Origin of the sequence: Brenneria uluponensis, assembly GCF_032395385.1 — a bacterium.
Lineage (GTDB): Bacteria > Pseudomonadota > Gammaproteobacteria > Enterobacterales > Enterobacteriaceae > Prodigiosinella > Prodigiosinella aquatilis.
Genome location: NZ_CP135917.1, coordinates 228,175 through 1,150,920 on the forward strand (window position 1 = coordinate 228,175; position 922,746 = coordinate 1,150,920).

The following is a 922,746-nucleotide window of genomic DNA, read 5'->3' on the forward strand; positions in this document are numbered from 1 at the left end:
CCTAAACGTTTCTTTGGCGCTGCACGTAACGTTGAAGAAGGTGGCAGTCTGACGATTATTGCCACGGCGTTAATCGACACCGGCTCCAAAATGGATGAAGTGATCTACGAAGAGTTTAAAGGTACTGGCAACATGGAACTGCATCTCTCTCGTAAGATCGCAGAAAAACGTGTGTTCCCCGCGATTGACTACAACCGTTCCGGTACACGTAAGGAAGAGTTGTTAACCACATCTGAAGAGCTACAGAAAATGTGGATTCTGCGCAAAATCATTCATCCTATGGGTGAAACTGATGCGATGGAGTTCCTGATTAATAAGCTGGCAATGACGAAAACCAATGATGAGTTCTTCGACATGATGAAGCGTTCGTAAAAATGCTCTGGTATGAGAAAACGCCACGCGGGTCGTGGCGTTTTTTATTTCTATTCACCTATAATGGTAGAGAATAGATAAATTCTATAAACTACGTATCTTTATACTACGAGCGCCTACCCGGATGAGTAATGGTGGCAATCCATTGTTGACCCAGTATTATTCATCGAGATGGTAACAAGTTAGGCATAACAAGGCATACAATAGAACAGCCGTAGTCTCATTAACTGCTGTGAACGGTGAATTTACTCATTATGAGTACCGAATTAGTATTTATCTTTTTGTTTTCTTTTGCCTTTCTGTTTTTTTCTCGCAAGGTGGCAAAAAAAATAGGGCTGGTTGATCGTCCGGATTTTCGTAAACGCCATCAGGGGCTGATCCCATTAGTAGGCGGAATCTCAGTTTATGCGGGTATCTGTTTTACATCGGTAGTCACTAATTATCACATCCCGAATTTCCAGTTGTACCTGATTTGTTCAGGTGCGTTGGTGTTTGTTGGCGCACTGGATGATCGCTTTGATATCAGTGCCTGGATTCGTGCCGCTATGCAAGCTGTTGTCGCCATGTTGATGATGGTGCATGCCAATCTATACTTACAGCACTTTGGGCGTATCCTGGGGTCTTGGGATCTTGGCGCCGGGCCATTCGGTCATGTACTGACACTACTTGCGGTTTGGGCCGCTATCAATGCGTTTAATATGGTTGACGGTATTGATGGGTTGCTTGGCGGCCTTTCTTGTGTGTCATTTGGTGCCTTGGGGTTCTTGCTGTACGAAAGTGGCAATACCAGCCTGGCATTGTGGTGTTTTGCCATGATTGCAGCCACCCTTCCTTATATCTTGTTGAACCTCGGTGTACTCGGGAAACGGTATAAAGTTTTTATGGGTGATGCGGGAAGTACCATGATTGGGTTCACTGCAATATGGCTATTGTTGCAGAGTACTCAGGGACCCAATCATGTTATACATCCGGTAACTGCGTTGTGGATTATCGCCATACCGCTGATGGATATGGTTGCCACCATGTACCGTCGGTTACGTAAAGGAATGAGTCCATTTTCACCGGATCGGCAGCATATCCATCATTTGATCATGCGGGCAGGATTTACTTCACGCCAGGCGTTTGTACTGATTACATTGGTGGCGCTAGTGCTAGCCGCCGTGGGTATTTTGGGTGAATATCTGTTGTTCATTCCCGAATGGTTCATGCTGGTATTATTTTTGCTCGCATTCTTCTTGTATGGTTACTGTCTCAAACGAGCCTGGCGTGTTGCACGGTTGATTAAACGTGTAAAACGGCGTATGCGTCGGCCAAGTAGGCAGTCATATTAACCAGAACAGTTTGGGGAAGTAATGAGAACGGATAACATTTCTGTCTTGGATGAGCAGTTAGAGAATACGCTGGATCTCCGTGGTGTATTTTGTGCGCTTTGGTGTGGAAAAGTATGGGTGCTGGGTATCACTGCGCTGTTTGTGCTCTTTGCTGTGATTTATTCTTACCTTGCCCCACAGAAATGGGGTGCCATAGCAGTAACCGATAAACCGACAGTGAATATGCTGAACGGATTCTACTCCCAACAGCAGTTTCTGCGTAATCTTGGCACTAAGGCATTTCCGGTCTCTGGACCTGAGTCACCATCTGTCGCTGCGGATGTTTACGCTGAATTTATCATGCAACTGGCCGCTTACGATACCCAGCGTGATTTTTGGTTACAGTCTGAATACTACCTATCGCGCAAGGAAGGTAATAGGAAAGCAGATGCTATTTTGTTGGATAAGTTGATAAATAATATTCAGCTTACTTCGCATAACGATGTCAAAAAGACTAATGATAGTGTGAAGTTGACGGCAGAGACGGCCACCGATGCGGATATGTTATTACGCCAGTACATCAACTTTTCAAATCAACGGGCTATCACTCACCTCAATGATGAACTGAAGGGGCTTTGGATTGCCAAAACAACCTTTATTCGTTCACAAATCAAGCAGCAGGAAGCTGTCTCCCTGGCCATTTATAACCGTGAATTGCACAATGTCGAACAGGGATTGACGATTGCCAGACAGCAAGGAATCAACCATAACCAAACCAGTAAGCTTCCTGATGCGTTGCCCGTATCGGAAATGTTTTTATTGGGAACACCAGTGCTGATGGCTCGATTGGCTTCACTGAAAGCCAATGGCCCACAATATGACATAGATTATGATCAAAACCGGGCGATATTGACCATCCTTGATGCTGGCCCGGCACTGAATAAAAACATTCAGACTTACCGATATCTGCGTACACCCGAAGAGCCTGTTAAGCGAGATAGTCCCCGTCGCCTTTTTCTGCTGGCAATGTGGGGCGCTATCGGTCTGTTAATCGGGGCAGGCGTTGCATTGGTACGCCATCCCCGTTAACCGGTAATATCCAGGCACATCATTCCTGATGGGCAGAAGGCTACATCTAACCTGATTAAAGAGAGTCATTGTGAAAGTGTTGACTGTTTTTGGTACTCGTCCCGAGGCCATAAAAATGGCTCCGCTGGTTCATGCTCTAGCTCAGGATGAATTCTTTGAATCAAGAATTTGTGTGACCGCGCAGCATCGAGAGATGTTGGATCAGGTGCTGCGTCTGTTTGATATCACGCCAGATCATGACTTGAATGTCATGCAGCCGGGGCAGAACCTTAGTGACATATCCTGCCGGATTCTGGAAGGCTTACAGCCGGTCATGGAAAGCTTCAAACCTGATTTGGTACTGGTTCATGGTGATACCACCACTACGTTGATCACCAGTTTGGCGGCATTCTACCAGCGTATTCCTGTTGGACATGTAGAAGCGGGATTGCGCACGGGTAATCTTTATTCCCCCTGGCCGGAAGAAGCAAACCGTAAGCTAACCGGGCATCTGGCAATGTTCCATTTTGCACCAACACAAAGCGCTCGCCAGAATCTGTTAAAAGAGAATCTTCCTGACTCGCATATTTTCGTTACGGGAAATACGGTCATTGATTCGTTGCTCTGGGTAAAAAAACATATTATCAGCAACGCGGCGTTGTGCCGCAGTCTGGATAAACAGTATCGTTTTCTTGATGAGCACAAAAGAATGTTGCTGGTGACCGGGCATCGGCGTGAAAGCTTCGGTGATGGATTTGAGCGCATATGTAGCGCGCTGGCAGATATCGCCCGTCATCATCCTGATGTCCAGATTGTTTATCCGGTACATCTCAACCCGAATGTCAGCGAGCCGGTTAACCGAATTCTCAACGGTATTGATAATATTTTCTTGATTGGTCCGCAGGATTATTTGCCGTTTGTCTACCTGATGAACCGTGCTTATCTGATCTTGACGGACTCCGGTGGCATCCAGGAAGAAGCGCCTTCACTGGGTAAACCGGTACTGGTGATGCGGGAAGCCACGGAAAGGCCAGAGGCGCTGGTTGCTGGCACGGTCAGGCTGGTTGGCACTGATGCTGCTAAAATTCTGGCTAATGTCTCTGAATTGCTTACGGATGACGACGCTTATCAGACCATGAGTCATGCGCATAATCCCTATGGTGACGGACATGCCAGTCAACGCATTATCGACGTTTTAAAACAACATCAGGTAACGGTATGAGTTTCGAAATAATTTCAGTCATTGGCTTGGGGTATATCGGCCTGCCGACGGCAGCGGCTTTCGCTTCTCGCAGAAAAAAAGTTATTGGCATTGATGTCAATAAGCATGTGGTGGAAACCATCAATCGAGGTGAGATTCATGTCGTTGAACCGGAGTTGGCGGTGCAGGTGAAAGTCATCGTGGAGAATGGTTTCCTGCGGGCGTTCAGCCAGCCGGTTCCGGCCGATGCTTTCCTGATTGCGGTGCCGACACCATTTAAACATGCCCATGAGCCAGATCTTTCAGCTGTGCAGGCTGCGGCTGAATCTATCGCGCCGGTTCTGAAACGGGGTGATTTGGTTATTCTGGAATCGACGTCTCCGGTGGGGACAACCGAATGGCTGGCTGAACACCTGGCGACAATGCGGCCTGATTTAACTTTTCCTCAGCAGGTCGGAGATGCGGCGGATATTAACATCGCCTATTGTCCTGAGCGGGTATTACCCGGGCAGATAATGACGGAACTGATAAAGAATGATCGAGTTATTGGTGGCATGACATCCCGTTGTTCTGAACGTGCCTGCGAGTTATATAACATCTTTCTGGAAGGTGATTGTGTAGTTACGCATTCCCGCACGGCAGAAATGTGCAAGTTGACAGAGAATAGTTTCCGAGACGTTAACATCGCCTTCGCCAATGAATTATCACTGATTTGCGCTGAGCAGAATATCAACGTATGGGAACTTATCCGATTGGCAAACCGTCACCCCCGGGTCAATATTCTTCAGCCGGGACCTGGCGTCGGTGGCCATTGTATCGCGGTGGATCCCTGGTTTATCGTGTCACAGAACCCACAACTGGCCCGGTTGATTCATACGGCCCGGTTGGTAAATGACGATAAGCCACTCTGGGTAGTGGACCGTGTTAAGCGCGCATTGGCAGACTGTGTAACACAAAGTGATAAGCGTGCCAGTGAAGTGAAGATTGCCTGCTTTGGCCTGGCGTTTAAACCCGATATCGATGATCTGCGGGAAAGTCCGGCCATGATGATTACCGAAATGATCGCCCGCTGGCATGCTGGCGAAACATGGGTTGTAGAGCCACATATCGACCAACTTCCGGTGGATTTGAGTGGGCAGGCTACATTAGTAGATATGACCCGTGCATTGCGTGACGCCGATATTATCGTGATGTTAGTCGATCACCGTCAGTTTCGCGCTATCAGCCCGGACCATGTAACCCAATCCTGGGTTATTGATGCGAAAGGCATCTGGCGTTGAAGCCGATTTTCATTAACCGATGACACAGGCTTTACTGGTGCTTAACGAAGTAACAGGAATCATGTATGCCCGTTTATGCCAACATTGAGCCATTACGCTGGGAGAGTGATTTTTTTCAACTTCTCAGTGGTCGGTTGATGTTCGATGCGGTAGCTCCGAAACTGACGGCTACACAACTGGATCATTATGCGGTGACGCATGCGAAGGTAGCCGCTGATCAGTTGGTATTGGCCGATGCGCTGGCGAATCTGGGATTCCGGCTGGTGGAAGGAGAAATCGACTTCAGTCTGAATGTTGCGTCGAATATTCTTATCAAGGCAAGTGGCCTGCGTGTGGCTAATGAGCGTGATATTCCTCTGTTGCGTGAGGTCGCTGCCCATACTTTTGGGTTGAGCCGTTTTCGTCCTCCCTGGTATCAGCCAAATGACAGTGGCCGTTTTTATGCCTGCTGGGTGGAAAATGCGGTGCGCGGTACGTTTGATGATGTTTGTCTGCTGCTTGAAGATAACGCCAGACAACCTCTGGGATGGGTGACACTGCGCAGGTTGCCCGATCATGAGGCCCGTATTGGGTTGTTATCGGTCTGGCCGGGGCGATCTGGCCAAGGAATTGGGTTACAGCTGATTCAGTCGGCTGAAAGATGGTGCCAACAAGCTGGTATCGAGCGTCTATGGATCGCGACACAAATCAGTAATGTGGCGGCGATACGTCTTTATCTGCGCAGCGGTGCCAGCGTAGAAAGCACGGCTTACTGGTTATATAGGTGATGAGATGATTCCTTTTAACGCGCCAGCCATTGTGGGTTCTGAACTGGAGTATATGCAGGCGGCGATGCGCAGTGGAAAACTCTGTGGCGATGGTGGTTTTACCCGCCGTTGTCAGCAATGGCTGGAGCAGTATTCCGGCAGTCAGAAAGCACTGCTGACGCCTTCCTGTACTGCATCGCTGGAGATGGCTGCCATTATGCTAAATATTCAGCCCGGTGATGAAGTGATCATGCCAAGCTACACATTTGTTTCTACTGCCAACGCGTTTGTTCTGCGCGGTGCCAGCATTGTGTTTGTGGATATTCGCCCGGATACGATGAACATCGACGAAAGCAAAATCGAAGCGGCTATCACTGAAAAGACCAGAGTTATTGTTCCGGTGCATTATGCCGGCGTGGGTTGCAACATGGATGTCATTATGGCGCTGGCGGAGAAATATCACCTGCATGTAGTTGAGGATGCGGCGCAGGGGATGATGTCGCGTTATAAAGGTCGTCCGCTGGGATCCATCGGACATGTGGGTTGTTTCAGCTTTCATGAAACCAAGAATTATACTGCGGGTGGTGAAGGCGGGGCGACGCTGATTAATGAGCCGACGCTGATTGAACGGGCGGAAATCATCCGTGAAAAAGGTACCAATCGCAGCCAGTTTTTCCGGGGACAAGTCGATAAATATACCTGGCGGGATATCGGCTCCAGCTATTTGATGGCGGATATACAGGCAGCCTATCTGTGGGGACAACTGGAGGCCGTGAAGCGCATTAATGATCGCCGTCTGCAACTATGGCAAAACTATGAGCAAGCGTTTAAGCCGCTGGCGGCAGCGGGCCGGCTCGAACTGCCTTATATCCCCGCCGACTGTGATCACAATGCGCATATGTTTTATATCAAGCTACGGGATGCGGCAGAACGCACGGCGTTTATCAATCATATGAAGGAAGCGGAAATTCTGACCGTGTTCCACTACATCCCACTGCACAATTGCCCTGCGGGTCAGCGATTCGGACGCTTTGCAGGGGAAGATCGCTATACGACTCGTGAGAGCGATCGTCTGGTGCGGCTACCCCTGTTTTACAATCTGAAAAATATAAATCAGCGTACTGTGATCAACACTGTTTTGAGTTTCTTTTCCTGATATGTCATTAGCCAGAGCATCAATGTGGACGGCGGTTTCGACACTGATAAAAATTGGTGTGGGGCTGGTGGTGATCAAACTGTTGGCAGTGACATTCGGCCCGGAAGGTGTTGGTCAGGCAGGAAATTTCCGTCAGTTGATTACTGTTTTAGGCGTATTGGCGGGTGCCGGTATTTTTAACGGTGTGACCAAATACGTTGCCGAGTATCAGCAACGACCAGAACAGCTAAACGCCTTGCTGGGGACATCAGTGGTAGTGGTCCTGGGTTGTTCTGCGCTGCTGGCGGTGCTGTTTTTGTTGGCTGCGGCCCCTATTTCCCAACTGTTGTTCGGGAGTGAGCATTACCAGTCCGTCATTCGTGCATTGGCATTCATCCAATTGGGGATTGCCTGTGCCAACCTGTTTCTGTCCATCCTGAAGGGGTATCGGGATGTCCGGGGAACGGCACTGACCATTATTGCCGGCAGTCTGATTGGATTGATCGCTTATTACCTCTGTTTTCAATCTGATGGTTATACCGGAGCGCTGGTAGGGTTGGCGCTAGTCCCGGCATTGGTCGTGTTACCTGCTGGCTGGTGGTTGAGGCGCCGAGCGCATATCGGGCTGAGGGCGTTAATGCCGTGCTGGGATAATGTGCAGGCTGGCAATCTCGCCAAGTTTACACTGATGGCCTTGATGACAGCGGTGACCATGCCGGTGGTCTACATTATGATGCGTAACCAACTGGCTGCGCATTACAACTGGGAAGCAGTGGGAGTCTGGCAAGGTGTCAGCACCATTTCGGATGCCTATCTGCAATTTATTACCGCCTCTTTTAGTGTTTACTTGCTGCCAACGTTATCTCGCCTGGTTGATAGACGCGCTATTGCCCAAGAGGTTGTGAAATCTCTCAAATTTGTACTGCCTGCGGTGATGGCGGCCAGCTTTTGCATATGGCTGCTGCGGGATGTGGTCATCTGGCTGCTTTTTTCCCGGCAGTTTATCGCCATGCGGGATCTATTTCCGTGGCAGCTCACTGGAGATGTGTTGAAAGTGGGATCCTATCTCTTCGGTTATGTTGTCATTGCCAGGGCGGCACTGCGTTTTTATTTGCTGACGGAAGTGAGCCAGTTTTTGCTGTTGGCCGGGTTCTCACACTGGCTGATTCCCCTTCATGGGGCCCTGGGCGCGGTTCAAGCGTATATGGTGACGTATCTGATCTATTTTTTGCTGTGTTGCAGTGTATTCATTATCTATTGTAGGCGTGCATGACAACTCTCATTCATGTTTTAGGGGCGGATATTCCACACCATAATCACACTGTGCTGCGTTTTTTTAACGACACGCTGTCGCCGCAATTACCGGCCCGGCAAGTACAGCGTTTTATGGTGGTTGCCCGTGATACGGTGCCGTTGAATGATTTTCCGGCGTTAACCATTGCATTTTATCCTGATAAAAACACGCTGGCAAAGGCCGTTGTTGCGTTGGCTAAAGCCGACAGGGATACGCGTTTCTTTTTCCACGGTCAGTTTAACCCATTGATTTGGCTTGCGTTGATATCTGGGGGAATTAAGCCATCACAGGCTTACTGGCACATATGGGGGGCGGACTTGTATGAAGAGGCTACCAGTTGGAAGTATCGCTTGTTCTATCTGATGCGCCGTATTGCCCAACGACGTGTTGGTCATGTTTTTGCCACTCGTGGTGATTTATTTCATTACCAACAGCGAACAGCCCAGGTTGGTGCCTCACTACTTTATTTCCCGACCCGCATGACTCCGGAATTTGACAATGCGGAGCATGAAAAAGACCCAACCGCACCACTGACTATACTGGTCGGGAATTCTGGCGATCGTACCAATCGACATATCGAAGCCTTACACGCCATTCATGAACAGTTTGGCTGTCGGGTCCGGGTGCTTGTCCCCATGGGCTATCCGGCCAATAATGATGTCTATATTTCACAGGTTCAGCAGGTGGGTAACTCGTTGTTTGGCGTAAAGTATTTCCAACTGCTCCGCCTGCCAATGTCTTTTGATGATTATCTGGCGATGCTGCGTACTTGTGATTTGGGTTATTTTATTTTTAACCGCCAGCAGGGAATCGGGACACTGTGTCTGCTCATTCAGTGTGGCATACCGTTTGTTATCAGCCGAAAAAACCCTTTCTGGCAGGATTTGACGGCACAAAATCTGCCGGTATTGTTTTATGGTGATGTGCTTGATGAGACTGTAGTGCGCAGAGCCCAGCGTGAATTGGCATTGGTGAATAAGCAGCAGATAGCGTTCTTTTACCCTAATTATCTGTATGGCTGGCGACAAGCGCTGGCGCAGGCAGCAGGAGAATCGTCATGACGCAAGCGCAGTTCAGTGGCCTGCTGGCGGTTTATCTGATCTCCGTGGTGTTCATCCTATTCCTGACCTGGCAGGAGTTCCGACGGGTGCGTTTTAATTTTAACGTGCTGTTTTCCCTACTTTACCTCTTAACGTTTTATTTTGGTTTTCCGCTCACCTGTATCCTGGTTTTCAGGTTTGATGTTGAAGTCGCTCCAGCGGAATATTTGCTGCAGGCCATGCTTTCTGCCACGGCTTTTTATGCTATCTACTTCGTCGTCTATAAAACCCGGCTGCGACCCAAAAACCGCGTAACCCGCCCCCCTGTATTTACCATGACCCGGGTGGAAGCTCATATTACCTGGCTACTGCTGGCGTTGGTTGCCGTGTGTACCGCCGGCGTGTTTTTTCTGAATAATGGTTTTCTGTTGTTCAAGCTAGATTCTTATAGCCAGATTTTTTCCAGTGCAGTCTCTGATGTGGCGCTAAAACGCTTCTTCTATTTTTTTATCCCCGCCATGTTGGTGATCTATTTCCTGCATCAGACCCGGGTTGCCTGGTGCTTGTTCCTGCTCGCTACCGTCTCTTTTGGCATCCTGACTTATCTCATCATCGGGGGAACCCGCGCCAACATTATTATTGCATTTGCCCTGTTCCTGTTTATCGGTATCCGACGCGGCTGGATTACATTATGGATGCTGGCGGTAGCCGGTACAGTGGGGGTGGTTGGTATGTTCGGGTTGGCGTTGGCTCGCTATAACCTGGATGTCAGTGGCGCAGAAGCGTTCTATACCTTTCTCTACCTGACGCGCGATACGTTTTCTCCCTGGGAGAATCTGGCATTGTTGTGGCAGCATTACGACCGTATCACGTTTCAGGGGTTGGCTCCGGTGGTGAGGGATTTCTACGTATTTATACCTGGCTGGCTGTGGCCGTCCCGCCCCACGTTGATACTGAACAGTGCCAACTACTTTACCTGGGATGTACTGAATTACCACGCTGGGCTGGCCATTTCCCCAACATTACTAGGGTCATTATTGATCATGGGCGGAGTAGCCTTTATTCCTCTGGGTGCGGTGGTCGTTGGGCTGATCATTAAATGGTTTGACTGGTTGTATGATGCCGGATTACGTGACAGTAATCGTTATAAGGCGGCAATTCTGCAAAGTTTCTGCTTTGGTGCGGTATTCAATATTATCGTTCTGGCGCGTGAAGGTGTAGATGCCTTTGTTTCCCGGATCGTCTTTTTCTGTTTTATTTTCGGCAGTTGCCTATTAATGGCCAAATTATTGTATTGGTTGTTGGACAGTGCAGGGGTTATCCGACAACGACGCTGTTCTCTAGCCTTGACTCATTCAACGTCAACCACACCAACAGACACTATGCGATGAAAAGAGAGATAGAAGAACATGACGTGATTCCCCGCTACACCATCCGGGGGATAACGCTATATGGATTTTGTCATATGGCGCAGTGTGTGGATTATCTTTTCGAGGGGGTGAGGGTAAAAACCGGGGCATTGATTGCCATGAATGCGGAAAAGTTGCTGGCGACAGAGAACGACCCAGTGTTACGTACCCTGATAGACGAGGCAGAGTATAAATACGCCGACGGTATCAGCATCGTGCGGTCTATCAGGCGAAAATATCCACAGGCAGAGGTCGCACGGATTGCTGGCGCTGACTTATGGGAGGCGATAATGCAGCGTGCCGGTCGAGAAGGGACCCCGGTTTTTCTGATTGGGGGTAAACCGGATGTGCTGGCGCAAACGGTAGATAAGCTTCGTGCACAGTGGAAGGTCAATATCGTTGGCAGCCATACAGGTTACTTTGTGCCGGAACAGCGCCAGGCACTCTTTCAGCAGGTGAGCGACAGCGGCGCGCAGATTGTCACGGTAGCGATGGGTACGCCGAGACAGGAAATACTGATGCGAGACTGTCAGCAGTCTTACCCGCATGCACTTTATATGGGTGTGGGTGGAACATATGATGTTTTTACCGGACGGGTAAAACGTGCACCGCTGGCCTGGCAAAATCTGGGACTGGAATGGTTTTATCGGTTACTCACCGAACCCAGCCGAATCAGGCGACAAATTAAGTTGCTGCGTTACCTGGCCTATCATTTCAGCGGTCGTTTGTAACGGTTAACCCTGCGTGGAGATGTGTATAAAAAACAGACCAGTGAGTTGATGTGGAGGGCAATGTGCCAGTAAATGAACAAAGCATAAGCAAACGCATCGTTTCTGAAAAAAAGCACTAGACAGCTACTCATTAAATCCGTACTATCCCCACCCGCAACGGCGCTATGCGCCCGTAGCTCAGCTGGATAGAGCGCTGCCCTCCGGAGGCAGAGGTCTCAGGTTCGAATCCTGTCGGGCGCACCATTATTATGAGTGCGAGAGCTGCGGAGGTATTTTACCCCGTAACAGAAGTACCGAATGCAGGTAGTAATGTAGTGGTATATGGTGGCTATAGCTCAGTTGGTAGAGCCCTGGATTGTGATTCCAGTTGTCGTGGGTTCGAGTCCCATTAGCCACCCCAGATTTTAAAGTTTGTGAATATGCGAAGGTGGCGGAATTGGTAGACGCGCTAGCTTCAGGTGTTAGTGTCTTAACGGACGTGAGGGTTCAAGTCCCTCTCTTCGCACCACACAAATGATGATGTCAGTGGCATCAAAGCAGTAAATTTATCGGCGAGTAGCGCAGCTTGGTAGCGCAACTGGTTTGGGACCAGTGGGTCGGAGGTTCGAATCCTCTCTCGCCGACCATTTTCTCTAAAGGTTTTGTCCATTAATGTTCGGACGAGGCCAGTAAGAAATAAAAAAAACAGTAAGTTATCATGACTTACTGTTTTTTTATTTGTTATGTTTCCCCTCGATATAGTGAAATCCCCCTTTTTTATGCATGCGTTTGGGCAAGAAATAGCGGCACATGTGATGCACTATGCTTAACAGGTATGCGCTCCTTTGAATAAATATATTGATCCGCAAGCACATCAACAGACTAAACCGTTACGGCAGAAATGGACCGGGGAATGACTACAGATGCACGGTTTGTTAAAACTTTTTTTCTGTCTATAGTCATATAGTGAAAATGTCGTGCTATCTGTTTTGGTAACTTTCTATTTACGCTATATTTTGTTCGTTTTTTATCAGTGGGATTGTCTGCGATACCGATACAGTCTTCTCTTCTGTGACACAGATCCAAATTATTTTTATATGGGAAACGTGGAGGAATGATGGGGCGAATCATTATCAAAAACGGCATGGTACTCACGTTGGATGAGGCGGGTACTTATTACGAAAGTGGTACTGTTATTGTCAATGGAGATCGACTCGCCGCTATTCTGCCTGCAAGCCAGTCTTTCGAATGTTTCCCGACAGACGAAGTAATTGATGCCTCGAATAAAATCGTGATGCCGGGATTAATCGATCTGCATTATCACACCGCTATAGGTAAAGGTTTCAATGACCATATGCCTTTGTGGGAATATCTGGATGAGTGTTGGTATCCATTGGTGAGAGCATTGGATCCAGAAGCGGCTTACTGGGCTGCGCTCGCCAGCTATACGGAGTCCATTAAAGCAGGTACAACGACGGTTAACGACATGTACCGTCAGCTCGATTCTCTGGCCATGGCTGCTGAAGAAATTGGCATACGAGCGGTGCTGTGCAACGATGTTGCACTCAAGGAACATCATTTAGACTGTCTCCAGGATAACTACGATGCTTATCAGCGTAATCACGGCAAGGCCAATGGTCGTATCGAGGTACGCGTAGGTATTGAGTGGCTTCCCTTGGCTTCACCTGATTTATTACGCGAGGCGCGAGCCATGGCGGATACATTGGGAAGTGGCATTCATGTGCACCTAAATGAATCGCAAACTGAAGTCGATTTCTGTCTGGAAAAGTTTGGACGCCGGCCAACGGAGCTGGCATATGATATGGGGCTGCTCGGCCCTGACACTATCGCTGCCCACTGTGTTTGGCTCAGTGATGGTGAAATCGCCATGATGGCCGAAACCGGAACCCACATCTCTCATAACCCAAACTCCAATGCAAAACTGGGTAACGGTATTGCGCGTGTCCCCGAGATATTGGCTGCAGGTATTAATGTTGGGCTCGGACATGATGCAGTAGAATGCAATAATAGTGCAGACATGTTTGAAGTTATGAAATACGCTTCTTTATTGCAACGTGCAAGCCGTGTCGATGCCAGCTTGATGCCAGCCAGAGAAGTCCTGCATATGGCTACTCATCATGGAGCAAAAGCATTGGGGCATGAAACTGGTCAACTGGCTGTGGGCAAAAAAGCAGACATCATTCTCGTTGAAACGAATAACGCAATCTTTACACCACTTTTGCGCGATACACCGGTTCATCTAACCAGCCATCTTGTTTTTGCTGCTAATGGCAGTACCGTTGATACGGTAATTATTAATGGTGAAATTGTGATGCGCGGCAGGGTTCTTACGCACGTTGATGAGCAACTGATCATCAGTGAGGCTAATGCGGCTTTCCGTCGCCTTAAGGACAATATAGTGGTGATGAAAGGTAATGATTGAGTTTATCTGTGGTAATTAACCACCAGATGATGAAGGCTCTACATTATGAACCAGCATGTTGCTATGCAAGCTTGCTAATGGCATTGAATTAAGTTAGCCATCATTACAAACAATTAGCTCAATTATTTAAGATATTTCCTTGCCATATGACAAAAGATTGACTCTTGGCGGATAAGGCGGCTCCTCTGTGATGAAATGACTACCCTTATTATATGAACTTTTTAAAAAGGTAGCGTGTAATGGGAAAAACGTCTGGCCCCCATCAGTCCGTATCCTCAGCAGCGGGAAATAGTGGGATTCCGGGAATCCGCGTAGATAACCTTACCTTACGTTTTGGTAACCATACTGTTTTCAATAAGCTGACTTTCGAGATTAAAGGCGGCGAGTTTGCGGTATTACTCGGTGAGAGTGGTGTTGGTAAAAGTAGTTTACTAAAGATTATTGCCGGGCTTTCCAACGCGACATCCGGAAATGTATGCGGTACGGATGGACAACCACTCAATAATCGCATTGCTTATATGGGCCAGCAGGATCTGCTATATCCGTGGCTTAACCTTTTTGAAAATGTAACGCTTGGTGCAAGATTAAGACGAGAAAAGGTTGATAAACGCTGGGCGGAACATCTACTTGAACGCGTAGGGCTGGCAAACCGACGCACTGCATTGCCCGCTGAATTATCAGGAGGAATGCGGCAACGAGCGGCTATTGCCAGAACGCTCTACGAACGGCGTCCCATTGTCCTGATGGATGAACCTTTCTCGGCATTAGATGCTATTACCCGAGTTAAAGTACAAGATCTGGCTGCTGAGTTACTAGAAGGGTGTACCGCGTTGTTCATTACGCATGATCCGATGGAAGCATGTCGACTCGGTCATTGCTTGATGGTGTTATCAGGACTTCCCGCCGGAATTGGGAAGCCTATTACTATCGCGGGTAATCCTCCTCGCTCCCTGGATGATCCTGAATTGCAAAGAAGCCAAGGTGAACTATTGCGTCTTTTTGTGGAGCAAGCGCAATGAATAACAATTTTTTGGCTCGTTATGCCCTTATTAGCCGGGGGATAGTGATTTTTCTCGGCCTAATCGCACTCTGGTGGGGAGGGACTTGGTTATTTAGCTTACCAAGCTACATGTTACCAACGCCGCCTAAAGTTGTAGAGGCGCTGTGGAACGGCAGAAGCTATCTTTGGAAACATACATTGATCACGACGGTTGAAATTTGTCTCGGTCTTTTCTTTGGTCTGTTGTTCGGTGTGCTTTTTGCGTTGGCGATGATGTTTTCACCGATATTACAGCGCTGGTTGATGCCAGTGCTCGTTATTAGTCAAGCTATACCGGTATTTGCACTAGCTCCATTGCTCGTGCTTTGGTTAGGTTTTGGTCTTTGGTCCAAGGTTGTTGCTACCACTTTGGTCATTTTTTTCCCGATAACGGCTTCTTTTTTTGATGGATTACGGCGAACTGAAACAGGCTGGTTAGAACTGGCCCAAACCATGGGGGCCTCTCCTTACTCACAATTACGTCATGTCCGGCTGATAGCGGCGTTACCCGCCTTCGGTTCCGGGTTGAGGGTAGCTGCAGTTATTGCACCGATTGGGGCAATTATCGGTGAATGGGTAGGCGCTGCGGGTGGACTTGGCTATGTTATGTTGAACGCAAATGCCCGAACGCAGACAGCAGTCTGTTTTGCCGCGCTTTTTATTTTGTCGATCATGGCTGTCGTGTTATGGCAACTGGTCGATGTATTTCTAAAGCATGTTCTCTACTGGGTTCCTGATTCAGAACGAAAAAATCAGCTCCCGGAGAGTAACCGTTCATGATGTCAAATAGGGGATAGGAATGCTCAAGAAAACGGTTATCAGCTCGTTATTTGGTCTACTAATGGCAACGTCGGTACATGCGCAGGAAAAAGTTACTGTTCTGTTAGATTGGTTTATTAACGCTGACCATGCTTCTCTCTTTGTCGCTGACCAGATAGGTGCTTTTAAGGCGGAAGGGTTGGACGTCGAATTCGTGCCGCCAGCAGATCCCAGCACGCCTTCCCGTTTGGTGGCGGCAAAACAGGGAGACATAGCCATTAGCTATCAACCACAACTTTATATGTATGCAGATCAAGGACTACCATTGGTTCGGGTCGGTACTATCATCAACACGCCATTGAATACATTGGCCGTTTTATCATCGTCAGGTATTCACTCTATGGCTGACCTGAAGGGAAAAAAGATCGGCTATTCCGTTAGTGGCATTGAGGAAGCCACGTTGAACAGCATGCTTAAACAGGGAAAACTTACATTAAAAGATGTCACCCTGATCAACGTCAACTTCCAATTGGTGAGTGCTTTGATGTCAAAAAATGTCGACGCCGTGCTGGGTGGTTTTCGTAATATTGAGGCACCCGAAATCCGGGAACTTGGCGTCGAACCAATCCTATTCAATGTCGAGGATTATGGTGTGCCTGCATATGATGAATTGATTGTGCTGGTTAACAAAGATAGTGTCGGTGACCCGAAGATCAAAAAGTTTATGATAGCTTTGAAGAAAGGCACAGAATATCTAAGGATGCATCCGCAGGAAACATGGGCAGTCTTTGCTAAGCGTCATCCTGATCTGAACAACAAACTCAATAAGATTGCCTGGATGGCGACTGTACCTTATTTCGCTAAAGATCCCATGAAGTTGGATGTTGAACGCTACCGTAGTTATGGGCATTTCCTGTTCGAAAATAAGCTAATCAATAAGGAACTTCCTGTCGGTGATTATGCTGTTGAATTAAAGTAATAAGATTTGATAGCACAGCATTATGATAGGTTTGTTTTTCCCGGTTAACTGGTAGCAAGTGGATGATTGAGCAACCGAAAATTAATCACATGATGTCTTCAACAAACTCGATCATTTGCAAATTAGACACTTGTTCTCGTGACGGGGCACACATTATGTCATTTGGCTATTCAGCACAAAGTAAATAAAACCAAGATAACGTTAACTTAAGCTGAAGATGAATTACTTGGGGCCTTGTTGGTTAAGGCTAATACCAGCAAGGCTCCGGTCATAGCTAACGCGCCAATTACATTTATAGCAGTAAGTGGCATTGGGAAAAAAGGTAACGCTATCAGTGCGACAATATATGGATTTATAGCACGCAACGTATTGGATTCAAAGAAAGATAAATGGCAAACACTTTTTATATAGAAAAAGAGAGACAGGCTGGCAGAAACTGCACTTGTAAAAGCAAATATAAATGAAAAAGGGATTGTAATGAGTGAGTCCAATAAATCAATTTTTACCTGTACAGCAAGGAATGGTATTAATACTACATTGTAGCAAAATATAATCGTGGCGGGGCTTACTGATATAGATACAAGTTTCAAAATGGCAAAGTTAAGGGCGAAAAGAAAAGCTGAGAATGAGGTAATTAATACCGCATCCCAAGGCCAGGGCGTGTTTGGCGCTGGCCAAGTTGAAATCAGTGAACTAAATATACAAACAATCGCAATTTCTATTCTCGTTGGATTAAATTTTTCATTGAAAATCCAATGCGAGAGTAAAAAACCAAATGCTATTTGGGTTCGAGATAAAAATGCATGGCTCCCAGGATCAAGTCCTTTTAAGCCTTGATAGAACATAAACATTGCCACTAGATTAGTTGCAATGGCAAGTATTCCGTACCAGGAAGTAAAAAAACGATAGAAAGATTTGAATGTGATATAAGGAAAACTAATTAGAGCAGATATAATCGCAAATACCAGTAAAAAGGCAGATGTTGATATTTGTTGTAATGCAACTTTCGCTAGCACAGCGGAGACCGCACTGGCTATAATTGAAATACACTGATAAGCGAGTGGGCGTGCTCTCTGCAAGTGAGTCATGGTAACGTTTCCTTTCTGTGAGCCTGTAAATAATTCTGTGGTGCGACACGAGGCTGTTCCTGCGATTGTTTCAGCCAGTATGTAGTAATCAGTGCGAAGAAACCTGCTGTCTCACCAGCAGTTCCCTACCCGGCTGTGCGTTGAGAGTAATTTCAATGTGCAAAGCGCCGGGGACAACGTAGCCACGGATTATCTGTAAGAGCGGACCGTGAGGTTCAATCTGAAACTGCCAGCCGCAGGCGGTGAAGGCGCCAGGGATAAGGGTATGGTCAGCATAAGCAAACCCCGATAAGCACCGTAATACTTAAGAAGCCAAAGCGGCTGTCAGGCTTCAGCCAAAAAGGCACGCGATCAGGTATGTTCTCTCACAGATGGGACATCGTGAGTGGTGTATCGCCGGTGTTAACGGGGGACCTAACCTCTTGAGTCACAGGAACGGAACGTGGTAATCCCGTACAACTCCGTAAGGTAGCGAACTCGTGAGAGCAAGCCATGGTTGTGCGGGAACGGGACGCTGGAAGAAGCGAATGATCGGTTGTAATGACCGATATACGGTTTTTTTTTTTTAACCGACCCGAAAGGGGGCTGACGTCCAGTGGGTCTTCTCTGGCGAGAAAATCGGGAATATCGACGTTATGAGGGAACGCAAATGACGCAGGCCACAAGCCAATGCGGTGCACCTTCAGCATCGTCCATGTGGTCATCGATCGACTGGCAACAGGTGGAGGATGATGTATTTCGATCACAGATGCGTATCGCCAAGGCAACCAAAGCACAGCGCTGGAATAAAGTGTGTGTGCTCCAACGACTTCTTACCCGGTCTCATCAGGCGAAGTTGTTGGCAGTGAAACGCGTCACATCGAACCGGGGGCGTAATACTCCAGGTATTGATGGCGCATTATGGGTAAATCCGCAGCAAAAATGGCAAGCGGCTCAAGCGCTGACCTGCCGGGGTTATCAGGCTCAGCCTCTAAGACGTATCCATATTCCCAAAAAGAATGGCAAAACAAGGCCGTTAGGGATCCCAACGATGCATGATCGTGCCATGCAGGCACTTTTTCTATTGGCAACAGAACCCGTGGCAGAGACTACAGCTGATCATCACTCGTATGGTTTTCGGCCAAAACGCTCAGCCGCAGATGCAATAGAACGGTGTTTTGTGGTGCTGGCTCAGAGGTCATCAGCGCAATGGATCCTCGAAGGGGATATTAAAGGCTGTTTTGATAACATCAGCCATGACTGGATGATACAACATCTCCGCGTCGAGCGCAGAGTACTCGCGCAGTGGCTGAAGGCAGGGTTTGTGGAGAAAGGGCAGCTTTTCTCAACCGCTGCAGGGACGCCGCAGGGTGGAATAATTTCCCCTTGTCTGGCTAATGGCGTTCTGGACGGCATGGAATCAATGCTGAAAAGCATCACGAGACCCGCTGATAAAGTTCATATGGTCAGGTACGCCGATGATTTTGTGATAACCGGAAGTTCAAAAGAACAGCTGGAAAACATGATCAAACCGGCAGTAACGGTATTCCTGCAGGAAAGAGGGTTAACGTTATCTGAAGAAAAGACTTCGATCGTTTCAATCTCGCAGGGATTTGATTTTCTGGGGTTTAATGTTCGCAAGTATGGAAACAAATTGCTGATTAAACCTGCAAAAAGCAGCATCAAATCTTTCCTTGATATTATTCGAAAAGAGATCAAAGCAGGCATAGCTTTACCCACTGCAACGTTACTAGGCCTTCTCAACCGCAAACTGATGGGTTGGGTAAACTATTATCGACACGTGGTGGCAAAAGCCGTCTTCAGTAAAATTGACGCCGTCATTTTTCGGGCGCTCTATCGGATGATAAGGCGAAAACATAGCAGGAAATCGGCCGGCTGGCTCTGCCGAAAGTATTATGGCAGCAGAGGATTGCGACGCTGGATATTTCACGCGGTCTATCGGGTGAAAAGTGGCGAAATCAGGACCATCAGCCTGAAACAAGCTTCGGCAACGCCAATACGACGTCACAGACAAATCCGTTCAGCCGCCAATCCTTACGATGTGGAATACCTTGATTACTTTAAAGAGCGAATGCGGAAATATCCTTCACAACAGTGGGTTGCTGGGTCAGGTATCTCTGGCCTTATGGAGGGCTTGAGCCGTGTGCAGGAAAACTTGCACGCACGGTTCTGAGGAGAGGGAGTCGCAGAAATGCGGCTCTCTTATCCGACTAACTGCTTACCTATTAACGGTGATCGTTCAGTCACACATGGCTCTCCCTGGTCGTTATCGCTAACAATAGTGACTATCTATATCCCCTTCGCCTTTCAAGATGCAGGTGTGTTGGCTGCATTCCTCCACTCGAGTCACTTATCTGGATTCACTCATTTACCGCTGTCCTGCATCTTGAAGTTTATCGGGTATATGCATTTAACATAAATAGTCTGTCTTTTGTTTTTCCCGTAAATAATGCTGATTTTTAATAAAAAGTTTATGGTTTTATGAAATAAACTATCAACACGATGCCTTAACCGTCTTAAACATAATGAAAGGTTTGGTATCTTGAAGTTCATTGAAATTTTGGCGATCAGGATTGTCAAAATTATTAACGTATTTCAATTCCTTTTCTTCAATAAGTGTCAGTCCAGCCTGAGAGAACGTTTGATGGTATGTTTGTACATCCCAGCTTTTATCAACAAGTTTTAGTGATTGTTGTCCTGGAATATTGAGATAAACGGGGCGATCTTCTCCGTCGTGATAGGTCACACCATATTCACCATTACGGTAAGTGGGATATTGTATCCCTGTAGTCCGCGGATTAGTGTCTAATACATAGTATATACCCCCGGGCTTAAGTAGACGTGCGACTTCTGAGGTTACGCGCGATAGTTCAAGTCGTTCCGGTATGTTGATAAACAGAAAACAACTAATGGCCGCGTCAAAACTACCATCAGAAAAGGGCAGCATTGGGCCGGAAATATGTACATACTGCAATTTATCGCCACCTGCCGCTTTTGCCTTGTCTATCATTGTGGGCGCAATATCCACTCCGGTAACATGATCGATACCCGCGCTTTTTAAGCGTCTCGATACTTTTCCACCACCACATCCATAATCAAGTACATTTATTTCTTTACCACATGAGTTGGTTAAGTCAGCGATCATCGGTTGATAGCCAAAGTGATCTTCAACCCAATCATCATATGCGTCGAAAAGTTCAGATGTCTGTTTTTCAGTCCAGTTTGTATTCATTGAGATTCCTACCTTTATGTTAATAGTCAGTAGTGCTGTCCCAGCGGTTGATAATAAAAGGACGATAGTATTGATTTATTGACTCCATTGCTTTCCTGGGCAGTTGTTCACCCATCTTGATGTGGCGATAGATCCAGAATAGCAACAGTATATCCCGCCAGTATGGGGACAGATGAATATTTAATAAATCATCAAGCGATACTTGACCTTTTCGAATTTGTGCCTCGAAGCTCAGTACAGAACTTATTGTCTCACTCGATGTTCCCAATGGCATCGTTGGAATAGATATGTTTTGTCTAAGGGTTTCTTGATTATTGAGCACTGTCAAGGCGCGTTTCAACGTATCATCGTAGACATGAAGCGATCCAACTTGATGAGTATAATGACCAATTTCACACCCGATTCTTGATGCAATATATTCTTGTAAGAATGTAAATGAAAAAATATCATTTAACAGACCAGTATAGGCATCATTTGCTCGCATGAAACCAACCATATTGAGTTTCCCGTCACGTAATAATAATTGCAAACCTAACGTACACGATACATCTATATTTCGCCTAAAAAGATCTTCTTCGGCGCTAAAAATCTGGAGAACCACGCGCTTGCTGTCTGCATCATCATTCTTCAGAATATCGATTGCTCGTTCAATCTGATCCAAAGCATTCGCACCATAATATCTTAATCTGGCACCATAGCCTGTTCCGGGCAGGGACTTTCCATCAGGGCTATAACGCTTCATTGAGGGTGCATAATAAGCAATGAAGTCTACGTCATTTTTACCAGATAAATACCACAATGCCTCTGCGTAGTTGAAAACAATATTTTGTCTTCGTTCTGTATTAAGACAGAAGCGGGCAGTTGGATTATTTAACCGCACATTATAACCAATTATTTCATATTCTGAATGCCCGCGAGGGGAGTTGTAGTATTCATATTTAAAACAGACTTGACGAAGAGTTGCCTTATACAATTGGGTCAAATCATTAAAACTTTCTGGCATACTTATCCCCTCTTTTCAAGACGTTTGATGGCTTGTTCAATAATCTCTGGATTTATTGAGTTATTTTCATATTCTATATATTCGACTTGGGTGATTTGATTTAATCCTTGTACAAGGTATGCATATGTCTTTTGTGTTTCCAGCAACATGATTATGGGCTTACCTAAGGCGGAAGCCCAGCCAAGTTCTATATGAGTACCGGGTGATACCGGTGAACCCGGAAAAGCGACGAAGCAGTCACAACGAGAAATTTCCTCATAATCCTTTTTTGTACAAGCATCAGGTGTCATGAAATCTTTTCCCCAATTCTCTCTCCGATGAGCGGAGTGAACATTCCACCCAATATTTTCAAAAAAAATAATTATTCTGCTAAATAATGTAATGCTTTCATCTGACATGATACCGCTACGGCTATTAACAAGTGATTTAAAAGGTCCGGCCAGAAACATTCGTCTCATTTTTTTCTCCTTCTTTAACTGAGCAATGTAAATTATAGGCTTTAAAAGCAACCTCTCTCACTTGATCTGCCAATAACCCATCAAAATTAAAAATTCCATCCGATATATGCACCCATTGGCAGTCAGTCGCGTCATCGCCAGGCCTTAGTTCACCATCAATATATTTGCACCGCATCGCAATTAATACATAATGATGATGTTTTCCCGTTAAGTCATAGCCGATAACTTCCACAATATCTACCAGCGCTTCAATTTCAGCAGTGATTCCAGTTTCTTCCATGAGTTCGCGTAAAACCGCGGTATGCAAGCTTTCTCCAGGTTCAACTGAACCTCCCGGATAACCCCAGGTGTCTTTCTGTGGTTCTTTACTGCGCTTAACAAGGATCAATTCATCGTTACGGAAAGTTACAGCAATGACCGCAAGGCGAGGTGCGGATAGTGAAGACGGATGGGGGTATTTTTCTGGCTTATTGGACAACGTTGTTAAGGTTTCTGACTCTCTTGGTGACATAGAACCTCCAGTAATTAATTACAGGAGACCCGAGTACGGAGTGAAAGGGTAAGAGTGAAAAGACACTTGCCTTACTGATGTTTTATGAAGTGACTGATACTTGTCCTATCCCTACGCCGGTATTACCCAGATCAGGTTCAAAGAGTTTGGATGACTCCATCTCAGCCTTTATATAAGGCACCCCTTGGATAATTAATCTTTACATCCTCAACGGCATTAAGTCAACTTGCTCTGTGTATATTCATATAGCGACATAGGGTTAAGTATATATACCGGTTACTCTTCTCATTACAGGTGTGTTGGCTTTCTTCGCTTATCACAATCACTACTTGAGTGAGCTATCAGGGATTTGCTGCATTGCCGTCTTCCTGTAACTCGAATTGTTTAAAGTACATTTAATATTTAATCAGTTACGAATCATATTAATCTTTTTATAACCGCGGAGTTACTCCCAATTGGCGTGCTTACTGAGATTGGTGAAACTTATCATGAATCTACTGTCTCAATAGGTTTAATTGTTACTAGATATGCTTGGGTAGTAGCGATATACCTATTAAATCTCCCACCGGAGTCTCTTTTTCCGAGCTGGATAACGATTTTCTTTACTATATTCATAAATTATTTCGGACCCCTCATATTCTGCGGAAGCGATTTTATTATTTTCCGAGAATGACTATCGGCAGGCAGGTAATGTAGTTATTCAGAACGATATTTCCTGGTTAAAAGAACATTTACAATTGATAAAGGTATAACAATATGGGAAATGTTTTTTCTGGCTTTTTATTTGACATGGATGGCATGCTCGTGGATTCCACCGCTGTGGTTGAGCAAACTTGGAAGACGTTTTCATTGGAGCATGCGCTGAATTATGGCGATGTCATTGCCTTTGCTCATGGCAGACGTACCGAGGAAACAGTAACTCATTTTTTGGGCGCCTCAAGGCTGTCGCAGAAAATCACCCATGAGATCGAATACAGAGAGACGATAATGACGGCAGGCATTACCGCTGTGCCCGGTGCTGTTGATGTTCTACAGTCCATTCAGCCGGCACATTGGGCGGTAGTTACCTCGGCCAGCCGTCAACTGGCTATTAACCGCTTATTGGCCGCGGGCTTGCCGCTACCTCCGCTGCTGATATCAAAATAGGAAAACCGGATCCACAAGGCTATCTTCTGGGCGCGATGAGAATGAAATTGGATATAAAAGATGTTCTTGTTTTTGAGGATGCGCAAGCCGGTATGAAAGCGGCGATAGCCAGTGGCGCTTCATTAGCTATTATTGGCGATGTCGACTGTAAATCGAAACGTGTCTGGGGAACCTTACCTGATTTTAGACAGTTCAGGGGTGAGCTTTGCGGTGAACGTTATCAGGTCGATATACTCAATCATTGATCGTCACGGAGGAAATGTAACGTGAAAAATATTCCTGCTATTGAAGCATGGGGAGAGGCGCGAACTGTTCATTCGAATCCGTGGTTTTCCGTACAGAAGACCAGTCTTACGCAAGAATTGATGACGAAAACTTTTTTTTCTGTACATCATGAGCGGCCAGCTGTTGGTATTCTGGCGGTGAAGAATGAACGGATTTTGCTTATCCATCAATATCGTTATCTGACGGGCAAAGTGGTCTGGGGAATTCCCTCCGGTGGCGTGGATAAAGGGGAAACTGATGTCGACGCCGCCAGACGAGAATTGTTGGAAGAAACGGGTTATTCAGCCTCTTCAGCTGTTCAGTTGATACGTTACTACCCGACATATGGTTGTAGTGATCAGCAATTTGTTATTTTTTTGTGTCGTGACGTGACATTTGTTGGGCTGGATGATGAACAGGATGAAGTGATCGAGGCCCGGTGGTTTTCTGCGGGAGAAATTATGGCGTTAATTACATCAGGTGAGATGATTGATGGGCTGTCGCTGACGCCATTACTGTTCTATTTTGCCACTGAAACGGTATTACTGAAATAAAAAACCCGCAAAGATACCTCCAATGCGGGTTCTTATTTTCGCGCACTTGCTATCAGGCTTGTCGCGGTAAAGTGGCAATATCCTGTGTCAGGTTATACCGTTCGTGACAACGATCTGTGGCCTGTAGGTCGGCAATAAATGATGTGCGCCAGTGCTGAATATCGTTTTGCTCCAGGACAGACATCATCTCGCTGTGACGTGATATTCGCTCCGCCAGCGACATGGTTAATGCCCGGTTCAATGCATCGGCGACCTCATTCTTATCGTAAGGATTAACGATCAATGCTGACGTCAGTTCATTGGCTGCGCCGGCAAATTTCGACAACACCAGTACGCCGGGATTCGCAGGATCCTGGGCGGCTACATACTCTTTCGCTACCAGATTCATCCCATCCCGCAATGGTGTTACCAATCCGACGTCAGTTTGACGGAATGTTTTTATCAGTAGCCGACGGTCAAAATGCTGATTGAGGTAATAAAGTGGTGTCCAGCCCATCGTCCCGTATCGGCCATTAATCCTGCCAGCTTCAGTTTCCAACAGGTGACGAATATCTTGATAAGCCTGCACTTCTCCCCGGGACGTCGGGGCTATCTGGGTGTAGCGGATGTTGCCGTGATGCTGTGGATAATTTTCCAGTAGCGCCTCAAAAGCCAGAAAACGTTCCGGTAGGCCTTTGGAGTAATCTAGTCGTTCTACCGCGATAATGTTTTTCATATGGCGCAGGTCGCGTTTGGCCTCCTCCAATCTGGCAGGAAGTGGACCTTCAGCCATTTTGCGGATACTATCCGTTTCAATACCGATAGGATAAACCCCGGTAGTGAATACTTTGCCAAATGCAGTGTAGGTGTTTGCGCTGAGCGCTTGCACGCGGGTCAGCATCGATAGACATTCAATAAATGCCTGACGGTCATTTTCCGTCTGGAATCCCAGCAGATCGAAATCACAGAGTTTTTCCAACAATTCCTCATGCGGTGGCAACGCGTTAAAAATTTCTGGCGTTGGGAAAGGGATATGCAGGAAAAAACCGATCTGGTTCTTCATACCCAAATCACGGCAAGCTGCACCAAACGGCAACAGGTGATAGTCGTGAATCCACAACATATCATCGTCTTTCACCCAGGTATTCAAATGCTTGGCCATCATATCGTTGACACGGCGATAACCTTCCCATGCGTTACGGTCATAAGAAACCAGATCGAGACGATAGTGAAAAGCGGGCCACAGCACTGCATTTGAGAACTGACAATAATACTGATCATAGTCCTGCTGACTCAGACTAAATGAAGCAAATGTGATGCCTTCTTTTTTCTGCACTTGCGGCGGTTTTTCTTCATCACTGATCTCGCCATTCCATCCGAACCATATACCACCACTACTGCTCAGTGCGTCCAGAATACCGACGGCAAGGCCGCCAGCGCTTTTTTTCTTGCCATCAGGGATAGCAATCCGATTAGATACGATGACTAAACGGCTCATAATCCTTTCTCCTTACCGATATTGCTTGTGCATCGGTGTTGTTGTTGTTTGAGCCACTGGTGTACTGCTGCAACATTATTGAGCCGAAAATGCGCTGCAGTTTCTCCCGGTCCTACTTTGATGGATAGACCGTTCAGCGTGTTGACCTGGTGAAAACCGGCTTCATCTGTCAGATCATCGCCAATAAATACCGGGATACGGCCAGAAAAAGGGTGTTCCTGCATGAAGGCACCAATGGCCGTACCTTTATCTACCCCATGTGGCTTGAGTTCCACCACGCATTTCCCAGGTTGCAACATCAGTTGCGGATAGGCGCGGCAGAGAGATTCCGCCAGTATCAGAATGTCCTGTTGGTATTCAGGAACCTGGCGATAGTGCAATGCAAACGCGATACCTTTGCTTTCCAGCTTACTGCCAGGGAAAACGGACATCGCTATAGTGAGTCGCTCCTTTAGGGCCTGTAGCATTCCTGTTGGTAGGGTAATCCGATGTACCTGGCCCAGACTGTCACGTCGCTCTGCACCGTGCACTCCTGCCAGCGGTAACGTCAGAGGTGCAAGCAGATTATCCAGTTCTGACACAGCGCGGCCTGATACCAGGGCCAGAGCACCATTACTGTATTCAGCGAGGGCATGTAGCGTGTGGAGAACCGAAGAGGGAATGACAACCTGCTCTGGTGTGGGCTTTATCTCCGCCAGGGTACCATCCAAATCAAAGAAAAAAGCGTAATTATCTTGATGTAGTGGGCTAACTGGCATGTCGTCAGTCATGTTCCCGTTCCTCCTTTATAATATTTTTCAATGCGTTAAAACTGGGTGCGCCGAATTGCCGTCAGCCCCATATATTCTTATTTCTCCTGGTGACTAATCATTACTGTGTTAAGTATAGACCTTGAGCCAGGTTATGCGATACGAAGCCGGCCACTGTAACGTCAGGCCAGGGCGCGTGTTGGTGGAGATTCTGACCGTCAGAATAGTAGAAAAATGATACCACAAGCGGTGCGTAAGAACCGCTGGGTGTAGTTTTCTGGCGACAACTTACTGTTCATGCGTCTCAAAAAGGAGACGGATAATTCATTGAAATATAATAAATAATTTATTTTTGAATTAAAGTGTCTTTTATCTGCGACATATCGGGTGATCTCCCGTTCATTCCTAAGGTGGGTAGGTTGAACAGTAAATAGTGAAGTAATAAAAAATTCTTTACTTATCAACCGATAATTCAAGGTTACTCCTTTCGTTCGACTCTTGTTTGATATTTTGGCATAATATGTGCTTAAATTAACGCGTAGATGCTCATTCCACCTTCTATGTTTGCTCCGGCTTCATAAACCTGGGAATGACGCAGAGCCGTTTACGGTGCTTATCGTCCAACACCATATGAAGGATATCTTCATTGGACTTTTCGGACATGACGTTGAGTGAGGCACCACAAATTGTCTTATAGACCTGATTTTATTTAACGCTTGTCGTTTATCGGCAAGCGTTTTTTTTCGTGTCAGGGAAAGCCATTAACCGCGTAGCAGTATTTTGCCCTGGCAGCTCAGCCGCTGTTCACTGGCCGTCGCTTGAACCGTATCAGAAAGATCGAATAGCGTAATATCAGATCAACACTGATGAAGCTTGTACCACGTTATGCGACTTACCGTAGTAAAACGGTAGAACGGGCATTTCACCAAGTTAAATCAGAGGCAATTTATCCCCTTTCGTATTTGTGAACCTCATGTTAAAATACGTTATATATTCTAATATATAACGATAGGAGAAAGGTACGTGTGAGAACTTATATCTTTGATTTAGATGGGACTATAGTTACAAATGGCAAAGTTATACATGATGTTATTGCTAACAAAATTTCATCATTAGCTGATAAGTATACTGTGATATTCGCTTCTGCAAGGCCAATCAGGGATATGTTGCCGCTGATACCAGAAAATCTCCGAAATTGCCTGATGGTTGGATGTAATGGAGGTATGGCATGGGAGAAAAACGCGTTTGTCTTTTCACATACTTTTGCCGATGAAAAAGCAAAGAGAATAGTTAGTTTCCTCAAGGCAAATAAGATCCCTTATGTCTTGGATGGTAACTGGAAATTTTCAGTATCAGACATAAGCCATGACTTCCATTCATATATAAGATCACTATCAGAGAATGAAACGAGTGAGGAATATATTTTTGATAGTGGTATCACTAAAATATTAGTTTTGGATGGATGTTCAAGAGATAAAATAAACACATTCTTCCATAACGAAAATTTTAATTTTAATATTCATCATCATAGGAATGAAAACATTTTTGATATTACACCTCAAGTGGAGAATAAGTACTTATCTTTGTCTAAACTGGGTGTGAGTTTTGAAGAGGCGATTGTTTTTGGGAATGATGAAAATGATTTTGCTATGTTGGATAATGCTCGGCTTTCTGTTTTCGTCGGTGCTATGTCTGACTACCCGAAAGCGACATTTTACTGTCGGACTGAATATATCCCAACAATTTTAAATGAAGTCTCTGATACATTTGAACGAGGAATTAATAAACATTATGTAAATAAGCAACAAATAGCAATTGAAAGTATTGATGATTTAATCCGTTTACAGAAAACCATCAGTAGTTGGGTACCTTGTGAACCTGATATTCTGTTGAAACTACAAATTGCAAAAATATCATCCTGGATTGGATATTCATTGTATGAATTGTATAGTATTGCTTTGGAAAGAAGTGTTTTTCATAAAAAAAGAGGCATTACCTCTCCAAAGGAAGATGGTGGAGGAAAGAAGAGTTCTTCATTATATAAGATGAAGGAATCAATGATTGTTGCACTCAATAAAGAATTGTTGAGAATTAAAAACAATCTTGAGTTTTCTGCTTCCTTACACAATGAGGTTAGATATAAAAGAATCAATGAGCGATTAAATAATTCAGCCTTGATTATAGAAAAAATACTCACCATGACAAACACGCTTCTTTCTGAAATAAATATCCAAAACGATGATTCAACTGAAGTTGTTAATATTTATCATGAATGTTTCATTTCTCCATCTTTACCGGTTCGAGAATATGAAGGTGAGATTTCGCATTCCGTAACGAAAAAAATGCGAATGATGTATTCTAATTATATTAATCTGGAAGTTCCAACCGTAGAGTGTTGTTGTGCGATTCTTAATGACTTTGAATTTGACTGGTCTAATACTCCATTTATTCATGATCTCAGTCGGCAAATAGAAGACGAAGTTTATCATGCAATTATATTACGAGAGGAGTATGAAAAACACGGAGGAGGTGGGCCCGCATTAAATCCTCATTTTAGATTTTGGCAGATGGCGAGAGGGGAAGATCTCCCTACACGTCTTTATATCCACCAGAAAATGGGTGAATGGATAGGTATCGATGCCGCTATTATGCAAGTATTGACTTGCAATGATAGTGATGTAACAGAAATTTATACGTCTATTGTCAGTGATGAAATAAATCATACTCGTTTAGGAACATATTGGATCGATCAATATTGTAATGATTATGAAAAGGTTAAAGAAAAGGCATTAAATAAAAGAAAACAGTTCGATGAAACTGACGAAGGGCCAGTAAAATTTCCGGTTAATGAGTATGTATGCGAGCTATGTGAATTCAAACGTGATGAAATTATTCAGCTTTTAGAACGTGAGTCTACATTCGGACGGTTAAATGGATAAGAATATGCGTATTATATTGGCAACTCAGAATAGTGGGAAGTTGAAGGAGTTCTCATCTATTGCAAAACTCGCTTGTGCAAGTGTTAATTTTGAGATCAAACCTATCGCTAATGATATTGGTGATATTCATGAGACTGGCGATAATTATCTAGACAACGCATTGATAAAAGCTGAAACCGTTTATGCTTTCTACCATAGCCCCGTGCTTTCTGATGATTCGGGTCTTGAACTCATTGATTTTAACAATATCCCGGGTGTTTATTCTGCACGATTCGCTGGTATTTCTGCTAACGATGGGGAAAACAGGAGTAAACTTTGTGAATTTATGACATCTAATTCTGTTTCTTCTACCCCGGCGCGATACCGTTGCTTACTTATTTATAAACCAGATGTAGCATCTTATTTCAAATTTGAAGCAATTTGGGATGGGGTGATCACAACCGATTTAAGAGGACATTCCGGCTTTGGCTATGACCCTATGTTCATCCCAAATGGTTTCAGATGCACAGCAGCAGAATTAGATAATGAAGTTAAAAATAAAGTTTCTCATAGAGCAAAAGCTTTATTTGGGCTTTTCAAATTTTTGGGAGCGTAGATAATGTCGTTTCTTGATGTGTTTGGTTACATAGGGACGGTAGTCGTTGCGCTATCATTTATCTGTAAGAGTATTTTACGGTTAAGGCTACTAAATATGATAGGCGCCACAATAATAACACTATATGCATTAACAATACGAGCATATCCAGTTGCCGTTCTCGATGGCCTTATAGTAATAATTAATGGATATCAACTATATCTGATTTATAAAAGTAAAAAAGGTATCAGGATAAATGCTTTGTAATTAAGTGCTTTTATATCGCGGTAAAATAGATGGCTTTCCAAAATATGGTAAATAATCATGTAATTAAAATTAATTGCATGCCTGTTATATTTCACGTTACATGTGTGTAATCCAGCACGTAGACTCCCATTCCATATTTTCTCTGGTTTTATAAATCTGATTTTATTTAACGCTTGTCGCTTATCGGCAAGTGTTTTTTCGTGTCAGGGAAAGCGATTAACCGCGTAGCAGTATTTTCCCCTGGCGCCCAGGTCGTTCGCTGGCCGTCACCGCCTGAACCGCGTCGGAAAGATCGAATAGCGAGTCTACCGGCAGTATCAGATCACCGCTGGCAGCCAGATGTATCAATTCGCCGATCATCCGCTGCTTATCTTGGGCTGGCACCGTGCTGGCTACTTTACTGGCCCAAAATCCCTTAATGGTCACCTGTTTGAAAATCATGTCACCGGAACTGATTTGCATAGGTTGACCGCTCATGGCACCAAACGAAACCAGCACTCCTCCTTCACTCAGCAGATGTAACAAATCGCCACTGCTTTTACCGCCTACAGAGTCAACTGCACGTACCAGTGGTTTTCCGTCCAACAGGGCAGCAATCTGTTCTTGCCAGTCGGGATGGTCGGTCGAAATCGTATTTCTCAATCCTAGTGCGGCCATCTCTTTGATGGTCCCATGGCGACGAACCAGATTAATGACATGAATTCCCCGTGATTTTGCCAGCATGGCTACGGTTTTCCCAACTGTACCGTTGGCGGCGTTCTGAATCATCCATTGTCCGGGTTTGATATCAAGGTATTCCAGCAGCATCAATGCGCTTACCGGCATAGCAATCAGTTGGCAACCAACCTTGTCATTAATCTCATCCGGTAATGGTACCGCCGCTGTAGCCGTTGCCAGAAAATATTCCGCCCAGGTGCCATGTATGCCAGCGGTTACCACGCGCTGACCGATTTTCAGGTGCTGCACGTTACTACCGAGAGCATCGATTACGCCGGCGGCTTCACTACCACCGATTCCGGGTAACACCGGTTTATGGCCGTACATTCCCCTGATTGTCCAAAGATCGTGGTTATGAATGGGAGAATAGGTCATGCGAACAAGGATTTGTTCAGGACCTGGTTGGGGTTGAGGTACTTCGGTCAGAGTAAGGACTTCGGCCGGATTGCCAAATGAAGCGTGGGTGACACTGCGCATTCTGGTTTCCTTATAGTATTTTCGCCGGAAAAACCGTGCTGCCTTTGTCAGCGTGCACAAGGTTAAGCCATCAGTTTCAGCATTTCAGAGGCAACTGGCGCAGAGCTGGCCGGATTTTGCCCGGTGACCAGCAGTCCATCAGTGACTACATGTGGATGCCAGTCGGCGGTTTTTTCGTAAATACCACCTTGCCGTTTCAGTTCATCTTCTACCAGAAAAGGTACGACATTGGTGAGTTGTACGGCTTCTTCTTCACTATTGGTGAAACCCGTGACTTTGCGGCCTTTAACCAGTGGTGCGCCATCACTGTTTTTCACATGGCGTAATACGCCAGGGGCATGACAAACCGCGCCAACCGGTTTTCCAGCACTGGCAAATGCTTCAATTAAGGCGATGGAATGCGGATCTTGTGCCAGATCCCATAGCGGACCGTGGCCACCGGGATAAAATACCGCGTCGAAATCGGCTTCATGTACGTCCGACAAGCGTTGTGTCGAGGCCAGCATCTGTTGGGCTTCCGGGTCTTGTCTGAAACGTTCCGTATATTCGGTTTGTGCATCGAGCGCATCACTTTTCGGATCAAGCGGTGGGTGCCCCCCTTTTGGTGAAGCTAGTGTCAGTGAAGCTCCGGCATCTTTGAAAACATAATAGGGGGCGGCGAATTCCTCCAGCCAGAACCCGGTTTTTTTCCCAGTGTTACCCAACTGATCGTGTGATGTCAGTATCATCAAAATCTTCATGATTATCAGTCCTATGGTGTAAAAACGTTAAGTGCATAAGTCCATGGGTCGGGTTATCAAAACATAGCGTGTATTTCCGTTTGTCACCCTGACTAATGAGCTTGGCGTAATAGCGTTCGATATGCAGAGAAGGATAGCAGATGCGGAGAGATAAAAGGGTCGAAGCGGAATCGGTAAGTGTCAGGATTGATGTACTCCTGTTATATTCCTGACCATCAGGGCCAGCATTAAACTGATCGTTGCTGAGGGCGCGGCAGTGATGTGATCAACTCCGATAGCGTTTCTCACTGCTTTTTCATAAGCGCGCTTAATACGGCCTTTGATGAGCATACCTGCTGTAATTATTGATCGAATATTTTTTTCATCTCCTTATTTCTTATAAATTTAATTTCATTAAACTTTAATATTAATACTTTCCTGGTATCAGGTGCTTAAGAAATTATCGGTATTTCAAAAATATATGGGTTTTCCTCAATACTGATTAACCTGTCGTGTCTTTTATTTACGCCATAAGAGCGTTTATGTTTTCTCAGTCACGTTATTTGTAACATGGATTTTGTAACAACAGGGTGATGACTTCACGTTATGCGTAACATACGTTACGTAACATGAATTATAGTGACGCACTTCAAATTTTTAAGGGGAATGTTCCTGTTTTATAGCGACATCTCTTAATGAGTAACGAGGTGTAGAATGATCGATGAAACAAAATCCTGCGTTGTGTCAGGAAAAAATAAAGTCAGTGTTATTCAGCAGGAAGTCAATTATCAGGGAATAGGGACATTGGTAAGAATTACTCGTGGTGGGATCTGTGGTTCTGATCTGCATTATTATCATGAGGGTAAGGTCGGGACCTATCAGGTTAAACAACCGATGATACTGGGTCATGAAGTTATCGGGGTTGTCGTTGAGAGTGATAGCGATAAGATTATTAAAAACCAGAAAGTCGCTATTAATCCAAGTAAGCCTTGTGGTCACTGTGAATATTGTAAGTCGCATGAAGAAAATCAATGTGTCAATATGCGATTTTTTGGCAGTGCTATGTATTTCCCCCATGTAGATGGTGGGTTTACGCAATATAAAATAGTAGATACAAGTCAGTGTATTCCTTTTGATGATCAAGCCAGTGAACAGGTTATGGCATTTGCCGAGCCATTGGCTGTCGCAATTCACGCTGTTAATCAGTCTGGTGATATTAAAGGGAAGAAAGTTTTCATATCAGGTGTCGGCCCTATCGGCTGTCTGGTGGTTGCCGCAGCAAAAGCGATGGGGGCAAAAGAGATTGTTTGCACCGATGTAAGTGAGCAGTCACTAACTATGGCGAGTGCCATGGGGGCGACAACCGTACTTAATGCCGTATCGGCTGATTTCTCTTCCTATCTGAAAGACAAGGGTTACTTTGATGTTTCGTTCGAGGTGTCTGGTCATCCGCAATCGATCTCGCGTTGTTTAGCGGTCACCCGGGCGAAAGGAACGATGGTTCAGGTGGGTATGGGTGGCGCGGTGCCCGATTTCCCGATCATGATGCTTATTGCCAAAGAAATAACGTTGACCGGAACATTCAGGTTTAAAGAGGAATTTAATACATCAGTGGAGTGGTTAAATAATAATACTATTAATCCATTGCCATTGTTAAGCGCTGAGTTTTGTTACGACGAATTGGAAAAGGCGCTTTTATTCGCATCAGATAAAACAAAAGCAGCAAAAGTACAGTTAACGTTTTAATTTTAATTGAGGTTGTTATGAAAAATCTGTTTTCATTAGAGAATAAAAAAATACTTATTACTGGCGCGGCACAGGGCATCGGTTTTTTACTCGCCAAAGGGTTGGCTGAGTATGGCGCGGAAATTATTGTAAACGATGTGACCGCCGAGCGTTCAGAGAATGCTGTCTCGGAATTAAAAAAAATGGGTTATACGGCTTATTCGATGCCATTTGATGTGACAAATCATCATAGTGTGAATGAGTCCGTTGATTACATAGAAGACAATATCGGTGAAATTGATGTTTTGATCAATAATGCTGGTATTCAACGGCGTCACCCTTTTACTGAATTCCCTGAGAATGAGTGGAACGATGTTATTGCTGTTAATCAGACAGCCGTATTTTTTGTTTCTCAAGCCGTGGCCCGTAAAATGATGGTTCGCAGGAGCGGGAAGATTATTAATATCTGTTCAATGCAAAGTGAACTGGGTAGAGATACGATTACACCGTATGCCGCATCAAAAGGCGCTGTGAAAATGTTAACACGTGGCATGTGTGTAGAGCTCGCTCGTTATAATATTCAGATAAATGGTATTGCCCCTGGGTATTTTAAAACTGAAATGACGAAAGCGCTGGTTGAAAACGAAGAGTTTACTTCATGGTTGACGAAGCGTACTCCTGCCGCGCGTTGGGGTGATCCGAAAGAGCTTATTGGTTCTGCTGTCTTTTTATCATCACAAGCATCAGATTTTGTTAATGGACACTTATTATTCGTTGATGGTGGAATGTTGGTCGCCGTATAAATCTGATATTGAGACTAAATATATATTGTTTCCATTGGCGGCGGATTATCGCTGCCTTTATTCCAGGAGTATTGTATGCCGTTAATAATAATAGCGATTGGTGTCGTTCTCTTACTTATTCTTATGATTGGCTTCAAAATAAATGGATTTATCGCACTAGTGCTGGTTGCTGCGCTTGTCGGAATTGCCGAAGGAATGGCACCACTTAAAACGATTGCCTCTATTCAGTCTGGTATAGGTAATACCCTTGGCGGGTTAGCACTTATTCTTGGGTTCGGTGCGATGCTTGGCCGATTGATTTCTGATACCGGGGCGGCACAACGCATTGCGTCTACCCTGATTCATCGATTTGGCAGAAATAATATTCAATGGGCCTTGTTAATTACCGGATTGATTGTTGGCTTGGCCATGTTCTATGAAGTGGGTTTTGTATTATTGCTGCCGCTGGTTTTTACTATTGTTGCCTCTGCCGGATTACCGTTGCTTTACGTTGGGGTTCCCATGGTGGCCGCGCTTTCTGTGACCCACTGTTTTCTGCCGCCTCATCCTGGTCCGACAGCGATTGCCACCATTTTTAATGCAAACCTGGGCACAACATTGCTCTATGGCCTTATTATTGCGATTCCTACGGTTATCATCGCTGGTCCTTTATTTTCAAAGTTGCTTAAAAAATACGAAAAAGAACCCCCTAAGGGACTGTTTAATCCCCATGTATTTGCTGAAGAAGAGATGCCGGGTTTTGGCGTCAGCCTGTTATCCGCTATTATCCCGGTTATTTTAATGGCGTCTGCTGCAATTTGTGAAATGTTGTTGCCAAAAGGTAATACGGTACGATTACTTTTTGAATTTATCGGACACCCTGCCGTTGCTCTTTTTATTGCTATCGTATTGGCTATATTTACGTTGGGTCTGCGTAATGGGCGAAATATAGAGTCGGTCATGGCGATTGCGAGTGACTCTATCGGTGCCATAGCCATGATCATGTTTATTATTGCTGGTGGCGGTGCATTTAAACAGGTCCTGGTTGATAGTGGGGTGGGCAATTATATTGCGATGCTCATGAAAGGCTCATCTCTATCTCCATTGCTGATGTGCTGGACAGTAGCCGCCTTGCTGAGAGTTGCCCTGGGATCGGCGACGGTCGCGGCGATTACTACCGCGGGTATTGTATTACCTTTGATTGCGATTACACATGTTGATCCCGCGTTAATGGTGTTGGCCGTGGGGGCTGGCAGTGTGATTGCGTCACATGTGAATGATCCAGGATTCTGGTTGTTTAAAGGGTATTTCAATCTTAGTGTGGTAGAAACATTAAAGGTGTGGACGGTGATGGAAACACTGATATCCATATTGGGACTTATTGGTGTCCTCATGCTTAATAGTGTTATCCACGTGTAGGCGTTCAACCATCAGGGCAGGAAGTGGTTATTGATCTTCCTGCCCTGAAGTAATGGCAGAGAGAGCATGAAAAACCATAGAGTAACGTTGCAGGATATAGCGAATCTAGCGAATGTGACCAAGATGACGGTGAGTCGGTATCTGAGGACACCTAACCAGGTTGCGCCTGAAACAGGGAAAAAAATTGCTCAGATTATGGAGGAGGTTAATTATATCCCCAACCGGGCACCAGAAATGTTGCTTAATACAAAGAGTTACACGATTGGTGTTTTGATCCCTTCGTTCAAAAACCAAATCTTTGCCGATATGCTCGCAGGTATTGAATCGGTTACTTCCGGGAAGCAATATCAAATATTGATTGCTAATTACAATTACAAACAGAAATCGGAAGAAGAACAAATCATAAATTTGCTCGCTTATAATATTGATGGAATTATTTTGTCTGAAAAATCGCACACGGTGCGAGCCGTGAAATATTTACGCTCAGCTAAAATCCCTATTGTGGAAGTTATGGATATTGAAGGACCATGCCTGGATATGGAAGTTGGTTACTCTAACAGTAAAGCCGCATTCGACATGGTTTCAACGATGCTGGAAAACCGTAATAAGAAAAAGATTATTTATCTTGGTTCTCAGGATGATCTGCGTGATGAATTACGGTTTCAAGGGTATTGTGAGGCCATGAGAAAAAAAGGATTACCTACTCACCATATTAACCCTAAATCCATTTCATCCATTCAGCTTGGCACACAATTATTGGCATTGGCATTAAAGGAACATCCGGATCTTGATGGTATTTTCTGTACTAATGATGATATCGCTGTTGGTGCGTTGATTAGCTGTTTTAAAAAAGGGATCAACGTTCCTGATGATATATCGATTGCAGGATTCCACGGGCTTGAAATCGGGAAGGAAATGGTTCCCAGTCTCGCCAGTGTTATCACTCCCCGGTTTATGGTCGGTCAAAAAGCAGCAAGTATTCTGTTAAATAAAATCAACGATACTCATTATTCGACGCATTCAATGGATTTGGGATATCAAATTTATCTCGGAGAAACACTGTGATTTTTTGTATCAAATGGGTGTGCTGACTTGTCTGTGTGAAATTATTTTTAGATAAGGTTTATAAATGAAACGGGAAAAAGGCGGGAAAAGTTTTGTTCTGATGGGCGTGGCAAGTACAGGGAAGTCAACAATAGGTGCAGCATTGGCAAGAGCACTTGGCGCCAAGTTTATTGATGGAGATGATCTGCATCCTCGCCATAATATTTTAAAGATGGCGAGTGGGCATCCCTTAAACGACGATGACCGATTACCCTGGCTTGAACGTATTCGTGATGCAGCATTCAGTATGGAAAAGAAAAATGAAACCGGCATTATTGTTTGCTCGGCGCTGAAAAAGAAGTACCGCGATATGATTCGAGATGGTAATGAGCATGTTGCCTTTATTCATTTATACGGTTCCTTTGAACTGGTATTAGCACGCATGCAGGCCCGTACCGGTCATTTCATGCCGGTTGAACTACTGAAGAGTCAGTTTGAGACGCTGGAAATGCCAGGTGATGATGAACCTGATGTTCTCCATGTGGATATCGACGGTGATTTTGATGATGTCGTGACGCGTTGTGTTAACGCGGTCCGCTGTTACTGTCTTTAAAATATCGTGGAGGTGGGTGTATGAATAACATCATTGAACAGATCAGCCGTAACATCGCCGGGCGGAGCCAGGAAACACGCCGTCGTTATCTGGACAAAATTGATGCACAGGCTGTGAAGTGGAAACGCCGTGCACACTTATCCTGCGGTAATCTGGCCCATACGGTCGCTGCCTGTTCCGCCATGCAGAAAAAATCCATTCTGGATTTTACCCGGGTCAACGTGGGGATTATTACCGCATACAGCGATATGTTAAGTGCTCATCAGCCTTACGCGTTCTACCCTGACCTGATTAAACGGGCACTGGCGCAACTGGGGCACAGCGCCCAGGTTGCCGGCGGCGTACCTGCCATGTGTGACGGTATAACACAGGGACAGGACGGTATGTCATTGTCTCTGTTTTCCCGGGATTTGATTGCGCAGGCGACGGCCGTATCACTGAGCCACAATACATTTGATGCCTCACTGCTGCTGGGCGTGTGCGATAAAATTGCTCCTGGTCAGTTGATTGGTGCGCTTTCTTTCGGTCACTTACCAACCGCGTTTGTACCATCAGGGCCGATGCCAACCGGGATCAGCAATAATTATAAAGTGAAAATACGTCAGCAATATGCGGCGGGTGAGGTTGGTAAAGATGCGTTGCTGCATATGGAATGCGATGCCTACCATGCCCCGGGAACCTGCACTTTTTTCGGCACTGCCAATACTAATCAACTGGTATTTGAAGCAATGGGGCTGATGCTGCCCGGCTCGGCATTTGTTCCCCCTGCCGATCCGCTGCGTGAGGCTCTGACGATAAAAATAGCAGAGCATATTGCTGCTATCAGCCATAACAATGCGCAATACCGCCCTTTGTCCAGCGTGCTGGATGAAAAGTCGTTGGTGAATGGATTGGTTGCGTTACTGGCATCGGGAGGAAGCACTAACCATTCCATTCATATGGTTGCAGTGGCTGCTGCGGCCGGTTATATCCTGAACTGGGATGACATCGATGCCCTGTCGCAAGTCGTCCCCTTACTGGTGAAGATGTATCCGAACGGGCCGGCTGATATCAATGAATTTCAGCGGGCTGGCGGGGTGCCTACTTTGATGAAGGCGTTGGCAGAACGTGATTTGCTGCATCTGGATGCCACTCCGGTCTTTGGCAGCCTGTCCGACTATATGAAAGTGCCCCGGCTGGATGACGGACAGATAACGTATCATCCGGCCACCGACTCTATGAATTCTGATGTCATTGCGCTTCCTGGTGAGCATTTCAGTGCCCACGGCGGACTCAAGGTGGTGGGAGGTAATCTGGGCCGTGGGATCATTAAAGTCAGTGCGGTTGCCCCGGAGTGCCGTTTCATCGAAGCGCCGGCCCGGGTGTTTGAATCACAACATGATGTCGAGAGCGCTTATCATGCCAATGAGTTCACGCAAGATGTCGTGATTGTGGTCCGGCACAATGGTCCCGCGGCCAATGGAATGCCGGAGCTGCATAAATTAATGCCAATACTGGGTAATCTGATGAAGGATGGGTTGAAGGTTTTTCTTGTCACGGACGGACGGTTATCCGGTGCGTCGGGTAAGGTTCCGGCGGTACTTCATCTCTGCCCGGAAGCGAAAAAAGACGGGCCATTATGCCGTCTCATCGATGGCGATATCATTCGGATTGATGCAGACAGCGGGCAAATTGATGTCTTGGCCGATCTATCTGACCGTGCAGCATATCATCCAGATTGGACGGCGGAGCAGGTAGGCTCGGGCCAGGAATTGTTCTCGGTGTTTCGTCAAGCCGTTTCCAATGCGGAACAGGGCGCGACAATTTTCCGTTTTTAGTAAAAGCCGATAGTGATTCACTGGTCGGGTGAATACGGCTATACGGGGAAAGAGAAGCGCGTGTCAGGAATTGTGGCAGAGGCTATCTGAGGACGAGGATACTCAATGGTTGCACTGTTGCGTGTCCTGAAATCTTTATACGTTCAGGCTATTTCCCCTGAACGTATAAAAGGATGGTGGGATTAATGCCGGTTAACCTATTACTGCGGGTTTGATTGCAGTGTCAACAGCAACCCTTCTCGTCGCATACGGGTCGCTTCATCCGGCAAATGCAGGCGATCCAGCGCATCCGCGCACCAGGCGTAATCATAGGCATCCGGTCGTATTTCCAATGCGGCGCGGAAGGCATCTACAGCCTGTTGCCATTCACCGTGCTTCATCAACAACTGCCCCAGCGTACTGTGTAGTAACGGTGTGGAACCGTGTTGTTTAAGCAATTGACGCAGTATTTTTTCCAGTTGATCAGGGTTTCCGGCTTTGATGCGCGGCATGAGTAGTATCAGACGCTCGTCATACTGGCGTTTTAGACCATCCACAATAATCTGTTGGGCGGTATCGGGGTCGTCACATTGGATTAAATGTTCCGCCATCGCTATTTGTAACGTCAGTTCCTGACGCGTTTTCCGACTCTGGTTTTTCCACCACTGCCTGAGTCCCTCGCTACCCCCTTCGGACATGGCCTGATTCATCAGCCCAATGGTTGAGCGTTGCTGGAGATCCTGTAGTTGTTGTTCATCGTGCAACTGAATTTTGCGCATGGCGGGCAGAATATCCAGCAACGCGCTGTAAGCGCCGGTACGCAGGAACGCCTGTTCCGCTAGCCGCAGCACTTCCGGGTGCCGTGGGGCGACTTCCAGCAGATGATCAATACCGTGACGGGCAGCATGATCTTCGTTGCGAGCCAACTGGATACGTACGCGGGTGATATCCACCGGAAGCTGATTGGTATCCGCAATTTCTGCTGCACGCTCCAGATATTGTTTGGTACGAAAGTCATCGCCACGTTGCTGAGCCGCTTCTGCCGCCAACAGGTAATTTACCACCGGTTGATCGGCATGATCGGCATTACGCATCAGTAGTTTTTCTACCTGTAGATAATCGCCTTCGGCCAGTTTAAGTAACGCCGCCTTGGTTTGCTTACGGGCCCGACTGCTTTTGCGTCCGATAAACCAGCCATGAGTACGTGAACCGGTACGAAAAATCCGGCGTAGCAACCATTCGATGATCAGAAAAGCCAGCAAAAACAGAACCAGCATAATCACCAGGCCGGTAACGCTGGTCTCAACGTTATAGTTGTCGGTCTGAATCAATACATAACCCTGATGCCCCGCCATCATTGGGCCAACGACGATACCGGCGATAAGCACGATAAACAGCAACAAGACCTTTAGCATAATCAGCCCTCCTGCGGCGTGGCTGACGGCTGCGCCAGCAGGTTACGGACTCGGGTCTGCATGACTTTTTCCAGCAGCGCCTGGCTTTCCAGTTCGGTGGGGACATCCATCGAAATGGATTGCTTGCTCAGTGCATCCAACTGTTCCAGGAACGCTTTAGTACTGGGATCATTGTCATCAAAATAGGCCCGGACCCAAACAGCAGCGGTTTCCAGCGACTGTTTGTAGATTTCGTTCTGGTGACGGGGAATGGCCTGGGCAGCGATTAACAGGCGCGAGCGAATATTTTCACGCAGGTAAACATCCTGATTCGGCGCCAGCAATGGCTCGGCGGTACTGTCACGACGACGGATAGTAATGAAATCCGAGAGGAAGTTATGCCAGCTTTTGATCAGGTTTTGTCGCCATTCGCTCAAGGAAGCCGATACCGCAGTGTCGTTGTCGTCCATGGGCGCTTCATTGGTATCGTTATCCGCCAGACGCAGATTGTCTACCTGATCGGCCAACTGATTAACTTTAAGAATGATGCCGTCAAAATCAATCTGGTTGACAGCAGCCAGCGTACTGATGTCATGCGTTAACGCGCGGCGCACATCAATCAGGCTTGGATCGTGCATGTCGGCCAGACTAACATCGGCACTTTTCAGCAAAGCGACAGCGGTCGTCACATCTTTATCACTCCAGAGCTTGCGGCCTGCCATTTTCACCAGAAAATCGGCCTGCGCCAATAACCAGGTTTGAGAGTCGCCATTGGAGATTGTCGCCAGTTTTTCCCGCATTTCATCCGACTGGCGAGTTAATGTCGCAATCTGCTGTTCTGCCGCGCTCTGCGCTTTGCCTTGTTGCGCCTGCGTCTGCTGCCATTGCTGCTGTTCCTGCTGATATTGTTTTTGCATGGCGGCGATCTGGGTTTGCAGGAGATCAATATTGGCGGACTGACGTTGTGCCTGTTGATGCATGTAGTAGTAAAGACCGCCGCTTAACCCTAATGCGATAACGATTGCTGTTATACCCAGAAACACACCGTGGCGTTTGGGGGCGGGGGTCAGCGGTTTTTTCTGTTCTTTCTGCGGATGTACGGGTTCAACCCGTCCGACAACCTCTTCCGGAGGGGGCGGGGGGGTAATGTGTTCCGTCATAATGATACCTATGATCAGGGTTATTGTAGTGCGCGCATCAGCGCATCGTTATCCGCATTATCGGCGATCCGGATATCACTCCAGCCAAGCTCTCGGGCCAGATCGGCCAGACGCTCGCTTACGACAATCACTCGGCAACACAGCAGCCAGGATGTCCGATAATAATCAGGTACTAAAGTATATAGCTGTTGCAGCATTTCTCCGCTGGTTATTACCAACGTATTAATGTTTAACGACTGCCAGTGCTGGCTCTGCTCCATACCGTTATAAACGACCGGATTACGCTGGTAGCATTCACAGTAACTGACGTCGGCGCCGCGTTCTTGCAGTGTGTTGCCAAGCAGCTCCCTACCACCGTTACCGCGCAACAGTAACGCCCGTTTACCTGCTACGTGCTGTAATGAAGGCAGTTGCAACAGGGTTTCACTGGTTCCCCGTTCCGATGGATATTGCACGGGCAAGCTGCTAACGGTATGCAGGGATAATCCGGTCGTGCGCCCCACGGCATAGTAGGTTAACGCTTTAGGCCATCCGGTTCCGGTACGGACTAACACCGGATTAGCATGATCCACTACCTGCTGGGAAAGGACAATAACCAGATCACCAGGATGTAATGCAGCAAGCATGATCGGCAACTGGGATAACTCCCGGCCAGGCGAAAAATCAATCAATGGACTGTGATAAGCTGGCAGACCGGCCAGACAGAGGCGGGCTACCAGTTGCTCACCCGCAGGAGAGGGACGGGTAACCAGAATCGTCATGATGGCGTGTCCCCATAAACGGCTTGTAAAATGGTTTTGGCGCCTCGGGCTAACAACTCTTCCGCCAGATTGATGCCAATCTGTTCTGCATACTGCAAGTTGCCTCGGCGTTCACTCCGGATAATGCAACTGCCATCCGGTGCGCCGACCAGCGCCCGTAGCCACAGCGTCTCACCTTCCAGTTCGGCGTAACTGCCAATAGGAACCTGACAGCCTCCTTCCAGTCGCGTATTCATGGCGCGCTCAGCCTGTACCCTTATCGCCGTTTCTGTGTGATTGAGTGGTGCCAGTAGCATGCGGGTATGCTCATCATCCAACCGACATTCAATACCAACGGCACCTTGCCCAACCGCGGGTAACGACTCTTCCGGGCTTAATGCACAACGAATGCGACTTTCCAGCCCCAGACGTTTCAGACCAGCGACGGCCAGAATAATGGCGTCATATTCGCCACTATCAAGCTTCGCCAGCCGTGTGCCGACGTTGCCACGTAAATCACGGATGGTCAGATCGGGGCGCTGCGCCCGCAACTGACATTGCCGGCGCAGGCTAGACGTCCCGACGCAGCTTCCAGCGGGTAAATCCGTCAGACCAGAATAGTGATTGGAAACAAAGGCGTCACGGGGATCTTCGCGTTCACAGATCGTGACCAGACCCAGGCCTTGAGGAAATTCAATAGGAACATCTTTCATGGAGTGTACGGCGATATCTGCGCGTTTTTCCATCAGAGCCAATTCTAACTCTTTGACGAACAAACCTTTACCACCAACTTTTGCCAGCGGTGTATCCAGCAGAACATCACCGCGGGTGATCATTGGCACCAGATCTACGCGTAAACCGGGATGGTATGCCTGTAGCCGATGTTGGACATACTGAGCTTGCCATAGGGCGAGTGGGCTCTGTCGGGTGGCGATTCTGAGAATATTGTCTAACATGCTTGATACCGTTTTTAGCATTTTTAGCCATCGTACCATTGATGGCGCGCTGGTGTCAGTTGCCTGGCATCTGCAATTAAGGATGAAAAGACGGAAATGGGAGGATGCCCCTGCTGGTGATAAGGTAACAAGAAAAGGCGAGAATGTAGTCACAGGCGAAGCAGCAATAAGCGCGTCTAACTTTCTTTACTTTCTTTACGCCCTTTCAGCAAGGTGTTAGATTGATCACGTTTCCAGCAATAATCTGTCAGACATTCTTCCAATACACCTTCAGTGGCAGAAGCGGAATAACGGTATTTTTTGTAGGCACTGGGATAAGCAGGCGAAACGTCTTGTACTTCTACATCGAGACACTGAAGCAGAGACTGGATGCGATTAACCAACTACGTGTTGATCGTGCTCTTGGAGCGATGAAACCCGTTTTTCAGCAGGTTTACAGTCTTCTGCCAGTTTTATTACATCATCATCATCCTCTGATGCCGGGTTATCTTGAAGGTAAGGTTCCGCACGGTATCTGCATGTTCACGCCTGATGAAAAACAACAACACTATCTCGACAGTGTAGAACTGAAATGGGGCGAGTTGTCTTGTCCTGATACTCGGGGCGAGTTGCCTATTACCGGTGTTTATTCCATGGGCAGTACCTCCTCTATTGGCCAAAGCTGTCGTTCGGATCTGGACATTTGGGTATGCCATCAGTCCTGGCTCGACAATGAAGAACGTCAACACTTACAGCAAAAATGTTCACTGCTTGAAAAATGGGCCGCTGCCCAGGGTGTGGATGTCAGCTTTTTTGTGATGGATGAAAACCGTTTCCGCCACAATGAAAGCGGCAATCTCGGTGGTGAAGATTGCGGTTCGACCCAGCATATTCTGTTGTTGGATGAGTTTTATCGTACTGCTGTACGCATGGCTGGCAAACGTATCCTGTGGAATATGGTGCCGGTGGACGAGGAAGCCAATTATGATGAATTCGTGCTCTCCCTTTATGCGCAAGGCGCACTGACACCCAACGAATGGCTGGATTTGGGTGGACTGAGTACGTTATCTGCCGAAGAGTATTTCGGCGCCAGCCTGTGGCAACTATATAAAAGCATCGATTCGCCTTACAAGGCGGTGCTGAAAACCCTGCTACTGGAAGCGTATTCCTGGGAATACCCTAATACCCGGTTGTTATCCTCCGAGATTAAAACTCGTCTGCACAACGGTGAGATTGTCTCTTTCGGGCTTGACCCTTATTGCATGATGCTGGAGCGCGTCACCCAGTATCTGATAGCCATTGATGACCCGGCCCGCCTGGATCTGGTTCGCCGCTGTTTCTATCTCAAAGTGTGTGAAAAACTCTCCATTGAACGCGCCTGCACGGCATGGCGTCGCCAAATCCTGTTGCAATTGGTGCAGGCGTGGGGATGGGGCGAAGAACGCATTCTGATGCTGGACAACCGCGCCAACTGGAAAATCGAACGGGTGCGTGAAGCCCATAATGAACTGCTTGATGCGATGATGCAGAGTTATCGTAACTTGATCCGTTTTGCCCGTCGCAATAACCTGAGTGTGAGTGCCAGCCCGCAGGATATTGGCGTATTAACCCGTAAACTGTATGCCGCTTTTGAGGCATTACCGGGTAAAGTGACATTGGTTAATCCACAAATCTCGCCGGATCTGTCAGAAGTTAATCTGACCTTCATTTTTGTGCCGCCAGGACGTGCCAATCGTTCTGGTTGGTATCTGTACAATCAGGCTCCTTCCATGGATGCCATCGTCAGCCATCAGCCGCTGGAATATAACCGTTACCTGAATAAACTGGTGGCCTGGGCTTACTTTAATGGTCTGCTGACGCCAGCAACGCGCCTGCATATCAAGGGTAGTGAGCTGTGCGGGATTGATAGATTGCAAGAGCTGGTTGCCGATGTCTCCAGCCATTTCCCACTGCGTGTACCCGCACCGACACCTAAAGCGCTATATAGTCCATGTGAAATCCGGCATTTGGCGATTATCGTTAATCTGGAACATGATCCGACGGCGGCGTTCCGTAATCAGGTGGTTCATTTTGATTTCCGCCAGTTGGATGTTTTCAGCTTTGGCCAGCAGCAGCAGTGTCTGGTGGGGAGTATCGACTTATTGTATCGCAACTCCTGGAACGAAGTGCGTACCTTGCATTTCAGCGGTGAGCAATCAGTATTGGATTCACTGAAAACCATTCTCGGCAAGATGCATCAGGATGCGGCGCTGCCGGAATCGCTGGAAGTGTTCTGTTACAGTCAACATCTGCGTGGACTGATTCGGACCCGGGTACAACAATTGGTTTCCGAGTGTATTGAGCTGCGTTTGTCCAGCACCCGTCATGAACCGGGTCGCTTCAAGGCGCTGAAGGTTGCCGGACAAACCTGGGGGCTGTTCTTCGAACGTTTAAGTGTCTCGGTGCAGAAACTGGAGAACGCCGTGGAATTCTATGGCGCCATTTCCAATAATAAATTGCAGGGATTGCCAATCCAGGTGGAAACCAACCATGTCCATCTGCCACCAGTGGTTGATGGCGTCGCCAGTGAAGGTATTATCCAGTTTTTTTTCGAAGATCAGTTAGATAATCAAGGGTTTAATATCTATATTCTCGATGAATCCAATCGGGTGGAAGTCTACCACCACTGTGAAGGCAGTAAGGAAGAACTGGTGCGCGATGTCAGCCGTTTCTACTCGTCGTCGCACGATCGTTTCACCTATGGTTCCAGTTTTATCAATTTTAACCTGCCTCAGTTCTATCAAATTGTTCAATTGGATAACCGTACACAAGTCATTCCGTTTCGTAGCAGTGCATTGACACATCTATGTGTGACACCTTCGTCGGAAGATAACGCGTTGATCATGAATCAGCGATTACAAATGCTCTGAGTTTTTTGTCTGTTATTCAGCTCGAAAAAGGTATCACGATGGATAGTGCGTAGCGGAAAACGCTGACCTTTACCCGTGCTCGGACATATATGCATCAGCGCACGATCAGTTGAAACGAATGGTTTCACCAGCCTGAGTCGAGCAGGCGCTGCTCAGCAGTGACAAAAATTCATCACCATTGCGATTACAAATCCATTTTTGATCGAGATAATCAAAATGGTAGCCGCCGCCTTTGGTGGCCAGCCAGATTTGATGCAGTGGTTCCTGCCGGTTGATCACAATTTTGCTGCCGTTTTCAAAACTCAGTGTCATCACCCCGCCGTTAGTTTCATAATCGATATCGGCATCGCCATCAAATTGGTCCAGTGTTTCCTCCAATTGACGCATCAGTGTGTCGGCTAATTGATGAAACTCGCTATCGTTCATATTCGATTCCTATTGATTTTCATGATCCACCTGCGATTATAGAGAGCATACATCGATGAGTGACAGGTTTTAACGTTATGATAAATCTATTTCGCCATGTGTGCCTGGCATTAACTGTACTGGCACTGGCTGGTTGTGGCCTGAAGGGGCCGCTTTATTTTCCGCCGGAGAAATCGAAAGCTCCTGCGCCTGCGAAGACCACGCAGCAGCAACATATAACAAAAACACCGCAACAATCACCTGTCCAGCAATAATGGTGATATTGCGATTGGTCTACCATCATTTTATAACAGGTCACGATAGTGTGTTTACCGCGTCCGGTTAAGTCAGCGGAGTCAGGATAATGCAGTTCGCCAAAATGCACGGTTTGGGCAATGACTTTATGGTTGTTGATGCCGTTACGCAGAATGTCTATTTTTCACCTGAGTTGATTCGACGTTTGTCGGATCGGCATTGTGGTGTTGGCTTTGATCAACTGCTGGTGGTTGAGCCACCTTACGATCCTGAACTGGATTTTCATTACCGTATTTTCAATGCAGATGGTAGTGAAGTGACTCAGTGTGGTAATGGTGCCCGTTGTTTTGCCCGATTTGTGCGTCTTAAGGGATTAACCAACAAACGAGATATCAGTGTCAGCACCCAGACTGGGCGTATGATTCTGAGCGTTACGGATGATGAACTGGTGCGAGTCAATATGGGTGAACCCAATTTTGAGCCGCAGCAGGTCCCTTTCCGCGCAGTTAAAGCGGAAAAAACGTATATTATGCGAGCAGAAGAACATACCGTACTGTGTGGTGTAGTTTCGATGGGGAATCCCCATTGTGTGATACAGGTGGATGATGTGGATACTGCGAAGGTCGATGTGTTGGGACCGCTGCTGGAGAGCCATGAGCGTTTTCCGGAACGCGCCAACATTGGGTTTATGCAGGTTGTGGATGACCACACTATCCGATTGCGTGTCTATGAACGCGGGGTGGGAGAAACTCAAGCTTGCGGTAGTGGAGCCTGTGGGGCTGTTGCGGTAGGTATTCAGCAAGGGCTGCTGGCCGACAATGTTAAGGTTAAATTGACTGGCGGTGAGCTTGATATTAACTGGGCAGGTCCAGGTAAGCCGTTATTTATGACCGGGCCAGCTACGCACGTTTACGATGGATCCATTCATTTATGAAAAGCGTTGAGGAGCAGGTGGAACACCGGATTTCACTCACTGACGAGATGGTTCTGCAGTTTTTGCACCAAAATCCTGACTTTTTTATCCGTAATTCACGTCAGATCGAACAGATGAGAATTCCTCATCCGGTGCGGGGCAGCGTGTCGCTGGTTGAGTGGCAGTTGGCACGCCAGCGTAACCATATAGATAAACTGGAAGAAGAAATCACCCTTCTGATGGAGCAGGCTACTTCGAATGAGGCGTTGTTTAACCAGTTGCTTCAAGTAAATATGGAACTGTCCGCGGCGGACAGTCTACAGGACTTTCTGGAGCGTTTACGTCGCTGGGCGCGAACGCTGGGTTTGCTGGGAGCATCGGTACGGCTGTTCAGTGATAAATGGCACGTTGGTGCTCCTTCTGATTTTACTCATCTGGCGCTTAATCGCACATTGTTCGAGTCACTGCGTATTCAACGCTTTGGCAACGGGAATCATTATTTAGGTACGTTGAACGGACCAGAACTGCTGCTTCTGTTGCCTGAAGCCAAACAGGTTGGTTCGGTTGCCTTGTCATTAATGGGCCCTAATGGTGATTTGGGCCTGCTGCTTTTCAGTAGTCGTGACAGTCATCATTATCAGAAAGGGATGGGAACCGTGCTGTTACAGCATCTGTCATCAACGCTCCCCGTGCTGCTGCAACGCTGGGTTGAACGTTTATGAATCAAGCCGTATCGCCGTTACTGATACAAACAAATGCTTTTTTGCGTTACCTCAAGGTTGAACGGCAATTGAGTCCGTTGACGCAGAGTAGTTATGCGCATCAGTTACAGGTGATAACGGAGATATTGTCTGCTGTTGGGATAACGGCATGGCAGAACCTCGATGCCGCAGGCGTACGCTCGGTGGTGACGCGCAGTAAACGTGACGGATTACAGTCTTCCAGTCTGGCATTACGCCTTTCCGCGCTGCGCAGTTTTCTTGACTGGCTGGTGAGCCGGGGGGAGCTGGGCGCAAACCCGGCCAAAGGGGTTTCCACCCCAAGGGCCGGGCACCACCTTCCCAAAAATATGGATGTAGACGAAGTGAACCGTCTGCTGGACATTAACCTGAATGATCCACTGGCTGTGCGTGATCGGACAATGCTGGAAGTGATGTATGGCGCCGGGTTGCGTCTGGCCGAATTGGTCGGCATGGATTGCCAGCACGTGGAGCTGGACAGCGGCGAAGTGTGGGTGATGGGTAAGGGCAGTAAAGAGCGTAGATTGCCCATTGGCGCGACGGCCGTCGCCTGGCTGCGTCGCTGGCTGGAACTGCGTGAGATTTATGATCCGCAGGATGATGCGGTGTTTGTTTCCAGCCTTGGGAAACGCATTTCCATGCGTAATGTACAGAAACGTTTTGCGGAGTGGGGGGTGAAGCAGGGAGTCAACAGCCACGTTAATCCACATAAACTGCGCCACTCTTTTGCCACCCATATGCTGGAGTCCAGCGGTGACCTGCGTGCGGTGCAGGAGCTATTGGGGCATGCCAACCTCTCTACCACCCAGATTTATACCCACCTGGATTTCCAGCATTTGGCATCAGTGTATGATGCCGCGCACCCACGCGCCAAACGAGGAAAGGGTTGATGCATTTCTACCGCCCGCTGACTGCAATTTCAGCCATCACCTTTGATCTGGATGACACACTGTATGATAACCATGATGTGATACGACGTACCGAGCAGGAATCCATCCGTTTCCTGCAAGGACACTATCCCGTGTTGAAGTATATGCAGGCTGTTGATTTTCAGCGTTTACGCGCAGAGCTTCGCGCCCAGGAGCCGGAAATTTACCACGATGTCACTCTATGGCGCTGGCGTGCGGTGCAGTTGGCGCTCATCCGTCACGGCGTCAGTGAAGCGGAAGCCTCGGCAGGTGCGAATGTCGCGATGGAGAACTTTGCTTATTGGCGTAGTCGTATTACCGTTCCGCAGTCAACCCATGACACACTTGGCGCACTGGCCGAACACTGTCCATTAGTTGCCATTACCAACGGTAACGCCGATCCGTATGCCTGCGGGCTGGGTGATTACTTTCAGTTTATTTTGCGAGCCGGCCCGAACGGTCGTGCAAAACCTTTCAGCGACATGTACCACCTGGCAGCGGAAAAACTGAACCTCCCTGTAAAACAACTGCTGCATGTCGGCGATGATCTGACGACTGACGTAGCGGGCGCTGTGCGCTGTGGGATGCAAGCTTGCTGGGTTAACTTGCGTGAAGGAAATCTGATGCATATCGATGACACCCGGTTATTGCCACATATTGAAATTTCCCGGTTGGAATCGCTGACAGCATTGCTATAATTCTTTTTATTGTGCTGTATAAATAACCAGTAAAATGTGTATCCTTTGTGATTATACGTTTTTCCGCCAATGGATAACGGTGCTATGGACGTCTCTGACCTGCTTGATAGTTTGAATAATAAACAACGCGATGCGGTAGCTGCTCCGCGCCATAATGTGCTGGTGCTGGCTGGCGCGGGCAGTGGTAAAACACGAGTCCTGGTACACCGTATCGCCTGGCTCCTGACGGTAGAAAACAGCTCACCATACTCCATTCTGGCCGTCACCTTTACCAACAAAGCGGCGGCCGAGATGCGCCACCGTATTGATCAGCTTATCGGCACCAGTCAAGGTGGGATGTGGATCGGCACTTTTCATGGTTTGGCGCATCGCTTGTTACGGGCTCATCATCTGGATGCCAATTTGCCGCAGGACTTTCAGATCCTCGATAGTGAAGATCAACTGCGTTTGCTCAAGCGTTTGATCAAAGCGCTGAACCTGGATGAGAAACAGTGGCCGCCACGGCAGGCCATGTGGTACATCAACGGGAAAAAGGATGAGGGGCTGCGTCCTCAGCACATCGAAAGCTATGGCAACCCGGTAGAGCAAACCTGGCAGCGAATTTACCAGGCTTATCAGGAAGCGTGCGATCGCGCCGGTCTGGTAGATTTCGCCGAACTGTTGTTACGGGCCCACGAACTATGGCTGAACAAGCCACATATTTTGCAGCATTATCGCGAGCGTTTTCACAATATTCTGGTGGATGAGTTTCAGGATACCAATAGTATTCAGTACGCTTGGATCCGTCTGCTGGCGGGCGATAGCGCCAATGTGATGATTGTTGGTGATGATGATCAGTCCATTTATGGCTGGCGAGGCGCTCAGGTCGAAAACATCCAGCATTTCCTGCGCGACTTTCCCAATGTTGAAACTATTCGTCTGGAGCAGAATTACCGCTCTACCAGCAACATCCTCAATGCAGCGAACGCGTTAATCGCCCATAACGGTGATCGTCTGGGGAAAAACTTGTGGACTGACGGTGTCGAGGGGGAACTGATCTCCCTCTATTGCGCGTTTAACGAACTAGATGAAGCCCGGTTTGTGGTTAATCGCATCAAAGTGTGGCAGGAAGCCGGCGGTTCGTTAACCGAGAATGCCATTCTTTACCGTAGTAATGCCCAGTCACGTGTACTGGAAGAGGCGTTGATTCAACAGAATCTGCCTTACCGTATTTATGGTGGTATGCGCTTTTTTGAACGACAGGAAATCAAGGACGCGTTGTCTTATCTGCGTTTGATTGCCAACCGTAATGATGACTCCGCCTTTGAGCGTGTAGTGAATACGCCGACACGTGGCATTGGCGACCGTACGCTGGATGTGGTGCGTCATACGGCGCGTGACCGTCAGATCACAATGTGGCAGGCTAGTCGTGTTCTGTTGCAAGAGAAAGCCTTGGCGGGCCGCGCGGCTTCTGCATTACAGCGTTTTCTGGAGTTGGTGGATGCGCTGGCCTATGAAACAGCCGAATTACCATTGCATGTTCAGACAGACCGGGCCATCAAGGATTCCGGATTGTGGAATATGTATGAGCAGGAAAAAGGTGAGAAGGGTCAGGCGCGGGTAGAAAACCTGGAAGAGCTGGTGACAGCAACGCGCCAATTCAGCTATCAGGAAGAAGATCAGGATTTGATGCCGTTACAGGCATTTCTTTCACATGCGGCACTGGAAGCGGGTGATGGACAAGCTGATGCGCACCAGGATGCAGTGCAGCTTATGACGTTGCATTCCGCCAAAGGTCTGGAGTTTCCGCAGGTATTCATTGTTGGCATGGAAGAGGGTATGTTCCCCAGCCAGATGTCGCTGGATGAAGGTGGACGTCTTGAGGAAGAACGACGCCTGGCATATGTCGGTGTGACTCGTGCCATGCAGAAGTTGACCCTCACTTATGCGGAAACCCGGCGTTTATACGGGAAAGAAGTGTATCACCGCCCATCGCGTTTTGTTGGTGAACTGCCAGCGGAGTGTGTGGAGGAGGTGCGGTTACGAGCCAGTGTGTCGCGCCCGGTCAACCATCAGCGACTGGGAACCCCGGTCAGTCAGAGTGACAGCGGCTTCACATTGGGGCAGCGTGTGCGTCATGCCAAATTCGGTGAAGGGACTATCGTCAATCTGGAAGGAAGCGGCGAACATTGCCGGATTCAGGTGGCGTTTCCAGGGCAAGGCATCAAATGGCTGGTCGCCGCTTATGCTCGTTTGGACGCGATGTAACAGGCCTGTACCCGACATGGAATAGTGTCAGTCAGTTCGGGTAGTGAGAGAGCGGGTAACGGTGGAAGTAAGATCTTCCCGGGGTTTTATCTCTCTCCCTCCGGGCCTGAGTATGGCCGGCAATGGACATTGTGTAGCAACGGTTTTCCCCGGCATTTACTGATCCGCCCAGATGAGTTGGTTCGTGTCTTTCAGCCGTGTGAAATGGTTGCCAACGGTGTTCATGACCGGAGGTGGAGCACCGGCCAAGATATTGTTGCGTTAATAACCTTTCTGCGTGTTGACAGCCTTTTTCATCTCGGCGTAACATGCGCCCATCATTATTTCCGGAGGACCCACGCCTTGGACACACCCAGTCGATGCTGGCTCAATAACCTACTGATTAGGTACAACCACTAAGGCTATCCTCCGCTGTATGCTGATAGCCTTAGTGGTTGTCAGCGATATCATCTGTGTCGCGTCGAGTCAGAACCGTCGAACGGTCTGAAACCTGATGGTGACCTTTCACCCCTGTTTCTGTGTTTCAATCGCGTTTTGTCCATCTCTGTTACGTTTAGGGAGCTGGCCTATGCTGAGCGCATTTAAACTGGAAAACTGCCATTTATCTCGTCTGGAACTGGATGACGCCGACGATCTCACCTTATCACTCTGGGTTGATTTGGTTGAGCCTGAGGATGACGAGCGAGAACAAGTACAAAACCAATTGGGGCAAAGTCTGGCAACCCGGCCAGAACTGGAAGACATCGAGGCATCGGCCCGTTTTTTTGAAGATGAAGATGGCTTGCATATTCACTCCTTCTTCTTCTATGAAGATGCTGACGATCATGCGGGAAACTCTACGGTCGCTTTTACTATTCGTGATGGTCGCTTATTCACGCTGCGTGAGCGCGAGTTGCCTGCGTTTCGTCTCTATCGTATGCGAGCCCGCAGTCAGATATTGGTCGATGGGAATGCTTATGAACTGCTGCTTGATCTGTTTGAAACCAAAATTGAACAGTTGGCGGACGAAATTGAGAACATCTACAGTGATCTGGAGGCACTAAGCCGGGTCATCATGGATGGCCACCAGGGCGACGAGTATGATGATGCGCTTTCTACACTGGCGGAATTGGAAGATATCGGTTGGAAAGTTCGCCTATGTCTGATGGATACTCAACGGGCGCTGAACTTTCTGGTGCGCAAGGCCCGGTTACCTAGTGGTCAGTTGGAACAGGCACGTGAAATCTTGAGGGACATCGAATCACTTTTGCCGCATAACGAATCCCTGTTCCAGAAGGTGAACTTCCTGATGCAGGCGGCGATGGGCTTCATCAATATTGAGCAGAACCGTATTATTAAAATTTTCTCCGTGGTGTCTGTGGTCTTCTTGCCACCGACGTTAGTGGCATCCAGCTATGGGATGAACTTTAAATTTATGCCGGAACTGGAGTGGTCATTTGGTTATCCAGGAGCGCTGGCGCTGATGTTACTGGCGGGTCTGGCTCCCTACCTCTATTTTAAACGTCGCAACTGGTTGTGACTGTGGCGTATACCTTCAGCAGCGTACGTCATTCCTGACTCGTCTGCTTGACTACGGGAATGGCGTTTCTGTCGAAATACTTCATTCCCGTGCCTACCCTGGCGATTTCATTTTTTATCCGTTTTGTACTGCGTTTAAGCTGGATTTTCATGTCCTGGAACAGGCTATCCGTTTAGAATGAAATCACTGTCTTATTTTTGTCATGGGTAATGCGCATGGAGAAAACCCCCGTGCCACTGCAATGGGGCATACTGCTATCGGTATCGCTGATTCTGGGATTCGGTTTACAAATTTATCATGTGCCGGCAGCGTTGTTGCTGGGGCCGATGCTGGTGGGCGTTGTGATGGGATTAAATGGCTCCACCATTCGGATTCCCCGCCCTTTTTTTTACGCCAGTAACGCCGTACTTGGGTGTCTGGTAGCGCAAAGCCTCTCTTTGTCCATTCTGCGTCCATTATTGAATGAGTGGCCGCTGGTACTGTTTACTCTATTGGCGACATTGGTCATCAGCGGCTTGTCCGGATGGTGTCTGATGCGTTATAGCGAACTGCCCGGTACGACGGGAACCTGGGGCGCGTCACCGGGCGGTGCTTCCGCCATGGTTGCCATGGCCGGTGAATTCGGGGCAGATGTACGTCTGGTGGCGTTTATGCAGTATTTGCGCGTACTGATGGTGACGGCGTCGGCGGCATTTGTCGCCCGTTTTAGCCTGGGGGATAGTTCGGCAGGTAACCATGCCATGACGCTCTGGTTCCCGGCCCTTGACTGGCGTTTCCCTGCCACACTGTGTATGGCCTTCAGTTGCGCCTGGGTCGCCCGCCGGCTGCGGATCCCTTCTGGTCAGTTGTTGGGCCCGATGATTGTCGGTTCAATATTGCATTCGACCGGTACGCTGACATTGCAGACACCCGAGTGGCTGTTGGCATTAGCGTATTCGTTTATTGGCTGGAGTGTCGGCCTCTGTTTTACCCGCCCAATCTTCCGGCTGGCATTACGCACTCTGCCGCAAATGATGATCTCGATAGTGATGTTAATGCTGCTGTGTGGGGGGATGGCGTTTATGCTGACTCGTCTATTACCAGTGGATATGCTGACAGCTTATCTGGCAACCAGTCCCGGTGGGCTGGATTCTATCGCGATTATTGCCGCGGGAAGCCGGGTGGATATGGCTTTCGTGATCGCCATGCAAACGCTGCGTCTGTTTTCCACCCTGATTTTCAGTCCGATAATGTCGCGTTATATCTCACGCCACGCGGTCCCGCACGCGACGTAACTTACGCTGGGTATAGAGTGCGTCGAGGATGAAAATGGCCAACGCTGTCCAGATAAAGGCGAAGGTGAGCAACTTGTCGCGAGTCATGGTTTCACCGTAAACCATGACGGCAAGAAGCAGTGTCATGGTCGGGCCGATATATTGGAAAAAACCTAGTGTAGACAGACGCAGACGCATCGCCGCTGCGGTGAAAAATAACAAGGGAACGGTGGTGATGATCCCGGAGAGGGCTAACAACAAATTCAGTGATAGTGGATTTTGCATCAGGTGGCTGCTCGGTGAATCCGCGATCATAAACAGGTAAATGAAGGCAGCGGGCAATAGCCACAGCGTTTCAATCAACATCCCCGTTTGTCCATCAATACCGATCTTCTTACGCAGCAGACCATAAAACCCAAAACTGAAAGCCAGAGCCAGGGCAATTACTGGCAATGATCCGAATTGCCAGAGTTGCACCAGTATTCCACACACCGCCAGTGCGACTGCCAGCCATTGCATGGGGCGGAAACGTTCCCGCAAAAACAGCATTCCCAGCATGATATTCACCAATGGATTGATAAAATAACCCAGACTGGCTTCCAGCATATGATTGTGATTGACCGACCAGATATAAACCAGCCAGTTACTCCCTACCAGCATGGCAGTGACCGCCAGTAACAACAGTTGCCTGGGTTTTTGGCAGGCATGCCGCACCTGACGCCATTTAAGGCTGATACTCAGCAGGATGATCATAAAGAAAAAAGACCAGATGATACGGTGCGCTAGTATCTCCGTTGCCGGAACCTGTATAAGTAATTTGAAGTAGACTGGAGCAATGCCCCAGATAAGATAGGCGCCAAGCGCGAAGAGGATCCCCTGACGGGTTTGTTGTACTTCCATGAATGATGGCTCGGTATAAAAGCGAGTAAACCGTGATTTTACGCAAAAAACGGTCTTTTTCCATCGCAACATACCCAGCGGTATCTTATCCGATGCCATCGCATGTAACGGCGGGATCGCTACTAGCCAACAATATACGTCGCAGTGGCGCTAGCGATATGTAACTGTTGCTCATTGTGGAGTTCAGCGCGTGCAACCGCAATTTTATTGCCTCCACGCAGTAAGTGACTGGTAATGATGAAGCGCTCACCACGACCAGGACGCAGATAATCCACACGCATGTCAATCGTGCCCATGCGCGACAAGCGGTGATGAAATTCCGCTTCATTGATGGTTTCATGGCGCAGCAGGGTATTCCCCACGCATACCAGCCCGGCCGCAACATCCAGCCCGGCAGCAATCACGCCGCCATGCAAGATTTGCTGCAAAACGTTGCCTATCATTTTGTCCTGACGGGCGAAAGTGAGTGTGGCGTGATCCTGGGCAAACTCAAGCAACTCTAGTCCCAGTGCCTGATTGAAAGGCATTTGATAAATAAAGATATCACTGACACGCTGGCGAACAATATCCTGACTTAACAACACATCTGGCATGATGTTTTTCCTGTGGTTTTGTTGGCATGAATAAATAATAGGTTGAGGTCAGAGAATAATGATAACAAAAAGTTAATTATTTGTTTGTTTTGTGGTGCATTTTGTCGCTTTCCGGAAAAAGCTAATAACTGGCAGGATAGTGATTCACCGACGGTTTATCTGTGTACAATATCGCTCTGAATTTACGGGATATCATCATTATCAGTCGGGGGAAAACACCCATGCGTAAACGAATGGGGATTGTGATGGGGCTACTGCTGGCAGCAAATGCCCAGGCGGAGGAAGCAAAAGTACAGAAGATTCATGATGATCCCGCGGTCCGCGGTAGTATTATTGCTGGCCTGCTACAGGAACATGATAGTCCTTTCGTTCTTTATCCTTATGAAAGTAATTACGCGCTTTATACATACACCAGCGATATCAATAAACAGTCTATTCAAAGCTATAAGTGGGCCAATCATGCTCGCAAAGACGAAGTGAACTTCCAGATTAGTCTTGGTTTTCCGTTGTGGCGCGGTATTGCGGGGGATAATTCTCTGCTGGGTGCTTCCTATACACAGCGCTCCTGGTGGCAGATGTCCAATAAAAGCGAGTCGACGCCGTTTCGGGAAACCAATTATGAGCCGCAACTGTTTTTAGGCTGGGCAGTGGATGACACTTTTGCCGGCTGGACACTACGGGATGTGGAATTTGGGGTAAATCATCAGTCTAATGGTCGCGCAGATCCCACCTCACGCAGTTGGAATCGGGTATATGCCCGACTGATGGCTCAACATAATAACTGGCAGGTGGAGGTGAAACCCTGGATCCGTCTTACTGACAGCGATGATGACAACCCGAATATCATTCACTATATGGGACATTATCGTTTGCGAATTGGTTATGTCTGGGGTGATAGCATTTTCAGTGCGGAAGGTCGCTATAACTGGAACAGTGGCTATGGGGGGGGTGACGTGAGTTGGAGTTATCCGCTTACCAAACATGTCCGCTTCTATACCAAGGTATTTAGTGGGTATGGCGAGTCGTTAATTGACTACAATTATCGTCAGACACGTTTCGGTATCGGGATCATACTCAACGACATGCTCTGAGTTATTACCGTTTCCTTTCGCTGAGAGAGAAGAGCCGCGAGCGGCGAGATCAGTACATGCAGACAATCATTGCAGTTTTATCAAACGGCGCTGAAAATAACGCCTGTTTGTCTTTATTAAAGTCGGGGAAGGCGTGTCTACGGCAGAAGTATTGAATAAAGAAGCGCTGGCAGTACAGGTACTGCGCGAGACCTTCGGCTACCAGCAATTCCGTCCGGGTCAACAAGGGATCATCAACGCTGTTATCGGCGGACAGGATTGTCTGGTTATCATGCCCACTGGCGGTGGTAAATCCCTGTGCTATCAAATTCCCGCATTGGTGATGGATGGCTTGACGCTGGTGGTGTCGCCGTTGATTTCTCTGATGAAAGATCAGGTGGATCAACTGCAGGCTTACGGTGTAGCTGCCGCCTGCCTCAATTCTACCCAGACCAGGGAGCAGCAACTGGAGGTGATGACAGGTTGCCGTAATGGTCAGATTAAACTGCTGTACATTGCCCCTGAGCGCCTAACTACCGACAGTTTTCTCGAACATCTCACTTACTGGAATCTCTCATTGATTGCGGTTGATGAAGCACACTGTATTTCTCAGTGGGGACATGATTTCCGGCCGGAATATCGGGCACTGGGCCAGATTAAGCAACGTTTCCCTTCATTACCGATTGTGGCTCTGACCGCTACCGCCGACGAAACCACGCGGCGGGATATCATCCGGCTGCTGGATTTACCGGATCCGCTTATCCATGTTAGTAGTTTTGACCGGCCCAATATCCGCTATACACTGGTTGAGAAATTTAAGCCGCTCGACCAACTATGGCTGTTTGTACAAGGTCAGCGTGGCAAAAGCGGCATTATTTACTGTAACAGCCGTGCCAAAGTGGAAGATATCAGCGCCCGGTTGCAGAATCGGGGTCTGAGTGTCGCGGCGTATCATGCTGGTCTGGATAATAATTGTCGGGCGCAGGTACAGGACGCGTTTCTGCGTGACGACTTGCAGGTGGTAGTGGCGACGGTGGCATTTGGTATGGGCATCAACAAACCTAACGTGCGGTTTGTGGTGCACTTCGATATTCCACGCAATATCGAATCCTATTATCAGGAAACCGGACGGGCTGGGCGGGATGGTCTGCCAGCCGAAGCCGCGTTGTTTTATGATCCGGCTGATATGGCCTGGTTGCGCCGTTGTCTGGAAGAGAAACCGGCGGGGGCGCAACTGGATATTGAGCGGCACAAGCTAAACGCCATGGGCGCATTCGCCGAATCGCAGACTTGTCGCCGTCTGGTATTGCTTAACTACTTTGGTGAAGGTCGCCAGCAGCCTTGTGGCAACTGCGATATTTGCCTCGATCCTCCCAAACGTTATGATGGGTTGGTGGATGCACAAAAGGCGTTATCCTGTGTCTATCGTGTCGGGCAACGCTTCGGGATGGGGTATATCGCAGAAGTTCTGCGTGGTGCTAATAATCAGCGTATCCGTGAGTTTGGGCATGACAAACTGCCGGTGTATGGCATTGGCCGTGATAAGACGCAAGAGCAATGGGTTAGCATTCTGCGACAGCTTATTCATTTGGGATTGCTCAACCAAAATATTACTCAGCATTCGGCATTGCAGTTAACTGAACCGGCGAGGCCTGTCTTGCGGGGCGAAGTATCGTTGCAACTGGCGGTGCCTCGCATGATTAACCTGAAGCCGCGCGCCAGTCAAAAATCTTACGGCGGCAACTATGATCGCAAACTGTTTGCCAAGCTGCGGAAATTGCGAAAATCCATCGCAGATGATGCCAATATTCCGCCGTATGTGGTGTTCAGTGACGCCACGTTGTTGGAAATGGCAGAAATCATGCCAGTAACGGCCAATGAACTGCTGACCATTAATGGCGTTGGGCATCGTAAACTGGAGCGTTTTGGCATGCCATTCATGACATTAATTGGCGATCATCTTGACGACGAGGATAACTAGTCGCAATGAGACACGGATGATCGCTCTCCTTTCAAGGTGTTGGGGTTGAGTCAATAGAGAAGCGTATTATGTGCTCACGACTTGTGAGCGGAAGCAAGCAGCGTTCCTACCAGCATAAACATTGAGCCAAAAATCCGATTCAGACGCTGCATCTGGCGCGGTCCTTTCAGCCATACGGCAATCCGTGTCGCCAGCGAGGCATAGCCAATCATTACCACAATGTCCACAACGACGGTGGTTACACCCAGTACCAGGTATTGCGCCGCCTGAGGTTGATGCGGAATGATAAATTGTGGGAACAGCGCGGCGAGAAACACAATGCTTTTCGGGTTGGTGAGGTTAACCAGTATGGCACGCTTGAACAGTTTACGGCGTGGCATTGTGTTAGCCAGCGTATTCAGGTCAAGCGCTCCGGCACTGCGCCATTGCTGGATGCCGAGCCAAATCAGATAGGCGGCACCTACCCATTTTAAAACATCAAACGCCATCACCGATTGGGACAGCAGCGCGCCGAGGCCAATGCCCACGAGCATAATATGAATAATCAGTCCAACCTGTAGCCCGGCAATGGAAGCTGACGCGCCACGGTAGCCGTGGCTGATGCCGGTACTCATGGTATTGATAGCGCCGGAACCGGGTGAAAGGCTTAGAACCAGTGTCGTGATAAAGTAAGTTAACCACCAGTCGAAGGTCATTGGCGAAGGCTCCCTGATTGCCGCTTTTTGTGCCACAATACGCCAATGCCGATTATTGTGCTATAGCTCCCAAAGTTGCCTTATGACCACGATGGTTAATTGTGAGGGGAATGATGAGCCAGTATCTGGATCGTCTACTGAAAAGGGAAGCGCAGTTTGCCGCATTTGCCACCGGGCCGTTGCTGGACTTCTGGCGGCAGCGTGAAGAGGGTGAATTTATTGGTGTCGACAATGTACCGATCCGCTTTGTGCGTTTTACCTCAGCAGCGCACCAGCATCTGGTCGTGATCTTCTCTGGCCGGACAGAGAGCTACATTAAATATAATGAAGTGGCCTACGACCTGTTTCAGTGCGGTTATGATGTCATGATGATGGATCATCGCGGGCAGGGCCGCTCTGGCCGGTTATTGAAAGACCGTCATCGTGGCCATGTGTTGCGGTTCGGTGATTATGTCGATGACGTGGCGACGTTCTGGCAGCAACAGGTTGCCTCTGGACGCTATGTCCGCCGTTTTGCGCTATCTCATTCCATGGGCGGCACCATTCTGTCACAGTTTCTGGCGCGTCAGCCACAGGCATTTGATGCGGCAGTGCTTTGTGCGCCGATGTGCGGTATTCACCTGCCCGTGCCTCATTGGCTGGCCTGGCGTTTTCTGAACTGGGGGGAACGTCATCCGGCGGTGCGGGACTACTATGCCATCGGCACCCGGCAGTGGCAGGCGCTTCCATTTCTGGTGAATATTTTGACGCACAGCTATGAACGTTATCAGCGTAGTGTACGGTTTTACGCCGATGATCCCGATTTACGGGTCGGAGGGCCAACGTATCACTGGGTGCGAGAGGCGCTAATGGCGGGGGAACAGTTATTGTCACAGGCAGTGGACATCACCACACCATTGCTGTTGTTGCAGGCAGAAGAAGATCGAGTGGTGGATAATCACAGTCAGGATGTTTTCTGCCAGGCGTTAGCTGAGGCCGGACATCCCAGCGCGGGTAGTGTACCTCGGGTAATTAACGGCGCTCGCCATGAAATCCTGTTTGAAAAAGATACGATGCGGGCTGAGGCCTTCAGGTTGATTTTTGAATATTTTGAATATTATCGTTAAATGCTGTTGAGCGGCGGAGCCGCCCTGCACCAGCGGAGGTTAGATTTACCCTTATGTACCCTATTGTCGCTTCCGACCTGGATGGCACTCTGCTATCCCCCGATCACACCCTATCGCCCTATGCCAAAGAAACACTCCAATTATTGACAGAACGGGGCACTTATTTTGTTTTTGCCACTGGGCGTCACCATATGGATGTGGCGCAAATCCGCGATAATCTGGCGATCACTGCGTTTATGATTACGTCAAACGGCGCCCGTGTACATAATTCGGACGGTGAGTTGATCTTCAGTCACAATCTGGACAGTGACATTGCACAGGAGCTGTACGGCATGATATTTCACCGCCCGGATATCATGACCCATATTTATCGTCATGATGACTGGTTTATTAGCCGTCCGCGTCCGGAAGAGGAGCGTTTTTTCCGGGAGTCGGTGTTCAAATACAAAATTTTTGATCCTGATGTGTTGGGAACTGATGGCGTGGGTAAAGTCTTTTTTACCTGCGAGGATCACAATAAGTTACTGCCGCTGGAAGATGCGCTCAACGCGCGCTGGGGTGATCGGGTCAATGTCAGTTTTTCCACATTGAGCTGTCTGGAAGTGATGGCCGGTGGTGTTTCCAAAGGTCATGCGCTGGAACAGGTGGCGAAAACCATCGGTTTTACTATCAAGGATTGCATCGCGTTCGGCGACGGTATGAATGATTATGAAATGCTGTCGATGGCGGGCAAGGGGTGCATAATGGCAAACGCCCATCAGCGGCTGAAAGATTTACTGCCTGATCGAGAAGTGATCGGCACTAATATTGATGATGCAGTGCCCAAATATCTGCGTCGTATGTTCCTGAAGTAAGTGTTGAACGGGCGAATAAGTGCAGGGATGGCAATACTAAGGGCGTTCCCGGTAGGGAACACCCTGAATGACAGAGTTAAGCGAATTTTTCTATTTTTTCTTTATGCTTTCTTTCTTGGATCATGGTCAGTGAAAGCAATAGTATCGCCAGCACACTGCCGCCGATCATCACCATGAATCCTCCGTTCCAGCCGAAGAAATCAACGGTATAACCGACAATAGCGCTGGCCGCGACCGAACCACCCAGATAGCCAAACAGTCCGGTAAACCCGGCAGCGGTACCGGCGGCTTTTTTCGGTGCCAGTTCCAGTGCATGTAGACCTATCAGCATGACCGGTCCATAAATCAGGAAGCCGATGATGATCATGCAAGCCATGTCAATCCCCGGATTGCCGGCTGGGTTCAGCCAATATACAACGGTGGCGATAGTGACCAGCATCATGAAGAACACGCCGGTTGCGCCGCGGTTGCCCTTGAACACGTTGTCCGACATCCAGCCACACAGCAATGTACCGGGAATCCCTGCATATTCGTACATGAAGTAGGCCCAGGACGATTTATCCAGTGCGAAGTGCTTCACTTCTTTCAAATAGGTCGGTGACCAGTCGAGAATGCCGTAGCGCAGCAGATAAACAAATACGTTCGCTATTGCGATGCACCACAACAGCTTGTTGGGGAAAATATACTTCATGAAGATTTCTTTGGCCGTCAGTTCCTGTTCGGTTTTTTCGTCATAATCTGGCGGGTAATCGTCTTTATACTCTTCAATCGGTGGCAGACCACAGGACTGCGGTGTATCCCGCATCATAAAGAAGGCAAACAGCGCTAACAAAATAGCCGCCAGTGCCGGCATATACAGCGCCGCTTTCCAGTCATTGAACCAGAACATCCCCAGCAGAAACAGCAGCGGCGGAAGTCCGCCACCCACGTTATGGGCGCAGTTCCAGACAGAAACCACGCTACCGCGTTCTTTCTGCGACCACCAGTGCACCATGGTCCGTCCGCACGGTGGCCATCCCATGCCCTGGAACCAACCGCACAGAAACAGCAAGACAAACATACTCATAATGCTGGAGGTCGCCCAAGGGACGAAACCCATGAACAGCATTACCGAAGCGGCCAGAATTAACCCGGCTGGCAGGAATACGCGTGGGTTGGAGCGGTCAGATACCGAGCCCATGATGAATTTGGAAAAACCGTAGGCGATGGAAATACCGGATAATGCAAAACCCAGATCGCCACGGGAAAAACCCTGTTCAATCAGATAGGGCATTGCCAGCGTAAAGTTTTTTCTTACCAGATAGTAAGCCGCATAACCAAAAAAGATTCCCAGAAAAATTTGCCAGCGCAGACGACGGTAGTGTGGATCTATCTGATCCTCTGTGACGCGTGGACGGTGCATTGCTGGTTTAAAGATACTCAGCATAAAATCCCCCTGATGAGGTAAAGTGTTAATGTTTGTTCTATAACGCTCATAAAGGGTATCGAATACGCTTGCGTTCCGGTGTGAGTTATCGCGCAATTGTTACACTTTTATGAATATTAGTGATATTTTGTGCTGTATTTAACAAAAGTAAGATGATATTTATTCGTCAATAAGTGACATAAGTCATAAAATTAACCACGTTGGGATTTTTATTTTTCGTTTATTGCTCGATTTTGTTCTTTATCAAACATTATGGGTTGTTTTTATGCCCAAATGAATAATGGAATGATCAAGATGAAGTGAGGCGGTTATGGGAAACAACGGGTCCTATCGTGAAACGGATGTCATTATCATCGGTGGTGGCGCAACGGGGGCAGGAACCGCACGCGACTGTGCTTTACGCGGATTACGTTGTCTTCTGCTGGAGCGTTATGACATTGCGACTGGCGCGACAGGTCGTAACCATGGCCTGCTGCACAGTGGTTCACGCTATGCGGTGACGGACGGAGAATCCTCCCGCGAGTGTATTGAAGAAAATCGTATCCTGCGCCGTATTGCCCGTCATTGTGTCGAGCCTACTGACGGCCTGTTTCTGACGCTACCGGAGGACGATCTGGCGTATCAGTCGCAGTTTATCGCGTGTTGCCAGCAGGCCGGGATCAATGCCCAGGCTATCGACCCGAAAGAGGCTCTGAGACTGGAACCCGCTGCCAATCCATCATTGACGGGCGCGGTACGGGTGCCGGACGGTACTATCGATCCTTTTCGCCTGACGACGGCAAATATGATTGATGCGTGTGAACATGGTGCGGAAGTCCTGACCTACCATGAAGTCATCGGCTTGATTCGGCAGGGGGATCGGATCACCGGTGTGCGCGTTTTCGACCATAAAAAAGGGATTCAGTCAGAAATCCATGCCCGGATGGTGGTAAACGCTGCTGGTATTTGGGGACAGCACATTGCGGAATATGCTGACTTACGGGTACGTATGTTCCCGGCGAAAGGGGCGCTGTTAATCCTTGGTCATCGCATCAACAATATGGTGATCAACCGCTGCCGCAAACCAGCGGATGCCGACATCCTGGTACCCGGTGACACCATTTCCTTGATTGGTACGACATCTACACATATCGATTACGATCAGATAGACAACATGATCGTGACGCCCGCTGAAGTGGAAACGCTGATGCGTGAAGGTAGCAAACTGGCGCCGCAACTGGCGAAAACCCGAATTCTGCGTGCTTATGCTGGCGTTCGTCCGCTGGTGGCCAATGACAACGACCCTACCGGTCGCAGTGTGAGTCGCGGCATCGTTCTGCTCGATCACGCCAGTCGCGACGGGCTGGAAGGTTTTATCACCATCACTGGCGGCAAGCTGATGACGTACCGGCTGATGGCCGAGCGGGTCACGGATAAAGTCTGTGAAAAGTTGAATCACTCCGTGGCCTGTACTACCGCCTCCCGCCCATTGCCGGGTTCCGAAGCGGTGGTATCCGATAAACCGATGGCCGCCTCATCGCTCTCCGCTCCTTTGCGTGGTTCGGCGATTTATCGTCACGGACGGCGCGCTGAACAAGTGGTCAGCGGCGATCGTGTTGATAGCAGTCTGGTCTGTGAGTGCGAAGCGGTAACGGCGGGAGAAGTGCGCTATGCAGTGGAGTCGCTACAGGTCAATAACCTGATCGACTTGCGTCGCCGCACACGGGTGGGGATGGGAACCTGTCAGGGTGAATTGTGTGCCTGCCGCGCCGCGGAGCTGTTGTGCAAACTGGGACAATCCACACCACAGCAATCGGTAGCCCAACTCAGTCAGTTTTTAAATGAGCGTTGGAAAGGCGTTCGTCCGGTTGCCTGGGGTAATACCCTGCGGGAAAGCGAATTTACCAGTTGGGTTTATCAAGGATTATGCGGCTTGACCGCCAGTGATTGTCAGGAGAACAGTGATGCGCTATGACGTGGTAATTATCGGTGGTGGCCTGGCGGGATTAACCTGCGGTATCCGTTTACAGGAGCAGGGGAAACGATGTGCCATCGTCAGTGCCGGACAGAGTGCATTGCATTTCTCCTCTGGTTCTCTGGATCTACTGTCAGCTTTGCCGGACGGTACTGCTGTCATGCAACCCGTCGATGCGTTGGCCGCGTTAGCTGAACAGGCGCCACAGCATCCTTACACGTTGATGGGAAAGTCCTGCGTAACGCAATTGATTCCCGAGGCAGAAGCATTGCTGTCACGCAGCGGTTTATGGTTGCGAGGTGAAGGTTCGGACAACCATCAGCGCATGACACCATTGGGAAAATGGCGCCCATGCTGGTTAAGCCCGGCAGATAGCGTTACGCGTGGTTTGGCGGGGACACCAGAATGGCGTAATCCACTAGTGGCGGGAATTGACGGGTTTCTTGATTTTCAGTCTCGCATGGTTGCTGGCGAGCTACAGGCACAAGGCATCGCCGCTCACAGCGGCGATCTGAAATTACCGGTTCTGGATCGGCTGCGACAAAACCCCAGTGAGTTTCGAGCGGTAAACCTTGCTCGTGTGCTGGACCAGCCAGCAAGTCTGGTGGGGCTAACAGAAGAGTTGATGCGGCTCTCGCATGACAATGATGCCGTTATCCTGCCTGCTTGCGTCGGCCTGGAATCCTCTGCACCGCTGGAGCAACTGCGTAGAGCGTTGGGTAAACCGGTCGGGCTACTGCCAACATTACCTCCATCACTGTTAGGACTGCGTTTATATCATGCGCTGCTGAGCCGTTTTCGCCTGTTGGGGGGGATGTTCATGCCCGGTGACCGAGTATTGGGTTCGGTACAACTGCCGCAGGATGTGGCGATTTATACCCATAATCACGGTGATATTCCACTGCATGCCCGACGGGTCGTACTGGCCAGCGGTAGCTTTTTCAGTAACGGGCTGGTGGCGGAATTTGACCAGGTTTCCGAGCCGGTGTTCGGGCTGGATGTTTATTTCCATGCCCAACGCGAAGACTGGAGCCAGTCGAATGTCTTTGCGGTTCAGCCGTATCTGCAATTTGGTGTCATTACTGACAACCAACTTCATCCCTACATCAAGGGACAGACTCAACCTAACCTGTATGCCATCGGCGCGGTTCTACAGGGATTTGATCCATTACAGCAAGGGTGCGGTGCGGGAGTATCAATACTTAGCGCCTTATATGTCGCCGATGCCGTGCTGATGGAGGATAAGCAATGAGCCTGACGGATAACAGTTTTGAGAATTGCATCAAATGCACCGTTTGCACCACGTATTGTCCGGTCTCACGGGTTAATCCACTTTATCCGGGACCAAAGCAGGCTGGGCCGGATGGCGAACGTTTGCGTCGCAAGGATCCGGCGCTATATGACGAAGCGCTGAAATACTGCACCAACTGTAAGCGTTGCGAAGTTGCTTGCCCGTCGGAAGTGAAAATCGGCGACATTATTCAGCGCGCCAAAGCCAGTTACAGCGAGCATAAGCCAACGCTGCGTGATGCCATCCTGAGCCATACCGACGTGATGGGTAGTCTTGCTACTCCCTTTGCCCCACTGGTAAATACCGCTACTGCGCTGAAACCGGTGCGTCAGTTGCTGGATAAAGTGCTGAAGATCGACCATCGCCGCCAGTTACCGAAGTACTCTTTTGGCACGTTCCGTCGGTGGTATCGTCAACAGGCAGAGACGCAGCGTCAGTACAGTGAGCAGGTCGCCTATTTCCACGGTTGTTACGTTAATTACAACCATCCTCAGTTAGGTAAGGATCTCATCCGCATTTTCAACGCCATGGGGATTGGCGTACAACTGCTGACGAAAGAAAAATGCTGCGGTGTGGCGTTGATTGCCAATGGTTTTCTCGATCAGGCGCGCAAACAAGCCAACATTAATCTGACATCTCTGGATGAAGCCATTAATACCCGCTCAATTCCAGTAGTGGCAACCTCCTCAAGCTGTACTTTTACGCTGCGGGATGAATATCCACATCTGTTAGGTATCGATAATCATCAAGTGCGTGATGGTATTGAACTGGCAACCCGCTATGTTTACCGGTTGCTGGACCAGGGGCGTGAACTACCATTGCGTAGTTTACCGTTGCGAGTGGTCTATCATACGCCATGTCATCTGGAGCGAATGGGCTGGACCGCCTATACGCTGGAGCTGTTACGGCGCATCCCTGATCTTGAACTGATCGTGCTTGATTCCCAGTGCTGCGGCATCGCCGGCACCTATGGTTTCAAGAAGGAAAATTACACCACGGCGCAGGGCATTGGCGCGTCGTTATTTCGCCAGATAGAAGAGAGTGGGGCCGATTTGGTGATTACCGACTGTGAAACCTGTAAATGGCAGATAGAGATGTCGACCAGTAAAGCCTGTGAACATCCGTTTAGTTTGCTGGCGAGGGCGTTGGCACCGGAGTCCGTCGTGTAAATTCAGAGTGAGTAAAAAAAATGCTTTACAGATGCGAATGATAATGATTATTATTAGTGCGCGTTCCGGGAAAGCCTGATGATAATGTCCTTGCGACACATCGCGGTTTTACTGTGAAGGCACGACATTGCTCACATTGCTTCCAGTCTTTTTTAGCCAGCCAAGTGCTGGCTTTTTTTTTTGCTTCTTTATTTTTTGGAATTTACGTTTCCTAAAATTTCCTGTTCGTATTTTTTGAACAGAGCGTTGAGTTTTTTACGCTTTCTTATTCTCTTCCTGCCGCTAGACTAAAACAAACATCGGGAGGAACGGATCATGATTTATTTACGCAAAGCCCATCAACGTGGACATGCCAATCACGGCTGGTTGGATAGCTGGCACACCTTTTCGTTTGCGGATTATTACGACCCTGACTTTATGGGATTTTCCGCACTGAGAGTGATCAATGAAGATCGGATTGATGCCGGACAGGGTTTTGGCACCCATCCTCACCGGGATATGGAAATTCTGACCTATGTGCTGGAAGGAACGGTTGAGCATCAGGATAGCATGGGTAACAAAGAACAGATTCACACTGGCGAATTCCAGATTATGAGCGCCGGTACCGGCATCCGTCATTCGGAATATAACGCCAGTCAGGATACGTTGCTGCATCTGTACCAGATCTGGATTATTCCGGAAAAAACCGGTCTGACACCGCGCTATGAACAGCGGCGTTTTGATGCTCCACAGGGGCGACAGTTAGTGCTGTCGCCAGATGCTCGTGATGGTTCCCTTAAAATTTTCCAGGATATGACGCTGTGGCGTTGGCCACTAAAATCACAGGAACAGTCTGTCTATCAGATTCAGGCGGGACGCCAGATCTGGATTCAGGTGGTACGCGGTACGATTGAAATTAACGGTCATCAGGCGACCACCAGTGATGCGTTGGCCATCAAGGATGAAACCGCACTCTCTATCCACGCTGGCGAAGACAGTGAAATTCTACTGTTTGATCTGCCGCCGGTATAATGCCCATTATCAGGGTAATCTCACATTACCCTGATTTTTTCTGCTTACTTTCTTGTCTAATCGTGAAAATATTCACTGTTTCCTATCATTATTAATGGTCCAATTCATTGCCTGTACCTGCCGGATGTCGGATATATATTCCACTAATTACTTTTTTGTTAGACTCCGGAAAATTTTTCTCTTAATGGATATCAACGGATGATAAAGAAGAAAAGACCGGTACTTCAGGATGTCGCCGACCAAGTTGGTGTCACCAAAATGACGGTTAGCCGTTATCTGCGCCATCCTTCTCAGGTTTCCCCAGCGTTGCAGAAAAAGATCGCCATAGTGCTTGATGAACTGGGCTACATTCCCAATCGTGCGCCACACATTCTGGCCAGTGCCACCAGCCGGGCGATTGGCGTGTTGCTGCCCTCGCTGACCAATCAGGTATTTGCCGAGGTGTTGCGTGGTATTGAGCGGGTAGCGGATGCTCATGGGTATCAAACGATGCTGGCGCATTACGGTTACGATCTTGAGAAGGAGGAACAGCGGCTGATGTCGTTACTGTCTTATAATATTGACGGACTGATTTTGGCCGAGCGTACACATACTGTCCGTACCCGTCAGATGATTGAAGTGGCGGGGATTCCGGTAGTGGAACTGATGGATTCGGTTTCACCTTGTCTCGATTTGGCCGTCGGGTTTGATAATGTGGAGGCCGCCCGGCAGATGACGCACTATATGATTGACCGGGGCTATCGTCATGCTGTGTATCTGGGCGCACGGTTGGATGAACGCACTCTCATGAAACGTGAAGGTTATGAGCAAGCCATGCAGGCGGCTGGTCTGGTCAGCCACTGTGTCATGAGTGAAATTGCGTCGTCATATTCGCTGGGAGGCGAGCTGCTGCGCCAGGCGCAGGCGGAATATCCCCAGGTGGATAGCGTATTCTGCACCAATGATGATCTGGCGGTCGGCGCGATGTTTGAATGTGTACGGCAGGGATTACGTATCCCGCAGGATATGGGCATTGCCGGTTTTCACGGTCACGATATTGGCCAGGCAATGGTGCCCCGGTTGTCCAGCATTCTGACACCGCGTGAGCGCATGGGGGAAATCGGTGCTGAACGTTTGCTGGCGCGTTTGCGTGGAGAGCAGATTACGCCAGCGGTGGAAGATGTTGGTTTTACGCTGTTGGCAGGGGAAAGTTTGTAGCATCAGTCAGACGTGCGCGCAATGCTGTCGCGCAACGTTTCACTACTTGTTCCAGTGTGCCGTCAATATCCACGGTGATGACGTCATGTTCGTCTTGCCCTGGTTCTTCCAGCGCGTCAAACTGGCTTTTCAGCAGTTTGGTTGGCATAAAATGTCCGGCTCTGGCTTGATGCCGTTGCAAAATCATCTCGATGCTCCCTTTCAGATAGAGAAAAATCATTCCCTCCTCATTACCGTTGCGAAGTCGGTCACGATAGCGTTTTTTCAACGCCGAACACACGATGATACCGGTCTCGTTTTTGTGAAACAGGCTGTATGCCGCGTCGTTCAATCGTTCCAGCCATGGTGCCCGGTCGTCGTCGTTGAGAGGATGACCACTGGCCATTTTCTGGATGTTGGCACGGGGATGCAGATCGTCCCCATCAATAAATTTAGCGTTAATTACCTTGGCCAGTGCCGCACCGACAGAAGATTTCCCGCTACCAGACACGCCCATCAAAATAATACATAGACCTGACATAATTTGATCTCCATCCCAAAATGTAAATTAAATGCATCATAGTGGTTTCGGATTTTAACATGTTACCGGTATCATGGCATGGGTAACAAATGGCGTTGTGATAGGTTTCACAAACAATTAGTCATACTAAAATAATGGCTGGAAGGGATAACAAATAATGACAGATATTACCTCTACCTACAGTGCCGGCCCGTTGTTGTTGATTGCCGTTGGTGCCGTTGCTTTACTGCTGCTATTGATCATGCGCTTTAAAGTTCATGCTTTTCTGGCGTTGACGTTGGTCAGTATCATCACTGCGTTGGTCACTAAAGTCCCCTATGATAAAATTGTTTCCACCATGTTAAGCGGCTTTGGCAGTACGCTCGCCTCCGTTGCTTTGTTGGTCGGCTTGGGGGCAATGATTGGTCGTTTGCTGGAGGTCACCGGCGGCGCCAATGTCCTCGCTGATACGTTAATCAGTAAATTTGGCGAAAAGCGCGCCCCGTTTGCGCTGGGTATTGCCTCATTGCTGTTTGGTTTCCCCATTTTTTTCGACGCTGGGCTGGTCGTCATGCTGCCGATTATCTTTAGTGTCGCGAAGCGGTTTGGCGGCTCGACATTAAAGTATGCTTTACCGTCAGCCGGGGCCTTTGCCGTGATGCATGCCTTGCTGCCACCTCACCCCGGCCCGGTTGCCGCCAGCGAACTTCTCGGGGCCAACATTGGACTGATGGTACTGGTCGGGGCCGTTATTGCCCTTCCTACCTGGTATTTCGGCAGTTATCTGTTTGGTCTGGTGGCCGGTAGCAAGTTTGTGTTGCCATTGCCGTCACTCTTTACCGATGATGTCGACGTTGATGAAACCCATACGCCACCCCGGTTTGGTATCGTGCTTAGCGTATTGCTGTTGCCGTTGTTATTGATCTCGCTCGATACTCTGTTAAATACTTTGACGGTAGCCAAAGTGATTAACGGTGGTGACGTATGGGTACAAAGCCTGCGTATGTTGGGTAAAACGCCGGTGGCGTTGTTGATTACGGTCTTTTTTGCTCTGTGGATTTTCAGCCGGGAACGTAGCATGAAGCACCTGCAAAAAGTGTGTGATGGTGCATTAGGCCCGGTTTGTTCAATCATTCTGGTGACCGGCGCTGGCGGGATGTTCGGCGGCGTGTTGCGTGCCAGCGGTATTGGCAACGCTCTGGCGGAGATGCTTTCCGATACCGGACTGCCAGTGATTGTGGCGGCGTTTATTGTTTCGGCGGCATTGCGAGTCGCTCAGGGATCGGCGACCGTCGCGTTGACGACCACCGCCGCATTGATGGCTCCGACGGTAGCGGCGACGGCCGGTCTGAGCCAGTTTGATCTGTGCTTCATTGTGGTTGCGATTGCCGGTGGCGCCACCGTCTTGTCACATGTGAACGATTCCGGTTTCTGGCTGGTTGGCCGTTTTCTGGAAATGGATGAGAAAACCACGCTGAAAACCTGGACCGTGATGGAAACATTGTTGGGTACCATCGCCTTCCTGCTGGCGGGGCTTGGCAGTTTATTTCTGTAAGGCGGAATAGGCGGATAGTTGTGTCGTTGAACGGTGGATTCCCGTGAGGGCAGGATCCACCGTTCAAGTTACAGTTGCATATAGGCGCGCACACCATCCAGGAACATCTGGGTGGATAGCATGACCAGTACCAGTCCCATCAACCTTTCCAACGCGCCGACACCTTTATCCCCCAACAGACGCAGGAATACGTTCGACATCAGCAAAATCACAAAAGAGATACCCCAGGCGATAAACAGCGCCAGCGCCAGGTGCAACAGTTGATACGGGTACTGGTGTGACAGCAGCATCAACGTCGCCAGTATAGACGGGCCGGCAACCAGAGGAATGGCCATCGGTACCAGAAAAGGTTCATCCCCGGCCGGCAACCCGGTGGAATCCCCTTCCTGTGACGGGAAAATCATACGAATAGCGATCAAAAACAGCACAATGCCACCGGATATCGACACGGTTTCAGTGCGCAGATTCAGCACTGCCAGAATTTTTTCTCCGGCAAACAGGAAAACCAGCATAACGCCCAGTGCAATAATCATTTCCCGCATCAACACGATGCGTCGCCGTTTGGGATCCAGATGTTTTAACACCGACATAAAAATCGGCAGATTACCGAGTGGGTCCATAATTAATAGCAACAGCACGGTTGCCGAGATCATTTCGGTCATGTTAGTGGTGGACTCCTTTAATCCCTGAACATCGGGCAGTGACCGTAATATTAGGTCTACTGCTGAAAAACCTTGTGTTATCGAATAAATTCACTTGCGACTTTGTGTACATTTTGTAAGGCTGAATGTCATCACTTTAAACTATGTTTACTGCCGTAACTGGCAGCCAGACTTCTTTTGTCATCCCAAGCAGGACAGTTACCATGAAAAATGTTGGTTTTATTGGCTGGCGCGGCATGGTCGGTTCGGTACTCATGCAGCGCATGGTGGAAGAACGCGATTTTGATGCGATTCGCCCGGTATTTTTTTCCACTTCTCAGCACGGTCAGCCAGCACCGACATTGGGTGGTCAGCAAGGTGTATTGCAGGACGCTTACGATCTGGACACGCTGCGGGCGCTGGATATCGTCATTACCTGTCAAGGCGGCGATTATACCAATGAAGTTTATCCAAAGCTGCGTGAAAGTGGCTGGCAAGGATACTGGATCGACGCCGCATCTTCTCTACGTATGAGTGATGACGCAATTATTATTCTGGATCCCGTTAACCATGGCGTAATTAAGCAAGGTCTGGATAACGGTGTTAAAACCTTTATTGGTGGTAACTGTACTGTCAGTCTGATGTTGATGTCGCTGGGTGGTCTGTTTGCCAACGATTTGGTGGAATGGGTGTCGGTTGCGACTTATCAGGCCGCATCCGGCGGTGGTGCACGTCATATGCGCGAACTGCTGGTGCAGATGGGGCAATTGAACGCTGAAGTGGCTAACGAGCTAAACGATCCGGCGTCCGCGATTCTGGATATCGAACGGAAGGTCACGGCGTTGACGCGTAGTGGATCTCTGCCAGTGGACAATTTCGGTGTACCGCTGGCGGGCAGTCTGATTCCGTGGATTGACAAACAACTGGATAACGGTCAAAGCCGTGAAGAGTGGAAAGGTCAGGCAGAAACCAACAAGATTCTGGGTACTCAGCGTGTGATTCCAGTTGATGGTCTGTGCGTGCGCGTTGGGGCACTGCGTTGCCACAGTCAAGCATTCACCATCAAGCTGAAGAAAGATGTGGCGCTGCCGGAAATCGAACAGATGCTGGCAACGCATAACGACTGGGTGAAAGTGATACCGAATGACCGTGACATCTCCATGCGTGAACTGACACCAGCCGCAGTGACTGGCACGTTGTCTACGCCGGTTGGGCGTCTGCGTAAGCTAAACATGGGGCCACAGTACTTGTCCGCGTTCACCGTGGGTGACCAATTGTTGTGGGGCGCGGCTGAACCACTGCGCCGCATGCTACGTATCCTGCTGTAGTTTCTGTAAAACAGGCGCATTCCCTAGCGAATGCGCCTGTTGCGGCACCCACCCTTACCAATAGGCCGGATTCAGCACTACATTTACCATTTAGCGTTCTGCTTCCGGTTTAAAATTCACACTCTTTTTCCCAGGTAATACGGCCAGACAACCTTTCTTCGATCTGTGAGGCATTATAGGGTGCCACAAATGCGGGTAGAATCTGACTGGCGTTGGTGGTTTTTGCCAGCATCAGTTGATCTTGCAATCGGGGGTGAACGTTCCAGGGTAGCCAGCGCGCTTTTTCCGCTTGCAGCATTGCTAACGCCGGTGTACCACGTGCGATATAACTGCCGAAGATAAAACGGAATGTCTCGGTCTGTTGACTCAGTTCGGCAGAAAGCCCGCTTTTTGCTGTGGCATCACAGCAGATAATCACATCATCCGGCTGGTAAGGCTGTGTGGTTTGCTGGGTCAGCAGTGTGGATAGTCTGTCCTTCACATATCCGGATAATTTCGGCAACTGTAAGGTGATTTCCCGTATGATCTGCGGGCAAAACCGCGGCATGATGCCGGACTCCATTAGATACAGCGCTATTTCTGGCGCACGACCCCAGGCCGGGACTGCAATGACGGCACCTTCCCGTGCCTGTTGTAGCAGAACGGACTTCTGTTCCGGCAACGACTGAGTGCGATCACCATAGGTGGCATCAGTGATCAGTAGCGCTGCCTGCGGAGGCAGATCGAAGGGGAAGACGTTGGATTCGGTACTCCAGTCGCCAGTGTAGGTCATGCCTGTACTTTCATTCAGATGCAGCCAGATACCACCGGGTGAGTGACCACTGCGCCCGGTGATGACGTTCAACGGGCCGATATGTCCGTGCCCGTGTTCCGGCAGGGTATGGCGATCGGTTTCGGCCACTACGGTGGTGGGGATCTGCTGCCAGACCATGGCGGTGGTGTAAACTGGCGGGTTGCCCCACTGGGAACGTAGCACTAGCCCACCACAATGATCTTCATGGGCATGGCTTAGGTAGATGGCATCCGGTGGCGATACATTCTGGATATCGGGCAATATCCCCGATTCTGGACCCATTCCCAGGTCCAGCAGTAAACGAAATCCGTTTACTTCAACCATAAATGCGGCAGGGTGCTTCCCTCCTACGCCACTGATTGCGGTGAGTTTCGGCATTGTGTGTCTCCTTTCACAACAGCATTATACCGGCCAGTACAAATCGCTGGCGGGTAATGTCGGACCCTCAGGGGATTCATCAACACAGTATCTGTGTGGTCAAGAAACGTCAGGTAACCCACCATCACGACAATGCAGACGTTTCCCCCTTAATCTTGAAAGATAATTATCGGCCTGGGGGTTTGAACCTGTGAAGAGACCAACAGAATGGCGATCTGCATCCCGTAGAGTAAACTGAAAAAAGCGATAGTTACACCGGCAATGCATACCGTTGCCAGCAACGAAAGTAAGGTATATCAGGCCTAAATTAGCGGTGTAATATTACAGGATGTTGACATATCGCACCGTATCACTGACGCTGCAACCGAATGGAACATAGAGTATATAATGCGGGCTGGCGGTATTTTTCTTTTCCCTATGAGGATGACAATGCAAAGACTGACGATTTCAATGGACGACCAACTGGCGGAAGACTTTGACGAGCTGATGACACGCAAAGGTTATGCCAATCGTTCGGAAGCGTTTCGGGATATGCTGCGCCGTGAACTGGGGGAAATGACGGTGGCAGCGGATAAAGAAGTACACTGCGTTGCGGTGTTGAGCTACGTTTATGATCATCATGAGCGCCAGCTTTCCAGCCGTCTGGCGGGTATGCAGCATGACCATCATGACCTGACCGTCTCCACCATGCACATCCATCTGAGTCATGATGAATGCGTGGAAACAGTGGTCCTGCGTGGTATGACCTCGCTGGTGGAACAGTTTGCCGAATCGGTGATTGCCCAGACCGGTGTGCGCCATGGCCGTCTTAATCTGATTCCGCTGTAATGCCAGGGCCTGCGATTCCGTTTTTTGCTCTCTGCTGAATATTATCTCTCCGGCTGCATCGTTTTGCGGCCCAAAACACGGTGGTAACGTGCTGCAATATTAAGCCAGATCAAGAAAGTATGATTTTTTATGAAAACTTCATACACTGTAATTAACCCACACCAGACAATCTGTTATAAATCGGCACAGTAGTTTCCCTCTCCCTTTTTGGTATCCCGTCAAGCAGACCGTCATGGGCAGAGGCATTTCCGACCAACATATTACCGATTAAAGGATGATCCGTGTGAGTCAACTTCTCCTTGATAAGGATAACCAGCCGTTGCTGGAGGACGTCCAGCGTTATTGGAGCCATCGTGCTGCCGATTACAGCCAGATTAATGTTGCCGAGCTCGCTAATGCCAAACGAGTCGCCTGGCTGAGTAAAATTACTGAATATGCGCCGAATAAACCGGTGTTGCGGGTGCTGGATATTGGCACCGGGCCGGGTTTTTTCGCGGTTACGCTAGCGCTGGCGGGGCATCAGGTTACGGCGGTGGATATTACGGAAGCGATGCTCGATCAAGCCAGGGACAATGCAGAACATCATGGCGTATCGATCAATTTTGTCCACTCGGATGTGCATAACCTGCCGTTTGACGATGACAGCTTTGATCTGGTGGTTTCTCGTAACGTGACCTGGAATCTGGATGCGCCGCAGTGTGCCTATCAGGAATGGCGGCGGGTGTTGATGCCCGGCGGACGGATGGTGAACTTTGATGCCAACTGGTATCTGCAACTGTTTGATGAGGCCAGCCGTCTGGGGTATCTGGAGGATCGCGCCAATGCCCGTTATCTGGGGCTGGACGATCACTACGTCAACACGGATACCACTGCGATGGAAAACATCGCCCGCCAACTTCCGCTCAGCCGTGAGCGTCGCCCGCAATGGGATACTGCCGCACTGCTGCACTGCGGTTATCACAAAGTGATGCTGGATACCCGCGTTGGCGAAACGCTGTGGGATGAAACGGAGAAAGTGAACTACGCCTCAACGCCACTATTTTTAGTGTGCGCGGAAAAATAAGCCGAAGTGATCACAATGAAACCTGTTCAAAATCTGATCCTGCTGCTGTTTACCGGCTTGATGACGGCGTTTGGTTTGCCTGCGGCGGAATCCCGGCCGGAGAGTACAACCACGCTGCAATACGCCAGTACCAAAGATATTCGTGATATTAACCCGCATCTTTACCGCGGGGAAATGGCTGCGCAGAACATGGTGTTTGAGTCGCTGGTCATTAACACCAACGATGGTGTAAAACCCTGGCTGGCGCAGCGCTGGGACATTTCACCGGATGGTAAGGTTTACACCTTCCATCTGCGCCCGCATGTTATGTTCAGCGACGGTATGCCATTTAATGCGCAAGCGGTGAAACTGAACATTGATGCTGTGCTGGCCAACTACCAGCGGCACGCCTGGCTGGAACTGGTGCAACAGATTGACCATGTGGCGGTTGTGGATGACCTCACGGTGGCGTTATATCTGAAAAATCCCTACTACCCGACGCTGATTGAACTGGGGCTGACACGGCCTTTCCGTTTTATTTCCCCCCGCAGCTTCATCGATGGCCAGACTAAAAAGGGGGTCAGCGGCTATAGTGGTACCGGGCCGTGGCTGTTAACCCAGCATGTGAAAAACCAGTACGCGGTGTTTGCCGTTAACCCGAATTATTGGGGGAGCCGGCCACGCATTTCGCGTGTGGTATGGCGAGTCATTCCCGAACGACAGAGTATGTTGATGGCCCTGAAAAAGGGCGATATTCAGCTTATTTACGGTGCGGATGGCGACATGTTGAACAGTGATAGCTTTATCGCGTTGCAAGCCGCCGGAAAGTTTCATACCGACATCAGTGAACCGGTAGCGTCACGGGCATTAGTGCTCAACAGCAGTCGCCCGATCACGTCGGATCGTCAGGTTCGGATGGCGCTGGAATATGCGGTGAATAAAGAAGCGCTAGCGCAGGGCGTCATGTCGGGCAGTGAAAGCGTAGCGGATACCCTACTGGCGCGTAGTGTGCCATATGCCAATATCCCTGACCTGCCGATCTACCGCTACAATACGGCAAAAGCCAATGCGTTACTGGATACTGCTGGCTGGACATTGCCCCGTGGCGGCAAGGTGCGCCAGAAACAGGGTAAAACGCTGCAACTGCTTTTTTCCTATAACAGCAACAATGCTGGCGAACGGGATATCGCCGAGATGGTGCAGAGTGATTTTCGGCAGGTTGGCGTGGATCTGGTGTTATTGGGTGAGGAAAAACAGGCCTATCTGGACCGCCAGAAATCCGGTGATTTTGATATTCAATACTCGTTATCTTGGGGAAAACCTTACGATCCGCAATCTTACGTCTCTTCTTTTCGCATTCCGGCTCACGCCGATTATCAGGGGCAAAAAGGCTTGCCAGACAAGGCCGACATCGACCGTATGATCGGCGAGGTGCTGATTGCGCATAATGAAGTGACTCGCAAATCACTGTACCGACAGATTTTGACGACACTGGCGAATGAATGTGTGTATATCCCGCTGACCTACTCGCGGACCAAAGCGGTGTTCAGCCCACGTCTGCAAGGGGTTTCATTCAATCCCTCTCAGTACGAAATCCCGTTTGAAAAGATGTTTTTCCGCTGATTACGGGTGGTGGATGACGCGTTATCTGTTAACCCGGTTTTGCATGATGGTGCCACTGATATTGGTGATCTCCCTGATCGCTTTTACACTGATCCGTCTTTCGCCTTCTGACCCCGCCGAGGTTGCTTTGCGGGTGAATGCCATTGTCCCTACCGATGCCGCCATCGCTGCCATGCACCATGAGTTGGGTCTGGACAAACCGTTCTGGCAACAATATCTGTCCTGGCTAAAACAGAGTCTGCATCTCAATTTTGGCACTTCGTTTGTAACCCGCGATGGCGTCTGGCAGGAGCTGATGTTGGCGTTGCCTGCAACATTGCGGCTGGCTGGCGCGGCACTGGGCATGATTCTGGTTGGATCACTGTCGTTGGCGATGTTATGTGTTGTCCGTGTCGGACGCTGGCCGGATAAGGTGTTGCGCACCTTGTTATTCCTGCTGACTGCCATGCCGAATTACTGGACAGGGTTGCTGCTGCTCTGGCTGGTGGCGTTAAAATTGGACTGGCTGCCTGTGGGCGGGATGACTGAGTTCGGCGCGGTGATTCTGCCAGCGTTGACGCTGGCGCTGGGTTATCTCGGCACCTATGTGCGATTACTGCGCAATAACATGCTGAGTCATCTCAACCAACCTTATGTGACATATGCCAAAGCGCGCGGTTTGTCTCAGCGTCGTATCCTGTGGCGGCATGTGTTGGTGAATGCGCTGTATTCGCCGTTGGTGGCGTTGGGAATGAGTATTCCCAAACTGATTGCCGGTACACTGGTGATAGAAAATATTTTTTCCTGGCCCGGACTGGGGCGATTGTGTGTCACCGCCATTTTCAATCGCGACTATCCAGTGATTCAGGCTTACATCCTGTTGATGGCATTGTTGTTTGTGGTCGGTAATTTCCTGATCGATGTGCTGCAATTGTGGCTGGACCCACGGTTACGTCAGGGGGTGACGCGATGATCAGACGGTTGTGGCAGATATTAAAAGCGGATTGTCTGGTGCAATTAAGTCTGTCTCTTCTGCTGTTGGTCTTGCTGACCGGCGTGCTGGCACCCTGGATCGCGCCACATGATCCACTGTTAGTGTCGTGGCGTGATAAATACCAGGGCATCAGCATGAACCATCTGTTGGGGGCCGATCATCTGGGCCGTGATGTGTTGTCGCGTCTGTTGTTCGGTATCCGCAGTACGGTATTTGTGTCGCTGCTGGCAATGAGTGTCACGCTGTTGGTCGGCATGGTCATTGGCGTATTGGCAGGATATTGTCGGGGCCGCGTGGATGCGCTGTTGATGCGTTTGTGTGATGTGATACTGGCTTTCCCAGCGGAAGTGATGATTTTTGCATTGGTAGGGATGATGGGGCCGGGGTTAGGCAATATCCTGCTGGCGGTATTGCTGGTGAAATGGGCGTGGTATGCCCGCATGATTCGCGGCATCGTGCTGCAATACAGCAGCGGCCATTATATTCATTACGCCCGGCTGATTGGTGGCTCACCGCGCTATATCGTACTGCGGCATCTATTGCCAGTAACGGCGGCAGAAATGGCTCTGCTGGCGACCACCGACAGTGGTGCGGTCATTCTGATGCTTTCCGCACTTTCATTTCTTGGCCTGGGTGTTCAGCCCCCGACACCAGAGTGGGGCGCGATGCTGGGTGAGGCCAAAAACGTGATGATGACGCACCCGGAGCAGATGTTGCCCGCCGGGATTGCCATCGTGTTGGTTGTGGCCGCGTTTAACTATCTGGGTGATTTTTTGCGCGATGTACTGGATGTCACCCATGATTCAGGCAAGAGGGAATAACTGAGGGAAAGGCACTCACCCTGAGTATCCGATGTTAAACGTAAGAGATGTCTTCAGCCCTGTTATTTGTCTGACGACGCTTGCCATAGATTCAGTTGTCCGTCTGCTACATGCTTATCGATAATGGCGAGTTCTTCCGCGCTAAAACACAGATTTTCCAGTGTGTTCACGTTTTCTTCCAGTTGCTCTGGGTGGCTCGCGCCAATTAATACCGACGTCACGCGGTTGTCCTTAAGCAGCCAACTCAACGCCATTTGCGCCATACTTTGGCCGCGCTGCTGCGCCATATCGTTAAGCAGACGCAAACTGTTAAGGTTGGCCTCTGAAAGCATCTTTTCCGTCAGGCCACGCGCTTTTTTTCCTTCGACCTGCATACGTGAACCATCGGGAATGCCGTTGAGGTATTTCCCGGTTAATAGACCCTGCGCCAGTGGAGTAAAGGCGATGCAGCCCACACCGTTATCTTCAAGCGTGTCCAGCAAGCCACTCTTATCCACCCAACGGTTAAGCAGATTGTAGGAAGGCTGGTGGATAAGCAGTGGGATTTTCCACTCACGTAGTAACTCCGCCATCTTTTGAGTACGCTCCGGCGAGTAGGAAGAGATGCCAACGTACAGTGCCTTGCCGCATTGCACGGCCTGAGCGAGTGCAGCGGCGGTTTCTTCCAGCGGTGTGTTTTCATCCACGCGATGGGAATAGAAAATATCGACGTACTCAAGTCCCATACGTTTCAGACTTTGATCAAGGCTTGAGAGCAGGTATTTCCGTGAGCCGCCCGAACCATACGGCCCTGGCCACATATCGTATCCCGCTTTGGTGGAAATCAGTAGTTCGTCGCGATAGCCCGCGAAATCCGCTTTTAGCAGACGCCCAAAATTTTCTTCGGCGGACCCTGATGGCGGACCGTAGTTATTAGCGAGATCAAAATGGGTGATGCCCAGATCGAAGGCTTTACGTAGCAGTGCGCGCTGTGACTCAAGGGCGTTGACGTGGCCAAAACTGTGCCATAGGCCTAGGGATAGCGCGGGAATTTTAAGGCCGCTACGCCCACAGTAGCGATATTGCATGGATTCATAGCGTGACGGGTTGGCCTGATACGGCATGTTGCCTCCTTATCCTTATTAGCTAAGTAATTTGAAACGCTGTTTTTATTGCCATGTTGACATTATTAGCTACGGGTGGGGAGCCTGAAAGGTTAATGTGGATCACAGAATGAAAAGAAAGGATGGGGGACGGAAAAACAGGTTTCCCCGCTCTGACAGAAAACTAGTGGTTTGTTTTGCGTAGTTCGATGACCGGGACATCACCGCTCCCCGGTTATCGGTCTCAACGTTATCGATAACCACGATGGCGATTTCAATATTTACATAGGGCATATGAACCATATGGTCAAACAGCAAGGGAATCGTGCTTAGATAAACGAGCGCGAAAAATTGAAGATAACGACATAACCAGCGAGGTGGTGCCCATGAACGTTGCGCCCAAACAGTCATGCCAGAGATGGCGTTCGACGCCGAGCGCAGGTTCGTCAGTAGCCTGATACATAGCTTATGACAGTTATTCCCGGTGCGCTAGGCATAGGCTTTTCTTACCATAATATCAATGACTTGAGTGTCTATTCGCTGCATTGAACCACAGGCTAACGCACACAGGTTGGCAATTGATTTATCCACATCACCAGCCACAATCCCTTCGTTGCCACTCACGCCACTGCGATCCAGCGCCATCAATACCGCCTTATAAGCCGCCGTCGCACTGGTAGACACTTTCATGGCGCAACTGTTGGCGGCACCGTCGCATATGATCCCACTAATATCGCCAATCATGCTGCTAATTGCCATAGCGACCAGCTCGTAGCGTGGCTCCAATAGCCAAGACATCCCGGCTGCCGCACCCATTGATGCTGTAGTAGCAGCACATAATGCTGACAAGGTTGGTAACTGACTATGAATATAAATCGCCATCAAATGTGACAAGGTTAACGCTCTGGCTAATTTTTCTTCGCTTACGCCCAGATATTCCGCCACCACCACCACTGGCATTGTCGCTGCGATACCCTGATTGCCGGAACCTGAATTGCTCATTGCTGGCAATAGCGCGCCGCCCATCCGTGCGTCAGAGGCAGAAGCGGTGCGGATCATGATATCGGACAGCAGGTCTTTAACCAGTAAGCCGCGTTCACGCTGCCGGGATAAAGTGGTGCCAATATGCAAGCCATAATTACGGCTCAGTCCCTCGCTGGACAAGTTCTCGTTCAGTTTGGCCGCTTGTAAAATAAACGCGATCTGCTCAAAGGGGACCTCAGTCGCAAACTGGTAAATCTGTTGCGCTGTGGCCTGTTTCAGACAATAACCCTGTTGGTATGTCTCGGCATTGATAGATGACGCCGTTTCTGTCGTCGCATCAAAAAGCACGTCGTCATTCTTCACGATTCTTATCACACGGGTATGATTCCCGGTAATGGTGACAGCAACCCATTCATCGCCGTGATGAACCCGCGATTCTACAAACAGGATTTCATCCCCGGCCTGCATCCCAATATTTACTCTCCCTTGTGATAGCATCGCTTTGGCTGCCACCACCTGTTCCTGCGTAACCTGTTTAAGCACTTCCAACCCGGCTGTCGGGTTCCCTCCCAATGCACCAACTGCAGCCGCTATTGGTAATCCGACCATTCCAGTACCTGGAACCATTACCCCCATCCCATTCTTCATCAGGTTTGGCGAGACCCGTGCTTCGATGCGTTCTACCGTGCCGGATAAATAGGAGGTAGCTATGGCGGATGCCAGCGCTAATGAGATGGGCTCAGTACAGCCTATCGCAGGTTTAACTTCCTGGATTAGCGCCCGGATAAATTCGTCCCACACTGCTGAATGACTAACATGACTCATAATTAATACCTTTAAACCGTGACAGCAGGTAGTAGCCGATGCCGTTAATTTATGAAAATGTCGGGAATGGAAAAATACAAAGTAATAAGCCGGTAATAAAGATTATCATCAGCGAAGTACCTGGGTATTTATGCTGCGCCAGTACTTTGTAAACCAAACCAGTGAAAATTGAACAATCTATCAAACCAACTATCGGGTCACAGATTGAGGTAAAACATAGAACCGGAGCATTTAGAATAATGGTGCTCCACGTTAAAGCACCACGCAGACCATAATACTGTTTTTAACCCACTTATACCCAATAAACCTCAAGATGCAGATTTCAGTACCTGAAAACGGTCATTAATTCGGGACGTCAGAGAACCCGCCATGTCCGGTAGCGTATCGCTGAAAAATTCAGATATTGCATCCCTGAACTCCCTGCTACTGCTGAAGTAGCGATTATTCCGGGCATGTTCGTTCATTAATTTCCACATTCGTTCTATCGGATTCAGGTTCGGACTGTACGGCGGGAGATAATGAAGTTTTATATTTACCACCTCCGCCCACTCTTTCACTAACTGTGAACGGTGATAACCTGCACCATCCAGAATAACATGAACTTTCTGGCCATAATCAGGATAAACCTTACGTATCTCATTGAAAAAACGAGATACATTGTATTCATTAATCGTTTTATATTCGCAGATTAGCGGGTGTTCCGGGGCCTTCAGATTCAGCGCCCCCATGATGTTCAGCCGTGTACGACTTCCCGTTGTTTTTACCGCTTTTCTCTGGCCTTTGCGTATCCAGCCATAACTGATTTTAGTGGCCTGAGTAGGATGGACAGCATCAATAAAAAGAACCGGTTCATCACCCGCAGTTGCTTTCAGTTCCTCATAATATTCAATGAATTGTTTTTGTTTCTCTTCACTAAATTTATGGGGAACACCTGACGGTTTTTTGTAGGTAAAGCCGTTACGGTGCAGCCACTTATTCATTCCCGGAACGCTGAAAACGATGTTCCATGTCCGGGCGACAAACGCGACAATATCACGGGTCTGATGAAATACGTTATCAGATAACTGGCTGATTAAAGAGGCTGTTTTTTCAGCACTGAGTTTACTGTCTGAACCGCCATTCTCTGGTTTCAGTTTCCCTTTATTCAGAAACTCGCTGATATGATGGTCAACGGTTGTCTGATGCAGCCGCAAAGCCTGAGCGATCATGGCCGAACTCCAGCCTTCGGAAGCCAGAAGAATGGCTTTAATACGATCGCAAACACGTTTATCACGACTGGAATCGTGAAGGCGCTCAAGTTCAGCTTTTTGTTGGTCAGTGATGAATATTTTCATGGTGAACAGCATGATCTTCTGTTGCCTGAAAATCAAGCATCTTCAATGATCAGGGGTATATAACTATGTGCATCATACGACGCGGAATGCGCATTATAATGCCTTGGCCGGCTTTGCTACGCCGGAATAAACCCCAAACATCTGATTAGTCGGTTTCATTGTTATTGACATGTACAGAGTTTGTTATTTGATATTTATGTCTAATAAGACAATCAATTTATTTATTCTTGCTTCTATCAACCGTCCGGTAATTTTATCTTCCCTATAATATTACGCCGTGGCGTAGAGAATATTTTTTTAATATTACCGGCTATTTAGGGGGGGCGTAGAAAATTATTCTATATAAAGCGGTTTATCCTGTATCCGTTTCTAACGATAATTCTAAAACAGGGGATGTTATTCCCACCACGGAGGGTTAGGCGGATTTTTTCTCGCCGTCAAAACTGCACGTTTCGGCTTTATGCGGTAACGTCAATGGCACGTGTACTTCCAGGCAGGGGAATTTCTTCGGCTTACTGACCACGGTGTGCTTAACGTTTTATTCAAAAAAGAGTCCCGTTGCTTTGCATGCATCAGTCGCTAACTCTTGAGCCTCACCATCTCGCCTGTTTGTTGCTGTCAAATAGGCTTGTATGTGCGCTTCAACTTCCTGCCCAAGGGGCAGCATTGAATAAAAATACTTAAAGGGCCTGATATGGCAGCCCTTCTCTGGCTAACACATGACAACCTTAGTAAGATTATTATGAATGACCACTACAAGCTTGAGCCGAAAGATTTTTCCAAAGTATGAATTGGGGACTACATGGGAAACGCTTTACGCGCGAAGGCCTATGTGTGTAACAAGAGCGAGATGGACTACGATCGGAAAAAACGACAACGTATTCTGGGTTACATGAGCAAGATGGTTCCGCATCTGGCTTAATGGTGGGCCCATTTACCTCGGTCTCAGTACCAGAAAATTATTGGTTTTCTGCAATGTGCCCAAAGTACATGAGGGAATGAGATGGTTGAACTATCTACCGGGAAAGATTGGGTTTACAGGGCTCCAGAGTCGGGTAAGCTGGAAAGAATTGAAGCCTATTTTTCAAATCATGGCTACGATCCGCATCGCCATGATACCTTTGCTATCGGCAGAACCTTATCCGGTGTTCAAAGTTTTCATTACCGCGGCGCCATGCAACATAGTCTGCCAGGTAATACAATCGTCCTCTATCCTGATGAGGAGCACGACGGCCAAGCTGGAACGCAGGAAGGCTTCCGCTATCGTATGATTTATGTTGAACCAGCCCTGATACAACAGATCCTCAAAGGTAAGCCACTTCCTTTCATCAAGAATGGGATTACCACCGACCCTCGACTTTTTCAGGCAACCAATACGCTACTGCAACAGATGGATTGCCAAATCAACCCAATGGAAGAGGATGATGCCCTTTACGATCTTGCCATTGCATTAAGCGAGACGGTAGGGCAGTCGATAACAAACAATAAATCATTTGATTATCTCGCGGCAGAACGTGCCAGAGAATATATTAACGTCTCACTGGATAGAAACATCACATTAGATGAACTTGCGGAGCAAGCAGGACGCGACCGCTGGAGTTTATCTCGTGATTTCCGATTGCTTTTTGGGACCAGCCCCCACCGTTATATAACGATGCGCAGACTGGATATTGTGAAGTCCTGTTTAATGCAAGGGGAACCGATTATCGACGCGGCTATGATCGCGGGGTTCTTTGATCAGAGCCATATGTCACGACACTTTACCAAAACATTCGGTTTGACACCGTTTCGCTGGAAATCTATTCATAGCAAAAACACCAAGCGAAGCGGCACAAAAATTTAGCGCCTTTCAGATATTCTGACTGGGTACCAGTATCTAAATTATTATCTGACGTTCAATATCATTTGAAATGTGTGCCACAGGCATAATTTCCCAACCTGAGTACCCAAGAGAATTAGCGGATAACATAATGATCTTCCTTACATTAAATTGACACCAATTAAGAAATCGTATGCCATAAATACACCAGCAGATATCAACATCAGCCCCATCAATCTATTCAGTCTATTAAACCATTTTTCATTAGTGATTCTTTCTCCGAGCACGGATCCGATAAAAGAATAAATACCTGGTGCGCCCGCGCCGCCTACAGAAATTAAAGCCGAAACCGTTAGGATCATACTTCCGGTGATATGAGAAGAAGGATACATCACTGTAGTTATTGGTAACACAACAAGCATTCCCTTGGGATTTAATGCCTGAATAAAAAAACCATTCCAGAAAGTAAGATTATTTCTTCTCGTAGCCTCTTTCGAACCATTTATCCCTACATAAGAGGTCATCATTTTTAACGCCAAATAAAATGTATAGATTGCACCGGCTAAAGCAATATAGGGTAAATAACGATGAGAAATCACTGCTTCTCCAGTGTAACCAAACAGCAGGAAAAGAGTAAACATTGCGAAACCTACGCCAATAAAAAAACCGACTGTTTTTTTGAAATTGCCGGTTAGTCCAGCATTCAAACCCATAAAATTAACGGGACCGGGGCTGTACATTACACTGACAGCATAGAGAAAGATCTCCATCATAACTCCTGTTTGCTCTGTAACACTGATGCCAACAGTGTTTAACACGTTGAGATATTCAACTTCATGAATATTATCTGTAGATTGAATAATGCCTTTTGCCATAAATAAAAATATTTAAATACCGTGACAATGCCTTTTCGCTCCAAGACGCGGAACATTGACTCAGGGGGATACAACGCCGTTCATTCTCTAAGAATAAGCGCAGCTAAAATCCCCAATTTTTCTGTTACAAAACCAAAAGTTGAATAAACTGAGGGCGATATGCAACAACATTAACTGTGGTTTCAACGTATTCAGCTATACCAAATACCACAGAACATTCCCCATCTTAATCAGGGGAATCGATCACCGTCATCAGGTTGAAGAAACGATAATTCAGATGCTATTCATTTTTATTGTACGTTTGTGCAATATCTGGGGGCAGGTTAAGTCTGGGCCTTTTATTTAAACAAAAATAGTTATTTATCATATGATTGGCTATTTCATACGGACGCATTTAATGTTACTTATCACCCAAGTGCTGATAAATAAATATTATTTATATAAAACCAGTAAAAACGACGCTTTAACCTACACTTTTATAACAATTTGATTTATCTGTTGTTACTACGCTGCTGTGCTTTGATAGATTAGTGCATGTGGTTTACAAATCACCATGTAGTGATACCCAGGGTGAATGTATAGATTAAATGATAAACTACTCTATCCACTCGGCAAGAACTGTCTCAAGCTTCGCCAACGCCTGAATATGTTTATCTTTTGGTATCCGACCAATATTTCGTAACTTCCACCTAACCGCTGGTAGATGCTGAATCTGGTCTTCAGGAGCGAGATTCCAGTCCGGCTCACCACGTTTGAAAGACATCAGAAAATCATAATCCCGCTGCGTGAATTGTGCTTTGAGAGCAGTAACCATTAATTTGGGTATCGCATTGAGTTCTTCCAGAGAGATCGCATCGAATGTCATCCCATTAAATTCATTTGCATATGGTAGAGAAATATCTTTCCAGCGGGGATTTAGTACCTCTGATAATGGGCGCGGGTGTCCCAGTAGATAGGTGATGAAACCATTAATAAGGTGAATGCTTATCCATGCGAGATCCCTTTGCTAACAAAACTCTTTGGAACAGTGATCTGATATTTTGGGTCCAGCTTGCCACCAGATACGATCTACCGTTTCCCAGCCCCCAAGTTAATGTTGGCTTTATCTATTCGCTTAACCCATGCATGAGCATAGTGATCGGCCAGAAACAGGTAAAGCCGGTTAGTTTGCACTGCTCGACTGGACTGTAACAACAATTCGACTTTACGCGGACTCAGGTTTACCAGCCCCTGAAACAGCTCCGCAGCGTGCTCAAATGAAAGTGAACCAGGGACTGCATTAGCAATCTCGTAAGCGGCTAATTCCGACACACTCGCTTTCAAACGCCCTCCTTTAATTTCAACCTCTGTCAGATATTTTTCGTCATGCATATTGAGCTTCTGGTTAGAAAGTAAAAACCACTCGACATTGGGAAATTCTTTGAACCACTTTGGCAATGAGGCTTTATCTTCTACGCAAAGCCAAATCGCCTGGCGTGTTAAGTGAAGATAATGAGAGCGTCCCTGATAGGTCAGGCTAGTAAGCCCCGCCAGATGAACAGAAATCCCAAGCTGATTTTGGAGGCATAGGACGGCATCACTCCACTGAGGGTCGCGCCCACTCCGCACGTATACCCCGGCACGTAGCTTTTGTAACCAGTCGCTGTGCATATACTTATTAGCTAAAGAAGGGCTGATGCCATTTTTTGTCAGCCAGGACTGTAATATCAAGGAACCTGGCGCAGTTTTCTGCAAAAGCCAGTTTAACTTTGATGACATAGATTCACCCATGGTTTAACAATATAATAAATAATAAACTACTGAGTTGATAATATGTCAATAGTGGGAGAAGTCAGTCCAACTTGATCTCTTTTTTATGGAGAAGAAGGGCCGAAAACTTTACTTTACGTCGGTACTGAACAACGGGAAGAGATCAATTCATTATCTACCGATGGCCCCAAAACAGGGAGATGTTATTTCCACCACCGATGATTAGGCGGATTTTTTTTCGTTGTCAAAACCACACGTTTCGACTTTATCCGGTAACGTCAATGGCACGCGTACTTCCACACGGGTGAATTGCTCCGGCTCACTGACCACGGTGATGCCATAGTGATGGCCGTAACGCGCTTTGATACGGCGGTCCACCAGATTCATGCCCAATCCATCGCCGCCGCTGCGTGGCTGATAGGTACCGGCATTGTCTTCTACTGTCAATTCCAGCGTGTTGGCGTGTAATCGTCCCCGGATGCAGATATGGCCGCTTTCCAGCATCTGGGAGGTCCCATGTTTGATGGCATTTTCTACGATGGGTTGCAGTGAGAATGCGGGTAGCCGTGCTTCCAGCAGTGATTCCGGCAACGAAATATCTACTGTCAGATGATCGGCGAAGCGCGCTTTTTCAATATCCAGATAGGCGTTGACGTGCTCCATCTCATCACTTAGCGATACCTCATCATTGCTGCGCTTGAGGTTTTTGCGAAAGAAGGTCGACAGCGATAGCACCAGATGGCGGGCATAGTCTGGATTGCGGCGAATGACCGCTGAAAGCGTATTCAGCGCATTGAACAGAAAATGAGGGTTGACCTGTGCATGGAGCAATTTTATTTCGGATTGCACCAGTAACTGTTTTTGTTGTTCAAAGCGGCCAGCCAGAATCTGTGCGGACAGCAGATGTGCAATCCCTTCGCCCAGTGTGCGGTTAATGCTGGAAAACAGCTTGTTCTTCGGCTCGTACAGTTTGATAGTGCCAATCACCCGTTGCTCCTCTCCACGCAACGGGATGACCAGCGTTGAACCCAGCTTACAGTGGGGGGAAATGGAGCAGGTATAGGGCACCGCATTGCCATCGGCGTAGACCACCTGGTTATTATCAATCGCCCGGTGAGTGTGAGGTGAAGTAATGCGCGAACCAACTTTATGGTGATCATCCCCCAGCCCGATAAATGCCAACAGTTTTTCCCGGTCGGTGATAGCCACGGCACCGACGCCCAGCTCTTCATACAGAATGCGGGCCACACGCATACTGTTTTGTTGATTGAATCCCTGTCTCAACGCTCCTTCGGCCCGTGCCGCGATTTGCAAAGCTTTGGCGGAGAATGCGGAGGTATACTTCTCGAAGATCGCTCGTCGATCGAGCAGAATGCGCATAAACATAGCGGCACCGATGCTGTTGGTGATCATCATTGGCAACGCAATGTCCTTGACCAGTTCCAGTGCCTGGTCAAACGGACGAGCCACCAGCAGGATGATGAGCATCTGTAATATTTCGGCGACCAGTGTAGTGAGCGCCACGACCAATGGCTGGAACAGTTGATCGATACGGTTACGCCGGGCCAGGCTGCGATGGAGCAGGCCACCGACCAGACCTTCCACAATAGTAGAAAGCATACAGGCCAATGCAGTCATGCCGCCCATGGAATAGCGGTGCAGCCCACCGGTTAGGCCCACCAGAAACCCTACTGATGGGCCGCCCAGGACGCCACCCAGTACGGCACCGATAGCCCGGGTATTGGCAATGGAGTCATCAATATGCAGACCAAAGTACGTACCCATGATGCAGAACATCGAAAAAGTCAGGTAGCACACCAGCTTGTGTGGCAGACGAATAGTGATCTGCATGAGTGGAATGAACAACGGGGTCTTGCTGAGCAGATAGGCAATAACCAGATAAACACACATTTGCTGTAAGAGGGAAAGAATAAGATCGATTTGGCTAACCATGATGGAACGTACCTCACTAATCGGTGCCTGTCGATTTTACGCTTTTAATGTGGCGCGTGACATTTGCATGATCAATGTTCAGTAAAATGATGATTCATAATTTATTCCTATAATATTTCGATGCAAAAGTTTAGCTATTTCTTAAATATTTTTTGGTTTCTTGACTAAGCTAATTTAAGGCTAACTTGATAAACGTACTTTTTTGTATCAGGTATTGCCGCGATCAGTAATAACCCATCAGGTTAGCCATATTTTTTATAGGGTTAGGTTAATTCTTTTTTGTTACAGGGTTAAGAAATCATTATTCGGACAATAACACCAATATTATCATTTATCCCTTTAACATATTTAATGAATTCAGATGGTTAATTAGAGGATGGATACCATGTCAGGGTTTTCTGATCATCATGTAATTGATCTCCTTTTTTCCGGCCACTATGCCGATCCTTTTGCTGTGTTGGGTATGCACGAAACTGCTAATGGTCTGGAGGTACGGGCTTTGCTTCCTGATGCTAGCGACGTGCATGTCGTGGATGCCCGCAATGGGCACAATGTGGGACATCTGATCTGTCAGGATGAGCGTGGTTTTTTTTCCGCCGTAATCCCTCGCCGGAAAAAACGTTTTAGTTACCGTCTGTCAGTCATCTGGCGGAAGGAAACGTATCTGATTGACGATCCTTACCGTTTTGGTCCGTTGTTGCAGGATTTGGACATCTGGCTGCTGGCGGAAGGCCGTCATCTGCGCCCGTTTGAACGAATGGGCGTACATCCTGAAACACTGGATGGCGTGGAGGGTATGCGTTTTGCCGTGTGGGCACCCAATGCGCAACGGGTTTCGGTAGTAGGGAATTTCAATTTCTGGGATGGACGTCGTCATCCAATGCGCCTGCGTAGTGAGAATGGCATATGGGAACTGTTTCTCCCCGCAGTTCCTTTCGGCGAGCTTTACAAATACGAAATCATCGACTGTTACGGCAATGTATTGCTGAAGTCGGATCCTTATGCCTTTGAAGCGCAAATGCGCCCAGACACCGCTTCTCTGATCAGTCCTCTGCCGGAGAAGGTGGCATCCTCTGTGCAGCGTCAGCAGGCTAACGATCTGCAGGCACCCATCTCCATTTATGAGGTGCATCTGGGATCGTGGCGACGTCATACCGACAATAATTTCTGGCTCAGCTATCAGGAACTGGCCGAGCAACTGGTGCCTTATGTCAAAGAGATGGGGTTTACTCACGTTGAACTGATGCCGATCAATGAGCATCCGTTTGATGGTAGCTGGGGTTATCAGCCGCTGGGGTTATATGCACCAACCCGCCGTTTTGGTACGCCAGAAGCGTTTCAGATGCTGGTAAACACGTTTCATCAGGCGGGTATCAATGTGTTACTGGATTGGGTGCCGGGTCATTTCCCCTCGGATAGTTATGGGTTGTCCTGTTTCGATGGTACTTCACTGTATGAATATGCCGACCCACGGGAAGGTTACCATCAGGACTGGAATACACTGATTTATAACTATGGCCGCTATGAAGTGCGCAATTATCTGGCAGGTAACGCGCTTTACTGGACGGAACGCTACGGTATTGATGGCTTGCGCGTGGACGCGGTGGCATCGATGATTTACCGCGATTATAGCCGTCAGGAGGGCGAATGGGTGCCCAACTATTATGGCGGCAAGGAAAACCTGGAGGCGATTGCTTTTCTGCAATACACCAACCAGGTACTGGGTCAGAACTGTCCCGGAGTGATCACCGCTGCTGAGGAGTCGACGGATTATCCCGGCGTCACGTTACCGCCGGAGAATAACGGGTTGGGTTTCCACTACAAATGGAACATGGGCTGGATGCACGACACGCTGTCCTATATGCAGCTTGATCCGGTGCATCGTAAGTACCATCACGATCTACTGACTTTCGGCATGCTTTACGCTTACAGCGAAAATTTTATCCTACCGCTTTCTCACGATGAAGTGGTGCACGGCAAACATTCGTTGTTGGATCGTATGCCAGGTGACGCCTGGCAAAAGTTTGCCAATTTGCGTGCCTATTACGGTTTTATGTGGGCGTATCCCGGCAAGAAATTATTGTTCATGGGGGGGGAATTCGCCCAGGGCAATGAATGGAACTACGACACCAGTCTGGACTGGCATTTGCTGGACGAGCCGGAGGGCTGGCATAGCGGTGTGCAGCATCTGGTGCGAGATCTCAACCACTGTTATCGCCAGCATACGCCACTTTACCAGTGCGACTACCAGCCGCAGGGATTTGAGTGGGTGGTGGTGGATGACTGCGAAAATTCCGTTTTTGCTTTTATCCGGCGCGATGGAGAAGGTAAGGAGATGCTGATTGTCAGCAACTTTACGCCGGTGCCGCGCTATGGCTATCGTATTGGCATCAATCAGCCGGGCCCCTGGCGGGAAGTGCTGAATACGGATTCATGGTATTACCACGGCAGTAATCAGGGTAATGAAGGCGTTGTGCGCAGCGAATCGGTTGGAAGCCACACCCGTGCGCAATCACTGGTACTGACATTGCCGCCATTGGCCACCTTATATCTGGTCAGGGAGGGCGAGTGACGGTACTGCGAGAAGGTCATTCGACGCCGTTAGGATCGCACTTTGATGGTAACGGCGTCAATTTTGCCCTGTTTTCTGCCGGAGCGGAGCGGGTTGAACTGTGTGTGTTTGATGAACACCAGCGAGAACAACGGCTGCCGTTGACAGGGCGTACCGGGGATATCTGGCACGGTTATCTGCCGGGCGCCCTCCCGGGGTTGCGTTATGGTTTCCGGGTTGACGGCCCGTTTGATCCGCTGAATGGATTGCGTTTTAACCCGCACAAGCTGTTGCTCGATCCTCGAGCCAGACTGATGGATGGTCAGGTCGTGGATGATGAGATTCTGCATGGCGGCCATGAACGACGTGATGAACGTGACAGCGCCTGCGTTATGCCCAAATGCGTGGTGATTGACGACGATTATGACTGGCAGGATGACCGTTTTCCGCAAGTTCCCTGGGGGAAAACCGTGATTTACGAGGCCCATGTGCGCGGGTTGACCAAGCGGTATACGCAGATCCCTTCGGCAATTCGTGGCACCTATGCGGCACTGGCGCATCCGCTGATATTGGATTATCTGACCCACCTCGGCATTACCACACTAGAGCTGATGCCCATTCAGCAGCATGCCGATGAACCACGCCTGCAAGAGTTGGGACTACGTAATTACTGGGGTTATAACATGCTGCTGCCGTTCGCGGTGGATAACAGTCTGTCAGCCAGTGATGATCCGCTTAATGAGTTCCGTGAGGCGGTGCGGCTACTACATAACGCGGGTATCGAAGTGATTCTGGATGTGGTTTTCAATCACAGCGCAGAACTGGATATCTACGGCCCGACACTCTCGTTGCGCGGTATCGATAACGCCAGCTATTACTGGCTGAATCAGGACGGGACCTATAAAAACTGGACCGGTTGCGGCAATGTGATGCGCCTGGATCATCCGGCGGTTGTCGATTGGGTGATGGACTGTTTGATTTTCTGGCATGAAGAGTGCCATGTGGATGGTTTTCGTTTTGATCTGGCAACGGTTATGGGACGTATACCGGATTTCAGCACTTCCGCGCCATTATTTACTGTCCTGCAACAACATCATCGACTGCGAGGTTGCAAGTTGATTGCCGAACCGTGGGATATCGGTTGCGGCGGTTATCAGTTAGGAAAATTTCCACTGCTGTTTGCAGAATGGAATGATCGTTACCGCGATGATATGCGCCGTTTTTGGTTACACGGCACTCTGTCTCTGGGTGAGTTTGCCCGTCGTTTTGCCGCCTCCAGCGATGTATTTGAACATCATGGTCGAGAGCCTTGGGCCTCGATCAATATGCTTACCGCCCACGATGGTTTTACTTTGTGCGACCTGGTGAGCTTCAACCATAAACATAACGGAGCCAACGGCGAGCATAACCGGGACGGGGCCAACAGCAATTTCAGTTATAACCACGGGATCGAAGGGCTGGATGCGGATACAGAAACACAGCTCCGGCGGCGAGTCAGTCAGCAGGCATTGCTGACCACACTCTTGTTATCTCAGGGAACGCCGATGCTGTTGGCGGGCGACGAGTTTGGGCACAGCCAGCAAGGCAATAACAATGCCTACTGCCAGGATAATTTGATGACCTGGCTAGAGTGGCTGGATGCAGATAAAACATTGATTGCGTTCACTGCCGGGCTGATCAGTTTACGAAAATCGATCCCGGCATTGCAAAAGGAGTCGTGGTGGCGTGCTGACGAGAATGTCGTGCAGTGGCTGAATACACAGGGAGAGCCATTGACGCCGCACGAATGGGAACAAGGGGAGCACCGGATACAAATACAACTTTCCGAACGTTGGCTATTACTGATTAACGCTTGCCCGCAAGCATGCGACATGATCCTGCCGGAAGGCGAATGGCAGGTGTCCTCGCCGTTTGATGCAACAGAAAATCCGATTGATAACCGGATATGGCACGGAAAAGCGCATGCAGTGTGTGTTCTTGTGAAGAAGTGAAAAGGAGTCCGATATGGTTAGTGCTGAAAAAAATGATCCTATGATGCTTGCCCGACAGCTTCCACTAAAATCTGTAGCACTAATTCTGGCTGGTGGCCGGGGAACGAGACTGAAAGATTTAACTGCTCTGCGTGCCAAACCCGCGGTTCATTTCGGAGGGAAATACCGGATTATTGATTTCGCTCTGTCAAACTGCCTGAATTCTGGTATTCGGCGCATTGGGGTGATTACGCAGTACCAATCTCATACTCTGGTACAGCATATCCAACGTGGCTGGTCGTTCCTCAATGCGGAGATGAACGAGTTTGTCGATTTATTGCCCGCACAGCAACGGCATGATGGGAATGATCAATGGTATCGCGGTACTGCCGATGCCGTCTGCCATAACCTGGATATTATCCGGCGCTATCGGGCCGAATATGTGGTGATTTTGGCCGGCGATCATATCTACAAAATGGATTATTCACGCATGCTGCTTGACCACGTAGAGAAAGGCGCGGAATGCTCGGTGGCCTGCCTGCCAGTGCCGCTGAACGAAGCCAGCGCATTCGGCATTGTGAGTGTGGATAAAGATGACCGTATTGTCAGTTTTGCCGAAAAGCCGAAACAACCGACGCCTATGCCGGGTCATCCAGACAAGGTGCTGGCGAGCATGGGCATTTATGTTTTTAATGCGGAGTTTCTCTATCGGCGCCTTGAAGAGGACGTGTGTCAGTCGGATTCCAGTCATGACTTTGGCAAAGACCTGATCCCGAAAATTGTCGAACAGGGCCTGGCTTGGGCACATCCTTTTTCCCTTTCCTGTGTTACTTCCAATGAGAATGCACCGCCGTACTGGCGGGATGTTGGCACGCTGGAAGCCTATTGGCGTGCGAATCTTGATCTGGCTTCGGTAATGCCGGAGTTGGATATGTATGACCACAACTGGCCGATGCGCTCGGCGATGGATGCCATGCCTCCCGCCAAGTTTGTGCAGGATCGTTCAGGCAGTCACGGATTGACCATGAATTCTCTGGTGTCAGGTGGTTGTATTGTCTCTGGCTCGGTGGTGACGCACTCCGTTTTGTTCCCGCGAGTGCGAGTGAATTCATTTTGTAGCATCGACTCTTCGGTGTTACTGCCAGACGTCACGATAGGACGTTCCTGCCGCTTGCATCGCTGTATTATTGACCGGGCCTGTGAAATTCCGGAAGGCATGATCATTGGTGAAAACGCAGAGGAGGACATCCGGCGTTTTTATCGATCTGATGAGGGCATCGTGCTGGTAACACGAGCGATGTTGGCAAAACTGAAATAGTTTACCGTTAGCGTGGCGGATAAACCCGGATGGTGTGGATAGGTCTGTGATGTGATCCAATACGAACAATAAAGCGGATGCTCAAACGGGAGTAATAATGCGGGTATTACATGTATGTTCTGAATTGTTCCCGTTGTTGAAAACGGGGGGGCTGGCAGATGTCGTTGGCGCGTTGCCTACGGCACAGATTGAGGCTGGTATGGATGTACGGGTACTGTTGCCCGCATTTCCCGATCTGAAAAAAGGCATACCTGACACTCAGGTGGTCCGTGAACTGGATACATTTGCCGGGCATGTGACGGTGCGCTATGGGCATTTTAATGGTGTAGGCATTTATCTTATTGATGTACCACATCTTTATGCCCGTGCCGGCAGCCCTTATCATGATACGTCGCTGTATGCTTATACTGATAACTATCTGCGTTTTGCCTTGCTGGGCTGGATAGGCGCGGAAATGGCTTGTGGCATTGATCCATTCTGGCGACCAGATATTGTTCATGCTCATGATTGGCATGCAGGATTGACCTGCGCTTATCTGGCGGCGCGTGGGCACCCGGCAAAATCGGTGTTTACCGTCCATAACCTGGCGTATCAGGGATTGTTTGAGGCCCGGCATATGTCGGAGCTGAATTTGCCGATGGAGTACTTTCATGTTTATGGTCTGGAGTTTTACGGACAGATTTCGTACCTGAAGGCGGGGCTGTACTATGCCGATCATGTCACTACCGTCAGCCCGACTTACGCCCATGAAATTACCCAGGCAGAATATGGCTACGGGATGGAAGGATTACTGAAAGCCCGGGAAGAGGAAGGCCGCCTTTCCGGTATTCTCAACGGTGTGGACGATATGATATGGAATCCGGCCCACGACCCGTTACTGATCAGTACGTATGACCGCGATGTACTGTCGCGAAAAGCGGAAAACAAGCAACATCTGCAAACGGCTATGGGATTGACGGTCGATGACAAAATACCGGTTTTTGCCATTGTCAGTCGTCTTACCAACCAGAAAGGTCTGGATATTGCATTGGAAACCGTGCCCGAATTGCTGGATCAGGGCGGGCAACTGGTGGTTCTGGGGGCGGGAGATGCCATCTTGCAGGAAAGCTTTCTGGCGGCGGCGGCGGAATATCATGGCCGGGTCGGTGTCCAGATTGGTTATCACGAAGCATTTTCGCACCGCATTATTGGCGGCGCGGATGTCATTATGGTTCCTAGTCGGTTTGAACCCTGTGGTTTAACCCAGCTCTACGGCCTGAAATACGGTACGTTACCGCTGGTGCGCCGCACGGGAGGACTGGCAGATACGGTAGCGGACTGCTCGCTGGAAAATCTGGCCGATGGCCTGGCGAGTGGATTTGTCTTCAGCGATTGCAATGCAGCATCGCTGGCGCGGGCGATTCGTCGGGTTTTTGTATTATGGTCGCGTCCATCGCTGTGGCGATATGTACAACGTCAGGCGATGGCGATGGATTTTAGCTGGCAGGTCTCTGCTCAGGCCTATCGTGCGCTTTATCAACGTCTGTGGTAGTCACGCATCAGTGGGAAAGGAATATTATGAACTCTCCGTTTATTTATAATTCACCAACACTCAGTGTTGAAGCGCTGAAACACTCTATCGCTTACAAACTCATGTTTACCGTCGGTAAAGACCCCAGCATTGCTAATAAGCACGACTGGTTGAATGCGACATTGTTGGCGGTGCGCGATCGGATGGTAGAACGCTGGTTACGTTCCAATCGGGCTCAACTGTCCCAGGATGTCCGGCAGGTTTATTATCTGTCGATGGAGTTTTTGTTAGGGAGAACCCTATCTAACGCACTGCTGGCGATGGGGCAATATGACGACTTGAAAGCCGCCCTGGATGCCATGGGATTGGACCTGGATGAGCTGCTGGAGGAGGAGTATGACCCAGGACTGGGGAACGGTGGTCTCGGGCGTCTGGCTGCCTGTTTTCTGGATTCGATGGCGACCATGGCACTGCCGGGGCGCGGCTATGGTATTCGCTATGAATACGGTATGTTCAAGCAGAATATTGTTAATGGTCGTCAGGCCGAGTCGCCGGATTACTGGCTGGAATACGGTAACGCCTGGGAGTTTGTGCGCCATAGCACGCGTTATAAAGTGCGTTTTGGCGGACGTCTTCAGCAGGAAGGCAGCAAAGTCCGCTGGCTGGAAACGGAAGAAATTGTTGCCTGTGCCTATGACCAGATTATCCCCGGTTATGATACCGATGCCACTAACACCTTGCGGTTGTGGGCCGCGCAGGCCAGTAACGAAATCAACCTGGGTAAATTCAATCAGGGCGACTACTTCGCGGCGGTGGAAGATAAAAATCACTCGGAAAATGTGTCTCGTGTACTTTATCCGGATGATTCCACCTATTCTGGCCGTGAGCTACGTTTACGCCAGGAGTATTTTCTGGTTTCGGCGACAGTGCAGGATATTCTCATCCGTCACTGGATGATGCACAAAACCTATGACAATCTGGCTGAAAAATTTGCCATCCATCTGAATGATACGCACCCGGTGCTGGCTATTCCGGAGTTGATGCGCCTGTTGCTTGATGAGCATAAATTCAAATGGGATGCCGCATGGGAGATAGTGACCAAAGTCTTCTCCTACACCAACCACACCCTGATGAGCGAAGCGCTGGAAACCTGGCCGGTGGATATGCTAGGTAAAATCCTGCCGCGTCATCTGCAACTGATTTTCGAAATTAATGAACAGTTTCTGGATGATGTACAGGCACGTTATCCTGATGATAATGAATTATTGGCTCGCGTCTCCGTCATTGATGAAACGCATGGGCGGCAAGTGCGCATGGCCTGGCTGGCAGTCATCTGTTGTCACAAGGTCAATGGCGTCTCCCAGTTACATTCTGATCTGATGGTGCACTCGCTGTTTGCGGATTTTGCCCGGCTTTTTCCGGACCGTTTCTGCAACAAAACCAATGGTGTCACGCCACGTCGCTGGCTGGCGCTTTCCAATCCGGCTCTGTCCAAAGTGTTGGATGACTCTATTGGACAAACCTGGCGTACTGACCTTAGTCAATTGGACGATTTGAAACAGCATATTGACTATCCGGCTTTTATTCAGAAAGTGCGCAAGGCCAAGCTGGATAACAAGAAGCGGTTGGCGATTTATGTGGCAGAGCATATGAATGTTGTGATTGATCCGAATGCGCTGTTTGATGTGCAGATCAAACGCATTCACGAATACAAACGGCAATTGCTAAATGTATTACACCTGATCACGCTATATAACCGTATCAAAGATGACATGGACACGGAGCGTGTTCCGCGTGTGGCTATTTTTGCCGGTAAAGCGGCGTCGGCATACTACAGTGCTAAACACATTATCAATCTGATCAATGATGTAGCGAAAGTGGTCAATAATGACCCATTGGTGCAGGATAAACTGAAGATCATTTTTATCCCTAACTACGGTGTCAGTCTGGCACAGATTATCATTCCAGCAGCGGATCTTTCGGAGCAGATTTCGCTGGCGGGTACGGAAGCATCCGGTACCAGCAATATGAAATTTGCACTTAACGGCGCACTGACAATTGGTACGTTGGATGGTGCCAACGTGGAGATGCTGGAGCATGTGGGCGAAGATAATATTTTTATTTTCGGTAACACGGCTGAGCAGGTGGAGGAGTTGCGCCGCAATGGCTACAACCCACGGATTTACTATGATCGTGATGCAGAGTTACATCGGACACTGACCCAAATTGCCACCGGCGTTTTCAGCCCTGATGAACCGCATCGCTATGCTGACCTGTTCGATTCACTGGTGAACTTCGGTGATCACTACCAGTTACTGGCGGATTACCGCAGCTATGTGGACACACAGGACAAGGTGGATGAGTTGTATGGCGATGAGGAGGAATGGACGCGTCGTACACTGCATAATATTGCCAATATGGGGTATTTCTCTTCGGATCGCACCATCCAGGAATATGCTGACGAAATCTGGCATATCAAGCCGATTAAGCTGTAGTTTCTTATCATGGAAATTATCCCCCGCGAAAGCGGGGGATAATTTATATTGGTGATCCATTTGTCATATTCCTGATTTTTACGGTTTACCACATCGATAAGTAGCCACTTTCTCTATAGCCTGGTTCTCGATACTTCGTAAAAAAAGGTAAATGGGTAGCGCTGGAGTATAGGGCTATTTACAATCATTACGCTTTCAGTGCTTGGCTCTCAAAAAGGAATTCTTCATGTCAAAACGTATACTGGCAGCGGTCGCAACGGTTCTTTCTTTAACCGCATTCTCGCCCGCGTTTGCTGCAACCCCTACCTCTACTTATGTGCTGCTTACTACGTCAGCCGGGAACATTGAATTGGCGCTGGACGATCAAAAAGCCCCAGTTTCGGTGAAAAACTTCGTGGATTATGTGAATAGCGGATTCTATAACGGCACAACGTTCCACCGTGTTATCCCTGGTTTTATGATTCAAGGCGGGGGATTTGACAGCAATATGAAACCGAAGGCGGTTAATCCGGCGATTAAAAACGAAGCGGATAACGGTTTGCGCAACCTGCGGGGTACGATCGCTATGGCGCGCACTGCTGAGAAAGACAGTGCTACCAGTCAGTTCTTTATCAATGTTGCAGATAACGCTTTTCTGGATCATGGTCAGCGCGATTTCGGTTATGCAGTATTTGGCAAGGTAGTAAAAGGGATGGATGTGGCGGATAAGATTTCTCAGATGCAAACCGAAAATGTCGGTCCTTATCAGAATGTTCCCACCAAGCCGATTGTCATTCAGTCGGCAAAAGTTTTAAAAAATAAGTAACTAGTGACTCTGGCAGGAAGTTCGCTTCCTGCCTGGTCAGGGCGGTGTGGCAATATTTAATTTTTGATCTTCAATCAGCATATGCTGGGCGATGACCTCGTAAACGATATAGTGGAATAGTTCTATGCTACCGATCTGCCCTTGTTGACAGCACGCTATCATCTCGTCAACTTGTGCTAGCAGCTTATTGTGTATAACGGCGTGTGATGCTGCCATCGGATGCTGTTTGTCCCACAGAAACGACTCCTCATCCTGCATGTGTCGTCTAATGTCATCAGCCAGTCTGCTGGCATACTCAACCAATACCTCCGGCGAGGATTTTTGCAAAATCAGTTGCAGGAAATTATTAGCCTTATCAAAAAGTAAACGGTGCTGCATGTCTATTTCCGCGTAACCCGTTTCGTAGGTGCTGCGCCAGGTCAGTGTAACCAGATGAGCGTCTTGCCTGTTTATATCGTTCTCTTCTGCCGTTTCAAGAGTTTCCAGCTCCACTCGGTTACGTCCATTGGCTTTTGCCCGGTAAAGTGCGGCATCAGCCCGCCCAAGCCAATCTGACCAGCTGTCTGTCGATTGACCGATGGCGATGCCAATGCTGGCTGTTATCTGAATCGAGTTGGGGAAGATCTGTGTTTCCAGCGAGGAAAGAATGCGTTCCGCTGTTTCTATGGCGCCAGCCAGTCCGGTGGATGGCAATATTGCCACGAACTCTTCACCTCCCCAGCGCCCCAGTACATCTGTTGTCCGCAACGATTGCCAGGCCGTATTCACAAAGCCGCATAGTATGGTATCTCCAGCCGCATGCCCGAATTTGTCATTGATCTTTTTAAAATTATCCAGGTCGATCATCAACAGGGATACCGGGTGCCCGTAACGCTCCAACCGAGCCATTTCCTGCTGGGCGATTTCCTGAATGCGGATGCGGTTCCAGCATCCGGTCAGATTATCTTGTCTCACCATCAGACTATTCAGATGATCTGACCGATCTTTTGCCATCATCATCATCCCGTTGACCACAAACATCAGCGTAAGGATATTGGAAAAATTAAAAATGAACTGATGAAACGAGTTGTTGAGCAAGCCATATTGTTGATTATTCTGAATGATGGTGGCTACCAACCGCCCGACCAGCGCCAGTAGATTGATACCTAAACCTAACACCATCAGATTTCTTCCCCTTGAAGGCTGCGAGGCGTCCTGAGATAGGAGGTAGTAGATAATAGTTGCGCTTTGTATAAAAGAAACCGCGGCATTAATTAGCAGCCGTAAATATATACTTTCTATAACCAGACTGAATGCTATCAGAATGAAAAGAATAGGTCCCCAGAGCACCCAGGGTGAGACTTTTCGTTTTTGAAAGCGAATGACGGAGAGTAAAAGCAGAGAATAACCCGCTGTTACGATGGTATTGGCGAGCACAATAGAAATAACATCAGGAACGTGGTGTCGAAGCAGCAACAAAGATAAGCCGCAGGCAAAAAAAATCATAGACCAGAAACAAATCTCGAGCCCTTGATCATTCTGGCTGTGAACAAACCAGCGCACGCAGATGGCGAGAATAAGACAGATGGCAATGAGCATCATAAACATAGTTGGGATATCAACTTTCATCCGTCACCTCAAAGTGAAAATCAAAAAATACTGTTATTAACCTGCGCACGTTATGAAATATTGAGATGGTGTGCTCATCGGTAATTATGCTGAATGTCCCGTCACATCAAGGGATGCTGGTTATGCTCTGAAATTCATCGTGATGCTGTTATCGACTGAAGGATCTGGCACCAGAACAGAGACAGCAGATCGTGTCGCCTTTGATCAAACTCGGCAACATAAGTGTGTGGTTGGTATTAGACCCGTTGTTTGTGTCTGTTAAACCATATGATGTGATTCAGGCTAACGTTTTTATCGGCATATATTGGCATGTCTGTACTGTTTGCCAATAGTTTAATGTCAATATCTGGTGTAAAAGATGTAATCTTGCTGAAAATGTATGGCTTTTACAGTAAAAATGCATATCTGGTGCTGGCGTGATATTGGTGGAAAGCTGGCATGATACATCTGATTGATAATATTTTTTAAGCTCCAGATATCTGAGCATAGCGCACCGAAGGGCACTTTCCCTGATAGCTGAACATTGCCAGCCTCAGGGGAAACCATGAATGGTTCCCCTGGTTGTACTCAGGTATGGTGAATAGGCATTATTCCAGTGCTTTTGCCATGGTTTGCAGCCATTCGTCTACATTACTGGATGGTACTGTCAGTGTGCGTTTAGTGGCGGAGGCAGTGGGATAGCCGCCGACATCATCCTGGCTGTCGATAAAAGAACCCGTGCGCTTCTGGAAGTTACTGATAATGCGTTTATCTACCGCATCGCGATCCAGCGGACGAGCCCCCACCTTTTGCGTGACCTGATTGACTACGGAACCGGAACGGATGGCGGTCAGCCCGGTAGGCCAGACCGGCGCGGATTTCAGCAGGCTGATGCCAGTGCCAGAGGTCTGGGCCACAGCGTTCCCCGCAGTATCATAAGCCAGGTTATCGCTCATCCAGACATTACCCCCTGTGGTATTGCTGCCGACCAATGACAGACCGGATTGGGTGTTTTTACCGTGATACATCACGTTACCTACGATGGCGACTTTTGGCTTATCGGGCAGAGTACGTCCTTCCCACTCACTTTGTATCGCCCCCATCCGAATGGCCCATTTGCCGGGATTATAGATCAGGTTATTGACGATAACGCCAGTGGCGTTGCCCTTAAACCAGGGATTGCGTTCGTTATTCTGGGCATAGAGGTTGCCGATAATGGCGGCATTGGTCACGTTATCATGAACCAGTGTTCCCATGGAGTGGATGCCCTTGGAATGGCTGGAGTCATAAAGGCCTTCGGCGATGATATTGTTTGAAAAGGTAACATTATGGGCCGTACCTGACTGACCATCGTAACGGGGGCCGGAAACCGACAGGTTTTCGTCAGTTCCCCAGGCGAAACTGCAATGATCGACCACGACGTTATAGGCGTTGGGGCCATAAAGAGAGACGTCTTTTTCAAAACCGCTCTTCTTGGCGTGACCTGCGTCACCAATGCGGAAGCGGATGTGTTGCATCAGTACATCGTGCGTTGAAATGGACATACCGCCGCGGATCAGCGTGATGCCTGGTGATGGCGCGGTTTGACCAGCAATCGTCACAAAGGGTTCTGTTAGTTTCAGGTCATATTCATCCAGATCAATGATTCCACCGACTTCGAAAACAATAATACGCGCGCCTTTTGTGGCCAGTGCTGTACGCAGTGAGCCCGTACCGGTGGAGGCGAGAGTGGTGACACGGATAATCTTGCCGCCGCTGCCAGCCACAGTATCGGTACCAAATCCTTTTAAGTCAGGCGCTGCGGTTGTTGCAGCGTTAGCCGCCAACACGCAAGTGCCAAATAATACAGCAAATAAAAGATTACATTTCATCGCTGTTTACTCCAATGTAGTGTTTTTTCATAAAAAATGAGCGAGCCGACATCGCTCGCTCAGGTCACATCTGTTCGTTGTCTGCCCAGATAAAAGCATCGTATTCACAGCGTCAGTTGTGTAATGTTCTCTGCCGCCATGAGATCAATTCCGGGCGGGGAACGGTTTAGTTACAGGCTGAGCTGGTCAAGGTTTCCAGGTTCTTACTGACACCGGCATAGTTAGCCAGTTTGTTTTTTACGCACTGGGCGCTGACCGGGCTATAGCTGTAAGGAATGCTGGATGGGTAGGCCTCCGTGGTAGTCCAGTCGTCCGCATTTACATAAGCTTTGGTATCGGCAGTCCAGGTAATGTTGTAGGTAGTGAAGTCGGCAGGTTTGGTAATGTTGTTGTTACGTAGATCCCACTTACCGAAATTGGAGCCATCATAACGGGACGTTACCGGGTTCACTGCATTTTCAAACCAGTTGCTTTCGATTAGCGCATGGCCGTTTTGACGCACGTTCAGACCTGAACTGGTAATACCTGTATACAGGTTGTTGTAGGCATGCACCAGACCGCCACGTTGCAGTGGTAAACGTGCATTCACATCGCTGTAAATATTGTGGTGATAGGTGATGTTACGACCGGTATCGCTGGAACTGGAGCCATCAAGACCGACTTTCTTGATGCCATGAATGTAGTTATAGGAAACGGTGACATAAGTAGACGCTTTCTTGATATCTACCGCGGATTCAAACGTGGTGTCTCCATCAGGCGTGCCGTCACATTCATGGTTTTGAGCGAAAATTTCATTGTGATCAATCCAGACATTGGGTGAGGCATCCACGCGGATCGCATCACCATCACTGGCTCCGCCCGGCATATAGCCCATACGCATGTTCTGTACTACGACATCAGAGGATTTGACGATCCAAATCCCGAAGTTGGCAGAAGAACCATTGGCACCAATGATGGTCAGACCCTTGGTGAAATTCTTGACTTCTACACCGCGGGCATCTTTGCTCCACTGACCGCAGATATTGGCGGCAGCAGCATTGATCAGCGAGTCTTCGTTACCGGTGTAGGTGATGATTAGCGGATAGGCACCGGTTGAGACTTTCTTGCCAGCGGCGTCGTATCGGGCGGCCGCAATGATATCGATAATATCTTGCATGGATGATGCCGTTTTACTGACGGCACCGGTAACGTTACCGCCAGCGGTGGTGGCATAACCACCGGTTGCTGTACTTGCGGCAAAGACGGGTTGGCATAATGCTAACAACAGCCCTGCAGTTATAGGTTTCAGTAATGCTCTCATGAATAGTGTTCCTATTTTTTCCAAAGGTATTTTCGGGCATTTATCGTTCCACATGCCCTTGAGGTAGGTTGTTTCGGCACGAAATAGGTAAGTAGAACCGAAGCATGCTGACCAACCACACTCAGTTTTAGCCTAAAAAAGGAACAATTCAATAATTAAAACGATGTTTTACTATGTGTTTTGATGTTAATTTTCAGAGATTTGATGGGCGTCACTTTTATTGGACGGATGTCTTAAATACCCAAGACGCTAATTGTAAAAATTAAGTTTAATTTAATAGTTACATTTTTGTCTTATCTGTACAGATGGTCATGATTCTGGGTTGGTGTCAGGATGTTTTTACTGAAAAATCTGCGCTGATTCCTTTTTCTTTGGCAAATGAGCGAGCTGACATCGCCCGCTCAGGTCACATCTATTCGTTATCTGCCCGGATAAAAGCGTCGTACTCACAGCATCAGTTGTGTAATGTTCTCTGCCGCCATGAGATCAATTCCGGGCTGGGGACGATTTAGTTACAGGCTGAACTGGTCAAGGTTGCCAGGTTCTTACTGACACCGGCATAGTTAGCCAGTTTGTTTTTCACGCACTGGGCACTGACCGGGCTGTAGCTGTAAGGAATACTGGACGGGTAGGCCTCAGTGGTAGTCCAGTCGTCCGCATTTACATAAGCTTTGGTATCGGCAGTCCAGGTAATGTTGTAGGTAGTGAAGTCGGCAGGTTTGGTAATGTTGTTGTTACGCAATTCCCACTTGCCGAAATTAGAACCATCATAACGGGACGTTACCGGGTTTACCGTGTTTTCAAACCAGTTGCTTTCGATCAGCGCATTACCATTTTGACGCACGTTCAGACCTGAACTGGTGACATCGGTATACAGGTTGTTGTAGGCATGCACCAGACCACCACGTTGTAGTGGCAGTCGGGAGTTGACGTCGTTGTAGATATTGTGGTGATAAGTGATGTTGCGCTCTGCCGTATCTGACGAGCTGAATCCTGACAGACCCACTTTCTTCACACCATGGATGTAGTTGTAAGACACCGTAACGTAGGTTGAGTCTTTTTTGATATCCACTGCCGATTCAAAGGTCGTATCACCATCTTTACTGCCATCACATTCATGGTTGGCCGCAAACAGTTCGTTGTGGTCAATCCACACATTAGGGGATCTATCAATGCGGATCATATCGCCGTCACTGGCCCCGCCTGGCAGATAACCGATACGCATGTTCTGTACCACTACGTCGGAGGATTTTGTAATCCAGATCCCGAAGTTGGCGGAAGAACCATTGGCACCGATGATAGTGATGCCTTTGGTGAACTCCTTGATTTCCACTCCGCGGGCATCTTTTGCTGACTGGGCGCAAATGTTGGCGGCAGCGGCATTGATCAGCGAGTCTTCATTGCCGGTGTAAGTGATGATCAGCGGATAGGCACCAGTTTTGACTTTCTTGCCAGCGGCGTCGTATCGGGCGTCGGCAATGATATCGATAATATCTTGCATGGATGATGCCGTTTTACTGACTGCACCGGTAACGTTACCGCCCGCGGTGGTGGCATAACCACCGGTTGCTGTACTTGCGGCAAAGACAGGTTGGCATAATGCCAACAATAGCCCCGCAGCTATAGGTTTCAGTAATGCTTTCATGAATAGTGTTCCTGTTTTTTCCAAAGGTATTTTCGGGCATTTATCGTTCCACATGCCCTTGAGGTAGGTTGTTTCGACACGAAATAGGTAAGTAGAACCGAAGCATGCTGACCAACCACACTCAGTTTTAGCTTAAAAAAGGAACAATTCAATAATTAAAACAATGTTTCATTATGTGTTTTGGTATTAATTTTCAGAGATTTGATGGGCGTCACTTTTCTTGGTCGGATGTCTACGTACTGAAGCATATTATTTCAATAATTAATTATTTTTTAATAATATGTAGTGACTATTTCATCTGTTGCATATTGTGATGCCGATTGGCTTGCCTGGATGGTTTTACCGGCGAGTGCATGATGATTTCCTCTCTTATCATTTTAAAAATAAACAGTGTGAACGCCCGTGTTTGAAACAGTTGCATGAGCGTGGATCGCTAAAAAGCGCCAGACTGATCGCCATATTATTTACGGCAGATTGAACGTTTTTTCGTTGCCAGCGTCTTTCCCACTATTGGCAGATTATTGATTTTATATGTGAAAGCAGCACATTTGTTTGGCATTATCAGGCGTATTGAAGAATGCGGCGCGGTTTCAGTGGCTTTACTTGTCAGGCAGTTGCTCTGCGAGAGCTACAGACATACACATGCGGGCGAGTTTGGTTATCGAAACCTTCAGATTCGCATGACGGCAACCGCGTTAAATCGTGCGCGAACGTATGGGCTTTAATGGCAAGGACAATATTGGTTTTTCTGCGTATGGCTCCCAGGCCACGGTATCGACGATCTTAAATGAAATGGGTTATCGCCCTGATGTGATTGAACGCCAGCTCGCTGATTCGGAACGTAATAAGGTACGAGCAAGTTATAACTGTGCTGAATAAGGCCTCACCGGGTAATTCGGCGCTTACATTGATTAAGCTGACGGATATTAACTGAAGCTGTTTTCGGCGTAGGGTAATAGCGCGTTGAGCCTGTTGTTGGGCCAGGTCGGCAAGCGGGCCAGTACATCTCGCAACCAGATATACGGGTCGTGGCCGTTGAGTTTGGCGGTTTCCAGCAGACTCAGGATAGCCGCCATCCGTTGCCCAGCACGCAACGAACCGGCAAACATCCAATTCTTGCGCCCAAGAGCCACCGGACGTATCACATTTTCACAGCGGTTGTTATCTATGGGTACTCGCCCGTCATCCAGATAGTGCAGTAAGGCCGGCCAGCGTTTCAGGATGTAGTCCAACGCTTTGCGCAGCGCGGAGTTGGGCGCGGCCTGCGGCTGTTGCAACACCAGCCACTGATGGAAGACCTCCAGTCTAGGTTTCGCATAGCGCTGTCGCCATTGGCGTTTTTTATCCGCCGGACGCTGTTTGATTTTACGCTCAAGTTGGTACAACTCACGGATGCTGTCGAGGGCCAGTTTGGCCACCGGGCTTTTATTGATGGTAAACAGTTCGAAGAACTTGCGCCGGGCGTGCGCCCAACAGCCCGCGTCCAGGGCCTGGCCGCTGTCGAACAGTGCCTGGTAACCAGCATAACCGTCCACCACTAGGGTACCGGACCAGCCCGCCAGCGTACTGCGCGGGATATCAACACCGCTGCGTTGATAGATAACCTGTTGGCGATAGAGCGGCAGATGATCGAGGCATTTGGCGCTGACCACTTGCGCCAGCAACCCTGGGCCGGGCTGGCCTTTTTCTATCAGCTGTGCCGGCAGCGGCGCACTGACCACAGTATCGCAGTGTTCACAGCTGAACTGCGGGCGGATATGGCGATGCACGATAAAACGCGCCGGCACATACTCCAACCTTTCGCTGATTTCATCACGGATAAAGCGCAGGGCATGGCCACAGTCCGGGCAGCTATCGGATGCCGGTGCAAGGTGAATATCCTGGCGTGGTAGTTCCGGCGGCAGCGGTCGACGTTTGGGCACGGCGGGTTTGTCGGCTTCAGGTTCGGGTAATAACGTGGCCAACTGTTGTTCAATATCGGCGGCATCAGCCTCGATATCTTCATCGAACAGTCCGCGCTGTTCACCCTGGAAGGCTTCGCTTTTACGCCCGAAGCGCCACTGGCGGGCATTTTTTAGCGCCTCTTCCAGTTGCTGGATATAGCACGTTTGTGTCTGGTTTCGCTGCGTCTGCTGCTCGAGGTCCGCGAGTAATTTCAACGCCAGAGCGCGCAGTTCATCGGGGTCTTTTGAGGTCAGCAAGGCATCGATATTCATGCGCCCATTTTATCAGCGTGGCACTAGATTGTCATTGATAATCAATGTATTAAATACTATTTTTTGTTATTTCCAGCCGGTTAAATCCAGGCCATCCACCCGCTGCCAGTCAATGCCTTTCATCAACCAGTCTGCCTGCTCTGGTGACAGCAGCCAGGCGACATCACCTTGCCTGGGCCAGATAAAGTGGCCCTGATGAAGACGACGAAGACACAGCCAGACACCGTGCTTGTCCCAGCGCAGGACTTTGATACGCGAGCGTGCCTTGTTGCAGAAGACAAAAGCGGCTTCCCCTTGCCAGGGTTGGTGCAGGTGGTCGGTAATATATTGCGTCAGGGTATCAATCCCCCGACGCATATCGACGGGCTCGCGCGCCAGCCAGATATGCTGCGGCGTTAGCATAGGGACAAGGCCTGCATCACGGCCCGCAACTGAGCGGGAAGGCACCTGACCGAACAGTCGTTGGGGAGGTTGAGCGTCACGGTGTCGGCGTCATTATTCTCAGGCAGAACCCGGCGAGCTGGAATAAAGGCGGAGGGAACGGTCACGGTAGCGTCATTGCGATGATGTTTGAGCCAATAATAAAAGGTGGCAGGGTTCAAATCGTGTTGCTGGCAATAGTGCTGTTTGGTTAATCCACTCTGTTGCCAGGCATCGAGATGCTGTTGCCGCTCACTGTGAGAATACCGTTTTGCCATATTTCACCTCCGATTCGTTGTATTGAATGAGAGAAGCATGTGGCAGCAGAGTTTTGTTAACAATACGAGTTCGCCGGACGCTTACAGCTTATTTATATATATCAATGTTATTTGAAAGATATTTTCCGGAAGATAATTCGTTACTTATGAAATCGGAAAAAGCTCTAACTTTAGGAGATAAGTGCCTATTTGATGGCCAAATTAATGACATCGATCCTAAAGGTGACATGAATTGAGTTAATAGAGGAATAAGTAATTTCTTTTTAAATGCTTCCTCGGCTACATAAACTGGGAGGTGTGCAATCCCTAATCCTTCTATTGCTGCACGTAAACCTGCATGCGTATTGTTGAAGATTAGATCTCTTGGAAGATCTAAGTCTTCGTATGGTTTTATGAAAGACCATGACGCTATACGACCACTTGTCGGATACTTAAAATGAATACAATGATGATTCATTAGTTCCGTGGGCGTGGATGGAGTGCCATTTGATTCAATGTATTTTTTACTTGCACAGACCACAAAGTATTGTTCACCTAACTTTCTACCAACAAGTCGGTTGTCAGCAAGTTCTCCACTTCTAACTGCAATATCAACCCCTTCAGCAATGAGATCTACAACACGATCTTCGAAATCTATATCAAGTTGAACATCTGGGTACTTTCCTAAAAATTTAGGTAGTAATGGCATAAGTAATGTATGGCCAAAAATTTGCGGGACACTCACATGAAGTTTCCCTTTAGGAAAGGTGCGAGTCTCTGCGATCAACGCTTTTGTGTCTCTAATCTCACCTAAGATAAATTTGCATCTTTCGTAAAAAATATTTCCTTCTTCAGTCAATCCTATACTGCGCGTTGTTCTATGAAAAAGTCTAACCCCAAGATCGTCCTCAAGTCTCGCTACGCTCTTGGCGATCGCTGATGGAGAGATACCTAAGACCCTTGCGGCAGCCGCATAACTGCTGAGTTCAGCAGCATGGACGAAAGCATTGATACTTTTGAAGCTATCCATTTCATCACCTTATTGATGAATTTTTTTCCTTAGTGTAAGTACATTCACTTATATTTACAATGGAAAGTACACGTTTTAGTCTTACCGAAAATGTTAATTCGAACAGTTAGCGAAAGCATTTAAGAAAATTGATATCAGATTAGGAGACTAATTAAAAAATCATATCAATATACCTCATGATGTATATTTTATTTCATCATGAAATATCAACAAAGAGGGAAGTTAATCATAGCTCTAATTTCATTTATTGGAATGGGGATGAAGTTTATTATATGGGAAATAACAATGAGTGAAATATTACATACGATCACCAGTTACATCGCTGCAGACAAAACCTTAGTCATTTATTTTGCTGGCTCTATTAGGGCAGGTAGAGACGATGTCTCGACTTACTCAAAGTTAATCAACAAATTGAAAGAATACGGTAAGGTAACTACTGAACATGTAGGTGATTACAATTTATCAATCGGTGGCCAATCATTTCTTACTGATAAGTTTATTCATGATAGAGATCTATACTGGCTGCGAAACTCTCAAGTTGTTGTTGCAGAGGTAACCACTCCAAGTCTTGGTGTTGGCTATGAAATTGCAACTGCAATAAGTTGGCGAATTCCCGTAATTACGCTGTTCAGGAAGGGAGATAAAGTTGTCTCTGCCATGATTTCAGGAAGTGAAGGTTGTCGTCATTACGAATATAACAATGTAGAAGACGCAAATCACATCATCGAAAGTGAAATGGCAAAATTAGGCTATGAGGCAAACTATGAATCGTAATATCACAAATGCTTTAGTCAACACTCTCGACACAATATTAAAAAATGGTGCGAGAGTAGGTTCTCGCGACCAAGAACAAATTGAAATCTTATCTACCTTAACGAAAATAAACTTCCCCACTGAAAGGTTTCTTGTGTTGCCATATCGTAATAACAATGTGTTTGCACAAGTTACCGAAACATTGTGGGTTCTGGCGGGAAGAAATGACTTAGAGTTCCTATCTAATTATCTTCCTCGTGCTGAAGATTTCTCTGATGATAAGATGACTTGGAGAGCGGCTTATGGACCAAGGCTGAGGAATTGGAAGGGAAAAATTGACCAATTAGAAGGGGTTGTTAATCGATTCAAGGAAGACCCATTAACTAAACGCGCAGTTATGAACATTTTTGATCCAGAGAGTGATTACCAGGATACAAAGGATGTACCCTGCAACAATTGGCTGCACTTTATCCAACGAAATGGTTATCTTGACTTACATGTAACAGTGCGTGCTAATGACGCCATTTGGGGTTTTAGTGGCATAAATTTCTTTGAATGGAGCGTATTACACGAGGTTATTGCCAACTCACTGGGATGGAAAGTTGGAAAATTATCATGGTACGTCGGGACATTCCATATTTACAACCGTCATTATTCTACAGCTGAGAAAATCAGTAAAATTTCACATCCCAAAAGTATGTATGAATTTAATGTCAAGCCGACTCCAGTTACTAGTGGGATCGATGAGCTCGACAAAATTTTATCTCTAGTCTTTAAGGCTGAAAATTTTTCTAGAATGGGAGAGTTCAATAAATCCAGCGAAATTGAAAACAAAATCAGTGACCATTTCTTTAGAAATGCGGCAATTCTCTTAAAAATTCATAATGCATTAAATTTGAATGTTGATAGGGATATTATAATTAATTACCTTTGTGATCTGGGCAAAACTGATTTTCACATAGCTGCTATTGAATATTTGAGTCGTAAGTGGAAATCACAAGAAACCCTAAATTTAATTAATGAGATATCTCCTGATTTTCTTAAAGCCTTTAATTTTATGAGAAATACTACAATCAGTAATTTAACTACATAGCTCTATAAGGTCTCCGCGTGAAAAATATATTAAAAGTATCAGTGCCCAACATAAATCATTCCAAACTTTTTGTAGCTTCAACAGTTCTAAATGCCACAGGAAGTGGATTGATAATGGCGTTTATGATGATTTACTTCAACAGGACAACGACGTTAAGTCTATCCGTAATTGGATTAGCTATAGCCGTTGGTCGTGCACTTGCATCATTGGTTCCGATTTTAATTGGTCAATTACTAGATAAACTTGGTCCCAAGAAGTTATCCATTTACGGTGATTTCATAAGCGGCATTGGTTTTATAATGTGTCTTTTTGCCAGAGACCCTTTAACAATAATACTTACCCAGTTTTTGACACAGGCCGGCTCTCATGTTTTTTGGACTAGCAATCGTGGACTTGTAGCATTAGCTTCAGATTGTAAAGGAACCCAAACATGGTTCGGTCTAATCGCTTCTATCAGGAATATTGGGCTTGGATTAGGAACAATTTTTACATCTTTAGCTTTATCAATAAATTCTGATACAAGTTTGCACTATGTAATTATATCTTCATCTTTGTTTTATTTTTTGTCTTGTTTGGCACTCGGAATTTGGCAACCAAGAGTAAGTTTTGATGAGACAAATGATTTAAACGATCAAGAAAAACAAAGTTTGAAATCTGTGTTTTCAGACACTAGCTATTGTCGATTACTTATAGTTAATTTTGGTTTAGTTTTGGCTGCAATGGTCATTCCGTTGGTAATAGTAATTTATGCTACCGAACAACTTGGACTATCACCTTTTTTTTCTGGGGGGTTAGTAATCCTAAACACTATTATCGTGGCCTTATTAAGCACTCATGTAGCATCTTGGACTAAAGGGCACGACCCTGTGCATAATATAAAACTATCATATTTCCTAAATACTTTATCATTCATTCTTTTTTGGTGTGCAAGCATTACAATCGAAAACAAAATAACTACTTGCTTCATATTGTTAATTGCAATGCTCATCTATAGTTTTGCAGAGATGCTGTCAACACCTTCCGTAAATGTACTTAGTATTAACTTAGCACCCAGAAAAAAAAATGGGAGTTATATGGCAGCTTTTCAAATGACTTGGTCTATAGGCATGACGGTATCTCCCGCCATATTTGGGTGGCTTCTTGATATGAATAAAAACTCAACTTGGGCTGTTCTTCTAATACTAACTATTTTGATTTTTGGTATTGGTTTCAGAAACTTAAAAGGAGAAGTTAATGAGCATTTCAACTATTGACAGTAATAAAGTTATTTTAGTGATTGAACCAATTGGAATGGGGGGGGAGTTGCTCCTCAAAGCGACTCGTTCACTCGGATTTCATACAGTCATAGCCACGACAGAAGATGTATATCATTCTATGCTACAGGGCTTCAATGATATGATTGATGATCTAATCTTTGTAGACTTTTCAGCAAGAGAGGCTGCTATTGAAACTTTGATTGAAGAATCAAAAAACAAAGGGGTTTCAGGAGTAGTTGTAGCTTGGGAGTTTTTAACAGACATTGCTGCAGAGGTTGCTCATGGTCTAAATTTCTGTGGACCTGACGCTACTTTGTCAAGAGCAAGAAGAAATAAATATTTCATGTATCGTACCTTAGCAGAAGCAAAATGTCCGCTTCCATCTTTACAGGCAGTGATAACAAATAAAGATGATATCAACCAACTCCCTCTTGAAGAGTTAGCGTTCCCCTTAGTAGTTAAGCCGGCAGAGAACGCAGCGTCTTTCGGTGTTTCAGTAATTAATGAGATAAAAGATCTACCTCAAGCATTTATTGATGCTTCTCAGTGGACTCATGAATACCCACATGGCATCCCATTTAGTAATGAGATCCTTATTCAAGAATATATTCCAGGGCAGGAATTTAGCGTGGAAGGTATTTCATTGTCAGGTAAATATATGCCTTGGGGAGTTACAATGAAATTTACCACCCCGGGCAAAGCACGAGCCGAAACAGGGCACATATTCCCGGCGCCAATACCTGATTTTTTACGAGATGATGTTCTAGATGTGGCGGCCAAAGCAGTAATTGCTTTAGGTATTACCAATGGGATTAGCCATACTGAAATAAAGTTAGATTATGAAGGAAAACCTCGCGTAATTGAGAGCTGCTCAAGACCAGCAGGAGATTATATTCCCCGTCTGGTCGAGCTTTCGACCGATGAAAACCCATTGGCCATTTATGCTAAGCAAGCTGTGGGTATTCTTCCTGCTAACTTTACACCCGCACACCCTAAACGATATTCTGCCATACAATTTATACGTCCAGAATCAGAAGGCACATTCAATTCTATTGAGATGCCATCTTCTCTTGCGCATGCTGAAATTATTGAATCAAGGGTCACAGCACCATTTGGCTCAAATGTGAAACCTGGCTCAACGAACATTGAACGTTTGGGTTGGGCAATATTCATCTCTAATAGTAAAGATTACGTCCTTCAAGCTATGGATGAATTATCACAAAGAGTAAAGGTTGATATTTTATGAAATTATCATCTTCACTTTTCATACGGTCCCTAGATGTAAATCAAGCATCTCCATTTTTAGAGATGGCGTGGGAAAAAATTAAAGCTTTAAGTCCTAATTCGCTTCTTCTTTTGAAGGATCAGCCTAAAAATATTACTCCTTTGATTACGGGTGCTCTGTATGAAAACATAGATCATGAATCAATTTCAAAAAAAGTGATTGAAAGAGTAATATCTTGGTCAGTACCAAATGAAAGAACCATTGAGGATGTTACCTTACTGGAGGATGTGGATGCTGTCCCTGGCCCCATTACTGCAATTTATAAATTATCAGATAAAAGAGCCACTAAATCACTTTTTGAAAAATTTTTTCTTCCAACTCCAAATTGGGTAGTTTTAGATAGAGAATTTACCCATGGAAATTTACTAAAAGAGTCATTTGGGAATAAATTAGAGCTTGAATTAGCAAGCCGTCTAAATTTCCCTATCATATCAAAACCTCTGTGGGATTGCATGGGCCATGGAATAGAAATAATCAGGGATGAAAATGATTTATTTAAAAATTTAAGTTCAAATGCTCAACGGAATGTTTTAATTGAATCTTTTATCGATGGTTATCTAGGCTGTGTTGAAATTATAGGCACACCAAACAATTACTTCTTTCAACCTCCATGCTTTACTGGCAACAGTAGTAGCGGTGTGCGTTCTGATTTTGATACGGTTCGAGTGTCTAGCCCTTACTTTTTCAAAGAACAACTTAATAAAGATATAAAGACTCGTCTATGTAATCTATTAACTTATCTAGATTATTCTGGAGTCTGTTGTGTAGATTTCATTGTGAAAGGCGATGATATCTATTTCCTTGAAATCAATCCTCGCATAAGTGGGATAAGTTGTTTAGGCTCTGCAGCAAGTGGGTTAAATTCTTTTGAGGCTCTTTATCACATTTCGTTAACTCAGTGGAATATAGATTCATTTCGAGAGGAATTTAAAAATAACACAGCGATTCAAATCGGAGGCGGGCTGGCTGATAAATTATCACTATTACTTAATGATGAGGTTGGGAACATAACTGTTTATCGTGACAATGTTATAAATGTCGATGGAAAAGCATCGAGAAATATCATTGCAGGGGGAAATAATGACGCTATTGAAAGGATGTTTAAATCTCTTGATATATCTATAATCGAATTGCTTAACTTCGGTAGCTGTCAACGAAGTTGACACCCTTATTCGTTTTTACGCTGTAGATTTTAGCCCGGTTTCTGGCTTGTCTGGATTCAACATTACTACATCTACCCGCTGCCACTGACGGCATGAGGCTGACCACCGTTCCGGTCGGGCTTTTTTAGCCATGTCATACAAGGCTTTTCGTTTTGCCAGCAGGCTTATATCTTCTCCCTGATGCCGTTGTTCTGGTGTGACATAACCGATCGCGCTATGCCGATGCTCCTTGTTATACCACTGGCTAAAGCCCTCCACCCAACTCCGGGCTTCCGCCAGATCCAGGAAGCCTGATGACGGCCACGACGGAACATATTTTAGCGTTCTGAACAGCGACTCCACATACGGATTATCGTTGCTGACTCGTGGTCGGCTGTGCGAACCCGTGATGCTCAGTTCTTCCAGTTTCGCTTTCAGCGTCTGGGATTTCATCGGCGCACCATTGTCGGCATGTAACACTAACGGATGGCGGTAACACCGTTCACGTAACACGGTGCGGTGCAGCAGCGCGGCCGCTCGCTCGCCGCTTTCCTCTTCGTGGACCTCGTAACCGACGATTTTACGGCTAAAAATATCTTCTATCAGATACAGATAAAAATAGCGGCCGCGAACCCTGGAGGCCAGCCAGGTGACGTCCCACGTCCACACTTGGCATGGCCCAACAGCCTGATAGCTGGTCGGTTTATTCACCTTCAGCGGTGCGCGGCTACGGCCACGGTGATGTACTTGACCCTGCCGCCGCAGTACCCGGTAAAACGTCGATTCACTGGCCAGATAGAGGCCCTTGTCCGCCAGCCGTGGCACGATCTGCGCCGGTGGCAGGCTGGCATATTCCGGCTCATTACATACCGTGACTATCTGATGTTCTTCTTCAACGGTCAGTTTATTGGCCGGTACCGGACGCTCTGCCGTGGGACGACGGTCTTCAGCCTGGTTATTCCAGCGCCGCCAGGTGCTCAGGCTTAACCCTACTTCCCGACAAGCGGGGAGCAGACGTGCGCCGGCTCTCATGGCTTCACGTATCCATCGGATCAGTTGCACGCGTTCGTGAGCGGGGGTCAGTCGTCCTCGTCCTCCTCGCCGTAATACTGATTCAGCTTTTTTCTCAGGACCAGCAGGGCTGCCGCCTCCGCCAGGGCCTTTTCTTTGCGCGCCAATTCACGCTCCAGCCCTTTGATTTTCTTTTCGGCCTGTTTTTGCGACTGCCGGGTATCGACTTGTGGCGTCTGGAGAAAATCCTGTTTCCACTGCGCTATTTGTTCAGGATAAAGCCCTTTGCGACGGCAGTATTCGCTCAGTTCGGTTTCACTGAGTGTGGCGGTTTCAACGATGGCGGCAAAACGGGCTTCTGTCGACCAAAGGTCTGTGGTTTTGTTGGCTCCGGGCACCGGTTTTCCCTCCAATTTGGCTTGGACCCGCCAATTATAAAGGGTAGCTTCCGATATCCCTTCCTGTTGTGCAAGTGCGGTGACGGTCATGTTGTAAGGAGGAAGTAATTTAGCCAATACAGCGGCCTTACGCTCTGGTGAATAACGTTTCATAACAGGCTCCGTTGCCCCCATAGAGATTTTCAGTTTGGGGTGTCAACTATCCTGCCAGAGGGGGACTTCCCCCTTGCATATTCTGGCCGCTCGTGAACACTCATTCTGGCGGAACGTGAACGCTGTTTCTGGTTTTGCGTGAACGCGTATTCCGGCGGAAAATACCACGATTTTGCACCATGACCAGAATCACTGTTCATTTTGCCAGAATCGGTGTTCACCTGACCGGAATTGCTGTTCACGTCGCCAGAATCATTCTTAACGCATTGATTTTTCCTGTTATACCTCTCCCTTTCATTCCTGGGAGAGATGTATGCCAAACAAGAGGATCGCAATGCGTAAAATCCATGAAATTTTAAGGCTGCGTTTTGAGGTCGGCCTGTCCTTCCGTCAGATAAGCCAGTGCGCCGATGTCAGCACGGGTGCCATCCAGAAAATGCTCAAACGCCTTGAGGCCTCTGGGATCACCTGGCCGCTACCAGAGGGGATGTCAGAGCCCCAGCTTGCCAGCATGCTGTATCCGGAGTCTGACAGTCGTCCCGGCGCGCTGGAAGATCCTGACTGGGCTGAAATCCATATGGAGCTGCGTAAGAAAGGCGTCACTCGCCACCTTCTGTGGGAAGAATACTGCCAGCGGATACCCGTCCGGGCGTACAGTTACTCGCAGTTCTGCTGCCGCTACCAGACCTGGTGCCAGTCGCAGAAACGGTAAGCGCCGTTAAATCGACGTACTCCCCCTATCCATACTGCGACACATTTTTTAAAAAGGGGACCAGGTCCGCACATTCCAGGGCAATAACGCGTCGAGTTTTTCTTGCGTATCCGCCTCGCCGATGTGATCCAGCACATACTGGATATACGCCGTCGGCTCTAACTGATTGGCCTTCGCCGTTTCGATCAAGGAATAACACCCGGCACTGGCGCTGGCGCCCTGCGAACTGTCGGCAAATAGCCATGCCTTGCGACCGACCGCAAACGGGCGGATGGCATTTTCCGCCAACGCATTGCTGATGTTCACCTGCCCATGATCGCAATAACCTATCAATTCTGCCCAGTGGTTGAGCGTGTAGTCCATGGCCTGACGGGTCAGCGAGCCCTTCATTATCTTGCCGACATTCTGCTCCAGCCATAGTTTGAATGCATTGAGCAACGGCAGGCTATATTGCTGACGGGCCAGGTATTTGTCCGTTTCACTGCGCCCCTGCAGGCTCCGTTCGATCCCATACAGTTTACTGATGTAGCCCAGCGCCACATCCGCTTTAGTGGGTTTGCCTTTGGCAGATTTGGCATTCCTGGGAACCGCTTTGCCCGCTTCAATATATTTGCGCCGGGCATGATCCCAGCAGCCGATACGCACGAGATTGTTTTCACGGCACACCGCGTCATAACCGGCATAACCATCGGTTTGCAAAATACCCGTGAATCCCGCCAACAGGCGCACGGGAACACTACCGGCGTGGCTCGGATCATACTCAAACAGCACTGAGGGTTTATCGGGGGGGCCACCGCGTATCACCCACATCCATTTGTCCGATTGGGCGGTTTTGCCTGCTTCTTTCAGTACCTGGATGCGGGTTTCATCCATTTGCAGGTAACGGCTGCTGTTTTGTACGTCACGCAGCCGGGCCAGCAGCGGGGTAAATACCTTGTCCAGCCGGATGATCCAGTGGGCCATATTGGTGCGGCTTACCGGGTGGCCACTGCGGGCAAGCATGTTTTCCAAACGGTACAGCGGCAGCCCATCGGCATATTTGGCGACGATGATATACGCCAGCAAGGCGGTGGTGGCAAAACATTTGCCCAGCGGATGGACCGGGCGGCGGGCAGCCACGATAAACTCCTCGCCATCGCGGTCAAACACCGCTTTTTCCTGCCAGTATTCGATGACTTTTAACTGGGCGGGAATAAACGCCAGCTCTTCTTTAACCTTGCTGAAGAAGGTGGTGCGGGCACCGGCTTTTTCTTCGTCGGACAGGCACAACTCCACACGCTCACGCAGCAGACTATCGGAGAAACCGCGTTGGCGTTTTTGGGTGCCTGACGGCGGTGGGGGCGGCGATACGTCATCCGGCAGTTGAGCCAACAAGGACTCCATTGCCACGTCCAGTTCGGCTTCATCGAACAAGGCAATCTGGTCAGTATGCCGCTCACTGCTGGCGGCAAACTGTTGGGCTTTTTTGAGGCGGAGCAGTTCTTCGAGTAGGGCGATATAACATTCGCGATGTTGAAGCTGTTGCTGAAGTTCCTCGACCTGCGCCAGCAATTCAACCGCAGATAAACTGCGGTTGTCTGGGTTTTCGGCTGGCGGGAAAGTGGGCGTTTTCATGGTTAAATTATAACAAAAACAGCCACCTGATGCTTCCTGTTTCGACTAATTAACGCCATCATAATGCAGTTTTTTATGCCCATTGAGTAGACTGATATCGTAACCATCAAGCAGCCAGTTAATCTGCTCCCCGGTCAGGGGTAACAGGTCATCGGCCAGACTGGGCCATTTGAACTTCTCCTCTGCCAGCGCCTTGTAATAAAGGACAAAACCATTGTCTTCCCACATCAGACATTTGATTTTATTGCGCTGGCGGTTAGTAAAAGCATACAGCGCCCCGGTAAAAGGATCGTGTCCCAATTCCTGTTCTATCAGCGCCGCCAGCCCGTTGACCTGCTTGCGGAAATCGATGGGTGCGCGATAAAGAAAAATCTGTGGCATCGCCAGCGCCGGGCGTAAGTCACGGTTACGCATCAGAGTTGCCTGAGAATAGCGCCCAGCAGGGAAACATTGCGGTCATTAAGACCGGTGATCACCAGGCCATTGGGCAATGAGAGTGTCAGCTCGGTTGGGGTGTCGACGTGGGTGATGTCGGCGGTGACTTTGGCAAACCCTGGGGCCCGCGCTTGAGTCGGGTTATCGGTACAATATTTTTGCCGCCAGTAAACAAACTGGTGGTATGTCAGCTGCTGTTGCTGGCAGAAAACCTGGCCAGAAAGACCGGATGCTTGCCAGGTGGTGATCTGTTCGCGCCAATGCTCGGCCCGCTGTTGAGATGTCATGATTGCGCCTCGGTGTTTAGGGTAGACAGCGGCAGTGTGGCGCAGTTAATCACTGAAAAAAAGATGCCGATTTAAGGGCGCTTACAAAAGGAGTTGGTGATGACTGCGACTAATCAATTTGCTGCACATGTTGGTCTGGACTGGGCAGATAAAAAACACAATGTCTGTGCCCATGAGGCGATAAGTCGCGGTATTCTTGCACGCGTACTGGGTGAATCCGCAGTGTGGATGAGTGGTCGCTGAGTTTTTGTTTCCAGTAATAATAGGTGCCGATATTAATCTGGTGGGCTTTACAAAAATTGGTAATGGAGAGGTCACTTTGAGCTTGTTGTACAAAGAGTTGAGACCAGTATTGCTGTTTTTCGTGAGATGTCATGATGTGCTCCTTGTGGTTAGGAGCACTATGCCGCGAGGGTGGTATTATTGGTAGGTGGGGTTAAATTGGCGCTTACATATGTCAGCTGCTGTTGTTGACAGAAAACCTGGCCATCACTCAGCTATCCGGGTTCTGGCGTTTAAATGGATAAGAATCATTTACCGCTGCTGGAAGACTAGAACCCGCTACGACGAAGCGAAATATTTGCTGGCATTGGAAGAGCGACACTCGCACTCGCCTTTACTTAGGCCATAAAAAGCTTGTCGAATGTCTCAGGGCGTGAAGCGGACGTTTACGCTTAGTTCTGTGCTGATAAAAACACCATTAAATAGTATAATTAATCAAAAGATCATGTGATATCTTTCATAAAGATTAATTCTTAACTTGTAGGATTATTATGTCAGATTTAGAAAAATTCCTGCCAACCTTGAAACGCTTATCTAAATTAGATAAGCTCTCTGAGAATGAAATTTCAAATCAATTCAGGAGGAATCATGTCGTAGAACCAGTGATTTCAAAAAGTGAACTTTGTTATGCTTCTTTCGCAGTTAAAATTGATGATTTAAACTTCTTGCTTACCGAAAGGCCAATATCGTACTTAAATAGACACTGGGGACGATGTTCGAATATTCAGTCGCATGCAAATTCACTTGGCATAGCATTACCCCTATATATTGGAGAAGGTACTCTTTCGTCTGCAATCCATGAAATTAAAAGATGTGAAAATCCATTTGAGAATTCAAATAAATGGTTGTTCGAAAATTTCTCATTAGAAATTGCAATTGCTTATTTCAACAAATATTTTATAAAGAGCGAATCACTAAAAAACTATAAAACAATTATTTTTGAAGCTATAGAGGCTTTTTATTTGGGATATGATCATATATCTATAATGTCGCTCTTCCCTGTCTTTGAAGGTGGGTTGAGGAACTTACTTGTAAAATTTTGTGATGGTGACAACACAAATACAAGTGCAGACAGATTTGAAAAGGAAATTAGAAAACTCATTATTACATGGGGAAGACGGCAGCTCCCAAATTTTGACTGGCATCCCGGCAAAGGTTATGACATTGAAACTGAGGTAGATTTTTTCACACATTTAAATCCCCAGTGTGATGTGATTAATTCAACCAGATCTTTTTTTAAAAATGTCATATACAAACCAACTGGAGGTGTTAATGAAGGTAGTTTCAATAGACATTTGACACTACATTTGCTGAATCAGGATTTCAATGAGCCATCTAATTTCGTTAGGATTTTCTTGGCGTTAACACATTTAACCTTTGCGGAAAGTCTGATGAACAATAATGTCCCTTTCTTTTGGGAAGGTGTAGATGACAATGACCGACGCATTGCTTCATTCATTTCTAGAAGTGGTGATGTTATTTTTGGAATGCGTAGAAAAGAAATTAGTAATCTTGGGTTAAATTTATACTGATTCAAGCGTAATCTAAAATACAAATCAAGTATAGGTCGTATCCCTTTTTTCGATTGCCCTAAAGGAAATTTATAACGTCCGCTTTTGGCACGACGCGGATGCATTAACTGAGCGAAGGGGCCACTGTGAGTTAGAAGCGGATGTTAGGAATGGGTATCTGTCCTATAAGCGTAAGAAGTGGTGGGAGACTGTATTGAAATCCTCCCTCTTATGCATTCAATAAAATGGATCTAGTATTATAAAATCGTTACCCCGCTTCATTACATTTTTGGGGCCAACCAAATCGATATGTAGATTGTTATTTCGGGCATATACAAACAGTATGTCTATGTCATTAACTAAACCAAAAGGATCAGTTGCAGGTTTTTTCCCTTGTCTTATTTCATTTAAAGCTGTTAAAGCCCATGTTTGATAATTTCTACTTTCTTGTTGAGACATTGCAGTTAGTAGTTCTGTTTCTGTGATTGAATACTCTCCGTTAATGTTTAAATTATTAACCATTCCTAATGGCTCACTATGAAGAAATATTTTAACTACATTTTTTAGGCCAGAGCTAGCAGATACAATAAGCCTGGCGAAGTGCGGATAACCAGGATCATCTCCAATACGAACAACGGTCGAACCTTTAACTAAAACATCTGTGTATATTCCCGATAAATTATTAGAAATTGCTGTATAACCTTTAGCTTTGTAAGAGTTAATAGATTGTTGTTTTGTCATTTACTTTACCTTACGCCAGAAAGATATCTGCTCAGTACTCTATATTATCCGATATTTGGCTGAGTGGCTTTGACTTTATAAGTAGGTTATCCTGTAAGTATTCCTGCAAAACGAACCATCAATTTTTAGAGAGTCTCTGGCCCCCCAACTTCCGCTCCTGGCACATAGCAGACCGTCAATCTATATTCCAAAATAACCAGTCCAATGAATCAAACCAGCACCTTCAACCCATGCTTCTGCACCACGGTAAGCAGTTTCAGCGATAACCCGCTGGGGCGTTTTACACCACTTTCCCATTTTTGCACCGTTGAAACACTGGTATTCAGGTAACGGGCAAAAACCGGTTGGCTGACGTTCAGCTTCTCACGTAGTGCTTTTATTTCTAGCGGTTGAAGATCATCCACACTATTGATGCAGGCTTTGTCAAAGTTTCGCATCGTTTCCTGTGGGATAGCGTCGACGCTGAATAAGCCAGACGCAGCGCTGTGAATGGCCTCAAATGCCGGGCTTTTGAATTTACTTTTTGCGGTCATGGCAAATCTCCACCAGTTCTTTATGCTTAATCAGTGCCGTAATCTTTTCATCGGCAAGGTTGGCATACTGCTTCGCCAGTTCGCGGAACCCGGCCAGTTCACGATCATCAATGTTCGCCATATCCTGCTTGGCATACAGGAACGTGTAAAACCAATGTTCCTCGCCTTTCGCCAGTATGATGGCGCGATCTCGGTTTTGGTTAAGACGTTTCTTGTAAACGCCGCCGCCGAGATCATCAGCTTTCCCCTGAGTTACCGCCTCAATGGCCTGACATAACTCACTATCCTTGATAGCGTGGGATTTAGCCGCCTTAGTAAACCATTTGGTTTTGAATACACGCATCAGGCCAGCATTCCATACCTTTAACTATAGCACTTAGTGCTATATTACTCCTTTTTGATGAATATTCAAACTACTTGAAGTCTGCAAAATTCCGTCGTATTTTTATCCGAGTAATCCGTTGTCTTAGACAACTGCCAATGTTTCCAGTGTCAGGATGATACGAGTGACCTGAGAGAAACGCCTTCGGGTGGTCACACTGCTAAAGTCATAAGGAATGAAGCGTGGTCTGAGACTGACGCCTTCGGGCGACCACACCGGTACTCTTCCGTAGCCTGAAAGGAAGAGAGCGTGATGAAGAAGCGCGGTAAATCTGCTTACCTTCTGCAAGCAGATGTCGTCAGGGCCGCTATGAGCGTGACGATGAAGGCTACTACTATACCTCAAGCCCAACTATTGCTGTGGGCCTCGCTATACCCAGCCAGAGAGCGGCTTCCATACCGTAGGGGACTGGCCTGTAGCTGCAACGTTATCGTTGTGGTGATTTCACTTCATAGGCGGCTTAAACAGCGCTTACTTCTGTAAGTTCACGCTACCGTGCAACTTTAGCTTTATTTGTCTCAATGATTTGCGTCTGTGCGTGTGAACGTGCTGGCTGCGCGCTGCTATGCCGTAAGGCATCGGCTACGCGCCTGCCTGCATCGTCTGCACCGGCGTCACTTTTTCCGTGCCAACGGATGAAAGTGACGCCGCAGCCTATGAGCACGTCAGCCCCTGAGACAAGCAACTTCAACCACTGCGTCATGAATCTGACACACCTGTTTGTGCCGAACTGATCGCTTTTTTTTTACAGGAGATTGAACCGATACCGAGGCAGGCCCAACGGCCTGAGGGGAAAACCTGCAACCGCAGGCGGTCGCACAGAGTGCATAAACGACACCCCGCAATACCTCAACCGCTGCCCGCTCTGGCGCACAGGTATCGTTCAAGGCAGGTCAATTCCCATTGTGTCTGCCATTTCCCCAAGCGCCAGAGAAAAGCAGCAGGTTGAAATTGTAGGGAGAAGTTGCATGAGTAAATTAAGTCGTGAAATGACCACACTGGCTAAACAGGCCGGTGGGAGCTACAAAACAGTTCATGATCGCATCCGTATTATGGACAGGCTCTGCCGTCACTTGCTGGCGCTGAATATTCAGGTGCGTGACATCAAGTACCTCAAAGCCAGACATATCGAAAGTTATGTCGCTGAGCGCTTGTCAGAATGCATTGCCGTTCGCACGCTTCACAACGAAATGGCAGCGCTGCGCATAGTGCTCAGGCAGGGAGGACGGGAAAAGCTCGTCGCTTCTGAGCGCCTGACGAATAAAACACTGGGACTGGGTGGCGCAAGCCGTGCTGGTACAAAGTTTGCCATCCCGGATGCGCTCTATCAGTCTGTGCTGAACACTGCCCGTCAGGACGATGCCGGTCTGGCCTGTGCACTTCAGCTTGCCCGGTTGCTGGGGTTGCGCTCTCAGGAGACGGTGCAGTGCGCCAGTTCGTTGAAAACATGGGAAAAGCAGCTTGAACTCCATCAACAAACGCTCACCGTGGTATTTGGCACCAAAGGCGGCAGGCCACGTGAAACCCGGATTATCGATCGCGAAGCCATTCAACGAGCAGTGAAAGCGGCGCTAAAGGTGGCTGAGGCGCGTAACGGCAGGTTGATCGATAAACCCGACCTGAAAACCGCCATGAACTTCTGGCGCACACAGACCACCCGATTGGGGCTGACCGGTCACTATTCTCCGCATAGTCTGCGCTACGCATGGGCGCAGGATGCAATCTGTTATTACCTGTCACAAGGATTTTCCCGTAGTGAAGCCAGAGCGTTAACGTCAATGGATCTCGGCCATGGTGATGGCCGGGGCCGCTACGTTGAACGCGTTTACACCCGGAAGGAGGATTGATCATGGCAGATATCACGTTAATTCGCTTATCGGGTGTGATGAAAAAAACCAGCCTTAAAAAATCATGGATTTACCTGCTGATGAAGCAGGGGGAATTTCCTCAGGCGGTCAAAATCGGTTCCCGCTCCGTGGCATGGGTGGAAAGCGAAGTGAATGACTGGATCGCTGCACGCGTCAGCCAGCGCGGGGAGGTTCAGCAATGATGCATTGTTATTTTTTTCTGGCGGGCGATTTACGATATACTGCTGATGCTGCGGCAAAATCCGTAGCCGGAATTGGCGTTCCGACACTTACCACGTTGCCTAAAAGACACGGATTTATTACGTGTCTTTTATTAGGCGATGCCTGCGCATACCTGTCAATGGTGGCTCAGGCGGGGGCTCCGCAAGGAGCGCCGGGCTACGTGGTAACCGGTTACGCCAACCCCGTCTGGGCTACCACCATAGAGGTTGGCGTCTCAGGTGGTAGTGATACCCTGCTTACCACGGAGGCTGCCTTATGGCTACGACCCTTCCCTTTCTATACCCGCAATCTTTCTTTTTTTCTGCGGGGGTACATCATGTATGACCCCATACCGCTTACGCTGGAAGAACTCGTCGATCACTGTCGGGCGCTGGCCTATGCCATCATCGAACTGGAAAACGCCCTCGCTAAAGAACTGTTGATGTTTATCTTGTGGGAGCGTCTGAATCAGTTAAATGACACACTGGAAGCGGAGGTATCTGACGATGAGTAAATTCGTTTCGGATATTACCGCTCAGTCCCGCTACTGCTGGTCGTCCATTCTTGCAGCGCTGGATATTTCGGTGCCTTCCGGTGGGAAACATGGCTCCTGTCCTGCCTGCGGTGGGAAAGATCGTTTTCGTTTTGATGATAAAGAAGGACGGGGGACGTGGTTTTGTAATCAGTGTGGTCATGGTGATGGCCTCGACCTGATAGCACAAGTCAGACACTGCGACCTGCAAGCCGCCGCAAAACAGGTGGCCAGTCTGACATTACCCAGGTCAACAGCGCCAGCCAGGAAAAAGGCCACTGACCGCCCGCCTCTTGTGGATAAAATCAAGACCATGCTGAACCATTCAAGTAATGGTGAAAACGTGTATTTGAAAACGAAAGGGCTCTCCACCACTCTCCCATGCCTGACCGCGCAGCAAAAAACGCGCATTAGCGGTATCACGTTTGATGGGGGAAGCCTTCTGTTAGCGCTGCACCGCGTTTCCGGCGAGCTTACCGGCGCACAGTTGATCAACGACAACGGAGAAAAACGCCTGCTGCCTGGTTCACAGTTGAAAGGCGCCTTCATCGCGGTACATTATCCGAAAGAGCCGGACACTATCGTGATCACCGAAGGGTACGCCACCGGCCTGACCATCAGTCTGATAACCACGGCGGCCGTTGTCGCGGCGGTTTCTGCAACCAACCTGATAAATGTCGCTAAAGCCTTACGCAACGAGTATCCCAAAGCCACCCTTATTTTGGCGGGCGATCATGATGTCCATGCCGACGGCGCGACCAATATCGGCAAAGAACAGGCAGAAAAAGCCGCGCTGGCTGTGGATGGCTGGGTTTCGTTACCACCCACCACAAGGCTCTGTGACTGGGATGATTACCGTCAGCAATATGGGCTTGAGGCCACCAAATCCGCCTTCAACAAGCAACGTTATCAGCCCGATACCATGCATACCCCTTTAGTCCGCATCGGTACTGCTACATCCGCGTTCAACACCTCATTACCCCTACGCAAAGGCTCTGACGGTTTTGATACGCGGCAGGATTATCTGATTAAAGGCTATCTGCCGAGTTCGTCGGTGGCCAGTGCTTACGGTGCCAGCGGCTCGTATAAGTCTTTTCTGGCGGTATCGTGGGGATGTCATATCGCCACCGGCAAACCGTGGGCGGGCAAGCCAGTGACGCAGGGGGCGGTGATTTATGTCGTCGGTGAAGGCGGGATTGGTGTTCCCCGCCGTATCCGGTCATGGGAGCAGACACTTAACAGCGGCAGCCCGATTGACGCACTTTATCGAGTGGATTGCCCGATCTTTCCGGCCAGCCCGGAGAGCGTGCAGCAAGTGATACAAGCCGCACGCGATGTGAAAGTCGCCTCCGGTATGCCGGTTCGTCTGATTATTCTGGATACGCTTGCCCGCTGTTTTGGCGGTTCGGATGAGAATGCGGCTAAAGATATGGGCGCATTCATTCAGGGATGCGATGCTATCAAAGCGGCAACACAGGCCACGGTGCTAATTATTCATCATTCCGGTAAAGATCAGGACAAAGGCGCACGAGGCTCCAGTGCCTTCCGTGCCGCGCTGGACGTGGAATTTAACGTCAGACGTGAAGGTGACGGCGGTGCGTTGATCCTCAGTTGCACCAAGATGAAAGATGCGGAAGAGCCGCCGCGCCGGGCCTATGACCTAAATTCTGTCAATCTGTACGTAGACGATGATGGCGATCAGATCACCTCGCTGGTACTGAACGATGAAGGCCGTGAAGTCAGAGAGGATGATGTTGGCAACGATCCTGATTTAGCCGGTATTTCTAGGCTGACGGAAAACCATGTCGCCTTATGGCAGGCCATTCGTTCACGTACGGGCAACGGCGAAGGCTGCACCCGTTCATTAGTACGAGACGATATGCGGGCAATGGGCTTTGATGTGAACAAGAAGTTCACCCGATGGTTGGACAAGCTGGAAAAAGATGGCCTGATCGCCTTTGACGGGGAACGGATCACGCCGTTATCGCAACGGAATAAGATGGGGGATTAAACGGGGGAAAGTGGGAGCGAACGGATAATGCGTCATCCTATCCGGCATTTTCCCCCACTTCCCACGCATATATAGACGCGAAGTGGGGGAATAACTTAACTCACTAATAAATAATCACTTTTAATCTAGCCATGAAAATCAGGTGGGGGAAGCCGTGCTCCTTGAGCAAGTGGGGGAAAGGTGGGGGATGGTTTTCTGTTCCCGATCTGGTGAGTTATGGAAAAATCACCCACATAAGAAAGATGAGCGCCAGCCCCTCCCAAAAAAGGGGCTGGCGCGATGTGATGGGTTCCGCCGTATGGTCATAGGTATCTTTAGCGTTTTGTTAAAGTAAATTTCTTGTCATCCCTTTCATGCTGGAGACAGGTACAATGGCTTTTACCGCTTTAGCCCACAAGCATGTATCGAAAAAAATTGCGGGTATTCTTGCGGGTATAAAAAGAAAGATCAAATAACATTTTTATTATTTATCAATAAGTTAGGTTTGATATGCTGCTATTAATTGATAACTATGATTCCTTTACCTATAACCTGTATCAGTATTTCTGTGAGTTGGGTGAGAATGTGTTGGTAAAGCGCAATGATGAACTGCAACTAGCAGATATTGAACGGTTAGCACCGCAGAGACTGGTGATATCACCTGGTCCTTGCACACCGGATGATGCTGGCATCTCGCTGGCGGCTATCCGCCATTTTGCCGGTAGACTGCCGATTCTGGGGGTTTGTCTTGGGCATCAGGCGCTGGGGCAGGTGTTTGGCGCACGAGTGATCCGTGCCCGGCAGGTAATGCATGGCAAAACATCATTAATTCAGCATACCAATGTGGGGGTGTTTACCGGGTTGGCTCAGCCGTTGAACGTCACGCGTTATCATTCTCTGGTGATCGACAAGGCTTCTCTGCCTGACTGTTTCGAGATTACCGCCTGGAGTGAGCATCAGCAGGGAATAGATGAAATCATGGGCATTCGTCACCGTTCTCTGCCTCTGGAAGGGGTGCAGTTTCACCCGGAAAGTATCCTGAGCCAGCAGGGGCATCAGTTATTGAAGAATTTTCTTGGTTTATAGTCATATAGTGGATAATTTTCTTTTCCAGCAGATTAATGATTGCCTCGTTATGACTTTTTATGCATATTTATTGACTATATTTTCATTCAAGGTAGTGAGATATTGAGGCGGGGAAGCAGATGGCAACAGATAAAATGGCGGTAACAAGAGACACTCACAATAAAGTAATACTTCCGGTTTATGCACCAGCGCAGTTTGTGCCGGTTAAAGGCAAGGGAAGCCGGGTTTGGGACCAGCAAGGTAAGGAATATATCGATTTTTCCGGCGGGATTGCAGTGACAGCGTTAGGGCATTGCCATCCGGCGTTGGTTGAAGCACTCAAACAGCAGGGGGAAACCCTGTGGCATACCAGCAATGTTTTTACCAATGAACCGGCTTTGCGGTTGGCAAGCAAGCTTATCAATGCGACGTTCGCGGATCGGGTCTTTTTCGTTAATTCCGGTGCGGAAGCTAATGAAGCGGCTTTCAAGCTGGCTCGTCACTATGCCATCAAGCGTTACAGTCCGTACAAAACCAAAATCATCGCGTTCTATCATGCATTCCATGGCCGAACACTATTTACTGTGTCGGTGGGGGGGCAGGCGAAATATGCGGATGGTTTCGGCCCTAAGCCGGCAGATATTATCCATGTACCGTTTAATGATCTGGCCGCTGTCAAAGCCGTTATGGATGACCACACCTGCGCGGTGGTGTTAGAGCCGGTGCAGGGCGAGGGTGGTGTTATTCCTGCAACGCCGGAATTTATAAACGGTGTGCGGGCGTTGTGCGATCAATATCAGGCGCTGATGGTGTTTGATGAAGTTCAGTGTGGGATGGGACGCACCGGTAAACTGTTCTCTTATATGCATTACGATGTTCAGCCGGATATTTTGACTACGGCCAAAGCGTTGGGCGGTGGTTTTCCCATTAGTGCAATGCTGACCACCGAGGAAATTGCTTCGGTGATGACGGTGGGGGTTCACGGTACGACGTATGGCGGTAATCCGTTGGCCTGCGCGGTGGCGGAAGCGGCGTTGGATACGATTAATACGCCGGAGGTGCTGTCAGGTGTGGCCGAGCGTCACGATCGTTTTGTGGCGGCGTTGAATACTATTAATGCGGAGTTCGGCATTTTCGACGAAATTCGTGGTCAAGGACTGTTGCTGGGCGTGGCGCTAAAACCTGAATGGCAGGGTCGGGCACGGGATTTCCTGACTGCTTCTGCTGAGCATGGCCTGATGATTTTGGTGGCAGGGCCGGATGTGATCCGTTTTGTACCTTCATTAGTCATTGAACTGGCCGATATCGATCAAGGCATGGCGCTTTTCGCCAAAGCGGTGGCACAGGTCGTCAACGGTCAGTAAGCCGTCTTTAGACAAAACGAAAAGAGCGTGCTGTGGCACGCTCTTTTGTTATCTGATATGGGTTAGCGGGTGCCATAAACCACGATGGTTTTCCCATGGGCAGATATAAGATTTTGATCTTCCAACATTTTCAGTATACGGCCTACTGTTTCGCGGGAGCACCCCACGATTTGGCCGATTTCCTGGCGGGTGATCTTAATCTGCATGCCATCTGGGTGGGTCATGGCATCAGGTTGTTTGGCCAGATTAAGCAACGTCTGAGCAATACGACCTGTTACGTCCAGGAAGGCAAGATTGCCCACTTTCTCTGACGTTACCTGTAGACGGTTCGCCATCTGAGCAGATAATCGCATCAGAATGTCAGGGTTAACCTGAATCAGTTGACGGAATTTTTTATATGAAATTTCAGCAACTTCGCAGGCAGTTTTGGCTCTCACCCAGGCACTTCGCTCCTGGCCTTCTTCAAACAATCCGAGTTCACCAATAAAATCCCCCTGATTGAGATAGGAGAGAATCATTTCTTTGCCTTCTTCATCTTTGATCAGCACTGCGACAGCACCTTTCACGATGTAGTAAAGCGTTTCTGCTTTTTCACCTTGGTGAATAAGCGTGCTCTTTGATGGATACTTGTGAATATGGCAATGAGAAAGGAACCATTCAAGAGTCGGGTCTGTTTGCGGTTTGCCGAGAACCATTCGCTGTCATCCTCTGTTGTAATTCACTGCGCAAATCACAGGGTTCAGAGTTCCCTGTACGGCGTGATAACATAGTTATAATTCAAATTCCGTGTAGGCGGAATGACGTCAGGGAATATATTAGGTCTCTATCGAGTGACGTCATGATCTGCTTGTTTTTTTGCTTTGGCTCGAAATAAGCAGATTCAGGATTCGTTTGTAACACAGGTTGCACGTAGTGTCTTGTGTTGTCTCGCTTCAGCATGACTAAGCTCTGATTATCAGGCTTTTTTGTACATAAGCGATGTAATATTTCAAAAATAGTTGATTGAGGGTGAATTTATGCAGGCGCGAGTGAAGTGGGTTGAAGGCTTAACGTTTATCGGTGAATCTGCCTCCGGACATCAGGTATTAATGGATGGCAATGCCGGTGATAAAGCGCCAAGCCCGATGGAAATGGTGCTGATGTCTGTCGGTGGGTGTAGTGCTATTGATGTGGTTTCCATTCTGCAAAAAGGCCGTAATGATGTGGTGGACTGTGAAGTCCGGCTGACTTCGGATCGTAAAACCGATGCCCCTCGTTTGTTCACTGCCATCAATCTGCATTTTATCGTTACTGGTAAGGGACTGGCCGATAAGGTCGTGGAGCGAGCGGTTTCCCTTTCAGCTGAAAAATATTGCTCTGTCGCGTTGATGCTGGGTCAGGCGGTGGATATTACCCACAGTCATGAAGTGCGTGACGTGGCGTAGAGCTTTAATGACCGTGAGGTGGGTATATCTCACGGTTGTCAGTGGCACGCGCTGCTGTTCGAGGTGGCGCCGTAGTAAGTGCTGATGCTGATGTAGTGAACACGTAGTATCGAAAATGAGTGGTAGGCACCAAAATAGTGCATGTGATTATGATTCACTCTGGATGCCCAACGCGTCCATAAATAATTTTATGATCGTATTTATTCTTTTCCCTTTTTTGATAATAAAACAGAATCGGGTGAAAATGGTTAATGATTCTGAAGTAATAGGCCGTAGTAAATTTTGTTCAACATATCTTTCTGCATAATGGCAAGGGAGATAGCCAATAAAATGCCCAGTCAGAATGAGCATGGCGACAGATTCAATTTGCACCGCCTGAATATTGCTATTCTTGAAATTAAATACCTTATTTTTATGATGCATGCTGGCGTAACTATGATTAATGACTTTAGCATTTTTCAACATATCAATAGTGATATCCGAGTCATTTAAATGGAAGAATTCATGCTCGTTACTACAATATATTTGTGACTCTTCCTGATAGAGAAAATAATATTCAAACTCGCTTTTTTCTTCATAAACCGGAGCAATAGCGCAGGTTAATCGGCCTTCGTTTAATCCTCTCTCAAGATTGTCGAGCTGTTCCGTTTGAAGCCTGATGTTCAGTTTTGGTGCGACGTAAGCGAGTTGACGCACCGCTTTGGTGATGGGCGACTGACGGTCGGTGATGGTGTTATCAATCACACTGATATTGATTTCACCGAGGATTTCATTACGGCTACTTTGCAGACGATCGCGAAATTGATTGATGGAAGAAAATAGCTCCAACGTGGCCTGATAGACGATGCTGCCATATTCGGTAAGAAAGAAACCATCACGGCCACGGCTGCATAGTGTCATCCCAAGGCGAATTTCCAGATCAGAAACCTGTTTGCTTATTGCTGCCAATCCAATGTTTAATTCATGGCTTGCAGAAGTAAAACCTCCGGCTTCAACAACGCTTTTGAATACGCGTAATAGTTTTAAGTCCACATTATTGATGCTTATCTGTGAGCTTTCATTTTTTTCTGTCAGTAGGTTTCTGAAATCGGAAAGTTTACTTTCCATAATTGGTATTTACCTCCCGATGTTTTTTCAACAAATATGATGTTCGACGGATTTAATATTATTTGTTGAGATTCATCACTATCGGGCAATAAGCTTTTATTATTATAGAGCGATTCCCCAAATATAAAATTTCTTTCTTCATTTCATTCTCAGAAAAGAATAACGCATTCAATATGCCAGCATGAGGGTTGTTATGTCCAACAGTTCTGAGCTTCTTTGGGGAGCCCGTTTTAAAAGTGCGCCTGCGGCAGCACTGACCGCGTTATCCCGTTGTCCCGATAACTATTTTTCACTCACGCCTTACGATATTGCCGGGTGTCGTGCCCATGCTCATGAGTTGCAGCGTGCCGGATTACTTACGGATGATGAAACGATCAGAATGATCGCCGCCCTGGATACGTTGGACGACGAGTTCCGCCAGGGGACGCTCCAGCCTAGTCAGAATGATGAAGATGTTCATACGTTTATCGAACGGGAACTGGTGGTTCGTCTGGGCGAATTGGGTGGAAAACTGCGTGCCGGGCGGTCCCGGAATGATCAGACCGCGAATGATTTACGCCTGTATCTCCGTGATCATGGCCGTAAAATCGTTGCCGACCTGCTGCAATTGCAGTCGGCATTAATCAAACAGTCTGAGGCACATATACAGACTCTGGCGCCTGGGTTTACCCATTTGCAGCAGGCGCAGCCCATCGTTTTTGCTCATCAGTTGATGGCGCATGCCCAGGCTTTCTCCCGTGATATTCAGCGCATGCAGGATTGGGACACGCGTTGTGCATTATCTCCGCTGGGCGCGGCAGCCATGGCAGGCTCGGCTATTGCCATGCACCCTGAACTGTCGGCCCGAGAATTGGGGTATCTGGCACCCTGCGAAAACTCCATTGATGCGGTGGCCAGTCGTGACCATGTGGCCGAGTTTCTGTTTGTCACCGGCATGCTGGGCGTCAATCTTTCCCGTTTAAGTGAGGAAGTGTGTTTATGGGCCTCGCGGCAGTTCCGCTGGGTGGAGATTAATGACAGCTATGCCACTGGTAGCTCAATTATGCCGCAGAAGAAAAATCCCGATATTGCCGAATTGTCGCGAGGCCGCAGCGGTCGCTTGATTGGCAACCTGATGGCCATGCTGGCGACAATGAAAGCCATGCCGCTTTCCTATAACCGGGATTTGGGTGAAGACAAACGCAGCGTCCTTGACTCGGTGGATACGCTGCGTCTGGTCCTGCCCGCCATGTCCGGCATGATTGAAACCATGAGCGTGAATGTCGATCAACTTCTGCATCAGGCTCCAGACGGCTTTACGCTCGCAACCGAAGTGGCCGACTGGCTGGCGAATCGCGGTGTTCCTTTCAAGGAAGCCCATGAAATTACAGGGAAACTCGTTCGCTTATGTGAAATACACGCTTGCCAGTTATGGGAGGTCAGTGATGAACAGCTGGCTGACGTGGATACCCGTTTGACCGCTGATGTCCGTACCTGTCTAACCCTTGATGCCGCGATTGCTGCTCGTGATGGCTATGGCGGTACCGCACCTCTGCGGGTCAATGAGCAGATCGAGCGCCTGAAGTCTGTAATGCAATCACAGTCGGCGTGGGTCAGTGCCTATTGTGGCCTGGTTATTTGATGTTTATCTCTTTTACTTACCCATGACTGGAGCCAGGTATGAGCACCTCGCAACGCTCGCAAGAGCACTCTGAGTATTCGCACCGCGAGAAATATGTCGACCTCAGCCATTATGAGTATGTTCCGCGCCGCTATTACGGCCGGATCATCGCCACGGTCATTATCGTCTTACTGCTGATAGCGTTGGGTCACTCGTTTTCACAGGGAAATATTGAGTGGTCCTATGTTGGGAAGTTCTTTACCGCCAAAGCCATCCTTGATGGGGTGGTTAACACGCTGATCATGTCAGTACTGGCGATGGCGCTGGGTATCGTGTTCGGGGTGATGGCGGCGATTATGCATATGTCGCGCAATCCGGTGCTGCACTATGTCTCTGTCGGCTATACCTGGATTTTTCGCGGTACGCCGCTGATCCTGCAACTGTTGCTATGGTTTAACCTGGCGCTGGTTTTTCCAACCATCGCTATTCCGGGTCTATTCAGTGTTGAGACGGTGAGTGTGATGACGCCGTTCATGGCCGCGTTGCTGGGGTTGAGCATCAATCAGGGCGCTTATACCTCGGAAGTGGTGCGTGCCGGGTTGCTCTCCGTGGACATTGGGCAATACGAAGCAGCCAAATCTATCGGTATGCCACATCTACAGGCATTACGTCGGGTGATTTTACCGCAGGCGATGCGAGTGATTATCCCGCCGGTGGGTAACGAATTCATCAGCATGATCAAGACCACCAGTCTGGCCAGCATGATTCAGTATTCAGAACTGCTCTATAACACTCAAAACATCTATTACGCCAATGCCCGGGTGATGGAACTGCTGTTTGTGGCCGGTATTTGGTATCTGATTATCGTCACCATCCTGTCGTTTGGTCAGAGCTTGCTGGAGCGGTACTACTCCCGCGGCAGTAGCCGTCGTCACTGAATTACGCGATGAAAGAGGATAGCGGAATGAGAAACATTGTAAGAGCTGTCAACGTTAATAAATATTTTGACCACTTTCACGCGCTGAAAGACATCAATCTTGAAGTGAACTACGGCGAAGTGATGTGCATTCTGGGGCCGTCTGGTTCAGGGAAAAGCACATTCCTGCGTTGTATCAATCAGTTGGAAAAAATTGATAACGGCGCTATTTGGGTCGATGAGGAACTGGTGGGGTACCGGGTTGCCGGTAAAAAACTCTACCCCCTTAATGACCGGCAAATTGCTCGTCAGCGATTGCATACTGGCATGGTGTTCCAGCGTTTTAATCTGTTTCCCCATAAGACGGCGTTGGAAAATATTATCGAAGGGCCTTGCCAGGTACTGCTGCGCCCGCGACGGGAAGCTACCGAAGAGGCAATGGCGTTGCTTGACCGTGTCGGACTGGCACATAAAGCGAATGATTACCCGCAAACGCTCTCCGGTGGGCAGCAGCAGCGTGTTGCCATTGCCCGGGCGTTGGCGATGAAACCGAAGTTGATGCTGTTTGACGAGCCAACATCGGCACTGGATCCTGAAATGGTCGGTGAGGTGTTGGCTGTCATGCGCTTGCTGGCCAAGGAAGGCACAACCATGGTTGTGGTCACGCATGAGATGGGATTTGCCCGTGAAGTGGCGAACCAGATCGTGTTTATGGACGAAGGCTGCATTATTGAACGTGGTGCCCCGGAAGATGTGCTGCTTAATCCGCAGAATCCACGTATGCAGAATTTTATTTCTGCCATTCTCCTTTAACTTTCACCAAGGGTAATACTCATGAAAAAGCTCGTGCTCTCTGCTGTTGCCGTGTCGGTTTTATTCAGCTCTGTCACCTGGGCTGCGCCATCGCTGCCCGCTGATATCAAAGCCAAAGGGGAATTGACGGTGGCAATTATGCCGAATTATCCGCCGATGGAGTTCAAGAATCCCGCTGATAACCAGTTAACTGGGGCGGATTACGATCTGGGCAATGCGATTGGTAAAAAGCTCGGGATTAAGATCAATTGGCAGGAAATTGGCTTTGAGCAAATGATCAATGCGGTGGCGACCAAGCGTATCGATATGATCATGTCCGGAATGACCGATACCAAAAAGCGCCAGGATGTCGTGAGTTTTGTCGATTATTTCACCACCGGGCCACAGTTTTATACCCAGGCTTCTCGCAGTGATATCAATACTGCACTTGATTTGTGTGGAAAAAAGGTTGGTTCCAGCCGGCGCACCACCTTCCCGGCGGAGATCGCCGCCTGGAGTAAGGCACATTGTGAAGCCGCGGGTAAACCCGCGATTGTGGTGGTTGGCGCGGAAGGTACCGCCGATGCCCGTTCCCAACTGCGGCAGCATCGTCTGGATGGCGTGGTGCAGGGCAGTGAAACCATTCCCTATATCATGAATCTGGAAAAAAACACCTATAAGCCATTGGATAAGGCATTTTCCTTCCAATACACCGGTATTGGTATCGATAAAGCCAATACCCAGTTGGTCAGTGCCGTTCAGGGTGCGCTTGACGAGATGATTGCCGATGGCAGCTATCTGACGATCCTGAAAAAATGGGGCCTGCAAGACGGCGCCGTCAAGAACGCGACGGTGAATCAGGGTCGCTAATGCACGGGTATTGTCGGAGTCAGTCATGATAAATATACGGGATAACTGCCCACGCTGGCCGGAAGGTAAAAAAGGCTGTATGGCGCTGGCGTTTGATCTTGATGGTCCAACCGGCGATGCCATGCTTGACGGCTCCATCTGGCAAAAACCGGAATACTTTACCTTCGGTGGCTATGGTCCGTTTCGGGCGTTGGGACGCATTCTTGATCTGTTGGAGCAATTCACCATCCCGGCCACATTTTTTGTGCCTGCCTGGGTGGTGGAAAACTGGCCTTCACAGTGTGTCGCCATTGTCGAACGAGGGCATGAAGTCGCCTATCACGGTTATCGACATGAGTCGTTTTATGCCTTGTCAGCCGAAGAACAGCGGCAAGTGATGCAGGTTTCCCGTGATATTTTCTGGCGTTACCTCGGCATTCGTGCCGAGGGTTTTCGCACCCCGTCTGGGGACTGGCATGCGCAAACCACGGCGGTTTTGCTGGATGCGGATGTCATTTATTCCAGCAGTATGCGCGGCGATGATCGCCCCTATCTGATTCCGGTGCCGGGCAAAACGCGGCCACTGGTGGAAATCCCTGGTCGCTGGGAGATGGATGATTACTCCTCGCTGGCTTATACCCGTGCGCCGGATTTCCCCGCTGGACTTGACCGAACCGCCAGTTATGCCCTGACACGGGATAACTGGCAGCGTGAATATGATGGCGCCATGAATGAAGGGCTGTGCCTGACGACGCTGTTCCACCCTAAAATCAGCGGGAAACCAGGACGTATCTTGTTGCTGGAGCAGTTTATCGCTCACATGCGTCAGCGTGATGATGTCTGGTTTGCGCGTTGCCGCGATGTCGCGCACTGGTTTTTACAGGAGCCATGTCATGGTTAATCAATCCTGCTGGCCGGAAGGCCGGAAGTGCGCGGTGGTGATCACCATCGACTATCACGATGTTCATGGCATTCTCACTCAGACACCGGCGGTCGCCGGGCGGGAAAAAACCCTGTCGGTATGGCGTTATGGCACCACCCGAGGTGTCGATCGTTTACTGGCGTTGCTGGCGGCCAAACAGGTGCCGGCAACCTGGTGTCTGCCCGCCATTGTGGCGCAGGAGAATCCCGAAACCTTTAGCCGTATCGTGCAGTCTGGTCATGAAATCGCCTGTTCGGGACTCCGCCATCAGAATTTCGACAATCTGACGTTGGCTGAGCAGGTTGATAGCTTGCGTCAGGGATGCGACGCGCTGGAAACGCTGAGCGGTGTACGCCCGGTCGGCTTTCGACTGCCTGCCGGACAATGGACCGGTGGTTTTACTCAGGCGATGCAGCGGGAAGGCATACGCTGGTCCTCTTCCCTGCGCGGTGATGACTTGCCTTATTTCCACGCCGATGCCCCCGTGGTGGAGCTTCCGCTGCACTACGAACTGGAAGATGAACCCTACTTTGCCTTTAATCTCAGTCCTGCCGTTCCACCGGGTCAATCCCGGATTGCGTCTTACTCCCATACGCTGGAAAACATGAAGATGGATTTCAGCGGGTTCTACCGTTTTGGGTTGTGTTATGTGCTGCGTTTGCATCCGGAAATCATGGGCACTGCCGGTCGCATTGGTGTGCTGGCCGAGTTACTTGATTTCATCACCGGGCATGATGGCGTTTGGCTGGCGACTGCCGGTGAGGTTGCCAATGAATGGCGGCAACAGCCAGCGAATGTTCCCGAGCATCCGGTGATGGTTTATCACCGCCATACGCATGGGGAAGCATGATGAATTCTGCTCAAATGCAGTTAGCGCGGTTTATTCATGATACTTGCTTTAGTGATATTCCCCCCGCATTGGTAGAGCGCTGTAAACGCCATATCCTTGATACCCTGGGTGCCGCACTGGCCGGGGTGGACAGCGATGTCTGGCAAACGACTTTTCATATTGTCGAGGCCGATAGTGCCGCGCCTCGCGCGCAAGTATGGGGCAGTATATGCAGAACCAGTGCGCGTAACGCGGCGCTGCTTAATGGTATCGCGGCGCATATGTATGAGCTGGATGATACTGGCGGCTGTGACCACTCCGGTGCGGTGGTGGTGCCGGCGGCACTGGCGGTATTGCCGTTGTGCCCCCAACCGGTATCCGGTCAGCAACTCATCACGGCGGTGATGCTGGGTTATGACGTCGGTCGTCGAGTGCTGGAAGCCTGCGGCGGGTACTCCGCCCACAATGGCAAAGGGTGGCATTCTACCGCGACCTGTGGGGTATTTGGTGCCGCCGCCGCCGTCGCTTATCTGTTACAACTGACGCCAGCGCAAACCAGTGCGGCACTGGGGATTGCCGGAAGTTTCAGCGGTGGGTTGTGGGCATTTATTCACGATGGTTCTCAAAGCAAGAAGTTACACGCCGGGCGCGCGGCGGAAAGCGGCGTGCTGGCGGCTCAGTTAGCCGCCGGCCAGGTGAGTGGGCCACAGAAACTGTTTGATGATGTCTGGGGCGGTTTTCTCGCTACGTTGGCGGGACAGGATGCGCAGCCGGAAGCGCTGACGGACGGGTTGGGTGATGTCTGGAAATTGGCGCGTTGCTCTATCAAGCCTTACGCTTCTTGTCGTGGAGTCCATTCCGCGATTGACGCCGTTGGGATACTAATGACCAGCATGGACATCAGCATGAACGATGTGGCCAGTATTAATGTCAGCCTCAGCCGGTTCCTGCATGGCATGTGTGGCGGTTGTGACCTGGACAGTTTGGCGGCAGCGCAGATGAGCCTGCCTTATGCGCTGGCGGCGCGGTTGGTTCATGGTCATGCCGGGTTGTCGGCTTACAGCGTGGATAAACGGCACGATCCGGATATTCAACGCTTGTTGTCGCGCATCACCCTGCATATTGACGATCAACAGGATGACGACAGCGAGCCATTATTAACCCTGACGACATACCGCGGCGCACGTCAGCAACACCGGGTCGGGATTCCGCTTGGCGCGCCAACCAACCCGCTGAGTGATGCGGATTTGCTGGCGAAATTCGCCACGCTGGCTACACGGGTGGTATCGGAACAGCAAGCGCAGTCAGTGATTAGCTTCTGTCTGGCGCTGGAACAGGAAACCGATTGCCGTATGTTGACATCATTACTGTCGTGCTGAGTCATCTGGAATGGTTTACCCGACGGGTACATAAATCTGCTTTCACTTAACTGCGGCAGCGCCGCTACTGGCCACCTGTCGTTCGTATAATGAGGTTACTATGGAACACGCTCTTCCCGTTAGCCGTCACGATTTTGATGAAAGAATGATCCCGTTGTATGCGCCTGCCGATTTCATTCCGGTACGCGGAGAAGGCTCACACCTGTGGGATCAACAGGGCAAAGAGTATATCGATTTCGCTGGTGGTATTGCGGTGAATGCGTTGGGCCACGCCCATCCGGCAGTGGTTGCTGCACTGACTGAACAGGCTGGCATGTTGTGGCATGTTGGCAACGGTTATACCAATGAACCGGTATTGCGTCTGGCGAAGCAGTTAATTGACGCCACATTTGCCGAAAAGGTCTTTTTCTGTAATTCAGGTGCGGAAGCCAATGAAGCGGCGCTGAAACTGGCGCGTAAATATGCTCTGGATACCGTCGGTCATGAAAAGAATCAGATCGTGGCGTTTAACAATGCTTTCCACGGTCGCACGTTGTTCACCGTCTCTGCTGGCGGACAGCCGAAATACTCGCAGGATTTTGCGCCATTGCCCGCCGGTATTGTCCATACTGATTTCAATGATCTGGCTGCGGCGGCAAGTGTTATCAACGATAAGACCTGTGCCGTGATTGTCGAGCCGATTCAAGGAGAAGGGGGCGTGGTGCCCGCCGACACGGTGTTCCTGCAAGGGTTGCGTGAATTGTGCGATCGTCATCAGGCGCTGTTGATTTTTGATGAAGTGCAGACCGGCGTCGGCAGAACCGGGGATCTGTATGCCTATATGCAATACGGCGTTATTCCCGATGTGTTGACCACGGCGAAAGCGTTGGGCTGTGGTTTCCCGATTGGCGCCATGATCACGACTAACCGGCTGGCCGCCGCATTTTCCGTCGGTACGCATGGTACTACCTATGGTGGTAATCCGCTGGCTACCGCCGTCGCGGGGACGGTATTCGAACTGATACGATCGCCGGTGCTATTGGCGGGGGTGAAGCAGCGTCATCAATGGTTTATGGATGAGCTGGCGAGTATTAATACACAATATCCGGTGTTCGCCGACATACGGGGCCGTGGATTGCTGATCGGTTGTGAGTTGTTACCGGCATTCGCTGGAAAAGCCAAAGCGATCACTCAACTGGCCAATGAGGAGGGGGTGATTGCCCTGATTGCCGGTCCGGATGTGGTACGCTTCACCCCGTCACTGATTATTCCAGAAGCGGATGTGCGTGAAGGATTAGCGCGCTTTACACGGGCTATCGCGAAGATTTACGGCTGAAACTGAGCCTGAGAGGTGGGTAATTATGATGATAATCCGTCCGGTTGAGCAGAGCGATCTTCCTGATTTACTGGTATTGGCGGGTAAATCCGGCGTCGGTCTGACATCGTTGCCGAAAAATGAACTGACGCTGGCAACACGAATAGCGCGGACAATCTGTACTCGTCAGGGGGAGGTTCCCCCAGGCGAGCAGGGATACTGGTTTGTGCTGGAAGATACCGTTACGGGACGGGTCGTTGGCGTCAGTGCGCTGGAGGTGGCCGTTGGTTTATCTGAACCCTGGTACAGTTTCCGACTGGGAACGCTGGTGCACGCATCCAAAGCGCTCGGGGTGTATAAGTCAATGCAGACTCTCACGCTGGTGCATGACTATACCGGGAGCAGTGAGCTGTGTACCCTGTTTCTCGATCCTGATTATCGTCATGGATCGAATGGTAAGTTACTGTCTAAAGTGCGCTTTTTGTTTATTGCCGCGTTTCGCGAGCATTTCTCACGGAAACTCTTCGCCGAAATGCGAGGCTACTCGGATGAAAACGGCAACTCACCCTTTTGGGACAGTGTTGGTAATCATTTTTTCTCTATTGATTTTGCCAAAGCCGATTACCTGAGCGGAACCGGACAAAAAGCCTTTATTGCCGAACTGATGCCTAAGCATCCACTGTATGTCGATTTGCTGGCACCCGGTGCTCGTGAAGCCATCGGCAGCGTTCACCCACACACCATGCCAGCGCGCACGGTACTGGAGTCAGAAGGGCTGCGCTATAACGGATATGTGGATATTTTTGACGGTGGCCCTACGTTGGATGCCGAGATTGACGATTTGCGTGCAGTACGACACAGCAGATTACTGCCGATTGTGATAATGGATCATCCTTGTGCGGTGCCTCATCTACCGCAGTGTCTGGTGGCTAATGATAATTATCACCACTACCGTGCTCTCCTGGTCCATGCAGATCCTATGAGTGACCAGCTACCGCTTTCTTTAGATGCTGCCCGTGCTTTGGGTGTCGTATCAGGTGATCGGATACGGCTACTTCCTCTCATACCTCAGGAGAAGTTCTAGTGTCTCATCCCGCGCTGTTTATCAAGGGTATCTGGCGGCATGGCCGCGGCCCGGAATTTACCAAAACGGATCCTGTCGATAATCAATTGTTGTGGAAAGCGGCCGCCGCTGACCATGATGATGTCGAAGAGGCCTGTGACGCAGCCCGCGCCGCGTTTCCCGCCTGGGCCCGTACAACACTGAATGAACGTATCGCCGTGATTCGTGGTTTTGCCCAATTGCTGGAACAGCATAAACCGGTATTGGCTTCCATCATCAGCCGTGAAACCAGTAAGCCTCGCTGGGAAACGCTGACTGAAGTGCAGGCGATGATCGGCAAAATCGAGATCTCTATTCAGGCTTATCAGCAACGAACCGGTGAGCACTATACGCCGATGCCGGTAGGAACCTCTTCTTTACGTCATCGGCCCCACGGTGTGCTGGCGGTTTTCGGACCTTATAATTTCCCAGGACATTTGCCGAACGGCCATATCGTTCCGGCACTGTTGGCGGGTAACTGTGTGGTGTTCAAACCGAGTGAATTAACGCCCGCCACGGCGGAAGAGACAGTCAGACTGTGGCAACAGGCTGGATTACCGGACGGTGTTTTGAACCTGGTGACTGGCGGTCGTTCAACGGGGGAAGCGCTGAGCGCACATCCCGGTATTGATGGTCTGCTGTTTACCGGCAGTGCCAATACGGGGTATCACCTGCACCGTCAATTGGCCGGACAGCCGGAGAAAATTCTGGCGCTGGAAATGGGGGGAAATAATGCGCTGATTGTCGATGATGTGACAGAGATTGATGCAGCCGTCAATCTGGTTATTCAGTCGGCGTTTATTTCCGCCGGACAGCGCTGTACCTGTGCCCGTCGTCTGTTGGTGAAGCGCGGCGATGCTGGCGATGTGTTGTTACGGCGTTTGGCGACAGTGGCGCAGGGGTTACGTGTGGGACGCTGGGATGCGGAACCCCAACCCTTTATGGGTGGTGTGATTTCCGCGGCGGCGGCGACAAACCTGCTGGATGCACAGCAGCGTTTGCTGGCATTGGGGGCGACACCGTTGCTGATGATGACACAGCTTGAACCGGGCAGTGCATTGCTCAGCCCCGGCATTCTTGAAATCACCAATGTACAGGCGGCGCCGGATGAAGAGTATTTCGGACCCTTGCTGAGTGTCATCCGTTATGACGATTTTGATGAAGCGCTGCATATCGCCAATCAGACCCGCTATGGTCTGGCGGTGGGATTGATATCATCCCGGCGCGAGCTGTTTGATCGTCTGCTATTGGAGGCCCGTGCGGGTATTGTCAACTGGAATAAACCGCTGACCGGCGCATCCAGCGCGGCGCCGTTTGGCGGTATCGGTGCTTCCGGCAACCATCGAGCCAGCGCATTCTATGCGGCCGATTACTGTGCCTGGCCAATGGCATCGCTGGAAGTCGATACCCTGACGTTACCGGCCGAGTTGTCTCCTGGGGTGTCATTTGATCTGTGATGAATACCGTGCCTGGTGTGGGGAAACATAATGTCTTATGAAGTGAATTTTGACGGTCTGGTGGGGTTGACTCATCACTATGCCGGTTTGTCGTTTGGGAATGAAGCCTCGGCGTTACATCAGAACAGCGTATCCAATCCCCGATTGGCGGCCAAACAAGGGTTGCTGAAAATGAAAGCGCTGGCGGATCTCGGCTTCCGGCAAGCGGTGCTGCCCCCGCAGGAGCGGCCTCATATACCGATGTTGCGTCGGCTGGGATTCAGCGGCAGTGATGCGACGATACTGGCGCAGGCGATGCGCCAGGTTCCTCGTTTATTGTCGGCGTTAAGCTCGGCCTCATCAATGTGGACCGCCAATGCGGCGACGGTGTCACCGTCGTCAGACAGTGCTGATGGCCGGGTTCATTTCACGGCAGCCAATCTGAACAATAAGTTTCATCGGGCGATCGAAGCCGAAACGACATCAGCGGTGTTGCGGGCCATTTTCAGTAATGAGCGCCATTTTGTACATCATGATGCCCTGCCGCAGGTTGCACTGTTTGGTGATGAAGGCGCCGCCAACCATAACCGTCTGGGCGGTGCATATGGGCGACGTAGTGTGCAGGTGTTTGTCTATGGTCAGCATGTCTATGGCAATGTGGCCGGGCCGCAGCGTTACCCGGCGCGGCAGACACGGGAAGCCAGTGAGGCGATAGCCCGTCTACATCAGCTTGATGAAAACCACACGGTATTTATACAACAGAATCCGGCGGTGATTGATAAAGGCGTCTTTCATAACGATGTGATTGCGGTCAGTAACCAACAGGTATTGTTTCACCATCAGCAGGCGTTTTTGAATCAGCCCCAGGCGCTGGACGACATTCGCCGCAAAATGGCCACGCTTGACGAAGAGCTGATCGCCATTGAAGTACCGGAAGCCAGTGTTTCAGTTGAAGATGCGGTGGCAACTTACCTGTTTAACAGCCAGATCCTGACCCGGCAAGATGGCAAGATGACGCTGGTGGTACCGGAAGAGTCCCGCCAGCATGTTGGGGTATGGCGTTATTTGTCTGAACTGGTAAGCCGTGGTGGCCCGATTGATGAAATCAAGGTTTTCGATTTACGCGAGAGCATGCGTAATGGTGGCGGACCGGCCTGTCTTCGCTTGCGGGTGGTATTGAATGAACAGGAACTGCAAGCTGTCAATTCGCAGGTCATCATGAACGATAACCTGTTTAACCGCTTAAATGACTGGGTGGAGCGTTACTACCGTGACCAGTTGACGCAGAATGATCTGGCGGATCCTCTGCTGCTGAGCGAAGGACGTGAAGCGCTGGACGCTTTGACGGTGATCCTGGGGCTGGGATCTATTTATCCTTTTCAGCGTTAGGAGTGATGCACGTGAATTTTCTGTCGTTGACTTTGCAGGGAGAGTCGCCAGTCATCAAACAGGGGGAAACCTCGACACTATGCTGGCAATGGCTGGCGGAAGGCATCCTGGCGCTGTGGCCGAAAGCCGTCTATCGACAGGCGGTGGTATTGTCGGCAGGATTACATGGCAATGAAACGGCACCGGTTGAGATGCTCAATCAATTGGTTACTGAACTGTTGAGCGGGCAACGTCCGCTGGCCGTCCGTCTGCTGGTGATTTTCGGCAATATTCCGGCGTTGCAGGCCGGGAAGCGTTATCTGCACACCGATATCAACCGTATGTTTGGCGGTCGTTATCGCCAGTTTGCCGCCAGCGGCGAAACCGCACGTGCCCGGCAACTGGAGCAACTGGTCACGGCGTTCTTTGCCGCTGATGCGCCTGATTCCGGCGTGGTTCGCTATCATTATGATTTGCATACGGCTATCCGGGACTCGGTTCTGCCGCGCTTTGGTTTATTGCCGTTTCAGTCACACCCTTATGATGCGACGCTGCTTGCCTGGCTGGATGCGGCGGATTTAGACGCGCTGGTGTTCCACCGTGCACCGGGCGGGACGTTCAGTCACTTCAGTAGCGAGTGCTGTCAGGCGGCCAGTTGTACGCTTGAGCTGGGAAAAGCCCGTCCGTTCGGCACCAATGATCTGCGGCATTTTGCCGACATTAACCGTATGTTGCAGGCGTTTATCTCGGGAGATACGCGACCGGTGCGCCGCCAGACCGCCATGCATCTGTTCTGTGTGGTGCATACCATTATCAAACACAACGAGATATTCCGGCTGCACTTGTCTGACGATACGCCCAATTTTACCTGCTTGACCCAAGGGATGTTGTTGGCAGAGCAACCCGGTGAAACCTACCGGGTTCAGCATGAGCAAGAGTGGATTTTATTTCCCAATCCTCAGGTGGCGACGGGCATGCGTGCCGGGTTACTGCTGACAGAAACCACCCCGGAAGCGTTATCGATGGTGTGAGTAACCGCGGCGGCATGTGTGCCGCCCGGTATTATTTGATGGTTTTGCCTTCCAGCAATCGTTGTACCAATGGCCCCATGATCAGTTCCATCGCCAGTCCCATCTTGCCGCCGGGTACCACCAGTGTATTGATGTGGGAAATAAACGACCCTTGCAGCATGGCCAGCAGATAAGGGTAATCAATGTCGTCCATACACTGAAAGTGAATGACCACAAAGCTTTCATCCAGCGACGGGATGGCTTTTGCCGCAAAAGGGTTGGACGTATCCACCGTCGGTACTCGCTGGAAGTTGATATGGGTGCGGGAAAATTGTGGCGTAATGTAGGTGATGTAGTCTTCCATTGAACGCACCACAGAGTCCATCACCGCCTCGCGGGAATGACCACGTTCATTCACATCGCGAACCAGTTTCTGAATCCATTCCAGATTGACAATCGGCACTACACCCACCAGTAAATCGACATGACGGGCCACATTATGCTGTTGCGTGACTATGCCACCATGCAGCCCCTCATAGAACAGCACATCGGTAGGTTCCGGCATCGGTTCCCAGGGGGTAAATGTTCCCGGCACCTGATTGTAAGGAATGGCTTCATCGTAAGTATGTAGATATTTACGGGTTTTTCCGGTGCCGTGCTGCCCATATTCAGCGAACGATTTCTCAAGCAGACAGAAATCGTTGGCCTCCGGGCCAAAGTAGCTGATATGCCGTCCCAAATCTCGCGTTTTACGGATTTCCATGTCCATTTCCGGACGGGTGTAACGGTGGAAGCTGTCCCCTTCAACCTGAGCGGCGCGGATTTTCAACTGCTGGAAAATCTTGCGAAAAGCCAGACTGGTGGTGGTGGTTCCGGCTCCACTGGAGCCGGTTACGGCGATAATCGGGTGTTGGTGCGACATGATGCTGAAACTCCGTTATGGGGGTATGCATCGGTACGGTTACTGAAAACCGTCACTGCGGTTAGATAACCCCATTGTTACCATGTTTATCCGGGGGGTACATCCCTTTTCACGTTTTTTGCTATTGATTCAATATTCGTGAAGATCACTCGCGGTAAGCTGACTGCGGGGCATGACATTGATGGTTTCATGCAGTTCGGACCACACCAGTACCGCTTCGCCATGTTCCAGTTGCCGACGTACATCGGCCACTTTTTGCTCCAGTGTACGCTCATGCTCTCCATAATCAGTACCTTCACGCAGCACAAAAGATTCGATCAGATTTTCCAGTGTTTCCGGGTCCAGTTGTTGCCAGGGAATAATCACATTATTGGTCCAAAAACGGAGTGAGCCAGTCCGGAATGCGCTGTTCCAGCCACATTTCGGGGTTAAGTAACGAGCCACCAACAAAGCCGACATGGCCGCCATGATCTGTTAGCTGATACTCAATATTCGGCGGTAATAATGCCAGGTCGGGGATCACGTCCTGTGTCATGAACGGATCATCTTTGGCCTGAATGATCAGTAACGGTTTACAAATCTGTGGTAACAGCGGCATTGCACTGCACCGTTGATAATAGTCTGCCGCATTCAGAAAGCCATGAATACGGGCGGTGATCAGATCGTCGAACTCGCGTAGCCGTCGTATTTTTTTCAATTGTGGCAGAAGAATGGGCAATGTATCAGGATAAGCGGCGATTTTACGGCTGGCATTCTGTTTTAGCAGGTGTACCAGGTAGTGTTGATAAATTCGTGAAAATCCCTGATCGATACGCTGGCTGCAAGGCGCCAGCATCAGCGGTGCCGAGACAATAACTGCCGCGGCCAGACTGCATTGCGCCCCCTGTTGACCCAGCAGGTAAGCCAGCATGTTTCCCCCTAGCGATACGCCGACGGCGGCCGTTGGCGCCTCGCCCAGAGTTTCTCGCATCCAGCGCAGTAAATAGCTGGCGTCTTCGGTTTCACCTGAATGATAAATGCGCTTCATGCGGTTGGGCTTGCCGCTGCAACCGCGAAAGTGCATCACCATCGCCAACCAGCCGCGCCGTTGACAGGCGGCCAGTAATCCATGAGCATAAGGACTGTGGAAACTGCCTTCCAGACCATGAAACAGTACCACCCGGGGTTTATGTTTTGCTGATAGTGGATCTTCGCTCCAGGCCAGATCGACAAAATCGCCATCCGGCATATCCAGCGTCTGCCAGACGGGTTTTAACCGGAGGTGACGACGGAACAGTTGTGGCAGCAGCGTTTGCAGATGCGGATTGTGCATCCCTGACATGGGATGAAAAGTCTGGCTGGTCAATGGTTCAATATTCATAGTAAAAGACTTGTCTGGGCCATATCACGCTGCTAGGTTGATTATCTTGTCAATTCGTCTGGTATAAGGCATCCCGATTTCATGGCGCATTTTAGCCTTTTCCTTTCCATGCTTGGTTTTCTGTGGGTCGCAGCCATTACCCCAGGCCCTAATAATATGCTACTGACGGCGTCTGCCGCCAATTTTGGTTTTATACGTTCGCTACCACTGATGCTCGGGATCATGATCGGCATGCAGAGCGTATTGTTATTGGCCGCGCTGGGTCTGGGGAGCTTGCTGTTGATTTATCCTCCGTTGCATCTGGCGTTGAAAGTCCTCGGCAGCGCCTATCTGCTGTGGTTGTCATGGAAGATTGCCACCGCAGCCTATGAACAACTGGATACGGATACCGCACCACCTCATCCTATGCCGATGTATCAGGGGGGACTGCTGCAATTTCTGAACCCCAAGGCCTGGCTGATGTCACTGGGGGCGGTGGCCGGATTCAGTCTGGCAGGGGAAGGGTATATCGGCTCTGTGGTCGGCATCAGTATTGCGTTGGTCACGGTTAATGCGGTGGCGGGGGCCATCTGGTTGGTGTTTGGCTCGGTAATCGGCCAGATGTTGCGCAGTCCGCTCGCCTGGAAGATATTCAATCTTGGTATGGGGTTGCTGACCGCCGCCTGTGTGCTGATGATTTGGCATTAAACCGGGATATCTGCCAAGCAGATATCCCGAAATCCCAGCGGATTAACGTTAACTATCAAAAGATGGGGGACTATTAAAAGATTGGGTTAATTGCTCTAATTGTTCCTGCGCGTCCAGCCAGGCCATCTCGGTTGTTTCAAGCTCGTTTTTCACCGCCGTTTGCTTTTGCAGACACTCGGTAAGTTCAGCTTTACGGCTGTTGTCATAAAGCTCGCTGTCGGCAAGACGGGACTCCACTACCGCGAGCGCGCTGTTCAATTTTTCCATCTGCTGTTCAAGCTGAGTGATCTGTTTGCGCAATGGCTGGGTCTGTGTACGCAGTTCGGCCTCCCGCCGTTTTTGCTCTTTACGCGCCTGAGCATTATTGGTGGCGTTCTCTTTCAGACCGTCGTCAGCCGAAGTGTCCTGCTTTTGCATACCCAGCAACCACTGTTGATAATCCTCCAGATCGCCATCAAATGGTTCAACTTTGCGGTCATGTACCAGATAGAGATCGTCAGTAGTGGATCGGATCAGATGGCGATCATGAGAAACCACCACCAGGGCACCTTCAAAATCGATCAAGGCTTCGGTTAATGCTTGACGCATATCCAGGTCCAGGTGGTTGGTCGGTTCGTCGAGCAGCAGCAGATTAGGCCGTTGCCAGACGATTAACGCCAGCACCAGACGCGCTTTTTCTCCACCGGAAAAACGTTCCGTCACTTCCGTCACTTTATCGCCACGGAAGTCAAATCCACCAAGATAATCGCGTAATTGCTGTTCCGTTTCACGCCCGGCCAGACGAGTGAGATGCTGTAGCGGGGATTCATCTGCCCGCAGAAATTCCAATTGATGCTGAGCGAAGTAACCCAGCTTCACACCTTTTGCCAGTCCGATATCTCCGTGAAGCGGTTGCAGTTCGCCTGCCAGCAACTTAATCAGCGTTGATTTACCGGCACCGTTGTGGCCTAGCAGGCCAATACGCGAACCGGGCACCAGATTCAGTTTGATCGATTCAAGAATCAGTTTGTCACCGTAACCCGCACTGACTTTTTCCATGCGCAGCAATGGGTTGGGCAAAGCTTCCGGTGGGCGGAAACTGAAGCGGAAAGGATTATCCACATGAGCCGGGGCAATCAACTCCATACGCTCCAGCATTTTGATACGGCTTTGTGCCTGTTTGGCTTTGGTGGCCTGAGCGCGAAAACGATCAATATAGTGTTGCAGATGAGAGACCTGTTCCTGCTGATGTTCATACATCGACTGCTGTTGTGCCAGTCTTGTCGCCCGCTGCCGCTCGAAAGAGGAGTAGTTGCCGGTGTATTCATACAGAGTTTCCTGCTCAATATGCAGGATTTTGTTAACAACGGGATCGAGAAAGTCCCGATCATGTGAGATCAGCATCAACGTGCCGGGATAATTTTTTAACCACTTTTCCAGCCAGATAACCGCATCCAGATCCAGGTGGTTGGTGGGTTCATCCAGCAGCAGCAGATCGGAGCGACAAATCAGCGCCTGCGCCAGATTCAACCGCATCCGCCAGCCCCCGGAAAACGCACTTACCGGTTGTTGCAACTGATCCTGGGTAAATCCCAGACCGTTTAACAGACTGGCGGTACGGGACTGAATCGACCAGGCTTGGATGGCATCCAGCTTGCCGTGCAAAGTAGCGATGGCGTTGCCGTCGTTCTTTTCATTGGCTTCATTCAGCGCCGCTTCCAACTGGCGGAATTCCCGATCACCGTCCATCACGTACTCAATGGAGGGACGCTCCAATGCTGGTGTTTCCTGATTCACCCAGGCCAGTGCCCAGTTTTGCGGAAAGGTCGCATTACCACCATCGGCGCTGATTTCGCTTTTCAGCAGCGCGAGTAATGTTGATTTACCACAACCATTTTTGCCCACCAGACCCACTTTCTGGCCCGGATTCACGGTAGCGGTTGCATTATCCAGCAGTACCCGCGTACCACGTCTAATTTGTAAGGAGGAGAAAACAATCATAACGCGCCAAATAGTTAGAATATGTTAAATTATGGATCTGGTTCAGGACTGTTGTGTCCTGCTTGTCACCGCTGCGCTGCATGGTAGCGGAAAATACCCACTATGACGACGTTTTGGAGGGGAATGATGTCGCAGCCACCGAAGATTTTGCTGCTGTTTGCCCATCCGGAATCACAGGACTCAGTAGCGAATAAGCTACTATTGGAGTCGGCCCAGTATCTGGGGCATGTCACCGTGCATGATCTTTACGCACACTATCCTGACTTTTTCATTGATATTCACTATGAACAACAGCTGTTACGCGAACATCAGATCATTGTGTTTCAGCATCCACTCTACACTTATAGTTGTCCGGCGTTATTGAAAGAGTGGCAGGATCGCGTGTTGTGCCGCGGTTTTGCCAATGGTATTGGCGGTAATGCGCTGGCCGGAAAATATTGGCGCTCGGTGGTGACCACCGGTGAACCGCTGGAGGCATACCAACCCGGTGGGATCAATCGTTTTTATATGTCTGACGTATTACGGCCGTTCGAAATGACAGCGGCAATGTGTCATATGCGTTGGATGGAACCGATGGTTATTTACTGGGCGCGGCGTTTGCCGCGCCACGTATTGCTCAGTCATGCCCGGTTGTATGAAAAATGGCTGAGTTCACCGCTGACTACCGGAGAGCAGTAGCATGGAAAGTTCCTCCGTATTAAGTGCTAGCGTATTGTTTCTGTTTGTTGCGGTATTGATGGTGCCTATCGCCGCCCGGATGGGGATTGGCGCGGTGCTGGGTTATCTTATCGCCGGTATCGCCATCGGCCCGTGGGGATTGGGTTTTATCCGTGGTGTGGATGCCATTCTGCATTTTTCCGAGCTTGGCGTGGTATTTCTGATGTTTATCATTGGACTGGAACTAAATCCGGCCAAACTCTGGAAGCTGCGTCGTTCTATTTTTGGTATCGGTGCCGCACAAGTGTTGTTCAGCGCGGCCATTCTCGGCGGCGCACTGTATTTAAGCGCATTTCCCTGGAAGTCCGCGCTGATTGGCGGTATTGGTCTGGCGATGTCATCCACGGCAATCGCGTTGCAACTGATGCGAGAAAAAGCCATGAATCGCAATGAAGCCGGGCAACTCGGATTTTCTGTGTTGTTGTTTCAGGATCTGGCGGTGATCCCGGTGTTGGCATTGATTCCGCTCCTGGCGGGAGTGCAGGGCGAGATCGGGAATTGGCATCAGGTCGGGATGAAAGTCGTGGCGTTTGCGGGCATGTTGATCGGTGGCCGCTATTTGATCAGGCCGTTATTCCGCTTTATTGCGGCTTCCGGTGTCAGAGAAGTGTTTACCGCGGCAGCACTGTTGCTGGTGCTAGGCTCTGCGCTGTTTATGGAGGCGCTCGGGCTATCGATGGCGTTGGGGACATTTATCGCCGGCGTGCTACTGGCTGAAAGCGAATACCGACATGAGCTGGAAAGCGCTATTGAACCATTTAAAGGGTTGTTGCTCGGTCTGTTTTTTATTTCAGTGGGGATGTCACTCAATTTGGGGGTGCTCTACGACCATATCATCGACGTATTAATCGGTGTGGTGGTTCTGGTGGCAGTAAAAACGCTGGTGCTCTATCTTCTGGCCCGGATTTATGGGCTGCGATCCTCGGAACGGTTGCAGTTTGCCGGTGTTCTCAGCCAAGGCGGCGAGTTCGCTTTTGTGCTGTTTTCTGCCGCGGCGGCTCACCAGATGTTTAAAGGCAATCAGTTACCGCTGCTATTGGTGACGGTAACACTGTCGATGATGCTGACGCCTTTATTGATGCAGTTGATAGACCGTATTCTGGTGCGTCGTTTTAATGTGCGTGACGAGCCGGATGAAAAACCCTATGTGGACGATGACGAGCCGCAAGTGATTGTCGTGGGATTCGGGCGTTTCGGGCAGGTGATCGGCCGTTTGCTGATGGCCAACAAAATGCGAATTACTGTGCTGGAGCGTGATATCAGTGCAGTGAGTCTGATGAGATCGTTTGGCTATAAAGTGTACTATGGCGATGCTGCCGATCTGGAGCTGCTGCGTGCCGCCGGTGCAGGGAGGGCGCAATCCATCGTGATTACCTGTAACGGGCCGGAAGATACGATGGCAATTGTGAACCTATGTCAGCAGCATTTTCCTGACCTGGAAATACTGGCCCGTGCCCGTGGCCGAGTGGAAGCACATGAATTAATGCAGGCGGGCGTGACACACTTCTCCCGTGAAACATTTTCCAGCGCGCTGGAACTGGGTAGGAAAACGCTTATTACGTTGGGTATGCATCCACATCAGGCTCTTCGGGCGCAGCAGCATTTCCGGCGGCTGGATATGCGAATGTTGCGGGAATTGATGCCACAGCGCCAGGGGGATGTAGCTCAGGCATCTCGTATTAAGGAAGCACGTCGTGAACTGGAGGATATCTTCTACCGTGAAATGCAACGTGAGCGTCGACGCCCCGATGACTGGAACGAGTTTTAATCAAGGTTGGAAATAATCATGGCAACTATGCGTAAACGTTTTATTGCTGGGGCGGTTTGCCCACAATGTCATTCGCAGGATACGCTGGCCGTTGGTCGGGAAGATGAGACCGATGTCGTAAGCTGTGTAAAATGTGGTTATCATCAGCGTCAGTCTGAGGAGCCGTTAAAGGCGATAACGCGCCCCGACGAGAAACAGATCATTGGCATTTTCCACCCTGAATAAAATAGGTTCTCGGCACGTTAATACTGCCCGGTCAGGTGAGCAAATAGTGAAAATACGCGAGCTTGATCGAAAGCGTCGTATATCGGTAGTCGGCCCTGTTTTGGTGCAGAATAACGTGAGAAGTAGCCCTTGAGCGGTAGATTCCACGCTGGTTGCTGTGATTTTTTATCTCAGGCAGTACATGGAGATTTTTTTCAGCTACAATTTGCGCAAAATTGATTTCCAACGGTAGGAGATATCATGAAAGTAGCAAAAGACGTGGTGGTCAGCCTGGCCTATCAGGTACGTACAGAAGACGGTGTATTAGTTGATGAGTCTCCGGTGAGTGCACCGCTGGACTACCTGCATGGCCACGGTTCGCTGATTTCCGGTCTGGAAAAAGCGTTGGAAGGCCGTGATGTGGGTGAGCGATTTGACGTTAACGTAGGGGCTAACGATGCCTACGGTAACTATGACGAAAATCTGATACAGCGCGTTCCTAAAGATGTATTTATGGGTGTGGATGAACTTGAAGTCGGCATGCGTTTTCTGGCAGAAACCGATCAGGGTCCGGTACCGGTAGAAATTACTGAAGTTCAAGATGAGCACGTTGTGGTTGACGGCAATCATATGCTGGCAGGTCAGAACCTGAACTTTAACGTGGAAGTGGTTGCCATCCGCGAAGCTACGGAAGAAGAACTGGCGCACGGCCATGTGCACGGTGAGCATGATCACGAGCACGAAGGCTGCTGTGGCGGTCACGATCATGATCATGAAGGTTGCTGCGGTGGTCACGACCATGAACATGGTAAAGGCGATTGTGGCGGTCATGGTCATGGTCATGAACATGGTAAAGGTGATTGTGGCGGTCATGGCGGTTGCGGTTGCCACTAATCCTGCGATAAAAAAGGCTACTGGATTTGCTATCCCGGCGAGAACGGGGAACTAATCTGATAACCCATTGATAGAAAAGGCCGCATATGCGGCCTTTTCTATTTGACGCTCGGTAACCGGTTATTCTTCTCCCATCAGCAGTACATCTTGCGGTGCGTTGTTTCGCTGGGTTTTGGTCACCAGGAAATAGCTGTAACCCGCCAACATGAAGACAATGAAGATCCCGCCAATCAGCGGATTGAACCACAGCATGGCGATCAGGCAGACCAGCGCCAGCACCAGTGCAATAGCTGGCACGATGGGGTAGCCAGGCGCACGGAAGGTGCGTTCCAGCTCTGGTGCGCTGCGGCGCAGCCGGAACAGACTTAGCATACTCATGATGTACATCACGATGGCACCGAATACTGCCATAGTGATCATCGCCGCCGTCAGGCTCATGCCTTGCAGGTTAATCCAGCCATCGCTGAAGATGGCGGCAATACCGATGATCCCGCCAGTGATGATCGCTCGGTGCGGCGTCTGGAAGCGAGAGAGTTTTGCCAACCCAGTGGGCAGATAACCGGCTCGTGCCAGTGCAAAGAACTGACGGGAATAACCCAGAATGATACCGTGGAAGCTGGCGATCAGTCCGAACAGCCCGATCCAGACTAGCATATGCATCCAGCCTGAGTGCTCACCCACGACAATTTTCATCGCCTGCGGCAGCGGATCGTTGATATTGGACAACGTTCTCCAGTCACCTACGCCACCGGCAAGGAACATCACGCCCAGTGCCAGCACGACCAGCGTTATAATGCCGGTGATATAGGCTTTAGGAATGGTTCTTTTGGGATCTTTGGCTTCTTCGGCGGCCATGGCCGCTCCTTCAATCGCCAGAAAGAACCAGATGGCGAAAGGAATGGCAGCGAAGATTCCGGAAACAGACGACATGCTGAAGTGATCACTACCTGCCCAACCGTTGGCGACGAAGTGACTGACACTAAACCCTGGTGCGACGACCCCCATAAATACCAGTAATTCCGCTACGGCCAGCAATGTCACTAACAACTCGAACATGGCGGCAAGTTTCACCCCCAGAATATTCAGTGTCATAAAGATAAGGTAGGCCCCGGTAGCCGCATAACGCGGATCAAGTTCGGGGTATTGGACATTGAGATAAGCGCCGATCGCCATAGCGATGGCTGGCGGTGCAAACACAAATTCGATCAGTGTGGCCATACCAGCAATCAGTCCACCAGTTTCACCAAATGCCCGACGGCTGTAGGCAAATGGTCCACCAGCATGGGGAATGGCGGTGGTCAGTTCGGTGAAACTAAAAATAAAACAGGTATACATAGCGGCAATAAGCAGTGAGGTGATCAAAAATCCCATCGTGCCTGCCACTCCCCAGCCATAGCTCCAGCCGAAATATTCGCCGGAAATGACCAGTCCGACTGCGATCCCCCATAAATGGAGGGCTCCCAGGGTGGGTTTTAGCTGCGTTGTCATGACTCTCTCCCATCTAACAAATTCAGGATGAAAACAGACGGCGTTTTCACAACGAGTGACTCGATAAAGCGTTGTATTTTTTTCTGCGACGGAACATGCCCGATGAGTCCGCATGTTGTCGATAATGCCGCTGTCAGATGAAGGGATACTTGACACCAAGGCAGTGATTTTTGCGCTTTACAGTCAAGTGGCACAGAGAAATGCCTGCTGTTGTCATGTGTAGTCAACTAATGCCGTTTTTACGTCAAGCATCGAAAAGAGAGTGATTACATCCTGAATACTACTCAGGACACTATCTTTGCGAGAGAAAAATATGGCAAAACAATATGATACGCTTGATGACGTGGCGATGAGCCATTTAGCCGAGGTGGCAATGAAACGCTATGCCCCATCGCTACAGGGGAAGTTGACGTTATTGTGCCGTTCGGAAAATGCGACCTACCGGCTTGATGCTGGAGGAAAACGCTATGCCATGCGCATTCATCGAGAGAATTATCACCAGCGTGATGAAATTGCTTGCGAACTCGCCTGGCTGTCGGCGTTGAGTGCTGAGGGTATCGCCGTGCCGCAGGCACTGGGCGGAGTGGATGGCGATGTGGTACAAACCGTGATACTGGCAGATGGGACACCGCGGCATGTGGTGCTGTTTCACTGGATTGAGGGCGAAATGCCGACCACGGAAGTGGATGCTCGGGCTTTTGAGCAGTTGGGGATGATTACCGCTCGTTTGCATCAACACAGCAGAAACTGGCAACAACCCGCACAATTCAGGCGCATCATCTGGGATCACCAGACGATGGTCGGCTCAGATGGTCATTGGGGACGTTGGCAGGATGCTCCCCGTTTACAGGCTACAGATCATACGGTTATCGAGGAAACGCTGCATCAGGTAGGAGAAGCGTTGGATGCTTATGGCAAAGACAGCCAGCGTTATGGGCTGATTCATGCCGATCTGCGATTAACCAACCTGTTGATGTTTAAAGGGGAAACTCGGGTCATTGATTTTGATGACTGTGGTTTCGGCTGGTATCTGCATGACCTGGCCGCAGCAATCAGTTTTGTCGAGCATCATCCCCGTGCTGACGCCTGGGTAGCAGGCTGGTTGCGTGGCTATCAACGGATCTGCCCTCTCACTGACGCTGATATGGCAGTCATTCCGGCGTTATTGATCCAGCGGCGTATACAACTGATGGCCTGGGCTGGCTCTCATGCACAGACTGAGCAGGCGAAAAGTTTGGGTGATAACTGGAGTGACCACAGTGTGCGGTTGTGCCGACGTTATCTGGAAAAAGTATCACTGCCGGTCGGGTGTGATTAGTTCATCGTCACACCTGTGGACGTTTTGCACCAGTGACGCGCACTCTTTGTATCGTGGTGGTGCTTTTTTCTACAAAAACCTGTCTGATTGTGCGTTTTCTATCTGGTATGAAAATTGCTGGCTTACCTCTGCTTTAACGGATTACTTACGGGGTAAGGATAATGGAAATGCCACTTTTTCGACTTCCGCCGATCACCGAAACGCAGGTAGGGCACCGGGGGGTATTAGCTGCGGCAGCATCCGGGTTGGGCCAGTTCATCTGTGATAAAGGGGGGGACGCTGATCGTATCCTGGGAATCAGCGGTATCAATCCCGAACATCTGTCTTGCCCGACACTGAGCGTCGGGTTGGTCAATTATTGCCGGGTGCTTGAAGAAGCGGCCCGTTATTCTGACTGTGACAATTTCGGTCTGCATTATGGTCGACAGTTCAAGCCTCAGTCTTTAGGGCTAGTGGGATATGTCGGATTGTGCAGTGCAACACTTGAGCAAGCGTTGCACAATGTAGTGAATGCTTTCCCTTTTCACCAACATGACACGCTGGTGCGGTTGGTTGATAAAGGAGATTGCTGGCGTTTTGACTATCAGGTTCGCCATGGCGCCATCCTGCACTGCCGGCAGGATGCGGAACTGACCCTGGGGATGATCCTGAACCTGATTCGTCATGCTGCGGGTAGAAACTGGGCACCGCGTGAAGTTCATTTTGAGCATCCCCGTCCGGAGCAATGGCATGAACACTGTAAGGTTTTTGATGCACCGGTCTATTTTGACCAGCCGTTCAATTCACTGCTTATACCCAAACGGGATGTGGTTCGTTCGATGCCGGATAGCGATCCGCTACTGTTGCTGGTTGTTCAGGATGCCATCCGTCGTTTAAACAGTGATATACATCCGCAAAGCGTGGTGGATTTGGCTCGTACCCAGGTTCGGCATATGTTGCCACAGGGAGAACCTGTTCTGGATGAGGTGGCGGACAAGATAGGTCTGTCTAGTTGGTCATTGCAGCGGCGTTTAAAAGATGAAGGTATTAATTATACGACGCTGGTTGAAAAAGTCCGTTGTGAGATGGCAACCCACTATTTGCAGCAACGTCAGCTCTCAATTTCTGAGATGGCATTTTTGCTGGGGTATTCGGAAGTCAGTGCATTTTCCCGGGCTTTCCGGCGCTGGTTCGGGATCAGCCCCCGACAATGGCGTAAAGCGTGAGACACCTTACTGCCAATGACACAATAGAATTAAGTGCGGTTAATAATGTGGTGGTGGTGTTTCTTCAGACACGGGAGCAAGCAGCGATGTCTGCTGTGTCCGTAACCGTTCAGTTAATAAGCGCAGTTGCTCACGCAGTTTTACCATCTCTAACTCATGCTGCACTACCGTCTGGTTCAGTTCCTCAATTGTGACTTCCTGAAACGAGATCCGGCTTTCCAATTGTTCAAGTCGTTGTTCAAGCCATTGCGGTGACATTTTCTCTCCTCTCCAAGCGATGTCCGTAGAGTTTGTCAGAAAGCGGAAACTTCTGGTAGTAAAAACAGTCTGATTAAGGCGCAATTACCGGGTAAGTTATTTTTCTTAATGTATTGTTGCGCACATCGTTGTGTTGCCTTCGTGCGCACGGTTATAGTAGTGACCGACTTTTTAACGATCGCTGGGGCATGTCGCTCCAGATTCTGGAGAGATGGATGAAATCACTGTTTAAAGTAACGCTGTTAGCAACCACAATGGCACTGGCTTTGAATGCAGGTGTCATGGCTGCGGATACTGCGAAAGCGACGGATAATAATGCAACAGCAAAATTCAATAATGATGATCAGGCTGCGGCGTATGCATTAGGTGCATCCTTAGGGCGTTACATGGACAACTCCCTGAAAGAACAAGAAAAATTGGGTATAAAGCTGGATAAGGAACAGCTGATTCAAGGTGTTCAGGATGCATTTGCTGATAAGAGCAAACTGTCTGACGAAGAGATCGAAAAAACATTGCAATCGTTTGAAGGCCGGGTAAAAGCAGCTTCTCAGGCGAAAATGAAGCAGGATGCTAAAGAAAACGCTGATAAAGGGACGAAATACCGTGATGCTTTCGCCAAAGAAAAAGGCGTGAAGAAGACCAAGTCTGGTCTGCTTTATAAAGTAGATAAAGAAGGCACCGGTGCTGTACCGAAAGACAGTGATACGGTGGTAGTGAATTATAAAGGTACGTTGGTAGATGGTACTGAGTTCGATAATTCTTACAAGCGCGGCGAACCGCTTTCTTTCCGTCTGGATGGTGTTATCCCCGGTTGGACTGAAGGTCTGAAGCACGTGAAGAAAGGTGGCAAAATCGAGCTGGTTATTCCGCCGGCATTAGCCTACGGTGAAACCGGTGTTCCAGGGATCCCACCCAACTCTACACTGGTGTTTGATGTTGAATTACTGGATGTCAAATCAGACGCGCAAACCAAAGCGGCAGATAGCGCCAAGGCGGGAAAACCGGCCGGTGACGAGGCCAAGAAAAGCGCGAAGTAACAATGTAATTCCACAACAGTATCCAAATATAAACCGCTGGGAAACCAGCGGTTTTTTTATGTCAAAGACAGGCTTGATGCTCACCTGGCTCCATACCACAGGCGAGAATTAACGCATCGGCGATGCTCTCTACCTGCTCCTTTTTCATCATTGATGTGCTGACCCGGATAAACTGCGCACTGCCGCTGCGGCAACGCTCGCCTGGAAGGGCTGCAATGCCGCGGGCTGCTAGTGTTATCATGGCAAATTGCTCAGACACTACAGGAATACAGATACTCAGACCGTCACGATCCGGCAGTATCAGGCCTCGGCGTGCCAGCGCTTCCAGTAACATTCGGCGTCGGCTTGCATAAAGGACGCGTGCTTGTTGCAGGCACGTTTGGGTCGCGTGGTCATTCAGCATCCAGGCAACGGCTTCCTGTAATATTCGACTGGTCCAACTGGCACCGAAGTTACGAAATGATTGGATACGTCGGACCAATACTTCAGGGCCGGAGAGTACGGCAAGACGCAAATCCGGACCATATGCTTTTGAAAAGGACTGAACGTATAAGGTTCTTTCAGGATAGTAACGACTCAGACTCCACACCGGCCAAGCGGATAACTCACCGATGCCATCATCTTCCACCACCAACATTTTGGAATCCGCCAGTACGTGGGCCAGTGCTTTACTGCGGCTTTGGCTGACGGTATGGCCCGTAGCGGAGTGAGTCCGGGGCTGATAGATAAACAGGGTCGGTGATTTTTGCATCAACATGGCCAGCGCCCCAGGAAGTGGCCCGTTTTCATCACAGGACAGTGGCATGATCTCGGCACCAACATTGTCCAGCATATCTAGAAGACGTGTGGCGGTGGGATCTTCTATTACCACTTTATCGCCGGGCGACACCAGCGTTTGCACAATCAGATTCATAGCGTCAAAACCACCATCCGTTGCCAGAAAAGCCTCTGCAGAGGCTGGCCAGTGTGGCTTGAGCGCCAGTAACAAAGGTAGCGCGATAGGTTCGCGCTGATAGCTGTTTAGCTGGGAAGACCGAATGCCTTGCAGCATGGCGTCGCGCAGGTCAGGAAGCAACATCGGATCCGGCACGGCCATGGAAAGATCGGCCTGGATTGCGCTACCATAATTGCCGATTTTCTCAAAACGAACGGGTCTGGGCGTCACTCTGTCTCCGCATACCCAAACACCGCTACGCCCCTTGCCGGCAATCACTTTCTGCCTTTTTAGTTGCCCCCAGGCCGCTGATACCGTCGCCGGGCTGACGCCTAGCTTTTCAGCCAGATTACGTACCGCTGGCAATTGCGTTCCAATCGGGATTTGCCCCTCACGAATCAGGGTGGCTATCGCCTGCATAATGCCTTTTATCGAAACATCGGCAATATGCTCTGCCAGCCAGTTCACATCCAACGTTGAAGTCATAAGAAAATAGTTTGTTCAGTAACAAATAAATTATTGTACACATATTATTATCATTCTAGTATCAAATTCAAGCAATGATTGGTTAATTAATGACCTTATTGCGCATTGGTCGGGGAAAACGAGAGAAATATTATGGTTACCATCAGACTCGCGGTCAGGGATTGGGATTATTTCACGCCGCTGGCGCTTGGCGATATTCAGCCAGAAGGCTTCCGCGTTGAGATCCATCGGGTTGGTACGTTGGTGGATGATCTGGCCACCAGTGCAAACTACGACGCAGGCGAAGTGTCATTCAGCCGCTATGCACAAGGAAGGGCGCAAGGGGATATGTCACTGCTAGCATTACCGCATTTCTTGATGCGAGGTTTTCGCCAGCGCTGCATCATCACGACCACTGATAGCCCCATCACCATGTTGCAACAGCTGAAAGGCAAGAGGATCGGTGTTACTGGTTGGCAGGACTCTGGCAATACCTGGACGAGAACGCTATTGCGTGAAGTTGGGGTCGATATCGGTGATGTCTATTGGTTCGCGGGACGTCTGACGGAAAATCATCCCATTGTTGATCGTCTGGGGCGTTTTGGGTCTCCAGGACGCATTGAGGCGGCACCCGGCGAGCGCCCGTTGATCACATTATTAAAAGCGGGTGAGCTTGATGCGGTATTCACTCCTTTTATGCCGGAAGGTTTCTTCCTGCCGGATTCCGGTTTGCGCCAGGTACAAACTGACTTTCGTCAGGCGGAGCTGGATTATTTTAACCGTGTTGGTTACGTGCCGGGTATTCATCTTCTGGCGCTGAAACCTGCATTGGCGCAGGTTTATCCATGGCTGCCAGAAGCATTGAGTCAGGTGATCAATCACTCCGCTAAGGTGTGGAATCAAAAACGTGAAAAATACGCCGACACCACACCCTGGTTGCTGGACGATCTGCGGCACACCGCACGAGATTTACCTCATAACTGGAATGACAGCGGTTTTGCCGTCAACAGGAAGATGATCGCTGATTTTGCCCGTGAGTTATACCAACAAGGGATCACGACCCTGTTATTAACGCCGGAGGATTTATTTCCGGCCTCAGTCAGCGGGGAGTAATGAATGAAAGTAGCAATGGGGCAGTTCGCGGTCAGCCGAGAATGGCAGGATAACGCTAATACCGGTATCGCGTTGATGACGAAAGCGTATCAGTCCGGGGCCGATCTTTTGGTCATGCCGGAAGGCATTCTGGCACGAGATATCGCTGATCCTGATCTGGTGCTGAAAGCGGCGCAATCGCTTGAAGGACCATTTCTCTGTCAGCTGCTGGCAGCCAGCCGGGACAATGAGATGACGACCATGATGAGCGTCCATGTCCCAACAGGGCATCAGCGGGTACTAAACGTGTTAATCGCCATTCGGCGTGGGGAAATAATCGCGCAGTACGAAAAACTACACCTCTACGATGCTTTCGCTATGCAGGAATCACAACGCGTGACACCCGGTAATGTTGTGCCACCACTGGTGAGTGTCGCTGGGATGAAGGTCGGCCTGATGACCTGCTATGACGTGCGTTTCCCTGAACTGGCTCGCCGGTTGGTACTGGATGGTGCTGATGTGTTGGTACTGCCGGCTGCCTGGGTAAAAGGCCCGCTGAAAGAGATGCATTGGGAGGTACTGGTGACTGCCCGCGCATTGGAAAACACCTGCTATATGGTGGCAGTGGGCGAGTGTGGCCCGCGCAACATCGGTAACAGTCTGGTGGTGGATCCGCTGGGTGTTGCGATAGCCAAAGCGGCCGAGGGCCCGGCATTGGTACTGGTTGATCTCGATCCTGAGCGTATCGCTTATGCACGCAATGTCTTACCGGTTTTGGAAAATCGTCGTTTTGTTCGGCCTGAGTTAAAAACGCATTAACAACACTGGGGAAAACATAAATGAGAAAGAAAATCTATGCACTGGTTCTGGGGATGATGGCGGTATGTTGCGCCCATGCCGCTGATATGATTCCTGTTCAGAAGATGCAGCCAGCGCTACACGATCGTCTGCCGGATGAGGTGAAAAAAACCGGCAAGCTCTTTTCGGTGAACAATGGTTCGTTTCCACCTTATGAAATCGTCCGTGGCCCGAATGCGTTGGAAGGCGCCAGTGCGGATCTGGGAACCGCGCTGGGGCAACTATTGGGCGTAAAAATAGAACACGCAACGGTGAGTGGCTTATCCGGCCTGCTATCCGGCATCAAATCCGGGCGTTATCAGCTGGCAATCGGTCCGATAGGGGACTATCCAGGTCGTCAGAAAGAGAATGATTTTATCGATTTCGTACAGGAATTTGTGGTGTTTGCGGTACAGAAAGGTAACCCACAAAAAATCAATGGACTTGGGGATACCTGTGGTAAACGCATTGCCGTCATGGCTGGCGGTTCCGCTGAGCAAGTGATCAGAAAACAATCACAGGCCTGTACTGACGCCGGTAAACCTGCAGTTACGGTTCAGTCATTCACCGATCAACCTTCTTCGATTCTGGCTGTGCGTTCCAAGCGTTCTGACGCCTTTTTCTCTTCGCAGGCACCGTTGGTGTATTTCGTGGAACAGTCTCATGGGCAATTGGAGCTGGCGGGGATCGGTAAGAAAAATGGTTTCGGCGATATTTTTCAGGGCACGGTGGTACCTAAAGGTTCCAAATTGGGTAATGTCGTCCTGGACGGCTACCGCGAGTTGTTCCACAACGGTACTTATGCTGCCATCATGAAAAAATGGAAACTGGGTGGAAACATGATTGCCGAACCGGGCCGTAATCTGGCAAAAGGGACGGTAAAATGAAACCAGACACCACGGATTCTCGGACCAGTGAGTGGGCCGACGTACAGCAGCGTGATGTGGCTTTTGCTCACAACACGCCAGCATACGGGCGTCTGGTCTCCTGGATTGTGGTACTGGTGATTGCCGCTGACTTTTTCTGGTTAGTCGCGACCAACCCCAATTTTGAATGGCACGTGGTTTTGCAATGGTTTACCGAAAGTTCGGTGATGGACGGGCTGGAGGTGACGCTGGGATTGACGCTGGTCTCAATGGTTATCGGTGTCGTTCTGGGGCTGCTATTGGCCATTGCTCGTCTGTCTGACAATAGGCTGTTAAACGGCCTGTCTGCATTATATATCTGGTTTTTTCGTGGGACGCCGCTGCTGGTCCAGTTGATCTTTTGGTATAACCTGTCCACCTTGTTTCCCACCATTTCGCTGACAATCCCGCTAACGGGTCCAACATTTGTCAGCTGGAATACCAATGATCTGATTACGCCACTGACAGCGGCGATTGCTGGTCTGGCCCTGAATGAAGCCGCCTATATGGCCGAGATTATTCGTGCTGGTCTGCTTTCGGTAGAGGGCGGTCAGGTCGAAACCGCACAAGCGTTTGGTATGAGCCACGCACGAGCGTTGCGTCGCATCATTATTCCACAGGCCATGCGTTCTATTATCCCACCGACAGCTAACCAATTGATCAGCATGATTAAAGCAACATCACTGGTGAGTGTTATCGCTATGGGTGACCTGCTGTACTCGGTACAGTCAATCTATAATCGAACCTTTGAAATCATTCCGATGCTGATGGTGGCGGTAATCTGGTACCTGCTTATTACGTCCATTCTGAGTGTGGGGCAGTCCGCAATTGAGCGCTACTACGCGCGCGGTACGCGTCGCACTGTTGTCGTTGGTAAACGCCGAGCTGTCAGCGAACGCCCGACAACCATGCTGAACCATCCTTTAACGAAGGAGGAAAAGGTATGAATGACAGAAAACCTCTGGTGCGAGCCCGTAATGTCCAGAAGAAATACGGAGATAATGAGGTTCTGAAAGGTATTGATCTGGATGTGTTCCCCGGCGAGGTTGTAGTGATCCTGGGACCTTCAGGTTCAGGTAAATCCACTTTCCTGCGTTGTATCAATCATCTGGAGGACATGAACGCCGGCTCTATCATGGTGGGTGAACAGCAAATTGGTTTTGCGCTGAAAAATGGCAAATTGTGCCGCTTGTCGCCGCGTAAGATTGCGCGTCAACGTCAGGAAATCGGTATGGTATTTCAGCAATTCAATCTCTATCCGCATATGACGGTGTTACAAAATATCATTGAAGCACCTATCGGGGTTCACAAATATCCTCGAGAGGAAGCCATTCGTTTTGCAACTGAGCTGCTGGCAACCGTAGGATTGAATGACAAGGCTGATGCCTGGCCACGCCATCTATCCGGTGGCCAGCAACAACGGGTGGCAATCGCTCGGGCACTGGCGATTAAACCGAGGCTGATGCTGTTTGATGAGCCAACGTCTGCACTCGACCCTGAACTGGTGGGAGAAGTGCTGGCGACGATGCGCACGTTGGCAGAGAAAGGGTTGACTATGATCGTGGTAACCCATGAAATTGGGTTTGCCCGCGAGGCGGCTGACCGGGTGGTATTCATGGATGGCGGTGTGGTCGTGGAGCAGGGGACGCCTGAAGAGGTGTTAACGTACCCACAACACCCACGAACTCAGGCATTTCTCAGCCGTTTTATCTGAGTATGCGTCGCTTCCTGTTCGTGGGTTAGATGATATTTTCCTGATGGTTGAATACCACCCGGGCCTGCACGCCAGAGTGTTGCGAGCAATTCTCCAAAAAGAATTGTCCCTGATGCAATTGGGCAATGCGGGTGACAATACTTAACCCCAGGCCGATACCACCGTAACGAGTATCCATGCGGACGAAGGCTTTGCTCAACTCGCCAGCCTTACTTTCATCAATGCCCAGCCCCTGGTCCTGTACCAGCAATTCCGTTACATCATTCTCCAACGGGTTCAAGACAATCGTGATCGTACTGTTTTCCGGGCTATAACGATGGGCATTTTCCACTAGATTACGCAGCATCAGCTGCAACAGCGTAGGATCCCCTTTAATCACTATATCTTCTTTTGGCAATTGCCATTCCAGAGTTTGGTGGCGTTGTTCGACCATTTCTGTCAGCTCTTCCAGCGTAGGAGAAATGACATCGTCAATCAGCGATACCATCTGGTAATGCCCAGAAGCAAACTCATGTCCGGTACGGGCTAACAGCAGTAAATGCTCAACCGTTTTGGTTAGTTTATCAATGCGGTTAATCAGCGGCTGGCAATTTATCTGATAATGTTGTTCCTGCAACTCAAGATGTAGACGGATGCCGGCCAGTGGCGTTCGTAATTCGTGCGCTACATCGGCAGTGAATTGCCTGTCGCGACGTAGTGTTTCGTTGAGTCGCAAAAAGAGTTGATTCAAGCTATTGGTAACGGCTCTTATTTCGGTGATGTTACTGTCATATTCTAGTGGCTCAAGGTTTTCAGCAGTGCGATTTTGCAAATTCTGCTGCAAGCGTGAGAGTGGGCGGGTAATCCAGTTTACCGCCTGAACACACATCAGCAGTGAAGCGATTACCATAACCAGGCTTGGCACGCTGAGCGAGGCGATGGCTTCGCGAATTTCCTGATCGATATCACGATGGCGTGTTTTGGCGGTTAATGTCTGTTCAACCAGCAGTTCAATCTGCTCTTTGCTTTCGTGCCATAACCATGCCACGCTGATGAACTGACAAATTAATAGAATGCTGCCTAGAGCCAGAATCAGGCGCCATCGCATGCTGGAGGTTTTTTCATCAGCATCATGAATGCTCTGATTCATGGTTGGTTGCTCTTGGTTAATAAATAGCCAAATCCTCGCAGTGTGCGAATACGATTTTTCCCGATTTTTTGTCGGAGATTATGGATATGCACTTCCAGAGAATTAGAGGAAGGATCATCGTTCCAATTATATATATCCTGATGAAGCACTTCTCGATGTACTTGAGAGCCCGCTTTTAAAATCAGACGTGAGAGAATGGCGAACTCTTTGGGGGTGAGCACCACGGGTTTGTCATCCACCGTGACCTGCTGATTATTAAGATCCAGAGTAATATTATCGACCTGTATCTGGCTATCACTGGAACCTTGATGGCGGCGGATTAGCGCCCGGACCCGCGCCTGCAATTCTGTCAATGCAAAGGGCTTGACCAGATAGTCATCAGCCCCGACATCCAAACCACTGACGCGGTCAGATACCGTATCTCTGGCAGTCAATATCAAAACAGGTTGCTGGTAATTAGTTTTACGCCAGCGCGCGAGCAGGGTTAATCCGTCTTCATCCGGTAAGCCTAGATCCAGAATTACCAGGCTGTAGTGAGCGCTGCTGATCAGCGCATGGGCTTCTTTTGCTGTACCGGCACAATCACAGACATAACCTTCACTGCTTAATGCTTGTAATAATCCTTCCTGTAGTAATGTATCATCTTCAACAATCAATAATTTCATGAATTGCCCCGACACGGTTGAAGTATATCTAGTTGAGATTGGTACTCTTTTGTGTCGATGTCAAACATTCCCAATAGGGTATGAAAGAGATTATCCTGCGAGAAAGTACGCTGTTTGGCGTTAGTGCGCAGACAACTGTCTTTAATCGCAAATTGCTGCTGATATCCCTTGGATAACCACATTAGCATCGGTATATGCGTTTGCTGCTCAGGGGCAATAGAATAAGGCATACTGTGTAAATAGATGCCGTTTTCACCTAATGACTCTCCGTGATCGGAAAGATAAACCAATGCGGTATTAAATTTATCCTGGTGCCTTTTTAATTCGTTAATCGCTCTATCAACAATATAATCCACATGCAGAATCGTATTGTCATAGGTATTGGTAAGTTCTTCGCGCGAGCAATTCTGTATTTGGTTGGTATCACAGGCTGGCGTGAATTTGTTGAAGGTCTGAGGGTAACGTTTATAATATGTCGGACCATGACTGCCCATCGTATGTAATACGATAATGCCATCACCTTTCAGGTTATTGATGTAATCTTCAAGACCATTAAACAGTGCTTCGTCATAGCATACACCTCCCGTGCATAGGCCGGGGAGATCCAATGCAGTAATGTCCCTGCTGGGAATTCGGTCACAGACACCTTTGCAGCCACCGTCATTTTCATTCCACAGTACATTGATTTTCGCATGCTGCAAAATATCCAGCACACCTTCCTGATGGCTGGCTAACTGTTCATTATAGCTGGTTCGCGGCATATTGGAGAACATGCATGGCACAGAAACCCCGGTGGACGTGCCACAAGAACTGGTATGATCGAAATAGACAACATTATCATGTGCCAGTAACGGGTTGGTTTCTTTAGCGTACCCACCCAATGAGAAATTCTCAGCTCGTGACGTTTCCCCCACGATCAGAATAACCAGATCCTTTTTCGTCGCAGTTTCTGTCGATGGCTTTTTGTGAGCATCCAGGCCGATTTGGATTAATGGCAGATTGTCCATTGCCTTATGTTTATAATAAGAGTGTATCGCGACAATAATGTTGCTGGGTGTTAGTGATTTCACTAGTTCTTTATTATTCCGCATTAAAGACGCGTAGTCTTTATAAAAGAATGTGGCTATTAGTAAAATAGCAAATAGAGAAAGCACAATACTAAAGAAACGCGTGCCGATGTTAAACCATGTCAGCTTGGTGGGTTTTATTTTAATCCATAATGCTAAAAAAGCGGGTAAAACACCCAGCGACATAAGCCATATTATGTATTGTGGTGTAATTAAAGAAAATGACTCTGCCGCTGTAGTCTCAAAAACATTCTGTATCATCGTGCGATCAATAATGATGCCATAACTCAACATAAAGTATTGAACGGCGGCACCACTCAATAGAAAGAAGGCGATGACGAGTGGGCGCAAGTAAGGTATTGCCAACAATGTGAACAGAATGTTCAGTACGGAAAAAATGACTATCGGCATCGTGAGAACAAACAGAATATCAACCCAGGATGACATCGCGACAAGATGACTAATCTGTCGATAGTAGGCGATGTTTTGTACAGTGGAGATAAAGGCGGCAAACACTATATTGTAAGTGATACTGTTCCATTTTGGTCTCTTGAGTTTAAGCATATTATTAATCACTTACGGTATATCCAAATTATGTATAGGTATATCAGGGTAACAGTAAAGAGGTTGAATTAATTCAACCTTAAGAAAAGCGAAATCGTACAAGAAAAAATAGTTCCCGTCGGTTAAATACGAGGACGACAGAAGGGTTGTTTGCTAGACTGTGTATCCTATGAATAGGATGAATAAATGACGTTGAGGGTGGTGTCTGCCATGTCTAGTTCGCTCGTTACTGGCGAATCCAATGACCTTGATTTGCTGGATGAACGTCCGTTTATGACGACGGATTATGAGATCCTGAAGTCGTATGAAGCTGTGGTTGATGGTCTGGCGATGCTGATCGGTGGACACTGTGAGATCGTGCTGCATTCGTTGGAAGATTTGAAGTGCTCCGCTGTACGTATTGCTAATGGCGAGCATACCGGCAGGAAAATTGGCTCACCGATCACCGACTTGGCATTGCGGATGCTCCACGATATGGCGGGTGAAGATAGTAGCGTATCAAAAGCTTATTTCACCCGTGCTAAAAGCGGAGTACTGATGAAGTCAGTAACTATCGCGATCCGTAACCGCGAACAGCGTGTCATTGGTTTACTGTGCATCAATATGAATCTGGATGTGCCTTTTTCCCAGATTATGCAGACATTTATGCCACCGGAAATCAAAGAAGTGGCTTCTTCTGTTAATTTCGCTTCGTCGGTAGATGACCTGGTGGCACAAACGCTGGAGTTTACCATCGAAGAAGTTAATGCCGACCGTAATGTTTCCAACAACGCCAAAAATCGGCAGATTGTTCTTAACCTTTATGAGAAAGGCATTTTTGATATTAAAGATGCCATTAATCAGGTTGCCGATCGGCTGAATATTTCCAAGCATACTGTTTATCTTTATATCCGCCAGTTTAAGAGCGGTGATTTTACTGGGCACGATCGTTGATGTTGACCTACTGCCTATTGGTCACCGGGCCGGCTTACGGCACACAACAAGCCAGCAGTGCATTGCAGTTTGCGCAGACATTGCTGACGGTTGGGCATCAGTTGGACAGCGTTTTTTTTTATCGTGAAGGTGTATTGAATGCCAATCAGTTCACGTCACCCGCCAGTGATGAATTCGATCTCGTGCGTGCGTGGCAGAGTTTCGGACAGAAACATCAGGTCGCATTAAACGTCTGTGTGGCGGCGGCGCTGCGGCGTGGTGTTACTGATAATCAACAGGCAGAACAACTCAATCTGGCAGGGGCAAATCTGCAACCTGGTTTTAATTTAAGTGGGCTTGGCGAATTAGCTCAGTCGGTTCTGATATGCGATCGGGTTATCCAGTTTTAATAGTTGTTAGGGGCGGGTTATGAAGCGTGTTGCCTTCGTCTTTACTCATGCGCCTCACGGCAATGCATCCGGCAGAGAAGGACTGGACGCGCTACTCGCAATGTCAGCGCTGACTGAAAATATCGGTGTGTTCTTTATCGGTGATGGTGTATTTCAATTGTTGCCTCATCAGCAGCCCGAAAAAGTGCTGATGCGTGATTATATTGCCACCTTTGGTGTGCTCCCTCTATATGATGTCGAGCATTGTTATGTGTGCGAGACATCGTTGCAGCAACGAGGTATTTCGCCAGACATGGGCTGGATTCTGGATGTGGAAATCCTGCCAGCGGACGTACTTCGCACAACCTTATCAACCTATCATTCCGTTCTCACTTTCTAACGGAGATATTGTCATGCTGCACACACTTTCTCATTCGCCTTATCAAACGGATTTTGATTCGTTGCTACGTAACGTTGGTGCAGAAGACGAAATCCTGCTGTTTCAGGATGGTGTTATTGCATCACTGGAAGAAGCTGCTGCATTAGTGCGCTTGTTGGTATTAGCCGTACCAATTTATGTGTTGAAAGAGGATGTAGAGGCCCGAGGATTGACTAACCAAGTTTCAGGCAAAATCACACTCATTAGCTATACTCAATTTGTGCAATTAACAGCTCGGCATTCCCAGCAGCTGGCTTGGTAATACTGTATTTTTGTATATTTCTTGACTCCTTACCCAGCCAGCCCTAAAATTCTGCGTCCTCATATTTTGCCTCTGGCTGGTATGAGGCGATTTATCACGTGTTTACGAAGCAAAAACCAGGAGCTTTTAATGGCAACGATTAACCAGCTGGTTCGCAAACCGCGCGCCTTGAAGGTTGCTAAAAGCAACGTTCCGGCGCTGGAAGCGTGCCCGCAGAAACGTGGTGTATGTACCCGTGTATATACCACCACTCCGAAAAAACCGAACTCTGCACTGCGTAAAGTGTGTCGTGTTCGTTTAACTAATGGTTTTGAAGTCACTTCCTATATTGGTGGTGAAGGTCATAACCTGCAGGAACACTCCGTGATCCTGATTCGTGGCGGTCGTGTAAAAGACCTGCCAGGTGTGCGTTACCACACCGTTCGTGGCGCGCTTGACTGCTCCGGTGTTAAAGACCGTAAGCAAAGTCGCTCCAAATACGGTGTGAAGAAGCCGAAGGCTTAATGGTTCTCCGTTAAGTAAGGCCAAACGTTTTAACTTAAATGTCAAACTAAACTCGTAGAGTTTTGGACAATCCTGAATTAACAACGGAGTATTTCCATGCCACGTCGTCGCGTTATTGGTCAACGTAAAATTTTGCCGGATCCGAAATTCGGATCTGAGTTACTGGCCAAATTTGTAAATATCCTGATGGTAGACGGTAAAAAATCTACCGCAGAATCAATCGTCTATACCGCGCTGGAAACCCTGGCTCAGCGTTCTGGTAAAGATCATCTGGAGTCTTTTGAATCTGCACTGGACAACGTACGTCCGACTGTCGAAGTTAAGTCTCGTCGCGTTGGTGGTTCTACCTATCAGGTTCCAGTTGAAGTCCGTCCGGTTCGTCGTAATGCTCTGGCAATGCGTTGGATCGTTGAAGCTGCTCGTAAACGCGGTGATAAATCCATGGCTCTTCGCCTGGCGAACGAACTTTCTGATGCAGCAGAAAATAAAGGTACTGCTGTGAAGAAACGTGAAGACGTTCACCGTATGGCTGAAGCCAACAAGGCGTTCGCTCACTACCGCTGGTAATTCCTGCGTAGACGTTAATAACCCAGCGGGCGCTTCAAATGCTAACCCGTCTGGGTTTACTAATTCGAACGTCCTAGGATATAGAGGAAACAAATGGCTCGTATAACACCTATTGCACGTTATCGTAATATCGGTATCAGTGCACACATCGACGCCGGTAAGACCACTACAACTGAACGTATCCTGTTCTACACCGGTGTGAATCATAAAATCGGTGAAGTTCATGACGGCGCAGCCACCATGGATTGGATGGCGCAGGAACAGGAGCGTGGTATTACCATTACTTCTGCCGCTACTACCGCTTTCTGGTCTGGTATGGCTAAGCAGTTTGAACCGCACCGTATCAACATCATTGATACCCCAGGACATGTCGACTTCACTATTGAAGTAGAACGTTCTATGCGTGTACTGGATGGCGCAGTAATGGTTTACTGTGCTGTCGGTGGTGTTCAGCCACAGTCTGAAACCGTATGGCGTCAGGCAAACAAATACAAAGTTCCGCGTATTGCGTTCGTTAACAAAATGGACCGTATGGGCGCGAATTTTCTGCGCGTTGTAGAGCAGATCAGAACTCGTCTGGCTGCTACCCCGGTTCCGTTGCAACTGGCGATCGGTGCAGAAGAGAAATTCACGGGTGTTGTTGACCTGGTGAAAATGAAAGCTATCAACTGGAATGACACCGATCAGGGTGTAACCTTCACTTATGAAGAGATTCCGGCTGATATGGTTGAATTGGCCAACGAATGGCACCAGAACCTGGTTGAGTCTGCAGCAGAAGCATCTGAAGAGCTGATGGACAAATATCTGGGTGGTGAAGAGCTGTCCGAAGAAGAAATCAAGAAAGCACTGCGTCAACGCGTGCTGAATAACGAAATCATTCTGGTTACCTGTGGTTCCGCGTTCAAGAACAAGGGCGTACAGGCAATGCTGGATGCAGTTATCGAATACCTGCCATCTCCGACTGATGTGCCTGCGATCAATGGCATCCTGGATGACGGTAAAGATACTCCGGCTGAGCGTCATTCTAATGATGAAGAGCCGTTTTCAGCACTGGCGTTCAAAATCGCCACTGACCCGTTTGTGGGTAACCTGACGTTCTTCCGCGTGTACTCTGGTGTGGTTAAGTCCGGTGATGCTGTACTGAACTCTGTTAAAGCCCAACGTGAACGTTTGGGTCGTATCGTTCAGATGCATGCCAACAAACGTGAAGAGATTAAAGAAGTTCGCGCGGGTGATATCGCGGCTGCTATCGGTCTGAAAGACGTTACCACTGGTGACACACTGTGTGATCCGGATGCACCGATTATTCTGGAACGTATGGAGTTCCCAGAACCAGTTATTTCTGTTGCGGTTGAGCCGAAAACCAAAGCTGACCAGGAAAAAATGGGTATTGCTCTGGGCCGTCTGGCAAAAGAGGATCCCTCTTTCCGTGTGTGGACTGATGAAGAATCTGGTCAGACTATCATTGCCGGTATGGGTGAATTACACCTGGAAATCCTGGTTGATCGCATGCGTCGTGAGTTCAACGTAGACGCAAACGTTGGTAAACCCCAGGTTGCTTACCGTGAAACTATCCGTGAAACTGTTACGGATGTTGAAGGTAAACACGCGAAACAGTCCGGCGGTCGTGGTCAATATGGTCATGTTGTTATTGACATGTCTCCGCTAGAACCAGGTGGTGTGGGTTATGAATTCGTCAACGATATTGTTGGTGGTTCTATCCCTAAAGAGTTCATTCCTGCTGTTGATAAAGGTATCCAGGAACAGCTTAAAGCGGGTCCTTTGGCTGGTTATCCAGTCGTCGATATCAAGGTTCGACTGCATTTCGGTTCTTACCATGACGTCGACTCTTCCGAACTGGCGTTTAAACTGGCTGCTTCCCTGGCGTTTAAATCAGCATTCGGTAAGGCGAAACCAGTTCTGCTGGAGCCGGTCATGAAAGTTGAAGTTGAAACGCCTGAAGACTACATGGGTGATGTTATCGGGGACCTGAACCGTCGTCGTGGTATCATTGAAGGTATGGAAGATATCGCAACTGGCAAGACTGTTCGGGCTCAGGTACCGTTGTCAGAAATGTTTGGTTATGCTACTGATCTGCGTTCGCAGACTCAAGGTCGTGCTTCTTACTCCATGGAGTTCTTGAAGTATAGCGAAGCGCCGAACAACGTTGCTCAAGCCGTTATTGAAGCCCGTGGTAAATAATCCGGGTTTAAATCATTGATCCCGTGCTCTTTCCAGAAGGGGAGAGCATTTGAGTAAGGAATATAGCCGTGTCTAAAGAAAAATTTGAACGTACAAAACCGCACCTTAACGTCGGTACTATCGGCCACGTTGACCATGGTAAAACAACGCTGACCGCTGCTATCACAAGTGTTCTGGCTAAAACCTACGGTGGCCAGGCTCGTGCATTCGACCAAATCGATAACGCGCCGGAAGAAAAAGCACGTGGTATCACCATCAACACTTCTCATGTTGAATATGATACCCCGACTCGTCACTACGCACATGTTGACTGCCCAGGGCATGCTGACTATGTGAAAAACATGATCACCGGTGCTGCCCAGATGGATGGCGCGATCCTGGTGGTTGCCGCGACTGACGGCCCGATGCCTCAGACCCGTGAGCACATCCTGCTGGCTCGTCAGGTTGGTGTTCCGTACATCATCGTGTTCCTGAACAAATGTGACATGGTTGATGACGAAGAACTGCTGGAACTGGTAGAGATGGAAGTGCGTGAGCTGCTGTCTCAGTACGATTTCCCGGGTGATGACACTCCGGTAATTCGCGGTTCTGCGCTGAAAGCGTTGGAAGGCGACGCTGAGTGGGAAGCCAAAATCATTGAGCTGGCGGAAGCCCTGGATACCTATATTCCAGAACCTGAACGTGCGATTGACAGGCCGTTCCTGCTGCCGATTGAAGATGTATTCTCCATCTCTGGTCGCGGTACGGTAGTGACGGGTCGTGTAGAACGCGGCGTCATCAAAGTGGGTGAAGAAGTTGAAATCGTGGGTATCAAAGACACCACGAAAACCACGTGTACCGGTGTTGAAATGTTCCGTAAATTGCTGGACGAAGGCCGTGCGGGTGAGAACGTTGGTGTTCTGCTGCGCGGTACCAAGCGTGATGAAGTGGAACGTGGTCAGGTACTGGCTAAACCGGGTTCAATCAAGCCGCATACGCAGTTTGAATCAGAAGTTTATATTCTGAGCAAGGATGAAGGCGGCCGTCATACGCCGTTCTTCAAAGGCTATCGTCCGCAGTTCTATTTCCGTACGACTGATGTCACGGGGACGATCGAACTGCCGGAAGGCGTAGAGATGGTAATGCCGGGCGACAACATCAAGATGGTAGTAAACCTGATTGCGCCAATCGCAATGGACGACGGTTTGCGTTTTGCTATCCGTGAAGGCGGCCGTACAGTAGGTGCTGGCGTTGTTGCTAAAGTTATCGCTTAATGCTTAATCGCATTTAATGTGGTAATAAGAATGAGGGCACTTCGGTGCCCTTTTTTATTGGCGCTCATCAGAAGATAAATTTGAATAGGAATGATTCCCACCTGTACTTGGGGTCAGTGATCTTTGAACGGTTATCAATTCTTCTGGCTCTGTACGCGACTATGTCAGTCGGGTTAATGATTGACGTTTTGGTAGACGAAGAAGGGTACAGCGATTGGCGTGAAACTGAGTTAGAATCTATTACCTATATGAGAATGCAAAATTATCTACAAACTCAGCTCAAGTGAGAATAATATCTCGTATCACCCGACTAAATTTATATGTTGTCCTTATTCACATAAAGCAGGGTGATATATAGCAAATCATTTTTACCTATGGGTTGCTTCCTGAACAGATTTACGTATAATGCGCGGGCTACCTGAGATGGTGAGCCTGGTTTGATCTGAATCAGATGACTAGTGTTGTTAGTACTAGTCAAACAATATCCCCGATATGGGGGTTATATGAAGAACGATTACACTCCCCCATCAATCGAAATGGGTGTGGGTAGTAATTATTTATGTTTAAAATAATTGGAGCTCTGGTCTCATGCAGAACCAAAGAATCCGTATCCGCCTGAAAGCGTTTGATCATCGTCTGATTGATCAATCAACTGCGGAAATCGTCGAGACTGCTAAGCGCACTGGCGCTCAAGTTCGCGGTCCGATCCCGCTGCCGACCCGCAAAGAGCGCTTTACCATTCTGATTTCTCCGCACGTTAACAAAGATGCGCGCGATCAGTATGAAATTCGCACTCACAAGCGTCTGGTTGACATCGTTGAGCCAACCGAGAAAACCGTTGATGCTCTGATGCGTCTGGATCTGGCTGCCGGTGTAGACGTGCAGATCAGCCTGGGTTAATCAGGTCATTGAGCGATTGAGAGGTTGAAACAATGATTGGTTTAGTCGGTAAAAAAGTGGGTATGACGCGCATCTTCACTGAAGAAGGTGTTTCTATCCCCGTAACCGTAATCGAAATTGAAGCAAACCGCGTGAGCCAGGTTAAGAGCCTGGAAAACGATGGTTACCGTGCTGTCCAGGTCACTACCGGCGCTAAAAAAGCTAACCGTGTAACTAAGCCGGAAGCTGGTCATTTTGCTAAAGCTGGTGTTGAAGCTGGCCGTACGCTGCGTGAATTCCGCCTGTCTGAAGGCGAAGAGTTCACTGCAGGTCAGAGCATTAGCGTTGAAATTTTCGCTGACGTTAAGAAAGTTGATGTTACCGGTACTTCTAAAGGTAAAGGTTTTGCTGGCACGGTTAAGCGCTGGAATTTCCGTACCCAAGACGCTACCCATGGTAACTCCTTGTCTCACCGTGGTCATGGTTCTATTGGTCAGAATCAGACTCCGGGCAAAGTGTTCAAAGGCAAGAAAATGGCAGGCCAACTGGGTAATGAGCGTGTAACCGTTCAGAGCCTGGATGTAGTGCGTGTTGACGCTGAGCGCAACCTGCTGCTGGTCAAGGGCGCCGTTCCGGGAGCAACCGGCAGCGACCTGATCGTTAAACCGGCTGTCAAGGCTTAACGTCGAGGAGATAGGAATGGAATTGGTATTGAAAGACGCGCAAAGCGCGCTGACTGTTTCCGAAACTACCTTCGGGCGTGATTTCAATGAAGCGCTAGTTCACCAGGTTGTTGTTGCTTATGCAGCAGGTGCCCGTCAAGGTACTCGCGCTCAGAAGACCCGCGCTGAAGTAGTTGGTTCCGGTAAGAAACCGTGGCGTCAGAAAGGTACTGGCCGTGCTCGTGCAGGTTCTATCAAGAGCCCAATCTGGCGTTCCGGTGGTGTAACCTTTGCTGCCAAGCCTCAGGACCATAGTCAGAAAGTTAATAAGAAGATGTACCGCGGCGCGCTGAAAAGCATTTTGTCTGAATTGGTACGTCAGGATCGTCTGATCGTTGTCGAACAGTTCTCTGTAGAAGCACCGAAAACCAAACTATTGGCTCAGAAACTGAAAGACATGGCGCTGGAAGATGTGCTGATCATCACTGGTGAACTGGATGAAAATCTGTTCCTGGCCGCACGTAACCTGTACAAGGTTGACGTACGCGATGTAGCAGGTATCGACCCGGTTAGCCTGATCGCCTTCGACAAAGTAGTCATGACTGCTGATGCTGTTAAGCAAGTTGAGGAGATGCTGGCATGATTCGTGAAGAACGTCTGCTGAAAGTATTGCGCGCGCCGCACGTTTCTGAAAAAGCGTCTACTGCGATGGAAAAAAATAACACCATCGTGCTCAAAGTTGCTAAAGACGCGACTAAAGCAGAGATCAAAGCTGCCGTACAGAAACTGTTCGAAGTCGAAGTCAATGATGTCCGTACCTTGATTGTTAAAGGCAAGGTTAAACGTCATGGACAACGTATCGGTCGTCGTAGCGACTGGAAAAAAGCTTACGTCACCCTGAAAGAAGGCCAGAATCTGGACTTCATTGGCGGCGCAGAGTAAGTCGGAGGAGTAAAGAACAATGGCAATTGTTAAGTGTAAACCGACATCTCCGGGTCGTCGCCACGTTGTTAAAGTGGTTAACCCTGAGCTGCACAAGGGCAAACCATATGCCCCATTGCTGGAAAAAAACAGCAAAACCGGTGGCCGTAACAACAATGGCCGCATCACCACCCGTCATATCGGTGGTGGTCACAAGCAGCTGTATCGTATTGTTGACTTTAAACGTAACAAAGACGGTATCCCGGCTGTTGTCGAGCGTCTGGAGTATGATCCGAACCGTTCTGCCAATATCGCGTTGGTTCTGTACAAAGATGGCGAACGTCGTTACATCCTAGCGCCGAAAGGCCTGAAAACGGGTGATCAGATTCAGTCTGGTGTTGATGCTGCAATCAAAACGGGCAACACACTGCCGATGCGTAACATCCCAGTGGGTTCAACGGTTCACAACGTAGAAATGAAACCAGGTAAAGGCGGCCAATTGGCTCGTTCTGCTGGTGCTTACGTTCAGATCGTTGCTCGTGAAGGTGCTTACGTTACCTTGCGTCTGCGCTCTGGTGAAATGCGTAAAATTGAGTCTGACTGTCGCGCTACGTTAGGTGAAGTTGGTAACGCTGAGCACATGTTGCGGGTTCTGGGTAAAGCAGGTGCTGCTCGCTGGCGTGGTATTCGTCCTACTGTTCGTGGTACGGCGATGAACCCGGTAGATCACCCACATGGTGGTGGTGAAGGTCGTAACTTTGGTAAGCACCCGGTTACCCCGTGGGGCATTCAGACCAAAGGTAAGAAGACCCGCAGCAATAAGCGTACTGATAAATTCATCGTACGTCGCCGTACTAAATAATTTTAGAGGATAAGCCATGCCACGTTCTCTCAAGAAAGGTCCATTTATTGACCTGCACTTGCTGAAGAAGGTAGAGAAAGCGGTGGAAAGCGGTGACAAGAAGCCTTTGCGCACTTGGTCCCGTCGTTCAACGATCTTTCCAAACATGATCGGTTTGACCATCGCTGTCCATAATGGTCGTCAGCACGTTCCGGTATTCATTTCTGATGAAATGGTCGGTCACAAGCTGGGTGAGTTCGCACCGACCCGTACTTATCGCGGCCATGCGGCCGATAAAAAGGCTAAAAAGCGCTAAGGTAGGAGGAAGAGATGGAAACTATCGCTAAACATCGCCACGCTCGTTCTTCTGCTCAAAAGGTACGCCTGGTGGCTGACCTGATTCGCGGTAAGAAAGTGTCGCAAGCTCTGGATATTCTGGCCTACACCAACAAGAAAGCTGCTGGTTTGGTTAAAAAAATACTGGAGTCTGCCATTGCTAACGCAGAACACAACGATGGCGCTGACATTGATGATCTGAAAGTTGCGAAAATCTTCGTTGACGAAGGCCCTAGCATGAAGCGCATTATGCCGCGTGCCAAAGGTCGTGCGGATCGCATCCTGAAGCGTACCAGCCACATTACTGTGGTTGTGTCCGATCGCTGAGACTCTGGAGACTAGCAATGGGTCAGAAAGTACATCCTAATGGTATTCGCCTGGGTATTGTCAAACCTTGGAACTCTACCTGGTATGCGAATACCAAAGAATTCGCTGACAACCTGGACGGCGACTTTAAAGTTCGTAAATACCTGACGAAGGAACTGGAGAAGGCTTCCGTTTCTCGTATCGTTATCGAACGTCCGGCAAAAAGCATACGTGTAACCATTCATACTGCTCGCCCGGGAATCGTTATCGGTAAAAAAGGTGAAGATGTTGAAAAATTGCGCAAAGTCGTAGCGGATATCGCTGGCGTACCTGCACAAATCAACATCGCTGAAGTTCGTAAACCTGAACTGGACGCAAAACTGGTTGCTGACAGCATCACTTCTCAGCTGGAACGCCGTGTTATGTTCCGTCGAGCTATGAAGCGTGCAGTACAGAACGCTATGCGTCTGGGCGCTAAAGGTATCAAGGTTGAAGTAAGTGGCCGTTTGGGCGGCGCTGAAATTGCGCGTACCGAATGGTACCGCGAAGGTCGTGTTCCGTTGCATACACTGCGTGCGGATATCGATTACAACACTTCCGAAGCGCACACCACTTATGGTGTTATCGGTGTGAAGGTATGGATCTTCAAAGGTGAGATCCTGGGTGGTATGGCTGCCGTTGAACAACCGGAAAAACCGGCTGCTCAACCTAAAAAGCAGCAGCGTAAAGGCCGCAAGTAAGGAGAGTCGCTGATGTTACAACCAAAGCGTACAAAATTCCGTAAGATGCACAAAGGCCGCAACCGCGGTCTGGCTGCTGGTACGGATGTTAGCTTCGGCACTTTCGGTCTGAAAGCTGTTGGCCGCGGTCGCCTGACTGCTCGTCAAATCGAAGCTGCACGTCGTGCTATGACTCGTGCTGTAAAGCGTCAAGGTAAGATCTGGATCCGTGTATTCCCGGACAAACCGATCACCGAAAAGCCGCTGGAAGTGCGTATGGGTAAAGGTAAAGGTAACGTAGAATACTGGGTTGCCTTGATTCAGCCAGGTAAAGTCCTGTACGAGATGGACGGTGTGCCGGAAGAGTTAGCCCGTGAGGCATTCCAACTGGCAGCAGCGAAACTGCCGATCAAAACCACCTTTGTAACTAAGACGGTGATGTAATGAAAGCACAAGAGCTGCGTGAAAAGAGCGTTGAAGAGCTGAACACTGAGTTGCTTGAACTGCTGCGCGAACAATTTAATCTGCGCATGCAGACAGCAAGTGGTCAACTACAACAAACTCACCTGTTGAAACAAGTGCGTCGTAATGTTGCACGTGTTAAGACTTTACTGACTGAGAAGGCGGGTGCGTAATGACCGATAAAATCCGTACTCTGCAAGGTCGTGTTGTTAGCGACAAAATGGAGAAATCCATGGTTGTTGCGATCGAACGTTTCGTGAAACACCCGCTTTACGGTAAATTCATTAGACGTACGACTAAGCTGCACGTACATGACGAGAACAACGAATGTGGTATTGGCGACGTGGTTGAAATCCGCGAATGCCGCCCACTGTCCAAAACAAAATCTTGGACGTTGGTCCGCGTTGTAGAGAAAGCGATTCTGTAATACAGTGAGCGCTCTCAAATAGGATAAACGGCTCAAGTATCTGGGCCGTTTATTTTTTCTACCCATAGTAAGGAAGCAGTGTTATAATGCTGCGCCTTCAATTATGGGGGCTTTTTTAACGACCCATTCTGGGTCCTATAAAGTAGTAGTTGACATTAGCGGAGCACTAACATGATCCAAGAACAGACTATGCTGAATGTGGCCGACAACTCCGGTGCACGTCGCGTAATGTGTATCAAGGTTCTAGGTGGCTCGCACCGTCGCTACGCAGGCGTCGGCGATATCATCAAAATTACCATCAAGGAAGCAATTCCTCGCGGTAAGGTGAAAAAAGGCGATGTGCTGAAGGCGGTTGTGGTGCGCACCAAGAAGGGTGTTCGTCGCCCGGACGGTTCTGTCATTCGCTTCGATGGAAATGCTTGCGTTATTTTAAATAATAACAGTGAACAGCCTATCGGTACGCGTATTTTTGGGCCGGTAACTCGTGAACTCCGTAATGAGAAGTTCATGAAAATTATCTCTCTGGCACCAGAAGTACTTTAAGGAGCGAATCATGGCAGCGAAGATCCGTCGTGATGACGAAGTTATTGTGCTAACCGGTAAAGATAAAGGTAAGCGCGGTAAGGTAAAAAATGTTCTGTCTTCTAGTAAGGTCATTATTGAAGGTATCAATCTGGTTAAGAAACATCAGAAGCCGGTTCCGGCTCTGAATCAACCAGGTGGCATCGTTGAAAAAGAAGCTGCAATTCAGGTTTCTAACGTTGCAATCTTCAATGCGGCTACTGGCAAGGCTGACCGTGTAGGCTTTAGATTCGAAGAGGGCAAAAAAGTCCGTTTCTTTAAATCTAATAGCGAAACTATCAAGTAATTTGGAGTAGTACGATGGCGAAACTGCATGATTACTACAAAGACGAAGTAGTTAAAAAACTGATGACTCAGTTTAGCTACAATTCTGTCATGCAAGTCCCTCGGGTCGAGAAGATCACCCTGAACATGGGTGTGGGTGAAGCGATTGCTGACAAAAAACTGCTGGATAATGCAGCAGCTGACCTGACAGCAATCTCCGGTCAAAAACCGTTTATCACCAAAGCACGCAAATCTGTTGCAGGCTTCAAAATCCGCCAGGGCTATCCGATCGGCTGTAAAGTAACTCTGCGTGGTGAACGCATGTGGGAGTTCCTTGAGCGCCTGATTTCTATTGCTGTACCGCGCATTCGTGACTTCCGTGGCTTGTCTGCCAAGTCATTCGATGGTCGTGGTAACTACAGCATGGGCGTGCGTGAGCAGATCATCTTCCCGGAAATCGATTATGACAAAGTCGATCGCGTTCGTGGTTTGGATATAACCATTACCACCACTGCGAAATCCGATGATGAAGGCCGTGCTCTGCTGGCTGCCTTTAACTTCCCGTTCCGCAAGTAAGGTAGGGTTACTAATGGCTAAGCAATCCATGAAAGCACGCGAAGTCAAACGCGTGAAGTTGGCTGACAAATTCTTCGCAAAGCGCGTTGAACTGAAAGCTATTATCTCTGACGTGAATGCTTCTGACGAAGATCGTTGGGATGCTGTTCTGAAGCTGCAGACTCTGCCGCGTGATTCCAGCCCGTCCCGTCAGCGTAACCGCTGCCGCCAGACTGGTCGTCCGCACGCTTTCCTGCGGAAGTTCGGGTTGAGCCGTATTAAGGTCCGTGAAGCCGCCATGCGCGGTGAAATCCCGGGTCTGAGAAAGGCTAGCTGGTAATTGTCACCAATTGAATCACGGGAGTAAAGACAGATGAGCATGCAAGATCCGATCGCGGATATGCTGACCCGTATCCGTAACGGTCAGGCCGCGAACAAAGTTGCGGTCACCATGCCTTCCTCCAAGCTGAAAGTGGCAATTGCCAACGTGCTGAAGGAAGAAGGCTTTATCGAAAATTTCAAAATTGAAGGCGACACCAAGCCTGTTCTGGAATTGGTACTTAAGTATTTCCAGGGCAAAGCTGTGGTAGAAAGCATTCAGCGTATTAGCCGCCCAGGTCTGCGCATCTACAAACGTAAAGATGAGCTGCCAAAAGTTATGGCTGGCTTGGGTATTGCAGTTGTTTCTACCTCTAAAGGTGTTATGACTGATCGTGCAGCTCGCCAAGCAGGTCTTGGTGGCGAGATTATCTGCTACGTAGCTTAATCGGGAGGAAAGAATGTCTCGTGTTGCAAAAGCACCCGTCGTCATTCCTGTCGGCGTAGAGGTAAAACTCAACGGTCAGGTTATTTCGATCAAGGGTAAAAACGGCGAGCTGACTCGTAAGATCCATGATGCCGTAGATGTTAAACAGGCTGATAACGTACTGACTTTCGCTCCGCGCGAAGGCTTCGTTGACGGTTGGGCCCAGGCTGGGACCACTCGTGCACTGTTAAACGGAATGGTTGTCGGTGTTACCGAAGGCTTCACCAAGAAGCTGCAATTGGTAGGTGTTGGTTACCGTGCTGCTGTTAAAGGCAATGTGGTAAATCTGGCTCTTGGGTTTTCTCATCCAGTTGACCATGCCCTACCAGCAGGTGTGAGTGCCGAATGTCCGTCTCAGACTGAAATTGTGCTGAAAGGCGCAGATAAACAGCTGGTCGGTCAAGTGGCGGCAGACCTGCGTGCTTACCGTCGTCCTGAGCCTTATAAAGGCAAGGGTGTTCGTTACGCCGACGAAGTCGTGCGTACCAAAGAGGCTAAGAAGAAGTAAGGTAACACTATGGATAAGAAATCAGCCCGTATCCGTCGTGCGACCCGCGCACGTCGCAAATTCCAGGAACTGGGTGCGACTCGTCTGGTGGTACATCGTACCCCTCGCCATATTTATGCGCAGGTTATCGCACCGAACGGTTCTGAAGTCCTGGTAGCCGCTTCGACTGTAGAAAAGGCTATCGCTGAACAACTGAAGTCCACTGGTAACAAAGATGCCGCTGCAACTGTAGGTAAAACTATTGCTCAGCGTGCTCTGGAAAAAGGCATCAAAGATGTTGCTTTTGACCGTTCCGGTTTCCAATATCATGGTCGAGTCCAGGCACTGGCAGATGCTGCCCGTGAAGCTGGCCTTCAGTTCTAAGGTAGAGGTGTAAGATGTCTCACATCGAGAAACAAGCTGGCGAACTGCAGGAAAAGCTGATCGCGGTAAATCGCGTATCTAAAACCGTTAAGGGTGGTCGTATTTTTAGCTTCACCGCACTAACTGTAGTCGGGGATGGTAATGGCCGCGTTGGTTTTGGTTACGGTAAAGCACGCGAAGTTCCGGCAGCGATCCAGAAAGCGATGGAAAAAGCTCGTCGCAATATGATGAATGTCGCGCTGAACAACGGCACTCTGCAGCACCCAGTTAAAGGTGCTCATACAGGGTCTCGCGTGTTCATGCAGCCAGCTTCCGAAGGTACCGGTATTATTGCCGGTGGCGCAATGCGCGCCGTACTAGAAGTTGCAGGGGTTCACAACGTATTGGCCAAAGCCTATGGTTCTACTAACCCGATTAACGTGGTTCGTGCAACTATTGCTGCCTTGGAAGATATGAAGTCCCCGGAAATGGTCGCTGCCAAGCGTGGTAAATCCGTTGAAGAAATTCTGGGGTAATTAACCATGGCAAAGACTATTAAAATTACTCAAACCCGTAGTGCAATCGGTCGTCTGCCGAAACATAAGGCGACACTGCTTGGCCTGGGTCTACGTCGTATTGGCCACACCGTTGAGCGTGAAGATACTCCCGCTGTTCGTGGTATGGTCAACGCGGTTTCCTACATGGTTAAAGTGGAGGAGTAACAGATGCGTTTAAATACTCTGTCTCCGGCCGAAGGTGCTAAACATGCACCAAAGCGTTTAGGTCGTGGTATTGGCTCTGGAACGGGCAAAACCGGCGGTCGTGGTCACAAAGGTCAGAAATCTCGTTCTGGCGGTGGTGTACGTCGTGGTTTTGAAGGTGGTCAGATGCCTTTATATCGTCGTTTGCCGAAATTTGGCTTCACTTCTCGCAAAGCAATGATTACGGCAGAAATTCGTTTGTCTGATCTGGCTCGTGTAGAAGGAGATGTTGTTGACCTGAATACGCTAAAAGCCGCTAACGTCATTGGCGTCCAGATTGAATTTGCGAAAGTAATTCTGTCAGGCGAAGTTGCTCGCCCGGTAACGATCCGTGGTCTACGTGTCACTAAAGGTGCTCGTGCTGCTATCGAAACTGCTGGCGGTAAAATTGAGGAATAAGTAGCAGATGGCTAAGCAACCAGGATTAGATTTTCAAAGTGCTAAAGGCGGAGTTGGCGAACTGAAGCGCAGACTATTGTTTGTTATCGGTGCGTTGATTGTTTTCCGCATTGGCTCTTTTATTCCCATTCCTGGTATTGATGCCACTGTGCTTGCCAAATTGCTCGAGCAACAGCGAGGCACCATCATTGAAATGTTTAATATGTTCTCTGGTGGTGCTCTCAGTCGTGCTTCTATCTTTGCTCTGGGGATCATGCCGTATATTTCGGCATCCATTATTATCCAGTTGCTGACAGTTGTGCACCCAGCTCTGGCGGAGATAAAGAAAGAAGGGGAAGCTGGACGTCGTAAGATAAGCCAGTATACCCGTTACGGTACGCTAGTATTGGGTATATTCCAGTCAATCGGTATAGCTACCGGTTTGCCGAATATGCCAGGGATGCAAGGTTTGGTGATTAATCCAGGCCTTGCGTTCTACTTTACCGCTGTTGTGAGTCTGGTTACAGGAACTATGTTCCTTATGTGGCTAGGTGAACAGATTACTGAACGAGGTATCGGAAACGGTATTTCTATCATAATCTTTGCTGGTATTGTTGCGGGTTTACCGCCAGCTATTGGCCATACTATCGAGCAAGCGCGGCAAGGCGATCTGCACTTCCTCCTGTTGCTGTTGGTTGCAGTTTTAGTGTTTGCAGTGACCTTCTTTGTTGTATTTATTGAGCGTGGTCAACGTCGTATTGTCGTTAATTATGCTAAACGTCAACAAGGGCGTCGCGTTTACGCAGCACAGAGTACGCATTTACCTCTGAAAGTGAATATGGCAGGCGTAATACCAGCTATTTTTGCTTCTAGTATTATTCTGTTCCCAGCAACGATTGCATCTTGGTTTGGGGGCGGTACCGGTTGGAACTGGCTGACAACAATTTCTATGTATTTGCAGCCTGGACAACCGCTTTATGTGCTACTCTATGCGTCTGCAATCATCTTCTTCTGTTTCTTTTACACGGCGTTGGTTTTCAACCCACGTGAAACAGCAGATAACCTGAAGAAGTCCGGTGCATTCGTGCCAGGAATTCGTCCGGGAGAGCAAACGGCGAAGTATATCGATAAGGTAATGACTCGTCTGACATTAATCGGTGCGATGTATATTACGTTTATCTGCCTCATCCCGGAGTTCATGCGTGACGCAATGAAGGTACCTTTCTATTTTGGCGGTACTTCATTACTTATTGTTGTTGTTGTCATCATGGACTTTATGGCTCAAGTGCAAACTCTGTTGATGTCAAGTCAGTATGAGTCTGCATTGAAGAAAGCAAACCTGAAAGGCTATAACCGCTAATCAGGGTAAGCTTGAGAAGTTACGGAGAGTAAAAATGAAAGTTCGTGCTTCCGTCAAGAAATTATGTCGTAACTGTAAGATCGTTAAGCGTAACGGTGTCGTTCGTGTCATCTGCAGTGCCGAGCCGAAGCATAAGCAGCGTCAAGGCTGATTATCTCACATATTTTTCTTGCAAAGTTGGGTTGAGCTGGCTAGATTAGCCAGCCGATCTTTTGTATGTAACTGCAATATCATTTGAGTATCCTGAAACGGGCTTTTCAGAGTGGTATTGCTGTATAAAATTGTAGGAGTGCATAGTGGCCCGTATAGCAGGCATTAACATTCCTGATCATAAACATACCGTTATTGCGTTAACCGCTATTTACGGTGTCGGTAGAATCCGTTCTAAGTCTATTTGTGCAGCAACGGGTATTGCCGAAGATGTTAAGATCAGTGAGCTGTCTGAAGAGCAAATCGATAAGCTGCGTGACGAAGTTGCCAAGTTTGTTGTCGAAGGTGATCTGCGTCGTGAAGTTACCCTGAGCATCAAGCGTCTTATGGATCTTGGTACTTATCGTGGTTTGCGTCATCGTCGTGGTCTACCGGTGCGCGGTCAGCGTACCAAGACTAACGCCCGTACCCGTAAGGGTCCGCGCAAACCGATCAAGAAATAATCGGGGTGATTGAATAATGGCAAAGGCACCTATTCGTGCACGTAAGCGTGTAAGAAAGCAAGTCTCTGACGGTGTGGCTCATATCCATGCTTCTTTCAACAACACCATCGTTACCATTACTGATCGTCAGGGTAATGCATTGGGTTGGGCAACTGCCGGTGGTTCCGGTTTCCGTGGTTCTCGAAAATCCACTCCGTTCGCCGCTCAGGTAGCAGCAGAGCGCTGTGCTGAAGCAGTGAAAGAGTACGGTATCAAGAATCTGGAAGTTATGGTTAAAGGACCTGGTCCGGGCCGTGAGTCTACTATCCGCGCGTTGAACGCGGCTGGTTTTCGCATCACTAATATTACTGATGTGACTCCGATCCCTCATAACGGTTGTCGTCCGCCGAAAAAGCGTCGCGTATAACGCTGCTTTTAGGATTGTTGGAGAAAGAAAATGGCAAGATATTTGGGTCCTAAGCTCAAGCTGAGCCGTCGTGAAGGCACCGACCTGTTTCTAAAGTCTGGTGTTCGTGCGATCGATTCCAAGTGTAAAATTGAACAAGCTCCTGGCCAGCATGGCGCACGCAAGCCGCGTCTGTCTGACTATGGTGTGCAGTTGCGTGAAAAGCAAAAAGTCCGTCGTATCTACGGTGTGCTTGAACGCCAGTTCCGTAACTATTACAAAGAAGCAGCTCGTCTGAAAGGCAACACAGGTGCAAACCTGTTGCAATTGCTTGAAGGCCGTCTGGATAACGTCGTTTATCGTATGGGTTTTGGTGCTACTCGTGCGGAAGCACGTCAGTTGGTCAGCCACAAAGCTATCATGGTAAATGGTCGCGTTGTTAACATTGCTTCTTATCAGGTATCTCCGAATGACGTAGTCAGCATCCGTGAGAAAGCTAAAAAGCAGTCTCGTGTTAAGGCTGCTCTGGAGCTGGCTGAGCAGCGTGAAAAGCCAACTTGGCTGGAAGTTGATGCTGCCAAGATGGAAGGTATGTTCAAGCGTAATCCTGAACGTACTGATCTGTCTGCTGACATTAATGAACACCTGATCGTCGAGCTTTACTCTAAGTAAGGCTTAGTACCAAAGAGAGGACACAATGCAGGGTTCTGTGACAGAGTTTCTAAAACCGCGCCTGGTAGATATCGAGCAAGTCAGTTCGACGCACGCCAAGGTGACCCTTGAGCCGTTAGAGCGGGGCTTTGGCCATACTCTTGGCAACGCACTGCGCCGTATTCTGCTTTCATCCATGCCAGGTTGCGCGGTGACCGAGGTTGAGATTGATGGTGTACTACATGAGTACAGCACCAAAGAAGGCGTACAGGAAGATATCCTGGAAATCCTGCTCAACCTGAAAGGGCTGGCGGTGAAAGTTCAAGGAAAAGATGAAGTTATTCTTACCTTGAATAAATCTGGCATTGGCCCTGTGACTGCCGCCGACATTACACATGATGGTGATGTCGAAATCGTCAAGCCACAGCATGTAATTTGCCATCTGACCGATGAAAACGCGAATATTAATATGCGTATTAAAGTTCAGCGTGGTCGTGGTTACGTGCCGGCATCTGCCCGTATTCATACGGAAGAAGATGAGCGCCCAATTGGTCGTTTGTTAGTCGATGCTTGCTACAGCCCTGTTGAGCGTATCGCTTACAATGTTGAAGCAGCTCGAGTAGAACAACGTACCGACTTGGATAAGCTGGTCATCGAAATGGAAACCAACGGTACGATCGATCCTGAAGAATCGATCCGCCGTGCGGCAACCATTCTGGCTGAACAATTGGAAGCTTTTGTTGACTTACGTGATGTACGTCAACCAGAAGTGAAAGAAGAAAAACCAGAATTCGATCCGATCCTGCTGCGCCCTGTTGACGATCTGGAATTGACTGTCCGCTCTGCTAACTGCCTCAAGGCAGAAGCTATCCACTACATCGGTGATCTGGTGCAACGTACCGAGGTTGAGTTGCTGAAAACGCCGAACCTGGGTAAGAAATCTCTTACTGAGATTAAAGACGTGCTGGCTTCCCGTGGCTTATCACTAGGCATGCGCCTGGAGAATTGGCCGCCTGCAAGCATTGCCGATGAGTAACCAGATCACAGGTTAAGGTTTTACTGAGAAGGATAAGGTCATGCGCCATCGTAAGAGTGGTCGTCAACTGAACCGTAACAGCAGCCATCGTCAGGCTATGTTCCGTAACATGGCTGGTTCTTTGGTTCGTCATGAGATTATCAAGACGACCTTGCCGAAAGCAAAAGAGCTGCGTCGTGTTGTTGAACCGCTGATTACTCTTGCCAAGACCGACAGCGTTGCTAATCGTCGTCTGGCATTTGCACGTACTCGTGATAACGAGATCGTGGCTAAACTGTTTAATGAATTGGGCCCGCGTTTTGCGAGCCGTGCTGGTGGTTACACTCGTATTCTTAAGTGTGGCTTCCGTGCAGGCGACAATGCGCCGATGGCATACATCGAGCTCGTTGATCGCGCCGCTTCTCAAACAGAAGAAGTCGCTACTGCAGAGTAAAATCTGTGCTAGCGTAAAAAAGCCGGGGAAACCCGGTTTTTTTACGCCTAAATGTCATGTCTTTTCTTATCTTTGCGAAATTTCTGCGTTATCCTTCTATTACTGTCTTTTGATAATGTCTCGTAGGAGAAGGCCATGTTTCTTATTGATGAATGGGCTGAGAGGCACATTGTCGAAGCCCAATTGAAAGGAGAGTTTGATAATTTATCTGGTTGTGGAAGACCGCTCCAGCTTGATGATAATAGTGCCGTTCCTGAAGAGTTACGATCAGCATTTCATTTACTTAAAAATGCCGGGTACCTTCCGCAGGAACTGTTGGACCGTAAAGAGGCCTTAACACTCATTCAACTGTTGCAGGAAATTAATCCTGAGCATCCTGAACATGACAAACTCAACAAACAGATTCGGCTTTTGGAGTTACGTTTACAACAGGCAGGAATGAGTACTGACTTTTTAAGAACCCGGTATCAATCAGCAATAAGTGATAAGTTGCTTAGCTCTTCTCAAAAGTCTTAGAGCAGATTAAATATACTGTGAGTGTTTAGTTTACGAACAGCAGCGTTCGTAATCTGTATTTACTAATAATGTGTCAGGAGTAATCATGTCTAATTATCGGCATACAAAAGGGCAAATCAATAATAATGCAATTGAAGCACTGCTTCACGATCCTTTATTCCGCCAAAGGGTTGAGAAAAATATGAAGGGGAAAGGAAGTTATCAACGCAAAGGAAAACATAAAAATTTTAATGGCAATAACTGGGAGGCCAGTGGTAAAAATCAGAAAATTTTTACCACTGGCCTTCTGATTGTGTAAATCAGTACGTAGGTGTTTTACTCGGCCTCTGATACTCCATTTTTTATTTCCTTTATTGTCTTCTGAATAATTCTCTTGATATGGGCATTAGAATTTCAAACACGCTAATGTCGTTACGATTAAGACTATTGCTTGGCCTGTTGCTTAAGTAAATCGCGAATTTCTATGAGTAATTTCTCTTCTGCACTGGGTTCAGCGGGCATTTTTGGTTTCTCTTCCTGTTTATGATGCATGCTATTTATCAGTTTGACCAAAGCAAAAATAGCAAAGGCAACAATAATAAAATCAAAGACATTCTGAATAAAAGTACCGTAGTTTATGACAACCTCAGGGGTATTGTTCTGTGCTTGACGCAATATAAAGTGAAAGTGCTTAACGTCGATGCCAGCAATAAGCAATCCCAAAGGGGGCATAATAATGTCAGAGACTAGTGATGAGATGATTTTACCAAACGCTGAGCCAACAATGACCCCTACCGCCAAGTCAATAACATTGCCACGCATGGCAAATTCACGGAATTCTTTAATAAAATTCATTTGGGCTCTCCCGACAATATCTATGTCAATTCTAACAAGGGGTGGTCGATTTGCCAGCAAGATAGATGTATGGCGTTGAGGTAGTCGACAACGGCCTGATCGTGATTACAAGAAGAAAGGGCTGGGTTGGAATAAGCGTTCTACTTCTGGAACATACTTTTTGTCGGTCAAGAACATAATGACATGGTCACCTTGCTCAATGTGTGTATTGTGGTTAGCGATGATGACATCATCACCTCTTACAATTGCACCGATGGTTGTTCCTGGTGGGAGTTTGATATCTTCAATCATGCGTCCAACTACTTTTGATGTTCCTTCATCACCATGAGCGATGGCCTCGATGGCTTCAGCCACACCTCGGCGTAATGATGAGACGCTGATAATATCCGCTTTACGAACATGTCCCAGTAAGGCTGAAATAGTCGCTTGTTGTGGAGATATAGCGACATCAATAACACTTCCTTGTACCAGATCGATATAAGCTCTGCGCTGGATCAAAACCATTACCTTTTTGGCACCCATCCGTTTAGCGAGCATGGCAGACATAATATTCGCTTCATCATCGTTAGTGATAGCGATGAAAACGTCAATTTGTTCAACATGCTCTTGGGTCAGAAGTTCCTGATCGGAAGCATCACCATGAAAGACGATGGTATTTTGTAGCCGTTCTGCGAGCTCTGCCGCCCGTTGTGTATCTTTCTCTATCAGTTTTACACTGTAGTCTCGTTCCAGCTTCATAGCCAAACCAAGACCCACGTTACCACCACCTACGATCATGATTCGTTTGTAGGGTTTTTCCAGCCGCTGTAACTCGCTCATTACTGCGCGAATATGTTGTGATGCGGCAACAAAAAATACTTCATCACCTGCTTCAATGATAGTCGATCCCTGAGGGCGGATAGGACGATCCTGTCGGAAAATAGCTGCAACGCGTGTTTCAATATGTGGCATATGTTCGCGCATAGAGGAAATGGCATTGCCCACTAACGGCCCGCCGTAATAAGCATTAACGGCAGCAATACTTACTTTCCCTTCTGCAAAAGTCACTACCTGCAGCGCACCAGGATATTCGATTAGTTTATAGATATTATCGATCACCAACTGCTCAGGAGAAATCAGATGATCAATGGGAACGGCCTCGGGCGTGAACAGTTGATCCGCCTCGCGTATATAGTCAGCTGAGCGAATGCGGGCGATACGATTAGGGGTATTAAATAGTGAGTAAGCAATTTGGCAGGCTATCATGTTTGTTTCGTCAGAATTGGTGACGGCAACCAGCATGTCTGCATCTTCTGCGCCTGCTTCACGTAATACCCGTGGATGAGATGCATAGCCAGTGACAACACGGAGATCGAATTTATCCTGAAGCTGACGTAAGCGGGCCGTATTGGTATCAACAACAGTAATATCGTTGTTTTCTCCCGATAAATTTTCTGCCAGTGTTCCACCGACCTGACCAGCACCAAGAATAATAATCTTCATAGTTATTTTTGCCGTGTATTTTGAGACTTAGATAATACTGGAACCGATGTCAGCGTTTTACCAGCTTCGCATAAAAGAAACCATCCCCGCCCTCTAAAGAGGGCAGCTTCTGAATTCCTGGATGATCATGATCACCCGTATCTACCAAATCCGCATCGGGGTGACGGCCAAGGAATGCTGAAATTTGCATGTGGTTTTCTTCTGGCAAGATGGAGCAGGTCGCGTAAACAAGCGTGCCGCCAGGTTTTAGTCGTGGCCAGATAGCTTCCAGAATTTCCTGTTGTAAGATGGTCAGCTCGGCAATATCACTATCTCGTCGTAACCACTTAATATCAGGATGACGTCTAATCACACCCGTTGCTGAACAGGGAGCATCTAACAGAATACGATCGAATGTTCTGTCGCCACACCAGACAGCCGGTGTTCTGCCATCTCCTTGTTTCAGTTCTGCATTCAACTGTAAGCGTTGCAGATTTTCTTTGACTCGTGCCAGACGTTGTTCGTCAATATCAACGGCAAGTACATGTGATTTAGGAGCAGCTTCAAGAATATGGGTGGTTTTCCCTCCGGGCGCAGCGCATAAATCAAGGATTGACTCACCATCTTCAGGGGCTAGCCAGTGTATACAACCTTGCGCTGATGCATCTTGTATTGTTACCCACCCTTGATTGAAGCCTGGCAGATTCGTTACCGCACAGGGAACCATTAGCCTTATAGCATCTGGATAATCAGCGCTCTGACTTGCCTCAATGCCGTTTTGCTGTAGCAAAGACAGATATTCATTACGTTGGTGATGTAGACGGTTGACCCTTAGCCACATTGGAGGGTGTTGATTATTCGCTTCAACAATGTTTTTCCAATCAGCCGGATAGACGGTCTTAATGCGGTTCAGCAGCCACTTAGGATGTAAATACCGAGCATCATTGTTTTCCAGCCTTTGCAGTAATTCCTCCTGTTGACGCTGAAATTGCCGTAACACTCCATTAATCAAACCTTTTAACTGTGGACGCTTTAATGCTGTCGCACCGTTGACCGTCTCGGCGAGTGCAGCATGGGGGGGTATACGAGTGTAAAGTAATTGGTAGATACCAATCATAAGTAAATAGTGTAATACCCTTTGTTTGCCGGTAAGTGGTTTTGCCATTAACTGCTGGATACACCACTCTAGTTGTGGCAGGGCTCTCAGCACACCGAAACAAAGTTCCTGCAATAAACTACGGTCCTTTTCTGAGATATCGCGTTGATAAATAGGTAATACATTACTAAGCGATTGCCCCTGGTCCAGAACCTGAGCGATAACTTTTGCTGCGATACTGCGGAGGTTATATGTACTTTTCATTGTTTCAGCGACGGTATGTGAAGTGAGATGTACCGGTGTGTGTACACCGGTACCAATGGGAATCAGGCAAGTACACGGCCTGGAGTAAACCACTCTCGGCGTGAATTCAGCAGATCCTGAACCGGCATGGTTTTTTTGCCAGCGGGTTGTAATACCAGGATATTTAACAGACCATTGGCAGTGGCGATCTGAATGCCTGCTTTATCCGCCTTTATTACAGTGCCAGGTTGTGCATGATGATCCATTTTGAGGGCTTCGGCTTTCCACACTTTTACCGGTTGGCCATCAATCATAAAATAGCTGACTGGCCATGGATTAAAGGCCCTGATGCAGCGTGCCAGTTGCTCTGCTGAAAGTTGCCAATCTAACAACGCTTCTTCTTTATTGAGCTTGTCGGCATAGGTCGCCAGCACATCATTTTGCATTTCGGGTTCGGCCTGAGATGCAGCTAATTGACTCAATGTCGTCAGTAGCCCCTGTGGTCCTAGCTCAGCCAGCTTGTCGTAGAGTGTGGCGCTGGTATCTTCCGGAAGAATGGCACATTCAATTTTGTGCAACATGGCTCCAGTATCTAATCCAGCGTCCATTTGCATAATGGTTACGCCCGTCAGTTTATCCCCTGCCCATAATGCACGTTGTATGGGCGCGGCACCACGCCAGCGCGGTAATAATGAGCCGTGAACATTGATACAACCTAAACGAGGCATATCCAGCACTGCCTGTGGCAAGAGCAGCCCATAAGCAACAACAACCATTATGTCGGCATTGAGCGCTGCGACCAGTTGCTGATTCTCGACAGGGCGCAAGGATTTCGGTTGAAAAACCGGGATGCCATGTTGTTCAGCCAGCAATTTTACCGGACTGGCTGTGAGTTTATTTCCACGTCCGGCAGGTCTGTCTGGCTGAGTAAATACGCCAATAACTTCATGCTCAGACAAAAGCAGCGCGTTGAGGTGACGTGCTGCAAAATCGGGAGTACCTGCAAAAATAATACGTAATGACACGTGATTTCCTGCCTGGAAAAGAGTGATTAGGCCCGGCTGTTTTGCTTCGCCAGTTTTTCCAGCTTTTGACGAATCCGCTGGCGTTTTAACGGCGACAGATAATCAACAAACAGCTTTCCAACCAGATGGTCCATTTCATGCTGGATACAGATAGCTAACAAACCGTCGGTTTCCAGTTCAAATGAGTTGCCTTCGCGATCTAACGCCCGGACCTTAACGTGCTCGGCTCGAGGAATGAGTGCTCGGGTCTCGGGAATAGACAAGCAGCCTTCTTCTATACCAGTTTCACCGTTTTTCTCAAGTAGCTCTGGGTTGATGAATACCAGACGTTGATTACGTTCTTCTGAAATATCCATCACGATGATTCGTTGATGAATATCAACCTGAGTAGCCGCTAAGCCAATGCCTTCTTCTTCGTACATGGTATCGAACATATCGTCCACAATACGTTGAATCTCTGCATTCACTTCTTTGACGGGCTCAGCCGTAATGCGGAGCCGCTCATCTTCCGGATAATGTAATACCTGCAAAACTGACATATATATTTAGATCTGTATCCAAGTGGTAAGAAAGTTCCAATCTGTATTCTAGACATTTCTTGTGCTGATTGACAGCATCAACACCCGATAGCAAAGCAGGAAGTGGGAGAGAGTATGACTGATACGGAAGTTTGGTTACGTCTGGCATCGGTGCGTGGTTTGGGGGCGAAACAGACGGCAAAGTTGGCCCGGCAGTTACTGGACACGAAAGATTACTCGCCGGACTTTATGCTCTCCTTTGGATTGAATACGACACAGATCGAACAATTTTTGACGTTTGATCGTGCATGTTTGGAAAACACGTTGTGCTGGTTGGATCAACCCGGACACGATCTTCTCACCTATAGCGATACTAATTATCCCCCTTTGCTGAACAATATCAGCTCTCCGCCTGTACTACTTTTTGTTGCTGGCGATTCCCATTTGCTGGCATTGCCTCAGATCGCGATCGTGGGTAGTCGTGATAACAGTGCTTATGGTGAACAGTGGGGACGGTACTTTGCTCAGGAACTTAGCCTGAATGACTTGATTGTTACCAGCGGACTGGCAATAGGAATTGATGGTATTGCACATCGATCAGCGTTGGAGATGGGAGGGAAAACGATTGCAGTGCTAGGCAGTGGTCTGAAGAGTATTTATCCCCATCGCCATCGGCCTTTGGCAGAACGCATTCTCGAACAAGGTGGTGCGTTGGTGTCTGAATTTGCATTAACCGCTCCTCCAGTGCCTGCCAATTTTCCACGCCGGAATCGAATTATCAGTGGGCTTAGCCTCGGTGTTTTAGTGGTTGAAGCCTCTAGGCGCAGCGGTTCACTAGTAACGGCACGTTATGCGCTGGAACAAAACAGGGAGATTTTTGCCTTACCGGGCCCGATTGGCAACCCTATGATGGAAGGAACCCATTGGCTGATTCAGCAAGGTGCGTATTTGGTAACACATCCGAAAGATATTCTGGAACAATTGAACAGTAGTCTACAGTGGTTTTCTGGTCTGCCCAATGAAAGCACGGGTGAAACTATTTCTATCCGGTATGATGAACTGGAATTGCCATTTGCTGACGTGTTGGCTAACGTAGGAGATGAGGTTACACCTGTTGACGTTGTCGCTGAACGTGCCGGCCAACCTGTGCCAGAAGTAGTCAGTAAACTATTGGATCTGGAGTTAGCAGGATGGATCGCAGCTGTACCCGGCGGCTATGTCCGATTAAGGAGGGCAGGCCATGTTCGACGTACTCATGTACTTGTTTGAAACATATATACACAATGAAACTGAAATGCGTGTCGATCAGGATACGTTAACTGATGACCTCACTCGCGCGGGATTTGATCGTAATGATATTTATAGTGCGCTGGACTGGCTGGAAAAATTAGCTGATCTTCAAGAAGGACAGGCTACTCCGCTGGCGTTAGCCAGTGATCCTTTGGCGTTACGGATCTATACGGCTGAAGAAGAGCAGCGCCTGGAGACGGAATGTCGGGGGTTTTTGCTGTTTCTTGAACAGATTCAGGTATTGAATCTGGAAACACGGGAAATGGTTATTGATCGAGTTATGGCGCTGGAAACTCAGGACTTTGACCTGGAAGATCTGAAATGGGTCATTCTGATGGTGTTGTTTAATGTACCTGGTTGTGAAAATGCCTATCAACAAATGGAAGAGTTACTCTTTGATGAAAACGACGGTTATTTGCAGTAGTAGTAAGGACGGGTAAGTAGATACGCAATGGTTAAAACCACTCTTTTTGATGAGAAAAAGCAACAGACTTGTCCTGAATGTGGGGCTGCGCTGGTTATTCGATCTGGACGGCATGGCCCTTTTCTTGGTTGTTCTTGCTACCCAGCATGTGAATATATCCGGCCGTTAAAAGCGCAGGCTGACGGTCATGTGGTCAAAGTCTTGGAGGGGCAAAGCTGCCCTCTCTGCCAGTCGACATTAATACTGCGGCAAGGCCGTTATGGCATGTTTATCGGTTGTAGTCGCTATCCTGATTGCGACCATATCGAAACGATGGATCGTCCAGATACAACATCGCTGACCTGTCCTCAATGCCATAAAGGTAAGTTACTCCAGCGTAAATCCCGTTATGGGAAGGTTTTCCATGCTTGTGAACGCTATCCAGACTGTCAATTTACACTGAACCATAAACCAATAGCGGGGGAGTGTGAGTATTGCCATTATCCGTTATTGCTTGAGAAAAAAACGGCACATGGACTGAAACGTTTTTGTGCCAGTAAATTGTGCGGAAAACCAGTAATAACAGAAAAGATGGATAGCAATGAATAATTTCCCACAAGATCAATTGGTTCCTCTGTTACAGAAATTGAAGGAAGGAAAAGTCATCGCCTACCCAACCGAGGCTGTATTTGGTTTAGGATGCGATCCTGACAGCGAGACTGCAGTTAAACAGCTGCTAAAGTTGAAGCAACGTCCGTGGGAAAAAGGATTGATTCTGATTGCCGCTGAATTTTCGCAACTGGAACCTTACCTGGATCTTGCCGCATTAAGCGCAGAACAGAAGGCGGCTATTTTCGCTTCCTGGCCAGGACCTGTGACATGGGTGATCCCGGCCAAACCAGCTACACCAAGATGGTTAACGGGAAAGTTCACCTCTCTGGCTGTCCGTGTCAGCGCTCATCCTTTGGTGAAACAGTTGTGTCTGAGTTATGGTAAGCCATTGGTATCAACCAGCGCTAACTTGAGTGGTCAGCTACCATGTCGTTCTGCTGTTGAGGTAGCTCAACAGTTTGGGGATGATTTCCCAGTATTACATGGCAATGTTGGTGGCCGGTTAAATCCGTCTGAAATTCGTGATGCCTTGACGGGAGAGATGTTGCGACAAGGGTAAATGCAATGGGAGATACGATGTCTAATATAAAATTTTTTGCGGTTTTTGGTAATCCCATCGCGCATAGTAAGTCCCCTCGCATTCACGCTCTCTTTTCCGAGCAGACTGGGATTGAGCTTGCATACGAACGTATTCTGGCGCCGGTTGCCGATTTCGAGAAAAGCTTGAGAGATTATTTTGAGGCGGGGGCTTATGGTGCCAACATTACTGCACCTTTTAAAGAGCGGGCTTGCGCCGAAGTTGATGTTCTCAGTGAACGAGCTTCCTTTGCGAAAGCCGTAAATACCATCAAAAAAATGGATAATGGTGAACTGTATGGTGATAACACGGATGGTATTGGTTTACTGAGTGACCTTAAGCATCGTGATTTGATACAACCACAGTCTCGCATTTTGCTGATTGGGGCTGGTGGAGCAACCAGGGGAGTGATTCAACCCTTGCTGAGTCATGGGTGTTCGTTGGTGTTAACAAATCGAACCTTGTCCAAGGCAACGGTGCTGGCTGAACATTTCAGTTCATTGGGCAATATTGCCGCTGTATCAATGCATGAGCTAAATGATTGTGCCTTTGATCTTATTATTAATGCCACATCATCGGGCATTACGGGTGATATACCAGCATTACCCGCATCGCTAATTTCTCAAGATATATGCTGTTATGACATGTTTTATCTGCCGGAGCCAACGCCATTCCTGAAGTGGTGTTTGCAACATGGCGCTCAGCATTGTTCGGATGGATTGGGAATGCTTATCTGGCAAGCAGCACACGCTTTCCAGTTGTGGCACGGTGTCATGCCTAATGTTGTCCCGGTCATTCAGCAAATGAAACAGGAACTTGCCAGTTGAACCAATCAATACAACTTCCTGATCGTGAATTATGAGATGAACAATCAAAAGTAATAAGATTCCTCGTACTGGTTAACGAATTTCAGAGCTAATGTTCTATTAGCTTTGTCACTATCCAGCAGCGATATGGTGGGGAAAATGCGGAACAGTGGCTGCCTTTGTTCCGCGTTTATCGTTGAGATTTAGAAGACGAATTTGAGCGTATGATCAAGGGTGTTTTACTTTCTACTGATTCAGATATTCATCTTTCCACAAAACGTAATTATTTGCCGAGTAAAGTAAGCCTTCAATTTCCTGTGGGCTTAGAGGGCGAATTTTTTTAGCAGGACTACCGAGGTAAAGGTAGCCTTTTTCCAGCACCTTGCCTGGAGATACCAGGCTGCCTGCACCGATCATTACATCATCTTCAATGATGGCACCATCCAGAATGATCGAGCCCATACCAACTAGAACCCTATTTCCTATAGTACAGCCGTGCAGCATGGCCTTATGTCCGACGGTGACATTTTCGCCAATGATCAAAGGATTGCCTTGCAGATTTTTTTCCGAGCAGTGTGTGACATGCAGTACGCTGCCATCCTGAATATTCGTACGGGCTGCAATATGGATTCGATTAACGTCTCCGCGAATGGTGACTAATGGCCAGATGCTGACATCATCTGCAAGAGTGACCTCGCCTATAACCACACTTGATGGGTCGATCATAACCCTTTCGCCAGTTATTGGCATAATTCCTTTAAACGGACGAAGCACGTTAGTCATTCTCAATCACCTCTTTTGGGTAAAATATTCACAACAACTACCTATTTTAGCTTTAGTGTTCTGATTGGATCTCCTTATTTGCCTTTGAAAATAGCGTTGTATGTACAAGATCTCAACGAAAGGGTGGAAAAATGTGCGAACAGAAAGAAAGATCTAAAAAGAGGTTGTGTAACTTTGGCGGATCCCTATAATGCGCCTCCACTGACCCGGTGCTGGTGAACAACACAACACAGAGTCAGGCCGGGAAAAACGAATTATTCGTTGACTCTGCAAGAGGATAGCGTAGTATACGCGACCTCACGGCAGCGCCGCGACGAACGCTCTTTAACAATATAATCAGACAATCTGTGTGGGCACTCACAGGACCCTATCGTAATCAATACGAAAAGACTTGAAGAGTGACTGACAGTAAATTCATTACGAATAAACAGTTATAAATTCTTTGAGCATCGCTTCTTCGGAAGCATATCAAACAAATCTTAAATTGAAGAGTTTGATCATGGCTCAGATTGAACGCTGGCGGCAGGCCTAACACATGCAAGTCGAGCGGCAGCGGGGGGAAGCTTGCTTCCCCGCCGGCGAGCGGCGGACGGGTGAGTAATGTCTGGGGATCTGCCTGATGGAGGGGGATAACTACTGGAAACGGTAGCTAATACCGCATGACGTCGCAAGACCAAAGTGGGGGACCTTCGGGCCTCACGCCATTGGATGAACCCAGATGGGATTAGCTGGTAGGTGAGGTAATGGCTCACCTAGGCGACGATCTCTAGCTGGTCTGAGAGGATGACCAGCCACACTGGAACTGAGACACGGTCCAGACTCCTACGGGAGGCAGCAGTGGGGAATATTGCACAATGGGGGAAACCCTGATGCAGCCATGCCGCGTGTATGAAGAAGGCCTTCGGGTTGTAAAGTACTTTCAGCGGGGAGGAAGGGGAGCGCTTTAATAGAGTGTTTCATTGACGTTACCCGCAGAAGAAGCACCGGCTAACTCCGTGCCAGCAGCCGCGGTAATACGGAGGGTGCAAGCGTTAATCGGAATGACTGGGCGTAAAGCGCACGCAGGCGGTCTGTTAAGTTGGATGTGAAATCCCCGGGCTTAACCTGGGAACTGCATTCAAAACTGACAGACTAGAGTCTCGTAGAGGGGGGTAGAATTCCAGGTGTAGCGGTGAAATGCGTAGAGATCTGGAGGAATACCGGTGGCGAAGGCGGCCCCCTGGACGAAGACTGACGCTCAGGTGCGAAAGCGTGGGGAGCAAACAGGATTAGATACCCTGGTAGTCCACGCTGTAAACGATGTCGACTTGAAGGTTGTGGCCTTGAGCCGTGGCTTTCGGAGCTAACGCGTTAAGTCGACCGCCTGGGGAGTACGGCCGCAAGGTTAAAACTCAAATGAATTGACGGGGGCCCGCACAAGCGGTGGAGCATGTGGTTTAATTCGATGCAACGCGAAGAACCTTACCTACTCTTGACATCCTCAGAAGAGACTGGAGACAGACTTGTGCCTTCGGGAACTGAGAGACAGGTGCTGCATGGCTGTCGTCAGCTCGTGTTGTGAAATGTTGGGTTAAGTCCCGCAACGAGCGCAACCCTTATCCTTTGTTGCCAGCGCGTAATGGCGGGAACTCAAGGGAGACTGCCGGTGATAAACCGGAGGAAGGTGGGGATGACGTCAAGTCATCATGGCCCTTACGAGTAGGGCTACACACGTGCTACAATGGCGCATACAAAGAGAAGCGAACTCGCGAGGGCAAGCGGACCTCATAAAGTGCGTCGTAGTCCGGATTGGAGTCTGCAACTCGACTCCATGAAGTCGGAATCGCTAGTAATCGTAGATCAGAATGCTACGGTGAATACGTTCCCGGGCCTTGTACACACCGCCCGTCACACCATGGGAGTGGGTTGCAAAAGAAGTAGGTAGCTTAACCTTCGGGAGGGCGCTTACCACTTTGTGATTCATGACTGGGGTGAAGTCGTAACAAGGTAACCGTAGGGGAACCTGCGGTTGGATCACCTCCTTACCAAAGATAGCCGTTGTGTGAAGTGCTCACACAGATTGTCTGATGAAGTACGAGCAGAAATACCTTTATAGGCTTGTAGCTCAGGTGGTTAGAGCGCACCCCTGATAAGGGTGAGGTCGGTGGTTCAAGTCCACTCAGGCCTACCAATTTCTTTCCATGCTGTGTTGTGTTTTTGCCACGGGCGAGAGTCTGTGTCGAGAATGACGCCTTGCCTGACGGAAATTTGTGTAAAGGTTTTCATGCGATGGGGCTATAGCTCAGCTGGGAGAGCGCCTGCTTTGCACGCAGGAGGTCTGCGGTTCGATCCCGCATAGCTCCACCATACAAAAAAAGACTTCAGAGTATATTGGCAACAGTATGCTGTGAAGTATTTTGCTCTTTAACAATCTGGAACAAGCTGAAAATTGAAACGATACAGCGAAACCTGCCTTGATGGCGGGAGTTGGCTGTATCAGAGTCTCTCAAATAATCGCATCCCGGATATTCCGAATCGATGAATGAGCGAGCCCGATGAAGACAAGGCGTACCGCACGGAGGAAGCGCAGTGGACGTGATGTCCATGAGCATACCGAGTACGGCACAACGCAGTATTCATGAGGCGCAGCCATTCAGAAAAGAAGAAACACCTTCGGGTTGTGAGGTTAAGCGACTAAGCGTACACGGTGGATGCCTAGGCAGTCAGAGGCGATGAAGGGCGTGCTAATCTGCGAAAAGCGTCGGCAAGGTGATATGAACCGTTATACCCGACGATACCCGAATGGGGAAACCCAGTGTGTTTCGACACACTATCATGTCATGAATCCATAGTGACATGAGGCGAACCGGGGGAACTGAAACATCTCAGTACCCCGAGGAAAAGAAATCAACCGAGATTCCCCCAGTAGCGGCGAGCGAACGGGGAAGAGCCCAGAACCAGAATCAGTTTGTGCATCAGTGGAAGCGTCTGGAAAGTCGCACGGTACAGGGTGATAGTCCCGTACACAAAGATGCGCTTGCTGTGAGTTCGACGAGTAGGGCGGGACACGAGATATCCTGTCTGAAGATGGGGGGACCATCCTCCAAGGCTAAATACTCCTGACTGACCGATAGTGAACCAGTACCGTGAGGGAAAGGCGAAAAGAACCCCGGCGAGGGGAGTGAAACAGAACCTGAAACCGTGTACGTACAAGCAGTGGGAGCCCCACCACCAAAGCATTCTCTGGTGATGAAGGCACCGCAACAGCAGCATCGCGGTGGCGGCGCGTCTTTTGCGACGCCCAACACACAAGACAAGCGGTGAGTGCTTTGGGGTGGGGTGACTGCGTACCTTTTGTATAATGGGTCAGCGACTTATATTTTGTAGCAAGGTTAACCGAATAGGGGAGCCGCAGGGAAACCGAGTCTTAACTGGGCGTCAAGTTGCAAGGTATAGACCCGAAACCCGGTGATCTAGCCATGGGCAGGTTGAAGGTTGGGTAACACTAACTGGAGGACCGAACCGACTAATGTTGAAAAATTAGCGGATGACTTGTGGCTGGGGGTGAAAGGCCAATCAAACCGGGAGATAGCTGGTTCTCCCCGAAAGCTATTTAGGTAGCGCCTCGTGAAGTCATCTTCGGGGGTAGAGCACTGTTTCGACTAGGGGGCCATCCCGGCTTACCAACTCGATGCAAACTACGAATACCGAAGAATGTTATCACGGGAGACACACGGCGGGTGCTAACGTCCGTCGTGAAGAGGGAAACAACCCAGACCGCCAGCTAAGGTCCCAAAGTCATGGTTAAGTGGGAAACGATGTGGGAAGGCCCAGACAGCCAGGATGTTGGCTTAGAAGCAGCCATCATTTAAAGAAAGCGTAATAGCTCACTGGTCGAGTCGGCCTGCGCGGAAGATGTAACGGGGCTAAACCATGCACCGAAGCTGCGGCAGCGGACATATCACTTAAGACAATTATGCGAAAACCGATTGACGGAGCGCCGCGACGTCAAAGCGTTCATTACGTCGAGTTGACTTAAGGATATGTCCGTTGGGTAGGGGAGCGTTCTGTAAGCCGTTGAAGGTGGTCTGTGAGGATTGCTGGAGGTATCAGAAGTGCGAATGCTGACATAAGTAACGATAATGCGGGTGAAAAACCCGCACGCCGGAAGACCAAGGGTTCCTGTCCAACGTTAATCGGGGCAGGGTGAGTCGACCCCTAAGGCGAGGCCGAAAGGCGTAGTCGATGGGAAACAGGTTAATATTCCTGTACTGGGTGTTACTGCGAAGGGGGGACGGAGAAGGCTATGTTGGCCGGGCGACGGTTGTCCCGGTTTAAGCGTGTAGGTGGGTGCTCCAGGCAAATCCGGAGCGCTGTCAACGCCGAGGCGTGATGACGAGGCACTACGGTGTCGAAGTGACAAATGCCACGCTTCCAGGAAAAGCCCCTAAGCTCCAGGTAACATCGAATCGTACCCCAAACCGACACAGGTGGTCAGGTAGAGAATACTCAGGCGCTTGAGAGAACTCGGGTGAAGGAACTAGGCAAAATGGTGCCGTAACTTCGGGAGAAGGCACGCTGTGCGAGGTGAAGTCCCTTGCGGATGGAGCGTTGCGCAGTCGCAGATACCAGCTGGCTGCAACTGTTTACTAAAAACACAGCACTGTGCAAACACGAAAGTGGACGTATACGGTGTGACGCCTGCCCGGTGCCGGAAGGTTAATTGATGGGGTAAGCCGCAAGGCGAAGCTCTTGATCGAAGCCCCGGTAAACGGCGGCCGTAACTATAACGGTCCTAAGGTAGCGAAATTCCTTGTCGGGTAAGTTCCGACCTGCACGAATGGCGTAATGATGGCCAGGCTGTCTCCACCCGAGACTCAGTGAAATTGAACTCGCTGTGAAGATGCAGTGTACCCGCGGCAAGACGGAAAGACCCCGTGAACCTTTACTATAGCTTGACACTGAACCTTGAGCCTTGATGTGTAGGATAGGTGGGAGGCTTTGAAGCGTGGACGCCAGTCTGCGTGGAGCCAACCTTGAAATACCACCCTTTAATGTTTGATGTTCTAACGTGGGCCCGTGAACCGGGTTGCGGACAGTGTCTGGTGGGTAGTTTGACTGGGGCGGTCTCCTCCCAAAGAGTAACGGAGGAGTACGAAGGTTAGCTAATCCTGGTCGGACATCAGGAGGTTAGTGCAAAGGCATAAGCTAGCTTGACTGCGAGAGTGACGGCTCGAGCAGGTGCGAAAGCAGGTCTTAGTGATCCGGTGGTTCTGAATGGAAGGGCCATCGCTCAACGGATAAAAGGTACTCCGGGGATAACAGGCTGATACCGCCCAAGAGTTCATATCGACGGCGGTGTTTGGCACCTCGATGTCGGCTCATCACATCCTGGGGCTGAAGTAGGTCCCAAGGGTATGGCTGTTCGCCATTTAAAGTGGTACGCGAGCTGGGTTTAGAACGTCGTGAGACAGTTCGGTCCCTATCTGCCGTGGGCGTTGGAAGATTGAGGGGGGTTGCTCCTAGTACGAGAGGACCGGAGTGAACGCACCACTGGTGTACGGGTTGTGATGCCAATTGCATTGCCCGGTAGCTACGTGCGGAAGAGATAACCGCTGAAAGCATCTAAGCGGGAAACTTGCCCCGAGATGAGTCTTCCCTGGGCCTTAAAGGCCCCTGAAGGGACGTTTAAGACGAAGACGTTGATAGGCTGGGTGTGTAAGCGCAGTGATGCGTTGAGCTGACCAGTACTAATGACCCGAGAGGCTTAACCTTACAACACCGAAGGTGTTTTGGAAGAGAGACGATATATTTTCAGTGATGTTCCGAGATTGGTTCTGATGGTTACACGGAAGTGTGACGGTCGGGATGAAACAGAATTTGCCTGGCGGCGATAGCGCGGTGGTCCCACCTGACCCCATGCCGAACTCAGCAGTGAAACGCCGTAGCGCCGATGGTAGTGTGGGGTCTCCCCATGTGAGAGTAGGGAACTGCCAGGCATTCAACAAGACGAAGCCCTCTGTGAAAGCAGAGGGCTTTTTCACGTCGGTAGTGTTGATGCCGCCGGCATGCGCGGTGGGATATCTGCCCAGCATGCTGTCGCCGGGTCAGTATCAAATAACGGCAAACCCTCTTTAGAATATTGAAATTATAAATTTAGTTCTATTGATTTTTTAAACAGCTATAAAAGATAACCCATAATGAATTACCCAATGCTTTTTATAAACGGGCATGGGAGTAGATCATCATTCGACCCAAAGATTCGAAGCAGTGTTTTATCTTGAACGATTCGACGTTTTTCTACATGGTCTAACCGTCGTTCATTTTGTGGTCAACGCCGCGTAAAGCTTTTGCCCGCTATGTTCGATTAACTCCAGCACCCGATCCCGCTGACGATAAAATTGTGTTGTCATCATCAGAAAAGCTTCCGGTGTTGTCTGGTCAACGCAACCACGTAGAATCTACAGGCCGGTGTCAACGCCACGATCTTTGACCGTTATTTGCCATTTTCATGCCCGCTAGATGCTTTCTTTACTGATGCTGTCCGCTTTCCGCCATTTCATCGTCACTGATTGGCGTGGCGTTTTTGGCCAACACTCCAGCTTTGCGTTTCTCCTTTAACCGGTAGCTTTCTCCTTTGATATTCAGCGTGGTTGAGTGATGCAGCAGCCGATCCAGGATCGCCGTAGCCAGCACGTTATCTCCGAACATCTCTCCCCAGTCTGCGAAGCCTTTATTTGACGTCAGGATGATGCTCGCTTTTTCATATCGTCTGTTCAGCAACCGGAAGAACAGGCTGGCTTCCTCTCTGGTCATTGGCAGATAGCCTATTTCGTCCAGGATCAGCACCCGGGCATAACTCAGTTGCTGTAACTGACGCTCCAGACGGTTTTCCAGTTTCGCTTTCATCAGCGTCGCGATCAGTCTGTCCAGTGGCATGAACAGTACCCGATGCCCTGCATCCGCCGCTTTCACGCCGAGAGCAACGGCCAAATGGGTTTTCCCGACACCTGGAGGACCCAGCAGGATCACATTCTCGCAGCGCTCCACGAACGCCAGACCGGCCAGCTCCCGGACAACCTTACGATCGATGCCCGGCTGGAAGGTGAAGTCGAACTGCTCCAGCGTTTTGACCCATGGCAGACGCGCCTGCTTCAGTCGGGACTCCATGCCGCGCTGATGTCTGCCGTTCCACTCCTGCTGCAGCGCCATGCACAGGAACTCCCGGTAGTTCAGCTCTTTTTTAGCCGCCTGCTCCAGCAGGCTTTCAACGTGATAGCTCAGGTGCTCCATTTTCAGGCGACTCAGCAGCGCTTCAAGTTCATGCATCACAGCAACTCCTCATAAGCACTCAGTGGGCGATGTTCTACCATGCTGACCTGCTGCCAGAGCGGGGCGTGGTGTTCCGGCACAGTCTGCCAGCCAGACGATGCTGAACAGAGTCGGTGTGACGCCACCTGTTGCTCATTGCTGTAGATCCGCAACTCATCATCCAGTGAGATCCGTATTGAGACCGGCTGTCCACACAAGGTTTCAGGAACACTGTAACGATTGCCGCCAACCTCGATATAACTGTCCCAGGACACATGGCGGATGTCGAAGTAGCTGGTATCGAAGTCTGTATCCGGCAACGGCTGCAGATGCTCCTGTTCCAGCGCGAAGCGCTGTTCCGGTGTTTCTTTGAACTGGCGAAGCTCCCGTTTATCAGCAACATCCGCCATCCACTGCTCCAGTTGCTGGTTAACATGAGCGAAGCTGTCGAACGTGCGGTACCGGACGAAGAAGTTCTCCTTGAGATACTTCACCATCCGCTCTACTTTTCCTTTGGTTCTGGCCCTGCGTGGGCGGCAGGCCCGTGGCAGGAAGTCATAGTGATCGGCCAGCAAGAGGAACCCGGAGTTGAACACCACTTTTCCGTTGTTATTTTTCAGCACCGCTGCCTTCTGGTTATCAACCAGCACAGTTTTCACACTGCCATCGAAGTAGCGGAAGGCGCGAACCAGCGACTCATAGGTGTGTTCAGCATCCTGCTTTGGCGCGGCGAAGACATGGAAGCGTCGGGAGAACCCCAGCGTATTAACCGCGAAGTTAACTTTACACCGTAGCCCGGCAACCTCCAGCTCGACTTCGCCCCAGTCGTGCTGGAGCTGATATCCCGGCTGGGTTTCGAAGCGAACCGTTCTTTTTGATGGGCGCATTTTACGTTTGGGCTGGATGTAGTAACGCAGCATGGAACGCCCGCCGGTATAGCCCATTGCCTTAATTTCCGCGAGGATGACCTCGCTATTCCAGACATTCTCGGCCAGGCGCATGTCGATGTAGTCCATAAACGGTTTCAGCTTAACCATTTTGTGGCGAGTCTTTCTGGCTGGCGGTTCAGGGTATTTGAGGTAGCGTCTGACAGTTCGTTCAGAGCAACCCACCTGAGTCGCAATATCGACAATGTACGCACCCTGCTGGCGCATTTGCTTTATCATGTAAAAGTCCTCTCTGCTCAGCATGTTGATGTCCTTTCTGGTGTGAGAACCTAAAGGAAACAACATGTAGGGTGGAGCGGACAATACTAATGGTGAATTACCGTCTTATATCACTGGCGCTAACACCGGGAAAGGCACCGCCATGATAGCTAAGATCATAATGGAAATCGTCGGTAGATCTGTAGCGCAGGCGGTGCCAAAGCGCTAACACTTCCTTTAGCACCGGTTGCCAGCGAGATGCATCGGCCTGCCATAAGACTGACACGAGAGTATCGACGTTAGGAAAATATCATCTCTTAAGATGAAACATTTTCAACTAACAGTTGAATACTCGACATCATTAGGCAAAGACGATATTGTAGGCATCTGGATGTCTAAACGTTTATACGTATGCTTTGAGGTTCTATCGTTATGCCAATTCGGGTTCCTGATGAGTTACCAGCTGTAAATTTCCTGCGTAATGAAAATGTTTTTGTTATGACGTCTTCACGCGCCCGTACCCAGGAAATCCGTCCGCTCAAGGTGCTGATCCTCAATCTGATGCCGAAAAAAATTGAGACGGAGAATCAGTTCCTGCGGCTGTTATCCAATTCGCCGTTGCAGATTGATATCCAATTGTTACGTATTGACAGTCATGAATCTAAAAACACGCCGGCGGAGCATCTCAATACTTTCTATTGCGATTTTGAAGATATTCAGGACGAAAATTTTGATGGTCTGGTGGTCACCGGCGCACCGCTGGGACTAGTGGACTTCCATGATGTGATGTTCTGGCCACAAATAGATCGAGTTCTGCAATGGGCGAAAGGGCACGTCACCTCGACACTGTTCGTCTGTTGGGCGGTACAGGCGGCGTTGAATATTTTATATGATATTCCCAAGATGACCCGTAAGGAAAAACTGGCTGGTGTGTATCAACACCGCACCTTGGAGCCCCATGCTTTGCTGACCCGTGGGTTCGACGAAACTTTCCTGGCACCACATTCCCGTTATGCCGATTTTCCGACCGAGGCTATTCGTCAGTACACCGACCTGGAAATACTGGCGGAGTCGGAGCAAACCGGTGCCTATTTGTTCGCCAGCCCTGATAAACGACTGGCCTTTGTGACCGGACATCCGGAATATGATGCGTTGACGCTGGCCAGCGAATATCATCGCGATCTGGCGGCCGGCCTTAATCCCGCCATCCCGTTTAACTATTTCCCGGATAACAATCCGGACTTGCCGCCCAGCGCCAGCTGGCGCAGCCATGGTCATCTGTTATTCACCAACTGGTTGAATTATTACGTTTATCAGATTACACCTTATGATTTGCGGCATATGAATCCTACCCTGGAGTAGTATTCTGTATAACGATACAAGGCGTCTAAGAAGACGCCTTGTATTTTATGGCAAAGTGCATATAGCGGCGATAGTGAGGAGATCGTAAGACGCTACAAGTATCTGTATCTCCTTAATCTCAAACCATGCCATCCCTGGCGCGGATGCTTTACTCTTCTTCCTATTATCACTGTCCTGACGCCGTACATAGGTTTGTCAACGGTTAGCAAAGCACCTTCCTTTTTTCTTCTTTATCACTTCACTTTTCCCATCTTCTCTTCTGGTGAAATTCGTTTCCTCATTGGAGCTAACTTTAATTTTTTATATTTCAATATGTTGCTGTGTTTTTTATTTTAAAATGGAAATAGTTTTTGATTTTTAAATTCGATGAGTTAGGCTTAACCCCGTTGACTGAAAAATAGTCGTATGAAATTCACTGGTTTTGCAGCCGACAAGACGAAGAGAATCTAACAAGGAACTATGATAATGACGCAACAGACGATAAGTAAGGAATTGGCGTTCAGTCAGCATTTTGGCGAAGCTGAGCGTCATATACTGACTGATGATGCGGTTGATTTCTTCACTGACCTGGTCAGCCGTTTCACACCACAGCGCAATGAATTACTGGCCGTCCGACAGACCGAGCAACAATTGATTGATGAAGGTCAATTACCGGATTTTATTTCGGAATCAAGTTCCATTACTGATGATGGCTGGAAAATCCGTGGTATTCCTGGAGATTTGCTGGATCGCCGAGTAGAAATTACCGGACCAGTAGAGCGCAAGATGGTAATCAATGCGCTTAATGCCAATGTGAAGGTCTTCATGGCGGATTTTGAAGATTCACTGTCCCCCAGTTGGGAAAAAGTGATTGATGGACAAATCAATTTGCGTGATGCGGTACGGGGAACCATCTCCTACATCAATGAAACTGGGAAAATTTACCAGTTGAAGCCTGATCCGGCCGTGTTGATCTGCCGTGTCCGCGGTTTGCACCTGCCTGAAAAGCATGTCACCTGGCGAGGGGAGGCGATTCCCGGTAGCCTGTTCGATTTTGCACTTTATTTTTTCCACAATTATCAGCAACTACTGGCGAAAGGCAGTGGTCCTTATTTTTATCTTCCTAAAACACAATCCTGGCAAGAAGCCACCTGGTGGAATGATGTATTCAGCTATAGCGAAGATCGTTTTGGTTTACCGCGTGGCACCATTAAGGCTACGGTGCTGATTGAGACTCTGCCAGCGGTTTTCCAGATGGATGAAATTCTTTATGTTATGCGCGATCACATTGTTGGGCTGAACTGTGGCCGCTGGGACTATATTTTCAGCTACATCAAAACGCTGAAAAACCATCCTGACCGAGTGCTGCCGGATCGCCAGTCGGTAACGATGGATAAACCCTTTCTGAATGCCTATTCGCGCTTATTGATTAAAACCTGTCACCGGCGTGGCGCATTTGCTATGGGCGGTATGGCGGCGTTTATTCCCAGTAAAGATGCTAAGCACAACCAATGGGTGCAGGAGAAAGTTCGCCAGGATAAGGAGATGGAGGCGAGAAATGGTCACGATGGCACCTGGATCGCGCATCCGGGCCTGGCAGACACGGTAATGCCGATTTTTGACCGGATTCTGGGGGGACGCAAAAATCAGTTGGACGTGTTGCGCGAGGGGGATGCCCCCATTACGGCCGCCGAGTTGCTGGAACCGTGTCCGGGAGAACGCACGGAAACAGGGATGCGAGCCAATATCCGTGTAGCAGTGCAGTACATTGAAGCCTGGATTTCCGGCAACGGTTGCGTGCCGATTTATGGCTTGATGGAAGATGCCGCTACAGCGGAAATCTCCCGCACCTCCATCTGGCAATGGATTCATCACGGTAAAACTCTGAATGATGGCAGAGCCATTACCAAATCACTGTTCCGGCAGATGCTGTCGGAAGAAATGCAGGTGATCAGAGAAGAAGTAGGTGAAGAACGTTTCGGCAATGGGCGTTTCGATGAAGCTGCCCGTTTGATGGAGCGTATTACGACCCAAGATGAGTTGATTGATTTCCTCACCTTGCCCGGCTACGCATTACTTGATTAATCCAGTTGATAAAAGGAAGAGTCGTTATGAGTACCTCTCGTACCCAACAAATACAGCAAATTGAAGAAGAGTGGAAAAATGAGCGTTGGGAAGGCATCACCCGTCCTTATCGCGCTGAAGATGTCGTTAATCTTCGCGGTTCGGTCAACCCGGAAAGTACGTTGGCTCAATTGGGTGCGGCCAAACTGTGGAAACTCCTGCACGATGGTAAGTCACGCAAAGGCTATGTGAACTGCCTGGGAGCATTGACAGGAGGGCAGGCGTTGCAACAGGCCAAAGCCGGGTTAGAGGCGGTATATCTTTCCGGCTGGCAAGTGGCCGCCGATGCCAATCTGGCATCCAGTATGTATCCCGACCAGTCACTGTATCCGGCCAACTCGGTACCGTCTGTGGTGCAGCGCATTAACAATACGTTCCGGCGCGCTGACCAGATTCAGTGGGCTAACGGTATTGGGCCAGATGATCCGCGTTATACCGATTATTTTCTGCCGATTGTCGCCGATGCTGAAGCGGGTTTTGGCGGTGTGCTGAATGCGTTTGAATTGATGAAATCCATGATTGAGGCCGGGGCGGCGGCAGTCCATTTTGAAGACCAATTGGCCTCGGTGAAGAAGTGTGGTCACATGGGGGGCAAAGTATTGGTGCCGACGCAGGAAGCTATCCAAAAATTGGTGGCAGCCCGTCTGGCGGCGGATGTGTTGGGTGTGCCAACGCTGTTGGTTGCGCGTACCGATGCAGATGCGGCCGATCTGCTGACCTCTGACTGTGATGACTACGATAAGGACTTTGTTACCGGTGAGCGCACGGTGGAAGGTTTCTACCGTACCCGGGCCGGTGTCGAACAGGCCATCAGTCGTGGGCTGGCGTATGCGCCTTATGCCGATTTGGTATGGTGTGAAACCTCGACACCCGATCTGGGGTTGGCACGTCGCTTTGCCGAGGCCATTCATGCAAAATTCCCTGGCAAATTGCTGGCCTATAACTGTTCACCGTCATTCAACTGGAAAAAGAATCTGGATGACCGGACTATTGCCTGCTTCCAGGATGAGTTGTCGGAGATGGGCTATAAGTACCAGTTCATTACGTTGGCAGGGATTCACAGTATGTGGTTCAACATGTTTGATCTGGCCCATGCCTATGCCCAGGGCGAAGGTATGAAGCACTATGTGGAAAAAGTGCAGCAACCTGAGTTTGCCGCGAGTCAGGAGGGTTATACCTTTGTCTCACACCAGCAGGAAGTGGGTACTGGCTACTTTGATAAGGTGACGACGATTATTCAGGGCGGGGCTTCTTCGGTCACCGCGCTGACGGGATCAACGGAAGAGCAGCAGTTTTGATCTTGAACGGCCAGCCTTGCGCTGGCCGTATTCGTATGGAGATCACGATGATTCATGATCGGGAACATTTGGTAGCCCAGACGATATTACAAGGTTTTGATGCGCAGTATGGCCGTTTTCTGGAAGTCACTGCCGGTGCTCAGCAGCGTTTTGAACGTGCCGACTGGTTAGCCGTTCAGCAATCTATGAAGCAGCGGATCCACCTTTACGATCATCATGTTGGACTGGTGGTGGCACAGTTGGGGTGTATCACCGGTTCACAGTGTTATGACGCGGGTTTTGTCGAGCAGGTAAAGCAGATTTACACCTCGTTGCTGCCGGATTATCCACGTTTTGAAATTGCGGAAAGCTTCTTTAATTCCGTTTATTGCCGCCTGTTTAATCATCGCGAGCTGACGCCGGATAAATTGTTCGTGTTCAGTTCGCAACCAGAACAACGTTTCCATGAAATTCCTCGTCCCCTGGCAAAAACCTTTACACCAACCGACGGTTGGCCGGTCATGTTGAAAAAGCTTCTGACGGATTTGCCGTTGCGTTTACCGTGGGAAAATCTGGACCGCGACATTGATTATATTGTGGACGCGCTACAGCAGGATTTTGCGGATGACTCATTATCGCAGGCGTCATTACAGGTAGCCAACGAGTTGTTTTATCGTAATAAAGCTGCCTGGCTGGTGGGAAAACTGTATTTGCCTGATGGTGTATTCCCTTTTTTGTTGCCGATTCACCATAGTGAGCATGGAGCCCTGTTTATTGATACTTGCCTGACGACGCAGGCGGAAGCCAGCATTGTGTTTGGTTTCGCGCGTTCCTACTTCATGGTGTATGCGCCACTGCCGTCTGCGCTGGTGGCTTGGTTGCGCGATATTCTGCCCGGCAAAACTACGGCGGAACTGTATCTGGCGATAGGATGCCAGAAGCACAGCAAAACCGAATATTACCGCGAGTATCTGAATTATATGGCGGATTCGGAGGAGCAATTCATTATTGCGCCGGGTGTGAAAGGTATGGTCATGTTGGTATTCACCTTACCGGCCTTTGACCGCGTGTTCAAAGTGATAAAAGATCATTTCGCCCCGCAGAAAGAGGTAAATGAGGAACGGGTTCGGGCCTGTTATCGCTTGGTGAAGGAGCACGATCGGGTTGGGCGTATGGCGGATACGCAGGAGTACGAAAATTTCGTGATCGAAAAGCGCCGTATCAGCCCGGAACTGCTGGCGGAATTGCAAAGAGAAGTACCGGAGAAACTGGAATATTCAGGCGACAAACTGATCATTCGCCATTTGTATATGGAACGCCGCATGACGCCACTGAATATCTATCTGGAGCAGGCGAACGAACAGCAACTGCGGGATGTGATTGAAGAGTACGGTAATGCTATCAAGCAGTTGGCTGCGGCAAATATCTTCCCTGGTGATATGTTGTTCAAAAACTTTGGTATTACCCGACACGGGCGGGTCGTATTCTACGATTACGACGAGATCTGCTACATGACGGAAGTGAATTTCCGTGATATTCCCCCCCCACGCTATCCTGAAGATGAACTGGCGGCTGAGCCCTGGTACAGCGTGGCGTCAAATGATGTGTTCCCGGAGGAGTTTCGCCTGTTTCTGTGTGGCGATCGCCGCTTGTCGTTGCTATTTGAAGAGATTCATGGCGATCTGTTTCAGGCGGATTACTGGCGGGCGTTACAGCAGCGCATCCGTGAGGGGCATATTGAAGATGTTTATGCCTATCGGCGCAGAAAACGTTTTAGTCAGCGTAATGCTGTACCGATAGGGCCACGAGTCAGTGCTGCCTGATACTGAGTGATATGCCGTTAGCGTATGCCACCATATTCATAAGTGATGTCTTTAGCCGCCTTGATGACCAGCGCACCCAATTCAGTAGTGCGGTCATTTGTGATTCGGGATATCGGGCCGGAGATCGAAATGGCGGCAAAGGCTTCGTGATGTTCATCCAGAATACAGGCGGCCACACAACGTAGCCCCAGCGCGTGTTCTTCATCGTCAAACGAATAACCCTGCTTGCGTATTTGCGCCAGATTTTCCTTTAAATTCTGCGAATTGCAGGTGTGTGGCGTGTAACTGTGTAATCCTTTTTTATGCAGTAGCTGTGAGATCTTGTCATCCGGCAGGCTGGCCAAAAAGGCTTTGCCAGCGCCAGAGGCGTGCATGGGCAACTTACCGCCGATGGGGGCAGACATCCGCATCAGCGCGGTACATTGTACCTGATCGATAATGATGGCCTGATAATCTGAATGGTCGAGCACCGCGAGATTGACGGTTTCCCCTGAGCTTTCCATCAGTTTGCGTAGCGTTGGATGCACCATGGTCAGTAAGTTGCGGCTTTGCAGGAAGCTACTGCCGACCACAAACGCCTGAGCGCCAATGGTCCATAATCCCAGTTCACCCACCTGACGGACAAAGCCTTGTTGCTGCATAGTGCTCAGTAACCGATGAGTAGTGGAATTGGGTAAACCGGCCTGCTGAGCCAAATCAGTCAAGGCGATACTGCCATTTGCCTTGGCAATGTATTCCAACAGGGTCAGACCACGTGTCAGTGATTGTACCTGTCCTGCGGGTTGAGCTGTCACGGTAGTGGCTCTGGGTTTCTTTCCTCGTTTGACTGGCTCTGGTGGCGTCATGATCTCGGTTCCTTTTTCATATAATGGAATTGATTTTCGTTTTTTTTTCAGAGATTGCAACCTTCTTCTGCAACACCTGATAAGTTGGTGTCAATAACTGAGAAACTCTCATCTGGCATGGGGCTGGCAGGTGGTGAACTTGTGCTAGGATAGACCTTCGCAGTGGCGATGGGGATTGACGACTGGAAAAGATGATGGCGACGAATCGGTTAAACGAATTACAACAGCAGTTGGCACAACGTATTATGATTTTGGATGGTGGCATGGGAACCATGATCCAGAGTTATCATTTGCAGGAAGAGGATTATCGCGGCACCCGCTTTGCTGACTGGCCTAGCGATCTGAAAGGCAACAATGACCTGCTGGTGCTGACTAAGCCGGATGTGATTACCGCTATTCATGATGGTTACCTGGAAGCGGGTGCCGATATTCTGGAAACCAATACTTTTAACTCGACCCGCATTGCCATGGCCGATTACGACATGGCGGCGTTGTCGGCTGAGATTAACACCGCTGCCGCCCGATTGGCACGCGCCTGTGCCGATGAATGGAGTACACGGACACCAAATAAACCGCGTTATGTCGCGGGTGTTCTTGGGCCAACCAACCGCACTGCCTCAATATCACCAGATGTGAACGACCCGGCATTCCGCAATGTCAGCTTTGATCAACTCGTTGATGCTTACCGGGAATCCACCCGCGCATTGATCGAGGGTGGTGTCGATTTGATTATGCTCGAAACCATTTTTGACACGCTAAATGCCAAAGCAGCGGTATTTGCGGTAGAAAGCGAATTTGAGGCGTTGGGTATCACGCTGCCGGTGATGATTTCTGGCACGATTACCGACGCCTCCGGCCGTACGCTGTCTGGCCAGACGACGGAAGGATTCTACAATGCACTGCGTCATGCCAGGCCGTTGTCGTTTGGTCTTAACTGTGCGCTGGGGCCGGATGAGTTACGACAGTATGTGGCGGAATTGGCGCGTATTGCCGAATGTTATGTCACCGCGCATCCTAACGCGGGTCTGCCCAATGCGTTTGGCGAGTACGACCTGGATGCACAGGCGATGGCGCAGCAGATTGGTGAATGGGCGCGCGCCGGGTTTTTAAATATTGTGGGTGGGTGCTGTGGTACTACGCCGCAGCATATTGCCGCTATCGCCCGAGTCGTGGAAGGTGTGGCACCGCGGCCGCTGCCAACCATTCCGGTAGCCTGTCGTCTGGCAGGGCTGGAGCCCTTGAACATCGCTGATGACACGCTGTTCGTCAATGTTGGTGAGCGTACCAATGTAACCGGTTCGGCTCGTTTTAAACAATTGATAAAAGAAGAAAAATATAACGAAGCGCTGGCAGTGGCCCGCCAACAGGTGGAAAGCGGTGCACAGATTATCGACATCAACATGGATGAGGGAATGCTGGATGCCAAAGCGGCGATGATGCGTTTTCTCAATTTGATTGCCGGTGAGCCGGATATCGCCCGCGTCCCCATCATGATTGACTCTTCCAAATGGGAGGTGATCGAAGCCGGGCTGAAATGTATTCAGGGCAAAGGTATCGTCAACTCGATTTCCATGAAGGAAGGGGAAGATATTTTTCTCCATCACGCCAAATTGGTACGACGCTATGGCGCGGCCGTTGTCGTGATGGCGTTTGATGAAGTAGGGCAGGCGGATACCCGGGCCCGCAAGATTGATATTTGTCGCCGGGCCTATCGCCTCCTGACAGAAGAGATTGGCTTCCCTCCGGAAGATATTATTTTCGACCCCAATATTTTTGCCGTGGCGACCGGCATTGACGAACATAACAACTATGCCGTTGATTTCATTGAAGCCTGTGCCGACATTAAAGCGCAATTGCCGCACGCGTTGATTTCCGGTGGTGTGTCTAACGTGTCGTTCTCATTCCGTGGCAATAATCCGGTTCGTGAAGCCATACACGCTGTATTCCTGTATTACGCTATCCGTAATGGTATGGATATGGGGATTGTGAATGCAGGTCAGTTGGCGATCTATGATGATTTACCCGCCGAGCTGCGTGATGCGGTGGAGGATGTGATTCTTAACCGTCGCAACGATGCAACGGAACAGATGCTGGGTCTGGCGGAAAAATACCGTGGTAGCAAATCCGAGGGTGACAGCAATAAACCGCAACACGAGTGGCGTAGCTGGCCGGTGAAAAAACGGCTGGAGTATTCTCTGATCAAAGGGATTACCGAATTTATTGAGCAGGATACCGAGGAGGCACGCCAACAGTCAGAACGCCCGATTGAGGTGATTGAAGGGCCGCTGATGGATGGTATGAATGTGGTGGGCGATCTGTTCGGCGCCGGGAAAATGTTTCTGCCTCAAGTCGTGAAGTCCGCTCGAGTGATGAAGCAGGCGGTAGCCTATCTGGAACCTTTTATTGAAGCCAGCAAGGCGAAAGGTTCCACCGCCGGGAAAATCCTGTTGGCAACGGTTAAAGGCGATGTACATGATATCGGCAAGAACATTGTGGGTGTCGTGTTGCAGTGTAATAACTACGAGATTATCGATCTGGGTGTGATGGTTCCCACCGATAAGATTTTGAAAACCGCACGGGAAGAGAACGTCGATATTATCGGGTTGTCGGGGTTGATCACGCCATCCCTGGATGAAATGGTGAATGTGGCAAAAGAAATGGAACGGCAGGGCTTTACGCTGCCGTTGCTGATCGGTGGTGCCACCACATCCAAAGCGCATACCGCGGTGAAGATAGAACAAAACTACAGTGGTCCAACCGTCTACGTACAAAATGCTTCACGTTCCGTCGGGGTCGTATCGGCGTTGCTGTCAGACACGCAACACGACGAATTTGTCGCCCGTATCCGCAAAGAGTATGAAACGGTGCGCATTCAGCATGGTCGTAAAAAACCACGTACACCGCCGGTGTCATTGGAAGCGGCACGGGATAATGCCCAGGCCATCGACTGGAAAAATTACACGCCGCCAGTGGCGCATCGACTTGGTGTACAGCAGGTTTCCGCCGGCATTGAAACCCTGCGTAACTATATTGACTGGACACCGTTCTTCATGACCTGGTCGCTGGCTGGCAAATATCCGCGCATTCTGGAAGATGATGTGGTGGGTGAAGAAGCCAAACGGTTGTTTGCCGACGCGAATGCCATGCTGGATTCATTGGCCGCAGAGGGAGCGCTCAATCCTCGTGGTGTGGTCGGGATATTTCCGGCCAATCGTGTCGGTGATGATATTGAGATTTACACTGATGAGCATCGCAATGAGGTACGTGCGGTAGGCCATCATTTGCGCCAGCAAACCGAAAAAATCGACTTCCCTAACTATTGTCTGGCCGATTTTGTCGCCCCGAAATCCAGTGGAAAGCCAGACTATATCGGAGCATTTGCCGTTACCGGTGGGTTGGAAGAAGATCTGCTGGCGGAACAGTGGGAAGCGCAACACGATGATTACAACAAGATCATGCTCAAAGCGCTGGCGGATCGTTTGGCGGAAGCCTTTGCCGAATATTTGCACGAACGAGTACGTAAGGTTTACTGGGGATACGCGCCGAATGAAAATCTTGGTAGCGATGAGCTGATTCGTGAAAATTATCAGGGTATCCGCCCGGCTCCGGGGTATGCAGCGTGCCCGGAACATACCGAGAAAGCTACCATCTGGCAGCTACTGGATGTGGACAATCAAGCAGGAATGAAGTTGACGGAATCCTATGCCATGTGGCCGGGTGCCTCAGTATCCGGCTGGTATTTCAGCCACCCTGAAAGTAAGTATTTTGCCGTAGCACAGATTCAGCGCGATCAGGTGGAAGACTACGCCCTGCGCAAGCAGATGACGGTAAGTGAAGTTGAACGCTGGTTAGCCCCGAATCTGGGGTATGACGCGGATTAATATTTTACCAGGACGTCGGATGGCAGGCAGATATCAGAGAGAATGCGCTGGCGGTATATGGCATAGAACGGGCACCCTACGGTGCCCGTCTACGTTTTATTTGTCGGGTATTAATACAGGCCGATCACTTTCCACCACAGCAGGCCAGCGGACATGAAAATTGCCTGGTTAACCAGACTGATAGCAAACCCGGTTCTCCACCAGACGACGGTAGGCACATAGCCAGACCCGAACAGAATCGGACCGCGAGCGTGGGTATATTGTGTCAGTGAGCAGTACAGGCTACTGGTGAAAGCCAGCATCATCGCCATCGGTGCTGCCGGGATATGCAGACTGATACCGACACCCAGGAATACTGCGTACAGAGCGGCAATCTGTGCATTACCACTGGCAAAGAAATAATGAGTATAGAAATAGGCGGCATTGAGTAACAACAGTACCAGTACCCAACTGGTGTTCCCCATCATATGGCTGATGTTGCTACCGATGAGATCACCAAACCAGGTTGTAAAACCGAGTCTTTTCAGCTGATTGGCCATCATTAATAGTGCGGCGAACCAAATCAGCGTGTCCCAGGCACCTTTTTCACTCTTGACGTCTTCCCAGTTTAATACCCCGGTTAACAGCAAGATGGACAAGCCGACAAAGGACGCGGTGGTGGCATTCACGCCCAGTACGCTACCAAAAATCCACAATACCAGCAGGATCAATACTGTGGCGGCCATCAGCCATTCTCCCCGGCTCATTCTGCCCATTTTATCCAGTTCGGAAATGGCCAGCTTCGGTGCCTCCGGCGTATGGCGGATTTCCGGTTTGACCAGGATATAAACGCACCATGGGACCAGCAGCAGGGAAATCATGCAAGGCACTACCGCTGCCACGAACCAACTACCCCAGGTGATGGTAATACCGGCGTTAGCCGCCAGTTTTACCGCTAGCAGATTACCGGTGTAACCGGTCATAAACATCGCGGCGGTGACGTCGTTAACGTTACCGATACACGTAATTAAAAAGGTACCAATCTTACTGCGGGATGCATCTTCCGGTTTGGAATCAAAGCTACGGGCCAGTGAGTCAGCAATCGGATAGATTACCCCGCCGCAACGGGCGGTGTTACTCGGCATGGCCGGCGACAACACCAGATCCGCAAATGCCAGACCATAGGCCAGGCCCAGCGTCCGTTTACCGAGCATACGAATCATTTGTAGTGCGATACGGCGTCCCAGACCGGTTTTAATAAATCCTCGGGCAATCATGAATGCGACGACAATCAGCCAGATGAGTGAGCTGTTCAAATCACTCAGCGCCGTTTGGATGGAGGCACTCGCGGTGGTATCGCCTGCGGCATAGGTGAGAGCAAACAAAGTGATACTGATAATACCGATGGCCCCGATGGGTAATACGTTGGCCACAATACAGATAATGGTAGAGACAAAAATGACAGCCGAATGCCAGGCCGCTGGTTTTAGTCCTGTCGGTGGGGTGATATGCCAAAAGATAACGGCAATTATCAGGATAATCACTAAAGGCAGCCAGTTCAGGCCATATGATGTTTTGGTCTTCATCCATTTTCCTTGCTGAGGTCGGAAACGTTTGCTAATACGCTAACGCTTTAAAGTTAGGTATGTGCGCAGAATAGCGCTAACTTAAATCCTAAAAAGCGAAAAATAGCCACTTGTTGATTTGGGCGGGCATTTCGAAAATTTTACCGTTATTTGTGCAAATGAATTTTCACAATAAAGGGTGGTCTGTCAGACTGAGGTGGAATCTCTGGGGCGGATGGTATAGCCAACACGCATCATAATGCCAGTATCTGCGAGGAGATCATTCCTGGTGGTACAGGCTGTTTTTATTGTTATGTTTTTATATTGGATGGGATTATTGCTCTGTGTTAACTCTGTTGCACTTACTTTCTGCTATCGCTTTGTTGGTATGGGGAACGCATATTGTGCGGACCGGCATTATGCGGGTGTATGGTTCCCGTTTGCGCCGGGTAATCAGCGATAGCGTTGATAAAAAACCGCTGGCCTTTATGGCGGGCATGGGCGTCACGGCATTGGTTCAAAGCAGTAATGCCACTGCATTATTGACCACGTCTTTTGTGTCACAAGGGTTGATCGCACTGGCCCCGGCACTGGTGATTATCTTGGGTGCCGATGTTGGGACCGCGCTGATGGTGCGGGTCCTGACGTTTGATTTGTCCTGGCTTTCTCCGCTGTTGATTTTTCTGGGGGTTATTTTTTTCCTGAGCCGTAAACAAACCCATGCGGGTCAGCTTGGGCGAGTTGCTATCGGATTAGGTTTGATTCTGCTGGCGCTTGAGCTCATTGTGCAAGCCGCTACCCCGATTACCCAGACCGCAGGTGTGAAGGTGTTGTTCTCCTCGTTGACCGGGGATGTGATGCTGGATGCATTGGTCGGTGCTGTGTTTGCCGTAATCAGCTACTCCAGTCTGGCTGCGGTGTTGTTAACCGCCACACTTACCGCCAGCCATGTTATTTCGCTGGAAGTCGCGTTGTGTCTGGTGATAGGCGCGAACCTGGGAAGTGGTGTGCTAACGCTGATGAATGCCAGTACACAAAGCCCGGCGGCGCGCCAGGTTGCGTTGGGCAGTATGTTATTTAAGCTGATTGGTTGTCTGCCCGCATTGCCTGCCATCGGTTATCTGGCTGATGGTCTGGCCCGTATTCCACTTGCGAGTGAAGAGCTGGTTATCTATTTTCACCTGTTCTATAACCTGATCCGCTGTGTGTTGTTACTGCCTTTTGCCGGACGAATGGCGCAACTGTGCAGCAATCTGATTACCACTGAACAGGAAATTGATCCCCGTCTTCATCCCCGACATCTGGATATCAGCGCGTTGGACACACCCGTACTGGCGCTGACAAACGCTGCCCGCGAAACGTTGCGGATTGGCGATGTGCTCGAGCAGATGCTCAATATGTATCATGACGTGTTGCAGGGGAACCGTCAGCAGGTACGTGAAATCCGCAAATTGGACGACGACGTGGATGTGCTGTACAACGCCATTAAGCTCTATCTGGCCCAGATTGAGAAAACCGGGTTACATGAGCGGGATTCTCAACGCTGGGCAGAAGTCATTGAAATGGCACTAAATCTGGAGCAGGCTGGCGATATTATCGAACGCATTGTCGGTGATGTCGTCCAAGGGGCAATGGGACGCCAGCGTGCGTTTTCCGCACAAGGGTTGACCGAGTTGAATCATTTGCATGAGCAGTTGGTGACCAACTTGCGTCTTGGACTGTCGGTATTTTTGTCTGGGGATGTGGCTAGCGCCAGACGGTTACGCCGTGCCAAACACCGTTTTCGTATTCTCAACCGCCGTTATGCCCATGCGCATGTGGATCGACTGCACCAGCAAAATGTACAAAGTCTGGAAACCAGTTCATTGCATCTTGGGTTGTTGGGGGATATGAACCGTCTGAACTCGTTGTTTTGTGCGGTCGCTTATAATGTGCTGACGCTGTCACAGGAAGACGATGAAGAGCGTGAAGTGTAAGCCGCGGGGGATGATCCCCCGCGCTTTCCGTTATATGAGATTGGGTTACTCTGCTTTGGGTGCCCAGTGAGTGGGCAAATTAACGGGCAGCTTCATAGACGCGTTGACTGTCTGACAGCGTAATATCATGGTGTTCGCCCAATGCGGTCATGTTGTGTTCTTTCAGTTTTGCGACCAGTGCCGGAATGGAACTGCCGTCGAGCTGATAGGCAGAGAGATGGGTAGGAACCCCCATTTTCTCGAAGAAATCACGGGTGGCGGCGATAGCGCTGTCGATGCGTTGCTCTTCGCTACCGTCGCGCAGATTCCAGACACGTTCGGCATATTGCAGCAGTTTTTGTCGTTTTTGCGCTTTACGCTCGTTCAACATGGCTGGCAGAACGATAGCCAGCGTTTGGGCGTGATCCAATCCATGCATAGCTGTGATTTCATGACCCAGCATATGTGTTGACCAGTCTTGCGGTACGCCCGCGCCGATCAAACCATTCAGTGCCATGGTAGCGCTCCACATCACGTTGGCGCGAATCGCATAGTTTTTGGGATCTTTCAGTGCGCGCGGGCCTTCTTCGATCAGTGTCAACAGCAGCCCTTCAGCAAAGCGATCCTGCACTTTGGCATCAACCGGATAGGTCAGATATTGCTCAACAGTATGCACAAAAGCATCTACCACACCGTTGGCTATTTGCCGTTCTGGCAGCGTATATGTCGTCACTGGATCGAGGATGGCAAATCGCGGGCAAACCAGCGGATTCATGAAAGCCTGTTTGTCGCCGCTGGATTTTCGGGTGATAACTCCGCCACTATTGGATTCGGAGCCGGTCGCCGGTAAGGTCAGCACGACACCGAGTGGAATGGCGCTTTTAATATGAGCGCCACGGGTTTGCAGAATGTGCCACGGATCTTCTGCCGCGGTATAGTTGGCTGCCGCCGCAATAAACTTGGTGCCATCCGCAACGGAGCCACCGCCAACCGCTAACAGGAAACCGATTTTTTCCTTTTTCACCAGTTCAACGGCTTTCATCAACGTTTCATAGGTTGGATTAGGTTCAATGCCGGAAAATTCCAGCACGTTACGACCATGTAACGCAGTATGTACCTGATCCAACACGCCGTTATGTTTAATACTGCCGCCGCCATAGGTAATCAGGATTCGGGCATCAGCGGGAATTTCATTAGCCAGTCCGGCGATTTGGCCTTCACCGAACAGAATTTTTGTTGGGGTATGAAGCGTAAAATTTTGCATAGGTTATTTATCCAGTTTAAAGCCTTGTTGCAGAATGGCAGGCAGCACATTGATCTTATTTATACATACCTGCTGGTGATGGATATCCGACAATAGCGTTTGGGTATCAATGGTGATGTTGTCAGGTGTCCTATTCTCGGTAACCTGTCATTTTCATACAATGCTCATTCCTGTTCTCTTTTTGCCTATTTCTACAAAAAAAGAGAGAAAATGATGATTCCATGACGGTGATATGTCATTTTACTCCCTTCTGCGGGAAGAGATGAGCATATGAGAAACGATAGTACATATAATCGACTGGTCAAACAGGCCATGCAGTTTGTGGGTAAGGGTGGCGCTTGGGTTACGCCATCTCCGGTTCCGCAGGTAAATATTATCTATTCTGATAGCCATCACGGACGTACGCCTGTGATGTATGACCCTAGCATTGTGGTTATTTTTCAGGGACACAAAGTGGGATATCTGGGGAGTAAAGTTTTTCGTTACGATCCGGAAAACTACCTGTTGATGACGGTTCCGTTGCCTTTTGAGTGTGAAACGTTCGCCAGTTTGGAGCAACCGCTGGTGGGGGTGTCTGTCCGGGTGGATATCCAGATTCTGCAGGATTTACTGATCGACATTGGTGATGATGCTTGTGCGGATAAAACCCGGGCTGAGACTTCGGGCGTCAACAGTGTTCGGTTGACGGATGCCATGCTGTGTGCAACAGAACGGTTACTGGATGTGATGACAAATCCACGGGATGCCAGAGTGTTGGGACCCGGTATTGTCAGGGAAATTATTTATCACGCCCTGTGCGGTGCTTGTGGTGATGTATTACAGGCGCTGGTTAATCGTCACACGCATTTCAGCCAGATTGCTAAAGCGCTGCGGCGGATAGAAAATCACTACGCTGATAACCTGAAGGTAGAACAATTGGCCATGGAAGTTAACATGAGTGTGTCGGCATTTCACCATAACTTCAAAGCAGTAACCAACACGTCGCCGTTGCAATATCTGAAATCGTACCGGCTGCATAAGGCGCGCCTTATGATGTTGCATGATGGGCTGAAAGCGGGAACGGCCGCCATTCGTGTGGGGTATGAAAGTCCCTCGCAATTCAGCCGTGAATTTAAACGTTACTTTGGAACCACGCCCGGCAATGAAGTATCACGTCTGCGGGCTGGCAACTGGGTGGGAGAAGGTAGCTAGGGAACCACTCGCTATTGTAGATCAGGCAACCGTGCGTTTTTTTCGCCACAGTACGATCAACATCCCCACCAGACCGCTCATCAGCAAAATTAGCGGCATGATGAACAACGCTGACATAACCAGCGCTTCATGGCGTTGTACCAGGGGAATATGGCTCATGGAATAGCCCAGAGAGACGATACCAAATACCCAGAGAAAACCACTGAGCCAGTTGAAGAACTGAAAACGCATCGTGTCTAATCCGGAAAGGCCAGCGATGGTGGGCAGTAATGTGCGGATAAAGGCCAGAAAACGGCCGATCAGCAATGCCATCAAACCATGACGGTCAAAAAGATGGTAGGCACGCTGGTGGTAATGCGCGGGTAACTGCCGTAGCCATTTTTGCATCAGCCGTGTATGACCCAACCAGCGGCCTTGCAGATAACTGAACCAGCAACCCAGGCTCGCGGCTATCGTCAGCAGGATCATTGTCGGGATAAAGTGCATTACACCTTTTGCAATCATGGCACCAGTGAGCAATAACAGACTGTCGCCTGGCAGGAAAGCGGCGGGAAGCAAACCATTTTCCAAAAACAGTGTAGTAAAAAGAATACTGTAAATCACCCAGATAACGTGAGGATTGGCCAACGCGTCGAAATCCTGCTGCCACAGAGCCTGAATAATCTCATGAACTACATTCATATTGCTTCCTGTCTGGTTTGCTGTAACCCCTTAAACAGCGACTGAGCGCTTCTGATTACTGGTGAATCGATACCAGGCCAGAATAGGGGAAAAAGATAAGTTTATAATCATCATTATTGCTTCCATGATACACGCATTACCCCCCGTGCCGCAGCTGAATCAAGGCTGAAGGGATAGAGGCGTCACATTTCCTTAATTCTTATGAAACCTGCGGTCAGATCGTCTATCAGATCGTCACAATCCTCCAATCCAATATGTAAGCGGATGAGTGTACCGCTGAAGTCCACTCCACCGGCTGGCCGAATAGCGGCTAGTTCTTCCGGCTGATTAGCCAGAATCAGTGATTCAAACCCGCCCCAGGAATAAGCCATGCTGAAATGGCTGAAATGGTCAAGGTAGTTCGATAGTTGATCCTGGTTGAGTTTTGATTTTAAAACGAATGAAAACAGTCCATTACAGCCACTGAAATCACGCACGAAGTTATCGTGACCTTTACAGCCGGGCAGGGCCGGATGATTGACCTGCGCGACTTCTGGACGTTCAGCGAGCCAGTGGGCGATACGAAGGCTGCTTTCCTGATGCTGTTTCAAGCGCAGGGCCAGTGTCCGCAACCCACGGCTGGCCATATAAGCGGTATCGGCGTCTGCCATTTGTCCCAGCAGGTAAGACTGTTCGCGCAGTTGATCCCAGCAGCGGGCATTGGCTACTGCCGTGCCGAGCATCGCGTCAGAATGGCCCACAATGTATTTCGTGCCGGACTGAATGGAAATATCAATACCAAAATCCAGTGCTTTAAACAGTATGCCCGCCGCCCAGGTGTTATCAATCATGATGATAATTTCCGGGTTTATGCGACGAACCGCCGCGACAATGGCGGGAACATCCTGTACTTCCATCGTGATGGACCCAGGCGATTCCAGAAACACTACTTTGGTGTTGGGTTGAATCAATGATGCGATGTCATCACCGATCATGGGATCAAAAAAGGTAGTGCTGATGTTCATTCTGTTCAGCACCTTATTACAAAAATCTTGCGTTGGTTCATAGGCTGATCCGGTAACCAGCAGATGATCCCCGGCAGAAACAAAAGCCAGTATGGCGTTGGCAATCGCCGCAGCGCCACAGGGATAGAGCGCACAACCGGCGCCGCCTTCCAGCTCTGTCATGGCGTCCTGTAAAGCAAAGTGAGTCAGCGTGCCGCGACGACCATAAAACAGTGCGCCTTTGGTGCGGTTGATGGCGGCGTGTTTTTTCTCCTCGACCGTATCAAAGACTAAAGAAGACGCCCGCTGAATGACGGGGTTGACGGAACCATGCGTAAATTTTTTGCTTCGTCCGGCGGCTATCAACGCCGTAGCGGTTTTTTTGCTTTTCATACCTGTTTTCGCCTGTTGCTGAGTAATCTTTGCCGTCCCTGAATTCAGGAGAACCGTGGCATATCATTATTGACAAGTCCTTACGTTATCACGGCTGGCACAGCCTGTGGGGACGCTTTTCCGTTCACTCGTAAAAACGGACACTCTTGCTGTCAGTGTGGTTTGTTGTAGGGACTTCATGCTGTCTGTCCCGCGCGATAAAAACAAAAAAGCCCGTTTTTATCGAAAACGGGCAAGTTAATGCATGCAGTGAGAAGAGGGTTAACCGGTATGGACACCAAACAGGCGAGGCAACCAGAGTGAAATCTCTGGGATATAGGTTACCAACAGCAGTACCGTGAACAGGCCGATATAGAAAGGCATCATGGCTTTGACGACGTTTTCGATCTTCTGTTTGCTGACGGCGCTGGCAACGAATAACACGGATCCTACTGGTGGCGTAATCAGTCCAATGCCGAGGTTTATCATCATGATCATCCCGAAGTGTACCGGATCGATACCGAGTGAAACGGCAACCGGCAGTAACACTGGCGTGAGTATCAGGATCAACGGCGCCATGTCCATCAGTGTCCCCAATACCAACAACATCAGGTTGATACACATCAGGATGACATATTTATTATCGGAAATGGATGTGAAGAAGTGGGTGATGCGGCTTGGTAACTGCATATAGGTCATAACCGCGCCAAAAGAAGCCGCAAAACCAATCAGAATCATGACGATAGTGACTGTTTTAACGGTTCGATACATCAGTTTGGGCAATTCGAACCATTTATAGTCTTTATAGATAAACATGGTGACGAAGAATGACCATAGACAGGCAATGGCAGCGGACTCGGTGGCGGTAAAAATACCGGAGAGGATACCGCCCATGATGATCACGACGGTCATCAACCCCCATAATGTATCGAGGAAGATTTTCACCGCTTTACGGAACGGAACTACTTCGCCTTTGGGATAGCCACGTTTGTGGGCGAAGCCGATACAGATCAGCATCATGGTTAAACCGAGCAGGATGCCTGGTAATATCCCGGCGATAAACAGCGAGGCAATGGATACCGTACCGCCTGCGGCAAGCGAATAAATAACCGAGTTATGACTGGGGGGAATCAAAATAGCCTGTACCGAACCGCCCGCCGTCACGGCAGCGGCAAAGTCACGGGGATAACCTTTTCTTTCCATTTCCGGGATCATTACCGAACCGATAGAGGCCGTATCGGCGACAGAAGAACCTGAAATGGCACCAAAGAACGTTGAGGCGACAATATTGACCAGAGACAGGCCACCGCGGATAAAACCGACAAATATATAGGCAAAGTTCACCAACCGACGGGCGATACCGCCTTCCGCCATGATGGCGCCTGCCAGAATAAAAAATGGAATTGCCAGCAGGGAAAACTTATTCACACCACTGGCGATTTGAATCATGATCGCTTCCAGCGGCAAGTCGATCCAATACGCGCCAACCAGTGCGCTCAAGCCAACGGCATAGGCCACTGGTACCCCAACTGCCAGCAATACCGCCAGCGTCGCAAGCAAGATAAATGCATCCATGGTGACAGGCTCCGTTAGGCGTTGCCAAGCATGACCACAGGACGCTTATCCTGTGAGCCAAATAAAATACGTTCAATGACGAACAGCATCGTTATAAATGAACCAATGGGCAGCGGTAGATAGGTTTGTCCGGCAGAGATGATGGGGAACTCGGCAATCTGTTGATCCCATAATTCCAGGCAGAGTAGTGAACCGTAATAGATAATGAACAGGCAAATTAGCAGCATCAGTATATCTGACAGGAATTTACAGGCTTTTTTGGCGACATCCGGTAACCGATCAACCAGCATGGAGACAGCAATATGCGAGCAGGCACGATAACTCACTGCTGCACCAACAAAGGTGAACGTTACCATGCAAAGAATAGAAATGGGTTCTGGCCAGGAAATACCGTCATTCATGATATAACGGAAAAAGATACCTACTGGAATAATTAACGTCATAATGAATAATGCTAACCCAGATACCCACATAGCAATCAGGTACAGTACATCCATGGCTGAAATATATATACGGGCCATATTATATTCTCACCTACAGACAGCAAATAATGGGTGGGTAAATTAAAATAACTTACCCACTCGATAGATTATTTCACGTCGGCAACGGCTTTTATCAAACCTTGATATTTGGCACCGAATTGATCGCGTACCGGTTGTGTCGCTTTATAGAATGCGGCAGTATCAATATCGTGGAACTTCACACCACCAGCTTTCATCTTTTCCAGTGATTTTGTATTATAATCTGCCCACAATACCCGTTGTTCTTGCTGTGCTTCTCTGGCCAGTTTCAGAATAAGTTGCTGATCTTCTTTAGACAATTTATCCCATTTTATTTTTGAGTAGAGGAATACTTCTGGAATAATGAAATGACGACTCCAGGTATAATTCTTGGTGACCGGCATATAATTATGGGCAACAAATGTCGGCGGGTTGTTTTCTGTGCCGTCGATAACACCGGTTTGCAGATCACTGAACACTTCGCTGACACCCATCGCAATCGAGTTGGCTCCCATATCCTTCAGGGTCGCCAGTGATACAGGACTGGCCTGGACGCGGATTTTCATCCCTTTCAGATCTTCCGGTTTGGTTACCGGGTCTTTGGTTATCAGGTTACGAGTACCCGCATCCATCCAGCCCAGAAAGACCAGTTTTGATTTAGGACTATTGGTAATTTTATCTCCTACTTCCTGACCTATTTTTCCGTCTAATACCTTATGCATATGATCTTCATCGCGGAAAATATAGGGCAAGGTAAATACTTCAACGTCCGGTAGAATAGCCGCTACTGGCGTCATGGAAACGCGGATAATATCAATGGCACCCAATTGTGCTTGTTCTATCATCTGCCTTTCATCACCCAACACACCACTTGGAAAGGTTTTTATTTCTAATCTTCCGTTAGTTGCTGCTTTAAGTTTTTCTCCCATGTGTTGTACCGCAACCACATTTGGATAACCTTCAGGATGAACATCAGCAGCTTTAATTTGTTGCGCAATAACCGAATGACTCATTAACACCACGGTAGAACTTAAACACAAACTGATTAACGTCTTGGATAACTTCATCAGATTACCTCCAGAGGTGATGGGTAATAGGTATTACTGTAAATAGAATGAGTACGTTTTTATTTTTTATGTCATACAAAGGTCATAAAATACTGACATGAAAAATGAGGCATGCGATGAGATTTGCCAGGTAAGGCTTAATTTATTGCGCTGCATCCTCATTTGTAGATAAGCAAGCTAACCTATTATACAACTTTGAAGAATGACAGGTATCACAAAAGCAAAACATGATAAGAAATGCTGTTTAAAGTGGTGTTAATCTTGATGCTCTATGATGATTTATTAATAATTAATTGATTATTAATGATTTTATTTGTGTGCCATTAATTGTTGCTAATGGATAACTTGTCGAATTTTTATCATAAATGGTGTAATAACTTAATAACGATCACAGAATAAAAATCGTTAGATATACGACGTTGCAGAATACACAAAATCCGCTAACGCATGCTTTCATCAAGCGCTACAGTAAGCCAGCGACTCTGTTCAGGATGTTGAGCCAGGCGTTATGGTGATAGCGGGTTGTCAGAAAAATGCGTAGATAATAATGAGAACTACTATCAATTAATTCAGGCTTTGGTATTATTTTACGCTGATTTATTACATGACTGGCATTGGATGATAGGTGGAGGTACAGCGTGTATACGGCTGGCAACAACATGACTCAACCGTTCGCATCAGCCTGGAAAGGCACAGGTCACGCGTTGAGCGCATTTTCTCGTGGTGTAGTGGTTATCCTGCTGATGGCGGGATTGGGTGGCAGTGCGTTTGCCGCCACTCCTTCCATACCGGTAATCAACAAAGATGCCGTGGTGTCTGCGTTGGAACTGCCATCGGGAGCGGATGCTTCAGGCAATCTGATGCAGATGGATCTCTCGGTCTGGGGTATGTATCAGCACGCCGACCTCGTGGTAAAAGTGGTAATGATTGGTCTGATGCTGGCATCGGTCATTACCTGGGCAATCTTTTTTGGTAAAAGTATCGAGCTGATGAAAGCCAAACGTCGTATTCACGATGAACATCTGGCGTTGAAAGAGGCTAGAACAGTGGATGATGCTGCGGATACCGCCCGTACTTTCGCACCGGACAGTGTCGCTCTGCGATTGCTGTCGGATGCGCAAAACGAATTGGTCTTGTCAGACCTATCTGATGATAACCACGGGATCAAAGAGCGTACGGCATTCCGTCTGGAGCGTTGTGTGGCTGCAACAGGTCGGTATATGGGGCGCGGTACCGGATATCTGGCTACGGTTGGGGCGATTGCGCCATTCATCGGCTTATTTGGTACGGTATGGGGGATCATGAACAGCTTTATTGGCATCGCGCATACCCAGACCACCAATCTGGCAGTTGTGGCACCTGGCATTGCAGAAGCACTGCTGGCAACGGCGCTTGGTCTGGTTGCGGCGATCCCGGCAGTGGTGATCTACAACATATTTGCTCGCTGGATAGCCAGTTATAAGGCGATTGTCGGAGATGTGGCGGCACAAATTCTGCTGTTACAGAGCCGTGACCTGGATATTGCCGATAGCATCGAGAGTAAGATGACGTCATCAGCGCAGAAACGGCGGGCGGGTTAAGCGATGGCCATGCATTTGAACGACGATCAGAATGAAAATGGTGAAATGCATGATATCAACGTGACGCCATTTATTGATGTCATGCTGGTGCTGCTGATCATTTTCATGGTAGCGGCACCGCTGGCTACCGTGGATATTCGTGTCAATTTACCGGCGTCTTCGGCAGCACCACAACCCAGGCCGGCAAAACCAGTTTATTTGACCGTAAAAGCAGATAATCAGCTTTATCTGGGGGATGACCCGGTACCTGAGCAGGCGCTTGCGCAGGTGCTTGATGTTAAAACCCGAGCTGACAAAGACACCACGATTTTTTTCCGGGCGGATAAAAGTGTGGATTATGAAACCATAATGCGAGTTATGAACTCACTGCGCAGCGCGGGTTATCTCAAGATTGGTCTGGTTGGCGTGGAAAAAGCCACCCACTAATGAGGCGTGTTGTCTGAAAGATTTTTGCGCTTGTTATTTAGGCGCTTATCCACGTGAATCAGGATGGCGCCAATGGATATGGGTCGGCACATAAATCCGGCTCTGCTCCAGCGGGCGTTCATCAATCAGTGTGGTAATCATGTCAAAACTGTTGCGGGCCAGCGTTTCACAATCCTGCGCCACGGTATCAATCTTCAACGGCAGGCAATCAAACAGATAGTGGTCGTCAAAGCTGCATAACCGCAGGTCGCTATCCATCAGATTATGTTGGTTCAGATAACGCAAAACCCCTTCCAGTAGACCGCAGGCAGCCGTAAATAGCGCTTTGGGTGGGCGACCCAGACTAGCGCATAGTTGGGCGAACATTTCATAGCCGGAACTGGGATGATAGCTACCGTGAATAATCCACTCAGGCTGGCACGCTATACCGGCGCGTTCCAGACCCAGCTTAAAACCCGCCAGACGATCGTGTGTCGGGGATATCCGTGACGGACCACCGATGAAATAGAATTCATCCTGATGCTGTCTGGCCACTTTCTCCACCAGTTCCGCCGTTGATTCGACAGATTCGGTAACCACCAGGGGCAGATCAGAATCACCAATGACACGGTCAAACTGCACCACCGGCAATTGTTGGTTAATTTTGCGATATTCCACGTCGCTGAACATACTGGATGCGACAATCAAACCATCCACCTGACGTTGGAGCAGGTTGTTGACCGCCATCATTTCCTGACCAGCGTTCTCGTCGGTACAGGCAATCAGCAGTTGTAGCCCAGCTTCACGACATAACATTTCCAGCTCGCGTGAAATGACCGCAAAACCATAGTTGGTCATTTCTGGCACGACCAATCCCAGTGTGTTGCTGCGGTTTGAACGTAGCGAACGAGCATGAATACTTGGTTGATAACGTTGTTGGTGCGCCAGGGCAATAATGCGATCGCGGGTTTCATCCGACACGCGAAATTCTTTACTGCGGCCATTAAGTACCAGACTGGCTGTCGATTTTGAGACGCCCGCCAGTTTGGCAATATCACTGATTGTTACGCGCTTAGTTTGTTTCACCGCAATATCTGTGTTGGAAAAGAAGAAGGCATCATTCTATCACGCATGGCGCTAACAACCAGTGCTGGAGCGTCAACCTACCGGGACCGCTAAATGTAACGGTGGCGTCGCGGGTGGGAAAATAGCGAGCGGACATCACGGCTTCACCGTGGTTGATAAAGATCTCTATGCTGGAGCGATCACAGAGGATCTGTAAATGACTCAGGTTGCCGTGCCAATAACGGTGCTCTGGTTCGCCGCTGCGCAGATTACGGCGGTTGAGGGTCAGTCGTTCTCCGTCCCAACACAGCACCATCAAGTCAGTAAAGTTGAGCTGAAACTCTCCCTGCGAGTCTAGCACCAGCTCGGCACTACTGGCGGGTAGTACCGGTGCGTAATTTGCTACACCTTGCCAGATGTGTTGCTGGTTACGCAGAATTTGCAACTCCCGGGCGGGATGCTGAAACAGCCGCCCTTCATGCAATGTCAGTTCCCGTGGGCAGGTCATGGTATGGATCCAGCCGTGGGAAAGTGTGGGCTGATGGAACTCATTCTGATCGGGGATACCCATCCAACCAAACAGCAGACGACGCCCATCGTGACTGAGCGTGGTCTGGGGCGCGTAAAACTCAAAGCCGTTATCTAGCTCGTGGAACTCTTGATGCGGGAAATCACCGGTTTCATAATCCAGTTTGCCGATGAAATATCCCGACTGAAAGGTATTCAGGTAGCGTTCTTCTTCCGCGACAAGCCCTTGTGGACAGCAAACCAGTACATCGTGTTGATCGATAGCGAAAAGGTCCGGGCATTCCCACATATAACCAAAGTTATCCAGGCCGCCCAGACCGGAACCGGCAATTTCACCCAGAGAGTGCCAGGTATGCAGATCGTCAGAGCGATAAAGCAGCACTTTTCCCTGTAAGTCTTTACTTTGCGCCCCAAGCACCATGTACCAACCGTTATTGTGGCGCCAGACTTTTGGGTCACGGACATGCCCGGTATAGCCTTCCGGCAGTGTTAACACCGGGCCAAGTTTATCAAACTCGCCATCGGTATTTTCCCGCGCCAGACACTGGTAGGCAGTACGTGATCCATCCTCGTATTTGACATTACCGGTGTAGATCAGCACCAGAGCATCGTTCTCCACCACGGCGGAACCGGAGTAACAACCGTGGCTTTCATAGCTTTCCCCTGGCACCAACGCCACGGGTTCGTGACGCCAATGAACCAGGTCAGTAGAACTCCAGTGTCCCCAGCACTTGGCACCATGAGCACAGGCGAAAGGATTCCACTGATAAAATAGATGATAACGCCCTTTGTGCTGTACAAATCCATTTGGATCATTGAGCAATCCGACGCTTGGTGACAAGTGCCAGTGTGGACGGTATGGGTCGTATGTCTGGCGGGATTGGCCTGACATCAGAGCGTGAACCATCTGTTTTAATAAGTGGATTTCCTTCATTATATTATTCGCTATCTGTTTTATATTTCAGCAGTAATGAAACGGTAAACGCTACCCCGAATGCTATCAGCATGCCAATCAGATAGTTCAGAATTGATCCCGCCTGAACTATAGCCAATCCGGGGATGCCGGTTAAGCCGACGGCGGTCATGTTCACATGATTGGCAACCACCCAGGCACCGCCAAGCGCTCCGCCTACCAGGGCCGCCAAAAATGGTTTTACAAAACGCAAGTTGATACCAAAGATTGCTGCTTCTGTAATCCCTAGTATGGCAGAGAAGGCTGACGGTAGTGCAATAGCCTTGATTTTGACATTGCGGGTTTTGAAATAAACGGCCAGGCAGGCACCGCCTTGCGCCACGTTGGACATCGCCCAGATGGGCAGCAAAAAGTTCACGCCGATATTGGGGTTTCCCAGTAATCCCGCCTCAATGGCATGGAAGCTGTGATGAACACCCGTGATGACAATAACGGAGTAAAGGCCACCAAACAACAGACCGGCCAGCCATCCTGCATGGGTGATTAGCGTGCTTAACACCATTGAAATACCGTCGCCCAACATACGGCCCGCCGGACCGATTAGCAGCATGGCGACAAAGCCGGAGATAATCACGGTCAGGAAGGGGGTGACAATGATATCCAGCGTATTGGGAACGACCTTTCGCAGCCGTTTTTCAACCAGACTCATAAACCAGACTGCCAGCAGTACCGGGAACACCGTGCCTTGATAGCCGATCATGGCGATATCCATGCCAAACAGTGACATGGTTTTGAAACCGCCAGCGACACCCCAGGCGTTGGTCAATGCCGGATGGGTCAAAATACCGCCCAGTGTGGCACCGAGGTAGGGATTGCCACCAAATTCCCGCGCAGCGGTAAAGCCGATTAAAATAGGCAGAATGATGAACGCAGCGGAGCTAAACATATCCAACATAATGAAGATAGCACTGTTGGCATCTGCCCAGCCGTAGGTTTTGATCATGCCCAGCAGTCCCATCAGCAGGCCAGAAGCAACAATAGCCGGGATGATCGGTACAAAAATATTGGAAAGCAGACGAGCGAGGCGTTGAAACGGATTAAGTTTCTGTGCCGCCAGTGTTGCCGCTTCTGTAGTAGTGGACTCGTTGACATCCGCCACCTTGATGAATTCGGCATAGACTTTATTCACCAGCCCGGAGCCGAAAATAATCTGTATTTGTCCGGCATTTTGGAAACAGCCTTTAACCCCTTCGACTTTCTCAATGGCGGCTTTGTCTGCCAGATTGTCATCCTTAAGAACCAGACGCAGACGTGTGGCACAGTGTGCGGCGCTGGCAATGTTTTCCTTTCCACCCAGCAGGGGGATAAGGGAAGCCGCAATGGCTTTAATATCCATGGTATTCCTCTTTATCAATCAGGGACGTATTAGTAACGATATTGGTGAGCTGCTGAGCGCCGACCAGCATCCGGTTAATCATCAGAACCAGGTTTCCATCTGGACACCGAAGTTCCATTCACCGCCTGCCGTAAAGCCCGTCGAACCGAAGGCGTCACTGGTGGAGTAATTATCCAGACGTTTATCCCAGTTCATATAGGTTGCGAACAAACGCAATTCCGGCCGACTGAAGAAATTGGCAATATCGCCGACTTTGAACGTTGGTGCGAATGTCAGCTTATAAAATCCACCACTTACATGATTGCGCGATAAATATCCCTGAGGATTAAGATCCATATACTGATAGCTGCCTTCATAAGCCAGCGCGAAGTTTTCTGTGATTCCCTGAATGAAGCGCGCGTTGAAGGTGGCCCATTGATAGTTATCGCCTTTGACATAACGGTCTTTACTGGTTTGCGCCAGAATTGAGGGTGCGAAGCTCCAGGTTTTGTTCAGTGCTGTGGTGCCATAGGTCGCTAGTCGCCAGGTATCTGCATCCTGTGTCAGGTTACCGTCCGAACCGACATTTTTCACTTCTGCCCCCAGCCCGTGTCCATATAGCACGGCAGTTTTGGATGTTCCGTCACGCATCCCATAGAAACTGTCGCCATGCCAGGCCAGCATCGTGTGATAACCCTTGTCACCCGCGTTAACGTTTGTCACCGATGTGCTCAGGTCCACGTCGCTGGTTTCGCGACGGTTATTGTTTTTGGCGCTCAAGCCGCTCAGCATAAACTGGAATGGCCCGATCCTGTTGTTACTGGTTAACACATAGTTATGAATTTCGTTATCCAGTGAGGTGATGTCCCCCAGACTGCGTCCATAAATTGAAACGCTGGTTTTCCAGCCGTCCACGGGCTGTATGTCATAGATACCGCCTCCCGTCCCTGCCAGGAAAACGATATCGGAATCGAGCCAATGGATATCAAAGTTATCACGGTCGAAACGTTTACCGGCCCATAACGTGGTGCCCTTGAACGCGCCAGTAAAGGTCGGCAGGGAACCCAGTTCCACAAACGCTTCGCGTACGTTCAGATCGCTGGAAGACGCGGTCCAGTCGTTATAGCTGCGCTGGCCATCAGCCATCATCACCTTGAAGCGAGTGGTGGCGCCATTGTCCAGCTTGGTTTTGTGCTCCAGCTTCATCTCAAGATAAGTGTCATCTTCATTACCCAAACGGCCGACATAACCACCGGTACTTCCGGCGGGGGTCATGCTGGGTCCTATATCGGCATTGGAGCTGGTGGTTGAGTCGTTAATGGACAACCCGGAACGGGCATAACCATGAAATTCGAATCCGTCGGCAAAATTGCTTTTGCTGGCCAGCGTTTCGGTACGCTGGGTTATCTGTTTGGCGGTCTGCTCTACCTGTTCAGTGCGGGCAGTCAGCGTCTGGGCCTCTTTTTCCGCGGCATCGGCTCTGGCTTCAGCCTGTTGTGCGCGTTGCTCCGCTTGTTGCAGACGTTGTTCCAGTGCGTTCAGTCGGGCTTCAATACTGTCAGCACTGGCGGCTGATACATAAGGGGCAGAGAAGATTAGCCCTAGTGTTATGGCGAGATAGCGTGGCTTCATCATTATGGTGTTCTCTTTTTAATTGGAACTATATTGTTTTGCTAAATTGCTAAACCGGTTATGCAAAACGAAAATAAAGGTTGAGCCAGTGAATTAGCAAGCGAATTTACCAGCCATATCTGTTAACTGTGATCCTGACTGCAAAACAGGTGATAGCCGTTGCTAGTGCTGCAACGGCTGAGTTGATCAGTGAATTAGGGGAGAAGGTTTGGTTAACTGATGAGCAAAGGGTAACGCCGTCATGGCGCCTTTGGCGGTGGTTGCCAATGCACCGCAGTTTTGTGCCTGATCGATAATATTTTGCCAGGATGGCAGGCGGTCGGGTGTTTCATATTCCGCCAAACCGTGCAGTAGACCGGCGACAAAAGCGTCCCCGGCACCCGTCGTGTCGACAGGTATCACTATCGGGGCGTGATAGTGTTGCAAGTGCTGTCTATCCCGCAGCCATACTCCGTATCCGCCTAATGTTACCAGTAGTAATTTCAGCGGATAGCGCGCCATTAATTGCTCGGTTCCTCTGCTGATATCCGTGGTACCGCTGAGTAACTGAAACTCCTCTTGTGACAGTTTCACTACATCCGCTAATGCCAGGGCCTGGTCGAGGCAATCCAGCAGTTCCTGACGGCTGCTCCACATATCTTCTCGGATGTTGGGATCAAAGCTGACCCAGCCGGCTGCGGCTTTGATGCATTTCATCGCCTGAAACGCCGTACTGCGGGACGGCTCCTGAGAGAGCGCGATGGAACATAGGTGTAACCATTCTCCGCGCTGAAAGTCCGGTAAATCTTCCGGCTGTAGGAACAAATCCGCGCTGGGACGCACCATAAAGGTAAATGATCGTTCTCCCTGTTTGTCCAGGCTGACCACTACCGTTGATGTGCGATGCTGGCTGTCCAATATCATGTTTTTGACATCAACTTTCTCTTTAATCAATGTATTACGTAAGAAGTGACCAAAAACATCTTTACCGACTCGGCCGATAAACCCACTTTGTCCACCTAGTCTGGCAACCCCTACGGCTACATTGGCGGGGGCGCCACCCGGACATCTCAGATAGCGGTCTTTATCTTCTGGAATGAGATCAACAACAGCGTCTCCCATTACCCATATTTTATGTGACATAAGAACACTCTTTACAGGAGTAATTAGACTGTTTGCTAACATAGAAGAATCGGTTTAGCTAATCAACACATTCATATCCGGAGTGAGGGTACCTGCCACTACATACCTGCCAGGAATCTGTCAGCAGGTGGTGTGACCGATTCAATAAAAATTGTTTTTGTCCGATAACCTGAAATCAATGCCTGATAAAGTAAGGGCGATGACTTTATTATCTAATAACCGCAGTTAAAGGAGAAAAAGACATGGATGGTTGCCTGCCGCAGTTTACTTTGCCGTTGTCTCCCATTTTGGTCCTGATATCGCGACTACCGCAGGAATGTTGCCGTGCGTAAATATCATTTTTTGTGGGTTATCTGGGTGATGTGGGCCGGTGGCGTTGTTTTCTGGCTGACGGATGCACGTCTTGCGTTATCGGCCATGGCACTGCGCTATGGAACCCTGATCGGTCTGAGTCTGATTTTAATCACCCTGATCGCTGTTTTATTTGGAAGTAAAAGGAGTAACCATATGTTTTCATTTGATAAAAGTAAAAAATCCGCTGAAACGCTGCAAGACACTCAAGCGGTAAATGATGCTGAGAAGTCCGTGCCAGTGCTACCGGAAACGGCGCTGGTCGTCAGCCCGGTACGGGTGAAAAAAGACACCTTTATTTCTCAGGGTATACAGCTTGTCGGTCGGGTTGAAGGGAACTGCAACATCACTATTGAAGGCAATATTGAAGGTGACGTGCAGTGTGAACACGTGATTAAAGTTGAGCTCGGCGGCAGTGTAAAAGGTGAACTGAGAGCGGAGCAGATTATTGTCAATGGTCTGGTCGAAGGTCGGTTGTATGCCAGCGTCATTAATGTTTTGTCTGCCGGTAATGTACGGGGCGAAGTTTATGTTGATGAATTTACTATTGAGAAAGGGGGAGTATTTATTGGTCAGTCTAATTTGTTGACGCAGGATAAGGAAAAATCAGATTTAAAGAAAAAAGTTGTAAACAACGCGCTAAATGATAATGATGAAAATAATGTCACCGTGCTGGCTAAACCAGTGAAATAAATTATTCATATAACGAATAACCTGGATGATCATCAGGAATATAATTAACCTGATAATAAATGTCTGGGCTTTTTTGTTGGCCTTATTAAATATCAATATCGGCTATACCTATGAATAATGCGAGTGGCAGGAAGGCAGTAACGGAGCGGGTCCTCAGGCGCTTACTCAGGTAAGTGCCTGGGCAAGGAGAGCCAACGCATCTGCCACTTAACGGATGGCGATATATATCCGTAAATTATGGCGGTATTCTCTGCTGTTGTAGTTCTATTCTAAAAATAAGCGCTGATGACGGAAAATAATAAAAATGGGTCCGTTCCCCTCTACTACCTTTATTGGGGGAAAGCGAACCGCTCTTCTGGCCATAATACCGATGATGAATATCATCTGCTGCCTTATCACTGCCTGGATGTGGCAGCTTGTGGGTATTGGCTGGTGAAGCAGAATCGCTTTCAGGCGCAGGATATTATGCAGTCACTTGGGTTAACCGGGGACGCGGCCGCGTTGTGGCTGGCCTGGTTTCTGGCTTGGCATGATATCGGTAAATTTGCCAGAGGCTTCCAGCAACTCTATTCCTGTCCTGATTCACCGCTAGTCAAACCTGCCGGTAAGGCTTATCTGGAACGCCATGATTCGCTGGGTTTCTGGTTGTGGAATGAGGTGCTTTATGATCGCTGGCAGACTGATCCCACCTGGTTGCCACATGCCACGGTGCCTGAAAAAATGGAGAGATCAATTGAGATATGGATGCGATTGGTGTGCGGACATCATGGTAAACCGCCGCTGCATAAGGACAGTCTGAGTCCGGCGTTTCATGCTGATGATTATCAAGCCGCGCAGGATTATCTGACTGAGCTGCACAGTGTTTTTCCCTCCTTAACCGAGTTCCCCCCACAGTTTGCCGATAAAAACTGGCGACAACAGTTGATTCAACACAGTTGGTCGCTGGCGGGTATCGTGGTGCTGGCGGACTGGCTGGGTTCTCATCAGGACGATTTCCCCTATCGGGCACAACCGATATCGTTGGTGGAGTATTGGCATCAGCACGCGTTACCTCAGGCCAAAATCGCGGTGGGCCGCTTGCCATCAGCACCAGTTGTGAAACCGTTTCAAGGCATTAGCGGGCTGTTCCCGTTTATCCAGCAGCCCACGCCATTACAACAACAGGCGCTGGCGGTGGATATCACCGCACCTGGCCCGCAGTTGTTTATTCTGGAAGATGTGACCGGCGCGGGCAAAACTGAAGCGGCGATGATTCTGGCTCACCGCCTGATGAGCCAGCAAAAAGGGCAGGGGATTTATGTCGGGTTGCCGACGATGGCCACTGCCAATGCGATGTACCAGCGTTTGTCGCGGGCTTACCGGGCACTGTACGTGGAGGAACATCAACCTTCACTGATGCTGGCACACGGCGCACGTGAGATGGTAACCGCGTTCCGTCAGTCATTATGGTCCGAAGATAACCGCGGACAGGCACAGTATGACCAGGATGAATCCAGCGCCAGTGCAGCCTGCAACAATTGGTTCGCTGACTCGCGTAAAAAGGCGCTGTTGGCGGATGTCGGAGTTGGAACGCTTGATCAGGCGTTGATGGCGGTGATGCCTTACCGGCATCAATCACTCCGCTTGCTGGGGTTGTGCAACAAAATTCTGCTTCTGGATGAAGTTCACGCCTATGACGCCTATATGAGCAAGATTCTGGAAAACCTGCTGGCGTTTCACGCCCGACAGGGCGGCAGTGCGGTTATTCTCACCGCCACGTTATCTTCCTCCCAACGTGAACGGTTGTTGCAGGCTTTTCATCAAGGGATGAACGCGCCAGCGATACCACTTCATCCTGCGGAGGACGCCGGATACCCGTGGTTTACCCACCTGACACAACAACATTTGACCGAGTTGCCGCTGGCGACCCGTCCGGAAGTACAACGCTCGGTACAGGTCCACTGGCTAACACAACGGGAGCAAGGGATCGACATTATTCGTCAGGCGCTGGACGCCGGACAGTGTGTCTGCTGGATCCGCAATACCGTGGATGATGCGATAGCGGTGTATCAGCAATTACGTCAAAGCACGTGGCTGCCGCAAGAAAATTTACTGTTGTTTCATAGTCGTTTCGCATTTTGTGATCGCATGGAGATTGAGCAACAGGCGTTGGCGTGGTTTGGCAAATCCGACCAGTTGCCGCAACGGCGCGGCAAGGTACTGATCGCCACGCAGGTAGTAGAACAGTCGTTGGATATCGACGTGGACGTGATGATAAGCGATCTGGCGCCGGTGGATTTACTGATTCAACGTGCCGGACGGTTACAGCGCCATATCCGTGCGCTAGATGGCCGTTGTAAAACCAACCTGGACGCTGAACCGCTGCACGATGAACGTCCGGCTGCCACCCTGCATATCCTGGCACCGGAATGGCAACCCGAGGCGGAGGCTTCCTGGCTGGGCAGCGAGTTACGCCACAGTGGTTTTGTCTATCCCGACCAGGCGGTGCTGTGGCGGACACAGGCGATGTTACGTGATAGCGGCGCTATTCGTATGCCGGAAGATGCCCGCATGCTGATCGAAAGCGTCTATGAAGAGCAGATCCCTGCGCCTGCTGCATTGCAGGATATCGCCAATCAGGTGCTGGGTAACACCTACAGCCAGCGTTCTGTGGCGAAACAGTCGTCACTCACTATGGCGCAAGGGTATTCCATTACCTCCAGTGATCGCGGGTGGGGAGAAGAGGTCGATATCTTTACCCGGCTGGGTGCGGCTTCCATCGATGTTTATCTGGCCTGGCAGCCAGCCACTGACAATGAACTTCCGCAACCTTATGCCGGAGCCGGTGAATTCGGCTGGGATAAAAGTCGTTTATCGGTGCGGGAAAGCTGGTGGCAGAAGCATGAAAAAGTACTGCCGGTATTGCGGGACGAACGGTTGGAACGGTTTCGCCAATGTTTGCACCGCCCGACGGCGCAGGTATTGCTGCTGACGCCGGGCGAGACACCTGCGTTTTACCGTCAGGAAACGGGGCTGACCGCCCCGGAATAGTGATGAGAAAACGATAAATCAAATGAAGTGTCCTCACGGACGAGGTGTAACTGAGGAGATAGATCCATGTTTTCATTGATTGAAGCGCCGTGGTTACCGGTTATCCGTGCCGATGGGCGTCAGGACCAGATTTCTCCCCGACAGTTAACTGACGATCAGGTGATTGATCTTGACTGTCCGCGTGCGGATTTCCAGGGCGCGGCCTATCAGTTGCTGATTGGCCTGCTGCAAACTGCCTATTCACCGCAAGATGAAGAGGCGTGGCAGGAGGTATGGGATAACGGGCTGGGAGAGGGCTGGCAGGCGGCGTTAACTTCATTGGCGCCCGCCATGCAGTTTGGGCCGCAAAAGCCGGCATTTTTACAGGATTTCTCCTCGCTTGACAGCGATCCAATGCCGATCTCCGGCCTGCTGATTGAGGCTCCCGGTGGTAATACCCTTAAGCTGAATAAAGACCATTTCATCAAGCGTGGCACGGTCAAAGCCATTTGCCCGCATTGCGCCGCGATGGCGCTCTATACCCTACAAACCAATTCTCCTTCCGGCGGCGTGGGGCATCGTACCGGGATGCGTGGTGGTGGGCCGATCACCACGCTGCTGATGCCGACGGATAATCGTCAGCCTCTGTGGCGCAAACTGTGGATGAATGTGATGACACAAACGGTGATCCCCCATTCCGGTTGCTCGTCAGCGGTATTCCCGTGGTTGGCGGCTACCCACACCAGTGAAGGGGATAAAGACAAAGTGACGCCGGAAAACGCCCATGAGCTACAGGCGTACTGGGGAATGCCTCGGCGCATTGAAATCGATTTCAGCCAGTCGCAGGCTGGGAAGTGCGATCTGTGCGGCACGGTGTCAGAGTCGTTACTGACCCACTACCGCACAAAAAATTACGGTGTCCAGTACGACAGTTGGCAGCACCCGTTAACGCCGTATCGCCAATCGCTGAAAGACGGATTGCTGCTGTCCGTGAAGGGTCAGCCGGGAGGATTGGTGTACCGCGACTGGATGGGTGTGGTGCTGGGCGCTGAAGATCGTAATAACGTCACGATCCCGGCCAGAGTGGTGCAGAAAAATCACGGTTACAAATGTTTGCGCAGAAAAGTCGGGCTGTGGTGTTTTGGCTACGATATGGACAACATGAAAGCCCGTTGCTGGTATGAGCACTATGTTCCATTGCTGGAGGGCGCCAGTATGGAAGTTCATGATTATCTGCCATGGGCCATTGAACTGGCGACCGGTACACAGATGCTACTGCGTCAGTCGGTAAAAGAGGCCTGGTTTGATCGCCCGAAAGATGTGGGCGGGGATTTCAGCTTTATTGATGTGGCCTTCTGGCAGGAAACCGAGCAGTTTTTTGTCCGGCTGTATCAGAATCTGGTTAACGGTCAACCGGCAGCGGAAGTTCTCAGGCAGTGGCAGCACGCGCTGTATCTCTATCTGCTCGGCACCTATGACCGTCTTACCTTTGGCAACCCGGATCAACAGGGCGATTTACTGCGGGCAGTAGGCGCACGCAACAAAATGGTGAAATTCTTTTACAGTCAAAAAGTTGCCAAACTGATTAAGCAAATGCAGCCAGAGAACATGGAGGCTCAGAATGGGTAATACCGCAACACTGCTGATGGTGAAAAACCTGATGGCGACCCGTATAAATACGTGGTTCGATAATCTGCAAAACCGCCATAATGAAAGCCACAATGGTCGCGCCGAGCGGGCAGAATTGCGGCGCACACTGCCGCCTTACGGCGCGCTGACCTGTGCTGGTTTCCGCCGTCTGGCCAATATGCTGCCGGACTTACTGGGTGGCAGTGAAACCCGTCTGCTGGCGCTGGCGGTGTTTACTGCCGTGGCCGCCCATGCGGAGGGTAATAACCGTGAGAAAAGTTTTGCCGCTCAGTTAGGGGAAAAAATTAAAGGGACGGATCGTACTTACTTATCAACGCTGCGTTTTGAACGTTTACAGCGTGCCACCTCACCAGAAGAGTTCTGTCGCTTGCTGATCCGTGCAGTGAAAATCCGTGGTGAGAAAGGTGTGAATCTGCCGTCATTGGCGGATGGCATTTTCCTGTGGATGGCAGAGTGGCAGGCGCGACAGCATAACGAAGCCCCCGGCATCGATCCTTTTAAACGCAATGCAGTGCGCTGGGCCTGCGAATACGGCCAGGCAACACAAACTTCCGTAATAGACGAAACGACAGCCGCGATTTCAGATAAGGAATAATCATGACCACTTTTATCCAGCTCCATTTCTTGACCGCTTATGCGCCCGCCAACCTGAACCGTGACGATGCCGGACGCCCCAAGACAGCTATCGTGGGGGGAGTAGAACGCTTACGCGTCTCTTCCCAAAGCCTGAAACGCGCCTGGCGAACGTCTGAAGTGTTTGAATCCGCATTGACCGGACATATTGGCCAACGTACTCGTCGTTTGGGGCAGGAAGTGTATAAAGCGTTGATTGCGGGTGGGATGGCGGAAAAACTGGCCGATAAAGCGGCACTTGGTATGGCAGCCCAGTTTGGTAAAGCTAAAAAAGAGGAGAAAGAGAGTAAAAACCCACTGGAGAAGTATGACATTGAACAGTTGGCCCATGTCAGTGTGCGGGAACGGGCGCTGGTGGATGCGCTGGTGAACACGTTGGTTGCAGAGAACCGCGAGCCTGCCGCTGAAGAACTTAAATTGTTGCGTAAAGATATCGCCAGTGCGGATATCGCTTTATTTGGGCGGATGCTGGCCTCCAGCCCGGCATTCAATATTGAGGCCGCATGTCAGGTGGCGCATGCGCTCGGCGTCAGTGCCGTTACGGTGGAGGATGATTTCTTCACTGCCGTGGATGACCTCAATAATGATGAAGATGCCGGTTCGGGTCATATGGGCGAACAGGGTTTTGCCTCATCGCTGTTCTATCAATACATCTGCATCAATCGTGATCTACTGCTGGCAAATCTCGGCAATGACGACGCGCTGCTACAGCGGACTTTGCGGGCATTGACGGAAACGGCATTGACGGTTTCTCCCACAGGTAAGCAGAACAGCTTTGCCTCCCGTGCCTATGCCTCTTATGCGCTAGCGGAACGAGGTACACAGCAGCCACGGGCGCTATCAGTGGCGTACTTCACGCCGATCCGTAGCCAGAACCAACTGGTCGATGCCATTACGGTACTGGAAAATCAGAAGGCGAAGTTTGATCGCGCCTATGGGGCCGGTAGTCTGGAACAGACGGTGATGAACGTAGAATCCGGCACCGGCAGCCTGGCTGAACTGATGGACTTTATCGCGCAGTAAGGGAGAAACAGATGACTCACTATCTGGTATTTCAACTCTATGCACCACTGGTGTCATGGGGTGAACCGGCGGTGGGGGAAGTGCGACATACTTCACCCATCCCCAGCCGTTCCGCACTGTTGGGGTTGCTGGCCGCCGCATTGGGCATTCGACGTGATGAAGAGGAGCGTCTGGTGCAGTTTAATCAGCATTACCGTTTTGCTGTTCGACCCTTATCCGGTTGTGAAGGTTGGTTACGTGATTATCATACGGTGCAGATGCCGAAGGAAGATCGTAAACGTATCCGCCGAACCCGGCGGGACGAGTTGTTGCCGGACGCCGGGCAATCACTGGAAACGATGCTGACCACCCGCGAGTATCGTTGCGATGCGTATTACCATATCGCGGTCAGTGAAACGCCCGACGCACCCTATTCGCTGCATCAACTGGCTGATGCCCTGCGTGAACCGGTATTTACACTCTATCTGGGGCGTAAAAGTTGCCCTCTGGCATTGCCGCTGGCACCCCATCTCTTTAGCGGAACACTGGCGGATATCTGGCAGCAGGCCAGTAATACCACGTTGCTCAACGATGAAGACCTGCAACGGCTCAATCACCCTACCGGCCTTTGCTATTGGGAACAGGATGATGACAGCGGTATGCCGGTGCTATCTCGTGTTCTGCGTGGCGACCAGCCGCTTAGTCGCAGGCGTTGGCAGTTTACAACTCGCAGGCAGTATAGCGGCACCTGGAAGGGGGAAAAGTGATGTTTTTTTCCCGAGTAACCTTACAACTGGCGGCGTTGCCCGCGGTGATGGCGCAAAAGCGTCAGTATGCGGGTGGTTATGCCAGTCACCAGTGGTTGTGGCAATTGTTCCCGCAGGATGAAACGCGTCATTTCCTGTTTCGGGAAGAAACGCTGGGGTCAGGCAATCAATTTTATCTGCTTTCCCAACAGGCGCCTCGTCAGGATCACAATCTGTTCCGTGTAGAAACCAAACCCTACCAGCCGCAACTACGGGATGAAATGGCGCTGCAATTTTCACTGCGCGCCAACCCGGTGGTGATGCGCCAGCGTCAGCGCAGCGATGTGCTGATGGATGCCAAACAGCGTGCCAGACAGCAGGGTGTCAGTGGTGATGCGCTGTGGCGGCATCAGCAGGATGCGGCGACCCAGTGGCTGCAACAGCAGGGTGAGCAGAGGGGATTTACGGTGGATGTTTGCCGGGTGGATGGTTACCAGCGACATCGGTTGTATAAGCCGGGACAGGAAAATGCTATTCAGTTCAGCAGTGTAGATTTTGACGGCCTGTTGCGCATTACCGATGTCAGCCGCTTTATGGCGGCGGTGCAGTAGGGATTGGGGAAAAGTAAAGCATTGGGTTGTGGTCTGCTATTACTCCGGCGGGCCTGACAAAACAATCACCGGAGGCAGAGATGGTTTACGTTCCGCTAAATCCGATTCCGTTGAAAGATCGGACCTCCATGATCTTTCTGCAATATGGCCAGATAGATGTGATTGATGGTGCCTTTGTGCTGGTGGATAAAACCGGCATCCGTACTCATATTCCAGTGGGGTCGGTGGCCTGCATTATGTTGGAACCCGGCACACGGGTTTCTCATGCCGCGATACGGTTGGCGGCGACAGTGGGGACGCTGTTGGTGTGGGTGGGGGAAGCTGGAGTACGTTTGTATGCTGCCGGGCAACCCGGCGGTGCTCGATCCGACCGATTGCTGTATCAGGCGCGCTTGGCGCTGGATGACGAGTTGCGTCTCAAAGTGGTTCGAAAAATGTTTGAGCTCCGCTTTGGTGAACCGGCACCCAGTCGCCGCTCGGTAGAACAATTACGCGGTATTGAAGGTGCGCGGGTGCGCCAGACCTACACGCTGTTGGCGCAACAGTATGGTGTGAAGTGGAATGGCCGACGTTACGACCCTAAAGACTGGGAACGGGGCGACAAGGTGAACCAATGCATCAGCGCCGCTACGTCCTGCCTGTACGGTATTACGGAAGCGGCGGTGTTGGCGGCGGGTTATGCCCCGGCCATTGGTTTTGTTCACAGTGGCAAACCGCTGTCGTTTGTCTATGACATTGCCGACATCATCAAGTTTGACGGTGTGGTGCCCAAGGCTTTTGAAATTGCGGCGCGTAATCCGCAGGAACCGGATCGGGAGGTGCGCCTTGCCTGCCGGGATATTTTCCGCAGCCAGAATACGCTGGGTAAGCTTATTCCGTTGATTGAAGCGGTGTTGGCGGCCGGAGAAATTGAGCCGCCGCAACCGCCTGCTGACGCACAACCTCCGGCTATTCCCGAGCCTACGCCATTCGGTGATGTCGGTCACCGGGGGAGCGGCGGATGAGTATGCTGGTGGTCGTGACGGAAAATGTGCCGCCGCGTCTGCGTGGTCGGCTGGCGATATGGTTGCTGGAGGTTCGTGCTGGCGTCTATGTGGGAGAAACTTCGCGGCGTATACGGGAAATGATCTGGCAACAGATTGTGGAACTGGCCGAACAAGGGAATGTGGTGATGGCATGGGCAACTAATACGGAATCCGGTTTCGAGTTCCAGACCTGGGGCGAAAACCGCCGTATGCCGGTGGATCTGGATGGACTGCGGTTAGTCTCTTTTCACCCCATTGAAAATCAATAAGTTAGTGTTCTTTAACAAGCAGAAAAAATTGGTGGATTTTTTAAGACTGGAAAATTCCTTATAAAACAGGTATATATTTTTAGAGTGTTCCCCGCACCCGCGGGGATAAACCGCGTCGGCATGTTATTGTCCTTTGCGTGGGCGTGTGTTCCCCGCACCCGCGGGGATAAACCGTTCTCATGGCGCAATGCTCCCTCCTGTAAACGGTGTTCCCCGCACCCGCGGGGATAAACCGCTCATCACCGTTCATTTCCAAAACGTCTTTTAGTGTTCCCCGCACCCGCGGGGATAAACCGCGCAGACCATGCGGCATTCATTATAGCTGGGGGTGTTCCCCGCACCCGCGGGGATAAACCGATTTCACACCTTCTTTTTGTGTTATGGCCGATGTGTTCCCCGCACCCGCGGGGATAAACCGCCAGATGATGCATATAGCGAGACTGTTCGCGGGTGTTCCCCGCACCCGCGGGGATAAACCGGTACTGAAGATGCTAAAAAAGTGGCACGTTACGTGTTCCCCGCACCCGCGGGGATAAACCGTTTATCGAGTTGACTACCCTCTTCACCAGATTGTGTTCCCCGCACCCGCGGGGATAAACCGGCTATTTATCTCTGCGCTGATTGGGCTGATTCGTGTTCCCCGCACCCGCGGGGATAAACCGCATTACTGACGAAGAAAAGAAAAAAATGTTCGGTGTTCCCCGCACCCGCGGGGATAAACCGGTATGGATGTATGAATCCAATCTCAGGCTTCTGTGTTCCCCGCACCCGCGGGGATAAACCGATTTTGGCGGCTATTCAAGAGATTCCGCAGATGTGTTCCCCGCACCCGCGGGGATAAACCGATGATAAGGGGCTTGACAGGGAGGCAAAGAAGGTGTTCCCCGCACCCGCGGGGATAAACCGGTCATACATATCTGATTCGTCAATGTAGCCAAGTGTTCCCCGCACCCGCGGGGATAAACCGGTGAAATCCCGATTGACGTTGCCGCTCAGGTGGTGTTCCCCGCACCCGCGGGGATAAACCGGCTTCCCATTTTTTTTATTTGTCTTTATCCAGGTGTTCCCCGCACCCGCGGGGATAAACCGAACAGGATATAGCGCAATTGTTTCAGAAATAGGTGTTCCCCGCACCCGCGGGGATAAACCGAAAGAGAATTGTTGAGTTCGCCGGTGATGTTCGTGTTCCCCGCACCCGCGGGGATAAACCGAAAAACTTCGGTGACACAATTGATAGTCGTATGTGTTCCCCGCACCCGCGGGGATAAAAGCGTTGAAAGGGTTCTCTGATGGCACCATTAACGTGTGTTCCCCGCACCCGCGGGGATAAACCGGCTGAAACTCTGGATTTAAATTCATATCAGGGGTGTTCCCCGCACCCGCGGGGATAAACCGGTGGGATTGTGATGGAATTTGAAATGCCAAACGTGTTCCCCGCACCCGCGGGGATAAACCGATGGGACGATAGCTGCAATCTGTGGAATCTCTGTGTTCCCCGCACCCGCGGGGATAAACCGGCCTTTATTAATCGTTTCAGTTAGTTTTGACAGTGTTCCCCGCACCCGCGGGGATAAACCGTACAATTAGATGGTTGGTGTGGAACCACGGATGTGTTCCCCGCACCCGCGGGGATAAACCGTTGCGCTGGATGAGGTGATGGTCACTCTGACCGTGTTCCCCGCACCCGCGGGGATAAACCGCGGCAAGGTTATGATATATATGGGTGCAGCAAGTGTTCCCCGCACCCGCGGGGATAAACCGCCCTGTGCTGAAAGGGTGCGCCCCGCTTTTTCGTGTTCCCCGCACCCGCGGGGATAAACCGTACAGCATCACGCAGCACCATGAGATGCCCCAGTGTTCCCCGCACCCGCGGGGATAAACCGATCCCGGGCCATACGATAGATAACGGAAGGCTGTGTTCCCCGCACCAGTGGGGATAAACTGGATCCTCTGTCAGTGTGATGTCGTCTCCTGTACCCCGCAGGGACAATAGCTTTATTTTTGTAATAAATAGTTACCGTATTTTCCATTCTTTATCGGTTATGGAGCACGTTAATTTGCTTTGACGGTCTTTATTTCGTTCAGAAAGTGGCATGATGTGCAGTTCCGATCGCAATACTGATTACCGTAGCACTAACAGTGGACTGATGTTGTTGAGCCGGGGAGGGACCGTGGAAGCAGACAATATTCTGGGAGTGATTTCTCGTTATCTTAAAAAACTGCATGTGTTGACGTTGTGTGTCGGCAGTGGTGATGATTTGTGGTGCGCCAACTGTTTTTATACGTTTGATGAACGTCAGGTGGCGTTTTATCTGATGACGGAAGCGAATACCAGACACGGTGAAATGATGCTGAGGCATCCTCGGGTGGCGGGTACGGTTAATGGCCAACCCAAGAGTGTACTGCTGATTAAAGGTGTGCAATTTTTAGGGGAAATAGCCTTGTTAGAAGGTCAGGAAGGCGCTGATGCACGTAGTCGCTACAATACGCGGTTCCCTATTTCTCGTGGAAGTAATGCACCTGTTTGGAAATTGTCGCTAAACGAAATGAAAATGACTGACAACGCACTGGGCTTTGGGAAAAAGCATCTCTGGCAACGGCGCGAAATGGCCCTGCCACATTAGTTTCTGGTTAATGGAGCTGTATGAGTCGGATTCTGCTGCTTGGCGCAACAGGGCTGGTCGGTGGTGAACTGCTGCGCTTATTGATGATGGATGCGCGTGTCGAGGTGATTTATGCACCGACTCGTCATCCTTTATCGCCTGCCGTAAAGGTGGTGAATCCATGTGCGGTTAATTTGCCGATGGCGCTTTCCCAACTGACGGAGCCGGTGGATATCGCCTTTTGTTGTCTGGGCACTACCCGTAAACAGGCTGGCAGTCGGCAGGCGTTTCGCGCAGTGGATTATTCATTGGTAGTGGAATGCGCCGGTGTTGCGCGGCGATTGGGCGCCAGCCATCTGCTGGCAGTCAGCGCGATGAGTGCTGACCTGTCGTCGCCATTTTTCTATTCGCGGGTAAAAGGTGAAACTGAACAGGCATTGATACAGCAAGATTGGCCGCGTTTAACGTTGGCGCGTCCTTCGATGTTGCTGGGACTACGGCCACAACGGCGCTGGCTGGAGTCACTCTCAGCCCCGCTGTTCAAGTACCTGCCTGGCTGGCGGGCAATTGAAGGAAAAACCGTGGCTCAGGCATTGCTGAATCAGGCCTTTTCGCCGCCAGAGCCCGAAAACGTATCGGTATTGACGTCACAACAGTTGCAGCGATTGGCCCAACCATAATGGCTTAACGCAGATGATGGATCACCTGATTGCTGCTGCCGTGCCAGATAAGTGATGGGTCTTTTAAATCCTGTACAAATTTGCCATCCACCAGCACGTTGATTAAATCGACTACCTGACGCTGTTCCGGCGTCAGTTCTGCCAGTACATAACCGGTCCACACCCAGATATCTTTACCCGGACATTCGGCCCGGATACGCTGTACCAGTTGCAGAATGGCTGGCACGTTCTGTGGATGCAGCGGGTCGCCACCTGAAAGGGAAATGCCTTGACGGGGGATGACGGTATCCTGTAGGTCGGCGATAATGCGGTCTTGTATTTCCTGGGTGAACGGATTCCCGGAGTTCAGCCGCCAGGTGCTTTTATTGTAGCAGCCGGGGCATTGGTGCTCACATCCGGCAACAAACAGCGTACAGCGTGTACCGGGACCATTGACTACATCAACGGGGTAATACTGGTGATAGTTCACGACGTTGTACCGTATAAAGGGCCGCTATATCACGGCCATGAGTGGATGTGTTGTGTCTGTTTTCATGCCAGTGCGAACAGGGATCCATCGGCGTCGGATATGGGGACTTGGCATGGATCCCCGCTTGCGCGGGGATGATATCCGGGGTGTGGTCAGTCGACGGCGCGCCCGACCACTGAGATAATGAATCCCCCGTTAACCCAACTGCCCATTGTTCAGATGTTTCACCCGGCGTTTAACTTCTTCTTGCTTGCCGGCGTTAAACGGCCGGGCATCCGGGCTGCCCAGATAGCCGCATACCCGGCGGATTACCGATACGCGCGCAGGGTCGTGGTTACCACATTTCGGGCAGGTGAAACCCTTGCTGGTACAATCAAACTCGCCGGTGTAACCACACTCGTAGCATTCATCAATTGGCGTGTTGGTGCCGTAATAAGGCACGTGGGTATAACTGTAATCCCACACATCCTCCAGCGCTTTCAGATTGTGTTGCAGGTTAGGATATTCACCGTAACAGATGAAGCCACCATTCGTCAGCGGCGGATAAGGCGCTTCAAAGTCGATTTTTTCATAGGGGTTAACCTTCTTTTCCACATCCAGATGGAAGCTATTGGTGTAGTAGCCTTTGTCGGTAACGCCGGGCACAACGCCAAATTCAGCGGTATCCAGACGGCAGAAGCGGTCGCACAGGTTTTCGCTTGGCGTACTGTACAGACTAAAACCGTAGCCGGTTTCTTCTTTCCAGCTGTCGGTGGCAGCTTTCAGACGGGCAACGATAGCCACGGCTTTTTCTCGCAGCATATCGTTGTCGAACACATGAACTTCATTGCCGAACAGGGCATTGATGGTTTCATGCACCCCGATGTAACCCAGCGAGATGGAGGCTCGGCCATTTTTGAAGATATCGGCGATGTTGTCGTCCGCTTTCAGGCGTACGCCGCAAGCACCTTCCATATACAGGATCGGTGCAACCCGTGCCTTGACATTTTCCAGTCGGGCGATTCGGGTCATCAGGGCTTTTTTCGCCAGCAGCAAACGTTGGTCAAGCAACTGCCAGAAACGGGCTTCATCCCGGTGGGCTTCCAGTGCGATACGCGGCAGATTAAGGCTGATAACACCGAGGTTGTTACGGCCGTCGTGGATTTGCTGGCCATTTTCTTCATACACGCCGAGGAAGCTGCGACAGCCCATCGGGGTTTTGAACGAGCCGGTGACTTCCACAACCTGATCGTAATTCAGAATATCCGGGTACATACGTTTGCTGGCACACTCCAGCGCCAGTTGTTTGACATCATAATTTGGGTCGCCCGGCTTATGATTGAGCCCTTTACGGATGGCAAACACCAGTTTCGGGAACACGGCGGTTTTGCGGTTTTTACCCAGACCGGCGATACGGTTGCGCAGAATGGATTGCTGAATCAACCGGGATTGCCAACTGGTGCCCAGCCCGAAACCGAAGGTAACAAACGGTGTCTGGCCATTGGCGGTATGTAAGGTATTGACCTCGTATTCCAGTGACTGGAATGCGTCGTAGCACTCTTTTTCCGTCCGGTTGCGGGCATACTCTTCGGCGTTGGGAATATTCCACGCTTTGGCAACGTCCTGATGTTTTTTATGGCTGGACGTGACAAATGGCGCCAGTATTTCATCAATACGGTTAATAGTCGTGCCGCCATAGATGTGGCTGGCGACCTGGGCGATGATTTGCGCCGTGACGGCAGTAGCGGTAGAAATCGATTTAGGCGGCTCGATTTCCGCGTTCCCCATTTTGAAGCCTTTGGTCAGCATACCGTTCAGGTCGATCAGCATGCAGTTGAACATTGGGAAGAACGGCGAATAATCCAGATCGTGATAGTGAATTTCACCGCGTTCGTGCGCCAGCACGACGTCACGCGGCAGAATGTGCTGTTTGGCGTAGTGTTTAGCGACAATTCCGGCCAGTAGATCGCGTTGGGTCGGGATCACCTTACTGTCTTTATTGGCGTTTTCGTTGAGCAGTGCGACGTTGCTTTGCTCGACCAAACCACGGATTTCCTGATTTAGTCGCCCCTGTCGTTCACGTGCGACATCACGGTCATGACGGTACTCGATATAGGTACGGGCCAGTTGTTTGTAGTTACCTGACATCAACAGGTTTTCCACTACGTTCTGGATTTCACCAATCTCAACCTTGGCTTTTCCCTGCATTTGTTGAGCGACTGCACAGGCGACGGTTGCACAGTAATCCGCATCATTCACACCGGCGGCGTGGGCTGCACGTTCCACCGCTTCTCTGATACGGTTTTCATCAAAGGGAACCTGGCAACCATCCCGTTTAATCACTACTGGTTTCACGTTTTTTTCCTCTGTTCATGTTATCCACAGGCGAGAACTGCCGCTAGCAAAAGGTATTAAGGGTCTGTGGATGCTTTTGTGGATAAACACTACATATGGGCTCTGTTAATAGGATAGACACTATATATTGAATATGCGTAGTAATGTTCACGCTTTTATTGCTGCTTAATTGATGTAGAGCAAAGAAAAGCAGATGTAGTAGATAATGCAGCCTTGTACAAATAGTAGGCAAAGTGGCGTTTGGCGCTGGATATCCCTGATGGATAAGGGATTACAGCATGTCACATTTTTGGCTATCAAGGCATCTAGACATCCAGATGTATTTTTTGTAAGGTGGCAGGATATCTTTTTCAGGTTCATTTACTAAGGAAAATGACGATGGCAGAAAATGTACTGATTCTGGATGGTGGAATGGGGCGTGAACTGGCCCGTATCGGTGCGCCGTTTCGTCAACCGGAGTGGTCGGCGCTGGCACTGATGGAATCACCACAGCATGTGCGTCAGGTACATGACAGCTTTATCGCCGCCGGAGCACAGGTCATCACTACTAATAGCTATGCCGTCGTGCCTTTTCATATCGGTGACGCGGTTTTTCAGGCCCGCGGTCACGAACTGGCCGCGCTGGCGGGACAACTGGCTCGTCAGGCCGCCGATGCCGCCCCACATCCGGTACGGGTTGCCGGTTCACTGCCGCCGGTACTGGGGTCTTATCGTCCGGATTTGTTTGATGCTGAAGCGGCGACGCCAATTCTGCGGGTATTGATCGACGCACTGACCCCTTATATTGACGTATGGCTGGCTGAAACCCAGAGTTCGCTGGCGGAAGTGGCGCTGGTGCGTGAACTGTTGGGCGATGATCAGCGTGAATTGTGGATTTCTTTCACCTTGCAGGATGACCTTGACGAGCAAGGCCATGCCCGATTGCGTTCTGGTGAAACCGTTACCGCCGCGGCAGAAACCGCCATTAAACTGGGTGCCGCCAATTTACTGTTCAATTGCAGCCGTCCGGAAGTGATGGCTCCGGCAGTCGCTCAGGCCAGTACGGCGTTACGCCAACAGCAATCCACTATCGGTATTGGTGTGTATGCTAATGCGTTTGAACCGGAAGATAATCACCGTGGCGCCAATGAAGGATTAAGCCGCCTGCGTGTCGATACGCACCCGGAAGGCTACCTGCAATGGGCGACCGAGTGGGTTGCCCAGGGTGCGACGTTGGTCGGGGGCTGCTGTGGCATCGGGCCAGAACACATCGCTCGTCTGGCGCAGTCGCTGCCGCGCTGAATGTCATCACCTGACGTATAAATATAATAAACAGACATCCCACCAGGATGAGATAATAAAGGAAACACAACACCATGAATCGTCGTCATTTTATCAAAGGCGCCTGCGCCGTTTCCGTTACTGCTGCGATGGCGGGCTGGCCACTGGGCCATGCGGTTGCTGCACCATCCAATGATAAGCCGAAGAAAGGCGGCCATCTGATCGTCGGCGTAGATAATGCCTCCAGTACTGACCGTCTCGATCCGGCTTTCTGGTTTGAAACCTATATGTATTTTGTCGGTTCCCAGTTGTTTAATAACCTGGTGGAGCTGAATGAGAAAGGCGAACTCACGCCATCGCTGGCCGAGTCCTGGTCCAATGCTGATGGGGGCCGTCGCTGGATCCTCACATTGCGCAAAGGTGTACAGTTCCATGATGGCCGGACACTGACGGCAAAAGACGTTATTTATTCCCTTAACCATCATCGTGGTGAAAAATCCAGTTCGTCCGTGAAAGGCTATCTGACACCGGTAACATCGATGGAAGCCACTGACAGCCACGAAGTCACCATCCTCTTGAATGAACCCAACGTGGAATTTGTCTCTCTGCTGAGTGATGTCCATTTTGCCATTACACCGGAAAACGAATCTTTTGATAAAGGGATCGGGACGGGTGCCTTTATTCTGGAAAGCTTCCAGCCGGGTGTACGCACCCTGGTGAAACGTAACCCGAATTACTGGAACAGCGAACGCGGCCATGTTGATTCGGTGGAAACGCTGGCGATGAACGACTCTACCGCCCGCGTCGCCGCGTTGGTGAGTGGTTCGGCGCATATAGTCAACCGCGTGAATCCACGCATCGTAAGCCGTATTGAGCACATGCCGAACCTGAAACTGTTGCGTTCCCGTGACAGTCAGATTTTCACTTTCCCCGGTTTGGGCAATGTGGCGCCGTTCACTTCGCTGGATGGTCGTCTGGCGCTGAAATATGCCATCGATCGGCAACAGATGATTGATACCGTATTAGGCGGTTATGCCAGCGTCGCCAACGATAACCCGATTTTTCCATCCAACCGTTATTTCGCCAAAGATATTCCGCAGCGCCCATATGACCCGGAAAAAGCCAAATGGCATTGGCAGAAAGCCGGTTTCAGCGGCCCGTTGGTGTTGTCGGTGGCAGATGCCGGTTTCCCCGGCGCGGTGGATGCCGGGCAGTTGTACCAGGCTTCCGCACAGCGCGCGGGTATTCCATTACAGGTGGAACGTGTGCCGGATGATGCGTTCTGGGACAATGTCTGGATGAAGAAACCTTTCGTGTCTTCCAACTGGTCGATGCGCCCGACGGCGGATGCTTTGCTGTCGCTGGTGTTCACTAGCCAGGCACCGTGGAATGAATCGGCCTGGAAGAACGCGGCGTTTGACCAGCTGGTAGCATCCGCGCGTGGTGAACTGAATGAAGATAAGCGTCGCCAGATGTATCACGATATCCAGGTGATGCTGGTGGAAAAAGGCAGCGAAATCATCCCGCTGTATGCGGATGCGCTTGATGCCTGTAGCAATAAAGTGCAAGGACTGACGGCTATTCCGGGCTTCCCGCTGAGCGGCAATCGCGCAGCAGAAAAAGTGTGGCTGGCCTGAGTATAGGTAAGAGCAACGTGACAGTATGTAATCGATTAGGAACCCGTTTCCCGCTGCTGACGATGATTGGCCGTCGTCTGCTGGCGGGGATGGTGATGCTTGTGGTGGTATCGATGCTGATTTTTGCTGGTATTCAACTGTTGCCGGGCAACGCCGCCACCGCCATTTTGGGGCAGACCGCCACGCCGCAAGCCGTGAAAGCGCTGAATCTGCAACTGGGATTGGATCAACCTGCGATCTCGCGTTATCTCTCCTGGTTGGGCGGAGTCGTCAGTGGTGACTTTGGTCACAGTTTTACCAGCCGCCAAAGTATTGCGCCAGTGCTGGCCTATCGTCTGGGGAATACACTGTTTTTGGCCGGTTGTACTGCCGCCATTGCTGTGCCGCTGGCATTGCTGATTGGCTTTCTTTCCGTGCGTTATCAGGACAGTTGGCTGGATCAACTCCTGAGTATGTTCACCCGTACGGCGGTGGCGTTGCCGGAGTTTTTCTCCGGTTATCTGCTGATACTGATTTTTTCCATCATGCTGTCCTGGTTACCGAGCAATAGCAGTATTAGCGACGATATGTCCTTGTCGTCACGGCTGACGGCCATTGCCTTGCCCTGTTTTACGCTGGTACTGGCGGTGCTGGGGCATATGAGTAACATGACCCGTGCGGCGCTGATCAATGCACAAAATGCGGCGTATGTTGATACCGCATTGCTGAAAGGGATCTCGCCTTCCGGTATTCTACTGCGTCACGTGCTGCCCAATGCCTGGGGGCCAATCATTAACGTTATCGTGCTGAACCTGGCTTACCTGATGGTCGGCGTAGTGATTGTCGAAAATGTGTTTGTGTATCCAGGGCTGGGGCAGTATATGGTGGACAGCATCAGTAAGCGCGATGTGCCGGTCATTCAAAGCTGTGCGCTGGTGCTGGCCGCGATTTATATCTTGCTTAATCTGTTGGCGGATGTGGTGGCGTTGATAGCGAACCCGCGTTTACGTCATGCTCGACAGTAAATCTCACCTTGTATCGTGAGCCGTAACACTGCAAACAAGAGTTATATCGACCGTAATGGATAATACCGAATGCCTCCTCTGAAACCTTCCGTGGTGCTCGGCCTCCTGGCGCTGGGCATCTTTATTTGTGTCGCGCTACTGGCCCCCTGGATTGCCCCGTATCCGGCCGATAAGATCATTGGCGGCGCCTGGCTGGGGCCGATGGGGAATGCCTGGATGGGCACGGATAATCTGGGGCGCGATCTGTTCTCCCGCCTTATCTGGGGTACCCGCACCTCGCTGTCCGTGACGGCGCTGGCGGCGGCGCTGGCGTTTCTGCTCGGGACATCGCTGGGTTTTCTGGCCGGCGTTTGTGGCGGCTGGGTTGATCAGTTGATTTCCCGCGTGAATGATGTGCTGATGGCGATTCCCACCTTGATTTTTGCGTTGGTGGTGTTGGCGATGTTACCGAAAAATACCGCTATCATCATTCTGGTACTGGGTGTGCTGGAAGCGACTCGCGTGTTACGGGTGTCGCGTTCTCTGGCGGTGGATATTGCCACGCAGGAGTTTATCGAGGTCGCGCGGATGCGTGGCGAATCAATGCGCTGGATTCTGTGGCGCGAAATTCTGCCTAACGCCTTGACTACGCTGGTGGCGGAGTTTGCTCTGCGTTTTATCTTCATTTTGCTGTTTCTGTCGGCGCTATCGTTTCTGGGCATGGGCATTCAGCCACCGACGGCAGACTGGGGCGGTCTGGCGCGGGATAATAAAGATGGCATCCTGTTTGGCGTGTGGGCGGCACTGGTGCCCGGCGCGGCGATTGCCCTGCTGGCGGTATCACTGAACGTGGTGGCGGACTGGCTATTAAGCCGTGATGGCCGTAATTGGCATGGAGGCAAAAATGGCTGAGTTATTGCGCGTGGAACAGCTTCAAGTGATCGCCGGGGATTGTACGCTGGTGGAAGATATCTCGTTCACGCTGAAGAAGGGTGAAGTGCTGGGATTGATTGGGGAATCGGGTGCGGGCAAGTCCACTATCGGACAGGCGATCCTCGGTCATTGCCGTTATGGAATGCGTATCCGACAGGGGAAAATCTGGTTTCAGGATACCGATCTGGCGACACTTTCCGAACGCCAACTGCGTAAGGTGCGTGGTCAGCGCATCGCCTATGTCGCGCAGTCGGCCAGTGCTGCGTTTAACCCGGCGCGTAAAATTGGCGAACAGGTGATTGAGGCGGCGGTACGTCATGGCGTGATGTCGCGCCAACAGGCGACGGTACAGGCGTTAACACTGTTTAGTCAGTTGTCGCTGCCTGAGCCGGCGGTGTTTTTTCAACGTTATCCGCATCAGGTTTCCGGTGGTCAGCTACAGCGGGCGATGATCGCGATGGCGATGTGTGCCGGACCGGATCTGATTATTTTCGATGAACCGACCACTGCGCTGGATGTTACCACCCAGCTTGGCGTGCTGAAAGCGATTGACGACATCATTCGCCTGACCGGTGTCGCGGCGCTTTATATCAGCCATGATCTGGCTGTTGTGGCGCAGATCAGTCATCGGATTATGGTGCTGCGGCATGGTCGTCAAGTGGAAACCGCGACAACCGCGCAGTTATTGGCACATCCCACCGAAGACTATACCCGCCAATTATTACAAGCTAAAAGTGAGCAGAAAATCCCACTGCCACCGCTGAATGATGTGTTGTTGGATATCCGTGGTATCAGTGCTCATTATCAGCAGCAACCGGTGTTGGAAGCTGTTTCTCTGCAACTGACGCGTGGCCGTACGCTGGCGGTCATTGGTGAGTCCGGGTCGGGTAAATCAACCCTTGGGCGCACGGTATGTGGTTTATTGCCACCGAGTGCCGGGGAGATCCACCTGAAAGAGGAACGCTTGTCACCGAAGTTGGCGCAGCGTACCCGTCAGCAGTTGCGGTCGATACAGATGATTCATCAGCATCCAGACACTGCTTTAAACCCGCGTCTGCCGGTGGGAACACAAATTGAACGGGCGATGGTATGTCTGAGCGACTTTTCCGCGGCACAGCGGGGTGAACGCGTACGGGATTTATTACATCAGGTCGGGCTAACAGCTGAACTGGCGGCACGCTACCCGACGTCGCTGTCCGGTGGACAGAAGCAGCGGGTGTGCATTGCTCGGGCGCTGGCCGCCCAGCCGGAATTGATTATCTGCGATGAGCCAACGTCGGCGCTGGATCCGCTGGTGGCGCGTGACGTGCTGGCACTGTTGCGCCAGATTCAGCAAGAAACCGGCGTATCCTACCTGTTTATCACCCACGATCTGCATGTGGTACGGGAAGTGGCGGACAGCGTGGCGGTGTTGCGTCACGGACGCATTATCCGCCAGGGGCCGGTTGTCGAAACCCTGGCACCACCGTTGGATGACTACACCCGGCAATTGCTGGTGGCGGTGCCGGAAATGCGCTGTGGTTGGCTACAGGACGTGATGACCGCCAGTCAGTAAGACTACGTTGGGCGCGATATCAATTGCGCTGATGCGGAAACGGTGGCAACTGGCGGAAGGTGTCCTGTAATCCTTCCGACCAGGCTTTGCGGATGGAGGCAAAGTAAGGATCATTTTCCGTAATGCGTTGTTGTTCGCCAATGTTAAAGCTGCCGTTCCGGTAAATCATCACGTCTAGCGGCATACCCACCGACAAATTGCTGCGCAGGGTGGAATCAATGGAAATCAGTGCGCAGCACATCGCTTGCTCTAGTGGCGTGTCGACACGCAGCACCCGGTCGATAATCGGTTTGCCATATTTGCTTTCGCCAATCTGAAAATAGGGTGTGTCGTGGGTGGACTCAATAAAGTTGCCTTCCGGATAGATATGGAACAGGCGCGGTTGCTCATCGCCAATCTGCCCGCCCAGTAACAGGTTACAACCGAAATTGGTGGTGCTGCCACTTTGCTGGGACTGGCTATCACGGTGGATTACTTCACGTATGGTTTCCCCCACCAGCATGGCGGCATCATAGAGGGAAGCGACCTGCATCAGGTTCGGCGTATGTTGTGTCTGGATACGAACATGAAGCAAACTGAGGATACTCTGTGTCGTGGCCAGATTGCCTGCGCATTGAATCACCAGCACACGTTCATTTTCATTATGAAAAACATGAAGTTTCTTGAATGTCGCGATGTGATCAACGCCCGCATTAGTGCGAGAATCTGATGCAAATACCAAACCGTCCGACAGATGCATGGCCACACAGTAGGTCATAGAGTACCTTTTCGTTAACGATGACTATTGCTGCTGTACCTGTTGCTGTCGCTCAAACAGCCGGACCTCAGCTTCGGAAAACATCTCTTCATAACCGCCGCCGAGTCGCGTACCGCGTACCGGGCAGGCATCCAGATAATCCATACCAATGGCCAGCCGCAGATGTTGATGGAGCTGGCAGGTGTTATTGGTGATATCAAAGCTGTGCCAGCGTTCATTCAACCACACTTCTGCCCAGGCGTGCATCGCCACGTGCTGAGTATCCTGACTGTATACATAACCGCTCACATAGCGGGCGGGAATATGCAGGCTGCGACAGCAGGCCAGAAAAACATGGGTATGATCCTGACAAACCCCTTTTTGCATGGCAAAGGCGCTTGCCGCGGTGTCATGCACCTGCGTGGCGCCAGGAGTATACGGCATTTTCAACTGTAATTCCGCCATCAGTTGATGCAGGCTTTCTTCCGCTGCCTGTGGGCGATAGTAACGCTGCGCAAACGCACGGATAGTGCCGTTGGCCTCCGTCAGTGGCGTGGTGCGCAGGAATACCAATGGCGAGAGCGAATCCGTTTCTCCGCCAGCGTAGGCATCTTCTCTGCTATCGGCGATTTCCACTACACCTTGAGCATGAATCGTGATGTCATGGTGTGGATGATCGAGTGTCAGTACATGTAGCACGTTGCCATAGGCATCGGTGGTAGCGACAGCGGAGACGGGGAGTGTCAGTTTCCACTCCTTTATCTGCTGATAGGCGGTGTTCTGCGGTGTCAGACGTAGGTACTGGGTGCTGAACTTCACTTCTTCATCATAGCGATAGTGGGTCAGGTGATTGATGGTAAGCTTCATAACGCCTCCAGATAGGTATGACGAATACTGTCCGCCATCTCGTTGATATTACTGAGAAAATTATTCAGATAAGTTTGCAGATCTTCCGCCATGATGTCGTCCAGCGTGCTGAAACGCAGCGCTACGTTCAACTGGTGGGCAAGGCGTTGGGGAACCCGGGCGCGTTCACTGCCGATGGCTTCCAACTGCTGAACCAGATCGCTGACGCAGGCTCGCAATGATCGCGGCACGTCGTTACGCAGTACCAGTAGTTCGGTCACGGTTTCTCGGCTGACCGGCTGGCGATAGATGCTGTTGTAGGCTTCACGAGCGCTCACGGCCCTCAGCAGCGTATCTAACCGGTAATATTCCCGTACCGGATCGGGATCGTTATTCAATTGCTGATCTTTGATGCTGAGCAGTTGCGCGGTGGCATAAGCACGTTCAATCAGTGTACCGAGGCGGATAAAGCACTGCGCGTCGTTACGCAGTAATGTGCCGAACATGGCGCCGCGGAATAGGTGGGCACGCTCTTTCACCCAGTCAAAGAAGGCGTCTATGCCGATTTTATCTACGCCCTGATGACGCAGATGGCGAATATCAATGCGGGTGGTGTTAATGCATTCCCACACTTCAGACGACAGGCTACCGCGCACCGCGTGGGCGTTGTTCCAGGCCATTTCGATGCAACTGTAAATGCTGCTGGGGTTATGGCTGTCGAGAGCAAAAAAGTTCAGCAGATTATCCATGGAAAACCGGGTGTAATGCTGCTGAAACAGCTCATGGGTATGGGTCAGATTCAGCGGTAACGCCAGATCGCGTTGCTGCTGGCTGTGGCGCGGCATCATGGATAGCTTGTAAGTCACATCCAGTACGCGGGCGAAACTCTCGGCTCGTTCCAGATAACGGGCCATCCAATACAGTTCACTGGCTGTACGGCTTAGCATGATTCGTCCTCCTCCATGACCCAGGTATCTTTGGTACCACCACCTTGTGAGGAGTTCACCACCAGCGAGCCTTCCGTCAGTGCGACACGAGTCAACCCTCCGGGGATCAACCGGATCTCCTCGCCGGAGAGCGCGAATGGCCGCAGGTCGATATGGCGTGGAGCCAGTCCTTCATCTACAAAAGTGGGGCAGGTGGAAAGCGCCAACGTTTCCTGGGCAATGTAGTGGTGCGGGTTGGCCAGCAACCGTAGCCGGAAGTCTTCTATTTGCTGATGCGTGGCGCAGGGACCAACCAGCATGCCGTAACCGCCAGCGCCATGGACTTCCTTCACCACCATGCTGGCCAGATTATCGAGGACATAGCGTAAATCTTCAGCGTTGCGGCACTGCCAGGTAGGAATATTGCCCAGAATTGGTTCTTCAGATAGGTAAAAACGGATCATCTCCGGTACATACGGATAGATGGATTTGTCATCAGCCACGCCGGTGCCGATGGCATTGGCCAGCACCACGCCACCGGTGCGATACACCGACAGCAAACCCGGCACGCCGAGCATTGAATCGGTGCGGAATGCCAGCGGGTCGAGGAAGTCATCGTCGATGCGGCGATAGATGACATCCACCTGACAAGGGCCTTCGGTGGTGCGCATATAGACTGCGCCTTCTTTCACGAACAGATCGGCGCTCTCCACCAGCTCAACGCCCATCTGCTGGGCCAGAAAACTGTGCTCAAAATAGGCGCTGTTAAAACGCCCCGGAGTCATCACCACGACGGTTGGATCGTCCACCGGCGTGCTTTCACGCAAGGTTTGCAGCAGATAGCTGGGATAACGCTCTACCGGTGCAATATGTTGCCTGGCAAACAGATCCGGATACAACCGCATCATCATCTTGCGGTTTTCCAGCATGTAAGACACCCCGGACGGCGTGCGTAAATTATCTTCCAGCACGTAATAATGACCGTCGCTGTTGCGCACCATGTCGATACCGGTGATATGGGCATAGATGTTGTTGTGCAAATCCACGCCCTGCATGCAGGGTTGGTACTGATCGTTAGCCAACACTTGCTCGGCAGGAATAATACCCGCCCTGAGAATATGCTGCTGGTGATAGATATCGTACAGAAAGGCATTGAGCGCTTTGACCCGCTGGCGGATGCCACGATCGAGCATGCGCCATTCATGGGCGGGAATAATGCGCGGGACGCTGTCGAAAGGAATCAGGCGCTCGGTCCCGCCCTCTTCGCCATAGACATTGAACGTAATGCCGACCCGATGAAACAGCAGTTCTGCTTGCTCCTTTTTCTGCTTGATGGCCTGTTGGTCGGTTTGTTGCAGCCATTGCCAGTACGCGTCGTATTGCTGGCGTTGTGTGCCTTCTGCGGTGAGCATCTCATCGTAGTAAGGCGTGGTTGGAAGCGTTATTTTTATCATTGTCATCCTCTGGCATCACGCTTGATGAAGATACAACTGAAATGCAGAAAGCATGCCAGCGTGGCAAATGACGTACTTATCGCTGAGGACAGGGTATTTTTGCACCTGATTGGTGCCGGTACGGCGATCACTGCGCCATAGTGGTGTTGTCCGGTGGGAATAGACGGCGCTGATAGTGCGAAGAGGGCAATGAGTGCACCGAATGAGGATGAGCTGATGAGCCTACCCGAATTTAGTGTTATTCGACTGCCGACTTGACTGGGGAACGCGTGACATCGGCATGTAATCGGGGGGGCTGCTGCCTTCCCCTTGTGAAGGGGAAGGGTTGGCCGGGGTCGGAACGCACGAGGCGTGCCGCTGCCCCTGTGATGCGAGACAAATTAGCCACGCACAGCGATGGCTTCTATTTCTATTTTCACGTCTTTTGGCAGACGAGCGACTTCTACACAGGAACGGGCCGGGAACGGCGCATTATGTTCGGTAAAGAAGGCCTCATAGGTGGCGTTAACCGTGGCGAAATCGTTAAGATCTTTTACAAATACGGTAGTTTTAACGATATCAGACACTTTCAGACCGGCAGCTTCCACAATCGCCTTGACGTTTTCCAGTGATTGACGCGCTTGCGCGGATATGTCGTCGGATACCAGACCGGTTTTCGGGTCTACCGGAATCTGACCGGACGTGAATATCATGCTGCCGAGGTCAACACCCTGAACGTAAGGGCCAATCGCTGCTGGAGCCTGTTCCGTACTGATAATGCGTGACATATTTTCTCCTGATTAAGTCTGAATGAACGCGAACGCTTTTTTTCCAAAAAGCCGGGTACCACGCCATTCTACCTCGTGAGCCGTCAGGCAAAGCAATACCTTTCTGATATTTCTGGTATTGCTTGCTCGCTAACTTAATGGCTGTTCAGTACCGCCTGACGTTCGAATTCCTTCTCACAGTATTTGCATTTCAACTGTACATCACCACCGTCACTGTGCTGTTTCACACTGAATGAAGAACTGACCGGTTCGCTGCGACTGATACAGTTGCTGTTGGGGCAGGTCAGTACGCCATCAATATGATCCGGAAGTTGTGGATGTAACTTACGCACCACATCGTAATTATCGATCTGGTTGACGGTCGCTTGCGGCGCATATATTGCCAACTGGTCGGCCTGCTCTTCAGTAAGGAAAATATTCTCGATCTTGATCAGATCTTTGCGTCCCAGCTCGTTGGACGGCAGGTTGAGGCCGATGGTAATACGCTGATCGGTGGCGGTCAGTTTAAACAGTGTCAGCAGTTTGAAGCCGACCTGAGCCGGAATGTGGTCGATCACCGTACCGCGTTTGATGGCTTCTACCTGTAATTTATTATCATGAGTCATTCTTGTGCTCCTCCTTTACAGAACCAGTTCGCTGTTTAAAACCAATGCCAACAGGGCTTGGCGCGCATAGATACCGTTACCGGTCTGCTGGAAATAATGGGCGTAAGGTGTACTGTCAACATCGGTGGTGATTTCGTCAATACGCGGCAGCGGATGCAGTACTTTCAGATTATCGCGGGCATTGGCGAGGTCGGCCGCGCGCAGAATGAACTGTGATTTGATGTTGATATATTCAGACGGATCCAGCCGTTCTTTCTGCACTCGGGTCATGTAAAGAATATCCACCTGTGGCACGACTTCTTCAATGCTGTCATGCAAGCTGTAGGCGATATTTTTTTCTTCCAGCATCTGTAGGATGTAGTCCGGCATCGCCAGTGCTCCAGGGGCGATGAAGTAGAAACGGTTGCCATCAAATTTGGCCAGCGCCTGAGTCAGCGAATGCACGGTGCGCCCGTATTTCAGGTCACCGACCATGGCGATATTGATACTGTTCAGACGGCCCTGGGTTTCCTGAATGGTGAACAGGTCGAGCAGGGTCTGAGACGGGTGCTGATTGGCACCGTCGCCCGCGTTGAGTACCGGTATGCCGTTGGAAAACTGACTTGCCAGTCGCGCGGCGCCTTCTTGTGGATGACGCATCACAATGGCATCCACGTAGTTACTGATGACCGAAATGGTATCCGCCAGCGTTTCCCCTTTTTTGCCTAACGAGGTATTGCTGCTGTCGGCGAAGCCGACCACGGACGCGCCCAAACGGTGCATGGCAGTTTCAAATGACAGGCGGGTGCGGGTTGATGCTTCAAAGAAGCAACTGGCAATCACTTTATGTTTTAACAGCTCCGGTTGCGGGTTGGCTTTCAGGCTGGCGGCCACTTTCAGCGTCAGTTCCAGATCGTCCCGGCTGAGATCATTAATCGAGATGATGTGTCTTTTATAAAGCGGATTGACCATTTGGTTATTCTCCCCACAGTTAGGCATGGTAAACAGAAATTTTTGCCGCCTGCGACAGGCAAAAAAAAAACCCCTTCAACGAGGGGTTTTTTTCAACAATCGGTAAGGCAACGGAAGGAAAAACGCCGGCTGGCTGCCGGATGGCAGTTGCGGTTGATGACCCACAAAAACAGCAGCGTTAAACATGTCCCCTCCCGGCAAATTGTCCGAAATTATACGCGCAGGGAACGCTAATTCAAGCGGAAAACGCGATTTTTCGTGCATGGCAATCGATTGCGATAGGTACGCTCGCCAATGCTGGGCGGCGTGGTTTGTGTCTGAAATTAAAATGGCAGTCTCGTCACTTTTTGGCCGTGGCCGGCTGGCGGCTGAAACGGAGGAGGAGTATAAATGCCGTAAAGTATCGTTTCATTTTATCGAGGAATGACCATGATTACCGGCAATATTCATCATCTTGAACTGGTTCCTTATCTGCCATTGGAATTGCGTGAGGCTATTGAGTATGTGAAACAGCATATCAATGCTGATACGCCGCTTGGCAAACACGACATTGATGGCAACAAGGTGTTTGTCCTGGTTTCGAATGACAGTACCGATGTGCTGGAAAATCGCCGGGCGGAATATCATGGTAAATATCTTGATATCCAGATCATTCTGAATGGTACCGAAGGAATGACCTTCAGCAACCTGCCTGCGGGTAAGCCAGATGTGGACTGGCTAGCGGATAAAGACATCGCGTTTTTGCCAGCCGGTGAACAGGAAAAGCAGTTTGTTATGCAATCCGGTGATTTTGTGGTGTTCTTCCCGGGCGAAGTGCATAAGCCGCTGTGTGCCGTCGGCGTACCCGCCCATGTACGTAAAGCGGTGGTGAAAATCGACGCATCGCTGGTGATGTAATCTTCCTCTAGGGCGCTGCGGCGCCTTTCTTTTTTGTCATTTCCCCGTCTCTGATCTTCTTGTGTTGCAGCGTTTCCTTCAGATATAGCTGGCTATTGACCCGACACCGATCGGTTAAAAACCGGATACCTGACCGGTGTGAATGCTGTGATGCTTTAATACTTTTTCTCTCCGGAAGTCTTTGGATGTGATCTGCGCCAAAGATCGCGTAGCGGATCAATTAAAACCGGTTGCGGAATAGTGATGCTTCAGGCAGCCTGAAACCGGTTTCATTATCATGGCGACAGATCATCAGTAATCAAAAAGGTGACACTATGGCTGGGATTAGAGATTACGCAACATTAGCGAAAAACATCCTCAATGAAGTAGGTGGACAGCAGAACATCGTCAATTTTTCTCGCTGTGCTACTCGCTTGCGTCTGGTACTGGGAGAAACGCCCGCCGGTGCCAAGGCGAGGATCCAGCGTCTGCCGGGTGTGATCGCCGTAGTGGAAAACGGTGGACAGTTTCAGGTGGTGATCGGTACGCATGTGGATGAGGTTTATCGCCATATGGCTGATCTGGTTGGCGATAATCACAGGGCTGCCAGTGAGCCGAAACGTCGTGTACTGGATACCGTGATCGCCACGATGTCGGCTGTGTTTGCTCCCATTGTCTACATTCTTGCCGCCGCCGGGATCCTGCAAGGGATGCTGATTGTGGCGACGCAGTTTTCCGATACTTTCACTACCACCGGTACTTACCGCGTACTGAATTTTATGTCGTGGACGCCGTTCGCGTTTTTGCCGGTATTTATTGCCATTACTGCGTCCCGCCATTTCCGTTGTAATACCTATATCGCCGTGCTGTGCTGTTGTGCGCTGATCAACCCTGAATGGACCACGTTGGCTGGGAAAATCGCCGCCGGTGAACACATAACGCTACTGGGATTGCCGCTGGCGAAAACCGTCTATACCGCCTCGGTGCTGCCACCGTTATTTCTGGTTTGGGTATTGGCATGGGTGGAGCATCGGGTAGTGAAATGGCTACCTGAAGTGGTGAGAGCTCTGTTTACCCCATTGATCTGTTTTGTGATTGTGGTTCCGCTGACGTTGCTGGCCATCGGTCCGGTGACCAGCTGGGCGGCGAGTGGTATTGCGCTTGGTTATAATGCGTTGTTTCACGCTTTTCCGGCGTTGGCAGCCGGCATTATCGGCGGTGTGTGGCAGATCATCGTGATCTTCGGTGTGCACTGGGGGATCACGCCCGTCGTCCTGGCTGATTTCGATATAAATGGTCACGACTCATTTCAAGCATTTCAGACGGTTGCCGTAGTAGGACAGATGGCTGCTGCTTTTGGGTGTTTCCTGAAAACACGTAACCGGGAATTGAAAACCCGCGCCATGTCAGCGGGAGTGACTGCTATCTTCGGCATTACCGAACCGGCTATCTACGGCGTGACGCTACGTTACAAAAAACCATTTATCTGTGGCTGTATCGGCGGGGCGGTAGGCGCGGTGGTCACCAGCCTGTTTGGCTCGCTGTACTACGCCTATGCCGGATTGCCCGGCATCCTGACCATCATTAATGCCATTAGCCCGTCATCCCCCATGTCATTTATCGGGGAACTGGTGGGATGTGGTGTGGCAATTGTGCTGACTATTGGAATGGTGATGGTTGTTGGGTTTGATGATCCGGTGGATGAAATACCGGTGACACTGGTGGCTGAGATGACCACATCTGAAACGACGTTGTCGGCATCGGGTAATCAACCCACTGAGTAAAATAACGCTTTGTTGTGTGTGGTGTATTGCCGTCATTTCCGTATGGCGGCGATTTGGACGAAAAGGTGGAGAAAATGAGCCAATTACCGGAAGGTTTTTTATGGGGTGGCGCAGTGGCGGCTCACCAGTTGGAAGGTGGCTGGGATGAAGGGGGCAAGGGCGTCAGTGTGGCGGATGTGTTGACGGCAGGGGCGCATGGCAAGCTCCGTCGTATCACGGATGGCGTGGTGCCAGGGGAAAATTATCCAAACCATGAAGCGATCGATTTTTATCATCGTTACAAAGATGATATCCGGTTGTTCGCCGAGATGGGATTTAAATGCTTTCGCACCAGCATTGCCTGGACGCGTATTTTCCCTAATGGTGACGACAGCGAGCCTTGCGAAGCCGGGCTGCAGTTTTATGACGATCTGATCGATGAACTGCTGAAATATCAGATTGAGCCAGTGATGACCCTCAGCCATTTCGAGATGCCGTTGCACCTGGTGAACGCGTATGACGGCTGGATGAGTCGCAAAACGCTGGATTGTTTTGTGCGTTTTGCCACCACGGTGATTGAACGTTACAAGCACAAAGTGAAGTACTGGATGACGTTCAATGAGATCAACAACCAGAAGAACGTATCGGCGGAGATCTTTGGCTGGATGTGTTCCGGGGTAACATTCCCGGTGAAGGAAAAGCCTGAGGAAGCCATGTATCAGGCGGTACATCACCAATTTGTCGCCAGCGCGCTAGTGGTGAAAAAAGCCCATGAAATCAATCCTGAGTTGAAAGTAGGCTGCATGTGTTCCTTCGTGCCGTACTACCCATACTCCTGTCATCCCGAAGACGTGATGCTGGCGATGGAATCCATGCATGACCGCTTCTATTTCTCGGATGTACATGCGCGTGGGCACTATCCTGGCTATGCCAAACGAGAATGGGCGCTCAAGGGCTATCATATCCATATGGAACCGGAGGATGAGCAGATCCTGCGTGAGGGTAAGGTGGATTACATCGGCTTCAGCTATTACATGTCCAACGTGGTGAAACATGATGTGCAAAGTGACATCGTCGCCAGCATGGACGGTAGTTCTGAACACTCGGTACCGAATCCCTACCTGCAAGCTAGTGACTGGGGATGGCAAATTGACCCGGTCGGTTTGCGTTATGCGCTGGTGACACTTTATGAACGTTATGAAGTGCCGCTTTTCATTGTGGAAAACGGGCTGGGTGCCGTAGATAAGCCAGACGAGAAAGGTTATTGCCATGATGATTACCGAATTGATTATTTACGGGCCCATATTGAGGAAATGAAAAAAGCGGTCTCCATTGATGGCGTGGAACTGATGGGATATACCCTGTGGGGATGTATCGATCTGGTGTCATTTACAACGGGAGAGATGGCGAAACGCTACGGGTTTATCTATGTTGATAAACATGACGATGGTACCGGGCAGCTAAATCGGGTACCGAAGAAGTCGTTCTATTGGTATCAAAAAGTTATCGCTTCTAATGGTGATACCATGTAAATGGCAAGGCAAAAACAGCAGTGTTAATGCTGTTTTTGCCAATGCACCATCTAAAACTGCTGGCTTAATGTCGCGACCATCACTGCTTTGATGGTATGCATGCGATTTTCCGCCTGATCAAACACAATACTGTGCGCAGATTCAAATACTTCCTCCGTGACTTCCATCCCACCATGCAAGCCATACTGCGCGGCCATCTGTTTGCCGATGGTGGTCTGATCGTCGTGGAACGCCGGTAAACAGTGCAGAAATTTCACCTGCGGATTACCGGTGGCGGCGATCATTGCCATATTGACCTGATAGGGCTTCAACAGGTTGATGCGCTGTTGCCAGACCTCCTTCGGTTCACCCATGGAAACCCATACGTCGGTATAAATAAAATCGACATCCTTCACCCCGGCCGCAACATCTTCTGTCAACGTGATGGATCCACCTGTCTTGGCCGCCGCCGCCTGGCATTCGGCTACTAGTCCAGCTTCTGGCCAGTAGGTTTTTGGCGCAATAAGACGCAGATCCAACCCGGTGAGTGCTGCCGCTTCCAGCATGGTATTCCCCATATTGTTACGGGTATCCCCAACGTAGGCCAGCTTCATGCCAGACAAAGATTTGCCCGGCAAATGTTCCTGCATGGTCAGCAGATCTGCCAGTAACTGGGTCGGATGGAATTCATCAGTCAACCCGTTCCATACCGGTACGCCGGAAAATTCCGCCAATGTTTCCACCAGATGCTGGCCATAGCCACGATACTGAATACCGTCATACATCCGGCCCAGAACCCGTGCAGTATCTTTCATTGACTCTTTATGACCGATTTGGCTGCCGCTTGACCCCAGATAGGTGACCTGTGCTCCCTGGTCGTATGCAGCAACTTCGAAAGAGCAGCGAGTGCGGGTCGAATCTTTTTCGAAGATGAGTGCGATATTTTTACCTTGCAGGTGGCGGACCTCGGTGCCGCTTTTTTTATCGGCTTTGAGTTTCATTGACAAGTTCAGCAGGCTTTCTATTTCTGTCGGTGTGAAATCCATTAATCTCAAAAAATGACGTAAGTAAAACGGGTTCATGATGTTCTTCTCCATGTGGCTCAACATGTGTAGTTGAATTAAAATTCACTTTATATGTGTAATTATTCAATTTCAAGTGGTGGGGTCAAACTTTCTGGTGGAGGCGGGTGCGGGCCTGTGGGACAATAACCCGACATTTTCTCCGATTTAACGAGGACTGAGGCATGGCAAACCGCGAATTGCTGGAAGAACAACGTGAAGAGACGCGCCTGATCATTGAGGAGTTGCTGGAAGATGGCAGCGATCCTGATGCGCTCTACACCATCGAACACCATTTCTCAGCCGAGAAATTTGAAGACCTGGAAAAAGTAGCGGTAGATGTATTCAAATTAGGTTATGAAGTTACCGATGCCGAAGAGCTGGAAGTCGAAGACGGTGTCATGCTGATGTGTTGTGATGCGATCAGTGAACTGGCGTTAAAAGCCGAACTGATCGACGAACAAGTGGAACAGTTACTGGATTTGGCTGAACGTTACCATATTAATTACGATGGCTGGGGCACTTACTTCGAAGGTGAGGATGACGAAGACGAAAGTGATGAAGATGAGGATTTTTACGACGAGGATGATGATGGTAAACGCCATTAATCTTGCTGGTTAGCGTTTTGTCTGGCGCTGCACCATTTTTATTGGTGCAGCGCTGGTCTGCTGGCTGAGTATTATCAGCGAAAATTATATATCAATCATAATTGCTTCAGCATTCTCACTTCACAATCAGTATGCCCGGTGTTCCCCATGGCACAGGGAATATGCCGGAATCCCAGTTTTTCATACAGAGAAATCGCGTTGGTCAGGTGTGAGGTCGTTTCCAGATAACAACGTTGAAAGCCTTGGCGGCGAGCAAAATCCAGCGCCTTCAATGCCAGCTGTTTCGCCATTCCCTTTCCGCGCGCTACCGGCAAAAAATACATTTTCTGCAGTTCGCAGATATCCTTGTCCCCACCGGATAATGGTGCGATACCGCCGCCGCCAACGATTTCATCATCATATACCACCAGCCAGTAAGCACTTTTCGAACGACTGTATACCTGGAACAGAACATCCAGATCAGGATCCGAAATGGTATAGCCCTTATCGGCTGTTAGCCCAAACTCGGCAGAAACGCGACGTATCACACTGGCAATGGCAGCGTTATCGCTTACGGTGATGGGACGCAGTTGAAAAGGGGCGGAAGCTACAGTTGTCATGGTGTTCACTCTTGTTATGTCTATCACTTCTCGTGCCGATATTAAGCGAACTGCAACACCATTACTACCTTGCGCGACGACTGGGGAAAAACGGTTAATATTTGACCGTATCACATCAGAACTGTTTTGATACAAATAGACATGAATACGACATGTTATCTGATGGTGTTCTCTCTGGCGAAACGTAATAATGAGCATTATCTTTTGCAAAGGGAATATGTCAATGTCCCCATTGATTATCACTGTATTCATGTTAACGCTCAGTAATGTGTTTATGACCTTCGCCTGGTACGGGCATTTGCGTTACTTTAGCGGGCGAGCCTGGATCATCGCCGCATTGGTCAGTTGGGGCATTGCACTGTTTGAATATTTGTTACAGGTACCCGCCAATCGTATTGGCTATCAAGTGGCCTCGGCCGGACAGCTTAAAATAGTGCAGGAAGTCATTAGCCTGGCGGTATTTATTCCTTTCTCGATGATTATTTTGAAAGAGCCATTTCGCACTGATTATATTTGGGCAGGATTTTGCTTGCTTGGCGCGGTGTTTTTTATGTTCCGCCATAAAATAATGGGATAATGATCACCCAGCCTATTATTTTATATGCCGAGATTCGGTTTCAGTTAAATAGTGATTAAAATGAAACCATTTTCAATAAAAAATAAGCAGTTCAGAATGATGCTATAGCTATTCTTTTACTAAGTCTCATTAAAATATCACTTACTGCATCGCCTGAATGATTAATCCAGATTAGTTTTTTAACGGTAAAATCGTAGCGTTTCGATTCCATAGAGACTTAATAGATTTCAAAATGCAGGAAGGCGGCAAGAGAGCGTTTCGATGAACTTATTCAGGTAAGCGATTCGGGTGAACGAACACAGGCCAACACCATTGCGACTTGAAAATGACGAGTATGGATTGCCAGCAATTTAAACGGTCTGCGAATGCAGACCGTTGCAGAGAAAAATCACTTACAGCGTTACAAGACCAATTACTGTCACAACCGTCAAAATGGCGGCCAGACCGTAAAATACCCATTTCCCGGCCGGGATGTGGATTTTCAGGTCATGCGTGGCGTGATGGATACGGTGCAGACCACACCACAATGGCAGAACAATCATCAGCAGCAGAAAAATACGGCCGATAATGCTCTGACTGAACATAGCGATGCGTTCATAGCCCAGTGCATCCGGGAATATGCTCAACGGCAACAGGATACCGACCAGCAGGATGATCACCGGTGCGAAGAAGGCGCTCCACATGCCACCGGCACCGAACAAGCCCCAGAAAGGTGGTTCATCGGAGCGTTTTGGTGTTTGGTTAATCACGTTATTCCTCCTGATCAGAACAGTAATGCGATAGCCAGTATGGCCAGCGTTACCACCACAGTGACTGCCCATAGCCCTTTAATGATTGGCTCAGGCCCCATTTTTTCATCTTTAATCACGATAATGCTGGCTTTGGGTGCCAGTTCAAACCAGGTTTTGGTATGGAGAACCGCTGCCAGCAGGGCAATAATATTGATGAGCAAGACCAGTGGGTGTTGCAAAAATCCAACAAAATGCGCCCAGCCTTCCGGACCCGCTTTCAATGAAAATACGCCATACAGCAGTACAATGCTGAACCAGGCAGCGGGAACAGCGGTACCTTCGCGCAACATATAGAAGCGATAAAATCCCAGCTTTTTCCACCAGGTCGGCGTCATGTCACGGACATACGCTTTACGTTTGGTTGTCATTATTTGCCTCCCTCCCTTATTGTGGTTTCAGCATGGCAATCATGAAGTCTTTAGCACTTTCGACCTTGCCTTGTTGGATGGCAGCGGCAGGATCGACATGCTTCGGACACACTTCCGAGCAGTAACCAACAAAGGTACAGGTCCACACCCCGTTATCACCGTTCAACTGCGGCATGCGTTCTTTTTTGCCGTGATCACGGTTATCCAGGTTGTAGCGATGTGCCAGTGTAATAGCGGCCGGACCGATAAATTCGGGATTCAGACCGAACTGCGGGCAGGCGGCATAGCACAATCCACAGTTGATACAGCCGGAGAACTGATGGTATTTGGCCATCTGTGCCGGGGTCTGCTTGTTAGGCCCCTGTTCCGGTTTACGGTCATTACCGATGATGTACGGTTTGATAGCTTCCAGACTCTCAATAAAATGAGTCATATCCACCACCAGGTCGCGTTCAATCGGGAAGTTACCCAGTGCTTCCACTTTCACGCCGTTGGGGTAGTCACGCAGAAAGGTTTTACAGGCCAGTTTTGGCACGTTGTTGACCATCATGCCGCAGGAGCCGCAAATCGCCATCCGGCAGGACCAACGATAAGACAGATCCGGTGCCAGGTTGTCTTTAATGTAGCCCAGCGCATCCAGCAAAGAGGTCTGTTTGTTATAGGGCACTTCATAGATTTCAGCGTGCGGCGCGTTGTCCTGCTCCGGGTTATAGCGCATGACTTCCATTTTTAGCGTTTGCATCTCAGCCATTCGCTTGCTCCTTATCACTTTTTTCCTGAGCGTCAGCCTCGCCCCCGTACACACGTTTTGCCGGCGGTAGTTTGGTGATCTTCACATCACTGTACTCCAGACGAGGCGCGCCTTCCGGGTTGTAGAACGCCAGTGTGTGTTTCAGGAAATTCACATCATCACGTTCGGTGCAGCCTTCATCCAGACGCTGGTGCGCACCACGGGATTCTTTACGGTTGATGGCGGAGTGCGCCATACATTGCGCGACGTCCAGGCTGTGTCCCAGTTCGATGGTGTAAAGCAGGTCGGTATTGAATACGCTGGAATGGTCGGTAATCTTCACGCGTTTGAAGCGTTCTTTCAGCTCAGCCAGCTTATCCAGCGTTTTTTGCATTAACTCGGTAGTACGGTAGATACCGCAACCTTCTTCCATCGATATACCCATTTCGTCGCGGATCTTCGCCCAGCTCTCTGTGCCTTCCTGTTTCATCAGGGTATGCAGACGCTGTTCTACATCGCGAGCCTGTGCATCCAACGCACTGGCGTTGGCCGGGGCCGATTCCAGAGAGCGCTGGGTGGCATGTTCGCCAGCGATACGACCAAATACGACGAGTTCTGCCAGGGAGTTGGAGCCCAGACGGTTGGCGCCATGCAGACCGACAGAGGAGCATTCACCGGCGGCAAACAACCCCTTGATTCGGGTTTCACAATGCTGGTCTGTTTCGATGCCGCCCATGGTGTAGTGTGCGGTCGGACGAATTGGAATGGGCTCTTTCACCGGGTCGACACCGACATAAGCCTGAGCCAATTCACAGATGAACGGCAGACGCTCTTTCAGTTTCTTTTCACCCAGATGACGCAGGTCAAGGTAAACCACATCACCCAGCGGGGTGGAAATGGTGCGACCGGCACGCCATTCATGCCAGAAGGCCTGCGATACTTTGTCACGCGGTCCCAGTTCCATGTATTTATTTTTCGGCTGACCCAGCGGCGTTTCCGGCCCCATACCGTAATCCTGTAGGTAACGGTAGCCATCTTTGTTGACCATGATACCGCCTTCACCACGGCAGCCTTCCGTCATCAGGATGCCGGAGCCTGGCAGACCTGTTGGATGGTACTGGACGAACTCCATATCACGCAGTGGAACGCCGTGACGGAATGCCATGCCCATACCGTCACCGGTGACGATACCGCCGTTGGTGTTATAACGGTAAACACGGCCAGCGCCACCGGTGGCCATAATCACGGCGTTGGCGCGGATCTGAACCAGTGTGCCTTCCATCATATTGATGGCGACAAGCCCGCGAGCCTGTCCGTCATCTACCAGAATATCCAGCACGAAATGTTCGTCAAAGCGCTGAATCTGCGGGTATTTCAGGGACGTCTGGAACAACGTATGTAGCATATGGAAGCCGGTTTTGTCAGCGGCGAACCAGGTACGCTCAATCTTCATTCCCCCAAAACGGCGCACGTTGACAGAACCATCCGGTTTGCGGCTCCAGGGACAGCCCCATTGCTCCAGTTGGGTCATTTCACGTGGACAACTTTGTACGAACTGGTCGACAACATCCTGTTCGCACAACCAGTCACCACCTGCGACGGTATCGTGAAAATGGAAGTCAAAGCTATCGTGATCCTGAGTGACTGCTGCTGATCCCCCTTCGGCAGCCACAGTATGGCTACGCATGGGATAAACTTTAGAGATCAGAGCAATCTTCAGTTGGGGATTAGCTTCGGCGGCAGCAATTGCCGCTCGTAAACCAGCGCCCCCGGCCCCGATAATGGCCAAGTCGGCATTAAAGGTTTGCAATGCACTCCTCCAGTTACTTAAGTTAATTAAATTAAATTAAGAAAATAATATCTATTCAGCATATATCGTTTATTTCTTTTTAATTATTAACACGTTAAAAAAGAAGGAAAAAACATTTATTCGCCTATTAAGAATAGATAACTATCTCTTTTTTGTGTGGAAATGATTATACCGACTTAAAAGTAAATGGAATTTGATGTGATCCAGTATTTTGCTGTTTTTTAACACGCTTTCGGACATAGTTTATAAAACGTGATCGATACGCTTATTTCGGTGGAAATAATATTTTTATACCCAATAAACGTCGAGTAGCAGGAAGGCGGTAACCGTGTGAGTCCCCAGGAGTTTACATCAGTGAGCGGCTGGGGTGAGCAAGAGCAGCGAACATATCTATACCCGTCATACTTCAAGTTGCAGGTGTGTTGGCTGCGTTCGTTCACCCGAATCACTTACCTGAGTAAGCTCCTCGGGATTCACTCTCTTTCCGCCTTCCTGCAACTCGAATTATTTGGGGTATAAAATTTGAAAGATGAAAAGTGTATTTCTTTAATGGTGTCTTTACTGACAATATAAGAAAATCTTTCACGGGATATAATTTGTCTGGTTGACATGATGCGGGTAGACTGCACCACCTGTTTGACCTTTGGAGTAATCACCTTGAGCGAAACGGCAAGTTGGCAACCCAGCGCTTCTATCGCCACACTGTTGAAACGGGCATCGATCATGATGGATATCCGACGTTTCTTCGCTGATCGCGGCGTACTGGAAGTTGAAACGCCAGCCATGAGTCAGGCGACGGTAACAGATGTTCACCTTTCCCCGTTCCAGACCCACTTTGTCGGCCCTGGTGCGGCTGAAGGATTAACACTATATCTAATGACCAGCCCGGAATATCACATGAAGCGTCTGCTAGCCGCAGGTAGTGGACCGATATTTCAGTTGTGCCGCAGTTTTCGTAATGAAGAATCTGGTCGCCATCACAATCCCGAGTTTACCATGCTGGAGTGGTATCGCCTGCACTATGATATGTATCGCCTGATGAACGAGGTGGACGATCTGTTGCAGCAGGTGCTGGAATGCGACAATGCCGAAAGGCTTACTTATCAGCAGGCTTTTCAACGTCACCTTGAGATTGACCCGTTGTCCGCAGACAAAGCGCAATTACGTGACGTGGCGGAAAAACTGGGTGTTGGGGATGTCGCAGCTAATGAAAACGACCGCGATACCTTACTGCAACTGCTGTTTACGGTGGGTGTGGAAACCAATATCGGACGTGACAAACCGGCTTTTGTTTACCATTTTCCGGCTACCCAGGCATCACTGGCGGAAATCAGTACCGAAGATCATCGTGTGGCCGAGCGGTTTGAAGTCTATTTTAAAGGCATCGAACTGGCGAATGGTTTTCGTGAATTAACCGACAGTCATGAACAACGCCAACGCTTTGAACAGGATAACCGCAAACGTACCGCCCGCGGTCTGCCAGTACAGCCGATCGATGAAAATCTGCTGGCCGCGCTGGAAGCCGGTATGCCGGAGTGTGCCGGTGTGGCGCTGGGTGTGGATCGTCTGATTATGTTGGCATTGAACGCTGAAACATTGAGCGATGTGATCGCATTTTCTGTTGATAGAGCGTAATAGCAAGGGTTCTTGCGAGTGGGGCCACCGCCCGGATGGCACCAGCGATTAAACGCCACCGGTAGTGGATGTGCGTCCAGACATCTGCACCGAATCCATCTGTACCTGAAAGGGTGGGAACGGTATGACCAGATTGTGTTGGCGGTAACTTTCCAGAATCAATTGATGTAGCTGATGACGTAACGGCATCCGGTGTCCCATTTCAGCGGCAAAAATGCGTAGCTCGAAAATCTGGATACCCTGTGTCAGATCCACCAGAAACACTTCCGGCGGCGGATTATCCAGAACCAGATCACTCTGTTTTGCCACCTCCAGCAATAGTTCCGTCACTTCCTGGCTATTGGCCTGCGCCGGGGCCGGAACACTTACCACCACGCGGGTCACGGAATCGGACAGCGACCAGTTGATAAACTGTTCGGTAATAAACGCTTTGTTGGGAACAATGATCTCTTTACGGTCCCAGTCTGAAATGGTCGTGGCCCGGGTGTTAATCCGCATGACACAGCCAGTGAGATCGTGGATCGTGACGGTATCGCCAATACGAATCGGCTTTTCGAACAGAATAATCAGGCCAGAAATAAAGTTGGCGAAAATCTCCTGCAAGCCAAAGCCCAATCCCACGCCCAACGCAGCGACCAACCACTGTAGTTTCGCCCACTCAATGCCAATCATCGAGAACCCGATCAAACCACCTATTAGCATCAGCAGGTATTTACTGACTGTGGTGATGGCATAACCGGTGCCGGGTGCGAGCTCGATATGCTGTAACAGCGCCAGTTCCAGCAAGGCGGGTAAGTTTCGCATCAACTGTACGGTGATGAAAAAAATCAGCATGGCAATCAGCACTGCACCAAGGGTAATTGGTTGCACGCTTTCCACCCCTTTCACGGTACTGGTGACATCCCATAGACTGATATTTCCCAGAAACGCAAAGGCGGAATGGATTTCTGACCACAACGCAATCACCGAAACCAGCGCGATAAGTGTCAGGATTGAACGCACCAGTTTTAGTGATTTGGCGCTGATGGCATCCAAATCTACTACCGGTTCTTCCAATGTGTCGCCACCGTCATAGCCGCTGGACGATAGCGATTCTTCTTCCCCCCGCGCTCGCTGGGCCAGGATTTCGGCACGACGTTGTCTGGCACGATCAAAGGCAATGCGACGGCGCTGAATCAGCATCCAGCGACGAATGATGTGGTAAACCACGAGCAGGAAAAACCAGATGGCCACGGACGTTTCCAGCCGAGCCAACAGCGCCTGGGATGTCGTCAGATAACCCAGACTGGCGGCCAGCGCAGCCACCAGCGGCATGAAAATCAGGATGTTCCACATGCCACGGTTGGCTGGATTTTCCCCGGAACCGGCTTTATCCAGATAGAGTGGAATGCCGGCCCGCTTGAGGCTGGTGGTCACCAGGGTGAGGGCCATACACAACAAGATAAAACACAGGCGCCCCAGCGTACTGGAAAATTCACGGTCATTAAGATTGTCAAACGTGATAAGCGCCATGATCAAGGGGACGATAAAACCGATAGATAGCTGGTAATAACGCATAGCCCGAGCTACCCGTATCGGGGACCAGCCAAAGTGCACGATGAACAGCCCCTGCCGATGGGCAAACGCTGCGCTGATCATCACTACCCACATCAGTGGTACGGTAGCAGTAACACTGTCGCCGATAGCCACGGCCACCGGATAAGGCCAGGCATTCTGCAAGCCATATCCCAGCGCGGCCCACAATACCGGGAGTGGAATAGCCACCATAACCGACCAGAATACCGTGCGTAGAGTCAGCATAAAATGGTCTAGGGTGACTTTACCCACCCGATCGCTGGCGCGCTGCATAAAGGCATGGTAATGACGACGAGAGCCAACACTGAACCCTACCAGCAGCAATGCGCCCAGCAGCGGTAACAGCGTATCGCGGCTGGTGACCATCATGATCATGGCCCTGCCGAGTTGGGTCAGCGTGTCCAGCGACAGCAGCAATGATAAATCTTTCAGCAGTGTGATTGGGTAGGCGAAGGTTATCGGTTCGACGTCCGCCACCCAGAACAGGTAACGGTGTGCGGCCTCACGAATTTCTAACAACGCGTCTTCCAACTGATTATTGGCGACTTTCAGCTTGGTCAATTCAAGGACCAGTGTGTCGCAACCAGATATCAGAGAGGTCAGTAATTCACGTTGCGTGCGTAGCTGATCGTCAAGGATTTTTTGCTGCGCGGTGGTCAGTGGTGAGCCATTATCCTGTCTGGCCAGCTCGGTTTTTGGTAGTTGACTGAGCAAATCGTCATAATGCAGCCGCTGCACACGCAATTGGGCCATGTCTCTGTCCAGTAACTGGGGCTTTGGCATGTCGGGCAGGCGGGCGACCTGGGCGCGCAGCGTCTCCCCCAATGCGGTGGAAGAGCCCAGCCATTGCGCCTGTTCGCGCAATGTACTCAATGCCTGATGTACCTGAAGCGTCTGTGCCGCAGCCTGACGTTGCTGTGAGGAAATCAGGTCCATACGCTGTGCCTGCTGATTCAGTGCTAACGACAATTCGCGATTAATCTGTAACGGTTTGGCAATGATGGTGGGTAAATCACCACTCTGCTCTGCCAGTAGCTCTGTGCGCTCCAGTGCTTGTTCCGCTTCCTGCTGTCGCAAGGTGTTTATTGTGTTGCGCTGGGTTTGCAGCTGATTATCCAGTCGATCACGCTGTTTCTGGTAAAGCTCGCCACGCAGGCGCGACAGTTCCTGTCGGTTGTTGGCGGAAAGCTGAGCCAGCGCCAACTCATCGACACGACTTTTACGCAGCGCCGATTCCGCCTGCAGGGCGGCGAGTTGGGCTTGTCCGAGCGGGGTATTCGGCACACCCAGCGCCTGAATTCGTCGCTCAATATCGCTTAGTGCACGGTTGGCTTCGGTTTGTTGCTGTGGCAGTTGGGACAGTGAATCGATGATTTCCCGTAGCCAATCCTGCTCTTGCTGTAGTAGGCGGCTCCGCTCCAGCAACTGGCTGCTGGTTTGTACAATCTGCTGTTCAAGATCGTTAATCGAAAGGTTATGCGTGGCAGGAGGCGATTTGTTGTCCTCGGCAGTCAGTTGCTGACTTAGTTGCCGGGTCAGTTTCGGGAAATCATCAATCACGTTCTGGTACTGCGCGGCCCGTTGTTGTGCTTCCTTGCTTTCATTGAGCATACGCAGGGCGGATTGTAGTTCTTTAATTATGTCTGCCTGATTAGGCAGGCTTTTATTACTTTCCGCCTGTTGCAAATCCTGACGCAGTTGCGCGTCGGTGGGGATTTTGGCGGCTAGCGATGCGGTTGATAACAGGCATCCCAGTAAGAAAATCAGTATCAGACGCACGGCTAGCCTCCCTTAATCATTGTAGTGTGGTGTTTATGGGGTGCAGTCTGCTCCATCCGGCGTGTCAGCGTCGGTTTCTACCGTGTGCGGTTCTTCGGCGAAAGGTTCACCCACACGGGTGACACTGTGGCTGGCAAGAGTAGACATCAGTTGTACACTGCCGGCGGCAAACAGGTTGATCACTGTCGAGCCCAGCTTGAAGCGCCCCATTTCCTGACCTTTTTCCAGCACAATTGCGCCTTCACCTTCGGCGGGATAGGTCCAGCGTTTGATGATGCCTTCACGTGGCGGCGTTACTGTGCCTGCCCATACGGTTTCGATACTGCCAACAATGGTCGCTCCCACCAGGATCTGCGCCATCGGGCCGAACGGTGTGTCAAACAGGCAGATAACCCGTTCGTTACGGGCAAACAGATTGGGGACATTTTGGGCAGTCAACGGGTTAACGGAAAACAGATCACCCGGGACATAAATCATCTCGCGCAGCACACCATCACAAGGCATATGTACGCGATGATAATCTTTCGGTGACAGATAGATGGTGGCAAACAGACCATCACGGAACAGGTCGGCCATGATGTAGTTGCCTGCCAGCAGCGCTTCCAGCGTGTAGTCGTGGTTCTTGGCCTGGAGGATTTTGCCGTCAGTAATGCTTCCCAATTGAGAAATAGCACCATCAGCAGGCTGTACCAGCCGGTGGGCGTGCGGATCAATCGGACGGATACCCAGACGCAGAGGACGGACAAAGAATTCGTTGAAAGTGCGGTACGCAGCGGTATCTGATTGCTGCGCTTCCTGCATGTTAACCCGGTAGCAGCGCACGAACAGGTCGATAACCAGTTTGGTCAGGATACCTGCCTGTCGCTCCGCGCCCCAGCCAGCCAGACGTGTCAGCCATATTTTCGGCAACAAATATTGTAGAGCTATCTTGATACTATCCAACACAGTGAACCTCTTGGATTAATGATGCGCCAGGGTGGAAAAGGGCGCATTGTAGCGATGGATGCGACAAATGTCAGTTATCTGAATCGGAAAAGGATTTACGCGTTTTTACCTGTGCCATGCTGTCCAGGATACTGTGGTAATTTTCAAACCGCTCCGCCGCAATCTCACCCCGTTCCAGTGCCGCACGGATGGCACAGCCTGGGTCGTTATTATGTTTGCAGTCGCGGAATTTACAATTGCCGAGGTAATTCCTGAATTCGATAAAACCCTGAGTCACCTGTTCCGGATTCAGATGCCAGAGACCGAATTCCCGCACGCCGGGAGAATCGATAACATCACCGCCACTCGGAAAATGGTACAGACGGGACGCTGTTGTGGTGTGTTGACCTAATCCAGAATTGCCGGACACATCGTTGACCACGATGCGTGCAGCCCCTGAATAGAGCAGCGAGTTGAGCAGACTGGATTTTCCTACCCCGGACTGACCGGCAAAGATACTGATCCGTCCGGTCAACGCGGCTTCCAGTTCCGGAATACCCTGCTGGGTGTGGCTGGAAACCATCAACACCCGATAGTGCAGTGCACGGTAAATATCCATCAGTTTTTCCACGAATTTCAGGGACTCGTCGTCCAGCAGATCGATCTTGTTCAGCACCAGCATCGGCTCGACTTCCAGTGTTTCGCAAGCCACCAGATAGCGGTCGATCATATTTAAAGACAGTTCGGGGAGGATAGAGGACACGATCACGATCTGATCAATATTGGCGGCAATCGGTTTAATGCCGTCATAATAATCGGGACGAGTCAGTACCGACTGGCGTGGGTGTACGGCTTCCACGATACCGCTGATGCCGGACAGCGCCTCATTGCCGGCACGCCAGACTACGCGGTCTCCGGTGACCAATGACGAAATGGTGCGGCGAAGATTACAGCGATGTAGCGTGCCGTCGACGGCTTCCACGTCGGCATGCATGCCAAAACGACTGATGATGATGCCTTCCTGAGCTTCACTCAGTTGGTTATCATCCCATTCTATCTTGTTATCCGCGTGCTTCAGGCGGCGCTGATGATTGGCGCTGACCCTACGCTGCTGACCTTTCGACAGTTTCTTTTTGCTCACTAAGCCTCACTTGATACTGCAATTATCGCCCGTGGCGATTGAAGCGACTATAATACACGCTATTTTGTTTTAATTAACCGATGCCGGATGTTTGTCCACACCTTATGGCCTTCATGGCAGAAACCGGCACACAAAATCACAATAGGACCTTCCCAATGGTAGATGAAAACAGACTGATCTGGATCGATCTTGAAATGACGGGACTGGATCCCGAGCGTGACCACATCATTGAAATCGCCACGCTGGTGACCGATGCCAATCTGAATGTGCTGGCGGAAGGGCCAACACTGGCGGTACATCAACCAGATAGCCAACTGGCGTTGATGGATGACTGGAACGTTCGTACTCATACTGGCAGCGGACTGGTTGAGCGAGTGAAGGCCAGCCAGTTTAGTGAACGCGCCGCTGAGCTGGAAACGTTGAAATTTCTGCAACAGTGGGTGCCGGCAGGAAAATCACCAATTTGTGGCAACAGCGTCGGACAGGATCGTCGTTTTTTATTCCGCTATATGCCTGAGCTGGAAGCCTATTTTCACTATCGGTATCTGGATGTCAGCACGCTGAAAGAGTTGGCGATCCGCTGGAAGCCGGAAATTTTAACCGGATTCACGAAGCGTAATACGCATCAGGCGCTGGATGATATTCGTGAGTCGGTGGCTGAGCTGGCCTACTATCGTGAGCACTTTATCCAGCTCTGATCTCTGTTCGACCACAGCGGAAACGTGCTGGAAATAGTGCCAGGAAAAAAAGTGTTTCCGGGACAAGGTGTTACCTGGCGAGTTGTTGCTTTTATCTGCAATCAGGCACAAATTCTGCTCCAAGGACTTGCAGAGCAACGCTTTTCTCGTATAATTCGCACCCCGTACCGGCAATGAAATGCAGGTACGGCGCAACACTCCCGAGCGGGAATAGCTCAGTTGGTAGAGCACGACCTTGCCAAGGTCGGGGTCGCGAGTTCGAGTCTCGTTTCCCGCTCCAATTCTTCTTCATTTCTTCCTAATAGACATCCATTCAAATCTGTCATTGGTCCATTCAGAAAGTGCGTGTTTTTTGACTCGTCCGACGCTATCCGACCATATTCACTGTTAAACCCCCACATTATCTGTAGCGCCTCCATCAGAAGATGACCAGTTTGAGCTCACAAGGAGGTGCTTGCAGCGCCTGTATGATCTGCCCATTATCACCGTTATGTACACCTTGCCATCAAACTCAGCCCACTGCGCGGTTTCTGGTTATTGCTGGTGCAGGTTCCAGCCATTATCCGTGAAGATTTCATCATTATTCTTGTGTGCTGGGATCGCTGATCGGTTGATGTACCAGGACGACGTAAGCCAGCGCGCCCAGTACCGTAATACCGGCACAGATCGTCAGTGCCAGATGAAATGAATGAGTGGTGTCTACAACCCAGCCGGTAACGATGGGCGCGAACGACGCAAAGATAAAGCTGGCGAAGTTCTGGATGCTGCCTACCGAAGCGGTCATCCGTGAGGCGACCGCGACGTGGATGAGTCCCCAGCAGGAGGTTCCAGCGAAGTGAATGCAAAACAGCGCCATACCGATCAGCAAAACGGCGCTTATGGTGGTCGTCGCCTGGGGAACGACAAAGGTAAATGCAGCAGACAATAGCATACCAATGACGATGCTGAGTTTGCGGCTCTTGATGGGGGCCATACCCCGCTTAACCAGGAAATCAGTCACATAGCCATTGGAGAGCATTCCTGCTGCGCCAAACAGGAAAGGGATAGCCGCCATTATCCCGGTACTTTTCAAGTCCAGGTTATAAGTACTTTGCAGATAGCCCGGCAACCATGCCAGATATAGCCAGGCAGTGTAGTTAATGCCGCTGAAGCCCAGCATCATGCCCCACATTGTGCGGTGACGGAATAAACCACGCCATTCGCGAAAACTCATGGGGTCACGGCGGTTATTCACACTGCCAGCATTAAGATAGGTCTGCTCTGCATCGGTCAACGCAATCTGCTCGCGATTGCGATAGAGCATATACCAGCCAATAGAGAGAAAAACCCCCATAATCCCGATAGTGACAAACATCCCCCGCCAGCCGATAGTGATTAGCATCGCCGCCAGAATGGGCGGACTTATTGCCAGACCGATGGTGGATGCCGCATTAAAGAACCCCATCGGGCGTCCGCGTTCTTTGATGTTAAACCAATCATTAATGACCTTTACACCGCAAGGATTCATCGGCGCCTCACCAATCCCCAGACCGATGCGGATCAGTACAAACTGAGTGAAATTGTGTACCAACCCGGACAACGCCTGGAACAGTGACCAGAAGAACATTCCCAGTCCCAGCATAATGCGTGGTCCTTTACGATCCAACAACGGACCACAGGGCAGTTGGGCGATGCCATATGCCAGTGAGAACACCGATAACAACACGCCAATTTCCGTGGCGCTTAAGCCCAGTTCCGTACGAATCGTCATATTGGCTACTGACAGAGAACTACGGTCGAGATAATTAATGACTGCGGCAAAAAATAACAAAATTATTGCCGTAGTCTGAATGCGTTTAATACGAGTGCTGGGTTGAAGAATTCCATTTTGTGGCATGGAATTACCAGCACTGCCTGTTTTATTAAAATCATTCTGCCCATCAATTGTAATATGTGTATTATCCACACTTTACTCCTGGATATTTATTATTTCTTTTTCGCTAAAATTCTGGCGTCAAAGAGAGGGAAATGCGGTTTTTAATTTATGCGCATGAGACTATTAAATTTAACCGCTAACTCACTAACAACCGGGTAATTAAGTCGACTTTGGATGAGCGTAGAATGCATTGAATTTATTTTCGCTGGTATTTTTACAATTTCGTGCTGTTGATAATAATTTCCTGTTTTTAATCGGTACTTAATGATTGAGCGGTTCAATATTGATTGATGGAACGAATCATCGATTGTTTCGCGGTTTCCAGATGATTACGCAATGCCAGCGTGGCATCCAGGTCGTTACGGCAGATCAAGGCGCTGAGGATGGTCATGTGTTCATCAACAGCAATAATGTTGCGTTGTTTTAAATCACTCTCATCCCACTGATAATGAAAATGGAAAATAACAGATATGATCTCAAGGGATTGATTGAAAAACGTATTTTTAGCAGCGGAAAGGATCAGAGCGTGAAAATCACGGTCAAGCTGGGAGAACATGCGGTAATTGTCGCCAATGCTGTCACGTAACAATCGGTGGCGTTCAAGCAGGGCTTTGGCCTCCAGCCATAATGGATCATGTTCTGGCCGGTTCAGAAAGTGTTGTAATGAATGGATTTCCAGCATTTCACGTAATTCAAAGAGTTGTTCAGCATACGACTGATCAAACTGTTTCATGCTCCACTGACCGCGACGTTCACTGACGATCAGATTGTAGCGGCAAAATTTCAGCAGATATTCGCGTACCACGACCGGGCTAACGCCAGCGGCTCTGGCCAGTTGCAGTTCAGAGAATGTTTCACCACTTTTTAGCTGGCGCTGATTGATCATATTGAAAAAAGCCTGCTCAAAAATCCGGTTTTGTTCGTCCAGCGGCGCGGAAATGCACTCAAAACCGTCATGGTGTCCAGGTGTTCGTATGATGCTGTAGTCCCTGCCTACTTGCGCCAAGACGCCTTGTTCCGTGAGGTGGTTTAAAATATGGCGGACGGTGGTGCGGCTGATATTGTACATTTCGGCCAATGCCGACTGGGAAGGTAGCGGTGAAGGGATATGGCCGCGGATCATCCCGTCAATAATCTGGTTAATCACGTTGTGGCGGAGATTTTGTGAGCGGCTCATTTTCAGGTTCCTGTTTTTTTTGTTATTAAAACCATATTTAAAACATTTTTTTTCGTGATGAATCACAAATTATGTTTGTGGTTTAAACCTATTTAATTTTTTCATTAATAACTGTCGTAATACAGAAAGGGAGATTTAAAAAATGGTTATGATGAAATCATTGGTGTGTTTAGAACCAGAAAATATGCTTTTTCAGCAGCGTAATAAGCCCATTCCGGCAGATAATGAGGTGTTGATAAAAATAAAGACAGTGGGAATTTGTGGTACGGATATTCATGCCTGGGCGGGGAAACAACCTTTTTTCAGTTATCCACGGGTGTTAGGCCATGAAATATGTGGGGAGGTGGTCGGTCTTGGCAATAATATTCATGATATACGAACCGGAAAACAGGTCGTAGTTATCCCCTATGTGGCCTGTAAAAAATGCCCGGCTTGCTTGAGTGGGCGTACTAATTGCTGCGAAAATATTTCAGTGATTGGTGTACATCAGGATGGTGGATTTAGTGAATATCTGAGTGTACCGGTGACTAATATTTTATTGGCGGAGGGGATTGATCCTGAATCTGCGGCATTGATTGAGCCATTTGCTATCAGTGCTCATGCTGTTCGTCGGGCGGAGATCAAACCCGAAGAGCCGGTGCTGGTGGTGGGGGCCGGGCCTATCGGGTTGGGTGTGGCGGCGATAGCCAAGGCGGACGGCGCTCATGTGTTGGTTGCAGATACCAGTGCGGAACGACGTACTCATGTACAACGGTATCTACAGCTTGAAGCATTGGATCCTGCGCAGGCAGATTTTGATGCGCAGTTGCGTGAGAAATTCAGTGGCTCGCTGGCGCAGAAGGTGATCGACGCCACCGGCAATCCGCTGGCGATGAATAACACCGTTAATTTGATTCGTCACGGCGGCAGCATCATTTTCGTCGGACTGTTTAAAGGGGAATTGCAGTTTTCTGATCCTGAATTCCATAAGAAAGAGACCACCATAATGGGAAGCCGTAATGCAACCCTGGACGACTTTGCCAAAGTGGGGCGCTTAATGGTTGAGGGCAAGCTCAGGGCCGAGATGATGTTGACCCACCGTTACCGTTTTGATGTGCTGGCCGATGTTTATGAAAAGGATGTGATTAATAACCGCGATCTGATCAAAGGCGTCATTCATTTCTGAATCTGTTCAATCGGTGTCCCGCTGTGATGTTGAACGTTCTGTGGATAGTGATGTTAACCGTGAAATGTTGCTGTCGCGCCTTATCGCGCGACGCACGCTTACCGATTTTAGCGCGGTGACGGTTCCCCGGTTGCCAGGAAGGGCACTCTTGCATGTCGTTTTACATGTATAGATACAAAAAGACATCATTTTATATAAAAAAGTCTTTTTAGACTCACTCAGTTTCAAATGCTCATACACTGCGCCTTCTCTATTGATAAGACAAATGATATCAATAATCATTACTATTTAATCGAGAATCCTATTTCCAGGGGCGAGTTCATTGTTAGCTACATTCGTTATCGGGCTGCGTGAGGGGTTGGAAGCGGCGCTTATCGTTGGCATTATTGCGGCTTTTTTACGTAAAAATGGCAAAAGTCTCACGGCCATGTGGGCGGGGGTTTTTCTGGCCGTTCTCCTTTCTGTGATTGTCGGTGTCGTGCTTGAAATGACTGAACACGCGTTACCTCAGGCAAGCCAGGAAGGGATGGAGGCGATTATCGGTGCTGTCGCCGTCTTCTTTGTCACCGGCATGATTATGTGGATGAATACGCATGCCCATAATATGAAGAAAGCGCTGGAAAACGAAGCCGCACAGGCCATCAGCCAATCCAGTGCCTGGGCGCTGGCCAGTATGGCGTTTCTGGCCGTTCTCAAAGAGGGCTTCGAGACGAGCGTTTTTTTGCTGGCTACTTTCTCAGTGGCACAATCTGCCGCGTGGGCTGCCGTCGGCGCTGTTATCGGTCTGATCATGGCAGTCATTATTGGCTGCGGTATCTATTTCGGCGGCGTTCGTATCAATCTGTCTCGATTTTTCCGTTTTACCGGTCTTTTCCTGATCCTGGTCGCGGGGGGGTTGATTATTACCTCTCTGCGCAGTGCCCATGAAGCCGGTTGGCTTAATATCGGCCAGGAGCGGATTGCCAACCTCTCCTGGTTGGTGCCACCGGGTTCGATACAGTCTGCATTGATCACCGGTGTGCTTGGTATTCCGGCAGACCCGTGTTTGATAGAAGTGCTAGGGTGGTTTTTCTATATTGCTATCGTTGTCCTGTTTATCTACTGGCCCTCAGACCGTCGTCCTTCGACAAAAGTAGCCGTACGTTGGCTGTTGAGTAGTGCTCTGGTACTGGCTTTGTCTGCCTTGTCATTGTTCCTGTATTACCCCAAGCCCACGTTGCAAATACCGAATACTGCACCCTTGGTCAGTAACGAGACACAAAACCCAGCCGGTCAACTGACACTCCTGAAAAAAGCGGACAATGGTTATCAGCTAAACGTCATATCAACCGGCAGTAAACCCAGAATATTGAATTTATCCACTGATGCGCAGGTGAAGGGTAACCATGATGGGGTTGTGGTCGAGATGTGGTCGATCAGACGGTCACTGACACCCGAGGACGCGCCTAAGGTACTGACCCTGGATCAAGTCGTTGAGCTCTATGGTAACCGTATTCCTATTGGCCTGAATCCCTCACAGCATCCTGGCCCCTATCAGGCGGAATGGACAGTTCACTGCGCCATTGATGTCTCTATTGCTCAAGGGGTGTTACTGAACGCCAGCGGGCATTCCGATGATGTTGTCACGCTCTCGGGAAGCGGTCTTCAATCACCAAGAACTGTCACCGCCCGTAATGATAAGCCTATGTCTGCATGTAACTGGCAGGTGGCCCGCGCCTATCGACAAAACGTTGAGGCGGCGTTGCAACGGATGCAGACGCTTCAGGATTCTTCCCGTTTCTGGGCCGTAATACTGCCCCTCTTTTTAACTGTACTCGCGCTTATTTTTGTCTTTTGTGCATTACGGATGTCATGGACACACCATAAGCAACGACAGCCGATATCTGCCAAAAACAGTCTGTTATTTAGCCCCGCAAAACCGACGACATTACCTGAAAATAAACAAAGGAAATAAACTCATGTCTAAAAAAATATTTAAGCGAAAAGAACCGCTGATGACCGTTGCTGGCCTGACGACACTGTTAATGTTTTCGATGGGGGCTTCGGCAAATAATGCCATGTCTGCTCCGGTAAAAAACGGTGTTTCACAAGTGAATATCACTATGACGGGGGCAGACGGCGGCACCTGTATGATTGACAACAATTCAGCGAAAGCAGGTCCGATTACGTTTAATGTAATCAATAAGACCGCAACCGCCATTACCGAAGTCGAGTTGCAGAGCAATAATCGCATACTTGGTGAGAAAGAAAACCTTGCCCCTGGTCTGCCGGCCGTGAAATTTACGCTGACCCTTGATGGTGGCAAATATCAAATTTATTGCCCGGGCGCCAAACAGGAAATGATCAATTTTACCGTTACCGGTAAAAGCGCAATTCGGCCTGGTGGCAGTACCGCGACGCTGCTGGCGCAAGGTACGAAAGACTACGCTATCTATGTAAATGGTGTGGTTGATGCCATGGTCGTTGCTGTTAATCGCCTAGCCGCAGATATTAATGCCGGCGATTTAAGCAAAGCGAAAGCTGATTATGCTAAAGCGCGCCCTTTCTATGAACGTATTGAATCCAATGTGGATGGCTTTGTGCTGCCTGGCTTCAAAGCCACCAATAATGCCGGTAATCTTGACTATCTCATTGATATGCGAGCGTCTAATCTCGACCCTAAAGTCGGCTGGCACGGATTTCATGCGATTGAACGTGACTTGTTTGGTCGTGGTGAAATTACTCCGGATACCAAAAAATTGTCCAGTGAACTACAACAGAATGTCGCCAAGCTGGACACGCTGGTTAAAGGGCTAACCTACAAACCAGAAGATTTGGCTAATGGTGCAGCGGACCTGTTGGAAGAGGTTCAGAACACCAAAATTAACGGGGAAGAAGAAGCATTCAGTCACATTGACCTGGTTGACTTCGCTGGCAATGTGGAAGGTGCCGAACAAGCCTTTTTTGACCTGCGGCCTGGCCTTGAAAAGATTGACCCGGATTTGACCAAGCAGATTTCTGCGCAATTTGCAGTCGTACATAATCAGTTGGAAACGTATCGCGATCCTAAGGTTGCCGGTGGCTATAAATATTACACTGCCGAGCTGAAAGCTGCCGATGCCGCGAAACTGAGCCGCACTATTCAGGCGTTACAAGAGCCGTTGTCGAAAATCGGCGAGAAAGTAGCGGCTAATAAAGGAGCTTGATCCATGAGCCATAAACACTATTCGGACAAGACCGGCACGTTTTCACGCCGTGATTTACTGAAAGGTGCAGTTGCCAGCGCTCTGGTCATTCCGGTAGCCAGTTCTGCGCACAGCCAGGCGGTTGCGGCGAGCGATCCCGACGACATGATTGATTTGTCACACCAGCATGCTTTTTATGGTGTGGGTGGTCAGCCGGGGATAAGTACACCACCTCAGCGCTATATCATGTTCATGACGTTTGATTTGACGACCTCGAGTCGGCGGGATTTGCAGGTATTACTGGCACGTTGGTCATCGGCTATTGCGCAGTTGATGAAGGGGGGAACTATCGGACAGGTAGAACCCCTCAGAGAGAGTGGCGTAGGAATGGATACGGGTGAAGCACTGGATTTGGGCCCTGCCTCGTTGACCGTGACGGTCGGTCTCGGTCCACGCGTGTTTATGGATACTTTCGGTCTTGCCCAACAGAAACCCGCCCTGATGCGTGAATTGATTTCATTGCCTAGTGATAACCTGCAAGCGGAATTGAGCGGGGGAGACCTTTCACTGCAAGCCTGCGCCGATGATCCGCAAGTTGCTTATCACGCCATTCGCGATCTGGCGCGTATTGCTAAAAGCACCGGTGCGGCAGCGACGCGCTGGACACTGATGGGATTTGGTCGTGCTTCTGCGGGAAAAGGGCAGTCGACGCCACGTAATCTTTTTGGTTTTAAGGACGGCACCCGTAATATCACCGAGAAAGCCGATTTCGATAAATACGTCTGGATCAAAGACGGTGGTCCAGCGTGGCAACAGCAGGGCTGTTATCAGGTGGTGCGTAAAATCAAAATGCACATTGAGAACTGGGATACCGATCGCGTAAGCGATCAGAACAACATTTTTGGACGACACAAAGTGTCTGGCGCACCGCTCAGCGGGAAAAAAGAGTTTGATACCCCTGACTTTGATAAGACAGATTCCGAAGGAAACTTGATTATTCCCGCCACATCTCACATTAGTCTGGCCGCGCATGAGAATAATCAAGGCACAAAAATTCTGCGTCGTTCCTATAACTATACTGACGGACTGAATAATATGGCCCAGCTGGATGCTGGCCTGTTATTTATCAGTTATCAGAAAGACCCTGCGCAATTTGAAAAACTTCAAACTAAATTAGGGGCATCTGACGCGATGAATGAATATATTTCGCATATTGGTTCGGGGATTTTTTTTGTTCCTCCCGCGCCAAAGGAAGGTTCTTATATTGGTGCCGAAATGTTTGATGTTTAAATAAGTTTTATCTCTTTTTGCCTGGCGAGTTTGCAATCAGACCGATTCTATTGGTAATGAGAGGGGAATATTGGCAGTTTGCCTGATATTCCCCTCTCAGCACGCTTGCCGATTTTAGCGCAGTGACGGCTTTTTAATTGGAAATGAGACAAACGGTTTGATCTCTTTGAGTACAAACATGCTTTGCATCTCTTTGATGCCGGGTAAACGCCTAATCACCGACATGGCGAACTCGGCATAGGAGTCCAGATCCGGCGAGACGACCTGCAATAAAAAGTCGGCATCGCCGCCAATACTGTAGCAGGACACCACGTTTTCCAAATCAGTCACTTCTTGTTCAAACTTGCGCGCTTCCGCTTGACTGTGGCTATCGATACTGACCCGGACAAAAACCATCACCCCGAGGCCAATTTTGCGCCTGTCCAGCACTGCCCGATAACCCTGAATAATGTGGTCTTCTTCCAGCTTACGCACCTTGCGCCAGCAAGGTGAAGATGACATTCCTATTTTGTCGGCCAATGTCTGGTTGGTAATGCGGGCATCTTTTTGCAGTAAGGTCAGAATCTTAATATCTGTCAGGTTTAATGTTGATTCGGTCATATTATTTCTTAAATGGCGACTGAATAGGTAAATATTACCTTTATTAGCGGAAGGTTCAACAGTTAAAGGCAACCCTTTTCTTTTTTCAGCAGGCATAATATCGGCATTCAATGATGTTATTTATGTGCTGGTAATAATTATTATATAAATCAATGCATTGAAATTAAAATGGAGCCTGTTTCCACAAGAATGGCAGCAATAAAAGAGAAGGATAAATGATGTTGGAACCTACACAAATTCTGGCTTATATCTCGGCATTGGGGTTGGCTGCGGCCATTCCGGGGCCAGGGATGACCGCGTTGGTTGCCCGTAGTGTGAGCGGCGGGGCGATAGCCGGTTTTTCCATGCTGTTTGGTTTAATCATTGGTGACCTGACTTACCTCTCTTTTGCGGTATTCGGTCTGGCGGTGGTGGCACACAGTTACAGCGCGTTGTTTACGTTAATCCGTTGGGGCGCGGCGGCTTATCTCGCCTGGCTGGCCTGGCAATTCTGGGCGCATAACCCACAAACCATCAATATCGATCAGAAAACCCGTCGCGGGGAGCTGACTTCAGCCTGGCTATCGGGGTTGACCATTACGTTGGGCAATCCGAAGACCATCGCTTTTTATCTCGCGTTATTGCCGCTGGTTATCTCGCTGAATACGGTTTCGCTACGAAGTTGGGGATTGGTGCTGGTGCCGTTGACTATTAGCGTGTTGCTGGCGGTCGGTGCGATGTTTATCCTTGGCGCGCTCAAAATCAGACATTTTCTGGCCAGCACTCATGCCCAACGGCTGTTATTCAGGACGGCCGCGTTTATTATGGCCGCCGCTGCGTTGGGGATGATGCTGAAAACCCACTAGTCGGACCGGTGGCTAATACGCTTCCCCTTCACCAAATGCGCCTTCGGCCAGGCAGATTTTTGCGGCAAATTCGGCACCAGCAGAAAGCGCTTGCGTCGGGTCACGGTGAGCGTGGAGCGACAATAGAAACGCGGTAATAAAGGCGTCACCAGCACCCAGCGTATCGACAGGCGTAACCCGTAGCGGGGATTGATGCAGCCACCGTGTGCCATCGTATAACATCGCGCCTTCAGCGCCTCGGGTGGCGACCGCGTATCGACTGCCGGCGAGGTTTGCCGCCTGTAACAACGATGTCGTCTCCTCCAGTGAATATTGCGCGCAGGAGAAAAAGGCAAAGTCGAGATAAGGGCACAATGCCAGTGCGGCGTCGCACTCAAAGTCGTCGGAAAAGTCGTAAGACAGCCATCCTGACAGGTGGGCCAATGCCGGCAGGAACGGATCAATATAACTGTAACTGCTGGTGTGGATAATATCGAAATCGGCAAGCCAGTCCCGGTGTTCCAGAATAAACGACAGGGATTCGGTTTGCCTCACGCCTCCTCGATTAGAGCCGAGAAAAATGCGCTCTCCTTCCTGCAAGGTCAGGCTGGCGTAACCATTTTCGCCCGCTACCTGACGACAGTGCGTAATATCAATCTCTCGGCTGGCGAGTACGCGAAGCAGGTGATCGGCGGCGGCGTCGTTGCCAAAAATCCCCAGATAGGCTGATGTGACGCCCAGCATATCGGCATACACGCTAAAATTGAGCGCATTTCCGCCGGGATAACGTATTCGTCGGTGTTCATACTGGTCGACAACATTATCGCCAATGCCGATCACTTTCATGTGCAGACCTCTTTGATTAATAGTCAACTTTACCCATATAACGGCGGGTTTCTAACGGATGTTGCCGGACAGCGGCCAGTGCGGCGCGGTAGTCGCACATAATGCTGTAGAACAACACCGGATTAAAGTAATCCACTATCGAGGTCGGAAGGGTATTCAATCCTAATTCGTTGGCGTCAATCACTTCCGTTTTTTCAGCATAACGATTAAGAAAGGACAGGGCTCGCTCATCCAGCGGGCGGGTTCGTCCCGCGTTCATCATCAGAATAAACGGTACATTACGATCGGTGACTTCAAAAGGACCGTGAAAGAACTCGCCACTATGAATGGCGGCGGCGTTAAGGCGCTGCATTTCCATCAGCGAACAGATGGCGAATCCATAGGCGTGTCCGTATGACGCCCCGCTGGAAAGAATATAGAACAATGATTCATGTTGATAACGTTCGGCGAAGTGGCGGCAACGCTCCGCCACCTGCGGACGGGCCTGTTGAATAATCGCGTCAATCTGGTCAAATCCCTGCTGAAAGTCATGCCAGCCAGCATAGTTCTCAGTTTGCCGCAAAACATCAACGCACAGGCTTAATATCAACGCCATCGGATTATCAATCACCGGGCTCTGTTCACCCCAGGTATAGAGCTGGCTATGGTCGGCCCAGTGAATTAACTGTGCGTCGGGATTATGGGTGAGGGTAATGGTGGTGGCGCCGCGGGCTTTCGCCAGCTCTGCCGCCGCAACGGATTCCGGCGTGTTACCACCGTGCGAGCAGATAATCACCAATGATGTCTCGCCAAGTACCCGGGGCGTTGCATACACGAACTCATTTGCGGTCATCATCCCGTTACGTAACCGCAGGCTTTCCTCATTCAGGAAATAGTGAGCGGGATACATATCAACCAGCGACCCACCGCAGGCGACCAGAAAAATATGTTGCAGCTCGCGATGCTGAAAATGTTGGGCGATAAGTGACTTAATCACTGGCATGGTATGCATGGTGTCTCCGTGGTGTTATTCGCCATAGACGTTGAAATTAAAGTATTTTTTTGCTAACTGGTCATAGGTGCCGTTAGCACGTATTGCCGCAATGGCGCTATTTAGCCGGGCTTGTAATTGGGTGTCCGCTTTTCTCAGACCAATGCCGGTGCCGGGGCCGAAGATCGCCGGATCTTTCACCTGCGGTTCAGCTAACATGAAATTTTTCCCCTGGGGTTTGTTCAACAACGCCGCGGTGACTACGGTCGCGTCATCCAGCGTTGCGTCCAGGCGTCCGAGTGTAAGATCGGCATAAACAGATTCCGCATCCGGATAGGTGACTATCTCAACACCCGCATTGCGCCAGTGTTTATTGGCGTAGGCTTCAAACACGGAACCCTGCTGTACGCCAAGCCGTTTGCCTTTTAGCGACTCGATTGTGGGTTTCAGCCCGCTGTTTTTACCGATGACCAGATAAGCCGGAGTGTTAAACAACTTGTCACTGAAGGCGATGGCCTTTTGGCGTTCTGCAGTAATGGAAAGTGAGGAGAGGATGGCGTCAAATTTCTTGGCTTGTAGCGCAGGAATCAACCCGTCAAAACTGTTTTCTACCCAGACACATTTCACTTTCAGCTCGCTACACAGCGCATTACCCAAATCAATATCGAAACCGGCCAGTTCGCCCTGGGGCGTTTTATATTCGAAAGGAGGAAATGTCGGGTCGGTACCAAAACGGATTTGTTGTGGTATGGCGGCACCAATGGCACTGGCGGATTGTATTAATGCCAATGATGTCAGCAACCCGGTGAAAACAGTTCTTATCGTCATATTGGATCCCCTGGTGTTTAAACTGTACCAAAAAACATACCATAGGAGTGGATATACGATGAATCAGATTGACTGCGCAACCTTTTTTGTTGATAAATAGACCAAAAATAAGTGATGGTCTGTTATTTGAATATGTTATATTCATCACGGTTGTGTAATTTACTATTGTATATCAGTTAAATATGTATTTATTTCCATTGAAATATCATTATGTCTCACGGTACAAAATAGACCATGAATTTATCTGAAAAGCAGACCAGACGTCCCAGAAAAGCCTATCTTGATGCAAAGAAACGGCTGCTGGAGATGCTTCATTCACCGGAGTTTAATAGCGGTGATCAGATCCCTGCCGAACGGGAATTGAGCCATCAATTTTCCATCAGCCGTATGACGGTGCGGAAAATCATCGCTGAACTGGTGGAAGACGGCGTGCTTGAACGACGCGGCAATCAGGGAACCTGGCTGATGAAAACCGCTATTGAACGGCCATTGTTGCCGGTGCCGGAATTGGGGATCAGTAAAATCATTGAGCTTAATGGCGCCGTTCCCAGTAGCCAGCTCATCTATTTCCGTTATTCTCAGGCCAGCGCCCGTATCGCGCAAAGATTGCACATTCAGGAAAACGACCCGTTACTGATGATAAAACGCCTGCGGCTGGCTGACGGGCAACCTTTCTGTATTGAAACCAGTTATTTACCGCAAGAGCGGGTACCCGGCCTCACTGAGGAGATGCTGGAAACCACCGGATCGTTGTACAAGATTTTGGCGGATCAATACCAGATTTATGGCGTGATTGATGAAGGCACTATCCGGGCCGACACCATGAATGAGGAGGAGCAGTTATTATTATGCGCTAAACCTGAATGCCCGGCGCTGGTTTATCGCGGTGTGATTTATGATGGCGCCCGGCAGCCAGTGGAGTATCTGGTCTCGGTTAACCATCCGCAACGGGTGGCGTTTAAAATCAGTGGCAGCCTGGCGGGGGAACCGTAATCCCGCTGTCGTGCCATGGGCCGAATCCAGACATGACATGGTTTATCTTCGGTGTGAATCTGTGAGTGAATGAGTCAGTTTCCCTCGCGCAGGAAGTGACGTCCCTGTCATGCTTCCCTTATTTCACATCACGGCAACTTAACCGTCCGCCAGCCGCTGATAGCGAGCCAGTCGTTCTTTGGCATCCTGCTCGGTTTTGTTAAATAACTGGTCGGCGATGTCAGGATATTGCCGTTTTAGCGAGGAGTAGCGCACTTCCCCTTGCAGGAATTCCTGAAAGTCCTCTTCTGGTTCTTCCGAGTCCAGCATAAAGGGATTTTTGCCCGCGGACTGACGCAGCGGATTAAAGCGGTACAAATTCCAGTAGCCAGCGTCAACCGCGCGTTTGGTTTCTCTCTGGCTGCATCCCATACCCGCCCGCAAGCCGTGATTGATACAGGCCGCGTAAGCAATGATCAACGATGGGCCGGGATAGGCTTCGGCTTCGGCGATGGCTCGCAGTGTTTGGTCTTTGTCTGCGCCCATCGCAATTTGCGCCACGTAAACGTAGTCGTAGCTCATGGCCATCATGCCCAGATCTTTCTTACGGGTTCTTTTCCCCTCCGCCGCGAATTTTGCCATGGCGGCGGCGGGCGTGGATTTGGACGATTGACCGCCGGTATTGGAATAGACTTCGGTATCAAACACCAGCACATTGATATCTTCACCGGAAGCCAGCACATGGTCCAGTCCGCCGTAGCCGATGTCATAAGCCCAACCGTCGCCGCCAAAAATCCATTGTGAGCGTTTGGTCAGGTAATCGCGGTTCTGATAGATTTTATTGAGCAGCGGATCGTCGCCTTTCTCTTTTTCCAGCAGTGTGGACAGCTGTTCAGTACGCTCCTGCGTGCCTTCACTACGGTCTTTCAGTTCCAACCACAAATGAAGGGACTGTCTGAGCGCTTCGCTGAGTGGCAGGTTTAGGGCGGCGGTGACATCACTGGCAACCTGTTGTCGGATAGCGTTACTGCCGAGCAGCATGCCTAACCCGAATTCCGCGTTATCTTCAAACAGCGAGTTTGCCCAGGCTGGGCCTTGTCCCTTGTGGTTGGTGGTATAGGGAATGGACGGGGCGCTCGCTCCCCAGATAGACGAACATCCGGTGGCGTTGGCAATCAGCATTCTGTCGCCGAATAATTGGGTGATCAGGCGGGCATAGGGTGTTTCGCCACATCCGGCACAGGCACCGGAAAACTCCAGCAGGGGTTGTTCAAACTGACTGCCTTTTACCGTCGTCTTTTTGAATGGGTTGGCTTTGGGTGACAATGTGAGCGCGTGTTCCCACAGTGCAATCTGATGCTGTTGCGACGCCAGCGGTTGCATAGTCAACGCTTTACCTTTCGACGGGCAGATATCCACACAGTTGCCACAGCCAGAGCAGTCCAGTGGTGAAATGGCGAGATGATAATGCAGGGTTTTGGCACCAGTCGCTGGTTTCGTGGTGAGTCCGACGGGGGCCGTTTGCCACTCCTCCTCACTCAATAATGCCGGGCGGATAGCAGCATGCGGGCAGATAAACGCACATTGGTTACACTGGGTACAACCATCGGACTGCCATTGCGGTACATTGATGGCAATGCCTCGTTTCTCAAATGCGGATGTCCCGACCGGGAAGGTGCCGTCTTCCATATTGCTAAAAGCACTGACCGGCAGCAGATCGCCCTCCTGACGGTTCATTGGTTCCAGAATCTGTTGAATAAAATCAGGTACGGCGCGTTTTGCCACGGTTTCTTCGCCCAGGGTTTTCCAGTGATCGGGAACATTGAACTGTACGGGTGCCAGCATTCCCTGGTCGATGGCGGCGTTATTCATTTCCACCACTTTCTGACCTTTATTGCCGTAGGATTTGGCCACTGCGCCTTTCAGGTAATCTGCCGCCGTCGCCGCCGGAATAATACCAGCCAGTTTAAAGAAAGCGGCTTGCATGATCATATTAAAGCGGCCTCCCAACCCCAGCTGTCGGGCAATCTGTACCGCGTTGACCAGGTAAAATCGAATGGCGTTATTGGCGAGGTAACGTTTCATGGCCACCGGCAATTTTTCTTCCAGCTCCGCCGGTTCCAGCGTGCAGTTCAGCAAAAAGGTGCCACCCGGTTTTAATCCCGCCAACAGATCATATTTGTTGACGTAGGATTGCTGCGAACAGGAAATAAAATCTGCTTTCTGAATCAGATAGGGTGAGGTGATCGGCTGCTGACCGAAACGCAGATGTGAAACGGTAATGCCGCCTGATTTCTTGGAATCGTAGGAGAAATAGGCTTGCGCATACATGGTGGTTTGATCGCCGATGATTTTTATCGCGCTTTTATTGGCCCCGACCGTACCGTCGGATCCCAGTCCCCAGAATTTACAGGCGGTGGTACCCGGCAGCGCGGTATCAATATCCTCGGCAGGATAAGGCAGGGACGTATAGGTAACGTCGTCTATGATACCGACAGTGAAACCATCTTTGGGCTCGACCCGTTTGAGGTTGTCGAAAACCGAAACGATCTGTGATGGGAAAATATCTTTCCCGCCCAGTGCGTAGCGTCCACCAACGATCAATGGCCGTTGCTCACGGTTATAGAACGCGTTCTTCACATCCAGATACAACGGCTCGGCCAGGGCGCCGGGCTCTTTGGTGCGATCCAGCACGGCGATGCGGGTGACGGTAGCGGGAATGTATTTAAAAAAATGCACGAGGGAAAAGGGGCGGTAGAGATGGACTGTCAGCAAGCCGACTTTTTCACCGCGCTGATTGAGGTAATCGACGGTTTCCTGAATGGTTTCACACACCGATCCCATCGCGACAATTAAACGGTCGGCATCGGGTGCGCCGTAATAATTGAACAGATGATACTCTCTGCCGGTCAGCCGGGTGATTTCGGCCATATAGTGTTCCACCACTTCTGGTAGGGCGTCGTAAAACCGGTTGCTAGATTCCCGTTCCTGAAAATAGATATCCGGGTTTTGTGCCGTTCCTCTGACCACCGGATGATCCGGATGTAGAGCGTTTCTTCTGAACTGATCAACCGCCTGCCAATCAAGCAATTTCCCCAGCTCGTCATACTCCAGTAGCTCAATCTTCTGGATTTCATGGGACGTTCTGAAACCATCGAAGAAATTGATAAACGGGATGCGCCCTTTGATGGCGGCCAGATGCGCTACCGCTGCCAGATCCATCACCTGCTGTACGCTACTTTCCGCCAGCATGGCGCAGCCGGTTTGTCGTACCGCCATCACATCCTGCTGGTCGCCAAAAATATTCAGCGAGTTGGTAGCCAGCGCGCGGGCGCTGACGTGAAATACCGCCGGCAGTAATTCCCCGGCGATTTTGTAGATGTTGGGTATCATCAACAACAACCCTTGTGACGCGGTATAGGTAGTGGTGAGCGCGCCGGCTTGTAAAGCACCGTGTACTGCCCCAGCAGCACCGGCTTCCGACTGCATTTCCACCATTTTTACCGGTTGGCCGAACAGATTTTGTTTCCCTTGCGCGGCCCATTCATCCACATTTTCAGCCATTGGGGTGGACGGCGTGATGGGATAGATGGCGGCGACCTCGGTAAAGGCATAGGACACATAGGCTGCCGCGGCGTTGCCATCCATCGTTTTCATTTTTCTTGCCATTAACAGTTCCTCTTTACGGTGTACTGAACCCGCTATTGGTGTCGTCACCTTACGGATACACAGCCCTGAGTTCTGATTAAGCACACCCTGTGCCATTTATAAGGCGAGAGAATAATGTCTTGTTTTCTATCTGATTATTCTGACTATCTCGGCAGGGATAGCGGTATGGCTGTGGTCGCGATTGGATGATTCAAGACACTGGGCGCGACATCCTGTCGGGCAGTTAACAATCGTGTCGGGGTTTAACATGACCATTATTCCGATGCTCCTGTCGTTATTTCTTCGTTCTCTCCACCACTCTTGTGTTCTTACCGTCATTCCCGTGTCAACGGGAATTCATGCCGGGGGGACTTCGGCCGATGGATTCCCCCATTTTTGCCAGTTTGAGACGGTGGCGTGTTGTCTCGCGGATTGTTCCCTTTCCAACAATTGGTCTGTCGATTGTCTTGTGTCCGTCTTGTTCATGGTGATGGTTTTTTAATTAATTTCTTATAAATCAACAAACTATTATTTTTGGCCCGTCTGGTACGTTCCCTGCACTTCTTTAGGGTGCAACAAGCATTCAACCCGAACAGGAGAAACAATTATGGCAATGCGTCAATGTGCCATTTATGGCAAAGGTGGTATCGGTAAATCCACCACTACTCAGAATCTGGTCGCCGCTCTGGCGGAAATGGAGAAGAAAGTCATGATTGTCGGCTGTGACCCCAAAGCTGACTCCACCCGATTGATCCTCCACGCCAAGGCTCAGAACACCATTATGGAAATGGCGGCGGAAGTCGGTTCGGTAGAAGATCTGGAACTGGAAGATGTACTACAGATCGGCTACGGCGGTGTTCGTTGTGCTGAATCCGGTGGTCCGGAGCCTGGTGTCGGTTGCGCTGGTCGCGGCGTTATCACCGCGATCAACTTTCTGGAAGAGGAAGGCGCCTACGGCGGGGAACTCGATTTTGTGTTCTACGACGTACTGGGCGACGTGGTATGTGGTGGGTTCGCCATGCCGATTCGTGAAAACAAGGCGCAGGAAATCTATATCGTCTGCTCTGGTGAAATGATGGCGATGTACGCCGCCAATAACATTTCCAAAGGTATCGTGAAATATGCCAAATCCGGCAAGGTACGGTTGGGTGGGCTGATCTGTAATTCTCGTCAGACTGACCGGGAAGATGAATTGATCATCGCGCTGGCGGAAAAACTGGGTACGCAGATGATCCATTTTGTGCCCCGCGACAACATCGTACAGCGTGCTGAAATTCGCCGGATGACGGTTATCGAGTATGACCCGACCTGTAGCCAGGCCAATGAATACCGCACGCTGGCGAACAAAATCGTCAATAACACCAACATGGTGGTGCCGACGCCAGTAACGATGGATGAGCTGGAAGCGCTGTTAATGGAGTTCGGCATTATGGAAGAAGAAGATACCGAGATCATTGGCAAAACTGCCGCGGAAGAAAAAGCCGCCTGATTAAGCACGACGACGTACCGGCACATCGGCGTGTGTGCTGGTGTGTGCTTTTCTGACGAGGAAGGAATGTGTAATGACAAACGCAACGAGTGAACAAAATCAGGCGATTATTCAGGAAGTGTTAGAAATCTTCCCTGAAAAGGCGCGTAAAGATCGTAAAAAGCACACGATGGTCACTGAACCGGGTATGGAAAGCGTGGGGAACTGTATCGTTTCCAACCGCAAATCCCAACCGGGGGTGATGACGGTTCGCGGTTGCGCTTATGCCGGCTCCAAAGGCGTGGTGTTCGGCCCGATCAAAGACATCGCGCATATTTCCCACGGGCCGGTTGGCTGTGGTCAATATTCACGTGCCGGACGGCGTAATTACTATACCGGCACCAGTGGAGTTGACACGTTCGGAACCATCAATTTTACCTCTGATTTTCAGGAGCGCGACATCGTGTTTGGTGGCGACAAGAAGCTCGCCAAACTGATTGAGGAACTGGAACTGTTGTTCCCGCTGACCAAAGGCATTTCTATTCAGTCGGAATGTCCGGTCGGCCTGATTGGTGATGATATTGAAGCGGTCGCCAAGGCCAGTCGACAGGCACTGGGAAAACCGGTTATCCCGGTGCGTTGTGAAGGCTTTCGCGGGGTATCGCAGTCACTGGGGCACCATATTGCCAATGATGCGATTCGAGATTGGGTGTTGGATAACCGTGAAGGTAAACCCTTTGAATCCACACCGTATGACGTGGCCATTATTGGTGACTACAACATTGGCGGTGACGCCTGGGCATCGCGCATTTTGATCGAGGAAATGGGGCTGCGGGTGGTTGCGCAGTGGGCGGGTGACGGTACGTTGGTGGAAATGGAAAACACGCCGAAGGTGAAGATGAACCTGGTGCACTGCTACCGCTCGATGAATTACATCTCCCGTCATATGGAAGAGAAGCACGGTATTCCGTGGATGGAATACAACTTCTTCGGGCCGACTAAAATCGCCGAATCGTTGCGTAAGATCGCCGCGCATTTCGATGACACCATTCGTCAGAATGCCGAGGCGGTGATTGCCCGCCATCAGGCTCGGGCGGATGCGATCATTCAGAAATATCGTCCGCGGCTGGAAGGTCGCAAAGTGTTGTTGTATCTCGGCGGTCTGCGTCCCAGACATGTCATTGGCGCCTATGAAGATCTCGGCATGGAAATCATCGGCACCGGCTACGAGTTCGGCCATAGCGATGATTACGACCGTACCCTGCCGGAACTGAAGGAAGGCACGTTGCTGTTTGATGACGCCAGCAGTTATGAGCTGGAAGCGTTTGTCAAAGCATTGAAGCCTGACCTGGTTGGCTCCGGCATCAAAGAGAAATATATCTTTCAGAAAATGGGGGTGCCGTTCCGCCAGATGCACTCCTGGGATTACTCCGGCCCGTATCACGGCTATGACGGTTTTGCCGTTTTCGCTCGTGATATGGATATGACGCTCAACAATCCGAGTTGGAGTGAGCTGACTGCGCCGTGGCTGAAATCTGCCTGATTAACATCCTGATACCCCGTTAGTTCACCGATTAGTGGCGCGGGAGGAGAAGAACATGAGTCAAACCGTTGAGAATCCCCAACCCTGCTATCCGTTATTTGAGCAGGAAGAGTACCAGGCGCTGTTTCGTAATAAACGCCATCTGGAAGAGGGCCATGATGAGCAGCGTGTCCGCGAGGTATTTGAGTGGACCACCACTGAAGAGTACAAGGAACTGAATTTCAAGCGCGAAGCGCTAACCATCGACCCGGCCAAGGCGTGTCAGCCGTTAGGTGCGGTGCTGTGTTCGCTGGGGTTTGCCAATACGTTACCGTATGTGCATGGTTCGCAAGGCTGTGTGGCGTACTTTCGTACTTACTTTAACCGGCATTTTAAAGAACCGGTGGCCTGCGTTTCCGATTCCATGACTGAAGATGCGGCAGTATTTGGTGGCAACAAGAACATGAATACCGGGCTGGAAAACGCCAGTGCGTTATACAAACCGGAAGTGATCGCCGTTTCCACCACCTGCATGGCGGAGGTCATTGGTGATGATTTACAGGCGTTTATCGCCAATGCGAAAAAGGATGGTTTTGTTGATGCCGACATGCCGATTCCCTATGCACACACACCGAGTTTCATTGGTAGTCACGTTACCGGTTGGGACAACATGTTTGAAGGTTTTGCCCGTACCTTCACCGGTGGTGAAGGAAAACAATATCAGCCGGGCAGTCAGCAACGGCTGAATGTGGTCACCGGGTTTGAAACCTACCTCGGCAATTATCGGGTGATTAAACGCATGATGGCGCAAATGGAGGTGCCGTGCAGCCTATTGTCAGATCCGTCTGACGTACTGGATACCCCGGCGGATGGACACTATCGCATGTATGCCGGCGGCACGACTCAACAGGAGATGCGCGAGGCCCCCAACGCTATCGATACTCTGTTGTTACAACCGTGGCAACTGGCCAAAACCAAGAAAGTGGTGCAGGAAAACTGGCAGCAGCCGGCGACTGAGGTAGCGGTGCCGATCGGTCTGGCGGCGACGGATAAGCTGTTGATGACGATCAGCGAACTGACCGGCAAGCCGATTGCAGACGAACTGACGCTGGAACGCGGACGGCTGGTGGACATGATGCTGGATTCCCACACCTGGCTGCATGGCAAGCGCTTCGGATTGTATGGCGATCCAGATTTTGTCATGGGACTGACGCGGTTTTTGCTGGAATTAGGGTGTGAACCAACCGTTATCCTGTGCCATAACGGCAACAAACGCTGGCAGAAGGCGATGAAGAAAATGCTGGCGGACTCCCCTTACGGCCAGGGCAGTGAAGTGTATGTCGGCTGCGATCTATGGCATTTCCGCTCGCTGATGTTTACCAATAAACCGGATTTCATGATCGGCAATTCCTACGGTAAGTTTATCCAGCGCGATACGTTGGCGAAGGGCGAGCAGTTTGAAGTGCCGTTGATCCGTCTCGGTTTCCCGCTGTTTGATCGTCACCATCTGCACCGTCAGACTACCTGGGGCTATGAAGGTGCAATGTCGATCCTGACGACATTGGTGAACGCGGTACTGGAGAAGCTGGATCGGGAAACCATGAAATTGGGTAAAACTGATTACAACTTTGACCTTATCCGTTGATAACCCCTTCACAACTCCCCTGGAGAGGAGAAGAGCCTTCATAGAGCGCTGGAGGTTTTTTCCCTCCCCTGGTGAAGAGGAGCGTCAGGGAGAAGCGTCAGGCACTACTGCTTGATAATTATCTGAAATCCAAAACCCGGCGGCGCCCGGGTCATTGTCTGCTGCAAAGGAGGACCCAATGCCAATAGTGATTTTGCGTGAGTGTAATGAGCACCTCTATTGCTACATCGCCAAGCTGGATCTGGAAGCCAAAGTGACAGGTATGGAGTTTGATCGGCACGATTATTGGGGGGGCCGTGTCGAGCTGGAAGGTGGAAAGGCCTATTACATCAGCCCGCAAGCGGGTAAACCGGCATTTCCGGTCAGCCTGCGGGCGACCCGATCCGAACCCTGACAGGAGAAGAGGATGATATCTAAAGACGATATACTGTTCTGGCGGTTGTTTGCGTTAATCCAGTACATGCCGGAGTTGACCCCAGCGCAGTTGTTGAACTGGCTTTGTCAGGAAAGCGATGCCGGGTTGGATCTGGAGCAATTACAGTCGCTGTCTCTGGGAGAGCTTGAAGCGCGTTTCCCCGGCGATGTATCCATCATGACCCTTAATCGCTGGCAACAGGTGATGAATTGTCTGAACGGTGAATTACCGGAACACTTGTCGGTAGAACCCCGTCATCTGATGTCGAACCATTTGCTGGTGGCTTTTGCCTCGCAGGATGGCCTGACCATTAATGGTCATTTCGGCCAGTGCCGGTTATTTTTTATTTACGCGTTTGAGGGGGAATATTCCTGGCTGTACGCGTTGCGCCGTTATCCTGGCGAGTCACCGGATCAGGAAGGCAACGACGTTCGCGCTGACTTGCTGAAGGATTGCCATCTGCTGTTCTGCGAAGCGATTGGTGGCCCGGCCGCCGCCCGGATCATCCGCCACAATATTCACCCGGTGAAGGTCACGCCCGGCACCAGCATCTCGTCTCAGCGCGAGATGTTGCAAACCATGCTGGCTGGCGATTTACCACCCTGGTTGGCCAAACGGTTGGGGAAAGACAACCCGTTGGACAATCGGGTGTTTTGATCGCGACCTGACGCTTTGTCATGCCCGTGCCGGCGGGCATTCATCGGCTTATGCCAATGATAAGGCATCGATCTCAGCATGTTCTGTATTCTGTCCCTTTCCCCGCGTTCGATTTTCTCCCGATGTTTCCCCGTTGCCTGATGGCGTGAATAGGCGTCGTTACGCCAATTGTCCGCTTTGTCAGAAAACCGACATCCTTATTCTCTTAAAAATCAACCAATAACATCTGGCCTGCGATTTGCAGTGTCCTGGTAGTGGCAACTTACAGGATGAGGCTGAGATGAAGGGGAATGAAATACTGGCGTTACTCGACGAACCGGCTTGTGAACATAACCATAAGCAAAAGTCGGGATGCAGTGCGCCAAAACCTGGAGCGACGGCGGGAGGCTGCGCCTTTGACGGTGCGCAAATTACGCTGTTGCCATTGTCGGATGTCGCCCATCTGGTGCATGGCCCTATCGGCTGTACCGGCAGTTCCTGGGATAACCGTGGTAGTCGGAGTTCCGGCCCGACGCTTAATCGGCTGGGATTCACCACCGATCTTAACGAGCAGGATGTGATCATGGGGCGCGGTGAGCGGCGGTTGTTTCATGCTGTGCGACATATTGTCAGCCACTATAAGCCAGCGGCGGTGTTTATCTATAACACCTGTGTACCGGCGATGGAAGGGGATGATATTGAAGCGGTATGTCGTGCGGCCGAGGTCGCGGTGGGGGTGCCGGTCATCGCTATTGACGCGGCGGGTTTTTATGGCAGTAAAAACCTCGGCAACCGTATTGCCGGGGAAGTGATGGTCAAGAAGGTCATTGGGCAGCGCGACCCGGCGCCCTGGCCGGAAGATTATCCGCTGGCGGTGGAGCATCGACACAATATCGGTTTAATTGGTGAATTCAATATTGCCGGTGAGTTCTGGAACGTATTACCGCTGCTGGATGAATTGGGTATCCGCGTGCTGGGCAATTTGTCTGGCGATGGGCGTTTTGCCGAGATCCAGACCATGCATCATGCCGAGGTGAATATGGTGGTGTGTTCGCGGGCGTTGATTAATGTCGCCAGAATGCTGGAACAGCGTTACCACATCCCGTGGTTCGAAGGCAGTTTTTATGGGGTGCGGGCCATGTCAGAGGCGCTGCGTGCGCTGGTGACGCTGATCGGGGACGAGGATTTGATACAGCGCACGGAGGCGATGATCGCCCGCGAGGAAGCGGTCGCCGAACAGGCGCTGGCACCGTACCGTGAGCGTTTGCGCGGTCGGAAAGTGCTGTTGTATACCGGCGGTGTGAAATCCTGGTCGGTGGTTTCCGCATTGCAGGATTTAGGCATGACCGTGGTGGCAACCGGAACGCGTAAATCTACTGAAGAAGACAAGCAGCGCATTCGCGAATTGATGGGGGAGGATGCACTGATGCTGGACGAGGGCAATGCCCGAACCTTGTTGGATGTGGTGTATCGCTATGGTGCCGACATCATGATTGCCGGTGGCCGTAACATGTACACCGCGTACAAGGCACGGCTGCCGTTCCTCGATATCAATCAGGAGCGTGAGCATGCGTTTGCGGGTTACCGGGGCATCGTTACGTTGGCAGAGCAACTCTGTCTGACGCTGGAAAGTCCGGTTTGGCAGCAGTCTCATCAGAGTGCCCCCTGGCATTAAGGAGAACAGTATGGCGCAGATTATTCGCAATAAAAAACCCTTAGCCACCAGCCCGATCAAAAGCGGACAGCCGCTGGGGGCGATCCTGGCCAGCCTGGGGATTGAACAGAGTATCCCCCTGGTTCATGGCGCACAGGGTTGTAGTGCGTTCGCCAAAGTGTTTTTTATTCAGCATTTTCACGAACCGGTTCCGTTGCAATCCACAGCGATGGACCCGACTACCACCATCATGGGTGCCGATGGCAACATTTTCACCGCGCTTTCCACGTTGTGCCAGCGTAATGCACCGAAGGCGATTGTGATTGTGAGCACGGGTCTGTCTGAAGCGCAGGGCAGCGATCTGTCCCGGGCGGTGCGTCAGTTTCGTGATGATTTTCCCCGTTTTAAGGCGGTGGCGATCCTGACGGTCAACACGCCGGATTTCTATGGTTCGCTGGAAAATGGCTTCAGTGCGGTGGTGGAAAGCGTGATCCAACAATGGGTGCCGGAAAAGCCGCCGGTGGGGATGCGTAACAAGCGGGTCAATCTGCTGCTCAGCCATTTGATCACGCCTGGTGATGTGGAGCTGATTCGTAGCTATGTGGAAGCCTTTGGTCTACAGCCGGTGATACTGCCGGATTTGTCGTTATCATTAGATGGTCATCTGGCGGGTGGTGACTTTCATGCTGTGACTCAAGGGGGAACATCGCTGCGCAACATCGAACAGATGGGACAAAGCCAGAGCACCATTACCCTCGGTGGGTCGCTGCATCGTGCGTCTAATCTGATGGCGATGCGCAGTCGTGGATTGTCGCTGAATCTGCCGCACCTGATGACGATGGAGAATGTGGATCGGTTTATTCATCATCTGCAACAGCTGTCCGGGCGTGATGTGCCAGGCTGGATTGAACGTCAGCGCGGGCAATTGCAGGATGCGATGATTGACTGCCACATGTGGTTACAGGGACGACGGCTGGCACTGGCGACGGAAGGCGATTTACTGATGTCGTGGTGTGACTTTGCTATCAGTCAGGGAATGATACCGACACATCTGCTGGCACCGGTTAATCAGCAGAGCCTGGCGACGCTACCGGTGGAGCAGGTGGTGATTGGCGATCTGGAGGATTTGCAGGCCATGTTGCGCCTGACGCCGACGGATATGCTGGTGGCGAACTCTCACGCGGTAGATGTAGCGGAGCAGTTTGGTATTCCACTGATTCGTGCCGGCTTTCCGATTTTTGATCGCCTGGGAGAATTTCGCCGTCAGCGTCAAGGGTATGCCGGTATGCGCGATACCCTGTTCGAGCTGGCGAATTCGATGCAGGAACGTCATCACCATCAGCCGGTTTATCACTCGCCGCTGAAGCAGCATTTTCCTCCGATGCAGATGCGGGAGGCGCATCATGCATCATGTTAATCGTCATCTCAGTACCATCAGCGCCGCCGTGTGGTCGATGAAGGTCGCTTTCGCCAGTTCTGATTATCACCATGTGGATCAGCATTTTGGCGCCACGCCACGGCTGGTGATTTATGGCGTCAAGGAAGATCAGGTCACACTGCTGAAAGTGGTGGATTTCAACGTGCAGTACGGTCATCAGGAAGACAAGTTGACCTGTCGAATTGATGCGCTGGAAGATTGTGTGACGCTGTACTGTGTGGCGATTGGCGATACGGTGTTCCGCCAGTTATTGCAGGTTGGTGTGCGTGCGGTACGGGTGCCGGCGGATACGTCGATTGCGATGCTGTTGCAGCAAATTCAGCAATGCTGGAAGCCGATGGAGCAAATGACAACACGACGACAGCGCGATCCCGATCGTTTCGAGCAATTGATGGCGGAAAGGGAATGGCACGAGGAGGATGATGCGGGTTAATCCTGGCTTGTATGGGATAACACACTCTGCTTGCGTCGATGTGGCCTGACAGAATGTCATTTCTGTGACAAAGCTTACATAAACCACGACATTTTCGTGGTTTTTTTTCGGGCTGCATTTCCCTATCTCATTGATATACCTTCTTTTGTGTGACTGGCATCACATTTGCTCTGTTTTTACTATCCAGACCATAAGACAAGCGCCGTTGAGAATGAGCGATAGCAACCCTCTTTCGCGTCTCAACCAATTCAGTAGGGAGCAGAGAATGTGGAACTATTCTGAGAAAGTGAAAGATCATTTTTTTAATCCACGCAACGCCAAAGTGGTACCGGAAGCCAATGCCGTGGGTGATGTGGGTTCCCTGAGCTGTGGGGATGCGCTGCGCTTGATGCTGCGAGTGGATCCTGACAGTGAAACCATTCTGGATGCCGGTTTTCAAACCTTCGGTTGTGGCAGCGCCATCGCCTCCTCTTCCGCGCTGACTGAACTGATTATCGGTCGTACGCTGCATCAGGCCGAGCAAGTGACCAATCAGCAAATTGCCGACTACCTCGATGGATTACCGCCGGAAAAAATGCACTGCTCGGTCATGGGGCAGGAGGCGTTACGTGCGGCCATTGCCAGCTATCGCGGTGAATCCCTGGAGGATGACCACGAAGAGGGGGCGCTGATCTGCAAATGCTTTGCCGTCGATGAAGGGCAGATTCGGCGTGCAGTGGTGACCAACGGCCTGACCACGTTGGAAGAGATTATCAATTACACCAAGGCGGGCGGCGGTTGTACGTCCTGTCATGAAAAAATTGAGCTGGCGCTGGCGCAGATTCTGCGTGAACAGCCGGTGGCGGCGGTAACGGCACCTTGTCCCGAAAATGAAAACTGGCAATCCGTGGCTGAGGTAGTGGCTGAACTGCGTCCTCACATTCAGGCGGATGGCGGTGATATGTCGCTGGTCAATGTCAGTGAGCAACAGGTAACGGTGGCGCTTTCCGGTAGTTGCAGTGGCTGCATGATGACCGACATGACGCTGGCCTGGTTACAGCAAAAACTGGTTGAACGCGTTGGGCGCTACATGGAAGTGGTGGTGGCGTAACTTTTTCTGTGATGAGGAGCAGGTAATGAAAAACGTGTATCTGGATAACAATGCCACCACCCGTATCGACCCGATGGTGCTGGAGGCGATGCTACCGTTCCTGAGTGATTACTATGGCAATCCCTCGTCCATTCATGATTTTGGTGTGCCCAGTCGCGGAGGAATGGAGCGGGCACGTCAGCAAGTTGCCAGCCTGTTGGGTGCGCAACATGACAGCGAAATCATTTTTACGTCCGGTGCGACCGAAGCCACATCGACTGCTATTTATTCCGCGGTCACGCTGGCGCCGGAAAAACGCGAAATCATCGTTACCGCCGTGGAACATCCGGCCACTCTGGAGGTATGTGAAAACCTGGAGCGACAGGGTTATACCATTCATCGGTTAGCGGTTTCTCCTGAAGGCGCGTTGGATCTGGCGGCATATCGCCAGTTGCTCAGTGAGCGCGTCGCGCTGGTCAGCGTGATGTGGGCCAACAATGAAACCGGGGTGGTCTTCCCGGTGAGAGAGATGGCCGCGTTGGCCCATGAGCACGGTGTGCTGTTTCACTGCGATGCAGTGCAGGCGGTGGGCAAAATCCCCATTGCGCTGTCAGCGACGGAAATAGACATGCTCTCCTGTTCCGCCCATAAAATTCATGGCCCGAAAGGGGTTGGTTGTCTTTATTTGCGTCGTAATACCCGCTTTCGTCCATTGCTGCGCGGCGGTCATCAGGAGCGGGGACGCCGGGCCGGGACAGAAAATATTGCCGGTATCGTCGGTATGGGCAGCGCCTGTGAACTGGCGGAAGTGCATCAACCCATGATGGATGCCTCCATTGCTCAACTGCGGGATAAGCTGCAACACGGGCTGGAACAGGCCGTTTCCCATGTCATGGTGATGGGCGGCGATCAACCCAGAACGCCTAATACGCTGAATATTGCGTTTGAATTTATCGAAGGGGAAGCAATTTTATTGCTGCTGAATCATTGCGGTATTGCCGCGTCCAGTGGCAGCGCCTGTACGTCTGGGTCGCTGGAACCGTCGCATGTGATGCGGGCGATGAGCATTCCGTATACCGCCGCGCATGGCAGTATCCGTTTTTCGCTTTCACGTTATACCCGTGAAAAAGAGATCGATTATGTGATTGAGCAGGTACCACCGATTGTGGCTCGACTGCGAACGTTATCACCCTACTGGCAACAAGGTAAGCCAGCTGCATCTCACAGCACCGACTTTGCACCGACTTATGGCTGAACAGGAGAAAAGCATGGCCCAGGTGATCATCAACGACACCACCCTGCGGGACGGTGAGCAAAGTCCCGGTGTGGCATTCCGGGCCAGTGAAAAACTGGCTATCGCTCAGGCGCTGGTGGATGCAGGTGTGCCGGAGCTGGAGGTGGGAACGCCGGCAATGGGGGCGGAAGAGCGTGCGTCGATGGCGGCAGTACGGCGACAGTTGCCGGATACTGTCATGATGGCCTGGTGCCGGATGAATGCAGAGGAAATCCGCCAGGCTGTCGATCTCGGTATGGACTGGGTGGATATTTCTGTTCCTGCCTCGGATTTACTGCGGGAACAAAAGCTGCATCAGCCGTGGTCGTGGGTGGAAACGCAACTGGCTTCGTTGAGCGACCTGGCCCGGCGTCAGGGATGTCGGGTGAGCATCGGTTGTGAAGATGCTTCTCGTGCCAGCGATGCCGTACTGTATATGTTAGCTGGTCTCGGCAGTGTCGTGGGGGCGGAGCGGCTACGTTTTGCTGATACGCTGGGGATCCTCGATCCCTTTACCACTTTTGCGCGCATTACCGGGTTGCGTCAGCATTGGGATGGCGAGATAGAAATGCATGCGCATAACGATTTAGGGTTGGCCACCGCCAATACGCTGGCTGCAGTCAAGGCCGGTGCGACGCACGTGAATACCACCGTACTGGGGCTGGGAGAACGAGCGGGCAATGCGGCGCTGGAAACGGTCGCGTTGTCGTTGCAAACCTGTCTGGGGCGGGATTGCGGGATTGATTTCGCACGGCTTCCGGCGTTATGCCGTCAGGTTGCAGATGCAGCGCAACGCCGCATTGATGTACAGCAACCGCTGGTAGGCGAACAGGTATTTACTCATGAGTCGGGTGTACATGTGGCGGCACTGTTACGCCATAAGGATAGTTATCAGGGTATCAATCCTGCATTGATGGGGCGCGAATATCGGCTGGTGCTGGGAAAACACTCGGGACGCCAGGCGGTGGACGGTATTTTTGCCCGTCTGGGTTACCGGCTCGACAGCCGGCAAATCCAGGATATTTTGCAAGTAGTCCGTACCTTTGCGGAAAACTGGAAGCGCAATCCTCGTGAGAGTGAACTGGTGCAAATCTATCAGGATCTGTACGGGGTAGATAACGAACGGCACTGTCAGGAAGGATAAAATGATGGAGTGGTTTAATCGATTACCGGGGGTTGCAGAGCTGGAGTCGGCAGAGTCGTTTTTTGCGTTCTTTGACCTACCTTATGATGCGTCCTGGTTAAGTAAATGTCATTTACCGGTTCTGCGTGAATTTCACCGCCGTTTGGCGGCGGCGGTGCCGTTGCGTAATAACCTGGAAGATAGCACAACCGCCGACTGGCAACTGGCGCGACGCTTGCTGGCAGAAAGTTATCAGCAGATACAGCCGGGAGAATCGCAATGACATCCGTATTTGCATTTGGTGAGCAGGTGAGGGTGATTCGCCCGCTGCGCAATGATGGCACCTTTGCCGGAAAAGCCCGCGGTGAGTTGTTGATACGCCGTGGCAGTCTGGGATATGTGCGTGAATGGGGGCATTTTTTACAGGATCAGATCATCTACCAGGTGCATTTTATTAGTGAAGATTGCATCGTCGGCTGTCGTCAGCAGGAACTGATTTCGGCTACGCTCCCCTGGGATAGCGACAGCTTTCAGTATGGTGATCGGGTTAGTGCTGCGCAGCCCCTATCAATACAGGGTGAAATTGTTATCGCTCAGGGCGTGGTGGGGCACATTATCGGGACAGATGAAGGGTCACAACGTGACTGTTATGCGGTGATATTTGGTGAACGGTTGTTTCAGGTGCCGTCGTCCGCGCTGATTAATCTGGAGATTGACGGCTGATGCAGGTTCCCTGGCAACGTTACAGCCGTATTAAGCTGGCGCAGCAGCGTTGGCACTGTGAACCGGAACAGCTTCCCGCTGACGCACTACCCCAGTTTATTCAATATGTTGAGCGACAGATAGCGCTGGAAACTGCTGTTGTGGCCGCCGCGCAGCAACGTCTGTCAGCGGTGGATGAGCAAATATTACACCGCGTACAGCAATCATTGGTGCAAGAGTTGACGATCGCCGGTTTTCCCGATGCGGAGCAACAGTCGATTATCCGACATCACGCATTAATGGATCAGCAACTGGCATGGGTTGCGGCGCAGACGCCGCTACCGGATGCTGAAGCGGTGGTGCAGTGGTATCGACGGCATGTCGAACGTTTTTATCGTCCCGAACAGCGTAAGGCGCGTCATCTGCTATTGACCATCGATGAAAATCGTCCGCAAATCTGCCAGCAAATGGCGATGCTGCATCGGCGTTTGTGTGAAGATCCTGACCAGTTCGACACACTAGCGCGCCGTTATTCTCATTGTCCGACCGCGATGGAAGGTGGACAAATGGGATGGGTGAGTAAAGGGTTACTGTATCCACAACTGGAAAAAGCGTTGTTTGCCTTATCGGCGGAGGCATTGAGCGCACCGGTGGAAACGGAACTGGGTCTGCATTTACTGCTGTGCGAGGCGATTCGCCCGGCAGGATTACTTTCAGAAGCAGAAGCTCTGCCCGGCGCGGCAAAACAGTTATTCCTGCTGCGGCAAAAGCAGTTTCAGCGACAGTGGCTCCAGCAGTTGCTGACATAGTCATTGCTGCCGTCGTGCCCGTGCAGGAGTGTATTGATGAATAACCATCGAAGGTGTCAGAGGGATAGATCCCCGCATTGGCGGGGATGATTGGAATAGCGATTGGACGCACCGGTATTACATAATGGCGGGTTTGATCTGCGCCAGCCAGTTGTCAACTCGCTCTTCGGTCAGGTCGTATTGATTATCCTGATCGATGACCAGCCCGACAAATTTATCCTCAACCAATGCGGCAGATGCGTTGAACTCATAACCGTCATTGGGCCACTCTCCCACCACACTGGCTCCACAGCCGGTAACGATGTCGTACAGCGCTTTCAGACCACTGGCAAAGTTATCCGGGTATCCTTGTTGATCCCCCAACCCGAATAGCGCTATGGTTTTGCCCTGAAGATTGGCGCTTGCCAGCATATCGGCGAATTCCAGCCAGGATTCACTTTCGCAACCGGCATCGCAGCCTGGTAGTTGCCCGTCACCCAGTGTCGGGGTTCCCAGCAACAGCACTGGATAGGAGAGAAAATCCTCCAGTGTGGCGCGATTGATATTGACCGGTGCATCCGCCATGTCGCTCAGTTTCTTGTGGATCATTTTGGCAATTTTACGGGTTTTCCCGGTATCGGTGCCAAAGAATATGCCAATGTTAGCCATGAATACGCTCCTGACAGAAAGGTGAATAAAGGAAAGCAACCATCCCCTTGATGGCCGTCTCACTCCCTCATAATGCGAATGCTATGCCAGCTTTATCATGCACATCTGTGGAGCAAATCTGCACAATCATTGCTCTATTTATGAGCAATTGAATAATAAGAAAGAGATGACCAATCCTTGTGTTACAAGGCTTCTTATCCTTTGTTACGTAAAACCCGAATCAAGATCAATGTTTAGTTGTGTTAATCAATAAAAGGCATGAGGTTTGCAGGGTTATTGCCTACTGACAATCAACTGACTGTGATGTCGGGTGAGGTCACAAATTGTCGTAAACAAGACATCACAAACGGTACCGTATGGGAGTGTTCTATGACGATCAACCTGACGGCTGAATCATTTCCTTTAGGAGAGATAGCCAGTCATTTATCCCGACAGCATCCATCGCTATTTTCAACAGTCGTGGAGCAATCGTCGGTGGCTATCTCCCTTACCAATCCCGATGCGCACATCGTGTATACCAACCCGGCGTTTTGTCACTTGACCGGGTATAACCTTCAGCAGTTAGTGGGGCAGAATCACCGTATTTTGGCCAGCCAGCAGACACCGCGCGAGGTCTATCACGACATGTGGCAGTGTTTGTTGCAGGGGTGTGCCTGGCGCGGGCAACTGATCAACCGTCGCCGGGATGGCACTCTTTATCTGGCGGAAATTGATATTACGCCGATTTTCAATATCGCCGGTGAAGTGGAACATTATCTGGCGATGCACAAAGACATCAGCGAACGCTACGCGCTGGAACAGCGGCTGCGTAACCATATGACGATGATCACCGCCGTTCTGAATAATATTCCTGCTGCTGTGGTAGTGGTGGATGAGCATGATCAGGTGGTGATGGATAATCTGGCGTATAAAACGCTGCGTGCTGATTGCGGTGGGCGGGAGTTGCTCACGGTGCTGGGTTATCCGTTAAATAAACACGCATTGCAGGAAGGCGAGCGGGTGTCGGTAACCATTCGTGGCACGGTACGCTGGTTGTCTCTGGGGTACTGGGCATTGCCCGGCGTCAACGAAGAAGCCAGTCGTTATTTTACCGATACCGCCTTGCCCCGCACCCTGATTGTGATTACCGATTGTACTGAACAGCAGCAACAGCAACAGCAGGGCCAACTGGATCGTTTGAAACAACAGTTAACCAATGGCAAGTTGCTGGCGGCAATTCGTGAATCGTTGGATGCGGCGCTGATTCAGCTTAACTGCCCGATTAATATGCTGGCCGCCGCCCGGCAATTGAACGGTGAGAACGGCAGTAATGTCGCGCTGGAATCTGCCTGGCGAGAAGGTGAAGACGCAGTGGTGCGCCTGCAAGCTTGCCGTCCATCACTGGACTTTGAACCGGCGGAAATGTGGTCACTCAAGGCACTGCTGGATGATTTGTCCGCGCTTTACCATACCCGTTTTAGCAATGGCGATTGTCTGCGCTATGCGCTGGAAGTGCCAGAGTTGTGTGCTTTCGTTCAACGAACCCAGCTCCTCGCCATGCTCAGCCTGTGGCTGGACCGAACACTGTCACTGGCCGCGGAAATCCAGCCTTTTACGTTGGATCTGCATATTTTTGCCCGTCAGGATAACCACTGGCTGGTGCTGTATATCGACGACAATGTCCCACTGGAACAGGTGCGTTACTCCCGTTCACAAGCGGCGTTATCCACGCCGGGTAAAGGGATGGAGTTGCGGCTGATACAAACGTTGGTGGCGCATCATCAGGGCGCGATCGATCTCACGCTCCGCCCTGCCGGAGGAACCTGCTTAACCCTGCGTTTACCCCAAACCTCGTCACTGACAGGAGGTACAAAATGACACATCTCCCTGATACGGGCAAAGTGGTATGGCGTTTTGACTTGTCTCAGCAGTTTACTGCTGTGCAACGTATCAGTGTGGCATTGAGCCGCACCACGGAAGTTGGTAAAGCACTACAGGCGGTACTGCGGATACTGCATGATGATGCATTTATGCAACATGGCATGATTTGTCTGTTTGACAAACAGCGTGGTGCGCTGGTGATCGAAGCATTACATCGCGCGGATGAGCATGTGGTCGCCAGCAGCAGCCAGATACGCTATCGCCCGGGAGAAGGGCTGGTGGGAACCGTGATGAGTCAGCGGCAGCCACTGGTACTAAAGCGCGTGGCAGACGATCAGCGTTTTCTCGATCGTTTGAGTATCTATGATTATGACTTGCCTTTTATCTGTGTCCCGATCCCTGGACTGGATCAGGAACCTATCGGCGTACTGGCGGCGCAGCCGATGGCACTGTATGAGGATCGCTTACCAGCCAGTACCCGTTTTCTGGAAACGGTGGCGAATCTGACGTCTCAGACGGTACGGTTGATGCAGCCGGTGCGTCGGGATAATGACGGCCCGGTGGTATCATCGCCGTCGCCCGCCTGTAAAGTGTCTCGGCCGTTTGGCTTTGAAAATATGGTGGGGAAAAGCCCGGCCATGCGCCAGACGATAGACATTATTCGCCAGGTGTCCAAATGGGATACCACGGTGTTGGTGCGGGGAGAGAGTGGTACCGGTAAAGAACTGATCGCCAATGCTATTCACTATAATTCCCCGCGTGCCTCCGCACCGTTTGTAAAATTCAATTGTGCGGCACTGCCGGATAACTTGCTGGAAAGCGAGCTGTTCGGCCATGAAAAAGGGGCGTTTACCGGCGCAGTGCGTCAGCGTAAAGGGCGTTTTGAACTGGCGGATGGTGGCACGCTGTTTCTGGATGAAATTGGCGAAAGCAGTGCGTCATTTCAGGCCAAACTGCTGCGTATTTTGCAGGAAGGTGAAATGGAGCGGGTCGGGGGCGATGAAACCATCAAGGTGGATGTGCGGATCATCGCCGCTACCAACCGCAAACTGGAAGAGGAAGTCCGGGCCGGTAATTTTCGTGAAGACCTCTATTACCGGTTGAATGTCATGCCGGTGTCGCTACCGCCGCTGCGTGAACGCCAGGAGGATATCATTGAGCTGGCCCATTTCCTGGTGCGGAAAATCGCCACTCATCAGGGGCGGCAATTGCGTATCAGCGACGGCGCTATCCGTCTGCTGATGAGCTACAGTTGGCCGGGCAACGTGCGGGAACTGGAAAATTGTCTGGAAAGGGCGGCGGTGATGACGGAGACCGGGCTGATTGACCGGGATGTGATTCTGTTCAATCACCATGACTCTGCGCCGTTACTCCCAAAATCCTCGGCCCCCATCCCGACGGATGAAAGCTGGCTGGATCAAAGTCTGGATGAACGTCAGCGATTGATTGCCGCGCTGGAAAAAACTGGTTGGGTACAGGCTAAAGCCGCTCGTTTACTGGGGATGACGCCGCGTCAGGTGGCCTACCGCATTCAGATCATGGATATCAACATGCATCGTCTGTAAGCATTTGCGGCGTTGTGGCATTTGTCACAATGTCAGCCTCAATGCCGCAATGATGACAAATCTATCAGTGTGTTTTTTTATTTTATCTCATTGTTTATTATTGTATTTTTTTAAGATAGTCGAACGGTATGGGTTTTGCACCAGCAAAAGTATGATTCCGTAACCGCAGACGATAACCATGACATCTTGTTCTTCTTCATCAGGGTCGCTCCGTTGTCATACCGACAATGCCGAGACATTCACGCCACTCCAGGCCAGTAAGGTTGCTCATCACCCTTGTTATTCGGTCAGTGGTCATCATCAGTATGCCCGTATGCATCTGGCGGTTGCGCCAGCCTGCAATCTGCAATGCAACTACTGTAATCGTAAATATGATTGCAGCAATGAGTCGCGCCCGGGGGTTGTGTCTGAATTGCTAACGCCGCAACAGGCGGTTGCCAAAGCCCAACAGGTTGCAGCCGCCATTCCTCAGCTTTCGGTTGTCGGTATCGCCGGGCCAGGCGATCCGCTGGCCAATATCGGACACACGTTTAAAACACTTGAACTGCTGCGTACCCGATTGCCTGACCTTAAATTGTGCTTGTCCACCAATGGGTTAATGTTGCCAGGCGCGGTAGACCGGCTGGTGGATGTAGGTGTTGATCACGTTACAGTGACAGTGAATACCCTGGATGCGGATATCGCCGCGCAAATCTATGCCTGGTTATGGTTGGATGGGGAGCGCTATAACGGACGTGAAGCCGGTGAAATTCTGCTGGCGCGGCAGGAGGAGGGGATCCGTCGGCTGACGGAAAAAGGTGTACTGGTGAAGGTGAATTCGGTCCTGATTCCCGGCATTAACGATGTGCATATGTTCGAAGTCAGTCAGCAGGTGCGGGCGTGGGGGGCTTTTTTGCATAACATCATGCCGCTGATTGCCAAACCGGAACATGGCACGGTATTTGGTCTTAATGGACAGCCGGAGCCGGATGCTGCCTGCCTGGCGGACGTGCGGGCGCGTTGTGGCACGGTGATGTCGCAAATGGCGCACTGCCAGCAGTGCCGGGCTGATGCCATCGGTATGCTGGGTGAAGATCGTAGTCAGATGTTTCCGTTGTCGGCGTTACCCGCACAGCCGCCGTCTTATTTGCCACTGCTGCATCAGCGTGCGCAGCTTCATGCCAGCATCGCTTCTCGCGGTGAATCGGAAGAGCCGGATGCTTGCCTGGTGGCGGTGGCGTCTTCTCAGGGAGAGATTATCGATTGTCATTTCGGGCATGCGGAACGCTTCCAGATCTACAGCTTGTCAGCGGCGGGCGTGATTCTGGTGAATGAGCGTTTTACGCCGAAATATTGTTATGGCGCGGCTGACTGTGACCCCGCCGATAGCGATGACAAAATGGACGCGGTGTTGGCGCTGCTGGCGGATGTTCAAGCCGTGTTCTGCGCCAGAATTGGTTATGCCCCGTGGCAGAAACTGGAAAACAGCGGCATTGAACCCTGTGTCGAGGGCGCATGGCAGAATGTGACGGACGTACTAACGACCTGGTGGCGGCAGCGGCAGCTCACCGTGTGTGCCTCAGGCGATGAAAAAGGAGTGGCCTGATGCAACCGCAGGAAAAATGGTTACGGCGATTGCTGTCACTGCATGATGCCGGCACCGCCTGTTTTCCCAGCCAGATGGGGTTGAACAGTGAAGCGTGGCGCGGGTTACTGTGGCGTTTGGCCTGGCGTGTGCCAGCGCCTGATCCTCAGCGGGACCAACGCCAGGCGTTGATGACCGAGCTGCAACACGCCCGTCTTGAGGAAAGTGCGCAACTGGCCGCGTGGTTGGGGTTACATATGGCGGAGGACGCGTCTCCCATGCATCAGTTGATCGCCTGCGCGTCTATGGGATTTAATCACCTCTGGCAGGATTTGGGGCTGGATTCCCGCGCCGAATTGCGTGAACTGATGATTGACTGTTTCCCTACGTTGGTTGTCATGAATCACCAGAATATGCGCTGGAAAAAATTCTTTTATCGTCAACGCTGTCTGCAAATGGACGGGGATCTGGTGTGCCGCTCGCCCAGTTGCGATGACTGTTGCGAATGGGCGTTGTGTTTTGCTCCGGAAACCTGACGTTGTCGTGAATATCATCGGAGACAGAAAAAACCACCTGGATGCTCAGCGGCAATATTGGCGAAAGAGCCGGGCTAACTGCACACTCATCGGCGATAGCATGGTGTCTTTGCGCTGTATCAGATAAAACGTGGCTTTCGGCAAGGGTTGTTCCAGCTCCAGTACCACCAGCCGTTCACCCAGTATTGGGGCTTGCGCCACATCCCGCGACAGAACACTGAGAAAATCACTTTTGGTGACCATACTGACACTGGACATCAGGGTTTCGCAGATCATGCTGATGTGCGGCGGCGTTTCCAGACTGTTGAACATATCGAACAATTGCTTGTAATAGCTTCCTCTGGGGGTTGGCATGGTCCATTCGCAGTCTCGCAATGCATCCAATGTGCGGGCGTGCTGCATCGGATGCCCGCGACGGGCCACCACGCAATATTCCTTTTCCATCAGTTTTTCGTATAACAATTCGTTATCAAAAGGGGCTTCGGAATAGGTGTTGATCGTGAAATCAATTTCACCCTGACGAAGCTCATGCAGCATAGACACCAGATGTCCTTCCATCACACGAATCTTTACCAGCGGATAAAGCCGGTGAAAACGGGTGATAATCTCTGGCATTACGGTATGAGCAATACTGGCACCCACCCCAATACTTACCCGGCCACTGGCTTGCCCCAACCGTTGTTGAATATCCTCATGAGCGACCCGCAACTCTTCCATAATCAGGCTGGCGTGGCGGAAATAGGCTTCCCCGCAGTCAGTTAGCGACATACCCTGACGGTGGCGCAGGAACAATCTTGCCCTGAGACACTCTTCCAATTCCTGAATCGACTTGGTCAGCGCCGGTTGTGAAATACCCAGTAACCGCGATGCCGCCCGAATACTGCCGTGTCGAGCCACCTCAACAAAGGTACGTAGCTGATTCAGTTTGACCTGCGACGCCATGATATTTCCTGATAACTAAAATCTATCACTAAAAAGATATTCGTATCTTATATGTACCGGTTGGTTTGTGTACATTGAAAAAAACACAGGAGCCGGATAGTGATTTATCCCGATCGTCAGCAGACGGCAGGCTCCCGGACAGGACAATCCTGATCCCTTTTTGAAACGGCAACGATCGACGCGTCATGAACGTTATTTCCTCCTGCTGCTGGTGTAAGACACCTGCACATGGAATGTAATAATTTTCTGCCAGCCAAGGCTTTATTCCGCTGGTGGCCGGGTTTGTTTCTGTTTCAAAGAGAGAATTTATGTTTTTTATCTATCGTCAGTTTCTGCATTTATTTTCTTTCTCCTTGACCGGATATCCAGGATTTCAGTATCCACGCCTCATGCCGCCATTTTTTAACGTTCGGCCATTCCCAATACTTATTTCCTGCTACTTCACATGGGTAGCCAGATGAAAACTGAGAGAACCGCTATGTATTCAGAGTTATCACAACGCGTTAATGAATTAGTCCCTTATTTAACACGGCAACGTCGTGATCTGCATAAATATGCAGAATCTGGTTGGCTGGAGTTTCGAACCGCCACGTTGGTGGCGGAAGAACTGCATCGACTCGGTTATACCCTGAAACTTGGCCGCGACGTGATTAAGGCTGAAGCCCGTATGGGGCTGCCTTCAGAGCAAGTATTGAAGGAGCAGGAACAACGAGCGATAGAACAAGGCGCATTACCACAATGGATAGCGCATTTCTCCGGTGGCTTCACCGGCATCATGGCCGTGTTGGAAACTGGTCGGCCAGGGCCAGTGATGGGGTTCCGCGTAGATATGGATGCGCTGGATCTGAATGAGCAACTGGATGGCGAGCACCGTCCGTTCCGTGAGGGGTTCGCCTCTTGCAACATCGGTATGATGCACGCCTGCGGCCATGATGGACATACCACCATCGGGCTAGGGCTGGCACAGGTGTTGATGGCCATGCGTGACCAGCTATGTGGCACCATCAAACTGTTATTTCAGCCAGCGGAAGAGGGAACTCGCGGCGGCAAATCAATGGCCGAGTCGGGCATTGTGGATGATGTCGACTATTTTACGGCTATCCATATCGGCATCGGCGTGCCCGTCGGACACCTTGTGTGTGGCAATGACACATTCATGGCCACTACCAAAATGGATGTCACCTACCGTGGTGTGGCTTCTCATGCTGGCGGTAAGCCTGAAGAGGGGCGTAATGCCTTGCTGGCGGCGGCGCAGGCCACCTTGGGACTACACGCTATTCCCCGTCACAGTGGCGGCATCTCCCGCGTTAACGTTGGGGTGTTGCAGGCGGGAACCGGGCGTAATGTCATCGCTTCCCACGCCATAATGAAAGTGGAAACCCGCGGTGCCACCAATCAGGTGAATGAATTTATCTATCAGCAGGCGTTGCAGGTTATTCATGGCGCGGCTGCCATGCATGGCGTGGAAGTCGATGTGGCACTGATGGGGGCGGCACAATCCAGTAAACCCAGTCAGGAATGGGTGACCTATATCCACCGTCAGGCCGAGGGGATTGCGGAACTTACACATATTGTCGATCGCCAGGATGGTGCTGCCGGTTCCGAGGATGCCACTTATCTGATGGAGCGGGTGAAGGCGCACGGCGGTTTGGCGTCCTACGCTATTTTCGGCACCGAACTGAGCGCGGGTCATCACAATGAAAAATTCGATTTTGACGAAAGCGTTATTCCGGTCGCGGTGAAAACCCTGGCAGCATTAGCGCTGAATATCAAAACGTTCAAGGCATAGCATGAAACAAACACTGGTTGATTTTATCAATGACACGATAGGTCTGCGACAATCACAGTTGGTCGCTATCGCCGATGATATTTGGGATCACCCTGAGACCCGGTTTGTAGAGAATTATTCAGCGGGGTTGTTGGCGGGGGTGCTCGAAGCTGAAGGTTTTCAGGTTGAACGCGGTATTGCAGGGATTGACACGGCATTTGTCGCCAGCGTTGGCAATGGAAAACCGGTAGTAGCCTTGCTGGGGGAGTTTGACGCACTGGCGGGGTTAAGCCAGCAGGCGGGTTGCACGTTCCAGTCGGCGGTGGAAGACGGCGCCAATGGTCATGGCTGCGGCCACAATCTGCTGGGAACCGCGGCGTTAGGCGGCGTGTTGGCGATAAAAGCCTGGCTGGAACAGCATCCGCAATCTGGCACGATACGCTTTTACGGCTGTCCCGGAGAGGAGGGCGGTTCAGGTAAGACCTTCATGGCCCGTGATGGTGTTTTTGATGATGTGGATGCGGCGCTGACATGGCATCCCGAAACGTTCAGCGGCATGTTCTGCAATCAGACGCTGGCCAATATTCAGGTCGCATTCAGTTTCAAAGGTATTGCCGCCCATGCCGCCAGCGCGCCACATCTGGGACGCAGTGCACTGGATGCGGTAACGCTGATGAATACCGGTGCCAATTTTCTGCGCGAACATATCATTCCAGAAGCCCGTTTACATTATGCGGTGACCAACGCGGGGGGCTCATCGCCCAACGTTGTGCAGGCCGATGCCGAGGTGTTGTATCTGATTCGCGCTCCGCAGATGGATGACGCGCAAGCCATTTACGAACGGGTGGTGAAAATTGCTCAGGGCGCGGCGCTGATGACGGAAACCACATTGACGGTCCGTTTCGGCAAAGCCTGTTCCAACTATGTGCCTAATCGCACTCTGGAGCAGGCGATGTACGGTTTTGTGCAGGCGTTTGGTGTGCCGGAATATGACGCTCAGGAGCGTATTTTCGCACAGGAAATGTATCGCACGTTCAGTCGTGAAGATATCGCCAGCAATATGGCGAATATGGCACGTACCGGCGGGGAAGCAGGCACGGCATTCTGTCGATCACTGTCCGGGAAAGTGCTGACCGACTGCGTAGCGCCCTATGCACCCAGTCGTGAATTGCTTTCCGGTTCTACCGATGTGGGCGACGTGAGCTGGCTGGTGCCGACGGCGCAATGTTTCAGCCCCTGTTTTGTGGTGGGAACACCGCTGCATACCTGGCAGACAGTGTCACAAGGGCGGACCTCTATTGCCCATAAAGGCATGTTTCTGGCCGCCAAAATAATGTCCGCCACCGCGCTGACATTATTTACCGACAGTGAGTTATTACGGCAATGCCAGCAGGAATTGCAGCAACAGCGGCAGGATATTCCTTATCGTTGCCCTATCCCGGCAGAAATAACGCCGTCTGCGTTAAAAGGTTGAAAATATTATTTATTGGTAAGGATTAAAGAATAAGAAATATACCCGCTATTTTTCATGTTGCAGGTACGTCGGCTGCCCTCGTTCACCCCAGCCATTTATGGGCGTGAGCGCCAGAGGATTTACCCGGTTGCCGCTTTCCCGCACCTCGAAATCTATCGGGTATAAGCGAGTTCGCTCTCTGATGCTGTTCACTTAAGCCTGTTTTCAGGGGAGTACCACGGCTGGTTCCAGGAAGGACGCCGAACGTGGTGGTTTCTCGTGTAGCTCGGTTTATTAATTGGCAAGCATTACGCTCGTTCTCGCGTTTATTTCTCTCAGGGAAAACATAATAAAAATAGGTGCCGACACTAACAAGACACTTTATTCCATAAATATAACTTATCGCATTTCGAGGTAAATACTGAATGAGCATTGAAGCAGAAAACAATCAGTCTCAGCCGGGGGGATTTCTTCAGTGGGTTGAGCGGGTGGGAAATAAAATTCCCAATCCGTTCCTGCTGTTTGTTTATTTAATCGTGATATTAATGTTCGCCAGCGCCATTTTTTCCTGGCTGGGAATTACCGCTACCAATCCGGCCAATGGGGAAACCGTTCAGGTAAAAAATCTGCTTAGTGTGCAAGGACTGCAATGGATTTTACCGAACGTTATTAAAAACTTCAGTGGTTTTACCCCGCTGGGTGCGATTCTGGCATTGGTGTTAGGGGCGGGGCTGGCGGAGCGAGTCGGTCTGCTGCAAGCGCTGATGTATAAAATGGCATCACGAGTGAGTGCCCGCTATGCCAGCTATATGGTGTTGTTTATCGCTTTTTTCAGCCATATATCCTCTGATGCGGCGTTAGTGGTCATGCCACCGTTAGGTGCGTTGATTTTTCTGGCGGTGGGACGAAACCCGATTGCCGGATTACTGGCGGCCATTGCTGGCGTCGGTTCCGGCTTTACAGCCAATCTGCTGATTGTGACAACCGATGTCCTGCTCTCCGGGCTTAGTACCGAGGCGGCTAAAGCCATTAATCCAGCAGTCCATGTCAGTGTTATCGATAACTGGTTTTTTATGGCTGCTTCGGTTGTGGTGCTGACCGTGGTGGGTGCATTGATAACGGATAAGTTTGTCGAGCCTCGTTTGCCGCCGTATCAGGGAGAACGTAACGAAAGTCTGCACCAACTGACGCCAGAACAGCACCGGGGATTAAAAGCCAGTGGTATTGCCGCACTGATTTTTCTGATTATTGTCGCCTTGTTGGTGGTGCCGCAATGGGGGCCGTTGCGTGACCCGGTGCACCATACGGTGATGCCATCCCCTTTTATCAAAGGTATTGTGCCACTGATTATTCTGTTCTTCTTTGCGGTTTCCATTCCGTATGGTGTTGTTACCGGGCAGATCAAATCCCAGAATGACTTGCCGCAACTAATGATTGATCCAATGAAAGGCATGGCTGGATTTATTGTGATGGTGTTCCCGCTGTCACAGTTTGTCGCCTTCTTCAACTGGAGCAATATGGGCAAATTTATGGCGATTGGCCTGACGGATTTGCTGGAAGCATTGGGGATGACCGGAATCCCGGCGTTTGTCGGCCTGATTTTCCTATCGGCACTATTGTGTATGTTTATCGCCAGCGGTTCGGCTATCTGGTCGATTTTGGCACCGATATTCGTGCCAATGTTTATGTTGCTAGGTTTTCACCCGGCATTTGCCCAGATTGTGTTTCGTGTCGCCGATTCCTCAGTCATTCCGTTAGCACCGGTATCACCGTTTGTGCCACTATTTTTGGGTTTCTTGCAACGTTACAACAAGAATGCCAAACTGGGGACCTACTATGCCTTGATACTTCCCTTTCCGATTGTATTTTTCCTGGTCTGGCTGTTACTGTTGGTGGTGTGGTATCTGCTGGGACTACCGATTGGTCCGGGTATTTATCCGCATTTGCAATAAGTTGCGTTACCTTTTTCTGATGGCGGGGGCCTCGTGTTCCCGCTGTGGTGTTTCGGAATAAAAAAAATCATATTAAATCGTTTGCTATTTAATTTTAAGCGATGTAAATTTGCGACATGAACAGAAAAGATAGCGATACCTTACAACACCCCATGAACGACAGTACTTACCGACTGGATGGTCAACTGTGTTTTGCGTTGTATTCAGCTAACTTGGCGATGAACAAAATCTATCGCCGTCTGTTGTCCGCGCTGAATCTGACCTATCCACAATATCTGGTGATGCTAGTGCTGTGGGAACGTGATGGTATAACGGTCTCTGAGCTGGGCGAACGTCTGTATTTGGATTCAGCCACATTGACGCCGTTACTTAAACGCCTGCAAAGCGCCGGGCTAGTCGTTCGTAATCGTGGTACTGAGGATGAGCGCCAGGTGCTGATTAACCTGACAGTGGCGGGGCGGGAATTACAACAAAAAGCCTACGCTGTGCCTGAAGGGGTATTTTGTGCCGCAGAGTGTGATATTGAGCAGTTACAGTCCATCAAAAAAGATTTGGAAGTGTTACGTACCAACCTGATCAAGCATATCTGACAGGAGGGCAAGAAGGTTTTTTTTCGTTAATTGCATAGTACACGATTTAATATTTCACTATTTAAAAAGCAGCGCATGGTTTAACCTAAATATCTGGAGTCTATTATGTCTATTGAAAAAGTATTGTACGTTGCTCATGCCCAGGCGACTGGTGGTCGTGATGGTCGCGCAGTTTCTTCTGATAACCAGCTTGATGTGAAGCTGACCACCCCGCGTGAGCTGGGCGGAGCCGGCGGTGAAGGGACAAACCCTGAACAGCTGTTTGCGGCAGGTTATTCCGCTTGCTTCCTGGGGGCATTGAAGTTTGTATCCGCTCGTGAAAAAGTCGCGTTGCCAGCGGAAACCGCTATCAGTGGGAATGTCGGTATTGGCGCCATTCCCACCGGGTTTGGTATTGAAGTGGAACTGAAGATTTCACTGCCGGGGCTGGATCGGGCTGTAGCGGAAGATCTGGTGCAGAAGGCACATATTGTCTGCCCATACTCCAACGCGACCCGTGGCAACATCGATGTGGCGCTTAGTATCATTTAATGTGATGTGTACCAGTGCGGGTAAATGACATTATTACCCGCTATAACGCTGGTAGCATTAGTCTGGTCCCTGTCCGGTTATCGACTGGGTGACAAAAGGTATTTCTTACTCAACAAGGTCAACGTCGTTGGCGAGTTTGCCTTCCATGGTTGCAATCATCATTTCAAGCAGGCTGGGGAAATTAAACAGGCTTTCTCTGGAGAAGTCAGAAGAGCCCTGGTTAATTCTGGTTTGTAGCTCCGCTTCATAACCTACCGGATATTGCACCTGTTCAATGGTCGGAAGTGAATGGTAGTTATCAAGCAGGGCTTGCAAAAAATGGGTCTGTTTGCCGGTGTTGTTATATTCTTGACGGGCTTGGGTTACTATCGTTTTCCGCCATGCCTGCTCTTGATCATAAGCTTCACTCCAGGCGGCACGGCGTTCATTCATGGTAAAGGTGCCACTGTTATCATAAGTGATTAAAGAAAGTTGGGTGTAAGAGAGTCCTTTAAACGGATTACTGTCTTTCCCATTAATGAAATCAGTCGCCTGTTTAGCGCGGCTCAGTAAGTCTGGGTCTGTCGTATTGGGTGTTTCCGCATCATATTTTTTCTGATTGTAGTAGTACAACATACCGGTTATCTGATTGAGCGATTTATTGGCTTCTTGCTTCAATCCGTTGTGGCTCAGGCCAGCATCTCTGGCATCCGCACGCACTGATGCCTCATTTAACTGATGGATTAATATGGGTGAGAGATGAAAGCCATTAATAGAGATACTCGCCCCAGAAGATATTGATGGTTCGGTAGTCGATATCGAAGGTGTCTGACCTACATTTTTTATTTCATTGATAGAGGCTGTGTCTATAATAAGTAGATTGACATTTTTTGTACTGAACATAATGGCCCTTATATACCCGTCATCTTTCAAGTTGCAAGTACGTTGTCTACCTTCAATTCCTTAGGCCGCTTACTAAAGTAAGCTCCTGGACGGCACTCAATTGCCGCTTCTCTACAGCTCGAGACCTATTGGGTATAAATTTGGTTAACTTTTATTTTTCCAATATACAGATAACATTTATAGAAAATAATAAGACAGATGAATAAATAAACCGGGCGATTTAAATAGAATAGCCTCAGGAATGACAGTGGCTTATAAAATACTTTATGTATGATTATTCTTGCTTTCAGGATCTTTCATTAATTTCACCATAAAATTAATATAATTACTATGAGTCACTAATAGTAATAAAACATGCGTCCAAGACGCTATAACGACGAAGTATACCAGCTATTTAATGCTTATTAACGAAATTATGGTGTTTGTTACAATTTTTTTTGAACTAGAGCAAATATAAGCAAAAGTGATTATGTTGCTTGGTAATACTAAGCATGAAAATTAATATGATGGGTATCCCATTAAATTGATTTTTATATTCAGCGGGATAGCCTGGCCAATAACATTGATGCCATGAAAGCTGAACATGCCAGATGAAGGTTCATCGAGTAAGCCGAAGATATTGAACAAGGTACTTTTACCTGAGTCTGGCGTTCCTACTATGGCGTGGCGCAACTTTCGCCTTGAAGAATGGTTAGGGCCTGTTGATCTTTGCTGATTAAATTTCATGCATTTCACATCGGCAACCACATCATGTAACAGGCCAGTGCCAATGTGCTGGCATAGTTTCGTGCTAATTTGTCATATCGCGTTGCGATGGCGCGATACTGTTTCAGTCAAGCAAACGCATTCTCGACTCAATGCCGATATTGATATATACACCAATCGATATCGGCATTACCGATCTTTGAATTCGATTTTCTGGGGATCACCGGTTTACCGTTCTTTTTCCTGACCAACTCCCGGATGGGTTCACTGTCGTAACCTTTATCCGCCACAACAACATCGGCATCAGGTAAACGCGCTATCAATTCTGGTGCCGCTCTGCTGTCGTGAACCTCACCGCCGGTGAGCAGAAAATCAATAGGTAAATCATAACTGTCCACGACTAAATGGATTTTTGTTGTATTTCCACCACGGCTTTTACCAATCGATTCACTCTCATCTGTGAATGCCCCAGTGGCGTGCTGATGAGCGCTGACAATGCTGCCGTCAATAAATGCCCGTTCAAAATCAGGTGATTGCTTCAATGCCGTGAATAATTGAAGAAGAACACCTTTTTTCGACCAAAGATTAAAACGACGGTAAATCGTGTTCCAGTCGCCAAAAGCGCGGGGGATATCGCGCCACGGACAACCGACACGCATTCTGTACAAAATGCCTTCAAGTTGTCATACGGTGTTCCGGTTTGTTATAGACACGTCCGGTTTCAAGCAGGAGTCTGGATAGCTTTAACCCGTATTCATCTGTTAGCATTATTCGAGGCATGGTGATTTGGTGTGGATTGTTTTTTGGCGAAAGTGATTATATCAATTCGCCATGCCGCTCAATAATTCGCCTCGAAAGATCAACAGGCCCTAGATAAAGCATTATTACTTTAATGAGTGCTCTTCTTTTGAGCAATCGTAGGTTTCGCAGGACGATGGTAAAAAATGGCTTGCCATATATATTAAATCAGTCCATAATTGCGCCCATTCCAAACGCCTTAAAGTGTTAAAGCCTTTTTAATCAAAGAGTTAAATGCTTGTAAGTCGTTTGAGAACACAATTAGTCATGCGGGAATAGCTCAGTTGGTAGAGCACGACCTTGCCAAGGTCGGGGTCGCGAGTTCGAGTCTCGTTTCCCGCTCCAATTCAGGTTTCGCAGAGTTCCACTGAAGTCTGCAACCTATTGAAAAAAGGGCCGAAAGGCCCTTTTCCGTTCCGACGACTTCCCCTGAAAACCGCCAACATCCGGGACTTTTAAGTCCATTTTTAAGTCCATGAATACGGGTAAGGCGCTTTCCGGATTGTTGCTGACAACGAGGCAGCATCTGGTCCTGACTCATGGTTCAGACGCTGGATTATGGCACTCTCAGATATGGCCGCCTGGAATGCCAAGGTAACCAGCAAGGCTTACACCATCGGCGACATTGACGGCCTTTTCCTTGAGGTCTCCCCGACCGAGGGTAAAACATAGCACTATCGTTATTACTGGGCTGGTAAACAAAAGCGTATGTCGCTGGGAACTTACCCGGAGGCTGGTCTTCGCGATGCGGCCCGGGCATTGCTGGCCAAAGGCATCAACCCCCCGAGCATACAGATCCCGATAAGGCTTGCGCTACCCGTTCATCACACTGCTGGTGGAACCGTTGTCGAGATGAAATTTTTTGTCGGTGTTTCAGCTACGCATACCCGCCGCTACAGCACCCGGGCCAGGCTTTTCACCGGAAAATTCGCCTGATACTATTGCATAAACCCGTACTTCATTTCAGGCGTTTCGCGAAGCAGGTAGCCGCCTTCTAGAGGATAGCCAGATTCTCATCCCGTTCCGCGAGCTGGTGTTTGAGGCGGGGAATTTCCGTGGCCTATTGTTGTTCACGTTTGGAAACCGTACTTTTCTGGCATTGTTTACCGCGCCAGGCGCAGAGCTGATAGTCGTGCTGGCCGAGATCACGGGCGGCTTTGCCACGCCGATACTGTCGGCGAGTATCAGAGCCTGCTGGCGAAACTCCGGGTATATTGATTACGGGATGTCTTCTTCACAGATTTTGCTTGCGTCATGGTTCACCTTGATAACAATTTTACTCGCTTAACAGTGTGTCCACTATTCGTAGGTAGGATCATTACTGGCGAAGCCGTGCCTCATAAAATGATTTATTCAACAACGTCTCACGGTAGCGAAATCTGCCATGGTCTTTAGGGTCCTGACTATGGCGATAGATCTGAGCAGACTGATAATGGGGACAATGAACGTTAACGCCGACTATGTGAGGATCTCAAAAGAAGGCATTATACATTAAATTTATCTATTTAATTTAGGATATACGGTCAAAGGAAATAGTGCTGGGCAATTCATCTTTTATTCTACACTAATTACTATTAAACTAATTAATATCAAGGTAATTAAAATATAAAACTCAATAAAATAAATATCATATGAATATCTTATGTTACATTTAATTACATTTGTAACTTTGACTTACTTTTTATGTGGGTGTATTCATAATGAAAATTTACAAATAAAATGAATTTTAAAATGAAATATAATTTCTTTTGACCGCCATATTTTTCTTTCGTTAATTTCCCAAAACTTCCTAACAGGAAGTGTGTCTTCTGTTGTTTATTACAAAGAAATACATCAAATATTACTTGTTGGGGTAAACAGAACATGCCTTTATTTTCAAATGATATACAAAATTATTGTGTGACTGTCAGTTCTGGTGAAAAAGTAAAATATATTAATCTTGATAATGCAGCGACAACGCCTCCATTTCGTTCAGTTCAGGAAAAAGTAAATCGTTATTTAAATATTTATGGTTCGGTACATCGAGGTGCTGGAGAAAAGTCAAAAATATCTACAGATCAATACGAAATAAGCCGTGATGTCATCAAGAAATTTGTTAATGCCAGTTCAGATTATTATGTGCTTTATACGGGTAACACTACCGGTGCAATGAATGCCGCCGCTTACTTTTTTTCCTTTTTGCAGGGTAAGGTTGCAGTTTCCGGCATTGAACATAGCTCTTCATGGTTGCCGTGGGTCAAGGCTGAGGGAATTAAAAAGCTCGGTGCCAGACAGGTTGTTTTAAGTGAACTTAAATCGTGCAATGATGAGATCCAAAAACTGGGAAGAGAGCAAGTACTCCAATACGAAGTGAATGATTTTTTCGAATTTGATTTAAGTTCAGTAAAAAAAGTTTTTGCTAATAATAATATAAAAGTTTTTATTCTTACCGCCTCTTCCAATGCCACTGGGTATTGTCCGGACATCAAGGCTATCGGTGAAATTGTTCATCAGCATGGCGCATTCTTTGTCGTTGACGCGTGTCAATTTATTCAACACCATAAAATTGACATGCAGGATATGGGTATTGATTTTCTGGCTGCGAGTGGTCATAAATTTTACGCCCCTTACGGCGGTGGTTTTCTGGTCGGGCCAAAATCCTTTTTCGATCAGTTTATTTCCTATGAAATCGGCGGAGGAAATTTACCCTATATCACCGCTGATGGCGAGTTTTTGCGTTACCAGAATCAAATGGCCCATGATCCAGGAACGCCGAATGCCGTTGGTGCGATAGCAATGGCAAGTGCCATTGAGAAAATACAAGAGTTAGGTCTTGATTATATTGAACAATACGAGAAAAAACTGGCGCTAATGGCATTCAATGCATTGAAGGAAATGGCTAATGTCGAAGTGTATGTGAGTGAAAAACACCTCAGTACGGTAATTCCATTCAACATTAAAGGTATAAAAGAATTAGATGTTGCAAACCGGCTTAACGATGAATTCGGTATTGGCGTTCGGGCTGGCAGTTTTTGTGTTTATAACGTCGTAAGAAAATTGTTATGCATCCATGATGAGTCGGAAATTATTTCTAATGTCAAGGCAGGTATTGAAAATTCAGTACCTGGATTTATCAGGGCGTCAATTTCTTTGTGTAATGATCAGCGAGATATCGAGCGGTTTATTGAAGCGATTGAAAAAATATCCAATTCTGTTAATTCGAGTAATCCAGGATTTTTAGCTGAACTGTATGAAGTTTAAAAATATCAGTGCTTGACTGAGGTGTACAGAGATATTATGACTAATTAGGATTTCTTCTATGTTGCAAAAAACAATAGATTTTATTAATAACGTCAGGGATGTTTATATTAATTATAATGTTAATTTATCACCCTGGATAAAAATGAATGAGCTCAGAGGTGAATATATCGATATCGATACTATTTTGCCCATGGCAGAAATGGCTTTGTATATAAAATATACGTGTGACTTAGAAAAAAACAGGCAACAGCAATCTGTTGAACAAACTTTGGATTTTACTGCTCATCATGACTTCTCCGTATCCAATGATCAAAAGAGATACGGAAAGCATCGTGTGGTTGAGGAAATTCAGCAAGAAATCGCACGGCGAAAAGTCAACCAGAGTTCGGTATCTATTGCTTCGATTGGCATTGGTGATGGACAAACGGCTGCGCGATATTGCGCTAGTTTAAACCTCACGGGAAGCGATGTGTTGATTGGCTTGGATTTGCATGAAAGTTATATGGCATCAGCCAAAGAAAGATTACCTGGTATTAAAACACGCGTGGTTGATTTGAATCTGCTATCGTCAACGACAACATTACCTATTGATGATAATGTTATCGATATTGTCGAGTGTACGATGGTTGGACACCATGTCGAGAATATCGAGCTTTTATTTAAAGAAATTTCGCGGATTTTAAAACCTCAGGGCATGTTTTATTACGCAGATCTAATTGATAAAACTCAGACAGTGCCAATGATGGTTTTCGAAGAGGATCACTGCTATCCACCTTTTCATGGAATTGAATTCTATCGCCAACATAATGAACTGTTTGAGACTCTGAAAAAATATCTGAATGTAACCTTATCACGAAGGTTAGGGCCGGGATACATAATCTTAGCTAGCGAAAAGTAGGGAGGGGATATCTCATGGATTTAAGTGTTGGTAACGAAATAAAGAAATCGAATGCTAACTGGAATTTCGGTGGAGATGTTCCGAAACACTTCGTTGAACATATCAGAAGTTCAGTCCCGTTGTATGATGATGGACATGAGTTGATATGTTTACTCAGTGATTTCTTTTGTAAGAATGATAGTACATGTTATGAAATAGGGTCATCTACCGGGCAATTGATCAAAAAACTCGCTCAATATAACAATGCGAAACCTAATATCAAATGGGTTGGTATTGATATGGAAGAGTCGATGATTAAAGAAGCCAGACAGTATTGCCAGGATGTGAATAATATTGAATTGCATCTTGCCGATGTCGCTAACTATGAGTTCGAAAAATCTGACTTCATTATATCATATTATACCATTCAGTTTTTACCTGAAAAATTGCGCCAGCAACTAATTACTAAGCTGTACGACAGCCTGAACTGGGGCGGCGCTTTGTTGATGTTTGAGAAAGTTCGCGCGCCAGATGCCCGATTCCAAGATATCTGCGCGACTCTTTATACTGACTTTAAGATAAAAAATGGATTTTCCAGTGCCGAAATTATTGGAAAAATGCAAAGCCTGAAAGGTGTTTTAAATCCATTTTCTACGGAGGGTAATCTAGGGTTACTGAAGAGAGCCGGGTTTACCGATATCATTTCAATAATGAAATATATCTGTTTTGAAGGTTTTATGGCTATCAAATAGATAAACCGCAGTCGGGTTTACTGATACCATTGTTATAAAGTTAATCTATACGTATGTTATTAAAATTAATTATCCAATTATTGAAATCAGGAAGGGTGGTATGCAAGTTTTTCCATTTTCACTTTTATTGTCTCTTTTCATATTTTCATTTTCTACGTCAATGACGCCAGGCCCAAATAATATCATGCTGATGTCATCAGGCCTTACATTCGGTTATAGAAAAACGCTTCCGCATATTTTGGGTGTGGTATTAGGTTTCCCCCTTATGACTGTTTTTGTCGGTTTAGGACTCGGAGAGCTCTTTCAGAATATCCCGCATCTTTTCAAGATATTAAAAGTCGCCGGAACGTTTTATTTGCTGTGGTTGGCGTGGCATATCGCTAAATCAAAACCAAAATTGAAAGAAAACGATCCGAATTCCAAACCATTAGGCTTTTATAAGATCGTTTTTTTTCAATGGGTTAATGTTAAGAATTGGATCAAGATAATAACGGCAACATCCGTTTATGTCACCTCATCTTCGAATTCTTCTATGCAAGTTATTATTATTTCGTTGATCTTTTTCTCAACGGTAGTGATTTCTGCAAACTCATGGGCAATAGCCGGTTCGGTGCTACAGAAGTTAGTCAAAAGTGATAAAGGCATTACACGTTTTAATACCACTATGGCGGTGCTACTCGTGGCCTCAATCGTCCCTACATTCATTAAATGACGGTGTTTAATCTCAATAACACATTAATAAAGATTGCAGACAGAATGAAAGCTCCGCCTAAAATCATCTTTTGAGTGTCATTGAAATAGCAACGGTGTAGATGAAATTATATTTTTAAACTAAATGGGGCCGAGCATGATACCGATAAAAAAAACATATTCTTATTATCCATCCGAGGTGTTGAAAACTATCATTCAGCCGCTGATAGTCGAGGGTAAAGAAGCCGTTTCATCTACGGGTGACCCCTTACCCGTGACCGCTTTTTCCCGTTATTACTATTTTTTTACCGATTATTTTAAGCAAAGAATCCCACAAGTTACTGCTAACCCTATTGATCATTTGCGTGAAGGCATATTGCTGGATATGACGACGAATTTGCGTTACATAGCATCCGCTTTCCCGGTTATGTCCACCCCGGTGTTGACACGATCGGTGTTTTCACATTTTGAAAAAGTAACCGATAAGGACAGCGCCGCTTTATTGACTAAGCACTACTTATGCGCTTTTAACCATAGTCTACGCGATGATTTGTTATCACTGGTTGCAGTCATCCTCGCTGATGTCCTCGATAGACATACCCGCGTAATTATACTGGATGAAGCCGACGATATTTCCCGCACCATCCCGATGATCATGCTGGTCGGTTGTCTGACAAACCAGTTAATGCAACATAACGTATATGACAAAGTTTGCATTATCTGCGCAACCCGTGAAGTTTTTGATGCGCATTCGGCAGCATGCCTGATTGGTTTTGGCGCGACATTAATTTATCCTCATGGTTTGTATGAGCTTATTGAACAACGATTTACTGGCCCGGACTTCGATCCGGCTAAGATAGAAAGTAATGCAATAAAATCACTCAACAGTGGTCTGCTGAAAATCATTGCCAAATCGGCCATGACCTCATTGTCTGATTATCGAAATTCACGGTTTTTCGATTTGCTTGGCCCTGATGATGAGCTCTTTGCTGACTGTTTTACCGGGGCCATCCAGCTACTGCAATATGTGGGATATCGCGATGTCGAATTGGCTTTAAGCACCAGAGAAGCATTTATCAGTGATGAGGTTTTTTCACGTGATCAAAATTATCCGCGCAAAGTCATACAGGCTATACATCGGTTATCTAAATCTGCCGCGCTCAGTGATTATGACGATTTTAGCCAGGGTATAGCTGGAAATAGTAAACTCTATCTACGTGATTTTTTCACCTTTATCAATGGCGCACATGCCTTGCCGCTTGAAGAGGTGGAGTCGCAAGCGGCGATTCTGAGCCGCTTCTCTAGCGCAGGGATGTCATTAGGCGCAATTTCTCTGGAGGCGCATCAGTGCCTAGCTATTGCAATGAATGAATTGGGTTGTAAAAGTAATTCAGGCGAAGGTGGCGAGGATAAGAGAAGATACTACCGCAATGATAACTCCAAAATTAAGCAAGTCGCCGCTGGCCGATTTGGTGTGACCCCGGAGTATTTAGTTTCCGCTCAGGAGCTACAGATAAAAATATCTCAGGGCGCAAAACCTGGTGAAGGCGCGCAATTGCCAGGTGTCAAAGTTACCGACATTATTGCCCAATTACGTTATACCAAGACGGGCGTAACATTAATCTCTCCTCCCTCTCACCATGACATTGCCACTCATCAGGATCTAAAGGACTTTATTGCCAATTTACGGTGCATTAATCCTGGTGCGCTGATCTCGGTAAAAATCGCATCAACATCTGGGATCGGCAAAATCGCTCTTGCCATCGTGCAGGCAGGGGCTGATAAAATAGTCCTCTCAGGAGGAGATGGCGGAACAGGCGCCGCGCCCGCTGGGTCGATACGTTTTGCCGGTCTGCCTTTTGAGTTTAGTCTTGCAGAAGTGCACCGCGAACTGGTGTTAGCCGGAGTAAGAAATAAAACCATCCTTGAGGTTGATGGCGGTTTGAAAAATGGCACCGATGTTGTTAAAGCCGCAATGATGGGAGCGGATGCGTTTTCTTTTGGCACTATGGCGCTCATTGCGATGGGATGTAAGATGTGCCGGACATGCAATAAAAATTCCTGTAGCGTGGGAATTGCGACCCAGAACGAAAAATCCCGTCTGAATTTTTCCGGCACCCCTGAGGGTGTTAAAAATTATTTTTTAGCGTTAGCTCAGGATGTCCGCAAAATACTTTCGCAACTTGGTCACCATGCCATCTCTGATGTTATTGGGAAAACCGAATTGCTCCTTCCGGCAGATAAAAAGGTCACACACCAGTTTGTATCGTGTCATGAGCCTGGGGTTGCCGGGCCACAAATCACTGAGCCAGCACTGGTTGATTTTTCTACGGAAATTGAGGCTCATCCAGAGGTGTTCCGGGCAATAGCAGGGGAAATAACCACGGCGAACGTTGTATTGTCTGCTGATGAAGTTAATTCCGGATTTATCACCTTCCTGTGCGGAGATATCGCCCGACGCTATGGCGATCGGGGGCTTACGAATTCGTCCATTACCTTTAATATTTCTATGGCAAATAATAAGTATCTTGCATCGTTTCTTCTGCCTGGGCTGACCGTGATGAATCGCGGCGGCTTAGGTCATTATGTCGGCGTAGGGATGAGTGGAGGAAAAATTATCGTTTCGGCGCAGGGGTCTCAATCCAGTAACGCCAGAGAAACAGAGGGCAACTCTTGTCTTTATGGCGCAACGGGTGGCATGTTGTTTACCAACAGCCCGGTTGGCAACCGTTTTTCAGTGCGTAATTCCGGCGCTGATGCCGTCGTGGAAAATGTTGGCGATCACGCGTGTGAATATATGACGGGCGGAAATGTTGTTATTTTGGGGGGAACTGGCGTTAATTTTGGGGCGGGTATGACCGGTGGCGTTGCTTTTGTTTACGATAAGACCTCCGTTTTCCCGGAGAAGATTAACACCGATTTCGTCACTGCATTCCGGTTGACCGAAGGTAATGAGTACACGGAAAAGCTGCAATTGCTTATCGCAGCCTTTGCGCAACACATCTCGTCTGCGTTAGCCGCATCGATACTGGCCGATTTTGATGCTCACCGAGCTGATTTCTGGGTGGTAGTTCCTCATCTTCGTCACTGACCGACCGTAAGCGCCTTGAGAAGGGTGTAGGGTAAAATTTAGTTTACGGACAGGGTGACATTCCAGAGAAGTAGCCCTTTCACTCGGTTTACTGGTCAGGATGGCTGAAGCCCAACCGTAAGGAAACGTACTATAAGGGCTTCCCCGGCATGTCAACGCTGTAAAATATTTCTTCACTGCTGTGGCTAAAGTTAAAGGGTAAGACGGCGGTATTATAAACGGTTATTGTGGCATCGTTTTTTCCAGCCATGTGATAGGGTGAAACAAATTTCGGTGCCATCAGCTGGACATCATGACCATACTGCCTGAATAATCTTGCCCAGTAGTGGGGACCCGAGCATGTTTCCATCCCGATTACACAGGGAGGTAAACTGGCGATAAGCTCGGGAAGTGCTGCGCACGATACCCTGGTTTTACCAGAACAGTTTTACTATTCTGGTCAACGCCGTGAACAGCAAATACATTAGACATCGTTTTTGAGAAGCTACTGTGAGAATGAGGGCTGCGCCAGAACTAGCTTTGTTCGCCTCATTCTCGAAAACCGCCCTCGTAACGAGCCGTCGAGACTGCCGAGTTTCGAGAACAGTCAGAACGCCGCTTCCATCAGCAAACACCTCTCATAAAGCCGCGTTGTTGTTTGATCGCATTCCTTAGTGCACTTATTTTTCCGAATTCTGAATCAACCCCAAATTGAACGTATAACTGCCTTGGACGGCTCATGGTTCGTTAGCGCCTTTGAGGCGTTTCCCCTAAAACCTCCGCCTCTGCCGTAGGATACTTACTTTTCTTTAAGAAAAGAAATCGCTACTTTCAATAAGATAATCAAGCAGTAGTGTAAGTTTTTTGAGATTCTCAGCCTCAGCCGGCCGTCCGGAGCATGTAGCAACAGCGTGTTCAGTTGATGATGCTGGTCGTTGGACAGAATGATGCCAAGGTGCTCGATCGCTGTGCAAGAGGCCAATTGAGAGATGTCGCGCTCGTTGAACGCCAGCAGCTCATAGATTCCGCCAGGCGCGCGGTTCGCCAGATCGTAGTACGACGAGAGAATCGGCTGCATGTCGAGATCGAGCAGCAGCACCCGCAATCCGGCGTCGGCGATTGTCGTTTTCCACACACCGCCTTTCGTCGAAATGATGGAGATCACCTGCATGACTTGCCCCTCTTGGTAAAAGCTATGGGAGCAGGTCAGATGCGCTCTTTAAGGCGGTCGGTGATCCATTGGTCGATCTCGGCCGAATCCCAGCTCACGGCGCGAACGCCAAGTTTCATGGTTTTGGCTTCTTTCATAAGGCTGTAGATGTGGGCGCGCTTGAAGCCCATTTTTGCCGATTTGCTGTGTTCCGCTTGGTTTTGTAAAGGGCCGGCTCTGCTTATATTAGCGTAGCGTGAGCCGTCCGTTTTAGGTAATCTCACAGTGTCTAGCTTGAGGGGGGCGAGCGAGACACCAGATGTTGATAGACGTCAGCAGCCTAGTGTGGAAAAAATTGGCACAATGCTTGCCATCTCGAAAAAATAAGTCCATAGCCATGTCTGTCCCTGTTGCGGCGAAAAATAAAACTCTTTTATGACCAAATGGTTATGGGCAAGGTTCGAGTCTCGTTTCCCGCTCCAAATCTTCTTTTATAGATGTCTAATGGTTCCTATAATTCGTTGATTCAACAGCGTTATGGATTTGTTGAGCATCCACCAACTCTGTTGAAAACCACCATCGACCACGACTTTTAATCCTGTTAATCCCCAACGTTTTTCGAACACTTGGTATCGGCACGTTAGTGTCGTCGGTGATGAAAACATCACCAACAACCTGGTCAAAACGGCAAGACCCAAGAGCAAATCCGGCAGACTACCAACTTGATACTGTAGGGTCTGCGTTATCGCGGAATCTCTGGTTGGCCGGCGACACCTTTACCGACTACCGACAAGTGTGAAACCGTTCTAACGGGGAAACTTATCCTACATTTTGGAACCACTGTAGCTGGATGAATGAATCATTGTAGTCATAATCCGTGGCGTCCTCGCTGGCGAAGATATATTTGCCAAAGTAGACCGAGGAACCGCTGGTAATCACATCCTGCGACCACAAGATCTGAGAATAGGACTTTCCTCCGTTCGTCCCGATCCAAATCGAATAACTCCCCGATGTATCAGCCTGAAAAAAACCTGAACCAATTTGTGTTGGTATACCGCCGCTTGAACTCGCACCCTGGACCGTAAAGACGATGTTCGCGTTGCTGTCCTTTAATTGAATGAACTGGTTAGCTGAACTTTGTACCAACGCAGACCAGAACACTATTTTGTTGGCTGGGATACTGATGGCAATACCATTGCCACTTACAGGCCCTATCGTCATTATCTGTTCCTCAACCGATGCTGTTAAACCACGTTAACGTTAGACAAGAGTCATTAAAGTCCTGATCTGCGCCGTCTTCGGTAATGAAGTTAAAGCAACTAGAAAATATTTGGCTACCGATAATTAGCGTCATTTCATCCCACATAACTTGTGACCAGGATTGCCCGTTGTTATAGCCGAGGAAAATGGTATAAACGCCAGTCCCCGCCGTAACAAATGAACCTTGACCGATCTGTGTGGGTGAATGCCCTCCGGTAGAAGCGCCGCTCGACTGTATCACCACCGTGTTTGTGGAATCCCACACCTGGATAAATTGCGAATAAGAGGCCTGAACATCCGCTGTCCAGAATACGGTTTTCCCTACTGGTAAGGTGATGGGTATTCCATTTCCTGAAACGGGTCCGACACTCATAATCCTCTCCTGCTTTGAGCTGGTTTTTGGGGTGATGATAGCCTTGAATGTGATGGTGCCAGCAAGGTGGTATCGGTGCCGCTGTCACAGACGAACATAGGTTGTTGTTGTTTTAAAGCAGTGCAGATTTGAGTGGCCATTTCAGTTTGTACCTGCTCTGTAAAGTTGTTGGGAAATGCCTGTGCAGTTGCAAATATGGGTTGAAGCTGCTGGTAATAAGCATTATCGGCAATCAGAGGTTGTTGCCAGAATTGTTGATTGGCAACCAATAGTGTGCGCCACGGGCTACCAGCCGGCAGATCTTTGGATTGTACAATGTAGTTTTTCATCGCTACGCTGGTCATCAGTGTGGTAAACGCCTGAGCATCGGCGGCGCAATTGCTGCCTGGTGAGCAAGTTGCTGCACTGGAAACGAAACTATCTTGAAACAGGAGCGGCTGAGGCTTTTCTCCCCAAGGCGTGGGAGTAACATAAAGCGGATCATGTGTTGACTGATAGAGCCGTATAAAGAAGGACTGTTCTGAGAATCCCATATCGGTACTGGCTTGCCCGGTAGCGAAAACCTGCTCGGTAGTCCCATTTGGGGCATGGTGATAAGTATTATTCGTGCATTTGTTGATACCGTTATGTTCACAGGTATCAGACAGGGTGACTAATTGCTTTACAACGGCCTCATCTGGGGGCATTTGCATCGATTGCTGTAGCGCCTCGAAGCCATAGGTTTGCACATAGGCGTTAATGTAGTCTGAGGGAATACTCCAACTGCCATTATAGCTGCCTACAAGTTCTGGGATGTCAGGTGAACGAGTGCCCAGATAGGTTATCAACTGCGTCAGGCTTTTCTGTGTTGTGATCTCATGATTGTAATCGTAGATAAAATCCATGCATAACCAGCTTGGTATCCCCCACAACTGATCTTTATAGGTTGAACCGGCGAGAGCAACTGGCCATGGTGCATCACCGGTAATCTGTACGGGGTTAATCAGATGGTTGTCAGCCAGAAACCCAAGGTACAAAACATCAAGTTCTATAACATCAAAACCCTCGTGACCCAGCAATGTAGGCAGTGCGTCAAAGCTATAGATGTCCACCGCCTGGTTGAGTACGGCATTGAGTAAGACTTGTGGATGCTGTGCCTGGTACGTCTGTACAATATAGGCGACCAGATTTTCAAAATCATCGGTCGGCAAGGTTGGCAAGTAGGGGTAAAGCGATACATTGAGAACCCGTGTTTGCTGCCCGTTAAGCACCAGTGTCTGATTAGGACCCGATGGCGTCACAGTCATTGAGCGTGTTTGCAGGTTATTGCAGTTTGCCCAGTTGATAATAGGGGAATTGGGTCGGCTGGTATTCTGACCTACGTAAAAGGACTGGCCCGGTTGTACTTTAATATACCAATCGAAGCTGCTACCTGATGAGATAGTCCAGCCGTCAACAGTGTCAACGCCACGATCTTTGACCGTTATTTGCCATTTTCATGCCCGCTAGATGCTTTCTTTACTGATGCTGTCCGCTTTCCGCCATTTCATCGTCACTGATTGGCGTGGCGTTTTTGGTCAGCACTCCAGCTTTACGTTTTTCCTTCAACCTATAGCTTTCTCCTTTGATATTCAGCGTGGTTGAGTGATGCAGCAGCCGATCCAGGATCGCCGTAGCCAGCACGTTATCTCCAAACATCTCTCCCCAGTCTGCGAAGCCTTTATTTGACGTCAGGATGATGCTCGCTTTTTCATATCGACGGTTCAGTAGCCGGAAGAACAGGCCGGCTTCCTCTCTGGTCATTGGCAGATAGCCTATTTCATCCAGGATCAGCACCCGGACATAACTCAGTTGCTGTAACTGGCGCTCCAGCCGGTTTTCCAGTTTCGCTTTCATCAGCGTCGCGATCAGTCTGTCCAGTGGCATGAACAGTACCCGATGCCCTGCATCCGCCGCTTTCACGCCGAGAGCAACGGCCAGATGGGTTTTCCCGACACCTGGAGGACCCAGCAGGATTACATTCTCGCAGCGCTCCACGAACGCCAGACCGGCCAGCTCCCGGACAACCTTACGATCGATGCCCGGCTGGAAGGTGAAGTCGAACTGCTCCAGCGTTTTGACCCATGGCAGACGCGCCTGCTTCAGTCGGGACTCCATGCCGCGCTGATGTCTGCCGTTCCACTCCTGCTGCAGCGCCATGCACAGGAACTCCCGGTAGTTCAGCTCTTTTTTAGCCGCCTGCTCCAGCAGGCTTTCAACGTGATAGCTCAGGTGCTCCATTTTCAGGCGACTCAGCAGCGCTTCAGTTCATGCATCACAGCAACTCCTCATAAGCACTCAGTGGGCGATGTTCTACCATGCTGACCTGCTGCCAGAGCGGGGCGTGGTGTTCCGGCACAGTCTGCCAGCCAGACGATGCTGAACAGAGTCGGTGTGACGCCACCTGTTGCTCATTGCTGTAGATCCGCAACTCATCATCCAGTGAGATCCGTATTGAGACCGGCTGTCCACACAAGGTTTCAGGAACACTGTAACGATTGCCGCCAACCTCGATATAACTGTCCCAGGACACATGGCGGATGTCGAAGTAGCTGGTATCGAAGTCTGTATCCGGCAACGGCTGCAGATGCTCTGTTCCAGCGCGCGCGCTGTTCCGGTGTTTCTTTGAACTGGCGAAGCTCCCGTTTATCAGCAACATCCGCCATCCACTGCTCCAGTTGCTGGTTAACATGAGCGAAGCTGTCGAACGTGCGGTACCGGACGAAGAAGTTCTCCTTGAGATACTTCACCATCCGCTCTACTTTTCCTTTGGTTCTGGCCCTGCGTGGGCGGCAGGCCCGTGGCAGGAAGTCATAGTGATCGGCCAGCAAGAGGAACCCGGAGTTGAACACCACTTTTCCGTTGTTATTTTTCAGCACCGCTGCCTTCTGGTTATCAACCAGCACAGTTTTCACACTGCCATCGAAGTAGCGGAAGGCGCGAACCAGCGACTCATAGGTGTGTTCAGCATCCTGCTTTGGCGCGGCGAAGACATGGAAGCGTCGGGAGAACCCCAGCGTATTAACCGCGAAGTTAACTTTACACCGTAGCCCGGCAACCTCCAGCTCGACTTCGCCCCAGTCGTGCTGGAGCTGATATCCCGGCTGGGTTTCGAAGCGAACCGTTCTTTTGATGGGCGCATTTTACGTTTGGGCTGGATGTAGTAACGCAGCATGGAACGCCCGCCGGTATAGCCCATTGCCTTAATTTCCGCGAGGATGACCTCGCTATTCCAGACATTCTCGGCCAGGCGCATGTCAATGTAGTCCATAAACGGTTTCAGCTTAACCATTTTGTGGCGAGTCTTTCTGGCTGGCGGTTCAGGGTATTTGAGGTAGCGTCTGACAGTTCGTTCAGAGCAACCCACCTGAGTCGCAATATCGACAATGTACGCACCCTGCTGGCGCATTTGCTTTATCATGTAAAAGTCCTCTCTGCTCAGCATGTTGATGTCCTTTCTGGTGTGAGAACCTAAAGGAAACAACATGTAGGGTGGAGCGGACAATACTAATGGTGAATTACCGTCTTATATCACTGGCGCTAACAACAGTGCAAGTAATAGGGTTTGAGGACATATTTTTTAGTATTAACTGTCCGGCAAAAGCGACTGCATTACCGAATGCTAGTATGCCAATGACGACGGTGTGCACCACTATCCGAGATAGAAAACCCATAGAAATCTCCTCTATGACTGTGGGAAAAAAACGCTATCCAGGCTATCTACCCGAATAAGGATTTTGCATGTTATTATCGTGTTTTATACCTGCCGCCTTTTAAGTCGAAGGCGTGTTAGCATCGTTCACTCACTCGAATCACTTACTGATGTAATCTCATCGGAATTCATTTTCTCGCCCGCCTTCCTGCGTCCTGGAATCTATCGGTGGCAATTAATTACCGCATTTTTCTTGTTACACATTGTGGATACATTATTGAAGTCTGGCGGGTATAGACAGGTAACCCTGACTTCAGCAACTTATCTACTGAAAATGTCTTATGGGTTCAATTAATCCGAGGTGGTTTTTGTGGGGCTGAGTCAATTACACAGTTAGTTGTTATGATTTTATTTTTGGGTGTCATCATATTCTACGTTCGAATGAATTCACTGTTTTATTCAAGATAGCATTATCCGTGCATTCTGCAATCGCATCTGTCTCAGATGATATCAGAATGCTGACATTCCAGTTTTTAACTGATGATAAATTAGGCTTTATTTTTTACTAAATGAAAAGTTAATTTCTGTTTATTGTTGAATTATTTTATTTTGAATAATTTCATTTTAATGATAATTAGTGCCTGATGTTATCGGGTGACTATCTGAATTTATTAAAAATAATAAAACAGTATATTTTTACTCATATTTGAATATCACCTCTGTGGTGGTGGTCAGCAAGATGCTGGCTAAGCCAGTAATGTTGTTTATGGTTTCAGAAAACATCGCATGGGCTTTGGCGTTGTCAATATCATAGTGTATAGACACCCGAGCAGTGATTTTGTCTTCAGAAAATCCATGCGGGCAGGGAGTGGCTGGTTGAGGATAACCAGTATCTTTGAGTGGTATGTGAAATAAACGCTCTTCGAGTCTGAACTTAGCATCCTTTCTATAAGAGATCTTTTATTTCAGCAAGTTGCTATTCCTGTATCGGATCTTATTTTTACCTGTCCGTTATTTCCATTATTATCATCGTTTTGTTTTTGACTGATTGGTAGCTGATATGACTGCGATTCTCCTGCTTGATTCCCGCGCTGATGAAATTTGTTCTGTACTGCATGCTGCTGATCCTCATCTGGCTCTGGTGGAAAGTACTGGCGATCCGCAGCAAGCCGCTCAGTGCCCTATCTGGGTGGGAGAGCCGGACAAAGCTGCTCATATGCTGAGACTAGGAGTGAAGCCTCAGTGGTTGCAATCGACCTGGGCAGGATATAAACCGTTGTTGGAGGCCAGATTACCGCAGGATTATCGTCTGAGTCGTGCAGTAGGGGTGTTTGGTCAGCCGATCGCCGAATACATCATCGCCTATCTGTTGCAGCATGAGTTGCGAATGAATATGCGTCAACAAAGTCAGCAACGATGTGAGTGGGATAAGTCACTACCGGGTTCATTGTATGGTCGTCAGGTATTAATTGTGGGCGCTGGCGATATTGGCCGGGAAGTCGCGGCCTTTTTACAGCCATTCGGTGTCACTTTACACGGTATTGTTAACGTGCCACGCCCTCTGCCGGGATTTGAACGGGTGGCTGGCATAACTGAATTGCCTCAGGCGGTACAGCACGCTGATTATGTTATCAATATTCTGCCTGATACCCCGGCAACAACAGGTATCTACAATGCGGCGTTGTTTGCTGCGATGAAACATTCTTCACTGTTTATCAACGTAGGGCGGGGTAGCGCTGTGGTGGATGACGATTTGCTGGCGGCACTGGCACATCAGCACATTGCGGGAGCGGTGCTGGATGTGTTCAGGCAAGAACCTCTGCCACAAGGGCATCCATTCTGGCGGGTGCCTAATCTTACAGTAACCGCACATATCGCCGGGCCATTGATCCCGCAACGGTTAGGACATCTGTTTTTGGAGAACTTACCCCGATTTATGCATGGATTACCGTTGATAGGAGAAGTCGATTTTTCTGGCGTTTATTAAGAAGAACCCGAGGATTCATCCGTTGATGAAAATTGCTTGCCAACATTATGTGATTGGTTCATAATTCCGCCCTCTTGAGATTTCATAGAAAATAACCAAATATTTCAGTATGTTATTTCTTGTTTTCTTCTGAGGGTCATCCAAGTCAATGTGTTATTTTGTCACAGGGTAGAGGGTGATCAGGCAGTATCCGTGCGGGAATAGCTCAGTTGGTAGAGCACGACCTTGCCAAGGTCGGGGTCGCGAGTTCGAGTCTCGTTTCCCGCTCCAATTCTTCATCTATAGACATCCGCCAAGGTCTATAGTTTCTTGATTCAAAAGGGTTCTATCCCTGGAGAATGTCTGGCAGAAACTGCTCAATGCCACTGTCAATCTGCCCGAACGGTACATGAAATCCGGGTAGTCGCTGGTTTGCTGAGTCACTGCCCCTGAGTGCAATACACCTCTTATCAACTCGAAGTCGGTGTACCTATGGTATTAACTGATGCCGTAGTCCGGCAAGCCAAGGCCACCGGCAAAGACTACACCATCATGATGCAGATGGACTTCGTCACGAAAAACGGATAAAGGGGAGCTGCTATAACCGCAGGGAATGTGAATTTTTTAAGCATTCCGTGGCTGTTTTTTCTGTATTTTTCGTTCGCAAGTTGATCAGTTGGCAGGTACCAGAACATAGCCGGATTGCAGCCCTTGCACCTCAATGCCTTGAGCGATAGCCCGGCCCGGCGTGACTCGTATTTTTGACGGTGCTGCGTCAAGCGTAGCGCGATACCGTACATAGGTAGAGCCATCATCGTCCGTGCCCAGTGCCTGTGGCGGCACCGCAATACCCTGCTCGTTGCGGTAGATGATGATGGCCAGTCGGGCGCTCATGCCCAGTCTGACCTGCTGCGCGGCCTCGGCATGAGGTCTATCGACTGAAATCACGATGTCATAATGGGCGGTTGCACCAGGCGCGTCTGCTGCGTTGCCTTGTACCGCGATGGTGGCAATACGGCCCGTTAGTGTTTGTCCGGCAAAACCATCCCCAGTGATTTGTACCGGCATACCTTCGCGCAGTTGGTGCAGATCAGCTTCTTCCACTCGAGTGAGTACCTGAATGCGATCCAGCCCTATTACGAGCAGCAGAGGCGCTCCTTGCATGACCTGTACCCCGGCTTGAGCGATGACGGCTTTGCCGCCCTCAGGCATCGACGGACGTAAAATCACTCCTGAAAACGGCGCTTTGAGAACCTGGCGTTCGCTTTGTGCTGCTACAGCCTGATGACGCGCTTGTGCGTTGACTAGTTCCATTTCAGCAATCTTGCGCTCTTCACCCTGGCCGCGCGCTTCGACGGTGAGCAGCTCATCCTGCGCGGAGAGTAAGTCTTGCTGCTGCATGCGCACTTGTTGCGCAAGCGTATCAACTTCCATGCGGGCGACGATACCGCGCTCAAACAGAGCCCGTGTATCGCGCAGGTTTGCTTGCGTGACTCCCAGGATCGAGCGGGCTGTCTGCACGGCGCGTCGGGCACGGGAAACTTCGGGGCTACTGTCCCAGTTGCGTAGTTGATGGACTTCACGCTGTGCTTTGAGTAGTTCCGCCTGCGCCTGGCGTAGCTGAATTTCAATTTGCCCTGGGTCAAGTCGCAGGAGTGTCTGGCCCGCTTCAACAGTCTGCCCTTCCTGTACCAACACTTCACGGATAACGGCTTCAAACGGCGCTGACAGGGTTTCTTGCCGGGCAGCCTGAATGCGGCCCATCAGCCCTAACTGCTGTTCGATCAATTGGGGTTGCACCCGCAACCACTGTACTTGCGTGTTCTGCGCCAGGCTGGCGTCGTCGGGTTCCCAGGGTTTCCAGAAAATGGCGACAGTCACTACCATCAGCAACGCCAATAGCACCGACAAGATCGGGCGGCGACGGATGAGCGTGATCAGTTGGTTCGCCAGGCGGTATCTAGTCATTAAGCGCTATATCCCAGCTTTGTAGTGTGGTGCCCAGCGTCTGATCCAGTTCGGCCTGGGCGTTCAGGTAGCTGATCAACGCGTTGAGGCGTGCATTCTCGGCATTACGCAGGTCGTTCTCGAAACTCAGCACCTGGAAGTTGCTGGATCGGCCCACTGTGAGTTTTTCCCGCTCAATTTCGAGCTTGCGGCGGGTGAGGTCACGCGCGCGCTGAGCGATTTCGTACTGCCGCCAGCGGGTGCCAATATTGCGTACTGCATTCGTTACATCGCGCTTCAGTTGTTGGCGGGCTTCCGCCAACTGAATCTCCTGGTTGCGCGCATTGACCTGGGCCTGTACTTCGGCCTGGCGTGTGCTGAGGTCGCCAATGGGAATTTCGACCTGTATCCCGACATAGTTTTCCCAGGTGCGTGCGGCGTCGCCCAGAGTATTGCGGTCACGTATCTGGCTGGCACCGCCCACAATCGAAACATCCCAAAGGCGGTCGTTACGCGCCACCGCGAGATTGATGGCCTCCTGCTCGCTATATATGACCTGGGAGAGCCAGGCTGGCTGTGACGCTTCGGCTTGGTGTAGTGCCTGGGCTGCATTGACATCCACACGTCGGGCCTGTAGCGCCTCGGTTGCAACAATAGGTGTGTTCAGATTCAGGGCTAGTAGCTGCAACAGGGCAAGCCGTGCCGTGTCCACCTGATTGCGGGCCTCTTCGTAGGCCAGTTCTTGTGAGGCGACCTCGGCTTCCGTCTGCACAATCTCGAACTCTGCCATGCGCCCGGCTGCGATCATGGCTCGGTTGACCTCGAGCAGCTGGCGAGCGCGCCCCAGCGAGTCCCGAGAAATCTTCAATTGTTCCTGTACCTGCAATAGCGTGCGATAGGACTCGATCACCTGTGTGATGGTCTGCGAGACAGTGGATTTCAGGTTGAGTCGGTTGGTCTGCTCGGTTAGCCGTGCAAGGCGTACCGGCGCTGTCGCAATCTCCTTGCCCGCACCGCGTAACAACGGTTGGATCAGCGATATATTGGCACCGTCATTGAGTGATAGTCCGGCCTGGTCAGCCTGTGTATGACGATACGTCCATCCCAGGCTCACGCGGGTGCCATACGGCGTCAGCAAGGTGGTTGTAGGCGTTACGGAACCCTGCCGATAACGGTCATCCTGATTCCGATTGGAAAGGTAGCTGCCACTGAGCATCAGCTTCGGTGTGAAGCGGTCTTCGGCCACGCGCAGATCGAACTTCTGGGCTATGCGATCCAGATAGGCGCTACGGATAGAACGGTTGTCGCGCAGCCCTAGATAGATCGCATCGCTCAGTGTCAGCTCGATGGTCTGGGCATTGAGTGAAATACTGGCAGCCGAGGGTGACGGCTGGCCTTGGCGGGTTGCCTGGGACGGGCGCAATGACCTATCAGTTCCCGCTTGGGCAACAACAGGGGCCATCAGGGTGAGAGCAATGAGGATAGGCACATTACGCATCGCGCAACGCCTGTTCGGGAGTAAGCCGTGCTGCCGCCATGGCTGGCGACAAGCCAAAAAACAGGCCGGTTACAATGGCACTGCCGATACCGAGGGGCAACGCTGCCGCCGATAATGAGAAGGACGACCAGCCGGAGTAGTGAACGAAGGCCCAAGCCATGACTAAGCCGACTGCCGCACCGGCCAGCGCGCCCGTAGCGGCCAGTATGATCGCTTCCAACAGAAAGAGCCTGGCAATGTCTTGGGGCCGAGCGCCGAGCGCCATTCGCACACCGATCTCGCGGCGTCGCTCAGCGACATTCATCACCATGACGTTCATGACGCCGATGCCACCGACCAGTAGGGCGATACCCCCCAAGCCAGCCAGCAGCCAGGAGAACAGGCGTGATTGCTGGGCCATGCCGTCAAGCAGCAGCCGGGGAATTTGCACGTTGACCTCATACCCAGGCATTTTATCTCCCAGCCACTGCTGCAAACGGGGAGACGTCTGTGCCAACGTAGTGCCGTTAGGGTTGCGGGCCAGTACGCTGGTTATCTGTGGGTTAGGAATGATGCGCCGCATACCCTCTAGAGGCAGCAGAATAGCGTCATCCAAGGAGACGGGAAGCAGAGTGTTCTGACCTTTGGGCTGTAGGATGCCGATGATCTGAAACAGGTAGCCGCCAATTTGTACATGGTCGCCGGGCAGGGTATGGATACCCGCGCTTTTCCATTCGGCCGCTACATTTGCACCTAACACTGCATAGGTGCTGTGCGCATCGAACCTGCTCAAGAAGCGCCCTTGCGTCAGTCGGAGATCCAGCACTTTGGGGAAATCTGCATTACTACCCAGCGTGGTTGTACTCAGCGTGTGGCCTTTAAGCCGGGCATCCGTACTCGTAAGGATTAAGGGGGCTGCCGCTGTAATGTCGGGGACGGCCTTACGAAGCGCGTCGGTATCCAGTGTGGCAATGTTGGGGAGCGCCTCGCTGCGACCGCCGGTGGGAATTTGCACGTTCGCCACGAGCAGGTCACTGCCCATCCCTTTGAAAACGCTCATGGCTTCCCGTTCGGCGTTGTGCCCGATGTTCAGTAGCGCTACTACGGCCATGCAGCCCACTGCGATCCCCAAGAGTGCCAAGACGGCTCGGCGGCCAAGCTGGCGCAGATTCTCTACCGGTTCGCGCAACTGTTGCAGCCATGAGGGGCCGTAGCCATGCGATAAGCCTGAAGCGCTTGCGGTATGACGGGGTTGTCTAGGCATGTCCAGCTTCCTCTAATCGGCCATCGTGGACTTGAATACAGCGCGCCATGCAATCAGCAATCCCGGTATCGTGAGTCACCACTACCAATGTCGTGCCATATTCGCGGTTCAGGGACAGCAGCCGTTCGATGATGTCCTGCGCGGTCTGGCTATCGAGATTGCCAGTAGGTTCATCGGCCAGCAGTAGCGATGGTTCGCCGACAAGGGCGCGAGCTATTGCAACGCGCTGGCGCTGCCCGCCTGACATATCGGCTGGGCGATGGTGACGGTGATTGGTCAGGCCAACTCGCTCCAGTTGCATCAGAGCGGCTTGTCGGGCTTGTGGCTGGGGGATGCCGCGATACAGCAGAGGTAGTGTTACGTTGTCCAGCGCATCGAGCCGTGGTAGCAGGTTGAAACTCTGGAATACGAAGCCGATAATCCGGTTACGCGCTATAGCGCGTGATTCAGCATCGGCGCTGGTCATGTCTTTACCTGCGAGCAGTACACGGCCCGAAGTGGGTTCGTCCAGTAACCCGATGAGGTTGAGCAGCGTGCTTTTGCCAGATCCAGATGCTCCGACAATGGCGCAGCTTTGGCCCGCAGGGACGGAGAACGACACATCATGCAGAACCGCCTGATTGGATGCGCCCGTAGTGTAAGCGTGCGTAATATTTTCCAGGCGAATCAAATCGGTATCGTGAGCTCTCTGCATCCTTTCTCCAGAATGTTTGTCGTCCTCTTGACAGTGTTGTTGCCGCAGGCTGCTTTTAACTACTCGCCTTATGCTTGCTTGTTATCGCCCAATCGTTGGGTCAGCAGCTCCAGCAAAGATTCCAGTTCATTTTTGTGTTGGGCTGATTCAGCGCCATTTGCCTGTTGCATCCTGGCCTGCAATTGGGTGTCGTAACCCTTTGGCAGTTGGGCTTCCTCGATGGCTGGGAGTGACTGATAGTAGTCCAATATTTCTTGATAGGTTTTTGAGGAAACCTCGCCGTTTCGGTTGTATTCGTCCATTATTTTTTGAGAAACGGTTCGGCTCCATGCCTCATGTTGGTCATAGGCTTCCAGCCATGCGGCCCGGCGTTCATTGATGGTAAATGCGCCACTGTCATCGTAAGTAATCAATGCTAGTTGATCGCGTGACATCCCTTTGAAGGGATTTACTCCCTTGCCATTGGTAAAGTCGGTTGCTTGTCGGGCTTGGGCAAGACGCTGTGGGTCGTCAGAGGCTGGCACTTCCGCATCATGAACAGCCTTGTTGCTCCGATAGCTCTCTCCCAGCAGCTTATTGACGGTAGACTGTGCAATAGCGGCCAACTCGTCGCGGCTGGTGTTGGCATCGCGTGCGGTCGCACGGTTCGCCGCATCACTAAGCAGGTGGGAAAGCGGCGAAACCTGCGTTTTGGCACTGGCCTGTATGTCGATTGTGCCGTTAGTCTTCTCAGATGTTGTAGCGCTGGTCTTGTTGATAGTGCCTTGTGCGCTAACCTGTGTTTGTTGCGCCATAGAGGTGCCAAACTGATTGATACCGTTCATACTGGGATTCCGCAATTTCCATATCTACAGAAGAAGTGCGGCCAAACTATTGGCCTGAGCCGCACTTTGCCAATTACTTCATCGTGAATTCAACGGTCCATGAATAGTTCGACAGATTCTGCGACTTAATGGTGGCGTTGCAGACTGCGCCATTACTGGCGGTTGCGGTTTTGTTCCATTTCGGAACTTTGGTGGGACCACCAGGAAGCAGAACGCCGCCAATGATCTGGTTCACGAAGGTCGTGCCGAAGACACAGGTCTTTCTACCCATGGTGTAGCGCACAATTGCTGCGTTGGCATCAGGGCTGATCGGGTTCTGTACTGTGTAAGTATTGGTTCCTTGAGGCGCAACAGTCGTTGCAGGCTTGGGACTGGCATTTACGTTGGTACTGACCTCGTTATTGGTCACAATCTTGTAGGTCGCCTCTTGGGTACCCAGATTCTTGAATGTGATCTATACTGGTGGGCCCGCAAATGCCGCGCCAGCAGCGCACATCGTAGCAGCGGCAAGAGTAGCCAACAGCATGGTTTGTTTGATTTTCATACATGATCTCCTTCAATGGTATTGAACAATGTAACCGTGCAGGGCTTGTTTTTGCCCGTCCGGTATTGCAGCACTTCGCTGTGCGATCTCATGCGGCAATTCTGCTTTGTCCAACCGACATTGAAGCAAGTCCATGTGGATTATTCTGTTCAATGCAAGTCGGCAAAATTTGCGTATAAATTCCTCTATGGGATAACGACTCGAAACAAGAAAACTTTAGTGGTGTTTGACATATGTTTTGTGCCGTCCTGGTTCTTGCTGAATAAGCGGTGCAGAAGGATGTCCCGCGTGGCAAGCGTCATCGTTCATGGCCGTGCTAGCGAAGGTTCATACGCCGCACAAGGCTGACAGTCGCATCGTTTAGCGCCGTCCCTCTGCGACTTTGCCTGGTTCACGTTTCAGAATGTTGTCGTTGCCCAAAGAGGTGCGCTGGTTGCGGTCATGGTCGCGTCATGCTGATGCAGAGTGCATAACGTTCGTGACGTGACAGAACTACCCCATGGCAGCACCTTGTCCAGGAGCAACAGACCGAGGAAGGAGCGCGTTTCGGAGGATTGAGTCCTATTGATCAAAAAAACACTTGAAGGGGTGTCGTGGAAAATTGCTTGCTAAGATCTTCCGGGTAAGACAGAATACGGTCCCTCAAACAGAAGGGTGTACCAAAAACTTTTGTTGAATCAATGAAACAGGTGGGAATCCGTTGTCTCGTTTCCCGTTCCAAATTTTCAGCATTTTCTCCATTTCTTTCAGAAATTTCCCCCTCTTTTTTTGAAAAAAATAATTCTTTTGAACAGACTTATCCACAGATGATGTGCTTTAGTTTATATCTGTCAGTTTGTCATCTAAAAAATTTTTTTTATTTATATATCTGAAATAAAAAGATAAATTTATAATAAAAAACGTTATCAAGATCACTTGTACTTTTTGTTACGATTGATTGACAACGATTTTTTATAATTATCCACAGATGATATAAAGCTTCAATGACAAATTTTTTTCACCAAATATCATGTCAGCCGTCTCTGGGTAATCCTTTCTCAATAGCTCGAATAAGCCGTTTTTTCTGGGCTGGCAAGATGTCAAGTGCTGACTGTTCCCGGCGGGACAGTTGCTGAGCAATGGCCCATTGGATATGTTCATCCAGCACGTTGTTTTCCCCAAGTCGGGATCGCAAGGCCAGTACGATATGATCTTCATAAGGTGCATTACCCAGGGCGACTGCAATATTGCGTAACCAGCGTAAATGGCCAATGCGGCGAATAGATGAACCTTCGGTGATCCGTAGAAATTTGTCTTCATCCCAGCCAAATAGATCTAACAGCTCTGGCGCGTGTAAAGCGGCACGTGGACTGAAATCCACTTCATCCGTCAGTTGCGAGAAACGGTTCCACGGGCAAATTAACTGACAGTCATCACATCCATAGATACGGTTACCTATCAAGGGCCGTAGGGCTTCCGGGATAACGCCTTCCAGTTCGATAGTCAGGTAGGATATGCAGCGTCGCGCATCAACGGTATAAGGCTCGACAATCGCCCCTGTTGGGCAGATTGTCATGCAGGCGACGCACTTTCCACACGCTTCCTTAACCGGATTATCCAATGGAAGGGGTAAATCAATGAGCAGCTCCCCCAGAAAAAACCAAGATCCCGCAGAACGATTAAGTATCAGTGAGTGTTTGCCAACCCAGCCTAGTCCGGCTTTGGCGGCTAACGGCCTTTCCATAATCGGCGCAGAATCAACGAAGGGGCGGAACTGCAACTTTCCACAGTAGGCCTGAATCATGTCTCCCAGCTTTTTCAAACGCTGGCGCAGCAATTTGTGATAATCGCGGCCCAATGCGTAACGACTGACATAACCCAGGTGAGGATTTTTTAGGGTATTAGCAAAAGCAGCCTTAGCAGGAAGATAATTCATGCGTACACTTATAACGCGCAATGTCCCGGGCAACAGTTCGTGTGGGCGGGTTCGCAACATACCATGTCGGGCCATCCATGCCATTTCGCCGTGATATTGCTTATCCAGCCATGCCTGCAACCGGGGTTCTTCGTGAGAAAGGTCGGTATCACAAATTCCCACCTGCTGGAAACCCAGCGATTGACCCCATTGCTTGATAAGTTGTGCTAATTCATTGAGATCGTAGGGGTATGTCATGATGGGCCATAGAAAGAATCAAGTCTCTTCCACTTTACCATATTCTGTATTCAGGGCCGACTGGATCCGTGATGAGGAAGCTGAAGCAGCAGAGATGTCGGGGGTTTCGTTGTATACCCTGATGCAACGTGCCGGTGATGCGGCCTTCAATCTCATCCGACGGTATTACCCAAACGCTCGCCACTGGCTGGTGCTGGCAGGACATGGCAATAATGGTGGTGATGGTTATATTGTCGCCAGTCTGGCTCGACAGGCTGGAATGCAGGTCTCGGTTATTGCCATCCCAGGAACCCGGCCTTTACCCGCAGAAGCGACACAAGCCCGGCAGGCCTGGCTGGAACAGGGGGGTACGGAGCTGGATACTGAAGCACTGTGGCCGGAGCATATTGATATTATTGTTGATGGTTTGTTAGGTACGGGGCTTTTATCGGCACCCAAAATGCCTTATGACGAGCTGATTGAGCGAGTAAACCATTGCCCGGCGCCTGTAATGGCATTAGATATTCCTTCAGGATTAAACGCTGAAACCGGTCATCATGAAGGAGCAGTGATTCAGGCTGACCACACGGTGACTTTTATTGTCCTGAAACCGGGATTACTTACCGGGGCAGCCCGTGACTGCGTTGGTCATCTTCATCTTGATGATCTAGGGCTTTCCGAATGGGTAACGCGGCAAGTGGCCCCAATTCAGCGTCTTACTGCGGCATCGCTGATGCGCTGGTTAAAACCACGTCGACCTGTAGCCCATAAGGGCGAGCACGGTAGGTTGCTGATTGTTGGCGGTGACGAGGGAACTGGCGGCGCTGTTTTTATGGCTGGCGAGGCCGCATTACGCAGTGGTGCCGGATTGGTGCGAGTGCTTACTAACAAGCAGTATGTTGCAGCGTTGGTGGCCTTTCGTCCCGAGTTGATGGTACAAGAGCTTACTGCGGTAACTCTGCGTCAGGGAATGGAGTGGGCGGATGTTGTTGTGATCGGCCCGGGGTTGGGGCAGCGGGATTGGGGAAAAAATGCACTGCGAATAGCGGAAAATTGTAACAAATCCATGTTATGGGATGCTGATGCTCTCAACCTGCTGGCAATCAATCCGCATAAACGTCAGAATCGCATTCTGACCCCTCATCCTGGTGAGGCGGCCCGGTTATTAAACTGTCGCGTATCAGATATTGAGAGTGACCGCTTACTAGCTGCCCGGAAACTGGTGAAACGTTATGGCGGTGTTGTCGTGCTGAAAGGTGCCGGGACAGTGATCGCTAATGAGCAAGAGGGGTTGGCGATAGCCGATGTCGGTAATCCTGGTATGGCAAGTGGCGGTATGGGTGATGTGCTTTCCGGTATTATCGGGGCGTTTCTGGCACAAAAACTGGCATTGTATGATGCTGCCTGCGCGGGATGTGTTGTTCATGGTGCAGCAGCAGATAAGTTGGCGAAGCAACGGGGCACGCGGGGGATGTTGGCAACCGATTTGATGCCAGTGTTGTCGCAATATGTAAATCCTGAGTGGATATCCTTAGAAAAGACAGAATGAAGAAACTCTTGTTACCTCTGCCGAACGAGGCAGCAACCATCGCACTAGGTGCCGCACTGGCCAAGGCGTTTGACTGTGCTGGTATTATTTATCTTTTGGGTGACCTGGGGGCGGGGAAAACCACGTTGAGTCGTGGTTTCCTACAGGCGCTTGGTCATAAGGGAAACGTAAAAAGTCCAACTTATACGTTGGTTGAGCCTTATGAATTGTCACCTCGTCCGGTTTATCACTTTGATCTTTATCGGTTAGCCGACCCTGAAGAACTGGAGTTTATGGGAATCCGTGATTATCTGTCACAAGATGCTATCTGTCTGATTGAATGGCCGCAGCAGGGCGTCGGGATATTACCGCCGGCCGATATTGAACTGCATTTGCATTATCAGGGTACGGGACGGCAGGCAGAGGTTATCGCGCTGTCGTCAGTGGGAGAAAAATTACTGGTATGTCTGGCCGGATTATTGAGGTTGAAAACGTCATGATAAACCGGTTGATTAAAGTCTTATTCTGCGTGTCATTGATGTTTGCCAACCCGTTATGGGCGGCTAACCTTTCGGATATCAAGGTCAATAATGCCTCTGGGCAGGCAACGGTGAGCCTCAGGTTCAGTGGGCAGCCTATTTATGCTTTTTTCTCGTTGCACAATCCGGACCGGGTAGTGATTGATGTACGCCAGTCTGGCCTTATTCAAGGGTTGCCGCTGAAATTCAGTGGCCAGAACATGATTTCCCGTATTCGTAGTAGCAAGGCGAAGGATGCGCAAAGTCTCCGGCTGGTGCTTGAATTGACTGGTCGGGCTAAAACGCGAGCGGTTACGCAAAAAAACGGTTCAGACTATACCGTGGTTTTCACCGTGACTGGAGAGAGAAAAGCGGTTGTCAATAATCCAATAACCTCGATATCGCGTAGTGAACCCCAAACTGATCGCAGACGTGTTCCATTCAATGCTAAACCGACGACGACGGCGGACAGGAACACGACGTCGGCCCGGGTTCCTGCCCGTCGTGTGGGCGATGAAAAAATTGTGGTTGCGATTGATGCCGGGCATGGTGGTCAGGATCCAGGTGCGACGGGGCCCGACGGCTTGCATGAAAAAAACGTCACCATAGCGATTGCCCGAAAACTAAAGGCTATCATGGAGAAGGACCCGATGTTTAAACCGGTACTGACTCGTGATGGCGACTACTTTATTTCTGTGATGGGGCGTTCCGAAGTAGCCCGTAAGCAAGGGGCCAACTTGTTGGTGTCTATCCATGCGGATGCGGCGCCAAACCATAATGCTACCGGTGCCTCGGTCTGGGTATTGTCAAACCGACGAGCTAACAGCGAGATGGCCAACTGGCTCGAACAGCATGAAAAACAGTCTGAGCTATTGGGCGGTGCCGGCGATCTATTGGCAAACAGTAGAGCCGATCCCTATCTGAGTCAGGCAGTACTGGATTTGCAGTTTGGTCATTCACAGCGTGTTGGTTATGACGTTGCCGTCAAGGTATTGCGTGAATTGCACCGCATTGGCCGTTTGCATAAACAACGTCCGGAATACGCGAGTCTCGGTGTATTACGATCGCCGGATATCCCTTCACTTCTGGTGGAAACCGGTTTTATTTCCAATGCGGCTGAAGAACGATTATTGGGTAGCGATGCCTATCAGGAAAAAATCGCTAATGCCATCTACCGGGGGCTGCGCAGTTATTTCCTGGCACATCCATTACAATCGGCTCCAAAGCCGGAAAAACGACCATCCATACTGCCGACAGTGAAGTCTTCCGTTTCTGCGACGTCCGGCAGATACCCCAGCCGTAATACAGTGCGTCATACGGTGTCACGGGGGGAAACGTTATCCGGAATTGCTGTTCGTTATGGTGTCAGTATGGCGGCGATACGTGATACCAATCACCTGAAGAAAGATGTGGTCTGGGTTGGGCAGCGATTAACAATCCCGGTGGCTGACAACCGTGTCGCCAATGTGAAGTCTGCCACCAAAAAAGTGGCAACTGTGGTAAAACACAAAGTAGAAAGAGGGGATAGCCTGAGTTCTATCGCCACCCGTTATGGTGTCAGCATGAAAGAAATTCAGCAGGCTAATGATATGGCATCAAACCGGGTATTACTGGGCCAGACGCTAATTATTCCTTCCGTCTGACGTAAACGAAAAGAGGTAAGTTCATGCCGATTCAGGTTCTACCACCACAACTGGCCAATCAGATCGCTGCCGGAGAGGTAGTGGAGCGACCTGCGTCTGTGGTGAAAGAACTGGTCGAGAATAGTCTGGATGCGGGTGCCACACGCATTGATATTGACATTGAACGGGGAGGATCCAAGTTGATCCGTATCCGAGATAACGGTTCGGGTATCAGCAAAGAGGACCTGACATTGGCACTGGCTCGCCATGCGACCAGTAAAATTGCGACTCTTGACGATCTGGAAGCGATTATCAGTTTGGGATTTCGCGGCGAGGCTTTGGCCAGTATCAGCTCAGTGTCGCGTTTGACGCTGACCTCACGCACCGTGCAGCAGAGTGAAGCATGGCAGGCCTATGCGGAAGGCCGCGATATGGATGTTACGGTAAAACCGGCTGCCCATCCGGTAGGGACGACACTGGAAGTCCTGGATCTGTTTTATAATACACCTGCCCGTCGTAAGTTTATGCGCGCAGAAAAAACCGAATTTACTCATATTGATGAGGTAGTTCGGCGTATTGCGTTAGCCCGGTTCGATATTGCGATCAATCTGAATCATAATGGTAAACTGATCCGCCAATATCGGGCTGTCAGTGATGCCTCGCAGTATGAGCGTCGACTAGGTAATATCTGTGGTGCGGCTTTTCTGCAACATGCACTGGCGGTTTCCTGGCAACATGGCGACCTGAAAATTCATGGTTGGGTGGCGGATCCTGCCGGCGCGCGACAACTGCCGGAAATGCAATACTGCTATGTCAATCAGCGTATGATGCGCGATCGTCTGATTAATCATGCAATCCGTCAGGCATATCAGGATCAGCTCAAAGATGAGCAGCAACCCGCTTATGTTCTTTATCTGGAAGTGGATCCCCATCAGGTGGATGTCAATGTGCATCCTGCCAAACATGAAGTCCGTTTTCATCAGGCTCGGCTGGTACATGATTTTATTTATCAGGCGGTGATGACGGTATTGCAGCAGTCGGCGGCACCGATATTGCCCATCACTGAGCCAGGCGTTGAACCTACGCCGGTATGGCAGCAGGAAAACCGTACTGCATCGGGAGGAAATCATTTTGCCCGGACGATTTCTTCAGCGGTGGAAAAAGCGGTTTCCGAACCTGCCAACACAACGGCTCGTGAACGTCAGCCTGCGCCTTATCTTAGCGGCTCGGGTTATCAGAAAAAACAAGGAGAGCTGTACCAGAAATTGCTACAGCCGAAACAGCCATTATCAGGTACGCCCGGCTCTTCACCAGTAGAAACGGTGCTGAAGCCTCCGTCACCGGCGGTATCTCAGGTGATGAGTACGGCTCCATTGGCAAGCAACGACCAGGGATTAGGACGGGTATTAACCGTTTATCCGCCATGCTATGCGTTGGTGGAGTACCAGCAAGGGCTAGCGATATTGTCACTCACTGTTGCAGAGCGCCATCTGAAACAGGCTCAGCTTACTCCCACAACAGAAGGGTTGCGTCCGCAGCCACTGCTGATCCCACAGCGCTTGACGCTGGATAAAAAGGAGTTGAGTGTGCTGTCGCAGCATCAGGCACTACTGACGCAATTTGGTATTGATGTCGCGATTGAACAACAGCGAGCTACACTGCGAGCAGTACCTTTACCATTGAGACAACAAAATTTACAAAACTTGATTTCTTACCTGTTAGGTTATCTGGCCGATTATCCCATGGCAGAGTCTGAACAGATCGCTGTGTGGATGGCACATCAGTTGATCAGTGAGCATGAAAACTGGACACATGCCCAGGCAATACAGTTGTTAACGGAAGTGGAGCGTCTGTGCCCACAGTGGGTGAGAAATCCGCCACCTGAATTTTTATGTGTGATGGATATTGACGCTGCCATCAAGGCCTTGAAGCATGACTGAATTTGAAAAGGAACCGTATCCGCCGGCCATTTTTATCATGGGGCCGACAGCGTCCGGAAAAACAGCGCTGGCGATGGCGTTATATCAGCATCTTCCGGTTGAGTTGATCAGCGTCGATTCTGCTCTGGTGTATCGTGGCATGGATATCGGTACAGCAAAGCCCGGTGCGGACGAGCTATCCCAAGTACCGCATCGCCTGATCGATATCCGTGACCCGGCTGAATCCTATTCTGCCGCTGATTTTCGCCGTGATGCGCTACAGGCGATGGCAGAAATCAGTGCCGCTGGTCGTATTCCTCTGCTGGTGGGAGGAACTATGCTGTATTTTAAGGCGTTGCTCGAAGGACTCTCTCCTTTACCATCGGCCGATCCACTGGTGCGTCGGCAAATAGAAGAAAGGGCACAAAAAGAGGGATGGGAAGCGCTGCATCGCCAGTTATGTGAGATAGATCCAGTTGCGGCAGCTCGGATTCATCCAAATGATCCACAGAGACTGTCTCGGGCACTGGAAGTTTTTTTCGTTTCAGGTAACACTTTAACCGAGCTGACAAAAATATCTGGTGAAGCGTTGCCTTATCGTGTGTATCAGTTTGCTATTGCTCCTGCTACGCGCGAATTGCTTCATCAGCGGATTGCGCTACGTTTTCAGCAGATGTTACAGATGGGTTTTGAAACGGAGGCCAGGGCATTATTTGACCGAACTGATCTGCACACCGATTTGCCTTCTATCCGCTGTGTCGGTTATCGCCAGATGTGGTCATATTTATCCGGCGAAATTGGTTACGATGAAATGGTTTATCGCGGTATTTGTGCTACCCGGCAATTGGCCAAGCGCCAGATGACCTGGTTACGTGGTTGGGACGACGTTTGCTGGTTAGACAGCGACAAGCCTCGGGAAGCGATAGATAAGGTAATACAGGTTGTTAGTGCATAGGTTGGGTGATTGTGTACAATTGGCTGATTCTCAGCACAAAAATTTTATACCGTTATTTTAGGGCCATAGGGTTCTTTGTTACAAACAACAAGCAAATAAGGAAAATATAGAATGGCTAAGGGGCAATCTTTACAAGATCCGTTCTTGAACGCATTGCGTCGCGAACGTGTTCCGGTTTCGATCTATTTGGTGAATGGTATCAAGTTGCAAGGTCAGATTGAGTCTTTTGACCAGTTTGTCATTTTGTTGAAAAATACGGTTAGCCAGATGGTGTATAAGCACGCCATTTCCACGGTGGTCCCATCCCGTCCGGTGTCGCACCATAGTAATACCCCAGGTACTAGTAGTAATCCTGGTACTAACAACTATCATGGTAGTAATCCTGCTGGTCAGCAACAGCCGCAACAGGATAGCGATGACGCTGAATAAGGCTCATTACCGGTTTACCATGGCAGAGGAATGGATGATGTTATCCGTTTTCCCTGCCATGACCGTGTTCGTTTGTTTGAGAGGTTGCTCGGTTGTTTGACCGTTATGAAGCCGGTGAACAGGCGATATTAGTTCATATTTACTTTTCACAAGAGAAAGATACGGAAGATTTACTGGAGTTCGAATCTCTGGTTTCTTCTGCTGGTATTGAGTCGTTGCAGGTTATTACCGGCAGTCGTAAAGCACCGCATCCCAAATATTTTGTGGGTGAGGGTAAAGCGGAAGAAATTGCCCAGGCTGTTAAAGCTACTAATGCTTTTGTTGTGTTGTTTGATCACGCCTTAACACCAGCTCAAGAACGCAACCTGGAACGTTTATGTGAATGTCGGGTGGTTGACCGAATCGGGTTGATTCTTGATATTTTTGCTCAACGAGCGCGCACCCATGAGGGGAAATTGCAGGTTGAGTTGGCGCAGTTACGCCATCTTGCCACCCGTCTGGTACGTGGTTGGACTCATCTTGAGCGTCAGAAAGGCGGTATTGGGCTGCGAGGCCCCGGTGAGACTCAACTTGAGACTGACCGACGTTTACTTCGTAATCGTATCAGTCTGATTTTATCCCGTTTGACTCGGGTAGAGAAACAGCGTGAACAGGGACGTCGGGCGCGCGTCCGTGCAGATGTCCCCACGGTTTCTCTGGTGGGCTATACCAATGCCGGAAAATCGACCTTATTTAACCAGATGACATCGGCTGGGGTATACGCGGCCGATCAGTTGTTTGCCACACTGGATCCTACACTGCGCCGCATAGAGGTGGAGGACGTAGGTGATACTGTGCTGGCAGATACCGTGGGTTTTATCCGGCAGTTACCGCATGATCTGGTTGCTGCATTTAAAGCAACATTGCAGGAAACACGTCAGGCTTCGTTATTGTTACACGTAGTGGACGCCGCTGATCCTCGCATGGACGAGAATATTGAAGCGGTAGAAATCGTGCTGGCAGAGATTGAAGCGGATGACATTCCTATGCTACAGGTTATGAACAAAATCGATATGCTGGAAGGCTTTGAGCCGCGTATTGATCGTAATGAAGATAACGTGCCAGTCAGAGTTTGGCTTTCTGCCCAGACTGGCGTTGGCATCTCATTATTGTTTCGGGCATTAACTGAGCGGCTTTCTGGGGAGATTGTCCATTACTCATTACATCTTCCCCCTCAGGCTGGACGCTTGAGAAGCCGTTTTTATCAGCTTCAGGCAATAGAAAAAGAATGGATTGAAGAGGACGGAAGCGTGGGCTTGACAGTTCGTATGCCTATCGTTGACTGGCGGCGCCTCTGTAAGCAAGAGCAGGAATTGAAAGATTATATTGTCTGAATTGTGAATATAATCTGATGGACTTCTGGGACAATTAACCCCTAAGAATACCTATCATAATTAATGGAGCTAAAACATGGCGTGGAATCAGCCCGGTAATAACGGACAGGACCGCGACCCGTGGGGGAGCAGCAATAATAATAGCGGCAACTCTGGCGGAGATAATAAAGGTGGTCGAGATCAGGGACCACCCGATCTTGATGATATCTTCCGTAAATTAAGCAAAAAGCTTAGTGAATTGGGAGGCAAAAAAAACTCGGGTTCAGGAAACACTGGGAATAGTGGCGGTTCATCATTATTGGGCGGACGTGTTGTCGGTCTGATTGTGGTCGCTGCGGTGGTGGTCTGGGCTGTCAGTGGTTTTTACACCATCAAAGAGGCGGAGCGTGGTGTTGTTACCCGATTCGGTAAATTCAGCCATATAGTCGGTCCGGGGTTGAATTGGAAGCCGACGTTCATTGACGCCGTACGGGCGGTTAACGTGGAGTCTGTCCGTGAACTGGCTACTTCTGGCATCATGCTGACCTCGGATGAAAACGTTGTCCGTGTGGAAATGAACGTACAGTACCGGGTTACTCAGCCTGAACGGTATCTTTTTAGTGTGACGAATGCTGATGATAGCCTGCGTCAGGCAACTGACAGCGCACTGCGTGGTGTTATCGGTAAATACACCATGGACAAGATCCTCACTGAAGGACGTACCATTGTGCGTACGGATACCCAGCGAGTGATAGAAGAAACTATTCGTCCTTATGATATGGGGATTACGTTGCTCGACGTTAACTTCCAGACGGCGCGTCCGCCAGAAGAGGTTAAGGCGGCTTTTGACGATGCTATCGCTGCCCGTGAGAACGAACAGCAATATATTCGTGAAGCAGAGGCTTATGCCAACGAAGTGCAACCGCGGGCTAATGGTCAGGCTCAGCGTATTCTGGAAGAGTCTCGTGCTTATAAAACCCGAGTAGTACTGGAAGCTCAAGGGGAAGTCTCCCGCTTTGCAAGCCTGTTACCGGAATATAAAGCCGCCCCGAAGATTACTCGTGAACGCCTTTATATTGAAACTATGGAGCGAGTGTTGAGCCATAATCGCAAGGTACTGATTGATGATAAAGGCAATAACCTGATGGTACTGCCGCTGGATCGTCTATTGGGTGATCAGAACAGTGGTAATACGACCTCTGATAGTATTACTGGCAGTAAGGTTGCTCCACTGAAGGTATCCAGTTCAGGAGTGAATCACAGTACATCGGATTCCAGTGGTAGCAGTAGCAGCATCATGGATCAACGCAAAGCGGATGCTCAGCGTAATGATATCACTCGTGTAGGGAGAGAATAATATGCGTAAGCCTGTACTATTTATTCTGCTCCTTGTGCTGGTGGTGGTCTATTCTTCGCTGTTTATCGTCCAGGAAGGTCAGCGCGGTATAGTGATGCGCTTTGGCAAGGTTCTTCGTGATGATGAAAATAAACCGCTTGTTTATATGCCAGGCCTGCACGTAAAGATCCCATTCCTTGAATCAGTGAAAATGCTGGATGCCCGTATTCAGACGATGGAAAACCAGGCTGATCGCTTTATTACCAAGGAACAAAAGGATTTGATTATTGATTCCTACATCAAATGGCGAATCAGCGACTTCAGCCGGTATTACCTGGCAACGGGTGGCGGTGATACATCCCAGGCAGAAGTGCTGTTGAAACGTAAATTCAGCGACCGTCTGCGTTCTGAAATCGGTCGTCTTGATGTTAGCGGGATCGTAACGGATTCCCGTGGTCAACTGATGTCCGATGTGCGTAACGCATTGAATACCGGTACCGGAGAAACCACTGAAGCGGATAATGCCATTGCTTCCGCCGCGGCACGTGTCGCCCGTGAAACGACGGGTGTGCCGCACGTCAACCCGAACAGTATGGCAGCGCTGGGTATTAAAGTTATTGATGTGCGGATTAAGCAGATCAATCTGCCGACAGAAGTTTCTGATGCCATTTATAAACGTATGCGTGCAGAGCGTGAAGCCGTCGCCCGTCGATATCGTTCACAAGGGAAAGAACAGGCAGAGAAACTAAAAGCAGCTGCGGATTATCAAGTTACCCGCACATTGGCAGAAGCGGAACGCCAAGGACGCATCCTTCGCGGTGAAGGGGATGCTGAAACAGCCAGGTTATTCGCTGCGGCATTCAGTAAAGATCCTGATTTTTATGCGTTCATTCGTAGCCTGAGAGCTTATGAACATAGTTTTGACAATAATAGTCAGAATGTGTTGGTGTTGAGTCCAGACAGTGATTTCTTCCGCTACATGAAATCACCAGAGAAAACGGTCTCTGCCCATTAATACTGTTTTTTAGTTCAAAAAAGCCCGTATTTACGGGCTTTTTTCTGTCTGGAGTTTTTTTATGAATGCCACTATCTGGTTGGCGCTGAGCCTGGTCCTGGTTGTTGAAGGGCTTGGACCGTTGTTGTTTCCGCGTATTTGGCGTCGGATGATTCTGTCTATGGTGCAGTTGCCGGACAATATTTTACGCCGTTTTGGTGGAGGTATAGTGGTTGCCGGTTGTGTGATCTACTATATGTTGAGTAGCCGTTTGGGTGGCTAAAACTGTTGCTAAAAAATGTGCGCAAACGTGTGCTAAAAGTACTGAAAGCAGAAAGATGAGATGTTAGAATCCTTTTTTAAGCAACCTGGTGATTTTTGAGATGGGTAAGAACGTCGTCGTACTGGGCACCCAATGGGGTGACGAAGGTAAAGGCAAGGTCGTGGACCTGCTGACTGAACGGGCTAAATATGTTGTGCGCTATCAAGGTGGTCACAATGCTGGCCATACTCTGGTTCTCAACGGTGAAAAAACCGTTCTTCATTTAATTCCCTCGGGTATTCTTCGTGAAAATGTCATCAGCATCATCGGTAACGGTGTGGTGTTGGCGCCTGATGCATTCATGAAGGAAATGACGGAACTTGAAGCGCGTGGCATACCGGTACGAGAACGTCTGCTGCTTTCTGAAGCCTGTCCGTTAATTCTCCCGTATCATGTCGCGCTGGATAACGCACGCGAAAAAGCACGTGGGGACAAAGCCATTGGCACCACCGGGCGTGGTATTGGGCCTGCCTATGAAGATAAAGTTGCCCGTCGCGGTCTGCGCGTAGGTGATTTGTTTAATAAGCAGAGCTTTGCAGCCAAGCTGAAAGAAATCATTGAATATCATAACTTCCAGTTGGTTAACTACTATAAAGTTGAGCCGGTGGATTATCAGAAAACACTGGATGAAGTATTGGCGATCGCCGATATCCTGACTTCTCTGGTGGTCGATGTTTCTGACTTATTGGATAAAGCCCGTCGACGTGGCGATTTGATTATGTTCGAAGGGGCGCAAGGAACATTGCTGGATATCGATCACGGTACCTATCCATATGTAACCTCCTCTAATACCACCGCGGGTGGCGTGGCCACTGGTTCTGGCTTGGGGCCGCGTTATGTGGACTACGTACTGGGAATTGTTAAAGCATACTCCACACGTGTTGGGGCGGGCCCTTTCCCGACGGAACTGTTTGACGATGTTGGTGAATATCTTTCTCAGAAAGGTAACGAATTCGGTGCCACAACAGGACGCCGTCGTCGTACCGGTTGGCTGGATGCGGTAGCAGTTCGCCGTGCTGTACAGATTAACTCATTGTCCGGTTTCTGCATGACCAAGTTGGATGTACTTGATGGCCTTAAAGAAGTGAAGATCTGTGTAGGCTATCGGATGCCTGATGGCCGTGAAGTGGATGTAACTCCGCTGGCTGCTGAAGGCTGGGATGGTATTGAGCCAATCTATGAGACTATGCCGGGCTGGTCTGAAAGTACTTTTGGTATGACAGATCATAGCAAACTGCCACAGGCGGCACTGAACTACATCAAGCGGGTCGAAGAAGTCACCGGTGTTCCGGTAGATATTATCTCTACGGGACCTGAACGTGAAGAAACCATGATCCTGCGCGATCCGTTTGACGCGTAATGGTTGTCAAATGTTAAAAAAGGACGGACTATCCGTCCTTTTTTATTGCCGATAGAAGACCCCCAGCTAGGCTGGGGGTTCCGTGCGATATACATGCCGGAAGCAATTTGATCTCAGGCATCAGTGGATGAGGTTTGTTTTTTCTCTTTAAGGGCATTCAGCAGTTTATTGTGAATATTACTGAAACCGCCATTACTCATCACCAGAATATGATCACCCGGTTGAGCCGTTTTAACAATCATCTCTACCAGTGTGTCAATATCCGCACTCCAGTGCGCCGGTTGCACACATGCTTCAGCTACTTCAGCAACCTGCCATGGAATATGCTGTGGCTGAAATATAAAAACTTCATCTGCGCGGCCGAGAGAAGGAGCTAACTCGTTTTTGCACAACCCCATTTTCATGGTGTTGGAACGCGGTTCGAGCACTGCCAGAATACGAGCAGTACCGCCAACTTTGCCACGCAACGCTGCCAGTGTCGCCAGAATAGCCGTTGGGTGATGGGCAAAATCATCGTAAACCGAGACATTATGCTCAGTGCCACGTAACTCCAGACGACGTCGAGCATTAATAAACCCATTTAATGCCCGACAGGCCTCTGCGGGAGGAACACCAACATGACGAGCGGCAGCAATGGCCATTAGGCCATTATGCATATTATGTTCACCCACCAGATTCCAATGCACTTCTCCGACCACTTCTCCGTTCAGGTATACCTGAAATATGCTGGCGTCAACGGCCACTTTTTTAGCGTTCCAAGTACCATCTTCACCCACCAGTTCTTGTTCGCTCCAACATCCCATCGTCATAACCTGTTTGAGATGTAAATCGCCGGAAGGCAGGATAATACGACCTTTGCCCGGAACCAGACGTACCAGATGATGGAATTGTTTCTGGATAGCTTTCAGATCGTCGAAAATGTCTGCGTGATCGAATTCCAGATTATTCAAAACCAGTGTGCGGGGACTGTAGTGAACAAATTTGGAACGTTTATCGAAAAAGGCGCAGTCATATTCGTCGGCTTCCACGACGATGAATGGGCTATCTCCCAGTCGGGCAGAGACAGTGAAGTTACCTGGTACACCGCCGATGACAAAACCTGGTTTATAACCGCAATTTTCCAGAATCCAGGTCACCATCCCTGCGGTGGTGGTTTTACCATGTGTTCCTGCGACTGCAATAACCCAGCGGTTACGTAGTACATGGTCGTGCAGCCACTGTGGGCCGGACACATAAGGGATACTTTGTTCCAGTACGGCCTCAACACAAGGATTGCCGCGTGTCATGGCGTTACCAATGATCACCAGATCCGGAGCAGGATCGAGTTGTGCCGGATCATATCCTTGAATGACGTTAATCCCTTGATCTGAAAGCAAGGTACTCATTGGTGGATAGACGTTAGCATCTGAACCCGTCACCTGATGTCCCAACGAGCGAGCCAACAGCGCCAACCCACCCATAAAGGTGCCACAGATACCTAAAATATGAATACGCATACATTTTCCATCTATATACAGTGAGTCTGCTGTTCTATTCTAACGCCATGAATCCATCATAAGAAATGGATTTGACTAGGTAGTCACTTTCTCTTTGGGCTACACTTGCAAACGCAAACGTTGGCGGTACAAAATTAGAACCGCTTTTCATCCGTAGATTCTGGAATAGTGTTATGAAAACGTTAGGCGAATTCATCGTCGAAAAACAGCACGATTTCTCTCATGCCACCGGTGAACTCACCGCGCTGCTGTCAGCCATCAAACTGGGTGCGAAAATCATCCACCGTGATATCAATAAAGCCGGCTTGGTCGATATTCTCGGTACCAGTGGGGTTTCCAATGTTCAGGGCGAAGTACAGATGAAACTTGATCTGTTTGCCAATGAAAAGTTGAAAGCCGCGTTGAAAGCACGTGGTGAAGTGGCAGGTATTGCTTCTGAGGAAGAGGATGAAATTGTAATCTTCGAAGGAGAGCGGGCTGAAAAAGCTAAATATGTGGTATTGATGGATCCACTGGATGGGTCATCCAACATCGATGTTAACGTCTCCGTAGGAACTATTTTTTCTATCTACCGTCGTATCACGCCGTTGGGTCAGTCGGTCACGGAAGATGACTTTCTGCAACCCGGTCATAAGCAGGTTGCAGCAGGCTATATCGTTTATGGATCGTCTACCATGCTGGTGTATACCACTGGCCATGGTGTCCATGCCTTTACCTATGATCCTTCGCTCGGAGTATTTTGCCTCTCTCATGAAAAAGTGCGTTTCCCTGAGAAAGGAAATATGTACTCTATCAACGAAGGGAACTACATCAAATTCCCACAGGGTGTTAAGAAATACATCAAGTACTGTCAGGAGCAGGATGAATCGACACAACGTCCCTATACCTCGCGTTATATCGGTTCTCTGGTGGCGGATTTTCACCGTAACCTTCTGAAAGGGGGGATTTATCTTTATCCCAGTACGGCCAGTTATCCTCAAGGCAAACTGCGTTTGCTATATGAATGTAATCCGATGGCTTTCCTGGCTGAACAAGCGGGTGGTAAGGCGAGCGATGGCAAGAACCGTATTTTGGATATCATTCCGAATAAATTGCACCAGCGTGCCCCTTTCTTTGTGGGTACAGAGTCCATGGTGAATGATGTTGAACGCTTCCTGCTAGATTTTCCGGATGAGTAAGCCGTCGTGATATCGGCGGGTAATTCTTAACGAATTATCATGTAGCAAGGCCGCTCGTTTTCTCAACCGAGCGGCCTTGGCGCTTAATCTGGTTCCCCGCAGGAACTGCCACTGGCAACATCTTTCAAAAAAGATTTGATGAAGAGGTCATGCCAGACGACAACGTCCTGTGCCATGAACCGCCAGAAGCAACTGACGGCAGTGAAAAATCGGGCTTACTTCACGCGGGAGACATACTCACCAGAACGGGTATCAACCCTGATGACTTCGCCGATCTGCACGAACAGTGGAACTTTAACTACCGCACCAGTAGTTAAGGTGGCTGGTTTGCCTCCTGTACCCGCAGTATCGCCTTTCAGGCCTGGATCTGTTTCCGTGATTTCCAGTTCAACAAAATTTGGTGGTGTTACTGCGATCGGCTGGCCGTTCCACAGTGTCAGCACACACTCAGCCTGTTCAACCAGCCACTTGTAGCTATCACCTACGGCTTTGGCATCCGCAGCCAACTGCTCGAATGTTTCATTGTTCATGAAGTGCCAGAACTCACCGTCGTTATACAGGTAAGTCAGATTCATATCCATAACGTCTGCCGCTTCCACGGAATCGCCGGATTTGAAGGTTTTTTCCAGCACTTTGCCGGAAATAAGCTTACGGATTTTTACGCGGTTGAATGCCTGGCCTTTGCCCGGTTTAACAAATTCGTTCTCAATGATCGCACACGGCTCACCGTCCTGCATGATTTTAAGACCGGAACGGAATTCATTGGTACTATAAGACGCCATGTTGGTCCTCTTAATACTGGTAATTTAGCCAAAAAATGGCACACATTATAACCCGAAATACCTTATCTGGAGAAGATTGGTTGCAACAACTCGCCGACGTTATCACCGATCCGGACGAATTATTGCACCTTCTGGCGCTCAGTCATCACTCAGAACTGCTCAAAGGGCGTGATGCACGCAAACTTTTTCCATTACGGGTGCCGAGGTCGTTCGTTGCCCGGATGCAACCGGGCGATCCACTGGATCCATTGTTATTGCAGGTGATGACCGCGCAGGAAGAGTTTGCTGCCGCGCCCGGTTTCAGTCTCGATCCGCTCGATGAACAGCATAGCGTTGTCCCTGGGGTGTTGCACAAATATCGCAACCGCGCTTTGTTGTTGGTCAAAGGCGGTTGTGCGGTAAATTGTCGCTACTGTTTCCGTCGCCATTTCCCGTATCAGGATAACCAAGGCAACAAAGCCAACTGGCGACAAGCGATCAGCTATATCCAACAACATCCGGAGCTGGATGAAATCATCTTTTCCGGCGGTGATCCGCTAATGGCCAAAGACCATGAGCTGGACTGGCTGATGACCGAGCTGGAAACCATTCCGCACCTGAAACGCTTGCGTATCCACAGTCGCCTGCCTGTGGTGATTCCGTCCCGCATTACGGAAACGTTATGTCAGCGTTTCTCTTTGTCACCTTTGCAGATTGTGCTAGTGACGCATATTAACCATGCCAATGAGATCAATACTGATTTAGCACAAAGTATGGCTCGGTTGCGCCAGGCTGGCGTCACGTTGCTGAACCAAAGCGTATTGCTGCGTGGCGTCAATGATTCGGTTGCAACGCTGACGATGTTAAGTAATGCGCTGTTTGATGTTGGTATCCTGCCTTACTACCTGCATGTCCTGGACAAAGTGCAAGGGGCGGCACATTTTCTGGTGCCTGATGATGAAGCGCGAACGTTGGTTCGAGGTTTGATGAAACAGGTTTCTGGTTATCTGGTACCGCGTCTGGCACGGGAAATCGGCGGAGAGGCGAGCAAAACGCCACTGGATTTGGGGATGCGGCAATGTCAGGGTGACATTGTTGCAGAATAAGACAAACCGGCGAGCATTTGCCGGTTTGTCTTCAGCATGTTAACGGCACTTGTAAACCTGTCCCTGCATTTTGCTGTCCAACGGGGCAAAACTGGACAGGAAGTTCTGGCTTGGTGTGGAAATGCCATAAATCACGTTCCCCCCCATTGCCGCCGCTTTGTTACGCAAATCGTTGGCTGCTCCACGCATGGAACTGCCTTCATTACCGCCGGAAAACCAGTTTGACTGTGTACCGGTCACGCTGCCCAGCAACTGACACTCATTACCCGGTTTGGTCTGAGTAAACTGCACTGCCTGGCCTGCTGCACTGAGCTCATTGGTGGTGCTACAGCCTGCTAGCAGAGTAGCGGCAGCCAAACCAATCAGTATACGAGTCCGCATGCTTCCCTCCATGATGAACAATAAATCGGTCATTCGCGGGATAAGAATACTCCCATGAACGTTGATAATAGCCTGTTTCAGCGACAAAAAAAGGTAGGTTGCGCTAATTTATGCCAGATAAGAAACACGGGATGTCCGTGGCAACCATGAAGATGAGGCGCCCATTGAGGACGCCCCTCACTTTGTTTATTTTGACTACGGGTTCACTCGATCCACATTATGGAGTGCTTCATCTTGTGGTCTGATTTATTTTCCACGCCACTGTTTGAAGCGGTTAATCAATCCATTGGTGGAGCTGTCGTGGCTACCGACGCTGCTGCCATCCTGTAATTCCGGCAAAATGCGATTGGCGAGTTGCTTCCCTAACTCCACACCCCACTGGTCGAAAGTGAAGATATTCAGGATCACACCCTGTGTGAAGATCTTGTGTTCATACAGCGCAATCAGCGCACCCAGGCTATACGGTGTCATTTCCCGTAATAGAATGGAGTTGGTCGGGCGGTTTCCTTCAAACACTTTGAATGGTGCCACATGTTCAACCTCCTTCGGCGATTTCCCAGCTGCGGCGAATTCTGCTTCCACCACGTCACGGGATTTACCAAACGCCAGTGCCTCGGTTTGGGCAAAGAAGTTCGACAACAGTTTGTTGTGGTGATCACTTAACGGATTGTGGCTGATGGCTGGCGCGATAAAGTCACAGGGAACCAGTTTAGTGCCTTGATGAATCAGCTGATAGAACGCATGCTGACCGTTGGTGCCGGGCTCGCCCCAGATTATTGGGCCAGTCTGGTAAGTTACCGGGTTGCCATTGCGGTCAACATATTTACCGTTGGATTCCATGTTGCCCTGCTGGAAGTAGGCAGCAAAGCGATGCATGTACTGATCGTACGGTAGAATTGCTTCAGTTTCCGCACCAAAAAAATTGTTGTACCAGATGCCGATCAACGCTAGCAGTACCGGCAGGTTTTTCTCTGCGGGCGTGGTGGAAAAATGCTTATCCATGGCATGGGCGCCACTGAGCAATTTTTCGAAGTTGTCAAAACCCAATGACAGTACGATGGATAAACCAATCGCCGACCACAGAGAGTAGCGGCCACCTACCCAGTCCCAGAATTCGAACATATTGTCGGTATCAATACCGAACTCACCTACTGCTTTGGCGTTGGTGGACAGTGCCACAAAATGCTTCGCCACATGTTTTTCATCTGATGCTGTTTTCAGGAACCAGTCACGGGCGCTATGGGCGTTGGTCATGGTTTCCTGTGTGGTGAAGGTTTTAGATGCGACCAGGAACAGTGTTGTTTCCGGGTTTAGTGGTTTCAGCGCTTCAGCAATATGTGTTCCGTCCACGTTGGAAACAAAATGCATATTCAGGTGGTTTTTATAGGGTCTTAGCGCTTCTGTCACCATGTAAGGCCCGAGATCGGAGCCGCCGATACCAATATTCACCACGTCGGTAATGGTCTTGCCGGTGTAGCCTTTCCAGTCACCGCCAATTACTCGCTCGCTGAACAACTTCATTTTTTGCAGTACAGCATTTACCTCCGGCATCACATCTTTACCATCCACCACAATTGGCGTGTTGCTACGATTGCGCAATGCGACATGCAGTACAGCACGGTCTTCAGTTCGGTTAATCTTTTCACCGGAAAACATGGAGTTAATGGCGCCAGCCAGATCGGTTTCACGCGCCAGGGCCTGAAGTTTTTCCAGCGTTTCTTCCGTAATGCGATTTTTGGCGTAATCCACCAACATCAGGTCGTCAAATGTAGCGGAAAAGCGGGAGAAGCGGGTATCATCCTGGGCAAAAAGATCACTGATCTTGACATCCTTCATCACGGTGAAATGCTGCTGTAATGCTTGCCAGGCGGCGGTTTGAGTGGGATTGATATTTTTCATAACAACGCTCTTATCTCTGAGAATGAATCGATAATAATTTCTCGATTGTATCCCGTAAAGCCGCACTTTAGATCCCTTTTCTTGCTAAATGAAATTCCCTCACTCATTGTTGATTGACAGTGGCCGTATTACCCGTTATTTCTAAAAGCCTACTTGTGCATTGTTGTGCAAGCCAGAAGAGGAGCATCGCCCAGGTAAGGTATCGGAGGAGCCGTAATCCGCTGAAGATACTTAAGGGGGAGCGATGCCGAGACGAAATACAGTGCGGCTGTATTTTGCCGACCGCAGGGGCTGAATCCTCTGGGTTGTCACCAGCATCGTTCTGCAAGGGCAGAGCGTTTAGCAAGGTGGAGCGCTTCTGGGTGTATCGTAGCTTTTTCCTCTACGTCTGCTCCCTGTTTATCGCTCTTTCCCTGTGCCAAGGCTGATTTATGAACTGTTATTGTCAATGATGACCATAACGCCCCTGACACGAGGTTTTTTGAATGCCCTCAACAATTGATAGTTCTCTTGTTATTGCCAAATTTGGTGGTACCAGCGTCGCAGATTTCAATGCCATGAATCGCAGTGCGGATATCGTGATTTCCAACCCACAGGTGAGAGTGGTGGTCTTGTCGGCGTCAGCTGGCATCACCAATCTGCTCGTGGCGCTGGCGGAAGGCCAATCCCAGGAAGAGCGCGAGTCTTATATCGAGAAGATTCGTCAAATACAGTATGCCATTATTGACCGACTGAATAATCCGGCAGTGATTCGTGAAGAAATCGATCGCATGCTGGATAATATCACTAGACTGTCTGAAGCTGCGGCATTGGCTACATCCAATGCGCTGACGGATGAATTGGTCAGCCATGGCGAGTTGATGTCTACCTTACTGTTCGTCGAAGTTCTGCGTGAACGTAATGTGGTTTCTGAATGGTTTGATGTGCGTAAAATCATGCGTACTGATGATCATTTTGGTCGTGCCGAACCTGATTGCACGGCACTGGTGACGTTGACCCGTAGTCAGTTGATGCCGCGTCTGTCAAATGGGTTGATCATTACTCAAGGCTTTATTGGCAGTGAGGCCAAAGGACGTACCACGACGCTAGGCCGTGGTGGCAGTGACTATACCGCTGCGCTGCTGGGTGAAGCACTGAATGCCAACCGTATTGATATCTGGACCGATGTTCCCGGTATTTATACCACCGACCCACGGGTAGTTCCGGCTGCGCGTCGTATTGATAAAATTACTTTTGAGGAAGCGGCGGAAATGGCAACCTTCGGCGCCAAAGTGCTGCACCCTGCTACTCTGTTGCCGGCGGTACGCAGTGACATTCCGGTTTTTGTCGGTTCTAGCAAGGATCCGATCGCCGGGGGTACGCTGGTCTGTAATCGAACCGACGCGCCACCATTATTTCGCGCACTGGCCTTGCGCCGCAAACAAACTCTGCTGACATTGCACAGTTTGAATATGCTACATGCACACGGCTTTCTGGCAGAAGTATTCAGTATTCTAGCCCGTCACAGCATCTCCGTGGATCTGATCACTACCTCGGAAGTCAATGTCGCTCTGACACTAGATACCACTGGCTCAACGTCAACCGGTGATAGTTTGCTGTCCAGTGCGTTACTGACTGAACTATCTTCACTGTGTCGGGTTGAAGTGGAAGAGAATCTGTCATTGGTGGCGCTGATCGGTAACAAGCTTTCACAAGCCTGTGGTGTGGGCAAAGAGGTGTTCGGTGTGTTGGAACCATTTAATATCCGGCTGATTTGCTATGGCGCCAGTACACATAATCTATGCTTCCTGGTGCCTACCGGGGATGCGGAGCAAGTGGTACAAACGCTGCATCACAATTTGTTTGAATAACAGAGGTATTCACTATCGGCTAGCTGGCAGAAATCACCTTGCCTGTGGGTGGACAAGTGGTTTCTGTCATCAGGCATGCGGAGAGACATCCGGCCTGGGCGAAAAAATAGGGTGTAGGATAGTGATCCTGGCGTCCAGGTGCTTGTTACGCTTGCTGTCCAAACCAGCTTTCGAGAATGATGACAGCAGAAGCCGCATCTACACTGCCTTTATCCAGCGCTCGGAATCCACCTTGTTCAAACAGGCTGGATCGGGCTTCTACCGTACTCAAACGTTCATCTTGTAAGGCGATTTGCACGCCAAAGCGGCCATGCAGGCGTTGAGCAAATTTGCGTGCCCTGGCGGTCAGTGGTTGCTCGGTGCCATCCATATTCAATGGCAGGCCCACTACCAGCAGGTCAGGTTGCCATTCTTGCAGAAGCTTTTCCACTTGCTGCCAGTCAGGCGTGCCATCCTGTGCCTTGAAGGCAGTAAGAGGGCGAGCTGTACGGGTAATATCCTGACCAATAGCAACACCAATGCTGCGAGTGCCAAAATCAAACGCCATGATAGTGCGGTTGACCATCAGGAATGCCCTGCTTCAGCGACGATATTATGAATATCCACCCCAAGTTTTTTGGCTGCTGCTCGCCAGCGTTCTGCTATTGGTGTATGGAACAGAATTTCTTTATCCGCCGGCGTGGTCAGCCAGGCATTATCCAGTAATTCGTTTTCCAACTGCCCGCCTTCCCATGCGGTATATCCGAGGGCAACCAGTGTTTCTTCTGGCTGAACGGGTGTCCCCAGTGTTTCCAGCACATCTTTTGACGTCGTGATCATCGTGTCTTCGGAAATGCCAATACTGGAAGAGAAGCCAGGACGTGGTGTATGGAGAATAAAACCGCGATCGTCAGCCAGTGGCCCGCCAGAGAACACGGGTTTGTCCAGACGAATGGACGGATCACGTGGCGTTGGTTCAATGCTCAGCTTTTTCAGCACGCTTTCCACTGTAAATTGTTCCATAGGTTTATTAATGATTAACCCCATGGCTCCATCTTCATTGTGCTCGCAAATATAAACCACCGAACGTCTAAACGTCGGGTCTTGCAGCGCAGGCATGGCAATAAGAAAATGATGCTGTAAATTCATCGTATGTACTTATCGTTTTTTGTCAGGGTTGATGTGGGTTCGCCAGCATAAAAACGGGCGAACCGAGCGGTTATGCATCATCGACTGAGAACCGGATTAGCCATGACGTTGGCTTAGCCGGCGCGCAATGGCATCCATCAGCATGCCAGTAATGGAGACATCTGGATAGGCTGTTTCGATCTCACGGGCACACGTCGGGCTGGTAACGTTAATTTCAGTCAGACGATCGCCAATAATATCCAGACCGACAAATATCAATCCTTTCTGTTTCAGTACCGGGGCGACCTTTCGTGCTATCTGCCAATCACTTTCGCTCAACGGACGTGCTTCACCACGGCCACCGGCAGCCAGATTACCGCGAGTTTCACCGCTTTTCGGAATACGGGCCAGGCAGTAAGGCACTGGCTCGCCATCCACGACCAGCACACGCTTGTCGCCATCTTTAATGGCAGGTAGATAGGTTTGAGCCATGCAATAACGGCTACCATATTCAGTCAGGGTTTCAATGATGACCGAAATGTTAGCATCGTCTGGTTTTAAACGAAAAATAGATGTTCCACCCATCCCGTCTAGCGGTTTAAGAATGATATCGCTGTGATGTTGATGAAATTGGCGCAACTTGTCTGCACTACGGGTTACCAGTGTATCCGGTGTCAGTTCCGGGAACCAGGCGGTGAACAGCTTTTCATTACAATCACGCAGGCTCTTGGGTTTGTTGACAATCAGCGTGCCTTTCTCTTCCGCACGTTCAAGAATATAGGTAGCGTAGATAAATTCGGTATCAAACGGTGGGTCTTTACGCATTAATACCACATCCAGTTCATGCAGGGCGATATCCTGCGTGGCACCGAAATCATACCAACCATTATAGTCGTACTGGACGCTCAGAATTCGGGTGGTTGCCCGTGCTTCGCCGACGTGCAGATAGAGATCGCCCATCTCCATGTAATGCAGTTCCCAGCCACGGCGCTGCGCTTCCAGCAGCATGGCAAAGCTGGTGTCTTTCTTGATATTGATGGCTGCAATCGGATCCATCACGATTCCGAGTTTGATCATTATTTTCTCCTTTACCCCAGATCGCCGAATCGTACCTGTAAGGCTGTGATTGCGGTGAGAGCTGTAGTTTCTGTACGCAGAATGCGTGGCCCCAGTAGGATATCGGTAAATCCATATTCTGCGGTCATCGCAATTTCATCGGAAGAGAGCCCACCTTCCGGACCAATCAGCAACCGAACACGTTTCACGGGCAGTGGTAGTGTATTAATACTTTGCGTCGCGCGCGGATGAAGATTCAGTTTTAACGTATTGTCCTGTTCCGCGCACCAGCTTTCCAGTGGCATGGCAGGGCGAATTTCCGGAATGCGGTTTCGACCGCACTGCTCGCAGGCAGCAATAATAATTTTTTTCCACTGGGCGATCTTTTTATCCAGGCGGTCACTATCCAGTTTGACGCCACAGCGTTCGGAAAACAGTGGAGTAATAACATTGACGCCCAGCTCAATGGATTTCTGGATGGTGAACTCCATTTTCTCACCCCGGGACATCACCTGACCTAAATGCAGGTACAGTGGTGATTCACAGTCTTCCAGCCGACCTTCGGTATAGCGCACACGCACATTTTTTTTACCAGCCAGCACAATCTCAGCATCGAAAATAAAATTACTGCCATCCAGCAGTTGTAGTGACTGACCAGGCAGCATGCGCAGAACGCGGCCAATATGGTTGGCGGCATCGTCGCTCAGTTCGGTTTCACCCCCGGTTGGTGAGAGTGTCTCCGGGTGAAAAATGCGCGGTATTCGCATTGATATCTGACCTTAATAGCGTTATTTATCTGAATGGGCAGCCGCCCCATACGCAACAAACCACCGCCAGAGTAACGGTGGTTCAGAGGACTGATAGCTATAGTAGGTAGACGGGCTATTACTGGCAAGCTTGTTGCACGTATGGGTTATGATTCCCTTGCACCTGCGCGATGCGTTTATCACGGGTACATTCCCACCGGGTTACCGGATGAAGCGTGTTCCAGGCTTCAAACAACTGGGTTTGCTGGCGGGCCAGATTCAGATTATAGCGATCGCGCATATAGAAATAGGTACGGGCAATCGCTCCACGTGCACGTTCTGGTGGTTCGGCCAGATGATTTTTAAAATCCGCCTTCATTTCGCACTGACCATACTGTTTTTCCCCTCCGTTCCACTGACCGTACATAAAGTTACCACGGTCGCCATTCACTTCACCAATCGCCGGTTGCAGGTTGTGCAAATCGGTTTCTATCTGCCGGTAGACTGGGTCTTTATTGCAATTTTTGCGGCCGCCATTTTGCCAGCATTGGCGTAGATGGCCAAACTGCCAGGCGGGGACGACGTGTTCCCATTCAATGCGGTTGGCGCGATTGGCATTTTTTCGGACCTGATAACCGCAGGACGCCAAATCTGGAATTCCTTTTTTACCCTGCCAGGTAATTTTACAACCACAATAAAAGGTGCCGGGCGCATCCTGATTTATTTTCACTGCGGCAGCTTTTGCCTGAGTAAAGCTATTGATTCCCCGGCTTAGGGTGGCTGTGGAGATCAAACTTAAACCTAACAATGCGATAACAAGAATTTTGCGAAGCATGTTCCAACATAACCTTCAGACGTGAAAGTTGGCAGCGTACCGGAAGTGTTCCATGCAAGCAAATGCTAAAAAAATAGCATTAAAACCCGTAAATTTTATTTTAAAAAGAATTTGTTACGAGAGGACGTAATGTTTCACCACAATAGCGGCAGCGGTATTCAGTCTCTCCTCGTACGACCCGATTATGGCGGCGCAGCGTTAAATCGTGTTGACGGCAGGCACACTGATAAGGGAAGGTTTTCCCTTGTACGGAGGTGATCTCAAAGCGATGGGTGCGTCGGGCCGGGACGTTTAGCACCTCTTCCATCATCCAGCGCCACTCTTTACCGTGTGGCGATGTTCTGCCAAAACGGGAAAACACCAGTAAATGCGCTAGTTCGTGTGGTATTACCTCGTCAATAAAGGTTTGTTGGTTCTCCTTGAGCAGGATTGGGTTTAAGCGGATTTCCCAGGTTTTCAGCCAGGCACTACCTGCGGTTAACCCCCGTTGGTAATAATTGACGGTGGGTTCAGGATAGTGACTACCAAGTACGGCGTTGGCGTGTCGCAGTTTCTCTCGCAGACAGCGTATTACCGCTTGCTGTAAGGCAATGGGAATTCGTGGTGTGTGCATGCGGGTAGCTTAACGTTGGCAATGACAATGCTCAAGTGTATGCCGCCCTGAATAAGGGGGAAATAAAAAACGGCGAAGGTTATTCGCCGTTTGAAAATCATGGCAATCGCAAGGTTTTTATTGCAGCCCAGCGGAATAGCGCAGTTTTTCTGCCAGATCGGTTTTTTCCCACGGGAAGTGCTCGCGACCGAAGTGACCGTAGGCTGCTGTTTCCTGATAGATCGGGTGCAGCAGATCCAGCATCTGAATCAGACCATATGGACGCAGATCGAAGAACTGGCGTACCAATTGAGCCAGGCGGTCGGCCGAGATTTTCTCAGTACCAAAGGTTTCAATCATGATAGAGGTCGGTTCGGCTATGCCGATAGCATAGGAAATCTGGATTTCGCAACGATCAGCCAGACCGGCTGCAACGATATTCTTCGCCACATAACGGGCCGCATAGGCTGCTGAACGGTCAACCTTTGACGGATCTTTACCAGAGAACGCGCCACCACCGTGGCGAGCCGCGCCACCGTAAGTATCCACGATGATCTTACGGCCTGTCAGACCACAGTCACCCATTGGACCACCAATCACGAAACGTCCCGTCGGGTTAATGAAATATTTGGTATCGGCGGACAGCCATTCGGCTGGCAGAACGGGTTTGATGATCTCTTCCATCACTGCTTCATGCAGGTCTCTTTGGTGGATATCTTCAGAGTGTTGGGTGGAAAGTACCACTGCATCAATACCGGCGATTTTTCCGTCGTCATACAGGAAGGTTACCTGGCTTTTTGCATCCGGACGTAACCACGGCAGTGTGCCGTTTTTACGTACTTCAGACTGACGTTGAACCAGACGGTGAGCATAGGTAATTGGGGCGGGCATTAGTACGTCGGTTTCATTGGTGGCATAACCGAACATCAGCCCCTGATCACCCGCACCTTGTTCCAGTGGATTACTGCGGTCAACACCCTGATTAATATCCGGAGACTGTTTGCCAATGGCGCTCAACACCGCGCAAGAATTGGCATCAAAGCCCATTTCAGAATTAACGTAGCCGATTTCGCGTATTGTCCGACGGGTGATCTCTTCGATATCGACCCAGGCGCTGGTCGTGATTTCACCCCCGACTAGTACCATACCGGTTTTTACGTAAGTCTCACAGGCAACGCGCGCTTTCGGATCCTGCTCCAAAATAGCGTCAAGGACGGCGTCAGAAATCTGGTCGGCGATTTTATCAGGATGCCCTTCAGAGACAGACTCGGACGTAAAAAGGTGTTTAGCCATGAATTCTTTACCTTTCAAGCAAAGCCGTTAAGCAATTTATCGGTTAATCAGTATAGATGGATTAACATCTGGATGGCTATTCTAGGCCAGCTTTTGGCCCCATTACCAGCAATTTTTTGGTACGACCAGACCATTGGATTACGTCATCGACGTTTTTACGGGGAAAAGAAGAAGATATTTACCATTTTCATTTTGCTTTTCCGGTATCAGATCGGTATAAACGCGCGTGCGGTTTGTTGTCCGTGGTATGATACTTTTAACGATTTCCGTGATGGCCTGACCGCATACCTGTGCGGCGCGCGTGGAGGTGATAGGATTAATGATCCGTTGTTTGCTGAGTGAGTTGCGTTCGCAGCGCTTTCCTTTTGACGCCATGGCGTCACTGACTCAACCCTTTCTGTTATTTTCCCGAAGTTGCCTTTCCCGAAGCGCGACGCAGGACTCCCGAGCGGGCTAACCTGCATTTTCCCCGAGCAGATGAACGATAAACGTTCTTCTGGTGATAGTTTCCCTTTGGTTTTCACCGATCCGTATCTCGGAGTTCGACATCGTGTTTTACACTCATAAAGGTCATAAAACGACGGCATACTACAGCCTGTCAGGTTTCCCACTGTTAACGCAGTATGCAGTGGATGTATTGCCACTTATTTTTGCGGGCACAGAGGCGATGGTTGATAAAAAAGTAAACGAAGGTGGGTGCCATGTCTGACGATATGATTCATCCGCACTTATCGACGACGGCTAAACATGAAACTTTACGCTCTATGCAGGAGGTGGCCATGAACGATCGCGATGCCAGCGAAATGCTCCGTACCTATAATATTGCCTGGTGGGGTAATAATTACTACGACGTTAATGAGCTGGGGCATATCAGTGTTTGCCCGGATCCTGATGTTCCTGAAGCTCGCGTTGATTTGGCCGAATTGGTCAAGGAACGACAAAAAGATAACCAGCGTCTGCCAGCCTTGTTCTGTTTTCCACAGATTTTACAGCACCGGCTGCGTTCGATTAACGCAGCGTTTAAACGCGCTCGTGAATCTTTTGGTTACGAAGGTGGCTATTTTCTGGTGTATCCCATCAAGGTTAATCAGCATCGCCGAGTGATCGAGTCACTGGTGAATTCTGGCGAGCCACTGGGACTGGAGGCGGGTTCCAAAGCGGAATTAATGGCTGTATTGGGCCATGCCGGTATGACCCGCACCGTTATCGTCTGTAATGGTTACAAAGATCGCGAATATATTCGTTTGGCGCTGATCGGTGAAAAACTGGGTCATAAGATCTACCTGGTTATCGAAAAGATGTCGGAAATCAAGCTGGTGCTGGAAGAAGCCGAGCGTCTGAATGTCGTGCCACGTCTTGGTGTGCGTGCCCGTCTGGCTTCCCAGGGCTCTGGCAAATGGCAGTCCAGTGGTGGCGAGAAATCCAAGTTCGGCCTGGCGGCGATGCAGGTATTGCAACTGGTTGAAATGCTCCGGGAAGCGAACCGCCTGGATAGCCTACAACTGTTGCATTTCCATCTTGGTTCTCAGTTGTCCAACATTCGTGATATTGCCACTGGTGTCCGTGAGTCAGCGCGTTTTTATGTTGAATTGCATAAACTGGGTGTGAATATCCAGTGTTTTGATGTTGGTGGTGGTCTGGGGGTGGACTATGAAGGTACCCGTTCCCAGTCTGATTGTTCGGTGAATTATGGCTTGAATGAGTATGCCAACAATGTCATCTGGGGTATCGGCGATGCCTGTAACGAATATGGTTTGCCACACCCGATGGTGATTACCGAATCCGGACGAGCGGTAACTGCACACCATACCGTCTTGGTTTCCAACATCATTGGGGTTGAACGCAACGAATTCAGTGAGCCGGAAGCGCCAGATGAAGATGCACCACGTGCGCTGGAAAGTCTGTGGTCAACCTGGAAAGAAATTACCCAGCCAGGTAATCGGCGCTCCCTGCGTGAATGGCTGCACGACAGCCAGATGGATTTGCATGACGTGCACACACAATACACGCATGGCATGTTGGATCTGACGCAGCGTGCCAAGGCAGAACAGCTTTATCTCGGTATCTGCCAACAGATCCAGCAACGGTTGGATCCAAGTAACCGCGCACACCGTCCGGTAATCGATGAACTGCAAGAACGCATGGCCGATAAGTTGTATGTGAACTTTTCGCTGTTCCAGTCTATGCCTGATGCCTGGGGGATCGACCAGTTGTTCCCTGTCATGCCATTGGAGGGGTTGGACAAGCCGCCACAGCGTCGTGCGGTCCTGTTGGATATCACCTGTGATTCTGACGGTACCATTGATCATTATGTGGACGGTGATGGGATCGCAACCACCATGCCGATGCCACCTTATGATCCGGAAAACCCACCGCTTCTGGGCTTTTTTATGGTCGGTGCTTATCAGGAAATTTTGGGCAATATGCACAACTTGTTCGGTGATACTTCAACCGTTGACGTGTATGTATTCCCGGATGGTTCGGTTGAAGTGGAAGAGTCTGATGAAGGCAATACCGTGGCGGATATGCTGGAGTATGTGCAGCTCGACCCGAAAGTGCTGATGTCTCGCTTCCGTGATCAGGTGAAGGAAACCGATCTGGACCCGGATCTTCAGGCGCAGTTCCTTGCCGAGTTTGAATCCGGATTGTACGGCTATACGTATCTGGAAGATGAGTAAATTTTCGGGCAGATAAAAAAGGATGCTATTTGCATCCTTTTTTTTGTTCTCCAAAGGGTTATTGGTTCACGACTATTTATTCCCGATGTTTTGTGTCGAAAGAGTCCAGGTACAGTATCCATCTTGATCATATTTCAGTTATTAATGCGTAAGGGACTAAGGATAAGTAGTGCCTGCCCGGCGTTGAAAGATGCCACTTGCCACAAAACTGAAATGTCAGCAGGCGAATCCTTCTTTTCTGCTCACTGTTCCATGTGCAATCAATTATGTTTTCATGTACATTTGTAGCTATCTTTTCTTTGTCTTTCCTGGCTAACACGTTGATTAATCTATCGTATGTCTGGCAAGACATTCGTTCAATCCGATCTGGAGTAAAGCATGTCCTCTCGTAAAGAACTTGCCAATGCTATCCGTGCACTGAGCATGGATGGCGTGCAAAAGGCCAAATCCGGTCATCCTGGCGCCCCAATGGGCATGGCGGATATCGCCGAAGTCCTGTGGCGTGATTACCTGAGCCACAACCCTTCCAATCCGCATTGGGCTAACCGCGACCGCTTTGTGCTGTCTAACGGTCATGCTTCCATGCTGATTTACAGCCTGTTGCACCTCACTGGCTATGACCTGCCAATTGAAGAGTTGAAAAATTTCCGTCAGCTGCACTCCAAAACACCGGGTCACCCGGAAGTGGGCCACACCGTAGGCGTGGAAACCACTACCGGCCCGTTGGGGCAGGGGATTGCCAACGCGGTAGGGATGGCGATCGCCGAGCGCACCATGGCGGCGCAGTTCAACCGCCCTGGTCATGAGATTGTCGACCACCACACCTATGTGTTCATGGGTGATGGCTGCATGATGGAAGGGATCTCCCACGAAGTCTGTTCGCTGGCGGGTACGCTGAAGCTGGGTAAGCTGGTGGCATTCTATGATGACAATGGCATTTCTATTGACGGCCACGTTGATGGCTGGTTCACCGACGATACGGCAGCCCGTTTTGAAGCCTACGACTGGCACGTGATCCGTGGTATTGATGGTCACGATGCCGATGCCATCAAGCGCGCTATCGTTGAAGCACAACAGGTTTCTGATAAACCGTCGCTGCTGATGTGTAAAACCGTGATTGGTTTCGGTTCGCCAAACAAGGCCGGTACGCATGATTCACACGGTGCGCCGCTGGGTGATGCTGAAGTGGCCGCGACCCGCGAACAACTGGGCTGGAAATACGGGCCGTTTGAAATTCCGGCAGAAATGTATGCCGAGTGGGATGCGCGTGAAGCGGGTCAGCGTAAAGAGTCTGCCTGGAATAAGGCGTTTGACGCTTATGCCCGTGCTTATCCTGATCTGGCAGTCGAATTTACCCGCCGAATGAACGGTGAACTGCCGGCAAACTGGCAGGAAGAATCAGCGAAAGTGGTTGAACAGTGGCAGGCGAATCCTGCCAAGATTGCCAGCCGTAAAGCCTCACAGAATGCACTGGAAGCGTATGGAAAACTGTTGCCGGAATTCCTGGGCGGCTCTGCCGATCTGGCCCCGAGCAACCTGACCATCTGGTCTGGTTCGAAAGCGTTGAATGAAGATGCGGCCGGTAACTACATCCACTATGGCGTGCGCGAATTTGGTATGACCGCGATTGCTAACGGTATCTCATTGCACGGTGGTTTTGTGCCGTATACCGCGACGTTCCTGATGTTTGTGGAATACGCCCGTAATGCGGTGCGTATGGCGGCGCTGATGAAAATACGCAGCATCTATGTGTATACCCATGATTCGATTGGTCTGGGTGAAGACGGACCGACGCATCAGCCGGTAGAGCAACTGGCCAGCTTGCGGGTGACGCCGAACATGAGTACCTGGCGGCCGGCAGACCAGGTAGAAACTGCGGTAGCCTGGAAATACGCGATTGAACGTAAAGATGGCCCTACAGCCTTGATTCTGTCACGTCAGAATCTTGCACAGCAGGAACGCTCGGCACAGCAGTTGGCCGATGTGGCGAAAGGGGCTTACGTGCTGAAAGACAGTAATGGTCAGCCGGACGTCATCCTGATAGCCACCGGTTCAGAAGTCGACCTGGCGGTCAGCGCGTATAGGAAACTGACGGAAGAGGGCATCAAGGCCCGCGTGGTATCGATGCCCTCGACAGATGCGTTTGACAAGCAGGATGCGGCCTACCGTGAAGCGGTGCTGCCGAAAGGGGTGCCGGCGCGAGTGGCGATTGAAGCGGGGATTGCGGATTACTGGTACAAGTATGTGGGTCTGAACGGCGCGATAGTGGGAATGACGAGCTTCGGTGAATCAGCCCCGGCCGAACTGCTGTTTGAAGAGTTTGGTTTCACCACTGAGAACGTGGTTGCCAAAGCGAAGGCGCTGTTGAAGTAATTCCGATGTGTTGTTCCTGCCATGCTTGCTTATGCGGGCATGACAGGTGAGTGTTTGCAGTATGTTTATCTGTTATCTGAGACCGGAGTGCTCCGGTCTTTTTTCATTCTGTCTGATCGCATTATTTTTCAGTTTGCAGCGCTCTGTGGCAAAGTGTGCGATTATTTTTTGACATGTGTCACTCTTCTGGAACAGTTAGGTTGGGAATATTCCCTTTGCCTATTAATTCGTTTATGCTAGCTGAAGCGTTTCAGTTATCGATTTTACGGCCATCACAGTAAGATTGATCCCTAGGATCAAATGACGGTCAGTGGAGATCAACGCATAACGTAATCAACGGTTTATTCCTGATGGCGTACTGATTATTCTATAAGAATGGCAGGTTTATCATTATTCAGGAAATTCCATGACAATCCGTATTGCGATAAACGGTTTTGGCCGGATTGGCCGCAGTGTATTACGGGCGTTGTATGAATCAGGACGCCGGGCCGAAATCACCGTAGTGGCGATAAATGAACTGGCGGATGCGGCGGGGATTGCCCATTTACTCAAATATGATACCAGTCATGGTCGTTTTGCGTGGGATGTCCGTCAGGAGTGTGACCAGTTGTATGTCGGGGACGATACTATCCGATTACTGCATCAGCCCGATATTCAAGACTTGCCCTGGAAAGAATTAGGAGTAGACATCGTTTTGGATTGCAGCGGTGTGTATGGTAGTCGGGCGGATGGCGAAGCCCATCTGGCCGCCGGTGCCAGGAAAGTCCTGTTTTCACATCCGGGCGCTGCGGATTTGGATGCGACGATTGTGTTTGGCGTCAATCATCGGGAACTAAAGACAGAACACCGTCTGGTTTCCAATGCGTCCTGTACCACTAACTGCATCATCCCCATAATTAAACTGCTGGATGATGCTTTTGGCATTGAAAGCGGCACTGTGACAACGATCCACTCTTCGATGAATGACCAGCCAGTGATTGATGCTTATCATCGTGATTTGCGTCGTACACGGGCTGCCAGTCAGTCAATCATCCCAGTGGATACTAAACTGGCGATAGGCATTACGCGTTTTTTTCCGAAATTTATGGATCGCTTTGAAGCGATTTCAGTGCGAGTGCCGACGATCAACGTTACCGCGATCGATTTAAGTGTTAGCGTGAAACGTGTAGTAAAAGTTAATGAAATCAATGCTATTTTGCAAAAATCAGCGCGTAGTACATTTCGTGGTATAGTTGACTATACAGAATTGCCGCTGGTTTCTGCTGATTTTAACCACGATCCGCACAGCGCAATTGTTGACGGTACACAGACCCGGGTTAGTGGGCAGCATCTGATTAAAACACTGGTCTGGTGCGATAACGAATGGGGTTTTGCCAACCGAATGTTGGATACAACACGGGCGATGGCAACCTGCGGTTTCTAGTACGTGATATCGGGAAATCTGGTATCTCGCTCAAGCAACTTTAAAGAGAATCAACAAGAGGATTCACCATGGCTGTAATTAAGATGACCGATCTGGATCTGGCCGGTAAGCGTGTATTTATCCGTTCGGATCTGAATGTGCCGGTAAAAGATGGCAAAGTGACGTCTGATGCGCGTATCCGCGCTTCTCTGCCGACCATAGAAATTGCCCTGAAACAGGGTGCGCGCGTAATGGTAACCTCTCACCTGGGACGTCCCACTGAAGGCGAATACACCGAAGAGTTTTCCCTGCTGCCCGTAGTTAACTACCTGAAGGATAATCTGTCCTTCCCGGTACGTCTGGCAAAAGAGTACCTGGACGGCGTCGATGTAGCTGAAGGCGAGTTGGTTGTGCTGGAAAACGTCCGTTTTAACAAAGGTGAAAAGAAAGACGATGAAGTGTTGTCCAAAAAATATGCCGCACTGTGCGACGTATTTGTTATGGACGCATTCGGCACTGCACATCGTGCTCAGGCATCTACTCACGGTGTTGGCAGGTTTGCGCCAATCGCTTGTGCTGGCCCGTTACTGTCCAACGAACTGGAAGCACTGGGTAAAGCATTAGGTAACCCGGCTCGCCCGATGGTGGCTATCGTTGGCGGCTCCAAGGTATCTACCAAACTGACTGTACTGGGGGCCTTGTCAAAAATCGCTGATCAGCTGATTGTTGGTGGCGGTATTGCCAACACCTTCATTGCTGCTCAGGGTCATAACGTAGGTAAATCCCTGTACGAAGCGGATCTGATTCCTGAAGCGAAGAAATTGCTGGAAACCTGCGATATTCCGGTACCGAGTGATGTACGCGTAGCCACTGAGTTTTCTGAAACTGCCACCGCTACCTTGAAGTCAGTCGCGGCCATTAAAGACGATGAGCAGATTCTGGATCTGGGTGACGTTTCGGCTGAGCGCCTGGCTGAAATTCTGAAAAATGCCAAAACTATTCTGTGGAATGGTCCGGTTGGTGTTTTTGAATTCCCTAACTTCCGTAAAGGAACTGAAGTGGTCGCCCGTGCTATCGCTGACAGTGATGCATTTTCCATCGCTGGCGGCGGCGATACGCTGGCTGCCATTGATCTGTTCGGCATTGCGGACAAAATTTCCTATATTTCTACTGGTGGTGGCGCCTTCCTGGAGTTCGTTGAAGGTAAAAAACTGCCAGCAGTAGTGATGCTGGAAGAACGCGGCAAACAGTAATTTTTGAACAGGAGAAACTCTCCTGTCTGCGGTTGCCCCGGTGTGATGCCGGGGTGACTATCGATGTAACAGTCGATATCTCTAACCCTCCACGGCCAACGAAACAGGACACGTAATATGTCTAAAATTTTTGACTTCGTAAAACCGGGTGTCATCACGGGTGATGACGTTCAGAAAGTTTTCGCAGTAGCAAAAGAAAACAAATTTGCTCTACCAGCGGTTAACTGTGTTGGTACTGACTCGGTTAATGCTGTGCTGGAAGCCGCCGCTAAAGTGCGCTCTCCAGTAATCGTTCAGTTTTCTAATGGCGGTGCGGCATTTATTGCTGGCAAAGGCCTGAAAGCTGAAGGTCAACAAGCGGCGATTTTGGGCGCGATTTCTGGTGCGCATCATGTTCATCAGATGGCTGAGCACTACGGTGTTCCGGTTATCCTGCACACTGACCACTGTGCCAAGAAATTGCTACCGTGGCTGGACGGACTGCTGGATGCAGGCGAGAAATACTTCGCTGCTACTGGTAAGCCGCTGTTCTCTTCCCATATGATCGACTTGTCTGAAGAGTCCCTGGAAGAAAATATCGAGATTTGCAGCAAATACCTGACTCGTATGGCGAAGATGGACATGACGCTGGAGATCGAACTGGGTTGCACTGGCGGTGAAGAAGATGGTGTAGATAACAGCCATCTGGATAATTCTGCGCTGTACACCCAGCCGGAAGACGTGGCATATGCGTATGAAAAACTAAATGCAATTAGCCCACGGATTACCATCGCGGCTTCTTTTGGTAACGTACACGGTGTTTACAAACCGGGTAATGTACAGTTGACGCCGAAAATCCTGCGCAATTCTCAGGATTATGTGTCCAAGAAATTCAATTTGCCACACAACAGCCTGGACTTTGTATTCCACGGTGGTTCTGGTTCTTCTGCCGAAGAGATCAAAGAAGCGGTTAGCTACGGTGTGATTAAAATGAACATCGATACAGATACCCAATGGGCAACCTGGGAAGGTATTCTGGGCTATTACAAGAAGAATGAAGGCTATCTGCAAAGTCAGTTGGGTAACCCGGAAGGGGCTGACAAGCCAAACAAGAAACACTATGATCCGCGTGCCTGGCTACGTGCGGCTCAGGTCACAATGGTAACTCGTCTGGAAAAAGCGTTTAAAGAGCTGAATGCAATCGACGTATTGTAATTTGGTTTTCGTTTATTCACGTTACTATTAATATCAAGGCTCCTGCGGGAGCCTTAATTATGTTGATCATTTGCCGAAGTGGGTTGCGGTATCAGTCAACGGCAGTGTTCGGAATAAGTGAAATGGGAGTGAGCGATGGAAAATCTTGATGTTTCTGACACTATGGGTCACTTGGAGTCCTGGTTGGTGAATAATCAGCATATTTTACTGGAATATGCGGTAAATATTGCGGCAGCGTTGGTCATATTATTTGTCGGACTGCTCATCGCCCGTTTGGTATCAAAAGCCTTAAACCGACTGATGATCATCCGCATGGTTGACACTACAGTTGCTGACTTCCTATCGGCATTAGTGCGCTATGGTATTATTGCGTTTACGTTGACTGCGGCACTGAGTCGGATTGGCGTACAAACCGCCTCCATTATCGCTGTGATGGGTGCTGCTGGTTTGGCAGTCGGTTTGGCATTACAGGGTTCGCTATCAAACCTTGCCGCCGGTGTTCTGCTGGTGATGTTTCGTCCCTTTCGTAGTGGCGAGTGGGTTGACCTGGGGGGAGTCGCTGGGACGGTGGTACAGGTACAGATATTCTCCACGACACTGCGTACTGCGGATGGCAAGATCATCGTCATACCTAACGGTAAAATCATTTCGGGAAACATTATCAATAGTACCCGTGAACCCAACCGTCGCACCGAGATTATTGTGGGTGTGGCGTATGACGCCGATATTGATGTGGTCAAGAATTTACTGGGGGAGATTGTCAGTGCAGATGACCGTATTCAGCATGGCAGCGGTGTTACTATCCGCCTGAATGAAATGGGTGCATCATCACTGAATTTTGTGGTTCGGGTATGGACCAGTAACGGCGATGCTTTCGAGGTTTACTGGGATTTACTGGAAAACTTTAAGCGCGCACTGGATAAACACCAGATTGGCATACCGTATCCACAAATGGATGTTCATCTGTATCAGCAAACGCCTGCGTCGTCGCCTGTTTCAAAGGGTATTCCGACCATTTGATGGCTTACCCCCCGTTATTCAGGGGGATAAGTCTGACGCACTACGATAGACGGTAACGGTAGAGAGACGTGGTGGCGGTAATGTACAATTCGTTGCCGTCCACCCCACCTATCATACAATTTGAAACCAACTCCGGGACCGGAATTTTTCCCACGGTTTCGCCTTGTGGTGAAAACACCAGCACACCATCTTTACAACTACAGAAAATAGCCCCTTCGGCGTTGACACAGAAGCCATCCGGGAAGCCGGGAGTAACGTCCGTTAATCGCTGTCCACCTAGTAGCTCCTTGCCTGAAACTTGGTAAACACGCAATTGATGCCGCCCCTGTACTGGAAAATCGACGATGGACATATCGGCTACATACATCAGGCTTTCATCTGGGGAAAACGCCAGCCCATTTGGCCGTTGTAAGTCACTGCTGGCAAGTGTCACAGAATCATCTTCAGGGTCAAAACAGTAGACATAGCAGCCAACAATCTGACTTTCTGACTTATAGCCTTCGTTATCGTTGATGATGCCGTATGGCGGATCGGTAAACCAGATAGTACCGTCTGAACGGATAGCCAGATCATTGGGAGAGTTAAACCGTTTCCCCTCAAACTTATCTACCAGCAGTGTAACTTCACCATTGTGTTCAGTACGACTGATACCACGTCTGCCATGCTCACAGCTGACGATGCGTCCTTGTTTATCCAGCGCGTTACCGTTGGCATAGTGTGAACTGTGGCGAAACAGACTCACGCCATCCTGTTCCGACCAGCGGAACAGGCGATTTCCTTTCACATCGCTGAATACCACTGCATTCTGTTCTGGTAGCCAGACTGGTCCTTCGGCCCAGACCGCTGGTGAGCATAACCGCTCCAGCGTGCCGTTCCATAGTGATGAATCTAGAACGGATGTGTTATTAACGGAGAATATAGAACTCATCATGATAGGCCCCTCTTATTTCACGCCCCACAGAGTCTTATAATGTTGCTGATAACCATTTTGTGGATCGAACTGGTTTTCTGGCCCGCCATCATGATCGATGTTGTCTTTGGTCACCAGATGTACCGGTGTGACGTAGCCTGATGGTGGCTGCTTGGCGAAGGCGCGGTTAAATTCATCCACCAGTTGCCAACCATGCAGTTTCAAAGGCTCAGGTACCGTCGCGTCCTGACTGTTACCGGTGCGGATACGTTGATAGGCGGAAATAGATCCATCGCCAGCGGAGATGTTATGGGGTGGGTTGCTGCCACCTTTACCGGCAGTTTTCAGTGCTGGGGCCATAAAGTCGAAATAGAGATCGTTAATTGCCAACGCATACTGGAATTTGTCACCATATTTTTGTAGCAGACTGAAAGTCATTGGCGGCATGCGACTGGATGTATCCGACAATGGGGTATCAATCATCTCCAGTACCTGGCAACCGCTGCATTTTTCTATGGTTTTTTTGATCACATTGGCTTTATCCAGCGCGATCTGATACAGCGAATCGGTAAAAATCACTACCTTCGCCGTACCTTCTGATTTTGCCACCGCATACAGCGCGGCTACGCGTGCCACTTCATTGGAATCTGAGGTGATATTGTCGTAGATGTTGTATTTTGGAACTGGACCCGGTTCTGGCACAGCATGCCAGCCCAGCAGTACAATGCCTTGCTTAACGGCTTTTTTCAGCGGGATACGAGCCACATTTGGATTCCAGCCACCAATCACAATCCCATCCGGTTTCTGGGCGATAGCCTGGTTTAGTGCGGATAACTGATCTTTTACCGAGCCCGCGCCGTCCAGTGTTTCCAGCTTCCAGCCTACGGTTTTGGTCGCTTCAACCATGCCTTGCTGTACCCCTTGAACGCCACCGTTCTTCATGTCAGAAGCGATAAAAATGATGTGCTTGTTAGTCTGTAGTTTGGGTCCGCTGGTAGGGCCGTCCCATTTGGTGACTGGTGCCGTGGCCTTGGCAATGACCGCCTTGGCCTGGTCCAGATAGCTGTCAGCCTGTGCAGATAAGGTAAAGAGTAGGGTACTGCTTAGCATCAGGCTCGGTAACAATGAATACTTTTTCATCGTGTTCTCCTTGGTGTGATTAAGGGTTAACAGCCTTTTTTTCTTTGTCCGGGGTGGATTGATGGCGTTGAACCGCTTTTTGATTCAATAGCCGGCGGCGCTGTGCGTAGCCCGCCAGCGTAATGGATAGTAATAAGGTGGCACCGTTAAACAGGGGTTCTACCCAGAATGCGCCACCAAATTGCTGGATCCCGGCGATACCGATTGCCAGGATAGAGATACCGACCACGGTTCCCCATACGTTGACTCGTCCAGGGCGAATGGTGGTACTGCCAAGAAAAGCGCCCACCAGTGCCGGCAGCAGGTAATCCATGCCGACGCTGGCTTGACCTACACCTTGATCAGCGGCAATTAGTATCCCAGTAAATCCGGTCAGCACACTGGACGTGATGAAAGCGCCGATGGTAAATCGGGTTACTGAGATACCGTTCAGTTTGGCAGCGGCAGGGTTGCCGCCGACAGCGTACATGCAACGGCCCAATGGAGTATGTTCGGTAATGAGCCATAAAATCACGGCGATGATCAATACGTAGAAAGCCGCGATCGGAATGCCCATGATCTCTGTGTGGTACAGCGCGATAAAGCTATCTGGTAGATCGCCAACGATCTGTCGACCACCAGAATGCCAGAGTGCGATGGCATACAGCACCGTCCCTGATCCGAGCGTAGCAACGAAGCTGTCAATATCGGCTAGCGCGACCAGAATGCCATTCAGTAATCCGTATATTGCTGAGATAATCAGTACGATGAACACAGCAGCCTGCCACGAAAAGCCGTATCGCACCTGTAGCGTAATGGCCAGGATATGCCATAGCACGATACCAAAACCAACATTCAGGTCGATTTTCCCGACAATCATTGGAATGGTTGCAGCCAGGGCCAGTAGAGCAATTTTGGATTTACTGGAAAGAATTGCCTGTAGTGTCAGCAATGAAGCAAAAGAAGGGGTGATGGCAGAAAATATCAATACCAGCGCGATACAGAGCAGTAGCAAACCATAGCGGGTAAAAACCTGCATCGACCAGGCTCCCATACCGTGCTGTTTCAGGCTAATACGTTGTTCTAGAGCTGTCGATTTGACCGATGTTTTAGACATAGCATTCTCCGAATACGAGAAAGACAAAAATTGTCCGCTGTTGGCGTTAAACCGCGTAATTGTTATCAGGCACGTAAAGGTGTGTGCCGGGGTTTTTCATGATCGATACTTTGATTTTCACTACCTGATGCCAATGCCAACAGATTGGCAAATGTCACCTGCCGGTCACGAAGCTCTCCCACCACCTGTCCGCGATTAAAGACCAATGCTCGGTTGCAGATATGCGCGATCTCCTCGAAATCGGCGGAGATCACCAAGATTGCCGCGCCTTCACTTAGTGATTTATTTAATAAATGATAAATTTCGGCCCTGGCTCCCACATCCACGCCAGCCGTGGGATCTTCCAGAATCAGCAACGGTGTATTCAAATGCATCCAGCGCGCCATCACTACTTTTTGCTGATTGCCGCCGGACAAGGCGCTGATGTCGATGTTGACGTCTTTCGGACGGATATCGAATAGTTGTACTTTCCACCAACTGTTGCCGATTTCTTCGCGTGTGGAGTACCGGGAAAACAATTTGTGACCACTGGCGCAAGGATTGATGAACAGGTTTTCACGCACCGACATCGACATCACCAGGCTTTCCCCGGTACGGTCACCGGTGACCAGCGATACACCAGCCTGCATAGCCTGTTGCGGGGTGGTTGCGTGCCAGCGTTGATTGCAAAGCGTGATGGTGCCCTTATTACATTGACGCAGACCGAACAGCAGACGACTGATTTCTTCCTGACCCGCACCACGCAGGCCAGCCAGTGCCATCATTTCTCCCGGTTGTAGTGTGAAAGAAACCGGTCCGGTATCGCCGACCACGACGTTGTCGAGTGTCAGTACGGGAGGCTGGTCTTGGGGTAATGGCATACGCTGATGCTCTTTTATCGCTTCACCAACAATCATCTGTACCAGATCTCGTACCGAATAGCCTTCGGTAGCGCCGCCAGCGACATAGCGGCCATCGCGCATGACACAGATGCGGTCGGCGATTTCTATCACTTCATCCAACCGGTGGGTGACGTAAATCATGCCGACTTTTTTGCTACGCAGATGATTCAATACCGTGAACAAATGGCGGACATCGCTGGCAGGTAGCGACGCTGTCGGTTCATCCAGCACCAACACTTCCGCATTAACAGCGACAGCTCTGGCTATCGCCAGCAGGGATTTTTCGGTGCGGGACAAATCAAATACGCGGGTTTGCGGATCGAGATCGATACCCACATCCTGCAATGCCTGGCGGGCGCGGGTATACATAGCCGTCCAGTTGATCATGCCCCACCGCCGAGGGAATCCCATAACCAACGCCATATTTTCCGCAACGGTCATCCATTCGATCAACCCCAGATCCTGATGGATAAAAGCGATGGGTTGGCGGATGTCGCTACGTAGCTCAGATGCTGATCGAATACTGTTACCGTGAAAAAGGATGTCACCGCCATCACGGTCATACACGCCAGCCAGGATTTTTATCAGAGTCGATTTTCCAGCGCCGTTTTCTCCCAGCAAAGCCAGAATCTCTCCCGGCATAACATCAAGACTGACCTTATTTACCGCAATATTACCGCCAAATTTTTTGACGATATGTTGCATGGATAAGAGTGGCTGACTATGTTGATTTCTGTCCATCACTGTTTGCCTTTTCAGTGGAGGTCTGGGAGAGACGCAACTCGTGACGTCTTTCTTGCTATTATCTGTTTATTAATTAATCCATGTATTCCGTAATGCGAAATTGAATTTCAAAAATAATAAGCTGAACCCAATGGTAAAGCAAAGAAAGTGTGCTTTTAAATTTATATATTAATCAACTAATTAATAATGATTTGCTGAAATTGTGACTCGCCACGCACTTCTGGTAGGACGTCACAGCGTGGTGTGTTAATACAGTGGATAGAGTGAAACATCGTTCCATGACTTCACGCCTGGGTTGTGCTTGCAGTACCATCTGGATGTAGCAATAGGGAGAATGGGGTTTATGCGCGAAAAAGCCATTGATGAAGATGATAAAACAGAAAAACCGTTGGGTAGCCAGAGTTTATTCAGAGGATTGCAGTTGATTGAAATCTTAAGCGACTACCCGAATGGCTGTCCGCTGGCGCAGATTGCGGCGCAATCGGGCATGAATAAAAGCACCGTGCATCGTTTGTTACAGGGTTTGGCTGGCTGTGGTTATGTGGTGCCGGCACGGTTGCCAGGCTGCTATCGTTTAACGACCAAGTTTATTTCTATCGGGCAGAAAGCATTGTCATCATTGAATGTTCTGCACATCGCGGCTCCGCATCTGGAGAAACTGAATCTGGATGTGGGAGAAACCATCAACTTTTCCAGCCGCGAAGATGATCATGTCATCCTGATTTATAAACTGGAACCTACCACCGGAATGATGCGTACCCGGGCCTATATTGGTCAGCACATGCCGTTGTATTGTTCGGCCATGGGAAAGGTTTTTATGGCCTATGGTCGGACGGACTATCCGGTGGAATATTGGCGCAGCCATAAGAATGAGATACGGCAGTTGACGCCGAATACCATCACTAGTCTGACGCAGATGCGAAAAGAACTGACAGATATTCGTCAGCAAGGGTTGGCTATGGATCGGGAAGAGAATGAGCTGGGCGTTTCCTGTATTTCCGCACCGGTTTTTGATATTCATCGCCGGGTACCCTATGCCGTGTCTATTTCATTATCAACGGCCAGGTTACAACAAATGAGCATTGCCGCGCTGGCCAAACCGATACTGTGTACCGCCCAGTGCATTTCACAGGAGTTGGGTTATTTGTCACCAGACGCCTAATGCTTTATGTCATTAGTTATATTAATGATGGATTAGAATTTTCCATTTCAATTAATGATGGTGAGTTCTTACACTGCCAGGCATAGCGATAGACCAAATACTGAGGACGTTATGCTGGCTATTTATTTTCAAGGCTTTTTGCTGGGTGCCGCTATGATTTTGCCGCTAGGACCCCAGAATGCATTTGTCATGAATCAAGGTGTACATCGTCAATATCACCTGATGATTGCGTCGCTGTGTTCATTGAGTGATATGGTATTGATTTGTGCTGGTGTTTTCGGTGGCAGTGCCTTCTTAAGCCAATCATCATGGTTGATGGCGCTGGTGACCTGGGGCGGGGTCGCATTCTTGTTGTGGTATGGTTGGGGCGCATTTAAAACGGCACTTAGCCAGGATATTGTTATTACGCAGGCGGATGCGATGAAACAAAGTCGCTGGCGTATTATGGCAACCTTGCTGGCAGTAACCTGGCTGAACCCGCATGTGTATCTTGACACCTTCGTGGTTCTGGGGAGTCTCGGTGGACAATTTGCGGTTAATGAGCGTGGCTGGTTCGCCTTTGGCTCAATTACGGCTTCTTTTTTGTGGTTCTTTTCACTGGCACTCCTGGCAGCCTGGTTGTCACCATGGCTGAGTAGCACCCGGAGTCAGCGCATCATTAACCTGTTAGTCGGTGGTGTCATGTGGATGATTGCTCTGCAACTGGCGAATCATGGTTGGCAGTTGCTGTAAAAAACCGGGCATGACAGCCTGCAATATTCAGAGATTCCCTTATATTGGATTAAGGTCACTTCGCGTTATGGTGTACAGGTCATCATTACAATGAACGAATCTGTACGTAAATAGCATGGATGAAGAAGAGAAGGGGATGTCGTGAAACAGACTATATGGCTACTTGCTGCTGTGCTTGGTTTGGGGAGTGTCGCCGTTAGCGTACCCGCTGCTGAATTACCGAGTGGACCTCACCTTGTAACGTCTGGCAGAGCAACTGTGGATGCAACACCGGACCTTGCCCGGTTATCGATTGAGGTGAGTGTTTCATCGAAAGAAGCAGCCAGTGCGAAAAAACAGGTTGATCGCCGTGTGGCGCAGTATTTCGATTTTCTGGCTAAAAATGGCATTGAAAAGAAAGATATCAACGCCGCCAATCTGCGTACTCAGCCTGAGTATGACTATCTAAAAACAGGTGGCTCAGTACTGAAGGGATATCGTGCAGTACGGCAGGTTGACGTGACGTTGCGCCAACTGGATAAGTTGAATGAGTTGCTTGAAGGCGCATTGAAATCCGGGCTGAACGAGATTCAAACTGTCGAACTGGGCGTATCTAACCCAGACACCTACCGTAAATTGGCCCGCAAGAAAGCGATTGAACAAGCCATCAGCCAGGCACAATCGCTGGCCTCGGGTTTCCATACGACATTGGGGCCAGTTTACAGTATTCGCTACCATGTGGCGAATTATCAGCCAGTACCGATGACCCGCTTGTTTAAAACCGCTGATGTCGCGGTGCAATCGACAGCTTCTCAGACTTATGAGCAGCAGACCATCCACTTTGATGATCAGGTGGATGTGGTATTCGAACTGCAACGTAATCCTTGACACGTCACCACGGACGTCAGCATTGCCGCAGTACCTGCCGTCCGTGCTCTAACAGCGCATCGGTGACTTTTCTCATCATCCGGCTTTCTGGCGCAAACCGATGCCAGTAAAGCATCCGGCGTTGAAACAGGCCAGGCGTGAGGTCAAGCAATTCTTCGTTGGCCAGTTCCCTTTCAATCTGCAAGTGTGGAATCATGCAGCAGGTTGTGCCCTGACGGGCGAGCTGCACAAACGCTTCTGAGGAATTCACAATATGGCAGGGAACGCTGCCGGGTGATAAATCAAAATTCTGTTGCAGGAATGCCTGATGCATGTCGTCCAGATGATCGAATGCTACAGCGGGAGCGCGTAACAGGGCTGAACGAGTAACCCCGTTTGGGAAATAGCGCTCGGCAAAACCGGGAGAAGCGACAAACAGATAATCAAGCGCACCGAGTTGATCCACCAGACAACTGGGCAACGGTTGTGGCTGGATACTGACTGCCCCCACAACTTCTCCCCGCCGGAGTCTCTCCTGGGTGCGTGTTTCATCTTCGACCTGTAAATTGAGGCGTATCGGTGAGTCCGTCAGTACGGGTTTCAGCGCCGGCAGTAGCCAGGTTGCCAGACTATCGGCGTTTACCGCCAGCGATAGTAATAGTGGTGTTTCGTTCGAATTTTCATTGCCCAGCCACTCTTCTTCGAGTAGTTCTACCTGATGCAGTAACGCCAGCAGTTTCTGCCCTTGTTCTGTGGGACGGGGAGGGATCGTTCTGACCAGCAACGGTTGGCCAAACAGGTTTTCCAATTGCTTGATGCGCTGCGAAACGGCCGATTGCGTGATGCAGAGTTTTTGCGCGGCGCGTTCAAAACCACGTTCACGGATCACGGCGTCCAGCGCCTGAAGGGTGCGATAGTCTGGGCGTTTCATGAAAGTGATAATTCCTCTGAATGGAAACAATTTCGGCACTATGCCACACTTTGTCGCGTTATCGCCCTCAAAATCTGCGACTTTCTGACACCAGAGGTTAAATCGGCCACAGCGTGAAATGGCAAAGCGTGTTGAATTACTCGAGTCCAGAGAGACGACGACTCCGCGCCTATTGCGGGACATCGCCTGATGTCATGCTCTATAATGTATATTACGTCTCCGTAGTAACTAACAGGCATAAGCAGACCATGACACAGGATGAACTGAAAAAGGCCGTTGGCTGGGCCGCGCTTGATTATGTCCGCCCCGGCACCATCGTTGGTGTTGGAACGGGCTCGACCGCCGCACACTTTATTGATGCGCTTGGCTCCATCAAAAATCAGATAGAAGGGGCGGTATCCAGTTCGGATGCTTCTACCGCCAAGTTAAAAAGTTTGGGAATTCAGGTTTTTGACTGTAATGATGTCGATTTGCTGGATGTTTACGTTGATGGCGCGGATGAAATCAACCCGTACATGCAGATGATCAAAGGCGGTGGAGCGGCGTTAACCCGCGAAAAAATCATTGCGGCTATTGCTCGTCAGTTTGTGTGTATTGTCGATGCCTCCAAACAGGTCGACATTCTAGGGAAGTTTCCTCTGCCGGTAGAAGTAATCCCGATGGCGCGTGCTTATGTGGCCCGTGAGTTGGCTAAGATGGGGGCGCAGCCTGAGTATCGCCAGGGCGTATTGACCGATAACGGCAATATCATTCTGGATGTGCATAATCTGGATATTTCCAACGCCATTGCGGTAGAAAATCACATTAATGGTATCGCTGGCGTAGTGACTGTTGGTCTGTTTGCTAACCGTTGTGCCGATGTGGCGCTGGTTGGTTCACCGGAAGGGGTTAAAACGGTCAAACTGAAATAGACTCAGTTAGTCTGCGTTATTTTGTAAAGCAGTCCGGACATGCGTCGCCATGCCCGGATTTTTTTATACAAAAAAAATCGCTTCGCGTTAAAGGCTCATTTTTGGTACTTAATATCATCTTTTCTTATTTTGTATCACGTCAATCTGGTTTGCTCTATATTTTGCAGCATTTTTTGCCACAAATTCATTGTCAAGCTGCTGGACGGGTAGGTGATTGGGCAATCGTTTGTATTGCCGCCTGCGTAATTTTTGTTATGTTTGCAAAACGTCACATCTGAAGTCTGAAAATAAGGTCGGGAAATGGCAAAGGTATCACTGGAAAAAGACAAGATTAAATTTCTGTTAGTGGAAGGCGTACACCAGAGTGCCCTGGAAAACCTGCGTGCGGCTGGCTACACCAATATTGAATACCACAAAGGGGCGCTTGACCCTGAAGCACTGAAGGCGTCTATCCGCGATGCGCATTTTGTGGGTATTCGTTCGCGCACCCATCTGACAGAAGAAATATTTGCCGCAGCTGAAAAGCTGGTGGCTGTGGGATGTTTCTGCATCGGTACCAACCAGGTTGAGTTATCGTCAGCGACCAAACGTGGTATTCCGGTATTCAATGCACCTTTTTCCAACACGCGATCGGTCGCCGAAATGGTGATCGGTGAATTGCTGCTGTTAATGCGTAATATTCCGTTTGCCAATGCGAAGGCTCATCATGGTATATGGCATAAACAGGCCGTAGGGTCGTATGAGGCCCGAGGTAAGAAGATAGGTATCATTGGTTACGGTCATATCGGTATGCAGTTGGGCATCCTGGCGGAAAGCCTGGGGATGCATGTCTACTTCTATGATATCGAAAGCAAGCTGCCGTTGGGTAATGCGCAGCAGGTACGTCATCTTTCTGAATTGCTGAATATGAGCGATGTGGTCAGCCTGCATGTCCCGGAAAACAATAGTACGCAAAATATGATCAGCGATAATGAGCTGGCGTTGATGAAACCCGGTTCAATCCTGATCAATGCTTCACGTGGTACAGTCGTAGATATTCCTGCGTTGTGTAATGCTTTGAGCAACAAGCACCTGTCTGGTGCCGCTATTGATGTATTCCCGAAAGAACCTGCAACCAACAGCGATCCTTTCCTGTCACCGTTGTGTGAATTTGATAACGTATTGCTGACACCGCATATTGGTGGATCTACTCAGGAAGCACAGGAAAACATCGGCGATGAAGTCGCCGGGAAATTGGCGAAATACTCTGATAACGGTTCCACGTTGTCAGCGGTGAATTTTCCGGAAGTCTCTCTGCCGGTTCATGGTGAGCGTGCCAGTCGTCTACTGCATATCCATGAAAACCGTCCGGGCGTGTTGACTCAACTCAACCATATCTTCGCCGAACAGGGTATCAATATTGCTGCACAGTATCTGCAAACTACCGCTGAGATTGGTTATGTGGTTATTGATGTGGAAACCGACGGCGCTGATACGGCATTGCAACTGATGAAGTCCATTCCCGGTACTATCCGCGCCAGACTGCTGTACTAATTACCCATACCCTTACATCACCAGCCTTGCCCGAGGCTGGTGTTATTTTTTTGGGGGGGGGGGGTTGGTTGCGATTACTCGAAGCGCATTATGTTATTTAATGTTAAATCGGGAACCGAATTATTTCCCGCGACCACTTATCATTAGAGAGTAATGTTGGCATAATAAGTTTTTCTTATTTTTAGAAACGGGGTATTGAATTAATTAAAATGTGATTCCTGTCACAAGAAAACAGTAAATGCTTTACTGTGATTGCCGATAAGTAATTTTGGTTTGTAGTAATTACTCTCGTAATAAAACCTTCTAATGGTCGTTGTACCATACGTGCTTCCTGTCTGCGCTACGCGCAAAGTGAAGTAGTCAGCAGATCTGTTGTGAAATTGAGAGCTCGGAATGCCAGAACAAAAAGGGAAACCTTCCTCCATCAGTAATATTCGCCTTGTTACTCTGTTTATTACGTTGCTTACTATTATTTTGATTCTGTTTGCACTTTCTATTGGTACTGCCAGTTATTTTCTGAAACAGAGTAATGATTCGCTAGCTACCGCTAACCGTATGTCTGATATTCGTGCAGGTATCAGTAGCAGTATGGATCAGCTTCGTGTCGCTCGTCAGTTGTTTATACAGGCGGCAGCTGCGACTCGAATTGGTGATAAAGACACATATAATAAGACCTTTAGTGAAGGTAGTGCGAGTGTCAAGAGTTCCCAGAAACGGTTTGATGAGTATATGGCCCGCACGGATAAGTCCGAGCAGGAAAAAGCGCTGGACAAAACGCTTAACGAAACCTACGCCGCGTATCGGGATAGAGGCGTATTACCGATGCAGGAATCTGCACGTAATGGGGAATTCGAAGGTTTGATTGAATTGGAAACGACCGCAGTGCGCCAACTGGATGATAATTATACCGTGCCTGTGCGCAAGGAAATCAGTTATCTGACAAGTTATGCCGCGCAAATTAATGATATTGCTTCTAGAAACGCCCGACTGGGTTATATCTTTATGGCGTCTGCTTTTGCGGCGGCGATCTTGTTGGCAATACTTATCTATTTTGTTATCCGCCGGGTTATTCTGGCACCGATCAATACGCTGGTCACTCGCATTCAGAAAATTGCAGAAGGTGATCTGACGCTACCGCCAGTCACATTTGGTCGTAATGAGATTGGTACGTTGGGTGTGAGCTTACAAGATATGCAGAGCTCCTTGACCAATACTGTCACCGTGGTGCGTGAAGGCGCAGATTCAATTTATCAGGGTGCATCGGAAATCAGTGCCGGTAACGTTGATCTTTCTTCTCGTACTGAACAGCAGGCTGCGGCGCTGGAAGAAACGGCCTCCAGTATGGAGCAGTTGACTGCTACGGTGAAACAGAACTCTGAAAATGCCAATCATGCCAGTCAGTTGGCAAGAAACGCTTCCACCAAGGCAGAACAAGGGGGGCATATCGTGCAGAATGTGGTTGATACCATGAATGAGATTTCCTCCAGTTCGAAGAAAATTTCTGAAATTACCACAGTGATTAACAGTATTGCTTTTCAGACTAATATTTTGGCGTTGAATGCCGCAGTGGAGGCGGCCAGAGCGGGTGAACAAGGTCGTGGTTTCGCGGTGGTTGCTGGTGAGGTTCGCAATCTTGCACAACGTAGTGCGCAGGCGGCAAAAGAGATTGAATCGCTGATTGGAGAGTCAGGTCGATTGGTCGGCACTGGTTCAGAACTGGTCGCTAAAGCAGGTAATACCATGGATGAAATCGTGAAGGCTGTGATCAGCGTGACAGATATCATGGGCGAAATTGCTTCAGCATCTGATGAGCAAAGTCGCGGTATCGGGCAAGTAAATCAGGCAGTATCTGAAATGGAAGGCACCACTCAACAGAACGCCTCATTGGTACAAGAGGCTTCAGCAGCAGCCTCCTCGCTGGAGTCGCAGGCCGAGCATTTGACGCAGGCAGTAGCGGTATTCAAGCTTAGCCATCATCTGACAGACAATACTCAGTCCCGGAGGTCATTACCACCTCGCGTGACACCATCGACGTCTGCCACAATAGCTATTGGTAACAGTAGAAAGAGTAGCAGCGATCAGAATTGGGAAACCTTTTAATTCCATTCCCATATAAATAAAAGCCCGCTTTTTAGCGGGCTTCGGTGAAATGGCGTAACGTTACGCCATTTTTTTATACTTGATGCGATGGGGTTCCAGGGCTTCTGCGCCTAGTGTCCGCTTCTTGTATTCTTCGTATTCTGTGAAGTTACCTTCAAAGAAATCCACCTTGCCTTCATCCTGGTAGTCGATGATATGGGTAGCAATACGATCCAGAAACCACCGGTCATGGGAGATCACCATGGCACAACCGGGGAACTCCAACAGCGCGTTCTCCAGTGCCCGCAAAGTTTCGATATCCAGGTCATTGGTCGGTTCGTCGAGTAACAGCATATTGCCGCCAACCTGTAATAACTTCGCCAAATGCACGCGTCCGCGTTCTCCTCCAGAGAGTTCGCCGATACGTTTGCCTTGATCCACGCCTTTGAAATTGAATCGACCAACATAGGCACGGCTTGGAATTTCAAAGTTGCCAATACGCATGATGTCCTGACCGCCAGAGACTTCTTCCCATACGGTTTTGCTATTATCCATACTGTCGCGGAACTGATCCACGGAAGCCAGTTGCACTGTATCACCCAGTGTAACGGTACCGGAATCTTGAGGCTCCTTGCCGGAGAGTATGCGGAACAGCGTGGATTTACCTGCACCATTAGGACCAATGATCCCGACAATCGCCCCTTTCGGCAGAGAAAAAGAAAGGTTATCAATTAATACGCGGTCACCATAGGATTTAGTAAGGTTCTGTACTTCCAGTACTTTATCGCCCAGACGAGGACCCGGTGGAATAAACAGTTCGCTGGTTTCGTTACGTTTCTGATATTCCGTATTATTGAGTTCTTCAAACCGGGCCAGACGAGCCTTGCCTTTAGCCTGACGGCCTTTCGGATTCTGTCGTACCCACTCTAGTTCTTTCTCAATAGATTTACGACGGGCAGCTTCAGATGAGGCTTCCTGTGCCAGCCGTTGATCTTTCTGCTCCAGCCAGGAGGAATAATTACCTTCCCACGGAATTCCCTCGCCACGGTCCAGCTCTAAAATCCAGCCGGCGACGTTATCCAGGAAGTAACGGTCGTGAGTGATGGCGACAACAGTACCTTCATAGTCGTGCAGGAAGCGTTCCAACCAGGCAACTGATTCTGCATCCAGGTGGTTGGTTGGTTCATCCAACAGCAGCATATCCGGTTTTTCCAGCAACAAACGGCAGATGGCAACCCGGCGGCGTTCCCCCCCGGAGAGCTGTTTGATTCGAGCATCCCATGGTGGCAGGCGCAGCGCATCTGCCGCACGTTCTAGTTGATTGTCCAGATGGTGCCCGTCATGCGCCTGAATAATGGCCTCCAGTTCACCCTGTTCTTTGGCCAGCTTGTCAAAGTCGGCATCCGGGTCGGCATAAGCCGCATACACTTCATCCAGACGGGTCAGCGCATGTTTTACGTCACTGACGGCCCCCTCTATAACTTCACGCACGGTTTGTTCAGGATTGAGCTGCGGTTCCTGGGGAAGGTAGCCTATTTTAATTCCCTGCTGTGGATGAGCTTCGCCTTCGATATCTTTGTCTATTCCAGCCATGATACGCAGCAGGGTCGATTTACCCGCTCCGTTCAAACCCAGAACGCCAATCTTGGCACCTGGGAAAAAGCTGAGGGAGATGTTTTTCAGAATATGGCGTTTCGGCGGAACCACTTTGCCGACGCGGTGCATGGTGTAAACATATTGAGCCACGTTGCTCTGAGCCTCTCTCTGTCAGTTTTAGCGATGCGCTACGGGATTCGGAGCACATATTTGGTGGTAGCACTGGATGGGATGTATCACATCCGGCAAATGAGTCAGAACTTATCTCAATAAGCCTTTGGTCTGTTGACGGAGTTTAGCTGGTTTCATCGTTCGATCCCAGCTATCCGGCGATTTGCTGCTTCAGTATGCGATGTCTATTCCCACCATTTTGTCCCGTACTTGTAAAGCGGGAGGGAAAGGTTTCCTCCAATTGGTTTGTTACAACATGTTGTAGAATTTCACACTGCTCTGATATCAGTATGACGTATCGTACTTGGATAGGATGTGCCACACTTAACCAGCATAAATAGGGTGTTGTGGTTACGAGTGTGGATGTCGTGAGCGTTTATGCTGATGTTCAGCCGTTATATCGATTACGGAAGTGATAACGAATGAGGTCAAGGTAAGCATGTTTAATGCAGTTTTTTGGCGATATGTCCTGGCGGTATTGTGGTTGGCGGGTATTTCATATTATGTGCAGGCCGACACGCTTGATGCGCAGCGTCAGCGGTATCAACAGGTGAAGCTAGCATTGGATAATAACCGACTGGATACCGTGGCGCAATTAATGCCAACCCTGCAAACCTACCCACTTTATCCTTATCTGGAATACCGGTTGTTAACGCAGGATATGTCGCAACTGAGTGCAGACCAGGTCAGGCAGTTTATCGCCAAATATCCAACGTTACCTATGGTCCGTAATCTGAAAACCAGTTTTGTTAATGAGCTGGCGCGCCGCCAGGATTGGTCTGGGTTGCTGGCCTTCAGCCCGGAATCGCCAAAACCGGTTACTGCACGTTGCAATTACCTGTATGCACAGTGGGTGACCGGTCAGGGAAAGACGGTATGGGAACAAACCCGGGATATCTGGCTGACAGGACATTCACTGCCATCCGCTTGTGACAAACTATTTACTGCCTGGCAGCAATCTGGTGGTATGACGCCATTGACGATTCTGGAACGGATACGGCTGTCGATATCGACGGGCAACACTGGATTGGTGAGCCATCTATTGCAGCAACTCCCGGCAGATTATAAGACCATGAGTGATGCGCTGATGAAACTTCTGAACAATCCGACTACGGTTGAGCAGTTTGCCCGTTCGGTTGGGCCGACGGATTTTACCCGTAAAGTGACATTGTCAGCATTCCATCGTATGGCCCGACAAGACCCAGATAAGGCACGATCGGTGTTGTCGTCCATCGTTCGTCTGCAAAAGATGAGCGATGAAGAGCGGCAGGGAATGGAAGAGGATATTGCCTGGAACCTGATGGGCAGTGATGTGACGCCTGAACAGGCGAGTTGGCGTGATGCGGTGATTCAGCGCAGTACTTCCATTTCGTTATTGGAACGTCGGGTCCGTCTGGCGCTAGGGGAGGGAGACAGAAAAGGATTAGCGCTCTGGCTATCTTATCTGCCAAATTCGGTCCTGCAGAAAGATGAGTGGCGTTACTGGCAGGCAGTACTGTTATTGGATCAGGGACACCGTTCGGAAGGTGAAGCACAACTACGCGAATTGATGAAAAAGCGTGGATTCTACCCTATGGTGGCCGCGCAGAAGCTGAATGTGAATTATCCTCTAACGGTTATGGTAGCGGCCAAACCTGACCCATCGATTAGCCAACAGCCTGAAATTGCCCGTATCCGTGAATTGATGTTTTGGCAGATGGATAATCTGGCCCGCGCTGAATGGACTTCGCTGGTTGCCAGTAGCGATCGTCTGCAGCAGGAAGAATTGGCCCGTTTTGCATTTGAACAGCACTGGCCTGATTTGAGCGTTCAGGCGACGATCGTTGCGAAGTTGTGGAATTATCTTGAAGAGCGTTTCCCGTTAGCCTGGAATGATGAATTCCGTCAGGCCACACAAGGTAAAGGCATCACGCAGAGTTATGCGATGGCGATTGCCCGCCAGGAAAGTGCCTGGAATCCACAGGCCCGCTCCGCAGCCGGGGCTTCAGGTTTGATGCAACTGATGCCGGCGACTGCTCAACACACGGCTAAAATGTATAACATCATCAGCTACAACAATAGCAGTCAGTTATTGGATCCAAAAATCAATATTCTGTTAGGAACCAATTATCTGGAATATGTTTATCAATCCTTTGGTCAGAACCGCATCCTGGCTTCGGCTGCTTATAATGCGGGTCCGTCACGGGTGAAAAACTGGCTGAAAAATAGCGATGGACGGATTGATGCGGTGGCGTTTGTCGAGAGTATTCCGTTTTCAGAAACGCGTGGTTATGTGAAAAATGTGCTGGCCTATGATGCCTTCTACCGTAATTTTCTTCACCGTCCGACTCAGTTGCTGGTAAACAGCGAGTGGCAGCGTCGTTACTAATCATGCTATCCATTAACAGAGAAAGCAGCCGTTAGCGCTGCTTTCTCTCCGGTGTTGTGCATTATGCGGTCTTCTGTTGTTTTTTGATTAGTGTGGTATGCTGATGTACTAGTCAAATAGTATGGCAGGTTGTTATGACACCGTTATTTCCCAACGATCCTGCTCTTTCTGAGCAAGATAGCAAAAATTGGTTACGTTTCATTGCATTATTGCAGCAGTCCGTGGCTGAAAATCTTGAACAGCCCTTGTTGCAGTTGCTTTTGACTCCGGATGAGCGGGCTGCTCTGGGGACACGAGTACGTATTGTACAGGAGCTGATGCACGGCAAAATGAGCCAACGGGAGTTGAAAAACGAGTTGGGGGCGGGCATCGCTACCATTACCCGTGGTTCAAACAGTCTGAAAGCGGCACCTCCAGAGTTGAAAAACTGGCTGGAAGTGCAGTTATTGTCTGAGGATGAAGCATAAAGACAAACGCCGTCAGATTGATGATGTCGCAGCGGGTTGTTGATAGAGTTCGTTATGGAAAGGTACCAGTGCCAGCAGCAGTGCCTGATGGTAAACACTGGCGCGAGACAGTTTCCCTGCGGTAAAAAAGCCAATGGCGCCGCCTTGATGTTTGATATCCTGTATGCCGGTCAGCCGTGCCATTTCATCACCCAGTTCACGGCCTTCCCGGATGCCTTGCAGAATACTTTCTGGTAATACCAGGCTGGCTGACCGGGATTCACCGCGAATATGAGCGTTTTCTATCACCATCCAGGCGAAGGTCATACTTTCTTCAATACCAGCTTCTACGCCGATCCAAAAATCAGCTTCTGGGCGGACTTGGCGAGCCATCATTACCCGATTTCTGGCTCCAGTACGAGTTTCTACTGAGCCAAGTGGTTGATAGGGAACACCACTGTCGACATCAACACCTTCAATGCGGCAATTATCTGCGCCAAAAACATCAGCAAATGCTAAAGTTATGGCGTTGATTTTTGACGGATTAGTCGTAGCCGCTACAACGTAATACATAATGATTCCCTACACTTGTAGTTAATTTTATGCAGTATAACGGAAAACAATCATGTTACAGGTATATCTTGTTCGCCACGGAGAAACAGAATGGAACGTGGCACGACGTATTCAGGGGCAGTCTGACAGTATCTTGACATCAGCAGGCGAGCATCAGGCTTGTCTGGTCGCGGATCGTGTAAAAAGTTTGGGGATTACCCATATTTTTACCAGTGACTTGGGGCGCACTCGTCGCACCACTGACATTATCGCTCAAGCCTGTGGATGCAGTCAGATCCTGATGGAGCCGGGTTTACGTGAGTTGGACATGGGGATCCTGGAGGGGCGCTTGATCGACTCGCTGAGCAGTGAAGAGGAAAGCTGGCGTAAACAACTGGTGAATGGTACACCGGATGGCCGCATTCCGCAGGGTGAGTCAATGGCTGAGCTGGCACTTCGTGTACATCGGGTACTGGATAAATGTCTGTCATTGCCGGATGGAAGCCGTCCATTGTTTGTGAGTCACGGTATTGCGCTAGGATGCCTGATCAGTACTTTGCTGGGGCTTCCCGCCTGGGCAGAGCGCCGCCTGCGTCTGCGTAACTGTTCGTTGTCCCGTATTGACTACCAGCGGAGTCTGTGGCTGGCATCAGGTTGGGTTGTGGAAACTGCCGGAGACGTTTCTCATCTTGACGCCCCGGCTCTGGATGAATTGCAACGTTAACTCCGTATTGGAATTAAATATTCACAACGAATGGTTTTAGTGATTTCAGGTGAATGTTCATCCTGATTTTCCTGAGGATGGAATCGCTCAACGTCAAATCCCTGGCGACGTATCAGCTTATAGGTCGGCAAGCAGGTGTCATACAGGGTAACAATAAAGTCCTGCAAATCGTCTTTCGGCCCTTCATAGACGAACAGTGAATAGTCTCCGCCTGGCAGTAGAATTGGAGTTCCAGGATGAATCCCTTCAGGCACGTGCTGTGGCTCCAGTGCCGTAGTATAAAGCACTTCATGTTCATCATCTTTATCTTTACTTGGTTGAGAGTGATGTAATCCATACAGTATTGGTGGAATGGGTTTTATATCACCAAGATACTGACGCCAGAAATGAACGCGGGTTTCAGTACGGAAGTTACACATCTGTTCCAAACTACAGTTACAATTTTGCGTTACCCCTACCAAGTGGGTTTCAGGCATAGTGATAAACTGTGGCTGCGGCATGGTAAACGGACCTAACCGAAGCGGTGGGTGGATACCAAAAGTATCCCAGTCATCAGCGTGCCGATAAGATGCTGGCGTTTGTGCAAACTGTTTTTTGAAGGCTCGGGTAAAAGTCTGTTGCGAATCGAAACGATATTGCAGTGCGATATCCAAAATTGGGCGACTGGTCAGACACAGAGCAACTGCTGCTTTGGTGAGCCGACGAGCACGGATATATGAACCTATAGCATGGCCCGTTACATCCTTGAACATCCTCTGCAAATGCCATTTTGAGTAGCCTGCTTTTGCCGCTACATTATCCAGTGATAAAGGCTGGTCCAAATGACCTTCCAGCCAGTTAAGCAGGTCACGTATGATACTGGCTTGATCCATAGATCATCCTCATAGAACACTGAGTGCTAAACATATAAGACTTTGCATGATAGCAATTTTTTTCTTCAGGCACTGCCACAAGTTTTTTGTGGGTATCGAGTAGATTATTTGACTAACGCGCAATATTACAGAAATTTATCTAACATGATGCTTTTTAACCAGTAAAGGCAAATAATTTTTTGTTACTAAATAGAGAAACAGGATGATGAATAAAACACAGTTTTTTAGTCTCGGGTTGCTGATGATAAGCGCTACATCAGTTTATGCTGAACAAATTGGTTCGGTAGATACGGCTTTTAAGCTGTTGGGCCCAGATCATAAGATCATCGTCGAGGCGTTTGATGATCCTGGCGTCGATAACGTAACCTGCTATCTCAGCCGGGCCAAAACCGGCGGTATTAAAGGCGGGTTAGGGTTGGCGGAAGATACTTCTGACGCAGCTATTTCCTGCCAACAGGTGGGACCGATTACGTTGAGCGATAAGATTATTAACAGTAAAGGTAGTGTGGTATTTCAGCAACGTACTTCGCTAATTTTTAAAAAACTGCAAGTGGTACGGTTTTACGATCAGAAGCGTAACGCATTAGTCTATTTGACCTACTCTGATCGTCTGGTAGACGGTTCGCCGAAAAACGCGTTGAGTGCAGTGCCGATTGTGGCGTGGGGTAAAACACAATAGTGGGCAGCGTAAGATAATACGGGCCGGAGATAAGACTCCGGCCCATAGTATTAATCTTCCAGATCACCGCAGAAACGGTAACCCTCACCATGAATAGTCGCGATGATTTCTGGTGTATCGGCGGTAGATTCAAAGTGTTTGCGGATACGCCGGATGGTGACATCGACTGTACGGTCATGTGGTTTTAACTCACGTCCCGTCATCTTTTTCAGCAGTTCGGCTCGAGACTGAATTTTGCCCGGATTTTCACAAAAGTGAAGCATGGCTCGAAATTCACTGCGTGGCAGTTTGTACTGTTCACCCGCCGGGCTGACCAGAGAACGACTGTTGATATCCAGTTCCCAGCCATTGAAGCGGTAGCTTTCCACCAAACGACGTTCTTCTGCTCCTCCACCCAAATTCATGGTGCGAGATAACAGATTGCGTGCGCGGATAGTCAATTCACGTGGGTTGAATGGTTTGGTGATGTAATCGTCAGCGCCGATTTCCAAGCCCAGGATCTTGTCAACTTCATTGTCCCGGCCTGTGAGGAACATCAAGGCCACACTGGCCTGTTCACGCAATTCACGCGCCAGCAATAAGCCATTCTTACCCGGCAGATTGATATCCATGATCACCAGGTTTATGTCGTTTTCAGACAGAATATGGTGCATTTCAGCGCCGTCAGTGGCTTCGTGAACAATGTATCCTTCGGCCTCAAAAATACTTTTGAGGGTATTACGAGTTACCAACTCGTCTTCGACAATAAGAATGTGCGGGGTCTGCATGTTTGCTACCTAAAATTGCCAACTAAATATAGAGATTCGGGAGTACAGAAGTCTTTGTTTTATCGAGTGATTCAGGAACAATATTCACTGCATCACTTGCCATTTGACTCAAGTACGTAAATACGTTTCGATGTACTTTTTCATCTGCAAGGTTATCGGCATGACAGATGAAGATGAGACTGTGCAACAGAACCTAAGGCGGCGCTCAGTTTAACCTTATTAACAGCAACATAACAGTGAGCGCTTATTTCGTCTGCTGGCAAATCTACGGTTCTGTTGACATATATCAAATTTGATTGTAGCACGTTAACTATTTTGTGAAAAATACTTACAAGATTGTCAGCCTAAGTCACAATTTAGCGTTTTTCTACACGATTCAGCATAGTAAATACTAATAGTAGTATTAGTGGTATGAGAAAATAACAGTTTGAGTTTACTGTTTTGATAAAAAAGGATTTATTCTTGTTTCTTGAAATATTTGCCTCCTTTGGCATTTTTACGATGAAAGTCAATTTCATTTTTGTCCGTTGTTTTATTTGAACTTGTTGTTTCCTTGTTAATTATTACCCGGTTTATGCTTGCAGTTTTATCGAATAATCGGTATGACGGCGATCTTGGCATTGGAGATGGGAGGTTGTGTGCGGTTTTATATCATTTTGGTAGCGCCAGCCCGGGCAGAAAACGTGGGAGCGGCTGCAAGAGCGATGAAAACAATGGGATTCAGTCGTTTGCGTATAGTCGATAGTACCGTTCATCTGGAACCTGCAGCCCGTTGGGTAGCTCATGGGTCAGGCGATATTCTGGATGGTGTCGAAACGTTTACTACCTTGTCTGAGGCGTTGACCGATATTGATTTCAGCATAGCGACCACAGCCCGTAGCCGAGCGCGTTTCCATTATTACTGCACACCGACGGAATTGCTGGACATTGTGGATGAAAAGCAGCACTGGGTTCATTCTGCCGCATTGGTTTTTGGACGTGAAGATTCGGGATTGACCAATGATGAACTGGCGTTGGTAGATCTGTTAACTGGTGTACCTATGCAGGCGGATTACCCATCATTAAATCTTGGTCAGGCGGTCATGGTCTACTGTTATCAACTTGCTTCATTGATGCAGGTTTGCTCTGAAAGCGCTGCTCCTGCTCAGCCGGGGCAATTACTGGCGTTGCGGCAACGTATTGACGGATTACTGATGGTCGTTGACGCAGTGCAGGATGAGAAGCTGCGTGACTGGCTATATCAGCGTCTGGGGTTACTGGCACAGCGTGACACAGCAATGCTCCATACCTTGTTGCATGATGTAGAAAAAGCATTATCAAAATAAGATAAAGCTAACTGAATATTTGATAAGTTAATATTCTTTTATATTCTGGTTTTAACAGTTTTAATTTTATTTTTTTTATTTTATTGGGGTATTATTCCGCTCGTGTCTGTATGGGTTTGGGATGGAACAGAAGAAATCCATTGACTTAGTAGTGTGATTGCCCTAACTAATAGGGCAGACAGAGTTTTTAACTGACGAGAAATTTACGCAATGCGTTATATCAGCCTGAGCACGATTATTATTACCACCACCGGTACGATTAGTAACGGTGCGGGCTGACGCGTAGAAAAGAATCAAAAAAAGCCCGCACCTTACAGTGCGGGCTTTTTTTTAGGCTGAAATTCAGGAGAACTGATAAAAATGCGAGTGTTGAAATTTGGCGGGACATCGGTGGCAAATGCGGAGCGTTTCATGCGTGTTGCCGACATTATTGAAAGCAATGCACGTCAAGGACAGGTTGCTACCGTACTGTCAGCACCGGCCAAAATAACCAATCATTTGGTTGCCATGATTGATAAAACCGTTGCCAGACAGGATATATTGCCGAATATCAGCGATGCAGAGTCTATTTTTTCCTCATTACTGCAAGGGCTGTCCCAGGCTCAACCGGGATTTCCGCATGACCGCCTGAAAGCCGCGGTGAATCAGGAGTTTGCTCAGCTCAAACAGATATTGCACGGTATCTCATTGCTGGGGCAGTGTCCGGATAGCGTGAATGCCTCGATTATCTGCCGCGGTGAGAAATTGTCGATTGCTATCATGGAGGGGGTGTTTCAGGCGCGCGGGTATCCGGTGTCAGTGATTAATCCTGTTGAGCAACTGCTGGCGCAAGGACACTATCTGGAATCCACCGTAGATATTGTTGAGTCCACCCGTCGTATCCAGGAGCAGGCGATCCCCCAGGATCATATTATTCTGATGGCAGGCTTCACGGCTGGTAATGACAAAGGTGAGCTGGTGGTGCTGGGTCGCAATGGCTCCGACTACTCAGCCGCAGTGTTGGCAGCTTGTTTGCGTGCCGATTGCTGTGAGATCTGGACGGATGTGGACGGCGTATATACCTGTGACCCGCGTCAGGTGCCAGATGCGCGGTTGCTGAAGTCAATGTCCTACCAGGAAGCGATGGAGCTCTCCTATTTCGGTGCCAAAGTCCTTCATCCCCGAACTATCATTCCTATTGCCCAGTTCCAGATTCCTTGTCTTATTAAAAATACAGAGAATCCTCAGGCACCAGGTACGTTGATTGGGATGGAAAGCACTGACACACAGTACCCAGTTAAAGGCATCACCAATCTGAATAATATGGCCATGATCAACGTTTCCGGCCCGGGTATGAAAGGAATGGTGGGAATGGCAGCCCGTGTTTTTGCTGCAATGTCTCGGGCGGGTATCTCCGTCGTGCTGATTACCCAGTCTTCATCAGAATACAGTATCAGCTTCTGTGTTTCGCAAAACGAGCTATCTCGGGCGTGTAAAACGCTGGAAGATGAATTCTATCTGGAATTAAAAGAGGGCGTGCTGGAGCCGTTAGGTGTGGTACAGCGGCTGGCGATCATTTCTGTAGTGGGTGATGGTATGCGTACACTGCGGGGGTTGTCTGCTCGTCTGTTCACTGCACTGGCTAGCGCCAATATCAATATTATTGCCATCGCTCAGGGCTCTTCAGAACGTTCCATTTCTGTGGTGGTGAATAATGATGTCGCAACCACAGGTGTGCGTGTGGCGCATCAGATGTTGTTCAATACTGATCAAATGATCGACGTATTTGTCATCGGGGTAGGCGGTGTAGGCGGCGCGCTGTTGGAGCAGATCCACCGTCAGCAGTCGTGGCTGAAACAGAAACACATCGATCTGCGTGTTTGTGGTATTGCCAATTCCAAAGCGTTGCTGACTGATGTCAATGGTATTTCCATGGATTCCTGGCGTGATGATTTGGACAAAGCCCGTGAGCCTTTCAATCTGGGGACGTTGATTCGACTGGTGAAGGAGTACCATCTGTTGAATCCGGTGATTGTTGACTGCACATCCAGTCAGGCAGTTGCTGACCAGTATGCTGACTTCCTTGCCGATGGTTTTCACGTCGTGACGCCAAACAAGAAAGCCAACACCGGTTCTTTGCATTATTACCATAAACTGCGTAGTGCGGCCGCCCAGTCTCGCCGTAAATTCCTTTATGATACTAATGTCGGTGCGGGTTTACCGGTCATTGAAAACCTACAAAATCTGTTAAATGCGGGGGATGAACTGACCCGGTTTAACGGCATTCTTTCTGGGTCCCTGTCCTTTATTTTCGGTAAGCTGGATGAAGGCATGTCATTATCTGCAGCAACACGGCAAGCGAAAGAGAAAGGGTATACCGAACCGGATCCTCGTGATGATCTCTCCGGTATGGATGTCGCTCGTAAACTGCTGATTCTGGCTCGTGAAGCTGGTTATGAACTGGAACTGAGCGATATTGAGGTTGAATCGGTGCTGCCTGACAGTTTTGACGCTTCAGGCGATGTGGCAAGTTTTCTGGCTCGTCTGCCTGAAGTGGATAGCGCGTTTGCCCACCGTGTTGAACAGGCTCGCGCAGAAGAAAAAGTGTTACGTTATGTCGGTATGATTGAAGACGGGAAATGTAAGGTAAAAATCAGTGCTGTTGGTGGCAATGATCCGTTGTTCAAGGTGAAAGACGGTGAGAATGCGCTGGCATTCTACAGTCGTTATTATCAGCCGCTGCCTTTGGTTTTGCGCGGATACGGAGCAGGAAATGATGTGACTGCGGCCGGGGTCTTTGCTGACCTGTTGCGTACGCTGTCATGGAAGGTGGGAGTTTAATTATGGTTAGGGTTTATGCCCCGGCATCCATTGGTAATGTGAGTGTTGGATTTGATGTGCTCGGTGCGGCGGTTTCTCCAGTTGACGGCGCGCTACTGGGTGATTGTGTATCGGTAAAGGCGGCTGACCAGTTCAGCCTGCAGAATGAGGGCCGATTTGTCAGTAAATTGCCTGACGACCCGAAACAGAACATTGTCTATCAGTGTTGGGAACGTTTCTGCCAGGAGATTGGTGAGACGATCCCGGTAGCCATGCGGTTGGAGAAAAACATGCCGATTGGCTCCGGGCTTGGCTCCAGCGCTTGTTCTGTCGTGGCTGGTTTGATGGCAATGAATGAATTCTGTGATAAGCCGTTGGATGATACCCGGCTGCTGACGTTGATGGGGGAGCTGGAAGGTCGTATTTCCGGTAGCGTCCATTATGACAATGTCGCTCCCTGTTTTTTGGGAGGCATCCAACTGATGATTGGAGAAAACGACATCATCAGCCAGCCGGTACCGGGATTTGACGATTGGTTATGGGTGATGGCCTATCCGGGGATTAAAGTTTCTACCGCAGAGGCGCGAGCCATTCTACCGGCACAATACCGTCGCCAGGACTGCATCAGCCACGGCCGTTATCTGGCAGGATTTATCCATGCCTGCCATACCGGTCAGGCTGCATTGGCGGCTAAACTGATGAAAGATGTCATTGCGGAACCTTATCGCACGCAGCTGTTGCCCGGCTTTGCCGAGGCTCGTCATGCCGCACAGGATATCGGTGCACTGGCTTGTGGTATTTCAGGTTCGGGGCCGACGCTGTTCTCGGTGTGCAATGATATGAGCGTGGCCCAGCGTCTGGCTGATTGGCTGCGGATTAATTATCTGCAAAATGAAGAAGGTTTTGTTCATATTTGCCGTCTGGATACGACAGGCGCGCGACAATTGGGATAACGCATGAAACTGTACAATCTGAAAGATCACAATGAACAGGTAGATTTTGCTCAGGCGATCAAGCAAGGGCTGGGTAGTCAGCAAGGGCTATTTTTTCCACTGGAACTACCGGAATTTAACCTGACAGAGATTGATAATCTGCTGTCTCAGGACTTTGTTACTCGCAGCAGTCGTATCCTGTCCGCTTTCATTGGCGATGAAATGCCTGATGAAACCATTTACCAACGGGTTAAAGCCGCATTCTGTTTTCCTGCGCCCGTGGTTTCGGTGAGTGAAGATATTGCGGCGTTGGAGCTGTTCCATGGTCCGACGCTGGCGTTTAAGGATTTTGGTGGTCGCTTTATGGCGCAAATGCTGACAGAAGTCGCAGGTGATCAGCAAATTACCATTCTGACAGCCACATCCGGCGATACCGGCGCGGCGGTAGCCCATGCGTTTTACGGACTGAAAAATGTGCGTGTGGTGATCCTCTATCCGCGCGGCAAAATCAGCCCGTTGCAGGAAAAACTATTCTGCACGTTAGGGGGAAACATTCACACCATCGCCGTCGATAGTGATTTTGATGCCTGTCAGGCATTGGTGAAGCAAGCATTTGATGATGAAGAGCTGAAACAAACTGTCGGGCTGAATTCTGCAAATTCTATCAATATCAGTCGATTGTTAGCACAAATCTGTTACTACTTTGAGGCGGTGGCACAACTGCCACAGGCATTACGTAATCAACTGGTTATCTCAGTCCCCAGTGGAAACTTTGGTGATTTGACGGCAGGATTGCTGGCGAAATCTCTTGGGTTACCAGTGAAGCGCTTTATTGCTGCTACCAATGTCAACGATACCGTGCCGCGTTTCCTGGAAAACGGCGCATGGCAACCGAATCAGACGGTAGCGACCTTATCCAATGCCATGGATGTCAGTCAGCCTAACAACTGGTCGCGTGTGGAAGAATTGTTCCGCCGTAAAGCCTGGAAACTCAACGAACTGGGTTTCGGTGCCGTGAGTGACGAAACCACCAAAGCGACCATGCTTGAGCTGGAAGCATTGGGTTATACCTCTGAGCCACATGCGGCGATTGCTTACCGTTTGCTGCGCGATCAGCTTCAGCCCGGCGAGTTTGGTCTGTTCCTGGGAACGGCGCATCCGGCGAAATTCAAGGAAAGCGTAGAAGCGATTCTGGGGAAAACGCTGGAATTGCCGCAGGCACTGGCCGAAAGAGCCGAACTGCCGCTGCTCTCTCATCATTTTGCGCCTGAGTTTGCTGCGTTGCGTAAATTCTTGATGGAACTGCCACGTTAAGTAAAGGATGAGTTCAAAAAGGGTGACGTCATGTCACCTTTTTTGTCCGATGTTATTGGTTGTTATCCGTTGTCACTCAGTGTTCGTGCCGTTTAAAAACCAACTCATCGGCAGAGGATGCACTGGCTTCAAAGTAATAACCCTCCAGGTTGAAATCTTTCAACTGTTCTGGTTGAGACAGCTGATTCTGGATAATAAAACGGCTCATCAGGCCACGGGCTTTCTTGGCATAGAAACTGATGACTTTAAATTTGCCATTCTTTTCATCCAGAAAGACAGGTTTGATTAAGCGCGCGTTTAGTTTGTGCGGTTTTACCGACTTGAAATACTCATCAGAAGCCAGATTGATCAGGATATTGTCTCCCTGTTCGCTCAGCGCCTGATTCAGCTTTTCGGTGATGATATCCCCCCAAAACTGATAGAGATTGTTTCCAGCGCGGTTAGTGAGTTTTATTCCCATCTCCAGCCGGTAAGGCTGCATTAAATCCAGTGGGCGCAAAACACCATACAGCCCGGACAATATCCGTAAATGTTGTTGGGCAAAATCGAAATCCGTATCGCTAAAACTTTCCGCATTCATCCCGGTATATACATCGCCTTTAAATGCCAACAGTGCCTGTCGGGCATTTTCCGGCGTAAAGTCTGGATGCCAGTCATTAAAGCGCCCGGCATTTAGTCCGGCCAGTTTATCGCTAATCCCCATCAAGGAAGCAATGTCCGCTGGGGTAAGCTGTCTGCAATATTCAATTAGTTGCCGCGAATAATCGAGCAATGCTGGCTGGGTATAACGCTCGGTTGGCAGAGCGCTGGTGTAGTCCAGTGTTTTTGCAGGGGAAATAGTAATTAGCATTGGCGTATCCCATTCAGTTCTAATGGCTCTACTGTAGCAAAAACCCGGAAAGAAAGGGGCAATGGTTCTGAGAGGGTAAGGTAATCAGCGATAACACTGCCGATATTCAGCGCACCAGTCCCTGTACAGCCTGACTCGATTATTGCAATATCTGTTATAGTGTAATTATCTTTATGATTTATAAGTATAAATAACCAGTTAAAATGCAGGTATGATTTTAAAGGGGCAACTTGCACCGGTTTTCGCGCGTGTTATTATCAGGCTCTGGCAGTAGCACTTTGCCACCAGTTCATGCACTAACAATGAGAAAGGCCAACATGACGGATAAACTGACTTCCCTACGCCAACTAACAACGGTCGTGGCTGATACTGGCGATATCGCGGCAATGAAGCTGTACCAGCCGCAGGATGCCACTACCAACCCTTCCCTGATTCTGAATGCCGCACAAATCCCTGAATATCGCAAATTGATTGATAATGCTATTGACTGGGCGCGAGTACAAAGTAGCAAACGCGAGCAGCAACTTACTGATGCCACTGACAAGCTGGCGGTTAATATCGGTCTGGAAATTTTGAAGCTGATTCCAGGACGAATTTCCACCGAGGTGGATGCTCGTCTGTCTTATGACACCGAAGCCAGCGTCGCCAAGGCGAAGCATCTGATCAAACTGTATAACGATGCAGGTATCAGCAATGATCGCATCCTGATCAAGCTGGCCGCTACCTGGCAGGGCATTCGTGCTGCCGAACAACTAGAGAAGGAAGGAATCAACTGTAACCTGACTCTACTGTTCTCTTTCGCTCAGGCTCGTGCTTGTGCCGAAGCCGGCGTATTCCTGATTTCCCCGTTTGTTGGACGTATTCTGGATTGGTACAAGGCCAATGGTGATAAAAAAGAATTTGCGCCACATGAAGATCCCGGTGTGGTTTCCGTCAGCGAAATTTATCAGTATTACAAATCACATGGTTATGAGACCGTGGTGATGGGCGCTAGCTTCCGTAATATTGGTGAAATTACCGAGCTGGCTGGTTGTGATCGTCTGACCATCGCGCCTGCGTTACTGAAGGAACTGGCGGAAAGCCAGGGCGAAGTTGCTCGTAAACTATCCTATACAGGGGAAGTGAAAGCCCGCCCCGCCAGAATGAGCGAGTCTGCGTTTTACTGGCAGCATAATCAGGATCCTATGGCCGTTGATAAATTGGCCGAAGGTATTCGCAAATTTGCGATAGACCAGGAAAAACTGGAAAAAATGATCACAGATCTATTGTAAAAATAGGCGTGTCAACAAACAGCCGGCCCGGCCTGGGTCGGTTGTATTTTCAATACCATTCTGCATCATCAAGTATCTTAATAACCTTTCCAACAACAGTTCGACTTAACTGATATCTGCCGCCATGACAATTGATGACCAGCCTTTCCGTCCTGAAAGTGGTTATTTCTTGCAGTTAACGCATAATCCTGCTGATAAAATGAGGTTTTTGCTCAAGAGGAGATGTTTATGGATATGCTGCGTGTTGGTTTGGTGTCGGTTTCTGACAGAGCATCCACTGGTGTCTATCAAGATAAAGGGATACCTGCTTTACAGGAATGGCTGACGGACGCCCTGACAACCGCGTTTGAAGTGGAAACCCGTTTGGTTCCGGACGAGCAATCGCTGATTGAACAAGTCTTATGTGAATTGGTGGATGAGTGTGGGTGCCATCTGGTGCTGACCACCGGAGGAACCGGGCCTGCCCGACGTGATGTGACTCCCGATGCCACATTGGCTGTTGCCGATCGTGAAATGCCTGGGTTTGGTGAGCAAATGCGTCAAATAAGCTTGCGGTTTGTACCGACAGCCATCTTGTCCCGTCAGGTGGGGGTAATCCGTAAACAGGCATTAATACTGAATTTGCCGGGACAGCCGAAATCGATTCGTGAAACCCTGACCGGCCTGAAAGATGAAACCGGTCGCGTGGTTGTCGCAGGAATTTTTGCCAGTATTCCCTACTGCATACAATTATTGGAAGGTCCATATATCGACACTGATCCCAATGTCGTAGCAGCTTTCCGTCCTAAAAATGCTATTCGTGAAATAAAAAACTGAAGTTAGAGAATTTCAAACATAAGATTCAGCTTTGCTGGTGTATCAAATTTTTGCCGGTATAGTAATTTCTTGTTTACACTTGTGTCTGTTTTTTATCTCTGACTCTCTGGTATCGCGCGGTAATTTATGCACTACGAACAGCATCGTCGGTTAAACCGGCAGGACTACAAAACCCTTTCTCTGGCTGCATTAGGCGGAGCCCTGGAGTTTTACGATTTCATCATTTTCGTCTTTTTTGCTGCCGTGATTGGTGACCTCTTTTTCCCGGCAGATATACCTGACTGGCTGCGTCAGGTTCAAACCTTTGGTATTTTTGCAGCAGGTTATCTGGCCAGACCGTTGGGTGGGATCATCATGGCGCACTTTGGCGATTTGGTCGGTCGTAAGAAGATGTTCAGTCTAAGTATCCTCCTGATGGCTCTGCCAACTCTGGGTATGGGGATGTTGCCGACTTATGTGTCAGCGGGGATTGCCGCGCCATTGCTATTGCTGCTAATGCGAGTATTGCAAGGGGCGGCGATTGGCGGCGAAGTGCCAGGGGCATGGGTATTTGTTTCCGAGCATGTTCCCCGTTCGCGTATCGGTATTGCCTGCGGCATACTGACTGCGGGACTGACGCTTGGCATCTTGCTAGGGTCGTTGATTGCGACAGTACTGAACACCGTGATGTCACCGACACAAATCATCATGGGGGGTTGGCGCATTCCTTTCTTCATTGGTGGGATCTTTGGTCTGGTGGCAATGTATTTACGCCGTTGGCTACAAGAAACGCCCATTTTCATGGAAATGCAGGCACACAAACAGCTAGCTGACGAATTGCCGTTAAAATCCGTAGTGGTCAATCACAGGAAGGCAGTCGTAGTTTCCATGCTGTTAACTTGGATGTTATCTGCGGGAATCGTTGTGGTGATTCTGATGTCCCCTACCTATCTGCAGAAGTTGCATGGCATAGCTCCCGCGCTGGCGTTGCAGGCAAATAGCCTAGCAACCATCGCTCTGGCATTAGGGTGTATTACGGCCGGATTGACTATTGATCGTCTCGGTGCCAGTAGGACATTTATTATCGGTAGCCTGTTACTGGCGGTCTGTAGCTGGTTTTTTTACACGAGTGCGGCCAAAGACCATACCCTGTTATTTGTCAGTTATGCGCTGGCTGGATTCAGCGTTGGTATTGTTGGTGCGGTTCCCTATGTGATGGTCAAAGCATTCCCGGCGGAGGTGCGTTTCTCCGGGATTTCGTTCTCCTATAACGTGGCTTACGCTATTTTTGGTGGATTAACCCCTATTTTCGTAACCTTGATTATGAAATTGACGCCGCTGGCTCCTGCATTCTATGTACTGGCATTGTCGGGCGTAGGAGTATTGCTGGGCATTTATTTGCGACATGATATCCGCAGTGAGGATGAGAGTATTGTCGAGAGCCTGGATAACGTAAGTTCGCCTGCCAGTATTTGACCTGTATATGTAAAAAAACAGGCCCGGTAACCGGACCTGTTTTTTTCTTTGTCAGAATATCTGTCAGTGTGTACCGGAAGCGGGGGCACCAATAGGCAGAATAGTCCGTCCCATTTGTTCGTTCACCACTTCAGCCATTGCGAGATAAATTGCACTGGCCCCACAGATAATCCCTTCGTAACCAGCAAAAATTATCAATCCATGGTTACCAGTAAAATTACCGATAGCCAACAGTGCGAATAGTAATGTCAGGCTGGCAAATACAAATTGTAATGCGCGATTGGCACACAGCGTGCCAAAAAACATAAACAGTGTGAAAACACCCCATAGACCAAGGAATACACCCAGGAATTTGGCATCACTGGTTTCTGCCAGACCCATTTTTGGCAGCATGATGATGGCAACCAGTGTTAGCCAAAATGCACCATAAGAAGTAAATGCAGTTACACCGAAAGTATTGCCTTTTTTATACTCCAACATACCAGCCAGGATCTGGGCGATACCGCCATAGAAGATTCCTGTGCTTAAAATAATGGCAGATAGCGAGAAAAAGCCTGCGTTATGCAGGTTTAATAAAACCGTGGTCATCCCAAAACCCATCAGTCCTAACGGACCAGGATTTGCCAGTGTATTTGTATGCATAAATCCTCTTCAATAACAGATTGTCAAAGATGTTTTAACAGATTGTCAAAGGTGTTTTCCGAGGCGTTACCTTTCATTAACATATCTGGTTTGTTCTCTTTTTTTTGTGAGCGCGGCATCATAACGGGAGGGGTGAAGTCGTACAACATCACGAATTGAGAATAATTTGATAGAAAGAAGGAAAAGACCACTTTTTTTTCATCGTTGACCCTTGATGCGTGATTTGTTGTCCCCATCTTAACTTCATCCAAAACGGTTTGACCGATTAAGAAGACTATACCGGGTGGTTGAAAAACAGAATTTCGCCCGCATAGTTAGGTTGAACTACCACACCGAATATGACTTTTTAGTGGAGATGTTTAGATGGGTAAGATAATTGGTATCGACTTGGGTACAACCAACTCTTGTGTAGCGATTATGGATGGTACGCAGGTTAAAGTACTGGAAAACAGCGAAGGTGATCGTACTACCCCTTCAATCATTGCTTATACGCAAGACGGTGAAACTCTGGTTGGCCAACCGGCTAAACGTCAGGCGGTGACTAACCCGAAAAATACGCTGTTTGCGATTAAGCGTCTGATTGGTCGTCGTTTTAAAGATGAAGAAGTTCAGCGTGACACCAATATCATGCCGTACAAAATTATTGCGTCAGATAACGGTGACGCCTGGCTGGAAGTGAAAGACCAGAAAATGGCTCCGCCGCAGATTTCAGCTGAAGTGCTGAAGAAAATGAAAAAAACGGCAGAAGACTACCTGGGGGAAGCTGTCACCGAAGCGGTAATTACCGTTCCGGCATACTTTAACGATGCTCAGCGTCAGGCAACCAAAGATGCTGGTCGTATCGCTGGTCTGGAAGTAAAACGTATCATCAATGAACCAACGGCGGCAGCACTGGCTTATGGCCTGGATAAAGAGGTTGGTAACCGTACTATCGCGGTTTACGATCTAGGCGGTGGTACCTTCGATATTTCCATCATTGAAATCGATGATGTCGACGGTGAAAAAACGTTTGAAGTGTTGGCGACCAATGGTGATACCCATCTGGGTGGTGAAGACTTCGATAGCCTTATGATTAATTATCTGGTCGATGAGTTCAAAAAAGATCAGGGCTTTGACCTGCGTAATGATCCACTGGCCATGCAGCGTCTGAAAGAAGCAGCAGAAAAAGCGAAAATTGAGCTGTCTTCTGCTCAGCAGACCGATGTTAATCTGCCGTACATTACGGCGGATGCCTCTGGTCCTAAACATCTGAATATTAAAGTAACCCGCGCCAAGTTGGAATCACTGGTCGAGAATTTGGTTACCCGAACCCTGGAACCATTGAAAGTGGCATTGCAGGATGCTGGATTGTCAGTTTCTGACATTCAGGATGTGATCCTGGTTGGTGGCCAAACCCGTATGCCGATGGTTCAGAAGAAAGTGGCTGATTTCTTCGGTAAAGAACCGCGTAAAGATGTTAACCCTGACGAAGCGGTAGCGATTGGTGCTGCGGTTCAGGGCGGCGTTCTGGCTGGTGATGTGAAAGACGTGTTGCTGCTGGATGTTTCGCCATTGTCTCTGGGGATCGAAACAATGGGTGGTGTGATGACGGCGCTGATTGCGAAGAACACGACTATCCCGACCAAACACAGTCAAGTGTTCTCAACGGCAGAAGACAATCAGTCCGCAGTGACTATCCATGTGCTGCAAGGGGAACGTAAGCGCGCTCAGGATAACAAGTCGCTGGGCCAATTTAATCTGGATGGTATTCAGCCATCTCCGCGTGGTATACCGCAGATTGAAGTCACTTTTGACATTGATGCTGATGGTATCCTGCACGTTTCGGCAAAAGACAAGAACAGCGGTCGTGAGCAGAAGATCACGATTAAAGCCTCTTCTGGCTTGAACGAAGAAGAGATCCAGAGCATGGTACGCGATGCAGAAGCCAATGCTGAATCAGATCGCAAGTTCGAAGAATTGGTACAGGCGCGCAATCAGGGTGACCATCTGCTGCACAGTACCCGTAAACAGCTGGAAGAGTCTGGTGATAAACTGGCTGATAGTGATAAGACGGCGATTGATGACGCTCTGAAGGCATTGGAAGGTGCCTTGAAATCTGAAGACAAGGCTGATATTGAAGCGAAGATTCAATCACTGGCTGAGGCGTCCACCAAACTGTTGGAAGCGGCGCAGCAACAGCAGGCACAAGCTGGTGCTGACGCAAGTGCAAGTGCTGGTGACAATGCGGCTCATCAGGATGACGATGTTGTCGACGCTGAATTCGAAGAAGTAAAAGACAAGAAATAATCGCCCTTAAGCGGGCACGGTAGCGGTAACTCATACTGTTGCTGGCAACCAAGCACGGGCGTCGGGGAAACTCTACGCCCGTGCACGCATGTTGAGGGCAGGGCAAAAGAATGGCGAAGCAAGATTACTACGAGACGTTAGGTGTTTCCAACAGTGCCGATGAGCGTGAAATCAAGAAGGCTTATAAGCGTTTAGCGATGAAATATCATCCAGATCGCAATCCTGGTGATAAAGGCTCTGAAGCCAAGTTTAAAGAAGTCAAAGAAGCTTATGAAATTTTAACCGATGCGCAGAAACGCGCAGCTTATGACCAGTATGGCCATGCCGCGTTTGAGCAAGGTGGTATGGGCGGTGGCGGTTTCGGTGGTGGTAATGGCGCCGATTTCGGTGATATTTTTGGCGACGTTTTTGGCGATATCTTTGGTGGCAATCGTCGTCAGCGTGCAAGTCGTGGTGCCGATTTACGTTATAACATGGAATTGACGCTAGAAGAGGCTGTTCGTGGCGTCACCAAAGAAATCCGTATCCCCGCGTTGGAAGAGTGTGATGTTTGCCATGGCAGCGGTGCCAAACCCGGCAGTTCGCCAGTAACCTGTCCTACTTGTCATGGCAATGGTCAGGTTCAGATGCGTCAGGGCTTTTTCACGGTTCAGCAGACTTGTCCGCATTGTCATGGTCGTGGAAAAATCATTAAAGATCCCTGCGTGAAATGTCATGGTCACGGGCGTGTAGAGAAAAGCAAAACACTATCGGTTAAAATTCCGGCTGGGGTGGATACTGGTGACCGGATCCGACTTTCTGGTGAGGGTGAAGCAGGGGAGTTCGGCGCTCCAGCCGGAGATTTGTATGTTCAGGTACAGGTCCGGCAACACCCCATCTTCCAGCGTGAAGATAATAACCTATACTGTGAAGTGCCAATAAATTTTGCCATGGCGGCGTTGGGGGGCGAGATTGAAGTCCCTACACTGGATGGGCGTGTAAAACTAAAAGTGCCAGAAGAAACACAGACTGGCAAATTGTTCAGAATGCGTGGTAAAGGCGTTAAATCAGTACGTGGCGGAGCTCAGGGTGATTTATTGTGCCGTGTTGTGGTAGAAACCCCGGTTAAGCTGAATGAGCGTCAGAGACAACTGTTACAGGAATTGGACGAAAGTTTTGGTGGTCCATCTGGTGAACGGAACAGTCCGCGCTCCAAAAACTTTTTTGAGGGTGTGAAAAAGTTCTTTGATGATTTGACCCGTTAAATCGGTGTTGAATGAAACATAAAACCGGTTGGTGTAAGCCAGCCGGTTTTTTTATCTCTTCGTAAACGTTTTCCGGCATTCTATTTTCTGGAAAGAAGCATTGGTTTTCCCGAGTAATAGTTCAATTTAAAACTGCTTTTATCGATAGATGAAGTTACGTAACCTTGTACCTTCATACCAGACGCGATTATCCCTGTTTCTGCCGACCAAGAGAGAAGAATGACATGATTAATATACTTCGGCGTTTTACCAGCCTGGATGCCGCAGCAGGAGTGACTTTAATTGCGGCGACTTTACTGGCGTTGGTAATGGCCAATACGTCTTTCACTGTCGCCGCATATCAATATTTCCTTGAACTGCCGGTGGTTTTCAAACTGGGGGCGTTGGAGATTAATAAGTCACTATTGCTGTGGATCAATGATGGTCTGATGGCCATCTTTTTTCTGATGATAGGACTTGAGGTAAAGCGTGAATTGATCAGCGGGACACTGGCAAGTCGTAGTCAGGCGTTATTACCTGTAGCAGCGGCTATCGGTGGTATGGTGTTCCCTGCATTGATATTTCTACTGTTTAACGCCTATGACGACCAGACTCGCGCCGGATGGGCAATCCCAGCCGCGACAGACATTGCGTTTGCCGTGGGTATTCTGGTGCTATTGGGAAAGCGCGTACCACCTGGTTTAAAGGTATTTTTGCTGGCGCTGGCGATTATTGATGATCTGGGGGCAATCATCGTTATTGCTATTTTCTATACTCACCAGATCTATTGGCCCGCATTGGCGGGGGCGTTGCTAGCCGTGTTGGTATTGACATATATGAACCAGCAGAACGTACTGAAAACCTCGGCTTATCTGTTGGTCGGTATTGTACTTTGGGTCTGCATTCTGAAATCTGGCATACATGCTACGTTGGCTGGCGTTATTGTGGGTTTTTTCATTCCATTGCAGGCGTCTGATGGCAAACCATCACCAGCGACCTCCCTGGAGCATGGATTGGAGGTTTGGGTTTCTTTTCTGATTATTCCGTTGTTTGCTTTTGCCAATGCTGGTATCGGGCTGAAGGGTATTGAACTGGAGAATCTTTTTTCGCCACTGGTTGTAGGTATCTGTGCGGGATTATTACTTGGGAAACCGATTGGCATTTCCCTATGTAGCTGGCTAGTGATAAAGCTGGGATTCGCAAAGTTACCCGTAGGCGTCAATTTCCGCCAGGTCATGGCCGTTTCCATGCTGTGTGGTATCGGATTCACAATGTCGATTTTTATTACGTTGTTGGCATTTAGTGGCGGTGACTCAGCATTTATTCTGTACGCTAAGCTAGGTATTTTGCTGGCTTCATTAGTGGCCGCTGTACTGGGGTACATGACCTTGAGAAGCGCATTGTCGTCAGTTGATGATTGCAAAACAGAAGAAGAGTGATTGTTAGCATGACTCATATCAATTTTAACCATCTCTATTATTTTTGGCATGTTTGTAAAGCGGGCTCGGTGGCCGGTGCGGCCGGGGCACTGTTTTTAACACCGCAGACGATTACCGGACAGATTAAAACATTGGAGGCGCGTTTACAGGGCCGGTTGTTCAAGCGTAAAGGGCGCGGTCTTGAGCCTACCGAACTAGGGCAATTGGTGTTCCGCTATGCCGACAAGATGTTTGCGCTGAGTCAGGAAATGTTGGATATCGTTAACTATCGCAAGGAATCAAATCTGCTGTTTGATGTCGGCGTCGCTGACGCATTGTCGAAACGACTGGTCAGTCAGGTGTTGGAAACGGTGGTGACTGAACAGGATCATATTCATCTGCGTTGTTTTGAATCCACCCATGAAATGTTACTGGAACAGTTGAGTCAGCATAAACTGGACATGATTCTGTCGGATTGTCCCATTGATTCCAGTCAGCAGGAAGGGTTGTTTTCCCTCAAGCTGGGGGAGTGTGGTGTCAGCTTTTATTGTCGTCAGCCAAAACCAGAACTGCCATTTCCGGCCTGTCTGGAACAACGTCGGTTGTTGATCCCAGGACGGCGAACTATGCTGGGTCGTAAATTATTGAATTGGTTTAATGAAAATAATATTCGAACGGAAATTCTGGGGGAATTTGATGATGCGGCACTGATGACCGCATTTGGCGTACATCATGACGCTATTTTTGTTGCGCCTTCCCTGTATGCCCATGAGATTTATTTGCAGGCAGATATCGTCGAAATAGGCCGTATGGATAATGTGCAGGATGAATACTATGTCATTTTTGCGGAGCGTATGATTCAGCATCCCGCGGTGCAGCGTGTCTGTAACAAAGATTTTTCCGCATTATTTCAGGGGTGAACTTATACCGACCAAAAAATGTGCTCACAAAAAAACCGGCCTGAGCCGGTTTTCTTAGCAAGAATCACGAAAGTGTAATTATTGCATCGCGCCGATTTGAGCGGCCAGATTAGATTTATGACGTGCGGCTTTATTTTTGTGAATCAGTCCTTTGCTTGCCTGACGATCCACAATCGGTTGCATATCATTAAACGCTTTCTGTGCTGCTTCTTTATCGCCAGTAGCGATCGCCGCATATACTTTCTTGATGAAAGTACGCATCATGGAGCGACGGCTTGCGTTATGCTTGCGGCGCTTTTCAGACTGTACGGCGCGTTTCTTAGCTGATTTGATATTAGCCAAGGTCCAACTCCCAAATATATTCTATCGAGGACAATTCAAAGGCCGGGGAATATGCCCTTTTAGCCTTCTTTTGTCAATGGATTTGTGCAAATAAGCGCCGTTTGTACGTCAGCGCTTGTTACGTTGTGATGGCGCAGGATTTTAACAGCTTCACGGCAGGGAATACAGTCTTTCACATGATAAATTCGCTATGACAGATGGAATTCACGTTAACACGCTGATCTTTACTAAAAGCCTTTATTGCCGATGGTGTATTTCAGGTGTCATTGTAGCCCAATGTGGAACATGCTCAGGTTATCATCACATGAAATAAAGTGCGCAGATAACAAAAGGCGCGAATCGCGGGTTAACCTTACTCTCTGTACAAGGTATAATCCGCCGATTTCCACATTTTTGAGCCAGTTATGCAGCTAATCCGCGGTATACACAATCTCCAGGCACGCCATTATGGCTGTGTGCTTACTATTGGCAATTTTGATGGTGTCCACCGCGGGCACCAGATCCTGCTCGAACACCTTAAACAGGAAGGGCGGGCCCGTGGTTTACCGGTGATGGTGATGATCTTTGAACCTCAACCGCTGGAGCTGTTTGCGGGAGAAAAAGCCCCGGCCCGTCTAACACGCCTGCGGGACAAGGTCAATTATCTGGCTCAGGCCGGCATTGATTATCTGTTATGTGTGAAGTTTGATTCCCATTTCGCTGCCAATCATGCCCAAACTTTCATCTCCCGCCTGTTGGTTGAAAAACTGGGTGTGAAATTTCTGGTCGTAGGGGATGACTTCCGTTTCGGGGCTGGTCGCGAAGGCGATTTCCTGTTATTACAGAAAGCTGGCCTTGAACTGGGTTTTGACGTTATCAGCACCGCCACTTTTTGCCAGGGTGGCAGAAGAGTCAGTAGTACTGCCGTGCGTGAAGCACTTAGCCAGGACGATCTGGCCCTGGCAGAAGATCTACTGGGGCATCCTTACCGTATTTCCGGGCGCGTAGTACATGGCAATGAGCTGGGAAGAACTATTGGTTTTCCTACCGCTAATTTACCGTTAAAACGACAGGTATCGCCAATAAGCGGTGTCTATGCGGTGAGCGTTTATGGCCTGGGAGAAACGCCGCTACCCGGGGTTGCCAATATTGGCACGCGTCCCACGGTAACGGGAGACAAGCATCAGCAGTTGGAGGTACATCTGCTGGATGTTACGCTGGATCTGTATGGTCGACATATAGATGTAGTAATGCGTAAGAAATTGCGTAATGAACAGCGTTTTGCTTCGATTGATATTCTTAAGCAGCAAATCGCTAATGACGTGGTGGCGGCCCGTGAATTCTTCGGGCTAAAGACACCGGTTTAATTTTTCTAGCCGAAAACGAAATCGAGAATCTAATGAGTGACTATAAGACTACCCTGAATTTGCCGGAAACAGGGTTCCCGATGCGTGGCGATCTGGCCAAGCGCGAACCTGACATGCTGAAACGTTGGTATGAGCAGGATTTGTACGGGATTATTCGCAGCGCCAAAAAGGGTAAGAAAACCTTTATTCTTCACGATGGCCCTCCGTATGCGAATGGCAATATTCATATTGGTCACTCAGTTAACAAGATTCTGAAAGACATTATTGTTAAGTCCAAAGGACTCTCCGGTTATGACTCGCCTTATGTTCCGGGCTGGGACTGTCATGGATTGCCGATTGAGCTGAAAGTTGAACAACTGGTGGGTAAACCGGGAGAAAAAGTCAGTGCAGCGCAATTCCGTCAGGAATGCCGGAAATATGCAGCAGAACAAGTTGCCGGGCAGAAGAAGGATTTCATCCGTCTTGGGGTTCTGGGTGATTGGGATCATCCGTACCTGACCATGGATTTTAAAACTGAAGCCAATATTATCCGTGCACTCGGCAAAATCATTGATAACGGTCATTTGCATAAAGGCGCGAAACCGGTGCACTGGTGTGCCGATTGTGGTTCTGCACTGGCTGAAGCGGAAGTGGAATATTACGACAAAACGTCACCTTCTATTGATGTGGCTTTCCAGGCTATTGATGCAGCGGCCGTGGCGGCAAAATTTGGTGTTAGTCAAGTAGATGGTCCGCTGTCATTGGTGATCTGGACGACAACGCCTTGGACGCTGCCCGCTAACCGTGCGATTGCGCTGAATGCGGAGTTCAGTTACCAACTGGTCCAGGTTGAAGGCAAGGCATTAATTCTGGCGGCTGATCTGGTTGAGAATGTGATGGCCCGTGTGGGTATTACTCACTGGGTCGTTTTGGGGGATTGTACTGGTAGCGATCTTGAACTGTTACGCTTCCAGCATCCATTCATGGGCTTTGATGTCCCGGTTATTCTTGGTGACCATGTGACGCTGGAGGCGGGTACCGGTGCGGTACACACTGCGGGGGGCCACGGTCCGGACGACTATGTGATCAGCCAGAAATACAATCTGGAAATCGCCAACCCGGTTGGGCCGAACGGCTGTTACCTGAGTGGAACTTACCCCGAACTGGATGGCAAGTTTGTCTTTAAAGCGAACGATCTGATAGTTGAGATCCTGCGTGATAAAGGCGCATTGCTGCATGTAGAAAAACTACTACACAGCTATCCATGCTGCTGGCGTCATAAAACCCCCATTATTTTCCGCGCCACGCCGCAGTGGTTTGTCAGCATGGATCAGAAAGGACTGCGTCAACAATCTCTGGCTGAGATCAAAGGGGTGCAGTGGATCCCGGATTGGGGACAGGCGCGGATTGAAGCGATGGTCGCCAACCGTCCTGACTGGTGTATTTCCCGTCAGCGTACCTGGGGCGTACCAATGTCACTGTTTGTCCACAAGGATACAGAAGTATTGCATCCGCGTACCAGCGAGCTGATTGAGGCGGTTGCCAAACGTGTTGAGCAGGATGGTATTCAAGCCTGGTGGGATCTTGACGCGGCCGAGTTGCTGGGTTCGGAAGCCGCTGATTATGTGAAAGTCCCTGACACGCTTGACGTGTGGTTTGACTCCGGTTCCACACATGCTTCGGTAGTGGATGTGCGCCCTGAGTTTGCCGGTCACGCTGCCGATATGTATCTGGAAGGTTCTGACCAGCACCGCGGCTGGTTTATGTCTTCACTGATGATTTCCACGGCGATTAAAGGCAAAGCGCCTTATCGGCAGGTATTGACTCATGGTTTCACCGTGGATGGTCAGGGACGCAAGATGTCGAAATCCATCGGCAATACGGTGAGCCCACAGGCGGTGATGGACAAACTGGGTGCGGATATTCTTCGACTGTGGATCGGGTCTACTGATTACTCGGGTGAGATCGCCGTTTCTGATGAAATTCTGAAACGTTCAGCTGATGCCTATCGCCGTATCCGCAACACGGCCCGCTTCCTGCTGGCCAATCTAAATGGTTTCGATCCCGTACAGCACATGGTGCAGCCGCAGGATATGGTGGTTCTGGACCGTTGGGCCGTGGGATGCGCGCAAGCTGCACAAAAGGAAATTGTCGAAGCGTATGAAAGTTATGATTTCCATCGGGTAGTACAACGTCTGATGCAGTTCTGCTCGATTGAGATGGGTTCTTTCTATCTTGATATCATCAAGGATCGCCAGTACACCGCGCAGAGTGACAGCGTGGCACGCCGTAGTTGTCAGACCGCGCTGTATCATATTGCTGAAGCGTTGGTACGTTGGATGGCTCCGATCATGTCCTTTACGGCTGATGAAATCTGGGGTTATCTGCCAGGCAAACGTGCGCAGTATGTCTTTACCGAAGAGTGGTATGACGGCCTGTTTGGATTGGACAGTGCCGAAACCATGAATGACGCTTTCTGGGATGAAATATTGAAAGTGCGTTCGGAAGTGAACAAAGTGATTGAGCAAGCGCGTAACGATAAACGTATTGGTGGTTCGCTGGAAGCGTCTGTCACGTTGTATGCCGATGCTGAATTAGCTGACAAACTGAACCGTTTGCAGAGAGAGCTGCATTTTGCCCTGCTGACATCCAAAGCGGTGGTGGCACTTTACGAAGATGCACCTGCACAGGCACAACAGAGTGAATTATCGGGCCTGAAAATTGTCCTCAGTAAAGCTGAAGGGGATAAGTGCCCGCGTTGTTGGCATTATGAGTTGGATATCGGTACTCATGCCGAATATCCTGAAATTTGTGGTCGCTGCGCGACCAATATTGGCGGCAATGGCGAAGAGCGTAAATTTGTCTGATGAGTAAATCAATTGGAGCAAGCGGGCTGCGTTGGCTATGGCTGACGCTGGTGGTTCTTGTGGTCGATCTCGGCAGTAAGCAGTGGGTAATGACCCATTTCCAACTGGGTGAGTCGTTATCACTGGTGCCGTTTTTCAACCTGACTTATGCCCATAATCTGGGGGCGGCGTTCAGTTTTCTGGCCGATAAAGGTGGCTGGCAACGTTGGCTTTTTGCCGTAATCGCATTGGCAATCACGGTAACGTTATTGGTCTTTATGTACCGTTCAGACGGGCGTCATAAGCTGAATAATATTGCCTATGCACTGATCATTGGCGGTGCAATCGGCAATCTCTCTGATCGTCTGGTGCACGGTTATGTTATCGATTTTATTGATTTTCATGTCAATAATTGGCATTACCCGATCTTCAATCTGGCAGATACGTCTATTTGTATCGGTGCTCTGCTGATTGTGCTGGAAGGCTTTTTTATTTCGCCAGAGAAGAAGGGTGCAAAGGATAAATAGCGCATGGTACAACAAGTGCAAGCTAACAGTGCAGTGCTGGTCCATTTCACTCTGACGCTGGAAGAGGGTTCAGTGGCTGAGGATACCCGTGCAAGCGGTAAACCAGCGCTGTTCCGGCTGGGAGACGACAGTCTGTCGACTGAATTGGAGCAGCAACTGCTGGGTCTACAGGCAGGGGATACGCGTCAGTTCAGCTTGTCACCGGAGTCTGCTTTCGGCCCTTCGAATCCTGATTTGGTTCAGTTCTTCCTACGTCGTGATTTTGCGCAGACCGGTGTACCTGAAGTCGGTACGATCATGTTGTTCAGCGGCGTAGGTGGCGATGATATGCCGGGTATTATCCGTGAGGTGGCAGAAGAATCCATTACTGTGGATTTCAACCACCCGCTGGCCGGGCATACTGTTACTTTTGATGTGGAAGTTCTGGCTGTTGATCCGCCCGCACAGCAGGAGGTGGGTCATGAAAATATTGTTAGCTAACCCGCGTGGTTTCTGTGCGGGCGTCGATCGTGCTATCAGCATTGTTGAGCGGGCACTGGAAGTGTATGGCGCACCGATTTATGTTCGTCATGAAGTTGTGCATAACCGCTATGTAGTGGATGGATTGCGGGAACGTGGTGCAATTTTTATTGAGCAGATTGAGGACGTGCCTGATGGGGCGATTTTGATCTTTTCTGCACATGGCGTTTCTCAATCAGTACGTACCGAGGCGAAAAACCGTGATCTCACCGTTTTTGATGCCACGTGTCCACTGGTGACCAAAGTGCATATGGAGGTAGCTCGCTCCAGTCGGAAAGGGACGGAAGCCATTCTGATCGGTCACGCGGGTCACCCTGAAGTGGAAGGCACCATGGGGCAATACAATAACCCTGATGGTGGAATGTATCTGGTTGAAGGGCCGGAAGATGTCTGGAAATTGCAGGTGAAGGATGAAACCAACCTGTGCTTTATGACGCAAACCACGTTATCGGTAGATGATACGTCTGCGGTGATTGATGCATTGCGTGAACGTTTCCCGTTGATTATCGGCCCACGTAAAGATGACATATGCTATGCGACGACTAATCGTCAGGAAGCGGTCAGGAGTCTGGCTTCGCAAGCCGACGTGGTGCTAGTGGTGGGGTCGAAAAACTCTTCCAATTCCAATCGTCTGGCGGAGTTGGCGCAGCGAGTGGGTAAGCCTTCTTACCTGATTGATTTTGCTGAGGATATCAAGGAAGAATGGCTCAAGGGTGTGGTTTGTGTCGGGGTGACCGCGGGCGCTTCGGCACCGGATATTCTGGTTCAGCAGGTTGTGAAACGCTTACAATCACTGGGTGGGCAGGTTGCGGTTGAAATGCAAGGCTGTGAAGAAAACATTGTTTTTGAAGTGCCTAAAGAACTGCGTATATCGGTGAAGCGAGTCGACTGATTACAAGAGCAGGCGGAGTCTGTCTGCTCTTGGTGGTTTATTTATATGTGTCGCTTTGTCCGGTATATACGTTCTGGCCGTCCTACTCTACCGTATATGATTTCCGCCTCCAGTAAGTTTTCTTTGACGCCATATTCCAGATAACGTCGTGCCGTTGTCCGACTACTTCCCAAAATTTTTGCCAGCGTCTCGGTCGTGTGTTCCTGATCGCGTCTTTCAAATAATTCCCGTACTTTTTGCAATGTGCATATATCTAATCCTTTAGGAAGCATGTCGCCAGATTCCATCATCTCTTTAGATTGTATTTTGAATAAAGCATCTACATGTTGTTGATTTGCCTGATCCTGTGAACGTAATGCCCCCAGATAACGCTTATAACGCTCTAGTGTCTGTTGCAGCCTTTGGTGATGAATCGGTTTGATCAGATAGTCAAATACGCCCAGGCGTATAGCTTCACTGATTGTTTTCATGTCATTATCAGAAGTGATAAATATTACTCTGGCATGACTTTTTTCTGTAATGAGGTATTTGATGAGCTCTAATCCCTGACCGTCGGGTAGAAAATTATCCAGTAATATGAGGTTGGGTTTATAAATACGCAGCATTTTCTTTGCTTCTGATAATGAACTGGCTATTCCAGAAACACAGAATCTGGCATTTTCTTTAATAAAATCTGAAAATATTTCTGCTAGTTCAGCTTCATCTTCTACTATCATTATATTAATAGACTTCATCTTTTTACCCTTTAATCTGTTGGAATGAATAATGAAAATATTGTCCCGTAAGGGGTATTTTCTTCAATGGTTATATTCCCTTTTGCTTTTCTAATATATTTGTCGACCAGATAGAGTCCGATGCCGTGTTCCGTGCTTTTTTTTGTAGTTACACCTCTATCAAATATTTTTTCTCGAATATCATCCGAGATACCACAGCCATAATCAGCGACTTCAATAACCAGTTCACTATTGTTTTTCGACATATAAACTTCAATGGCAGGTTCTATATTATCAAATTTTAATGTTTCTTTATTTATCATCATGGCATGAATTGCATTATCCAGTAAGTTTCCTATTATGCATATCCATTCTTGATGACTTAGTGATGGTGGTAAGCTGTCTATATCGCAGGCTGGATCAAACTTCACTTTTATACCTAGCTTCTCTGCATCATTATATTTTCCAATTAATAATCCTACTAAATGATTTTCTTTAAATGTTTGGTTTATATAATCAACTGTTTTTTGATGATGAGCCGATTCTCCCATAATCATATCTAATGCATTATCATATTGCTTCATTTGAAGTAAACCAGCCAGAGTCGCCATTTTATTTACTTGCTCATGGCGCATGGTCCTTAGATTTTCACTGTGTAATTGTGCTTGATTTAGTGCTAAATTAAGTAAGCTGATGTCATCTTTTCTCCGAAAGCTAATTACCCATCCATAAAGTTCATGGTTAATATTAACGCAAGTTTTACTGGCAATTACTTCGATACTATTGAAAGATATTATCTGGTCTTTTTTATTTTCGTTATCATTTCTGAAGAAGTTGTCATCATCGAATATAACTTCACTGATTTTCTCACCAAGGAGTGAGTTTAGCGGTTGAACCAATGAAATGATATTCTCCGCTGCCTGGTTTATGGCTGTGATTCTGCCCTCATAATCAATGGCTATGATACCTTCAAAAACAGAGTCGAAGATGGCCTCTTTCTGCATGAACAAATTTGCGATCTCTAATGGCTCCATGTTTAACATCTGTTTTTTTATGTGCGATGAGAAAAGCCAGGCACAGATGGCAAGCAATAAAAATGTAATGGTAAGCGATAATAATAATGTGTTTTTTTGTACATTAAACCATATAGTTAGTTGCGATAAGGTATATCCAACAGAAACAATTCCAATGATTTTATTATGTGTATTATAGATGGGGGATTTTCCCCGTAATGAAAATCCTAATGAGCCACGCTTTATGGAAATGTAACTCTTCCCCTCATTAAACGCCTCCCAGTTATCACCGCCTTTCATTGGTTTGCCAATTTTGTCATCATCAACATGGTAAAGTCTTTTTCCATCGGCATCACCGATTGTAATGAATGTGGCATCGGAGTTTTTATACAATGTCGAGCAAATTTCTTTAAGTCTATTGATATCTTTTGATTCAACAGCTTCAATAATAGAAGGAATTTCTGATATTTGTTTTGCTTGAACAAGCGCCCGTTGTCCTACTTGTTGATGTAGGTAACTACGGGTTTGATCGATGATAAATCTGCCGGTTGTTACAATGGTGATGGTCGATGTAAATAAAATGAGAATAAATATCTTACTTTTAAAGCTAAGATGATTGATGTTATGTTTCATTTTCTCTAAATTACATTTTTTGTTATTATTTACTTTGTTAAATAAATGTGTTGTCTTCATGGTTGGTCTAACTCTATTTGTTAGATGTGTTTGTATGTATTTTATTTTTTTATTTTGTTTTATGTGCTTAATTTTTCGTAAAATGTGATGGGGTTAATTTGTTAAATTCACTAATGCAATCGTTATGTATAAAGGAAGTGACGGCAGAGTGTCTGCCGCCATGTAGGTTACATTGAAAGGATATACTTAATCATCACGCCTGCGGCTATCGCTGAGCCAATTACGCCAGCAACGTTAGGACCCATTGCATGCATTAATAAAAAGTTTTGTGAATTGGCTTCTAACCCCACTTTGTTGGCTACACGTGCAGCCATGGGGACGGCGGATACGCCGGCGGCACCAATTAGCGGATTGATTTCGGTGTTAGTAAAGCGATTGAGTAACTTTGCCATCAATACGCCACTTGCCGTACCAATACCAAATGCAATGATACCTAACAGTAAAATGCCCAGCGTTTGTGGTTGTAGAAATTTATCTGCACTGAGTTTAGAACCCACCGACAAACCCAGGAATATCGTTACGATATTGATCAGTCCGTTCTGCGCAGTATCGCTCAGCCGTTCCACAACACCACATTCACGCATCAGATTGCCAAAACAAAACATACCGAGTAAAGGCGCGGCATCCGGTAAAATTAACGCGACCAGTAATAGCAGCATCACCGGGAGCAGAATTTTTTCCCGTTTACTGACTACTCGTAACTGAATCATCTCAATTTTACGTTCGGACGGTGATGTCAGAGCCCGCATGATGGGGGGTTGAATTAAGGGAACCAGTGCCATATACGAGTAGGCCGCCACGGCGATTGCGCCCAGTAACTCTGGCGCCAGGATACTGGAAAGATAGATGGCGGTGGGGCCGTCTGCTCCGCCAATAATCCCGATCGCCGCTGCCTGTGGTAGCGTAAAATTAATCACGCCGAGTAAATTTAACCCTAATGCCCCCAACACTGTGGCGAAAATACCAAATTGTGCCGCTGCACCAAGCAGTAATGTTTTGGGATTCGCCAGCAATGGTCCGAAATCTGTCATTGCGCCGACCCCCATAAAAATCACCAGCGGCGCGACACCTGATGCGATGGCGGTACGATAGAAAATATAGAGCACCCCATCGCTATAGCCAGAAAGCGAGGCGAATTGCGTGATGTCGTGTATCTGTTGTGGTGAAGCGATGCTGAGCTGCGCCTTGATTGCCGCGACATCTGGCAAACACCCCAGTTTGGCCGAGAATGAGCTGATGATAACGGGATCTGCCTTATAAAGCGCCATCTCCAGCGCCGACATGGCCAGACCGGCATCAGGAATATTCGCCAGTAATCCACCGAAACCAATAGGTAGCAATAACAGCGGCTCAAACTTTTTGGCAATAGCCAGCCAAATCAGCAGCAGACTGATGATGATCATAACCGCCTGGCCGGCTGAGAGGGACATCAACCCCATGCCCTGAAGCAGGGCACTAATCCGTTCCATAACGTATCGCCTTATAGTGTCAGTGCCAGCATGCAGTCACCGACCGCAACAGCATCACCTTCTTTAACTTGTACTGAACTGACCGTGCCTGACTGTGCAGCACGGATTTCAGTTTCCATTTTCATCGCTTCAAGAATAACGACCACATCCCCTTTCTGAATGAGAAGCCCTGGTTTGACGAGGACCTTCCATATATTGCCAGCCAGTGGTGCCTTCACCGGAACCTCGGCATCCGCTTTGACGGGAGTGGTGTCAATCGTTGGCGTAGTTGGCTGAACCTGTTGAATAACACCACCTTCACTGACTTGTACGACATAATCCTTACCATCCACCCTCAGAGTGTAAGTGGCGGGTGTTTTGTCGTTGGTGACCTGCGCAACAGGTGTCTTGGCAACCGTCGGTTGGGATATCTTGTCTACGGATTGCGGCTTGGGTTCAAAGGCCGCCGGATTGTGCCGGTTTTCCAGAAACTTCCAAGCGATTTGCGGGAACAATGCGATAGTCAGTACGTCATCAATTGGATTCTCTGCCAAGGTGATGTTTTTTTCCTGTGCGGTCGTGAGGGCGGTTTTTTCCAGTGTGCTCATCTCTGGCGGCAGCAAATCTGCCGGGCGACAGGTGATGGGCGACTGGCCGTCCAGTATCCGCTGCTGTAGTTCGGTGTTAACGGGGGCAGGTGTTGAGCCGTACTCACCTTTTAAAATGCTGGCGGTCTCTTTGGCGATATTCTTATAACGTTCCCCCATTAACACGTTTAGCACCGCTTGGGTGCCGACAATCTGTGATGTCGGTGTAACTAATGGGATATAGCCGAGATCCGCACGTACTTTGGGTATTTCCGCTAATACATCATCAAGTTTGTCCGCGGCGTTCTGCTGTTTCAGCTGACTTTCCAGATTGGTGAGCATACCACCGGGGACTTGAGCTACCAGAATGCGGCTGTCACTGCCTTTTAACTGACCTTCGAAGGCATGGTATTTCTTGCGAATTTCGCGGAAATAAGCCGAAATTTTCTCTAGCAAAGCTAGGTCAAGCCCCGTGTCATAAGGCGTGTCATTGAGTGCGGCAACCATAGCCTCGGTTGAGGGATGACCATAAGTGGAACTCATTGATGAGATAGCGGTATCAATGTGGTCAACTCCCGCTTCAATCGCTTTGAGCAATGTCATTTCTGACATGCCGGTTGTCGCGTGGCAATGCAGGTGAATATCCACATCCACCCGTTGTTTGAGTTGTTTTACCAGGCTGTAGGCGGTGGATGGGGTGAGAATACCAGACATATCTTTGATGACGATTGAATCGACTCCGACTTCAACCAATTGTTCTGCCAGAGATAGCCAGGTTTTTTCATTATGTACCGGACTAGTGGTATAGCTTAATGCGCCTTGTGCGTGTGCTCCTTGTTTGTGTACTGCCTGTAAGGCGCAACGCATATTGCGAACATCATTCATGGCGTCAAAAACACGAAAAACATCCATGCCATTTGCAACGGACCGCTCGACAAAACGTTCCACTACGTCGTCGGAATAATGGCGGTATCCAAGAATATTCTGCCCTCTTAACAGCATTTGTTGCCGGGTATTCGGCATCGCCTGTTTTATTTCCCGCAAGCGCTGCCAGGGATCTTCGCCAAGGAAACGGATACAGGAATCAAACGTTGCCCCTCCCCAACTTTCCACAGACCAATAGCCCACACGATCCAGCAAGTTGGCGATAGGGAGCATATCGTCCAAACGTAAACGTGTGGCAAATAACGACTGGTGTGCATCGCGCAATACGACGTCAGTAATCGCGACCGGGCGCGCAGATAATGTCATGACCTTCTCCATAATTTAAATCAGCGTTCAGTGATAGGGTGAGTTTGGCGGTAGTGATGTATGGCGGCGGCCATCACCACATTTAGGGAGTTATGCGATACTGTCGGTTGTTTTTCCGCTATGCCGCGGCCCGGTACGATGGGTTCAGCAGGGGGGAAACGCATAATAATTTTTGACATAAGCCCGAGTGCAAAAACCAGTATGATGAGAAAACTGATGACGAATCCCATACCGGATATCATGAGGTACACACCTTCGAGCATTAGCTCACCATTTGTCATTTTTATCGTCCTGTTAATAAAAATACGCATGCCGACAAGACATGCGTATTAGGTAGTTACATCAGTGAGCCAAACACGATGCTGGCAATCACCAGCACAATACCGCCACCGAGTCGGGATGAGATTTGGGCGTAAGAGACCAGTGACAGGCGATTGCAGGCGGACAGTACCTCCAGGTCACCGGAGCCACCGCGGTTGGCCATACACAGGCCCGCAGTGATCGACGCTTCTACCGGATAGAAACCAATAACCCAACCACATAACGCTGAACCTATGATGGCGCCGATGACGATGAAGGCGGCAATAATGACGTTAGTCAGGGTGATGGCATTAATGATCTCACCCAGATCGGTATAACAGACACCAACCCCGACCATGAGTACCCACAGCATTTGTTTGGAAAAGAAATTAGAGAGACGTCTTGCCCCTTCTTTGATTTCCAGTGAGCAAAAATTGGCGGCATTCAGGATGGCGACAATCAGGACCATATAGGCAAAGGTATGAATTTTAATGGAGCCGAAACCTGGGAGAAGGGATTTTGACAATACGTACGATAACAGGTAGCAACAGGTTGCCAGTACCAACCCGATCACGATTTCTTGATGTGTTACCTCGCCGACTTTTTCATCTTTGTCGATCTGGAAGCTGGATTTGCGCACCAGTTCGCCGTTACCGGTGATGGCGGGGTATTTTTTACCTAAAATATCAAGTACTGCAGCCGCTACAATGGCGAAAATATTGGCAATAGTCAGAATGGCAATAGCGATAGAGTAGTATTCTTCACGCGAATTGCCTGTCACCTCATGATAGATTTCTGATAAAGGTACCGCACCTGCGCCATTTCCTCCCCCCATAATAGGCAGTACATACAACATGAGGATACGATCCATGGAAATACCAAACATGGCACCAATGACGATACCAAAGATGGCTGCGCCTAATACACCGGCAAGAATGGTGGGGATATACCCAATCAGTGATTTAAGTAATAATTTACGATTCACGGATAGAATAGAACCGGTAATGAGTACTGAGATGAATAAGTTCAGAAAGTTGCTTTTCTCCATCACATTACTGATTGCAGCTATTTCATTTTTGGTGAAAATATTGGCATAAACCATCCATGCGGCAACTAAAAATATCATGACGGGTGCGCCGCCAATATATTTGTTGAATAAGGGGAGCCGCTTTCCTATTTCACCAAATATGGCACCAATAACGAACATGATGGCAAAGCCACCAACCAGGTCTTTAGGCAAGGTATTCGTAAAATGAGACAAACCTAAAGTGATAAGTGTTAATGCATAGAGTGGCAATGGCATGCCGAATATTTTAAAAGACCATATGGCCCGAGCACCACTGATCTCCTTTTCTGGAAAATTAACCGTGTTTGTCATTATCAATTCTACCTTATCTGTCTATTAAGAGTGGTATATTTTCTGGAGAGCATAGATGCTAATTAAAGTTCCGGGGTTGTTAGTGTGATGCTGTTCAATAATTGTTGCTTTTTTTATTTCCTTAATTATTTTTATTTCCTTTTTTACTGCGTTTTAAATTAAGTTAATAAAGAGCATAAAGATATTTAAGTTAGTGATCATTTGTGATCTGAATCTTAAAAAGTGTTTTTTTTATCCGGTTAAATGCTCGCCATTGTTTGAAATTAAACGTCTGGTATTTAGATACTATGAATGAATATATCAACGTGTCATTTTCATGTGTTGATAGTGGCGACAAGAAAAATGTAGAAAAAATAGGTGTATTTCTACGCCGCTTTGAATTGGGGCTCGATGAACAGGTTGACACCTTTGTTGTCGTGCATGAGGACGAAAAACTTATCGCGTGTGGCGGAATAGCGAAAAATATATTGAAATGTATAGCTGTCGATCCGCTTTGCCGTGGGGAGGGAATCAGCGCCAAATTATTGACTGAGCTAACACTACTGGCGTATGAGCGACAACAAAATGCACTCTTTCTTTTCACTCGTCCGGAAAATGTTCCATTGTTTAAAGAGAGTGGTTTTTATCCTTTGATTGAGATAGCGGACGAAGTTGCGGTAATGGAAAACAGTCCTAACCGATTAATGCGCTATTGCTGCCAGTTGGGGTTGCATCGTCATGGGGGAAAGCGGATTGGCAGTATCGTGATGAATGCCAATCCTTTTACTCTTGGGCATCGCTATCTTATTGAGCAAGCCGCCTCACGCTGTGACTGGTTACATGTTTTTCTGGTAAAAGAAGATGCCTCTTACTTTTCTTATGATGAACGCTGGCGATTACTAAATGAAGGAGTAAAAGGCATATCTAATGTCACACTGCATCCAGGCTCTGATTATATTATTTCTCGTATGACATTCCCCAGCTATTTTATAAAAGACAAAAAGAAGGTGAATTATTGCCATAGTCAAATCGATCTTTGTTTATTTCGCCGTTATTTAGCACCAGCTCTCGGGATTACCCACCGTTTTATTGGTACGGAACCCTTTTGCTCGCTGACACAAGATTATAATCGTGAGATGAAAAGAATATTACAGGAGCCTATCGATAATGTGGCTCCGCTGAAAGTTATTGAATTAGCACGCCTGAAGGTAAAAGGACAGCCTGTTTCTGCCTCAAAAGTCAGGAGTTTATTGTTTATTGGTGAAGTCGGGAAATTATCCACACTTGTTCCAGCCAGTACGTTCCAGTTCTTGATGAATAAAATTAACCGACAGGAAATAACCTCAGCATAAACAGGTGAAGCAGAACGTTTTTATTAAAAATAACGGGGGTTAATAACCGTGGTGCAAATAGTGAAAGATGCGTCGGCTGGCACATTAGAGTCAAGCGACGTTCTGGTTCATATCACACCTATTCCCGAACGGGAACTGAGGCTCTCGATTGATAGTGTGGTCATGCCGCAGTTTGGTGGAGAGATTGAACGTGTTGTCAGAGAAACCCTGGGGCGAATGGGGGTCCTTCAGGGCGCTGTCACTGTTAATGATAAGGGTGCGCTGGAGTGCATTTTAAGGGCTCGGGTTGAAACAGCCGTGATGCGTGCTGCCGAGATGGAACAACCACAATGGAGCCTGATGGAATGAAGCTACGTCGCAGCATGTTATTTATACCGGGTTCGAATGCCGCCATGTTAAGTACTTCGTTTGTGTATGGTGCGGATGCGGTGATGTTTGACCTGGAAGATGCAGTTGCCCTGCGTGAGAAAGATAGCGCCCGGCTGTTGGTCTTTCATGCACTGCAACATCCGATGTATCAGGATATCGAAACGGTGGTGAGGATTAATTCCCTCGACACTCCGTTTGGTTTAACCGATTTGGAAACCGTAGTACGAGCTGGCGTGGATATGGTGCGTTTGCCTAAAACCAATGGTATTGAGGATATTCAGGCACTTGAAGGGCATCTGGAACGTATTGAGGCCGAGTGTGACCGAGCCCATGGCAGCACCAAAATAATGGCCGCGATCGAGTCGGCTGAAGGGGTGGTCAATGCGTTGGCTATCGCCCGGTCATCTCCCAGGATGTTGGCGATTGCACTCGCCGCTTTTGACTACGTGATGGATATGCAGACCGAACGTGGCGATGGCTCGGAGCTCTTCTATGCCCGATGTGCGGTGTTACATGCCGCCCGTGCAGCAGGTATCGCCGCTTATGACGTGGTGTATTCCGACGTCAATAACGAAGAGGGATTCCTGCAGGAAGTCGAGCAGATCAAACGGCTGGGTTTTGATGGCAAATCATTGATTAACCCCCGGCAGATTGAGCTACTTCATCAAGCATATGCCCCCACTTACGACGAAGTGTGTCGAGCCAATGACATTGTGTCTGCCGCCGAAGAGGCGGAACAGCGAGGGTTAGGTGTGATTTCCCTGAAAGGGAAAATGGTTGACGGCCCCATTATTGCTCACGCCCGTCGCGTATTAGCCAAAGCTGAGTCCGGTATTCGTGAATAAAAGCAGGGTATAAGAATGAGAGAATTAAAAGATCAGATTGCCTGTCAGTATCCTATGTTGGCACAGCTTGATATGTATCAGGGTGTTCGCAATGGCGGTTCGAAGCTAATGAACCAGACACACAAGCGACAGCATAAGCTGTGTGGCTCGTTAGAGCAGGCTGTCATACGATCGGGTTTACGGGATGGAATGACCCTCTCTTTTCATCATGCGTTTCGTGGTGGGGATAAGGTCGTCAATCTGGTGGTTGATACCCTCGCCAGTATGGGATTTAAAAATCTGACACTAGCATCAAGTTCGTTAATCGATGATCACTGGCCGCTTATTGAGCATATAAAAAAGGGTGTGATCACCCGTATTTATACATCGGGCTTACGTGGGAAATTGGGAGAGGCCATCTCGGCAGGAGTAATGGAAAATCCAGTGCATCTTCATTCTCACGGTGGCCGGGTTCATTTGATTCGCAGCGGTGAGTTGGCTATCGACGTGGCATTTCTGGGGGTTCCCTGCTGTGACGAATTTGGTAATGCCAATGGTTATAGTGGTAAGTCACGCTGTGGATCATTGGGTTACGCCCGGGTTGACGCCGAATGTGCTCGTAACGTGGTGTTATTGACGGAGGCGTTGGTTCCCTATCCGAATAATCCGGCCAGCATCGCACAGGATCAGGTGGATTTCATCGTCCAGGTCGATGAAGTGGGGGATGCCAGTAAAATCATGGCGGGAGCAATCCGTATGTCCAGCAACCCGCGTGAACTATTGATTGCCCGTTCTGCGGCGCGGGTGATAGAGCATTCCGGCTATTTCAATCAGGGCTTCTCCTTGCAAACCGGCACTGGAGGCGCTTCGCTGGCGGTGAGCCGTTTTCTTGAAGAAAAAATGCGCCGTAAAAACATTACTGCCAGTTTTGCCCTGGGCGGCATTACCGGCACGATGGTCGATTTGCATGAAAAAGGACTGGTTGAAAAGCTGATCGATACCCAGTCTTTTGATGCTGCCGCCGCTTTGTCGTTAAGCAAAAATCCCAATCATATCGAGATCAGCGCCAATCAGTATGCCAATCCTTGTTCGAAAGGGGCGAGTTGTGATCGGCTTAATATCGTGATGCTGAGTGCACTGGAAATTGACATCAACTTTAACGTCAATGTTCTGACGGGGTCGAATGGGGTTCTGCGAGGTGCCTCGGGTGGTCACTGCGATACGGCGGAAGGAGCCGATCTGACCATTATTACGGCACCGTTGGTGCGCGGTCGCATTCCTACCGTGGTCGAGAAGGTTATTACGACGGTAACGCCCGGTGAAAATATCGATGTGTTGGTTACTGATCACGGTATTGCCGTCAATCCATCACGTGTCGACCTTATTGACCGATTATCTCAGGCTGGCATCCCGTTGTTAACCATCGACCAACTGCACCAAAAGGCACTGTCCCTGACCGGGAAACCACAACCAATTGAATTTAATAAGAGAATTGTTGGATTGGTTCGTTATCGCAATGGGACGGTGATTGATGTGATACGGCAAGTGAAATCGCAATGAACCAGTGGCGTGGTAACCAAAGGCACGCAGTTACCGGAGGCACGGCTCCCCATATTCAGACAGCTCATACGCGGGAGCGTCGTGCCGAACAGCAACGTCAGATACAGAAACGGTTTGGCACTCCATTGGTTTCCATCACCTTAGTCACTCCGGGTGAGATAAAGGACAGTGCGATTTACCGGCAGATTGCGGTGGTGGCGCGTGTGGAGCTGGAGTGGTTATGTCAGCAGCAACAGTGGACGATATTGTGGCATGAAACCCACTTCCGCCCTTCAGGGCCTGAAATTTTAATGGTGGTTTATGCAGCGGGGCGGAAAGTTAAAGCAGAATTGGTGAAATTGGAAGAGCGGCATGCATTAGGGCGGTTATGGAATCTGGATGTAATTGATGTTAACGGCGATTTTATTTCCAGAACACAATTGGGACTGCCCGGACGCCGATGTTTCATCTGTGACAATAGGGCGCATGAATGCAGTCGTTCGAAACGCCATTCTTTGTCGGAATTAAAAGAATCCATCAGACGCAGGATTGAGGATTATGAACGAAACCAGAACAGCAATGAAAGAATGCATTCCATCGTCGGACAGCCTGGTGTGGAATAAGCGTCCTGATTTTTTGCGGGATACCGTCGTATGTTGCGTTTCTCAGGCATTACTGAATGAAGTCATTCTGACCCCCAAGCCGGGTCTGGTGGATAAACGTAACTGTGGTGCACATGATGATATGGATCTGGCACTCTTTGTCAGGAGCACTGAGGCGATTATTGGCTGGATGCCTAATTTTTACGACATGGGGTGGTTTAGTGCGGATATTGATGTAGAACGAATCTTACAGATGTTAAGGCCAATAGGCTTTGCCTGTGAAGAGGCCATGTTTTCGGCGACGAAAGGCGTGAATACCCACAAAGGCGCCATTTTCGCCTTTGGTTTATTATGTGCGGCGGCAGGGCGGTTGCATGCACTACGGCAACCGGTGGATCAAAACAGTTTATGCGGCGTGGTGGCGAGATTCTGCTGTAATCTGGTGCAGCGGGAATTGGTCAACAATACAGAGCCGCGTAGCAAAGGTGAACGGTTGTTTAAACAGTATGGATTGTCAGGAGCCAGAGGTGAGGCTGAATCCGGTTTTCTGACCGTAAGAACGCATGCATTGCCGACTTACCTGCGGTTGCTGAAAGAAAATGTACCATCGGACGTTGCGCTATTACAGACCTTACTGCATTTGTACGCCCGGAATGATGATACCAATCTGGTGGGGCGTGGGGGGATGAATGGCCTGGGGTTTGTCCAACAATATGCCCAATATCTGCTGTGGGGCGGCGGGGCGGTGTCGGTGCCCGGACGTCAGGCATTGTATGCTTTCGATGATGAACTTATCCGTCGCCATCTTAGCCCTGGCGGGAGTGCGGACTTGCTGGCTGTGACACTTTTTTTATCGCAGTTTCCGTCGGGAAACCCGTCTGCTGATGTTATCTAGAAAATGAATGATTATGCGTTATCGGGTATAGGCTGACGTTATTTTCACCAGGTTTGATAAAACCGGACTCTGGGCTCGGCAGCCAAACCCTTCCTGCTTTCCCTATCGTTTTTTCTGATTCCTCTGCATTTCTGACATAATTTCCTTATTGGTGATAAATCTGCTGGTGATAGTTCGTGGGGCTCGGTTACCCTGATGTTATGTCACGCTGAATTTTATTAAGGAGAGAGAAAATATGAAGGGTGCATCAATTCGTATTGCGGTTGCTGGTGCTGGCGGCCGTATGGGCCGCCAACTGATTCAGGCAGTTGAACAAATGAAGGGTGCTGTGTTAGGTGCCGCATTGGAGCGCCCGGGATCGTCTCTGATTGGCGTGGATGCCGGAGAACTGGCGGGATTGGGAAAGCTGAATGTTGCGGTTTCCGGCAGTCTTGATGCCATAAAGGATGATTTCGATGTTCTGATCGATTTTACTCGTCCTGAAGGTACGCTTACTCATTTGGTGTTTTGCCGCCAGCATGCCAAATCCATGATTATTGGTACTACGGGTTTTGATGAACAGGGCAAAGACGCTATCCGGCAAGCAGCGGCGGATATTGGTATCGTTTTTGCCGCTAATTTCAGTGTCGGCGTTAATGTCATGCTCAAGCTACTGGAGAAAACGGCGAAAGTAATGGGTGATTACACCGATATTGAAATTATTGAGGCGCATCACCGACATAAAGTAGATGCTCCGTCTGGTACTGCACTGGCAATGGGTGAGGCAATCGCTGGTGCATTGGGGCGTTCTCTAAAGGATTGTGCGGTTTATACACGTGAAGGGTATACCGGTGAGCGCGACCCAAAAAGCATTGGTTTCGCCACCGTGCGTGCCGGGGACATCGTGGGAGAACACACGGCAATGTTTGCTGATATTGGTGAGCGTATAGAGATAACCCATAAGGCTTCCAGTCGCATGACATTTGCAAATGGCGCTATTAGGGCAGCATTGTGGTTAAGTTCTCATAATTATGGTCTTTTTGATATGAAAGATGTGCTTGGTTTGGATGATTTGTGATATTTATCATTCTTCATTAACTTATATCATTTTGATTTAGATGATGAATATTTAATATTCGTCATCTGATCTGTTTTTTTATTCATTTCTTTATGAATAAACTTAAATGGTATTGTTTATTCGACTTTAGTGGGTTTTTGGGACGGTTTTTTTTCTTAATTCTCTCTTTCTGGTCGAGTGTGGTAGTTTATTATTCAGATTCTGACTTATCCTCTCTGGCAACCGTTTACTTATGCTACTTGATCTGTGTTTTTATCGATGTGAAAGCATATTCTTGACCGAAGCTGTAAAAATAATACAGAAAAAGTCGGTTTGAGTGGACAAGCTATCACACCATCATTAAAATGCGCCCAATTTGCCGAAAATTTGCCTTACAGGTGGTTTTTGCATTGATTTAGGTCGTTAAATCTGAATTAATATGCAAGTAACATGATTTTTTATTCCTTGGAGGGTGTTTTGATTAAGTCAGCGCTATTGGTTCTGGAAGACGGAACCCAATTCCACGGTCGGGCCATAGGGGCAGAAGGAACGGCAGTGGGGGAAGTGGTCTTCAATACGTCGATGACCGGTTATCAAGAAATCCTTACTGATCCCTCCTATTCCCGCCAGATTGTTACTCTCACTTATCCACATATTGGTAATGTTGGTACTAATGCCAGCGATGAAGAGTCTTCTTCTATTCATGCCCAGGGGTTAGTGATCCGGGATTTACCGCTAATTGCCAGTAACTACCGCAGTGAAGAAAACCTTTCTGAGTATCTTAAACGCCATAACATTGTCGCTATTGCGGATATTGACACCCGTAAACTGACGCGATTGCTGCGTGAAAAAGGTGCTCAGAACGGTTGTATTATTGCGGGTGATGCGCCGGATGCGGCGCTGGCACTGGAAAAGGCCAATGCGTTTCCTGGCCTGAAAGGGATGGATCTGGCAAAAGAAGTCACTACTCGGGAACATTATTCCTGGTCGCAGGGCAGTTGGACATTGGAAGGCGAATTGCCTGCGGCAAAAGACAATAGCGATCTGCCCTATCATGTGGTGGCGTATGACTATGGCGTGAAGCGCAATATTCTGCGTATCCTGGTAGACCGTGGCTGCCGTCTGACGGTGGTTCCTGCACAAACCTCCGCTGAGGATGTGCTGAAACTGAATCCTGATGGGGTTTTCCTGTCTAACGGTCCTGGGGATCCGGAGCCCTGTGACTATGCTATCAGGGCGATTAAAACCCTCCTGGAAACTGATATCCCGGTGTTTGGTATCTGCCTGGGCCATCAGTTGCTGGCACTGGCAAGTGGTGCCAAAACGATCAAGATGAAATTCGGGCACCACGGTGGCAACCATCCGGTGAAAGACCTTGATGCCGATCGTGTTATGATCACGGCACAAAACCACGGTTTTGCCGTTGATGAAACGTCTTTGCCTACCACCTTGCGCACAACGCACAAATCTTTGTTCGACGGCTCTCTGCAAGGGATTCACCGTACCGATAAACCAGCGTTCAGTTTTCAGGGGCATCCAGAAGCCAGTCCCGGCCCACATGATGCTGCGCCGTTGTTCGACCACTTTATCGAATTGATTCAGACTTACCGTTCTTCAGCTAAATAATCAGGAGCGAGAAAATGCCAAAACGTACAGATATTAAAAGCATCCTGATTCTTGGCGCCGGCCCGATTGTTATCGGTCAGGCGTGTGAATTTGACTACTCTGGCGCACAAGCATGCAAGGCGCTGCGCGAAGAAGGGTATCGCGTTATTCTGGTCAACTCCAATCCCGCGACTATCATGACCGACCCGGAAATGGCTGATGCGACATACATTGAGCCGATTCACTGGGAAGTGGTGCGTAAAATCATTGAAAAAGAGCGCCCGGATGCCGTATTACCAACCATGGGGGGACAGACGGCACTGAACTGCGCGCTGGAACTGGAACGTCGTGGTGTGCTGGAAGAATTTAGTGTCACCATGATCGGTGCTACCGCCGATGCCATCGACAAGGCGGAAGATCGTCGCCGTTTCGATATCGCCATGAAGTCGATTGGTCTGGAAACCGCTCGTTCCGGTATCGCGCACAATATGGATGAAGCATTGGCTGTGGCGGCAGATGTGGGTTTCCCCTGTATTATTCGCCCCTCTTTTACTATGGGGGGAAGCGGCGGCGGTATTGCCTACAACCGTGAAGAGTTTGAGGAAATCTGTACCCGTGGCCTGGATTTATCACCAACCAGTGAGTTGTTGATCGATGAATCTCTCATCGGTTGGAAAGAGTATGAAATGGAAGTGGTGCGGGATAAAAACGACAACTGTATCATTGTCTGTTCGATTGAAAACCTGGATCCCATGGGGATTCATACCGGTGACTCCATCACGGTTGCACCCGCGCAAACACTGACGGATAAAGAGTATCAGATCATGCGTAACGCCTCGATGGCGGTACTGCGTGAAATCGGCGTGGAAACCGGCGGTTCTAACGTGCAATTCGCGGTGAATCCAAAAACGGGTCGTCTGATCATCATCGAGATGAATCCACGCGTTTCCCGTTCTTCTGCGCTGGCGTCAAAAGCGACTGGCTTTCCGATTGCCAAAATCGCCGCCAAACTGGCGGTAGGTTACACGCTGGATGAATTGATGAATGACATTACCGGTGGTCGTACACCGGCGTCATTTGAACCCTCAATTGACTACGTGGTGACTAAAATCCCACGGTTTAATTTCGAAAAATTTGCTGGCGCTAATGACCGCCTCACCACACAGATGAAATCGGTTGGTGAAGTCATGGCGATTGGGCGTACGCAGCAGGAATCACTACAGAAAGCATTGCGCGGGCTGGAAGTCGGCGTATCGGGTTTTGACCCGAAAGTGGATCTGGACGATCCTGAAGCACTCACTAAAATCCGCCGTGAGCTGAAGGATGCCGGAGCGGAGCGTATCTGGTATCTGGCAGATGCATTCCGCGCAGGGATGTCCGTGGATGGTGTCTTCAACCTGACCAATATTGACCGTTGGTTCCTGGTGCAGATTGAAGAACTGGTACGTCTGGAAGAACAGGTCGCGGAGCAGGGCGCTAATGGGCTGACGCCGGAATTCCTGCGTCTGCTGAAACGCAAAGGCTTCGCCGACATACGTCTGGCCAAACTGGCGGGTGTGGCAGAGGGTGAAATTCGCAAGTTACGTAATAAGTACAATCTGCACCCGGTTTATAAACGAGTGGATACCTGTGCGGCCGAATTTGCGACTGATACGGCTTATCTGTACTCCACTTATGATGATGAGTGTGAAGCCAATCCCAACCAGGACCGCGAAAAAATCATGGTACTGGGTGGCGGCCCGAACCGTATCGGCCAAGGCATCGAATTTGACTACTGCTGCGTGCATGCTTCACTGGCACTGCGTGAAGATGGTTATGAAACCATCATGGTCAACTGTAACCCGGAAACGGTTTCTACTGACTATGACACCTCTGATCGTCTGTATTTTGAACCGGTAACGCTGGAAGATGTGCTGGAAATCGTGCGCATCGAGAAACCGAAAGGCGTTATTGTGCAGTACGGTGGGCAGACCCCGCTGAAGTTGGCGAGAGCGCTGGAAGCCGCGGGTGTACCGATTATCGGTACCAGCCCGGACGCCATCGACCGTGCGGAAGACCGTGAGCGTTTCCAGCAGGCTGTGAACCGTCTTGGTCTTAAGCAGCCGGCTAATGCCACGGTAGCAACCATTGAACAGGCGGTGGAAAAAGCGACCGGTATTGGTTATCCGTTGGTCGTTCGCCCTTCTTATGTGCTGGGTGGTCGTGCAATGGAAATTGTTTACGACGAAATCGACTTGCGTCGTTATTTCCAGAATGCAGTCAACGTATCCAATGATGCACCGGTACTGCTGGATCATTTCCTGGATGATGCGATAGAAGTGGATGTGGATGCTATCTGCGACGGTGAGCGCGTATTGATCGGCGGCATCATGGAGCACATTGAACAGGCTGGTGTGCATTCTGGTGACTCGGCATGTTCATTGCCTGCCTATACGCTAAGCAAGGAAATTCAGGATGTGATGCGTCAGCAGGTGGAAAAACTGGCGTTTGAACTGTCGGTGCGTGGGCTGATGAATGCCCAGTTCGCCGTGAAGAACAACGAAGTGTATCTGATTGAAGTAAACCCGCGCGCCGCACGTACTGTCCCGTTTGTCTCGAAAGCGACTGGCGTTCCGCTGGCGAAAATCGCGGCCCGGGTGATGGTCGGCCAAACACTGGTGGATCAGGGAATAACCAAAGAGGTGATTCCACCGTACTACTCAGTGAAAGAAGTGGTGCTGCCGTTCAATAAATTCCCGGGTGTTGACCCGATTCTGGGGCCGGAAATGCGCTCTACCGGTGAAGTGATGGGTGTCGGTCGTACTTTCGCCGAAGCCTTTGCCAAAGCCATGCTGGGCAGTAATTCGCCGATGAAGAAAACCGGGCGGGCACTGTTATCTGTGCGCGAAGGTGATAAGGAGCGCGTGGTAGATTTGGCTGCCAAGCTACTCAAGAACGGTTTTGAGCTGGATGCGACTCACGGTACGGCGATTGTGCTGGGTGAAGCGGGTATCAATCCGCGTCTGGTAAATAAGGTGCACGAAGGTCGTCCACATATTCAGGATCGCATCAAAAACGGTGAATATACTTACATTGTGAATACGACCGCTGGCCGTCAGGCTATCGAGGATTCCAAGCTGATTCGCCGTAGCGCTTTGCAATACAAAGTACACTACGATACGACCATGAACGGTGGCTTTGCTACGGCGATGTCACTCAATGCTGATCCGACGGAGCAGGTTATTTCCGTACAGGAAATGCATGCCAAGATTAAAGGTTAATGTCAGTTCATTGTCTGTCGCTGATTTATCCCGGCATCAGCCGGGATTCAGATAATCAATGTGTTGAGTAAGCAATAGGTCCCTGCTTTCTCAGTATGCAACCGATTTAAGTAATGAAACTCGGTAGTTGACGACAAGGTAGTCACCCAAAAAACCAGTCAAGGAAGCCTGACTGGTTTTTTCTGTTAGCTTAGAGCGACTTTGATACCCAAGGTAATCAGAATCCCTCCTAGCACTTTATCAACCACTTTCTGTGCTTTAGCCAGCCCGTAGCGAACCGGTTCACTCTGAATCAGGATGACCAGCAGAGGCCACCAGATAACCGCCAGTATCCAGATAATAGCGGCATACCACAGTTTTTCACCCATGCTAGAGTTTAGGCTGAGTACTTGGGTAAAGACAGAAAGAAAAAACAGAGTGGCTTTTGGATTCAACAGGTTGCAGAGATATCCCTGCAAAAAGGCTTTTTTCAGGCTGACGCGTTGTGGTGTTAACTGGGTGAGATCCATTTTGCTGCCACCATGGGAGATCAGCGCCTGAATGCCAATCCAAATCAGGTAAATGGCACCGGCGTATTTCAGCAAATCAAATAGCCAGGGGGTTGTGGTGATAACGACCGCCAGCCCGGCGACACAATAGGCCATGTGGGTCGCTACGCCGCAAATAACGCCGAGTGCGGTGACTATCGCTGCCAATCGGGGATAACGTGCCGCATTTTTAATGACCAGAAAGAAATCCGGGCCGGGAGACAGCATTCCCAGCGTGGCAATGGTTGCAACAAACAGCGACATTTCAAGCATGATGTATCCTGTAATGCGAGAGAAAGCGGGTAAATTGCAAGAATAATACCTCCGAGGGTATTTATTCGCATCATCATTATTGGCTATTTGCCCGCAATATGGTAACAAGAAGCCTTGTTTTATTTATGGTTATAATGTGGCTGTTTCAGTGAATCAGGGTCGGGAAAATGACATGGTAAGTGAAACCACACGACAGCGGGAAGTTACCCGGTTGTGTATTCAATGTGCACTGTTGTTGTTACAGCATGGTGCGGAAAGTATGCTCGTGGAGCAATTATCCTCACGGTTAGGCGTTGCGCTGGGTGTGGATAGTGTAGAAAGTTCGATCTCAGCGAATGCTGTTGTGCTCACAACCATTATGGACGGACATTGTTTGACCTCCACACGTAAAAACGTGGATCGTGGTATCAATATGCATGTGGTTACCGAAGTGCAACATGTGGTTATCATGGCGGAACATAAACTGCTGGATGTGGGGAGTGTGCATAAGCGTTTCAATAACATTAAACCGCTGCGTTACCCACGTTGGCTGATGGTAACCATCGTGGGGCTCTCCTGTGGCTGTTTCAGTCGTTTAAATGGTGGTGGCTGGGATGCGGTTCTGGTGACCTTGATTGCCAGTGGTCTTGCTATGTATGTTCGCCAGATATTGACCAGCCGACATCTGAATCCGCTGATTAACTTCTGTGTTACCGCGTTTGTGGCAACGTCAGCCTCGGGGTTATTGATGCGGTTGCCTGGATTACAGCACTCATCAGCGGTGGCGATGGCTGCCAGCGTATTGTTGCTGGTTCCGGGTTTTCCGCTGATTAACGCCGTGGCGGATATGTTTAAAGGGCATATAAATACTGGTCTGGCACGCTGGGCGATGGCCAGTTTACTGACACTGGCAACTTGTATCGGTGTGGTGATGGCGATGTCGGTGTGGGGGTTTCACGGATGGTCCTGAATCTGTTGTGGGCGTTATTGCAGGATATGATTCTGGCAGCGGTTCCGGCGCTGGGTTTTGCCATGGTATTTAATGTACCGGTAAAAGCGTTGCGCTACTGTGCATTACTTGGAGCACTAGGACACGGCGCCCGTTTCCTGATGATCCATTTTGGGGCACCGATTGAGTGGGCTTCGTTTTTGGCGTCAATCATGATCGGTATCATCGGGATTCACTGGTCGCGCTGGTTACTGGCGCATCCTAAAGTGTTCACCGTCGCTGCGGTCATTCCCATGTTCCCGGGAATTCCGGCCTATACTGCGATGATTTCGGTAGTCGAACTGTCTCATCTGGGCTACAGCGAAGTGCTGATGCAAACACTGATGACCAATTTTCTGAAGGCCAGCTTTATTGTCGGTGCGCTGTCTATCGGGTTATCACTGCCGGGTCTCTGGCTGTATCGCAAGCGTCCGGGAGTGTGATTCGTTCAGAGCACTCTTATATTCTCTCTGGGTCCAGCAACCATCTCGACGCATGAACAGGCTTTCCGTATAGTGGCTTCAATTTTGTAGCCTATAGGGTTGGTTTTACCATGGTAATTAGTTTGATTGCTGCGTTGGCAGTGGACCGTGTTATCGGTATGGAAAACGCCATGCCGTGGCACCTACCTGCTGATCTGGCGTGGTTTAAGCGCAATACATTGAATAAGCCCATCATTATGGGACGCAATACTTTCCGCTCTATTGGTCAGCCGTTACCGGGAAGATGCAATATCGTGGTCAGTAACCATCCGGTGGATGATGCCCGTGTGACTTGGGTGACATCCGTTGATGCCGCGTTGGCTGCGGCAGGTAATGTAGACGAAGTGATGGTGATCGGCGGTGGTAATATTTATCGTCAGATGCTGCCTCAAGCGGATCGATTGTACCTGACGCATATCGATGCAGAGGTGGAAGGAGACACTCATTTCCCTGATTATGAGCCTGATGAGTGGATCTCCACTTTCAGTGAATTCCATGATGCTGATGAGCATAATTCTCACAGTTACTGTTTTGAAATTCTCGAACGTCGCTAAGTATTGCAGACATTTTCTTGCTAAACCCGCTCACTGAAGTGGGTGAGTTTAGTTTGATGGCAAAGTCTATATAGCGGCGATAATGAGACGATCGTAAAGGCGCTGCAAGTACCTCCCTGTAAGCTCAAACCGCGCCATCCCTGGCGCGGATGCTTTACTCCTCTTCCTTATTATCACCGTTCTGACGCTATACATAGGTTTGTCAACGGTCTGACCCGCTCACTGAAGCGGGTTTTTCTTTTGTTGTCTAAATCTTTCTAAATGTAACATTTAGGTCACAATTAGCCCTTATTGTTAATACCATTCTGTACCACACCCATATTTGATGATGAGCATTGCGCCATTGCCTGAAAAAGAAGAGGACGCTAGAGAGATGACAAGCAAGATTAATGTCCTGAATACTGATCGCTTGGTCGATCCTTCCCGCCGCAAGTTACTGTTAGGGAGCGCTGGTACGGTAGGACTGGCCGGATTTTTGGGCGGAGGTGTCTGGTCAATACCCCGGCTCGCCTTTGCCGATACACCAGCAGAAGGGAGCAAGCTGCTTGGTTTTAAAGGTATTGTGGCTTCCAGTGAAGACAGTATTGCTATTGCGCCTGGCTATCGTGCAGATGTCTTGATCTCTTGGGGGGAACCGCTGGTTAGCGGTGCAGCAAACTTTGATCCAGCAGGTAACAACACCGCTGCCGATCAGGAAAAGCAGTTTGGTGACAACAACGATGGCATGAGCTTTTTCCCTATTGATGATCATCATGCCGTGATGGCGATTAACAACGAATATGTGAATGAGCAATATCTGTTTGCCCATGGTGGTACCCAAGCCGTCAGCCTGGAGGATGTACGAAAATCCCAGGCGGCGCATGGTGTTTCCATTGTGGCGGTAAAACGCATCGGAGATTCACCGCGTTGGGTGGTCGAGCGGCCGTCGCGCTATAACCGCCGTATTACCGCAAATACAGAAATACACTTTAGCGGCCCGGCAGCGGGACATGACCTGTTGAAGACGGATGCCGATCCGACAGGAATGACGGTGTTGGGAACATTTGGTAATTGTGCCAATGGTAAAACGCCATGGGGCACTTACCTGACTTGTGAAGAGAACTTTGATACTTATTTTGGTACTCACCAGGCGGATTATAAGACCACGCCAGAGCAGAAACGCTATTCATTGAAGGTCAAGGATCCGGAACGTAACTGGTCAGATTTTGACGATCGCTTCGATGTGGCAAAAAATCCCAATGAGTTCAATCGTTATGGCTGGGTTGTTGAGATTGATCCGATGGATCCGAATTCGACACCCATCAAACGGACTGCGCTTGGGCGCTTCAAACATGAAAATGCAGCGGTGACGGTGGCCAAAAATGGTCACTTAGTGGTGTACATGGGAGATGATGAACGTGGTGAGTTCATTTACAAATATGTTTCTACTGACAAAGTCGATAGCGCTAATCCTGCTAATAATCGTACCCTACTGGATAATGGCACACTGTATGTCGCGCAGTTTGATCGAGATGCGGCAGGTACGCCGTTGAAAGGGACCGGCCGCTGGATTGCGCTGACGTTTGGTGACAACGGATTGACAGCGGAAAATGGTTTTCACAGTCAGGCCGAGGTCGTTATTTTTGCCCGTAAAGCGGCCTCGCATGTCGGGGCTACCCGGATGGACCGCCCGGAATGGATTGCGGTCAACCCGCATGACGGAAGAGCCTATTGCACGCTGACTAATAACAGTCGGCGTGGTGATGAAGGGATGCCGGTAAATGCTGCCAACCCGCGTCCGCATAATATCTACGGTCAGATAATCCGCTGGGATGAAAAAGACGATGCCACCGCCCAGGTGTTTGATTGGGATATGTATGCGCTGTGTGGTAATCCGATTGCTCACCCAGAAGGTATCAATCGTGGTTCGCCGAATATTACTGCGGATAATACCTTTAACAGCCCTGATGGCTTGGGATTTGACCAGGATGGTCGTCTGTGGATTCTGACCGATGGTAACTACAGTAATAAAGATGACTTTGCAGGCCAGGGTAACAACCAGATGCTAGTAGGGGATCCACACAGTGGCGAAATCCGCCGTTTTATGGTCGGACCGAAATCCTGTGAGTTAACTGGTATTGCTTTTACCCCAGATTATAAAACCCTGTTTGTCAACATTCAGCATCCTGGAGAAAAAAAGAATTCACACTTTCCCAATAACAGCCCGCGTCCCCGTTCATCGGTAATAATGATTACCCGCGAAGATGGCGGTGTGATTGGGGCGTAAATAATAACGTGCATATCATCAGGCTGACAGGCTTGTTCTTCGTTTGGTGAAAGCGTGTTTATCAGAGAGGTGATAGGACGTCACCTCTCTGTGCCTTCAGGATGCTTCGAGTGCTTCGTCGCTGGTTCCCGGAGTTATAGTCGACAGTTGGGTAAAATAGCGCTGATCTTCCCAGCGTAGCAGAGTTAAGGTTTCTCCCCAACAACAGCCAGTATCCAACGCATAAATACCGTCTGGCGTCCATTTCCCTTTCAGCGAAGCCCAGTGGCCGAATGCGATAGAATATTCACTGGAAACCGGTCCTGGCATATCAAACCAGGGTTTCAGCAAGGAAGGCGCTTGAGTGGGAGGTTCTTTGTATAGCATATCCAACTGCCCGCCAGAAAAGCAGTAACGCATCCGGGTGAAAACGTTGATACTGAATCGCAACCGCGAAAGTCCGCTCAATTCGGGGCTCCAGTGGTTGGGCATATCACCGTACATCGCATCAAGGAATAGCGGATAGCTGTCACTGCTCAGGATAGACTCCACTTCCCGTGCACACATCAGGGTGGTTGCCAAATCCCACTGTGGAGTGATGCCAGCATGCGTCATGATCAGCTTACGTTCTTCGTCAATCTGTAATACTGGCTGACGGCGTAGCCAGTTAATCAGTTCATCGACGTCAGGCGCAGATAACAAGGCGGTGAGACGATCCTTGGGTTTATTACGGCTAATCCCGGCATAAACCGCCAGCAGGTGAAGATCGTGGTTACCAAGCACCATCCGTGCTGCGGAACCGAGAGAACGGACATACCGTAATACGTCCAGCGAATCAGGCCCACGGGCGACCAGATCGCCAGTCAGCCACAAGGTGTCCTGTGTAGGATCAAACGAAACTTGCGCCAATAGCGCCTTGAGTTCAACGTAACAACCGTGAACGTCGCCAACAAGATAAGTAGCCATAATTAATGTATCAGTGAAGGTATTGCCAAACGGAACACCTGAATTGGAACCTGAAAATTATCACCTTGGTGATCAATCATTTGATAATGACCTTCCATTGTGCCCAGTGGGGTTTCCAACACGGCGCCGCTAGTATACTGGAACTCGCCGCCGGGCTGAATGACGGGCTGTAAACCAATCACGCCTTCGCCTTGTACTTCTGTCTGGCGGCCATTGGAATTAGTGATTAACCAATGCCGACCCAGGAGTTTGACTTCATGACGTCCCAAATTACGGATCGTAATGGTATAGGCAAATACGAAACGTTCTTCATCAGGCTCTGATTGCGCTTCTATGTAGAAGCTTTGAACCTGTATACAAACTCGGGGCGCGTTTATCATGACGACACAACTCCAGTTTATTCCTGCACTGTGGGATGTTCGGCCAACCAGCCAGCTAACCGGCAATATTGCTCGACGCTCACGTTTTCAGCCCGAACAGTAGGATCGACGCCAAGTTCGGTCAGTCGCTCTGGTGTAAACAGGTTTCCCAGACTGTTACGCAACGTTTTACGTCGTTGGTTAAAGGCTTCAGTCGTGATCCGTCCTAATACCCGGGTATCCACTATCGGATACGGTGATGTGGTATGTGGTACCAGACGAATTACGGCTGAATCTACCTTTGGTGCCGGTTTAAAGGCGGTCGGCGGTACTTCAAGTACCGGGATGACCTGACAATAATACTGCGCCATTACGCTCAGTCGTCCATAAGCTTTACTGTTTGGCCCGGCAACCAGACGGTTAACGACCTCTTTTTGCAACATAAAATGCATGTCGAGGATAGACTGAGTATAGCCGAACAGATGGAACATCAATGGTGTTGAAATATTATACGGTAGGTTACCAAAAACCCGCAGCGGTTGTCCCGCTTGTTGTGCCAGTTCAGAAAAATCTACCGTCATGGCATCTTGCTGAATGATGGTGAGCTTATCTTTCAGTGTTGGATGTGTTTCCAGTCGGGCCGCCAAATCACGGTCCAGCTCAATCACGGTGAAATGTTCCAAACGTTCGCCCATCGGCGCAGTCAACGCACCGAGCCCAGGGCCAATTTCCACAATGGCTTGTCCTGGCAGGGGGTGAATAGCGGAAACAATGCTATCAATAATAAACTGATCACTTAAAAAGTTTTGCCCGAAACGTTTACGGGCGAAGTGGCCTTGATGGACTCGATTATTCATTACGGTTATTGATCATTTTAATGGCAAGGTTTAATGCAGTATGAAAGCTGCCTGGATCTGCTTCACCGGTGGCCGCCAGTTCAAGGGCTGTACCGTGATCGACAGAAGTACGGATGAACGGGAGTCCTAGTGTAATATTCACTGCCCGGCCAAAACCCTGATATTTCAGAACGGGTAACCCCTGATCATGATACATCGATAGTACGGCATCGGCATGTTGCAGGTATTTAGGCTGGAATAGTGTATCCGCGGGCAGAGGGCCAATCAGTGTCATGCCAGCGCTGCGTAGTTCTTCCAGCGCCGGGATAATTATCTCCAGTTCTTCTCGTCCCATATGTCCGCCTTCACCCGCGTGTGGATTCAGGCCACACACGTAGATCGACGGTTGTGCGATACCAAATTTGGTATGCAGGTCGTGATGCAGGATAGTTATCACTTCATGCAAACTGTCTCGGGTGATCGCAGCCGAGACATCTTTTAGCGGCAGGTGCGTCGTCGCCAACGCGACGCGCAGTTCATCAGTTGCCAGCATCATGACTACTCGCTGGCACTGACTACGATCAGCAAAAAATTCGGTATGCCCGGTAAACGGAATACCGGCATCATTGATGATGCCTTTATGCACCGGCCCGGTGATCAGCGCAGCAAATTCGCCATTGAGGCAACCATCACAAGCGCGACGTAGTGTGTCGACGACATAAACACTGTTTTGTACATTCAACTGACCTGCCACGACAGTCGCCGAGGTCGGCGAGGCCAGTATTGTCAAGGTCCCCGCCAGTTGTGGTTGCGCAGGTTGATCTGGCTGATAATAACGCAGCGTCAAAGGCAGGTGTAACTGTAGTGCACGGCTCAGCAGCAGATCAGGATCCGCACACACTACCAGCTCAACCGGCCATGACTGCTGGGCCAGTGTAACGATGAGATCAGGACCAATCCCGGCGGGTTCACCGGGTGTAATTACGATGCGTTCTGTCCTGTTTTCGGTAGACATCAATTCTGTCCGTCGATAATTTTCACATAAGCAGACGCGCGTTTTTCCTGCATCCAGGTTTGTGCTTCTTCGGCAAATTTCCGGTTGAATAGCATACGATAAGCGCGCTCTTTCAGCGTCTCGTCAGTCTTGTCCACTTGACGGGTATCGAGCAATTGGATCAAATGCCAGCCAAACGAGGTGTGCACCGGTTTGCTGATTTCGCCTTTTTTCAGATTCATCAACGCATCGCGGAATGCCGGGTCGTACATGTCTGGAGATGACCAACCCAGATCACCACCCTGATTAGCGGATCCAGGATCCTGAGAAAGTAATTTGGCCTGAGCGGCAAAAGTGGTGTGGCCACTTTTGATTTGTCGAGCCACCTCTTCAAGTTTTGCCTGAGCCTGTGCATCTGTCATGACAACCGACGTTTTGAGCAGAATATGGCGGGCGTGTACTTCAGTGACGGATACATTTTTGCTTTCACCACGGATATCATTGACCCGCAGGATATGGAAACCGACACCAGAACGGATAGGGCCGATAATCTGACCTTTCTGCGCTTGTATCAGGCTTTCGGCAAACAAGGTCGGCAACTCCTGTAATTTTCCCCATCCCATTTGGCCGCCTTGTAGTGCATGCTGTCCAGCCGAGTAGGTAATAGCCAGCTTGCCAAAATTCGCACCTTGTTTGATTTCTTTAATCAGTTTGTTTGCTAACGCTTCGGCTTTGTCTACCTGTGCCTGGGTTGGGTTTTCCGATAGCGGAATCAGGATGTGGCTGAGGTTTACCTCGGTATTACCACCGTTTTGACTGGCAAGCTGTTTTGCCAGTGAATCGACTTCCTGTGGCAGAATAGTGATGCGACGACGCACTTCATTGTTACGTACTTCCGCAATGGTCATATCTTTGCGGATCTTGCTGCGATAGATATCGTAGTTTATTCCTTCCTCGGCCAGACGGCTGCGCAATTGGTCAACCGACATATGGTTTTGTGTAGCGATATTGGCGATGGTACGGTCTAACTGCTCGTCTGTTATTGTGACACCCATTCTTTGCGCCATTTGCAACACGATGTTATCCATAATCAGACGTTCAAGTACCTGGTGACGTAGCGTGCTGTCATCCGGTAGCTGCTGACCTGCATCCTGTGCATTCAGTTTGACTGACTGCAGCAGCGTATTGACATCGCTTTCCAACACGACACTGTTATCCACCACAGCAACAACTTTATCGATGACTTGTGGTGCCGCAAACGCAATGTTCGTGCTCAGAGCTAGTCCGAGAACAAGCACTTTCCAGTTCTTCATACCTTTCCCATTCATTTCATCCGCGCGGGCGGGTTAAAAGTTTAATGTCCACTGGCGTTAGACGCTTACCGTGGCCAGAGTTCCCAGCTTTATAACATTAGAAAGCACGCTGGTAAGGTAAAATTCCGGTGCCCAGCATTTTTTGCGAGCCCAGACTGTAGTCACTACTTAAGCCGCGTAATTCAACGTTAAACGATATTTTGTTATCATAAACACTACTATTTTTTGAACTGTTCCATTGCGTTATTTTACGTTCATAGCCGACATTGACCGCCCAGCAACAGGTACTGTACTGTAACCCTAGCAATTGGTCAGCTGGTTGGCTGGCTTTGGTATCGTAATAATACGCGCCAACAATTGACCAACGTCCGGCAATCGGCCAACTGGCGGTTACCCCGACCTGAGAAATCTCTTGCTGGAAACTCGAACTGGAAGTCGTAGACAGCATGGCCTGAATATATTCCGGGCTGGCGTAGCGGTAATTCAATTGAAACATCCGTTCGCTGTCGCTGCGGTATTCGAGTACTGCATCACCTACTGTGAAGCTATCCAATCGGGCGTCGTATTGTAACCCTCCGCGAACTCCCCAGTTGTCAGCGAATTTCCAGTAACTGTCACCGGCCCATACCAGGCTGCCAGTATCGGTATTACTATCAAGTGACGAGTTGTGATCGCCAGTACGGGAAGGGGTAAAGTAATAGATTTCTCCAATGGACGCATTAAAGCGTTCGACTAGTGCACTATCATACAGGCGGGTTGTCACACCGGTAGTTATCTGATTTGCTGAGGCGATACGATCCAGACCGCTATAGGTACGATCACGGAACAAGCCAGCGTAATCGTCTTGCAGCAACGTAGAGTCATAGGCGCGGATATCATCCTGATTGCGGTAAGGAATGTACAGGTACTGTGCCCGGGGTTCCAGTGTCTGGGTATAACCTTTCGCCCAATCCATATCCCGCTCAAACACCATTTTGCCATCTACCTTGAACTGGGGCAGTACACGGTTGACGTTACTTTTCAACTGATTATCAGGGTTATCCTGGTTATAACTATCCAGATTATCCTGCTGATAATGTGTCGCCATCAACTTGGTTTCGGTATCCAGGCTACCCCATCGGTTGGAAAGCGGTAGATCAAGAGTTGGCTCAAAATGTAAACGTATAGCATCTGGAAGGCTGGGATTCACGTTGGTGAATTTCACCGCCTGCCCATAAAGATGCATATCGAAAGGCCCAATATCATTCTGGTAATAATTGATATCAAGCTGTGGTTCGGCACGGTAGACGTCGTTATTCGCGGTACTGCTGAAGATCTGGTATTGCCGGGTTGATAGGGTGGCATTCCAGTTACGGTCAGCATAACCCAGGCTGAATTTCTGTGTGGCATAGCCATCGGTGGTGGAGCCGTACAGCGAATCCAGATCGGTGAAATAGTACAGATCACTGACCTTGGTATAGTCGACGTTGAAACGCCAGACTTGATCCATTACACCAGCGTGCCGCCAATAGAACAGCCAGCGGGTGTCATTGCCGTCTTTGGCATATTTACCAGATTGAGTATCATTCTTGTACTGTTTGTCGTCCGGTAGCCAATCGAATTCGACCAGGCCAGTACCGGGTGTGGTCAGATAACGAAACTCAGTCTGCCACTGCGTCCCGCGGTTGGTCTGCAGATGTGGTGTGATCGTGGCGTCGTAGTTAGGTGCAATATTCCAGTAATAAGGCGTAATCAGCTCAAAGCCGTTGCTACTGCCGTATTTTGCATTGGGGACCAGGAAACCCGAACGGCGTTTATCACCTATTGGAAGCTGTAAATAAGGGCTGTAGAACACCGGAACACCCGCAATGCGAAAACGGGCATTCCAGATTTCGGCAACTTGTTCTTGGCGGTCATGGATCACTTCCGAGCCGGCGACACTCCAGCTATCATCACCCGGCAGACATGAGGTAAAGGTGCCATTTTCCAAAATGGTATAGCGATTATTATCACGCAATTTCATTTCGTCAGCATCGCCGCGTCCCTGACGGCCTACCATTTGATAGTTACCATCATATACGTTGGTGTCTTTGGTATTGAGGTTAGACCAGGCTCGGGGGCCTTTCAGAATGACCTGATTATCATCGTAACGCACGTTGCCTGTTGCCGTCACAGTACGTATCGGTTCGGTTTTACCGGCTCCTTGCGTTTGATTCAACTCCACCTGTTGGGCGTTGAGAACACTGTTCCCTTGCTCAACATTGACATCGCCATTGAAAATAGCATTGTTGGGGTAGTTCGCTTGCGCTTGATCCGCTTGAATATGCACCGGCAGTTGGTTGGTATCGCCGGACACGAGCGGGCGATTATAAACAGGTACGCCCAGCATGCACTGTGAGGCGAGATCAGCCAGAGCGTTCTGACTATAAAGCGCCGACCAGATTAATGAGGCCAGCAAGGTTGGGAGACTTTTTTTCATACGCGGTATCAGGTGTTCCGTCATCAAAGGCGTCATGCCGGCAAACGGTCAGAGACTATATCACTCATTGGCGTAGTGCCAGTGTTAAATCCCCACCGTTTTCTATGAGCTGCCGTTAGGAGCAAAGATAAATGACAGGTATGATAAAGCAATTTTTAACCGACGGCATGGGGATTTGAGGAGTATATGCGGTATTGGGGAAAGTTGCTGGGGCTGACACTGGGTATGGTATCGAGTGGCGGCATCGGTGGAGTGATTATGGGGCTGCTGCTGGGTCATTTATTTGACAGAGTCCGTTCATCCCGTCGACGCGACTTTTTTTCTGCACAATCCAGCCGCCAGGCACTGTTTTATCTGACGACTTTTCAGGTAATGGGCCATCTTACCAAGTCAAAAGGTCGGGTTACCGAGGCGGATATCCAGATTGCCACCCAAATGATGGACCGCCTGGCGTTATATGGTGAAGATAGAGCCTCGGCCCAGCGAGCGTTTCGTGAAGGCAAGGCGAGCCAGTTTCCACTGCGAACCCGACTGCGTAAACTGCGTGATGTGTGTATCGGCCGCTTTGATCTGGTACGGATGTTTTTGGAAATTCAGTTGCAGGTGGCTTTTGTTGATGGTGCGCTGCACCCGAGTGAGCGGCGGTTGTTATATGTGTTTGCCGATGAACTGGGTGTCACCCGGGAACAATTTGAGTTGTTCATGCGTTCGATTGAGCGGGGGACTCATCAGTCCAGGCAGAATGACAATGCCTATCAGTCCCGGTCAAATGGGAAATCTTATCAGCATCGTGGTCAGTCCTATGGACAGCGTCCTCCCATCACATCACCTGGGGTCAGTATTGAAAGCGCCTGTCGCATGCTGGGGGTACGCAGTAGTGACGATGCCACTACGGTAAAACGGGCTTATCGAAAACTGATGAGTGAGCACCATCCTGACAAGATGATGGGAAAAGGGTTGTCGCCACGAATGATAGAAATTGCCAAGCGCAAAGCACAAGATATTCAAGCCGCCTACGAATTTCTCAAAACGAATAAATTTTCCTAACCAGTGATGTTTCCTCAATAGTAGGTTTCCTGCGGTGTTTCTTTTTTCTCTCCCTGATTTATGTCGTGCTATGGCTTTATGTTTGCAGTAACCCCGAAATATGCTTTTATCACCGTGTTTCCCATGACAAAAAAAGTTAAAAATCGGCTTCACAACGAAAGTGCATCGGAGTGAGAAATGCCGGATGAGTGATGCACAATTCCTGGGCGTGCAGTAACAGGCGTGGTGCCAACGCTTTGGCCGCTGGATGGGCATAAAAGCCATCCCCCAGAATAGGGTGTCCCAAGGCCAGCATATGAACCCGTAATTGGTGAGAACGCCCGGTGATAGGCATCAGTTTAACCCGTGTGGTGCCATCGTCGTCGCGCGCCAGTACCTGATATTCAGTTTGTGCTGCCTTGCCTTGTTCAAAACAGACTTTTTGCTTCGGGCGGTTCGGCCAGTCGCAAATCAACGGGAGGTCCACCATGCCTTCATCCTGTTCCAGGGTTCCCCAAACACGGGCGAGGTAGGATTTCTTTGGCTCACGCTCGCGAAACTGGCGTTTTAGTTCCCGCTCTGCCGCTTTGTTCAGGGCAACCACCATCACACCACTGGTCGCCATATCCAGACGATGCACCGATTCGGCTTGCGGAAAATCAGCCTGAATACGGTTCATGATACTGTCTTTGTGCTCCGGCGCACGGCCAGGGACGGATAGCAGTCCGCTAGGTTTGTTGACCACCATAATGTGCTGATCCTGATACAGGATGTGCAGCCAGGGATCTGCGGGGGGATTATAAGGTTCCATCAAGGCTCCAGACAGCTACAACGTTTTATAATAGAACACACGGGGATGAGTTCATCCCCGTGGTAGGCCCGGGTATCCGACGGCAACCGGTGGATCATCAGCCGCGGTAAAGGCATTATCGTTTTAGCGCGCTGATAATACATTTACTGGTGAGAAACCACCACCAGACGGATTGCATCCAGACGCCAGTTGGCCTGCTGTAGGTTGCTTAATACTTGTTCTCGCTGGGTTTCCAGCGCCTGCAACTCATCATCACGGATGTTGGGATTAACCGCTTTCAGCGCTTCCAGACGTTCCAGTTCACGGCGTAACTGTTGATCGGCATGGTGCTGAGCATCGGTAATGAGCTGGCGTGCGTGTACTTCTACCAATGGCTCCGCTTTTTGCAGCATGTCGTGGACTTCCGCCTGTACCGCATTTACCAATTTGCTGGATGTATGACGATTCACGGCATTCAACTGACGGTTGAAACTTTCGAACTCCACCTGCGCAGCCAGATTCGTCCCTTTACGATCCATCAGCAGACGTACTGGGGTCGGTGGCAGAAAGCGAGTTAACTGGAGTTTTTTCGGTGCCTGGGCTTCTACCACATAGACCAGTTCCGTCAGCAGTGTGCCTACCGGTAACGCCTTGTTCTTCAACAGGGAAACGGCACAACTTCCGGTTTCCCCGGACAGGATCAGATCCAGCCCGTTGCGGATCAGCGGATGCTCCCAACTGATGAACTGAGCGTCTTCACGGGATAACGCCTGTTCCCGGTCGAAAGTGATAGTGCAGCCATCCTGCGGGAGTCCGGGAAAATCCGGCACCAGCATATGATCGGACGGCGTTAGTATGATCATATTGTCACTGCGGTCTTCCTGATGAATCCCGATAATATCGAACAGATTGAGTGCGAAGTTTACCAGATTGACGTCGTTGTCCTGCTCGGCGATCGCCTGGCACAGTTCCTGCGCCTGTTCACCACCGTTGGAGTGCATTTCCAACAGTCGATCACGGCCTTGTTCCAGTTGCTGCTTAAGCGCTTCATGCTGCTGGCGGCAGGCGCTGATAAACTCTTCCAGCCCTTCCGGTTCACCCGGTGTCGTCAGCCGGGTTATCAGCTGTTCATAGTGGCTGTCATAAATGGTGCGTCCGGTAGGGCAGGTATGCTCAAAGGCATCCAGACCTTCGTGATACCAGCGTACCAGCAACGCTTGTGCGGTATTTTCCAGATAAGGCACCAGAATCTGGATTTCTTGCGTCTGACCGATACGGTCCAGACGCCCGATACGCTGTTCCAGCAGATCCGGGTTGAAGGGGAGATCAAACATGACAAGATGGCTGGCAAACTGGAAGTTGCGACCTTCTGAGCCGATTTCCGAACAGATCAGCACCTGCGCGCCTTCCTCTTCAGAAGCAAAATAGGCGGCGGCCCGGTCACGTTCCAGAATAGACAATCCTTCGTGGAAGACGGCGGCCCGGATAGCTTCACGGGTACGTAATACCTGTTCCAGTTGTAACGCAGTGGCGGCCTGAGCGCAAATCACCAGCACTTTTTTGTCCCGGTGAGTGGTCAGATAGTTGAGCAGCCATTCCACGCGCGGATCGAAGCTCCACCAGGTTGCATTTTCATCTTCAAACTGCTGGTAGATCTGTTCCGGATAGAGCATATCCCGGGCGCGGGGTTCTGGGGTTTTCCCCGCGTTCATGATATCGGACACTTTGATGGCGGTTTGATATTGCGCCGGCAGCGGAAGTTTAATCTGATGCAGTACCCGCTGTGGGAAGCCCTTTACTCCCTGACGAGTGTTGCGGAACAGTACGCGGCTGGTGCCGTGGCGATCCATCAGCATCGTGATCAGTTCGTGGCGGGCCTGTTCCCGATCTTCGCTATCGCTGTTGATGGATTTCAGTAAGGGTTCAATGTCTTGCTCGCCCAGTAACTCACTCAAGGCGTTCAGTTCGGCGGAACTGGCTTTGTTACCGGCCAATAGCAGAGTGACGGCATCGGCCACCGGGCGATATTGCTGTTGCTCGGCGATAAATTCGTGATAGTCGTGAAACCGGTTTGGATCCAGCAGTCGCAGACGGGCAAAGTGGCTCTCCTGACCTAGCTGTTCCGGTGTCGCCGTTAGCAATAATACCGCCGGAGTAGCGCTGGCCAGATGCTCAATCGCTTGATATTCCGGGCTGGGTGCCGCTTCACTCCAGACCAGATGGTGGGCTTCATCCACAACCAGCAAGTCCCAGTGGGCATGCAGTAGTTGCCCAAACCGTGTGGCATTGCGCTGTACAAAACCCAGCGAACAAATAATCAATTGCTCTGTTTCAAAGGGGTTGTCGCTATCCAACCTGGCTTCGGCATAGCGTTCATCGTCAAACAGTGAAAACAGTAGATTGAAGCGGCGGAGCATTTCTACCAGCCACTGATGTTGCAGCGTTTCCGGTACCACGATAAGTACGCGTTCAGCCCGGCCTGCTAACAGTTGTTGGTGAATGATCATACCGGCTTCGATAGTTTTCCCCAGACCAACTTCGTCCGCCAGTAGTACGCGTGGAGCATGTCGCTGTCCTACTTCACGGGCAATATGTAACTGATGAGGAATCAGGCTGGCACGCATCCCGCGCAGACCACCCCAGGGTTGCAGCGCCTGCTCATGCTGATGATTGCGGGCGCGGTAACGCAATGCAAAGCGATCCATACGATCGATCTGTCCGGCGAACAGGCGATCCTGTGGTTTGTTGAATGTGAGTTTGCTATCAAGAAAAACTTCCCGCAGCTCGACCGGGCTATCGTCATCCAGTCGACGACCCACATAGGTACGCAGACCATTTTCATCGCGGATATCGTCTATCCGCAGTTGCCAGCCCTCATGGCCGGTGATGGTATCACCAGGGTTGAACATCACTCGGGTGATCGGGGCATCACTTCTGGAATAGAGGCGGTTCTCACCGCTGGCAGGGAAGATCAGGGTAACCATCCGGGCATCTACTGCCACTACGGTTCCCAATCCCAGTTCGCTTTCTGTATCGCTGATCCAGCGTTGACCAAGTGTAAAAGGCATAAATTCTAAGCTCGATACTCATCGTTGTCGGAGAATGTAAGGTGATTCTTACTTTTTGTTGCCTGCCTGGAGGGCGTATCTCGGGCAATACACTACCCGTCATGCGCGACAGACGTCCCGTCAGGCACGACCCTTCTCGCAGTGCGTGGGTTTTCTTTCAGAAAGGGCGCTATGGTAATGGATGGTGACACGTTCGTCACCTGCCAAACGTCTTTCGGGCCATTAAAATAGTCCCAGTTGTCCGGTAATCAATGTGGAAAACTCATCGTGCAAGAACGGTAGGATGGCATCAGCTATCGGCTGTAACTGCTTTTCCATATAGTGCTGATAATCCAGTGGGGAATGCCGTGTTTCCAGTGGCTCCGGACCATTTACTGTCATAACGTAGCTGATCCAACCTCCCGTCTGGTATTGCAATGGACGCCCTAATCGGCGGTTATAATCATCGGCCATTTTCGCGGCTCGCGCATGAGGCGGCACATTGCGTTGATAGTCGTTTAGATTACGACGTAACCGTTTACGGTAAACCAGCAGTTCATCATAGTCTCCGTTCAGGGTTTTGCTGACATATTCCCGTATCCATTCCTGATAAGATTGGCGCTGAAAAATGCGCCAATAGAGCTGTTGTTGGAACTGTTGCGCCAGTGGTGTCCAGTCGGATCGGACGGTTTCCAGTCCTTTAAACACGATTTGCTCACCCTGCGCCGTGTGCGTCAGGCCGGCATAACGTTTTTTGCTGCCTTGCTCCGCTCCCCGGATGGTGGGCATCAGAAAACGGCAGAAGTGTGTTTCATACTCCAGTTCCAGCGCGCTGGTCAACCCATGTGTCTGGTTCAGATGCTGTTGCCACCATTGATTAACGTATTGTACCAGTGTCTTGCCAATAGCATCGGCTTCTTCTTCACTGTGGGCCCGATTAAGCCACACAAAGGTAGAATCGGTATCGCCATAAATCACCTGATAACCCCTGGACTCAACCAGTATGCGTGTTTGCTGCATAATTTCATGACCACGCAAGGTAATGGATGAAGCTAGTCGCGGATCGAAAAAGCGGCAGCCGCTGGCGCCTAGCACACCATAAAAGGCATTCATGATAATTTTCAGCGCCTGGGATAAGGGGGCATTCCCGGTACGTTTGGCCACATCCCGCCCTTGCCAGATCTGATCGACAATCGCGGGCAGACAATGCTGATCCCGTGAAAACCAGGCTCCCCGGAAACCGGCGACTGCGTGTTGTTCATCCGGTTGCTGCATACCGACCACCAGTCCCACTGGATCGATGAGAAAAGTGCGGATAATCGAGGGATAAAGGCTTTTATAATCCAGCACCAGTACCGAATCATACAGGCCGGGGCGGGAGTCCATCACGTAACCGCCGGGGCTGGCCTCGGGGGCGATTTCTCCCAGATTGGGCGCGACAAAACCGGCGCGGTGCATCCGTGGCAGGTAAAGGTGCGTGAACGCCGCCACTGAGCCACCATTACGATCTGCCGCCAGACCGGTGACGCTGGCCCGCTCCAGCAGAAACGGTAACAAACGGGTCTTTTCAAAAATACGGGTAACCAGTTCACAGTCTTTCAGATTGTAGTATGCCAGCGCGGGTTTGTTCTCGGCGAAGCGCTGGTCGATTTCATCCATGCGTTGATAGGGGTTGTTGATGGCTTTCCCTTCCCTCAATAAGGATTGTGCTACAAATTCCAGACTGAACGAGGCGAAGTTCCAGGTGGCGGATTTTAATGCTTCGATGCCATCGACGATCAACCGTCCTGGCGCGCTGGCAAAAAAATGTCCCTGTTTATAGCCATGTTCCCGCCACTCCAGTTCGCGGTTTCCCCGACCCAGCCGTAGCGGAATACGGTAGCGTTCAGCGTGTTTTTGCAAGACCCGCAGATCAAACTGCACCAGACTCCAGCCGATGATCATGTCCGGGTCATAGTGTTGTATCCATTGATTGAGTTTTTCCAGCAATTGCGGTCGGCTGGCGACATACTCCAGCGTAACGTCTTTTGCGTCATCCGGATTGCCATTCGGTGGCCCCAGCATAAATACCTGACGCTGCCCACACCCTTCCAGACCAATGCAATAAAGTTCGCCATTTCGGTTGGTCTCAATATCCAAAGATACCAGGGTGAGTTGGGGACGATAGGTGGGATCCGGCTTCATTTTCACCTGATCGATAAGCCCGGATGCGGTAGTTTCGCCGCTGAACCAGACCGGCGCGGTGATGAACCGCTCCATCAGAAAACGCTCCGGTGGGCGGATGTCGGCTTCATATACGGTAATACCGGCTTCCTGTAGCTGTTTTCCCAGTCGCAGCAGTTGTCGGTATTGGCAACAATACAGCCCCAGCAGGGGTTCATGGTGGAAACTTTTCAGTTCCAGTGGCCGGAGTTGCCAGTGTTTTTCGCCGGCCAGCAACGCGGTGGCCTGTGCCTGATGTTGTGCCGGAATAAAAGCTACTGCCTGTTGCAATGGCAGACGTACTTGCTGTGGTCCGGATTCGGTAGCCAGCCAGAATTCGACTTGAATACCGGCGGAGGTATCCTGCCAATGACGGGTAAGCACAAAGCCCTGACAAGCCTGAGACACCGTTATCGCCCTTTGTCGGAGGAAAAGAAGAGTATATCTGAAAGTATGGTTATTTATACAGTGTCAGTCCAGGTTTTTATTTTCTCAATATGAATCAGGTAAACCGTGAATGTTATTTATCTGTTATTAATGTTTTTTTATTTAACCTTTATTACCCCAATAGAATAAAAAATTGAGAAAAAACATAATTTAGAAATAATCACTAAAAAAATAAACTCTGTAAATTATAAGCAGACAATTATAAAAATTTTCCCGCTGAAATAAATAATCAGACCTGGGTCTGCGCTATTTGTTGATTTTTTTATAGAAAGGGATATTCCCCACGCACTATAAGAAAGCAATTGGGAAACCCGTTGGTGCAGAGGGCTGGTTGATCAATGAATAAAGAAGAAAATAGCACAGGTATTTTTTATTACTTATTGATTATTAAATGATTAATTATTTTTTAATTCCTGGCATATTTATTGCTGAATGTAAAATGGTGCACAGCATATAACGCTGTCACACAACTCTCTCTTTTATCACCCTGTATACAGCGTCATTTCACAATTGGAATGTAATCTTTATTTTGAAGAGGCGAATATGAATAACAATATTTTCAGATTCACTGTAGCGGCGGTAGTTATCTCTTCTTCACTGGCAGTGACCAGTGCTCTGGCAGCAGATGTCCAAATCGGGGTGGTGTTGCCCCTGAGTGGTGCGTTAAGTGGTTATGGTCAGCCTTCCCTGAAGGGCGCTGAACTGATTAATGGCATGGAACCTAAACTGAAGAATGGTGACACCATCAAGCTGGTAGTCATCGATGACAAGAGTGACAAAATAGAAGCGGCCAACGCCATGCAGCGTCTGGTGTCCAGCGATAAGGTGGATGCGGTAATTGGCGAAGTGACCTCCACCAACACGATGGCAATGACTAAAATGGCGGAGGATACCAAAACGCCGATGGTTTCTCCCACTGCCACCAACGATCGCGTCACGCGTGGTAAAAAATACGTCAGTCGCGTTTGTTTTTCAGACAGTTTTCAGGGCGTAGTGGGGGCGAACCTGGCCAGTCGTGACCTGAAAGCCAAAACAGCGGCCATCATGTTTGACAACAGCAATGATTACTCGGTGGGGTTGGCAAAGGCATTCCGTACCCAGTTCCTGAAAAATGGTGGCACTATCCCGATTGAGGTGCAGGCACCCGGTGGCAGTAAGGATTTCAAGGCTCAGCTTTCCACCATTAAATCGCATCATGTCGATGTGATCTATATGCCCATTTACTATACCGAAGGTGCATTGATTGCATTGCAGTCTAAACAATTGGGGCTGAAAGTTCCGGTGATCGGTGGGGATGGCCTGGCCGCAGACCCCGTGTTCTTCAAAATGGGAAAGGATGCGGTGAATGGCTGGATGACCACCGACTACTACTCACCAAACGCGAAAGAGCAGACGCCGGATGGAAAGCAATTCATCAAGGCATGGACCGATAAATATCATGAACCGACCCACACCTGGGGGGCGATGACAGCGGACGCCTATAAGATGATCATCGCGGCGATGAACAAATGTAGCGACCCGCACGACCGTGTCTGTGTGAACAAGAATATCCGCGCGACCAGTAACTTCACCGGTATTACCGGCACACTGACGTTGAAAAATGGCGATGCCATCCGCGATGCGGTAATCAATGAAGTAAAAGACGGACAGCTGGCTTACAAAACGGTTGTGCATCCCTAACCCTCAGGCATAAAGGATTGCATGATGGATTTTGCCGTTTTTTTGCAGCAGGTGGTCAATGGCATGAGTTTGGGCAGTATGTATGCGTTGATCGCCATCGGTTATACCATGGTGTATGGCGTACTGCGGCTGATTAACTTTGCCCATGCCGACATTATGATGGTTGGGGCCTACATGACCCTGTTCGCTTTCACTTCCTTCGGGCTGCCCTTTGGGGCAGCTGTTATTTTTGCCATTCTGATCTCGGCTCTACTGGGGATTGTCATCGATCAGATTGCGTATCGTCCGCTTCGGCAGGCATCAAAGATTTCGATGTTGATCACCGCCATCGGCGTCAGTTTCTTCCTGGAAAATTTGTTCAACGTGGTGTTTGGTGGCAGTCCGCGTTTTTTTGATGCGCCGCCTTTCTTTGGCCAGACGGTCAAACTGGGCCGTATCGTCGTGACCAATGTGGCCTGGATTGTACCGTTGGTCACGTTGCTGCTACTGGCGATCATTCTGTTCATTCTCTATCGCACCCGTCAGGGTATGGCGATCCGTGCAGTGGCGTTTGATGTAAACACAGTGCGGCTGATGGGCATTGATGCTAACCAGATTATTGCGTTCGTGTTTGCTCTGGGCAGTGGGCTGGCGGCACTGGGTGGGGTGTTTTATGCCATCAGTTACCCGACCATCGATCCGCTAATGGGGGTGTTGATCGGGCTGAAAGCCTTCGCCGCCGCGGTACTGGGTGGGATAGGCAGTGTTACCGGCGCGGTGATTGGGGGGTTTATCCTTGGTTTTACGGAAGTGGTGGCCGTGGCTGTTTTTCCGGAGCTAGGGGGGTACAAGGACGCCTTTGCATTTATGTTTTTGATTCTGGTGCTGCTGTTCAGGCCAGTAGGCATTATGGGTGATGAACGACTGGAAAGGAGCCGTTTCTGATGAGAATGCCACAGAATTCCTCCGCGCTATTATTGGGGTATATTGTCGTATTTGCGCTGACCTTTCTGGCGCTCTCTCTGCTACAGACGGTGTTTGGTGACTACATCGTCCGTATTTTCTGTAATATCTTTATTTTCATGATACTGGCGGTCAGCTATAACCTGATCAACGGCGTCACCGGGCAGTTGTCGCTGGAGCCAAATGGGTTTGTGGCAATAGGCGCTTATATCACCGCATTGCTGCTACTGAGTCCGAATGCCAAAACAGATATGTTTGAAATGGCAGCGCCGAGCCCGTTCATTCTGGCGTTGCACGCGTCGTTTTTACCTGCGCTGATTATCAGTGGTATCTGTTCTTCGGTGGTAGGAATCTGTCTCTCTTTTCCGGTATTCCGGGTGCGGGGCGACTATCTGGCTATCGTCACGTTGGGATTCGGTTTCATTATCAAAATTTTTGCCATCAATAATCCTCAGATTACCAATGGTGCAATAGGGCTGAACGAGATCCCCCAGGTGAGCCATATCCTTTACTGGTGCGGTTTTATCGCACTGGTGGCGGTATTGTTTATTCTGCAACTGGTGTATTCCAAGTATGGCCGGGCGATGAAAGCGGTACGTGACGATGAGGATGCGGCCATCGCCATGGGTATTAATACGTTTAAAATCAAAACCTGCGCTTTTGCCACCAGCGCTTTTTTCGAGGGTATCGGCGGCGGGTTGCTGGCTTCGTTACTGACGATTATCTCCCCCGATCTGTTTGACTTCATGCTGACGTTCCAACTGCTGATCATCATTGTGCTTGGTGGGTTGGGTAGCACCACTGGCGCGATTCTGGGCACTATCATTGTGGTGGGCAGTGGTGAGTGGTTACGTTTTCTTGACCAGCCGCTCACACTCTTCGGGCAGGATTTTGGGTCGCACCCAGGACTGCGGATGGTGGTGTTCTCACTGGTGTTGCTGGTGATTATGCTGTTTGCCCGCGAGGGTTTGCTGGGTAAACAGGAAATCTGGGAAATTCGCAGGAGGCGCCAGAATGGAAAATAATCCACTACTCCGTGTTGATAATGTCACCATGCAGTTCGGTGGACTGCGTGCCATCGATGACGTGAGTTTCAGTATCAATTCGGCGGAAATCTTTGGTCTTATCGGTCCTAACGGCGCAGGTAAAACTACGTTATTCAACGTGATTACCGCCAACTATAAACCCACCCTCGGCACCGTCATGCTGGGACAACAAAGGCTCGCCGGACTGAAGCCCAATCAGGTAGTGAATCGGGGGATAGCTCGTACTTTCCAGAATATCCGGCTGTTTCCCTCCATGACTGTGGTGGAAAACGTGCTGATCGGTCTTGACCGATTTATTCATTACTCTTTTCTGGAAGCGGTATTGCGGTTGGGGCGGTTTTTTCATGCCGAACGACAGGCGCGGGAAAAAGTAATGGCACTGCTGGATTATATTGGTATTGCTGAATATGCCGATTCGCTGTCCACCAATTTGAGTTACGGTAATCAGCGTAAAGTGGAGATCGCCCGTGCGTTGGCGACATCGCCCAAACTGTTGTTACTGGATGAACCTGCGGCGGGCATGAACCCCAGAGAGACGGCGGAGTTGGCGCAGTTGATTTTCAGGATGCGTGCGGACTATGGGTTGACGGTGTTGTTGATCGAACACGATATGTCGTTCGTCAATACACTGTGTGAGCGAGTAATGGTGCTGGATTATGGCAAAGCGCTGTTCAATGGTACGCCGCAGGAAGCGGTGAATAATCCGGAGGTGATCGCCGCCTATCTGGGAGACATTGATTATGCTTAAAGCCAACGATCTTCAGGTGTTCTATGGTTTGATCCAGGGACTCAAAGGCATCAATATTGAGGTTAACAACAGCGAAATTGTCACGTTGATTGGCAGTAACGGGGCCGGTAAAACCTCTACGCTTAATGGCATCATCAATTTGGTGAAATCGACGGGGGTGGTGACTTTTCTCAACGATGATATCTCCCACAGCCCGACACACCAGATTGTGCGCAAAGGACTGGCGCTGGTGCCGGAAGGACGCAAGGTTTTTACCAATCTGACGATTGAGGAAAATCTGCGTATGGGAGCATATAACAACCCAGTCAATTTTAGTTATCTGCGGGACAAGATGTACGCGATGTTTCCACGATTGAAAGAGCGTAGTAGCCAGATGGCGGGCACCATGAGCGGTGGTGAGCAGCAGATGCTGGCGATAGCTCGTGCGCTGATGAGTGAGCCGGTACTGCTGATGCTGGATGAGCCGAGTCTCGGTCTGGCGCCCAAGGTGGTGGGAGAACTGTTCTCCACCATCAAGCAATTGCAGAGCGAAGGAATTACTGTTTTGCTGGTAGAGCAGAATGCTACTGCGGCGCTGAAAATTGCCGACCGGGCTTATGTGCTGGAGAACGGTCATATTGTGCTGCACGGACAAGCCCAGGAGATACTCGCCAATCCGGAAGTGAAACGAATGTATCTGGGAGGATAACTGTCCCCATTTTTCTATCTCTCTTTCCCCATCTGCGGGTCCGCTATACCCACTGATGGGGAAATTCTATTATCTGCCATTTCCATATCGTCCTCTGCTATTATCCTACTATCTTTGTTTATAAAAGTGCGGATATATAGCGATTTATGGAAGTTTGGCTGGAACATCTGATTACACAGTCGTTGGCGTATTCGTTAATGGCTGTCTTGCTGGTCGCTTTTCTGGAATCTTTGGCGCTGGTGGGTCTGTTGCTTCCTGGCACGCTGATGATGGCGTCGCTGGGCGCGCTGATTGGCAGCGGTAAAATGGCGCTCTACCCCGCATGGGGAATGGGGATTATTGGTTGCCTGTTGGGGGATTGGATCTCCTATTTTATCGGCTGGCATTTCAGGGAACGGTTGCATCGCTGGTCTTTCCTGCAAAAACATCAGGCTTATCTCTATCGCACAGAAAAGACCTTGCATCAGCACCATATTGCTACTGTGCTGATAGGGCGTTTTATTGGGCCAACGCGGCCACTGATCCCGATGATCGCCGGCATGCTGGAGCTGGCGCCCCAGCGTTTTGCGTTACCCAATATTATTGGTTGTCTCACCTGGCCGCCGGTTTACCTGATGCCGGGGATCTTGGCAGGGGTCGCGATTGATATTCCACACGAAGCAAACAGTAGTAGTTTCAAATGGCTACTGCTGATTACTGCTATTCTGGTGTGGGGTGCAGGTTGGTTGTTGTGGCAGTGGTGGCGCGCCAGTTGCGTCGACTACAGCAATAACGTCTTTACGCTGCAACGTCTGCGCTGGTTTACGCCACTGACAACGGCAGTTGCCGTTGTCAGTCTGGTAAAGTTGTGGATGCATCCGCTGATGCCGGTTTACCGCCACCTATTGTGGCAAATCCTGACGAGTTGATTAGCGGTAAAACTCTGCCACCTGATCGAAAATCCCGCATTCGTTACCGTGGCGGCGTACCTGCAATACGTCTTCGAGTTTTTCCACTTGGCTTATCATCTGTGACAATCGTTGGTCTTCTTGCACCAATAACCAGATGCGGCTCTGTTTGCCACCTGGTAGTGGCATACACATAATCCCTTCCACATTATAGGCGCGACGGGCAAATAGCCCGCAGACGTGGGACATCACACCTGGATGGTTGTGTACCGCAACTTCCAGGGTAACCTGGGTTGAAGTTGATGGCGTTTGCATGGTTTTAATCTCCAATCATCTCAATATTGGCGGCACCCGGCGGTACCATCGGATAGACTTTTTCATTGACATCAATGAAGGCGTGGATCAGCGCCGGTCCCGGACGCTGTAACGCTTCCCGCAGCGCGGTTTGTGGGTCGGCGGCACTATTCAGATCACAGACAGCAAAACCGAACCCAGCGGCAATGGCCAGAAAGTTGGTTTGATAGCGATAATCGGAGGCGAAAATGCGTTTCTGATAGAACATATCCTGTTGTTGATGCACCAGTCCCAGCGATTGGTTGTTCATTAGTACAATTTTTACGTTCAGATTTTCTTCCGCGGTGGTCGCCATTTCCTGAATATTCATCATCAAACTGCCGTCACCAGAGAAACACACCACTGTACGCTGCGGCTCCGCCAATGCCGCGCCGATAGCGGCAGGCAGGCCAAATCCCATCGTTCCCAGCCCCCCGGAGGTCAGCCACTGGCGCGGGCGGCGTAATGGATAGGATTGCGCTACCCACATCTGATGCTGACCCACATCGGTGGAGATAATGGCATTGTCGTCCAGTTCCTGTGCGACGGCGCGGATTAAACCGTAGTGACTCAGCGGGTCATCACTGTTGGGCATACTGAACGGAAACTCTCGTTGCAGTGCCTGCACCGCACCACGCCAGACTTCACGTGGCTGAGATTCGATCAGCGGTAGTAACTGGTCCAACGCTTGGGCGACATCCGCGTTCAGTGCGACATGCGGCTGGCGGATTTTGCCCAGTTCAGCCGGATCGATATCAATGTGGATGATACTGGCATCCGGGCAGAATTGTTCGGCTTTACCGATGGCGCGATCGTCAAACCGAGCTCCCAGCACAATTAACAAATCTGCCTGCTGTAGAATCAGATTGGTTGATCGGGCTGCATGCATGCCCAGCATACCCAATGATAGCGGATGGTCTACCGGTATGGCCCCCAGCGCCATCAAGGTCATGGTGGTGGGTAGATTGGAACGTTCGGCCAGTTGACGCGCTTGTCGGTGTGCTGCGGCGCTGATAATGCCGCCTCCCAGATAAAGCACCGGACGTTGCGCGGCGTTAATCATCGCTGCTGCCTGACGGATAGACTGAGGATTGACGTCCGGCGGTGTATCGTTGGCACGAATGGCGGGCAATTCTGCCAACTCAATACTGGCAGTCTGCACATCTTTGGGAATATCTACCCACACCGGGCCTGGTCGTCCTGATTGCGCAATGCGAAAGGCATCTTCAATGACGCGAGGCAACTCGTTGATATCCCGCACCAGATAGTTGTGCTTGGTTACCGGAATGGAGATGCCATAGGTATCTACTTCCTGAAACGCGTCCGTACCAATCATGCTGGAAGAGACCTGACCTGTAATGCATACCAGCGGAATGGAATCGAGTTTGGCATCGGCAATGGCGGTCAGCAGGTTGGTGGCACCTGGGCCGCTGGAAGCCATACAAACCGCAGCTTTACCACTGGCGCGAGCCATGCCTTGAGCAATAAATCCGGCCCCTTGTTCATGGCGGGCCAGTACGTGACGGATAATGTTACTTTGCCCCAACGCATCGTATAACGGCAATGCGGCACCACCGGGAATGCCGGTTACTGTGGTGATGCCTCGCTGTTCCAGCAGACGGATGATCAGCTCAGCTCCTGTATAACGCATAGTCATATCCTTTATCAGAGCCGGTGCAGGGAAAGAGCGGGGAGGGTGGATATAAGAAACCCCGCTCGGCTTGCGCCGGCGGGGTTTGGGAATCTTTTCTGGATTCGGAACCCGTTACGGCGCGCTGCCGACCACGACCACCACGCGCACGACGACGACCGCGTCATACGCGGTGCTTAGTAGAGCGAAAGTGGAGGAAGTGTGTTTCACGGAGAACCTTATGGTTAATTACTAATGAACGGATTTATATAAACATAGCCGGTGAAAAATAAACACTACCCCGATGAGGGAAATACACAAAAACCGGTTGTGGATCACATTTATTTATTTTCACGAAGGGAAATACCCAGAATTCGTGCCGCTTCCGTTGTGCCCTGCTGCAAATCACGCGTTGGGCCGTCATAGTAAATATGTCCATCCACCACCAGCGCTGTGCGTGAGGCGATGCGGGCCGCGTCTTCCAGATTATGAGAAACCATCAGCAGAGTGAGTTGCCGTTCACTACACACGGTATCCAGTAGTTCCAGCATTTCATAGCGTAATGCCGGGTCCAGTGCGGAAAAGGGTTCATCCAACAGCAAGATCGGTTGCCGGCGGATCAGGCAACGGGCCAGCGCGGCACGTTGCCGCTGACCACCGGAAACCTGCGATGGAAGTCGGTCCAGCATCGGTGTCAGTCCAACCTGTTGTACGATATGGCGCAGGATTTCCTGTTGTTGTGCATTCAGTTTCAGACCGGGATTGAGGCCCAGCGCGATGTTTTGTTTCAGTGAGAGGTGGGGGAACAGATTATTTTCCTGAAACAGAATCGAGACCGGCCGTTTAGCCGGTGGCGTGGTGCGGTGATCCTGGCCGTTCAATCGTAGCTGGCCGCTGTCTGCCATCAGAAAACCGGCAATCAGACTTAGCAGGGTGCTTTTGCCTGCCCCACTGGGGCCCAGGATAGCTATCCGTTCCCCCGGTTGTACCCGGAGATCAAAGCGCATTGGCAGGTGTTGGTAGAGGTAGACAAGTTTATCGAGAATGATCATGTTGGCCCGCCAGTTTTTCAATCAGGGTGAACAGGGTAAAGCATAATAACAACAGGAGCAGGGCGGTTACCGCGCCGTCGGCACTGCGATAAGCGCCAATCTGCTGGTAAAGATAAAACGGCAAGGTGCGGAACTGTTCGTTGCCAAATAAGGCGATGACGCCAAAATCACCAATTGAGAGCACACAGGCAAAGGCCAGCGCCTGTGTGATGGGGAACTTTAATGCCCGCAGTTCGACCACTTTCAATCGTTGCCAGCCACGGATATCCAGCGATAAACACAGCTGATTAAACCGTTCTGCCACGTCATACATCGGGTTTTCCAGCACTTTCAACGCATAAGGGATTGCCATCAAGGCATTGGTCATGACGACCAGGGCGTAAGGCGACTCCGGTAATCCAAACGTATTGTTGAGCAGCAGAAAAAAGCCGGTCGCCAGCACGATACCGGGCATCGCCAGAATCAACATTCCGCTCAGATCCATCAATTGCCCGAGAAAGAGGCGCTGGCGCAACTTAAGCTCACGGCTGCTCCACAGTAACATCATGGTCAGTATGACGCATACGACTCCCGCTGCCAGCGCGATACGCAGTGAGGTGAATAGCGTTTGCCACAGTACGGGTTGCCGCAGAACCTCGAGCAGTGAAGCATTGAGTCCATCGGCGATAACGGCCAACAGCGGCGGCAACAGTAGCAGTAACGCTGCCGCAATCAACAGCGTGTCAACGCTTCGACTCAGTAAGCTATCCTGTGGATCGCGCCAGTGTTGCTGCTGGCTGTACCCCACCGGCAGCAATTTACCCAAACGCTGACTGAGCAGTACCAGGCCAAGGCAACAGACTATCTGAATGAGCGCCAGCAAGGCGGCCCGTGCTGGATCGTAGTCAAAACTCAGTGCCTGATAGATAGCCAGTTCGATGGTGGTCGCCTCTGGCCCACCGCCTAATGACAGGACAGTGGCGAAACTGGCGAAACAGAGCATAAAAATCAGCGCAGCGGCGGGCAGAATCTGGCGGCGCAACCACGGCCATTCCACCAGGTGAAAGTAATTCCAGCCACGCATGCCCAATTGGGTAGCCAATTGTCGCTGTTCGGTGGCAATACCTTCCAGTGCCTGTAACAGCAGGCGGGTCGCCAATGGCAGATTGAAAAACACGTGCGCCAGCAGAATGCCTCGCAGACCGTAGGGAGAAAAACGGTATTCAACGCCCACCAATGCCAGTAAATGCGCTAGCCATCCCTGGCGACCGTAGACGCTGAGAATGCCGAATACAGCCACCAGCACCGGCAATACTAGTGTCATGGCACACAGACGCAGTAGCCAACGATGGCCGGGAAAGCGGCGGCGATATAGCGCTCGCGCCAGGAAGATCGCCGGTACCGTCGAAAACAGGGCGGACAACAGCGCTTGCCAGAACGTGAAGCGGATGACGTGCCATAGGTAATCATCCTGCCACAGTGCGAGCCACTGGTTTGTCGGGGCCTGCTGCCACAATGCTCCAAATGCCAGTGCGGCTGCTGTAACCAGTAATGCCGTGGCCAGCAAGCCGGGCCATAGCCAACTGGGTACTAGTGGCTGACGGCGCGTAACCATGCCTGAATCCAGTTATTGCGCTGCTGTGCTACTTGCTGTGGTGTAAATTCCAGCGTGTGGGCCGGGATTGTCAGTGCGTTGTAACCTGCGGGTAATTCGGTCTTGATCACCGGGTACATCCAGTTGGTGGTGGGGATGATCTGCTGGAATGCTGGCGTCAACATAAACTGCATGAAACGTGTCGCCAACTGAGGATGTTTACTGGAAGCCAACTGACCGGCTACCTCTACTTGCAGATAATGTCCTTCACTGAAATTGGCAGCGGCGTAATTTGTTTTTTTCTCCTCGATGATGTGATACGCCGGAGATGTGGTGTAGCTCAGTACCAGATCGGCTTCGCCTTTCAGGAACAGACCATAGGCCTCACTCCAGCCTTTGGTGACGGTAACGGTTTTCGCGGCCAGTTTTTTCCATGCCTGTGGTGCCTGATCGCCGTAGACTTTCTGCATCCACAGCAGCAGACCTAAGCCTGGCGTGCTGGTCCGCGGATCTTGATAGATAACTTTCCATGGTCGAGGACTGTCGATAAGTTCATGCAGACTTTTCGGCGGGTTTTTCAGCGTATCTTTGTTGTAAACAAAGGCGAAATAGCCGTAATCGTAGGGAATGAAGGTGGTATTTTTCCAGCCGCCGGGGACGGTTAGCGCATGGGTATCAATATCCGACTGGCGGAACAATCCGGTCTGCGCGGCGGCTTGCACCAGATTATTGTCCAGCCCCAGCACGATATCAGCCTTGGTGTGTTTGCCTTCCATCCGCAGACGGTTTAACAGTGAGACGCCATCTTCCAATACCACGAATTTCAGCTCGCAGTCGCACTTCTTTTCAAATGCTTTTTTGACTGCCGGGCCGGGGCCCCATTCCGAGGCAAAGGAGTCATAGGTGTACACCGTTAGCGTTGGTTTTGCGAAAACGGGGGCGGAAATCAATAACAGACAGGACAATAATTTTTTCAACACTTTGCACTCCTGAAGTTTAGGGTGGCAAAGGTCTTTGAGTCAGCAGGAAGCACTCTCAAATCCCTCCGCCGGTGTTAACCGGATCAGGTTCGACGGGTATTTTCTCAGCGATAGAAACGACATGGCGGCAGACGGAATTTCCCCGTTTGGGCGGGAATGACAACCTGGTTGCCAGGTTCGTCAATGGCTGTCTGCCATCGGGTTTTTATCGCACCCCGTTGAGAACGGACGTATTGTAAAGACTTCGTAACATAAGGAAAAGTGCCGTGTCAGTTTTCTGGCGGCACAAACCAGGCGGATTTGAAATCAAACCATCCCAGCGTATTCATACGAATACCACGCATACTGCGTTTCCCTTGTAACTGTAGCCAGTGGTGGAACAGCGGATGAATCTGGTGGTTTATCACCCGCTTCTGGCTCCACTCCGTGGGTGACAGAGAACCTTCCCGCCAGCGTTTTGCATCCTGCGTCAAATCCTCATCCAGGCAGTGTTGTAATAAGGGGAGTTCATACAGCATGGCGAACAGGGAAAACTCCAGTGGCAGATAGAAATTGGCGCTGCCGAGCCAGATATCACTGGTACCCTTGCCTTGATACCAATCGTCATAATCGATGATTTGGACGTTTAACGTGACACCATGTTGTGCCAGCAGTTTCTGCATAATGGCACTGAGATCCTGATATTCCAGATGTTCACGGTAGAACGTTACCGTCAGTTCTCTCAGTCCCTGAGGCTTGTCCTGTAACAGGCTCAGTTGACTATGGTGCCAGCGTGGCAACAGCCCGTAAGCGGGTGACCAATTACTCTGATAAAGACTATTGGCTTGATTGAGTATGGCTACCGGGCTGAGTACCTGACATAGCCAGCGGCGCATTTCCAGTGATGACGTCAGGGAAGAGCGATGGTCGAACAGCAGAAAGTAGCACCCTTCTTCCAGCCGATTTTCCAGTTTGTCGTTCGGAGAGTCGTCGTTTTGTAACTGGACTGCACAGGAAATCACCTCAGGTGTATCCGGCAATACCCAGATACTGACTTCATCAATTAGGGCGCGGTAGCCAAAATAGTCGTCAAAGGCGGTGATTTTCAACTGACTATGACTATTGCGCACCACGGCATAGGGGCCGGTACCAATAGGCTGATGAGCAAAATCCGGCAGTGTTCGCCACTCCTGCGGCACAATCATGGCTGAAGCGCTACCCAGTAGCCACGGCAGCCAGACATCAGCGCTATGCAGTCGAACATCGATCACAAAAGGCGTGGGAGATGTGATGTTGTCGATGTGAGTAAACAAGGGCAGTGAGGTTAACCGGCTCAAAGACGTCACGATATCGTCCATGGTCATCTCGCGACCGTGGTGGAAACGGACCGCCGGGCGTAAATAAAAACGCCAGTGCAACGGCGAAATTTGCTGCCAGTGGTGGGCCAGATCCGGTTGTAGTTCCCCATTTTCCTCATTTATGTTGGTCAGTCCGCTGAAAATCTGACGGGCTATGTGCATTTCTGAACGCCGCAAGGCAGTACCAGGTAGCAGATTACGCATCGGGCGGTAATAAGCGATACGTAGTAAATGCTTGCCTTGACGGAAGCTGCGACCCAGATGTGACAACAGCATTTGTCGTAAGGTTTCCTTATCGCCCACCAGTTGCACCAACTGATCGATACGATCCTGCTCCAGCAGGTCTTCCGCCCGTTGCTGTTGCAGCGCCAGGCCAGTATAGAGGAACGTGAGTTTTGACCGTTTCCCCCGACCGACTTCAGCGTGCCAGATTAACCAACCCTGTTTTTGCATGGCACCCAGCAGGGATCGAATGTGGCGGCGTGAGCAGCTCAAAACCCCGGTTAACTCCTGCAGGGTAGTTTCAGTAGTTTGTCCCTGAAAGCATTGCCATAACCTGATGAACTGTTGTTGCAGGCGAGTGGACGACATAAAAGGGGAACTCCGCGACTGAAAGTCATCAATATATCTTTCCCTATATTACGTCGATACTTTGACTTAGTGAAAGGCTAAAAGGTATTTAGTGAAAAATCAGGAGATGGATTATGGACTCATTCCGATTGTACAGCTTCTATCAACATTACTTTTCAACCTGCAAGGCGAAATGGTGTGGTTGGTTATCTGTTCAGCAGCGGATGGATCTATTACAACAGGCCACGCAATGGAAGATTGAAACCCTTTCTGAAGAAGAGTATCGCCGCTGGTTGTGAGCCAGAGGTGTGAATGGAAATAATCTGTGTATTCTGAGTAATGGTGCATGTCACCAGCCAGCGAATTCCTTCGCTGGCTTTTTTTTATTGCTCTTTTCGGGTTATTCCACCGGTTTCAGCCGGGCGACAAAGTGACGCAATACCGGGGGTTCGTAGGTAAAGGTCAGCCCCCTGATGCTGGTGGCCCGCTCTTTCAGTGCAATCAGTGAATCGGCGATATAGTCCATGTGGTCGTTAGTATAAACCCGGCGTGGAATGGTCAAGCGTAGCAGTTCCAGCGGCGAGGGTTTCTGTTTGCCAGTATCTGGATCGCGTCCCAGCAGCAGTGACCCGATCTCAACGCTGCGAATCCCCGCTTCCAGATAAAGTTCGTTATTCAATGCCTGTGCCGGGAATTGTTCTGCCGGGATGTGCGGCAGCATTTTTCTGGCATCGACAAATACTGCATGACCACCAACCGGGTACTGAATTGGAATGCCGCCCGCTTTCAACCGTTCACCAAGGTATGTCACCTGGCCGATACGGTAAGTCAGATGGTCTTCATTCATACCTTCTTCCAGACCGATGGCCAGGGCTTCCATATCGCGTCCGGCCAATCCACCGTAGGTCACGAAACCTTCCATTGGCACGCAGCGGATACGGACATCATTAAACAAGTCCTCATCACTACGGAAACAACATAATCCGCCAATATTCACCATCGAATCTTTTTTCGCCGACATGGTCAGCATATCGCCGTACTGATACATCTCGAGGACGATCTCTTTGATGGAGCGGTTTTCATAACCCGCTTCCCGCTGTTTGATAAACCAGGCGTTTTCACAGAAACGGGCGGAGTCGATCACAACCGGAATCTGGTGCTGTTGGGCAATGCGGTATACCTCACGCATGTTTTTCATCGAAACCGGCTGGCCGCCGGAACTGTTGCAGGTGATGGTAGTGATAATCGCCACCACATTCTCCGGGCCGTGTTGTTCAATGGTGGTTTGCAGCAGATCGAGGTCAAAATCCCCTTTCCAGTCATAGTAGGTAGTGGTGTCAAAAGCTTTGGGCGTGACCACATTAATGGCTCGAGCACCGTTCAGCTCCACATGGGCGGCTGTGGTATCGAAATGGAAATTGGAAATAAAGATGGGCTTTTTGCCACCGCCCTCCCGCTGTTTTTTGGCGATAAGACAAGGAAACAGGATTTGCTCTGCGCCACGTCCCTGGTGGGTTGGGATAGTAAAGGGGTAGCCAAGTAGCGTTTTTACCTGATCGCACAAATGGTAGTAGTTGCGCGAGCCCGCATAGGCTTCATCACCCATCATCAGCCCTGCCCACTGACGGTCACTCATGGCACCGGTGCCGGAGTCGGTCAGCAGATCGATATACACATCCTCACTGCGCAACAGGAACGGGTTATAACCGGCTTCCTGCAAGGCGTTTTCACGCTCGATGCGCGTAGTCATACGGATGTTTTCTACCATTTTGATGCGAAAAGGTTCGGGAATACGTTTCATGTAATTTTTCCAGACAAATAAAAATCAGGACAACGGCATGGCAAAAATGCCAGGCATTGTTGAAAAAAATAAAAGCAGAAAGATCAGCGCGAGGCTGAATCAGGCATGAAACGGACGGGGAAAGTCGTTGGTCAGACGATAATCGATATTAAACCAGGGACGGGAATCGCCGGAGATGCTCAGGCGGTAACACCGGATGATGCGTGTCATGAGTCCTCCTTATCTCGGTGTGCAATAAGCTTACAATCTACAGCATAGGCCAGAAATAAGGTAGAAAACCGTGATCGTGATGGCAACCTGAATCTGACAGGAAACCTGCTTTTATGGGCTAATCGGTGACATTTATGGCGTACTGGAGCCAAGGTCCGCATCGAGAGTGATAAAAAAGCCCACCTTTGGTGGGCTGGGTTTGATGACAACATGCATATTGCAATGATAATGGCGAGATCGTAAAGACGCTGCGAGTACATTCTTGTCAGCGCAAAGTGCGCCATCACTGACGCGGATGCTTTACTCTCTTCTCCCGTTATCAACGCAAAAATGCAGGTTGATGCTGTTCATAATGGCTGATATCGGTTTCGTGTTGCAGCGTCAGGCCGATACTGTCCAACCCGTTAATCATGCAGTGACGGCGGAAACTATCAATCTCGAACGGGTAGTTTTTGCCGCCGGCCTGCACGGTTTGCGCTTCCAAATCCACAGTGAAGGTGATGCCTTCCTGACTTTTCACCAGTGTGAACAGATCGTCAATATCGGATTCATTCAGCGTAACCGGTAGCAGTTGGTTGTTAAATGCGTTGCCGTAAAAAATATCGGCGAAACTCGGTGCGATCACCACCTTGAAACCGTAATCGGTCAGTGCCCACGGAGCATGCTCACGAGATGAGCCACAGCCGAAGTTTTCTCGGGTCAGCAAAATACTGGCACCTTTGTAACGCGGTTTGTTCAGCACAAAATCCGGGTTAGCTTCTTTGCCTGCATCATCCAGGAAACGCCAGTCGTTAAACAGATGCTGTCCAAAACCGGTACGAGTTACTTTCTGTAAAAACTGCTTTGGAATGATGGCATCCGTGTCGACGTTGGCGGCGTCCAGCGGAACCACCAAACCAATATGTTGGGTAAATTTAGCCATGTGGCAGTCCTCTTCAGTTCAGTTCACGGATGTCGGCAAAATGACCGGCTACGGCAGCGGCAGCGGCCATGGCTGGGCTGACCAGATGAGTACGACCGCCGCGTCCCTGGCGACCTTCAAAGTTACGGTTACTGGTAGACGCACAGCGCTCGCCCGGATTCAGGCGGTCATTATTCATGGCCAGACACATGGAGCAGCCGGGCAGACGCCATTCGAAACCGGCGTCGATAAAGATCTTGTCCAGGCCTTCCTCTTCCGCCTGTGCTTTCACCGGACCGGAGCCGGGCACCACAATCGCCTGTACGCCACTAGCCACTCTACGACCTTTAGCAATCGCTGCGGCTGCACGTAAATCCTCAATGCGGGAGTTGGTGCAGGAGCCAATAAAGACCTTGTCGATAGCAACTTCTGTCAGTTTTACACCGGATTGCAGGCCCATGTAGGCCAGCGCTTTTTCTGCTGAGGCGCGTTCTACCGGATCGGTAAAGGATTCCGGTGCCGGAATAATCTGGTTCACGGCAATCACCTGACCAGGATTGGTGCCCCAGGTGACCTGTGGTGCGATATCGGCGGCGTTTAGCGTCACAACACGATCAAAGTGTGCATCGGCATCCGATTTCAGGGTACGCCAGTAAGCCACTGCGGCATCCCAGTCGCTGCCTTTCGGTGCGAACTGACGGCCTTTCAGATAGGCGAAAGTGGTTTCATCCGGTGCAACCAGACCTGCTTTGGCACCCATTTCAATCGCCATGTTACACAGTGTCATGCGGCCTTCCATGCTCAGCGCTTCGATCGCTTCACCACAGAATTCCACCACGTGGCCGGTACCACCGGCACTACCGGTTGTACCGATGATTGCCAGTACGATGTCTTTGGCGGTGATGCCCGGTGCAGCTTTACCGGTGACTTCAATCTTCATGGTTTTGGCGCGGCCCTGCTTCAGGGTTTGCGTTGCCAGTACATGCTCAACCTCAGAGGTACCGATACCAAATGCCAGTGAGCCGAACGCGCCGTGGGTGGCGGTATGCGAGTCACCGCAGACGATAGTCATACCTGGCAGCGTCATGCCCTGTTCTGGCCCGATAACATGCACGATACCTTGATAAGGGTGGTTCAGGTCATACAGCTGCACACCGAATTCGGCGCAGTTTTTAATCAGTTCCTGCATCTGAATACGAGCCATGTCACCACTGGCGTTGATATCACGCGTCTGGGTGGAGACATTGTGGTCCATGGTGGCGAAAGTCTTGCCTGGCTGGCGTACCTGACGTTTCATGGCTCGTAAACCATCAAACGCCTGGGGTGACGTCACTTCATGTACCAGATGACGGTCGATATACAGCAGCGGTGTTTCATTCGGCGCTTCGTGAACGATATGAGCATCGAACAGTTTCTGATATAAGGTTTTAGCCATGATTAAACTCCCTCGGCGACAAATCTGGCGATGGCATCGCCCATTTCATCAGTAGTTACGGCTTTACCATCACTGGCCAGATCGCCAGTGCGATAACCTTCTGCCAACGCCCGGTTCACGGCCTGATCAATGGCATCCGCAGCGTCATCTGCGTTCAGGCTGTAGCGTAACAACAAGGCGGCAGAGAGGATTTGTGCAATAGGATTGGCGATATTTTTGCCCGCAATATCCGGCGCGGAACCGCCAGCAGGTTCATACAGACCAAACCCGTTCTCGTTCAGGCTGGCCGACGGCAGCATTCCCATGGAACCGGTGATCATGGCGCACTCATCCGACAGAATGTCGCCGAACAGGTTGGAACACAACAATACATCAAACTGCGATGGATCCTTAATCAACTGCATGGTGGCGTTATCGATATACAGATGAGACAAACGTACATCCGGATAATCACGAGCGATTTCGCTAACGATTTCACGCCACAGAATGGAGCTTTGCAGCACATTGGCCTTGTCAATAGACGTTACGATACTGCGGCGTTTGCGTGCCGACTCAAACGCGATGCGAGCAATGCGCTCAATTTCAAAACGGTGATAAACCTCGGTATCGAAGGCCCGTTCATGCATCCCGCTGCCTTCGCGGCCTTTGGGCTGACCGAAATAGATACCGCCCGTCAGTTCGCGCACGCACAGAATGTCGAAGCCTTTGGCGGCGATGTCGCTACGCAGTGGGCAGAACGCTTCCAGTCCTTGATACAGTCGTGCCGGGCGCAAGTTGCTGAACAGGCGAAAGTGTTTGCGCAATGGCAGTAGTGCGCCGCGTTCAGGTTGTTCTGCTGGTGGCAGATGTTCCCATTTTGGCCCACCTACGGAACCGAACAAGATAGCGTCGGCTTGTTCACAACCGGCGATGGTGCTCTGGGGTAATGGCGTATTCTGGCGGTCAATGGCAATACCACCAACGTCGTATTCGTTGGTGGTGATGCGTAGGCCAAAACGCTGACGCACCGCATCCAGCACCTTATAGGCTTGCGCCATGACTTCCGGGCCGATGCCATCACCTGGCAAGACGGCGATATGGTAATTCTTGGTCATCACACTGTTTCCTGACTGTTGTTGTGTTGCTGTAAACGTTGAACTTCTTTTTCGACCAGTTGTGCACGCTTAATGTTGTTTAATACGTTAACCATGGCATTAGCCGAGGACTCAACGATATCCGTTGCCAGACCAACGCCATGGAAACGGCGACCCTGATATTCCACGACGATATCTACCTGCCCCAGCGCATCCTTCCCTTGTCCCTTGGCGGACAATTGATATTTGACCAGCGTAATCGAATAACCGGTGATGCGGTAAATTGCCTGATAGACGGCATCTACCGGGCCGTTACCGGTAGCGGCTTCGGATTTGATGTCATCACCACACGCCAATTTAACCGAGGCGGTTGCCATCACGCTGGAGCCAGATTGCACGCTGAAATAATCCAGATGATAAAATTCGGAGGTTTCCTGCTGGCTGTTAATAAAGGCCAGTGCCTCCAGGTCATAGTCGAACACCTGGCCTTTTTTGTCGGCCAGTTTCAGGAATGCGGTGTACAGTTTGTCCATATCGTAGTCACCGTCTTTGTAACCCATCTCTTCCATGCGGTGTTTCACGGCAGCTCGACCGGAACGCGAGGTCAGATTCAACTGGACTTCTTTCAGACCAATCGACTCCGGCGTCATGATTTCGTAGTTTTCACGATTCTTCAACACACCATCCTGATGAATGCCGGAAGAGTGTGCGAATGCATTGGCACCCACCACCGCTTTGTTAGCCGGAATGGGCATGTTACAAATCTGGCTGACTATCTGACTGGTACGATAAATTTCTTGATGATTGATATTGGTGTGGACTTTCAGGATGTCCGGGCGGGTTTTAATCGCCATGATGACTTCTTCCAGTGCACAGTTACCCGCACGTTCGCCAATACCGTTCAGCGTGCCTTCAACCTGACGTGCGCCGGCCTGTACTGCGGCAATAGAGTTACCGACAGCCATACCCAGGTCGTCGTGACAATGTACGGAGATAATTGCTTTGTCTATGTTGGGAACGCGGTTGTACAGGGTAGAGATGATGCCGCCGAATTGAATTGGGGTGGTATAACCGACGGTGTCTGGAATATTGATGGTACTAGCACCTGCATTAATGGCGGCTTCTACGATACGGCACAGGTTGTCGATTGGCGTACGTCCCGCATCTTCACAGGAAAATTCGACATCATCAGTATAATTACGCGCTCGTTTCACCGAGTGAATGGCTTTTTCTACCACCTGTTCAAAAGACATGCGCAGTTTGGATTCGATATGCAGCGTAGAGGTTGCCAGGAATATGTGGATACGGAATGCTTCTGCGACGCGCAGCGCTTCAGCGGCGACATCAATGTCTTTGTCTACACAGCGAGCTAATGCGCAGACACGGCTGTTTTTGATTTGACGGGCAATGGTCTGTACAGATTCAAAATCACCCGGAGAGGATACCGGGAAACCCACTTCCATGACGTCAATTCTCATCCTTTCCAGCGCCATCGCTATCTGGATTTTTTCCTTCACACTCAGGCTGGCCTGCAGTGCCTGTTCACCGTCACGCAACGTCGTATCAAAAATAATGACTTGCTGGCTCATCGGTCTGGTTCCTTTTGTTTCGTTTGTTTAGAGCGCCGGCGAGTAAAAAAAAAACCCGCGCATTGGCGCGGGTTTTTCAGGTGTAAGTGAAATCAGTTCTGCATTTCGCCCACCGGCATACCGCGCATAGATGCGTGTAGTAGTAGGCCTAGTAGTTGAGCGAAGTTATACATACTGATTTGTCATCCGAGTAAATTAATAAATCTCAATGTTGCCTTATTGGTACTTGATTCCCCAGATTATGTCAACCTCTGATTCTTCCCACCAGTTAAACAACGCGCGGCTTGCTGTCTCTCACCTGGTGTGTCGGCAGTGAAAAGATCTTTGAACCGTATAAGTTGCACGATAGACTGCGGATAAATCACGTAACCTGTCTGTTGTGTTTTCAGGTGCACGCATCCATGAATAACTGCCATTTACAGCCATATCATCTTGTTCACCGTATCCAACATCAAATTTCGCATCGTTCCGACCATATTGTTTTTCGTGAATGGGCTGCTGAACATGAACAACAACTGACCTGGCAGCAAGTCGGACAACATATCCAGCGGATTGCCAGTGGATTATTGGCGTTGGACATCAACGTACAGGAACGGGTAGCGATCTTTGCCCATAATTCCATCAATTGGTCGTTGGTGGATTTGGCTCTGCTGCATTTACGAGCCGTCAGTGTACCCATTTATGCCACCAACACGGCGGCACAGGCAGCATTCATCATCAATGATGCCGATATCCGCACGATTTTTGTCGGTAGTCAGGCGCAGTTCGATACGTTGCTGGGGTTGTTTGGTGACTGCCCCCAACTGCGTCATATCATTGTGATGGACAAACAGGTTAGCCTGCGTGGCTGCCAAATGGCTGTTCATCTGCATAAGTTTGAATTACAAGCGGATGAATTTGCATGGCAAACAGCGTTACAGCAACGTATTGATAGCCGTGATCTCAGCGATCTGTTTTCGTTGATCTACACTTCTGGCACAACCGGTGAACCTAAAGGCGTGATGCTGGATTATGTGAATCTGGCGACGCAGTTACGGTCACATGAGCAGCGGTTGACGGTCACCCAGGACGATGTTTCTTTGTGTTTTCTGCCGTTATCCCATGTATTTGAGCGTGTCTGGAGTTTCATCATCATGCATAGCAGCGCGCAGAATGTGTATCTCAGCGATACCAATCAAGTACGCCGGGCAATGAATGATGTGAAACCCACTGTCATGTGTGCGGTGCCGCGTTTCTATGAAAAGGTTTACAGCGGGATTCATGAACAGGTAGCGCAAGCTCCTTGGTATCGTCGAGTTTTATTTCTCTGGGCGATGGTTCAAGGCCGGCAGGTATTTTTACGGCAGCAGCGTGGAAAACGGCCCGGTATCTGGCGTAATCTGATGTATCGTTGTGCTGACCGACTGGTGTTGGGCAAACTGCGTTCACTGTTGGGCGGACAAGTCCGTTTCCTTCCGGCTGCGGGTGCTCGGTTGGACGATAATATCATCGTTTTTTTCCAGTCGATGGGTATCCGTATTGTCTATGGTTATGGCCTGACAGAAACCTGCGCCACGGTTTCCTGTTGGGAAGCCGATAATTTCTGTCTGGGTTCTGTTGGTACGCCGCTACCGGGGGTGGAAATCCGTATCGCGGAAGAAGAAAATGAAATTCAGGTGCGTGGCGCTCTTGTGATGCGTGGCTATTTCCATCGGCCAGAGGATACCGCAGCAGTGTTCACTGCGGATGGCTGGTTCAAAACCGGCGACGTCGGCCAGATTGATGAACAGGGATATCTGTTTATCACTGAGCGTCTGAAAGACATGATGAAAACCGCAGGCGGCAAGTATATCGCTCCGCAATACATTGAATGCATACTGGGTAAGGACCGGTTCATCGAACAGATCGCGGTGATTGCCGATACGCGTAAATACGTTTCTGCGTTAATTGTTCCCTGTTTTGACGTGCTTGAAGAGTACGCTCACGCTATCAATCTGAAATATCAGGATCGACTGGAGTTGCTGCGCCACACTCATATTCTGGACATGTTTGATCAGCGGCTGCAGGAGATACAGAAAGAGTTTGCTCATTTTGAGCAGGTAAAAAAATTCACGCTTCTTTCGGCACCGTTTTCCATGGAACAAGGAGAGTTGACACCTACGCTAAAACTCCGCCGCAAAGTGATACAACAGCGATATTAACTGGAAATTGATGCAATGTACACCTAGGTTCAGTGAGATCGGCGGCAATAACATCGATTGGTTATTGTTTTTCTATCAAAATTTCGCGCTGTAATTAGTGGCCATTGCAGGATATTTTTAGATTCGATGGGTACTCCCTAGCGTTTTATCTCAATGGATAATCTTTTAACAGTTTATTTACCAGAATATCTCTATCTACAGGTGTCACTTGCGGTTTGCCTGCACCATAATCTGGCGTTATGTTAACGAGTTATATCTAAAAAAATAACGTGAACGTGGGGAAATTTCCCTGCCATACGGAAGCGATTCGCTATTTGAACAAAAGAGGCAAACCCATGGAGATGTTGTCAGGCGCCGAGATGGTGGTCCGATCGTTGATCGATCAGGGCGTAAAACATGTGTTTGGCTATCCGGGCGGAGCAGTGCTGGATATCTACGACGCTTTGCATACGGTTGGTGGAATCGAGCATATTCTGGTGCGCCATGAGCAAGGCGCGGTACATATGGCTGATGGTTATGCTCGAGCTACCGGAAAAGTAGGGGTAGTGCTGGTGACATCAGGGCCGGGAGCAACCAATGCGATTACCGGTATTGCCACGGCCTACATGGATTCTATCCCTTTGGTGGTGATTTCGGGTCAGGTGGCGACGTCGCTGATTGGTTATGATGCCTTTCAGGAATGCGACATGGTAGGCATTTCTCGCCCGGTGGTGAAGCATAGTTATCTGGTCAAGCGGGCGGAGGATATTCCCACCACGCTGAAAAAGGCGTTTTATCTGGCGTCCAGTGGACGTCCAGGTCCGGTGGTGGTGGATTTGCCGAAAGACATCATGAATCTGGCGAATAAATTGCCTTATGCCTATCCGGACCATGTCAGCATGCGTTCCTATAATCCCACAGTGCAGGGGCATAAAGGCCAGATCAAGCGGGCCCTGAATACGCTGCTGGCGGCGAAAAGACCGGTGGTTTATAGCGGTGGTGGGGTGATTAACTCGGGTTGTCATCAGGAACTGCGTGAACTGGCCGAGAAGCTGAACCTGCCTGTAGCACAGTCTTTGATGGGATTGGGCGGTTTCCCGGGAACACATCGCCAGAGTTTGGGGATGTTAGGGATGCACGGTACCTATGAAGCAAACATGGCGATGCATAACGCCGATGTAATTTTTGCTGTCGGTGTGCGTTTTGACGACCGTACCACCAATAATCTGTCCAAATATTGTCCGAATGCCACCATATTGCATATTGATATCGACCCGGCTTCTATTTCAAAAACAGTCAACGCTGACATTCCTATTGTGGGTGATGCCAAGCAGGTGCTGAGTCTGATGTTGACGTTACTGGGACAGGATGGTGCTGCACAGCAAGGGTTTGATGCTCTGCGCGACTGGTGGCAGAGCATTGAGCAGTGGCGTGCCCGTCACTGCCTGAAGTACATCGAGAGTAGCGATACCATTAAACCTCAGGCGGTGATCGAAACGGTGTATCGCCTGACTGAAGGTAAGGCTTATGTGGCGTCCGACGTAGGGCAGCATCAGATGTTCGCCGCATTGTATTATCCGTTTGATTTGCCGCGCCACTGGGTCAATTCGGGTGGGCTGGGTACCATGGGGTTTGGTTTGCCTGCCGCACTGGGGATTAAGCTGGCGTTGCCGGAAGAAACTGTTATCTGTATCACTGGCGACGGCAGCATCCAGATGAACATTCAGGAGCTTTCCACCGCGCTGCAATATGATCTACCGGTGGTGGTGGTTAATCTGAACAACCGTTTCCTGGGTATGGTGAAGCAGTGGCAGGATATGATTTATTCTGGACGTCATTCCAGCTCTTACATGGAGTCTCTGCCTGATTTCGTCAAGTTGGCGGAAGCCTACGGGCATGTTGGTGTCGCCATTGATACGATTGAGGAGCTGGAACCTAAGCTGAAAGAGGCGTTGGCACATAAGAACCGGCTGGTATTTGTTGATGTCAGAGTGGATAGCAATGAGCATGTCTATCCCATGCAGATCCGTGGCGGCGGAATGGACGAAATGTGGTTAAGCAAAACGGAGAGAACCTGATGATGCGTCGGATTTTATCAGTATTACTGGAAAATGAATCGGGTGCTTTGTCGCGCGTTATCGGACTGTTTTCCCAGCGTGGCTACAATATTGAAAGCTTGACGGTGGCGCCTACTGACGATCCCACACTATCCCGCATGACTATTCAGACCGTGGGGGATGAGAAAGTGCTGGAACAGATTGAAAAGCAGCTGCATAAGCTGGTGGATGTCTTGCGCGTCAGTGAATTAGGACAAGGGGCTCATGTTGAACGTGAACTCATGCTGGTGAAACTCCAGGCGACTGGTTACGGTCGTGAGGAAGTGAAACGCAGTACGGAAATTTTCCGTGGCCAAATTGTGGATGTAACTTCCTCTCTTTATACTGTGCAACTGGCAGGTACCAGCGATAAGCTGGACGCTTTCCTGCATGCGGTGCGTGAAGTCGCAGAGATTGTCGAGGTGGCGCGCTCTGGTGTTGTTGGCGTGTCGCGTGGTGATAAGATCATGCGTTAATACGCCAGATCATATACTGATAGGTAGCAAGGGCCCGATAATAATATCGGGCCTATTAATATCATTTCTCTTCGTCTTATAGATGATAAAAACGGTTGCCCGCCAGTAGATTCTGCGGTTAGATCGGCACGATAACCTTGGTTAATCTATGGTTATCACTCTATTTTTATTTTTTATCCGACTTAATTAAGGGGTTACCGTGAAACTGGATGAAATCGCGCGTCTTGCGGGTGTTTCACGCACTACCGCCAGTTATGTGATCAACGGTAAAGCAAAACAGTATCGCGTTAGCGATAAGACCGTAGAAAAAGTCATGGCGGTGGTAAGAGAACACAATTATCATCCTAACGCTGTCGCCGCTGGTCTGCGTGCCGGGCGTACCCGTTCAATTGGATTGGTGATTCCCGATCTGGAAAATACCAGTTATACGAAGATTGCCAATTATCTGGAGCGTCAGGCTCGTCAGCGTGGTTACCAGCTGTTGATTGCCTGTTCTGAAGATCAGCCTGATAATGAAATGCGTTGTATTGAACATCTGTTACAGCGTCAGGTTGATGCCATTATCGTTTCTACGGCATTACCGCCGGAACATCCTTTCTATCAACGTTGGGCAAACAATAGCTTGCCTATTATTGCGCTGGATCGCGCTCTGGATAGAGAGCATTTCACCAGTGTGGTCGGTGCGGATATGGAAGACTCGGAAATGTTGGCTCAAGAGCTGCGCAAGATTCCGGCTAATAGCGTCATGTATTTGGGCGCGTTGCCGGAACTGTCCGTCAGTTTCCTGCGTGAACAAGGATTCCGTCAGGCTTGGGCTGATGATCCGCGTCAGGTGGACTATCTCTATGCCAACAGTTATGAGCGAAGTGCCGCCGCCGCTGTGTTTGCACAGTATTTACAGGTTCATCCTATGCCGGAGGCCCTGTTCACGACCTCTTTCCCATTGTTGCAGGGCGTGATGGATGTGACGTTGAAGAAGAGCGGTCGGCTGCCAACTAATCTGGCGATCGCTACCTTTGGTGACAATGAGTTACTGGATTTTCTTGAATGCCCGGTACTGGCTGTGGCTCAGCGACACCGTGAGGTTGCCGAACGTGTACTGGAACTGGTTCTTGCCAGCCTGGATGAACCACATAAGCCAAAACCGGGGTTGAACAGGATTCGCCGTAATCTCTATCGCCGTGGTTCTCTGAGTCGGCGTTAATATTTTCTATCAACATCAGGTGCCATAATTATTTTCACTATGGCACCTGTTAAGAAAGTTCTCATTTTCTCAATGTCATCTTTTATTCCAGTGAGTGGTTACCACGAAATAATCAATGGCTGACAATCTGCCTTTGATTGGCGCCCTTTACCCGGAAAAGATGTCTGCAATATTCCAAAAAATAACCATATGCGACTCCCATAACCATAGATATCAGCGCATTACTGGCTACGGCTGTCATTATTTGAGCAGGATCTGCACCTATCGACCATAGAACGGCAATATAAACGGGAGATTGAAAACTCACATAGGCAAACAGGTCGGCCAGATTCTGCATCCATCGATGATGAGGGCCGAATTTCATCACCAAAAGCAAAATTCGATCGCGGTATATGCCATATGGCCAGGCAACGAAAATATTCACTGGAATGGAAAGTAACCGGGAAGAAAGAGATTGCTGGAATGTCATACCTGAAAGCAGGATTTCAATGGCCATGCCGGTGATAAAGCAATAAACCACCATTGCAAAGGTATCCGCAAGTGCATTGCGCCATCGTGAAGTAGGGGAAAGCATACGGATAAAGCTCCAGTGTTGATATAGAGATATAACCAGAATTGTGCTTGTTATTTGGTTTTTTATTTTGCAATATTGCCTTTTGTGCAGTTTACATCACTGCTTATAAATAAATAAGTAGCTATAAATTTTTATTTATATCTGTTTTTCCTATATTCTCGTTACTTTATTAGCTCAAATTTGAATTTTCATTTGATTATCGCTTGGAAAGCATAAAAATATAGATAAAACATTGGGTTGTGTTTTTATGGGGTAGAATTGGTTTATGTTGAGAGTTTGTAAATGATGGTGGTGTGGAAGTAATAGCGAAAATAATTCACTGGCAGAAGAATGAGCACTGTAAATATAAACAGTTATTCAGCGTATTTTTGCAAAAAAAACAAATTTTTGTTTTTTTGAGAATCCATAACGCCAATTAAAGTGAAAAATTACGTTAACCACGTCAAAAAAATGGGATGTAGTCAAAAATAAATGTTAATAGGATGTTAATTTCAGCCTGAACAAGAAACCATCAATGCAAAAATGCTGAAAAATCAGTCATGAATTACTATTCGGGTTATTCCGATAATATAAACATTACGTATCTATATGTGACAATGAAAATAATATTTTGTGGAATAAAAAACGCTATATTTTTACGTCGAATTTTTTGAGTCATTAATTTTCCTTAAATTATCACAGTCTTAATCTCCATTAATCCATTTTGATGTTTTTTAAACGGTCGTTTCCCTTCCGAATTGCGCCGGAAATAATTACCGGACGCGTCGTCACTTGCTTGACAAGCTTTTAATACCCTCCGTAAACTCTAATTAGTGGGATTTTGTGGGGCAAAGTGGTAAAAATGACCATTAAGGATTAAACACAGTCATGTTTCGTGGGGCGACGCTGGTTAATCTCGACAGTAAAGGGCGGCTTGCCGTACCAACCCGTTACCGGGAAGTACTGAACGAGGAAGCTCAAGGTCAAATGGTTTGTACCATTGATCTTCATCAGCCCTGCCTGCTGCTTTACCTGTTACCTGAATGGGAAATTATTGAACAAAAGCTTTCTCGTTTATCGAGTATGAATCCCGCCGAACGTCGTGTTCAGCGTTTGTTGCTGGGGCATGCCAGTGAGTGTCAGATGGATAATGCCGGACGTTTATTGTTAGCGTCCACGTTGCGGCAACATGCGGGACTTACAAAAGAAGTGATGCTGGTTGGCCAGTTCAATAAGTTTGAACTGTGGGATGAACAGACCTGGTATCAACAAGTCAAGGAAGATATAGACGCTGAACAAACAACTCAGGAACCGTTATCTGAGCGGTTACAGGACTTATCACTATAGTCATGGTAGAAAATTATAAGCATACCACCGTCCTGTTAGATGAGGCCGTTAATGGCCTGAAGATCCGTAGTAACGGCATTTATATTGACGGTACCTTTGGTCGCGGTGGTCATTCCCGCCTTATTCTGTCCCATCTTGGGCCAGACGGTCGTCTGCTGGCGATCGATCGTGACCCACAGGCGATTGTGGCTGCCAGCGCGATTGATGATGCGCGTTTTTCTATTATCCACGGGCCTTTTTCTGAATTGGCTGATTACGTGCAGGAACGTGAGCTGACGGGGAAAATCGACGGAATATTGCTCGATTTAGGTGTCTCATCGCCACAGCTTGACGATCCAGAGCGTGGTTTTTCGTTTATGCGTGATGGACCGCTGGATATGCGCATGGATCCCACTCGTGGTATCTCCGCCGCCGAATGGCTGATGAAGGCTGAAGCCGAAGACATTGTCTGGGTATTAAAAACGTTTGGTGAGGAGCGCTTTGCCAAGCGCATTGCACGAGCCATTGTAGAGCGCAACAAGATCTCTCCACTGACGCGAACCAAAGAATTGGCTGAACTGATCGCTGCGGCCAGCCCGGTTCGTGAGAAGCATAAACATCCAGCTACGCGTTCGTTTCAGGCTATCCGTATTTATATCAATAGTGAGTTGGAAGAGATTGAGCAGGCGTTGGCCGGTGCACTGACGGTATTGGCTCCTCATGGTCGGCTTTCCGTTATCAGTTTTCATTCCCTGGAAGATCGTATTGTTAAACGTTTTATCCGTCAGCATAGTCGGGGACCACAAGTTCCGGCCGGTTTGCCGTTGACGGAGGATCAGCTACGTAGCCAGGGCGGGCGGACGCTCAAGGTAGCCGGAAAGATGATGCCTTCTGACGCCGAAATCGCGGAAAACCCGCGAGCGCGGAGTTCAGTACTGCGTTTTGCGGAGAGACTGGCATCATGATGGGCAATGAGCGCCATGGTTTAGTTGGCGCCATCGGTGAAGATTTGCTGCGTAATGGCAAGCTTCCCTTGTTGTTATTAATTGCAGTTCTGGTTTCCGCACTGCTGGTGGTAACGACGACTCACCGTACTCGCTTACTGACGGCGCAGCGTGAACAGTTATTGTTGGAGCGTGATGCATTAGATATTGAGTGGCGCAATCTGATTCTGGAAGAGAATGTACTGGGTGACCATAGCCGTATTGAGCAGATTGCAACAGAAAAATTACACATGGAGCATGTTGATCCTTCACAGGAAAATATTGTGGTTAAACAATGAACTGATAGGCATCGCTAAATAATGAGAGTAACACGCACAAGAAGGTTAAAACGCCAGGAAGAACATGCCAGCTTTGTTAGCTGGCGTTTTGCATTGCTCTGCGCTGGCATTCTTTTGTGCATGGTTGGTCTGATGCTGAGAATCGCCTACCTTCAGGTGATTAACCCCGATCAGTTGGTGCGTGAAGGCGACATGCGTTCCCTGCGTGTACAGGAAATTCCCACTTCTCGCGGTATGATCAGTGATCGGTCCGGGCGTCCGTTGGCGGTGAGTGTGCCTGTCAATGCGGTGTGGGCAGACCCAAAAGATCTTAATGACCACGGTGGGATCACGCAGGATACCCGTTGGAAAGCACTGTCGGATGCGTTGGACATTCCCCTTGACCAGTTAGCGGCGAAAGTGAATGCCAACCCGAATAGTCGTTTTGTTTATCTGGCTCGCCAGGTTAATCCGACAATTGGCGAATATATCCATAAGTTGAAGCTTCCTGGTATTAATCTGCGTCAGGAGTCGCGTCGTTACTATCCTTCCGGACAAGTGACGGCTCATTTGATTGGATTTACCAATATTGATGGTAAAGGCATCGAAGGTGTCGAAAAAAGCTTCGACCGTTGGTTAACTGGCCGGCCGGGAGAACGCACGGTGCGGAAAGACCGTTTTGGCCGGGTTATTGAAGATGTCTCTTCTGTTGACGGCCAGGCAGCGCACAATCTGATATTGAGCATTGATGAGCGTTTGCAGGCGCTGGTTTACCGGGAATTGAACAATGCAGTGGCGTTTAACAAAGCTGAATCCGGTACGGCGGTATTGGTTGATATCAATACGGGGGAAGTGCTGGCAATGGCAAATAGTCCTTCCTATAACCCAAACAATCTGGCGGGTACACCAAGCAGTGCGATACGTAACCGAGCCATCACCGATATCTTCGAACCGGGTTCAACGGTTAAACCAATGGTCGTGATGACGGCTTTACAACGTAATATCGTCAATGTCGATTCGGTACTAAATACGCTACCTTATTATATTAAAGGCCATGAAATCAGAGACGTAGGCCATTACAAAGAATTATCGTTAACCGGGGTGCTGCAAAAATCCAGCAACGTCGGGGTGTCGCGATTGGCACTGGCCATGCCTGCGTCGGCGTTAGTTGATACTTATTCTCGTTTTGGCATAGGCAAACCGACAAATCTGGGATTGGTGGGGGAAAGCAGCGGGCTTCTCCCAAATAGGCAACGCTGGTCTGACCTTGAACGCGCAACTTTTGCTTTCGGCTATGGACTGATGGTGACACCACTCCAACTGGCACGTGTCTACGCTACCATCGGTAGTTTTGGTATTTACCGCCCTTTATCGATCACCAAAGTCGATCCCCCGGTTCCTGGTGAACGTATTTTCCCTGAGCAAATTGTCCGGACTGTGGTGCACATGATGGAAAGTGTGGCGTTACCCGGTGGCGGAGGAGTCAAGGCGGCGGTGAAAGGCTATCGCATTGCAATTAAAACCGGTACGGCGAAAAAAGTCGGGCCGGATGGGAAATACATCGACAAATATATTGCCTATACCGCCGGTGTTGCGCCTGCCAGTAATCCCCGTTTTGCTCTGGTGGTGGTGATTAACGATCCTCATGCTGGGAAATATTATGGTGGTGCGGTGTCTGCGCCGGTGTTCGGCGCCATCATGGGCGGCGTCCTGCGTACCATGAATATTGAGCCGGATGCCTTGCCTGTGGGTGATAAAAACGAATTTGTAATTAACAGAAAAGAGGGTTCAGGTGGCCGATCGTAATTTGCGCGATTTACTGGCTCCGTGGGTGCAGAATGCCCCGGAGCGTGCGCTGCGGGAAATGACATTAGACAGCCGTATTGCGGCTGCCGGGGATCTGTTTGTTGCCATCGTCGGGCATAAAACGGATGGGCGGCACTATATTCCGCAGGCCATTGCGCAAGGGGTATCAGCGATAATCGCTGAGGCCGATGCTAATTCTCCTGATGGTACCTGGCGTGAAATTCACGGCGTACCAGTGATTTATCTGAGTAGCCTTAATCAGCGTTTATCTGCACTGGCGGGACGTTTTTATCAGCAACCTGCTGAAAAATTAAAGTTGATTGGGGTAACCGGGACTAACGGTAAAACCACCACGACACAGTTACTGGCGCAATGGAGCCAGACATTGGGTGAACACAGTGCAGTGATGGGGACGGTGGGAAACGGGCTATTGGGGCATGTCGTCCCGACGGAAAATACCACTGGGTCTGCGGTAGATGTTCAACAGGTATTAAGTCAGCTGGTGGAACAAGGCGCGACGCTAGCGGCGATGGAAGTGTCATCTCACGGTTTGGTGCAATACCGTGTGGCAGCGTTGCCTTTCGCCGCTGCCGTCTTTACCAATTTAAGTCGTGATCATCTGGATTACCACGGTGATATGGCGCATTACGAAGCAGCGAAATGGTCGTTGTTTGCCGACCATCAGGTAGGTCAGGCGATTATCAACGCGGATGATGAAGTCGGACGCCGCTGGCTGAGCCAACTGCCGGATGCGGTCGCTGTTACGATGGAAAACAATCTGGTGCCGGGTTGCCGTGGGCGCTGGTTAAAAGCGACGCGGGTTGATTACCACGACAGTGGTTTCACCGTGCATATTGACTCCAGTTGGGGACAAGGTGCGATCAATAGCCGACTGATGGGCGCGTTTAATGTCAGCAATCTGATACTCGCGCTGGCTACTCTGTTATCGCTGGGGTATCCGTTAGACAAACTGATCAAGACCGGCTCTACGCTACAACCGGTGTGCGGCAGAATGGAAGTTTTTCATATTGACGGCAAACCGACGGTTGTTGTCGATTATGCACATACACCGGACGCCCTGGAAAAGGCGCTTGAGGCCGCACGGTTACACTGCAAAGGGAAACTATGGTGCGTATTTGGTTGTGGTGGTGATCGGGACAAAGGTAAGCGCCCACTTATGGGGGGGATCGCCGAGCAACTGGCTGATCGGGTTATCGTGACGGACGACAATCCCCGTAGCGAAGAACCACAGGAAATTGTGCTGGAGATTCTCAGCGGATTGATGGATGCCGGCCGTGTTCAGGTGATTGCCGGTCGGGCCGAGGCGGTGACCAGTGCAGTGATGCAGGCGTCGGAAAACGATGTGGTGCTGGTGGCGGGTAAAGGACATGAAGATTATCAGCTAGTAGGAAATCAGCGACTGGATTATTCGGATCGCATTACAGTCGCCCGTCTATTGGGGGTCATCGTATGATCAGCGTCTCGTTGCGGCAACTGGCCACGGTGCTAGGCGCCGAGCTGGTTGGTGAAGATCTGATGATCGACGATGTTTCTACTGACACCCGCAAACTGGCAGCTGGCAGCCTGTTCGTCGCGTTGCGGGGTGAAAAATTTGATGCTCATGATTATGCCGATGATGCCGTTAATAATGGCGCGGCAGCATTATTGGTCAGTAAGCGCTTACATATTTCTGTGCCACAACTGATTGTCAACGATACTCGCCTGGCATTAGGCGTGTTGGCGGCCTGGGTTCGTCAGCAGTCTCGTGCCCGTGTCGTGGCATTAACCGGTTCATCGGGGAAAACCTCGGTGAAAGAGATGACCGCCGGGATTCTGCGCCAGTGTGGCAATGTGCTGTATACCGCCGGTAATTTTAACAACGATATTGGCGTGCCACTGACATTGTTACGCCTGACGCCGCAGCATGATTTTGCGGTGATTGAGCTGGGGGCCAACCATATCGGCGAGATTGCCTATACCACGAAGATGGTCCGTCCGGAAAGTGTACTGGTGAATAACATCGCAGCGGCGCATCTGGAAGGTTTTGGTTCTTTGGCTGGAGTGGCGCAGGCGAAAGGTGAGATTTTCAATGGTCTGTCCGAACACGGGATCGCCATTATTAATGCGGACAGTAATGATTGGCCGCACTGGCAAGCGCTGTTAACGGATAAAACTGTGTGGAGCTTTTCGCCGCAGGCTGATGGCGATATCGATTTTTTTGCCAGCGATATTGTGGTTAGCGGTCAGTGCACATCGTTCACGTTGCATAGTCCGCATGGACAGATCGCCATAACGTTGCCCTTACCAGGCCAGCACAATATCGCCAATGCATTGGCGGCCGCGGCATTGGCTATGTCGGTGGGTGCCTCGCCGGAAGCGGTTAAGGCCGGTTTGGCCCAATTGCAGGCGGTACCAGGAAGATTATTTCCAATTGAGCTGGCGGACGGGAAATTACTGCTGGATGACAGCTATAACGCCAATGTTGGATCGATGATTGCTGCCGTGCAGACGCTGGCTGAAATGCCGGGATATCGTGTCATGGTGGTCGGCGATATGGCGGAATTAGGCGCGGATGCTCCGGCGTGTCATCGTCAGGTCGGAGAAGCCGCCTGTCTTGCCGGGATTGATAACGTACTGAGTGTAGGAACACTGAGTGAACTGATCAGCCAGTCCAGCGGACAAGGTGAACATTTTCATGACAAACCGGCACTGATTGTCCGGTTGCTGGCTTTAGTTACAGAACATAAAACGATTACCATTTTGGTTAAAGGTTCACGCAGTGCTGCAATGGAGCAAGTAGTGCGCGCATTAAAGGAGAATGCAACATGTTAGTCTGGCTGGCCGAGCATTTGGTCAAATTCTATTCCGGCTTTAACGTCTTTTCCTATCTGACGTTTCGAGCCATTGTCAGCCTGCTGACTGCATTAATCATTTCGCTCTGGATGGGGCCGCACCTGATTGCCTGGCTGCAACGTTTACAGATTGGTCAGGTTGTACGTAATGAAGGACCAGAGTCCCATTTCAGCAAACGTGGAACACCGACGATGGGGGGCGTGATGATTCTGGCTTCCATCATTATTTCGGTATTGATGTGGGTCAATCTGTCCAATCCTTATGTCTGGTGCGTACTGCTGGTTTTGGTGGGTTATGGCATCGTCGGTTTTGTGGATGACTATCGTAAAGTTGTGCGTAAAGACTCCAAGGGGTTGATTGCCCGCTGGAAATACTTCTGGCAGTCGCTGCTGGCGCTGGCGGTGGCGTTTTCCATGTATGCCATTGGCAAAGGCACGCCAGCTACCCAACTGGTGGTGCCATTTTTTAAAGACATCATGCCGCAACTGGGGTTGATGTATATCGTGTTGGCCTATTTTGTGATTGTCGGCACCAGCAATGCGGTCAACCTGACCGATGGCCTGGATGGCCTGGCGATTATGCCAACGGTGTTTGTGGCAGGGGGGTTCGCGTTGGTGGCATGGGCAACTGGGAACATGAATTTCGCCAGTTACCTGCATATTCCCTATATTCGCCATGCCAGCGAATTGGTGGTTGTGTGTACCGCTATTGTCGGTGCTGGATTGGGTTTTCTATGGTTCAACACCTATCCGGCACAGGTTTTCATGGGCGATGTCGGATCTCTGGCTCTGGGGGGCGCGCTGGGCACGATTGCTGTGTTACTGCGTCAGGAATTTTTGCTGCTCATCATGGGCGGTGTCTTTGTGGTTGAGACGCTGTCGGTCATTTTGCAGGTGGGATCGTTTAAGCTTCGCGGTCAGCGTATTTTCCGTATGGCGCCGATTCATCACCATTACGAGCTTAAAGGATGGCCGGAGCCGCGGGTTATTGTCCGGTTCTGGATTATTTCGCTGATGCTGGTGCTTATAGGCCTGGCAACGCTTAAGGTACGGTAAAACATGGACTATCAGGGTAAAAAAGTTGTCATTATCGGGTTGGGCCTGACCGGGCTTTCCTGTGTTGATTTCTTCCTTACGCGCGGGGTGGTACCCCGCGTGGTGGATACCCGTATCAGTCCGCCAGGCCTGGACAAACTGCCGGAACATGTTGAGCGTTATCTGGGAGGTTTGCATGACGATTGGTTAATGAGCGCCGATCTGATTGTCGCCAGCCCCGGTATTGCATTATCTACACCCGTGCTTGGTTCTGCCGCAGAGGCAGGCATTGAAATTGTGGGTGATATCGAACTGTTCTGCCGCGAGGCGCAAGCGCCTATCGTGGCTATCACCGGTTCCAATGGTAAAAGTACTGTTACCACGCTGGTTGGGGATATGGCTCGTACGGCAGGTTGGGCTGTGGGTGTGGGGGGAAATATCGGTGTACCGGCGTTGCAATTGCTGAAGCAGGAATGTCAATTGTATGTGCTGGAGTTATCGAGCTTCCAACTGGAAACCACCAGTAGCCTGCATGCGGCGGCAGCGACCATTCTGAACGTGACGGAAGATCATACCAACCGCTATCCGTTGGGGTTGCAGCAGTATCGTGCGGCCAAACTCCGTATTTATGAGAATGCCAAGGTCTGTATCGTGAACGCGGATGACGCACTCACGATGCCAATCCGTGGCGCTGATGAGCGATGCCTCAGTTTTGGTGTGGATGTGGGTGATTATCATCTTAACCGTCAGCAGGGGGAAACCTGGTTGCGGGTTAAAGGTGAGCGTGTCATCAACACGCGTGAAATCAAACTGGTCGGACAGCATAACTACACCAATGTCTTGGCCGCACTGGCATTGGCAGATGCAGTCGGCATTCCACGCTCATCAGCCTTGACAGCGCTGACCACTTTTACTGGTCTGGCGCACCGTTTTCAACTGGTGCTGGAACGCCGGGGGATTCGCTGGATTAACGATTCGAAAGCGACCAACGTCGGCAGTACGGAAGCCGCATTAAGTGGACTGGTTGTCGATGGCACGCTGCATCTGTTGTTAGGCGGGGATGGTAAGTCCGCGGATTTCTCACCACTACTGACATATATCCAGGGTGACAATATCCGTCTTTATTGCTTTGGTCGTGATGGTGGATTGCTGGCGGCACTGCGGCCTGAAATAGCTGAGCAGACAGAAACGATGGCGCAGGCAATGCATTTGATTGCCGATCGGGCAAAAGCCGGGGATGTTGTGTTGCTGTCACCTGCCTGCGCCAGTCTTGACCAATTCCGAAGTTTTGAACAGCGCGGCGATGAGTTCGCTCGTCTGGCAGAGGAGCTGGGATAATGAGTATCGTTCGGTTGGCCATATTGGGGCGGCTGAAAAGTTGGGTAATGGGGACGCGTGAAAGCGACAACCTCAGTACCGTGCTGTATGACCGGACGTTGGTATGGTTGACGCTGGGGCTGGCGGTGTTGGGGCTTGTCATGGTGACTTCCGCGTCCATGCCGATAGGTCAGCGTCTGGCGAATGATCCATTTTTGTTCGCCAAACGTGATGCACTGTACCTGGGGTTGGCTTTTGCTCTATCGCTGATCACTATGCGTATTCCAATGGCGGTGTGGCAACGTTACAGCGCCGTGTTTTTACTGATTTCTCTGGCATTGTTGCTGGTGGTTCTGGTGGTCGGCGGGTCGGTGAATGGCGCATCACGCTGGATTTCGTTCGGGCCTTTACGTATCCAGCCGGCCGAACTGTCGAAACTGGCGCTGTTTTGCTATCTCTCCAGTTACATGGTGCGCAAGGTTGATGAAGTTCGTAATAACTTCTGGGGCTTTTGTAAACCGATGGGCGTGATGGTGATTCTTTCGGTGTTATTGCTGGCCCAGCCCGACTTGGGAACGGTGGTAGTGCTGTTTATCACAACATTGGCCATGCTGTTTCTGGCAGGGGCGAAATTGTGGCAGTTTCTGTCCATCATCGGCTGCGGAATATTTGCTGTTTGCGTGCTGATCGCCGCTGAGCCATATCGTATTCGACGGGTCACTTCGTTCTGGGATCCATGGAATGATCCGTTTGGTAGCGGTTATCAGTTGACACAATCGTTGATGGCGTTTGGCCGAGGCGAATTGTGGGGGCAAGGACTGGGAAATTCTATACAGAAACTGGAGTATTTGCCGGAAGCCCATACCGACTTTATTTTCTCGATTTTAGGCGAAGAACTTGGCTATGTTGGTGTGGTATTAGCGTTGTTAATGATATTCTTCGTCGCTTTTCGTGCGATGTCGATTGGCCGACGGGCGCTGGAGATTGATCAACGTTTTTCCGGATTCCTGGCCTGTTCAATCGGTATTTGGTTTAGCTTTCAGGTTCTGGTTAATGTTGGCGCCGCTGCGGGCATGTTGCCGACCAAAGGGTTGACATTGCCGCTGATCAGTTACGGTGGTTCGAGTCTGTTAATCATGTCGACCGCCATCGTACTGTTGCTGCGCATTGATTTTGAAACGCGGCTGACGAAAGCGCAGGCGTTTACGAGGAGTGCCCGATGAGTGGCAAAGGCAAGCGTTTGATGGTGATGGCCGGAGGAACCGGGGGGCATGTTTTCCCTGGATTGGCTGTAGCACATCATTTGATGGCGCAGGGCTGGCAGGTACGTTGGTTAGGAACGGCTGATCGTATGGAAGCGGATTTAGTGCCAAAGCATGGTATCGAAATTGATTTCATCCGTATTTCCGGCCTGCGGGGAAAAGGGCTTAAAGCTCAGTTGTGTGCTCCGCTGCGTATCTTCCGTGCGGTACGCCAGGCTCAGGCGATTATGCGTCGCTACCAGCCAGATGTGGTGCTGGGAATGGGCGGGTATGTGTCTGGTCCCGGTGGTTTGGCCGCTTGGTTGTGCGGCATTCCGGTGGTACTGCATGAACAGAATGGTATTGCAGGGTTAACCAACCGTTGGCTTTCCCGTATTGCCAAAAAAGTGCTTCAGGCTTTTCCTGGTGCGTTTCCCGGAGCTGATGTGGTGGGCAATCCGGTTCGTACCGACGTGTTGGCTTTGCCTTTGCCTGCTGAACGCTTATCCGAACGCCGCGGTCCGATCCGGATTCTGGTGATAGGTGGCAGTCAGGGAGCAAGAGTGCTTAACCAAACGATGCCCGGTGTCGCGGCCAGACTGGGTGAGCAGTTCACCATCTGGCATCAGGTAGGTAAAGGTGCGTTGGCAGATGTGCAGGCCGCTTACCTTCAGGCCGGGCAAGAACAGCACAAGATTAGCGAATTTATTGATGATATGGCAGCAGCCTATGCCTGGGCGGATGTTGTCGTTTGCCGCGCAGGCGCGCTGACGGTCAGTGAAATCGCAGTGGCAGGATTACCCGCGCTGTTTGTGCCATTTCAGCACAAAGACCGCCAGCAATATTGGAATGCGTTACCGCTTGAGAAAGCCGGAGCGGCCAAAATTATAGAACAGGCACAGTTCAGCGTTGAGACGGTAACTGAAACACTGATGGGATGGGATCGCGTCACTCTGCAAGCCATGGCGCAAAAGGCCAGAGCCGTGGCCATTCCCGATGCTACTGAACGGGTTGCGGCGGAAGTGGTTAAGGCGGCAGGCCATCGGGTTGCGGATGCGGCTCATTGTTAATGATAAAAATAGCCGGATAACTGTCCGGTGCTTAATGTAGGTTGCGATAGGAAAAAGTGAATACACAACAACTGGCGAAACTGCGTTCAATCGTGCCCGAGATGCATCGTGTCCGGCACATCCACTTTGTTGGCATCGGTGGTGCCGGCATGGGTGGTATCGCCGAAGTATTGGCTAATGAAGGGTACCAAATTAGTGGTTCTGATCTGGCACCGAATGCCGTTACTCAACAGTTGAGTGAGTTGGGCGCTCAAATTTATTTCCATCATCGTCCGGAAAATGTGAGCGATGCGAGTGTGGTAGTGGTGTCCAGTGCTATTTCGGCGGACAACCCGGAAATTATCGCAGCTCATGAAGCTCGTATTCCGGTGATTCGTCGGGCTGAAATGCTGGCGGAGTTGATGCGCTTTCGCCACGGTATTGCCATCGCGGGGACGCATGGTAAAACCACCACCACCGCGTTGGTTACCAGTATTTATGCAGAAGCAGGGCTGGATCCTACGTTTGTCAACGGTGGATTGGTGAAAGCGGCGGGTGCTCATGCGCGCCTGGGATCCAGTCGTTACTTGATTGCTGAAGCTGATGAGAGTGATGCCTCATTTTTACACTTGCAGCCAATGGCCGCCATTGTGACGAATATTGAAGCAGACCACATGGACACTTATCAGGGTAATTTTGAGACGCTTAAACAGACGTTTATCAATTTCCTGCATAACCTGCCTTTCTATGGGCATGCTGTGATGTGTTTGGACGACCCGGTTATCCGTGAACTGTTACCGCGGGTGGGGCGCTACATTACTACTTATGGTTTCAGTGATGATGCCGATGTGCGTATCGCCAGTTATCGTCAGGTTGGTGCGCAGGGACATTTTACGCTAACCCGTCAGGGTAAGCCGTTGCTGGATGTGACGCTGAATGCGCCAGGACGTCACAATGCGCTGAATGCGGCGGCAGCGGTGGCGGTGGCCTCTGAAGAGGGTATCGATGATGACGCGATCTTGCGGGCGCTGGCTCGCTTTCAGGGAACGGGGCGCCGGTTCGATTTTCTTGGCGAATTCCCGTTGGCGTTGGTCAACGGTAAAAGTGGTTCGGCCATGTTGGTCGATGATTACGGCCATCACCCAACGGAAGTGGATGCCACGATTAAAGCTGCGCGCGCGGGTTGGCCGGACAAACGGTTGGTGATGATTTTTCAACCACATCGCTACACGCGTACCCGTGATTTGTACGATGATTTTGCCCATGTGCTTTCTCAGGTCGATGTTTTGTTGATGTTGGATGTTTACCCCGCAGGTGAGTCACCGATCCCGGGGGCCGATAGTCGTTCGCTATGCCGTACGATTCGTGGTCGAGGCAGGATTGATCCTATTTTGGTTCCTGATGTGGATGTATTGCCAGAATTATTGTCACATGCGCTGCAGGGTGAGGATTTGGTCTTGGTTCAGGGGGCCGGAAATATCGGCAAGCTGGCACGTAAGCTGGCTGAATCTCAATTACGACCACAAATTAATGAGTGAGGACATCATGACGGAGAAAGTTGCTGTACTGCTTGGTGGAATCTCCGCTGAACGCGAAGTCTCTTTGCTGTCCGGGCAGGCAGTTCTGTCCGGTCTGAAAGAGGCTGGTATTGATGCCTATGCTGTGGATATCCGTGATTTCCCAGTCATTCATTTAAAGGACGAGGGATTTACCAAAGCCTTTATCGCGCTCCATGGGCGCGGTGGTGAAGACGGTACTTTGCAAGGTGTACTGGAATTTTTACAACTGCCCTACACTGGCAGTGGTGTTATGGCCTCGGCACTTACGATGGATAAGCGCCGTACCAAACTGGTTTGGCAGGCATCAGGTTTGCCTGTTTCACCTTATGTGGTCTTGAACCGTCAGCAGTTCCTGCAAATGGATTCGAGCCGTTTGATACAACAGGTGGCACATCTGGGTATGCCGTTGATCGTGAAGCCCAGCCGTGAAGGTTCCAGCGTTGGTATGAGTAAGGTTGAACAGGCTGATGCGTTGCACTCAGCACTGGAAGAGGCCTTTCACCATGATGATGAGGTACTGGTCGAGAGATGTCTTAGCGGACCGGAATTCACGGTTGGCATTCTGGGCGATGAGGTACTGCCTTCTATACGGATTCAGGCAACAGGTACTTTCTATGACTACGAGGCAAAGTACCTGTCGGATGAGACACAGTATTTCTGCCCGAGTGGCCTGTCTGACGAACAAGAGCACTACCTGGCCTCTCTGGCGATGGATGCATACCAGGCTCTTGGTTGCAGTGGCTGGGGACGAGTGGATGTGATGATGGACAGCGATGGCGCGTTTTATTTACTGGAAGTGAATACGTCGCCGGGAATGACCAGCCATAGTCTGGTGCCTATGGCGGCCAAACAGCGTGGCTTCACGTTCTCTCAATTGGTTGCCAGAATTTTGGAATTGGCTGGTTGATATGTCGCAGGCGGCGCTGAACACGCGTGGACATGAGCCAGAATTAAACGGTGCGCGCCGTAGTAATGGTAGTCAACTGGCTGGAATTATTTTCCTGTTGATGGTGGTGGGTACGATTATCTGGGGCAGTTGGATGGTATTGAGCTGGATGAAGGATGCCAGCCATCTGCCATTATCCAGACTGGTGGTGACCGGTGAACGACATTACACCACCAATGATGATATTCGGCAGGCGATTTTATCATTGGGACCGCCAGGCACATTCATGACTCAGGATGTGAATGTTATTCAGCAGCAGATTGAACGTTTGCCCTGGATTAAACAGGTCAGTGTTCGTAAGCAGTGGCCCGATGAATTGAAGATTCATGTGGTTGAATATGTGCCTTTCGCGCGTTGGAATGACCTGCTTATGATTGATAGTGAAGGAAATTCTTTCAGCGTGCCAGCAGAACGTATCGGCAACAAAAAAATGCCGATGCTGTATGGACCGGAAGGCAGTCAGAAAGATGTACTTGAAGGATATCGAGCCGTGAACCAGATATTGGCGGCCGGAAAATTTACGTTGAAAACCGTGACGATGAGTGCACGGCATTCATGGAAAGTGGAACTGGATGATGATGTCCGTCTGGAGTTAGGGCGAGATGATAGAACCCGTCGTCTACAACGCTTTATGGAGCTTTATCCGCTGTTACAACGGCAGGCACAGAGTGAAAATAAGCGTATAGATTATGTGGATTTGCGTTATGACTCTGGTGCAGCAGTAGGTTGGGGTCAGGCGTTTATTGATCAGAAACAAGACATTGATCAGCACAAGAACGGTAATCAGCAACCAAATCAAGCACAGGCTAAAGAGCAATGATCAAGTCGACGGACAGAAAACTGGTAGTTGGGCTGGAAATCGGTACAGCTAAGGTGGCTGCACTGGTGGGAGAGGTTCTGCCTGATGGAATGGTCAATATTATCGGGGTGGGGAGTTGCCCATCACGGGGCATGGATAAAGGTGGCGTCAACGATCTTGAATCGGTGGTTAAGTGCGTACAGCGTGCCATCGATCAGGCGGAGTTGATGGCGGATTGCCAGATTTCATCGGTCTATCTGGCATTATCCGGCAAGCATATCAGCTGTCAGAATGAAATCGGCATGGTGCCGATTTCAGAAGAAGAAGTGACGCCGGAAGACGTGGAAAGTGTCGTACATACCGCCAAATCGGTACGTGTACGTGATGAACACCGCATTTTGCATGTTATCCCACAGGAATATGCCATTGATTATCAGGAAGGGATAAAAAATCCAGTGGGATTATCTGGCGTGCGTATGCAGGCGAAAGTGCACTTGATTACCTGCCACAACGATATGGCAAAGAACATTGTCAAAGCCGTGGAGCGTTGTGGTCTTAAGGTCGATCAGCTTATTTTTGCCGGTCTGGCATCCAGTTATGCGGTGTTGACGGAAGATGAACGTGAGCTCGGTGTCTGTGTGGTGGATATTGGTGGTGGCACCATGGATATGGCGGTCTACACCGGTGGGGCATTACGTCACACCAAGGTAATTCCTTATGCGGGTAACGTAGTGACCAGTGACATTGCCTATGCGTTTGGGACACCGCCAACAGATGCTGAAGCAATTAAAGTGCGCTATGGCTGCGCTCTCGGTGCTGTTGTCAGTAAAGATGAGAGTGTAGAAGTGCCCAGTGTGGGGGGACGCCCGCCGCGGAGTTTGCAGCGTCAGACACTGGCCGAGGTGATTGAGCCGCGTTACACCGAGTTATTGAATCTGGTAAACGATGAACTTTTACAGTTGCAGGAGCAGTTACGTCAGCAAGGCGTAAAACATCATCTGGCCGCCGGAATCGTGCTGACAGGTGGTGCGGCGCAGATTGACGGTCTGGCAGCATGTGCTCAGCGTGTTTTTCATACGCAAGTGCGCATTGGGCAGCCTTTGAATATTACAGGTTTAACGGATTATGCGCAGGAGCCTTACTACTCTACAGCCGTGGGGTTACTGCATTATGGCAAAGAATCTCATCTTAATGGTGAGCATGAAGTTGAAAAACGCGCCTCAGTGAGCAACTGGTTTAAACGCCTGAACAGCTGGCTGAGAAAAGAATTTTAATGGTTATCAAAAGAGATCTTTTGGCACAACTTTTTTGATCTCGAAGTAACACAGGCACAAAACGGAGAGAAATTATGTTTGAACCTATGGAATTAACCAATGACGCGGTGATTAAAGTCATCGGCGTTGGTGGCGGTGGCGGTAACGCTGTCGAACACATGGTGCGTGAACGCATTGAAGGTGTTGAATTCTTTGCGGTAAACACCGATGCACAGGCACTGCGCAAAACCGCGGTAGGTCAGACCATTCAGATCGGTAGTGGTATTACCAAAGGTCTGGGGGCTGGCGCAAACCCGGAAGTGGGACGCAATTCAGCAGAAGAAGATCGTGAAGCACTGCGCACTGCGCTGGAAGGTGCGGATATGGTATTCATCGCTGCTGGCATGGGGGGGGGGACGGGTACTGGTGCCGCTCCTGTCGTGGCCGAAGTGGCAAAAGATTTGGGCATTCTTACGGTTGCGGTGGTTACCAAACCGTTTAATTTTGAAGGTAAAAAGCGGATGGCTTTTGCCGAGCAAGGGATTGCAGAGTTGTCCAAACATGTGGACTCTTTGATTACGATTCCAAATGACAAATTGTTGAAAGTGCTGGGGCGTGGTATTTCGCTGCTGGACGCTTTTGGTGCGGCAAACGACGTATTGAAAGGCGCGGTACAGGGGATCGCTGAGCTGATTACTCGTCCGGGTTTGATGAATGTGGACTTTGCAGACGTGCGTACCGTGATGTCTGAAATGGGTTATGCCATGATGGGGTCAGGTGTCGCTCGTGGTGAAGATCGTGCTGAAGAAGCGGCTGAGATGGCAATTTCCAGTCCGTTGCTGGAGGATATTGATCTGTCTGGCGCGCGTGGTGTGCTGGTTAACATCACTGCCGGTTTCGATCTGCGTCTGGATGAATTTGAAACTGTTGGTAATACCATTCGCGCATTTGCATCTGACAATGCAACTGTGGTTATCGGTACATCGTTGGATCCAGATATGAACGATGAACTGCGTGTAACGGTTGTTGCTACCGGTATCGGTATGGATAAGCGTCCAGAAATTACGTTGGTTACGAATAAACAAAGCAGTCAACCTGTCATGGATCACCGTTACCAGCAACATGGTATGACACCGTTGACGCAGGAGAAACCAGCCGCGAAAGTGGTGAATGATCCGAATACTCAGACTAATAAAGAGCCTGATTATCTGGATATTCCCGCCTTCTTGCGTAAGCAGGCTGATTAATCTGACCGTAAGGTTGGCATCTCCGCTCTTTGTGCTAAACTGTGCCGTCGGCCTTTGTATAAACTAAGGCCGTAGGTTCAGATAATTGCGAGATAAAACGATGATCAAACAACGAACTTTAAAGCGTATTGTACAGGCGACAGGGGTCGGTTTGCATACCGGCAAGAAAGTCACCTTGACTATGCGCCCTGCACCGGCTAATACCGGGGTCATCTATCGCCGTACTGACTTGAATCCACCGGTTGATTTTCCGGCTGACGCAAAATCAGTGCGTGATACCATGCTTTGTACTTGCTTGGTTAATGAGCATGATGTTCGTATTTCTACAGTAGAACATCTGAATGCCGCGCTCGCTGGCTTGGGCATTGATAACATTGTTATTGATGTTGATGCACCTGAAATTCCAATCATGGATGGCAGCGCCAGTCCATTTGTTTATTTACTGTTGGATGCGGGTATTGAAGAGCTGAACTGTGCTAAAAAGTTCGTTCGCATCAAACAGCCTGTGCGTGTTGAAGACGGTGATAAATGGGCTGAGTTGACACCATTTAATGGTTTTAGCTTGGATTTTACCATCGATTTTAATCACCCAGCGATTGATGCCGGTTCTCAGCGTTATTGTCTGGATTTTTCCGCTGATGCTTTTGTTCGTCAGATCAGCAGGGCACGCACGTTTGGCTTTATGCGTGATATTGAATATCTGCAGTCTCGAGGGTTGTGCCTGGGCGGCAGTTTCGATTGCGCTATCGTCGTTGATGATTATCGTGTCTTAAATGAAGACGGTTTGCGTTTTGATGATGAATTTGTCCGTCACAAAATGTTAGACGCGATTGGTGATTTGTTTATGTGTGGTCATAACATCATCGGTGCATTCACGGCATTTAAGTCAGGTCACGCGCTTAACAACAAGCTGTTGCAAGCTGTGCTGGCGAAACAGGAAGCATGGGAATATGTCACCTTTGAAAACGAGGCTGAAATGCCTTTGGCTTTCAAAGCACCTTCTACTGTGTTGGCCTGATAGCCAAAGATTCTGATTACTGCTACGACTGGTTTTTGCTGGTACTCTCTCCGGCCAGCGATGCCAGTCGTTCTAACACTCGTTTTAATCCCTCTGGACTTTGATTTGCCAATCCCTTCAACATATCAGCACTTTGTGGACTCAGTTTTCTTAATGCCGTCGTAGATGATCCCTCTGTGTGTGGTGATGCTTCTTTTCTCTCGTTTTCATACGCTTTTGCGGCCATCTCTGGATTAATCCTGATGTCGATCGCAGCTAATGATGGTAGTATTTGTGCACGTAGTGCAGAGAGTAGCGTTGGCTGTTCATAACGTAACCGCATCATCCAACTGGCATTAGCGGTTTCAAGCACTAACAGATTGTGTCGGTAATTGGCGACCCGGCACCAGGGGTGCAGTTGTGTCGGTAATAGTGCGCTAACGGCCCGATTAAGTTTTAATAATGCGATAGCGCGTTGCTGGATATCCCGTAGTGGACTATTTTTCGCATCCGATGCGCTATCGAAAAGATATTCCAATGAATGTGGGCGGCTATCACGCATAACGCAGGCTCCGACGGACAGTAAACTTGTGATTGGTATTCTAAATCGTTGGCGACAATTTGGTAGGCGTTATTTCTGGCCGCATCTTCTGTTGGGGATGGTCGCGGCGAGTCTTGGTTTGCCTAACAGTCTGGGAGAATCGCAGAATCCGTCGTCACTATCAAATTCCTCTTCGGCAATAAGCCGCCAGAATTCGGTTTCTTTTGATTTTACTGACCTTGTGGCGTTGAAGGATTCACACCGCCGTTCATCGTTTAGCGTTGATTACTGGCATCGACATGCCATACGCACGGTGATTCGCCATTTGTCTTTTGCACTGACTATTCCCCAGTCAAGTAATTTTGTGCCGTCTGAATCTCCGTCTACTGTACACCATCAGGTATTACTTGAGACACTGAATGCACTGTTGACGCATGAAGTCAAACCGCTAACGTTGTCTGTTGCGGCGGAATATCATTTCCCTCTCCCTTCTGTTATTCATCAGCCCGGACTCTGGTTGGCTCAGACTCAGGGTATTCGAGCGGGTCCTTGTGCGTAACGCCGATAACGTTAACGCTATAGCGACGAGTTATAGTTTCCTGAAATTTTCTGATGTTATGCCATTACTGAAAGAATGGCATTGTTGAGATTAAAATTACTATGTTAATGAAATTTTTAACCAAAGTTTTTGGTAGTCGTAACGATCGTACTTTGCGCCGTATGCGTAAAGTGGTGGATGTGATTAATCGTCTCGAGCCCGATATGGAAGCGCTTTCTGATGAGGCACTGAAAGCGAAAACCCAGGAATTCCGCGAACGTCTTAAAAATGGTGAGAAGTTAGAAGCATTGTTACCTGAATCTTTTGCGGTGGTGCGTGAAGCCAGTAAGCGTGTTTTTGGCATGCGTCATTTCGATGTGCAGTTAATGGGCGGGATAGTACTTAATGAGCGCTGCATTGCAGAAATGCGTACTGGTGAGGGTAAAACGCTAACTGCAACGCTACCGGCTTATCTGAATGCTTTGACCGGACGCGGTGTGCATGTTGTGACGGTGAATGATTATCTGGCGCAGCGTGATGCTGAGAATAACCGCCCGCTGTTTGAATTTCTTGGCTTGACGGTGGGAATTAACCTGCCTGGCATGCCTGCTCCTGCGAAACGCGAAGCGTATGGTGCTGATATTACCTATGGTACCAATAATGAATACGGCTTTGACTACCTGCGTGACAATATGGCTTTCAGCCCGGAAGAACGCGTACAGCGCCAGCTTTATTATGCGTTGGTGGATGAAGTTGACTCCATTCTGATCGATGAAGCCCGTACCCCGCTTATTATTTCCGGTCCGGCAGAAGACAGTTCCGAACTTTATATCCGCGTTAACAAAATCATTCCTTATTTGATTCGTCAAGAAAAGGAGGATTCAGACACTTTCCAGGGAGAAGGTCACTTCTCTGTAGATGAAAAAGCGCGTCAGGTTAACCTGACTGAGCGCGGTCTGGTGGTGATTGAAGAGTTGTTGGTGAAAGAAGGCATTATGGATGAGGGTGAGTCATTGTATTCACCGACCAATATTATGCTGATGCATCACATCACTGCTGCGTTGCGTGCACATGTACTATTCACCAAAGATGTTGATTATATTGTTAAAGATGATGAAGTAATCATCGTAGATGAGCATACGGGTCGTACAATGCAGGGGCGTCGTTGGTCTGATGGCTTACACCAGGCAGTGGAAGCGAAAGAGAATGTAACGATTCAGAATGAAAACCAGACACTGGCATCAATTACTTTCCAGAACTATTTCCGCCTGTATGAAAAACTGGCCGGGATGACGGGGACGGCGGATACCGAAGCGTTTGAATTCAGTTCTATTTATAAGTTGGACACTATTGTTGTCCCGACCAACCGTCCGATGATCCGTAAAGATCTACCTGATTTAGTGTACATGTCCGAACAGGAAAAAATTAACGCGATTATTGAAGATATCAAAGATCGTGCCGCCAATGGGCAGCCGATTTTGGTCGGCACTATTTCGATCGAAAAATCAGAAGTCGTATCACATGCACTGACGGCTGCGGGCATCAAGCACAGTGTATTGAACGCCAAGTTCCATGCAATGGAAGCGGATATTGTTGCTCAGGCGGGGCAGCCTGGTGCCGTAACGATTGCTACTAATATGGCTGGGCGCGGTACAGACATTGTGTTGGGGGGGAGCTGGCAGGCGGAAATCGCACATCTGGAAGCCCCGGATGAAGAGCAGATCGCGGTCATTAAAGCTGCCTGGCAGAAAAGGCATGATGCGGTGCTGGCGTCAGGTGGTCTGCATATCATTGGTACCGAACGCCATGAGTCCCGTCGAATTGACAACCAACTGCGTGGCCGTTCTGGTCGCCAGGGCGATGCTGGTTCCTCTCGCTTCTATCTGTCGATGGAAGATGCACTAATGCGTATCTTTGCCTCTGATCGTGTTTCCAACATGATGCGTAAGCTGGGTATGAAAGAAGGCGAGTCCATTGAGCACCCATGGGTGACCAAAGCGATTGCCAATGCACAACGTAAAGTCGAAAGTCGTAACTTTGATATTCGTAAGCAGTTGCTGGAGTACGATGATGTGGCCAACGATCAGCGCCGGGCCATCTACAGTCAACGCAATGAATTACTTGATGTTTCTGATATCAGTGAGACGATTAACAGTATTCGTGAGGATGTATTCAAGGCCACGCTTGATAGCTATATTCCGCCACAGTCGCTGGAGGAAATGTGGGATATCGCCGGGCTGCAACGACGCCTGATCGCTGATTTTGATCTGGACCTGCCGATTAGCGAGTGGCTGGATAAAGAGCCTGAGCTGCATGAAGAGACGCTTCGCGAGCGTATTTATGAACAGGCGGTGGAAGTTTATCATCAGAAAGAAGAGGTCGTGGGCAGTGAGGTGATACATAACTTTGAGAAAGGTGTGATGTTACAAACGCTGGACTCATTGTGGAAAGAGCATTTGGCGGCGATGGACTATCTGCGTCAGGGAATTCATCTCCGTGGTTACGCCCAGAAAGATCCTAAACAGGAATATAAACGCGAGTCGTTTTCCATGTTTGCGGCTATGCTGGAATCGCTGAAATATGAAGTGATAAGCACCTTGAGTAAAGTTCAGGTGAGAATGCCAGAAGAGATAGAAGCGCTGGAACAGCAACGCCGTGAAGAGGCTGAACGCCTGGCTCGTCAGCAGCAATTAAGTCATCAGGATGATGTCACTGCGGGTATTCCTATTCATGTCGATCGTAAAATTGGCCGCAATGATCCGTGCCCGTGCGGCTCTGGCAAAAAATATAAGCAATGCCACGGTCGTATTCAGAAATAAGACTGGTTTGTTCGGTATAAGATGAAAGGCGGTCAATAACCCGAGCCTGAACACTCGGACATGTTATTTCGGTGAGCATGAGGATGGCGTGCCTGAGGGGACGCTTCTCCTCGTGTCAGACTAGAATATTCAGGTGTCTTGGTTGACAGGCATGATGAGTTAATGACCGTGTTTACGTGATGGAAGATATGATGACGCAAAAACCTTTATCCGTTGCGGTGGGGATTATTCGCAATACCCAACGGCAGTTTTTTATCGCTTGTCGGCCCGCCGGTGTTCATATGGCGGGTATGTGGGAATTTCCGGGAGGAAAGGTCGAGCTGGGGGAAACACCGGATCAGGCATTAATCCGGGAACTGTGTGAAGAAACCGGAATTGAAGCTATTGACCCACAACCACTGGACAGCAAAACATTTTCTATTGGTGATCGCCTGATTACATTGCATTTTTTCCTGGTGGAGAACTGGCAGGGTGAGCCTTATGGTCGGGAAGGTCAGCCGTCACGTTGGTTGTCTGCAGAGGAACTAAGAGAAGATGAATTTCCACCAGCAAATGCAGAGATGATCCGCTGGTTGAAAACGCACTAAGTCGCTGAGATTCCCACCACCAGATTAGTCTTTCTGTTCGCTCCAGTTTTCATTCTCAGAAATGTCTTCATTACTGGGAATGTATTTCTCTTCATCTGCCCATTCTCCAAGATCGATAAGTTGGCAGCGTTTGCTGCAGAAAGGGCGATAAGGGCTTTGTTTGCCCCAGACTACCAGTTTGGCGCAGGTCGGGCATTTTACTGTGGTGATATTGTCATCCATTGTTTTCTCCTAACAGCAGGCCAGTTCAAACAGCAAACGTGGCGGAATTTGTCCATGTTCGCTATCCAATGGTAAGAAGCGAATGGCATAACGAGTTTTGTGACCAGAAATTTGTGGGTAGAGTTGGCTCTTCAGCTCTATACGTAAACGCAGCAAATCGGTATCGGCGGCGTTGCCCTGATAAAAACCGTTCAGACTGGTTTGCGGACGAAATATTCCAGAGTAGCGGATCAGTTCCAGAATCATATCCAGTGAGTGTTTCAACGGAGAAAGTGAACTCATCCAGTCAGATATCTGGCTAGTCTTCTGCTCTTGCAACTGATGCAGCCAGATATGCAGAGTAGGTAAATCGAAGCTGCAACAACCACCGGGAATACTGAGCCGCTGACGCACCATGCCGATGAGACGGTCTTCCCGTAAGCCTTGTCCCATCCGAGGGGCTGATACCAGGTTGGTGGACTGTTGTTTCAGGTTTTGTCGTAGAGTATTAATGCGCTCCATATCGACACCAGGTACTTCACTCCACTGCAATAGCTTATGTTGTTGGCGTTCTAGCTCTTTCAGTAATTCAGGCCGAGGATCGCCACGCTCAAGAATATCCAGCATATCCGCGATGGCACGGAAGAATGTCAGTGCAGTTCCGATATCGTTCAGTGCATGATTGTCACACATCTGCTGTAGTAAAAACTCAATGCGTAACCAGGTGCGCATTTTCTCGTTTAGTGGATATTCAAATAAAATCGTTGATGAAACATCACTCATTATTAGTAATCCTGTCTGTTGCTGCCAACTCAAGATAACGTTGATGTAAAGCAGCAATGCGCGGAGCGAGATCGCTCGGGCTACCGTTATTGTCAATGATATCATTGGCACAAGCCAGGCGCTGTTCCCGTGTCGCCTGGGATGACAGTATATTTTTCGCTTGCTGGCGACTGATTCCATCGCGGGCAAGAGTGCGTTCCAACTGGATTTCCGGGGAGACATCCACGACCAGAATGCGTTGTGCTCGCTGCTGTAAATTATTCTCGATTAAAAGAGGGACAACCCATAAGACGTAGGGACCAGGCGCAATCTGTAGCTGGCGTTGTGTTTCTGCGCTGATCAGTGGGTGGAGCAAGTTGTTCAGCCACTGTTTGTCTTCTGGAGCCGAGAAAATACGTTCACGCAGTGCGGCGCGGTTGAGAGTACCATCAGTGTTAAGTATGGCAGTACCATATTTTTGTACAATTTTTTTCAGTGCCGGTTTACCCGGCTCAACAATCTGGCGGGCAATAATGTCCGCATCAATGGTGGTTATCCCCAATTTGGAGAAGCCCTCCGCTACTGTACTTTTACCGCTACCAATACCGCCAGTTAAGGCTACGATGTATGTCATTGTGTCAATCTGAAAAAAACGAAGTGAATTTACCGGATTCTAGCCCAAATAAAGGTAAATTCGCAGTCTTGCCGCAGGATTATTCATGCGTATGATAACGTCACTGGATATGGCACTTAATCACGACGATTATTTTCTTTGCAAATTTTCGCCGCTAACCAGGATGTATCTCATGCGTATTGAAGAAGATTTAAAGTTAGGTTTTAAAGACGTTCTTATTCGTCCGAAACGTTCTACCTTAAAAAGCCGCGCTGAAGTGGAGCTGGCACGTCAATTTACTTTTCTCCACGCAGGATGCGACTGGTCCGGTGTACCGGTTATTGCCGCCAATATGGACACCGTAGGTACATTTCGCATGGCTCAGGTATTGGCGACATTTGATGTCTTAACTGCCGTGCATAAGCATTATTCCCTGGAGCAATGGCAACAGTTTGTCAAAGACTCTTCTGCTTCCGTGTTGCGTCATGTAATGGTTTCCACTGGTACATCCGATAATGATTTTTCCAAAATGAAACAGATTTTGGCGTTGTCACCAGAACTGAAATTTATCTGCATTGATGTAGCCAATGGTTATTCCGAGCATTTCGTTACGTTCCTGCAAAAGGCGCGTGAAGCTTGTCCGGATAAAGTGATTTGTGCGGGCAATGTCGTGACCGGGGAGATGGTGGAAGAGCTTATCCTGTCTGGCGCGGATATTGTTAAAGTTGGTATCGGGCCTGGTTCCGTGTGTACGACACGCCTGAAAACTGGCGTGGGATACCCGCAGCTTTCTGCTGTTATTGAATGCGCGGATGCAGCACACGGATTGGGTGGGCAAATTGTCAGTGATGGGGGATGTGCTTCTCCTGGGGATGTAGCCAAAGCCTTTGGCGGCGGAGCAGATTTCGTGATGTTGGGAGGCATGCTGGCTGCACATGATGAATGTGAGGGGACGGTGGTGGAAGAGAATGGTGAGAAGCAAATGCTGTTTTACGGCATGAGTTCAACATCGGCCATGCAACGTCATGTCGGTGGTGTAGCGGAATATCGTGCAGCAGAGGGAAAAACCGTGAAGCTACCGCTGCGTGGGCCGGTAGAAAATACTGTACGTGATATCCTCGGTGGATTACGTTCAGCTTGTACCTATGTTGGCGCCTCTCGTCTGAAAGAGCTGACCAAACGCACGACCTTTATCCGGGTAGTAGAACAAGAGAACCGTATTTTTAATCAGTAGTTACTGATGCTGGCTGGCTCAGGCTCCAGCCAGCACATTGCCCAGATGGAATATCGGCAGGTACATGGCGACAACCAGTGTGCCAACCATTCCACCTACAATGACGAGTAATATGGGTTCCAGTGTTTGCGTTAGCGTTTCGGCAAACTGTTGGGTATGACGTTCGTACCATTTGGCCAATTGGGCAAACAGATTATCCAGTGCCCCGGTTTCTTCACCCACACGGATTAATTGCTGACAGGGGGCCGGGAACAGAAAAGAATCGTCGATTGCTTCACCCAGTGGTATTCCCTGCTGTATTTGCGACTGAATGTGCTGCAATGCATGTCGGTATATCCGATTGTTGAGACCGGAAGCCGCGGCCAATCCGGAAGGGAGCGAAACACCAGCATATTGTGTCATAGCCAGTGTATGAAAAATCTGACTTAGGCAGTTTCCTCGTATGATTTTTGAAACAACTGGCAGTTTCAACCACAGCCGTTGCTCCCGAGTTTTCCAGACACTATTCCGTTGACGCAGATGGATATAGATCGAGGAAACAAGAAACAGGATGAGGATACCGGAAACACTATAGTGTGTTATCAGATCAGACAATGTCAGCAGTGTCCGGGTAAACCAGGGCAAGGGCGCATCAAAAGAGGCATAAAGCTGGGCGAACTCAGGCAATACCTGCGTCATCATTAACAAACTGACTGCTATACCCACGGCAATAACAAAGCAAGGATAACGCAGTGCTTTGGCGACTTTTTGTCCTAGTTCCTGTTGTGTTTCCTGATATTGCGCCAGTTGCAGACAGCATTCATCCAATTTCCCTGTTAGTTCTCCAACTGTAATTAATGAGTAGCAAATAACGGGAAATATCATGGGGTAACTACGCAATGTTTCAGAGAGTGTCTTACCCTGAGAAATCTGTACGCCAATATCTTGTAACAGGCAACGCCATCCTGGACGTTCGTGCTGTTCGGCAATCAGTGTCAGTGCATTCAATAGCGGTAATCCTGCCTGTAGCAGAGTCGCTAACTGGCGGATAATGGCGGTTAGCTCAGTAGTGCGCCAGTAGTGTCTGGTCAGGTATTGGCCGATTTTCACCCGTAAAGGTTGATACCCCAGTTCAATCAGATAGTCATAAATCTGCTGTTGCTGAAAACCAATACGTTCACCATAACAAAGTTCTCCATCTGTAGTGATTGCCTGCCAATAGTACAGTTTTTGTAACCTCATGTTTTCCCCTTAATTTGTAATATCACCTATGACCCGATAGACTTCTTCTTGAGAGGTAACACCTTCATTAACCAGAGATAATCCGGCAGATAGTAACGAAGGGAATACAGTTGAAGAGGCGTGGGCGGCTTGTTGGACCGGGATGTCTTCTGCTAATGCCTGCTGCATGTCAGGTGTGATAACCAACAATTCGTAAATGGCTGCACGGCCGTAATAACCGGAGAAACAGTGGTTGCATCCTTGGGCTGTCCAGCGGTGTAACGAGCCTTGCCAGAGATGTGGTGGTAAAGATAGTTCTGGTGTTGTGGACGTGCGGCAGTAAGGACACAACCGACGAACCAGACGCTGAGAGATGATCAGTCTTAGCGCTGCGGCTAATAAATAGCCGGGAATGCCCAATTGTCTTAGCCGAGTAAGTGTTTCAGCGGCTGAGTTAGTGTGCAAGGTGGATAGCACTAAGTGCCCGGTTTGTGCCGCATTCACTGCTATTTCGGCTGTTTCGGCATCACGGATTTCACCGACCATAATCACATCTGGATCTTGTCGCAACAGCGCCCGCAATACTCGCCCAAAGCTCAGGTTATTCTTGGTGTTTATCGCTGTTTGATTAATGCCCGTAAGTGGTATTTCCACGGGGTCTTCCACACTGCATATATTACGACTGGTGTCGTTGAGCCAGCGAATGGCGCTGTAGAGTGTAAAGGTTTTCCCACTGCCAGTGGGGCCAGTCACTAAAATCATGCCCTGAGGCAACTGAAGTGTTTTCATAAATTGTTGTAATGCCACCGGAGAGAGCCCCAGCGTTTCCAGTGTAAGTGCGTGCTGATGGGTCTGTAGTACCCGGAGCACCACTTTTTCGCCTTCCTGCACCGGCAACGTGGCGATACGAAATGAGTAGGATTGTTGATCCAGTGACAGACTGAATTGCCCATCCTGAGGCAGTCGTCGTTCTGCAATATTCAGTTTCCCCATAATCTTGAGCCTTGCAGTGATACGCGGGGACAGTTCAGCAGCAACTGATGGAACTTCTTGCAATACACCATCGATGCGCAACCGAACACGATAGCCAGACGTCAGTGGTTCAAAATGGATATCGGATGCGCGTCGCTGTATTGCCAACTTCAGGGTTTGGTTGATGAATTGCACTACTGGTGCATCTTCACCGTCGTCTATTGTGTTTGGCGCTGCCTGATGCTGTTGTACATTTTCTGTCTCCTGATGAGGGTTCAGATGTTGCTCTAATCTGGCTACAGGCCACTGCTCAATCAATACATGTCGGTTGCTGGCAAAACGCAGAGCAGAAATTAACTCTTTCGATTCAGTACCGTTGATGGCGATGGATAAGGTCTGATCATCCATGTCCAGCAATAGCGCATGGTAGCGGTGGCATAGGGATGATAGTTCTTTGGACAGGTCATTATTCATCATGGTCAGCCTGCCGTATTATCAAAGCGGAACACATCCTGACAGGCTTGGCGCAAGCTCTCCGCGTCGGCATCAGTCTGGCAGTCCCTTGTCCAATGTGATGCACCAGTTTGCACATCCAGACTGGGCGTCATTACAACGCGTAATCCTTGCAGTGTTGACTGCCCCGTCAGGGAAATCGTCCCTTGACTGACGGTAGATGCACTGACGTAGCGGGAGGTTGTCGCTGTCGGTATCCCCTGACTGCCAGCGTTACAAGTAGCAAAGCTAGCGTTGCTCAGACCACAGAGATCGATGGTGGTTTTGTAGGAAACCATGGTCTGGAGCATGTCTGTCATGGCGGCTTTTTGCAGATAGCCCTGATAAGCGGGAATGCCCAGAGAACTGAGTATGGCGATGATCACAATGACCACCATCAGCTCGATTAGCGTAAATCCATGCTGTTTCACGATATCAATCCTTGCTGTGACGGGTGGCGGCAGGATAGCGTTGCTGGTGTAACTTCGTCGATGTGGTGAAATCAGATCAGGAACTGTGCTCGGGGAAATTTTTGAGGATTACGTTGAATAACGATTTTTTTGCGTAGTCGGTTACAGTTTTGTCTGGTGTGGCAGTAGGAAAAACCCGGCAATGCCGGGCTCGATTCAGTTTAAACGCATAGAGAGATCCAGTGCATGGACATGTTTAGTTAACGCACCAACCGAGATGTAATCGACACCGGTTTCGGCATAGTCCCGTAACGTTTTCAAGGTGACATTACCGGAAACTTCCAGCAGAACCCGCCCTTGAGCAAGCCGTACTGCCTCACGGATTTTTTCCAGACTGAAGTTATCCAGCATCACGATATCCGCACCTGCATCCAGTGCTTGTTGTAGTTCATCGAGGGTTTCCACTTCCACTTCAACCGGGACATCGCTGCGTAGCTGGAACGCCTGCTCTACCGCCTGCCTGATAGATCCGGCGGCAATAATATGGTTTTCCTTGATCAGGAAGGCATCAGATAATCCCAGGCGATGATTGCTGCCGCCGCCGCATAAAACCGCATATTTCAATGCTGTTCGTAATCCGGGCAGCGTTTTGCGGGTATCCAGCAACTGAGCGTGAGTTCCTGCCAGCAACTTCACATATCGGCTGACTTCTGTGGCGATGCCGGACAGTGTCTGCAGAAAATTAAGTGCGGTACGTTCTCCAGTTAAAAGTTGACGCGACGGCCCTTGCAAGCGGCACAGTGGCTGATTTTCCGTCAGCAGTGAGCCATCTTTCACATACCATTCCACACTGACCTGATCGCCAAGCTGGTGGAAGACTTCTTCCAACCAGTGTTGCCCGCAGAAGATACCGGCTTCACGAGTGATAATGACGGCGGTTGCTGATTTGTCATCTGGCAGTAGTAGGGCAGTGATATCTTGTTGTACATCAACCTCACCACCCAAATCTTCGCATAACGCCAGACGAACGCAGACCGGAATATCATTCTCAATGCGTTTTAACAACATTGCCTGGCGTTGTTCCTGACTATAACGACGAGTAGTCATCGTATAAAAACTCCGAGAGGGATCCGGAGGCTTATGCTACCTTGTTTATGCAATGACATCCAATTTGAATGTTTTTATAATTCAAAATGTTACTTGTTATTCTGGGCGGTTCACGCAGATATCGCCAGTATGAAGGATAATGCGAAGCGCGGGTTGTCAGCCATCAAACATGACCTCATCCGTTTGCTGGAGCCGTTAAGGATAGGGCATCACAATCGAATTTAATGATAGGATAATCAATAATAGCTTTATATCCAGCCGGTTAGTCTGGTTTCTGGAAACGTGCTACTCTTTTTGCCGAGATCGTGCGGCAGTGTAATAGACCGAGATCGATCTTCTCGTGGTGCATTGATGTAAGGGTTCTGCTGATGAGATTGGAGAATGGCTGGTTATCAGGGGTCACGCGTGTTCCGTCTCCCTATCATGATGATCGGCCGGAGAATGAACTACCTTCCTTGCTGGTGGTACATAATATTAGTCTTCCGCCTGGTGAGTTTGGCGGCCCTTATATTGATCAATTATTTACCGGCACGCTGGATGCAGCTGCACATCCCTATTTTGCGGATATTTGTCATCTGCACGTCTCTGCCCATTGTTTGATTCGCCGCGATGGTAGCATTGTTCAGTATGTGTCGTTTGATAAACGGGCTTGGCACGCGGGTGTTTCACACTTTGAAGGGCGTGAGCGTTGTAATGATTTTTCCATCGGTATTGAGCTGGAAGGAACCGATACGCTACCTTTTACCACCGAACAGTATTCTCAATTGGCGACAATGACTCGCCTGTTGTGCCGCGCTTATCCGATTACGCCATCACGCATTACCGGGCACAGTGATATTGCTCCCGGACGCAAAACCGATCCTGGCCCGGCCTTTGACTGGGATTTTTTCCAGCATTTGTGGCAGGCTCACCTGGATTAAGAAGGGAGTAACAACAGATGACGCTGTTTACATTATTATTGGGGTTAGGGTGGGAGCGCTTGTTTAAACAAGGTGAACACTGGCAGTTGGATCATCATTTGGAAGTGTTGTTCCGCCACCTTTCACCTCCCACATTGTTTCAGACAATTACGCTGACCTGTTTCAGTATGGGTGCAGTGGCGTTGGTATTGTGGTTTTTCAGCGGACTCTTGTTTGGTGTGATTTTGCTTCTGTTATGGATTGCGATTTGTCTGCTTTGCATTGGCGCCGGTGAAGTAAGGCAGCATTATCATCGTTACCTGCAGGCTGCGGATCGCGGTGAAGCCGATGCTTGCCGGGAGATGGAGGCGGAATTGTCATTAATACATGGCTTGCCGGTGGAAAGTGGTGAGCATGAACGGCTGAAGGAGTTACAAAACGCGCTGCTGTGGATTAATTTTCGCTTTTATCTGGCACCAATATTCTGGTTTATCGTGGCGGGCCCATATGGACCGGTAGCGCTGGTGGGATACTCTTTTTTGCGAGCCAGACAAGCTTGCCTGGCTCGGCACCATACGCCACTGGACCGTGCCCGTTCAGGCGTGGATTCGCTGCTTCACTGGCTCGATTGGATCCCGGTCCGATTGGCTGGCGTGGCTTATGCATTGCTCGGACATGGTGAAAAAGCATTACCCGCATGGTTTGCTGCGCTAGGGGATTTCCATAGCTCGCAATATTGGGTATTAACCCAGTTGGCCCAGTTCTCACTGGCCCGAGAACCTCATGTTGATCAAGTCGAAGCACCAAAAGCGGCGGTTACTCTGGCGAAGAAAGTGACGCTGGCGATTGTGGTTGTCGTGTCGTTGCTGACTATTTACGGTGCGTTGGTGTAATCATTGTTCCGCCGGCGGTATGCCGAAATCTGGCATACCATCGGCACTCCAGTTGAAGGTTTTGATACGCGTATGTCGGTTCGGATCCCACAAGGGGTCGCCCTCAATTTCCGTATAGTTACGTGCATGATAAACCAGCACGTCCTCACCATTTTCTGCCGTGGTAAAGCTGTTATGCCCCGGACCATACTGCTGATGTAGCCAGTGTGTGGTAAATACCGGATGCGCCGATTTTGACCAGTTGGTTGGGCGCATGGGATCCGCGTCGGCGTCAATCCACAATAATCCCATGCAGTAGTTTTCATCAGTCGCGCTGGCGGAATAGCTGACAAACAGTTTGTCGCCGTGGCGGATCACTGCCGGACCTTCGTTAACGCTGAACCCGACGCACTCCCACGGGTACTGTGGGTGGCTGAGCATTACCGGTGGGGTTTTTAGTGTCCAGGGATTTTCCAGTTCCGCTAAATAGAGATTGGAGTTACCGGGAATCAGCGGATCTTTCTGCGCCCATAAGTACCAGTTTTTACCCTGATGCTGAAAAACGGTGGCATCAAGGGCAAAGCTATCGATAGGGGTACGGATCTGCCCACGCTCATACCAACAGCCGCTTAGCGGATCACTGTCATAACACTCAAGTGCAAACATGCGGTGCTGAAATAGCCCGTTTTTAATTGCTTTACTCGGTGCCGCGGCGAAATAGATTATCCAGCTACCATCGATAATATGCAGCTCCGGTGCCCAAATCAGTTCGCTCATCGGGCCGCTGTCCGGTTTGCGCCAGACCACTACCGGGGTAGCATTGCGCAGTCCGATCAGGGTGCTGGCGCGGCGAATTTCCAGCCGATCGTATTCGGGTACCGAGGCGGTAAAGTAGTAGTTATCGTTGTGGCGCAGAATAAAAGGATCAGCGCGCTGTTCAATTAGTGGATTAGGCCAGCTCTGGTTACTCATCACGCCACTCCTTTCGTTTTTACATCAAGATGTTTACCATCATGGTAGTCGCTTGGCTCCCGATGGTTCTCGCGTCGTTTGGCAAGATCGAGCTGAATGGTCTGCATCGTCTGGCGATCCACTTTCAGTAAACGAACCACTCCGGCGGTTATCAGGTAGCCGACGCCTGGGATCACGGTAAACAGCAGCACAATACCGTTAATCGCTGAGGCACTTTGCTGCTTTGCCCCGGCATCGTAGCCGTACCACGACAGCAGAAAACCTACCATGGCGCCGGCCACTGCCAGTCCCACCTTCAGGAAGAACAGATTGCCGGAGAAGCTGATGCCGGTAATACGCTTGCCGGTTTTCCATTCGCCATAGTCATCAACGTCAGCCATTAGCGACCAGTGCAGTGGCGACGGAATTTGGTGGAAGATATTTAGCAGGAAATACATCACCATAATTAATATCGTGGCGTGCGGGTCGAGAAAGTAGAAGCCGGTGGAGAAAGCTGCCAGCACGATATTGATCCAGAAAAATACTTTCAGTTTACACCAGTGGTCGGTAAGTGTTTTCGCCAGCGTACTGCCGATCATCATGCCCACTACGCCAAGACTGATAAACAGAGTGGCAAAGCTGGTCGATTGCTGCATAACCCAGATGACGTAATACATGGTGGCCGCCATGCGAATAAAGCCGGGGCAGACGTTGCAGAAGGTCAGCAGCAGGATACGTACCCACTGATCGTTTTTCCATGCGCCTTTTAAGTCGGCCTTTATATCATCATTACCCGGTACTGCCGGTGTAATACGTTCGCGTACCGTGGCAAAACTAAACAGAAACATAAACAGACCAATAGTGGCCAGCACGCCCATCGCCATCTGATAGCCGCGCGCTTTATTGTCACCGCCAAACCATTCTGCCAGCGGCAACAGCAATAGCGACAGAATCAGTGTGGCAATGCCGACCATCACAAAACGATAAGACTGACAGGAAACGCGCTCGCCGGGATCGTTGGTGATAACGCCGCCCAGTGAACAGTAAGGAATGTTAATCGCAGTATAGGCAAGCGACATCAGAAAGTAGGTGACAAAGGCATAGACCACTTTACTTTCATATCCCCAGTCCGGCGTGGTAAACATCAGCACGCTGAATATGACGTAAGGGACTGAAACCCATAATAACCATGGTCTAAAACGTCCCCAACGGCTACGCGTACGGTCGGCAATCGCGCCCATAATCGGATCGGTGATGGCATCTACTACCCGTACCGACAGTAGCAGGATGCCGACCATTGCCGGCGCCAGCCCGAAAATATCAGTGTAAAAGTAACTCAGGAATAACATGACGGCGCCGTTGATCATATTGCAACCCGCATCGCCCATGCCGTAGCCAATCTTCTCTTTAACTGAAAGTGCTGTAGTGCTCATCGTCTGTTCCCACCCCTGGATGATAATCCTGTGTAGTGGAAAACATTATTGATGCTTATGTCTTCATCTGCGCAGCAGGAAACCGCCACACAGATAGATAAAATGGCTGAAGATGGGGAGGTGTGATGGAGTTAACAATACGTACATTGAAAATCATCAATACGGGTGGTATTCGAAATATCGTAGGGGGAGCCATTAATGGTCCCCCTTATCATTACGCTTTCTGCACTTTGCCCTTAATAAAATAGCCAATGCCCAGTATCAATATCCAGACCGGAATCAGTAGTACGGATATCCGAATACCCGGTGTCAGGTACATAATCACCAGAATAGCGGCCAGAAATAGCAGGCACAGATAGTTGCCAAATGGATATAACAGCGCTTTGAATTTAGTTTCTGTTCCTTCGCGCTCTTTTTGCGCACGGAATTTCAGATGTGCCAGACTGATCATCGCCCAGTTGATCACCAGTGCGGAGACCACCAGCGCCATCAACAGCTCAAACGCTTTACCGGGCACCAGATAGTTAATCAGTACACACGCTGCCGTCGCCAGAGCTGAAAGAGCAATCGCGACAACGGGGACACCACGGCTATCCATTTTCAGCAATACTTGTGGGCCGTTACCTTGTTTCGCCAAGCCATACAGCATACGGCTATTACAATATACACAGCTGTTGTAGACCGACAGCGCTGCGGTTAATACCACAATGTTTAAGACCGTTGCGACTATATTACTGTTCAATGCATGGAAAATCAGAACGAAAGGGCTACCACCTTCCACCACCTTTTCCCAAGGGTACAGTGATAACAATACCGTCAGGGAGCCAATGTAGAAAATCAGGATACGGTAGATAACCTGGTTGGTGGCGCGCGGAATGCTTTTTTCCGGGTCATCCGCTTCTGCAGCGGTAATACCGACCAGTTCGAGGCCACCAAAAGAGAACATGATGACGGCCATCGCCATGACCAACCCGTTAATACCATTCGGGAAAAATCCTCCCTGAGCCCATAGATTGGTAATAGTCGCTTCAGGTCCACCATGGCCGCTTATCAATAACCAACTGCCAAAGGCAATCATCCCGACAATGGCTGCAACCTTGATGATGGCAAACCAGAATTCCAGTTCGCCATAAACTTTTACATTGGCCAGGTTGATGGCATTGATAAACAAAAAGAAGACGGTGGCAGAAACCCAGGTCGGAATATCTGGCCACCAGTATTGTACGTAAATGCCAACTGCAGTCAGTTCCGCCATGGCGACCAGTACATACAACACCCAATAATTCCAACCAGAAGCAAACCCGGCAAAATTACCCCAGTATTTATAGGCAAAATGGCTGAAAGATCCTGCTACAGGTTCCTCTACTACCATTTCTCCCAGTTGGCGCATGATGAAAAAAGCGATAATACCGCCAATGGCATATCCCAGCAGGACAGACGGCCCCGCCATTTTTATTGTCTGTGCGATGCCGAGAAACAGACCCGTACCTACTGCACCACCCAGGGCAATCAACTGTATATGACGGTTTTTTAAGCCACGCTGTAGCGTTCCGTCTTGTTGACCTTCCATTGTTTTAACCCTCTGCCGATGTAAGCCAAGGCAAGGAAATACCGCCAGCATGATAGCGCGGTGTTTTTGCCTTTTTACGTTTATGTAATTTTATGTTTACGGGAGCCTATCGGATGAAAATGCCGAGCTATCTACCGTTCGTCAGAGAATAGTGATAAGCAATTAAGATTGCACTGATTTCTTGCTGATATTGAGAGGGAAATGCAGTGCAATGATACAAAGCTACCCCTTTGATGTTTTTTATCCTTTCTCGCTACCAGTAGATTTCCGATTTCACGTTGATCCGACACATTACACATGTATTTAAAGCGCCTTGCACAAGGCCAGAACAGCCTTCCACGGCAAATATGAATTTAAATTCTATTTTAGTAAATTAATATTCAAAAATTGGTCATTTAAACGGTTCAGCTTTGCCTGAAATTGGTTTCAAAAAAGTTAAAATAGTTGGATGGGAGCAATGGTAATACCACTGACCTCTTAGGCCTTTGCAGCATATATTTCAGGCATTTGTTAAAATTTAAGAGGATTGGTAATTTAGCGCAACGACTGTATGGACAGAAGGTGAATACTTTGTTACTTTAGCGTCACGTTTTTTGGAATTGGTATTACCAATTTACTCTGCGCTTTCCGCTGAGAAGAATTCACCATGGCATACAGCAAAATCCGTCAACCCAAATTGTCAGATGTGATTGAGCAACAGCTGGAGTTTCTGATCCTTGAAGGAACCCTACGTCCCGGCGAGAAACTTCCCCCGGAGCGTGAGCTGGCTAAGCAGTTCGATGTCTCCCGTCCTTCTTTGAGAGAAGCTATACAGCGTCTGGAAGCCAAAGGACTGCTTTTACGCCGTCAAGGCGGTGGCACTTTCGTGCAGACCAATCTCTGGCAGAGTGTTAGCGATCCGCTGGCAGAATTACTGAGCAATCACCCCGAATCACAATTCGATCTCCTCGAAACTCGTCATGCGCTTGAAGGCATTGCTGCTTACTATGCTGCATTGCGTGGCACAGAGTCGGATTTACAGCGTATCCGAGATTGTCATGCCTTGATTGAAAAGTCTCGGGAAGCCGGTGATTTGGAGGCGGAATCAGAAGCCGTTATGCACTATCAGATCGCCGTCACCGAAGCCACTCACAACGTGGTACTGCTGCATCTGCTGCGCTGTATGGGGCCGATGCTGGAACAAAATGTGCGGCAGAATTTTGAATTGCTTTATCTGAGCCGGGAAGTTTTGGCGAAGGTAAGCAGCCATCGCGCCAGAATTTATGAGGCGATTGTTGCCCGTGAGCCAGAACAGGCGCGCGAAGCATCACACCGTCACCTGGCGTTTATTGAGGAAATATTGCTGGATCTTAACCGGGAACATAGTCGGCGCGAACGATCACTGCGTCGGCTCCAGCAACGCAAGGATTAAGTGCCCTATTTGGGGTTCTGTATGCGATAACCAAGACGAAGGGCCTGTCTTCCTGCGCTTTTTTCCATCGTAGGTTCAGAGTGTAAGAAGACAGGCTCCAGATAACTCAACTGATTAGAAACAGATAAGGAATAAACCATGTCAGAACGTTTGAATAATGACGTGGATCCGATCGAAACACGCGACTGGCTACAGGCGATCGAATCGGTTATCCGTGAAGAGGGTGTTGAACGCGCTCAGTTCCTGATTGATCAGGTACTTTCCGAAGCGCGTAAAGGTGGCGTCAAAATGGCTGCCGGTAGTGCAGTAAGCCAATATGTGAACACCATCAGCGTGGACGATGAGCCGGAGTATCCTGGCAACCTTGAGCTGGAGCGTCGTATTCGTTCTGCTATCCGCTGGAATGCGATCATGACGGTACTGCATGCTTCGAAGAAAGATTTGGAGCTCGGTGGTCACATGGCGTCATTCCAGTCTTCCGCCACGTTCTACGAAGTGTGCTTTAACCACTTCTTCCGCGCCCACAATGCGCAGGACGGTGGCGATCTGGTGTATTTCCAGGGTCATATTTCTCCAGGTATCTATGCCCGTGCCTTCCTGGAAGGACGTCTGACAGAAGATCAGATGAATAACTTCCGTCAGGAAGTCCATGGTAATGGCCTGTCTTCTTACCCACATCCAAAATTGATGCCGAATTTCTGGCAGTTCCCGACCGTATCCATGGGATTGGGGCCTATCGCGGCTATTTACCAGGCTAAGTTCCTGAAATATCTGGAACATCGTGGCCTGAAAGATACATCTAAACAAACCGTTTATGCGTTTCTGGGCGATGGTGAAATGGATGAGCCGGAATCCAAAGGCGCCATCACCATCGCTACCCGTGAAAAACTGGATAATTTGGTGTTCTTCATCAACTGTAACTTGCAGCGTCTGGACGGACCGGTTACGGGTAATGGCAAGATCATTAATGAACTGGAAGGTATCTTCGGTGGCGCCGGCTGGGAAGTTATCAAGGTTATCTGGGGTGGCCGTTGGGATGAACTGTTGCGTAGAGATACCAGCGGTAAGCTGATCCAACTGATGAATGAAACCGTTGATGGTGATTACCAGACCTTTAAATCCAAGAATGGCGCTTATGTGCGGGAGCACTTCTTCGGTAAATATCCGGAAACCGCCGAACTGGTGAAAGACTGGACTGATGATCAGATTTGGGCGCTGAACCGTGGTGGTCACGATCCGAAGAAAGTCTATGCCGCTCTGAAGAAAGCGCAGGAAACCAAAGATAAACCGGTCGTTATTCTGGCACATACCATTAAAGGCTACGGTATGGGTGATGCGGCTGAAGGCAAGAATATTGCCCACCAGGTTAAAAAGATTAACATGGACGGCGTGCGCTATTTCCGTGACCGCTTCAATGTGCCGGTCAGTGATGAAAACATCGAAAAGCTGCCGTTCCTGACCTTCGAGAAAGATTCCGCAGAGTACAACTATCTGCACGAACGCCGCCAGGCTCTGGAAGGTTATTTACCGACTCGTCACACTAAGTTTACCGAAAAACTGGAATTGCCGACGATGGAGGATTTCAGTTCTCTGCTGGAAGAGCAGACCAAAGAAATCTCTACCACTATCGCTTTTGTTCGTGCTCTGAACGTGATGCTGAAGAACAAATCGATCAAAGATCGTCTGGTTCCGATTATCGCTGATGAAGCCCGTACTTTCGGTATGGAAGGTCTGTTCCGTCAAATCGGTATCTACAGCCCGAATGGTCAGCAGTATACTCCGCAGGACCGCGAGCAGGTCGCCTACTACAAAGAAGACCAGAAAGGTCAGATTTTGCAGGAAGGCATCAATGAACTGGGTGCTGGCGCATCCTGGCTGTCGGCGGCAACGTCTTACAGCACCAACAACCTACCGATGATTCCGTTCTACATCTACTATTCCATGTTCGGATTCCAGCGTATCGGTGATCTGTGCTGGGCCGCCGGCGACCAACAGGCTCGTGGCTTCCTGATCGGCGGTACTTCTGGCCGTACGACGCTGAATGGTGAAGGTCTGCAGCATGAAGATGGTCACAGCCACATTCAGGCGCTGACCATTCCAAACTGTATCTCCTATGATCCGTCTTATGCCTATGAAGTCGCGGTGATCATGCATGATGGTCTGGTTCGCATGTACGGTGAAGCGCAGGAAAATATCTATTACTACATCACCACACTGAACGAAAACTACCACATGCCAGCCATGCCGCAAGGTGTGGAAGAGGGTATCCGCAAGGGTATTTATAAACTGGAAACGGTTGAAGGCAGCAAAGGTAAAGTTCAGTTGCTGGGTTCAGGTTCTATTCTGCGTCATGTGCGTGATGCCGCTCAGATTCTGGCGAGCGACTTCGGTATCGGCTCTGATGTTTATAGTGTTACGTCCTTTACTGAACTGGCCCGTGATGGCCAAGATTGTGAACGCTGGAACATGTTGCATCCGACGGAAACCCCACGCGTACCGTTCATTGCCCAGGTCATGAACGATGCACCCGCTGTCGCTTCCACCGACTATATGAAACTGTTTGCAGAACAGGTACGTACCTACATCCCGGCCAGCGATTATCGCGTACTGGGTACTGACGGTTTTGGTCGTTCCGACAGCCGTGAGAACCTGCGCCACCACTTCGAAGTAGACGCTTCCTACGTGGTAGTTGCAGCATTGGGTGAACTGGCTAAACGCGGTGAAGTTGACGCTTCTGTAGTGGCTGAAGCCATCAAGAAATTCAGCATTGATCCTGAAAAAGTTAACCCGCGTCTGGCATAAGAGGTAAAGATTACATGGCTATCGAAATCAACGTACCGGATATCGGTGCAGATGAAGTTGAAGTCACCGAAGTGATGGTGAAAGTCGGCGACAAAGTTGAAGCAGAACAGTCGCTGATCACGGTAGAAGGTGATAAGGCTTCTATGGAAGTTCCTTCACCTCAGTCGGGCGTGGTTAAAGAGATCAAAGTGGCGGTGGGTGACAAGGTTGCTACCGGTAAATTGATTATGATTTTTGATTCTGCTGACAGTGCCGTTGCGGCTGCACCCGCCAAAGTCGAAGAGAATAAAGCAGCGGCTACACCGGTTGCTGCGACTGCCAGTGTCGCCAAAGAGGTTGAAGTACCAGATATCGGTTCGGATGAAGTTGAAGTTACCGATGTGATGGTGAAGGTGGGTGACAAGGTTGAAGCGGAACAGTCTCTGATCACCGTAGAAGGCGACAAAGCTTCTATGGAAGTCCCGGCGCCGTTTGCCGGTATCGTGAAAGAAATCAAGATAAGCACTGGCGACAAAGTGAAAACCGGCTCGCTGATTATGGTTTTCGAAGTGGGTAGCACGGCGCCCGTCGCTGCTGAGACTGCTCCGGCGGTGGTCAGTAGTGTTCCCGCGGCAAAAGATGTGAATGTGCCTGATATCGGCGGTGATGAAGTTGAAGTTACCGAAGTGATGGTGAAAGTGGGCGACAAAGTGGCCGCTGAACAGTCACTGATTACGGTGGAAGGTGACAAAGCCTCTATGGAAGTCCCGGCGCCGTTTGCCGGTATCGTGAAAGAGATCAAGGTCAGTACTGGCGATAAGGTGAAAACCGGTTCGCTGATTATGATCTTTGAAGTTGAAGGTGCAGCTCCTGCTGCGTCGGCGGCGAAGAAAGAAGATAAGGCACCGGCGGCTAAAGCAGAGAAAGTTGCTGCCCCCGCCGTTGCCAAAGCGGACAGCAAGAGTGAGTTTGCCGAAAACGACGCTTATATTCATGCCACTCCGGTTATCCGTCGTTTGGCGCGCGAATTTGGCGTCAATCTGGCGAAAGTGAAGGGGACCGGCCGTAAAGGTCGTATCCTGCGCGAAGACGTTCAGGCGTATGTGAAAGACGCGGTGAAACGCGCTGAATCCGCTCCTGCCGCTGGTGCTACCGGTGGCGGTCTGCCCGGTATGCTGCCGTGGCCGAAAGTGGACTTCAGCAAGTTTGGTGAGATTGAGGAAGTTGAACTGGGTCGTATCCAGAAAATATCTGGTGCCAACCTGAGCCGTAACTGGGTAATGATCCCGCATGTTACGCAGTTCGATGAAGCTGATATCACTGAAGTGGAAGTATTCCGTAAACAGCAGAACCTGGAAGCCGAGAAGAAGAGACTGGACGTGAAAATCACGCCGCTGGTCTTCCTGATGAAAGCCGCTGCTAAAGCGTTGGAGGAATTCCCACGCTTCAACAGCTCTATTTCCGAAGATGGTCAGAAGCTGACACTGAAGAAATATATCAATATCGGCGTGGCGGTTGATACACCGAATGGTCTGGTGGTTCCGGTATTCCGTGATGTTAACAACAAAGGCATCATTGAATTGTCCCGCGAACTGGCGGTTATCTCCAAGAAAGCTCGCGATGGTAAGCTGACCGCATCTGATATGCAGGGTGGCTGCTTTACTATTTCCAGCCTTGGCGGCATCGGCGGAACGGCGTTTACGCCGATCGTCAATGCACCGGAAGTGGCTATTCTGGGCGTGTCAAAATCGTCCATGAAGCCGGTCTGGAACGGCAAAGAGTTTGCTCCGCGTCTGATGTTGCCGCTGTCACTGTCTTTTGACCATCGTGTCATTGATGGTGCCGCAGGTGCACGTTTCGCCGCATATATCAGTATGATAATGGCAGACATTCGTCGTCTGGTGATGTAACGGTAAAGGCTGGCTCTGTGGCCAGCCTTTTTGTTAACGTCAATGCCGCAGGTCGGAACATGCTCTCCTGCGGCGGTTGAGACACTGTTCACCCGAACATGCTTTGCAGATTATTAACAATTCTGTAAACTGCTGGCGGTGGAAGCGTCCCGGTGGATGAAGGGCGTGCTTGAATTAACTCGCCATAAAAATGACGTCTGACCCGCCGGACAAACAAAACAAGAGGTCATGATGAGTACTGAAATTAAAGCTCAGGTGGTGGTGCTTGGCGCGGGTCCTGCAGGATATTCTGCAGCATTCCGTTGCGCAGATTTAGGTCTGGACACCGTACTGGTAGAACGTTATGCCACCCTGGGTGGTGTGTGTCTGAATGTAGGTTGTATCCCCTCGAAAGCATTACTGCACGTAGCTAAAGTCATTGAAGAAGCCAAAGCGCTGGCGGAACACGGCATTGTGTTTGGTGAACCGCAGACTGACATTGACAAAATTCGTACCTGGAAAGAAAAAGTCATCAACCAGCTGACGGGTGGTCTGGCTGGTATGGCGAAAGGCCGTAAAGTTAAAGTGATTAACGGTCTGGGTAAATTTACCGGCCCGAATACGCTGGTTGTCGATGGTGAAAACGGCAAAACTACCGTTAATTTCGATAACGCCATTATCGCGGCAGGTTCCCGTCCGATTCAGTTGCCATTCATTCCACATGAAGACCCACGCATATGGGATTCTACTGATGCGCTGGAGCTGAAAACCGTGCCAGGGCGCATGCTGCTCATGGGCGGCGGTATCATCGGTCTGGAAATGGGTACTGTTTATCACGCGCTTGGTTCACAGATCGACGTAGTTGAAATGTTGGATCAAGTCATTCCGGCAGCGGATAAAGATGTCGTTAAAGTGTTTACCAAACGCATCAGCAAGAAATTCACCCTGATGTTGGAAACCAAAGTGACCGCTGTCGAAGCCAAAGAAGATGGTATCTATGTCACAATGGAAGGCAAAAAAGCGCCTGCCGAACCACAGCGTTATGACGCAGTGCTGGTCGCGATTGGCCGTGTACCAAATGGTAAACTGCTGGATGCAGGTCAGGCTGGCGTGGAAGTCGACGATCGTGGTTTCATTCATGTCGACAAACAAATGCGTACCAACGTACCTCACATCTATGCTATTGGCGACATCGTAGGTCAGCCTATGCTGGCGCATAAAGGTGTACATGAGGGACATGTGGCAGCTGAAGTTATCGCTGGCAAGAAACACTATTTCGACCCGAAAGTCATCCCGTCCATTGCTTACACTGAACCAGAAGTGGCGTGGGTGGGCTTGACCGAGAAAGAAGCCAAAGAGAAAGGCATCAGCTACGAAACCGCAACTTTCCCATGGGCTGCCTCTGGGCGTGCCATTGCCTCTGACTGCGCAGATGGTATGACCAAACTGATTTTCGACAAGGAAACCCATCGTGTTATTGGTGGCGCGATTGTCGGTACTAACGGTGGTGAGCTGTTGGGTGAAATCGGTCTGGCGATTGAGATGGGTTGCGATGCGGAAGATATCGCACTGACTATTCATGCGCATCCGACGTTGCATGAATCTGTTGGTCTGGCGGCCGAGATTTTCGAAGGCAGCATTACTGACCTGCCGAATCCGAAAGCAAAAAAGAAATAAATTTTTCCATCCCTGATGCCGGTCACTTAGGCTGAATTTCAGGGAGAAGCCCATGGGGGAGGTTCCAAAAGGGATACCTCATCCTGTGGGCTACCCCCGAATACCTGGGCATTTAAACGATCGACATTCCCCGTATCTTTAGTCACCTGCTGTCTGAAGGCTGGGACGCTCCATTAAGCATTTCATATTCTATCCGGCACATGTTGCCGGATTTTTTCTACCTATATCGCAGAATTTCACTTCTCTTCCGCCGTTCTTATTTCTGTCAATTACAATCAACTCTCTATAAAAGAAACGTTGTTTTATTTTTATGGTGAGAATAATAATGAAACTGAACCGATTACGTAACACCCTCTGTTTGCTGACAATGTGTCTGGTAAGTGCTTCATTGATGGCTAACGACAAGGATTACCAAACATCCGCGGTTACTGAAGACGCGTTGCCAACGTTCTATCCACAACTCAAGCAGCAGATGACTTATTCAGACTCTTGGCTGTCTGGGCACGATAAGAATTTCAGTCAGTGGAAAGTACAGTCACGAAATAAGGTTCGTGCATTGTTACTGACGCCGGATTCCAGTAAAGCGTTTGATCCGCAAATGGTGGATCAACAGGATCGCGGCAGTTATAAAGCTGAAAAAGTGGCATTTAATCTGACAGACGAGAGCCGAGTGCTCGGACTGCTACTCATCCCAAAAACACCTGGCCCTCATCCGGCAGTGATTTTGCTGCATGACCATGGCGCGAAGTTTGATATCGGCAAAGAGAAAATGATTAAGCCATGGGGGGATGAAGCACAATTGACGTCGGCGCAGGCATGGGCAGATAAATATTTTACTGGCCGATTTGTGGGTGACGAACTGGCCAAGCGTGGTTATGTGGTGTTGGCAGTGGATGCCATTGGCTGGGGTGATCGTGGGCCGTTGAAATATGAGCAGCAGCAGGCGTTGGCCAGTAATTTCTTCAATCTGGGACGTTCACTGGCGGGAACGATGGCGTATGAAGATATGCGAACGCTTGATTTCCTTGCCTCGCTGAAACAGGTCGACCCGCAACGTATTGGCATCGTAGGTTTTTCGATGGGCGCGTATCGTGCCTGGCAATTGGCGGCGTTGTCTAACAAAGCCGCCGCAACAGTAGCGGTTTCCTGGATGGGAACCTACGAAGGGTTGATGACACCAGGCAACAACGTATTGCGTGGTCAGTCGTCGTTTTACATGCTACATCCAGGACTGTCATCCTATTTCGATTTCCCTGATGTGGCCAGTATTGCCGCTCCCAAACCGATGTTAGTCTTCAACGGCGGCAAGGATAAACTCTTCCCTGTCAGCGCGGTAGAAGCCGCTTATGACAAAATGCACCGAGTCTGGCGTTCACAACATGCCGACGACAAGCTGGAAACACGTATCTGGCCGGAATTAGGGCATGTGTTTTATCAGGAGCAGCAGGATGTGGCTTTCCAATGGTTGGATCGTTGGCTGATGCCGGAGAAAAAGTAGTCACTTCTCTGGAGCGAAATTCTCTGTATATCGGCGTAGTTTGACACTGCATTTTCAGTCAGTCCTCAGAATGATGAGGGCTGACATTGGCGGCAATACCAGGTGGTGCCATATTGCGGACATAGTAGAACTATCCCTTTCTTAACTCATTGTTATTTTGAGTTTCTTTTGCTTTTTAGCGAAACACTTCTTTTGTCTTTTATATGCTAGAGCGGCCTGCAAATTACGTGCTATTCTGGCAATACAGACAGTAACAATAGGGTCATATTGGGACGTGAATCGATTAAGTAACAAAACAATGTTGCTATTATGTGAATGAATTAACAATCAATTCAAATCCTGATATGCTCAACAGGCTGGACCGGACACTCTGACCCTACATCCACACGCTTACATTCAGGCATGGACATCATAACCGGAAGCAGAGCGCCGGGTTAATTAAGACAATGAGAGCGAGGAGAAAGTCGTGCTAGAAGAATATCGTAAGCACGTAGCCGAGCGGGCTGCACAAGGGATCGTTCCTAAACCATTAGACGCCGCACAGATGGCGGCATTGGTGGAATTGCTGAAGAATCCTCCCGCTGGTGAAGAAGCATTTTTAGTCGATCTGTTAGTCAATCGCGTTCCGCCGGGTGTTGATGAGGCGGCCTACGTCAAAGCGGGTTTCCTGGCCGCCATCACCAAGGGGGAGGCTGCATCTCCCCTTATTACGCCGGAAAAAGCCACCGAACTGTTGGGTACCATGCAGGGTGGATACAATATTCATCCACTGATTGACGCGCTGGAAAACCCCACGCTGGCGCCCATCGCCGTCACGGCGTTGTCTCACACCCTGTTGATGTTTGACAACTTCTATGATGTGGAAGAGAAAGCCAAGGCCGGTAATGCCTATGCCAAACAGGTGATCCAATCCTGGGCGGAGGCCGAATGGTTCCTGTCCCGCCCGGCGCTGGCAGAAAAAATTACCGTGACCGTTTTCAAGGTGACGGGAGAAACCAACACTGATGACCTGTCTCCGGCACCGGATGCCTGGTCCCGTCCCGACATTCCGCTGCATGCACTGGCGATGCTGAAAAATGCCCGTGACGGCATTGAGCCGGATCAACCCGGTGTGGTGGGGCCCATCAAACAGTTGCAGGCGCTGGATCAGAAAGGGTTCCCGTTGGCCTATGTGGGCGATGTGGTGGGAACCGGCTCGTCCCGTAAATCAGCTACCAACTCGGTGCTGTGGTTTATGGGAGACGATATTCCCAACGTCCCGAACAAACGCGCCGGTGGCGTGGTGTTGGGGGGTAAAATCGCGCCGATTTTCTTCAACACGATGGAAGATGCGGGCGCATTACCGATTGAAGTCGATGTTGCCAAACTGAATATGGGCGACGTGATTGACATTTACCCCTACAAAGGGGAAGTGCGTCATCATGATACCGACGCGCTGTTGGCGACCTTTGAGTTGAAAACCGACGTGTTACTCGACGAAGTGCGTGCCGGTGGACGTATTCCGTTGATTATTGGCCGTGGGTTGACCACCAAAGCCCGCGAATCGCTCGGGTTGCCATTTAGCGATGTCTTCCGTATCGCCAAAGCGGTCGCCGCCAGCAGTAAAGGCTTCTCGCTGGCGCAGAAAATGGTGGGGCGCGCCTGTGGCGTGGCCGGTGTTCGTCCGAACGAATATTGTGAGCCGAAGATGACGTCGGTGGGGTCGCAGGACACCACCGGTCCGATGACCCGTGACGAGCTGAAAGATTTGGCCTGCCTCGGTTTCTCGGCGGATCTGGTGATGCAGTCCTTCTGTCATACCGCCGCCTACCCGAAGCCGGTTGATGTCACCACACACCATACGCTGCCCGATTTCATCATGAACCGTGGCGGTGTGTCGCTGCGTCCCGGTGACGGTATCATCCACTCCTGGCTGAACCGGATGCTGCTGCCGGATACGGTCGGTACCGGGGCGGATTCGCATACCCGTTTCCCGATAGGCATTTCCTTCCCGGCGGGGTCGGGGCTGGTGGCGTTTGCGGCGGCGACAGGCGTGATGCCGCTGGATATGCCGGAATCGGTACTGGTGCGTTTCAAAGGCAAAATGCAACCGGGTATCACGCTGCGGGATCTGGTGCACGCGATCCCTTATTACGCCATTCAGCAGGGGTTGCTGACTGTCGAGAAGAAAGGCAAGAAAAACATCTTCTCCGGCCGCATTCTGGAAATTGAAGGGTTGCCGGATCTCAAGGTCGAGCAGGCGTTTGAACTGGCGGATGCGTCTGCCGAGCGTTCGGCGGCGGGTTGCACCATCAAACTGGACAAGGCGCCGATCATCGAATATCTCCACTCCAACATCGTCTTGCTGAAGTGGATGATTGCCGAAGGTTATGGCGACCGTCGCACGCTGGAGCGTCGTATTCAGGGGATGGAAAAATGGCTGTCGGAGCCGACGTTGCTGGAAGCGGATGCGGATGCGGAATACGCCGCGGTGATCGAGATCGATTTGGCGCAAGTCAAAGAGCCGATTCTGTGCGCGCCGAACGATCCGGATGACGCCCGCCTGTTATCTGATGTGGCGAACAGCAAGATTGATGAAGTGTTCATCGGCTCCTGCATGACCAACATCGGTCATTTCCGGGCGGCGGGGAAATTGCTGGATCAGCATAAAGGTCAGTTGCCGACCCGGCTGTGGGTGGCGCCACCGACACGGATGGATGCCGCGCAGTTAACGGAAGAAGGCTACTACAGCGTGTTTGGCAAGAGCGGCGCGCGGATTGAAATCCCCGGTTGTTCGCTGTGCATGGGGAATCAGGCACGGGTGGCGGAAGGGGCGACGGTGGTGTCCACGTCAACGCGTAACTTCCCGAACCGTTTGGGTAATGATGCGAATGTCTATCTGGCGTCAGCGGAGCTGGCGGCGGTTTCCGCGCTGTTGGGCCGTTTGCCGATGCCGGAAGAGTACCAGACCTACATGGCACAGGTGGACAAGACCGCGAACGATACCTATCGTTACCTGAATTTTGACCACTTACAGCAGTATACGGAAAAAGCGGATGCAGTGATCTTCCAGACCGCCGTTTAAATCGTTATAGTTATGTCCGCATAAAAGGGAGGCCGTTTGGCCTCCCTTTTTTACTGCCAATTTGCGGGCTGTCACTACGGCATCTCCGTCTGGTAGCTACACTGACTATAGCGTACTCACAGGAGAATCATCATGGACTATGAATTTTTACGCGATCTGACTGGTCAGGTAATTGTCAAAATGTCGATGGGGCATGAGGCAGTTGGGCACTGGTTTAATGAGGAAGTAAAAAGTCAGTTGGCACTCCTGGACGAGATTGAAAATGCGGCGCGTGATGTCGCTGGAAGTGAACGCCAGTGGCAGCATATTGGGCATGAGTACACCTTGTTGTTAGACAGTGAAGAAGTCTTGATTCGTGCAAATCAGCTTGAACTTGATGGTGATGAGATAGAAGAAGGGATGAGTTATTACGACGAGGAAAGTCTGTCGCTGTGCGGGCTGGATGATTTTCTCGATCTGGTTGTGAAATACCGGGCGTTTGTGCAAAAGAGTTGAAATATCTGATAGTAATACAGTGCGAAGTGGAACTTCACTAGCAAGGTTGGGCAGTCGGGAAATGGCAAGAGTCTCTGGCACCCAGAGCAGAGTGTAGTAGGCTGTTGTCGGTGTTGAAGCGTTGCAGGTCGTGGGTCACAAACCACACTTATTGTCGCACGATCGGTATAGTTAATGACAATACTGAAAGAGAGTACGGTCAAAGCCACAAACCGTACTCTCTGATTATTTGTGTGCTTACCATTGCTGATGGGTCAAACTCTTCCCATCGATAACTGATGTGTTGAAGGCGCATCAGGATCCTCGATTGGCTCAACTTTTCCCATGAGGAGTAGGTAGTTCAGGATGCCGATGGCGACTAACACGGAGGAGAAGACTAACGCCCAGGTAAAGGATCCTGTGGCGGAGACAATGGCTCCGGTTACAATCGGTCCGATCGCACCGCCCATGTTGGAAACGCTGTTTTGCAGACCAGCGACCACAGAAACGCTGTTTCTGGGAGCTACGTCACCTGGCAAAGCCCAGACCTGAGAAGCGGCGACTGTAGTGCCTGACTTAGCCACGCACAACAGGAAGACGGTCATGGATACTGAGTCGGTGAAGGGTGCAAAGCCAATGCAAAGCGCCATCAGTAGTCCGATAGTCAAAAACAGCTTGCGGGTAGCAGTCAGTGATAACATTTCTTTATGCACTATTCTGTCGGATGACCAGCCAGCGATGACTTCGATAATCATGCCGCACAACAGAGGCAGGGCGGCGATTATCCCCATTTTGATGAAGTCCATCCCTTTATCTTTTACCAGGTAAGTCGGCAACCAAGTGATAAAGAAGTAGGAGGTGTAATTGATGGTAAAGAAGCCGATGCACATAGCCCAGATATTGCGGTAGCGCAGCAATTTGTACCACTTCATCGGACGAACGTTTCTATCACCATGCTTACGGGTTTGGCCATCGCGGATCAACCTTACTTCTTGTTGACTGATTTTCTTATGTTCTTCCGGGTTTTCCGAGTAGATAAAGTACCAGGCAATCACCCATAGCAGCCCGACAGCACCGATGATCAAAAAAGTCAGTCTCCAGTCGAACATGTAAATCATCCAGACGATCAGTGGCATAGCCACGGCACCACCAAATTTCGACGCACTGTCGAATAGACCGGAGACGGTGGCCCGTTCTTTATCCGGGAACCAGCGAGCGGTGATCCCGGCGTTACTGGGATAAGCTGCTGCTTCACCCACGCCTAGTGCCAGACGTAGTGCCAGCAGGGATTTAAAACCGGTTGCCAGCCCCATCATTGAGGTGGCAATAGACCACCAGGTGACGGCTAACCCCAATCCTTTTTTCTGACCAAAGCGATCGGCAAACCAGCCAGCGGGAATTTGCAGTAACGCATAGGACCAGAAAAACGCAGCCATAATAAAGCCCATTGTTTCGGGGCTCAGATTCAGTTCATCAATAAGATGCGGCGCAGCGGCAGATAGCACAGTACGGTCAATATAGTTAATGGCAATTGCCAACCACATCAGGCCTGCAATCCACCACCGGATACGGGTGTTACCTGTATGAGAAGTCATAGTTGTAGCCCTATACATAGATTATCGTTGGTTGAATCAATGTTCAGCTTTTTGTCGGGGGAGGAGGAGGTGCCCCGGCTTATTTACAGATTGTTCATCACATTGACGGGAGGCTGCTTCTGCTTCACGCATTGAATAATTTGCTGCACACAACGGGCGCTGATGGCGCTGATGGCCCCGTCGGTATATCCCGCGATATGTGAGGTGGGAATGAAATTAGTCAGGGAAAAGAGCGGATGCTCAGTCAGCGGTTCATGCTCAAAAACGTCGGCGGCGGCACCTGCGATGGTGTTGTCAACCAACGCCTGATAAAGGTCGCTTTCGCTGATCACACCACCTCGTGACACGTTGACCAAAAAAGCGGATTTTTTCATCTGGCGCAGACGCGCGGTATTAAACAGATTGTGCGTCTCCTTGGTCAGCGGCGTATGCAGGGTGATAAAATCGCTCTGCTCTGTCAGCTCATCCAGTGAGACAAACTGAATGTTATATTCAGCGGCAAACTGCTGGTCGGGATAAAAATCGAAAGCCAGCACTCGCATGTTAAAACCGTTGGCTCGCAGGGCGACCTGTTTGCCAATATTCCCCAAGCCGATAATGCCCAGCGTTTTTCCATAAACATCGGCGGCAAAAATATGCGGCCAGTGGCCGGCGCGGGTTTCCACCGTTGCCGTTATTACTTGGCGTGCCATATTGAGGATTAATGCAAAAGTAAAGTCGGCAACTGCATGTTTATTGGCATCCGGGACGTTAGTCACATAAATGCCTCTGGCCTGAGTGGCCTGTAAATCTATATTGTCGACGCCTACGCCATGCTTGCAGATAATTTTTAACTGTGGAGCAAGATCCAGCAGATCATTATTGACATCGGTAAACGCCACAATCATTGCCACAGTATCAGCCAGGTGTGGTTCCAGCGTGCTTAACTGCACATCTGCAGGCAAGGTGATCAGTTCAAAACCCTGTTCCTGTAACACAGTGATCGGCTGTGGATCATATTTGGCAAAAGAAGGGGAGGTACAGATCACTTTCATTATATTTTCCCTGGTGTTAACACGGGCAGCGGCAGTGCGCTGCCGCTAATTTATCGAGTGTACTGATTGACAAGCTGGCGAATACGCTGCTCTTCTTCGGCGCTGAAACACACGGGATAGCGGCTCACGCCAACATCCTGACCCATCAACGCCAGCGCCTTTTTCACCACTGCCGGGGAGAAGGCGATGGCATAGAGCGCTTTGCGTAATTCGCTGACCTGTTCCTGGGCGAGTTGCGAGCCTTCAATGTTGCCGGCATGAAAACGCTGCCAGATTTGGCTGATAGCTTCGGGAGCAACGTTGGCCAGCCCAGAAATGCAGGCCGAACAGCCGTCGATAAATCCTTGATGGATCAAGGAATCCGGGCCGTTTAGTACATTAAAGCCTGGTATATCTTTGACGGCATTGAGGAAACCACTCAGGCTTTCATAGCTGCCGGCACTGTCTTTGATGCCGATGATATTGGGATGGTTCGCTAGAATGCGGGCGGTTTCAGGGTGGATCGTATTGCCGGTACGGGCTGGAATGTTGTAGAGAAATATCGGTACGGTTAATGCGTCCGCGACAGCGCGGTAATGGGCGATTAACTCTTCTTGTTTGAGTGGTACAAAGTAAGGGGTGATCACGGAGACGGCATCGACGCCCAGCGCGGCGATTCGGTTACCCAGCTTGATGGTTTCCCGGGTTGAGATTTCGCCGATATGCGCTACCACAGGTACGTTACCGGCCACTTCATCGACACAGGTTGCGGTGACCGCCACTTTTTCATCGGTGTGCAATACAAAAAACTCACCATTGGTGCCATTACAGAAAATTCCGTTGCCGTATCTCATTTGGCGTCGTACCTGATGACGCATGGCTGAAGGACTGAATTCACCTTGCTCGTCAAATGGCGTGACAATCGCTGTCAGTACGCCGGTAATACATTTATTCATTATTTCCCCTCGTCGTTCTTATCATCCGGAGATGAAGGCTTAAAACAGTGTTAAATAGATATCGCGAACGTCGTCAGCGCTGACAGTGGTCGGTACGTTCTTCATTAAACGCTGTACCTGTAAGGCTGACTCCACCAGATAGGGCAGGTGCTCTTTGTCGATGCCCAGTTGTTGCAGTGAAGCCGGCAAATTCAGACGTTTCACCAGTGCGGTAAAGTAGGCGACCAACTCTTGGGCTTTCTGTGAAGTACTAAGGGACAGATCTGCGTCCGGCAGCAGGTCGTAAGCCTGCGCAAATTTTTCCTGAGCCGCGGTCTGGACGAAACGCATACAGGGCGCCAGCAGAATGGCGTTAGCCACGCCATGTGGTATGTGATATTTGCCGCCAAGGGGATAAGACATCGCGTGTACCAGGTGAGTGCCGGAATGCGCGATGGCTGCACCGCCGTAATACGAGGCCCATAGCATGTTGAGCCTGGCTTCCAGATTTTCCGGTTCGTGTACCGCCGTTTCGATGTTGGCGAACAGTTTCTTTAATCCTATCAAGGCATAGTTGTCTCCCACCGGATTGGCGACAGTGGCGGTGAAGCATTCAATCAGGTGGCACAGCGCATCAATACCGGTTGATGCGGCAATGTGCGGCGGCATGCTGGTGGTCAACTCTGGTACCAAAGCAACATAATCCGGCAACATAACGGGAGTGATGATCCCGACTTTGGTTTCTTGTTCCGGGATAGCCAGAATGGCATTCGGGGTGGCTTCGGAACCGGTTCCTGCTGTGGTGGGAATAAGCAGGGAAACAGTACGTCGGGTGGGTTTTATGCCGGCTAGCAAGGTTTTCAGCGTAATGGTGGTATCACCGGCACACAGCAAAGAAAGCAGCTTGGCGACATCCAGTACACTGCCTCCGCCAACACCAATCACGGCATCAACGTCGGTGGCGGTAAGCTGATTCAGGATTGCTTCCACATCATGCTGGCTGGGTTCAGTCGGTACATTATCAATCAAAGATAGTTGCGGTACGTTGTCCTTTATCTGCGCGATTAGCGTTTGAACACCGGGCAATCCCACAATGTTTTTGTCGGTAACCAGTAGTACGTGCCGTTTGTCATTCAAGAGGTAGCGAATGTCCTGTAGTGACTGATGGCCACTGATGATGGTGCTGTTGATATTCATGCTATTACCTTGCCTGTTTTTACTGTTACATCAGCATAATGCTGATGATTTTTATCAGTCATTATGACTTTTTATAATCAATGCAGGTCGTTAATTGTCACATTGTGGGGATGATTTATAGATTAAATTCATTTTTAATAATTTGATGTTGATCACATATAATCAATTGTGATTTAATATAATCAAATTTAGATAATCACAAGGCAGGGATTGGGTATGCCGAAAGGGCAGGATGTAACCCAGGTAGAAGTAACCCAGGTATTGGTCGTTGCGGATGATTTCACTGGCGCCAATGATGCGGGCGTTGGGCTGTCACGCTATGGCACCCAGACCAATGTGCTATTTGATGTCAACAAACTGCATGGCGATTTGCTGAGCGATGTGACTGTCATTAATACTGACAGCCGCGCGCACTCGGCATCATCGGCGTCAGCGCTTACCGCACAGGCAGTGAGTGCCTGGTTGAAGGCGGGTGGTCGGGGCTGGATCGTGAAAAAAATAGATTCGACCCTGCGTGGCAATCCAGGTGCGGAAATCGAAGCGGTTCTGCAGGTAGCGGATATTCCACTGGCACTGGTCGTCCCTGCGTCGCCGTCTCTTGGCCGTGTTACCCGCAACGGACAGGTGTGGGTCAATGAGCGTCTGTTAACCGACACGGAATTTGCCAGCGACCCGAAAACACCGGTGTGTTCTGCGTCAGTAGGCGCTCGCCTGGCTGAGCAGAGTCGTTTACGTCAGGCCGAGATCCATTTGAGTGAATTACGTCATATTGACCTCGCCGCACATTTGCGGACGTTGGCACAGTGTGGTGTTCGGTTGGTGATTATAGATGCAGAAAATCAGAATGACCTTGATAACGTCATTCATGCCGCCAACCAGTTATGTTTTAAGCCTTTGTTGGTCGGTTCTGCCGGGCTGAGTGAAGCACTGGCGAAACGGATCCGTTTCTCTTCGTCGGTCAATCAATCCGTACTGGCCGTTGTCGGTTCAATGAGCGAAATTGCTCAAAAACAGCTGATTGTTGCCAGTCAACAGCAGAATGTGGTGCTGATTGATATCGATATCAATCTATTTTTCGGAGATTCTCTGGCTGAAAACGCCGAACGTTGGGTGCATGACGCGGTGTCTGCGCTTCGGCACGGGCAACACTGCCTTCTTCGTACCTGTTATCACGACCATCAACGTTTTGATATTGACCGTGTCTGTCAGCAACAGCATTTAAGTCGTCAACAACTGGGGGAAAACATCAGCCAATTTCTGGGCGAACTGACACGTAATATTGTCAGGCAGCACTTGCCGGGCGGGCTCTATTTATCAGGTGGCGATATAGCGATTGCTGTTGCAATGGCGTTGGGCGCCAGCGGTTTTCAGATTAAAGGGCAAATAGACTCCTGTGTTCCGTGGGGGCGGTTTTTGGACAGTGTTGTCGGTGATATCCCCGTAATGACTAAAGCGGGAGGGTTTGGGAATGAAACCACCTTGCTGCACGTTTTACGTTTTATTGAGGAGAGAGTGAGTGAGTAAAATTATTGCAGTAACGATGGGAGATCCTGCCGGTATTGGTCCTGAAATCATCATAAAATCGTTAGTCGCAGGAGCGTTGTCTGGCGCACCGGCGGTGGTGGTTGGCTGTGTACAAACGTTACGCCGTATCCAGGTGCTGAATGTGGTTCCTCATGTGGAGTTGAATGTTATCGATCGACCGGCTGATGCGCGGTTCGCGCCTGGCATTATTAATGTGATTGATGAGCCGCTGGACAATCCACAGGCACTGCAACCGGGAAAAGTTCAGGCACAGTCGGGTGATCTGGCTTTTCGTTGCGTGAAACGGGCAACGGAACTGGCAATGGCTGGTGAGGTTTATGCGATTGCTACCGCGCCGTTGAATAAGGAGGCGTTGCATTCCGCAGGGCATTTGTATCCGGGGCACACCGAATTGCTGGCAAAGCTGACCAACAGTCGGGATTACGCTATGGTGCTATATACCGACAAACTGAAAGTGATCCATGTTTCCACTCATATTGCGCTGCGGAAATTCCTCGACACGCTGAGTCGGGAACGTGTTGAAACCGTGATTGCGATGGCTGATACTTTCCTCAAACGTGTTGGTTTCACTCATCCGCGTATCGCGGTGGCCGGGGTAAATCCACATGCGGGTGAAAACGGCTTGTTTGGTGACGAAGAAATCAATATCGTCATGCCTTCGGTTGAGGCGATGAGAGCGAAAGGCATTGATGTCTATGGCCCTTGTCCACCGGATACGGTGTATTTGCAGGCTTATGAAGGTCAATATGACATGGTGGTGGCGATGTATCACGATCAGGGCCATATTCCGCTCAAGCTGTTGGGTTTCTATGACGGGGTGAATATTACCGCAGGTCTGCCGTTTATCCGCACCTCAGCGGACCACGGCACGGCGTTTGATATTGCCTGGACAGGAAAAGCGAAGTCTGAGAGCATGACCATCTCAATCAAACTGGCTATGCAACTGGCTTGATTCATCAGGATAACTGAGTAAACGGATATCGTCGTGGGGCAAACATTGAGTGATGCTTCCCGTGTGAGCGGGGATAGGGTTAAAGGGCAAAGTCGTCAGGACCAGATTATGGATTATTTGAAAAGCCATAATCTGGTGACGGTAGATGAACTGGTTGCTGTCATTGATGCTTCCCCGGCGACCATTCGTCGTGATCTGATAAAGTTGGATGAGCAAGGTGTGATCAGCCGTAGTCACGGCGGCGTGACGCTCAACCGCTTTGTTCCTTCCCAGCCCACCACTAATGAAAAACTACAGCGCAATCTGGCGGAAAAACAGGCGATTGCCCGTTATGCCGCCACGCTGGTACAGCCGGGCAGCGCTGTGGTGCTGGATGCCGGCACCACCATGCTGGAATTGGCACGTAACCTGACGCATCTGCCGTTGCGGGTGATCACCGCTGATTTGCAAATCGCATTGTTTTTGTCAGAATTCAAGCAGATTGAGGTTACGATCATCGGTGGTCGTATCGACGATAGCAGTCAGTCCTGTATTGGCGAGCATGGTCGGCGTCTGTTGCGCAGCGTATATCCAGATATTGCGTTTATCAGCTGTAATTCGTGGAGTCTGGAAAAAGGCATTACCACGCCGACGGAAGAAAAAGCAGGGATCAAACAAGATCTGGGGCTTAATGCCAGTCGACGAGTATTGCTGGCGGACAGCAGTAAGTACGGCGCCTATTCCCTTTTTTGCGTGTCGCCGCTGACTACACTGTCAGACATCGTTACTGATAGTGGATTGCCGTCAGATATTCAACGCCAATTGCAGGCGCAGCCGTTTAATCTGCAACTGGTGGATGTTAATTTCCGTTGAGCGACTGGCATATAAGACGATAGTAGATGGTCACCGGTTGCTCAGCCCGGATAGATAAGGCCGTCGGATAACCCATTTGGTTGATGGCATTCTCCTTCAGACTGCCAGGGCCGAGATCCCAGGCGGAACAAATCGGCTCAATACCCAGACAATAATTCTTTCCATCCCACGGGGACATACTCCGTCCGCCATTGCTGATCCATAACAGGCAATGAGGCAGTATCTCACTATCCCACTGTAATGATACACAGAACTGGCGGCGCGGATAACGCAGTGTCACGCCAGAGACTGGCTGATTTATCTGAACAATCTCTTCGGTGGCAAATGGTAACGGTAATTGACTGATATCCAGTGTATGGCCCTGTAATGAGGGAATGGCGGTGAGATCGTCAAACAGCGCCAGTGGCCTGAGCTGACTGATTCCGGCTTCCGTGGCCTGCGGATAGACAATCCCTTGAGCCATATTGTCAATCTCCAGTTCCACCTCTCCGGCATTGCCCCCCACGGGAAAAATAGGATGCAACCCGACCGGCAGCCGACAGTCCCGTCGGGCGATCAGTGTCAGACTAAAATCTACGCAACCGTTTTCCGCCAGCATGATGGTGCGTTGCAGCTCTGCCAGCGGATAATCCTGTGGAAAATGGAAGTTGAGTTGTGCCCGGTTATTTTCAATCGCAGTGATTTCCCACTCGCCGTTTACCGGCAGTCCATGTGGGGCATGGTGATAATAGCCATGATCATCCTGTTCGGTGTGCCCGAAGGGAACGCCGACCCATTCTCCCGCCAGCCGATGCATCAGCGGGGGCTGACCCGCACACACTTGCGGATTATCCAGCCAGTGAGCGCGATAGAGTACCGATATGGCCTGCGGCGTACCCGGCCGGAAGGTTAACGCATTCAGCATACCACCAGCACTGCCGACTTCGGCGCAAAGCAGACCATCATGGCTGTTCAGGATAACGGAACGAGTGGTTTTCATGGCGGCTCCTGATGATAGGAAACGGATAAATCAGTGTGTCTGGTTGCCGTGTTGGTCTTCGCCGGCACTTTTTCTGGCGATCAGCGTAACGGCCAACTGTCGTTGTTCCTCGGGGGGGGCGGCATTCAGCAATAGTTGCAATCCCTGTCGCCCCAGCTCAGCTTTATCAATGGCGATGGTCGTCAATGGTGGATGTGACACCCGGGCCGTTTCAATATCGTCAAAACCGACAACCGCGACATCTTCCGGCACGCTCAGACCATGTCGCTGGCAGACTCGCATCGCAATCAGCGCCGCTGAATCATTATAGGCAAAGATGGCGTCTGGCCGCTGTGGAAGCGCCAGCAATTCTTCCACCGCGTTGATCAGTGATGTTTCGGTATCCAGCAACGGCGGAGCTATCACCTCATATTCCGGCGGGGTCAACAGTTTTGCCTCATATAGCGCCTGTCGGTAGCCTTTTTCACGCAAGCGAATACTGTAATGGGCCAGACTGCTAGCCAGAAAGGCGATACGTGTACGACCCTGTTCAATCAGGTGCCGGGTGGCCAGATAACCGCCCTGCACATTATCGGGGTTAACGCTGGGTAGATTGGGGGACCACAGATCGATCAGTGCCAGCGGTAATTGCATGCTTTGCAGCACGGCGAGTAGCTCCGGTTCAAAAAAACCGGCACAGAGTAAGGCATCTGGATCATGGCGGCGCACCTGTTCTTCGATCGCATCAGTCGGGCCGAGGGCCAGAAAACTGAGCGCTATCCCTTCTTCACGACAGGCATTCTCCACTCCGAGCAGTAACGGTGAGTAGAAAGACAGCGCGCTGGAGATATTGTGTTGACGATGCAGCAGGAACAATACGCGGCGGATTTTATCACTGCGTAAGCGGGTAAAGTCGTAGCCTTGTTGCTGAGCGATAGTAAGAATACGTTGACGGGTTTCATCTTTCAGACCCGGTTGTCCTTTCAGCGCACGGGATACCGCACCTGCTGACACACCTGCTTGCGTGGCAATGTCTCTTATTCTTATCCGCTTGGTCATGCGTTTCCTTAGTGTCCGGCTTATCGATAGTAGTGGCCTGTTTGGGTCGGATAAGACCGTTCACGGTCAGATTAATAATCAATGATTGGGAAAATGTATCATAAAGCGATACACGCGGCTGCATGTGTCTGACCCAGCCAGGCTGCGCCGCGCACGCCACTACTGTCGCCGTGTTGTGCGGCGACAATCGGTGTCACGAAGGTATTGCTGAAGATATGACGGGCCACTTGCTGTTCCAGACCATGATAGAGCGGTCGGCAGTTGGAAAGCCCGCCACCTATCACAAACACATCAGGGTCGAGCAGGTTTACTACACTGGCCAGCGAACGGGCCAACTGATCCTGAAATAGCGCAAAATGGGCACAAGCATCGGTGTTCCCCGCTTCCACGGCAGCCATGATTTCCACGGCGCTCAGCGCGGTGTTATGCTGCAAGTTGTAGCGTTGCGCCAGACCTGTGCCGGAAATAAATGACTCGGTACAATTAACTTTACCGCAGTAGCAGGTGACTGGCGGGCCATCCTGATCCGGCGTGTAACGCGGCAACGCGTTGTGCCCCCATTCGCCAGCATTGCGATTGCGCCCATCGATAATCTGTTGATTGACCGCAATACCACCGCCACAGCCGGTGCCGAGAATAACCCCGAACACGGTGGAGTAGCCTTTGCCAGCACCGTCAATCGCCTCCGATAGCGTAAAACAGTTAGCGTCATTGCTGATGGCGACCGGTTGTTTGACATAGGCTTCCAGCATGGCTGGCAGTGGTTGCTGGTTGATGACCAGGATATTGGAGTTCTTGATTTTTCCGTTACTGACTTCCACCGTGCCGGGTAGACCGATGCCAATGCTGAAAGGTGCGCCAAGTGCCTGGCGCGTCTCATCAATGACCGTGCACAAATGCTGAAAGAAAACGTGATAGCTGTGTTTTTCCGTTGCATGGCGCTGTCGGTAAACCACCTCGCCGTGTGAATCCAGCACCACGGCTTCTATTTTTGAACCACCGATATCAATACCCAGACTTAACATGTTCTTTAGCTCCTGCTCGGGACGGTGTACTGGCTGAGGTGCCGCATAGGACGCAGAAAAGTTTACTGCCAAATGTTTACTAAACACAATTTAATTTATACGTATCTCACATTAACTCACATTACATTAATATGTTTATTTTCATGAAGATATATATTTTCATAGAAATGTGCCGTGAAAATAACATTGCGAGTGTGAACCATCTCACGGAAATAACATTATTAAAAACACAAAGTTTACTAAACATTACGGGGGTGCTATTAAATGAACACCTGCTGTTAATGCAGGCTGCGATGTTTATGATTATCCATGATACTTAAATGGAGTAATCAATGCTCCCAGGCCAGTGAGCGCAGCGTCAGGCGCCGTCGTCAGAGTGAGAATGTGATGTTTTTTACCGAAGAGAAGCTAAGTCAGCGTTTGGACGAAGTGGCCCAGTACCGGCTGCGTGAGCATTATCAGGTTGAACAGGCTGAAATCTGCTTTGACCGGGAAGGTGTTAATGGCGCACAACCTCCGGCTGACGATGCCGACTGGCAGTCTTGCGTGCGCGGCTTTCAATGGCGGGAACGAGATATCTACGTATGGTTGAAGCTGCGACATACTTTCCCGACAGACTGGGCGGGGCAGATGATTGTCGGCGAGTTCGATTTCAGTCTGGGTGCACAGCGCCAGGATTTTGAGGCCTTGCTGTACCTTAACGGGCAGCCATTTCAGGGCATCGATCAAAATCATACTCAAGTCGTTATTCCGGACTCGCTGGCTGGGCAAACCGTCGAATTCTGTTTTCGTATCTGGTCCGGCATTCTGGAAGGCAAAGTGCGTAAGCATTTTCAGGCATTCCATGTTGGCAGTGCCTTTGAGCGCATCAGCTTTGCATTATGTGATCAACCAACTCGTACACTGTATTACACCACGCTGGGGATTCTGCAAACGCTGGCGATCCTGCCGGATAACGATCCGCACCGGGTTCGGTTGCTGACCTGTACCGACCTGGCCTACAACCTGATTGACTGGCGCGATCCCGGCAGTGACGGTTTCTATACATCGATTGCCGCTGCCGCTGAACAACTGGAGCGTGAGTACCCGCAGGCAAATAAACAGCATCCGGTCACGGTACATTGTGTCGGGCACACTCATATCGATGTGGCGTTTCTCTGGCAGTTAAAACACACCCGTGAAAAATGCGCCCGGTCTTTTTCCACGGTGTTGCGGTTGATGGAGCGTTACCCGGAATATACTTTTTTCCAGTCACAGCCACAGTTGTATGACTACATCAAGCAGGATTATCCGGCACTCTATCACCAGATTAAACAGCGGGTGCAAGAAGGGCGCTGGGAAGTGGATGGTGCTATGTGGGTGGAAGCGGACTGCAATCTGCCGTCCGGCGAATCGTTTGTTCGCCAGATTCTGCTGGGTAGTCGTTTTATGCAGGAAGAATTTGGCGTGACACCGCAATGCCTGTGGTTACCGGATGTGTTTGGTTACTCCTGGGCATTGCCGCAGATTCTGAAAAAAAGTGGTATCCGCTATTTCATGACCACCAAGATCAGTTGGAATGAATTCAATCAGATGCCACACGATACTTTTACCTGGCGCGGTATTGACGGCAGTGAGGTACTGGCGCATTTCATCACTACCCCTGAGGAGGGACATCCGCGTTATACTTATAACGGCATGGTGGATGCCAAATCCGTACAGGGGTTATGGGATAACTACAAAGATAAACCGCTAAACCAGGAACTGATGCTGGCTTACGGTTTTGGCGACGGCGGCGGCGGACCGACGGAAGTGATGCTGGAACTGCTGCGTCGTTTTGACAAAATGCCAGCGTTACCCAACATCCAGCATGGCCGGGTGGATGATTTCTTCGAGCGGCTGGAAAACCGGCTACAGCAAAGTGAATGTTATCAACATACTTGGGATGGCGAGCTTTACTTCGAGAGTCACCGGGGAACGTACACCAGTCAGGCACAGGTGAAGAAAGCCAACCGCCAGGCTGAGTTACAGTATCGCCGTATTGAATGGCTACAGGCATTGACGGCAATGATGCGCGGTGACTGGGCAGAGTATCCGCAGGCGGCGCTAACCGAAGGCTGGAAAATCCTGCTGCGTAATCAATTTCACGACATCATCCCCGGTTCGTCGATTGCTGAAGTTTACCGCGATGCCGAGCGGGAGTATCAACAGGCCACCCATATTGCCGAGACGGTTCTGACTGACTGTCAGCATGAATTATTACAAGTAAACCGGGCGGCGGTGACGGTGTTGAACAGCGCCGCCTGGACACGCGACGATATGGCCTTTATTCCGGGTAATGGCGTAGGAAGTTGGAAAACCTCTGATGGTAATGACGTACCGGTACAGCGTACCCCGGATGGCTGGCTGGTGGCGTTACATAATCTCGCGCCACTCAATGGTGTCACGCTGTATCACGACAGCACACCGGTGGATGCCGTGGCGGCGAAGGCATTCAATCTGAGTGAAGGGCAAGTAGAAACCCCGTTTTACCTGATTAACTGGAACGAACAAGGCCATCTGACACGCATTTTTGACCGTCAGCATCAACGCGAGGTGTTGGCGGACTACGGTAATGTTCTCACCGTTTATGAAGATAAACCGCTGAAATACGACGCCTGGGATATCGAAATTTTCTACTGCCAGAAGCAACGATCCGTCACTGAACTGGAATCAGTCACCGTGCTGGAGCAAGGTGAACTGCGTTGTGTGATTGAATTTATCTGGACTTATCATCGTAGCCGCATCGTGCAGCAGATCCAGTTGTACAGCCAACTACGGCGCATTGATTTCCACACCCATGTGGACTGGCAGGACTACAACCAGCTACTAAAGGTCACGTTCCCGGTGGCGGTGCGCGCCACCGAGGCTACCTATGATATCCAGTTTGGTAATGTAAAACGGCCAACCACCTGGAACACCAGTTGGGATTATGCCCGTTTCGAAAGCGTGGCTCACCAGTGGGCGGATTTATCTGAGTATGGTTACGGCGTCAGCCTGTTGAATAACTGTAAATACGGTCATGCCATCAGGGACAACGTGATGCAGTTAACGCTGATTAAATCTGCCGTCAGTCCGGATGCCCATGCCGATCGTGGCGAGCACATCTTTACCTATTCGCTGTTGCCGCATGCCGGTGACTGGCGTGACGCAGGTACGGCCCAACAAGCATTTTACCTGAATGAACCACTGAGCGTGATGTCGGGAGAGTGGCGAGCACCCGCCATGCCACTGGTACAGGTCGAGCATCCTTTTATCCAGTTGGATGCACTGAAAAAAGCCGAACAGGGTGACTGGCTGATTATCCGGTTACATGAATTTGCCGGTGGTCGCCAGCACGTCACGCTGAAAACGGCTTTTCCCGTGTTGTGGTGGGCGGAGTGCGATCTGCTGGAAGTGATGGAAGACCAAAACACGCGGGCAGAACAGGGCATCACCCTGCATTTCACACCGTATGAAATTAAAACACTGGCGCTGTGCTTGGGAGAAAAAAACAAGTAATGGTAGATGGAAGCGCAGTGATAAACCGTCTGGGCACCAGAAGGTGCTGCCATTTTCATCGATCTTCATCACAGAATAGACCGAGATTGATTTACTGTTAATTGGCTTTGTTTACTATAAATTTATTGTTTAGTAATCATTTTGAAGTTTCAGTGTTCTCTAGAAAATAACGTTATGTCATACCAACACTAGGGCCAGACGGGAAACGAGGAAGAATCAAAAAATGAAGATATTAACCAAAGCTGTGATTACCGCGTTATTGGCCAGCAGTACCCTGACCGCTCATGCTGCCGATACATTACAAGTGTGGATTCGTGCCAACGATAATGCCCGGACTATTTATGAGCAGGAAGCGACGGCATTTGAGAAAACGACTGGCATCAAAATCAACTACTTCAGTGCCAGTACCGATTTCGAACAGCGTCTGGCACGGGCAGCGATAGGTAATACACTGCCGGATCTGATCATTAATGACGCCGCTTATATGGGGCAGCTTATCAAGTTGGGTATTGTCGATCCTATCGATCCAGCCAGTCTTGCCAATGGCAAGGATCTTCAACCCACAGCGCTTAACAGCCTGAAATACGACGATGGAAAATACTACGGTATCCCGACGTCTGTACAGGCCTCTGCATTGTATATCCGCAAGGACTGGCGCGAAAAACTGGGATTGCCTCAGCCGAAAACCTGGGCCGATCTGAAGGCGTTGGCGAAAGCCTTCACACTGAAAGATCCCGATGGCAATGGTAAGAACGATACCTATGGTTTTGGTTTGCCAGGGTCTTCCACCCGCGGTTACACCAGTTGGGTTCTCTCCTCTTTCATCTGGCAGGCTGGTGGTGAATTTGTTCGTCCGGTAAATGGCGGCTTCAAAGCTACTATGGACGGGAAAGGCGTCGTGGATGCGCTGACCTTCATGCGCGGTATGGTCTGTGAAAAGCTGGTTCAGCCGGGCGCTATCAACGCGGTTACCTCTAATGTTTCCAATGCGTTCCGGTCTGGTCAGATCGGGATGGTGTTGTCTGGTCCTTACAGTCTACCGGTATTTTCCGAGGAGCCTGGTTCGGACAAGTTTGAAGTGGTGAAACCGCCGCGTGGCCCGGCCAGCCAAGCCAGTATTGCGGAAGGTGAAGCCATCTATCTGGTGAAAAGCGGAAAGCAGAAAGCGCTGGCGACCAAATTCATCGACTTCATGATTTCACCACAAGGGCAGAAGATCGGCATGGCTGTCGGTATGCCAAACGAACCCATTGTTCGTCTGCCGGTGAATAAAACCATTGATGCCAACGCGGTCTACCACGATGCGCGCTGGAAAGTCTTTGCAGAGCAGTATGCCACTGATGGGCGTTATGTTCCGGCTGTACCCAACTGGACACCGATTCGCCAATTAACCGCCGACGGGTTTAACCGGATATTGTCTGATTGCAGCTCCAATATTCCGGCCGCGCTTGGAAAACTGAATGTCAAGGTGAATGCTGAACTGAGCAAACAGAAAGTTTTGGCAAAATAAGCGTTTCTCTCCGGTGCCACAGCCACCATGTGGCACCGCGTCGTTTCCATTCAGGGCGGTATGTATGAGTATCATTAACCCAAAAATAAAACGATTATTGACGCCGTGGATATTTCTGGCGCCGGCATTAATTGTTTTTACGTGGTTTAAATTCATTCCCATGGTACAGGGAATGATAATGAGTTTTTATAAGGTGAACTTCGGCCAGCCGGATGAATGGGTGGGCGTAAGTAATTTCACGCGTTTATTGTCGGACGGTGATTTATACCATGCGACGATAAATACTCTACTTAACGTGGTGGTCACGGCGCTGGTATCAGCCTTTATTGCTTTCTTTCTGGCGATTGTGCTGGAAGGTCCGGCTCGACATTTACGTTTTATTCGCACGGCTATTTTCCTGCCGGCGATTACCAGTGCGGCAATTGTCGCGGAAATGTGGAAAATTCTGTTTAACCCTACGCCAGATGGTGTCATGAACCATATTCTTTCCTGGCTTCATATTGCTCCGCAGGGATTTCTGACCGATCCCCATCAGGCGTTACTGACAGTAATGCTGTTGCAAATCTGGAAAGCCGTTCCCTATAACATGGTTATTTTTATTGCCGGACTGGCGGGGATTAACCGTGAATTGTATGACGCCGCCAATGTGGATGGCGCCAGCCGCTGGCAGCGTCTGCGCTATGTCACATTGCCTGGTCTGATCCCGGCGATTTCCGTCATCATCATGCTCTCTTTCATTCGTGGCTTCCGGGTGTTTGCCGAAGTTTATGCCACTACCGGCGGCGGACCTGCTGATTCGACAGAAGTGATCATGACGCAAATTTATAAAGCAGGTTTTATCCAGTTCGATTATGGCTATGCCTCGGCAGTGTCTTTCGTGCTGTTTATTTTCACGGTATTGCTCACCATGCTTCATTTCCTGATCAAGAAGCGCTACGTGAAGTATTAATGACCGACATCGCCAGTCTGAGTAAATAGGGTAATGCTTATGAAAATGAAAATGCGGGATCGCGTCGGTTGCGGCATTATTTACGCGGCGGTACTGATGATATTCGTTGGCCCTTTTTGGGGAATTATTATGACCGCGTTCAGCGGTGTCACCGTGAAGCCGGGGGAACTGCTACTGTGGCCGGCACATTTCACACTGGATAACTTCCGACAGGCATGGATGAGTGTCGGGGTGTGGAAATATCTGCTTAATTCGCTGGTGGTTGTGGCGTTTGGTTTGATACTGCAAGTCTCTGTCAGCTCGCTGGCTGCGTATTCGCTATCGCGCAAAAAATTCCGCGGCGCGGCGATTGTCGGCCTGATCATTCTTTCCACCATGATGCTGCCGGAAGAGGTCATTGCCATTCCGCTGTATGTGATCATCAACTGGAAACTGCCCGTTTTTGACGCCTCTATTTCCAACAGTTATCTGGGCATGGTTTTGCCGATTGTTGGGTGGGCGTTTTCCATTTTCGTGCTGAGCGAATTCATGTCCGCTGTTCCCAAAGATTTGGAAGATGCCGCCCGGGTGGATGGCGCTTCCGAGTGGCAGATTTTCTTCCACGTTATTCTGCCGCTGGTTCGTCCGGCGCTGGGGACAGTGGTGATTTTCGGCTTCATCATGATCTGGGATCAATACTTGTTGCCGTTGATCGTGGTCAACGATGAAAGCATGTACACCATTCAGGTGATGCTGCGGGTACTTAGCTCGGATGAAAACAGTTCACAGAACGTGTTTATCGCCATCACGCTGCTGGCGATGTTGCCGAGTGCCATCGTGTATCTCGGATTACAGAAATATTTTAACCGCGGCATTATGTCCGGTGCGGTTAAAGGTTGATATTCCAGGGGAATGCCGTTCCTGAACGGGGCTGCACACAGCGTTAAAGCGGTGCATCATGCCGCATAAAGAATACTGAGGATAGTTATGGGTTCTGTCATTCTGAAAAACGTCAGTAAGTCTTTTGACGACACAAAAATCATCCGTGATGTGTCGCTGGAGATTCCGGAAGGAAAATTCTGTGTGCTGGTGGGGCCCAGTGGTTGCGGAAAGTCCACACTGCTGCGGCTGATTGCCGGCCTGGAGGACGTCACTGGTGGGCAGGTGTATATCAACGGTCAGGATGTGACGGAGCAGGAGCCCAAGTTGCGGGATATCGCCATGGTATTCCAGAGTTACGCTCTTTATCCGCAAATGACGGTACGGGAAAATATGGGGTTTGCCCTGAAGTTGTCGAAGATGCCAAAGAAAACGATCAACCAGAAAGTGGATGATGTTGCGGCACTGCTAGGGCTGGAGAAATTGCTCGACCGCTTGCCGAAGGAGCTTTCAGGCGGTCAGCGGCAACGTGTGGCGATGGGGCGTGCCATTGTGCGTAATCCTCAGGTGTTCCTGTTTGATGAACCGTTGTCTAACCTGGATGCCAAACTGCGTACTCAGGTGCGGGCAGAAATCCGTGAATTGCATCAGCGTCTGCATACGACCTCCGTCTATGTGACGCACGATCAGATTGAAGCCATGACCATGGGTGAAATGATTGTGGTGCTGCGGGATGGGGTGATCGAGCAGTCGGGTACGCCACTGGAGTTGTATGACCGACCAGCCAACCGCTTTGTGGCCAGTTTCATCGGCTCACCGGAGATCAACCAGATTTCCGCCTGGGCGATTGAACGTGACGGCAGGTTGATGCTGCAACTGGATGAACATACGGTTTTGCCGGTGCCAGAGGAGGTCAGTGTGGTGTCTGGTCAGCAGATTGTTTATGCCGTGCGTCCAGAGCAGTTTGATTTTGTGGAAGACCCGCAAGGCGCCATCGCTGCGCAGGTGGATGTCATTGAAAACACCGGCAGCGATGTGCATATTTTCTGTCTGCTTAGTGATCGCAGACGTATCACCATCAGCCAAAAACAGCGTCTGGCGCTGAAACAAGGTGATCAGGTTTATCTGCGTCCGAAAGAAAATGCTGTTCATATTTTCGATCAGGCCAGTGGGCAACGTCTGAATAAGTAATTCATCCACTTTTCGCCTGACCAGTAATGTCTGCTTCATCGTATCGGTATGATGAAGCAGCAGGCATCGTTCATACCATTGAGTCCCCACAATATAACGCCGTATTGATATGGCGTTTTTCCATACATAATCTATGTATATCAATATATTAAAAAAATACGATAACGTTTGTTAGTTATTGTGCTCGTATTTTATTTTGTGATCTGCAAGCCATTTCCAGGACTTATCATCAGCATGGTTATTTACTCACCACAAATTGCAGTGTTAGTATCATTTCGTTAATGTAGAACTGAGTTCTATAATATAAAACAAAATATCAATGAAGATCGACTGACACATATCGATTGTTGTGATCAGGCGATGCCTTCCCTTCTCTAAGTTTGATGATGTAAGGAGCGGTTAAATGAGTTCTGCCACAAAATTCGCCGGGATTATTCCCCCGGTATCCTCGATCTTTTCTACGGATGGATCACTGGATGAGGCGGGCATGCAGCGGGTGATCGACAATCTGATTGCGGCTGGCGTCAATGGCTTGTTTTTTCTCGGCACCGGTGGCGAATTTTCACAGATGTCGGCGGCTGAACGTATGCAACTGGCGGAGGTGGCTGTCCGTATCGTGAATAAGCGCGTACCGGTGCTGATTGGTGTAGGCAGTACCAATACCCGTGAAGCCGTGGCGCTGAGCCAGCATGCGCAATTGGCAGGTGCCGATGCCATCGTGGCTATCAATCCGTATTACTGGCAAATCACGGAAGAAAATGTATTTGGCTATTACGGTGCGATTGCCCAGGCGGTAACGTTGCCGATCATTCTGTATAACTTTCCGAATCTCACCGGACAGGATCTTTATCCTGATTTGGTAAAACGCCTCGTCGATGCGTATGCCAATATTGTCGGCATTAAAGACACCATCGATTCGGTTGCCCATCTGCGCGACATGATCACTATCGTTAAGGCGGCACACCCAAATTTCAGCGTATTCTGCGGATTTGACGACCACTTGCTCAATACATTGCTATTGGGAGGCGATGGCGCTATTTCCGCCAGCAGCAACTTTGCTCCGCAACTGTCGGTTGCGCTTTATCAGGCGGTCTGTGTCGGTGATGCGGTTCAGGCGATGGAAAAACATAAAATTATTCTACAATTGCCGCGGCTTTATCAGATAGACAGCCCATTTGTTAACGTAGTGAAAGAGGCGATGTGCCTGTGTGGTCTGGATATTTCCACCACCTGTTTGCCTCCTACTCAACCGCTGAATGCGGCACGAAAAGCGCAGGTTAAGCAAACGTTGATTGATGCAGGTGTTTTGCCAGGGGAATGACATATGCCCGTTGTCTTTCAAATTGCAGGTGTGTTGGCTGCGTTTATGTCCCCGAATCACTTACTTGAGTAAGTTCATCGGGACTCTCTCTTGCCGCCTTCCTGTATCTTGAAATCTATTGGGTATAACGCTGCGGATGGGCGTCGTTACCATCGTTACCCATGAAAATGATAATGATCATTCAATACTGATAAGTGAATAAGCCATGTCTATTTCGACTATTTTTAATCACGATAATGCACAGATCTACGATATTCATACGCACGCTGCCGGGCCGCAAGGGGCTTTGCCGCTGACGCCGGAAATGCTCATCGACTCGCCAAGCGGCAATATCTTTGGTCTGACACTCAATGCCGGTATGGGGTGGGACCCGAACAAGATGCTGGGCAGCGAAGTGCTGATCCTGGGCACGCAGGGCGGGATCCGTAACACCGACGGTTCACCAGTTGCGTTGGGATACCACACCGGTCACTGGGAAATCGGTATGCAAATGCGTGCCGCCGCCGAAGAAGTGACCCGTCATCACGGTGTACCGTTTGCGGGTTATATCAGCGATCCCTGTGATGGCCGTTCGCAGGGAACCACCGGAATGTTCGATTCTCTGCCGTACCGTAATGATGCGGCGATCGTGTTCCGTCGTCTGATTCGCTCACTGCCCACCCGCAAAGCGGTGATCGGCGTCGCTACCTGCGATAAGGGCTTGCCGGCAATGATGATTGCTCTGGCGTCTATGCACCGGTTGCCGACGATTATTGTACCGGGCGGCGCAACATTGCCACCAACTCATGGGGACGACGCCGGTAAAGTGCAGACAATAGGTGCGCGTTTCTCCCACCATGAATTGACTCTGCAAGAGGCGTCGGAACTCGGCTGTCGTGCTTGTGCGTCACCGGGAGGCGGATGCCAATTTCTTGGCACGGCTGGCACATCGCAGGTCGTGGCGGAAGGATTGGGCATGGCGTTACCCCATTCGGCGCTGGCTCCTTCGGGGCAAGAAGTGTGGCTGGAGATTGCACGTCAGTCTGCGCGTGCGGCACTCATACTGGAACGTAAAGGATTGACGACCCGAGATATCCTGACCGATAAAGCCATCGAAAATGCGATGACTGTCCATGCGGCCTTCGGTGGCTCGACGAATTTACTGTTGCATATTCCGGCCATTGCTCACGCGGCAGGATGCCGTATACCTACAGTGGAGCAGTGGACCGCCGTCAACAGCCGGGTTCCGCGTCTGGTCAGTGTGCTGCCTAATGGCCCGGTCTATCATCCGACGGTGCGGGCGTTTCTTGCCGGTGGCGTACCGGAAGTGATGCTCCATCTGCGCCAACTGGGATTGCTGCATGAAGATGTGCTGACGGTTACCGGTGAAACACTGGGCGCCAATCTGGATTGGTGGGAAAAATCGGAACGACGGGCGATATTCCGCCAGCGTTTGCAGGAGCTGGATGGTATTCATCCTGACGAGGTGATCATGAGTCCGCAGCAGGCGCATGATAAAGGACTGACCTCGACTATTACGTTCCCGGTGGGAAACATCGCACCGGAAGGTGCCGTCATCAAATCCACGGCTATCGATGCCTCAGTCGTGGGGGTGGATGGTGTCTACCGCCATACCGGCAAAGCCAATGTCTTTACTTCTGAAGCACAGGCGATCAAGGCGATCAAACAGGATAACGTCCATGCTGGCGATATTATGGTGATCATGGGCGGTGGGCCATCCGGCACCGGTATGGAAGAGACTTATCAGGTGACTTCCGCGCTGAAGCATCTACCTTATGGTAAACATGTTTCGCTGATTACCGACGCCCGTTTTTCTGGTGTTTCCACCGGCGCCTGTATTGGTCATGTCGGGCCTGAAGCGTTGGTCGGTGGCCCGATTGGAAAACTACGTGATGGTGATCTGATTGAAATTATTATTGATCGTGATCGGCTGGTGGGGTCGGTTAATTTTATCGGCAGTGAACAACAACCGCTAACGCCGGAAGAGGGTGCGGCTGTGCTGGCCCAGCGCCATTCTCATCCTGATTTGATGCCTCATCCTGAATTGCCCGATGATACCCGCTTATGGTCGGCACTACAGGCCGTCAGCGGCGGGACCTGGAAAGGGTGCATTTATGATACCGATGAAATTATCCGTGTGTTACAGGCGGGGATGGCTGTGTTGAATAAATAATTCCATCACAGATAAAAATAAATCAGTCTGACTGAAGATCAATATGGCGCGATAACGACCTTCTCTCTTTAGAGATAATAGGCGGTTATCCGTCATAGCCCATTACGCTGTTTTTTTATCTTTGTTTTATTGCTTTTATCTCTAATGATTTTAAAGATGAAAAAAAGATGTGCCAATTCGACTGCAATTTTAAAGATGAATAATGCATCCATTACATGATCAATTAATTATGGAGGGGAATACTGCTTATCACCAGGGAAATATAAATAACGATGATAAATCTTACCTTTAATACTATAAAAATCTGGAGTTAATAATATGCCACTGCTTATTGTTTGCATCGGTATCGTTGTTCTGCTTATTTTAATTATGAAGTTAAAATTAAATACTTTTGTTTCATTGCTTATTGTGGCCTTTGGGGTTGCACTGGCTCTGGGGATCCCTTTTAACGGTGTCATTAAATCAATCGAAACCGGGTTGGGGGGAACTCTGGGCCATATTGCACTTATTTTCGGCGTCGGGGCCATGTTGGGAAAACTGATTGCTGACGCAGGGGGCGCGCACCGTATTGCGGTAACCTTGATCCATAAATTTGGTGAACGTCATATTCAGTGGGCCGTGGTTATTTCCTCCTTTATTGTCGGCATCGCGCTATTTTTCGAAGTCGGCCTGGTACTGTTGATTCCCATATTATTTACCATTTCCCGGCAACTGAATGTTTCTATTCTTCATTTGGGAATACCTATGGCGGCGGCGCTATTAGTGACTCACGGCTTTCTGCCGCCGCATCCCGGCCCGACCATGATTGCCGGTGAATATGGCGCGGATATTGGTACGGTGCTGCTTTACGGTATTCTTGTCGGCGCCCCGGTTGTCGTGTTGGCCGGCCCGGTATTCAACCGAGTGGCGAAAGTCATTGTGCCAGAAGGCTTCAAGAAAACCGGAAATATTGATTCACTGGGAACACTCAAAAATTTCCAGTTGGAGGATACGCCGGGATTTAAGATCAGTATTTTTACCGCCATGTTGCCGGTAATATTAATGTCGATAGCGACCATCGTTTCCATGATTCAACAGGAAACCGGGTTGGTGGATAATTCTGCGCTGGCATTAATTAAACTGCTGGGGAATGCTTCTGTCGCGATGGTGATTTCGTTGCTGTTCGCCATCTATTCCATGGGCTTGTCCCGGGGAATAGCGATGAAAGATCTGATGGCGTCGTGCGGTGTGGCGGCGGCTAATATCGGTATCATGCTGTTGATTATTGGCGGCGGTGGCGCGTTTAAGCAGGTACTGATTGATGGCGGTGTCGGGAAATATGTGGCTGAGCTATTTTCCGGCTCTTCGGCGTCCCCGATTCTGCTTGCCTGGAGTGTTGCGGCGATTCTGCGTATTTCTCTGGGATCTGCCACCGTGGCGGCTATCTCCACCGCCGGGCTGGTCATTCCGACCCTGGCGCAGAGTCATGCCAATCTGGCGCTGGTCACGTTGGCTACCGGGGCAGGCAGTGCGATAGCCTCTCACGTTAACGATGCGGGCTTTTGGATGATAAAAGAGTATTTCGGTCTGACTATGAAGGAGACGTTCGCTACCTGGACACTGCTGTCGACCATTGTTTCGGTTGCCGGACTGGCTCTGATTTTGCTGCTTGATATGGTGGTCTGATTAAATGCCTGCCTAATCGATGGCTTGTCTGACTAACGACTCTGGTGCGTTATCCACCAGAGTCACTGCTAGTAGCGGGTGATAAGCTCAAGAGACGCCGAATGAGGCGAAACAACCGGGTTCAACCGTTAGCGTCATTGTAGCCGAGGTGCTGTGAAAGCGCTTTGGCCGCTGCTTTCAGCAACACAATATAGTCGTTGATTTCTGCATCGGTCACACGATTGGTCAGCGTGGACATACTGATGGCGGCGATAATCTGACGTGAATGATTCCATATCGGTACTGAAATACATCTAACGCCTTGTTCATTCTCCTGATTATCCAGCGCATAACCATTCTGGCGGACAAGTTCCAGCTCTTTCAGATAAGCATCACGATCAATAATGGTATTGGGTGTCTGGCGGGTAAAAACATAATCTTTCAGCAGAGCATTAATGTCTTGTTCGGAATTAAACGCCAACAATGCTTTACCTATTGCCGTGGCGTGAATAGGCAGGCGTCGGCCAATACGGGAAAACGTAATTACTGCTAATTTGCCTTCTACCTTATCGATATAAACACCTTCTTTACCATCAAGGATGGCAAGGTGTGTGGTCTGGCCGGTTTGTGAGGATAAATCCAATAAGTAGCTGCGCGCTTTTTCACGAATATCAATGGAGTTAATCAGCAAATTGCCACGTTCGACCAACTTCATTCCCAACCGATATTTGCCATTTTCGCTGTTCTGATCGATATAACCCATCATTTGCATCGTTTTCAGCAAGGAGTGCAACGTGCTCTTGTGTAAGCCCATTTTGGTGCTGATATCTGTAATCTTGAGTTCAATATCGTATTCATTAAAAAGATCCAGAATACGTAAAGCGCGCTCTACCGATTGAATGATTGGCATAGAAGAACCAACTACTTATAGAATAAGGAAAATTATCGAAATGGTACTACTTCGGCAGGGGTAAATCAATTTGCCGGTGCGCTGATGGCCGGCAGGAACATGATGGTTCTACCTGCCAGCCGGATGTAACCACGCATCAGTCTGGGAATGGCGTGATACCCGTCATCTTTCGCGTCGCAGCGGCGTTGGCTGTGTTCGCTTGTCGCCTTTTGGGTATATTGATCCGCTTATTTCTGCCATTTAGCCTGTGGTGGCATATAGGTCATTGCTTTTTCCAGAATATCCTGTGGATCCTCTGAAATAATAAGCATATCGAGATAGTCTTTTTTCATAAAACCGTCACCGACCACTTTTTGCAGGAAATCGATAAACGCGGTGAAATAACCATTGACGTTATATAAAATGCAGGGCTTATTATGAATGCCTAACTGAGACCAGGTCCACTGTTCAATAATCTCATCCAAGGTTCCGGCGCCACCCGGTAATGCAATGAAAGCATCCGCTAATTCGGCCATTTTTGATTTACGCTGATGCATATCATCAGTAACGATAAGTTTAGTGAGCTGGGTGTGCGCAATTTCCTTATCTACCAGATGTTTTGGCATGACACCGGTAATAATCCCATTGTTTTTTATCGTTGTATCGGCCACCAAGCCCATTAATCCTACTTTCCCGCCGCCATAGACGATATTGCACTCTTTCCCGACTAAATAATTAATTAAGTGCTCTGTTTTTTGATGATAAATAGCATTATTACCGATGGATGAACCACAAAATACGCCGAAGTTCAACATTCTTTCCCCTTTATATAGGCCAGAAATAAATATACTCGTCATACTTCAAGTTGCATGTGTGCTGGCCGCGCTTAATTACGCTGTCCCTGGGTATCGCCCTTTTGGGGCCGCTGCAAGCCACCTTCCTGCAACCTGAATCATTTGTAGTATATAAATATTGTACGGAATAAATAACCTTATTTTAGCTTGGCTGATCGAAGGGCGGTATGCAGATTAAAAGCCTATTGGATTACCCCACCCGGATTTTCCAGGCAGGGCAAGGTGGCGGGGCGTTATTTCATGCTGGCGGCAATGGTGTCCACATTGTGTTTAAACGCGGCGGTATAGGTGGGTGCCGGTCCATTGCTATCGGTCAGGGCTTCCGGGAACAATTCGCCACCCGGCTTCGCACCACTGGCATTGGCAATCTGTTTCACCAGCCGCGGATCGGTCTGATTTTCAATAAAGTAACTTTTCACGTGCTCTTGCTTAATTTGAGTAATCAGCTTGGCGACTGTCTGGCTACTGGCTTCCGACTCGGTGGAATAACCAATTGGCGCCAGGAACGTCACACCATAAGCGGCGGAAAAATAGCCGAAAGCATCGTGGCTGGTCAGTACCTTGCGTTTTTCTTTAGGAATGCTGGCGAAGGTTTTCTTGGCATAATCATCTAGTTTTTGTAATTGCTGAACATAACTTTCCCCGTGTTGGCGATAATAATCCGCGTTTTGCGGATCAGCCTTCACTAGTGCATCAATGATATTGTGAGCATAGACAATCCCATTGCCCATGCTGTTCCAGGCGTGTGGATCCGTCACGGTTTTGCCATCTTCATCCATTTTCAGACGATGGATGCCAGTGGATGCGGTAACAATCGGGCCTTTATAGCCGGAAGCTTTGATCAGGCGATTCATCCATCCTTCCAGACCCAGTCCGCTGACGAAGACGACGTTGGCGCTGGCCAGCGTTTTGCTGTCTTTGGGGGTGGGTTCAAATTCATGCGGATCACCATTCGGCTGCACTAAATCGGTAACGGTGACGTGCTCGCCGCCAATCTGGCTGACCATATCGCCCAATACAGAAAAACTCGCCACAACATCCAGATTTTTTGCCATCGCCAATGGGCTGAGCAGTAAACCGGATAGCGCTATAACCAGAGCAGAACGTTTCATTTTTTCCCTCTCATGAGTGGTGATAATTAATAGCGGGTACGTAACATGCCGCCATTGGAACCAAAAAATACCGAAATACAAAAGAATAAGGTGGCGGTGAGTATCACTGCTGGTCCGGCAGGTAAATTGGCATAGTAAGACCAGAACAGGCCGATCACACTGGCGATACTGCCCAGTGTAACGGCCAGCGCCAGCATCGTGGCCAGCCGTTGCGTCCAGAAACGGGCACAGGCGGCAGGCAACATCATCATGCCGACCGCCATCAGGGTGCCGAGCAGTTGGAATCCGGCGACCAGGTTGAGTACCACCAGCGATAAGAACAGCGCGTGGATCACGGCGCGAGTGTGGATAGAGGAAATTCGCAGGAATGTAACATCGAAGGATTCTATCACCAGCGCCCGATAAATGATGGTCAGTACCAGCACTGAACATGTGGTAATGCCGCCGATGACCAACAAGGCCTGCTGGTCAATCGCCAGAATGGAGCCAAACAGCACATGGAGTAGATCGACGCTTGAACCGCGTAAGGAAACCAGCGTCACACCCAGCGCCAGTGAACCAAGATAAAATCCGGCGAAGCTGGCATCTTCCTTCAATTCGGTATGGCGACTGACCAGCCCAGACATCATGGCAACCGCCAGCCCGGCAATAAACCCGCCAATCCCCATCGCTACCAGAGACATACCGGAAATGAGATACCCGATAGCCACACCGGGCAGTACCGCATGGGACAGAGCATCACCCACCAGGCTCATGCGACGTAACAACAAAAAGCAACCCAATGGAGCGGCACTGAAAGTTAATGCCACACAACCAACCAACGCCCGGCGCATAAAACCGAAGTCGTTGAACGGCTCGGTTAGCAGATGGAATAACGTCATTGCACCACCCTTAATGATGGCACGCCCGGTAGCGGGGAAGAGGGAGCGCTCAGCAATTCATGGCAATCTCCCCAGCGAGGGTCTTCCGCATTTAGCATCAACACGCGGGGAAAGTGGTTTTCCACCAGATCCAGATCGTGCAATACCGCCAGAATCGTACGGCCTTCTTTGTGTAATTGTTGAATAACCCGCAGTAGTGCTGTGGTGGTTTGGGTATCGATCCCGGTGAACGGTTCGTCCAGCAGAATAAGCGGCGATTGCATCACCAGCAGGCGAGCAAACAGAATGCGTTGTAGCTGACCGCCGGATAACGTGCCGATGCGATGATGGGAAAAGGGTAACATGCCAACGGCGTCGAGAGCCTGTGTGGCCTGCTGCCGCCAGTGTTTGGAAATGCGGCCAAACATACCGCAGTGCGGTATGCAGCCCATCAGCACTAAGTCACTGACACTAATGGGAAACTGGCGATCAAACTCCGACAGCTGCGGTAAATAACTAATGTGCTTTCTGGCTTCCGGGGCCAGACAAAAATGCCCGGCCAGTGGCGGTAGCAAGCCGGTCAGTGTCTTCAGCAGCGTAGATTTTCCGCAACCATTGGCACCGACGATAGCGGTCAGCGAACCGCGGTCAAAACAGCCGTTGAGCGTTCCCAAAGCGGGCAGACCGCGATAGCCAAATGAAAGTGAATGTAATGCGATCATGCCAATGACACCGCCCACCAGATTAAGCACCACAAGACGACCAGCAACGGGCAGACGATGCCTAGCCGGCTGAGTGTGGAAAAGGAATACAAGCTGCTCATGCGATCCCCTTGAATTTAATGTTATAATATAACATATCATATTTGTAACGCAATGGCATGCCTTCAGGATATTGGTGTTGGGTTTTTATGCTGATGTTTAAACGTATAACCGCAACCCTGTTGCTAGCGAGTTGTGCCGCCGGTGCTGCGACATTGACAATCAGGCTCCTCGTTCCATTCAACTGGCGATGGTACTCGTTTGGAGCAGTTTTACACACAGCAGGCGCTACCCGGGAATGTAAACTGGCAAACGGCTTTGATTACTCAGGTTTCCATCGGTTTCCGTGATATCGCGGGTAACGGGCTGTTTGACAGTGAATATGTGGTGGGCAGTAAGCGCTTCGGGGCTTTTGATTTCACTATGGGCATCGGCTGGGGAAACATGGCCCAGAGCGAAATATCTCCAATCCGTTCTGTTCAGTGTCCAACCGTTTTTGTTCTCGGGACGATAGTTTCAGCTCATTGCCTCGTGTACGCACCTGGATACGTGAATATGTCACTTCATCAGATGTGTTGTTGACCAATCTACAGTTGAACCGCCGTGACCAGTTGGCTCAAGGGGATATAGCCAGATATACCCAATAAACCTCAAGATGCAGATTTCAGTACCTGAAAACGGTCATTAATTCGGGACGTCAGAGAACCCGCCATGTCCGGTAGCGTATCGCTGAAAAATTCAGATATTGCATCCCTGAACTCCCTGCTACTGCTGAAGTAGCGATTATTCCGGGCATGTTCGTTCATTAATTTCCACATTCGTTCTATCGGATTCAGGTTCGGACTGTACGGCGGGAGATAATGAAGTTTTATATTTACCACCTCCGCCCACTCTTTCACTAACTGTGAACGGTGATAACCTGCACCATCCAGAATAACATGAACTTTCTGGCCATAATCAGGATAAACCTTACGTATCTCATTGAAAAAACGAGATACATTGTATTCATTAATCGTTTTATATTCGCAGATTAGCGGGTGTTCCGGGGCCTTCAGATTCAGCGCCCCCATGATGTTCAGCCGTGTACGACTTCCCGTTGTTTTTACCGCTTTTCTCTGGCCTTTGCGTATCCAGCCATAACTGATTTTAGTGGCCTGAGTAGGATGGACAGCATCAATAAAAAGAACCGGTTCATCACCCGCAGTTGCTTTCAGTTCCTCATAATATTCAATGAATTGTTTTTGTTTCTCTTCACTAAATTTATGGGGAACACCTGACGGTTTTTTGTAGGTAAAGCCGTTACGGTGCAGCCACTTATTCATTCCCGGAACGCTGAAAACGATGTTCCATGTCCGGGCGACAAACGCGACAATATCACGGGTCTGATGAAATACGTTATCAGATAACTGGCTGATTAAAGAGGCTGTTTTTTCAGCACTGAGTTTACTGTCTGAACCGCCATTCTCTGGTTTCAGTTTCCCTTTATTCAGAAACTCGCTGATATGATGGTCAACGGTGGTCTGATGCAGCCGCAAAGCCTGAGCGATCATGGCCGAACTCCAGCCTTCGGAAGCCAGAAGAATGGCTTTAATACGATCGCAAACACGTTTATCACGACTGGAATCGTGAAGGCGCTCAAGTTCAGCTTTTTGTTGGTCAGTGATGAATATTTTCATGGTGAACAGCATGATCTTCTGTTGCCTGAAAATCAAGCATCTTCAATGATCAGGGGTATATATGGTGGCTATCTGGAGATGATGTATGCCGGCGTTGGTGGTGAAGTATACCGTGACCAGATCCGTGGCGAGTAACCCTGAACCTTTATGCCATTTTGCATGGACATATAGCGCTATTAATATTTTTTAGCATGGTTATTTATTGGTTGCGGCCATCTTCATGAATTGCAAAATATTAGTATTGTGAATATGGATGATACTAAAACATAAGATAATGATAATATGTTGATATTAAATTATTTTTTATCTGTTTAAGGTTTAATTATCGGTAATGCACGGAATCATGGAGAGATGCTTTACGAGCCATTTTTAAATTAAAGTTTCATTAAATTCAGTGTTCATTTATCGTCAGTTTTTATTAAATGAGATAGTGGTTTATTTTTTGATCCGTTATTTCGGTGGTTTGCGTTGTAGTTTTTTCTCATTCGTAAGTAACCTATACGATGTATAAGCGCCTTTTAAATGTAGATGTTTATTGATTAATGAATGCTATCGTTAATACAATAGCCGCTAGTCTGACAGAAACGGTTCCATATACAGGGAGTATCGCAATACATCAATGCCCGTAGTGAGTGACATTGCAAGAGATAGGTTATTTTTCAGATTCTTTTTAATGTTTCTTTCATATGTGTCATTTTTACGCATTTATTTTTGCTTAGAGGGTGTTATTTTTCTTGGTACTGACTGATATCTGGCATTGTTTTTCATCATTAAATTAAATAACATGATGATATTAAATTATTTTTACAGGAATGGACCATTTCGTAATGGACAGTGAATTGGTAGCTGAAAGCCAAGGGCGGTAGCGTGGCTGGGCTACCTACAAAGGTAGGTCGTGATAGTGATAATCGCTATTCTTTGAGTGTTTGCCTGCGTGTTTGTGATGCTTTTTGTCGTGCGTAAAGTTGCAAAGAAAATAGGGTTAGTTGACAAACCGAATAGTCGGGAAAAGCCTCAAGGACACGTCCCCCGGGAGGAAGGAATCTCGATCTCTACCTATCGCTATGGGTGATTTTCGTTTTTCATGCTAACTCACCCCTTTCCTTTGACATCTACATGCCATGTGGCAGCGGATTGCTGATAATCGGTATCCTTGATGATCGCTTCGATCTCCCAGTCCTTTCTCATGTTGGATTGCAATCGTTGATAGCAGTAGCATTGATGCTGTATGCCATCTGATGGTGCTATTTTTGATGAAAAACAGGTGAAGTAAACACGAAGTATAGTGATTAGTGACGTAATGAGCACTCTATTTGGTTATACTAATGCTGTATTATGTCTCAATGTATTCAATGATAAAATGCTTACTAATATTATATTTTTTATGGAACGTTATTGTTTTTATTTTTATATGCGACTGAGAAAATAAAATAATGAAGATAGGAATTGTTGTTGTATGGTATAAGCCTACACTAGAACAAATCAATAATATGAAGAATATTGTAGGCAACAACCAATTTAAAATATGTATTGTTGATAATACACCAGATGTGGATAATGTTTTTTATTTTAATGAGTTGTTAGCGAACGGAAATAATTATTATATATATAATGGAAACAAAGGCGGTATTGCTGGAGGATTTAATCGTGGGGCGGAAAAGTTATTTGAAGATAGCGATGTAGATTATTTCTTCACTATGGATCAGGATTCCTCTCTAATTTCTGACTTTTTCCTGGGAATGTATTCATTCTGTAAAGAGAAAAAATCAGAGATATCCTGCCCTAATTTTTATGATAGAAATGCTAAGGTCTATGGCAGTTTTGTTTTATTGACTCCCTATTTTTATAAAATATCTACAGATGGCACTACGAACTTCTGTATCTCCTCTGGGATGTGTATTTCTCGTCGTGCATGGGAGCTGGTAGGTCCATTTGATGAGTCATTAATAATAGATCATGTTGATACAGCATTTGCTCTAAAGGCATTAGTATTTGGGTTTATTATAAAGGTTAATTATGATGAATGTCTTAACCATGCCATTGGGGAAAGAGAGGTTCATAAGTTATTTGGCATTACAGTTAAACCTAATCATCATAATTACATAAGAAAATATTACATAGTGAGAAATGGTTTTTATTTGTCTTTTAAGTATTTTAAAGAGACTAAAGGCTATTTTAATTTAAATGTATTAAGGGTAATGCATGAGTTTGTTTCTGTTATTTTCTATGAAAAAGATAAAATAAGAAAAATTAAATATATGCTTAAAGGTTTGCTCGATGCTGTAAGGGGGAAACTAGGTGATATTAAATAAAATTCCATTCCTCATCTTAAGTATAAGTAGTTTACTCGCATCTCTTTTTTTGCAATTTTATTTCGCTAATCTTTTTTCTAGCCAATTGATTAACTTATTTTATATGGGAGTAACTGTATGTGGTGTTGTGATATCTATGTCTACAAGTGGAATAAGCAGCTACTTGATTTCTGAGTTTTCTTCGATAAAGGATAATAAGTTAGATATAAAAAATGCAGCAACATCATTTCTTATTTTTTTTTCTATCCTGGGTATATTAGTTTTCTTGTTTATTTATATCGTTGGGTGCTATGTTTTAAATATTAATGAGTGGGCAGTGCTGTTTTTTTCTTTTGCATTTTTTATTTACTTCCTATCACTGGCTATCGGTATAGTCTTTCAATCTTACGCATATTGTCATTCCAGAACTAAAGGCGTTTTGTCTTATGAAGTGTTGAACTTTTTTTCATTTCTTATTGTTATTTGTATTTTTTATACCATGAAGTCTAATGAGATGTTATTTTATTTCATTTTTTGTATCAGAAGTCTAATTCAAATAGCAATTTACCTAGTTCTCATTAGACATGATTTGTCAGCGAGTAAGTTTTCTTTTAAAAATTTTTTATATTTCGTTAAAAGTGTCAGAGTGATTATTGGCGGTAGTGCATACTATAAATCAGAGCCTGTCATAGATAGGTTTTTTATTATTAGTAATAATACAGGAATTGCTGTATATCATCTGGTTTCTCAAATATATACTGCCGCTCTTGGTGTATGGTTTAAAGTGTATGTGTCGCCTCTAATTAAAGAACTTACTATCAATAATAACAATAAAAAAATATTCAATGAGATTTATTTCCATGGATTGAAAAAACAGATTTATTTTGCATTGCTCTGTGGTTTTTTAGTCTTCTTTACACCGATGATCGATTACATTTCAAGAATAAAAATATTTAAAATTCTGTCTGATGGTAACGATATAATTACAATCCTATTTTTCTTCTTTGTGTCCGGGCTATTAGGGCAAGTGATATCGAATGTTTTTTACTGTGTGAATAAACATTCTATCCCAGTTGTTGTATCTTGTATAACTTTCACAATATTTTTACCTCTTAAGTATGTCGTTACACATAAATGGGGAGTAGAGGGATTATGTGTTTTGGTAGCCTTATATCATTTTGTCAATGTTACTATTCTATTTTTGATAAGTTTAAGGTTTAGACACTGAAATATGAAGAAAATATTAGCTATTACTTCAGGAAAAAACACACCGTCGAGTAGATTTAGAATAAGACAGCATATTGACGGGCTTAATAAGAAAGGATTCTATGTTACTGAGTCATGTCCACCTATAGATAAAAATAAATCTGTTCCTTTTTTAGGAAAGTATAATCCTAGATTCTATCTTCCAATATATTTTGTATGGCAGATAATTAAAATTTTACAACGTATTCCGATTATTTTCAGAAGAAAAAAATACGACTATGTATGGCTGAATAGGGAACTACTCACTGGGTATTACACCCTGGAAGGGTTTTTGGGAGAAAAGGTTATATTGGATGTCGATGATGCAATATGGAAAAATCCACCTTTTGGCTCTTTTGCTGCAAAAAAAATAGCCCAACGATCGTATGCTATAATTTGTGGGAATGATTATCTTGCCGAGTGGTTTAGGCAATATAATAGTAATGTATATGTTATACCTACATCTGTGAATGTTGATAAATACAAACCAAGAGCTGTAGAATATAAATCTGATATTATTACTTTAGGTTGGATTGGTACCCATGGAAACCTGAAATATGTCAAATTAATTAGCTCTGTGTTGGAAAATATCTTATCTAAATATTCATTTGTGAAAATTAAAATTGTATGTGATAAGAAATTTGATTTTATTAATAATAATGAGTCTGTTGAGTACGTAGAGTGGTCTGAGATTGATGAAATAAAAAATTTCCAATCAATTGATATCGGATTAATGCCCCTTGATGAGGATGAATGGACGAAAGGAAAGTGTAGTTTCAAATTGTTACAGCATTTATCTTGTGGGAGTATGGTAGTCGGAAGTCCTGTTGGAATGAATAAGAATATTCTTCTGGGTAATGTCAATGGTGCTTATCCTGCAACATCAAATGATGAATGGTTTGATATACTATCGTGTCTTATAGATAACTATGAAGAATATCGAGATATTTATAGGTATAAAACTCGTGACTTTATTCTGGATAATTATGCGTCAGAGAAAATTTTAAGCGAATTGATACGGGTGTTCAATGACTAACGTAATTATGGTATTACCTCGCTATTTCCCTATATTAGGCGGTGCGGAGGTTCAGTGCAGTAGATTAATAAAGGCATTTTCTGCTGACCCGAATGTTAACATTGTTGAAGTTGTTACAAGGCGACTAACTCCTTTGTTGAAAAAAAATGAAACAATTGATGGAGTAAGAATAAGACGGCTGCCTCCATTTGGCACTGGCGTACTTGCTGAGTACTTTTTTTGCATTATTTTATTTTTTTATTTACTCTATAAATCAAGAAAATATGATGTGATTCATTGCCATGCAACGTCTATTTTTGGGCTTGTTGTTTCTATCGTTGGCCTTCTTCTGAAGAAAAAAGTAATAGTTAAAGTATCAACAAACGGCGAAGTCAGTGCAATGAATAGTAGTAAAATAAAGAGCCTGATTGTATCAATATGCTCAAAAAGAACTATTTATGTTGCATTAAATAATGAAGGATATCAGGAAACAATAAAATTCCTTCCTGAAAAAAATGTTGTACTGATCCCTAATGGCATAGAACCTTATCGTTTTGATAATAACGACTGTGCGCAGCATTTTAGAAAAAAATTAGAAGATGAGTATGGTAATGATCTCTGTGTATGTCTATTTATTGGTAGATTTGTGATTCGAAAAGGTATTGTTGATATCTTGAGTGTTGCGGAGCGATTGGAGTCAAAAAGTAATTTTGTTTTTGTCTTTATTGGCGATTCTTCATTGCAACGAGACGCTGAAAGTTTTGAGAAATTTTCAAATTTGAAAAATGTACAGTTTTTAGGCCGAAAAGATAATGTATTTCCATATTTAGTGGCTGCTGATTTTTTTATATCTCCTTCATATAATGAAGGACTTCCGAATACGGTTCTTGAAGCTTTGTCTTGTGGGGTACATTGTATTTTATCTGATATATCGCCACATGAAGAGCTTAGCGTTGAACATCCTGAATATATCTCTCTATTTAAAAAAGGAGAGGTAAGTGATTTGGAAAATGTCTTAGTGAATAATTATAATGTGTTAACTCAAAAGAGCTCATTTGATGATAAAAAACCGGGTGTTTTGAACGAAAAGTACTTAATGAACAATGTGGCTGAAAGTTATTCTAATTTATATAGAAGCTAAGATCTAAAAATCAGCCATGTCTGCGGCAGCAGTAAAATCTTTACGCTGCTCATCATTCTTTTTAAACATCTGAAAGCCAGTTATCGTTGGGCTAAGGCCACACACGATTAATCGTAAGCGCCCTTAAATCGGCATCTTTTTTTCAGTGATTAACTGCGCCACACTGCCGCTGTCTACCATAAATGCAGGGCGCAATCATGACATCTCAACAGCGGGCCGACTATTGGCGCGAACAGATCACCACCTGGCAAGCATCCGGTCTTTCTGGCCAGGTTTTCTGCCAGCAACAGCAGCTGACATACCACCAGTTTGTTTACTGGCGGCAAAAATATTGTACCGATAACCCGACTCAAGCGCGGGCCCCAGGGTTTGCCAAAGTCACCGCCGACATCACCCACGTCGACACCCCAACCGAGCTGACACTCTCATTGCCCAATGGCCTGGTGATCACCGGTCTTAATGACCGCAATGTCTCCCTGCTGGGCGCTATTCTCAGGCAACTCTGATGCGTAACCGTGACTTACGCCCGGCGCTGGCGATGCCACAGATTTTTCTTTATCGCGCACCCATCGATTTCCGCAAGCAGGTCAACGGGCTGGCGGCGCTGATAGAACAGGAATTGGGACACGATCCTTTTACCGGGGCGCTGTATGCTTTTACTAACCGCCAGCGCAATAAAATCAAATGTCTGATGTGGGAAGACAATGGTTTTGTCCTTTATTACAAGGCGCTGGCAGAGGAGAAGTTCAAATGGCCCAGTCTGGCCGATGACCTGTTACCCCTGACCGGGGAGCAGATTAACTGGCTGCTTGATGGTTACGATATCAGTCTACTCAATGGGCATAAAAAACTGCATTATGATGGCGTTAATTAGTCGAAACAGGAAGCATCAGGTGGCTGTTTTTGTTATAATTTAACCATGAAAACGCCCACTTTCCCGCCAGCCGAAAACCCAGACAACCGCAGTTTATCTGCGGTTGAATTGCTGGCGCAGGTCGAGGAACTTCAGCAACAGCTTCAACATCGCGAATGTTATATCGCCCTACTCGAAGAACTGCTCCGCCTCAAAAAAGCCCAACAGTTTGCCGCCAGCAGTGAGCGGCATACTGACCAGATTGCCTTGTTCGATGAAGCCGAACTGGACGTGGCAATGGAGTCCTTGTTGGCTCAACTGCCGGATGACGTATCGCCGCCCCCACCGCCGTCTGGCACCCAAAAACGCCAACGCGGTTTCTCCGCCAACCTGCTGCGTGAACGTGTGGAGTTGTGCCTGTCCGACGAAGAAAAAGCCGGCGCCCGCGCCACCTTCTTCAGCAAGGTTAAAGAAGAGCTGGCGTTTATTCCCGCCCAATTAAAAGTCATCGAATACTGGCAGGAAAAAGCGGTGTTTGACCGCGATGGCGAGGAGTTTATTGTGGCTGCCCGCCGCCCGGTCCATCCGCTGGGCAAATGTTTTGCCACCACCGCCTTGCTGGCGTATATCATCGTCGCCAAATATGCCGATGGGCTGCCGCTGTACCGCCTGGAAAACATGCTTGCCCGCAGTGGCCACCCGGTAGGCCGCACCAATATGGCCCACTGGATCATCCGGTTAGCCAAGGTATTTGCCCCGCTGCTGGCCAGGTTGCGTGACGTGCAAAACAGTGGCCGTTACCTGCAAATGGATGAGTCCCGCATCCAGGTGCTGAAAGAAGAAGGCAAAACCGCCCAATCGGACAAATGGATGTGGGTGATACGCGGTGGCCCCCCCGATAAACCCTCAGTGCTGTTCGAGTATGACCCGAGCCGCGCGGGTAGTGTTCCCGTGCGCCTGTTGGCGGGATTCACCGGTATTTTGCAAACCGATGGTTATGCCGGTTATGACGCGGTGTGCCGTGAAAACAATCTCGTGCGTATCGGCTGCTGGGATCATGCCCGGCGCAAATATATTGAAGCGGGCAAAGCGGTCCCCAAGGGCGCAAAATCTGCCAAAGGCAAACCCACTAAAGCGGATGTGGCGCTGGGCTACATCGGTAAACTGTATGGCATTGAACGGAGCCTGCAGGGGCGCAGTGAAGCGGACAAATACCTGGCCCGTCAGCAATATAGCCTGCCGTTGCTCAAGGCATTCAAACTATGGCTGGAGCAGAATGTCGGCAAGATAATGAAGGGATCGCTGACCCGTCAGGCCATGGACTACACGCTCAACCACTGGGCAGAATTGATAGGCTATTGCGATCATGGGCAGGTGAACATCAGCAATGCGTTGGCGGAAAATGCCATCCGCCCGTTTGCGGTCGGTCGCAAGGCATGGCTATTTGCCGACAGTTCGCAGGGCGCCAGCGCCAGTGCCGGGTGTTATTCCTTGATCGAAACGGCGAAGGCCAATCAGTTAGAGCCGACGGCGTATATCCAGTATGTGCTGGATCACATCGGCGAGGCGGATACGCAAGAAAAACTCGACGCGTTATTGCCCTGGAATGTGGACCTGGTCCCCTTTTTAAAAAATGTGTCGCAGTATGGATAGGGGGAGTACGTCGATTTAACGGCGCTTACGATTAATCAAACCTGGCGTATTTCTTCTCAAGCCTGGAAGACAGCCAGCTTCCTGGATAAATCACCAGGAAATAGATCACTGCTACGCAGGTAAATATTTCGAACGGCTTGTAGAATGCGGCGCTTAGCAGGCGTCCTTGGTACATAATCTCATGGACCGCAATGACCGAACAAAGCGAAGTCATTTTTGCTAGTTCTATCCCTCGGTTAGTGAATGCCGGAAGCATCCGCTTGAATACCTGAGGAAAGATAATACGTTTCAAGATTTGACTACGGCGCATCCCCACAGCCTTGGCACCTTCCCATTGGCCACGGCTAATGGAATGAATTCCACTTCGGTATATCTCCGTACAGTAAGCGGATGTATTCAGGGTAAGACCCAGGACCGCAGCCTCAAAAGCGGTCATTTGATAGCCTGTGAGTACTGGCAATGCGTAATAAAACCAAATCAACTGGATGAGAACCGGCGTATTGCGAAACACCTCGACATAGGCAATGGCGGAGATGTTCAGCAGTTTGTTAGATGACGTCCTGGCGAGCCCAAGCAACCCGCCTACGGCCATACCAATAGGGAAGGCTACCAACCATAACTGAATTGTCATGTACACTCCCTTGAGGAGTACGGGTAAGCTCTCTAGTGTAACCGCCATATCCCATGAAAAGTGCATCGGTTATCTCCTCAGTACCGAACCAGGCGGTGCTCCGCAATTCTAAATAGCGTGCTCAGCATCAACAGTGAAACGAAGTAAATAAGTGCAACAGTGGTGTAAACCTCAAGAGGTCTGAAAGTCATACTGTTGACTCGCATAGCTTGGTACAGGATATCGGAGTAGGCCAGTGTGGATGCAAGAGAGGTTGTTTTCGTCAATTCGAACGTTCGCTCGATAAAAGGCCCGGCCATTCTCCGCGCTGCCTGGGGTACGATCACCCGGAACATGGTGCGAAAATGCGACATTCCTATAGCTTTCGCCCCTTCCCATTGCCCCTTCTCGACTGATTTGATTCCTCCTCGAAAGACTTCTGCATAAAAGGCGCCTGATTGGGTAGCCAAAGCGATAGTCGCTGCCCAGTAAGGCGAAAGATTTATTCCGGCTACCATTGGTAGCGCATAAAAAAACCAGAAGAAATGTACAAGTGGCGGCGTATTCCGATAAAACTCGACGAAAACCGTAGCCGGTGCGTTTAAGTATTTTTTATGTGAAAGACGCATCACTGCAACAATGCACCCAACGACAATTCCGATTCCCACTGAGAGCGCGGCTAACTGTGCGGTGCCTATGATGCCGGTCAAGAACATCTCTCGATGTTGCCAAACCGAACCGAAGTTCCATTGGTAATTCATGCGACACCTATAAACACGAGAGTTACAGTCAGCAGTACTGAGCCCACATAAGCGGCTCCAGCACTATGTTTTAATTACTTTTTAATGCTGGGAATCTTATTGGGATCCAAGCCCTTCGAGGCCATGTAGTCACTGAATACCTTCTGGACGAAACCTTCGTTATTCAGCTTTTGGAATTCGGCGTTTATGTAGTGAACCCATACCTGATCACCTTCTTTGCGTACGCCAGCGCTGGTCGGCATTTCGACTACTGGTTCAGGGATTACCAGATTACCGGTACGGATATGTGATTGAGCAATCGCCAATGCGGGATGGTAGAAAGCAAACACATCAATTCGGTTCGCCATGAATGCTGCTACGGTTTCATCGGTATTGGAGAATCGCTCAATGTTCGCGTTAGGCAGGCGCTTAGTTAAATCCCGGTCGGTTGCGGTGCCTAATACAACACCAATACGTACCCCGGGCTTATTGAGATCTTCCCATTTGCCTGCTTTCACACCCGTGCGAGCAAGGACGCCTTGCTTGTACCAGAGCAGCGGCTGCTGGGGGAAATCCAGCGCTTTCTTGCGCTCTTCAGTGGCGTCTAGCACCAACATGATATCGATCTGATTTGCCTGAAGCGCCGCGGCGGCATTTCCGTATGTAGTCTCGACAGGCATTAGCTTCACACCAAGGTCTTTCGCTATTCTCTCGCCGATTTTGTACCCTACGCCTGTCCAGTTACCGCTGATCGGATCTTTGTAGTACCAGGGATCGCCTGAAGCCACGCCAATCCTCAGTACGTTGGCGCTTTTGACGTTTTCCAACGTATTATCAGCCGCTGACGCAATGAGCGGCATGGCGGCTACGCAACACATGAGAAACACTCGCGCAGATTTTTGAAAAACGTTACCAATATGATTCATCGTGTTCCCATCCTAGATAAGCGATTAATTAGTTGTTGATGTAGCTCTCGTAAAGCTCACTCAGCTTGGCCGTCATCGGGCCAGGTTTACCTGCACCAATCCCTTTCCCATCGACCATTGTCACAGGTGTAATTCCTCCAAGAGTGCCGGTCAGAAAAGCCTCATCGGCAGTATAAATTTCAGCGAGGGTGTAATCGCCGACGAATAGCTTGATGCCATTTTCTTCAGCGAGGCGCTTAATGGTCTTATGAGTGATTCCGTTGAAATTGTATTTACCTGTGGATGTCCACAGCTCATCACCGCGCACGATAAAGAAATTGGTAGAGTTACAGCTGGCAACGAAACCATGTGGGTCAAGCATCAGTGCTTCATCAGCACCCGCATTGATAGCTTGAATTAATGCTTGAATGAGATTCAGACGACTATGTGAATTCAGTCGTAAATCGAATACATCAGGTGCACTGCATCGGAATGTTGACGTGTAGAGTTTGATACCCGTCTTCTTCGATTTATCGATGACTTTGTATTCTGCGACAATGACAATGGTCGCCTGGCCTAACGCGAAACGAGGGTCTTGATTTGGCGTGTGTTTCTTGCCACGGCTGATCATTAAGCGAACGTGAGCGCCATCAGTCATGTTGTTGACTTCTAACGTCTTCAAAATAAGACCTTTGAGTTCTTCCTTTGTGACGCCAATATCTAACTCGATGGATTTGGCGCCGTCGAAGATACGGTTGATATGCAAATCAAACGATACGATTTTTCCCTTAACCAGCCTCACACCTTCCCAGACGCCATCACCCAGTACAAAACCGCTATCGAAAACTGAAACTGTCGCTTGGTTTTTAGGAACAAACTCACCGTTGATATAAACCAAGACATCATCATTGCGTGGGTCCGGCAAGTACGCCTGGGAACTGGTAGTAGAACGAGTGGTGCTCATATTGGATCCTTGAATCTGACTCAGAAATGGAAAGCGGTGAAGCGCTTGATAAATTCTTGGGTTTTCTCTTTCTGGGGGGACTTCAAAACCTCTTGAGGAGTGCCTGCCTCATGAAATTCTCCATCAGCGAAAAAGATAACCCTGTTAGCAAAATGATAGGCAAAACCCAGTTCATGCGTTACCAGGAGCATTGTTCGTCCCTCATCCGCCAACCCATTAATGACGTTCAGCACTTCACCCACCAATTCAGGATCAAGGGACGAAGTCGGTTCATCAAAGAGTAAAATCTCAGGTTCCATTGCCAAAGCCCGTGCAATTGCAACCCGTTGTTGCTGACCACCTGAAAGCCGGGTCGGATATGCATCGTTTTTTGAATTCAAGCCCACATTGCCAAGCTCTCGGAGCGCGATTTCGCGCGCCTCGGCTTTGCTTTTTTTCTTCACCTGTATAAGTCCTTCCATGACATTTTCTAACACCGTCATATGGGGAAACAGGTTGAATTGTTGGAACACCATCCCGACTTTTTTGCGTACCTCGCAGAGATCGCGCTCAGGATAGGACATGAATACTTCTCCATCGCTGCCGCGACCGGTCTCTTTTCCAATAACCTTCCCATCAAGCTTGATCATGCCAGTAGTGGGCGTTTCCATGAAGTTCAGACAGCGCAGCATGGTGCTTTTACCTGATCCGCTCCCTCCGATGATGGCAATCCTGTCGCCTTTTTTAACGTCGAGATCTACGCCTTTTAAGACATGCAAATCGCCAAATTTTTTGTGAAGACAAGAAATGCTCATCAATGTTTCAGACATGATCTTTACCTGTTTAATTCGCTTGCTAAGGTTGATTCACGCTATCTGTGTGGGCTTCCAAAGAGGTAACTACTTTTTCTAATCCTCTCTGGACGTGTTCGGAAATCTCGGAACGCATCAGCTCAAAATCATCACCGCAAGCCAACGCTACATACTCTTCATGAGCATCCAGTTTGGCCCCGGCGCGACCGTGACTCTCTTGATGCATGGACCAATAGAGCTGAAGCTGTCCCGACAAACCGCGCCATACGTTAAGCAGCAGAGCATTGCCGCAACGTTCAAAGACCGCTCCGTGCAGGCTCAACTCAGCTTTTATCGCTTTGGCTTTATCGCCCGAGCGGATGCAGGTTTTCAACGCTTCGTTGCGCCGCAACAAGTCATCACAAAACATCTGCGTGCGCTTATGCCAAATGGTTTCGAATGCAAACGTTTCCAGCACTCTCCGCATACCGTACAAATCCCGCAAGCTTTGTTCGCTAAGGGTTTGTATGTAATAGCCACCAAAAGGCTCATTGATAATCAACCCTTCTTCTACCAATGCCGAGATAGCTTCACGCAGAGGTGCCCGGCTGATACCGAAATCTTTTGCAATTTGCGATTCGACAAGCTTGACCCCAGGTTTTAGAAAGCCGCTCAGAATTGCTTCGCGCAAACGCTCGCCGACTTCGCTTCGCTTGGTGGGACGTTGTGCAATTGGAGAAATCATACTCATAGCTTGAATCCTTTTGTCGTCGACTGGCGTCTGTCGACAATTTAATCAAAGCACTTCTCGTGCCATTTTTATCTAGGCTTGATATTCACAAGCTCATGTTCAGCCTTGATAGCGGATAATATTCTGGAAAATATGGTTTTTTTAAATAAAAGCTATTGAGCTTGAATAGCGTTGAACGCTTCTTCTTCGCGCAAGAAAACCCCTCTACCCAAATCATTTGCACTACTTTGACGCTCCATGCGCCTGTTTAAAGCAGCATTATTTCCTCATCTGTTTCGATAGGTGGTGACACTGGTGGTATCACCATTTGGCTCAAGGGAGTCGTGTATTGAATGTCACCATCTGAACCTGGGACAGCATCTGGCAAGGCTAAAAAGGAAGTGTCGGTCTTTATCAACGTCTATGGAAATGCATGACAACGTATAGATATCACCGGAATATAGGTTAATATATAACGCTCAATGTTGGCATGACGGTTGTGTATTCTGACATGACTGTTGCGACTGTTCGAAAGATTGGACGGATCAACCCGATCTTTTCTGGAACCTATCATGAAAAAAATATTTTTTGTCTTTCTTCTGTGCTGGATGAGCACACTACATGCCGAACCTTTTTTGTTGGCAGCGGGAGCGGGTTACAAGCGACCGGTAACCGACTTGACCCGGGCTTATGAAGCATCTACGGGGAATCGGATCGACGTGTTCTTCGGAAATATGGCCCAGGTTTCTGCCCAGATAAAGCAGAGCGGTAAGGTCGCCATGATTCTGGCCGATCAGGACTTTCTGCAGAAATTCCGGGGTATCGACATAGCGAAAACGATTGCGCTGGGTGATGGAAAGTTGGTGCTGGCTTACGCCAAAGGTAAAACCCTGAAGCAGGCTCAGGAGCTGAGTGATCCGGCCTGGCGTCGAATCGCAATGCCAGAGCCTGCTAATGCTACTTACGGCAAGGCCGCTCAGGCGTTTTTGGTCAAGAGTGGGCTCGAACGTCAGATTCGAGACAAATTAATGAAGGTCTCGACAGTGCCTCAGGTTTCGGCTTATCTGATTAGCGGAGATGTTGATGCCGGTTTTATCAATCTCACCGATGCGCTGGGTATTCGTGAACAAATTGGTGGTTATATTGAGATTGACCCAGCAAGTTATAGTCGGATCCACATTACAGCTGCAATCCTAAACGGTTGGGAGGGTAACGCAGGAGTGCAAGCTTTTGCGACCTATCTGCAATCACCCTCTGCGCACGCGATTTTGGCCATGCATGGTTTGCAATGAGTTTTCTGCAAACGTTTTGGGATACCTTGTTGCTGCCTGACGTACAATTTTCACTCGGTCTGACCTTGCGGGTTTTGGCGATAACGCTGGTTTTGCATCTGTTTGCCGGGCTGGGCTTGGGTTATTTGCTCAGCCGTCGATCCTGGCCCGGACAGGGATTGCTTGATGTGGTGGTGACTTTGCCGTTGGTCTTTCCGCCGATTGCCACGGGGTTCGCACTGCTTTTGCTGCTTGGGCGACATGGTTGGGTTGGACAATGGCTGGAGAGTATGGGGCAAAACGTCGTTTTTGCTCTGCCGGGAGTGGTGATCGCCTCATTTCTGGCTGGGCTGCCGCTGGTGGTCAAGCCGGTCGAGGTGGCCATGCGGGAATTGAGTACCCGGCATGGAGAAGTGGCGAGGACGCTGGGCAAGGGCGAGATTGAAATCTTTCTACTGGTGCTGCTACCCAATTTGCGAATACCCCTTGCCACCGGGCTGATTCTTGGCCTGGGACGCGCTTTGGGTGAGGTCGGTGTCACGCTTATGCTGGGTGGCAATATCGTCGGCAAAACCAATACGTTGTCGCTCGAAATCTACAACGCCGTCTTCAGTGGGGACTTTAGCCGTGCCAGCGTACTGTCGAGTTTGTTGGGTGTGGTGTCTTTACTGGTTTTTATGGTACTTCGGAAACTGTCTTTCAGTAGGAGTCTGTGATGCTGCCGGACAGCGGTTCTTTTGACATTCCGGTAATTTCGGTTCGCGTGTGTGTTATTCGACCCGGCTTTACACTTGATGTTGACTTGCAGTTACCTGGGCATGGAATTACCGCATTTTTTGGGCCTTCAGGTTCGGGCAAGACGACACTTTTGCGTTGTCTGGCTGGGCTGGAACGGGCCAGTGTGGCCGAGATTACGGTCAATGGTGTGTGTTGGCAGGATGAGTTTCACTTTATGCCGACGCGTGAGCGGGCGCTGGGTTATGTTTTCCAGGAAGCGAGTCTCTTGCCGCATTGGTCGGTGCGCGGCAATCTGGCTTTCGCCCAGTCACGGGCGTTTCCCTCTGATACACGCCGACAGGCACTAGAAGAAATGGCTGAGCGTTTTGGCATTGACCATCTATTGGAACGGGATCCGTCCACACTCTCCGGCGGGGAGCGTCAGCGCGTCGCTATTGCTCGTGCTCTGCTCGCTCAGCCTCGAGTGTTGCTGATGGATGAGCCACTGGCTGCGCTGGATCAGCAGCGCAAGAACGAAATTCTTCCTTATCTCGAGCGATTGCATCGGGAACTCAGTATCCCCGTGATCTATGTTAGCCATTCACTCGACGAAGTACTGCGACTCGCCGATCACCTGGTATTGCTTAGTGAAGGTCGAGTGCAGGCAAGTGGAGCATTACAGGCGACATTGGCGAATCTGGCGTGGTCGAGTCGGCCGGATATGCCGGTGCAAACTGTGATAGAAGGGCGCATCGTGGCGCACGAGTCCGCAGACGGATTGAGTCGTATCGGTTTTGCTGGTGGCGAGTTGTGGGTGATGCAGCGGGATCTGCCGATTGGGCAGACGGTGCGTTGTGGTATCAATGCGAATGATGTGAGCCTGTGCTGTGAACTCCCGGGTGCAAGCAGTATTCTTAATCGCTTGAAAGTACAGGTCGTCGATATGACGGAGAGTCACCATCCCGCTCAAATGCTTGTTCGGCTCAAGGTTGGCGAGACGCCCTTGCTGGCGAATATCACCCGGCGGTCATGTCGCTTGCTGGAATTATGTCCCGGGCAGTTTGTCTGGGCGCAGATTAAAACAGTGGCAGTGTTGGATTGACAATAACGTGGTGCCAGCAGGCGATATTCGCCTCGGTAGCCGTACTGGCTGCGGTGGTTGATGTATTACAGTGCGGTTTTCTGGTGCAAAAAATTCGACAGTCTAATAACCGAGCTGAAAGTTTTATGCTGATGCTCAACGTTTGTATATCAGCAAGGTAGGCCACTTCTTTTGGCGATGCATTATATTTTTTACGTCCATAAAAATGAAATACCCTGTAAATACAGGGCATTATAGTGACTTCTTTATAGAGGTGCTCTCAGGTAGGCGGTTGGGTAGGGTACGTGCGTCCTGACGGATTAGCCGTTACCCCCCCACCGAACCGGACTTGCACATTTCTATGCATCCGGCTCTCCATTGGATCAAACAAAGCTTCTTCGGTCTGGCAGTGTTCCTCTGTGAAGGTTGACGTGACAGATCCGGCAGATCACTAATGTTTTCCTGTTACGGGCAATCATCAGCTTCTTCCAGTTATCTGTACCCGACTTGATATCCTTAAGTTTCCTCACATGGTGGACTTCAAAAGGGCCGGTTCTGGTACCGCAATATTCACATTGGCATGCAGCCATCCTGTCCAGCAATTCAGTTCTACCAGAATATTTATGCGTATTCGGCAATATATCCGGTGAACTGTGTTTGGGCGCACTCCTGTTTTTGAGTCTAAATACCTCCAACTCATATACCTTTCCATTACGATTTTCCCGATAAACATACCTGCCATCCGCTTGCCTTAACCGCCGCGCGATTTTGGTGCGAGATATCCGATGTTTACCTGCCAGTGTCTTATAAAGACTATTTTCCCATATCCAATGCAACTTATTGAGATAGAGAACGGGGGCAAGATTGTAGTAATTCGCGTAGCCGCGCATTTCAGCGTTGTACTGACCAATGATTTCATAGTCAGACATGTGCATCATTGCTGGCCGAGCCGCACTATTACCATATCCGCCATCGTAATTCCCATAGCCACGTAGAGAGCAGAATTTCAGGATTCTTTCCCTCGGTACACCCAGATGGACGTGTTCCGTTATCGTACGTTTTACCGCATGAGTTTTACTTCCATCTGTATTAAGCCCTACAACACATTTGACCTGTTTTCTTTCACGGCGTGTTTTTATTTCATAACCGAGAAAAGTGAATCCTTTCTTCGGGTCAATAATTCCGGATTTTTCCTTTGATATTTCCAAATGAAGTTCGGATTCAACAAAATCGACAACCTCTTCCATTATCTTTTTTGCCTCACCTTTACTTCCTATCACTCCAATCAGAAAATCATCAGCATATCGAACATACCGCATTCTTTTGAATTCAGTATCATCCATAATAACACTGGGTAGTGTGCGCAATTGTTTCTCCAGTTCATCCGCTTCCTGTTTCCACTTTTGGATTTTCTGCTCATCAGCAGGCATTCCTGAAGCGCCGAAACCTTGCCTGATCCATTTAATACGATTTGTCCGGTTTTGTAGTGCTCTTCTGTATATGGGATTGGGTTTCCTCCGTCCTCCTTTGCCGAACTCGGTGATTCTATTTTTCATAAATTCATCAAGCTCGTGGAGAAATACATTGGCAAGAATAGGGGAGATAATGCCACCTTGTGGTGTTCCGCTATGAGTGCCAAAGTAACGCCAGTTGTCCAGATAGCCAGCTTTCAGGAACTTCTTGAGAAGCGCCAGAAATTTGTTATCAGCGATCCGCTTGCTCAGGAATTTCAGCAGCAGATCGTGGTCAATGTTGTCGAAGTAACCTTTGATATCAACATCACATACCCATTTTGTTCCTTTCCAACCGTTTCTGATTTCTTTTAATGCAGAATGACAGGAACGCTCAGGCCTGAATCCATAGCTCCAGTCGCTAAAAACCGGTTCATAGATCTCTTCCAATAACATTCTCATTACTTCCTGTATTAATTTATCGTCTCCGGTTGGAATACCTAATGGACGTTTCTTTCCATTCGGTTTTCGGGCATCTTTGGGTATGTGCGTGCGCTTACAAGGTTTGGGTATGTACGAACCGGACTCTATGAGGTGAATAAGACTGATAATCCTGTCCACACTCATTCCATCCATCGTATTGTTATTTATTCCTCTCGTCATGGCTCCCTGATTAGAATAAATATTAGCATAGGCCTGTGCCCAAAGATCTTTATTACTGCACATGATTTTATGCAGTTTCTTGATCTTATAACCTTGTATACTGGCTTTGTTTATACCATTTAGAGCATTGAGTGTTCTCTGTGATAGCACTGACTATCGAACCCCCGCTTCTATTAGTATAGATCCAACTGACTCCCTTCCCCCTTACGAATATAGTTTCATTGATAATTACTTATCAATTTATATATATTTTTCAGATTGGTTAGCCAATTGCGACTCCATTACAGAGCTACGTTGGGTACTACGGAGTCTCCGTTACCATATTGGTTAATTACTTAACCAACTTAGGTAATCCCGTATTTCTTTGTAGTCAAGGTGCATCCCACTTAGGTTTCACTTACGTTCAATTACCACTCTCACCGAGCAGGTGCCAACATTGTTGGATATAGTAACCTTCTAAAAATAATTACTATAAATATTGGTATGACTCCTAAATAACCGTGAGCCATCGATATCCCGAAACCCACTATGAACTATGATTCAACCAATCAGGCTTAACCATATGGGATTTGCAATGGCTGGCGCAAAGTAGGTTATTTCCCCGCAACCAGCCTTTTCCTGACATGCTACACTCCCCTCCCTCTTTCGAGGTTCAAACCCATTACTAAGTAAGGATAAGTCAGGCTTGCAATAGGCACTCCAACAGCCTATGATTAATTCAATAACTCGAATTAACCACTTGATTTACAAAGCAAAACGGCGCACCTAGAACGGAATATCGTCGTCAAAATCCATCGGCGGTTCGTTGCTGCTGGGTGCTGGCGTGTTTTGCGGGCGTGGTGCCGCTGCCTGTGCGCCACCGCTGAACTGGTTGGCGGCAGGTGGTTGCTGTGGTTGTCCCCAGCCACCTTGTTGTGGATTCCCGCCACCTGCTGGCGCCGCACCACCTGGCGCTGCCGCACCGCCGCCTGCACGGCCACCGATCATCTGCATGGTGCCGCCAACGTTGACCACCACTTCGGTGGTGTAACGATCCTGCCCACTTTGATCTGTCCATTTGCGGGTCTGAAGCTGGCCTTCAATATAAACCTGAGACCCTTTGCGGAGATATTCACCCGCGACTTCTGCCAGTTTGCCAAACAGTACTACGCGGTGCCATTCTGTCTTTTCTTTCTGCTCGCCGGTCTGCTTGTCGCGCCAGGCTTCGGAAGTGGCCAGGGTAATATTGGCTACCGCGCCACCATTCGGCATGTAACGGACTTCGGGGTCTTGTCCCAGATGCCCGAGAAGTATCACTTTATTAACGCCTCTGCTGGCCATGTTGGTGTCTCCTGATATATCGACTTTTAAAGTGTAAACGATAGATTCTAGCACGCCACTATAGTAGATAGTACCCGCGAGCTGTTATCCGAAAATTTTCCATTTATTGCACTTGTTGCAGTCTAATACTGGATATTCATTCAGCTTTTTTTGTGCCATAATCAGCCGTTTCATATTGGCTTGCTTTCGTCCAGAGAAGATGGAAACAGCGTTTATCGCGGGAAGAGTGTGAATGGATAATATCGAAGTTCGTGGTGCCCGTACCCATAATCTCAAGAATATCAACCTGATAATTCCACGCGATAAACTGATCGTCGTGACCGGTCTTTCCGGTTCAGGCAAGTCATCGCTGGCTTTTGATACCTTGTACGCCGAAGGCCAGCGCCGCTACGTGGAGTCGCTTTCAGCTTATGCCCGCCAGTTTTTATCCTTGATGGAAAAACCGGACGTTGATCATATCGAAGGGTTGTCACCCGCGATTTCTATTGAACAGAAATCCACTTCACATAACCCGCGTTCCACCGTCGGGACGATTACCGAAATTCATGACTATCTGCGTCTACTGTTTGCCCGTGTGGGCGAGCCGCGTTGCCCTGAACATGATATTCCGCTGGATGCCCAGACCGTCAGCCAGATGGTGGATAACGTGCTGGCGCAGCCGGAAGGCAAACGTCTGATGCTGTTAGCGCCCATTGTGAAAGATCGTAAAGGGGAACATACCAAAACCCTGGAAAATCTGGCAACACAAGGCTATATCCGTGCCCGTATTGATGGTGAAGTCTGTGACCTTTCTGACCCGCCGAAGCTGGAACTTCAGAAAAAACACACCATTGAAATAGTGGTGGACCGTTTCAAAGTACGTGATGACCTGGCCCAGCGGCTGGCTGAATCGTTTGAAACCGCACTGGATCTGTCCGGCGGCACCGCTATTGTTGCGGATATGGACGACGACACTCAATCTGAATTGCTGTTCTCCGCCAATTTTGCCTGTCCGGTCTGTGGTTACAGTATGAATGAACTGGAACCACGTATGTTCTCCTTCAATAATCCCGCCGGAGCCTGCCCGAGTTGTGATGGCTTGGGGGTACAACAGTTCTTCGATCCGGCACGCGTAATACAGAATGCGGAACTGTCATTGGCGGGAGGGGCAATACGCGGCTGGGACCGGCGTAATTTTTACTATTTCCAGATGCTTCGCTCGCTGGCGGAGCATTATAAATTTGATGTCGATGCACCGTTTGAGAATCTCGGCGCAGAGGTTCAGAACGTCATTCTTTACGGCTCCGGCAAGCAGTCCATTGAATTTAAATATATCAATGACCGTGGTGATACTTCCGTGCGTCGTCATCCGTTTGAGGGTGTGCTGCATAACATGGAGCGTCGCTATAAGGAAACGGAATCCACGGCGGTACGTGAGGAACTGGCAAAATTTATCAGCAGCCGTCCTTGCACCAGCTGCCACGGTACCCGCCTGCGTGAAGAGGCGCGTCATGTCTTTGTAGAACAGACCACGTTGCCACAAATTTCCGACATGAGCATCGGTCATGCAATGACCTTCTTTCGGAACATGAAACTGAGTGGTCAGCGGGCACAAATCGCCGAAAAAATACTCAAAGAGATTGGTGACCGACTTAAATTCCTGGTGAATGTCGGGTTGAACTATCTGTCACTGTCCCGTTCGGCAGAAACCCTATCGGGGGGAGAAGCCCAGCGTATCCGTCTTGCCAGCCAGATTGGTGCCGGGTTGGTGGGCGTGATGTACGTGCTGGACGAGCCATCTATCGGTCTGCATCAACGCGACAATGAGCGTCTGCTGGATACCTTGATTCATCTGCGTAATCTGGGCAATACCGTTATTGTGGTCGAGCATGATGAAGAGGCGATCCGTGCGGCTGATCATGTCATTGATATTGGCCCTGGTGCTGGTGTTCACGGCGGACAAGTGATCGCGGAAGGTACGGTCGAGCAGATCATGGCGGTGCCGGAATCACTTACCGGTCAGTTCCTCAGTGGTGCGCGGAAAATCGATGTGCCGGAAACGCGTGTCCCGGCCGATCCCACCAAAGTGCTGAAGCTGGTAGGTGCCAAAGGTAATAACCTGAAAGAGGTAACTCTGACGTTACCGGTCGGGTTGTTCACCTGTATTACCGGGGTTTCCGGTTCAGGCAAGTCTACATTGATCAACGATACTCTGTTCCCGATCGCGCAGCGACAATTGAATGGTGCGACGCTGGGTGAACCAGCGCCGTATCGGGAAATTCATGGGTTGGAATATTTCGACAAGGTGATTGATATTGACCAAAGCCCGATTGGTCGTACTCCACGTTCCAACCCGGCAACCTATACCGGTATTTTTACGCCGATTCGTGAACTGTTTGCTGGCGTGCCGGAATCTCGCAGCCGGGGATATAATCCGGGTCGTTTCAGTTTTAACGTGCGGGGTGGGCGTTGCGAGGCTTGTCAGGGTGATGGTGTTATCAAAGTGGAAATGCATTTCCTGCCCGATATTTATGTGCCGTGTGATCAGTGTAAAGGCAAGCGCTATAACCGCGAGACGTTGGAGATTAAATACAAGGGCAAAAGTATTCACGAAGTGCTGGATATGACGATTGAAGAAGCCCGTGAATTCTTTGATGCTATTCCGGCACTGGCTCGCAAGCTGCAAACGCTGATGGATGTCGGGCTGTCCTATATCCGTTTGGGGCAGTCGGCCACCACGCTTTCAGGGGGTGAGGCACAACGTGTCAAACTGGCGCGTGAACTGTCGAAGCGTGGCACCGGGCAAACACTGTATATTCTGGATGAGCCTACCACTGGCCTGCATTTTGCCGATATCCAGCAATTGCTGGCGGTACTGCACCAGTTACGAGACCAGGGCAATACCATCGTAGTGATCGAGCATAATCTTGACGTGATCAAAACAGCCGACTGGATTGTCGATCTCGGTCCGGAAGGTGGTAGTGGCGGCGGTGAGATTCTGGTAGCGGGCACGCCGGAAACGGTGGCGCAGTGTGAGAAATCGTATACTGCACGTTTTCTGAAGCCGATGCTGGAACGTCCGTGAATTGATTGTCGGCAGGGGTGTGATATGTGGATACAACACGAAATTCGTCTCAAGCTAAAAGCCAGAGGGTTTCATCTGATTACCGATGAAGTGTTAGCGCAAGTCGGTGAAATCAGGCAAATCAATATCGGCCTGATGCATGTGTTTATCAAGCATACCTCTGCATCATTAACCCTCAATGAAAATGCCGACCCTACCGTGCGAGCGGATTTCGAACGTTTTTTCAATCATCTGGTGCCGGAAGATGCGCCCTATTATCGTCACACCTATGAGGGTAGTGATGACATGCCCGCACATCTTAAGGGTAGCCTGCTGGGTAACAGTCTGAGTCTTCCCATCCGCAATGGACAATTAAATATTGGTACCTGGCAAGGGATTTACCTGTGTGAACATCGTAATCACGGCGGTAATCGTACGCTGGTGGTGACGTTGCAGGGCGAGTAACCAGGCATTGACGTGAAAAACGATAGTGGTCGTTAAAAAATTACCCAATAAATTTCAATATGCATTAATGCGAGATGCTGTGCGGTCGGTGGCAAGATCAAGAATATGCTGGTGAGACATCATCAGAAATATACCGAACGACGACTCTATTCCTGCCGTCTTTTTTTGCTTGATACAGGGCGGTGTCCGCGGTTTTAATGGCAATATCGAATGTGGATTTGTCAGGATTGAACGTCGTAACGCCAACAGAGATAGTAATATGCTGACATCCCGGAAATTGATGATTTTCCACATTGCTTCGTAGCCGCTCGGCAATTAGCGCTGCAATGTGAATGTTTGTTCCTGGCAGCAACATTAAAAATTCCTCACCGCCGGTACGACACATAAGGTCTACCTTTCTCGCGCTGGAGCGAATGAGTCGGGCTAACAGCCGGATAACTTCATCACCGGTACTATGCCCGAAAGTATCATTCACATGCTTGAAATGATCGATATCAATAACGATAGCGGAGACGGTTTCATTTTCTAATAAAATCATATCAATACTATCATGCAGCCCACGACGGTTTAATAAACCGGTCAATGGATCGGTGTGTGCTTCGGAGCTGAGGCGTCCGATACGTTTATGTAGCAAAACCGTTCCTAACAGAATAACACGCTTCAATTGTTCGACTTCTAAATACCAGGAGGGGACGGATTTGATTTTGTCGATAACGCCAGGTTCATCCATTTTGCTGGCGGACATGGCAAGATGACGCAACGGGCGGACAATATAGAATGCAAGAATAGTAAGAATCAATAATGTGAGAATGACGACAGGTGACCCCACTTTTAATATATTGAACATCACATCATTAAGTGGAGCAATGACTGACTGAGATGATTGTAAAGTGATAATGGTCCAATCGGAGCTTTTTACTCTGGCGAATCCTGCAAGCGCGGGTGGCTCCCCTTGAACGCTCGGCATAAGAAATGTGCCTTTATCATGCCAGAAAATAGTGTTTCTGACCCGCTCGTCAGTAATCGTTTTTCCAATGTTCTGTTTGTTGTGGTTATAGATAATAACTCCATTTTTATCAACTACATAGATATTATGCATGTCATTAGAAAATTGGGTGTTCATAAACTCGTTGAGAATTCTGCGATTGTTAAGATAGATGGTCCCACCGATATATCCAACCTGATTACCTTGCTTATCTTTAATTGGCACTGATATAAAAATGATATAGTTACCTGTCGTGGAGGTATATGGTTGGCTGATAAAGAATTTTTTTTCTTTAAGGGCAAGTTGACTTGTATTTGATGTAAGTGTTACTCCAACCAGATTTAATTCTTTCGGGGATGCCGCTATGACGTAATTTCTACTGTTAACAACCACGACCGAATTGAAATTATGACTCAGTTGACGGATGCACTCGACTTCAGATTGTAAATTTTTTTCATCTTTATAATTTTTCTCGATTAATTGTGCGCCATAGGTCAATTGCTCTCTAGAGGTAGAGAAAAAACTTTCGACTGTTGCCGATAACTTGGATGAGTAATTCAAGTTGAAATTAAATATTTGATCTGAAAGTAATTTTTTCTGTACTTTATAAATTGAAAAATAACTATTCAATAATGTGATGACTATGCTGGCTATAGAGATAGCTAATATCAGCCACAACAAGTTTATCTGAAAAATCTTTCTTATTCTCATTTATCGTCAACCGACTTATTATAAATAATAGATGTGCAGCCAATGATAACGGCATAGCTGATTAGCGTGCTAAGTATTGCTGTGACTAAATAAATAAAGTATTAGTCAATGTTTTACTTAGTGTCAATATGAGTGACGATAAATTTGTATAAATTGCGAGGGATTAACACATAGGTTTAAGAATCCTGTCCATTCTATTTGGGGATTGCTGATAATTGTTAAATCGTAGGCGGTATTTTATTGTCAATTATTATTGTGTGACAAGCGTTAGATGCGTGTTGAATTGGGTTGTATGCTGAACTGAATTGTGAACAATACGCCATTTTAAAAATGGTTAGTTCATATTGATATCTGCCTAAATTATAACCAGAACCATTGATCTGTTTTTTCCTTATAAAATCAGATGGCTGTTATGGGATATACGTAATGAATTTCTATTCACCGACTATGTCTGAGGATGGGTAATCAGAGGCAGAGAATAAGAAGTCGTATACAGATACGGGTGTGTTAAACAGAGGGACACATTTTGTGGAGGTATGATGCCAGGTGTAATGACATTCCTTGTAAATAGGCCCCATATGGTTGCCATAATTTTTTATAACACAGTGTCTTGTGATTCTTGATCCTTCTGCCGATCGATCTGCTGTTTTTAATAGCCAAATCCTATTGTTTCGTATTTTTTAAATGATTATAACGATCAAAAGATAAAGCTACCCTACATCTTGCCGATAGAGGGAATAGGCAACGGAATGGATGTTGACTGTAGACGTGTGGCGAGGGCATTTCTATAAGAAATAGTGATTATCTATTCAGTGTTATTTTTATATATTTTGTGGCGTTATTTTTTATAAGTCACGGACTGTGAAAAAGAAATAATTTTTTATGCTGAAAATAGCGGCGAGAATTATTTCGGGATAATGCTGCGTTGGTAAAGTCACCAATGAGCTACCTTTAAGCTTTTATTGGTACTGTCCGTGAATGGTGTCCCCTCCAATGTTAAAGCCAAAAGTTCCACTGTGGTTGTCTTAACAAGATTTTCTTAACGAATTTATTTCCATGGAATTAATATAGGAGTGGGTTATGCATTTATCTAACTGGCGAATAGGTTATCGTTTAAGTGCCGGGTTCACTTTTTTGGTGATGATGCTTTTTATCGTAAGTATGATTTCTATTAAAAAATTATCTGACTTTCATGACAGTGCGCTTGACATTGTTACCGTGTTATATCCTCAGACAGTGGATTCTAATGAACTTATTAGTGATGTGAATTCGGGAGTCCAGGTTTTCCAGCAGCTAATGTTACTCTCCGAACAGGAAAAAATAAAAAGCACTGTCGATTCTATTGCGGATATCTCCAAAAATATAAGTCAACTGATGGATAAGCTCGAAAACAGTGCCAATAATTCTCATGACACTCAATCGCTTCAGATGCTTAAGAATATCCGGCGTATTCGTGCCGATTTTTTAACCTCAGGACAAACGATCAGCAGTCAAATATTGGCGGGCAATCGGGAGGCGGCGCTCAATGAGTTCAATTCACATCTTTATCCTGTGCAATCAGAATATCGTAAGGCGGTGCATCAGTTAGTGGACCATCAGGATGACATGATGAGTGCGACAGTTGATGTGATGACCAAAACCTATAGTGAGACCCGATGGGTTTTATTGGGTATTTTTGCCATTTGTGCCGCGTTAGGTGCCTGGATAGCCTGGTCGATGACGCATAGCGTAACACGACCGATACATCAGGCATTAGAGGTGGCGGATAAAGTGTCACAGGGCGATCTGACATCAACGATCGTAGCCGTTCACAAAGATGAAACCGGTATGTTGCTCCAGTCGTTGGATCACATGAATGCCAGTTTGCGCCAGATTGTCGGTCAAGTACGTGATGGCGCGGAAACCATTTCGACAGCAGCCTCACAGATAGCAGCGGGAAATCAGGACCTTTCTGCCCGGACAGAGGAACAGGCAAGTTCGTTGGAGCAAACCGCCTCGTCAATGGAAGAGTTGACATCGACGATTAAAAATACGGCGGACAATACGCATCAGGCGACCGAAATTTCAAATAAAGCATCGAGCGCAGCGCAGCGCAGTAGTGAAGTAATGCATTCTGTCACGCAGAAGATGCGCGGCATTCGGGACTCTTCGCAACGGATGGCTGAAATCATCGGTGTTATTGATGGCATTGCATTTCAGACTAATATTCTGGCGCTAAATGCGGCGGTGGAAGCGGCCCGTGCTGGCGAGCAGGGGCGCGGGTTTGCCGTGGTTGCCGGAGAGGTTCGATCTTTGGCGCAGCGCAGTGCTACCGCGGCGAAAGAGATCAAGGAGTTGATTGATGACTCTGTTGACAATATTCAGGATGGCATGCAATTGGTGGATACTGCCGAGGAAACAATGAATGGGCTGGCGGCTCATGTGCAGGATGTAAACCATATTATCAGTGAAATATCGCAAGCCAGCCGGGAGCAGAGCGATGGCATTAACCAAATCAACATCGCTGTGGGGCAAATTGATACGACGACCCAACAGAATGCGGCATTGGTTGAAGAGTCGGCCTCCGCGGCGTTGTCTCTGCAATCACAGGCGGCAATGCTGGCAGAAGCTGTGAGTGCGTTTAAACTGCACATCAGCCAATCGGAATCTGAACGGTTTCAGTATGCCTCTCAGCAGAGTCCTATGTTAACTCCGGCGTTGCCTGCTGGCAGAATATCTACGATGAGCAAAGGGAAGGACACTGCCGCTTCATCTGCTGGCGAATGGACATCATTCTAACATATCCTGATTATGTGATTTCTTTTGGGTACGCCTGCATAAGCAGGCGTTCTTCTTGCTGAGATGTGTTTGACAAGAGGCCCACTTTCGCGGGCATGATCAGGTTGAAACGGGCTTACTGTACCGCGGCGAAGGCTTCCGCTACTCGTTGTACGTTATCGTGGTTGAGGCCAGCCATACAAACGCGACCGCTGGCGATCAGGTATACGCCGAACTCTTCCCGCAGGCGATCAACCTGTTCCGGGCTGAAGCCGGTATAGCTGAACATGCCACGCTGGGTCAGCAGATAATCAAAGTTCCGTGTTGGTAGCGCTTTTTTCAGGGTATCGACCAGTGTCTGACGCATAGCAATAATACGGATGCGCATCGCTTCCACTTCCGCTTTCCACTCCGCATTCAACGTGGCGTCATTCAGCACACGGGAAACCACCTGCGCACCGAAGCTCGGCGGGCTGGAGTAGTTGCGACGAACTGTAGCTTTCAATTGACCCAGTACACGCACTGCGGCTTCCTGATCTTCACAAACCACGGAAAGCCCACCAACGCGTTCACCGTACAGCGAGAAGATTTTGGAGAACGAATTGCTGATCAGTGCCGGTAGTCCGGTACCTGCGATAGCGCGGATGGCGTAGGCATCGTCGTCAATGCCGTCGCCAAAGCCTTGATAGGCGATATCCAGAAACGGGATCAGTTCACGGCTGATCAGGACTTCAATGACCTGATCCCATTGTGAATTGGTCAGGTCGGAACCGGTCGGGTTATGGCAGCATGGGTGCAATAGCACAATGCTGCGCGGCGGTAACTGTTTCAGTGTGTCGAGCATGGCATCGATGTTGACACCCAGACTGTCGGCATCAAAATAGGGGTAAGTATGCACCTTGAAACCAGCACCGGAGAAAATGGCTACATGGTTTTCCCAGGTTGGATCGCTTACCCATACTTCTGACTCCGGGAAATAGCGCTTGAGGAAGTCCGCCCCGATTTTCAGTGCGCCGGAGCCGCCCAGTGTCTGGATGGTCGCGATACGCTGAGCGGTCAGTGCCGGATGGCGTTCTCCAAATAGCAGTTTCTGAATCGCATTGCGGTAAGGCTGCAAGCCTTCCATCGGCAGATAAACCGAGGCCTGTGCCGGCAGAGCTTGAAGCTGTTGCTCAGCGATGCTGACAGCCTGGAGCTGGGGAATCGTTCCTTGTTCGTCATAATACAGCCCAATACTGAGGTTAACCTTGTCAGTTCTGGGGTCCTGTTTGAACTTCTCCATCAGTGACAGGATGGGATCGCCAGCATAGGCGTCAACATGTTGGAACACGGTCTTATTCTCCTGATAATAAAAGTATCGGGTTGTGCGGTGGCTAACGGTGTGCTGCGCCAGTTTTACACTGTATAACGACCCGGACGGTGGTTCATCGCGATAATCAGATTCAGAATAGTGGCACCCAGCACGGATGTTATCAGCATAGGTATGCTTACCACGAACAGCGAAGCCAGCACAATGGTTACATCTACCGCCATCTGGAATTTCCCCGCCCGAATAGCATATTTATCCTGTAAATAGAGCGCCAGAATATTTACCCCGCCCAGACTGGCTTTATGACGGAACAGTACAATAAACCCCAATCCCATGATGATATTGCCAAACAGCGTGGCGTAGAACGGGTTCAGATGGTCGATATGGATAAACAATGTGTGCAGATCGGAAAACAGTGACACCAGTGCTACGGCGCAGAAGGTTTTGAGGGTGAAGTTCCATCCCATGCGGTGAATAGACAGATAATAAAATGGCAGATTGAGCAGGAAGAAGGCGATCCCGAAAGAGACGTGTGTCAGATAGTGAAGCAGGAAAGCCATTCCGGCTGTGCCGCCAGTTAATGCTCCAGACTGGCGTAATAAAATAATCCCGAAAGAGACCATCAGCGTGCCGATCAGGATCGCCAGAACATCTTCCAGAAGTGTGTGTGATAGTTTTGCAGTGGTAATAACGTTATCCATGTAAAGGCGCTCAATTCAAAAGAACACCTTTACTTTCAAGCAAAAAGCGCACCACCGCTGCTGTCGGCGATACCGGATTACGCTAATACTGAGCAGCAATAATGTTAACTTATTGAAACTATTACATCAAAATTTGCACAAATAATGCATTTATTGGTCTTATTTCCGTTGAATATCGCGATTATTGTGCCAGTAATGCACTAACTATACATGGCTGTGCACTATCGCGAAGCATACTGCCCTGAATTAGGGCAGTGTTGTGGCCACCGGTGTTGTCAATCCATTCTCTTTCAAGCGGTTGAGTACTACAGAGGTTTTTAGATGTGCCACGCTTTTATTCTGCGACAAAATCTGGCTGATCAGGTCGCTCAGGCCATGCAGGTCCGACACGGCGACTTTTAGCAGGTAATCTGCGTCACCCGTGGTTTTATAGGCATCGATAATGGCGTCGACATCACCGAGCATAGTATGAAAACTGTTAACACAGTCCGGCGTATGGTTGATGAGCCGGACCTCAATCAGCCCCAGCATTTCCAGCCCTACGGCATCTGGTGCCAGTCGAGCGTGATAACCAAGAATCATCTGCGCTTGTTCCAGTGCAATACGGCGGCGGGAGCATTGAGAAGCGGAAAGCCCTACCAGATCGCTTAACTCCTGATTGGTCAGACGTCCGTTTGCCTGCAATAACCGCAGAATTTTTAGATCAAAATCATCAACGTTGTACATGCCAATAACCTGCCAAAGATGTTGTGGGACTACAGACTAGCAGCTTTCCCCATTACCGAAAGCAGAGGTTTTACCTCACTCAAGGCTGGGGAGGATTTTTACGGGAGACGTTGCATCATCGTGCTTCATTACTGTGCATTTATAATGGTTAATCATACTTTTACACGCATAAAACATCTCACTTGTGCACCAAATAAAGAATGTATACCCAAAATAATTCGAGTTGCAGGAAGGCGGCAAGTGAGCGAATCCCGATGAGCTTACTCAGGTAAGTGATTCGGGTGAGCGAACGCAGCCAACACACCTGCAACTTGAAGTATGACAGGTATACCCATCTATATACATGAGGTGTGAATTTATCCTGCGGTTTGAATTTTTAATTTACTCAAAATGTTAATTGTTATGGCTATGACCCTGGGGATCCGTATTTCTGTGTGGATGATCCCGCTCTGGCTACTGGCAATAGCGATAGGCTATTCAATCAAAAAGAAAAAAAGTACAGTGTCTGCTTTGGTAGTCAATTCGGGTAATAGTTAATCAAGGGGAAGAAATGAAAAAATGGTTGCCGCTCGTCCTGCTGACTGTCGCAGGCGGTGCCAGTGCCGCCTCGCATCTGGATCAGATCCAGATGCAGAGTGTGTTGAAAGTATGCACTACGGGAGATTACAAGCCCTACACCTCGTTGCGCGGCGACGGAAGCTATGAAGGGATTGATATCTCAATGGCGGAATCGCTGGCGAAAAGCCTGGGAGTAAAAGTTGAGTGGGTGAAAACCAGCTGGAAAACGTTAATGCCTGATTTTCAGTCCGGTAAATGTGATATTGCCATGGGCGGGATTTCAGTCACGCTGGCGCGGCAGAAGCAGGTGTTTTTCACCAATATGCTGGATGTGGACGGTAAAATTCCGTTCGTTCGCTGTGAAGACAAGAATAAATATCAAACCATTGAGCAGCTTAATCGACCTGCTGTTCGCCTGGTGGAACCCGCGGGTGGTACTAATGAGGCGTTTGTACATGCGTATTTACCGAAAGCCACTCTGGCTTTGCACGATAATGTAACCATTTTTCAGCAATTGGTGGATAAGAAAGCGGACGTCATGATTACCGATGCCTCTGAAGCATTATTCCAGCAGAAACACTATCCGCAGTTGTGTACGGTAAACCCTGACAAACCGTTGCAGTATGGTGAAAAAGCCTACATGTTGCCGCGTGATGATATGAGCTGGAAACTGTATGTCGACCAGTGGCTGCATCTCGCTAAAATGACGGGACAGTATCAGAAAATCCTCGGTCAGTGGTTGGCCAGCTCGAAATAATCCCTCTTTGCCCTGTCACAACCTCACCCGGAACGCTGCCGTATTCAGGGCGCTTTCCGGGTCCAAAACCTACAATTTTAATGTACTGATATGCGTGAGTAGTGTGATGTTTCTTACTCTTAAAATATTCAGTTATTTTGAATGACAATGGCAAATTAACCCGTTTTTAATGACCAGATAGCAGGATTATGATGCTCCACATCGAAGGCAATATCAGCCTTTATAACCAAAAAAATTGTGAGAATCTTATCATGAAAGCTATCAGAAATTTTGTTGCAGTTATCGCATTGTCTACCATTTCTTTCGGCACCTTCGCTGCTACAGAAGTGCAGCGCTCACAAGGCCAGAGTATGGGTACCGTATCCGCCACTGGTTTTAGTCTGGATGATCTACAGTCGCAGTTGGCAGAGAAAGCCAATGCCGCTGGCGCGAAGTCTTTCCGTATTATCTCGACCAATGGTGGGAACCAACTACGTGGTGTAGCGGAGCTGTATAACTGATGCCATTTTTGGCATGGAAAGGTACTTGTAGAAAGATACGCGTTCCTGAGCCGGGAACGCGTCATGCAGTTTTACTGTTGCTTTTCCATGGACAGCTGGCGCGATATGGCAGAAATCCGCATGGTGTTCATGGTGTTCATGGTGTTCATGGTGTTATGCGGTTTCTGCTTTGTTTTTCAGCTTATTCGTCAACGTATTCCAGTTGAATACGGGAGGTCAGGCGAGTAATCAGTTCATAGGCGCTGATGCCGTTAAAGGCAGCAACTTTTTCCACCGGTAGATTTTTCCCCCACAGAATCACCTCATCACCAACGTTGTCCTGCGCCTCCGGTCCCAGGTCGACCGAAATCATGTCCATCGAAACCCGGCCTACTAACGGCACCTCACGACCATTGACCCACACCGGCGTCCCACTTTTAGCACCACGCGGATAGCCGTCACCATAGCCCATGGCCACCACACCCAGTTTTGTATTGCGTGGGCTACTCCAGGTACTGCCGTAACCGACAGGTTCTCCTGCCTGGTGGTCGCGTACCGCAATAAGATGTGAAGTCAGTGTCATGGCGGGCTGCAAATTCCATCGGCTGGCATCACCCGTGTCCAAAGGGGAAACACCATACAGAATAATGCCAGGGCGGACCTGATCACGGTGAGCTTGCGGCCACAACAAAATGCCGCCAGACGCCGCAATGGATTGTGCTCCCGGTTTGTCTTTGGTGAATGCATCAAAACAGCTGAGTTGGCGCGCTGTGGTATCCAGTTCTGGTTCATCAGCCCGGCAAAAATGGCTCATGATATTCACCGGTTGTACCACATTGTGGCAATGGGCGAGCCGCTGGTAGAACGCTTCTGCCTGTTCCGGTAGCACACCGAGACGATGCATGCCGGTATCCAGTTTCATCCATACTTTTAATGGGCGCGAGAGCGAAGCTTGTTCCAATGCTGCCAGTTGTTCCACGCTGTGGATAGCGGTTTCCAACTGGTGCTCGGCCAGCAGCGGCACATCGCCGGCGGAGAAAAAGCCTTCCAGCAGTAGGATCGGTTTAGTGATTCCCCCGGCACGTAATACCAGTGCTTCACTGAGACGGGAGACGCCATAACCGTCAGCGTCGTTGAGAATGTGGGCGGCTTCCAGTGCGCCGTGCCCATAGGCATTGGCTTTTACAACGGCAATCAGACGGCTTTGTGGCGCCATCTGGCGAATTAATTGCAGGTTGTGTTGCAAAGCGCGGCGATTAATGACGGCGGTTGCCGTTTTCATTCTGCATCCTTAGCGAATTAGTCATCATATTGTGGGCCAGCGTAATTATCGAAACGCGACCACTGCCCGTTAAAGGTCAAGCGCACAGTACCGATAGGGCCGTTACGCTGTTTCCCTAAAATAATTTCGGCGATACCTTTCATATCACTGCTTTCATGATAAACCTCGTCACGGTAGATAAACATAATCAGGTCGGCGTCTTGCTCGATGGAGCCGGATTCACGCAGGTCTGAGTTTATCGGACGTTTATCGGCGCGTTGTTCCAGCCCGCGATTGAGCTGTGACAGCGCCACTACCGGGACTTGCAATTCTTTTGCCAACGCTTTGAGTGAACGGGAAATTTCTGCAATTTCCAGTGTGCGGTTATCTGACAGCGCTGGCACCCGCATCAATTGCAGGTAGTCGATCATAATCAGACTCAGGCCGTCGTGTTCGCGGAATACCCGACGGGCGCGGGAGCGAACTTCAGTTGGCGTCAGGCCGGAGGAATCATCAATGTACATATTGCGTTTTTCCAGCAGCAACCCCATGGTGCTGGAAATTCGCGCCCAGTCTTCATCATCCAACTGACCGGTGCGGATGCGGGTTTGATCGACGCGGGACAGCGAGGCCAGCATACGCATCATGATCTGCTCGCCGGGCATTTCCAGACTGAAGATCAGCACGGGTTTATCCTGCGTCATGGCGGCATTTTCACACAGGTTCATGGCAAAGGTGGTTTTCCCCATTGAAGGGCGGGCGGCAATGATGATCAGATCGGATTTTTGCAGACCGGCGGTTTTTTTATCCAGATCCTGATAGCCGCTGGATACTCCGGTAACACCATCATGTGGGCGTTGATATAACTGTTCGATACGCGAGACGGTGTTTTCCAGAATACGATCAATACTTTTTGGTCCGTCATCTTTACTGGCCCGATTTTCAGCGATCTGAAACACGCGGGATTCGGCCAAATCCAGTAAATCCTCACTGCTGCGGCCTTGTGGATCGTAACCGGCATCGGCAATTTCATTGGCCACGGCGATCATCTCCCGCACCACTGCACGTTCACGCACGATATCGGCATATGCGCCGATATTCGCCGCGCTGGGCGTGTTTTTCGCCAGCTCAGCCAGATAAGCAAAACTACCTGCCGATTCCAGTTCACCTTTCTGTTCCAGGGATTCGGAAAGGGTAATCAGGTCAATGGGCTTGTTCATCTCCAGCAGACGCTGCATTTCGCTGAAAATCAGGCGGTGAGCCCGGTTGAAAAAGTCATTGGTGGATACGCGTTCGGATACGTTGTCCCAGCGCTCGTTATCGAGCATCAAGCCCCCCAATACCGACTGCTCCGCTTCCAGCGAATGAGGGGGGAGTTTTAACCCTTCTACCTGACGATCGCGGGGTCCTGTCGATTTATTGGTCGGTCTTTTTTCTGCCATTGAGCGCATTCTTTACTGGTTGATTTACCCTAAGAGAGAAGCGCATTGTATATCCGAAAAGCAGGAATGGCACGTTCTGGCTGTCATGGTAAATAAGCGAAAGCAGATATAACGAGGAGAAGACATGACCAAGCGTATTCAATTCAGTACTCATGGTGGGCCAGAGGTGCTGGAATATGTAGATTTCATTCCCCATGATCCTACGCTGAATGAGGTTCAGGTGGAGAACCGGGCTATCGGGATCAATTTTATTGATACCTATTTCAGGTCCGGTCTGTATTCACCGCCGTCGCTGCCTTCTGGACTCGGGACAGAAGCCGCAGGGGTCGTCATCAAAGTGGGAGCCAATGTCAGAAATGTTAAGGTTGGTGACCGGGTTGTCTATGCGCAGTCTATGCTCGGTGCTTATAGTGAAATACATAATGTACCGGAAGATAAGATCGCCATTCTGCCAGATGCCATCAGCTTTGAGCAGGCTGCGGCCTCTTTCCTCAAAGGGCTGACAGTTTATTATCTGTTGCGCCAGACTTATGAAATCAAATCCGGTGAGCTGTTTCTGTTCCATGCTGCCGCAGGCGGTGTCGGCCTGATAGCTTGTCAGTGGGCGAAAGCCCTTGGCGCGAAGTTGATTGGTACGGTGAGTTCTGAACAGAAAGCCGCGTTGGCGCAGCAGGCTGGCGCCTGGGCCACCATCAATTACCGTACGGAAGATATTGTTCATCGGGTGCTGGAACTGACAGATGAACAGAAAGTCAGTGTGGTTTATGACTCGGTGGGAAAAGACACCTGGGAAACATCACTGGATTGTCTGAAGCGCCGTGGTCTGATGGTGAGTTTTGGCAATACTTCCGGGCCGGTAACCGGCGTTAATCTGGGGATTCTGAACCAGAAAGGGTCGTTGTATGTCACCCGACCTTCGTTGTTTAGCTATATCACTAACCGTACCGAACTGGCGCAGGCCAGTAGTGAATTGTTTTCCATGGTGGCCAGTGGCGCGATTAAGGTTGATGTGGCAGATAAGCAAAAGTTTGCGCTGGAGGATGCACAAGCGGCTCACCGGGCGCTGGAAGGCAGTCAAACCTCGGGTTCCAGTTTGTTGATTCCAGCGCTATAACCGGATTATCAGAAATAAAAGCGCCTCCATAAAAGGAGGCGTTTTTCTACAGCGGTAATTCCATCGAACCGTATTGTAGGATACAGCGGAATGGTGTCATGGACGATGTCACTGAGTGACTATTATTGATTTCCTGACACCGATGAAATCGGTATTAGTGCGCATATAACCGCAACGCAACACTCACCAGCAGCTGATGTGCTGCACATCCTAACAACAGTGATAAACGAAAAATATCTGTTGGCGCACAATTTTGCATGAAAATAGTGTACATCAGCGCTTAACACGCCGTTTTTACTCTGATTTACGCTGTTGTCAGCGGTAATAGCGTGTCGGTTTCTTTTGATAATAACGCCATATCCACACTACCAGTACAGCCAATAACAGCCAGGGAAGCAGTTTGATTGCCATAATAAACAGTCCGCCCAGTAGCATAAAAAACGTAGCAACCACCAGCGCGGCGATGACACCCAATAGCGACACACCCGTCACCATCAGCATAATAAAGAAACCAATAACGAAGAAAATATCAAACATGGCCTGCTCCTGTGGTAACGATTCTGGATTTGATTGACCATCAATTATCTCAGTGGCCGCTATATAGGAATAACAAGATCTGTGCCAAGAATATAGCGTAGATAACCTCTTGATTTAGCGGTGTTAGAAAACATTTCAGGTTTGATGATGTGGTCTAATACGCTAACTATTAGTATTTTACACCTGGTTATGCTCTACCAGTGACAGTGCTTTTTCAACTACGGCGACGCCAGCACCCGGTTTATGGACCTGTTCACTCAAATAACGACGCCAGCGACGAGCACCGGGTATCCCCTGAAACAACCCCAGCATATGTCGGGTGATATGACCCAGACTGGTTCCCTGTGTCAGCTCTCGTTCGATATAGGGATACATGGTTTCGACCACGGCAAAGGGACTCGGCGTGTGATCGAGACCAAACAGCTGCTGATCAACCTGTGCCAGCATACCTGGATTTTGATATGCCTCGCGTCCGATCATCACGCCATCCACATGTTGCAGATGGATTTTGGCCTCTTCCAGCGTTTTGATACCGCCGTTAATCGCGATGGTCAGCGCTGGAAAATCCCGCTTCAGTTGATAAACTCGGGAGTAGTCCAGCGGTGGTATTTCCCGGTTTTCTTTCGGGCTGAGACCGGAAAGCCAGGCTTTGCGGGCATGTACGATAAACGAATTGCAACCACCGCGTTCTGCCACTGTATGAATAAAATCACACAGGAAAGCGTAGCTATCCTGATCGTCAATACCGATACGGGTTTTGACGGTGACAGGAATGTTGACCTGCTCGCGCATTGCCTGCACACCATCCGCTACCAACGCTGCTTCCGCCATCAGGCAGGCGCCAAAACGGCCGTTCTGTACTCTATCAGACGGGCAACCGACGTTCAGGTTGATCTCATCGTAGCCGCGCTGTTCCGCCAACGCGGCACATTGCGCCAGTGCGGCCGGATCGCTCCCCCCGAGTTGCAGAGCCAGTGGATGTTCTTCTTCGCTGTAAGTCAGATAGTCGCCTTTGCCGTAGATAATGGCGCCGGTGGTTACCATCTCGGTATATAACAGCGCTTGGTGGCTCAATAGGCGGTGAAAATAGCGGCAGTGGCGATCTGTCCAATCCAGCATCGGTGCGACGCTGAAGCGGCCGCGCCAGAATGACGGCGACACAACGGTGGATTCCGAGGTCTGCTGGGGCGCTGATGCGGTTGATGGCTTACTCATAAACGATGCTGACTCACTGCCGGAGAGAGAGAAATAAGGGACGTAATATAACGTGATTTAATGATTTTTGGGATTGATATATCAATACAGTGACCGATAGCTGCTCTGTCTGGTTTACCGCGTTTTATCGGGCTGATTTCGGCATCATGCACCATACGGTTGATCGTCGGGGTTATCCCTGATCATCTCGTGGACTGCCCCCACATCAGTAGACAGATCCTGTCCTCACGATGAGGCCCGTTCAAAAGCCTCGGGACTGACCCCGCCAAGGAGGCTGTGTCCGCTCGGTAAGACGCTCAGATAAAAACATTGCATCAACTAAGCTAAGCAAGCCTACAAAGCAGTCCGCGAATTTCGCGGGCTTTTAAGTTATCAATAAACCACTTAATACATGTAATAACTGTCTACTTAATAGGTTGAACATCTACAAGTGGACACTTATACTATGAGTAAGTGTATTTCACGCACAGATAGAAACTATGCAACAGACCACAGCAATCCAGCGTTTAAGTGAGCTAGACCAGCAAGGGCGCTATGTATTTAGCCAGCGCGATCTGGAGAAAATCTTTTCTGAAGATAGCAAACGAACCTTGCATGCCGGGCTTGAGCGTTTGGTACGACAGAACATTCTGGAAAGGGCTGCCCGTGGCGTCTACCTCTTCGCTTTGTCACATCATAAAAAAGGTCCAGACACTCTGGAACTGATTGCTAAAACCCTACGGCGTGGTGAATACAATTACGTGAGCTTGGAATCTGCGCTCTCCAGTTATGGCGTGATTTCGCAAATCCCGATGGACAGGCTGACCGTGATGACCACAGGGCGCAAAGGTGAATACAAAACTCACTATGGCACCATTGAATTCACGCATACCAAGCGGCCGGTCAGTGAAATTATTCAGAGTTTCATCTCCATCAACCGGCCACTGCGGATGGCCACAAAGCAAGCGGCCTGGCGCGACCAAAAACGGGTTGGCCGGAATACTCATCTGGTCCAAAAGGAAATGCTGAATGAAGATTGACCCGGCTGATTTTAATGCACTGGTGGCAAAGGCAATGCAGCAGGCTGAAGTTGCCGCCATGCGACCCGTGATTGAAAAAGAGTTACTGCACTACGATATTTTGTATTGCCTTGACCAGGCAGGTTTGCTGAATGAGTTGGTGTTTCAAGGCGGAACCTCGTTACGGCTTTGTCATGGCGGCAACCGCTTCAGCGAAGATCTGGATTTTGCCGGTGGTGTCGATTTTTCTTCTGCCAGGCTGGCAGAGATGAAAACCTGTATCGAAGACTACATTGGCAAGCGTTATGGCCTGGAAGTCACGGTGAAAGAGCCTGCATCGCTGAAAGAAGAAAAAGAGTACGCCGAACTTCGGATTGATAAATGGCGAATTAATATCACCACCGCTCCCGGCCAGAAGGATATGCCGAGGCAAAAAATTAAGCTTGAAGTGGCGAATGTGCCCGCTTACACCAGAGAAGCTTTGCCCCTTCGGAACAACTATGACTTTTTACCTGATGGTTACGAAGACACTCTGGTGTTTACCGAAACACTGGACGAAGTGATGGCGGATAAGCTGATTTCACTGCCTGCGACTCAACGTTACATTCGGCATCGTGATTTATGGGATTTGGTCTGGCTGCAGCAGCAGAACGCCAAGCTTAAGCCTGAGCTCATCCGTTTGAAACTGGCTGACTACAAAATTCCTGACTACCAACAACTGCTGGAAAGCCGGATTGCTTCGCTGGATAAAATTGTGGCAAGTGCAGCATTTCATAATGAGATGAAACGTTTTCTACCAACCAATGTGTATGACCGGACTTTGGGACAGGACAAATTTAAGTCCTTTATGCTGGGCACTTTGAAAAAAATGCTGACGGAGTTACATACACAGCTTTTCAACAGTTCAACCCCAGAACCTGAATTCAAACTTTAAGCTGCAGTGAATAGATAAAAACAGAACAAAAAACAGACAAAAACGACAAAAATTTAAGACACCTGCCCCATATCTGCCCCATGACAAGCTCAACCCTTGCCAAATAAGGGCTGCAGCCAAGATCTCACCAATCCAGCATCGGCGCGACGCTGAAGCAGCCTCGCCAAAATGACGGCGACACAACGGTGGATTCCGAGGTCTGCTGGGGCGCTGATGTGGTTGATGGCTTACTCATAAACGATGCTGACTCACTGCCGGAGAGAGAGAAATAAGGGACGTAATATAACGTGATTTGATGATTTTTGGGATTGATATATCAATACTGTGACCGATAGCTGCTCGGTCTGGTTTACCGCGTTTTATCGGGCTGATTTTGGCATCACGCGCCATACGGTTGGTCGTCGGGATTATTCCTGATTATCTCGTTCGGCTTCAACATCAATATACAACGCATCGTAGCGCCAGTATTCGCAGTCACAATCAATGATTCTGTCGTATTGATCGCGGTTGATACGGGTAATAAACAAGGACGGGCTGCCGGGGGCCATTTTCAGTATCGGCGCGGCGATGGTGGGTAGTGGTGTGGGGAGCATGATAAAACGTACCCGACCATAGCGAATGCCGTAGTGAGACCAGTAATAATTGGTTAGGGATTGTGTCAGATCGGCTTGTAGTAAATCGGGGAAATAGGCCGGATTGAGGTAGTGTTCCACGTATAACACGGCACGTCCGTTGATACGCCGCAATCGTCTGATGCGGTAGATTTCCGTCCCTTCCTGTATCTCCAGATGCTGGCTGATTGACGCGCTGGCGGCGACAAGATTGGCATCCAGCACTTCCGTTTCTGCGACCCGCCCTTGTTTTTCCGCCATCTCATGGAAATGACTTTTGTGCAGCGGGTTATAGCTCAGGCGTGGTGGTGAGAGAAACCAGCCACGCCGGAGTTCACGGTAGACGATGCCCTGTGATTCCATCATGGTCAGCGCCTCACGCAATGTAATTCGCGTGGTGGAAAATTGTTCACTCAATGTACGTTCCGAGGGCAGTCGGGCCGTAGTAAATTCTCCCTGGCGAATACGTTCAGTCAGAGCATCACAAATCTGAGTGACAGCAGTGGATTGCATTTTCATCGCGGTAAAGCCTTAACGTAGTGCGACCTGCACCATAGCAGGGATTATCGGGAAATCAAATCTACCGAATCTTTAATGTTCATCGTGATGAAATATAACCGTCGCACAACTGTCATGTAATTTTCACACTATTGTGGTGAATTGGCGTGGTTATTGCTGGACTAGACCAGAGTACGTCAACCCTCCCATTATCTGGAGCATCATGATGAGAAAATTATTGTCTTCCGTACTAATCAGTACGGCGTTGCTTTCCTCGTATTCTGCCATGGCGGCGGATAATTTGTCTGCGCTGGAAAAAGCGGCCCGAGCGGAAGGACAGGTTAACAGCGTCGGTATGCCGGACAGCTGGGCCAATTGGAAAGAGACTTGGAATGATTTATCGACCAAATACGGGTTGAAACACAGTGATACCGATATGTCTTCCGCAGAAGAGATCGCCAAGTTTATCGCGGAGAAAAACAATGCCAGTGCAGACATCGGCGACGTTGGCGTAGCGTTTGGGCCGATAGCGGTACAGAAGGGCATCACTCAACCGTATAAACCCAGCACCTGGAGTCAGATACCGGCCTGGGCCAAGGATAAAGACGGAAACTGGGCCGTGGCCTACACCGGTTCTATCGCTTTCATCATCGACAAACAGCAGGTGAAGAATATTCCACACAGCTGGGCCGATCTGTTGAAAGGCAAATACACGGTCAACATTGGTGATGTAGGGGCAGCTTCCCAAGCGGCGAACGGCGTTCTGGCGGCCAATTATGCGCTGGGTGGTAATGAATCCAACCTCAAGCCAGCACTGGCTTTCTTTGCCAAACTGGCCAAAGAAGGACGTCTGGGTTTAGCCAATCCGGGGCTTGCCAATATCGAAAAAGGGGAAGTGCAGGTTGGCGTGATATGGGACTTTAATGCGCTGAACTACCGCGACAAGATTGATAAAAGCCGTTTTGAAGTGCTGATCCCGTCTGATGGTTCGGTTATTTCCGGTTATACCACGATTATCAACAAATATGCCAAACACCCGAATGCCGCCAAACTGACCCGTGAATATATCTTCTCTGATGCTGGTCAAATCAATCTGGCCCGTGGTTATGCTCGCCCGATTCGTGCCAAGTACATAACGTTGCCTGAAGATGTGAAAGCCAAATTGTTGCCGGATGCGGAATACAAGAATGTACATCCAGTGATGAATGCTGCCGCATGGGAGAAGAGCGTCAAAGCGTTGCCGCGTCAGTGGCAGGAAAATGTCATCATCAATATGAAACAGTAAGTCCGTAAATAGCGTAGTAAGTCGTAAAACGGAGCAAGTGGATGAGAACGATTCTGGTGGTGCTGGACGGACTGGCTTTTCAAGTGGCACGCGACGCCATGGGGTATATGCAGGCCGAGTGTGCGGCGGGGCGCGGTCAGTTGTATCAGCTTGAATGTGAGCTACCGTCGCTGTCCCGTCCGTTGTATGAATGCATCATGACGGGCAGGACGCCCGTCGAGAGCGGCATTGTACACAACGGGATTTCCCGGTTAACCCACGGGCGCAGTATTTTCCATTATGCCCGGGATGCCGGATTAACCACGGCGGCGGCGGCCTATCATTGGGTCAGCGAACTGTATAATCGCGCGCCGTTTGACGCTGTGCGCGACCGTCATACAGAAGATCTATCGCTGCCGATACAGTACGGCCACTTTTACCATGACGACAGCTATCCAGATTCGCATCTGTTTGAGGATGCAGAAAGTCTACTGCGCCGTTATCAGCCGGATTTTCTGCTGATCCATCCGATGAATATTGACGATGCCGGTCATCGGCATGGGTTGTCATCGCCGCAGTACCGTAACAAGGCACGAATGGCCGATGGTTATCTATCGCACTGGATGCCACGTTGGTTGGCGGAAGGGTATCAGGTACTGGTGACGTCGGATCATGGTATGAATGACGATCACAGCCATGGTGGTAGGTTGCCACAGGAGTGTGAAGTGCCGTTGTATGTGTTCGGCAGTGGATTTTCGTTGCGAGCCGATGCCGCGCCACAACAGACTGAATTATGCGGCGTAGTGTGCCAACTGCTGGGTGTGCCGCATGACAAACCCTGGTGCCGGGAGCTTCTCAGCATCAGTACGGAGAGGGTGATGGTGTGAAAAAAAGCTGGCTGAGTGGGTTGATCCTGTTGCCTTTTTTTGTCGTATTTGCCGCCTTTCAGATAGCGCCGCTGGTATGGATCACTATTAACAGTTTTTACAGCGACGTGAATGAAGCCTGGGGGCTGGCAAATTACGTTGATATTTTAACGTCGCCGTTTTATCTACAGGCGATCCGTTTTTCGCTCGAAATTTCCTTTTGGTCGAGTGTCTATGGTCTGATCATCGCGCTGATTGGCGGTTACTCGTTGCGCCAGCTCGGTGCTGGTAGATTGCACCGGTTTGTAATGTCATTTGCCAATATGACCAGTAACTTTTCCGGTGTTCCGCTGGCGTTTGCCTTTGTGATTATGCTGGGGCTGAACGGTTTTCTGTCACTGTTGTTGAAACAATATGGTTTGCTGGGTGGGTTCAACCTTTATTCGCGCAGTGGCCTGATTATGATTTACACCTACTTTCAGATCCCGCTTGGTGTATTGCTGTTGTATCCGGCGTTTGATGGCCTGAAAAGCGAGTGGCAGGAATCCGCAGCGCTGTTAGGGGCCAGCAGAGGGCGTTACTGGCTGCATATCGGTATACCGGTGCTGACGCCGGCCTTACTTGGTACTTTTGTGATTCTGTTTGCTAACGCCTTAGGCGCCTATGCCACCATTTATGCGCTGACCAGCGGCAACTTTAACGTGGTGCCGATCCGTATTGCCGCGCTGGTATCCGGCGACATCTCACTCGATCCTAATATGGGCAGTGCACTTTCCATATTACTGGTGGCACTGATGACCCTTATTACTGTGATTCACCAATGGCTGCTGCGACGGAGTTATACCCATGTCGCCAAGTAATGGTTTTTCCGGAGGCAACCATGTTCTGTTCTGAAAAACGTTATCACCAGCTGATGGTGTGGCTGCTACTGTTAATACTGATGTTACCGCTGCTGGCAACGTTGAGTTATGCATTGGCGACCGAGTGGGGGGCGAGTATTTTGCCGCAGGGCCTGACCCTGAAATGGTTCATTGCGCTGTGGAGTGATCCGCGTTTTCTGGCGGCACTCGGTCATTCATTACTGATTTGCTTCGGTTCGCTGCTGTTTTCGCTGGTGTTGGTGCTGCCAACGATGTTCGTCATTGCTTATGCCTTTCCGCAGTTGAATGCTTTGATGAATGTGTTAATTCTGTTGCCATTTGCCGTGCCCCCGGTGGTTTCCTCTGTCGGGTTATTGCAACTGTACGCCACCGAACCGTTGGCAATCACCGGTACGCCATGGATCCTTATCGGTTGTTATTTCACTATTGCCCTGCCGTTTATCTACCGGACCATTGCCAATAATATGCAGGCGATTAACCTACAAGAGTTACTGGATGCCGCGCATTTACTCGGTGCCAGTACCTGGCAGGCGGCGCTGTTGGTGGTATTGCCCAATCTGCGTAAAGGCGTGGTGATTGCCGTGCTGCTGTCTTTCTCATTTCTGATCGGAGAGTTTGTTCTCGCCAATATGCTGGTGGGAACCAACTATGAGACGTTGCAGGTCTATCTCTACAATAAGCGTGACGATAACGCGCACTTTACCAGCGCGTTGGTGATCTCCTATTTTCTGGTGGTGCTACTGATCACCTGGTTGGCCAATTATCTGAACAAAGAGAAAAGCTGAAGATGGCATACCTTGATGTAAAAAATCTTAATAAACACTATGGTCAGGTACAAGTTTTCCATGAGATCAACTTTTCTGCCGATGAGGGGGAATTTGTCACTCTGCTGGGACCGAGTGGATGTGGCAAATCGACTTTATTGCGCTGTCTGGCGGGGTTGACCCCGGTGGATAGCGGACAGATTCTGTTGCAGGGGCAGGATATTGTGCCGCTGACTCCGCAGCGGCGGGGGATCGGCATGGTCTTTCAAAACTATGCGCTATTTCCGAATATGACGGTGGCCGGCAATGTGGCTTTCGGCCTGAAAATGCAAAAGCTCGCGGCGGAAGAGATCCGCGAGCGCGTAGCGGAAGTTTTGGCGCTGGTGGAACTCAGTGATTACGCTACTCGTTATCCGCATCAATTGTCGGGCGGACAATCGCAGCGTGTGGCGCTGGCCCGTTCACTGGTGACGCGTCCGCGTCTGCTGCTGCTGGATGAGCCTTTATCGGCGCTGGATGCCCGTATCCGTCGCCATCTGCGTGAACAGATTCGTCGCATTCAACAAGAGCTGAATCTGACCGCCATCTTCGTCACTCACGATCAGGAAGAAGCGCTGACCATGTCAGACCGTATCGTGTTGATCAATAAAGGTGAAATTGTGCAGCATGGTAATGCCGAAACCCTGTACACCCAGCCGGCCAACCTGTTTGCCGCCGGTTTTATCGGTAGCTACAACCTGCTGAGTGCCGAACAGGCAATGACGCTGACCGGGCAAACCTTCAGCCATCAGGTGGCGTTGCGCCCGGAATCCATTTATCCCTGCCCCCCCGGGCAGGGGCTGGCCGGGGATATCATTGGTCATAGCCTGTTGGGTAATGTGATCCGCTATCGTGTGCGGGTAAAAGGGATTGAACTGCTGGTGGATGTGCTGAATCGCTCGGTTGACGATCTGTATCCGGATGGCAGCCGAATCGGTTTACAGATCGATACCGCGGTACTGCGGGAAGTTGCCTAGCTTTTATTGGCACATAGCGTCGACGCGCTATGCGCCGATAACCTGTTGCAAGCGTGCCGGGAACGCCTGTGCCACATCGTGTAACTGGGTAATAAAACGATCCACCAGTGCCGACGCCGGACGATGGTTCGGGCGTATCAGGCTCACGGTAAATGGGACATCAATGCTGAATGGTCGTACGACGACATCGGCTGATGCGGTGGCGTAATCCACCGCGGTTAGCGGATTGACGATCGACACACCAATGCCCGCCCGCACCATCGAACAGACAGATGCCGCGCTGTGGGTTTCCAGCACCAGCCTGCGTGCGATGCCTGCCTCCTGAAACAGTTTATCCAGCAACTGACGATAGCTATCGGTGCTGGATAGACTGATAAACGGTTGGTTATTGAAATCATCCGGTGTCAGTACGGTTTTCCCTGCCAGCGGATGGCGCGCCGGCAGTACGCAGACTTCATTCAACTGCATCAGCGTTTGCCGCTCGGTTCCGGCGGGAGTAACTGTATTTTCCGTCAACCCCAGGTCATGTCGCTGGGCTGAAAGCCACTCCTCCAGCAACGGGGACTCCTGTGGAATGATGTGCAGATTCAGCATCGGGTAGCAGGCGAGTAATGGCTGACAAACGTCGGGTAACAGTGATTGTGAAAACACCGGCAGACAGGCCACCGATAAGTGCGCCTGTTGAAAGCGGCGGATATCCTGTGCGGCACTGACGATACGCTCCAGCCCGTAATAGGATCGCTGTACTTCTTCAAATAACTGCAATCCCTGTGCGGTAGGGTGCAGGCGACCGCGTACCCGCTCAAACAGTTGCATCTGTATCAGTCGCTCAAAACGTGCCAGTTCCCGGCTGACCGTCGGTTGCGAGGTATTCAGCAACGTGGCGGCTTCTGTCAGGTTGCCGGTGGTCATTACCGCATGAAAAATTTCGATATGCCGCAGGGAAATGTCAGCCATAAACCCGTCTCGATGGATAGCGTCAACCTATATCATAGATGAATAGATTCTGCGTAAAAGGATATTTGTTTACCTTCCGGGGACTCTTCACAATATTCCGCATTCCATCGTTTATTTTTTAGGTAACAGAAATCATGCCACACGATCTCAACGACACTACCCAGGCGCTGAATGCGCAAAGCCTGCGTACATTACCGGCCCGCTTTGGCTGCCCGGTCTGGGCCTATGATGCGCAAACCATCATCGACCGTATCGGACAATTACGTCAGTTCGATACTATCCGTTTCGCACAGAAAGCCTGTTCCAACACCCATATTCTGCGTCTGATGCGTCAACAGGGCGTTAAAGTGGATTCTGTTTCACTGGGGGAAATCGAGCGTGCGCTGGTGGCAGGGTTTATGCCGGGCACCGACGCCCATGAAATCGTGTTTACCGCCGACCTGCTGGATAGCCCGACGTTACAGCGCGTCGCCGAACTGAACATTCCAGTCAATGCCGGATCAGTGGATATGCTGAGCCAGCTTGGCCGCGTGTCGCCGGGGCATCCGGTATGGCTGCGGGTCAATCCCGGCTTTGGTCACGGGCACAGCCAGAAAACCAATACGGGTGGTGAAAACAGCAAGCATGGTATCTGGCATGCCGATTTACCGCTGGCGCTGGCGGAAATTGAACGTTACTCGCTCCGGCTGGTTGGTATTCATATGCATATCGGTTCCGGTGTGGATTATGGGCATCTGGAGCAGGTCTGTGATGCCATGGTGCGTCAGGTGATCGATTTTGGGCAAGATCTTGATGCCATTTCCGCCGGCGGCGGTTTGTCTATCCCGTATCGTTACGGTGAAGAGGCCATTGATACCCGGCATTATTTTGGGTTGTGGCATCAGGCGCGGGAGAAGATTGCCACGCATCTGGGGCACCCGGTTACGCTGGAAATCGAACCGGGTCGTTTTCTGGTGGCGGAGTCTGGTGTGCTGGTTGCTGAAGTCCGGGCGGTAAAATCGATGGGGAGCCGCCATTTTGTGTTGGTAGATGCCGGCTTTAATGACCTGATGCGCCCGTCGATGTACGGTAGCTATCACCATATTACGTTGTTGCCCGGGGATGGACGTGATATCAGCGATAGCACGACATGGCGGGATAGCGTGGTCGCCGGCCCGTTGTGTGAGTCCGGCGACGTGTTTACCCAACAAGCGGGCGGTGGTGTGGAAACTATTGCTTTACCGGCGGCGCAGGTGGGCGATTATCTGGTCTTCCATGATACCGGTGCCTACGGTGCGTCAATGTCCTCCAATTACAACAGCCGTCCACTGTTGCCGGAAGTGTTGTTTGAAAACGGTGAGCCACGGCTGATCCGTCGTCGCCAGACGTTGGAGGAACTCCTGGCGCTGGAGCAACTTTAGGTAAGTGATTTGAATGCTGTTTGCAGCGGCCCCATAGGGATGAGGCTCAGAAACAGGCTTCAGCCAACGCCGCTGCATCTTGAAAGATGCAGCGTATCCCGGTGCTATGCACTCTTTCTGTCTGCGCGGTGTCACATTATGGGCGTGGCTGCTCCTCCGGTAACAGCGAGTCTCGCATTTCCCAGCCACGCAGTTTGCCAGGATTGAGTAACCCATCAGGATCAAAAGCCTTTTTAATCGCGACAACCTCCGGTCGAATAATGCCTTGCTTGCCGTCTTCAACCTGTAATACGTGCGGGTTATTAATTTTTACCCCGTGGTCGCGGAATATCTGCATTATCTCATTCAGGCGAATTTCGCTGGAATAACGGATTAACGGCAGGCCGCTACAGGTGATGTTACCGTCGTTGTCACGCAGGAATTCGATATGCGATATAACTTCATCGCCAAATAAATGCGCCATCTCGACAATTTGCTGCATATAACCCGCGGGTGCAAAGGCGGTTTGTAAATAGGTGAAGGTAGGGTCGACTTTCAGCGCGTGCAGTGTGGTGTGGTTCCAACAGTACTCCATCAGCGACGAGTGGGTCGCACGCGCGTTATCTGCCGACTGACGCACGGCATTCTGCCCGGCATACTGCGCTAACAACCCATCACACAGCGGTTCACTCTCCTGCGCCATGATACTGATTACCGCATGCTGCCCAGCCTGGTAATGGCGGCGTAAATGGGTAAAGCAGGCGGGGATCGGTGCGGCAAACAGCGCCAGCTCGCGTTTGACCAATCCCGGCGAGCGAGCCAGTGCATCGGCGTAATTCAGCGCCGCGGTGAAGTCGTCGAACATGTCCAACCGTTCAATCCAGTTGTGGATGGGCGCCAGCGCTAGCTCAATCTCAAGAATAATGCCGTTAGTGCCATAGGTGTGGTGCAACAGCAGTGCCTGCGGTGCCGGGATCGTCAGTACGCGTGGTTCAGCTTCCATGGTCATGACCTTTATGCTCAGCACATTGCCAGGCGCGGCCAGCGGGCCGTAATTAATGGAGCCGATACCGCCAAAGCCGCCGCAGTAAAGCCCGCCGAGGCTGGCCAGCCGATAGGTGGATGGCATACAGCGTAGTTCCCAGCCCGCGGGGCGGCTCAAGGCTTCGATATCCGCCAAACGAATGCCGGCCTGGGCGCGCACCACGCCGTCACCAAATGAGCACACCTGATTAAATAAGGTCATGTCCACCATAATGCCGCCTTCTAACGGCACCAACTGACCATAGTTACCGGTACCGCCGCCACGCAGCATCAACGGCAGTTGCTGCTGCACACAAGCAGCAACCAGCAGGCGCAGTTCTTCTTCATTACGCGGGCGTACCACGGCATCCGCTTGTTTGTCTTCCAGTTGTTGTTTTAGCACTGGACTGAACCAGTGGAAATCGCGCGACAAGCGTTTGACCTTTGCTGTCGCCCGTGTCCACTCCAGCGTGGGTAACGCCTGGTGGATCAGGGTGACGGCGATCTGGCGTTGTTCATAATCCATATCATCAGTACCTATAATAAGTCGGTTGGTCACTCAGACGGCTAATTGGACTGCACCACTTCGCTTTCATGCCAGGCGCTGAGTGCGCGACGTGATATCCAGGACATCACCCCAAACAGCATGATGCCCGCCAGCGAGATCAACAGTAAGGCCGCGAACATCAGCGGAATATTCAACTGATAGCCAGCCTGCAAGATTTGATAGGCCAGACCGGTGTCGCTGCCGCCGGTACCGGCGACGAATTCCGCCACCACTGCGCCGATTAGCGACAGGCCGCTGGAAATACGCAGCGCGCCGAAGAAGTAGGGGAGTGCCGAGGGGATACGTAGACGCAGTAGGATCTGTAATCGGCTGGCATGATTTAGTTTGAAATAGCTCAATAGACCGGGCGAGACGCTGCGCAGTCCCTGAGTGGTGTTGGAAATGATGGGAAACACCGCCATCAGCGTAGAGCACACCACCAACGATAGCGTGGTGTCTTTCACCCAAATAATAATCAATGGCGCGATGGCGACGATCGGCGTCACCTGTAGGAACACAATGTAAGGGAATAGCGCGGTTTCAATAAAGCGGCTTTGCACCAGCAGAAATGCCACGCTGGCACCAATCAGAATCGACAATGCGAACGAAATCAGGGTGATTTTCAGGGTGAACAGCAGTGACAGCATCAGTGATGCCAGATTGTTCCACAGACTTTGCACCATCACCAGTGGCGACGGCACCAGAAACGTCGGGATGTTGAACCAACTGACCCAACCTTGCCACAGAAAAACCACCAGTATGGCGACCAGTAGCGGGTAAAGCACCTGGCGGAAACGTTGATTGTTCATCAGCGGAGAAAATTTTCGCGTTTTCATGTTATTACTCCATACCAGATTGGCTGGCCTGCAACAGACTGTCCTGCAACTGTTGCGCATAGTGTGAAAACTGCGGGCTGACACGAAAGCGGTCAGTGCGTGGGAAAGGCTCATTGATGGCGATGTTTTCCACTACCCGGCCTGGGCGGGCCGCCATCATGATCACGCGCTGGGAAAGAAACACCGCTTCGTGGATAGAATGGGTGACAAACACCACTGTTAGATTCTGTTCTCGCCACAGGTGCAGTAAATCACTGTCCAATTTGTTACGGGTGATTTCATCCAGTGCGCCGAAGGGTTCGTCCATCAGCAGTAGCTTGGGTCGGGTGACCAGTCCGCGGGCAATAGACACTCGCATCTGCATGCCGCCGGAAAGCTCACGCGGCAGAACGTGGGCAAATCGGCCCAATCCCACCAGTTCCAGCGCTTCACTGACGCGGGTGTTGGCTTCAGCGCGCGGAACGCCAGCCAGATCCAATGACAACCGCACATTGTTATGTACATTGCTCCACGGCATCAGTGTGGCTTCCTGAAACACGAACGAAAGCGGTAGCCGCATTTTTTCTCGGCTGTCACGCCGCCACAGCACCAGCTTGCCATCACTCGGTTCCACCAGTCCGGCAATCATCTTCAGGAGTGTGCTTTTGCCACAGCCGGAAGGCCCTAACAGGGTGACAAACTCACCCTGATTGATGGTGAGATTTACGGGTAGCAGCGCCCTGGTGCCGTTGCTGTAGATTTTTTCCGCTGACAGAATCTCGATAGCTGGCTCGGTAGTGCGGCGGATATCTCTCATTACGGTCAGTTTGGCTGTCTGGTTCATGGCATAACCCGTGCGTTTTTGATTAGGGCGAGGGTGTAACTCTGAGCAAAGGGGACTTTGTTCGCGTCGATCAGTTTGTTTTTCACCAACATGTCCCAGGTCTTTTTCAAACGCGGCTCGGTAATGGTTCCAATGCCGCCGGTCTGGGCGTCGCCGCCGGTCACCAACTGGTATTTCTTCATTTGTGACAGACTGAATGCCAACTGGGCGGCGCTGATACTTGGGTTATTTTTATGGATCAGCACATTTCCTGCGGTTGGGTCTTGCAGATACGATTTCCAGCCCTGCATCGAGGCTTTCACGAACGCCGCCAGCACCGCCGGGCGTTTTTGCACGGTGCTCGCCATGCAGATGATCGAGTTGCCGTATGGCGGGTAGCCCCAGTCGCTCAGCGGATAAACGTGGAATGGCTTGCCGCCTTTGGCCACCGCAAAGGGTTCAGAGGTGATGTAGCCCTGTTGCACCAGATTGTTGTCCGCCAGAAACGGCTGCACGCTGAAGGTGTAAGGGCGGATACGGGCGTTGGCCAGCCCCAGCTCGCTCTTGGCCCACGGCCAGAAAGAGGTGTATGCCTCGGTGGCCAGCAGAAAGGTTTTGTCTTTTAGCTCCTGTGGATTTTTCACTGCGTCATGGGTAATAAACACCGTTGGCGAATGCTGAAACACGGTGGCGATGGTCATGGCATGTACACCCGCTTGCCAGGACTCCAGCGCCTGACCATTGTCGCCAAGGACACAGTCGGCCTGACCGGCAGCCATCAGTTGCATCACGTTGACCTGCGGTCCTCCCATTTTGATGGTGACATCAAGCCCGGCGGCTTTGTAGCGACCGTTGGCCTGGGCATCGTAAAAGCCACCGTGTTCTGCCTGCGCGTACCAGTTAGTGAGAAAGGTCAGTTTTTCCGCCGCCATGCTGGAAGAAGCGACGGTGAACAGCAACAGGCTTAGCAGCTTGCCATAAGGCGAAAATCTCGTTTTCATCGTAAGTATTCCTGTTATTCAGTGGCAAAAGGAGACGATGGTGGCGTCACGCGCGATTGCACAAAACCGTGCCAGTGATGTTTACCCCAGCTTGGTTCGTTGCGTACTACCCATTCCATCTGATGGACTTCGGTTATGGCTTGCGCCCAACTGTCGGCCAGTGAGTCAAGAATCGCCTGGCCTTGTTCAGCGGTAGCGTCGGTTGGGTCACCAATCACTCCGCTGGGGCTGAAGTCGTATGATGCCCAGGCAGCGGCCGGACGGCCGCTGGACAGTGTTGGGCAGGGAAATACGGGCGGATAACTGGCCACTGCCTGTTCCATATGTACGTATTCTGGTGCCAGTGCCAGCATCAGGGCGGTTTCGCCATGACCGGCGTGCATCGCCAACTGTTGTTCTCTGACGCTCAGGAATTGGTCGGCCGCATTCGGTACCCGGAACACGTCATGGGCTATCAGCACCATGTCGCCGTGCCGTAGTCGCAGTTCGCGCCCGGCCATTTGCAACACCTGCGGCTGGCCGCCGTGACCGTTGATCATCAGCAATTTGCGAAAGCCAGCACGGTAAAGGGATTCACCGATCTCGAGCACGGTTTGCAGCAAGGTATCGCCGCTCAGGGTTAGGGTGCCGGGAAAGTGCAGGTGTTCGTCGGATTTACCGTAAGTGATAGGCGGGATACCAAACGCCGGTATATTTTCTGGTAAACGAGCCAGCGCATGACCCGCCACGCCGGAGGCGATCACGCTGTCCACCGCACAAGGCAGGTGCGGGCCGTGCTGCTCAATGGCGCCGGTCGGTAAAATGATAACGGTGTTGGCCTTGTCCGGTAGCGCAGCAATTGCGGGCCAGCTCAGAAAAGGAAGGAAACGTGATGCGGGAATATAACCGTTTATCATAATTTGCCTCATCGTCAGGGATTATTGTGGTAGCCAGGCAGTGGCTTCGACTTCAATCAGCACCTCGTCGCCGGGCAGCATTTCACTGACCTGTACCACCGTAGAAACCGGTGGTTGCTGCGGATAGAACAGCTTTCTTACCCGGTTGTAATACGGGAAGTGATCCAGATTGCGGAAATATTGCACCAGTTTGAACACGTCGCTCATTTGCCCACCGGCGGACTCAATGGTCAGACGGATGCTCTCCAGCACATACCAGCTCTGCGCCAGAATTGGCCCCTCTTTGGCATCAGTGGAAAATTCACCGGTTTCACCCAACAGGCGACGCGCCTCTGGCGGAATATCCTGATAGCCGCGTACGATAAGCGAGCGCTGAGGATTGACCGGGATAATGCCGGAAAGAAAGATAAAATCGCCGGCGCGATGCCAGGCGGCATAGTGGGCGAGCGGTTTGCCCGCGCCAGCGTCAAGCATCATGAGCGAGTTCCTTGTTCCACGTCCGTTGGTGAGTGATGGCGCCACGGCGTATTACTACGCGGGCGGCACTGTTCAATGGCCAGGTGCCAATATCACTGCCGGGGAAGATAACCATATCGGCCGGGTTGCCTGCCGCCAGCGGTGAGCCAGTCGGGCCAGCACCAGTCAGTGAATGACGATCGCAGATCAGCCGTGATTGCTGGTCGAAAATCTGGTCAAGCTGGGCGGCGAATAGACTGCATATCAGCGTATCCACCGGGTCATAGCTGCCCGTTGGGCAGAAGGCATCCTGCACGTTGTCACAGCCGAGCAATACCGGTACACCAGCGTCCTGGGCTTCTTTCAACAGTGTGATGCCGCGCTGGCGCGGCGTGCGGCCGGTAACGGCATCCTGCAATAGCAGATTGGTCATTGGCAGGGCGATCAATGTGACGCGCGATGCCGCTAATGCGGCAAGTACCCATTGCGCCTGTTCTTCGCCGCCAGCCGCCAGGGCGCAGCCGTGGCTACAGCAGATGTGTCCGGGGAAATTGTGCTCAGTCAGGTAGTGAGCCAGCCATACCAGGCCGTTTGCTGTCGGCGACAGTTCTTCATCAATGTGCAAGTCCAGGTTTAATCGCCAGCGCGCCGCGCAGCGCATCAGATTAGTCATCGCCGCTTCATCCCAGTTAGATGAGTGGATGAACGCGCCGAGCAGCCCCTGTTCATTGCTGTCTGCGACTTGACGGGCTATTGTTTCAGCCACTGCGATATCGGCAAATAGCGGCAGCGGCACCAGCGCTACGCGCTCCAGCGTGCAATCGTGTTGATCCAGCGTAGCGATTTCCAGCCAGGCGGTGGGTGGTGTGGCAGTAAACCAGTCGATATGGGTGCGCAGATGGCTGACACCGCTGGCCACCGCCCGCGCCAGGCCTTGTGCGGCGCGCTGGTGGATATCTTGCGGACTCCAGTGGCGACGGTCTTGATGCATGGCGTCGATGGCGGCCAACAACCCCGGTCCTGCCGGGCGGCTGCGTTGCCGGGTAAACGTTTTGTCCAGGTGTGCATGGGGTTCAATCATACCGGGTAACACCAATGCGCCGCCGAGATCCCACAAGCCATCCGTAGGCTGATGACCTGGAATCAGTGCAGCAATGTGGCCGGCGCTGAACAGGATGTTGCCGTTAAGCGGTTCCCCGGTTTGTTGTGGCCAGCTGGCGGGTAATGCCCAAGCCGGTAGCCGCGCATTACAGAGGCCGTTCAGCGGTACAGGTGGGCGTGACATAGGCATGGCGAGACTCCGTGTTGACATTAAAGGTCCAGAACCAGAACCGGGCTTTTGCCCGGGAATAACACCGTGCGAATTGCTTAAACAGGATTATCAACACGCTGGACTCGTCTTGAAACGAAAGTTCCCGTTGTCATGGAAGCTACGTTATTGTTATATGATTGTTGCGTCCATTGCTTTGATTCGCACGTCTTGTTGCAAAAAAGAGAGCACCCAACCCATGTTTGCCTTCTCCCGGTTTTTGTTATATTTCACTGAAGTGGCCCGTCAGGGCTCGTTTCGTAAGGCATCGGAAACGTTGCATGTCGCGGCGTCGTCCATTGACAGACAGATACTGCGCGTGGAGGAGGAGCTGGAAATGCCATTGTTTGAACGGCATCCAGCTGGCCTGCGTCTGACCGCCGCCGGTGAACTGCTGCTCAACGCCGCCAATAACTGGAAAAAGGATTTTAGTCGGGTGCGGGATCAACTCGATGATTTGCGCGGATTACGGCGCGGACACGTGCGCATCGCGACCATTGATGCCATCAACCGGGGGTTTTTCTCGTCGATGCTGAAGAAAATCCACCTGGAATACCCGAATGTCTCATTCACCCTCACCACCATGAACAATATTGATATCCAGCAGGCGTTGATTTCTGGCGATGTGGACTTCGGTATCATGCTCAATCCGCAAAGCTCGAAAGCGTTGCAGGTGCAGTCATTCGCTGAAATCAATTTAGGGATCGTGGTGCCACAAGGCCACCCACTAGCGGGACGTGACCGTATTCGTTTCAATCAGTGCCTGGACTATCCGTTCATCATTCCCTCCGCACCGTTGATGCTGGCCGAACCCGTGCAGGCATTGTTGAATATTAACGGTGGCAGCGTTAACGAAGTGGGTATTTCCAACAATATCCACATGATTCGCTCGTTGATCAAAGAACAGATTGGCATCGGTATTCTGTGTTGGTTGGACATTATGGACGAGGTACAGCGTGGAGAACTGATGTTCATTCCGCTTAGCGATCCGCAGTTAAAGCCGTTTACTTTGTCACTGTGTGTGGCACCGGCGCGGCAGTTATCGATCGCCGCGTCGATGATGCTCAAGCGACTGGAAATGTTGTTCAGCCAGTTGCAGACCGAGAGCCGGTAAACGGAATAATTTGCACTGGTTTGGTGCGGCTTGCGCTGTATTGAATCAATCGTTGCAGCTGGCGCAGCGGAAACCATCGAAAAAGACGGGGCGGCAGAGTCTGTCACAGATTGGCATCATTTTTGTATCATCCAGTGTGAGTAGAAGCGGTCAGCACAGATATCGGTGCGGGACATTGCTCAGCAATCATTTTCCGGTTCATGACATGAGCTGATTTGAGAGGCTGAGCTATCCTTACCCGGCCTCTCCGACAGCAACAAGGAGAGGCGCAATGAAGGTCATATCACGTATTACTCTGTCATGCTATATGCTGAGCGCGCTTGCGCTTGGCGCTGTTTCCCCGGCCGTTCAGGCCAATGAAAAACTGGTACTGCTGACGTCCTGGTATGCCCAGGCCGAGCAGGGCGGTTACTATCAGGCACTGGCTACCGGGATTTACCGACGCTACGGTCTGGATGTCAGCATCCAGTCGGGCGGGCCACAGGTCAATGGCATGCAACTGCTGCTGGCAAAACGCGCCGATGTGATCATTGGCTATGATTTACAACTGTTGCAAACCGTTGAACGCGGATTCCAGGCTGTAGCGATTGCCGCCCCATTCCAGTTCGACCCCCAAGGCTTGCTGACCCACGCCGGGGTAACCTCCCTGGGAGATCTCAAAGGTAAAACCATTCTGGTGTCCAGTTCAGGCCAGTCGACCTGGTGGCCGTGGCTGAAAGCACGTTACTCGTTGAGTGATGCACAGACCCGTCCCTACACCTTCAACATTCAGCCATTTGTGGCCGACGAGAATATTGCCCAGCAGGCTTATGCCAGCTCAGAGGTTTTCCAGGCACACAAAGCCGGAGTAAAAGCCAACTTCTTCCTGTTTGCCAAGTATGGTTATCCACCTTACGGCGGGATTCTGATCACCCGGCCAGATGTGATTGCTCGTAACCGCGACGCGATGGCCAAATTCGTGCGCGCCTCCATGGAGGGCTGGGTGAGCTACCTGAAGGATCCGACGCCGGGAAATATGTTGATCAAAAAAGAGAATCCAAACATGGGGGATGATCTGCTGGCGTGGGGGGTGGCGCAAATCAAAAAGTACCACTTGATTGACGGTGGCGACGCGGCTACCCAAGGCTGGGGGACGATGACCGAGGCGCGTTGGCAGAAAACGCGTGATTTCATGGTCAATGCCAAATTGCTGAAAGCCGACACCCATTGGCGACAGGCTTACACCACCCAGTTTATTCAGGATCTGCATGTTAAGCCCTGAGAGCCATGTTGCAAGAGGAGTCTGCTGCCGTGTCACTTTTGATTAAAAATGCCCACGCCATTCTCACCGGTTTGCCGGGGGAGGCGGGACGTCACACTGGGCCGGATATTCGTGTCGTTGATGGTGTGATCGACGCTATTGGCGTATTGACGCCATTGCCGGAGGAGCCGCTGATTGATGCCCGTGATTGTGTTGTGTACCCGGCATGGGTCAACACTCACCATCACCTGTTTCAGTCGTTGCTGAAGGGAGAACCACAAGGATTGAACCAGAGCCTGACCGCCTGGTTGAGCGCCACGCCGTACCGCTTTCGTGCCGCTTTCGATGAACAGACGTTCCGTCTGGCGGTACGCATTGGCCTGATTGAGCTATTGCGCTCGGGCTGTGCCACGGTTGCCGACCACAACTATCTGTATTGGCCGGATATGCCGTTCGATACGTCAGAGATCGTGTTTAGTGAAGGGGCGGCGCTGGGGATGCGCATTGTGTTGTGTCGGGGGGGCGCCACTCAGACACGGGCGTTGGAGCAAGATTTGCCGATCGCGCTGCGCCCGGAGCGTATCGACAACTATATAGCGGATATTGAACGGCTGGTGAAACGTTACCACGATCCGCGGCCAGAGGCGCTGCGCAAGGTAGTAATGGCACCGACCACCGTGTTGCACTCGGCACCGCCGTCGCAATTGCGCGAGATGGCGCGGGTGGCGCGTCGGTTGGGTATCCGCTTACACAGCCATCTATCGGAAACCGTGGATTATCTGGATGCGGCGCGGGACAGGTTTGCCATGACGCCAGTGCAGTTCTGCGCTGAACACGAGTGGCTGGGGGATGATGTGTGGTTCGCCCATCTGGTGAAATTGTTGCCGGAAGAGATCGCTTTGCTGGGGAAAACCCGAACCGGCATCGCCCATTGTCCGCAGAGCAATGGGCGTCTGGGCAGCGGCATTGCCGATCTGGTAGCGCTGGAACAGGCGGGCGTGTCGATTTCACTCGGGGTCGATGGCGCAGCGTCCAATGAAGCGGCAGACATGCAGAGCGAAGCGCATGCCGCATGGTTGTTGCAGCGCGCACGAAAAGGCATGCAGGCGCAGCCACGTTACGCCGGTGGCACCTTCGAGGGGGGTGCTGACGCCGTCACCATCGAGGATGTGGTGCGTTGGGGTAGTGCAGGCGGTGCACAAATCCTTGGGCTGACGCGTAGCGGCACTCTTCAGCCTGGCATGTTGGCCGACATTGCCATCTACCGTCTGGACGATCCGCGTTACTTTGGTCTGCACGATATGGCGATTGGTCCGGTGGCCTGTGGTGGTCGTGCAGCGCTCAAGGCGTTAATGATCAATGGCCGGCTTATCGTTGAAGATGACACCGTGCCTGACATCGATCTGGGTGCTATGCGTCAAGAGGCGTTGTCGGCTGTCCACACACTGAAACGGCGTGTGGGCGTGTAACCTGAGAGAAAAAGAAAAGGATAATCATGATGACCCAATCCAATAACGCTCAACGCTATACGTTGCAGGAACTGGAAAACGAAGCGCTGATGGGGGCCGTTGGCCAGGAAACCTCTGCCCGTGAAGTGCGCTGCATTGATTTATCGGATTTTGATCGGCGGAAAAGCGAAATCGCCGACCAGCTATGGCGGGCCGCTGTAGAGATCGGCTTCTTCCAGGTGAGTAATCACGGCATTGATTTGATAGACATCCACCACGCTTTTGATATGACGGAACGGTTCTTCGCGTTGCCCGAAACCGTCAAGGCACAGTATCCGCTGGCCCACAATGCTGGCTGGGAAAGTCGAGCGCAAGTACGCCCTTCTACCCGTACCCCGGATCAAAAAGAGTCTTATCAGATAACGCGTCCACTGATGGATGGCTTGTGGCCGAGTGAGCAGGTGTTGCCGCAGTTCCAACACACCATGTTGGCATTTGAATCACGCTGCTGGCAGTTGGGTATGAAACTGCTTTCCTGTTTTGCCCTCAAACTGGGCTTCCCTGAACATTTTTTCCAGCAGGCTCACAACCCGAACCATGCCGACTACCAGAGCACCTTGCGCATGCTGCACTATTATGCGACTGACCCGCAGCAGGTTACTTCGGCGGGGCAATGGCGTGCCGGGGCGCATACCGATTTTGACTGCCTGACGCTGTTGTTTCAACGTCCGGGGCAGGGTGGCTTGCAGGTTTGTCCGGGTAAAGACAGAGAAAGCCAGCAGTGGACCAGCATCGAGCCGAGTGAAGAGGTGATCACCTGCAATATTGGCGATATGTTGATGCGCTGGAGTGATGATCAACTGCCGTCGAATTTCCATCGGGTGAGGAACCCGACGCCGGACGAGTATCAAGGATCACGTTACAGCCTGGCGTTTTTCTGTCAGGCCAATAAAACAGTGGAAATTGTTGGGCCGGGCGGGAAATATCCGGCGATCCGCGCCGATGCATATCTTCAGCAACGTATTCAGGCCAACTTCGCTACAGGATAGCGACAGAGGTTCCCTTACCACGTTTTTATGACGCTCTGGCGCATCGGCTACCAGATCTATCGGTCACGAGTAAGGTATTGCTTATTGATTCGATACAGACAACGGATTAGTGACGGGCATCACATCATTGTATTTTAGTTCCCATGCCAAACACATGCGACAAATGAGGAAATACTGATGTCCGTTATTAATACCCAGGTTAAACCGTTTAAAAATCAAGCATTCAAAGCAGGTCAGTTTATTGAAGTCACTGAAAAAGATATTGAAGGCAAATGGAGTGTGTTCTTCTTCTATCCGGCTGACTTTACGTTTGTCTGCCCGACTGAATTGGGTGACGTAGCGGATTATTACGACGAATTCCAGAAGATCGGGGTTGATATCTATTCTGTATCCACCGATACCCACTTTACCCATAAAGCGTGGCACAGCAGCTCTGATACCATCGCCAAAATCAAATACGCCATGATCGGTGACCCGACAGGTCAACTGACGCGCAACTTTGAAAACCTGCGTGAAGCAGAAGGTTTAGCTGACCGTGGTACTTTCATCGTTGACCCGCAGGGCATTATCCAGGCAGTGGAAATCACCGCGGAAGGCATTGGCCGTGACGCTTCTGATCTGTTGCGCAAAATAAAAGCGGCTCAGTATGTCGCCGCTCATCCTGGTGAAGTGTGCCCGGCAAAATGGCAGGAAGGTGATGCCACATTGGCGCCGTCTTTGGATCTGGTTGGCAAAATCTGAATAAGCCAGCACTGTTGAGAGACTGATTTTACTATCGGGTGCCCAGCACCCGATTTTTTCCGCCAATGCCAGGGACCCTCTATGCTCGACAATAACATGCAGATCCAGCTGAAAGCCTATCTGGAAAAATTAACCAAACCGGTTGAGCTAGTGGCGACGCTAGATGATTCGGTTAAATCTTCTGAAGTCCGGCAACTGCTGATCGAAATTGCCGAACTATCTGAAAAAGTCAGCTTTTTTGAAAACAATGAACTGCCGGTACGCAAGCCTTCATTTCTGATCACCAATCCGGGATTGGCGACCGGGCCTCGCTTTGCCGGTGCCCCGCTGGGGCATGAGTTCACTTCACTGGTGTTGGCGCTGTTGCAGACGGGGGGCCATCCGTCAAAAGAGACCCAAGAACTGCTCGACCAGATTCGCTATCTGGACGGTAAATTCCATTTCGAAACCTATTACTCGCTGACCTGTCACAACTGTCCTGATGTGGTGCAGGCACTGAATTTAATGTCCATCCTGAATCCAAATATTACCCACACCGCAATTGATGGCGGTGTGTTCCAGGATGAGATCAAAGAACGCCATATTATGGGCGTGCCCACGGTATTTCTGAACGGCGAGCACTTCGGTCAGGGACGCATGAGCTTGGGGGAAATTGTCGGCAAGATTGATACCGGCGCCAGCGATAAACTGGTTGAAAAGCTCAACAATCGCCCGATTTATGATGTGTTGGTTGTCGGTAGCGGCCCGGCGGGGGCAGCGGCGGCGGTGTATGCCGCCCGTAAGGGGATCCGTACCGGACTGATGGGGGAACGTTTTGGTGGGCAGATTCTCGATACCGTAGATATTGAAAATTATATCTCGGTGCCGAAAACTGAAGGTGCCAAATTGGCCACTGCGCTGAAAAGTCATGTCGATGACTATGACGTGGATATCATTGATCTACAAAGCGCGCAGAAACTGGTGCCAGCCAGTGAACCCGGCATGCCGCATCAGATTGAAACCGTATCTGGCGCGGTACTGCGATCCCGCAGCATTATCATCGCGACCGGCGCCCGCTGGCGGAATATGAATGTGCCCGGTGAAGATCAGTATCGTACTCGTGGGGTAACCTACTGTCCGCACTGTGATGGCCCTTTGTTCAAGGGTAAACACGTGGCCGTGATCGGCGGCGGTAACTCCGGCGTTGAAGCCGCTATCGATCTGGCGGGGGTGGTGAAACACGTGACGCTACTGGAGTTTGCGCCGGAACTGAAAGCGGATTCTGTGCTACAGGATAAATTACGCAGCTTGCCAAATGTGGATGTCATCATGAATGCGCAGACGACTGAAGTGCTGGGGGATGGACAAAAGGTCATCGGACTGGCGTATCAGGATCGCGTCAGCAGCAGTATTCATAAGCTGGCGCTGGAAGGGATCTTCGTGCAGATCGGCCTGTTACCCAACACCAACTGGCTGGACGGTACCGTGGCGCGTAACCGCATCGGTGAAATCGAGATTGATGTCAAATGCGAAACCAGTGTGAAAGGGATCTTCGCTGCCGGTGACTGTACTACCGTGCCGTACAAACAGATTATTATCGCCACGGGTGAGGGGGCCAAAGCCTCGCTGAGTGCCTTTGACCATTTAATCAGAACCTAATACTGCTCGGTATCCGCAATGTGTGGTCGAACCGACCGGCGTTGGATTATTCCTCTCATTGTGGTGACCCGACGCCGTTGGCATGCTGACGGCGTTTTTTTATGTCCATCTCGCTTCCGCCAGGGTGTTTAGCATATGCTTTTCTCTCGGTATCAGCTACCGCGATAGGTGGACCAGGAAAAAGGTGAAATCAGGAACGGCAGATGATAATGGCCGGCACCAGTCAGCTGAAAGTCGATTTGTGCCGTCACGTACAACGCCTCTCGACCTGCCGCGGCAAACCACTGGCCGATGTCTGCCGTCATACGGTAGCGACCGGGTAATAGCGGATCAGCGGTGAAGGCCGCAATGCGGCCGTCATCATTGGTCTGATCTTGCGCCACGCTATGCCATTCATCATTTTTCCACCGTTCCAACAGGATATTCACTCCCGCTGCGGGTTTTCCCTGGGTGGTATCCAGAATATGGGTGCTGAGTGTGCTCATGCGCGAATGATTCCTTCCAGTCTGAGTAACGTGATTTGGCGCAATTGCTCCAGTGTTTCTTCTATTTCCTGCTGTTCACTGTTCTGTAGCCGACGCTGTAGTATCTGTAGGATCTCTTCTCCACTGCGATCGTTGGCACGGATCAGAAATATCCGGCCAAAGGTGTCTTCATAACGGGAATTACCTATCCGTAATGCTGCCGCCAGCGAGAGGTTTTCGGTGCTGATGGCTGCCTGTTCCTGCCGGGAAAAATCAGCGTGCCGACGGGTACCACCAGCCTGTTCACCGATACGGGGATGAGCGCGTAGTGCCAGTGTCAGCTCCTCCTCCTGCCAGCCGGTCATTGCCTGCTGTCCGGTGGCCAGTAGGGCGGCACGGTTGCCATAAGGTCGCCTGGCGGTCACTTGTCTGGCCCAATCGGGAATGGCAACACAAGATTCTAGTAGTGCCACTGCTTCACTGATATTGAGCTGGTTAAAGGCTTCCAGTGTAATCATTGTTTCTCTCCTTGCCGGCTGGCAACAATAGATTCTTTGGTATGACTTTTCGTAATAAGAGATCTGCAACTAGCATGCCATTTATATCGAGATGGATGACGGGTACCTGAAAAGCCGCTTTTTTCCGAATTGAGCGTCAGATAGTTGTACCCGGACAGATTGTCACCCAAACCGGATTTTTTCGGACGAATACCTGGCATTGTTGTGTTCCTTGAGACAAGAATGTGATCGTGTGAGATAGCGGGGTGCCTTTATGGTGCGTCCTTTCCCATCTCTGAATGCATATCATCGATGGCTTGCGTAAAGTGTTTGATCACTAACTGAGCCGCCCGCGATAACTGGCGTTTGGGCGCTACACACAGCGCCAGCGTCAGGGGTCTAACGGCTCGATGGCTGAAGGGGACGAATGTTAATGTGCCACTTCTGACTTCACTATAGACATCCAGCAGACTCAGGATGCCTACCCCGACATTCTGATATACCAGTGATTTCATCACTTTCAGGTCATTACACACCATATTTTGTACCGGGATGAGATGGTGACGGTGGTACAACCCTTCCATGCGCTCATGCACCATGAGTGGCGCGGCAGGCAGTAACTGGCGGTAGCTGACAAGTTGGCTGAGGGTGACATCCGTCTGGCTGGCCAGCGGATGTTCCGGCCGCATCACCACGCCAATGGGGATTTCGGTAAACGCCCGTACCTCGATACCTTGCCCTTCCAGCGGATCGAGCAGAATACCGATATCCACCTCAGACTCGGCCACCAGACTGTTGATGGCATAGCTTTCGTCGGTATGGAGGTTAAACGTCAGATGAGGATATTGACGGCTAATCTCCGCCAGTGCCTGGATCAGCACCCCTTCGCTCAGGGCGGCAACCATTGCCACGGAGACATGGCCGCGCTTGAGTCCCTGTAATTCGTCAAAACGCTGGCGCGTGAGGGCGTACTCTTTTTTCCAGCGATGCAGATCACTGTAGAGTAGCTCGCCTGCGGAAGTGAGTCTCAATCCACTGGGCAGCCTTTCAAACAGCGGGGTTTCCATCTTCTCTTCTGCCATCAGAATCTGCCGGTTGATGGCGGAGCTGGAGACATGCAGCACCTCGGCAGCTTTACGCAAACTGCCCGTAGTGGCCACCGCCATGAAGTAATGGGAAAAACGGGACAAGGGATCCATAGATTTACCTGTACGAATTTTTGCAGCGAATATGTTAAAAAACTATTATGGACTGCAACACTTCTTGTTATCCACAATAACATTACCCATTTATTGTTCTGGCTGATGGCGGGTTGATATCAGCCTGATCCGTCTCTGTGTGAAAGGTGATGTTTATGAAGGTAACGCTGAATCTCCCCGCCAATTGCTCCTTTGCGTCTGATGACTGGTATCGTCTGGCCCGTTACTGGCATCCGGTGGCGCTGGCGGCAGAGGTTGGTCCAGCGCCTATGTCGGTCACGCTGCTGGATGAGCCATTAGTGGTGTACCGTGCCGGGGACGATATTGTGGCGGCACGGGATATCTGTCCGCATCGCGGGGTGCCGCTCAGTATGGGGTCGTCTGACGGGCAGGGGATTGTCTGTCCTTACCATGGGTTGCGATTTGGAGAGGGCGGACGTTGTAATCGGGTGCCAGCCAGCCCGGACCTGCCGATTCCGCCCAAATTGAATCTGCTGACCTTCGCAGCACGAGAACAGTATGGCCTGGTGTGGGTGTGTATGGATCCGCCGGATGGCATTCTGCCGGCCCTACCGCTGATGCCGCACTGGGATGATGACGGCTTTCAACAGATTGTCTGTCCCTCTTTTCATATCGCCGGTTTTGCCGGACGCCAGATTGAAGGTTTTCTGGATGTGGCGCACTTCGCCTGGGTGCACACTGACACTTTCGCTGATCCGAATAATCAACAGGTGCCGGATTACCAAACGCTGGAAACCCCCTACGGATTCAATGCCGATTATGTGAGTTCGATGTCCAACTTTGCTCATGGTTCGGGATGTCAGACGCCTGAGGGGTTTACCTGGTTGCGCCATTTCGAGATGCACCTGCCGTTTACCGCCACACTGACCATTCATTTTCCGGATGAAGGGCGTCTGGTGATCATGAATGCCGCCTCACCGGTATCCGCGCGCAAAACGTGTCTGTTTGTGCCGATAGCCCGCAATTTTGATCTGCATATTCCGGTAGAGGAGGTTCATGCCTTTAACCGACGGGTGTTTGAGGAGGACCGAACGATGGTGGAAAGCCAGCGGCCGGAGCATCTTCCGCTCGACCTGACACTGGAAGCGCATATTCCGGCGGATCGCAGCTCAATTGCCTACCGACGTGGTCTAAAACGACTGGGTTTCGGTGCGTTTTTTCTGGTGTAAGAGGGGAGTATGCCAATGTTGAATGTGGTGGTTGATGCTCTTTTCCGCCAGGGGGAAGGCAATTTGGCGCTGCGGCTGGTATCGGCGGACGAACAGCCGCTGCCCGCATTTGAAGCGGGTGCCCATATTGATGTTCACCTGGCTGATGGTATCCAGCGACCATACTCGCTGGCCGGTGATCCGGCGGATCGCGACCATTATCTGCTCTGCATCCGGTACGAAGCGGCTTCTCGTGGCGCCTCCCGCTATGTGCATGAGTCATTACGCGTGGGGCAGCACCTGAGCGTGTCCTACCCGCGTAACCAGTTTGCCCTGGTGCCAGCTAAACGTTATCTGTTGCTGGCGGGGGGAATCGGCATTACTCCGCTGTTATCCATGGCGGAGTCGCTGGATCAGGCCGCTACGCCGTTCGAATTGCACTATTTTGTTAAACATCGGCGTGCCATTGCTTTTCGTGATCGTCTACAGCGAGGTTTTCGTCATGGTGAATGCCAGATTTGGTGCGGAAACGAAGGGCACAGTCCACGCCAGACACTACCGAAAAGCCTGTATGCGGGGGCGAGTCATCGGCGTTTATATGTGTGTGGCCCGTCAGGATTTATGGCGCAGGTGATCCAGCAGGCACAAGCTCACGACTGGCCACAGGATAGGATCCATCATGAGGCGTTTTGTCCGCCGGTTGTGGCGGACAGCGCAACAGCGACGGACAGCGAATTCACCGTTGAGCTGGCATCCTCCGGTCGTTCATTCCGAGTGCCGTCAGATAAAACCATTGCCGCCGTGTTGTTGGAAAATGATGTAGCGGTGCCGCTTTCCTGCGAAATGGGGATTTGTGGCGCCTGCCTGACCGCCGTAAGGGAAGGTACTCCGGATCACCGTGATACCGTGCAATCTGACGCAGAAAAATCCGGCTCGGCTCAACACATTGCGCTGTGCTGCTCTCGTAGTCATTCGTCGCGATTAGTCATTGATTTATAAGCATCAGCCAGTGCGCTGATGGATCAGTTAACTTAGTGGCGGGTGCGTCAGGGTAAAGGATTGGCACACAAATTGCTGTACTTGAAACGGCAACAAATGGGGGATAAATGAAAGCTCTGGTGATTGGTGCCGGTATCGGCGGATTGTGTGCGGCGGTAGCGCTGAAAAAAGTTGGGATCGCTTGTGATGTCTTTGAGGCCGTGGCGGAAATTAAACCGGTGGGTGCAGCCATTTCCATCTGGCCTAATGGTGTGAAGTGCATGAACCATTTAGGCATGGGCGACATCATGGACCGTTGTGGCGGTCCGATGCACTACATCGCGTATCAGGATTACCAACAAGGACGGATCATGACTCGCTTCAGTCTGAAGCCACTGGTGAATCGGGTGGGAGAACGTCCTTGTCCAGTGGCCCGGGCGGAATTACAGGGGCAGATGTTGGATTTCTGGGGACGCAAATCGGTGCAGTTTGGTAAACGCGTCAACCGTATTGAGGAAAACGCTGGCGGCGTCAGCGCTTATTTCAGCGACGGTAGTGTCGCGCATGGTGATTTTCTGATTGCGGCTGACGGCACTCACTCCGTCATTCGACCTTATGTGCTGGGGTACACGCCGGAGCGCCGTTACGCCGGGTATGTTAACTGGAACGGACTGGTGCCGATTGATGAAACCATTGCTCCCGCCGACCAGTGGACCACGTTTGTGGGGGAGGGTAAGCGCGTGTCGCTGATGCCGGTAGCCGATGGCCGCTTTTACTTCTTTTTTGATGTGCCGTTACCAAAAGGGTTAGCGGAAGATCGCCAGAGTGTACGTCAGGATCTGCAACGTTATTTCTCTGGATGGTGCCTGCCGGTACAGCAGTTGATTGAGCGGATTGACCAGCAAACTACCAATCGGATTGAAATTCACGATATCGACCCTTTCAATCAATTGGTTCGTGGCCGGGTTGCGCTGCTGGGGGATGCCGGCCACAGTACCACGCCGGATATCGGGCAAGGTGGGTGTGCGGCGATGGAAGACGCCGTCGTCCTGGGGCAGGTACTGGCGTCTCATGACCGCATCGAATCAGCCCTGCTGAATTATCAACAACAGCGATGTGAACGTGTACGGGATTTGGTGCTCAAAGCCCGTAAACGCTGTGATATCACCCACGGCAAAGAGATGCCACAGACTCAGGCATGGTATGAAGAACTGCGGCAGGAAACCGGCGAACATATTATTGACGGGTTGTGTGGCACGGTTTTGGGTGGGCCGCTGGCCTGAGATATCGCTGAGTCAGGCCTTTCCCTGATGGCGGGCCGCACTCTTTTTTACGTTAATAAAGAGAAGGATATGACGGCACTCATCCGTCCTCGCCCTGGCCTACCCACGGAATCACCTGAGAAGTCAGGATTTGTTCAGAATGAAGATATTCATGAGAGAACTATTTTATATTTTAAAATAAAAAAACATGAAAGATACAATTCATTAATGATATTCTTAATGGTAACCATTATCATTAGCATTTAAATCATTATGCCAGCACTGTATTTACTCTCAGATCGGTTGCAACAACAGCATCCTCTTTTCGGTATTTTGAATTCGGTCTCCCATCCCACTTTGGTTGAAATGATTGCCTGCGCCGGGTATGACTTTGTCATTCTGGATATGGAACATCTCCCTCATAACGAAACGTTGCTTTCACACTGTATTCAAATAGCGCAACTCAATGGCTGTGCGCCATTGGTTCGGTTAACGGTAAACGATCTGGATAAAGTTGGGCGAGTGTTGGATATGGGGGCTCACGGGATTGTTCTCTCCCGCACGGAAACAGGGCAACAGGTTCGGGCCTTACGTGATGCCATCTGTTTCCCACCTCGGGGAAGGCGCGGTATTACCGGCGGGACGGTCACTGGTTTCGGCACACGGTCGCTCCCCGATTACATCCAGCAAGCCAATGAACAGGTGTTGCTCATTCCGATGATTGAATCCCGCGCTGGCGTGGAATCGATAGATGACATTCTTGCTATTGAAGGCGTGAGCATGGTCATGGAAGGGGCCCTTGATCTTGCGCTCGATCTTGGCCTGGGGCCCACTCCTCATCACCCAGACGTAGAGGTGAGCATTCGCCAGATAGCCACGCGCTGCAAACATGCCGACATCCCGTTTTGTGCCAATCCGCGCACGCCTGAACAGCAGCATTTTTGGCAGCAAGCTGGTATTCAACTCTGGCTGTGTGGTGAGGATCGGGGATTCTTGTTCCGTACTCTGCGACAGCGTTTGCAGGATATTAAAGCGTCTTCCTGACTTCCATTAACCCTTTCTGCAATCAAACAGGTATCAACATGCTGTGTAAATCTCCTTATTTGATAGTCAGCCACGTCGTCAATGCCGCCGTGATCGAAGGTTTTATCCCCGCCGTGCAACAACTGGGATATCCGGTCGTCCTGGTGACCGATCAGTATCGAGCGCATAACCAGATACTGGAAGGTCAGGTGCAGATCCTGGAATGTGATGTTTTTAATCCGTTGGCCATCCTTGATGCGTTGACGGAAGAGGGGATGACGCCGGCGGCGGTGTTTTCCAATAGCGATCACCTTCAGACGTCCACGGCAATTGTGGCCAGCGCGCTTGGCCTGCCGGCTAAAAACTGGCCGATCTGTTATGCCGCAAAAGATAAGTGGCGCATGCGTCAGCGTCTGGCTTCACTGTCACTGCCCTCCGCCTGGTCAGCACAGCTATTACCGACTGACACTCCTGATCCCACCTGGCCTTGGCCATTAGTCATAAAACCCAGCCAGGGTGTCGCCTCCATGGATGTCTCGCTAATCCGGGATTGTGACATGCTTAATCAGCATCTTGCAGTGTTGCCGTTGCGTCAGACTTGGTTGCTTGAACAATTCCTGCAAGGCCCGCTGTTTACTCTGGAAACGTTTGGCGATGGTCATGAACTGGTGGCACTCGGTGGTTTCGATGTCGAACTTTCCGCTCCGCCGCATTTTGTGGAAATGCAGGCACGTTGGGAAGGAGAACACACTGTCCGCTGGCGTGATCAGGCTCTGGATCAATTACGCCAGTTTGGCGTTGGATTCGGCGTGTGTCATAGCGAATTTATCGCGACGGAAAACGGCCCGGTGTTGGTTGAAATTAACTATCGCAGCATCGGCGACGGGCGGGAGTTCTTGTTGGATCGTATCCTGCCCGGCGGTTGGTTTACCCCTATTCTGCAACTTCACCTTGGTCAACCGATCCCGACCATAAAACCTGCGCAATTACAGGCACTGATCCACTATCTGGTGGCCGAGCGCAGCGGTCTATTATCTGCGGCCCCTCAGCCGGCGAAGTTACCGGGACTGCACTACCGTCGTTTGAAAGCGCAGGGCGAGCCTATCGCGCTGAGCCACTCCAACAAGGACTATCTGGGCGTGCTGTATCTGGAAGCGCCTGACGTTGACCAGTTGCAGAGGCTTACCCAAAAGGCGCTGGCTAGCCTGCACTGGGAGATCGCGTGATGAATCAACGTGATTACATCACACTACGTATCATCAATGCATGCCTGCGGGAGAACGTCTCCGGCGTGTTGAGTCGTGGTGAAGTGCGTCTTGAAAATGGGGAACACTGGCTATATAACGCTCACCTGAACGCGCCGCTGCGCCTTCTGGTCCGGGAAAGTGATTATATGCAACCCTGGGTAGCCGTCGCGCCTGACTGGCAAATTCTCAACAAGGACGATTGGCAATCGCAACAGGGTTATGGTGCCTGGTTGGCTTTGCTGATGCCGGATAATCAGGATGAAACTCGGCAACTGTATGCCAGCTATCAGGAAGAGGCGGATGCCGCCTGCGAGCAGGGGGAATTATGCCGCGAGGCGTTTCAGACGCTTCATGATGCCCTGGCTCGCAAACCCCATGACATGACCTGGGGAGAGCGTTTGTTGCATGCCGATCAACTGGCAAGTTACCTCGATCATCCCTATTACCCCACGGCACGGGCGAAATTCGGTTTCGATGTTGAACAGTTACGTCAGTATGCGCCGGAGTTTTGTCGGCCTTTCCGCTTACACTGGCTGGCCGTGCCCTGCGCCAGTCTGACCTTGACGCGACCGGAACGTCGTCCGCCGTGGTGGCCTGATTTCACCCAGGTTGGGCTGTCAGATAATTTACGCCACAGTCATGAGTTGATGCCGGTTCATCCCTTGACCTGGCAACAACGCCCCACACTACCTAACGGCGTGGTAGCGGCCCCATTTTCCTGGCTGACTGTCTATCCCACGTTGTCTGTGCGGACGGTTCAACTGGCCGATTATCCGGATACGCACATCAAAATCCCGCTGGCGATGCGCACGCTGGGACAAAAGAATATCCGTCTGATTAAGCCTTCCACACTCTATGACGGACAGTGGTTCGCCGAAATTCTACCGCAGCTTGCGCAACAAGATCCTCGCTTACAGGGGCGTTTTCGCCATGTTGATGAGTCGTTTTGCGGCCATCTTGGCGACGAAAAATGGTTTGCCTTTCTGGTCAGGCGCTACCCCCGACCGTTAAGCAAAGAGACCCTGGCGCCGGTTGCCGCACTGGGAAGCACGCTGCCTGATGGTCGGTCATATCTTGAATTGATGCTGAGCCAGTCAGGTATGCCGACCGTGACACAGTGGTGGCAGGCGTATTGTCAGTTAATGGCGGATGTCCATCTGACACTGTGGCTGCGCTATGGTATCGCGCTGGAATCAAACCAGCAAAATGCCATTCTCAGCTTCAGACCCGGAGAACCGCTGTCACTGGTGATGAAGGATAACGACGCGGCGCGCCTATGGCCTGAACGCTTCACCGCCGCACGAGCCGATCTGGCACCCGCTCTTGCCGCACTGCATGACGAGCGCATCTGTGTGGATAACGAAATGGCGCTGGCGCAAATGTTTATCACTATCACATTGCAACTCGATCTTGCCGCTGTTCTGGAGAGTCTGGCCGCCAAAGGCGTTCTGGTGCGGGAGCAGGGATACCGGACCCTGGAGGATACGTTATGGAAAACGCTGGACTGTCTGGCCGCGGACGGGTGCGATACGCGTCTGGCTCGCGAGGTGTTGTTTGCGTCGCGTTATCAGCCAGTGAAATATCTGTTGTTGAGTGGCAGCCTATTGAGCAAGCAAACATCCGGGGCCGCGGATATCAATAAATATTATGGGCTGAGTGGGCCTAACTTCCTGCGCAGGGAGCGGGCGTGATGCAAACCACGCTAGGTGTGGTGCTGGTCTGCCATTTTCTGGCGGCTTTCACGGTGCTGGGGGTTCCTCTGTTCCTTCCCCGGTTGTTGCATGCGTTTGGTATTGGCGAAAACAGTCAGTGGATCGGAGGACTATTTAGCCTGCCCACGATTATGACTGCGTTAACTGCCCCCTGGTGGGGGCGATTCGCCGACAAATACGGCCGCCGACTGTCACTACAACGCGCACTGCTGGGCTTAACGTGCGCGTTTGTCATGGCTGGCATGGCACCGTCATTACCCTGGTTAATCTTCGCGCTGTTGCTGCAAGGTATTGCCGGAGGGACGCTGGCCGCCGCTAATGGATATTTATCTGTCAGTCTGCGCGGTGAGTCATTGGCAAAGGCGCTGAACTGGACACAATTCTCCGCGCGTTTGGCTCTGCTTAGTGCGCCACCGCTACTGGGTTGGATACTGGGGGAGTGGCCTGATTTATCACTGCGTTTGTGGTTATGGCTGGCGCTATTGCCGCTCAGTGGATTTGTTCTCTCACTGTTTCTGCCTGCAGAGGGTGAAACAGTACCCGTATCACGGTCGGTAACCGAGAGTGAAGCATCGTACGCCGCGCTTCCCCTTGCTCCTCTGCTTGGTCTGCAATTTCTGTTTAATTTCACCATGGTGGTGACCTTTCCCTACTTTTTACCTTACGCAAAAATGTGGCTGGGCGAAGGGCTGTGGATCGGCGTCTTTTACAGCTGGCCACATCTGCTTTATCTGGTGTTGCTCCCGTTGTTGCAGCGTTTTCCCAGCTCGTCACGGCATTTCCTGTATGGCAATGCGCTGATTGTGGTATCGGCGATCTGGCATAACGTCCTGGACAGCGCGCCCGCGTTGCTGGCGGCCCGTACGCTTTTGGGGATCGGCATCCTGTTGGGATACAGCGGCATGAATCAACTTATCAGCCAGGCAACACAATGCTCAGATGCCGGACACTGGTTTGGTCGTCTGGATGCACTGGGCAAATGGGCTGGCGTGATGGCTGGGTTGTGTGCAGGTTGGCTCTGTACTCACTGGTCTTTTGCTACTCCGTATATCGCATCTGCCGTCGCTGCAAGCCTGGCACTGATGCTTTTCCTCCTTTCCCCGTTTAAGGAACCTCAGTATGTCAACATTACTCGCCGTTCGTGAAAAAGGGGCGCAGGCGCTGGTTTCATCGTCTCCGGCCCGGGATGCCGCGCAGTACGCTGGTCTTACTGCGCTACTCAACTGTTACATTCGTGAATTTGCTCAACCACAAGGGGAGGTGTGTCTGGCCTCTCACGGCAATATTCCCCAGGCGTTGAGCAGTAAAATGCTGCGAGGGGATATCGTTCTGATCATGTTGCATGCCAGCCAGAAATTGCTGGCAATAAAAGCCGAACGCTGGAGTTTGCTGGGGCGTGGGCATTACGGTAGCGCGCCTTTTATCAAGCAGTTTGGCAAACCATGGCGAGTGATGACCTGCCGCGAGGCGATTTCGTTACTGTTAACTGAAATGGCCGCCGTGGTGCAGCAACCGGTAAATCAGGAACTGATGGAACAGATAGAGAACAGCATCGCGGTAACACAGGCATTTCTGGAGTGTAAACCTGCCAGACCGGCGATGATGGGGTATATCCGCAGTGAGCAGAGTCTGTTGTGGGGACATCCCATGCATCCGAGCCCGAAGAGTCGCAGTGGCGTGGAGCATCAAGCGTTACTGGCGTGTTCTCCTGAAGTGGGGGCGCGGTTTGCGCTTTACTGGTTCAAGGTCGATCCGGCTTTCTGGCAACTTGGCGGCAACGCTGAGGTTGTCGATATGCTCACGTCGTTGGCGGGTGAGGCGCATTGTTACCCTTGCCATCCCTGGGAAGTGACCCATATCGTCAATTCTCCTCTGTATCAGCGCGCACTTAGTCAGGGCGCGATTACCCCGCTGGGGGAGAGGGGCGTGGAATTCCTGCCGACGTCATCGGTACGAACACTGTATAGCGAAGGACTGCGCTGGTATCTCAAATGTTCCATTCATGTCCGCCTGACTAACTGCGTGCGTAAAAACGCCTGGTATGAACTGGAAAGCGCCGTTGCGCTCAGTAAGCGGTTAGCCACTCATTTCGATAAACTTGAAGTACAAACACCGGGTTTTCACATCATGCGCGAACCGGCGGCCAGCAGCCTGGATTTCAGTGCGCTGGCAAAACCCGGAGAGCAGCAAGAGATACGCTATCTTCAGGAGTGCTTTGGGATTCTTTATCGTGAAAATCTGTCGCCAGCAACGCTTGAACGCTACCAGCCGGAGATGGCCGCAGCGCTGTTTGCGTTTGACAGGACTGGTGAGAACCATACCCGGAGGTTGATTGGCCAACTGGCGTCTCAACACCAGTTGCCTTATCACGATGCTTGTCTGCGCTGGCTGACGCACTATCTGGATCGGTTAGTACCGGGAGTTTTGCACGCCTTCTTTGCTGAGGGCATTATTTTTGAGCCTCATCTGCAAAATGTGTTGGTTGGATTTGAAAACCATCTGCCAACCCAGATTTGGGTTCGTGATCTGGAAGGCACCAAACTGGTGAGTGAATGCTGGCCGGAGAGCCAACTGGCCGATATGTCTGCGCGTGCGCGTCAGTCGGTCTGGTATCCCCGGGAAAAAGGCTGGAACCGCGTCGCCTATTGCCTGTTCATTAATCATCTTTCCGAGGCCATTTTTCATCTGTCAGACGGCGATCGTGTGCTTGAACAACAGCTCTGGGATTTGCTCAGTGCGCAACTGGAAACATGGCAACAGGAACCAGAAGTTGCCGCTATGCTGGCGGGCGCGCCTATCCCTTCGAAAAATAATCTGCGTACCCGGCTATTACAGCGGGCTGATAAGTTAGCTGATTATACCTTGATGGACCATCCGATAAGGAGCCGGCAATGACGCCTCGTGTTTATCAGAAGCTGCGTGAATTACAGCAAAGCCGTACCGTTCCCTTTTGCGGCTATGTGTATGATTTGGGCTCACTACGATCACATATTCAAGCTATGCGCTCTGCCCTGCCGGAAGGTTGTGAGCTGTTTTACGCGGCGAAAGCCAATCCTGACGAGCACATCCTGAATACGCTGGATAGGTGGGTGGATGGATTTGAGGCAGCCTCCGGCGGTGAGTTAGCCTGGTTAAAGCAGCATGTTCCGGGTCGGCCGTTGATTTTTGGTGGGCCGGGAAAACTGACTTCAGAGCTGGAGCTGGCTGTCCGCCATGAGATTGATGCCATTCATGTCGAAAGTCTTACTGAGCTAAACCGGCTGGAGGCGTTGGCGCAACAAACGCAGCAGATGGTAAGTATTTTACTCCGAATGAACATTCCGTTGCCGGGCATTGAGGGGACGCGCTTGATGATGGGCGGCAAGCCCACGCCTTTCGGGCTGGATGTGGACGAACTTCCCCAGGCTTTACGTATCGTGAAGGCTTCCTCCTGGTTACAGCTCAAGGGGTTCCATTTCCATTTAATGTCCCATCAGCTGGATGTTGAGCGCCATCTTGCATTAATGCAGTGCTATCTGCGTCAGGTAAAGGCGTGGTGTCGCGAGTTTGCGCTTGAGGTGCAACTGGTTAATGTCGGCGGTGGGATCGGCATCAATTACCAGGATCCGACGCGTCATTTTGACTGGTCTGCTTTTTGTGCGCGTTTACCGCACACTATTGCTGCCTGCGATGCACAACATCTGACACTGCGTTTTGAGTGTGGCCGCTATATTAGCGCAGGGTGTGGTTATTACGTGATGGAAGTGCTGGATGTGAAGAAAAATCTAGGCGAATGGTTTGCCATTGGCCATGGTGGTACACATCATTTTCGCACGCCCGCCGCGCAGGGGCATGATCATCCTGTCACCGTGTTAAGACGAGAACACCGGCCTGCGGTGATCGAAAACCAGCGGGTGACGATGGTGGGGCAACTGTGTACGCCGAAGGATGTGCTGGCTCGCCAGCAACCTGTTGCGGCACTTGCACCGGGTGACTGGCTGGTATTCAGTCTTGCTGGCGCCTATGCCTGGAATATTTCTCATCAGAATTTCCTGATGCACAGCCCTCCAGAGATGATATGGATTGACTGACAATAGCACGATGGGTCGGCCAGCTTGATTCCCCCGCCTGTGGTGGCGTATTTTCTGTTTTTTTCTTCCTGTGCCTAGTAGATTTCAGGATGCGGGACGGTGGCGAGAGAATGAATGTTGCCGAGCTTACGTCAGTAAGTGATTCTGGGCGTGAACGCGGCCAAAACGCACCGGCAACGTGAAGGATGACAGATATATAGTGCTGATATTCACTTTTTTAACATGAGATAACGATGAACAGAGCAATCTGGTTTTTGATTTCATTGGTGATGTTGTTGTCACCGGCGCTAAGTACCGCATCACCGCTCACGGTAGTGGATATGGCGGGGCGAAAAGTAACACTTAATGTGCCGGTATCACGGGTAATACTCGGCGATAGCCGTATGTTGTTGGCGATGAACATTATTCACCCGGACGCACCTCTGAGCGACATTGTTGCCTGGGACGACTCACTTATTCGCCGGGCGCCGGATATGGCACGCCATTATCAGCAGCGTTATCCACAACTGAGCAAAATTACCGTTTTTGATAATCCTTATCGCAGTGGCTTCAGCGTCGAACGTGCGCTTCTTTTACGGCCTGATCTGATTGTTTTTGACACTGGCCTGCTGCCCAGACTGCGCGATAGCGGAACACTTTCACTGCTGGAAAAAAGTGGTATTGCGGTGATATTTATTGATTTCAGGCATCAGCCGCTGACGAACACCTTGGCCAGTATTCGTCTGCTTGGCCAGGTTTTTGCGCAGCCACAAAATGCGCAACGCTTTATCACGCGCTACCAGCAGTTGCTTGAGCGTGTGCAGCGTCGTATTGCTCAGATCCCTCAGACGCAGTGGCCAGGTGTTATATTTGAGAACCATGCCGGTATGACGGGCGACATGTGCTGCGCCGTTTTTGGGCGCAACAGTTTTGGACAATTTATCACGGCGGCAGGCGGACGTAATCTTGTCGAAAATAAGGTTCCCGAGCAAGGGGCGGATATTAACGTCGAGCAATTGATTACGGACAATCCGGACTATTATCTGCTGAGCGGGGCAGACTGGAGCCAGCGCGGCAGTAAATCGCTCGCGGTTCCTTTGGGTTATGAGGCATCACGAGAAACTGCGTTACCGAAACTTCAGCACCTGATGACTCGCACTGGGTTCTCGGTTCTCAAAGCGGTGCGAGATAAGAAGGTGATGGCGATTTATCATCAATTCTACGATAGCCCTTTTAACGTGATTGCGCTTGAAGCGATGGCGAAGTTTTTCCACCCACAGCACTTTGCGGATGTTGATCCGCACAATGATCTGGTGGCCTTTTATCGAGAGTTTACCGGCGTGGATTACTCAGGCTTATTCTTTCTAACGCTCCAGTAATAAGGCCAGCCCGTAGCGGGCTGGCTGTATTAAGACCTCGGTCAGAACTTATAACTCAGTCCAACGGTCACCGAACGGCCTGGCGCAGGTTGTTGTCCCCATGGGCTGGTGTCAATGCCTCTAAACCAGTAGTCTTCATCAAACAGGTTGTTCACACTGACATAACCACTGAGCAGGTTTCGTCCGGATTTCCACAGGTCGCGACTAATCTGTGCATTCCATACCCAGTAGGATGGCATTTCACCCGCCGAGCCGTTGGCATTTTCATTAACCGTGTTAGCCGTATCCGAGAAGGATTTACTGAAGTAGTAACCAGCTAGTGTAAACGTGGTTTCACGCCATTCATAGCTACCATCAAGTGTAATCTGGTGGCGCGAAGCGTAAGGCACTTCGTTGTTTTTGTACTGTCCGTTCATCTGTTCTGCATCAAGATAAGCATAACCGGCGTGCAGCTTCAGGCCCTGAACAACTTGCGGCTGCCAATAACCTTCCAGCTCAATCCCCTGATGGCGTGTTTTGCCGATATTTTCATACGTATCATTGGTGCTGTTATAGGAAACCTGATCGTTGTAATCGATACGATACAGACCGGCATTCAGGCTGATATTCGGCGCTGGGGTGTAACGGACGCCACTTTCATAGTTCCAGGAAAGTTCAGACGTTACGTCGCCGCCTTTAACTATCTGAGTGGCCTGTGCCGGGCGCAGGCTTTTCTGTGCATTGGCGTACAGAAACCACGCTGGCGTCATCTGGTAGCCGAGGGTTAGACCAGGCAACCACTGTTCATCAGGTGCGGACGTATTTAAGCCGGAAACACTATCCCGGTACTTTTCACTAATGTGCTCATAGCGCATACCTGGGGTAATGGTCAGACTATCGTCAAAGAGTTTTACCGCGTTACTGATGTAACCGGCCCAGGCTTTGTCATCAAAATGCCAGTCACGGGTGGTGGTGGTGGTGCCGGTTGCCAGCGTGCGTTGGTTCACCTGATAGTCTATTTTTTCCTGGATGAAACGGGTGCCGAGGATCCATTGCTGGTTCACATTGTCACCATCAATATTCAGGCTCAGACGGGGTTCCGTACCCCAGACTTTAAAATTACGCGGCGAGTTTTGCACAACATCGGCTGGCAAAGACGGATTCCAGGTCTGGCCGGAGACGCGACTCATGCCCACATGAAAGTCGCGGTCAGACTCATGTCCGAAAAACATCCAGTTCAACTCGGCGGAGTCGATAAAGCCCAGCGAACCGAGTTGCTGATTATAGACCGCGCTGTAGCGCTTGGTGTGCCCATCATAATCATCCCAGGGGCGGGTGCTTTGGCGGCGATTGGCATTGTAGTCTGCGGTAGTCAGTGCGCCAGCCAGATCGGCATGTGCATCGTAATATTGATAAGAAAGGTCAAGAGTGGTGTCTTCGTTGATGTTCCACAGGCCGCGCAGGTGGTAGTTTTGGACTTTACTGGCGCTATGGTCGCGGAAGGAGTTCCCCTTGACCTGGTTTAGTTCCACCTGCAAACCAAAATCGTCATTGACCATTCCACCGGTACGCAGGTAGGTATCCCAGAGATTTTTCCCGTGTCCGTAAAAAGTCGCCCGTTCAGTAATCTCATTTTCCCACGCCACCGGGATCGGTTTGCTGATGAGGTTAATCACACCGCCAACGTTGTTAGGGCCGTATTGGACGGCGGCACCGCCACGCACCACATCAATACGATCGATAGTGGAGAAACTAACCGGGAACAGTGACATTCCCTCTTGGCCGTAAGGCGCTAGCGCCAAGGGGATGCCATCTTGCAGAATCTGGGTGCGACCGCTACGGCTGTCATAGAGACCGCGAACCGAAATCTGGGGTAAAATCCCGGTTCCGGTTTCATCCTGAATTTTTACCCCTGGCACGCGCTGCAAGGCATCATCCAGTGTCCGGTTTGCGTCTTTGTGCAGTTGCTCCTGTGTAATCACCGTACGGTTTCCGGGCCAGGTTTTTACTTCGTCGGCCCCGGAGTCACCCAGTATGTTGCCATTAACGGTGATGGTTTCTTCTTTTGCCAGTGCGGTGTTACTGCATAGAATTAAAGCAATAACGCTGGCAATACGACTATATTGCATTAGCACAATCCTTTTATGTTAATGATAATGATTCGCATAATAATATTTCGAATCATTACCAAATAAAAAGGATTATTTTACATTTATGCACCTTTCCTTACGCTGACGATATTCCAGACTCAACTTGTGGGATTTTAACGCGCGTATTTACAGTCTGTTCATATCCTTCATGCTGATAACCCCACACTTGATCCAACAAACTCAGATAGGAAAAAACCTTGCTGAGCATGGGGAACGGCTTCTCCAGATAGTCATCGTCGCTCCGTTCCGGATTTAATAACCGGTGTATTGCTCTGGAACGTGCGCCAATAATGATAATTGGCGTGTAGTGTGTCTGCCAACAAATTTCCAGCCTGTCACCGCCAGGTAGCATACGCTCCCCTAACCACTCAAAAAGATCGTTATTGCCTGCTTGCATCACGCTAATGACGTGCGAATATGATGATCTTCTCACTCTCATCTATTTTTTCGCTGAACAGGAAAATCACAATGGCAGATAACAATTATCAACCACCAAAGGTCTGGACATGGGATAGTGAAAGCAGCGGTAGCTGGGCGAACATTAATCGCCCTACGGCAGGTGCTACGCATGAGGCCACCTTGCCCATTGGCAAACATCCGTTGCAGCTTTACTCATTGGGCACGCCCAATGGTCAGAAGGTCACTATACTGCTTGAAGAATTGTTGGCGCTGGGGGAGCAAGGGGCGGAATATGATGCTCACCTGATTGCGATTAGTGAGGGGGCGCAGTTCTCAAGTGGCTTTGTCGCTGTGAATCCCAATTCTAAAATACCGGCGCTGATGGATCGTTCAGCAACGCCGCCCATACGGGTTTTTGAGTCAGGCTCCATCCTGCTTTATCTCGCCGAGAAGTTCGGCCATTTTCTGCCGCAATCCCTTGCCGCCCGTACCGAAGCACTGAACTGGTTGTTCTGGCTACAAGGCGCAGCACCCTATCTGGGGGGCGGGTTTGGTCACTTCTATCACTATGCTCCTGTCAAAATTGAATATGCTATTAACCGTTTCACCATGGAGGTCAAGCGTCAGCTCGATCTACTCAACAGGCAACTGCAAGATCATCGCTATATCGCAGGCGATGAGTATTCGATTGCCGACATGGCCATTTGGCCGTGGTACGGTAATTTGGTTCAAGGGCTGCAATATGAGGCTGGCGAATTTCTGGATGTGAAATCTTATCCACATCTGCTGCGCTGGGCGCTGGAAATTGCTGAACGTCCTGCGGTTAAGCGTGGGAGTATCGTCAATAAAACCAGGGGAGAACCTGGCAAGCAGCTTGCTGAACGCCATGATGCCTCGGATTTTGACGGTCTATCCATCGGATAACTATCCATCGGATAACAACACCGGGAAAATCCGCCGCGAGACGTCAGTTAACCCGCACTTTTTGTCAGTTAGATGCTGTTATGATTCAAGGAAAACAAAATGTTAAAATTTTACTTTCATCCCACGCCGAATCCAATGAAAGTGGCTCTTTTTCTGGAAGAAAGTGGTCTACCTTACGAGCTCATCCCGGTCGATACCCTCAAAGGCGAACAGCATTTGCCCGCTTTTCGCCAAATCAATCCGAATGGAAAATTACCCGCCATTGACGACAATGGCACTGTCGTTTTCGATTCTAATGCAATTCTGCTGTATCTTGCCGAAAAGACGACGAGTTTCCTTGGCCAGCCTGAGGATCGGGGCGCGTTGTTATCCTGGCTGATGTTTATTGCCACTGGATTAGGCCCTTTTTCGGGGCAATCTGTACATTTCCAGCGCATGGCACCAGAACCGATTCCTTATGCGATTAATCGCTACCGCCGTGAAGCAGAACGTCATTACGCGATCCTCGATGCGCATCTGAAAAATCGCGAGTTCATGGTAGGCAACAGCTATACCATTGTCGATATGGCGGCATGGGGTTGGATAGATCGCGTTGCAATGGTTCTTGACGACAAAGCGCTGCAACGGTTTCCTAATCTGGCCCGCTGGTTTAAACATATTGATAGCCGCCCTGCTGTTGGGCGCGCCCGCGCAGTGGGTAAAGATGTGCAATTCAAGAGTGAACGCGATGAGGTCGCTCTGCGTGCTCTGTTCCCGCAGAACTTCACCCATTAACGACGGATATTCATCACCACCGATCGCCATTCTTTATTTCAAGACAACATAGCTGCTGTCCACTCTGTATGGTATGCCGGTTATTTCTCTGCCACTGGTTTTGGCCGACATTGAACGTTACTCGTTCCGGCTGGTGGATATTCATCTGCACATCGTTCTGGTGTGGATTAGGGGCAAATAGTGAAGAGCGTCTCGGGCTAATGAACAGGTATAGCGATGATTTGTCGCTATACCTGAATGCGGGTTAAAGCCGATGGTGGTTTGTCATTGATTGTCGGGGGTCTGAAGCGTAGGGACCCGGTAGCACCGATTCCCTGATTTTCAGTTCCCCGGTGAATGGGGAAAGTGGTTTGACGTCCTCTTCGGCAATCAGCTTCAGCGCTTGTGTGATGGCCGCGCTGATCATCTCCTCTATCGGCAGATAAACGGTAGACAAGGAGGGATGCAGGTAAGCCGCGTTAGGTTCATCATCAAATCCAAACAGAGACAGATCCTGCGGCAGCTGTTTGCCCGCTTCGATAAAGGCCTTCATCGCGCCGACAATCATGTCGTCATTGCTGGCAAACAGTGCAGTAAAGTTGATATTGCGGGCCAGTAGTTCTTGGGCGGCGCGATAGCCGCTGGATACGGTACTGTCGCCATTGGCGATCCACTGCGGATTGAACTTGATCTGGTGGAATGCCAGCGCCTGTCGATAGCCCGCCAGGCGCGTCTGTGCCGTAGGGGTTTGCATCGGCCCGGTGATACAGGCAATTTCCCGATGACCCTGTTTTACCAGGTAATCCACCACCTGAAATACCGCCTGTTGCTGTTCAAAGGATACACAGCGTTCGCGCATCAGCGGGAGGTCACGGTTGATCACCACCAGTGGTACGGTAGCGTTCTTCAGTAACGTCATCAATTCTTCGTCAGACATATGACGCGTGTAGAGAATAATGGCGTCACAGCGGCGATCGGTCAGTAGTTGAATCGCCTGTAATTCATCGTCCGGTGTGTCATGCCCATCGGTGACGATCAAATGCTTGCCACTGGCTTCTGTCAATTCTGCGGCACGGCGCAATAGGCGGCCAAAGTAAGGACCATCGAAATTGGATACTACCAGACCAATACTGTTGGAACGGCGATTTGCCAGCGAACGGGCCAGAAAGTTGGGGCGATAACCCAACTCTTTCATTGATTTGAACACGATATCCCGCGTGCTTTGCCTGACCTGCCCAGTGCCGTTGAGCACCCGTGAGACCGTGGCTTTGGAAACCCCCGCGTGATTGGCCACATCAAGCATGGTAATCATGGAAATTCACCTGTTTAGGTTTATCGCTAAGATCCCTCATTCTAACACAAGGGGCGTCGGATAGCCGTGACCATCCCCAGATTTGCTGTCGTACTGGTAAGTTAAACCGCCGGAATTCGCCGCGCTATCCGTGTGGCTGGAAATGGTATCCCAGGTTTTCCTTAATGGTTGGCTTCCAGCAGATCGTCGGCTTGTTGCCATTATTTACTCTCTTGGTATGCCAAAATTAACGTAACTCATGGTATTGGAATTCCAATATTGGCTTGTGAGAACAATGTCACAGAAAAATTATTCATTTGTTTTATTTTTGGTATGCCAAACGCAAAGGCGCGAACCTGTAGTCCACTCTCTGCGCGTAACGGCCATCTGTGGGGCAATCAAACCCGCGATATAACAATATGATGATCAAGAGGTGGTGTTATGTCATTTAAGGACCAACTGATCGATTCTTTAGGATCCTTTGCCAATCAGTTCAATAGCCTGCGATATATCATGGCCATTAAGGCGTCGTTTATTACTTTAATGCCGGTGATCATTGTTGGTGCTTTTTCGGTGTTGATCTCCAACATGGTGCTCGACCCCAGAAACGGATTGGCCAGCTTTGCTATGTTTTCGTTTTTGGCGCCGTTAAAGCCGATTATGAGTGGGATCAATTACGCGACACTGAGTTTTCTCACCATTGGTGCGGCGTTCCTGATCGGTATCGAACTGGGGCGCATCAATGGTTCCCGGAGTCTGTTCCCCGGACTGCTGGCAGTGATCTGCCTTGTCTCTATCACGCCGACCACTATTGACATGGTGGTCAATGGTCAGACGATAGCGGTGAAAGATGTGCTGGCCAAGCAGTTCTCTGATACAAAAAGCCTCTTTCTCGGGATGTTTATTGCCATTCTTTCCGTGGAAATCTATTCAAAGCTGGAGAAAGTGGACTGGCTGAAGATTAAAATGCCGGACAGTGTTCCACCTAATGTTTCTGCCTCTTTTTCCGCCTTGTTCCCGGCCATTATCACCGTGACAGTGATCGCCACATTTGGTTTTGTGTTCCATGCTGTTACGGGGATGTACCTGTATGACGCCATTTATAAGGTGGTACAGCAACCGTTGGAAGCCGTAGTACAAAGCTTGCCAGGTCTGCTGATTCTGATGTTTGTGGCGCAGATGTTCTGGGTTATCGGTATTCATGGTAACCAGATGATCAAACCGATTCGTGAACCGCTGTTGTTGGGGGCCATTGCGGTCAACATGACCGCATTCGAACAAGGGAAGGAAATTCCCAATATCATTACCATGCCATTCTGGGATGTGTATATGAGTATCGGTGGCTCCGGGTTGACCATCGGCCTGCTGCTGGCGGTCATGATGGCTTCTAAACGCAGAGAGATGAAAGAGATCGCCAAGATTTCGTTCGGGCCCTGTGTGTTCAATATTAACGAGCCGGTGATATTTGGTATGCCGATCATGCTTAACCCGATTCTGGCTATTCCTTTTATTATTACACCGTTAGTGACCGGCACTATTGGTTACTTTGCCACTAGTATGGGGTTTGCCGGTAAGGCGGTGGTAATGGTGCCCTGGACCACGCCACCGATCATCAATGCCTGGTTGTCTACCGCCGGTTCAATGGGAGCGGTTGCCACTCAGATGGTCTGTATCGTGGTTGCCACGCTGATCTATCTACCGTTTGTCAAAGTGGCCTCACGGCGTGCGGAATTGGCACAGATAGAGGCTGAAGCCGCAGAGATGAATCCGGCAAAAAATTAAACAAGAGAGGGTGTAATGAGTAAGGTATCTGTCACCATTCCGTCTGATTTTATTCTGGGTGCTGCCGCATCTGCTTGGCAAACTGAAGGCTGGGGCGGCAAGACGGACGGCCAGGATTCTTATCTGGACTTATGGTACAAGCAGGATCGTCAGGTATGGCATGACGGTTATGGCCCGGCGCAAGCCACAGATTTCTACCATCGTTATCGTGAAGATGTGGCTTTAATGAAGCAGGTGGGGTTGACGCATTACCGTACTTCCATCAACTGGTCACGCTTCATGCTGGATTATGAAAACGGCATTGTTGACGAAGAGTACGCCACTTATATCGATAACCTGCTGGATGAGATGCTTCAGCAGGGCATCGAGCCAATGTTGTGCCTGGAGCACTATGAACTTCCCGCCTATCTATTTGAAAAATATCAGGGTTGGTCGTCTAAACACGTGGTGGAGCGGTACGTTCTTTATGCGCAAGCCGTGTTTGCCCGCTATGCCGGTAAAGTCAAACGCTGGTTTACTTTTAACGAACCGATCGTCGTCCAGACCCGCATCTATCTGGATGCGCTGCGTTACCCCTATGAGCAAAACACCCACACCTGGATGCAGTGGAATCACCATAAAAACCTGGCAACGGCTAAAGTAGTGCAGTTGTTCCGCCAGAAGGGCTATCACCAACAAGGCGGCAGTATTGGCGTAATTCTTAATCCGGAAGTGACTTATCCGCGCTCCAGTGCGGCACATGATGTGGAGGCTGCGCGTCTCTACGATTTGTTTTACAACCGGGTGTTTCTGGACCCGGCTCTGAAGGGGGAATATTCGCCGGAGCTGATGGATCTGCTGGAAAAACATCAAATTCAGTGGGATTACACCACCGAAGAGTTGTCGATTATTCGTGACAACACTGTGGATGAAGTGGGCATTAATCTGTATTACCCGCACCGGGTGAAAGCCCCCAGCCGGGAGTGGAATAAAAATACGCCATTCCACCCGGCTTACTACTATGAGCCTTTTGAACTACCGGGCCGTCGTATGAATAAATCACGCGGTTGGGAAATCAATCCCAGAATTATTTATGACATGGCGATGCGGCTGAAGAGCGAGTACGGCAATATCCCCTGGTTCGTGGCGGAAAATGGTATGGGTATTGAAAATGAAGGGCAGTTCAAAGACAGCTCTGGTGTGGTACAGGATGATTACCGCATCGCCTTTATTGCTGAACATCTATATTGGGCACTTAAGGCGCGGGAAGCAGGGGCAGATTGTCGCGGCTACATGTTGTGGGCCTTTACTGATAATGTATCGCCAATGAATGCGTTCAAAAACCGGTATGGGTTGATAGAGATCGATCTGGATCAAGATCGGCAGCGGAGACCCAAAAAATCGGCTGGCTGGTTCAGGCAAGTGCGTGACTCGCGGGTGTTGGAGGTAACGTTGGATGATGAAGACAAATAGTGGGGAACAATTATGAAACGTATTGTGCTGGCCTGTTCCGCGGGGATGTCGACGTCGCTGGTGGTGACCAAGATGGAGAAAGAGGTGGTCGCCCGTGGACTGGAATATAAAATTTACGCTATTCCTGAACAAAATCTGCGGGATGAATTGCAAGAATACAGCAATGATATTGTGGTGGTATTACTGGGGCCGCAAGTGCGCTTTAAGCTCAATGAGAACAAAAAACTGACCGATGAGTATCATATTCCCATCGCGGTGATTGACTCGGTTGCTTATGGCACCTTAAACGGTGCAAAAGTGCTCGATCAGGCGCTGAGTTTGGTAAACTGACCCGATTGTTGCTGTAAGACGCAGACCGGTGGTGAATATCCTGGTCCGCGTTTGTGTATCTGGCCTTGCATTGCCGGGGCAACAGCGGTGTTTAATTCTCTGCCGTTTAGGGTGAAAGCGTGACAAAGGTCGTAGTTCTGCAAGAAAGAAAGCAGTACCAGGAAATCGGTGGTGATCTGAGAGAGAAGATCCGGCAGGGAAAATACCCCATTGGGTCACGTCTTCCTCCTGAGCGAAATATCGCGGAAACCTATGGCGTCAGTCGTACCATTGTGCGTGAAGCGCTGCTGATGCTGGAACTGGAAGGCACCGTGGATATCCGCCAGGGGTCTGGCGTCTATGTGCTGTGTATTCCATCTGACGAAGACGCGTCCTCTGGTGTGCAGAACCGTATTGGGGCGTTTGAAATGCTGCAAGCGCGTCAGCTACTGGAAAGTAATATTGCGGCATTTGCCGCTCGTATGGCGACCCGGGCGGATATCGAAAACCTGCGGCATACGCTGGAGCAGGAGCAGGCGGCCGTCGCCAAAAACGATTACTGTAGCGATTTTGATAAAATGTTCCATTTGCAAATCGCCGGGGCCACCCAAAATCAGATGTTGCTGGAAACAGTGAGCAATATTTGGTCGTGCCGTGATGAGAGTCCTATCTGGCAGCAACTGTATATTCATGTTGGCACACAGGGATATCGTCTGAAATGGCTGGCGGATCATCAACTCATTCTTGCGGCGTTGCGTCGCCGTGACGTGACCGGCGCTTATCAGACCATGTGGCAGCACCTGGAAAATGTCAAAAAAACCTTAATGGAGATTTCAGACGCTGATGCCCCAGAATTTGATGGCTATTTGTTTGATTCTGTTCCTATTTTTCAAGGTAAATTAGTGTAGGGCATGGCGCAGATTGTTTCTTCGCGGATGATCCAAATAGATCAGTACGGTTTACACCATCAGGCTATGACTTCATTAGGGGTTTGATATTTTTTTAGCCACTGTCAGGTTGTTTACCGAATGACGGCGGATAAGCGTAGGGTGGAACAGGTTGATCACGTTGGGTAACGGCGTGTTATTGGCCAACGCTAATGCCATTTGGGCCGCCTGCGTCGCCATGGTGGTAATCGGGTAACGGATGGTGGTAAGCCGGGGACGTAAATAACGCGACAGCAGGACATCATCAAAGCCTATCAGCGAAATATCCTGGGGTACGTCGATGCTGTTATCGCTCAGCACTGATAGTGCGCCAGCCGCCATCGGGTCGTTATAGCAGGTCACGGCAGTGATGGGTTTACCACGTACCAGCAGTTCCGTCATCGTCTGTTCACCACCGGTTTCATCAGGTTCTCCGTAGGCAACCAACTGCTCATCGAATGGAATACTGTTTTCTGCCAGCGCGTCTTTATACCCCAGCAAACGGTCAGCCGCGTCGGAAATCGGGTGATTGGAACAAAGCAGGCCAATCTGGCGGTGTCCTTGCTGAATCAGATGGCGGGTAGCGAGCCAGGCACCGTAGCGGTCATCCAGCGCCACGCAACGGGATTCAAATCTGGGCAGAATGCGGTTAATCAACACCATTCCGGGAATTTGCTGCATCAATTGCACCAGTTCTTCATCCGGCAGCATTTTGGCATGGACCACCAACGCCGCACAGCGGTGACGAATCAGTTGCTCAATGGCTTGACGCTCCTTCTGGGCAATATGATAACCGTTACCAATCAGCAGAAAGTTTCCAGTACGGTAGGCCTCCTGTTCTACGGCTTTCACCATGCTGCCGAAGAAGGGGTCGGAAACGTCAGACACGACCAGCCCTAGTGTTTCCGTGGATTGCTGGGCCAGCGCACGGGCGTTGGCATTCGGATGGTATTGTAACTGCTGCATGGCATCGAATACCGCGCTACGAGCCTGCTCACTGGCTTTCGGCGAGTGATTGATGACACGCGACACCGTAGCTACTGATACGCCTGCCAGTTTGGCAACATCCTTAATCGTAGCCATTATGTCTTCCCGGGTTATTTCTGTGTTGAGGGTTGAACGAACCTGAATAAAGCGTTTATGACGTTGTGCCGCTCTGTGCAGTGTCACGAAAAAAATCCGTTACTGCAAGGGGTTGGGATCGCAACTTCAGTAAGTATCCTGTCAATGTCATGGTAAATCAGGCCGTAGATTATCCGGCGTTACAGGTTGGTTATTACATGATTCAGTATAATTTTACAGTTGGTTGCACTTCGAGCAGTTATCTTTCGATTATGCGCTAGTGAATTACGATGACTCTCTCTAGAGTACTAAGTCCCAGAGGTATTGATGGGTGACAAATCGATGTGTTCATCACATTGGACCATTCAAATTGCACCAACCTACGCAGATGCGTAGGTTTTTTTTTGTCGGTACTTATTTACATGATAACGGCAAGCAAGCGTAGGCCATCAATACTGGCAGATAGACGCGCCAAAGTCAGGACAAGCGCAAAGTTGGTTGCGCCGGGTTGGGCGCGTTATTCAGCGCCTTTTCTCTGTTTATTATGGTGACTATCAAGTAGCTGTAGTATTTTGAGCCGTTCGTTATTTGCCTAATCCATTTTGAACCATCACGTATACGGCAACTCCAATTCAGGTCATGTCGTTTATTACATAAGGAGGTGGGATGATTTTTACCTTTTTACGTTGGTTATTACGGCATCTGTACCGTATTCGTATTACCGGTGACGAGGTTTTTTCCCAACACTCGAGGTTATTAATTACCCCGAACCATGTTTCGTTTCTCGATGGCGTATTGTTGGTGCTGTTCCTGCCAGTAAACGTCAAACCGGTATTTGCCATCTATTCCCACATTTCTGAGCGCTGGTTTATGCGCTGGCTTCAGCACTATATTGACTTTGTGCCGCTGGACCCCACCAAGCCGTTGGCGCTCAAACGACTAATCCGTATTGTGGAACAGGGGCGTCCGGTGGTGGTGTTTCCGGAAGGGCGCATTACTGTCACCGGTTCATTGATGAAAATATACAGTGGTGCCGCGTTTGTGGCAGCACGCGCCGGTGCCGTGGTGGTTCCGGTACGACTGGAAGGGCCGGAGTTTACCCCGTTGAGCCGCTTGGCTGGCGTGGTCAAATACCGGATGTTTCCGCCGATCTCCATTCATTTCCTGCCTCCAGTACCATTACCGATGCCGACAGCAGAGACCGCCAGAGCCCGCCGTGAGCTGGCCGGACAGCATCTGCACCGGATTATGATGGATGCCCGAATGGCGATCCGTCCGCCGCATACGTTGTATCAGGCGTTTCTTGCCGCCTGCTCCCGCTATGGCTACAGTTCGGCCAGTATCGAGGATATTGCATTCAAAGAAGACAGCTATCAGTCGCTGCTGAAAAAATCGCTGGGCGTATCGCGTATTCTGCGGCGTTTTACCACCGAAAAAGAACATATCGGTTTGCTATTGCCGAATACTACCATCACGGCGGCGGTGATCCTGGGCGCGTCGCTGAGTGGTCGCGTGCCGGCGATGCTGAATTACACTACCGGTGCCAACGGGTTGCGAAGTGCGGTAACTGCGGCTTCTATCAAAACCATTGTTACGTCCCGCCAGTTTCTGGAAAAGGGTAAGCTGACCAACTTGCCATCGCAGGTTTCTGAAGCCAATTGGGTGTATCTGGAGGATTTGAAAGGGGCCGTCACGCTGAGCGACAAACTGTGGATCCTGTTTCATCTGTTGTTCCCGGTGCGAGCCATGAGCTTCCAGCAACCGGACGATGTGGCGATGATCCTGTTTACCTCCGGTTCGGAAGGCAACCCGAAAGGTGTGGTGCATTCTCATGATAGTCTGCTGGCTAATGTTGAGCAGATTCGTACCATTGCCGACTTTACGCCCCACGATCGCTTTATGTCGGCATTACCGTTGTTTCATGCTTTCGGGTTAACTGTCGGACTTTTGACCCCGCTGATGACCGGTGCACGGGTATTTCTCTACCCCAGTCCTCTGCATTATCGTGTAGTTCCAGAGCTGGTTTATGATCGCAATTGTACCGTCCTGTTCGGCACATCCACCTTTCTGGGGCATTATGCCCGCTTTGCGCATCCGTATGATTTTGCCCGCTTGCGCTATGTGGTGGCGGGAGCGGAGAAATTGTCAGAAAGCACACGCAACCTTTGGCAGGATAAGTTTGGTATTCGCATTCTGGAAGGCTACGGGGTAACAGAGTGTGCGCCCGTGGTGGCGATTAATGTCCCGATGGCGGCGAAAATTCATACTGTTGGTCGCTTGTTGCCGGGGATGGAAGCGCGTCTGATTGATGTGGACGGCATCGCTCATGGCGGCCGTTTGCAACTGCGCGGCCCGAATATGATGAAGGGTTATCTGCGGGTCGAACATCCTGGCGAACTGGAAATACCCATGGCTGAAAATGCCGCGGGTCATCAGGCGGAAGGCTGGTATGACACGGGTGATATTGCCAACCTGGACGATCACGGCTTCTGTAGCATCGTCGGCCGGATTAAACGTTTCGCTAAACTGGCGGGGGAAATGGTGTCGTTGGAAAGTGTAGAACTTCTGGCTTTGCAGATCTCACCCGATGGGCAACATGCCGCCAGCGCCAAAAATGACAGCAGCAAAGGAGAAGTTGTGGTGTTGTTTACGACTGATGCCGAACTGACGCGTGAACGCTTATTGGCGCAGGCACGTTATAGCGGCATACCAGAGCTGGTTGTGCCGCGAGATATCCGGCATATGAAGGCGTTGCCGCTGTTGGGTAGCGGTAAGCCGGATTTCGTGACGCTGCGGCAAATGGCAGAGCAATCGGAGCAGAAGCGATGAGTAGCGTTCCAGAGAACGCCACATCGCTATTTTCCCGTAGTATGAAGGCGGTTATGGTAGCGCAGTTTTTCTCCGCTTTTGGCGACAATGCCTTGTTGTTCGCCACGTTGGCGTTGGTGAAATTCCTACATTATCCCAGCTGGAGCCAGCCTTTTCTGCAAATGGGGTTTGTGGCGGCTTACATCATTCTGGCTCCGTTTGTTGGCCAGTTTGCCGACAGTATTGCCAAAGGTCGGGTCATGATGTTGTCGAACGGACTGAAACTGGCGGGCGCGTTAGTGATCTGTTTCGGGGGGAGTCCTTTTTTGGGCTATACGTTAGTGGGGTTGGGGGCGGCGGGCTATTCTCCAGCGAAGTACGGTATCTTGGGAGAAATCACCTGTGGCGACCAACTGGTCAAAGCCAATGGACTGATGGAAGCATCAACCATCGCTGCTATTTTGACAGGCTCAGTGGCCGGCGGTGTACTGTCTGACTGGAATGTTTATGGCGCACTGGCGCTCTGTGTGCTGGTGTATGGCATTGCGCTGGTGGCTAACCTGCTGATTCCCCGTTTGCCCGCGGCACGCCCCGGTGCATCGTGGCATCCGTGGCGGATGACACTGGCGTTTTTTTCTGCCAGTAGGGTGTTATGGCGCAATGGTGAGACGCGTTTTACGCTGGTCGGGACCAGTATGTTTTGGGGGGCGGGTGTTACACTACGTTTTTTACTGGTGCTGTGGGTGCCGCTGGCGCTCGGTATCAGTGATAACTCGACACCGACGCTGCTGAACGCGATAGTCGCCGTCGGGATTGTGTTCGGCGCCGCCGCTGCCGGGCGTCTGGTGACGCTGAATACGGTTTGGCGTTGTCTGCCAGCGGGTTTGTTGATTGGCGTGATGGTGGTGATTTTTACCCTGCAACACAGTCTGCTGAATGCTTATGTTTGTCTGATTATTCTGGGGGCGCTGGGAGGATTTTTCATCGTGCCGCTCAACGCACTACTGCAAGAGCGGGGTCAGGCGAGTGTTGGTGCGGGGCACGCTATTGCGGTGCAGAATCTGGGGGAAAACAGCGCCATGTTACTGATGCTGGCACTGTATTCACTCGTGGTTAAATTAGGCGTATCTATTATCGTTATCGGAATCGGTTTCGGTATATTGTTTGCGCTGGCGATGGTTGCACTTTGGGCCTGGTTAATCGTGACCAAACGGCGTAGTAATTAACAACAACGGGGCAAATCACATCGTGCTGAATATATTACCGGATGAGTTGATATGAATCTTATATGGCATGACTGGGGTATTGATGATCTCAACCTCTATTCGTTACATGACATTCTGTTGCTGCGTAATCAGGTGTTTGTGGTCGAGCAACACTGTCCATATCAGGATATCGACGGCAGAGATTTAACGGTCGGTAACCGTCATGTAACGGCCTACCAAAACGGTAAATTGGTGGCCTATGCCCGCATACTGGCTCCTCATTCAGACCATGATGCAGTGAAAATCGGCAGAGTAATTGTCGCATCACCGGCAAGAGGGGAACATGTTGGACATCAATTGATGGAGCACGTTTTGATAGTCAGCGCCCGTCACTGGCCAAAGAAGCCGCTGTTTCTCTCCGCACAGGTCCATTTACAGCGCTTTTACAGTCAGTTCGGTTTTATGACCACTGGCGACGTCTATGATGAAGACGGTATTCCCCATATTGATATGCGGACGACGCTTTAACGATCTGTCTGGTCTCTTTGATGTGATGTTATTACCGCATCTTAGCGAAAAAATAACCCCCGGCGTGTGGGTGCCGAGGGTTAATAGCGGGATATCAGCAATGACGCAATTAGCTGGCTGAATGGGAAATCTTACTGCCCAGTTTCTCCACATCCTGACCAAAACCGCGTGTGGTATTACAGCCGCTTAACGTTGTGGTCATCAACAGCGCTACCGCCAGTAATTTCATTATTTTCATAATTGTTACCTGTTATCTCGGTTTGAATTCTGTGCCCACTTTGTCATATTTCAGCAAGGAAATTCAATATGGTGTGGTGAGCTACTCAAGGTACTCGTGTGTTTCAGCTATTTCCGATAAACCAAGGATACCGCCTGATATCACTGAGGTTATCGTCATTCATCGTCCAGAAACAGTTCCAGCAATGAATTAAGAAACAGTTTTCCATGTTCGGTAATCTGCCAGTGGCTGTCTGTTTCGATCACATATCCCTGTGTGATCGCCGCCTCGATCTGTGGCCGGATGGCATTTTCAGTTAACCCGGTATAGGCAATGAAATCCGCACGTGGCGCAGGTTCCAGCAGACGAAAACGGTTCATGAAAAACTCAAACGGGCGCTCTTTGGCAGCAACGTCATTCGTCTGGTGCAGGTAATTCCCTTGCATATAGCCGCGTGGATGCCGGGTTTTAACGGTACGCATAATCCGCCCATCCCTAAATGTTAGTTTGCCATGCGCGCCGCAGCCAATACCCAAATAATCGCCGAAACGCCAGTAGTTGAGGTTATGTTGGCACTGGTAGCCCGGTTTGGCATAGGCGGAGGTTTCGTACTGTTGATAGCCTGCATGACTCAGTAACTGGTGACCACGTTCGAAAATCTCCCACAAGGCGTCATCGTCCGGCAAGGCGGGAGGGCGTGAGCCAAACAGCGTATTGGGTTCGATTGTGAGCTGATACCACGACAGATGCGGTGGATTAAGTGCTATCGCCTGGTGTAGATCGTCCAGTGCATCTTCCAGCGATTGATCCGGCAAGCCGTGCATCAGATCAAGATTGAAACTGCGTAAACCAAGCCCTGATGCTAATTGTGCCGCACGTTTGGCCTCTTGTGGGCCGTGAATGCGCCCTAGCCGGGCCAGTTTCTCCGCACTGAAACTCTGCACACCGATGGAAATGCGATTAATGCCCGCACGCTGGTAGCCACTGAAGCGTTCGGCTTCCACTGTTCCGGGATTGGCCTCCATGGTGACTTCGGCGTTTTCCTCCAGTGGTAAGCGCGCCCGTACTCCGTCCAGCAAATGTTGCATGGCGTCGGCGCTGAGTAGACTGGGGGTGCCGCCGCCAATAAAAATGGAATGCAGAGACCGACCGCCGGTAAGCGGTAAATCGGCATCCAGATCCGCAAGCAGATGTTTCACATATTCCTGATGTGGTACATCACCTTTCAACGCGTGAGAATTGAAGTCGCAGTACGGGCACTTCTGTACACACCAGGGAATATGAATGTACAAGCTGAGTGGCGGTAGCTTAAGCATGGTGCAAGGCGTCCAGCAGCAGGCGTAATGCCTGTCCACGGTGCGAATGGAGGTTCTTTTCGGCGCGGCTCAGTTCGGCGGAAGTTTTTCCCAATTCAGGGATATAAAAGATCGGATCGTAGCCGAATCCGCCTTCTCCAGCAGCAGCATGAGTGATGATGCCGGGCCAGCGTCCATGACACACCAGTGGTGTTGGATCTTCCGCGTGACGTAAATAGACCAGTACACAGTGAAAACTGGCAGATCGCTGTTCATCTGGCACGTCTTTCAACGCGATTAACAGTTTCTCCAGATTTTGCCGGTCACTGGCTGCATCTCCGGCATAGCGGGCAGAGTAGATACCCGGTGCGCCACCCAATGCGTCAACTGCCAGACCAGAGTCATCGGCAATGGCGGGTAAACCAGTGATTTTTGCGGCATGGCGTGCCTTCAGAATCGCGTTCTCAATGAAGGTCAGGCCGGTTTCTTCGGCAGAATCGACACCCAGTTCGGTTTGTGCCACGATATCCAGACCAAAATCTGTCAGTAGACTGGCGAGTTCACGCACCTTACCGGCATTACCCGTAGCCAAAACCACTTTTTGCATGTGTTATTCCTGCGATGTTATTGAATGAGTTCCGCGACAGTCGCCGGGATAGTTTGCGGATTAACGATTTTAATCTGCTTATGACGCCCAAGTTCACCTTTTTCGATCGTTACCAACCCTTTAGCGACGCGAAACTGCTTGGCGAGAAATTTGATCAGATGCGCATTGGCCTGGCCGTCAACCGGCGGGGCGGTAATGGCGACTTTCAGTTCGTCGCCATGTAAACCGACAATGAGGTCGCGGCTGGCTTTCGGCTGGATGTACAGTTGAATTACCAGCCCATTGTCGCAGCGAGTAACGGCACTCACAGCAGGAACCACAGCCCCGGGAACAGATCCATGCCCAGATAATTCAGCATGTACAGGATCAGGATAACCACCATGGCTGAGAAATCGAGCCCACCCATCACCGGCAGAATACGGCGGATCGGCGACATCATCGGTTCCGTCAGTTGATACAGCAGATAGTCCACCGGGCTACGGCCCTGACTTACCCAGCTCATCAGTGAACGAATGATGATCATCCAGAACACCAAATATCCCGCTGATTTCAGCAGTGACAGCAGACCAACCAGCAGATTCACCGGGCTCAACGAAAATGCACCTACCTGAATCAGTAACAGTAGCGGATATTTTAAGGTCGTCAGCAGGAAAGCCACCAGCAGCGATGAACTGTCAATCGGGCCCAGTGACGGAATAACACGGCGTAGTGGTCCCACTATCGGCTGGGTCAGCTTCACCACGAGCTGAGAGAGCGGGTTGTAAAAATCGCTGCGAGACCACTGCATCCAGATACGTAGCAGCAGTACCATTACATAGAGGTCAACCAATGTTTTGACCAGAAAAGTCAAGGTAAGCATAGAGGCAATAATTCCTTAATTAACAGGGATAATTCCGATGAAATTACCGTCATTAAAACAGCTTTTCCATTTCTTTTGCACGAATTACCGCTGCCTGCATGGCATCGGCAACCGTTTGTGTTAACTGCCGTTCATTAAATACCCGTAAGGCCTCAGCCGTCGTGCCGCCTTTGGAGGTGATATTCTCACGCAGGGTAGCCAGGGACGTTCCAGGGTTGGCTTCGACCAGCGCCGCTGCGCCGCAAGCTGACTGCTGCACGAGCAGACGCGCGGTATCCGGATCGAACCCTTGACGTATCGCCTCTTCCTGCATGGCTTCCATCAACAGGAAAAAATAGGCTGGGGCACTGCCCGCCGCTGCAATAATACCGTTAATCTGGGTTTCTTCCTCCACCCAACACACTTTACCAACACTGCTCATCAGGCTGGTGGTAAACGTCCGATCGGCATCGCTGACCGTTGTCGGGGCGTAAAGGCCGCTCATGCCTTTCCCCACCAATGATGGCGTATTGGGCATAATCCGCACGATATTCAATTTTTCATCCAGTATGGACTGAAAACGGGCGACACTGATGCCTGCCGCAATCGACAATACCAGCTTGTGACTGAAATCCACCTGTTGTGATAGTGGTTTGCATACGGTTGCCATCAGTTGCGGTTTTACCGCCAGCACGACGACCTCGGCCTGCTGTGCGCAACTGATATTATCATCGCTGCTGATGACGCCATAGCGTGCCGCCAGCGCATCGCGGTGTATGGTCGAAGGCGCGCATACGCTGATATATTGCGCGGGATACCCGCTATCAACCAAACCGGCAATAATGGCCTGTGCCATATTCCCCGCCCCAATGAACGTTATTTTACGGTACTCCATACAGATTCTCTTTTTTTAAAATGGTTAAACGGCTGGTGACGAATAATCACGCGCGCCAAAAATAGCGGTGCCGATCCGAACCAGCGTACTGCCTGCTTCAATTGCCGCAGCCATATCATCTGTCATTCCCATGGATAGCGTGTCGATATGGGGATAGTTGGTCTTGAGCTGTTGAAAAAGTACCGACATCTGCTGGAATACGGCCAACTGGTGCTGGTAATCGGTTTCCGGTGCCGGAATAGCCATCAAACCACGCAGACACATATGGGGCAAAACCGCAACTTTAGCGGCCAGTTCAGGCAGTTCGTCGACCATAATGCCGGATTTGCTCTGTTCATGGCTGATATTAATCTGTAACAGAACATTGAGCGGCGGCAGTGAAGCCGGGCGCTGTTCGCTCAACCGTTGGGCGATACGCAGGCGGTCAATGGTGTGGCACCAGTCAAAGTTCTCCGCGACCAGACGACTTTTATTCGACTGCAACGGACCGATAAAGTGCCATTCCAGTTGTGTCTGTGGCTGGTGTTCCCGGAAGTAATGGATTTTATTCACCCCTTCCTGAACGTAGTTTTCACCAAACGCACGTTGCCCGGCAAGGATGGCTTCTGCGATGGCCGTCACAGGTTTGGTTTTGCTGACGGCAAGCAACGTCACTTCTTCTGGTACCCGCGCGCAATGTTCAACTGCCGCTGAGATTCGCAGCCTGACGTCCTGTAGATTCTGCTGGATAGTGCTCATAGTGAGGTTCGTACTCATAGTGATTCAGGAGGCTTATCTATGGATGTGCATGAATGGGTGAGGTGTAGTGTAAAACAGAATGCCTCTGATCTGCACCTGTGTAGCGGACATCCGCCGGTACAGCGTATTGATGGTGTGCTGAGAATGGACAATAGCGTACCGAACTTGAGATCAGATCAACTGGAATGCTGGTGTGAACGCTGGCTGGAACCCGTTTATCAGCAGCAGTTACAACAGTGCGGGCAGGTTGATTGCGCACTCACCTTGCCGGAGGGGCAGCGTTTGCGGGTGAATCTGTTTATGCAACGGCACGGCCTTTCCATCGCACTGCGGTTGATCCCTGCCTCCCATCCTTCGCTTTCCGCGCTGAAAGCGCCACCGATTGTCGCGGAGTTGGCTGAGCGTCCAGATGGACTGGTTCTGGTGACCGGCGCCACCGGCAGTGGCAAGTCCACCACATTGGCGGCGATGATCGATGCGCTGAACCAGCGGTGCTCACGGCATATCATCACACTGGAAGATCCCATCGAGTTTCTTCATACCAGCCAGCGATGTCTGATTCAGCAGCGTGAAATAGGCCGGCACAGTGAGTCATTTAACGCGGCATTGCGGGCAGCACTGCGAGAAGACCCAGATGTGCTGTTACTGGGGGAATTACGGGATGCCGAGACTATCCGGCTGGCATTGACGGCCGCAGAGACCGGACATCTGGTGCTGGCCACGCTACATACCCGTAGCGCTGTGCAGGCGGTAGAACGATTGGTGGATGTGTTTCCCGCCGATGAAAAAGCGTTTGTGCGCACTCAACTGGCAGCGAGTTTACAAGCGGTGGTAGCACAAAAACTGATGCCGGGAGTCGGAGGCGGGCGCATTGCGCTGTTTGAAATACTGATGGTAACGCCTGCCGTTAGTAATCTGATCCGGGAAGGAAAAACCCATCAACTCCCCAGTTTGTTGCAAACCGGTGGGCAATTGGGCATGCAAACCTTTGAGCAAAGCTATCAGCAGCGTTGCCGGGAAGGCGAATTATAAATAACGATGATGAGTGTCAATTCAACACACGCTATGGCTATTTGTGCCTATCTTGTATCTTCCTTATTCACTATTGGAAACAGGTGTCGTCCCATCGTATTGTCCGCTGCTTGCGGACATCTGATGATGACGCTACGGTAATATAAACATCATGCCTGCGATGTCAGAAGATGTTATTGACCATAACCGATTTGCTCCGGAATGCGCCGCATAATCACTTTACCGTGGCGGATGGAGAGCCGTGCTTTGGCTTGACGTCGTACCGCTTCGTAATCATTTTCCGCATCAAGAATCAGCAGATTTGCCGGACGTCCAACGACAATGCCATAACGTTCGCCCAGATGCATGGCAACGGCGCTGTTATCGGTTACGAAGTCCAGACAACGTTGTAAATCCTGATATCCCATCATATGGCAAATGTGCAACCCGGCATCCAGTATGCGCAGGATGTTTCCGTTGCCCAGCGGATACCAGGGATCTTTGATGGAGTCCTGCCCGAAACACACGTTCAGGCCCGCGCGGTCGAGTTCTGCCACTCGGGTGACGCCGCGTCGTTTGGGGAAGGTATCGAAACGTCCTTGCAGATGAATGCTTTCCGTCGGGCAAGAGATAAAGTTGATGTCTGATAAACGCAGTAGCCGAAACAGTTTGGAGCAGTAAGCATTGTCATAGGAACCCATCGCAACGGTATGGCTGGCGGTAACTCGTTGTCCCATACCGCGAACCCGGGCCTCCTCCGCCAATACTTCAAGAAAGCGGGATTGGGGGTCGTCGGTTTCGTCGCAGTGAACGTCAACCAGACAACCAGTGCGTTCGGCCAGATCCATCAGAAATTTTACCGAACTGACACCCTGTTCACGGGTATTTTCAAAATGTGGAATACCACCGACGACATCGGCGCCCATTTCAATCGCCTGCTCCATTAAGCGGCGACCATTGGCAAACGACTCAATGCCCTCTTGCGGAAACGCCACGATTTGCAGATCGATCAGGCCGCGGGCTTCTTCCTTTACCTCCAGCATGGCCCGCAAGGCGGCCAACGACGGATCAGTAACGTCCACGTGGGTACGTACATGCTGAATGCCGTGATCCCGCAGCATGCCGATCGTGGTATGCGCCCGCTGTTTGATATCATTGTGGGTCATGGTCGCCTTACGTTGGCTCCAACGCTCTATACCTTCAAACAGCGTACCGCTCATGTTCCATTCCGGTTCCCCGGCAGTTAATGTGGCGTCCAGGTGAATATGTGGCTCCACCAGTGGTGGAATGACCAACTGGCCGTTAGCATCAATGGCGTCGCTTTCCGGCGCTAGTCGTCCGGTTTGCGGTTCGATGGCAACAATCAGCCCGTTCTGTAACCGGAGGGTATGGAAACCCTGTTGATGTCGTAGGCTGGCGTTAATCAATTTCATAATAACTCCTGCTGTTGCGCATTGGACATGCGCCAGACCAGTAAGGCTACTGACGCATTTAAACGAAATTGTGGGTCATTGAGTGATTGCCCGGATCGCTGTTCGATACGCTGTAATCGCTGATGCAGCGTATTACGGTGGATAGCCAGCCGTTCCGCCGCTTTGATCAGATTACCGTTTTCCTGCAGAACGGCATCCAGTGTTTCAATTAGCAGCTCGGGATGTTTGCGGTTGCTTTCGAATAGCATGCCGAGCGTCTCTTTCACAAACTGAGTGACCAGCGCTGGTTCACTTACCGCCGTCAGTAGTTTGAGTACGCCAAGTTCATTGTAATCACACCAGCCTTTTTCCGGCCGCATGCTTTCAGCGACGTCGAGCGCCTGGCGTGCCTCCGTTAATCCCCGTCGATATTGATGAGACGAAGCCACTACTGATGAAAGACCGCCTAACAGCATCAATGGCTGAATATCGGTGCCGAGAGTTTGCTGCACCTGCTGTAACCACGGTTTGTCTGGCTGAAACAGTACACTGTTACTGGGTAACAGCAGAATGTATAAATCTCCCAGCACAATTAACGGCAAAGCGTCCTCAACATCGGCCAGGTACTCTTCCAACCGCTGTTGTACTCGCTGGCGTATCAGTTGAAGTCTGCTTTCGGCAATAGCGGGTGTTTGGGTAGCAAACAGGGTCTGAATGCCGGAAAGCCGTAGTGAGATGACACGATGCGGGCGATCAAGCATCAGTTGCAAGTTATTAGCCCGCAGACTGGCTATATCAATACTGGGGTAGTCGCCGGTGAGCAACTGGACCAGAATATCGCGCTGTGAACGCAACAAGGTTTCCCGCTGTACCAAGGCAGTACCAATAAGTTGCGTCACGATCACCATCTTGAGCAGGTAAGGTTGCTCAATCAATGGAATGCCGAACTGATTTGCCAACATAATCACCGAATCGGGAATAGCGTGAATGAAGGGTTCGCCAGTGAGGATCACCATCCCGGCAATACCGCACTGGTATCCTTCACGCACCAACTGTTGCAGGTTCGCCTCGTCACGAGGATGGTTTATACCGGTCACGAATACCAGTTCCCCGCCCATAACCCACTCAGCAATTCCTTCGTTTTCTGCCACATAATACCAACGTACCGGTCGGTGAATTTTGCTTTGGCCGGCACGCAGCGTTAATTCCCCAAGTCCTGGTAGTACCATAATCTCACTGACGGACAAACTCATGCACTATTCTCCCTGCGTCGCCACAGAAGGTGTGGCGCGCCTGATGATCATCGTAAGGAGCAGATAGCTGGTTGCGGAGGCGGCAATGCCCACCAACGGCGCAATCCACGGTGAGAAATAAGCCAGCAGTGCGCCGATGGCGTAGGCACTCAACCCGGTTGCATTAAAGCGTGGCAAGACTGTTTGCCGAATGGCGGGGTACTGTCCACGATAACGAAACCAGTAGTCAGCCATGATGACACCGCCGATCGGGGGAATGATTGACCCCAGTAGTACCAGGAAAGGGATCAGCATTTCATACATACCGCCAAGTGCCAGCAGAATGCCGACTCCCGCGCTGGCCAGCGTCAGTGTGCGGCGACGTTCGGTGCGTAGCAGATGGCAGGCCGCCGCGGAAACGTTGTAAATGGTCGGGCCCTGAATAGTCCACAGGTTCAGACACAGCATGATGACAGCAGCGATAGAAAGCCCTTGTAACATCATGACTGCCACGATATCCGCCTGTTGATAGACAATCGCGCAGTAGGCGCCAGAAATAATCATCAGGCCGTTGCCGCCGAGAAAACTGATGATACTGGCGGTAACGGCAACCTTGCCACTGCGTGCCAGTCGGGTCCAGTTGGTGGCCTGCGTGGCACCGCTGGCAAATGTGCCGAATACCATGGTAATGGCCACCGACCAGGTCATGGTTTTCGCCGGCATTTTACCTGTCAAACCTTGCCAGCCACCGGCGTCTCCCGTGGCGATCCACATCGATACCACCAGCATGATGAACATCAGTGGTACAGAGATGCGCGACAATATATCCAATCCTTTATAACCCACCAATGCCGTAATGGAAAAACCGAGTCCGAACAGCACCATCAGTGGTTGTGTGAATTCGGCTGGCAACGCCAGCAGTCTGACCAGCGTGATGGCGACTGTCGCGGTGCCCCAGGCATACCAACCCAATTCGGCAAAGCCCAGCAGAAAATCGGAAAGCTTGCTGCCTATTTCGCCAAAGCAGAATCGTCCCATCAGGACAGAGTTCAGCCCGCTGCGTGCGGCAATCAGTGCCAGTGACGCGGCATATAAAGCCAGCAGCAGGTTGCCGATGATGGCGATCCACAACATATCGACAAGCGGGAAAGCGACGCCCAGCTTCCCCCCAGCAAACATGGTACCGGTAAAAAAGGTGAAGCTGAACAACACCATGGAAATGGATAATAGCCCTCTGCGGCCCTCTTTCGGGGCTTCGCTTAAGGGAAATTCGGTCTGTTCAGACATGATTTTTCCTCTGGTTCACTCTCTCTGACAGGGATGAAAGCAATAACAATCAGAGGGAATAGAGCAATAAGCGTGCCTATTTTTGTATGTACAGGAAGAGGGCAATCAGCACAATGATTATTGTGCAAAACGCATTGTTTAATGGTTTTTTTTGCTAATTATTGCCCATTTTCTGTGCATTATGCTGAGCAATGCACTGAAAGTGGGCCGCAAAAAAAGAGAGACCGGTTGATATTTGTCTATATCCCTCATCTTGAAGAACGATGAGGATAATCACTCCAATTCAATAATAGTCCTGATTTACATTTCCATACCGCCCTTTTACATAGGGCGGTTTCGTCATGAGTGGTAGTGATGTGTGTTGATCAATTGGCCTGACTCAGCAACGGTGTGTTCTCTTCAATGTGAAACATCCCCATTGCCTGTATCAGCTGACGTGATTGTTCTTCCAGTAACTGTGTCGTGGTGGCGGAGGCTTTTACCAACGAGGCGTTCTGTTGCGCGACCTTGTCGATTTGCGTAAACGCCACATTCACCTGTTCAATGCCGAGATGCTGTTCCTGCGAAGCATACGAAATTTCCTTCATCAGACTGGTAACTCGGCTAATTTCCTGAGCGACATTATCCATGGTTTCACCCGCAGTTGATGCCAGATCCAACCCTTCCGACACACGTGACTGGGAATCCATGATCAGCGTTCGAATCTCTTTGGCCGCTTGGGCACTGTGTTGCGCCAGATTACGCACTTCGCCTGCTACCACCGCAAAGCCTTTACCCTGTTCGCCAGCACGGGCCGCTTCTACCGCCGCATTTAGCGCCAGAATATTGGTCTGGAACGCGATACCATCAATGACGCCCAGAATGTCACTGATACGTTTGGCGCTATTGGATATTTCCTGCATTTTTTCGATCACATAACAGACCGATTCATTGCCGCGATCGGTCGTGTCAGAGGCTTTATTGGTTAACTGATGCGCCAGCTCGGCATTGTCGGCATTGCGCTTCACAGTGGCACTCAGCTCTTCCAGGCTGGCTGCCGTTTGTTCCAGTGCGGCCACGGATTCCTCCGTGCGTTCAGCCAGATGGCTATTCCCGGCGAACAGCTCCCGGCTGCCATTATCGATCTGGACGCTGGCATCGCGCACTTGGCTGACCGAATCCAGCAGCGCCATTTGCATACGATCAATCGCATCACTGAGCCGTCCCAGCTCATTGGTTCCTCCTTGTGAGATCCGGTGTGTCAGATCACCGGCAGCGACCAGCTCCAATTGTTCAATGGCGCGATCCAATGGTTTTAACAGCATGTGGCGCAGTGCGATCCAGGCAAGCAACACCATCACCACAGAGAGTGCGCAGGCAATGCCAATCAATAACAGCATGAGCTTTTCGTCATGTGCGGCTTCCTGAATTCGGGCATCGGAGAGCTGTTGGGCATAAGTGCGGAAATCCTGAATGGATTGTTCAAACGTATCACTCAGCGGCGTGAGGCTATTTTCCAGCAGGGTGTAATATTCATCGGTATACTGCTTTTTCAGCGCCTCGTACATGGGTTTCAGCCCTTGTGCAAGATAGGCCTGATAGCTTTTCAGCACTTTTTGTGCAAGCAATTGTTCCTGTTTGTTTTCGCTTTTTGCTTCGCTAAATTGCGTGATGACTTTCTCGGATTGCTGGATATAGTTCCCCAGTCGTTCGGTTTCTCTGGCGCCGACGTCCAGCAGGCCTATCTCGATTTTACGTACAGCCAGCGTGGCTGAAGCTCTGGATCGCAATGTCAGGTTATAGCCATCCATCAACCCGCCTAATTGCGTGCCTTGAATCTGGTTTAATGAGGTGAGAGATTCCCGGCTTTTGTTGATGGACTGGATGCCCATGCCGCTGACAATCAGCAGAAGAAGCGTGATGAGTAACAGTAATACCAATAAGCTGGCACGGATGGAGATATTTCTCAGACGCATGATGTCCCTTTCCTAAGGTGTACAGGTAATGAAGATAAAGAATAATTGACAGAACGTGGCAAGGTATCGCTGGGTGCTATGTTCTGTAGGAATAATACGTTCAGAACATAACAAAATAATTATCGTGTATGGAAAAACATTTCACTTATCTTTTACGACATTGCCGGCCTCGTTAACGTGAATTCTGTTTTAAAAAGCAGAAGATGTTTCTAATTTGCATTAAATGATTAGCCCTGATGTTTACGGCTGGTTTATTATCTACCGATAAAAAATGAGCATGTGTTTCGAGAGTGTGTTTATGTGCGCCATTGCGTAATATCTGGTTCTTGTTAAGAGGTTATGGTGAAAATCACCATGTACCCTCGACATACCAGCGATTGATACCCTGAGGTTCCAGAGGTTTATGTGCAGTTAACAAGCTTTACGGATTATGGTTTACGGGCGCTGATTTACATGGCGTCACTGCCAGAAGGGCGGATGACCAGCATTTCGGAAGTCACTGAAGTGTATGGCGTCTCACGTAACCATATGGTCAAAATCATCAATCAGTTAAGCCGAGCCGGATTGGTAACCGCGATACGAGGTAAAAACGGAGGCATACGGCTGGGCAAAGATCCTGCCACTATCCGCATCGGTGATGTGGTTCGTGAACTGGAGCCTTTGGCACTGGTTAACTGTAGCCATGAATTCTGCCATATCACTTCAGCCTGCCGGTTAAAGCAGGTGCTTCAACAGGCGGTGCAAAACTTTTTGGTGGAACTGGATAAATATACCCTCGCCGATATGGTTAAAGAGAACCCACCGCTCTACAAATTGCTTTTGGTTGAATAAATTTGTTCAGCCTCCTGCTGATGACAACGGAGGAACCGCTATGTCAAAAGATCCATTTTTGGAACGAGAAGCAGAGAAATACGAATCCCCAATTCCCAGTCGTGAATATATTCTGGCGCACATTGCCAAGCGGGATACGCCAATCAGCCGTGAGGAGTTGGCAACTGATCTGACATTAACTACCGACGAACAGCTTGAAGCGTTACGCCGCCGTTTGCGGGCCATGGAACGTGATGGGCAGTTGGTCTTTACCCGTCGTCAGTGCTATGCATTGCCGGAAAAACTGGATCTGCTGCGCGGTAAGGTTATTGGTCACCGCGATGGTTATGGTTTTCTGCGGGTGGAAGGTCGCAAGGACGATCTCTACTTATCGGCAGAGCAAATGAAAATTGCCATTCATGGCGATGTCGTATTAGCCCAGCCGTTGGGTGAAGATCGTAAGGGGCGCCGAGAAGGGCGTATTGTCCGTATTCTTGAACCTCGTACCGGGCAGATTGTTGGCCGCTATTTTGTTGACGCCGGTACTGGTTTTGTCGTGCCGGACGACAGTCGCCTGTGTTTCGATATCCTGATCCCGCCGGAATCTATTGGTGGTGCGCGGATGGGGTTCGTGGTGGTGGTAGAGCTGACTCAGCGTGCTACGCGTCGTACCAAGGCGGTAGGGAAAATCGTTGAGATCCTCGGAGACAACATGGGCACCGGGCTGGCGGTAGATATTGCCCTGCGCACCAACGAAATACCGCATACCTGGCCACCTAAAGTGGAAGAGCAAGTACGTGATCTTGCTGAAGAGGTGCCGGAAAATGCCAAGAAAGGTCGGGTGGATCTCCGTGAACTACCACTGGTAACGATTGATGGTGAAGATGCCCGTGATTTTGATGACGCCGTTTTCTGCGAGAAAAAACGTGGCGGCGGTTGGCGTCTGTGGGTCGCTATTGCTGATGTCAGTTATTATGTCCGGCCCAATACCCCGTTGGATAACGAGGCTCACGCCCGCGGCACGTCGGTTTACTTTCCTTCCCAAGTTGTTCCCATGCTGCCGGAAGTGCTCTCCAATGGACTGTGCTCGCTGAATCCACAGGTAGATCGTCTGTGTATGGTGTGCGAAATGACGGTCTCAGAGCAAGGTAAACTCACTTCTTACAAATTCTACGAAGCGGTGATGAGTTCCCACGCCCGTCTCACCTATACCAAGGTGTGGCATATTTTGCAGGGCGATGAAGAGTTGCGCACCCAGTATCATTCACTGGTGACGCCGCTGGAAGAACTGCACCGTTTATATAAGGTGTTAGAACATGCCCGGGATGTCCGCGGCGGTATTGCGTTCGAAACGGAAGAAGCCAAGTTTATTTTTAACGCCGAACGCCGGATTGAGCGGGTCGAGGCCGTGGTGCGTAACGATGCGCATAAACTGATTGAAGAGTGCATGATTCTGGCGAATATCTCGGCAGCCAGATTTGTGGAGAAAAACGAAGAGCCGGCATTGTTTCGTGTGCATGACCAGCCGAGTGAAGATCATGTCCTGGCGTTGCGCAGTGTGCTGGGAGAGCTGGGGCTGACATTAAAAGGTGGCATGAAACCGCAGCCGAAAGATTACGCCGAGTTGATGAACGAGGTCGCCGAACGTCCCGATCATGAAATGTTGCAAACCATGCTGCTGCGCTCAATGAAGCAGGCAGTGTACGATCCGGAAAACCGTGGACACTTTGGTCTGGCGTTGACGTCGTATGCGCATTTCACTTCGCCGATTCGTCGTTATCCTGATCTTTCACTGCATCGTGCAATTAAATATCTGCTTGGTGCACGTAAGGAACGTTGGACGCCAACCGGAGGCTGGCACAGTGACTTCCAGGAAATGCTACAACTGGGCCAACACTGTTCGATGACTGAACGCCGTGCGGATGAAGCCACCCGTTATGTATCGGGCTGGCTGAAATGTGATTTCATGCAGGATCATGTAGGTAGCGTCTTTACCGGTATTATTGCCAGCGTGACGGGTTTTGGTTTCTTTGTTCGCCTGAACGATCTTTTCATCGACGGCCTGGTGCATGTCTCCACGCTGGATAACGATTACTATCGTTATGATAACGTCGGTCAGCGTTTGATCGGTGAATCCCGTGGCCAGGTTTATCGGCTGGGCGATGAAGTAGAAATCCGTGTGGAAGCGGTACATATGGATGAACGCAATATCGATTTTGCACTGGTTTCCAGTACCCGGAAAGTGCGGGGAGAAGGGAAAACCGCCCGTGAGCGCACCAGGAAAAGCAATGATCGGGAAGAAAAACCTACCCGTCGTCGTCGGGTAAGCCCGCGTACCAATTTTGAGCCGGATAAGGCGTTCCGTAATGAAGGGGAACGTAAGGGCAAAACTGCGGCCAAGTCGACAGACAGGCCGAAAAAGAAAACGGACAAAGCCAAAAAGAACGTGGAAAAAACACGTAAAATTGCGGCCGCGACCAAAGCAAAGCGGGCAAACAAAAAAACCGCAGAGTGATCTCTGTGGTATCGGTGATATGCCGATGATTGATTGAAATGATAGCGGGCGGTTGCCGCCCGTTTACCACTGTTGAAGAGCATCAATGAGCGAAATTATTTACGGTATCCATGCGGTTAAAGCCCTGTTGGAGCGCGATCCTCAGCGCTTTCTGGAAGTATTCATCCTAAAAGGACGCGAGGATCGTCGTTTGCAGCCGCTGATTGCGGAACTGGAATCCAGCGGTATCGCGATACAGGTTGCCAACCGTCAGTGGCTGGATACCAAAGTTGAGGGCGCTGTACATCAGGGGATTGTCGCCAGAGTAAAGGAGGGTCGGCAATATCAGGAAAATGATCTGCCCGACTTATTGTCGTCACTGGATACACCGTTTCTACTGGTGTTGGATGGTGTGACGGATCCGTACAATCTCGGTGCCTGCTTGCGTAGCGCCGATGCTGCTGGCATCCATGCGGTTATTGTCCCCCGAGATCGTTCTGCCCAATTAAACGCTACAGTGAAGAAAGTCGCTTGTGGTGCAGCGGAAAATGTACCGCTGATCCGCGTCACTAATCTGGCGCGTACACTGCGTTTTCTGCAGGAGCAGAATATCTGGATTGTGGGCACGGCAGGGGAAGCTGACCATACGTTGTACCAAAGTAAACTGAATGGCCCGTTGGCGCTGGTTATGGGTGCCGAGGGTGAGGGCATGCGCCGGTTGACCAGAGAGCATTGCGACGAGTTGATCAGCATCCCGATGGCGGGTAGCGTTTCTTCCTTGAACGTCTCTGTGGCGACGGGGATTTGTCTGTTTGAGGTGGTGCGTCAGCGTAGCTGAAGCGGATTTTTTCTGTGGCGGGCAATTAATCACTGGTGTGTTTTATTGCCCGTTTTTCTGGTTGCCTCCATGGGGTGAATCGCCGTAATTTACCTTTATTGAGCAGCGAGTTTCTTCTGTACCATGATGCACCACAGTACCGAGTTCTTGGTCGGCCATGTCTCTTTTTTCGATGTTGATCTCAGTTGTTGCTCCACCTGCTGTTGCCAGCTTATCGAGCCAATCTCTTTATTCTGCGTTTTAACCTGGGATTCAACCCAGTCATTCCATGCTGTACTGCGGCATGGCGCTGACGAAGTTGATGCCGCGCTGGCATAGCCGGCCACAATGACTGACAGAACAAAAATGGTAATCGCTTTTTTCATTATTCACTCTCACTCTCTGTTAAAACGACGATGTGGAAGAGGGTTTCACGGATGAACTCGACGCGGAGTGGTACAGCACGGCATAGGCATGCCAAAGCTCCGACATTATGCCATCACCATCGGTTTTCATGACGATCAGATAGTAATCCGCACCGCGGGCATCGGCCTGACGCTGAATTTCCCGATCAGCATCATCCGGGCCGCCACGTACAGTAACGGAAACGGTTCCGAATTTTTTCAGCGAGTAAGTCTGTGCCCGGCTAACTTCAATGGCGTGCTTGCCTGGCGGTGGCGGTGGAACGGGTTTTCCCTCAAACACGCTACATCCGGCCAATAACATAATCAACAGGATAGGCATAGCAAGTGTGTGCACCTTCATCATAGATTCCTATTTTTTCGAGGGTGATTCACAGTGTATCTGTTCTGACGGACGGTCGATACCATCGCGGAGCAGGGTTCAAGAATATCATCAGGAAAATTACCTCCATTGACTGATTAATCTGTAATGTTCCTTGTGTTCCCTATCGCTGGCACCTATAATTACGCGTCATTTTTTCAGCCGATCATATAACACGTTCCTTGCTTCCATGGGCCGCGGCTGACCCTGACAGGAGGCTGAATAATCCGTAAGGAGCAATTTGATGCGTCATTACGAAATCGTTTTTATGGTTCATCCTGACCAAAGCGAACAGGTTCCAGGCATGATCGAACGTTACACTGGTGCTATCACCAATGTACAAGGTCAGATTCACCGTCTGGAAGACTGGGGCCGCCGTCAACTGGCTTATCCGATCAACAAACTGCACAAGGCTCATTATGTTCTGATGAACGTTGAGGCTCCGCAGGAAGTGATCGACGAGCTGGAAACTAACTTCCGCTTCAACGACGCCGTTATCCGTAGCATGATTATGCGCGTTAAACACGCGGTAACCGAAGCATCTCCAATGGTGAAAGCGAAAGACGAACGCCGTGAGCGTCGTGATGATTTCGCTGAAGCTGGCGAAGGTGCCGAAGCTGGGGATTCTGAAGAGTAATTGTTGTGGTGACGACTAATCGTCTGGTGCTGTCAGGCACGGTGTGCAAGACACCTATTCGAAAAGTCAGTCCTTCGGGTATTCCTCACTGTCAGTTTGTGCTTGAGCACCGCTCGACGCAGAAGGAAGCCGGATTCAACCGACAAGCATGGTGTCGTATGCCCGTGATTGTCAGTGGACGCGAGTCACAAGCATTTACCCACAGTATAACGGTCGGCATGCAACTTACTGTCTCCGGTTTCATTAGTTGCCACCAAGGGCGTAATGGGCTGAGTAAAGTTGTGTTACATGCCGAGCAGATTGAATTGATAGATTCTGGAGACTAGCCAAATGGCACGTTATTTCCGTCGTCGCAAGTTCTGCCGTTTCACCGCGGAAGGCGTTGTAGAGATCGACTATAAAGACATCGCTACGCTGAAAAACTACATCACTGAAAGTGGTAAAATTGTACCAAGCCGTATTACCGGTACCCGTGCAAAATACCAGCGTCAACTGGCTCGTGCGATCAAGCGCGCGCGCTACCTGTCTTTGTTGCCGTACACTGATCGTCATCAGTAATCGGCCACTGTCCATTAACGAGACTTTGAGAGGATAAGGTAATGCAAGTTATTCTGCTTGATAAAGTAGCAAACCTGGGCAGCCTGGGTGACCAGGTAAATGTTAAATCGGGTTATGCTCGTAACTTTCTGGTTCCGCAGGGTAAAGCTGTGCCGGCAACCAAGAAAAACGTAGAGTTTTTTGAAACTCGCCGCGCTGAACTGGAAGCCAAGCTGACAGAAGTTCTGACAGCTGCCGAAGCACGCGCTGCTAAAATCACCGCGCTGGGCACCGTTACCATCGCGTCTAAAGCAGGCGATGAAGGTAAATTGTTTGGTTCTATCGGTACCCGTGATATCGCTGATGCGGTAACTGCGGCGGGTGTTGACATTGCCAAGAGCGAAGTTCGTTTACCGAACGGCGTTCTGCGTACTCTGGGCGATCACGAAGTGAGCTTCCAGGTACACAGCGATGTATTTGCTACGCTGAATGTTGTTGTCGTTGCTGAAGTGTAATTAGCGCTGAAGATAACGAGTGAAACGCTGGCTTAGGCCAGCGTTTTGCATTTTGGGATACATACCCACACCATTAATGGCCTCGCACTATTGCCATCACCATTAACGGGTACGGATGAATGAGCCATCCTGCTGCCGGACAAACTGGATAACCTGATTTTCCGGTGTTTCAATTTCCAACTCACTTACCATGCCTTGTGCGTTAAGTTGCAGCTTTATCTTCTGCCCAGCGTGGAGATTGTTGAGTGGTTTATTGCGCCCTTCTACCTGTGCCATGGCAAACACATCATTTACCGGCAGATTATTATCCCGAAATAATTGCGCCAGCGTTTGCCCGGCAACAATCTGGTAGTTCTTCCACTGATTGTTTGTGGTTGATGCCTCAGGTGCAGGCATGTTATCGACCAGTTTTGCCTGCATTGGTATGTTTCCCATCGTCAGTGGTATGGATCCGGACTCCTGATGTGATTGTAGCGGTGATTGTGGGGATGAATAAGGCCATAGCAGAACCAACAGCAGAAAGCCGGTGGCGATTAAAATCCAGCGACGATGGAAGTGGGGCAGTGGATCCATCCAATGGTAACCATCAGAAAGATGCCAGATGTGATTCAGTGACATTTTTATTTGCCGAATAATGAGAGGTGCAGCAGAAGCGGTATCCGTTTCTTTATGCTCACCTGTCCTGCCCGTTTGTATCCGTCTCTGCCGGAAAAAACACAGGCGAGATTGCCACGAGATGTGGCGATTCCGGGTAGCTTTTTCTCTCCTGGGCGCGATTCTGCCCATGGTGACCTCTCTTAAAACCGTATAAAAGTAATAACAGATTAAGTATATCGGTAATTGATGAATGATGACCAGTTAACCATTTGATGCACAGCATAAGCTGTACTTTGGTTAGTCTATTCTTTGATAGCTGTCGGATGCCAGTATCATTCTGGTTTGTGAAATAAACTATAACCGTTTGCACAGAGGATTTTACCCCTAAACGCCGCGCTGTTATGCTTCGCTCTCAGTATTTTACAGATTAAAGGAACATCAATGACAACCCCTTCTTATGAAAGTGTAGAAGCGCAGGCAAGTTACGGTATAGGTTTACAGGTTGGTCAACAGTTGCAGGAATCAGGTTTGGAGGGATTAATTCCCGAAGCACTGGTTGCCGGCTTGCGTGACGCGATAGAAGGAAAGGTGCCCGCAGTGCCTGTAGACGTAGTACATCGTGCGCTGCGTGAGGTTCATGAACGTGCAGATGCCGTGCGACGTGACCGTCAGCAGGCGTTGGCTGTTGAAGGACAACATTTTCTGGAGGCAAACGCACAGCAGGAAGGCGTAAGCAGTACAGAGTCTGGTCTACAGTTCCGGGTCCTGAGCCAGGGCGAAGGTGAGATTCCGTCGCGTCAGGATCGTGTACGGGTACATTATACTGGGCGTTTGATTGACGGAACGGTATTTGACAGTTCGGTAGAGCGCGGTCAGCCTGCCGAGTTTCCGGTAAATGGTGTGATCCCCGGCTGGATTGAAGCGCTGACCCTGATGCCCGCCGGCTCCAAATGGGAACTCTATATCCCGCATAATCTGGCGTATGGCGAGCGTGGCGCGGGTGCCTCTATTCCGCCATTCAGTGCGTTGATTTTTGAAGTCGAATTGTTGGAAATTCTGTAAATAGCCATGCCGGACATTCAGACTGATGTCCGGCTGCTGGTCATCTGGTCAGCATGGGACGATAGTGATGAACCCGTCGCATGGCCACCAGATCCTTGCGTCTGACCACATTGGTGGGATAAACGCTTCCGGCCAGTGACGTGGTGTCCACCTGTAGTGTTGTCGTCACGCCTTCCTCCTGCCATAACACTTGTTCATCTCTGGGATAATGAAAGGTTTCCGGTCCGAATAGACCACTGTAGCCGCCGATTCCTGACTTGGGTTCTACTCGGTTTGCCAGAGCCAGATAGAGGTTGTTTTCTCCAGCCCGTGTACGGAATAAGTGCCAGTGAAGCGGGTCAGCCCCTGTGGGGATCGGGTAGTTTTGTGCCACCCGGCTGCCGGTATGCTTATCGGTAAATCCGCCGTCCAACGCGGCTGAGCAGGCTACGATATCGCATCCCATCAAGGCCAGAATGCGGGCCGATTCGGGAAATAGCGCATCATGTCCCAGTAGTAGCCCAATACGACCGACAGCGGTATCGAAAACACCCCATTGTTCACCTGCACTGGCCCACTGTTGGTAAGTCGTGGGAATGTGCAGTTGGCGATAACAACCGACCACGCCTTCCGGGCCGAGCAACACCTGAGCGTTATAGCGATTTCCACCGATCTTTTCGGCCATGCCGAATACCAGCCAGACACGCTGGGTCATGGCCAGATGCAACAAGGGCTGGAGATACGGCGACTCTAGCGTAATGGCCCGATTTTCCGGGTTGTCATAACCGGTGAGCGCCAGTTCGGGAAAGACGATCAGGTCACTGTGCTGCTGTTCGATGGCTTGTCGAGCCAGCGTTACCATACGTTTACTGTTGTGTTCAATGTCGTTCTCCGGAGAGAACTGAACCACCGAGAGGTGGCTTTGTTTGCCGGGTGGTAGCGGACGGTGATCGTAGAGTTTGAAGAAGTCAGTTGGATTCCATAAGAAACTATCACTCAGCAACTGATGATAGAGCGCGGGGCGGCGTTGCTGAAAAACAGCTTCCCCCAGCACCTGTCGTGGGCGGTTGATAATATCCAGCATGGCGTAGGCGATGCCATTGCCCTGATCTACCACATCCAGAATATGGCCGTCCGGCGCAATGATGCAACTTCCACCGCTGAACTGCACGCCTCGTTCCCGTCCCCAGCGATTACTTTCCAGCAGGTAACAGCTGTTTTCCATGGCCCGGCTGATCCAATATGGCGCAGGAGTTCGTTCTGCTAACCAGTTGCTGATATGGCAGATAATATCTGCCCCGGCCAATGTCAGCAGTCGTGCAGTTTCCACATAATGAATATCCATGCAGATCAGCATACCAATGCGGCCCAAGGGGGTATCAAACACCCGGTGTTCCTCGCCTGCGGCGGCCCATTTGGGTTCGGAAATATAGGGATGACTTTTGCGGTGGCAACCCATGACGCCATCAGGGCCAATTAATACAGCGCTGTTGTAGTAAAGTCCTGTTGCCGCTTCAAGCTCTGGCATACCCAGCACGATGTAACATTGATAGTGTTTCGCCAGTTCAGTAAACCGTTCCGTCGTGTGTCCGGGCACGGTTTCCACTTGATCGGCAATTTCCTCCCGGTCGTACCAACAGTAACCGGTGGTGGCCATTTCTGGGGTAGTGATGAGTCTGGCGCCTTGTTGCGCGGCTTGTTCCACCAGTGAAAACAGACTGTCAATATTAGCTTCCTTGTCGAATAAGCTGGGTTCGAACTGCACGGCGGCGGCAAGAAAAGAGGGAGTAGGCATTATGTTTCCTCTCAAAATAGGATTCAGGGATGCGGTTTGCTGTCAGCCTTTTTTGGTAGCAAGCGCATTAGGGGTCGTCATGGAAAACACATCGTTGGCTTGCATCAGTGCGCAAGCCATCTCTTCCACAGTGATGCGTTTGTCCATGGCCTGATGGCGTAAAATTTCATAAGCACGTACCTCACTGATGCCATGCATACGCATCAGAATCGCTTTGGCTTCGCTGACGTAGCGAATCCCTTGCATTTTCTTTTCCAGCCTTTCGAAACGTTCCGCCATGCATCGGTGCCGCTGGGTATGATGTAGTGCCATCACCATGGAGGAGAGCAGACCTGATGCGCGGATAGGCGTGGTGATGATGGCACCGGCTCCCATGTTCAACGCTTGATCTATAAACGTCGGGTTTTCATAGGTAATCACCGAAATCAGTGCATGACGGCAGTGATCCATCCAGGGGGTGTCCCGTTCAGGTTGATCCGATTGTGGCGTGAAAAAAATGACGTCAGTGTCCGTTGGTAATCGTTCCGGAATCGGCCAGAAGGCCCGAACCTTGAACCCCATGCGGCGCAGATGTTTGGTTAGCGTTTCACCGTCCTCGTCATTGGGATGAAGAACGACACAACGGACTTCCCGGCTGAGCAATAGGGTGGTGGTATTGTTATTAAGTGGGTTATGGCGCATGGGGATACTCCACTTTTGACAGTTTGGTGACCCAGTCTCCCTGTACCTGATTGGTCATGTAAGGATCGGGAGGGACAATCCGTCGTGATTCCCGCAAGATGGTGAACTGGCCGGTTGGGTTGGCTTTTCCGATACGTGGATACAATCCGGTATGGTGGTTAAGCGGGTCGATGCATATCCGTCCCTGGGGGGCGTTAAATTCACTACCGCACAGTGCAGGCAGCAATTTCGGCAGGGCATCACTGCCGCAAGCGCCCATAGCGTTGGCGAACAGATGTACCTGGCTGTAAGTGGCTTCCCAGTTCATGTCCGTGGTCAGTGTCGAGCCGAACATTTGCCGAAATGTGGTCAATGCCATTTGGTTGGCTGGTGTGGCAATGCTTTGAAAATACGGGGACGAGGTGATATGCCCCGCCGCCATGTCCGCTCCCATCACGGCAATTTCCGTCTCGGACGTGTTCAGACTACCGATAGGCATTTTCTCCGGATCGAGCCCTGCCTCATAGTAAGCCCGGTATAGATAGGGAACGGTTTGGCCGATGACCGTACTGAAAATAAAGTCTGGTTGTTTCTTGCGCACTTCTTCCATGATGGGTAGAAACGCGTCATAAGAGGCATTCAGGTCCAAATAGCGTTCACCTATCACAGCGCCATCATCTCGTTGTAACAGCAACTCTTGCATATTCCGGTTGCATTCATAGGGATAGATGTAACGTGAGCCGATCATGAATACCCGGGCGCCAAAATGGCTGGAAAGGTAATCTTCCAGTTGCAGGCAATTCTGGTTTGGTGCCGCACCGCCATAGAAAATGTTTTCCGAAAATTCAAAACCTTCATATAACTGAGAATAGAACAGCAGGCGCTGATATTTTTCCACCACAGGTGACATGGCTTTGCGGCTGCTAGACGTGTAGCCGCCGAAAATGACATTCACCTGATGTTCCACAATCAGCTGTTCTGCCAACGCCCGAAAGCGGGCGTTGTCTGATAATGGATCAAGGTGAATTGCTTGCAGGGGACGTCCGTGGATCCCCCCAGCCTGATTGATCTCGTCAATGGCTTGCAGTGCTCCCCGTAGCTGAGACTGTTCCAGCAGCGCGGTTACACCACTGGACGAGTACAGCAAGCCGATGTTGATTGGTGTTGAAAGCCCCATAATGACTCGCTTTAGGTTGGTAAAAGGGTAACGAGACGCCGAACGTCATTTATTTCGTAACATTACCGGGCCAGCAGATGTTTGTTCAGCATGGCTCCAACGGTATATTTAGGATCTACCATATTGCCCAGCCGGACCTTACCGCACTGGCTTAGCAGCATGTAGGCATCCCACTGTTCAAAGCCAAAATCTTCCACCAGCCAGTAAATCAAGTCACGGTAGGCAATACGGGTGGCATCTTCCAGCGGACGGGCGCTGCCAATGCTCATAATGGTTTCTTCGTTTTCCATCCGCGGCCAGGAGAGTGTCCAATGTTTGATTAGATCGACTTTAATGGTGGTAATGGACGGGTATTCCACCGCTGTACCGCAGATTTCACCATCCCCCTGACAAGCGTGCGCATCGCCGATGAACAACCTGCCGCCGGGAGAACGTACCGGCAAATAGGTAATGCTGCCTGGGCCGATGTCAGGAACATCCATATTGCCGCCGTGATTATCTGGCGTCAGTGAGTTGATAGAGTCGATCTCCGGCGACACGCTCAGTGTGCCGATATGGGGCTTATAAGGCAGAGTATGGCGTTTGCTCCAGTAGACTTTTTCGCTGTCCAGCTTGATGATCCTGACCTTTTCCGGCAGTGGATCGTTAAGCATGGCGGTCAGATCGGTGCCGGTCAGCCCGCCAAAATGCGGGATCATGGCGCAGATGCCATAGGGATTTTCCCCACGTGGCAGCATGGATTCAATATGTACCGCCAGCACATCACCTTTTTCCGCGCCACTGACCATAATCGGACCATTTTGCGGATTGAGAAAAGGCATCTTCAGCAACTGGCTGGGGATATCCTGCTCGGACTGAATAGCACCTTCAAACGCATCCCGTGTATCGACAATGACACGATCACCCGGATCGATGGTGAGCACTGGCGTGGAGTAAGGACCGATAGTGTAGTGGAATGCTTTCTGCATCTCTTCGGTCAAATGGTGAGTAATGGATTCTCGCTGTGCGCCTACTCCACGTTTGAACATGATCGATTCTTTCAGCCAGTCATTTTTCATTGTTCATTTCTCCGTAAATGGGTTACCAACTGCAGGTATTGGTATCGGGTCACCAACGTGAACGTGTGCTGATGACGCCAGTAATTATTGGCATGACGGTTACAACATCAGATGTCGGCGTATGCCGTCGTCATCTGAGAGCTGCCGCTGATCCAGCGTGTCGATGACCCGGCCTTTATCCATTACACAGCATCGGTGAGCAGCCCGTTGAATCATGGAGATATCCTGTTCTACCAAGATCACGGCGACTCGCAGCTCTTGGGCGATGCGCACCAGCGTATCGGCGATGATGGTGACGATAGAGGGCTGAACGCCTTCGGAGGGTTCATCTAGCAACAATACTTTGGGGGAACCGACCAGTGCGCGGGCGATGGCCAGTTGTTGTTGTTCACCACCACTCATGGTGCCGGCTTTTTGTTTCAGCCGCTGGCGTAGAATCGGAAAATAGTTGAGCACCCGCTCCAGCAGATCCTGTGCCAGTTCCCGGAGTTCCCGGACAAACTGCATGCCAACCTGTAGGTTTTCCGCGACGGTCAATCCGGAGAAGATCTCCCGTCCTTGTGGCACATAGCCGATGCCCAGCCGAGCACGTCGTTGGGGGGAGGTATGGGTGATTTCGGTTTCGCCCAGCAGTATCTTGCCTTGTCGTATAGGTATGGTGCCGATCAGGGAACGCATCAGTGTGGTTTTACCCACACCATTTCGGCCAATCAATCCCAGGATTTCCGCCGTATTGAGTTGCAATGAGGTGCCATTGAGCACCAGTCCGCCGTCGTAGCCACTGGTGACATTATCGATTTGCAGTAGTATGTCTTTCATCCGTTTTTCCCCAGGTAGATATCTGCCACGTCATCCCGCATCAGTACATCTTGTGCATTACCGTCGGCAAACACATGACCACCGTGCAATACGGTGACCTGAGAGGCGATCTGTCGAACGAATGTCATGTCGTGTTCCACCACCATCAGCGTCAGGCCATCGCGCTGCATTTGTTTGATAAGTTCACCGGTTAAATAGGTCTCTTCCACCGAGAGCCCTGCTACAGGCTCATCCAACATCAGCAGAGAGGGTTGAAGCGACACCGCCATAGCCATTTCAAGCCACTGTTTTTTACCATGAGAGAGGTTGCCCGCCCGTTGATGGTATTCGCTGGTGAGATTGAAACGCTGCAACAGGTCATCAACGTTATCGGACTGGCGGCGCTTTGCTCGCCGATGACTCAACGACAGTTGCAGATGCTGCGCTACGCTGAGATCCGCAAAGATGCCGGGGATCTGAAATTTGATGCTCATGCCCCGACGAATGCGCTGAAAAGGGGGTAAGGCATTGAGGCGTTCTCCCTGAAAACGGATCTCGCCGCTACTGGGGGCGTATTCACCGGTCAACAACTTGAAGAAGGTGCTTTTGCCCGCGCCGTTCGGCCCGATCACACAGCGCACTTCTCCCTGGCGGATACGAATGTCTACCTGATGGATCACCTGAATGCCGCCGAAACGTTTACCCAGCCCCTGCGTCTCTAATACCGGTGTGTTATTCATAATGAAGTCCCCTTGTGACGAGAGGCGGCAAATAGTCGTCGTATACGATGCATCAACCAGGCCAAAATACCTTCAGGTGCGATAAGAATGACGAACAGCAGGATTACGCCGAGCAGAATCATGGCGTATTCACTGCCATAAACCGCCAGCCACTGCGACAGCCACACCAGTAGTGCGGTTATGATGACAGTGCTGAGGAGGCTTTTTCGTCCAGCGGTAGCTACCCAGATCACTGGCATGGCCGCCGCAGATAATCCCATTGAAGACGGGGTGATGTAGGAGCCCCATAGGGTGTACAGCACACCGGACAGGCCGGACAGCACCCCGCCGATAGTGAATATCAGCAATTGATAGCGACGAATATCAATACCCAACATTTCGGCTCGACGCGGATTTTCCCGGATAGCGGCGAGCGTCAGGCCGGTATCGCTGCGCAACAGGCGCTGCATGCCGAAGTAAACCACTGTCAGCAGCAACACAATCAGGTAATAGAAGGCGTTGTCCTCCAGCGTAATCCCTCCCGGCAGCTCCAGCGGCGGCATGCCAGACATACCATTGAAGCCGTTCAGGCGTGCGCTGCCGATAGCCCATTGTGGCCCGGCGGTTTGCGACATAAACATTTCCAGCACCAGTGTGAACGACAGCGTGACAATCCCTACGAAGATGCCAGTCACACCACCATAGAACATCATGTAACCGAGGGCGGCAGCGACTGCGCCAGCCATCACTAATGCCAGTACAAAGCCAGACCAGGTAGAAAAAACGCCATCACCGAAGTTCAGTGTTAAAACACCATAGGTATATCCGGCCAGCCCGAAAAAGGCTGTCTGGCCAAACGAGAGAATCCCGGCCTGCCCCCACATGGCGGCTAATCCTATAGCGCAGAAAGCCCAGAGCAGAAAGTAGGCCAGATTGTTAATGAACCCGCTGTCTAGAATCAGCGGCAACAGCACTGCCGATACCAGAAATATCAGACCATTCCATGGTATACGCGAGTGTTTCTGTCGTTCTGTCATGGTGAGGTTGAGAGAGTTTATGGTCACAGGCAGCTCCTAACGATTGCGGGTAAACAGGCTGCCGACACCGTTTGGCAACAGGCGGATAACCAACATGGCCGTAATCAGCAGGCCGATTTGACCGGCCAGTTGTCCATACCAGGCATTCAGACCGGTCTGGATAGTGCTAAGCGTCATGGCAGCAGGAATGGTGCCAATCAGCACATTGGCACCGCCTACGACGACTGAAACGAAAGCTTGTATGATGAACGCATTGCCCATCGTGGGAACAGCCGTCATCGTCGGGGCATAAATAGCCCCCGCCAACCCGGCCATCCCGGCACCCAGTGCGAATGTCTGGGTATAGATACGGTCGGTTTCCAGTCCAAGACAAGAGGCCATGCGGGCATTTTGTATCGTGGCTCTGGCGCAGACGCCGTAATTGGTATGAAAAAACAGCCAGTACAGCAGCAGGAGCACCGCGATGGCGAACAGCGGCAGCAAGGCCCGGTAGGTGGAAAACGAGTAGTCATCTAGTGTGAATGAACCAAACGGCGTGGAAAGTCCTTCCAGTGAGGGCCCCGCCAACAGCAACATGCTTTGCTGCACAATCAGGCTAATCGCCCAGGTGGCTACCACAGAGTCATATAGGCGATCGTACAGATGACGAACCACTAGCCGTTCGATGACACCACCGGCAAAAGCCGACACCAGGGCGCCGACCAGCATGGCGAGCGGGAGTGGTAGCCCGGATTTGTTCAGCGTGATGGTCACGTAAGCTCCGCACATGATGAATTCACCATGAGCCAGATTAATAACGCCCATCATGCCGAAGATCACCGCCAGCCCAAGAGCTGACAGAACCAGAAAGGCAAAGTTATCGCCAAACTGGTAGATCGCTGAATAAACAAAGGACAGCAATAACATGACAGTACAATCCTTGGTGTCCCGACTGACACCGGTTGAGATAGATAACTCAGGGAAGCGCATGTAGGACAACGACTTCCCTGATGGTCATTTCAGACTCAGGCTTTGGGCGGATTGGACGGCGTATACTGGCTGGTGTCTGGTTTGACCGGGAGGTTGCAACCTGCCTGATCCAGCCAGTAAGGTTGGATATCCGGCCATACCTTGGGTATTTCGACAGAATGGTCGGCCTTGACGTGCGCCAGATAAATGGTGTGGCTCAGATGGTGGTTTTTGGGATCGATACAGACCTTGCCGGAAGGGCCATCGGTACAGATACCACCACTTTCCAATGCCTTGCGTACAGCAACTTGATTGGTGCTATTGGCTTTTTCCACTGCCAGTTTGTAGAGGTAAACCGCATCATAGGCGTTGGCCGCCTCCTGATTGATATACGGCTCATCAGGAAATTTGGCGTGGAAACGTTTTTTGAAGTCATTGCTGGCAGGTGTGTCCACCTCTTCCATATAGTTGGCGGTGATGTACATGTCTTTCAGTGCTGGTGGCTTAAAGCGTTTGTGTTCATAAGCTTGTGCCACGCTAACTGAGCTTGCCATGGGTAGATTCAGTCTGGCGGCAGCTTGCTGCTCATAGTAGGAAGACTGGTTGGTGCCGACCAGAAGTGTCATGACAAAGTCTGGTTTGGCTTTCTGAATATTCTGAATGGTTTGGCTAAACTGAGAAACACTCAGCGGGATAAACTCTTCCCCAACCATGGTGCCACCGTTTTCTGCGACAATTTTTCGCACCCATTCCGCCGAGATCTGACCAAAGTTGTAATCGGCAGCAATGGTATAAACCCGTTTGCCATATTTCTTCATCATCCAGGGAATCAGTGTGGAAAACTGCTGTTCAGGTACGGCACCGGTGACAAATACATTGGTGTCGCAGACACCGCCCTCATACTGGTTGTTATACCAGTAAAGCTGTTTTGCTTTATCCATAATAGGGCGAATGGCCTCACGGGAAGCACTAGAGAAAGCGCCGAAAATAACATCCACTTTATCGTTTTTAATTAAACGACGAGCCATTTGCTGAAAACGGGTATTATCGGATTGGGTATCATATTTAATTAGTTCAATCGGACGACCAAGAATACCGCCTTTCGCATTGATTTCGTCAACAGCTAATTCTGTAGCGTGGATCTTGGGAATAACGGGCAAGGCAAAATTACCGGATGCGTCTTCCAATAAACCTATTTTAATGGGTTTGTCGGCGGCAACAGCCATGTGTGCAGTGCCTACTACTAATACGGATGCCAGCGCAAGTGTCAACGTGGCGTAATGACATTGTATTCTGGACATAATTACCCCTGGTGTTGGTATTAAAAAAAAGCAAAAAAAAAGCCCCGTAAAGTCAGATGACTTTCTCAGGGGCTCTGATGCCTTCACCACAAGCCGACAGCGTTGGCGGTCTTGCGGGGGAGTGGGTATCACTATAAGAAGCGAGTTAATGGATTGTCAACGGTTAACTTGTATTATAAGTATTCTCTATTTCAGTATTAATGATTGCACTTAAATAGCACTGTGATGCACAAAAATATCACAAGATGAAGAGAAGATAGATAAGAAATAAACAACATTTTTACGATAAAAAACAAATGATGAACTTGGCGTAAAACAATATAGAACACAAGCGGAGCGAATTCCGTTAATTATTTGCACCAGAATAAAGCGAGAGTTTATTTTAATCCTTCCATTTTATGAAAGGTTATATGAAAATTCATTCCCGGGCGGCCTAAATATAGTTATTCCGTTCCTATGAAAGTCATTCATTATATACTCAAAATAATTCGAGTTGCAGGAAGGCGGCAAGTGAGCGAATCCCGATGAGCTTACTCAGGTAAGTGATTCGGGTGAGCGAACGCAGCCAACACACCTGCAACTTGAAGTATGACGGGTATATATCTAATAGACGGCAATATGCAGCGGTAAGCATACCTGAGTAAGTGATTCAGGTGAGTGATACTTCTGCCTGAAGTCAATCTGCACGCTACTTGCAATGGCTCAGAAGCGGCCGAATACCATGGTGAATCATCAGGTTGGCGAACAGAATGAGTGGCGGTATTTATCGTGCTTTACGGATAAACATGGGGGGATGACTTATCGAAAATTAGCCCTTTTCTGATGGTGACAAGGCTTGATTTGCCGTATATCTGTGCTATCCGCCGCATCGCGGTGACGTAGGGGTTGTTTTATGATTAAGCCGCTTTTATTCGGTGTCATGATGACTGGAATGCTGTCGTTCGCTGTGCCTACGGTACAGGCCGATAGTCTGAGCATTGCGCTGCCGGGGGTTTATTTCCATATTGGCGATCGTGACCAGCGTGGCTATTATTGGGATGGCAATCGGTGGTGTGCTCCGCATGAGTGGCGGCGTGAACACAGATACCACAGGCCACGACCCGTTTATTACTATGAAGCACCACCACCGAGATATTATGAAGCGCCACCACCACGGGTTGTTGTAGTACAACCGCCTCGGCCAGTGTTTATTGCGCCGCCGCCAGGGCCTGGTTGGGGTCACCACTATAGAGGTGACCCTCGTTGGTAAACAGGCACTAGCGAAACCGCGCCATCCCTGGCGCGGATGCTTTACTTTTCTTCCTCACTATCATCGTGTTGGCTTCGTTTCATTTCAACACCGATGTAGGTTCTCATGATCGCCTGATTTTCATCTGGTGATGCAACGGCATTATATTTCTCGCTGTAAACACGGTAGTAATTGACGGTAATCGTAATCAGTGCGACGCGCAAACTTGGCGTCGGCATGTGCTTTATTACATTGTTTTCTCGACGTGTTAATGAGGCCGGTATCTCATGTAATGCTAAATACAGCGTTAATTATCACGGCAAAACACGGAAGGTGGCATAGAATAACCACAACAAACATAAAGAATGCCGCGGTTATCAGTCACAAAGACAAATCGGAACGGGCGGATGATGCGCCCTGACAACCGGTAGAGAGGTGAAAAATGTTAGAACACATTTGCCAACTGGCGCGTGAGGCAGGCGATGCCATTATGCAGGTTTATGAGGGACATCAGCCGGTTGAGGTCGCGCACAAGAAAGATGATTCCCCAGTAACCGCTGCCGACATGGCGGCGCATCGTGTCATCAAACGAGGGTTGGCGGCACAGTACCCCGATATCCCGTTACTGTCTGAAGAAGATCCTCCACTGTGGTCGGAGCGCCAGCACTGGCAGCGTTACTGGTTGGTGGACCCGCTGGACGGTACGAAAGAGTTCCTGAACCGCAACGGTGAATTCACGGTAAATATTGCGTTGATTGAGAATGATCTACCGGTACTGGGCGTGATCTATGTTCCGGTGACTGGTGTGATGTATGCGGCGGCAAACGGCAAAGCCTGGAAAGAAGAGGGGGGACACCGACAACAGATACAGGTGAATGATGCCCGGCCTCCACTGGTGGTGGTAAGCCGCTCACACTCAGATAAAGAGCTACAGGATTACCTTGGTCAGTTGGGTGAGCATGAGACTGTTGCTATTGGGTCATCGTTAAAGTTTTGTCTGGTGGCGGAAGGGAAAGCCCAGCTTTATCCCCGTTTTGGACCTACCTGTATTTGGGATACTGGTGCCGGGCATGCAATCGCGTTAGCGGCGGGAGCACAGATACATGATTGGCAGGGAAAACCGTTATCTTATGCCCCACGGGAATCGTTTATTAATCCCGGATTTCGTGTTTCACTGTTTTGATGACAGGCAGCGTGCCTGTGTCATGATGAGATTCCTCCTGGTGTAATAGAGTATGCAGCAGGCTGACGACCTGCTGTATTTCTTGTCGGTTCAAGGCGCCATCCTTTACAAAACGAACTTTTCCCTGTGCATCCAGCACGACGATAGCCGAGCTTTTAGGCGTCAATTCCCATGCTCGACATGCATCACCATTACTGTCGATAACAAACTGTGACCAGGGATTTGCCTGCTTACTGTCCTTGACGCGCCCACGTACAAACATGCCCGTGCCTATCACGGCATCGTCGACATTGACGATTGTCGTTGTTTGGTAATATTCACGCGGTAGATTAGCCTCCCTGAGCGTGGTGATCAGCGGATTATTCATGTTCCGGGCAGATATACGCCCGGCGACATGCAGGATGACACGGACTTTCCCATTGAGCTGGGCACTACTCCAGTTCTGGTAGCTGAATTTTTCATTCTGATAATTCAGCTCCCCCTTTTCTACCACACCAACGGATGGCACAGGCTGGTTAAGGGCAAAGGAGTGTGCGGATGTCAGGAACGGAATAAAAACCAGGGCAACAAACAGACAGGTCATTCTGGTCATTGATATTTCCCTCTTGTATCAAGCTTGTGGCGAGTCGTGTATTACTCATAAGCGTAGATACTGAGTGTTAGTCTGTCCTGAGCGGTTTATCGCTGAGTTTGTGTCAGTTCGCACAATTTACAGCGACTTGAAGGTTTACACTGATTTGTGAAGGATAACGTTAATCTACTCCGTAAAATTATGTAAATTCAGTAAGGAATGCTGAGATGTGAGGAACTATTGAGGGAATCACAGCACTAAATATTGTGTATGTCATTGACGCTCCATCAGCTCTGTTACTTTTTTGAAACGGACGGCGTGTCAGAAGAAAAAGCGGGAGGAGAATAAAACATGAGGATCTTCGAACGTTACAACCCGATGAAGGTCGCAAAGTACGTGAAAACGTTGTTTCGCGGACGGTTGTATATTAAAGGAGTCGGTGCTTTTGAGTTTGATTACGGCAAGATTTTATTGCCGAAAAAACAGGATAAACAACACTTGGTGGTGATGTCAGAAGTTAACCGCCAAGTGTTGAAATTGCAGGCCGAAATGGGATGACGGCGCGTGCGTACAAGCAGTGCTGAAAAATAAACGGCCCACATACGGGCCGTTGTGGTTTAAGTCGATAATGGTTTATGACTCGGAGGTATTGGCAGCGGGTGATGCTACTGTTGGTTTGTCTTCCAATCGGGTGACCAGTAACTGATCAATTTTGTAACTGTCGATATCCACCACTTCAAATTTATAACCGTAAAAGCGTACAAAATCAGTGCGTTTTGGTATTTTACGCAGCGTATACATCATAAACCCCCCGATGGTTTCGTAGTTACCGGAATGCGGGAATTCATCAATATTCAGCGCTCGCATCACGTCGTCGATAGGTGTCCCGCCTTCAATCAGCCACGAGTTTTCATCACGGGCGACAATCTGCTCTTCCAGGCCTTGTCCCACCAGATCGCCCATTAGGGTGGTCATCACATCATTGAGCGTAATAATCCCCACGACCAGTGCATATTCATTGAGGATAACGGCAAAATCTTCTCCGGCAGCTTTAAAACTTTCCAGTGCTTCTGACAGGGTAAGGGTATCTGGCACAATCAGCGCCGGACGAATCTGCACGCCGCTGTTCAGCTCCAGACTTTGATTCCCCAGTACGCGATTCAGTAAATCTTTCGAGTCGACATAACCGACGATCTGGTCAATGTGGGCATTACAAACCAGAAACTTGGAGTGCGGCTGCTGGGCAATCTTCTCTTTAATCTGCTCTTCGTCCTCATGCAGGTCAAAGTACACCACGCTTTCCCGGGATGTCATGGACGAGGGAACGGTACGGGACTCCAGTTCAAACACATTCTCAATCAGTTCATGTTCTTGCTTGCGCAACACACCAGCCAGTGCGCCGGCTTCCACCACCGCATAGATATCATCGGAAGTGATATCGTCCTTGCGCACCATGGGTAATTTCAGCAACCGGAAAATTACGTTAGCCAGACCGTTAAAAAACCAGACCAGTGGCCGGAATATGAACAGGCAAAAGCGCATAGGATTGATAATCTGGACAGCCACTGTCTCCGGGGCAATCATGCCAATACGTTTGGGGGTCAAATCACCGAACAAGATAAACAGACTGGTGACAAGAACAAAAGAGCAGATAAAGCTGACTTTTCCCGCTAACTCCGGAGACATGACGTTTTCAAACAACATATTGAGATAGGGGGAAAAGGCTGCGTCACCAATAATACCGGCCAGAATGGCGACGGCATTAACACCAATTTGAATCACAGTAAAAAAGATACCTGGTGTCTCCTGAAGTTTTAACACCAGGTCAGCATTCAGGTTGCCCTCATCGGCCATCTGCTTCAGTTTGATTTTACGTGAAGCGGCAAGGGATATTTCAGAAAGAGAAAAAAACGCGCTGATGGCAATAAGAAGTATTATTAGTAATAAGCTGTTTAACATAGTTTTTTCGCTTTGTCTCAGCAGACATAGGCGATCCTCGGGAAGGAAAAATCATTATAAGGCAGCGGATGTGGTACCCGCTGGCAAGGGCTGGTTTCCAGCCCTGTATTTCTTGAATCTATCCGGTCAGGAACCTATCACCGTGGGTGGCCCTGACGCGGTGCGCATTATAACAGGTGTGACGAAATAACCGCCATATTTAGCGTTGCGGCGGCAAGCAGACACCAATGCCACCTAATCCGCAGTAACCATCCGGGTTTTTGTACAGATATTGCTGGTGCTCGTCTTCAGCATAGTAGAACGGCCCGGCAGGTTTGATTTCCGTACTGATGGTTCGATCATCTCCGCTGTCTTTCATCGCCTGTTGGAAACCGTGTGCGCTTTCCTTGGCGGCCGACTCCTGTTCAGGTGTGACGGGGTAAATAGCGGAACGATACTGAGTGCCAATATCGCCGCCCTGACGCATGCCTTGCGCTGGGTCATGATTTTCCCAGAACAACTGTAACAGTTGTTTGTAGCTGATGACCGTTGGGTCAAAAACAACCCGTACTACTTCAGCATGGCCGGTTTTACCGGTACAGATTTCCCGGTAGGTAGGGTTGGGCGTATAGCCGCCACAGTAGCCTGCTGCTGTACTGTATATTCCCGGCTGTTGCCAGAACAAACGTTCCGCCCCCCAGAAACAACCCATGGCAAAGATGGCCACCTGCATATTTTCTGGCACGTATGTCATGGAATGTTGGCTAACCGCATGAAGTCGGGCGACGGGCATTGGCGTTATCCGACCGGAAAGTGCGTCAGATTGACTGATGCATTGGGTTTTATCGAAACTATCGATCACTTTTGGCTCCCGATATTGTAGTAATATCATTGTGTTTTCAGAGCATAACCGAGAAGCATTCGCCTGTCTTTACGGTATTATGGTTAAAAATGGCAGTAATGAATCAGTTAAGAAACCAATATTCACGGGGAAAACCGCTTAAGTAAGCAGTATGACAGTAATTACCCTACGCCATTTTTAGATTTACAAATTTAACTCTATATTTAGAAAGAAAAACCAGTTTATCTGATTGATATTACCAAGGGGTAACGTGGTAATTTTTACAGGAAAAAAGAAGCCATTCTTTCACCACAATATGCAACGCGGCTGTGATTTGAAAATATGTGTATTGTGCATATTGTTGGCGTTGCCTTCAGCCAGGGCAGCGTCCAATGTCCGGTTGCAACTTGTCGGGCTTAAGGGTGAATTACAAAAAAATGTCCGGGCGCGGTTATCGACAATTACACCAGACGAAGTTAGTGCCGACGGCCGTTTCCAGGCCCGTGTTGATGAGGCGATCCGACAAGGGTTGCGGGCATTGGGGTATTACGATCCTGAAATTCTGTTCAAATTCGAACCAGCGGTGAACGGTGGTCGCCCGGTACTCTTGGTTAACATCACGCCGGGAAAACCAGTCAGGATCGCCGGTGTGAATATCATTATTACTGGTCAGGCGCGAAACGATAAAGATTTTCAGCAACTGATTCAGACGAGTAAACCGCCCCTGGGAAGCATTCTGAACCATGGCGATTATGATGGCTTTAAACGCGCACTTAGCGACCTTTCCGTCAATAAGGGCTATTTCGATGCCCATTTCACTAAAAGCCAATTGGGAGTGATACAAAGCACGCGTCAAGCGTACTGGAATATTGATTACGCTAGTGGTGAGCGTTACCGCTTTGGCAAAGTTCACTTCCAGGGGTCGCAGATCCGTGAAGATTATCTGCAAAATCTGTTGCCGTTCCATGAAGGCGATGAATACACCACACAAGCATTAGGTGAATTTAACCGCCGCTTATCGGCGACAGGCTGGTTCAACGCCGCTGTGGTGTCGCCGGATTTCAGTCAGGCCACACAGAGTAAAAAACTGCCGTTGGATGCGGTGCTGACGCCACGCAGCCGCAACACGGTAGAAGTCGGGGGCGGGTATGCCACGGATGTGGGCCCCCGACTGAAAACCACCTGGAAAAAGCCATGGATTAATTCGCGTGGACACAGTCTGGAAAGCAGCCTCAGCCTGTCGGCACCGGAACAGATGCTGGATTTCAGCTATAAAATACCGCTGCTCAAGAATCCGCTGGAGCAATATTACTTGTTACAAAGTGGATTTAAACGGGAAGACCTGAATGATACCCGTTCGGATGCCACTACGCTGAATGTGGCGCGTTATTGGAATTATCCCAGTGGTTGGCAGCGGGCGGTCAACCTGCGCTGGAGTCTGGACCACTTTACGCAAGGCAGTATAACCGATACCACCATGCTGATTTATCCTGGTGTCAGCATCAATCGTACGCGCCAACGCGGTGGTCTGATGCCGTTCTGGGGAGATACCCAACGTTACTCGATAGATGTTTCCAATACGACGTGGGGTTCGGATATCGATTTTGCTATTTTCCAGGCGCAGAACGTGTGGATTCGTACGTTGGCGGATAAACATCGCTTTGTGGCCCGCGGCAATCTGGGGTGGATAGAAACCAGTGACTTTTCCCGCGTGCCGCCATCCCTGCGTTTCTTTGCCGGGGGAGACCGCAGTATCCGTGGTTATAAATACAAATCAATCTCGCCCCGTGATGATGACGATAAGCTGACCGGGGCCTCAAAGTTAGCTACTGGATCGATCGAATATCAATACAACGTCACTGGCAAGTGGTGGGGGGCGGTGTTTATCGACAGTGGTGAAGCGGTTAACGATATCAGAAAGAGTAATTTCAAAACCGGTGCCGGGATTGGTGTGCGCTGGGAATCACCAGTGGGACCAATCAAGTTTGATCTGGCCAGACCGATTGGTGATGCTGAAAAACATGGATTGCAGTTTTATATCGGTCTGGGGCCTGAATTATGAGTTGGCTAAAAAAAACCATAATTGGTTTCACCGCGTTTTTGTTGATGCTTATCCTCACTGTCGCCTTGCTGATCGGTACGACCCCGGGCCTGCATCTGGTGTTGAACAGCGCTTCGCGCTGGGTGCCGGGATTGAATATTGGCAGTGCCAGTGGTGGCTGGCGAGATTTAACACTAAAAGATCTGCATTACCATATGCCCGGCGTTTCGGCTAATGTGAGTGCATTACACTTATCGCTGTCGCTATCGCCCGCTTGCCTGTGGCGGGGGCAATTGTGTATCGATGCACTATCCGTCCAGGGTCTGGACGTCGTAGTGAAAACACAACAGATGCCAGTATCTGAGACGCAAGCCGCACCCACGGCGCCGTCAACAGAAATCACCATACCTTTTACTCTCGATCTCCAGCATTTCAGTCTGTCTAACAGCCTGGTCACCGTCGATGACATGACATTGTCATTGGCGGAATTCCGCTCCGGGCTGCATTGGCAGGGTCGAAAGTTAACACTGTTGCCAACATATATTGGATCGTTACTGGTAGCGCTACCCAAAACGCCCTCGACGAATCCTGAAACACCGCCCTCCGTGGTGAACAGTAAGCTGTCATCCCCTGGATTATCTGCGCTGTCAGAGCAACCTTTGGGGGAACGTTTGCAATCGCTGTTTGCCAAACCGCTGTTGTCAAAGATTCCTGACATTACTCTGCCGATGGATGTCACGATCACTGAAATACAAGGTAAGCAGCTACGGATTACCGGCAGTCAGGACCTGATGATCACCCGGTTTTTTTTACAGGCCAGCAATCAACGACAGAAGTTGACTCTGCAACGGTTGGACTTCCAATCGCCACAAGGCGCGTTGTTTGCTCATGGAGAGGCGACACTCGGTGGACAGTGGCCGCTAGTGATAAATGCCAACGGTGTGCTGAATATCGATCCGTTGAAGGGTGAACGCCTCAAACTGACGGTAAACGGTGCTCTGCATGAGCAATTGAACGTCGCGCTGAATCTGTCCGGGCCACAACGCGCGCAACTGACATTGCAGACAAAACCGGCGGTAGCGGGACTACCACTGTCACTTAGCCTGCAAAGTCCGCAGGTCCGCTGGCCTATTACCGGAGATGCGCGCTACCAATTGAATGATATCCATTTGAATATTAACGGTAAGGCTACAGACTATGCACTCTCACTGCATAGCGCTCTGCAGGGCAGCGAGTTACCTCCTGGTTCACTGTTACTGGAAGGTAAGGGAAATGTACGACAATTCTCTCTGACCCGCCTGCGTCTGGATGCGTTGCAGGGGAATGTGGAAATGACAGGGCAGATGGACTGGAACAACGCTATCAGTTGGAACAGTGAACTCACGCTGAGCGGTATCAATACCGAGCAGCAATGGCCGCAATGGCCCGCCCGCCTGAACGGTACACTCGTTACCCAAGGGCGCATTGAAGGACGCGACTGGCAACTGAAGATTCCACAATTACAGTTGGAGGGCAATGTCCGTCAGAATCGGCTGACAGCACAAGGTAAACTGAGCGGCAATGCCGCCGGGCAATGGAGTATCTCTGATCTTGCCCTGACGCTGGGCCGTAATCGGTTGATGGTGAAGGGAACGTTGGGGGATCAATGGAATATCACGGGTGATATTAATGCACCGGCATTGGACGGCACACTGCCCGGTCTGGCTGGGAGGATCGTGGGCAATCTCAAACTGGATGGCAACCGCGATGCGCCGCATCTGAAAACCGATCTGGCGGTGTCGGAATTACGCTGGCAAAACATGACTATCAAGCAGCTTGATATCGCGGCTGACGTGCAATCCGACAAGCAGATCCACGGGGCGATAACGGTACATTTGCAGCAGCTACACCGGGATAGCCTACGCATGAATACCCTGGCACTGCGGGTGGAGGGCAATGAAACTGAGCACCAGATGCACCTGACCATGAATGGGGAGCCGGTGTCGGGTCAACTGTCGCTGGCCGGCAGTTTTGATCGGGCACAGCAACGCTGGCGCGGTGAAATAACGAGTACTCATTTTGACACCCCGGTTGGCGAGTGGCGGTTGATGCAGGCGATGTCACTGGATTATCAGGTGGCTCAGCAGAAAATGACGATTGGTCATCACTGTTGGCATAACCCTGATGCTGAGCTGTGTGTGCCGCGTCCGATTGAAGTCGGGCCATCGGGTCAGGCAAGTCTGGTCCTGAAACGGTTTGATTTGGTAATGCTGAAGCCACTGATGGGAAATGGCACTGAACTGGGCGGTAATGTCACTGGCAATGCAGATGTCAGCTGGCAAACCGGAGCAGGGTTACCTCAGGCGAAAATTACGCTAACTGGACACGGCGTTACTGTGCAGCAACAAGTGCAGGGGAAAATGCTGCCGATTGCTGTTGAAACCCTGACACTGAATGCGGGGATCACTCATGATCAGGCGCAACTTGCCTGGGAGGTAGCGTTGCGCGGAAATGGGCGTTTTGCGGGTGATGTGCAGATTGCCGATCCGCAAAACCGACGTGACCTGAGTGGAAATGTGTCCATCAGCCATTTCTCATTGGATATGCTGAATCCGGTGTTGCGGGAAGGCGAAAAAGCAGCGGGATTGTTGAATGCCAGTCTGCGGCTGGGTGGTAATGTGCAGCGTCCTGAACTGTTTGGGCAAATGGTGCTGGAGCAGTTGGATATCGATGGTAACTGGATGCCGGTGGATCTGACTAATGGCCGCCTGGCTGTCTATTTCAACGGGGTTAATTCGACGTTACAGGGTTTCCTGAAAACCACCAATGGTCAGGTCAATCTGGCAGGGAATGCCGACTGGTCACAAGTAAATGACTGGCGAGCACATATTGCCGTCAAAGGGGAGCGTGTGCGGATTACTCTGCCGCCGATGGCCCGTCTGGATATTTCCCCCGATATCACCTTTGATGCATCGCCGCGGATACTCGCGTTAAATGGTATGGTTACTATTCCCTGGGCGAGGATTGTCGTCCATGATATGCCACCGAGTGCGGTGGATGTGTCCAAAGATGAAGTCATGCTGAATGAGAAACATCAGCCAATTACGAAGGCATCAAGTGGGATACTGATTAACAGCAACCTGATCGTGCGGATCGGGGATGATGTTTGGCTGGATGCCTATGGCCTGCATGCTCAGTTGAAAGGTGATTTGAAAGTAGCGCAGAATGAGCGTGGACTGGGGCTGAACGGCCACATCAATATACCTTCCGGCCGTTTTAAAGCCTATGGGCAGGATTTGCAGATACGTAAAGGGCAACTTCTGTTCTCCGGGCCACCGGCACAGCCGATGCTGGACATTGAGGCTATCCGTAATCCGGACAATACTGAAGATGATGTGACTGTCGGTGTCCGTATCACGGGGTTGGCGACGTCACCTCGGCTGACAATATTTTCCGAGCCGACGCTGTCGCAACAGGAAGCGCTCTCTTACCTTCTGCGTGGTCAGGGATTGGGGAGCAGTGGCACCGACAGTGCAATGATGACATCCGCACTGATTGGTTTAGGGGTTGCACAAAGTGGTCAAGTTGTGGGTAAAATCGGCGAGGCTTTTGGCGTAAGCAATTTAGCCCTGGATACACAGGGCGCTGGCGACAGTTCACAGGTGGTGGTCAGCGGTTATGTCCTGCCGGGCCTGCAGGTCAAATATGGTGTTGGTATATTTGATTCACTGGCAACGTTAACATTACGTTACCGTTTAATGCCGAAACTATACTTGGAGGCGGTGTCTGGTATCAATCAGGCATTAGATGTGCTCTATCAGTTTGAGTTTTAGCGATGCGAATTATTGTCTACGGCAGTTTACGACGCAAACAGGGAAACAGTCATTGGATGACCAATGCGCAATGGTTAGGTGACCATCGGCTTGAAGGGTATGAGCTGTATGACTTAGGTCACTATCCGGCCGCAGTGGCAGGCGAAGGGGAGATTTATTGCGAAGTCTACCGGGTTAGTTCGTCCATTTTATCAGAGTTGGATGAATTGAAACGGGGAGGGGGAGAGTATAAGCGTGCGTTAATCTCAACACCTTACGGTAGTGCCTGGATTTATCTCTATCAACGTCCTGTTACGGGGTTGCGTAGAATTACCAGTGGTGATTGGTTGAAGCGAGATACAGCAAAATAGAGTGAGAAATAAAAACACCGCGTACTGCACGGTAATACTTGTTCAGTTAAGAAGCCGAATACACGGGACTTAAGTGAATTGTATTACGCATTACGCGGTGTTTTTGACTATTGGCTGAAACGGCTCCCGCTATTTCTGTTGGGATCGGTGCGGCCTTGATTATTTTTTTGCGCGGTTGAAAGAAGCCAGAATCTCTGCTTTGGCAGCGTCAACGTCAGCCCAACCTTCAACTTTCACCCACTTGCCTTTTTCCAGATCTTTATAGTGCTCGAAGAAATGACTAATCTGCGCACGAAGCTGTTCCGGCAGGTCGGTCACGTCTTTAACATGATCGTAGTCTTTGCTGAGTTTGCTGTGGGGAACAGCAACCACTTTGGCATCTTCACCAGACTCATCGGTCATTTTCAGTACACCAACCGGACGGCAACGGATCACTGAACCCGGCTGTAACGGATACGGGGTTGGCACCAACACGTCAACCGGATCGCCATCCAGTGACAACGTGTGGTTGATGTAACCATAGTTACACGGATAGAACATGGCGGTAGACATAAAGCGGTCTACAAACAGCTCACCGGTTTCCTTATCAACTTCATATTTGATGGGATCGGCATTCGCAGGGATTTCAATAACCACGTAAATATCTTCCGGAAGATCTTTACCCGCCGGGACTGTATTCAAACTCATGTCGGTTTCCTTCTCTTCAAACCAGAAATAGAGTGGCGGCCATTATAGCCAACTCGTCAGAAAAGTTCGCGATTTTTAGGGCCTACAATCGGGAGGGAATCGGTGTGAAACGATGGGTGTACCGATAGGACTGGCTGGCCCCCATCATTTCCGTCCACCCGAAGATCATGGAAAACAGCCGCCGCTTATTTTTTCTGCGCGGGCTTGTTTTTTCGCCGCTTTTTCCAGATTTTATGTTCCTGACCACGCCACAAGCGTTGGATATTATCGTGATGGCGCATCAGAATCAGGCAGGAAAGCATCGCGACCGGGAAAGTAAGCTGTGGTTTGAACCACCAGACATAGAACGGGGCGATTAACGCACTGACAATAGCACCTAACGAGGAGTAGCCGCTCAGCAGCACGGTCAGTAACCAGGTGCCGATCATCAGGCCGGTAAGATCCCAACCGATCGGCGCGATGGCACCTAACGCCGTGGCGACACCTTTGCCACCGTGAAAGCGAAAAAAGGCCGGATAAATATGCCCAAGGCAGGCGGCAATGGCCGTCAGCCCGAGATAAAGAGGGGGGATGCCCAGCGCATAGGCTCCCCACACGGGCAACATTCCTTTCAGAATATCGAAGATCAAGACAGTGGCAGCGGCGGCTTTTCCTCCGATACGCAGTACGTTGGTAGCACCAGGATTGCCTGATCCATGCTCGCGTGGGTCCGGCAGACCGGCGATCCTGCAGACCAGAATTGCACTGGAGATCGAGCCGCACAAATACGCGAGGATAATCATGCCAAGCGCGATAGCACTCATAATACGGTTCCGTTTAATAAAGGTCGTTTTAATCTCAGCATCAATGGATAATACGCATATTCTGTCGGAAGTGGTATCCGGCAACAGTAAAAACAGAGTGTGACGTGATGGATATCGTATTTATTGAAGAACTTAGTGTGATCACCACTATTGGTGTTTATGACTGGGAACAGACTATTCAACAGAAGCTGGTGTTCGATATCGAAATGGGATGGGATAACCGTCATGCGGCGGCCAGTGATGATGTGAACGATTGTCTGAGTTATGCCGACGTCAGCGACGCAGTCATCTCGCTGGTGGCCGGGCAACGTTTTGCGCTAGTGGAAAGAGTGGCGGAAGAGGTGGCGCAATTACTGATGCAACGGTTTGGTATTCCCTGGTTGCGAATTAAGGTTAGCAAACCCGGTGCAGTGGCCCAGGCACGCAGCGTAGGGGTAATAATTGAGCGTGGTGTGCGATAACGCTGATTTATTGGAAACTGGGATTAACTTTGGTCTATCAAAAACCGGGATTAATTCTGATTTATTGGAAACAGGGATATTAAGGTAACCTAAAGGTAACCTGTATAACGTAATATGTGTTTTTTTAGTAGCGGCTCGCTGGTAGCGATGCCGCTTTTTTACGGGTTACGGAAAAGGTAAGCGTGTGATGGCGGATATGCATTCGTTACTGGTGGCATTCATTCTTGGTATAGTCGAAGGGCTTACCGAATTTTTGCCGGTATCATCTACCGGACATCTGATCATTGTGGGCCAGTGGTTGGGTTTTGAGGGCGCAACAGCTAAAACATTCGAGATTATCATTCAACTGGGATCCATTCTGGCGGTGGTAGCGGTGTTCTGGCGCCGGATGTTTGGTCTGATTGGGATTCATTTTGGCGAGGTTCCCCACGAGGGGCAGCATAATGGTCATTTAACGCTGGGGCATATCCTGCTGGCGATGATACCTGCTGTGATACTGGGTCTGGTGTTCCATGATTTCATCAAATCGCTGTTTAATCCGCGTACGGTTGCATATGCACTGGTTGTCGGTGGTTTTTTACTGTTGGCCGCCGAGTGGTTAAAGCCAAAACATCCACGTTCCGTAGGACTGGATGATATCACTTACCGCCAGGCATTTATGATTGGCTGTTTCCAGTGTCTGGCGTTGTGGCCGGGTTTCTCTCGTTCTGGAGCAACCATTTCAGGTGGGATGTTGACGGGTGTTAGCCGTTATGCAGCGTCTGAATTTTCGTTCATTCTGGCGGTGCCGATGATGCTTGGTGCCAGTGCGCTGGATCTGTACGAAAGCTGGCACTTTCTGACAAAGGCTGATTTACCGCTCTTTATCGTGGGATTCCTGACGGCGTTTGTCGTGGCGATGATTGCGATTAAAACTTTCCTGCAACTGATTAAACGGATGTCGTTTATCCCGTTTGCCATCTATCGATTCATTATCGCGGCAGTGGTGTATCTGGTCTTTATGTAAATCAGTAACCCGCCGGCCGGATCCCTCCGTTCGATCGCTATAATGTGATATCTGTAAGGTTCCCGGGGATAAAATTTCAGAAAATTCTTATCCCCGACCTGCACATGAAAGCATGACGCGGTAATGACGCAATATTGCCTTCGGATATGGTTTTTATTGCGGCCAGATTATGAGCGGTCGGAAACACCAGACTGCTGTGCTTTCCAGCTTTCCAATGCACTAAGGCGCCGACGCTGTAATTCTTCTCCGATTTCGGCATTCTGAAATCCTGCGGCAATCACTTCTGCATTGGTAACTTGGCTGGCGACCTGAAAAGCCTGCCGCAGGTAGTCACCTTGGGGATATGCCGCGTGTTCAAAACCGGTGCGGCCCTGGGCGTCCGCTTCTCCGGTAATAATCAACTGTTCCAGCCGTTGTGGTTTGCGCCAGACGTCAATCGCACTAAGCAGTTTCAGTAACGTCTTGGGTTTCAGGATCTGTACGTTATGCATCAGGTCGTGATATTTGGCTACAATTCTGGCCAGATCTCTTAGTGCATTGGGAATACGCAAGCGATGACACAATGCATCCACCAGCTTGGCGCCTGCCGGCCCATGGCCATGATGAAGTGGCCACTGTTCGGGCGGGGTCAACCCTTTACCCAGATCGTGGCACAATGTGGCGAAGCGCACATCAAGGCTCGGGCTCAGGCGGGCGGCCATCTCCAGTGCCATCATCGTGTGGATACCCGTATCGATTTCCGGATGCCATTTGGCCGGTGCCGGAACACCATACAGGCGGTCAATTTCGGGGAACAACACTGCCAGCGCGCCGCAATCACGCAAAACCTGAAAATAGATTTGCGGATCCTGCGTTCCCAGTGCTTTTTCCGTTTCTTTCCAGACTCGTTCTGGTGTCAGATATGCCAACTCATCTTCTCGGGTCATCCGTTGCATTAATGCCATGGTTTCTTCAGCAATATGAAACCCCAGATGAGCATAGCGAGCGGCAAAACGGGCGACACGCAAAACCCGTAACGGATCCTCACCAAAGGCGTCGGAAACATGGCGTAAAATACGGTTTTGCAGATCGCGCCGACCTTCATAAGGATCAATAAGATTGCCGTTTTCATCCTGAGCGATGGCATTAATGGTTAAATCCCGACGTTGTAAATCTTCTTCCAGCGTGACATTCGGTGCGGCATCGCAGATAAAACCCGTATAGCCTTTACCGGCTTTTCGCTCAGTTCGTGCCAGTGCGTACTCTTCCCGGCTGACAGGGTGCAGGAAGACCGGGAAATCCTTTCCCACCTGCTGATAACCCAACGCCAGCAAATGTTCTGGTGTCGTGCCAACCACAACCCAGTCACGTTCCGTCACCGGTCTGTTTAACAAGCCGTCACGTACTGCACCGCCAACAAGATAAATCTTCAAGCCCGGCTCCCTTCCATCCGATATTACGGTTTATGTTTTTACCGCATACTATAGACTCCCCGTCATCTTTCAAGTCGCGGGTGCGTTGCCCGCCCCAGTCACTTATTGGCATAAGTTCCAGGGAATTCATTCGGTTATCGCTTTTCTACACGTTGAAATCTATTGGGTATCGCCGTTATTTTTATTCTCATTGGGGTCGTCACTATCAGATGTTGATGATGTGCCTATCCCATCCAGCGATCGTTCTTCTTGCGGCGCGGGATGAGATGTGGCAGCAGTAAACCAAGCAACAATCCGGCACCGGCTACGCCGCCACCGTACATAAACCACTGTAAAATGAGCGTGCGCTTTTTGTCATCTAACTGCACGCTGGCCGCGCTGACCTTTTGTTGCGCCGATCGCAGTTGTGCTTTCAAATCCTGATTATTCTTTTGTAGCCCGCTGATGATGCTGTCGCTGGCATCCACCTTCTGTTGCATGGCGGTGGTGCGCTGTTTCCAAGTCTGATCGATATTATTCAGCTTGTCCGTCAATACCTTGACTTGATTTTCCAGTTCGGGCACTCGGGTACTCAAACTGGGTGTCTGACTCAGTTGATCGAGAGGAATCCAACTGGTGTGATTTTTGTCATCGCGGATCTGAGCATAACCCGCGTTGTCATTCACGCTTAGTAGCGTGACTTCTGCGCCAGCTTTCAGCGCGCCAACGATACGGTATTGATTACCCGGGCCGCTATGGGTGTAGGTGATTAATTCATCGGAGATATAGCGCTTTTCTTCTGCATGGATAGAAAAACTGCAAACGAGAGCGATAAGGCAGATAAAAATAGAACGTGATTTATGCATAAGATCATTATGTTATGTGAGTAGTTAGCGAAGAGTCGGAGAATAAGTCTGACTATGCAGGCGGAAAACCTGAATGAGAACTGTCTTACTCTGGTAAAGGTGCATTCCTGAATTATAACCTGTGATTCGTCTCGCAGAAGAATAACAGCAATGCAGCGAACCTCGGTATCCGATACGCCTAAAAGTAGCAAGGTGACGTAAAATGTTATTTACTGGCGTCATTATTACTGAACCCGGTGTTGTAGATTATGAGTGAAGAGATCGAGCTAAAGTTTATTGTCCATCCAGATACCGCTAGTTCTTTACGGCAGCAACTGAATGACTGGCAGAGTGAATACAGTCATAGCGAGCATCTTCAGGCGCAGCAGTTAGCAAATACTTACTATGAAACCAAAGATGGCTACCTGCGACAGCATGGTATCGGCTTGCGTGTGCGTGGCGAAAATGGTCATTATGAAATGACCGTCAAAACAGCGGGTAAGGTTGTTGGCAGTTTGCACCAACACCCGGAATATAATGTCGATTTGACCAGCCCGCAGTTGGATATCAGTCTATTGCCGGAAGATATCTGGCCGGAAGGGTGTGATATGGCTGTACTGGCGCAAGCGCTTCAGCCGTTGTTCAGTACGGATTTTCGTCGTGAAAAGTGGGTAGTGACTTACGCGCAAAGCGTGATTGAAATGGCACTCGATAGCGGTGAAATTGTTGCAGGTCATCACCGTGAGCCTATTTGCGAATTGGAACTTGAACTGAAGGTTGGCAGAATCGAAGATCTACTGTCATTTGCCAATGAGCTGTCCGATGTCGGGGGACTGCGTCAAGGCAGTTTAAGCAAGGCCGCTCGCGGGTATCATCTGGCAAAAGGCAATCCACATCGTGAACGGCGGCCGCTGGCGTTCATGCCGGTAGAACCCAAGATGACTCTCGATCAGGCTATTCGTGCCGGATTGGAATATGCATTAAGCCACTGGCAATATCATGAAGAATTGTGGGTTCGAGGTAATGCGGCCGCTCGTGAAGCATTGCCAGAGGCAGGCACCATGCTTCGGGAAATGCTGGTGCTGGTAGGCGGCGTGGTGCCACGTAAAGTCACGGCGTTATTTCGGGCGGCATTAAGTCAACTGGAAGCACTGGTTGACGCGAATCAGGATGCTGAAGCCGTCTGTTATACCAAGGATTACCTGAAAAGTAAGCTGGTACTTACTTCCTGGTTGGTGGAAGCTGGTTGGCGCCAATACATGGATAACAAGGAGCGTATGCGATTGCAAAGCTCCTACAAACGCTTTGCAGATATTATGCTGAGCCGAACGTTATCCGAGCTCAAGCAGGTATTCAGCCACTCGCTGGACACCCTGCAATATTCACAACAGTTGCCGCGCCTGAGGCGTGGAGTTTGTGCATTTCTGCTGCTTTCCGGTTTTTATCCTGTTCATGAAGCGACAAGTTATCTGCGTTTCTGGCGAGACATGGAAGATATTATTGCCCATCTTTCACCAGGAGATAACCTTCCGCATCAATTGGAGCTCAGCCGTAAGCAGGCCATATCGCAACCCCCATTCTGGCTGAGTAGCGCCAATAATTGATAACTGAAGCCGCCTGCATGCTGTCAGGCGGCCGTGCAAGGATATTGCCATGCCCAGTAGTCCTACGCAGGTTTTCCCCTTATCCGAACCGCTGGTTGCTCAGGCCCAATGCATCATGGCGCGACTACGAGAGCAGGACGTCTCCACCATATTCTCTGAGCAGGAACAGGCCGTACTGGCGCTCAGTGATTTTGTCAGTGATGCACTGACGCTCCACGCTGACTGGTGGCAAGAAATGCATCAGCAGCCGCCACAGCCAGACGAGTGGAGGAATTATGCTCAATGGCTGGCCGCAGCGGTGGGTGAGGCGACAGATGATAACGGGTTGATGAGGATACTGCGGTTGTTCCGGCGCCATATGCTGGTGTGTATTGCGTGGTCACAAATCCTGCAAACCAGCACCACGGAACAAACGTTGCTTCAGCTCAGTACCTTGGCGGAGTTGCTGATTATGGCGGCGCGCAACTGGCTGTATGAAGCATGTTGTCGCGAATGGGGAACGCCGTGCAATGTGGCGGGCGATGCACAACCGCTACTGATCCTCGGCATGGGAAAACTGGGCGGCGGAGAGTTGAACTTTTCGTCGGATATCGACCTGATTTTTGCCTACCCGGAAAATGGTCAAACCCGCGGCGGACGTCGTGAGTTGGATAATGCCTCGTTTTTTACCCGTCTGGGGCAACGGCTGATCAAGGTACTGGATCAGCCGACTGTTGATGGTTTTGTCTACCGTGTCGATATGCGATTGCGGCCGTTTGGCGATAGCGGCCCACTGGTGCTGAGTTTTGCGGCGCTGGAGGATTATTATCAAGAACAGGGACGAGACTGGGAACGGTATGCGATGGTGAAAGCGCGTCTGATGGGTGGAACGGAGGACCGCTACAGTCAGGAACTGATGAGCATGCTGCGGCCTTTTGTGTATCGTCGTTACATTGATTTCAGCGTGATTCAATCATTACGTAATATGAAGAGCATGATCGCGCGGGAGGTTCGCCGTCGTGATTTACGTAATAATATTAAGCTGGGCGCTGGCGGTATTCGCGAAATTGAATTTATCACTCAGGTATTTCAGTTAATTCGTGGTGGCCGGGAACCGGTGCTGCAATCGCGCTCGTTATTGCCCACGTTAGATCAAATAGGGACGCTGGGATTGCTGGCTCCGCCGCTGGTTTCCCAACTGCGTACCGCTTACTTGTTCCTGCGCCGGCTGGAAAATCTGTTGCAGTCGATTGCTGATGAACAGACACAGACGCTACCGGCTGATGAGCTCAATCAGCAGCGCCTGGCCTGGGGAATGGGAGTAGAGAGCTGGGCACAGCTGTGCGAAGCGTTACAGCAGCATATGCAGGCGGTACGCGCGGTATTTAATGATCTGATTGGGGATGACGCACCGGACGGCAGCGAAACGCCAGAATATACGCGCTATGGCAGTTTGTGGCAGGATCTGCTGGATGAAGCGGATTTGGCGTCATTGATGCCGCAATTGACAGAAGGCGTCCGCGAGACGCTGTTACGTAACATCATGGATTTCCGGAGCGATCTGGCAAAGCGGACTATTGGCCCGCGGGGCCGGGATGTGCTCGACCAACTGATGCCGACGCTGTTGGCGCAGGTATGTCAGCATGAACAGGCTGATAACATTCTGGCGCGTATTACGCCGTTGTTACTGGGTATTGTCACCCGCACCACATATCTGGAATTGCTGCTGGAATCCCGTGCAGCGTTAATCCATCTGATTCGGTTATGTGCGGCGTCACCGATGATTGCCAACCAATTAGCCCGCTATCCGCTACTGCTGGATGAATTGCTTGACCCTGCCACCTTATATCAACCCACCGCGCCACATGCTTATGCCGATGAACTGCGGCAATACATGATGCGTGTGCCGGAAGAGGATGAAGAACAGCAACTGGAAGCATTGCGTCAGTTTAAGCAGACCCAACAACTGCGTATCGCTGCCGGGGATATTGCCGGGGCATTGCCGGTAATGAAGGTCAGCGATCACTTAACCTATCTGGCGGAAGCGATTATCGCTGCCGTTATTCAGCAGGCATGGAGCCAGATGGTGGCCCGGTTCGGACAACCATCGCATCTGCATCAGCGCGAGGGACGTGGTTTTGCCGTTATCGGCTATGGCAAACTGGGTGGCTGGGAACTGGGCTACAGTTCCGATCTCGATCTGGTGTTTCTGATCGACTGTCCGTCTGATGTCATGACCGAGGGTGAACATAGCATTGATGGCCGTCAGTTTTACTTGCGGCTGGCCCAGCGGGTAATGCATCTGTTCAGCACCCGTACCTCGTCTGGCATTTTATATGAAGTGGATGCGCGCCTGCGCCCGTCCGGCGCGGCAGGCATGTTGGTCAGTACCGTGGAGGCCTTTGACGACTATCAGCGTACTGAAGCCTGGACTTGGGAACATCAGGCGCTGGTACGTGCACGCATGGTCTATGGGGAAAAACAGATCCAGCAGCAGTTTGAATCTATTCGCCAGGCTATTCTTTGCCGTCCCCGTGATGGTGACCGACTGCGTATTGATGTCCGGGAAATGCGGGAAAAAATGCGCCTCCATCATGCCAGCAAATCTCAGGATTGGTTTGATCTGAAAGCGGATGCCGGCGGCATTACCGATATCGAATTTATCGTCCAATATTTAGTGCTGTGCTATTCCGCTCAAGAGCCACGATTGACACGCTGGTCCGATAATGTGCGCATTCTGGAGCTGATGGCCCAGTATGACATTATGGAAGAACGTGAAGCCACGGCCCTGAAGCTGGCTTACATCACACTGCGTGATGAGATGCACCATCTGGCGTTGCAAGAACAGTCTGGTCGGGTCCGGGCCGACCGGTTTATGGCCGAACGTCAACAGGTACAGCAGAGCTGGGCAACATGGCTGGGTTGAGAGTGTGTTCGCATAATAGTCAATGTGGCGGTGGATTGTCATTGTTCTGTCAGTGCCTGTGATAGTATAGCGCGCGTCAAATTGAACCCATTTTTGGAGCCAGGGAATGAAAGTTACGCTGCCTGATTTTCGTCATGCCAGAGTATTGGTTGTGGGAGACGTTATGCTGGATCGCTACTGGTACGGCCCAACCAGCCGTATTTCACCGGAAGCACCGGTGCCGGTAGTGAAGGTTGATACGATTGAAGAGCGTCCAGGGGGCGCGGCAAACGTAGCAATGAATATTGCCTCACTAGGGGGCGGTTCACGTCTGGTTGGTCTCACCGGTATTGACGATGCAGCCCACGCCCTGAGCGCCAGATTGAATGAAGTTAACGTCAAATGCGATTTCGTTTCTGTCCCTACACATCCGACAATCACCAAGCTGCGCGTACTGTCCCGCAATCAGCAACTTATCCGCCTGGACTTTGAAGAGGGGTTCGATAACGTTGATCCGCAGCCAATGATTGAGCGTATCCAGCAGGCATTGCCACAGATTGGCGCCCTGGTTCTATCTGATTATGCCAAAGGGGCGCTGGTACACGTACAACAAATGATCCAGACGGCAAAAGCCGCCGGTGTTCCGGTGCTAATCGACCCGAAAGGTGCTGATTTTTCCCGCTACCGTGGCGCGACGCTTCTGACGCCTAACCTGTCTGAATTTGAAGCGGTTGCCGGTCGCTGTAAAGATGAAGACGATCTGGTGGTGCGGGGTATGAAGCTGATGGCTGATTATCATCTGTCGGCGTTATTGGTGACCCGTTCCGAACAAGGCATGACGCTGCTGCAACCGGGTAAGGCACCACTGCATTTACCGACGCAGGCACAGGAAGTTTACGACGTGACCGGTGCCGGTGATACGGTGATCGGCGTACTGGCCGCTGCGCTGGCCGCCGGGAAACCGCTGGAAGAGGCGTGCTTCCTGGCCAATGCCGCCGCCGGTGTGGTTGTCGGCAAACTTGGGACGTCAACAGTCACACCCATTGAGTTGGAAAATGCCATCCGTGGGCGTGCTGACACCGGTTTTGGCATCATGACGGAAGAGCAACTCAAAGCGGAGATGGCGATGGCTCGCCAGCGTGGTGAAAAGATCGTCATGACCAATGGTTGCTTTGACATTCTGCATGCCGGACATGTTTCCTATCTGGCAAATGCCCGTAAGCTGGGGGATCGTCTGATTGTGGCGGTAAACAGCGATGATTCAACCAAACGCCTGAAAGGACCAACCCGACCGGTAAATCCGCTGATGCAACGGATGATTGTGTTGGGGGCTCTGGGGGCAGTGGATTGGGTTGTACCGTTTGATGAGGATACGCCACAGCGACTGATCGCCGAGATCCTGCCGGATGTATTGGTGAAAGGCGGAGACTATAAGCCAGAAGATATCGCCGGAAGTGAGGAAGTCTGGGCCAACGGTGGTGAGGTCAAGGTGTTGAATTTTGAAGATGGCTGCTCAACCACGAACATTATCAATATCATCAAGGCCGGTAAATAACGGGCCGCATCATGTTAGATAAAAGGTATGAACCTATTGAATTCACAGTCTGTTGAGTCTCGTATTAACGCATTACGCTCCCTGCTGCGTCATCACGAATACTTGTATCACGTCGAAGATGCGCCGGAAATTCCCGATGCGGAATACGATCGGCTGATGCAGGAGTTGAAAGACCTGGAATTGATGCATCCTGAACTGGTGACGTCGGATTCGCCTACTCAGCGGGTGGGTGCTGCGCCACTGGCGGCATTTGAGCAAGTACGCCATGAAGTACCCATGCTGTCGCTGGATAATGTATTTGATGAGCAAAGCTATCTGGCCTTCAACAAACGTATCGGCGATCGTCTGAAAAGTGACGATGAGCTGACATTTTGCTGCGAACTGAAACTTGATGGTCTGGCCGTCAGCCTGCTGTATGAAGAGGGTGTGCTGGTCGGTGCCGCTACTCGTGGTGACGGTACCACGGGTGAGAATATTACTACCAATATTCGTACTATTGGTGCAATTCCGCTGCGACTAACGGGAGATAATATTCCTCGCCGACTGGAAGTGCGTGGTGAAGTGTTTATGAAACACAAAGGGTTCGAGGCGCTGAATGAGGAAGCGCGTCGTACCAGCGGCAAAGTGTTTGCCAATCCACGTAATGCGGCGGCAGGTTCTCTGCGTCAACTGGACCCACGTATTACGGCCAAACGGCCATTGAGCTTTTTTTGTTACGGCGTTGGGCTGGTGGAAGGGGGCACGTTACCCGATAGTCATTGGCAGCGTCTGATGCAGTTTAAAGCCTGGGGGCTGCCAGTCAGTGGGCATGTCACGCTATGCACTGGCAGTGACGCGGTACTGGCGTTTTATCACCGGGTTGAGCAGGAACGGGGTTCGCTGGGTTTTGACATCGATGGTGTGGTGATCAAGATTGACGATCTGGTTTTGCAGGCGCGGTTGGGGTTTGTCGCCCGAGCCCCACGCTGGGCGGTCGCGTACAAGTTCCCGGCGCAGGAACAGCTTACCTGGCTGCGTGATGTGGAGTTTCAGGTCGGTAGAACCGGGGCGATTACACCGGTGGCTCGTCTGGAGCCGGTGGCTGTAGCCGGCGTGATGGTCAGTAATGCCACGTTACATAATGCGGATGAAATTGAACGCCTTGGTATACAAATTGGCGATCGGGTGATTGTGCGCCGAGCGGGCGATGTGATACCACAGATTGTGGGTGTCGTCATGGCGGAACGGCCGCAGGATAGCTATCCGGTCGTGTTCCCGACACATTGCCCTGTCTGTGGCTCCGATGTGGAACGCGTCGAAGGGGAAGCAGTCACCCGTTGCACGGCAGGGTTGGTGTGTGGTGCACAGCGGAAAGAATCACTGAAGCATTTTGTTTCCCGCCGGGCACTGGATGTAGATGGTATGGGCGATAAGATCATTGATCAACTGGTAGAAAAAGAATACGTGAAAACGCCGGCTGATCTATTCCGGCTTGGTGCGGGTATGCTTACCGGGCTGGACCGTATGGGGCCAAAATCAGCACAGAATCTGGTAAATGCGCTGGAAAAAGCCAAGTCCACCACGTTGGCCCGTTTTCTGTATGCGTTGGGTATCCGGGATGTTGGTGAAACGACGGCCGCCAGTCTGGCTTCACATTTCGGTTCGCTAGAGACATTATTCAACGCCGATATTGAAATGTTACAGCAAGTTCAGGACGTGGGAATTGTCGTTGCCACACATGTGCGCCATTTCCTGGATGAGGCACATAATCAGCAGGTTATCCGCGAACTGATCGGTTCTGAGATTGGGATTCACTGGCCCGCTCCCGTGGTAATTGATGCTAATGAACTAGACAATCCGTTCGCGGGTAAAACTATCGTGTTAACTGGTTCACTCAGTATTCTGTCCCGTGATGAGGCTAAAGATCGGTTAACGGCGTTAGGGGCGAAAGTCAGCGGCAGTGTCTCGAAAAAAACGGATTTGGTGATAGCTGGAGAGGCGGCAGGTTCCAAGCTGACTAAAGCGCAGGCGCTGGCTATTCCGGTGATTGATGAAGCAGAAATGATGCGGTTATTAGGGTGACTACGATATGGAAAAAGACGATCTGGTCGCTATTGCCAATACGGTAATGCCATTTGGTAAATATCAAGGCCGAGTGTTGATCGATCTGCCTGAAGAGTATTTGCTGTGGTTTGCCCGTAAAGATCAATTTCCCAAAGGGCGATTGGGTGAATTAATGCAAATAACGTTGACCATCAAAATAGAAGGTCTGCAACATCTGATTACGCCTTTAAAACGATAGAAATGATATGCGGCATGACGATAAGATAGTGTTATGCCGCGTATTTGCCGTACATTTAAATGTACACATTGACTAGGTTGTCTTCAGTTGGCCGATTAATGCCATCAGCCCGAATCGTGCTACTACTGGTACTGCTTGAGGCAGAACTACTGTTATCCGAGCTTGAAGAAGACAGCTCTTGCACGTCCTGCACTTCTTGTTGTGAGTTTACACTTTGTAACTCTTGCTGCTGCGATTGCTGAGATTGCAATTGAGCTATCTGGGCTTCTAGCGCTTGAATCTGTGCTTCCAGCATTTGGGTTTGGGTTTGCGTAGTTTCAGCATCGTCAGATGAAGAAGAGACTTCGCTGAGTTGTTGTGTCAGTTTCTCCAGTTGTTGTTGCAGACGAGTGATCTTCTGCGTGTAATCCTGAGTGCTGGATGTAGAACTACTACTATAAGAAACCGAAGACACCGCACTTATACTTGACATATCTCGCTCCTCCATCAGTGAGCATAAATCATCCACTCCAATTATATCCTACTATTGATTTTTTCAGTTTGGCGCTTTGGTGGATAAGAGGAAGTGTTTCGTCATTTTACCCTTAATAAATGTAACTAAATATTTCAATTTTTTGTTAGGTGTTAGTTCTGTCGATCTGAGTGTTTAAACAAGGGTATCTGTAGTTTGCTGCAGCTGGCATTGTCTTTGGTAAGAAAGCGTTGAAGAGTTCAGACGAGTCTGAGATTACAATTAGAGTGGGAAGGTGAAATACTGGGAAAAAACAGAAGAAGATGAATAAACCAGTTAATTGAAATAAGGCATGATTTTCATCATGCCTTATTGTGCTTTTAGCATTAGAGATAAATATTTATCTGGTCGTTTTCGGTGGGCGGATTAACTCCTTTTCGTTTTAGGCGTAGAAGTACTGTTATCTGAGTTGTCTTCTTAATCGAGTTGCTGAATATTTTTCTGCTGGACTTTCGATGTTTGCTCTTGCGCTTGTTTGTTTTTGAACTGCCATCGGGATGCCGTCCGATATTATGCAGTTGGCCGACAAGTTCATTTTCTGCGAAACCGCAGACCCGAATTACTTACCTGGGTAAACACATCGAATTTATTCTTTTGCACCTTACCATGTCTTGAAATCTATTCGATTTATTAGTAACTATTTATTGGCTTTTATTATGGTATTGCTCTTATCTGAACAATAGATTAATTTTTTAGAAAAATCCTTTGCTAAAGCCTTTTTATTCCTCTAGCAGGAGAATTATGATGAGTGAGTATGTTTGTCAATGAAATAATTACTTTATTCTCAACAATGATTTTGGTGTAATAATTACTTGAACGCAGAATTACAAATGATAATTATTATTTAATAATCATGTAATGGGGTAAGAAAAGTAACTTATTGTTATTCATGATCGATATATTTGATTAAGTGAAAGATAGATATGTTATTTCACATGACGGCGGTGTTAATTTTATGTGTTTGTTACCCTCTGCCCAGCATCTGACCAGAGGGTGTCATTGAGGGATGTTCAGGTCACTGGCGCCGGGTTGAAAACCGCTAAAGCATTATGCAGTCCCCATTGATCGGACCACGTTTTCTTTCTACCACTGGCGATATCCAGGATAAAGTGGAACAACTGCCAGCCGACGTCTTCAATAGTGGCTTCGCCAGTGGCAATAGTACCGGCATCAATATCCATGAGATCATGCCAGCGGTTGGCCAGTGCTGTACGGGTCGCCATTTTGATTACCGGAACCGCAAGCAGTCCATAAGGCGTACCGCGACCGGTAGTAAATACCTGCACGGTAATTCCGGATGCGAGTTGCTGTGTACCACAGACGAAATCGCTGGCAGGTGTCGCGGCGTAAATCAGGCCTCGTTTCGTGGGGCGCTGACCCGGTGACAGCACTTCCATAATCGGGCTGGTGCCTGATTTGGCAATCGAACCGAGCGCTTTTTCCACCACATTTGCCAGCCCCCCTTTTTTATTACCAGGCGACGGGTTGGCACTGCGATCTGTCTGCCCGTTATCCAGATAATTGTCGTACCAGGCCATCTCTTCCAGCAGACGTTTGCCAACGTCCACATTAATAGCGCGTGGCGTCAGCAAATGGATGGCATCACGTACTTCGGTGACTTCGGAGAACATCACAGTGGCACCACAACGGACCAGCAAATCAGACGCAAATCCTACCGCTGGGTTGGCGGTTACTCCGGAGAAGGCATCGCTGCCGCCGCACTGCGTGCCAACCACCAGTTCGGAAGCCGGTACAGTTTCCCGACGGCGCTGATTGAGGCGTTGTAAATGTTTATCCGCCATGGTCAGGATGTCATCCACCATAGATCTGAATCCTACGTGAGATTCATCCTGCAAGCGCACTATACTGGTATCATCTGGTGAAATGGGCTGCACATCCGGCGTTCCTTCCAGCAGACGCTCAGGTTGCAGTTTTTCACAACCCAGTCCGATAATCATGACTTCACCGCCGAAATTGGGGTTAAGTGCCAGATTGTGGATGGTACGGATCGGTACAATCGCTGCTGGAGCATTGATAGCCACACCACAGCCATATAGATGATTCAGTGCGACTACACCCTCTACGTTTGGATATTTGGGTAATAGATCGCGTTCAATAATCTTCACCACATAATCCACGACGCCAGCCACACAATGTACGCTAGTGGTGATACCTAACAAATTTTTGGTACCGACACTGCCATCAGGATTACGGTAACCTTCAAAGGTATACCCTTCTAGCGGCGGCAATGGAGGGGGAACTTTAGTTGCCAGCGGTAGCGTTTCCAACGCCGGAGCCTTTGGCAATGCGACCAATGACTCATCGATCCAACTTCCCTGAAGTATATCCCGCAATGCATAGCCAATAATTTCACCGTAACGGATAATCGGATCTGATGCGGCAATATCTACCAGCGCGACTTTATGTCCCTGTGGAATATGTTCAATCAATTCCAATCCGTTATTAAAACGGGTACCGATGCGTAAGCCATTATTATTAACCACAATGGCAACATTATCAGACTCATGAACTTTTATATAAAGTGGCTGCTCTTGAGCTGCGTTTTCTCTGGTGTGATCTGACATGATGTAACCTTTTTATTATCTTATGATAATGCGTAAACCCTATTCCACTATGCCTGTTTCACCTGCTACGTCGAAGCCATTACGTTGAAACGGGAATCATGCCTGAAATCCTCGTATACTACGTGTGCTTTGCTGTTTCCGTCATCCGTCGCTGTCAATTATCACTTTGCTCAGGAAGTAGTATAGGTGAATGGGATGGACCAAACATTATGCAATTGACTGACATTATGTTTGATTACTTTTAATTTCTTTGGCAAAGAACTCATTATCAGTGAGGCCAATCACATTATTGGGCGTTTATCTCTTTTCTTTATGATATGGCCTATACCGATCGGTGTGCTTTTCTCTTCGCTTCTCTTCTCAATACCCACTTCCGTGAAATAACTCCCATTAAGTCGTACTTTTGCACCAACATAAGTTTTTTAAAACGCATAATGTTGTGCATACCTACAATGAGTCGCTATTGATAACCTTTTATAATCTCTCCCCGAAGCCATAAGACGTCATTCGTGTTTATTGTTGCTGTCATGCTATTTGCTCTGCTCAAAATTAAAAAATCATTACCTGACACTCGACTTCATTCTGATAACCCTACACCGTTTTGTTATCCAGGATGAATGAGCTAACCGCGATTTAAGTAGGAGTTCATTATGAATACAGCAAGCTCAGCGGTAGGCGCGATACCAAAGAGAACTAACGCCCGCTACTGGATTGTCGTGATGTTGTTTATTGTCACGTCATTTAACTATGGCGACCGCGCCACGATTTCCATTGCGGGTTCCGCAATGTCTAAAGATATAGGACTGGATGCTGTTGGCCTGGGGTATATCTTTTCCGCATTTTCATGGGCCTATGTGATCGGGCAAATACCAGGAGGCTGGTTGCTTGACCGCTTTGGTTCGAAGCGGGTGTATTTCTTCAGTATTTTTACCTGGTCGGTGTTCACCTTCTTACAGGGATTCGTCGATCTTTTCCACGGTTCTGCCATTGTCGTTTCGCTGTTTATGTTGCGCTTTATGGTCGGGCTGTGTGAAGCGCCATCGTTCCCCGGTAACAGCCGTATCGTCGCGGCCTGGTTCCCGTCACAAGAACGTGGTACGGCTGTGGCTATTTTCAACTCGGCCCAGTATTTCGCTACCGTGATTTTTGCTCCCATCATGGGTTGGTTGACACATGCTGTGGGGTGGTCGCATGTATTCTGGTTCATGGGCGGTCTGGGCATCATCATCAGTTTTATATGGTTGAAAGTGATTCATGATCCGAAAGATCATCCAGGTGTCAACAGTGCCGAACTTGAGTACATCGAAGCGGGTGGTGCGTTGATCAACATGGATGCGGCCAAGGCCAGGAAAGCAACGGTCAAGGGTGAGAAGTGGCACCAGATTAAGCAATTGCTGACGTCTCGCATGATGCTTGGTGTGTATCTCGGCCAATACTGTATCAATGCGTTAACCTACTTCTTTATTACCTGGTTCCCGGTTTATCTGGTACAGGCCCGTGGAATGTCGATTTTGAAAGCCGGGTTCGTTGCTTCTGTGCCTGCTATTTGCGGTTTTGCTGGTGGGGTCTTAGGCGGAGTGATTTCTGACTTTTTGATGCGTCGTACCCAGTCACTGAATATTGCACGCAAAACCCCAATTGTACTGGGCATGCTGCTTTCCATGTCGATGGTGATTTGTAATTACGTGTCAACCGAGTGGGTGGTTATCGCCGTAATGGCCATGGCCTTCTTCGGTAAAGGCATCGGTGCGCTGGGCTGGGCGGTGATGGCTGATACCGCGCCGAAAGAAATCAGCGGGTTAAGTGGTGGACTGTTCAATATGTTCGGTAATATTTCCGGCATTGTTACCCCGATAGCGATTGGTTATATCGTCGGCGAAACGGGGTCATTTAGCGGCGGTCTGGTTTACGTCGGTATCCATGCGTTAGTGGCGATTCTTAGCTTCCTGTTCATCGTTCAGGATATCAAACGTATCGAACTGGAACCTTACCGAGCAAATTGATGCCTATTTTCACTAAAGGAATACGTTATGCGTAGTACACAAGATACGCCTGTCATTACTGACATGAAGGTCATTCCTGTCGCGGGTCATGACAGCATGTTGTTAAACATCGGGGGGGCTCACGGGGCTTATTTCACCCGTAACATCGTGATTCTTACCGATAGCGCCGGTCATACTGGTGTAGGGGAAGCCCCCGGCGGTGAAGTGATTTACAAAACGCTGATTGATGCTATCCCTCAGGTTGTCGGTGCACAGGTAGCGCGGATGAACCGGCTGGTTCATGACGTGCATGTGGGGAATCAGTCATCTGATTTTGATTCCTTTGGTAACGGTGCCTGGACATTTGAGCTGCGGGTCAACGCGGTAGCGGCACTGGAAGCCGCTTTGTTGGATCTGATGGGGCAGTTTCTTGGTGTTCCGGTGGTTGAACTGCTGGGGCCGGGCCAACAGCGTGATGAGGTCACGGTACTGGGTTACCTATTCTATATTGGCGATCGCACCAAAACCGACTTGCCTTATCAGCCGGGGGAAACGGGCAAACATGAGTGGTATCACCTGCGTCACCAACAGGCTATGAATAGCGACGCGGTGGTTCGGTTGGCTGAAGCAACTGCGGATCGCTATGGATTCAAGGATTTCAAACTCAAGGGGGGTGTTCTGCCGGGCGAACAGGAAATTGATACGGTTAACGCATTGAAAAAACGCTTCCCCAATGCCCGTATCACGGTCGATCCCAACGGTGCCTGGCTGTTGGATGAAGCCATTCGTCTGTGCAAAGACATGCAAGAAGTATTGACCTACGCGGAAGATCCCTGTGGTGCAGAGCAGGGTTTCTCCGGTCGTGAAGTCATGGCGGAATTTCGCCGCGCTACCGGATTGCCGGTCGCCACCAATATGATTGCCACCAACTGGCGTGAAATGAACCACGCAGTGATGTTACAGGCAGTGGATATCCCGTTAGCGGACCCGCATTTCTGGACCATGCACGGTGCGGTGCGCGTTGCCCAGTTGTGTGATGAGTGGGGGCTGACCTGGGGTTGTCATTCCAACAATCATTTCGATATTTCACTGGCGATGTTCACTCACGTCGGGGCGGCGGCACCGGGTAATCCTACCGCGATTGATACCCATTGGATCTGGCAGGAAGGACAGCATCTGACCAAAGAGCCGCTACAGATTGTGAACGGGAAAATCAAGGTGCCGGAACGACCGGGGTTAGGCATTGAGCTGGATATGACGCAGGTAATGAAAGCGCATGAACTGCACAAAAAATTGCCCAGTGGCGCACGCAATGACGCGATGGCGATGCAATACCTGGTTCCCGGCTGGAAATTTGACCGTAAGCGCCCGGTATTTGGTCGCTAGTTTTCACTGAATTTCGACATTAAGCAGAAGGAAAGAATCATGACTTCGCAAAGTACGACACCGGTGATAGCCAGTATGCAGGTTATCCCGGTAGCGGGGCACGATAGCATGTTGCTCAATTTGAGTGGCGCGCACGCCCCTTATTTCACCCGTAACATTGTCATTCTGAAAGATAACGCTGGCCATACCGGTGTGGGAGAAGTGCCCGGTGGTGAGAAGATTCGTCAGACGCTGGATGATGCCAGCGCGCTGGTGATCGGTAAAACGCTGGGTGAATACAAGAACGTAATGACAGCGGTTCGTCATCAGTTTGCAGATCGTGATGCTTCTGGTCGTGGTACGCAAACTTTCGACTTGCGAACCACCATTCATGTGGTTACCGGTATTGAAGCCGCGATGCTGGATTTACTGGGGCAGTTTCTCAACGTATCGGTAGCTTCACTGCTAGGGGATGGTCAGCAGCGTGATGCGGTAGAAATGCTAGGTTACCTGTTCTATATCGGCGACCGTAACAAAACTGACTTGCCGTATCAGAGCCAGCCAAATGAGACATGCGATTGGTATCGTCTTCGTCATGAAGAGGCGCTGACGCCGGAAACCGTGGTGCGTCTGGCTGAGGCGGCTTACGAAAAATATGGCTTCAACGACTTCAAACTGAAAGGCGGTGTACTGGCTGGTAGTGAAGAAGCGGAGGCGGTAACCGCGCTGTCAAAACGTTTCCCGCAGGCGCGAATCACACTGGATCCGAATGGTGCCTGGTCATTGAATGAGGCTATCTACCTGGGCAAGCAATTACGTGGCGTGCTGGCGTATGCGGAAGACCCGTGTGGGGCGGAGCAGGGCTTCTCCGGTCGAGAAGTGATGGCGGAGTTCCGGCGTGCTACCGGGTTGCCGACGGCTACCAATATGATCGCCACTGACTGGCGTCAGATGGGGCACGCCATTTCTCTGCAATCCGTGGATATCCCACTGGCGGATCCTCACTTCTGGACTATGCAGGGATCTGTCCGTGTCGCACAGATGTGTCATGAATGGGGTCTGACCTGGGGTTCTCATTCCAATAATCATTTTGATATTTCGTTGGCGATGTTTACCCACGTTGCGGCGGCAGCACCGGGCAAAATCACCGCTATTGATACTCACTGGATCTGGCAGGAAGGTAACCAGCGCCTGACCAAGGAACCGTTGCAGATTATGGGTGGGATGGTTGAAGTACCGAAGAAACCGGGTTTGGGAATCGAGCTGGATATGGCTCAGGTTATGAAAGCCCATGAATTGTATAAAAACATGGGGTTGGGTGCCCGCAACGATGCCGTCGGTATGCAGTATTTAATTCCTGACTGGACGTTTGATAACAAGCGTCCTTGTCTGGTTCGCTAATGATAAACCGTGCCGCTTCGGCTGAGGTGGCGCGGTAATGAGTAAGGACAAAACATGAAAACTCCACTATTACCTAACCGTTTTCGTCAAGACTTACAGCAAGGAACAACACAGATTGGTTGCTGGTGTGCACTTGGCAACCCCATTTCCACCGAAGTACTTGGGTTGGCGGGATTTGACTGGCTGGTACTGGATGGGGAACACGCACCGAACGATATCAACACGTTTATTCCGCAATTGATGGCGCTGAAGGGCAGCCATAGTGCGCCGGTGGTTCGTCCACCTTGCAATGAGCCGGTGATTATCAAACGTTTGCTGGATATCGGGTTTAACAATTTTTTGATCCCGTTTGTAGAAACTGAAGAAGAAGCTGTGCGTGCCGTTGCATCAACACGCTATCCGCCTGCCGGGATCCGCGGGGTTTCTGTCGCCCATCGTAGTAACGCCTATGGCACAGAACCTGATTACTTCGCCACGATTAACGACAACATCACGGTGTTGGTTCAGATCGAAAGCCAGGATGGGGTGGATAACCTGGATGCGATTGCGGCGGTAGAAGGTGTCGACGGTATTTTTGTCGGCCCGGGAGATCTTTCCGCGGCGCTGGGCTATTTGGGGCAGCCAAATCATCCAGCCGTGCAAAAAGTTATCCGCCATATTTTTGACCGTGCGGCGGCTCATGGTAAACCCAGCGGCATTCTGGCTCCACAGGAAGCGGATGCCCGTCGTTATCTGGAATGGGGGGCCACCTTTGTCGCGGTCGGCAGTGATCTAGGCGCTTTCCGTGCCGCTACACAGGCACTGTGTGACAAATTCAAACAGTAACCAAACGACAGGTTCCCTGAATAATCCGATGGCGTCATTTTTGCGTGAAAAGCGAAAATTAATCTATCTATCAGGTTGTTGGCGCCGTGAATGAGCGGGAGAGGGAATCGCAAGGCATGCTGTCCGGATTAAGACAGCACAAGGTATCTAAACGCATCTGACAATGGGGTTATAGCGATGAAAATTGGTTTTATTGGACTGGGCATCATGGGGAAACCGATGAGTAAAAACCTGATCAAAGCGGGTTACTCATTAGTCGTGCTGGATAGAAATAGCGATGCTGTCGCCGAAATCGTAGCGGCGGGCGCTGTAGCGGCGGAAACCCCTAAATCTGTTGCAGAACAGAGTGATATCGTCATCACCATGTTACCGAATTCACCGAATGTGAAAGAGGTGGTATTGGGTGAAAATGGTGTAATCGAAGGTGCGCGTAGTGGTAGCGTGGTCATCGATATGAGCTCTATTGCACCACTGGTTAGTCGTGAAGTCGCCTCCGCGCTGGCGGAGAAAGGGGTGGATATGCTGGATGCCCCGGTGAGCGGGGGTGAGCCCAAAGCAATTGATGGCACGCTTTCCGTAATGGTTGGCGGAGATAAAGCAATCTTTGCGCGCTGCTATGACATCATGAAATCAATGGCCGGATCCGTGGTACATACGGGGGATGTGGGCGCGGGTAACGTGACCAAACTGGCAAATCAGGTGATTGTGGCACTGAACATCGCGGCGATGTCGGAAGCTTTGGTGCTGGCCACCAAAGCAGGCGTGAATCCGGATTTGGTGTTTCAGGCTATTCGTGGCGGACTTGCGGGCAGTACCGTACTGGATGCCAAGGCTCCGATGGTGATGGATCGTAACTTCAAACCCGGTTTCCGTATTGATCTGCATATTAAGGATCTGACAAACGCGCTGGATACTTCTCACAGTATCGGGGCGCAACTGCCGTTGACCGCGGCGGTTATGGAGATGATGCAGGCACTGAAAGCAGACGGTTTGGGTACGTCAGATCACAGTGCGTTGGCTTGCTACTATGAGAAACTGGCTAAAATTGAAGTCACTCGGTAGTTGGCAGGGCTGGTGCCCTGCGTCTATGGGAGCCAGCCCGGTTAACGGGTAATCATTCCGGCAAGCGTCTAGTCAATAACGCGCGGAGTATTTATGAAATCGGACTGTTTATGAAAATAGTTATCGCACCGGATTCTTATAAAGAGAGCCTATCCGCACAAGAGGTTGCCGCACAGATTGAAGCCGGGTTCCGGGAGGTGTTTCCTGATGCCTGCTATATCAAGTTGCCGGTCGCGGATGGTGGTGAGGGTACCGTGGAAGCCATGGTGGCGGCGACCAATGGTAAAATTGTGCATGTGAATGTAACTGGTCCGTTAGGCGATAATATTGACGCTTTTTTTGGATTGTCTGGTGATGAACAAACAGCATTCATTGAAATGGCGGCGGCTAGTGGTCTGGAACGGGTGCCATCTCAATTGCGGAACCCATTGTTAACCACCAGTTACGGTACTGGTGAATTGATCCGCAGTGCACTGGATCATGGTGTGAAACATTGCATTATCGGTATTGGTGGTAGTGCGACCAACGACGGTGGTGCCGGGATGGTTCAGGCGTTGGGCGCAAAATTGCTGGATGCGCAGGGAGCCTCTATTGGTTTTGGCGGTGGTGAACTGGAGACGTTGGCTCAGATTGATATCAGTGAACTGGATAAGCGGATTAAGTTCTGTCGTTTTGAGGTGGCGTGCGATGTCACCAATCCGTTGACGGGTGAAAATGGTGCCTCGGCTGTTTTTGGTCCACAAAAAGGGGCGACGCAAGCGATGATCTTACAGTTGGATAGCGCGCTGAAACATTATGCTGCAGTTATCCGTCACGATCTGGATATCGATGTCGAACAAGTGTCGGGTGCGGGCGCCGCCGGTGGCATGGGTGCTGCATTGCAGGCGTTTTGCGGTGCGGAACTGCGCCAGGGGATTGAAATTGTTACTGAAGCCTTGGGGCTGGAGGCGTTGGTCCGTGATGCGTCACTGGTGATTACCGGTGAAGGCCGTATCGACAGCCAGACCATTCACGGTAAAGTGCCAATAGGCGTGGCGCGGGTAGCCAAACGTTATAACAAACCGGTCATTGGTATTGCAGGAAGTCTGACCGAGGATGTCGGTGTTGTGCATGATCATGGTCTGGATGCGGTATTTAGCATACTGCACAATATCTGTTCATTGGAGGAAGCGTTGGATAACGCCGCCGCTAATGTACGTATGACGGCGCGTAATATCGCGGCGACGATTAAACTGGCCCAGAAACTCGTTTGACTTGTCTCAACATTGCAGGCGTTGCTGCTGCTACGCCTGCCTACTGGTTTCAGTTGATTTTTGTCAGATGCCGCCTGGCCGCTATATCCACATTGGTTATTTCATCCAGCAGTTCCAGCCATTCCGGTTCCAATTCCAAGATATCAGCACCTTCACGTAGTTGCTGTTCCAGGCAATGGCAGATCTGCTTCAGCCGGGGAACGCCGCTATAACTGCAACTGCCATGCAGCTTGTGGACCAGATCCACAATATGATCCACCTTATGTCCATTGAGCATGGTTTCTACCTGTTGGCGAACCTGGGGTAAAAAATCCAGCAACATGATGAGTAGATCCCGTGCCAATTCAGGTTTATTGGCCGCTTGTCTTTTCGCCAGTTCCCAGTCAAGGGAACTGGTAATAAGGTGTTTTTCGGTAGCGGGTGGCACGGTATTTTCATGATTATGTACATGACGTAACAAGACATTCTGCAACATCTGTTCGTCTATCGGTTTGGCCAGATAATCGTCTATCCCGGCCTGAAGCAGTGATTCGCGTTCTCCACTGATGGCATGAGCCGTAACAGCGATAATCGGCGTATGGTGATGGTAAGGTAATTGTCGGATTAATTCGCTGGCGTGGATGCCGTCCATACCTGGCATCTGGATATCCATCAAAATAACATTGAGTGTATTTTCCCGGGCTTTGGCCACGGCTTCGGTACCGCTTCCACACAGAATGATGTTTTCCACTTGCTCATCCAGTAATGCACCAATCAGTTTTAAATTAGCAGGATTATCGTCTACGGCCATGACACTTAATGGCAGTCGTGATAGCGGCATTTTTTTAATCTGAGGTGTGGAGACTACCGGTAATGTCTGTTGAAGCAGCGAACTATCCTGTAACAATGATCGCAGGCGGGGAACGGTAATCGGTTTGCTCAGGAGGGTATGAATGCCAAAAGATTTCAATTGCTCTTCATCAATTTGCGCCAAGCTGGGCAGTGCCAGAATAGCCACTGGCGCCAGACGGCAGATATCCCGAATCGTAGGCGTAAAATCAAGCAAGGCTTGGTGACTGTTAACAGGAACACCAATCAGCAGAATATCAAAAGTGTGATTGGGGAGCTGTTCCAGTGTCGGGCTGTAACTCACTATCAATGGGGTATCGGCCAGAATATCCAGCGTGGACTGAGCTGCCGCCGGGTTGGCTTCTACATAGGCCAGGTGCCGGCCTTCCAGCATATCAAAGTTATTATTAATCGAAATGGTATGTGGATTAAGCAGCAGGTTGATGGTGAACCAAAAGGTAGATCCTTGATTTAATTTGCTGTGGAAACTGATATCGCCACCCATTTCACGCACCAGTCGTTGAGTAATAACCAGACCCAGGCCGGTACCGCCATGACGGCGGGAAATGCTGGTATCCGCCTGACGAAACGCCTGAAAAAGCTGAGCTTGCTGGATTTCAGCGATGCCGATACCGGTATCTTTAAGCTGGATTTCCAGTTGTACCTGCTGATGTTCCTGCCTACGTTTTTCGACCCGAATATCAATGTTGCCCTGTTCAGTAAACTTGATGGCATTACCAAGCAGATTAGTGATGATTTGCTGCAACCTCAGCGGATCGCCGATGAACTGTTCCGGGACATCGTTCTGAATATTTAGCGTCAGCTCCAGACCCTTTTCATGCGCGGTATGTGCTAGCAGCATCACCACTTCATCCAGCGTGTTATGCAAGGAGAAGGGAATGTTCTCCAGTACCAGCTTGCCAGCTTCCAGCTTGGAGAAATCCAGCACGTCATTGATGATGTTTAACAGGTTATTGGCAGAACGTTCAATGGTTTGCAGATAATCTTTTTGCGTAGCGGTAAGCTGGGTTTTCAGTGTTTGGCGGGTAAATCCGATCACGCCATTAAGTGGTGTGCGCAGTTCATGTGACATGTTGGCCAGAAATTCTGATTTAATCCGGGCGGCTTCCTGAGCGCGTTTTTTGGCCAAATCCAGCTCTACGTTCTGTATTTCCATCTGCTCCAGCGTTTCACGCAGATCGTAAGTTGCCTGATCGATATTTTGCTGCATCTCTTCGTGATAAGCCGTTAGCGACATCGCCATAGAGTTGATGCCGTTTTTCAACATATCCAGTTCGCCGAGCATTTTCCCTTCTACCCGGCTGTCCAACTGACCGCGCCGGATGCGATCAACCGTTTCCACCATATTACTGATAGGCGCGGTGACGTCACGCATTAGCCGGTAGGCGAACAATACGGCAATACCCATGCACAGCAGCAGTAACAGTGCCGCCATGGACATCTCCCGGTATTGCTGCAATTCAATCGTGTTTAAACTCAGCTCGATAGCGACATACCCGGAGGGGATAGGGCTTGGCATCGCCTGGGAAGCGGTCGGCGTAAATTCACCATCCGTGAAGATCGGCGTGCGTAAAATCAGGCGATCATCATGGCGTTCCATATAGAGTGAGCCAGGGATAGGCTCGCCTTTTGACAATTGAAGTATCGTTGAGTCGTCACGAACGCTGGAGGTGATAATCAGTTGATTTTGTGCGTCGAAAATACTGATAGCACGGATGATGTCGGAATGTTGGCGGTGCAACATATTAACCAATCGGCGTAATGAGTCTGGCTGGTGCATTGCAATGGCGTAAGCGCTGTTTGCTGCCAGTGGTTCAATGATACTGGTACCGGTATCTGCCAACTGGTTCTGCAATTGGTTGTAGCGGTGGATGACAAAAAAGGTACTGAGCAGTAATCCGATCATCAGCGTCGGAGCCAGAATCAGTATCATCATGCGCGCACGCAGACTGTATTTGGTCATGTGGTTCCAATGTGGGAGAATTAAAGCCGAATATTCCGTTAAAACAATGACAGCAAATTATGGCGCAATTCTACTCTCCAAACCGGCGTGTGACGACCCGGCAAATCATAACTGTGACGGTAAATGATCTCGATCCTTTTGGCCAGGGTGTTGCCCGCCATCAAGGTAAAACGGTTTTTATTGCCGGTGTATTGCCGGGAGAGCAGGCCGAGATACAAATTACTGACGAAAAACGTCAGTTTGCGCATGCCCGACTCAAACGGTTGCTCAGTCGCAGCGAAGAACGTGTCGAGCCGTGCTGTCCACACTTTATGGTGTGCGGAGGCTGTCAGCAGCAGCACGCTAGTCAGCCGCTTCAGCATCGCAGTAAAACGGCGGCTTTGACGCGAATGATGGCCCGGGAAACCGGTGCCCCGATACCGGAGGCGACGTTGATCGCCGGATCGGCCTATGGGTACCGGCGGCGTGCCCGACTTGCATTATACTATCTGGCGAAACAGCAGCGTTTGCTGATGGGATATCGGCAGGCTGGCTCACACGATCTGGTAGATATTCAAGTCTGCCCGATATTGTGCCATGAACTGGAGACATTGTTGGTGCCGCTGCGTGATTGCCTGAGCAGTTTACAAGCGGTGAAACGGCTGGGGCATGTGGAACTGGTACTGGCAGAACAGGGACCGCTGGTTGTTCTGCGTCATCTCGATATGCTCAGTCAGACTGACCGGCAGGTATTGTCTGGATTTGCCCGGCAACAGGCTGTCTCTTTGTTTCTGGCCTCTGATGCCGACACGTTGGAATGCCTGCACGGTTCTGAGCCGCATTATCAGGTTGATTCACTATCTCTGGCATTCAGTCCGCGTGATTTTATTCAGGTTAATGATGATATTAACCAGAAAATGGTCGCGCAGGCGCTGGATTGGCTGGATGTCCAGCCGCAAGATCGGGTGCTGGATCTGTTTTGCGGCATGGGGAATTTTACGCTACCGCTGGCACAGCGTGCGGCAGCGGTCGTCGGCGTGGAAGGTGTGGCTGCCCTCGTGGTAAAGGGCAAGGAGAATGCCTACAGTAATGGTTTATCCAATGTTACATTTTTTCACCAAAATCTTGAAGATGATGTGACCCGGCAGCCGTGGGCGTCCCAAGGATTTGATAAAGTGTTACTTGATCCGGCACGTGCGGGTGCTCCCGGCGTGATGCCACAGATTGTGAAACTGAGCCCCAAACATGTAGTTTATATATCCTGTAATCCGACCACGCTGGCACGGGACAGTAAAGTCCTGCTGACGGCGGGTTACCAGCTGGCGCGTATCGCGATGCTGGATATGTTTCCACATACCGGGCATCTTGAATCAATGGCACTTTTTTTGCTTGGTTCCGGTGGCTCGGTAAAGTAGGGAGAAATTATGGTTGCGGTAAGAAGTGCGCATTTGAATACAGCGGGCGAATTTGTACCGGATGCATGGATTGCGTCGTTAGGGATTGCCAGCAAGCAATCGTGTGACCGTTTAGCCGAAACCTGGCGTTATTGCGAACAACGAACTCAGAATCATCCGGATGCTATGCTGCTGCTGTGGCGTGGTATCGAGATGGTCGAAATTCTGTCTACATTGAGTATGGATAATGACAGTATGCGCGCCGCCATGCTGTTTCCGTTGGCCAATGCCAACGTGGTGGATGAAGACGTACTCAGAGAAGAATTCGGTGCGAATATTGTCAATCTGGTGCATGGCGTGCGTGATATGGATGCTATCCGCCAACTGAAAGCCACGCAGAATGATTCGATGGCCTCAGAGCAGGTGGATAATATCCGCCGTATGTTGCTGGCCATGGTGGAGGATTTCCGTTGCGTCGTGATCAAGCTGGCAGAGCGGATCGCACATCTGCGTGAAGTGAAAGATGCGCCAGAAGAAGAGAGAGTACTGGCCGCCAAAGAGTGTACCAATATCTATGCGCCACTCGCGAACCGGCTGGGTATTGGTCAACTTAAATGGGAATTGGAAGATTTCTGTTTCCGTTACCTGCATCCGGATGAATACAAACGGATTGCCAAGCTGTTACATGAGCGGCGTATTGACCGTGAACAGTACATTGATGATTTCGTTAAAACATTGCGTGCAGAAATGGCGAAGGAAGATGTGAAGGCTGACATATATGGCCGTCCCAAACATATCTACAGTATCTGGCGCAAGATGCAAAAGAAATCGCTGTCGTTCGATGAGCTGTTTGATGTCCGCGCCGTGCGTATCGTGGTTGAGCGTTTGCAGGATTGTTACGCGGCGTTGGGGATTGTTCACACTCACTATCGCCACCTGCCGGATGAATTTGATGACTATGTAGCCAACCCGAAACCGAATGGTTATCAATCTATTCATACTGTGGTGTTGGGGCCTGGCGGTAAAACGCTGGAAATACAGATTCGTACCCGGCAAATGCACGAAGATGCCGAACTGGGCGTGGCGGCGCACTGGAAGTATAAAGAAGGTGCTTCGGTCGTCGGTCGTGCCGGCTATGAAGGCCGTATTGCCTGGTTACGCAAACTGCTGGCCTGGCAGGAAGAAATGGCTGATTCGGATGAAATGCTGGACGAAGTTCGTAGTCAGGTGTTTGACGATCGGGTTTATGTGTTTACCCCGAAAGGGGACGTAATGGATCTGCCTATCGGCTCAACCCCGCTGGATTTTGCCTACCATATTCACAGCGACATTGGTCACCGTTGCATTGGCGCCAAGGTCGGCGGACGTATTGTGCCGTTTACCTACCAGTTACAGATGGGTGACCAGATCGAAGTCATTACCCAAAAACAGCCTAATCCCAGCCGTGACTGGCTGAATCCTAATCTGGGTTATGTCACCACCAGTCGTGGTCGTTCCAAAATTCATAACTGGTTCCGTAAACAGGATCGCGATAAGAATATTCTGGCGGGCAAACAAATCCTGGATGACGAGCTGGGTAATCTGAACATCAGTCTGAAGATGGCGGAGAAGCTGTTGCTGCCCCGCTATAACATTAATTCCATGGATGAGTTGCTGGCGGGCATTGGCGGTGGGGATATCCGTCTCAACCAGATGGTAAATTTCCTGCAATCCAAGGTGAATCAGCCCAGTGCGGAAGAGCAGGATCGCGAGGCGTTGCGTCAGTTGACACAAAAGCCACAGCCATCCATCCAGCGCAATAACAAAGATAATGGACGAGTGGTGGTGGAAGGGGTTGGTAACCTGATGCACCATATTGCTCGTTGCTGCCAGCCGATACCCGGCGATGATATTGTGGGGTTCATTACCCGCGGGCGGGGGATTTCCATTCATCGGGCGGATTGTGAGCAACTGGATGATCTGCGTGTCCATGCGCCGGAACGAATTGTGGAAGCCGTGTGGGGAGAAAGTTATTCCAGCGGTTATTCATTAGTGGTACGCGTTACTGCTAATGATCGTAGCGGATTACTGCGTGATATCACCACTATCCTGGCCAACGAAAAGGTTAATGTGCTTGGGGTTTCCAGTCGTAGTGATGTGAAGCAGCAGGTCGCCACTATTGATATGGAGATAGAAATCTACAACCTTCAGGTGCTGGGGCGCGTATTGGCGAAGCTGAATCAGCTACCAGACGTTATTGACGCCCGTCGTCAGCAAGGCGCCTGAGGTGAATCCAGCCACGAATGTTTGTCGGACTTTGTGCATGACACCTTCCCGTCTTTTTCTTTTCAGGAGAGGGTATTTTTGCCTTCTCTCTCCTGAAAAGGGGGACTGGTCGGGGTTAAGCATGTCGATTTGCCATCATACTCTCGACGCTTATCAACTCTGCTTTCCTTCTCATCGGAAAAACTCATCGGAAAAATCAGGACAGAACAATGCCTTCATCCACAGAACGTCTGCTTGACATCATGAAAAAACTGCGCGATCCCGCAAAGGGTTGCCCCTGGGATCGTGAGCAGACGTTTGACACCATTGCACCTTATACGCTGGAAGAAACGTACGAAGTTTTGGATGCCATCAACCGTAAAGATTTTGATGATTTGCGCAGTGAACTGGGCGACCTGTTATTTCAGGTCGTGTTTTACGCGCAGATGGCACAAGAGAAAGGGTTGTTTGATTTTTCTGACGTGTGTGATGCCATTAGCGATAAGCTGGAACGCCGTCACCCGCATATTTTTGCTGATGCTTGTTTGCCAGACAGTAAGGCCGTGCTGGCCAATTGGGAACAGACCAAGTCACAGGAACGTGCCGAAAAAGATCGTCATTCGCAGTTGGATGACATCCCTGAATCGTTTCCGGCACTGATGAGAGCGCAAAAGATACAGCAGCGCTGTGCCGCTGTCGGTTTTGACTGGACCAGCCTGGGACCCGTACTTGATAAGCTCTATGAAGAAATAGACGAAGTCATGTTTGAGGTCAAGCAGGGGGTGATTGATGAAGATAAACTGGAAGAAGAAATTGGCGATATGCTGTTTGCTGCCGTGAATTTTTCCCGTCATCTCGGACATAAAGCGGAAATTGCGCTGCAAAAGGCGAATCATAAATTCAGCCGACGCTTCCGTCAGGTAGAACAAATCATTAGTACTAAAGGAAAAACGCTCTCTGATGCGAGTCTGGACGAAATGGAAGTAGCCTGGCAGCAAGTGAAAGAGACTGAAAAAAACAGGTAAGTCCTTTCCCTTTGAGATAATGCCTGTTTAAGGACCTTTTTTCCGCTATCCACATGATTATTAAATAACTTGTTATGGTTGCTTTTTGGAGTTAGCGCCCGTTCACCAAGAAGATGGCTACGTCACAATTGGCAAAACGAACATTTGTGACGTTCATCAGGTTCGGGTATACTACTTTCCCGTCTTGGTCTTTCTATCGTCCTTAAACCTAAACTCTCAGGTTCAGCATGACAACTAATTATATTTTTGTGACCGGCGGGGTTGTTTCCTCTCTGGGTAAAGGCATTGCCGCAGCCTCTCTCGCGGCTATTCTCGAAGCCCGTGGCCTCAACGTTACCATCATGAAACTGGACCCGTATATCAATGTGGATCCGGGTACGATGAGTCCAACGCAGCATGGTGAAGTGTTTGTTACCGAAGATGGCGCAGAAACCGATCTTGATCTGGGTCATTATGAGCGCTTTATCCGCACTAAAATGACGCGCCGTAACAACTTCACCACCGGACGTATCTATTCCGATGTTTTGCGTAAAGAGCGTCGAGGCGACTATCTGGGGGCGACCATTCAGGTTATTCCTCACATCACTAACGCGATTAAAGAGCGCATCATTGAAGGCGGTGAAGGCCATGATGTTGTGCTGGTGGAAATCGGCGGTACGGTGGGTGACATCGAATCCCTGCCATTCCTGGAAGCTATTCGCCAGATGGCAGCGGAAGTAGGGCGTGAGCACACGCTGTTTATGCACCTGACGCTAGTGCCTTATCTGGCGGCGGCTGGTGAAGTGAAAACCAAACCTACCCAACATTCCGTTAAAGAGCTGCTGTCTATCGGTATTCAGCCCGATGTGCTGATTTGCCGTTCTGATCGTACCGTGCCGGCTAATGAGCGCGCAAAAATTGCGTTGTTCTGCAACGTACCGGAAAAAGCGGTTATCTCTCTGAAGGATCTTGATTCCATTTATAAAATCCCGGCGCTATTGAAATCACAGGGCCTGGACGATTATATTTGTAAACGATTCAGCTTGGACTGTGAGGAAGCTGATCTGTCAGAATGGGAACAGGTCATTTATGCAGAAGCGAATCCTGGCGGCGAAGTGACGATTGGTATGGTCGGTAAGTATGTTGAATTACCGGATGCCTATAAGTCAGTAATTGAAGCATTGAAACATGGTGGTTTGAAGAACCGCCTGACGGTGAATATCAAGCTTATTGATTCACAGGACGTTGAAACCCGTGGTGTCGGCGTGCTGAAAGGTTTAGATGCGATTCTGATTCCGGGTGGCTTTGGCTATCGTGGTATCGAAGGCAAAATCATGGCGGCAGGTTATGCCCGTGAAAATCAGATTCCCTATTTAGGCATTTGCCTGGGGTTGCAGGTCGCATTAATTGAATTTGCCCGTAATGTTGCCGGTATGGATGGGGCAAACTCAACAGAGTTTGTACCAGACTGCAAGTATCCGGTTGTCGCGTTGATTACCGAGTGGCGTGACGAAGATGGTAACATCGAAGTCCGCAGCGAGAAGAGCGATCTGGGCGGTACTATGCGTGTAGGCGGACAGCAATGCCATCTGGCTGAAGGAAGCCTGGTACGCCAGCTTTATGGTGAGCCGACGATCATTGAACGCCATCGTCACCGTTATGAAGTGAACAATATGTTGTTGAAACCGCTTGAAGCGGCGGGATTGCGTGTTGCCGGTCTTTCCTCCGATCGCAAGCTGGTGGAAATTATTGAAATTCCTGATCATCCGTGGTTTGTCGCGTGTCAGTTCCATCCGGAATTTACGTCAACTCCCCGTGATGGACACCCCTTGTTTGCTGGCTTTGTAAAAGCCGCAGGGGCGTATCAGAAGCGTTTGGTGAAATGAATTTTGTCAGCAATGCGCGAGTCTGTGATCGCGCGTTGTCTGTCTGAGGTTTTAGTTTAACTTGTACTGAGGAAAATCTAATGTCCAAAATTGTTAAAGTCATTGGCCGTGAAATCATCGACTCACGCGGAAATCCGACTGTTGAGGCTGAAGTTCACCTGGAAGGTGGTTTCGTTGGTCTGGCTGCGGCGCCGTCAGGTGCTTCTACCGGTTCCCGCGAAGCGCTGGAACTGCGTGATGGCGATAAATCCCGTTTCCTGGGCAAAGGTGTTACCAAAGCGGTTGCTGCTGTTAATGGTCCGCTTGCTCAAGCTGTCCTGGGAAAAGATGCCAAAGACCAGGCTAACATCGATAAGATCATGATCGATCTGGATGGCACTGAAAACAAATCCAACTTTGGTGCCAATGCCATTCTGGCGGTTTCTCTGGCCAGCGCTAAAGCGGCGGCGGCTTCCAAAGGTATGCCGCTGTATGAACATATTGCCGAACTGAACGGTACCCCAGGCAAATTTTCTATGCCATTGCCGATGATGAACATCATCAACGGTGGCGAACACGCGGATAATAACGTTGATATCCAGGAGTTCATGATTCAGCCGGTTGGCGCGAAAACCGTGAAAGAAGCGATCCGTATCGGTTCTGAAGTATTCCATAACCTGGCAAAAGTCCTGAAAGCTAAAGGTATGAATACCGCTGTGGGTGATGAAGGTGGTTATGCGCCAAACCTGGAATCCAACTCGGCTGCATTGGCTGCTATCAAAGAAGCGGTAGAAAAAGCCGGTTATGTGCTGGGTAAAGACATCACGCTGGCCATGGACTGCGCGGCTTCCGAATTCTACAACAAAGAAACGGGTAACTACGAGCTGAAAGGCGAAGGTAAAACCTTTACTTCTCAGGAATTCACTCACTATCTGGAAGGCCTGACCAACGAATACCCGATCGTGTCTATTGAAGATGGTCTGGATGAGTCCGACTGGGATGGTTTTGCTTACCAGACCAAAGTGCTGGGTGACAAAATCCAGCTGGTGGGTGACGATCTGTTCGTGACCAATACCAAGATCCTGAAGGAAGGCATCGAAAAAGGTATCGTCAACTCCATCCTGATTAAATTCAATCAGATTGGTTCTCTGACCGAAACCATGGCGGCTATCAAAATGGCGAAAGATGCTGGCTACACCGCTATCATTTCTCACCGTTCTGGCGAAACTGAAGATGCTACCATCGCCGACTTGGCGGTAGGTACGGCGGCTGGCCAGATCAAGACCGGTTCCATGAGCCGTTCTGACCGTGTTGCCAAATACAACCAGCTGATTCGTATCGAAGAAGCACTGGGTGCTCGCGCACCGTTTAATGGCCTGAAAGAAGTGAAAGGCCAGGCGTAATTATTGCGTCTTCCGCGGAGCGGTGTTGCTGGTAGTATGCGGTAAAAACGTTCTGCGTTACGTAACAGAAAAACCAGAGGTGCAAAGCACCTCTGGTTTTTTTTGTCATCACTTCGCTGTTTTCCAGACCACGATATCTCCTAAGCCACAATGTTTCTCGGTGCGCTGACTACACTGACGAGCAACTCTTTTCCTCCCCTGCGTTATGACCTTGATGCCACAAGTGCTTCTCGTGGTGGCGTGGCAATAACCCCCTCATTTCCTGTGATCGTGATAAACGAACTATGGGTTTTATTTTGTTAAAATTCCTTTTTATAAAAACTTTGAACCCGATCGAGATGTTCTTCTTCAGGTTGCCAGTGCATAGCCCGACATGGCAAAAGCACAAAGGTCTTCAGTATGGTTGGGTGCTACGTTAGGGCAATGACAGTGAAATATTGGTCTGTCGTGAAACCGTCATAAAAAACGATTGGAGAAGAATGGCGATGAAGATATGTAAAATTAATACCTCGATGAAGTTGGTTGCTGCGGCCTTACTCTTCTCACTCAGTCACGGTGCTTACGCAGCAACCGTACTCAAGCTGGCCTATGCGGAAAATAGCGAGCCAGTAAAACAAGCGCTGCAATACATCGGTCAGAGTGTTGAACAAAAAACTCATGGTGAGGTGCAAATTCAGTATTTCCCCGACAGCCAGCTCGGTGGTGAGCGTGAACTGGTTGAAATGACGCAGGTCGGCGCGATTGACCTGACCAAGGTTTCATCGGGTTTATTGGAAAGTTTCTCTCCGCTTTATGGGGTGTTCTCTTTACCCTATCTATTTAAGAGTCAAGAAGAATTTTACAAGGTGATGGACGATCCCGACATCATGGAGCCGGTTTATCAGTCTACCGAAACGCAGGGTTTCATTGGCATGGGATGGTATGACTCTGGTGCGCGCAGTTTCTATATGAGCAAAGGACCGGTCAAAAGTATTGATGATCTGAAAGGGAAAAAGATTCGGGTCATGCAGAGTGAAACGTCCATCAACACAATGAAATTGCTCGGTGCTTCCCCTATCGCCATGAGTCAGGCAGAAGTCTATACCTCATTGCAGCAAGGTATCATTGATGGTGCGGAGAATAATGAATTTGCCCTCACTATCGCCCGCCACGGAGAAGTGGCCAAGTATTACACCTACGACATGCATACCCGCATTCCTGACATTGTGATCATGAGTAGTTTGACCAAAACCAAGTTGACACCGGATCAGATGAAAGCGTTACAGGAAGCGATTCACGAATCGGTCGAGGTTGAGAAGAAAGCGTGGAAGGAAGAGATGGATAAAACCCGCGAGCTGGCCAAATCCCAGTTTGGTGTGCAGTTCTTCAACATCGACTATGTCCCGTTTAAAAAGGCGGTCCAGCCGATCTATGAAAGACTGAAAAGCAAGCCACAGGTTTATGCGCTGTACCAAAAAATTAGCCAAGTGAGTCAATAGGTTTTGTTGTGGGGAAAGGGGGTCCTTTCTCCCATTTGGCATGATGTTGAGGGTTTTATGAGCATAATTAGAAAATGGCTGGACAGAGTCATAGAAGTCTTCTGTTGCAGTTTGCTGATCGTGATGGTTTTGGTCGCCTGCTGGCAGGTTATCAGCCGCTATATATTCAATGCACCCAGCATTTTCTCAGAAGAATTTCTCCGCTTCTCCCTGGTTTGGCTGTCCGTCATTGGTTTAGCCTATGTTGCAGGTAAACGTGAACACATTAGTTTAACGCTGTTTCTGGATAAGTGTCCTCCACGCCTGACCGCTTACTGGAACATGGTTATTCAGGTGGTGTTTATCCTATTTTCGATTTACATCCTGATCATTGGTGGCTGGCATGTTTCGCTGAACGCCATGATGCAGATTTCTCCAGTCTTGCAGATTTCGATGGGTAAAGTGTATTACTCCCTCCCGCTTTCAGGTGTCCTCACCATTGTTTACTGCGTGCTGAATATTGTCGATATGAGCAGGGAGGCGCGGAACCACAATAAGAAATCGAACCCGAAGCAAGGTCATACATTAGCGGGAGGTCATCATGATTGATCCTGTTATCGCCGCCAGCATGTTGGTGGGTATTTTTATCTTGTTACTGGCTTTGGGCGCCCCCATTGGTTTGTGTATCGTGATTGCTTCCGGCGCGACTATCATGTTGGTGCTGCCATTTAATATCGCGATGTTCACCACGGCGCAAAAAATGTTTTCCAGCTTGGACAGTTTTGCACTGCTGGCAGTCCCGTTTTTCATTCTGTCCGGGGTCATCATGAATAATGGTGGTATAGCCTCCCGTTTGGTGAATTTTGCAAAACTCTTTACTGGCCGCATTCCCGGTTCACTCTCTTACACTAATATCGCCGGGAATATGATGTTTGGTGCGGTCTCCGGCTCGGCGATTGCGGCATCAACCTCCATTGGCGGTGTACTGGTGCCGATGAGTGCTAAAGAGGGATACAGCCGTAGTTTTGCTTCCGCAGTCAATATTGCTTCAGCACCGACGGGCATGCTGATTCCGCCCACTACCGCCTTCATCCTGTATGCACTGGCCAGTGGTGGAACCTCTATCGCTGCACTGTTTGCGGGGGGGCTGGTGGCAGGGGTTTTATGGGGAATCAGTTGTATGGTAGTGGCTTATATCGTTGCCAAGCGTAACAACTATACTAACTTCTTTGCTCTGCAAAAGGGGATGGCCTGGAAAGTTACACGTGATGCGCTCCCGAGTATGCTGCTGGTGGTCATTATTGTCGGTGGTATCGTCCAGGGCATCTTCACTGCCATCGAAGCCTCTGCGGTAGCCGTAATCTATACCGCCTATCTGACACTGTTCTTGTATAAAACGCTGTCCTGGAAGGATATCCCAAGGATCCTCATCCAGACCTTTATTATGACGGGCGTCATCATGTTCTTGTTGGCAACGTCTTCCGCGATGTCGTTTGCCATGTCGATGACTGGCATTCCAGGTGCCCTTAGCAAACTGATCCTGGGTATCTCACAAAGCCCGAAAATAATCTTGCTGGTAGTGACACTCTTCCTGCTGGTTGTGGGTGCGTTTATGGATATTGGCCCGGCAATTTTGATTTTCACTCCCATTCTGCTGCCAATAATGGTGAGAATCGGCGTCGATCCGGTGCATTTTGGGATTCTGATGGTTTACAACCTGGCGATTGGCACTATCACACCGCCTGTCGGTAGTGGACTGTATGTTGGGGCCAGTGTCGGACAAGTCAAAGTGGAAGATCTGATTAAGCCATTAATCCCTTTCTACATTGCCATCATCGCTGTGCTGATGCTTATCACCTATTTACCTGAATTAACGCTATTTTTGCCAAAAATGCTTGGTGTGATGTAATCGAATTCGAGGAACGCTATGAACGTCTTTCCTGTAAAACACAGTCCGCTACTGTGCCAGCCTGCATACTTTATTTCACGTGATGGTCTGAAAGCGCTGATTTGTCGTATTACCAATAATCTGATCAATATCGAGGACAAAACCGGGGAGTTTTTGCTGCGACTGGATGATGGGCGTGTCATTGATACCAAAGGCTGGGCTGGCTGGGAATGGACGCATGGCATCGGGTTGTATGGTATTTATCAATATTACCGCCAGACTGGTGATGAACAGATGCGGACCATCATTGATGACTGGTTTACCGCTCGTTTGGAGGAAGGCACGCCGACCAAGAACGTCAATACCGTTTGTCCGTTTCTGACGTTGGCCTATCGCTATGAAGAAACGGGTGACAGCCGTTGGCTACCTTACCTTGAGCGTTGGGCTGAGTGGGTGATGTACGACATGCCGCGCACCCATAAAAACGGCCTGCAACATATCGTGTATAACAGTGAAAATACCGATCAACTGTGGGACGATACGCTGATGATGAGTGTGTTGCCGCTGGCCAAAATCGGTAAATTGCTCAACCGCCCTGAATTCGTTGAGGAAGCGACTTATCAGTTCCTATTGCATGTGCAGTATTTGGTGGATCGCCAGAGCGGGTTATGGTTCCACGGCTGGACATTCGCGGATAGTCACAATTTTGCCGAGGCGCGCTGGGCACGTGGTAACAGTTGGCTGACTATTGTCATCCCGGAATTTATCGAGCTGCTTGATCTGCCAGCACACAATGCAACCCGTCGTTTTCTGATTCAGGTACTGGAAAACCAGGTTGAGGCGCTGGAGAAATATCAGGATGACAGCGGCCTGTGGCACACCTTGCTGGATGACCCGAATGCCTATCTGGAGAGCTCCGCTACCGCCGGGTTTGCCTACGGTATTCTGAAAGCGGTACGTAAGCGTTACATTGATAAACGCTACGCTGTCGTGGCTGAAAAGGCGATTCGTGGTGTGGTGAACAATATAAATAGTGACGGTGAGCTGCTACAGGTGTCTTTCGGCACCGCGATGGGCAAGGACCTGGACTATTACCGCCAGATTCCGCTGACTTCCATGCCATATGGCCAGGCGATGGCGATTTTGTGTCTGTCTGAATATTTGCGTGTGTATTTATAATTGGGCTCATGGCTTATCCTGTACGGGCTTTCGTGGTTGGAAGCCCCTTTTTTTTATGATTGTTACCCGCTATCGGTGATAATGCGGATTTAGCCAGAAGGAATGATGAAACACGATGCTGTACCCGATTAACGAAATGTTCCAGACCCTGCAGGGTGAAGGTTACTTTACTGGCGTGCCGGCGGTGTTCATCCGCCTACAGGGCTGCCCGGTGGGGTGCAGTTGGTGTGATACCAAACATACCTGGGATATGTTGGCGGTTCGACAGATTCCGCTGGACGAAGTATTGGTAAAAACCCAGGAGAGTGACGCCTGGGGCGAAGCCAGCGTGGATGATATCCTGCTACAGATCAGTAAACTGGGCTATACCGCTAGGCATGTGGTGATTACCGGCGGAGAACCCTGTATCCACGATCTGACACCGCTGACACAAGCGTTGGAGCGGCAGGGATTCAGCACACAGATTGAAACCAGCGGCACACATGAAGTGCGCTGTTCGCCGAAATGTTGGGTCACCGTCTCGCCGAAAGTGAATATGCGCGGTGGTATGGTGGTTATCGATCAGGCGTTGCTGCGTGCCGATGAAATCAAACACCCAGTAGCGCGGGAGCGGGATATCGCCGCACTGGATATACTGCTGGCCCGCCTGACTGACGATAAATCCCGTATTGTCGCCTTGCAGCCCATTAGTCAGAAAGAGGATGCTACCCGGCTGTGCATTGAAACCTGTATTGCCCGCAACTGGCGGTTATCGATGCAGACCCACAAATATCTCGATATTGCCTGATGCCCGGATTCAGGCGTTATTGATGCCTTCACCCCGATAGATACAGCCCGCAGTGCAGGTTTCTTTAACCATGACTGCACTCAGTTCCGGCAGTGATGGTTTTATCTGCTGCCAGATCCACTGAGCCAATACTTCACTGGTCGGGTTTTCCAGACCGGGAATCTCATTCAGATAGTGGTGATCCAACTGTTCCCAGACTGGTTTAAACGCTGCTTTCAGTTCGGCGAAATCCATTACCCAGCCGGTATACGCGCCGACTTCGCCAGTAATTTCCAGTCGGACTATAAATGAGTGTCCATGCAGGCGGCCGCATTTGTGTCCGGCAGGAACATGGGGAAGACGATGTGCAGCTTCAAACTGAAAATCTTTGAACAGTGTGGTTGGCATGGCGGTAAATCTCTTATGGCCTGAAAAACCGACGCATACTACCGGAAAGTTGTCTGTTGTGCTATTTCTCACCAGTAAGTAAGCGTGAATAGTGATTTTCACTGCTTAATTGTGAACATAGAGGCATATTTTCTGTAGCTAAAGTATGAATGAGATCTTTTGCTATGAATGCGCCATACCACTTTTGATGGTAGTTTCTATCAAAAAAACCATTTAGTCGTTTTGGTTATTTGATATGTCCATCATTTCTTTAATTGTTACCATGCGGATGGTTACCTTATACCCTATTCGATTTTTATCGCGCTCAATCTGCATGAGTGCCGGCCGACCAGAACAAGGATACAGATATCACGATGACAACTTCGGTTTCCCCGACTTCGTTGCTCCCGTTGAGTACGGAGCAACTTTCGCGCTTGCAGGCGGCAACTGGTGATTTATCACCGATGCAACTGTCCTGGTTGTCCGGTTATTTTTGGGGGATAGCGCAGCAGCAATCCGGAGTGACAACAACGGATATCACGAACAGTGCGACTGTTGCTTCCGCACCACCACAGATAATCACGCTGATTTCAGCTTCTCAGACGGGTAATGCCCGACGCGTGGCCGAGCAGGTGCGCGATGATTTATTGGCCGCCAACCTGCCGGTGACGCTGGTCAATGCTGGTGATTACAAATTCAAACAGATTGCGCAGGAAACGCTGCTGCTGCTGGTAACGTCTACCCAGGGTGAAGGCGAACCGCCGGAAGAGGCGGTAGGGTTGTATAAATTTTTGTTTTCGAAAAAGGCTCCCCAACTTACCGGTACGGCGTTTGCAGTATTCGGTCTGGGCGATACGTCTTATGAATTTTTCAGCAAGGCTGGCAAAGATTTCGACCGCCGTTTGGCGGAACTGGGTGCCGAGCGTTTGTTGGAGCGTGTTGATGCGGATATGGAATATCAGCCGCAGGCGGAGCAGTGGCGTCGCCAGTTGGTGGACACGATTCAGCCTCGATTGTCGGCTCAGAGCAGGGCAACCGCGCCGACGGCAGTCAGTTCAACGGATAACACTATTGTCAGCAGCCCATATACCAAGGAGGCACCGCTGGCGGCCTCTTTGTCGGTGAATCAAGTCATTACTGGGCGCGCTTCTGAAAAGGATATCCGCCATATCGAAATCGATTTGGGGGAATCCGGGTTGCGTTATCAGCCTGGTGATGCCCTCGGTGTCTGGTATGAAAATGATCCGGCGCTGGTGCAGGAATTATTGGATTTACTGTGGTTGAAGGGTGACGAACCCGTGGTAGTGTCGGGGGAAACCGTGCCGTTATCGCAAGCGTTGCGTTGTCATTTTGAATTGACCCAGAACACGGCACCGATTGTGGAAAAATATGCCGCCTGGTCACGCAGTGAAAAACTGCTGGGGCTGGTGGCGGAAAAGGCCGTGCTACAACAGTACGCACAGCAGACGCCGCTGGTTGATATGGTACGCGAAGCCCCGACAGAACTAACGGCAGAGCAGTTAATAGCGTTACTGCGTCCATTAACGCCACGCCTGTACTCCATCGCTTCTTCACAGGAAGAGGTCGGCAATGAAGCACATATCACCGTTGGGGTAGTTCGTTATGATTATGAAGGGCGTAACCGCATCGGTGGCGCTTCTGGTTATCTGGCAGATCGGCTTGGTGAAGATGACGAAATACGTGTTTTCATTGAACGCAATGACAATTTCCGTCTGCCAACCAATCCGGAGGCACCCGTTATCATGATCGGCCCCGGAACCGGAATTGCACCGTTTCGTGCCTTTATGCAACAACGGGAAGCCACTGGTGCCAAGGGTAAAAACTGGCTGTTTTTTGGTAACCCGCACTTTACCGAAGATTTTCTGTATCAGGTGGAGTGGCAACGTTATGTGAAAGATGGCTTGCTGACCGATGTCGATCTAGCCTGGTCACGTGATCAGCCGCACAAGATTTATGTGCAGGACCGGATCCGCGAAAAAGGCGCTGAAGTGTGGCGCTGGATTCAGGATGGTGCACATATTTACGTTTGTGGCGATGCTAATCATATGGCGAAAGATGTCGAAAGGGCATTATTGGATGTGGTGGCGGCACACGGTGGCATGGATACCGAGCTGGCAGATGAATTTTTAAGTGAACTGCGCCTTGAGCGGCGTTATCAGCGAGATGTGTACTAATGAGTGATAAACATCCTGGCCCTCTGGTGGTAGAAGGTAAACTGGCTGATGCCGAACGTCTGAAGCTGGAAAGTAATTTTCTGCGCGGCACCATAGCTGAAGATTTAAACGACGGCCTGACTGGCGGTTTCAACAGCGATAATTTTTTGCTGATCCGTTTTCATGGTATGTATCAGCAGGATGACCGTGATATCCGCGCCGAGCGGGCTGAACAGAAACTGGAACCACGGCATGCCATGATGCTGCGTTGCCGTCTACCCGGTGGGGTAATGACGCCTGATCAGTGGCTGGGCATTGATAAATTTGCTGCGGAAGAGACGCTGTACGGCAGTATTCGTATCACTAACCGGCAGACGTTTCAGTTTCACGGTATTCTGAAATCGAAGTTGAAATCGGCTCACCAGGTATTACACGATGTGGGGCTGGATTCACTGGCTACCGCCAATGATGTTAACCGTAACGTATTGTGTACCTCTAACCCGGTAGAGTCTGAACTGCACCAGCAGGCTTATGAATGGGCGAAAAAGATCTCAGAGCATCTATTACCACGTACTCGCGCCTATGCTGAAATTTGGCTCGATCAGGAAAAAGTAGCCACTACGGACGAAGAACCGATTCTCGGTCCGGCTTATTTGCCGCGTAAATTTAAAACCACGGTAGTCATTCCACCACAGAATGATGTGGATCTGCATGCTAACGACCTGAACTTCGTTGCTATTGCCGACAATGGTCGCCTGGTGGGCTTTAACGTACTGGTGGGCGGGGGATTATCCATCGCTCACGGTGATAAAGCGACCTATCCGCGTGCCGCCAGCGAACTGGGTTACATCCCAGTGGAGCAGACGTTGGCGGTGGCTGAAGCTGTGGTAACCACTCAACGTGACTGGGGCAATCGCACCAATCGTAAAAACGCCAAAACCAAATACACTCTGGAGCGGGTTGGCGTAGATATTTTCAAACAAGAAGTAGAGCGTCGGTCGGGTGTAACGTTCGGAACGGTACGTCCGTATGAATTCACCGGGCGTGGTGATCGTATCGGCTGGGCAAAAGGTATTGACAATAAATGGCATTTAACACTGTTTATTGAGAATGGCCGCATCCTGGATTATCCGGGACGTCCGCTGAAAACCGGTATCGCCGAGATTGCCAAAATTCATAAGGGAGATTTTCGTCTGACAGCCAATCAAAATCTGATTGTGGCCGGTGTATTGTCACGGGATAAGGCCAGCATTGAAACATTAGCCCGGCAATATGGGCTGATGGATGATGCGATCAGTGAGCAGCGTAAGAATTCAATGGCGTGCGTGTCGCTGCCAACCTGTCCGCTGGCGATGGCAGAAGCTGAACGTTTTCTTCCCGAGTTTGTCACTAAAGTGGAAGCGGTGATGCAGCAACACGGTGTGGCTGATGAACATATCGTTTTGCGGGTAACTGGCTGCCCCAATGGCTGTGGTCGTTCCTTACTGGCGGAAATCGGGCTGGTGGGTAAAGCGATTGGCCGTTATAACCTGCATATTGGTGGGAATCGGGAAGGTACGCGAATTCCACGTATGTATCGGGAGAATATTACCGAAGCGGAAATCCTCAGTGATATTGATCAATTGGTTGGCCGTTGGGCCAAAGAGCGTCATGACGGGGAAGGCTTCGGCGATTTCACGATCCGCGCCAACATTATTAAACCGGTGCTGGACCCAGCCCGTGATTTTTATGACTGACAGGAGAGCCTGATGTCTACGTTTGATCTGGCGGCGCTTAACGTTTTGCCACATTCAGAACAGTCTGCCGCGCTGGTGGTGATAAACGGCCAACTTGAATTACTATCAGCACATGAGCGGGTAGCCTGGGCACTGGAAAATCTGCCAGGTAATTTTGTGCTCTCCTCCAGTTTTGGCATTCAGGCGGCAGTGTGTCTGCATCTGGTGACTCAGCAGCGTCCCGATATCCCGGTTATCCTGACGGATACCGGGTACCTGTTTCCGGAAACCTATCAGTTTATCGATAACCTGACGGAGCGGCTTAATCTGAATCTGCATGTCTACCGTGCGGAATTCTCTCCAGCCTGGCAGGAAGCTCGCTATGGCAAGCTGTGGGAGCAGGGTGTGAAAGGTATTGAGCAGTATAATCACATCAACAAGGTTGAACCGATGAATCGTGCCCTTAAGGAACTACAGGCGCAGAGCTGGTTTGCCGGGTTGCGTCGTGAGCAGTCTGGCAGTCGTGGTCATTTACCGGTATTGGCGGTGCAGCGTGGTGTGTTCAAGCTCTTGCCGATTATTGACTGGGATAATCGGCAAGTTTATCAGTATCTGAAAGAAAACGACCTGAGCTATCATCCGCTGTGGGATCAAGGCTATTTGTCGGTAGGCGATACACATACCACTCGTAAATGGGAGCCTGGTATGAGTGAAGAGGAAACCCGTTTCTTCGGCCTTAAGCGAGAGTGCGGGCTGCACGAAGGCTGAAGGCTATCTCGGCTTTACTACTGTTGTCAGCAAATGTGCTTTTGACGGTTAATCTTTTTGTTGTAGTAATCACTTTTACGTGGTGATGCTTGCTGTTTCTGTGATCTCCGTGAAAGCGGAGATCTATTTTGATGTAAATAAACGCACACCGTTTTTGATGTAAGCGTGAAAAATGTTGAATCAGAAAAATGCTATACTGTTCAACAATAAATGCAGTGTAATTCAGGGTTAATATAAACAGTTATTAAGCTTTTTGTCCTGTTTTTAATAACTCGTTATTCCATTACGGAACTTATCATTCTAATTCGGCATTTCATAACCCTTCCCCATACACTTTATAGTCACTTTATGATTTTTTTAGCTTAGTAAAGGCCTCTGTGAACTATCTCCCTTTATTCGCTGATCTCCGGCATCGCCCCGTACTTGTCGTCGGTGGCGGCGAAGTGGCAACGCGTAAAATTGAACTGCTTCACCGTGCTGGCGCTGAAGTGAAAGTGGTGGCTAAGGCATTGTGTGAGCCACTCAGTATGCAGCAGCAGACGGGAAAGATCGCTTGGATTGCCCAGGAGTTTACGCCATTGCAGTTAGACGGTGTTTTTCTGGTCATCGCGGCGACTGATGATACTGAATTGAACGCGGTAGTATTTGATGCCGCCAATCGGCATCAGTTGTTGGTTAACGTGGTGGATGATCAGCCAAAATGCTCGTTTATTTTCCCTTCGTTGGTCGACCGTTCTCCTTTGCTGGTAGCGATCTCTTCTGGTGGACAAGCACCGGTGCTGGCACGGATGTTGCGCGAAAAATTGGAAGCGTTATTACCCTCCAGCTTGGGGCAAATGGCTCAATTGGCGGGTAGTTGGCGTGCCCGAATCAAACAACGTTTGCAATCGATAACAGAACGCCGGCGTTTCTGGGAGCGTATTTTCAACGGACGCTTTGCCAGTTTAATCGCCACCGGACAATTAGCGCAGGCAGAGCAGGAGCTACAGCAGCAGCTCGAACAACCTCAGTCAGTGCAGGGCGAAGTGGCGCTGGTTGGTGCCGGCCCGGGGGATGCGGGGTTACTCACACTCCGCGGTTTACAGTTGATCCAGCAGGCTGATGCCGTGCTGTATGACCATCTGGTCAGTTCGGATGTATTGGAATTGATACGCCGGGATGCGGAACGCATCTGTGTCGGTAAGCGTGCTAGTGCGCATCTGCTACCTCAGGAAGAGATTAATCAACTGCTCGTCACGTTGGCGCAGCAGGGGAAACGCGTCGTGCGTCTGAAAGGCGGCGATCCGTTCATGTTTGGCCGTGGTGGCGAAGAGTTGCAACATGTTGCACAGGCAGGAATTCCATTTCAGGTGGTGCCGGGAATTACGGCGGCAGCGGGAGCAACAGCGTATGCCGGTATTCCGCTGACGCATCGGGATTATGCCCAGAGCGTCGTGTTTATCACCGGTCATTGTCGTCCTGATGGTGATGTTTTGGACTGGTCTGCACTAGCTGGTGGGCGTCAGACTTTGGCGATCTATATGGGAACGGTCAAGGCGGCGGAGATCAGCCATCAGTTGATTACTCACGGACGTGAGGCGACAACGCCCGTGGCGGTGATTAGTCGTGGTACACGACGTGATCAGCAGGTCCTGATCGGCACATTGCAAACATTGGAACAACTGGCGCAGCAAGCCCCGACGCCAGCTTTGCTGGTGATCGGCGAAGTGGTCAATTTACACCAGCATATCGCCTGGTTTGGTGAACATACACAAACGCAGATGGCTACGGTTGAACACCGTCCGGTCGTCGTGAATTTGTCTTAAGGTACGATTATGGACGAAAAAAGACTCACGCATTTACGGCAGTTAGAAGCAGAAAGCATTCACATCATCCGTGAAGTGGCGGCTGAATTTGGTAACCCGGTAATGCTCTATTCGATCGGCAAGGATTCATCAGTCATGCTCCATCTGGCGCGTAAGGCATTTTATCCGGGAACACTGCCGTTTCCATTACTGCACGTGGATACTGGTTGGAAATTCCGCGCCATGTACGAATTCCGTGATCGCACGGCCAAAGCCTATGGCTGTGAATTGCTGATACACCGCAATCCGCAGGGCGTTGCTATGGGAATTAACCCCTTTGTACACGGCAGTGCCAAACACACCGATATTATGAAAACCGAAGGGTTAAAGCAGGCACTGGATAAATACGGTTTTGATGCCGCCTTTGGTGGCGCACGTCGGGATGAAGAGAAATCGCGTGCCAAGGAACGTATTTATTCGTTTCGTGATCGTTTTCACCGCTGGGATCCTAAAAACCAGCGTCCGGAGCTGTGGCACAACTACAACGGACAGATCAATAAAGGTGAAAGTATCCGTGTGTTTCCGCTGTCTAACTGGACTGAGCTAGATATCTGGCAATACATCTATCTGGAAAATATCGATATTGTCCCGCTCTATCTGGCGGCTCCACGTCCAATTGTGTCGCGTGATGGCATGTTACTGATGGTGGATGACGATCGTATCAATCTGCAACCGGGTGAGGTGATTACACAACGTATGGTGCGTTTCCGTACTCTGGGATGTTGGCCGCTGACGGGGGCGGTGGAGTCGCAGGCACAAACATTGCCGGAAATCATTGAAGAGATGTTGGTCTCTACTACCAGTGAGCGTCAGGGACGGGTGATCGACCGCGATCAGGCCGGGTCAATGGAGCTGAAAAAGCGTCAAGGGTATTTCTGAGGAATCGGTCGCATGAATCATGTAATAGCAAAACAGATCGCTGAACAGGGCGGTGTCGAGGCTTACCTCCAAGCACAGCAGAATAAAAGTTTGCTGCGTTTTCTGACCTGCGGCAGCGTCGACGATGGCAAAAGTACGCTTATCGGGCGTTTGTTGCACGATACCCGTCAGATTTATGAAGATCAGCTCTCCACACTGCATAGTGACAGCAAGCGGCTTGGCACCCAGGGTGAGAAGCTGGATCTGGCATTACTGGTGGATGGTCTGCAGGCAGAACGTGAGCAGGGTATTACCATTGATGTGGCTTATCGCTATTTCTCTACCGAGAAGCGTAAATTTATTATTGCTGATACGCCGGGCCATGAGCAGTACACGCGTAATATGGCGACAGGAGCTTCTACTTGTGAGCTGGCCATTCTGTTGATTGATGCCCGTAAAGGTGTGTTGGATCAGACTCGGCGGCATAGCTTTATTGCCACCTTGCTGGGCATTCGCCATCTGGTGGTCGCGGTGAATAAAATGGATTTGGTGGATTACCAGCAAGCCGTTTTTGAACAATTCAAACAGGATTATCTGGATTTTGCCCAGCAACTGCCTACCGATCTGAATATTACTTTTGTGCCCATTTCTGCACTGGATGGTGACAATGTAGCTTCGCCCAGTGAGACGATGAATTGGTACACTGGACCGACCTTGCTGGATGTACTGGAAACGGTCAACGTGATTCCACGTAGTCTGGAACAACCGATGCGTTTTCCTGTGCAGTATGTCAACCGCCCTAATCTGGATTTTCGTGGTTACTCGGGAACCGTGGCTTCGGGAGTCGTCCGCGTCGGTAATCGTATCAAGGTGTTACCTTCTGGCGTTGAGTCCACCATCAGCCGAATTGTCACCTTTGATGGTGACTTGCAGATGGCGCAAGTGGGAGAAGCCATAACATTGGTACTGGAAAACGAAATTGATATCAGTCGGGGAGACCTGCTGGTGGACAGTGCTGAAAACCTGAATACGGTACAAAGTGCGCAGGTGGATGTGGTCTGGATGGCGGAACAACCGTTAGTGCCGGGCCAAAGTTACAATATCAAGATTGCGGGTAAGAACACTCGCGCCCGGGTGGAAAATATCCAGTATCAGGTTGAAATCAATACGCTGACGCAGCGTGTGACGGATGCTTTGCCATTGAATGGTATTGGGCTGGTTGAACTGACTTTTGATGAACCGCTGGTATTGGATAATTACCAACAGAATCCTGTTACCGGCGGCATGATTTTTATTGATCGTTTAACCAATGTCACGGTGGGTGCGGGCCTGGTACGTGAAGTGATTGAACAGCCGTATCAGGATCCTGATGCGCATAGTGCGTTTGAGCTGGAGTTGAATGCGTTAGTCCGCCGTCATTTTCCTCATTGGGGTGCGCGTGATCTGTTGGGAGGGAAATAGCGTGTCTGAATATTCTCCCCGAGTGATGGCGTCTGCTGACGAGAATATTGTCTGGCATCCTCATGCGGTTACACGAACTGATCGAGAACACCGGCATGGACACCGTGGTGCCGTGGTGTGGTTTACCGGACTTTCCGGTTCTGGTAAATCTACGTTGGCTGGCGCGCTGGAGCAGGCGCTGCATGCAAAAGGCGTCAGTACCTATCTGTTGGACGGCGATAATGTCCGGCATGGTCTATGTCGTGATTTAGGCTTCAGTGATGATGACCGGCGGGAGAATATCCGCCGAGTAGGCGAAGTATCTAAATTAATGGTCGACGCGGGTCTGGTTGTGTTAACGGCGTTTATATCACCGCACCGCGCTGAGCGGGAAATGGTGCGTGATTTGCTGGATGGTCAGCCATTTATTGAAGTTTTTGTGGATACGCCACTGGCGATCTGTGAAACACGCGATCCCAAAGGGTTGTACAAGAAAGCCCGTGCGGGTGAGTTGCGTAATTTTACTGGCATTGACGCTGTTTATGAGGCCCCTGAGCTGCCAGAATTGCATTTAGATGGAGAACAATTGGTAACACATTTGATCTCTCAATTGTTAGATATGTTGCAGGGTCGAGCTATTATCAACCCTTGATCTCCTTGTGAAAATATCATCAGGCGTTTGATGATAGGGAGACCGTGGGAAAGATAAAGATTATGCAGAATGTCACACCATTACTGGGTAGTGAAGCCAGCCATCGGCGGGATGAGGATACTCAAGTATCCTATCCGTTTATGGGGGCTATCGCTGGTTTCTCTTTCTATTGGCTGGCGTTTGTCCTTCCTTTTTTGGTCTACGGCCTGAATGTCACTTTGTTTCTGATGCTATACACTTGGCCTTTTTTCCTGGCGCTGATGCCGTTATCGGTGTTGATTGGCGTGGCTTACAGTATATTGTGGCAGGAAAATACCACGATGATGATTTTGTGCAGCGGGATCACGACGGTATCGCTGTTCTGGCTGGTATTTGCATTAATTACCGGCTGGTGGTGATCATTCAGAGGCTGTGTTAGTCGTTTTATCAGCGATTATTCCCCCCGATTCTCCTCCGTTCCACTTCTTTGTTGAATTGTGTTGTCTTGTAAAAAATTCACCTTTCCTCTCTTTCTTCGCTATTTAGCGGCTTTTTTCTCTCTCATGTATTCAGCAATTGTTGATGCACTGTGGAGTCTGGATAAAAGTTATGGGATGATTAGATGGCTTTTCAGGGGGCGGAATGGGAAAACTTACGCTGTTATTGTTAATAATACTTGGCTGGTTACAGTATTCACTGTGGCTGGGCAAAAATGGTATCCATGATTACGTGCGGGTGAAAGATAGTGTGTCTGTTCAACAGGAGAATAACGCCAAACTAAAATCCCGTAACGAGCAGTTGTTTGCTGAAATCGATGATCTTAATGGTGGACAGGAAGCCATCGAAGAGCGTGCACGTAATGAGCTGGGAATGATTAAACCTGGTGAAAGTTTCTATCGTCTGGTCCCTGATCAATCTGGCCGTCACACGGCCACTACCGCGCTACCTGCGCCATCCTCCAGCCCAACATTACGCTAGGTATGTCTACTCTGATTGCTCCCCCGCATGAGGTCGTTGCTATCTTGCCGGCTGCTGGCAATGGTAGCCGGATGAAAAGTGACCGTCCGAAACAGTATTTGACTATCGGTTCCAAAACCATCCTCGAACATACTATTGACGCGTTGCTACAGCATCCTCGTATTCGGCAGGTGATCGTAGTCATCAGTGCCGATGATGGCTATTTTTATTCTCTTCCTTTGGCAAATAATCCGCAGATCGCAGTGGTGACCGGTGGCAAACAGCGTGCGGATTCCGTCTTGGCGGGTTTGCTGCATGTGACTCAGACCGAATGGGTACTGGTACATGATGCGGCTCGTCCATGTCTGCATCGAGATGATCTGGATCATCTGTTGGCGCTGACAGAACAGAGTGAGATAGGTGGCATTCTGGCTGCTCCTGTTCGTGATACGATGAAGCGCAGTTCAGACGGGTTGATTGAGCATACAGTAGAGCGAGATGATCTCTGGCATGCCTTAACTCCGCAGCTTTTTCCTCTGGATTTGCTCAGAACCTGCCTTCAGCGGGCACTGAATGATGGCGTATCCATCACTGATGAAGCATCAGCGTTGGAGTACTGCGGTTATCATCCACAGATTGTCAGTGGCAGATCGGATAATATCAAGATAACACGTCTGGAGGATTTGGCTTTAGCTGAGTTTTATCTGACCAATAGTTTTAAAAATCAAAAAATTACCTAAAAGGAGAATGCGCGATGCGTATCGGTCACGGTTTCGATGTCCATAAATTTGGTGGCGAAGGTCCACTGGTGATCGGTGGTGTTCGTATCCCCTATGCTCAGGGATTGTTGGCCCATTCTGATGGTGATGTCGTGTTGCATGCCATCACCGACGCGTTGTTGGGTGCGGCTGCTCTGGGCGATATCGGTAAACTCTTTCCCGACACCGACCTTGCTTATAAAAATATAGACAGTCGAGAACTGCTACGTGATGCATGGCAACGTATCAGAGATAAAGGTTACTGTCTGGGAAATCTGGATGTCACCATCATTGCCCAGGCCCCTAAAATGGCTCCGCATATTCCACAAATGCGTGTCAATCTGGCGGAAGATCTGCAATGCCACATGGATGATGTGAATGTCAAAGCGACCACGACTGAACAACTAGGATTTACTGGTCGTGGCGAGGGCATTGCCTGTGAAGCAGTCGTATTGTTGTTAAAAGATGATTCTGCCGGGGTCGTGGCATGGTAACGATGAACACTGCCGATGAGCTTACCTGGTTGCATGGAAAACCACAGTCAACAGGGATGATGAAATCCACTGCTGACGATTTTATTGTGGTCGAGGATCTCGGTTTCCAACCAGATGGCGAAGGCGAACATCTGTTGGTACGAATACGCAAACGGGGATGTAATACTGTATTTGTGGCCGAAGCGCTGGCAAAGTTTGCTCATATTCCTGCGCGTGCTGTCAGTTATGCTGGTCTTAAAGATCGTCATGCGATTACTGAACAATGGTTTTGTCTCCATTTACCAGGAAAAGAAACTCCGGATCTGCAGGCATTTGAACTGGAAGGATGTGAGCTTCTTGAGGCTGCTCGACACCGTCGTAAACTGCGTATAGGCGCGCTGCAAGGCAATACCTTTACGCTGGTATTGCGTCACATCAGCGATCGACAATCGGTAGAAGATCGTTTGCAACGTATTACTACTGCTGGCGTGCCTAATTATTTCGGTAGTCAGCGGTTTGGCCGCGAGGGCAATAACCTTGATCAGGCCCGGCGTTGGGCGAGTAATGACATCCTGGTGAAAGAACGTAGTAAACGCAGCTTTTATCTTTCTGCCAGCCGTAGTGAACTCTTTAACTGTGTTACCAGCGCCCGCTTGGCGCAGCAACAGGAGAAAGTGGTTTTTTGCGGTGATGCTTTACAATTGACGGGTCGAGGCAGTTGGTTTGTGGCGCAGAAGGATGAGCTAACTGCTCTACAGCAGCGTGTCGAACAGGGCACATTACAGATTACGGCGCCATTGCCTGGCGATGGTGCGTTAGGTACGCAAGATGCGGCTCTAGACTTTGAGCAACAGTGTCTGCAGACACAACCATTGCTGCTGTCATTACTACAGCGTGAGCGGGTAGAGCCCGCTCGTCGTGCCGTTTTACTTTATCCTCGGGAATTGCAGTGGGAATGGCAGGATAAGATGACGGTTCAATTACGCTTTTGGCTTCCAGCGGGAAGTTTTGCCACCAGCGTAGTAAGGGAAATTGTGCTACAGGCACAGTAGGCGGCAGACATTACTGCCTCATTCAACACGAGTTTACCTTTTTCAGTTTTAGAATATCTGAATATTTTCTTGATGTTACAGAGATATATTCCCTTTCTTTAGAGGATAGATACGTTGATAAGGTTAGCTAGCGCTGAGGTTTGCGGGGAATGGTAAACAAGCGTATGCAAACGTTGCTGGCGCAGTTGCATCAGCAGGGGATTCAGGATGAGCGTCTGTTACAGGCGGTAGCTGCCGTACCTCGGGAGCGCTTTGTTGATGAGGCTTTTGAACATAAAGCCTATGAAAATACAGCGCTACCAATAGGTTTTGGCCAAACGATCTCTCAGCCTTATATGGTTGCCAGAATGACCGAACTCTTACGGTTAACACCCGTTTCAAGAGTATTGGAAATAGGCACGGGTTCCGGTTATCAAACTGCAATTCTGGCTCACCTGGTTCAACATGTATGTTCAGTCGAACGTATTAAAGGACTACAGTGGCAGGCCAAACGTCGCCTTAAACAGCTCGATCTGCATAATGTATCTACACGTCATGGTGATGGATGGCAAGGCTGGGCATCAAAAGGCCCTTTTGATGCCATAATCGTCACGGCTGCGCCACCTGAAATTCCTACCGCGTTGATGGAGCAGCTCGATGAAGGTGGCATTATGGTATTACCGGTGGGTGAACAGCAGCAAATGTTGCAGGTGGTAGAACACCATAACGGTGAATATATCGTTCAGACCGTTGAAGCTGTTAGGTTTGTTCCGCTGGTCAAAGGTGAGCTTGCCTGATACCGTGGCAAATCATCATTTAAATGTTCTCAGCCTTTAAGATTTCAACACACGTGTTTATTGTACTAATTTGTTGATATCGCTAGCATCACAGAATTGCATTATTTTTTAGATTGGCTTGTATGCCTTGATGAAAAAGTACATTTTCTCATTCTGAATACAGAATAAATTACCAGAGTTCAGCGACTTTTCTACGGATGAGGGATATCACTGGCTGGATAGAATAGTAAATTTTATGGTTATAGGGGAGTTCGGCGCATGGGAGGCCAAATAATGAATTGGCAACAGATCGCTGCATGTATGGTTATTGTTGCAGGATTAGCTAGTTGTTCTAACAGTAACAATCGATCGGCACCGATCAGCAGTGTGAATGGTGGCACTGGAAGTCGGGGAGGCATGATGTCTTCTCCGACTCCGCGCATTACTTCACCAAGCTCTTCCAATATTACCACTCATGAAGGCAAGATAGTTTATAACCGCAGCTACAGTAATATTCCGAAAGGCAGTTATACCGGTACTAACTATATCGTCAAGCGCGGCGATACCCTGTTTTATATTGCCTGGATCAGCGGTAATGATTACCGGGAGCTGGCTCAGCGCAATGGCATTTCAGAACCTTATAGTCTGAATGTCGGCCAGACACTGACGCTGGGCAACAATATGAACGCTAATGGTTCACAGGTAATGGCCAGTAATAGTGGTCACATGTTACCTGTGAATGCAACCAGAAACGGGCAGATGCAAACTTCTCAGGTTGATTCTCAATCGACTAATGCGTATTCTGGAAATTCGGGTAAAAAGAATGTGGGTAAGATGTTACCCAAGGCAGGGGCGTCGGCTCCTGTTGCCGAACCGAGGCCAGTACCCAGCAGCAGTAATGTTGCTATCACTGGTTGGCGTTGGCCTACAGAAGGGAAAGTCATAGATAATTTCTCAGCCGCTGAGGGGGGAAATAAAGGGATTGATATCGCTGGCTCACGTGGGCAACCTGTAGTCGCTACCGCTGGCGGGCGTGTAGTGTATGCGGGCAACGCGTTGCGCGGTTACGGTAATCTGATAATCATCAAACATAATGATGACTACCTGAGCGCCTATGCCCATAACGAAACCATGCTGGTCCGGGAACAACAAGAGGTAAAGGCGGGGCAAAAAATCGCTACTATGGGTAGCACCGGAACCAGTTCAGTACGCTTACATTTTGAAATTCGTTACAAGGGGAAATCCGTAAACCCGCTGCGTTTTCTTTCGCAGCGATAAATCGGGCAGGGTATTTCGGTATTCTGCCATGGGATCACGGGTAGGAGCCACTTATGAGCCAAAGTACGCTGAAAGTTAACGAGTTACATGAAGATACTGATTTCGACGAGAATGGAATTGATGTATTTGATGACAAAGCGCTGACAGAAGAAGAGACTAATGATAATGACTCGCAAGAAGATGAGTTGCTATCACAAAGTGTTGTCCAGCGAGTTTTAGATGCAACGCAACTCTATTTAGGAGAGATTGGCTATTCACCTCTTTTAACCGCTGAAGAAGAGGTTTATTTTGCCCGGCGCGCGTTGCGTGGTGATGTATCATCACGCCGCCGTATGATCGAAAGCAACCTGCGGTTGGTGGTGAAAATTGCCCGCCGTTACAACAACCGCGGACTGGCACTGCTTGACCTGATAGAAGAGGGAAATCTCGGTCTGATTCGGGCAGTTGAAAAATTTGATCCGGAAAGAGGATTCCGCTTTTCAACCTACGCTACTTGGTGGATTCGGCAGACCATAGAGCGAGCAATTATGAATCAGACTCGCACTATTCGTTTGCCTATTCACATCGTTAAAGAACTTAATGTTTACCTTCGTACCGCGCGTGAATTATCTCATAAACTGGATCATGAGCCGAGTGCGGAAGAAATTGCCGAACAGCTCGATAGACCGGTTGATGACGTTAACCGCATGCTACGCTTGAATGAGCGCATTACTTCCGTTGATACTCCATTGGGTGGGGATTCGGAAAAAGCGTTACTGGATATTCTGGCAGACGAAAAAGATAACGGACCTGAAAATACAACTCAGGATAACGATATGAAGCAAAATATCGTTAAATGGTTGTTTGAGCTGAACGCCAAGCAGCGTGAAGTTCTGGCTCGTCGTTTTGGCTTGCTGGGGTATGAAGCCGCTACGCTGGAAGATGTTGGTCGTGAAATCGGATTAACACGCGAGCGTGTTCGCCAGATTCAGGTTGAGGGATTGCGGCGCCTGCGTGAAATATTGCAGGTACAAGGATTGGATATTGAAGAGCTGTTTCGTGAATAATATTCACTGGCTGTTCTGAAAAATAAAAAATGGTGGGGTTACCCACCATTTTTTATACTACGCTTAGCGACTATTCAGTGATAAACAGTGGATTAATGGAAAATCCGCGCCAGCAGAAAATCCACAATTTCACTGGTTTTAAGCATCTGTTTCTCGCCGTTACGGCGATTCTTGTATTCAACCTCTTCGTTATCAAGGTTACGGTCACCGATAACGATGGTATGTGGGATCCCGATCAGCTCCATATCGGCAAACATCACCCCAGGACGTTCTTTACGGTCATCCAACAAAACATCAACTCCTTTAGCCCGTAACTGCTGATAAATACTTTCCGTCATTTCCTGCACACGGAAGGATTTATGCATATTCATTGGCAGGATAGCCACATGGAACGGCGCAATCGCTTCTGGCCAGATAATACCGCGGTCATCATGATTTTGCTCAATAGCAGCGGCGATAACGCGGCTAACGCCAATACCGTAGCACCCCATTGTCAGGATCTGATTACGTCCATCTTCACCTTGCACTGTGGCTTTCAGCGCTTCGGAGTATTTTGTACCAAGTTGGAATATATGGCCTACTTCAATACCGCGTTTGATCAACAGCGTGCCTTTACCATCCGGGCTTCTGTCTCCTTCAACAACATTGCGGATATCGGCAACTTGTGGCAATGCCATATCGCGTTCCCAGTTGATACCAAAATAGTGCTTACCATCGATATTGGCACCAGCGCTAAAGTCACTCATCGCCGCCACCGTGCGGTCAATAATCACCGGAACCGGTAAGTTAACCGGGCCTAGAGAACCTGGACCAGCGCCTATGGTGGCACGGATCTCTTCTTCAGTGGCGAATGTCAACGGGTTGGCAATCGGCTCAAATTTTTCGGCTTTCACTTCATTGAGTTCGTGATCGCCACGAACTAGCAGTGCCACCAGTTTATGTCCACTTTCTTCGGTGGCTTTGACTAGCAGAGTTTTGACCGTTTTTTCTATTGGTACGTTGAATTGTTCAACCAGTTCCGCGATGGTTTTCGCGTTCGGTGTATCGATCAGTCGCAGTTCTTCCGTTGCTGCTGCGGGTGTTGCCATGGGGGCAACTGCTTCTGCCAGTTCAATGTTAGCGGCATATGCGGACTCCGTGGAAAAGACGATATCGTCTTCTCCACTGCCAGCCAGAACCTGGAATTCGTGGGATGCGTTGCCTCCAATAGAGCCGGTATCAGCCTGTACTGCACGGAAATCCAGATCCATACGGCTGAAAATCTTACTATATGCGGCATACATGGCATCGTAAGTCACCTGTAACGACTCCTGTGATGTATGAAAGGAATAGGCATCTTTCATCAAAAATTCACGGGCGCGCATTACACCAAAACGTGGGCGGACTTCATCACGGAATTTAGTCTGAATTTGGTAAAAATTCAGTGGCAACTGTTTGTACGAGCTGATTTCATTGCGGATCAGATCGGTAATCACTTCTTCATGTGTTGGTCCCAGGACAAACGGGCGATCTCCGCGATCGACAAAACGAAGTAGTTCTGGGCCGTATTGTTCCCAACGGCCACTTTCCTGCCATAAATCTGCAGGTTGGACGACAGGCATGGATATCTCGATAGCACCGGCGTTATCCATTTCTTCTCGCACAATGTTTTCGACTTTTTTCAGAACCCGTAATCCGGTCGGCAACCACGTGTAAAGCCCTGAGGCCAGTTTACGAATCATCCCGGCACGCAGCATTAGCTGATGGCTGATGACTTCTGCATCGGCGGGAGTCTCCTTCAATGTGGAGAGCAAATATTGACTTGTACGCATGATGTTTTAGTTCCGTCAGAACGATAGATATCATTGGCTGCAATTCAGCCAAAGACATAAAAAGTGGCCTAGTTTACCAGTGTGAACGGTTACTCAAAAGAGAAGACCGGGGTTTTTAGCTCGGGTCCAAGCATATTACTTCTGTTTGCTCGTCAGTTATCCGCCATCGGACGTTAAATTCTAACAGTAATGCGGCATATTCTCTCGAGTCTGCCACATTTTTGCGATAAGCGGGACGAGGATCCTGTGCCAGCACTTGAGTTATAAAACGGCGTAAATAGGGATATTTGTGCTGACAGGCCGCAAGTTGTTGTTCTGCTAAAGGCGTAAAAGTTACTGACATGTCTGTCGCTGGTGCCAATTGGGCAAAGCCTGCTTTTGCCTGTGGTTTACTTTCTGCAAAGGGAATATAAGGCTTGATGTCAATAACGGGCGTTCCATCAATCAGATCAAGGCTGCCTAACTCAAGGGCAACAACATCTTTTTCAATACGAATGGATTTTAATTTAACCAGTGACATACCAATAGGATTGGGGCGGAATGTTGACCGAGAGGAGAATACACCAACACGAGTATTCCCGCCGAGCCGTGGGGGGCGCACTGTAGGATGCCAACCGGCATTCAATGTTTGGTGAAAAATAAAGAGCAACCATATATAGCTAAAGTCACCAAGTCCACGCACTGTTTCCGGGTGGTTGTAAGGCGGAGTAAGGTACAACTCGCCACTACCATCTTCAATAAGACCGGGTTGTCGTGGAACGGCGAATTTCTCTTTATAAGGTGAGCGGATCACACCGATCTGATTGAAGATGAATTGGCTCATTATTCAGAAACTTTCAGTGCTGTACCTTGGCAAATTGCCTGACGATAACAACCTGCAATACTGCTGACGATCTGACAGTCATGCAACAAAACCGCGTTTGCCTTCATAGCCGCAGCACGACTTTGCATTCTTTTCTGTGCACTGGCTATGTTGGGTGGTGTGTCCCGAGCGCTTACCTGACAAGATGATCCTGAAACTTCCCCCATATCACGGAATGGTTTACCGACTAGCTCTTCGGCATTTTTATACAGAACAGCGTGTACTGGGCGGTAAACCGGTTTGGTTTTGGGAGAGTGTTCAGTGGCTGTATGAACTGGCTGTTTGGGCGCTGGGTGCATCGATTTATTTAGCAGAGAACATCCGGTCAGCGAAAAGGCTAACATCAGAAAGAGTATAGAACGCATAGGTTTCCCTCTGGTTTTTTAGGTGAGGCTATTGAAGCAAGCTATTAAATAAATAACAAGACGGGCTAAAGCCCGTCTTGTTATTTATTTACATGACGTAAGTGTGAGTTTACCAGCCTTTAACTGCACCACCGTTAAAGATTTTATTTGCTGCCTGGTTCACTTCTTCAGATTGATAAGCTTGCACGAATTTTTTTACATTTTCGGCATCTTTGTTATCTTCACGAGCGACGAGTAGATTGACATATGGAGAGTCTTTGTCTTCCACGAACAAACCATCTTTGGCAGGTGTCAGGTTAATCTGGCTAGCATAGGTAGTATTAATCACTGCTAGCGCAATTTGGTTGTCATCCAGTGATCGCGGCAATTGTGGCGCTTCCAGTTCAACCAACTTCAGATTTTTCGGGTTTTCTGTCACATCTAGTGCTGTTGGCATCAGTCCGACGTTATCTTTCAGTTTAATTAACCCCACTTTTTGCAGCAGTAATAGTGAGCGTCCTAGATTGGTTGGATCATTTGGCAGCGCAATTTGTGCACCGTTTTGCAGTTCGTCCAGAGATTTGATCTTTTTAGAGTAACCGGCAATGGGATAGACAAAGGTGTTACCAACCGGAACCAGTTTATAACCACGATCCTTGATTTGCTGATCGAGGTAAGGTTTATGCTGGAATGCATTGAGATCAATATCTCCTTTGCTTAGCGCCTCGTTAGGTAAAACGTAGTCGTTGAAGGTAACCAGTTCAACGTCCAGCCCATATTTCTCTTTAGCAACTTTTTGTGCAACTTCAGCGACTTGTTGCTCGGCACCAACGATAACGCCCACTTTTATGTGGTTGGGATCTTTTTGTTTCTGATCACAACCGGCTAATGCCAATACACCAATCAAGGCGCCAACAGTAGCGATAGATTTCAATTTAATTGCCATTTCCTTACCTCAGCTTCAGAGTCTTTCCATCACGCACTTGATGAGTGCATGGCTATTGAACAATTACTTGTGTGTGACTGCCCGTACTGCCTTATCACCACAGAATTGAATTAGATAAACCAAAATAACTAACAAGACTAATACGATATTCATTATTGTGGCGTTATACCCGACATAGCCGTACTGGTAACCAATCTGACCTAATCCGCCAGCACCGACCGCGCCTCCCATAGCAGAATAGCCCACCAGCGTTATCAATGTGATGGTGGCAGCATTGAACAACCCTGGTAGCGCTTCGGGTAACAATATTTTTTTGATTATTTGCATCGGTGTGGCTCCCATCGCCCGGGCCGCCTCAATTAAACCAGTCGGAATTTCCAACAGCGCATTTTCTACCATGCGGGCAATAAACGGCGCTGCACCGACAGTTAATGGAACCATTGCCGCTTGTAGCCCGATAGCTGTACCGACAATTATACGGGTAAATGGAATCATCCAAACGAGTAAAATGATGAATGGAATCGAGCGGAAAATATTTACCAGCGCGGAGATGCTACGGTAGATTTTAGGGTTGGCGATAATTTGCCCTGGACGGGTGATATAAAGAAGAACACCAACAGGTAATCCAAGTACAAAGCCAAAAAAACCGGAAACAAGCGTCATGATTACGGTTTCCCAGACACCGCGGGCAAGTAACCAGATCATTGCTTCAGACATAACCCAATACCTCGATATTTACATGGTGATCTTTCAGGAACTGAATTGCGGCAGTAGTATCTGCTACTTCGCCGTGCATTTCTGCCAGCATGATGCCGAATTTCACGCCACCGGCGTAGTCCATCTGAGCACTGATAATGTTGTTGTTGATATTAAAGCGTCGGGCTATTTCAGACAGCAAAGGTGCATCAACCGATTGGCCGGTAAACTCCATACGCAACAATGGTAAACTTCCCAGCTTGGGTGTTGGCATCATCCGTTCCAGATAGTCATCAGGAATATCCAGATGTAGCGTTGACTGAATAAACGTTTGTGCCAAGGGTGTCTTGGGATGAGAGAAAACCTCACTTACCGTGTCCTGCTCAATCAGACGACCATCACTAATAATGGCGACCTGGTCACAAATGCGTTTCACGACATCCATTTCATGGGTGATCAGTAAAATTGTTAATCCCAGACGACGGTTAATGTCTTTCAGCAGTTCAAGAATAGATCGTGTGGTTGCCGGATCCAGTGCGCTGGTGGCTTCATCGCATAACAGCACTTTAGGCGCGCTAGCCAGCGCCCTGGCAATGGCTACTCGTTGTTTTTGTCCGCCAGAAAGATTTGTTGGATAGACATCGTGTTTATCCGACAGACCGACCAACTCCAGTAAATTATGTATGCGCTGTTTGATTTCTGCTTTAGGCATATTATCCAGTTCAAGTGGTAATGCCACATTGCCAAAAACAGTTCGTGAGGAAAGCAGATTGAAGTGTTGGAAAATCATGCCAATCTGGCGACGAGCTCGCGTTAGCTGGCTTTCTGACAATTGAGTCAGATCCTGCCCATCAACCAATACCTTTCCCTGAGTCGGACGCTCCAGCAAATTTACACAGCGAATCAATGTGCTTTTACCCGCTCCGGAAGCACCAATTACACCATATATTTGTCCTGCAGGAACGCGAAGACTCACGTCGTCGAGTGCGGTAATCGTTCGTCCGTTCTGCTGGAACGTCTTGGTAATATTAGAAATTTCTATCATAAATTTTATCGATAATAACGGTGGCCGGATAAATATCATTATATACAGGCCAGAATGTGGACGGGATGTTAAGGCGTCTAGACGTCTAAGTCAATGGAGATTGTCATGGCCGTCATTCTCTCTGAAGATGAAAACATGCGATACTACGCGGTAATTTACGTTATCAGGAGCAAATTTAAGTGGCACAAAGCGTTCCAGCAATCTTTCTTGACCGTGACGGTACCATAAATGTTGATCATGGGTATGTGCATGAAATCGACCAATTCCAGTTTATTGATGGTGTCATTGATGCCATGTCTGAATTAAAGCGGATGGGGTTTGCTTTGGTTCTGGTGACGAATCAATCTGGTATTGCACGAGGTAAATTCACTGAAGATCAGTTTATGCGGTTGACCGAGTGGATGGATTGGTCTTTGGTTGATCGTGGTGTTGATTTGGATGGCATCTATTTTTGTCCTCATCATCCTGATGTTGGCAGTGATGAGTATCGCCAGCAATGTGATTGTCGTAAACCTAAGCCAGGAATGTTGGAAGCGGCACAGCATCATTTAGATATCGATATGGCGGCTTCCTATATGGTGGGGGATAAAGCAGAAGATATGCAGGCGGCAATTTCTGCGGGTGTAGGCACCAAAGTTTTGGTTCGCACCGGAAAACCGATTACGGAAGAGAGTGAAAAACTGGCTGACTGGATAATTGATAGTCTTGCCGACCTGCCAAACGCGATAAAACAGCGCAGTAAATAAACGATGGGGTGAAAAAAAACGCACTTGTGATTTTTTTTGCAATTACCCCTTGTCAGGCCAGGAGAAGTGCCTATAATGCGCCTCCACTGACCCGGTGCTGGTGAACAACACAACACAGAGTCAGGCCGGGAAAAACGAATTACTCGTTGACTCTGCAAGAGGATGGCGTAGTATACGCGACCTCACGTCAGCGGCAGTGCCGCGGCGAACGCTCTTTAACAATATAATCAGACAATCTGTGTGGGCACTCACAGGACCCTATCGTAATCAATACGAAAAGACTTGAAGAGTGACTGACAGTAAATTCATTACGAATAAACAGTTATAAATTCTTTGAGCATCGCTTCTTCGGAAGCATATCAAACAAATCTTAAATTGAAGAGTTTGATCATGGCTCAGATTGAACGCTGGCGGCAGGCCTAACACATGCAAGTCGAGCGGCAGCGGGGGGAAGCTTGCTTCCCCGCCGGCGAGCGGCGGACGGGTGAGTAATGTCTGGGGATCTGCCTGATGGAGGGGGATAACTACTGGAAACGGTAGCTAATACCGCATGACGTCGCAAGACCAAAGTGGGGGACCTTCGGGCCTCACGCCATTGGATGAACCCAGATGGGATTAGCTGGTAGGTGAGGTAATGGCTCACCTAGGCGACGATCTCTAGCTGGTCTGAGAGGATGACCAGCCACACTGGAACTGAGACACGGTCCAGACTCCTACGGGAGGCAGCAGTGGGGAATATTGCACAATGGGGGAAACCCTGATGCAGCCATGCCGCGTGTATGAAGAAGGCCTTCGGGTTGTAAAGTACTTTCAGCGGGGAGGAAGGGGAGCGCTTTAATAGAGTGTTTCATTGACGTTACCCGCAGAAGAAGCACCGGCTAACTCCGTGCCAGCAGCCGCGGTAATACGGAGGGTGCAAGCGTTAATCGGAATGACTGGGCGTAAAGCGCACGCAGGCGGTCTGTTAAGTTGGATGTGAAATCCCCGGGCTTAACCTGGGAACTGCATTCAAAACTGACAGACTAGAGTCTCGTAGAGGGGGGTAGAATTCCAGGTGTAGCGGTGAAATGCGTAGAGATCTGGAGGAATACCGGTGGCGAAGGCGGCCCCCTGGACGAAGACTGACGCTCAGGTGCGAAAGCGTGGGGAGCAAACAGGATTAGATACCCTGGTAGTCCACGCTGTAAACGATGTCGACTTGAAGGTTGTGGCCTTGAGCCGTGGCTTTCGGAGCTAACGCGTTAAGTCGACCGCCTGGGGAGTACGGCCGCAAGGTTAAAACTCAAATGAATTGACGGGGGCCCGCACAAGCGGTGGAGCATGTGGTTTAATTCGATGCAACGCGAAGAACCTTACCTACTCTTGACATCCTCAGAAGAGACTGGAGACAGACTTGTGCCTTCGGGAACTGAGAGACAGGTGCTGCATGGCTGTCGTCAGCTCGTGTTGTGAAATGTTGGGTTAAGTCCCGCAACGAGCGCAACCCTTATCCTTTGTTGCCAGCGCGTAATGGCGGGAACTCAAGGGAGACTGCCGGTGATAAACCGGAGGAAGGTGGGGATGACGTCAAGTCATCATGGCCCTTACGAGTAGGGCTACACACGTGCTACAATGGCGCATACAAAGAGAAGCGAACTCGCGAGGGCAAGCGGACCTCATAAAGTGCGTCGTAGTCCGGATTGGAGTCTGCAACTCGACTCCATGAAGTCGGAATCGCTAGTAATCGTAGATCAGAATGCTACGGTGAATACGTTCCCGGGCCTTGTACACACCGCCCGTCACACCATGGGAGTGGGTTGCAAAAGAAGTAGGTAGCTTAACCTTCGGGAGGGCGCTTACCACTTTGTGATTCATGACTGGGGTGAAGTCGTAACAAGGTAACCGTAGGGGAACCTGCGGTTGGATCACCTCCTTACCAAAGATAGCCGTTGTGTGAAGTGCTCACACAGATTGTCTGATGAAAACAGAGCGCGCGTCAGCGAAGCCGACATGATGTGTCCCCTTCGTCTAGAGGCCTAGGACACCGCCCTTTCACGGCGGTAACAGGGGTTCGAATCCCCTAGGGGACGCCAAAAATGACAGTGGGTGAAAGGCACGGTCGACGATAACCTAAAGCTGATTAGCGATAGTCAGGTTTATGTTATTTGCTCTTTAACAATCTGGAACAAGCTGAAAATTGAAACGATACAGCGAAACCTGCCTTGATGGCGGGAGTTGGCTGTATCAGAGTCTCTCAAATAATCGCATCCCGGATATTCCGAATCGATGAATGAGCGAGCCCGATGAAGACAAGGCGTACCGCACGGAGGAAGCGCAGTGGACGTGATGTCCATGAGCATACCGAGTACGGCACAACGCAGTATTCATGAGGCGCAGCCATTCAGAAAAGAAGAAACACCTTCGGGTTGTGAGGTTAAGCGACTAAGCGTACACGGTGGATGCCTAGGCAGTCAGAGGCGATGAAGGGCGTGCTAATCTGCGAAAAGCGTCGGCAAGGTGATATGAACCGTTATACCCGACGATACCCGAATGGGGAAACCCAGTGTGTTTCGACACACTATCATGTCATGAATCCATAGTGACATGAGGCGAACCGGGGGAACTGAAACATCTCAGTACCCCGAGGAAAAGAAATCAACCGAGATTCCCCCAGTAGCGGCGAGCGAACGGGGAAGAGCCCAGAACCAGAATCAGTTTGTGCATCAGTGGAAGCGTCTGGAAAGTCGCACGGTACAGGGTGATAGTCCCGTACACAAAGATGCGCTTGCTGTGAGTTCGACGAGTAGGGCGGGACACGAGATATCCTGTCTGAAGATGGGGGGACCATCCTCCAAGGCTAAATACTCCTGACTGACCGATAGTGAACCAGTACCGTGAGGGAAAGGCGAAAAGAACCCCGGCGAGGGGAGTGAAACAGAACCTGAAACCGTGTACGTACAAGCAGTGGGAGCCCCACCACCAAAGCATTCTCTGGTGATGAAGGCACCGCAACAGCAGCATCGCGGTGGCGGCGCGTCTTTTGCGACGCCCAACACACAAGACAAGCGGTGAGTGCTTTGGGGTGGGGTGACTGCGTACCTTTTGTATAATGGGTCAGCGACTTATATTTTGTAGCAAGGTTAACCGAATAGGGGAGCCGCAGGGAAACCGAGTCTTAACTGGGCGTCAAGTTGCAAGGTATAGACCCGAAACCCGGTGATCTAGCCATGGGCAGGTTGAAGGTTGGGTAACACTAACTGGAGGACCGAACCGACTAATGTTGAAAAATTAGCGGATGACTTGTGGCTGGGGGTGAAAGGCCAATCAAACCGGGAGATAGCTGGTTCTCCCCGAAAGCTATTTAGGTAGCGCCTCGTGAAGTCATCTTCGGGGGTAGAGCACTGTTTCGACTAGGGGGCCATCCCGGCTTACCAACTCGATGCAAACTACGAATACCGAAGAATGTTATCACGGGAGACACACGGCGGGTGCTAACGTCCGTCGTGAAGAGGGAAACAACCCAGACCGCCAGCTAAGGTCCCAAAGTCATGGTTAAGTGGGAAACGATGTGGGAAGGCCCAGACAGCCAGGATGTTGGCTTAGAAGCAGCCATCATTTAAAGAAAGCGTAATAGCTCACTGGTCGAGTCGGCCTGCGCGGAAGATGTAACGGGGCTAAACCATGCACCGAAGCTGCGGCAGCGGACATATCACTTAAGACAATTATGCGAAAACCGATTGACGGAGCGCCGCGACGTCAAAGCGTTCATTACGTCGAGTTGACTTAAGGATATGTCCGTTGGGTAGGGGAGCGTTCTGTAAGCCGTTGAAGGTGGTCTGTGAGGATTGCTGGAGGTATCAGAAGTGCGAATGCTGACATAAGTAACGATAATGCGGGTGAAAAACCCGCACGCCGGAAGACCAAGGGTTCCTGTCCAACGTTAATCGGGGCAGGGTGAGTCGACCCCTAAGGCGAGGCCGAAAGGCGTAGTCGATGGGAAACAGGTTAATATTCCTGTACTGGGTGTTACTGCGAAGGGGGGACGGAGAAGGCTATGTTGGCCGGGCGACGGTTGTCCCGGTTTAAGCGTGTAGGTGGGTGCTCCAGGCAAATCCGGAGCGCTGTCAACGCCGAGGCGTGATGACGAGGCACTACGGTGTCGAAGTGACAAATGCCACGCTTCCAGGAAAAGCCCCTAAGCTCCAGGTAACATCGAATCGTACCCCAAACCGACACAGGTGGTCAGGTAGAGAATACTCAGGCGCTTGAGAGAACTCGGGTGAAGGAACTAGGCAAAATGGTGCCGTAACTTCGGGAGAAGGCACGCTGTGCGAGGTGAAGTCCCTTGCGGATGGAGCGTTGCGCAGTCGCAGATACCAGCTGGCTGCAACTGTTTACTAAAAACACAGCACTGTGCAAACACGAAAGTGGACGTATACGGTGTGACGCCTGCCCGGTGCCGGAAGGTTAATTGATGGGGTAAGCCGCAAGGCGAAGCTCTTGATCGAAGCCCCGGTAAACGGCGGCCGTAACTATAACGGTCCTAAGGTAGCGAAATTCCTTGTCGGGTAAGTTCCGACCTGCACGAATGGCGTAATGATGGCCAGGCTGTCTCCACCCGAGACTCAGTGAAATTGAACTCGCTGTGAAGATGCAGTGTACCCGCGGCAAGACGGAAAGACCCCGTGAACCTTTACTATAGCTTGACACTGAACCTTGAGCCTTGATGTGTAGGATAGGTGGGAGGCTTTGAAGCGTGGACGCCAGTCTGCGTGGAGCCAACCTTGAAATACCACCCTTTAATGTTTGATGTTCTAACGTGGGCCCGTGAACCGGGTTGCGGACAGTGTCTGGTGGGTAGTTTGACTGGGGCGGTCTCCTCCCAAAGAGTAACGGAGGAGTACGAAGGTTAGCTAATCCTGGTCGGACATCAGGAGGTTAGTGCAAAGGCATAAGCTAGCTTGACTGCGAGAGTGACGGCTCGAGCAGGTGCGAAAGCAGGTCTTAGTGATCCGGTGGTTCTGAATGGAAGGGCCATCGCTCAACGGATAAAAGGTACTCCGGGGATAACAGGCTGATACCGCCCAAGAGTTCATATCGACGGCGGTGTTTGGCACCTCGATGTCGGCTCATCACATCCTGGGGCTGAAGTAGGTCCCAAGGGTATGGCTGTTCGCCATTTAAAGTGGTACGCGAGCTGGGTTTAGAACGTCGTGAGACAGTTCGGTCCCTATCTGCCGTGGGCGTTGGAAGATTGAGGGGGGTTGCTCCTAGTACGAGAGGACCGGAGTGAACGCACCACTGGTGTACGGGTTGTGATGCCAATTGCATTGCCCGGTAGCTACGTGCGGAAGAGATAACCGCTGAAAGCATCTAAGCGGGAAACTTGCCCCGAGATGAGTCTTCCCTGGGCCTTAAAGGCCCCTGAAGGGACGTTTAAGACGAAGACGTTGATAGGCTGGGTGTGTAAGCGCAGTGATGCGTTGAGCTGACCAGTACTAATGACCCGAGAGGCTTAACCTTACAACACCGAAGGTGTTTTGGAAGAGAGACGATATATTTTCAGTGATGTTCCGAGATTGGTTCTGATGGTTACACGGAAGTGTGACGGTCGGGATGAAACAGAATTTGCCTGGCGGCGATAGCGCGGTGGTCCCACCTGACCCCATGCCGAACTCAGCAGTGAAACGCCGTAGCGCCGATGGTAGTGTGGGGTCTCCCCATGTGAGAGTAGGGAACTGCCAGGCATTCAACAAGACGAAGCCCTCTGTGAAAGCAGAGGGCTTTTTCACGTTGGTAGTGTTGATGCAGCCGGCATGCGCGGTGGGATATCTGCCCAGCATGCTGTCGCCGGGTCAGTATCAAATAACGGCAAACCTTCAGTGGATATTGTGGGTTTTTGCTTCCAAATTTAGTATCTAGTCTACAGACGGCAAACAGTCAGAGATAAAAAATTAAAACCATTAGCGTAATTTGGGATTTTTTCTCATGATATTTTAATATTTGCGAGACCTATAAATTAGATGCTATCTGGATTTATCCAAAATATAAAAGTGACACGGCAAAAATACGGGGAAGTTTGATTTCGTTTCTTTGTATATAAATAAACCCCGTAGATACGAGGTTTATTTATGGGCTAAAGGAGACGGCTAATCAGCTTGTCTATACGAACCCGGCGCAATCGCCGAATTAGTTTACGTACTTTAACCGGATATTGTGCAATGCCTTCGAGTTCTTGATAATGACGAACAATAGTCGAGTGAGAGCGAATACATTCCAGTTCCTGCATTCGTTGTTCTGACAGTAATTGGCAGGGATCATGAATAAGGATGGCATTCTCGAGATCAAGATGCCAGGCTCGGGGATTAAGGTTATTACCCGTCAGTAGTTGCCATTCATCATCGACCCACATACCTTTCAAGTGAAAACTGTTGTCCGCGTCTGTCCACAGGCGAACGACCAACTGCGAGCTATCAATATATTTCTGAAGGCGGCTGAGGAAACGTCGCAAGTTGATTTCATACAGATATGGCAAGGCACCGATAATTTTAAAGGGTTGGTCTTCTGGAATAAAAAAATCGTTTGCGGTTTTGTCACCGATGATGATTTCTACCTTCTTACCATCACGCAGCAGCCGAATGATGTTTCTGACTAGCAGCGTTGGCAGATTAAAGTAAGGCGTACACATCATCAGATGCTGTTCACAACAGTACATCAAATGATGAATTGTTTTATTTAATGGACTGTTTTTCCCCAATCCTACCAGTGGTGTGACCGTTAGCGTATCGCCAGTATCGTTATAGGCTGGAATCCGATAAAACGCGGTGCGTAATGATTGACGGAATTGGCGGATTTCATTTTTGATTTCAATCGTTTTAGGACGAGTTTCGTAATCAAGCCGCTGTATTGCCGGTGCCATTAGTAAATCGTTTACATAGTGGCTCATAGTGTCAGCAAGCGCAGGATTACAGATAAGCTGATAGCGGTCATAACGATATTTATCATGACTGTTCAGATAAACGTCGTTCAGACTAGCTCCGCTATAAAGTACGGTGTCGTCAATGATGAAACCTTTAAGATGGAGCACACCTAACGCTTCTCGAGTGTTCACCGGAACGCCATAAACCGGGAAGCTGGCATCAGTATTTTGCTGTGCCATCTCACAGTACCAATCGGCGTTGGTGTTAACTGCTTTGGCACCAATGCGCCCGCGTTGTGCGCGGTGCCAGTCAACCAGCACTCGAATATCCAGTTCAGGACATTGCCGCTTTGCCTGATAGAGTGCAGAAAGAATTGCTTTACCACCATCATCATGTTCCAGATAGAGCGCCACTAAATAAACACGTTTCTTGGCGGCAAGAATCGTGTTTATGAGCGTGGTGCGAAAAAGTGCTGGACTATGAAGCGTCTGTACATTGTCAGCTGACTGGGGGATTTTAGGCAGTTGTGCAAGGTGTTGTTGGTATTGATTACGCTTTAATTTTGACAACATCACAGTGCGGTTCTTCTCTCATCGTGTTATGACCATGCCTGGTCATGGTGAACATTAACGTATCGTTGAATCGGGCGATAATACCATTACTTTCCGGCTGTTGTGAGCAAGTTTTACCATTGATAGCATATCGTTTGCTATACAAGGGGCTATATCACATTTGATGTGGTGTATTTAACAGCAATTCTAAAGAAACGATCCCTTCTTCCAGCTGGACATCGAGAGAAAAACCCAGTTTCTTTGCCAGTGTCAACATGCCCTGATTATGGGGCATGGTAATGCCGGTAAGTTTCTCCAGCCCATGAACATCAGCATAGTGAATTAGCTTTTCCATCAGGTGTCTGCCTAATCCCAGTCCTTTTAAATCAGAACGAACCAAAACCGCAAACTCTGCGTCAGTATTATCGGGATCGGAAATGGCGCGGCTAACACCGATAATTTCTGGCCCTGCATCAGTTGGCCGGAGAGCGACAAATGCCATTTCTCGATCGTAGTCAATTTGGGTCATATTGGCTAGGTCTTCATGGCTAAACTCATTGATTTCACTGAAATACCGGTAGTAAAGATCCTCTTTGGTCACTTTGCTGATAAAATTTTTCAGCAGCGGTTCATCTTCAGGCAGAATAGGGCGGAACAGGCAGGTCGTCTCATTTTTTAATGTGACGATTTCCTCTAGTTGCTGCGGATAAGGTCTGATTGATAGTCTTGATTGTGGATCGCCGCTAAAGGGCGAGATGTGTAGTGTCACGTCCAGTAACGTGAATTCGTCCCCTGAGGCCAACAAGGGATGGATATCAAGACGGGAAATTTCCGGACAGTCAAGAATAAGGTTGGATACCTGTACCAGCAGGCGACTCAATGAGGGAATATCTAACGGTTTGAGGGCGCTGTGCCCGCGTATTTTACCATTTTTCAGTGCCTGCATGATCAGGTAGCGGGCCAGTGTCATGTTTAATGGGGGCAATGCCACTGCAGCCTGTGTCTCATTGTGCCATTCCACACCACCTTCACCCAGCATGATCAGAGGGCCGAAAACGGCGTCTTGTACTACCGCGACCCTCAATTCCTGCGCACCGGCACGATTTGCCATTCTCTGCACTAGCAGACCGTATATTCGGGCCTGTGGATAGGTACGCTTAACCCGTTCCAACATTGCATCGGCAGCCTGCTGTACCTCGCGGGCAGTGCCTAAATAGAGCATGACTCCCTGTACTTCTGATTTATGCGCAATGTCTGGGGATCTCAGTTTGATTGCGACCGGATAACCAATTTTTTCCGCGATGTAGACGGCTTCAGTACTGTCGCCAGCGATCCAGGTAGGCAGTGTATTCAGTCCATAGGATTTCAGTATAGGCTGTACTTCATGCGTATCGAGCTGTGTGGCTCCCTCTTTCAGAGCTTGACAGATAAGCTTATGGGCTTCACCAGTATTGGCCGTGAGATCTTGTGGCAATACCGGTGTTTCCATCAGTTGTTTCTGGTTCCGCCGGTATTCGACAATATGCATAAATGCTGTCACTGCACCTTCGGGTGTCCGATAAGTAGGAATACCTGCCCTATTGAATAAACGACGTGCTTCCTGCGAGGAGAACTCGCCACACCAGTTGGTTAAAATTGTAATCCGTTTGCCGCGTGGATGCTGCTGGAGCAAATGAATCATTTTTTCTGCGCTTTCGGTACCTGGCGCGGCAGCACTTGGGGCATGAATGATCAGTAAGGCATCATAGTCATCATTATCCAACAGGATCGTCAATGCGGCCAGATAGCGTTCGGCAGTAGCATCATCACGTAGATCAAGCGGATTACCGACAGACACGGAATCAGGCAGCGCTTCTTGCAATGCCTGTTGTGTGGCTTCGTTTATCAGCGCCAGTTTTCCCTGTCGGCTGAGAAGTTGGTCAAGTGCTTGAGCCGCCGGAGAGGCTCCATTACTGATCAGTAGTAAACGCTCACCTCGTAGTGGTCGCAAGTGACTGAGGGTTTCTACTGCGGAAAACAGCTCATGTGTATCCCTGACGCGTAGTAACCCTGCACGTTGAATGGCTGCATCATAGGCAGCATCCAATCCTTGACGGGTACCGTGGAGAAGTTGTTGTGCCTGCTGACTACGCCCGCTTTTGATCACCAGAATGGGCTTGTTGCGTGAGGCGCTGCGGGCAGCAGAAAGAAAACGCCGCGCATCGCTGATCTGTTCCAGATGTAGCAAAATAGCGCTGGTTTTGCTGTCACGGGCTAGAAAATCCAGCAAGTCATCTACGTCGATGTCGATGCTGTCACCTAGCGCGATGAAGTAAGAGAAGCCGATACCCCTCTGTTGTGCCCAGTCAAGAATGGTATTGGATACTGCCGCTGATTGCGAAATAAATGCCAGCTTTCCTTTTATTATCGGAACGGGTGAAAAACTGGCGTTAAGTCCCTGCCAGGGGGCCAGTAGCCCGAGACTGTTGGGGCCCAACAGTCGCATATGATACAGGGTGGCGCAGGCCTTGAGTTCACTGAATTGTACCGGAGGTGCCGACAGTATGATGACAGTTTTACAACCGTGTTTTCCCAAATCTTCCAACAAGAGCAGATTACGGTCGGCACGGGTACAAATGACAGCGAGATCCGGTGTCATGGGAAGACTGGCAACATCAGGATAAGCCAGTACGCCACAGACAGCGCGATATTTTGGTGTAACCGGTAACACCGGTCCGCTGAAATTACCATCCAGCAAATTGCGCATCATAAGAAACCCTGCCCGCCCCGGTTTTTCTGATGCGCCAAGAACGGCTATTGATTTGGGACGTAATAGTGCTTCTAACCCGCGCTGGCTCATAAATCGCTCCTGTCAGGATAAAGACCGGGCAGTGTTTCACGATGGGCGAGTGATCTGGTGAGTTGTACATTCATTGTGATCACGTACTGCCTAATTAATAGATATTAAACGCTTTCTGTCGGTATTGCTGTGACAACTGGTGGAATTTCCTGTGGGGCATGATTGGCTTTACCGGCCAGATAATGTTTTCTGAAACGATCAAAATGTTCTGCCAACGCACTGGATGCCAGTGTATCGTCAGCTTGCTGCAACAATGCGATCGCGATTTCGGCGGTACAGTGCTGTCCGGCGCTGCTGGCCTCCCGTAGTTGATAGCGTGAGATTGCATCAACGTCCAATGACAATATCGGTAACGGATCCAGATAAGGGCTTTTACGAAACATCTTGCGCGCTTCTGGCCAGGTGGCATCCAATAGGATAAATAACGGTGGTTTACCTTGCGCCGGTAATTGATGAAACACCTGTCTCCCTGTTTCATTTTTATCGGCCAGAAACACCAGATAAGGCTGATAGTCGGGGTTCTTGATTGCGTTTAGCAGAAGGGGATCCGGATCGGTTCGCGACCAGAGAAAAGCCTGGGTATCTGGCAGAATATCGGCAATCAGGCGGCCGGTATTACTGGGTTTCAGCGGTTCGGTATCAAACATGACCAGACAAAAGCGGCTGCGGGATGATTGAGAATGAATGGTATGGCACAAACAGTTGGCTACGGGTAACAGACAGCGCTGACAGCGTATTACCCGACAACCACGCGCGCGGAAAGGGCGCGTGGCTTGCTCAAGACGTTGCTGGCGTAAACGAAGAACGGCATTCTCGGTCATAGTATCCCGCTTAAAGGCGTCATTCTAAACCACTGGCGAATGGACCAAAAGGCCCGGCATACCGAATGCACCGGGTTTACGGGAGAATCAGAGCGATTCACTCAGCCATTTTTCAAAAGGGGCTTTAGGCATAGCGCCATTCACCATGTCCACCAGCTTGCCTTGCTTGAAGAGCATGATTGTGGGAATACTGCGAATACGAAAACGGGCACCGAGTGCTGGCTCGGCTTCGGTATTTATCTTGACGAAGCGAACTTTGCTGCCATTTTCCTGGGCTACGCTTGTAAATACGGGCGCAAAGCTGACACAAGGACCGCACCAGGGAGCCCAGAAATCTACGACTATCGGTAGGTCGTCCTGCAATAATTTATCCAGTGTTTTTTCGGTTGCATTGATCACTTCGCCGCTGAACAACGGCATACCACATCGACCACATTTGGCATGATCGTCAATACGTTCTTCAGGTAGCCGGTTTGTTGTGTGACAAGATGCACATACCGTATTCATAACAAGGCCTCAAATGATAAAGGGCTGATTAAGCGAGCTGTTGATGAAAGTATGCGGTGGAGCAATAGAAGATCAACAACAGGTAACTTGGAGTAGGATAAGTATGGATAGTGGTCGCGGTATGAACAAGGTGGTTTATTCAATGGCTACAATAGTTGTTGGCTTTTATGACAAGCAGGTAGCTAAGCCGGTGTACATAAGGTAATCTTCGCGCCCAGCGCGTAGGTGGAGAAAGACATGAGTGATTCATTCAGTGGGAAAAACGGCAAAGTCCGTGTGATGTACGTCCGTAGCGATGATGGGGACGAAAAAAACAATAAAAACAAACGTCCGACAGACAACCGTCGTAATGATAGCGGATCGCGGGATAAAAATCCGCGTTCGTCGCGTGACAATGGACCGCGTGGTGCAAGTCAGGATAAAGGGCGTGAAAAGTGGCCTAGCGAGAAGAGCAGTGATCGCGAACGTCCGGCGCGTCGTGATGACAATACGGGTTATGATTCACCGTGGAAGACCGTCTCCCGTGCACCAGATGAAACACCGGATCATGGCGGTATTGGTGGCAAAAGCCAGATTGACCATGAGCAGATTCGTCGTCAACGGGCGGAAGAAACCCGCGTATATGGTGAAAATGCTTGTCAGGCGTTATTTAAAAGTCGCCCAGAAGCGATTATCCGGGCCTGGTTCCTGCAGGAAGTCACACCGCGCTTCCGTGATGCGCTGCGTTGGATGGCGGCGAATCGTAAAGCTTATCATGTAGTTGAAGAAGACGAGCTAACTAAAGCATCAGGTACTGAACATCACGGTGGCGTGTGTTTCCTGATCAAGAAACGTAATGGTATGGATGTAAGTGAATACTTGCACAGTGTGAGTGAGACCGATTGCGTACTGGCATTGGAAGATGTAGGTAATCCACATAATCTGGGTGGTATCATACGTAGTTGTGCGCACTTTGGTGTGAACGGTGTACTGGTTCAGGATGCGGCGCAGCTGGAGTCCGGTGCGGCGGTACGTACTGCGGAAGGTGGTGCGGAACATGTGAAAGCCATCAATGCCGATGATTTTATTGATGTGCTGTCTCAGTTTCGTCAAGCTGGCTATACCATTGTAACGACATCTAGCCATAAAGGGACGGCATTATCCCAAACAACGCTGCCGGCCAAAATGGTCATCGTGTTAGGGCAGGAAGGTGATGGTCTTTCTGACAGCGCCTGGCAGCAAGGAGACATGAAGGTCTCTATCGACGGTACCGGAAAAGTGGAAAGCCTGAATATTTCTGTCGCAACGGGTATTCTGCTGGCGGAATGGTGGCGTCAGAACCACCATTAGTTTGCTGGCAAAGCAGATAATAGCCTGGACACTGGAGTTGGCATCATTCACCTACCGCAGTAGATGACGCATGAGGATAGGCTCCCCCGAAGGAATGCCTTTCCTCATGCCAGATACTCGGAGTGCAACCTTGACTGATATCAAAGGAAGATATCGCTGTCAGTGCGCGCCTCCACCAGCTCCGACTCCACTGCTAAAGGGAGGACGGGAAAACCATACCAATACCGTTAAGGCCAGGAATACACCAGCAGCGGCCCAGAAAACTTCATTGGCGGCAATAATCAATCCTTGTCCTGTAATCTGATTGGCAATGTAGGCTGAAACCTGCTCCTTGGTTAATCCCATTGCTTCCAATTGCCGATAGGTTTCCTGTGCGATTGGATTGTAAGAGGTTATTGACTCGGTCAACTGAACGTGATGTAGCGACTCACGTCGTGCCCACAGAGTGGTCGTCACCGAAGTGCCAATGGAACCAGCCAGCGTCCTGCTGAAGTTAAAAAGACTGGAGGCGGACGCCATCCGTTCCGGCGGCAAACCTGACAAGGTAATGGTTGTCAACGGCATAAAAAAGCACGCGACAGCAAACCCCTGGAAGAATTGTGGCCAGGCGGAAGCGCCAAAATCCATGCCGGGCTCAAACGTATAGGCTCGCCAGTAAAAACAGACGGCATACATGATGAAGCTGAAAGTGACCAGCTTGCGCATGTCCAACTGCGACGAGAACCGGCCAATCAGCGGCGCTAGCAACACCGGCATTAGTCCTACTGGTGCGGATGCCAGCCCAGCCCAGGTGGCGGTATAGCCATACACTTCCTGCAATAGCAGCGGTAACAAAACAATTGCACCGAAGTAGAACATGAAGGCCAGACTGGTACATAGACAACCGATGGTAAAGTTACGTGATTTGAACAGTGACAAATCGACCACCGGGTTGTCATCTGTCAGTTCCCACACAATCAGGAACAGCAGCGCTATCACCGCGATTATTGCCAGTATGATAATTTCGGTGGAGTTAAACCAGTCTAGCTCTTTCCCTCTGTCCATCATCATCTGTAGGCTACCAACGCCTAACGCCAGCAGTACCAGTCCAATGGTATCAATAGGGCGGATCTCCGTTTTGGTTTCCCGACCACGTAGTACCTGCAATGTAATCAGTACGACGACAACGCCCAAAGGAACGTTGATGAAAAATATCCAGCCCCAATGGTAGTTATCACTGATCCAGCCGCCAAGGATCGGGCCAAAAATTGGTGCAACCACCACCGTCATAGCCCACAGCGACAGTGCTATGCCACGTTTAGCTGGGGGATAATTATTGAGCAGCAGACTCTGGGACAGCGGAATAATAGGGCCGGCGACCAACCCTTGTAATATGCGGGCGAAGATCAGCATCTCCAAGCTGGTAGAAACTCCGCACATCCATGACATTAGTGCGAATAGTCCCGTCGACCAGACAAACAGCCTGACTTCTCCCAGGCGTTTAGCCAGCCAGCCGGTGAGTGGAATAGAAATGGCGTTTGCTACCCCGAATGAGGTAATAACCCACGTTCCTTGTGAGTCAGAGGCACCAAGATTACCCGAGATAGTTGGGATGGCTACATTGGCAATTGTGGAGTCCAGCACTTGCATGAAGGTCGCCATGGCTAGCGCGAACGTCATGAAGGCCAGACTTATGCCTTCAAGCGGTTTTTTCTGCACACTCATCTCCTTATGCTTAACTGGCATTGTCCCTGATAATGTCATCGATCAGCTTGTTGACGGGGGCGAGGTTCAACTCCAATGCGTCACTTTGATAGGCTGGTTTACTGCGTCGCGTGTCAGACAACATTTTCCCTTCATCATTGGCCGTGTCCACAGTCACTTGTGTGGATAACCCAATCCGTAAAGGATGCTCGGCGATCTGCTTAGGATCCAGTTCGATACGCACTGGAAGGCGCTGTACCACTTTGATCCAGTTGCCGGTGGCATTTTGAGCCGGTAATAATGAGAAGGCGCTACCTGTTCCCATATCCAGGCCAACAACTTTGCCTTTATAGATAACATCATCACCGTAGATGTCACTGGTGACAGACGCAGGCTGACCAATACGCATATTGGCGAGTTGAGTTTCCTTGAAGTTGGCATCGATCCATAGATGATCGGCTGGGACGACTGCCATCAGCGAGGAAGTGGTTGAAATGCGGGCACCTACCTGCACATTGCGGCGGGAAACGTAACCGTCGACTGGGCTGACAATGTGTGTACGTTTCAGCGCCAACCAGGCATCACGCAAATCAAGCGCCGCCTGCTGTACCGCCGGCTGTTTTTCCAGTGAGGTATCCAGGATCATGGCCTGGTTGGCTGCATATTGTTGCTTGGCAACTTCCAGTGAGTCTTTCGCGCTGGAAACAGCATCACGGGCGTGCTGTACATCTTCTTTCCCAATGGCATTTACTTTACCGAGCGCTTCCCGGCGGTTTAAATCGCTGGTGGCCTGATCCAGTGCGGTTTGTTTCAATGATATATTGGCCTGGTATTGCCTGCTATTGATAATGAGCTGGTGGGTTTGACGTACATTGGTGGCAAGCACGGCTTGTGCTCGTTCAAAAGCTTGTTGGGCATCCGTGGCATCCAACTCCACCAGTACATCACCTTTCTTCACTAAATCGGTGTTATCAACATTGACTTGCGTTACGCTGCCGGTAACTTGCGCCATGATTTGGACTTGATTGCCTGCTACATAGGCATCATCAGTTTCTTGGTGATGTCTCAATACCAGATACCAATAAGCAAACCATACACAACCTAGAAAGATAAAGATGATGCTGAGCAGTGTTAAGATCCGTCTACGCTGCCTTTTTTTGTTTTTATGTGTTGATTGTGGAGCTTGATTTTCCACGTTGGTACTCATGATATTCTCCCTTTGATTATCTTTATTTTCCATGTGTCGGCTAACCTGGTTGGTGATAACTATCTCGGTAACACATTCCGCGATAAGTATGGCGATTGTATCTACCGGTTTTCTTGGCCGGTTTGGCAGTACATCCGTTGCTGATAATCAATCAACCCTGATTGACAACGGAAAGTGAGAGCAATGGGTATGACTCTTCTGGGACATGAGCATACCTACAGACACGATGAGGTCCGCATGATTGAGATGACGATGGCCGTTGCTATGGAGTGATGCCGTGAATTAATGCGTTCCCTGATCCATTTCATCAAGGCGTAGCAATAATTTACGCATCAGGACTTCTAATTGCTTTTGCTCATCGTTTTCGAGTATCGAACAGAGGAAATGCAGGCTTCTGTATTGTGGTGGTAACAGCTCATTCAGAAAGGCTTTCCCTTTTTCCGTCATGAACAGATGCAGGCAGCGTCGGTCGCTATCACTTTCCTTCCGTTCAATCCAGCCACGTTTCTCCAGTTCGTCAGCAATGCGAGTCGCATTGGTTCGTGAAGACCCCAGAGCGGCACTGAGTTCTGACGGTTGAATACTGTAGTTCTCCTGGGCTTCCAAGGTAATCAACGCCATAAATAGCGTTTCGTTAATATCCTGTTCTTTCAGAATCCGATTTCGGTGTTCGAGAATTTTCGCTTGCACATGCATAAACAGCCTGAGGATCAGAACTTCCTGAAAAGGGAAATCCGGCCGACGATCTGCCCGCATGTGTAGCATCTCTTCGATTGGAGCAAATGAACTATCCATTAATGTCAACCTCATTAATCACGGCCAGTATAATAACCAATGTTACTAATTAGGTAAATGATAGAAAGCCATATGATTACGTTTATTCTGTGACAGAAAGTAAGTAAGTTTCTGTGCCGGGTTCGGCGTGGTTTCGATAATTAAAACCGATTATTCAGCGCAGCTTACACCGTATCAAATCATAGTGATAAAAAATTTAAAGGCAATTCCATAACATAACGCACCTGCCAGTGTAGCAACGATAATACTGCGGGTGGTATAGAAGCACAGCGTTAGTATGGTAAACCCGGCTAACGCTGGCAGAAATTTTTCGCTCTGTTTAAGCATATCTGGGACGCTGGAAACCACCAGTAAGGCACAGATGGATGCAATGCCTATACTATCCAGCAGAAGTCCCGTTTTGCCATGTTGAAGGCTACTGGAAACGCGTGAAGCACCTAGCCGTAAAGGCAGATATCGAAAAAGAAAATTCACCGTTCCAACAATCAAACCAATAAAAAAAATTGATGTATTCATGCTTTCTCCTCGGTTTGGATGTTGGATTGAAGCAGTGTCGCCAGGCAACCGGCACTGATGCCGATAAGTATCGCCGCAGGAATTGACGATGCCAGTAGTCCGAGTAATGCTCCACTTAACGCAGCGGCTACCACCAGACTTTGACGGCGTTTGAACGAGGCTAACAGGAAACTCAAAAATAGTGCCGGTAGCATGAAAGTGAGAGCAGCTTCAACGGCTGGATAGGCGACCAACGGGCCATTACCAAAAACAGCGCCTATCACGGTGCCTGCTATCCACGATAACCAGGAGCACATCGCTACCCCTAGCATCCATTGTTCTGACCAGCGCCGATTGTCCCGTGCCAATCGGGTGGTTGCTGCGGCAAAGACTTCATCGGTCAATCCGAATGCCCACAGTGCTGTTTTACCGGTTGGCAACCGTTGCAAAATACGGTGGCGCAGGGCTGGTCCGTATAAAATGTGCCGAACGTCCATCGCCATCACGGTAAAGGCGGCCACCCAGATGGATGCACCGGCGCTGAGCAGGGCGGTTATGACAAACTGGCTGGCGCCAGCGTAGATGATGCTGGACAGAAAGATGGCCTCTAGTGGGGTAAAACCAAGCTTGACAGCATTCATACCAAAGGCAAATGCTACCGGTAGGTAGCCGATAACAATTGGCAGGCTATCGAACAAACCTTCACTGAACGAGGCACTGGCTAGTGTTGCAATATTATCCGGCGTTAAGCGATCGGCATTGTCCATGGATATCACCGCTCATTGTGCTGTATTGTCAGAAAGAAGCATTATCGTTATCGATCCCATAGCGCAGTATGGAATGCCACCCATCAGTGATAGATGGGTAACACAAAAAATATCAACACGACGGGGCCGAAGAGTGAATATGTTCATGGTTGTGTCCCTGCCACCATACCAGCAGGTTTATGAGGCTCAGTGATACACCGGCTGCGGATACGCCAAGCCAGCCAAAATGCTGATAAGCAGATGCCGAGATAAGCGAGCCAAGCGCACCACCGATAAAGTAGCAAGTCATATAGCCAGAGGTAAGACGGTTACGCGCTTCGGGCATCATGCGATACAACACAGTTTGATTGGTAACGTGTACCCCTTGAACGGCTAAATCCAGCAGAATAATACCCAGTAGCAACGCCACGATGGAATGTATACCGAAAGCGATAGGAATCCATGACACGGTCAATAACAGCAGCCCTGCTGTGGTGGTGGTGGCCGCCTTGCCGCGATCTGCCCTGCGTCCGGCACTGTTGGCGGCAACTGCACCGGCAGCGCCGACCAGACCAAACAACCCGATGATACCTTCTGAATACCGATAGGGTGATGCGGACAGCAGGAACGCCATTGAGGTCCATAAAATGCTGAAATTGGCAAAAGTCAGCCCACCCAGCAGAGCACGAGTTCTCAGTGAAGGTGACACACTGAACAGTGTGAAAATCGATACCAGCAAGTGCGGATAATTGAGGCTACTGGGTTGATGGTAACGTGGCAATGCTCGCCACAGTATCAGCGCCATGACGGCCATTAATGCGCTGGCGAACCAGTAAACGGTACGCCAGTCTCCCAGCGAAGCCAATGCCCCCGCGACTGTACGGGCCAGCAGGATACCCAGCAACAGTCCGCTCATAATGGTACCCACTACTTTGCCGCGGGTTTCCAGTGTTGCCAGCGTGGCTGCTAGCGGAACCAGCAATTGTGCTACCACCGAAAACAGGCCGGTGAGCGCCGTTCCGACAATCATCAGCCACAGTGTAGGGGACGAGGCGGTAATCAGCATGCCTCCGGCGGCCAGTAATGTCATGATGACAATCAGGCTGCGGCGTTCCAACATATCACCGAGCGGCACCAGGAAGAGTAAACCGAAAGCGTAGCCCAATTGCGCCGCGGTAACGATAAACCCGGCTTGATTAACCGAGAGATTGAATGCGTTGGCTATGGCATCCAGCAATGGCTGGGCATAGTAATTACTGGCGACCGCAAGGCCGGTAGCGGCGGACATTACCAGGGTGAGCATCGGGCTTAACGCTGTATGCTGTTGTGTAGGCATAGTGGGGATAGTTAATATCGTGTTAAGAAAATAATGCTCAGTATCGAACAGCTTCGATAAAGATACCAGCAGATAATCGCAGGGCTTGCCATATATCCTGCTGTTTTACGACATATTATTATGCTTATAGATAGTTGCATTGATCGGGAAGGGATGTGTGGATAAGCGAAGATTGAGCTGGTAAGGGAACCTGCCTGTCCGTGGCTGATGCAAAAGGTTTTGCGTCAGCCACGGACAGGCAGGGACTTTAAAAGGGCGTTATTTTGCTGCGCTGAGAGCGGTGCTGACCCAACCGTCAAACAGTTTCTGATGCACGTGGATCCAGCCCTCTGTTTGGCGTTCAATATCCTGTTGAGACGCTTCCCCGTTGTGCATCCGCAGGTTTTGCGCATTCACATCGGCGATTGGTAATTTCATAATGGCGAAAAGTTTAGCCGCCGCCGGATTTTTTTCCGCCCATTTTTTGTTAGCGACAATACGCATGGTATTTACCGGGAAACCGTAATCCATACCATTAGGCAGTTTGGTGCTGACACCTTTCATTTCACCTGGCTGAGAAGAGAACGGTACCTGTAACCAGACGACATCACGTCCTGGAACCAAAACATCGCTCACCCAGTAAGGCGTCCAGGTGTAGTAGAGAATAGGCTTGCCTTCGTGATAACGAGCGATGGTATCGGCGATCAGGGCCGCATAGTTACCCTGATTATGTTCAACGGTCTGGTTAAGATGATATGCCTTTAGTTGATGATTGATCATGGCTTCACATCCCCAGCCAGGATTACAGCCTGTCAGGTCGGCTTTGCCGTCACCGTTGGAGTCAAATAATTTGGCTATTTTGGGATCTTTCAGTTGGGCGATGTTGGTTATCTTGTATTTATCCGCGGTTTTTTTATCGATCAGATACCCCTGGGCAGCGCCCGAGATATAGGCACCCTGGCGGTAAAATTTGGCGTCACCACCGGCGGCCTTGTATTGGTCGGCGTGCAGCGGGTCCCAGTTAACAGCCATGAAAGTGGCATCTCCGGCCGCTATGGCTGTGTAAGCGACGTTGTAATCCACTTCACGGATAGGCAGCACGTCGTATCCCAGTTTATCCAGAGCCTTGTTAACCAGCAGAGTTTGGAACGTTTCTTCAGCCAGGCTGCTTTGCAGGGGCTGAACCTTAATACCGTTGCCCGGCAGTTCTGCGGCCATTGATGAAGTACTGAGTACGGCACTCAGGGCAAGAATAACCATGCTTGTTTTGCGCATAATGCTTCCTCGTGGTGATGTGATGGGGCGCTGCGTGCGCCCTTGAACAGAGAGTATTGCGATTCACGTATGGCTGACGGTACGGCCATGGCTAACCAATCAGGATTTGATGAAAGGACGGAGCAATAGACCTAGCGGGCCTTTGACATACCAGCGCTGATTCCCTCGACTGCGTTGGTCTCGTCCCAGTGACTGAGTCAAACGGTCAAGAATAATAGCCAGAATGACAATGCCCACACCGCCGATGGCGGCCAGTCCCATATCAAGGCGACCAATGCCGCGCAGCACCATTTGTCCCAACCCGCCAACCGCAATCATGGATGCGATCACCACCATTGACAGTGCCAGCATCAGCGTTTGGTTGACACCGGCCATAATGGTCGGCATGGCTAGCGGCAACTGGACTTTAAACAGCATCTGGCTCGGACTGGCGCCGAAAGACTCGGCGGCTTCCACCAGGTCAGCCGGAACCTGACGAATACCCAGGATGGTCAGACGGATAATTGGGGGTAAGGCAAAAATAATGGTGACCACGACGCCTGGCACATTACCGATACCAAATAGCATGACGATCGGAACCAGATAGACGAAGGCTGGTGTCGTCTGCATAGCGTCCAGCAATGGACGAATAATTTTCGCGGCCCTCTCACTGCGGGCCAGCCAAATACCCATCGGCAAGCCGATAAGTATGCAAAAGAACAGCGCGGTAAGTACTAATGCCAACGTCACCATTGCCTGGGACCAGGCACCAATGGCGCCGATCACAATCAGTGATATAAAAGTGGCTAATCCCATACCGAAGCTTGATATTTGCCAGGCTATCAGGGAAAACAGAATGATAGCCACTGGCGCAGGCATGCCCAGCAATAAATGCTGAAATCCACTTAAAATGAAGTCTACAGGTACTCGGATACCCTGAAACAGGGGGCGAAAATGCAGCACCAGCCAGTCAATCCCTGTCGTTACCCAGTGATCCAGTGGAATCAGGGTATGTTTGAAGGGATGAAGCAGGCTGAAATGCTCCGTTGGCGCATGAGGCACACTGTCAAGCCAGTTGGTGCTGCCGTCAGCCGTACCTGCGGGTGGTGTAGTGTTCCAGGCATTAGCGGCATGCGGTGTCGACACGCTTTGCGTGGTTGCCCAGGGGTCCGTTTGTGGTGGTGTAGTGACTTGAGAGGACACGTCCAGACCAGTGGTGGTGTCTCCCCAGGGATTGGTTGTTGAATCAGTCATTCAGAGCAGTCTCCTTATCCAGTGCCTGTAGCAACATCCCTTTGGATATGATGCCGATGTACTCATTATTTTCGCCAATGACTGGCACGGCACAGGGAGATTGAGCGACCTGTGAGATTAAATCGTTGAGTGACATATCAGCGGCAACGGGAGCGGGAACAGATAGCAGCGCCTGTTCCAGTGGCTGTTGCTCTTTGAGCGCTTTTTTCAGTGACTCAATAGAGACGATACCGATGAATTTCTGACCCCGTTCCAGCACGTAGCCATAGTCGCGATCCTCTTCTTGCAGAATTTGTAGTGCTGAACGCGGCCCGACACCGGGGGTTTTGCGGATAATAGCCACTGGTCGGCGGCGGGCAATATCTTTGGCGCTGAACACGTGACTGATATCCACACCACGAAAAAAACTACGTACGTAGTTGTTGGCCGGATTGTTGAGGATTTCATCCGGGGTGCCGACCTGAATGACTTCACCGCTGTGCATGATGGCAATACGATCACCAATACGCATGGCTTCATCCAGGTCGTGTGAAATAAACACAATGGTTCGTTGCTGACGAGATTGCAGTTTAATCAGTTCATCCTGCATTTCGGTACGAATCAACGGGTCAAGTGCGGAGAAGGCTTCATCCATTAGCAGAATATCTGGATCATTAGCTAACGCACGGGCCAGACCAACGCGCTGGCGCATACCGCCAGACAGCTCATCCGGATAGGAAGCGGCATTGGCCTCCAATCCTACCTGTTGTAACGCGCTGATCGCTTTTTGCTCTCGCTCTGGCCTGGGTATCCCTGCCAGTTCCATACCAAATGCGGTGTTATTCAGGATATCCAGATGTGGCATCAGTGCAAATGACTGAAACACCATACTGATTTTTTTACGGCGGACTTCGCGTAAGGCGGTATCCGATATTTTGGCAATATCTTCACCGTCAATTAATACCTGGCCGCGAGTCGGTTCTATCAGACGATTGAGAAGGCGTACCAGAGTGGATTTTCCGGAGCCGGATAAGCCCATGATGACAAATATCTCGCCTTCTTCAATGGCCAGATTAGCATTTTTGACGCCGACCGTCAGGCCTGTTTTTTCAAAAATCTGATCTTTATCTAAATCCTGATCAATTAGCTTGAATGCACGTTCAGTATGAACGCCAAATATTTTGTAGAGATTTTTTACTTCGAGTTTAATTGCCATGTAATTGGTTCTTTCCTATAGTGATTTATTGTCCTATAGCGTTGTCCTGATAATAATTTAAAGCGCCCTATACCCTACCATAATATGAGTCTGAGGCAACCTTTGTCTGCCCCGCGCTACTGACAGGCGAAAAAATTCCATACTATTAGTATAGGGTAAATTCGCGAAAGCCACTTGAAATTATTTTGCCCCGACACTGCCGATTTTCTATATTTAATATGTTTATTTTTCATGTAGTTAATCTTTAGTCATTGCGACGGATCAATAGCGATTATCCGGGGAGCATTTGTGTGGTGGAATAGGGTGTTTAAAACACGTATTTTGGCAGTGAAAAGAATTGTTAATAAACTTGCTGATTGATGGTTTTTCGGGGGAATAATCTGCATGTCAGGAAGGGTAATTAAATTATTATGGACGGGTATATTACAGTGCCATGAAATGATCTTCTCCGAAATATAGCAGGGCAATCGGTGATGATACAGCGCGGATATTGCCTGATTTGCCGGGAGATATCGGTGGGAATAAAGCGGTTTGATACCGCTCTTTGTTGCAAAGATAAATGATTATAAATCCGAGAAATAAGTCACATAATTCAGCAGAAATATTTACCCGTTTCACCGGTTTTGAATGCTAAAGATAAACCCTATTCCATACTCCATATCATGCCATTGAACACATTGGATATGAGTGTCATCACTTTTTCCGGTACTCATTTTATCAATGGTTATCAATGTCACATTATTGAGTGGTATTACTGAAATGGTCATGGTGTCAGAATAAGGAATGCGTTATCCCAATATTGGTGGTACCCGCAGTTTTGGCGTTCTGACTGAATCCAATCTCGATCGGTCGTGTAGAGCAAATACCTTGATTAAACGACGTGGCAGGTGCTCCCCTCAATGCGCAATGACAATATAAATGAACACAATGTGGCTAGCGGGTTAATCCGCGTATCCGTTCGGTGTTGTGGGCGGCGTCTGGCGTCTTGCCTGTTGTAAAAGGTGCAGCGTGATATTGCGAACTTCAGCCTTGCTGCTGGCAATATGTTCGCTGAGGATGCGTTGAGCGTCGACGGTGTGCTGCTGAAAAATGGCCAGCAGGATAGCAGAGTGTTCCTGATAGGTGGTGGCAATACGAGCCTGCTTGGTGAAGTCCAGACGACGGATAATACGGATTTTCTCTGTCACATCCCGGTGTACCCGCGCCATTTCGTGGTTCCCGGTGGTAGCGACCAACACCATGTGAAACTCTTCATCATGGCGGGAAACGGTATCGCCATCATTAAGTGGCGGCTCGTCGATCCAGAACTGCTTCAGGAACCGGAGCTTTTCAGCGCCGAGACCAGAGGGCAGCTCACACAGGCGGCGTATCGCTTCCCGTTCCAGCACGGTGCGCAAGTCGTACAAATCTTCAAAATAGGCAAAATCAAACGGACGAACCTGCCAGCCACTGCGAAAATAGACATCCACGTAGCCTTCGGTTTCCAGTCGGAACAACGCCTGACGTACCGGTGTGCGGCTAACGGACATTCGCTGCGCCAGCTCGCTTTCTGTGAAGCGATCGCCAGGTAACAGTCGAAAATCAAAAATATCCTGCTTCAGTTGCTGGTAGATTTGCTCCGCCAGCACTGCTGGTCTGCTTTTCTGGCGGGTTTTATCCGTGTCGAAAGGGGAAAATTGCATCACCTGGTTTCCTTTATTTATTATCTGGCAGGTATTTTGCCGCAGTTGACAATGGGTCTGGTGGCAAACCTTGGTAAAAGACGCCTTATGATTGGGCCAGACTGGTGAGATAAGCGCGCCAGCCACCAAACTCGGTAATGTCCCGTGCACCGTTCAACGCGGCGGGTTCACAGATAAACCCTTTTACCTGCCGACCATCCGCCAGTGTCAGCGTGCCAATACCGAGTGGCGCCGGGATCTCGGCCACAAACTCGCCAAAACGCGCCAACGGGATGTCCCACAGTTCAACCACAATCGGGCGACCAGCGATGGTTTTTACCAATCCGGGTTTCGGTGGCTGGGTATTCGCCAATGCATATAAGCGGTAATCGTCGCTGGTGGTAGTCTGTTCCACCAACACGGCTTGGCGGGTCAGTAACTGGAAATTCAGCGGCATACCGGTGAGATGCGCACCCACTACGGCGATGCGGACATGGCGGGCTGATGGGGTGGCGACGGGTGCGTAGGGACTGAATGGTATTCCGGTAGCGCCTAATGACAGCGGGTTTGTGGCCTGCCAGCGCTGACCGAAAGTGGCCAGCGCCGCATCGTGCCAGGCCGGGGCAATCAGCGTGATTCCGGCGGGCAATCCATCGGCCCGGAAAGCGGCAGGCAGCGCCAGCGCGCACAAATCCGCCAGATTAGTGAAGTTGGTGTAAAGACCAAACTGGGCGTTATAACGCACGGGTTCCTGCGCCATTTCTTCAATAGTGCGGATGGTAGGGGTGGTCGGAACCACCAGTGCGTCGAACGGTGCCAAAACATCGTTGATCTGGCGTGCCAGTTCCGCCCGCAGATACTCCGCATTGAAGACATCACAGGCGCTGTAATCCACGCCATTTTCGATAATACCGCGGACCACCGGATCCAGCGCTTGTGGGTTATCCGTGAGCAGTGATCCCACGGCAACCGTCCGCTCCGCCACCCATGGCCCTTCATACAGTTGACGAGCCAATTGATTAAAAATAGAGAAATCGATGGGCTCCAGTGTTGCCCCCATGGCGCGCAGTTGGGTTAGCGTATGTCGGAATGCCTGTTCTGCCAGCGTGTCGCCACAAAACTCCAACACTTTCGGTATGGCAAAATGCAACTGGGGTGAAAAGGCGGCCGGGGTGGTGTTTGGGTGGGGGCGGGAGTAGGCATCCTGCGCATCATAGCCAGCGGCCAGCTCTGCCACCATTTTGGCATCGGCCACCGTCAATGCGAATACCGACACGCAGTCGTTGAGGCGGCAGGCTGGCACGACGCCGCGGGTGGATAGCCAGCCTTTGGTGGGTTTCAGGCCAACGATATTGTTAAATCCGGCAGGAACCCGGCCTGAACCTGCGGTATCGGTGCCCAGTGAAAACGGGACGATACCACGGGCCACGACTGACGCGGAACCGGAGCTGGAACCCCCGCTGACATACTTCGGGTTGATGCTGTTGTGCACAGCACCGTGCGGAGAGCGGGTTCCTACCAATCCGGTAGCGAACTGGTCCAGATTGGTTTTACCCATCACGATAGCGCCGGCCGCTTTTAGGCGGGCGACAACGGTAGCATCCTGTTTGGCGCTATAGCTAAAAGCCGGGCAGGCAGCGGTTGTCGGCCAGCCTGCGACATCAATATTGTCTTTTACCGCAAACGGGATGCCATACAGTGGTAATGCAGAAGCATTTTGCTGCTGTGTCAACTGATCAATCTGTTCCTGTAATTGGGCTTCACTGGCGAGATAGATCCAGGCGTTGTCTTCCAGTGATAGATCATGTCGTAGTTGCAACAGGGTATCGGCTACTGACAGTGGCTGTTGTTGATAATGCTGTTGCCACTGACATAGGGTAAAACCGGTAACGCTACTCCTTAAAGTCATAAGATAAATTCCATCTAGTACACAAGATTGAGTCCATTCATACAAACACCGTGCCATATTTTTAATTTATTGTTTTATATGGTTTATTGGTGATTTATAAAGTAAGAACATAGTTCTTATGCACTGGGGTAGCGCAGAATCAGAACCAAAATGAAGCAAATGGATAACGCTACCAGCGGGGCTGACAGCGTTAGAAGGGGGAGACGAATATCAATGGGATCGAGCGATGCTCGTCAGGTCAGGCTTTTGTTGCAATGATAAGCGCTGTGTCTACGGTGAAACTCCCGTCACTGACAATATCAAAGTATTCAGTGACCTCGGCTCCCGCATGTTGCTGTAATGAACGGATGGCGACAATATGGTCAGTGGGGGTCTTCATGCGTTCCACCCAGGATGAAAACTCCAGGCGCAGACGAAAAGTTTTTACCTCGCGTACCGCTAATCCCGCTGCCGCCAATAATTGCTGCCATTCCTGTAGAGAAGCGTTGCGTACATGTGAAGGATCACGCAGCAATTCGATACTTTGCAACCAGGTATCCAGTAACGAATCGCCGGGGGAGACGACATCCATAAACATACCCATGCCACCGGGTTTCAGGGTGCGCGCCATTTGCTCGATGCCGAGCGCAATATGCCGCCAGTGGTGAGCGCTGTAGCGGGTAGCGACCACATCAAAGGATTCCGACGGGCAGGATAATGATTCGGCGGCACCCTGTTTGGTCACAATATTGAGCAGATTACGTTTGACGGCTTCCTGTGCAACGGTATCCAACATGGATTGAGCGAGATCACAAGCGACGACGCGATGTACCAGTGGTGCCAGTCGGAACGAAACATGTCCGCCGCCGCATCCCAGATCCAGGATGGTGGCATCGGGACGCTGGCCGATTCGTTGTGCCATCAAATCCAGATCATCTCCCTGAGCATGTACCGTACTGTTTAAATACGCCGTGGCTTGTGTGGCGTACTGGCGGGTAATAATGGCATTATGGCTTTCAGTTTTCATCGTTGATGTCCTGAAGAGTTAGAGAAGCCCTGATTCTCAGTTGAATGATTAACGACAACAAGGCAAGCACTTATCCTGGTATAAATTGCACTATGACTGTTTCTGATACGCGGCGTATTCTGGGCGCATTTATTCGTGCCCACCGTGAACGACTTTCACCACCAGACAAGGCTGGGCGTCGTCGCACGCCGGGATGGCGGCGGGAAGAGCTTGCCGATGCCGCAGGGCTGGGCGTGACATGGATTACCTGGCTGGAACAAGGTCGGCATGTCGATGCTTCGGTTCCGGCGCTTTCCCGGTTGGCTGATGCTTTGCAATTGAATGCGGCCGAACGTGCTTCGTTGTTTGATCTGGCAGGCAAGCGTGACCGGCAATCTGAACCGGAAACCGCAGAGGCGCTATCGGACGCATTACTCCATTTACCCTCCATGTTATCCGCCCCCGCTTATCTGCTCGACCATGTCTGGACTGCTCGGGCCTGGAATCCTGCTGCTGCCGAGCTATTTATCGGTTGGCTGGATGAAACGGCGGAGACGCGTAACCTGTTGCGCTATGTGTTTCTTGTCCCAACTGCACAATCGCTGATTGTCGACTGGCAGGAACGGACGCGGCGACTGGTCGCTGAGTTTCGTGCCGATTTTAATCGTCGTCCTGGTGATACCCAAATGCAGGCATTGGTGGATGATCTGTTGGGGCAAAGCCAGCGGTTTGCCGAGCATTGGCAAAATCAGGATGTTCTGTATCGTGAAGGTGGGGAACGCAGCTTCTGCCACCCCGAACAGGGGATCCTGCATTTTCAGCAAACAACATTACTGGTTGCTGCTCAGCAAACCATCAAGTTGGTATGTTTGGCACAAGTCTGAATCAGCCCGGTCCACTCTCAACCTGAAAAGTAGTGTCGTAATGTTCCATTTAATTCTGCGGTAAGGTGATTACCCTATCGGGTTTCCGGAAGGAGGCGAACGGCGGGTATCCTGGCTTCCTGATGGGCAAGTATTGCGGGGGAGTCGCCGTTTTTTACGGAACGCCCCCGTGGTTTTTATCCGTGCCGCTGAATATCAGTCCTTGCGCAATAACAACCCACGCATTGCAGTGGCGCTGGTTTTTACCGCGTGTTCATGACGCGCCAGATAACGATAGCAACTGGCACCCAGAAATGTGCCGATGAACCAACTGAAATTAGCTACTGCATGCCAGGCCGGGATGAAGCTGATGATCAAACCGATAGCGACCGCCGGGATCAGCGCCAGAACCGCATTGGGATTAAAGCCGTTGCGATACCAATAACGACCGGTCGGCGTAGCGTCGAACAGATCATCCACATGGATCTTGGCGCCTTTAATCAGGTAAAAGTCCGCCAGCAGAATGCCAAACAGTGGGCCGATAAAGGCACCGAGTACATCCAGCGTGTAGTGAATCAGTTCCGGTGACTGAAACAGGTTCCACGGTGTCAGCAGGACGGAACCTACGGCGGCGATCATGCCGCCGGTACGGAAGCTGATGCGTTGCGGTGAACAGTTGGAAAAATCAAACGCCGGGGAAACAAAGTTTGCCACGATATTGATGCCGATGGTCGCCACGATCATGGTCAGCAGACCGAGCGCTACCGCTACGCTATTGCCTACACGACTAACCGTTTCAATCGGGTCGGTAATCATCTGTCCGAACAGTGACTGGGTGCCAGAGACAATCACCACGGTAACGATGGAAAACAGCAAGAAGTTAAACGGTAAACCCCAGCGGTTACCGCGTCGGATTTCCTGCATGTTTTTGCCATAACGGGCAAAATCGCCGAAGTTCAGCAACGGGCCGGAGAAGTAAGAGACGACCAGCGCGGTCGCGGTGATCATTTGCCACGTCTGTTCTCCGGTTGTGAGGGTTTTGCTGGCGAGAGTAAAAGAGATATTTTCCAGACCGGTTTTGTAGATAATCCAACCGGCCAGCGATAGCATCACTATGTAGACCGCCGGACCGGCGACATCAATAAAGCGCTTGATAGCGCTCATGCCGTGCCAGAACACCATTGCTTGCAGGAACCACATGATGCCAAAACAGATCCAGCCCAGTGCCGACAAGCCAAGCCAGTGATTCTGCGTTAGCGGCGTGAGGGTCGGATAGAACTTCAGTAGCACCAGCATCAAGGCGTTGGCAGCCAGATAGGTCTGAATGCCATACCAGGCGAAGGCGATCAGGCCACGAATAACCGCCGGGATGTTGGCGCCAAACACGCCAAAAGCCTGACGACAAACTACCGCATAAGGTACGCCGCTCATCTGGCTGGGTTTGGCTACCAGATTGGCGCACAGTTGTACGATACAAATACCTATCAGCAGGCATAACAGAACCTGCCAACTGGCCAGACCTAACGTGAAGAAGCTGGCGGCTACTACATAACCTCCCATGCTGTGTACATCCGACATCCAGAACGAAAAAATGTTGTACCAGGACCAGTTTTGGACGCGCGTCGGGGCCAGATCCGTATTACACAGTCTGGGGCTGTAATGTGCCTGGGTGTCATTGGCTAACGTATTATTTTCTGGCATGGAATCTGCTCCTCTTGACTGCGATCGTGAAATAGATGACCTCGGTGTATGTAATGAGATATTGCAGGAATTGGGCCAGAGAGAGATTTTTTGTATACAATTTATTGTTTTTATGTATACGATTTAGCGATGACGTGGCGACGGGACAAACCTATGAATCAGACTTATGGACTTGAAAGAGATACGTTTTTTCAACAAAAAGATGACGTTATTTATCACGCGTTATTGAATGCCATTGTTGAGCATCAGTTATTGCCGGGAACGAAATTGCCGGAGGAGGCGCTGGCCGACGTTTTTGACGTTAGCCGTACCGGGATTCGAAAAGTATTACAGCGTCTTGCGACAGTGCAAATGATCACGTTAACGCCCAAACGTGGTGCACAGGTAGCCACGCCTACAGTAGACGACGCGCGAGAGATCTTTCAGACCCGTAGTTTGCTGGAGTGTTCCAACCTGCCACAGGTGGTGGCGCACTGCCAACCCACGCATCGGGTGGCGCTGGAAAAGCTGGTGCAGTCCGAACAACAGGCTCATCAGGCGCAGAATGGACCGGAAGCCATACGACTCTCCGCCGCATTTCACATTCAACTGCAAGCGGTCTCGGGCAATACTGTGCTGACGGGTTTGGTGTCGCAACTTACCCTCCGTTCGTCACTGGTGATTGCCGCCTATGGCGCACCCTGGCAGCAGGGCTGCCGCTGTCATGATCACCACACTTTGCTGGATCTGTTGCAGCAAGGGGATGTTCCGGCGTTGTCGGCAGAGATGCAGCAGCATTTCAGCGATATCGTTGCCAGCTTACGTTTTGATCAAAATAGTGAAAATGTGCCGGATTTTGCCCGTCTGTTTGGCAAAGTCGGGGAGAAAAAGGCATGAATGGGCGTGTCATTCAAGTGATCAACCCCAATACCAGCTTGGCAATGACTGAAACCATCGGCACGGCGGCACGGCGAGTGGCCGCAATAGGTACTGAAATTATCGCCGTCTGTCCTTCGCAGGGGGCACCTTCCATTGAGGGCCACTTTGATGAAGCCATTGCCGCCATCGGTGTGCTGGAGCAAATCAAACAGGGGAAAACCCAGGGCGTTGATGGTCATGTTATTGCCTGTTTTGGTGATCCGGGATTGCTAGCTGCGCGGGAACTGGCCAGTGCCCCGGTGATAGGTATTGCAGAAGCGGCTATGCATATGGCAACGCTGGTGGCGACGCGTTTTTCCATCGTCACTACGCTGCCGCGCACGTTGATTATTGCCCGCCATTTATTACAGCGTTACGGTTTTGAGCACCATTGCGCGGCACTGCATGCCATCGATCTGCCAGTGCTGGCGCTGGAAGATGGCCAGGGCCTGGCGCAACAGAAGGTCCGGGAGCTTTGTATACAATCTATGCATAAAGATGGATCCGGAGCCATCGTGCTGGGCTGTGGCGGTATGGCGGATCTGGCCATGGAGTTGACGCAGGAACTGGGGATTCCGGTGATCGATGGCGTCAGTGCCGCCATCAAGTTGCTTGAGTCACTTGCGGCGCTGGGACTGACCACCAGCAAACGGGGTGATCTTGATTATCCGCTCGCTAAACCGCTGACGGGCATATTCAGCCAGTTACAGTAACGCAGCAAATAGAGGAATAGCGTAATGAAGACATCACCAACGTGGATGACTGAGGGATTTGATGACCATTATCCACGGGATTTAATCGGTTATGCCGGTAAGCCGCCCCATGCCAACTGGCCGGGACAGGCGCGGATTGCGGTGCAGTTCGTGCTGAACTACGAGGAAGGTGCGGAAAATAATGTGTTGCATGGTGATGCTGGGTCTGAACAGTTTCTTTCCGATATCATTGGCGCGGCCAGTTATCCGGCGCGGCATATGTCGATGGACTCGTTATATGAATATGGCCCCAGAGCCGGTTTCTGGCGCATTCATCAGGAGTTTCAGCGCCGTGGACTGCCACTCACCATTTTTGGCGTGGCAATGGCGCTGGTGCGTAATCCGGCAGTGGTCGAGGCGATCACATCTGCCGGTTACGATGTGGTAAGCCACGGTTGGCGCTGGATCCACTATCAGGGTATGGATATTGACATCGAACGTCAGCATATGCGGCAGGCGGTGGAAGTGCTGACCGCGCTATTTGGCCATCCGCCGCTAGGCTGGTACACCGGGCGCGACAGTCCCAATACCCGCCAACTGGTGGTCGAGCAAGGTGGTTTTCTGTATGACAGTGATTACTATGGCGATGATCTGCCGTTCTGGATGCCGGTGGCGCGCGCCGATGGCGAGACTCAACCGCACTTGATAGTGCCTTATACACTGGAAACCAACGATATGCGTTTTGCCTCGCCACAGGGCTTCAACAGTGGCGACCAGTTCTTTACCTATCTGAAAGACAGCTTTGATGTGTTGTACGCCGAAGGTGAAGACGCGCCCAAAATGCTATCGATTGGCATGCACTGTCGTCTGTTAGGACGACCGGGCCGCTTCCGGGCGTTGCAGCGTTTCCTCGATTACATCCAGCAGCATGATCGGGTGTGGATCTGTCGCCGTCAGGATATTGCCGAGCACTGGCGTGATCAGCATCCGTATCAGGGCTGATTGCAGGATGTGTTGTGGGTGGATGCAAAAGGTGAGGTGTTGTGACGTGAGCCTCGCCCTGTGTATTTTCCCGCTTATCCTTCTGTCACGCCATCACACTCACATGTGCCGCTACAATGCGCCAGCCTTGTTCGGTTCTGATCCAGGTCTGCATCTGACGGCCAATCTTCTCTGTTCCTGCCCGGCGGAACTCCGTGCTGGCGACGGCCATATCCTGACCATAGGTGGTGATTACCGTATTTTGTAATTGTCGGTCCAGCCCTGCTGATGGGCGTGTGGCGCGAAAATCGCGAATCTGTTCAATACCGTACAGATTCTCGGACGCGCCGTAACGTACGGTGCGAGCATCGTGCCAGAATAATTCATCCAGCACCTCAATATCATTGCCGGTGAGGGCTTTTTCATAGCGATAAAAGGCAGTGGTGACGTCCATCAGTACGTCGGGGAGATTGATGTCATTCAACTTCATGGTGATATTCCGTGTTTATGATAATTGAGCCGCTGGGGGCAATACTCGTGCAATACCTTGTTGTTCCAACTGCCATGCCGCCCGTAGTGCTATATCTTCCCGCCAGGGGGCGGCAATTAGCTGTACGCCGATGGGCAGACCGCACGTGGTCGCCAGCGGTACGGTGACAACAGGCAGACCGAGAAAGGATATCGGTTGTGTGAGCATGCCCATGCTGGCGCGGATAGGTAAATCCTCGTTGTTGATATGCATGGTTTCCTGACCGATTCGTGTCGCCGGACAGGGTGTGGCCGGGGCAATCAGTACATCGGTATGCTCAAACAGCGGCAGTACCTGCTGGCGGAAGTGATCGCGAAAACGCTGCGCTTGTACATACCAGACCGCCGGGATCATCGCGCCGGCCAGTAGACGTTCCCGTGACAGCGGTTCAAACAGGTCTGGTGTGGTGCGCAACGCTGGGAGGTACTGATTACCGCCCTCGCTGGCGGAGAGGATAAACGCGGCGGTACGTGCCAGAGCGGCTTGCGCCAACGTCACTTCATCTGCGGCATTGAGCGCATTCGCCACCTGTTGTACCGCGGTTTTAGCGTGATCGTCACACCAGTCGGCAAAATAACCGTCCAGCACCTTGCAACGCAGCGGTTGTTCTGCGGACAATTGTCCGTAGGTGTTCAGCGAGGATTGTGATGCCTGAAAACGATCCGCGGCATCCGCGCCTTGTAGTACATCAAACACCTGAGCCAGGTCTTCGGTACTGCGGGCCAGCGGACCAATGTGGTCCAGGCTGGCGACAAACGGTTGTGTACCGCTGCGGGAAAGCCGGCCGAACGTGGGCTTGAGGCCAAAGATACCGCACAGTGACGCCGGGACGCGGATGGAGCCATTGGTGTCGCTGCCGAGGGAAAAATTGACCAGCCCGGCTGCCACTGCTGCTGCCGAGCCGCCGGATGATCCTCCCGCGATGCGCGTCACATCATGCGGATTGTGGGTTGCACCGTAGTGGCTGTTTTCGGTGGTAAAACCGTAGGCGTAGGCATCCATATTGAGCAAGCCGGAAAGTAGCGCGCCCTGTCCGGCAAGTTGGCGCACGGCAAACGCATCTTGTGCGGCGGGCGGGCGTCGGCTGAACAATTTGGCACCCGCCAGTGTGGTTTCACCCGCGACATCAAACAGGTTTTTCACTGCATAGGGCACGCCGGCCAACGGTGGCAATGGATCCCCCTGACGCCGTTGCTGGTCGAGACGATCGGCTTCGTCCAGTATGCGCTGGTAGGTAATGTGGGTGTAGGCGTTAAGCGTTGGGTTATCGTATTCAATGTTCGCCAGCGTCTGTCGGGCAATTTCCTGAGCCGACAGCTCACCGCGGACCAGCAGTTCACGCAACTGGCGAATGGATAACTGACCGGGATGATTCATGGCTGATACACTCCGGCGACTTCCTGCCGACCATCAAGAGGGTAGTCCATCAATGGCTGCGCCATCGCCGCGATACGGCTGAACTGGCGTTGTAATTCCTGGCGACGGGCGTCATCCAGCGTCAACGTCAGCAGTGTTTCCATCTGTTCCAGATAAGTACAAAGTGCCGCGTTATCAATATGTTGATTACTCATGATTCGGTTAGCCTCCTGAGGATGATGCGATTAAAAGCCGGCGGCACTGCCGTTGCTCCGGGGATCAAATGCGCCTTCCAGCATGCCATTAACGTGACGCACAATGGCGCCAGCGTGACCAACGGTTTCACTGAAACCGGGGAGTAGTTCCACGTCATGTCCCAGTGTGCGTAGTGCGTCTACTGTCGCGGGAGTAAAGCGGTCTTCCAGCTTGAGGGTATCGGTGGATTGACCCCAGGTGCGGCCGAGCAGCCAGCGCGGGGCGGTAATTGCCTGTTGCAGTGGTAAACCCTGCACGACATGACGGATAAACAGCGCGGCCTGCGTTTGTGGCTGACCGTCGCCACCCATTGAACCGTAAACCATCGTACGGCCGTCTGACAGACGGGCGGCGGCGGGATTCAGGGTATGGAACGGTTGCTTGCCCGGTTCCAGCGCCAGCAGATGATGAGGATCAAGGCTGAAAGACGCGCCGCGGTTCTGCCATAACACGCCTGTTCCTGGCAGCACTATGCCACTGCCAAATTCGTGATAAATGCTCTGGATAAAAGACACCGCCAGTCCGTTACGATCGCAAACCCCCATCCATACCGTGTCGCCAGGACCTTTCCCCTCGCCCCATGGTGCGGCGGCACGGGTATTGACTCGCTGGCTCAGCGTATTGAGATGGTGGCTTTCCAGCAGGCTTTGAACATCCTGAGTGATGTAGCGTGGATCGGTGATAAAACGGTCACGCAGACCGAATGCCAGCTTGGTGGCTTCTACAATACGGTGCACGGTCTGGCTGTCGCTTTGATCTGCTATTTCCAGACGGTCGGTAATACCGAGGATCGCCAGGGAAACCAGTCCTTGCGTCGGGGGGGCGAGGTTGAAAATTTCTCCCCGGCTGTGTGCTAACCGTAATGGCGTGGTACGGCGAGCGTGATAGCCGGCCAGATCATCAGCAGTGATAGGCATGCCCAGTTGTGCCATTTGCTGTGCCATACGGCGCGCCAGAGCACCATGGTAAAAACTGTCCAGCCCGTCTTCGGCCAGCTGGGTCAGGGTGTGAGCCAGATCGGACTGAATGAAGCGGCTACCGGTGCGAGGGATCGTTCCCTCGGGTAGAAACATCTGACAAAACGCCGGGAAATCGTTGAGTTCATGATAACGACTGGTCAATGCGTCTTCCTGCGACTGGGTGACAGGAATTCCCTCACGGGCATAGCGAATAGCATCGGCCAGCAAGCGCGACAACGGCAGCGGCTTGCCGCCCATTTCAGCTGAACAGGCCAATGCTTCCTGCCAACCGCCAATCGTCCCCGCCACGGTCAGTGCTGCTTTCGGGCCTCGGTGCGGAATATGTGTTTCACCGGCATACAGTGCCCGGTTAGCCAGTGAACCGGCGCTTCCGCTGGCATCAATGGCGATAGGCTCGCCTTCTGGTGGCACAATCAACCAGAAGCCGTCGCCACCCAGACTGTTCATATGTGGATATACCACCGCGATAGCCGCAGCGGCGGCCACCATTGCTTCAATGGCGTTACCACCTTCCCGCAGAATGGTTTGCGCGGTGGTGCTCGCCAGGTGATGTGGTGTTACCGCCATCCCCGATGGGGCAATATTACTTTGCATCATTTTTTCTAATCTCACGGAGCGTTGTGGTTGTAGGGTGTCCGGGGTAAAGCAAAACCCGTTCCATCTTTTTCCACTTGCCGTATACGCAACGCTTTATGATATGGTGCAACAAGATGATACGGCTGAAACGAAAGTTACAGAGGCAGGCATGAAGCAGATTGATGAGCGGTTGCGCAGTCAGTACAGTGAACTCTCCCCGCAGGAACAACGGGTGGCCGCGTTTATTTTTGATCATTTCGATGACCTTATTAGCTATAACAGCGCGGAGCTGGCGCGGTTGAGCGGTGTGTCGAAAGCGACCGTCAGCCGGTTATTCCGCCGTCTGGGGTATCCCAGCTACCGGGAGATGCGCGATGAACTGCGTACTTTGCGCCAGAGCGGTATGCCGTTAACGGATAACCGTGATGCGGTACAGGGCAATACATTGCTGGCACGCCATTACAAGCAGGAGATGGCGAACCTGACGCAATGGGTGAACCAGATTGATCCAGTGCCGTTTGGCACCGTGATTGCCGCATTACAGCAGGCACAGCGCGTTTGTATTATCGGGTTGCGTAACAGCTATCCGGTGGCGCTGCATCTACGCCAGCAACTGTTACAAATCCGCCCGCAGGTACTGTTACTTACCCAACCGGGACAAACGCTCTCTGAAGAGTTGGTGGACCTGAATGCGCAGGATGTGGTGATTGTTGTCGCGTTTCGGCGGCGTCCACGCTTAATTCAGCCATTACTCAAGCAGTTGCAGGATAACCGGGTGCCGGTATTACTGTTGTGCGAGCCCCAGGCTCATACGTTGCAGCCCTTTGCCAACTGGACGTTGTGTGCACCGCTGGACAGTGTGTCAGCCTTTGACAGCTATGCCTCCGCCATGAGTCTGGCGAATTTGATCAGCAATGCATTATTGCACGACATGTTGCGTGATGGTCGCCAGCATATTCACCAGATAGCGGATCTTTACCAGCGACTGGATGAACTGGAACAGCGATAAGATCGCAGCAATGATGATCCATTTTGGTGCGGTTGTTTCATTGTAGTGCAATTGTTTCCCCGTTTTGTGCTCTGTTATTGTGCGTGTCTTATCCGGTTTATCTCCCGCTGGTATCAGCGATATCGCCTGAAGATAGGTTATGTTAGGCGGTTGATACACTGAGTCTCTACATATGTCCATGTCCGTTAAAACATGATGTTATATCAATTTTTACTACTATTTCATGGCTATTCCACGTTTTGGCGGAGCACACTGACGTTATACGCTTTCCCTCTGTTTTATATCTGGCACACATATTGCTTTTCATTGTAACGATAGTTTCAGTTGTTTATTTTTGAGAACCTTTTGTTTCATACTAACGTAACCAGGGGCAAACGCGATGAGCATCAAAAAACGTTTTTTAGCAATAGTAGGCGCAGCACTGTTGATGGCCCAGGCAGGCAGCGTAATGGCTGACCAGTTAAAGGATATTGAACAACATGGCGTACTGCGTGTAGCAATACCGCAGGATTTCCCGCCGTTTGGCTCTGTGGGAACCGATTTGCAACCACAAGGCTACGATATTGATGTTGCCCGTTATCTGGCCAAAGAAATGAAACTAAAGTTGCAGCTGGTGCCGGTAAGCAGTGCTAATCGTATCCCGTATCTGCAAACCAATAAGGTAGATCTGGTGATCTCCAGTCTGGGTAAAAATGCCGAACGGGAAAAAGTCATTGATTTTAGCCGGGCTTATGCGCCGTTCTTCCTGGGTGTCTTCGGCCCGAAAACCGGCGATGTCAGTTCACCAGCCACTTTGCAGGGCAAGAGTATCGGTGTTACCCGCGGCGCAGTGGAAGACATGGTATTGAGTAATATCGCGCCCAAGACGGCGACGATTAAACGTTATGAAGACAATAACACCACATTGTCGGCCTATCTGTCCGGGCAGGTGGAATATGTGGCAACCGGTAATCTGGTTATCGCTGCGATTGCCGAGAAAAACCCCACCAAGGCTCCGGTAGCGAAATTCATGCTGAAAGACTCGCCTTGCTTTATTGGTATGAGAAAAGGGGAACCGGCATTGAAAGCCAAAGTTAACAGCTTGATTGAGAAAGCGATAAAAGATAACACCCTGAACAGCCTGTCAGAAAAGTGGATGAAGGCACCGCTACCAGCCAATCTGGGCGCGTAAGGAGGAGCCATGACCTATCAGCTTAATTTTGCTGCGCTGTGGCCATACTGGCCGGAATTGCTGGCTGGATTGTGGGTCACGATTGAGCTGACGGCCATGGCAACCGTAGGTGGGATCGCCATCGGTATCTGTGGTGCGGCGTTACGCAGTGGCAAACCCAATATTGCCAGCCGTCTGTGGGGCGTTTACGTCGAAGTGATCCGTAATACGCCGTTTGTGGTGCAACTGTTTTTTATCGTGTTCGGGCTGCCAGGATTGGGGCTTAAGCTCAATGCCGGACAGGCCGCGCTGTTGGCGATGTTAATTAATCTGGGTGCTTACAGTACGGAAATCATCCGCGCAGGTATCCAGGTCACGCCGAAAGGTCAGTGGGAAGCGGCGCGGGTATTGGGCCTGAGCCGCACCCAGACTTTTCTGCGGGTGATTCTGCCGCCCGCTCTGCAACGTATTTATCCGGCGCTGGTCAGTCAGTGCATCATCGTAATGCTGGGTTCCTCGGTGGTGTCTCAGGTGTCTTACGAAGAGCTGACCTTCGCCGCCAGTTTGATTCAGTCTCGAACCTTTCTCAGTTTTGAGGTGTATTCGGTGACCACGCTTATCTATTTAGCGCTGTCAATACTGATGCGTCAGTTGCTGTTGCTGGTCGGGAGACGTTTTTTGAGGAGTCCGGCTTGATGGCGACATTTACTGACTGGGACATCGTGCGCAATCTGCTGCTGGCCGCACGCTGGACATTACTGTTATCGCTGACCGCTTTTTTTGGCGGTGTGCTGGTGACACTCCCACTGTTGTTGTTGCGTTTGACTAAACGTGTATGGCCGTTGCGTCTGATTCGACTGTATACCGAGCTGTTCCAGGGAACGCCGTTGCTGATGCAACTGTTTCTGGCTTTTTTCGGCCTGGGATTGTTTGGCATTAACGTTAGCCCGTGGGTGGCCGCGGCACTGGCGCTGACGCTGTTCACCAGCGCGTTTCTGGTGGATATCTGGTATGCCAGCGTGCAGGCGCTGCCGAAAGGGCAGTGGGAAGCTTCTCGCTGCCTGGGGCTGACCTTTTGGCAGACGCTGAGCCGGGTTGTGGCACCACAGGCCATGCGTATCGCCATTGCGCCGACGGTTGGCTTTTCGGTACAGGTCATCAAAGGAACAGCGCTGGCATCGATCATCGGTTTTGTCGAATTGACCAAAGCCGGCACTATGCTGAATAACGTGACTTATCAACCGTTTGAAGTATTTGGTCTGGTGGCGTTGGGATACTTCCTGATGTGTTACCCCTTGTCTTATTACAGCCATTATCTGGAGAGGAAATTCAATGCCGCTCATCACCATTAATCAGGTTCATAAATATTATGGTCAGAACCACGTGTTAAAAGGTGTGGATCTGGATATCGACATAGGGGAGGTCGTTTTCATCATCGGTCGCAGCGGCTCAGGAAAAAGCACATTACTGCGTTGCATCAACGGGTTGGAAGGCTATCAGGAAGGCAGCATCAAACTGGGTGGAATGACCATCACGGATCGGGAGTCCCAGGCGCGAGACATCAGCCGTTCGGTTGGCATGATCTTCCAGAATTTTAATCTGTTCCCACATATGAGCGCGTTGGAAAACGTCATGCTGGCACCGCGTCTGGTGTTGGGTAAAAACGCGGCAGAATGCCGCGAGCTGGGCGCACAGATGTTGAATAAAGTTGGTCTGGGCGACCGGATGGATTATTACCCCGGCAACCTCTCCGGCGGTCAGCAGCAGCGGGTGGCGATTGCCCGGGCGTTGGCAATGAATCCGAAAGTGTTGTTGTGCGATGAGATTACCTCGGCGCTGGACCCGGAACTGGTGGGAGAAGTGCTGAAAGTGCTGGAGCAACTGGCTGCCGAAGGCATGACGCTGATTCTGGTCACGCATGAAATGAACTTTGCTCGTGAAATAGGCGACCGGGTGGTGTTTATGCATCAGGGCACAGTGTGGGAACAGGGTAAAGGACATGAATTGTTTGCCCGCCCACAAACTGCCGAGCTTAAACAGTTTATCGCTTCCGTTCGGGGACTGAAGGAGGCCTGACACCATCGTCATTCCCGAAAGGCGAAGAACTAACCGCAAGTTGAGTACCGTGTTTGGGATGGATACCTGCCTCACGCAGGAGTGACGGAAATAGGTCATCCGACATGGCTGTTTCAATGAATTAAACGACATCAGGAGTTAATCACAATGAGTAATGACCTGTTTGCGCAGATCAATCCGCCACACCGTTTGCTGATGGGGCCGGGGCCAATCAATGCCGATCCGCGTGTGTTGCGGGCGATGGCCAGTCAGTTGGTGGGGCAGTACGATCCGGCGATGACGGAATACATGAATCAGGTCATGGTGCTGTATCGCCAACTGTTCCGTACCGAAAACCGTTGGACCATGCTGGTGGACGGGACTTCTCGTTCGGGGATTGAAGCGGTTCTGATTTCAGCCATCCGACCGGGTGACCGGGTGCTGGTACCGGTCTTTGGCCGATTTGGTCATCTGCTGTGTGAGATTGCTCGTCGTTGCCGCGCCGAGGTGCATACCATTGAGGCGGCGTGGGGTGACGTGTTTACGCCGGATCAGATTGAAGATGCGATTAAACGGGTGAAACCACGCCTGCTGCTGACGGTTCAGGGTGATACCTCCACGACGATGCTGCAACCGCTGATGGAATTGGGTGCGATCTGCCGTCGCCACAATGTTCTGTTCTATACCGATGCCACGGCGTCGTTCGGCGGTAACCCGCTGGAAACCGACGCCTGGGGATTGGATGCCGTTTCCGCCGGATTGCAGAAGTGTCTGGGCGGACCGTCCGGCAGTGCGCCTGTCACCCTTAGTTCGCGGATGGAAGCAGTGATCCGCCAGCGTAAATGCGTCGAACAGGGGATCCGTACCGCATCGCATCAGGATGGTGACGATGAGATGATCTATTCCAACTATTTTGACCTCGGCATGATCATGGATTATTGGGGGCCGGAGCGTCTCAATCATCATACTGAAGCCACCAGCATGCTGTTCGCGGCCCGTGAATGCGCCCGCGTTATTCTGGAAGAGGGCTTGCAGGCGTGTATCGATCGCCATGAATTACAGGGTAATGCGCTGCTGGCGGGTATTCAGGGCATGGGGTTGGCACCTTATGGCGATATTCGCCACAAAATGAGTAACGTACTCGGCGTGGTGATCCCCGCTGGCATTCATGGTGAGCAGGTACGCAAGCTGCTGCTAGAGGATTTCGCCATTGAGATCGGCACGTCATTTGGGCCGTTACAGGGTAAGATTTGGCGCATCGGTACTATGGGTTACAACGCCCGCAAGGATTGTGTGATGCAGACGTTGACCGCGCTGGAAGCGGTATTGAACCGGCTGGGTTTCAGCACGGTTCAGGGCGCGGCATTGCAGGCCGCCTGGGATGTCTACGCCAGCCACGAGGACCGCGCATGAGTGCGGTACTGATGACGGTTACCGACGCTCAGGTTGCCGTGCAGCAGGTGATGTCCCGCTGTGATTCGCTGGCGGAAATCAGCGAAACCGCCGGGCAACTGACCCGGGTCTACCTGTCGCCGGAGCATCTGCGCGCTAATCAGCAAGTGGGCGAGTGGATGCGTGATGCAGGTATGCGGGTCTGGCAGGACAGCGTAGGCAATATCTGCGGCCGTTATGAAGGCGTCGTGCCCGATGCCCCTGCATTGTTGCTGGGATCACATCTGGATACGGTGCGCAATGCTGGACGCTACGACGGTATGCTCGGTGTGTTGACGGCCATTGAAACCGTGCGCTATTTGCACCAACGCGAGATCCGGTTGCCGGTGGCGCTGGAAATTGTCGGGTTTGGTGATGAAGAAGGTACCCGTTTCGGTATCACACTGCTCGGCAGTCGGGGGTTGACCGGAACCTGGCCGGATGGCTGGCTGTCGCGTGCGGACGCGGAAGGTATTACGGTGGCGCAGGCACTACAGTCATCGGGGTTGGATGCTGACGCTATCGCGCAGGCGGCGCGTCCGGCGAGAGACATCATTGCCTATCTGGAGTTGCATATTGAACAGGGCCCATGTCTGGAACAGGCCGGGCTGGCATTGGGCGTCGTGACCGCGATTAATGGTGCCCGACGGTTAAACTGTACGTTTATCGGACAAGCAGGGCATGCGGGAACGGTGCCGATGTCACAGCGTCAGGACGCTCTGGCCGCCGCCGCCGTCTGGATGGCAGAGGCTGAGCAGATCACCAAAGCCAGTGATCCTTATCTGGTGGCGACCTTTGGTACGCTGCAATGTCTGCCGGGAGCGGCCAATGTGATCCCTGGTGAAGTGCGGCTGACACTGGATATTCGTGGCCCGGAAGATAACGCGCTGGATGCGCTGTTACAGCGGTTGTTGATACTGGCCCATGATATCGCCCATCTGCGCGGCTGTGATTTTACCTCAGACGAGTATTACCGCATCGCGGCCACAGGTTGTGACGCACAATTACAACGGCGTTTATCTGCGGCGGTGGAGCAAGTGCAGGGTACGACTCTGCTGTTGCCGAGTGGCGCCGGGCATGATGCCATTGCGATTGCCGAACGTTGGCCGGTGGGGATGCTGTTTGTGCGCTGTCGGGGTGGGATCAGCCATCATCCAGATGAATCCGTCATGATGGAGGATGTGGCGCTGGCGCTACAGGCGCTGCTGCAAACGGTACTCAGTTATCGATAAATGAATATTGTGGTTGATGCGATGAAAAGCGCGCTTTTCATCGCTATTTTTACGATGCGCTCTGGTGTATTCACAGACTGAACTTGTCGGCATCGCGCCAGGCTGGGAAGGCTTCGCGGTAGCTTTGAAGTGCCTCCAGCGACAGTTCGGCGTCAATACGGGCGGGCTGATTTTCCGGTGCGGAAGCCAGTATATTGCCTAATGCATCGATGACCAGACTATCGCCCTGATAATTGTGACCATTTTCATCGCTGCCGACACGATTACAACCAGCAATATAAGCCTGATTCTCAATTGCCCGCGCTGCCAGCAGCGTTTTCCAATGGGATGCGCGTGGCGCTGGCCAGTTGGCCACATACAGCGCCAGATCATAATCCTGATGGTTGCGCGACCAAACCGGAAAGCGCAGGTCATAGCAAATCAGCGGCATGATGCGCCAGCCGCGCCATTCAATAATTTCCCGATCCCGACCGGCATGATAATACTGATCTTCGTTCGCCATACGGAACAGATGGCGTTTATCGTACTGATAGACCTTGCCATTCGGGTCAGCCAGCAAAAAACGGTTCACCGCACCCTTTATCGTATTCACCGCCACACTGCCGCCGATCATGGCGTTATTGTGTTGTGCCCACTGTAGTAGCCAGCTTTCTACCGCTGTCTGTTCCAGACTGCTTTCCGCCGCTTCCATCGCGAAACCGGTGGTAAACATCTCCGGGAGAATGATCAGATCGCGTCCGGTAATCTCTCCTAGCAGCGTGTCAAAATGGTGCAGGTTGGCGGCACCGTCCATCCAGGCCAGGGGCTGTTGTAATAGTGTAATTTTTAAAGTTGACATAAGCGCTCCGCGGCAATATCCAATGTCATTTCCTGTTTAGCAAAGCATAGCCTAATCAACGTGTGAGGGAACGATTCGGCACAGAATACCGACAGTGGAATGGCGGCTACGCCAACATGCTCGGTTAGCCAACGGCAGAAGCTGACATCGTCCTGATAGGAAATAGCGCGATAGTCTGCCAGCAGGAAATAGGTGCCTTCACAAGGCAAAACGTCAAAACGACTAGCCGCAAGCGCGTTGATAAAATGGTCGCGACGATCACGGTAGAAATCCGACAGACTGCGCCAGTGCTGAGGTTGTTGTTGCAGCATGTCGGCAATCGCCAACTGTGCCGGCGTATTGACGGAGAACGTCAGGTACTGGTGAACTTTGCGCACTTCGGCGCTCAGCGCCGCAGGCGCGACACAATAACCGACTTTCCAGCCTGTCATGTGAAAGGTTTTACCGAATGAGGAAACCGCAATCGCCCGCTGACGCAGCTGTGGGTGTGCCAGTACGCTGGCGTGTCCTTCGCGGGCAAAACAGATGTGTTCATAGACTTCATCACTCAATACGTAGATTTCCCGTGCGGCAATGGCCTGCCACAGTTGCTGGAAATCATCCCGCTGCCACACCGTGGCGGAGGGATTATGCGGCGTATTGAGGATGACCATTCGGGTACGATCACTTAACAACTGTGTAAACTGCGTCCAGTCCACCTTGAACGTGGGGGGCTGCAAAGCCAGACGTTTTAGCACGCCGCCAGCCAGTGTTACGGCTGGCGCATAACTGTCGTAGCTGGGATCAAAGCCACCCGGACGTACCAGCGCACTAATAGCCGCAAACAGCGCTTCTGTCGCGCCTGCCGTCACCGTGACTTCGTGGTCGGCATCCGGCTGCCAGCCATACAGTGCGGCGGTTTTTTCCGCAATGGCCTGGCGTAATGGGGCAACACCGGTCATTGGCGCGTACTGATTGGCTCCCTGACTGACATGGTGGGCCAGACGCTGTTTCAGGTAATCCGGACCATCAAAATCCGGGAATCCCTGTGACAGGTTAATCGCCTGATGTTGCTGCGCCAGGGCGCTCATCTGGGTAAAAATCGTCGTGCCAAGGGAGGGTAGTTTACTTTCGGGAATTAATGCGGCGCTCATGGCTGAAAAGGACTCCTGCAAACCGGATGCTTGTCACTCAAGTTTGTTATCGTTGTCACTATAGCACGATGCCGGCATTTGGCAATCAAGACGTTTGGACGTTTAAATGGCTAGATTCCATGATCAACCAAGCCATAACCAAAGACGCTAAACAGACCAGGGATCTGCGGATAAGGCATTGGCAAACCCAGCGACACAAGATCCGTTATGAACGTTAATCAGCAGCTTATTGAATGGGCGGCAGCTTGTCACTGGATCGGACAGAAAGGCGAATGCAGTCAGTCTGATTCGGCGAGACTGGCGCGGGCGCGCCAGAGCGAGTCGTCATCTATTTCTTGCCTTTATCCAGCATGGCTTTCAGATCGGCGAACGGGTTATGGGTAGCGACGCCAATGTCTTTCTGAGGATCATCACCAGCAATAACCGTCGAACCATACAGGTGCGCATCAGTATATTTGGAATGTTCATTATCGTGGCAATACAGACAGAGTAACTCCCAGTTACTGCCATCTTCCGGGTTATTGCTGTGATCGTGATCGATATGGTGCACGGTTAATTCACGCAGATTGGAGTAAACAAACTCACGTGAGCAGCGCCCGCATACCCACGGGAACAGCTTCAGCGCTTTTTCACGGTAGCCGCTTTCCAGCTTTGTATAATTCTTGGGGATATAGGCCATAAGAGTATCGTCATAAAAAACCAGAATAGCGCTATCTTAGCGCTTTTTCTGTGGATGAAAAATGGAAATACCATTCATCGCAGGTGAAGCAAGGCAAAGAGGGATTGCTCCCTCACTGGCGACGGTGATAAACGCATCAGAATACAACGGTTATTCTGATCATGTGTCGATTCAGGCCATTTCTGCTCTGGACGGATCATGCCGGGTTGATGCCGGTTTCTGGCTGGCCAGCGCGTCCGGAGCAAAATCATCGACGTTGATGGAACGCAGACGGCTGATTTCCGCACGGTTGAGAATCTCGGCTTCTTCCTCTGAGAGTGTACCTTCAACCAGCCCTTGTTCTGCCAGCTTATCCAGCCGCATAAAGGGCAGACTATGGCCTGCCGCCTGGGACAGGCGCTGATGAATTGGCTCTGCGGCCAGAATATCCTGCAATGCTGATTCCAGCTGCCCGGCCGGATTGTGCTCGCTGGGCGTCAGGTACTGGCCCCGTCCCAGACGGGAGCGTGTTGCTGACGGTGTTTGCAGGATTTTGGCCAACTGATGATCCAGACGATCTGACGGTGCCGGGCAGGTATGGCCGAGCGGGAAAATCAACACCCGCAACACACCCGCCACCAGGCGATTTGGAAAGTTACGCAGCAGCTCGTTCATGGCGTGTTCCGCCTGATGAAGGCAATCCTGTACCCCCCAGTGCACCAGTGGAAGGTCAGCGGGCTGGCGCCCCTCTTCGTCATAGCGTTTCAGTGTGGCCGAAGCCAGATAAAGCTGGCTGAGAATATCGCCCAATCGTGCTGATATGCGTTCGCGACGTTTCAGACTACCACCCAATACGGCCATGGAAACGTCCGCCAGCAGCGCCATATTGGCACTGAGCCGGTTCAGTTTCTGGTAGTAGCGGCGAGTGACATCGTTGACGGGGGCGCGACTGGCACGTCCATCGGTCAGGCCCAGCCACAGACTGCGGATTTTATTGCTGCCCACATGACCGAGATGACCAAACAGCGCCCGATCGAAGTTCTTCAGGTCGTTATCCTGTGCCGCCGTCATCTCTTGCAACACAAAAGGATGGCAGCGGATGGCGCCTTGACCAAAGATGATCATACTGCGGGTCAGGATGTTGGCGCCCTCTACCGTAATGGCAATCGGTGACCCTTGATAATGGCGGGCCACAAAGTTGGATGGACCCAGACAGATGCCTTTACCTCCGGTGATGTCCATCGCGTCTATCACTGAACGCTGAGCACGGTGGGTACAATGATATTTCACAATCGCGGATAGCACGGCGGGTTTGGCACCCTGCATAATGCCGCTGGTGATCAACGTGGCGGCGGCATCTAACATATAGGCATTACCGGCGATGCGCGCCAGCGGCTCTTCAATTCCTTCCATCTTACCGATTGGCACTTTGAACTGGCGCCGGATATGGGCATAAGCGCCTACCGCCAGTGCAACGGTCTTCAGCGTACCGGTTGCGTTGGAAGGCAATGTGATACCGCGCCCGACAGACAGACACTCCATTAACATACGCCAGCCTTGACCCGCCATCGGTGGGCCGCCGATGATGTAATCCAGCGGTACAAAAACATTGTCGCCCTGGGTCGGGCCATTCTGGAACGGAATGTTCATCGGAAAATGACGACGGCCAATATTTACTCCTGGCGTGTTGGTGGGAATCAGGGCACAGGTAATCCCTACGTCATCCACATCCCCCAGCAAATGATCCGGGTCGTACAGTTTAAACGCCAGACCCAATACCGAGGCTACTGGTGCCAACGTGATATAGCGCTTGTTCCAGGTTAGGCGCATGCCCAGAATCTGTTCGCCTTGCCATTGACCATAACAGACCACGCCGACATCCGGGATAGCACTGGCGTCGGAACCCGCTTCCGGGCTGGTAAGGGCAAAACAGGGGATCTCCTCGCCACGTGCCAGACGGGGCAGGTAATAATCCTGCTGCTTATCGGTACCGTAATGCTGTAGTAGTTCTCCTGGACCTAGTGAGTTAGGTACCCCGACAATGATAGCCAGGATACCGGAAATACCGGACAGCTTTTGCAGCACCTGGGCTTGTGCATAAGCGGAAAACTCCAGTCCGCCATACTTTTTTTTGATGATCATGGCGAAGAAACGGTGCTGTTTTAGATATGCCCACAATTCTGGCGGCAGATCGGCCCGTTCATGAGTAATTTCAAAGTCATTGGCCATACGGCAAGCTTCTTCTACCGGGCCATTCAGGAATGCCTGTTCTTCCGGTGTGAGCTCAGGACGTGGGTAAGCATGCAGTTTTTTCCAGTCAGGTGAGCCTTGAAACAGATCGCCTTCCCACCAGGTTGTTCCGGCATCAATGGCTTCTTTTTCGGTTTTCGACATGGGGGGCATGGCCTGTTTAAACCAGCGCAGCGTGGGAGCTGAAAACAGTTTTCGACGCAGTGGAGGCAGCGTGAACGGTAACATCAGAATCACCACTGGGATCAGAGACCAGACAGACCATATGTTCAGCGCTGCCATGCTGGCAAAATAGGCTAATATCAGTGTGCAGCCCAGCCATAGTGCTAACCGGTGGTAAAACAGCACGCTGATAAGAATAAGTAGAAGTAGAATACTGACGGCGATCATAGCGGCGTCTCCAGATGGTGTCGTTGATCAGAAGATCAAGAGGTCTGACCTGCCCTAGTCTCCTTTTGGTTTTAGTTTATTTTGTTATTTTTATCAATCTGTTTACATCGCAATTACAATGTGACTCACAAACAACTTACCGGCGTTCCACACCTGATGTGGAATGCCAGCAATTGGCAATTGTCTGCTTCTCGCTGTTTAGGGGATCCGCTACACTGCTTGACGGACGATCATGATGTCACTGAATGAGAGGATTCCATGTATCAGGACTTAATCCGTAATGAGCTGAAAGAAGCAGCGGAAACGCTGGATACGTTTTTGAATGATGACGCCAACATCCAGGCGATTCAAAATGCGGCTATCTTATTGGCTGATGCTTTTAAAGCCGGTGGGAAGGTATTTTCCTGTGGGAATGGGGGATCGCATTGCGATGCCATGCACTTTGCGGAAGAGCTGACGGGGCGCTATCGTGAAAACCGTCCAGGCTATCCGGCCATTGCCATTTCTGATCCCAGTCATATTTCCTGTGTAAGTAATGATTTTGGTTATGATTTTGTATTTTCCCGTTATATCGAATCATTAGGTCGTGAAGGCGATGTTTTGCTGGGGATCTCCACTTCCGGTAACTCCGGTAATATTATCAAGGCAATCAGTGCCGCCCGTGCCAAACGTATGAAAGTTATTACCCTGACGGGGAAAGATGGCGGCAAAATGGCCGGTACTGCCGATGTGGAAATTCGTGTGCCGCATTTGAGCTATGCAGATCGCATTCAGGAGATTCATATCAAGGCTATCCATATTCTGATTCAACTGATCGAAAAGGAAATGGTTGGGAACTGATTGTTGGCTATTGCGTGGATGAGGTAAGGAATCAAACATGTGTGAGTTGCTTGGGATGAGCGCCAATGTCCCAACTGATATCTGTTTCAGCTTCACCGGTCTGATGCAGCGGGGTGGTCGGACGGGACCGCACCGTGATGGATGGGGAATTACGTTCTATGAAGGGAACGGTTGTCGCACCTTTAAGGACCCTTTGCCCAGCTTTACTTCACCCATCGCACAACTGGTGCAGAACTATCCCATCAAATCCTGTGCGGTGGTTTCCCATATTCGGCAAGCCAACCGAGGTAATGTGGCGCTGGAAAATACCCATCCGTTTACTCGTGAGCTGTGGGGGCGGAACTGGACATTCGCCCATAACGGGCAGTTGAAGGGGTACCGTAGTCTGAAAGCCGGTCAATTTCGTCCGATAGGGCAAACGGACAGCGAATACGCCTTTTGCTGGTTGTTGCATCAATTGTCGCAGCGTTATCCGCGAACTCCCGGTAACTGGTCGGCGGTATTTCGCTATATTGCCCGTCTGTCGGGGCAACTACGAGAAAAGGGTGTGTTCAATATGCTGTTGTCGGACGGGCATTTTGTGATGGGATACTGTTCCACTCGTCTGTACTGGATTACCCGCCGAGCGCCTTTTGGTAAAGCGACATTGCTGGATGACGATGTGGAAATTGACTTCCAGCAGCAAACGTCACCCAATGATGTCGTTACCGTACTGGCGACCCAGCCACTTACCGGTAACGAAACCTGGCATCAAATCATGCCAGGTGAGTTTGTCTTATTTCGTTTTGGTGAACGCATAATTTGACACTGGCTGGCTGGCTTGAATCGGTTGGTTAATGACATAGTGTCCGTTGAATACCGTGACAGCCGGTGGTTGATGATGCTGATTGAAATAGGCGTAACCCGGCTGCAATTGACGCCAAAAACTGATGTAAGCCGAGTCGCGATGACGTCGCATGTTCTGTTCCGTCATCCGAAATGGATAAATGTTCAAATCGACTTTTTCCTGACCATTACGCAATGCCTGCTCGACATAAGTGTAAATCTCATCGATATATTTGTTGGTCATGGCATAACAGCCAATGGAAACACACTCACCGTGGATCATCAGGTAACGGCCGGAATATCCTTGTGCGCGATCGTATTCGTTAGGGAAACCGACATTAATGGCGCGATAGTAATGGCTGTCAGGATTTAGCTGATGCAAATCTATTTGATAAAAACCTTCCGGGCTTTTTAAGTCACCTTCGATCCGTTTCGGACCAAGTCCACCAGAATATTTACAAATTGGGTAGCTTTGTATCAAGTGATATTCATTACCCTCTTTAGCGTAAAGTTCTAACACTCTTTCTTCTTTAAAAATCTGGATATAAACCGGGGAGCCTAGCAACTGTTGTTTTAATTCTTTTGTTACCGGTATGGCTTCACTGGCTGTGCTGGTGACGGCAATAGATGGCAAAAAAAACAATATCGCAAATGACAGCGCGATCTTTAACATTGTAAATCCTGATTATTGTAGCAGTATTACATACGGTACCTATTAATGGTTCCGTATTCCCTTGTCTATAGCGCAATCACATTATCATTGCTTTCATTTTATTCAAGAGGGAAATAGTGATAAAAAAGGCCGCTAATTTAGAAATAGACAAGAAGGGATTTATTCCTTGTCGAAGCAAATCTGCTGGTATGATGTCGCGATTAATTTTACAGCACTGTGCAGAGCAAGAAGCAGATAGTGAGGGGAGTACGGTAAAAGTGCGAATAACGCTCAAAAACTGGCTGGGATTAGCAGCCATTGTCTGGATATTAACCGGGTGTGGCGGCCTTCAGCAGGAAAATCTGGAAGGCAAAACGATGGGGACATCTTACTCCGTCAAATATATCAGTAAGGATGATCAGCCATCTCCTGAAACTATTAAGGCTGAAATTGATAGTCGTCTGAAGACGGTTAATAACCAGATGTCAACTTATCTTCCCCAGTCCGAACTCAGTCGTTTTAATCAGAGCCGGGCCGTTAACCAGCCTTTTCCGGTGTCTCCTGCCACGGCAGAGGTAGTACGGGAAGCGATTCGGATTAATCATCAGATCGGCGGTGGACTGGATATTACCGTGGGGCCATTGGTCAACCTGTGGGGCTTCGGGCCGGAAGGCCGACCAGATAAGGTGCCGAGTGAGGCCGAATTAGAACAACGGCGTGCCCTGGTCGGGCTGAATAAGCTGGGTGTTAATGGTAATGCGTTAATCAAGCATATTCCGGGGTTGTACGTTGACCTGTCCTCCATTGCCAAAGGATATGGTGTAGATGTGGTGGCTGAATACCTACAATCACTGCATATTGATAATTATATGGTAGAGATCGGCGGTGAAGTCCGCACCCGGGGTAATAACGGCGAGAATAAGCCTTGGCATATTGCGATTGAAAAACCTCACTATGGATCCGGACAAAGCGTGCAGGAAATTATCGAACCGGGAGAGATGGCAGTTGCTACTTCGGGTGATTATCGAAATTACTTCGAAGCTAATGGTGTTCGTTATTCTCATACTATTGACCCTAATACCGGGCGACCTATCACTCACCGGCTGGTCTCTATTACGGTATTGGCCAATCGTTGTATGACGGCTGACGGATTGGCTACCGGCTTGGATGTCTTTGGCCCGGACCTCGGTTTGGAAGTTGCCAATCGGTTGAATATCCCGGTGTTTATGATTGTGAAAACGGACACTGGTTTTGAAGAGCGTTATTCGGAAGCATTCAAGCCTTATATGAAGAAGTAATCGCGCGTGGGAAGCGGTGCGGGTTAAGCGGTTGTCCGCTTGCTAACACTACAATGATACTGTATTTTTATACAGCGTCATTGTAGAGGCCTGTATGCGCAAAATCATTCATGTGGATATGGATTGCTTTTATGCCGCGATAGAAATGCGCGATAACCCGCGCTTACGCGACATTCCCCTGGCGATTGGTGGCCGTGCCGATCGGCGCGGTGTCATCTGTACCGCCAATTATCCGGCTCGCCGCTATGGTGTTCACAGCGCGATGGCGACGGCTACCGCATTACGACTTTGTCCGCATCTGGTGTTGTTGCCTGGTCGGATGGAGGTGTACAAATCCACCTCCCGGCAGATTCGGCAGATTTTTTCCCGCTATACCTCATTGATCGAACCTTTGTCTCTGGATGAAGCCTACCTGGATGTAACCTATAGCCCATACTGCAACGGATCTGCCACCCTGATGGCGCAGGAGATCCGACAGATAATTTATGACGAATTACAGCTCACGGCATCGGCAGGTGTGGCACCGATTAAGTTTTTGGCGAAAGTCGCTTCGGAGCAGAATAAACCCAATGGCCAGTTTGTGATCGTTCCAGATCGGGTAGAGACATTTCTGCTGGCATTGCCGTTGGAGAAAATTCCCGGTGTAGGGAAAGTGACCGCCAGACGGCTTGAAGAGCGGGGGTTACATACCTGTGCGGATGTGCGTCGTTATGCCTTGCCTGAGCTACTGAAGGCGTTTGGCAAGTTTGGCCACATACTATGGGAACGGTGCCACGGTATTGATGAACGCCAGGTTTCCCCCGATCGTTTACGTAAATCTGTTGGGGTAGAAAAAACGCTGGCGGAAGATATTTATGACTGGGGTGATTGTGAAACGCTGATTGAAACACTTTATCAGGAGCTGGAGGGGCGTTTAAGTCGGGTAAAACCGGATCTGCATATCGCTCGGCAAGGTGTGAAGCTTAAATTTAATGATTTCTGTCAGACCACCCAGGAACATGTATGGCCGGTATTGAATAAACAGGATCTGGTAAAACTGGCACGACAAACGTGGGAACAACGGCGGGAAGCACGCGGGGTTCGGTTGGTGGGATTACACGTGACGTTGATGGATCCGCAACTCGAACGACAATTGGTATTTGACTGGGAATAAGCGGGTAAACGGGATGGAAACAGGATCAAATCAATGTCTGGACGCTCGACGCTGCGGTTGGCGTTTCCGCGGTGTCGACGGTACGTTCAGGCAATGTTGCCTGAACGTACTAAAACATCATGGGTTACTGCTTCTCAGGAATGGCTTTCAGCAGTTCGGTTAACAATGTCCAGTACTGGCCTACGCTGGCAATGTGTACTTGTTCATCTGGTGAATGGGGGCCGGTAATCGTCGGCCCGATGGAGACCATATCCATATTCGGATACGGCTTTTTGAACAAACCACACTCCAGACCAGCATGGATCACCATGATGTTTGGCAGTCGGTTGAATTGTTTCTGGTAGGTTTCGCGCACCAGATGCATTACTGGTGAATGGGCGTCAGGTTTCCAGCCGGGGTAACTGCCTTTGGCTACGGTTTGAGCACCAGCCAACTGGCCCAGTGATGTCATCATGTCCACCACGTAATCTTTACCGCTATCTACCAGCGAGCGAATCAGACAACGCATTTCTGCATGTGTGTCGGTCATGCCCACCACGCCCACGTTCAATGAAGTTTCAACCACGCCCTTGATTTCATCACTCATGCGAATGACGCCATTAGGCATCACGTTCAACAATGCGATGAAACGGTCACGACTCTCAGCCGTTAATGCCAGCGATGTGTTTTCAACGGGTTCCAGCAGGATGGTGAGATTTTTTTCTACCGCTGACAGCTCATTTTTCAGTACGACCAGATAATGCTGTACTGCTATTTTCAAGGCCTCTGCATTGGTTGCCGACACGGCCAGAGCGGCGAAACCTTCGCGGGGTATCGCATTGCGCAGGGTGCCGCCATTCAGGTCGATAAGTCGCAGATCCAGCGCACTGGCCTGCGCAGACAGAAAACGGGCCAGCAGCTTGTTGGCGTTGCCTAATCCGTGATGGATATCACAGCCGGAATGGCCGCCTTTCAGCCCTTTAATCGTCAGTTTCAGGGTTTGATAGCCAGCCGGAACGGCTTCTCGCTGGAGTGGTAAGCGGGTGAGAAAATCAATACCGCCGGCGCAACCCATATAGATTTCACCCTCTTCTTCTGAGTCGGTATTAATCAGAATTTCCCCCTGTAACCAGTTCGGTTGCAGACCAAAAGCACCGTCCATGCCGGCTTCTTCCGTCATGGTCAGCAAAACTTCCAGCGGCCCGTGTGCCACATTACTATCCGTCAGCACTGCCAATGTCGAGGCCAAACCGATGCCATTATCGGCACCGAGTGTGGTACCACGGGCTTTAACCCATTCGCCATCAACATACGGCTGGATAGGATCGGTGGCAAAGTTATGCACGGTGTCGCTGTTCTTCTGTGGCACCATATCCAGATGCGCCTGGAGAACGACAGGTTTACGTTTTTCCATCCCGGCAGTAGCCGCCTTACGCAGCAGAATATTTCCGATCTGATCCCGTTCGGTATGAATTCCGCGTTCCTGTGCCCACGATATAATATGCGCGGCAAGCGCCTCTTCATGATAGGAAGGGTGTGGAATAGAACAAATCTTGGCGAAAATGTCCCACAGCGGCTGTGGGGAAAGCTGAGACAATTCAGACACTATTTAACGTCTCCTTTTCAGCAGGCTGCTCTTCGCGGTTGGTGCGAGAGGCGCTACAGGATGAAAGTGATGGTTTGTTGCCCGAATAATCAGGCTCAATGAGATAGAGTATCACTTTCCCGCCGCAAGGGAGAATGTCTGTATTCGAGGAGAAGATTCTGGCGGGGATAAGGAAATGAGGAAATAGGGATAAATACTGGTTTTTATACGGTAGGATATTTATAATCTCGCGCAACCTTTTTCCCCCCTCAGACTCGAATTGAGCCAATTAACCGTTGGCCGGGATATATTTTATGAGCGAAAAGTACGTCGTAACCTGGGATATGCTACAAATCCATGCCCGTAAACTGGCGCAGCGTTTACTGCCAGCCGAACAATGGAAAGGCATTATTGCCGTTAGCCGTGGTGGTTTGGTACCGGGATCCTTGCTGGCCCGTGAAATGAGCATTCGCTACGTTGATACTGTTTGCATCTCTAGCTATGACCATGATAGCCAGCGTGAAATGAAAGTGCTGAAACGTGCAGAGGGTGATGGTGAAGGTTTTATCATTGTCGATGACCTGGTGGACACCGGCGGTACGGCGCAAGCCATTCGTGATATGTACCCCAAAGCATACTTCGTGACCATTTTTGCCAAACCTGCCGGTAAACCGCTGGTTGACGACTATGTCGTTGATATTCCGCAAGATACCTGGATTGAGCAGCCATGGGATATGGGCGTGGTCTTTATGCCGCCTTTATCTGGCAACTAAGCCTCCTGCGTTGTTGATAAAAACGCCCGGTAATGCCGGGCGTTGTCGTCTGTTTTTGTTTTATTGATATCACCGTTTGTCTTCTCCCTTCGGTGTTGGTTACACTCTCTGATGCGTCTGTATGCGCTAATGTTGCTTACACCCATGGAGGCTGTTGTGGTTCAAGCCAACCTGTCTGAAACGTTGTTCAAGCCCTCTTTTAAACATCAGGAAACGTCCACGCTGATTCGGCGCACTCACCATATTGATACGGATACGATGCCGGATACGCAGTCCACGCTGGAAGGACGAAATAACCATAGCTGGTATCGCACGATTAATCGCCTGATGTGGATTTGGCGTGGTGTTCATCCGTGGGAGATAGAAGAAGTCCTGTCGCGTATTTCTGCCAGTCAGGCAGTACGGAGTAATGAGCTTTTGTTGGATACCGTGGTGGGATACCGCAGTGGTAACTGGATTTATGAGTGGACAGCACAGGGAATGCATTGGCAGCAGCGAGCAGTAGAGAGCGCGTCGGGGAAGGATGCGGGGAAGTGCTGGCTTAACGCCGCCAACCTTTACAGTATCGCTGCCTATCCATATCTGAAAGGGGATGATTTGGCGGAGCAGGCCCAGACACTGGCTAATCGGGCGTATGAAGAGGCAGCGAACCATCTTTCCTACGAATTGAAAACGCTGAACTTTCCAGTGGCTGGCGGTGGAACATTAACCACTTTTTTGCATCTGCCTACACGGGGTAAGGCACCGTTTCCGACCATATTGTTATGTGGCAGTCTGGATATGTTACAGAATGATTATCATCGCCTGTTTCAGGATTATCTGGCACCCGCAGGGATGGCGATGCTGACGGTTGACATGCCATCGGTAGGGTTTTCATCCCGCTGGAAGCTGAGTCAAGACTCGAGCTTTTTACATCAACAGGTATTGAGCGCGCTGCCGGATGTTCCCTGGATAGATCACACCCGTGTCGGGGCATTTGGCTTTCGTTTCGGCGCCAATGTCGCGGTGCGGCTGGCTTATCTGGAAGCAAATCGGTTGCGGGGAGTTGCCTGTCTGGGGCCGGTGGTACACCATTTATTGTCCGATACCGAACGCCAGAACCAGGTGCCGGATATGTTTATGGACGTGCTGGCCAGTCGCCTGGGTATGCCGTTCTCTGCTGATATGGCCTTGAAAACCGAATTGGGGCGCTATTCTCTCAAGACGCAAGGATTGCTGGGACACCGCTGTTCGACACCGATGTTGGCTGGTTACTGGAAAGGCGATCTGATTTGCCCAAAAGAAGAAGCGAGTCTGATTGTGAATTCATCACAGCAGGGAAAGCTTATGTCGCTGGATTTTTCACCGGTTTACCAGAATTTTCATCTGGCGTTACAGCAAATTAGTCACTGGTTGCAGAATAAATTGGATTAATATGTTGATAAATCTCTAATATCTGTTAATAAATTAGGCAGTGTCCTGCACGCGGCACTTATTGATACCATGGTGGGTCACGGCCTAGTGTTCAACCCAAGGAGATTGCTGAATGACATTGTCTAGTGGACTTTCAAGAAACCGGCTGATAAAAAAATTTGCTTCATTAGGGCCGTATTTGCGTGAAAGCCAATGTGAAGACTTCCATTTTTTCTTTGATTGCCTTGCTGTGTGTGTGAATGTAAATCCGGATCCAGAAAAGCGGGAATTCTGGGGCTGGTGGCTTGAGTTGGATGCAGAAGAACAAAAGCTGATTTATTCGTATCGCTTCGGTTTATTTGATGAAAGTGGTAACTGGTGTGAGAAAGAGTTCAAAAATACTGAGGTAGATGAGAAAGTTCACACTACCCGGCAGGATTTTCATAACCGCCTGGAAATCCTGGCACAAAAACTTGAGCCGCCTTATATCTTAACAGAACGACCGTGATTCACTTCTGTTGACTCGTCTTATTGGCGGGTTTTTCGCGTTGCGCCTGTTGGCATAACGCGTCTCTCCTGTTACAACGTTTTTTCATGGTAATTTTTTATATTCTAACGGCAGAAATATGATGAGTGGCAGCCAGACTTTGGTTGTAAAACTGGGCACCAGCGTACTGACCGGCGGATCGCGCCGTCTCAATCGTGCCCATATTGTTGAGCTGGTGCGTCAATGTGCGCAGCAACATGCCGCAGGGCATCGCATTGTCATTGTCACGTCAGGGGCGATCGCCGCCGGACGTGAGCATTTGGGGTATCCGGAATTGCCCGCTACCATCGCCACTAAACAGTTGTTGGCGGCAGTCGGGCAAAGCCGATTGATTCAGTTATGGGAACAGCTGTTCTCCATTTATGGCATCCATATTGGCCAGATGCTGCTGACTCGCGCCGATCTGGAAGATCGGGAACGCTTTCTTAATGCCCGCGATACCATGCGTGCGCTGCTCGATAACCACATTGTGCCGGTAATCAATGAGAACGACGCAGTGGCGACGACAGAAATCAAAGTTGGCGATAATGATAATCTCTCGGCGCTGGCGGCAATACTGGCTGACGCCGATAAACTGCTGCTGCTGACCGATCAGGCCGGGTTATTTACCGCTGATCCGCGAACCAACCCCGACGCTGAATTGATCCGCGAAGTGAATGGCATCAACGATGCGCTGCGCAGTATTGCTGGTGACAGTGTCTCCGGGCTGGGTACTGGTGGTATGTCCACCAAACTACAGGCTGCGGACGTTGCCTGCCGCGCGGGTATTGATGTCATTATTGCCGCAGGCAGCAAGCCGGGCGTGGTTGGCGATGTCATCGACGATATCTCGGTGGGAACCCGCTTCCATGCAATGGAAGCCCCGTTGGAAAGCCGCAAACGCTGGATCTTCGGTGCACCGCCTGCCGGGGAAATTACCGTAGACGATGGTGCGCTGGCGGCGATTATGGATCGCGGCAGTTCTTTACTGCCCAAAGGTATCCGCGACGTAATGGGCAATTTCTCCCGGGGAGAAGTGATCCGTATCCGTAGCCTGTCAGGGCGAGATCTGGCTCATGCGGTGACGCGTTATAACAGCGATGCGTTAAGAATGATAGCCGGGCATCATTCCCAACAGATTGCTGAAATCCTCGGTTACGAATATGGCCCGGTGGCAGTCCATCGGGATGACATGATTATTAATTAAGGAGTACGCGATGCTTGAGCAAATGGGCAAAGCGGCAAGACAAGCCTCGTATCAATTAGCCTCGTTGAGTACTTCGCAGAAGAATCAGGCGCTGTTGGCCATCGCCGATTTACTGGAAACTGAGCGTGCCACTATCCTGGCTGCCAATGAACAGGATCTGGCGCAGGCCAAAGACAATGGCATGAGCGAAGCACTGTTGGATCGTCTGCAACTGACGCCGGCACGTCTGACGGCTGTTGCCAATGACGTGCGTCAGATTTGCCGTCTGAACGATCCTGTGGGTGAAGTGATAGACGGTCGCATTCTGGACAATGGCCTGAAACTGGAACGGCGGCGCGTACCGCTGGGTGTGGTCGGCGTGATTTATGAAGCGCGCCCGAACGTCACGGTGGATGTAGCCAGCTTATGCCTGAAAACCGGGAATGCGGTGATTCTGCGTGGTGGTAAAGAAACCTATCGAACCAATGCCGCGACGGTAAAAGTGATCCAACAAGCACTGATCCAATGTGGTTTACCCTCAGCCGCGATCCAGGCGATTGAAAGTCCGGATCGTGAACTGGTCAATCAGTTACTGAAACTGGATCGCTATGTCGATATGCTGATTCCGCGCGGCGGCGCGGGTTTGCACAAACTATGCCGTGAGAACTCCACCATTCCGGTGATTACCGGTGGGATTGGCGTCTGCCATATCTACATGGATGAGTCGATGGAATTTAAGCCAGCGCTGGATATCATAACCAACGCCAAAACCCAGCGTCCCAGCACCTGTAATACGGTGGAAACACTGCTGGTGCACCAGGGGATTGCCGCCGAGTTTCTGTCGGTGCTCAGTGCAGACATGCACAAAGCCGGCGTAACGTTGCACGCTTGCCCGCAGTCACTCTCTTTGTTGACCGGCGGTCCGGCGCAAGTCGTGGCGGCAGAGGCGGCCGACTACGATGACGAATGGCTCTCATTGGACCTGAACGTGAAGCTGGTGGCTGATATTACGCAGGCAGTGCAACATATCCGTGAGCATGGCACGCAGCATTCTGACGCGATACTGACCCGTTCCCTGAGTCGTGCTGAACAGTTTGTGAGGGAAGTGGATTCCTCGGCGGTCTATGTAAACGCCAGTACTCGCTTCACCGATGGCGGGCAGTTCGGATTAGGCGCGGAAGTGGCTGTCAGCACGCAAAAACTGCATGCCCGTGGCCCGATGGGACTTGACGCATTGACCACCTACAAATGGATTGGTTACGGCGACGATCTTATCCGCGCTTAAACCAGATGGTTATAGGATTCCCGGTTATTATATGGAAACAGATATCAGGGAATCCTTATCGTCAACCGACCGATTATAAAACCGGCATACAGTCGCTAGATACTTGACTTGCCGGACAGATTTCACTAGTTTGTCACCCCGTAGTTCATCGTCTGGCACTCGCCGCAGGACGATCCTCTTGACGCCGATATAGCTCAGTTGGTAGAGCAGCGCATTCGTAATGCGAAGGTCGTAGGTTCGACTCCTATTATCGGCACCATAAAAATCAATGTGTTACCGCGATTTTCTGAATCGATTTTTACGCTGGGGTTACACCGGGGTTACGTTTCGCTGTGTGTTGATCTGGGGTTCCCGGCGTTGTGAACAGGCTCGAAGCGCTATCGTGCCGGGCGGGTTGTTTGTGTTTATCCACCAACGATATGCAGGGTTAACTCATCGGCTTGAGCCTGAAAGGGATGCTGTTAAGCACCTGGGCGGCGTCTGGCCCAGTGGGAAACAAACACCCCCACGTTCGTGGGGAAGACTTCCTGTCCCTGTTTTGTGGTCTTCCAGACTGAGAAACACCCCCACGTTCGTGGGGAAGACCACCGCGATATCCTGGAATAGTCTCGGCAAGTGGAAACACCCCCACGTTCGTGGTGTTAGCGCCAGTGATATAAGACGGTAATTCACCATTAGTATTGTCCGCTCCACCCAACATGTTGTTTCCTTTAGGTTCTCACACCAGAAAGGACATCAACATGCTGAGCAGAGAGGACTTTTACATGATAAAGCAAATGCGCCAGCAGGGTGCGTACATTGTCGATATTGCGACTCAGGTGGGTTGCTCTGAACGAACTGTCAGACGCTACCTCAAATACCCTGAACCGCCAGCCAGAAAGACTCGCCACAAAATGGTTAAGCTGAAACCGTTTATGGACTACATCGACATGCGCCTGGCCGAGAATGTCTGGAATAGCGAGGTCATCCTCGCGGAAATTAAGGCAATGGGCTATACCGGCGGGCGTTCCATGCTGCGTTACTACATCCAGCCCAAACGTAAAATGCGCCCATCAAAAAGAACGGTTCGCTTCGAAACCCAGCCGGGATATCAGCTCCAGCACGACTGGGGCGAAGTCGAGCTGGAGGTTGCCGGGCTACGGTGTAAAGTTAACTTCGCGGTTAATACGCTGGGGTTCTCCCGACGCTTCCATGTCTTCGCCGCGCCAAAGCAGGATGCTGAACACACCTATGAGTCGCTGGTTCGCGCCTTCCGCTACTTCGATGGCAGTGTGAAAACTGTGCTGGTTGATAACCAGAAGGCAGCGGTGCTGAAAAATAACAACGGAAAAGTGGTGTTCAACTCCGGGTTCCTCTTGCTGGCCGATCACTATGACTTCCTGCCACGGGCCTGCCGCCCACGCAGGGCCAGAACCAAAGGAAAAGTAGAGCGGATGGTGAAGTATCTCAAGGAGAACTTCTTCGTCCGGTACCGCACGTTCGACAGCTTCGCTCATGTTAACCAGCAACTGGAGCAGTGGATGGCGGATGTTGCTGATAAACGGGAGCTTCGCCAGTTCAAAGAAACACCGGAACAGCGCTTCGCGCTGGAACAGGAGCATCTGCAGCCGTTGCCGGATACAGACTTCGATACCAGCTACTTCGACATCCGCCATGTGTCCTGGGACAGTTATATCGAGGTTGGCGGCAATCGTTACAGTGTTCCTGAAACCTTGTGTGGACAGCCGGTCTCAATACGGATCTCACTGGATGATGAGTTGCGGATCTACAGCAATGAGCAACAGGTGGCGTCACACCGACTCTGTTCAGCATCGTCTGGCTGGCAGACTGTGCCGGAACACCACGCCCCGCTCTGGCAGCAGGTCAGCATGGTAGAACATCGCCCACTGAGTGCTTATGAGGAGTTGCTGTGATGCATGAACTTGAAGCGCTGCTGAGTCGCCTGAAAATGGAGCACCTGAGCTATCACGTTGAAAGCCTGCTGGAGCAGGCGGCTAAAAAAGAGCTGAACTACCGGGAGTTCCTGTGCATGGCGCTGCAGCAGGAGTGGAACGGCAGACATCAGCGCGGCATGGAGTCCCGACTGAAGCAGGCGCGTCTGCCATGGGTCAAAACGCTGGAGCAGTTCGACTTCACCTTCCAGCCGGGCATCGATCGTAAGGTTGTCCGGGAGCTGGCCGGTCTGGCGTTCGTGGAGCGCTGCGAGAATGTGATCCTGCTGGGTCCTCCAGGTGTCGGGAAAACCCATCTGGCCGTTGCTCTCGGCGTGAAAGCGGCGGATGCAGGGCATCGGGTACTGTTCATGCCACTGGACAGACTGATCGCGACGCTGATGAAAGCGAAACTGGAAAACCGGCTGGAGCGCCAGTTACAGCAACTGAGTTATGTCCGGGTGCTGATCCTGGATGAAATAGGCTATCTGCCAATGACCAGAGAAGAAGCCGGCCTGTTCTTCCGGCTACTGAACCGTCGATATGAAAAAGCGAGCATCATCCTGACGTCAAATAAAGGCTTCGCAGACTGGGGAGAGATGTTCGGAGATAACGTGTTGGCAACGGCGATCCTGGATCGGCTGCTGCATCACTCAACCACGCTGAATATCAAAGGAGAAAGCTACCGGTTAAAGGAGAAACGCAAAGCTGGAGTGTTGGCCAAAAACACCACGCCAATCAGTGACGATGAAATAGCGGAAAGCGGACAGCATCAGTAAAGAAAGCATCTAGCGGGCATGAAAATGGCAAATAACGGTCAAAGATCGTGGCGTTGACAGTGGGGAAGACCATATGAATATTTCCGCCAATATCCAGTACTAGAGAAACACCCCCACGTTCGTGGGGAAGACTTCCGTTTAGTGGTTTGAAAGCTATCCTTCCAGGAAACACCCCCACGTTCGTGGGGAAGACGCCTCCCTGGCGTGGCGAGATCTGTAAAAGATGGAAACACCCCCACGTTCGTGGGGAAGACTGGGAAATAAATCACCATCTGACCAAAACCGTAGAAACACCCCCACGTTCGTGGGGAAGACCATCACCCTGGCTTGCTGTGCGTATCGAAGCGAGAAACACCCCCACGTTCGTGGGGAAGACGATACTGCGTGGGTGTCTGGCGATGCACGGGTGGAAACACCCCCACGTTCGTGGGGAAGACCTGCTTCACGTAAAAAATGGCCGTGTTTATAAAGAAACACCCCCACGTTCGTGGGGAAGACGATTTCATCATTTCATTGATTGAAATTTGACTAGAAACACCCCCACGTTCGTGGGGAAGACGGAAAAATTACAGATGCAGTTACACAAAAGGTAGAAACACCCCCACGTTCGTGGGGAAGACAGCATATGTCGACGGATTGAAAGAAGAGGCTGAGAAACACCCCCACGTTCGTGGGGAAGACAATATTAATATCCCACCATTCTAATCCATTGTAGAAACACCCCCACGTTCGTGGGGAAGACGAGATTTGCCTGATCGGGGTGAAAGGGAATCCAGAAACACCCCCACGTTCGTGGGGAAGACTGCCAATGTTGGATAGGTAGTTGTATTGAACGAGAAACACCCCCACGTTCGTGGGGAAGACGATCATAAAGAGCGTGACGGAAATATTTACACAGAAACACCCCCACGTTCGTGGGGAAGACCGTTTTAATGCCGAGGCTTTTTGCATAATACCGGAAACACCCCCACGTTCGTGGGGAAGACCCCTCGGCAGCCGCTCTTATGCGTTGTACCCAAGAAACACCCCCACGTTCGTGGGGAAGACGATACTGATCACACGCAATTCATTTTCAATACAGAAACACCCCCACGTTCGTGGGGAAGACGCAGTAAATGTGATTGTTACGGTTCCTGCCACGGAAACACCCCCACGTTCGTGGGGAAGACGAGCGGCGTGTTGCAATCGATCAGGGACATAAAGAAACACCCCCACGTTCGTGGGGAAGACTCATCATCATCACGAGCGAGGCCGGTTTTTCTAGAAACACCCCCACGTTCGTGGGGAAGACGATACGCGCAAACTGTCACTTCAAGCGAAACGAGAAACACCCCCACGTTCGTGGGGAAGACTGAGTGTATGGGAATAACGCGGGGACTAACATAGAAACACCCCCACGTTCGTGGGGAAGACCTTCTTGTGCGCGAACGATAGTTATAGTATCGGGAAACACCCCCACGTTCGTGGGGAAGACCTGCTACTAATCTCGAATGCCGCGCCCGGCAAAGAAACACCCCCACGTTCGTGGGGAAGACGGATTAAGGCAATTACGCATTGGAATACCATCAGAAACACCCCCACGTTCGTGGGGAAGACTGGTAAATTTAAACTAGTCAGATAATCCAGATAGAAACACCCCCACGTTCGTGGGGAAGACGTGAATTGAACGTCAAGAAACGCTTCCCATGCAGAAACACCCCCACGTTCGTGGGGAAGACCTGATGTACATAGCCGGATACTGAAATGGCGCGGAAACACCCCCACGTTCGTGGGGAAGACCCGATGTATAGGACACTGCCACAAAGTTGTAGGGGAAACACCCCCACGTTCGTGGGGAAGACTGGTATTGGATGCCGAATCAATGTCCGAATATGGAAACACCCCCACGTTCGTGGGGAAGACCCCTCAGCCCTAGCGTCTTCCTCACTGATATCGGAAACACCCCCACGTTCGTGGGGAAGACAATATGTTTCTGACCGCTATGCAACGGCAGTAAGAAACACCCCCACGTTCGTGGGGAAGACAAACGTTCTGAAACAGTGAACGTTTCCCAATTAGAAACACCCCCACGTTCGTGGGGAAGACTAACGAACCCTCGTCGATAATAACCAGGTGATAGAAACACCCCCACGTTCGTGGGGAAGACGGATATAACGCATCAAGTACATCATGATTGGCAGAAACACCCCCACGTTCGTGGGGAAGACCTCGTAGTAATCATCGTCATTAATCAGTCCTTGGAAACACCCCCACGTTCGTGGGGAAGACACATTGAATATCCGTGGAGTAATGAGTCATATAGAAACACCCCCACGTTCGTGGGGAAGACTCATGAGGTTGCTCCTTCGAACGCAATGATAAAGAAACACCCCCACGTTCGTGGGGAAGACAATGTAACTATCCAATCAGCATGTGCAATATCGGAAACACCCCCACGTTCGTGGGGAAGACGACGCCGATAAAATTCGAAAAGATATGGCTGAAGAAACACCCCCACGTTCGTGGGGAAGACCGTTTCAATCACAATCTCGTCGTGTCGCGATGAGAAACACCCCCACGTTCGTGGGGAAGACTATGCATAAACTGACATATGTGTCAGTTTTAGAGAAACACCCCCACGTTCGTGGGGAAGACCGTTTGTAGGCTTATTTTTTGCGCCATACACAAGAAACACCCCCACGTTCGTGGGGAAGACACCAATATATTGTGAAAGAGCGATAATTGAAACACTATATCTGTGGGTTACAGGGATTTCAGGGTTTCTATAATCAGTTGCAATCCACTGATATGAGTAATTGGCTTTCTTACCTCGCCTTTGTAACGAATTTCGTAACCTGGCGGTTGTGGAATACTTCGAAACAGCATAAGACCAGACTCCGCTGGTGAATACTGCATCAAGTAATCAACCACGGTTTGTGCCACGGAGTCTTTCACACCTGAGACAAACACATTCGGGCGAGGCTCCACGAACCAGAGTTTCATACGCCCACGAACCGCAGGTGGTAGGTCATTTGCGAGTACGACGAGCATGTTTAACCCCCATCAACTCATTAACATCTGCGGTGATTTGATTAAGCAAATCAATGGCAATAACTCGCTTCCTGAATGCGTCAGATACTTTGTGTTTATCATAATGGCCAGCCATTTCTCGTGAGAGAGAAAATGCCAGATCAATGCACAACGGTTCCTTGTAAAGATCGGCTAAATCGTACACAAACGGTAATGGGCTACCGGAATGAATAAATCCAATATGGGGAGAATATCCCATGGAATGGACAGCCGAACATAATATGCCGTAAAGTGCCGCATTGGTGGCGGTTAACACTTGGTTGGTAAGATCGCTCAGTTGAAACTTGCCCGGTGTAAACTGGCGTCCTTTCCAGCCTACGCCATACTCTTGCGCTTTTTGCTGATATAACGCCCGAACCCGATTGCCTTCCATTCCCATCATGCTATTTAAGCTTTTGCCCTCCAGTTCAGCATCGGGAAAACGTTTCTCAAACATCGCTCTGGCAATCTTAAGAGAAGACTCTTTGTCACTGGCAAGGGCCATCTGTAATTTCAGATTGCGTGTGTCGGCGGTAGGAAGAAAACCAGCGGCATAAAAAAGCAGGCTATCTTCTCCTACCCAACAGACAGCGCAGTTGGCGGCAGTCGCCGTTTTAACGGCTTCATGCGTTACTGTGGTGCCAGGGCCGAGTAGTAATGTGTTGATGGTTGCAACGGGAATGGGCACGACATTGGCATCTGAGTCAACCCATTTCACACTGCTGTCATCTATCTCTAAGCGCCCACGCTCCAGATATAAAAAAGGGTATTTATCCTTTACCTGGGGCAGTGATTCACGGGTTACTTTGACAAACAGCCGCTCTCCCTTAGCCATTCATGCTATCTCCACCAGCGTCACACGCCTGTCCCGATAGCGCTTGTGCTGACCAAACTGCACCGGAACATCATTCAAGGTAATAATATCACCTTCACCTTCACCCTCACCCTCAATGACGGCATAGCTGGGTAAGCGTTGCTTGTTCTCTGCCAATGTTTGGGCCTGTTGCCAGGCATCCTCTGCATTCGCAAATAAACCCTGATAAATCAGTTCGGTTGGTACACAATTTTTTCGCCCCAGATACAGGTCCCACACCGGATTTTGCAACGCGTCAGACAACAATTCTGCTTGTGTCTGCGGCACCTCCAATACCACCGCGAAGACGGCATCTTGCAGGTAGTAGCGGTAGGTCATTTTAGTGCCGCCACCAACTGCTTTTTTTCCATCGGACGTTTTAGGTATCAGCAGACTTTGCCAAGGGTCACTGTCATCGTAGCCACTACCGACCATCTGGAAGTCACACAAGGTGGGTTCACGTAGATATGGCTGGCCTTTATCATCAGCACGGGCGTAAGCCCGTACTTCCATACTCATATTATTCATTTGCGCCAGCCATTCGATTTCAGGGCCGCCAGCCCCTCTGGCGCAACAAAGCAGACCAAGAATGCCTGAGCGAGTTGGGAAGTTCAGTGTGTCACGCACCCCAAACTTTGAGTCGTGCCCCCAGGCTTGCAACGGCCCTTCTAGCCACAGGAGCATATATTGGGTAGATTGGCTCATCTCTATCCCTCTTACAGGTGGGACTGCAGATCAGCGATCAGGTGATCAATGCTGTAATCAAGATTCTCGCCCCATTCATAATCCCCTTGTTTGCCAAACAGTGAACCTGAGAGCTTTTCTTTTTTGTCGAGCCAGGATTTAAGTTCGTCTTTGCTTGGGAGCAGGAAGCCTTCACCTTTACTTTTAACGGGTTGTTCAAAAGAGGCTTGCAGTCGTTGTCCCTTGCGTATCAGTACGCGGGCGTATTCCCATGGGCACGCACCTGATTGTGTTGTTTGACGGGCGTCTGGCACCGCGACATACAGCGCCTTTACAAAGGCTTCTACAGCAGAGTTAAGATCAGCGTCCTCTCCTAACGTTTGTTCCAGTTGTCCCAGGTCAAGGCTCACATAACGGTAGTAGGTGGCGGAGTTGTACTCCAGGCTGCCCATGTGAGCAGAACCGCTTTCGTCCTCTGTCTTACAATCATCCACTGCCGTGAAAAACTCCACTTCGTTAGTCACCTTGTGGGTTGAGATAGCATGTGCGAATGACGCCGCTGCTTCGATATTCATATCCGGTGCTTTGGCGACCATCCGTCCAAACAGCGCAATATCCAGAGCATCAAGCGTTTTGTTCACGACCTTTTTGGACACTTTTACCAGTTCTTTGTCTTTCAGCTTCGATGCTTCAAAACCGAGTTCCTGTGCATAAGTGGCAAACGCTTTGGTTTCAGCATCACTCAGAAATAACAACGTGTCGTCGGAAAAAAATGCGGCCATAGCCTCGCCACAACTGTTCGCTTGCGCTTCGCTGGCACCCAGTGCCAGACACTCATTAGTCAGCATGGCCGCTATCTTTTTGCTGCGAACCCCCAGTTGAATACCAAAGTCGGGCATAGCAAGGCGAACTTGACGTTTCCAGCATTGTGACGACACGCGAGCACGTGGAACACCGCCGATCATGGCTGATTTTGGGGCACCGACATCATCACGGTTAAGACAGGTCACCGGGAAAGATTGCAGGATATGGAATTCAATGCGGGTATTTTTGAAGTGGTTAGTCATGGAATTGTCCTTGAAAAATAGGCAGTAAAAGTCAGGCAAATGGGTTGTCAATAATCGGCACGATTTGCAACAGGCCGCAGCCAAATGCGCGCCCTTTGCCAATACCATTCTTGAAACTGTTGCGAAATTGCAGCGGGTCGGTCACGGTGAATTGCCCTTGTATATGGGCTTTGCCAAGCGTGACCTGACGTCCAGCCTTGTCTTGGAATTGCAGTACCTCAATAGCGTCTACCTGTAGGGTTTGAGGGTCTACCTCGAATCCCCAACTGTTGGCGGCTCGTTGTAAAAACCATTCGGCGATATGACCCCGGCCTTTGACTGCAACGCGTTTACCACTCTGTTTATCCTTGCGTACGGGATTGACCTGTACTTTGAAGCGATAGCGGGAGTGAGACAAAAATGCATCAGAAATTGGGGTAATGAGCACATTTCCATATTGACCCTCGACGTGTGTTGTCGGTCTTCGGTCGGAAACAATAAGCACTTTGCGGTGCTGAAAATCACCGCCCTGATCGGCATAAACAATACCGCTCTGGATATGGCTGAGTTTTTCGGTTTCTGTGCGTTCATCAGAAAACAGACTGTACACGACCCGGTGCAACGAATAGGCATCGGTCATTTTCAGTGCTTTAACGGCAGCACGATCAAGGTGTAAGGCACTGGCGAATAGCTCAGTCATGCGAGCACTCCGTAGTGGTTTCATCCACCTCTTCGGTGTGGTGATAGAACGCCTGTGCCCAACGGGCTCGAATTCGTTCCTGTCTGTTACCTGAGTACCCCAGTAGCTGGTCCAGCAATTGAGCGAAATCGGGTGTGACACCACGACTTGCCATCAGCGTCAGCAATGGCCGCAAAATGCGACAAGATTCTGTCGTACTGGTACAGGCCAACAGGCGACGCAGGCGGGCTTTGGCCTGATCAGACTGATTTTTCTCGGCAAAACAGGCAGCAATCGCGGCCCCCAAAGGGAGCCTGCCATTGGCGGTGGGTTTGGCTTTTGCCAGTGCGGCACCCACGGTGCAATAGGGCTGGCGCTCCCACTCTTTTTCGAGGTCAACACCAAAGTTTGCCAGTAATTCCCAGCTTTGGTATTCGGTTGCCGGGTTATCTGCCCGTTTGAGCCGGGCAGCAAAGCCATTGTCCTTATTGATACGATCAATCACGTAGCTGACGAATCGCTCGGCTCGGGATACTTTTTCACTGGCTGGGGTGGTCGTGTCTGTAGGATGCTGAACCATACAGATTCTCTCCTTAATCGGCTTTTAGATATTTGGAAAAATTGGGACGCGACTGAGCCCAGGCGTCCATCTGGCGGGCACTATCGTTTTGGCACATCTGGTCAAATACCTGGATAGCGTAAGCTGTGAAGGTTTTGTGAAGTTGAATACGCTGTCGTTTGGCTTCGTCGGTTGAGTCACAGGCGTTGATCAAAACCTGAGCTCGGCGTTCGCAGAGTTGCCAGAAGGTGCTTGTTGCTTTTTCTGCCTGATTCGAAACAAAGGGTTGCGCTTTGCCGGTACCGGACTTGTCGATATCCGATAACTGGCGGAAATAACGAACAACGGCTCCCCAAAGCTGTTTCTGGATAGCTTCGAGTTGACTCATTTCATGCTTTAGATATTCCAGAAACACGCTACCAAGCAGATGGGATGATAACCATATTTCAGACTGCACGTAGTCGTCAGTACCCGATGCATATTGTTCCCCGGCATTACTGCTGACGCGCAAGCCGCCTGACCAGAGAGCAAATTGTTCAGCACTGCGGGATACACGTTTCAATGTCCGTTTTAGTTGTGGTGTGTCAAAACCACCCACTTTGCCTTGCTCGATAAACTGCAATAGAGAGGTTAATTCTCGCCAGGGGCGCTTGCTTGGGTTTACCCATAAAGCTTTTGGCTTTTTCTGTGCGAAATCCACTGAGGCTGTCGGGTCTGCCTTCCCTTCCAGATAACCCGCATGGACAATACCATCGGAGTAGTGAATGCCATTATCGGCCAGAAGGCAAAATTTACCCATCGGGATCAGTCGGCCAATAAGTGATGTTTTTAACGCTTGGGCAATGTCATCATCTTCACCCGCAGGCATTTGTTCCCAGGGTGCAACGCCCAGTGTTGGATACATCACTAATTCAGCAATATCTTCCGTGGTGAATAGGTTTAACCAAACACTATGAACAATAGAGTCACCCAGCCAGAAGGAATGCAATAGTCCCATGTGTCCAACTGCAATACCGGCCTTACCGCTGGCTGGTTTCCCTTTGTCATTTTGTTTACCCTGATAACCTGCAGTTAATACGACTGAGTTGTCGGTTTTCTTCCCACTAAGTCCAAACCCCATTTGAACGATAACAGTAATGGCTTTATCGGCATCATAGGAACTCTGCTCTTGCTGGGTTTCGGTTAATACAGTTGTATTGCCGGTGCTGATCTCTGGCGACAATACGCCCAGCGACTTGACTTCAGCAGCCTGAATAGCAGGCATCTGCAAAAAAGGCTTCTCGCCATACAGATAAAACCGATCATGCCACTTTTCAAGATAACTCAGGCAGTTCTCCGCCATACCTTGCCAGCCGGTTTGTCTCCAATCGTTATCATCACACGGGGTAGAAGCCGACTGTGCGATAGCTAAGAGCAATTTCGTGAGCGCAATTTTTTGTACGGGATTACCACCCAAAGCGCGTAATTGCGGATTGCTGAAAATCTCTTTCAGACTGACTTGACCGATATCCGCGACGGATATCCAGGGTTCATCAATCAAGTTAAAGCGGTTTTCCATCGTTTATTCCTTATTGGAAATGGCCCGCAAGCCAAGGTCTTCGCGGTATTCAAGAATATATTTATCACCAGCCGGGTGCCCGTCCAGCGTCAGTAATTCCCCAACATGGCTGACGATAGCAACACGCAGTAGTGCTTCGTCGTCTTCTGGTCGGCCAAGATAAAACACCTCGTTAAGATGAAGTTTTTCCAGTTCGTGTTTAGCGGTTTTAGGCGGGCAATAGGCTGGGTTGACTCGCACCAGTTGCTGGTTAAGCGCGACAGCTAGCTTGCGCCACTCCGCTTTGGTCAGGCGATGGCGGCTATGAGGTAGGGTTAATTCAGTGCCATCCAGTAAACGGATAGTGGTCGTGCCATCCTGTGAGCGCAGGCTGCGCAACAGCAGCAGATCGTGAGTATCTTGATCGCTATAGCGGGTTTCCGCTTTGTGCTCAGGCAAGGTTTTGCCACCTTTAGACAACGTCAGTTTGGCCAGGGCTTGTTGGGCTTGCTCGCCGGTACGGAATCGGCTGCCATTCTTCAGCTCGTGCAACAGACCGGCCCACTGCCCGGTTTCACTCCGTTCGGCATAGGTTTGGTCGATTAAAGGACGAATGCCTGATGGTAGCCGGATTGAGTTTATGTCTTTCCAGACTTCAAGGCTGCGGCACAACACATAGGGCGAGTACACCATGGCGCTTTTGCCAAAGGCAGCGTGGGGGAGTGCCAAAGCGTGCTCAAGTGCTGGGGCTAATAACCAGCATTCCGGTCTGGCGCTCGCATGGCGTGGCGTGTCTGTATGTCGCCAGAGGCGACCAAGACGCTGTAGCAACATATCGGTGGGGGCAAAGCGGGTGACAAGAAAATCAGCGTCAATGTCGAGCGACTGTTCCAAAACCTGTGTGCCCACCAGAATGCGCCCGCAGTTTGCACGTTGCGGCCACCCAGCTCGACCATAGAGCGTTACCCAACGATCTTCGTTGATAGTTCGGTGTTGGGGGGTAAAACGCGAATGTAACAGGCCGGTTTCACATCCAGCTTCTGTCGCACGGCTGGCGATATCAAGATACCGTTGTTGGGCTTCAGCAACGGTGTTTTCTATCCATAAGACCTGCTGGCCCTGAGCTGCCCGCCGAAGTGCTTCTTCCAATGCTGGTTCACTCTCATGGCATAATTGAAGTGTAACAGGGTCACTATCTACAGTGGGTACACCCACTTCAAGCGGCGCATTTTTTTCCATTGTGGCCGGTACTGCCGTAATCAGTGGGTAGGCTGTACTGGTTGCTGTCTGCTGTAACAGTGCTGCACGCCGGGCTTGGCTCAGTGTCGCGCTGAGAATAATCACGGTGCAATCTATCTGACGCAGAAACGCCACGAGTTCGTTAAGAATTGTGCCGGTATAGAGATCGTAGCTGTGTACTTCATCCAGAATAACGACCTTGCCTGCCAGACCAAAAGCTCGGACAAAACCGTGTTTGACGTTCATGACGGCCATTAACGCCTGATCAATAGTACCGACGGCAAATGGAGCCAATAATCCGCGTTTGCTCTGATTGAACCATGAGCCTCCGGGACAGCCTTCTTCACCCATTTCAGTATCATTTAACCATGCCCTGGAATGGAGCAACAAACCGCGTTTAGGTGTTTGGGCGCTAACGATTTGCTCCAGAAAAGTATTGAAGCGGTCATAAATCTTGTTGGAAGTCAGTTGTGTGGGCAGCGCAAAATAAATGCCTGTCGCTTTTTCCTGTACCAGCAACTGATAAGCCGCATATAACGCTGCCTCGGTTTTCCCCATCCCCATCTGGGCTTCGAGAATATAGACTCCTGGCCCTGATACCTGTTCAATAAACAAAGACTGTGGTTTACGCAGTTGCATCGCATGATGGAGGGGATCAAATACCTCAGTAAAAGATAACCCTTTGCGAATAACTGGTGTAATAAAACCCGCATTATTCAAGGCATTGATGATGTTTGGTCGCCAGTCTTCGTTGGGGTTTTCAAAAAATTCGCCTGAACCAATCCAGTCGGCGACTGATGTTAAGCCTGCAACGATGCGGGCCTGAGCCGCTGAATCAAATGTCGGCCAGTCAGTTTGCAAACATTTTTTCAGCGCAGCTACCAGCTTTTTACGTTCGTCAAACCAGCGAAATCCGCCAAAGGCATCCGCATTACCGGGTTTATCGTCAACCATCGGGTTAAAACCATGGTGTTGACCAAGGATTTCGGCGACGTATTTCGGGACACCAATCTCTTCTGCGGTGGCTTGGCTGACACCAGCATGGCCGCCCCACTGTTTCTCAAGCTCAGGATTGACCCCGGCCAACTCTGGTATTGTCTTGTAGTCGATACCACAGGCAGACAGGATTTTTGCCACGAATGTCGGGCTGACCTTACCAATATCATGGCTGCCTGCTGCCATTTCACTCCCAGGCGGGAACAAATGATTTCGCATTGATTCAGGGAAGCGAGATATCAGATAGCGAGCTATTTCCCCGACTATCTGGCAGTGGTTTAGTACGGAATGGCCTTGAACTACAGTTCCATCATTCTGTTTCCACGATTTAGCCGGACAATTCTCGAAGTGAATAGCTTGGGCTGTATTATCAGTTTGCAGAGGTATTTTCGTTAGGCGTATCACTATAAATTATCCTTGTTCAAAGCCGTTTACCAACTGACGTTAAATAGATTCCATAGGGCACAGCCAAATAAAACCCGTCTCTGGGGGGAGAGATTGCGACTAATAAAAATGCCTCACAATACTGTATGAATTTTCAGGTTAACTGGGATTACCCACTCAGTATTTACGCACTCACCAACTGTTAAAAAGCCATTGTTTTATGTCATCTCTGTTTACCAGCACCAGTTGTTGTGCCTCTGGCTTTCCGTCGAGATATTTGGTGTTGACCTGCATTTCCTTCAGTAGGTAATCAGCAAGCGCTGCACGGGTTTTGATGCGGAGCTGGTTATTTTCCATCTGGTAATCATTAGCCAGAACGTCTCGCTGGGCTGGGCTTAACCGTGAATCGGGCGATAAAACTAACGTAACATAGGTCTGCCAGGCTTCATCCTGAACGATGGAGTGGGGCGATACGCCTTCGATTTCTGCATTATCTCGGAATCGACTTAAAACAAAGTCTCGGAACCCTTGCGATTTCTCACAATACCCACGGACATGGAAGCGACTCCCCGCTTTGACGATGCTGTGTGGACTAAAGATTCGCCCTTCATTTTCCGGGTTAGACAGCGAGACATAGTTCACTTCTATCCGCAATTGTTGACGAATAGCTTTTACTAATGTGGCGATTATCTGGCGAGATATTCTGCGTTCAGGTAATTTCAGTCGGGTTGCGCAGGCATTGGGTAAAGGGTGAGCCAGTACAAAATAGCCGGTTTCAAGCCAGACAAGAAAATCATCTAACCCACCATGGAAATATTGTGGCTGTTTTCCATCAGCAAAAACGTAACATGCCTTATCTAACTTGATGAGATAATTAGGGTGCAAATCTTGATACTGAACAAAGTCTTTATACGCCTGTTGCCGGGTTATGTTGAACTGGTTTTCAAGGTCTTTATTCCGGACTTCCCCCATCCAAAAAGCCAGCATTTCAAGAAATGCCAATCGTTCATGAGGTGGTTTTTGGGTACTACTCATTAGCCCTCCATGGAGTATTGGTGCTTTATACTGAACCATCTGCAACAGAATTGATTATCACTCTAAATATATATTAATAATATTGATGTGAGAATCGTCATAGGTAGCGAATGCTACGTATTTGGAAATGGCAAACTTGCCTCATTTAATTCAACTCATAACACGTTCGGCTACGGGCAATAGTGTGGCTATAGGTAATCGATGCCATCGAATAACGTGCTGAATCACTTGACCAAACTTGACTACTTCACGGTTATCAGTCGTTTGACTATCAATGGATTATCTCGACATTCCCCTCAGAATTATGTCAATCGCAGTGTGTGAAGCTGAATGCTGCCCCGTTTATCCGGTGATGAAGGTGTGGTTTTTTGATGTATCTGCGGTTGAAGAACTTAGCCAAACTCAACATCTTCTATGACTGTGATGCCCGATAGATACACTATCACGACTTACTGAAAGAGCAGGGTAGTTATGGCTGGTGCTGGCAAGGCGAACGGATATAGCTGCTTTCGACAGGCAAGCGTAGTTGGGCTACATAGGCACTGGCGGCGTATGGCTGTCTACACTGCAGACGTTATTGACAGACTGGGGCGACCAGATGGAGTACAAACGCAAGGAACAACGGAACTGTTGACCTATGTCAATCGATTTATGTCTGATTGGTCATGGGATAAGGCTGACTATCAGGTGTTATTAAATAATGGCATCGTTGTCCAATATGGTGCGGTCAATATCTACCGCGATACCGGAGCGGCGGCAAGAATGATGGCAGCAGGGCAAATCATGCAACAGAATAAGCCTGTACAAACTCGTTGCAACCAATTTGGCACCTCAGTGTATTGTTCGAGTTATTGATTACAGAAAAGATGCATAAGTCTATTTGGCTTATGCATTCATTGTATTCTGGACATGATTGGTACATCGGTAGTTCTGTTATTCTTTTCGCCGGTTTGATAATCCTGTTGATTTTTTATTGGTATAGCTAGTGAGTCTGGCATATTTTCTTCTTTGCCTGCGTCAGTTTTTCTACAGTTATTGACATTATTACAAGATAGTGAGGATGGTTGCAGGAGTGTGGTTTTTAATAACCGAACGGCTTGTTGCAGAAAACAAGTAGTCCGGGTTTTTACGATATGTTCTGGCGCTGATTTTGGGCATTTAAGTCCGATAGTTATCATTCTTATTTCGCCCCACAGATTTTCATCTGGGGACAGTGCTCTTGCGATAACCAATGACTGTCAAAGATGCCCCGATTTTAGCTTACCAGCTTCCCAGTGTCCGGCGCAGGTCGTGTATTCGATCAGTTATATCATATGCAGAGGGGGAGGTGCTTACTGGCTGCGTGCTCCATCAGTTTGGCCGTGGTGGTATCTGGGGAAAGTGCAAGCTGCTGCCGTAGTGAGAATCGTTCTGTAGCCGGGATGATATTTTTCTCTGCCAGAAAATCAATCAGCCTGCGCATACTGGCTTTTTTCAGAATGTTTGCCCATCCCTTTTTAGGTTCAACCAGATGCACGGTTTTTCCCGTTCCAGGGAAGATTATCCACTCTCAGGTATCCATCAATTTGCAATTTGGAGTAAAACCAGAAATTTTGATTAAAACTGTGTCCACTACCGCGAGGCAAGGCAACTGAGGGACACAGCCCAGTTAATTAATAGAGAGCTATAGTAGGCTTCATTTAAATGCGAACGAACAGATACTCAGGATGGGCTGAAATATGCCATTAAGATTGTAGCTGTCGATGGATGTGAATCAATTCTTCTATCAGTTCACGTGCTAACATAGCTGTCATAATATGATCTTGTGCATGTACCATAATTAAAGTGATCGGTACCTTGCCGACACCTTCGTCCATACCAATAAACTCGGTTTGAACTTTGTGTGCTCGCTTAGCAGCTTCGCTAGATTGCTCTAAAAGTTTTTCTATATTATCCCATTCCCCTTTTTTTGCACAAGCTAATGCCTGCATGGCTAAGTTTTTTGACTCTCCAGCATTAATGATTAATTCCATGATAGTTGACTCTAGATTTGTACTTACATCATTAAGATCCATATATACCTCCCAAAATTAGATTGAATTTAAAAGCAGCGCTATCATATGATTAAAATCTTTCACACAATGGTACTCAATTAAATTATCAGCACTTGCAACGAGAACGTTTTTTGCCAGGCGTTTTGGCTAGTGCTAATTGTCCATCTTTAACTGATAATTTAAAGCCCATTGTGACCCAGAAGCATTTAACCGCCGCCTTAGTTATTAATAATTTATTAAAATATCTCGAGCAAGCTACAATGCGTGTTGTAACTCTCTCGAGTAAAAATGTGTCCTATTGGACCTTAATAATTTTGCACTTATCCATAGTTTCTTTCGTAATCTCCATACCTATCCCAGGACCATCTGGTACAGTGATATAACCATCAATAGGCTGAATGTCATAAGTACCAAGGTCCCTGGTAAAACGGCTTAAGTTACCTACATGATGCTCATGAATACAGAAATTAGGAATTACGGCTTCTATTTGTAAAGCGGCAGCAGCAGAAATAGGACCTCCACATACATGTGGTTGGACTAAAACATCATATATTCTAGCCATGTCACATATTTTTTTACCTTCGGATATTCCGCCACAAGTTGCTATATCAGGTTGGATTATATCTAACGCACGAGTTTCTAAAAATGGTTTAAAACCATATCTTGTAAAAATACGTTCGCCAGCAGCTAAAGGAATATTGACTTGATCTCTTAAATTTTTAACTAATTGAGGATTTAACGAACCACAAGCCTCTTCCATATAATAGATGTTTAAATCACCTACTAGCTTACTGATCTGAAGGGCCGAATTAATATCAGTTTTAGCATGAAGCTCCAAAATAATATCAACATCATCCCCAACTGCTTCTCTAATGGCGAATAATCTATCACGGCATAATTTTAATTTCTTATGTGTCAATAAACCATCATTTCTACGATTTTTATCTCCATTTTCATCACGTTGTAATGGATCTACTTTAATAGAGGTATAGCCTTCGTTAACTGCCTTTTTCGCGGCTTCTGCAATTTTATCTACTCCACCTAATGGTGTTTCTTTTGCATCCCAACCGAATTGAATCTGACTAGCATATGCTCTAACCTTATCGCGTGTTTTTCCGCCTAATAGTTCATAAACTGGCGTATTTAGAGCTTTCCCCTTGATATCCCATAGTGCTATATCTATTGCACTTATAGCTGAAAAAATTACTGTTCCGCCACCTTGTCCCCAAAATGTATCTCTATAGAGGCGATCCCAGATTTTTTCTATGCAGAAGGGGTTTTCTCCTAAGATTAATTTTGAAAAATCCTGAAGTTGCCCAATTGCACCCAGTTTAGCATTCCCATAGGCAACTCCAGCTTCACCAAAACCGCTGATTCCTTCATCTGTATTAATTTTAATGAAAATAGGCTGATTAGGTGACGATGTATCAAAGTCGGCGCAAAATATCTCTATGTCTGTAATCTTCATTAACTTATCCTATTCAGTTTTGTTCCATTAATTTAATACTGAAATCTAGTACTTTCTTACCATTCATCGAGCCATAGTCAATCATGTTTATTACGTCGCAGGGGATATTTTCCTTATCGCATATTTCTTTAACTTCTGGTAGCTTATATTTAATCTGAGGGCCTAATAAAACCACGTTAGTGCCTTCTAAATTTGATCTCAGCTGTTCAATTGATACCGCTGATATTTCACATTCTAAGTTAGTGTCTTCTGCTACTTTTTTCATTTTTGAAACTAGTAAACTGGTTGACATCCCAGCTACACAGCAAAGTAATATTTTTTTCATTTCATTTCCTCGATGGCAGGCATGATCATTTGTTTTTAACCTATGCTAATCACAAGTCATTTTCATTAAATACTCTCTATCTTAGCTCATCTCTTCTTTATATTTCTGCTCGTCAAATATTTTGAAGAATGGGTAATAAATAGCACCAATGATTATTAAATTTACAGCTGTCAATATAACTGCTGAAAAACTACCATTGGTTGCTAAAAAACCATATATACCAATGGGTGTGGTCCAAGGTAATGTTACTCCTGTTAGCTTAGGAACTATATCAGTTGCCATTGCAAAATAAGAAGTTGTTGTCGCTACAAGTGGACCTATAATGAAAGGTACTAATAATATAGGATTTAATACAATTGGAACACCAAAAATAACAGGTTCGTTTATATTGAAAATACCAGGAACAATTGATAATTTACCGATCTCTTTTAGGTGCCTTGATTTAGCTAAAAATGCCATGAAGAATACTAACATCAGGGTTGAACCAGCCCCTCCCATTTTTGCGGAAAAATAGAAGAAATCAAATGTAACAACGTTTGGTAATTCCTTTCCAGCTTCAAACGCAATTCTATTTTGGTCCATAAGTGTTAGCCAAATAGGCATCATTACGGCTTGAACAATAGTTGAACCATGTAAACCAACTGCCCAAAGCAATGTGATAAACAACGTTGTTAGCATTGCCCCCCAATAAGAACCGCCAGCATGTATTAAAGGTTTAGAAACCAAAGTCTGAATTAAATTATGAATATCCCCATAGCTTGTATTTTCAATTAACATCCTTAAAACTAGAGAAATGATCATTATAAATAAGGCAGGGATTAGTGCTGAAAAAGACTTTGCAACGGCAGGTGGTACACTGTCAGGCATTTTTATAACGATTCCCTTCCTAACAAAAAACCTCATTACTTCTACCGTAATAATAGCCATTATGATAGAAACAAACATGCCTTTTGCGCCCACATAGTTCAGGTTTATCCCCGTAACATCGATGGTTTTATCTAATCCTTTTATGAAAACAGGTATGTTGTAGGGAGATACTATCATGAATGATGTTACAGAAACGATTGCTGCTGTTATCGCATCGAGTGAATATTTTTCGGCTAATCTGTAGGCAACTCCGATACTGACAAAAAGTGCTATCAAACCGAAACTTGCTTGCACCGGATAAGATAAAGCCGCTTTCCATTTATCACCAAATATTCCGGCCATGAAATCTGCATAGCCTGGGACTGGCAGACTGCTAATAATTATAAATAAAGAGCCAATAATAATCAGTGGCATCGTCATTATTAATCCATCTCTAATAGATTGTAAATGCCTTTGATTTCCGACTTTTGCAGCATATGGAACAAAATACTTGTCCAAAAATGCTGTCAGTTTTCCCATGCTATCACTCATGTTCTTAATTCCTTAATGCTTCAAAATAGTTAATTTCTATAAGATTATATTAATCACAGGTTGTATTTTTCTTCACTCTAATCCGTTAGATTAATAATGTCTGTTTGCCAAAAAAATTCCATGATCTACTTCTAAATTTTATTATAACAACTGTTATTTATAATAACTGTTCTTTATTTTTAAATAAGTAAATTCACCCTTCAATATTTTGTTTTTTGATTGAAGAGTGAAAGCAGTGATAGCCATTTATTATTAATGTTGCCGATGCTGATCACACATTAATAATAAAACTGTGCTGGGTTTTATATGGTATAAATATAAGTTTTATTCAAGATATAAATACACCTCACTTACTCATATTGTTCACTATATATAAAAATTCTCATGATACTTGGCGTCCCTTCTATTCGGAAATCCAATGAAATTGGGGCATGAAATCTAGGTTTGACATAATTGTTTCATCCAGGGCTTCATCAAGCACGCTGCCGGTAATAACGATTGGATTTAGAATTAATGCTCTTTTAGCATCATTCAGGTTTCCATTCACTGCTGCGCTAACCGTGAGTGATTCGAATTCTTTCATCAATTGAATTAAACGTAATGTGTCAGAAGGAAATGGTTCAACGTTCAGTGGTAGTGGACCACTTTGGGTTATAACTGAACTGACTTCTACAACACAATCGTCCGGTAATCCTTGGATTGTGCCTTTGTTTCGCGTATTTACGTGCATGATGGTCCGTTTATCGTTGTAGATAGAAGCCATCAGTTCGCAAGCGGCTTCGGAATAATATTGGCCACCACGTTTTTCGAGCTCTTTGGGCTTGTCTGCTAGTTCTGGATTTTTATAGATATCGAACAACCGTTTTTCCACCTCTTTAACTACTTCACCACGCGTTCCTTCATTATTGGCTTCACGCTTTTCCTGCTGCAGGATATCCTGACTCATGTAGTAGTAACGCAAGTATGCACATGGGATCATTCCCATATTCTCAATTAACTTCCGTGGCCACTCGAATTTTGGAATATTGCTGGGAACTAGATAGTCTTTGCCATTAAGTATTTCTTGTGCAATAAAGTCGATTTTATTTTTCCCTTTGTATAAAATCTTCCGAGCCCAAATCAAATGGTTAAGGCCTGCAACTTGCATAATAAAATCTTCTTCGTTTGCATTCAGAAGTTTTGCAATTCCCTTTTGCATAATAACTGGCACGTTGCACAGACCAATAGCTTTTATTTTCGTGTGTTTAAGTATGGCTTCGGTCACGATGCCTGACGGGTTTGTGAAATTTAAAAGCCAGGCATCAGGGCATAGCTCTTCCATATCTTTACATATGTCTAATGCAATCGGAATAGTGCGACATGCGTTTGCAAAACCACCTAGCCCATTAGTTTCTTGGCCAATCATTCCATACTTTAGTGAGATACGTTCATCTCTTATCCGTCCTTCAAGGCAACCAGCTCGAAATTGTGAACAAACAAAATCAGCATTTTCCAATGCAGGGCGGCGATCAAGTGTTACCTTGACGTCTATATCTCCCCCAGCTTTTTTAATCATACGACGAGCGAGTTCCGCAATAATATTAACTTTCTCACGGCCTTCCTCAATATCTACTAACCATAACTCTTTGATTGGCAATTCATTCATACGCTTTAATAGCCCTTCAATTAACTCAGGCGTATAGCTAGAACCACCACCGATAACGACTATTTTTAATTGTTTTGCCATGTATAGTTCCTCAGGTTCGTAGATGTGGAATTTGGGTATTTCATGGCAGCTAAAGTTATTTAACAAACCAAATATACGTCGTTATCTATTAGTTCAACTAATGCGTATCTTCTTTAGTGCCAAGGTAGTTGACACTGCACGAGAACGCCCTTGGCTGGGGCTGTTTTTCATCCATCCCCCTATGAACCGTGATGAATAATTTTCTTCTCTCCTGACCATTCGCCAGGGCATCAGTCAGCGGCTGAGTCGAGAAGCTGAAAAGATAGGGTTATGGTCGGTTACAGAAGCGGAAGTGTTTCATCCGCCGTCTGCGATAGCTGTGCACGGAACTGCTGAGTTGTCAGCAACACTGATATAAGACACGTAAATCAACTGGAGTAATCAACTATCTTGACACCTACCGAAAAGCGCAGGCACAGTGATCATCGTTGCGTGGCCCTGGAGCAGTTGGCCTTGTGGGGAAGGCACGGTGTTATTCAATCGACGGGGTGCATGAGACCGCGAAGCGCATTATTCAGAACGTTAGCCAGGGGACGCGTAAATCAACTGAAGTAGCCACTATCTTGATTCTTACTCTAGGGCAGACATCAACAATGGAACATAAGCAACATTTACTTGCAAACTTGTACACATTTAGTGTCGTCGCAAAGTTTTTAAGCTTTACATTAGCCGCAGAAGAACTGTGTCTAACGCAAGGTGCTGTGAGCCAGAGAATCAAAAAAATAGAACAAGATTTGGGGTTTAAATTATTTGTACGTTTGACCCGGAAACTGGAGTTAACTGAAGAAGGTCGGCGTGTTTGGGTGACATTAACCCATTCGCTTGAGAATATTTTTTCTGAAATAGACGATATTCGCTTCAACGAGCTCAGCGGCGAGTTATATATTGGCGTCGCTCCAACATTTGCACACTTATGGCTAGTCCCTCGACTACCTATTTTTCAACAACTTTACCCCCAACTCGATGTCAAAATCCGAGTGAAAGCAAGTAAGTTGGATTTTCAAAACCAGCCCGTGGATTTGGCTATTTATTATGGAAATGCCAGGCATGCTGATTTTTATCATCGCAGGCTATTTGATGAATATTTAACACCCGTTTGTACATCTGAATATGCAGAGAAACTAGCGTTTTTCAAAGACGATTCCAGGTTGCATGAAGCTTGTTTTTTACATTGCACCGAATCGTTAGAATTTCTTTCTCCACTTGCTGAGTGGCAACATTGGTTAAAAAAAACCGATCGTGATGTTAATATTCTCAAAAAAAAATATGTTTTCAATCATGAAGAGTTAACTATGGTTGCAACAAAAAAATCAATGGGTATTGCAATGGGGCGTTATTGTCTTATTAAGCCCTATTTAGATAGTGGTGAGTTGATCGCCCCCTTTGAGCGTGTACCGTCAGGACTTGGTTATGATCTTATTTGTCCTAAAGGTCATGAAAAAAGATCAAGATTCCAAGCTTTCTCAACGTGGATTGAGGAATATTTATAGGTAGGCAAGCGCGTTAATGCGTCACGCAGCCAGATATAAGGATCGTGGGCGTTCAGTTCGGTGGTTTCCAGCGGGTTCAGATAGAGGCGTGAACACGCGGCGAATCGGCACCGGCAGGCTGAGTGGCGTTGCTCAGGCGTCGTGGTTGCGGTACGCCATTGACCACGTCAAGGGCTGGGTTGCCGACGAACCGTGTACGCGACCTGTAACCCTTGAAAGGTAATTTTTACTTCTGCTCAATCCGCCCATCCATAGGCATTGTATTCTCTCCGAGAATTCACTCAAATAAAGGATGATGCCAAGCTGCTGTGAGTAGGCTTCGTTAACGCGATGTTTCACCGCGCCGGCGCACCACTACATCCACCGTAATGGCCGCTAACAATACCACTGCGGTTGCCATCAGTTGAACGGCGGCTGGCAGACCCAGCAGCGCCATCCCGTTGACAATGGCTGCAATCACAACGCCACCTAATACTGCATGCAGTGGATGGCCGCGTCCTCCAAACAAGCTTGTACCGCCGATGACGGCAGTGGCCACCACATATAAGACGATCGTACCACCATCAAAGCTGGTTGAGATTGAGCGCAAGCGTGAGGCGTAAATAATGCCGCCAATACCGGCAGTGACTGCGGCCAAAGTGAATGCCAGCAGTCTGATTTTCGCCAGATTAATTCCCGCTCTGCGCGCGGCTTCAGCATTACCACCAATGGCATATAAATAGCGGCCAAAGCGTAGTTTTCCCAGTAGCACTGCCCAAGCACATAACACCACAAATACGATGGGAATGACCCAAGGCATACCATTGATAGGGAAACGAGGAATGCCGCGATTGGCGTTAGAAATCAGCATTAAAACCAGTCCAGCCAAGATGGCCGCGGCGATTTTGAGCCACGACAGCCCAACAGGTGGCGCAACTAAGCCACTGGCACGGCGCAGGCCATCACGACGCAGGGTGAATACGCTAAAAGTGAGGATGATCGCAATGGTCACCACCCAACCTACCAGTGGGGTGAGGGTGCCGTTGGCAAAGTTATTGATCACCTCACTGTTGATGGGAATCGTCCCGCCGGTGCCGAGGAGCTGGATCATCAGCCCTTGAAAGCCCAGTAATCCGGAGAGCGTGACCACAAAAGAGGGCAACCTTAAGCGCGTGATCAACAGCCCTTGCAACGCCCCTAAAGCGCCGCTGACACACAATGCAGCGATAACCGCCGCCGGCCAATTCCAGCCAATCGAGGGTTGTACTAATACTGTGGCGACCGTGGCGCCAATCCCTGCGACAAACCCAAGTGATAAGTCAATCTCTCCTAAAATCAAGATGAACACTTCGCCCATCCCAATCAGCATAAACACCGCACCTTGGACCAATAAATTCACTAAATTGCCAGAGGAGAGGAACTTATCATTTTGAGTTTGAAAGATAGCAGCGATGAGGATCATCCCCAGCAGTACGGGTAATACGCCGCTTTGACCTGCAAGAACTTTCGCCCACACCGCTTTGAGATAGCTACCTAATGTGTCCGCTTCGGTATTACCAATAACAGCAGCGGCATGTGCTTGGCTTGCCTGGCGTTTGGCGTTTTCTACCGCAATTGATGGCGCGGCAGATGATTTTGCATTTGCAGTGACAAGGTGATCGCTTTGTCCGGTGGTCATCAGTTCCACCACCCGCTGCGTGTCAAAGCTTTTAGCGGGGCCTTCGCCCACCATCTGCCCTAAACGCAGCACTGCAATGCGATCGGCCACCGCGAACACATCATTAAGATTATGCGAAATCATCAGTACCGCCAGCCCTTGGTCGGCCAAGCGGCGCACAAGTTCAAGGACTTGACCGGTCTGCGCCACCCCCAGCGCTGCGGTGGGTTCATCTAAAATCACCAGCTTAGAGTTCCACATCACGGCTTTGGCGACCGCTATCGATTGGCGCTGCCCGCCAGAAAGCGATGCAACCGGTTGGCGAATCGAGCGCAGCGTGGTCACGCGCAGGCTCGATAAGGTTTCGGCTGCTTCACGCTCCATGACATCTTCATTGAGCAGTCGACCATATAATCGCTCGCGGCCAAGGAACATGTTTTGTACCACGTCTAAATTGTCGCACAATGCCAGATCTTGATAGACTACCTCAATGCCTAATTGGGCTGAATCGCGTGGTGAGCGGATTCTCACCACTTCACCTTGCCAGCGGATCTCGCCGCCATCGGCCTCATGGATCCCGGCAATGGATTTAACCAATACCGATTTACCCGCCCCGTTGTCACCGACCAGGGCAGTGACCTGCCCCAGTGGTACATCTAAATCAACGCCGATTAACGCTTGCACCGCGCCAAAGCGCTTTTCTAACCCTCGGATCTGTAATAATGGGGGGGCGCTTAGGTGTTGTGTTGTGTTTTGCATAAGGCCCCTATGGGTTGATTTGTGCATTTTGGCAAGCTTTCGCCATTCCTTCTCCCTGGCACAGTTTGGCCGCTTTGACAAAGCCATCTTTTATTACTGTGCTTTTGACGTTGCTTGGTGTGACCCAAATCGGTGAGGCTAAAACCGACGGCACGGACTTGCCGGTTTTCGAGTCAAGCGTTTTACCATTGACTAAACTTTTGGGTGGCTGCATCCCCGCACGCAGATAGATCGCCAACGCCGCCGCCGCTTGCGCTTCCAGGTAGATAGGTTTGTAGACGGTGCCACATTGATAACCGGTAATAATGTTTTTGATTCCCGTTAAGGTCGCATCTTGGCCTGTAGTAGGGAAGGCATGTGGCGGCACTTTTAGGGTTTTCAGATAGGCGATTACCGCGTTGGCATTGCCATCATTGGGGGTGACCACCGCATTCATCTCCGGGTGCGCAGTAAACTGCTGCTGGAAGGTGGTTTGAGCAACCGCTGGGTCCCAGCTGCCAGCGGGCTCGCCGACATTCACATAAGCACCTGATTTAAATTTGGGTTGCAAGACGCTCATATAACCATTGTGGAACAAGGTGGCATTGTTATCCGTTGGCGCACCGCTCATCACCAAAACGTGCGGTTTTTTGATCTGCCAATCCGTAATGCACTGTTCGAGACCTTTACCAATGAGTTTTCCGACCTCCACATTGTTAAAGCTCACATAGTAGGCGCGATTGCCGCCGAGCGTGATGCGGTCGTAGTCAATTACCGGCACGCCATGGGCTTTGGCATATTGCTCGATAGCAGCGCCACCGCCTGATGATATGGGGTCAATTAACAACACGCTGGCACCTTGCGCGATATCTGATTGCGCTTGGGTAAGCTGGGTGGCTTCACTGCCTTGGGCGTTACTGATCATATATTGATCCGGGGTTAACCCCGCCGTTTTAAATGCCTGTTCCAGGTAAGGCTGGTCAAACGAGGTATAACGAGCCGACGTGGTGGTCTCAGGGAGGATCACGCCAATTTTCCCCGAGCCTTTTTTGACAATGGTGTGCAACTGGCTCATTGCGCTAAAGTCGGGGGTAAAATCGGCTGCTGAAATGGCCGCCTGAGCACAACCGGCGACACCAAGACCCAGCAGAGCAATATAGGTGCTGATGAAGTGGACTCGTCGATTCGGGCGGCGTTCACGACTTATTACAACGCATTTCAGGTTTTCTTTTAATTGAGATGATGTCGATGTCATATTTCTCTCCGTTGGATTTTATTAAGTAAGTCCAAGTCAGTTGAGTGGCTTGTCATTGCCCTGCTATGTACATCAAAATAACCAAAAGCGTGAAGACGGCGATCGCAGAGATTCGCAGTCTGATGGCATGCAGTATGGATAGCCGTACCAAGAGAAAAGGTGAATTATGTGGCTGATGTTAAAATTAGGTTATTGCTTGATAATAAAGAGTGCGATATGTCACGTTTGTGCTAGCAAATATGTTTGCATGTATACAAAATAGGTTAGTAAATGTTAATGAAGTTGTTGCCTTTAGTTAATTTATGCGGCCTGTTTTTCCTGATCAGTACGGCAGTGCGCTTGTGGTACTTGTGGTAATGTATTAACGCTACCTCACAAGTGCAAAGCTGTTGCCTCGATGCGCCAGCAGACAGGTAATAAAAGATGTGGTGTTTGGTTATATTGAAATTGACGAAACCGTTACCGTCGGCACAGTGCCAATGGTTGGTTAAACTCGAAACAATATGAAATAAAGAACCTTACTTAGAACTGTGTCCGTTATTGTTGGGCAGGGTCATCTATGTAAGGTTGCTAAAAAATCAGCTAACAAGTACCACTTTTTATGATCTTATATGCCTTTTCTGGACTCACCAGCATCCATACTGCAATACAGACAATTAATGAGCCGATGATAAAACCTTCTGTAATGGTTTCGCCTAATGCAAGATAACCCCACAATATTGCGAACGGTGGAATCAGAAATGTCACCGTTAAAGAACGTAGAGGGCCAATGTCCGCTATCAGTCTGAAATAGAGAATATAAGCCAGTGCAGTACAGATAAAACCGAGCGCAAGCACACTTGCCCACACGTATCCCTGAAACCAGTTGATTGCCGGTCCCATGCCAACTGACCAGCAAAAGAACGGCAGCAGAAATAGAGTGGCGCCAATCTGGCTGCCAAAGGCGACTATTTTAGGATCAAGTCCGCCTCTGTTTGAGATCCAGCGACGAGTCAAAAATCCAGCCAAGCCGTAACACCCAGTTGCGACCAAACACGCAATAATGCCTGCAGCTACACTACTGGTGGAGTTGACTTCCCCTACAGTGGTAATCACTATTATCCCTATTAGCCCCAACAATACCCCCATCCATTTTTTTGCCGTCAACCGCTCACCAAAAAAGGCGAATCCGATCATTACTCCCATTAATGGTGTCGTGGCATTAAGTATTGCTGAATATCCCGCCGGTAGCCATCTGGCTGCCAAGCAGTACATAAAGAATGGCACTCCTGAATTAATAACTCCAAGTATTAATGAAAACTTAAATTTACCGTCAAAATGGAATGAAGATTTAAGTAATAAAAGAATTACAGTGAGACCCGTTAAGCCAAAAAAAACTCTTAAGAAAGCCGTGTTTACTGCACCAAACGCTGGTGCAGCAACTCTCATAAATAGAAAACTTGCTCCCCATATTGCAGCCAGAAAAAGTAATCGAATATAATCTGAAGTTCTCATGCTTCACCTTCATTAAAAATGTTGTTTTGCCTATCGCTTCGGGTAATTCGACATGAAAAACAGCCTTGTTTAGCATTGTGAGCAAGAATGTATTTTATCTGAGTATTTTCAAAATATGTTAATATGTTTTCTTCAATCTCATCATTAGACGCGATTTCTGCATCAATCATCATGTCATTATTATCGAATGCACGTAATGACATAATTCTTGAATTCATAACTTCGGGTATGCAATCGATTAAAATAGCCGCTTCACTTGTTCCTTCCCAGATAAATATTGCATGTGAACCTCTATATGGCGTCGGACTATACAGGTAAGTGTGATTGAGTAATATGGCATATTCTCCAACAGGAATATATCTCAATGAAATTCGGTCAGGATAGGCTTGGGACTTATCAACTTTAATCCTGATGGCGCCATGCTCTTTCAGTTTACGGTCTGATAAACCGTAAAGATGTTCGAAATCACTTCCGTTCAACCCCTTAATTAGATAAGACATATTTTATTCCAGTACAGGATGATATCGTTAATACATTTATTAATATCATATGTTCAATGTAAGCGGTAAGTCCGATTCTTGCTTTTCATTCTAAAATTCATTAATTTTTAGGTTTGATATATTTGAGAATGTTTACAAACATGTTATTTGTCATGTTATTGGACCATGGTACAGCAAACGGGTGAGATTTGATGCGCAGGTAGCCGGGATGGTTTCACCACTTTTTTTGCATCGCCTCTTGGATGATTTCGATCGGCGTACTCCGCTGGCCAGTAACCTGCACGGGTTCGCGACGGGATCAGTGCCTTGATTTTCTTACGAGTTAGTTCGTCGTGGCACCGCTATGTGTCATAAGCGCCATCAGCTGAAGCCCCCTGATTTTCTGGAGGGTCTGGCGGACAGGTCCCGGGAATGCCTCTGCATCGGTCACATCTGTCACTCTATCGCCTTCTGGCTCATTTTCAAAAGAGGCGACAACTATGCTGATATTGATGGATCTGTGTGTCAGCTTATCTACAGTATTCTACTTTGCCACCAGTTCTATGCGGTTACCATCCGGATCAGCGATGACAGCCTCGTAGTAACCGTCACCCGTCAGACGGGGAGGACTAAGCAGTGTGCCGCACTGACGTGCATTCTCCGCTAAACGATCTACATCCTCAGGGGTACCCACGGCCACTGCGATGTGCGCCCATCCGACGAACTCCGGATATTTAGGTGCTGGAGGAAGTGCTGGCAGTGTCATCAGTTCGACAGTTGGCCCTTGCGTCAGGGTGATGAAGTGTGATTCAAACCCCGGCCGGTTCTGACTAATATACCGCGCGTTGCTTTTCCCGCCGAAAACCTGCTGCCAGAACAAGACCTGGGCATCCAGGTTACGGGTCCAAAGTGCTACATGTGTAATTTCCATAATTAACTCCGTTACTGTTTTTGCGTCCCAGATCAATCGTCAGGGACACTCTTGCAATGATGCGCATCAAGGACAGCACCGCCGAACGCGATAGGTAGGCGACTGCCCCGGCGATATTCTTGTCCTGCAAGATGCCGGCTAGCAGCATGGCCGTCAGGGCATTTATGCCTTGACAGAGCAGCACGGTATCCAGGGTGTGCATCATTTATCCTCTTAGTTTGTAGCGTTCAGGATCTGTAGCACCTCGGCATGCAGAGTGGGGGAGCCACAGGTAACAATGGCTCCGCCTTTTTCCGGTCTGCCTCCATCAATTGTGGTGACGATACCTCCGGCCGTTTCAATAATCGGGATCAGCGGTACAATATCGTATGGCTGCATGGAATACTCCACGCAGATATCGATGTATCCTGCTGCTAGCATGGCCATGGCATAACACTCGCCGCCAAAGCGGGTCATCAGTACTTGACTGCTCAGGTCTTCGAAGTGATTGTTCGGATACAAGGCTATGGATTCCGGGGAAGTGGAGTGCAGTATGGCTTGATGCAGGCGAATATTTTTTCGGGTCTGAATGCGAAACTGACCGATTGGCCCGCAGGTCCATGAATGCTCGCCATCTGACCAGAATCGCTCGCGGGTAAAAGGCTGGCTCATCATGCCCATTACGGCATGCTCCTCATGAATCAGACCAATCAGAGTGCCCCAGACTGGCAGGCCACAGAGAAAGGGACGGGTGCCGTCGATGGGATCGATGACCCACTGATATTCACCAGATCCGGTACGACCATACTCTTCGCCCAGGATGGCATGATTCGGGAAGGTCAACGTGATGTATTCCCGGAGGCGCTTTTCGGTCGCCCGGTCTGCGTCGGTAACGGGGTCGAAGCTGAAACCTTCTTTAAGTTTGCTTGTCACGCCCAGATTAATGTGTTGGCGATAGCTCTTCATCGTGATGTCTTCAGACAGCGCGGCCAGTTGGTGCAGGAAACAGATATCGGGTAGTGATGACATAGTGAGATCCTCTCGTCAGGTCAACATCAGTTGACAGATTCACCATCAATTCGTGATCATGGCTATTCATGCTCGATTGTGGGATTAATAAGGAGATTTTATGCTCGATTATGCAGCTTTTCCAGAGCAACGACAAGCCCTCATTCGCCAGATCCTTCAGGAGAACGGAAGGGTGATCTGTGCGAAGCTCGCTGCTCAAATGAACGTGTCTGAGCATACAATTCGTCGGGATTTACAGGAGCTTAGTAAGGAAGGTATATGTAAAAAAGTCTACGGCGGAGCTGTTCTGCAATTGCCTGATGCTGGTAGCTTTGTCAGTCGAAAAGGGCAAGAGTTTGCAGAAAAAAGCATAATCGCGCAAAAGTGTGTGGAGTTTGTTAAGCAGGGCTCCTGTGTTTTTATCGATTCAGGTACCACAAATCTTGCTATTGCCCGAGCCCTCTCAGAAGATCTCCGGGTCACGGTGGTCACCAACTCTCCGGAGATCGCCGTTGAACTGTTGAAACGTCCTCAGTGTGAAGTGATCATGCTTGGCGGACGTGTCAATAGAACTCCGGGGGGATGTGTGGGTAGCACTGCCGTAGGCCAACTCCAGGGGATGATCTTTGACCAGGCATTCATTGGCGCCTGTGCGATGGATCCGGATGCCGGGCTGACGGGCTTTGATTTTGAGGACTGTGAGTTCAAGAAAGCGGTTGTTCGCCAGAGCAATCAGGTCATCATAGCGCTGACGGCAGATAAAATTCCTGGTCTGGCGCGTTATGTTGTAGCTGATGCCAGTGAAATTGATGTGATGGTGGTGGAAGAGAACCTCAATAAGGAGTTTCTTAGCGCCTTTGATGCACAGTCTATTCATATCGTTACCGTCTGAGTAGGTAATCGTGGGGGGCGCTATCGTCTTGGTATCCAAGGAGATATTAACCCTGGCGATGGGTATCATCTTAATCTGCTGTTTCGGATGCGGCGTGGCGTTGCTGCTCTGGATTTGACGTTTTTCGCTATTTTAAAACTGCCCGTAAGCACGGGTAGCGCTCGTTAAAATCTGGGTGAATACCAAGGTTTTACTGTAATTATGGGAATGGATTTTTACGCGGTAAAAATAGAGCGTCGTTTAGTTATGATGATGTTAGGTTGTAGCGGCGGAGTTATTGACTTCGCCGCTACGTCGTTTTAGTCCTCCCGCGCTATCCGGCAATAGCTCTCCATACGCCAGTTTTGTGGCAGCACATGTGTTGTGCCGCGGGTCATAACGACGCCCTTGGCGCGAATATCGGCGCTGGAAGCCCCGATCTGAACCTCGAATTCGCCAGGTTCTACGATTCTGCGACCCTGAATATCGGTAAAATTCAGCATATCGGTGGGGATATGGAACTCCAGCACGGCGCTTTTTCCTGCTGCCAGCCAGATGCGCTGGAAGGCTTTTAATTCTTGTATCGGGCGTACCAGCGACGCCAGCACATCCCTGACATAGAGCTGTATCACGTCGCATCCCGCCACGGGTCCGCTGTTGGTCACGCGTATGCTAGCCACCAGTTCGCCATTGTCGATCGCCACCGGTTCCCCGATCAGTTGAAAATCCTGATAGGTAAACCGGGTCCAACTAAGGCCATAGCCAAAGGGGTAGCGGGTGCCGAAGGAGAAAGCGATGGGCGTACCGCCGCTTTTCAGCTTATGGTTGTAATAATAGGGTGCGGCTCCGGCGCTAGTCGGTGCCGAGATCGTCAGTCGACCGGCCGGTGCCTGGGCGCCACTTATGATGTCGGCGATGGCCCGACCGCCTTCCTGACCTGGTGCGAATGCCATCAGGTAACCTGCCAGCCGGTCTTCCATGCCGTTAAGGTGGTAAGGCCGTCCGCCAGTCATGATCACGACGGTAGGTGTGCCAGTGGCTACTACCTGTTCTAATAGTTGCTGTTGTACGCCGGGCAACTGCAAGCTGTCCGTATCGGACCCTTCACCCACCGTCCCACTCTGGAACAATCCAGCCAGATCACCGACAAATACCAGTGCCACATCACAACGGCGCGCCAGCGCCACTGCTTGCGGGATCAGGCTTTCATCTTGAGAAACTGGTGACGCCTGCAACGGTCGGCCACTATCACCGGGGAATACTGGTGTACCCGCTTGACGTGTCTCAAGGATATGGCAACCCTTGGCATAGTGAATATTATCGTCGCCGTAAGCGGCGCGCAGCCCCTGTAACGGTGTCGTTACCTGATTGGTCTGGGCGACAAGATCGCTGATAATCAGATGAACCGGGAAACTATAACCGCTCAGTAGCGCCAGCGGATCATCGGCGGTGGGGCCTATCACCGCGATGCTGTTGCCGCTCGTCGGTACCAGCGGCAGCAGACCGTTGTTTTCCAGCACGGTAATGGACTGTACCGCCACCCGCCAGGCCAGTTCACGGGTTGATGCCGACTGTAGGTTGATCTGTCGCTCATCGACGTAGGGGTGTTCGAACAACCCCAATCGGAATTTTTCCTGCAACACGCGCGCGACGATATCGTCTATTTTGTCCATGGTTATCAGACCTTGCGCGACGGCTTGCGCCAGATGTTGAGCGCAATCTTCCTTTGGCAACTCGATATCCAGTCCGGCGTTAAACGCCAGCGCCGCAGAGTTCGCCGCGTCGGGACTGACACCATGATGTTGGTGCAACAGGCTGATGCCACCATAATCCGCCACGATCAGCCCGTCGAAACCCCAGCGGGTGCGCAGCACGTCGGTCAGCAAGAAATGGTCACTGTGGCAGGGTTGGTTATCAATATCATGGTAAGCCGGCATTACCGATCCTGCGTTGGCCAGCTTCACCGCCATTTCAAATGGCAGCAAGAATGTATCATTCAGTTCGCGAAAGCCGAGATGCACCGGCGCATGGTTGCGTCCCCCTTCGCTGAAGGAGTGTCCGGCGTAGTGTTTCAGTGTTGCAAGCAGATCTCGTCGCGGTCCCTGTAATCCCCGGACATAGGCGCACGCCATGATGCCCACCAGGTAGGGATCTTCGCCAAAGGTCTCCTCGGTACGGCCCCAGCGTACATCACGCGAGACATCCAGTACCGGCGCTAATCCTTGATGACAGCCAACGCTTTTGGCCTCCAGTCGGATCGCGGCGGCTACCTGTTCGATGAGCGCCGGATCCCAGGTTGCGCCATAATTAAGCGGTGAGGGGAATAGGGTGGCGTCTTTACAGAGTAATCCCACCAGGCACTCTTCATGGAACATCGCCGGAATACCCAACCGCGTCTCTTCCATCATGGTCTTTTGCAGACGATTTAATGCCCGAACGCCTTCCACTGGCTCCACCACGTGGGATCCCAGCGGGCGGGTAATTTGTCCAATGCCAAGCCTGAGTTGGGCCTCCAGCGCCAGAGATGCCGACGCGCCGCTGAAATCATCGCTCAGATCGCTACGCACCCGGTGATGACCGTCACTGGCGAGGATCAGCCACAGCCCGTGCAGTTGCGCAAATTTTTCCTCGTCGCTCATGCGGCCGAGTAGATCCGTCACGCGCACGGACAGGGGCTGCGAAGCGTCCTGATATGGATAGGCCATAGTGATTCTCCTTATTCAGACGTTGGGATGTTCAGATGTTTGCATGATTCACCGTCGGTTCCGTTGTGTCTGGTGTGGATCGGTTTTTCAGCGCCAGCTGGCTGGCAATGTCTCGCACATAGCTGCTGTTAAGTTTGTAGGTAAACAGCAGGATTCCCATCAGGGTAAAGAGCAGCGAAGGGACGAGGGTGAATAGCGCGTTGATGGTGGTTAACACCGTTGGTAGCTGCAACGCGGTGTTGGGCAAGTAGTCGACAAAGCCCAGCACCCAGCCGACTACCGCACCACCGATTGCCAATCCGAACTTGATGGCGAACAGCGCGGTAGAAAAGACCAGACCGTCCAGACGACGGCCGGTGCGGTGTTCTTCATAATCCACCACATCGGAAAACATGGTCCACTGCAACGGGGTAGTGAGATTCTGGATAAAACTGAAAATAATATTGAGGGAAAATATCAGCCACACGGCGTGTGGGGAAATAAAGAATATCACCGAGCCGCAGATGACAAAGGTCAGGATCATATATTGATAGGATTTTACCCGGTCAAATTTACCGAGCAGCGTTTCGGAAAGCAGCGCGCCAAATAGCGCCGCTACCATACCGCTGACAATAAAAGGAAATATCAGCTGTGGTTGCAATAGAACATATTTTACATAGTAAATGGTGGCTGATCCGCGGGTGACCACTGCCACCAGCAGCAATATATTGAAGATAAAAACGATACGCCACTGGTGATTACGCCACAGTAGCTTCAGGTCGTTGAATATTGAATTTTTACCGCTGTTTCCTGGGTGATAGCGTTCTTTGGTCATAAAAAAACAGCAGAAAAACAGAATCACACCCAACAATCCCATCAGGCTCATGGCGTAAAAATATCCGTTGCGGGCATTGCCTTGCCCTAACCAATCCACCAATGGTAAGGCGATTACCGTGACCACCAACCCGCCGATAAACGACAAGGCAAAGCGCCATGACTGGATTGAATGACGCTCACGCGGATCCTGGGTCAGTGCTCCGGGCATCGCGCAGTAGGGTACGTTAATTGCCGAGTAAACCAGGCAGAGAAGACAGTAAGTTACGCTGGCGTAAATAATTTTTCCTGTCAGCGAAATATCGGGTACATAAAAGGTAATCAGGCAGCAGATGCCGAAAGGCACAGCAAACCATAATAACCAGGGTCGAAACTTGCCATATCGGGTATGGGTACGATCGACCAGAGAGCCAATATAGGGGTCGATAAAAGCATCCACTGCGCGTACCGCCAGGAACATGGTGCCCATTACCGCGGCGGGCAGGCCGAAAACATCGGTATAAAAATACGCTAGGAACAGGGTGGCGGTTTGCCAGACCAGCGCGCTTGCCATATCGCCGAGACCGTAACCTATTTTATCTTTTACGGAGAGTACCGGGTTATTTATCATTATGAACTTCCTTCTTTTTGTCAGGAAGATAATGGCCTTTAGGCCACTGAATTGTTTTTAATAGACACACGCTTCCCGATGTATTAAATGGCACGAGTGTTAATTCAGAGAGATAACGAATTAGCGCGGGGCAGGTGTGTCAGTGTCCATGGAGTATAAGGAGGTAGTTTTCGGGTAACCAATTGAGAAAATTAACTATAAAATTACGTTTTTTTATTTTTTGCCCTATCTGTGACGGCGAGCATGTTTTAACGCGACGATGAATAAAAGGTAATTAATTGCATACGAAATAATCCATTAGTGCTACTAATCGCCGTTTCGGACAGACGCATACTCGTAATTATTTTCTGCCTAATAGTTTCGGCGATCTTTTCATCGAGCATTTTTTGCAGGTATGGCTTTCTTCATGAAATTCCATATTCGGTGGGGGCAATAATTTATGGTTCAACGATTTCAACGATCCTGTGGTATCTGAATGACAAGTAAAAAGAAAAAAACAACAATGGATCATATTTTGCTTAATAAAACCTTTGGATGACTATTCCATTGGAAGACAAATTGTATGACGGCACAAGAAACACAGAATAAAGCGTTTGTTCGTAGTCGACGCTCTTCATTGATCGCGGCCATTTTTCTGATGGCCACCTCTGCCATTGGCCCTGGCTTTATTACGCAAACCGCTACTTTTACGGCCACGATGGGGGCCGCGTTTTCCTTCGGTATTTTGGCGTCTATCGTCATCGACTTTGTGGTGCAGCAGAACATCTGGCGCATTGTCACCTTGACCCGGATGCGTGCGGCGGATGTTGCAAATATCGCCTTGCCAGGTAGTGGGTATTTGTTGGCGGTGCTGGTTATTTTCGGCGGGTTGGTGTTTAACATCGGTAATATTGCCGGGGCCGGACTCGGATTAAATGCGATGTTCGGCCTTGATCCCAAATGGGGAGGGCTGCTAAGCGCATTTATCACGATTTATATTTTTTCGTCACGTCGAGCCAGTACGGTCATTGACCGCATGATTGTTGTTTTGGGATTGATGATGATCGTTTTGACGTTGTACGTCGCATTCATGTCCTCCCCGCCGATAGGTGAGGCACTACGCCAGAGTGTGTTTCCGGACAAGGTTAACTTTGCTTCCATCACCACTATCGTCGGGGGCACGGTGGGGGGCTACATCAGTTATGCCGGCGCCCACCGCCTGTTGGATAAAGGCATGGGCGGTGTTGAGAACATCAAGGCAGTTTCCTCTGCGGCCACCAAAGGCATTCTTGTGGTGGGGTTAATGCGCTATGTGCTGTTCCTTGCCGTATTGGGGGTGGTGGCTAGCGGGGTAACGCTTGATATATCCAGCCAGGTAGCGAATCCGGCTTCTCAAGCTTTCCAGCATGCGACTGGGGCTCTCGGGGGGCGCATCTTTGGCCTTATTTTTTGGGCATCCGCGCTGACCAGCGTTATCGGGGCCGCATATACGTCCGTCTCCTTTATTACGGTATTTAAAAAATCCATTACCGAGCGCCAGCGCAATATTGCCACGATCATCTTTATTGCCGTGTCGCTGGCGGTTTATCTTCTGTTGGGGACCGCTCCTGCCGCATTACTGGTTTTTGCCGGCGGGTTTAATGGACTTATCCTGCCAATTGGTCTGAGCCTATTTCTCTACGTAGGCTGGAAATGCGCGGATCTGATGGAGGGTTACCACTATCCGCGTTGGTTGTTGTGGCTGGGCCTGGCGATCTGCGGCTTGACCTGGTATATGGGGCTGATGTCGGTGAGTGCCATTTTCCACTTTCTGAAAATGGCTTGAGAGTGCGTTGTGTTTAGCGTGATTGATTTTAATGATTATTTTTAAACTTTAGCGCAGTGGCAGATGATTGGCACAAGGCATTCATCCTTTGGCCGACTGGCAGGACGACGGAAGCACGTCAGGGCTGGAATTAGCCAATGTCTGGTGATTCTGAATCCTCAGTGGTATCGCTATTAGCGCCGGTCAGTATCACTGCGATATGGCTTTCCGGCGCTATTTTCGCTGCATACGCCAGCAACCCGGCAATCCCCGCGGCGCCGGAGGGTTCAAGTATTTGATGAAGGCGGTTTTCTGCATAATGCATGGCTTCTGATATCTGTGTTTCATTAACCATCACCATCTGATCGACCAGGTTTTGCATATCACATACTGATGTAAGTTCACGGGTTTTTTCTCTCATTACCGTACAGGTGACTTTCTGTTATCACCGTACATTTCGTTATGGCAGTAATAGCAAATGACGCGGTAACTGGCTCAGTCGCTGTCCACCTTGGGGCGTTACTACCACGCTTTCACTAAACGCCAGCGAACGAGCGGAGACATACATGTGAAATACCATGTTTTCCTCCAACGGCCAGTGAGCCGTCGGTGTAAAGCAGCGCGAGAAATCACTGGGCCGGGGAGTCCGTGTATAGAGCCCCAGTGCGTAACCGGTGACGTTGCCGTACTGTTCTCTCAAACCCGCATCCAGCACCGCCTGCCGTAATAGTGCATCCACATCGCTGGCATTTACACCAGGTTTCATGGCGGCGATTTGTGCATTCTGAAACTGTATCAGCTGTTCCGCGCACTGGCGGTGTTCTGATGTCGGAGGGCCGATGAGAAAGGGGCGCATCAGGCGCGCACTATAATGGCGGACTTTGGGGATCAACTCGACATGCAGGATGTCGCCCGCAGTCAGATGGTGATCATGCCCACTGGCATGCAGGAAGCCGTTATCCCCGCCAGCGCAGACGATTGGGCCGGTTTCACCACTATCGGCGCCATTATGCAGGAAGATCTGCGCGGCCAGCGCGCTGACATCACGCACCCGCCAGCCGGAAGCCGACTGGGCGGCAATGGCACGCATTGCGTCGTCGGCTATATGCGCCGCCTGGCGTAACGCTTCCAGTTCATCGGTAAATTTTACGCTACGTAGCCGATCGCTTATTCCTGTCATATCCTGCCAGTGAACGCCGGGCAGGCGCTGGCATAATTGTTGCCAGTTATGGACAGTCATGCCGTAGGAGTTGAAATCCGTGCCAATACAGGCATGGCCGTAGCCCCGCTGCGACAGGCTGTCCGCGACTGCCTGATAGGGATCCTGGTGATCATCATAGGTGACAATATCGTTCAGGTTGCTCAACGCACGGCAGGGCGCCTCATCCAGCTGGCGTAATACCATCCAGGGTTCGCCTTCCAGCGGTACCAGACAAGCGCGATAACACGTTTCCGATACTGTGTAGCCGGTTAACCATGCCAGTAATTCTCCGTGGTCGATTAACAACAGCGTGACGTCCGCCAACTGCATGGCGGCTCGGGTTCGTGCCAGGGCAAGCGCATAGTGTGATGTCATGAAAGTGCGCTTTCTGGCTGGCAGATATCCAGGATGGCCAGCAGATAAATGCGGATGGCATCGAGGAAATCGCTGATGTGGACTCGTTCATCCGGCATGGTGTTGAATTTTCCACCAGGGCCGCAAACCACACCTTCCATACCGGCACGCTGGTAGAAATGAGCAGCGTCAGTGCCGTAGAACGCGGGTGGTGTAATCGCACCCGTGGGTTGTGGTGTACCGCGCACGGTCGTATAGGCACGGTTGACCGCCGCCACAATCGCCGATTCACGGGGGACTTCAAAAGGTAGCATGGTGGGTTTGTCCCGTTGACCATCGTCGAACAGTTCTGCTCTGAGACCGGGATGGCGAGCACAGAGATTGTCCAGCAACGCCTGCATATCTGCCAGTACGCCTTTGACCGTCTGACCAGGTGCAAAGCGTGCCGACCCCTTGATGCGGGCGAAATCTGCCACTTGAGGAGGGCGCCATTCCTGCAAATCATGCCCCAGTGCACCGTGGACTATCCCGACGTGGCAACGGTTGATGCTGAGGTGTTCTTTCGTGAGTGCGCCACTGAAGGTCATGGCATTTAACTGCGGAATCAGTTCTACGGCGGCGGCGATGGCATCCACCGCCTGTTCACGCTTGGATAGATGGCGAGTGTCACCGGTTAGTTCAATGGTGAACATCAGCGATCCGGCATGCATGGTCAGCGCCTGGATGTCGGTTGGTTCCGCGTTGATGAAGTAATCGGCCTTGATACCCTGTTCAATAGCGGCGATGGAGCCGATACCACCCTGAAGTTCCCCAACCACGTAGGTCAGGATCACGTCGCCTTTCAGTTTGATACCGGCATCGATCAGCGTTTTCAGCGCACAGAAGTAAGCCGCGTCACCCGCTTTCATATTGGACACGCCGATACCATAGATAAATTCGTCATCAATCTTGCCGTCCCACGGGCCGACGGTCCAGCCTTCGGTCACTGGGTTAGTATCCAGATGGCCGTTAAACAGCAGGCTGTTGCCGCCACCGGTGCCATGCAGGGTGCCAATGGCGTTAAACCGTCCGCCGGGGACCGGTGTGAGAATGGTCTCCAGGCCGAGTTCGCGCATCTGTGCGGCCATGAATTCCGCCAGTTGCCGTTCGTCATCGGTGGCGCTGTAGCTTTTGTGTCGCACCATGGTGGCCAGGAAACGCAGGCAAAAATCGGTGTCGATGCGATGGAGTAACTGTTCTTTGGTCATGATGGATTCATTCTATGTTTAGTTAAATTCAGGTGAACGTGTCTCGGGGGCCGGGATGGCCGACAGTAACGCCCGGGTATAGGGGTGCTGCGCTTGTGCCGCCATCGCATCGCCCGGCAATACTTCCAGCAGATCACCACGGTACATCACCGCAATGCGGTGCGCGATTTGCTGGATTAGATTGAGATCGTGGGTGATAAACAGGTAAGCGGTGCCGTAGCGTCGCCGCAGCTCAAGCAATAATTCAATTACGGTGGCCTGCACTGAGACATCCAGTGCGGCGGTGATCTCATCACAGATCACCAGTTCTGGCGGATGGGCAAAAGCGCGGGCAATCGCCACCCGTTGTTTCTGGCCACCGGAAAGTTCATGGGGATAGCGTGACGCCATTGATGCCGGAAGGCGTACTTCCTCCAGCAGTCGGGTGATGGCCTGCGCTTCAGTTTCACCATCGGGCAGGCCATACAGCCGTAGCGGGCGCGCAAGAATGTCACCGATGCGCATTCGTGGGTTCAGTGAGGCATCTGGATGCTGAAAAATCATCTGTACCCGGCGGCGGTAATCTTTGTCCATCTCGGCATGACCAAACAGCATGTAACCGCGGAAATCCAGCGAGCCCTCAAAGGGCACCAGACCGGTGATGGCTTTCGCCAGTGTTGATTTGCCGGAGCCGGATTCACCTACAATCCCCAGGATTTCCCCCTCATGAAGGGTCAGTGACACCGCGTTGGCAGCTTTGGTGTGGTTGGGGCGGCGTTTCAATAGTTTGTCCAGCAACCGGTGATGACCATACTGAATGGTGATCTCATTCAGGGTGAGCAGTGGTTGCGATGACGGTATGGCGTTTTCCAGCAGGCGTTTCGTGGGATCAGGTATTGCGGCGATCAGTCGCCGGGTGTAGTCATGTTGTGGCATTTGAAATAGGGAGGCTGCATCAGCCTGTTCCACAATACGGCCTTTTTCCAGCACACAGACACGATCGGCGATGTGAGACACCAGTGCGAGATCGTGTGAAATATATAAAGCGGCTACGCCAGTCTCTTCTCGTAGTCGTTCAAACAGTGCCAGAATTTGTGCCGTACTGATGACATCCAGCGCCGTGGTCGGCTCATCAAAAATCAGGCAGTCAGGCTGACAGGCGAATGCGGTAGCGATCAGGATGCGCTGCTTTTCACCGCCGGAAACCTGATGCGGGTAACGTTTCATCATTAGCGCCGGTTCTTTCAGGTCGACATCTCGTAACAGGGTTTCTGCATAGTCACGGGTTTCTTTGGCACTCAAACGACGGTGACGACGTAAGACTTCGGTAACCTGTTCGCCCAGCGTCAGGGTCGGGTTGAGTGAGGCACTGGGATCTTGAAAAATCATCCCCAGTTGTCCACCCCGAAGCTGGTGCAGTTTGTCCGTCGGCAAGGTGCGCAGATTCAGATCGCCAAGATAAATGTCTCCCTGACCCTCTCTGGCATTACTGGCCAGCCAGCGCATGATCGCCCAACCGAGTGTGGTTTTGCCGGAGCCGGATTCACCCACCAGGCCGACCACTTCCCCTCGATTTACGTGCAGGTTGATATCCTGAAGCACTGGCAGGTGTGATCCGTTCGGTAACGTATATACCAGGTTGTAATGATTGACAGCCAGTACCGGTTTTATTGCATCAGGTGCGCACATCAGTGACTCCTCGGATTCAGGACATCACGTAACCCATCACCGAGCAGGTTAAAACCGATCGCCACGATCGCGATGGCCAGTCCGGGGATCAGCATCATCCAGGGGGCGTTGAAGAAATAGGCGCGGGCCTCGGAAACCATCAACCCCCATTCCGGTTGTGGTGGTTGAGCGCCAAGCCCGAGAAAACTGAGGGTGGCGAACAGCATGATGGCAAAAGATACCCGAATGGTGGATTCCACGATGATGGGGGCCACGATGTTAGGCAACATCTCCCGTAGGATGATGTAAAGCGAGGATTCTCCCCGGGCAATGGCGGCATTGACGTAATCCTGCTGGCGCGCTGCCAGCGCGACACTGCGGGCAATGCGCACCATACCGGGGACAAAGGCAATGGTGATCGCCAGCACTGCGTTCAGGCTGTTTTGTCCCAGGGTACTGACAATCAGCAGAGCGAACAGCAAACTGGGGATCGACATGATGGCATCCATAGTACGCATGATGGCTTCATCTATCCTGCCGCCCAGATAGGCACTGGCGGTGCCGATGACCGAACCGATGATCATCGCCAGTACGGTGGCCAGCAGCGAGTCGATAATTGTGGTACGGGCACCGAACAGCACCCGGCTGAAAATATCACGTCCTAGTTGGTCGGTGCCGAACCAGTGCTCAGCACTCGGTGCCTGGTAACGTGCCAGAATGGATATTGCTTCTGGATCGGCGGGTGCCAGATGACTGCCAGCACACACGATCAACAGCGCCACCAGTAGAATACTGACCCCGGCAATTCCTTGCGGGGTACGCAACAGTCTTTTGACTACATCAAACATATTGGATCCGCTTATCAAGCATGGCGTAGGCCAGGTCAGCCAAAAAGTTAACCACCGCATAGGTAGTGGCGAGGATCATGACGCCGCCCTGAATGGTGGGCAGATCGCGTGCTTGTACTGCAACGATCAATTCACGGCCGATACCCGGGATGGCGAAAATTTCTTCCACTACCACGATACCCCCCAACAGATACCCCACATCCAGCGCCACGATAGTAATCGCCGGCAACAGAGCGTTACGCAACGCGTGACGCCACAGGATCCGTCGTCGTGACAGTCCCTTCAGCCAGGCGGCGCGGATGTAGTCGGTATGGAGGACATCTACCATTTCCGAACGCACCATGCGTGATACATGTGCCACCAGGATCATCGCCACCGTCACCGATGGTAAAATCAGGTGGCGCACGCCATCCACAAGGTTCTCGCTGAGCGGTACGTAACCGGTGGCCGGGAGCAGTTGCCAGACATCGGCAAACAGCAGCAGCATCAGGGTGGCGGTCACGAACTCGGGAAATGAAATACCGATATAGGACAGCACGCTGACCAGTACATCCGCCATCTTTCCTTTTCGCACTGCCGCCCAGATACCCAGTGGCAGTGCAATGAACAGCATCAGCGACAGGGCGCACGCCGCCAGCAACAGTGAGCGGGAGAGGGCTGTGAGCAGCGCTGGCGCCACCGGAAGATTGGTGCGCATGGACACTCCGAAGTCTCCATGCAGCATTGCCGTAAGCCAGTGCCAGTACTGTAACCAGGCGGGAGCATCCAGACCGAGGCGGGCTCTGACGGCAGCCAGCGCTTCAGGCGTGGCGTTCTGTCCAAGAAGTGTGACTGCTGCATCGGCGGGTAACAACTGGGTAATGCCAAAGACCAGCACCGAAACGACCAGCAGAGTATAAATGACCAATAACAGGCGTTTTAGTAGATAACTTGCGCTCACAACCACTCCCTGTTTAGTTCCGACGTACCGGTGCTTGAGGCGTCAGCCAGACATGATCAAGACGGAACACCGCACCGCGCGGATGCAGTACGTAGCCGCGCACATAATGCTGGCTGGCGGAGAGTAGATTGAAGAATGCCGGAATCACTGAAGGAATCTGATCGTGCATCAGCAGTTGTGCTTTGCCATAAGACGCCCGGCGTTTGCTGTCATCCGTCGTGCTTCTGGCTGCGGCGATGGCGGCATCGAAATCGGCATTGTTCCAGCGGGTTTCATTCCAGGCGGCATCCGAGGTGTAGAGCAGGGAAAATATTGCGTCCGGTGTGGGTTGCATGTTGTAGAAACCGACATAGAAGTTGCCTTTTTTCCAGACTTGATCCAGATAAGTGCTATTAGCCATGGTTTGGACATTGATACGGAATCCGGCCGGTTTGGCCATTTCCCGTACTGCGATCCCCAATTGGGTGCGGGATGCCGGTTTGTCCGAGGCGATCAGCGTCAGATCCAGCCCGTCCGGGTAGCCTGCGTCGGCCAGTAATGTCTTGGCTTTGGCGTAATCGACTTGTCGTAGTGGAATATTTCTGTACCACGGATAAGAGGCGCTGATGGGCGTGTCATTGCCGGGGGTACCGTAACTGTCGGCTACAAAATCGATCATCGCCTTGCGGTCAATACACAGCGCCAGCGCCTGCCGTACCCGCATGTCATCAAACGGTTTTTGATCGCACCGCATGTTGACATTCAGGAACTGGCCGGATGGCACCCGCAGTGGCTGAATACCACTGGCGGAGGACAGGCGTTTGAATTCGCTGGGCTGGGCTGCCAGCATCAGATCGGTATCCCCGGCGATCAATGCAGAACTTTCGGCGATTGCGTCAGGATAGACAACTATTTCCACCCCATCGAGATACGGGCGTTTCGGGTCGTAATAGTTCGGATTGCGTTTCACCACGATCTTGCGATCAGGCTCATACGATACCAGTATGAACGGGCCTGCCCCTAGCGCTTCTTTTGACAAGCGATCCAACTGATTCTGTGCAATAGCAGCAGGCACAATCTTGGCATCAGGATATGTCAGCATGACAGGCAGGTCGGCATAGGGAGCCTGGGTATTGATCACGACCTTGTCATTGCCATCGGCATGCAGATCTTTGATCGGGCCGATATTGTGCCGCCCCGGCGACGCGTTTTTGACGTCCAGGATAGCATTGAGGCTGGCGACGACATCATTGGCGGTCAACGGTGAACCATCGCTGAATTTCAGGTTGGGGCGCAGCGTGAATGTCCACTGCGTGAGGTCTGCGTTGGCGTGCCAGGCGCTGGCCAGATCGGGTTCGGCCTTCATATCCTGTGTCAGCCTGGTCAGGCCGCTGTAGAGCAGTTCAGCCAGTAGATATTCAGGGTTAACGCGTGCCTGCTGCGGATTTAGCATGTTGACTGCCTGATCGACACTGATGCGCAGAATGCCTCCATTGCGCGGGGTGCCTCCTGGTGTCATTGCACTTGCTTCTGTCGCCTGCGCATGAAATGACAATGGCAGCATGGCCGTGCCGGTTACCAGTGTTGCGTGGGTAATAAACTGCCGTCGGTTTATTCCTTTCATTGCACACATCGCGGTTTCCTCTACTGTCTATTGTTTATAATGAAATACCCTGGGTTGGCGAAAAATCATCGGCCAGATAGGCCAAAATGGACTGCGATAAAGCGACAAGATCCTGCATGGTGGTGTATTCATCGGCAGCATGAATATGGTTATCCGGCCGTGCTAGCCCACCTAACAGAATTTCCTGAATGCCTGCCTGCTGAACCCATCCCATGTCGGAGCTGGTGGATGATCCCCAGGCGGCAAAATCGTCTGTATGAAAACCGAAGCCCAGACTCAGCGCGTGTTGCCAGCGCGGCCAGTGCGGCCCGGTCGGGTCACTGACCGGCGCCAGATGACCGATCAGATAGTGCTCGGTACTCAGTGCGGCGGAAGACGACATCGATTGCGTAATACAGTCGGTCAATTCTTGCCAGACATCGTCAAAATGCTCTTCAGGTGCGTAGCGGCGGTTAACCAGTAGGTCGAAGCAGGCTGGCAGCGTGGAACCTTTACTGCCGCCTTGGGCCATCGCGAGTGTCAAACGGGATGTCAACGGTTTACCCGCAAAGTGCGGTGGCGATGGCATGGCAGAAGTACGCTTCTCGACTCGTTGTTTCAGCGCCATCAGCGCCTGCATCAATGGCAGACTCTCTTCAATGGCGTTGATACCGTCAACGGGATCGCCAGAGTGCGCGGCCCGGCCTGTCACACGGATCTTCACATCCAGACTACCAAAGCAGCCAGCCCAGATACGGGGAACCGCTCCACCATTGAAACTCAGCATATGTCCCTGAAATAGCTGCTGTTCGGCCAGATAGCGAATACCGGGATATAGTCCGCCCTCTTCATCGGTACACAGTAACAATACCGGGTTGAAGCGTAGCTTGAGCTTATACCGCTGTGCGGCACGAAGCGCCGCCAACGCGGCGACGATCGTCCCTTTCATGTCAGCGCTGCCACGGCCAATCAAACGCTCGCCAGTCTGACTGAGTACCAGTGGCGGGTAATGCCAGCCATCACCTGGTGGTACGGTATCGACGTGAAAATAGAGATTACAGTTTTCCGCGGCATCAGCGGGCAGCGTTGCCAGAAGATTGATCCGTTCTCCCACTGCGCTGCCATCTGGTGAATGCCATAAAGACTCGGGTACTGAAACGCGTTGAAAGGTAAATCCCATCGGTGTCAGCAGAGACTCCATCAGATTGGCAAACGCACCGTAACCATTGCCAGGCGGAAAGCTGGTATCAACGGCGAGCATCTGACGCAAATCTTGTAGAATGGCGGTTGAATCACCAGATATTGCCGCCAAAGCCTGCTTAAAATGAGATTTTACGTGCATGTCATGTTCACTGAGTTGTATTTCTATATAGTTTATAGATAATGCAGATAAGCGAGATGGTCAACAGGTAATCATTCATGATAATGAAAAGATCTGACGGACAGGATGCAGTGGTTTTTAGTCGTCTTGAGGAGTTTGAAGGTGCCCCGCGCTATGAAGTGGTGAAGCGCTATATCAGTGAATCAATACTGGTGGGGGAGCTGGCTGCCGGTACGGTACTGCCCAGTGAAAATGCTCTGGCGGTCGATTTTGGGGTTTCTGTGGGGACGATTCGCAAAGCGCTGGCCGCCTTGACCACCGAAGGGATGCTGATGCGCCGCCGTAAAACGGGCACGGTGGTCACAGGATGGGCACCGTTGCACAATTTGAGTCACTTCTTTCGCTATTTCCGCCTTCATGGCAAAGATGGTCGTTTGCTCAATTCACAAACGATCCTGCTGGATTACCACCAAGCACTCGCCAGTGAACAAGAAGTGGAAAAACTGAAGCTGCAACCAGGTGACACGGTTATCTACCTAAAAAGGCTGAGAAAAATAGATGGTGTACCCGCCATGCATGAAACTATTGTGCTGCCTGAAGCGCGCCTGCCCGATTTTCCGCATGAAGATCAAGTGCCGTCATTGCTCTACCGGTTTTTGATGGATCAGTACGATATTCGAGTGGCGGCGGTGCGTGAGCAGATCACCGCTGAACTGGCCAGTGAAGAAGATTGTCGATTGCTGGAGTTGCAATCGCCTCAGGCGATACTGGCCATTGATGAAATCTCTTTTGATCAGAGCGCACTGCCAGTGATTCTGGCCCATCACCGTTTCATTACCAGGAACGTCATGTATGTCAATGAGATCCGTTAACAGAGCCTGAATTTATCCTCGCATTTCAGTTCACCCGATATGCTTATTCTGAATTTGTAGCAAAATCTGTTGGTTGTGCGAGGGCCTTGTCAAGTCGCGTACAACTCTGCTCCCGGCAACGTTGCCACCCGAATCACTAACTTGAGTAAGCTCATCGGGATCCCTTCGTTTGCCGGGTTCCTGCAACTGAATTATTTAGCGTGTAAAACAGCCATACTCGTCTCATTTCCTGCACAATATCGGGGGCAGGAACTGATTTATTTATTACTGTCGTAAGATATCCCTGATGAAGGCGAAAAAGATCCTGTATCGCGCCTGTAACTGATCTGCAACTGACACAATAGTGAGCCAGATAAATTTATATATAAATCATGTGCCTGTGATGAATATGGCTGCTTGTATTTATGACAGACTTTCCGCTAAAGGCAAATCACTTGTACCGATCGATGATAGCTACAATATAGTTGAAAACTATCAATAAAAGATTATTGATCTGTATAAACGATCGATACTATATTAGAAAATTTTAATTTATTCTATAGTTTGTGTTTTCTTTGACCACTAAAGGTGGATTTTGATGATGTCATCGCCTCTTTCATCAAAGAAAATACGGTGCTTTTACTTCTTTCTATCAGCGTTTTTTCACACCATCGTATGCAATAACGTAAACGCAGTAATTGTAACGTCCCCCTTCTGGATAGCGTTTTCCGCCTGTGCCGATAATTTTAATAAACTCGCTCAAGCACTACGACAGAGGTTAAGGCCCTTCTCATTGCCCCGGTTCGTTCGGTTATGCTCAAAACGCGAGCAGTTATGGTGCAAAGAATCGCCACCCTGCACCACATTGAGCCAGTCTGCTACCCATGACGATGAAACGAAGCCCCTGCCTATGGTGGTGTAAAGCGCGAAGTATGTATGTTGAGAGATTGGCATTTATATTGCATATACTTGTATATACATAGACAGACAATGACTTAATAGACAGACGACAACTTGAAACTTGCTTAACTTCACCAGAAGGAAATCGATATGCTTTCTTTGCGTACCATAAAATTTTCACTCGCTGCTGCTTGCTGTCTTGGCGTACTAGCGTCCACCACTTCCCTGGCGGCGCCAGCGCCAGAATCTGGTGAGTTGAAATTAGGTGTGGAGCCCTGGCTGGGTTATGGCCAGTGGCATGTTGCCGCCGCTCAGAACCTGTATAAGAAAAACGGTCTGGAAAAAGTCGATATCATCAACTTTGCTGAAGACAAGGATATTAACGCGGCGCTAGCCAGCGGCCAGATCGATGCCGCCAGTATTGCGACCCATACCGCGATGGGCATGATTTCCGCCGGTTTGCCCGTGAAAATTGTCCTGTTGCTAGATCAGAGCCAGACTGCCGATGCCATGCTGGTGTCCAAGGACGTGAAAACCCTGAAGGATTTGAAAGGTAAGCGGGTGGCTTATGAAGAAGGCACCACCAGCGATATTTTGCTGCGTAGCGCCCTGTCCTCAGTCGGGATGTCGCTCCGTGACATCAAGCCAGTGCCGATGCCAGCCGCGTCTGCCGGTAGCTCGCTGATTGCCAAACGTGTACCGGTAGCGGTGACCTACGAACCTTATCTGTCGGTAGCAATGAAAGCTGACCCGAGCGTGAAAATGCTCTACAGCGGGAAAAACGATCCGGGTCTGATCAGCGACGTATTGGTCGTGCGTGATGATATGATCAAGAACCGACCCGGTCAGATTGCGGCTCTGATTAAGACCTGGGGCGAGGCAGTGACGCATTATCAGGCTAATACTACTGCCGATCGTGCGGTGATTGCCAAGGCGGTCGGCTCCACGCCGGAAGACCTTCGTACCGCTTTTAACGGTATCAAATATTACACCCTGGCCGAGAACAAGCAGCAATTGAGCCACGAGTTCTCGAACAAAACCTTCCCCCATGTACTTAAAGCGGCTACCGATGCGGGTATCGTAACCCGAGCTATTACGCCGAAAGAGGCGATTAACGCCAGTTTTGTTAACGCTGAGTGATCGTTACTGTTTCCACGTTCTCTTTCCTCTGCGGGGAGAGTTGGCGGGGACGTCGCCATGAACGTTCCTCGTCCTGATGTCCTCCGCCGGGAGGCGTAATAACCGGCTGTGTTCGGAGGCAGTATGAGTTCGTTAAAGCTGGAGAGCGTCAGCATGCCAGACAAACCGCGCCGTCGTCGTTGGAGCCTGATGACCATCGGTAAGGAACCTACACGCACGCAATTTCTGACTATCGCCGTGGCAGTGTTTGTACTGCTGTTGCTGAGCTGGTGGCTGGCCACCCGTAACGGTGCGATCCCAGCCATTTTTCTACCTGGTCTGGATCGCGTCTGGTGGCGTATTGCCGGCCTCGCGGCTGATGGGACACTGTGGGGGGATGTGAAAAGTAGCCTGTACCGCATTGTGATCGCCTTTGCCATTTCGTCGGTGATGTCTATCGTCATCGGTGTGTTAGCGGGTTGCTACGGTCTGTTCAAGGCTATCGTCGAACCGCTGGTGGACTTTATCCGATATATGCCGGTGGTAGCCTTTGTGCCGCTGACGATTCTGTGGACCGGCACCGATGATATCCAAAAGTTCCTGGTGATCTGGATTGGTACCTTCTTCCAGCAGGTGCTGATGATGATTGATGCAGTCAAACGGGTGCCCATCGACTTTATTGGTCTGGGCCGCACGCTGGGCATGCCGGATCGCAAGATCTTGTATCGTATTGTGTTGCCGGCTGCATTACCCGGTATTTGGGATGCCCTGCGTATCAGTCTGGGTTGGGCCTGGACCTGGTTGGTGCTGGCCGAGCTGGTGGCTTCAACTTCCGGACTGGGCTACCGCATTGTGGTGTCGCAGCGCTATTTCCAGACCGACACGATCATCGGCTATATCCTGTTGCTCGGTTTCCTCGGGCTTATTACCGACCAACTGATGCGCGCCGCTGAGCGCGTGCTGTTCCGCTATAACCGGAGGCGTTCCTGATGGCTACCTTAACCCTGCAAACGCTGGAAAAAAGTTTTCCGTTGGGCAAAATGCGCCGCCGCGTGCTGCACGGTATCGACCTGACCCTGCATGATAACGAGTTCGTGTCGATTGTCGGTGCCTCGGGTTGCGGCAAAAGCACGTTGCTGTCCATCGCCGCCGGGCTGGAAGAGTTCGACAGCGGCGACGTGCTGGTGGATGGGCAGTCGATTACTGGTCCCGGTATTGATCGTGGTGTGGTGTTCCAGTCCTACACCTTGCTGCCCTGGCTGACCGCGCGTCAGAATATTGAATTCGCCCTCAAGGCGGCTGGCATCCCCGCCAGTCAGTGCCGTGATATCGCTCAGCAGCACCTGGAACTGGTGAAACTCGACAACGCCGGCGACCGTTGGCCCGGCGAGCTGTCCGGTGGCATGAAGCAGCGCGTGGCGATTGCGCGTGCGCTGTCTTATCGTCCGAAGATCCTGCTGATGGACGAGCCGTTCGGTGCGCTGGACGCCATGACGCGTCACCAGATGCAGCAACTGTTGATTGAAATCTGGGAAAAGCACCGTCTGACAGTGATGTTCGTCACCCACGATATTGAGGAGGCTGTGTGGTTGTCTGATCGTATAGTGGTGATGGGACAAGGCGTTATAGAGACGACTTTCGATGTCGGCTTGCCGCGCCCACGCGTAGAGGCATTAAGCCGAGAGGCTGAATTTATTGACCTACAGCATCGTGTTCTGGATCGCATACGCCATCCGGCACTGGCTAATGAATAAAGGAAATGAAGATGGCTGTAACTTTTCATGATCTGTCGGCGTCAGATACGCTGCCCGCCGAACTGTTCAAACGTACTGAATCCGATCTGTCATTCTTCACCGAACGCGTAGTGCCGATTATTGCCGCGGTACAGCAGGAAGGTGATGCGGCGCTGATCCGTTTCGCCCGTGAATTCGATGGCGTGCAGCCGGAACATTTCGCTATCCGTGCTGAAGAAAGCGAGTTCGACGACGCTTTCGCGCGCATGGACCCGGAAGTGATCGAATCGATCCGCTTTGCGGTGGAAAACGTGCGTGCTTTTCACGAGGCTCAGAAACCGGAAGAGATGTGGCTCAAGGAAATGCAGCCAGGAGCCTTTGCTGGCGATCGCCATGTGCCGATCGACGCAGTGGCCTGTTATGTGCCGCGCGGCAAAGGCTCATTCCCTAGCGTGTTGGTAATGACGGCGGTGCCGGCCGTGGTGGCCGGTGTTCCGCGCGCTATTGTTATTACCCCGCCGGGACCGGACGGTAAGGTCGATGACGCGACTCTGGTGGCAGCGCGTCTGGTGGGTATCACGGAAATTTACAAATGTGGTGGCGCTCAGGGCGTGGCGGCAGTGGCTTACGGCACCCAGAGCGTACCAAAGTGTCTGAAAATCGTCGGTCCAGGCAGCCCATGGGTCGTGGCAGCCAAGCGTCAACTGACCCACCTGCTGGATCCGGGTGTGCCAGCCGGCCCAAGCGAAAGTCTGATTCTGGCGGACGACAGCGTAGATGGCGCATTGGCGGCACTCGATTTACTGATTGAATCGGAACACGGTCCTGACTCATCCGCTTATCTGGTGACCTCCAGCCGCCGCGTGGCGGAGCAGGCCATCGCCGCTTTGCCCGGTTACTGGGCGCAGCAGACCGAAAAACGCGCCGAGTTCTCGCAGAAGGTCCTGGGCGGCGATCACGGCGGCGTGGTGCTGACCCGTGATTTTGCCACCGCAGTGGAGTTCGTTAACCAGTATGCCCCAGAGCATTTGGAAATCCTGGCCGCCGAGCCAATGGCGGTGATGACGAAGATTCGCAATGCCGGTGAGATCTTGTTGGGCAATTATACTCCGATCACCTTAGGTAACTTTGTGTTGGGCCCTAACGCGGTACTGCCCACCAACGGCGCGGCTAAAACGGCCGGGCCGCTGTCAGTGTTTGATTACATGAAACGCATCTCCATCGGTTATGTCACCGCCGCGGGCTATGACCCACTGGCCGTCAAGGCCAAGCGTTTCGCCGAATACGAAGGCTTCCCGGGACATGCGCTGGCAGTTTCCGATGTACGCAAGCGACTACTGGAAGGAAAAAACAATGCCTGAGGCCTGCCGAGAACCACTGGCCGCGCAAGCCCGGACACTGGCGCGTGCTGGAAAATGGCAACCGGCGAGTGACAAGCTGTGTCAGTTGATTGGGGAAGTCGTCGGCATACCTGCTCGTCATCTGGAGATTAACCGCGACCAGTACAGTTTGAATTCACTGAACGGCCGTGTCACGCTGGCGGATGATCGCACACTGTTCTTCAAATACCACCATGAAGAGGGTGAAGACCATACCATTGAGGAGTATTACCGTGCTGGGTTGCTGCGTGATCACGGTTTCCGGGTGGATGTACCGCTGTATGCCTGTGGTGAGCCGGGACGGCAAATTTTATTGTATCAGTTACGCAACGATCGTCGGTTGGCGGACGTGTGCCGTGATATCGAGCTGAGCGGCGACTGGGATGGTATGGGCGCTGTGGTGGGTGCACAACAGCGTGCCGACGCCGAAATCCTGGCCCTTACCCTGCCAACCTTGCGACCTGGACAGGCCGCCGACGTGGTGACGGAACCGATTCATCAATTGTTCTATCATCGGTTGATGTCCCCTGGCGATACGCCGGGACTCGGTGGTCGTGTCAAACAGTTCTATGTGGATCAAACCTTTAAACTGGGCGACGAATCGCTCAGTTGGCAAACGTTGAGCAATTTGCAATGGGAAATCAACGGTGTGCGTTATGGTCATACGTTACGCCAACTGTTTTTGGAGGCAGCGGTGGTGCTGGCGCCGGGAAGTCTGGCCAACCACGGCGTGGTGGTGGCGCACGGTGATGCCCATAATGCGAATGTGTGGTTCGATACCCATGCTGATCAGCCACAATTGGTGAGTTTCGACCCGGCGTTTGCTGGCAGCCATATTCCAGCGCTGTTGGCGGAGGTTAAGGCCACTTTCCACAATATTTTTGCCCATCCGCACTGGCTATACGAACCCGCGCAGGCGACGGATTGTTATCAGCTCAGTGTTAAACGGCGCGGCGATACCCTTGAGGTGCGGCACGACTGGCAACTGACGCCACTGCGCGCCGCTTTCCTCAATAGTAAGGGCGAGCGTTACTGGCGTCCTCTGCTGCGCGAGCTGAAGGCGCGTGGTTGGTTACCCCGGCACTGGCAGCGCATCGTGCGGCTGGCGTTATTCTGCTGTCCGATGCTGGTGTTGGATTTGCGAGCCGACGGAGGCAGTGGGCATACGTCGGTCAGCTCGCCGCTAGGTCTGTCTCTGGCTGTGATGCTCGGCAGCGAGGGCGATGACGCGTTCAATCAGTGGTTGCAGCAACTGATTTAAGGAGCGAAGTATGAAGGCGGTACGATTATACGGCATTGGCGATCTACGCGTGGAGTCGGTTGCCGAGCCGGCCATCGCGGCAGGGCAGGTGCGGCTGTGGGGATTGGTGGCGCCGTCAATCTCGCTGGACGCGGTGCCTCAGACTTATGACCACCTTATCAAGGGCAAGAGTCCCTATCTTAAACCGGTGATCCGGCCATGAATGCGCGGATGCAGACTTTTTCGTTACAGGGCCGGCATGCGCTGGTGACCGGCGGCACGCGTGGTATTGGCCATGCGCTAGCACTAGGACTGGCTGAGGCGGGTGCTATGGTGACCATCACCGGACGCGATCAAGACAGCCTGTCAGCGGCGCTGTCGCACCTGCGTCAGGTGGATGCCGGTGCGCAGGGCGTATTGCTGGATGTGGCAAACACCGCGCAGATTTCGTCGGTGTTTGCCGCACTGGACGTTGCCCCGGATATTCTGATTAACAATGCGGGCACCGAGCAGGTATGTCCGTCACTGGATCTGGATGAGGCGTTATGGCAGCGCATTGTTGACACCAACCTGAAGGGCGCTTTTTTTACGGCTCAGGCTGCCGCCCGGTTTATGATGAAAAATAGCGGCGGTTCGATCATCAATCTGTGTTCGCTGACCAGTCAGGTGGGTGTGCCGGGCGCAGCGGCTTACGGCGCGTCGAAGTCGGGACTGGTGGGGCTGACCCACACCCTGAGCACTGAGTGGGCGCGTGACGGTATCCGGGTTAATGGTATCGGACCTGGTTATTTCAGCACCGATCTAACCGCAGTGTTCTATCAGGATACCCAGTGGTGCGAGGCGATGCTGCAAAAGATTCCGCAAGGACGTTTCGGTGAGCTGGACGATCTGGTTGGTGCGGTAATTTTTCTGTGCTCCGATGCGGCGCGCTATATAACCGGTCAGGTACTGTATATCGATGGGGGATATCTGGCGGCGATCTGAACCGGCCATATACGACCGGTTTGGTATGGCAGTGAGGGACCCACGCCGCTTCAGCGTAGTGTCGGGAGGTTTTCCCGTAGCAGATGCGGGCCCAGCTCATTGATGCAACTGCAACCTAGCTGCGCCAGCGTGCGATCGATTTCAGCGTACAGGATGGATAACGCCTGATGCGCACCGGCTTCACCGGCAGCAGCCACCGCATACAGCAAAGGGCGTCCCAGCAGTACGGCGTTGGCACCCAACGCCAGCGCCTTGACGACATCGGTACCGCGGCGGAAACCACTGTCAATGAGAATTATCGCCTGCTCACCCAGCGCGTGGCGGATGTCCGACAGTACCAGCATCGGGCTGATGCTCCCGTCCAACTGACGGCCACCGTGGTTGGATAACACGACGCCATCCGCCCCCAGCGTCATCGCCTGACGCGCATCCCCCACTGTCATGATCCCTTTGATCAATAGATCTCCCTGCCATTGCTGACGCAGCCAACCTAGTGTTTCCCAGTTGAGGGTCGTGTCCATCTGCTCGGCAAAATAGGCTGCTCCGCCGACACCACGTTGGTATTGTGGTGGCAGGTAGGGTTTTAGGTTGCCGAAGCCCGGCATACCCTGTGGTTTTAAGGTACGCCAGACCCAGCCTGGCCGACGCGCCACGTCGAGCAAGCTGCGCAACGACAGTTTCATCGGCCGCCGGTAGTGGCGTTTGTCTCGTTCCCGATTGCCGAAATGTACCGCGTCCACCGATACCACCAGAGTGGTGCAACCGGCGGCGCGAGCGCGGGTGAGCAGATCGACGGTTACGCGGCGATCTTTGAGGACATATAGTTGAAACCAATGATGGCCCTGACCGTCGGCCGCTACCTCTTCCAGCGAGGCGGTGGAGACGGTGCTTTGGATCAGGCTGATGCCAGCACGGCGTGCGGCACGTGCCAGCATCAGATCAGCCTGATGACGTAGCATGCCGTTATAGCCAGTAGGGGCGATGAGCAAGGGGGCGCGCAACGTTTCCCGGCCCAGAATTATGCTCAGATCCCGCTGGCTACAGTCCTTGAGCACTGGTGGCACGAATTGCCAGCGTTCGAACACGGTTCGGTTATGCGCCAGCGTGCGTTCATCATCCGCCCCGCCATCCACATAACTGAACGCGAATCCAGGCAGTGCCCGCCGGGCCTGCGTCCGAAAGTCGTCGAGATTTAAGATCATAGTACCTGCCTGAGTGCACTGATGAAACGTTGATTGTCGGCCGCGCTGCCCACCGAGACGCGGATCCAATGGGTGTAACCCGGCTCCAGCCAGGGTTTGACAATCACGCCAAATGGCAGTAACCGCTGTGCCAGCGCGGCGCTATCTCCCTCCGTACGGAAGAACAGGAAGTTGGCGCTTGACGGCACCACCTGCAACCGGAGTTGGGTCAATTGATCTGCCAACCAGGTACGCTGAGCGTTGACGTGGGCTACGCTGCGTGCGGTGTGGTCGTTGTCGTGCAGGGCGACGATAGCCGCTGCCTGGGCGGCACGGTTGATATTGAATGGCGTGCGCACCCGATTGAGAATATCGACCAGCGCGGGATCGCTGGCCAGCCCATAGCCAACACGTAGCCCCGCCAGACCATAAGCTTTGGAAAAAGTACGCAGTACGATCCATGGCCGTGCTTGGTGTTGCAGCACTGTCAGGCTATCGGGATAGTCATCCAACTGTGCGCAATATTCGTAATAGGCCTCATCGATTACCAGCAGACAATCTTGTGGCGCACTGTCAATCAGGCGCTGGAAGCCGTCGCGGTCCAGCATGCAGCCGACCGGGTTGGATGGGTTGCTGAACATGACCATTTTAGCCGGAGTCTGCAATGCTTGTTGCCAGGCCGCGACATCAAATGCCATCTGGGCATTGACCGGTACACCAGTGACATTGGCTCCCATCATCTGTGGGTAAATCAGATGCAGGCCGAACGACGGTAGCAGTGTCACTACCCGGTCACCAGGGTTAACGAAGGCCAGACACAGGAGCTTGAGCAGGTCTTCCGATCCGTTGCCGATAATCACCCGGTTGGCGTCTACGTCATTGGTCTGCGCCAATGCCTCGCGTAGCTGCTGGCTGCTGGGGTCCGGGTAAATGGCGCTGAGGCGGGCACTCTCCTGCAACGCGTTTATCACCTGTGGACTGGCTCCCAGCGGGTTTTCATTACTGGCCAGACGCGCAATGGTATCCACGTTGTAGCGGGCACGAACTGCTTCATCGGACAGCCCGGCGTTGTAGGCACCCAACTGTCGTGCTTCCTTACGAACCAACGTATTAATCAACTGCTCGGACATAATGGTCTCCAGATTGAATCGCGTGGAGGGGCAGCGATAATTTCAGACGCGTTTGATGACAACGTCTATATAGCGGCGATAATGAGAAGATCGTAAAGGCGCTGCAAGTCTCTCCCTGTAAGCTCAAACCGTGTCATTCCTGGCGCGGATGCTTTACGCCTCTTTCTCATTATCACCGTTCCGACGCTATACGTAAGTTTGTCAACGGTCTGTCAGGTATTACTTCACCATCGGCAGATTCAGGTCGTGCGCATGGGCGCAGGCTACGGCGCTGTCATAGCCTGCATCGGCGTGGCGCATTACGCCAGTAGCGGGGTCGTTCCACAGCACGCGACCCAGACGGGTGTCAGCCTGTTCGGTGCCATCACAGACGATCACCAGACCGGCATGCTGTGAGAAGCCCATGCCCACGCCGCCGCCATGATGCAGGCTAACCCAGGTGGCGCCACCGGCAGTGCTGAGCAGCGCGTTGAGTAGCGGCCAGTCGGATACGGCGTCAGATCCGTCTTTCATCGACTCGGTTTCGCGGTTGGGCGAGGCCACCGAGCCGCAGTCCAGGTGGTCGCGGCCGATAACGATCGGTGCTTTCAGTTCGCCATTACGTACCATTTCATTGAATGCCAGCCCAGCCAGATGACGTTCGCCAAGACCCAGCCAGCAGATACGGGCTGGCAACCCCTGGAAGGCGATGCGTTCGCGCGCCATATCTAACCAGCGGTGCAGATTCTTGTTGTCCGGGAACAGCTCTTTGAGTTTGGCATCCGTCTTGTAAATATCTTCCGGATCGCCGGACAGGGCGACCCAGCGGAACGGCCCCTTACCTTCACAGAACAACGGACGGATATAAGCGGGCACGAAGCCGGGAAAATCGAAGGCATCGCTGATGCCTTCGTCCAGCGCCACCTGCCGAATGTTGTTACCGTAGTCGACGGTTGGAATGCCCATATGGCAAAAGTCGAGCATCGCCTGAACATGTACCGCCATGGAGGCGCGTGCGGCTTTATTCACTGCCTGTGGATCCTCGGTACGCAACCGGGCCCACTGATCCAGCGTCCAGCCGATCGGCAGATAGCCGTTGATCGGGTCATGCGCAGAGGTTTGATCGGTGACAATATCGGGTTTCATACCGCCAGCTTTGGCGCGCTTGACCAGCTCCGGCAGCACTTCAGCCGCATTGCCCAGTAAGCCGACCGAAATAGCGCGCTGTGCCTGGTTAGCTTCAGCGATCATTTGCAGAGCGTCGTCGAGAGCGTAGGCTTTGTAATCCAGATAACGGGTTCGCAGACGGAAATCGATGCGCGATTCCTGGCATTCCACCGCCAGTACCGAAGCGCCAGCCAGTACACCAGCCAGCGGCTGAGCACCGCCCATGCCGCCCAGACCGGCAGTCAGGATCCATTTGCCACGCAGGTCGTCGTGGTAATGCTGACGGCCGGCTTCGACAAACGTTTCATAGGTTCCCTGCACAATGCCTTGCGCGCCGATGTAGATCCACGAACCGGCGGTCATCTGGCCGTACATCATCAGACCGGCCTTATCCAGCTCATGAAAGTGGTCCCAGTTGGCCCAGTGGGGCACCAGGTTCGAGTTAGCGATCAGCACCCGCGGAGCGTCGGCATGGGTGCGGAACACCCCGACCGGCTTGCCGGACTGCACCAGCAACGTCTCTTCTGGCTGGAGCGCCTTGAGCGAGCGCAGAATTTGTTCGAAACATTCCCAGTTGCGTGCCGCCTTGCCAATCCCACCATAGACCACCAGATCTTCTGGACGCTCAGCTACGTCTGGGTCGAGGTTGTTTTGGATCATGCGGTAAGCGGCTTCAATCAGCCAGTTGGCACAGTGCAATTCGCTGCCGTGAGGGGCGCGCACCACGCGAGCGACGGCTTTGCTTACAGTCTCAGTCATTTCTTATTCCTTATCCAAAATAGGGTTATCCCTGATCAGGCGTAGCTGGGCAGCATGGTGGTGATGGCATCAGGCCAGACAGTATTGACAGCCCATAGTCGCATCTGCTCGATATCGGGTGCCATCAGGCGGTCTTTATCCAGGAACGCTACGCGCTCACGCAAGCGTGCCAGCTCCTGTTCCAGGGCGGCGGAGCTTTTCAGCGGGCGGTGAAAATCGATACCTTGTGCCGCGGCCATAGCTTCGATACCGACCACCGCGGCGGTGTTGAAGCACATCTCGCCCAGACGCCGCGCCGCATAGGTGGCCATCGAAACATGATCTTCCTGGTTGGCGGAGGTAGGCAGGCTGTCCACACTGCCTGGATGGGCGAGGGATTTGTTTTCCGATGCCAGCGCGGCGGCGGTGACCTGGGCAATCATAAAGCCAGAGTTGACGCCGCCATCGTTGACCAGAAACGGCGGCAGACCGGACAGACCGCTATCCAGCAGTAATGCCAGACGACGCTCGGAGATGGCGCCGATTTCTGCCACCGCCAGCGCGATGATATCGGCGGCGAAGGCCACTGGTTCGGCATGGAAGTTACCGCCAGAAATGACGTCGCCGGTATCGGTAAATACCAGTGGGTTGTCGGAAGCCGCGTTGGCTTCTATCTGTAGCACGCGCGCGGCGTGTTGCAGGTTATCCAGGCAGGCACCCATGACTTGCGGTACACAACGGATAGAGTAGGGATCCTGCACGCGTCCACAGTTGACGTGAGAGGAGAGGATTTCACTGCCTTCCAGCAGTGTGGAGACGGCGGCGGCTACTGCTATCTGGCCTTGCTGGCCGCGGGCCTGATGAATCCGGGCGTCGAATGGTTTGACTGAACCTTTGATGGCTTCCAGTGAGAGCATGCCGGATATCAGGCCGGCGGCGAACACTTTTTCGGCCTCGAACAGGCCGCGCAGTGCCAGCGAGGTGGATACCTGGGTACCGTTTAGTAGCGCCAGTCCCTCTTTCGGGCCGAGGACGAACGGTTCCAGACCGGCTTTTTTCAACCCTTCTACGGCGGGGATGCGTTTACCCGCTACTCGCACCTCGCCTTCACCCAGCAGTGTCAGCGACATATGCGCCAGCGGAGCCAGATCGCCAGAAGCACCAACCGAGCCCTTTTCAGGAATACACGGCATCACACCGGCGTTGAACAAGGCGATCAGTGCGTCCAGTAGTTCGATGCGGATGCCGGAATGGCCACGCGCCAGACTGATGATTTTGGTTGCCATGATCAGGCGTACCACATTATCTGGCAGCAGTTCGCCGAGACCGACACTGTGGGATAACACCAGATTACGCTGTAATTCGGCCAGGCGGGCTGCGGGAATAGTAGTTTGAGCCAGCTTGCCGAAGCCGGTGTTGATACCGTACACCACGTTACCGGCACTGACGATGGCATCAACGGTATTACGGGCGGCAATCACCCCGGCGCGTGCGTGTTCATCCAACGCCAGGCTGACATCGCCGTGGTAGATGGCTTTGAGCGTTGTCAAATCCACCTCACCGGGCGTCAGGTGACATGCTTGTGTACCGAGCAACATAGTATACTCCTGTCTATACAAGTTCTGCGAAAAGGAAACCCGATCAAACGGGCAAAGTGTCAGGTCGCCGTCACTGGCATCACGTAGTCAGATCATCACGATGCTGAGTGAAGCCTAAGGCGTATAGTATTGTATATACAACTTGTTGCAATGCTTATGCCAGATTGCTTATATCATTCCGAGGGACCTAATACCGTGATCGCCGCAGAATAGCAGCCAGTATGGTAATTATGATGCACTGAACTGAGGCTTTTTATGCACTATTTTGGTGCTAGTGCGCCAATTAAGATGTATATACATTTGCTTTATCAACCAGTAAACTGAGGTTGTCATTTTTCTTAAGGATATGGATATGGTTGAGCAGAGCGCTATTTCGCAACTTGCCGCCGCCATGAGCGATCAGCCAGCGCCCATTTATCTGCGCGTGAAGCAGGCGATCATCAGCCAGATCACCGAAGGCGTGTGGAAAGCGAATCAACGCGTGCCGTCCGAGAGTGAGCTGGTCAATGAGCTCGGTGTCAGCCGCATGACGATCAATCGCGCTCTGCGCGAGTTGACCAGTGAAGGTTATTTGATTCGTATGCAGGGCGTGGGTACCTTTGTTGTCGAGATGAAGGGCTATACCGCCATGCTGGAAGTGCATAACATCGCTGAGGAAATTGCCCAGCGAGGCCATCGTCATACCAGTAAAATTCTGTCGTTGGCAGAAGTGAAGGCCGATCCGGAGCAGGCAGCGGTACTGGGTCTGGCCACCGGTCATTCGATTTTTCATTCAGTGATTGTGCATTACGAGAACGATTTGCCGGTGCAGTTGGAAGACCGGTTGGTAAACCCGCTGATGGCGCCGGATTACCTTAGGCAGGACTACGACAGCCAGACGCCGTACACTTACCTGATGCGGGTGGCTCCGTTGACCGCAGGAGAGCATATTGTGGAAGCGGTGGTGCCAGATGCACGCCAGCGCAAGGAACTGCTATTGGATGAGCACGAACCCTGTTTATTGATTCACCGCCAAACCTGGAGCGATGCTAAAATCGTCACCTATGCCAAGCTGCTGTATCCCGGTTCGCGCTACAAGTTGTTGGGGCGTTTCAAAGGGCACGGTTGATTTCTGGCGGCATATCGGTGCCAGATAATTACGGCAAACCGAGTAAGTTCCCAATCACTGACTGTGCCCTGCTCCTGGAGACTTACCCGGCTGCCTTCTTCCTGCAACTCGAATTATGCAGGATATATACCCAATAAACCTCAAGATGCAGATTTCAGTACCTGAAAACGGTCATTAATTCGGGACGTCAGAGAACCCGCCATGTCCGGTAGCGTATCGCTGAAAAATTCAGATATTGCATCCCTGAACTCCCTGCTACTGCTGAAGTAGCGATTATTCCGGGCATGTTCGTTCATTAATTTCCACATTCGTTCTATCGGATTCAGGTTCGGACTGTACGGCGGGAGATAATGAAGTTTTATATTTACCACCTCCGCCCACTCTTTCACTAACTGTGAACGGTGATAGCCTGCACCATCCAGAATAACATGAACTTTCTGGCCATAATCAGGATAAACCTTACGTATCTCATTGAAAAAACGAGATACATTGTATTCATTAATCGTTTTATATTCGCAGATTAGCGGGTGTTCCGGGGCCTTCAGATTCAGCGCCCCCATGATGTTCAGCCGTGTACGACTTCCCGTTGTTTTTACCGCTTTTCTCTGGCCTTTGCGTATCCAGCCATAACTGATTTTAGTGGCCTGAGTAGGATGGACAGCATCAATAAAAAGAACCGGTTCATCACCCGCAGTTGCTTTCAGTTCCTCATAATATTCAATGAATTGTTTTTGTTTCTCTTCACTAAATTTATGGGGAACACCTGACGGTTTTTTGTAGGTAAAGCCGTTACGGTGCAGCCACTTATTCATTCCCGGAACGCTGAAAACGATGTTCCATGTCCGGGCGACAAACGCGACAATATCACGGGTCTGATGAAATACGTTATCAGATAACTGGCTGATTAAAGAGGCTGTTTTTTCAGCACTGAGTTTACTGTCTGAACCGCCATTCTCTGGTTTCAGTTTCCCTTTATTCAGAAACTCGCTGATATGATGGTCAACGGTGGTCTGATGCAGCCGCAAAGCCTGAGCGATCATGGCCGAACTCCAGCCTTCGGAAGCCAGAAGAATGGCTTTAATACGATCGCAAACACGTTTATCACGACTGGAATCGTGAAGGCGCTCAAGTTCAGCTTTTTGTTGGTCAGTGATGAATATTTTCATGGTGAACAGCATGATCTTCTGTTGCCTGAAAATCAAGCATCTTCAATGATCAGGGGTATATACAGTAAATAATTTAACCAATTAACTGATACTGCTTTAAATGATCCAATACATTTGGCGCTATGTTAATTGGTCTGACAACCACAATTCCCTATATTATTAATTGTATCACCACGTGTACTGGCCTGATGTGCTGCAGCAAATATTGATTTTGTTTTCTCTACATCAATATTATTGAAAACTATTCTGCCATCAGGCTGCACGGTGATGTTGTCTATGGATATTTTTCCAAAAGAGGTATTGATTTGTGGTGAAGTGTTGGTAATAAGATATTGCTCCAGTTCACTATTTTTTTTGAAAATTAATTGTTTTTTACCTTCATCAATTGAACAGTCTTTTTGGGGGATGTCGACGTGGTCCATAATATATACCTCACTGTTTATATAATGTTTGTAACAGGGATTATTGATTTGTCAGCCCACCGTCTGTGCGCGGATGCTGATGGGCACTCTAGATCTCCTTTATTCCCAGTAAATAATGGGATAGACCATACTCGTATTTTATCCATGTCTAATGTCATAAAACCATCTTTGTTTAAATGTCCAATGTTATTGACATCACTGTTAAGTGCGACAGTACATTTTAAAATATCTCCATTAGGACGTATCACAAAACTATTTAACTTTGCGGCATAACAAATGTGGTCACTGTTAATGGATTGAGCGATTAGTTCAGGTTGTATTAACCTTAATAATTCGGACAAATAAGCCATTTTTTCTTTTTTATCATTAAAAATGGTAATATTATTGTCATTATCTCCACCCAGTTTTTCAATAGAATGGAAAAGGACGGTGAACCTTCGATCATTAGAAAATTCTTTGTTTATTATTTCTATTAATTTAATAGTTTGATAAATACTATCAGGTGAATAATGTACCCTTAGTATCATATTAAAATTTAACGTCGACTTTCTGGCTTCTATAAGATTATGCCATATCGTCTGAAACGATCCCGTTCCATTGGATTTTTTCCTCAAATTATCATGGTCTTCTGCATATCCATCGAGCGTTATTTGATAATTCGTTATATTCAGATTTACTAAGGTGGTTAAATTTTCAAGTGTCAAATAATAGCCATTTGTCGTCATGCCGCTGGTATACTCAATATTGTTTTGCTTTGCACCACATTTTATATGCTTGCTAATTTTTGTGATCTGGCGTAATGCTAAAAGTGGCTCTCCTCCGAACCATAATATACTCAGTCTTTTTAGTCTTGGTAATGTGTTGTCAACGAACTTATTAATTGAATCAACAACTTCGTTTCTCATATTGCCAATTGTAAAATCCTCATAACAATATACACATCTAAAATTACACTGTTCGGTAGGCATTATAGTCAGTTCAAGGTATCGGTCATCTAATGAGAATAAGATATGATCGTTCATTTATGATGTTCTCAGTTTATCAGACATACCCGCCATACATTGCAGGTGAATTGATTTTATTCTTCTTCTTTGTTAACTATAGTCGATGTGAATTTTATTTCCACCAATGATCTATTGGATATTGGATTGCTTATATCGAACAGAATGTAGGAAAGTGGCAAGTAAGCGAGTCACGATGGGCTTACTTGAGTAAGCAATTCAGATGAATAAAAGTAGTACATCAACAGCGTGAAGGATAAAGTGGAGATAGCCTGGAGTTTATAATCAAATAGAAGTTATTTCTCTCAATATATATAAGGCTATTAAATTTAATGGTTATTATTTTGGGCGATTTTTACTGGGATGGGATAATCGATTCAAACCTTGCCGGATATGGATCGGGTCGGCCATGTCAGTTGACCCGAAAAATATGGGGCAGCCAGTGTTGCAAGCCAAGAAATCCACTCTTTGCGTGATGGGAAGGCATACTAAATAGCATGAATCAGGACACACCATACCCAGGGCAAGATCACGAATACTTTTTAATCGCCATTTGACGATCAATTAAGCGCACGCTGCCTGTAAACTGTACAATCTAACTCTCTCAGAAAGATAATCAGTTTGGTTAACGGTCAACCTGAGTGAATAATAAGCACTCATGCTCTCACCCTGACACCATACCGGGCTAGTCTAACGCCAGCTTGGTGAATGGTGTGACCGAAGACAGCGCTTCCCTGGGGGGCGTTCACTGTCGACCTGTTATCGCCGGTCAGCCGCGGGTTCCTTGTGGTGTTACCGGCATATCATAAGTCACTGGACCGTTTCGATAATTGGTGATACTTAGCCAGTCGGCCGAGTAGCCAATAGGAATGGCTGGCGGATTTTGCGGCGGAGTGGGCGGCGGATTAATGTAGCCATCGGAGTATTTGGCAATCAGCATATCGGCCAGTTCCCACCAGCGTGTCAGAATGTCGTGAGCGTTTTTTTCGCATAGTGAGGTGAGCAGAGCGGCATCATTTTCCCTGGCCATGATGTCGTCCCACTCACACAATCGTTGTACCGCTATGGTTTCCAGTATTTGTTGCAAGGGGCGGATATCCACGTTGTACATCCGTTGGTAGTTGAGTCTGGCCCAGTTCGCCACGAAATCAAAGGCCCACCAGGCAGCGATACGGTCAAACTTCTGGGGATCGCCAATCTGGTAGGAGAGTGGCAGGTTGGTTACCCGGGATGGGAATGGCGAAAAGCAAGTCGTACTGGCAACGTCAGGCCCGAACCAGACGATCCCTTTGGTAAGTTCAGGCGCGGTCGGTCGTGTTTGGGCAACATAGACATACCCTTGATAAAAAATCGATATAGCGCGTTCCCATGCACCACTCAGCGGTCGCGTGGTAGTGGAAACGTTATTTTGATCGCCATCGTAGGGACCGATATAGCGATTAGGATCACCATACGAGCCAGCGGCTACACCTTTGGTCAGGTCAAACGGCGTGCCTTCATAGTGGTCACGGTAGAGAGCAAAGACATCCTGGGTGCTAAGTGGGCTTTTGGGGGATACCGAGAAGGGATAGTCAGTGGTGTAGCTACCGCCGTTTACCCATGGGCTGAGTCCCAGGTCGGGATTGACTCGATCAAAGATCCGCCAGACTCGACGCAGCGAGTAATAAGGGTGGTTGTATTCGCCCCAACTGACGGAGGTAAGCCAGTCGACCGGGCCGGTTTCCGGTGCCGCACAACCGACTTTTTTCAGCCCGGACAACAGGTGTCTGGAGAAAAATTGATCCGGGTTGCCTTCTTTTATTTCCCGGATGCGAAACTCGTTGGCCGCGACAAACACCGTGCCATCCGGTACACGCTGGGCAATCCAGGCGGAGTGGTAAACCTCATCGGGCAGAGTGCACATTTCGAACACCCACCCTTCATGTTCGTCGGCCACCAACAGGGTTTCCCCCGTCGAGAAGTAACCGTAGGTGTCAATGAGTGAGCCCATCAGCTCCACGGCTTTCCGTGCGGTTTTGCATCGTTCCAGCGCAATCCTTGACAGCTCCGCGCTGTAAAACAGCCGGCAGTGGGTGTCGTTGTTCGCCGCCTCTTCTACGGTAACCGGATCAGGCTCGTATTTCGCGCCATTGGTACATTCGCCGAACATCAGATTGTGTTCGTTCATGATGCCGTAGTTGCCGTCGAAATAGGCATAGGTGTGTTCAACCTGCGGTATTGCGCCGATGATCGGCGTTTCCGGCCAACTGGGCGTATTATAACCTGGACCCCGATCCTGGCTGACAATACGGGGGTAGGCGGCATTGGTACTGTTCACGATCCTTCGGAGACTGCCTGGCGCATGATGTTTCGCGGGGACGTAGATGAATCGTTGGTCCGATAGTTCATCGTCATCAGAGTGGGTGACCATCATGGAGCCATCGGCGGAAGCCCCTTTTGTCACTATCATTGTGGTACACATGTTTTACCTGACCTTGATTTACGCTGTGGGGTAATCCCCCGGCGTGACCGAGGGAACCAACGCTATTGACTGGACAAGCCATGCGCTTTCCGGTGATTATTTGCGGTTACCGGCGGTGGCTGTAGCGATAATGCTACCCATTTTTGTGGGATTGGGGTCCTCGCGGTGTTTGACGGCGTTACGTGCCCAGGCTTCGAGTTTCACCCTATCTTTCTGGAAGATCATCATGTGTGTCGAACCACCGAATTCGAAACGGCCTATCTCGGTGCCGCGAGTAATACTGACCGGTGCGGCACCCTCCTCGACGATAAAAGTGCTGGGATCGATGATGCAGCTGGAGACCTCCACCATTCCGATGCAGATGAGCGCAATATAGCCACATGATTTGTGTTTGAAGATAAAGATGGCACGGGTGGCGACGTGACCCAGATAGGGTTGTGATTCGGTTCCTTCCCAGGTGCCTTGGTCTTCCCCCTGTCCGGGGCGCTGGGCGAAATAGGTTCCCGGTTCTACCCACGACCGTACCAGAAAGCCATCAAGCGGTGCATTCCAGCGGTGATAGTGTGTGGCAGACAAGAACCCCTGATAGATCTGACCGCCTTCAAAGAGTTTTGCCCATTGCCGCTGGCCTCCGAACAGATCGAGCAAGGAGTAGTTCATGTCCTTGGCCCAGAATTGACTTTCCAGCTTAATCTTGTTGGCGTATTTCCAGGGGGTAGTTTCACAACCGATGTCGATCTGGGTTTTCGGATCGCCATGGAATGGTCGTGCACCTTTCACAAACTGACGGAGAAAGAAGGCATTCCATGAATCAAAGCCATATCCCGGTTTACTGGGGTCGTGTTCCATCTCTTTCCATACACCTACTTTATGAGCCGCCTTGGATATCCATGACCCCGGTTTTTCCGGGTGTTGAATGTCGAGCTTGTCGAGAGAGTCGCTGCTCTTGAGGAACGTATTCCACGTGTTAAGCACCGGTTTGAATTGCTGATTGAAGGCGGCGTCGTGGAACAAGGCAACACCGGCTTCGGTTCCCATCGCGACGGAGAGGAACGCATTCATCGGTGTACCTACCTGTGCGGTGGTATTGAAGGACGATGACGTAGTGATGATTTCATTGAGGATCTCGAAGAAGCTGTCATATCCCTCAATCCAGATGGCATCACCGTCTTTTTTGATCTCGGCTCTGGTCTCTTTAGGCAGAGAGGCGATAAATGCATTGGACTGTTCGATCATCGATGTCAGCCACATGCGGTATACACTGTGAGACGTAACCCAGTTTTTGAATTCCTGCATGACGGGTTGTAATGGAGCGAGCGTATTGGCCTTTTTCTTGGCGGCAATATGATGACGAAGCGGAATAAGGAATTTAGCGGTTGCCCATACGCGGTTGGGAACCCAAAAACCCATCTGAATCGGGCCTGCGTTATCCAGAGTGAGTAGGCCGGATTGGCTTCCTTCGTGATGGGCGTCAGTGGATGAAGAATGTGTGTGTGAAGCCTGATTTTTAGTGCGAGCCATAATATTTCCTCTTGATTCTGGTACGCTACCGCCCTTGACTGAATACGCCAATAGCCGGACGGTTTATTAGTTCAAACGACCTCTTCATATTAAAAATAGGTGGATTCCAGGTAATGGCAAGCGCGACAGCGTGAACGTATTTTCTTGGTGCAGCGTAATTTTCATTCCTACCAGTAGCACACTGACGAGTGTTGTCAGATACCGCTCATCGCCGTTAATAATTCAATGCTGGGGTTGTAAATAACAAAGGAACCTTTCATCAGAATCTGTGCACTCCGTAATGTGCTGGCATAAACAATACGCTCAGCGGTTTTAGTGATTTCAAATAGAGAGATGCAGGAAAGAAACTAATGATAAACCGTAATAAAAAGTGATTTTTGTTCTAAAAATATGCAATTTAATCTGAGGTTTTAGTGTAATAAATTAATTTTATTGAATTTTATAATTGTAATTTAATTTCGTAACGTTACTTTTAATTAAGTTTTTTCGTGAAAAGCGTAGTGAAGTGGCGTGTTGTACCGCATGTAAGCTTTACGACGTTACCAATGAACGACAGGCATGTCGCCGCATCGTGTTGAGTGCATTGGAAGAGAGGAATAAGTTCCAGTGTATTTACAGGAGTAATACATGAACAAAATCGGTGAGAATATTTGGGTTTTCAACGGTGAAACGGTTTCTTTTTTTACGCTACCTTATTCGACCCGGATGACGGTGGTACGTTTATCTGATGGCACGCTTTGGGTGCATAGTCCAATCCGGTTGGAGGCGCATCTACAGAAACAAGTCGATGAACTGGGGATTGTCAGTTATTTGGTGGCGCCCAATCAGCTTCATCATCTGTTCCTCAAAGACTGGCAGCAGCATTATCCAGATGCACAGGTATTCGGTACTCATGAGGTTCAACAGAAACGTCAGGACATTATTTTTGATAGTATTTTTACGCCTTCATTTAATGCGCCGTGGTCGGAGGATATAGACCAGCTGTTATTTACCGGCTCGCCAGCCATGGAAGAGTGTGTATTTTTCCATAAACCATCGAAAGCCCTTATCGTGACTGATTTAATCGAAAATTTTGCGCCAGAATCGTTTAGTCCACTGAAGCGTTTATTGGCAAAGGAAGCCGGTATATTGGCGCCTGATGGACAAATGCCGTTGGACTGGCGTTTAAGTTTTATGCTTAACAAATCGGAAGCCAGGCAGCATATGGAAAAGATCCTGAATTGGCATCCGCAGACGATAATCATGGCGCATGGGATCATCATCGATCATGACGCAGAACCGTTTTTACGGCGTTCATTTCACTGGTTAAGTCTGGAACAATAATCTTGTTCCTCCGCCGATACACCATTACATCGCGTTTATTGCGCTGAGGACGCCAGTTTTATGCCGAGTAAGACAAAGGCAAAGGCAAAACTTCGGCGCATCCAGATCAGTATGGATGGGCGTGAGATGACATGATGTCGTATGGATACAGCGAAAAATCCGTATCCCATGAAGACGATAAAGGTCATGGCGATGAAAATCAGACCGAGCTCAATCATATCTGATGTGGCATGCCTTCCCGGTGTGATGAACTGGGGCAGAAAGGCGAAGAAGAACAGGGTGAGTTTTGGGTTCAGCAGATTAAGTAATATCCCCGAAGTGACGACCCGCCAGGCTGGCACTGCCTCGGCATTATCGTTAACCTGTAAGGTTGCGCCTTCTTTCAGTGTGCCCCATGCCATATAGAGCAAATAGATAACGCCGAAATATTTCAGGATGTGGAATGCAACATCATGGGTATATAACAGTATCGCAAGGCCAGAAATGGCGGCTATCAGATGTGGAATCGCTCCCAGCGTACATCCCACGGTGGCGATGACACTGGCGCGTGCGCCCTGCGACAATCCCGACGCCATGGTATAGAGAACGCCAGTGCCTGGCGAGATGACGACCAGCAGTGAGGTGAGCAAAAAATCGAGTGTCATCAGCACCTCCCTCTGATGAGGGTGGGATGAGATGTGGCGTTATTAAGCACGCTCTGTAAAGTATCCAGCAGGCGGGGGATATCATTTTGCGCTGTTGAGTGCATGGCCTCAGCCACTATCAATATCGTGGTACTTCCATGATCGATGGCCGAGTAGCCGCTCTGGCGATTTGTCCAGCGTCTGGCATGCGCCCGGTCGGCATCGTCGGAAAAAATCACTTCCCCCTTATCTGGATGTTCAATGTCGCCCGAAAAGGATTGATAAACCTCGTTGCCTCTGGCGTGGCGGACCATCAGGTCACCGGATACGCAATCAAGGTCAAATACGGCGACAGGAATGCCAAAAGCAAGAGAAATGGCATTACACAGGTCAATCAATGGATTGATCTGCGGTAGTTCGCCTTCTTTACGAAACCGGCGCAACAGGGCTTCAGCGGCACAACGATACTGTGTCGGTTTCAGCTTCATTTTGGTAAACGCCTTGCGCCAGGCCTGAATTTCTGGCCATTCTCCTTCGTGCGCCAGGCATAGTCGGTTTGTGGCGATGCTATAGAATTGATTGATTGGCGGTGTGAAATCGCCTCCATTGATGAAACCTGCCAACTGAATCGTGCCGGTTATACGCTCAGGAAAACGTTGTTTCATCTCATCTGTGTAACTCAGTTTCATATGCCCACCTGCCGATTGACCGAATGCGTATTTTTATCCTCGGTCCATCATCGCCATCGCTGAAGTGCGCGTCTTGAATAAAATTGCAGGTTGAACAGATTAGGTTTGTGACATTTTAAAACGACCTGGCGGAACTCCGATTTGCCGTGTAAAAGCCCGTGTCATATGGCTTTGATCAGCAAAACCCGCATCCAGGGCGGCTTCGCTGAGACTTTTACCGGACAGCAATAACCGTCGGGCGAGTTGCACCCGACGTTGTATCAGATAAGCATGTGGTGTAATTCCCAGCTCACGGGTAAACGCCCGCAGTAATTGGAAGCGGCTGATACCGATGGTTTCGGCGAGTTCCGCCAAAGAGGTGAGTTGCTCCGGGGCGTCATCGAGGCGCTGGCGTACTTTGTCAATATCTGGCGTGGTGTGTTCCGTTTTGGTGTGTTGGGTACTATGTGCATTCAGAACGTGATTGAGTAGCAGTAAGCCGTGTTCCTCCACCATGAGCGGCTCAGCGAGGGTATCGGTTACGCTGACGAAAAATTGAGAGAAAAGCCGCGAGAGGATGGGGTCGTACACGGCGGGTCGCGTGAGTTCGATATCTCCGCTGATGTCATGAGGCAGGTAGTGCTCCAACAACGAAGGGGTGAAGTAGAGCATCCGCCATGTTCGTAGCTGTTTGCCAATGGGCGAACCGTCATGGATTTCACCGGGATTAACCATAATGGCGTTACCGGGGCCGGCCTCAATCAATCCTTTGCCACTCCATGAGCGATGCCCGCCGCGGGCAATAACGCCAATGCCAAATTGTTCATGGGCATGGCGAGGAAAGCTGATATCAGAAGCCAAATACATCGCTTCCAAACCGGGCATCAGCGTACGGTAAGGGTGTGATTGGTTGATTCTGCTCATGCCCAGTCCTCTGACAGAATAATGTTTATATAAATAGCATAATTCAGCCGCAGCGATAGCGTATCTGTAATGAGTGTGGCAGGCGGGGAAGGCGGCTTTGAGGTCGGCACCATTATAACGAAAAGCACCACAACAACTGTTGCGGTGCCGAAGAATGAAAAAATAATATTAATTAAATACCATACCACCATCAATCAGCAGTGCTTGTCCGGTCATATAATCTGAATCCGGGCCAGCCAGATAAGCCACGCAGGCCGCGACGTCCTCCGGTTCTGACAATCGTCCCAGCGTGATGCGTTTGGCAAATTCCTCGGTGCCATAACCCAGTGGTTTTCCGGCTGCCTCGGAGATCTGCCGGTCAATGTTTTCCCACATTGGCGTTTTGACAATGCCTGGGCAGTATGCGTTAACGGTAATACCCAGTGGCGCCAGATCTCGTGCGGCGGTTTGCGTCAGACCGCGTACCGCAAATTTACTGGAGCTGTATACCGCCAGTTCGGGGTTGCCGACATGCCCGGCTTGTGAGCTGGCGTTGATGATCTTCCCGCCGTGTCCCAGGGTTTTAAAAGCGTGTACGGCAGCTTGAATACCCCAGATCACGCCTTTGACGTTGATGTTGTACACTTTGTCCACGATTTCTGGCGTGATGTCCTCAATGGGCGTAGTGGGGGCGATACCCGCATTATTGACGATCACATCGAACCCGCCTAGTTGTTGCCTGGCGTTATCGACGGCAGAGAAGACCTGATCGCGCTCGGAGACATCCGCTGTTAAGGCAATAGCTTTACTGCCCATTGCTACTATTTGTTGTGCGACTTGTTTTGCTGTTTCCGCGTTGTAATCAACCACGGCAACGGAAAAACCATCTTTGGCAAGACGCAATGCGATGGCTTTACCAATCCCCTGACCCGCGCCAGTGACTAATGCAACTTTATTTCCCATTTTTGTTCCCTATTTTCCGGACAAGACAGCGGTAACGCTAACTCCGGTGTTTCAAAATAGAAACTTATAGTCAGTATGGCTGATTATTAATTTATGAAATTACCTGTCTGGAAAAGGAAATGCACGAATGGGAATTTTTTATCGGTTTTTTCTTGACGAGCGTATTTCTCCACCCAATATCTGAAAATGAACAGATGGATATGAACGCGCTGGCCAGTAACTTTTAAATCAAAATAGTGCCATGTGGGGAACATCTCTTAGGGAAGCACGAGAAAAATGTCGATGACAAGACATTGATTCTCGTGCTGATGTGACTCAGGTATTTTACCGCATTAATTGGGTCTTACCGGATAAACCCCTTCTATGGCAATACACATTTTTAGTCCCAGACTGGGTGACTGTGTTGAAACAGGAAGCAAGCCAGTTGAGTTAGGGCCTACGGTAACCGCTCCACCGGTGACGGTTTTTATCGTGATATCCGTGGCTGCGGTACTTGCATTACCTGTAGTACTTACCTTAGCCGGTAACATGGCCGGATCCGCTGTACTAGGGTTGATAGTGGTATAGGGGCCGTTGAACACGACACTTAATGAGCCTGATCTGCCGCTGAGTCCACTCAGATAACCGGTTTGCCCGGTACTCAACGTCGGTGTAGTACCTGTGCTAGTACTTACCGGCAAGTAGGCACTCACGTTTAAATCTCCTGTCGTGCCTGGGATATTCACTGTCTGAGGTCCACTTACTGGCGCAAATACTGCTGGGTGAGTATGTCCAGGAAGCTGGTTGGCAACTAATGTTGTCGTCGAACTCCCATACCGTTGTCCCCATTCTGTGTTCAATTGTGCGCCATATGAGCCAGGGTAACCTGCACCTATGGCTGAACGGCCACGTAAATCAGGTAAGGCGAAGTTGTTGCCCGAACCGCCATAGGTATAACCAAATAGTGAAAAAAGTGCCTGATAAGAATTGACGAGAAGTTGCCGGCCATCAGCCGGGAGGTAACCATCTGGACAATAATTGAAAGCGAAAGTACATACCTCACCAATAAACGGTTCGGTACCACAGGCTGATGCGAAAGCTGGCGTGATACCTATACCTGCAACCAGCACGATAGCCGGAGAAACAGGTAGCAATTGTGTCATTTTTTTTAACATTTTCGGTTCTCCAGAGTGTGTCTATTCATGACATAAAATGCTTAAAAATTAATGTATCCGATAACATTAATCAGTGTAGATGATGAAAAATCATATTGTTTATTCAACTCAAGTGTTTTTCCAGAGTGTGATTTTCATTGTAATTCTTTAGAAAAGGTAAATTTTTTTTAAAAAATATTTCCATTTGTGCAGGATAAATATTAAAAAAATACCATTATATAAAACAAGAGAGTCACGCTTTTCTATAGCCTGCTTACCATTTGGCAGTGAGAACGCATGATAGGTATGAAAGCATCAGACATAGCGTTTGGAATAAAGGAGTAATGTGCAATGTTATGGCGTAATTGGTTTGTTACTCATCCAAAGTCTGACCGTTTGGCTCCTGTAAATAATATGGCACCGATTTCTCAGCCGCTGGCTTATATGCTTGAGCCGCGGATGTTATTTGATGGGGCAGTCGCCGCCACTGTTGCCGATACTGCGGCAACAACATCGGATGCGGCGGCGGCAACGTCGGATACTACGGCAACAGCGTTGGATACTGCGACAACAACGTCGGATACCGATAGCTCTGGCACCGATACGCATTCAACAGAAAACACCACACAAGATAGCAGTGATCAATCAACTACCAGTGTGGCGACCAGCGTTAGTGCAGTGGCGACAGAGAGCGCCACCACTGGACATAAAGAAGTGGCCTTTGTGGATACTTCCGTTGAGGACTATGAAACTCTGGTGGCGGGCATCGATTCGAGTGTAGAAGTGGTGTTGATTGACGGTAGTGAAGATGGCTTGCAGCAGATTGCCGCCTGGGCGTCGACACATAGCGGCTATGATGCCATTCATATTTTCTCGCATGGCTCTGAGGGAACGCTAAATCTCGGGAGTACGTTGTTAACCAGCGCGTCGCTGGAGTCGTCTGAGGTTCAGGCGGAACTTGCCACGATTGGCAGTGCGTTGACCGCTGACGGCGATTTGCTGCTTTATGGTTGTGATGTGGCGGAAGGGAGTGAAGGTCAGGCCTTTATCACCTCGCTTTCTATTGCTACTGGCGCAGATGTGGCAGCATCAACTGATGCAACGGGGCCGCTGTCTGAAGGCGGGAACTGGAGTCTGGAAAGTCAAACCGGGAGTATTGAAACCAGCAGTATTGCCGTTGAAAACTATGACTATTTTTTGGCTACATCAGCAACTTTCGGTTTTGAAGCGGATACCACTGGCGTGGGAACGACAACCGTAACTCAAACGGTGAGCGGCGAAACGCTGACCATTACCTCGACGGTAACATCGATCGTTGATAGCAGTACGACATCCGGACAGGATATTAGTGGTACTGTTACTTTATCAACGGATTACGGTACGGCTCTTGAAACGCAACTCGTCTTCTCTGTGTCGGGAAAGGTTTTTGATTTCTCCTCCATTACGATTTTTAACGTCAATACCAACGATACATTCACATTTACGGCGTCCAACGGGGCGACATACTCGGTGCTTATTAGCGCTGGGGAAACCAAAACGGTTGATCTTAGCGCAAATACTGATTTTCAGGGCGTATCCAGTGTCACGCTGACCGCAACTGATCCCTATGCGATAGACTTTGATGATGTGGCGTTAAGCAATATCCAGTCACCAGGGCCGACCATCACTTCCGCTACTTATGACGCCAGTACCAATGTGTTGACGGTGACCGGCGCAGATATGGTCACGGGCGATAGCATTGATCCCACTAAACTGACACTGACCGGTGAAGGCGGTAATACCTATACGCTGACCAGCAGCACGGTGACCGCCACCAGCGCGACCAGTTTCTCGATTACCTTGAATGCTACTGACCAATTAAATGTGGAAGGGTTGCTGAATAAAGATGGAACATCGTCTGCTGACAGTACCACACTTAATCTGGCTGCCGCAGCCAGTTGGGATACCAGCCAGACCACATCAGCGGATTTGACGGGCAACGGTATTACTGTCAGTAACGTACAGACACCAACCAT

At 49.9% G+C, this 922,746-nt stretch carries 804 protein-coding genes, 11 tRNA genes, 6 rRNA genes, 16 pseudogenes, 2 CRISPR repeat arrays, 3 riboswitches and 1 other annotated feature (2 of these 843 cut by a window edge); of the genes and pseudogenes, 487 read left to right on the forward strand and 350 right to left on the reverse strand.

Annotated elements, in window-relative coordinates; all coding sequences use genetic code 11:
• The 19 genes from rho to RS889_RS01185 form a co-directional block, all read left to right on the forward strand.
• Positions 1 to 372, forward strand: partial view of a transcription termination factor Rho gene (rho, locus tag RS889_RS01095; RefSeq protein WP_037380347.1) — the 3' portion only. The gene continues 888 nt to the left of window position 1, outside the view; the window shows 372 of its 1,260 coding nt (coding positions 889–1,260); its start codon lies beyond the left edge, outside the window; it ends in the stop codon at positions 370 to 372.
• Between the two features lie 239 nt (positions 373 to 611).
• Complete coding sequence (wecA, locus tag RS889_RS01100) at positions 612 to 1,703, forward strand: UDP-N-acetylglucosamine--undecaprenyl-phosphate N-acetylglucosaminephosphotransferase (protein WP_315709040.1); 1,092 nt, start codon at positions 612 to 614, stop codon at positions 1,701 to 1,703.
• Between the two features lie 21 nt (positions 1,704 to 1,724).
• Positions 1,725 to 2,771 carry an ECA polysaccharide chain length modulation protein gene (gene wzzE, locus RS889_RS01105; RefSeq protein WP_315709041.1) on the forward strand — a complete coding sequence of 349 codons (1,047 nt, stop codon included), beginning with the start codon at positions 1,725 to 1,727 and terminating at the stop codon, positions 2,769 to 2,771.
• Between the two features lie 70 nt (positions 2,772 to 2,841).
• Positions 2,842 to 3,972 (forward strand): non-hydrolyzing UDP-N-acetylglucosamine 2-epimerase, encoded by a 1,131-nt coding sequence (wecB, locus tag RS889_RS01110; protein WP_037380343.1) that lies wholly within the window; start codon positions 2,842 to 2,844, stop codon positions 3,970 to 3,972.
• The gene (wecC, locus tag RS889_RS01115; RefSeq protein ID WP_315709042.1) at positions 3,969 to 5,231 is read left to right on the forward strand and encodes a UDP-N-acetyl-D-mannosamine dehydrogenase; all 1,263 of its coding nucleotides are present in this window, start codon (positions 3,969 to 3,971) and stop codon (positions 5,229 to 5,231) included. The genes wecB and wecC overlap by 4 nt, the downstream gene beginning before the upstream one ends.
• 65 nt (positions 5,232 to 5,296) lie before the next feature.
• The gene (gene rffC, locus RS889_RS01120) at positions 5,297 to 5,998 is read left to right on the forward strand and encodes a dTDP-4-amino-4,6-dideoxy-D-galactose acyltransferase (RefSeq protein WP_021013519.1); all 702 of its coding nucleotides are present in this window, start codon (positions 5,297 to 5,299) and stop codon (positions 5,996 to 5,998) included.
• Positions 5,999 to 6,002: 4 nt separating this feature from the next.
• On the forward strand, positions 6,003 to 7,133 hold the full coding sequence (gene rffA, locus RS889_RS01125; protein WP_315709043.1) for a dTDP-4-amino-4,6-dideoxygalactose transaminase: 1,131 nt from the start codon (positions 6,003 to 6,005) through the stop codon (positions 7,131 to 7,133).
• Position 7,134: 1 nt separating this feature from the next.
• Positions 7,135 to 8,385, forward strand: coding sequence for a lipid III flippase WzxE (gene wzxE, locus RS889_RS01130; protein WP_315709044.1), 1,251 nt, complete (start codon positions 7,135 to 7,137; stop codon positions 8,383 to 8,385).
• A complete protein-coding gene (locus RS889_RS01135) occupies positions 8,382 to 9,467 on the forward strand; it encodes a TDP-N-acetylfucosamine:lipid II N-acetylfucosaminyltransferase (RefSeq protein ID WP_315709045.1) in 1,086 nt (361 codons plus the stop codon). Before wzxE ends, RS889_RS01135 begins: the two co-directional genes overlap by 4 nt.
• Positions 9,464 to 10,837: an ECA oligosaccharide polymerase gene (gene wzyE / locus RS889_RS01140; RefSeq protein ID WP_315709046.1), complete on the forward strand. Its 1,374-nt coding sequence runs from the start codon at positions 9,464 to 9,466 to the stop codon at positions 10,835 to 10,837. Before RS889_RS01135 ends, wzyE begins: the two co-directional genes overlap by 4 nt.
• Positions 10,838 to 10,845: 8 nt before the next feature.
• A complete protein-coding gene (gene wecG / locus RS889_RS01145) occupies positions 10,846 to 11,586 on the forward strand; it encodes a lipopolysaccharide N-acetylmannosaminouronosyltransferase (RefSeq protein ID WP_425475127.1) in 741 nt (246 codons plus the stop codon).
• A gap of 166 nt (positions 11,587 to 11,752) precedes the next feature.
• Positions 11,753 to 11,829, forward strand: a tRNA-Arg gene (locus RS889_RS01150).
• A gap of 81 nt (positions 11,830 to 11,910) precedes the next feature.
• A tRNA-His gene (locus RS889_RS01155) sits at positions 11,911 to 11,986 on the forward strand.
• A gap of 21 nt (positions 11,987 to 12,007) precedes the next feature.
• Positions 12,008 to 12,094, forward strand: a tRNA-Leu gene (locus RS889_RS01160).
• A 41-nt stretch (positions 12,095 to 12,135) separates the two neighbouring features.
• Positions 12,136 to 12,212 (forward strand) — tRNA-Pro (locus RS889_RS01165).
• 467 nt (positions 12,213 to 12,679) lie between these two features.
• Entirely contained in the window at positions 12,680 to 14,008 is a 1,329-nt protein-coding gene (locus RS889_RS01170) for an amidohydrolase family protein (RefSeq protein WP_051391431.1), read from the forward strand.
• A 239-nt stretch (positions 14,009 to 14,247) separates the two neighbouring features.
• Positions 14,248 to 15,027: an ABC transporter ATP-binding protein gene (locus RS889_RS01175; RefSeq protein ID WP_021013512.1), complete on the forward strand. Its 780-nt coding sequence runs from the start codon at positions 14,248 to 14,250 to the stop codon at positions 15,025 to 15,027.
• Positions 15,024 to 15,827, forward strand: a complete 804-nt coding sequence (locus RS889_RS01180; protein WP_315709048.1) for an ABC transporter permease — start codon at positions 15,024 to 15,026, stop codon at positions 15,825 to 15,827. The genes RS889_RS01175 and RS889_RS01180 overlap by 4 nt, the downstream gene beginning before the upstream one ends.
• Positions 15,828 to 15,846: 19 nt before the next feature.
• The gene (locus RS889_RS01185; protein WP_315709049.1) at positions 15,847 to 16,785 is read left to right on the forward strand and encodes an ABC transporter substrate-binding protein; all 939 of its coding nucleotides are present in this window, start codon (positions 15,847 to 15,849) and stop codon (positions 16,783 to 16,785) included.
• A 206-nt stretch (positions 16,786 to 16,991) separates the two neighbouring features.
• Here the strand turns inward: RS889_RS01185 and RS889_RS01190 are convergent, their stop codons facing one another.
• Positions 16,992 to 17,873 (reverse strand): EamA family transporter, encoded by an 882-nt coding sequence (locus RS889_RS01190; RefSeq protein ID WP_315709050.1) that lies wholly within the window; start codon positions 17,871 to 17,873, stop codon positions 16,992 to 16,994.
• Between the two features lie 649 nt (positions 17,874 to 18,522).
• Here RS889_RS01190 and ltrA point away from each other — a divergent pair.
• Positions 18,523 to 20,046, forward strand: coding sequence for a group II intron reverse transcriptase/maturase (gene ltrA, locus RS889_RS01195; RefSeq protein WP_315707905.1), 1,524 nt, complete (start codon positions 18,523 to 18,525; stop codon positions 20,044 to 20,046).
• A 321-nt stretch (positions 20,047 to 20,367) separates the two neighbouring features.
• Here ltrA and RS889_RS01200 read toward each other — a convergent pair whose 3' ends face one another.
• Genes RS889_RS01200 through RS889_RS01215 form a run of 4 tightly spaced genes read right to left on the reverse strand, consistent with a single transcriptional unit; the run spans position 20,368 to position 23,077 of the window.
• Positions 20,368 to 21,105 (reverse strand): class I SAM-dependent methyltransferase, encoded by a 738-nt coding sequence (locus tag RS889_RS01200; protein WP_315709051.1) that lies wholly within the window; start codon positions 21,103 to 21,105, stop codon positions 20,368 to 20,370.
• 19 nt (positions 21,106 to 21,124) lie between these two features.
• Positions 21,125 to 22,108 (reverse strand): thymidylate synthase, encoded by a 984-nt coding sequence (locus RS889_RS01205; protein ID WP_315709052.1) that lies wholly within the window; start codon positions 22,106 to 22,108, stop codon positions 21,125 to 21,127.
• Between the two features lie 2 nt (positions 22,109 to 22,110).
• The gene (locus tag RS889_RS01210; protein ID WP_021013506.1) at positions 22,111 to 22,566 is read right to left on the reverse strand and encodes a nucleoside 2-deoxyribosyltransferase; all 456 of its coding nucleotides are present in this window, start codon (positions 22,564 to 22,566) and stop codon (positions 22,111 to 22,113) included.
• Positions 22,535 to 23,077 (reverse strand): NUDIX hydrolase, encoded by a 543-nt coding sequence (locus tag RS889_RS01215; protein WP_315709053.1) that lies wholly within the window; start codon positions 23,075 to 23,077, stop codon positions 22,535 to 22,537. Before RS889_RS01215 ends, RS889_RS01210 begins: the two co-directional genes overlap by 32 nt.
• Before the next feature lie 90 nt (positions 23,078 to 23,167).
• Positions 23,168 to 23,272, reverse strand: a riboswitch (TPP riboswitch).
• Between the two features lie 561 nt (positions 23,273 to 23,833).
• Between RS889_RS01215 and RS889_RS01220 the strand changes: the two genes are divergently transcribed.
• Genes RS889_RS01220 through RS889_RS01230 form a run of 3 tightly spaced genes read left to right on the forward strand, consistent with a single transcriptional unit; the run spans position 23,834 to position 25,041 of the window.
• Entirely contained in the window at positions 23,834 to 24,223 is a 390-nt protein-coding gene (locus RS889_RS01220) for an HAD hydrolase-like protein (protein ID WP_315709054.1), read from the forward strand.
• A 35-nt stretch (positions 24,224 to 24,258) separates the two neighbouring features.
• Positions 24,259 to 24,468 carry a hypothetical protein gene (locus tag RS889_RS01225; RefSeq protein ID WP_345785304.1) on the forward strand — a complete coding sequence of 70 codons (210 nt, stop codon included), beginning with the start codon at positions 24,259 to 24,261 and terminating at the stop codon, positions 24,466 to 24,468.
• A gap of 21 nt (positions 24,469 to 24,489) precedes the next feature.
• Positions 24,490 to 25,041, forward strand: a complete 552-nt coding sequence (locus RS889_RS01230) for an NUDIX domain-containing protein (protein ID WP_315709056.1) — start codon at positions 24,490 to 24,492, stop codon at positions 25,039 to 25,041.
• 52 nt (positions 25,042 to 25,093) lie between these two features.
• Here RS889_RS01230 and otsA read toward each other — a convergent pair whose 3' ends face one another.
• Positions 25,094 to 26,518, reverse strand: coding sequence for an alpha,alpha-trehalose-phosphate synthase (gene otsA, locus RS889_RS01235; RefSeq protein ID WP_315709057.1), 1,425 nt, complete (start codon positions 26,516 to 26,518; stop codon positions 25,094 to 25,096).
• Complete coding sequence (gene otsB / locus RS889_RS01240; protein ID WP_315709058.1) at positions 26,515 to 27,288, reverse strand: trehalose-phosphatase; 774 nt, start codon at positions 27,286 to 27,288, stop codon at positions 26,515 to 26,517. The genes otsA and otsB overlap by 4 nt, the downstream gene beginning before the upstream one ends.
• 1,004 nt (positions 27,289 to 28,292) lie before the next feature.
• On the opposite strand from otsB, the gene RS889_RS01245 reads away from it, so the two are divergent.
• From RS889_RS01245 to RS889_RS23710, 3 genes are read left to right on the forward strand one after another with little or no spacing between them, the layout of a single operon-like run.
• Positions 28,293 to 30,206: an HAD-IIB family hydrolase gene (locus RS889_RS01245; protein ID WP_315709059.1), complete on the forward strand. Its 1,914-nt coding sequence runs from the start codon at positions 28,293 to 28,295 to the stop codon at positions 30,204 to 30,206.
• Between the two features lie 4 nt (positions 30,207 to 30,210).
• Entirely contained in the window at positions 30,211 to 30,801 is a 591-nt protein-coding gene (rdgB, locus tag RS889_RS01250; protein WP_315709060.1) for an RdgB/HAM1 family non-canonical purine NTP pyrophosphatase, read from the forward strand.
• Positions 30,802 to 30,804: 3 nt separating this feature from the next.
• A complete protein-coding gene (locus RS889_RS23710; protein ID WP_021013488.1) occupies positions 30,805 to 31,047 on the forward strand; it encodes a YgjV family protein in 243 nt (80 codons plus the stop codon).
• A 216-nt stretch (positions 31,048 to 31,263) separates the two neighbouring features.
• Here the strand turns inward: RS889_RS23710 and RS889_RS01255 are convergent, their stop codons facing one another.
• The 3 genes from RS889_RS01255 to RS889_RS23715 all read right to left on the reverse strand — a co-directional run bounded on the left by RS889_RS01255 (position 31,264) and on the right by RS889_RS23715 (position 33,311).
• Positions 31,264 to 32,241 (reverse strand): zinc-binding dehydrogenase, encoded by a 978-nt coding sequence (locus RS889_RS01255; RefSeq protein ID WP_315709061.1) that lies wholly within the window; start codon positions 32,239 to 32,241, stop codon positions 31,264 to 31,266.
• A 62-nt stretch (positions 32,242 to 32,303) separates the two neighbouring features.
• A complete protein-coding gene (locus RS889_RS01260; RefSeq protein WP_315709062.1) occupies positions 32,304 to 32,981 on the reverse strand; it encodes a type 1 glutamine amidotransferase domain-containing protein in 678 nt (225 codons plus the stop codon).
• A gap of 180 nt (positions 32,982 to 33,161) precedes the next feature.
• Positions 33,162 to 33,311: a DegT/DnrJ/EryC1/StrS family aminotransferase gene (locus RS889_RS23715; RefSeq protein WP_425475103.1), complete on the reverse strand. Its 150-nt coding sequence runs from the start codon at positions 33,309 to 33,311 to the stop codon at positions 33,162 to 33,164.
• Between the two features lie 363 nt (positions 33,312 to 33,674).
• Between RS889_RS23715 and idnD the strand changes: the two genes are divergently transcribed.
• The 6 genes from idnD to edd all read left to right on the forward strand — a co-directional run bounded on the left by idnD (position 33,675) and on the right by edd (position 40,360).
• On the forward strand, positions 33,675 to 34,706 hold the full coding sequence (gene idnD / locus RS889_RS01265) for an L-idonate 5-dehydrogenase (RefSeq protein ID WP_315709063.1): 1,032 nt from the start codon (positions 33,675 to 33,677) through the stop codon (positions 34,704 to 34,706).
• Between the two features lie 17 nt (positions 34,707 to 34,723).
• Complete coding sequence (gene idnO / locus RS889_RS01270; RefSeq protein WP_315709064.1) at positions 34,724 to 35,488, forward strand: gluconate 5-dehydrogenase; 765 nt, start codon at positions 34,724 to 34,726, stop codon at positions 35,486 to 35,488.
• A 75-nt stretch (positions 35,489 to 35,563) separates the two neighbouring features.
• Positions 35,564 to 36,886 carry a gluconate:H+ symporter gene (locus tag RS889_RS01275; RefSeq protein WP_315709065.1) on the forward strand — a complete coding sequence of 441 codons (1,323 nt, stop codon included), beginning with the start codon at positions 35,564 to 35,566 and terminating at the stop codon, positions 36,884 to 36,886.
• Positions 36,887 to 36,952: 66 nt separating this feature from the next.
• Positions 36,953 to 37,951: a DNA-binding transcriptional regulator IdnR gene (idnR, locus tag RS889_RS01280; RefSeq protein WP_021013482.1), complete on the forward strand. Its 999-nt coding sequence runs from the start codon at positions 36,953 to 36,955 to the stop codon at positions 37,949 to 37,951.
• Positions 37,952 to 38,015: 64 nt separating this feature from the next.
• Positions 38,016 to 38,543 carry a gluconokinase gene (locus RS889_RS01285; protein ID WP_315709066.1) on the forward strand — a complete coding sequence of 176 codons (528 nt, stop codon included), beginning with the start codon at positions 38,016 to 38,018 and terminating at the stop codon, positions 38,541 to 38,543.
• Between the two features lie 20 nt (positions 38,544 to 38,563).
• Positions 38,564 to 40,360, forward strand: a complete 1,797-nt coding sequence (edd, locus tag RS889_RS01290; protein ID WP_315709067.1) for a phosphogluconate dehydratase — start codon at positions 38,564 to 38,566, stop codon at positions 40,358 to 40,360.
• A 200-nt stretch (positions 40,361 to 40,560) separates the two neighbouring features.
• Here edd and hemY read toward each other — a convergent pair whose 3' ends face one another.
• The 4 genes from hemY to hemC are packed head-to-tail and all read right to left on the reverse strand — an operon-like array spanning position 40,561 to position 44,589.
• The gene (gene hemY, locus RS889_RS01295) at positions 40,561 to 41,754 is read right to left on the reverse strand and encodes a protoheme IX biogenesis protein HemY (protein WP_315709068.1); all 1,194 of its coding nucleotides are present in this window, start codon (positions 41,752 to 41,754) and stop codon (positions 40,561 to 40,563) included.
• A gap of 2 nt (positions 41,755 to 41,756) precedes the next feature.
• Entirely contained in the window at positions 41,757 to 42,893 is a 1,137-nt protein-coding gene (gene hemX, locus RS889_RS01300; protein WP_315709069.1) for a uroporphyrinogen-III C-methyltransferase, read from the reverse strand.
• Between the two features lie 20 nt (positions 42,894 to 42,913).
• Positions 42,914 to 43,654 (reverse strand): uroporphyrinogen-III synthase, encoded by a 741-nt coding sequence (hemD, locus tag RS889_RS01305; RefSeq protein ID WP_315709070.1) that lies wholly within the window; start codon positions 43,652 to 43,654, stop codon positions 42,914 to 42,916.
• Positions 43,651 to 44,589 (reverse strand): hydroxymethylbilane synthase, encoded by a 939-nt coding sequence (hemC, locus tag RS889_RS01310; protein WP_315709071.1) that lies wholly within the window; start codon positions 44,587 to 44,589, stop codon positions 43,651 to 43,653. The genes hemD and hemC overlap by 4 nt, the downstream gene beginning before the upstream one ends.
• A gap of 332 nt (positions 44,590 to 44,921) precedes the next feature.
• Between hemC and RS889_RS01315 the strand changes: the two genes are divergently transcribed.
• Entirely contained in the window at positions 44,922 to 47,477 is a 2,556-nt protein-coding gene (locus tag RS889_RS01315) for a class I adenylate cyclase (RefSeq protein ID WP_021013475.1), read from the forward strand.
• A 105-nt stretch (positions 47,478 to 47,582) separates the two neighbouring features.
• On the opposite strand, the gene cyaY is transcribed toward RS889_RS01315, so the two are convergent.
• Positions 47,583 to 47,903, reverse strand: a complete 321-nt coding sequence (cyaY, locus tag RS889_RS01320) for an iron donor protein CyaY (RefSeq protein WP_021013474.1) — start codon at positions 47,901 to 47,903, stop codon at positions 47,583 to 47,585.
• Between the two features lie 77 nt (positions 47,904 to 47,980).
• On the opposite strand from cyaY, the gene lptM reads away from it, so the two are divergent.
• The 8 genes from lptM to RS889_RS01360 all read left to right on the forward strand — a co-directional run bounded on the left by lptM (position 47,981) and on the right by RS889_RS01360 (position 56,436).
• Positions 47,981 to 48,157, forward strand: a complete 177-nt coding sequence (gene lptM, locus RS889_RS01325) for an LPS translocon maturation chaperone LptM (RefSeq protein ID WP_021013473.1) — start codon at positions 47,981 to 47,983, stop codon at positions 48,155 to 48,157.
• Positions 48,158 to 48,246: 89 nt separating this feature from the next.
• Positions 48,247 to 49,071: a diaminopimelate epimerase gene (gene dapF / locus RS889_RS01330; protein ID WP_021013472.1), complete on the forward strand. Its 825-nt coding sequence runs from the start codon at positions 48,247 to 48,249 to the stop codon at positions 49,069 to 49,071.
• A complete protein-coding gene (locus RS889_RS01335; protein WP_315709072.1) occupies positions 49,068 to 49,772 on the forward strand; it encodes a DUF484 domain-containing protein in 705 nt (234 codons plus the stop codon). The genes dapF and RS889_RS01335 overlap by 4 nt, the downstream gene beginning before the upstream one ends.
• On the forward strand, positions 49,769 to 50,680 hold the full coding sequence (xerC, locus tag RS889_RS01340) for a tyrosine recombinase XerC (RefSeq protein ID WP_315709073.1): 912 nt from the start codon (positions 49,769 to 49,771) through the stop codon (positions 50,678 to 50,680). The genes RS889_RS01335 and xerC overlap by 4 nt, the downstream gene beginning before the upstream one ends.
• Positions 50,680 to 51,396, forward strand: a complete 717-nt coding sequence (yigB, locus tag RS889_RS01345) for a 5-amino-6-(5-phospho-D-ribitylamino)uracil phosphatase YigB (RefSeq protein ID WP_021013469.1) — start codon at positions 50,680 to 50,682, stop codon at positions 51,394 to 51,396. Before xerC ends, yigB begins: the two co-directional genes overlap by 1 nt.
• Before the next feature lie 84 nt (positions 51,397 to 51,480).
• The gene (gene uvrD / locus RS889_RS01350; protein WP_315709074.1) at positions 51,481 to 53,643 is read left to right on the forward strand and encodes a DNA helicase II; all 2,163 of its coding nucleotides are present in this window, start codon (positions 51,481 to 51,483) and stop codon (positions 53,641 to 53,643) included.
• 568 nt (positions 53,644 to 54,211) lie between these two features.
• Positions 54,212 to 55,162, forward strand: coding sequence for a magnesium/cobalt transporter CorA (gene corA / locus RS889_RS01355; RefSeq protein WP_315709075.1), 951 nt, complete (start codon positions 54,212 to 54,214; stop codon positions 55,160 to 55,162).
• 215 nt (positions 55,163 to 55,377) lie between these two features.
• The gene (locus RS889_RS01360; RefSeq protein ID WP_315709076.1) at positions 55,378 to 56,436 is read left to right on the forward strand and encodes an AbrB family transcriptional regulator; all 1,059 of its coding nucleotides are present in this window, start codon (positions 55,378 to 55,380) and stop codon (positions 56,434 to 56,436) included.
• Here RS889_RS01360 and rarD read toward each other — a convergent pair.
• Both rarD and RS889_RS01370 read right to left on the reverse strand, forming a co-directional pair.
• Positions 56,407 to 57,315, reverse strand: a complete 909-nt coding sequence (gene rarD / locus RS889_RS01365; protein ID WP_315709077.1) for an EamA family transporter RarD — start codon at positions 57,313 to 57,315, stop codon at positions 56,407 to 56,409. The two genes, RS889_RS01360 and rarD, sit on opposite strands and share 30 nt — an antisense overlap.
• A 122-nt stretch (positions 57,316 to 57,437) precedes the next feature.
• A complete protein-coding gene (locus tag RS889_RS01370; protein WP_290180855.1) occupies positions 57,438 to 57,908 on the reverse strand; it encodes a thioesterase family protein in 471 nt (156 codons plus the stop codon).
• Positions 57,909 to 58,129: 221 nt separating this feature from the next.
• On the opposite strand from RS889_RS01370, the gene pldA reads away from it, so the two are divergent.
• Both pldA and recQ read left to right on the forward strand, forming a co-directional pair.
• The gene (pldA, locus tag RS889_RS01375) at positions 58,130 to 58,999 is read left to right on the forward strand and encodes a phospholipase A (RefSeq protein ID WP_021013463.1); all 870 of its coding nucleotides are present in this window, start codon (positions 58,130 to 58,132) and stop codon (positions 58,997 to 58,999) included.
• A gap of 133 nt (positions 59,000 to 59,132) precedes the next feature.
• Positions 59,133 to 60,959 (forward strand): ATP-dependent DNA helicase RecQ, encoded by a 1,827-nt coding sequence (recQ, locus tag RS889_RS01380; protein WP_315709078.1) that lies wholly within the window; start codon positions 59,133 to 59,135, stop codon positions 60,957 to 60,959.
• Between the two features lie 74 nt (positions 60,960 to 61,033).
• On the opposite strand, the gene rhtB is transcribed toward recQ, so the two are convergent.
• A complete protein-coding gene (rhtB, locus tag RS889_RS01385; protein WP_315709079.1) occupies positions 61,034 to 61,654 on the reverse strand; it encodes a homoserine/homoserine lactone efflux protein in 621 nt (206 codons plus the stop codon).
• Between the two features lie 113 nt (positions 61,655 to 61,767).
• Between rhtB and pldB the strand changes: the two genes are divergently transcribed.
• Together pldB and yigL are read left to right on the forward strand one after the other, a co-directional pair.
• The gene (pldB, locus tag RS889_RS01390; RefSeq protein ID WP_315710867.1) at positions 61,768 to 62,760 is read left to right on the forward strand and encodes a lysophospholipase L2; all 993 of its coding nucleotides are present in this window, start codon (positions 61,768 to 61,770) and stop codon (positions 62,758 to 62,760) included.
• Between the two features lie 53 nt (positions 62,761 to 62,813).
• On the forward strand, positions 62,814 to 63,614 hold the full coding sequence (yigL, locus tag RS889_RS01395; RefSeq protein WP_021013459.1) for a sugar/pyridoxal phosphate phosphatase YigL: 801 nt from the start codon (positions 62,814 to 62,816) through the stop codon (positions 63,612 to 63,614).
• A 76-nt stretch (positions 63,615 to 63,690) separates the two neighbouring features.
• Here the strand turns inward: yigL and glpT are convergent, their stop codons facing one another.
• Entirely contained in the window at positions 63,691 to 65,040 is a 1,350-nt protein-coding gene (gene glpT, locus RS889_RS01400; protein WP_021013458.1) for a glycerol-3-phosphate transporter, read from the reverse strand.
• 310 nt (positions 65,041 to 65,350) lie between these two features.
• Between glpT and glpA the strand changes: the two genes are divergently transcribed.
• The 5 genes from glpA to gntR all read left to right on the forward strand — a co-directional run bounded on the left by glpA (position 65,351) and on the right by gntR (position 71,662).
• Positions 65,351 to 66,994 (forward strand): anaerobic glycerol-3-phosphate dehydrogenase subunit A, encoded by a 1,644-nt coding sequence (gene glpA, locus RS889_RS01405; protein ID WP_315709080.1) that lies wholly within the window; start codon positions 65,351 to 65,353, stop codon positions 66,992 to 66,994.
• Positions 66,984 to 68,246, forward strand: coding sequence for a glycerol-3-phosphate dehydrogenase subunit GlpB (gene glpB, locus RS889_RS01410; protein ID WP_315709081.1), 1,263 nt, complete (start codon positions 66,984 to 66,986; stop codon positions 68,244 to 68,246). The genes glpA and glpB overlap by 11 nt, the downstream gene beginning before the upstream one ends.
• The gene (glpC, locus tag RS889_RS01415; RefSeq protein ID WP_021013455.1) at positions 68,243 to 69,454 is read left to right on the forward strand and encodes an anaerobic glycerol-3-phosphate dehydrogenase subunit GlpC; all 1,212 of its coding nucleotides are present in this window, start codon (positions 68,243 to 68,245) and stop codon (positions 69,452 to 69,454) included. Before glpB ends, glpC begins: the two co-directional genes overlap by 4 nt.
• Positions 69,455 to 69,769: 315 nt before the next feature.
• Positions 69,770 to 70,465 (forward strand): pirin family protein, encoded by a 696-nt coding sequence (locus tag RS889_RS01420; RefSeq protein ID WP_021013454.1) that lies wholly within the window; start codon positions 69,770 to 69,772, stop codon positions 70,463 to 70,465.
• Between the two features lie 201 nt (positions 70,466 to 70,666).
• A complete protein-coding gene (gene gntR / locus RS889_RS01425; protein WP_315710868.1) occupies positions 70,667 to 71,662 on the forward strand; it encodes a gluconate operon transcriptional repressor GntR in 996 nt (331 codons plus the stop codon).
• On the opposite strand, the gene RS889_RS01430 is transcribed toward gntR, so the two are convergent.
• Complete coding sequence (locus RS889_RS01430; RefSeq protein ID WP_315709082.1) at positions 71,634 to 72,182, reverse strand: gluconokinase; 549 nt, start codon at positions 72,180 to 72,182, stop codon at positions 71,634 to 71,636. The genes gntR and RS889_RS01430 overlap by 29 nt on opposite strands.
• 157 nt (positions 72,183 to 72,339) lie before the next feature.
• On the opposite strand from RS889_RS01430, the gene RS889_RS01435 reads away from it, so the two are divergent.
• On the forward strand, positions 72,340 to 73,716 hold the full coding sequence (locus RS889_RS01435; RefSeq protein WP_315709083.1) for a GntP family permease: 1,377 nt from the start codon (positions 72,340 to 72,342) through the stop codon (positions 73,714 to 73,716).
• A 68-nt stretch (positions 73,717 to 73,784) separates the two neighbouring features.
• Here the strand turns inward: RS889_RS01435 and RS889_RS01440 are convergent, their stop codons facing one another.
• Positions 73,785 to 74,378: a YhgN family NAAT transporter gene (locus RS889_RS01440; RefSeq protein ID WP_021013450.1), complete on the reverse strand. Its 594-nt coding sequence runs from the start codon at positions 74,376 to 74,378 to the stop codon at positions 73,785 to 73,787.
• A gap of 203 nt (positions 74,379 to 74,581) precedes the next feature.
• Here RS889_RS01440 and asd (RS889_RS01445) point away from each other — a divergent pair, with 203 nt between their 5' ends.
• Positions 74,582 to 75,685, forward strand: a complete 1,104-nt coding sequence (asd, locus tag RS889_RS01445; protein WP_021013449.1) for an aspartate-semialdehyde dehydrogenase — start codon at positions 74,582 to 74,584, stop codon at positions 75,683 to 75,685.
• A gap of 109 nt (positions 75,686 to 75,794) precedes the next feature.
• On the opposite strand, the gene RS889_RS01450 is transcribed toward asd (RS889_RS01445), so the two are convergent.
• Positions 75,795 to 76,856, reverse strand: coding sequence for an MBL fold metallo-hydrolase (locus tag RS889_RS01450; protein WP_315709084.1), 1,062 nt, complete (start codon positions 76,854 to 76,856; stop codon positions 75,795 to 75,797).
• Between the two features lie 429 nt (positions 76,857 to 77,285).
• On the opposite strand from RS889_RS01450, the gene nikR reads away from it, so the two are divergent.
• The 5 genes from nikR to opp1C all read left to right on the forward strand — a co-directional run bounded on the left by nikR (position 77,286) and on the right by opp1C (position 82,143).
• A complete protein-coding gene (gene nikR, locus RS889_RS01455; protein WP_315709085.1) occupies positions 77,286 to 77,684 on the forward strand; it encodes a nickel-responsive transcriptional regulator NikR in 399 nt (132 codons plus the stop codon).
• A 274-nt stretch (positions 77,685 to 77,958) separates the two neighbouring features.
• Positions 77,959 to 78,747 carry a class I SAM-dependent methyltransferase gene (locus RS889_RS01460; RefSeq protein ID WP_315709086.1) on the forward strand — a complete coding sequence of 263 codons (789 nt, stop codon included), beginning with the start codon at positions 77,959 to 77,961 and terminating at the stop codon, positions 78,745 to 78,747.
• Positions 78,748 to 78,762: 15 nt separating this feature from the next.
• Positions 78,763 to 80,349, forward strand: coding sequence for a nickel ABC transporter substrate-binding protein (gene nikA, locus RS889_RS01465; RefSeq protein ID WP_425475104.1), 1,587 nt, complete (start codon positions 78,763 to 78,765; stop codon positions 80,347 to 80,349).
• A gap of 13 nt (positions 80,350 to 80,362) precedes the next feature.
• On the forward strand, positions 80,363 to 81,301 hold the full coding sequence (gene opp1B, locus RS889_RS01470) for a nickel/cobalt ABC transporter permease (RefSeq protein WP_315709087.1): 939 nt from the start codon (positions 80,363 to 80,365) through the stop codon (positions 81,299 to 81,301).
• On the forward strand, positions 81,298 to 82,143 hold the full coding sequence (opp1C, locus tag RS889_RS01475) for a nickel/cobalt ABC transporter permease (protein ID WP_315709088.1): 846 nt from the start codon (positions 81,298 to 81,300) through the stop codon (positions 82,141 to 82,143). The genes opp1B and opp1C overlap by 4 nt, the downstream gene beginning before the upstream one ends.
• A 62-nt stretch (positions 82,144 to 82,205) precedes the next feature.
• On the opposite strand, the gene RS889_RS01480 is transcribed toward opp1C, so the two are convergent.
• From RS889_RS01480 to RS889_RS01495, 4 genes and pseudogenes are all read right to left on the reverse strand, one after another.
• Positions 82,206 to 83,246 (reverse strand): aldo/keto reductase, encoded by a 1,041-nt coding sequence (locus tag RS889_RS01480; protein ID WP_315709089.1) that lies wholly within the window; start codon positions 83,244 to 83,246, stop codon positions 82,206 to 82,208.
• A 468-nt stretch (positions 83,247 to 83,714) separates the two neighbouring features.
• Positions 83,715 to 85,034 carry an L-cysteine desulfidase family protein gene (locus tag RS889_RS01485; RefSeq protein WP_315709090.1) on the reverse strand — a complete coding sequence of 440 codons (1,320 nt, stop codon included), beginning with the start codon at positions 85,032 to 85,034 and terminating at the stop codon, positions 83,715 to 83,717.
• 49 nt (positions 85,035 to 85,083) lie between these two features.
• Positions 85,084 to 85,290, reverse strand: a pseudogene (locus RS889_RS01490) (hypothetical protein); the annotation flags it as partial.
• 52 nt (positions 85,291 to 85,342) lie between these two features.
• On the reverse strand, positions 85,343 to 86,368 hold the full coding sequence (locus RS889_RS01495) for an IS630 family transposase (RefSeq protein ID WP_315710871.1): 1,026 nt from the start codon (positions 86,366 to 86,368) through the stop codon (positions 85,343 to 85,345).
• Between the two features lie 1,003 nt (positions 86,369 to 87,371).
• Here RS889_RS01495 and RS889_RS01500 point away from each other — a divergent pair.
• Positions 87,372 to 88,211 (forward strand): AraC family transcriptional regulator, encoded by an 840-nt coding sequence (locus tag RS889_RS01500; RefSeq protein WP_315709091.1) that lies wholly within the window; start codon positions 87,372 to 87,374, stop codon positions 88,209 to 88,211.
• 137 nt (positions 88,212 to 88,348) lie between these two features.
• Here RS889_RS01500 and RS889_RS01505 read toward each other — a convergent pair whose 3' ends face one another.
• From RS889_RS01505 to RS889_RS01520, 4 genes and pseudogenes are all read right to left on the reverse strand, one after another.
• Positions 88,349 to 89,062 carry a LysE family translocator gene (locus RS889_RS01505; RefSeq protein WP_315709092.1) on the reverse strand — a complete coding sequence of 238 codons (714 nt, stop codon included), beginning with the start codon at positions 89,060 to 89,062 and terminating at the stop codon, positions 88,349 to 88,351.
• A gap of 595 nt (positions 89,063 to 89,657) precedes the next feature.
• Positions 89,658 to 90,038, reverse strand: a pseudogene (locus RS889_RS01510) (nucleotidyl transferase AbiEii/AbiGii toxin family protein); the annotation flags it as partial.
• Between the two features lie 95 nt (positions 90,039 to 90,133).
• Positions 90,134 to 90,820, reverse strand: a pseudogene (locus tag RS889_RS01515) (type IV toxin-antitoxin system AbiEi family antitoxin domain-containing protein); the annotation flags it as partial.
• 213 nt (positions 90,821 to 91,033) lie between these two features.
• Positions 91,034 to 92,764, reverse strand: coding sequence for a sensor histidine kinase (locus tag RS889_RS01520; protein ID WP_315709093.1), 1,731 nt, complete (start codon positions 92,762 to 92,764; stop codon positions 91,034 to 91,036).
• A 385-nt stretch (positions 92,765 to 93,149) separates the two neighbouring features.
• Here RS889_RS01520 and glgB point away from each other — a divergent pair, with 385 nt between their 5' ends.
• From glgB to ppiA, 6 genes are all read left to right on the forward strand, one after another.
• A complete protein-coding gene (glgB, locus tag RS889_RS01525; protein WP_315709094.1) occupies positions 93,150 to 95,336 on the forward strand; it encodes a 1,4-alpha-glucan branching protein GlgB in 2,187 nt (728 codons plus the stop codon).
• Complete coding sequence (gene glgX, locus RS889_RS01530; RefSeq protein ID WP_315709095.1) at positions 95,333 to 97,306, forward strand: glycogen debranching protein GlgX; 1,974 nt, start codon at positions 95,333 to 95,335, stop codon at positions 97,304 to 97,306. The genes glgB and glgX overlap by 4 nt, the downstream gene beginning before the upstream one ends.
• 13 nt (positions 97,307 to 97,319) lie before the next feature.
• Complete coding sequence (glgC, locus tag RS889_RS01535) at positions 97,320 to 98,603, forward strand: glucose-1-phosphate adenylyltransferase (protein ID WP_290180824.1); 1,284 nt, start codon at positions 97,320 to 97,322, stop codon at positions 98,601 to 98,603.
• Between the two features lie 97 nt (positions 98,604 to 98,700).
• Positions 98,701 to 100,134: a glycogen synthase GlgA gene (gene glgA / locus RS889_RS01540; protein WP_315709096.1), complete on the forward strand. Its 1,434-nt coding sequence runs from the start codon at positions 98,701 to 98,703 to the stop codon at positions 100,132 to 100,134.
• A gap of 26 nt (positions 100,135 to 100,160) precedes the next feature.
• Entirely contained in the window at positions 100,161 to 102,608 is a 2,448-nt protein-coding gene (glgP, locus tag RS889_RS01545; protein ID WP_315709097.1) for a glycogen phosphorylase, read from the forward strand.
• A 226-nt stretch (positions 102,609 to 102,834) separates the two neighbouring features.
• On the forward strand, positions 102,835 to 103,413 hold the full coding sequence (gene ppiA / locus RS889_RS01550) for a peptidylprolyl isomerase A (RefSeq protein WP_315709098.1): 579 nt from the start codon (positions 102,835 to 102,837) through the stop codon (positions 103,411 to 103,413).
• Positions 103,414 to 103,449: 36 nt separating this feature from the next.
• Here the strand turns inward: ppiA and RS889_RS01555 are convergent, their stop codons facing one another.
• From RS889_RS01555 to RS889_RS01570, 4 genes are all read right to left on the reverse strand, one after another.
• Positions 103,450 to 104,574 (reverse strand): diguanylate cyclase, encoded by a 1,125-nt coding sequence (locus RS889_RS01555; protein WP_315709099.1) that lies wholly within the window; start codon positions 104,572 to 104,574, stop codon positions 103,450 to 103,452.
• Between the two features lie 1,034 nt (positions 104,575 to 105,608).
• Positions 105,609 to 106,871, reverse strand: a complete 1,263-nt coding sequence (locus tag RS889_RS01560; protein WP_315709100.1) for a pectate lyase family protein — start codon at positions 106,869 to 106,871, stop codon at positions 105,609 to 105,611.
• A gap of 166 nt (positions 106,872 to 107,037) precedes the next feature.
• Entirely contained in the window at positions 107,038 to 108,171 is a 1,134-nt protein-coding gene (locus RS889_RS01565; RefSeq protein WP_315709101.1) for a pectate lyase family protein, read from the reverse strand.
• A 508-nt stretch (positions 108,172 to 108,679) separates the two neighbouring features.
• Positions 108,680 to 109,816, reverse strand: coding sequence for a polysaccharide lyase (locus tag RS889_RS01570; protein WP_315709102.1), 1,137 nt, complete (start codon positions 109,814 to 109,816; stop codon positions 108,680 to 108,682).
• Between the two features lie 509 nt (positions 109,817 to 110,325).
• On the opposite strand from RS889_RS01570, the gene RS889_RS23720 reads away from it, so the two are divergent.
• Together RS889_RS23720 and RS889_RS23725 are read left to right on the forward strand one after the other, a co-directional pair.
• Positions 110,326 to 110,541 (forward strand): hypothetical protein, encoded by a 216-nt coding sequence (locus RS889_RS23720; RefSeq protein ID WP_425475128.1) that lies wholly within the window; start codon positions 110,326 to 110,328, stop codon positions 110,539 to 110,541.
• Between the two features lie 43 nt (positions 110,542 to 110,584).
• Positions 110,585 to 110,689 (forward strand): annotated as a pseudogene (locus RS889_RS23725) (tyrosine-type recombinase/integrase); the annotation flags it as partial.
• Between the two features lie 53 nt (positions 110,690 to 110,742).
• On the opposite strand, the gene tnpC (RS889_RS01580) reads toward RS889_RS23725, so the two are convergent.
• The 4 genes from tnpC (RS889_RS01580) to RS889_RS01595 all read right to left on the reverse strand — a co-directional run bounded on the left by tnpC (RS889_RS01580) (position 110,743) and on the right by RS889_RS01595 (position 113,739).
• A complete protein-coding gene (gene tnpC, locus RS889_RS01580) occupies positions 110,743 to 112,032 on the reverse strand; it encodes an IS66 family transposase (RefSeq protein WP_315709104.1) in 1,290 nt (429 codons plus the stop codon).
• Between the two features lie 66 nt (positions 112,033 to 112,098).
• Complete coding sequence (gene tnpB / locus RS889_RS01585) at positions 112,099 to 112,434, reverse strand: IS66 family insertion sequence element accessory protein TnpB (protein ID WP_101377488.1); 336 nt, start codon at positions 112,432 to 112,434, stop codon at positions 112,099 to 112,101.
• Positions 112,428 to 112,730 carry an IS66 family insertion sequence element accessory protein TnpA gene (gene tnpA / locus RS889_RS01590; protein ID WP_315709105.1) on the reverse strand — a complete coding sequence of 101 codons (303 nt, stop codon included), beginning with the start codon at positions 112,728 to 112,730 and terminating at the stop codon, positions 112,428 to 112,430. The genes tnpB (RS889_RS01585) and tnpA (RS889_RS01590) overlap by 7 nt, the downstream gene beginning before the upstream one ends.
• Positions 112,731 to 112,818: 88 nt before the next feature.
• Positions 112,819 to 113,739: a LysR family transcriptional regulator gene (locus RS889_RS01595; protein WP_315709106.1), complete on the reverse strand. Its 921-nt coding sequence runs from the start codon at positions 113,737 to 113,739 to the stop codon at positions 112,819 to 112,821.
• 285 nt (positions 113,740 to 114,024) lie between these two features.
• Between RS889_RS01595 and RS889_RS01600 the strand changes: the two genes are divergently transcribed.
• The 5 genes from RS889_RS01600 to RS889_RS01620 are packed head-to-tail and all read left to right on the forward strand — an operon-like array spanning position 114,025 to position 119,289.
• Entirely contained in the window at positions 114,025 to 114,513 is a 489-nt protein-coding gene (locus RS889_RS01600; RefSeq protein WP_315709107.1) for a nucleoside 2-deoxyribosyltransferase, read from the forward strand.
• Complete coding sequence (locus tag RS889_RS01605; RefSeq protein WP_315709108.1) at positions 114,503 to 115,585, forward strand: thymidylate synthase; 1,083 nt, start codon at positions 114,503 to 114,505, stop codon at positions 115,583 to 115,585. Before RS889_RS01600 ends, RS889_RS01605 begins: the two co-directional genes overlap by 11 nt.
• A 17-nt stretch (positions 115,586 to 115,602) precedes the next feature.
• A complete protein-coding gene (locus RS889_RS01610) occupies positions 115,603 to 116,838 on the forward strand; it encodes an MFS transporter (RefSeq protein ID WP_315709109.1) in 1,236 nt (411 codons plus the stop codon).
• Positions 116,819 to 118,087, forward strand: coding sequence for an ATP-grasp domain-containing protein (locus tag RS889_RS01615; RefSeq protein ID WP_315709110.1), 1,269 nt, complete (start codon positions 116,819 to 116,821; stop codon positions 118,085 to 118,087). Before RS889_RS01610 ends, RS889_RS01615 begins: the two co-directional genes overlap by 20 nt.
• Positions 118,084 to 119,289 (forward strand): ATP-binding protein, encoded by a 1,206-nt coding sequence (locus RS889_RS01620; protein ID WP_315709111.1) that lies wholly within the window; start codon positions 118,084 to 118,086, stop codon positions 119,287 to 119,289. The genes RS889_RS01615 and RS889_RS01620 overlap by 4 nt, the downstream gene beginning before the upstream one ends.
• Before the next feature lie 15 nt (positions 119,290 to 119,304).
• Here the strand turns inward: RS889_RS01620 and RS889_RS01625 are convergent.
• Positions 119,305 to 120,830 (reverse strand): IS3 family transposase gene (locus RS889_RS01625; RefSeq protein WP_315709112.1). Its coding sequence is split into 2 segments (ribosomal slippage): positions 119,305 to 120,386 and positions 120,386 to 120,830, totalling 1,527 coding nucleotides; the frame shifts between segments, so codons are not numbered across the junction.
• Positions 120,831 to 121,164: 334 nt separating this feature from the next.
• On the opposite strand from RS889_RS01625, the gene RS889_RS01630 reads away from it, so the two are divergent.
• Positions 121,165 to 121,542 (forward strand): hypothetical protein, encoded by a 378-nt coding sequence (locus RS889_RS01630; RefSeq protein ID WP_315709113.1) that lies wholly within the window; start codon positions 121,165 to 121,167, stop codon positions 121,540 to 121,542.
• Between the two features lie 25 nt (positions 121,543 to 121,567).
• On the opposite strand, the pseudogene tnpC (RS889_RS01635) reads toward RS889_RS01630, so the two are convergent.
• The 3 genes and pseudogenes from tnpC (RS889_RS01635) to tnpA (RS889_RS01645) form a co-directional block, all read right to left on the reverse strand.
• Positions 121,568 to 123,156, reverse strand: a pseudogene (tnpC, locus tag RS889_RS01635) (IS66 family transposase).
• Between the two features lie 45 nt (positions 123,157 to 123,201).
• Positions 123,202 to 123,570, reverse strand: a complete 369-nt coding sequence (gene tnpB / locus RS889_RS01640; protein ID WP_290180505.1) for an IS66 family insertion sequence element accessory protein TnpB — start codon at positions 123,568 to 123,570, stop codon at positions 123,202 to 123,204.
• Positions 123,570 to 123,878, reverse strand: a complete 309-nt coding sequence (tnpA, locus tag RS889_RS01645) for an IS66 family insertion sequence element accessory protein TnpA (RefSeq protein WP_315707813.1) — start codon at positions 123,876 to 123,878, stop codon at positions 123,570 to 123,572. Before tnpA (RS889_RS01645) ends, tnpB (RS889_RS01640) begins: the two co-directional genes overlap by 1 nt.
• A gap of 99 nt (positions 123,879 to 123,977) precedes the next feature.
• Here tnpA (RS889_RS01645) and RS889_RS01650 point away from each other — a divergent pair, with 99 nt between their 5' ends.
• Positions 123,978 to 124,121, forward strand: coding sequence for a hypothetical protein (locus tag RS889_RS01650; protein WP_315709114.1), 144 nt, complete (start codon positions 123,978 to 123,980; stop codon positions 124,119 to 124,121).
• A 10-nt stretch (positions 124,122 to 124,131) separates the two neighbouring features.
• Here RS889_RS01650 and tnpA (RS889_RS23730) read toward each other — a convergent pair.
• Positions 124,132 to 124,254, reverse strand: a pseudogene (gene tnpA / locus RS889_RS23730) (IS66 family insertion sequence element accessory protein TnpA); the annotation flags it as partial.
• 111 nt (positions 124,255 to 124,365) lie between these two features.
• Between tnpA (RS889_RS23730) and RS889_RS01655 the strand changes: the two are divergent.
• Together RS889_RS01655 and RS889_RS01660 are read left to right on the forward strand one after the other, a co-directional pair.
• Positions 124,366 to 124,509 (forward strand): annotated as a pseudogene (locus RS889_RS01655) (IS110 family transposase); the annotation flags it as partial.
• Between the two features lie 142 nt (positions 124,510 to 124,651).
• Positions 124,652 to 125,692, forward strand: coding sequence for a hypothetical protein (locus RS889_RS01660; protein ID WP_315709115.1), 1,041 nt, complete (start codon positions 124,652 to 124,654; stop codon positions 125,690 to 125,692).
• A gap of 216 nt (positions 125,693 to 125,908) precedes the next feature.
• Here the strand turns inward: RS889_RS01660 and RS889_RS01665 are convergent, their stop codons facing one another.
• From RS889_RS01665 to RS889_RS01675, 3 genes are all read right to left on the reverse strand, one after another.
• On the reverse strand, positions 125,909 to 126,412 hold the full coding sequence (locus RS889_RS01665) for a hypothetical protein (protein ID WP_315709116.1): 504 nt from the start codon (positions 126,410 to 126,412) through the stop codon (positions 125,909 to 125,911).
• A 209-nt stretch (positions 126,413 to 126,621) separates the two neighbouring features.
• Entirely contained in the window at positions 126,622 to 126,945 is a 324-nt protein-coding gene (locus RS889_RS01670) for a helix-turn-helix domain-containing protein (RefSeq protein WP_021013407.1), read from the reverse strand.
• Entirely contained in the window at positions 126,929 to 127,288 is a 360-nt protein-coding gene (locus tag RS889_RS01675; RefSeq protein ID WP_315709117.1) for a type II toxin-antitoxin system RelE/ParE family toxin, read from the reverse strand. The genes RS889_RS01670 and RS889_RS01675 overlap by 17 nt, the downstream gene beginning before the upstream one ends.
• 1,007 nt (positions 127,289 to 128,295) lie before the next feature.
• Between RS889_RS01675 and RS889_RS01680 the strand changes: the two genes are divergently transcribed.
• From RS889_RS01680 to argD, 7 genes and pseudogenes are all read left to right on the forward strand, one after another.
• Complete coding sequence (locus tag RS889_RS01680; protein WP_315709118.1) at positions 128,296 to 129,174, forward strand: integrase domain-containing protein; 879 nt, start codon at positions 128,296 to 128,298, stop codon at positions 129,172 to 129,174.
• 2 nt (positions 129,175 to 129,176) lie between these two features.
• Positions 129,177 to 129,377: a helix-turn-helix transcriptional regulator gene (locus RS889_RS01685; RefSeq protein WP_290180808.1), complete on the forward strand. Its 201-nt coding sequence runs from the start codon at positions 129,177 to 129,179 to the stop codon at positions 129,375 to 129,377.
• Complete coding sequence (locus RS889_RS01690; RefSeq protein ID WP_315709119.1) at positions 129,374 to 129,910, forward strand: ash family protein; 537 nt, start codon at positions 129,374 to 129,376, stop codon at positions 129,908 to 129,910. The genes RS889_RS01685 and RS889_RS01690 overlap by 4 nt, the downstream gene beginning before the upstream one ends.
• Positions 129,903 to 130,739: pseudogene (locus RS889_RS01695) on the forward strand (primase-helicase zinc-binding domain-containing protein); the annotation flags it as partial. The gene RS889_RS01690 and the pseudogene RS889_RS01695, both read left to right, overlap by 8 nt.
• A gap of 111 nt (positions 130,740 to 130,850) precedes the next feature.
• A complete protein-coding gene (locus RS889_RS01700) occupies positions 130,851 to 131,939 on the forward strand; it encodes a helicase RepA family protein (protein ID WP_315710872.1) in 1,089 nt (362 codons plus the stop codon).
• Between the two features lie 489 nt (positions 131,940 to 132,428).
• Positions 132,429 to 133,004, forward strand: coding sequence for an aminodeoxychorismate synthase component II (locus RS889_RS01705; RefSeq protein WP_315709120.1), 576 nt, complete (start codon positions 132,429 to 132,431; stop codon positions 133,002 to 133,004).
• A 119-nt stretch (positions 133,005 to 133,123) separates the two neighbouring features.
• Positions 133,124 to 134,347, forward strand: a complete 1,224-nt coding sequence (gene argD / locus RS889_RS01710; protein ID WP_315709121.1) for a bifunctional acetylornithine/succinyldiaminopimelate transaminase — start codon at positions 133,124 to 133,126, stop codon at positions 134,345 to 134,347.
• Positions 134,348 to 134,409: 62 nt separating this feature from the next.
• Here argD and crp read toward each other — a convergent pair whose 3' ends face one another.
• Positions 134,410 to 135,042, reverse strand: coding sequence for a cAMP-activated global transcriptional regulator CRP (crp, locus tag RS889_RS01715; RefSeq protein ID WP_021013397.1), 633 nt, complete (start codon positions 135,040 to 135,042; stop codon positions 134,410 to 134,412).
• A gap of 321 nt (positions 135,043 to 135,363) precedes the next feature.
• Here crp and RS889_RS01720 point away from each other — a divergent pair, with 321 nt between their 5' ends.
• Positions 135,364 to 135,771, forward strand: a complete 408-nt coding sequence (locus RS889_RS01720; protein ID WP_021013396.1) for an OsmC family protein — start codon at positions 135,364 to 135,366, stop codon at positions 135,769 to 135,771.
• Positions 135,772 to 135,918: 147 nt separating this feature from the next.
• On the opposite strand, the gene RS889_RS01725 is transcribed toward RS889_RS01720, so the two are convergent.
• Positions 135,919 to 136,878, reverse strand: a complete 960-nt coding sequence (locus RS889_RS01725; protein ID WP_315709122.1) for a LysR family transcriptional regulator — start codon at positions 136,876 to 136,878, stop codon at positions 135,919 to 135,921.
• Positions 136,879 to 137,071: 193 nt separating this feature from the next.
• On the opposite strand from RS889_RS01725, the gene argH reads away from it, so the two are divergent.
• From argH to astE, 12 genes are all read left to right on the forward strand, one after another.
• Entirely contained in the window at positions 137,072 to 138,499 is a 1,428-nt protein-coding gene (argH, locus tag RS889_RS01730; protein ID WP_315709123.1) for an argininosuccinate lyase, read from the forward strand.
• Between the two features lie 38 nt (positions 138,500 to 138,537).
• Complete coding sequence (locus RS889_RS01735) at positions 138,538 to 139,416, forward strand: amino acid ABC transporter permease (RefSeq protein ID WP_315709124.1); 879 nt, start codon at positions 138,538 to 138,540, stop codon at positions 139,414 to 139,416.
• A 26-nt stretch (positions 139,417 to 139,442) separates the two neighbouring features.
• Positions 139,443 to 140,207 carry an amino acid ABC transporter ATP-binding protein gene (locus tag RS889_RS01740; RefSeq protein ID WP_315709125.1) on the forward strand — a complete coding sequence of 255 codons (765 nt, stop codon included), beginning with the start codon at positions 139,443 to 139,445 and terminating at the stop codon, positions 140,205 to 140,207.
• A gap of 21 nt (positions 140,208 to 140,228) precedes the next feature.
• Positions 140,229 to 141,056, forward strand: coding sequence for an ABC transporter substrate-binding protein (locus tag RS889_RS01745; protein WP_021013391.1), 828 nt, complete (start codon positions 140,229 to 140,231; stop codon positions 141,054 to 141,056).
• Positions 141,057 to 141,081: 25 nt separating this feature from the next.
• Positions 141,082 to 141,936: a polysaccharide deacetylase family protein gene (locus RS889_RS01750; RefSeq protein ID WP_315709126.1), complete on the forward strand. Its 855-nt coding sequence runs from the start codon at positions 141,082 to 141,084 to the stop codon at positions 141,934 to 141,936.
• Positions 141,929 to 142,807, forward strand: a complete 879-nt coding sequence (locus tag RS889_RS01755) for a polysaccharide deacetylase family protein (protein ID WP_315709127.1) — start codon at positions 141,929 to 141,931, stop codon at positions 142,805 to 142,807. Before RS889_RS01750 ends, RS889_RS01755 begins: the two co-directional genes overlap by 8 nt.
• Positions 142,807 to 144,165 (forward strand): MmgE/PrpD family protein, encoded by a 1,359-nt coding sequence (locus RS889_RS01760; protein ID WP_425475129.1) that lies wholly within the window; start codon positions 142,807 to 142,809, stop codon positions 144,163 to 144,165. Before RS889_RS01755 ends, RS889_RS01760 begins: the two co-directional genes overlap by 1 nt.
• 100 nt (positions 144,166 to 144,265) lie before the next feature.
• On the forward strand, positions 144,266 to 145,480 hold the full coding sequence (locus RS889_RS01765; RefSeq protein ID WP_315709129.1) for an aspartate aminotransferase family protein: 1,215 nt from the start codon (positions 144,266 to 144,268) through the stop codon (positions 145,478 to 145,480).
• A 25-nt stretch (positions 145,481 to 145,505) separates the two neighbouring features.
• On the forward strand, positions 145,506 to 146,543 hold the full coding sequence (gene astA / locus RS889_RS01770; RefSeq protein WP_315709130.1) for an arginine N-succinyltransferase: 1,038 nt from the start codon (positions 145,506 to 145,508) through the stop codon (positions 146,541 to 146,543).
• Positions 146,543 to 148,018, forward strand: coding sequence for a succinylglutamate-semialdehyde dehydrogenase (astD, locus tag RS889_RS01775; RefSeq protein WP_315709131.1), 1,476 nt, complete (start codon positions 146,543 to 146,545; stop codon positions 148,016 to 148,018). The genes astA and astD overlap by 1 nt, the downstream gene beginning before the upstream one ends.
• Before the next feature lie 27 nt (positions 148,019 to 148,045).
• Complete coding sequence (gene astB / locus RS889_RS01780; protein ID WP_315710874.1) at positions 148,046 to 149,386, forward strand: N-succinylarginine dihydrolase; 1,341 nt, start codon at positions 148,046 to 148,048, stop codon at positions 149,384 to 149,386.
• Between the two features lie 5 nt (positions 149,387 to 149,391).
• Positions 149,392 to 150,396, forward strand: a complete 1,005-nt coding sequence (astE, locus tag RS889_RS01785; RefSeq protein ID WP_315709132.1) for a succinylglutamate desuccinylase — start codon at positions 149,392 to 149,394, stop codon at positions 150,394 to 150,396.
• 31 nt (positions 150,397 to 150,427) lie between these two features.
• On the opposite strand, the gene RS889_RS01790 is transcribed toward astE, so the two are convergent.
• The 3 genes from RS889_RS01790 to RS889_RS01800 all read right to left on the reverse strand — a co-directional run bounded on the left by RS889_RS01790 (position 150,428) and on the right by RS889_RS01800 (position 152,657).
• Positions 150,428 to 151,297 (reverse strand): phosphoribulokinase, encoded by an 870-nt coding sequence (locus RS889_RS01790; RefSeq protein WP_315709133.1) that lies wholly within the window; start codon positions 151,295 to 151,297, stop codon positions 150,428 to 150,430.
• 129 nt (positions 151,298 to 151,426) lie between these two features.
• Entirely contained in the window at positions 151,427 to 151,663 is a 237-nt protein-coding gene (locus RS889_RS01795) for a YheU family protein (protein WP_021013381.1), read from the reverse strand.
• Position 151,664: 1 nt separating this feature from the next.
• Positions 151,665 to 152,657 (reverse strand): hydrolase, encoded by a 993-nt coding sequence (locus tag RS889_RS01800; RefSeq protein WP_315709134.1) that lies wholly within the window; start codon positions 152,655 to 152,657, stop codon positions 151,665 to 151,667.
• A gap of 81 nt (positions 152,658 to 152,738) precedes the next feature.
• Between RS889_RS01800 and RS889_RS01805 the strand changes: the two genes are divergently transcribed.
• Positions 152,739 to 153,344: a LysE family translocator gene (locus RS889_RS01805; RefSeq protein ID WP_021013379.1), complete on the forward strand. Its 606-nt coding sequence runs from the start codon at positions 152,739 to 152,741 to the stop codon at positions 153,342 to 153,344.
• A gap of 48 nt (positions 153,345 to 153,392) precedes the next feature.
• On the opposite strand, the gene RS889_RS01810 is transcribed toward RS889_RS01805, so the two are convergent.
• Positions 153,393 to 155,324: an ABC transporter ATP-binding protein gene (locus RS889_RS01810; RefSeq protein ID WP_315709135.1), complete on the reverse strand. Its 1,932-nt coding sequence runs from the start codon at positions 155,322 to 155,324 to the stop codon at positions 153,393 to 153,395.
• 123 nt (positions 155,325 to 155,447) lie between these two features.
• Between RS889_RS01810 and kefG the strand changes: the two genes are divergently transcribed.
• The 4 genes from kefG (at position 155,448) to slyD (ending at position 158,907) form a co-directional block, all read left to right on the forward strand.
• Positions 155,448 to 156,002: a glutathione-regulated potassium-efflux system ancillary protein KefG gene (gene kefG / locus RS889_RS01815; protein ID WP_315710875.1), complete on the forward strand. Its 555-nt coding sequence runs from the start codon at positions 155,448 to 155,450 to the stop codon at positions 156,000 to 156,002.
• A 1-nt stretch (position 156,003) separates the two neighbouring features.
• Positions 156,004 to 157,809: a glutathione-regulated potassium-efflux system protein KefB gene (gene kefB / locus RS889_RS01820; RefSeq protein WP_315709136.1), complete on the forward strand. Its 1,806-nt coding sequence runs from the start codon at positions 156,004 to 156,006 to the stop codon at positions 157,807 to 157,809.
• Between the two features lie 18 nt (positions 157,810 to 157,827).
• On the forward strand, positions 157,828 to 158,034 hold the full coding sequence (locus tag RS889_RS01825) for a YheV family putative zinc ribbon protein (RefSeq protein ID WP_021013375.1): 207 nt from the start codon (positions 157,828 to 157,830) through the stop codon (positions 158,032 to 158,034).
• A 240-nt stretch (positions 158,035 to 158,274) separates the two neighbouring features.
• On the forward strand, positions 158,275 to 158,907 hold the full coding sequence (slyD, locus tag RS889_RS01830; protein WP_315709137.1) for a peptidylprolyl isomerase: 633 nt from the start codon (positions 158,275 to 158,277) through the stop codon (positions 158,905 to 158,907).
• A gap of 120 nt (positions 158,908 to 159,027) precedes the next feature.
• Here slyD and eat read toward each other — a convergent pair whose 3' ends face one another.
• A complete protein-coding gene (eat, locus tag RS889_RS01835; RefSeq protein ID WP_021013373.1) occupies positions 159,028 to 160,395 on the reverse strand; it encodes an ethanolamine permease in 1,368 nt (455 codons plus the stop codon).
• 313 nt (positions 160,396 to 160,708) lie between these two features.
• Here eat and RS889_RS01840 point away from each other — a divergent pair, with 313 nt between their 5' ends.
• Together RS889_RS01840 and qhpR are read left to right on the forward strand one after the other, a co-directional pair.
• Complete coding sequence (locus RS889_RS01840) at positions 160,709 to 161,713, forward strand: phosphotransferase enzyme family protein (protein ID WP_315709138.1); 1,005 nt, start codon at positions 160,709 to 160,711, stop codon at positions 161,711 to 161,713.
• 161 nt (positions 161,714 to 161,874) lie between these two features.
• Positions 161,875 to 162,918 (forward strand): AraC-like transcriptional regulator QhpR, encoded by a 1,044-nt coding sequence (qhpR, locus tag RS889_RS01845; RefSeq protein WP_037380292.1) that lies wholly within the window; start codon positions 161,875 to 161,877, stop codon positions 162,916 to 162,918.
• Between the two features lie 39 nt (positions 162,919 to 162,957).
• Here the strand turns inward: qhpR and RS889_RS01850 are convergent, their stop codons facing one another.
• Complete coding sequence (locus RS889_RS01850) at positions 162,958 to 163,176, reverse strand: SlyX family protein (RefSeq protein WP_021013370.1); 219 nt, start codon at positions 163,174 to 163,176, stop codon at positions 162,958 to 162,960.
• 215 nt (positions 163,177 to 163,391) lie between these two features.
• On the opposite strand from RS889_RS01850, the gene fkpA reads away from it, so the two are divergent.
• Positions 163,392 to 164,213: an FKBP-type peptidyl-prolyl cis-trans isomerase gene (gene fkpA, locus RS889_RS01855; protein ID WP_315709139.1), complete on the forward strand. Its 822-nt coding sequence runs from the start codon at positions 163,392 to 163,394 to the stop codon at positions 164,211 to 164,213.
• A gap of 61 nt (positions 164,214 to 164,274) precedes the next feature.
• On the opposite strand, the gene RS889_RS01860 is transcribed toward fkpA, so the two are convergent.
• Positions 164,275 to 165,633 carry an aminotransferase-like domain-containing protein gene (locus RS889_RS01860; protein ID WP_021013368.1) on the reverse strand — a complete coding sequence of 453 codons (1,359 nt, stop codon included), beginning with the start codon at positions 165,631 to 165,633 and terminating at the stop codon, positions 164,275 to 164,277.
• Positions 165,634 to 165,765: 132 nt separating this feature from the next.
• Between RS889_RS01860 and RS889_RS01865 the strand changes: the two genes are divergently transcribed.
• Genes RS889_RS01865 through RS889_RS01885 form a run of 5 tightly spaced genes read left to right on the forward strand, consistent with a single transcriptional unit; the run spans position 165,766 to position 170,160 of the window.
• Positions 165,766 to 166,725, forward strand: coding sequence for a substrate-binding domain-containing protein (locus RS889_RS01865; protein WP_315709140.1), 960 nt, complete (start codon positions 165,766 to 165,768; stop codon positions 166,723 to 166,725).
• Between the two features lie 3 nt (positions 166,726 to 166,728).
• A complete protein-coding gene (locus RS889_RS01870) occupies positions 166,729 to 167,523 on the forward strand; it encodes a deaminated glutathione amidase (protein ID WP_315709141.1) in 795 nt (264 codons plus the stop codon).
• Positions 167,524 to 167,543: 20 nt separating this feature from the next.
• Positions 167,544 to 168,428 carry an ABC transporter substrate-binding protein gene (locus tag RS889_RS01875; RefSeq protein WP_315709142.1) on the forward strand — a complete coding sequence of 295 codons (885 nt, stop codon included), beginning with the start codon at positions 167,544 to 167,546 and terminating at the stop codon, positions 168,426 to 168,428.
• Positions 168,425 to 169,393: an amino acid ABC transporter permease gene (locus tag RS889_RS01880; RefSeq protein ID WP_021013364.1), complete on the forward strand. Its 969-nt coding sequence runs from the start codon at positions 168,425 to 168,427 to the stop codon at positions 169,391 to 169,393. The genes RS889_RS01875 and RS889_RS01880 overlap by 4 nt, the downstream gene beginning before the upstream one ends.
• Positions 169,390 to 170,160, forward strand: coding sequence for an amino acid ABC transporter ATP-binding protein (locus RS889_RS01885; RefSeq protein WP_021013363.1), 771 nt, complete (start codon positions 169,390 to 169,392; stop codon positions 170,158 to 170,160). Before RS889_RS01880 ends, RS889_RS01885 begins: the two co-directional genes overlap by 4 nt.
• Positions 170,161 to 170,185: 25 nt before the next feature.
• Here RS889_RS01885 and pmrB read toward each other — a convergent pair whose 3' ends face one another.
• Genes pmrB through eptA form a run of 3 tightly spaced genes read right to left on the reverse strand, consistent with a single transcriptional unit; the run spans position 170,186 to position 173,585 of the window.
• Positions 170,186 to 171,289, reverse strand: coding sequence for a two-component system sensor histidine kinase PmrB (gene pmrB, locus RS889_RS01890; RefSeq protein WP_315709143.1), 1,104 nt, complete (start codon positions 171,287 to 171,289; stop codon positions 170,186 to 170,188).
• A complete protein-coding gene (gene pmrA / locus RS889_RS01895; protein ID WP_315709144.1) occupies positions 171,286 to 171,954 on the reverse strand; it encodes a two-component system response regulator PmrA in 669 nt (222 codons plus the stop codon). Before pmrA ends, pmrB begins: the two co-directional genes overlap by 4 nt.
• Positions 171,951 to 173,585, reverse strand: coding sequence for a phosphoethanolamine transferase EptA (gene eptA, locus RS889_RS01900; protein WP_425475105.1), 1,635 nt, complete (start codon positions 173,583 to 173,585; stop codon positions 171,951 to 171,953). The genes pmrA and eptA overlap by 4 nt, the downstream gene beginning before the upstream one ends.
• A gap of 210 nt (positions 173,586 to 173,795) precedes the next feature.
• On the opposite strand from eptA, the gene RS889_RS01905 reads away from it, so the two are divergent.
• The 38 genes from RS889_RS01905 (at position 173,796) to RS889_RS02095 (ending at position 195,193) form a co-directional block, all read left to right on the forward strand.
• Positions 173,796 to 174,518, forward strand: coding sequence for a helix-turn-helix transcriptional regulator (locus RS889_RS01905; RefSeq protein ID WP_037380359.1), 723 nt, complete (start codon positions 173,796 to 173,798; stop codon positions 174,516 to 174,518).
• Positions 174,518 to 174,907 (forward strand): sulfurtransferase complex subunit TusD, encoded by a 390-nt coding sequence (gene tusD / locus RS889_RS01910; protein WP_021013358.1) that lies wholly within the window; start codon positions 174,518 to 174,520, stop codon positions 174,905 to 174,907. The genes RS889_RS01905 and tusD overlap by 1 nt, the downstream gene beginning before the upstream one ends.
• 19 nt (positions 174,908 to 174,926) lie before the next feature.
• Complete coding sequence (gene tusC, locus RS889_RS01915) at positions 174,927 to 175,286, forward strand: sulfurtransferase complex subunit TusC (RefSeq protein WP_315709145.1); 360 nt, start codon at positions 174,927 to 174,929, stop codon at positions 175,284 to 175,286.
• A 13-nt stretch (positions 175,287 to 175,299) separates the two neighbouring features.
• A complete protein-coding gene (gene tusB, locus RS889_RS01920) occupies positions 175,300 to 175,587 on the forward strand; it encodes a sulfurtransferase complex subunit TusB (protein ID WP_021013356.1) in 288 nt (95 codons plus the stop codon).
• Positions 175,588 to 175,716: 129 nt separating this feature from the next.
• A complete protein-coding gene (rpsL, locus tag RS889_RS01925; protein WP_021013355.1) occupies positions 175,717 to 176,091 on the forward strand; it encodes a 30S ribosomal protein S12 in 375 nt (124 codons plus the stop codon).
• A gap of 96 nt (positions 176,092 to 176,187) precedes the next feature.
• The gene (gene rpsG, locus RS889_RS01930; RefSeq protein WP_021013354.1) at positions 176,188 to 176,658 is read left to right on the forward strand and encodes a 30S ribosomal protein S7; all 471 of its coding nucleotides are present in this window, start codon (positions 176,188 to 176,190) and stop codon (positions 176,656 to 176,658) included.
• Positions 176,659 to 176,751: 93 nt separating this feature from the next.
• The gene (gene fusA / locus RS889_RS01935; protein ID WP_021013353.1) at positions 176,752 to 178,860 is read left to right on the forward strand and encodes an elongation factor G; all 2,109 of its coding nucleotides are present in this window, start codon (positions 176,752 to 176,754) and stop codon (positions 178,858 to 178,860) included.
• A gap of 68 nt (positions 178,861 to 178,928) precedes the next feature.
• A complete protein-coding gene (gene tuf, locus RS889_RS01940; RefSeq protein WP_021013352.1) occupies positions 178,929 to 180,113 on the forward strand; it encodes an elongation factor Tu in 1,185 nt (394 codons plus the stop codon).
• Positions 180,114 to 180,701: 588 nt separating this feature from the next.
• Positions 180,702 to 181,013, forward strand: coding sequence for a 30S ribosomal protein S10 (gene rpsJ / locus RS889_RS01950; RefSeq protein WP_009639175.1), 312 nt, complete (start codon positions 180,702 to 180,704; stop codon positions 181,011 to 181,013).
• A 32-nt stretch (positions 181,014 to 181,045) separates the two neighbouring features.
• Positions 181,046 to 181,675: a 50S ribosomal protein L3 gene (gene rplC / locus RS889_RS01955; RefSeq protein ID WP_021013350.1), complete on the forward strand. Its 630-nt coding sequence runs from the start codon at positions 181,046 to 181,048 to the stop codon at positions 181,673 to 181,675.
• A 16-nt stretch (positions 181,676 to 181,691) separates the two neighbouring features.
• Positions 181,692 to 182,297 (forward strand): 50S ribosomal protein L4, encoded by a 606-nt coding sequence (gene rplD / locus RS889_RS01960; protein ID WP_021013349.1) that lies wholly within the window; start codon positions 181,692 to 181,694, stop codon positions 182,295 to 182,297.
• Positions 182,294 to 182,596 carry a 50S ribosomal protein L23 gene (rplW, locus tag RS889_RS01965; RefSeq protein ID WP_012768102.1) on the forward strand — a complete coding sequence of 101 codons (303 nt, stop codon included), beginning with the start codon at positions 182,294 to 182,296 and terminating at the stop codon, positions 182,594 to 182,596. The genes rplD and rplW overlap by 4 nt, the downstream gene beginning before the upstream one ends.
• 19 nt (positions 182,597 to 182,615) lie before the next feature.
• Positions 182,616 to 183,437, forward strand: coding sequence for a 50S ribosomal protein L2 (gene rplB / locus RS889_RS01970; RefSeq protein ID WP_021013348.1), 822 nt, complete (start codon positions 182,616 to 182,618; stop codon positions 183,435 to 183,437).
• Positions 183,438 to 183,453: 16 nt separating this feature from the next.
• Positions 183,454 to 183,732: a 30S ribosomal protein S19 gene (gene rpsS / locus RS889_RS01975; protein ID WP_021013347.1), complete on the forward strand. Its 279-nt coding sequence runs from the start codon at positions 183,454 to 183,456 to the stop codon at positions 183,730 to 183,732.
• 14 nt (positions 183,733 to 183,746) lie between these two features.
• Positions 183,747 to 184,079: a 50S ribosomal protein L22 gene (gene rplV, locus RS889_RS01980; protein WP_021013346.1), complete on the forward strand. Its 333-nt coding sequence runs from the start codon at positions 183,747 to 183,749 to the stop codon at positions 184,077 to 184,079.
• A 17-nt stretch (positions 184,080 to 184,096) separates the two neighbouring features.
• Positions 184,097 to 184,798 (forward strand): 30S ribosomal protein S3, encoded by a 702-nt coding sequence (gene rpsC / locus RS889_RS01985; RefSeq protein WP_021013345.1) that lies wholly within the window; start codon positions 184,097 to 184,099, stop codon positions 184,796 to 184,798.
• A 12-nt stretch (positions 184,799 to 184,810) separates the two neighbouring features.
• Complete coding sequence (gene rplP / locus RS889_RS01990; protein WP_009111208.1) at positions 184,811 to 185,221, forward strand: 50S ribosomal protein L16; 411 nt, start codon at positions 184,811 to 184,813, stop codon at positions 185,219 to 185,221.
• On the forward strand, positions 185,221 to 185,412 hold the full coding sequence (gene rpmC / locus RS889_RS01995; RefSeq protein ID WP_021013344.1) for a 50S ribosomal protein L29: 192 nt from the start codon (positions 185,221 to 185,223) through the stop codon (positions 185,410 to 185,412). Before rplP ends, rpmC begins: the two co-directional genes overlap by 1 nt.
• A complete protein-coding gene (rpsQ, locus tag RS889_RS02000) occupies positions 185,412 to 185,666 on the forward strand; it encodes a 30S ribosomal protein S17 (protein WP_021013343.1) in 255 nt (84 codons plus the stop codon). Before rpmC ends, rpsQ begins: the two co-directional genes overlap by 1 nt.
• A gap of 171 nt (positions 185,667 to 185,837) precedes the next feature.
• On the forward strand, positions 185,838 to 186,209 hold the full coding sequence (gene rplN / locus RS889_RS02005; protein ID WP_000613954.1) for a 50S ribosomal protein L14: 372 nt from the start codon (positions 185,838 to 185,840) through the stop codon (positions 186,207 to 186,209).
• A 10-nt stretch (positions 186,210 to 186,219) separates the two neighbouring features.
• Positions 186,220 to 186,534, forward strand: coding sequence for a 50S ribosomal protein L24 (gene rplX / locus RS889_RS02010; RefSeq protein ID WP_021013342.1), 315 nt, complete (start codon positions 186,220 to 186,222; stop codon positions 186,532 to 186,534).
• Positions 186,535 to 186,548: 14 nt separating this feature from the next.
• Entirely contained in the window at positions 186,549 to 187,088 is a 540-nt protein-coding gene (gene rplE / locus RS889_RS02015) for a 50S ribosomal protein L5 (RefSeq protein ID WP_021013341.1), read from the forward strand.
• Positions 187,089 to 187,101: 13 nt separating this feature from the next.
• Positions 187,102 to 187,407, forward strand: coding sequence for a 30S ribosomal protein S14 (rpsN, locus tag RS889_RS02020; protein WP_021013340.1), 306 nt, complete (start codon positions 187,102 to 187,104; stop codon positions 187,405 to 187,407).
• Positions 187,408 to 187,440: 33 nt separating this feature from the next.
• Positions 187,441 to 187,833 carry a 30S ribosomal protein S8 gene (gene rpsH, locus RS889_RS02025; RefSeq protein WP_021013339.1) on the forward strand — a complete coding sequence of 131 codons (393 nt, stop codon included), beginning with the start codon at positions 187,441 to 187,443 and terminating at the stop codon, positions 187,831 to 187,833.
• Positions 187,834 to 187,846: 13 nt separating this feature from the next.
• Positions 187,847 to 188,380 carry a 50S ribosomal protein L6 gene (rplF, locus tag RS889_RS02030; RefSeq protein WP_021013338.1) on the forward strand — a complete coding sequence of 178 codons (534 nt, stop codon included), beginning with the start codon at positions 187,847 to 187,849 and terminating at the stop codon, positions 188,378 to 188,380.
• A gap of 9 nt (positions 188,381 to 188,389) precedes the next feature.
• Complete coding sequence (gene rplR, locus RS889_RS02035) at positions 188,390 to 188,743, forward strand: 50S ribosomal protein L18 (RefSeq protein WP_021013337.1); 354 nt, start codon at positions 188,390 to 188,392, stop codon at positions 188,741 to 188,743.
• A gap of 14 nt (positions 188,744 to 188,757) precedes the next feature.
• On the forward strand, positions 188,758 to 189,258 hold the full coding sequence (rpsE, locus tag RS889_RS02040) for a 30S ribosomal protein S5 (protein WP_021013336.1): 501 nt from the start codon (positions 188,758 to 188,760) through the stop codon (positions 189,256 to 189,258).
• Between the two features lie 6 nt (positions 189,259 to 189,264).
• The gene (gene rpmD / locus RS889_RS02045; protein ID WP_004846568.1) at positions 189,265 to 189,444 is read left to right on the forward strand and encodes a 50S ribosomal protein L30; all 180 of its coding nucleotides are present in this window, start codon (positions 189,265 to 189,267) and stop codon (positions 189,442 to 189,444) included.
• 3 nt (positions 189,445 to 189,447) lie between these two features.
• Entirely contained in the window at positions 189,448 to 189,882 is a 435-nt protein-coding gene (rplO, locus tag RS889_RS02050) for a 50S ribosomal protein L15 (RefSeq protein WP_021013335.1), read from the forward strand.
• A 7-nt stretch (positions 189,883 to 189,889) separates the two neighbouring features.
• On the forward strand, positions 189,890 to 191,221 hold the full coding sequence (gene secY / locus RS889_RS02055) for a preprotein translocase subunit SecY (RefSeq protein WP_021013334.1): 1,332 nt from the start codon (positions 189,890 to 189,892) through the stop codon (positions 191,219 to 191,221).
• A gap of 34 nt (positions 191,222 to 191,255) precedes the next feature.
• The gene (rpmJ, locus tag RS889_RS02060) at positions 191,256 to 191,372 is read left to right on the forward strand and encodes a 50S ribosomal protein L36 (RefSeq protein WP_002227352.1); all 117 of its coding nucleotides are present in this window, start codon (positions 191,256 to 191,258) and stop codon (positions 191,370 to 191,372) included.
• 145 nt (positions 191,373 to 191,517) lie between these two features.
• Positions 191,518 to 191,874: a 30S ribosomal protein S13 gene (rpsM, locus tag RS889_RS02065; RefSeq protein WP_021013333.1), complete on the forward strand. Its 357-nt coding sequence runs from the start codon at positions 191,518 to 191,520 to the stop codon at positions 191,872 to 191,874.
• 16 nt (positions 191,875 to 191,890) lie between these two features.
• Positions 191,891 to 192,280, forward strand: a complete 390-nt coding sequence (rpsK, locus tag RS889_RS02070) for a 30S ribosomal protein S11 (RefSeq protein WP_002919257.1) — start codon at positions 191,891 to 191,893, stop codon at positions 192,278 to 192,280.
• A 30-nt stretch (positions 192,281 to 192,310) separates the two neighbouring features.
• Positions 192,311 to 192,931 carry a 30S ribosomal protein S4 gene (gene rpsD, locus RS889_RS02075; protein WP_021013332.1) on the forward strand — a complete coding sequence of 207 codons (621 nt, stop codon included), beginning with the start codon at positions 192,311 to 192,313 and terminating at the stop codon, positions 192,929 to 192,931.
• Between the two features lie 25 nt (positions 192,932 to 192,956).
• Entirely contained in the window at positions 192,957 to 193,946 is a 990-nt protein-coding gene (locus tag RS889_RS02080; RefSeq protein WP_021013331.1) for a DNA-directed RNA polymerase subunit alpha, read from the forward strand.
• 40 nt (positions 193,947 to 193,986) lie between these two features.
• Positions 193,987 to 194,379, forward strand: coding sequence for a 50S ribosomal protein L17 (rplQ, locus tag RS889_RS02085; protein WP_021013330.1), 393 nt, complete (start codon positions 193,987 to 193,989; stop codon positions 194,377 to 194,379).
• A gap of 135 nt (positions 194,380 to 194,514) precedes the next feature.
• Positions 194,515 to 194,895, forward strand: a complete 381-nt coding sequence (locus tag RS889_RS02090; protein WP_290180772.1) for a DnaJ family domain-containing protein — start codon at positions 194,515 to 194,517, stop codon at positions 194,893 to 194,895.
• An 85-nt stretch (positions 194,896 to 194,980) separates the two neighbouring features.
• On the forward strand, positions 194,981 to 195,193 hold the full coding sequence (locus RS889_RS02095) for an alternative ribosome-rescue factor A (RefSeq protein WP_315709146.1): 213 nt from the start codon (positions 194,981 to 194,983) through the stop codon (positions 195,191 to 195,193).
• 125 nt (positions 195,194 to 195,318) lie between these two features.
• Here the strand turns inward: RS889_RS02095 and mscL are convergent, their stop codons facing one another.
• The 5 genes from mscL to def form a co-directional block, all read right to left on the reverse strand.
• Entirely contained in the window at positions 195,319 to 195,729 is a 411-nt protein-coding gene (gene mscL, locus RS889_RS02100) for a large-conductance mechanosensitive channel protein MscL (RefSeq protein WP_315709147.1), read from the reverse strand.
• 105 nt (positions 195,730 to 195,834) lie between these two features.
• Positions 195,835 to 197,211, reverse strand: a complete 1,377-nt coding sequence (gene trkA, locus RS889_RS02105) for a Trk system potassium transporter TrkA (protein WP_021013326.1) — start codon at positions 197,209 to 197,211, stop codon at positions 195,835 to 195,837.
• A 49-nt stretch (positions 197,212 to 197,260) separates the two neighbouring features.
• Positions 197,261 to 198,550 (reverse strand): 16S rRNA (cytosine(967)-C(5))-methyltransferase RsmB, encoded by a 1,290-nt coding sequence (gene rsmB / locus RS889_RS02110; protein ID WP_101377472.1) that lies wholly within the window; start codon positions 198,548 to 198,550, stop codon positions 197,261 to 197,263.
• Between the two features lie 62 nt (positions 198,551 to 198,612).
• Complete coding sequence (gene fmt, locus RS889_RS02115) at positions 198,613 to 199,554, reverse strand: methionyl-tRNA formyltransferase (RefSeq protein WP_021013324.1); 942 nt, start codon at positions 199,552 to 199,554, stop codon at positions 198,613 to 198,615.
• Between the two features lie 26 nt (positions 199,555 to 199,580).
• A complete protein-coding gene (def, locus tag RS889_RS02120; RefSeq protein ID WP_021013323.1) occupies positions 199,581 to 200,093 on the reverse strand; it encodes a peptide deformylase in 513 nt (170 codons plus the stop codon).
• A 114-nt stretch (positions 200,094 to 200,207) separates the two neighbouring features.
• Between def and dprA the strand changes: the two genes are divergently transcribed.
• The 5 genes from dprA to aroE are packed head-to-tail and all read left to right on the forward strand — an operon-like array spanning position 200,208 to position 203,781.
• Positions 200,208 to 201,341: a DNA-protecting protein DprA gene (gene dprA / locus RS889_RS02125; RefSeq protein WP_315709148.1), complete on the forward strand. Its 1,134-nt coding sequence runs from the start codon at positions 200,208 to 200,210 to the stop codon at positions 201,339 to 201,341.
• Positions 201,313 to 201,786 (forward strand): DUF494 family protein, encoded by a 474-nt coding sequence (locus RS889_RS02130; RefSeq protein ID WP_021013321.1) that lies wholly within the window; start codon positions 201,313 to 201,315, stop codon positions 201,784 to 201,786. The genes dprA and RS889_RS02130 overlap by 29 nt, the downstream gene beginning before the upstream one ends.
• Positions 201,787 to 201,813: 27 nt before the next feature.
• A complete protein-coding gene (locus RS889_RS02135) occupies positions 201,814 to 202,374 on the forward strand; it encodes a DNA topoisomerase family protein (RefSeq protein ID WP_021013320.1) in 561 nt (186 codons plus the stop codon).
• Complete coding sequence (gene tsaC / locus RS889_RS02140) at positions 202,367 to 202,936, forward strand: L-threonylcarbamoyladenylate synthase type 1 TsaC (protein WP_021013319.1); 570 nt, start codon at positions 202,367 to 202,369, stop codon at positions 202,934 to 202,936. Before RS889_RS02135 ends, tsaC begins: the two co-directional genes overlap by 8 nt.
• Before the next feature lie 17 nt (positions 202,937 to 202,953).
• Entirely contained in the window at positions 202,954 to 203,781 is an 828-nt protein-coding gene (gene aroE, locus RS889_RS02145) for a shikimate dehydrogenase (protein WP_315709149.1), read from the forward strand.
• A gap of 225 nt (positions 203,782 to 204,006) precedes the next feature.
• Here the strand turns inward: aroE and RS889_RS02155 are convergent, their stop codons facing one another.
• A complete protein-coding gene (locus RS889_RS02155; RefSeq protein ID WP_315709150.1) occupies positions 204,007 to 204,543 on the reverse strand; it encodes a gamma carbonic anhydrase family protein in 537 nt (178 codons plus the stop codon).
• 481 nt (positions 204,544 to 205,024) lie between these two features.
• Here RS889_RS02155 and RS889_RS02160 point away from each other — a divergent pair.
• The 5 genes from RS889_RS02160 to rrf (RS889_RS02180) all read left to right on the forward strand — a co-directional run bounded on the left by RS889_RS02160 (position 205,025) and on the right by rrf (RS889_RS02180) (position 210,521).
• Positions 205,025 to 206,567: ribosomal RNA gene (locus RS889_RS02160) — 16S ribosomal RNA — on the forward strand.
• 69 nt (positions 206,568 to 206,636) lie between these two features.
• Positions 206,637 to 206,713: transfer RNA gene (locus RS889_RS02165), tRNA-Ile, on the forward strand.
• A 100-nt stretch (positions 206,714 to 206,813) separates the two neighbouring features.
• A tRNA-Ala gene (locus RS889_RS02170) sits at positions 206,814 to 206,889 on the forward strand.
• Positions 206,890 to 207,206: 317 nt separating this feature from the next.
• Positions 207,207 to 210,297 (forward strand): 23S ribosomal RNA (locus RS889_RS02175).
• Between the two features lie 108 nt (positions 210,298 to 210,405).
• A 5S ribosomal RNA gene (gene rrf, locus RS889_RS02180) occupies positions 210,406 to 210,521 on the forward strand.
• Together the 16S, 23S and 5S rRNA genes with 2 tRNA genes alongside form the textbook arrangement of a ribosomal RNA operon.
• Positions 210,522 to 211,053: 532 nt before the next feature.
• Here rrf (RS889_RS02180) and istB (RS889_RS02185) read toward each other — a convergent pair.
• Positions 211,054 to 211,851 carry an IS21-like element helper ATPase IstB gene (istB, locus tag RS889_RS02185; protein ID WP_261459902.1) on the reverse strand — a complete coding sequence of 266 codons (798 nt, stop codon included), beginning with the start codon at positions 211,849 to 211,851 and terminating at the stop codon, positions 211,054 to 211,056.
• Positions 211,851 to 213,023 carry an IS21 family transposase gene (gene istA, locus RS889_RS02190; RefSeq protein ID WP_315707433.1) on the reverse strand — a complete coding sequence of 391 codons (1,173 nt, stop codon included), beginning with the start codon at positions 213,021 to 213,023 and terminating at the stop codon, positions 211,851 to 211,853. Before istA (RS889_RS02190) ends, istB (RS889_RS02185) begins: the two co-directional genes overlap by 1 nt.
• Positions 213,024 to 213,410: 387 nt before the next feature.
• On the opposite strand from istA (RS889_RS02190), the gene metA reads away from it, so the two are divergent.
• The 4 genes from metA (at position 213,411) to aceK (ending at position 219,543) form a co-directional block, all read left to right on the forward strand.
• Positions 213,411 to 214,340 carry a homoserine O-acetyltransferase MetA gene (gene metA, locus RS889_RS02195; protein WP_021013316.1) on the forward strand — a complete coding sequence of 310 codons (930 nt, stop codon included), beginning with the start codon at positions 213,411 to 213,413 and terminating at the stop codon, positions 214,338 to 214,340.
• Positions 214,341 to 214,805: 465 nt separating this feature from the next.
• Positions 214,806 to 216,404, forward strand: a complete 1,599-nt coding sequence (gene aceB / locus RS889_RS02200) for a malate synthase A (RefSeq protein ID WP_315709151.1) — start codon at positions 214,806 to 214,808, stop codon at positions 216,402 to 216,404.
• A 26-nt stretch (positions 216,405 to 216,430) separates the two neighbouring features.
• Positions 216,431 to 217,741, forward strand: coding sequence for an isocitrate lyase (aceA, locus tag RS889_RS02205; protein WP_021013314.1), 1,311 nt, complete (start codon positions 216,431 to 216,433; stop codon positions 217,739 to 217,741).
• A 47-nt stretch (positions 217,742 to 217,788) separates the two neighbouring features.
• A complete protein-coding gene (gene aceK / locus RS889_RS02210) occupies positions 217,789 to 219,543 on the forward strand; it encodes a bifunctional isocitrate dehydrogenase kinase/phosphatase (RefSeq protein WP_315709152.1) in 1,755 nt (584 codons plus the stop codon).
• Positions 219,544 to 219,560: 17 nt separating this feature from the next.
• Here aceK and iclR read toward each other — a convergent pair whose 3' ends face one another.
• A complete protein-coding gene (iclR, locus tag RS889_RS02215) occupies positions 219,561 to 220,388 on the reverse strand; it encodes a glyoxylate bypass operon transcriptional repressor IclR (protein WP_021013312.1) in 828 nt (275 codons plus the stop codon).
• Positions 220,389 to 220,582: 194 nt separating this feature from the next.
• Between iclR and metH the strand changes: the two genes are divergently transcribed.
• Entirely contained in the window at positions 220,583 to 224,269 is a 3,687-nt protein-coding gene (gene metH, locus RS889_RS02220) for a methionine synthase (RefSeq protein ID WP_315710877.1), read from the forward strand.
• A gap of 110 nt (positions 224,270 to 224,379) precedes the next feature.
• Here metH and RS889_RS02225 read toward each other — a convergent pair whose 3' ends face one another.
• The gene (locus RS889_RS02225) at positions 224,380 to 225,834 is read right to left on the reverse strand and encodes a DASS family sodium-coupled anion symporter (protein WP_315709153.1); all 1,455 of its coding nucleotides are present in this window, start codon (positions 225,832 to 225,834) and stop codon (positions 224,380 to 224,382) included.
• A 323-nt stretch (positions 225,835 to 226,157) separates the two neighbouring features.
• On the opposite strand from RS889_RS02225, the gene RS889_RS02230 reads away from it, so the two are divergent.
• Entirely contained in the window at positions 226,158 to 227,789 is a 1,632-nt protein-coding gene (locus RS889_RS02230; RefSeq protein ID WP_315709154.1) for a Na/Pi cotransporter family protein, read from the forward strand.
• Positions 227,790 to 227,868: 79 nt separating this feature from the next.
• Here the strand turns inward: RS889_RS02230 and yqhD are convergent, their stop codons facing one another.
• Positions 227,869 to 229,032, reverse strand: coding sequence for an alcohol dehydrogenase (gene yqhD / locus RS889_RS02235; RefSeq protein ID WP_315709155.1), 1,164 nt, complete (start codon positions 229,030 to 229,032; stop codon positions 227,869 to 227,871).
• 312 nt (positions 229,033 to 229,344) lie between these two features.
• On the opposite strand from yqhD, the gene RS889_RS02240 reads away from it, so the two are divergent.
• Positions 229,345 to 230,223: an AraC family transcriptional regulator gene (locus RS889_RS02240; protein WP_425475130.1), complete on the forward strand. Its 879-nt coding sequence runs from the start codon at positions 229,345 to 229,347 to the stop codon at positions 230,221 to 230,223.
• Between the two features lie 21 nt (positions 230,224 to 230,244).
• Here the strand turns inward: RS889_RS02240 and RS889_RS02245 are convergent, their stop codons facing one another.
• The 5 genes from RS889_RS02245 to RS889_RS02265 all read right to left on the reverse strand — a co-directional run bounded on the left by RS889_RS02245 (position 230,245) and on the right by RS889_RS02265 (position 235,401).
• Entirely contained in the window at positions 230,245 to 230,904 is a 660-nt protein-coding gene (locus RS889_RS02245; protein ID WP_021013306.1) for a DedA family protein, read from the reverse strand.
• Positions 230,905 to 231,086: 182 nt separating this feature from the next.
• Positions 231,087 to 232,280 carry a cystathionine beta-lyase gene (gene metC / locus RS889_RS02250; RefSeq protein ID WP_315709157.1) on the reverse strand — a complete coding sequence of 398 codons (1,194 nt, stop codon included), beginning with the start codon at positions 232,278 to 232,280 and terminating at the stop codon, positions 231,087 to 231,089.
• Between the two features lie 261 nt (positions 232,281 to 232,541).
• Complete coding sequence (locus RS889_RS02255; protein WP_021013304.1) at positions 232,542 to 233,834, reverse strand: TRAP transporter large permease; 1,293 nt, start codon at positions 233,832 to 233,834, stop codon at positions 232,542 to 232,544.
• 14 nt (positions 233,835 to 233,848) lie between these two features.
• A complete protein-coding gene (locus RS889_RS02260) occupies positions 233,849 to 234,355 on the reverse strand; it encodes a TRAP transporter small permease (protein ID WP_315709158.1) in 507 nt (168 codons plus the stop codon).
• A 68-nt stretch (positions 234,356 to 234,423) separates the two neighbouring features.
• Positions 234,424 to 235,401: a TRAP transporter substrate-binding protein gene (locus RS889_RS02265; protein WP_315709159.1), complete on the reverse strand. Its 978-nt coding sequence runs from the start codon at positions 235,399 to 235,401 to the stop codon at positions 234,424 to 234,426.
• A 638-nt stretch (positions 235,402 to 236,039) separates the two neighbouring features.
• Between RS889_RS02265 and exbB the strand changes: the two genes are divergently transcribed.
• On the forward strand, positions 236,040 to 236,981 hold the full coding sequence (gene exbB, locus RS889_RS02270; RefSeq protein WP_425475106.1) for a tol-pal system-associated acyl-CoA thioesterase: 942 nt from the start codon (positions 236,040 to 236,042) through the stop codon (positions 236,979 to 236,981).
• Positions 236,982 to 236,984: 3 nt separating this feature from the next.
• Positions 236,985 to 237,407 carry a TonB system transport protein ExbD gene (gene exbD / locus RS889_RS02275; protein WP_021013300.1) on the forward strand — a complete coding sequence of 141 codons (423 nt, stop codon included), beginning with the start codon at positions 236,985 to 236,987 and terminating at the stop codon, positions 237,405 to 237,407.
• Positions 237,408 to 237,452: 45 nt separating this feature from the next.
• Here exbD and RS889_RS02280 read toward each other — a convergent pair whose 3' ends face one another.
• The 5 genes from RS889_RS02280 to RS889_RS02300 all read right to left on the reverse strand — a co-directional run bounded on the left by RS889_RS02280 (position 237,453) and on the right by RS889_RS02300 (position 244,021).
• Entirely contained in the window at positions 237,453 to 238,472 is a 1,020-nt protein-coding gene (locus RS889_RS02280) for a substrate-binding domain-containing protein (RefSeq protein ID WP_315709161.1), read from the reverse strand.
• A gap of 31 nt (positions 238,473 to 238,503) precedes the next feature.
• The gene (locus RS889_RS02285; RefSeq protein WP_315709162.1) at positions 238,504 to 239,913 is read right to left on the reverse strand and encodes a sucrose-6-phosphate hydrolase; all 1,410 of its coding nucleotides are present in this window, start codon (positions 239,911 to 239,913) and stop codon (positions 238,504 to 238,506) included.
• A gap of 4 nt (positions 239,914 to 239,917) precedes the next feature.
• Entirely contained in the window at positions 239,918 to 241,288 is a 1,371-nt protein-coding gene (locus tag RS889_RS02290; RefSeq protein WP_315709163.1) for a sucrose-specific PTS transporter subunit IIBC, read from the reverse strand.
• Between the two features lie 81 nt (positions 241,289 to 241,369).
• The gene (locus RS889_RS02295; protein WP_315710878.1) at positions 241,370 to 242,899 is read right to left on the reverse strand and encodes a carbohydrate porin; all 1,530 of its coding nucleotides are present in this window, start codon (positions 242,897 to 242,899) and stop codon (positions 241,370 to 241,372) included.
• A 186-nt stretch (positions 242,900 to 243,085) separates the two neighbouring features.
• Positions 243,086 to 244,021 carry an aminoimidazole riboside kinase gene (locus RS889_RS02300; RefSeq protein WP_315709164.1) on the reverse strand — a complete coding sequence of 312 codons (936 nt, stop codon included), beginning with the start codon at positions 244,019 to 244,021 and terminating at the stop codon, positions 243,086 to 243,088.
• A 324-nt stretch (positions 244,022 to 244,345) separates the two neighbouring features.
• Between RS889_RS02300 and RS889_RS02305 the strand changes: the two genes are divergently transcribed.
• The 11 genes from RS889_RS02305 to RS889_RS02355 all read left to right on the forward strand — a co-directional run bounded on the left by RS889_RS02305 (position 244,346) and on the right by RS889_RS02355 (position 257,293).
• Positions 244,346 to 245,065, forward strand: coding sequence for a bactofilin family protein (locus RS889_RS02305; protein ID WP_021013293.1), 720 nt, complete (start codon positions 244,346 to 244,348; stop codon positions 245,063 to 245,065).
• Positions 245,066 to 245,350: 285 nt separating this feature from the next.
• Positions 245,351 to 248,095 carry a CRISPR-associated helicase Cas3' gene (gene cas3 / locus RS889_RS02310; RefSeq protein WP_315709165.1) on the forward strand — a complete coding sequence of 915 codons (2,745 nt, stop codon included), beginning with the start codon at positions 245,351 to 245,353 and terminating at the stop codon, positions 248,093 to 248,095.
• 66 nt (positions 248,096 to 248,161) lie between these two features.
• Entirely contained in the window at positions 248,162 to 249,703 is a 1,542-nt protein-coding gene (gene casA / locus RS889_RS02315) for a type I-E CRISPR-associated protein Cse1/CasA (RefSeq protein ID WP_315709166.1), read from the forward strand.
• Positions 249,696 to 250,319 (forward strand): type I-E CRISPR-associated protein Cse2/CasB, encoded by a 624-nt coding sequence (casB, locus tag RS889_RS02320; RefSeq protein ID WP_315709167.1) that lies wholly within the window; start codon positions 249,696 to 249,698, stop codon positions 250,317 to 250,319. The genes casA (RS889_RS02315) and casB (RS889_RS02320) overlap by 8 nt, the downstream gene beginning before the upstream one ends.
• 2 nt (positions 250,320 to 250,321) lie before the next feature.
• Positions 250,322 to 251,380, forward strand: a complete 1,059-nt coding sequence (gene cas7e, locus RS889_RS02325) for a type I-E CRISPR-associated protein Cas7/Cse4/CasC (protein WP_315709168.1) — start codon at positions 250,322 to 250,324, stop codon at positions 251,378 to 251,380.
• Positions 251,381 to 251,391: 11 nt separating this feature from the next.
• Entirely contained in the window at positions 251,392 to 252,126 is a 735-nt protein-coding gene (gene cas5e, locus RS889_RS02330) for a type I-E CRISPR-associated protein Cas5/CasD (protein WP_021013288.1), read from the forward strand.
• The gene (gene cas6e, locus RS889_RS02335) at positions 252,126 to 252,716 is read left to right on the forward strand and encodes a type I-E CRISPR-associated protein Cas6/Cse3/CasE (RefSeq protein ID WP_315710879.1); all 591 of its coding nucleotides are present in this window, start codon (positions 252,126 to 252,128) and stop codon (positions 252,714 to 252,716) included. Before cas5e (RS889_RS02330) ends, cas6e (RS889_RS02335) begins: the two co-directional genes overlap by 1 nt.
• A gap of 80 nt (positions 252,717 to 252,796) precedes the next feature.
• Entirely contained in the window at positions 252,797 to 253,720 is a 924-nt protein-coding gene (gene cas1e, locus RS889_RS02340; RefSeq protein WP_315709169.1) for a type I-E CRISPR-associated endonuclease Cas1e, read from the forward strand.
• A complete protein-coding gene (cas2e, locus tag RS889_RS02345; protein WP_021013285.1) occupies positions 253,717 to 254,010 on the forward strand; it encodes a type I-E CRISPR-associated endoribonuclease Cas2e in 294 nt (97 codons plus the stop codon). Before cas1e (RS889_RS02340) ends, cas2e (RS889_RS02345) begins: the two co-directional genes overlap by 4 nt.
• Positions 254,011 to 254,094: 84 nt before the next feature.
• Positions 254,095 to 255,954: direct repeats of the CRISPR family, unit length 29 nt; unit sequence GTGTTCCCCGCACCCGCGGGGATAAACCG.
• 227 nt (positions 255,955 to 256,181) lie between these two features.
• Positions 256,182 to 256,634, forward strand: a complete 453-nt coding sequence (locus RS889_RS02350) for a YhbP family protein (RefSeq protein WP_315710881.1) — start codon at positions 256,182 to 256,184, stop codon at positions 256,632 to 256,634.
• Between the two features lie 20 nt (positions 256,635 to 256,654).
• Positions 256,655 to 257,293: a Rossmann-fold NAD(P)-binding domain-containing protein gene (locus RS889_RS02355; protein WP_315709170.1), complete on the forward strand. Its 639-nt coding sequence runs from the start codon at positions 256,655 to 256,657 to the stop codon at positions 257,291 to 257,293.
• 4 nt (positions 257,294 to 257,297) lie between these two features.
• Here the strand turns inward: RS889_RS02355 and nrdG are convergent, their stop codons facing one another.
• Positions 257,298 to 257,762, reverse strand: a complete 465-nt coding sequence (gene nrdG / locus RS889_RS02360) for an anaerobic ribonucleoside-triphosphate reductase-activating protein (protein WP_021017338.1) — start codon at positions 257,760 to 257,762, stop codon at positions 257,298 to 257,300.
• A 195-nt stretch (positions 257,763 to 257,957) separates the two neighbouring features.
• Complete coding sequence (gene nrdD / locus RS889_RS02365; protein WP_021017337.1) at positions 257,958 to 260,096, reverse strand: anaerobic ribonucleoside-triphosphate reductase; 2,139 nt, start codon at positions 260,094 to 260,096, stop codon at positions 257,958 to 257,960.
• Between the two features lie 378 nt (positions 260,097 to 260,474).
• On the opposite strand from nrdD, the gene RS889_RS02370 reads away from it, so the two are divergent.
• The 5 genes from RS889_RS02370 (at position 260,475) to RS889_RS02390 (ending at position 266,464) form a co-directional block, all read left to right on the forward strand.
• The gene (locus RS889_RS02370) at positions 260,475 to 261,377 is read left to right on the forward strand and encodes a homocysteine S-methyltransferase family protein (protein WP_021017336.1); all 903 of its coding nucleotides are present in this window, start codon (positions 260,475 to 260,477) and stop codon (positions 261,375 to 261,377) included.
• Positions 261,378 to 261,451: 74 nt separating this feature from the next.
• Entirely contained in the window at positions 261,452 to 262,993 is a 1,542-nt protein-coding gene (locus RS889_RS02375; protein ID WP_021017335.1) for an ABC transporter substrate-binding protein, read from the forward strand.
• 62 nt (positions 262,994 to 263,055) lie between these two features.
• Entirely contained in the window at positions 263,056 to 263,997 is a 942-nt protein-coding gene (locus RS889_RS02380) for an ABC transporter permease (protein WP_315710883.1), read from the forward strand.
• Between the two features lie 69 nt (positions 263,998 to 264,066).
• Positions 264,067 to 264,888, forward strand: a complete 822-nt coding sequence (locus tag RS889_RS02385) for an ABC transporter permease (RefSeq protein WP_021017333.1) — start codon at positions 264,067 to 264,069, stop codon at positions 264,886 to 264,888.
• The gene (locus RS889_RS02390; RefSeq protein WP_315709171.1) at positions 264,881 to 266,464 is read left to right on the forward strand and encodes an ABC transporter ATP-binding protein; all 1,584 of its coding nucleotides are present in this window, start codon (positions 264,881 to 264,883) and stop codon (positions 266,462 to 266,464) included. Before RS889_RS02385 ends, RS889_RS02390 begins: the two co-directional genes overlap by 8 nt.
• 19 nt (positions 266,465 to 266,483) lie before the next feature.
• On the opposite strand, the gene RS889_RS02395 is transcribed toward RS889_RS02390, so the two are convergent.
• From RS889_RS02395 to pyrB, 7 genes are all read right to left on the reverse strand, one after another.
• The gene (locus RS889_RS02395) at positions 266,484 to 267,221 is read right to left on the reverse strand and encodes a proteasome-type protease (protein ID WP_021017331.1); all 738 of its coding nucleotides are present in this window, start codon (positions 267,219 to 267,221) and stop codon (positions 266,484 to 266,486) included.
• Between the two features lie 24 nt (positions 267,222 to 267,245).
• Positions 267,246 to 268,067, reverse strand: a complete 822-nt coding sequence (locus RS889_RS02400) for a transglutaminase family protein (RefSeq protein WP_315709172.1) — start codon at positions 268,065 to 268,067, stop codon at positions 267,246 to 267,248.
• On the reverse strand, positions 268,064 to 268,993 hold the full coding sequence (locus RS889_RS02405) for an alpha-E domain-containing protein (RefSeq protein ID WP_315709173.1): 930 nt from the start codon (positions 268,991 to 268,993) through the stop codon (positions 268,064 to 268,066). Before RS889_RS02405 ends, RS889_RS02400 begins: the two co-directional genes overlap by 4 nt.
• A complete protein-coding gene (locus tag RS889_RS02410) occupies positions 268,987 to 270,426 on the reverse strand; it encodes a circularly permuted type 2 ATP-grasp protein (protein WP_021017328.1) in 1,440 nt (479 codons plus the stop codon). The genes RS889_RS02405 and RS889_RS02410 overlap by 7 nt, the downstream gene beginning before the upstream one ends.
• A gap of 380 nt (positions 270,427 to 270,806) precedes the next feature.
• Entirely contained in the window at positions 270,807 to 271,193 is a 387-nt protein-coding gene (gene ridA / locus RS889_RS02415; protein ID WP_021017327.1) for a 2-iminobutanoate/2-iminopropanoate deaminase, read from the reverse strand.
• 134 nt (positions 271,194 to 271,327) lie between these two features.
• Positions 271,328 to 271,798, reverse strand: coding sequence for an aspartate carbamoyltransferase regulatory subunit (pyrI, locus tag RS889_RS02420; protein ID WP_021017326.1), 471 nt, complete (start codon positions 271,796 to 271,798; stop codon positions 271,328 to 271,330).
• A gap of 15 nt (positions 271,799 to 271,813) precedes the next feature.
• Positions 271,814 to 272,749 carry an aspartate carbamoyltransferase gene (gene pyrB / locus RS889_RS02425; protein ID WP_021017325.1) on the reverse strand — a complete coding sequence of 312 codons (936 nt, stop codon included), beginning with the start codon at positions 272,747 to 272,749 and terminating at the stop codon, positions 271,814 to 271,816.
• Positions 272,750 to 273,178: 429 nt separating this feature from the next.
• On the opposite strand from pyrB, the gene RS889_RS02430 reads away from it, so the two are divergent.
• The 3 genes from RS889_RS02430 to RS889_RS02440 all read left to right on the forward strand — a co-directional run bounded on the left by RS889_RS02430 (position 273,179) and on the right by RS889_RS02440 (position 276,920).
• Positions 273,179 to 273,646 (forward strand): NanQ anomerase/TabA/YiaL family protein, encoded by a 468-nt coding sequence (locus RS889_RS02430; protein WP_315709174.1) that lies wholly within the window; start codon positions 273,179 to 273,181, stop codon positions 273,644 to 273,646.
• 314 nt (positions 273,647 to 273,960) lie between these two features.
• The gene (locus tag RS889_RS02435) at positions 273,961 to 275,409 is read left to right on the forward strand and encodes a PTS transporter subunit EIIC (RefSeq protein WP_315709175.1); all 1,449 of its coding nucleotides are present in this window, start codon (positions 273,961 to 273,963) and stop codon (positions 275,407 to 275,409) included.
• 74 nt (positions 275,410 to 275,483) lie between these two features.
• Entirely contained in the window at positions 275,484 to 276,920 is a 1,437-nt protein-coding gene (locus RS889_RS02440) for a 6-phospho-beta-glucosidase (RefSeq protein ID WP_315709176.1), read from the forward strand.
• A gap of 50 nt (positions 276,921 to 276,970) precedes the next feature.
• On the opposite strand, the gene argF is transcribed toward RS889_RS02440, so the two are convergent.
• The gene (argF, locus tag RS889_RS02445; RefSeq protein ID WP_315709177.1) at positions 276,971 to 277,981 is read right to left on the reverse strand and encodes an ornithine carbamoyltransferase; all 1,011 of its coding nucleotides are present in this window, start codon (positions 277,979 to 277,981) and stop codon (positions 276,971 to 276,973) included.
• A 164-nt stretch (positions 277,982 to 278,145) separates the two neighbouring features.
• On the opposite strand from argF, the gene rraB reads away from it, so the two are divergent.
• Entirely contained in the window at positions 278,146 to 278,568 is a 423-nt protein-coding gene (gene rraB, locus RS889_RS02450; protein ID WP_021017319.1) for a ribonuclease E inhibitor RraB, read from the forward strand.
• A 95-nt stretch (positions 278,569 to 278,663) separates the two neighbouring features.
• Here rraB and RS889_RS02455 read toward each other — a convergent pair whose 3' ends face one another.
• Positions 278,664 to 279,167, reverse strand: a complete 504-nt coding sequence (locus tag RS889_RS02455; RefSeq protein ID WP_315709178.1) for a GNAT family N-acetyltransferase — start codon at positions 279,165 to 279,167, stop codon at positions 278,664 to 278,666.
• A gap of 223 nt (positions 279,168 to 279,390) precedes the next feature.
• Here RS889_RS02455 and RS889_RS02460 point away from each other — a divergent pair, with 223 nt between their 5' ends.
• Positions 279,391 to 279,744: a DMT family protein gene (locus RS889_RS02460; RefSeq protein ID WP_021017317.1), complete on the forward strand. Its 354-nt coding sequence runs from the start codon at positions 279,391 to 279,393 to the stop codon at positions 279,742 to 279,744.
• A 392-nt stretch (positions 279,745 to 280,136) separates the two neighbouring features.
• Here the strand turns inward: RS889_RS02460 and frdD are convergent, their stop codons facing one another.
• From frdD to frdA, 4 genes are read right to left on the reverse strand one after another with little or no spacing between them, the layout of a single operon-like run.
• Complete coding sequence (frdD, locus tag RS889_RS02465; protein ID WP_021017316.1) at positions 280,137 to 280,493, reverse strand: fumarate reductase subunit FrdD; 357 nt, start codon at positions 280,491 to 280,493, stop codon at positions 280,137 to 280,139.
• 14 nt (positions 280,494 to 280,507) lie between these two features.
• On the reverse strand, positions 280,508 to 280,903 hold the full coding sequence (gene frdC / locus RS889_RS02470) for a fumarate reductase subunit FrdC (RefSeq protein ID WP_315709179.1): 396 nt from the start codon (positions 280,901 to 280,903) through the stop codon (positions 280,508 to 280,510).
• A gap of 16 nt (positions 280,904 to 280,919) precedes the next feature.
• Positions 280,920 to 281,654 carry a succinate dehydrogenase/fumarate reductase iron-sulfur subunit gene (locus RS889_RS02475; protein WP_021017314.1) on the reverse strand — a complete coding sequence of 245 codons (735 nt, stop codon included), beginning with the start codon at positions 281,652 to 281,654 and terminating at the stop codon, positions 280,920 to 280,922.
• Positions 281,647 to 283,443, reverse strand: coding sequence for a fumarate reductase (quinol) flavoprotein subunit (frdA, locus tag RS889_RS02480; RefSeq protein ID WP_315709180.1), 1,797 nt, complete (start codon positions 283,441 to 283,443; stop codon positions 281,647 to 281,649). The genes RS889_RS02475 and frdA overlap by 8 nt, the downstream gene beginning before the upstream one ends.
• A gap of 657 nt (positions 283,444 to 284,100) precedes the next feature.
• Here frdA and epmA point away from each other — a divergent pair.
• Positions 284,101 to 285,078, forward strand: a complete 978-nt coding sequence (epmA, locus tag RS889_RS02485; RefSeq protein WP_037382469.1) for an elongation factor P--(R)-beta-lysine ligase — start codon at positions 284,101 to 284,103, stop codon at positions 285,076 to 285,078.
• 48 nt (positions 285,079 to 285,126) lie between these two features.
• Here the strand turns inward: epmA and mscM are convergent, their stop codons facing one another.
• From mscM to rsgA, 3 genes are all read right to left on the reverse strand, one after another.
• Complete coding sequence (mscM, locus tag RS889_RS02490; protein WP_315709181.1) at positions 285,127 to 288,432, reverse strand: miniconductance mechanosensitive channel MscM; 3,306 nt, start codon at positions 288,430 to 288,432, stop codon at positions 285,127 to 285,129.
• 33 nt (positions 288,433 to 288,465) lie between these two features.
• Complete coding sequence (asd, locus tag RS889_RS02495; protein WP_315709182.1) at positions 288,466 to 289,377, reverse strand: archaetidylserine decarboxylase; 912 nt, start codon at positions 289,375 to 289,377, stop codon at positions 288,466 to 288,468.
• 70 nt (positions 289,378 to 289,447) lie between these two features.
• Positions 289,448 to 290,497, reverse strand: a complete 1,050-nt coding sequence (rsgA, locus tag RS889_RS02500; protein WP_315709183.1) for a small ribosomal subunit biogenesis GTPase RsgA — start codon at positions 290,495 to 290,497, stop codon at positions 289,448 to 289,450.
• 155 nt (positions 290,498 to 290,652) lie between these two features.
• On the opposite strand from rsgA, the gene orn reads away from it, so the two are divergent.
• Both orn and RS889_RS02510 read left to right on the forward strand, forming a co-directional pair.
• Entirely contained in the window at positions 290,653 to 291,195 is a 543-nt protein-coding gene (gene orn / locus RS889_RS02505) for an oligoribonuclease (protein ID WP_021017308.1), read from the forward strand.
• A gap of 204 nt (positions 291,196 to 291,399) precedes the next feature.
• Positions 291,400 to 291,475, forward strand: a tRNA-Gly gene (locus RS889_RS02510).
• A 300-nt stretch (positions 291,476 to 291,775) separates the two neighbouring features.
• Here RS889_RS02510 and RS889_RS02515 read toward each other — a convergent pair.
• Positions 291,776 to 293,140 carry an MFS transporter gene (locus RS889_RS02515; protein ID WP_315709184.1) on the reverse strand — a complete coding sequence of 455 codons (1,365 nt, stop codon included), beginning with the start codon at positions 293,138 to 293,140 and terminating at the stop codon, positions 291,776 to 291,778.
• Positions 293,141 to 293,387: 247 nt separating this feature from the next.
• On the reverse strand, positions 293,388 to 294,287 hold the full coding sequence (locus RS889_RS02520; protein ID WP_315709185.1) for a GntR family transcriptional regulator: 900 nt from the start codon (positions 294,285 to 294,287) through the stop codon (positions 293,388 to 293,390).
• A 142-nt stretch (positions 294,288 to 294,429) separates the two neighbouring features.
• Here RS889_RS02520 and RS889_RS02525 point away from each other — a divergent pair, with 142 nt between their 5' ends.
• The 4 genes from RS889_RS02525 to efeB all read left to right on the forward strand — a co-directional run bounded on the left by RS889_RS02525 (position 294,430) and on the right by efeB (position 299,906).
• Positions 294,430 to 295,452: a zinc-binding alcohol dehydrogenase family protein gene (locus RS889_RS02525; protein ID WP_315709186.1), complete on the forward strand. Its 1,023-nt coding sequence runs from the start codon at positions 294,430 to 294,432 to the stop codon at positions 295,450 to 295,452.
• A 322-nt stretch (positions 295,453 to 295,774) separates the two neighbouring features.
• Positions 295,775 to 297,406, forward strand: coding sequence for an iron uptake transporter permease EfeU (gene efeU / locus RS889_RS02530; protein ID WP_315709187.1), 1,632 nt, complete (start codon positions 295,775 to 295,777; stop codon positions 297,404 to 297,406).
• Positions 297,407 to 297,410: 4 nt separating this feature from the next.
• Positions 297,411 to 298,637 (forward strand): iron uptake system protein EfeO, encoded by a 1,227-nt coding sequence (gene efeO / locus RS889_RS02535; RefSeq protein WP_315709188.1) that lies wholly within the window; start codon positions 297,411 to 297,413, stop codon positions 298,635 to 298,637.
• Between the two features lie 3 nt (positions 298,638 to 298,640).
• The gene (gene efeB / locus RS889_RS02540; protein WP_315709189.1) at positions 298,641 to 299,906 is read left to right on the forward strand and encodes an iron uptake transporter deferrochelatase/peroxidase subunit; all 1,266 of its coding nucleotides are present in this window, start codon (positions 298,641 to 298,643) and stop codon (positions 299,904 to 299,906) included.
• Between the two features lie 114 nt (positions 299,907 to 300,020).
• Here efeB and RS889_RS02545 read toward each other — a convergent pair whose 3' ends face one another.
• Positions 300,021 to 300,506 (reverse strand): Lrp/AsnC family transcriptional regulator, encoded by a 486-nt coding sequence (locus tag RS889_RS02545; protein ID WP_290180702.1) that lies wholly within the window; start codon positions 300,504 to 300,506, stop codon positions 300,021 to 300,023.
• Between the two features lie 218 nt (positions 300,507 to 300,724).
• Between RS889_RS02545 and RS889_RS02550 the strand changes: the two genes are divergently transcribed.
• On the forward strand, positions 300,725 to 301,351 hold the full coding sequence (locus tag RS889_RS02550) for a LysE family translocator (protein WP_021017300.1): 627 nt from the start codon (positions 300,725 to 300,727) through the stop codon (positions 301,349 to 301,351).
• A 12-nt stretch (positions 301,352 to 301,363) separates the two neighbouring features.
• Here RS889_RS02550 and RS889_RS02555 read toward each other — a convergent pair whose 3' ends face one another.
• The 3 genes from RS889_RS02555 to RS889_RS02565 are packed head-to-tail and all read right to left on the reverse strand — an operon-like array spanning position 301,364 to position 303,974.
• Positions 301,364 to 302,176 carry a PfkB family carbohydrate kinase gene (locus RS889_RS02555; RefSeq protein ID WP_315709190.1) on the reverse strand — a complete coding sequence of 271 codons (813 nt, stop codon included), beginning with the start codon at positions 302,174 to 302,176 and terminating at the stop codon, positions 301,364 to 301,366.
• Positions 302,177 to 302,192: 16 nt separating this feature from the next.
• Positions 302,193 to 303,167, reverse strand: coding sequence for an SIS domain-containing protein (locus RS889_RS02560; protein WP_315709191.1), 975 nt, complete (start codon positions 303,165 to 303,167; stop codon positions 302,193 to 302,195).
• Between the two features lie 15 nt (positions 303,168 to 303,182).
• The gene (locus RS889_RS02565; protein ID WP_315709192.1) at positions 303,183 to 303,974 is read right to left on the reverse strand and encodes an ABC transporter substrate-binding protein; all 792 of its coding nucleotides are present in this window, start codon (positions 303,972 to 303,974) and stop codon (positions 303,183 to 303,185) included.
• A 306-nt stretch (positions 303,975 to 304,280) separates the two neighbouring features.
• Between RS889_RS02565 and RS889_RS02570 the strand changes: the two genes are divergently transcribed.
• The gene (locus tag RS889_RS02570) at positions 304,281 to 304,967 is read left to right on the forward strand and encodes a GntR family transcriptional regulator (protein ID WP_315710885.1); all 687 of its coding nucleotides are present in this window, start codon (positions 304,281 to 304,283) and stop codon (positions 304,965 to 304,967) included.
• Positions 304,968 to 305,105: 138 nt separating this feature from the next.
• Here the strand turns inward: RS889_RS02570 and nifJ are convergent, their stop codons facing one another.
• Positions 305,106 to 308,615 (reverse strand): pyruvate:ferredoxin (flavodoxin) oxidoreductase, encoded by a 3,510-nt coding sequence (gene nifJ / locus RS889_RS02575; protein ID WP_315709193.1) that lies wholly within the window; start codon positions 308,613 to 308,615, stop codon positions 305,106 to 305,108.
• A 586-nt stretch (positions 308,616 to 309,201) separates the two neighbouring features.
• Between nifJ and nifH the strand changes: the two genes are divergently transcribed.
• The 14 genes from nifH (at position 309,202) to nifM (ending at position 322,781) form a co-directional block, all read left to right on the forward strand.
• Positions 309,202 to 310,083: a nitrogenase iron protein gene (gene nifH, locus RS889_RS02580; protein WP_021017294.1), complete on the forward strand. Its 882-nt coding sequence runs from the start codon at positions 309,202 to 309,204 to the stop codon at positions 310,081 to 310,083.
• Between the two features lie 73 nt (positions 310,084 to 310,156).
• Positions 310,157 to 311,605, forward strand: coding sequence for a nitrogenase molybdenum-iron protein alpha chain (nifD, locus tag RS889_RS02585; RefSeq protein ID WP_315709194.1), 1,449 nt, complete (start codon positions 310,157 to 310,159; stop codon positions 311,603 to 311,605).
• Positions 311,606 to 311,660: 55 nt separating this feature from the next.
• Positions 311,661 to 313,229, forward strand: coding sequence for a nitrogenase molybdenum-iron protein subunit beta (nifK, locus tag RS889_RS02590; protein ID WP_315709195.1), 1,569 nt, complete (start codon positions 311,661 to 311,663; stop codon positions 313,227 to 313,229).
• Positions 313,230 to 313,407: 178 nt separating this feature from the next.
• Positions 313,408 to 313,623, forward strand: a complete 216-nt coding sequence (locus RS889_RS02595; RefSeq protein WP_021017291.1) for a NifT/FixU family protein — start codon at positions 313,408 to 313,410, stop codon at positions 313,621 to 313,623.
• 15 nt (positions 313,624 to 313,638) lie between these two features.
• Entirely contained in the window at positions 313,639 to 314,301 is a 663-nt protein-coding gene (locus RS889_RS02600) for a NifB/NifX family molybdenum-iron cluster-binding protein (RefSeq protein ID WP_037382461.1), read from the forward strand.
• Positions 314,302 to 314,581: 280 nt separating this feature from the next.
• On the forward strand, positions 314,582 to 315,955 hold the full coding sequence (gene nifE, locus RS889_RS02605; RefSeq protein WP_315709196.1) for a nitrogenase iron-molybdenum cofactor biosynthesis protein NifE: 1,374 nt from the start codon (positions 314,582 to 314,584) through the stop codon (positions 315,953 to 315,955).
• Positions 315,956 to 315,965: 10 nt separating this feature from the next.
• Complete coding sequence (nifN, locus tag RS889_RS02610; RefSeq protein ID WP_315709197.1) at positions 315,966 to 317,351, forward strand: nitrogenase iron-molybdenum cofactor biosynthesis protein NifN; 1,386 nt, start codon at positions 315,966 to 315,968, stop codon at positions 317,349 to 317,351.
• Positions 317,338 to 317,805 (forward strand): NifB/NifX family molybdenum-iron cluster-binding protein, encoded by a 468-nt coding sequence (locus RS889_RS02615; protein WP_021017287.1) that lies wholly within the window; start codon positions 317,338 to 317,340, stop codon positions 317,803 to 317,805. Before nifN ends, RS889_RS02615 begins: the two co-directional genes overlap by 14 nt.
• Positions 317,806 to 318,070: 265 nt before the next feature.
• Complete coding sequence (nifU, locus tag RS889_RS02620) at positions 318,071 to 318,895, forward strand: Fe-S cluster assembly protein NifU (RefSeq protein WP_315709198.1); 825 nt, start codon at positions 318,071 to 318,073, stop codon at positions 318,893 to 318,895.
• A 25-nt stretch (positions 318,896 to 318,920) separates the two neighbouring features.
• Positions 318,921 to 320,129 (forward strand): cysteine desulfurase NifS, encoded by a 1,209-nt coding sequence (nifS, locus tag RS889_RS02625; RefSeq protein WP_315709199.1) that lies wholly within the window; start codon positions 318,921 to 318,923, stop codon positions 320,127 to 320,129.
• A gap of 13 nt (positions 320,130 to 320,142) precedes the next feature.
• The gene (gene nifV / locus RS889_RS02630; protein WP_315709200.1) at positions 320,143 to 321,291 is read left to right on the forward strand and encodes a homocitrate synthase; all 1,149 of its coding nucleotides are present in this window, start codon (positions 320,143 to 320,145) and stop codon (positions 321,289 to 321,291) included.
• A 1-nt stretch (position 321,292) separates the two neighbouring features.
• Complete coding sequence (locus tag RS889_RS02635) at positions 321,293 to 321,553, forward strand: nitrogenase-stabilizing/protective protein NifW (protein ID WP_315709201.1); 261 nt, start codon at positions 321,293 to 321,295, stop codon at positions 321,551 to 321,553.
• Positions 321,550 to 321,993 carry a nitrogen fixation protein NifZ gene (locus RS889_RS02640; RefSeq protein ID WP_290180688.1) on the forward strand — a complete coding sequence of 148 codons (444 nt, stop codon included), beginning with the start codon at positions 321,550 to 321,552 and terminating at the stop codon, positions 321,991 to 321,993. Before RS889_RS02635 ends, RS889_RS02640 begins: the two co-directional genes overlap by 4 nt.
• Positions 321,993 to 322,781 carry a nitrogen fixation protein NifM gene (nifM, locus tag RS889_RS02645; RefSeq protein ID WP_315709202.1) on the forward strand — a complete coding sequence of 263 codons (789 nt, stop codon included), beginning with the start codon at positions 321,993 to 321,995 and terminating at the stop codon, positions 322,779 to 322,781. The genes RS889_RS02640 and nifM overlap by 1 nt, the downstream gene beginning before the upstream one ends.
• Before the next feature lie 117 nt (positions 322,782 to 322,898).
• Here the strand turns inward: nifM and RS889_RS02650 are convergent, their stop codons facing one another.
• Positions 322,899 to 323,429: a flavodoxin gene (locus RS889_RS02650; protein WP_315709203.1), complete on the reverse strand. Its 531-nt coding sequence runs from the start codon at positions 323,427 to 323,429 to the stop codon at positions 322,899 to 322,901.
• A 369-nt stretch (positions 323,430 to 323,798) separates the two neighbouring features.
• Here RS889_RS02650 and nifL point away from each other — a divergent pair, with 369 nt between their 5' ends.
• The 4 genes from nifL to RS889_RS02670 all read left to right on the forward strand — a co-directional run bounded on the left by nifL (position 323,799) and on the right by RS889_RS02670 (position 328,954).
• Positions 323,799 to 325,286, forward strand: coding sequence for a nitrogen fixation negative regulator NifL (nifL, locus tag RS889_RS02655; protein WP_021017278.1), 1,488 nt, complete (start codon positions 323,799 to 323,801; stop codon positions 325,284 to 325,286).
• Positions 325,283 to 326,854: a nif-specific transcriptional activator NifA gene (nifA, locus tag RS889_RS02660; RefSeq protein WP_021017277.1), complete on the forward strand. Its 1,572-nt coding sequence runs from the start codon at positions 325,283 to 325,285 to the stop codon at positions 326,852 to 326,854. The genes nifL and nifA overlap by 4 nt, the downstream gene beginning before the upstream one ends.
• Before the next feature lie 178 nt (positions 326,855 to 327,032).
• Complete coding sequence (gene nifB / locus RS889_RS02665) at positions 327,033 to 328,439, forward strand: nitrogenase cofactor biosynthesis protein NifB (RefSeq protein WP_021017276.1); 1,407 nt, start codon at positions 327,033 to 327,035, stop codon at positions 328,437 to 328,439.
• Positions 328,439 to 328,954 carry a nitrogen fixation protein NifQ gene (locus tag RS889_RS02670; protein WP_315709204.1) on the forward strand — a complete coding sequence of 172 codons (516 nt, stop codon included), beginning with the start codon at positions 328,439 to 328,441 and terminating at the stop codon, positions 328,952 to 328,954. Before nifB ends, RS889_RS02670 begins: the two co-directional genes overlap by 1 nt.
• Positions 328,955 to 328,999: 45 nt before the next feature.
• On the opposite strand, the gene RS889_RS02675 is transcribed toward RS889_RS02670, so the two are convergent.
• On the reverse strand, positions 329,000 to 329,896 hold the full coding sequence (locus RS889_RS02675; protein WP_315709205.1) for a LysR family transcriptional regulator: 897 nt from the start codon (positions 329,894 to 329,896) through the stop codon (positions 329,000 to 329,002).
• A 478-nt stretch (positions 329,897 to 330,374) separates the two neighbouring features.
• Between RS889_RS02675 and RS889_RS02680 the strand changes: the two genes are divergently transcribed.
• The 5 genes from RS889_RS02680 to RS889_RS02700 all read left to right on the forward strand — a co-directional run bounded on the left by RS889_RS02680 (position 330,375) and on the right by RS889_RS02700 (position 336,190).
• Positions 330,375 to 331,685, forward strand: a complete 1,311-nt coding sequence (locus tag RS889_RS02680; protein ID WP_315710888.1) for a M20 family metallo-hydrolase — start codon at positions 330,375 to 330,377, stop codon at positions 331,683 to 331,685.
• Position 331,686: 1 nt separating this feature from the next.
• A complete protein-coding gene (locus tag RS889_RS02685; protein WP_315709206.1) occupies positions 331,687 to 333,138 on the forward strand; it encodes a M20 family metallopeptidase in 1,452 nt (483 codons plus the stop codon).
• 404 nt (positions 333,139 to 333,542) lie between these two features.
• Positions 333,543 to 335,069 (forward strand): p-aminobenzoyl-glutamate transporter, encoded by a 1,527-nt coding sequence (gene abgT, locus RS889_RS02690; protein WP_315709207.1) that lies wholly within the window; start codon positions 333,543 to 333,545, stop codon positions 335,067 to 335,069.
• 116 nt (positions 335,070 to 335,185) lie between these two features.
• Positions 335,186 to 335,659, forward strand: coding sequence for a MarR family winged helix-turn-helix transcriptional regulator (locus RS889_RS02695; RefSeq protein WP_021017270.1), 474 nt, complete (start codon positions 335,186 to 335,188; stop codon positions 335,657 to 335,659).
• A gap of 105 nt (positions 335,660 to 335,764) precedes the next feature.
• Complete coding sequence (locus tag RS889_RS02700; RefSeq protein ID WP_315709208.1) at positions 335,765 to 336,190, forward strand: organic hydroperoxide resistance protein; 426 nt, start codon at positions 335,765 to 335,767, stop codon at positions 336,188 to 336,190.
• 105 nt (positions 336,191 to 336,295) lie between these two features.
• Here the strand turns inward: RS889_RS02700 and RS889_RS02705 are convergent, their stop codons facing one another.
• The 3 genes and pseudogenes from RS889_RS02705 to RS889_RS02715 form a co-directional block, all read right to left on the reverse strand.
• Positions 336,296 to 337,102: a hypothetical protein gene (locus tag RS889_RS02705; RefSeq protein ID WP_315709209.1), complete on the reverse strand. Its 807-nt coding sequence runs from the start codon at positions 337,100 to 337,102 to the stop codon at positions 336,296 to 336,298.
• A 468-nt stretch (positions 337,103 to 337,570) separates the two neighbouring features.
• Positions 337,571 to 337,798: a hypothetical protein gene (locus RS889_RS02710; protein ID WP_315709210.1), complete on the reverse strand. Its 228-nt coding sequence runs from the start codon at positions 337,796 to 337,798 to the stop codon at positions 337,571 to 337,573.
• A gap of 5 nt (positions 337,799 to 337,803) precedes the next feature.
• Positions 337,804 to 338,557 (reverse strand): annotated as a pseudogene (locus tag RS889_RS02715) (IS5 family transposase).
• Positions 338,558 to 338,844: 287 nt separating this feature from the next.
• Here RS889_RS02715 and RS889_RS02720 point away from each other — a divergent pair.
• Positions 338,845 to 338,920: transfer RNA gene (locus RS889_RS02720), tRNA-Gly, on the forward strand.
• Between the two features lie 1,018 nt (positions 338,921 to 339,938).
• Here RS889_RS02720 and RS889_RS02730 read toward each other — a convergent pair.
• Positions 339,939 to 340,037: pseudogene (locus RS889_RS02730) on the reverse strand (IS1 family transposase); the annotation flags it as partial.
• Positions 340,038 to 340,438: 401 nt separating this feature from the next.
• On the opposite strand from RS889_RS02730, the gene RS889_RS02735 reads away from it, so the two are divergent.
• From RS889_RS02735 to RS889_RS02755, 5 genes are all read left to right on the forward strand, one after another.
• Complete coding sequence (locus tag RS889_RS02735) at positions 340,439 to 341,815, forward strand: aminotransferase class V-fold PLP-dependent enzyme (protein WP_315709211.1); 1,377 nt, start codon at positions 340,439 to 340,441, stop codon at positions 341,813 to 341,815.
• 58 nt (positions 341,816 to 341,873) lie between these two features.
• Positions 341,874 to 342,713, forward strand: coding sequence for a class I SAM-dependent methyltransferase (locus tag RS889_RS02740; RefSeq protein WP_315709212.1), 840 nt, complete (start codon positions 341,874 to 341,876; stop codon positions 342,711 to 342,713).
• Positions 342,714 to 342,727: 14 nt separating this feature from the next.
• Entirely contained in the window at positions 342,728 to 343,444 is a 717-nt protein-coding gene (locus tag RS889_RS02745) for a methyltransferase domain-containing protein (protein WP_315709213.1), read from the forward strand.
• A gap of 100 nt (positions 343,445 to 343,544) precedes the next feature.
• The gene (locus tag RS889_RS02750) at positions 343,545 to 344,156 is read left to right on the forward strand and encodes a LysE family translocator (RefSeq protein WP_315709214.1); all 612 of its coding nucleotides are present in this window, start codon (positions 343,545 to 343,547) and stop codon (positions 344,154 to 344,156) included.
• A gap of 135 nt (positions 344,157 to 344,291) precedes the next feature.
• Positions 344,292 to 347,225 (forward strand): glutamate synthase-related protein, encoded by a 2,934-nt coding sequence (locus RS889_RS02755; RefSeq protein ID WP_315709215.1) that lies wholly within the window; start codon positions 344,292 to 344,294, stop codon positions 347,223 to 347,225.
• 229 nt (positions 347,226 to 347,454) lie between these two features.
• Here the strand turns inward: RS889_RS02755 and RS889_RS02760 are convergent.
• The 8 genes and pseudogenes from RS889_RS02760 to istA (RS889_RS02795) all read right to left on the reverse strand — a co-directional run.
• A pseudogene (locus RS889_RS02760) lies at positions 347,455 to 347,696 on the reverse strand (IS110 family transposase); the annotation flags it as partial.
• A 307-nt stretch (positions 347,697 to 348,003) separates the two neighbouring features.
• A complete protein-coding gene (locus RS889_RS02765; RefSeq protein WP_425475107.1) occupies positions 348,004 to 348,375 on the reverse strand; it encodes a ParA family protein in 372 nt (123 codons plus the stop codon).
• 35 nt (positions 348,376 to 348,410) lie between these two features.
• Positions 348,411 to 348,638, reverse strand: a complete 228-nt coding sequence (locus tag RS889_RS02770) for an AlpA family phage regulatory protein (protein WP_425475108.1) — start codon at positions 348,636 to 348,638, stop codon at positions 348,411 to 348,413.
• Between the two features lie 535 nt (positions 348,639 to 349,173).
• Positions 349,174 to 349,575 carry a fucose-binding lectin II gene (locus RS889_RS02775; protein ID WP_290180673.1) on the reverse strand — a complete coding sequence of 134 codons (402 nt, stop codon included), beginning with the start codon at positions 349,573 to 349,575 and terminating at the stop codon, positions 349,174 to 349,176.
• A 10-nt stretch (positions 349,576 to 349,585) separates the two neighbouring features.
• Entirely contained in the window at positions 349,586 to 349,987 is a 402-nt protein-coding gene (locus RS889_RS02780; RefSeq protein WP_315709216.1) for a hypothetical protein, read from the reverse strand.
• Positions 349,984 to 351,273, reverse strand: a complete 1,290-nt coding sequence (locus tag RS889_RS02785; RefSeq protein WP_315709217.1) for a type 2 periplasmic-binding domain-containing protein — start codon at positions 351,271 to 351,273, stop codon at positions 349,984 to 349,986. The genes RS889_RS02780 and RS889_RS02785 overlap by 4 nt, the downstream gene beginning before the upstream one ends.
• 211 nt (positions 351,274 to 351,484) lie before the next feature.
• Complete coding sequence (gene istB, locus RS889_RS02790; RefSeq protein WP_315709218.1) at positions 351,485 to 352,246, reverse strand: IS21-like element helper ATPase IstB; 762 nt, start codon at positions 352,244 to 352,246, stop codon at positions 351,485 to 351,487.
• Positions 352,247 to 352,280: 34 nt separating this feature from the next.
• Positions 352,281 to 353,450 (reverse strand): annotated as a pseudogene (gene istA / locus RS889_RS02795) (IS21 family transposase).
• Between the two features lie 1,267 nt (positions 353,451 to 354,717).
• Here istA (RS889_RS02795) and RS889_RS02800 point away from each other — a divergent pair.
• Positions 354,718 to 355,644 (forward strand): D-2-hydroxyacid dehydrogenase, encoded by a 927-nt coding sequence (locus tag RS889_RS02800; RefSeq protein WP_315709219.1) that lies wholly within the window; start codon positions 354,718 to 354,720, stop codon positions 355,642 to 355,644.
• Between the two features lie 194 nt (positions 355,645 to 355,838).
• Positions 355,839 to 355,914, forward strand: a tRNA-Gly gene (locus tag RS889_RS02805).
• Between the two features lie 381 nt (positions 355,915 to 356,295).
• Here the strand turns inward: RS889_RS02805 and RS889_RS02810 are convergent.
• The 7 genes from RS889_RS02810 to queG all read right to left on the reverse strand — a co-directional run bounded on the left by RS889_RS02810 (position 356,296) and on the right by queG (position 364,525).
• Positions 356,296 to 357,591, reverse strand: a complete 1,296-nt coding sequence (locus RS889_RS02810; protein WP_315709220.1) for an efflux RND transporter periplasmic adaptor subunit — start codon at positions 357,589 to 357,591, stop codon at positions 356,296 to 356,298.
• Positions 357,584 to 359,032 (reverse strand): TolC family protein, encoded by a 1,449-nt coding sequence (locus tag RS889_RS02815; protein WP_315710892.1) that lies wholly within the window; start codon positions 359,030 to 359,032, stop codon positions 357,584 to 357,586. The genes RS889_RS02810 and RS889_RS02815 overlap by 8 nt, the downstream gene beginning before the upstream one ends.
• 28 nt (positions 359,033 to 359,060) lie before the next feature.
• The gene (locus tag RS889_RS02820) at positions 359,061 to 360,311 is read right to left on the reverse strand and encodes an ABC transporter permease (protein ID WP_315709221.1); all 1,251 of its coding nucleotides are present in this window, start codon (positions 360,309 to 360,311) and stop codon (positions 359,061 to 359,063) included.
• The gene (locus tag RS889_RS02825; protein WP_315709222.1) at positions 360,304 to 361,005 is read right to left on the reverse strand and encodes an ABC transporter ATP-binding protein; all 702 of its coding nucleotides are present in this window, start codon (positions 361,003 to 361,005) and stop codon (positions 360,304 to 360,306) included. The genes RS889_RS02820 and RS889_RS02825 overlap by 8 nt, the downstream gene beginning before the upstream one ends.
• Positions 361,006 to 361,073: 68 nt before the next feature.
• A complete protein-coding gene (locus tag RS889_RS02830; protein ID WP_315709223.1) occupies positions 361,074 to 361,829 on the reverse strand; it encodes a hypothetical protein in 756 nt (251 codons plus the stop codon).
• A 73-nt stretch (positions 361,830 to 361,902) separates the two neighbouring features.
• Positions 361,903 to 362,238, reverse strand: a complete 336-nt coding sequence (locus RS889_RS02835; RefSeq protein ID WP_315709224.1) for a hypothetical protein — start codon at positions 362,236 to 362,238, stop codon at positions 361,903 to 361,905.
• A 1,147-nt stretch (positions 362,239 to 363,385) separates the two neighbouring features.
• Positions 363,386 to 364,525, reverse strand: a complete 1,140-nt coding sequence (gene queG / locus RS889_RS02840) for a tRNA epoxyqueuosine(34) reductase QueG (RefSeq protein ID WP_021017256.1) — start codon at positions 364,523 to 364,525, stop codon at positions 363,386 to 363,388.
• On the opposite strand from queG, the gene nnr reads away from it, so the two are divergent.
• The 11 genes from nnr to RS889_RS02895 all read left to right on the forward strand — a co-directional run bounded on the left by nnr (position 364,524) and on the right by RS889_RS02895 (position 376,839).
• Positions 364,524 to 366,053, forward strand: a complete 1,530-nt coding sequence (nnr, locus tag RS889_RS02845) for a bifunctional ADP-dependent NAD(P)H-hydrate dehydratase/NAD(P)H-hydrate epimerase (protein ID WP_051391535.1) — start codon at positions 364,524 to 364,526, stop codon at positions 366,051 to 366,053. The genes queG and nnr overlap by 2 nt on opposite strands.
• Positions 366,050 to 366,532, forward strand: coding sequence for a tRNA (adenosine(37)-N6)-threonylcarbamoyltransferase complex ATPase subunit type 1 TsaE (gene tsaE / locus RS889_RS02850; RefSeq protein WP_021017254.1), 483 nt, complete (start codon positions 366,050 to 366,052; stop codon positions 366,530 to 366,532). The genes nnr and tsaE overlap by 4 nt, the downstream gene beginning before the upstream one ends.
• Complete coding sequence (gene amiB / locus RS889_RS02855; RefSeq protein ID WP_315710894.1) at positions 366,529 to 368,193, forward strand: N-acetylmuramoyl-L-alanine amidase AmiB; 1,665 nt, start codon at positions 366,529 to 366,531, stop codon at positions 368,191 to 368,193. Before tsaE ends, amiB begins: the two co-directional genes overlap by 4 nt.
• 23 nt (positions 368,194 to 368,216) lie before the next feature.
• Positions 368,217 to 370,112, forward strand: coding sequence for a DNA mismatch repair endonuclease MutL (mutL, locus tag RS889_RS02860; protein WP_315709225.1), 1,896 nt, complete (start codon positions 368,217 to 368,219; stop codon positions 370,110 to 370,112).
• Positions 370,105 to 371,046: a tRNA (adenosine(37)-N6)-dimethylallyltransferase MiaA gene (miaA, locus tag RS889_RS02865; protein ID WP_021017251.1), complete on the forward strand. Its 942-nt coding sequence runs from the start codon at positions 370,105 to 370,107 to the stop codon at positions 371,044 to 371,046. The genes mutL and miaA overlap by 8 nt, the downstream gene beginning before the upstream one ends.
• A 111-nt stretch (positions 371,047 to 371,157) precedes the next feature.
• Complete coding sequence (gene hfq / locus RS889_RS02870) at positions 371,158 to 371,475, forward strand: RNA chaperone Hfq (protein ID WP_021017250.1); 318 nt, start codon at positions 371,158 to 371,160, stop codon at positions 371,473 to 371,475.
• Between the two features lie 92 nt (positions 371,476 to 371,567).
• Entirely contained in the window at positions 371,568 to 372,848 is a 1,281-nt protein-coding gene (gene hflX / locus RS889_RS02875) for a ribosome rescue GTPase HflX (RefSeq protein ID WP_021017249.1), read from the forward strand.
• Between the two features lie 76 nt (positions 372,849 to 372,924).
• On the forward strand, positions 372,925 to 374,184 hold the full coding sequence (gene hflK, locus RS889_RS02880; RefSeq protein ID WP_315709226.1) for an FtsH protease activity modulator HflK: 1,260 nt from the start codon (positions 372,925 to 372,927) through the stop codon (positions 374,182 to 374,184).
• Between the two features lies 1 nt (position 374,185).
• Positions 374,186 to 375,178: a protease modulator HflC gene (gene hflC / locus RS889_RS02885; RefSeq protein WP_021017247.1), complete on the forward strand. Its 993-nt coding sequence runs from the start codon at positions 374,186 to 374,188 to the stop codon at positions 375,176 to 375,178.
• Between the two features lie 61 nt (positions 375,179 to 375,239).
• A complete protein-coding gene (locus RS889_RS02890) occupies positions 375,240 to 375,440 on the forward strand; it encodes a DUF2065 domain-containing protein (protein ID WP_021017246.1) in 201 nt (66 codons plus the stop codon).
• Between the two features lie 100 nt (positions 375,441 to 375,540).
• A complete protein-coding gene (locus RS889_RS02895) occupies positions 375,541 to 376,839 on the forward strand; it encodes an adenylosuccinate synthase (RefSeq protein WP_021017245.1) in 1,299 nt (432 codons plus the stop codon).
• A gap of 113 nt (positions 376,840 to 376,952) precedes the next feature.
• On the opposite strand, the gene mpl is transcribed toward RS889_RS02895, so the two are convergent.
• Positions 376,953 to 378,335, reverse strand: coding sequence for a UDP-N-acetylmuramate:L-alanyl-gamma-D-glutamyl-meso-diaminopimelate ligase (gene mpl / locus RS889_RS02900; RefSeq protein ID WP_315709227.1), 1,383 nt, complete (start codon positions 378,333 to 378,335; stop codon positions 376,953 to 376,955).
• 173 nt (positions 378,336 to 378,508) lie between these two features.
• On the opposite strand from mpl, the gene fbp reads away from it, so the two are divergent.
• Positions 378,509 to 379,513: a class 1 fructose-bisphosphatase gene (gene fbp / locus RS889_RS02905; RefSeq protein ID WP_021017243.1), complete on the forward strand. Its 1,005-nt coding sequence runs from the start codon at positions 378,509 to 378,511 to the stop codon at positions 379,511 to 379,513.
• Positions 379,514 to 379,728: 215 nt separating this feature from the next.
• Here the strand turns inward: fbp and efp are convergent, their stop codons facing one another.
• Complete coding sequence (efp, locus tag RS889_RS02910; RefSeq protein ID WP_021017242.1) at positions 379,729 to 380,295, reverse strand: elongation factor P; 567 nt, start codon at positions 380,293 to 380,295, stop codon at positions 379,729 to 379,731.
• 35 nt (positions 380,296 to 380,330) lie between these two features.
• Here efp and epmB point away from each other — a divergent pair, with 35 nt between their 5' ends.
• Positions 380,331 to 381,380, forward strand: a complete 1,050-nt coding sequence (gene epmB, locus RS889_RS02915; RefSeq protein WP_315709228.1) for an EF-P beta-lysylation protein EpmB — start codon at positions 380,331 to 380,333, stop codon at positions 381,378 to 381,380.
• A gap of 39 nt (positions 381,381 to 381,419) precedes the next feature.
• On the opposite strand, the gene RS889_RS02920 is transcribed toward epmB, so the two are convergent.
• A complete protein-coding gene (locus RS889_RS02920) occupies positions 381,420 to 381,761 on the reverse strand; it encodes a DUF4156 domain-containing protein (protein WP_021017240.1) in 342 nt (113 codons plus the stop codon).
• A gap of 246 nt (positions 381,762 to 382,007) precedes the next feature.
• Positions 382,008 to 383,660, reverse strand: a complete 1,653-nt coding sequence (gene pgi / locus RS889_RS02925; protein WP_290180653.1) for a glucose-6-phosphate isomerase — start codon at positions 383,658 to 383,660, stop codon at positions 382,008 to 382,010.
• Between the two features lie 168 nt (positions 383,661 to 383,828).
• Positions 383,829 to 384,026: riboswitch (Lysine riboswitch) on the forward strand.
• A gap of 119 nt (positions 384,027 to 384,145) precedes the next feature.
• Between pgi and lysC the strand changes: the two genes are divergently transcribed.
• Positions 384,146 to 385,510: a lysine-sensitive aspartokinase 3 gene (lysC, locus tag RS889_RS02930; protein WP_315709229.1), complete on the forward strand. Its 1,365-nt coding sequence runs from the start codon at positions 384,146 to 384,148 to the stop codon at positions 385,508 to 385,510.
• A gap of 145 nt (positions 385,511 to 385,655) precedes the next feature.
• Here lysC and ruvX read toward each other — a convergent pair whose 3' ends face one another.
• The 7 genes from ruvX to metK all read right to left on the reverse strand — a co-directional run bounded on the left by ruvX (position 385,656) and on the right by metK (position 391,139).
• The gene (gene ruvX / locus RS889_RS02935; RefSeq protein ID WP_021017237.1) at positions 385,656 to 386,075 is read right to left on the reverse strand and encodes a Holliday junction resolvase RuvX; all 420 of its coding nucleotides are present in this window, start codon (positions 386,073 to 386,075) and stop codon (positions 385,656 to 385,658) included.
• Entirely contained in the window at positions 386,075 to 386,638 is a 564-nt protein-coding gene (locus RS889_RS02940; protein WP_315709230.1) for a YqgE/AlgH family protein, read from the reverse strand. Before RS889_RS02940 ends, ruvX begins: the two co-directional genes overlap by 1 nt.
• Positions 386,639 to 386,734: 96 nt before the next feature.
• Positions 386,735 to 387,694 carry a glutathione synthase gene (gene gshB / locus RS889_RS02945; protein ID WP_290180649.1) on the reverse strand — a complete coding sequence of 320 codons (960 nt, stop codon included), beginning with the start codon at positions 387,692 to 387,694 and terminating at the stop codon, positions 386,735 to 386,737.
• 11 nt (positions 387,695 to 387,705) lie between these two features.
• Complete coding sequence (gene rsmE / locus RS889_RS02950; RefSeq protein ID WP_021017234.1) at positions 387,706 to 388,440, reverse strand: 16S rRNA (uracil(1498)-N(3))-methyltransferase; 735 nt, start codon at positions 388,438 to 388,440, stop codon at positions 387,706 to 387,708.
• A 118-nt stretch (positions 388,441 to 388,558) separates the two neighbouring features.
• On the reverse strand, positions 388,559 to 389,254 hold the full coding sequence (endA, locus tag RS889_RS02955) for a deoxyribonuclease I (protein ID WP_315709231.1): 696 nt from the start codon (positions 389,252 to 389,254) through the stop codon (positions 388,559 to 388,561).
• Positions 389,255 to 389,354: 100 nt separating this feature from the next.
• Positions 389,355 to 389,867 (reverse strand): SprT family zinc-dependent metalloprotease, encoded by a 513-nt coding sequence (locus tag RS889_RS02960; protein WP_315709232.1) that lies wholly within the window; start codon positions 389,865 to 389,867, stop codon positions 389,355 to 389,357.
• Positions 389,868 to 389,984: 117 nt separating this feature from the next.
• Positions 389,985 to 391,139, reverse strand: a complete 1,155-nt coding sequence (metK, locus tag RS889_RS02965; protein WP_021017231.1) for a methionine adenosyltransferase — start codon at positions 391,137 to 391,139, stop codon at positions 389,985 to 389,987.
• A gap of 72 nt (positions 391,140 to 391,211) precedes the next feature.
• On the opposite strand from metK, the gene RS889_RS02970 reads away from it, so the two are divergent.
• From RS889_RS02970 to mscS, 7 genes are all read left to right on the forward strand, one after another.
• Complete coding sequence (locus RS889_RS02970) at positions 391,212 to 391,481, forward strand: hypothetical protein (protein ID WP_021017230.1); 270 nt, start codon at positions 391,212 to 391,214, stop codon at positions 391,479 to 391,481.
• Positions 391,482 to 391,840: 359 nt separating this feature from the next.
• Complete coding sequence (gene speA, locus RS889_RS02975) at positions 391,841 to 393,817, forward strand: biosynthetic arginine decarboxylase (protein ID WP_315709233.1); 1,977 nt, start codon at positions 391,841 to 391,843, stop codon at positions 393,815 to 393,817.
• A 378-nt stretch (positions 393,818 to 394,195) separates the two neighbouring features.
• The gene (gene tkt, locus RS889_RS02980; protein ID WP_315709234.1) at positions 394,196 to 396,190 is read left to right on the forward strand and encodes a transketolase; all 1,995 of its coding nucleotides are present in this window, start codon (positions 394,196 to 394,198) and stop codon (positions 396,188 to 396,190) included.
• 406 nt (positions 396,191 to 396,596) lie between these two features.
• On the forward strand, positions 396,597 to 397,613 hold the full coding sequence (gene epd, locus RS889_RS02985; protein ID WP_021017227.1) for an erythrose-4-phosphate dehydrogenase: 1,017 nt from the start codon (positions 396,597 to 396,599) through the stop codon (positions 397,611 to 397,613).
• Positions 397,614 to 397,681: 68 nt separating this feature from the next.
• Entirely contained in the window at positions 397,682 to 398,845 is a 1,164-nt protein-coding gene (gene pgk, locus RS889_RS02990; RefSeq protein ID WP_021017226.1) for a phosphoglycerate kinase, read from the forward strand.
• A 117-nt stretch (positions 398,846 to 398,962) separates the two neighbouring features.
• Positions 398,963 to 400,039: a class II fructose-bisphosphate aldolase gene (gene fbaA / locus RS889_RS02995; protein WP_021017225.1), complete on the forward strand. Its 1,077-nt coding sequence runs from the start codon at positions 398,963 to 398,965 to the stop codon at positions 400,037 to 400,039.
• Between the two features lie 135 nt (positions 400,040 to 400,174).
• Positions 400,175 to 401,059, forward strand: coding sequence for a small-conductance mechanosensitive channel MscS (mscS, locus tag RS889_RS03000; RefSeq protein WP_315709235.1), 885 nt, complete (start codon positions 400,175 to 400,177; stop codon positions 401,057 to 401,059).
• Between the two features lie 40 nt (positions 401,060 to 401,099).
• On the opposite strand, the gene RS889_RS03005 is transcribed toward mscS, so the two are convergent.
• From RS889_RS03005 to RS889_RS03020, 4 genes are all read right to left on the reverse strand, one after another.
• Positions 401,100 to 401,990 carry an SMP-30/gluconolactonase/LRE family protein gene (locus RS889_RS03005; RefSeq protein WP_315709236.1) on the reverse strand — a complete coding sequence of 297 codons (891 nt, stop codon included), beginning with the start codon at positions 401,988 to 401,990 and terminating at the stop codon, positions 401,100 to 401,102.
• Positions 401,991 to 402,002: 12 nt separating this feature from the next.
• The gene (locus RS889_RS03010; protein ID WP_315709237.1) at positions 402,003 to 403,109 is read right to left on the reverse strand and encodes an ABC transporter substrate-binding protein; all 1,107 of its coding nucleotides are present in this window, start codon (positions 403,107 to 403,109) and stop codon (positions 402,003 to 402,005) included.
• Positions 403,110 to 403,128: 19 nt separating this feature from the next.
• Entirely contained in the window at positions 403,129 to 404,205 is a 1,077-nt protein-coding gene (locus RS889_RS03015) for an ABC transporter permease (protein WP_315709238.1), read from the reverse strand.
• Positions 404,206 to 404,270: 65 nt separating this feature from the next.
• A complete protein-coding gene (locus RS889_RS03020; protein WP_315709239.1) occupies positions 404,271 to 405,827 on the reverse strand; it encodes a sugar ABC transporter ATP-binding protein in 1,557 nt (518 codons plus the stop codon).
• Between the two features lie 346 nt (positions 405,828 to 406,173).
• Here RS889_RS03020 and RS889_RS03025 point away from each other — a divergent pair, with 346 nt between their 5' ends.
• From RS889_RS03025 to RS889_RS03035, 3 genes are all read left to right on the forward strand, one after another.
• The gene (locus RS889_RS03025; protein WP_315709240.1) at positions 406,174 to 406,992 is read left to right on the forward strand and encodes an IclR family transcriptional regulator; all 819 of its coding nucleotides are present in this window, start codon (positions 406,174 to 406,176) and stop codon (positions 406,990 to 406,992) included.
• A 111-nt stretch (positions 406,993 to 407,103) separates the two neighbouring features.
• Positions 407,104 to 407,724 carry an arginine exporter ArgO gene (gene argO, locus RS889_RS03030; RefSeq protein ID WP_315709241.1) on the forward strand — a complete coding sequence of 207 codons (621 nt, stop codon included), beginning with the start codon at positions 407,104 to 407,106 and terminating at the stop codon, positions 407,722 to 407,724.
• A gap of 141 nt (positions 407,725 to 407,865) precedes the next feature.
• Positions 407,866 to 408,591 (forward strand): oxidative stress defense protein, encoded by a 726-nt coding sequence (locus RS889_RS03035; protein WP_021017217.1) that lies wholly within the window; start codon positions 407,866 to 407,868, stop codon positions 408,589 to 408,591.
• Positions 408,592 to 408,607: 16 nt separating this feature from the next.
• Here RS889_RS03035 and RS889_RS03040 read toward each other — a convergent pair whose 3' ends face one another.
• Positions 408,608 to 409,501, reverse strand: coding sequence for a LysR family transcriptional regulator ArgP (locus tag RS889_RS03040; RefSeq protein ID WP_021017216.1), 894 nt, complete (start codon positions 409,499 to 409,501; stop codon positions 408,608 to 408,610).
• 248 nt (positions 409,502 to 409,749) lie between these two features.
• Here RS889_RS03040 and rpiA point away from each other — a divergent pair, with 248 nt between their 5' ends.
• The 3 genes from rpiA to RS889_RS03055 all read left to right on the forward strand — a co-directional run bounded on the left by rpiA (position 409,750) and on the right by RS889_RS03055 (position 414,045).
• A complete protein-coding gene (gene rpiA, locus RS889_RS03045) occupies positions 409,750 to 410,412 on the forward strand; it encodes a ribose-5-phosphate isomerase RpiA (protein ID WP_021017215.1) in 663 nt (220 codons plus the stop codon).
• A 300-nt stretch (positions 410,413 to 410,712) separates the two neighbouring features.
• Positions 410,713 to 411,945 (forward strand): phosphoglycerate dehydrogenase, encoded by a 1,233-nt coding sequence (gene serA / locus RS889_RS03050; RefSeq protein WP_021017214.1) that lies wholly within the window; start codon positions 410,713 to 410,715, stop codon positions 411,943 to 411,945.
• A gap of 393 nt (positions 411,946 to 412,338) precedes the next feature.
• The gene (locus RS889_RS03055) at positions 412,339 to 414,045 is read left to right on the forward strand and encodes a methyl-accepting chemotaxis protein (RefSeq protein WP_315709242.1); all 1,707 of its coding nucleotides are present in this window, start codon (positions 412,339 to 412,341) and stop codon (positions 414,043 to 414,045) included.
• 60 nt (positions 414,046 to 414,105) lie between these two features.
• On the opposite strand, the gene ettA is transcribed toward RS889_RS03055, so the two are convergent.
• Positions 414,106 to 415,770, reverse strand: a complete 1,665-nt coding sequence (ettA, locus tag RS889_RS03060) for an energy-dependent translational throttle protein EttA (protein ID WP_315709243.1) — start codon at positions 415,768 to 415,770, stop codon at positions 414,106 to 414,108.
• 460 nt (positions 415,771 to 416,230) lie between these two features.
• On the opposite strand from ettA, the gene sltY reads away from it, so the two are divergent.
• Both sltY and trpR read left to right on the forward strand, forming a co-directional pair.
• Positions 416,231 to 418,159 (forward strand): murein transglycosylase, encoded by a 1,929-nt coding sequence (gene sltY, locus RS889_RS03065; RefSeq protein WP_315709244.1) that lies wholly within the window; start codon positions 416,231 to 416,233, stop codon positions 418,157 to 418,159.
• A gap of 134 nt (positions 418,160 to 418,293) precedes the next feature.
• A complete protein-coding gene (trpR, locus tag RS889_RS03070) occupies positions 418,294 to 418,626 on the forward strand; it encodes a trp operon repressor (protein WP_021017210.1) in 333 nt (110 codons plus the stop codon).
• 12 nt (positions 418,627 to 418,638) lie between these two features.
• On the opposite strand, the gene yjjX is transcribed toward trpR, so the two are convergent.
• A complete protein-coding gene (gene yjjX, locus RS889_RS03075; RefSeq protein ID WP_021017209.1) occupies positions 418,639 to 419,178 on the reverse strand; it encodes an inosine/xanthosine triphosphatase in 540 nt (179 codons plus the stop codon).
• A 52-nt stretch (positions 419,179 to 419,230) separates the two neighbouring features.
• Here yjjX and gpmB point away from each other — a divergent pair, with 52 nt between their 5' ends.
• A complete protein-coding gene (gene gpmB / locus RS889_RS03080) occupies positions 419,231 to 419,881 on the forward strand; it encodes a 2,3-diphosphoglycerate-dependent phosphoglycerate mutase GpmB (RefSeq protein WP_315709245.1) in 651 nt (216 codons plus the stop codon).
• Here the strand turns inward: gpmB and robA are convergent.
• Positions 419,878 to 420,753, reverse strand: a complete 876-nt coding sequence (gene robA, locus RS889_RS03085) for an MDR efflux pump AcrAB transcriptional activator RobA (RefSeq protein ID WP_290180626.1) — start codon at positions 420,751 to 420,753, stop codon at positions 419,878 to 419,880. The genes gpmB and robA overlap by 4 nt on opposite strands.
• 205 nt (positions 420,754 to 420,958) lie before the next feature.
• Between robA and creA the strand changes: the two genes are divergently transcribed.
• Positions 420,959 to 421,432 carry a protein CreA gene (gene creA / locus RS889_RS03090; protein WP_315710896.1) on the forward strand — a complete coding sequence of 158 codons (474 nt, stop codon included), beginning with the start codon at positions 420,959 to 420,961 and terminating at the stop codon, positions 421,430 to 421,432.
• A 50-nt stretch (positions 421,433 to 421,482) separates the two neighbouring features.
• On the opposite strand, the gene arcA is transcribed toward creA, so the two are convergent.
• The gene (gene arcA, locus RS889_RS03095) at positions 421,483 to 422,199 is read right to left on the reverse strand and encodes a two-component system response regulator ArcA (protein WP_021017205.1); all 717 of its coding nucleotides are present in this window, start codon (positions 422,197 to 422,199) and stop codon (positions 421,483 to 421,485) included.
• Between the two features lie 638 nt (positions 422,200 to 422,837).
• On the opposite strand from arcA, the gene RS889_RS03100 reads away from it, so the two are divergent.
• The 5 genes from RS889_RS03100 (at position 422,838) to thrC (ending at position 428,569) form a co-directional block, all read left to right on the forward strand.
• Positions 422,838 to 423,524, forward strand: coding sequence for a tRNA/rRNA methyltransferase (locus RS889_RS03100; protein ID WP_315710897.1), 687 nt, complete (start codon positions 422,838 to 422,840; stop codon positions 423,522 to 423,524).
• Between the two features lie 210 nt (positions 423,525 to 423,734).
• Positions 423,735 to 423,803, forward strand: coding sequence for a thr operon leader peptide (gene thrL, locus RS889_RS23735; RefSeq protein ID WP_071790906.1), 69 nt, complete (start codon positions 423,735 to 423,737; stop codon positions 423,801 to 423,803).
• Positions 423,742 to 423,857 (forward strand) — a sequence feature (Thr leader region). Its footprint overlaps the gene before it by 62 nt.
• 27 nt (positions 423,858 to 423,884) lie before the next feature.
• Positions 423,885 to 426,344, forward strand: a complete 2,460-nt coding sequence (thrA, locus tag RS889_RS03105; RefSeq protein ID WP_315709246.1) for a bifunctional aspartate kinase/homoserine dehydrogenase I — start codon at positions 423,885 to 423,887, stop codon at positions 426,342 to 426,344.
• A 2-nt stretch (positions 426,345 to 426,346) separates the two neighbouring features.
• Positions 426,347 to 427,276: a homoserine kinase gene (gene thrB, locus RS889_RS03110; protein WP_021017202.1), complete on the forward strand. Its 930-nt coding sequence runs from the start codon at positions 426,347 to 426,349 to the stop codon at positions 427,274 to 427,276.
• 3 nt (positions 427,277 to 427,279) lie between these two features.
• Complete coding sequence (gene thrC / locus RS889_RS03115) at positions 427,280 to 428,569, forward strand: threonine synthase (protein WP_315709247.1); 1,290 nt, start codon at positions 427,280 to 427,282, stop codon at positions 428,567 to 428,569.
• Between the two features lie 76 nt (positions 428,570 to 428,645).
• Here the strand turns inward: thrC and yaaA are convergent, their stop codons facing one another.
• The gene (yaaA, locus tag RS889_RS03120) at positions 428,646 to 429,419 is read right to left on the reverse strand and encodes a peroxide stress protein YaaA (RefSeq protein WP_315709248.1); all 774 of its coding nucleotides are present in this window, start codon (positions 429,417 to 429,419) and stop codon (positions 428,646 to 428,648) included.
• 317 nt (positions 429,420 to 429,736) lie between these two features.
• Between yaaA and tal the strand changes: the two genes are divergently transcribed.
• The 3 genes from tal to RS889_RS03135 all read left to right on the forward strand — a co-directional run bounded on the left by tal (position 429,737) and on the right by RS889_RS03135 (position 432,961).
• Complete coding sequence (tal, locus tag RS889_RS03125) at positions 429,737 to 430,690, forward strand: transaldolase (protein ID WP_290180619.1); 954 nt, start codon at positions 429,737 to 429,739, stop codon at positions 430,688 to 430,690.
• Positions 430,691 to 430,918: 228 nt separating this feature from the next.
• On the forward strand, positions 430,919 to 431,506 hold the full coding sequence (mog, locus tag RS889_RS03130) for a molybdopterin adenylyltransferase (protein WP_021017198.1): 588 nt from the start codon (positions 430,919 to 430,921) through the stop codon (positions 431,504 to 431,506).
• A 126-nt stretch (positions 431,507 to 431,632) separates the two neighbouring features.
• Positions 431,633 to 432,961 (forward strand): MFS transporter, encoded by a 1,329-nt coding sequence (locus RS889_RS03135; protein WP_315709249.1) that lies wholly within the window; start codon positions 431,633 to 431,635, stop codon positions 432,959 to 432,961.
• A 63-nt stretch (positions 432,962 to 433,024) separates the two neighbouring features.
• Here RS889_RS03135 and satP read toward each other — a convergent pair whose 3' ends face one another.
• Positions 433,025 to 433,603 (reverse strand): acetate uptake transporter, encoded by a 579-nt coding sequence (gene satP / locus RS889_RS03140; RefSeq protein WP_315709250.1) that lies wholly within the window; start codon positions 433,601 to 433,603, stop codon positions 433,025 to 433,027.
• Between the two features lie 363 nt (positions 433,604 to 433,966).
• Here satP and dnaK point away from each other — a divergent pair, with 363 nt between their 5' ends.
• From dnaK to nhaR, 4 genes are all read left to right on the forward strand, one after another.
• The gene (dnaK, locus tag RS889_RS03145) at positions 433,967 to 435,889 is read left to right on the forward strand and encodes a molecular chaperone DnaK (RefSeq protein WP_315709251.1); all 1,923 of its coding nucleotides are present in this window, start codon (positions 433,967 to 433,969) and stop codon (positions 435,887 to 435,889) included.
• 110 nt (positions 435,890 to 435,999) lie between these two features.
• Positions 436,000 to 437,133, forward strand: a complete 1,134-nt coding sequence (gene dnaJ / locus RS889_RS03150; protein WP_021017192.1) for a molecular chaperone DnaJ — start codon at positions 436,000 to 436,002, stop codon at positions 437,131 to 437,133.
• A 224-nt stretch (positions 437,134 to 437,357) separates the two neighbouring features.
• The gene (gene nhaA / locus RS889_RS03155) at positions 437,358 to 438,551 is read left to right on the forward strand and encodes a Na+/H+ antiporter NhaA (RefSeq protein WP_315709252.1); all 1,194 of its coding nucleotides are present in this window, start codon (positions 437,358 to 437,360) and stop codon (positions 438,549 to 438,551) included.
• A gap of 8 nt (positions 438,552 to 438,559) precedes the next feature.
• Entirely contained in the window at positions 438,560 to 439,450 is an 891-nt protein-coding gene (nhaR, locus tag RS889_RS03160; RefSeq protein ID WP_021017190.1) for a transcriptional activator NhaR, read from the forward strand.
• 78 nt (positions 439,451 to 439,528) lie between these two features.
• Here nhaR and rpsT read toward each other — a convergent pair whose 3' ends face one another.
• Positions 439,529 to 439,792: a 30S ribosomal protein S20 gene (rpsT, locus tag RS889_RS03165; protein WP_290180611.1), complete on the reverse strand. Its 264-nt coding sequence runs from the start codon at positions 439,790 to 439,792 to the stop codon at positions 439,529 to 439,531.
• A 404-nt stretch (positions 439,793 to 440,196) separates the two neighbouring features.
• Here rpsT and ribF point away from each other — a divergent pair, with 404 nt between their 5' ends.
• From ribF to ispH, 5 genes are read left to right on the forward strand one after another with little or no spacing between them, the layout of a single operon-like run.
• Positions 440,197 to 441,138, forward strand: coding sequence for a bifunctional riboflavin kinase/FAD synthetase (gene ribF / locus RS889_RS03170; protein WP_021017188.1), 942 nt, complete (start codon positions 440,197 to 440,199; stop codon positions 441,136 to 441,138).
• Between the two features lie 32 nt (positions 441,139 to 441,170).
• Positions 441,171 to 443,984, forward strand: coding sequence for an isoleucine--tRNA ligase (ileS, locus tag RS889_RS03175; protein WP_315709253.1), 2,814 nt, complete (start codon positions 441,171 to 441,173; stop codon positions 443,982 to 443,984).
• Positions 443,984 to 444,490, forward strand: coding sequence for a signal peptidase II (lspA, locus tag RS889_RS03180; protein WP_021017186.1), 507 nt, complete (start codon positions 443,984 to 443,986; stop codon positions 444,488 to 444,490). Before ileS ends, lspA begins: the two co-directional genes overlap by 1 nt.
• Before the next feature lie 3 nt (positions 444,491 to 444,493).
• Positions 444,494 to 444,970 (forward strand): FKBP-type peptidyl-prolyl cis-trans isomerase, encoded by a 477-nt coding sequence (fkpB, locus tag RS889_RS03185; RefSeq protein WP_315709254.1) that lies wholly within the window; start codon positions 444,494 to 444,496, stop codon positions 444,968 to 444,970.
• Positions 444,951 to 445,901 carry a 4-hydroxy-3-methylbut-2-enyl diphosphate reductase gene (ispH, locus tag RS889_RS03190; RefSeq protein WP_315709255.1) on the forward strand — a complete coding sequence of 317 codons (951 nt, stop codon included), beginning with the start codon at positions 444,951 to 444,953 and terminating at the stop codon, positions 445,899 to 445,901. Before fkpB ends, ispH begins: the two co-directional genes overlap by 20 nt.
• A 41-nt stretch (positions 445,902 to 445,942) precedes the next feature.
• Here the strand turns inward: ispH and RS889_RS03195 are convergent, their stop codons facing one another.
• From RS889_RS03195 to citS, 6 genes are all read right to left on the reverse strand, one after another.
• Entirely contained in the window at positions 445,943 to 446,635 is a 693-nt protein-coding gene (locus RS889_RS03195) for a response regulator (protein ID WP_315709256.1), read from the reverse strand.
• An 11-nt stretch (positions 446,636 to 446,646) separates the two neighbouring features.
• A complete protein-coding gene (locus tag RS889_RS03200) occupies positions 446,647 to 448,320 on the reverse strand; it encodes an ATP-binding protein (RefSeq protein ID WP_425475109.1) in 1,674 nt (557 codons plus the stop codon).
• Between the two features lie 167 nt (positions 448,321 to 448,487).
• Positions 448,488 to 449,789, reverse strand: a complete 1,302-nt coding sequence (locus RS889_RS03205) for a sodium ion-translocating decarboxylase subunit beta (protein ID WP_315709257.1) — start codon at positions 449,787 to 449,789, stop codon at positions 448,488 to 448,490.
• Between the two features lie 11 nt (positions 449,790 to 449,800).
• Complete coding sequence (gene oadA / locus RS889_RS03210; RefSeq protein ID WP_315709258.1) at positions 449,801 to 451,606, reverse strand: sodium-extruding oxaloacetate decarboxylase subunit alpha; 1,806 nt, start codon at positions 451,604 to 451,606, stop codon at positions 449,801 to 449,803.
• A 20-nt stretch (positions 451,607 to 451,626) separates the two neighbouring features.
• Positions 451,627 to 451,887 carry an OadG family protein gene (locus tag RS889_RS03215; RefSeq protein ID WP_315709259.1) on the reverse strand — a complete coding sequence of 87 codons (261 nt, stop codon included), beginning with the start codon at positions 451,885 to 451,887 and terminating at the stop codon, positions 451,627 to 451,629.
• 56 nt (positions 451,888 to 451,943) lie between these two features.
• Complete coding sequence (citS, locus tag RS889_RS03220; protein WP_315709260.1) at positions 451,944 to 453,284, reverse strand: citrate/sodium symporter CitS; 1,341 nt, start codon at positions 453,282 to 453,284, stop codon at positions 451,944 to 451,946.
• A gap of 287 nt (positions 453,285 to 453,571) precedes the next feature.
• Between citS and citC the strand changes: the two genes are divergently transcribed.
• The 9 genes from citC to carB all read left to right on the forward strand — a co-directional run bounded on the left by citC (position 453,572) and on the right by carB (position 464,745).
• Complete coding sequence (gene citC / locus RS889_RS03225) at positions 453,572 to 454,615, forward strand: [citrate (pro-3S)-lyase] ligase (RefSeq protein ID WP_315709261.1); 1,044 nt, start codon at positions 453,572 to 453,574, stop codon at positions 454,613 to 454,615.
• A 51-nt stretch (positions 454,616 to 454,666) separates the two neighbouring features.
• Complete coding sequence (gene citD, locus RS889_RS03230; RefSeq protein WP_315710902.1) at positions 454,667 to 454,963, forward strand: citrate lyase acyl carrier protein; 297 nt, start codon at positions 454,667 to 454,669, stop codon at positions 454,961 to 454,963.
• Positions 454,960 to 455,829: a citrate (pro-3S)-lyase subunit beta gene (citE, locus tag RS889_RS03235; protein ID WP_315709262.1), complete on the forward strand. Its 870-nt coding sequence runs from the start codon at positions 454,960 to 454,962 to the stop codon at positions 455,827 to 455,829. Before citD ends, citE begins: the two co-directional genes overlap by 4 nt.
• A gap of 72 nt (positions 455,830 to 455,901) precedes the next feature.
• The gene (citF, locus tag RS889_RS03240) at positions 455,902 to 457,368 is read left to right on the forward strand and encodes a citrate lyase subunit alpha (protein ID WP_425475131.1); all 1,467 of its coding nucleotides are present in this window, start codon (positions 455,902 to 455,904) and stop codon (positions 457,366 to 457,368) included.
• A complete protein-coding gene (gene citX / locus RS889_RS03245) occupies positions 457,365 to 457,970 on the forward strand; it encodes a citrate lyase holo-[acyl-carrier protein] synthase (protein ID WP_315709263.1) in 606 nt (201 codons plus the stop codon). The genes citF and citX overlap by 4 nt, the downstream gene beginning before the upstream one ends.
• Entirely contained in the window at positions 457,906 to 458,844 is a 939-nt protein-coding gene (gene citG, locus RS889_RS03250) for a triphosphoribosyl-dephospho-CoA synthase CitG (RefSeq protein ID WP_315709264.1), read from the forward strand. The genes citX and citG overlap by 65 nt, the downstream gene beginning before the upstream one ends.
• Before the next feature lie 235 nt (positions 458,845 to 459,079).
• Positions 459,080 to 459,901 (forward strand): 4-hydroxy-tetrahydrodipicolinate reductase, encoded by an 822-nt coding sequence (dapB, locus tag RS889_RS03255; protein ID WP_315709265.1) that lies wholly within the window; start codon positions 459,080 to 459,082, stop codon positions 459,899 to 459,901.
• A 456-nt stretch (positions 459,902 to 460,357) separates the two neighbouring features.
• Positions 460,358 to 461,506 carry a glutamine-hydrolyzing carbamoyl-phosphate synthase small subunit gene (gene carA / locus RS889_RS03260; protein WP_315709266.1) on the forward strand — a complete coding sequence of 383 codons (1,149 nt, stop codon included), beginning with the start codon at positions 460,358 to 460,360 and terminating at the stop codon, positions 461,504 to 461,506.
• A 14-nt stretch (positions 461,507 to 461,520) separates the two neighbouring features.
• The gene (carB, locus tag RS889_RS03265; RefSeq protein WP_021017181.1) at positions 461,521 to 464,745 is read left to right on the forward strand and encodes a carbamoyl-phosphate synthase large subunit; all 3,225 of its coding nucleotides are present in this window, start codon (positions 461,521 to 461,523) and stop codon (positions 464,743 to 464,745) included.
• A gap of 185 nt (positions 464,746 to 464,930) precedes the next feature.
• On the opposite strand, the gene RS889_RS03270 is transcribed toward carB, so the two are convergent.
• Positions 464,931 to 465,545: a LysE family translocator gene (locus RS889_RS03270; RefSeq protein WP_021017180.1), complete on the reverse strand. Its 615-nt coding sequence runs from the start codon at positions 465,543 to 465,545 to the stop codon at positions 464,931 to 464,933.
• Between the two features lie 172 nt (positions 465,546 to 465,717).
• Here RS889_RS03270 and RS889_RS03275 point away from each other — a divergent pair, with 172 nt between their 5' ends.
• The 4 genes from RS889_RS03275 (at position 465,718) to RS889_RS03290 (ending at position 469,814) form a co-directional block, all read left to right on the forward strand.
• Positions 465,718 to 466,494, forward strand: a complete 777-nt coding sequence (locus tag RS889_RS03275; protein WP_315709267.1) for a threonine/serine exporter family protein — start codon at positions 465,718 to 465,720, stop codon at positions 466,492 to 466,494.
• Positions 466,485 to 466,955: a threonine/serine exporter gene (locus tag RS889_RS03280; protein ID WP_315709268.1), complete on the forward strand. Its 471-nt coding sequence runs from the start codon at positions 466,485 to 466,487 to the stop codon at positions 466,953 to 466,955. Before RS889_RS03275 ends, RS889_RS03280 begins: the two co-directional genes overlap by 10 nt.
• Before the next feature lie 110 nt (positions 466,956 to 467,065).
• Complete coding sequence (gene folA, locus RS889_RS03285) at positions 467,066 to 467,548, forward strand: type 3 dihydrofolate reductase (RefSeq protein WP_315709269.1); 483 nt, start codon at positions 467,066 to 467,068, stop codon at positions 467,546 to 467,548.
• Between the two features lie 373 nt (positions 467,549 to 467,921).
• Positions 467,922 to 469,814, forward strand: coding sequence for a PhoX family protein (locus RS889_RS03290; protein WP_315709270.1), 1,893 nt, complete (start codon positions 467,922 to 467,924; stop codon positions 469,812 to 469,814).
• A 96-nt stretch (positions 469,815 to 469,910) separates the two neighbouring features.
• Here the strand turns inward: RS889_RS03290 and apaH are convergent, their stop codons facing one another.
• The 6 genes from apaH to lptD all read right to left on the reverse strand — a co-directional run bounded on the left by apaH (position 469,911) and on the right by lptD (position 476,755).
• Positions 469,911 to 470,759, reverse strand: a complete 849-nt coding sequence (gene apaH / locus RS889_RS03295; RefSeq protein ID WP_315709271.1) for a bis(5'-nucleosyl)-tetraphosphatase (symmetrical) ApaH — start codon at positions 470,757 to 470,759, stop codon at positions 469,911 to 469,913.
• 2 nt (positions 470,760 to 470,761) lie between these two features.
• A complete protein-coding gene (gene apaG / locus RS889_RS03300) occupies positions 470,762 to 471,139 on the reverse strand; it encodes a Co2+/Mg2+ efflux protein ApaG (RefSeq protein ID WP_021017174.1) in 378 nt (125 codons plus the stop codon).
• A 17-nt stretch (positions 471,140 to 471,156) separates the two neighbouring features.
• Positions 471,157 to 471,975 (reverse strand): 16S rRNA (adenine(1518)-N(6)/adenine(1519)-N(6))-dimethyltransferase RsmA, encoded by an 819-nt coding sequence (gene rsmA / locus RS889_RS03305; protein ID WP_315709272.1) that lies wholly within the window; start codon positions 471,973 to 471,975, stop codon positions 471,157 to 471,159.
• The gene (gene pdxA / locus RS889_RS03310; RefSeq protein ID WP_315709273.1) at positions 471,968 to 472,969 is read right to left on the reverse strand and encodes a 4-hydroxythreonine-4-phosphate dehydrogenase PdxA; all 1,002 of its coding nucleotides are present in this window, start codon (positions 472,967 to 472,969) and stop codon (positions 471,968 to 471,970) included. The genes rsmA and pdxA overlap by 8 nt, the downstream gene beginning before the upstream one ends.
• Positions 472,969 to 474,261 (reverse strand): peptidylprolyl isomerase SurA, encoded by a 1,293-nt coding sequence (gene surA, locus RS889_RS03315; protein WP_315709274.1) that lies wholly within the window; start codon positions 474,259 to 474,261, stop codon positions 472,969 to 472,971. Before surA ends, pdxA begins: the two co-directional genes overlap by 1 nt.
• Positions 474,262 to 474,358: 97 nt before the next feature.
• Positions 474,359 to 476,755: an LPS assembly protein LptD gene (lptD, locus tag RS889_RS03320; RefSeq protein WP_315709275.1), complete on the reverse strand. Its 2,397-nt coding sequence runs from the start codon at positions 476,753 to 476,755 to the stop codon at positions 474,359 to 474,361.
• 150 nt (positions 476,756 to 476,905) lie between these two features.
• Here lptD and djlA point away from each other — a divergent pair, with 150 nt between their 5' ends.
• On the forward strand, positions 476,906 to 477,766 hold the full coding sequence (gene djlA / locus RS889_RS03325) for a co-chaperone DjlA (protein ID WP_315709276.1): 861 nt from the start codon (positions 476,906 to 476,908) through the stop codon (positions 477,764 to 477,766).
• A 136-nt stretch (positions 477,767 to 477,902) separates the two neighbouring features.
• On the opposite strand, the gene rluA is transcribed toward djlA, so the two are convergent.
• The 3 genes from rluA to RS889_RS03340 form a co-directional block, all read right to left on the reverse strand.
• Positions 477,903 to 478,556: a bifunctional tRNA pseudouridine(32) synthase/23S rRNA pseudouridine(746) synthase RluA gene (gene rluA, locus RS889_RS03330; RefSeq protein WP_315709277.1), complete on the reverse strand. Its 654-nt coding sequence runs from the start codon at positions 478,554 to 478,556 to the stop codon at positions 477,903 to 477,905.
• 143 nt (positions 478,557 to 478,699) lie between these two features.
• Positions 478,700 to 481,603, reverse strand: coding sequence for an RNA polymerase-associated protein RapA (gene rapA / locus RS889_RS03335; protein WP_315709278.1), 2,904 nt, complete (start codon positions 481,601 to 481,603; stop codon positions 478,700 to 478,702).
• A 222-nt stretch (positions 481,604 to 481,825) separates the two neighbouring features.
• Positions 481,826 to 484,192, reverse strand: coding sequence for a DNA polymerase II (locus RS889_RS03340; RefSeq protein ID WP_315709279.1), 2,367 nt, complete (start codon positions 484,190 to 484,192; stop codon positions 481,826 to 481,828).
• A gap of 582 nt (positions 484,193 to 484,774) precedes the next feature.
• On the opposite strand from RS889_RS03340, the gene RS889_RS03345 reads away from it, so the two are divergent.
• The 6 genes from RS889_RS03345 to RS889_RS03370 all read left to right on the forward strand — a co-directional run bounded on the left by RS889_RS03345 (position 484,775) and on the right by RS889_RS03370 (position 490,243).
• A complete protein-coding gene (locus tag RS889_RS03345; protein WP_021017165.1) occupies positions 484,775 to 485,911 on the forward strand; it encodes an ABC transporter substrate-binding protein in 1,137 nt (378 codons plus the stop codon).
• Between the two features lie 24 nt (positions 485,912 to 485,935).
• Positions 485,936 to 486,835: a branched-chain amino acid ABC transporter permease gene (locus RS889_RS03350; RefSeq protein WP_290183233.1), complete on the forward strand. Its 900-nt coding sequence runs from the start codon at positions 485,936 to 485,938 to the stop codon at positions 486,833 to 486,835.
• Complete coding sequence (locus RS889_RS03355) at positions 486,835 to 487,878, forward strand: branched-chain amino acid ABC transporter permease (protein WP_315709280.1); 1,044 nt, start codon at positions 486,835 to 486,837, stop codon at positions 487,876 to 487,878. The genes RS889_RS03350 and RS889_RS03355 overlap by 1 nt, the downstream gene beginning before the upstream one ends.
• Complete coding sequence (locus tag RS889_RS03360; RefSeq protein ID WP_315709281.1) at positions 487,868 to 488,647, forward strand: ABC transporter ATP-binding protein; 780 nt, start codon at positions 487,868 to 487,870, stop codon at positions 488,645 to 488,647. Before RS889_RS03355 ends, RS889_RS03360 begins: the two co-directional genes overlap by 11 nt.
• Entirely contained in the window at positions 488,640 to 489,335 is a 696-nt protein-coding gene (locus tag RS889_RS03365; protein WP_315709282.1) for an ABC transporter ATP-binding protein, read from the forward strand. Before RS889_RS03360 ends, RS889_RS03365 begins: the two co-directional genes overlap by 8 nt.
• Positions 489,336 to 489,481: 146 nt before the next feature.
• The gene (locus RS889_RS03370) at positions 489,482 to 490,243 is read left to right on the forward strand and encodes a DedA family protein (protein ID WP_315709283.1); all 762 of its coding nucleotides are present in this window, start codon (positions 489,482 to 489,484) and stop codon (positions 490,241 to 490,243) included.
• On the opposite strand, the gene ilvN (RS889_RS03375) is transcribed toward RS889_RS03370, so the two are convergent.
• From ilvN (RS889_RS03375) to sgrR, 7 genes are all read right to left on the reverse strand, one after another.
• The gene (gene ilvN / locus RS889_RS03375; RefSeq protein ID WP_315709284.1) at positions 490,244 to 490,537 is read right to left on the reverse strand and encodes an acetolactate synthase small subunit; all 294 of its coding nucleotides are present in this window, start codon (positions 490,535 to 490,537) and stop codon (positions 490,244 to 490,246) included.
• Between the two features lie 4 nt (positions 490,538 to 490,541).
• Positions 490,542 to 492,206, reverse strand: a complete 1,665-nt coding sequence (gene ilvB, locus RS889_RS03380) for an acetolactate synthase large subunit (protein ID WP_021017158.1) — start codon at positions 492,204 to 492,206, stop codon at positions 490,542 to 490,544.
• Between the two features lie 114 nt (positions 492,207 to 492,320).
• On the reverse strand, positions 492,321 to 492,416 hold the full coding sequence (ivbL, locus tag RS889_RS03385) for an ilvB operon leader peptide IvbL (protein WP_237160210.1): 96 nt from the start codon (positions 492,414 to 492,416) through the stop codon (positions 492,321 to 492,323).
• A 110-nt stretch (positions 492,417 to 492,526) separates the two neighbouring features.
• Entirely contained in the window at positions 492,527 to 493,237 is a 711-nt protein-coding gene (gene thiQ, locus RS889_RS03390) for a thiamine ABC transporter ATP-binding protein ThiQ (RefSeq protein WP_315709286.1), read from the reverse strand.
• A complete protein-coding gene (thiP, locus tag RS889_RS03395) occupies positions 493,221 to 494,831 on the reverse strand; it encodes a thiamine/thiamine pyrophosphate ABC transporter permease ThiP (RefSeq protein ID WP_315709287.1) in 1,611 nt (536 codons plus the stop codon). The genes thiQ and thiP overlap by 17 nt, the downstream gene beginning before the upstream one ends.
• The gene (gene thiB / locus RS889_RS03400) at positions 494,807 to 495,790 is read right to left on the reverse strand and encodes a thiamine ABC transporter substrate binding subunit (protein ID WP_315709288.1); all 984 of its coding nucleotides are present in this window, start codon (positions 495,788 to 495,790) and stop codon (positions 494,807 to 494,809) included. Before thiB ends, thiP begins: the two co-directional genes overlap by 25 nt.
• A gap of 42 nt (positions 495,791 to 495,832) precedes the next feature.
• A riboswitch (TPP riboswitch) is annotated at positions 495,833 to 496,018 on the reverse strand.
• 41 nt (positions 496,019 to 496,059) lie between these two features.
• Positions 496,060 to 497,718, reverse strand: a complete 1,659-nt coding sequence (gene sgrR / locus RS889_RS03405) for an HTH-type transcriptional regulator SgrR (protein WP_315709289.1) — start codon at positions 497,716 to 497,718, stop codon at positions 496,060 to 496,062.
• A 113-nt stretch (positions 497,719 to 497,831) separates the two neighbouring features.
• Here sgrR and sgrT point away from each other — a divergent pair, with 113 nt between their 5' ends.
• Positions 497,832 to 497,996 (forward strand): glucose uptake inhibitor SgrT, encoded by a 165-nt coding sequence (sgrT, locus tag RS889_RS03410; protein ID WP_021017153.1) that lies wholly within the window; start codon positions 497,832 to 497,834, stop codon positions 497,994 to 497,996.
• Between the two features lie 101 nt (positions 497,997 to 498,097).
• Here sgrT and tnaA read toward each other — a convergent pair whose 3' ends face one another.
• The 6 genes from tnaA to leuA all read right to left on the reverse strand — a co-directional run bounded on the left by tnaA (position 498,098) and on the right by leuA (position 504,706).
• The gene (tnaA, locus tag RS889_RS03415; protein WP_021017152.1) at positions 498,098 to 499,498 is read right to left on the reverse strand and encodes a tryptophanase; all 1,401 of its coding nucleotides are present in this window, start codon (positions 499,496 to 499,498) and stop codon (positions 498,098 to 498,100) included.
• 99 nt (positions 499,499 to 499,597) lie between these two features.
• Positions 499,598 to 499,708: a tryptophanase leader peptide gene (gene tnaC, locus RS889_RS03420; RefSeq protein WP_021017151.1), complete on the reverse strand. Its 111-nt coding sequence runs from the start codon at positions 499,706 to 499,708 to the stop codon at positions 499,598 to 499,600.
• A gap of 319 nt (positions 499,709 to 500,027) precedes the next feature.
• The gene (leuD, locus tag RS889_RS03425) at positions 500,028 to 500,630 is read right to left on the reverse strand and encodes a 3-isopropylmalate dehydratase small subunit (RefSeq protein ID WP_315709291.1); all 603 of its coding nucleotides are present in this window, start codon (positions 500,628 to 500,630) and stop codon (positions 500,028 to 500,030) included.
• Between the two features lie 13 nt (positions 500,631 to 500,643).
• Positions 500,644 to 502,044, reverse strand: a complete 1,401-nt coding sequence (gene leuC, locus RS889_RS03430; protein WP_315709293.1) for a 3-isopropylmalate dehydratase large subunit — start codon at positions 502,042 to 502,044, stop codon at positions 500,644 to 500,646.
• 2 nt (positions 502,045 to 502,046) lie between these two features.
• Positions 502,047 to 503,138 carry a 3-isopropylmalate dehydrogenase gene (gene leuB, locus RS889_RS03435; protein ID WP_315709295.1) on the reverse strand — a complete coding sequence of 364 codons (1,092 nt, stop codon included), beginning with the start codon at positions 503,136 to 503,138 and terminating at the stop codon, positions 502,047 to 502,049.
• Positions 503,138 to 504,706, reverse strand: coding sequence for a 2-isopropylmalate synthase (gene leuA / locus RS889_RS03440; RefSeq protein WP_315709297.1), 1,569 nt, complete (start codon positions 504,704 to 504,706; stop codon positions 503,138 to 503,140). The genes leuB and leuA overlap by 1 nt, the downstream gene beginning before the upstream one ends.
• Before the next feature lie 401 nt (positions 504,707 to 505,107).
• Here leuA and RS889_RS03445 point away from each other — a divergent pair, with 401 nt between their 5' ends.
• From RS889_RS03445 to cra, 4 genes are all read left to right on the forward strand, one after another.
• Positions 505,108 to 506,886 carry an AMP-dependent synthetase/ligase gene (locus RS889_RS03445; protein WP_315709299.1) on the forward strand — a complete coding sequence of 593 codons (1,779 nt, stop codon included), beginning with the start codon at positions 505,108 to 505,110 and terminating at the stop codon, positions 506,884 to 506,886.
• Positions 506,887 to 507,221: 335 nt separating this feature from the next.
• A complete protein-coding gene (gene ilvI / locus RS889_RS03450; protein ID WP_315709301.1) occupies positions 507,222 to 508,943 on the forward strand; it encodes an acetolactate synthase 3 large subunit in 1,722 nt (573 codons plus the stop codon).
• Between the two features lie 2 nt (positions 508,944 to 508,945).
• The gene (gene ilvN, locus RS889_RS03455; RefSeq protein ID WP_315710904.1) at positions 508,946 to 509,437 is read left to right on the forward strand and encodes an acetolactate synthase small subunit; all 492 of its coding nucleotides are present in this window, start codon (positions 508,946 to 508,948) and stop codon (positions 509,435 to 509,437) included.
• 199 nt (positions 509,438 to 509,636) lie between these two features.
• Complete coding sequence (cra, locus tag RS889_RS03460) at positions 509,637 to 510,641, forward strand: catabolite repressor/activator (protein ID WP_315709302.1); 1,005 nt, start codon at positions 509,637 to 509,639, stop codon at positions 510,639 to 510,641.
• A gap of 112 nt (positions 510,642 to 510,753) precedes the next feature.
• Here the strand turns inward: cra and RS889_RS03465 are convergent, their stop codons facing one another.
• On the reverse strand, positions 510,754 to 511,215 hold the full coding sequence (locus RS889_RS03465; protein WP_021017142.1) for an L-alanine exporter AlaE: 462 nt from the start codon (positions 511,213 to 511,215) through the stop codon (positions 510,754 to 510,756).
• 867 nt (positions 511,216 to 512,082) lie between these two features.
• On the opposite strand from RS889_RS03465, the gene mraZ reads away from it, so the two are divergent.
• The 16 genes from mraZ to lpxC all read left to right on the forward strand — a co-directional run bounded on the left by mraZ (position 512,083) and on the right by lpxC (position 529,903).
• The gene (gene mraZ / locus RS889_RS03470; RefSeq protein WP_021017141.1) at positions 512,083 to 512,541 is read left to right on the forward strand and encodes a division/cell wall cluster transcriptional repressor MraZ; all 459 of its coding nucleotides are present in this window, start codon (positions 512,083 to 512,085) and stop codon (positions 512,539 to 512,541) included.
• 2 nt (positions 512,542 to 512,543) lie between these two features.
• Complete coding sequence (gene rsmH, locus RS889_RS03475) at positions 512,544 to 513,485, forward strand: 16S rRNA (cytosine(1402)-N(4))-methyltransferase RsmH (RefSeq protein ID WP_021017140.1); 942 nt, start codon at positions 512,544 to 512,546, stop codon at positions 513,483 to 513,485.
• Complete coding sequence (ftsL, locus tag RS889_RS03480; RefSeq protein WP_315709305.1) at positions 513,482 to 513,802, forward strand: cell division protein FtsL; 321 nt, start codon at positions 513,482 to 513,484, stop codon at positions 513,800 to 513,802. The genes rsmH and ftsL overlap by 4 nt, the downstream gene beginning before the upstream one ends.
• Before the next feature lie 21 nt (positions 513,803 to 513,823).
• Positions 513,824 to 515,587, forward strand: coding sequence for a peptidoglycan glycosyltransferase FtsI (locus RS889_RS03485; protein WP_315709307.1), 1,764 nt, complete (start codon positions 513,824 to 513,826; stop codon positions 515,585 to 515,587).
• Positions 515,574 to 517,061 (forward strand): UDP-N-acetylmuramoyl-L-alanyl-D-glutamate--2,6-diaminopimelate ligase, encoded by a 1,488-nt coding sequence (gene murE, locus RS889_RS03490; RefSeq protein WP_290180570.1) that lies wholly within the window; start codon positions 515,574 to 515,576, stop codon positions 517,059 to 517,061. Before RS889_RS03485 ends, murE begins: the two co-directional genes overlap by 14 nt.
• Positions 517,058 to 518,419: a UDP-N-acetylmuramoyl-tripeptide--D-alanyl-D-alanine ligase gene (gene murF, locus RS889_RS03495; protein ID WP_021017136.1), complete on the forward strand. Its 1,362-nt coding sequence runs from the start codon at positions 517,058 to 517,060 to the stop codon at positions 518,417 to 518,419. The genes murE and murF overlap by 4 nt, the downstream gene beginning before the upstream one ends.
• Positions 518,413 to 519,495 (forward strand): phospho-N-acetylmuramoyl-pentapeptide-transferase, encoded by a 1,083-nt coding sequence (gene mraY, locus RS889_RS03500; RefSeq protein ID WP_021017135.1) that lies wholly within the window; start codon positions 518,413 to 518,415, stop codon positions 519,493 to 519,495. Before murF ends, mraY begins: the two co-directional genes overlap by 7 nt.
• Before the next feature lie 3 nt (positions 519,496 to 519,498).
• Positions 519,499 to 520,812, forward strand: coding sequence for a UDP-N-acetylmuramoyl-L-alanine--D-glutamate ligase (gene murD / locus RS889_RS03505; protein ID WP_315709312.1), 1,314 nt, complete (start codon positions 519,499 to 519,501; stop codon positions 520,810 to 520,812).
• Positions 520,812 to 522,014: a cell division protein FtsW gene (ftsW, locus tag RS889_RS03510; RefSeq protein WP_315709314.1), complete on the forward strand. Its 1,203-nt coding sequence runs from the start codon at positions 520,812 to 520,814 to the stop codon at positions 522,012 to 522,014. Before murD ends, ftsW begins: the two co-directional genes overlap by 1 nt.
• Complete coding sequence (gene murG, locus RS889_RS03515) at positions 522,011 to 523,102, forward strand: undecaprenyldiphospho-muramoylpentapeptide beta-N-acetylglucosaminyltransferase (protein ID WP_315709316.1); 1,092 nt, start codon at positions 522,011 to 522,013, stop codon at positions 523,100 to 523,102. The genes ftsW and murG overlap by 4 nt, the downstream gene beginning before the upstream one ends.
• 56 nt (positions 523,103 to 523,158) lie before the next feature.
• Positions 523,159 to 524,619: a UDP-N-acetylmuramate--L-alanine ligase gene (gene murC / locus RS889_RS03520; RefSeq protein ID WP_315709318.1), complete on the forward strand. Its 1,461-nt coding sequence runs from the start codon at positions 523,159 to 523,161 to the stop codon at positions 524,617 to 524,619.
• Between the two features lie 7 nt (positions 524,620 to 524,626).
• Positions 524,627 to 525,547 (forward strand): D-alanine--D-alanine ligase, encoded by a 921-nt coding sequence (locus tag RS889_RS03525; protein ID WP_315709320.1) that lies wholly within the window; start codon positions 524,627 to 524,629, stop codon positions 525,545 to 525,547.
• Between the two features lies 1 nt (position 525,548).
• Positions 525,549 to 526,406 carry a cell division protein FtsQ gene (ftsQ, locus tag RS889_RS03530; RefSeq protein WP_021017129.1) on the forward strand — a complete coding sequence of 286 codons (858 nt, stop codon included), beginning with the start codon at positions 525,549 to 525,551 and terminating at the stop codon, positions 526,404 to 526,406.
• Positions 526,403 to 527,659 (forward strand): cell division protein FtsA, encoded by a 1,257-nt coding sequence (ftsA, locus tag RS889_RS03535; protein ID WP_021017128.1) that lies wholly within the window; start codon positions 526,403 to 526,405, stop codon positions 527,657 to 527,659. The genes ftsQ and ftsA overlap by 4 nt, the downstream gene beginning before the upstream one ends.
• 74 nt (positions 527,660 to 527,733) lie before the next feature.
• Positions 527,734 to 528,885: a cell division protein FtsZ gene (gene ftsZ, locus RS889_RS03540; RefSeq protein WP_021017127.1), complete on the forward strand. Its 1,152-nt coding sequence runs from the start codon at positions 527,734 to 527,736 to the stop codon at positions 528,883 to 528,885.
• A 100-nt stretch (positions 528,886 to 528,985) separates the two neighbouring features.
• The gene (gene lpxC, locus RS889_RS03545; RefSeq protein ID WP_315709323.1) at positions 528,986 to 529,903 is read left to right on the forward strand and encodes a UDP-3-O-acyl-N-acetylglucosamine deacetylase; all 918 of its coding nucleotides are present in this window, start codon (positions 528,986 to 528,988) and stop codon (positions 529,901 to 529,903) included.
• Positions 529,904 to 529,925: 22 nt separating this feature from the next.
• Here the strand turns inward: lpxC and RS889_RS03550 are convergent, their stop codons facing one another.
• The gene (locus RS889_RS03550; protein WP_315709325.1) at positions 529,926 to 530,444 is read right to left on the reverse strand and encodes a DUF721 domain-containing protein; all 519 of its coding nucleotides are present in this window, start codon (positions 530,442 to 530,444) and stop codon (positions 529,926 to 529,928) included.
• A 28-nt stretch (positions 530,445 to 530,472) separates the two neighbouring features.
• Here RS889_RS03550 and secM point away from each other — a divergent pair, with 28 nt between their 5' ends.
• The 3 genes from secM to mutT all read left to right on the forward strand — a co-directional run bounded on the left by secM (position 530,473) and on the right by mutT (position 534,367).
• Positions 530,473 to 530,982: a secA translation cis-regulator SecM gene (secM, locus tag RS889_RS03555; RefSeq protein WP_021017124.1), complete on the forward strand. Its 510-nt coding sequence runs from the start codon at positions 530,473 to 530,475 to the stop codon at positions 530,980 to 530,982.
• Between the two features lie 101 nt (positions 530,983 to 531,083).
• Positions 531,084 to 533,780, forward strand: coding sequence for a preprotein translocase subunit SecA (secA, locus tag RS889_RS03560; protein WP_315709328.1), 2,697 nt, complete (start codon positions 531,084 to 531,086; stop codon positions 533,778 to 533,780).
• Between the two features lie 191 nt (positions 533,781 to 533,971).
• Positions 533,972 to 534,367 carry an 8-oxo-dGTP diphosphatase MutT gene (mutT, locus tag RS889_RS03565; RefSeq protein WP_021017122.1) on the forward strand — a complete coding sequence of 132 codons (396 nt, stop codon included), beginning with the start codon at positions 533,972 to 533,974 and terminating at the stop codon, positions 534,365 to 534,367.
• 24 nt (positions 534,368 to 534,391) lie between these two features.
• Here mutT and yacG read toward each other — a convergent pair whose 3' ends face one another.
• The 3 genes from yacG to coaE are packed head-to-tail and all read right to left on the reverse strand — an operon-like array spanning position 534,392 to position 535,964.
• On the reverse strand, positions 534,392 to 534,589 hold the full coding sequence (yacG, locus tag RS889_RS03570; protein ID WP_021017121.1) for a DNA gyrase inhibitor YacG: 198 nt from the start codon (positions 534,587 to 534,589) through the stop codon (positions 534,392 to 534,394).
• 9 nt (positions 534,590 to 534,598) lie between these two features.
• The gene (gene zapD / locus RS889_RS03575; RefSeq protein ID WP_315709330.1) at positions 534,599 to 535,351 is read right to left on the reverse strand and encodes a cell division protein ZapD; all 753 of its coding nucleotides are present in this window, start codon (positions 535,349 to 535,351) and stop codon (positions 534,599 to 534,601) included.
• Positions 535,344 to 535,964, reverse strand: coding sequence for a dephospho-CoA kinase (gene coaE / locus RS889_RS03580; protein ID WP_315709332.1), 621 nt, complete (start codon positions 535,962 to 535,964; stop codon positions 535,344 to 535,346). Before coaE ends, zapD begins: the two co-directional genes overlap by 8 nt.
• Before the next feature lie 172 nt (positions 535,965 to 536,136).
• Here coaE and RS889_RS03585 point away from each other — a divergent pair, with 172 nt between their 5' ends.
• Positions 536,137 to 537,177 carry a GMP reductase gene (locus tag RS889_RS03585; RefSeq protein ID WP_037382437.1) on the forward strand — a complete coding sequence of 347 codons (1,041 nt, stop codon included), beginning with the start codon at positions 536,137 to 536,139 and terminating at the stop codon, positions 537,175 to 537,177.
• Between the two features lie 18 nt (positions 537,178 to 537,195).
• Here the strand turns inward: RS889_RS03585 and hofC are convergent, their stop codons facing one another.
• From hofC to nadC, 4 genes are all read right to left on the reverse strand, one after another.
• Positions 537,196 to 538,398 (reverse strand): protein transport protein HofC, encoded by a 1,203-nt coding sequence (hofC, locus tag RS889_RS03590; RefSeq protein ID WP_315709333.1) that lies wholly within the window; start codon positions 538,396 to 538,398, stop codon positions 537,196 to 537,198.
• A gap of 9 nt (positions 538,399 to 538,407) precedes the next feature.
• Positions 538,408 to 539,826, reverse strand: coding sequence for a type II secretion system protein GspE (gene gspE, locus RS889_RS03595; RefSeq protein WP_315709335.1), 1,419 nt, complete (start codon positions 539,824 to 539,826; stop codon positions 538,408 to 538,410).
• 2 nt (positions 539,827 to 539,828) lie between these two features.
• Entirely contained in the window at positions 539,829 to 540,275 is a 447-nt protein-coding gene (gene ppdD / locus RS889_RS03600) for a prepilin peptidase-dependent pilin (protein ID WP_315710907.1), read from the reverse strand.
• A 192-nt stretch (positions 540,276 to 540,467) separates the two neighbouring features.
• A complete protein-coding gene (nadC, locus tag RS889_RS03605; RefSeq protein WP_315709337.1) occupies positions 540,468 to 541,358 on the reverse strand; it encodes a carboxylating nicotinate-nucleotide diphosphorylase in 891 nt (296 codons plus the stop codon).
• Positions 541,359 to 541,726: 368 nt separating this feature from the next.
• On the opposite strand from nadC, the gene ampD reads away from it, so the two are divergent.
• Positions 541,727 to 542,278, forward strand: coding sequence for a 1,6-anhydro-N-acetylmuramyl-L-alanine amidase AmpD (gene ampD / locus RS889_RS03610; RefSeq protein WP_021017113.1), 552 nt, complete (start codon positions 541,727 to 541,729; stop codon positions 542,276 to 542,278).
• Positions 542,279 to 542,295: 17 nt separating this feature from the next.
• Entirely contained in the window at positions 542,296 to 543,150 is an 855-nt protein-coding gene (ampE, locus tag RS889_RS03615) for a beta-lactamase regulator AmpE (RefSeq protein ID WP_021017112.1), read from the forward strand.
• Here ampE and RS889_RS03620 read toward each other — a convergent pair whose 3' ends face one another.
• From RS889_RS03620 to RS889_RS03630, 3 genes are all read right to left on the reverse strand, one after another.
• A complete protein-coding gene (locus tag RS889_RS03620) occupies positions 543,151 to 544,101 on the reverse strand; it encodes a glycoside hydrolase family 43 protein (RefSeq protein WP_021017111.1) in 951 nt (316 codons plus the stop codon).
• Complete coding sequence (locus RS889_RS03625; protein ID WP_021017110.1) at positions 544,101 to 545,513, reverse strand: glycoside-pentoside-hexuronide (GPH):cation symporter; 1,413 nt, start codon at positions 545,511 to 545,513, stop codon at positions 544,101 to 544,103. The genes RS889_RS03620 and RS889_RS03625 overlap by 1 nt, the downstream gene beginning before the upstream one ends.
• A gap of 214 nt (positions 545,514 to 545,727) precedes the next feature.
• Complete coding sequence (locus RS889_RS03630; RefSeq protein WP_021017108.1) at positions 545,728 to 547,083, reverse strand: amino acid permease; 1,356 nt, start codon at positions 547,081 to 547,083, stop codon at positions 545,728 to 545,730.
• Between the two features lie 646 nt (positions 547,084 to 547,729).
• Here RS889_RS03630 and pdhR point away from each other — a divergent pair.
• The 7 genes from pdhR to yacL all read left to right on the forward strand — a co-directional run bounded on the left by pdhR (position 547,730) and on the right by yacL (position 559,898).
• A complete protein-coding gene (gene pdhR, locus RS889_RS03635; protein WP_021017107.1) occupies positions 547,730 to 548,494 on the forward strand; it encodes a pyruvate dehydrogenase complex transcriptional repressor PdhR in 765 nt (254 codons plus the stop codon).
• A 138-nt stretch (positions 548,495 to 548,632) separates the two neighbouring features.
• Positions 548,633 to 551,296 carry a pyruvate dehydrogenase (acetyl-transferring), homodimeric type gene (gene aceE / locus RS889_RS03640; RefSeq protein WP_315709340.1) on the forward strand — a complete coding sequence of 888 codons (2,664 nt, stop codon included), beginning with the start codon at positions 548,633 to 548,635 and terminating at the stop codon, positions 551,294 to 551,296.
• A 14-nt stretch (positions 551,297 to 551,310) separates the two neighbouring features.
• Positions 551,311 to 553,185, forward strand: a complete 1,875-nt coding sequence (gene aceF, locus RS889_RS03645) for a pyruvate dehydrogenase complex dihydrolipoyllysine-residue acetyltransferase (RefSeq protein ID WP_315709341.1) — start codon at positions 551,311 to 551,313, stop codon at positions 553,183 to 553,185.
• A 231-nt stretch (positions 553,186 to 553,416) separates the two neighbouring features.
• A complete protein-coding gene (gene lpdA, locus RS889_RS03650) occupies positions 553,417 to 554,841 on the forward strand; it encodes a dihydrolipoyl dehydrogenase (RefSeq protein WP_021017104.1) in 1,425 nt (474 codons plus the stop codon).
• 325 nt (positions 554,842 to 555,166) lie between these two features.
• Complete coding sequence (locus RS889_RS03655; protein WP_315709343.1) at positions 555,167 to 556,339, forward strand: dienelactone hydrolase family protein; 1,173 nt, start codon at positions 555,167 to 555,169, stop codon at positions 556,337 to 556,339.
• Between the two features lie 466 nt (positions 556,340 to 556,805).
• Positions 556,806 to 559,403: a bifunctional aconitate hydratase 2/2-methylisocitrate dehydratase gene (gene acnB, locus RS889_RS03660; protein ID WP_315709345.1), complete on the forward strand. Its 2,598-nt coding sequence runs from the start codon at positions 556,806 to 556,808 to the stop codon at positions 559,401 to 559,403.
• 132 nt (positions 559,404 to 559,535) lie between these two features.
• Positions 559,536 to 559,898 (forward strand): protein YacL, encoded by a 363-nt coding sequence (gene yacL, locus RS889_RS03665; RefSeq protein WP_021017101.1) that lies wholly within the window; start codon positions 559,536 to 559,538, stop codon positions 559,896 to 559,898.
• 254 nt (positions 559,899 to 560,152) lie between these two features.
• Here yacL and RS889_RS03670 read toward each other — a convergent pair whose 3' ends face one another.
• The 4 genes from RS889_RS03670 to RS889_RS03685 form a co-directional block, all read right to left on the reverse strand.
• Positions 560,153 to 561,472 (reverse strand): MFS transporter, encoded by a 1,320-nt coding sequence (locus RS889_RS03670; RefSeq protein ID WP_315709348.1) that lies wholly within the window; start codon positions 561,470 to 561,472, stop codon positions 560,153 to 560,155.
• 83 nt (positions 561,473 to 561,555) lie between these two features.
• On the reverse strand, positions 561,556 to 562,506 hold the full coding sequence (locus tag RS889_RS03675) for a phosphoglycerate dehydrogenase (protein ID WP_315709350.1): 951 nt from the start codon (positions 562,504 to 562,506) through the stop codon (positions 561,556 to 561,558).
• Between the two features lie 50 nt (positions 562,507 to 562,556).
• Positions 562,557 to 563,441: a dihydrodipicolinate synthase family protein gene (locus RS889_RS03680; RefSeq protein ID WP_315709351.1), complete on the reverse strand. Its 885-nt coding sequence runs from the start codon at positions 563,439 to 563,441 to the stop codon at positions 562,557 to 562,559.
• Positions 563,442 to 563,480: 39 nt separating this feature from the next.
• Positions 563,481 to 564,617, reverse strand: coding sequence for an iron-containing alcohol dehydrogenase (locus tag RS889_RS03685; protein ID WP_315709353.1), 1,137 nt, complete (start codon positions 564,615 to 564,617; stop codon positions 563,481 to 563,483).
• Positions 564,618 to 564,833: 216 nt separating this feature from the next.
• Here RS889_RS03685 and dtnK point away from each other — a divergent pair, with 216 nt between their 5' ends.
• The 3 genes from dtnK to RS889_RS03700 are packed head-to-tail and all read left to right on the forward strand — an operon-like array spanning position 564,834 to position 567,966.
• The gene (gene dtnK, locus RS889_RS03690) at positions 564,834 to 566,141 is read left to right on the forward strand and encodes a D-threonate kinase (protein ID WP_315709355.1); all 1,308 of its coding nucleotides are present in this window, start codon (positions 564,834 to 564,836) and stop codon (positions 566,139 to 566,141) included.
• Between the two features lie 16 nt (positions 566,142 to 566,157).
• Complete coding sequence (locus tag RS889_RS03695; protein WP_315710909.1) at positions 566,158 to 567,114, forward strand: D-threonate 4-phosphate dehydrogenase; 957 nt, start codon at positions 566,158 to 566,160, stop codon at positions 567,112 to 567,114.
• Positions 567,115 to 567,147: 33 nt separating this feature from the next.
• Entirely contained in the window at positions 567,148 to 567,966 is an 819-nt protein-coding gene (locus RS889_RS03700; RefSeq protein WP_315709357.1) for a DeoR/GlpR family DNA-binding transcription regulator, read from the forward strand.
• Here the strand turns inward: RS889_RS03700 and RS889_RS03705 are convergent.
• From RS889_RS03705 to RS889_RS03715, 3 genes are all read right to left on the reverse strand, one after another.
• Entirely contained in the window at positions 567,953 to 568,945 is a 993-nt protein-coding gene (locus tag RS889_RS03705; RefSeq protein ID WP_315709358.1) for an aldose epimerase family protein, read from the reverse strand. The genes RS889_RS03700 and RS889_RS03705 overlap by 14 nt on opposite strands.
• A gap of 30 nt (positions 568,946 to 568,975) precedes the next feature.
• Positions 568,976 to 569,983 (reverse strand): LacI family DNA-binding transcriptional regulator, encoded by a 1,008-nt coding sequence (locus tag RS889_RS03710; RefSeq protein ID WP_315709359.1) that lies wholly within the window; start codon positions 569,981 to 569,983, stop codon positions 568,976 to 568,978.
• Positions 569,984 to 570,081: 98 nt separating this feature from the next.
• On the reverse strand, positions 570,082 to 571,008 hold the full coding sequence (locus RS889_RS03715; protein WP_315709360.1) for an ROK family protein: 927 nt from the start codon (positions 571,006 to 571,008) through the stop codon (positions 570,082 to 570,084).
• 309 nt (positions 571,009 to 571,317) lie between these two features.
• Here RS889_RS03715 and RS889_RS03720 point away from each other — a divergent pair, with 309 nt between their 5' ends.
• The 8 genes from RS889_RS03720 to RS889_RS03755 all read left to right on the forward strand — a co-directional run bounded on the left by RS889_RS03720 (position 571,318) and on the right by RS889_RS03755 (position 584,194).
• Positions 571,318 to 574,527 carry an alpha-mannosidase gene (locus RS889_RS03720; protein WP_315709361.1) on the forward strand — a complete coding sequence of 1,070 codons (3,210 nt, stop codon included), beginning with the start codon at positions 571,318 to 571,320 and terminating at the stop codon, positions 574,525 to 574,527.
• A gap of 223 nt (positions 574,528 to 574,750) precedes the next feature.
• Positions 574,751 to 576,037 (forward strand): ABC transporter substrate-binding protein, encoded by a 1,287-nt coding sequence (locus RS889_RS03725; protein WP_315709362.1) that lies wholly within the window; start codon positions 574,751 to 574,753, stop codon positions 576,035 to 576,037.
• 64 nt (positions 576,038 to 576,101) lie between these two features.
• Entirely contained in the window at positions 576,102 to 576,986 is an 885-nt protein-coding gene (locus RS889_RS03730) for a carbohydrate ABC transporter permease (protein ID WP_315709364.1), read from the forward strand.
• A gap of 39 nt (positions 576,987 to 577,025) precedes the next feature.
• Positions 577,026 to 577,865, forward strand: coding sequence for a carbohydrate ABC transporter permease (locus RS889_RS03735; RefSeq protein WP_021017087.1), 840 nt, complete (start codon positions 577,026 to 577,028; stop codon positions 577,863 to 577,865).
• An 87-nt stretch (positions 577,866 to 577,952) separates the two neighbouring features.
• Positions 577,953 to 579,035, forward strand: a complete 1,083-nt coding sequence (locus RS889_RS03740) for an ABC transporter ATP-binding protein (protein WP_021017086.1) — start codon at positions 577,953 to 577,955, stop codon at positions 579,033 to 579,035.
• 403 nt (positions 579,036 to 579,438) lie between these two features.
• Positions 579,439 to 580,356: a dihydrodipicolinate synthase family protein gene (locus tag RS889_RS03745; RefSeq protein WP_021017085.1), complete on the forward strand. Its 918-nt coding sequence runs from the start codon at positions 579,439 to 579,441 to the stop codon at positions 580,354 to 580,356.
• 205 nt (positions 580,357 to 580,561) lie between these two features.
• Complete coding sequence (locus RS889_RS03750; RefSeq protein WP_315709369.1) at positions 580,562 to 582,529, forward strand: YjhG/YagF family D-xylonate dehydratase; 1,968 nt, start codon at positions 580,562 to 580,564, stop codon at positions 582,527 to 582,529.
• 318 nt (positions 582,530 to 582,847) lie between these two features.
• Positions 582,848 to 584,194 (forward strand): gluconate:H+ symporter, encoded by a 1,347-nt coding sequence (locus RS889_RS03755; RefSeq protein WP_021017083.1) that lies wholly within the window; start codon positions 582,848 to 582,850, stop codon positions 584,192 to 584,194.
• A gap of 121 nt (positions 584,195 to 584,315) precedes the next feature.
• On the opposite strand, the gene RS889_RS03760 is transcribed toward RS889_RS03755, so the two are convergent.
• From RS889_RS03760 to RS889_RS03780, 5 genes are all read right to left on the reverse strand, one after another.
• Positions 584,316 to 585,083 (reverse strand): IclR family transcriptional regulator, encoded by a 768-nt coding sequence (locus RS889_RS03760; protein WP_290180537.1) that lies wholly within the window; start codon positions 585,081 to 585,083, stop codon positions 584,316 to 584,318.
• A gap of 227 nt (positions 585,084 to 585,310) precedes the next feature.
• Positions 585,311 to 585,877 (reverse strand): LOG family protein, encoded by a 567-nt coding sequence (locus tag RS889_RS03765; protein ID WP_315709372.1) that lies wholly within the window; start codon positions 585,875 to 585,877, stop codon positions 585,311 to 585,313.
• 272 nt (positions 585,878 to 586,149) lie between these two features.
• The gene (locus RS889_RS03770) at positions 586,150 to 587,028 is read right to left on the reverse strand and encodes a metal ABC transporter substrate-binding protein (RefSeq protein WP_315709373.1); all 879 of its coding nucleotides are present in this window, start codon (positions 587,026 to 587,028) and stop codon (positions 586,150 to 586,152) included.
• Positions 587,029 to 587,054: 26 nt separating this feature from the next.
• Entirely contained in the window at positions 587,055 to 587,909 is an 855-nt protein-coding gene (locus RS889_RS03775) for a metal ABC transporter permease (RefSeq protein ID WP_315709374.1), read from the reverse strand.
• On the reverse strand, positions 587,906 to 588,610 hold the full coding sequence (locus tag RS889_RS03780) for a metal ABC transporter ATP-binding protein (protein WP_315709376.1): 705 nt from the start codon (positions 588,608 to 588,610) through the stop codon (positions 587,906 to 587,908). Before RS889_RS03780 ends, RS889_RS03775 begins: the two co-directional genes overlap by 4 nt.
• Positions 588,611 to 588,982: 372 nt before the next feature.
• Here RS889_RS03780 and RS889_RS23740 point away from each other — a divergent pair.
• Positions 588,983 to 589,307 (forward strand): annotated as a pseudogene (locus RS889_RS23740) (YjbH domain-containing protein); the annotation flags it as partial.
• Here the strand turns inward: RS889_RS23740 and RS889_RS03790 are convergent.
• Positions 589,300 to 590,325, reverse strand: coding sequence for an IS630 family transposase (locus tag RS889_RS03790; RefSeq protein WP_315710871.1), 1,026 nt, complete (start codon positions 590,323 to 590,325; stop codon positions 589,300 to 589,302). The pseudogene RS889_RS23740 and the gene RS889_RS03790 overlap by 8 nt on opposite strands.
• Before the next feature lie 1,433 nt (positions 590,326 to 591,758).
• Here RS889_RS03790 and RS889_RS03795 point away from each other — a divergent pair.
• From RS889_RS03795 to tnpC (RS889_RS03825), 7 genes are all read left to right on the forward strand, one after another.
• Positions 591,759 to 592,637, forward strand: coding sequence for a glycosyltransferase (locus tag RS889_RS03795; RefSeq protein ID WP_315709377.1), 879 nt, complete (start codon positions 591,759 to 591,761; stop codon positions 592,635 to 592,637).
• Positions 592,624 to 593,844: a hypothetical protein gene (locus RS889_RS03800; protein WP_290180527.1), complete on the forward strand. Its 1,221-nt coding sequence runs from the start codon at positions 592,624 to 592,626 to the stop codon at positions 593,842 to 593,844. Before RS889_RS03795 ends, RS889_RS03800 begins: the two co-directional genes overlap by 14 nt.
• A gap of 3 nt (positions 593,845 to 593,847) precedes the next feature.
• The gene (locus RS889_RS03805; protein WP_315709378.1) at positions 593,848 to 594,897 is read left to right on the forward strand and encodes a glycosyltransferase family protein; all 1,050 of its coding nucleotides are present in this window, start codon (positions 593,848 to 593,850) and stop codon (positions 594,895 to 594,897) included.
• On the forward strand, positions 594,890 to 596,017 hold the full coding sequence (locus RS889_RS03810) for a glycosyltransferase family 4 protein (RefSeq protein WP_315709379.1): 1,128 nt from the start codon (positions 594,890 to 594,892) through the stop codon (positions 596,015 to 596,017). The genes RS889_RS03805 and RS889_RS03810 overlap by 8 nt, the downstream gene beginning before the upstream one ends.
• Before the next feature lie 197 nt (positions 596,018 to 596,214).
• Entirely contained in the window at positions 596,215 to 596,523 is a 309-nt protein-coding gene (tnpA, locus tag RS889_RS03815; protein WP_290180506.1) for an IS66 family insertion sequence element accessory protein TnpA, read from the forward strand.
• A complete protein-coding gene (gene tnpB / locus RS889_RS03820; RefSeq protein WP_290180505.1) occupies positions 596,523 to 596,891 on the forward strand; it encodes an IS66 family insertion sequence element accessory protein TnpB in 369 nt (122 codons plus the stop codon). The genes tnpA (RS889_RS03815) and tnpB (RS889_RS03820) overlap by 1 nt, the downstream gene beginning before the upstream one ends.
• Before the next feature lie 45 nt (positions 596,892 to 596,936).
• A complete protein-coding gene (tnpC, locus tag RS889_RS03825; protein WP_315707817.1) occupies positions 596,937 to 598,523 on the forward strand; it encodes an IS66 family transposase in 1,587 nt (528 codons plus the stop codon).
• 31 nt (positions 598,524 to 598,554) lie between these two features.
• Here the strand turns inward: tnpC (RS889_RS03825) and RS889_RS03830 are convergent, their stop codons facing one another.
• From RS889_RS03830 to RS889_RS03855, 6 genes are all read right to left on the reverse strand, one after another.
• Positions 598,555 to 599,220 carry an amino acid ABC transporter permease gene (locus RS889_RS03830; protein ID WP_021017073.1) on the reverse strand — a complete coding sequence of 222 codons (666 nt, stop codon included), beginning with the start codon at positions 599,218 to 599,220 and terminating at the stop codon, positions 598,555 to 598,557.
• A gap of 11 nt (positions 599,221 to 599,231) precedes the next feature.
• Positions 599,232 to 599,894 carry an amino acid ABC transporter permease gene (locus RS889_RS03835; protein WP_315709380.1) on the reverse strand — a complete coding sequence of 221 codons (663 nt, stop codon included), beginning with the start codon at positions 599,892 to 599,894 and terminating at the stop codon, positions 599,232 to 599,234.
• 74 nt (positions 599,895 to 599,968) lie between these two features.
• Positions 599,969 to 600,799, reverse strand: a complete 831-nt coding sequence (locus RS889_RS03840) for a transporter substrate-binding domain-containing protein (protein ID WP_315709381.1) — start codon at positions 600,797 to 600,799, stop codon at positions 599,969 to 599,971.
• Between the two features lie 28 nt (positions 600,800 to 600,827).
• Positions 600,828 to 601,742, reverse strand: coding sequence for an aminotransferase class IV (locus tag RS889_RS03845; RefSeq protein ID WP_315709382.1), 915 nt, complete (start codon positions 601,740 to 601,742; stop codon positions 600,828 to 600,830).
• Between the two features lie 20 nt (positions 601,743 to 601,762).
• Complete coding sequence (locus tag RS889_RS03850; RefSeq protein WP_315709384.1) at positions 601,763 to 602,551, reverse strand: amino acid ABC transporter ATP-binding protein; 789 nt, start codon at positions 602,549 to 602,551, stop codon at positions 601,763 to 601,765.
• Between the two features lie 25 nt (positions 602,552 to 602,576).
• The gene (locus RS889_RS03855) at positions 602,577 to 603,263 is read right to left on the reverse strand and encodes a GntR family transcriptional regulator (protein ID WP_315709386.1); all 687 of its coding nucleotides are present in this window, start codon (positions 603,261 to 603,263) and stop codon (positions 602,577 to 602,579) included.
• A gap of 294 nt (positions 603,264 to 603,557) precedes the next feature.
• On the opposite strand from RS889_RS03855, the gene RS889_RS03860 reads away from it, so the two are divergent.
• The 4 genes from RS889_RS03860 (at position 603,558) to modC (ending at position 606,332) form a co-directional block, all read left to right on the forward strand.
• Complete coding sequence (locus tag RS889_RS03860) at positions 603,558 to 603,689, forward strand: IS1 family transposase (protein WP_425475110.1); 132 nt, start codon at positions 603,558 to 603,560, stop codon at positions 603,687 to 603,689.
• A gap of 125 nt (positions 603,690 to 603,814) precedes the next feature.
• Entirely contained in the window at positions 603,815 to 604,534 is a 720-nt protein-coding gene (gene modA / locus RS889_RS03865; protein WP_315709387.1) for a molybdate ABC transporter substrate-binding protein, read from the forward strand.
• On the forward strand, positions 604,531 to 605,229 hold the full coding sequence (locus RS889_RS03870; RefSeq protein WP_021017066.1) for a molybdate ABC transporter permease subunit: 699 nt from the start codon (positions 604,531 to 604,533) through the stop codon (positions 605,227 to 605,229). The genes modA and RS889_RS03870 overlap by 4 nt, the downstream gene beginning before the upstream one ends.
• Positions 605,229 to 606,332: a molybdenum ABC transporter ATP-binding protein gene (modC, locus tag RS889_RS03875; RefSeq protein WP_315709389.1), complete on the forward strand. Its 1,104-nt coding sequence runs from the start codon at positions 605,229 to 605,231 to the stop codon at positions 606,330 to 606,332. Before RS889_RS03870 ends, modC begins: the two co-directional genes overlap by 1 nt.
• A gap of 362 nt (positions 606,333 to 606,694) precedes the next feature.
• Here the strand turns inward: modC and RS889_RS03880 are convergent, their stop codons facing one another.
• Together RS889_RS03880 and RS889_RS03885 are read right to left on the reverse strand one after the other, a co-directional pair.
• Positions 606,695 to 608,575, reverse strand: coding sequence for a reverse transcriptase domain-containing protein (locus RS889_RS03880; RefSeq protein WP_315709390.1), 1,881 nt, complete (start codon positions 608,573 to 608,575; stop codon positions 606,695 to 606,697).
• Positions 608,576 to 609,190: 615 nt separating this feature from the next.
• Complete coding sequence (locus RS889_RS03885; RefSeq protein WP_021017059.1) at positions 609,191 to 609,745, reverse strand: single-stranded DNA-binding protein; 555 nt, start codon at positions 609,743 to 609,745, stop codon at positions 609,191 to 609,193.
• A 232-nt stretch (positions 609,746 to 609,977) separates the two neighbouring features.
• On the opposite strand from RS889_RS03885, the gene uvrA reads away from it, so the two are divergent.
• Together uvrA and RS889_RS03895 are read left to right on the forward strand one after the other, a co-directional pair.
• Complete coding sequence (uvrA, locus tag RS889_RS03890) at positions 609,978 to 612,809, forward strand: excinuclease ABC subunit UvrA (protein ID WP_315709392.1); 2,832 nt, start codon at positions 609,978 to 609,980, stop codon at positions 612,807 to 612,809.
• A 24-nt stretch (positions 612,810 to 612,833) separates the two neighbouring features.
• Positions 612,834 to 613,253 (forward strand): secondary thiamine-phosphate synthase enzyme YjbQ, encoded by a 420-nt coding sequence (locus RS889_RS03895; RefSeq protein ID WP_315709393.1) that lies wholly within the window; start codon positions 612,834 to 612,836, stop codon positions 613,251 to 613,253.
• Positions 613,254 to 613,350: 97 nt separating this feature from the next.
• Here the strand turns inward: RS889_RS03895 and RS889_RS03900 are convergent, their stop codons facing one another.
• Complete coding sequence (locus tag RS889_RS03900; RefSeq protein ID WP_425475111.1) at positions 613,351 to 614,916, reverse strand: sensor domain-containing diguanylate cyclase; 1,566 nt, start codon at positions 614,914 to 614,916, stop codon at positions 613,351 to 613,353.
• A gap of 1,113 nt (positions 614,917 to 616,029) precedes the next feature.
• Between RS889_RS03900 and RS889_RS03905 the strand changes: the two genes are divergently transcribed.
• Positions 616,030 to 617,727, forward strand: coding sequence for a methyl-accepting chemotaxis protein (locus RS889_RS03905; protein ID WP_315709395.1), 1,698 nt, complete (start codon positions 616,030 to 616,032; stop codon positions 617,725 to 617,727).
• A 115-nt stretch (positions 617,728 to 617,842) separates the two neighbouring features.
• Here RS889_RS03905 and RS889_RS03910 read toward each other — a convergent pair whose 3' ends face one another.
• The 3 genes from RS889_RS03910 to RS889_RS03920 form a co-directional block, all read right to left on the reverse strand.
• Entirely contained in the window at positions 617,843 to 619,036 is a 1,194-nt protein-coding gene (locus RS889_RS03910; protein ID WP_021017665.1) for an amino acid aminotransferase, read from the reverse strand.
• 65 nt (positions 619,037 to 619,101) lie between these two features.
• Positions 619,102 to 619,716 (reverse strand): YitT family protein, encoded by a 615-nt coding sequence (locus tag RS889_RS03915; RefSeq protein ID WP_290180486.1) that lies wholly within the window; start codon positions 619,714 to 619,716, stop codon positions 619,102 to 619,104.
• A 246-nt stretch (positions 619,717 to 619,962) separates the two neighbouring features.
• Complete coding sequence (locus tag RS889_RS03920; RefSeq protein ID WP_315709397.1) at positions 619,963 to 620,442, reverse strand: Lrp/AsnC family transcriptional regulator; 480 nt, start codon at positions 620,440 to 620,442, stop codon at positions 619,963 to 619,965.
• Positions 620,443 to 620,992: 550 nt separating this feature from the next.
• Between RS889_RS03920 and RS889_RS03925 the strand changes: the two genes are divergently transcribed.
• Positions 620,993 to 621,757 carry a transporter substrate-binding domain-containing protein gene (locus RS889_RS03925; RefSeq protein WP_315709399.1) on the forward strand — a complete coding sequence of 255 codons (765 nt, stop codon included), beginning with the start codon at positions 620,993 to 620,995 and terminating at the stop codon, positions 621,755 to 621,757.
• 251 nt (positions 621,758 to 622,008) lie between these two features.
• Positions 622,009 to 622,257 (forward strand): multiple stress resistance protein BhsA, encoded by a 249-nt coding sequence (bhsA, locus tag RS889_RS03930; RefSeq protein ID WP_315709400.1) that lies wholly within the window; start codon positions 622,009 to 622,011, stop codon positions 622,255 to 622,257.
• 181 nt (positions 622,258 to 622,438) lie between these two features.
• Here the strand turns inward: bhsA and alr are convergent, their stop codons facing one another.
• The gene (alr, locus tag RS889_RS03935; RefSeq protein ID WP_315709401.1) at positions 622,439 to 623,518 is read right to left on the reverse strand and encodes an alanine racemase; all 1,080 of its coding nucleotides are present in this window, start codon (positions 623,516 to 623,518) and stop codon (positions 622,439 to 622,441) included.
• Positions 623,519 to 623,535: 17 nt separating this feature from the next.
• A complete protein-coding gene (gene dnaB, locus RS889_RS03940) occupies positions 623,536 to 624,939 on the reverse strand; it encodes a replicative DNA helicase (RefSeq protein ID WP_021017659.1) in 1,404 nt (467 codons plus the stop codon).
• Between the two features lie 124 nt (positions 624,940 to 625,063).
• Between dnaB and RS889_RS03945 the strand changes: the two genes are divergently transcribed.
• Positions 625,064 to 626,053 (forward strand): quinone oxidoreductase, encoded by a 990-nt coding sequence (locus tag RS889_RS03945; RefSeq protein ID WP_315709403.1) that lies wholly within the window; start codon positions 625,064 to 625,066, stop codon positions 626,051 to 626,053.
• A gap of 315 nt (positions 626,054 to 626,368) precedes the next feature.
• Here the strand turns inward: RS889_RS03945 and pspG are convergent, their stop codons facing one another.
• Together pspG and dusA are read right to left on the reverse strand one after the other, a co-directional pair.
• Positions 626,369 to 626,590, reverse strand: coding sequence for an envelope stress response protein PspG (gene pspG, locus RS889_RS03950; RefSeq protein ID WP_290180480.1), 222 nt, complete (start codon positions 626,588 to 626,590; stop codon positions 626,369 to 626,371).
• Positions 626,591 to 626,767: 177 nt separating this feature from the next.
• On the reverse strand, positions 626,768 to 627,709 hold the full coding sequence (gene dusA / locus RS889_RS03955) for a tRNA dihydrouridine(20/20a) synthase DusA (protein WP_425475132.1): 942 nt from the start codon (positions 627,707 to 627,709) through the stop codon (positions 626,768 to 626,770).
• A 575-nt stretch (positions 627,710 to 628,284) separates the two neighbouring features.
• Between dusA and abiEi the strand changes: the two genes are divergently transcribed.
• On the forward strand, positions 628,285 to 628,824 hold the full coding sequence (abiEi, locus tag RS889_RS03960; RefSeq protein ID WP_021017652.1) for a type IV toxin-antitoxin system AbiEi family antitoxin: 540 nt from the start codon (positions 628,285 to 628,287) through the stop codon (positions 628,822 to 628,824).
• Positions 628,814 to 629,737 carry a nucleotidyl transferase AbiEii/AbiGii toxin family protein gene (locus RS889_RS03965; protein ID WP_315709405.1) on the forward strand — a complete coding sequence of 308 codons (924 nt, stop codon included), beginning with the start codon at positions 628,814 to 628,816 and terminating at the stop codon, positions 629,735 to 629,737. Before abiEi ends, RS889_RS03965 begins: the two co-directional genes overlap by 11 nt.
• Positions 629,738 to 630,144: 407 nt before the next feature.
• Here RS889_RS03965 and RS889_RS03970 read toward each other — a convergent pair whose 3' ends face one another.
• Complete coding sequence (locus tag RS889_RS03970; RefSeq protein WP_315709406.1) at positions 630,145 to 630,867, reverse strand: UTRA domain-containing protein; 723 nt, start codon at positions 630,865 to 630,867, stop codon at positions 630,145 to 630,147.
• Between the two features lie 205 nt (positions 630,868 to 631,072).
• On the opposite strand from RS889_RS03970, the gene RS889_RS03975 reads away from it, so the two are divergent.
• Genes RS889_RS03975 through RS889_RS03995 form a run of 5 tightly spaced genes read left to right on the forward strand, consistent with a single transcriptional unit; the run spans position 631,073 to position 635,637 of the window.
• Positions 631,073 to 632,131 (forward strand): ABC transporter substrate-binding protein, encoded by a 1,059-nt coding sequence (locus RS889_RS03975; RefSeq protein WP_290183225.1) that lies wholly within the window; start codon positions 631,073 to 631,075, stop codon positions 632,129 to 632,131.
• Between the two features lie 41 nt (positions 632,132 to 632,172).
• Positions 632,173 to 632,997 carry an alkaline phosphatase family protein gene (locus tag RS889_RS03980; RefSeq protein ID WP_021017648.1) on the forward strand — a complete coding sequence of 275 codons (825 nt, stop codon included), beginning with the start codon at positions 632,173 to 632,175 and terminating at the stop codon, positions 632,995 to 632,997.
• Positions 632,994 to 633,836 carry an ABC transporter permease gene (locus tag RS889_RS03985; RefSeq protein ID WP_021017647.1) on the forward strand — a complete coding sequence of 281 codons (843 nt, stop codon included), beginning with the start codon at positions 632,994 to 632,996 and terminating at the stop codon, positions 633,834 to 633,836. The genes RS889_RS03980 and RS889_RS03985 overlap by 4 nt, the downstream gene beginning before the upstream one ends.
• A gap of 20 nt (positions 633,837 to 633,856) precedes the next feature.
• On the forward strand, positions 633,857 to 634,642 hold the full coding sequence (locus RS889_RS03990) for an ABC transporter permease (protein ID WP_315709408.1): 786 nt from the start codon (positions 633,857 to 633,859) through the stop codon (positions 634,640 to 634,642).
• A 2-nt stretch (positions 634,643 to 634,644) separates the two neighbouring features.
• A complete protein-coding gene (locus RS889_RS03995) occupies positions 634,645 to 635,637 on the forward strand; it encodes an ABC transporter ATP-binding protein (protein ID WP_315709409.1) in 993 nt (330 codons plus the stop codon).
• A 27-nt stretch (positions 635,638 to 635,664) separates the two neighbouring features.
• On the opposite strand, the gene RS889_RS04000 is transcribed toward RS889_RS03995, so the two are convergent.
• The gene (locus RS889_RS04000) at positions 635,665 to 636,594 is read right to left on the reverse strand and encodes a LysR family transcriptional regulator (protein WP_021017644.1); all 930 of its coding nucleotides are present in this window, start codon (positions 636,592 to 636,594) and stop codon (positions 635,665 to 635,667) included.
• 134 nt (positions 636,595 to 636,728) lie between these two features.
• On the opposite strand from RS889_RS04000, the gene lysA reads away from it, so the two are divergent.
• The gene (lysA, locus tag RS889_RS04005; RefSeq protein ID WP_315709410.1) at positions 636,729 to 637,994 is read left to right on the forward strand and encodes a diaminopimelate decarboxylase; all 1,266 of its coding nucleotides are present in this window, start codon (positions 636,729 to 636,731) and stop codon (positions 637,992 to 637,994) included.
• Between the two features lie 136 nt (positions 637,995 to 638,130).
• On the opposite strand, the gene RS889_RS04010 is transcribed toward lysA, so the two are convergent.
• Genes RS889_RS04010 through RS889_RS04040 form a run of 7 tightly spaced genes read right to left on the reverse strand, consistent with a single transcriptional unit; the run spans position 638,131 to position 644,825 of the window.
• Entirely contained in the window at positions 638,131 to 639,522 is a 1,392-nt protein-coding gene (locus RS889_RS04010; RefSeq protein ID WP_315709412.1) for an FAD-binding oxidoreductase, read from the reverse strand.
• Positions 639,523 to 639,563: 41 nt separating this feature from the next.
• Positions 639,564 to 640,379 carry an ABC transporter permease gene (locus RS889_RS04015; RefSeq protein WP_021017641.1) on the reverse strand — a complete coding sequence of 272 codons (816 nt, stop codon included), beginning with the start codon at positions 640,377 to 640,379 and terminating at the stop codon, positions 639,564 to 639,566.
• A gap of 4 nt (positions 640,380 to 640,383) precedes the next feature.
• Entirely contained in the window at positions 640,384 to 641,202 is an 819-nt protein-coding gene (locus tag RS889_RS04020) for an ABC transporter ATP-binding protein (protein WP_315709413.1), read from the reverse strand.
• Positions 641,199 to 642,182 (reverse strand): ABC transporter substrate-binding protein, encoded by a 984-nt coding sequence (locus RS889_RS04025; RefSeq protein ID WP_021017639.1) that lies wholly within the window; start codon positions 642,180 to 642,182, stop codon positions 641,199 to 641,201. Before RS889_RS04025 ends, RS889_RS04020 begins: the two co-directional genes overlap by 4 nt.
• A 14-nt stretch (positions 642,183 to 642,196) precedes the next feature.
• Positions 642,197 to 643,078, reverse strand: a complete 882-nt coding sequence (locus RS889_RS04030; protein ID WP_021017638.1) for a creatininase family protein — start codon at positions 643,076 to 643,078, stop codon at positions 642,197 to 642,199.
• Between the two features lie 21 nt (positions 643,079 to 643,099).
• Complete coding sequence (locus RS889_RS04035; protein ID WP_021017637.1) at positions 643,100 to 643,555, reverse strand: RidA family protein; 456 nt, start codon at positions 643,553 to 643,555, stop codon at positions 643,100 to 643,102.
• Positions 643,545 to 644,825, reverse strand: a complete 1,281-nt coding sequence (locus tag RS889_RS04040) for an amidohydrolase family protein (RefSeq protein ID WP_315709414.1) — start codon at positions 644,823 to 644,825, stop codon at positions 643,545 to 643,547. The genes RS889_RS04035 and RS889_RS04040 overlap by 11 nt, the downstream gene beginning before the upstream one ends.
• A gap of 217 nt (positions 644,826 to 645,042) precedes the next feature.
• On the opposite strand from RS889_RS04040, the gene RS889_RS04045 reads away from it, so the two are divergent.
• From RS889_RS04045 to ahpF, 6 genes are all read left to right on the forward strand, one after another.
• Positions 645,043 to 645,957: a LysR family transcriptional regulator gene (locus RS889_RS04045; protein ID WP_315710911.1), complete on the forward strand. Its 915-nt coding sequence runs from the start codon at positions 645,043 to 645,045 to the stop codon at positions 645,955 to 645,957.
• A 271-nt stretch (positions 645,958 to 646,228) separates the two neighbouring features.
• Complete coding sequence (locus RS889_RS04050) at positions 646,229 to 647,218, forward strand: ABC transporter substrate-binding protein (RefSeq protein WP_315709415.1); 990 nt, start codon at positions 646,229 to 646,231, stop codon at positions 647,216 to 647,218.
• A 29-nt stretch (positions 647,219 to 647,247) separates the two neighbouring features.
• The gene (locus RS889_RS04055; protein ID WP_315709416.1) at positions 647,248 to 648,666 is read left to right on the forward strand and encodes an amidohydrolase family protein; all 1,419 of its coding nucleotides are present in this window, start codon (positions 647,248 to 647,250) and stop codon (positions 648,664 to 648,666) included.
• A 29-nt stretch (positions 648,667 to 648,695) separates the two neighbouring features.
• Positions 648,696 to 649,694, forward strand: a complete 999-nt coding sequence (locus RS889_RS04060; RefSeq protein ID WP_315710912.1) for an isopenicillin N synthase family dioxygenase — start codon at positions 648,696 to 648,698, stop codon at positions 649,692 to 649,694.
• A gap of 177 nt (positions 649,695 to 649,871) precedes the next feature.
• Positions 649,872 to 650,435: an alkyl hydroperoxide reductase subunit C gene (gene ahpC, locus RS889_RS04065; protein ID WP_315709417.1), complete on the forward strand. Its 564-nt coding sequence runs from the start codon at positions 649,872 to 649,874 to the stop codon at positions 650,433 to 650,435.
• 81 nt (positions 650,436 to 650,516) lie between these two features.
• Positions 650,517 to 652,073: an alkyl hydroperoxide reductase subunit F gene (gene ahpF / locus RS889_RS04070; RefSeq protein WP_315709418.1), complete on the forward strand. Its 1,557-nt coding sequence runs from the start codon at positions 650,517 to 650,519 to the stop codon at positions 652,071 to 652,073.
• Between the two features lie 152 nt (positions 652,074 to 652,225).
• Here ahpF and uraH read toward each other — a convergent pair whose 3' ends face one another.
• Genes uraH through RS889_RS04090 form a run of 4 tightly spaced genes read right to left on the reverse strand, consistent with a single transcriptional unit; the run spans position 652,226 to position 654,233 of the window.
• Positions 652,226 to 652,558, reverse strand: a complete 333-nt coding sequence (gene uraH / locus RS889_RS04075; protein WP_315709419.1) for a hydroxyisourate hydrolase — start codon at positions 652,556 to 652,558, stop codon at positions 652,226 to 652,228.
• The gene (gene uraD, locus RS889_RS04080) at positions 652,555 to 653,055 is read right to left on the reverse strand and encodes a 2-oxo-4-hydroxy-4-carboxy-5-ureidoimidazoline decarboxylase (RefSeq protein WP_315709420.1); all 501 of its coding nucleotides are present in this window, start codon (positions 653,053 to 653,055) and stop codon (positions 652,555 to 652,557) included. Before uraD ends, uraH begins: the two co-directional genes overlap by 4 nt.
• Positions 653,052 to 653,255 (reverse strand): hypothetical protein, encoded by a 204-nt coding sequence (locus tag RS889_RS04085; protein WP_315709421.1) that lies wholly within the window; start codon positions 653,253 to 653,255, stop codon positions 653,052 to 653,054. The genes uraD and RS889_RS04085 overlap by 4 nt, the downstream gene beginning before the upstream one ends.
• 51 nt (positions 653,256 to 653,306) lie before the next feature.
• Positions 653,307 to 654,233 (reverse strand): LysR family transcriptional regulator, encoded by a 927-nt coding sequence (locus tag RS889_RS04090; RefSeq protein WP_290180456.1) that lies wholly within the window; start codon positions 654,231 to 654,233, stop codon positions 653,307 to 653,309.
• A 155-nt stretch (positions 654,234 to 654,388) separates the two neighbouring features.
• On the opposite strand from RS889_RS04090, the gene RS889_RS04095 reads away from it, so the two are divergent.
• From RS889_RS04095 to RS889_RS04140, 10 genes are all read left to right on the forward strand, one after another.
• Positions 654,389 to 655,423: a Rieske 2Fe-2S domain-containing protein gene (locus RS889_RS04095; protein ID WP_315709423.1), complete on the forward strand. Its 1,035-nt coding sequence runs from the start codon at positions 654,389 to 654,391 to the stop codon at positions 655,421 to 655,423.
• A 9-nt stretch (positions 655,424 to 655,432) separates the two neighbouring features.
• The gene (locus RS889_RS04100; RefSeq protein WP_315709425.1) at positions 655,433 to 656,401 is read left to right on the forward strand and encodes a PDR/VanB family oxidoreductase; all 969 of its coding nucleotides are present in this window, start codon (positions 655,433 to 655,435) and stop codon (positions 656,399 to 656,401) included.
• 107 nt (positions 656,402 to 656,508) lie between these two features.
• Entirely contained in the window at positions 656,509 to 657,663 is a 1,155-nt protein-coding gene (gene hpxO, locus RS889_RS04105; RefSeq protein ID WP_315709426.1) for an FAD-dependent urate hydroxylase HpxO, read from the forward strand.
• 252 nt (positions 657,664 to 657,915) lie between these two features.
• A complete protein-coding gene (locus tag RS889_RS04110; protein ID WP_315709427.1) occupies positions 657,916 to 658,686 on the forward strand; it encodes an HpcH/HpaI aldolase family protein in 771 nt (256 codons plus the stop codon).
• Between the two features lie 38 nt (positions 658,687 to 658,724).
• Positions 658,725 to 659,891 (forward strand): siderophore biosynthesis protein PvsA, encoded by a 1,167-nt coding sequence (locus RS889_RS04115; protein ID WP_315709428.1) that lies wholly within the window; start codon positions 658,725 to 658,727, stop codon positions 659,889 to 659,891.
• Complete coding sequence (locus tag RS889_RS04120; RefSeq protein WP_315709429.1) at positions 659,891 to 661,603, forward strand: IucA/IucC family protein; 1,713 nt, start codon at positions 659,891 to 659,893, stop codon at positions 661,601 to 661,603. Before RS889_RS04115 ends, RS889_RS04120 begins: the two co-directional genes overlap by 1 nt.
• On the forward strand, positions 661,603 to 662,769 hold the full coding sequence (locus RS889_RS04125) for an MFS transporter (RefSeq protein WP_315709430.1): 1,167 nt from the start codon (positions 661,603 to 661,605) through the stop codon (positions 662,767 to 662,769). The genes RS889_RS04120 and RS889_RS04125 overlap by 1 nt, the downstream gene beginning before the upstream one ends.
• Positions 662,744 to 664,519 carry an IucA/IucC family protein gene (locus RS889_RS04130; RefSeq protein WP_315709431.1) on the forward strand — a complete coding sequence of 592 codons (1,776 nt, stop codon included), beginning with the start codon at positions 662,744 to 662,746 and terminating at the stop codon, positions 664,517 to 664,519. Before RS889_RS04125 ends, RS889_RS04130 begins: the two co-directional genes overlap by 26 nt.
• Positions 664,516 to 665,694, forward strand: a complete 1,179-nt coding sequence (locus RS889_RS04135; protein WP_315709433.1) for a type III PLP-dependent enzyme — start codon at positions 664,516 to 664,518, stop codon at positions 665,692 to 665,694. The genes RS889_RS04130 and RS889_RS04135 overlap by 4 nt, the downstream gene beginning before the upstream one ends.
• A 233-nt stretch (positions 665,695 to 665,927) precedes the next feature.
• Positions 665,928 to 667,052, forward strand: a complete 1,125-nt coding sequence (locus RS889_RS04140; RefSeq protein ID WP_425475112.1) for an ABC transporter substrate-binding protein — start codon at positions 665,928 to 665,930, stop codon at positions 667,050 to 667,052.
• A gap of 41 nt (positions 667,053 to 667,093) precedes the next feature.
• Here RS889_RS04140 and RS889_RS04145 read toward each other — a convergent pair whose 3' ends face one another.
• Both RS889_RS04145 and RS889_RS04150 read right to left on the reverse strand, forming a co-directional pair.
• Complete coding sequence (locus RS889_RS04145; RefSeq protein ID WP_315709435.1) at positions 667,094 to 669,160, reverse strand: TonB-dependent receptor family protein; 2,067 nt, start codon at positions 669,158 to 669,160, stop codon at positions 667,094 to 667,096.
• Positions 669,161 to 669,296: 136 nt separating this feature from the next.
• A pseudogene (locus RS889_RS04150) lies at positions 669,297 to 669,533 on the reverse strand (response regulator); the annotation flags it as partial.
• Between the two features lie 116 nt (positions 669,534 to 669,649).
• Between RS889_RS04150 and yghU the strand changes: the two are divergent.
• Both yghU and RS889_RS04160 read left to right on the forward strand, forming a co-directional pair.
• Positions 669,650 to 670,504 (forward strand): glutathione-dependent disulfide-bond oxidoreductase, encoded by an 855-nt coding sequence (gene yghU / locus RS889_RS04155; RefSeq protein WP_315709439.1) that lies wholly within the window; start codon positions 669,650 to 669,652, stop codon positions 670,502 to 670,504.
• Between the two features lie 99 nt (positions 670,505 to 670,603).
• A complete protein-coding gene (locus RS889_RS04160) occupies positions 670,604 to 671,278 on the forward strand; it encodes a glutathione S-transferase family protein (RefSeq protein ID WP_021017611.1) in 675 nt (224 codons plus the stop codon).
• A 244-nt stretch (positions 671,279 to 671,522) separates the two neighbouring features.
• On the opposite strand, the gene RS889_RS04165 is transcribed toward RS889_RS04160, so the two are convergent.
• Entirely contained in the window at positions 671,523 to 672,569 is a 1,047-nt protein-coding gene (locus RS889_RS04165) for a LacI family DNA-binding transcriptional regulator (protein ID WP_315709442.1), read from the reverse strand.
• Positions 672,570 to 672,989: 420 nt separating this feature from the next.
• Between RS889_RS04165 and RS889_RS04170 the strand changes: the two genes are divergently transcribed.
• The 4 genes from RS889_RS04170 to RS889_RS04185 all read left to right on the forward strand — a co-directional run bounded on the left by RS889_RS04170 (position 672,990) and on the right by RS889_RS04185 (position 676,999).
• The gene (locus RS889_RS04170) at positions 672,990 to 674,330 is read left to right on the forward strand and encodes a PTS sugar transporter subunit IIC (protein ID WP_315709444.1); all 1,341 of its coding nucleotides are present in this window, start codon (positions 672,990 to 672,992) and stop codon (positions 674,328 to 674,330) included.
• 15 nt (positions 674,331 to 674,345) lie between these two features.
• Positions 674,346 to 675,782, forward strand: coding sequence for a glycoside hydrolase family 1 protein (locus RS889_RS04175; protein WP_315709446.1), 1,437 nt, complete (start codon positions 674,346 to 674,348; stop codon positions 675,780 to 675,782).
• A 12-nt stretch (positions 675,783 to 675,794) separates the two neighbouring features.
• The gene (locus RS889_RS04180; RefSeq protein ID WP_021017607.1) at positions 675,795 to 676,112 is read left to right on the forward strand and encodes a PTS sugar transporter subunit IIB; all 318 of its coding nucleotides are present in this window, start codon (positions 675,795 to 675,797) and stop codon (positions 676,110 to 676,112) included.
• A 119-nt stretch (positions 676,113 to 676,231) separates the two neighbouring features.
• On the forward strand, positions 676,232 to 676,999 hold the full coding sequence (locus RS889_RS04185) for an FCD domain-containing protein (RefSeq protein WP_021017606.1): 768 nt from the start codon (positions 676,232 to 676,234) through the stop codon (positions 676,997 to 676,999).
• Positions 677,000 to 677,074: 75 nt separating this feature from the next.
• Here the strand turns inward: RS889_RS04185 and galR are convergent, their stop codons facing one another.
• Positions 677,075 to 678,100, reverse strand: a complete 1,026-nt coding sequence (gene galR / locus RS889_RS04190) for an HTH-type transcriptional regulator GalR (protein ID WP_315709447.1) — start codon at positions 678,098 to 678,100, stop codon at positions 677,075 to 677,077.
• Positions 678,101 to 678,745: 645 nt separating this feature from the next.
• On the opposite strand from galR, the gene aas reads away from it, so the two are divergent.
• From aas to RS889_RS04205, 3 genes are read left to right on the forward strand one after another with little or no spacing between them, the layout of a single operon-like run.
• Entirely contained in the window at positions 678,746 to 680,908 is a 2,163-nt protein-coding gene (gene aas / locus RS889_RS04195; RefSeq protein ID WP_315709448.1) for a bifunctional acyl-ACP--phospholipid O-acyltransferase/long-chain-fatty-acid--ACP ligase, read from the forward strand.
• Entirely contained in the window at positions 680,905 to 682,113 is a 1,209-nt protein-coding gene (gene lplT, locus RS889_RS04200; RefSeq protein WP_315709450.1) for a lysophospholipid transporter LplT, read from the forward strand. Before aas ends, lplT begins: the two co-directional genes overlap by 4 nt.
• Before the next feature lie 51 nt (positions 682,114 to 682,164).
• Entirely contained in the window at positions 682,165 to 682,620 is a 456-nt protein-coding gene (locus RS889_RS04205) for a GNAT family N-acetyltransferase (protein ID WP_021017601.1), read from the forward strand.
• A gap of 109 nt (positions 682,621 to 682,729) precedes the next feature.
• Here the strand turns inward: RS889_RS04205 and RS889_RS04210 are convergent, their stop codons facing one another.
• The 7 genes from RS889_RS04210 to RS889_RS04240 all read right to left on the reverse strand — a co-directional run bounded on the left by RS889_RS04210 (position 682,730) and on the right by RS889_RS04240 (position 687,210).
• Positions 682,730 to 682,858 (reverse strand): entericidin A/B family lipoprotein, encoded by a 129-nt coding sequence (locus tag RS889_RS04210; RefSeq protein ID WP_315709452.1) that lies wholly within the window; start codon positions 682,856 to 682,858, stop codon positions 682,730 to 682,732.
• Between the two features lie 155 nt (positions 682,859 to 683,013).
• Positions 683,014 to 684,153 (reverse strand): radical SAM family heme chaperone HemW, encoded by a 1,140-nt coding sequence (gene hemW, locus RS889_RS04215; RefSeq protein ID WP_315709453.1) that lies wholly within the window; start codon positions 684,151 to 684,153, stop codon positions 683,014 to 683,016.
• Positions 684,146 to 684,739, reverse strand: coding sequence for an RdgB/HAM1 family non-canonical purine NTP pyrophosphatase (rdgB, locus tag RS889_RS04220; protein WP_315709454.1), 594 nt, complete (start codon positions 684,737 to 684,739; stop codon positions 684,146 to 684,148). Before rdgB (RS889_RS04220) ends, hemW begins: the two co-directional genes overlap by 8 nt.
• 17 nt (positions 684,740 to 684,756) lie before the next feature.
• Complete coding sequence (gene yggU / locus RS889_RS04225; protein WP_021017597.1) at positions 684,757 to 685,047, reverse strand: DUF167 family protein YggU; 291 nt, start codon at positions 685,045 to 685,047, stop codon at positions 684,757 to 684,759.
• A complete protein-coding gene (locus RS889_RS04230) occupies positions 685,044 to 685,598 on the reverse strand; it encodes a YggT family protein (RefSeq protein ID WP_315709456.1) in 555 nt (184 codons plus the stop codon). The genes yggU and RS889_RS04230 overlap by 4 nt, the downstream gene beginning before the upstream one ends.
• A 52-nt stretch (positions 685,599 to 685,650) precedes the next feature.
• Positions 685,651 to 686,472 carry a pyrroline-5-carboxylate reductase gene (gene proC, locus RS889_RS04235; protein WP_315709457.1) on the reverse strand — a complete coding sequence of 274 codons (822 nt, stop codon included), beginning with the start codon at positions 686,470 to 686,472 and terminating at the stop codon, positions 685,651 to 685,653.
• Positions 686,473 to 686,496: 24 nt separating this feature from the next.
• A complete protein-coding gene (locus RS889_RS04240; protein WP_315710914.1) occupies positions 686,497 to 687,210 on the reverse strand; it encodes a YggS family pyridoxal phosphate-dependent enzyme in 714 nt (237 codons plus the stop codon).
• 39 nt (positions 687,211 to 687,249) lie between these two features.
• Here RS889_RS04240 and RS889_RS04245 point away from each other — a divergent pair, with 39 nt between their 5' ends.
• A complete protein-coding gene (locus RS889_RS04245) occupies positions 687,250 to 688,242 on the forward strand; it encodes a type IV pilus twitching motility protein PilT (protein WP_315709459.1) in 993 nt (330 codons plus the stop codon).
• 173 nt (positions 688,243 to 688,415) lie between these two features.
• Here the strand turns inward: RS889_RS04245 and codA are convergent, their stop codons facing one another.
• The 4 genes from codA to RS889_RS04265 form a co-directional block, all read right to left on the reverse strand.
• Entirely contained in the window at positions 688,416 to 689,654 is a 1,239-nt protein-coding gene (gene codA / locus RS889_RS04250) for a cytosine deaminase (protein WP_021017592.1), read from the reverse strand.
• A complete protein-coding gene (locus RS889_RS04255; protein ID WP_315709461.1) occupies positions 689,651 to 690,886 on the reverse strand; it encodes a PucR family transcriptional regulator in 1,236 nt (411 codons plus the stop codon). Before RS889_RS04255 ends, codA begins: the two co-directional genes overlap by 4 nt.
• Before the next feature lie 3 nt (positions 690,887 to 690,889).
• Positions 690,890 to 692,152: a cytosine permease gene (gene codB, locus RS889_RS04260; protein WP_315709462.1), complete on the reverse strand. Its 1,263-nt coding sequence runs from the start codon at positions 692,150 to 692,152 to the stop codon at positions 690,890 to 690,892.
• 365 nt (positions 692,153 to 692,517) lie between these two features.
• Positions 692,518 to 694,107, reverse strand: coding sequence for a methyl-accepting chemotaxis protein (locus tag RS889_RS04265; RefSeq protein ID WP_315709463.1), 1,590 nt, complete (start codon positions 694,105 to 694,107; stop codon positions 692,518 to 692,520).
• A 405-nt stretch (positions 694,108 to 694,512) separates the two neighbouring features.
• Between RS889_RS04265 and nsrR the strand changes: the two genes are divergently transcribed.
• The 3 genes from nsrR (at position 694,513) to rlmB (ending at position 698,249) form a co-directional block, all read left to right on the forward strand.
• Entirely contained in the window at positions 694,513 to 694,938 is a 426-nt protein-coding gene (nsrR, locus tag RS889_RS04270) for a nitric oxide-sensing transcriptional repressor NsrR (RefSeq protein ID WP_021017588.1), read from the forward strand.
• 40 nt (positions 694,939 to 694,978) lie between these two features.
• Positions 694,979 to 697,432, forward strand: a complete 2,454-nt coding sequence (rnr, locus tag RS889_RS04275; protein ID WP_315709465.1) for a ribonuclease R — start codon at positions 694,979 to 694,981, stop codon at positions 697,430 to 697,432.
• Between the two features lie 85 nt (positions 697,433 to 697,517).
• Positions 697,518 to 698,249 carry a 23S rRNA (guanosine(2251)-2'-O)-methyltransferase RlmB gene (rlmB, locus tag RS889_RS04280; protein WP_290180430.1) on the forward strand — a complete coding sequence of 244 codons (732 nt, stop codon included), beginning with the start codon at positions 697,518 to 697,520 and terminating at the stop codon, positions 698,247 to 698,249.
• 95 nt (positions 698,250 to 698,344) lie between these two features.
• Here rlmB and RS889_RS04285 read toward each other — a convergent pair whose 3' ends face one another.
• The gene (locus RS889_RS04285) at positions 698,345 to 698,614 is read right to left on the reverse strand and encodes a hypothetical protein (protein ID WP_315709467.1); all 270 of its coding nucleotides are present in this window, start codon (positions 698,612 to 698,614) and stop codon (positions 698,345 to 698,347) included.
• A gap of 19 nt (positions 698,615 to 698,633) precedes the next feature.
• Positions 698,634 to 698,996 carry a biofilm peroxide resistance protein BsmA gene (gene bsmA / locus RS889_RS04290; protein WP_315709468.1) on the reverse strand — a complete coding sequence of 121 codons (363 nt, stop codon included), beginning with the start codon at positions 698,994 to 698,996 and terminating at the stop codon, positions 698,634 to 698,636.
• A gap of 259 nt (positions 698,997 to 699,255) precedes the next feature.
• Between bsmA and rpsF the strand changes: the two genes are divergently transcribed.
• The 4 genes from rpsF to rplI are packed head-to-tail and all read left to right on the forward strand — an operon-like array spanning position 699,256 to position 700,700.
• Entirely contained in the window at positions 699,256 to 699,648 is a 393-nt protein-coding gene (gene rpsF / locus RS889_RS04295; protein ID WP_021017582.1) for a 30S ribosomal protein S6, read from the forward strand.
• A 5-nt stretch (positions 699,649 to 699,653) separates the two neighbouring features.
• The gene (gene priB, locus RS889_RS04300) at positions 699,654 to 699,974 is read left to right on the forward strand and encodes a primosomal replication protein N (RefSeq protein ID WP_315709470.1); all 321 of its coding nucleotides are present in this window, start codon (positions 699,654 to 699,656) and stop codon (positions 699,972 to 699,974) included.
• A 4-nt stretch (positions 699,975 to 699,978) separates the two neighbouring features.
• On the forward strand, positions 699,979 to 700,206 hold the full coding sequence (gene rpsR / locus RS889_RS04305; RefSeq protein ID WP_005974788.1) for a 30S ribosomal protein S18: 228 nt from the start codon (positions 699,979 to 699,981) through the stop codon (positions 700,204 to 700,206).
• A gap of 41 nt (positions 700,207 to 700,247) precedes the next feature.
• Positions 700,248 to 700,700, forward strand: coding sequence for a 50S ribosomal protein L9 (rplI, locus tag RS889_RS04310; RefSeq protein WP_315709472.1), 453 nt, complete (start codon positions 700,248 to 700,250; stop codon positions 700,698 to 700,700).
• A gap of 102 nt (positions 700,701 to 700,802) precedes the next feature.
• On the opposite strand, the gene RS889_RS04315 is transcribed toward rplI, so the two are convergent.
• Positions 700,803 to 701,318, reverse strand: coding sequence for an OapA family protein (locus RS889_RS04315; RefSeq protein WP_315709473.1), 516 nt, complete (start codon positions 701,316 to 701,318; stop codon positions 700,803 to 700,805).
• 420 nt (positions 701,319 to 701,738) lie between these two features.
• On the opposite strand from RS889_RS04315, the gene bamJ reads away from it, so the two are divergent.
• Positions 701,739 to 702,359 (forward strand): BamJ family beta-barrel-assembly machinery protein, encoded by a 621-nt coding sequence (bamJ, locus tag RS889_RS04320; RefSeq protein ID WP_315709474.1) that lies wholly within the window; start codon positions 701,739 to 701,741, stop codon positions 702,357 to 702,359.
• A gap of 40 nt (positions 702,360 to 702,399) precedes the next feature.
• Here bamJ and RS889_RS04325 read toward each other — a convergent pair whose 3' ends face one another.
• The 9 genes from RS889_RS04325 to RS889_RS04365 all read right to left on the reverse strand — a co-directional run bounded on the left by RS889_RS04325 (position 702,400) and on the right by RS889_RS04365 (position 711,756).
• A complete protein-coding gene (locus RS889_RS04325) occupies positions 702,400 to 704,133 on the reverse strand; it encodes a nitrilase-related carbon-nitrogen hydrolase (protein ID WP_315709476.1) in 1,734 nt (577 codons plus the stop codon).
• Between the two features lie 42 nt (positions 704,134 to 704,175).
• A complete protein-coding gene (locus RS889_RS04330; RefSeq protein WP_315709477.1) occupies positions 704,176 to 704,814 on the reverse strand; it encodes an ANTAR domain-containing response regulator in 639 nt (212 codons plus the stop codon).
• Positions 704,804 to 705,970 carry a transporter substrate-binding domain-containing protein gene (locus RS889_RS04335; RefSeq protein WP_315709478.1) on the reverse strand — a complete coding sequence of 389 codons (1,167 nt, stop codon included), beginning with the start codon at positions 705,968 to 705,970 and terminating at the stop codon, positions 704,804 to 704,806. The genes RS889_RS04330 and RS889_RS04335 overlap by 11 nt, the downstream gene beginning before the upstream one ends.
• A gap of 62 nt (positions 705,971 to 706,032) precedes the next feature.
• Positions 706,033 to 707,028 (reverse strand): acetamidase/formamidase family protein, encoded by a 996-nt coding sequence (locus RS889_RS04340; RefSeq protein WP_315709479.1) that lies wholly within the window; start codon positions 707,026 to 707,028, stop codon positions 706,033 to 706,035.
• 99 nt (positions 707,029 to 707,127) lie between these two features.
• Positions 707,128 to 707,847 carry an ABC transporter ATP-binding protein gene (locus RS889_RS04345; RefSeq protein ID WP_315709481.1) on the reverse strand — a complete coding sequence of 240 codons (720 nt, stop codon included), beginning with the start codon at positions 707,845 to 707,847 and terminating at the stop codon, positions 707,128 to 707,130.
• Positions 707,844 to 708,566, reverse strand: coding sequence for an ABC transporter ATP-binding protein (locus tag RS889_RS04350; RefSeq protein WP_315709482.1), 723 nt, complete (start codon positions 708,564 to 708,566; stop codon positions 707,844 to 707,846). Before RS889_RS04350 ends, RS889_RS04345 begins: the two co-directional genes overlap by 4 nt.
• A complete protein-coding gene (locus tag RS889_RS04355) occupies positions 708,563 to 709,609 on the reverse strand; it encodes an ABC transporter permease subunit (protein WP_315709483.1) in 1,047 nt (348 codons plus the stop codon). Before RS889_RS04355 ends, RS889_RS04350 begins: the two co-directional genes overlap by 4 nt.
• Before the next feature lie 9 nt (positions 709,610 to 709,618).
• Complete coding sequence (locus RS889_RS04360; protein WP_315709484.1) at positions 709,619 to 710,488, reverse strand: ABC transporter permease subunit; 870 nt, start codon at positions 710,486 to 710,488, stop codon at positions 709,619 to 709,621.
• A gap of 98 nt (positions 710,489 to 710,586) precedes the next feature.
• Positions 710,587 to 711,756: an urea ABC transporter substrate-binding protein gene (locus RS889_RS04365; RefSeq protein ID WP_425475133.1), complete on the reverse strand. Its 1,170-nt coding sequence runs from the start codon at positions 711,754 to 711,756 to the stop codon at positions 710,587 to 710,589.
• Positions 711,757 to 712,723: 967 nt separating this feature from the next.
• On the opposite strand from RS889_RS04365, the gene RS889_RS04370 reads away from it, so the two are divergent.
• Positions 712,724 to 713,080: a DUF2502 domain-containing protein gene (locus RS889_RS04370; protein WP_315709486.1), complete on the forward strand. Its 357-nt coding sequence runs from the start codon at positions 712,724 to 712,726 to the stop codon at positions 713,078 to 713,080.
• A 41-nt stretch (positions 713,081 to 713,121) separates the two neighbouring features.
• On the opposite strand, the gene RS889_RS04375 is transcribed toward RS889_RS04370, so the two are convergent.
• On the reverse strand, positions 713,122 to 713,298 hold the full coding sequence (locus RS889_RS04375; protein ID WP_315709487.1) for a hypothetical protein: 177 nt from the start codon (positions 713,296 to 713,298) through the stop codon (positions 713,122 to 713,124).
• Positions 713,299 to 713,501: 203 nt separating this feature from the next.
• Between RS889_RS04375 and cysQ the strand changes: the two genes are divergently transcribed.
• Entirely contained in the window at positions 713,502 to 714,242 is a 741-nt protein-coding gene (gene cysQ, locus RS889_RS04380; protein ID WP_315709488.1) for a 3'(2'),5'-bisphosphate nucleotidase CysQ, read from the forward strand.
• 37 nt (positions 714,243 to 714,279) lie between these two features.
• Here the strand turns inward: cysQ and RS889_RS04385 are convergent.
• Positions 714,280 to 714,834: pseudogene (locus RS889_RS04385) on the reverse strand (YtfJ family protein); the annotation flags it as partial.
• A 330-nt stretch (positions 714,835 to 715,164) separates the two neighbouring features.
• Here RS889_RS04385 and RS889_RS04390 point away from each other — a divergent pair.
• Positions 715,165 to 715,371, forward strand: a complete 207-nt coding sequence (locus tag RS889_RS04390) for a DUF1107 domain-containing protein (protein WP_021017565.1) — start codon at positions 715,165 to 715,167, stop codon at positions 715,369 to 715,371.
• 75 nt (positions 715,372 to 715,446) lie between these two features.
• On the opposite strand, the gene paeA is transcribed toward RS889_RS04390, so the two are convergent.
• Positions 715,447 to 716,772, reverse strand: coding sequence for a polyamine export protein PaeA (gene paeA / locus RS889_RS04395; RefSeq protein ID WP_021017564.1), 1,326 nt, complete (start codon positions 716,770 to 716,772; stop codon positions 715,447 to 715,449).
• A 199-nt stretch (positions 716,773 to 716,971) separates the two neighbouring features.
• A complete protein-coding gene (gene msrA / locus RS889_RS04400) occupies positions 716,972 to 717,610 on the reverse strand; it encodes a peptide-methionine (S)-S-oxide reductase MsrA (RefSeq protein ID WP_084297678.1) in 639 nt (212 codons plus the stop codon).
• Positions 717,611 to 717,908: 298 nt separating this feature from the next.
• On the opposite strand from msrA, the gene tamA reads away from it, so the two are divergent.
• Genes tamA through RS889_RS04415 form a run of 3 tightly spaced genes read left to right on the forward strand, consistent with a single transcriptional unit; the run spans position 717,909 to position 723,795 of the window.
• The gene (gene tamA / locus RS889_RS04405) at positions 717,909 to 719,654 is read left to right on the forward strand and encodes an autotransporter assembly complex protein TamA (protein ID WP_315710916.1); all 1,746 of its coding nucleotides are present in this window, start codon (positions 717,909 to 717,911) and stop codon (positions 719,652 to 719,654) included.
• Entirely contained in the window at positions 719,651 to 723,445 is a 3,795-nt protein-coding gene (tamB, locus tag RS889_RS04410; protein WP_315709490.1) for an autotransporter assembly complex protein TamB, read from the forward strand. The genes tamA and tamB overlap by 4 nt, the downstream gene beginning before the upstream one ends.
• Positions 723,446 to 723,447: 2 nt before the next feature.
• The gene (locus tag RS889_RS04415) at positions 723,448 to 723,795 is read left to right on the forward strand and encodes a gamma-glutamylcyclotransferase family protein (protein ID WP_021017560.1); all 348 of its coding nucleotides are present in this window, start codon (positions 723,448 to 723,450) and stop codon (positions 723,793 to 723,795) included.
• Between the two features lie 159 nt (positions 723,796 to 723,954).
• Here the strand turns inward: RS889_RS04415 and ppa are convergent, their stop codons facing one another.
• On the reverse strand, positions 723,955 to 724,482 hold the full coding sequence (ppa, locus tag RS889_RS04420; protein ID WP_021017559.1) for an inorganic diphosphatase: 528 nt from the start codon (positions 724,480 to 724,482) through the stop codon (positions 723,955 to 723,957).
• A gap of 185 nt (positions 724,483 to 724,667) precedes the next feature.
• A complete protein-coding gene (plsY, locus tag RS889_RS04425; RefSeq protein WP_021017558.1) occupies positions 724,668 to 725,285 on the reverse strand; it encodes a glycerol-3-phosphate 1-O-acyltransferase PlsY in 618 nt (205 codons plus the stop codon).
• A gap of 107 nt (positions 725,286 to 725,392) precedes the next feature.
• Between plsY and folB the strand changes: the two genes are divergently transcribed.
• Entirely contained in the window at positions 725,393 to 725,746 is a 354-nt protein-coding gene (gene folB / locus RS889_RS04430) for a bifunctional dihydroneopterin aldolase/7,8-dihydroneopterin epimerase (RefSeq protein WP_315709491.1), read from the forward strand.
• 187 nt (positions 725,747 to 725,933) lie between these two features.
• Positions 725,934 to 726,752, forward strand: a complete 819-nt coding sequence (gene bacA, locus RS889_RS04435) for an undecaprenyl-diphosphate phosphatase (RefSeq protein ID WP_315709492.1) — start codon at positions 725,934 to 725,936, stop codon at positions 726,750 to 726,752.
• A 167-nt stretch (positions 726,753 to 726,919) separates the two neighbouring features.
• Here bacA and RS889_RS04440 read toward each other — a convergent pair whose 3' ends face one another.
• Both RS889_RS04440 and RS889_RS04445 read right to left on the reverse strand, forming a co-directional pair.
• Positions 726,920 to 728,164, reverse strand: coding sequence for a multifunctional CCA addition/repair protein (locus RS889_RS04440; protein ID WP_315709493.1), 1,245 nt, complete (start codon positions 728,162 to 728,164; stop codon positions 726,920 to 726,922).
• Positions 728,165 to 728,388: 224 nt separating this feature from the next.
• Positions 728,389 to 729,009, reverse strand: coding sequence for a TIGR04211 family SH3 domain-containing protein (locus tag RS889_RS04445; RefSeq protein ID WP_315709494.1), 621 nt, complete (start codon positions 729,007 to 729,009; stop codon positions 728,389 to 728,391).
• 248 nt (positions 729,010 to 729,257) lie between these two features.
• Here RS889_RS04445 and RS889_RS04450 point away from each other — a divergent pair, with 248 nt between their 5' ends.
• The 5 genes from RS889_RS04450 (at position 729,258) to RS889_RS04470 (ending at position 737,312) form a co-directional block, all read left to right on the forward strand.
• Complete coding sequence (locus RS889_RS04450) at positions 729,258 to 730,592, forward strand: CYTH domain-containing protein (RefSeq protein WP_315709495.1); 1,335 nt, start codon at positions 729,258 to 729,260, stop codon at positions 730,590 to 730,592.
• 49 nt (positions 730,593 to 730,641) lie between these two features.
• Complete coding sequence (gene glnE / locus RS889_RS04455) at positions 730,642 to 733,497, forward strand: bifunctional [glutamate--ammonia ligase]-adenylyl-L-tyrosine phosphorylase/[glutamate--ammonia-ligase] adenylyltransferase (protein ID WP_315709497.1); 2,856 nt, start codon at positions 730,642 to 730,644, stop codon at positions 733,495 to 733,497.
• A gap of 106 nt (positions 733,498 to 733,603) precedes the next feature.
• Positions 733,604 to 735,031, forward strand: a complete 1,428-nt coding sequence (gene hldE, locus RS889_RS04460; RefSeq protein WP_021017551.1) for a bifunctional D-glycero-beta-D-manno-heptose-7-phosphate kinase/D-glycero-beta-D-manno-heptose 1-phosphate adenylyltransferase HldE — start codon at positions 733,604 to 733,606, stop codon at positions 735,029 to 735,031.
• A 27-nt stretch (positions 735,032 to 735,058) separates the two neighbouring features.
• Complete coding sequence (gene ligA / locus RS889_RS04465; protein ID WP_315709498.1) at positions 735,059 to 737,092, forward strand: NAD-dependent DNA ligase LigA; 2,034 nt, start codon at positions 735,059 to 735,061, stop codon at positions 737,090 to 737,092.
• Positions 737,093 to 737,099: 7 nt separating this feature from the next.
• A complete protein-coding gene (locus RS889_RS04470) occupies positions 737,100 to 737,312 on the forward strand; it encodes a DUF3820 family protein (protein WP_315709500.1) in 213 nt (70 codons plus the stop codon).
• 55 nt (positions 737,313 to 737,367) lie between these two features.
• Here RS889_RS04470 and RS889_RS04475 read toward each other — a convergent pair whose 3' ends face one another.
• Together RS889_RS04475 and garD are read right to left on the reverse strand one after the other, a co-directional pair.
• Positions 737,368 to 737,784 carry a FlxA-like family protein gene (locus tag RS889_RS04475; protein WP_315709501.1) on the reverse strand — a complete coding sequence of 139 codons (417 nt, stop codon included), beginning with the start codon at positions 737,782 to 737,784 and terminating at the stop codon, positions 737,368 to 737,370.
• 1,049 nt (positions 737,785 to 738,833) lie between these two features.
• Complete coding sequence (gene garD, locus RS889_RS04480) at positions 738,834 to 740,408, reverse strand: galactarate dehydratase (protein WP_315709502.1); 1,575 nt, start codon at positions 740,406 to 740,408, stop codon at positions 738,834 to 738,836.
• A gap of 650 nt (positions 740,409 to 741,058) precedes the next feature.
• Here garD and RS889_RS04485 point away from each other — a divergent pair.
• The 6 genes from RS889_RS04485 to RS889_RS04510 all read left to right on the forward strand — a co-directional run bounded on the left by RS889_RS04485 (position 741,059) and on the right by RS889_RS04510 (position 748,296).
• Positions 741,059 to 742,411 (forward strand): MFS transporter, encoded by a 1,353-nt coding sequence (locus tag RS889_RS04485; RefSeq protein WP_021017544.1) that lies wholly within the window; start codon positions 741,059 to 741,061, stop codon positions 742,409 to 742,411.
• A 27-nt stretch (positions 742,412 to 742,438) separates the two neighbouring features.
• Positions 742,439 to 743,776, forward strand: a complete 1,338-nt coding sequence (locus RS889_RS04490) for an enolase C-terminal domain-like protein (RefSeq protein ID WP_315709503.1) — start codon at positions 742,439 to 742,441, stop codon at positions 743,774 to 743,776.
• A gap of 39 nt (positions 743,777 to 743,815) precedes the next feature.
• Positions 743,816 to 745,156, forward strand: a complete 1,341-nt coding sequence (gene gudD, locus RS889_RS04495) for a glucarate dehydratase (protein WP_315709504.1) — start codon at positions 743,816 to 743,818, stop codon at positions 745,154 to 745,156.
• A gap of 54 nt (positions 745,157 to 745,210) precedes the next feature.
• Positions 745,211 to 745,981 (forward strand): 2-dehydro-3-deoxyglucarate aldolase, encoded by a 771-nt coding sequence (garL, locus tag RS889_RS04500; RefSeq protein WP_021017541.1) that lies wholly within the window; start codon positions 745,211 to 745,213, stop codon positions 745,979 to 745,981.
• 177 nt (positions 745,982 to 746,158) lie between these two features.
• Positions 746,159 to 747,043 (forward strand): 2-hydroxy-3-oxopropionate reductase, encoded by an 885-nt coding sequence (garR, locus tag RS889_RS04505; protein ID WP_037382540.1) that lies wholly within the window; start codon positions 746,159 to 746,161, stop codon positions 747,041 to 747,043.
• Between the two features lie 110 nt (positions 747,044 to 747,153).
• On the forward strand, positions 747,154 to 748,296 hold the full coding sequence (locus tag RS889_RS04510) for a glycerate kinase (RefSeq protein WP_021017539.1): 1,143 nt from the start codon (positions 747,154 to 747,156) through the stop codon (positions 748,294 to 748,296).
• A gap of 49 nt (positions 748,297 to 748,345) precedes the next feature.
• On the opposite strand, the gene barA is transcribed toward RS889_RS04510, so the two are convergent.
• Positions 748,346 to 751,108, reverse strand: a complete 2,763-nt coding sequence (gene barA, locus RS889_RS04515; protein ID WP_315709505.1) for a two-component sensor histidine kinase BarA — start codon at positions 751,106 to 751,108, stop codon at positions 748,346 to 748,348.
• A 59-nt stretch (positions 751,109 to 751,167) separates the two neighbouring features.
• Here barA and rlmD point away from each other — a divergent pair, with 59 nt between their 5' ends.
• From rlmD to queE, 10 genes are all read left to right on the forward strand, one after another.
• The gene (rlmD, locus tag RS889_RS04520) at positions 751,168 to 752,502 is read left to right on the forward strand and encodes a 23S rRNA (uracil(1939)-C(5))-methyltransferase RlmD (RefSeq protein ID WP_315709506.1); all 1,335 of its coding nucleotides are present in this window, start codon (positions 751,168 to 751,170) and stop codon (positions 752,500 to 752,502) included.
• A 9-nt stretch (positions 752,503 to 752,511) separates the two neighbouring features.
• Positions 752,512 to 754,746 (forward strand): GTP diphosphokinase, encoded by a 2,235-nt coding sequence (gene relA, locus RS889_RS04525; protein WP_315709507.1) that lies wholly within the window; start codon positions 752,512 to 752,514, stop codon positions 754,744 to 754,746.
• Between the two features lie 209 nt (positions 754,747 to 754,955).
• Positions 754,956 to 755,750 carry a nucleoside triphosphate pyrophosphohydrolase gene (mazG, locus tag RS889_RS04530; RefSeq protein ID WP_315709509.1) on the forward strand — a complete coding sequence of 265 codons (795 nt, stop codon included), beginning with the start codon at positions 754,956 to 754,958 and terminating at the stop codon, positions 755,748 to 755,750.
• A 227-nt stretch (positions 755,751 to 755,977) separates the two neighbouring features.
• Positions 755,978 to 757,615 carry a glutamine hydrolyzing CTP synthase gene (gene pyrG / locus RS889_RS04535; RefSeq protein ID WP_021017534.1) on the forward strand — a complete coding sequence of 546 codons (1,638 nt, stop codon included), beginning with the start codon at positions 755,978 to 755,980 and terminating at the stop codon, positions 757,613 to 757,615.
• Between the two features lie 80 nt (positions 757,616 to 757,695).
• Positions 757,696 to 758,997 (forward strand): phosphopyruvate hydratase, encoded by a 1,302-nt coding sequence (gene eno, locus RS889_RS04540; protein WP_021017533.1) that lies wholly within the window; start codon positions 757,696 to 757,698, stop codon positions 758,995 to 758,997.
• Positions 758,998 to 759,482: 485 nt separating this feature from the next.
• A complete protein-coding gene (locus RS889_RS04545) occupies positions 759,483 to 760,475 on the forward strand; it encodes a TRAP transporter substrate-binding protein (RefSeq protein WP_315709511.1) in 993 nt (330 codons plus the stop codon).
• Positions 760,476 to 760,532: 57 nt separating this feature from the next.
• Positions 760,533 to 761,063 (forward strand): TRAP transporter small permease, encoded by a 531-nt coding sequence (locus RS889_RS04550; protein ID WP_315709512.1) that lies wholly within the window; start codon positions 760,533 to 760,535, stop codon positions 761,061 to 761,063.
• Positions 761,056 to 762,363, forward strand: coding sequence for a TRAP transporter large permease (locus tag RS889_RS04555; protein ID WP_021017530.1), 1,308 nt, complete (start codon positions 761,056 to 761,058; stop codon positions 762,361 to 762,363). Before RS889_RS04550 ends, RS889_RS04555 begins: the two co-directional genes overlap by 8 nt.
• An 18-nt stretch (positions 762,364 to 762,381) precedes the next feature.
• Positions 762,382 to 763,521, forward strand: coding sequence for a beta-galactosidase BglB (gene bglB, locus RS889_RS04560; RefSeq protein ID WP_315709513.1), 1,140 nt, complete (start codon positions 762,382 to 762,384; stop codon positions 763,519 to 763,521).
• A 115-nt stretch (positions 763,522 to 763,636) separates the two neighbouring features.
• Complete coding sequence (gene queE / locus RS889_RS04565) at positions 763,637 to 764,308, forward strand: 7-carboxy-7-deazaguanine synthase QueE (protein WP_315709514.1); 672 nt, start codon at positions 763,637 to 763,639, stop codon at positions 764,306 to 764,308.
• Positions 764,309 to 764,317: 9 nt separating this feature from the next.
• On the opposite strand, the gene queD is transcribed toward queE, so the two are convergent.
• Positions 764,318 to 764,695: a 6-carboxytetrahydropterin synthase QueD gene (queD, locus tag RS889_RS04570; RefSeq protein WP_021017527.1), complete on the reverse strand. Its 378-nt coding sequence runs from the start codon at positions 764,693 to 764,695 to the stop codon at positions 764,318 to 764,320.
• A 353-nt stretch (positions 764,696 to 765,048) separates the two neighbouring features.
• On the opposite strand from queD, the gene cysJ reads away from it, so the two are divergent.
• The 15 genes from cysJ to rpoS all read left to right on the forward strand — a co-directional run bounded on the left by cysJ (position 765,049) and on the right by rpoS (position 780,423).
• Positions 765,049 to 766,869, forward strand: a complete 1,821-nt coding sequence (cysJ, locus tag RS889_RS04575; protein WP_315709515.1) for an NADPH-dependent assimilatory sulfite reductase flavoprotein subunit — start codon at positions 765,049 to 765,051, stop codon at positions 766,867 to 766,869.
• Positions 766,869 to 768,584, forward strand: a complete 1,716-nt coding sequence (gene cysI / locus RS889_RS04580) for an assimilatory sulfite reductase (NADPH) hemoprotein subunit (protein WP_315709516.1) — start codon at positions 766,869 to 766,871, stop codon at positions 768,582 to 768,584. The genes cysJ and cysI overlap by 1 nt, the downstream gene beginning before the upstream one ends.
• Before the next feature lie 12 nt (positions 768,585 to 768,596).
• Positions 768,597 to 769,331, forward strand: a complete 735-nt coding sequence (gene cysH, locus RS889_RS04585) for a phosphoadenosine phosphosulfate reductase (RefSeq protein WP_290180388.1) — start codon at positions 768,597 to 768,599, stop codon at positions 769,329 to 769,331.
• Between the two features lie 377 nt (positions 769,332 to 769,708).
• Positions 769,709 to 771,136 carry a siroheme synthase CysG gene (cysG, locus tag RS889_RS04590; RefSeq protein ID WP_315709517.1) on the forward strand — a complete coding sequence of 476 codons (1,428 nt, stop codon included), beginning with the start codon at positions 769,709 to 769,711 and terminating at the stop codon, positions 771,134 to 771,136.
• Between the two features lie 9 nt (positions 771,137 to 771,145).
• Positions 771,146 to 772,054, forward strand: coding sequence for a sulfate adenylyltransferase subunit CysD (gene cysD, locus RS889_RS04595; protein WP_021017521.1), 909 nt, complete (start codon positions 771,146 to 771,148; stop codon positions 772,052 to 772,054).
• 12 nt (positions 772,055 to 772,066) lie between these two features.
• Positions 772,067 to 773,494, forward strand: a complete 1,428-nt coding sequence (gene cysN, locus RS889_RS04600; RefSeq protein ID WP_021017520.1) for a sulfate adenylyltransferase subunit CysN — start codon at positions 772,067 to 772,069, stop codon at positions 773,492 to 773,494.
• A 25-nt stretch (positions 773,495 to 773,519) separates the two neighbouring features.
• The gene (gene cysC, locus RS889_RS04605; RefSeq protein ID WP_315710918.1) at positions 773,520 to 774,125 is read left to right on the forward strand and encodes an adenylyl-sulfate kinase; all 606 of its coding nucleotides are present in this window, start codon (positions 773,520 to 773,522) and stop codon (positions 774,123 to 774,125) included.
• Positions 774,126 to 774,187: 62 nt separating this feature from the next.
• The gene (locus RS889_RS04610) at positions 774,188 to 774,523 is read left to right on the forward strand and encodes a DUF3561 family protein (protein WP_037382533.1); all 336 of its coding nucleotides are present in this window, start codon (positions 774,188 to 774,190) and stop codon (positions 774,521 to 774,523) included.
• Positions 774,524 to 774,746: 223 nt separating this feature from the next.
• Positions 774,747 to 775,082 (forward strand): cell division protein FtsB, encoded by a 336-nt coding sequence (gene ftsB, locus RS889_RS04615; protein WP_315709518.1) that lies wholly within the window; start codon positions 774,747 to 774,749, stop codon positions 775,080 to 775,082.
• A gap of 2 nt (positions 775,083 to 775,084) precedes the next feature.
• Entirely contained in the window at positions 775,085 to 775,801 is a 717-nt protein-coding gene (gene ispD, locus RS889_RS04620) for a 2-C-methyl-D-erythritol 4-phosphate cytidylyltransferase (protein ID WP_315709519.1), read from the forward strand.
• A 14-nt stretch (positions 775,802 to 775,815) separates the two neighbouring features.
• Positions 775,816 to 776,313: a 2-C-methyl-D-erythritol 2,4-cyclodiphosphate synthase gene (gene ispF, locus RS889_RS04625; protein WP_315709520.1), complete on the forward strand. Its 498-nt coding sequence runs from the start codon at positions 775,816 to 775,818 to the stop codon at positions 776,311 to 776,313.
• Between the two features lie 2 nt (positions 776,314 to 776,315).
• Complete coding sequence (gene truD, locus RS889_RS04630) at positions 776,316 to 777,344, forward strand: tRNA pseudouridine(13) synthase TruD (protein ID WP_315710920.1); 1,029 nt, start codon at positions 776,316 to 776,318, stop codon at positions 777,342 to 777,344.
• A gap of 149 nt (positions 777,345 to 777,493) precedes the next feature.
• Positions 777,494 to 778,120, forward strand: coding sequence for a protein-L-isoaspartate(D-aspartate) O-methyltransferase (locus tag RS889_RS04635; RefSeq protein WP_315709522.1), 627 nt, complete (start codon positions 777,494 to 777,496; stop codon positions 778,118 to 778,120).
• A 258-nt stretch (positions 778,121 to 778,378) separates the two neighbouring features.
• The gene (gene nlpD / locus RS889_RS04640) at positions 778,379 to 779,377 is read left to right on the forward strand and encodes a murein hydrolase activator NlpD (protein ID WP_315709523.1); all 999 of its coding nucleotides are present in this window, start codon (positions 778,379 to 778,381) and stop codon (positions 779,375 to 779,377) included.
• A gap of 53 nt (positions 779,378 to 779,430) precedes the next feature.
• Positions 779,431 to 780,423 carry an RNA polymerase sigma factor RpoS gene (gene rpoS, locus RS889_RS04645; RefSeq protein ID WP_021017511.1) on the forward strand — a complete coding sequence of 331 codons (993 nt, stop codon included), beginning with the start codon at positions 779,431 to 779,433 and terminating at the stop codon, positions 780,421 to 780,423.
• Between the two features lie 92 nt (positions 780,424 to 780,515).
• Here rpoS and proS read toward each other — a convergent pair whose 3' ends face one another.
• From proS to metN, 6 genes are all read right to left on the reverse strand, one after another.
• On the reverse strand, positions 780,516 to 782,234 hold the full coding sequence (gene proS, locus RS889_RS04650) for a proline--tRNA ligase (RefSeq protein WP_315709524.1): 1,719 nt from the start codon (positions 782,232 to 782,234) through the stop codon (positions 780,516 to 780,518).
• A gap of 115 nt (positions 782,235 to 782,349) precedes the next feature.
• A complete protein-coding gene (gene tsaA / locus RS889_RS04655) occupies positions 782,350 to 783,057 on the reverse strand; it encodes a tRNA (N6-threonylcarbamoyladenosine(37)-N6)-methyltransferase TrmO (RefSeq protein ID WP_315709525.1) in 708 nt (235 codons plus the stop codon).
• The gene (gene rcsF / locus RS889_RS04660) at positions 783,057 to 783,461 is read right to left on the reverse strand and encodes an Rcs stress response system protein RcsF (protein WP_315709526.1); all 405 of its coding nucleotides are present in this window, start codon (positions 783,459 to 783,461) and stop codon (positions 783,057 to 783,059) included. Before rcsF ends, tsaA begins: the two co-directional genes overlap by 1 nt.
• A gap of 109 nt (positions 783,462 to 783,570) precedes the next feature.
• Entirely contained in the window at positions 783,571 to 784,386 is an 816-nt protein-coding gene (locus RS889_RS04665) for a MetQ/NlpA family lipoprotein (RefSeq protein WP_290180375.1), read from the reverse strand.
• A 63-nt stretch (positions 784,387 to 784,449) separates the two neighbouring features.
• Positions 784,450 to 785,103, reverse strand: coding sequence for a methionine ABC transporter permease MetI (locus RS889_RS04670; protein ID WP_315709528.1), 654 nt, complete (start codon positions 785,101 to 785,103; stop codon positions 784,450 to 784,452).
• The gene (gene metN / locus RS889_RS04675) at positions 785,096 to 786,127 is read right to left on the reverse strand and encodes a methionine ABC transporter ATP-binding protein MetN (protein ID WP_315709529.1); all 1,032 of its coding nucleotides are present in this window, start codon (positions 786,125 to 786,127) and stop codon (positions 785,096 to 785,098) included. The genes RS889_RS04670 and metN overlap by 8 nt, the downstream gene beginning before the upstream one ends.
• 179 nt (positions 786,128 to 786,306) lie before the next feature.
• Here metN and gmhB point away from each other — a divergent pair, with 179 nt between their 5' ends.
• The 5 genes from gmhB (at position 786,307) to rrf (RS889_RS04700) (ending at position 792,599) form a co-directional block, all read left to right on the forward strand.
• Positions 786,307 to 786,873, forward strand: coding sequence for a D-glycero-beta-D-manno-heptose 1,7-bisphosphate 7-phosphatase (gmhB, locus tag RS889_RS04680; RefSeq protein ID WP_021017504.1), 567 nt, complete (start codon positions 786,307 to 786,309; stop codon positions 786,871 to 786,873).
• A gap of 372 nt (positions 786,874 to 787,245) precedes the next feature.
• A 16S ribosomal RNA gene (locus RS889_RS04685) occupies positions 787,246 to 788,788 on the forward strand.
• 81 nt (positions 788,789 to 788,869) lie between these two features.
• Positions 788,870 to 788,945 (forward strand) — tRNA-Glu (locus tag RS889_RS04690).
• Positions 788,946 to 789,284: 339 nt separating this feature from the next.
• Positions 789,285 to 792,375 (forward strand): 23S ribosomal RNA (locus RS889_RS04695).
• A 108-nt stretch (positions 792,376 to 792,483) separates the two neighbouring features.
• A 5S ribosomal RNA gene (gene rrf, locus RS889_RS04700) occupies positions 792,484 to 792,599 on the forward strand.
• A 389-nt stretch (positions 792,600 to 792,988) separates the two neighbouring features.
• On the opposite strand, the gene pssA is transcribed toward rrf (RS889_RS04700), so the two are convergent.
• The 4 genes from pssA to trxC form a co-directional block, all read right to left on the reverse strand.
• A complete protein-coding gene (pssA, locus tag RS889_RS04705; RefSeq protein WP_425475134.1) occupies positions 792,989 to 794,341 on the reverse strand; it encodes a CDP-diacylglycerol--serine O-phosphatidyltransferase in 1,353 nt (450 codons plus the stop codon).
• Positions 794,342 to 794,498: 157 nt separating this feature from the next.
• On the reverse strand, positions 794,499 to 797,162 hold the full coding sequence (locus RS889_RS04710) for a bifunctional acetate--CoA ligase family protein/GNAT family N-acetyltransferase (RefSeq protein WP_315709532.1): 2,664 nt from the start codon (positions 797,160 to 797,162) through the stop codon (positions 794,499 to 794,501).
• Positions 797,163 to 797,266: 104 nt separating this feature from the next.
• Entirely contained in the window at positions 797,267 to 797,983 is a 717-nt protein-coding gene (locus RS889_RS04715; RefSeq protein ID WP_315709533.1) for a tRNA-uridine aminocarboxypropyltransferase, read from the reverse strand.
• 87 nt (positions 797,984 to 798,070) lie between these two features.
• Positions 798,071 to 798,490 carry a thioredoxin TrxC gene (gene trxC, locus RS889_RS04720; RefSeq protein ID WP_021017500.1) on the reverse strand — a complete coding sequence of 140 codons (420 nt, stop codon included), beginning with the start codon at positions 798,488 to 798,490 and terminating at the stop codon, positions 798,071 to 798,073.
• A gap of 237 nt (positions 798,491 to 798,727) precedes the next feature.
• Between trxC and RS889_RS04725 the strand changes: the two genes are divergently transcribed.
• The gene (locus tag RS889_RS04725) at positions 798,728 to 799,819 is read left to right on the forward strand and encodes a tRNA/rRNA methyltransferase (RefSeq protein ID WP_021017498.1); all 1,092 of its coding nucleotides are present in this window, start codon (positions 798,728 to 798,730) and stop codon (positions 799,817 to 799,819) included.
• Between the two features lie 159 nt (positions 799,820 to 799,978).
• Here the strand turns inward: RS889_RS04725 and emrB are convergent, their stop codons facing one another.
• The 12 genes from emrB to RS889_RS04785 form a co-directional block, all read right to left on the reverse strand.
• Complete coding sequence (gene emrB / locus RS889_RS04730) at positions 799,979 to 801,517, reverse strand: multidrug efflux MFS transporter permease subunit EmrB (RefSeq protein WP_315709534.1); 1,539 nt, start codon at positions 801,515 to 801,517, stop codon at positions 799,979 to 799,981.
• Positions 801,518 to 801,533: 16 nt separating this feature from the next.
• Positions 801,534 to 802,709 (reverse strand): multidrug efflux MFS transporter periplasmic adaptor subunit EmrA, encoded by a 1,176-nt coding sequence (gene emrA / locus RS889_RS04735; protein ID WP_315709535.1) that lies wholly within the window; start codon positions 802,707 to 802,709, stop codon positions 801,534 to 801,536.
• A gap of 282 nt (positions 802,710 to 802,991) precedes the next feature.
• Entirely contained in the window at positions 802,992 to 803,504 is a 513-nt protein-coding gene (mprA, locus tag RS889_RS04740) for a transcriptional repressor MprA (RefSeq protein WP_021017495.1), read from the reverse strand.
• A 174-nt stretch (positions 803,505 to 803,678) separates the two neighbouring features.
• Positions 803,679 to 804,020, reverse strand: coding sequence for an L-valine transporter subunit YgaH (ygaH, locus tag RS889_RS04745; protein ID WP_021017494.1), 342 nt, complete (start codon positions 804,018 to 804,020; stop codon positions 803,679 to 803,681).
• Positions 804,017 to 804,766, reverse strand: coding sequence for an AzlC family ABC transporter permease (locus RS889_RS04750; RefSeq protein WP_021017493.1), 750 nt, complete (start codon positions 804,764 to 804,766; stop codon positions 804,017 to 804,019). The genes ygaH and RS889_RS04750 overlap by 4 nt, the downstream gene beginning before the upstream one ends.
• 112 nt (positions 804,767 to 804,878) lie before the next feature.
• Positions 804,879 to 806,081, reverse strand: coding sequence for an MFS transporter (locus RS889_RS04755; RefSeq protein ID WP_315709536.1), 1,203 nt, complete (start codon positions 806,079 to 806,081; stop codon positions 804,879 to 804,881).
• Between the two features lie 258 nt (positions 806,082 to 806,339).
• On the reverse strand, positions 806,340 to 807,335 hold the full coding sequence (proX, locus tag RS889_RS04760) for a glycine betaine/L-proline ABC transporter substrate-binding protein ProX (protein ID WP_315709537.1): 996 nt from the start codon (positions 807,333 to 807,335) through the stop codon (positions 806,340 to 806,342).
• A gap of 99 nt (positions 807,336 to 807,434) precedes the next feature.
• Entirely contained in the window at positions 807,435 to 808,568 is a 1,134-nt protein-coding gene (proW, locus tag RS889_RS04765) for a glycine betaine/L-proline ABC transporter permease ProW (protein ID WP_315709539.1), read from the reverse strand.
• Complete coding sequence (proV, locus tag RS889_RS04770) at positions 808,561 to 809,763, reverse strand: glycine betaine/L-proline ABC transporter ATP-binding protein ProV (protein WP_315709541.1); 1,203 nt, start codon at positions 809,761 to 809,763, stop codon at positions 808,561 to 808,563. Before proV ends, proW begins: the two co-directional genes overlap by 8 nt.
• 941 nt (positions 809,764 to 810,704) lie before the next feature.
• Positions 810,705 to 811,445 carry a GntR family transcriptional regulator gene (locus RS889_RS04775; protein WP_315709543.1) on the reverse strand — a complete coding sequence of 247 codons (741 nt, stop codon included), beginning with the start codon at positions 811,443 to 811,445 and terminating at the stop codon, positions 810,705 to 810,707.
• 85 nt (positions 811,446 to 811,530) lie between these two features.
• Positions 811,531 to 813,333, reverse strand: coding sequence for an allophanate hydrolase (atzF, locus tag RS889_RS04780; RefSeq protein WP_315709545.1), 1,803 nt, complete (start codon positions 813,331 to 813,333; stop codon positions 811,531 to 811,533).
• Between the two features lie 238 nt (positions 813,334 to 813,571).
• The gene (locus tag RS889_RS04785; protein WP_315709547.1) at positions 813,572 to 814,339 is read right to left on the reverse strand and encodes a class I SAM-dependent methyltransferase; all 768 of its coding nucleotides are present in this window, start codon (positions 814,337 to 814,339) and stop codon (positions 813,572 to 813,574) included.
• A gap of 92 nt (positions 814,340 to 814,431) precedes the next feature.
• On the opposite strand from RS889_RS04785, the gene RS889_RS04790 reads away from it, so the two are divergent.
• Positions 814,432 to 815,202 (forward strand): helix-turn-helix transcriptional regulator, encoded by a 771-nt coding sequence (locus RS889_RS04790; RefSeq protein WP_021017485.1) that lies wholly within the window; start codon positions 814,432 to 814,434, stop codon positions 815,200 to 815,202.
• A gap of 195 nt (positions 815,203 to 815,397) precedes the next feature.
• On the opposite strand, the gene RS889_RS04795 is transcribed toward RS889_RS04790, so the two are convergent.
• The gene (locus RS889_RS04795) at positions 815,398 to 816,882 is read right to left on the reverse strand and encodes an NCS1 family nucleobase:cation symporter-1 (RefSeq protein ID WP_021017484.1); all 1,485 of its coding nucleotides are present in this window, start codon (positions 816,880 to 816,882) and stop codon (positions 815,398 to 815,400) included.
• 153 nt (positions 816,883 to 817,035) lie between these two features.
• Between RS889_RS04795 and RS889_RS04800 the strand changes: the two genes are divergently transcribed.
• From RS889_RS04800 to puuE, 3 genes are read left to right on the forward strand one after another with little or no spacing between them, the layout of a single operon-like run.
• Positions 817,036 to 817,758 carry a GntR family transcriptional regulator gene (locus RS889_RS04800; protein WP_315709549.1) on the forward strand — a complete coding sequence of 241 codons (723 nt, stop codon included), beginning with the start codon at positions 817,036 to 817,038 and terminating at the stop codon, positions 817,756 to 817,758.
• Positions 817,755 to 818,492 (forward strand): allantoin racemase, encoded by a 738-nt coding sequence (gene hpxA / locus RS889_RS04805; protein ID WP_315709551.1) that lies wholly within the window; start codon positions 817,755 to 817,757, stop codon positions 818,490 to 818,492. The genes RS889_RS04800 and hpxA overlap by 4 nt, the downstream gene beginning before the upstream one ends.
• A gap of 24 nt (positions 818,493 to 818,516) precedes the next feature.
• The gene (gene puuE, locus RS889_RS04810) at positions 818,517 to 819,473 is read left to right on the forward strand and encodes an allantoinase PuuE (protein ID WP_315709552.1); all 957 of its coding nucleotides are present in this window, start codon (positions 818,517 to 818,519) and stop codon (positions 819,471 to 819,473) included.
• A gap of 85 nt (positions 819,474 to 819,558) precedes the next feature.
• Here the strand turns inward: puuE and hpxZ are convergent, their stop codons facing one another.
• The 4 genes from hpxZ to RS889_RS04830 are packed head-to-tail and all read right to left on the reverse strand — an operon-like array spanning position 819,559 to position 823,169.
• Positions 819,559 to 819,942 (reverse strand): oxalurate catabolism protein HpxZ, encoded by a 384-nt coding sequence (gene hpxZ, locus RS889_RS04815; protein WP_315709553.1) that lies wholly within the window; start codon positions 819,940 to 819,942, stop codon positions 819,559 to 819,561.
• A 15-nt stretch (positions 819,943 to 819,957) separates the two neighbouring features.
• Positions 819,958 to 821,358, reverse strand: a complete 1,401-nt coding sequence (locus tag RS889_RS04820) for an AtzE family amidohydrolase (RefSeq protein WP_315709554.1) — start codon at positions 821,356 to 821,358, stop codon at positions 819,958 to 819,960.
• Positions 821,355 to 821,552: an oxalurate catabolism protein HpxX gene (gene hpxX / locus RS889_RS04825; protein ID WP_021017476.1), complete on the reverse strand. Its 198-nt coding sequence runs from the start codon at positions 821,550 to 821,552 to the stop codon at positions 821,355 to 821,357. The genes RS889_RS04820 and hpxX overlap by 4 nt, the downstream gene beginning before the upstream one ends.
• 30 nt (positions 821,553 to 821,582) lie before the next feature.
• On the reverse strand, positions 821,583 to 823,169 hold the full coding sequence (locus RS889_RS04830; protein ID WP_315709555.1) for a gamma-glutamyltransferase family protein: 1,587 nt from the start codon (positions 823,167 to 823,169) through the stop codon (positions 821,583 to 821,585).
• Positions 823,170 to 823,317: 148 nt separating this feature from the next.
• Here RS889_RS04830 and RS889_RS04835 point away from each other — a divergent pair, with 148 nt between their 5' ends.
• The 7 genes from RS889_RS04835 to hpxK all read left to right on the forward strand — a co-directional run bounded on the left by RS889_RS04835 (position 823,318) and on the right by hpxK (position 830,025).
• Positions 823,318 to 824,157, forward strand: coding sequence for a MurR/RpiR family transcriptional regulator (locus RS889_RS04835; RefSeq protein WP_021017474.1), 840 nt, complete (start codon positions 823,318 to 823,320; stop codon positions 824,155 to 824,157).
• Positions 824,158 to 824,536: 379 nt separating this feature from the next.
• Positions 824,537 to 825,328 carry a transporter substrate-binding domain-containing protein gene (locus tag RS889_RS04840; RefSeq protein ID WP_315709556.1) on the forward strand — a complete coding sequence of 264 codons (792 nt, stop codon included), beginning with the start codon at positions 824,537 to 824,539 and terminating at the stop codon, positions 825,326 to 825,328.
• A 9-nt stretch (positions 825,329 to 825,337) separates the two neighbouring features.
• Entirely contained in the window at positions 825,338 to 826,003 is a 666-nt protein-coding gene (locus tag RS889_RS04845) for an amino acid ABC transporter permease (RefSeq protein ID WP_021017472.1), read from the forward strand.
• Positions 826,003 to 826,659 carry an amino acid ABC transporter permease gene (locus tag RS889_RS04850; protein ID WP_021017471.1) on the forward strand — a complete coding sequence of 219 codons (657 nt, stop codon included), beginning with the start codon at positions 826,003 to 826,005 and terminating at the stop codon, positions 826,657 to 826,659. The genes RS889_RS04845 and RS889_RS04850 overlap by 1 nt, the downstream gene beginning before the upstream one ends.
• A complete protein-coding gene (locus RS889_RS04855) occupies positions 826,640 to 827,383 on the forward strand; it encodes an amino acid ABC transporter ATP-binding protein (protein WP_021017470.1) in 744 nt (247 codons plus the stop codon). Before RS889_RS04850 ends, RS889_RS04855 begins: the two co-directional genes overlap by 20 nt.
• Before the next feature lie 147 nt (positions 827,384 to 827,530).
• Positions 827,531 to 828,775, forward strand: a complete 1,245-nt coding sequence (locus tag RS889_RS04860; protein ID WP_315709558.1) for a pyridoxal-phosphate-dependent aminotransferase family protein — start codon at positions 827,531 to 827,533, stop codon at positions 828,773 to 828,775.
• Positions 828,772 to 830,025, forward strand: coding sequence for an allantoate amidohydrolase (gene hpxK / locus RS889_RS04865; RefSeq protein WP_315709559.1), 1,254 nt, complete (start codon positions 828,772 to 828,774; stop codon positions 830,023 to 830,025). The genes RS889_RS04860 and hpxK overlap by 4 nt, the downstream gene beginning before the upstream one ends.
• Before the next feature lie 70 nt (positions 830,026 to 830,095).
• Here hpxK and RS889_RS04870 read toward each other — a convergent pair whose 3' ends face one another.
• The 4 genes from RS889_RS04870 to fadE form a co-directional block, all read right to left on the reverse strand.
• Positions 830,096 to 830,863, reverse strand: coding sequence for an amidohydrolase (locus RS889_RS04870; RefSeq protein WP_315709560.1), 768 nt, complete (start codon positions 830,861 to 830,863; stop codon positions 830,096 to 830,098).
• Entirely contained in the window at positions 830,851 to 831,996 is a 1,146-nt protein-coding gene (locus tag RS889_RS04875) for a pyridoxal phosphate-dependent aminotransferase (RefSeq protein WP_315709561.1), read from the reverse strand. The genes RS889_RS04870 and RS889_RS04875 overlap by 13 nt, the downstream gene beginning before the upstream one ends.
• 328 nt (positions 831,997 to 832,324) lie before the next feature.
• Positions 832,325 to 832,675: an HNH nuclease YajD gene (gene yajD / locus RS889_RS04880; RefSeq protein WP_021017465.1), complete on the reverse strand. Its 351-nt coding sequence runs from the start codon at positions 832,673 to 832,675 to the stop codon at positions 832,325 to 832,327.
• 171 nt (positions 832,676 to 832,846) lie between these two features.
• Positions 832,847 to 835,294: an acyl-CoA dehydrogenase FadE gene (gene fadE, locus RS889_RS04885; RefSeq protein ID WP_315709562.1), complete on the reverse strand. Its 2,448-nt coding sequence runs from the start codon at positions 835,292 to 835,294 to the stop codon at positions 832,847 to 832,849.
• A gap of 258 nt (positions 835,295 to 835,552) precedes the next feature.
• On the opposite strand from fadE, the gene lpcA reads away from it, so the two are divergent.
• Positions 835,553 to 836,134: a D-sedoheptulose 7-phosphate isomerase gene (lpcA, locus tag RS889_RS04890; protein ID WP_021017463.1), complete on the forward strand. Its 582-nt coding sequence runs from the start codon at positions 835,553 to 835,555 to the stop codon at positions 836,132 to 836,134.
• A 37-nt stretch (positions 836,135 to 836,171) separates the two neighbouring features.
• Positions 836,172 to 836,939 carry a class II glutamine amidotransferase gene (locus RS889_RS04895; protein WP_315709563.1) on the forward strand — a complete coding sequence of 256 codons (768 nt, stop codon included), beginning with the start codon at positions 836,172 to 836,174 and terminating at the stop codon, positions 836,937 to 836,939.
• Here RS889_RS04895 and dpaA read toward each other — a convergent pair.
• Positions 836,910 to 837,632: a peptidoglycan meso-diaminopimelic acid protein amidase gene (dpaA, locus tag RS889_RS04900; protein WP_021017461.1), complete on the reverse strand. Its 723-nt coding sequence runs from the start codon at positions 837,630 to 837,632 to the stop codon at positions 836,910 to 836,912. The two genes, RS889_RS04895 and dpaA, sit on opposite strands and share 30 nt — an antisense overlap.
• Before the next feature lie 257 nt (positions 837,633 to 837,889).
• Between dpaA and RS889_RS04905 the strand changes: the two genes are divergently transcribed.
• Both RS889_RS04905 and dinB read left to right on the forward strand, forming a co-directional pair.
• A complete protein-coding gene (locus tag RS889_RS04905) occupies positions 837,890 to 838,909 on the forward strand; it encodes an FAD:protein FMN transferase (RefSeq protein WP_315710922.1) in 1,020 nt (339 codons plus the stop codon).
• A gap of 94 nt (positions 838,910 to 839,003) precedes the next feature.
• A complete protein-coding gene (gene dinB / locus RS889_RS04910) occupies positions 839,004 to 840,062 on the forward strand; it encodes a DNA polymerase IV (protein ID WP_315709565.1) in 1,059 nt (352 codons plus the stop codon).
• 124 nt (positions 840,063 to 840,186) lie between these two features.
• Here the strand turns inward: dinB and pepD are convergent, their stop codons facing one another.
• Positions 840,187 to 841,647, reverse strand: coding sequence for a beta-Ala-His dipeptidase (gene pepD, locus RS889_RS04915; protein ID WP_315709566.1), 1,461 nt, complete (start codon positions 841,645 to 841,647; stop codon positions 840,187 to 840,189).
• A gap of 293 nt (positions 841,648 to 841,940) precedes the next feature.
• On the opposite strand from pepD, the gene gpt reads away from it, so the two are divergent.
• From gpt to RS889_RS04945, 6 genes are all read left to right on the forward strand, one after another.
• The gene (gene gpt, locus RS889_RS04920) at positions 841,941 to 842,399 is read left to right on the forward strand and encodes a xanthine phosphoribosyltransferase (protein WP_315709567.1); all 459 of its coding nucleotides are present in this window, start codon (positions 841,941 to 841,943) and stop codon (positions 842,397 to 842,399) included.
• A gap of 156 nt (positions 842,400 to 842,555) precedes the next feature.
• Positions 842,556 to 843,812: an esterase FrsA gene (frsA, locus tag RS889_RS04925; RefSeq protein ID WP_037382517.1), complete on the forward strand. Its 1,257-nt coding sequence runs from the start codon at positions 842,556 to 842,558 to the stop codon at positions 843,810 to 843,812.
• A 112-nt stretch (positions 843,813 to 843,924) separates the two neighbouring features.
• A complete protein-coding gene (crl, locus tag RS889_RS04930) occupies positions 843,925 to 844,299 on the forward strand; it encodes a sigma factor-binding protein Crl (RefSeq protein WP_021017455.1) in 375 nt (124 codons plus the stop codon).
• Between the two features lie 121 nt (positions 844,300 to 844,420).
• Positions 844,421 to 845,524: a glutamate 5-kinase gene (proB, locus tag RS889_RS04935; RefSeq protein WP_037382626.1), complete on the forward strand. Its 1,104-nt coding sequence runs from the start codon at positions 844,421 to 844,423 to the stop codon at positions 845,522 to 845,524.
• Between the two features lie 10 nt (positions 845,525 to 845,534).
• Positions 845,535 to 846,788: a glutamate-5-semialdehyde dehydrogenase gene (gene proA, locus RS889_RS04940; protein ID WP_315709569.1), complete on the forward strand. Its 1,254-nt coding sequence runs from the start codon at positions 845,535 to 845,537 to the stop codon at positions 846,786 to 846,788.
• Between the two features lie 183 nt (positions 846,789 to 846,971).
• Positions 846,972 to 847,047 (forward strand) — tRNA-Thr (locus tag RS889_RS04945).
• Between the two features lie 168 nt (positions 847,048 to 847,215).
• On the opposite strand, the gene RS889_RS04950 is transcribed toward RS889_RS04945, so the two are convergent.
• Positions 847,216 to 847,488 carry a hypothetical protein gene (locus RS889_RS04950; RefSeq protein ID WP_315709570.1) on the reverse strand — a complete coding sequence of 91 codons (273 nt, stop codon included), beginning with the start codon at positions 847,486 to 847,488 and terminating at the stop codon, positions 847,216 to 847,218.
• A gap of 40 nt (positions 847,489 to 847,528) precedes the next feature.
• Between RS889_RS04950 and istA (RS889_RS04955) the strand changes: the two genes are divergently transcribed.
• Both istA (RS889_RS04955) and istB (RS889_RS04960) read left to right on the forward strand, forming a co-directional pair.
• Entirely contained in the window at positions 847,529 to 848,701 is a 1,173-nt protein-coding gene (gene istA, locus RS889_RS04955) for an IS21 family transposase (protein ID WP_315707433.1), read from the forward strand.
• On the forward strand, positions 848,701 to 849,498 hold the full coding sequence (gene istB / locus RS889_RS04960; protein WP_315709571.1) for an IS21-like element helper ATPase IstB: 798 nt from the start codon (positions 848,701 to 848,703) through the stop codon (positions 849,496 to 849,498). Before istA (RS889_RS04955) ends, istB (RS889_RS04960) begins: the two co-directional genes overlap by 1 nt.
• Positions 849,499 to 849,601: 103 nt before the next feature.
• Positions 849,602 to 852,193: a CRISPR direct-repeat array (repeat unit 29 nt; unit sequence AGAAACACCCCCACGTTCGTGGGGAAGAC).
• A 47-nt stretch (positions 852,194 to 852,240) separates the two neighbouring features.
• Here istB (RS889_RS04960) and cas2e (RS889_RS04965) read toward each other — a convergent pair.
• From cas2e (RS889_RS04965) to RS889_RS05005, 9 genes are all read right to left on the reverse strand, one after another.
• Positions 852,241 to 852,528 carry a type I-E CRISPR-associated endoribonuclease Cas2e gene (gene cas2e, locus RS889_RS04965; RefSeq protein ID WP_071598776.1) on the reverse strand — a complete coding sequence of 96 codons (288 nt, stop codon included), beginning with the start codon at positions 852,526 to 852,528 and terminating at the stop codon, positions 852,241 to 852,243.
• Positions 852,506 to 853,381, reverse strand: coding sequence for a type I-E CRISPR-associated endonuclease Cas1e (gene cas1e, locus RS889_RS04970; protein ID WP_315709572.1), 876 nt, complete (start codon positions 853,379 to 853,381; stop codon positions 852,506 to 852,508). The genes cas2e (RS889_RS04965) and cas1e (RS889_RS04970) overlap by 23 nt, the downstream gene beginning before the upstream one ends.
• Entirely contained in the window at positions 853,382 to 854,104 is a 723-nt protein-coding gene (gene cas5e / locus RS889_RS04975; protein WP_315709573.1) for a type I-E CRISPR-associated protein Cas5/CasD, read from the reverse strand.
• An 11-nt stretch (positions 854,105 to 854,115) separates the two neighbouring features.
• Positions 854,116 to 855,150 (reverse strand): type I-E CRISPR-associated protein Cas7/Cse4/CasC, encoded by a 1,035-nt coding sequence (cas7e, locus tag RS889_RS04980; protein ID WP_315709574.1) that lies wholly within the window; start codon positions 855,148 to 855,150, stop codon positions 854,116 to 854,118.
• Positions 855,151 to 855,181: 31 nt separating this feature from the next.
• A complete protein-coding gene (gene cas6e / locus RS889_RS04985; RefSeq protein WP_315709575.1) occupies positions 855,182 to 855,829 on the reverse strand; it encodes a type I-E CRISPR-associated protein Cas6/Cse3/CasE in 648 nt (215 codons plus the stop codon).
• Positions 855,822 to 856,388, reverse strand: a complete 567-nt coding sequence (casB, locus tag RS889_RS04990; RefSeq protein ID WP_315709576.1) for a type I-E CRISPR-associated protein Cse2/CasB — start codon at positions 856,386 to 856,388, stop codon at positions 855,822 to 855,824. Before casB (RS889_RS04990) ends, cas6e (RS889_RS04985) begins: the two co-directional genes overlap by 8 nt.
• 13 nt (positions 856,389 to 856,401) lie before the next feature.
• Positions 856,402 to 857,925, reverse strand: a complete 1,524-nt coding sequence (gene casA / locus RS889_RS04995) for a type I-E CRISPR-associated protein Cse1/CasA (protein WP_315709577.1) — start codon at positions 857,923 to 857,925, stop codon at positions 856,402 to 856,404.
• Positions 857,926 to 857,928: 3 nt separating this feature from the next.
• Positions 857,929 to 860,544: a CRISPR-associated helicase Cas3' gene (gene cas3 / locus RS889_RS05000; RefSeq protein WP_315709578.1), complete on the reverse strand. Its 2,616-nt coding sequence runs from the start codon at positions 860,542 to 860,544 to the stop codon at positions 857,929 to 857,931.
• Between the two features lie 171 nt (positions 860,545 to 860,715).
• Positions 860,716 to 861,558, reverse strand: a complete 843-nt coding sequence (locus RS889_RS05005) for a WYL domain-containing protein (RefSeq protein ID WP_315709579.1) — start codon at positions 861,556 to 861,558, stop codon at positions 860,716 to 860,718.
• Between the two features lie 552 nt (positions 861,559 to 862,110).
• Between RS889_RS05005 and RS889_RS05010 the strand changes: the two genes are divergently transcribed.
• Positions 862,111 to 862,413, forward strand: a complete 303-nt coding sequence (locus RS889_RS05010; RefSeq protein ID WP_315709581.1) for a hypothetical protein — start codon at positions 862,111 to 862,113, stop codon at positions 862,411 to 862,413.
• 454 nt (positions 862,414 to 862,867) lie between these two features.
• Here the strand turns inward: RS889_RS05010 and RS889_RS05015 are convergent, their stop codons facing one another.
• The 6 genes from RS889_RS05015 to RS889_RS05040 form a co-directional block, all read right to left on the reverse strand.
• Positions 862,868 to 863,074: a hypothetical protein gene (locus RS889_RS05015; RefSeq protein ID WP_315709582.1), complete on the reverse strand. Its 207-nt coding sequence runs from the start codon at positions 863,072 to 863,074 to the stop codon at positions 862,868 to 862,870.
• 208 nt (positions 863,075 to 863,282) lie between these two features.
• Positions 863,283 to 863,612, reverse strand: a complete 330-nt coding sequence (locus RS889_RS05020) for a PTS lactose/cellobiose transporter subunit IIA (protein ID WP_315709584.1) — start codon at positions 863,610 to 863,612, stop codon at positions 863,283 to 863,285.
• Positions 863,613 to 863,886: 274 nt separating this feature from the next.
• Positions 863,887 to 865,059: a mandelate racemase/muconate lactonizing enzyme family protein gene (locus tag RS889_RS05025; protein ID WP_315709585.1), complete on the reverse strand. Its 1,173-nt coding sequence runs from the start codon at positions 865,057 to 865,059 to the stop codon at positions 863,887 to 863,889.
• Between the two features lie 13 nt (positions 865,060 to 865,072).
• Positions 865,073 to 865,384 (reverse strand): PTS sugar transporter subunit IIB, encoded by a 312-nt coding sequence (locus RS889_RS05030; protein WP_315709587.1) that lies wholly within the window; start codon positions 865,382 to 865,384, stop codon positions 865,073 to 865,075.
• An 81-nt stretch (positions 865,385 to 865,465) separates the two neighbouring features.
• Positions 865,466 to 866,782, reverse strand: a complete 1,317-nt coding sequence (gene celB, locus RS889_RS05035; protein WP_315709588.1) for a PTS cellobiose transporter subunit IIC — start codon at positions 866,780 to 866,782, stop codon at positions 865,466 to 865,468.
• A 403-nt stretch (positions 866,783 to 867,185) separates the two neighbouring features.
• Complete coding sequence (locus RS889_RS05040) at positions 867,186 to 868,508, reverse strand: 6-phospho-beta-glucosidase (RefSeq protein WP_315709589.1); 1,323 nt, start codon at positions 868,506 to 868,508, stop codon at positions 867,186 to 867,188.
• Between the two features lie 593 nt (positions 868,509 to 869,101).
• On the opposite strand from RS889_RS05040, the gene RS889_RS05045 reads away from it, so the two are divergent.
• The gene (locus RS889_RS05045; RefSeq protein WP_315709591.1) at positions 869,102 to 869,998 is read left to right on the forward strand and encodes a LysR substrate-binding domain-containing protein; all 897 of its coding nucleotides are present in this window, start codon (positions 869,102 to 869,104) and stop codon (positions 869,996 to 869,998) included.
• Between the two features lie 322 nt (positions 869,999 to 870,320).
• Here the strand turns inward: RS889_RS05045 and RS889_RS05050 are convergent, their stop codons facing one another.
• The 7 genes and pseudogenes from RS889_RS05050 to RS889_RS05080 all read right to left on the reverse strand — a co-directional run bounded on the left by RS889_RS05050 (position 870,321) and on the right by RS889_RS05080 (position 877,539).
• Positions 870,321 to 872,393 carry an ATP-binding cassette domain-containing protein gene (locus RS889_RS05050; RefSeq protein WP_021017384.1) on the reverse strand — a complete coding sequence of 691 codons (2,073 nt, stop codon included), beginning with the start codon at positions 872,391 to 872,393 and terminating at the stop codon, positions 870,321 to 870,323.
• A gap of 7 nt (positions 872,394 to 872,400) precedes the next feature.
• Positions 872,401 to 873,627, reverse strand: a complete 1,227-nt coding sequence (locus RS889_RS05055; RefSeq protein ID WP_315709593.1) for a sugar ABC transporter substrate-binding protein — start codon at positions 873,625 to 873,627, stop codon at positions 872,401 to 872,403.
• A 582-nt stretch (positions 873,628 to 874,209) separates the two neighbouring features.
• Positions 874,210 to 875,121 (reverse strand): DMT family transporter, encoded by a 912-nt coding sequence (locus RS889_RS05060; protein WP_315709594.1) that lies wholly within the window; start codon positions 875,119 to 875,121, stop codon positions 874,210 to 874,212.
• Positions 875,118 to 875,621: a DUF1203 domain-containing protein gene (locus tag RS889_RS05065; protein ID WP_315709596.1), complete on the reverse strand. Its 504-nt coding sequence runs from the start codon at positions 875,619 to 875,621 to the stop codon at positions 875,118 to 875,120. Before RS889_RS05065 ends, RS889_RS05060 begins: the two co-directional genes overlap by 4 nt.
• 245 nt (positions 875,622 to 875,866) lie before the next feature.
• Positions 875,867 to 876,060 (reverse strand): annotated as a pseudogene (locus RS889_RS05070) (IS5/IS1182 family transposase); the annotation flags it as partial.
• A gap of 84 nt (positions 876,061 to 876,144) precedes the next feature.
• Positions 876,145 to 876,531, reverse strand: a complete 387-nt coding sequence (locus tag RS889_RS05075; protein WP_315709597.1) for a VOC family protein — start codon at positions 876,529 to 876,531, stop codon at positions 876,145 to 876,147.
• 213 nt (positions 876,532 to 876,744) lie between these two features.
• Positions 876,745 to 877,539 (reverse strand): inositol monophosphatase family protein, encoded by a 795-nt coding sequence (locus RS889_RS05080; protein ID WP_315709598.1) that lies wholly within the window; start codon positions 877,537 to 877,539, stop codon positions 876,745 to 876,747.
• A 100-nt stretch (positions 877,540 to 877,639) separates the two neighbouring features.
• Between RS889_RS05080 and RS889_RS05085 the strand changes: the two genes are divergently transcribed.
• On the forward strand, positions 877,640 to 878,410 hold the full coding sequence (locus RS889_RS05085) for a DeoR/GlpR family DNA-binding transcription regulator (RefSeq protein WP_315709600.1): 771 nt from the start codon (positions 877,640 to 877,642) through the stop codon (positions 878,408 to 878,410).
• Between the two features lie 299 nt (positions 878,411 to 878,709).
• On the opposite strand, the gene RS889_RS05090 is transcribed toward RS889_RS05085, so the two are convergent.
• Entirely contained in the window at positions 878,710 to 881,094 is a 2,385-nt protein-coding gene (locus RS889_RS05090; protein ID WP_315709601.1) for a glycoside hydrolase family 3 N-terminal domain-containing protein, read from the reverse strand.
• A gap of 31 nt (positions 881,095 to 881,125) precedes the next feature.
• Positions 881,126 to 882,517, reverse strand: a complete 1,392-nt coding sequence (locus RS889_RS05095; RefSeq protein WP_021017376.1) for a glycoside-pentoside-hexuronide (GPH):cation symporter — start codon at positions 882,515 to 882,517, stop codon at positions 881,126 to 881,128.
• A 562-nt stretch (positions 882,518 to 883,079) separates the two neighbouring features.
• Here RS889_RS05095 and RS889_RS05100 point away from each other — a divergent pair.
• A complete protein-coding gene (locus RS889_RS05100; protein ID WP_315709603.1) occupies positions 883,080 to 884,321 on the forward strand; it encodes an NRAMP family divalent metal transporter in 1,242 nt (413 codons plus the stop codon).
• 130 nt (positions 884,322 to 884,451) lie between these two features.
• Here the strand turns inward: RS889_RS05100 and RS889_RS05105 are convergent, their stop codons facing one another.
• The 8 genes from RS889_RS05105 to RS889_RS05140 form a co-directional block, all read right to left on the reverse strand.
• Positions 884,452 to 884,682, reverse strand: coding sequence for a pyridoxal-phosphate dependent enzyme (locus RS889_RS05105; protein WP_315709605.1), 231 nt, complete (start codon positions 884,680 to 884,682; stop codon positions 884,452 to 884,454).
• A 78-nt stretch (positions 884,683 to 884,760) separates the two neighbouring features.
• Entirely contained in the window at positions 884,761 to 885,876 is a 1,116-nt protein-coding gene (locus RS889_RS05110; protein WP_315709606.1) for a M24 family metallopeptidase, read from the reverse strand.
• Complete coding sequence (locus RS889_RS05115; protein WP_315709607.1) at positions 885,873 to 887,102, reverse strand: M20 family metallopeptidase; 1,230 nt, start codon at positions 887,100 to 887,102, stop codon at positions 885,873 to 885,875. The genes RS889_RS05110 and RS889_RS05115 overlap by 4 nt, the downstream gene beginning before the upstream one ends.
• An 18-nt stretch (positions 887,103 to 887,120) precedes the next feature.
• The gene (locus RS889_RS05120) at positions 887,121 to 888,770 is read right to left on the reverse strand and encodes a dipeptide ABC transporter ATP-binding protein (protein ID WP_315709608.1); all 1,650 of its coding nucleotides are present in this window, start codon (positions 888,768 to 888,770) and stop codon (positions 887,121 to 887,123) included.
• Positions 888,770 to 889,597, reverse strand: a complete 828-nt coding sequence (locus tag RS889_RS05125; protein WP_021017371.1) for an ABC transporter permease — start codon at positions 889,595 to 889,597, stop codon at positions 888,770 to 888,772. Before RS889_RS05125 ends, RS889_RS05120 begins: the two co-directional genes overlap by 1 nt.
• Positions 889,590 to 890,537: an ABC transporter permease gene (locus RS889_RS05130; RefSeq protein ID WP_315709609.1), complete on the reverse strand. Its 948-nt coding sequence runs from the start codon at positions 890,535 to 890,537 to the stop codon at positions 889,590 to 889,592. The genes RS889_RS05125 and RS889_RS05130 overlap by 8 nt, the downstream gene beginning before the upstream one ends.
• A gap of 13 nt (positions 890,538 to 890,550) precedes the next feature.
• Entirely contained in the window at positions 890,551 to 892,149 is a 1,599-nt protein-coding gene (locus RS889_RS05135) for an ABC transporter substrate-binding protein (RefSeq protein ID WP_315709610.1), read from the reverse strand.
• A 25-nt stretch (positions 892,150 to 892,174) separates the two neighbouring features.
• Entirely contained in the window at positions 892,175 to 893,461 is a 1,287-nt protein-coding gene (locus RS889_RS05140; RefSeq protein WP_315709612.1) for a M20 family metallopeptidase, read from the reverse strand.
• A 77-nt stretch (positions 893,462 to 893,538) separates the two neighbouring features.
• On the opposite strand from RS889_RS05140, the gene RS889_RS05145 reads away from it, so the two are divergent.
• The 8 genes from RS889_RS05145 (at position 893,539) to RS889_RS05180 (ending at position 901,646) form a co-directional block, all read left to right on the forward strand.
• A complete protein-coding gene (locus tag RS889_RS05145) occupies positions 893,539 to 894,312 on the forward strand; it encodes a GntR family transcriptional regulator (protein WP_315709613.1) in 774 nt (257 codons plus the stop codon).
• A 1,029-nt stretch (positions 894,313 to 895,341) separates the two neighbouring features.
• Positions 895,342 to 896,331: an ABC transporter substrate-binding protein gene (locus RS889_RS05150; protein WP_315709615.1), complete on the forward strand. Its 990-nt coding sequence runs from the start codon at positions 895,342 to 895,344 to the stop codon at positions 896,329 to 896,331.
• A gap of 123 nt (positions 896,332 to 896,454) precedes the next feature.
• Positions 896,455 to 897,300, forward strand: a complete 846-nt coding sequence (locus RS889_RS05155) for an ABC transporter permease (protein ID WP_021017364.1) — start codon at positions 896,455 to 896,457, stop codon at positions 897,298 to 897,300.
• Positions 897,300 to 898,064, forward strand: a complete 765-nt coding sequence (locus RS889_RS05160; protein WP_315709618.1) for an ABC transporter ATP-binding protein — start codon at positions 897,300 to 897,302, stop codon at positions 898,062 to 898,064. Before RS889_RS05155 ends, RS889_RS05160 begins: the two co-directional genes overlap by 1 nt.
• A 5-nt stretch (positions 898,065 to 898,069) precedes the next feature.
• The gene (gene hisD / locus RS889_RS05165) at positions 898,070 to 899,404 is read left to right on the forward strand and encodes a histidinol dehydrogenase (RefSeq protein ID WP_037382493.1); all 1,335 of its coding nucleotides are present in this window, start codon (positions 898,070 to 898,072) and stop codon (positions 899,402 to 899,404) included.
• On the forward strand, positions 899,397 to 900,683 hold the full coding sequence (locus RS889_RS05170) for a hypothetical protein (RefSeq protein ID WP_315709620.1): 1,287 nt from the start codon (positions 899,397 to 899,399) through the stop codon (positions 900,681 to 900,683). The genes hisD and RS889_RS05170 overlap by 8 nt, the downstream gene beginning before the upstream one ends.
• Positions 900,684 to 900,693: 10 nt before the next feature.
• Positions 900,694 to 900,885, forward strand: a complete 192-nt coding sequence (locus RS889_RS05175) for a hypothetical protein (protein WP_315709622.1) — start codon at positions 900,694 to 900,696, stop codon at positions 900,883 to 900,885.
• Positions 900,882 to 901,646, forward strand: a complete 765-nt coding sequence (locus RS889_RS05180; RefSeq protein WP_315709623.1) for an SDR family NAD(P)-dependent oxidoreductase — start codon at positions 900,882 to 900,884, stop codon at positions 901,644 to 901,646. Before RS889_RS05175 ends, RS889_RS05180 begins: the two co-directional genes overlap by 4 nt.
• 50 nt (positions 901,647 to 901,696) lie before the next feature.
• Here RS889_RS05180 and RS889_RS05185 read toward each other — a convergent pair whose 3' ends face one another.
• The 4 genes from RS889_RS05185 to hutH form a co-directional block, all read right to left on the reverse strand.
• Complete coding sequence (locus RS889_RS05185; protein WP_315709625.1) at positions 901,697 to 902,848, reverse strand: alpha-hydroxy acid oxidase; 1,152 nt, start codon at positions 902,846 to 902,848, stop codon at positions 901,697 to 901,699.
• The gene (hisC, locus tag RS889_RS05190; protein ID WP_315709626.1) at positions 902,845 to 903,957 is read right to left on the reverse strand and encodes a histidinol-phosphate transaminase; all 1,113 of its coding nucleotides are present in this window, start codon (positions 903,955 to 903,957) and stop codon (positions 902,845 to 902,847) included. Before hisC ends, RS889_RS05185 begins: the two co-directional genes overlap by 4 nt.
• A gap of 219 nt (positions 903,958 to 904,176) precedes the next feature.
• Positions 904,177 to 905,862: a urocanate hydratase gene (hutU, locus tag RS889_RS05195; protein WP_315709627.1), complete on the reverse strand. Its 1,686-nt coding sequence runs from the start codon at positions 905,860 to 905,862 to the stop codon at positions 904,177 to 904,179.
• A 35-nt stretch (positions 905,863 to 905,897) separates the two neighbouring features.
• Positions 905,898 to 907,439 carry a histidine ammonia-lyase gene (gene hutH / locus RS889_RS05200; protein ID WP_315709628.1) on the reverse strand — a complete coding sequence of 514 codons (1,542 nt, stop codon included), beginning with the start codon at positions 907,437 to 907,439 and terminating at the stop codon, positions 905,898 to 905,900.
• 352 nt (positions 907,440 to 907,791) lie between these two features.
• On the opposite strand from hutH, the gene hutC reads away from it, so the two are divergent.
• Positions 907,792 to 908,547 carry a histidine utilization transcriptional repressor HutC gene (gene hutC, locus RS889_RS05205; protein ID WP_315709629.1) on the forward strand — a complete coding sequence of 252 codons (756 nt, stop codon included), beginning with the start codon at positions 907,792 to 907,794 and terminating at the stop codon, positions 908,545 to 908,547.
• Between the two features lie 140 nt (positions 908,548 to 908,687).
• Here hutC and RS889_RS05210 read toward each other — a convergent pair whose 3' ends face one another.
• The 5 genes from RS889_RS05210 to RS889_RS05230 all read right to left on the reverse strand — a co-directional run bounded on the left by RS889_RS05210 (position 908,688) and on the right by RS889_RS05230 (position 915,118).
• Positions 908,688 to 909,713 (reverse strand): IS630 family transposase, encoded by a 1,026-nt coding sequence (locus RS889_RS05210; protein ID WP_315710871.1) that lies wholly within the window; start codon positions 909,711 to 909,713, stop codon positions 908,688 to 908,690.
• A gap of 125 nt (positions 909,714 to 909,838) precedes the next feature.
• Entirely contained in the window at positions 909,839 to 910,135 is a 297-nt protein-coding gene (locus RS889_RS05215; RefSeq protein WP_315709631.1) for a hypothetical protein, read from the reverse strand.
• Between the two features lie 17 nt (positions 910,136 to 910,152).
• The gene (locus RS889_RS05220) at positions 910,153 to 911,157 is read right to left on the reverse strand and encodes a radical SAM protein (RefSeq protein ID WP_315709633.1); all 1,005 of its coding nucleotides are present in this window, start codon (positions 911,155 to 911,157) and stop codon (positions 910,153 to 910,155) included.
• 748 nt (positions 911,158 to 911,905) lie between these two features.
• Positions 911,906 to 913,597 carry a dipeptidase gene (locus tag RS889_RS05225; protein WP_315709634.1) on the reverse strand — a complete coding sequence of 564 codons (1,692 nt, stop codon included), beginning with the start codon at positions 913,595 to 913,597 and terminating at the stop codon, positions 911,906 to 911,908.
• A 96-nt stretch (positions 913,598 to 913,693) separates the two neighbouring features.
• Positions 913,694 to 915,118: a phophatidylserine decarboxylase associated domain-containing protein gene (locus RS889_RS05230; RefSeq protein WP_315709635.1), complete on the reverse strand. Its 1,425-nt coding sequence runs from the start codon at positions 915,116 to 915,118 to the stop codon at positions 913,694 to 913,696.
• A gap of 627 nt (positions 915,119 to 915,745) precedes the next feature.
• On the opposite strand from RS889_RS05230, the gene RS889_RS05235 reads away from it, so the two are divergent.
• Positions 915,746 to 916,441, forward strand: a complete 696-nt coding sequence (locus RS889_RS05235; RefSeq protein WP_315709636.1) for a DUF4336 domain-containing protein — start codon at positions 915,746 to 915,748, stop codon at positions 916,439 to 916,441.
• Between the two features lie 35 nt (positions 916,442 to 916,476).
• Here RS889_RS05235 and RS889_RS05240 read toward each other — a convergent pair whose 3' ends face one another.
• The 5 genes from RS889_RS05240 to RS889_RS05260 all read right to left on the reverse strand — a co-directional run bounded on the left by RS889_RS05240 (position 916,477) and on the right by RS889_RS05260 (position 920,752).
• Positions 916,477 to 917,085: a LysE family translocator gene (locus RS889_RS05240; RefSeq protein ID WP_315709638.1), complete on the reverse strand. Its 609-nt coding sequence runs from the start codon at positions 917,083 to 917,085 to the stop codon at positions 916,477 to 916,479.
• Entirely contained in the window at positions 917,085 to 917,753 is a 669-nt protein-coding gene (locus tag RS889_RS05245) for a B3/B4 domain-containing protein (protein WP_315709639.1), read from the reverse strand. The genes RS889_RS05240 and RS889_RS05245 overlap by 1 nt, the downstream gene beginning before the upstream one ends.
• A gap of 99 nt (positions 917,754 to 917,852) precedes the next feature.
• Positions 917,853 to 918,656 carry a helix-turn-helix domain-containing protein gene (locus RS889_RS05250; RefSeq protein WP_315709641.1) on the reverse strand — a complete coding sequence of 268 codons (804 nt, stop codon included), beginning with the start codon at positions 918,654 to 918,656 and terminating at the stop codon, positions 917,853 to 917,855.
• A 168-nt stretch (positions 918,657 to 918,824) separates the two neighbouring features.
• Entirely contained in the window at positions 918,825 to 919,598 is a 774-nt protein-coding gene (locus RS889_RS05255) for a (S)-acetoin forming diacetyl reductase (RefSeq protein ID WP_315709643.1), read from the reverse strand.
• Between the two features lie 332 nt (positions 919,599 to 919,930).
• Positions 919,931 to 920,752: a phage tail protein gene (locus RS889_RS05260; RefSeq protein WP_315709645.1), complete on the reverse strand. Its 822-nt coding sequence runs from the start codon at positions 920,750 to 920,752 to the stop codon at positions 919,931 to 919,933.
• A gap of 330 nt (positions 920,753 to 921,082) precedes the next feature.
• Here RS889_RS05260 and RS889_RS05265 point away from each other — a divergent pair, with 330 nt between their 5' ends.
• Positions 921,083 to 922,746, forward strand: the beginning of a protein-coding gene (locus RS889_RS05265) for an Ig-like domain-containing protein (RefSeq protein WP_315709646.1). 5,530 nt of this gene lie beyond the right edge of the window; 1,664 of the gene's 7,194 nt are visible here — the first part of the coding sequence; the start codon lies at positions 921,083 to 921,085; its stop codon lies off the right edge, out of view.

Excerpts from the sequence above, each read along its gene's own strand:
- wzzE (WP_315709041.1), top strand. The coding sequence starts at position 1,725 with ATGAGAACGGATAACATTTCTGTCTTGGATGAGCAGTTAGAGAATACG.
- wecC (WP_315709042.1), top strand. The coding sequence starts at position 3,969 with ATGAGTTTCGAAATAATTTCAGTCATTGGCTTGGGGTATATCGGCCTG.
- rffC (WP_021013519.1), top strand. The coding sequence starts at position 5,297 with ATGCCCGTTTATGCCAACATTGAGCCATTACGCTGGGAGAGTGATTTT.
- rffA (WP_315709043.1), top strand. The coding sequence starts at position 6,003 with ATGATTCCTTTTAACGCGCCAGCCATTGTGGGTTCTGAACTGGAGTAT.
- wzxE (WP_315709044.1), top strand. The coding sequence starts at position 7,135 with ATGTCATTAGCCAGAGCATCAATGTGGACGGCGGTTTCGACACTGATA.
- RS889_RS01135 (WP_315709045.1), top strand. The coding sequence starts at position 8,382 with ATGACAACTCTCATTCATGTTTTAGGGGCGGATATTCCACACCATAAT.
- wzyE (WP_315709046.1), top strand. The coding sequence starts at position 9,464 with ATGACGCAAGCGCAGTTCAGTGGCCTGCTGGCGGTTTATCTGATCTCC.
- RS889_RS01170 (WP_051391431.1), top strand. The coding sequence starts at position 12,680 with ATGATGGGGCGAATCATTATCAAAAACGGCATGGTACTCACGTTGGAT.
- RS889_RS01175 (WP_021013512.1), top strand. The coding sequence starts at position 14,248 with ATGGGAAAAACGTCTGGCCCCCATCAGTCCGTATCCTCAGCAGCGGGA.
- RS889_RS01180 (WP_315709048.1), top strand. The coding sequence starts at position 15,024 with ATGAATAACAATTTTTTGGCTCGTTATGCCCTTATTAGCCGGGGGATA.
- RS889_RS01185 (WP_315709049.1), top strand. The coding sequence starts at position 15,847 with ATGCTCAAGAAAACGGTTATCAGCTCGTTATTTGGTCTACTAATGGCA.
- RS889_RS01190 (WP_315709050.1), bottom strand. The coding sequence starts at position 17,873 with ATGACTCACTTGCAGAGAGCACGCCCACTCGCTTATCAGTGTATTTCA.
- ltrA (WP_315707905.1), top strand. The coding sequence starts at position 18,523 with ATGACGCAGGCCACAAGCCAATGCGGTGCACCTTCAGCATCGTCCATG.
- RS889_RS01200 (WP_315709051.1), bottom strand. The coding sequence starts at position 21,105 with ATGAATACAAACTGGACTGAAAAACAGACATCTGAACTTTTCGACGCA.
- RS889_RS01205 (WP_315709052.1), bottom strand. The coding sequence starts at position 22,108 with ATGCCAGAAAGTTTTAATGATTTGACCCAATTGTATAAGGCAACTCTT.
- RS889_RS01210 (WP_021013506.1), bottom strand. The coding sequence starts at position 22,566 with ATGAGACGAATGTTTCTGGCCGGACCTTTTAAATCACTTGTTAATAGC.
- RS889_RS01215 (WP_315709053.1), bottom strand. The coding sequence starts at position 23,077 with ATGTCACCAAGAGAGTCAGAAACCTTAACAACGTTGTCCAATAAGCCA.
- RS889_RS01220 (WP_315709054.1), top strand. The coding sequence starts at position 23,834 with ATGGGAAATGTTTTTTCTGGCTTTTTATTTGACATGGATGGCATGCTC.
- RS889_RS01225 (WP_345785304.1), top strand. The coding sequence starts at position 24,259 with ATGAGAATGAAATTGGATATAAAAGATGTTCTTGTTTTTGAGGATGCG.
- otsA (WP_315709057.1), bottom strand. The coding sequence starts at position 26,518 with ATGAGCCGTTTAGTCATCGTATCTAATCGGATTGCTATCCCTGATGGC.
- otsB (WP_315709058.1), bottom strand. The coding sequence starts at position 27,288 with ATGACTGACGACATGCCAGTTAGCCCACTACATCAAGATAATTACGCT.
- rdgB (WP_315709060.1), top strand. The coding sequence starts at position 30,211 with ATGCGTATTATATTGGCAACTCAGAATAGTGGGAAGTTGAAGGAGTTC.
- RS889_RS23710 (WP_021013488.1), top strand. The coding sequence starts at position 30,805 with ATGTCGTTTCTTGATGTGTTTGGTTACATAGGGACGGTAGTCGTTGCG.
- RS889_RS01255 (WP_315709061.1), bottom strand. The coding sequence starts at position 32,241 with ATGCGCAGTGTCACCCACGCTTCATTTGGCAATCCGGCCGAAGTCCTT.
- RS889_RS01260 (WP_315709062.1), bottom strand. The coding sequence starts at position 32,981 with ATGAAGATTTTGATGATACTGACATCACACGATCAGTTGGGTAACACT.
- RS889_RS23715 (WP_425475103.1), bottom strand. The coding sequence starts at position 33,311 with ATGCTCATCAAAGGCCGTATTAAGCGCGCTTATGAAAAAGCAGTGAGA.
- idnD (WP_315709063.1), top strand. The coding sequence starts at position 33,675 with ATGATCGATGAAACAAAATCCTGCGTTGTGTCAGGAAAAAATAAAGTC.
- idnO (WP_315709064.1), top strand. The coding sequence starts at position 34,724 with ATGAAAAATCTGTTTTCATTAGAGAATAAAAAAATACTTATTACTGGC.
- RS889_RS01275 (WP_315709065.1), top strand. The coding sequence starts at position 35,564 with ATGCCGTTAATAATAATAGCGATTGGTGTCGTTCTCTTACTTATTCTT.
- idnR (WP_021013482.1), top strand. The coding sequence starts at position 36,953 with ATGAAAAACCATAGAGTAACGTTGCAGGATATAGCGAATCTAGCGAAT.
- RS889_RS01285 (WP_315709066.1), top strand. The coding sequence starts at position 38,016 with ATGAAACGGGAAAAAGGCGGGAAAAGTTTTGTTCTGATGGGCGTGGCA.
- edd (WP_315709067.1), top strand. The coding sequence starts at position 38,564 with ATGAATAACATCATTGAACAGATCAGCCGTAACATCGCCGGGCGGAGC.
- hemY (WP_315709068.1), bottom strand. The coding sequence starts at position 41,754 with ATGCTAAAGGTCTTGTTGCTGTTTATCGTGCTTATCGCCGGTATCGTC.
- hemX (WP_315709069.1), bottom strand. The coding sequence starts at position 42,893 with ATGACGGAACACATTACCCCCCCGCCCCCTCCGGAAGAGGTTGTCGGA.
- hemD (WP_315709070.1), bottom strand. The coding sequence starts at position 43,654 with ATGACGATTCTGGTTACCCGTCCCTCTCCTGCGGGTGAGCAACTGGTA.
- hemC (WP_315709071.1), bottom strand. The coding sequence starts at position 44,589 with ATGTTAGACAATATTCTCAGAATCGCCACCCGACAGAGCCCACTCGCC.
- cyaY (WP_021013474.1), bottom strand. The coding sequence starts at position 47,903 with ATGAACGATAGCGAGTTTCATCAATTAGCCGACACACTGATGCGTCAA.
- lptM (WP_021013473.1), top strand. The coding sequence starts at position 47,981 with ATGATAAATCTATTTCGCCATGTGTGCCTGGCATTAACTGTACTGGCA.
- dapF (WP_021013472.1), top strand. The coding sequence starts at position 48,247 with ATGCAGTTCGCCAAAATGCACGGTTTGGGCAATGACTTTATGGTTGTT.
- RS889_RS01335 (WP_315709072.1), top strand. The coding sequence starts at position 49,068 with ATGAAAAGCGTTGAGGAGCAGGTGGAACACCGGATTTCACTCACTGAC.
- xerC (WP_315709073.1), top strand. The coding sequence starts at position 49,769 with ATGAATCAAGCCGTATCGCCGTTACTGATACAAACAAATGCTTTTTTG.
- yigB (WP_021013469.1), top strand. The coding sequence starts at position 50,680 with ATGCATTTCTACCGCCCGCTGACTGCAATTTCAGCCATCACCTTTGAT.
- uvrD (WP_315709074.1), top strand. The coding sequence starts at position 51,481 with ATGGACGTCTCTGACCTGCTTGATAGTTTGAATAATAAACAACGCGAT.
- corA (WP_315709075.1), top strand. The coding sequence starts at position 54,212 with ATGCTGAGCGCATTTAAACTGGAAAACTGCCATTTATCTCGTCTGGAA.
- RS889_RS01360 (WP_315709076.1), top strand. The coding sequence starts at position 55,378 with ATGGAGAAAACCCCCGTGCCACTGCAATGGGGCATACTGCTATCGGTA.
- rarD (WP_315709077.1), bottom strand. The coding sequence starts at position 57,315 with ATGGAAGTACAACAAACCCGTCAGGGGATCCTCTTCGCGCTTGGCGCC.
- RS889_RS01370 (WP_290180855.1), bottom strand. The coding sequence starts at position 57,908 with ATGCCAGATGTGTTGTTAAGTCAGGATATTGTTCGCCAGCGTGTCAGT.
- pldA (WP_021013463.1), top strand. The coding sequence starts at position 58,130 with ATGCGTAAACGAATGGGGATTGTGATGGGGCTACTGCTGGCAGCAAAT.
- rhtB (WP_315709079.1), bottom strand. The coding sequence starts at position 61,654 with ATGACCTTCGACTGGTGGTTAACTTACTTTATCACGACACTGGTTCTA.
- pldB (WP_315710867.1), top strand. The coding sequence starts at position 61,768 with ATGAGCCAGTATCTGGATCGTCTACTGAAAAGGGAAGCGCAGTTTGCC.
- yigL (WP_021013459.1), top strand. The coding sequence starts at position 62,814 with ATGTACCCTATTGTCGCTTCCGACCTGGATGGCACTCTGCTATCCCCC.
- glpT (WP_021013458.1), bottom strand. The coding sequence starts at position 65,040 with ATGCTGAGTATCTTTAAACCAGCAATGCACCGTCCACGCGTCACAGAG.
- glpA (WP_315709080.1), top strand. The coding sequence starts at position 65,351 with ATGGGAAACAACGGGTCCTATCGTGAAACGGATGTCATTATCATCGGT.
- glpB (WP_315709081.1), top strand. The coding sequence starts at position 66,984 with ATGCGCTATGACGTGGTAATTATCGGTGGTGGCCTGGCGGGATTAACC.
- glpC (WP_021013455.1), top strand. The coding sequence starts at position 68,243 with ATGAGCCTGACGGATAACAGTTTTGAGAATTGCATCAAATGCACCGTT.
- RS889_RS01420 (WP_021013454.1), top strand. The coding sequence starts at position 69,770 with ATGATTTATTTACGCAAAGCCCATCAACGTGGACATGCCAATCACGGC.
- RS889_RS01430 (WP_315709082.1), bottom strand. The coding sequence starts at position 72,182 with ATGTCAGGTCTATGTATTATTTTGATGGGCGTGTCTGGTAGCGGGAAA.
- RS889_RS01435 (WP_315709083.1), top strand. The coding sequence starts at position 72,340 with ATGACAGATATTACCTCTACCTACAGTGCCGGCCCGTTGTTGTTGATT.
- RS889_RS01440 (WP_021013450.1), bottom strand. The coding sequence starts at position 74,378 with ATGACCGAAATGATCTCGGCAACCGTGCTGTTGCTATTAATTATGGAC.
- asd (WP_021013449.1), top strand. The coding sequence starts at position 74,582 with ATGAAAAATGTTGGTTTTATTGGCTGGCGCGGCATGGTCGGTTCGGTA.
- RS889_RS01450 (WP_315709084.1), bottom strand. The coding sequence starts at position 76,856 with ATGCCGAAACTCACCGCAATCAGTGGCGTAGGAGGGAAGCACCCTGCC.
- nikR (WP_315709085.1), top strand. The coding sequence starts at position 77,286 with ATGCAAAGACTGACGATTTCAATGGACGACCAACTGGCGGAAGACTTT.
- RS889_RS01460 (WP_315709086.1), top strand. The coding sequence starts at position 77,959 with ATGATCCGTGTGAGTCAACTTCTCCTTGATAAGGATAACCAGCCGTTG.
- nikA (WP_425475104.1), top strand. The coding sequence starts at position 78,763 with ATGAAACCTGTTCAAAATCTGATCCTGCTGCTGTTTACCGGCTTGATG.
- opp1B (WP_315709087.1), top strand. The coding sequence starts at position 80,363 with ATGACGCGTTATCTGTTAACCCGGTTTTGCATGATGGTGCCACTGATA.
- opp1C (WP_315709088.1), top strand. The coding sequence starts at position 81,298 with ATGATCAGACGGTTGTGGCAGATATTAAAAGCGGATTGTCTGGTGCAA.
- RS889_RS01480 (WP_315709089.1), bottom strand. The coding sequence starts at position 83,246 with ATGCCGTATCAGGCCAACCCGTCACGCTATGAATCCATGCAATATCGC.
- RS889_RS01485 (WP_315709090.1), bottom strand. The coding sequence starts at position 85,034 with ATGAGTCATGTTAGTCATTCAGCAGTGTGGGACGAATTTATCCGGGCG.
- RS889_RS01495 (WP_315710871.1), bottom strand. The coding sequence starts at position 86,368 with ATGAAAATATTCATCACTGACCAACAAAAAGCTGAACTTGAGCGCCTT.
- RS889_RS01500 (WP_315709091.1), top strand. The coding sequence starts at position 87,372 with ATGGTTGAACTATCTACCGGGAAAGATTGGGTTTACAGGGCTCCAGAG.
- RS889_RS01505 (WP_315709092.1), bottom strand. The coding sequence starts at position 89,062 with ATGGCAAAAGGCATTATTCAATCTACAGATAATATTCATGAAGTTGAA.
- RS889_RS01520 (WP_315709093.1), bottom strand. The coding sequence starts at position 92,764 with ATGGTTAGCCAAATCGATCTTATTCTTTCCCTCTTACAGCAAATGTGT.
- glgB (WP_315709094.1), top strand. The coding sequence starts at position 93,150 with ATGTCAGGGTTTTCTGATCATCATGTAATTGATCTCCTTTTTTCCGGC.
- glgC (WP_290180824.1), top strand. The coding sequence starts at position 97,320 with ATGGTTAGTGCTGAAAAAAATGATCCTATGATGCTTGCCCGACAGCTT.
- glgA (WP_315709096.1), top strand. The coding sequence starts at position 98,701 with ATGCGGGTATTACATGTATGTTCTGAATTGTTCCCGTTGTTGAAAACG.
- glgP (WP_315709097.1), top strand. The coding sequence starts at position 100,161 with ATGAACTCTCCGTTTATTTATAATTCACCAACACTCAGTGTTGAAGCG.
- ppiA (WP_315709098.1), top strand. The coding sequence starts at position 102,835 with ATGTCAAAACGTATACTGGCAGCGGTCGCAACGGTTCTTTCTTTAACC.
- RS889_RS01555 (WP_315709099.1), bottom strand. The coding sequence starts at position 104,574 with ATGGTGTTAGGTTTAGGTATCAATCTACTGGCGCTGGTCGGGCGGTTG.
- RS889_RS01560 (WP_315709100.1), bottom strand. The coding sequence starts at position 106,871 with ATGAAATGTAATCTTTTATTTGCTGTATTATTTGGCACTTGCGTGTTG.
- RS889_RS01565 (WP_315709101.1), bottom strand. The coding sequence starts at position 108,171 with ATGAGAGCATTACTGAAACCTATAACTGCAGGGCTGTTGTTAGCATTA.
- RS889_RS01570 (WP_315709102.1), bottom strand. The coding sequence starts at position 109,816 with ATGAAAGCATTACTGAAACCTATAGCTGCGGGGCTATTGTTGGCATTA.
- tnpC (WP_315709104.1), bottom strand. The coding sequence starts at position 112,032 with ATGAATATCGATGCCTTGCTGACCTCAAAAGACCCCGATGAACTGCGC.
- tnpB (WP_101377488.1), bottom strand. The coding sequence starts at position 112,434 with ATGCTAACGCCGCAGCATATCTGGCTGGCGCGCGAGCCCGTCGATATG.
- tnpA (WP_315709105.1), bottom strand. The coding sequence starts at position 112,730 with ATGGCAAAACGGTATTCTCACAGTGAGCGGCAACAGCATCTCGATGCC.
- RS889_RS01595 (WP_315709106.1), bottom strand. The coding sequence starts at position 113,739 with ATGGATAGCTTCAAAAGTATCAATGCTTTCGTCCATGCTGCTGAACTC.
- RS889_RS01600 (WP_315709107.1), top strand. The coding sequence starts at position 114,025 with ATGAGTGAAATATTACATACGATCACCAGTTACATCGCTGCAGACAAA.
- RS889_RS01605 (WP_315709108.1), top strand. The coding sequence starts at position 114,503 with ATGAATCGTAATATCACAAATGCTTTAGTCAACACTCTCGACACAATA.
- RS889_RS01615 (WP_315709110.1), top strand. The coding sequence starts at position 116,819 with ATGAGCATTTCAACTATTGACAGTAATAAAGTTATTTTAGTGATTGAA.
- RS889_RS01620 (WP_315709111.1), top strand. The coding sequence starts at position 118,084 with ATGAAATTATCATCTTCACTTTTCATACGGTCCCTAGATGTAAATCAA.
- RS889_RS01630 (WP_315709113.1), top strand. The coding sequence starts at position 121,165 with ATGCGTAAAATCCATGAAATTTTAAGGCTGCGTTTTGAGGTCGGCCTG.
- tnpB (WP_290180505.1), bottom strand. The coding sequence starts at position 123,570 with ATGCGTAACCGTGACTTACGCCCGGCGCTGGCGATGCCACAGATTTTT.
- tnpA (WP_315707813.1), bottom strand. The coding sequence starts at position 123,878 with ATGACATCTCAACAGCGGGCCGAGCATTGGCGCGAACAGATCACCACC.
- RS889_RS01650 (WP_315709114.1), top strand. The coding sequence starts at position 123,978 with ATGACTGCGACTAATCAATTTGCTGCACATGTTGGTCTGGACTGGGCA.
- RS889_RS01660 (WP_315709115.1), top strand. The coding sequence starts at position 124,652 with ATGTCAGATTTAGAAAAATTCCTGCCAACCTTGAAACGCTTATCTAAA.
- RS889_RS01665 (WP_315709116.1), bottom strand. The coding sequence starts at position 126,412 with ATGACAAAACAACAATCTATTAACTCTTACAAAGCTAAAGGTTATACA.
- RS889_RS01670 (WP_021013407.1), bottom strand. The coding sequence starts at position 126,945 with ATGACCGCAAAAAGTAAATTCAAAAGCCCGGCATTTGAGGCCATTCAC.
- RS889_RS01675 (WP_315709117.1), bottom strand. The coding sequence starts at position 127,288 with ATGCGTGTATTCAAAACCAAATGGTTTACTAAGGCGGCTAAATCCCAC.
- RS889_RS01680 (WP_315709118.1), top strand. The coding sequence starts at position 128,296 with ATGAGTAAATTAAGTCGTGAAATGACCACACTGGCTAAACAGGCCGGT.
- RS889_RS01685 (WP_290180808.1), top strand. The coding sequence starts at position 129,177 with ATGGCAGATATCACGTTAATTCGCTTATCGGGTGTGATGAAAAAAACC.
- RS889_RS01690 (WP_315709119.1), top strand. The coding sequence starts at position 129,374 with ATGATGCATTGTTATTTTTTTCTGGCGGGCGATTTACGATATACTGCT.
- RS889_RS01700 (WP_315710872.1), top strand. The coding sequence starts at position 130,851 with ATGCATACCCCTTTAGTCCGCATCGGTACTGCTACATCCGCGTTCAAC.
- RS889_RS01705 (WP_315709120.1), top strand. The coding sequence starts at position 132,429 with ATGCTGCTATTAATTGATAACTATGATTCCTTTACCTATAACCTGTAT.
- argD (WP_315709121.1), top strand. The coding sequence starts at position 133,124 with ATGGCAACAGATAAAATGGCGGTAACAAGAGACACTCACAATAAAGTA.
- crp (WP_021013397.1), bottom strand. The coding sequence starts at position 135,042 with ATGGTTCTCGGCAAACCGCAAACAGACCCGACTCTTGAATGGTTCCTT.
- RS889_RS01720 (WP_021013396.1), top strand. The coding sequence starts at position 135,364 with ATGCAGGCGCGAGTGAAGTGGGTTGAAGGCTTAACGTTTATCGGTGAA.
- RS889_RS01725 (WP_315709122.1), bottom strand. The coding sequence starts at position 136,878 with ATGGAAAGTAAACTTTCCGATTTCAGAAACCTACTGACAGAAAAAAAT.
- argH (WP_315709123.1), top strand. The coding sequence starts at position 137,072 with ATGTCCAACAGTTCTGAGCTTCTTTGGGGAGCCCGTTTTAAAAGTGCG.
- RS889_RS01735 (WP_315709124.1), top strand. The coding sequence starts at position 138,538 with ATGAGCACCTCGCAACGCTCGCAAGAGCACTCTGAGTATTCGCACCGC.
- RS889_RS01740 (WP_315709125.1), top strand. The coding sequence starts at position 139,443 with ATGAGAAACATTGTAAGAGCTGTCAACGTTAATAAATATTTTGACCAC.
- RS889_RS01745 (WP_021013391.1), top strand. The coding sequence starts at position 140,229 with ATGAAAAAGCTCGTGCTCTCTGCTGTTGCCGTGTCGGTTTTATTCAGC.
- RS889_RS01750 (WP_315709126.1), top strand. The coding sequence starts at position 141,082 with ATGATAAATATACGGGATAACTGCCCACGCTGGCCGGAAGGTAAAAAA.
- RS889_RS01755 (WP_315709127.1), top strand. The coding sequence starts at position 141,929 with ATGGTTAATCAATCCTGCTGGCCGGAAGGCCGGAAGTGCGCGGTGGTG.
- RS889_RS01760 (WP_425475129.1), top strand. The coding sequence starts at position 142,807 with ATGAATTCTGCTCAAATGCAGTTAGCGCGGTTTATTCATGATACTTGC.
- RS889_RS01765 (WP_315709129.1), top strand. The coding sequence starts at position 144,266 with ATGGAACACGCTCTTCCCGTTAGCCGTCACGATTTTGATGAAAGAATG.
- astA (WP_315709130.1), top strand. The coding sequence starts at position 145,506 with ATGATGATAATCCGTCCGGTTGAGCAGAGCGATCTTCCTGATTTACTG.
- astE (WP_315709132.1), top strand. The coding sequence starts at position 149,392 with ATGCACGTGAATTTTCTGTCGTTGACTTTGCAGGGAGAGTCGCCAGTC.
- RS889_RS01790 (WP_315709133.1), bottom strand. The coding sequence starts at position 151,297 with ATGTCGCACCAACACCCGATTATCGCCGTAACCGGCTCCAGTGGAGCC.
- RS889_RS01800 (WP_315709134.1), bottom strand. The coding sequence starts at position 152,657 with ATGAATATTGAACCATTGACCAGCCAGACTTTTCATCCCATGTCAGGG.
- RS889_RS01805 (WP_021013379.1), top strand. The coding sequence starts at position 152,739 with ATGGCGCATTTTAGCCTTTTCCTTTCCATGCTTGGTTTTCTGTGGGTC.
- RS889_RS01810 (WP_315709135.1), bottom strand. The coding sequence starts at position 155,324 with ATGATTGTTTTCTCCTCCTTACAAATTAGACGTGGTACGCGGGTACTG.
- kefG (WP_315710875.1), top strand. The coding sequence starts at position 155,448 with ATGATGTCGCAGCCACCGAAGATTTTGCTGCTGTTTGCCCATCCGGAA.
- kefB (WP_315709136.1), top strand. The coding sequence starts at position 156,004 with ATGGAAAGTTCCTCCGTATTAAGTGCTAGCGTATTGTTTCTGTTTGTT.
- RS889_RS01825 (WP_021013375.1), top strand. The coding sequence starts at position 157,828 with ATGGCAACTATGCGTAAACGTTTTATTGCTGGGGCGGTTTGCCCACAA.
- slyD (WP_315709137.1), top strand. The coding sequence starts at position 158,275 with ATGAAAGTAGCAAAAGACGTGGTGGTCAGCCTGGCCTATCAGGTACGT.
- eat (WP_021013373.1), bottom strand. The coding sequence starts at position 160,395 with ATGACAACGCAGCTAAAACCCACCCTGGGAGCCCTCCATTTATGGGGG.
- RS889_RS01840 (WP_315709138.1), top strand. The coding sequence starts at position 160,709 with ATGGCAAAACAATATGATACGCTTGATGACGTGGCGATGAGCCATTTA.
- qhpR (WP_037380292.1), top strand. The coding sequence starts at position 161,875 with ATGGAAATGCCACTTTTTCGACTTCCGCCGATCACCGAAACGCAGGTA.
- RS889_RS01850 (WP_021013370.1), bottom strand. The coding sequence starts at position 163,176 with ATGTCACCGCAATGGCTTGAACAACGACTTGAACAATTGGAAAGCCGG.
- fkpA (WP_315709139.1), top strand. The coding sequence starts at position 163,392 with ATGAAATCACTGTTTAAAGTAACGCTGTTAGCAACCACAATGGCACTG.
- RS889_RS01860 (WP_021013368.1), bottom strand. The coding sequence starts at position 165,633 with ATGACTTCAACGTTGGATGTGAACTGGCTGGCAGAGCATATTGCCGAT.
- RS889_RS01865 (WP_315709140.1), top strand. The coding sequence starts at position 165,766 with ATGGTTACCATCAGACTCGCGGTCAGGGATTGGGATTATTTCACGCCG.
- RS889_RS01870 (WP_315709141.1), top strand. The coding sequence starts at position 166,729 with ATGAAAGTAGCAATGGGGCAGTTCGCGGTCAGCCGAGAATGGCAGGAT.
- RS889_RS01875 (WP_315709142.1), top strand. The coding sequence starts at position 167,544 with ATGAGAAAGAAAATCTATGCACTGGTTCTGGGGATGATGGCGGTATGT.
- RS889_RS01880 (WP_021013364.1), top strand. The coding sequence starts at position 168,425 with ATGAAACCAGACACCACGGATTCTCGGACCAGTGAGTGGGCCGACGTA.
- RS889_RS01885 (WP_021013363.1), top strand. The coding sequence starts at position 169,390 with ATGAATGACAGAAAACCTCTGGTGCGAGCCCGTAATGTCCAGAAGAAA.
- pmrB (WP_315709143.1), bottom strand. The coding sequence starts at position 171,289 with ATGAATCAGAGCATTCATGATGCTGATGAAAAAACCTCCAGCATGCGA.
- pmrA (WP_315709144.1), bottom strand. The coding sequence starts at position 171,954 with ATGAAATTATTGATTGTTGAAGATGATACATTACTACAGGAAGGATTA.
- eptA (WP_425475105.1), bottom strand. The coding sequence starts at position 173,585 with ATGCTTAAACTCAAGAGACCAAAATGGAACAGTATCACTTACAATATA.
- RS889_RS01905 (WP_037380359.1), top strand. The coding sequence starts at position 173,796 with ATGTCTAGTTCGCTCGTTACTGGCGAATCCAATGACCTTGATTTGCTG.
- tusD (WP_021013358.1), top strand. The coding sequence starts at position 174,518 with ATGTTGACCTACTGCCTATTGGTCACCGGGCCGGCTTACGGCACACAA.
- tusC (WP_315709145.1), top strand. The coding sequence starts at position 174,927 with ATGAAGCGTGTTGCCTTCGTCTTTACTCATGCGCCTCACGGCAATGCA.
- tusB (WP_021013356.1), top strand. The coding sequence starts at position 175,300 with ATGCTGCACACACTTTCTCATTCGCCTTATCAAACGGATTTTGATTCG.
- rpsL (WP_021013355.1), top strand. The coding sequence starts at position 175,717 with ATGGCAACGATTAACCAGCTGGTTCGCAAACCGCGCGCCTTGAAGGTT.
- rpsG (WP_021013354.1), top strand. The coding sequence starts at position 176,188 with ATGCCACGTCGTCGCGTTATTGGTCAACGTAAAATTTTGCCGGATCCG.
- fusA (WP_021013353.1), top strand. The coding sequence starts at position 176,752 with ATGGCTCGTATAACACCTATTGCACGTTATCGTAATATCGGTATCAGT.
- rpsJ (WP_009639175.1), top strand. The coding sequence starts at position 180,702 with ATGCAGAACCAAAGAATCCGTATCCGCCTGAAAGCGTTTGATCATCGT.
- rplC (WP_021013350.1), top strand. The coding sequence starts at position 181,046 with ATGATTGGTTTAGTCGGTAAAAAAGTGGGTATGACGCGCATCTTCACT.
- rplD (WP_021013349.1), top strand. The coding sequence starts at position 181,692 with ATGGAATTGGTATTGAAAGACGCGCAAAGCGCGCTGACTGTTTCCGAA.
- rplW (WP_012768102.1), top strand. The coding sequence starts at position 182,294 with ATGATTCGTGAAGAACGTCTGCTGAAAGTATTGCGCGCGCCGCACGTT.
- rplB (WP_021013348.1), top strand. The coding sequence starts at position 182,616 with ATGGCAATTGTTAAGTGTAAACCGACATCTCCGGGTCGTCGCCACGTT.
- rpsS (WP_021013347.1), top strand. The coding sequence starts at position 183,454 with ATGCCACGTTCTCTCAAGAAAGGTCCATTTATTGACCTGCACTTGCTG.
- rplV (WP_021013346.1), top strand. The coding sequence starts at position 183,747 with ATGGAAACTATCGCTAAACATCGCCACGCTCGTTCTTCTGCTCAAAAG.
- rpsC (WP_021013345.1), top strand. The coding sequence starts at position 184,097 with ATGGGTCAGAAAGTACATCCTAATGGTATTCGCCTGGGTATTGTCAAA.
- rplP (WP_009111208.1), top strand. The coding sequence starts at position 184,811 with ATGTTACAACCAAAGCGTACAAAATTCCGTAAGATGCACAAAGGCCGC.
- rpmC (WP_021013344.1), top strand. The coding sequence starts at position 185,221 with ATGAAAGCACAAGAGCTGCGTGAAAAGAGCGTTGAAGAGCTGAACACT.
- rpsQ (WP_021013343.1), top strand. The coding sequence starts at position 185,412 with ATGACCGATAAAATCCGTACTCTGCAAGGTCGTGTTGTTAGCGACAAA.
- rplN (WP_000613954.1), top strand. The coding sequence starts at position 185,838 with ATGATCCAAGAACAGACTATGCTGAATGTGGCCGACAACTCCGGTGCA.
- rplX (WP_021013342.1), top strand. The coding sequence starts at position 186,220 with ATGGCAGCGAAGATCCGTCGTGATGACGAAGTTATTGTGCTAACCGGT.
- rplE (WP_021013341.1), top strand. The coding sequence starts at position 186,549 with ATGGCGAAACTGCATGATTACTACAAAGACGAAGTAGTTAAAAAACTG.
- rpsN (WP_021013340.1), top strand. The coding sequence starts at position 187,102 with ATGGCTAAGCAATCCATGAAAGCACGCGAAGTCAAACGCGTGAAGTTG.
- rpsH (WP_021013339.1), top strand. The coding sequence starts at position 187,441 with ATGAGCATGCAAGATCCGATCGCGGATATGCTGACCCGTATCCGTAAC.
- rplF (WP_021013338.1), top strand. The coding sequence starts at position 187,847 with ATGTCTCGTGTTGCAAAAGCACCCGTCGTCATTCCTGTCGGCGTAGAG.
- rplR (WP_021013337.1), top strand. The coding sequence starts at position 188,390 with ATGGATAAGAAATCAGCCCGTATCCGTCGTGCGACCCGCGCACGTCGC.
- rpsE (WP_021013336.1), top strand. The coding sequence starts at position 188,758 with ATGTCTCACATCGAGAAACAAGCTGGCGAACTGCAGGAAAAGCTGATC.
- rpmD (WP_004846568.1), top strand. The coding sequence starts at position 189,265 with ATGGCAAAGACTATTAAAATTACTCAAACCCGTAGTGCAATCGGTCGT.
- rplO (WP_021013335.1), top strand. The coding sequence starts at position 189,448 with ATGCGTTTAAATACTCTGTCTCCGGCCGAAGGTGCTAAACATGCACCA.
- secY (WP_021013334.1), top strand. The coding sequence starts at position 189,890 with ATGGCTAAGCAACCAGGATTAGATTTTCAAAGTGCTAAAGGCGGAGTT.
- rpmJ (WP_002227352.1), top strand. The coding sequence starts at position 191,256 with ATGAAAGTTCGTGCTTCCGTCAAGAAATTATGTCGTAACTGTAAGATC.
- rpsK (WP_002919257.1), top strand. The coding sequence starts at position 191,891 with ATGGCAAAGGCACCTATTCGTGCACGTAAGCGTGTAAGAAAGCAAGTC.
- rpsD (WP_021013332.1), top strand. The coding sequence starts at position 192,311 with ATGGCAAGATATTTGGGTCCTAAGCTCAAGCTGAGCCGTCGTGAAGGC.
- RS889_RS02080 (WP_021013331.1), top strand. The coding sequence starts at position 192,957 with ATGCAGGGTTCTGTGACAGAGTTTCTAAAACCGCGCCTGGTAGATATC.
- rplQ (WP_021013330.1), top strand. The coding sequence starts at position 193,987 with ATGCGCCATCGTAAGAGTGGTCGTCAACTGAACCGTAACAGCAGCCAT.
- RS889_RS02090 (WP_290180772.1), top strand. The coding sequence starts at position 194,515 with ATGTTTCTTATTGATGAATGGGCTGAGAGGCACATTGTCGAAGCCCAA.
- RS889_RS02095 (WP_315709146.1), top strand. The coding sequence starts at position 194,981 with ATGTCTAATTATCGGCATACAAAAGGGCAAATCAATAATAATGCAATT.
- mscL (WP_315709147.1), bottom strand. The coding sequence starts at position 195,729 with ATGAATTTTATTAAAGAATTCCGTGAATTTGCCATGCGTGGCAATGTT.
- trkA (WP_021013326.1), bottom strand. The coding sequence starts at position 197,211 with ATGAAGATTATTATTCTTGGTGCTGGTCAGGTCGGTGGAACACTGGCA.
- rsmB (WP_101377472.1), bottom strand. The coding sequence starts at position 198,550 with ATGAAAAGTACATATAACCTCCGCAGTATCGCAGCAAAAGTTATCGCT.
- def (WP_021013323.1), bottom strand. The coding sequence starts at position 200,093 with ATGTCAGTTTTGCAGGTATTACATTATCCGGAAGATGAGCGGCTCCGC.
- dprA (WP_315709148.1), top strand. The coding sequence starts at position 200,208 with ATGACTGATACGGAAGTTTGGTTACGTCTGGCATCGGTGCGTGGTTTG.
- RS889_RS02130 (WP_021013321.1), top strand. The coding sequence starts at position 201,313 with ATGTTCGACGTACTCATGTACTTGTTTGAAACATATATACACAATGAA.
- RS889_RS02135 (WP_021013320.1), top strand. The coding sequence starts at position 201,814 with ATGGTTAAAACCACTCTTTTTGATGAGAAAAAGCAACAGACTTGTCCT.
- tsaC (WP_021013319.1), top strand. The coding sequence starts at position 202,367 with ATGAATAATTTCCCACAAGATCAATTGGTTCCTCTGTTACAGAAATTG.
- aroE (WP_315709149.1), top strand. The coding sequence starts at position 202,954 with ATGTCTAATATAAAATTTTTTGCGGTTTTTGGTAATCCCATCGCGCAT.
- RS889_RS02155 (WP_315709150.1), bottom strand. The coding sequence starts at position 204,543 with ATGACTAACGTGCTTCGTCCGTTTAAAGGAATTATGCCAATAACTGGC.
- istB (WP_261459902.1), bottom strand. The coding sequence starts at position 211,851 with ATGCATGAACTTGAAGCGCTGCTGAGTCGCCTGAAAATGGAGCACCTG.
- istA (WP_315707433.1), bottom strand. The coding sequence starts at position 213,023 with ATGCTGAGCAGAGAGGACTTTTACATGATAAAGCAAATGCGCCAGCAG.
- metA (WP_021013316.1), top strand. The coding sequence starts at position 213,411 with ATGCCAATTCGGGTTCCTGATGAGTTACCAGCTGTAAATTTCCTGCGT.
- aceB (WP_315709151.1), top strand. The coding sequence starts at position 214,806 with ATGACGCAACAGACGATAAGTAAGGAATTGGCGTTCAGTCAGCATTTT.
- aceA (WP_021013314.1), top strand. The coding sequence starts at position 216,431 with ATGAGTACCTCTCGTACCCAACAAATACAGCAAATTGAAGAAGAGTGG.
- aceK (WP_315709152.1), top strand. The coding sequence starts at position 217,789 with ATGATTCATGATCGGGAACATTTGGTAGCCCAGACGATATTACAAGGT.
- iclR (WP_021013312.1), bottom strand. The coding sequence starts at position 220,388 with ATGACGCCACCAGAGCCAGTCAAACGAGGAAAGAAACCCAGAGCCACT.
- metH (WP_315710877.1), top strand. The coding sequence starts at position 220,583 with ATGGCGACGAATCGGTTAAACGAATTACAACAGCAGTTGGCACAACGT.
- RS889_RS02225 (WP_315709153.1), bottom strand. The coding sequence starts at position 225,834 with ATGAAGACCAAAACATCATATGGCCTGAACTGGCTGCCTTTAGTGATT.
- yqhD (WP_315709155.1), bottom strand. The coding sequence starts at position 229,032 with ATGCAAAATTTTACGCTTCATACCCCAACAAAAATTCTGTTCGGTGAA.
- RS889_RS02240 (WP_425475130.1), top strand. The coding sequence starts at position 229,345 with ATGCAGTTTGTGGGTAAGGGTGGCGCTTGGGTTACGCCATCTCCGGTT.
- RS889_RS02245 (WP_021013306.1), bottom strand. The coding sequence starts at position 230,904 with ATGAATGTAGTTCATGAGATTATTCAGGCTCTGTGGCAGCAGGATTTC.
- metC (WP_315709157.1), bottom strand. The coding sequence starts at position 232,280 with ATGAAAAGCAAAAAAACCGCTACGGCGTTGATAGCCGCCGGACGAAGC.
- RS889_RS02255 (WP_021013304.1), bottom strand. The coding sequence starts at position 233,834 with ATGGATGCATTTATCTTGCTTGCGACGCTGGCGGTATTGCTGGCAGTT.
- RS889_RS02260 (WP_315709158.1), bottom strand. The coding sequence starts at position 234,355 with ATGGCCCGTATATATATTTCAGCCATGGATGTACTGTACCTGATTGCT.
- RS889_RS02265 (WP_315709159.1), bottom strand. The coding sequence starts at position 235,401 with ATGAAGTTATCCAAGACGTTAATCAGTTTGTGTTTAAGTTCTACCGTG.
- exbD (WP_021013300.1), top strand. The coding sequence starts at position 236,985 with ATGGCCATGCATTTGAACGACGATCAGAATGAAAATGGTGAAATGCAT.
- RS889_RS02285 (WP_315709162.1), bottom strand. The coding sequence starts at position 239,913 with ATGAAGGAAATCCACTTATTAAAACAGATGGTTCACGCTCTGATGTCA.
- RS889_RS02290 (WP_315709163.1), bottom strand. The coding sequence starts at position 241,288 with ATGGATATTAAAGCCATTGCGGCTTCCCTTATCCCCCTGCTGGGTGGA.
- RS889_RS02295 (WP_315710878.1), bottom strand. The coding sequence starts at position 242,899 with ATGAAGCCACGCTATCTCGCCATAACACTAGGGCTAATCTTCTCTGCC.
- RS889_RS02300 (WP_315709164.1), bottom strand. The coding sequence starts at position 244,021 with ATGTCACATAAAATATGGGTAATGGGAGACGCTGTTGTTGATCTCATT.
- cas3 (WP_315709165.1), top strand. The coding sequence starts at position 245,351 with ATGACGGAAAATAATAAAAATGGGTCCGTTCCCCTCTACTACCTTTAT.
- casA (WP_315709166.1), top strand. The coding sequence starts at position 248,162 with ATGTTTTCATTGATTGAAGCGCCGTGGTTACCGGTTATCCGTGCCGAT.
- casB (WP_315709167.1), top strand. The coding sequence starts at position 249,696 with ATGGGTAATACCGCAACACTGCTGATGGTGAAAAACCTGATGGCGACC.
- cas7e (WP_315709168.1), top strand. The coding sequence starts at position 250,322 with ATGACCACTTTTATCCAGCTCCATTTCTTGACCGCTTATGCGCCCGCC.
- cas5e (WP_021013288.1), top strand. The coding sequence starts at position 251,392 with ATGACTCACTATCTGGTATTTCAACTCTATGCACCACTGGTGTCATGG.
- cas6e (WP_315710879.1), top strand. The coding sequence starts at position 252,126 with ATGTTTTTTTCCCGAGTAACCTTACAACTGGCGGCGTTGCCCGCGGTG.
- cas1e (WP_315709169.1), top strand. The coding sequence starts at position 252,797 with ATGGTTTACGTTCCGCTAAATCCGATTCCGTTGAAAGATCGGACCTCC.
- cas2e (WP_021013285.1), top strand. The coding sequence starts at position 253,717 with ATGAGTATGCTGGTGGTCGTGACGGAAAATGTGCCGCCGCGTCTGCGT.
- RS889_RS02355 (WP_315709170.1), top strand. The coding sequence starts at position 256,655 with ATGAGTCGGATTCTGCTGCTTGGCGCAACAGGGCTGGTCGGTGGTGAA.
- RS889_RS02370 (WP_021017336.1), top strand. The coding sequence starts at position 260,475 with ATGGCAGAAAATGTACTGATTCTGGATGGTGGAATGGGGCGTGAACTG.
- RS889_RS02375 (WP_021017335.1), top strand. The coding sequence starts at position 261,452 with ATGAATCGTCGTCATTTTATCAAAGGCGCCTGCGCCGTTTCCGTTACT.
- RS889_RS02380 (WP_315710883.1), top strand. The coding sequence starts at position 263,056 with ATGATTGGCCGTCGTCTGCTGGCGGGGATGGTGATGCTTGTGGTGGTA.
- RS889_RS02385 (WP_021017333.1), top strand. The coding sequence starts at position 264,067 with ATGCCTCCTCTGAAACCTTCCGTGGTGCTCGGCCTCCTGGCGCTGGGC.
- RS889_RS02390 (WP_315709171.1), top strand. The coding sequence starts at position 264,881 with ATGGCTGAGTTATTGCGCGTGGAACAGCTTCAAGTGATCGCCGGGGAT.
- RS889_RS02395 (WP_021017331.1), bottom strand. The coding sequence starts at position 267,221 with ATGACCTACTGTGTGGCCATGCATCTGTCGGACGGTTTGGTATTTGCA.
- RS889_RS02400 (WP_315709172.1), bottom strand. The coding sequence starts at position 268,067 with ATGAAGCTTACCATCAATCACCTGACCCACTATCGCTATGATGAAGAA.
- RS889_RS02405 (WP_315709173.1), bottom strand. The coding sequence starts at position 268,993 with ATGCTAAGCCGTACAGCCAGTGAACTGTATTGGATGGCCCGTTATCTG.
- RS889_RS02410 (WP_021017328.1), bottom strand. The coding sequence starts at position 270,426 with ATGATAAAAATAACGCTTCCAACCACGCCTTACTACGATGAGATGCTC.
- ridA (WP_021017327.1), bottom strand. The coding sequence starts at position 271,193 with ATGTCACGCATTATCAGTACGGAACAGGCTCCAGCAGCGATTGGCCCT.
- pyrI (WP_021017326.1), bottom strand. The coding sequence starts at position 271,798 with ATGACTCATGATAATAAATTACAGGTAGAAGCCATCAAACGCGGTACG.
- pyrB (WP_021017325.1), bottom strand. The coding sequence starts at position 272,749 with ATGGTCAATCCGCTTTATAAAAGACACATCATCTCGATTAATGATCTC.
- RS889_RS02430 (WP_315709174.1), top strand. The coding sequence starts at position 273,179 with ATGATTACCGGCAATATTCATCATCTTGAACTGGTTCCTTATCTGCCA.
- RS889_RS02435 (WP_315709175.1), top strand. The coding sequence starts at position 273,961 with ATGGCTGGGATTAGAGATTACGCAACATTAGCGAAAAACATCCTCAAT.
- RS889_RS02440 (WP_315709176.1), top strand. The coding sequence starts at position 275,484 with ATGAGCCAATTACCGGAAGGTTTTTTATGGGGTGGCGCAGTGGCGGCT.
- argF (WP_315709177.1), bottom strand. The coding sequence starts at position 277,981 with ATGAACCCGTTTTACTTACGTCATTTTTTGAGATTAATGGATTTCACA.
- rraB (WP_021017319.1), top strand. The coding sequence starts at position 278,146 with ATGGCAAACCGCGAATTGCTGGAAGAACAACGTGAAGAGACGCGCCTG.
- RS889_RS02455 (WP_315709178.1), bottom strand. The coding sequence starts at position 279,167 with ATGACAACTGTAGCTTCCGCCCCTTTTCAACTGCGTCCCATCACCGTA.
- RS889_RS02460 (WP_021017317.1), top strand. The coding sequence starts at position 279,391 with ATGTCCCCATTGATTATCACTGTATTCATGTTAACGCTCAGTAATGTG.
- frdC (WP_315709179.1), bottom strand. The coding sequence starts at position 280,903 with ATGACAACCAAACGTAAAGCGTATGTCCGTGACATGACGCCGACCTGG.
- RS889_RS02475 (WP_021017314.1), bottom strand. The coding sequence starts at position 281,654 with ATGGCTGAGATGCAAACGCTAAAAATGGAAGTCATGCGCTATAACCCG.
- orn (WP_021017308.1), top strand. The coding sequence starts at position 290,653 with ATGGTAGATGAAAACAGACTGATCTGGATCGATCTTGAAATGACGGGA.
- RS889_RS02520 (WP_315709185.1), bottom strand. The coding sequence starts at position 294,287 with ATGAGCCGCTCACAAAATCTCCGCCACAACGTGATTAACCAGATTATT.
- RS889_RS02525 (WP_315709186.1), top strand. The coding sequence starts at position 294,430 with ATGGTTATGATGAAATCATTGGTGTGTTTAGAACCAGAAAATATGCTT.
- efeO (WP_315709188.1), top strand. The coding sequence starts at position 297,411 with ATGTCTAAAAAAATATTTAAGCGAAAAGAACCGCTGATGACCGTTGCT.
- efeB (WP_315709189.1), top strand. The coding sequence starts at position 298,641 with ATGAGCCATAAACACTATTCGGACAAGACCGGCACGTTTTCACGCCGT.
- RS889_RS02545 (WP_290180702.1), bottom strand. The coding sequence starts at position 300,506 with ATGACCGAATCAACATTAAACCTGACAGATATTAAGATTCTGACCTTA.
- RS889_RS02550 (WP_021017300.1), top strand. The coding sequence starts at position 300,725 with ATGTTGGAACCTACACAAATTCTGGCTTATATCTCGGCATTGGGGTTG.
- RS889_RS02555 (WP_315709190.1), bottom strand. The coding sequence starts at position 302,176 with ATGAAAGTGATCGGCATTGGCGATAATGTTGTCGACCAGTATGAACAC.
- RS889_RS02560 (WP_315709191.1), bottom strand. The coding sequence starts at position 303,167 with ATGCATACCATGCCAGTGATTAAGTCACTTATCGCCCAACATTTTCAG.
- RS889_RS02565 (WP_315709192.1), bottom strand. The coding sequence starts at position 303,974 with ATGACGATAAGAACTGTTTTCACCGGGTTGCTGACATCATTGGCATTA.
- RS889_RS02570 (WP_315710885.1), top strand. The coding sequence starts at position 304,281 with ATGCTTCATTCACCGGAGTTTAATAGCGGTGATCAGATCCCTGCCGAA.
- nifJ (WP_315709193.1), bottom strand. The coding sequence starts at position 308,615 with ATGGCAAGAAAAATGAAAACGATGGATGGCAACGCCGCGGCAGCCTAT.
- nifH (WP_021017294.1), top strand. The coding sequence starts at position 309,202 with ATGGCAATGCGTCAATGTGCCATTTATGGCAAAGGTGGTATCGGTAAA.
- nifD (WP_315709194.1), top strand. The coding sequence starts at position 310,157 with ATGACAAACGCAACGAGTGAACAAAATCAGGCGATTATTCAGGAAGTG.
- nifK (WP_315709195.1), top strand. The coding sequence starts at position 311,661 with ATGAGTCAAACCGTTGAGAATCCCCAACCCTGCTATCCGTTATTTGAG.
- RS889_RS02595 (WP_021017291.1), top strand. The coding sequence starts at position 313,408 with ATGCCAATAGTGATTTTGCGTGAGTGTAATGAGCACCTCTATTGCTAC.
- nifE (WP_315709196.1), top strand. The coding sequence starts at position 314,582 with ATGAAGGGGAATGAAATACTGGCGTTACTCGACGAACCGGCTTGTGAA.
- nifN (WP_315709197.1), top strand. The coding sequence starts at position 315,966 with ATGGCGCAGATTATTCGCAATAAAAAACCCTTAGCCACCAGCCCGATC.
- RS889_RS02615 (WP_021017287.1), top strand. The coding sequence starts at position 317,338 with ATGCATCATGTTAATCGTCATCTCAGTACCATCAGCGCCGCCGTGTGG.
- nifU (WP_315709198.1), top strand. The coding sequence starts at position 318,071 with ATGTGGAACTATTCTGAGAAAGTGAAAGATCATTTTTTTAATCCACGC.
- nifS (WP_315709199.1), top strand. The coding sequence starts at position 318,921 with ATGAAAAACGTGTATCTGGATAACAATGCCACCACCCGTATCGACCCG.
- nifV (WP_315709200.1), top strand. The coding sequence starts at position 320,143 with ATGGCCCAGGTGATCATCAACGACACCACCCTGCGGGACGGTGAGCAA.
- RS889_RS02635 (WP_315709201.1), top strand. The coding sequence starts at position 321,293 with ATGATGGAGTGGTTTAATCGATTACCGGGGGTTGCAGAGCTGGAGTCG.
- RS889_RS02640 (WP_290180688.1), top strand. The coding sequence starts at position 321,550 with ATGACATCCGTATTTGCATTTGGTGAGCAGGTGAGGGTGATTCGCCCG.
- nifM (WP_315709202.1), top strand. The coding sequence starts at position 321,993 with ATGCAGGTTCCCTGGCAACGTTACAGCCGTATTAAGCTGGCGCAGCAG.
- RS889_RS02650 (WP_315709203.1), bottom strand. The coding sequence starts at position 323,429 with ATGGCTAACATTGGCATATTCTTTGGCACCGATACCGGGAAAACCCGT.
- nifL (WP_021017278.1), top strand. The coding sequence starts at position 323,799 with ATGACGATCAACCTGACGGCTGAATCATTTCCTTTAGGAGAGATAGCC.
- nifA (WP_021017277.1), top strand. The coding sequence starts at position 325,283 with ATGACACATCTCCCTGATACGGGCAAAGTGGTATGGCGTTTTGACTTG.
- nifB (WP_021017276.1), top strand. The coding sequence starts at position 327,033 with ATGACATCTTGTTCTTCTTCATCAGGGTCGCTCCGTTGTCATACCGAC.
- RS889_RS02670 (WP_315709204.1), top strand. The coding sequence starts at position 328,439 with ATGCAACCGCAGGAAAAATGGTTACGGCGATTGCTGTCACTGCATGAT.
- RS889_RS02675 (WP_315709205.1), bottom strand. The coding sequence starts at position 329,896 with ATGGCGTCGCAGGTCAAACTGAATCAGCTACGTACCTTTGTTGAGGTG.
- RS889_RS02680 (WP_315710888.1), top strand. The coding sequence starts at position 330,375 with ATGTATTCAGAGTTATCACAACGCGTTAATGAATTAGTCCCTTATTTA.
- RS889_RS02685 (WP_315709206.1), top strand. The coding sequence starts at position 331,687 with ATGAAACAAACACTGGTTGATTTTATCAATGACACGATAGGTCTGCGA.
- abgT (WP_315709207.1), top strand. The coding sequence starts at position 333,543 with ATGAGCATTGAAGCAGAAAACAATCAGTCTCAGCCGGGGGGATTTCTT.
- RS889_RS02695 (WP_021017270.1), top strand. The coding sequence starts at position 335,186 with ATGAACAGAAAAGATAGCGATACCTTACAACACCCCATGAACGACAGT.
- RS889_RS02700 (WP_315709208.1), top strand. The coding sequence starts at position 335,765 with ATGTCTATTGAAAAAGTATTGTACGTTGCTCATGCCCAGGCGACTGGT.
- RS889_RS02710 (WP_315709210.1), bottom strand. The coding sequence starts at position 337,798 with ATGAAATTTAATCAGCAAAGATCAACAGGCCCTAACCATTCTTCAAGG.
- RS889_RS02735 (WP_315709211.1), top strand. The coding sequence starts at position 340,439 with ATGCCTTTATTTTCAAATGATATACAAAATTATTGTGTGACTGTCAGT.
- RS889_RS02740 (WP_315709212.1), top strand. The coding sequence starts at position 341,874 with ATGTTGCAAAAAACAATAGATTTTATTAATAACGTCAGGGATGTTTAT.
- RS889_RS02745 (WP_315709213.1), top strand. The coding sequence starts at position 342,728 with ATGGATTTAAGTGTTGGTAACGAAATAAAGAAATCGAATGCTAACTGG.
- RS889_RS02750 (WP_315709214.1), top strand. The coding sequence starts at position 343,545 with ATGCAAGTTTTTCCATTTTCACTTTTATTGTCTCTTTTCATATTTTCA.
- RS889_RS02755 (WP_315709215.1), top strand. The coding sequence starts at position 344,292 with ATGATACCGATAAAAAAAACATATTCTTATTATCCATCCGAGGTGTTG.
- RS889_RS02765 (WP_425475107.1), bottom strand. The coding sequence starts at position 348,375 with ATGCAGGTGATCTCCATCATTTCGACGAAAGGCGGTGTGTGGAAAACG.
- RS889_RS02775 (WP_290180673.1), bottom strand. The coding sequence starts at position 349,575 with ATGACGATAGGGCCTGTAAGTGGCAATGGTATTGCCATCAGTATCCCA.
- RS889_RS02780 (WP_315709216.1), bottom strand. The coding sequence starts at position 349,987 with ATGAGTGTCGGACCCGTTTCAGGAAATGGAATACCCATCACCTTACCA.
- RS889_RS02785 (WP_315709217.1), bottom strand. The coding sequence starts at position 351,273 with ATGACTGTGACGCCATCGGGTCCTAATCAGACACTGGTGCTTAACGGG.
- istB (WP_315709218.1), bottom strand. The coding sequence starts at position 352,246 with ATGGAGCACCTGAGCTATCACGTTGAAAGCCTGCTGGAGCAGGCGGCT.
- RS889_RS02800 (WP_315709219.1), top strand. The coding sequence starts at position 354,718 with ATGACTGCGATTCTCCTGCTTGATTCCCGCGCTGATGAAATTTGTTCT.
- RS889_RS02810 (WP_315709220.1), bottom strand. The coding sequence starts at position 357,591 with ATGACTAGATACCGCCTGGCGAACCAACTGATCACGCTCATCCGTCGC.
- RS889_RS02815 (WP_315710892.1), bottom strand. The coding sequence starts at position 359,032 with ATGGCCCCTGTTGTTGCCCAAGCGGGAACTGATAGGTCATTGCGCCCG.
- RS889_RS02820 (WP_315709221.1), bottom strand. The coding sequence starts at position 360,311 with ATGCCTAGACAACCCCGTCATACCGCAAGCGCTTCAGGCTTATCGCAT.
- RS889_RS02825 (WP_315709222.1), bottom strand. The coding sequence starts at position 361,005 with ATGCAGAGAGCTCACGATACCGATTTGATTCGCCTGGAAAATATTACG.
- RS889_RS02830 (WP_315709223.1), bottom strand. The coding sequence starts at position 361,829 with ATGAACGGTATCAATCAGTTTGGCACCTCTATGGCGCAACAAACACAG.
- nnr (WP_051391535.1), top strand. The coding sequence starts at position 364,524 with ATGATGGGCCATAGAAAGAATCAAGTCTCTTCCACTTTACCATATTCT.
- queG (WP_021017256.1), bottom strand. The coding sequence starts at position 364,525 with ATGACATACCCCTACGATCTCAATGAATTAGCACAACTTATCAAGCAA.
- tsaE (WP_021017254.1), top strand. The coding sequence starts at position 366,050 with ATGAAGAAACTCTTGTTACCTCTGCCGAACGAGGCAGCAACCATCGCA.
- amiB (WP_315710894.1), top strand. The coding sequence starts at position 366,529 with ATGATAAACCGGTTGATTAAAGTCTTATTCTGCGTGTCATTGATGTTT.
- mutL (WP_315709225.1), top strand. The coding sequence starts at position 368,217 with ATGCCGATTCAGGTTCTACCACCACAACTGGCCAATCAGATCGCTGCC.
- miaA (WP_021017251.1), top strand. The coding sequence starts at position 370,105 with ATGACTGAATTTGAAAAGGAACCGTATCCGCCGGCCATTTTTATCATG.
- hfq (WP_021017250.1), top strand. The coding sequence starts at position 371,158 with ATGGCTAAGGGGCAATCTTTACAAGATCCGTTCTTGAACGCATTGCGT.
- hflK (WP_315709226.1), top strand. The coding sequence starts at position 372,925 with ATGGCGTGGAATCAGCCCGGTAATAACGGACAGGACCGCGACCCGTGG.
- hflC (WP_021017247.1), top strand. The coding sequence starts at position 374,186 with ATGCGTAAGCCTGTACTATTTATTCTGCTCCTTGTGCTGGTGGTGGTC.
- RS889_RS02890 (WP_021017246.1), top strand. The coding sequence starts at position 375,240 with ATGAATGCCACTATCTGGTTGGCGCTGAGCCTGGTCCTGGTTGTTGAA.
- RS889_RS02895 (WP_021017245.1), top strand. The coding sequence starts at position 375,541 with ATGGGTAAGAACGTCGTCGTACTGGGCACCCAATGGGGTGACGAAGGT.
- mpl (WP_315709227.1), bottom strand. The coding sequence starts at position 378,335 with ATGCGTATTCATATTTTAGGTATCTGTGGCACCTTTATGGGTGGGTTG.
- fbp (WP_021017243.1), top strand. The coding sequence starts at position 378,509 with ATGAAAACGTTAGGCGAATTCATCGTCGAAAAACAGCACGATTTCTCT.
- efp (WP_021017242.1), bottom strand. The coding sequence starts at position 380,295 with ATGGCGTCTTATAGTACCAATGAATTCCGTTCCGGTCTTAAAATCATG.
- epmB (WP_315709228.1), top strand. The coding sequence starts at position 380,331 with ATGGCACACATTATAACCCGAAATACCTTATCTGGAGAAGATTGGTTG.
- RS889_RS02920 (WP_021017240.1), bottom strand. The coding sequence starts at position 381,761 with ATGCGGACTCGTATACTGATTGGTTTGGCTGCCGCTACTCTGCTAGCA.
- pgi (WP_290180653.1), bottom strand. The coding sequence starts at position 383,660 with ATGAAAAATATCAATCCCACTCAAACCGCCGCCTGGCAAGCATTACAG.
- lysC (WP_315709229.1), top strand. The coding sequence starts at position 384,146 with ATGCCCTCAACAATTGATAGTTCTCTTGTTATTGCCAAATTTGGTGGT.
- ruvX (WP_021017237.1), bottom strand. The coding sequence starts at position 386,075 with ATGGTCAACCGCACTATCATGGCGTTTGATTTTGGCACTCGCAGCATT.
- RS889_RS02940 (WP_315709230.1), bottom strand. The coding sequence starts at position 386,638 with ATGAATTTACAGCATCATTTTCTTATTGCCATGCCTGCGCTGCAAGAC.
- gshB (WP_290180649.1), bottom strand. The coding sequence starts at position 387,694 with ATGATCAAACTCGGAATCGTGATGGATCCGATTGCAGCCATCAATATC.
- rsmE (WP_021017234.1), bottom strand. The coding sequence starts at position 388,440 with ATGCGAATACCGCGCATTTTTCACCCGGAGACACTCTCACCAACCGGG.
- endA (WP_315709231.1), bottom strand. The coding sequence starts at position 389,254 with ATGCTTCGCAAAATTCTTGTTATCGCATTGTTAGGTTTAAGTTTGATC.
- RS889_RS02960 (WP_315709232.1), bottom strand. The coding sequence starts at position 389,867 with ATGCACACACCACGAATTCCCATTGCCTTACAGCAAGCGGTAATACGC.
- metK (WP_021017231.1), bottom strand. The coding sequence starts at position 391,139 with ATGGCTAAACACCTTTTTACGTCCGAGTCTGTCTCTGAAGGGCATCCT.
- RS889_RS02970 (WP_021017230.1), top strand. The coding sequence starts at position 391,212 with ATGGCTATTCTAGGCCAGCTTTTGGCCCCATTACCAGCAATTTTTTGG.
- speA (WP_315709233.1), top strand. The coding sequence starts at position 391,841 with ATGTCTGACGATATGATTCATCCGCACTTATCGACGACGGCTAAACAT.
- tkt (WP_315709234.1), top strand. The coding sequence starts at position 394,196 with ATGTCCTCTCGTAAAGAACTTGCCAATGCTATCCGTGCACTGAGCATG.
- epd (WP_021017227.1), top strand. The coding sequence starts at position 396,597 with ATGACAATCCGTATTGCGATAAACGGTTTTGGCCGGATTGGCCGCAGT.
- pgk (WP_021017226.1), top strand. The coding sequence starts at position 397,682 with ATGGCTGTAATTAAGATGACCGATCTGGATCTGGCCGGTAAGCGTGTA.
- fbaA (WP_021017225.1), top strand. The coding sequence starts at position 398,963 with ATGTCTAAAATTTTTGACTTCGTAAAACCGGGTGTCATCACGGGTGAT.
- mscS (WP_315709235.1), top strand. The coding sequence starts at position 400,175 with ATGGAAAATCTTGATGTTTCTGACACTATGGGTCACTTGGAGTCCTGG.
- RS889_RS03005 (WP_315709236.1), bottom strand. The coding sequence starts at position 401,990 with ATGATGAGTTCTATATTCTCCGTTAATAACACATCCGTTCTAGATTCA.
- RS889_RS03010 (WP_315709237.1), bottom strand. The coding sequence starts at position 403,109 with ATGAAAAAGTATTCATTGTTACCGAGCCTGATGCTAAGCAGTACCCTA.
- RS889_RS03015 (WP_315709238.1), bottom strand. The coding sequence starts at position 404,205 with ATGTCTAAAACATCGGTCAAATCGACAGCTCTAGAACAACGTATTAGC.
- RS889_RS03020 (WP_315709239.1), bottom strand. The coding sequence starts at position 405,827 with ATGGACAGAAATCAACATAGTCAGCCACTCTTATCCATGCAACATATC.
- RS889_RS03025 (WP_315709240.1), top strand. The coding sequence starts at position 406,174 with ATGCGCGAAAAAGCCATTGATGAAGATGATAAAACAGAAAAACCGTTG.
- argO (WP_315709241.1), top strand. The coding sequence starts at position 407,104 with ATGCTGGCTATTTATTTTCAAGGCTTTTTGCTGGGTGCCGCTATGATT.
- RS889_RS03040 (WP_021017216.1), bottom strand. The coding sequence starts at position 409,501 with ATGAAACGCCCAGACTATCGCACCCTTCAGGCGCTGGACGCCGTGATC.
- rpiA (WP_021017215.1), top strand. The coding sequence starts at position 409,750 with ATGACACAGGATGAACTGAAAAAGGCCGTTGGCTGGGCCGCGCTTGAT.
- serA (WP_021017214.1), top strand. The coding sequence starts at position 410,713 with ATGGCAAAGGTATCACTGGAAAAAGACAAGATTAAATTTCTGTTAGTG.
- RS889_RS03055 (WP_315709242.1), top strand. The coding sequence starts at position 412,339 with ATGCCAGAACAAAAAGGGAAACCTTCCTCCATCAGTAATATTCGCCTT.
- sltY (WP_315709244.1), top strand. The coding sequence starts at position 416,231 with ATGTTTAATGCAGTTTTTTGGCGATATGTCCTGGCGGTATTGTGGTTG.
- trpR (WP_021017210.1), top strand. The coding sequence starts at position 418,294 with ATGACACCGTTATTTCCCAACGATCCTGCTCTTTCTGAGCAAGATAGC.
- yjjX (WP_021017209.1), bottom strand. The coding sequence starts at position 419,178 with ATGTATTACGTTGTAGCGGCTACGACTAATCCGTCAAAAATCAACGCC.
- gpmB (WP_315709245.1), top strand. The coding sequence starts at position 419,231 with ATGTTACAGGTATATCTTGTTCGCCACGGAGAAACAGAATGGAACGTG.
- robA (WP_290180626.1), bottom strand. The coding sequence starts at position 420,753 with ATGGATCAAGCCAGTATCATACGTGACCTGCTTAACTGGCTGGAAGGT.
- creA (WP_315710896.1), top strand. The coding sequence starts at position 420,959 with ATGAATAAAACACAGTTTTTTAGTCTCGGGTTGCTGATGATAAGCGCT.
- arcA (WP_021017205.1), bottom strand. The coding sequence starts at position 422,199 with ATGCAGACCCCGCACATTCTTATTGTCGAAGACGAGTTGGTAACTCGT.
- thrA (WP_315709246.1), top strand. The coding sequence starts at position 423,885 with ATGCGAGTGTTGAAATTTGGCGGGACATCGGTGGCAAATGCGGAGCGT.
- thrB (WP_021017202.1), top strand. The coding sequence starts at position 426,347 with ATGGTTAGGGTTTATGCCCCGGCATCCATTGGTAATGTGAGTGTTGGA.
- thrC (WP_315709247.1), top strand. The coding sequence starts at position 427,280 with ATGAAACTGTACAATCTGAAAGATCACAATGAACAGGTAGATTTTGCT.
- yaaA (WP_315709248.1), bottom strand. The coding sequence starts at position 429,419 with ATGCTAATTACTATTTCCCCTGCAAAAACACTGGACTACACCAGCGCT.
- tal (WP_290180619.1), top strand. The coding sequence starts at position 429,737 with ATGACGGATAAACTGACTTCCCTACGCCAACTAACAACGGTCGTGGCT.
- mog (WP_021017198.1), top strand. The coding sequence starts at position 430,919 with ATGGATATGCTGCGTGTTGGTTTGGTGTCGGTTTCTGACAGAGCATCC.
- RS889_RS03135 (WP_315709249.1), top strand. The coding sequence starts at position 431,633 with ATGCACTACGAACAGCATCGTCGGTTAAACCGGCAGGACTACAAAACC.
- satP (WP_315709250.1), bottom strand. The coding sequence starts at position 433,603 with ATGCATACAAATACACTGGCAAATCCTGGTCCGTTAGGACTGATGGGT.
- dnaK (WP_315709251.1), top strand. The coding sequence starts at position 433,967 with ATGGGTAAGATAATTGGTATCGACTTGGGTACAACCAACTCTTGTGTA.
- dnaJ (WP_021017192.1), top strand. The coding sequence starts at position 436,000 with ATGGCGAAGCAAGATTACTACGAGACGTTAGGTGTTTCCAACAGTGCC.
- nhaA (WP_315709252.1), top strand. The coding sequence starts at position 437,358 with ATGATTAATATACTTCGGCGTTTTACCAGCCTGGATGCCGCAGCAGGA.
- nhaR (WP_021017190.1), top strand. The coding sequence starts at position 438,560 with ATGACTCATATCAATTTTAACCATCTCTATTATTTTTGGCATGTTTGT.
- ribF (WP_021017188.1), top strand. The coding sequence starts at position 440,197 with ATGCAGCTAATCCGCGGTATACACAATCTCCAGGCACGCCATTATGGC.
- ileS (WP_315709253.1), top strand. The coding sequence starts at position 441,171 with ATGAGTGACTATAAGACTACCCTGAATTTGCCGGAAACAGGGTTCCCG.
- lspA (WP_021017186.1), top strand. The coding sequence starts at position 443,984 with ATGAGTAAATCAATTGGAGCAAGCGGGCTGCGTTGGCTATGGCTGACG.
- fkpB (WP_315709254.1), top strand. The coding sequence starts at position 444,494 with ATGGTACAACAAGTGCAAGCTAACAGTGCAGTGCTGGTCCATTTCACT.
- ispH (WP_315709255.1), top strand. The coding sequence starts at position 444,951 with ATGAAAATATTGTTAGCTAACCCGCGTGGTTTCTGTGCGGGCGTCGAT.
- RS889_RS03195 (WP_315709256.1), bottom strand. The coding sequence starts at position 446,635 with ATGAAGTCTATTAATATAATGATAGTAGAAGATGAAGCTGAACTAGCA.
- RS889_RS03200 (WP_425475109.1), bottom strand. The coding sequence starts at position 448,320 with ATGAAGACAACACATTTATTTAACAAAGTAAATAATAACAAAAAATGT.
- RS889_RS03205 (WP_315709257.1), bottom strand. The coding sequence starts at position 449,789 with ATGGAACGGATTAGTGCCCTGCTTCAGGGCATGGGGTTGATGTCCCTC.
- oadA (WP_315709258.1), bottom strand. The coding sequence starts at position 451,606 with ATGACATTATCTGCGCGCCCGGTCGCGATTACTGACGTCGTATTGCGC.
- RS889_RS03215 (WP_315709259.1), bottom strand. The coding sequence starts at position 451,887 with ATGACAAATGGTGAGCTAATGCTCGAAGGTGTGTACCTCATGATATCC.
- citS (WP_315709260.1), bottom strand. The coding sequence starts at position 453,284 with ATGACAAACACGGTTAATTTTCCAGAAAAGGAGATCAGTGGTGCTCGG.
- citC (WP_315709261.1), top strand. The coding sequence starts at position 453,572 with ATGAATGAATATATCAACGTGTCATTTTCATGTGTTGATAGTGGCGAC.
- citE (WP_315709262.1), top strand. The coding sequence starts at position 454,960 with ATGAAGCTACGTCGCAGCATGTTATTTATACCGGGTTCGAATGCCGCC.
- citF (WP_425475131.1), top strand. The coding sequence starts at position 455,902 with ATGTATCAGGGTGTTCGCAATGGCGGTTCGAAGCTAATGAACCAGACA.
- citX (WP_315709263.1), top strand. The coding sequence starts at position 457,365 with ATGAACCAGTGGCGTGGTAACCAAAGGCACGCAGTTACCGGAGGCACG.
- citG (WP_315709264.1), top strand. The coding sequence starts at position 457,906 with ATGAACGAAACCAGAACAGCAATGAAAGAATGCATTCCATCGTCGGAC.
- dapB (WP_315709265.1), top strand. The coding sequence starts at position 459,080 with ATGAAGGGTGCATCAATTCGTATTGCGGTTGCTGGTGCTGGCGGCCGT.
- carB (WP_021017181.1), top strand. The coding sequence starts at position 461,521 with ATGCCAAAACGTACAGATATTAAAAGCATCCTGATTCTTGGCGCCGGC.
- RS889_RS03270 (WP_021017180.1), bottom strand. The coding sequence starts at position 465,545 with ATGCTTGAAATGTCGCTGTTTGTTGCAACCATTGCCACGCTGGGAATG.
- RS889_RS03275 (WP_315709267.1), top strand. The coding sequence starts at position 465,718 with ATGGTAAGTGAAACCACACGACAGCGGGAAGTTACCCGGTTGTGTATT.
- RS889_RS03280 (WP_315709268.1), top strand. The coding sequence starts at position 466,485 with ATGGTCCTGAATCTGTTGTGGGCGTTATTGCAGGATATGATTCTGGCA.
- folA (WP_315709269.1), top strand. The coding sequence starts at position 467,066 with ATGGTAATTAGTTTGATTGCTGCGTTGGCAGTGGACCGTGTTATCGGT.
- RS889_RS03290 (WP_315709270.1), top strand. The coding sequence starts at position 467,922 with ATGACAAGCAAGATTAATGTCCTGAATACTGATCGCTTGGTCGATCCT.
- apaH (WP_315709271.1), bottom strand. The coding sequence starts at position 470,759 with ATGGCTACTTATCTTGTTGGCGACGTTCACGGTTGTTACGTTGAACTC.
- apaG (WP_021017174.1), bottom strand. The coding sequence starts at position 471,139 with ATGATAAACGCGCCCCGAGTTTGTATACAGGTTCAAAGCTTCTACATA.
- rsmA (WP_315709272.1), bottom strand. The coding sequence starts at position 471,975 with ATGAATAATCGAGTCCATCAAGGCCACTTCGCCCGTAAACGTTTCGGG.
- pdxA (WP_315709273.1), bottom strand. The coding sequence starts at position 472,969 with ATGTCTACCGAAAACAGGACAGAACGCATCGTAATTACACCCGGTGAA.
- surA (WP_315709274.1), bottom strand. The coding sequence starts at position 474,261 with ATGAAGAACTGGAAAGTGCTTGTTCTCGGACTAGCTCTGAGCACGAAC.
- lptD (WP_315709275.1), bottom strand. The coding sequence starts at position 476,755 with ATGACGCCTTTGATGACGGAACACCTGATACCGCGTATGAAAAAAAGT.
- djlA (WP_315709276.1), top strand. The coding sequence starts at position 476,906 with ATGCGGTATTGGGGAAAGTTGCTGGGGCTGACACTGGGTATGGTATCG.
- rluA (WP_315709277.1), bottom strand. The coding sequence starts at position 478,556 with ATGGAACCTTATAATCCCCCCGCAGATCCCTGGCTGCACATCCTGTAT.
- rapA (WP_315709278.1), bottom strand. The coding sequence starts at position 481,603 with ATGCCTTTTACACTTGGTCAACGCTGGATCAGCGATACAGAAAGCGAA.
- RS889_RS03345 (WP_021017165.1), top strand. The coding sequence starts at position 484,775 with ATGAATAACAATATTTTCAGATTCACTGTAGCGGCGGTAGTTATCTCT.
- RS889_RS03350 (WP_290183233.1), top strand. The coding sequence starts at position 485,936 with ATGGATTTTGCCGTTTTTTTGCAGCAGGTGGTCAATGGCATGAGTTTG.
- RS889_RS03355 (WP_315709280.1), top strand. The coding sequence starts at position 486,835 with ATGAGAATGCCACAGAATTCCTCCGCGCTATTATTGGGGTATATTGTC.
- RS889_RS03360 (WP_315709281.1), top strand. The coding sequence starts at position 487,868 with ATGGAAAATAATCCACTACTCCGTGTTGATAATGTCACCATGCAGTTC.
- RS889_RS03365 (WP_315709282.1), top strand. The coding sequence starts at position 488,640 with ATGCTTAAAGCCAACGATCTTCAGGTGTTCTATGGTTTGATCCAGGGA.
- RS889_RS03370 (WP_315709283.1), top strand. The coding sequence starts at position 489,482 with ATGGAAGTTTGGCTGGAACATCTGATTACACAGTCGTTGGCGTATTCG.
- ilvN (WP_315709284.1), bottom strand. The coding sequence starts at position 490,537 with ATGCAAACGCCATCAACTTCAACCCAGGTTACCCTGGAAGTTGCGGTA.
- ilvB (WP_021017158.1), bottom strand. The coding sequence starts at position 492,206 with ATGCGTTATACAGGAGCTGAGCTGATCATCCGTCTGCTGGAACAGCGA.
- thiQ (WP_315709286.1), bottom strand. The coding sequence starts at position 493,237 with ATGATCATTCTCGATAAACTTGTCTACCTCTACCAACACCTGCCAATG.
- thiP (WP_315709287.1), bottom strand. The coding sequence starts at position 494,831 with ATGGTTACGCGCCGTCAGCCACTAGTACCCAGTTGGCTATGGCCCGGC.
- sgrR (WP_315709289.1), bottom strand. The coding sequence starts at position 497,718 with ATGTCGTCCACTCGCCTGCAACAACAGTTCATCAGGTTATGGCAATGC.
- sgrT (WP_021017153.1), top strand. The coding sequence starts at position 497,832 with ATGGACTCATTCCGATTGTACAGCTTCTATCAACATTACTTTTCAACC.
- tnaA (WP_021017152.1), bottom strand. The coding sequence starts at position 499,498 with ATGAAACGTATTCCCGAACCTTTTCGCATCAAAATGGTAGAAAACATC.
- tnaC (WP_021017151.1), bottom strand. The coding sequence starts at position 499,708 with ATGACACGCATCATCCGGTGTTACCGCCTGAGCATCTCCGGCGATTCC.
- leuD (WP_315709291.1), bottom strand. The coding sequence starts at position 500,630 with ATGGCTAAATTTACCCAACATATTGGTTTGGTGGTTCCGCTGGACGCC.
- leuC (WP_315709293.1), bottom strand. The coding sequence starts at position 502,044 with ATGGCTAAAACCTTATATCAGAAACTGTTCGATGCTCATATCGTTCAC.
- leuB (WP_315709295.1), bottom strand. The coding sequence starts at position 503,138 with ATGACCAAGAATTACCATATCGCCGTCTTGCCAGGTGATGGCATCGGC.
- leuA (WP_315709297.1), bottom strand. The coding sequence starts at position 504,706 with ATGAGCCAGCAAGTCATTATTTTTGATACGACGTTGCGTGACGGTGAA.
- RS889_RS03445 (WP_315709299.1), top strand. The coding sequence starts at position 505,108 with ATGAATAACTGCCATTTACAGCCATATCATCTTGTTCACCGTATCCAA.
- ilvI (WP_315709301.1), top strand. The coding sequence starts at position 507,222 with ATGGAGATGTTGTCAGGCGCCGAGATGGTGGTCCGATCGTTGATCGAT.
- ilvN (WP_315710904.1), top strand. The coding sequence starts at position 508,946 with ATGCGTCGGATTTTATCAGTATTACTGGAAAATGAATCGGGTGCTTTG.
- RS889_RS03465 (WP_021017142.1), bottom strand. The coding sequence starts at position 511,215 with ATGCTTTCCCCTACTTCACGATGGCGCAATGCACTTGCGGATACCTTT.
- mraZ (WP_021017141.1), top strand. The coding sequence starts at position 512,083 with ATGTTTCGTGGGGCGACGCTGGTTAATCTCGACAGTAAAGGGCGGCTT.
- rsmH (WP_021017140.1), top strand. The coding sequence starts at position 512,544 with ATGGTAGAAAATTATAAGCATACCACCGTCCTGTTAGATGAGGCCGTT.
- ftsL (WP_315709305.1), top strand. The coding sequence starts at position 513,482 with ATGATGGGCAATGAGCGCCATGGTTTAGTTGGCGCCATCGGTGAAGAT.
- RS889_RS03485 (WP_315709307.1), top strand. The coding sequence starts at position 513,824 with ATGAGAGTAACACGCACAAGAAGGTTAAAACGCCAGGAAGAACATGCC.
- murF (WP_021017136.1), top strand. The coding sequence starts at position 517,058 with ATGATCAGCGTCTCGTTGCGGCAACTGGCCACGGTGCTAGGCGCCGAG.
- mraY (WP_021017135.1), top strand. The coding sequence starts at position 518,413 with ATGTTAGTCTGGCTGGCCGAGCATTTGGTCAAATTCTATTCCGGCTTT.
- murD (WP_315709312.1), top strand. The coding sequence starts at position 519,499 with ATGGACTATCAGGGTAAAAAAGTTGTCATTATCGGGTTGGGCCTGACC.
- ftsW (WP_315709314.1), top strand. The coding sequence starts at position 520,812 with ATGAGTATCGTTCGGTTGGCCATATTGGGGCGGCTGAAAAGTTGGGTA.
- murG (WP_315709316.1), top strand. The coding sequence starts at position 522,011 with ATGAGTGGCAAAGGCAAGCGTTTGATGGTGATGGCCGGAGGAACCGGG.
- RS889_RS03525 (WP_315709320.1), top strand. The coding sequence starts at position 524,627 with ATGACGGAGAAAGTTGCTGTACTGCTTGGTGGAATCTCCGCTGAACGC.
- ftsQ (WP_021017129.1), top strand. The coding sequence starts at position 525,549 with ATGTCGCAGGCGGCGCTGAACACGCGTGGACATGAGCCAGAATTAAAC.
- ftsA (WP_021017128.1), top strand. The coding sequence starts at position 526,403 with ATGATCAAGTCGACGGACAGAAAACTGGTAGTTGGGCTGGAAATCGGT.
- ftsZ (WP_021017127.1), top strand. The coding sequence starts at position 527,734 with ATGTTTGAACCTATGGAATTAACCAATGACGCGGTGATTAAAGTCATC.
- lpxC (WP_315709323.1), top strand. The coding sequence starts at position 528,986 with ATGATCAAACAACGAACTTTAAAGCGTATTGTACAGGCGACAGGGGTC.
- RS889_RS03550 (WP_315709325.1), bottom strand. The coding sequence starts at position 530,444 with ATGCGTGATAGCCGCCCACATTCATTGGAATATCTTTTCGATAGCGCA.
- secA (WP_315709328.1), top strand. The coding sequence starts at position 531,084 with ATGTTAATGAAATTTTTAACCAAAGTTTTTGGTAGTCGTAACGATCGT.
- mutT (WP_021017122.1), top strand. The coding sequence starts at position 533,972 with ATGACGCAAAAACCTTTATCCGTTGCGGTGGGGATTATTCGCAATACC.
- yacG (WP_021017121.1), bottom strand. The coding sequence starts at position 534,589 with ATGGATGACAATATCACCACAGTAAAATGCCCGACCTGCGCCAAACTG.
- zapD (WP_315709330.1), bottom strand. The coding sequence starts at position 535,351 with ATGAGTGATGTTTCATCAACGATTTTATTTGAATATCCACTAAACGAG.
- coaE (WP_315709332.1), bottom strand. The coding sequence starts at position 535,964 with ATGACATACATCGTAGCCTTAACTGGCGGTATTGGTAGCGGTAAAAGT.
- RS889_RS03585 (WP_037382437.1), top strand. The coding sequence starts at position 536,137 with ATGCGTATTGAAGAAGATTTAAAGTTAGGTTTTAAAGACGTTCTTATT.
- hofC (WP_315709333.1), bottom strand. The coding sequence starts at position 538,398 with ATGAGGTTACAAAAACTGTACTATTGGCAGGCAATCACTACAGATGGA.
- gspE (WP_315709335.1), bottom strand. The coding sequence starts at position 539,826 with ATGATGAATAATGACCTGTCCAAAGAACTATCATCCCTATGCCACCGC.
- nadC (WP_315709337.1), bottom strand. The coding sequence starts at position 541,358 with ATGACTACTCGTCGTTATAGTCAGGAACAACGCCAGGCAATGTTGTTA.
- ampD (WP_021017113.1), top strand. The coding sequence starts at position 541,727 with ATGAGATTGGAGAATGGCTGGTTATCAGGGGTCACGCGTGTTCCGTCT.
- ampE (WP_021017112.1), top strand. The coding sequence starts at position 542,296 with ATGACGCTGTTTACATTATTATTGGGGTTAGGGTGGGAGCGCTTGTTT.
- RS889_RS03620 (WP_021017111.1), bottom strand. The coding sequence starts at position 544,101 with ATGAGTAACCAGAGCTGGCCTAATCCACTAATTGAACAGCGCGCTGAT.
- RS889_RS03625 (WP_021017110.1), bottom strand. The coding sequence starts at position 545,513 with ATGAGCACTACAGCACTTTCAGTTAAAGAGAAGATTGGCTACGGCATG.
- RS889_RS03630 (WP_021017108.1), bottom strand. The coding sequence starts at position 547,083 with ATGGAAGGTCAACAAGACGGAACGCTACAGCGTGGCTTAAAAAACCGT.
- pdhR (WP_021017107.1), top strand. The coding sequence starts at position 547,730 with ATGGCATACAGCAAAATCCGTCAACCCAAATTGTCAGATGTGATTGAG.
- aceE (WP_315709340.1), top strand. The coding sequence starts at position 548,633 with ATGTCAGAACGTTTGAATAATGACGTGGATCCGATCGAAACACGCGAC.
- aceF (WP_315709341.1), top strand. The coding sequence starts at position 551,311 with ATGGCTATCGAAATCAACGTACCGGATATCGGTGCAGATGAAGTTGAA.
- lpdA (WP_021017104.1), top strand. The coding sequence starts at position 553,417 with ATGAGTACTGAAATTAAAGCTCAGGTGGTGGTGCTTGGCGCGGGTCCT.
- RS889_RS03655 (WP_315709343.1), top strand. The coding sequence starts at position 555,167 with ATGAAACTGAACCGATTACGTAACACCCTCTGTTTGCTGACAATGTGT.
- yacL (WP_021017101.1), top strand. The coding sequence starts at position 559,536 with ATGGACTATGAATTTTTACGCGATCTGACTGGTCAGGTAATTGTCAAA.
- RS889_RS03670 (WP_315709348.1), bottom strand. The coding sequence starts at position 561,472 with ATGACTTCTCATACAGGTAACACCCGTATCCGGTGGTGGATTGCAGGC.
- RS889_RS03675 (WP_315709350.1), bottom strand. The coding sequence starts at position 562,506 with ATGAAAGTGATCTGTACCTCCCCTTCTTTTGCCAAATATGATCCACAG.
- RS889_RS03680 (WP_315709351.1), bottom strand. The coding sequence starts at position 563,441 with ATGAATAAATGTATTACCGGCGTACTGACAGCGATTGTCACGCCATTT.
- RS889_RS03685 (WP_315709353.1), bottom strand. The coding sequence starts at position 564,617 with ATGAATATCAACAGCACCATCATCAGTGGCCATCAGTCACTACAGGAC.
- dtnK (WP_315709355.1), top strand. The coding sequence starts at position 564,834 with ATGCCGAAAGGGCAGGATGTAACCCAGGTAGAAGTAACCCAGGTATTG.
- RS889_RS03695 (WP_315710909.1), top strand. The coding sequence starts at position 566,158 with ATGGGAGATCCTGCCGGTATTGGTCCTGAAATCATCATAAAATCGTTA.
- RS889_RS03705 (WP_315709358.1), bottom strand. The coding sequence starts at position 568,945 with ATGAAAACCACTCGTTCCGTTATCCTGAACAGCCATGATGGTCTGCTT.
- RS889_RS03710 (WP_315709359.1), bottom strand. The coding sequence starts at position 569,983 with ATGACCAAGCGGATAAGAATAAGAGACATTGCCACGCAAGCAGGTGTG.
- RS889_RS03715 (WP_315709360.1), bottom strand. The coding sequence starts at position 571,008 with ATGTTAAGTCTGGGTATTGATATCGGTGGTTCAAAAATAGAAGCCGTG.
- RS889_RS03720 (WP_315709361.1), top strand. The coding sequence starts at position 571,318 with ATGATACTTAAATGGAGTAATCAATGCTCCCAGGCCAGTGAGCGCAGC.
- RS889_RS03725 (WP_315709362.1), top strand. The coding sequence starts at position 574,751 with ATGAAGATATTAACCAAAGCTGTGATTACCGCGTTATTGGCCAGCAGT.
- RS889_RS03730 (WP_315709364.1), top strand. The coding sequence starts at position 576,102 with ATGAGTATCATTAACCCAAAAATAAAACGATTATTGACGCCGTGGATA.
- RS889_RS03735 (WP_021017087.1), top strand. The coding sequence starts at position 577,026 with ATGAAAATGAAAATGCGGGATCGCGTCGGTTGCGGCATTATTTACGCG.
- RS889_RS03740 (WP_021017086.1), top strand. The coding sequence starts at position 577,953 with ATGGGTTCTGTCATTCTGAAAAACGTCAGTAAGTCTTTTGACGACACA.
- RS889_RS03745 (WP_021017085.1), top strand. The coding sequence starts at position 579,439 with ATGAGTTCTGCCACAAAATTCGCCGGGATTATTCCCCCGGTATCCTCG.
- RS889_RS03750 (WP_315709369.1), top strand. The coding sequence starts at position 580,562 with ATGTCTATTTCGACTATTTTTAATCACGATAATGCACAGATCTACGAT.
- RS889_RS03755 (WP_021017083.1), top strand. The coding sequence starts at position 582,848 with ATGCCACTGCTTATTGTTTGCATCGGTATCGTTGTTCTGCTTATTTTA.
- RS889_RS03760 (WP_290180537.1), bottom strand. The coding sequence starts at position 585,083 with ATGCCAATCATTCAATCGGTAGAGCGCGCTTTACGTATTCTGGATCTT.
- RS889_RS03765 (WP_315709372.1), bottom strand. The coding sequence starts at position 585,877 with ATGTTGAACTTCGGCGTATTTTGTGGTTCATCCATCGGTAATAATGCT.
- RS889_RS03770 (WP_315709373.1), bottom strand. The coding sequence starts at position 587,028 with ATGAAACGTTCTGCTCTGGTTATAGCGCTATCCGGTTTACTGCTCAGC.
- RS889_RS03775 (WP_315709374.1), bottom strand. The coding sequence starts at position 587,909 with ATGACGTTATTCCATCTGCTAACCGAGCCGTTCAACGACTTCGGTTTT.
- RS889_RS03780 (WP_315709376.1), bottom strand. The coding sequence starts at position 588,610 with ATGATCGCATTACATTCACTTTCATTTGGCTATCGCGGTCTGCCCGCT.
- RS889_RS03790 (WP_315710871.1), bottom strand. The coding sequence starts at position 590,325 with ATGAAAATATTCATCACTGACCAACAAAAAGCTGAACTTGAGCGCCTT.
- RS889_RS03795 (WP_315709377.1), top strand. The coding sequence starts at position 591,759 with ATGAAGATAGGAATTGTTGTTGTATGGTATAAGCCTACACTAGAACAA.
- RS889_RS03805 (WP_315709378.1), top strand. The coding sequence starts at position 593,848 with ATGAAGAAAATATTAGCTATTACTTCAGGAAAAAACACACCGTCGAGT.
- RS889_RS03810 (WP_315709379.1), top strand. The coding sequence starts at position 594,890 with ATGACTAACGTAATTATGGTATTACCTCGCTATTTCCCTATATTAGGC.
- tnpA (WP_290180506.1), top strand. The coding sequence starts at position 596,215 with ATGACATCTCAACAGCGGGCCGACTATTGGCGCGAACAGATCACCACC.
- tnpB (WP_290180505.1), top strand. The coding sequence starts at position 596,523 with ATGCGTAACCGTGACTTACGCCCGGCGCTGGCGATGCCACAGATTTTT.
- tnpC (WP_315707817.1), top strand. The coding sequence starts at position 596,937 with ATGAAAACGCCCACTTTCCCGCCAGCCGAAAACCCAGACAACCGCAGT.
- RS889_RS03830 (WP_021017073.1), bottom strand. The coding sequence starts at position 599,220 with ATGCACTTTTCATGGGATATGGCGGTTACACTAGAGAGCTTACCCGTA.
- RS889_RS03835 (WP_315709380.1), bottom strand. The coding sequence starts at position 599,894 with ATGAATTACCAATGGAACTTCGGTTCGGTTTGGCAACATCGAGAGATG.
- RS889_RS03840 (WP_315709381.1), bottom strand. The coding sequence starts at position 600,799 with ATGAATCATATTGGTAACGTTTTTCAAAAATCTGCGCGAGTGTTTCTC.
- RS889_RS03845 (WP_315709382.1), bottom strand. The coding sequence starts at position 601,742 with ATGAGCACCACTCGTTCTACTACCAGTTCCCAGGCGTACTTGCCGGAC.
- RS889_RS03850 (WP_315709384.1), bottom strand. The coding sequence starts at position 602,551 with ATGTCTGAAACATTGATGAGCATTTCTTGTCTTCACAAAAAATTTGGC.
- RS889_RS03855 (WP_315709386.1), bottom strand. The coding sequence starts at position 603,263 with ATGAGTATGATTTCTCCAATTGCACAACGTCCCACCAAGCGAAGCGAA.
- modA (WP_315709387.1), top strand. The coding sequence starts at position 603,815 with ATGAAAAAAATATTTTTTGTCTTTCTTCTGTGCTGGATGAGCACACTA.
- RS889_RS03870 (WP_021017066.1), top strand. The coding sequence starts at position 604,531 with ATGAGTTTTCTGCAAACGTTTTGGGATACCTTGTTGCTGCCTGACGTA.
- modC (WP_315709389.1), top strand. The coding sequence starts at position 605,229 with ATGCTGCCGGACAGCGGTTCTTTTGACATTCCGGTAATTTCGGTTCGC.
- RS889_RS03885 (WP_021017059.1), bottom strand. The coding sequence starts at position 609,745 with ATGGCCAGCAGAGGCGTTAATAAAGTGATACTTCTCGGGCATCTGGGA.
- uvrA (WP_315709392.1), top strand. The coding sequence starts at position 609,978 with ATGGATAATATCGAAGTTCGTGGTGCCCGTACCCATAATCTCAAGAAT.
- RS889_RS03895 (WP_315709393.1), top strand. The coding sequence starts at position 612,834 with ATGTGGATACAACACGAAATTCGTCTCAAGCTAAAAGCCAGAGGGTTT.
- RS889_RS03905 (WP_315709395.1), top strand. The coding sequence starts at position 616,030 with ATGCATTTATCTAACTGGCGAATAGGTTATCGTTTAAGTGCCGGGTTC.
- RS889_RS03915 (WP_290180486.1), bottom strand. The coding sequence starts at position 619,716 with ATGGATAACGTTATTACCACTGCAAAACTATCACACACACTTCTGGAA.
- RS889_RS03920 (WP_315709397.1), bottom strand. The coding sequence starts at position 620,442 with ATGTACAACGTTGATGATTTTGATCTAAAAATTCTGCGGTTATTGCAG.
- RS889_RS03925 (WP_315709399.1), top strand. The coding sequence starts at position 620,993 with ATGAAAAAATGGTTGCCGCTCGTCCTGCTGACTGTCGCAGGCGGTGCC.
- bhsA (WP_315709400.1), top strand. The coding sequence starts at position 622,009 with ATGAAAGCTATCAGAAATTTTGTTGCAGTTATCGCATTGTCTACCATT.
- alr (WP_315709401.1), bottom strand. The coding sequence starts at position 623,518 with ATGAAAACGGCAACCGCCGTCATTAATCGCCGCGCTTTGCAACACAAC.
- dnaB (WP_021017659.1), bottom strand. The coding sequence starts at position 624,939 with ATGGCAGAAAAAAGACCGACCAATAAATCGACAGGACCCCGCGATCGT.
- RS889_RS03945 (WP_315709403.1), top strand. The coding sequence starts at position 625,064 with ATGACCAAGCGTATTCAATTCAGTACTCATGGTGGGCCAGAGGTGCTG.
- pspG (WP_290180480.1), bottom strand. The coding sequence starts at position 626,590 with ATGTTTGATATTTTCTTCGTTATTGGTTTCTTTATTATGCTGATGGTG.
- dusA (WP_425475132.1), bottom strand. The coding sequence starts at position 627,709 with ATGCTGGATTGGACAGATCGCCACTGCCGCTATTTTCACCGCCTATTG.
- abiEi (WP_021017652.1), top strand. The coding sequence starts at position 628,285 with ATGCAACAGACCACAGCAATCCAGCGTTTAAGTGAGCTAGACCAGCAA.
- RS889_RS03965 (WP_315709405.1), top strand. The coding sequence starts at position 628,814 with ATGAAGATTGACCCGGCTGATTTTAATGCACTGGTGGCAAAGGCAATG.
- RS889_RS03970 (WP_315709406.1), bottom strand. The coding sequence starts at position 630,867 with ATGAAAATGCAATCCACTGCTGTCACTCAGATTTGTGATGCTCTGACT.
- RS889_RS03975 (WP_290183225.1), top strand. The coding sequence starts at position 631,073 with ATGAGAAAATTATTGTCTTCCGTACTAATCAGTACGGCGTTGCTTTCC.
- RS889_RS03980 (WP_021017648.1), top strand. The coding sequence starts at position 632,173 with ATGAGAACGATTCTGGTGGTGCTGGACGGACTGGCTTTTCAAGTGGCA.
- RS889_RS03990 (WP_315709408.1), top strand. The coding sequence starts at position 633,857 with ATGTTCTGTTCTGAAAAACGTTATCACCAGCTGATGGTGTGGCTGCTA.
- RS889_RS03995 (WP_315709409.1), top strand. The coding sequence starts at position 634,645 with ATGGCATACCTTGATGTAAAAAATCTTAATAAACACTATGGTCAGGTA.
- RS889_RS04000 (WP_021017644.1), bottom strand. The coding sequence starts at position 636,594 with ATGGCTGACATTTCCCTGCGGCATATCGAAATTTTTCATGCGGTAATG.
- lysA (WP_315709410.1), top strand. The coding sequence starts at position 636,729 with ATGCCACACGATCTCAACGACACTACCCAGGCGCTGAATGCGCAAAGC.
- RS889_RS04010 (WP_315709412.1), bottom strand. The coding sequence starts at position 639,522 with ATGGATTATGAACAACGCCAGATCGCCGTCACCCTGATCCACCAGGCG.
- RS889_RS04015 (WP_021017641.1), bottom strand. The coding sequence starts at position 640,379 with ATGAAAACGCGAAAATTTTCTCCGCTGATGAACAATCAACGTTTCCGC.
- RS889_RS04020 (WP_315709413.1), bottom strand. The coding sequence starts at position 641,202 with ATGAACCAGACAGCCAAACTGACCGTAATGAGAGATATCCGCCGCACT.
- RS889_RS04025 (WP_021017639.1), bottom strand. The coding sequence starts at position 642,182 with ATGAAAACGAGATTTTCGCCTTATGGCAAGCTGCTAAGCCTGTTGCTG.
- RS889_RS04030 (WP_021017638.1), bottom strand. The coding sequence starts at position 643,078 with ATGATAAACGGTTATATTCCCGCATCACGTTTCCTTCCTTTTCTGAGC.
- RS889_RS04035 (WP_021017637.1), bottom strand. The coding sequence starts at position 643,555 with ATGATGCTTGACGCTGGCGCGGGCAAACCGCTCGCCCACTATGCCGCC.
- RS889_RS04040 (WP_315709414.1), bottom strand. The coding sequence starts at position 644,825 with ATGCCTATGTCACGCCCACCTGTACCGCTGAACGGCCTCTGTAATGCG.
- RS889_RS04045 (WP_315710911.1), top strand. The coding sequence starts at position 645,043 with ATGTTTGCCTTCTCCCGGTTTTTGTTATATTTCACTGAAGTGGCCCGT.
- RS889_RS04050 (WP_315709415.1), top strand. The coding sequence starts at position 646,229 with ATGAAGGTCATATCACGTATTACTCTGTCATGCTATATGCTGAGCGCG.
- RS889_RS04060 (WP_315710912.1), top strand. The coding sequence starts at position 648,696 with ATGACCCAATCCAATAACGCTCAACGCTATACGTTGCAGGAACTGGAA.
- ahpC (WP_315709417.1), top strand. The coding sequence starts at position 649,872 with ATGTCCGTTATTAATACCCAGGTTAAACCGTTTAAAAATCAAGCATTC.
- ahpF (WP_315709418.1), top strand. The coding sequence starts at position 650,517 with ATGCTCGACAATAACATGCAGATCCAGCTGAAAGCCTATCTGGAAAAA.
- uraH (WP_315709419.1), bottom strand. The coding sequence starts at position 652,558 with ATGAGCACACTCAGCACCCATATTCTGGATACCACCCAGGGAAAACCC.
- uraD (WP_315709420.1), bottom strand. The coding sequence starts at position 653,055 with ATGATTACACTGGAAGCCTTTAACCAGCTCAATATCAGTGAAGCAGTG.
- RS889_RS04085 (WP_315709421.1), bottom strand. The coding sequence starts at position 653,255 with ATGCCAGGTATTCGTCCGAAAAAATCCGGTTTGGGTGACAATCTGTCC.
- RS889_RS04090 (WP_290180456.1), bottom strand. The coding sequence starts at position 654,233 with ATGGATCCCTTGTCCCGTTTTTCCCATTACTTCATGGCGGTGGCCACT.
- RS889_RS04095 (WP_315709423.1), top strand. The coding sequence starts at position 654,389 with ATGAAGGTAACGCTGAATCTCCCCGCCAATTGCTCCTTTGCGTCTGAT.
- RS889_RS04100 (WP_315709425.1), top strand. The coding sequence starts at position 655,433 with ATGCCAATGTTGAATGTGGTGGTTGATGCTCTTTTCCGCCAGGGGGAA.
- hpxO (WP_315709426.1), top strand. The coding sequence starts at position 656,509 with ATGAAAGCTCTGGTGATTGGTGCCGGTATCGGCGGATTGTGTGCGGCG.
- RS889_RS04110 (WP_315709427.1), top strand. The coding sequence starts at position 657,916 with ATGCCAGCACTGTATTTACTCTCAGATCGGTTGCAACAACAGCATCCT.
- RS889_RS04115 (WP_315709428.1), top strand. The coding sequence starts at position 658,725 with ATGCTGTGTAAATCTCCTTATTTGATAGTCAGCCACGTCGTCAATGCC.
- RS889_RS04120 (WP_315709429.1), top strand. The coding sequence starts at position 659,891 with ATGAATCAACGTGATTACATCACACTACGTATCATCAATGCATGCCTG.
- RS889_RS04125 (WP_315709430.1), top strand. The coding sequence starts at position 661,603 with ATGCAAACCACGCTAGGTGTGGTGCTGGTCTGCCATTTTCTGGCGGCT.
- RS889_RS04130 (WP_315709431.1), top strand. The coding sequence starts at position 662,744 with ATGTCAACATTACTCGCCGTTCGTGAAAAAGGGGCGCAGGCGCTGGTT.
- RS889_RS04135 (WP_315709433.1), top strand. The coding sequence starts at position 664,516 with ATGACGCCTCGTGTTTATCAGAAGCTGCGTGAATTACAGCAAAGCCGT.
- RS889_RS04140 (WP_425475112.1), top strand. The coding sequence starts at position 665,928 with ATGAACAGAGCAATCTGGTTTTTGATTTCATTGGTGATGTTGTTGTCA.
- RS889_RS04145 (WP_315709435.1), bottom strand. The coding sequence starts at position 669,160 with ATGCAATATAGTCGTATTGCCAGCGTTATTGCTTTAATTCTATGCAGT.
- yghU (WP_315709439.1), top strand. The coding sequence starts at position 669,650 with ATGGCAGATAACAATTATCAACCACCAAAGGTCTGGACATGGGATAGT.
- RS889_RS04160 (WP_021017611.1), top strand. The coding sequence starts at position 670,604 with ATGTTAAAATTTTACTTTCATCCCACGCCGAATCCAATGAAAGTGGCT.
- RS889_RS04165 (WP_315709442.1), bottom strand. The coding sequence starts at position 672,569 with ATGATTACCATGCTTGATGTGGCCAATCACGCGGGGGTTTCCAAAGCC.
- RS889_RS04170 (WP_315709444.1), top strand. The coding sequence starts at position 672,990 with ATGTCATTTAAGGACCAACTGATCGATTCTTTAGGATCCTTTGCCAAT.
- RS889_RS04175 (WP_315709446.1), top strand. The coding sequence starts at position 674,346 with ATGAGTAAGGTATCTGTCACCATTCCGTCTGATTTTATTCTGGGTGCT.
- RS889_RS04180 (WP_021017607.1), top strand. The coding sequence starts at position 675,795 with ATGAAACGTATTGTGCTGGCCTGTTCCGCGGGGATGTCGACGTCGCTG.
- galR (WP_315709447.1), bottom strand. The coding sequence starts at position 678,100 with ATGGCTACGATTAAGGATGTTGCCAAACTGGCAGGCGTATCAGTAGCT.
- aas (WP_315709448.1), top strand. The coding sequence starts at position 678,746 with ATGATTTTTACCTTTTTACGTTGGTTATTACGGCATCTGTACCGTATT.
- lplT (WP_315709450.1), top strand. The coding sequence starts at position 680,905 with ATGAGTAGCGTTCCAGAGAACGCCACATCGCTATTTTCCCGTAGTATG.
- RS889_RS04205 (WP_021017601.1), top strand. The coding sequence starts at position 682,165 with ATGAATCTTATATGGCATGACTGGGGTATTGATGATCTCAACCTCTAT.
- RS889_RS04210 (WP_315709452.1), bottom strand. The coding sequence starts at position 682,858 with ATGAAAATAATGAAATTACTGGCGGTAGCGCTGTTGATGACCACAACG.
- hemW (WP_315709453.1), bottom strand. The coding sequence starts at position 684,153 with ATGCTTAAGCTACCGCCACTCAGCTTGTACATTCATATTCCCTGGTGT.
- rdgB (WP_315709454.1), bottom strand. The coding sequence starts at position 684,739 with ATGCAAAAAGTGGTTTTGGCTACGGGTAATGCCGGTAAGGTGCGTGAA.
- RS889_RS04230 (WP_315709456.1), bottom strand. The coding sequence starts at position 685,598 with ATGCTTACCTTGACTTTTCTGGTCAAAACATTGGTTGACCTCTATGTA.
- proC (WP_315709457.1), bottom strand. The coding sequence starts at position 686,472 with ATGGAGTACCGTAAAATAACGTTCATTGGGGCGGGGAATATGGCACAG.
- RS889_RS04240 (WP_315710914.1), bottom strand. The coding sequence starts at position 687,210 with ATGAGCACTATCCAGCAGAATCTACAGGACGTCAGGCTGCGAATCTCA.
- RS889_RS04245 (WP_315709459.1), top strand. The coding sequence starts at position 687,250 with ATGGATGTGCATGAATGGGTGAGGTGTAGTGTAAAACAGAATGCCTCT.
- codA (WP_021017592.1), bottom strand. The coding sequence starts at position 689,654 with ATGAAATTGATTAACGCCAGCCTACGACATCAACAGGGTTTCCATACC.
- RS889_RS04255 (WP_315709461.1), bottom strand. The coding sequence starts at position 690,886 with ATGAGTTTGTCCGTCAGTGAGATTATGGTACTACCAGGACTTGGGGAA.
- codB (WP_315709462.1), bottom strand. The coding sequence starts at position 692,152 with ATGTCTGAACAGACCGAATTTCCCTTAAGCGAAGCCCCGAAAGAGGGC.
- RS889_RS04265 (WP_315709463.1), bottom strand. The coding sequence starts at position 694,107 with ATGCGTCTGAGAAATATCTCCATCCGTGCCAGCTTATTGGTATTACTG.
- rnr (WP_315709465.1), top strand. The coding sequence starts at position 694,979 with ATGTCAAAAGATCCATTTTTGGAACGAGAAGCAGAGAAATACGAATCC.
- rlmB (WP_290180430.1), top strand. The coding sequence starts at position 697,518 with ATGAGCGAAATTATTTACGGTATCCATGCGGTTAAAGCCCTGTTGGAG.
- RS889_RS04285 (WP_315709467.1), bottom strand. The coding sequence starts at position 698,614 with ATGAAAAAAGCGATTACCATTTTTGTTCTGTCAGTCATTGTGGCCGGC.
- bsmA (WP_315709468.1), bottom strand. The coding sequence starts at position 698,996 with ATGATGAAGGTGCACACACTTGCTATGCCTATCCTGTTGATTATGTTA.
- rpsF (WP_021017582.1), top strand. The coding sequence starts at position 699,256 with ATGCGTCATTACGAAATCGTTTTTATGGTTCATCCTGACCAAAGCGAA.
- rpsR (WP_005974788.1), top strand. The coding sequence starts at position 699,979 with ATGGCACGTTATTTCCGTCGTCGCAAGTTCTGCCGTTTCACCGCGGAA.
- rplI (WP_315709472.1), top strand. The coding sequence starts at position 700,248 with ATGCAAGTTATTCTGCTTGATAAAGTAGCAAACCTGGGCAGCCTGGGT.
- RS889_RS04315 (WP_315709473.1), bottom strand. The coding sequence starts at position 701,318 with ATGTCACTGAATCACATCTGGCATCTTTCTGATGGTTACCATTGGATG.
- bamJ (WP_315709474.1), top strand. The coding sequence starts at position 701,739 with ATGACAACCCCTTCTTATGAAAGTGTAGAAGCGCAGGCAAGTTACGGT.
- RS889_RS04325 (WP_315709476.1), bottom strand. The coding sequence starts at position 704,133 with ATGCCTACTCCCTCTTTTCTTGCCGCCGCCGTGCAGTTCGAACCCAGC.
- RS889_RS04330 (WP_315709477.1), bottom strand. The coding sequence starts at position 704,814 with ATGCGCCATAACCCACTTAATAACAATACCACCACCCTATTGCTCAGC.
- RS889_RS04335 (WP_315709478.1), bottom strand. The coding sequence starts at position 705,970 with ATGGGGCTTTCAACACCAATCAACATCGGCTTGCTGTACTCGTCCAGT.
- RS889_RS04340 (WP_315709479.1), bottom strand. The coding sequence starts at position 707,028 with ATGAAAAATGACTGGCTGAAAGAATCGATCATGTTCAAACGTGGAGTA.
- RS889_RS04345 (WP_315709481.1), bottom strand. The coding sequence starts at position 707,847 with ATGAAAGACATACTACTGCAAATCGATAATGTCACCAGTGGCTACGAC.
- RS889_RS04350 (WP_315709482.1), bottom strand. The coding sequence starts at position 708,566 with ATGAATAACACACCGGTATTAGAGACGCAGGGGCTGGGTAAACGTTTC.
- RS889_RS04360 (WP_315709484.1), bottom strand. The coding sequence starts at position 710,488 with ATGTTATTGCTGTCCTTTGTTTATTCAGCGATCTACCAGTTTGGCGAT.
- RS889_RS04365 (WP_425475133.1), bottom strand. The coding sequence starts at position 711,756 with ATGGCTGTTGCCGCCGACAAACCCATTAAAATAGGTTTATTGGAAGAC.
- RS889_RS04370 (WP_315709486.1), top strand. The coding sequence starts at position 712,724 with ATGATTAAGCCGCTTTTATTCGGTGTCATGATGACTGGAATGCTGTCG.
- RS889_RS04375 (WP_315709487.1), bottom strand. The coding sequence starts at position 713,298 with ATGCCGACGCCAAGTTTGCGCGTCGCACTGATTACGATTACCGTCAAT.
- cysQ (WP_315709488.1), top strand. The coding sequence starts at position 713,502 with ATGTTAGAACACATTTGCCAACTGGCGCGTGAGGCAGGCGATGCCATT.
- RS889_RS04390 (WP_021017565.1), top strand. The coding sequence starts at position 715,165 with ATGAGGATCTTCGAACGTTACAACCCGATGAAGGTCGCAAAGTACGTG.
- paeA (WP_021017564.1), bottom strand. The coding sequence starts at position 716,772 with ATGTTAAACAGCTTATTACTAATAATACTTCTTATTGCCATCAGCGCG.
- tamA (WP_315710916.1), top strand. The coding sequence starts at position 717,909 with ATGCAACGCGGCTGTGATTTGAAAATATGTGTATTGTGCATATTGTTG.
- tamB (WP_315709490.1), top strand. The coding sequence starts at position 719,651 with ATGAGTTGGCTAAAAAAAACCATAATTGGTTTCACCGCGTTTTTGTTG.
- RS889_RS04415 (WP_021017560.1), top strand. The coding sequence starts at position 723,448 with ATGCGAATTATTGTCTACGGCAGTTTACGACGCAAACAGGGAAACAGT.
- ppa (WP_021017559.1), bottom strand. The coding sequence starts at position 724,482 with ATGAGTTTGAATACAGTCCCGGCGGGTAAAGATCTTCCGGAAGATATT.
- plsY (WP_021017558.1), bottom strand. The coding sequence starts at position 725,285 with ATGAGTGCTATCGCGCTTGGCATGATTATCCTCGCGTATTTGTGCGGC.
- folB (WP_315709491.1), top strand. The coding sequence starts at position 725,393 with ATGGATATCGTATTTATTGAAGAACTTAGTGTGATCACCACTATTGGT.
- bacA (WP_315709492.1), top strand. The coding sequence starts at position 725,934 with ATGGCGGATATGCATTCGTTACTGGTGGCATTCATTCTTGGTATAGTC.
- RS889_RS04445 (WP_315709494.1), bottom strand. The coding sequence starts at position 729,009 with ATGCATAAATCACGTTCTATTTTTATCTGCCTTATCGCTCTCGTTTGC.
- RS889_RS04450 (WP_315709495.1), top strand. The coding sequence starts at position 729,258 with ATGAGTGAAGAGATCGAGCTAAAGTTTATTGTCCATCCAGATACCGCT.
- glnE (WP_315709497.1), top strand. The coding sequence starts at position 730,642 with ATGCCCAGTAGTCCTACGCAGGTTTTCCCCTTATCCGAACCGCTGGTT.
- hldE (WP_021017551.1), top strand. The coding sequence starts at position 733,604 with ATGAAAGTTACGCTGCCTGATTTTCGTCATGCCAGAGTATTGGTTGTG.
- ligA (WP_315709498.1), top strand. The coding sequence starts at position 735,059 with ATGAACCTATTGAATTCACAGTCTGTTGAGTCTCGTATTAACGCATTA.
- RS889_RS04470 (WP_315709500.1), top strand. The coding sequence starts at position 737,100 with ATGGAAAAAGACGATCTGGTCGCTATTGCCAATACGGTAATGCCATTT.
- RS889_RS04475 (WP_315709501.1), bottom strand. The coding sequence starts at position 737,784 with ATGTCAAGTATAAGTGCGGTGTCTTCGGTTTCTTATAGTAGTAGTTCT.
- garD (WP_315709502.1), bottom strand. The coding sequence starts at position 740,408 with ATGTCAGATCACACCAGAGAAAACGCAGCTCAAGAGCAGCCACTTTAT.
- RS889_RS04485 (WP_021017544.1), top strand. The coding sequence starts at position 741,059 with ATGAATACAGCAAGCTCAGCGGTAGGCGCGATACCAAAGAGAACTAAC.
- RS889_RS04490 (WP_315709503.1), top strand. The coding sequence starts at position 742,439 with ATGCGTAGTACACAAGATACGCCTGTCATTACTGACATGAAGGTCATT.
- gudD (WP_315709504.1), top strand. The coding sequence starts at position 743,816 with ATGACTTCGCAAAGTACGACACCGGTGATAGCCAGTATGCAGGTTATC.
- garL (WP_021017541.1), top strand. The coding sequence starts at position 745,211 with ATGAAAACTCCACTATTACCTAACCGTTTTCGTCAAGACTTACAGCAA.
- garR (WP_037382540.1), top strand. The coding sequence starts at position 746,159 with ATGAAAATTGGTTTTATTGGACTGGGCATCATGGGGAAACCGATGAGT.
- RS889_RS04510 (WP_021017539.1), top strand. The coding sequence starts at position 747,154 with ATGAAAATAGTTATCGCACCGGATTCTTATAAAGAGAGCCTATCCGCA.
- barA (WP_315709505.1), bottom strand. The coding sequence starts at position 751,108 with ATGACCAAATACAGTCTGCGTGCGCGCATGATGATACTGATTCTGGCT.
- rlmD (WP_315709506.1), top strand. The coding sequence starts at position 751,168 with ATGGCGCAATTCTACTCTCCAAACCGGCGTGTGACGACCCGGCAAATC.
- relA (WP_315709507.1), top strand. The coding sequence starts at position 752,512 with ATGGTTGCGGTAAGAAGTGCGCATTTGAATACAGCGGGCGAATTTGTA.
- mazG (WP_315709509.1), top strand. The coding sequence starts at position 754,956 with ATGCCTTCATCCACAGAACGTCTGCTTGACATCATGAAAAAACTGCGC.
- pyrG (WP_021017534.1), top strand. The coding sequence starts at position 755,978 with ATGACAACTAATTATATTTTTGTGACCGGCGGGGTTGTTTCCTCTCTG.
- eno (WP_021017533.1), top strand. The coding sequence starts at position 757,696 with ATGTCCAAAATTGTTAAAGTCATTGGCCGTGAAATCATCGACTCACGC.
- RS889_RS04545 (WP_315709511.1), top strand. The coding sequence starts at position 759,483 with ATGAAGATATGTAAAATTAATACCTCGATGAAGTTGGTTGCTGCGGCC.
- RS889_RS04550 (WP_315709512.1), top strand. The coding sequence starts at position 760,533 with ATGAGCATAATTAGAAAATGGCTGGACAGAGTCATAGAAGTCTTCTGT.
- RS889_RS04555 (WP_021017530.1), top strand. The coding sequence starts at position 761,056 with ATGATTGATCCTGTTATCGCCGCCAGCATGTTGGTGGGTATTTTTATC.
- bglB (WP_315709513.1), top strand. The coding sequence starts at position 762,382 with ATGAACGTCTTTCCTGTAAAACACAGTCCGCTACTGTGCCAGCCTGCA.
- queE (WP_315709514.1), top strand. The coding sequence starts at position 763,637 with ATGCTGTACCCGATTAACGAAATGTTCCAGACCCTGCAGGGTGAAGGT.
- queD (WP_021017527.1), bottom strand. The coding sequence starts at position 764,695 with ATGCCAACCACACTGTTCAAAGATTTTCAGTTTGAAGCTGCACATCGT.
- cysJ (WP_315709515.1), top strand. The coding sequence starts at position 765,049 with ATGACAACTTCGGTTTCCCCGACTTCGTTGCTCCCGTTGAGTACGGAG.
- cysI (WP_315709516.1), top strand. The coding sequence starts at position 766,869 with ATGAGTGATAAACATCCTGGCCCTCTGGTGGTAGAAGGTAAACTGGCT.
- cysH (WP_290180388.1), top strand. The coding sequence starts at position 768,597 with ATGTCTACGTTTGATCTGGCGGCGCTTAACGTTTTGCCACATTCAGAA.
- cysD (WP_021017521.1), top strand. The coding sequence starts at position 771,146 with ATGGACGAAAAAAGACTCACGCATTTACGGCAGTTAGAAGCAGAAAGC.
- cysN (WP_021017520.1), top strand. The coding sequence starts at position 772,067 with ATGAATCATGTAATAGCAAAACAGATCGCTGAACAGGGCGGTGTCGAG.
- cysC (WP_315710918.1), top strand. The coding sequence starts at position 773,520 with ATGGCGTCTGCTGACGAGAATATTGTCTGGCATCCTCATGCGGTTACA.
- RS889_RS04610 (WP_037382533.1), top strand. The coding sequence starts at position 774,188 with ATGCAGAATGTCACACCATTACTGGGTAGTGAAGCCAGCCATCGGCGG.
- ftsB (WP_315709518.1), top strand. The coding sequence starts at position 774,747 with ATGGGAAAACTTACGCTGTTATTGTTAATAATACTTGGCTGGTTACAG.
- ispD (WP_315709519.1), top strand. The coding sequence starts at position 775,085 with ATGTCTACTCTGATTGCTCCCCCGCATGAGGTCGTTGCTATCTTGCCG.
- ispF (WP_315709520.1), top strand. The coding sequence starts at position 775,816 with ATGCGTATCGGTCACGGTTTCGATGTCCATAAATTTGGTGGCGAAGGT.
- truD (WP_315710920.1), top strand. The coding sequence starts at position 776,316 with ATGAACACTGCCGATGAGCTTACCTGGTTGCATGGAAAACCACAGTCA.
- RS889_RS04635 (WP_315709522.1), top strand. The coding sequence starts at position 777,494 with ATGGTAAACAAGCGTATGCAAACGTTGCTGGCGCAGTTGCATCAGCAG.
- nlpD (WP_315709523.1), top strand. The coding sequence starts at position 778,379 with ATGGGAGGCCAAATAATGAATTGGCAACAGATCGCTGCATGTATGGTT.
- rpoS (WP_021017511.1), top strand. The coding sequence starts at position 779,431 with ATGAGCCAAAGTACGCTGAAAGTTAACGAGTTACATGAAGATACTGAT.
- proS (WP_315709524.1), bottom strand. The coding sequence starts at position 782,234 with ATGCGTACAAGTCAATATTTGCTCTCCACATTGAAGGAGACTCCCGCC.
- tsaA (WP_315709525.1), bottom strand. The coding sequence starts at position 783,057 with ATGAGCCAATTCATCTTCAATCAGATCGGTGTGATCCGCTCACCTTAT.
- rcsF (WP_315709526.1), bottom strand. The coding sequence starts at position 783,461 with ATGCGTTCTATACTCTTTCTGATGTTAGCCTTTTCGCTGACCGGATGT.
- RS889_RS04665 (WP_290180375.1), bottom strand. The coding sequence starts at position 784,386 with ATGGCAATTAAATTGAAATCTATCGCTACTGTTGGCGCCTTGATTGGT.
- RS889_RS04670 (WP_315709528.1), bottom strand. The coding sequence starts at position 785,103 with ATGTCTGAAGCAATGATCTGGTTACTTGCCCGCGGTGTCTGGGAAACC.
- metN (WP_315709529.1), bottom strand. The coding sequence starts at position 786,127 with ATGATAGAAATTTCTAATATTACCAAGACGTTCCAGCAGAACGGACGA.
- RS889_RS04710 (WP_315709532.1), bottom strand. The coding sequence starts at position 797,162 with ATGAGCCAGCGCGGGTTAGAAGCACTATTACGTCCCAAATCAATAGCC.
- RS889_RS04715 (WP_315709533.1), bottom strand. The coding sequence starts at position 797,983 with ATGACCGAGAATGCCGTTCTTCGTTTACGCCAGCAACGTCTTGAGCAA.
- trxC (WP_021017500.1), bottom strand. The coding sequence starts at position 798,490 with ATGAATACGGTATGTGCATCTTGTCACACAACAAACCGGCTACCTGAA.
- RS889_RS04725 (WP_021017498.1), top strand. The coding sequence starts at position 798,728 with ATGAGTGATTCATTCAGTGGGAAAAACGGCAAAGTCCGTGTGATGTAC.
- emrA (WP_315709535.1), bottom strand. The coding sequence starts at position 802,709 with ATGAGTACCAACGTGGAAAATCAAGCTCCACAATCAACACATAAAAAC.
- mprA (WP_021017495.1), bottom strand. The coding sequence starts at position 803,504 with ATGGATAGTTCATTTGCTCCAATCGAAGAGATGCTACACATGCGGGCA.
- ygaH (WP_021017494.1), bottom strand. The coding sequence starts at position 804,020 with ATGAATACATCAATTTTTTTTATTGGTTTGATTGTTGGAACGGTGAAT.
- RS889_RS04750 (WP_021017493.1), bottom strand. The coding sequence starts at position 804,766 with ATGGACAATGCCGATCGCTTAACGCCGGATAATATTGCAACACTAGCC.
- RS889_RS04755 (WP_315709536.1), bottom strand. The coding sequence starts at position 806,081 with ATGCCTACACAACAGCATACAGCGTTAAGCCCGATGCTCACCCTGGTA.
- proX (WP_315709537.1), bottom strand. The coding sequence starts at position 807,335 with ATGCGCAAAACAAGCATGGTTATTCTTGCCCTGAGTGCCGTACTCAGT.
- proW (WP_315709539.1), bottom strand. The coding sequence starts at position 808,568 with ATGACTGATTCAACAACCAATCCCTGGGGAGACACCACCACTGGTCTG.
- proV (WP_315709541.1), bottom strand. The coding sequence starts at position 809,763 with ATGGCAATTAAACTCGAAGTAAAAAATCTCTACAAAATATTTGGCGTT.
- RS889_RS04775 (WP_315709543.1), bottom strand. The coding sequence starts at position 811,445 with ATGCAATTTTCCCCTTTCGACACGGATAAAACCCGCCAGAAAAGCAGA.
- atzF (WP_315709545.1), bottom strand. The coding sequence starts at position 813,333 with ATGACTTTAAGGAGTAGCGTTACCGGTTTTACCCTATGTCAGTGGCAA.
- RS889_RS04785 (WP_315709547.1), bottom strand. The coding sequence starts at position 814,339 with ATGAAAACTGAAAGCCATAATGCCATTATTACCCGCCAGTACGCCACA.
- RS889_RS04790 (WP_021017485.1), top strand. The coding sequence starts at position 814,432 with ATGACTGTTTCTGATACGCGGCGTATTCTGGGCGCATTTATTCGTGCC.
- RS889_RS04795 (WP_021017484.1), bottom strand. The coding sequence starts at position 816,882 with ATGCCAGAAAATAATACGTTAGCCAATGACACCCAGGCACATTACAGC.
- RS889_RS04800 (WP_315709549.1), top strand. The coding sequence starts at position 817,036 with ATGAATCAGACTTATGGACTTGAAAGAGATACGTTTTTTCAACAAAAA.
- hpxA (WP_315709551.1), top strand. The coding sequence starts at position 817,755 with ATGAATGGGCGTGTCATTCAAGTGATCAACCCCAATACCAGCTTGGCA.
- puuE (WP_315709552.1), top strand. The coding sequence starts at position 818,517 with ATGAAGACATCACCAACGTGGATGACTGAGGGATTTGATGACCATTAT.
- hpxZ (WP_315709553.1), bottom strand. The coding sequence starts at position 819,942 with ATGAAGTTGAATGACATCAATCTCCCCGACGTACTGATGGACGTCACC.
- RS889_RS04820 (WP_315709554.1), bottom strand. The coding sequence starts at position 821,358 with ATGAATCATCCCGGTCAGTTATCCATTCGCCAGTTGCGTGAACTGCTG.
- hpxX (WP_021017476.1), bottom strand. The coding sequence starts at position 821,552 with ATGAGTAATCAACATATTGATAACGCGGCACTTTGTACTTATCTGGAA.
- RS889_RS04830 (WP_315709555.1), bottom strand. The coding sequence starts at position 823,169 with ATGATGCAAAGTAATATTGCCCCATCGGGGATGGCGGTAACACCACAT.
- RS889_RS04835 (WP_021017474.1), top strand. The coding sequence starts at position 823,318 with ATGAAGCAGATTGATGAGCGGTTGCGCAGTCAGTACAGTGAACTCTCC.
- RS889_RS04840 (WP_315709556.1), top strand. The coding sequence starts at position 824,537 with ATGAGCATCAAAAAACGTTTTTTAGCAATAGTAGGCGCAGCACTGTTG.
- RS889_RS04845 (WP_021017472.1), top strand. The coding sequence starts at position 825,338 with ATGACCTATCAGCTTAATTTTGCTGCGCTGTGGCCATACTGGCCGGAA.
- RS889_RS04850 (WP_021017471.1), top strand. The coding sequence starts at position 826,003 with ATGGCGACATTTACTGACTGGGACATCGTGCGCAATCTGCTGCTGGCC.
- RS889_RS04855 (WP_021017470.1), top strand. The coding sequence starts at position 826,640 with ATGCCGCTCATCACCATTAATCAGGTTCATAAATATTATGGTCAGAAC.
- RS889_RS04860 (WP_315709558.1), top strand. The coding sequence starts at position 827,531 with ATGAGTAATGACCTGTTTGCGCAGATCAATCCGCCACACCGTTTGCTG.
- hpxK (WP_315709559.1), top strand. The coding sequence starts at position 828,772 with ATGAGTGCGGTACTGATGACGGTTACCGACGCTCAGGTTGCCGTGCAG.
- RS889_RS04870 (WP_315709560.1), bottom strand. The coding sequence starts at position 830,863 with ATGTCAACTTTAAAAATTACACTATTACAACAGCCCCTGGCCTGGATG.
- RS889_RS04875 (WP_315709561.1), bottom strand. The coding sequence starts at position 831,996 with ATGAGCGCCGCATTAATTCCCGAAAGTAAACTACCCTCCCTTGGCACG.
- yajD (WP_021017465.1), bottom strand. The coding sequence starts at position 832,675 with ATGGCCTATATCCCCAAGAATTATACAAAGCTGGAAAGCGGCTACCGT.
- fadE (WP_315709562.1), bottom strand. The coding sequence starts at position 835,294 with ATGATCGCCGTCAGTATTCTACTTCTACTTATTCTTATCAGCGTGCTG.
- lpcA (WP_021017463.1), top strand. The coding sequence starts at position 835,553 with ATGTATCAGGACTTAATCCGTAATGAGCTGAAAGAAGCAGCGGAAACG.
- RS889_RS04895 (WP_315709563.1), top strand. The coding sequence starts at position 836,172 with ATGTGTGAGTTGCTTGGGATGAGCGCCAATGTCCCAACTGATATCTGT.
- dpaA (WP_021017461.1), bottom strand. The coding sequence starts at position 837,632 with ATGTTAAAGATCGCGCTGTCATTTGCGATATTGTTTTTTTTGCCATCT.
- dinB (WP_315709565.1), top strand. The coding sequence starts at position 839,004 with ATGCGCAAAATCATTCATGTGGATATGGATTGCTTTTATGCCGCGATA.
- gpt (WP_315709567.1), top strand. The coding sequence starts at position 841,941 with ATGAGCGAAAAGTACGTCGTAACCTGGGATATGCTACAAATCCATGCC.
- crl (WP_021017455.1), top strand. The coding sequence starts at position 843,925 with ATGACATTGTCTAGTGGACTTTCAAGAAACCGGCTGATAAAAAAATTT.
- proB (WP_037382626.1), top strand. The coding sequence starts at position 844,421 with ATGAGTGGCAGCCAGACTTTGGTTGTAAAACTGGGCACCAGCGTACTG.
- proA (WP_315709569.1), top strand. The coding sequence starts at position 845,535 with ATGCTTGAGCAAATGGGCAAAGCGGCAAGACAAGCCTCGTATCAATTA.
- RS889_RS04950 (WP_315709570.1), bottom strand. The coding sequence starts at position 847,488 with ATGTTGGGTGGAGCGGACAATACTAATGGTGAATTACCGTCTTATATC.
- istA (WP_315707433.1), top strand. The coding sequence starts at position 847,529 with ATGCTGAGCAGAGAGGACTTTTACATGATAAAGCAAATGCGCCAGCAG.
- istB (WP_315709571.1), top strand. The coding sequence starts at position 848,701 with ATGCATGAACTTGAAGCGCTGCTGAGTCGCCTGAAAATGGAGCACCTG.
- cas2e (WP_071598776.1), bottom strand. The coding sequence starts at position 852,528 with ATGCTCGTCGTACTCGCAAATGACCTACCACCTGCGGTTCGTGGGCGT.
- cas1e (WP_315709572.1), bottom strand. The coding sequence starts at position 853,381 with ATGGCTAAGGGAGAGCGGCTGTTTGTCAAAGTAACCCGTGAATCACTG.
- cas5e (WP_315709573.1), bottom strand. The coding sequence starts at position 854,104 with ATGAGCCAATCTACCCAATATATGCTCCTGTGGCTAGAAGGGCCGTTG.
- cas7e (WP_315709574.1), bottom strand. The coding sequence starts at position 855,150 with ATGACTAACCACTTCAAAAATACCCGCATTGAATTCCATATCCTGCAA.
- cas6e (WP_315709575.1), bottom strand. The coding sequence starts at position 855,829 with ATGACTGAGCTATTCGCCAGTGCCTTACACCTTGATCGTGCTGCCGTT.
- casB (WP_315709576.1), bottom strand. The coding sequence starts at position 856,388 with ATGGTTCAGCATCCTACAGACACGACCACCCCAGCCAGTGAAAAAGTA.
- casA (WP_315709577.1), bottom strand. The coding sequence starts at position 857,925 with ATGGAAAACCGCTTTAACTTGATTGATGAACCCTGGATATCCGTCGCG.
- RS889_RS05005 (WP_315709579.1), bottom strand. The coding sequence starts at position 861,558 with ATGAGTAGTACCCAAAAACCACCTCATGAACGATTGGCATTTCTTGAA.
- RS889_RS05010 (WP_315709581.1), top strand. The coding sequence starts at position 862,111 with ATGGCTGTCTACACTGCAGACGTTATTGACAGACTGGGGCGACCAGAT.
- RS889_RS05020 (WP_315709584.1), bottom strand. The coding sequence starts at position 863,612 with ATGGATCTTAATGATGTAAGTACAAATCTAGAGTCAACTATCATGGAA.
- RS889_RS05025 (WP_315709585.1), bottom strand. The coding sequence starts at position 865,059 with ATGAAGATTACAGACATAGAGATATTTTGCGCCGACTTTGATACATCG.
- RS889_RS05030 (WP_315709587.1), bottom strand. The coding sequence starts at position 865,384 with ATGAAAAAAATATTACTTTGCTGTGTAGCTGGGATGTCAACCAGTTTA.
- celB (WP_315709588.1), bottom strand. The coding sequence starts at position 866,782 with ATGAGTGATAGCATGGGAAAACTGACAGCATTTTTGGACAAGTATTTT.
- RS889_RS05040 (WP_315709589.1), bottom strand. The coding sequence starts at position 868,508 with ATGGCAAAACAATTAAAAATAGTCGTTATCGGTGGTGGTTCTAGCTAT.
- RS889_RS05045 (WP_315709591.1), top strand. The coding sequence starts at position 869,102 with ATGGAACATAAGCAACATTTACTTGCAAACTTGTACACATTTAGTGTC.
- RS889_RS05050 (WP_021017384.1), bottom strand. The coding sequence starts at position 872,393 with ATGCAAAACACAACACAACACCTAAGCGCCCCCCCATTATTACAGATC.
- RS889_RS05055 (WP_315709593.1), bottom strand. The coding sequence starts at position 873,627 with ATGACATCGACATCATCTCAATTAAAAGAAAACCTGAAATGCGTTGTA.
- RS889_RS05060 (WP_315709594.1), bottom strand. The coding sequence starts at position 875,121 with ATGAGAACTTCAGATTATATTCGATTACTTTTTCTGGCTGCAATATGG.
- RS889_RS05065 (WP_315709596.1), bottom strand. The coding sequence starts at position 875,621 with ATGTCTTATCTAATTAAGGGGTTGAACGGAAGTGATTTCGAACATCTT.
- RS889_RS05075 (WP_315709597.1), bottom strand. The coding sequence starts at position 876,531 with ATGGAAATTACACATGTAGCACTTTGGACCCGTAACCTGGATGCCCAG.
- RS889_RS05080 (WP_315709598.1), bottom strand. The coding sequence starts at position 877,539 with ATGTCATCACTACCCGATATCTGTTTCCTGCACCAACTGGCCGCGCTG.
- RS889_RS05085 (WP_315709600.1), top strand. The coding sequence starts at position 877,640 with ATGCTCGATTATGCAGCTTTTCCAGAGCAACGACAAGCCCTCATTCGC.
- RS889_RS05090 (WP_315709601.1), bottom strand. The coding sequence starts at position 881,094 with ATGGCCTATCCATATCAGGACGCTTCGCAGCCCCTGTCCGTGCGCGTG.
- RS889_RS05095 (WP_021017376.1), bottom strand. The coding sequence starts at position 882,517 with ATGATAAATAACCCGGTACTCTCCGTAAAAGATAAAATAGGTTACGGT.
- RS889_RS05100 (WP_315709603.1), top strand. The coding sequence starts at position 883,080 with ATGACGGCACAAGAAACACAGAATAAAGCGTTTGTTCGTAGTCGACGC.
- RS889_RS05105 (WP_315709605.1), bottom strand. The coding sequence starts at position 884,682 with ATGCAAAACCTGGTCGATCAGATGGTGATGGTTAATGAAACACAGATA.
- RS889_RS05110 (WP_315709606.1), bottom strand. The coding sequence starts at position 885,876 with ATGACATCACACTATGCGCTTGCCCTGGCACGAACCCGAGCCGCCATG.
- RS889_RS05115 (WP_315709607.1), bottom strand. The coding sequence starts at position 887,102 with ATGACCAAAGAACAGTTACTCCATCGCATCGACACCGATTTTTGCCTG.
- RS889_RS05120 (WP_315709608.1), bottom strand. The coding sequence starts at position 888,770 with ATGTGCGCACCTGATGCAATAAAACCGGTACTGGCTGTCAATCATTAC.
- RS889_RS05125 (WP_021017371.1), bottom strand. The coding sequence starts at position 889,597 with ATGTTTGATGTAGTCAAAAGACTGTTGCGTACCCCGCAAGGAATTGCC.
- RS889_RS05135 (WP_315709610.1), bottom strand. The coding sequence starts at position 892,149 with ATGTGTGCAATGAAAGGAATAAACCGACGGCAGTTTATTACCCACGCA.
- RS889_RS05140 (WP_315709612.1), bottom strand. The coding sequence starts at position 893,461 with ATGCACGTAAAATCTCATTTTAAGCAGGCTTTGGCGGCAATATCTGGT.
- RS889_RS05145 (WP_315709613.1), top strand. The coding sequence starts at position 893,539 with ATGATAATGAAAAGATCTGACGGACAGGATGCAGTGGTTTTTAGTCGT.
- RS889_RS05150 (WP_315709615.1), top strand. The coding sequence starts at position 895,342 with ATGCTTTCTTTGCGTACCATAAAATTTTCACTCGCTGCTGCTTGCTGT.
- RS889_RS05155 (WP_021017364.1), top strand. The coding sequence starts at position 896,455 with ATGAGTTCGTTAAAGCTGGAGAGCGTCAGCATGCCAGACAAACCGCGC.
- RS889_RS05160 (WP_315709618.1), top strand. The coding sequence starts at position 897,300 with ATGGCTACCTTAACCCTGCAAACGCTGGAAAAAAGTTTTCCGTTGGGC.
- hisD (WP_037382493.1), top strand. The coding sequence starts at position 898,070 with ATGAAGATGGCTGTAACTTTTCATGATCTGTCGGCGTCAGATACGCTG.
- RS889_RS05170 (WP_315709620.1), top strand. The coding sequence starts at position 899,397 with ATGCCTGAGGCCTGCCGAGAACCACTGGCCGCGCAAGCCCGGACACTG.
- RS889_RS05175 (WP_315709622.1), top strand. The coding sequence starts at position 900,694 with ATGAAGGCGGTACGATTATACGGCATTGGCGATCTACGCGTGGAGTCG.
- RS889_RS05180 (WP_315709623.1), top strand. The coding sequence starts at position 900,882 with ATGAATGCGCGGATGCAGACTTTTTCGTTACAGGGCCGGCATGCGCTG.
- RS889_RS05185 (WP_315709625.1), bottom strand. The coding sequence starts at position 902,848 with ATGATCTTAAATCTCGACGACTTTCGGACGCAGGCCCGGCGGGCACTG.
- hisC (WP_315709626.1), bottom strand. The coding sequence starts at position 903,957 with ATGTCCGAGCAGTTGATTAATACGTTGGTTCGTAAGGAAGCACGACAG.
- hutU (WP_315709627.1), bottom strand. The coding sequence starts at position 905,862 with ATGACTGAGACTGTAAGCAAAGCCGTCGCTCGCGTGGTGCGCGCCCCT.
- hutH (WP_315709628.1), bottom strand. The coding sequence starts at position 907,439 with ATGTTGCTCGGTACACAAGCATGTCACCTGACGCCCGGTGAGGTGGAT.
- hutC (WP_315709629.1), top strand. The coding sequence starts at position 907,792 with ATGGTTGAGCAGAGCGCTATTTCGCAACTTGCCGCCGCCATGAGCGAT.
- RS889_RS05210 (WP_315710871.1), bottom strand. The coding sequence starts at position 909,713 with ATGAAAATATTCATCACTGACCAACAAAAAGCTGAACTTGAGCGCCTT.
- RS889_RS05215 (WP_315709631.1), bottom strand. The coding sequence starts at position 910,135 with ATGGACCACGTCGACATCCCCCAAAAAGACTGTTCAATTGATGAAGGT.
- RS889_RS05220 (WP_315709633.1), bottom strand. The coding sequence starts at position 911,157 with ATGAACGATCATATCTTATTCTCATTAGATGACCGATACCTTGAACTG.
- RS889_RS05225 (WP_315709634.1), bottom strand. The coding sequence starts at position 913,597 with ATGTGTACCACAATGATAGTGACAAAAGGGGCTTCCGCCGATGGCTCC.
- RS889_RS05230 (WP_315709635.1), bottom strand. The coding sequence starts at position 915,118 with ATGGCTCGCACTAAAAATCAGGCTTCACACACACATTCTTCATCCACT.
- RS889_RS05235 (WP_315709636.1), top strand. The coding sequence starts at position 915,746 with ATGAACAAAATCGGTGAGAATATTTGGGTTTTCAACGGTGAAACGGTT.
- RS889_RS05240 (WP_315709638.1), bottom strand. The coding sequence starts at position 917,085 with ATGACACTCGATTTTTTGCTCACCTCACTGCTGGTCGTCATCTCGCCA.
- RS889_RS05245 (WP_315709639.1), bottom strand. The coding sequence starts at position 917,753 with ATGAAACTGAGTTACACAGATGAGATGAAACAACGTTTTCCTGAGCGT.
- RS889_RS05250 (WP_315709641.1), bottom strand. The coding sequence starts at position 918,656 with ATGAGCAGAATCAACCAATCACACCCTTACCGTACGCTGATGCCCGGT.
- RS889_RS05255 (WP_315709643.1), bottom strand. The coding sequence starts at position 919,598 with ATGGGAAATAAAGTTGCATTAGTCACTGGCGCGGGTCAGGGGATTGGT.
- RS889_RS05260 (WP_315709645.1), bottom strand. The coding sequence starts at position 920,752 with ATGTTAAAAAAAATGACACAATTGCTACCTGTTTCTCCGGCTATCGTG.